The organism is Agaribacterium sp. ZY112, assembly GCF_041346925.1.
Lineage (GTDB): Bacteria > Pseudomonadota > Gammaproteobacteria > Pseudomonadales > Cellvibrionaceae > Agaribacterium.
The window spans coordinates 459,616-1,382,361 of sequence record NZ_CP166840.1 but is presented as its reverse complement, the minus strand read 5'-3'; the positions used below and the strand labels follow the sequence as shown (position 1 = coordinate 1,382,361).

The 922,746-nt window shown below is 44.3% G+C and carries 815 protein-coding genes, 2 tRNA genes, 1 other RNA gene, 1 pseudogene and 1 riboswitch (2 of these 820 cut by a window edge); of the genes and pseudogenes, 395 read left to right on the top strand and 424 right to left on the bottom strand.

Annotation, left to right across the window (positions count from 1 at the left end; genetic code table 11):
- From AB1S55_RS06140 to AB1S55_RS06115, 6 genes are all read right to left on the bottom strand, one after another.
- Nucleotides 1–3,273, bottom strand: the 5' portion of a protein-coding gene (locus AB1S55_RS06140) for an Ig-like domain-containing protein (RefSeq protein WP_370980916.1). Its footprint begins 1,041 nt before the window's first position; the window shows 3,273 of its 4,314 coding nt (coding positions 1–3,273); the start codon lies at nt 3,271–3,273; its stop codon lies beyond the left edge, outside the window.
- Nucleotides 3,274–3,601: 328 nt separating this feature from the next.
- Nucleotides 3,602–4,912, bottom strand: coding sequence for a PAS domain-containing sensor histidine kinase (locus AB1S55_RS06135; protein ID WP_370980915.1), 1,311 nt, complete (start codon nt 4,910–4,912; stop codon nt 3,602–3,604).
- Nucleotides 4,899–6,257 carry a sigma-54-dependent transcriptional regulator gene (locus AB1S55_RS06130; protein ID WP_370980914.1) on the bottom strand — a complete coding sequence of 453 codons (1,359 nt, stop codon included), beginning with the start codon at nt 6,255–6,257 and terminating at the stop codon, nt 4,899–4,901. Before AB1S55_RS06130 ends, AB1S55_RS06135 begins: the two co-directional genes overlap by 14 nt.
- Before the next feature lie 7 nt (nt 6,258–6,264).
- Nucleotides 6,265–7,467, bottom strand: a complete 1,203-nt coding sequence (locus tag AB1S55_RS06125) for an ABC transporter permease (RefSeq protein WP_370980913.1) — start codon at nt 7,465–7,467, stop codon at nt 6,265–6,267.
- The gene (locus AB1S55_RS06120; RefSeq protein WP_370980912.1) at nt 7,460–8,860 is read right to left on the bottom strand and encodes an ABC transporter permease; all 1,401 of its coding nucleotides are present in this window, start codon (nt 8,858–8,860) and stop codon (nt 7,460–7,462) included. Before AB1S55_RS06120 ends, AB1S55_RS06125 begins: the two co-directional genes overlap by 8 nt.
- A 13-nt stretch (nt 8,861–8,873) precedes the next feature.
- The gene (locus AB1S55_RS06115) at nt 8,874–9,602 is read right to left on the bottom strand and encodes an ABC transporter ATP-binding protein (protein WP_370980911.1); all 729 of its coding nucleotides are present in this window, start codon (nt 9,600–9,602) and stop codon (nt 8,874–8,876) included.
- Between the two features lie 260 nt (nt 9,603–9,862).
- Between AB1S55_RS06115 and AB1S55_RS06110 the strand changes: the two genes are divergently transcribed.
- A complete protein-coding gene (locus tag AB1S55_RS06110) occupies nt 9,863–12,088 on the top strand; it encodes a glycoside hydrolase family 3 C-terminal domain-containing protein (RefSeq protein WP_370980910.1) in 2,226 nt (741 codons plus the stop codon).
- A gap of 94 nt (nt 12,089–12,182) precedes the next feature.
- Here AB1S55_RS06110 and AB1S55_RS06105 read toward each other — a convergent pair whose 3' ends face one another.
- Complete coding sequence (locus AB1S55_RS06105; RefSeq protein ID WP_370980909.1) at nt 12,183–13,064, bottom strand: helix-turn-helix domain-containing protein; 882 nt, start codon at nt 13,062–13,064, stop codon at nt 12,183–12,185.
- Nucleotides 13,065–13,330: 266 nt separating this feature from the next.
- On the opposite strand from AB1S55_RS06105, the gene AB1S55_RS06100 reads away from it, so the two are divergent.
- The 10 genes from AB1S55_RS06100 to AB1S55_RS06055 all read left to right on the top strand — a co-directional run bounded on the left by AB1S55_RS06100 (nt 13,331) and on the right by AB1S55_RS06055 (nt 32,135).
- Nucleotides 13,331–14,449 (top strand): Zn-dependent alcohol dehydrogenase, encoded by a 1,119-nt coding sequence (locus tag AB1S55_RS06100; RefSeq protein WP_370980908.1) that lies wholly within the window; start codon nt 13,331–13,333, stop codon nt 14,447–14,449.
- A gap of 20 nt (nt 14,450–14,469) precedes the next feature.
- Entirely contained in the window at nt 14,470–15,276 is an 807-nt protein-coding gene (locus AB1S55_RS06095) for an alpha/beta hydrolase (protein ID WP_370980907.1), read from the top strand.
- A gap of 321 nt (nt 15,277–15,597) precedes the next feature.
- Complete coding sequence (locus AB1S55_RS06090; RefSeq protein ID WP_370980906.1) at nt 15,598–17,760, top strand: FdhF/YdeP family oxidoreductase; 2,163 nt, start codon at nt 15,598–15,600, stop codon at nt 17,758–17,760.
- A gap of 113 nt (nt 17,761–17,873) precedes the next feature.
- Complete coding sequence (locus AB1S55_RS06085; protein ID WP_370980905.1) at nt 17,874–19,664, top strand: efflux RND transporter periplasmic adaptor subunit; 1,791 nt, start codon at nt 17,874–17,876, stop codon at nt 19,662–19,664.
- Nucleotide 19,665: 1 nt separating this feature from the next.
- Nucleotides 19,666–21,840 (top strand): hypothetical protein, encoded by a 2,175-nt coding sequence (locus tag AB1S55_RS06080; RefSeq protein WP_370980904.1) that lies wholly within the window; start codon nt 19,666–19,668, stop codon nt 21,838–21,840.
- 138 nt (nt 21,841–21,978) lie between these two features.
- On the top strand, nt 21,979–22,827 hold the full coding sequence (locus AB1S55_RS06075) for an efflux RND transporter periplasmic adaptor subunit (RefSeq protein WP_370980903.1): 849 nt from the start codon (nt 21,979–21,981) through the stop codon (nt 22,825–22,827).
- A 98-nt stretch (nt 22,828–22,925) separates the two neighbouring features.
- A complete protein-coding gene (locus tag AB1S55_RS06070; protein ID WP_370980902.1) occupies nt 22,926–28,670 on the top strand; it encodes a putative Ig domain-containing protein in 5,745 nt (1,914 codons plus the stop codon).
- Nucleotides 28,671–28,675: 5 nt separating this feature from the next.
- Nucleotides 28,676–30,187 (top strand): diguanylate cyclase, encoded by a 1,512-nt coding sequence (locus AB1S55_RS06065; RefSeq protein WP_370980901.1) that lies wholly within the window; start codon nt 28,676–28,678, stop codon nt 30,185–30,187.
- Between the two features lie 106 nt (nt 30,188–30,293).
- Nucleotides 30,294–31,586: an ABC transporter substrate-binding protein gene (locus AB1S55_RS06060; RefSeq protein ID WP_370980900.1), complete on the top strand. Its 1,293-nt coding sequence runs from the start codon at nt 30,294–30,296 to the stop codon at nt 31,584–31,586.
- 102 nt (nt 31,587–31,688) lie between these two features.
- Entirely contained in the window at nt 31,689–32,135 is a 447-nt protein-coding gene (locus AB1S55_RS06055; protein ID WP_370980899.1) for a hypothetical protein, read from the top strand.
- Nucleotides 32,136–32,137: 2 nt separating this feature from the next.
- Here the strand turns inward: AB1S55_RS06055 and AB1S55_RS06050 are convergent, their stop codons facing one another.
- Entirely contained in the window at nt 32,138–33,034 is an 897-nt protein-coding gene (locus AB1S55_RS06050) for a diguanylate cyclase (RefSeq protein ID WP_370980898.1), read from the bottom strand.
- A 149-nt stretch (nt 33,035–33,183) separates the two neighbouring features.
- Complete coding sequence (locus tag AB1S55_RS06045) at nt 33,184–33,879, bottom strand: hypothetical protein (RefSeq protein WP_370980897.1); 696 nt, start codon at nt 33,877–33,879, stop codon at nt 33,184–33,186.
- A gap of 378 nt (nt 33,880–34,257) precedes the next feature.
- On the opposite strand from AB1S55_RS06045, the gene AB1S55_RS06040 reads away from it, so the two are divergent.
- The 3 genes from AB1S55_RS06040 (at nt 34,258) to AB1S55_RS06030 (ending at nt 36,276) form a co-directional block, all read left to right on the top strand.
- Complete coding sequence (locus AB1S55_RS06040) at nt 34,258–34,758, top strand: Fur family transcriptional regulator (RefSeq protein ID WP_370980896.1); 501 nt, start codon at nt 34,258–34,260, stop codon at nt 34,756–34,758.
- Complete coding sequence (locus tag AB1S55_RS06035) at nt 34,755–35,177, top strand: MerC domain-containing protein (RefSeq protein ID WP_370980895.1); 423 nt, start codon at nt 34,755–34,757, stop codon at nt 35,175–35,177. Before AB1S55_RS06040 ends, AB1S55_RS06035 begins: the two co-directional genes overlap by 4 nt.
- A 94-nt stretch (nt 35,178–35,271) precedes the next feature.
- On the top strand, nt 35,272–36,276 hold the full coding sequence (locus AB1S55_RS06030) for a GTP-binding protein (RefSeq protein WP_370980894.1): 1,005 nt from the start codon (nt 35,272–35,274) through the stop codon (nt 36,274–36,276).
- A 14-nt stretch (nt 36,277–36,290) separates the two neighbouring features.
- Here the strand turns inward: AB1S55_RS06030 and AB1S55_RS06025 are convergent, their stop codons facing one another.
- Entirely contained in the window at nt 36,291–36,935 is a 645-nt protein-coding gene (locus AB1S55_RS06025; protein WP_370980893.1) for a DUF3299 domain-containing protein, read from the bottom strand.
- Between the two features lie 91 nt (nt 36,936–37,026).
- On the opposite strand from AB1S55_RS06025, the gene AB1S55_RS06020 reads away from it, so the two are divergent.
- The 7 genes from AB1S55_RS06020 to AB1S55_RS05990 all read left to right on the top strand — a co-directional run bounded on the left by AB1S55_RS06020 (nt 37,027) and on the right by AB1S55_RS05990 (nt 41,579).
- Nucleotides 37,027–37,701 carry an ABC transporter ATP-binding protein gene (locus AB1S55_RS06020; RefSeq protein ID WP_370980892.1) on the top strand — a complete coding sequence of 225 codons (675 nt, stop codon included), beginning with the start codon at nt 37,027–37,029 and terminating at the stop codon, nt 37,699–37,701.
- Complete coding sequence (locus tag AB1S55_RS06015; RefSeq protein ID WP_370980891.1) at nt 37,701–38,918, top strand: ABC transporter permease; 1,218 nt, start codon at nt 37,701–37,703, stop codon at nt 38,916–38,918. Before AB1S55_RS06020 ends, AB1S55_RS06015 begins: the two co-directional genes overlap by 1 nt.
- A gap of 51 nt (nt 38,919–38,969) precedes the next feature.
- Nucleotides 38,970–39,338: an SgcJ/EcaC family oxidoreductase gene (locus AB1S55_RS06010; protein ID WP_370980890.1), complete on the top strand. Its 369-nt coding sequence runs from the start codon at nt 38,970–38,972 to the stop codon at nt 39,336–39,338.
- 3 nt (nt 39,339–39,341) lie between these two features.
- Complete coding sequence (locus AB1S55_RS06005; protein WP_370980889.1) at nt 39,342–39,527, top strand: SEC-C metal-binding domain-containing protein; 186 nt, start codon at nt 39,342–39,344, stop codon at nt 39,525–39,527.
- The gene (locus AB1S55_RS06000; protein ID WP_370980888.1) at nt 39,469–40,155 is read left to right on the top strand and encodes a DUF2796 domain-containing protein; all 687 of its coding nucleotides are present in this window, start codon (nt 39,469–39,471) and stop codon (nt 40,153–40,155) included. The genes AB1S55_RS06005 and AB1S55_RS06000 overlap by 59 nt, the downstream gene beginning before the upstream one ends.
- 50 nt (nt 40,156–40,205) lie before the next feature.
- Nucleotides 40,206–40,625 (top strand): phosphoribosyl-AMP cyclohydrolase, encoded by a 420-nt coding sequence (gene hisI, locus AB1S55_RS05995; protein WP_370980887.1) that lies wholly within the window; start codon nt 40,206–40,208, stop codon nt 40,623–40,625.
- A gap of 375 nt (nt 40,626–41,000) precedes the next feature.
- Nucleotides 41,001–41,579, top strand: a complete 579-nt coding sequence (locus tag AB1S55_RS05990; RefSeq protein WP_370980886.1) for a nucleoside triphosphate pyrophosphatase — start codon at nt 41,001–41,003, stop codon at nt 41,577–41,579.
- A gap of 36 nt (nt 41,580–41,615) precedes the next feature.
- Here AB1S55_RS05990 and parE read toward each other — a convergent pair whose 3' ends face one another.
- Nucleotides 41,616–43,502 carry a DNA topoisomerase IV subunit B gene (gene parE, locus AB1S55_RS05985; protein ID WP_370980885.1) on the bottom strand — a complete coding sequence of 629 codons (1,887 nt, stop codon included), beginning with the start codon at nt 43,500–43,502 and terminating at the stop codon, nt 41,616–41,618.
- Nucleotides 43,503–43,873: 371 nt separating this feature from the next.
- On the opposite strand from parE, the gene AB1S55_RS05980 reads away from it, so the two are divergent.
- Complete coding sequence (locus tag AB1S55_RS05980) at nt 43,874–45,115, top strand: NAD(P)/FAD-dependent oxidoreductase (RefSeq protein ID WP_370980884.1); 1,242 nt, start codon at nt 43,874–43,876, stop codon at nt 45,113–45,115.
- A gap of 21 nt (nt 45,116–45,136) precedes the next feature.
- Nucleotides 45,137–47,833 carry a molybdopterin-dependent oxidoreductase gene (locus tag AB1S55_RS05975; protein ID WP_370980883.1) on the top strand — a complete coding sequence of 899 codons (2,697 nt, stop codon included), beginning with the start codon at nt 45,137–45,139 and terminating at the stop codon, nt 47,831–47,833.
- 48 nt (nt 47,834–47,881) lie between these two features.
- On the opposite strand, the gene AB1S55_RS05970 is transcribed toward AB1S55_RS05975, so the two are convergent.
- On the bottom strand, nt 47,882–48,460 hold the full coding sequence (locus AB1S55_RS05970) for a YqiA/YcfP family alpha/beta fold hydrolase (RefSeq protein WP_370980882.1): 579 nt from the start codon (nt 48,458–48,460) through the stop codon (nt 47,882–47,884).
- Between the two features lie 79 nt (nt 48,461–48,539).
- Between AB1S55_RS05970 and AB1S55_RS05965 the strand changes: the two genes are divergently transcribed.
- Both AB1S55_RS05965 and AB1S55_RS05960 read left to right on the top strand, forming a co-directional pair.
- Nucleotides 48,540–49,499, top strand: coding sequence for a shikimate kinase (locus AB1S55_RS05965; RefSeq protein WP_370980881.1), 960 nt, complete (start codon nt 48,540–48,542; stop codon nt 49,497–49,499).
- A gap of 31 nt (nt 49,500–49,530) precedes the next feature.
- Nucleotides 49,531–50,157 (top strand): outer membrane beta-barrel protein, encoded by a 627-nt coding sequence (locus tag AB1S55_RS05960; RefSeq protein ID WP_370980880.1) that lies wholly within the window; start codon nt 49,531–49,533, stop codon nt 50,155–50,157.
- 76 nt (nt 50,158–50,233) lie between these two features.
- Here AB1S55_RS05960 and cpdA read toward each other — a convergent pair whose 3' ends face one another.
- From cpdA to AB1S55_RS05945, 3 genes are all read right to left on the bottom strand, one after another.
- Entirely contained in the window at nt 50,234–51,046 is an 813-nt protein-coding gene (cpdA, locus tag AB1S55_RS05955) for a 3',5'-cyclic-AMP phosphodiesterase (RefSeq protein WP_370981577.1), read from the bottom strand.
- Between the two features lie 138 nt (nt 51,047–51,184).
- Complete coding sequence (locus tag AB1S55_RS05950; protein ID WP_370980879.1) at nt 51,185–51,664, bottom strand: DUF1249 domain-containing protein; 480 nt, start codon at nt 51,662–51,664, stop codon at nt 51,185–51,187.
- Nucleotides 51,661–52,290, bottom strand: coding sequence for an NUDIX domain-containing protein (locus AB1S55_RS05945; RefSeq protein WP_370980878.1), 630 nt, complete (start codon nt 52,288–52,290; stop codon nt 51,661–51,663). Before AB1S55_RS05945 ends, AB1S55_RS05950 begins: the two co-directional genes overlap by 4 nt.
- A 167-nt stretch (nt 52,291–52,457) precedes the next feature.
- Here AB1S55_RS05945 and AB1S55_RS05940 point away from each other — a divergent pair, with 167 nt between their 5' ends.
- Nucleotides 52,458–53,870 carry a TolC family outer membrane protein gene (locus AB1S55_RS05940; RefSeq protein WP_370980877.1) on the top strand — a complete coding sequence of 471 codons (1,413 nt, stop codon included), beginning with the start codon at nt 52,458–52,460 and terminating at the stop codon, nt 53,868–53,870.
- Nucleotides 53,871–53,884: 14 nt separating this feature from the next.
- Entirely contained in the window at nt 53,885–54,319 is a 435-nt protein-coding gene (locus AB1S55_RS05935) for a DUF6491 family protein (RefSeq protein WP_370980876.1), read from the top strand.
- Between the two features lie 77 nt (nt 54,320–54,396).
- On the opposite strand, the gene cynS is transcribed toward AB1S55_RS05935, so the two are convergent.
- Nucleotides 54,397–54,837 carry a cyanase gene (gene cynS, locus AB1S55_RS05930; protein ID WP_370980875.1) on the bottom strand — a complete coding sequence of 147 codons (441 nt, stop codon included), beginning with the start codon at nt 54,835–54,837 and terminating at the stop codon, nt 54,397–54,399.
- 307 nt (nt 54,838–55,144) lie between these two features.
- Nucleotides 55,145–57,307, bottom strand: a complete 2,163-nt coding sequence (locus AB1S55_RS05925) for a di-heme-cytochrome C peroxidase (RefSeq protein WP_370980874.1) — start codon at nt 57,305–57,307, stop codon at nt 55,145–55,147.
- A 247-nt stretch (nt 57,308–57,554) separates the two neighbouring features.
- Here AB1S55_RS05925 and AB1S55_RS05920 point away from each other — a divergent pair, with 247 nt between their 5' ends.
- Complete coding sequence (locus AB1S55_RS05920; protein WP_370980873.1) at nt 57,555–60,566, top strand: glycoside hydrolase family 15 protein; 3,012 nt, start codon at nt 57,555–57,557, stop codon at nt 60,564–60,566.
- A gap of 56 nt (nt 60,567–60,622) precedes the next feature.
- Here the strand turns inward: AB1S55_RS05920 and AB1S55_RS05915 are convergent, their stop codons facing one another.
- Nucleotides 60,623–61,126: a hypothetical protein gene (locus tag AB1S55_RS05915; protein ID WP_370980872.1), complete on the bottom strand. Its 504-nt coding sequence runs from the start codon at nt 61,124–61,126 to the stop codon at nt 60,623–60,625.
- Between the two features lie 266 nt (nt 61,127–61,392).
- Between AB1S55_RS05915 and AB1S55_RS05910 the strand changes: the two genes are divergently transcribed.
- The 3 genes from AB1S55_RS05910 to AB1S55_RS05900 are packed head-to-tail and all read left to right on the top strand — an operon-like array spanning nt 61,393 to nt 64,466.
- The gene (locus AB1S55_RS05910; RefSeq protein ID WP_370980871.1) at nt 61,393–62,421 is read left to right on the top strand and encodes a S1C family serine protease; all 1,029 of its coding nucleotides are present in this window, start codon (nt 61,393–61,395) and stop codon (nt 62,419–62,421) included.
- 60 nt (nt 62,422–62,481) lie between these two features.
- Nucleotides 62,482–62,850: a potassium channel family protein gene (locus AB1S55_RS05905; protein WP_370980870.1), complete on the top strand. Its 369-nt coding sequence runs from the start codon at nt 62,482–62,484 to the stop codon at nt 62,848–62,850.
- Nucleotides 62,847–64,466: an alkaline phosphatase family protein gene (locus tag AB1S55_RS05900; protein WP_370980869.1), complete on the top strand. Its 1,620-nt coding sequence runs from the start codon at nt 62,847–62,849 to the stop codon at nt 64,464–64,466. Before AB1S55_RS05905 ends, AB1S55_RS05900 begins: the two co-directional genes overlap by 4 nt.
- Before the next feature lie 60 nt (nt 64,467–64,526).
- On the opposite strand, the gene fbp is transcribed toward AB1S55_RS05900, so the two are convergent.
- Both fbp and recQ read right to left on the bottom strand, forming a co-directional pair.
- On the bottom strand, nt 64,527–65,567 hold the full coding sequence (gene fbp, locus AB1S55_RS05895) for a class 1 fructose-bisphosphatase (protein ID WP_370980868.1): 1,041 nt from the start codon (nt 65,565–65,567) through the stop codon (nt 64,527–64,529).
- A gap of 310 nt (nt 65,568–65,877) precedes the next feature.
- Nucleotides 65,878–67,689 (bottom strand): DNA helicase RecQ, encoded by a 1,812-nt coding sequence (recQ, locus tag AB1S55_RS05890; RefSeq protein ID WP_370980867.1) that lies wholly within the window; start codon nt 67,687–67,689, stop codon nt 65,878–65,880.
- Nucleotides 67,690–67,823: 134 nt separating this feature from the next.
- On the opposite strand from recQ, the gene AB1S55_RS05885 reads away from it, so the two are divergent.
- Complete coding sequence (locus AB1S55_RS05885) at nt 67,824–68,270, top strand: hypothetical protein (RefSeq protein ID WP_370980866.1); 447 nt, start codon at nt 67,824–67,826, stop codon at nt 68,268–68,270.
- Nucleotides 68,271–68,278: 8 nt separating this feature from the next.
- Here the strand turns inward: AB1S55_RS05885 and AB1S55_RS05880 are convergent, their stop codons facing one another.
- From AB1S55_RS05880 to AB1S55_RS05865, 4 genes are read right to left on the bottom strand one after another with little or no spacing between them, the layout of a single operon-like run.
- Nucleotides 68,279–68,572, bottom strand: coding sequence for a YciI family protein (locus AB1S55_RS05880; protein WP_370980865.1), 294 nt, complete (start codon nt 68,570–68,572; stop codon nt 68,279–68,281).
- 37 nt (nt 68,573–68,609) lie between these two features.
- A complete protein-coding gene (locus AB1S55_RS05875) occupies nt 68,610–69,347 on the bottom strand; it encodes a dienelactone hydrolase family protein (RefSeq protein ID WP_370980864.1) in 738 nt (245 codons plus the stop codon).
- Nucleotides 69,348–69,388: 41 nt separating this feature from the next.
- Nucleotides 69,389–69,619 carry a DUF3820 family protein gene (locus tag AB1S55_RS05870; RefSeq protein WP_370980863.1) on the bottom strand — a complete coding sequence of 77 codons (231 nt, stop codon included), beginning with the start codon at nt 69,617–69,619 and terminating at the stop codon, nt 69,389–69,391.
- Complete coding sequence (locus AB1S55_RS05865; protein ID WP_370980862.1) at nt 69,612–70,952, bottom strand: MATE family efflux transporter; 1,341 nt, start codon at nt 70,950–70,952, stop codon at nt 69,612–69,614. Before AB1S55_RS05865 ends, AB1S55_RS05870 begins: the two co-directional genes overlap by 8 nt.
- A 237-nt stretch (nt 70,953–71,189) precedes the next feature.
- On the opposite strand from AB1S55_RS05865, the gene AB1S55_RS05860 reads away from it, so the two are divergent.
- The gene (locus AB1S55_RS05860) at nt 71,190–71,660 is read left to right on the top strand and encodes an FAD-binding oxidoreductase (RefSeq protein WP_370980861.1); all 471 of its coding nucleotides are present in this window, start codon (nt 71,190–71,192) and stop codon (nt 71,658–71,660) included.
- Here AB1S55_RS05860 and AB1S55_RS05855 read toward each other — a convergent pair.
- From AB1S55_RS05855 to AB1S55_RS05840, 4 genes are read right to left on the bottom strand one after another with little or no spacing between them, the layout of a single operon-like run.
- Nucleotides 71,614–72,147 (bottom strand): macro domain-containing protein, encoded by a 534-nt coding sequence (locus AB1S55_RS05855; RefSeq protein WP_370980860.1) that lies wholly within the window; start codon nt 72,145–72,147, stop codon nt 71,614–71,616. The two genes, AB1S55_RS05860 and AB1S55_RS05855, sit on opposite strands and share 47 nt — an antisense overlap.
- A 25-nt stretch (nt 72,148–72,172) precedes the next feature.
- Nucleotides 72,173–72,682, bottom strand: coding sequence for a type II secretion system protein (locus tag AB1S55_RS05850; protein WP_370980859.1), 510 nt, complete (start codon nt 72,680–72,682; stop codon nt 72,173–72,175).
- 55 nt (nt 72,683–72,737) lie between these two features.
- Nucleotides 72,738–73,256 carry a type II secretion system protein gene (locus AB1S55_RS05845; RefSeq protein WP_370980858.1) on the bottom strand — a complete coding sequence of 173 codons (519 nt, stop codon included), beginning with the start codon at nt 73,254–73,256 and terminating at the stop codon, nt 72,738–72,740.
- Between the two features lie 35 nt (nt 73,257–73,291).
- Entirely contained in the window at nt 73,292–73,813 is a 522-nt protein-coding gene (locus AB1S55_RS05840; RefSeq protein ID WP_370980857.1) for a Tfp pilus assembly protein FimT/FimU, read from the bottom strand.
- Nucleotides 73,814–73,920: 107 nt separating this feature from the next.
- Nucleotides 73,921–74,119, top strand: a riboswitch (cobalamin riboswitch).
- 137 nt (nt 74,120–74,256) lie between these two features.
- On the opposite strand from AB1S55_RS05840, the gene AB1S55_RS05835 reads away from it, so the two are divergent.
- From AB1S55_RS05835 to AB1S55_RS05810, 6 genes are read left to right on the top strand one after another with little or no spacing between them, the layout of a single operon-like run.
- Nucleotides 74,257–76,104 (top strand): TonB-dependent receptor domain-containing protein, encoded by a 1,848-nt coding sequence (locus AB1S55_RS05835; protein WP_370980856.1) that lies wholly within the window; start codon nt 74,257–74,259, stop codon nt 76,102–76,104.
- Between the two features lie 20 nt (nt 76,105–76,124).
- Entirely contained in the window at nt 76,125–76,733 is a 609-nt protein-coding gene (gene cobO, locus AB1S55_RS05830; RefSeq protein ID WP_370980855.1) for a cob(I)yrinic acid a,c-diamide adenosyltransferase, read from the top strand.
- On the top strand, nt 76,733–77,728 hold the full coding sequence (locus AB1S55_RS05825; RefSeq protein ID WP_370980854.1) for a FecCD family ABC transporter permease: 996 nt from the start codon (nt 76,733–76,735) through the stop codon (nt 77,726–77,728). Before cobO ends, AB1S55_RS05825 begins: the two co-directional genes overlap by 1 nt.
- Before the next feature lie 2 nt (nt 77,729–77,730).
- Nucleotides 77,731–78,561: a heme ABC transporter ATP-binding protein gene (locus tag AB1S55_RS05820; protein WP_370980853.1), complete on the top strand. Its 831-nt coding sequence runs from the start codon at nt 77,731–77,733 to the stop codon at nt 78,559–78,561.
- Nucleotides 78,554–79,432: a cobalamin-binding protein gene (locus AB1S55_RS05815; protein ID WP_370980852.1), complete on the top strand. Its 879-nt coding sequence runs from the start codon at nt 78,554–78,556 to the stop codon at nt 79,430–79,432. Before AB1S55_RS05820 ends, AB1S55_RS05815 begins: the two co-directional genes overlap by 8 nt.
- A 41-nt stretch (nt 79,433–79,473) precedes the next feature.
- Nucleotides 79,474–80,076 carry a glutathione S-transferase family protein gene (locus AB1S55_RS05810; RefSeq protein WP_370980851.1) on the top strand — a complete coding sequence of 201 codons (603 nt, stop codon included), beginning with the start codon at nt 79,474–79,476 and terminating at the stop codon, nt 80,074–80,076.
- A gap of 19 nt (nt 80,077–80,095) precedes the next feature.
- Here AB1S55_RS05810 and ribA read toward each other — a convergent pair whose 3' ends face one another.
- The 10 genes from ribA to nrdR all read right to left on the bottom strand — a co-directional run bounded on the left by ribA (nt 80,096) and on the right by nrdR (nt 87,389).
- Nucleotides 80,096–80,713 (bottom strand): GTP cyclohydrolase II, encoded by a 618-nt coding sequence (ribA, locus tag AB1S55_RS05805; RefSeq protein ID WP_370980850.1) that lies wholly within the window; start codon nt 80,711–80,713, stop codon nt 80,096–80,098.
- A gap of 125 nt (nt 80,714–80,838) precedes the next feature.
- Nucleotides 80,839–81,462, bottom strand: coding sequence for a TIGR02281 family clan AA aspartic protease (locus tag AB1S55_RS05800; protein WP_370980849.1), 624 nt, complete (start codon nt 81,460–81,462; stop codon nt 80,839–80,841).
- Between the two features lie 55 nt (nt 81,463–81,517).
- Nucleotides 81,518–82,027 (bottom strand): phosphatidylglycerophosphatase A, encoded by a 510-nt coding sequence (locus tag AB1S55_RS05795; RefSeq protein WP_370980848.1) that lies wholly within the window; start codon nt 82,025–82,027, stop codon nt 81,518–81,520.
- Nucleotides 82,027–82,980 (bottom strand): thiamine-phosphate kinase, encoded by a 954-nt coding sequence (gene thiL, locus AB1S55_RS05790; protein WP_370980847.1) that lies wholly within the window; start codon nt 82,978–82,980, stop codon nt 82,027–82,029. The genes AB1S55_RS05795 and thiL overlap by 1 nt, the downstream gene beginning before the upstream one ends.
- A gap of 2 nt (nt 82,981–82,982) precedes the next feature.
- Nucleotides 82,983–83,423, bottom strand: coding sequence for a transcription antitermination factor NusB (gene nusB / locus AB1S55_RS05785; protein WP_370980846.1), 441 nt, complete (start codon nt 83,421–83,423; stop codon nt 82,983–82,985).
- A 10-nt stretch (nt 83,424–83,433) separates the two neighbouring features.
- The gene (ribE, locus tag AB1S55_RS05780) at nt 83,434–83,901 is read right to left on the bottom strand and encodes a 6,7-dimethyl-8-ribityllumazine synthase (protein ID WP_370980845.1); all 468 of its coding nucleotides are present in this window, start codon (nt 83,899–83,901) and stop codon (nt 83,434–83,436) included.
- 56 nt (nt 83,902–83,957) lie between these two features.
- Nucleotides 83,958–85,070: a bifunctional 3,4-dihydroxy-2-butanone-4-phosphate synthase/GTP cyclohydrolase II gene (gene ribBA, locus AB1S55_RS05775; protein ID WP_370981576.1), complete on the bottom strand. Its 1,113-nt coding sequence runs from the start codon at nt 85,068–85,070 to the stop codon at nt 83,958–83,960.
- Nucleotides 85,071–85,095: 25 nt separating this feature from the next.
- Nucleotides 85,096–85,758, bottom strand: coding sequence for a riboflavin synthase (locus tag AB1S55_RS05770; protein WP_370980844.1), 663 nt, complete (start codon nt 85,756–85,758; stop codon nt 85,096–85,098).
- An 88-nt stretch (nt 85,759–85,846) separates the two neighbouring features.
- Nucleotides 85,847–86,926 carry a bifunctional diaminohydroxyphosphoribosylaminopyrimidine deaminase/5-amino-6-(5-phosphoribosylamino)uracil reductase RibD gene (gene ribD, locus AB1S55_RS05765; RefSeq protein WP_370981575.1) on the bottom strand — a complete coding sequence of 360 codons (1,080 nt, stop codon included), beginning with the start codon at nt 86,924–86,926 and terminating at the stop codon, nt 85,847–85,849.
- A complete protein-coding gene (gene nrdR / locus AB1S55_RS05760; protein WP_370980843.1) occupies nt 86,922–87,389 on the bottom strand; it encodes a transcriptional regulator NrdR in 468 nt (155 codons plus the stop codon). Before nrdR ends, ribD begins: the two co-directional genes overlap by 5 nt.
- 127 nt (nt 87,390–87,516) lie before the next feature.
- Here nrdR and AB1S55_RS05755 point away from each other — a divergent pair, with 127 nt between their 5' ends.
- On the top strand, nt 87,517–89,448 hold the full coding sequence (locus AB1S55_RS05755) for a YfiR/HmsC family protein (protein WP_370980842.1): 1,932 nt from the start codon (nt 87,517–87,519) through the stop codon (nt 89,446–89,448).
- On the opposite strand, the gene AB1S55_RS05750 is transcribed toward AB1S55_RS05755, so the two are convergent.
- Nucleotides 89,445–89,732 carry a hypothetical protein gene (locus AB1S55_RS05750; protein WP_370980841.1) on the bottom strand — a complete coding sequence of 96 codons (288 nt, stop codon included), beginning with the start codon at nt 89,730–89,732 and terminating at the stop codon, nt 89,445–89,447. The genes AB1S55_RS05755 and AB1S55_RS05750 overlap by 4 nt on opposite strands.
- 3 nt (nt 89,733–89,735) lie before the next feature.
- Nucleotides 89,736–91,505, bottom strand: a complete 1,770-nt coding sequence (locus AB1S55_RS05745; RefSeq protein WP_370980839.1) for a GspE/PulE family protein — start codon at nt 91,503–91,505, stop codon at nt 89,736–89,738.
- A 231-nt stretch (nt 91,506–91,736) separates the two neighbouring features.
- On the opposite strand from AB1S55_RS05745, the gene argE reads away from it, so the two are divergent.
- From argE to ilvD, 4 genes are all read left to right on the top strand, one after another.
- Entirely contained in the window at nt 91,737–92,879 is a 1,143-nt protein-coding gene (gene argE, locus AB1S55_RS05740; protein ID WP_370980838.1) for an acetylornithine deacetylase, read from the top strand.
- Nucleotides 92,880–92,948: 69 nt separating this feature from the next.
- Nucleotides 92,949–94,301, top strand: coding sequence for an amino-acid N-acetyltransferase (gene argA, locus AB1S55_RS05735; RefSeq protein ID WP_370980837.1), 1,353 nt, complete (start codon nt 92,949–92,951; stop codon nt 94,299–94,301).
- 79 nt (nt 94,302–94,380) lie between these two features.
- Complete coding sequence (locus AB1S55_RS05730) at nt 94,381–96,045, top strand: tetratricopeptide repeat protein (RefSeq protein WP_370980836.1); 1,665 nt, start codon at nt 94,381–94,383, stop codon at nt 96,043–96,045.
- A gap of 92 nt (nt 96,046–96,137) precedes the next feature.
- Entirely contained in the window at nt 96,138–97,979 is a 1,842-nt protein-coding gene (gene ilvD, locus AB1S55_RS05725) for a dihydroxy-acid dehydratase (RefSeq protein ID WP_370980835.1), read from the top strand.
- 61 nt (nt 97,980–98,040) lie between these two features.
- On the opposite strand, the gene AB1S55_RS05720 is transcribed toward ilvD, so the two are convergent.
- The 12 genes from AB1S55_RS05720 to AB1S55_RS05665 form a co-directional block, all read right to left on the bottom strand.
- A complete protein-coding gene (locus AB1S55_RS05720; protein ID WP_370980834.1) occupies nt 98,041–98,895 on the bottom strand; it encodes an HDOD domain-containing protein in 855 nt (284 codons plus the stop codon).
- A gap of 90 nt (nt 98,896–98,985) precedes the next feature.
- Nucleotides 98,986–100,413, bottom strand: coding sequence for a PAS sensor protein (locus tag AB1S55_RS05715; RefSeq protein WP_370980833.1), 1,428 nt, complete (start codon nt 100,411–100,413; stop codon nt 98,986–98,988).
- A gap of 9 nt (nt 100,414–100,422) precedes the next feature.
- The gene (locus AB1S55_RS05710) at nt 100,423–101,016 is read right to left on the bottom strand and encodes an energy transducer TonB (protein ID WP_370980832.1); all 594 of its coding nucleotides are present in this window, start codon (nt 101,014–101,016) and stop codon (nt 100,423–100,425) included.
- A gap of 11 nt (nt 101,017–101,027) precedes the next feature.
- Nucleotides 101,028–101,429: an ExbD/TolR family protein gene (locus AB1S55_RS05705; protein WP_370980831.1), complete on the bottom strand. Its 402-nt coding sequence runs from the start codon at nt 101,427–101,429 to the stop codon at nt 101,028–101,030.
- A 34-nt stretch (nt 101,430–101,463) separates the two neighbouring features.
- Nucleotides 101,464–101,991: a MotA/TolQ/ExbB proton channel family protein gene (locus tag AB1S55_RS05700; protein ID WP_370980830.1), complete on the bottom strand. Its 528-nt coding sequence runs from the start codon at nt 101,989–101,991 to the stop codon at nt 101,464–101,466.
- Nucleotides 101,992–102,003: 12 nt separating this feature from the next.
- Nucleotides 102,004–103,374: a MotA/TolQ/ExbB proton channel family protein gene (locus AB1S55_RS05695; RefSeq protein WP_370980829.1), complete on the bottom strand. Its 1,371-nt coding sequence runs from the start codon at nt 103,372–103,374 to the stop codon at nt 102,004–102,006.
- Complete coding sequence (locus AB1S55_RS05690; protein WP_370980828.1) at nt 103,371–104,159, bottom strand: DUF3450 domain-containing protein; 789 nt, start codon at nt 104,157–104,159, stop codon at nt 103,371–103,373. The genes AB1S55_RS05695 and AB1S55_RS05690 overlap by 4 nt, the downstream gene beginning before the upstream one ends.
- Before the next feature lie 265 nt (nt 104,160–104,424).
- Nucleotides 104,425–104,934 (bottom strand): dihydrofolate reductase, encoded by a 510-nt coding sequence (locus tag AB1S55_RS05685; protein ID WP_370980827.1) that lies wholly within the window; start codon nt 104,932–104,934, stop codon nt 104,425–104,427.
- A gap of 46 nt (nt 104,935–104,980) precedes the next feature.
- On the bottom strand, nt 104,981–105,832 hold the full coding sequence (locus AB1S55_RS05680) for a thymidylate synthase (RefSeq protein WP_370980826.1): 852 nt from the start codon (nt 105,830–105,832) through the stop codon (nt 104,981–104,983).
- Nucleotides 105,829–106,659 (bottom strand): prolipoprotein diacylglyceryl transferase, encoded by an 831-nt coding sequence (gene lgt, locus AB1S55_RS05675; RefSeq protein ID WP_370980825.1) that lies wholly within the window; start codon nt 106,657–106,659, stop codon nt 105,829–105,831. Before lgt (AB1S55_RS05675) ends, AB1S55_RS05680 begins: the two co-directional genes overlap by 4 nt.
- 50 nt (nt 106,660–106,709) lie before the next feature.
- Complete coding sequence (gene ptsP, locus AB1S55_RS05670) at nt 106,710–108,980, bottom strand: phosphoenolpyruvate--protein phosphotransferase (protein ID WP_370980824.1); 2,271 nt, start codon at nt 108,978–108,980, stop codon at nt 106,710–106,712.
- Nucleotides 108,980–109,495 (bottom strand): RNA pyrophosphohydrolase, encoded by a 516-nt coding sequence (locus AB1S55_RS05665; protein WP_370980823.1) that lies wholly within the window; start codon nt 109,493–109,495, stop codon nt 108,980–108,982. The genes ptsP and AB1S55_RS05665 overlap by 1 nt, the downstream gene beginning before the upstream one ends.
- A 129-nt stretch (nt 109,496–109,624) precedes the next feature.
- On the opposite strand from AB1S55_RS05665, the gene AB1S55_RS05660 reads away from it, so the two are divergent.
- From AB1S55_RS05660 to AB1S55_RS05635, 6 genes are all read left to right on the top strand, one after another.
- Complete coding sequence (locus AB1S55_RS05660; protein WP_370980822.1) at nt 109,625–110,284, top strand: HAD family hydrolase; 660 nt, start codon at nt 109,625–109,627, stop codon at nt 110,282–110,284.
- 23 nt (nt 110,285–110,307) lie between these two features.
- A complete protein-coding gene (locus AB1S55_RS05655; RefSeq protein ID WP_370980821.1) occupies nt 110,308–111,384 on the top strand; it encodes an imelysin family protein in 1,077 nt (358 codons plus the stop codon).
- A 58-nt stretch (nt 111,385–111,442) separates the two neighbouring features.
- Nucleotides 111,443–112,318, top strand: coding sequence for an HDOD domain-containing protein (locus AB1S55_RS05650; RefSeq protein ID WP_370980820.1), 876 nt, complete (start codon nt 111,443–111,445; stop codon nt 112,316–112,318).
- Nucleotides 112,319–112,406: 88 nt separating this feature from the next.
- The gene (locus tag AB1S55_RS05645) at nt 112,407–114,008 is read left to right on the top strand and encodes a methyl-accepting chemotaxis protein (RefSeq protein WP_370980819.1); all 1,602 of its coding nucleotides are present in this window, start codon (nt 112,407–112,409) and stop codon (nt 114,006–114,008) included.
- Nucleotides 114,009–114,033: 25 nt separating this feature from the next.
- On the top strand, nt 114,034–115,263 hold the full coding sequence (locus AB1S55_RS05640; RefSeq protein WP_370980818.1) for a hypothetical protein: 1,230 nt from the start codon (nt 114,034–114,036) through the stop codon (nt 115,261–115,263).
- A gap of 12 nt (nt 115,264–115,275) precedes the next feature.
- On the top strand, nt 115,276–115,686 hold the full coding sequence (locus tag AB1S55_RS05635; protein ID WP_370980817.1) for a phosphate ABC transporter substrate-binding protein: 411 nt from the start codon (nt 115,276–115,278) through the stop codon (nt 115,684–115,686).
- An 83-nt stretch (nt 115,687–115,769) separates the two neighbouring features.
- Here the strand turns inward: AB1S55_RS05635 and gcvH are convergent, their stop codons facing one another.
- A complete protein-coding gene (gcvH, locus tag AB1S55_RS05630) occupies nt 115,770–116,156 on the bottom strand; it encodes a glycine cleavage system protein GcvH (protein ID WP_370980816.1) in 387 nt (128 codons plus the stop codon).
- 28 nt (nt 116,157–116,184) lie between these two features.
- Nucleotides 116,185–117,264: a glycine cleavage system aminomethyltransferase GcvT gene (gcvT, locus tag AB1S55_RS05625; protein ID WP_370980815.1), complete on the bottom strand. Its 1,080-nt coding sequence runs from the start codon at nt 117,262–117,264 to the stop codon at nt 116,185–116,187.
- A gap of 193 nt (nt 117,265–117,457) precedes the next feature.
- Between gcvT and AB1S55_RS05620 the strand changes: the two genes are divergently transcribed.
- The 8 genes from AB1S55_RS05620 (at nt 117,458) to AB1S55_RS05585 (ending at nt 123,455) form a co-directional block, all read left to right on the top strand.
- Nucleotides 117,458–118,345: an alpha/beta hydrolase gene (locus AB1S55_RS05620; protein WP_370980814.1), complete on the top strand. Its 888-nt coding sequence runs from the start codon at nt 117,458–117,460 to the stop codon at nt 118,343–118,345.
- Nucleotides 118,346–118,412: 67 nt separating this feature from the next.
- Nucleotides 118,413–119,450 carry an A/G-specific adenine glycosylase gene (mutY, locus tag AB1S55_RS05615; protein ID WP_370980813.1) on the top strand — a complete coding sequence of 346 codons (1,038 nt, stop codon included), beginning with the start codon at nt 118,413–118,415 and terminating at the stop codon, nt 119,448–119,450.
- A gap of 17 nt (nt 119,451–119,467) precedes the next feature.
- Complete coding sequence (locus AB1S55_RS05610) at nt 119,468–119,938, top strand: OsmC family protein (protein ID WP_370980812.1); 471 nt, start codon at nt 119,468–119,470, stop codon at nt 119,936–119,938.
- Between the two features lie 24 nt (nt 119,939–119,962).
- Nucleotides 119,963–120,241, top strand: a complete 279-nt coding sequence (locus AB1S55_RS05605) for an oxidative damage protection protein (RefSeq protein WP_370980811.1) — start codon at nt 119,963–119,965, stop codon at nt 120,239–120,241.
- An 80-nt stretch (nt 120,242–120,321) separates the two neighbouring features.
- Nucleotides 120,322–120,397 (top strand) — tRNA-Phe (locus tag AB1S55_RS05600).
- Nucleotides 120,398–120,547: 150 nt separating this feature from the next.
- Nucleotides 120,548–121,801 carry an ABC transporter substrate-binding protein gene (locus AB1S55_RS05595; RefSeq protein WP_370980810.1) on the top strand — a complete coding sequence of 418 codons (1,254 nt, stop codon included), beginning with the start codon at nt 120,548–120,550 and terminating at the stop codon, nt 121,799–121,801.
- A 104-nt stretch (nt 121,802–121,905) separates the two neighbouring features.
- Nucleotides 121,906–122,259, top strand: a complete 354-nt coding sequence (locus AB1S55_RS05590; RefSeq protein WP_370980809.1) for a hypothetical protein — start codon at nt 121,906–121,908, stop codon at nt 122,257–122,259.
- A gap of 8 nt (nt 122,260–122,267) precedes the next feature.
- Complete coding sequence (locus AB1S55_RS05585; RefSeq protein ID WP_370980808.1) at nt 122,268–123,455, top strand: murein transglycosylase A; 1,188 nt, start codon at nt 122,268–122,270, stop codon at nt 123,453–123,455.
- A 78-nt stretch (nt 123,456–123,533) separates the two neighbouring features.
- Here the strand turns inward: AB1S55_RS05585 and AB1S55_RS05580 are convergent, their stop codons facing one another.
- On the bottom strand, nt 123,534–125,243 hold the full coding sequence (locus AB1S55_RS05580) for a sodium/solute symporter (protein ID WP_370980807.1): 1,710 nt from the start codon (nt 125,241–125,243) through the stop codon (nt 123,534–123,536).
- A gap of 170 nt (nt 125,244–125,413) precedes the next feature.
- Entirely contained in the window at nt 125,414–126,547 is a 1,134-nt protein-coding gene (locus tag AB1S55_RS05575) for an aldose epimerase family protein (RefSeq protein WP_370980806.1), read from the bottom strand.
- 179 nt (nt 126,548–126,726) lie between these two features.
- Here AB1S55_RS05575 and AB1S55_RS05570 point away from each other — a divergent pair, with 179 nt between their 5' ends.
- The gene (locus tag AB1S55_RS05570; protein WP_370980805.1) at nt 126,727–127,215 is read left to right on the top strand and encodes a hypothetical protein; all 489 of its coding nucleotides are present in this window, start codon (nt 126,727–126,729) and stop codon (nt 127,213–127,215) included.
- Nucleotides 127,216–127,229: 14 nt separating this feature from the next.
- On the opposite strand, the gene AB1S55_RS05565 is transcribed toward AB1S55_RS05570, so the two are convergent.
- Together AB1S55_RS05565 and AB1S55_RS05560 are read right to left on the bottom strand one after the other, a co-directional pair.
- A complete protein-coding gene (locus AB1S55_RS05565; RefSeq protein ID WP_370980804.1) occupies nt 127,230–127,553 on the bottom strand; it encodes a J domain-containing protein in 324 nt (107 codons plus the stop codon).
- 140 nt (nt 127,554–127,693) lie between these two features.
- Entirely contained in the window at nt 127,694–129,946 is a 2,253-nt protein-coding gene (locus AB1S55_RS05560) for a multiheme c-type cytochrome (protein ID WP_370980803.1), read from the bottom strand.
- A gap of 91 nt (nt 129,947–130,037) precedes the next feature.
- On the opposite strand from AB1S55_RS05560, the gene AB1S55_RS05555 reads away from it, so the two are divergent.
- On the top strand, nt 130,038–130,745 hold the full coding sequence (locus tag AB1S55_RS05555) for an SDR family NAD(P)-dependent oxidoreductase (protein ID WP_370980802.1): 708 nt from the start codon (nt 130,038–130,040) through the stop codon (nt 130,743–130,745).
- Here the strand turns inward: AB1S55_RS05555 and AB1S55_RS05550 are convergent.
- Complete coding sequence (locus AB1S55_RS05550) at nt 130,626–131,201, bottom strand: 2-amino-4-hydroxy-6-hydroxymethyldihydropteridine diphosphokinase (RefSeq protein ID WP_370980801.1); 576 nt, start codon at nt 131,199–131,201, stop codon at nt 130,626–130,628. The two genes, AB1S55_RS05555 and AB1S55_RS05550, sit on opposite strands and share 120 nt — an antisense overlap.
- A gap of 94 nt (nt 131,202–131,295) precedes the next feature.
- Between AB1S55_RS05550 and AB1S55_RS05545 the strand changes: the two genes are divergently transcribed.
- From AB1S55_RS05545 to AB1S55_RS05525, 5 genes are all read left to right on the top strand, one after another.
- Complete coding sequence (locus tag AB1S55_RS05545; protein ID WP_370980800.1) at nt 131,296–131,670, top strand: hypothetical protein; 375 nt, start codon at nt 131,296–131,298, stop codon at nt 131,668–131,670.
- Nucleotides 131,671–131,804: 134 nt separating this feature from the next.
- A complete protein-coding gene (locus AB1S55_RS05540) occupies nt 131,805–132,854 on the top strand; it encodes an aldose epimerase family protein (protein ID WP_370980799.1) in 1,050 nt (349 codons plus the stop codon).
- 176 nt (nt 132,855–133,030) lie between these two features.
- Nucleotides 133,031–134,446, top strand: coding sequence for a TolC family protein (locus AB1S55_RS05535; RefSeq protein ID WP_370980798.1), 1,416 nt, complete (start codon nt 133,031–133,033; stop codon nt 134,444–134,446).
- Entirely contained in the window at nt 134,436–135,677 is a 1,242-nt protein-coding gene (locus tag AB1S55_RS05530) for an efflux RND transporter periplasmic adaptor subunit (protein ID WP_370980797.1), read from the top strand. Before AB1S55_RS05535 ends, AB1S55_RS05530 begins: the two co-directional genes overlap by 11 nt.
- A 1-nt stretch (nt 135,678) precedes the next feature.
- A complete protein-coding gene (locus tag AB1S55_RS05525; RefSeq protein WP_370980795.1) occupies nt 135,679–138,795 on the top strand; it encodes an efflux RND transporter permease subunit in 3,117 nt (1,038 codons plus the stop codon).
- Nucleotides 138,796–138,810: 15 nt separating this feature from the next.
- Here the strand turns inward: AB1S55_RS05525 and AB1S55_RS05520 are convergent, their stop codons facing one another.
- Nucleotides 138,811–140,145, bottom strand: coding sequence for a helix-turn-helix transcriptional regulator (locus AB1S55_RS05520; RefSeq protein WP_370980794.1), 1,335 nt, complete (start codon nt 140,143–140,145; stop codon nt 138,811–138,813).
- Between the two features lie 497 nt (nt 140,146–140,642).
- Entirely contained in the window at nt 140,643–142,520 is a 1,878-nt protein-coding gene (locus tag AB1S55_RS05515) for an ATP-binding cassette domain-containing protein (protein WP_370981574.1), read from the bottom strand.
- A 99-nt stretch (nt 142,521–142,619) separates the two neighbouring features.
- On the opposite strand from AB1S55_RS05515, the gene AB1S55_RS05510 reads away from it, so the two are divergent.
- The gene (locus tag AB1S55_RS05510) at nt 142,620–143,975 is read left to right on the top strand and encodes an HD-GYP domain-containing protein (protein ID WP_370980793.1); all 1,356 of its coding nucleotides are present in this window, start codon (nt 142,620–142,622) and stop codon (nt 143,973–143,975) included.
- 102 nt (nt 143,976–144,077) lie between these two features.
- Here the strand turns inward: AB1S55_RS05510 and AB1S55_RS05505 are convergent, their stop codons facing one another.
- Both AB1S55_RS05505 and AB1S55_RS05500 read right to left on the bottom strand, forming a co-directional pair.
- Nucleotides 144,078–146,240, bottom strand: coding sequence for a TonB-dependent receptor plug domain-containing protein (locus AB1S55_RS05505; protein ID WP_370980792.1), 2,163 nt, complete (start codon nt 146,238–146,240; stop codon nt 144,078–144,080).
- Between the two features lie 78 nt (nt 146,241–146,318).
- Nucleotides 146,319–146,663, bottom strand: a complete 345-nt coding sequence (locus tag AB1S55_RS05500; protein ID WP_370980791.1) for a hypothetical protein — start codon at nt 146,661–146,663, stop codon at nt 146,319–146,321.
- Nucleotides 146,664–146,724: 61 nt separating this feature from the next.
- On the opposite strand from AB1S55_RS05500, the gene AB1S55_RS05495 reads away from it, so the two are divergent.
- Complete coding sequence (locus AB1S55_RS05495) at nt 146,725–148,113, top strand: hypothetical protein (RefSeq protein WP_370980790.1); 1,389 nt, start codon at nt 146,725–146,727, stop codon at nt 148,111–148,113.
- Between the two features lie 72 nt (nt 148,114–148,185).
- The gene (locus AB1S55_RS05490; protein WP_370980789.1) at nt 148,186–149,589 is read left to right on the top strand and encodes an isoprenylcysteine carboxylmethyltransferase family protein; all 1,404 of its coding nucleotides are present in this window, start codon (nt 148,186–148,188) and stop codon (nt 149,587–149,589) included.
- Nucleotides 149,590–149,736: 147 nt separating this feature from the next.
- On the opposite strand, the gene AB1S55_RS05485 is transcribed toward AB1S55_RS05490, so the two are convergent.
- Nucleotides 149,737–150,990, bottom strand: a complete 1,254-nt coding sequence (locus AB1S55_RS05485) for a hypothetical protein (RefSeq protein WP_370980788.1) — start codon at nt 150,988–150,990, stop codon at nt 149,737–149,739.
- A gap of 623 nt (nt 150,991–151,613) precedes the next feature.
- Between AB1S55_RS05485 and AB1S55_RS05480 the strand changes: the two genes are divergently transcribed.
- Nucleotides 151,614–152,882 (top strand): hypothetical protein, encoded by a 1,269-nt coding sequence (locus AB1S55_RS05480; RefSeq protein WP_370980787.1) that lies wholly within the window; start codon nt 151,614–151,616, stop codon nt 152,880–152,882.
- Nucleotides 152,883–153,665: 783 nt separating this feature from the next.
- Here AB1S55_RS05480 and AB1S55_RS05475 read toward each other — a convergent pair.
- Nucleotides 153,666–155,951 (bottom strand): carbohydrate-binding protein, encoded by a 2,286-nt coding sequence (locus tag AB1S55_RS05475; RefSeq protein WP_370980786.1) that lies wholly within the window; start codon nt 155,949–155,951, stop codon nt 153,666–153,668.
- A 755-nt stretch (nt 155,952–156,706) separates the two neighbouring features.
- On the opposite strand from AB1S55_RS05475, the gene AB1S55_RS05470 reads away from it, so the two are divergent.
- The 3 genes from AB1S55_RS05470 (at nt 156,707) to AB1S55_RS05460 (ending at nt 161,844) form a co-directional block, all read left to right on the top strand.
- The gene (locus AB1S55_RS05470; RefSeq protein ID WP_370980785.1) at nt 156,707–157,264 is read left to right on the top strand and encodes a hypothetical protein; all 558 of its coding nucleotides are present in this window, start codon (nt 156,707–156,709) and stop codon (nt 157,262–157,264) included.
- Entirely contained in the window at nt 157,264–160,908 is a 3,645-nt protein-coding gene (locus tag AB1S55_RS05465; RefSeq protein ID WP_370980784.1) for an Ig-like domain-containing protein, read from the top strand. The genes AB1S55_RS05470 and AB1S55_RS05465 overlap by 1 nt, the downstream gene beginning before the upstream one ends.
- Before the next feature lie 309 nt (nt 160,909–161,217).
- Entirely contained in the window at nt 161,218–161,844 is a 627-nt protein-coding gene (locus AB1S55_RS05460) for a hypothetical protein (protein ID WP_370980783.1), read from the top strand.
- 83 nt (nt 161,845–161,927) lie between these two features.
- Here the strand turns inward: AB1S55_RS05460 and AB1S55_RS05455 are convergent, their stop codons facing one another.
- The 11 genes from AB1S55_RS05455 to AB1S55_RS05405 all read right to left on the bottom strand — a co-directional run bounded on the left by AB1S55_RS05455 (nt 161,928) and on the right by AB1S55_RS05405 (nt 175,418).
- Nucleotides 161,928–162,740 (bottom strand): hypothetical protein, encoded by an 813-nt coding sequence (locus AB1S55_RS05455; protein WP_370980782.1) that lies wholly within the window; start codon nt 162,738–162,740, stop codon nt 161,928–161,930.
- Between the two features lie 81 nt (nt 162,741–162,821).
- Nucleotides 162,822–163,493, bottom strand: a complete 672-nt coding sequence (locus AB1S55_RS05450) for a hypothetical protein (RefSeq protein ID WP_370980781.1) — start codon at nt 163,491–163,493, stop codon at nt 162,822–162,824.
- 742 nt (nt 163,494–164,235) lie between these two features.
- On the bottom strand, nt 164,236–164,526 hold the full coding sequence (locus tag AB1S55_RS05445; protein WP_370980780.1) for a hypothetical protein: 291 nt from the start codon (nt 164,524–164,526) through the stop codon (nt 164,236–164,238).
- Nucleotides 164,526–165,011, bottom strand: coding sequence for a hypothetical protein (locus AB1S55_RS05440; protein ID WP_370980779.1), 486 nt, complete (start codon nt 165,009–165,011; stop codon nt 164,526–164,528). Before AB1S55_RS05440 ends, AB1S55_RS05445 begins: the two co-directional genes overlap by 1 nt.
- A 35-nt stretch (nt 165,012–165,046) precedes the next feature.
- Nucleotides 165,047–165,952 carry a hypothetical protein gene (locus AB1S55_RS05435; RefSeq protein WP_370980778.1) on the bottom strand — a complete coding sequence of 302 codons (906 nt, stop codon included), beginning with the start codon at nt 165,950–165,952 and terminating at the stop codon, nt 165,047–165,049.
- Nucleotides 165,953–166,245: 293 nt separating this feature from the next.
- Nucleotides 166,246–166,818 carry a DJ-1 family glyoxalase III gene (locus tag AB1S55_RS05430; RefSeq protein ID WP_370980777.1) on the bottom strand — a complete coding sequence of 191 codons (573 nt, stop codon included), beginning with the start codon at nt 166,816–166,818 and terminating at the stop codon, nt 166,246–166,248.
- A gap of 28 nt (nt 166,819–166,846) precedes the next feature.
- Nucleotides 166,847–169,294, bottom strand: a complete 2,448-nt coding sequence (locus tag AB1S55_RS05425; protein WP_370980776.1) for a DUF748 domain-containing protein — start codon at nt 169,292–169,294, stop codon at nt 166,847–166,849.
- 138 nt (nt 169,295–169,432) lie between these two features.
- A complete protein-coding gene (locus AB1S55_RS05420; RefSeq protein ID WP_370980775.1) occupies nt 169,433–171,769 on the bottom strand; it encodes a DUF748 domain-containing protein in 2,337 nt (778 codons plus the stop codon).
- Between the two features lie 105 nt (nt 171,770–171,874).
- Entirely contained in the window at nt 171,875–173,047 is a 1,173-nt protein-coding gene (locus AB1S55_RS05415; RefSeq protein WP_370980774.1) for an ABC transporter permease, read from the bottom strand.
- A complete protein-coding gene (locus tag AB1S55_RS05410) occupies nt 173,044–173,811 on the bottom strand; it encodes an ATP-binding cassette domain-containing protein (protein WP_370980773.1) in 768 nt (255 codons plus the stop codon). Before AB1S55_RS05410 ends, AB1S55_RS05415 begins: the two co-directional genes overlap by 4 nt.
- Before the next feature lie 2 nt (nt 173,812–173,813).
- A complete protein-coding gene (locus AB1S55_RS05405) occupies nt 173,814–175,418 on the bottom strand; it encodes an alpha/beta hydrolase (protein ID WP_370980772.1) in 1,605 nt (534 codons plus the stop codon).
- 296 nt (nt 175,419–175,714) lie between these two features.
- Here AB1S55_RS05405 and fbaA point away from each other — a divergent pair, with 296 nt between their 5' ends.
- From fbaA to AB1S55_RS05350, 11 genes are all read left to right on the top strand, one after another.
- On the top strand, nt 175,715–176,794 hold the full coding sequence (gene fbaA, locus AB1S55_RS05400) for a class II fructose-bisphosphate aldolase (RefSeq protein WP_370980771.1): 1,080 nt from the start codon (nt 175,715–175,717) through the stop codon (nt 176,792–176,794).
- A 232-nt stretch (nt 176,795–177,026) separates the two neighbouring features.
- Nucleotides 177,027–180,458, top strand: a complete 3,432-nt coding sequence (locus tag AB1S55_RS05395; RefSeq protein ID WP_370980770.1) for a DUF3857 domain-containing protein — start codon at nt 177,027–177,029, stop codon at nt 180,456–180,458.
- Nucleotides 180,459–180,513: 55 nt separating this feature from the next.
- Nucleotides 180,514–181,266: a metallophosphoesterase gene (locus tag AB1S55_RS05390; protein ID WP_370980769.1), complete on the top strand. Its 753-nt coding sequence runs from the start codon at nt 180,514–180,516 to the stop codon at nt 181,264–181,266.
- 129 nt (nt 181,267–181,395) lie between these two features.
- A complete protein-coding gene (locus AB1S55_RS05385; protein ID WP_370980768.1) occupies nt 181,396–186,399 on the top strand; it encodes an MG2 domain-containing protein in 5,004 nt (1,667 codons plus the stop codon).
- Between the two features lie 32 nt (nt 186,400–186,431).
- The gene (pbpC, locus tag AB1S55_RS05380; protein WP_370980767.1) at nt 186,432–188,807 is read left to right on the top strand and encodes a penicillin-binding protein 1C; all 2,376 of its coding nucleotides are present in this window, start codon (nt 186,432–186,434) and stop codon (nt 188,805–188,807) included.
- A 165-nt stretch (nt 188,808–188,972) separates the two neighbouring features.
- Nucleotides 188,973–189,473, top strand: a complete 501-nt coding sequence (locus AB1S55_RS05375) for a CreA family protein (protein WP_370980766.1) — start codon at nt 188,973–188,975, stop codon at nt 189,471–189,473.
- Nucleotides 189,474–189,487: 14 nt separating this feature from the next.
- Nucleotides 189,488–190,240: a hypothetical protein gene (locus AB1S55_RS05370; RefSeq protein ID WP_370980765.1), complete on the top strand. Its 753-nt coding sequence runs from the start codon at nt 189,488–189,490 to the stop codon at nt 190,238–190,240.
- Nucleotides 190,241–190,697: 457 nt separating this feature from the next.
- Nucleotides 190,698–191,516: a hypothetical protein gene (locus AB1S55_RS05365; protein ID WP_370980764.1), complete on the top strand. Its 819-nt coding sequence runs from the start codon at nt 190,698–190,700 to the stop codon at nt 191,514–191,516.
- Between the two features lie 2 nt (nt 191,517–191,518).
- Nucleotides 191,519–192,403 (top strand): hypothetical protein, encoded by an 885-nt coding sequence (locus tag AB1S55_RS05360; RefSeq protein ID WP_370980763.1) that lies wholly within the window; start codon nt 191,519–191,521, stop codon nt 192,401–192,403.
- An 84-nt stretch (nt 192,404–192,487) separates the two neighbouring features.
- Entirely contained in the window at nt 192,488–194,080 is a 1,593-nt protein-coding gene (locus AB1S55_RS05355; protein ID WP_370980762.1) for an asparaginase domain-containing protein, read from the top strand.
- Between the two features lie 56 nt (nt 194,081–194,136).
- Nucleotides 194,137–194,943, top strand: a complete 807-nt coding sequence (locus AB1S55_RS05350; protein WP_370980761.1) for a hypothetical protein — start codon at nt 194,137–194,139, stop codon at nt 194,941–194,943.
- A 111-nt stretch (nt 194,944–195,054) separates the two neighbouring features.
- Here the strand turns inward: AB1S55_RS05350 and AB1S55_RS05345 are convergent, their stop codons facing one another.
- Nucleotides 195,055–196,032, bottom strand: coding sequence for a HEAT repeat domain-containing protein (locus AB1S55_RS05345; RefSeq protein WP_370980760.1), 978 nt, complete (start codon nt 196,030–196,032; stop codon nt 195,055–195,057).
- 303 nt (nt 196,033–196,335) lie between these two features.
- On the opposite strand from AB1S55_RS05345, the gene AB1S55_RS05340 reads away from it, so the two are divergent.
- From AB1S55_RS05340 to AB1S55_RS05305, 8 genes are all read left to right on the top strand, one after another.
- Nucleotides 196,336–196,755, top strand: a complete 420-nt coding sequence (locus AB1S55_RS05340; protein ID WP_370980759.1) for a response regulator — start codon at nt 196,336–196,338, stop codon at nt 196,753–196,755.
- Between the two features lie 272 nt (nt 196,756–197,027).
- Nucleotides 197,028–198,209, top strand: coding sequence for a DEAD/DEAH box helicase (locus AB1S55_RS05335; RefSeq protein ID WP_370980758.1), 1,182 nt, complete (start codon nt 197,028–197,030; stop codon nt 198,207–198,209).
- A 203-nt stretch (nt 198,210–198,412) separates the two neighbouring features.
- Complete coding sequence (gene yeiP, locus AB1S55_RS05330) at nt 198,413–198,985, top strand: elongation factor P-like protein YeiP (RefSeq protein ID WP_370980757.1); 573 nt, start codon at nt 198,413–198,415, stop codon at nt 198,983–198,985.
- 43 nt (nt 198,986–199,028) lie between these two features.
- Complete coding sequence (locus AB1S55_RS05325; RefSeq protein WP_370980756.1) at nt 199,029–199,487, top strand: hypothetical protein; 459 nt, start codon at nt 199,029–199,031, stop codon at nt 199,485–199,487.
- Nucleotides 199,488–199,501: 14 nt separating this feature from the next.
- Nucleotides 199,502–199,813, top strand: coding sequence for a hypothetical protein (locus tag AB1S55_RS05320; RefSeq protein ID WP_370980755.1), 312 nt, complete (start codon nt 199,502–199,504; stop codon nt 199,811–199,813).
- A 58-nt stretch (nt 199,814–199,871) separates the two neighbouring features.
- Entirely contained in the window at nt 199,872–200,660 is a 789-nt protein-coding gene (gene lgt, locus AB1S55_RS05315) for a prolipoprotein diacylglyceryl transferase (RefSeq protein WP_370980754.1), read from the top strand.
- 36 nt (nt 200,661–200,696) lie between these two features.
- On the top strand, nt 200,697–200,864 hold the full coding sequence (locus tag AB1S55_RS05310) for a hypothetical protein (protein ID WP_370980752.1): 168 nt from the start codon (nt 200,697–200,699) through the stop codon (nt 200,862–200,864).
- Between the two features lie 33 nt (nt 200,865–200,897).
- Entirely contained in the window at nt 200,898–201,194 is a 297-nt protein-coding gene (locus AB1S55_RS05305) for a hypothetical protein (RefSeq protein ID WP_370980751.1), read from the top strand.
- Here AB1S55_RS05305 and AB1S55_RS05300 read toward each other — a convergent pair.
- The 4 genes from AB1S55_RS05300 to nudE all read right to left on the bottom strand — a co-directional run bounded on the left by AB1S55_RS05300 (nt 201,191) and on the right by nudE (nt 202,952).
- Entirely contained in the window at nt 201,191–201,652 is a 462-nt protein-coding gene (locus AB1S55_RS05300; protein WP_370980750.1) for a hypothetical protein, read from the bottom strand. The two genes, AB1S55_RS05305 and AB1S55_RS05300, sit on opposite strands and share 4 nt — an antisense overlap.
- The gene (locus tag AB1S55_RS05295; protein WP_370980749.1) at nt 201,652–201,888 is read right to left on the bottom strand and encodes a hypothetical protein; all 237 of its coding nucleotides are present in this window, start codon (nt 201,886–201,888) and stop codon (nt 201,652–201,654) included. Before AB1S55_RS05295 ends, AB1S55_RS05300 begins: the two co-directional genes overlap by 1 nt.
- Nucleotides 201,889–202,022: 134 nt before the next feature.
- Entirely contained in the window at nt 202,023–202,256 is a 234-nt protein-coding gene (locus tag AB1S55_RS05290) for a hypothetical protein (protein ID WP_370980748.1), read from the bottom strand.
- A 147-nt stretch (nt 202,257–202,403) separates the two neighbouring features.
- Entirely contained in the window at nt 202,404–202,952 is a 549-nt protein-coding gene (nudE, locus tag AB1S55_RS05285; protein WP_370980747.1) for an ADP compounds hydrolase NudE, read from the bottom strand.
- 59 nt (nt 202,953–203,011) lie between these two features.
- Here nudE and yrfG point away from each other — a divergent pair, with 59 nt between their 5' ends.
- From yrfG to hslO, 3 genes are all read left to right on the top strand, one after another.
- Nucleotides 203,012–203,698, top strand: coding sequence for a GMP/IMP nucleotidase (gene yrfG, locus AB1S55_RS05280; RefSeq protein ID WP_370980746.1), 687 nt, complete (start codon nt 203,012–203,014; stop codon nt 203,696–203,698).
- On the top strand, nt 203,680–204,087 hold the full coding sequence (locus AB1S55_RS05275) for an RNA-binding S4 domain-containing protein (RefSeq protein ID WP_370980745.1): 408 nt from the start codon (nt 203,680–203,682) through the stop codon (nt 204,085–204,087). Before yrfG ends, AB1S55_RS05275 begins: the two co-directional genes overlap by 19 nt.
- Before the next feature lie 62 nt (nt 204,088–204,149).
- Entirely contained in the window at nt 204,150–205,049 is a 900-nt protein-coding gene (gene hslO, locus AB1S55_RS05270; protein WP_370980744.1) for an Hsp33 family molecular chaperone HslO, read from the top strand.
- A gap of 54 nt (nt 205,050–205,103) precedes the next feature.
- On the opposite strand, the gene AB1S55_RS05265 is transcribed toward hslO, so the two are convergent.
- The 8 genes from AB1S55_RS05265 to pilG form a co-directional block, all read right to left on the bottom strand.
- On the bottom strand, nt 205,104–205,577 hold the full coding sequence (locus tag AB1S55_RS05265) for a chemotaxis protein CheW (RefSeq protein ID WP_370980743.1): 474 nt from the start codon (nt 205,575–205,577) through the stop codon (nt 205,104–205,106).
- Nucleotides 205,578–205,594: 17 nt separating this feature from the next.
- The gene (locus AB1S55_RS05260; protein ID WP_370980742.1) at nt 205,595–206,527 is read right to left on the bottom strand and encodes a chemotaxis protein CheB; all 933 of its coding nucleotides are present in this window, start codon (nt 206,525–206,527) and stop codon (nt 205,595–205,597) included.
- Nucleotides 206,508–213,416 carry an Hpt domain-containing protein gene (locus AB1S55_RS05255; RefSeq protein ID WP_370980741.1) on the bottom strand — a complete coding sequence of 2,303 codons (6,909 nt, stop codon included), beginning with the start codon at nt 213,414–213,416 and terminating at the stop codon, nt 206,508–206,510. The genes AB1S55_RS05260 and AB1S55_RS05255 overlap by 20 nt, the downstream gene beginning before the upstream one ends.
- Nucleotides 213,417–213,433: 17 nt before the next feature.
- The gene (locus tag AB1S55_RS05250; RefSeq protein ID WP_370980740.1) at nt 213,434–214,294 is read right to left on the bottom strand and encodes a protein-glutamate O-methyltransferase CheR; all 861 of its coding nucleotides are present in this window, start codon (nt 214,292–214,294) and stop codon (nt 213,434–213,436) included.
- 27 nt (nt 214,295–214,321) lie between these two features.
- Nucleotides 214,322–216,682 carry a methyl-accepting chemotaxis protein gene (locus AB1S55_RS05245; RefSeq protein ID WP_370980739.1) on the bottom strand — a complete coding sequence of 787 codons (2,361 nt, stop codon included), beginning with the start codon at nt 216,680–216,682 and terminating at the stop codon, nt 214,322–214,324.
- Between the two features lie 105 nt (nt 216,683–216,787).
- The gene (locus AB1S55_RS05240; RefSeq protein WP_370980738.1) at nt 216,788–217,330 is read right to left on the bottom strand and encodes a chemotaxis protein CheW; all 543 of its coding nucleotides are present in this window, start codon (nt 217,328–217,330) and stop codon (nt 216,788–216,790) included.
- 5 nt (nt 217,331–217,335) lie between these two features.
- Nucleotides 217,336–217,698, bottom strand: a complete 363-nt coding sequence (gene pilH, locus AB1S55_RS05235; RefSeq protein ID WP_370980737.1) for a twitching motility response regulator PilH — start codon at nt 217,696–217,698, stop codon at nt 217,336–217,338.
- Nucleotides 217,699–217,746: 48 nt separating this feature from the next.
- A complete protein-coding gene (gene pilG / locus AB1S55_RS05230) occupies nt 217,747–218,127 on the bottom strand; it encodes a twitching motility response regulator PilG (protein WP_370980736.1) in 381 nt (126 codons plus the stop codon).
- Between the two features lie 314 nt (nt 218,128–218,441).
- On the opposite strand from pilG, the gene gshB reads away from it, so the two are divergent.
- From gshB to ruvX, 4 genes are all read left to right on the top strand, one after another.
- Nucleotides 218,442–219,362, top strand: coding sequence for a glutathione synthase (gshB, locus tag AB1S55_RS05225; protein WP_370981573.1), 921 nt, complete (start codon nt 218,442–218,444; stop codon nt 219,360–219,362).
- Nucleotides 219,363–219,366: 4 nt separating this feature from the next.
- A complete protein-coding gene (locus AB1S55_RS05220) occupies nt 219,367–220,236 on the top strand; it encodes an energy transducer TonB (protein ID WP_370980735.1) in 870 nt (289 codons plus the stop codon).
- 80 nt (nt 220,237–220,316) lie between these two features.
- On the top strand, nt 220,317–220,901 hold the full coding sequence (locus AB1S55_RS05215; RefSeq protein WP_370980734.1) for a YqgE/AlgH family protein: 585 nt from the start codon (nt 220,317–220,319) through the stop codon (nt 220,899–220,901).
- A 4-nt stretch (nt 220,902–220,905) separates the two neighbouring features.
- Nucleotides 220,906–221,349 (top strand): Holliday junction resolvase RuvX, encoded by a 444-nt coding sequence (gene ruvX / locus AB1S55_RS05210; protein WP_370980733.1) that lies wholly within the window; start codon nt 220,906–220,908, stop codon nt 221,347–221,349.
- 8 nt (nt 221,350–221,357) lie between these two features.
- Here ruvX and AB1S55_RS05205 read toward each other — a convergent pair whose 3' ends face one another.
- Together AB1S55_RS05205 and AB1S55_RS05200 are read right to left on the bottom strand one after the other, a co-directional pair.
- Nucleotides 221,358–222,506: a PilT/PilU family type 4a pilus ATPase gene (locus AB1S55_RS05205; RefSeq protein ID WP_370980732.1), complete on the bottom strand. Its 1,149-nt coding sequence runs from the start codon at nt 222,504–222,506 to the stop codon at nt 221,358–221,360.
- 29 nt (nt 222,507–222,535) lie between these two features.
- Nucleotides 222,536–223,570, bottom strand: a complete 1,035-nt coding sequence (locus AB1S55_RS05200; RefSeq protein WP_370980730.1) for a type IV pilus twitching motility protein PilT — start codon at nt 223,568–223,570, stop codon at nt 222,536–222,538.
- 167 nt (nt 223,571–223,737) lie between these two features.
- On the opposite strand from AB1S55_RS05200, the gene AB1S55_RS05195 reads away from it, so the two are divergent.
- From AB1S55_RS05195 to rdgB, 7 genes are read left to right on the top strand one after another with little or no spacing between them, the layout of a single operon-like run.
- Complete coding sequence (locus AB1S55_RS05195; RefSeq protein ID WP_370980729.1) at nt 223,738–224,436, top strand: YggS family pyridoxal phosphate-dependent enzyme; 699 nt, start codon at nt 223,738–223,740, stop codon at nt 224,434–224,436.
- Nucleotides 224,437–224,472: 36 nt separating this feature from the next.
- Nucleotides 224,473–225,306, top strand: a complete 834-nt coding sequence (proC, locus tag AB1S55_RS05190) for a pyrroline-5-carboxylate reductase (protein WP_370980728.1) — start codon at nt 224,473–224,475, stop codon at nt 225,304–225,306.
- Nucleotides 225,303–225,890 (top strand): YggT family protein, encoded by a 588-nt coding sequence (locus AB1S55_RS05185; protein WP_370980727.1) that lies wholly within the window; start codon nt 225,303–225,305, stop codon nt 225,888–225,890. Before proC ends, AB1S55_RS05185 begins: the two co-directional genes overlap by 4 nt.
- Nucleotides 225,891–225,893: 3 nt before the next feature.
- Nucleotides 225,894–227,036, top strand: coding sequence for a homoserine O-acetyltransferase (locus tag AB1S55_RS05180; protein WP_370980726.1), 1,143 nt, complete (start codon nt 225,894–225,896; stop codon nt 227,034–227,036).
- Complete coding sequence (metW, locus tag AB1S55_RS05175) at nt 227,036–227,629, top strand: methionine biosynthesis protein MetW (protein ID WP_370980725.1); 594 nt, start codon at nt 227,036–227,038, stop codon at nt 227,627–227,629. Before AB1S55_RS05180 ends, metW begins: the two co-directional genes overlap by 1 nt.
- A 1-nt stretch (nt 227,630) precedes the next feature.
- Nucleotides 227,631–228,071, top strand: coding sequence for a DUF4426 domain-containing protein (locus AB1S55_RS05170; protein ID WP_370980724.1), 441 nt, complete (start codon nt 227,631–227,633; stop codon nt 228,069–228,071).
- Between the two features lies 1 nt (nt 228,072).
- Entirely contained in the window at nt 228,073–228,672 is a 600-nt protein-coding gene (gene rdgB / locus AB1S55_RS05165) for an RdgB/HAM1 family non-canonical purine NTP pyrophosphatase (protein ID WP_370980723.1), read from the top strand.
- 27 nt (nt 228,673–228,699) lie between these two features.
- Here rdgB and AB1S55_RS05160 read toward each other — a convergent pair whose 3' ends face one another.
- The 5 genes from AB1S55_RS05160 to pomA form a co-directional block, all read right to left on the bottom strand.
- Complete coding sequence (locus AB1S55_RS05160) at nt 228,700–229,569, bottom strand: SMP-30/gluconolactonase/LRE family protein (protein ID WP_370980722.1); 870 nt, start codon at nt 229,567–229,569, stop codon at nt 228,700–228,702.
- A 92-nt stretch (nt 229,570–229,661) separates the two neighbouring features.
- Nucleotides 229,662–230,273 carry an HNH endonuclease gene (locus tag AB1S55_RS05155; RefSeq protein ID WP_370980721.1) on the bottom strand — a complete coding sequence of 204 codons (612 nt, stop codon included), beginning with the start codon at nt 230,271–230,273 and terminating at the stop codon, nt 229,662–229,664.
- A 542-nt stretch (nt 230,274–230,815) separates the two neighbouring features.
- Entirely contained in the window at nt 230,816–231,388 is a 573-nt protein-coding gene (locus AB1S55_RS05150; protein WP_370980720.1) for a PilZ domain-containing protein, read from the bottom strand.
- Between the two features lie 11 nt (nt 231,389–231,399).
- Nucleotides 231,400–232,392 carry a flagellar motor protein MotB gene (locus tag AB1S55_RS05145; protein ID WP_370980719.1) on the bottom strand — a complete coding sequence of 331 codons (993 nt, stop codon included), beginning with the start codon at nt 232,390–232,392 and terminating at the stop codon, nt 231,400–231,402.
- Nucleotides 232,393–232,394: 2 nt separating this feature from the next.
- The gene (pomA, locus tag AB1S55_RS05140) at nt 232,395–233,156 is read right to left on the bottom strand and encodes a flagellar motor protein PomA (protein ID WP_370980718.1); all 762 of its coding nucleotides are present in this window, start codon (nt 233,154–233,156) and stop codon (nt 232,395–232,397) included.
- A 194-nt stretch (nt 233,157–233,350) separates the two neighbouring features.
- On the opposite strand from pomA, the gene AB1S55_RS05135 reads away from it, so the two are divergent.
- The 11 genes from AB1S55_RS05135 to AB1S55_RS05085 all read left to right on the top strand — a co-directional run bounded on the left by AB1S55_RS05135 (nt 233,351) and on the right by AB1S55_RS05085 (nt 239,884).
- Entirely contained in the window at nt 233,351–233,584 is a 234-nt protein-coding gene (locus tag AB1S55_RS05135) for an exodeoxyribonuclease VII small subunit (protein ID WP_370980717.1), read from the top strand.
- Nucleotides 233,585–233,660: 76 nt separating this feature from the next.
- Entirely contained in the window at nt 233,661–234,044 is a 384-nt protein-coding gene (gene hisI, locus AB1S55_RS05130) for a phosphoribosyl-AMP cyclohydrolase (protein WP_370980716.1), read from the top strand.
- On the top strand, nt 234,041–234,379 hold the full coding sequence (locus AB1S55_RS05125; protein WP_370980715.1) for a phosphoribosyl-ATP diphosphatase: 339 nt from the start codon (nt 234,041–234,043) through the stop codon (nt 234,377–234,379). Before hisI (AB1S55_RS05130) ends, AB1S55_RS05125 begins: the two co-directional genes overlap by 4 nt.
- 29 nt (nt 234,380–234,408) lie before the next feature.
- Nucleotides 234,409–234,651, top strand: coding sequence for a twin-arginine translocase TatA/TatE family subunit (gene tatA, locus AB1S55_RS05120; RefSeq protein WP_370980714.1), 243 nt, complete (start codon nt 234,409–234,411; stop codon nt 234,649–234,651).
- On the top strand, nt 234,651–235,106 hold the full coding sequence (gene tatB, locus AB1S55_RS05115; protein ID WP_370980713.1) for a Sec-independent protein translocase protein TatB: 456 nt from the start codon (nt 234,651–234,653) through the stop codon (nt 235,104–235,106). Before tatA ends, tatB begins: the two co-directional genes overlap by 1 nt.
- Nucleotides 235,103–235,867 (top strand): twin-arginine translocase subunit TatC, encoded by a 765-nt coding sequence (tatC, locus tag AB1S55_RS05110; RefSeq protein WP_370980712.1) that lies wholly within the window; start codon nt 235,103–235,105, stop codon nt 235,865–235,867. The genes tatB and tatC overlap by 4 nt, the downstream gene beginning before the upstream one ends.
- 104 nt (nt 235,868–235,971) lie before the next feature.
- Nucleotides 235,972–236,943, top strand: coding sequence for a prolyl aminopeptidase (gene pip / locus AB1S55_RS05105; protein ID WP_370980711.1), 972 nt, complete (start codon nt 235,972–235,974; stop codon nt 236,941–236,943).
- A 70-nt stretch (nt 236,944–237,013) separates the two neighbouring features.
- Complete coding sequence (gene dtd / locus AB1S55_RS05100) at nt 237,014–237,454, top strand: D-aminoacyl-tRNA deacylase (RefSeq protein ID WP_370980710.1); 441 nt, start codon at nt 237,014–237,016, stop codon at nt 237,452–237,454.
- A gap of 3 nt (nt 237,455–237,457) precedes the next feature.
- A complete protein-coding gene (pxpA, locus tag AB1S55_RS05095; RefSeq protein ID WP_370980709.1) occupies nt 237,458–238,168 on the top strand; it encodes a 5-oxoprolinase subunit PxpA in 711 nt (236 codons plus the stop codon).
- Nucleotides 238,155–238,910, top strand: a complete 756-nt coding sequence (locus AB1S55_RS05090) for an allophanate hydrolase subunit 1 (RefSeq protein ID WP_370980708.1) — start codon at nt 238,155–238,157, stop codon at nt 238,908–238,910. Before pxpA ends, AB1S55_RS05090 begins: the two co-directional genes overlap by 14 nt.
- Nucleotides 238,910–239,884, top strand: a complete 975-nt coding sequence (locus AB1S55_RS05085) for a biotin-dependent carboxyltransferase family protein (protein ID WP_370980707.1) — start codon at nt 238,910–238,912, stop codon at nt 239,882–239,884. The genes AB1S55_RS05090 and AB1S55_RS05085 overlap by 1 nt, the downstream gene beginning before the upstream one ends.
- Nucleotides 239,885–239,957: 73 nt before the next feature.
- Here AB1S55_RS05085 and AB1S55_RS05080 read toward each other — a convergent pair whose 3' ends face one another.
- Both AB1S55_RS05080 and AB1S55_RS05075 read right to left on the bottom strand, forming a co-directional pair.
- Nucleotides 239,958–241,352: a DUF3369 domain-containing protein gene (locus AB1S55_RS05080; protein WP_370980706.1), complete on the bottom strand. Its 1,395-nt coding sequence runs from the start codon at nt 241,350–241,352 to the stop codon at nt 239,958–239,960.
- A gap of 43 nt (nt 241,353–241,395) precedes the next feature.
- Nucleotides 241,396–242,991, bottom strand: coding sequence for a sensor histidine kinase (locus AB1S55_RS05075; protein ID WP_370980705.1), 1,596 nt, complete (start codon nt 242,989–242,991; stop codon nt 241,396–241,398).
- Nucleotides 242,992–243,225: 234 nt separating this feature from the next.
- Between AB1S55_RS05075 and AB1S55_RS05070 the strand changes: the two genes are divergently transcribed.
- From AB1S55_RS05070 to AB1S55_RS05060, 3 genes are all read left to right on the top strand, one after another.
- Nucleotides 243,226–243,843, top strand: a complete 618-nt coding sequence (locus AB1S55_RS05070) for a beta-phosphoglucomutase family hydrolase (protein ID WP_370980704.1) — start codon at nt 243,226–243,228, stop codon at nt 243,841–243,843.
- An 11-nt stretch (nt 243,844–243,854) separates the two neighbouring features.
- Nucleotides 243,855–244,340: a peptidylprolyl isomerase gene (locus AB1S55_RS05065; RefSeq protein WP_370980703.1), complete on the top strand. Its 486-nt coding sequence runs from the start codon at nt 243,855–243,857 to the stop codon at nt 244,338–244,340.
- A 91-nt stretch (nt 244,341–244,431) separates the two neighbouring features.
- Entirely contained in the window at nt 244,432–244,860 is a 429-nt protein-coding gene (locus tag AB1S55_RS05060) for a hypothetical protein (protein ID WP_370980702.1), read from the top strand.
- Here the strand turns inward: AB1S55_RS05060 and AB1S55_RS05055 are convergent.
- Nucleotides 244,857–245,264 carry a secondary thiamine-phosphate synthase enzyme YjbQ gene (locus AB1S55_RS05055; RefSeq protein ID WP_370980701.1) on the bottom strand — a complete coding sequence of 136 codons (408 nt, stop codon included), beginning with the start codon at nt 245,262–245,264 and terminating at the stop codon, nt 244,857–244,859. The genes AB1S55_RS05060 and AB1S55_RS05055 overlap by 4 nt on opposite strands.
- A 91-nt stretch (nt 245,265–245,355) precedes the next feature.
- Here AB1S55_RS05055 and AB1S55_RS05050 point away from each other — a divergent pair, with 91 nt between their 5' ends.
- The gene (locus AB1S55_RS05050; RefSeq protein WP_370980700.1) at nt 245,356–247,188 is read left to right on the top strand and encodes an ABC transporter ATP-binding protein; all 1,833 of its coding nucleotides are present in this window, start codon (nt 245,356–245,358) and stop codon (nt 247,186–247,188) included.
- Between the two features lie 34 nt (nt 247,189–247,222).
- Here the strand turns inward: AB1S55_RS05050 and AB1S55_RS05045 are convergent, their stop codons facing one another.
- On the bottom strand, nt 247,223–247,948 hold the full coding sequence (locus AB1S55_RS05045) for a SapC family protein (protein ID WP_370980699.1): 726 nt from the start codon (nt 247,946–247,948) through the stop codon (nt 247,223–247,225).
- Nucleotides 247,949–247,962: 14 nt separating this feature from the next.
- Nucleotides 247,963–249,519, bottom strand: coding sequence for a tryptophan halogenase family protein (locus AB1S55_RS05040; RefSeq protein WP_370980698.1), 1,557 nt, complete (start codon nt 249,517–249,519; stop codon nt 247,963–247,965).
- 246 nt (nt 249,520–249,765) lie between these two features.
- Here AB1S55_RS05040 and AB1S55_RS05035 point away from each other — a divergent pair, with 246 nt between their 5' ends.
- Nucleotides 249,766–250,005: a DUF6868 family protein gene (locus tag AB1S55_RS05035; protein WP_370980697.1), complete on the top strand. Its 240-nt coding sequence runs from the start codon at nt 249,766–249,768 to the stop codon at nt 250,003–250,005.
- 19 nt (nt 250,006–250,024) lie between these two features.
- On the opposite strand, the gene AB1S55_RS05030 is transcribed toward AB1S55_RS05035, so the two are convergent.
- Both AB1S55_RS05030 and AB1S55_RS05025 read right to left on the bottom strand, forming a co-directional pair.
- A complete protein-coding gene (locus tag AB1S55_RS05030; RefSeq protein WP_370980695.1) occupies nt 250,025–251,587 on the bottom strand; it encodes a DUF3369 domain-containing protein in 1,563 nt (520 codons plus the stop codon).
- A 47-nt stretch (nt 251,588–251,634) separates the two neighbouring features.
- Entirely contained in the window at nt 251,635–253,335 is a 1,701-nt protein-coding gene (locus AB1S55_RS05025) for an ATP-binding protein (RefSeq protein WP_370980694.1), read from the bottom strand.
- 215 nt (nt 253,336–253,550) lie between these two features.
- Here AB1S55_RS05025 and AB1S55_RS05020 point away from each other — a divergent pair, with 215 nt between their 5' ends.
- Nucleotides 253,551–254,273, top strand: a complete 723-nt coding sequence (locus tag AB1S55_RS05020; protein WP_370980693.1) for a DapH/DapD/GlmU-related protein — start codon at nt 253,551–253,553, stop codon at nt 254,271–254,273.
- Here the strand turns inward: AB1S55_RS05020 and AB1S55_RS05015 are convergent.
- Entirely contained in the window at nt 254,270–254,611 is a 342-nt protein-coding gene (locus tag AB1S55_RS05015; protein ID WP_370980692.1) for a DUF6122 family protein, read from the bottom strand. The two genes, AB1S55_RS05020 and AB1S55_RS05015, sit on opposite strands and share 4 nt — an antisense overlap.
- Between AB1S55_RS05015 and AB1S55_RS05010 the strand changes: the two genes are divergently transcribed.
- Entirely contained in the window at nt 254,603–254,911 is a 309-nt protein-coding gene (locus tag AB1S55_RS05010; protein WP_370980691.1) for a GIY-YIG nuclease family protein, read from the top strand. The two genes, AB1S55_RS05015 and AB1S55_RS05010, sit on opposite strands and share 9 nt — an antisense overlap.
- Nucleotides 254,912–254,927: 16 nt before the next feature.
- Here the strand turns inward: AB1S55_RS05010 and AB1S55_RS05005 are convergent, their stop codons facing one another.
- The 22 genes from AB1S55_RS05005 to gspC all read right to left on the bottom strand — a co-directional run bounded on the left by AB1S55_RS05005 (nt 254,928) and on the right by gspC (nt 276,644).
- Nucleotides 254,928–255,884: an AgmX/PglI C-terminal domain-containing protein gene (locus AB1S55_RS05005; protein ID WP_370980690.1), complete on the bottom strand. Its 957-nt coding sequence runs from the start codon at nt 255,882–255,884 to the stop codon at nt 254,928–254,930.
- A gap of 1 nt (nt 255,885) precedes the next feature.
- A complete protein-coding gene (locus tag AB1S55_RS05000) occupies nt 255,886–256,425 on the bottom strand; it encodes an ExbD/TolR family protein (protein ID WP_370980689.1) in 540 nt (179 codons plus the stop codon).
- Nucleotides 256,425–256,970, bottom strand: coding sequence for an ExbD/TolR family protein (locus AB1S55_RS04995; RefSeq protein WP_370980688.1), 546 nt, complete (start codon nt 256,968–256,970; stop codon nt 256,425–256,427). The genes AB1S55_RS05000 and AB1S55_RS04995 overlap by 1 nt, the downstream gene beginning before the upstream one ends.
- A 14-nt stretch (nt 256,971–256,984) precedes the next feature.
- On the bottom strand, nt 256,985–257,638 hold the full coding sequence (locus AB1S55_RS04990) for a MotA/TolQ/ExbB proton channel family protein (protein WP_370980687.1): 654 nt from the start codon (nt 257,636–257,638) through the stop codon (nt 256,985–256,987).
- A 47-nt stretch (nt 257,639–257,685) separates the two neighbouring features.
- Entirely contained in the window at nt 257,686–257,973 is a 288-nt protein-coding gene (locus AB1S55_RS04985; RefSeq protein WP_370980686.1) for a hypothetical protein, read from the bottom strand.
- Nucleotides 257,970–258,617 (bottom strand): tetratricopeptide repeat protein, encoded by a 648-nt coding sequence (locus tag AB1S55_RS04980; protein ID WP_370980685.1) that lies wholly within the window; start codon nt 258,615–258,617, stop codon nt 257,970–257,972. Before AB1S55_RS04980 ends, AB1S55_RS04985 begins: the two co-directional genes overlap by 4 nt.
- Entirely contained in the window at nt 258,607–261,561 is a 2,955-nt protein-coding gene (locus AB1S55_RS04975) for a tetratricopeptide repeat protein (protein ID WP_370980684.1), read from the bottom strand. Before AB1S55_RS04975 ends, AB1S55_RS04980 begins: the two co-directional genes overlap by 11 nt.
- Complete coding sequence (locus AB1S55_RS04970) at nt 261,558–263,579, bottom strand: hypothetical protein (protein ID WP_370980683.1); 2,022 nt, start codon at nt 263,577–263,579, stop codon at nt 261,558–261,560. The genes AB1S55_RS04975 and AB1S55_RS04970 overlap by 4 nt, the downstream gene beginning before the upstream one ends.
- On the bottom strand, nt 263,567–264,025 hold the full coding sequence (locus AB1S55_RS04965; protein WP_370981572.1) for an AraC family transcriptional regulator: 459 nt from the start codon (nt 264,023–264,025) through the stop codon (nt 263,567–263,569). Before AB1S55_RS04965 ends, AB1S55_RS04970 begins: the two co-directional genes overlap by 13 nt.
- Nucleotides 264,026–264,218: 193 nt before the next feature.
- On the bottom strand, nt 264,219–265,244 hold the full coding sequence (locus tag AB1S55_RS04960; protein WP_370980682.1) for an FAD:protein FMN transferase: 1,026 nt from the start codon (nt 265,242–265,244) through the stop codon (nt 264,219–264,221).
- Nucleotides 265,213–265,977: a type II secretion system protein N gene (locus tag AB1S55_RS04955; protein WP_370980681.1), complete on the bottom strand. Its 765-nt coding sequence runs from the start codon at nt 265,975–265,977 to the stop codon at nt 265,213–265,215. Before AB1S55_RS04955 ends, AB1S55_RS04960 begins: the two co-directional genes overlap by 32 nt.
- Nucleotides 265,978–265,993: 16 nt before the next feature.
- The gene (gspM, locus tag AB1S55_RS04950) at nt 265,994–266,473 is read right to left on the bottom strand and encodes a type II secretion system protein GspM (RefSeq protein WP_370980680.1); all 480 of its coding nucleotides are present in this window, start codon (nt 266,471–266,473) and stop codon (nt 265,994–265,996) included.
- Between the two features lie 2 nt (nt 266,474–266,475).
- Entirely contained in the window at nt 266,476–267,708 is a 1,233-nt protein-coding gene (gene gspL / locus AB1S55_RS04945; protein ID WP_370980679.1) for a type II secretion system protein GspL, read from the bottom strand.
- 64 nt (nt 267,709–267,772) lie between these two features.
- Nucleotides 267,773–268,837 (bottom strand): type II secretion system minor pseudopilin GspK, encoded by a 1,065-nt coding sequence (gene gspK / locus AB1S55_RS04940; protein ID WP_370980678.1) that lies wholly within the window; start codon nt 268,835–268,837, stop codon nt 267,773–267,775.
- Between the two features lie 9 nt (nt 268,838–268,846).
- Nucleotides 268,847–269,473: a type II secretion system minor pseudopilin GspJ gene (gspJ, locus tag AB1S55_RS04935; protein ID WP_370980677.1), complete on the bottom strand. Its 627-nt coding sequence runs from the start codon at nt 269,471–269,473 to the stop codon at nt 268,847–268,849.
- Entirely contained in the window at nt 269,463–269,882 is a 420-nt protein-coding gene (gene gspI, locus AB1S55_RS04930) for a type II secretion system minor pseudopilin GspI (RefSeq protein ID WP_370980676.1), read from the bottom strand. The genes gspJ and gspI overlap by 11 nt, the downstream gene beginning before the upstream one ends.
- Nucleotides 269,879–270,487: a prepilin-type N-terminal cleavage/methylation domain-containing protein gene (locus tag AB1S55_RS04925; protein WP_370980675.1), complete on the bottom strand. Its 609-nt coding sequence runs from the start codon at nt 270,485–270,487 to the stop codon at nt 269,879–269,881. Before AB1S55_RS04925 ends, gspI begins: the two co-directional genes overlap by 4 nt.
- A gap of 14 nt (nt 270,488–270,501) precedes the next feature.
- The gene (gene gspG / locus AB1S55_RS04920) at nt 270,502–270,927 is read right to left on the bottom strand and encodes a type II secretion system major pseudopilin GspG (RefSeq protein WP_370980674.1); all 426 of its coding nucleotides are present in this window, start codon (nt 270,925–270,927) and stop codon (nt 270,502–270,504) included.
- Nucleotides 270,928–270,950: 23 nt separating this feature from the next.
- Entirely contained in the window at nt 270,951–272,180 is a 1,230-nt protein-coding gene (gene gspF, locus AB1S55_RS04915) for a type II secretion system inner membrane protein GspF (protein WP_370980673.1), read from the bottom strand.
- Nucleotides 272,181–272,190: 10 nt separating this feature from the next.
- Nucleotides 272,191–273,591 (bottom strand): type II secretion system ATPase GspE, encoded by a 1,401-nt coding sequence (gene gspE / locus AB1S55_RS04910; protein WP_370981571.1) that lies wholly within the window; start codon nt 273,589–273,591, stop codon nt 272,191–272,193.
- Nucleotides 273,592–273,653: 62 nt separating this feature from the next.
- The gene (gene gspD, locus AB1S55_RS04905) at nt 273,654–275,663 is read right to left on the bottom strand and encodes a type II secretion system secretin GspD (RefSeq protein ID WP_370980672.1); all 2,010 of its coding nucleotides are present in this window, start codon (nt 275,661–275,663) and stop codon (nt 273,654–273,656) included.
- 3 nt (nt 275,664–275,666) lie between these two features.
- Entirely contained in the window at nt 275,667–276,644 is a 978-nt protein-coding gene (gene gspC, locus AB1S55_RS04900) for a type II secretion system protein GspC (RefSeq protein WP_370980671.1), read from the bottom strand.
- A 282-nt stretch (nt 276,645–276,926) separates the two neighbouring features.
- Here gspC and AB1S55_RS04895 point away from each other — a divergent pair, with 282 nt between their 5' ends.
- Together AB1S55_RS04895 and gshA are read left to right on the top strand one after the other, a co-directional pair.
- Nucleotides 276,927–277,289 (top strand): hypothetical protein, encoded by a 363-nt coding sequence (locus AB1S55_RS04895; RefSeq protein ID WP_370980670.1) that lies wholly within the window; start codon nt 276,927–276,929, stop codon nt 277,287–277,289.
- Nucleotides 277,290–278,876: a glutamate--cysteine ligase gene (gene gshA / locus AB1S55_RS04890; protein WP_370980669.1), complete on the top strand. Its 1,587-nt coding sequence runs from the start codon at nt 277,290–277,292 to the stop codon at nt 278,874–278,876.
- A gap of 13 nt (nt 278,877–278,889) precedes the next feature.
- On the opposite strand, the gene AB1S55_RS04885 is transcribed toward gshA, so the two are convergent.
- Nucleotides 278,890–279,354, bottom strand: coding sequence for a flagellar basal body-associated FliL family protein (locus tag AB1S55_RS04885; RefSeq protein WP_370980668.1), 465 nt, complete (start codon nt 279,352–279,354; stop codon nt 278,890–278,892).
- Between the two features lie 148 nt (nt 279,355–279,502).
- Here AB1S55_RS04885 and AB1S55_RS04880 point away from each other — a divergent pair, with 148 nt between their 5' ends.
- From AB1S55_RS04880 to AB1S55_RS04865, 4 genes are all read left to right on the top strand, one after another.
- The gene (locus AB1S55_RS04880) at nt 279,503–280,027 is read left to right on the top strand and encodes a disulfide bond formation protein B (RefSeq protein WP_370980667.1); all 525 of its coding nucleotides are present in this window, start codon (nt 279,503–279,505) and stop codon (nt 280,025–280,027) included.
- A 60-nt stretch (nt 280,028–280,087) separates the two neighbouring features.
- A complete protein-coding gene (rsd, locus tag AB1S55_RS04875; protein ID WP_370980666.1) occupies nt 280,088–280,561 on the top strand; it encodes a sigma D regulator in 474 nt (157 codons plus the stop codon).
- Between the two features lie 94 nt (nt 280,562–280,655).
- Nucleotides 280,656–281,669, top strand: coding sequence for a WD40 repeat domain-containing protein (locus tag AB1S55_RS04870; RefSeq protein ID WP_370980665.1), 1,014 nt, complete (start codon nt 280,656–280,658; stop codon nt 281,667–281,669).
- A gap of 138 nt (nt 281,670–281,807) precedes the next feature.
- Entirely contained in the window at nt 281,808–282,701 is an 894-nt protein-coding gene (locus tag AB1S55_RS04865; protein WP_370980664.1) for a hypothetical protein, read from the top strand.
- A gap of 84 nt (nt 282,702–282,785) precedes the next feature.
- Here AB1S55_RS04865 and AB1S55_RS04860 read toward each other — a convergent pair whose 3' ends face one another.
- The 7 genes from AB1S55_RS04860 to ftsY all read right to left on the bottom strand — a co-directional run bounded on the left by AB1S55_RS04860 (nt 282,786) and on the right by ftsY (nt 288,133).
- Nucleotides 282,786–283,262 carry a TIGR02444 family protein gene (locus AB1S55_RS04860; RefSeq protein WP_370980663.1) on the bottom strand — a complete coding sequence of 159 codons (477 nt, stop codon included), beginning with the start codon at nt 283,260–283,262 and terminating at the stop codon, nt 282,786–282,788.
- A complete protein-coding gene (gene trmB, locus AB1S55_RS04855; protein WP_370980662.1) occupies nt 283,262–283,951 on the bottom strand; it encodes a tRNA (guanosine(46)-N7)-methyltransferase TrmB in 690 nt (229 codons plus the stop codon). The genes AB1S55_RS04860 and trmB overlap by 1 nt, the downstream gene beginning before the upstream one ends.
- Nucleotides 283,948–284,334, bottom strand: coding sequence for a DUF423 domain-containing protein (locus AB1S55_RS04850; protein ID WP_370980661.1), 387 nt, complete (start codon nt 284,332–284,334; stop codon nt 283,948–283,950). Before AB1S55_RS04850 ends, trmB begins: the two co-directional genes overlap by 4 nt.
- 89 nt (nt 284,335–284,423) lie before the next feature.
- Complete coding sequence (gene rpoH / locus AB1S55_RS04845; RefSeq protein ID WP_370980660.1) at nt 284,424–285,281, bottom strand: RNA polymerase sigma factor RpoH; 858 nt, start codon at nt 285,279–285,281, stop codon at nt 284,424–284,426.
- A 153-nt stretch (nt 285,282–285,434) separates the two neighbouring features.
- Nucleotides 285,435–286,406, bottom strand: coding sequence for a permease-like cell division protein FtsX (gene ftsX, locus AB1S55_RS04840; RefSeq protein WP_370980659.1), 972 nt, complete (start codon nt 286,404–286,406; stop codon nt 285,435–285,437).
- Nucleotides 286,406–287,095, bottom strand: a complete 690-nt coding sequence (ftsE, locus tag AB1S55_RS04835) for a cell division ATP-binding protein FtsE (RefSeq protein WP_370980658.1) — start codon at nt 287,093–287,095, stop codon at nt 286,406–286,408. The genes ftsX and ftsE overlap by 1 nt, the downstream gene beginning before the upstream one ends.
- 12 nt (nt 287,096–287,107) lie before the next feature.
- Nucleotides 287,108–288,133 carry a signal recognition particle-docking protein FtsY gene (gene ftsY / locus AB1S55_RS04830; protein ID WP_370981570.1) on the bottom strand — a complete coding sequence of 342 codons (1,026 nt, stop codon included), beginning with the start codon at nt 288,131–288,133 and terminating at the stop codon, nt 287,108–287,110.
- A gap of 180 nt (nt 288,134–288,313) precedes the next feature.
- Here ftsY and rsmD point away from each other — a divergent pair, with 180 nt between their 5' ends.
- The 7 genes from rsmD to AB1S55_RS04795 all read left to right on the top strand — a co-directional run bounded on the left by rsmD (nt 288,314) and on the right by AB1S55_RS04795 (nt 295,456).
- The gene (gene rsmD, locus AB1S55_RS04825) at nt 288,314–288,934 is read left to right on the top strand and encodes a 16S rRNA (guanine(966)-N(2))-methyltransferase RsmD (RefSeq protein WP_370980657.1); all 621 of its coding nucleotides are present in this window, start codon (nt 288,314–288,316) and stop codon (nt 288,932–288,934) included.
- Between the two features lie 191 nt (nt 288,935–289,125).
- Nucleotides 289,126–289,605, top strand: a complete 480-nt coding sequence (coaD, locus tag AB1S55_RS04820) for a pantetheine-phosphate adenylyltransferase (RefSeq protein WP_370980656.1) — start codon at nt 289,126–289,128, stop codon at nt 289,603–289,605.
- A gap of 76 nt (nt 289,606–289,681) precedes the next feature.
- A complete protein-coding gene (locus AB1S55_RS04815; protein ID WP_370980655.1) occupies nt 289,682–292,444 on the top strand; it encodes a class I adenylate cyclase in 2,763 nt (920 codons plus the stop codon).
- A 92-nt stretch (nt 292,445–292,536) separates the two neighbouring features.
- Nucleotides 292,537–292,692: a hypothetical protein gene (locus AB1S55_RS04810; protein ID WP_370980654.1), complete on the top strand. Its 156-nt coding sequence runs from the start codon at nt 292,537–292,539 to the stop codon at nt 292,690–292,692.
- Between the two features lie 7 nt (nt 292,693–292,699).
- On the top strand, nt 292,700–293,956 hold the full coding sequence (gene lysA, locus AB1S55_RS04805) for a diaminopimelate decarboxylase (RefSeq protein WP_370980653.1): 1,257 nt from the start codon (nt 292,700–292,702) through the stop codon (nt 293,954–293,956).
- A gap of 1 nt (nt 293,957) precedes the next feature.
- Entirely contained in the window at nt 293,958–294,788 is an 831-nt protein-coding gene (gene dapF, locus AB1S55_RS04800) for a diaminopimelate epimerase (protein WP_370980652.1), read from the top strand.
- On the top strand, nt 294,785–295,456 hold the full coding sequence (locus tag AB1S55_RS04795; protein ID WP_370980651.1) for a DUF484 family protein: 672 nt from the start codon (nt 294,785–294,787) through the stop codon (nt 295,454–295,456). Before dapF ends, AB1S55_RS04795 begins: the two co-directional genes overlap by 4 nt.
- Nucleotides 295,457–295,607: 151 nt before the next feature.
- Here the strand turns inward: AB1S55_RS04795 and AB1S55_RS04790 are convergent, their stop codons facing one another.
- The 21 genes from AB1S55_RS04790 to urtA (AB1S55_RS04690) form a co-directional block, all read right to left on the bottom strand.
- A complete protein-coding gene (locus tag AB1S55_RS04790; protein ID WP_370980650.1) occupies nt 295,608–295,814 on the bottom strand; it encodes a hypothetical protein in 207 nt (68 codons plus the stop codon).
- 153 nt (nt 295,815–295,967) lie between these two features.
- Complete coding sequence (locus AB1S55_RS04785) at nt 295,968–296,306, bottom strand: P-II family nitrogen regulator (RefSeq protein WP_370980649.1); 339 nt, start codon at nt 296,304–296,306, stop codon at nt 295,968–295,970.
- Between the two features lie 153 nt (nt 296,307–296,459).
- Nucleotides 296,460–297,716 carry an ammonium transporter gene (locus AB1S55_RS04780; protein ID WP_370980648.1) on the bottom strand — a complete coding sequence of 419 codons (1,257 nt, stop codon included), beginning with the start codon at nt 297,714–297,716 and terminating at the stop codon, nt 296,460–296,462.
- A 34-nt stretch (nt 297,717–297,750) separates the two neighbouring features.
- Nucleotides 297,751–298,089 (bottom strand): P-II family nitrogen regulator, encoded by a 339-nt coding sequence (glnK, locus tag AB1S55_RS04775; protein WP_370980647.1) that lies wholly within the window; start codon nt 298,087–298,089, stop codon nt 297,751–297,753.
- Between the two features lie 93 nt (nt 298,090–298,182).
- Nucleotides 298,183–298,848, bottom strand: a complete 666-nt coding sequence (locus AB1S55_RS04770; protein WP_370980646.1) for a TorF family putative porin — start codon at nt 298,846–298,848, stop codon at nt 298,183–298,185.
- Nucleotides 298,849–299,194: 346 nt separating this feature from the next.
- A complete protein-coding gene (locus AB1S55_RS04765) occupies nt 299,195–300,466 on the bottom strand; it encodes a hypothetical protein (RefSeq protein ID WP_370980645.1) in 1,272 nt (423 codons plus the stop codon).
- Nucleotides 300,467–300,547: 81 nt separating this feature from the next.
- Entirely contained in the window at nt 300,548–301,243 is a 696-nt protein-coding gene (urtE, locus tag AB1S55_RS04760; protein WP_370980644.1) for an urea ABC transporter ATP-binding subunit UrtE, read from the bottom strand.
- Nucleotides 301,244–301,245: 2 nt separating this feature from the next.
- Nucleotides 301,246–302,010, bottom strand: coding sequence for an urea ABC transporter ATP-binding protein UrtD (urtD, locus tag AB1S55_RS04755; protein WP_370980643.1), 765 nt, complete (start codon nt 302,008–302,010; stop codon nt 301,246–301,248).
- Nucleotides 302,007–303,173, bottom strand: a complete 1,167-nt coding sequence (urtC, locus tag AB1S55_RS04750; protein ID WP_370980642.1) for an urea ABC transporter permease subunit UrtC — start codon at nt 303,171–303,173, stop codon at nt 302,007–302,009. The genes urtD (AB1S55_RS04755) and urtC (AB1S55_RS04750) overlap by 4 nt, the downstream gene beginning before the upstream one ends.
- Nucleotides 303,174–303,175: 2 nt before the next feature.
- Nucleotides 303,176–304,789 carry an urea ABC transporter permease subunit UrtB gene (urtB, locus tag AB1S55_RS04745; RefSeq protein WP_370980641.1) on the bottom strand — a complete coding sequence of 538 codons (1,614 nt, stop codon included), beginning with the start codon at nt 304,787–304,789 and terminating at the stop codon, nt 303,176–303,178.
- Nucleotides 304,790–304,922: 133 nt separating this feature from the next.
- A complete protein-coding gene (gene urtA, locus AB1S55_RS04740; protein WP_370980640.1) occupies nt 304,923–306,212 on the bottom strand; it encodes an urea ABC transporter substrate-binding protein in 1,290 nt (429 codons plus the stop codon).
- Nucleotides 306,213–306,513: 301 nt separating this feature from the next.
- On the bottom strand, nt 306,514–307,128 hold the full coding sequence (locus AB1S55_RS04735) for an urease accessory protein UreH (RefSeq protein WP_370980639.1): 615 nt from the start codon (nt 307,126–307,128) through the stop codon (nt 306,514–306,516).
- A 9-nt stretch (nt 307,129–307,137) separates the two neighbouring features.
- On the bottom strand, nt 307,138–307,746 hold the full coding sequence (gene ureG, locus AB1S55_RS04730) for an urease accessory protein UreG (protein WP_370980638.1): 609 nt from the start codon (nt 307,744–307,746) through the stop codon (nt 307,138–307,140).
- A gap of 39 nt (nt 307,747–307,785) precedes the next feature.
- Entirely contained in the window at nt 307,786–308,457 is a 672-nt protein-coding gene (locus AB1S55_RS04725) for an urease accessory protein UreF (RefSeq protein WP_370980637.1), read from the bottom strand.
- A 142-nt stretch (nt 308,458–308,599) separates the two neighbouring features.
- A complete protein-coding gene (locus AB1S55_RS04720; RefSeq protein WP_370980636.1) occupies nt 308,600–308,950 on the bottom strand; it encodes an FmdB family zinc ribbon protein in 351 nt (116 codons plus the stop codon).
- Nucleotides 308,951–309,015: 65 nt separating this feature from the next.
- Nucleotides 309,016–310,248 (bottom strand): formamidase, encoded by a 1,233-nt coding sequence (gene fmdA / locus AB1S55_RS04715; protein ID WP_370980635.1) that lies wholly within the window; start codon nt 310,246–310,248, stop codon nt 309,016–309,018.
- Nucleotides 310,249–310,386: 138 nt separating this feature from the next.
- Nucleotides 310,387–311,076 carry an urea ABC transporter ATP-binding subunit UrtE gene (gene urtE / locus AB1S55_RS04710; RefSeq protein WP_370980634.1) on the bottom strand — a complete coding sequence of 230 codons (690 nt, stop codon included), beginning with the start codon at nt 311,074–311,076 and terminating at the stop codon, nt 310,387–310,389.
- Nucleotides 311,077–311,098: 22 nt separating this feature from the next.
- A complete protein-coding gene (gene urtD, locus AB1S55_RS04705) occupies nt 311,099–311,845 on the bottom strand; it encodes an urea ABC transporter ATP-binding protein UrtD (protein WP_370980633.1) in 747 nt (248 codons plus the stop codon).
- A 36-nt stretch (nt 311,846–311,881) separates the two neighbouring features.
- Nucleotides 311,882–313,036 carry an urea ABC transporter permease subunit UrtC gene (urtC, locus tag AB1S55_RS04700; RefSeq protein ID WP_370981569.1) on the bottom strand — a complete coding sequence of 385 codons (1,155 nt, stop codon included), beginning with the start codon at nt 313,034–313,036 and terminating at the stop codon, nt 311,882–311,884.
- A gap of 26 nt (nt 313,037–313,062) precedes the next feature.
- Complete coding sequence (gene urtB / locus AB1S55_RS04695; protein WP_370981568.1) at nt 313,063–313,989, bottom strand: urea ABC transporter permease subunit UrtB; 927 nt, start codon at nt 313,987–313,989, stop codon at nt 313,063–313,065.
- Nucleotides 313,990–314,045: 56 nt separating this feature from the next.
- Complete coding sequence (gene urtA / locus AB1S55_RS04690) at nt 314,046–315,311, bottom strand: urea ABC transporter substrate-binding protein (RefSeq protein WP_370980632.1); 1,266 nt, start codon at nt 315,309–315,311, stop codon at nt 314,046–314,048.
- 333 nt (nt 315,312–315,644) lie between these two features.
- On the opposite strand from urtA (AB1S55_RS04690), the gene AB1S55_RS04685 reads away from it, so the two are divergent.
- Nucleotides 315,645–319,022: an ATP-binding protein gene (locus AB1S55_RS04685; RefSeq protein WP_370980631.1), complete on the top strand. Its 3,378-nt coding sequence runs from the start codon at nt 315,645–315,647 to the stop codon at nt 319,020–319,022.
- Nucleotides 319,015–319,929, top strand: a complete 915-nt coding sequence (locus AB1S55_RS04680) for a response regulator (RefSeq protein WP_370980630.1) — start codon at nt 319,015–319,017, stop codon at nt 319,927–319,929. Before AB1S55_RS04685 ends, AB1S55_RS04680 begins: the two co-directional genes overlap by 8 nt.
- Before the next feature lie 27 nt (nt 319,930–319,956).
- Here AB1S55_RS04680 and ureE read toward each other — a convergent pair whose 3' ends face one another.
- From ureE to AB1S55_RS04655, 5 genes are all read right to left on the bottom strand, one after another.
- On the bottom strand, nt 319,957–320,403 hold the full coding sequence (gene ureE, locus AB1S55_RS04675) for an urease accessory protein UreE (RefSeq protein ID WP_370980629.1): 447 nt from the start codon (nt 320,401–320,403) through the stop codon (nt 319,957–319,959).
- Nucleotides 320,404–320,473: 70 nt separating this feature from the next.
- Nucleotides 320,474–322,177, bottom strand: coding sequence for an urease subunit alpha (gene ureC / locus AB1S55_RS04670; protein WP_370980628.1), 1,704 nt, complete (start codon nt 322,175–322,177; stop codon nt 320,474–320,476).
- Between the two features lie 66 nt (nt 322,178–322,243).
- Entirely contained in the window at nt 322,244–322,549 is a 306-nt protein-coding gene (locus tag AB1S55_RS04665) for an urease subunit beta (RefSeq protein ID WP_370980627.1), read from the bottom strand.
- Between the two features lie 9 nt (nt 322,550–322,558).
- On the bottom strand, nt 322,559–322,861 hold the full coding sequence (gene ureA / locus AB1S55_RS04660) for an urease subunit gamma (protein ID WP_370980626.1): 303 nt from the start codon (nt 322,859–322,861) through the stop codon (nt 322,559–322,561).
- 27 nt (nt 322,862–322,888) lie between these two features.
- The gene (locus AB1S55_RS04655; RefSeq protein ID WP_370980625.1) at nt 322,889–323,809 is read right to left on the bottom strand and encodes an urease accessory protein UreD; all 921 of its coding nucleotides are present in this window, start codon (nt 323,807–323,809) and stop codon (nt 322,889–322,891) included.
- A 147-nt stretch (nt 323,810–323,956) separates the two neighbouring features.
- Here AB1S55_RS04655 and AB1S55_RS04650 point away from each other — a divergent pair, with 147 nt between their 5' ends.
- From AB1S55_RS04650 to AB1S55_RS04630, 5 genes are all read left to right on the top strand, one after another.
- The gene (locus AB1S55_RS04650; RefSeq protein WP_370980624.1) at nt 323,957–324,193 is read left to right on the top strand and encodes an accessory factor UbiK family protein; all 237 of its coding nucleotides are present in this window, start codon (nt 323,957–323,959) and stop codon (nt 324,191–324,193) included.
- Between the two features lie 62 nt (nt 324,194–324,255).
- Complete coding sequence (locus AB1S55_RS04645) at nt 324,256–325,776, top strand: YifB family Mg chelatase-like AAA ATPase (protein ID WP_370980623.1); 1,521 nt, start codon at nt 324,256–324,258, stop codon at nt 325,774–325,776.
- Between the two features lie 70 nt (nt 325,777–325,846).
- The gene (rep, locus tag AB1S55_RS04640) at nt 325,847–327,868 is read left to right on the top strand and encodes a DNA helicase Rep (RefSeq protein ID WP_370980622.1); all 2,022 of its coding nucleotides are present in this window, start codon (nt 325,847–325,849) and stop codon (nt 327,866–327,868) included.
- A gap of 102 nt (nt 327,869–327,970) precedes the next feature.
- Complete coding sequence (locus tag AB1S55_RS04635) at nt 327,971–330,334, top strand: agarase (protein ID WP_370980621.1); 2,364 nt, start codon at nt 327,971–327,973, stop codon at nt 330,332–330,334.
- Nucleotides 330,335–330,520: 186 nt separating this feature from the next.
- Nucleotides 330,521–331,021: an aminoacyl-tRNA deacylase gene (locus tag AB1S55_RS04630; protein ID WP_370980620.1), complete on the top strand. Its 501-nt coding sequence runs from the start codon at nt 330,521–330,523 to the stop codon at nt 331,019–331,021.
- 61 nt (nt 331,022–331,082) lie between these two features.
- Here the strand turns inward: AB1S55_RS04630 and AB1S55_RS04625 are convergent, their stop codons facing one another.
- Together AB1S55_RS04625 and AB1S55_RS04620 are read right to left on the bottom strand one after the other, a co-directional pair.
- Nucleotides 331,083–331,472 carry a DUF2750 domain-containing protein gene (locus tag AB1S55_RS04625; protein WP_370980619.1) on the bottom strand — a complete coding sequence of 130 codons (390 nt, stop codon included), beginning with the start codon at nt 331,470–331,472 and terminating at the stop codon, nt 331,083–331,085.
- 154 nt (nt 331,473–331,626) lie between these two features.
- Nucleotides 331,627–332,025: a cytochrome c5 family protein gene (locus AB1S55_RS04620; protein ID WP_370980618.1), complete on the bottom strand. Its 399-nt coding sequence runs from the start codon at nt 332,023–332,025 to the stop codon at nt 331,627–331,629.
- A gap of 187 nt (nt 332,026–332,212) precedes the next feature.
- Here AB1S55_RS04620 and AB1S55_RS04615 point away from each other — a divergent pair.
- Nucleotides 332,213–332,289: transfer RNA gene (locus AB1S55_RS04615), tRNA-Arg, on the top strand.
- Nucleotides 332,290–332,388: 99 nt separating this feature from the next.
- A complete protein-coding gene (locus AB1S55_RS04610; RefSeq protein ID WP_370980617.1) occupies nt 332,389–333,186 on the top strand; it encodes a D-hexose-6-phosphate mutarotase in 798 nt (265 codons plus the stop codon).
- Nucleotides 333,187–333,332: 146 nt separating this feature from the next.
- Here AB1S55_RS04610 and AB1S55_RS04605 read toward each other — a convergent pair whose 3' ends face one another.
- The 3 genes from AB1S55_RS04605 to AB1S55_RS04595 are packed head-to-tail and all read right to left on the bottom strand — an operon-like array spanning nt 333,333 to nt 336,936.
- A complete protein-coding gene (locus tag AB1S55_RS04605) occupies nt 333,333–333,704 on the bottom strand; it encodes a hypothetical protein (RefSeq protein ID WP_370980616.1) in 372 nt (123 codons plus the stop codon).
- Nucleotides 333,704–335,281: a S41 family peptidase gene (locus tag AB1S55_RS04600; protein WP_370980615.1), complete on the bottom strand. Its 1,578-nt coding sequence runs from the start codon at nt 335,279–335,281 to the stop codon at nt 333,704–333,706. The genes AB1S55_RS04605 and AB1S55_RS04600 overlap by 1 nt, the downstream gene beginning before the upstream one ends.
- 20 nt (nt 335,282–335,301) lie before the next feature.
- Complete coding sequence (locus AB1S55_RS04595; RefSeq protein ID WP_370980614.1) at nt 335,302–336,936, bottom strand: S41 family peptidase; 1,635 nt, start codon at nt 336,934–336,936, stop codon at nt 335,302–335,304.
- A 213-nt stretch (nt 336,937–337,149) separates the two neighbouring features.
- Between AB1S55_RS04595 and AB1S55_RS04590 the strand changes: the two genes are divergently transcribed.
- From AB1S55_RS04590 to AB1S55_RS04575, 4 genes are all read left to right on the top strand, one after another.
- Nucleotides 337,150–337,359, top strand: coding sequence for a hypothetical protein (locus AB1S55_RS04590; RefSeq protein ID WP_370980613.1), 210 nt, complete (start codon nt 337,150–337,152; stop codon nt 337,357–337,359).
- 191 nt (nt 337,360–337,550) lie between these two features.
- Nucleotides 337,551–338,489, top strand: coding sequence for an FHA domain-containing protein (locus AB1S55_RS04585; protein ID WP_370980612.1), 939 nt, complete (start codon nt 337,551–337,553; stop codon nt 338,487–338,489).
- A 102-nt stretch (nt 338,490–338,591) separates the two neighbouring features.
- Nucleotides 338,592–339,680, top strand: coding sequence for a ferrochelatase (gene hemH, locus AB1S55_RS04580; protein WP_370980611.1), 1,089 nt, complete (start codon nt 338,592–338,594; stop codon nt 339,678–339,680).
- An 8-nt stretch (nt 339,681–339,688) separates the two neighbouring features.
- Nucleotides 339,689–340,252, top strand: coding sequence for a hypothetical protein (locus AB1S55_RS04575; protein WP_370980610.1), 564 nt, complete (start codon nt 339,689–339,691; stop codon nt 340,250–340,252).
- A gap of 16 nt (nt 340,253–340,268) precedes the next feature.
- Here AB1S55_RS04575 and AB1S55_RS04570 read toward each other — a convergent pair whose 3' ends face one another.
- Nucleotides 340,269–341,141, bottom strand: coding sequence for a hypothetical protein (locus AB1S55_RS04570; protein WP_370980609.1), 873 nt, complete (start codon nt 341,139–341,141; stop codon nt 340,269–340,271).
- A gap of 72 nt (nt 341,142–341,213) precedes the next feature.
- Between AB1S55_RS04570 and AB1S55_RS04565 the strand changes: the two genes are divergently transcribed.
- The 4 genes from AB1S55_RS04565 to AB1S55_RS04550 all read left to right on the top strand — a co-directional run bounded on the left by AB1S55_RS04565 (nt 341,214) and on the right by AB1S55_RS04550 (nt 347,256).
- Nucleotides 341,214–342,134 carry a hydrogen peroxide-inducible genes activator gene (locus tag AB1S55_RS04565; RefSeq protein ID WP_370980608.1) on the top strand — a complete coding sequence of 307 codons (921 nt, stop codon included), beginning with the start codon at nt 341,214–341,216 and terminating at the stop codon, nt 342,132–342,134.
- Nucleotides 342,131–344,224 (top strand): ATP-dependent DNA helicase RecG, encoded by a 2,094-nt coding sequence (recG, locus tag AB1S55_RS04560; protein ID WP_370980607.1) that lies wholly within the window; start codon nt 342,131–342,133, stop codon nt 344,222–344,224. Before AB1S55_RS04565 ends, recG begins: the two co-directional genes overlap by 4 nt.
- A gap of 183 nt (nt 344,225–344,407) precedes the next feature.
- The gene (locus tag AB1S55_RS04555; protein ID WP_370980606.1) at nt 344,408–345,697 is read left to right on the top strand and encodes an HDOD domain-containing protein; all 1,290 of its coding nucleotides are present in this window, start codon (nt 344,408–344,410) and stop codon (nt 345,695–345,697) included.
- A gap of 167 nt (nt 345,698–345,864) precedes the next feature.
- On the top strand, nt 345,865–347,256 hold the full coding sequence (locus tag AB1S55_RS04550; RefSeq protein ID WP_370980605.1) for an HDOD domain-containing protein: 1,392 nt from the start codon (nt 345,865–345,867) through the stop codon (nt 347,254–347,256).
- Nucleotides 347,257–347,334: 78 nt separating this feature from the next.
- On the opposite strand, the gene AB1S55_RS04545 is transcribed toward AB1S55_RS04550, so the two are convergent.
- Together AB1S55_RS04545 and AB1S55_RS04540 are read right to left on the bottom strand one after the other, a co-directional pair.
- Nucleotides 347,335–348,633 carry a dicarboxylate/amino acid:cation symporter gene (locus tag AB1S55_RS04545; protein ID WP_370980604.1) on the bottom strand — a complete coding sequence of 433 codons (1,299 nt, stop codon included), beginning with the start codon at nt 348,631–348,633 and terminating at the stop codon, nt 347,335–347,337.
- 18 nt (nt 348,634–348,651) lie between these two features.
- Nucleotides 348,652–348,951, bottom strand: coding sequence for an HU family DNA-binding protein (locus AB1S55_RS04540; RefSeq protein WP_370980603.1), 300 nt, complete (start codon nt 348,949–348,951; stop codon nt 348,652–348,654).
- Between the two features lie 127 nt (nt 348,952–349,078).
- Here AB1S55_RS04540 and ubiA point away from each other — a divergent pair, with 127 nt between their 5' ends.
- From ubiA to phoR, 3 genes are all read left to right on the top strand, one after another.
- Nucleotides 349,079–349,942, top strand: a complete 864-nt coding sequence (gene ubiA, locus AB1S55_RS04535; RefSeq protein ID WP_370980602.1) for a 4-hydroxybenzoate octaprenyltransferase — start codon at nt 349,079–349,081, stop codon at nt 349,940–349,942.
- A 132-nt stretch (nt 349,943–350,074) separates the two neighbouring features.
- Complete coding sequence (gene phoB / locus AB1S55_RS04530) at nt 350,075–350,782, top strand: phosphate regulon transcriptional regulator PhoB (protein ID WP_370981567.1); 708 nt, start codon at nt 350,075–350,077, stop codon at nt 350,780–350,782.
- A gap of 30 nt (nt 350,783–350,812) precedes the next feature.
- Nucleotides 350,813–352,126 carry a phosphate regulon sensor histidine kinase PhoR gene (gene phoR, locus AB1S55_RS04525; RefSeq protein ID WP_370980601.1) on the top strand — a complete coding sequence of 438 codons (1,314 nt, stop codon included), beginning with the start codon at nt 350,813–350,815 and terminating at the stop codon, nt 352,124–352,126.
- Between the two features lie 10 nt (nt 352,127–352,136).
- Here phoR and AB1S55_RS04520 read toward each other — a convergent pair whose 3' ends face one another.
- Nucleotides 352,137–352,493 carry a VOC family protein gene (locus AB1S55_RS04520; protein ID WP_370980600.1) on the bottom strand — a complete coding sequence of 119 codons (357 nt, stop codon included), beginning with the start codon at nt 352,491–352,493 and terminating at the stop codon, nt 352,137–352,139.
- 168 nt (nt 352,494–352,661) lie between these two features.
- Here AB1S55_RS04520 and AB1S55_RS04515 point away from each other — a divergent pair, with 168 nt between their 5' ends.
- Genes AB1S55_RS04515 through AB1S55_RS04505 form a run of 3 tightly spaced genes read left to right on the top strand, consistent with a single transcriptional unit; the run spans nt 352,662 to nt 354,899 of the window.
- Nucleotides 352,662–353,249 carry a hypothetical protein gene (locus AB1S55_RS04515; RefSeq protein ID WP_370980599.1) on the top strand — a complete coding sequence of 196 codons (588 nt, stop codon included), beginning with the start codon at nt 352,662–352,664 and terminating at the stop codon, nt 353,247–353,249.
- Between the two features lie 53 nt (nt 353,250–353,302).
- The gene (locus AB1S55_RS04510; RefSeq protein ID WP_370980598.1) at nt 353,303–353,968 is read left to right on the top strand and encodes a pseudouridine synthase; all 666 of its coding nucleotides are present in this window, start codon (nt 353,303–353,305) and stop codon (nt 353,966–353,968) included.
- A gap of 4 nt (nt 353,969–353,972) precedes the next feature.
- Nucleotides 353,973–354,899, top strand: coding sequence for an alpha/beta hydrolase (locus AB1S55_RS04505; RefSeq protein WP_370980597.1), 927 nt, complete (start codon nt 353,973–353,975; stop codon nt 354,897–354,899).
- Here AB1S55_RS04505 and AB1S55_RS04500 read toward each other — a convergent pair whose 3' ends face one another.
- Complete coding sequence (locus AB1S55_RS04500) at nt 354,900–355,784, bottom strand: LysR family transcriptional regulator (RefSeq protein ID WP_370980596.1); 885 nt, start codon at nt 355,782–355,784, stop codon at nt 354,900–354,902. It lies immediately after the preceding gene.
- Between the two features lie 172 nt (nt 355,785–355,956).
- Here AB1S55_RS04500 and AB1S55_RS04495 point away from each other — a divergent pair, with 172 nt between their 5' ends.
- Nucleotides 355,957–356,808, top strand: a complete 852-nt coding sequence (locus tag AB1S55_RS04495; protein WP_370980595.1) for a pirin family protein — start codon at nt 355,957–355,959, stop codon at nt 356,806–356,808.
- Between the two features lie 50 nt (nt 356,809–356,858).
- On the opposite strand, the gene AB1S55_RS04490 is transcribed toward AB1S55_RS04495, so the two are convergent.
- The 3 genes from AB1S55_RS04490 to AB1S55_RS04480 form a co-directional block, all read right to left on the bottom strand.
- A complete protein-coding gene (locus AB1S55_RS04490) occupies nt 356,859–357,581 on the bottom strand; it encodes a SapC family protein (protein ID WP_370980594.1) in 723 nt (240 codons plus the stop codon).
- Between the two features lie 15 nt (nt 357,582–357,596).
- Complete coding sequence (locus tag AB1S55_RS04485) at nt 357,597–359,150, bottom strand: tryptophan halogenase family protein (protein WP_370980593.1); 1,554 nt, start codon at nt 359,148–359,150, stop codon at nt 357,597–357,599.
- 253 nt (nt 359,151–359,403) lie between these two features.
- Nucleotides 359,404–362,196 (bottom strand): TonB-dependent receptor, encoded by a 2,793-nt coding sequence (locus AB1S55_RS04480; RefSeq protein ID WP_370980592.1) that lies wholly within the window; start codon nt 362,194–362,196, stop codon nt 359,404–359,406.
- A gap of 350 nt (nt 362,197–362,546) precedes the next feature.
- Between AB1S55_RS04480 and AB1S55_RS04475 the strand changes: the two genes are divergently transcribed.
- Together AB1S55_RS04475 and AB1S55_RS04470 are read left to right on the top strand one after the other, a co-directional pair.
- A complete protein-coding gene (locus AB1S55_RS04475; RefSeq protein WP_370980591.1) occupies nt 362,547–362,843 on the top strand; it encodes a cytochrome c in 297 nt (98 codons plus the stop codon).
- A 70-nt stretch (nt 362,844–362,913) separates the two neighbouring features.
- Nucleotides 362,914–363,921 carry an alpha/beta hydrolase family protein gene (locus AB1S55_RS04470; protein WP_370980590.1) on the top strand — a complete coding sequence of 336 codons (1,008 nt, stop codon included), beginning with the start codon at nt 362,914–362,916 and terminating at the stop codon, nt 363,919–363,921.
- 48 nt (nt 363,922–363,969) lie between these two features.
- Here AB1S55_RS04470 and AB1S55_RS04465 read toward each other — a convergent pair whose 3' ends face one another.
- From AB1S55_RS04465 to AB1S55_RS04440, 6 genes are all read right to left on the bottom strand, one after another.
- On the bottom strand, nt 363,970–364,659 hold the full coding sequence (locus tag AB1S55_RS04465; RefSeq protein WP_370980589.1) for a response regulator transcription factor: 690 nt from the start codon (nt 364,657–364,659) through the stop codon (nt 363,970–363,972).
- Nucleotides 364,660–364,687: 28 nt separating this feature from the next.
- On the bottom strand, nt 364,688–366,580 hold the full coding sequence (locus AB1S55_RS04460; protein ID WP_370980588.1) for an ATP-binding protein: 1,893 nt from the start codon (nt 366,578–366,580) through the stop codon (nt 364,688–364,690).
- Between the two features lie 46 nt (nt 366,581–366,626).
- A complete protein-coding gene (locus tag AB1S55_RS04455) occupies nt 366,627–368,093 on the bottom strand; it encodes a tol-pal system YbgF family protein (RefSeq protein WP_370980587.1) in 1,467 nt (488 codons plus the stop codon).
- Between the two features lie 133 nt (nt 368,094–368,226).
- Complete coding sequence (locus tag AB1S55_RS04450) at nt 368,227–369,321, bottom strand: 6-bladed beta-propeller (protein WP_370980586.1); 1,095 nt, start codon at nt 369,319–369,321, stop codon at nt 368,227–368,229.
- Between the two features lie 279 nt (nt 369,322–369,600).
- Nucleotides 369,601–370,383 carry a phytanoyl-CoA dioxygenase family protein gene (locus AB1S55_RS04445; protein WP_370980585.1) on the bottom strand — a complete coding sequence of 261 codons (783 nt, stop codon included), beginning with the start codon at nt 370,381–370,383 and terminating at the stop codon, nt 369,601–369,603.
- Nucleotides 370,384–370,936: 553 nt separating this feature from the next.
- Complete coding sequence (locus AB1S55_RS04440) at nt 370,937–372,454, bottom strand: DUF3360 family protein (protein WP_370980584.1); 1,518 nt, start codon at nt 372,452–372,454, stop codon at nt 370,937–370,939.
- 154 nt (nt 372,455–372,608) lie between these two features.
- On the opposite strand from AB1S55_RS04440, the gene AB1S55_RS04435 reads away from it, so the two are divergent.
- Nucleotides 372,609–373,496, top strand: a complete 888-nt coding sequence (locus tag AB1S55_RS04435; protein WP_370980583.1) for a LysR substrate-binding domain-containing protein — start codon at nt 372,609–372,611, stop codon at nt 373,494–373,496.
- A 163-nt stretch (nt 373,497–373,659) separates the two neighbouring features.
- Here AB1S55_RS04435 and AB1S55_RS04430 read toward each other — a convergent pair whose 3' ends face one another.
- The 4 genes from AB1S55_RS04430 to AB1S55_RS04415 are packed head-to-tail and all read right to left on the bottom strand — an operon-like array spanning nt 373,660 to nt 377,033.
- The gene (locus AB1S55_RS04430; RefSeq protein WP_370980582.1) at nt 373,660–374,862 is read right to left on the bottom strand and encodes a sensor histidine kinase; all 1,203 of its coding nucleotides are present in this window, start codon (nt 374,860–374,862) and stop codon (nt 373,660–373,662) included.
- A gap of 35 nt (nt 374,863–374,897) precedes the next feature.
- Nucleotides 374,898–375,584: a response regulator transcription factor gene (locus tag AB1S55_RS04425; RefSeq protein ID WP_370980581.1), complete on the bottom strand. Its 687-nt coding sequence runs from the start codon at nt 375,582–375,584 to the stop codon at nt 374,898–374,900.
- A 21-nt stretch (nt 375,585–375,605) separates the two neighbouring features.
- Nucleotides 375,606–376,016 (bottom strand): DUF3019 domain-containing protein, encoded by a 411-nt coding sequence (locus AB1S55_RS04420; protein ID WP_370980580.1) that lies wholly within the window; start codon nt 376,014–376,016, stop codon nt 375,606–375,608.
- A complete protein-coding gene (locus tag AB1S55_RS04415) occupies nt 376,017–377,033 on the bottom strand; it encodes a MipA/OmpV family protein (protein WP_370980579.1) in 1,017 nt (338 codons plus the stop codon).
- Nucleotides 377,034–377,216: 183 nt separating this feature from the next.
- Between AB1S55_RS04415 and AB1S55_RS04410 the strand changes: the two genes are divergently transcribed.
- Nucleotides 377,217–379,238, top strand: coding sequence for a beta-propeller domain-containing protein (locus AB1S55_RS04410; RefSeq protein ID WP_370980578.1), 2,022 nt, complete (start codon nt 377,217–377,219; stop codon nt 379,236–379,238).
- A gap of 42 nt (nt 379,239–379,280) precedes the next feature.
- Here AB1S55_RS04410 and AB1S55_RS04405 read toward each other — a convergent pair whose 3' ends face one another.
- The 5 genes from AB1S55_RS04405 to AB1S55_RS04385 form a co-directional block, all read right to left on the bottom strand.
- Nucleotides 379,281–379,715: an FKBP-type peptidyl-prolyl cis-trans isomerase gene (locus AB1S55_RS04405; RefSeq protein WP_370980577.1), complete on the bottom strand. Its 435-nt coding sequence runs from the start codon at nt 379,713–379,715 to the stop codon at nt 379,281–379,283.
- 8 nt (nt 379,716–379,723) lie between these two features.
- The gene (locus AB1S55_RS04400) at nt 379,724–380,578 is read right to left on the bottom strand and encodes a DMT family transporter (RefSeq protein ID WP_370980576.1); all 855 of its coding nucleotides are present in this window, start codon (nt 380,576–380,578) and stop codon (nt 379,724–379,726) included.
- A gap of 21 nt (nt 380,579–380,599) precedes the next feature.
- Nucleotides 380,600–381,241, bottom strand: a complete 642-nt coding sequence (locus tag AB1S55_RS04395) for a DUF938 domain-containing protein (RefSeq protein ID WP_370980575.1) — start codon at nt 381,239–381,241, stop codon at nt 380,600–380,602.
- A gap of 72 nt (nt 381,242–381,313) precedes the next feature.
- On the bottom strand, nt 381,314–382,495 hold the full coding sequence (locus tag AB1S55_RS04390; protein WP_370980574.1) for a carbohydrate porin: 1,182 nt from the start codon (nt 382,493–382,495) through the stop codon (nt 381,314–381,316).
- A 161-nt stretch (nt 382,496–382,656) separates the two neighbouring features.
- Entirely contained in the window at nt 382,657–384,063 is a 1,407-nt protein-coding gene (locus AB1S55_RS04385) for an amidohydrolase family protein (protein ID WP_370980573.1), read from the bottom strand.
- A gap of 186 nt (nt 384,064–384,249) precedes the next feature.
- On the opposite strand from AB1S55_RS04385, the gene AB1S55_RS04380 reads away from it, so the two are divergent.
- Complete coding sequence (locus AB1S55_RS04380) at nt 384,250–385,284, top strand: helix-turn-helix domain-containing protein (RefSeq protein WP_370980572.1); 1,035 nt, start codon at nt 384,250–384,252, stop codon at nt 385,282–385,284.
- 37 nt (nt 385,285–385,321) lie between these two features.
- Here the strand turns inward: AB1S55_RS04380 and AB1S55_RS04375 are convergent, their stop codons facing one another.
- The 8 genes from AB1S55_RS04375 to AB1S55_RS04340 form a co-directional block, all read right to left on the bottom strand.
- Complete coding sequence (locus AB1S55_RS04375) at nt 385,322–386,491, bottom strand: dipeptidase (protein WP_370980571.1); 1,170 nt, start codon at nt 386,489–386,491, stop codon at nt 385,322–385,324.
- A 20-nt stretch (nt 386,492–386,511) separates the two neighbouring features.
- Nucleotides 386,512–387,525, bottom strand: coding sequence for a helix-turn-helix domain-containing protein (locus AB1S55_RS04370; RefSeq protein WP_370980570.1), 1,014 nt, complete (start codon nt 387,523–387,525; stop codon nt 386,512–386,514).
- Nucleotides 387,526–387,761: 236 nt separating this feature from the next.
- The gene (locus AB1S55_RS04365) at nt 387,762–388,607 is read right to left on the bottom strand and encodes a response regulator (protein WP_370980569.1); all 846 of its coding nucleotides are present in this window, start codon (nt 388,605–388,607) and stop codon (nt 387,762–387,764) included.
- A gap of 36 nt (nt 388,608–388,643) precedes the next feature.
- Nucleotides 388,644–389,420 carry a peroxide stress protein YaaA gene (gene yaaA / locus AB1S55_RS04360; protein ID WP_370980568.1) on the bottom strand — a complete coding sequence of 259 codons (777 nt, stop codon included), beginning with the start codon at nt 389,418–389,420 and terminating at the stop codon, nt 388,644–388,646.
- A 317-nt stretch (nt 389,421–389,737) separates the two neighbouring features.
- Nucleotides 389,738–390,172, bottom strand: coding sequence for a globin (locus tag AB1S55_RS04355; protein WP_370980567.1), 435 nt, complete (start codon nt 390,170–390,172; stop codon nt 389,738–389,740).
- 65 nt (nt 390,173–390,237) lie between these two features.
- Nucleotides 390,238–390,933, bottom strand: a complete 696-nt coding sequence (locus AB1S55_RS04350; protein ID WP_370980566.1) for an LrgB family protein — start codon at nt 390,931–390,933, stop codon at nt 390,238–390,240.
- Complete coding sequence (locus AB1S55_RS04345) at nt 390,926–391,318, bottom strand: CidA/LrgA family protein (protein WP_370980565.1); 393 nt, start codon at nt 391,316–391,318, stop codon at nt 390,926–390,928. Before AB1S55_RS04345 ends, AB1S55_RS04350 begins: the two co-directional genes overlap by 8 nt.
- Nucleotides 391,315–391,797: a DUF4265 domain-containing protein gene (locus AB1S55_RS04340; RefSeq protein WP_370980564.1), complete on the bottom strand. Its 483-nt coding sequence runs from the start codon at nt 391,795–391,797 to the stop codon at nt 391,315–391,317. Before AB1S55_RS04340 ends, AB1S55_RS04345 begins: the two co-directional genes overlap by 4 nt.
- A 90-nt stretch (nt 391,798–391,887) precedes the next feature.
- Between AB1S55_RS04340 and AB1S55_RS04335 the strand changes: the two genes are divergently transcribed.
- Complete coding sequence (locus AB1S55_RS04335) at nt 391,888–393,153, top strand: M48 family metalloprotease (protein WP_370980563.1); 1,266 nt, start codon at nt 391,888–391,890, stop codon at nt 393,151–393,153.
- Between the two features lie 36 nt (nt 393,154–393,189).
- On the opposite strand, the gene AB1S55_RS04330 is transcribed toward AB1S55_RS04335, so the two are convergent.
- From AB1S55_RS04330 to AB1S55_RS04295, 8 genes are all read right to left on the bottom strand, one after another.
- Complete coding sequence (locus tag AB1S55_RS04330) at nt 393,190–393,405, bottom strand: hypothetical protein (RefSeq protein ID WP_370980562.1); 216 nt, start codon at nt 393,403–393,405, stop codon at nt 393,190–393,192.
- 361 nt (nt 393,406–393,766) lie between these two features.
- Nucleotides 393,767–394,699: a porin gene (locus tag AB1S55_RS04325; RefSeq protein WP_370980561.1), complete on the bottom strand. Its 933-nt coding sequence runs from the start codon at nt 394,697–394,699 to the stop codon at nt 393,767–393,769.
- Between the two features lie 288 nt (nt 394,700–394,987).
- Nucleotides 394,988–395,713, bottom strand: coding sequence for a phosphate signaling complex protein PhoU (gene phoU, locus AB1S55_RS04320; RefSeq protein WP_370980560.1), 726 nt, complete (start codon nt 395,711–395,713; stop codon nt 394,988–394,990).
- Nucleotides 395,714–395,808: 95 nt separating this feature from the next.
- Nucleotides 395,809–396,630 carry a phosphate ABC transporter ATP-binding protein PstB gene (pstB, locus tag AB1S55_RS04315; protein ID WP_370980559.1) on the bottom strand — a complete coding sequence of 274 codons (822 nt, stop codon included), beginning with the start codon at nt 396,628–396,630 and terminating at the stop codon, nt 395,809–395,811.
- 19 nt (nt 396,631–396,649) lie between these two features.
- On the bottom strand, nt 396,650–397,936 hold the full coding sequence (gene pstA, locus AB1S55_RS04310; RefSeq protein WP_370980558.1) for a phosphate ABC transporter permease PstA: 1,287 nt from the start codon (nt 397,934–397,936) through the stop codon (nt 396,650–396,652).
- Entirely contained in the window at nt 397,929–399,314 is a 1,386-nt protein-coding gene (gene pstC / locus AB1S55_RS04305; RefSeq protein ID WP_370980557.1) for a phosphate ABC transporter permease subunit PstC, read from the bottom strand. Before pstC ends, pstA begins: the two co-directional genes overlap by 8 nt.
- A 167-nt stretch (nt 399,315–399,481) precedes the next feature.
- Nucleotides 399,482–400,489: a PstS family phosphate ABC transporter substrate-binding protein gene (locus AB1S55_RS04300; protein WP_370981566.1), complete on the bottom strand. Its 1,008-nt coding sequence runs from the start codon at nt 400,487–400,489 to the stop codon at nt 399,482–399,484.
- A 409-nt stretch (nt 400,490–400,898) separates the two neighbouring features.
- The gene (locus AB1S55_RS04295) at nt 400,899–402,062 is read right to left on the bottom strand and encodes a hypothetical protein (protein ID WP_370980556.1); all 1,164 of its coding nucleotides are present in this window, start codon (nt 402,060–402,062) and stop codon (nt 400,899–400,901) included.
- A 212-nt stretch (nt 402,063–402,274) separates the two neighbouring features.
- Here AB1S55_RS04295 and AB1S55_RS04290 point away from each other — a divergent pair, with 212 nt between their 5' ends.
- Together AB1S55_RS04290 and AB1S55_RS04285 are read left to right on the top strand one after the other, a co-directional pair.
- Entirely contained in the window at nt 402,275–402,808 is a 534-nt protein-coding gene (locus AB1S55_RS04290) for a TRAP transporter small permease subunit (protein ID WP_370980555.1), read from the top strand.
- 47 nt (nt 402,809–402,855) lie between these two features.
- Complete coding sequence (locus AB1S55_RS04285; RefSeq protein WP_370981565.1) at nt 402,856–404,172, top strand: TRAP transporter large permease subunit; 1,317 nt, start codon at nt 402,856–402,858, stop codon at nt 404,170–404,172.
- A gap of 65 nt (nt 404,173–404,237) precedes the next feature.
- Here AB1S55_RS04285 and AB1S55_RS04280 read toward each other — a convergent pair whose 3' ends face one another.
- From AB1S55_RS04280 to AB1S55_RS04250, 7 genes are all read right to left on the bottom strand, one after another.
- Nucleotides 404,238–405,194: a hypothetical protein gene (locus AB1S55_RS04280; protein ID WP_370980554.1), complete on the bottom strand. Its 957-nt coding sequence runs from the start codon at nt 405,192–405,194 to the stop codon at nt 404,238–404,240.
- Nucleotides 405,195–405,242: 48 nt separating this feature from the next.
- Nucleotides 405,243–406,385, bottom strand: a complete 1,143-nt coding sequence (locus AB1S55_RS04275; RefSeq protein ID WP_370980553.1) for a TRAP transporter substrate-binding protein — start codon at nt 406,383–406,385, stop codon at nt 405,243–405,245.
- Between the two features lie 89 nt (nt 406,386–406,474).
- Nucleotides 406,475–407,767: an NAD(P)/FAD-dependent oxidoreductase gene (locus tag AB1S55_RS04270; protein ID WP_370980552.1), complete on the bottom strand. Its 1,293-nt coding sequence runs from the start codon at nt 407,765–407,767 to the stop codon at nt 406,475–406,477.
- Between the two features lie 80 nt (nt 407,768–407,847).
- Nucleotides 407,848–410,004 carry a DNA helicase II gene (gene uvrD / locus AB1S55_RS04265; protein WP_370980551.1) on the bottom strand — a complete coding sequence of 719 codons (2,157 nt, stop codon included), beginning with the start codon at nt 410,002–410,004 and terminating at the stop codon, nt 407,848–407,850.
- Between the two features lie 40 nt (nt 410,005–410,044).
- A complete protein-coding gene (locus tag AB1S55_RS04260) occupies nt 410,045–410,620 on the bottom strand; it encodes a hypothetical protein (protein WP_370980550.1) in 576 nt (191 codons plus the stop codon).
- Between the two features lie 2 nt (nt 410,621–410,622).
- A complete protein-coding gene (locus tag AB1S55_RS04255) occupies nt 410,623–412,320 on the bottom strand; it encodes a carboxypeptidase-like regulatory domain-containing protein (protein WP_370980549.1) in 1,698 nt (565 codons plus the stop codon).
- Nucleotides 412,321–412,348: 28 nt separating this feature from the next.
- Nucleotides 412,349–413,110, bottom strand: a complete 762-nt coding sequence (locus AB1S55_RS04250; RefSeq protein ID WP_370980548.1) for a TlyA family RNA methyltransferase — start codon at nt 413,108–413,110, stop codon at nt 412,349–412,351.
- A 391-nt stretch (nt 413,111–413,501) separates the two neighbouring features.
- Between AB1S55_RS04250 and AB1S55_RS04245 the strand changes: the two genes are divergently transcribed.
- Entirely contained in the window at nt 413,502–414,215 is a 714-nt protein-coding gene (locus AB1S55_RS04245; protein ID WP_370980547.1) for a DUF4124 domain-containing protein, read from the top strand.
- On the opposite strand, the gene AB1S55_RS04240 is transcribed toward AB1S55_RS04245, so the two are convergent.
- Together AB1S55_RS04240 and AB1S55_RS04235 are read right to left on the bottom strand one after the other, a co-directional pair.
- Entirely contained in the window at nt 414,212–414,703 is a 492-nt protein-coding gene (locus AB1S55_RS04240; protein WP_370980546.1) for a prepilin-type N-terminal cleavage/methylation domain-containing protein, read from the bottom strand. The two genes, AB1S55_RS04245 and AB1S55_RS04240, sit on opposite strands and share 4 nt — an antisense overlap.
- A 15-nt stretch (nt 414,704–414,718) precedes the next feature.
- On the bottom strand, nt 414,719–415,435 hold the full coding sequence (locus AB1S55_RS04235) for a leucine-rich repeat domain-containing protein (RefSeq protein ID WP_370980545.1): 717 nt from the start codon (nt 415,433–415,435) through the stop codon (nt 414,719–414,721).
- A 145-nt stretch (nt 415,436–415,580) separates the two neighbouring features.
- Between AB1S55_RS04235 and AB1S55_RS04230 the strand changes: the two genes are divergently transcribed.
- Nucleotides 415,581–417,323: an autotransporter assembly complex family protein gene (locus tag AB1S55_RS04230; RefSeq protein ID WP_370980544.1), complete on the top strand. Its 1,743-nt coding sequence runs from the start codon at nt 415,581–415,583 to the stop codon at nt 417,321–417,323.
- Nucleotides 417,320–420,778, top strand: a complete 3,459-nt coding sequence (locus AB1S55_RS04225) for a translocation/assembly module TamB domain-containing protein (protein ID WP_370980543.1) — start codon at nt 417,320–417,322, stop codon at nt 420,776–420,778. Before AB1S55_RS04230 ends, AB1S55_RS04225 begins: the two co-directional genes overlap by 4 nt.
- 9 nt (nt 420,779–420,787) lie before the next feature.
- On the opposite strand, the gene AB1S55_RS04220 is transcribed toward AB1S55_RS04225, so the two are convergent.
- The 13 genes from AB1S55_RS04220 to AB1S55_RS04160 all read right to left on the bottom strand — a co-directional run bounded on the left by AB1S55_RS04220 (nt 420,788) and on the right by AB1S55_RS04160 (nt 433,515).
- On the bottom strand, nt 420,788–422,776 hold the full coding sequence (locus tag AB1S55_RS04220) for a TonB-dependent receptor plug domain-containing protein (protein WP_370980542.1): 1,989 nt from the start codon (nt 422,774–422,776) through the stop codon (nt 420,788–420,790).
- Nucleotides 422,777–422,885: 109 nt separating this feature from the next.
- On the bottom strand, nt 422,886–423,416 hold the full coding sequence (locus AB1S55_RS04215; RefSeq protein ID WP_370980541.1) for a YaeQ family protein: 531 nt from the start codon (nt 423,414–423,416) through the stop codon (nt 422,886–422,888).
- Between the two features lie 78 nt (nt 423,417–423,494).
- Nucleotides 423,495–424,853, bottom strand: a complete 1,359-nt coding sequence (gene glmU, locus AB1S55_RS04210) for a bifunctional UDP-N-acetylglucosamine diphosphorylase/glucosamine-1-phosphate N-acetyltransferase GlmU (protein ID WP_370980540.1) — start codon at nt 424,851–424,853, stop codon at nt 423,495–423,497.
- Between the two features lie 111 nt (nt 424,854–424,964).
- Nucleotides 424,965–425,384, bottom strand: coding sequence for a F0F1 ATP synthase subunit epsilon (locus AB1S55_RS04205; RefSeq protein ID WP_370980539.1), 420 nt, complete (start codon nt 425,382–425,384; stop codon nt 424,965–424,967).
- Nucleotides 425,385–425,395: 11 nt separating this feature from the next.
- Nucleotides 425,396–426,808 (bottom strand): F0F1 ATP synthase subunit beta, encoded by a 1,413-nt coding sequence (gene atpD, locus AB1S55_RS04200; protein ID WP_370980538.1) that lies wholly within the window; start codon nt 426,806–426,808, stop codon nt 425,396–425,398.
- Between the two features lie 50 nt (nt 426,809–426,858).
- Nucleotides 426,859–427,719, bottom strand: coding sequence for a F0F1 ATP synthase subunit gamma (gene atpG, locus AB1S55_RS04195; protein WP_370980537.1), 861 nt, complete (start codon nt 427,717–427,719; stop codon nt 426,859–426,861).
- Between the two features lie 6 nt (nt 427,720–427,725).
- Nucleotides 427,726–429,267 carry a F0F1 ATP synthase subunit alpha gene (gene atpA, locus AB1S55_RS04190; protein WP_370980536.1) on the bottom strand — a complete coding sequence of 514 codons (1,542 nt, stop codon included), beginning with the start codon at nt 429,265–429,267 and terminating at the stop codon, nt 427,726–427,728.
- 64 nt (nt 429,268–429,331) lie between these two features.
- Complete coding sequence (locus AB1S55_RS04185) at nt 429,332–429,868, bottom strand: F0F1 ATP synthase subunit delta (protein WP_370980535.1); 537 nt, start codon at nt 429,866–429,868, stop codon at nt 429,332–429,334.
- 17 nt (nt 429,869–429,885) lie between these two features.
- Complete coding sequence (locus AB1S55_RS04180; protein ID WP_370980534.1) at nt 429,886–430,356, bottom strand: F0F1 ATP synthase subunit B; 471 nt, start codon at nt 430,354–430,356, stop codon at nt 429,886–429,888.
- A gap of 39 nt (nt 430,357–430,395) precedes the next feature.
- Nucleotides 430,396–430,635 carry a F0F1 ATP synthase subunit C gene (gene atpE / locus AB1S55_RS04175; protein ID WP_096086639.1) on the bottom strand — a complete coding sequence of 80 codons (240 nt, stop codon included), beginning with the start codon at nt 430,633–430,635 and terminating at the stop codon, nt 430,396–430,398.
- Between the two features lie 55 nt (nt 430,636–430,690).
- Nucleotides 430,691–431,632 carry a F0F1 ATP synthase subunit A gene (gene atpB / locus AB1S55_RS04170; RefSeq protein WP_370980533.1) on the bottom strand — a complete coding sequence of 314 codons (942 nt, stop codon included), beginning with the start codon at nt 431,630–431,632 and terminating at the stop codon, nt 430,691–430,693.
- Between the two features lie 110 nt (nt 431,633–431,742).
- A complete protein-coding gene (locus tag AB1S55_RS04165) occupies nt 431,743–432,129 on the bottom strand; it encodes an ATP synthase subunit I (RefSeq protein WP_370980532.1) in 387 nt (128 codons plus the stop codon).
- A gap of 273 nt (nt 432,130–432,402) precedes the next feature.
- Entirely contained in the window at nt 432,403–433,515 is a 1,113-nt protein-coding gene (locus AB1S55_RS04160; RefSeq protein ID WP_370980531.1) for a hypothetical protein, read from the bottom strand.
- Between the two features lie 77 nt (nt 433,516–433,592).
- Between AB1S55_RS04160 and AB1S55_RS04155 the strand changes: the two genes are divergently transcribed.
- Complete coding sequence (locus AB1S55_RS04155) at nt 433,593–435,035, top strand: response regulator (RefSeq protein ID WP_370980530.1); 1,443 nt, start codon at nt 433,593–433,595, stop codon at nt 435,033–435,035.
- Between the two features lies 1 nt (nt 435,036).
- Here the strand turns inward: AB1S55_RS04155 and AB1S55_RS04150 are convergent, their stop codons facing one another.
- Both AB1S55_RS04150 and AB1S55_RS04145 read right to left on the bottom strand, forming a co-directional pair.
- Entirely contained in the window at nt 435,037–435,474 is a 438-nt protein-coding gene (locus tag AB1S55_RS04150) for a low molecular weight phosphatase family protein (protein ID WP_370980529.1), read from the bottom strand.
- Between the two features lie 5 nt (nt 435,475–435,479).
- The gene (locus tag AB1S55_RS04145) at nt 435,480–435,962 is read right to left on the bottom strand and encodes a YajQ family cyclic di-GMP-binding protein (protein ID WP_370980528.1); all 483 of its coding nucleotides are present in this window, start codon (nt 435,960–435,962) and stop codon (nt 435,480–435,482) included.
- A 45-nt stretch (nt 435,963–436,007) separates the two neighbouring features.
- Between AB1S55_RS04145 and AB1S55_RS04140 the strand changes: the two genes are divergently transcribed.
- Nucleotides 436,008–437,783 (top strand): ABC transporter ATP-binding protein/permease, encoded by a 1,776-nt coding sequence (locus AB1S55_RS04140; protein WP_370980527.1) that lies wholly within the window; start codon nt 436,008–436,010, stop codon nt 437,781–437,783.
- Here the strand turns inward: AB1S55_RS04140 and AB1S55_RS04135 are convergent.
- From AB1S55_RS04135 to rpmH, 10 genes are all read right to left on the bottom strand, one after another.
- Nucleotides 437,780–439,042 (bottom strand): HDOD domain-containing protein, encoded by a 1,263-nt coding sequence (locus tag AB1S55_RS04135; protein ID WP_370980526.1) that lies wholly within the window; start codon nt 439,040–439,042, stop codon nt 437,780–437,782. The two genes, AB1S55_RS04140 and AB1S55_RS04135, sit on opposite strands and share 4 nt — an antisense overlap.
- Nucleotides 439,043–439,168: 126 nt before the next feature.
- Entirely contained in the window at nt 439,169–440,068 is a 900-nt protein-coding gene (locus tag AB1S55_RS04130) for a ParB/RepB/Spo0J family partition protein (RefSeq protein ID WP_370980525.1), read from the bottom strand.
- A gap of 10 nt (nt 440,069–440,078) precedes the next feature.
- On the bottom strand, nt 440,079–440,873 hold the full coding sequence (locus AB1S55_RS04125; protein WP_370980524.1) for a ParA family protein: 795 nt from the start codon (nt 440,871–440,873) through the stop codon (nt 440,079–440,081).
- A gap of 51 nt (nt 440,874–440,924) precedes the next feature.
- Entirely contained in the window at nt 440,925–441,584 is a 660-nt protein-coding gene (gene rsmG / locus AB1S55_RS04120) for a 16S rRNA (guanine(527)-N(7))-methyltransferase RsmG (RefSeq protein ID WP_370980523.1), read from the bottom strand.
- Nucleotides 441,577–443,469: a tRNA uridine-5-carboxymethylaminomethyl(34) synthesis enzyme MnmG gene (mnmG, locus tag AB1S55_RS04115; protein ID WP_370980522.1), complete on the bottom strand. Its 1,893-nt coding sequence runs from the start codon at nt 443,467–443,469 to the stop codon at nt 441,577–441,579. The genes rsmG and mnmG overlap by 8 nt, the downstream gene beginning before the upstream one ends.
- An 812-nt stretch (nt 443,470–444,281) precedes the next feature.
- Entirely contained in the window at nt 444,282–445,634 is a 1,353-nt protein-coding gene (gene mnmE, locus AB1S55_RS04110) for a tRNA uridine-5-carboxymethylaminomethyl(34) synthesis GTPase MnmE (protein ID WP_370980521.1), read from the bottom strand.
- On the bottom strand, nt 445,635–447,311 hold the full coding sequence (yidC, locus tag AB1S55_RS04105) for a membrane protein insertase YidC (RefSeq protein WP_370980520.1): 1,677 nt from the start codon (nt 447,309–447,311) through the stop codon (nt 445,635–445,637).
- A 2-nt stretch (nt 447,312–447,313) separates the two neighbouring features.
- The gene (yidD, locus tag AB1S55_RS04100; protein ID WP_370980519.1) at nt 447,314–447,631 is read right to left on the bottom strand and encodes a membrane protein insertion efficiency factor YidD; all 318 of its coding nucleotides are present in this window, start codon (nt 447,629–447,631) and stop codon (nt 447,314–447,316) included.
- Nucleotides 447,574–447,975 (bottom strand): ribonuclease P protein component, encoded by a 402-nt coding sequence (gene rnpA / locus AB1S55_RS04095; RefSeq protein WP_370980518.1) that lies wholly within the window; start codon nt 447,973–447,975, stop codon nt 447,574–447,576. The genes yidD and rnpA overlap by 58 nt, the downstream gene beginning before the upstream one ends.
- A gap of 40 nt (nt 447,976–448,015) precedes the next feature.
- Complete coding sequence (rpmH, locus tag AB1S55_RS04090) at nt 448,016–448,150, bottom strand: 50S ribosomal protein L34 (protein ID WP_067157157.1); 135 nt, start codon at nt 448,148–448,150, stop codon at nt 448,016–448,018.
- Between the two features lie 509 nt (nt 448,151–448,659).
- Here rpmH and dnaA point away from each other — a divergent pair.
- From dnaA to AB1S55_RS04065, 5 genes are read left to right on the top strand one after another with little or no spacing between them, the layout of a single operon-like run.
- A complete protein-coding gene (gene dnaA, locus AB1S55_RS04085) occupies nt 448,660–450,294 on the top strand; it encodes a chromosomal replication initiator protein DnaA (protein WP_370980517.1) in 1,635 nt (544 codons plus the stop codon).
- 10 nt (nt 450,295–450,304) lie between these two features.
- Nucleotides 450,305–451,411, top strand: coding sequence for a DNA polymerase III subunit beta (dnaN, locus tag AB1S55_RS04080; RefSeq protein ID WP_370980516.1), 1,107 nt, complete (start codon nt 450,305–450,307; stop codon nt 451,409–451,411).
- A 47-nt stretch (nt 451,412–451,458) separates the two neighbouring features.
- Nucleotides 451,459–452,610 carry a DNA replication/repair protein RecF gene (recF, locus tag AB1S55_RS04075; RefSeq protein WP_370980515.1) on the top strand — a complete coding sequence of 384 codons (1,152 nt, stop codon included), beginning with the start codon at nt 451,459–451,461 and terminating at the stop codon, nt 452,608–452,610.
- 3 nt (nt 452,611–452,613) lie between these two features.
- Nucleotides 452,614–455,046, top strand: a complete 2,433-nt coding sequence (gene gyrB, locus AB1S55_RS04070; RefSeq protein ID WP_370980514.1) for a DNA topoisomerase (ATP-hydrolyzing) subunit B — start codon at nt 452,614–452,616, stop codon at nt 455,044–455,046.
- 36 nt (nt 455,047–455,082) lie between these two features.
- Complete coding sequence (locus AB1S55_RS04065) at nt 455,083–455,625, top strand: porin family protein (protein WP_370980513.1); 543 nt, start codon at nt 455,083–455,085, stop codon at nt 455,623–455,625.
- Nucleotides 455,626–455,702: 77 nt separating this feature from the next.
- Here AB1S55_RS04065 and AB1S55_RS04060 read toward each other — a convergent pair whose 3' ends face one another.
- From AB1S55_RS04060 to glyQ, 3 genes are read right to left on the bottom strand one after another with little or no spacing between them, the layout of a single operon-like run.
- The gene (locus tag AB1S55_RS04060) at nt 455,703–456,440 is read right to left on the bottom strand and encodes a lysophospholipid acyltransferase family protein (RefSeq protein ID WP_370980512.1); all 738 of its coding nucleotides are present in this window, start codon (nt 456,438–456,440) and stop codon (nt 455,703–455,705) included.
- A gap of 44 nt (nt 456,441–456,484) precedes the next feature.
- A complete protein-coding gene (gene glyS, locus AB1S55_RS04055) occupies nt 456,485–458,560 on the bottom strand; it encodes a glycine--tRNA ligase subunit beta (RefSeq protein ID WP_370980511.1) in 2,076 nt (691 codons plus the stop codon).
- A 1-nt stretch (nt 458,561) separates the two neighbouring features.
- Nucleotides 458,562–459,515, bottom strand: coding sequence for a glycine--tRNA ligase subunit alpha (glyQ, locus tag AB1S55_RS04050; protein WP_370980510.1), 954 nt, complete (start codon nt 459,513–459,515; stop codon nt 458,562–458,564).
- Between the two features lie 229 nt (nt 459,516–459,744).
- Between glyQ and AB1S55_RS04045 the strand changes: the two genes are divergently transcribed.
- Complete coding sequence (locus tag AB1S55_RS04045) at nt 459,745–460,644, top strand: lysophospholipid acyltransferase family protein (protein ID WP_370980509.1); 900 nt, start codon at nt 459,745–459,747, stop codon at nt 460,642–460,644.
- Between the two features lie 17 nt (nt 460,645–460,661).
- Here the strand turns inward: AB1S55_RS04045 and AB1S55_RS04040 are convergent, their stop codons facing one another.
- The 5 genes from AB1S55_RS04040 to def are packed head-to-tail and all read right to left on the bottom strand — an operon-like array spanning nt 460,662 to nt 466,296.
- Complete coding sequence (locus AB1S55_RS04040; RefSeq protein ID WP_370980508.1) at nt 460,662–462,110, bottom strand: TrkH family potassium uptake protein; 1,449 nt, start codon at nt 462,108–462,110, stop codon at nt 460,662–460,664.
- Between the two features lie 19 nt (nt 462,111–462,129).
- Nucleotides 462,130–463,527, bottom strand: a complete 1,398-nt coding sequence (gene trkA, locus AB1S55_RS04035) for a Trk system potassium transporter TrkA (RefSeq protein ID WP_370980507.1) — start codon at nt 463,525–463,527, stop codon at nt 462,130–462,132.
- 6 nt (nt 463,528–463,533) lie between these two features.
- Nucleotides 463,534–464,841 (bottom strand): 16S rRNA (cytosine(967)-C(5))-methyltransferase RsmB, encoded by a 1,308-nt coding sequence (gene rsmB / locus AB1S55_RS04030; protein WP_370980506.1) that lies wholly within the window; start codon nt 464,839–464,841, stop codon nt 463,534–463,536.
- A gap of 1 nt (nt 464,842) precedes the next feature.
- Nucleotides 464,843–465,781: a methionyl-tRNA formyltransferase gene (gene fmt / locus AB1S55_RS04025; RefSeq protein ID WP_370980505.1), complete on the bottom strand. Its 939-nt coding sequence runs from the start codon at nt 465,779–465,781 to the stop codon at nt 464,843–464,845.
- A gap of 8 nt (nt 465,782–465,789) precedes the next feature.
- Nucleotides 465,790–466,296, bottom strand: coding sequence for a peptide deformylase (gene def, locus AB1S55_RS04020; RefSeq protein WP_370980504.1), 507 nt, complete (start codon nt 466,294–466,296; stop codon nt 465,790–465,792).
- A 222-nt stretch (nt 466,297–466,518) separates the two neighbouring features.
- Between def and AB1S55_RS04015 the strand changes: the two genes are divergently transcribed.
- The 5 genes from AB1S55_RS04015 to aroE all read left to right on the top strand — a co-directional run bounded on the left by AB1S55_RS04015 (nt 466,519) and on the right by aroE (nt 471,203).
- Nucleotides 466,519–467,541, top strand: a complete 1,023-nt coding sequence (locus tag AB1S55_RS04015; RefSeq protein WP_370980503.1) for a LysM peptidoglycan-binding domain-containing protein — start codon at nt 466,519–466,521, stop codon at nt 467,539–467,541.
- A 60-nt stretch (nt 467,542–467,601) separates the two neighbouring features.
- Entirely contained in the window at nt 467,602–468,756 is a 1,155-nt protein-coding gene (dprA, locus tag AB1S55_RS04010) for a DNA-processing protein DprA (protein ID WP_370980502.1), read from the top strand.
- 126 nt (nt 468,757–468,882) lie between these two features.
- Nucleotides 468,883–469,443 carry an L-threonylcarbamoyladenylate synthase gene (locus tag AB1S55_RS04005; protein ID WP_370980501.1) on the top strand — a complete coding sequence of 187 codons (561 nt, stop codon included), beginning with the start codon at nt 468,883–468,885 and terminating at the stop codon, nt 469,441–469,443.
- A 30-nt stretch (nt 469,444–469,473) separates the two neighbouring features.
- The gene (gene hemF / locus AB1S55_RS04000) at nt 469,474–470,382 is read left to right on the top strand and encodes an oxygen-dependent coproporphyrinogen oxidase (protein WP_370980500.1); all 909 of its coding nucleotides are present in this window, start codon (nt 469,474–469,476) and stop codon (nt 470,380–470,382) included.
- Nucleotides 470,382–471,203: a shikimate dehydrogenase gene (gene aroE, locus AB1S55_RS03995; protein WP_370980499.1), complete on the top strand. Its 822-nt coding sequence runs from the start codon at nt 470,382–470,384 to the stop codon at nt 471,201–471,203. Before hemF ends, aroE begins: the two co-directional genes overlap by 1 nt.
- 61 nt (nt 471,204–471,264) lie before the next feature.
- Here aroE and AB1S55_RS03990 read toward each other — a convergent pair whose 3' ends face one another.
- Nucleotides 471,265–472,005, bottom strand: a complete 741-nt coding sequence (locus tag AB1S55_RS03990) for an SURF1 family protein (RefSeq protein WP_370980498.1) — start codon at nt 472,003–472,005, stop codon at nt 471,265–471,267.
- Between the two features lie 513 nt (nt 472,006–472,518).
- On the opposite strand from AB1S55_RS03990, the gene AB1S55_RS03985 reads away from it, so the two are divergent.
- Nucleotides 472,519–473,196, top strand: a complete 678-nt coding sequence (locus AB1S55_RS03985) for a hypothetical protein (protein WP_370980497.1) — start codon at nt 472,519–472,521, stop codon at nt 473,194–473,196.
- Between the two features lie 21 nt (nt 473,197–473,217).
- On the opposite strand, the gene AB1S55_RS03980 is transcribed toward AB1S55_RS03985, so the two are convergent.
- Nucleotides 473,218–473,436 (bottom strand): YheV family putative zinc ribbon protein, encoded by a 219-nt coding sequence (locus tag AB1S55_RS03980; RefSeq protein WP_370980496.1) that lies wholly within the window; start codon nt 473,434–473,436, stop codon nt 473,218–473,220.
- A gap of 73 nt (nt 473,437–473,509) precedes the next feature.
- Here AB1S55_RS03980 and AB1S55_RS03975 point away from each other — a divergent pair, with 73 nt between their 5' ends.
- Nucleotides 473,510–474,061 carry a gamma carbonic anhydrase family protein gene (locus AB1S55_RS03975; RefSeq protein ID WP_370980495.1) on the top strand — a complete coding sequence of 184 codons (552 nt, stop codon included), beginning with the start codon at nt 473,510–473,512 and terminating at the stop codon, nt 474,059–474,061.
- A gap of 6 nt (nt 474,062–474,067) precedes the next feature.
- Here the strand turns inward: AB1S55_RS03975 and AB1S55_RS03970 are convergent, their stop codons facing one another.
- From AB1S55_RS03970 to AB1S55_RS03960, 3 genes are read right to left on the bottom strand one after another with little or no spacing between them, the layout of a single operon-like run.
- Nucleotides 474,068–474,865 carry an iron chelate uptake ABC transporter family permease subunit gene (locus AB1S55_RS03970; protein WP_370980494.1) on the bottom strand — a complete coding sequence of 266 codons (798 nt, stop codon included), beginning with the start codon at nt 474,863–474,865 and terminating at the stop codon, nt 474,068–474,070.
- Nucleotides 474,858–475,622, bottom strand: a complete 765-nt coding sequence (znuC, locus tag AB1S55_RS03965) for a zinc ABC transporter ATP-binding protein ZnuC (protein WP_370980493.1) — start codon at nt 475,620–475,622, stop codon at nt 474,858–474,860. The genes AB1S55_RS03970 and znuC overlap by 8 nt, the downstream gene beginning before the upstream one ends.
- Entirely contained in the window at nt 475,619–476,116 is a 498-nt protein-coding gene (locus tag AB1S55_RS03960) for a Fur family transcriptional regulator (RefSeq protein WP_370980492.1), read from the bottom strand. Before AB1S55_RS03960 ends, znuC begins: the two co-directional genes overlap by 4 nt.
- Before the next feature lie 121 nt (nt 476,117–476,237).
- Here AB1S55_RS03960 and AB1S55_RS03955 point away from each other — a divergent pair, with 121 nt between their 5' ends.
- On the top strand, nt 476,238–477,080 hold the full coding sequence (locus tag AB1S55_RS03955; protein WP_370980491.1) for a metal ABC transporter solute-binding protein, Zn/Mn family: 843 nt from the start codon (nt 476,238–476,240) through the stop codon (nt 477,078–477,080).
- A 238-nt stretch (nt 477,081–477,318) separates the two neighbouring features.
- On the opposite strand, the gene AB1S55_RS03950 is transcribed toward AB1S55_RS03955, so the two are convergent.
- Entirely contained in the window at nt 477,319–477,600 is a 282-nt protein-coding gene (locus AB1S55_RS03950; RefSeq protein WP_370980490.1) for a hypothetical protein, read from the bottom strand.
- A 410-nt stretch (nt 477,601–478,010) separates the two neighbouring features.
- On the opposite strand from AB1S55_RS03950, the gene polA reads away from it, so the two are divergent.
- Nucleotides 478,011–480,728, top strand: coding sequence for a DNA polymerase I (gene polA, locus AB1S55_RS03945; RefSeq protein ID WP_370980489.1), 2,718 nt, complete (start codon nt 478,011–478,013; stop codon nt 480,726–480,728).
- 383 nt (nt 480,729–481,111) lie between these two features.
- Nucleotides 481,112–481,258 carry a hypothetical protein gene (locus tag AB1S55_RS03940; RefSeq protein ID WP_370980488.1) on the top strand — a complete coding sequence of 49 codons (147 nt, stop codon included), beginning with the start codon at nt 481,112–481,114 and terminating at the stop codon, nt 481,256–481,258.
- Nucleotides 481,259–481,262: 4 nt separating this feature from the next.
- On the opposite strand, the gene yihA is transcribed toward AB1S55_RS03940, so the two are convergent.
- Nucleotides 481,263–481,895 (bottom strand): ribosome biogenesis GTP-binding protein YihA/YsxC, encoded by a 633-nt coding sequence (gene yihA / locus AB1S55_RS03935; RefSeq protein ID WP_370980487.1) that lies wholly within the window; start codon nt 481,893–481,895, stop codon nt 481,263–481,265.
- A gap of 129 nt (nt 481,896–482,024) precedes the next feature.
- Here yihA and AB1S55_RS03930 point away from each other — a divergent pair, with 129 nt between their 5' ends.
- The 3 genes from AB1S55_RS03930 (at nt 482,025) to AB1S55_RS03920 (ending at nt 485,385) form a co-directional block, all read left to right on the top strand.
- Nucleotides 482,025–482,672 (top strand): cytochrome c, encoded by a 648-nt coding sequence (locus AB1S55_RS03930; RefSeq protein ID WP_370980486.1) that lies wholly within the window; start codon nt 482,025–482,027, stop codon nt 482,670–482,672.
- A 133-nt stretch (nt 482,673–482,805) separates the two neighbouring features.
- Nucleotides 482,806–483,483: a thiol:disulfide interchange protein DsbA/DsbL gene (locus AB1S55_RS03925; protein WP_370980485.1), complete on the top strand. Its 678-nt coding sequence runs from the start codon at nt 482,806–482,808 to the stop codon at nt 483,481–483,483.
- A gap of 129 nt (nt 483,484–483,612) precedes the next feature.
- Nucleotides 483,613–485,385, top strand: coding sequence for a GGDEF domain-containing protein (locus AB1S55_RS03920; protein WP_370980484.1), 1,773 nt, complete (start codon nt 483,613–483,615; stop codon nt 485,383–485,385).
- Between the two features lie 79 nt (nt 485,386–485,464).
- Here AB1S55_RS03920 and AB1S55_RS03915 read toward each other — a convergent pair whose 3' ends face one another.
- From AB1S55_RS03915 to AB1S55_RS03905, 3 genes are all read right to left on the bottom strand, one after another.
- Nucleotides 485,465–486,232, bottom strand: a complete 768-nt coding sequence (locus tag AB1S55_RS03915; RefSeq protein WP_370980483.1) for a putative porin — start codon at nt 486,230–486,232, stop codon at nt 485,465–485,467.
- Between the two features lie 265 nt (nt 486,233–486,497).
- A complete protein-coding gene (locus tag AB1S55_RS03910) occupies nt 486,498–486,695 on the bottom strand; it encodes a hypothetical protein (RefSeq protein WP_370980482.1) in 198 nt (65 codons plus the stop codon).
- Between the two features lies 1 nt (nt 486,696).
- Entirely contained in the window at nt 486,697–487,617 is a 921-nt protein-coding gene (locus AB1S55_RS03905; RefSeq protein WP_370980481.1) for a VOC family protein, read from the bottom strand.
- A gap of 109 nt (nt 487,618–487,726) precedes the next feature.
- Here AB1S55_RS03905 and AB1S55_RS03900 point away from each other — a divergent pair, with 109 nt between their 5' ends.
- Nucleotides 487,727–488,446 carry a 4'-phosphopantetheinyl transferase superfamily protein gene (locus tag AB1S55_RS03900; protein WP_370980480.1) on the top strand — a complete coding sequence of 240 codons (720 nt, stop codon included), beginning with the start codon at nt 487,727–487,729 and terminating at the stop codon, nt 488,444–488,446.
- 16 nt (nt 488,447–488,462) lie between these two features.
- Here AB1S55_RS03900 and AB1S55_RS03895 read toward each other — a convergent pair whose 3' ends face one another.
- Nucleotides 488,463–489,128 (bottom strand): DUF4919 domain-containing protein, encoded by a 666-nt coding sequence (locus AB1S55_RS03895; protein ID WP_370980479.1) that lies wholly within the window; start codon nt 489,126–489,128, stop codon nt 488,463–488,465.
- A gap of 59 nt (nt 489,129–489,187) precedes the next feature.
- Here AB1S55_RS03895 and AB1S55_RS03890 point away from each other — a divergent pair, with 59 nt between their 5' ends.
- The 5 genes from AB1S55_RS03890 to AB1S55_RS03870 all read left to right on the top strand — a co-directional run bounded on the left by AB1S55_RS03890 (nt 489,188) and on the right by AB1S55_RS03870 (nt 492,530).
- Nucleotides 489,188–490,375: an MFS transporter gene (locus AB1S55_RS03890; RefSeq protein WP_370980478.1), complete on the top strand. Its 1,188-nt coding sequence runs from the start codon at nt 489,188–489,190 to the stop codon at nt 490,373–490,375.
- Between the two features lie 75 nt (nt 490,376–490,450).
- Nucleotides 490,451–491,089: a rhombosortase gene (rrtA, locus tag AB1S55_RS03885; protein ID WP_370980477.1), complete on the top strand. Its 639-nt coding sequence runs from the start codon at nt 490,451–490,453 to the stop codon at nt 491,087–491,089.
- Complete coding sequence (locus AB1S55_RS03880; protein WP_370980476.1) at nt 491,090–491,521, top strand: MAPEG family protein; 432 nt, start codon at nt 491,090–491,092, stop codon at nt 491,519–491,521. It abuts the gene before it with no gap.
- Between the two features lie 29 nt (nt 491,522–491,550).
- Nucleotides 491,551–492,213: an SDR family oxidoreductase gene (locus AB1S55_RS03875; protein WP_370980475.1), complete on the top strand. Its 663-nt coding sequence runs from the start codon at nt 491,551–491,553 to the stop codon at nt 492,211–492,213.
- 5 nt (nt 492,214–492,218) lie between these two features.
- A complete protein-coding gene (locus AB1S55_RS03870; RefSeq protein ID WP_370980474.1) occupies nt 492,219–492,530 on the top strand; it encodes a DUF1244 domain-containing protein in 312 nt (103 codons plus the stop codon).
- A gap of 15 nt (nt 492,531–492,545) precedes the next feature.
- Here the strand turns inward: AB1S55_RS03870 and AB1S55_RS03865 are convergent, their stop codons facing one another.
- The 5 genes from AB1S55_RS03865 to gmk all read right to left on the bottom strand — a co-directional run bounded on the left by AB1S55_RS03865 (nt 492,546) and on the right by gmk (nt 497,935).
- Complete coding sequence (locus AB1S55_RS03865) at nt 492,546–494,303, bottom strand: SLC13 family permease (RefSeq protein WP_370980473.1); 1,758 nt, start codon at nt 494,301–494,303, stop codon at nt 492,546–492,548.
- A 9-nt stretch (nt 494,304–494,312) separates the two neighbouring features.
- Nucleotides 494,313–494,696 (bottom strand): RidA family protein, encoded by a 384-nt coding sequence (locus AB1S55_RS03860; RefSeq protein ID WP_370980472.1) that lies wholly within the window; start codon nt 494,694–494,696, stop codon nt 494,313–494,315.
- Between the two features lie 26 nt (nt 494,697–494,722).
- Nucleotides 494,723–496,858, bottom strand: coding sequence for a bifunctional (p)ppGpp synthetase/guanosine-3',5'-bis(diphosphate) 3'-pyrophosphohydrolase (locus tag AB1S55_RS03855; RefSeq protein ID WP_370981564.1), 2,136 nt, complete (start codon nt 496,856–496,858; stop codon nt 494,723–494,725).
- A gap of 15 nt (nt 496,859–496,873) precedes the next feature.
- On the bottom strand, nt 496,874–497,155 hold the full coding sequence (rpoZ, locus tag AB1S55_RS03850) for a DNA-directed RNA polymerase subunit omega (protein ID WP_370980471.1): 282 nt from the start codon (nt 497,153–497,155) through the stop codon (nt 496,874–496,876).
- A 150-nt stretch (nt 497,156–497,305) separates the two neighbouring features.
- Nucleotides 497,306–497,935, bottom strand: coding sequence for a guanylate kinase (gene gmk, locus AB1S55_RS03845; protein WP_370981563.1), 630 nt, complete (start codon nt 497,933–497,935; stop codon nt 497,306–497,308).
- Between the two features lie 197 nt (nt 497,936–498,132).
- Between gmk and AB1S55_RS03840 the strand changes: the two genes are divergently transcribed.
- The 3 genes from AB1S55_RS03840 to AB1S55_RS03830 all read left to right on the top strand — a co-directional run bounded on the left by AB1S55_RS03840 (nt 498,133) and on the right by AB1S55_RS03830 (nt 501,416).
- Nucleotides 498,133–498,807, top strand: a complete 675-nt coding sequence (locus tag AB1S55_RS03840; protein ID WP_370980470.1) for a hypothetical protein — start codon at nt 498,133–498,135, stop codon at nt 498,805–498,807.
- A 415-nt stretch (nt 498,808–499,222) separates the two neighbouring features.
- Nucleotides 499,223–499,456, top strand: coding sequence for a helix-turn-helix domain-containing protein (locus tag AB1S55_RS03835; protein ID WP_370980469.1), 234 nt, complete (start codon nt 499,223–499,225; stop codon nt 499,454–499,456).
- Nucleotides 499,449–501,416 carry a DUF2075 domain-containing protein gene (locus AB1S55_RS03830; protein WP_370980468.1) on the top strand — a complete coding sequence of 656 codons (1,968 nt, stop codon included), beginning with the start codon at nt 499,449–499,451 and terminating at the stop codon, nt 501,414–501,416. The genes AB1S55_RS03835 and AB1S55_RS03830 overlap by 8 nt, the downstream gene beginning before the upstream one ends.
- 203 nt (nt 501,417–501,619) lie before the next feature.
- On the opposite strand, the gene AB1S55_RS03825 is transcribed toward AB1S55_RS03830, so the two are convergent.
- Genes AB1S55_RS03825 through AB1S55_RS03815 form a run of 3 tightly spaced genes read right to left on the bottom strand, consistent with a single transcriptional unit; the run spans nt 501,620 to nt 504,266 of the window.
- A complete protein-coding gene (locus AB1S55_RS03825; protein WP_370980467.1) occupies nt 501,620–502,828 on the bottom strand; it encodes a lipase family protein in 1,209 nt (402 codons plus the stop codon).
- Between the two features lie 23 nt (nt 502,829–502,851).
- Nucleotides 502,852–503,364, bottom strand: a complete 513-nt coding sequence (locus tag AB1S55_RS03820; RefSeq protein WP_370980466.1) for a DUF6795 domain-containing protein — start codon at nt 503,362–503,364, stop codon at nt 502,852–502,854.
- Nucleotides 503,365–503,399: 35 nt separating this feature from the next.
- Entirely contained in the window at nt 503,400–504,266 is an 867-nt protein-coding gene (locus tag AB1S55_RS03815; RefSeq protein ID WP_370980465.1) for a YicC/YloC family endoribonuclease, read from the bottom strand.
- A gap of 117 nt (nt 504,267–504,383) precedes the next feature.
- On the opposite strand from AB1S55_RS03815, the gene rph reads away from it, so the two are divergent.
- Entirely contained in the window at nt 504,384–505,103 is a 720-nt protein-coding gene (gene rph, locus AB1S55_RS03810) for a ribonuclease PH (RefSeq protein ID WP_370980464.1), read from the top strand.
- Nucleotides 505,104–505,475: 372 nt separating this feature from the next.
- On the opposite strand, the gene mutM is transcribed toward rph, so the two are convergent.
- The 4 genes from mutM to radC all read right to left on the bottom strand — a co-directional run bounded on the left by mutM (nt 505,476) and on the right by radC (nt 507,835).
- Nucleotides 505,476–506,288: a bifunctional DNA-formamidopyrimidine glycosylase/DNA-(apurinic or apyrimidinic site) lyase gene (mutM, locus tag AB1S55_RS03805; RefSeq protein ID WP_370980463.1), complete on the bottom strand. Its 813-nt coding sequence runs from the start codon at nt 506,286–506,288 to the stop codon at nt 505,476–505,478.
- A 278-nt stretch (nt 506,289–506,566) separates the two neighbouring features.
- Nucleotides 506,567–506,722, bottom strand: a complete 156-nt coding sequence (gene rpmG / locus AB1S55_RS03800) for a 50S ribosomal protein L33 (RefSeq protein WP_096086719.1) — start codon at nt 506,720–506,722, stop codon at nt 506,567–506,569.
- A 12-nt stretch (nt 506,723–506,734) separates the two neighbouring features.
- Nucleotides 506,735–506,971: a 50S ribosomal protein L28 gene (gene rpmB / locus AB1S55_RS03795; RefSeq protein ID WP_370980462.1), complete on the bottom strand. Its 237-nt coding sequence runs from the start codon at nt 506,969–506,971 to the stop codon at nt 506,735–506,737.
- A gap of 189 nt (nt 506,972–507,160) precedes the next feature.
- Nucleotides 507,161–507,835 (bottom strand): DNA repair protein RadC, encoded by a 675-nt coding sequence (gene radC, locus AB1S55_RS03790; RefSeq protein WP_370980461.1) that lies wholly within the window; start codon nt 507,833–507,835, stop codon nt 507,161–507,163.
- Between the two features lie 130 nt (nt 507,836–507,965).
- On the opposite strand from radC, the gene coaBC reads away from it, so the two are divergent.
- From coaBC to slmA, 4 genes are read left to right on the top strand one after another with little or no spacing between them, the layout of a single operon-like run.
- Nucleotides 507,966–509,159, top strand: coding sequence for a bifunctional phosphopantothenoylcysteine decarboxylase/phosphopantothenate--cysteine ligase CoaBC (coaBC, locus tag AB1S55_RS03785; RefSeq protein WP_370980460.1), 1,194 nt, complete (start codon nt 507,966–507,968; stop codon nt 509,157–509,159).
- Between the two features lie 9 nt (nt 509,160–509,168).
- Nucleotides 509,169–511,739, top strand: a complete 2,571-nt coding sequence (locus AB1S55_RS03780; protein ID WP_370980459.1) for a phosphomannomutase/phosphoglucomutase — start codon at nt 509,169–509,171, stop codon at nt 511,737–511,739.
- Nucleotides 511,739–512,632, top strand: a complete 894-nt coding sequence (gene argB, locus AB1S55_RS03775) for an acetylglutamate kinase (RefSeq protein WP_370980458.1) — start codon at nt 511,739–511,741, stop codon at nt 512,630–512,632. Before AB1S55_RS03780 ends, argB begins: the two co-directional genes overlap by 1 nt.
- A gap of 22 nt (nt 512,633–512,654) precedes the next feature.
- Nucleotides 512,655–513,248, top strand: a complete 594-nt coding sequence (slmA, locus tag AB1S55_RS03770) for a nucleoid occlusion factor SlmA (protein ID WP_370980457.1) — start codon at nt 512,655–512,657, stop codon at nt 513,246–513,248.
- Between the two features lie 45 nt (nt 513,249–513,293).
- Here the strand turns inward: slmA and AB1S55_RS03765 are convergent, their stop codons facing one another.
- Both AB1S55_RS03765 and pyrE read right to left on the bottom strand, forming a co-directional pair.
- Entirely contained in the window at nt 513,294–513,824 is a 531-nt protein-coding gene (locus tag AB1S55_RS03765) for a hypothetical protein (RefSeq protein WP_370980456.1), read from the bottom strand.
- Between the two features lie 121 nt (nt 513,825–513,945).
- A complete protein-coding gene (gene pyrE, locus AB1S55_RS03760; protein WP_370980455.1) occupies nt 513,946–514,590 on the bottom strand; it encodes an orotate phosphoribosyltransferase in 645 nt (214 codons plus the stop codon).
- A 247-nt stretch (nt 514,591–514,837) separates the two neighbouring features.
- Between pyrE and AB1S55_RS03755 the strand changes: the two genes are divergently transcribed.
- Nucleotides 514,838–515,602, top strand: a complete 765-nt coding sequence (locus AB1S55_RS03755) for an exodeoxyribonuclease III (RefSeq protein ID WP_370980454.1) — start codon at nt 514,838–514,840, stop codon at nt 515,600–515,602.
- Between the two features lie 34 nt (nt 515,603–515,636).
- Here the strand turns inward: AB1S55_RS03755 and argH are convergent, their stop codons facing one another.
- Complete coding sequence (gene argH / locus AB1S55_RS03750) at nt 515,637–517,034, bottom strand: argininosuccinate lyase (RefSeq protein ID WP_370980453.1); 1,398 nt, start codon at nt 517,032–517,034, stop codon at nt 515,637–515,639.
- Nucleotides 517,035–517,116: 82 nt separating this feature from the next.
- Between argH and AB1S55_RS03745 the strand changes: the two genes are divergently transcribed.
- From AB1S55_RS03745 to AB1S55_RS03720, 6 genes are all read left to right on the top strand, one after another.
- The gene (locus AB1S55_RS03745) at nt 517,117–518,190 is read left to right on the top strand and encodes a sensor histidine kinase (RefSeq protein ID WP_370980452.1); all 1,074 of its coding nucleotides are present in this window, start codon (nt 517,117–517,119) and stop codon (nt 518,188–518,190) included.
- Nucleotides 518,191–518,194: 4 nt separating this feature from the next.
- Nucleotides 518,195–518,923 carry a LytR/AlgR family response regulator transcription factor gene (locus AB1S55_RS03740; RefSeq protein ID WP_370980451.1) on the top strand — a complete coding sequence of 243 codons (729 nt, stop codon included), beginning with the start codon at nt 518,195–518,197 and terminating at the stop codon, nt 518,921–518,923.
- A gap of 95 nt (nt 518,924–519,018) precedes the next feature.
- Entirely contained in the window at nt 519,019–519,966 is a 948-nt protein-coding gene (gene hemC / locus AB1S55_RS03735; RefSeq protein ID WP_370980450.1) for a hydroxymethylbilane synthase, read from the top strand.
- Between the two features lie 4 nt (nt 519,967–519,970).
- Nucleotides 519,971–520,735: a uroporphyrinogen-III synthase gene (locus AB1S55_RS03730; protein ID WP_370980449.1), complete on the top strand. Its 765-nt coding sequence runs from the start codon at nt 519,971–519,973 to the stop codon at nt 520,733–520,735.
- 14 nt (nt 520,736–520,749) lie between these two features.
- Nucleotides 520,750–522,084, top strand: coding sequence for a uroporphyrinogen-III C-methyltransferase (locus AB1S55_RS03725; RefSeq protein WP_370980448.1), 1,335 nt, complete (start codon nt 520,750–520,752; stop codon nt 522,082–522,084).
- Nucleotides 522,081–523,259 carry a heme biosynthesis HemY N-terminal domain-containing protein gene (locus AB1S55_RS03720; protein ID WP_370980447.1) on the top strand — a complete coding sequence of 393 codons (1,179 nt, stop codon included), beginning with the start codon at nt 522,081–522,083 and terminating at the stop codon, nt 523,257–523,259. Before AB1S55_RS03725 ends, AB1S55_RS03720 begins: the two co-directional genes overlap by 4 nt.
- Nucleotides 523,260–523,353: 94 nt before the next feature.
- On the opposite strand, the gene AB1S55_RS03715 is transcribed toward AB1S55_RS03720, so the two are convergent.
- The 4 genes from AB1S55_RS03715 to AB1S55_RS03700 form a co-directional block, all read right to left on the bottom strand.
- Nucleotides 523,354–523,572 (bottom strand): hypothetical protein, encoded by a 219-nt coding sequence (locus tag AB1S55_RS03715; protein WP_370980446.1) that lies wholly within the window; start codon nt 523,570–523,572, stop codon nt 523,354–523,356.
- Between the two features lie 265 nt (nt 523,573–523,837).
- Entirely contained in the window at nt 523,838–526,201 is a 2,364-nt protein-coding gene (locus AB1S55_RS03710; protein ID WP_370980445.1) for a DUF4955 domain-containing protein, read from the bottom strand.
- A 244-nt stretch (nt 526,202–526,445) separates the two neighbouring features.
- Nucleotides 526,446–527,375, bottom strand: coding sequence for an inositol monophosphatase (locus tag AB1S55_RS03705; protein WP_370980444.1), 930 nt, complete (start codon nt 527,373–527,375; stop codon nt 526,446–526,448).
- A 30-nt stretch (nt 527,376–527,405) separates the two neighbouring features.
- The gene (locus tag AB1S55_RS03700; RefSeq protein WP_370980443.1) at nt 527,406–528,395 is read right to left on the bottom strand and encodes an oxidoreductase family protein; all 990 of its coding nucleotides are present in this window, start codon (nt 528,393–528,395) and stop codon (nt 527,406–527,408) included.
- A 143-nt stretch (nt 528,396–528,538) separates the two neighbouring features.
- On the opposite strand from AB1S55_RS03700, the gene AB1S55_RS03695 reads away from it, so the two are divergent.
- On the top strand, nt 528,539–529,171 hold the full coding sequence (locus tag AB1S55_RS03695; protein WP_370980442.1) for a helix-turn-helix domain-containing protein: 633 nt from the start codon (nt 528,539–528,541) through the stop codon (nt 529,169–529,171).
- Between the two features lie 43 nt (nt 529,172–529,214).
- On the opposite strand, the gene AB1S55_RS03690 is transcribed toward AB1S55_RS03695, so the two are convergent.
- The 4 genes from AB1S55_RS03690 to AB1S55_RS03675 form a co-directional block, all read right to left on the bottom strand.
- Nucleotides 529,215–529,652, bottom strand: a complete 438-nt coding sequence (locus tag AB1S55_RS03690) for a RidA family protein (protein WP_370980441.1) — start codon at nt 529,650–529,652, stop codon at nt 529,215–529,217.
- Between the two features lie 47 nt (nt 529,653–529,699).
- The gene (sigJ, locus tag AB1S55_RS03685; RefSeq protein WP_370980440.1) at nt 529,700–530,593 is read right to left on the bottom strand and encodes an RNA polymerase sigma factor SigJ; all 894 of its coding nucleotides are present in this window, start codon (nt 530,591–530,593) and stop codon (nt 529,700–529,702) included.
- A gap of 1 nt (nt 530,594) precedes the next feature.
- A complete protein-coding gene (locus AB1S55_RS03680; protein ID WP_370980439.1) occupies nt 530,595–531,026 on the bottom strand; it encodes a carboxymuconolactone decarboxylase family protein in 432 nt (143 codons plus the stop codon).
- 205 nt (nt 531,027–531,231) lie between these two features.
- On the bottom strand, nt 531,232–531,621 hold the full coding sequence (locus AB1S55_RS03675; protein WP_370980438.1) for a VOC family protein: 390 nt from the start codon (nt 531,619–531,621) through the stop codon (nt 531,232–531,234).
- 325 nt (nt 531,622–531,946) lie between these two features.
- Between AB1S55_RS03675 and AB1S55_RS03670 the strand changes: the two genes are divergently transcribed.
- Together AB1S55_RS03670 and AB1S55_RS03665 are read left to right on the top strand one after the other, a co-directional pair.
- The gene (locus tag AB1S55_RS03670) at nt 531,947–532,339 is read left to right on the top strand and encodes a hypothetical protein (protein ID WP_370980437.1); all 393 of its coding nucleotides are present in this window, start codon (nt 531,947–531,949) and stop codon (nt 532,337–532,339) included.
- Between the two features lie 38 nt (nt 532,340–532,377).
- Nucleotides 532,378–532,722, top strand: coding sequence for a VOC family protein (locus AB1S55_RS03665; RefSeq protein WP_370980436.1), 345 nt, complete (start codon nt 532,378–532,380; stop codon nt 532,720–532,722).
- Nucleotides 532,723–532,889: 167 nt separating this feature from the next.
- Here AB1S55_RS03665 and AB1S55_RS03660 read toward each other — a convergent pair whose 3' ends face one another.
- The 5 genes from AB1S55_RS03660 to AB1S55_RS03640 form a co-directional block, all read right to left on the bottom strand.
- A complete protein-coding gene (locus AB1S55_RS03660) occupies nt 532,890–533,507 on the bottom strand; it encodes a hypothetical protein (RefSeq protein WP_370980435.1) in 618 nt (205 codons plus the stop codon).
- A 405-nt stretch (nt 533,508–533,912) separates the two neighbouring features.
- Nucleotides 533,913–534,113 (bottom strand): hypothetical protein, encoded by a 201-nt coding sequence (locus AB1S55_RS03655; protein WP_370980434.1) that lies wholly within the window; start codon nt 534,111–534,113, stop codon nt 533,913–533,915.
- A gap of 73 nt (nt 534,114–534,186) precedes the next feature.
- Entirely contained in the window at nt 534,187–534,849 is a 663-nt protein-coding gene (locus AB1S55_RS03650) for a hypothetical protein (RefSeq protein WP_370980433.1), read from the bottom strand.
- A gap of 57 nt (nt 534,850–534,906) precedes the next feature.
- On the bottom strand, nt 534,907–535,212 hold the full coding sequence (locus AB1S55_RS03645; protein ID WP_370980432.1) for a hypothetical protein: 306 nt from the start codon (nt 535,210–535,212) through the stop codon (nt 534,907–534,909).
- A gap of 449 nt (nt 535,213–535,661) precedes the next feature.
- The gene (locus AB1S55_RS03640) at nt 535,662–536,117 is read right to left on the bottom strand and encodes a hypothetical protein (protein ID WP_370980431.1); all 456 of its coding nucleotides are present in this window, start codon (nt 536,115–536,117) and stop codon (nt 535,662–535,664) included.
- A gap of 78 nt (nt 536,118–536,195) precedes the next feature.
- Here AB1S55_RS03640 and AB1S55_RS03635 point away from each other — a divergent pair, with 78 nt between their 5' ends.
- Nucleotides 536,196–536,249 carry a hypothetical protein gene (locus AB1S55_RS03635; protein ID WP_370981562.1) on the top strand — a complete coding sequence of 18 codons (54 nt, stop codon included), beginning with the start codon at nt 536,196–536,198 and terminating at the stop codon, nt 536,247–536,249.
- 526 nt (nt 536,250–536,775) lie between these two features.
- Here the strand turns inward: AB1S55_RS03635 and AB1S55_RS03630 are convergent.
- The 9 genes from AB1S55_RS03630 to ppk1 form a co-directional block, all read right to left on the bottom strand.
- A complete protein-coding gene (locus AB1S55_RS03630) occupies nt 536,776–538,401 on the bottom strand; it encodes an RNA-directed DNA polymerase (RefSeq protein WP_370980430.1) in 1,626 nt (541 codons plus the stop codon).
- Complete coding sequence (locus AB1S55_RS03625) at nt 538,379–538,915, bottom strand: hypothetical protein (RefSeq protein WP_370980429.1); 537 nt, start codon at nt 538,913–538,915, stop codon at nt 538,379–538,381. The genes AB1S55_RS03630 and AB1S55_RS03625 overlap by 23 nt, the downstream gene beginning before the upstream one ends.
- Nucleotides 538,916–539,002: 87 nt before the next feature.
- Nucleotides 539,003–539,704: a hypothetical protein gene (locus tag AB1S55_RS03620; protein ID WP_370980428.1), complete on the bottom strand. Its 702-nt coding sequence runs from the start codon at nt 539,702–539,704 to the stop codon at nt 539,003–539,005.
- Nucleotides 539,701–541,326 carry an RNA-directed DNA polymerase gene (locus AB1S55_RS03615; RefSeq protein ID WP_370980427.1) on the bottom strand — a complete coding sequence of 542 codons (1,626 nt, stop codon included), beginning with the start codon at nt 541,324–541,326 and terminating at the stop codon, nt 539,701–539,703. The genes AB1S55_RS03620 and AB1S55_RS03615 overlap by 4 nt, the downstream gene beginning before the upstream one ends.
- Before the next feature lie 485 nt (nt 541,327–541,811).
- Complete coding sequence (locus tag AB1S55_RS03610) at nt 541,812–542,291, bottom strand: 2TM domain-containing protein (protein ID WP_370980426.1); 480 nt, start codon at nt 542,289–542,291, stop codon at nt 541,812–541,814.
- Nucleotides 542,292–542,469: 178 nt separating this feature from the next.
- Entirely contained in the window at nt 542,470–543,951 is a 1,482-nt protein-coding gene (gene ubiD / locus AB1S55_RS03605; protein ID WP_370980425.1) for a 4-hydroxy-3-polyprenylbenzoate decarboxylase, read from the bottom strand.
- A gap of 241 nt (nt 543,952–544,192) precedes the next feature.
- A complete protein-coding gene (gene rho / locus AB1S55_RS03600; RefSeq protein ID WP_370981561.1) occupies nt 544,193–545,458 on the bottom strand; it encodes a transcription termination factor Rho in 1,266 nt (421 codons plus the stop codon).
- A 439-nt stretch (nt 545,459–545,897) separates the two neighbouring features.
- Nucleotides 545,898–546,224: a thioredoxin TrxA gene (gene trxA / locus AB1S55_RS03595; RefSeq protein ID WP_370980424.1), complete on the bottom strand. Its 327-nt coding sequence runs from the start codon at nt 546,222–546,224 to the stop codon at nt 545,898–545,900.
- Nucleotides 546,225–546,316: 92 nt separating this feature from the next.
- The gene (ppk1, locus tag AB1S55_RS03590; RefSeq protein ID WP_370980423.1) at nt 546,317–548,404 is read right to left on the bottom strand and encodes a polyphosphate kinase 1; all 2,088 of its coding nucleotides are present in this window, start codon (nt 548,402–548,404) and stop codon (nt 546,317–546,319) included.
- 143 nt (nt 548,405–548,547) lie between these two features.
- Here ppk1 and AB1S55_RS03585 point away from each other — a divergent pair, with 143 nt between their 5' ends.
- Nucleotides 548,548–549,234, top strand: a complete 687-nt coding sequence (locus AB1S55_RS03585; RefSeq protein WP_370980422.1) for a TVP38/TMEM64 family protein — start codon at nt 548,548–548,550, stop codon at nt 549,232–549,234.
- A gap of 11 nt (nt 549,235–549,245) precedes the next feature.
- Here the strand turns inward: AB1S55_RS03585 and AB1S55_RS03580 are convergent, their stop codons facing one another.
- Nucleotides 549,246–551,576: a response regulator gene (locus AB1S55_RS03580; protein WP_370980421.1), complete on the bottom strand. Its 2,331-nt coding sequence runs from the start codon at nt 551,574–551,576 to the stop codon at nt 549,246–549,248.
- A gap of 126 nt (nt 551,577–551,702) precedes the next feature.
- Complete coding sequence (hemW, locus tag AB1S55_RS03575) at nt 551,703–552,842, bottom strand: radical SAM family heme chaperone HemW (RefSeq protein WP_370980420.1); 1,140 nt, start codon at nt 552,840–552,842, stop codon at nt 551,703–551,705.
- A gap of 355 nt (nt 552,843–553,197) precedes the next feature.
- Here hemW and AB1S55_RS03570 point away from each other — a divergent pair, with 355 nt between their 5' ends.
- Entirely contained in the window at nt 553,198–553,347 is a 150-nt protein-coding gene (locus AB1S55_RS03570; protein WP_370980419.1) for a hypothetical protein, read from the top strand.
- Here AB1S55_RS03570 and AB1S55_RS03565 read toward each other — a convergent pair whose 3' ends face one another.
- From AB1S55_RS03565 to AB1S55_RS03550, 4 genes are all read right to left on the bottom strand, one after another.
- Complete coding sequence (locus AB1S55_RS03565; RefSeq protein ID WP_370980418.1) at nt 553,348–553,938, bottom strand: 5-formyltetrahydrofolate cyclo-ligase; 591 nt, start codon at nt 553,936–553,938, stop codon at nt 553,348–553,350.
- A gap of 14 nt (nt 553,939–553,952) precedes the next feature.
- Nucleotides 553,953–554,129: non-coding RNA, 6S RNA (ssrS, locus tag AB1S55_RS03560), on the bottom strand.
- Between the two features lie 59 nt (nt 554,130–554,188).
- A complete protein-coding gene (locus tag AB1S55_RS03555; RefSeq protein ID WP_370980417.1) occupies nt 554,189–554,479 on the bottom strand; it encodes a cell division protein ZapA in 291 nt (96 codons plus the stop codon).
- Nucleotides 554,476–554,697 (bottom strand): TIGR02449 family protein, encoded by a 222-nt coding sequence (locus AB1S55_RS03550; RefSeq protein WP_370980416.1) that lies wholly within the window; start codon nt 554,695–554,697, stop codon nt 554,476–554,478. Before AB1S55_RS03550 ends, AB1S55_RS03555 begins: the two co-directional genes overlap by 4 nt.
- 157 nt (nt 554,698–554,854) lie before the next feature.
- Between AB1S55_RS03550 and AB1S55_RS03545 the strand changes: the two genes are divergently transcribed.
- From AB1S55_RS03545 to AB1S55_RS03505, 9 genes are all read left to right on the top strand, one after another.
- Nucleotides 554,855–555,442, top strand: a complete 588-nt coding sequence (locus tag AB1S55_RS03545) for a UPF0149 family protein (RefSeq protein ID WP_370980415.1) — start codon at nt 554,855–554,857, stop codon at nt 555,440–555,442.
- Nucleotides 555,442–556,788, top strand: coding sequence for a Xaa-Pro aminopeptidase (pepP, locus tag AB1S55_RS03540; protein WP_370980414.1), 1,347 nt, complete (start codon nt 555,442–555,444; stop codon nt 556,786–556,788). Before AB1S55_RS03545 ends, pepP begins: the two co-directional genes overlap by 1 nt.
- A gap of 28 nt (nt 556,789–556,816) precedes the next feature.
- Nucleotides 556,817–558,043 carry a 2-octaprenyl-6-methoxyphenyl hydroxylase gene (gene ubiH, locus AB1S55_RS03535; RefSeq protein ID WP_370980413.1) on the top strand — a complete coding sequence of 409 codons (1,227 nt, stop codon included), beginning with the start codon at nt 556,817–556,819 and terminating at the stop codon, nt 558,041–558,043.
- Nucleotides 558,040–559,233, top strand: coding sequence for a UbiH/UbiF/VisC/COQ6 family ubiquinone biosynthesis hydroxylase (locus tag AB1S55_RS03530; protein WP_370980412.1), 1,194 nt, complete (start codon nt 558,040–558,042; stop codon nt 559,231–559,233). Before ubiH ends, AB1S55_RS03530 begins: the two co-directional genes overlap by 4 nt.
- 11 nt (nt 559,234–559,244) lie before the next feature.
- Nucleotides 559,245–560,576 carry a paraquat-inducible protein A gene (locus AB1S55_RS03525; protein ID WP_370980411.1) on the top strand — a complete coding sequence of 444 codons (1,332 nt, stop codon included), beginning with the start codon at nt 559,245–559,247 and terminating at the stop codon, nt 560,574–560,576.
- Entirely contained in the window at nt 560,557–562,152 is a 1,596-nt protein-coding gene (locus AB1S55_RS03520; protein ID WP_370980410.1) for an intermembrane transport protein PqiB, read from the top strand. The genes AB1S55_RS03525 and AB1S55_RS03520 overlap by 20 nt, the downstream gene beginning before the upstream one ends.
- Nucleotides 562,145–562,756, top strand: a complete 612-nt coding sequence (locus AB1S55_RS03515; RefSeq protein WP_370980409.1) for a membrane integrity-associated transporter subunit PqiC — start codon at nt 562,145–562,147, stop codon at nt 562,754–562,756. The genes AB1S55_RS03520 and AB1S55_RS03515 overlap by 8 nt, the downstream gene beginning before the upstream one ends.
- A gap of 50 nt (nt 562,757–562,806) precedes the next feature.
- Nucleotides 562,807–563,739 (top strand): 23S rRNA (adenine(1618)-N(6))-methyltransferase RlmF, encoded by a 933-nt coding sequence (rlmF, locus tag AB1S55_RS03510; protein ID WP_370980408.1) that lies wholly within the window; start codon nt 562,807–562,809, stop codon nt 563,737–563,739.
- A gap of 86 nt (nt 563,740–563,825) precedes the next feature.
- Nucleotides 563,826–564,755, top strand: a complete 930-nt coding sequence (locus AB1S55_RS03505; RefSeq protein WP_370980407.1) for an AEC family transporter — start codon at nt 563,826–563,828, stop codon at nt 564,753–564,755.
- Between the two features lie 113 nt (nt 564,756–564,868).
- Here the strand turns inward: AB1S55_RS03505 and AB1S55_RS03500 are convergent, their stop codons facing one another.
- From AB1S55_RS03500 to AB1S55_RS03465, 8 genes are all read right to left on the bottom strand, one after another.
- The gene (locus AB1S55_RS03500) at nt 564,869–565,153 is read right to left on the bottom strand and encodes a YebG family protein (RefSeq protein WP_370980406.1); all 285 of its coding nucleotides are present in this window, start codon (nt 565,151–565,153) and stop codon (nt 564,869–564,871) included.
- A 79-nt stretch (nt 565,154–565,232) separates the two neighbouring features.
- Nucleotides 565,233–566,318, bottom strand: a complete 1,086-nt coding sequence (locus AB1S55_RS03495) for a hypothetical protein (RefSeq protein ID WP_370980405.1) — start codon at nt 566,316–566,318, stop codon at nt 565,233–565,235.
- An 88-nt stretch (nt 566,319–566,406) separates the two neighbouring features.
- The gene (locus tag AB1S55_RS03490; protein ID WP_370980404.1) at nt 566,407–567,567 is read right to left on the bottom strand and encodes a DUF3570 domain-containing protein; all 1,161 of its coding nucleotides are present in this window, start codon (nt 567,565–567,567) and stop codon (nt 566,407–566,409) included.
- Nucleotides 567,554–567,778, bottom strand: a complete 225-nt coding sequence (locus tag AB1S55_RS03485) for a DUF4266 domain-containing protein (protein ID WP_370980403.1) — start codon at nt 567,776–567,778, stop codon at nt 567,554–567,556. The genes AB1S55_RS03490 and AB1S55_RS03485 overlap by 14 nt, the downstream gene beginning before the upstream one ends.
- Complete coding sequence (locus AB1S55_RS03480; RefSeq protein WP_370980402.1) at nt 567,766–568,260, bottom strand: TlpA family protein disulfide reductase; 495 nt, start codon at nt 568,258–568,260, stop codon at nt 567,766–567,768. Before AB1S55_RS03480 ends, AB1S55_RS03485 begins: the two co-directional genes overlap by 13 nt.
- Nucleotides 568,261–568,271: 11 nt before the next feature.
- On the bottom strand, nt 568,272–568,925 hold the full coding sequence (locus tag AB1S55_RS03475; protein WP_370980401.1) for an outer membrane beta-barrel domain-containing protein: 654 nt from the start codon (nt 568,923–568,925) through the stop codon (nt 568,272–568,274).
- Nucleotides 568,895–569,659, bottom strand: coding sequence for an SH3 domain-containing protein (locus AB1S55_RS03470; RefSeq protein ID WP_370980400.1), 765 nt, complete (start codon nt 569,657–569,659; stop codon nt 568,895–568,897). Before AB1S55_RS03470 ends, AB1S55_RS03475 begins: the two co-directional genes overlap by 31 nt.
- 41 nt (nt 569,660–569,700) lie before the next feature.
- Nucleotides 569,701–572,559 (bottom strand): hypothetical protein, encoded by a 2,859-nt coding sequence (locus tag AB1S55_RS03465; protein WP_370980399.1) that lies wholly within the window; start codon nt 572,557–572,559, stop codon nt 569,701–569,703.
- A 578-nt stretch (nt 572,560–573,137) separates the two neighbouring features.
- On the opposite strand from AB1S55_RS03465, the gene AB1S55_RS03460 reads away from it, so the two are divergent.
- From AB1S55_RS03460 to AB1S55_RS03445, 4 genes are all read left to right on the top strand, one after another.
- Nucleotides 573,138–574,331, top strand: coding sequence for a hypothetical protein (locus tag AB1S55_RS03460; protein ID WP_370980398.1), 1,194 nt, complete (start codon nt 573,138–573,140; stop codon nt 574,329–574,331).
- A 9-nt stretch (nt 574,332–574,340) separates the two neighbouring features.
- Nucleotides 574,341–576,800: a LamG domain-containing protein gene (locus tag AB1S55_RS03455; protein WP_370980397.1), complete on the top strand. Its 2,460-nt coding sequence runs from the start codon at nt 574,341–574,343 to the stop codon at nt 576,798–576,800.
- Between the two features lie 27 nt (nt 576,801–576,827).
- A complete protein-coding gene (locus AB1S55_RS03450; RefSeq protein ID WP_370980396.1) occupies nt 576,828–578,483 on the top strand; it encodes a hypothetical protein in 1,656 nt (551 codons plus the stop codon).
- A gap of 107 nt (nt 578,484–578,590) precedes the next feature.
- Entirely contained in the window at nt 578,591–579,922 is a 1,332-nt protein-coding gene (locus AB1S55_RS03445) for a hypothetical protein (protein WP_370980395.1), read from the top strand.
- A gap of 40 nt (nt 579,923–579,962) precedes the next feature.
- Here the strand turns inward: AB1S55_RS03445 and AB1S55_RS03440 are convergent, their stop codons facing one another.
- From AB1S55_RS03440 to AB1S55_RS03430, 3 genes are all read right to left on the bottom strand, one after another.
- Nucleotides 579,963–580,664, bottom strand: coding sequence for an SIMPL domain-containing protein (locus tag AB1S55_RS03440; RefSeq protein ID WP_370980394.1), 702 nt, complete (start codon nt 580,662–580,664; stop codon nt 579,963–579,965).
- A gap of 55 nt (nt 580,665–580,719) precedes the next feature.
- The gene (locus tag AB1S55_RS03435; RefSeq protein ID WP_370981622.1) at nt 580,720–581,907 is read right to left on the bottom strand and encodes a class I SAM-dependent rRNA methyltransferase; all 1,188 of its coding nucleotides are present in this window, start codon (nt 581,905–581,907) and stop codon (nt 580,720–580,722) included.
- A gap of 74 nt (nt 581,908–581,981) precedes the next feature.
- The gene (locus AB1S55_RS03430) at nt 581,982–582,407 is read right to left on the bottom strand and encodes a group II truncated hemoglobin (protein WP_370980393.1); all 426 of its coding nucleotides are present in this window, start codon (nt 582,405–582,407) and stop codon (nt 581,982–581,984) included.
- A 330-nt stretch (nt 582,408–582,737) separates the two neighbouring features.
- Between AB1S55_RS03430 and AB1S55_RS03425 the strand changes: the two genes are divergently transcribed.
- The 3 genes and pseudogenes from AB1S55_RS03425 to AB1S55_RS03415 all read left to right on the top strand — a co-directional run bounded on the left by AB1S55_RS03425 (nt 582,738) and on the right by AB1S55_RS03415 (nt 586,805).
- Nucleotides 582,738–585,068, top strand: coding sequence for a Tex family protein (locus AB1S55_RS03425; protein WP_370980392.1), 2,331 nt, complete (start codon nt 582,738–582,740; stop codon nt 585,066–585,068).
- Complete coding sequence (locus tag AB1S55_RS03420) at nt 585,068–585,652, top strand: transglutaminase family protein (RefSeq protein WP_370980391.1); 585 nt, start codon at nt 585,068–585,070, stop codon at nt 585,650–585,652. The genes AB1S55_RS03425 and AB1S55_RS03420 overlap by 1 nt, the downstream gene beginning before the upstream one ends.
- 281 nt (nt 585,653–585,933) lie before the next feature.
- A pseudogene (locus tag AB1S55_RS03415) lies at nt 585,934–586,805 on the top strand (TraB/GumN family protein).
- An 85-nt stretch (nt 586,806–586,890) separates the two neighbouring features.
- Here the strand turns inward: AB1S55_RS03415 and AB1S55_RS03410 are convergent.
- From AB1S55_RS03410 to AB1S55_RS03375, 8 genes are all read right to left on the bottom strand, one after another.
- Nucleotides 586,891–587,589, bottom strand: coding sequence for a YbhB/YbcL family Raf kinase inhibitor-like protein (locus AB1S55_RS03410; RefSeq protein WP_370980390.1), 699 nt, complete (start codon nt 587,587–587,589; stop codon nt 586,891–586,893).
- 166 nt (nt 587,590–587,755) lie between these two features.
- Entirely contained in the window at nt 587,756–589,294 is a 1,539-nt protein-coding gene (locus AB1S55_RS03405) for a winged helix-turn-helix domain-containing protein (protein ID WP_370980389.1), read from the bottom strand.
- Between the two features lie 114 nt (nt 589,295–589,408).
- Complete coding sequence (locus AB1S55_RS03400) at nt 589,409–589,675, bottom strand: YkgJ family cysteine cluster protein (protein WP_370980388.1); 267 nt, start codon at nt 589,673–589,675, stop codon at nt 589,409–589,411.
- 3 nt (nt 589,676–589,678) lie between these two features.
- The gene (locus tag AB1S55_RS03395; RefSeq protein WP_370980387.1) at nt 589,679–590,410 is read right to left on the bottom strand and encodes a 16S rRNA (uracil(1498)-N(3))-methyltransferase; all 732 of its coding nucleotides are present in this window, start codon (nt 590,408–590,410) and stop codon (nt 589,679–589,681) included.
- Complete coding sequence (metF, locus tag AB1S55_RS03390) at nt 590,410–591,252, bottom strand: methylenetetrahydrofolate reductase [NAD(P)H] (protein WP_370980386.1); 843 nt, start codon at nt 591,250–591,252, stop codon at nt 590,410–590,412. Before metF ends, AB1S55_RS03395 begins: the two co-directional genes overlap by 1 nt.
- A gap of 241 nt (nt 591,253–591,493) precedes the next feature.
- The gene (gene ahcY, locus AB1S55_RS03385) at nt 591,494–592,903 is read right to left on the bottom strand and encodes an adenosylhomocysteinase (RefSeq protein ID WP_370980385.1); all 1,410 of its coding nucleotides are present in this window, start codon (nt 592,901–592,903) and stop codon (nt 591,494–591,496) included.
- A 329-nt stretch (nt 592,904–593,232) separates the two neighbouring features.
- Nucleotides 593,233–594,387 (bottom strand): methionine adenosyltransferase, encoded by a 1,155-nt coding sequence (metK, locus tag AB1S55_RS03380; protein WP_370980384.1) that lies wholly within the window; start codon nt 594,385–594,387, stop codon nt 593,233–593,235.
- A gap of 18 nt (nt 594,388–594,405) precedes the next feature.
- Nucleotides 594,406–595,368, bottom strand: coding sequence for an ArsR/SmtB family transcription factor (locus AB1S55_RS03375; RefSeq protein ID WP_370980383.1), 963 nt, complete (start codon nt 595,366–595,368; stop codon nt 594,406–594,408).
- A 233-nt stretch (nt 595,369–595,601) separates the two neighbouring features.
- On the opposite strand from AB1S55_RS03375, the gene tkt reads away from it, so the two are divergent.
- The 7 genes from tkt (at nt 595,602) to AB1S55_RS03340 (ending at nt 609,072) form a co-directional block, all read left to right on the top strand.
- Nucleotides 595,602–597,599, top strand: coding sequence for a transketolase (tkt, locus tag AB1S55_RS03370; RefSeq protein ID WP_370980382.1), 1,998 nt, complete (start codon nt 595,602–595,604; stop codon nt 597,597–597,599).
- 114 nt (nt 597,600–597,713) lie between these two features.
- The gene (locus tag AB1S55_RS03365) at nt 597,714–598,070 is read left to right on the top strand and encodes a YibL family ribosome-associated protein (protein WP_370980381.1); all 357 of its coding nucleotides are present in this window, start codon (nt 597,714–597,716) and stop codon (nt 598,068–598,070) included.
- A 446-nt stretch (nt 598,071–598,516) separates the two neighbouring features.
- The gene (locus AB1S55_RS03360) at nt 598,517–607,765 is read left to right on the top strand and encodes an RHS repeat-associated core domain-containing protein (protein ID WP_370981621.1); all 9,249 of its coding nucleotides are present in this window, start codon (nt 598,517–598,519) and stop codon (nt 607,763–607,765) included.
- Nucleotides 607,766–607,767: 2 nt separating this feature from the next.
- Nucleotides 607,768–607,986 (top strand): hypothetical protein, encoded by a 219-nt coding sequence (locus AB1S55_RS03355; RefSeq protein WP_370980380.1) that lies wholly within the window; start codon nt 607,768–607,770, stop codon nt 607,984–607,986.
- 192 nt (nt 607,987–608,178) lie between these two features.
- Nucleotides 608,179–608,340, top strand: coding sequence for a hypothetical protein (locus AB1S55_RS03350; RefSeq protein WP_370980379.1), 162 nt, complete (start codon nt 608,179–608,181; stop codon nt 608,338–608,340).
- Nucleotides 608,327–608,827, top strand: coding sequence for a hypothetical protein (locus AB1S55_RS03345; RefSeq protein WP_370980378.1), 501 nt, complete (start codon nt 608,327–608,329; stop codon nt 608,825–608,827). The genes AB1S55_RS03350 and AB1S55_RS03345 overlap by 14 nt, the downstream gene beginning before the upstream one ends.
- Nucleotides 608,828–608,940: 113 nt before the next feature.
- The gene (locus AB1S55_RS03340) at nt 608,941–609,072 is read left to right on the top strand and encodes a hypothetical protein (protein WP_370980377.1); all 132 of its coding nucleotides are present in this window, start codon (nt 608,941–608,943) and stop codon (nt 609,070–609,072) included.
- Between the two features lie 156 nt (nt 609,073–609,228).
- Here AB1S55_RS03340 and AB1S55_RS03335 read toward each other — a convergent pair whose 3' ends face one another.
- Nucleotides 609,229–609,573, bottom strand: a complete 345-nt coding sequence (locus AB1S55_RS03335) for a hypothetical protein (RefSeq protein ID WP_370980376.1) — start codon at nt 609,571–609,573, stop codon at nt 609,229–609,231.
- Between the two features lie 267 nt (nt 609,574–609,840).
- Between AB1S55_RS03335 and AB1S55_RS03330 the strand changes: the two genes are divergently transcribed.
- Complete coding sequence (locus AB1S55_RS03330; protein ID WP_370980375.1) at nt 609,841–611,301, top strand: hypothetical protein; 1,461 nt, start codon at nt 609,841–609,843, stop codon at nt 611,299–611,301.
- Nucleotides 611,302–611,406: 105 nt separating this feature from the next.
- Here the strand turns inward: AB1S55_RS03330 and AB1S55_RS03325 are convergent, their stop codons facing one another.
- Nucleotides 611,407–612,291: a diguanylate cyclase gene (locus tag AB1S55_RS03325; RefSeq protein ID WP_370980374.1), complete on the bottom strand. Its 885-nt coding sequence runs from the start codon at nt 612,289–612,291 to the stop codon at nt 611,407–611,409.
- A 90-nt stretch (nt 612,292–612,381) separates the two neighbouring features.
- A complete protein-coding gene (locus AB1S55_RS03320) occupies nt 612,382–613,077 on the bottom strand; it encodes an SDR family oxidoreductase (RefSeq protein WP_370980373.1) in 696 nt (231 codons plus the stop codon).
- A gap of 314 nt (nt 613,078–613,391) precedes the next feature.
- On the opposite strand from AB1S55_RS03320, the gene AB1S55_RS03315 reads away from it, so the two are divergent.
- The 5 genes from AB1S55_RS03315 to AB1S55_RS03295 all read left to right on the top strand — a co-directional run bounded on the left by AB1S55_RS03315 (nt 613,392) and on the right by AB1S55_RS03295 (nt 618,741).
- Nucleotides 613,392–614,585 carry a phosphoglycerate kinase gene (locus AB1S55_RS03315; RefSeq protein ID WP_370980372.1) on the top strand — a complete coding sequence of 398 codons (1,194 nt, stop codon included), beginning with the start codon at nt 613,392–613,394 and terminating at the stop codon, nt 614,583–614,585.
- 301 nt (nt 614,586–614,886) lie between these two features.
- Nucleotides 614,887–616,062 (top strand): phosphoglycerate kinase, encoded by a 1,176-nt coding sequence (locus AB1S55_RS03310; RefSeq protein ID WP_370980371.1) that lies wholly within the window; start codon nt 614,887–614,889, stop codon nt 616,060–616,062.
- A gap of 434 nt (nt 616,063–616,496) precedes the next feature.
- Entirely contained in the window at nt 616,497–616,853 is a 357-nt protein-coding gene (locus AB1S55_RS03305) for a GFA family protein (protein ID WP_370980370.1), read from the top strand.
- A gap of 88 nt (nt 616,854–616,941) precedes the next feature.
- Nucleotides 616,942–617,160, top strand: a complete 219-nt coding sequence (locus AB1S55_RS03300) for a VF530 family DNA-binding protein (protein ID WP_370980369.1) — start codon at nt 616,942–616,944, stop codon at nt 617,158–617,160.
- Between the two features lie 285 nt (nt 617,161–617,445).
- Nucleotides 617,446–618,741, top strand: coding sequence for an ammonium transporter (locus AB1S55_RS03295; protein ID WP_370980368.1), 1,296 nt, complete (start codon nt 617,446–617,448; stop codon nt 618,739–618,741).
- Between the two features lie 65 nt (nt 618,742–618,806).
- Here the strand turns inward: AB1S55_RS03295 and AB1S55_RS03290 are convergent, their stop codons facing one another.
- Nucleotides 618,807–619,202 (bottom strand): hypothetical protein, encoded by a 396-nt coding sequence (locus AB1S55_RS03290; RefSeq protein ID WP_370980367.1) that lies wholly within the window; start codon nt 619,200–619,202, stop codon nt 618,807–618,809.
- 129 nt (nt 619,203–619,331) lie between these two features.
- On the opposite strand from AB1S55_RS03290, the gene AB1S55_RS03285 reads away from it, so the two are divergent.
- Nucleotides 619,332–619,658 carry a YciI family protein gene (locus AB1S55_RS03285; protein WP_370980366.1) on the top strand — a complete coding sequence of 109 codons (327 nt, stop codon included), beginning with the start codon at nt 619,332–619,334 and terminating at the stop codon, nt 619,656–619,658.
- Between the two features lie 94 nt (nt 619,659–619,752).
- Here AB1S55_RS03285 and AB1S55_RS03280 read toward each other — a convergent pair whose 3' ends face one another.
- Together AB1S55_RS03280 and dinB are read right to left on the bottom strand one after the other, a co-directional pair.
- Nucleotides 619,753–620,424 carry a putative glycoside hydrolase gene (locus AB1S55_RS03280; protein ID WP_370980365.1) on the bottom strand — a complete coding sequence of 224 codons (672 nt, stop codon included), beginning with the start codon at nt 620,422–620,424 and terminating at the stop codon, nt 619,753–619,755.
- A gap of 240 nt (nt 620,425–620,664) precedes the next feature.
- Nucleotides 620,665–621,726, bottom strand: a complete 1,062-nt coding sequence (gene dinB, locus AB1S55_RS03275) for a DNA polymerase IV (RefSeq protein WP_370980364.1) — start codon at nt 621,724–621,726, stop codon at nt 620,665–620,667.
- A gap of 197 nt (nt 621,727–621,923) precedes the next feature.
- On the opposite strand from dinB, the gene AB1S55_RS03270 reads away from it, so the two are divergent.
- On the top strand, nt 621,924–622,697 hold the full coding sequence (locus AB1S55_RS03270; protein WP_370980363.1) for a hydratase: 774 nt from the start codon (nt 621,924–621,926) through the stop codon (nt 622,695–622,697).
- A gap of 187 nt (nt 622,698–622,884) precedes the next feature.
- Nucleotides 622,885–625,569, top strand: coding sequence for a glycoside hydrolase family 3 C-terminal domain-containing protein (locus AB1S55_RS03265; RefSeq protein ID WP_370980362.1), 2,685 nt, complete (start codon nt 622,885–622,887; stop codon nt 625,567–625,569).
- A 156-nt stretch (nt 625,570–625,725) separates the two neighbouring features.
- On the opposite strand, the gene AB1S55_RS03260 is transcribed toward AB1S55_RS03265, so the two are convergent.
- Together AB1S55_RS03260 and AB1S55_RS03255 are read right to left on the bottom strand one after the other, a co-directional pair.
- Nucleotides 625,726–626,862, bottom strand: coding sequence for a glycoside hydrolase family protein (locus tag AB1S55_RS03260; RefSeq protein ID WP_370980361.1), 1,137 nt, complete (start codon nt 626,860–626,862; stop codon nt 625,726–625,728).
- 147 nt (nt 626,863–627,009) lie between these two features.
- A complete protein-coding gene (locus tag AB1S55_RS03255; RefSeq protein WP_370980360.1) occupies nt 627,010–628,107 on the bottom strand; it encodes an MBL fold metallo-hydrolase in 1,098 nt (365 codons plus the stop codon).
- A 113-nt stretch (nt 628,108–628,220) separates the two neighbouring features.
- On the opposite strand from AB1S55_RS03255, the gene AB1S55_RS03250 reads away from it, so the two are divergent.
- Nucleotides 628,221–629,174, top strand: a complete 954-nt coding sequence (locus AB1S55_RS03250; RefSeq protein ID WP_370980358.1) for a TRM11 family methyltransferase — start codon at nt 628,221–628,223, stop codon at nt 629,172–629,174.
- Nucleotides 629,175–629,176: 2 nt separating this feature from the next.
- The gene (locus AB1S55_RS03245) at nt 629,177–629,770 is read left to right on the top strand and encodes a TetR/AcrR family transcriptional regulator (RefSeq protein ID WP_370980357.1); all 594 of its coding nucleotides are present in this window, start codon (nt 629,177–629,179) and stop codon (nt 629,768–629,770) included.
- A gap of 45 nt (nt 629,771–629,815) precedes the next feature.
- Here AB1S55_RS03245 and AB1S55_RS03240 read toward each other — a convergent pair whose 3' ends face one another.
- From AB1S55_RS03240 to AB1S55_RS03225, 4 genes are all read right to left on the bottom strand, one after another.
- Nucleotides 629,816–631,402, bottom strand: a complete 1,587-nt coding sequence (locus tag AB1S55_RS03240) for a phospholipase D family protein (RefSeq protein WP_370980356.1) — start codon at nt 631,400–631,402, stop codon at nt 629,816–629,818.
- A 145-nt stretch (nt 631,403–631,547) separates the two neighbouring features.
- The gene (gene ntrC, locus AB1S55_RS03235; RefSeq protein ID WP_370980355.1) at nt 631,548–632,963 is read right to left on the bottom strand and encodes a nitrogen regulation protein NR(I); all 1,416 of its coding nucleotides are present in this window, start codon (nt 632,961–632,963) and stop codon (nt 631,548–631,550) included.
- Complete coding sequence (gene glnL / locus AB1S55_RS03230; RefSeq protein WP_370980354.1) at nt 632,956–634,020, bottom strand: nitrogen regulation protein NR(II); 1,065 nt, start codon at nt 634,018–634,020, stop codon at nt 632,956–632,958. The genes ntrC and glnL overlap by 8 nt, the downstream gene beginning before the upstream one ends.
- A gap of 309 nt (nt 634,021–634,329) precedes the next feature.
- Nucleotides 634,330–634,866, bottom strand: coding sequence for a DUF4124 domain-containing protein (locus AB1S55_RS03225; RefSeq protein WP_370980353.1), 537 nt, complete (start codon nt 634,864–634,866; stop codon nt 634,330–634,332).
- 108 nt (nt 634,867–634,974) lie between these two features.
- Between AB1S55_RS03225 and AB1S55_RS03220 the strand changes: the two genes are divergently transcribed.
- Entirely contained in the window at nt 634,975–635,253 is a 279-nt protein-coding gene (locus AB1S55_RS03220) for a SelT/SelW/SelH family protein (protein ID WP_370980352.1), read from the top strand.
- Nucleotides 635,254–635,475: 222 nt separating this feature from the next.
- Here AB1S55_RS03220 and glnA read toward each other — a convergent pair whose 3' ends face one another.
- On the bottom strand, nt 635,476–636,882 hold the full coding sequence (gene glnA, locus AB1S55_RS03215; RefSeq protein WP_370980351.1) for a glutamate--ammonia ligase: 1,407 nt from the start codon (nt 636,880–636,882) through the stop codon (nt 635,476–635,478).
- Between the two features lie 342 nt (nt 636,883–637,224).
- Here glnA and thiI point away from each other — a divergent pair, with 342 nt between their 5' ends.
- Nucleotides 637,225–638,679 (top strand): tRNA uracil 4-sulfurtransferase ThiI, encoded by a 1,455-nt coding sequence (gene thiI, locus AB1S55_RS03210; protein WP_370980350.1) that lies wholly within the window; start codon nt 637,225–637,227, stop codon nt 638,677–638,679.
- 214 nt (nt 638,680–638,893) lie between these two features.
- Here thiI and AB1S55_RS03205 read toward each other — a convergent pair whose 3' ends face one another.
- The 3 genes from AB1S55_RS03205 to AB1S55_RS03195 form a co-directional block, all read right to left on the bottom strand.
- Nucleotides 638,894–639,919 carry a glutamine synthetase beta-grasp domain-containing protein gene (locus AB1S55_RS03205; protein ID WP_370980349.1) on the bottom strand — a complete coding sequence of 342 codons (1,026 nt, stop codon included), beginning with the start codon at nt 639,917–639,919 and terminating at the stop codon, nt 638,894–638,896.
- Nucleotides 639,920–640,191: 272 nt separating this feature from the next.
- Nucleotides 640,192–640,965, bottom strand: coding sequence for a PP2C family serine/threonine-protein phosphatase (locus tag AB1S55_RS03200; protein ID WP_370980348.1), 774 nt, complete (start codon nt 640,963–640,965; stop codon nt 640,192–640,194).
- Between the two features lie 47 nt (nt 640,966–641,012).
- Entirely contained in the window at nt 641,013–641,951 is a 939-nt protein-coding gene (locus AB1S55_RS03195; protein ID WP_370980347.1) for a serine/threonine protein kinase, read from the bottom strand.
- 186 nt (nt 641,952–642,137) lie between these two features.
- On the opposite strand from AB1S55_RS03195, the gene AB1S55_RS03190 reads away from it, so the two are divergent.
- Nucleotides 642,138–642,584 (top strand): hypothetical protein, encoded by a 447-nt coding sequence (locus AB1S55_RS03190; protein ID WP_370980346.1) that lies wholly within the window; start codon nt 642,138–642,140, stop codon nt 642,582–642,584.
- A 1-nt stretch (nt 642,585) separates the two neighbouring features.
- Here the strand turns inward: AB1S55_RS03190 and AB1S55_RS03185 are convergent, their stop codons facing one another.
- Nucleotides 642,586–643,158, bottom strand: coding sequence for a hypothetical protein (locus AB1S55_RS03185; protein ID WP_370980345.1), 573 nt, complete (start codon nt 643,156–643,158; stop codon nt 642,586–642,588).
- Between the two features lie 151 nt (nt 643,159–643,309).
- On the opposite strand from AB1S55_RS03185, the gene AB1S55_RS03180 reads away from it, so the two are divergent.
- Nucleotides 643,310–644,236 (top strand): TIGR01212 family radical SAM protein, encoded by a 927-nt coding sequence (locus AB1S55_RS03180; RefSeq protein WP_370980344.1) that lies wholly within the window; start codon nt 643,310–643,312, stop codon nt 644,234–644,236.
- Here the strand turns inward: AB1S55_RS03180 and AB1S55_RS03175 are convergent.
- Nucleotides 644,233–644,388 carry a hypothetical protein gene (locus tag AB1S55_RS03175; RefSeq protein ID WP_370980343.1) on the bottom strand — a complete coding sequence of 52 codons (156 nt, stop codon included), beginning with the start codon at nt 644,386–644,388 and terminating at the stop codon, nt 644,233–644,235. The genes AB1S55_RS03180 and AB1S55_RS03175 overlap by 4 nt on opposite strands.
- Before the next feature lie 67 nt (nt 644,389–644,455).
- Here AB1S55_RS03175 and AB1S55_RS03170 point away from each other — a divergent pair, with 67 nt between their 5' ends.
- The 4 genes from AB1S55_RS03170 (at nt 644,456) to AB1S55_RS03155 (ending at nt 648,483) form a co-directional block, all read left to right on the top strand.
- Nucleotides 644,456–644,731, top strand: coding sequence for an acylphosphatase (locus AB1S55_RS03170; protein WP_370980342.1), 276 nt, complete (start codon nt 644,456–644,458; stop codon nt 644,729–644,731).
- A gap of 226 nt (nt 644,732–644,957) precedes the next feature.
- Nucleotides 644,958–646,763, top strand: a complete 1,806-nt coding sequence (typA, locus tag AB1S55_RS03165) for a translational GTPase TypA (RefSeq protein WP_370980341.1) — start codon at nt 644,958–644,960, stop codon at nt 646,761–646,763.
- Nucleotides 646,764–646,874: 111 nt separating this feature from the next.
- Nucleotides 646,875–647,420 (top strand): hypothetical protein, encoded by a 546-nt coding sequence (locus AB1S55_RS03160; RefSeq protein ID WP_370980340.1) that lies wholly within the window; start codon nt 646,875–646,877, stop codon nt 647,418–647,420.
- Between the two features lie 223 nt (nt 647,421–647,643).
- Nucleotides 647,644–648,483: a DNA ligase gene (locus tag AB1S55_RS03155; RefSeq protein ID WP_370980339.1), complete on the top strand. Its 840-nt coding sequence runs from the start codon at nt 647,644–647,646 to the stop codon at nt 648,481–648,483.
- A gap of 35 nt (nt 648,484–648,518) precedes the next feature.
- Here AB1S55_RS03155 and AB1S55_RS03150 read toward each other — a convergent pair whose 3' ends face one another.
- Nucleotides 648,519–649,169 carry a glutathione S-transferase family protein gene (locus AB1S55_RS03150; protein WP_370980338.1) on the bottom strand — a complete coding sequence of 217 codons (651 nt, stop codon included), beginning with the start codon at nt 649,167–649,169 and terminating at the stop codon, nt 648,519–648,521.
- Between the two features lie 116 nt (nt 649,170–649,285).
- On the opposite strand from AB1S55_RS03150, the gene AB1S55_RS03145 reads away from it, so the two are divergent.
- Both AB1S55_RS03145 and AB1S55_RS03140 read left to right on the top strand, forming a co-directional pair.
- Nucleotides 649,286–649,843, top strand: a complete 558-nt coding sequence (locus AB1S55_RS03145) for a TetR/AcrR family transcriptional regulator (RefSeq protein WP_370980337.1) — start codon at nt 649,286–649,288, stop codon at nt 649,841–649,843.
- Nucleotides 649,844–649,870: 27 nt separating this feature from the next.
- A complete protein-coding gene (locus AB1S55_RS03140; RefSeq protein ID WP_370980336.1) occupies nt 649,871–650,410 on the top strand; it encodes a DUF924 family protein in 540 nt (179 codons plus the stop codon).
- Between the two features lie 142 nt (nt 650,411–650,552).
- Here AB1S55_RS03140 and AB1S55_RS03135 read toward each other — a convergent pair whose 3' ends face one another.
- The 5 genes from AB1S55_RS03135 to AB1S55_RS03115 form a co-directional block, all read right to left on the bottom strand.
- The gene (locus tag AB1S55_RS03135) at nt 650,553–651,785 is read right to left on the bottom strand and encodes an EAL domain-containing protein (protein WP_370980335.1); all 1,233 of its coding nucleotides are present in this window, start codon (nt 651,783–651,785) and stop codon (nt 650,553–650,555) included.
- Between the two features lie 107 nt (nt 651,786–651,892).
- On the bottom strand, nt 651,893–653,632 hold the full coding sequence (locus AB1S55_RS03130) for an alpha-amylase family glycosyl hydrolase (protein ID WP_370980334.1): 1,740 nt from the start codon (nt 653,630–653,632) through the stop codon (nt 651,893–651,895).
- A gap of 93 nt (nt 653,633–653,725) precedes the next feature.
- Nucleotides 653,726–654,946 (bottom strand): glycosyl transferase, encoded by a 1,221-nt coding sequence (locus AB1S55_RS03125; protein ID WP_370980333.1) that lies wholly within the window; start codon nt 654,944–654,946, stop codon nt 653,726–653,728.
- 1 nt (nt 654,947) lies between these two features.
- Entirely contained in the window at nt 654,948–655,727 is a 780-nt protein-coding gene (locus tag AB1S55_RS03120) for an HAD-IIB family hydrolase (protein WP_370980332.1), read from the bottom strand.
- Nucleotides 655,724–656,623: a phosphoribulokinase gene (locus AB1S55_RS03115; protein WP_370980331.1), complete on the bottom strand. Its 900-nt coding sequence runs from the start codon at nt 656,621–656,623 to the stop codon at nt 655,724–655,726. Before AB1S55_RS03115 ends, AB1S55_RS03120 begins: the two co-directional genes overlap by 4 nt.
- Nucleotides 656,624–657,055: 432 nt before the next feature.
- On the opposite strand from AB1S55_RS03115, the gene AB1S55_RS03110 reads away from it, so the two are divergent.
- Entirely contained in the window at nt 657,056–658,882 is a 1,827-nt protein-coding gene (locus tag AB1S55_RS03110; protein ID WP_370980330.1) for an alpha/beta hydrolase family protein, read from the top strand.
- Nucleotides 658,883–658,941: 59 nt separating this feature from the next.
- Here AB1S55_RS03110 and AB1S55_RS03105 read toward each other — a convergent pair whose 3' ends face one another.
- From AB1S55_RS03105 to gnd, 3 genes are all read right to left on the bottom strand, one after another.
- A complete protein-coding gene (locus AB1S55_RS03105) occupies nt 658,942–659,541 on the bottom strand; it encodes a glutathione S-transferase N-terminal domain-containing protein (RefSeq protein ID WP_370980329.1) in 600 nt (199 codons plus the stop codon).
- Between the two features lie 176 nt (nt 659,542–659,717).
- Nucleotides 659,718–660,188, bottom strand: a complete 471-nt coding sequence (locus AB1S55_RS03100; protein WP_370980328.1) for a Dps family protein — start codon at nt 660,186–660,188, stop codon at nt 659,718–659,720.
- Between the two features lie 702 nt (nt 660,189–660,890).
- Entirely contained in the window at nt 660,891–662,345 is a 1,455-nt protein-coding gene (gnd, locus tag AB1S55_RS03095; protein WP_370980327.1) for a decarboxylating NADP(+)-dependent phosphogluconate dehydrogenase, read from the bottom strand.
- A gap of 325 nt (nt 662,346–662,670) precedes the next feature.
- Here gnd and AB1S55_RS03090 point away from each other — a divergent pair, with 325 nt between their 5' ends.
- A complete protein-coding gene (locus tag AB1S55_RS03090; RefSeq protein WP_370980326.1) occupies nt 662,671–663,726 on the top strand; it encodes a polysaccharide deacetylase family protein in 1,056 nt (351 codons plus the stop codon).
- On the opposite strand, the gene AB1S55_RS03085 is transcribed toward AB1S55_RS03090, so the two are convergent.
- Nucleotides 663,727–665,091: a TrkH family potassium uptake protein gene (locus AB1S55_RS03085; RefSeq protein WP_370980325.1), complete on the bottom strand. Its 1,365-nt coding sequence runs from the start codon at nt 665,089–665,091 to the stop codon at nt 663,727–663,729.
- The gene (locus AB1S55_RS03080; RefSeq protein ID WP_370980324.1) at nt 665,091–665,741 is read right to left on the bottom strand and encodes a TrkA family potassium uptake protein; all 651 of its coding nucleotides are present in this window, start codon (nt 665,739–665,741) and stop codon (nt 665,091–665,093) included. Before AB1S55_RS03080 ends, AB1S55_RS03085 begins: the two co-directional genes overlap by 1 nt.
- 331 nt (nt 665,742–666,072) lie before the next feature.
- Between AB1S55_RS03080 and AB1S55_RS03075 the strand changes: the two genes are divergently transcribed.
- On the top strand, nt 666,073–666,627 hold the full coding sequence (locus AB1S55_RS03075) for a DUF4136 domain-containing protein (protein WP_370980323.1): 555 nt from the start codon (nt 666,073–666,075) through the stop codon (nt 666,625–666,627).
- 59 nt (nt 666,628–666,686) lie between these two features.
- On the opposite strand, the gene hemB is transcribed toward AB1S55_RS03075, so the two are convergent.
- Nucleotides 666,687–667,682, bottom strand: coding sequence for a porphobilinogen synthase (gene hemB / locus AB1S55_RS03070; RefSeq protein WP_370980322.1), 996 nt, complete (start codon nt 667,680–667,682; stop codon nt 666,687–666,689).
- Between the two features lie 324 nt (nt 667,683–668,006).
- Here hemB and AB1S55_RS03065 point away from each other — a divergent pair, with 324 nt between their 5' ends.
- The 3 genes from AB1S55_RS03065 to AB1S55_RS03055 all read left to right on the top strand — a co-directional run bounded on the left by AB1S55_RS03065 (nt 668,007) and on the right by AB1S55_RS03055 (nt 672,142).
- Nucleotides 668,007–669,602, top strand: coding sequence for an alkaline phosphatase (locus AB1S55_RS03065; RefSeq protein ID WP_370980321.1), 1,596 nt, complete (start codon nt 668,007–668,009; stop codon nt 669,600–669,602).
- Nucleotides 669,603–669,612: 10 nt separating this feature from the next.
- Entirely contained in the window at nt 669,613–671,283 is a 1,671-nt protein-coding gene (locus AB1S55_RS03060; RefSeq protein ID WP_370980320.1) for an alkaline phosphatase, read from the top strand.
- A gap of 79 nt (nt 671,284–671,362) precedes the next feature.
- Complete coding sequence (locus AB1S55_RS03055; RefSeq protein WP_370980319.1) at nt 671,363–672,142, top strand: hypothetical protein; 780 nt, start codon at nt 671,363–671,365, stop codon at nt 672,140–672,142.
- 9 nt (nt 672,143–672,151) lie between these two features.
- Here AB1S55_RS03055 and AB1S55_RS03050 read toward each other — a convergent pair whose 3' ends face one another.
- Complete coding sequence (locus AB1S55_RS03050; RefSeq protein WP_370980318.1) at nt 672,152–673,030, bottom strand: LysR substrate-binding domain-containing protein; 879 nt, start codon at nt 673,028–673,030, stop codon at nt 672,152–672,154.
- A gap of 308 nt (nt 673,031–673,338) precedes the next feature.
- Here AB1S55_RS03050 and AB1S55_RS03045 point away from each other — a divergent pair, with 308 nt between their 5' ends.
- Complete coding sequence (locus tag AB1S55_RS03045) at nt 673,339–674,064, top strand: SapC family protein (protein WP_370980317.1); 726 nt, start codon at nt 673,339–673,341, stop codon at nt 674,062–674,064.
- A 206-nt stretch (nt 674,065–674,270) separates the two neighbouring features.
- On the top strand, nt 674,271–675,845 hold the full coding sequence (locus tag AB1S55_RS03040) for a diguanylate cyclase domain-containing protein (RefSeq protein WP_370980316.1): 1,575 nt from the start codon (nt 674,271–674,273) through the stop codon (nt 675,843–675,845).
- Here AB1S55_RS03040 and AB1S55_RS03035 read toward each other — a convergent pair.
- From AB1S55_RS03035 to AB1S55_RS03025, 3 genes are all read right to left on the bottom strand, one after another.
- A complete protein-coding gene (locus AB1S55_RS03035) occupies nt 675,842–676,279 on the bottom strand; it encodes a hypothetical protein (protein ID WP_370980315.1) in 438 nt (145 codons plus the stop codon). The two genes, AB1S55_RS03040 and AB1S55_RS03035, sit on opposite strands and share 4 nt — an antisense overlap.
- Nucleotides 676,279–677,526: a hypothetical protein gene (locus AB1S55_RS03030; RefSeq protein WP_370980314.1), complete on the bottom strand. Its 1,248-nt coding sequence runs from the start codon at nt 677,524–677,526 to the stop codon at nt 676,279–676,281. The genes AB1S55_RS03035 and AB1S55_RS03030 overlap by 1 nt, the downstream gene beginning before the upstream one ends.
- A gap of 91 nt (nt 677,527–677,617) precedes the next feature.
- Complete coding sequence (locus tag AB1S55_RS03025; RefSeq protein ID WP_370980313.1) at nt 677,618–678,565, bottom strand: DUF6635 family protein; 948 nt, start codon at nt 678,563–678,565, stop codon at nt 677,618–677,620.
- A gap of 128 nt (nt 678,566–678,693) precedes the next feature.
- Between AB1S55_RS03025 and pgm the strand changes: the two genes are divergently transcribed.
- Complete coding sequence (gene pgm / locus AB1S55_RS03020) at nt 678,694–680,331, top strand: phosphoglucomutase (alpha-D-glucose-1,6-bisphosphate-dependent) (RefSeq protein ID WP_370980312.1); 1,638 nt, start codon at nt 678,694–678,696, stop codon at nt 680,329–680,331.
- A gap of 140 nt (nt 680,332–680,471) precedes the next feature.
- On the opposite strand, the gene AB1S55_RS03015 is transcribed toward pgm, so the two are convergent.
- Both AB1S55_RS03015 and AB1S55_RS03010 read right to left on the bottom strand, forming a co-directional pair.
- The gene (locus AB1S55_RS03015; RefSeq protein WP_370980311.1) at nt 680,472–681,485 is read right to left on the bottom strand and encodes a hypothetical protein; all 1,014 of its coding nucleotides are present in this window, start codon (nt 681,483–681,485) and stop codon (nt 680,472–680,474) included.
- A gap of 66 nt (nt 681,486–681,551) precedes the next feature.
- Nucleotides 681,552–682,790 carry a hypothetical protein gene (locus tag AB1S55_RS03010; protein ID WP_370980310.1) on the bottom strand — a complete coding sequence of 413 codons (1,239 nt, stop codon included), beginning with the start codon at nt 682,788–682,790 and terminating at the stop codon, nt 681,552–681,554.
- A 421-nt stretch (nt 682,791–683,211) separates the two neighbouring features.
- On the opposite strand from AB1S55_RS03010, the gene AB1S55_RS03005 reads away from it, so the two are divergent.
- From AB1S55_RS03005 to AB1S55_RS02945, 13 genes are all read left to right on the top strand, one after another.
- Nucleotides 683,212–684,177: an acetylating acetaldehyde dehydrogenase gene (locus AB1S55_RS03005; protein WP_370980309.1), complete on the top strand. Its 966-nt coding sequence runs from the start codon at nt 683,212–683,214 to the stop codon at nt 684,175–684,177.
- 73 nt (nt 684,178–684,250) lie between these two features.
- A complete protein-coding gene (locus AB1S55_RS03000) occupies nt 684,251–684,724 on the top strand; it encodes a transcriptional repressor (protein ID WP_370980308.1) in 474 nt (157 codons plus the stop codon).
- A 143-nt stretch (nt 684,725–684,867) separates the two neighbouring features.
- On the top strand, nt 684,868–687,339 hold the full coding sequence (locus AB1S55_RS02995) for a TonB-dependent receptor (protein WP_370980307.1): 2,472 nt from the start codon (nt 684,868–684,870) through the stop codon (nt 687,337–687,339).
- A 280-nt stretch (nt 687,340–687,619) separates the two neighbouring features.
- Nucleotides 687,620–699,946 carry an Ig-like domain-containing protein gene (locus AB1S55_RS02990; RefSeq protein ID WP_370980306.1) on the top strand — a complete coding sequence of 4,109 codons (12,327 nt, stop codon included), beginning with the start codon at nt 687,620–687,622 and terminating at the stop codon, nt 699,944–699,946.
- A 9-nt stretch (nt 699,947–699,955) separates the two neighbouring features.
- Nucleotides 699,956–702,214 (top strand): type I secretion system permease/ATPase, encoded by a 2,259-nt coding sequence (locus tag AB1S55_RS02985; RefSeq protein ID WP_370980305.1) that lies wholly within the window; start codon nt 699,956–699,958, stop codon nt 702,212–702,214.
- Complete coding sequence (locus AB1S55_RS02980) at nt 702,211–703,530, top strand: HlyD family type I secretion periplasmic adaptor subunit (protein ID WP_370980304.1); 1,320 nt, start codon at nt 702,211–702,213, stop codon at nt 703,528–703,530. Before AB1S55_RS02985 ends, AB1S55_RS02980 begins: the two co-directional genes overlap by 4 nt.
- A 23-nt stretch (nt 703,531–703,553) precedes the next feature.
- Nucleotides 703,554–704,852, top strand: coding sequence for a TolC family outer membrane protein (locus tag AB1S55_RS02975; RefSeq protein ID WP_370980303.1), 1,299 nt, complete (start codon nt 703,554–703,556; stop codon nt 704,850–704,852).
- Between the two features lie 9 nt (nt 704,853–704,861).
- A complete protein-coding gene (locus AB1S55_RS02970; protein ID WP_370980302.1) occupies nt 704,862–705,479 on the top strand; it encodes an OmpA family protein in 618 nt (205 codons plus the stop codon).
- Nucleotides 705,480–705,488: 9 nt separating this feature from the next.
- Nucleotides 705,489–706,124, top strand: a complete 636-nt coding sequence (locus AB1S55_RS02965; RefSeq protein WP_370980301.1) for a hypothetical protein — start codon at nt 705,489–705,491, stop codon at nt 706,122–706,124.
- A gap of 61 nt (nt 706,125–706,185) precedes the next feature.
- Nucleotides 706,186–706,590, top strand: a complete 405-nt coding sequence (locus AB1S55_RS02960; RefSeq protein ID WP_370980300.1) for a hypothetical protein — start codon at nt 706,186–706,188, stop codon at nt 706,588–706,590.
- 266 nt (nt 706,591–706,856) lie between these two features.
- Nucleotides 706,857–708,098, top strand: a complete 1,242-nt coding sequence (locus AB1S55_RS02955; RefSeq protein WP_370980299.1) for a hypothetical protein — start codon at nt 706,857–706,859, stop codon at nt 708,096–708,098.
- A gap of 368 nt (nt 708,099–708,466) precedes the next feature.
- Nucleotides 708,467–709,105: a DUF2306 domain-containing protein gene (locus tag AB1S55_RS02950; RefSeq protein ID WP_370980298.1), complete on the top strand. Its 639-nt coding sequence runs from the start codon at nt 708,467–708,469 to the stop codon at nt 709,103–709,105.
- A 421-nt stretch (nt 709,106–709,526) separates the two neighbouring features.
- Nucleotides 709,527–711,521: an EF-hand domain-containing protein gene (locus AB1S55_RS02945; protein ID WP_370980297.1), complete on the top strand. Its 1,995-nt coding sequence runs from the start codon at nt 709,527–709,529 to the stop codon at nt 711,519–711,521.
- Nucleotides 711,522–711,903: 382 nt separating this feature from the next.
- Here the strand turns inward: AB1S55_RS02945 and AB1S55_RS02940 are convergent, their stop codons facing one another.
- Both AB1S55_RS02940 and AB1S55_RS02935 read right to left on the bottom strand, forming a co-directional pair.
- On the bottom strand, nt 711,904–712,929 hold the full coding sequence (locus AB1S55_RS02940; protein ID WP_370980296.1) for an L-dopachrome tautomerase-related protein: 1,026 nt from the start codon (nt 712,927–712,929) through the stop codon (nt 711,904–711,906).
- Between the two features lie 165 nt (nt 712,930–713,094).
- Nucleotides 713,095–713,586 carry a hypothetical protein gene (locus AB1S55_RS02935; protein ID WP_370980295.1) on the bottom strand — a complete coding sequence of 164 codons (492 nt, stop codon included), beginning with the start codon at nt 713,584–713,586 and terminating at the stop codon, nt 713,095–713,097.
- A gap of 517 nt (nt 713,587–714,103) precedes the next feature.
- On the opposite strand from AB1S55_RS02935, the gene AB1S55_RS02930 reads away from it, so the two are divergent.
- The 5 genes from AB1S55_RS02930 to AB1S55_RS02910 all read left to right on the top strand — a co-directional run bounded on the left by AB1S55_RS02930 (nt 714,104) and on the right by AB1S55_RS02910 (nt 718,515).
- Nucleotides 714,104–714,265 (top strand): hypothetical protein, encoded by a 162-nt coding sequence (locus tag AB1S55_RS02930; RefSeq protein WP_370980294.1) that lies wholly within the window; start codon nt 714,104–714,106, stop codon nt 714,263–714,265.
- A gap of 252 nt (nt 714,266–714,517) precedes the next feature.
- The gene (locus tag AB1S55_RS02925) at nt 714,518–715,294 is read left to right on the top strand and encodes a family 16 glycosylhydrolase (protein ID WP_370980293.1); all 777 of its coding nucleotides are present in this window, start codon (nt 714,518–714,520) and stop codon (nt 715,292–715,294) included.
- Between the two features lie 82 nt (nt 715,295–715,376).
- Nucleotides 715,377–715,943 carry a hypothetical protein gene (locus AB1S55_RS02920; RefSeq protein ID WP_370980292.1) on the top strand — a complete coding sequence of 189 codons (567 nt, stop codon included), beginning with the start codon at nt 715,377–715,379 and terminating at the stop codon, nt 715,941–715,943.
- A 54-nt stretch (nt 715,944–715,997) separates the two neighbouring features.
- A complete protein-coding gene (locus AB1S55_RS02915) occupies nt 715,998–717,452 on the top strand; it encodes a hypothetical protein (RefSeq protein ID WP_370980291.1) in 1,455 nt (484 codons plus the stop codon).
- A gap of 274 nt (nt 717,453–717,726) precedes the next feature.
- A complete protein-coding gene (locus tag AB1S55_RS02910) occupies nt 717,727–718,515 on the top strand; it encodes a 2OG-Fe(II) oxygenase (protein WP_370980290.1) in 789 nt (262 codons plus the stop codon).
- Nucleotides 718,516–718,688: 173 nt separating this feature from the next.
- On the opposite strand, the gene AB1S55_RS02905 is transcribed toward AB1S55_RS02910, so the two are convergent.
- The 4 genes from AB1S55_RS02905 to AB1S55_RS02890 form a co-directional block, all read right to left on the bottom strand.
- Nucleotides 718,689–721,418, bottom strand: a complete 2,730-nt coding sequence (locus AB1S55_RS02905; RefSeq protein WP_370980289.1) for a hypothetical protein — start codon at nt 721,416–721,418, stop codon at nt 718,689–718,691.
- A 446-nt stretch (nt 721,419–721,864) separates the two neighbouring features.
- The gene (locus AB1S55_RS02900; protein ID WP_370980288.1) at nt 721,865–723,079 is read right to left on the bottom strand and encodes a GNAT family N-acetyltransferase; all 1,215 of its coding nucleotides are present in this window, start codon (nt 723,077–723,079) and stop codon (nt 721,865–721,867) included.
- A 111-nt stretch (nt 723,080–723,190) separates the two neighbouring features.
- Entirely contained in the window at nt 723,191–723,958 is a 768-nt protein-coding gene (locus AB1S55_RS02895) for a hypothetical protein (protein WP_370980287.1), read from the bottom strand.
- Nucleotides 723,959–724,273: 315 nt separating this feature from the next.
- Nucleotides 724,274–724,705: a hypothetical protein gene (locus AB1S55_RS02890; RefSeq protein ID WP_370980286.1), complete on the bottom strand. Its 432-nt coding sequence runs from the start codon at nt 724,703–724,705 to the stop codon at nt 724,274–724,276.
- Nucleotides 724,706–725,028: 323 nt separating this feature from the next.
- Between AB1S55_RS02890 and AB1S55_RS02885 the strand changes: the two genes are divergently transcribed.
- From AB1S55_RS02885 to AB1S55_RS02840, 10 genes are all read left to right on the top strand, one after another.
- Entirely contained in the window at nt 725,029–726,480 is a 1,452-nt protein-coding gene (locus AB1S55_RS02885) for a DUF3360 family protein (protein ID WP_370980285.1), read from the top strand.
- 206 nt (nt 726,481–726,686) lie between these two features.
- Nucleotides 726,687–727,085, top strand: coding sequence for a hypothetical protein (locus AB1S55_RS02880; protein ID WP_370980284.1), 399 nt, complete (start codon nt 726,687–726,689; stop codon nt 727,083–727,085).
- Nucleotides 727,078–727,365, top strand: coding sequence for a hypothetical protein (locus AB1S55_RS02875; protein WP_370980283.1), 288 nt, complete (start codon nt 727,078–727,080; stop codon nt 727,363–727,365). The genes AB1S55_RS02880 and AB1S55_RS02875 overlap by 8 nt, the downstream gene beginning before the upstream one ends.
- Nucleotides 727,358–727,717 (top strand): hypothetical protein, encoded by a 360-nt coding sequence (locus AB1S55_RS02870; RefSeq protein ID WP_370980282.1) that lies wholly within the window; start codon nt 727,358–727,360, stop codon nt 727,715–727,717. Before AB1S55_RS02875 ends, AB1S55_RS02870 begins: the two co-directional genes overlap by 8 nt.
- A 55-nt stretch (nt 727,718–727,772) precedes the next feature.
- Nucleotides 727,773–728,432 carry a DsbA family protein gene (locus tag AB1S55_RS02865; RefSeq protein WP_370980281.1) on the top strand — a complete coding sequence of 220 codons (660 nt, stop codon included), beginning with the start codon at nt 727,773–727,775 and terminating at the stop codon, nt 728,430–728,432.
- 209 nt (nt 728,433–728,641) lie between these two features.
- Nucleotides 728,642–728,962 carry a hypothetical protein gene (locus AB1S55_RS02860; RefSeq protein WP_370980280.1) on the top strand — a complete coding sequence of 107 codons (321 nt, stop codon included), beginning with the start codon at nt 728,642–728,644 and terminating at the stop codon, nt 728,960–728,962.
- A 175-nt stretch (nt 728,963–729,137) separates the two neighbouring features.
- Complete coding sequence (locus tag AB1S55_RS02855; RefSeq protein WP_370980279.1) at nt 729,138–729,716, top strand: DUF6151 family protein; 579 nt, start codon at nt 729,138–729,140, stop codon at nt 729,714–729,716.
- Between the two features lie 74 nt (nt 729,717–729,790).
- Nucleotides 729,791–731,458, top strand: coding sequence for an alpha/beta hydrolase (locus AB1S55_RS02850; protein WP_370980278.1), 1,668 nt, complete (start codon nt 729,791–729,793; stop codon nt 731,456–731,458).
- Nucleotides 731,459–731,507: 49 nt separating this feature from the next.
- Nucleotides 731,508–731,837: a zinc ribbon domain-containing protein YjdM gene (locus AB1S55_RS02845; RefSeq protein WP_370980277.1), complete on the top strand. Its 330-nt coding sequence runs from the start codon at nt 731,508–731,510 to the stop codon at nt 731,835–731,837.
- 339 nt (nt 731,838–732,176) lie between these two features.
- Nucleotides 732,177–733,145, top strand: a complete 969-nt coding sequence (locus tag AB1S55_RS02840; RefSeq protein WP_370980276.1) for a fasciclin domain-containing protein — start codon at nt 732,177–732,179, stop codon at nt 733,143–733,145.
- 107 nt (nt 733,146–733,252) lie between these two features.
- Here AB1S55_RS02840 and AB1S55_RS02835 read toward each other — a convergent pair whose 3' ends face one another.
- Entirely contained in the window at nt 733,253–734,209 is a 957-nt protein-coding gene (locus AB1S55_RS02835) for a hypothetical protein (RefSeq protein WP_370980275.1), read from the bottom strand.
- Between the two features lie 200 nt (nt 734,210–734,409).
- Here AB1S55_RS02835 and AB1S55_RS02830 point away from each other — a divergent pair, with 200 nt between their 5' ends.
- The gene (locus AB1S55_RS02830) at nt 734,410–735,942 is read left to right on the top strand and encodes an arylsulfatase (protein ID WP_370980274.1); all 1,533 of its coding nucleotides are present in this window, start codon (nt 734,410–734,412) and stop codon (nt 735,940–735,942) included.
- Between the two features lie 2 nt (nt 735,943–735,944).
- Here the strand turns inward: AB1S55_RS02830 and AB1S55_RS02825 are convergent, their stop codons facing one another.
- Nucleotides 735,945–736,799 carry an NAD(P)H-binding protein gene (locus AB1S55_RS02825; protein WP_370980273.1) on the bottom strand — a complete coding sequence of 285 codons (855 nt, stop codon included), beginning with the start codon at nt 736,797–736,799 and terminating at the stop codon, nt 735,945–735,947.
- Nucleotides 736,800–737,034: 235 nt separating this feature from the next.
- Between AB1S55_RS02825 and AB1S55_RS02820 the strand changes: the two genes are divergently transcribed.
- The 3 genes from AB1S55_RS02820 to AB1S55_RS02810 all read left to right on the top strand — a co-directional run bounded on the left by AB1S55_RS02820 (nt 737,035) and on the right by AB1S55_RS02810 (nt 738,437).
- A complete protein-coding gene (locus AB1S55_RS02820; protein WP_370980272.1) occupies nt 737,035–737,364 on the top strand; it encodes a CPCC family cysteine-rich protein in 330 nt (109 codons plus the stop codon).
- 159 nt (nt 737,365–737,523) lie between these two features.
- A complete protein-coding gene (locus tag AB1S55_RS02815) occupies nt 737,524–738,090 on the top strand; it encodes a dihydrofolate reductase family protein (RefSeq protein ID WP_370980271.1) in 567 nt (188 codons plus the stop codon).
- A gap of 68 nt (nt 738,091–738,158) precedes the next feature.
- Nucleotides 738,159–738,437, top strand: a complete 279-nt coding sequence (locus AB1S55_RS02810; protein ID WP_370980270.1) for a hypothetical protein — start codon at nt 738,159–738,161, stop codon at nt 738,435–738,437.
- Between the two features lie 89 nt (nt 738,438–738,526).
- Here AB1S55_RS02810 and AB1S55_RS02805 read toward each other — a convergent pair whose 3' ends face one another.
- Nucleotides 738,527–739,228: a siderophore-interacting protein gene (locus AB1S55_RS02805; RefSeq protein ID WP_370980269.1), complete on the bottom strand. Its 702-nt coding sequence runs from the start codon at nt 739,226–739,228 to the stop codon at nt 738,527–738,529.
- A gap of 28 nt (nt 739,229–739,256) precedes the next feature.
- Nucleotides 739,257–739,742, bottom strand: a complete 486-nt coding sequence (locus AB1S55_RS02800) for a DUF2798 domain-containing protein (protein WP_370980268.1) — start codon at nt 739,740–739,742, stop codon at nt 739,257–739,259.
- Between the two features lie 97 nt (nt 739,743–739,839).
- Between AB1S55_RS02800 and AB1S55_RS02795 the strand changes: the two genes are divergently transcribed.
- Nucleotides 739,840–740,268, top strand: coding sequence for a MarR family winged helix-turn-helix transcriptional regulator (locus tag AB1S55_RS02795; RefSeq protein ID WP_370980267.1), 429 nt, complete (start codon nt 739,840–739,842; stop codon nt 740,266–740,268).
- 52 nt (nt 740,269–740,320) lie between these two features.
- Here AB1S55_RS02795 and AB1S55_RS02790 read toward each other — a convergent pair whose 3' ends face one another.
- The gene (locus AB1S55_RS02790) at nt 740,321–740,671 is read right to left on the bottom strand and encodes a hypothetical protein (protein ID WP_370980266.1); all 351 of its coding nucleotides are present in this window, start codon (nt 740,669–740,671) and stop codon (nt 740,321–740,323) included.
- Nucleotides 740,672–740,707: 36 nt separating this feature from the next.
- Nucleotides 740,708–741,445, bottom strand: coding sequence for an outer membrane protein (locus tag AB1S55_RS02785; protein WP_370980265.1), 738 nt, complete (start codon nt 741,443–741,445; stop codon nt 740,708–740,710).
- Between the two features lie 196 nt (nt 741,446–741,641).
- Between AB1S55_RS02785 and AB1S55_RS02780 the strand changes: the two genes are divergently transcribed.
- The 3 genes from AB1S55_RS02780 to AB1S55_RS02770 all read left to right on the top strand — a co-directional run bounded on the left by AB1S55_RS02780 (nt 741,642) and on the right by AB1S55_RS02770 (nt 744,171).
- Entirely contained in the window at nt 741,642–742,529 is an 888-nt protein-coding gene (locus AB1S55_RS02780) for a LysR family transcriptional regulator (protein WP_370980264.1), read from the top strand.
- A gap of 27 nt (nt 742,530–742,556) precedes the next feature.
- Complete coding sequence (locus AB1S55_RS02775; protein WP_370980263.1) at nt 742,557–743,336, top strand: PhzF family phenazine biosynthesis protein; 780 nt, start codon at nt 742,557–742,559, stop codon at nt 743,334–743,336.
- Between the two features lie 109 nt (nt 743,337–743,445).
- Entirely contained in the window at nt 743,446–744,171 is a 726-nt protein-coding gene (locus tag AB1S55_RS02770; protein WP_370980262.1) for a DUF1295 domain-containing protein, read from the top strand.
- Nucleotides 744,172–744,210: 39 nt separating this feature from the next.
- Here AB1S55_RS02770 and AB1S55_RS02765 read toward each other — a convergent pair whose 3' ends face one another.
- The 11 genes from AB1S55_RS02765 to AB1S55_RS02715 form a co-directional block, all read right to left on the bottom strand.
- Complete coding sequence (locus tag AB1S55_RS02765; RefSeq protein WP_370980261.1) at nt 744,211–744,402, bottom strand: DUF1289 domain-containing protein; 192 nt, start codon at nt 744,400–744,402, stop codon at nt 744,211–744,213.
- 29 nt (nt 744,403–744,431) lie between these two features.
- Nucleotides 744,432–744,788 (bottom strand): hypothetical protein, encoded by a 357-nt coding sequence (locus AB1S55_RS02760; protein WP_370980260.1) that lies wholly within the window; start codon nt 744,786–744,788, stop codon nt 744,432–744,434.
- Nucleotides 744,775–747,099 carry a beta-galactosidase gene (locus AB1S55_RS02755; protein WP_370980259.1) on the bottom strand — a complete coding sequence of 775 codons (2,325 nt, stop codon included), beginning with the start codon at nt 747,097–747,099 and terminating at the stop codon, nt 744,775–744,777. Before AB1S55_RS02755 ends, AB1S55_RS02760 begins: the two co-directional genes overlap by 14 nt.
- 232 nt (nt 747,100–747,331) lie before the next feature.
- Nucleotides 747,332–748,489 (bottom strand): Wadjet anti-phage system protein JetD domain-containing protein, encoded by a 1,158-nt coding sequence (locus AB1S55_RS02750; RefSeq protein WP_370980258.1) that lies wholly within the window; start codon nt 748,487–748,489, stop codon nt 747,332–747,334.
- A gap of 96 nt (nt 748,490–748,585) precedes the next feature.
- Entirely contained in the window at nt 748,586–752,209 is a 3,624-nt protein-coding gene (locus AB1S55_RS02745; protein ID WP_370980257.1) for an ATP-binding protein, read from the bottom strand.
- Nucleotides 752,199–752,876, bottom strand: coding sequence for a DUF4194 domain-containing protein (locus tag AB1S55_RS02740; protein WP_370980256.1), 678 nt, complete (start codon nt 752,874–752,876; stop codon nt 752,199–752,201). Before AB1S55_RS02740 ends, AB1S55_RS02745 begins: the two co-directional genes overlap by 11 nt.
- A complete protein-coding gene (locus AB1S55_RS02735; RefSeq protein WP_370980255.1) occupies nt 752,869–754,314 on the bottom strand; it encodes a Wadjet anti-phage system protein JetA family protein in 1,446 nt (481 codons plus the stop codon). The genes AB1S55_RS02740 and AB1S55_RS02735 overlap by 8 nt, the downstream gene beginning before the upstream one ends.
- A gap of 154 nt (nt 754,315–754,468) precedes the next feature.
- The gene (locus tag AB1S55_RS02730) at nt 754,469–755,365 is read right to left on the bottom strand and encodes a hypothetical protein (protein WP_370980254.1); all 897 of its coding nucleotides are present in this window, start codon (nt 755,363–755,365) and stop codon (nt 754,469–754,471) included.
- Nucleotides 755,366–755,500: 135 nt separating this feature from the next.
- Nucleotides 755,501–757,912, bottom strand: coding sequence for an EAL domain-containing protein (locus AB1S55_RS02725; protein ID WP_370980253.1), 2,412 nt, complete (start codon nt 757,910–757,912; stop codon nt 755,501–755,503).
- Nucleotides 757,909–758,442, bottom strand: coding sequence for a YfiR family protein (locus tag AB1S55_RS02720; protein WP_370980252.1), 534 nt, complete (start codon nt 758,440–758,442; stop codon nt 757,909–757,911). The genes AB1S55_RS02725 and AB1S55_RS02720 overlap by 4 nt, the downstream gene beginning before the upstream one ends.
- A 102-nt stretch (nt 758,443–758,544) precedes the next feature.
- Nucleotides 758,545–759,057, bottom strand: coding sequence for a hypothetical protein (locus AB1S55_RS02715; protein ID WP_370980251.1), 513 nt, complete (start codon nt 759,055–759,057; stop codon nt 758,545–758,547).
- A 159-nt stretch (nt 759,058–759,216) separates the two neighbouring features.
- Here AB1S55_RS02715 and AB1S55_RS02710 point away from each other — a divergent pair, with 159 nt between their 5' ends.
- Complete coding sequence (locus AB1S55_RS02710) at nt 759,217–759,813, top strand: Hpt domain-containing protein (protein ID WP_370980250.1); 597 nt, start codon at nt 759,217–759,219, stop codon at nt 759,811–759,813.
- A 23-nt stretch (nt 759,814–759,836) separates the two neighbouring features.
- Here AB1S55_RS02710 and AB1S55_RS02705 read toward each other — a convergent pair whose 3' ends face one another.
- A complete protein-coding gene (locus AB1S55_RS02705) occupies nt 759,837–760,763 on the bottom strand; it encodes a diguanylate cyclase domain-containing protein (protein ID WP_370980249.1) in 927 nt (308 codons plus the stop codon).
- A gap of 108 nt (nt 760,764–760,871) precedes the next feature.
- On the opposite strand from AB1S55_RS02705, the gene AB1S55_RS02700 reads away from it, so the two are divergent.
- Nucleotides 760,872–761,660 carry a TatD family hydrolase gene (locus tag AB1S55_RS02700; RefSeq protein WP_370980248.1) on the top strand — a complete coding sequence of 263 codons (789 nt, stop codon included), beginning with the start codon at nt 760,872–760,874 and terminating at the stop codon, nt 761,658–761,660.
- Here AB1S55_RS02700 and tcdA read toward each other — a convergent pair.
- A complete protein-coding gene (gene tcdA / locus AB1S55_RS02695) occupies nt 761,646–762,443 on the bottom strand; it encodes a tRNA cyclic N6-threonylcarbamoyladenosine(37) synthase TcdA (protein ID WP_370980247.1) in 798 nt (265 codons plus the stop codon). The two genes, AB1S55_RS02700 and tcdA, sit on opposite strands and share 15 nt — an antisense overlap.
- A gap of 170 nt (nt 762,444–762,613) precedes the next feature.
- Here tcdA and AB1S55_RS02690 point away from each other — a divergent pair, with 170 nt between their 5' ends.
- The 3 genes from AB1S55_RS02690 to bglX all read left to right on the top strand — a co-directional run bounded on the left by AB1S55_RS02690 (nt 762,614) and on the right by bglX (nt 770,119).
- Nucleotides 762,614–764,770 carry a YgiQ family radical SAM protein gene (locus tag AB1S55_RS02690; protein WP_370980246.1) on the top strand — a complete coding sequence of 719 codons (2,157 nt, stop codon included), beginning with the start codon at nt 762,614–762,616 and terminating at the stop codon, nt 764,768–764,770.
- Nucleotides 764,771–765,081: 311 nt separating this feature from the next.
- On the top strand, nt 765,082–767,715 hold the full coding sequence (locus tag AB1S55_RS02685; protein ID WP_370980245.1) for a helicase-related protein: 2,634 nt from the start codon (nt 765,082–765,084) through the stop codon (nt 767,713–767,715).
- A gap of 193 nt (nt 767,716–767,908) precedes the next feature.
- Nucleotides 767,909–770,119, top strand: coding sequence for a beta-glucosidase BglX (bglX, locus tag AB1S55_RS02680; RefSeq protein ID WP_370980244.1), 2,211 nt, complete (start codon nt 767,909–767,911; stop codon nt 770,117–770,119).
- 30 nt (nt 770,120–770,149) lie between these two features.
- On the opposite strand, the gene AB1S55_RS02675 is transcribed toward bglX, so the two are convergent.
- The gene (locus tag AB1S55_RS02675) at nt 770,150–771,097 is read right to left on the bottom strand and encodes a LysR family transcriptional regulator (RefSeq protein ID WP_370980243.1); all 948 of its coding nucleotides are present in this window, start codon (nt 771,095–771,097) and stop codon (nt 770,150–770,152) included.
- Between the two features lie 129 nt (nt 771,098–771,226).
- On the opposite strand from AB1S55_RS02675, the gene AB1S55_RS02670 reads away from it, so the two are divergent.
- The 8 genes from AB1S55_RS02670 (at nt 771,227) to AB1S55_RS02635 (ending at nt 789,762) form a co-directional block, all read left to right on the top strand.
- Nucleotides 771,227–772,180: a redoxin domain-containing protein gene (locus AB1S55_RS02670; protein ID WP_370980242.1), complete on the top strand. Its 954-nt coding sequence runs from the start codon at nt 771,227–771,229 to the stop codon at nt 772,178–772,180.
- A 640-nt stretch (nt 772,181–772,820) separates the two neighbouring features.
- Nucleotides 772,821–777,389 (top strand): Ig-like domain-containing protein, encoded by a 4,569-nt coding sequence (locus tag AB1S55_RS02665; RefSeq protein ID WP_370980241.1) that lies wholly within the window; start codon nt 772,821–772,823, stop codon nt 777,387–777,389.
- Between the two features lie 350 nt (nt 777,390–777,739).
- Nucleotides 777,740–779,080, top strand: a complete 1,341-nt coding sequence (locus tag AB1S55_RS02660; RefSeq protein WP_370980240.1) for a helix-turn-helix transcriptional regulator — start codon at nt 777,740–777,742, stop codon at nt 779,078–779,080.
- A gap of 117 nt (nt 779,081–779,197) precedes the next feature.
- Nucleotides 779,198–780,706, top strand: a complete 1,509-nt coding sequence (locus tag AB1S55_RS02655) for a sulfatase-like hydrolase/transferase (RefSeq protein WP_370980239.1) — start codon at nt 779,198–779,200, stop codon at nt 780,704–780,706.
- Between the two features lie 11 nt (nt 780,707–780,717).
- Nucleotides 780,718–782,175: a sulfatase gene (locus tag AB1S55_RS02650; protein ID WP_370980238.1), complete on the top strand. Its 1,458-nt coding sequence runs from the start codon at nt 780,718–780,720 to the stop codon at nt 782,173–782,175.
- A 162-nt stretch (nt 782,176–782,337) separates the two neighbouring features.
- On the top strand, nt 782,338–783,555 hold the full coding sequence (locus tag AB1S55_RS02645; protein WP_370980237.1) for a lactonase family protein: 1,218 nt from the start codon (nt 782,338–782,340) through the stop codon (nt 783,553–783,555).
- Nucleotides 783,556–783,801: 246 nt separating this feature from the next.
- Nucleotides 783,802–787,542, top strand: a complete 3,741-nt coding sequence (locus tag AB1S55_RS02640) for a TonB-dependent receptor domain-containing protein (protein WP_370980236.1) — start codon at nt 783,802–783,804, stop codon at nt 787,540–787,542.
- A 66-nt stretch (nt 787,543–787,608) separates the two neighbouring features.
- A complete protein-coding gene (locus tag AB1S55_RS02635; RefSeq protein ID WP_370980235.1) occupies nt 787,609–789,762 on the top strand; it encodes a hypothetical protein in 2,154 nt (717 codons plus the stop codon).
- Nucleotides 789,763–789,960: 198 nt separating this feature from the next.
- Here AB1S55_RS02635 and AB1S55_RS02630 read toward each other — a convergent pair whose 3' ends face one another.
- Together AB1S55_RS02630 and AB1S55_RS02625 are read right to left on the bottom strand one after the other, a co-directional pair.
- A complete protein-coding gene (locus AB1S55_RS02630) occupies nt 789,961–790,704 on the bottom strand; it encodes a helix-turn-helix domain-containing protein (RefSeq protein ID WP_370980234.1) in 744 nt (247 codons plus the stop codon).
- A gap of 438 nt (nt 790,705–791,142) precedes the next feature.
- Nucleotides 791,143–793,452 carry an Ig-like domain-containing protein gene (locus AB1S55_RS02625; protein WP_370980233.1) on the bottom strand — a complete coding sequence of 770 codons (2,310 nt, stop codon included), beginning with the start codon at nt 793,450–793,452 and terminating at the stop codon, nt 791,143–791,145.
- A gap of 509 nt (nt 793,453–793,961) precedes the next feature.
- Between AB1S55_RS02625 and AB1S55_RS02620 the strand changes: the two genes are divergently transcribed.
- From AB1S55_RS02620 to AB1S55_RS02490, 27 genes are all read left to right on the top strand, one after another.
- The gene (locus AB1S55_RS02620; protein WP_370980232.1) at nt 793,962–794,537 is read left to right on the top strand and encodes an RNA polymerase sigma factor; all 576 of its coding nucleotides are present in this window, start codon (nt 793,962–793,964) and stop codon (nt 794,535–794,537) included.
- Complete coding sequence (locus AB1S55_RS02615; protein ID WP_370980231.1) at nt 794,530–796,086, top strand: LamG-like jellyroll fold domain-containing protein; 1,557 nt, start codon at nt 794,530–794,532, stop codon at nt 796,084–796,086. The genes AB1S55_RS02620 and AB1S55_RS02615 overlap by 8 nt, the downstream gene beginning before the upstream one ends.
- Nucleotides 796,087–796,150: 64 nt before the next feature.
- The gene (locus AB1S55_RS02610) at nt 796,151–798,478 is read left to right on the top strand and encodes an agarase (protein WP_370980230.1); all 2,328 of its coding nucleotides are present in this window, start codon (nt 796,151–796,153) and stop codon (nt 798,476–798,478) included.
- Nucleotides 798,479–799,254: 776 nt separating this feature from the next.
- A complete protein-coding gene (locus AB1S55_RS02605; RefSeq protein WP_370980229.1) occupies nt 799,255–800,526 on the top strand; it encodes a family 16 glycosylhydrolase in 1,272 nt (423 codons plus the stop codon).
- 62 nt (nt 800,527–800,588) lie between these two features.
- Nucleotides 800,589–802,325, top strand: a complete 1,737-nt coding sequence (locus AB1S55_RS02600) for a sodium:solute symporter family protein (protein ID WP_370980228.1) — start codon at nt 800,589–800,591, stop codon at nt 802,323–802,325.
- Entirely contained in the window at nt 802,315–803,526 is a 1,212-nt protein-coding gene (locus tag AB1S55_RS02595) for a glycoside hydrolase family 117 protein (protein ID WP_370980227.1), read from the top strand. The genes AB1S55_RS02600 and AB1S55_RS02595 overlap by 11 nt, the downstream gene beginning before the upstream one ends.
- Nucleotides 803,519–804,691: a glycoside hydrolase family 117 protein gene (locus AB1S55_RS02590; protein WP_370980226.1), complete on the top strand. Its 1,173-nt coding sequence runs from the start codon at nt 803,519–803,521 to the stop codon at nt 804,689–804,691. Before AB1S55_RS02595 ends, AB1S55_RS02590 begins: the two co-directional genes overlap by 8 nt.
- A 4-nt stretch (nt 804,692–804,695) precedes the next feature.
- Entirely contained in the window at nt 804,696–806,984 is a 2,289-nt protein-coding gene (locus AB1S55_RS02585) for an FAD-dependent oxidoreductase (protein ID WP_370980225.1), read from the top strand.
- A 632-nt stretch (nt 806,985–807,616) separates the two neighbouring features.
- Entirely contained in the window at nt 807,617–812,203 is a 4,587-nt protein-coding gene (locus AB1S55_RS02580; RefSeq protein ID WP_370980224.1) for an Ig-like domain-containing protein, read from the top strand.
- A 303-nt stretch (nt 812,204–812,506) separates the two neighbouring features.
- A complete protein-coding gene (locus AB1S55_RS02575; protein ID WP_370980223.1) occupies nt 812,507–812,893 on the top strand; it encodes a hypothetical protein in 387 nt (128 codons plus the stop codon).
- Between the two features lie 110 nt (nt 812,894–813,003).
- Entirely contained in the window at nt 813,004–813,360 is a 357-nt protein-coding gene (locus AB1S55_RS02570) for a hypothetical protein (RefSeq protein WP_370980222.1), read from the top strand.
- Between the two features lie 130 nt (nt 813,361–813,490).
- A complete protein-coding gene (locus AB1S55_RS02565; RefSeq protein ID WP_370980221.1) occupies nt 813,491–813,898 on the top strand; it encodes a DUF6678 family protein in 408 nt (135 codons plus the stop codon).
- Nucleotides 813,899–814,021: 123 nt separating this feature from the next.
- A complete protein-coding gene (locus AB1S55_RS02560) occupies nt 814,022–814,381 on the top strand; it encodes a hypothetical protein (protein ID WP_370980220.1) in 360 nt (119 codons plus the stop codon).
- Between the two features lie 138 nt (nt 814,382–814,519).
- Complete coding sequence (locus AB1S55_RS02555) at nt 814,520–815,164, top strand: hypothetical protein (protein ID WP_370980219.1); 645 nt, start codon at nt 814,520–814,522, stop codon at nt 815,162–815,164.
- Nucleotides 815,165–815,765: 601 nt separating this feature from the next.
- Complete coding sequence (locus AB1S55_RS02550; protein ID WP_370980218.1) at nt 815,766–816,110, top strand: hypothetical protein; 345 nt, start codon at nt 815,766–815,768, stop codon at nt 816,108–816,110.
- Nucleotides 816,111–816,671: 561 nt separating this feature from the next.
- Nucleotides 816,672–816,971 (top strand): hypothetical protein, encoded by a 300-nt coding sequence (locus AB1S55_RS02545; protein ID WP_370979722.1) that lies wholly within the window; start codon nt 816,672–816,674, stop codon nt 816,969–816,971.
- 664 nt (nt 816,972–817,635) lie between these two features.
- Nucleotides 817,636–818,088 carry a hypothetical protein gene (locus AB1S55_RS02540; protein WP_370980217.1) on the top strand — a complete coding sequence of 151 codons (453 nt, stop codon included), beginning with the start codon at nt 817,636–817,638 and terminating at the stop codon, nt 818,086–818,088.
- Nucleotides 818,089–818,766: 678 nt separating this feature from the next.
- Nucleotides 818,767–819,351 carry a YbjQ family protein gene (locus AB1S55_RS02535; protein ID WP_370980216.1) on the top strand — a complete coding sequence of 195 codons (585 nt, stop codon included), beginning with the start codon at nt 818,767–818,769 and terminating at the stop codon, nt 819,349–819,351.
- Nucleotides 819,352–819,530: 179 nt separating this feature from the next.
- Nucleotides 819,531–819,848, top strand: a complete 318-nt coding sequence (locus AB1S55_RS02530; RefSeq protein WP_370980215.1) for a transposase — start codon at nt 819,531–819,533, stop codon at nt 819,846–819,848.
- The gene (locus AB1S55_RS02525; RefSeq protein ID WP_370980214.1) at nt 819,845–820,714 is read left to right on the top strand and encodes an IS3 family transposase; all 870 of its coding nucleotides are present in this window, start codon (nt 819,845–819,847) and stop codon (nt 820,712–820,714) included. Before AB1S55_RS02530 ends, AB1S55_RS02525 begins: the two co-directional genes overlap by 4 nt.
- Before the next feature lie 37 nt (nt 820,715–820,751).
- Complete coding sequence (locus tag AB1S55_RS02520) at nt 820,752–821,138, top strand: hypothetical protein (RefSeq protein WP_370980213.1); 387 nt, start codon at nt 820,752–820,754, stop codon at nt 821,136–821,138.
- Between the two features lie 137 nt (nt 821,139–821,275).
- Nucleotides 821,276–821,620 carry a hypothetical protein gene (locus tag AB1S55_RS02515; RefSeq protein WP_370980212.1) on the top strand — a complete coding sequence of 115 codons (345 nt, stop codon included), beginning with the start codon at nt 821,276–821,278 and terminating at the stop codon, nt 821,618–821,620.
- A gap of 117 nt (nt 821,621–821,737) precedes the next feature.
- The gene (locus AB1S55_RS02510; RefSeq protein WP_370980211.1) at nt 821,738–822,190 is read left to right on the top strand and encodes a hypothetical protein; all 453 of its coding nucleotides are present in this window, start codon (nt 821,738–821,740) and stop codon (nt 822,188–822,190) included.
- Between the two features lie 1,357 nt (nt 822,191–823,547).
- Nucleotides 823,548–823,913, top strand: coding sequence for a hypothetical protein (locus AB1S55_RS02505; protein ID WP_370980210.1), 366 nt, complete (start codon nt 823,548–823,550; stop codon nt 823,911–823,913).
- A 124-nt stretch (nt 823,914–824,037) separates the two neighbouring features.
- A complete protein-coding gene (locus AB1S55_RS02500) occupies nt 824,038–824,499 on the top strand; it encodes a hypothetical protein (RefSeq protein ID WP_370980209.1) in 462 nt (153 codons plus the stop codon).
- Nucleotides 824,500–824,552: 53 nt separating this feature from the next.
- On the top strand, nt 824,553–824,984 hold the full coding sequence (locus AB1S55_RS02495; RefSeq protein WP_370980208.1) for a hypothetical protein: 432 nt from the start codon (nt 824,553–824,555) through the stop codon (nt 824,982–824,984).
- 27 nt (nt 824,985–825,011) lie between these two features.
- Nucleotides 825,012–825,524 carry a hypothetical protein gene (locus AB1S55_RS02490; protein WP_370980207.1) on the top strand — a complete coding sequence of 171 codons (513 nt, stop codon included), beginning with the start codon at nt 825,012–825,014 and terminating at the stop codon, nt 825,522–825,524.
- A 216-nt stretch (nt 825,525–825,740) separates the two neighbouring features.
- Here AB1S55_RS02490 and AB1S55_RS02485 read toward each other — a convergent pair whose 3' ends face one another.
- A complete protein-coding gene (locus tag AB1S55_RS02485; protein WP_370979723.1) occupies nt 825,741–825,875 on the bottom strand; it encodes a hypothetical protein in 135 nt (44 codons plus the stop codon).
- Nucleotides 825,876–826,093: 218 nt separating this feature from the next.
- Here AB1S55_RS02485 and AB1S55_RS02480 point away from each other — a divergent pair, with 218 nt between their 5' ends.
- From AB1S55_RS02480 to AB1S55_RS02425, 12 genes are all read left to right on the top strand, one after another.
- Nucleotides 826,094–826,471: a hypothetical protein gene (locus tag AB1S55_RS02480; protein WP_370980206.1), complete on the top strand. Its 378-nt coding sequence runs from the start codon at nt 826,094–826,096 to the stop codon at nt 826,469–826,471.
- Between the two features lie 128 nt (nt 826,472–826,599).
- On the top strand, nt 826,600–827,109 hold the full coding sequence (locus tag AB1S55_RS02475) for a hypothetical protein (RefSeq protein ID WP_370980205.1): 510 nt from the start codon (nt 826,600–826,602) through the stop codon (nt 827,107–827,109).
- A 505-nt stretch (nt 827,110–827,614) separates the two neighbouring features.
- Nucleotides 827,615–827,917: a hypothetical protein gene (locus tag AB1S55_RS02470; protein ID WP_370980204.1), complete on the top strand. Its 303-nt coding sequence runs from the start codon at nt 827,615–827,617 to the stop codon at nt 827,915–827,917.
- A gap of 587 nt (nt 827,918–828,504) precedes the next feature.
- The gene (locus tag AB1S55_RS02465; RefSeq protein WP_370980203.1) at nt 828,505–829,233 is read left to right on the top strand and encodes a TIR domain-containing protein; all 729 of its coding nucleotides are present in this window, start codon (nt 828,505–828,507) and stop codon (nt 829,231–829,233) included.
- A gap of 133 nt (nt 829,234–829,366) precedes the next feature.
- A complete protein-coding gene (locus tag AB1S55_RS02460) occupies nt 829,367–830,092 on the top strand; it encodes a hypothetical protein (protein WP_370980202.1) in 726 nt (241 codons plus the stop codon).
- A gap of 180 nt (nt 830,093–830,272) precedes the next feature.
- Entirely contained in the window at nt 830,273–833,539 is a 3,267-nt protein-coding gene (locus tag AB1S55_RS02455) for a hypothetical protein (RefSeq protein ID WP_370980201.1), read from the top strand.
- Nucleotides 833,540–833,701: 162 nt separating this feature from the next.
- A complete protein-coding gene (locus AB1S55_RS02450; protein WP_370980200.1) occupies nt 833,702–834,019 on the top strand; it encodes a transposase in 318 nt (105 codons plus the stop codon).
- 93 nt (nt 834,020–834,112) lie between these two features.
- Nucleotides 834,113–834,886: an IS3 family transposase gene (locus AB1S55_RS02445; RefSeq protein ID WP_370980199.1), complete on the top strand. Its 774-nt coding sequence runs from the start codon at nt 834,113–834,115 to the stop codon at nt 834,884–834,886.
- 55 nt (nt 834,887–834,941) lie between these two features.
- Nucleotides 834,942–835,253: a hypothetical protein gene (locus AB1S55_RS02440; protein WP_370980198.1), complete on the top strand. Its 312-nt coding sequence runs from the start codon at nt 834,942–834,944 to the stop codon at nt 835,251–835,253.
- A 193-nt stretch (nt 835,254–835,446) separates the two neighbouring features.
- Nucleotides 835,447–835,599 (top strand): hypothetical protein, encoded by a 153-nt coding sequence (locus tag AB1S55_RS02435; protein ID WP_370980197.1) that lies wholly within the window; start codon nt 835,447–835,449, stop codon nt 835,597–835,599.
- 84 nt (nt 835,600–835,683) lie between these two features.
- A complete protein-coding gene (locus AB1S55_RS02430; protein ID WP_370980196.1) occupies nt 835,684–835,953 on the top strand; it encodes an IS3 family transposase in 270 nt (89 codons plus the stop codon).
- A gap of 451 nt (nt 835,954–836,404) precedes the next feature.
- The gene (locus AB1S55_RS02425) at nt 836,405–838,534 is read left to right on the top strand and encodes a hypothetical protein (protein ID WP_370980195.1); all 2,130 of its coding nucleotides are present in this window, start codon (nt 836,405–836,407) and stop codon (nt 838,532–838,534) included.
- A gap of 59 nt (nt 838,535–838,593) precedes the next feature.
- Here AB1S55_RS02425 and proB read toward each other — a convergent pair whose 3' ends face one another.
- Complete coding sequence (gene proB, locus AB1S55_RS02420; RefSeq protein WP_370980194.1) at nt 838,594–839,727, bottom strand: glutamate 5-kinase; 1,134 nt, start codon at nt 839,725–839,727, stop codon at nt 838,594–838,596.
- Between the two features lie 17 nt (nt 839,728–839,744).
- Nucleotides 839,745–841,220 (bottom strand): sodium/proline symporter PutP, encoded by a 1,476-nt coding sequence (gene putP / locus AB1S55_RS02415; protein ID WP_370980193.1) that lies wholly within the window; start codon nt 841,218–841,220, stop codon nt 839,745–839,747.
- A 358-nt stretch (nt 841,221–841,578) separates the two neighbouring features.
- Here putP and AB1S55_RS02410 point away from each other — a divergent pair, with 358 nt between their 5' ends.
- Complete coding sequence (locus AB1S55_RS02410; RefSeq protein WP_370980192.1) at nt 841,579–842,361, top strand: DUF2986 domain-containing protein; 783 nt, start codon at nt 841,579–841,581, stop codon at nt 842,359–842,361.
- A gap of 52 nt (nt 842,362–842,413) precedes the next feature.
- On the opposite strand, the gene AB1S55_RS02405 is transcribed toward AB1S55_RS02410, so the two are convergent.
- Nucleotides 842,414–843,391: an MDR family oxidoreductase gene (locus tag AB1S55_RS02405; RefSeq protein ID WP_370980191.1), complete on the bottom strand. Its 978-nt coding sequence runs from the start codon at nt 843,389–843,391 to the stop codon at nt 842,414–842,416.
- Nucleotides 843,392–843,681: 290 nt separating this feature from the next.
- On the opposite strand from AB1S55_RS02405, the gene AB1S55_RS02400 reads away from it, so the two are divergent.
- The gene (locus AB1S55_RS02400) at nt 843,682–844,218 is read left to right on the top strand and encodes a GNAT family N-acetyltransferase (protein WP_370980190.1); all 537 of its coding nucleotides are present in this window, start codon (nt 843,682–843,684) and stop codon (nt 844,216–844,218) included.
- An 85-nt stretch (nt 844,219–844,303) separates the two neighbouring features.
- Here AB1S55_RS02400 and AB1S55_RS02395 read toward each other — a convergent pair whose 3' ends face one another.
- From AB1S55_RS02395 to AB1S55_RS02375, 5 genes are all read right to left on the bottom strand, one after another.
- Nucleotides 844,304–845,674: a DUF1302 family protein gene (locus AB1S55_RS02395; RefSeq protein ID WP_370980189.1), complete on the bottom strand. Its 1,371-nt coding sequence runs from the start codon at nt 845,672–845,674 to the stop codon at nt 844,304–844,306.
- The gene (locus AB1S55_RS02390) at nt 845,674–846,468 is read right to left on the bottom strand and encodes an outer membrane lipoprotein-sorting protein (protein ID WP_370980188.1); all 795 of its coding nucleotides are present in this window, start codon (nt 846,466–846,468) and stop codon (nt 845,674–845,676) included. The genes AB1S55_RS02395 and AB1S55_RS02390 overlap by 1 nt, the downstream gene beginning before the upstream one ends.
- Complete coding sequence (locus AB1S55_RS02385; protein ID WP_370980187.1) at nt 846,468–848,870, bottom strand: RND family transporter; 2,403 nt, start codon at nt 848,868–848,870, stop codon at nt 846,468–846,470. Before AB1S55_RS02385 ends, AB1S55_RS02390 begins: the two co-directional genes overlap by 1 nt.
- A gap of 46 nt (nt 848,871–848,916) precedes the next feature.
- On the bottom strand, nt 848,917–849,345 hold the full coding sequence (locus AB1S55_RS02380; RefSeq protein ID WP_370980186.1) for a MarR family winged helix-turn-helix transcriptional regulator: 429 nt from the start codon (nt 849,343–849,345) through the stop codon (nt 848,917–848,919).
- Nucleotides 849,346–849,525: 180 nt separating this feature from the next.
- Entirely contained in the window at nt 849,526–851,265 is a 1,740-nt protein-coding gene (locus AB1S55_RS02375) for a DEAD/DEAH box helicase (protein ID WP_370980185.1), read from the bottom strand.
- A 215-nt stretch (nt 851,266–851,480) separates the two neighbouring features.
- Here AB1S55_RS02375 and AB1S55_RS02370 point away from each other — a divergent pair, with 215 nt between their 5' ends.
- Nucleotides 851,481–851,930, top strand: coding sequence for a YaiI/YqxD family protein (locus tag AB1S55_RS02370; protein WP_370980184.1), 450 nt, complete (start codon nt 851,481–851,483; stop codon nt 851,928–851,930).
- Between the two features lie 92 nt (nt 851,931–852,022).
- A complete protein-coding gene (locus AB1S55_RS02365; protein ID WP_370980183.1) occupies nt 852,023–853,402 on the top strand; it encodes a hypothetical protein in 1,380 nt (459 codons plus the stop codon).
- Nucleotides 853,403–853,414: 12 nt separating this feature from the next.
- Here the strand turns inward: AB1S55_RS02365 and AB1S55_RS02360 are convergent, their stop codons facing one another.
- The 3 genes from AB1S55_RS02360 to AB1S55_RS02350 all read right to left on the bottom strand — a co-directional run bounded on the left by AB1S55_RS02360 (nt 853,415) and on the right by AB1S55_RS02350 (nt 855,084).
- The gene (locus tag AB1S55_RS02360; RefSeq protein WP_370980182.1) at nt 853,415–853,576 is read right to left on the bottom strand and encodes a hypothetical protein; all 162 of its coding nucleotides are present in this window, start codon (nt 853,574–853,576) and stop codon (nt 853,415–853,417) included.
- Nucleotides 853,577–853,726: 150 nt separating this feature from the next.
- Nucleotides 853,727–854,680, bottom strand: a complete 954-nt coding sequence (gene cysK / locus AB1S55_RS02355) for a cysteine synthase A (protein ID WP_370980181.1) — start codon at nt 854,678–854,680, stop codon at nt 853,727–853,729.
- 194 nt (nt 854,681–854,874) lie between these two features.
- Entirely contained in the window at nt 854,875–855,084 is a 210-nt protein-coding gene (locus AB1S55_RS02350; RefSeq protein WP_370980180.1) for a cold-shock protein, read from the bottom strand.
- Between the two features lie 393 nt (nt 855,085–855,477).
- Here AB1S55_RS02350 and AB1S55_RS02345 point away from each other — a divergent pair, with 393 nt between their 5' ends.
- Together AB1S55_RS02345 and AB1S55_RS02340 are read left to right on the top strand one after the other, a co-directional pair.
- On the top strand, nt 855,478–855,813 hold the full coding sequence (locus AB1S55_RS02345; RefSeq protein ID WP_370980179.1) for a zinc ribbon domain-containing protein YjdM: 336 nt from the start codon (nt 855,478–855,480) through the stop codon (nt 855,811–855,813).
- A 60-nt stretch (nt 855,814–855,873) separates the two neighbouring features.
- Complete coding sequence (locus AB1S55_RS02340) at nt 855,874–856,482, top strand: class I SAM-dependent methyltransferase (protein WP_370980178.1); 609 nt, start codon at nt 855,874–855,876, stop codon at nt 856,480–856,482.
- Nucleotides 856,483–856,499: 17 nt separating this feature from the next.
- Here the strand turns inward: AB1S55_RS02340 and AB1S55_RS02335 are convergent, their stop codons facing one another.
- The 4 genes from AB1S55_RS02335 to AB1S55_RS02320 form a co-directional block, all read right to left on the bottom strand.
- Nucleotides 856,500–857,618: a prenyltransferase gene (locus AB1S55_RS02335; RefSeq protein WP_370980177.1), complete on the bottom strand. Its 1,119-nt coding sequence runs from the start codon at nt 857,616–857,618 to the stop codon at nt 856,500–856,502.
- Nucleotides 857,618–858,316 (bottom strand): methyltransferase domain-containing protein, encoded by a 699-nt coding sequence (locus AB1S55_RS02330; protein WP_370980176.1) that lies wholly within the window; start codon nt 858,314–858,316, stop codon nt 857,618–857,620. The genes AB1S55_RS02335 and AB1S55_RS02330 overlap by 1 nt, the downstream gene beginning before the upstream one ends.
- Before the next feature lies 1 nt (nt 858,317).
- Nucleotides 858,318–859,607, bottom strand: coding sequence for a glycosyltransferase family 4 protein (locus AB1S55_RS02325; RefSeq protein WP_370980175.1), 1,290 nt, complete (start codon nt 859,605–859,607; stop codon nt 858,318–858,320).
- Nucleotides 859,608–860,064: 457 nt separating this feature from the next.
- Complete coding sequence (locus AB1S55_RS02320) at nt 860,065–860,199, bottom strand: hypothetical protein (RefSeq protein WP_370980174.1); 135 nt, start codon at nt 860,197–860,199, stop codon at nt 860,065–860,067.
- A gap of 245 nt (nt 860,200–860,444) precedes the next feature.
- Between AB1S55_RS02320 and hisB the strand changes: the two genes are divergently transcribed.
- The 4 genes from hisB to hisF all read left to right on the top strand — a co-directional run bounded on the left by hisB (nt 860,445) and on the right by hisF (nt 863,313).
- Nucleotides 860,445–861,038: an imidazoleglycerol-phosphate dehydratase HisB gene (hisB, locus tag AB1S55_RS02315; protein ID WP_370980173.1), complete on the top strand. Its 594-nt coding sequence runs from the start codon at nt 860,445–860,447 to the stop codon at nt 861,036–861,038.
- Nucleotides 861,035–861,691 (top strand): imidazole glycerol phosphate synthase subunit HisH, encoded by a 657-nt coding sequence (gene hisH / locus AB1S55_RS02310; protein ID WP_370980172.1) that lies wholly within the window; start codon nt 861,035–861,037, stop codon nt 861,689–861,691. Before hisB ends, hisH begins: the two co-directional genes overlap by 4 nt.
- Before the next feature lie 108 nt (nt 861,692–861,799).
- Entirely contained in the window at nt 861,800–862,537 is a 738-nt protein-coding gene (hisA, locus tag AB1S55_RS02305) for a 1-(5-phosphoribosyl)-5-[(5-phosphoribosylamino)methylideneamino]imidazole-4-carboxamide isomerase (RefSeq protein ID WP_370980171.1), read from the top strand.
- Between the two features lie 2 nt (nt 862,538–862,539).
- A complete protein-coding gene (gene hisF, locus AB1S55_RS02300; RefSeq protein ID WP_370980170.1) occupies nt 862,540–863,313 on the top strand; it encodes an imidazole glycerol phosphate synthase subunit HisF in 774 nt (257 codons plus the stop codon).
- Nucleotides 863,314–863,407: 94 nt separating this feature from the next.
- Here hisF and AB1S55_RS02295 read toward each other — a convergent pair whose 3' ends face one another.
- The 5 genes from AB1S55_RS02295 to gpmI form a co-directional block, all read right to left on the bottom strand.
- Complete coding sequence (locus tag AB1S55_RS02295) at nt 863,408–863,623, bottom strand: DUF6316 family protein (protein ID WP_370980169.1); 216 nt, start codon at nt 863,621–863,623, stop codon at nt 863,408–863,410.
- Between the two features lie 296 nt (nt 863,624–863,919).
- The gene (locus AB1S55_RS02290) at nt 863,920–864,873 is read right to left on the bottom strand and encodes a divergent polysaccharide deacetylase family protein (protein WP_370980168.1); all 954 of its coding nucleotides are present in this window, start codon (nt 864,871–864,873) and stop codon (nt 863,920–863,922) included.
- Between the two features lie 92 nt (nt 864,874–864,965).
- On the bottom strand, nt 864,966–866,372 hold the full coding sequence (locus tag AB1S55_RS02285) for a S41 family peptidase (RefSeq protein ID WP_370980167.1): 1,407 nt from the start codon (nt 866,370–866,372) through the stop codon (nt 864,966–864,968).
- A gap of 34 nt (nt 866,373–866,406) precedes the next feature.
- Nucleotides 866,407–867,630 (bottom strand): murein hydrolase activator EnvC, encoded by a 1,224-nt coding sequence (locus tag AB1S55_RS02280; protein ID WP_370980166.1) that lies wholly within the window; start codon nt 867,628–867,630, stop codon nt 866,407–866,409.
- On the bottom strand, nt 867,631–869,178 hold the full coding sequence (gene gpmI, locus AB1S55_RS02275; RefSeq protein ID WP_370980165.1) for a 2,3-bisphosphoglycerate-independent phosphoglycerate mutase: 1,548 nt from the start codon (nt 869,176–869,178) through the stop codon (nt 867,631–867,633).
- Nucleotides 869,179–869,443: 265 nt separating this feature from the next.
- On the opposite strand from gpmI, the gene AB1S55_RS02270 reads away from it, so the two are divergent.
- The 3 genes from AB1S55_RS02270 to secB all read left to right on the top strand — a co-directional run bounded on the left by AB1S55_RS02270 (nt 869,444) and on the right by secB (nt 870,723).
- The gene (locus AB1S55_RS02270; RefSeq protein ID WP_370980164.1) at nt 869,444–869,854 is read left to right on the top strand and encodes a rhodanese-like domain-containing protein; all 411 of its coding nucleotides are present in this window, start codon (nt 869,444–869,446) and stop codon (nt 869,852–869,854) included.
- Between the two features lie 8 nt (nt 869,855–869,862).
- Nucleotides 869,863–870,123 carry a glutaredoxin 3 gene (gene grxC, locus AB1S55_RS02265; RefSeq protein ID WP_370980163.1) on the top strand — a complete coding sequence of 87 codons (261 nt, stop codon included), beginning with the start codon at nt 869,863–869,865 and terminating at the stop codon, nt 870,121–870,123.
- 117 nt (nt 870,124–870,240) lie between these two features.
- Entirely contained in the window at nt 870,241–870,723 is a 483-nt protein-coding gene (secB, locus tag AB1S55_RS02260; protein ID WP_370980162.1) for a protein-export chaperone SecB, read from the top strand.
- 264 nt (nt 870,724–870,987) lie between these two features.
- Here the strand turns inward: secB and AB1S55_RS02255 are convergent, their stop codons facing one another.
- The 3 genes from AB1S55_RS02255 to AB1S55_RS02245 form a co-directional block, all read right to left on the bottom strand.
- Nucleotides 870,988–873,375: an agarase gene (locus AB1S55_RS02255; RefSeq protein ID WP_370980161.1), complete on the bottom strand. Its 2,388-nt coding sequence runs from the start codon at nt 873,373–873,375 to the stop codon at nt 870,988–870,990.
- A gap of 592 nt (nt 873,376–873,967) precedes the next feature.
- Nucleotides 873,968–877,306, bottom strand: coding sequence for a S8 family serine peptidase (locus tag AB1S55_RS02250; RefSeq protein WP_370980160.1), 3,339 nt, complete (start codon nt 877,304–877,306; stop codon nt 873,968–873,970).
- A 290-nt stretch (nt 877,307–877,596) separates the two neighbouring features.
- Entirely contained in the window at nt 877,597–877,947 is a 351-nt protein-coding gene (locus AB1S55_RS02245) for a YajD family HNH nuclease (protein ID WP_370980159.1), read from the bottom strand.
- Between the two features lie 242 nt (nt 877,948–878,189).
- On the opposite strand from AB1S55_RS02245, the gene AB1S55_RS02240 reads away from it, so the two are divergent.
- A complete protein-coding gene (locus AB1S55_RS02240; protein ID WP_370980158.1) occupies nt 878,190–879,233 on the top strand; it encodes a hypothetical protein in 1,044 nt (347 codons plus the stop codon).
- On the opposite strand, the gene AB1S55_RS02235 is transcribed toward AB1S55_RS02240, so the two are convergent.
- The 6 genes from AB1S55_RS02235 to AB1S55_RS02210 form a co-directional block, all read right to left on the bottom strand.
- The gene (locus tag AB1S55_RS02235; RefSeq protein ID WP_370981620.1) at nt 879,230–879,589 is read right to left on the bottom strand and encodes a VanZ family protein; all 360 of its coding nucleotides are present in this window, start codon (nt 879,587–879,589) and stop codon (nt 879,230–879,232) included. The two genes, AB1S55_RS02240 and AB1S55_RS02235, sit on opposite strands and share 4 nt — an antisense overlap.
- 104 nt (nt 879,590–879,693) lie before the next feature.
- Entirely contained in the window at nt 879,694–881,070 is a 1,377-nt protein-coding gene (creD, locus tag AB1S55_RS02230) for a cell envelope integrity protein CreD (protein ID WP_370980157.1), read from the bottom strand.
- Nucleotides 881,071–881,178: 108 nt separating this feature from the next.
- Nucleotides 881,179–882,603: a two-component system sensor histidine kinase CreC gene (creC, locus tag AB1S55_RS02225; RefSeq protein WP_370980156.1), complete on the bottom strand. Its 1,425-nt coding sequence runs from the start codon at nt 882,601–882,603 to the stop codon at nt 881,179–881,181.
- Nucleotides 882,594–883,283 carry a two-component system response regulator CreB gene (creB, locus tag AB1S55_RS02220; protein WP_370980155.1) on the bottom strand — a complete coding sequence of 230 codons (690 nt, stop codon included), beginning with the start codon at nt 883,281–883,283 and terminating at the stop codon, nt 882,594–882,596. Before creB ends, creC begins: the two co-directional genes overlap by 10 nt.
- Before the next feature lie 31 nt (nt 883,284–883,314).
- Nucleotides 883,315–883,872 (bottom strand): hypothetical protein, encoded by a 558-nt coding sequence (locus AB1S55_RS02215; protein ID WP_370980154.1) that lies wholly within the window; start codon nt 883,870–883,872, stop codon nt 883,315–883,317.
- Nucleotides 883,873–884,036: 164 nt separating this feature from the next.
- Nucleotides 884,037–884,774 carry an SDR family oxidoreductase gene (locus tag AB1S55_RS02210; RefSeq protein ID WP_370980153.1) on the bottom strand — a complete coding sequence of 246 codons (738 nt, stop codon included), beginning with the start codon at nt 884,772–884,774 and terminating at the stop codon, nt 884,037–884,039.
- A gap of 241 nt (nt 884,775–885,015) precedes the next feature.
- Between AB1S55_RS02210 and AB1S55_RS02205 the strand changes: the two genes are divergently transcribed.
- Nucleotides 885,016–885,615: a TetR/AcrR family transcriptional regulator gene (locus tag AB1S55_RS02205; protein ID WP_370980152.1), complete on the top strand. Its 600-nt coding sequence runs from the start codon at nt 885,016–885,018 to the stop codon at nt 885,613–885,615.
- A gap of 3 nt (nt 885,616–885,618) precedes the next feature.
- On the opposite strand, the gene AB1S55_RS02200 is transcribed toward AB1S55_RS02205, so the two are convergent.
- On the bottom strand, nt 885,619–886,140 hold the full coding sequence (locus AB1S55_RS02200) for an ATP-dependent zinc protease (protein WP_370980151.1): 522 nt from the start codon (nt 886,138–886,140) through the stop codon (nt 885,619–885,621).
- 63 nt (nt 886,141–886,203) lie between these two features.
- Here AB1S55_RS02200 and AB1S55_RS02195 point away from each other — a divergent pair, with 63 nt between their 5' ends.
- The gene (locus AB1S55_RS02195; protein WP_370980150.1) at nt 886,204–887,244 is read left to right on the top strand and encodes an alpha/beta fold hydrolase; all 1,041 of its coding nucleotides are present in this window, start codon (nt 886,204–886,206) and stop codon (nt 887,242–887,244) included.
- On the opposite strand, the gene serA is transcribed toward AB1S55_RS02195, so the two are convergent.
- The 3 genes from serA to AB1S55_RS02180 all read right to left on the bottom strand — a co-directional run bounded on the left by serA (nt 887,241) and on the right by AB1S55_RS02180 (nt 893,433).
- The gene (serA, locus tag AB1S55_RS02190; RefSeq protein ID WP_370980149.1) at nt 887,241–888,470 is read right to left on the bottom strand and encodes a phosphoglycerate dehydrogenase; all 1,230 of its coding nucleotides are present in this window, start codon (nt 888,468–888,470) and stop codon (nt 887,241–887,243) included. The genes AB1S55_RS02195 and serA overlap by 4 nt on opposite strands.
- Nucleotides 888,471–888,982: 512 nt before the next feature.
- A complete protein-coding gene (gene rpiA / locus AB1S55_RS02185) occupies nt 888,983–889,669 on the bottom strand; it encodes a ribose-5-phosphate isomerase RpiA (RefSeq protein WP_370980148.1) in 687 nt (228 codons plus the stop codon).
- A gap of 239 nt (nt 889,670–889,908) precedes the next feature.
- On the bottom strand, nt 889,909–893,433 hold the full coding sequence (locus AB1S55_RS02180) for a carbohydrate-binding protein (protein ID WP_370980147.1): 3,525 nt from the start codon (nt 893,431–893,433) through the stop codon (nt 889,909–889,911).
- A gap of 444 nt (nt 893,434–893,877) precedes the next feature.
- Between AB1S55_RS02180 and ilvA the strand changes: the two genes are divergently transcribed.
- From ilvA to AB1S55_RS02165, 3 genes are all read left to right on the top strand, one after another.
- The gene (ilvA, locus tag AB1S55_RS02175) at nt 893,878–895,389 is read left to right on the top strand and encodes a threonine ammonia-lyase, biosynthetic (protein ID WP_370980146.1); all 1,512 of its coding nucleotides are present in this window, start codon (nt 893,878–893,880) and stop codon (nt 895,387–895,389) included.
- A gap of 214 nt (nt 895,390–895,603) precedes the next feature.
- Nucleotides 895,604–896,377, top strand: a complete 774-nt coding sequence (locus AB1S55_RS02170) for a hypothetical protein (RefSeq protein WP_370980145.1) — start codon at nt 895,604–895,606, stop codon at nt 896,375–896,377.
- The gene (locus AB1S55_RS02165) at nt 896,371–897,315 is read left to right on the top strand and encodes an MvdC/MvdD family ATP grasp protein (RefSeq protein WP_370980144.1); all 945 of its coding nucleotides are present in this window, start codon (nt 896,371–896,373) and stop codon (nt 897,313–897,315) included. The genes AB1S55_RS02170 and AB1S55_RS02165 overlap by 7 nt, the downstream gene beginning before the upstream one ends.
- Nucleotides 897,316–897,368: 53 nt before the next feature.
- Here AB1S55_RS02165 and AB1S55_RS02160 read toward each other — a convergent pair whose 3' ends face one another.
- On the bottom strand, nt 897,369–898,451 hold the full coding sequence (locus tag AB1S55_RS02160) for an SMP-30/gluconolactonase/LRE family protein (protein ID WP_370980143.1): 1,083 nt from the start codon (nt 898,449–898,451) through the stop codon (nt 897,369–897,371).
- A gap of 201 nt (nt 898,452–898,652) precedes the next feature.
- Here AB1S55_RS02160 and nagA point away from each other — a divergent pair, with 201 nt between their 5' ends.
- The 3 genes from nagA to AB1S55_RS02145 all read left to right on the top strand — a co-directional run bounded on the left by nagA (nt 898,653) and on the right by AB1S55_RS02145 (nt 901,611).
- On the top strand, nt 898,653–899,816 hold the full coding sequence (gene nagA / locus AB1S55_RS02155; RefSeq protein WP_370980142.1) for an N-acetylglucosamine-6-phosphate deacetylase: 1,164 nt from the start codon (nt 898,653–898,655) through the stop codon (nt 899,814–899,816).
- Entirely contained in the window at nt 899,809–900,693 is an 885-nt protein-coding gene (locus tag AB1S55_RS02150; RefSeq protein WP_370980141.1) for a BadF/BadG/BcrA/BcrD ATPase family protein, read from the top strand. Before nagA ends, AB1S55_RS02150 begins: the two co-directional genes overlap by 8 nt.
- 66 nt (nt 900,694–900,759) lie before the next feature.
- On the top strand, nt 900,760–901,611 hold the full coding sequence (locus AB1S55_RS02145) for a phospholipase A (RefSeq protein WP_370980140.1): 852 nt from the start codon (nt 900,760–900,762) through the stop codon (nt 901,609–901,611).
- Nucleotides 901,612–901,626: 15 nt separating this feature from the next.
- Here AB1S55_RS02145 and AB1S55_RS02140 read toward each other — a convergent pair whose 3' ends face one another.
- Nucleotides 901,627–902,904, bottom strand: a complete 1,278-nt coding sequence (locus AB1S55_RS02140) for a BamA/TamA family outer membrane protein (protein WP_370980139.1) — start codon at nt 902,902–902,904, stop codon at nt 901,627–901,629.
- Nucleotides 902,904–903,920 (bottom strand): AraC family transcriptional regulator ligand-binding domain-containing protein, encoded by a 1,017-nt coding sequence (locus AB1S55_RS02135; protein WP_370980138.1) that lies wholly within the window; start codon nt 903,918–903,920, stop codon nt 902,904–902,906. The genes AB1S55_RS02140 and AB1S55_RS02135 overlap by 1 nt, the downstream gene beginning before the upstream one ends.
- 132 nt (nt 903,921–904,052) lie before the next feature.
- Here AB1S55_RS02135 and lpxC point away from each other — a divergent pair, with 132 nt between their 5' ends.
- Nucleotides 904,053–904,994 (top strand): UDP-3-O-acyl-N-acetylglucosamine deacetylase, encoded by a 942-nt coding sequence (gene lpxC / locus AB1S55_RS02130; protein ID WP_370980136.1) that lies wholly within the window; start codon nt 904,053–904,055, stop codon nt 904,992–904,994.
- Nucleotides 904,995–905,034: 40 nt separating this feature from the next.
- Here the strand turns inward: lpxC and AB1S55_RS02125 are convergent, their stop codons facing one another.
- Nucleotides 905,035–905,688 carry an outer membrane beta-barrel protein gene (locus AB1S55_RS02125; protein WP_370980135.1) on the bottom strand — a complete coding sequence of 218 codons (654 nt, stop codon included), beginning with the start codon at nt 905,686–905,688 and terminating at the stop codon, nt 905,035–905,037.
- A gap of 150 nt (nt 905,689–905,838) precedes the next feature.
- Between AB1S55_RS02125 and nhaD the strand changes: the two genes are divergently transcribed.
- The gene (gene nhaD, locus AB1S55_RS02120) at nt 905,839–907,254 is read left to right on the top strand and encodes a sodium:proton antiporter NhaD (protein WP_370980134.1); all 1,416 of its coding nucleotides are present in this window, start codon (nt 905,839–905,841) and stop codon (nt 907,252–907,254) included.
- Nucleotides 907,255–907,277: 23 nt separating this feature from the next.
- Here nhaD and AB1S55_RS02115 read toward each other — a convergent pair whose 3' ends face one another.
- From AB1S55_RS02115 to AB1S55_RS02105, 3 genes are all read right to left on the bottom strand, one after another.
- On the bottom strand, nt 907,278–908,513 hold the full coding sequence (locus AB1S55_RS02115; RefSeq protein ID WP_370980133.1) for a GAF domain-containing protein: 1,236 nt from the start codon (nt 908,511–908,513) through the stop codon (nt 907,278–907,280).
- 124 nt (nt 908,514–908,637) lie between these two features.
- Nucleotides 908,638–909,408, bottom strand: coding sequence for a hypothetical protein (locus AB1S55_RS02110; protein WP_370980132.1), 771 nt, complete (start codon nt 909,406–909,408; stop codon nt 908,638–908,640).
- Nucleotides 909,409–909,489: 81 nt separating this feature from the next.
- On the bottom strand, nt 909,490–911,184 hold the full coding sequence (locus tag AB1S55_RS02105; RefSeq protein WP_370980131.1) for a GGDEF domain-containing protein: 1,695 nt from the start codon (nt 911,182–911,184) through the stop codon (nt 909,490–909,492).
- 177 nt (nt 911,185–911,361) lie between these two features.
- Here AB1S55_RS02105 and mvaD point away from each other — a divergent pair, with 177 nt between their 5' ends.
- From mvaD to AB1S55_RS02050, 11 genes are all read left to right on the top strand, one after another.
- Entirely contained in the window at nt 911,362–912,375 is a 1,014-nt protein-coding gene (gene mvaD, locus AB1S55_RS02100; protein ID WP_370980130.1) for a diphosphomevalonate decarboxylase, read from the top strand.
- Nucleotides 912,376–912,379: 4 nt separating this feature from the next.
- The gene (locus AB1S55_RS02095) at nt 912,380–913,450 is read left to right on the top strand and encodes a mevalonate kinase (protein WP_370980129.1); all 1,071 of its coding nucleotides are present in this window, start codon (nt 912,380–912,382) and stop codon (nt 913,448–913,450) included.
- Nucleotides 913,443–914,753: a hydroxymethylglutaryl-CoA reductase, degradative gene (locus AB1S55_RS02090; protein ID WP_370980128.1), complete on the top strand. Its 1,311-nt coding sequence runs from the start codon at nt 913,443–913,445 to the stop codon at nt 914,751–914,753. The genes AB1S55_RS02095 and AB1S55_RS02090 overlap by 8 nt, the downstream gene beginning before the upstream one ends.
- On the top strand, nt 914,746–915,756 hold the full coding sequence (gene mvk / locus AB1S55_RS02085; RefSeq protein WP_370980127.1) for a mevalonate kinase: 1,011 nt from the start codon (nt 914,746–914,748) through the stop codon (nt 915,754–915,756). Before AB1S55_RS02090 ends, mvk begins: the two co-directional genes overlap by 8 nt.
- A gap of 124 nt (nt 915,757–915,880) precedes the next feature.
- On the top strand, nt 915,881–916,474 hold the full coding sequence (idi, locus tag AB1S55_RS02080; RefSeq protein WP_370980126.1) for an isopentenyl-diphosphate Delta-isomerase: 594 nt from the start codon (nt 915,881–915,883) through the stop codon (nt 916,472–916,474).
- A gap of 39 nt (nt 916,475–916,513) precedes the next feature.
- Nucleotides 916,514–918,052, top strand: a complete 1,539-nt coding sequence (locus AB1S55_RS02075; RefSeq protein ID WP_370980125.1) for a hypothetical protein — start codon at nt 916,514–916,516, stop codon at nt 918,050–918,052.
- 91 nt (nt 918,053–918,143) lie between these two features.
- Entirely contained in the window at nt 918,144–919,031 is an 888-nt protein-coding gene (locus AB1S55_RS02070) for a polyprenyl synthetase family protein (protein WP_370980124.1), read from the top strand.
- A 113-nt stretch (nt 919,032–919,144) separates the two neighbouring features.
- Complete coding sequence (locus AB1S55_RS02065; RefSeq protein ID WP_370980123.1) at nt 919,145–920,251, top strand: BamA/TamA family outer membrane protein; 1,107 nt, start codon at nt 919,145–919,147, stop codon at nt 920,249–920,251.
- 11 nt (nt 920,252–920,262) lie between these two features.
- A complete protein-coding gene (locus AB1S55_RS02060) occupies nt 920,263–920,676 on the top strand; it encodes an META domain-containing protein (RefSeq protein WP_370980122.1) in 414 nt (137 codons plus the stop codon).
- Nucleotides 920,677–920,879: 203 nt separating this feature from the next.
- Entirely contained in the window at nt 920,880–921,479 is a 600-nt protein-coding gene (locus AB1S55_RS02055) for a hypothetical protein (protein WP_370980121.1), read from the top strand.
- 172 nt (nt 921,480–921,651) lie between these two features.
- On the top strand, nt 921,652–922,746 hold the 5' portion of the coding sequence (locus tag AB1S55_RS02050) for a cobyric acid synthase (protein WP_370980120.1). 375 nt of this gene lie beyond the right edge of the window; the window shows 1,095 of its 1,470 coding nt (coding positions 1–1,095); the start codon lies at nt 921,652–921,654; the stop codon falls past the right edge of the window.

Below are 922,746 nucleotides of genomic sequence, written 5' to 3'. Positions count from 1 at the left end.
ACCGTTAATAAAGGCCTCTATACCGCCACCAGCAGGTGAGCCTAATGAAACCTGTACTTGGTAGGTCCCAGCTTCACTAAAGTTGATGTTGTAATCAGCCCAGTCTCCGGTTTGATTAGTATTGATATTCGTTTCGGAAACAACAAAACCATCAAATGCACCACCTGTTGCATCCAAGGTTTCCGCTTCAATCACAACAGCTTCTGATGAAGCATCCACAACTTCAACAGCAGTTTCATCAGTATGCTCACCATCATTGCTGCGCGCTGTAATAGTTGCAGTACCGACAGCTACAGCCGTCACCTCACCACTAGCACTTACTGTGGCAACATTCGTATTACTAGAACTCCAAACCACAGAGGTATCACTTGCATTAGCAGGAGTAAAAGCAACTGAAAGAGGAAACACATCTGCAATAGGTAGTACCGTAAATTCAGGCGTAATCGTAATTGCATCTAAAGCTAGAGAAGTAACTTCAATGCTTGCCCTTGCACTTAACTCACCCTCAACTGTTGTTGCAGTAATGGTGACATTACCTGCACCTACAGCTTCCACCAAACCACTCGCACTAACTGTCGCAATGCTCTCGTCTGAAGAGCTCCAGGTAACAGCTCGGTTCTGAGCGTGGATAGGTCGTACTGCTGCAGTTAGCTGCTTTGAAGCACCGATATTAAGCTCGGCAGGCACGCCACTCATACCAACACTCGTTGGCACAAGCGCACTAACATCAAAGTCAACGTCGGCAACAAAACTGCCATCAACAGACTCTGCCGTTACTATTGCAGTACCAAGCCCCGTTGCTGTTACAAGACCATTCGGGTCAACACTAACAACAGAAGAGTCTGAAGAAGACCAAGTAATACTTTTATCAGCAGCTGTTTCTGGAGCAATTTGCGCCGTTAATGCGACAGACTCCGTCACTTTCATATTCATCGTACCGGTTTCAGCCAAGCTCAAACCTGTTACCGCATCGCCGGAAGGCGCAGTGACAACACTTCGATTTAAATCCGTGCTCTGATCCCAAACCTGCAACATCGCAGCACTATAGTCACCAGAGGCGAGTGTAAATAACTCAAACGTGTTATTGCCATCGTCAGCCAAATATTCAGCAGGGAAAGGCAGCTCCATGGTCAGCATCAGACGATTCGTGTAAAAATTCTCACCACGCCAATCCGCATTCACATCCACTTCATTACCGTTTACGGTTAATTTAACTCGACGATCTTGCTCTGTACCTTTAAACGCATTCGCTAAGAAAAAGCCACCGGTAACTCGTAATTGCGCTTCACCTGTAACCGGCTTATCCACACCATTAATCTGAATCGATAACGGTGTTGCGCTTCTTGTTACACGGTAGGGTTCTGCAGCCGCCAAAGGCTCTGCTGCGTATTTAGTTTCATTACTGCTCTGACTTAAGTCGATTGGATTGGCATATTCAATATCGAGAATAAAGGTCGCATCCGCACCCACAGTTAATTCAGTCGGCAGACTAGCAAGCTCAGCTTCAGCTAAAATAGGCTTACCAATACCATTACTCACATCACCATCTGCATCAAGCGTTTCATCTAAATAAAGGTGACGCAAGGTAATGCTGTTGATGTCATTGCCGTCAATACCAGCCCAACTTAAATCAACACTCGTTTCCTCTCCATGCAAACTATTCACAATGACATACATATGATTTTCTGCGTTCATGTCATTATTATTTACATAAGCATCAACCTGGATATCTCGGTCGCTGGAATAAGTATCAACCCGTTCACCTTCAACATCACGCCATAACTCATACCAGTGAATTGAAGCATTAAAGTTCCAAGTACAATTCTCGTAAGCCTCAGCCGTTTCTTCACAGCTATCATAATCACGATCTAATAGGCTCTGAGAATACGGTGCAGTTTTGCCTGCATCACCCCAAGTACCTTTAACCACAATAAAAGGTAAGGATGCAGTTACGTAATCAGGGCGCTCCATAAATTGCATCATTTGCTGAGAGAAAGGCTTTAAAGCCTCCCAGCGCATACGGTGGCGATCAAGTGTTGTACCTTGAGTTTGGAAACGACCAGAAACGGTTCCATACTCAGAAACAATAACGGGCTTACGCTGACCCAACATTTTCATGTCGTACCATTCAAGCTGGTCTAATACGCCCTCGGTGTGCACACCTGTTCGCCTAACACCGCCATTTTCTTGGGGCCAGCGAGGCCAGTCATAGGTGTGAATAGAATAGAAATCCATATTCTGGCCGGCCGTATCCATAAAGCCTTTCCAGATAACATCCCACTGATACCACTGACGATTTGTATTGGAGTCCGCCATGCTTTCAGACTCAGCAAAAATACCATTGGTAATAGCATCTTTAATTAATGTAGAGCCTTCATCATTACCATAAAACGCACTTAATAATGCGTCCCCTTGACGGCGAGGTGCACCCGTTGCTGTTTTGTCACCGTTTTGAAGGTCGTGCAACCCCCAAGTCATACCACCAATTAAAGGCGCGTCATCACCTAAGCGCTCACGAACAACGTCAGCAACAACATTGTGATAACGGAATAATTCTTCCCAAGTAGAAACATGCCCTTCATGTCCTGGCACATTCATTAACATATCGGGCTCGTTAACCACTTCCCAATATTTGGGCATAGCCAAACGGTTCGGATTACCTTCTTCACGAAGGTACATCTGCTCTAGAAAATCAGCATACCATTCAGCCGCTTGCTCCATAGTACGCGGACGCCATGGACTTTCAGTATCTAAGCCGCCACCAAACCAAGAATAAGCTGACCAGTTAGGAAAAGAAGGCTTAGGCTGAGAACCCATAATCATCGCCGGCGCACGATCAAAGTATTCTTGATGATCAGCGAACTTATTATCTAGAGCCCAATGGTAAGCGCCCGCTGCCTGCTGGAATTGCTCAGGGTCATGATTGCCCGCATGCCCCCAAGGAAAAATCTCAGGGCCGTTATCTTCACGAGTGTAATCTCCCTGAGTCTGCTTGAAGTACCAAGTGGGTGTGCCTGTATCACGGCCAAAACTCACCCCTAGCTCCATTAAATAATCGAGCTTTTCTTTTTCACCTAAAAATTCATTCTCGATTGGAGTAGCGTGAATCATAATGCGACGTTCACGACCAAAATTTGAAATACCATTAACCGAATGCAGAACATTGGCATTGATGTCTACTTTGACATTCGCCAATGTCGTTGTAGATAGGCCACCAGCAAACACAGCGGAAGCAAGTCCGACAGCATGCGAGAGGCGAGTTAGCTTATACATGGGCTGACCTCAGATTTATTATTTATTATTTTGCTGAGCAGGCCTTCGTTGTCGACGTAAGCTTAAACCTTAACTAGGCTTAACAACGGTATAAGTCCATTTATACATATCTAAAGTCAGAACCTGCTCGAGTGCATTAGAGGCTTTTGCAATAAGCGATCCAAAAACAGAAGAAAGTGTTATAAGCCGCATTAACAAAGCTTTTCGCGAAGATAAAAAACAAAAGACAAATAAAAAGACGGGAATCGGACGGCCACCGTACGACCATCGGACACAAAAAGACAGGCCAACAATAACAATTAAATACTATAGTAAATGACTACTTTATTTATAAATCCAAGGGCAGTTTAATTTGAACACTCAAACCACCTGAACTTCGGTTTTTTAAACTCAACCAACCTCTATGGGCCTGCACAATCTCTTGGCATAAAGCTAGGCCAATACCGGTGCCATCGGATTTTGTAGAGTAAAAGGGTAATAACGAGTTCTCTAGCACACGATCTGACATACCCGTGCCCCTATCCTGCACACGGAACACAAGCGCATCAGAATAAATGTAACTACACAAAATAATCTCACCCTCCTGCGACCCTGACTCCTTAGCATTTTTAATTAGATTCAGTAGTACTTGTTCCATTTGAATAGGGTCAAATCGTACATTTTGGCTTTTATTGTGATGGTTTACTTTAATACCTGCCTGCACAGCAATTGAATTCAAAAAATCAGCAACATCAACAGCAGCTAGAAGAGGGAGAGGAAGCTTGGCAAAATCACTATAGCCTTGAAGAAAGCTATTCAAGCGTGCCGTTCGTGAAGAGATTGTTTCAAATATTAAGGGTAAGCTGGAGTAATCGCCCATTGATAAAGACTTCTCTCCCGAGTGAGCTAAAGAGCTGATTGGCGCTAACGAATTATTAAGTTCATGAGTCATAACACGGATCATCTTCTTCCACGTCTTCACCTCTTCACGACCAATTTCTTCAGTTAAATCCTTAAACAGATAAAGCGTATGCTCTCTCTGATTTATATTAAAAACACTACGAGAAATATGATAAGTGCAGCGCGTATCATTTTTGTCCCACTCAACAATTGCATTACTAGCATTTAATACTGTCTGAGCAATAGGATCGGCGTTTTGCTTTAAGATAGAAACAAAGTCAACATTTTTCATTGATCGCCCTTGATACAACAGCTTTCTCGCCTCAATATTCTCATGAACAACCCGCCCCCTCTCATCACTTAAAACAATAATAAGACTGGCCCTTTGAATGATCGCATCCAAAAGTAACTCTCTTTGATTTAAACTAATCCTTTCATCATGCAAGGCATCGGCTGTTTCATTGTAGGCTCTAATCAAGCTAGACAAACCATCATTAAAAGGATCTTTTATCCTCTCTGAAAAATCCCCATCTTTAAAGTTATTTAATCCCCTCTTTAAAATATAGGTGCGAGAATAAACAAAACGATACAGCTGAAAACCAGCTAGAAGAATAAAAACCAAAGAAACAAGCAGTACACTTATTATCTTCTCAGAAAGCGACTCAGCACGCATAGACACCAACAAAAAAGTCAACACCGTTGCGTGAAGTGACATCAAAACCACAAGCGCAATAATTGGGCGAATGTTATTTTTTAACATCAGAAGAAATCTCTATTTGAAACTTCTCAATCCTGCGATATAAGGCCTGCCTACTTAACCCAAGAGCTCTAGCTGCATGGGTAATTACTCCACGATACTCTTTGATTGCCTGCTCGACATCTTGCTTATTCGGCTCGACATTACCACTAGCAGTGACAACTTGCCCCTGCATATTCAAACCAAAATCCGCTAAAGAAATGGTTCTACTATCACTCAACAGAATCGCTCTTTGCACGCTATTTTCTAACTCACGAACATTTCCTGGCCAAGCATAACGCTGCAGTTTCTGCGAAGCCTCAGGCTCCAGATCTCGCTCACTACCTAAAAAGTGATTCAATAAAGGTACAATATCTTCTGGTCTATCTCTTAATGCTGGCAGCTGCAACTCCAATACATTGAGCCGATAATATAAATCCTCTCGAAATCGTCCCTCTCTAATCGCTTGCTGCAAATCAGTGTTGGTTGCACTAATAACTCGAACTCTCACTGTTTGAGTCACATTGGAGCCCAAGCGCTCAAATTGCCCTGTCTGCAAAACACGCAATAATTTCATCTGCCCTTGAGGCGAAAGGTTACCAAGCTCATCAAGGAACAAGGTGCCGCCATCTGCAGCTTCAAAACGCCCAATACGACGCTTCGTCGCCCCAGAATACGCGCCAGCTTCAGCGCCAAATAATTCAGCTTCAATCAACTCTGCAGGTAAAGCACCAAGATTAACAGCGATAAAGGGCCCATCTTTTACTCTTGAATTTGCCTGTATCACCTCAGCAATTTTTTCTTTACCAGCCCCATTGGGCCCTGTAATTAAAACAGGAATATCCGAAGGCGCCACACGCACCGCAACATCAAGTAACTTCTGCATTTTAGGTGCTTCATAAATCACTCCGCAGAGATTAGCACGCTCAGCAAGCTCTAATTTTTCATCTTTAATTCTTTTAGCGCTTAGCAGTTGCTGAGCCTGTAACTCGTGAAGCTCCAATAGATTTTCAACTGTTGCCATCAGTTTTTCATCATCCCAAGGTTTAGCAACATAATCTACCGCACCAAGCCTAACTAAGCGCACTGCAGCTTCAAGCTGAGTCCATGCAGTGATAATAATAACGGGTAAATCCGGCTTTAATTCACGAATAGCAATAAATAAGCGCTCTCCCTCTTCACCCGAGGTTGTATCATGAGTGAAATTCATATCCTGTATCACCAAGCCTATATCATCGTGACCATGAATAAGCTCCAAGCCCTCCTCTGGTGAACAAGCGTATTCAGACTCAATGCGATGCAAAGAAAGCAACACTTTAAGAGCACTTCCGATATCGGGATTGTCGTCAATAATTAGGACTTTATACATGGAACCCTTACTCCTGAATAACATAGCTTGCTGGCGCATTACGTATTGCCCAACGCACAGTAATAAATACAGCTAAGAGACTCACACACAGTAGAGTCAAAAAACTAATAAAAAAGAACTCTGGTTTTAAAGCGGGGATTTCAACAGCCAGAGTAAAAAAATACTTATATGCAATCAAACCTGCAGCAGATACAAATAAAGACGCGACAAAGTAATAACAAGCTTCAACCATAAAAAAGCAAGCCAACGATGCTTTAGTACCCCCCAATGCAAAACGTAAAGAGATTTGATTACGTCTCTTATTTAACAAAAACGAAACCAAGGAAACAATTGATATTAAGCTAACCAAAACCAGTGTCACCGACACACTGAGAAGCAACTTTAAAAACAAACGGTCATCGTTATAAATTTGCTTCTCCAACTCAGACATACTAATGTTTCTAACAATAATTCGATCAGGATTTATTTTTAGCAACATGGACACAGCTTTCTCTTTGACATAAGCCAAAGCATCCTCACTGCATCGAACAATATAAAATGTCCCTTTTTGGTAGCGAGCATCAGGAAAGAAAACGGCCGAAGCGGAGTAATCCCATGTATCCACACCGGGCACCCGATCTACAACACCAACAACCTTAAGCTCCACGTTGCCACTGCCATAAAACAACTTAGCTAAGGCGCTTTCTCCCGGAAATAAGATTGCAGCTAAACTTTCACTAACAATGACATTTTTACTATTATTTCTTATTGGGTTATCCACTCTATCTATGTCACTACTTACAAAATCTCGCCCCTCAAGAATCCGATAACCCAAAGCCCTCATAGAGAACTCATCACTACTGTAATAATTAGCTCTGACCGCATCATTCTGCTTGCCATCAGCCGGCCAATACCACGCCAACAGCCCAGACTCATACATAGGAATAGAGTAACTTGCAGAGGCATATTCAACTTCGGCTAGCGAACGAATAGCACTAAGGTCTTGATTGACAAGCAAGCTGCGCTCAGCCTCATCGCCATCAACAAGTACCTGTATAAAAAACACGGACTTCTTATCATCATCCAAACCCAATATCACCTGACCTCGGGCGGAAATAACCATCAGAATATAGGCAAGTAGAATTAAGCTAAAAGCCAACTGAAAGACAATCAATAAAGGGCCTATGGGGTGGCGAAGCATAATTTTAAAGGCAGGACCCAATTCAAGCATAGCGCCCCTCTTTTTTTAATAACGAGGAGGCCGTTGCAGACATGATTTTAATAGAGGGGAGAAGAGATGCGCAAAAAACGATAAAGATAAGTACAACAAAGAAATAAAATAAGGCTTCTTTTATAGGTAAACGATGTGAAAGCGTGCTGGCATGCAGGCCCTCAAAGACAAACAGTAATACGTGAGTAGAAAAAGCTGAAAAACACAACGCCAAGGTGCTTAGCAGAAATACCTCCGCACATTGCTGAATAAATAAATTAGAACGGCTAGCCCCCAAACTAAGCTGGACCCCCAAAGAGCTGGATGCCCGAGAAAAACGAGAATAAACAATAAGAGAGAAATTCAATATACAAATTATAAGAAAAATAAGTGCAACAACCAGCATCATCTTTAGGTCACTGCCCACCACACTATGCAAAACTAGCAACTCTGAAGGCTTATCCAAATAAAAATTAGCTTGATAAGTAAAACGCCCAGCTTTACGCTCACTATCGATATAGCCTTGTAACCACTGCTCAAAGACTTCTTTCTCTTGCTTACCATCTAGCTCAAGCCAAAACTGAATCCACGCCAAATCACTAACAAGCCCCTGATCAAAACTTGAAAAGACCGGGAATGAAGGTCGACTCTCAACTCCACCCCAACGATCCAACTCTAGGGCAACAGCCAAATAAAAAGGAATGAAGCTCTGATCAGCAGGACCAAACACCCCCGCCTCTAAATCATGGACCTTGGGAGCTGGTGCCCACTCATCTATCACACCAACTACTTCAAAGCGGCGCCCAGAAAAATTAAGCTGCTTACCAACGCTATTGCTAAGCTTAAATAATTGCTGACTTAATCTATTCGAAAGAATGATGGGGTAAATCGTATCTCGATCTTGCAGCATAGAACCCGCTATCGGTCGGTCAAAACGCTCCTCCCAACTAGCCCCATATAGAAGTGGAACCTCAAACATAGAAAAAAAACGCCCAGTAACAGCACGAGATGTCACTAAAAATGGAGGGGTAGTTTGACCTTCACGACTAATTTTAGCTCCCGTCAGGTAGCTAATAGACATTGGCCAAACCGAATTATTATTAAAAATCGCCAATGCATCTCGCCATATTAGCTGCTTCGGCACCGGCGCATGCTCATAGAGCATCGACTTCTGCTGAGAAGAAGCTCGCCCCAAACCACCAAAAGAATCAGGTTGCCAAGCACTAAGCCGAAGCGAATACAGTCGCTCATCCTTATCAGAAAAAGGGTTTTTAGAGGCTGCATCTAACACGGTAAGCACAACAAAAAACACCGAGACACCGGCACACAACACTAAAACAGCAAGCACCGATGAAAGCAGGCTTTGCTGAAGCTTCAAAAAAGCGACTCGCGTAATAAAAAACAGATGCCCCATGATTAAGTCATAACTAAAGTGTTAAATCTGCAGAGACTAAAGCCTCATTAAGCATTACCCCCTGAACAGGGTCATCCAATAAACGACCGTCAACAATATGGATTTGCCTGTGAGCACGGCGAGCCAACTCATGGTCATGAGTCACAAGCACCACAGCAATACCACTTGCGTTTAAAGACTCCAGCATATCCATGACTTGCCTCGCCATTAATGAATCCAAACTACCGGTCGGCTCATCAGCGAGAATAAGTTTAGGCTCAGTGACAACCGCTCGGGCGATCGCAACACGCTGACGCTGACCACCCGATAATTGACTAGGAAAATGATGTTTTCTAGAGCTAAGCCCCAATTGACTTAATACGTCATTAATACGAGTTCGTCTTTGACGAGCTGGCATCGCTCTATAGCGCAAGGGCAGGTCGAGATTATCAAAGACATTGAGCTCAGGTATTAAATTCGCGTTTTGAAAGACATAACCAAGACATTGATTGCGTAAACGTGCCAGTTCACGTTCTTTTAAACGACTGACATCCTTACCATCTAGCAGGTAAGTACCGCTATCAGCCACATCTAATAGACCGGCAATATTGAGCAAGGTACTTTTGCCTGCACCAGAAGGCCCTGTAACCGCCACAAACTCACCAGCACTCACACTAAAATTAATGCCCCGTAGAGCAAGCGTTTCTGACATGCCTTGAACAAAGGACTTGTTGAGCTCGCTCATGCTCAAAATAGGACTCATAGTAGTAACCTAGTGTAAGGACCAAGCAAAGCTGTTATTTTTCAGGTACAAATGCAAAAGTAATACCATCAAATACAACAAGTTTCTCGACAAATGTAATCGTTTTCATGTTACGGTAATGACAAGCATTTTATTCATATAAACCGTTACTCAAGAGCAAACCCAGTTCTTAGCCTCAGCTAAAACGTAACGAAAACGATTAAATATGAAATGCCCTACTAACCTAACTATATACACAATAATAGAGGTGCTTGCCCTCCATGTCTTTACGAGCTCACTTTCAAGCCTTTTTCAAACATCGAATACGCCCCACCACCTTAGCTTTAGTAAGCCTGAGCACCCTAGGTACTGCGGTACAAGCAAATAGCTCTGAGCCCAAATTCGCTTGGTACAACTCAAACTTGAGCTTTGAGTCCCGAGCAGAGCAACTTATAAATGCAATGACAACTGAAGAGAAGATCGCTCAACTCAGCGAAAAGACTCCGGCTATAGATAGGCTTGGCCTACCTGAATACAACTGGTGGAACGAGGCTCTACATGGCGTTGCTCGCAACGGCCGAGCCACTATTTTCCCTCAAGTTATTGGGCTTGCCGCAAGTTTTGACCCACAACTAGCACACCGCATGGCCGATGCAATTTCAACCGAAGCACGAGCCAAGCACCTGCTAGCCGCGTCCGCGGGCAATCGCGGACAGTACACCGGACTCACCTTTTGGAGCCCGAATATCAATATTTTCCGTGATCCACGCTGGGGACGCGGACAAGAAACCTATGGTGAATCCCCTCTACTTAATGCCACCATGGGCAGTGAATTTGTCCGCGGACTACAGGGCGAGCACCCCAAGTATTTAAAGTCTGCGGCCGCTGCAAAACACTTTGCGGTGCATTCAGGGCCAGAAGCAGAACGCCATACTTTTGATGCTAGAGCTTCAGCCAAAGACCTCTATGAGACCTACCTACCGGCTTTTGAAGCACTCATTAGTGAAGCAAAGGTCGCAGGTTTAATGTGTGCTTATAACGCCGTCGATGGGATACCCGCATGCGCCTCAGATTTCCTACTCAAAGATCTGCTCAAAGACCAGTGGGGCTTTAATGGCTATATAGTCTCAGATTGCGGAGCCCTGTACGATATCCATCACGGCCACAAATACGTTGAAACGCCACCGCAGGCAGCAGCCACAGCCCTTGAAGCTGGGGTAAATCTAAACTGTGGCTTTACCTACCCAGAATTAAGTGCAGCCTTAGATCAAAAGCTAATTAACGAAGAGCTGATCGATTCACGTTTAAAAGAGCTTATGCTGATCCGCTTTCGCCTTGGTTTCTTTGATCCTATCGAAGCAAACCCTTTTAACGACGTACACATAGAACAAGTAAACAGCCCTGAACATATCGCCCTTGCGCGTGAAGTAGCAACTAAATCAATCGTCCTACTTAAAAACGATAACAACACCCTACCGCTAAGCAAAGATATTAAAGTGCCTTATGTTACTGGGCCTTTTGCTTCATCTAGCGATGTACTCATGGCAAATTATTACGGTATCTCCGGCAATATGGTGACTATATTAGAAGGAATCGCTAACAAGCTTTCTATGTCTTCATCATTAAATTACCGCATGGGCGCCCTGCCTTTCCATGAAAACCTAAACCCATTAAATTGGGCCCCAATGGTCGCCAAAACGGCCGATGCAACAATCGCAGTAGTAGGGATTTCCGCGGATATGGAGGGCGAAGAAGTCGATGCTATTGCCTCGGCCGACAAAGGCGACCGCGTTAGCTTGAGCCTACCAGCCAACCAAGTTGATTACATTAAAACCATCGCCAAAAACAAAAAAGGCCCGCTTATCTTAGTAGTAGCTAGCGGCAGCCCTGTAGCACTAGGCGAGCTACATGACCTAGCCGATGCTGTTTTACAAGTTTGGTATCCCGGCGAGCAAGGTGGCAATGCCGTAGCCGATATCATTTTTGGTGACGCCAACCCGTCGGGCCACCTGCCTCTAACCTTCCCAAAATCGGTAGATCAATTACCAGACTATGGGGACTACAGCATGCAAGGGCGCACCTATAAATACATGACCGAAGAACCACTTTACCCCTTTGGCTTTGGTTTAAGCTATACCAACTTCAGTTACAGCAAGCTTAAAACCGAAAAAACCAAAGATGGCGGCTTAAATGTCAGTGCAACCATAAAAAACACCGGCCAACGAGACGGCAGCGACATCGCTCAGCTCTACCTAGAACCGGTTAAGGCTAGCAACGGAGAGGCCCTTTATGTGCTTAAAAAGTTTCAACGTCTTGAACTAAAAGCAGGTGAGAAAAAACAAATTAACTTCAGCTTAAGCGCAGATGAGCTTAGCCAAATCAACAACGAAGGTAAAAAACAGGCGCTTTCTGGAAAATACTACGTACACATTGCCAATGCGTTACCGAGCAAGCGCAGTAAAAAACTTGGTGCCAGTAAACCTGCCTCGAAGAAAATAACATTCTGACAAACAGAGAAAGAAGACAAACAAAAAACCCAGTGCTTACACTGGGTTTTTTATATCCTGCACAACGTCACTTCAGTATTAAACACTGAATTTATCAGCTAACCTCTACTTCCCCCTCTTTAGCTCGATCTAAAAAACTTTGCTTGTATTTTTTAGGCGTCACCCCAAATTGCTTTTTAAATAAAGCAATAAAATGTGAAGGGCTAGAAAAATTCAACTCATAACTTACATCAGTCACACTATAGCCACTTTGGCAAAGTAAACGAGCTGCACTATATAGGCGATGGCGGATGCTATATTCGCTGTAGTTGTAACGAAAAACACTTTTAAATAAGCGTGAAAAATAAGAGGGGCTTAAATGACACAAATCAGCGGCCTCATTTAAACTAAGATCAACGCTTTTATTGCGGCGAAATAAATTTAGAATAGGTTCTAAGCGAGCATCGTTCATCGGCCGTGACTGATTATGAGTATGCGGCTCTTTAACAGGCTTAGCAACTTCAGCAATCCAGCTTAATAATAATTTCAACAAACTTTGGCTTTTATCGCTAAATGGATCAGCCTCATAACTCTCATGCAACCACGCTACTACCTGCCTAATTTTTTCTTTAGAGCCATCATCGAGCCTTAAGTGCATTCCATACTTAAAAAAAGCTTCCGCTTGAGCTAGGCCATTTTCCTCTAGAAACGAAGGCAGGAACTGAACAATAAACCACGATTTTTGTCGATCTGTACACTCAAAATCATGTGTTTCTAGGGCCGGTGTAAACACCAGGTCCTGATCTTGTAAGTCACTCTCACCTTGATGGTAAAAAAAGCGCCCTTCAATTTCTTCAAAAACGATCAGCTCGTGAACTTCATGGAAATGCATAAAACAGGAATAAGGGTCCTGCTCCTCATAGCTAACGTAGTGAACTTCGAAGTTGTAACCTTCTCGTATGCAAAAAGGTTCGCAATATGTATTATTTTTTTTCATTCGAGGATCTACCCGTCTCTTTAATCGTACAAAGACTTAAATTATTCGCTGCTTATGCTCCATAACTACTTCAGCGTAAGCCACTTTCTTCCCGAGGGCTCTATATTTTCGCTATTTATGTCATAGGGATAGGAATTTTTCACTATATAACTCCCCTTTTTTAGAAAACTAGACAATATTATGCTACTTTTTATGAGCTTTGTTACAGAAAGCCCACTTACACGATGGTGTAATCCCTGCCACATTCAGTTCGGTAAATATTTGTCATGCGTCAATCTAAAGCTCTAATTACAGACGGCCAAGGCCACTTCGAAGTTCGTACAATTGAGGTCGGAGATCCTGGCCCTGGAGAGGTTCGCGTTAAGCTAATGGCCTCCGGTATCTGTCACACGGATTGGGACAGTATTACTAACTGGAACAAGACTTTTGTTGTCGGCCACGAAGGCGCAGGCATCGTTGATGCTGTAGGTGAAGGCGTTACTCGTGTTGCCGTTGGCGACAAGGTAATTCTTAACTGGGCCATCCCTTGTGGTGAGTGCTTCCAGTGCCTTGAAGGCAATCCTCACATCTGTGAAGTTAACAGCCCAGTTTGTGGCAACGACCTTTGCGGTCACGCTCACGGCGCGGCGAGCAAACTCGAAGGCGAAGACGTCGAGCGCTCTTTCCACCTCGGCACCATGGCTCAGTACACCGTTGTTCAGCAGGGTGCTGTTGTTGCTATGGGCGAAACCGACTTACCGATGACCTCAGCCTCTATTGTTGGCTGTGGTGTGATCACCGGCTGGGGTTCAGTTGTAAATGCCGCTGAAGTTAAAGCAGGCTCAACCGTTGCCGTAATCGGCTGCGGTGGTGTTGGCCTCAACGTAATTCAGGGCGCTCTGCATAGCGGTGCGGCTCGTATTATCGCAATCGATCTAAGCGAAGAGCGCTTGGAGCAAGCCCAGAAATTCGGTGCCACCCACGGCATCCTCGCCACTAAAGGCGACAACGACTTCAATAAGATCGGCGAAAAAGTTGCCGAGATCAACGGCGGCCGCCGCGCCGACTACGCCTTTGAGTGTACTGCGGTTCCAGCCCTAGGCTCTGCCCCTCTGGCCCTGATCCGCTCTGCAGGTACTGCAGTGCAGGTGAGTGGTATTGAAGAGAAAATCGACTTTGACTGTGAGCTGTTTGAGTGGGACAAAATCTACATCAACCCACTCTACGGCAAGTGCAACCCAGACCGTGACTTCCCGCGCATTGTTGAACTCTACAACAGCGGCAAGTACATGCTCGACGAGATGGTCACCAAGACCTACACCCTCGAGACAGCAGCGGAAGGTTTTGACGACATGCTCAAAGGCCGCATAGCCAAGGGTGTGATTGTTATTGAGCACGACGACTAAGCGCTGTTGGAGAGTAAGAGATGGCAATTCAACAGATAGAAAAGTCCAACCCCAAGTATATGAACGACGAGCAGCTAATGCTGCTCACCGTGCACAGCTCAGCGCTTAAAGGCCGTGGCAACATCAGTGTCTACAACGCCTATAGCGGCAGTAAAGACTTACCAATCGTAATCCTGATGCACGGCGTCTGGGGCAACCACTGGGTGTGGATGCACCTGGGTGGTGTACACGAGGCTTACAACAAGCTTCGTGAGCAGGGCCTCGGCGAGTTTGTATTGGTTATGCCCGAAGACGGCTCCTACTACGCAGGTTCTGGTTACTTGCCGCTTAAGAACTTCGACTTCGACAAGTGGATAGTTGAAGACATGCTCGAAGGTGTGATCCAGAGCGTCGACGGCGTCAGCGACAACAGTAAGTTGTTTATCACTGGCCTGAGCATGGGTGGTTACGGTGCGCTTCGCTTAGGTGCGAAGTACGCCGACAAATTTGCCGGTATCAGTGGTCACAGCTCTATTACCGACAAAGCTGAGATTCAGGATTTCAATAAAGAAGGTCCCGAGTACTACGAGCTTGCGGCTGACGCTGCCGAAGGTGAAGCCGATATCGTTTATTGGATGCAGAAGAACAAAGACTCTATGCCCCCAATGCGCTTCGACTGCGGTACTGAAGATCAGCTCTACCAAGGTAACTTGAAATTCAAAGCCCGCCTTGAAGAAGCCGGTTTAGATTTTACTTACGAAGAGTTCCCCGGCGGCCACGAATGGCCCTACTGGAACAAACACATCGAAGATACCTTCCGTTTCTTTGATGAAATCAATAAAGGCTAAAGCTCAGCTTCAGAACATTCTGAACCTGGCACATTAGTCAAAGCTAGGGGTCAAAGTGACCTGATGAGACCGTCGACAGCAAGGAAGCTGTCGTCGAGCCCCCAAGGATGGGTTCACGGCGTGTCTCAGCAGAGCACTTTGGCCCCTAGCCATATATAAATTACTTAATTTTGCACCCTAGTTGGTGCCACGCAGCAAGCGGGAATTGCTTGTGGGGCTTCTCCTCGGCATCCATGCCTCAGAGACTCCCCACAAGCAATTCCCGCCCGCTGCCTTAACCCATGTGCAGTATCTTGGGTTTTCTAAGAGATGAGGTGGACTATGGCTACTGCTGGTGGCTTTAAAGCAATTCGAAGTGTTTGGCGCTATGCGCTGAAGATAGGGCCTATCAATCTATTTAAGACAGTGACTTCCAAAAACGCCTGTAAAGCCTGTGCCTTTGGTACTGGTGGTCAGAGTGGTGGTATCTGGAATGAACGTCACCACGGCATTGAGATTTGCAATAAAAATATTCAGGCCCACCTCAGCGATATTCGCGAAGGCATTGCCAACCCCGTTTTTATGCAGCGTTCGATTGACGAGCTCAGTAAACTAAGTGGCAAAGAGCTTGAAGATTTAGGCCGCCTAGTCACGCCACTTTATAAAAAAGCAGGTGACAGCCACTACAGCCCAATCTCTTATGAACAAGCACTCGAAAAAATCACAGAAAAGCTAAAACAAACAGAGCCTAAACGCAGTTTCTTTTATGCCTCTGGCCGCTCCTCAAATGAAGCCGCTTTTAGCCTGCAGCTCATGGCACGCCTTTGGGGCACCAACAACATCAACAATTGCTCTTATTATTGCCACCAAGCAAGTGGTGAAGGTCTTACCGCGACCGTCGGCACAAGCACCGCCACCATCGAGTACGATGACTTATACGAAGCTGATACGATTTTTGTATTTGGAGCCAACCCCGCCTCCAATCACCCTCGCTTTGTGAAAACGCTGATTGAATGTCGCCGTCGCGGTGGCCAAGTGGTGGTGATCAACCCAGCCAAAGAACTCGGCATGCAGCGCTTTGCCTCCCCCAGCGATGTTAAATCGATGCTTATTGGCGGTGAAAAGGTCGCTTCTCATTATTACCAACCTCATCTAGGTGGTGATCTAGCCTTAATGCTCGGTATCGCCAAAGCCCTCATCGAGAAAGGCCAGATCGATCACGACTTTATCCAAAAACACTGTGATGACTTTAGTGCCTTTGACACCCATGTACGCAGTTTAAAGTGGCCTGAATTAGTTAATAGCAGCGGCGTCAGCGAAAAAGAAATACGCCAGATCGCAGCCATTTATGCAAAAGCTAAAAAAGCCGTATTCACATGGTCAATGGGTCTAACACACCACCTTCAAGGTGTTGCCAACATTGAAACCATTGCCGCACTGGCCCTCATGCGCGGCATGATAGGCAAACCTGGTGCAGGCTTAATGCCTTTGCGAGGCCACAGCAACATTCAAGGCACTGGCACAATGGGCTTTACCCCATCACTAAAAGCTCCTGTTAAAAAGGCCTTAGAAGCCGAGCTTAGCCATCATTTCCCTAGCGACGCAGGTCTAGACACCATGGCCTGTATGGATGCCGCTGCAAACGGCGATATGGATCTGGCATTCAACCTAGGCGGTAATTTACTCGCCTCTAATCCAGATACGACCTACGCCACCGACGCCCTCAATAAGATTCCATTTAAGGTGTATATCAACAGCACCTTAAATATGAGCCATGTTCACGCTGTCGACCAAGAAGTGATCGTACTACCTATTCGCGTGCGAGATGAAGAGCAGCAAGCAACCACACAAGAGAGCATGTTTAACTATGTGCGCATGAGTAATGGCGGTATAAATCGCTTCCCTCAACTGCGCTCTGAAGTCGATCTCATCACCGAGCTGGGCAGCAAGATCATAGATAAAAACATATTCGACTTTAGCCAGCTTCGAAGCCATCAAAGCATCCGTGAGCTAACCTCAAAAGTTGTTAGTGGCATGGAAAAAATGGCCAGCATTGACGCCAGCAAACAAGAATTCCATATCGATGGCCGCATATTGCATAGCCCCAACTTCAATACCGCGAACAATAAAGCCGCTTTTCGGGTTCATAGCCCTGTAGCTCGTAAGGCAGGCCAGTTTATGCTTTCAAGCGTTCGCAGCGAGTCCCAGTTTAATAGCATCGTTTTTGATGAACGCGACAGCTATCGTGACCAAGAGCATCGCTGGGTGGTGATGATGAACATAGAAGACATTCACGAGCAAGGCCTTAAGGTTGGCGCCAAAGTCGACATCAGCACAGACACCGGCACCATGAAAGCAGTTGAAGTCAGTGCCTTTGATGTACGCCGAGGCAACGTACTGTGCTATTACCCAGAAGCAAATATTTTGATTCCACGCGCAACGGGTGAACGCAGCCATACTCCTGCGTTTAAATCCGTAGCCATCAGTATCAAGCCATCAAGCTAAGAGCTAGACTCAAACTAGCAACAAGCCTCAAACTTATGTTTGAGGCAAACTAGATTTCTGCGCTATAGCGCCAATACTTAAAGCATCGCTTCTAGATAAGAATAAGCATGCTAATGGACTGCGCAACCCGCACCATCTATGAGTTCTGGCTAAAAACGCTAACAAGCTCTCACTCCAATCTTGTTAGTGCCGCTCTGTACCTTGCCGCCGAGCAAGATGAGCCGGAAGAAAACGTAAAGCTCAAACTTATCGCCCAAAGCAATAGCTTTGCCAGTGATCAAGACGCAGATAAAGCCCTACTCCTCTCACAAAATGCATATTCAAAACAACGCCTACAAATAGCTAAAAAAGACAAAGAAGGCGGCTTACTCGCCAAGCCCTTTAATCTGCAAGAACACCACTACATCTTATTACTTGAACTCTGCACTTTTAAACGAGAGCATACGACTGAGCTCCTTAAGCAAAGCCAGCATGATCTTGCTTGGCTCGCTTTTGCAAAACAACTAAAGCCCGCACCAACAAGTAATAACACTGTAAATACCCTACCTACAAAGCATATTCAACTCAGCAGTGAGTGGGAGTTATTAGCCAATTTAATAAGAGAAGACCGTGAAGCAGAATTACACCTAAGCCTGTGCAACTACCTTTGCTACTTTGAAAAAGCCAAACGCGTATCTCTCGCACTTGTCACAGGCCCCAAATTGCAACTAAAGGCTATCTCTAATAGCGCCAGCTTTGACAAAACAACCACTCAACTCCAGCTGTTACAGGCCACCATGTATGAGTGTTTGGATAAAGGATCAAACATACGAAAAACTGTAGGCACAGGGCCAGCTAATGAAAGTGAGCTTATCAATCAAAGTCACAAGCAACTAATACGTGAGAATAATCTCGAGCAAGTCTCAAGCTACCTACTTAAAAGTGGTAATAAAACCCTTGCCGTACTTTGTTTTGAATTTAGTCATGAGCAACAAGAAAACCCCAATATAGATAGCTATCTTGCCATATGTGCTCGCCTATTAAGGCTCTACCAAAAGTCAGAATATAGTATTTGGTCAAGACTATTAGAAGCAAGCCAATACAAACTTAAGCAAGTGCTTGGCCCTAAAAACTACCAACTAAAGATCAGTGCTATTGCCCTCATTTTATTTAGCATAGTTTTATTTATACCGGGCCAGCATCAAGTCAAAGCTAAAACCTATATACAAAGTCAAAACAAATACCTACTTTCATCTCCTCAAAAGGGCTTTTTAGATCGTGTTTATGTTGAATCTGGATCTATCGTAAAAAAAGGTGACATTCTAGGCCAGCTGTCTGATGAAGATCTTAAACTCCAAAGAAAGCAAACACTCTTTGAAATAGAAAAGTTAAAACGTGAATACAGCCTGGCATTAGCCGATTCGTTACGAGCAGAATCCGCCATTGTCGCAAGCCAAGTAAAACAAAGTGAAATAAAATTACGCCTTATTAACCAAAAAATACGGCGCTTAAATATCGTAGCACCTGCATCAGGAACCATCATTTCACCGGACATCAACCAACGATTAGGCAGCCCTGTTGATAAAGGAGAGATATTGTTTGAACTAGCCTCAGGAGATACCTATAAAGCCCAGATATTGGTCAACGAGAGAGACATTGCTTTTATTAAGTTAGGCCAGAGACTTAATATGAAGCTTGAAAGCCTGCCACAACAAACATTCCCCGCCACCATTAAACGCATCAGCCCGATGAGTGAGATTCACGAAGGTAAAAATGTCTTTTCCGTTTATGCCGAATTAAATAAAGAAAGTAAAAAATTGCAGCCAGGTATGTCTGGCAAAAGCAGGGTAGATATTGGTGAAAAGACCAACGCCTGGCTTTGGTTTAGAGATATCTGGCATTGGTTCTTAATAAGGTTCTGGTAGCATGATGAACATTGATAACTACTGGGAACAAATAAAAAAACTACGCCCTTCATTAGCGAGCCATACCAACATACAAAGGCGAGATTACGCAGGCGAATTATGGTTCATTATCGAAGATAAAAACAAAAACCGGTTTCATCGTATGACACCCGAAGCGATGAGTCTGATCTCATCGATGAATGGCCTTAGGAACTTAGATCAAGTTTTAATTGACAGTAAGAAAAACACATTTACAAACATTAAAGACTCAAGCTCAGAAAACGACTCGAATCAAGAATACGACAACGACGATAAAGAAAACCTTATTCACCTCATTCAGTATCTACATGTCGCTGACTTAATTGTCTGCGACCAACTTGCTAACGCCAAGTACCTTATTCAACGAAAAGAAAAGAACAACAAGCTAAAATGGAAAAGACTAATACTTAACCCTGTTACATGGAATATAAAACTCTTTAACCCCGAACCACTACTCAACAAACTGACTCGTCCAGCTCAATTAATTTTCTCCAAGTTTGGCTTCATTATTTGGCTGATCACCATCTCTAGCGGGATCTTCTTTTCGGTAATCCACTGGCAAGAACTTAGTAACCAAAAACTAGAACGCCTATTATCGCCACAAAACTTATTACTATTATGGCTTATCTACCCTACCCTTAAGTTACTACACGAACTAGGCCATGCTTTGGCTTGCAAAGCATGGGGTGGACAAACACCTACTTTTGGCATTGTATTTATACTAGGAACTCCTCTGCCCTACATTGATGCTTCATCAGCCACTGGATTCGATAAAAAATCACAACGCCTTATTGTCTCAATGGCAGGTATCGCTGTTGAACTTTTTATTGCCAGCCTAGCTATTCTACTCTGGCCCCAAGTAAACCAAGGCATCGTAAAAGACATTTTATTTAACATAATACTAATTGGAGCTGTTGCGACCTTAATTTTCAATCTAAACCCGCTCATTCGCTTTGATGGCTATCACTTTTTGTGTGACCTTTTAGACGAACCAAATCTAGCGAGCAGAGCAAAACGTAAACTTCAATCACTATGCAGGTCTGTATTTTATTTAAAAGGCCTAAAAGAAATAAAAGAATATGCACACTGGATAAGCCTATACCCTATTTTAGCTTTTATATATCGTATAACGATACTTATAAGCTTGGTTTACATTGCAGCTAATCACTTCCCTAAACTTGCCCTGATACTGGGTCTATGGTTTATCACCTTCCAGTTGTTATGGCCAATCCTCAAAACTATATACGCCACTATTGAGACCATCAAAGAACAGCCTTATTTATTAAAGCGGAGCTTACCCTGCCTAGCCATCTTAAGTATGTTAATAGCATGTTTTTTCTTCCTCCCTTTAAAACAAAGTACTCGTACAGAGGGTATCGTCTGGCTTGACGACAAAAATATGGTAAAAATAGAAGCAGATGGCCAGTTCTTTAGCGAGAAAATAAAGAACGGACAGAGTGTTCAAAAAGGTCAACTATTAGTACAACTGCAGAACGAAACTATAGAGACAGAAATAGAGACACTCAAAGAAGAGATAGTCGAGTTCACTATAAAGTTAAATACAGCCTGGAGTGAGAACAGAGCTATTGCCAGCACCATAAGCAGCGAGTTAAAGCGCCTACAAACCGAACTTAAAGAACTAAAAAACAAACACGAGAAATTACAGGTTATAAGTTCAGAGCAAGGTATCTATCGACGTATAGATGAACAACCTTTAGTCGGTCGTCATTTTAACGCTGGAGAGACCATCGCCACCATCACTAACAAAGAAACCAAGGCCAAAATCAAAGCTGTATTAAACCAAGATCAAGTCGGTTTAATACGTAACTCACTAGAATCAATAGAGCTGCGCTTTTCCTATCAACCCAATACGCTCATTAGCGCCTCGATCGAAGAAGGCCTATCAAGCCCGACCAAAGAGTTACCCAGTGCGGCTTTAAGCACAGCAGGAGGTGGTGCCTTTGAGATTGACAGCAGTGACCAAAACGCCAAGCAGTTAGTACATACAGCTTTTATAGTTGATCTAAACACTGACGCGGCTATTCCACAGGCCTATTATGGCGCCAGAGCTTACATAACGTTTAACCATAAGGCAGCAAGTGCTTACCAACAGTTAAGTCGTCTCGTTCGATCACAACTTCTCGAAACTTTCGAATAAAAACCCAAGAGTAAAAGCCTCAGTATCTAAGGCCTTTGCTATATTTACATATGCCCAGAGGGATTTATAAGTGGCGGCTTCATTCCACTAAAGCATTGGAATTAAAAGCCACAAAAACCAACTATTGAGTTATAAGATTTGACTACTCGCTTATCGTTTACGGCAGCACTGATCTTATTTAGCATACTCTGTCATGCCCAATCCCCTATTTTTGACGAAGATGCAGACTTATTAAATTGCCGCATTGAAGCGTCAATGGTAATTGAGATGAGCAGCGAAGTAGAAGGCGTTATTAACAAGGTTCATGTTGATGTCAATGACCGCATTAGCGCTGGAGACACACTCGCTACACTGCACGCCCACCTTGAACAAGCCACAGTACGCCTGCGTAAACTTCAGTCAGAATTGGTTAGTGAAATCGATGCAGCTGAGCTTGCTTATGCCTTTAGCCAAAGGAACTTGAAACGCATACAAAACCTTTACGATAAAAAAGTAGCTTCATTTTCAGAATTAGACAAAGCAAAAACTGAAAATGCCATTGCCGAGCAAGAAAAACAGCAAGCACACGACAGAAAAAAGCAGGCTGAATTGCAATACGAACGAGCCTTAGCCGATCTAAACCGAAGAACACTCACCAGCCCTATTGATGGCATCGTCGTCGATCGCTATAAACAACCCGGTGAACATATAGATTTTGACCCCTTACTTAAAATCGCTCAATTAGACCCGCTTGTCGTCAAAATCTTTGCACCCTCTAGCCTCTATGGCAAAATCAAAGAAGGAATGCGCGCCACAATTAAAACCAGCGTTTCCAATATACAAAAAACATATAACGCTGAGGTTTCATCGGTGGATAAGGTTATAGATGCGCCGAGCAACACCTTTGCAATTAAGATAAACCTAGCAAACCCCGACAGCAAACTCCCTAGCGGTTTAAAGTGCACGGTTGAATTTGAAGGGATTGAGCTAAACCTATTAAGTAATTAGAAACCATAGCGATAAGGCATATGGTTATAAAAGAAGAAAATTGAATATTATTAGAAACAGGCAGTTTCTATTACTAAGGCCTAGGTACGCAGTATTGGATGCTTACCCAAAAGAAAGCTAAAAGCCTTAAGAAACGAATAGCTGTAACTAATATTATGCCCGTAAAAAACAAGCGAAAAAGAGTATTAATAGAGCCTTTAGAGGCCAAACTATTATTTTCCGCAACGGATGATATCGCGCTATTTGATGACCGCCTTTCCGAGCATAACAATCTAGTATCCGAATCCCAAGAAATAGATCTAAGTAGCATTTATGATCTAAACGATAACACCGATCATCTTTTGGCAGGCTCCAATTCCAATGAAGAGGAATCAAGAGTAGACACCCTCATCATTATCGACTCTTCTATTGAAAATTTTCAAAGCCTTATTGATCAGCTGGGTGGCTCAAACAATCAAGCTGAAATTATTGTTATTGAGCAAGACCAAGATGGCGTACTGCAACTAAGTAAACAGCTGCAAGGATTTTACGGCATCGATGAAGTTCATATTTTCAGCCATGGCCAAGATGGCGAGCTCATCTTAGGCAATAGCAAGCTCAACAACGAAAGCTTAAGCAACTACCGTAATGAGATAAATCAATGGAGTGATCAACTCAGCAGTGATGCAGATATTTTGATTTATGGCTGTAATGTTGCTCAAAGTGAACAGGGCATTCATTTTATCGAGCAACTTAGCGCACTTAGTGGCGCAGACATCGCCGCCAGTAATGACCTAAGCGGTAATATTGCTTCGGCCAATTGGGTCTTAGAAGTTCAACATGGCGATATTGAAAGTAAAAACCTAATCACTGATAACACACTCAGATGGCAAGGCGCCCTAGGCACTAATGATCCAGAAGGCCAAGATAAAAGCTTTGAAGTCGATGAGGCTGTTGCTCACACCATATATGCTATCGACTTTGGTTTTAGCGACCCACTTGATAGCCCTTGGGATATACATACTGATGTTCGCATCACGACGCTTCCTGCAACAGGCACCTTAACGCTTGATGGTCTAGCTGTAACAGCGGGAGACGTTATTAGCAAAATGGATGTTGATTTAGGCAAGCTTCGTTTTACTGCAGGCTCAGTAGATGCAAGCTTTACCTTTCAAGTTATTGATGATGGCAGCGCAAATACAGAAGACAGCACACCCAATACCATGTCCTTTGTGGTCGATAGCTTTGGCAATGAAGCCCCCATTAATCTGGTACCAGAAGATCAATATACTGACGTCGATACAGATCTTGTCTTTAGCTCTGGTAATGCAAATCAAATTCAAATATCAGATATCGATGCAAACTCCGGCTCACTTACTGTAACTCTTAGCGCAAGCAATGGCACTATTAGCATAGGAACCCCCGGTCTTGTTAGCTTCAGTGTTGGTGACGGTACAAGCGATACAACAATGACCTTTTCGCAAACACTTGCGAACATAAACAGCGCTATTGCCACACTCACCTTTAGCCCTACAACAAATTTTCAAGGCAGTGCAAGTATCAGCATCCACACCGACGATGAAGGCAATACTGGCGGTGCTGCGCTAACAGATACTGATGTTATTAATATTGAAGTGGCGCCACCTAATACTGCACCTGTAGGTACAAGCTACACTCTCTCAACCCCCGAAGATACAGACTTAGTATTTACGCCAGCTAATTTTGGCTTTAGCGATGCTGATGGTCATAACTTCGCGGGTATTGTCATAAACAGCCTGCCTCTGGTTGGCGACTTCACTTTAAACGGAGTTGATGTCAGCTTAAATGATTTTATTAGTTACGCCGATATTGATGCAGGGAATTTAAAATTTAGCCCCGTAGAACATGAAAATGCTACCGGCTACGCCAGCTTTAATTTTTCTGTAAGAGATGACGGTGGTACGGAAACAGGCGGCAGCGATACAGACCAAACACCCAACACCCTAACTATTGATGTTAGCTATGTTAATGATGCCCCCGAAAATACCGTACCTGCAGCACAAAACACGGATGAAGAAAGCCCATTAATAATTTCCGGGTTAAGCGTTTCCGATGTTGACGCTTATACCTTTGACATTCAAGTAACACTCTCTGTCGACCATGGCATCATTAATATAGCAACAGAGACTGCAACCGTCACAGGTAACAATACTGCAACGGTCACCCTTACCGGTACCGTTGCGGAAATCAATGCTTCTTTAGCTAGCCCAACCACCTATACCCCCACTGATGATTATTTTGGTGCAGACACTCTAACCATGACAACATCAGACTTGGGCAATACGGGGGATACAGGCCCAGAAATAGACATCGATACTGTTACGATCACTATCGATAATATTAATGATGATCCAACGCTAGAAAATACAATTGGCAATCAGGCAGCTACTCAAGGTAGCTTGTTTTCATTTCAATTTAATACAAATGTTTTTGATGACGCAGACCCGATAGACAGCCTTAGTTATAGCGCTCTTCTACAAGGTGGCGGCGCCTTGCCCTCATGGTTAGATTTCACACCTGCTAGCCGCACGTTTAGCGGCACACCCAGTGATAGCGACGTAGGTGTTCTAACTATTGAGTTAACAGCCGATGACGGAAATGGTGGCTCTGTTACTGACACATTCACGATTACTGTTGCCAATGTTGATCCAACCGTTGCCAATGCCATCGTTGATCAAAATGCGACTCAAGGCTCTGCTTTTAACTTCGTGCTTCCGGCCAACACGTTTGATGACGTCGATGACGATGCTAATTTAATTCTTAGTGCACAATTAAATGGTGGTGGTTCTTTACCTTCGTGGCTGACCTTTACTCCGGGTACGGGTACTTTTAGTGGCACACCCGATGATGCCGATGTTGGCACGCTCACAATTGATGTCACTGCTACCGATTCAAACGGTGCAGCCGTTACTGACACATTCACAATTACTGTTGCCAATGTTGATCCAACTGTCGCCAATGCCATCGTGGATCAAAACGCGACTCAAGGCTCTGCTTTTAACTTTGTGCTTCCGGCCAACACGTTTGATGACGTCGATGACGATGCTAATTTAATTCTTAGCGCACAATCAAATGGCGGCGGCTCCCTACCTTCATGGCTGACTTTTACTCCGGGTACGGGTACTTTTAGTGGCACACCCGATGATGCCGATGTTGGCACGCTCACAATTGATGTCACCGCCACCGATTCAAACGGTGCAGCCGTTACCGACACTTTTACAATTACCGTTGCCAATGTTGATCCAACTGTCGCCAATGCCATCGTGGATCAAAATGCAACTCAAGGCTCTGCTTTTAACTTTGCGCTTCCTGCCAACACGTTTGATGATGTCGATGACGATGCAAACCTTGTATTAAGTGCGCAATTAAATGGCGGCGGCTCCCTACCTTCATGGCTGACTTTTACTCCGGGTACGGGTACTTTTAGTGGCACACCCGATGATGCCGATGTTGGCACACTCACAATTGATGTCACCGCCACCGATTCAAACGGTGCAGCCGTTACCGACACTTTTACAATTACCGTTGCCAATGTTGATCCAACTGTCGCCAATGCCATCGTTGATCAAAACGCGACTCAAGGCTCTGCTTTTAACTTTGTGCTTCCGGCCAACACGTTTGATGACGTCGATGACGATGCAAGCCTTGTATTAAGTGCACAATTAAATGGCGGTGGATCTTTACCTTCATGGCTGACCTTTACTCCGGGAACCGGCACCTTTAGTGGCACACCCGATGATGCCGATGTTGGCACGCTCACAATTGATGTCACTGCTACCGATTCAAACGGTGCAGCCGTTACCGACACTTTTACAATTACCGTTGCCAATGTTGATCCAACTGTCGCCAATGCCATCGTTGATCAAAACGCGACTCAAGGCTCTGCGTTTAACTTTGTGCTTCCGGCCAACACGTTTGATGACGTCGATGACGATGCAAGCCTTGTATTAAGTGCACAATTAAATGGCGGCGGATCTTTACCTTCATGGCTGACCTTTACTCCGGGTACGGGTACTTTTAGTGGCACACCCGATGATGCCGATGTTGGCACGCTCACAATTGATGTCACCGCCACCGACTCAAACGGTGCAGCCGTTACTGATACCTTTACGATTACTGTTGCCAATGTTAATGATGAGCCAACACTAATAAATCCAATTGCAGACCAGAGTGTTAATGAAGACCATGTTTTTAGCTTTCAGGTTCCAGAAAACACCTTTATTGATATAGATAGTGATGACAGTCTGAGTTATTCAGCTCGCCTTTTTAGCGGTGAAGAATTACCAAGCTGGCTAGTATTTGATGAGACCACAAGAACATTTAACGGAACACCGTCAAACAGTGATATTGGAACACTCATTATTGAATTAATAGCAAGTGACGGTCATGATGGATCAACAGCGTCAGATGTATTTGAATTAGATATTTTAGCGATAAATGACACCCCCAGCGCTATAGGTTTCCCCCCTCTTCACAATGTAGAAGATGCGAATAACGATATCATCAACCTATATGATTTTTTTACAGATGAAGAGAATGGATCCGAACTCGTATTTAGCGTACAAGATAACTCCGCACCTGAATTAATATCTAATTTAAGCATCTCTGACGAGGGCATGCTAGAAGTTAGCTATAACATCAATCAGTTTGGCGAAGCTAATATTGTTATTCGAGCCAGCGACCCTGAAGGCTTATGGATAGAGAGTAGTTTAACTATCGTTATAAGTTCAGTTAACGACACACCAATAAGCCAAGCTATCCCTTCAACTGATCTGGCTAATACACAAACAGAACAACAAATTAATTTGAACAATTATTTTTCAGATGTCGATGATGAAAATTTAAGTTACAGCGTAACCGGTAACAGTGACCCAGACTTTATCACTGAGACCCAAGTTTCCGATTCAGGTTTACTTACTTTAACAGCGGCCCCCTTTGAACAAGGCGAAGCAACTCTCACTATTCGCGCACAAGATGCCAGTGGCGCTTTTGTTGATACAACATACACTGTTTCAAAAACCTTAAATCAGAATATTATTCCTGAGCCACCAATACCACCAGCGCCATCAACACCCGACGAAGACGATACAAATCAGCCTAAGTTTGAAAATGATGATACAGGCGATCTTATTAGACCTGATGAGGGTGCACCAGACTCTACCCCACAGGGTGATAAAGATACTTCAGGCTCCGACAATCGCGATTCCGTAAATGAAGGTGATGTGTCACAAGGTAGCGAGAACGCAATTAATAACCCTCTCTCTCAGCTCGGTGGATCTACTGACACGAACTACTCCAATACAGATTCAGCCACTCAAGGCTTCTCTTTAGATACCCAAGTACAGGCAAGCATTCAAGTCACCAGCATGAACACGGCCCAAGATTACGATCGCTGGTTAAGTGAACGCTCACCTGAAGCAGACAAAACACTCAACACCGGATTAAGCTCGTTTTCAAAGCTAATTACTCCAGATTCGGGCTTTAATTCATGGCAACTTGATGATTTTGATAGAGACCTGCGTAGAGCCGCAGAGCAAATGCAAGAAAATCTAGAAGAGGAACAACAGCAAAAAGCCGTATTGGCAGGCCTAAGCCTGTCACTAACAACAGGCCTTATCGCTTGGTCCCTAAGAGCCAGTAGTTTACTGCTTACTTTGATGTCAATGCTGCCTTTGTGGCGCGGTGTCGATCCATTGCCCATACTTGATGAAGTGAATAAAAAGAAAAAACGAAAACAAGACTTAGACAACCTCGATGAGGATAGGAGCGCCAAAGAAGTGGGTTATCTGTTTGATCAGCATATAAGAAAAGAAGAAGGAAAGTAGTGCCCATGCTTCGATTAAGCCCTGCCGCTCGGCTGAGTACGGGCTTAGTGGTACTCACTATCTCTCTACTTATTGTTGCTGATGGTTTTGGCTTAACCTCCAATAACCAGCAGCAACAATTACTAATGCGCCAACAACTAACGGAGCTAGTCGCTTCTCATGTTAACTATGCTTTAAAACGAGGAGACGAAGTCTTACTCAATGCAAGCATGCAGAGCGCAGTCAAGCAGCACCCCGAACTTAAATCCCTAGGTCTGCGTCGCAGCAATGGCTTGCTGGCTTACTCCACGGCTAAACATAATACTTATTGGACCAGGAAAGATGGACGTGCAACAGCCGAGGCCATTAGTATTCCAATTGTACTCAAAGGCCGAAAAACTGCGGAGCTAGAAGCTGCGTTCTCAGAAATACCCTTACAAAAACATCATATCTTAGGTATACCTTCATTTATTCTTCTTATCATATTCATCAGTGTGAGTGGTTTTATAGGTTTTTGGTTTTATATTAAACGAGCACTTAAACATTTAGATCCAAGCGCAGTTGTTCCAGAAAGAGTTCGCAACGCCTTAAATATACTTACTGAGGGCGTATTAATACTGGATAAACGTGAACAAGTAGTGCTTGCCAATAGTTCTTTGATAGAGCACCTCAACACTTCAGAAAAGTCACTAATAGGCCGTAAGGCTAGCCAGCTTGGCTGGAAAGTAGCCCCCCACCAAGATGCAACACACTTCCCATGGATAGCGGCACTAGAAAGCGGCAACAAACAGGTAGGAATAAAGCTTACCCATGATACAGACACTGGAGAGCACACGAGTTACCGCGTTAATGCCGCCCCTATTTTAGATGGCAGCGGTAACTGCCAAGGAAGCATTGCCGTTTTTGATGACATTAGTGAGTTAGAAGAAAAGCAGAAAGCACTCGAAACCGTTATTCAAAAACTGTCAGAGACACAAGTTGCAATCGAAATTAAAAATAAAAAATTGTCCTTTCTTGCAACAAGAGATCCACTTACCAACTGCTTTAACAGGCGAGCACTGTATGACCGCCTAGAAGGCGAGTTTGATTTTCCACCAGAAACACCTAACAAAATCAGCTGCATTATGGCCGACATCGACTTTTTCAAAAAGGTAAATGACACCTATGGCCACGGAGTCGGTGATGAAGTTATTAAGATGACCGCCGACTGTTTAACAAGTGTTGTTCGTGACAATGATATGGTTTCACGCTTTGGCGGAGAAGAGTTTTGTATTATTTTATTTGGTTCTTCACTTTCTAATGCACAAACCATTGCTGAACGCTGTAGAATAAAAATTGCAGCTCAGGTCACCAGTGGTGTTAGTGTCACAGCCAGCCTTGGCATATCATCCATTCACCAAGGGGCAAAATCAGCTGATGAACTGGTACAAATGGCCGATGAAGCTCTTTATGCCTCAAAAAAGAATGGCAGAGACCAAGTCAGCACTTGGAACCCATCATTTAGCACCATCATTAGTGATAGCCAACAGAAGAAGTGAAATAATAAGCAAGAATAGAACCGTAATATACGCCTATACTAACTATAGACTCACGGCCTTCAAGAAAATTAACCTCATAACACTACTCAGGTTTAAGCATCCCCCTATGCACTTCCCCCCTATTTTTGCCTATAGAGCGTTCTTAGTTTTTATCATCACGGCTCTCTATAGCGTGTTTAGCTCAGCCCAAGCACCAGACGCAGCAGCCCCTAAGCGCCTTCATGTTGCGGTCTACATTGATGGTGGTAAACACCGCCATATGATTGAATCTCTATATGCTGAATTTAATGAGCAGAACCCAGATATTAAACTGAGCCTAGCCATACACCGAGGTATTCAGCCCTATGAGGATAAAGTAGAAAGCTGGCTACGAACCGGCCACGGGCCCGATGTTGTGTACTGGTATGGCGGCAAACGCATTGCTCAGTTTGCCGAACAGGGAAAGATTCTTGATTTACAGGAGTTTTGGGATAGGAACCAACTTAGCAAGGTTATCAATAAAGCCAGCGAACAAGCCGTTAGCTTCAATGGCCACGTTCATGCTATTCCTGCTACCACCTTGCTTTGGTCTTTATATTATAACCAAGGCCAACTCAAAGAGTGGGGCCTGCAACCCCCTAAAAACTGGCAGGATATGCTGAGCATGTGTAAAACGCTCAGAGCAAAAAACATAACTCCGATAGGCTTTGGTAGTAAAACTCAATGGGCGACCCATGTTTGGTTTGATTATCTCAACATGCGTATCAACGGCCTCGAGTTTTATAAACAATTATTAGAGGGGCAAATTAGCTATCAAGATCCACGTGTTCACTTAGCACTTGAACACTGGAAACAACTTATTGACGCAGATTGTTTCAATAGCAACCACCCCCACCTCAATATATGGGAAGCCTTCCCCAAGATTGTTCTGGGAAAAACCGGTTTTTCTCTTACAGAAGGACAACCCCAGTTTGTCCGCTTACCAGAAAACGTCGTCATTGATGTCGCCCCATTCCCAGAGATAACACCAGGCATCCCCCAATATACCGTACACCCCACTAATGTGTTTATGATTCCAACTTATGTAGAGTGGAGTCCTGAGCTAGAAAAACTATTGTTATTTATGACCTCCGTACGCTTTCAGCAAGGCTTTAGCAATTCTCTTGTTCGTGTACCTGCCCATAAAAATGCTGCGGGAAAACTATCTCCATTAAATAAAAAGGTCTCTAAGGTCGTTTACAACTCGCCGGGCGGGGTTCAATTCTTAGACCGCGATAGTGATATTCGCTTTGCCAGCAAAACGCCTAAGATCTTTGTCGATTTTATGCAGCACTTAGATATTGATAAAACCACCCAAGAGCTTGAACAACTCCGATTAAGCGTCTTTGGGCCCATTAGCTCAAAGACAGAAGTAGAATAATACGGTCAAGCTCAACGCCCCCACCTAAGCTTGAGTCATATCAAACTTAGGTGGCTAGACTTAGCTCAGGATGCAGGCAAAAAACAAAGTATCACTGCCACCATGAAAAACTTAAGCCATCTAATCTTCCCTTCACAGCCAAGAAACTTCTTTGGTAAACGCTGGCTACAAATCAGCTTAAGAACCGCCCACCTTATCGGTATTACCGGCTTTTCCGGTGGTGTACTTTTAGGGGTTGAGCCTAAATTATGGCTAGGTTTTCTCCACCTTACTCTATTAAGCGGTTTGAGCTACTTCTTATTAGATATCTATTGCAATGCTATGACATTAATACAAGTCCGTGGTGTGACCATTTTTATCAAAATGGTCTTACTTACCACCCTCTACTACAACCCAGAGCAAGCATCGATTGTTTTATGGATAATTATTATTTCAAGCATCATTTCACATGCACCAGGTAATCTGCGCTATTTCTCTTTATTACACTGGAAAAGAGTCGATGTACGCGGTGGGGCTCAAATTTGTGGCAGCGTAACCAAAAGCACTTAGGGCTAACTAGGAGGGGCTATAACAGCATTAGCCTCAGTAACAGCGGATTCAAATGAAGCTGGGTCAAGCCAAAACTCGCTGCGCCCAAGAGGAGTATCGACAGGTAAATAAGGGTTGTGCAAACGAATCAGGCGCCGCTTACCCACCCTGGCTTTAGCTGCCGCCTCTCGCATAATCGCAGACCGGTAAAGCAGCTGATCGTAAGAACCATCCTTAATTGCCAACTCCATACCTTGATTTAGCAAGGCGTGGAGTTCTTCATTATCTTTACTTACATAAAAGTACAAAGCCATGGGGTAAACCAATATCAAGCTTGGTTCAACCTCTAGTTGCTTACCAAAGCGAGGAATATCTTGCCAAGGCTCATGCAAACCCAAAGGCAGGTAGTCAAAACGCCCCCGAATCAACATATTCCATAAATAGCGCCCACGCGTACTCAAAATAAGCGGTAACTCAGAAGCTTCCAATACAGGTCTATCCCCCCAGCGCTCTCCGACTCCAGCTCTAAACTGGCGTAAACCTTCAACATTATTGACCGTTGCAAAGCGTATGCTGTCTCCCGCCCTAACAACCAGCAGACGATAACCCAATAAACCTTTAAATATAGGGATTCGTATAGCCTGTAGCTGCTCTTCAACCACCGGCCCAGCGCTCGCCCATTTCAAACTAAGCAAACCAGAGGAAACATCTTGTGTTTTACGGCTATCGGTAAGCGGCTCTACCAACTCGTGATAGCACACCTGCTTAACGACTTTAGAAAGCGAAAGGCGCAGCAAAGAAAAGATTAAGAAATCCTTTTGAGACTCTAGTTTCTGATGAGAAACGTTGATGTCACAGTCTTGAGCGTAAGATGATGAAACCGCAAAAAAACTGAGAAATAGCAGGGTTTTCAAATTCATAAAAGCGAGCACTGATTGCTTCTATTAAGCATAGGCACGCTAGTTAAAATCGGCCAGTCTATACCTTCCAAGAGGCCGCAACGCCCTCCAAAATGTAGACATAAAAAAACCCGCAGCTGCGGGTTTTTAAGGTTCAAATTACACGAAGTTTACGTGCCAGACTCTGTTTCTGTAGGTAATAACGGCATCGGCCAAGTACTAAAGAGCACAATGCCATCTGGGGTATCACATACAATACTAGTGAAATTACAAGGGCCATCCCACTCACCGTTAGCAGTGTCCCAAGTACCGTTCTTGTTAGTATCATGGAAGAATTCGCCTAATTCCCAAGTCCCGCTACCGTTATCATCACGGAAAGGCTCCGGATAATCAGCTAATAGTGGCTCGCCTGCGTCGTAAAGCTCATTAGCATTTAAATCCATAAATGGCTCAGCAGCGCCCGGAACCATAACCAACAAACCAATTGTTTCTTGACTCGAGCCATTAGGGTAAGAGTTCACCACACTTGTCCACTTCACTGTACATCCTGAAGCCTCATCAATTAAACAACTCTCTTCAAGTGCACCACCTTGAGCAGTGAAATTGGCCAAATACCCTGGTTTAGCGCGCTGCCCAACCAAGTTAGTAACATATACGTTGATATCAACTTCAGTACCATCAAAGTCTTGTGTACCTTCAACGTCAGGCTGTATCGAAAGAGAAATATAAGTGGGTACATCATTAATAGTGATTAGCACATCACTATTGACGTCACCACTGTCATAATCAGGTGCACCACCACAAGCGCTCAACACAGCAACAGCCATTAGCGACGGAATAGCAGAAAAAATACGGGTCAATTTCATGAGTTTTCTCTCAATGGCGGCCAAACTTAAGATCGCCGCGTTCTTAATTGTGCTCGATAATAGCTTAGATACTCCGTCCAAGCCAATAATTCTAAAGCACTTTTACCTAAACTTAGCTCAGAAAATTAAAGCATAAAGGCATACCCTTAAAGGATAGACCGCTGTTCTAAAAAAGTGAGGGATATAAGTCACGCTTTAAAAGAAAGAATAAACAAGCAAGGCAACATTAACGCGAGCGAGGCATTTAAAGCAGGACTAAATCTAAATTTACGCTTTCCCATAAAAATGATATGTTGTAACATATCTAAACCATAGAGCAAACGAAGCTATACGAACCTGAAATACATACCAACGGCTCAGCAAGGATAGCGGAGACATATGGATAAGCAGCAAACAGACGGTGATATCAAGGACGCAATTAGGCATGCCGAAGCTCAATGCTTAAAGCAAAACGTACGCCTGACGGAAAAACGACAAAACGTTCTGGCTGTTTTACTTCGAGCAGGTAAGGCGCTCTCAGCTTACGATATTACTGCTTTGTACAAACAACAGTTTAAAGAAAGCATTCCTACTATGTCGATTTATAGGATATTAGACTTTTTAGATAGTAGAAAACTTGCTCACCGCTTGCAGCTAGCCAACAAATACGTGATCTGCGAACACATCGGCTGTGACCACGAACACAAGCAGGCTCAGTTCTTAATATGTGAACAGTGCCAGAAAGTAAAAGAACTCAACTCCAGCAGCAGAATAAGCATGGAGCTTAAACACAGTGTTGAAAGTTCGGGTTTTGAGTTAAGTAATGAACAACTAGAAATTAACTGCATCTGCCAAGACTGCTTAACAGATGCCAAATTAGCAGAAGAATCCAGCTTATGAAAAATACCCAACTAATCGGCGACAGACTCGCCATTAGCCTAAGCCTTGTATGCACACTTCACTGCTTAGCGATGCCGCTAATATTAGTATTGCTACCCAGCCTAGCAGCCTTGCAACTTAACAACGAAGCCTTCCATGTCTGGATGGTGGCTGCTGTTATACCAACTAGCCTCTACGCCCTAAGCCTGGGCTGCAAAAAACACAAACGCTATCGCTTACTTGCCATAGGCGTAGTCGGCTTGAGCTTATTAGTGCTTGCATTAACGCTCGGTGAGCGCCTCTTTGGAGAAAGCGGTGAGAAAATTTTCACAGCACTGGGCTCTGCACTCATAGCTATCGGCCACTTTTATAACTACCGCCTATGTCACCAGCATAAAAATTGCGACGAGCACAGTAACTGTGGCGAACAGAAGAGCTAAATAACAAAGCGCTTTCAAGCCATTATGATTTCGCAGCTCGCTAAGCAACAAGTACAATCCTGCACAATCAAACAAGCCGTGATAAGCACTTTATATGACAAATTCGGAACAGCTAAAGATCTCAGGCGTAGCCACAAACATCATTACCGGCTTTCTCGGCGTCGGCAAAAGTTCTGCCATCTTGCATCTGCTTAAACACAAGGCCAATAACGAGCGCTGGGCTGTACTCGTCAACGAGTTTGGGGAAATTGGCATTGATGGCAGTTTACTTGAAGGCCAGCACTCAAGAAACGAGGGGGTTTATATACGTGAAGTGCCCGGTGGTTGTATGTGCTGTGCAGCGGGCCTTCCGATGCAAATTGCCCTCAACCAACTTTTGAGTAAAGCCAGACCCGATCGCTTACTAATAGAACCAACAGGGCTCGGCCACCCCAAAGAAGTATTAGAAGTGCTATCGGGAACCTACTACAACGACGCACTATCACTGCAAAAAATCATCTGCTTAGTTGATGCACGCAAGCTAAGCGATAAGCGCTATACCGAGCACGATACGTTTCGCCAGCAAATTGCCATTGCCGACACACTTGTTGCAAATAAACAAGACCTATACAAAGCCGATGAGCTAGAGCAGCTACGCAACTACGCTAAGCAGTACGGGCGCAGCCAAGCTCAAGTAACGAGCAGCAAGTACGGCGCCTTAGACCCAAGTTTATTGGAAGGCCCAACCGCAGCTAAAGCCCAAAACCATCACCACCATCACGATAGTAACAAAATACTGGCAGCCGACTTAGCTATGCCCGAAAGTGGCTTCTTAAAAGCCTGTAACCAAGGCGAAGGTTTTGTCAGTACAGGCTGGCGTATCTCACCGGAACACGTTTTTAACTACAACGCACTTTTTACTTTTTTGAGCGGCTTAAAAGTCGAACGCATGAAGGCTGTATTTATCACAGAACAAGGAGTCTTTGCCTACAACCTCAGTAGCGATGCATTAACTGAACTAGAGCTAGATGACTGCCTTGAGAGCCGTATCGAGATTATTGCAGAACAAGAAAACGAACAGTGGCAGAAACAATTACAAGACTGCCTCAGCCAAGCTTAATACAAGGCCTGAAGCTAATCACGGTAGCTATCGATATAATCCAATCGCATCGAATAAGCCGCTGCACCCAAATCACTTTCTTTTAACGAGGTTTTTACAACACCAGATATCCAAAAGGGGTCGTAAAGCTCGTCCAAAGCCAAGCCCTCACTGTGCTCAACATAAAGCATTTGATTGGGTGGCGGTGGCGGCGAATGAATGCAAGCACCAAAATATGGTACCAAGAAAAACTGGGTAATCGCCTGCTCATCGTTAAACTCAAGCGGCACAATATATCCCGGTATTCGAATAGCTCGGCCATCCATCTCTGCAATAACTCGTGTCGAGGCCAAGGCTTGCTGATACCTATCTTCAGCAGTATCAATTAAGCTTCCCTGAGGTTCATCAATAAGCTGATCATCTCCCGAACCCTCCTCAATGTAATTAATATAATCAGGCGGGTTTAATAGTGCCTCCAAGTCATCCTCAGGCATTAAATCCACCCAGGCGACCTGTTGATAATCAGACTTGTCGAGTTTCGCCGCTACAGCAAGCTGTTTAGTAGACTCTACCTCATGCCCTTCAGAACCTTTAGCAGGGCCAGCCCTATCACAGGCGCTAAAAAGCAAACAAAAAGACAAACTTATATAGAGATATTTTTGCAATATTTTCAGCAACATAAAGGACCACAACAACGAGGCGATTGAGCGTCAGAACAGCAAATGATACCCTGTATCACCAACTGAGTTCAACGCACCTGCACACAGGCCCATGAGTATAGAAGTAAAAGCGCTACGTTTTGCTTACGCCGACAGCCCCAACAAAGCCATTCTTAATATCAATCACTGGCAGGTTACCGCTCAAGAGCAAGTTTTTATTCACGGGCCTTCTGGCAGTGGAAAGTCGACCTTATTAAATATTTTAGGTGGAATTTTAAAAACATCTGAAGGCCACGTAAGCGTACTCAATCAGCAGCTTAATCAACTAAATAGCCGACAGCGCGACCGGTTTCGCGCACAAAACATGGGCTATATATTCCAGCAATTTAACTTAGTCCCCTATTTAAATGCAGTGGAAAACATTCAGCTAGGCACCTTTTTCTCAAAAGAAAAAAACGCCGATAGAAGTGCAATTACCACACTACTAAACGAGCTCAATATAAAAAATAACGACCACTACAAACCATGCAGCCAACTAAGCATAGGTCAGCAACAGCGTGTAGCGATTGCCAGAGCCCTAATCAACAAACCCAAACTACTTATCGCCGATGAAGCCAGCAGCGCTATCGACCACGCAAATCGCGATAAATTTATGCAGCTATTAATGGCGTTAAGCAAGGAGCAGCAAGCGAGCTTATTGTTTGTCAGCCACGATATAAGCCTCTCTCATCACTTTCAGCGCATAGACGCCATGAGCCAAATAAATAGCATTGAGGCCGAAGCCTGATGTTTTTCAAACTTGCAGTCAAAAGCTTACTCAACAGAAAAGCCTCGGTTTTACTTACTATATCAGCCATGAGCGTCAGTATCTTTGTGTTATTAGCTGTTGAGCATATACGCCAGCAAAGCAAAGAGAGTTTCTCTAACACCGTTTCTGGCGTTGACCTTATCGTCGGAGCCAGAACCGGCCAGCTAAATCTACTTCTGTATTCCGTTTTTCATATTGGCGCACCTACAAACAATATAAGCTGGGCAACATACAAAGAAATAAGCGAATTCAAGCAAGTTGCTTGGTCCATCCCTATCGCCTTAGGGGATTCACACAAAGGTTATCGAGTCATTGGCACGAGCTCAGACTTTTTCAAACACTTTAGCTATGGCAACAAGCACACTTTAGATTTTGAACAAGGCCAAGCCTTTAGTGAACTTTACGATGTGGTGATTGGCTCGCAACTAGCGCAGCAACTCAATTACAAAATTGGCTCCAAACTCGTTTTGGCACACGGCATGGCAAAGACCAGTTTTAGCCTTCATGAAAACAGCCCCTTTACCGTTGTTGGTATTCTAAAGGCAACCGGCACCCCTGTAGATCAAAGCCTCTATACAAGCCTTGAAGGAATTGAAACAATTCACGCAAACTGGCAACAAGCACCAACAACACAACAAAATACAAAAACAGAACTGCAAGCGCAAAGCATCACGGCATTTATGTTAGGGCTCAAATCCCGCTTAGCCGTTTTTAAGACTCAGCGAGCTATTAACGAATACAACAAAGAAGCCTTAAGCGCAATATTACCTGGTGCCACTCTTATGCAATTATGGCAAGTAATGAGCCTACTTGAAGGCAGCTTGCGCTTGATCTCTGCCCTCGTTTTTATTGCCGCCGCACTTGGTTTAAGCGCCATGCTAATGGCATCAATCCGAGATAGAAAACAAGAGATTTATTTATTGAGAATCATGGGTGCAGCGCCAAGCTTTATTTTTCTATTAATAGAACTAGAAGCATTATTGATATGCGCCGTTAGCATCATCATCGGTGCCGGCTTGTTAAGCCTTGGCCTAAGCATTGGCCAAGGTAGTATCACCGCGCAACTAGGCCTGAGCATCAGCAATAATATTATTTCTATCAACAACCTGTATTTATTATTAGCCATCAGTTCCGTTGCTCTTATTAGTGCAGCATTACCGTCACTAAATGCCTATCGTGTTGCAAGTAAATACTGATTCAGTCAGCGACCAAAACCCTCAATACCACTAACTAACAAGGAGCAGCCTATGGCAAGCAAAGAAGATATTATTGCGCTTTTTGATGCGTGGAACAGCGCCCTACAAACACAAAAACCCAAAAAAGTGGTCGAGCTCTATGAACGTGACGCAGTCCTATTACCCACTATCTCAAATCAGGTAAGGCATAATCACGAAGAAATAGAAGACTACTTTGTTACATTTTTAGAGCGAGAGCCCTTTGGAAAAATACTAGAAGCCAATGTAAGAATATTTTCTGATATTGCTATCAATTCTGGTGTTTACAACTTCAACTTTAAAGACGGAAGCAGCGTACAAGCACGTTATAGCTTTGTGTACCGATGGAATGGGCGCGAATACAAAATTATCGAACACCACTCATCACAAATGCCGGAGTAAATTATGAACGAAGACCAACACACATTGCAGCAAGATGGCAATACAAACGATGACAGCTGCTGCAGTAATACAAGCTGCTGCCCCCCTTCAGCTCCTCCTTTCACTCGCACCAACCCCAAAATTGGACGTAATGCCCCCTGCCCCTGTGGTAGCACTCAGAAATTCAAAAAATGCTGCGGTAGAGTATAGGCAAGCCCCTAATGGGGCTAGTACCAACATACCATCAATTGAAAAAACAAAAATCGACATTCAGTATCACGGTGGAATAGATATGCTTAAAAACAAACATGCCCGCTGCACATTGGTATTGCTGCTAATGGCTCCCTTTATGACAGCCCAAGCTCAGCACAGCCATACTCATGGCCTAGCCGTACTAACTATTGCACTTGAAAACGAGCACCTAGAAATCGAATTTGAAAGCCCATCAGCTAATCTAGTTGGCTTCGAACATAAAGCCCATACCCAGAAAGAAAAAGAAAGCGTCAAAAAAACCAAACAGATTTTAGAACAAGGCGATTCATTATTTTCATTTGGTAGCGCACTTTGCATACAACAACATTCATCTATTGATACTTCAAGCCTGATTAGTGAGGAATACGAAGAACACGAACATCATAATGCGGCCAATAAAAATCACAGCGAAATTGTGGCGCACTATCAGCTCAACTGTAAAAAGCCCCAGCATTTAAAACAACTTGCTGTAGAGCTGTTTAAAAAATTCCCCGGCATTGAAAAAATAAATGTCATGTGGATTACCGAGAGCAACCAAGGCTCCACCACACTGACACCATCAAGCCCTATTATTCCACTTAAATAATAATCGACGCATCATTAAAAGCGATTTAAACACGATAAGCAGCCCCTCTAATGAAACGCGACTTTTTTATAAAAATTGAAAATAAAGAGCACGACACAAGCTTTGATTTAGACAAAATAGTTGAACAACTAGCTTTTAATGAACAAGGTTTAATCCCAGTAATCACCCAAGATGCCATCACAAAAGAGGTATTAATGTTTGCTTGGATGACTAAAGAATCCTTAGAGAAAACGCTATCCTCACGCTATCTATGCTATTGGTCTCGCAGCCGACAAGAATTATGGACTAAAGGCGAAACTAGCGGCCATACACAATACCTAGTCAGCATGGCTTTTGACTGTGATGGTGATGCCATACTCTGCCAAGTTGATCAAAACGGTTCCGCTTGCCATACCGGCCGTCGAAACTGCTTTTATCTCGAGCTAGATCACGATAAGCGCAGGGTTATTATTCAAGGAGACTCAGCATAATGTCGAATACATGCCTGATAAAAAACGCCCGTTTTACCTCATTGCATACTCTTTAGCTCACTTAGCGCTTTACCGGCACCTTAATTGTGCACTACGCGGGTAAACCCTCTTTATGGCTGAGCCAAGTACAAGTAGCTATTCTTAGGAATTCAGAAAAGGCTAACGAACATGCAGGTAAATGACATAAAGTCTTTCAAGGCCCTGCTTTAAGAGCTAAATTCGCCAACAAGGCCTGTAAAAAAAACCTTATATGATTATCATTGACGCTAAAGAACTGACCAGTTCACACAGCAACAAAAGCCTTGTTTGCAAGCCACAAAGCTAGCCATTAATAACTTAGCCCATCTTTAATCGCCCTCGGAAGCCCACTTGCTTATGAAAAAGATCATCCTTGCTAGCAGCTCTGTTTATCGCAAGCAGCAACTGCAAAGGCTCAATATCGCCTTCACAAGCATGGCTCCCGAAGTAGATGAAGACAGCTTTAAAACGCAAGGGCTTGAACACATACAAGTGGCCGAAAAACTAGCTCTTGCTAAAGCCCAGGCCATTGCCAAAGAACATCAACAAGCCATTGTCATTGGTGGCGATCAGGTCGCCAGCTTCAAAGACCAAGTACTCAATAAACCACTAACAAAAGACAAAGCCTTTACACAGTTAAGAGCATTAGCAGGTAATGAACACCAGCTCATCACCTCACTAGCCATCGTACTAGGCGAGCAGATGCACACGCACACCTGCATTGCCCGCATGACAATGCGACCATTAAGCGATGAGCAAATTCAAAGATATATAGAGATAGATGAACCACTTTATTGCTGTGGCTCCTACCGACTCGAAGCCGCCGGTATTAGCTTGTTTGAATCGATTAACTGTGAGGATTACACATCCATTATTGGCATACCACTTATGTGGACAGCAAAAACCTTAAGCCAGCTTGGTATCGCAGTTCCCTAAGCTAGCTTTGTAGGTGTTATTAAAATAACGGTAGATCTAGCCCACTTCAGCTAGATCGCCCTTATCTTCCAACCAAGCCTTACGATCCGCACTGCGTTTTTTAGCCAGCAGCATATCCATCACCTGATGCGTATCATCACCGGGTTCCATCACCAACTGCACCAAACGACGAGTATCAGGAGCCATGGTTGTTTCACGTAACTGCAATGGGTTCATCTCACCCAGACCTTTAAAGCGCTGCACATTAACCTTACCCTTTTTCTTTTCAGCCTGAATACGATCTAAGACGCCATTCTTTTCAGCTTCATCTAAGGCGTAATAAACATCATTACCTATGTCGATGCGGAACAAAGGAGGCATGGCGACAAACACATGGCCTGCCTTAACCAAAGAAGGGAAATGACGAACAAATAAAGCACAAATCAAAGTGGCAATGTGCAAACCATCAGAATCCGCATCGGCAAGAATACAGACCTTGTGATAACGCAGCTTTTCTAGGTTATCGACACCAGGGTCTATGCCCAAAGCAACACTAATGTCGTGCACTTCTTTAGAGGCCAACACCTCAGCGCTATCGACTTCCCAGGTATTTAGAATTTTACCGCGCAAAGGCATGATGGCCTGAAATTCTCTATCGCGAGCTTGTTTAGCAGAACCACCAGCAGAATCACCTTCCACTAAAAAGATTTCACCACGCTCAGGCTCAGCCGAAGAACAGTCTGCCAACTTACCAGGCAAAGCAGGGCCCTGAGTTACTTTTTTACGAGCTACTTTTTTACTTGAGCGCACACGCTTTTGGGCGTTGCTAATACAGAATTCTGCGAGCTGGTCCCCTTCATCCGTATGCTGATTGAGCCATAAGCTAAAAGCATCTTTAGCGACACCACTTACAAACGCAGCCGCTTCACGAGAACTGAGCCGCTCTTTGGTCTGGCCACTAAATTGGGGATCCGCCATTTTAGAGCTCAAGACATAGCAGCAGTTATTCCAAATATCATCAGGAGCCAACTTAATGCCACGAGGAATTAAATTACGAATTTCGCAGTATTCACGCATGGCATCCATCAAACCACTGCGCAAACCATTCACATGGGTACCACCTTGTGCCGTAGGAATCAGGTTTACATAACTCTCCTGAGTCACTTCACCACCTTCAGGCAACCACTGCACAGCCCAGTCTGCGGCCTCAGTATTACCACTAAAGCTGCCAATAAAAGGCTCGCTAGGTAGGTTTTCCCAACCCTGAGTGGCAGCCACTAGATAATCTTTTAGACCATCTTCGTAATACCAACTGTCTTTATCACCACTGGCTTCATCATGCAGGTTCACGGTTAAACCTGGGCACAATACCGCCTTGGCACGCAATAAATGCTTAAGCCGAGAAAGCGAAAACTTAGCGCTATCAAAGTAACTCGCATCTGGTAAAAAGCGCACCGTCGTACCGGTGTTGCGCTTACCACAAGTATCAATCACTTCTAGGTCACTGGCCTTATTGCCATCTTGGAAGCCAATGCGGTGCACCTGCGCATCACGGCGAATCGTTACCTCAAGCACCTTCGACAAAGCATTAACAACCGAGATACCCACACCATGTAGGCCGCCACTGAACTGATAATTCTTGTTACTAAACTTACCACCGGCATGCAAAGTAGAAAGAATGACTTCAACACCGGGGATTCCCTTTTCAGGGTGAATGTCCACCGGCATACCACGGCCATTATCCGCCACACTGATAGAGCCATCTTTATACACCACCACATCGATTTTATTGGCGTGGCCAGCGAGAGCCTCGTCCACACTGTTGTCGATAACTTCTTGGGCAAGGTGGTTGGGGCGGCTGGTGTCGGTATACATACCGGGGCGCTTGCGCACAGGGTCCAAGCCAGATAGAACTTCAATATCTTCCGCTGAGTAATTCGCCATGGTGCTGAATGATCTACTTGTAGTTATTAATTACGAAGCGCATAGCATAACGGCGGCTAGCCGTAAGTAAAGCAAGCAAAACGCATCAATGCAGAGCCTTAGACGCACCAATATGGGTCACCCGACTAATATAAGGATCCCAACAGGCGAACAAGATCAATAAAGAGCCTTGCCAATACTAAAAAAACATCGACATAACGCCCCAGAACAACGCAAAATACAGTATCAAGCTCACGCAAGCGAACACTTTTTAAACAGAACTTAAAAGTTGGTATAATTCCTGCCAGTCTTGTGCAAGCACTTGCCCCAGTGAAAGGGTAAGACCTTCTACCGCTAACGATAGATTTCAGCAGCATAAGCCTGCCAGTGATATGACAACAAGCTCTACTACTCTTCCTTCTCTTGTAATCGTCGGTAACGGCATGGTTGCCGGTCGCTTCCTTGATGAATTACTTAAGCGTGACGGCCAGCAATACCGTGTGACCGTTATCGGTGCCGAACCTCACGGCAGTTATAACCGTATTATGTTGAGCTCCGTTCTCGCCAACGACACGACAGTTAAAGCCATTGTGCAAAAAGACCACGATTGGTATGAGCAACAAGGTATTCACTTTATCTCTGGCAGCCCCGTCGTCAGTATTGACCGAGATAAAAAAACCGTCAGCACGGCTTGCGATCAACAAATCAGCTACGACGAACTTGTCTTGGCTACCGGCTCCCGGGCTGCACGCATTCCTGCAAAAAACCTCGACTTAGCCCATGTATTCCTATTTCGAACCATTGCCGACACTCAGGCAATGATGCAGATTGCAGAAGCTGAGCACGCCAAAAACGCTATTGTTGTTGGTGGCGGTTTACTTGGTCTAGAAGCGGCTTATGGCCTTGCTAAATTTGGCATTAAAGTCACCCTAGTCCATCGCAGTGGCTGGCTTCTAAATCGCCAACTAGACGAACGTTCGGCAAACATGCTCAAAGACGTGATGCAAAGCATGGGCATTAGCTTTCGCCTTAACGACGAGATTGTCAGCTTTAACGGAGACTCTGCCGTTAAAAGCGCCACCCTAAAGAGTGGTGACACGCTGGATGCTGAACTGGCGGTAATCGCAACCGGCATTACACCCAATGCTGAACTAGGCCTAGAGCACGGCCTAGACGGAAAGCGAGCCATAGAAGTAGATGACTTTATGCAAACCAGCGCCGCGCACATTAGTGCCATTGGTGAGTGTATTGAACACAAGGGCCAATGTTTTGGTCTTGTTGATCCTCTCTGGCGCCAAGCGGAAACCTTAGCCGCACGCTTAGTAAATAGTGAAAACCTACCTTTTGAGAACCAAGCGACTGCCACCAAATTAAAAGTGAGTGGCGTGCAAGTATTCTCAGCAGGCCAAGTACTTGAAACAGAGCAGCAACGCAGCATTATCGTCGAAGACAAACAAAGCCGCATTTACCGAAAGTTGATCATCGAGCAAGACCGCATCGTAGGCATCGTTCTTTTTGGTGATGTACGCTCCGGCGCCTACTATTTCGATTTAATGCAGGACGGCACCGATGTCAGTGCCATGCTGCCAAACCTTATTTTTGGCCAAGAGTTCTGCGAAAGCAGTGCCGCCTAAATGTTGGAAACAAACAGTAGTATGAGTTCAGTCATTGCAAGCAGCAAAAACCATCTTACAACCTGCCCCTACTGCGGTGTAGGCTGCGGAGTAGAAGCCACAGTTGAGGCCGGCCAAGTAACAGGCGTAAAAGGGATTAAACAACACCCTGCGAACCAAGGGCGTCTCTGTGTAAAGGGCTCGTCGTTGCACGAAACCCTAGACAGCACAAACCGCTTATTACGACCTCAAATCAACGGTCAAGAAACCGACTGGGACAGCGCTCTCGATTATGTTGCCGGGCGATGGCAAGACATCGTCAAAGAACACGGTCCCGATTCCGTCGCGTTTTACCTGAGTGGGCAGCTACTGACTGAAGATTATTACGTTGCCAATAAGCTCATGAAAGGCTTTGTTGGCACCTCGAATATTGATACCAATAGCCGCCTCTGTATGGCCAGTGCTGTTGTCGCCCATAAACGTGCCTTTGGCAGCGATGCCGTACCGGCGAGCTATGAAGATCTTGAGCAAAGCGATCTACTTATCTTAGTTGGCTCAAATGCGGCTTATGCCCACCCAATTATTTATCAGCGCATCGTCAAAGCCAAAAAAGAGCGCAATTTTAAAGTGGTTGTTCTTGATCCTAGACGTACAGCCAGTTGCGATATTGCCGACATTCATCTGCCATTAAGCCCGGGCAGTGATGCCTTTTTCTTTAATGGCCTTTTAAGCTACCTCGCCGACAACAATAAAATTGATCACGACTACATTCAGCAGCACTGCGATGGTTTTGATGAGACCCTAAAGACGGCTCAAGAGCAAGTACCCACTATCACTGCAGCGGCAGAGGCATGTGACCTAAGCATTGAAGCCGTTGAGCAAGTGTACGAACTGTTTGCCAACAATGACAAAGCCATCACCCTATTTTCTCAGGGCGTTAATCAAAGCTCTTCTGGGGTTGATAAAGGCAATGCCATCATCAACTGCCACTTGGCGACGGGTAAAATAGGCAAAGTCGGGGCAGCGCCATTTTCTATCACCGGCCAGCCCAATGCCATGGGCGGGCGCGAAGTTGGCGGCCTAGCTAACCAATTTGCAGCGCATATGGGCTTCACCGACGACGCCATTGAGCGTGTAGAAAAGTTTTGGCAGGCTCCCAATATAGCCAAACAAGAAGGCCTTAAGGCCGTTGATATGTTTCGTGCAGTAGAAGAGGGAAAGATCAAAGCGATCTGGATTATGGCCACCAACCCTGTGGTTTCGATGCCAGAAGCAAATAGAGTGAAAGCCGCTTTAGAAAAGTGCGACTTGGTTATCGTCAGTGAATGCATGGCCAACTCCGATACCGCAGCCACCGCCAACGTCTTATTACCCGCAACTAGCTGGAGCGAAAAGCACGGCACCGTTACCAATAGTGAGCGCTGCATCAGTCTGCAAAAAGGCTTTATGCCAGCACCAGGCAGTGCCCGTAACGACTGGCAGATCATGTGCGACTTTGCCAAGCGTCTTGGTTATAAAGAAGCCTTTAACTACCAGCACCCCGTTGAAATTTTCCGCGAGCACGCCGCCTTAAGTGGGCTTGAGAACAACAAGAGTCGCGCCTTTGATATTAGCGGCTTAAAAGATATCAGCCTTGAGGACTATGAAAACTTTAGCCCTCGCCGCTGGCCCATAAGCTCCGACAAACCTGAAGGCAGCCAGCGTCTGTTTGAAGACGGTCAGTTTTTTACCCCCAATAAGCGCGCCAAGCTTATCCCCATTAAAGCCAGCTACCCTAAAAAGCCTGCTGTAAAAGGCGAACTCATCATGAATACCGGTCGTATTCGCGACCAGTGGCATACAATGACTCGCACAGGTAAAGCGGCACGCCTACTTGCCCATGTAGAAGAGCCTTATGTGCAAGTACACCCTAAAGACGCCGAAACCTTTGGTATTCAAAGTGAGCAACTGGTTGAGCTGAGAAATCAAAATAGTCGCTATTTAGGTCGTGCTAAAATCAGCCTTGATCAGCGTCTAGGGGAAGCATTTGTTCCTATGCACTGGAATAAAGTTTATGCCTCCAGCGCTCGTGCAGACGCCTTAGTCAATGCTATTACTGACCCCTTTTGTGGCCAACCAGAATTTAAACACAGCCCCGTTAAAACCCGCGCCTACAATGCCTTGTGGCAAGGTTACTTACTGTCCACGCTGGAAGTGGAGCCCCACTGTGATTACTGGGCCAAAATGACACTAAATTCGGGCTTCAACTACGCCTTGGCCGATGAAAAAGAAGTCGATGATTGGCAAGCGTGGCTAAACCAGCTTTACCCTCAAATTGATGACTGGGTAACACTGGAAGACAAGCAGGCTAATTACTCACGCTTTTTGGGTTTTAGAGGCGGTATATTAAGTATTGCTCTATTTATCGATCAAGAACCAAGCAAACTCCCTAATATGCACTGGCTCACCACGCGCCTTGGTAAAGAGATCACACCAGAAGAACGCTTTACCTTGTTAGCCGGTAATGCAGGTGATGATAGTCAAAGTCCGGGCGCTATTGTCTGTTCTTGCTTCCAGATTGGTGAAAACCAGATTAAAGACGCAATCAGTGAAGGCGCGACATCAGCAGAAGCGCTTGGTGCTAAACTCAAATGTGGTACCAACTGTGGCTCCTGTATACCCGAGCTCAGCGCCATGGTTGACGATGCAGCGGCTCTAGCCACAGACGCCACAGCCCTAGCAACAGAGTTGGCCAGCTAAGGCAACTGAGGGCCGAATACGCCCTCAGCTTTTGTCTTTGAGCTTGCACTAATCGACTAAAAAACGAATAACTTCTGGAATCCAACGCTCGTAAGCTTCAAAACTGTGGTTACCTCCGTCTTCGATCGTTGAACGACAAGCGCGATAACGCTGCGCGGCCATAGTCCAATCCAGCACCTCATCTCCCTTTTGTTGTAACAACCAATAGCGCGACACATCCTTTAGAGCCCCACTTTCACATTCGGCCAAGGTCGCTAGATCTTTTGCCTGAAGGCAATAGCTATCATCACTGTAATAACTCTTAAGCTCTTGCCCAACATAGCTTTGAAAGCGTGTGTGAGGAGAAACAGCCGGATTCACCAATACGGCCTTGCTGAGTAAACCAAGCTCAACAAAGTGGGATGCCCAATAGCCACCCAAGGAGCTACCTATCGCCACCGCATTGGGTAAAGAGTTTAATAAGGTGCTTAGTTGCTGCTTAGCCTTCTCGGGATAAGAACTCAGCTGGGGGCAATGAAAAACAAGATCTGAACGATGAGCTCTTAACCACTCTTCTGTTGCCTGAGCCTTAAAAGAGCGCGGCGAACTCAAAAAACCATGAATGTAGATTACGTGTTTATCAGCCATACTAGTGTCTACTAAAAACTGCGCTTAATAATGCTAAGGCGCTGAGCTACTTAATGAAAAGCACCTAAGGCTTTATATTGTGCGACGTTTTCTAAAATTATTAAAAGGTGATGAAGCCGAACTTAGCTGGGCCTTACTTCGCGCTTCAGCTAGTTTCTATTGCTTTGCCGCTATTTTACTCACCATTGTCTTCAGCTACCAAAGAGACTTCCAGCAAGCTCAACTTGCCGACATTCTTAGCTATTACCTGCCCTGCCTAATCATCTATTTAATGAGCAGTTTAGTCAGCAGCTCGGTTAAACTGCGACTCAGCCTGTGGTTAATAAGCGCCGTTCTATTTAGCCTATTAAGCCTCTTCTCCTTACTCACCCACCAAGGGGAAGCCCCCATGCAAAGCCAAGCTGGGCTAGTTATTTTTTTGATTTTCCACCTGCTCTTATTAAGTAGGGCCTTGTATGCGCTACAAATACACAGCGATAACAACAGACTCACTATGACAAACACTTCGCAGACCAACATTATTTTAATCGGTATGCCCGGCTCGGGAAAATCAACCCTAGGCTTAGCACTGGCCCATGCACTTAAACGCCCTTTTATCGATAGCGATCAAGTAATAGAAAAAGAAGAGCAATGCTCTTTGCAGCAAATACTCGATAAAAGCGGCTATCAAGTACTGCGCAATATTGAAGAGCAATACTTACTGAAACTAGAGGCATCTCATAATGTCATCGCAACGGGTGGCAGTGCCATCTACAGTGAAGAAGCGATGCAGCATTTAAAAGAGCTAGGGAGCATTATTTATCTAGAGCTGCCTTTAGCAATACTAAAAAAACGCATTACAAATTTTAGCCAACGTGGCTTAGCAAGAGCCCCGCACCAAGGCCTCAATGAGTTATTTATTGAAAGACAAGGCCTGTATGAACGCTGGGCAGACTATAAGCTCGACTGTAAAAACTTAGATCAAGAGCACGCATTAGAACAACTAAAGCTACTGGTAGAAAAAATCAGCACACAAGAGTACAAACAGAGGCTACAATAGCTGCAATTTTGTACGGGACGGAATAAAAACAATGAAGAAATTGCTGACTTTAGCTGTATTGAGCGCGCTAGCCTCGACCACAGCCACAGCGCAAGACGAGTGGCGCGTTAATCTATCTACCGGTAACAGCTTTGCGAGCGACCCCAGCAGCGGCGGTGACGGTACCGATATGGATTTAGAGCCAGGCTCACTACTACAACTATCCCTGCACAAATACCAAAAAGGCAGCCGTGACGGCGCCCGTCTTTTTTACGAGTTCTTTTATTCACAAAATAATATTGATGTTTCTGTCACTACCGATTCAGGTACTGGCGATTACGATACAAGCCTTAAAGCTCAACATCTTCAAATCGGCGGCACCTACGAATGGGCCGAAAACCCAAAAGTATTTGACCCTTATTTTGCAATGACTATCGGCGCTAGCCAGTACAGCCCAGACACCTCCAAAAGCGAAACCTACCTATCTGGTACTGCTGCCCTAGGTGCTCGCTTCTGGGTTATGAAGAACATCGCCCTAAATATAGAAGCCCGTGCCATTGGCACTGTATTTGACAGCTCTTCAACTATTTTCTGCCAAAACAACAGCTGTCTTATCACTTTAGATGGCGACCTCTGGTGGCAACAACAACTGACCTTTGGTGCCAGTTACTCGTTCTAAAGGCAAAAAAAATGCGCTGAGTAAACTCAGCGCATTCAAGCCCAACATATCTACCAAGTTAACCTCTTAGATTTTATTAATAGCCGGTTGCGGCCATATCAATAAAATAATTTTTCTCTTCGCTTCTACGTACCTGCGTCTTAAAATTGCCGTCATCAAACAATTCGTAAGTTCGATAGCCAGGCATTTGCGTATCCAACTGAAACTCATCACTGTTTGGCAAAAACTGTATACATGTAGAAGGTGTCGCCATTAAAGCCACCCCCTTTCTCTCACAATAAAAGTTTTGATGCACATGCCCCCAGCTCACCAACTTCACTTGAGAGTGTCGATCTAGCACCTCAAAAAAGCGCTCGGCATCTTCGACTACATACTGATCTAACCACTCACAACCCACAGCGACAGGCTGATGATGAAGGAATACCGCCGTCGGACGCGTAGGGTGGGCACTTAACTCACGCTCTAAGCGAGCCAGCTCATTTGGGCCTAAACGCCCCCCCTCTTGCCTAGGGATGCGCGAATCCAAAAAAATAAAATGCCAACCCTCAACGCAGTGGCTTAGTTCAATAGGATGCTGACCAACACTGAGCATATGCTCGGGGTTATCATGATTGCCTGGCAACCAAGCCAAAGGCACTGAAGGGAAGTACTCATCAATAATCGTTAAAAAACGAGCATAAGATAAAGCACCAGCATCACCACTTACATCACCAGAGACAACGATCATATCTGGCTCTTCATTCGCTTTTGCTGCAAGCAGCACGTCATGCAAACTCTGATCAGTATCCATACCAAGCAAAGTTTGTCGTGGTGAACTACCAAGATGGCAGTCAGTAATCTGTAGCAGTTTGAATCGATTCATCGACGAAACACGCGCTCTAAATTTAATAGATACAAGTAAAGCCGCACAACACCATCCTAGTGCTCAAAAGCGGCTTCAAAAGCTGGCAGTTAACGCAGCGGCTTATATCAAAGTATCGTTATGTTCTATAAGAACAGTGTGTGGCCTAACTCAAAGAATGTGAAGCTAAGTCCTTCGTGTAATATGAACTGATTCACAAAGCTTAGCTTTCATTAAACCGTGATTGTGACAAAAGACCAACCAATCACGCAAAAAGCGATTTAATTCGAACTTCTCATCAGGAGCGTACATCTTAGGATTGGGGTAATCATACTGGGGCTGCCAATACCTATGCCCTTCAAACACAATCACTTCAGCGACATCCGCATCGTGATATAAACGCAATTGCATAGTCGGCAGAGACATATCTTTACAAGCTTGGGAAATCGTAACAAGCGAGGTATAAGGCGTTTTTTCTGTACAGCGAATATCGACACTAATTGGATTCTGCCCGCCAGCTAGATAGTGCCATTCCGTCTCTTCATCACGTAAACCGGGCAATAAACGCAGACAGCGATGATAGTTCAGCTCACATATCTCCATATGGCCACGCAAATCGACTGATGCCGCCTCGCGACGCTTTTTAATGGCTAAGTACTGGCTCACTTTTGCAGCCTTGCACGCAAGCTAGCTCGATGAGCTTGCAGCCATTGCAAGCCAATCAAAGTCGCAGAATTATTTGTGCGTGCACAGTACATTTGTTCAAAGACCTCATCAGGGGCATAAGTTTGAAAGCGAATATCCTCACCTTCATAGTCTAAACCATAGACTCCACCGGCTTCGCTAAGATCACATAAAGCGCAGTATAAGTGCACTTTTTCACTACAGCCGCCTGGGGTACTGTAATAGGTGGTGACAAACTCCAACTCGACCTTAGTAATACCGGCTTCTTCTTCAATCTCACGGCAAATAACTTGCTCAGCCGTCTCCCCCGGCTCAAGCATGCCAGCAACCACCTCTAAACACCAAGGGCCATGCTCAGAATCTAAGGCGCCAATACGAAATTGCTCAACAAGGCCAAGTCGATCGTTAATTGGGTCATAGAGAACTGCCGCAGCTGCTTCGCCTCGATGAAAGAGCTCACGCTTAATGTCTTCGCTCCAGCCACCTTTAAATAAACGGTGACGTAAACGAAAACTCAATATCTGGAAAAAACCCTGAAAAGCCGTCTTTTGCTCAAGGATCTCGACATCAGCACGACCTAAGTCAGCACGACCTAAAGACTTCATCATTTACCTATGACTGCACATATTTGAAAACGCCAGTTTAGGCAGGGCTTAAGGGCCTGTCTATGCGGATAAAGCCCTAGATGACAAAAGGCTAACCTTCAAGCAAGTCTCGATGTATGATAAGCAGCACTTAGGACTTCAGTTAACGTTCATATTGACCAGGACGCTCAATGACGCTCAAACAACTTTTTTCTGCTCGCGGTATCAACCGCAATATTCTACGCAACGCTAGCATCGCAGCTTGCTTAGGCCTCAGCGCTCAATTCAGCACAGCCGAAGATCTGTACTATATCTATCAGCAAGCAGTTGAGAATGACCACGAATTCAAAGCTTCCCAAGCCGCTTATCAAGCGGGCTTAGAAGACAGCAAACTAGGACGCTCAGCCCTACTGCCCAAGATCAATGCCAGCGCTAATTACACCGGCAGCAACAGAAGCGTTGACGGCAGTGAAAGCAGTACCACACAAGTGCTGCCCAGTGAAACCGACAATACCAATAGCGGTTATGGTATTAGCTTGGTTCAACCACTTTTTGATATGGCCGCATGGCAGACATACAAAGCGGGTAAGTCGACAGCGGATGTTGCTGAAGCGAACTACCTCTCAGCTCAGCAAGAATTGATCTTGCGCACCGCACAAGCCTATTTTGATATTTTGTTAGCTGGTGATAATTACTCTACGGCAATAGCAGAAGAGGACGCCCTTAAACATCAGCTTGAACAAACTCGCCAACGCTTTGAAGTTGGCTTAAGCGCAATCACAGAAGTACATGAAGCCAAAGCCGCTTACGATAACTCTGTCGCTGAAAAGCTGATTGCAGAAGGCCAGCTAGGTATTAGCTTTGAAGCCTTAGAAGTACTAACCGGTCAGAGCTATCAGCAGATTGCCCCTCTCAAAGATAACTTTGCCGTTAGCAACCCTCAACCCGCTGCTCGCCAAGCTTGGGTGGACCGAGCTATTGAAGGCAACCCTCAGTTAGCCGCAGCCGAGGCACTAGCCGAAGCCAGCCGTCGTCAGGCTAAGCAAGCCAAAGCAGGCCACTACCCTGTATTGAGCTTAAACGGCAACTATGCAAGCTATAACGACGATAGAGAAACCGACTTTGGTTATAACAGCGATCTAGACTCTGATGACAGTAGCATTGGCCTAACTTTAACTGTGCCTATCTATAATGGTGGCGCTGTCAGCGCCTCTCGAAGACAAGCCGAGCAACAGTCCATCCAAGCACGTGAGCAGTGGCTAAAAGCCAAACGAGACGTTGTTCAAGCTGCGCGCTCTCAACACTTAAGTGTGACAACCACCGTTGCAACCGTACATGCTCGTGAGCAAGGTATTATCTCTACCAGTAGCGCCTTAGAAGCGACCCAAGCGGGTTATAGCGTCGGTACCCGTGATCTTGTTGATGTCTTAAATGCCCAACAAAACTTGTATCAAGCCAAGCGAAATTATTACGCCGCGCTTTACACCTACATTATGAGTAGCTTGCGCCTTAAAGGTGTCGCCGGCATGTTAACAGAGCAAGATCTTGTGCAATTAAATGAATGGCTAAACGAAGCCAAGCCAGTATTAAAAACCAATAGCTAATGGAGGAAACTCTAGTGCAAAAAGTATTTCAACTTAGTTTATTTGTTTTACTAGCTGCAAGCTTAAGCGCGTGTACTACAAGCGGTGATAGCAGCGCTAATAGCCCGAACTTTGGCCAGCTTATGTCAGAAACGACCGGGCAAAATGGCCGCGCTTGTATTCGCACTAGAGATATTCGCGGTTATGGGGCTGAGAACGACAAACAGATCAATATCAATACGATGTCGAAATACTATATCGCCACGACGTTATATAGCTGTCACAATTTGACTATGGCGCCACGTGCTTTGTTTGAAAGCCGCTTTACCGAAGCTTGTGGTGGAACCAGCTACATCACTACACGTGAAGGACGCTGCCCCATCGATAAGATCTTTGAATTTGATAATCGAGAACAAGCCTTTGCTGCAGCCAAGTTAGTTAATGACAAGCTTGCACAGAGTAAAGAATAAAATACGCATCAGCTTAGACCATGTAAAAAGGCCGCATTTATTGCGGCCTTTTTATTTAAAAACGACTTATTTAACAACTACCAACTTTTATAAGGCAAGAACTTACCATTTAAGGTAAGTAACACCCGGTCTCCTTTAGGGTCTTCAATTTTATCCACCTCCATTGAGAAATCGATGGCGCTCATAATACCGTCACCAAATTTTTCCTGAATCACTTCTTTTAAGGTTTCGCCATAAACACCCACGACCTCGTATAAACGATAAATTAAAGGGTCGGTAGGTACTGCTTGCTGCCATTCTTTAATTGGATAAGCCTCAAGAGCTGTTTTAACATCTTCACCTAAGCCTAAATACTCGGTAATTAAGGCTGCTTTTTCTGGCGGAGCGCTATTCATGCCCAAGCAAGCCGACGCCAACCAAACTGGGCTTAGGCCTGTTTTTGCGCCCATCTCTTCCCAAGTCAAACCAAGCTCGGTTTTCTTAGTCACAATCACATCCGTCATTGTTTGCTTATCCATAAATGAGTCCTCAAGTTATTATCAAATATAAAATCAAATACGCCCCAATAAATAGCTGCACTCACTAAGTAAGCAGAATTAAAAGCAACGCAATGTTAAAGTGCGTAAAAAACTAACTCGCCCAGTTTCAGTGCATAAACTTTATAAAGAGAGCTTATAAACTGTCGTCTATAAGAACATTTGCAAACTCGATGCCATGGAGTAGCAAACTTTATTGCGAAGTAAAGACAAGGGGAAATAAGGGCGAGGAAAGCAAAACAAGCCGACCCCAAGAGTAATAACTTGGCGCCGACCTCAGCGAGATAAATTAGAGCGTTTTCATATACTCAACAAGGGCCCAGCGCTGCTGGTCATTCAAAGCTGGCAAGACCTCACCATTAAGCTGGGGGCTGCGCCCAGCGGCATATTCATGACCACTGTTAAAGTTGCCGGGCAAACTCGTATCAAATACAGAGCCATCATAACCTTGCGATTTAAAACCTACTTTTTTAGCATCAAACTCACGGCTGCCTACAACAAAATGATTAGGGCGGTACAAGCCTTCATCTGGATCGCCTTCACGCTTAACTGGCAGTAATAAGTCATAAAGCGTAGGAACGGAACCGTTGTGTAAATAAGGCGCGGTAGCCCAAATGCCATTTAAGGGCCGAGCTTTATAAGCCAAGAGGTTTTGAAAGGGTTGAGCTGTAGTGCTCGGCTGATAATCGCCGCTTTGTACGCTCGCTTCTATATCATTTTGAAAGAAAGAAGCCGCAAGTAAATACAATCTATCTAGCTGCCTACGTATCCACCACTTATCCGCATCAGGTGTCACTACCACGCCGGCCGCTGCCGCCGATAGGATCATAGCAACCGGCGCTTGCTCGGGCATGATAACGGTGCCGACCGATGTTTTTTGATAGGTTTGCTTAAAGTTACCTGAACTGCCACTGTATAAGACTGAGTTTTTAGCCATCGCAGGATCAGTACCAATTCGATCCAGAGCCGACATGGAAGCCACAACTTTTCGATCCCAATTATTACGATCAATAGGCTGATGACAACTCTGACAATACTCAACAAATAAACGCTGACCTTTATCCGCTAGAGCTTTATCGATCTTAGGTAAAGGTCCATGCTCACCATTAGGCAGATAGCTATCGTCTCCGGGCCACAGAGGTGATTTTAAATTCTTTAAAGCCAACTCCAAACGCTGCAGGTTAATAGGGTCAACCGATGACGTGAAATCAATCACTTCTCGTTTACTGTCCTGCCCAGAAGCTCGAGCGGGTAAATTAAGTGGGGCATACCAAGGCTTGCTTGCCGTCCAATCCAGGGTGGCAAAAACCCCCATCACCTCCCCCACATTACGCCCCAAAGGGCCCGCGCCAGCATTTTTAGCTATACCATTCCATTGCACATAATCGGAATGAGCGGTATCCCATAAAAAGGGATAACTAACCGGCGCATTAGGCTCGTTAAATACTTGGTCTCGTAAACGCAGAATTTGCTTCATGCTTAAAGACACTTGATTCGGACCTTTGGCCGTCAAGCGGTCGATCACCAGCATAAATTCATCTCGGCTCACTACCGAATCATCAATCCCCTGCATCACTTGATCAACTTGCTGCAAGGTAAGCATACGCGAACCATCGCTATTTCTTGCCGAAAGCAAATGACGCTTTAACTGATCGCTATCGATAATGTATTGCAGCACTCGATTATAAATACGACCAAAAGCATCAAGCCGCGCATAGCCATAATCTAAGGAACTGTGATTAACAATATTGTACTGACGACGAATCTTATGCCATAACTCAAGATCTTTTTGAGCTTGCTCTGCATTTTTATAGGCGCCCTTTTTAAGCACTTTCGTTAGATAGCGCTCTAATTTGTCCGGTTTATTTAAAGTCGCATCTAGAGCTTGTTCTAACTCGGCCATAAAAGCAGACATATTTGACATAGCAGGGCCGCCATCAATACGAATGGCTTTATCTTGATAATTAACTTGGCCCGTGTGACAAGCTGCACAGGTCAGCCCTAAATAGGCCTGCCCCTTATATGTGTCCTTAACAAAGCCTACAGGTAGCGCATCTGGGTTAAAAATGGTGGCCACCTGAGGCAAGTAGCGCCAACGATCCACATTATCATCAGCGAGAAAGCTCTGCGTATTATCACCATGCTCAAGCGCCAGCATCATCTCATAAGGCAGTAAGTTAGAACCTTGAGTCGTATTGTAAAACCACAAGCTGTCTGAGCGCTTCCAACCCTGATCTAAATACACGGGGGTCGTGTAGGACTCAGTAAAAGCACCCTGACTAATTGCTTTAGCACCTCTATCAGGATGTCTATCGATATGCTGATAGAGCTTTCCGCCAGCGAGAGTCAGAGCCATAAGTAAAGCAACAAAGCTCACAGCCAAAACAAGCTTGCGTAAATGTTGAGCAATAAAGACAGAAATCATAGAAGTGAGTATGGAAATACGGCTCATGGGCCTGGTCCTTGCAGTAATCTTTCGGGTTTAGAGCAATAGCTAGTACAGTAAGCTCAATATTCTTTTCAGAGACAAACGCTTGTAGCAAAGTCTGAGCTAAACTGAATTAGACTTTATTTAGCGGCTTGTTATCCACCAAGCCGAACCACATGATACGGCGAGACAGGCAGAGCGCCAAATTCCAGATTGACGAATAGCTAAGCCTGCCACATCATCGCCGCCACGTTATTAATAGAAGATGAAAATGAACGCTCAGGAACGCCTTAACCAACTCTATTCAGAGATTAAGAAAGTTATTTTAAGCCGTCAGCACCCTGTAACAGGCCTATTGCCTGCCAGTACAGCAGTCAATGCCCACGGTAACTATACCGACGCTTGGGTACGAGATAATGTTTATTCTATTCTTGCCCCTTGGGCCCTCAGTGTTGCTTTTCGGCGCAAAGGCGATAAAGAGCGCCAGGATGAGCTAGAACAAGCCACCATAAAATTAATGCGCGGCTTATTACAATCAATGATGAGGCAAGCTGATAAGGTTGAGACATTTAAGCACAGCCTTAACCCACTTGATGCTTTACACGCCAAATACGACACCAGTAGCGGTTTATGTGTTGTTGCTGATGATGCGTGGGGGCATTTACAAATCGATGCAACCTCCATCTTTTTATTAATCATGGCGCAAATGACAGCATCGGGCTTGCGCATCGTACGCACTCACGATGAAGTCGATTTTGTTCAAAATCTTATTTATTACATTTCCAGCGCTTATCGCAGCCCAGATTACGGTATTTGGGAGCGCGGCAATAAAATTAATAACGGTAAAACCGAAATTAACGCAAGCTCCTTAGGCATGGCCAAAGCTGCTTTACAGGCACTGGACGGCCTCAATCTTTTTGGCAAAGGCGCCTCTGCTCGTGCCGTTGTTCATACGGTTGCCGATTCCATCTCCCTAGCACGCAACAGTTTGGCTCAACTACTGCCACGTGAGTCGCTTTCAAAAGAGGTCGATAGCGCGCTTTTAAGTGTTATTGGCTTCCCAGCGTTTGCAGTTGGTGACCCTGAACTGGTCACTAAAACCCGGGATGAAATTCTTAAAAAGCTAGGCGGCCGCTATGGCTGTAAACGCTTTTTATGGGATGGTCACCAAACGGCCATTGAAGACCCCAACCGCCTCTATTATGAGCACTCGGAATTAGCTGATTTTGAACACGTAGAAAGCGAATGGCCGCTCTTTTTCTGCTACCTCTATATCAATGCACTGTTTGCAGGTAACAAAGCGACAGCTAAATTTTATCGCCATAAAATTGAATCGGTGATGATAGAAAAGGAAGGCACAAAGCTAATCCCAGAACTGTATTACCTGCTTGAGGAAAATATAGAGGCGGAGAAATTAGATCCTGGCTCACAGGAACGCGTAGCCAATGAAAACCTACCTTTAGTCTGGGCCCAAAGTATCTATTATACCGGCCTGCTACTCGACGAAGAGCTGATTGAATACGACGATTTAGACGCTATTCGTTTACGCGGCAGTACAACCCGCTTTAATCACTCTCAAGTGGCTCTGGTTGTACTTGCAGAAAATGATGAAGTAAAACAAGCCCTAGCTGAGCACGGTGTCATTGCAGAAAGCATTGATGATATCTCTCCGATTAGAGTTATTAGCGCTCCGCATCTTGTAGATGCTTATTCACAAGTGGGCGCCAATGAAGCCTTAGGCTTAACAGGGCGACCTCTACGCCGCTTACAGAGTTTGGCAACCTCACAAACCTACTCCATCAACAATCAAAAATGTTTATGCCTTAGCTGGTTGCAAAGTGAGAACGGTGATTACCGTATGCGTGATGCTCAGCTGGTATGTGACAAGCTCGAAAAAGAAATAGCCCATATCCGTAAACACTGGGTAAATTCTGAAGCTGCTGTATTCACTCTAATGATGACCGAAGAGCTCTGCCAAAGCAGTAATGTAAGTGCTCTTTATAAAACCCTGAAAAATCTGCAACTGCGCACCCAGCATACCAATGTAGGTTATGCCTCTGCGAGTTTGGCTTATCGGGCTTCACGTGAAAACCAGCTTTATGCCCCTAACATATGTATTAATCCTATTCGTACCCGCACTGAGTCCATACCAAATATAAGTACCGGGCCAAAAGCAGTTTATGAAATACTTAGCACAGAAGATAAACAACAGGCTTACGCAGCTTTACTCGACTTTGCTGAAAGCAAGGATTTAAACGAAGACGATAAGCAACAATGGCTTAACTATATTTATGCCCAAAGCCAATACAAAAATAACTGGCTGCTAGCACGCCTCTCTTTCACTCTATTGAACAAGCAACACTCGGATTTGTCGGACTACCTAACGGTACTGGCTGCACGCCATTTTTCCGTAATTATAGGTTCAACAAGCCAAGGAGAATTTGGTCTTAACCCAACAATGAGCGCAGATGAAATCGTCGGCTGCCTTAGCGACGTTAGTAACAGTGCTATTGAGCTGTGCCTATTACAAGAGGCCTTTGCAGCCATTGGCACCTTGCAGCGTACAAAGCCTCGCCTCTTTACCGGTTTACGATCTATTCACCTGCAGCATCTATTGAAATTCTGCAGCGCCAAATCGTCAGACGAGTGGACTCTAAGCTCAGCCGTGGAGCTCGGTGCACAGGCTCCGAGCCAACTCTTTAACCGAATCGAACAAATCCTCGAAAGCCAGCGCAGTGTCTATAAAGCCGGGCTGAAAAGTGATATTCCAAACACAAGTTCAAACTCAGAGAACGCCGCTGTCGATACAGACTGGTTTGAGTGGCGCGTAGAGCGCGGCCTCATTGTTAATTTAGATAGGGCCTTTCTGGAAGCGATTTGGCAAAGCATGGGGCATACACGCAGCATGAGTTTTGCTGAGGCAAACAACAAGGAGCATATTATAGATTGCGACTTGGTACGCAGTTCGATGACTAGCGGTGAAGAAATTTTCGCCAAGCTTATTGATGACAATATTCAACAGCTTCACCCTCACTACTATAAAAGTGCAATGATAGAAGCCTTGTTGGCTTTTACGCGCTTTTGTGAAAAGCACCCTGAAGCTCAGTTTGAACTCGGCATTAACCTAGGCGAAGAACTTGAAAAAGCTGCTCATGCCTTCTGCTCTATAGAGAGACAGCGCTCCCCTGTTTCTCGCGACGTAGATATTCTTCTGCAAGAAACACCTGAAGTGCTTCAATACTATCTTGAGAAAACATATAAAAAGACCCTAGGGCTTGAATAAGTCACATCCTAGAATCAACAAGAGGCCTTTATATAATCGAAGGCCTCTTGTTAAACCTAAGCTGCCCCCAAAGCCCTTCCTTTAACTAACCAAGCTAAGCCGAAGCTCCAAAAAGCAATGAGTTCTAAAAAGAAGATAAAAGGTGTTGCGGCAAAATACTCATGTACAGCACTAATCTCGCCATAAGTAATAACCGCAATAATAACCATCACAATATTAATGCCACAAATACGATATATTAAATTATGGCGCTTTTTCTTCTGGCTTAATTCAAGCCCTTCTCCCGAACGAACAAAGAGCACCAAGCAGAAATAAGCCAGACAAAGTAAAAAGAGCAAGGCGGCGGCAACATGAATTTTCGAAGCTAAAAGCATGGCCTCACTAAACTCACCCTCTAAAGCGATAGGAAAAAACGCCACCAATATGGCCGATAAACCGGCTAGGGAGGCGACAATCCTATCCTGTAATCCATAGCCACGATAACAAAGTAAAAACACACCCGTCGCGACATCAGCCCCAACAAACACATTTCTCATACCCGTATGGTAATAATGACTCATAGATTCTTGTAGAGGCAATGAGAAGAGCACTAGCCCGCCAACGTACAAAACCACAGGGTGCAGCAAGGCAATAACACCAATTAAACGACGTAAATTAAGATAGGAAATGACAAGGTCCTACTTATCCATAATAGCTCCTGTAGCAGTTACAAACACCACAAGCCTCTGACTTGCTTTATAATCGCCAGAATCATAACAAATCCCTTGCTGATGCTAAGCCTAAATACCGCTAAAGGCAGTCCAGCATGCCCAGAAAAGGACAATTCATGTACCAACGCCTCACCCTAGTATTACTTAGCCTGCTCTTATTTATTGCCAGTAATAGCCATGCTCGTGATTTCAGTAAAGTCTATGCCAAAGTGAAAGACAGCGTAGTCACCATCCATACCACTCGCATAGGGCAAAGCCAAAGCGTAAAAGGCAAGGTTGATACTAGCTCTTCAGGCTTGGGATCGGGAGTATTGGTGCGTAATGGTTACATACTCACCGCCGCTCACGTAGTGCAAAGCGAAGATGAGATTGAAGTCCAGTTGGCCGACAAACGTCGCTTCAAAGCTCGCACCGTTAGCTCTGTCTCTTTTGCTGATCTTGCCGTTATTAAACTTGAAGACGCCCCCAAGGATCTTCCCCAAGCTAAAATTGGCAACTCCGATAATAGCCATATTGGCGAAGAAGTTTTTGTCATTGGTTCGCCTTATGGGGTTAGCCAAACACTGACCATTGGCCACTTAAGTGGCCGCCGCAATAAACAAAGTCCAGTAGATGATTTTGACCTTGAGTTCCTACAAACCGATGCACCGATTAATCAGGGTAATAGTGGCGGCCCTTTGTTCAACGTAAAAGGCGAAGTCATCGGTATTGTTAGTCATATTTTAAGCCAAAGTGGCGGCAATGAAGGCCTTGGTTTTGCCGCTAGCATCAATATGGCTAAGGGTTTATTTTTAGACCATCCGCCCGTGTGGACCGGTATGACCATGCTGCCTTTGAGTGAAATAATGATGAATGCGCTCAATGTGCCTTATAAATATGGAATTTTAGTCGAGCACGTAGCCCAGCATAGCTTAGGCCACAAGCTTGGTGTGCAAGGCGGAACTATTCCAGCCAATATTGGTGGCATTAAAACCACCCTAGGTGGTGATGTGATTGTTGCTATAAGCCAAAACCATGTGAATTTGGATGACGATGGCATTAAAGACATGTGGAACTATCTTCGCAGTTTAAAACCGGGCGATAAAATTGAACTTAATGTTATTCGCCAAGGCCAGTTACTAAAGCTACACACCTTTATCGATTAAGTTTAAGCACACACAACAAAGTAAAAATACAAGAAACTATAAAAAAGCAGGTATAAGAATATGGACTTTACAATTAGCTTCCTAAAGATGCTTTACATCTTTTTATCCTTACTTTCACCCATCCTTATTTTTCTCTCGGTGCTTATTCTTATTCTGGCGTTTATAGCAGGAAGAAGAGAAGGCTGGAATTTTCTCAACACCATCTATTGGGCCGCCATTACCGCAACAACCGTAGGTTATGGTGATATGCGCCCGTTAAAAAAGCTATCTCGCATGATTGCGATTGCAATTGCAATCCTTGGTTTGATGTTTACAGGAGTACTAGTGGCAGCAACCGTAAGTGCCGCCACTCAATCTTTGGATATGCATATGAGCGAACAGACGATTAAACAAATCAAAGACAAGATCAACGAAAAAGCACTTAAATGAAGACTGTCTTTATAGCGCTCATATGTCTACCTTTAAGCCTATCTATTTTTGCATCTGATATAGATAGGCCAAAGCTAGTACTACAGTTAACGGTCGACCAGCTTAGGCCCGATTTAATTGAGCGCTATAAAGATCGCTTTGTGGACAATGGTTTTAATTATTTACTAAATAACGGTGTATCGTTTAGCAATGCCCAGCACCCTCATGCCGTAACAGAAACCATTGTCGGCCATACCAGCCTAGCAACAGGTGCCACGCCTAGCATTCACGGCATGATAAGTAATCGCTGGTACGATCAAGAAAATGAGCAAATGGTCTACTCATGCTCAGATCCAACAGTAAAACTTATCGGCGCTACAGGAGAGGGACAAAGCCCAGCCAATATCCGGGTGGATAGCTTTTCCGACCATCTAATTCAATCCCTTCCTGGGGCGCGCGCTTTTGCCGTGTCCGTTAAAGACAGAGGCGCTATTCCTTTGGCAGGAAAAAAAGGCAAAGCTTGGTGGTACTCCAAAAGCAATGGTCGCTTTATCAGCAGCAGTTATTATTATCAAAATACGCCAAAGTGGGTCAAGGCTTGGAATAAATCAAACCCCACTAAAGCTTATGATCAACGCTACTGGAAGTTATTAAACGATAAAAAAAGTTATGTAAATGCTAAGCATGACGACCGCCACTGGGAAAACAACCCTTATGCTTTAGGGCGAACCTTCCCGCACTATTATGGTAAACAGTCGGCCCTAGGTTTTTATCCACGCTTAAGTTATAGCCCCGCAGGCGACGAGCTCACAAGCAAATTCAGCCAAGCCCTTATTGACAATGAACAACTTGGCCAACAAAAACAAACCGATTATTTAGCCATTAGCTTTTCATCAGCTGATTATATAGGCCACCAATTTGGCCCAAACAGCCTCGAAGCAGAAGACAACATATTAAGACTAGACCGCGTACTTGCAGAACTCTTAAATCATATAGACAAAAGCATTGGCTTAGAAAACACCCTTATTGTACTTAGCTCCGACCATGGTGTTGCTGACAACCCTAATGACCCTGAAGCCAAGAAAAAACAAGCTCGTTTTTTAAATATTGACCAAAAAACATTAGAGGCGCACCTAAACCCAATTAAACAACAGCACAAGATATCAGGCCCACTAATTAAGATATTCAACTCATCCCAAGTTTATTTAAGACCTGATATATATCAGAGTAATATTTATAAGCGCTTAGCCTTTGAAAAAGAGCTGGCTCTATCTCTTGCAGAAATAGACGGCATTGACAGCGCCTACAGCTATAAAGCTATTAATATGAAACAAGCGACAGGTATTGAAAGAGCCATTGGCCTTAACGACGCAAGCGGAAGATCAGGTGACATTCACCTTGTATTTGAAAAACACGCTTTCAATCAAAGCCCAGGGTATGTCGTTTCAGCTAACCATGGCTCTGTTTGGGATTACGATACACACATACCACTCATCTTTGTATCGCCGCTCTTAAAACCCAAGACAAACACAACGCGGGTGGAAAGTATTGATGTCGCACCGACTCTTGCAAAACTTTTAAAACTGCCAAAATTAAACAAAGCCAGCGGCCAAGCTTTATTTGAACTTAGCCACTAAACCTTATTGATGCACACGCTTATTGTCAACAGCCACTAAGGAAAGCTCATTACTTTGAGCTTAAGCAAGCTCAGCCATTCGTTCCAAGCGCGCCCGCTCTTGAACCATAAAGCGTTCAACATCATCCATCATCGACACAGAGCCAACAAAAAATGGCGTGCGCTGATGCAGTTCTGTTGGTTTAATATCTAATATACGAGTGCCATTGCCATCAGTAGCTCGCCCACCTGCTTGCTCTGCCAACCAAGCTATCGGATTGCATTCATATAAAAGGCGCAATTTCCCATTCGGATTATTTGCATAACTCGGATAAAAATAGATGCCGCCTTTTAAGAGATTACGATGAAAATCAGCCACTAAGGAGCCAATATAACGGGATGTATAAGGCCTATTAGTTGCAGGATCATATTCTTGGCAGTACTTAATATAGCGCTTAACCCCATCGTGAAAGTGAATATAATTACCTTCATTAACAGAATATATATTGCCGCTTTCAGGCGCCTGCATATCGGGGTGGCTTAAATAAAAGACACCGATGCTTGGGTCAAAGGTAAATCCATTCACACCATCACCGGTGGTATAAACCAGCATGGTACTGGTGCCAAAAATCACATATCCCGCAGCGACCTGCTCAGTGCCTGGCTGTAAAAAGTCATCCAATTCAACTGGGCCATCTGCAGCAGACTTACGCTTATAAATAGAAAAAATGGTTCCTACTGCAACATTAACATCAATATTAGAAGAACCATCAACAGGATCAATTAACACAACATACTTACTGCCCTTATTGAGCTCATGATCGAACTCAACAAAGTGCTCTTCCTCTTCTGAGGCAATACCACAAACCAAGCCTCGTGCAGCCAAAGCGGCTTTAAATTTCTCGTTGGCGTACACATCGAGTTTTTGCTGCTGTTCACCCTGAATATTTTCAAGACCCGCAGCCCCAGTTATATCCGCAATACCCGCTTTATTAATCTCACGATGTACCAGTTTCGATGCCAAGCGAATAGCCCCAAAAATCTGACTTAAATCGCCCGTCGCCGCCGCGTGCTTGTGCTGTTGCTGGATAACAAACTCGCCAAGTGTAATAAGTTCTTTCATGCCCATCTCTCTATTAAAGTAAATAGCCTAAAGCAGCCTCGATACAACTGGGTGCTCAGGCTTAGCTGCATATTACGTTCCATGTTGAGTCAACCGACCACAAGAGAGCAGCCTAATGCCCTCATATTGAGCAAACATAAAAGCGAAAAAAAATACGGATTTGACCTAAATCAAACCCTAAAAAGGCTAACAACAACAGGAGTAAAAACAAACAAGAAAGAGCAAATATCTAACATTTACAAAGACAAAAAGGAACAATACGATTCAAAAGAGTCATCAAACTAACACTAAAAACCAATAAGACAAACAGCTACATATTAAAGTTATCTTCAATAATCACGTCCAAAAACGCCTGCCCAAAGCTCTGCAGCTTTTTATCACCCACACCATTGACCTGCCTTAAAGCATGCTCGTCTTCAGGCCTGTGCACCAACATGTCTCTTAAAGTGGCGTCATTAAAGATAATGTAGGGCGGCACGCCGTGCTCTTGAGCCAAACGCTTGCGGCAAGCTCGAAGAGCCTGCCACAAAGGCATATCCGCTTCTTCAATATCGTCGACAATACGCTTATGCACTTTGCGCCTAGACTCAGCCTTAGCTTGTACGTCAGCGCGTAATTCCAAGACCTCGTCACCGCGTAGCACTGGCCTTGCCAGCTCAGTCAAATGTAAAACACCCCAACCCTCACCGTCGATAGCCAATAACTCTCGCGCAATAAGCTGGCGAAAAATGAGCCGCCACTCATCGGCACTGTATTCCTTACCTATGCCCCAAGTGCTTAAGTTTTGGTGAGAGAATTTAAAAACACGCTCATTATTCGCTCCGCGCAGCACATCAATAATATGATTAACACCAAAACGCTGCCCTGTTCTATAAACACAACTTAAAGCTTTTTGCGCGGCTTCAGTTGCATCCCAACTTCGAGGGGGCTCTATGCAGTTGTCACAATTACCACAGGGGTTTTCTAGCTCATCAGAGAAATAACGTAATAAAAGCTGCCTGCGGCAGGTGTGCAACTCACACAAAGCAAGTAGGGCGTTTAAACGCTGCTGCTCAAGCCGCTTAAAGGCCTCATCGGCCTCTGATGTCGATGCCATTTGCTTAAGCTTTACGACATCTTCAATACCGTAAAACATAAGTGCAACAGCCTCATCACCATCTCGGCCAGCGCGGCCTGTCTCTTGGTAATAAGCCTCAATGCTTTTGGGCATATCCATATGCACCACAAAACGCACATCGGGTTTATCTATGCCCATACCAAAAGCCACCGTCGCCACAATAATGACCTGATCCTCTCGTAAAAATGTATTTTGATTTTCACGCTTTATGTCACTAGAAAGGCCAGCATGAAAAGGCAAAGCATGGAAACCCTGCTCACTTAACCACTTCGCTGTTTCTTCAACTTTTTTACGAGAAAGGCAATAGACAACACCGCTATTACCCTGCTGCTCGGTTTGCAAAAAATTTAATAGCTGCTTACGAGCTTGTGCTTTTTGACGAATACGATATTGAATATTAGGTCGATCAAAACCGCAGATAAAATGTTTGCCATTGTGTAACTGCAAACGATCTATAATTTCTTGTCGTGTACGCTCATCAGCTGTTGCGGTTAAGGCAATAAAAGGCTGCTGAGGAAAGCGTTGACGTAAACCGCTAAGGGCCAAATAATCTCGACGAAAATCATGCCCCCACTGGCTCACACAATGAGCCTCATCAATTGCAAACATGGATAACTGGCAACGCTCTAAGAGTTCTAAAGTACGCTCTTGCAGCAATCTCTCAGGCGCAATATAAAGTAAATCCAAGTCATTTGAGAGTAAACGACGCTCAACCGTTCGAATCTCATCATAACTTAAACTGCTATTTACAAAACTGGCGCTAACACCCAGCTCATCGAGCGCATCAACTTGGTCTTGCATCAAAGCAATCAGCGGCGAAACAACAATAGCGACACCTGGGCGTAAAATAGCTGGTACTTGATAGCACAGGCTTTTACCACCGCCTGTTGGCATCAATACCAATGCATCATGACCTTCCAATAAGCTAGTAACAATGGCTTCTTGCTCGCCGCGAAACTCGCTATAACCAAAAGTGTGTTGAAGAATATCTAAAGCGGAAGGCATATATAAAAGAAAGGCCCCAAGTTGTTAAAACACTTAGAGTGTTAAGAGAAGCTAAGTATATAGTATATGCTTAACTAAGGTAGAGAACTTATACTTAGCTACATTAGTGTGAAAGTTATACCACAGAGCTTCAGATGAGCATCTTATTAAGTTTCTTGGCTGATTTATATATTCCAACTCTTGCCCTGCTCTACCTTGCAAAAGTTAGAATAGAGCGCGCCGAGAGAACCAATCAGCCAAGCCGAGTAAATTATAAAAAACTTAGCCTGTATTTTTTCTTTGGGCTTATCTGGATTTATGGCCTTGGTCAGGTTGATGCCTATTTTTCATACTGGCACCACTGGGGAATGGATTACAGTCGTCACAGCGCCATGGCCTTATTGTTACTCGTAGCGCTTTACTGCCAAGTTGAAAAGCCAAAGACAGTACTTATAAATGGCATATATGCTTTATCGCTTGTAATTTACGCTCTACTTATGAAGCATCTAGGCTACCATAGTCTAGCCGATGTCATTAGCACAAGCGCTGCTTGCCTGCCCATATTAGTAGTATTACGTTTGCGCTTTATAAAAAACCGATAAGATCAGATTCAAGGGGCATCAAGTAAAGAGTTAAAAGCATCACCAGCTTTGCTAGGAATAAATTCGGTAATACGTATATCGCTTAAACCTTGCTCAAAAAAGGGATCTTGTTTAGCAATATCTTGCAAGCTTTCAAGGCTATCACTAAGCGCTAATATAATACCGCCTGTTCTCGGTTCTTTTCGCCCCGAAGCCACAAATAAACCGCTAGCATAGTGCCTTTCCAACCAACTTATATGCGCCTGTAAATGAGGTTCAACCAAGTCCAAACTGACTTTATAAGTGATATCAATAATAAACATTTTAAACTTACTCTATACAATAAATACTTCAAACCAATCAAACCAAGGTTCTCTGAAAAAAAGCTTGCGCCTTTATATACATCTCTAAAGCCAAGGCAGAGTCATAACGATCACCTTCATCACGCATAAAAGCGTGCACAGCATTGACCTCTAGCCAGTTATAATTAACTGCTTCTTTTTGTAAATATTTATAAATCGACAAGCGACCTTCCTCCGGAACATGGGGGTCTTGCTTACCAAAAACCATAAATAATTCCCCCTTAATGTCCTTTGCCCGACTCAAACTATCGTTAGCTGGCTCACAGGGCAGGCTATTACTATGAATGTCGGTTGCATACAAACAAAAGGCCGATTTAACTTCTGGGTTAAGTGCTGCACGAAATGCTAAATGCCCTCCTATACACACCCCCATAGCCCCTATAGGCCCACGGCTAAATGCCTGCTGTTTATTCCACCGCACTAAAGCCTGTGTATCCGAATCATGCGCTTCTAAATTTTTTGTCGCTTTATCACTATTACCTTTATCCTTGCCTGCATCATCATAGGCTAAGATCGCTCCCACTGGGTTCAATTCGTGAAAAACTTCGGGCACCACAACCACAAAACCCAAACCGGCTAGGATTCTTGCACTGCGGCTAATAGGCTCTGTGATCTGGAAAATTTCCGAATAAAAAATAATAGTAGGGAAAGCCTCACCCGATTGAGGCCGCCACACTTGTACCTGCATATCACCGGTTTCAGTTTTAATTGTCTCGCTATGTGATTGCGTTAACATATCTAATCCTATAGAAATAGCTTAAAAAACAAGCATCATATTCATTTTTTTATAAGAGGCTCAATGACGCCTTCCAAACCTTCGATCTTCAACTCTAGGCAAACCGCCAAGAGCCGACCTAACTCACCTGCAGGCCATCCTTTATCACGAAACCAAAGTAAATATTCTTCAGGCAGGTAAATCAAACGTGTACCCGCATACTTACCAAAAGGCATAGTAAAGTTAGCAAGTTTAATTAATAACTCTGGTTCAAGCTCAGAGGATTCAAACATGCCGAGGTTTCTCCTGCAATTGCACATAGCGTTTTAATGCGGGTAAATAGAAGGCCAAGCTAGCCCCTCTTATAACAACAAATACGATAAAAGCTAACCACAAGCCTGTATTACCCCACTCTATAAAAAAGAAATACCAACTGAAAAGAAAGATAAGCGTCGAAACCATAGAGCAATTACGCATAGCTGCACCATAGGAGACACCAATATACAAGCCATCGAGTTGAAAAGCCGCCACAGCTAAAAAGGTATATAGGGCACAATAAGGCAAAAAGTAAACGACCAGATCAACGACATCCTGCTTATTGGTAAGAAGCTGTGCAACATAAGCCCCAAGATAATAAAAACTTAGGGCCAAGAGTAAAGCACAGCCCCCCGCTAAAACCGAGCTTCTCAAACTTACCAATCTTAAACGGTGTTGATCTTTAGCGCCCAAGAATCGACCAACCTGAGCTTCAAGTACATGGGCAAAACCGTCCAGAAAAAACGCACTAAAAGCGATAAACTGCAAAAGAATATGGTTAGCGGCTAAGTTAAGCTCACCAAAGCTGCCAGCAATACGAGTAAAAAATGTAAAGCCCATCAATAAAAACAAGGTCCTGATAAATAACTCTCTATTTTGAACCAACAAGGCCATGCAACCATGCATAATCTTAGCGAGTGGATTTTGAATTAAATAGCTCAACAAAGGCAGTTGCTTGCTAATCAGAACAAGGGATATTAAAGCACAAAGAAGCTGAGCTAATAGTGTACCAAAGGCGATACCCTCTAGCCCCCAATCTAAAATCCCTGCAAAAATATAATCAAACAATGCATTGCTTATATTCAAAAATAGCTGCAAGACAAGAATAGTTTTACTTTGAGCTCGACCAATAAAATAGCCCAAAGCAACAAAGTTAATTAAAGCCACGGGAGCCCCCCAGATTCTAATATAAAAATAAGCATCTAGGTGAGGTGCAACCGAGCTAGGAGGCTGTAAAAGCCAATGACTTAAAGCCAATAGAGGGGACTGAAAACACAGTAACAATACCGACAACAACAAAGCAAATAGCAAACTCTGTAATAAAATTTGCATCATTCGATTTTGGTTTTGAGCGCCATCGGCCTGAGCAATAAAGCCTGTTGTACCCATGCGTAAAAAACCAAGCAACCAAAAAATCAAATTAAAGACAACACTGGCCACAGCCAAACCAGCTAACTCAGCTGTCGATCCGTAATGGCCAATCACGGCCGTGTCCACTAAACCCAATAAGGGGATAGCCGCATTAGCCAAAATAATTGGCCACGCTTTGTTTAGCAAAGCCCCATAAGTGAGACTAGAGTCAGACCCCATATTCCTTAACTTACCTATAGAGGCTCTCACCTCATTTAATTTATCTCACGACCTGTAAACTAAGCTACAACGGTTTTTATTACAGCCCTACGCCGCCTTTATAGATCTTAAAAGAAGTCACTGCCATAGCTTAAAGAGCTTATGCTGACCCTAACTTAGCATAAGCCCTACGATCAATAACTTGCCTTTAAAATACGAACTACTTAAGCTCAGGGTTTTCAGCGATACCGTTCTGTTATGCCCCGCTTAAGCCTAGCTATTTTAACACTGCTATTTATTAACAAATTTTGTTATGGCTCAGAGCTAGTAGATGGGCTGGAGCCCTCATCAAGCTCTCTACTTCAGCCTTTTAGCAGTGATGGCTGCAGTGCTTTCCCCGATGGTACTTTTGCTCAAAAACAACTTTGGTTACGCTGCTGCACTGAACATGACTTAGCCTACTGGCAAGGGGGCAGTTATGCACAACGAGCGCAAGCTGATGCAGAATTACGCCTCTGTGTAGCGGAGGTGGGGGAGCCTGAAATAGCGATGCTTATGCTCGCAGGTGTAAGAGTAGGAGGCTCACCTTATTTTCCAACCCAGTTCCGCTGGGCTTATGGTTGGCCCTACGGTCGCTTTTATCAAGCGCTCACAGACGCAGAAAAAGAACAAGTAAACAGGCTTAAACCAACACTGCCTTTAGCTCTGCCAGAGCCCGAGACCAAATAAGCATCATCGTCTCATCAAAAAGATAAAACTCAAGCTTTAAATCACGAAACTCAGGCCTTGAGCATGTTGCCAATGTCAGAGCTGCAGCCTTAGCGGCAGGATATGCATAAACACCACAACTAACGGCCGGCAGCGCTACGCTACGGCAGTTATTCGCCAAGGCTAATAACAAACTGTTTTGATAGGCTGCTTGTAACAAACCAGCACTCTCACTGTCGCTACTATAAATAGGGCCAACGGTATGAATAATATAGCGGCATTTTAAATTTCCAGAGCCTGTGATGCGGGCTTGCCCGACTGGGCAGCGTATACCATCGAGCAAGGGAATGCCCTCACACATAGCCAATAACGCAGGCCCTGCTGCGGCATGAATAGCACCATCAACTCCACCGCCCCCAAGTAAGGACGAATTAGCCGCATTAACTATGGCGTCAGTTTCAGAGAGGCAAATATCCCCTTGCTGCAAGCTAATATTAAAAGCGCTCATAGATTCCATAACGCATCAAAGCGACCTAGCAATCGCGACTAGTAAGACCTATTTCTGGGGGCTCACCATTTTCACGATTTATAAAATAAACCCCACACTGCTGCCCCCAAGTATAACCTTTAGGCCAAATCTTAGCCCCTGCACCGCTAACGGCACCAATACCCGGAATCGATGGTCGATTACCAACCCCGCACCACATTTTTTCGCAAGCAGGTGCATTAAGGCGAGTATAAAACTCCGAATCCAAACTAATTAAGTATCGCACTGAATTCAGCCAATCTGCTGTAGGGTAACCCGCATAAAGCTCAATGCTCGTACCATCATCCAAGGTGATTTCAGTGTCTTTGCCCTCAAGCAAAGCTTTTGAGGAGACAAGTACACTGGCACTGCGCAGGGTCGCTTCCATGTTTTGCAAACTACTGAGTTGGGCGGGGCGTTTTAAATTAACAAAATTAGGTAAAGCCACAAAAGCGAGAGCGCCAACAAGCAAGATCAACGCAAGCACTTCTATTAAGGTAAAGCCGCGTTTATACATAAGGAGCGAACAGAGCATATTAAAATGAAATCATAAATGCTTATTAAACAGTACATTAGCAATCACGAAAGCTGACACCGATGTCGGGAGGGCTGCCGTTTTCATGATTAATAAAGTACACACCACACTGCTCATTCCAGCGATAACCTTTGGGCCAAACCTTAGCACCTCTGCCACTAAAGCTACCAACCCCTGGGATAAAGCGTTGATTTCCCAAACCACACCACTGCCTTTCACATGGCTGATTACGATTCCTAGAATAAGGTACATCATCTAAATTAATTAAATATTTTACAGCTAAATTCCAATGACCACGCGGATAACCTCCATATAAATGAATGACATTTCCGTCATCAAGCGTCACTTGATCAAAACCAAGAACACGGCCTTCCAGTGTCGCTTTTGAGGATACAAGCATGGTGCCGGTATTCATAGCAGCCTCCATATTCTGCAAGCTGCTGATTTGCGCGACACTACTTAGATCGGCAAAACGCGGCAGAGCTATAGCCGCCAACGTAGCAACGATCAACATCAGCGCCAACAACTCGACCAAAGTGAAACCACGCTTATCCATGTGCTGAGGATAATCCATATAGGATATAAAGAGGCCTAACAACCATCTGTAAGTAGCCCCGTTAGCGGTGCAGAGCCATCTCTAGGGTTAATATAATAAACACCGCACTGATCTCTAAACGTATAACCTCTAGAATAGATCAGAGCGGCATGCCCACTACTGCCAATTAAAGCGGGATCCAAGCCGGGAATAGAATTGCGATTACCGCGTCCGCACCAGTCTCTTTCGCACTCAGCTCTAGCCCCACTCTGAGGCACATTATCCAAACTCACTAAACGGCGAACCGAAGCCCCCCAACGAGCATTTGGATAACCATTATTTAATCTGATTCTTGTTCCATCTGGCAGAATAGCGTTTTGGTTTGTCAAACCCTCTAAAGCAGCAAAAGATGAAACCATGGTAGTGGCACTATTTAAAGCCGCATGCATGCCCTGCAAACTAGCAACCTGAGCACTTTGGCCTACATTCACCATGCGCGGCAATGCCACTGCAGTCAGTACAGCAACAACAAGCATCACGGCTAACAGTTCGATTAAAGTAAAACCACGCACATTCATGATCTAAGCAATAACAAGTGCAAATAATAATTCAGTCTACATCCCTTTAGGTGCTTATGTAAGCAAGGGCCGACAACCGTGATTGCATTCACGATAGGCTTCTCTATAATCGCGCCGTGTTTCAAGGTGCTGCCAGCTAAGCTGTGTAGTTAAACGGGAAGTAGGTGAGATTCCTACGCTGCCCCCGCAACGGTAAGAGCCTTACATTTTTATCATTAGCCACTGTGCAAATCACGGGAAGGCGATAAAAAGAAGCATTGCTTCAAAGCTCAAGCCCGGATACCGGCCTTAAATACAGCATGATTACCTGTGTAATCTGACTTATTCTCGATGTTGCGGTGGGCGACATCCGTAGACTGCAGCCTCCCTTGTATTGGGCAGATACTGCCGCCTTCGTATCCCTACCTTACATCATATTTTGAATCCCTCATTGGATACCTAATATGAGCTTTCCTTCTCGCACTTTACTTGGCCTCGCAATCAGCGCCGCGGCTTTAAACACTTTCGCTCAGGACGAGCCAGCCACTATTACGGAAGAAACGGTAGTCACCGCGAACTTAACCAAACAATCTAGCTTTGAGACACTAGCTTCAGTGGATGTCATCAACACGCAAGAGCTACAAAAACTGCAAATAAGCAATTTTGCCGATGCTCTAAACTTATTAAGTGGCATTGATGTTACTCAGAGCGGCGGACCAGGCACACCAGTATCCGTATTCTCTCGTGGTACTAGCAGCCAACAAACCCTTATGCTGATTAACGGCCAACGTTTTTCATCAGCAACAAACGGTTTTAGCTCTATCCAACTACTTGACCCTGCTCTTATGGCTCGAACTGAATACGTGCGCGGCTCACGCTCTGCACTTTACGGTAGCGAAGCAATCGGTGGCGTTTTACAGTTTTTTACCTTTGAAGAAGGCAAGCAGCCTGAAAACTGGGGCCTAGCCGAAGCAGGTTCTTATAATACCTTGCGCGCTGCCGCAGGTAGTCGCGGCACCATAGATGCAACCACCTATTCTATTGGTGTTGCCGCCGTTGACAGTGATGGTTTTGACAGCCAAGAAAATAACGACAACGGTAATGACGATAACGATGGTTTTACCAATAAGTCACTTAATCTGAGCATTAAACAAGAGCTCGAAGGTGGTTTTGATATTGGCTTAACCCACCTACAAAGCAAAGCTGAAAATGACTACGATAGTCTTTACGTAGTTAACCCCTCTCGCAAACAAGATCTGAGAGTAACTCAAGTGAGTGGTGGTTATACCAGCGACTCTCTTTATAGCACTCGTTTAAACTTGGCAGAATCTAAAGATCACAGCAAAGAACGTAACACCGATGAGAATGTCGCAACCTCCTACTTTGAGACTGTGCGTCAATCTGCTTATTGGCTCAACAATTTTCAGTTTAATGAAAGCACTTTATTAAACATCGGTCTGGACTACCACCAAGAAAAAGTAGATGCCGACTTTGGTTACAATGATTTCTTTACAGGCGAGCCTGCTACCTACACCAAGACGGAGCGCGACAACACAGCGCTGTTTGCACAATTGCAATTAAACCTGAATAAAGTAGATATCGACCTTGGCGTGCGCCAAGATGACAATAGCAGCTACGGTACTCAAACCAGTGGTTCTGCCGCAGCGGGTTATAGTTTTTCTGATACCTATCGCGCTTATATAAGTGTTGCCGAAGGCTTTCAAGCTCCTAGCTTTAATGCACTCTACTACCCAGGCTCAGGTGACTCTGAGATATTACCTCAAGAGTCACTTAATCAAGAGATTGGCCTAAAAGCACGTTATCAAAACTGGAACTGGCAAGTAGCGGCCTATAAAAATGAAATCACCAACTTAATTGAATGGATTCCAGATGAGAGCGGTAACTGGAAACCCTATAACGTCACAGTAGACATTCAAGGTATAGACCTAAGCGCACAAGCTAAGTTAGGAGCCTTTACCCTTGCAGGTAATGCAACTTATGTCGATCCAGAGTACAAAGAGTTAGGCATGATTGTACAAAAGCGCAGCAAGGAAAAACTGAATCTGATTTTTGGCCATGACATTGGCAATATTGATTACGGTTTAATTGCAAGCTACTACGGTAAACGCGAAGCCCTTGGAGACTTCCTGCCAGACTACAGCCTGTTTGACATCTATGGTAATTATGCGCTCAATTCAAATGTAACACTTAGTGCAAAAGTACAGAATTTAGCGGATGAAGACTATGTTATCACCCCAGGTTACAACACCTCGGGGCGCACCGTTAAAGCAAGTGTTAATGTAAGCTTCTAACAAACTTTAAGTAGATAGCAATGGAAGATAAAAAGCGCAATGACAAGCATCGCTCAGCGATGCAAAAACAAAAAGCTAAAGTCGATAGCCATATTGCTGAAGCCTCGACAGAGCGTGGTGTTGCCATACTCTTAACGGGAAATGGCAAAGGCAAAAGTTCCTCCGCTTTTGGCATGGTCATGCGCGCTTTGGGTTACGGTCACAAGGTGGCCGTTATCCAGTTTATCAAAGGCCAGCAACTCAGTGGTGAAGAGCTCTATCTTCGCGCTATGTGCCCAGACGTATATTTCTATCAAATGGGCACAGGTTTTACATGGAATACCCAAGATCGAAGTGCTGATATTGAAGCGGCTGAACGAACTTGGCAGCAAGCTCAGACAGCTTTATCTGACCCCCGTTATAATTTGGTTGTTTTAGACGAGCTGACTTATATGCTCGCCTATAAATATTTAGAGCAAACAAAGATCTTAGATGCGATTAAAAATAGGCCTATCGAGCAAAGCGTGGTTGTAACTGGGCGAGGCGGTGGCAAAGACTTAAAAGACATTATGGATACTGTGTCAGAGGTTAAAGAAATCAAACACGCCTTTAAAGACGGCATTAAAGCACGTAAAGGGGTCGATTTTTAATGCCCCGCCCTTCGCCAACTCGATTAATCTCCATCCTTATTGTATTAATTTTACTGGCGTTTTTTGCTTCTCTAAGTCTTGGCGCAAGCCAACTCTCTTGGCCTGCTCTTTTACGCGGCGATGCACTTGCAGAAACCATTTTCTGGCAGCTTCGCCTACCCAGATCCTTATTAGCGATTGCCGTAGGCTGCATGCTGGCTATGAGCGGCTGCGCAATGCAGGGCTTATTTCGTAACGCCTTAGCCGACCCATCTTTAATTGGTGTGAATGCCGGTGCATCTTTAGGTGCCAGCCTCAGTATTTTTTTCTCGGCAAGCTTAAGTACGTTAGGCCTCATAGGTAGTACTGCAATAGGCGCCTGCCTTGGGGCAAGCATTGCTATCTTTGCCATTTACAGAATTGCAAAACACGATAATTACATCAACGTGACGACCATGCTGCTAGCAGGAATGGCACTCTCGGCTTTAGCTGCAGGCCTCAACCAACTACTGCAATTTTTTTCCAGCGATCAAGTATTAAGACAAATGAGCCTATGGCATATGGGCAAACTCAGTGGTGCAAATTGGCTAAGTGCAAATATAGCCATAGCAGTTGCGATATTTAGTAGCGTGATCATTTTCACTCAAGCGAATGTACTTAACGCTTTTTTACTTGGCGAAAGTGAAGCCCGCCACTTAGGGTTTAATGTAGAACGCAAAAAGAACCTACTTATCATCATCGTAGCCATTGCCTGCGGCACCAGCCTAGCTCTGTGCGGAAGCATTATTTTTATTGGTTTAATTGTGCCTCACTTATGCCGCCTACTAGTTGGCCCGGGACACAGGTTATTGCTGCCCGTCAGCGCAATTATAGGCGCACTACTTATGCTAACAGCTGACACTTTAGCCAGATTGGCAATGCAGCCAAGCGAACTACCAGTAGGTTTATTAATTGCTTTTATTGGTGCGCCGTTCTTTTTATTGCTGCTGCGACGCCAGCCAAGTTATGGCTATTAACTATGACAAATATCACCCAGAAAGACCATATACTCAGATGCCTTAATGTATCTGCCCGACAAGGCCAACAAGCCGTACTGAAGAATATCAGTATCGATTTCACAGCGGGCATTCACTCTATTCTCGGTCCTAACGGAGCTGGGAAAAGCAGCTTAATAAAAGCACTGGCAGGTGATATCCCTCTAGACACAGGCAGTATTCAATTTTTAAATAAAGATATAAAAGCTTGGAAACAAGCAGATCTTGCGCAAAACTTTGCCGTTCTGCCACAAAAATCAAACCTAAACTTTGCCTTTAGTGTCCGTGAAGTGGTTGAGCTTGGGCGTATCCCTCATAGCAGCGGCTATCAATGCGACCAAGAAATAATAAAGACATGCATACAAGCACTAGACTTAAATAAGCTTAGCCACAAAGCCTACACCCAGCTCAGTGGCGGTGAACAACAGCGCTGCCAACTCGCACGAACTCTGTGCCAAATATGGCCTCAACCAACAAACATAACAACAGCATCGCCTAAACCCACAAGCCAAGCTAAAGTGCTGCTATTAGATGAACCCAGTAGCGCGCTCGATATCAAACACCAATATGCCTTAATGAGATTGTTGCAAGATCTCGCTAAACACGGTGTTTGTATTATTTGTGTTATGCATGATTTTAACTTAGCCAGCCAATTTTCCGACAACATTAGCCTACTCAAAAATGGTGAGCTTGTATTAAGTGGACACACCGAAACCTGTTTAATCGCCGATGTGTTTAGTGATGTATTTGACTGTAAAGTTATTGAGAGCAAACACCCTGGCACAAATAAAAAAGGGCTTTCTTTTTATGCTTAAATACCTAGTCCTTTTTTTAGTATTCGCAGCACAAGCACAGGCCGAAATTAGCGCTTACGATGACCTAGACAATAAAATTGTACTTAAACAACCCGCTCAGCGAGTGATTGCATTAGCTCCTCACCTAGTCGAGCTCGCTTGGACAGCAGGCCTAGGCGAAAAACTTGTTGCCGCAGTCGATTATTCAGACTATCCAGAGCCGGCAAAAGCCCTTCCTCGCATTGGAAACAGTAGCGTAATCAACATTGAAAGTATTATCGCACTCAAACCCGATTTAGTTCTGGCCTGGGCCGGGGCCAATAAAAACGCCGAAATCGAGCAATTAAAAAAGCTAGGTATTCCCGTTTATAGTGATGATGCTCATAACTTTAATGACATAGCTCACACTATCACTCAACTCGCAAAGTTTGCTAACAAGCCTGACGCAGGAAAAACAAAAGCCGAGGCCTTTTTACAGAAAATAACTCAACTCAGACAAGAGAATAGCGATAAAGAAGCAGTAACTAGCTTTTATCAAGTTTGGAACAAACCTATTCAAAGCTTGAATAAAAGCACGCTTATCCACCAAGTTATCAAGCTGTGTGGAGGCATTAATATATTTGCCAATGAAAAAGCTGTAGCACCAGTGGTAAGCATTGAGTCGGTTATTAGTGCAAACCCCCAGGTCATGTTTAGTGGAAGTAAAAACAATAGCTTAGAGCCTCTTTCTATATGGATGGCTTACGACAACATTAACGCGGTTAAGAACAAACAACTTTACACAATAAATCCAGATTTACTGCATAGACACAGCATGCGCATTGCTGAAGGTGCGGAGCTAATGTGCCAAGCTATAAATAAAGCGAGGGCGATAAACAAGCACCAGCTTTAACACACAAGAGTAATTACTGATAAGCCTAAAGGAGAGCTGTCATGCTTAAAGTGTACGGAGATATGCTTAGTGGTAACTGTTATAAAGTTAAGCTACTACTTGAATTCCTACAAATAGAACATCAATGGCTGCATCTAGACATATTAAAAGGGGAGACACGCAGTACCGTTTTTTTAAAGAAAAACAGCAATGGTAAGATCCCTTTATTAGAAATAAGCGAAGGCCAATACCTTAGCGAATCCAATGCTATTTTATCGTATCTAGCTGAAGATACTGATTTTATACCTGAAGACAAACTTCAACGAGCCCGCGTATTACAGTGGCTTTTCTTTGAGCAATATAGCCACGAGCCTTTTATTGCCGTCGCACGTTATATAAGCCTATATCTTGGCTTACCAGAAAATCGTTTAGAAGAATATAAAAGCAAGCACGATGGTGGCCATAAAGCCCTAGCTCAAATGGAAGCACAACTAAAAACAAACAACTTTTTAGTAGGCAATAGCATCACTATTGCCGATATCGCTTTATATGCTTATAGCCATGTTGCTGATGAAGGCGGTTTTGATCTAGAGAAATACCCCGCCATACAAGCCTGGTTCAAACGTATTGAGAACCAAGCAGGCTATATAAAAATGGCAAGATAAGCCTTTAGCTCAAAAACAACTACTCGTTAACCTCATCTTTATCATCACCCATAAGTAGGTGCCCAAGCTTGCCTTTTTTGGTTTCAAGATACTGGGCATTATGTGGGTTTCTCCCCGTTTCATGGCGACGGCGCTCAACTATTTCCACCCCAATATCTTCGAGGGCTTTTATTTTTCGGGGGTTGTTGGTCATTAGCTTGACCTTGCTGATACCAAGGTGTTCAAACATAGGTTTGAGCATGGTGTAGTCACGCATATCCGCGCCAAAACCTAATTTTTCATTCGCTTCTACTGTATCTAAACCACAGTCTTGTAACTTATAAGCGCGAATTTTATTAATAAGACCTATACCTCGGCCTTCTTGCCGAAGGTAAAAAATAGCACCACGACCTTCCACGGCTATTTTGTGCATTGCTGCTTGTAGCTGGGCGCCACAATCACAGCGTAAACTAAATAGAGCGTCACCAGTTAAGCATTCGCTATGAATACGAATTAAGGCGGGCTGCTCTGGCTCACTTAAGTCGCCATAACTAAGTACCACATGTTCTTTATCGTTATCTTCATCGATAAAGCCATGCATTGTAAAAATACCCCAAGGGGTGGGTAACTTAGATGATTCGACGTATTTAACCGACACACTAACTCCAAAAGTGAGGCCTCAAAGAGGCTACTATTGCGCAGCACCTTACTCTTTTAGCAATCCGAGTCAAGTTCATAGACTGCAAATAAAAAGGCACTAACACCAACAAAACTCAACCGTCATTAACGGCTCTGCAGAATCAACACGCCCTGCTCAACCTTCATATCTACCTGCGACAAAAAGCTATTACCTAATAATACATGCCGAGGAAAATCGCCCTCAAATACTGCGGCTCTTACCTGCTTCACAACAATACCTCCCACACTGACAGAGGCTAAATTCAGCTCATATGCGTTGGTATTACCTTGAGCAGTAGAAATTCGTATTTGTGGGGCATCTTTATAGCGCAAACCAAGGCTTTCAGCGATATGAGAGTTCATCGCCACAATACTTGCTCCGGTATCCACCATAAAGGGCACATTACGCCCCTTAATAAAGGCCGAACCAAAATAATGGCCATTGTCTTTACTGCTTAAACGTACAACGGTCGCCGCTACCTGACTATAGCTGCCTCCGATCTGCTGGCTCAATAATAACTCGCGCTCTTGACCATCAAGCAGAATCAGTGCGCGCTCTGTATCAGCACTAATGAGAGTAACGCCCTCATCAGAACTCTGACCAACTTTTAATACTTGTTGACGACCATTGATAGTGAGAACAGCGCGGCCATCCATTAAGCCTTTCGCGATCACTTCAATGTCAGCAAAGCTTGGTACTGCGATTAGCAACAAAGAGAGAAAAGTCACTATGACAGCTCGAAGATAAGCAAATATCATTGTGATCCTCTCACAATACAGCCAGTTAAAAGAAGCCTGAAGAGACATGTGCGTAATGAAGGCCTTGCAAGCATAAAAAGGCCATTAAACCCGCAGCAATATCATCGATCATAATACCCGAACCGCCTTTAACGTGGCGGTCTAACCAAGAAATGGGCCAGGGTTTAAGCATGTCAAAAAAGCGAAACAGTACAAAGCCAATAAGCAGCCACAACCAGCCTGTTGGTGCAGCAAACATCGTTAACCAAAAACCGACAAACTCATCCCAAACAATACCGCCGTGATCATGCACACCAAGCTTATCCGCAGCATAAGAACACAAATAATTACCTACAAGCCAAGTGACAACAATAACCGCTGCATACGCCCATAGAGGCAAACTTTGCATCAACAAATAAAATGGCACTGCGGCCAAAGTACCAAAAGTGCCGGGCATAACTCGAGCCAAACCCGAACCAAAACCAAAGGCCAGCAACATACGCCAGTCGCTAAATACTTGTTTGGCAGGTGGCATTTTAGGGCGTTGATAAGCCATTAGAAGTGATTAAATCCAGCTTTTTTAAATTGAAACGGTGAGCGTGAAGAAGCTTCAATAATACCTTCACCGGCAATAATTTCACCGATACAACTCACATCAATTAAACGATTGCGTGCAGCTTGCTTAAGTTTTTCAGCTTCATCACCAGAAACCGTAAAACACAATTGATAGTCGTCGCCACCGGTTAAAGCCCACTCCAAAGCCTGACGAGTTGGCACCGAGGCAAGTAATGCCGCCGATAAAGGAATACGCGCACTATCAACCACAGCACACACACCACTGGCTTTACAGATATGTTCAAGATCAGCTAATAAACCATCACTAACATCAATACAGGCGCTAGCTTTATCGCGTAATTGCTGGCCGAGACTCAAGCGAGGTTCGGGTTTCCAATAGGCTTTTTTAAGCTGGTGGGCGCTTTGCTCATCGGTTTTTAACTTCCCTAATAAGCACTGTAAACCGCCTACAGAGTCACCGAGACTGCCAGTAACAAACAGTTGATCACCAACATTGGCACCACTGCGTAACAAGGCTTTGCCGGTAGGGGTAGCCCCCATTACCTGCACACTGATACATAAAGGCCCCTTGGTGGTATCTCCCCCAACCAATTTCACACCATAGCTTTCAGCAACCGCATACAGGCCCTTGCTAAACAATTCTAACCAAGGCACATCAACATGGGGCATAGTCAACGCCAGAGTAAACCACAGCGGCTCAGCTCCCATTGCTGCTAAATCACTTAAAGCCGTACGCAATGCTCGAGAAGCAACAAGCTCGGGGCGCGCTTCAGCGGGAAAGTGCCGACCAGCTACCACAGTATCAACACTGCAAAGCAGCCCCTGGCCTAGAGGAGGAAGAAGCACAGCGCAGTCATCACCAACACCCGTTGCCACAGAATCTGCGGCCTCATGTTGGCTAAAAAACTCTCGAATTAACGCAAACTCATCCACGCTTATTTTGCTGCGCCGATTTCGGCAGCTCTCAGTCGAGGTGCCACTTTATCAAGCACACCATTAATAAATTTATGGCTATCGGCCGCACCGTATTTTTTGGTCAAGTTAATCGCTTCGTTGATAACCACTCGGTAGGGCACATCAATACGTTCTTTGAGCTCCCAAGTTGCCATACGCAAAATAGCCAAGGTAATTGGGTCAACCTGATCAAGCCTTAAGCCCACTAAAAACGGCTTAAAGAGCTCATCTATTTCACTTTTACTTTTAGCAACGCCATGGAAAATAGCCGAATAATAATCGGTATCGACTTTATCCATATCATTTTCAACATGGCACTCAGCCTCGATCACATGCAAAGCGTTATCAGTCATTTGCCACTGATAAAGAGATTGCATGGCTATACGTCGTGCGCGCCCGCGCGCAGCAGCACTTACTTTCATTATGTTACTCTTAAATGTTTTTAAGCAGGGAAACCATTTCCAAAGCTGTTGTAGCAGCTTCAGCGCCCTTGTTACCGGCTTTTGTTCCGCTGCGCTCGATAGCTTGCTCGATGCTATCTACAGTCAAAACGCCAAAAGTAATGGTAATACCTGCATTTAAACCAACCTGAGCCAAGCCTTTAGTACATTCGCCCGCAACATAATCAAAGTGAGGCGTACCACCACGAATAACTGCGCCCAAAGCAATAATGGCATCGTACTTTTTGGTTTCTGCCAGCTTTTGCGCCGCTAGAGGAAATTCAAACGCACCCGGGGCGTAAACAATTTCAATATCACTGTCGGCAATGCCATGACGGCGCAAGGTATCAATGGCACCTTCTTTTAAATGCTCTACAACAAAGCTGTTCCAACGGCTTACTAGCAATGCGTATTTGCCACTGCAATTTTGAAAATTTCCTTCGATGGTGGTGATAGCCATAGTCATCTCTTGTTAAGTTAATTCTTGTTTCACTTGCCGTAAGTGCAAGTTTAGCCCTATTGATCGTTGCGAATATATTCAACAACTTCTAAGTCAAAACCACTTAGCGCTTTAAACTTAAACGGTGCGCTCAATAAACGCATCTTGCGGACATTTAGATCCTGTAAGATCTGAGACCCCGTACCCACTTGTTTGTAGGCTTCGTCTTGCTTGGGACGCACCTGCTTGCCACTTAGCAACCAGTCTATACCCTCTTCAATTTCTTCTGTCGTTTCGGAATGACAAATGTAGACAGCAACCCCACTGCCTTCTTCTGCAATACGCTTAAGTGCAGCGTGAAAATCCCAACTCTGATAGTTTTCACCAGCAGGACGAATAGTCAGCACATCTCGAATCGTGTTACCAACATGTACTCGTACCAAGGCCGCTTCATCTCCCCCTACGTCCCCCTTGATTAAGGCAAAATGACGCTCGTTCAAAGCCTTGTTTAAATAGGTCTTTAGGGTGAACTCACCGTAGGCCGTTTGCACTTGACGCTCATTAATACACTCTATTGTGCGTTCATTCACGGCACGATAAGCAATTAAGTCGGCGATAGTGCCAATTTTTATACCGTGCTGTTTAGCAAAAGCTTCCAGCTCTGGACGGCGCGCCATAGTACCGTCTTCATTCATAATTTCCACAATTACTGACGCTGGCTCATAACCCGCTAAACGGGCAAGATCACAACCGGCCTCCGTATGGCCAGCTCGACTCATCACGCCGCCTGGCTGACACATCAGCGGAAAGATGTGGCCCGGTTGCACAATATCTTGGGGCTTAGCATCTTTAACAACCGCAGCACGAACGGTTCGAGCGCGATCCGCTGCACTGATGCCCGTAGTGACGCCTTCAGCAGCTTCGATAGAGAGGGTAAAGTTCGTTGCATGCACACTGTGGTTTTCTCTGACCATCAGCGGTAAATCAAGCTGAGTACAGCGCTCGGGCGTCAGTGTTAAACAGATCAGGCCACGCGCATGGGTTGCCATAAAGTTAATATCTTCGGGCCGACACTGCTCAGCGGCCATCACTAGATCACCTTCGTTTTCGCGATCTTCATCATCCATCAGGATAACCATCTTACCCTGACGAATATCGTCGATAATATCTTCTATTCTATCTAGTTCCATTTCCAATGGGGCCTCTTAGCTGCGACTAACGCAAATAACCGTTTTCGGCGAGAAAACTTTCTGTGAGTTTAGCCTCGCTACTAGCGTCTGCTGCTTTATCTCCCAATAGCAAGCGCTCTAAATAGCGAGAAATAACGTCTACCTCCAAATTCACCGTGCTACCTGAGTGGTAGCCACCAATAATGGTGTGTTGGATAGTATGGGGCACGATATTCAACTCAAATTCGGCACCATTAACCTTGTTTACCGTCAAGCTTGTGCCATCAACTGTAATTGAGCCTTTGTGAGCGATATACCGAGCAAGCTCAGCTGGAGCACGCAAAACAAAACGCTCGGAGCGGGCGTCACTGTGGCGGCTAACAACCTCACCAAGACCGTCAACATGGCCACTAACGATGTGCCCTCCCAAGCGGCTTTGGGGCATCAAGGCCTTCTCTAGATTAACGCTATCGCCAAGCTTTAGGCCGCCAATAGTGGTTAAATCTAAGGTTTCGATACTGACATCCGCGACAAAGGATTGCCCAGGCAAAGCCACGGCAGTTAGGCAGACACCATTGGTGGCAATACTGTCACCCAGTTGCACATCGGCCCAATCGAGCTCTGGCGCTTCAATATGCAAACGCAAATCGCCACCTTGACGCTCTGCACTTTTAACCTTTCCTACAGCTTCAATAATTCCGGTAAACATTGTTAAACTCAATATTGGCTTAGGCTTGGGGCCTAATTGTTTATCACATATAGAACCTGTCTTAGGCTCACAAACAATGATAACTACACTAGCTATCGGGATCAGGCATTGCAGTAACCCGCCAGTCATAACCGACTGCACGAATGTCTTTTATCACCAAGGGCAAGTTACCACTCATGGTTGAAACGGGGAGTTCAAACAAGGGGCGAGCACTCGAACCCAATAACTTGGGTGCGATATAGATAACAAACTCATCTACCAGAGCCTCCCCCACAAAGGAGCCAGCCAGCTCGGCCCCGGTTTCGACCAGCAACTCGTTACACTGTTCTTGCGCCAAACGTTCAACTAGTGCTCGTAAATCTACTCGGCCATTACGCTCAGGTAAACGCCAAAACTCACGTTTATCATTCTCTGCAATGTCTGCACTTTCTAGGCAGGCAATGATTGTGCGACCTTGCTTCTCAAAGATTTGTGCTCGACGCGGGCAACGAGCGTGAGAATCAACAATGACACGCAGCGGCTGCCGATCATCATCACTCAAACGCACAGTCAAAGAGGGGTCATCATGCTCCACCGAGCCAACACCAGTAATTAATGCGCAGCTGCGTGCTCTGAGTTTTTGGACGTCGTCACGTGCAGCCGGCGCAGTAATCCACTTGCTTTCTCCACTGGCCATTGCCGTACGTGCATCCAAGCTCATCGCGCTTTTAATTCGAATATAAGGCAAACCGGATTCCATGCGCTTTATAAAGCCAGGATTTAAAGCTCGCGCCTCATCCTCAAGCACAGGGCCATCAACGTCGATACCCGCCGCTTTAAGCCGAGCAATACCTTCACCTCCAACCTCTGGATTTGGGTCTTGCATCGCATAGACAACACGGCTAACACCAGCGTCAATAAGAGCGTCAGCGCACGGGCCAGTTCGGCCATGATGACTGCAAGGCTCCAAGGTCACATAGGCACAAGAACCACGTGCTTGCTCACCGACTTGTTGCAAAGCTGCCGCTTCAGCATGGGCTTCACCCGCCTTCACGTGCCAGGCTTCAGCAATGACTAAGCCATCCTTTAACAGGAGGCAGCCAACCCTTGGATTTGGTGCCGTGCTATTCAAGCCATGCTGAGCAAGCTCAATGGCTCGCTGCATATAACGTCTATCGTCAGTGCTAATCACTCCCTTTACCCCCACCTTGTAAACGGTCGATCTCTTGCTGAAACTCGCTCAGATCTTGGAAGCTTCGATAAACAGAAGCAAAACGAACATAGGCCACTTGGTCGAGCTTGCGCAGCTGTTCCATCACCATTTCACCGACCTGTCTAGAGTCAAGTTCGCGCTCCCCCATTGCCTGTAAGGCGTGTTTGATATGGGCAATGGCCGTTTCTATTTGCTCTACACTCACTGGACGTTTTTCCAGCGCGCGCTGCATGCCCGCTCGCAATTTGTTTTCATCAAAAGGCTGACGTGAACCGTCATGTTTGATCAGCCGAGGCATTAATAACTCGGCGGCTTCAAAGGTAGTGAAACGCTCGTGACAATCAACACATTCACGGCGGCGACGCACTTGCGCACCATCACTGACTAGGCGGGAATCAATCACCTTGGTGTCATTGGCGCTGCAGAAAGGACAATGCATGTCTAACTCGAATAACTACAGGTTGTTTGGCGCGCGATTCTAGCACACGGAGGCCCTAGAGGCTCACTTCTGTATTCAGGTCTACACTTTAACTAGCCATAAATCTATTGCAGGACGCAGTGCAAAGATGCCCCGCCAATTGACATACCCCTTCTTCGCATCCAGTACACGCAGCCTATGGCTAGCTGGATGCATACTGCTGTGCCTGCTAATCAGTACCAGTGTTTACGCCTCCAGTAGCAGTGCTGAGCTGCAAACGCTAAAAACCGCACTTGTTTATAAAATACTCGAACAAATAGATTGGCCCGATAACAGCAAAAAACTTAAGTTGGCGCATATTGCTTTAAGTGAGGATGAAATACGTATCTTAGAGCGCTTAGAAGGCAAAAAAGTCAATGGCCGCAGCATTGAACTCAAAGAGCTGAAAGATCTAAATCAAAGCCAAGGTCAACACGCCTTAATACTTGGCTCTGAATACAATAACAAACTTGCTGGAATCAGTGTCGATATGCAAAAACAGGGGGTTTTACTTATCACTGATGCCGCTCAGCAAAGCAACCTCATTATGATCAACTTTTATTATCCAGAAGACGGCCGTGTGAATTTTGAGCTCAACCGCTATCAAATCATCAGTGCCGGCCTAGGGCTCAGCAACGATGTGTTACTACTAGGCGGCTCAGAAGTGGACATAGCTCAAGCACTAACCGAGCTTAACCATACCCTAAGGCGCCAACTCAAAGACATTGAAACCGATAGGAAACAACTAACAACACTGAAGCAAGAGATGAAATCTAGCCTCAGTTTACTAAAAAGCCAACAACAAAAAGTCAAAGACACCGAGCTCCGCTTCAACACTCTTAAAAGCGAACATCAAGCGCTACTTAGCAGTTTAGAAGATAGCCGCTCTCAACTTCAAAACAACAACAACATTCTAAATAATCAACGCAGCGAACTGGCCGACAAAGAGAGCTCTATTGCGACACTAAATAAGCTAATCGCAGAAAACAAAGCCATGCTCACAGAACAAACAGAAAGGCTAGAGCAACAACGGCAGAGCTTAAGCATGCAAGAAGAAGAACTAGACTCCCAACTAACCGAATTAAAAACCCAGGGTTCCACAATACGCCGGCAATATATTTTATTAATTAGCGCAGGCTTTGCGTTAATGCTGATTGCCATTAGTTTTTTTGCCCTTTACCGAAGTAATATCGCACGGCGATTGGCTTATGCAAAGCTGGAGCAAAATAAAATAGAAATCGAGCACACTCTTGAACAACTTAAACAAGCTCAAACGCAACTTGTACAATCTGAAAAGATGGCTGCACTAGGCTCACTGGTTGCAGGTGTTGCGCATGAGATTAACACCCCACTGGGAGTGGGCGTTACTGCCGCTAGCCACCTTGCCGACAGTGTAGATAGCTTTAAAAAACTCTACAGCGAAGGAGCTCTCAAGCGCTCTGATTTTGACAATTTTATTGAACAAAATAGTGATGCCTGTGAACTACTGCAAAAGAACTTAAATCGTGCCTCTACTCTAATTAAAAACTTCAAACAAGTTGCCGCCGACCAAAGTAGCGAAGAGCGCAGAATTTTCAACCTACACGATTATTGTAAAGAGACTTGGGATACGCTCTATCACCACACAAAACAAAAACACATAAAACTGCTGCTAAATATCAAATTCGACCTAGAGCTTGATTCTTACCCAGGTTTATTTAGCCAAATTTTCACCAACTTATTTATGAACAGCGCCATTCACGCTTTTGCCGATAAAACTGATGCTGAGATCTCGATTACAGCCACACTGTCAAACAACGCTATTGAAATACATTATAGGGACAACGGCTCTGGCATTAGCGAACAAGCCCGCGAAAAAATATTTGATCCTTTTTTCACAACTAAACGAGCGCAGGGTGGTACAGGCTTAGGAGCTCACATCTGTTTTAACTTAGTGCAAAAGCTAGGAGGCGAGATCAAGTGCTTAGCCGCCCAACAGGGGGCTCACTTTGAAATACACTTGCCACTTAAAGCGCCAGATCTATCGAGTAAAATAAGCTAATCAAGCTCACGGCTTTTATTCCAAACCTTTAACACAACTAACAAAGTGACAAACGCAGCCATTCCCACAACGCGAAGCACCTTCTCGTTTAACCCCATTAGCTCATTAAAAAAACCAATATTAGCTAGAGAAAAAGCAGCTCCTAAAGCGATCAGAAACAAAAACTGGCTCAGCCCTGCCAACAGTAAACGGCGGGGCATAGGCATCGCCGCTTTTTCATAAAAGCGGGAGATATACATGGCACTAACTAAAACAAGTAGCCCATAAACTAAGTTCAAACTCATAAACTAGGCCTTCTCTACCGGCGGCGCAACCCTTAAGACTTCAGACACCGTGGTTAAACCCGAAGCCACTTTCTGAGCACCACTTAAACGCAAGGTGCGCATGCCTTCACGCATTGCGAGCTGCCTTACTTTTTGCATGTCACAATGATCATCAATCAAACTTTGTATCGATTCACTCATACCTAATATTTCGTAGATCCCCTGACGCCCCATGTAGCCCGTATTTCGACAATCTAAGCAGCCGTCTGCCTCATAGGTTACTTTAGGTTTACCCACCTTCCACGGGCTTACCAACTCTTGCCAGTCGTGATCACTGATCTGTACTTCTTTTTTGCAATTAGGGCATAAAGTTCGAACCAAACGCTGCGCCATAACACCAAGCACTGTTGCTTTTAGTAAGTAACTTGGCACCCCCAAATCAAGTAAACGGGTAACCGCAGAGGTCGCATCATTGGTATGCAAGGTGGAAATAACAAGGTGGCCAGTCAGTGCCGCTTGCACAGCCATTCTAGCGGTTTCGACATCTCGAATCTCACCAACCATAATAATATCTGGGTCTTGTCGCATTAAGGTGCGAATGCCAGCAGCAAAATCTAAATCAATATTGTGCTGTACTTGGGTCTGATTAAAGCTCTCCTCGAGCATTTCAATCGGATCTTCAATCGTTGACACATTGACTTCATCTGTCGCAACAGAGCGCAAGGTCGAATAAAGGGTTGTGGTTTTACCTGAACCCGTTGGCCCGGTAACAAGTACGATACCGTGAGGCCTATCAACCATGCCCTTCCAGCGCGCCAAATCATCACCCACCAAACCCAGCTCTTCAAATGAGCGCAAGAGTATCTCAGGGTCAAAAATACGCATGACCATTTTTTCGCCAAAGGCTGTCGGCATGGTCGATAAACGCAATTCAGCCTCAGTGCCATCTGAGCGCACTGTTTTTATTCGGCCGTCTTGAGGTTTGCGTTTTTCAGCCACATTCATACGGCCAAGAATTTTTAAGCGACTGACAATCGCTGTGGCAACAACAGAGGGGAATTCATAAATATTGTGCAATACGCCATCAATACGAAAACGCATGCGACTAATTTCCCGACGCGGTTCAATATGAATATCACTTGCTCGTTGGGCAAAAGCATATTTCAGCAGCCAATCAACAATATTAACAATGTGCTGGTCGTTGGCCTCAGGGTCTTTAAGTGAACCAAGCTCAAGCAGCTGCTCAAAATTACCTGTACCACTGCGACTACCACCATTGTCTTCCGCTCCTGTTACCGAGTGCGCAAGAGAATAAAATTCCACTCGATAGCGCTCAATGTCGGAGGGTAGAGCTACTACTCGCTTTATCGTTTGCCTAACTGTTTGCGCAAGCTGCAACTCCCACTCTTGAGCAAAAGGCTGGGAAACCGCAATCGTGACTGTCTCAGGTGTCGCATCCACAACCAACAAGCCATGAACCTTGGCAAATTTAAAGCTCATAAGGCCAGAGACTTTTGCCACGGGGACCTTCATTGGATCAATATGAAAAAGCGGTAACCTTGCTTTATCGGCAAACCACTGCGCCAGTACCAATTCATCAAGCTTCTTACCTGTATCCCTGGAACTTTCTAAGCTCTGACTGGCGATATAAGTCAATGGGTGCATCGCACTCTGCTCACGGGTACGTGTAGCACCGAGGAGTAAATTGGCATCTTTTTGATGAACTAAGCCATCCTCTACTAGCTCGCGTAAAGTACTGCGTAAGTCCATCAAGCGATCCGGTGCTGCTATCATGCGTTTACCTATTGGCCCAATCAAAATCTAAATTTAAACTCGCAAATTTAGCAAGCTTAAACACGTTCATGTAAGTTTAGCCACTTACGATAACGGAAAAAGTGTTCGCTCTGAAAGAGCAAATATAAAAATGGCGTACTGCGTCGGCGATCTCAAGTAAAGAACTAGTAGCGGTTAACATCGTTTAACTAAATACTAAGCACACGGTTAATTTGGCAAGGACAGTAAAGAATGGAAAAGCTTTTTAAGCAACGACTACATGCTCTCATTGCAGAAGCCTCAGTAAGCTGCACATTGCCCAGCCACGATATGAGCAATCGGCCCATTATTGATATGCTAGCTGGCTGGCTTGAACAAAAAAACTTTACTTGCCGCACTCAAGACATAGACGCAAATAAAGCCAATTTAATTGCCTGCCTAGGCTCGGGCGAAGGTGGCCTTGTTCTAAGCGGCCACAGTGATACCGTGCCCTTTGATGAAAGCAGATGGAACAGTAACCCACTGGCTATTACCGAAAAAGATAATCGCTTTTACGGCTTAGGCACCTGTGATATGAAAGGTTTTTTTGCCGTCATTCTTGCGGCTATTGATGAGCTAAAGCTTGATAGCTCGATGCTAAAAAAGCCCTTGATTGTCCTGGCAACCGCCGATGAAGAGAGCTCGATGAGCGGTGCTCGCGCCTTATGTGCTGCAGATCTACACCATAGCCGCTACGCCATTATCGGTGAACCAACCGGGCTTGTGCCTATTTATATGCATAAGGGTATCGGCATGCAGCGCTTAAACATTAAAGGCCAAGCAGGCCACAGCAGCAACCCCAGCCTAGGTAATAATGCTATTGAAGCCATGCACGCAGCTATTGCTGACTTGCTAGCATTTCGCCGCCAGCTACAAGAGCAACACCAGAACCGAGCCTTTGATATAGCCACACCAACAATGAACCTAGGCTGTATTCACGGAGGAGATAATCCCAACCGTATCTGTGGTAGCTGCCACTTAGACTTCGACCTAAGACCACTACCGGGCATGGAGCTAGATCGTATTCATGGCGAGCTTAATCAGCGCTTACAAGGCATCGCTGACAAACACGGTGTTGAACTCAGCCTAGAAAAACTCTTTGGTGGAGTGGAAGCCTTTGCCCAAGACAAAAACAGTGAGTTAGTCGCATGGGCGCAGGAGCTTAGTGGCCACAATCCACAAACCGTTGCTTTTGCAACCGAGGCCCCTTTTCTGAAAAAACTCGGCATGCAGACGGTGGTACTTGGGCCAGGCAGCATAGACCAAGCTCATCAACCCGATGAGTTTTTAGATTTTGATCAAATCAAACCTGCCGTCGCTATCGTCAAAAGTGCGATCCAACGCTATTGCTTATAAGGGTCGATAGTGCGAAATTAGCACTAACAAACGATAAACTGCGACTACAGCTCAGAGGACGAACTCCGCGTGCAAGAAACAAGTGATATTAATTGGTTAAGGCAAGCCTCCCCCTATATTCACAAACACCGAGGCAAAATTGCCGTGGTTATGCTACCAGGTGAGTTTATTGATGATGGCTGCATAACCCACATCATTGATGACCTTGCCTTACTAACAAGCTTGGGCATGAAGCTTGTCGTTGTTCACGGTGCACGCCCTCAGATTGAAGATACCTTGCAACAGGCCGGTCTAGAAAACGACTATCACAAAGGTTCACGCATTACCTCTCAAGGGCAAATGCTCGAAGTGATTAAAGCTGTTGGCCAAGCGCGCTTAGGACTTGAAGCACAATTCAGCTGTGGCCTTCCCAACTCGGCCATGCACGGGTCACGCTTAAAAGTTCGCAGTGGTAACTTCGTTAGCGCCAAACCCCGCGGCGTTATTGATGGTGTCGATTATCAATTTACAGGTGAAGTGCGCTCGGTGGATGCCGAAGGTATTATCGATGAGATCTGCGATGGAAATATTGTGCTTATTAGCCCTATTGGCTACTCACTAACAGGAGAGCTATTTAATGTCAGCTTCTCGGATGTTGCCGTAGCAGTCTCCAAAGCTATAAGCGCTGACAAATTGATAGCTTATAACGATGACGGCCAAATCCGCGATGCAAATCAAAACTGCTTCCACGAATTAACCCTACTGCAATGTAAAAAGTTCCTAGTTGAAACTCAAAGACACAGTAAAAGCCACAGCTATTTTTCACTTGAAGCCTGCCACCGCGCATGTGATGGCGGTGTACCACGAGCGCACATCATTAGCGCCAAAGAAGATGGCGCGGTCTTAAAAGAGCTTTTCACACGCGACGGCTCTGGCACCATGATCTATCGAGACAGCTACGAGACCATTCGTCGTGCACGCATAGAAGATGTCGCCGGCATACTCAGCCTGATCGAGCCTCTTGAGGCAGAGGGCATCTTAGTGAAACGCTCCAGAGAGCTGCTTGAAACAGAGATCAACTGCTTTACAGTCATGGAAAAAGACAACCTAATTATAGGCTGCGCTGCACTTTACCCTATTACGGGTACAAAGTTCGCCGAGGTGGCTTGTGTTGCCATGCACACTGAATATCGAGGCGGTGGCCGAGCCAGCAAGCTCTTAACTCATGTCGAACGCCAAAGCGCCAGGCTTGGCGCCTCCACACTATTTGTACTCACCACCCAAACAGCTCACTGGTTCCTAGAACAGGGTTTTGTTGAAAGCAGCATAGAATTGCTGCCCTCGGTTCGCCAGCAGCTCTACAATCTGCAACGTAAGAGCAAGATTTTCAGTAAATACATCAACATTAAAGCCACAACTATTGAGCTAAATAGCAGCGACTAAGCAGAGTTGCTCTTTATTGCCTAAACTTTCAGCTGTAGCGGTGTATTTATACCATTAGTGAAGGTACAGGCGAGGTAGCATGCTCCAGCAAGCCAATGGCTTAAAACAGATTGATATTGTGAAGATGTTCAGTGACAAGCGCTGCCTTGTTATTGATGACTTCCCCGAAATACGTGGCTCGCTTACTCGTACACTTAAAAACTTTGGCGCCAAAACCGTAGATACAGCCGCAGAAGGGCAGGAAGCCATCAAGCTGTGCCAAAACAAAAAATTCGATATCGTTATCTGTGACTACAACCTTGGCGCAGGCAAGGATGGACAACAGGTATTGGAAGAGGTTCGCTTCCTTCGCGTTCTGATGATGACAAGCTTGTTTGTTATGATCACCGGTGAGCAAAGCCGCGAAATGGTCTTGGGCGCTTTAGAATGCCAACCCGACGACTACATCACCAAACCCTATACTCAAGCCTCATTAAAAGTTCGCTTAAACAAAGCGGTCGTTCGCCATCAGGCCCTGTTGCATATCAAAAAGTGCATCAGCGACGGCAATTACAAACAAGCTCTGCAATACTGCAACGATGCTATTAAAGAGGGTACCCGTTACGCCACCGCTATTTTAAAAATTAAAGGCCAACTGCATTTTCTACTAAAACAACTTAAAGAAGCCCAACAGTTGTATGAAAGCGTACTTGGTAAAAAGCCCGTTGTCTGGGCCAAACTCGGCATGGGTAAAACGCTACTAGAACAAGGCAAGCTCGAAGGTGCCGAAGAAATGTTTAATTCCATACTGGAGGAAGATGAACGCTATGTAGAAGCGCACGACATGCTCGCCGAACTGAGTGAGCGTAAAAAAGACCGCTTAGCGGCCCAGCGACACACCGAAAAAGCCACCGAAGTTAGCCCTAAAAGCGTGCTTAGACACCGCAAGCTAGCCAAACTGGCCGAGTTTAATAATGATGATGAGCAAGCCTTAAAAAGCTACCAGCAAACCATAAAATGGGGCTTAAATTCTGTTCACGAAAGCAATCAAGATTATTTTAACTACGCCCGCAAGGCTGCCCAAGTAAGCAGTGGCAACAACAGCACGGAAAGCAAAACACTGATTAAACAAGCCAATAATGTGCTTGAACGGGCACGTAAACGCTATAGCAATGATGACGCTGTGGCCGTTCAAGCGCAAATGGTAGAAAGCCAGTTACACCGTGCCTCTGGCGATGAAAAACGCGCTCAAAACTCCCTCTCCAAAGCTCGTGACATGTACAGTAAACTCGACACACCCAATGTTGATGCAAGCTTAGAGTTTGCTCGCACCCTGCACAGCTTTGACGAAGAAGATGAAGCCCGCTCAGTACTTAAAGACCTCGCCATGCGTCACAGCGCCGACAGTGAACTCATGCAAATTATCGATAGCATCACGAGCGAACCTATCAGCGAAGAAGGCCGCGGTATCGCCACAAAACTTACCAAAGATGGTATTGGCGCTTACGACAGCAAAGACTTTAATAAAGCCGTCGGCGTATTTAATGAAGCGCTCGCAGCCTACCCCAACCACATAGGCCTTAACCTGAATCTTATCCAAGCAGTACTAGCGCAAGTAGATCAGGATGGCCGCTCTGAAAATAATGTCTCTTTAGTGAAACGTAGCCTAAAAGCCGTTGGCACACTCGACAGTGGCCATCAGGCGTTTAAACGTTATAGCTTTCTTATGAAACAAGTACAAAAATTAATGCCAGACCTGCTCTAGCGCTAGATAAACAGTGCAGCTTAAGCCTGCCACCCCAGCTTCAAATTTGCTAAACTGCCTGCCTTTTCTGCAAAGCTTACCTAGGTACTACTATGCCCCGCTATCGCTCCCGTACAACCACTGAAGGCCGTAATATGGCTGGTGCTCGCGCCCTTTGGCGTGCAACAGGCATGAAAGATGACGATTTCCAAAAGCCTATTATTGCTGTCGTTAATTCCTTCACCCAGTTTGTACCTGGGCACGTACACCTAAAAGACATGGGTCAACTCGTTGCTCGAGAAATCGAAAAGGCCGGCGGTGTCGCCAAAGAATTTAATACCATTGCCGTGGATGACGGTATCGCCATGGGGCATGACGGCATGCTCTATAGTTTGCCCAGCCGCGACCTTATCGCCGACAGTGTTGAATATATGGTGAATGCTCACTGTGCCGACGCCATGGTTTGTATTAGCAACTGCGACAAAATCACACCGGGAATGCTAATGGCGGCAATGCGCCTTAATATCCCTGCGGTTTTTGTTAGTGGTGGCCCGATGGAAGCAGGTAAAACCAAACTTGCCGAACACGGTTTAGACCTTGTAGATGCAATGGTCATTGCTGCCGACGATAGCGCTTCTGACGAAGAAGTTGCTGAATACGAGCGCAGTGCTTGCCCAACTTGCGGCTCTTGTTCCGGCATGTTTACCGCCAACTCGATGAACTGCTTAACTGAAGCACTTGGTTTAAGCCTGCCCGGTAACGGTACGACTCTGGCGACCCACTCAGACCGCCGTCAACTATTTGAGCGCGCGGGTTCATTAGTTGTTGAGCTTTGCAAACGCCACTACGAGCAAGACGACTACAGCGTATTACCACGTAATATTTCAAGTAAAGCTGCCTTTAATAATGCCATGGCACTTGATATTGCCATGGGCGGATCAACTAATACCATTCTTCATTTATTAGGCATTGCTCGCGAAGCGGAAATCGATTTTGACCTCGAAGATATCGATGCGCTAAGCCGAAAGGTTCCCCAGCTTTGTAAAGTTGCACCGAATACTCAGAAATACCACATTGAAGATGTGCATCGTGCTGGCGGTATCATGGCCATTCTTGGTGAGCTTGATCGCGCCGGCTTGCTCGATACTAGTTGCCCTACCATCCACAGTAGCAGCCTTGCTGAAGCACTGAAGCAGTGGGACATTGTTAAAAACCAAGACGAAGAAATCACACACTTCTATAAAGCTGGACCAGCAGGTATCCCGACTCAAACCGCATTTAGCCAAAGCACGCGCTGGGATAGCCTAGATATAGATCGCAAGGAAGGCTGTATACGCTCACTTGAAAATGCCTTCAGCCTCGAGGGCGGTTTAGCCGTTCTTAAGGGCAACATCGCAGAAGATGGTTGCGTAGTCAAAAGTGCAGGTGTTGATGAGAACATCCTTGTATTCGAAGGCCCAGCCTATATCTGTGAGAGCCAAGACCAAGCGGTTAAAGATATCCTGGCAGATAAAGTGAAAGCAGGCTCCGTTGTCATTATTCGTTACGAAGGCCCTAAGGGTGGCCCTGGCATGCAAGAAATGCTGTACCCAACCTCCTACCTTAAGTCCAAAGGCCTTGGTAAAAGTTGTGCGCTATTAACTGATGGTCGCTTTTCTGGCGGCACCTCTGGTTTGAGTATTGGCCACGCTTCACCTGAAGCTGCCGCGGGCGGTGCAATTGGCCTGGTTAAGAATGGTGACCTTATTAAAATCGATATTCCTGATCGTAGTATCAACGTTCTTGTTAGCGATGAAGAGCTCACCTCTCGCAGAACAGAGCAAGATAAAGCCGGCTGGAAGCCTGCTGAAGACCGCCCTCGCGCTGTAACAGCCGCCCTTAAAGCTTACGCAATGCTCGCTACCAGCGCCGATAAAGGTGCTGTAAGAGACTTGAGCAAGCTAGAAAACATCTAAGGCTTTTACTCTTAGCTTAAATTTACCTAAATCTAAGTACAACTGATGAGCTAGCTCAAAACTAGCTCATCAGCTTTTGTAACTGCTCTATCTCAGCAGTATTGGCACTCACCAATAACAAACGCCCATGCTCATCCAGTACACGAAACTGCGGCTCTAATTTCAAATAACTCGGTAAACTGGTAATTTTAGGCAGATTATTTTTGCTATTTAAACGGGTTACTGAACTATGTAAGGCAAGATTAATTAGATCTATAAGCTGTAAGTCTTCCCCAACACTTAAGCTCCAACGGCCACAAGACTTTAGATAGAGCTCATAATCGTCAGCAATATTCCAGCGCCTTAATAACAATGCTCCAAGGCTCTTTGCATATTCTCTGCAGAGACGAAAAAACACTTTGTTATCCAAGTTCCCATCTATTTCGGCAAAAGCACTTAAGGTTGCCAAGGTTCCCACCTCTGTTAACAAGGCGGTAAGTAAGGCTTGCTCCGCATCACAAAGCTGAGTGCGCTTAGCTAAATAAGAACTGATGGCAGCCTTCATCATCATTCGCTGCCATATCTGCTCATAGAGTTTTTTAAGCTCAACTCTACGAATAAGGAACAAGCTTTTAAGTGAATAGGCCATAGCTAAATTTTGCACACGCGATCGGCCCAAAACAGCAACAGCAGAACTTAAAGTAGAAGCCTTATTTTGCTGGGCGTATAAAGGGCTTGCTACGGCGGCCATTAACAATGCAGAAAAACCAGGATCCTTTGCACAGCAAGCGCTAATCATTGCACTATCGCTATTTTGATCTGCCAGAAGTGAACGAATTTGCAAGGTAACTGCAGGTAGTGCTGGTAACTGCTGAGGATCTAACAAGACCGTCTGTATACCCAGCTTATAGACCTGATAATTAGCCTGATTAAGCATGACTCACCTCCTTCGCTAAGTATAGAAGGCAAAAAAAACGCGGCTAATAAGCCGCGTTTTTAATTACTCAGTATTGATCATATACAAATATTATTTCAGTACCTGCTCAATATCTAAGCCGGAAGCTGCTAAAGAGTCTTTTAAGACATCGTAACGGCGCTTCTCATTTTTGGCATAACGCAACCAACCAGCAGCAAATTGTCTATGCTTTTTAATCTTTGAGGCTTTCTCAAAGCTCTTAATAGCATTGCTGTATTGGCGCATATCAAAATAAGCAATACCCATATTAATATGAACTTCACCGTCCATATCACGAGTAAACTTACCTTTATTAAGTGCTTGCTTACCAGCTTGAACCGCTTCTTTAGGGCGATTCAAATCTAAATAAACACCTGTTAATTGACCATAGAAATTGCCGGACTTACTGATCTTGCCAACTTCTTTGAGCACTGGAACAGCTTTCTTAGACTCTTTTGCACGCTGCCAAGCCATCGCTAACAACTCGAGATTTTTCTCGTTGCGAGCAATATTGCCGTCTTTCATGCCTTTTTCAAGAATCTTCGCCGTTTTAAAAGGAACATCTTCAGCCAAGTAGATTTTCGATAAAGTAACTAAGTCACGTTCTTTGGTATAACCGCCCATCAAATAGGTGGTTTCCATAGCGTTAACCTGATCTTTTTCGCGCTCAAGCATACCGTACATAGAACCCAATTGAGCCCAGTACGACTTCTTAGGATAGTTAACAATCAACTTCTCAAGAACCTTGGTTGAAGACTTATAATCTTCTTCATCCAAGTACATTGCACGCTGCAAGTTATACCAGCTTTCCTCTGCTACTTTGCCTTTATCTTCGACCATAGAGACGGCTTTATTAATTGAGTCTAAAGCACATTTTTTCTGGTCATTTTGATAACAAATTACAGACTTAAGCTGCCAAATATCAGGCCCGACTGTCGTACCAGTCTCATTGGCTAGATCCATCCAACGATCAAGATAGGTAATACTCTGAGAGAACTTTTCAAGCTGGAAACTAAGCTGAGCGATATACATCATGCTTTGCAATTCTACGCCCACAGGAATTTCTGGACTTTGAGCTACAACGTTTTTGTATGCCTCAACAGCACCGTTGTAGTCTTCCATAGAGTAAGCAACAAATGCATGCATATTATAAATCTGCGATTTCTCGTAGTTATTACACTCAGCACATATTTTTTCTAACTTCTTAAGCTCTTTCAGGGCTGCCTTAAAATCCGGTTTTTTACCCGGATTTTTTTCCTGGTTAGGACTCGCATATTCAGTAACCTTACCTAGGCCCTTGAATACTTTTTCGCTAATCCCAGGTAGAGCACGACGCTTTTTCTTATCGTCTGCTGCCGCTGCATCAACAGTGGCACCAAAACTAAGGTCGGCTTCAACCTGCTCGGCTACTCGATCTAGAGCAGCCGGAGCAACAAGTAAAGCGGCAGCAAGTACGGTCACAGAAGCAAGTGACTTTGCCTGCATAGTCAAAGATTTCATGCTTTCTCCTTACTCGCCCATCTTGTAGGTGAAACGGTTACGAACGCCAGGAACTTCAATGGGTTCACCATCAATGACCTTCGGCTTGTATTTAAACTTCTTAGCAGCCTTGATTGAAGGGCCAAGGAAAATACGCTGCGGACAGTCGGCTTCTTTAATATCTTTAGTTTCACCCGTAGTGGTTACTGTATAGCTAACCGTACAGTAGCCTTCTAAACCTCGGTTCGCAGCGCGAGCCGGATATTTAGGAGCTACCTTCACGATAGGCAAGTAATCACCATCGGAAGAAAAACCACCAATATTGTCGATATTTACTTTTACGCCAACAGTGGGTGCAACCGCGATACTGTTATCGATATCAGGAGCCTCAAACTCTGGCTCTGGAATTTCCGGTGGTGGCTCTTCAACCTCTTCAGGTTTCTGAACCTTCTGAGTATCAAACTCTTCATTCACCTCACGGTTATCCATAGTGATTTCTGGAATTTTAAACTCTTCTGACTCTTCTGGTTCGGACATATTACTCGCAATCAATAAATGCATTGTCAGTAACAAGCCCATAGTCACCACAAGAGCAAGAACAGCGGAGGACAAGATTCTAAACATTATTTACCCTCCTAGTTCGAGTTCGCAGAAACAGTGATTTCGGCAACACCGGCTTCGCGAGCTGCTTGAGCCACCTCAGCCATGGTTTTAATATTGGCAGACTTATCCGCCTGTATAACCACTTTGCCTTTTGGTGTGTCAGCGAGCAACACTTCTATCTGGCGCTTAACGCCACGGCTGTCGACTTCATTTTTATTAACCCAGATAACATTCTCGTCACTAATAGCGATAAGAATCGGGGTCTTAACTGCAGAGACTGTTGTCGCGTCCGGGCGGTCTACTTCAATGCCCGGCTCTTTAACAAAAGATGCAGTTACGATGAAGAAGATCAACATGATGAACACCACGTCGAGCATCGGGGTCAGGTCAATGGCCCCTGCTTCCTCATCTGCTGCTGATTGACTTCTAGCCATAAGATTTCTCTTTAATTTGCCTCGATTCCAGCGCTTAGTGATCCATCGTTAGATGATCTTCAAGCAACTGACTTTCACGAGTCGCAATCTGATTTACAAGAGTTTGGCCAAATACACCTGACAATGCTGCAACCATGCCCGCCATGGTTGGGATAGTCGCACGCGACACCCCAGAAGCCATAGACTTAGCATCACCACCACCGGTGGCTGCAAGCACGCCAAACACGTCGATCATACCTGTGACCGTACCGAGAAGACCAAGAAGTGGACATAAAGCCACCATAGTCGCGATCAACTCTAGATTCGTGTTAATTTTCTCATTGACCTCTGAGATCATTGAGCGGCGAATTTGATGCGCGTTCCAGCTTTTACGCTCAGGACGCGCTTCCCAGCTATTGAGCGCACTGCTAACAGTGCGGTTCAATGCTCCCTTGTAGAACCAAAAGCGCTCGAATAATAGGGTCCACATGATGAAGGCCATGCCTGCAATCACGTAAAGAACCCAACCACCCCTGCTTACGAAATCTGCAACATCCGCAAACAGGTCCATTATTACGAGCATGTGACTCTCCTCTTAGCCTTCGGCTTTGTTGGCGATGATGCCTGCGCTCTGCTCTTCAAGAACATGAGTAATACGCTTGGCTTTGCCACTTAAGAAGGTATGTAAAAGTACGGTAGGAATCGCAACAATCAGACCCATAACCGTGGTTACAAGTGCACTTGAAATACCGCCAGCCATAGCTTTAGGATCACCAGCACCATAGATAGTAATCGCCTGGAACACAACGATCATACCGGTCACAGTACCTAGTAGACCAAGGAGCGGAGCCACCATAGAGATAATTTTTAGCGTAGGCAGCATGCTTTCAATAGCAGGCTTCTCTTTCAGAATTGCTTCTTCAAGCTTAAGTTCAAGAGACTCACTATCAATACCTGGGTTATCTTCAGCAACTTTCAATACACGACCAAGAGGGTTGTTTGGATTCGCTTTTTTAGCTTTAAGCTGCTTGCTTACTTTGCCACCAATACCAGCTAATGCGATAAAGCGGATAAGTGCAATCAATAAGCCAATGAAGAAGATCGGAGTAATGAAGTAAGTACCAACAAAACCACCTTGCTTCCAACGCTCCATCAAGTTAGGAGTATCGATAAGTGCTTTTAGCAACTGACCGCCAGCAGGGCCAGTAGGGTCAATACCAACTTTAGTAAAGCCACTTGTTGCACTTTGTAGTGCTGCAGAGTTGTTAATAGAAGGCTGACGCGCAAGCTCACTTAAAGAACCCGTTTTAGGGTTGAAATCTAAGTATTTACCATCAGACAACAAGTTGTAGTTACCAACACGAACAACGGTACGCTCACTCTGATTACCAGAAGGATCAGCAACCGTCGCAGCAAAAGTAGTTACTTTGCCAGACTCAACAATTTCTTGCAGAAGCAAAGACCAAAGCTTTTCCAACTCTTCAGTTGTTGGCAGCTTAGTTTCACTGTTCATCTTGTCGATAAGCTCATTAAGAAACGCTTCACGACCAGGAAACTGAGCGCTAACAAGTGAGGTCTCAATGTTTGAGCGCAAATCACCAGCTGTTGAGGTCATATGACCAAACAATTCGTTTAGAGCACCTAGACGGTCTTCACGTAAAGTACGTAGCTCTTTAATTTTAGCTTCATAAACCTTGGCTTCGTCTTCTAGTTTCTGAGAAAGCTGTTCTTGCTTAACTTTTTCAGCTTTTGCCTGAGCCAGAAGATTGGACTGCTGTGAGCGCTGCTTTTTAAACTGAGCTTCACGAGCACGAGCCTCTTTGCTTTCACCAATTTTGCTTTGCTTAACCATGTTAAGCAGCTCGTCAAGAGAGCCAGCTTTGTCGTCTTGCGCAAATGCGCCAAAAGACATAGTCATCATGCCTGCGGTAAACAGACCTAGGATTGCGGATTTAACATTTCTCATTGCGCAGCCTCCGGAGCGATAACAGGCAGTTGCAGCACGTCAATGGAAGCTCGTTTGTTGGCGATTTTAATAGCCTGACGAATTGAATTGCGGTAAGTACCGGCATCCAACTCTACCCATGCGCGCGTTTCTTTATCCCAAGCACCAGAGAGCTTGGTATCTTTTGTTTGGTAAACCAAAGCGATTCGGCCGATGGCTAATACATCAACTTCGCGATCCTGACCACCGATAGGCAGAGTATCAGTATACGTTTCAAGCTTGCGACCACTCTCACCTTCAATTGCGTAAAGCTCTAGCACTTGGCGGAATTTTTCGGCGATAGTGAAATCGGCACGGCTCATGTTGTCACGAACTTTGGCGATTTCTTCTTGGCGGGTTTCAAGCTGAGTTGGCATATCTAACTCAACAAACTGATCCAAGGCATCAAGCATACGAACAGCTAAAGGTGGAATCTGACGTTGTAAGACGGTGATATTGCCAATAGAGTCATTCAACTCTTGAATTTTTTCTTGCTGTTTTTCAATTTGCTTTTGAAGCTGGGCGTTGTAGACCTTTAAGCCTTCAATGTCCTTGTTAACCAACTTGTATTTTTGTAACAAATCGGCCGACTCTTCAGCTAGCTTGTTAATTCGCTGCTGAGATGCGTGGGCTGCTGCAGTCTTAGACTGGCTTGCAGCCAAGACCTGGTCAATCTTCTGATCTGCAAGAGCACCGTTACTCAACATTGCGCCCGCTGATACGGCAGTGCCTAGCAGCACAGCCTTTACTCGCTGATGCTTGTTCATATTCCCCCCAACCTGGGTACTAAGACAAAAAAATATTCCAAAAATTTGGAACGACAAACTACTGACTGAAAGCCTAGCAATAACACAGTATAGCTGGCCTCAAGTTAAAATTTCAGACCAATGATTCTAATAACAGCCCTTTGTAACATTCAAACGATTATATAAACGCCCTATAAGCGAACACCAACTATATAACCAAAGGTAACAAAATACTTTCCGCGCGGACTACAAGGTAACAGCACGGTAACACCCGTTCAGTTTGTATTCAGAGCGTCTTTTTTTCGTAAGAAATAAAGGCGTAAGCTGGCTGATTCTCTGAACCTGCGGGCTTTTGCTGTCGATCAAGTTCCCTCCATTTTTCCTTGTCGATATTGGGAAAATAGGCATCTCCATCAATATCAAGATCCACTTCGGTAACATGTAACACATCAGCCTGATCAATGAGCTGGCGATATATATTTGCACCGCCTGCAATCATGATTTTATTTAACCCTAAATCACGAGCGCGCGCTTGCGCCAGCTCAATAGCTTCATCAAGAGAGTAGCAAACAAGTACACCTTCGGCACTCCAGTCTCGATCACGGGTTATTACAATTGTTGTTCTTTTAGGCAAAGCCCGACCAATACTGTCAAAGGTCAAGCGCCCCATCAGCATAACCTGACCAATAGTCAGCTCTTTAAAATGCTTTAAATCAGCCGGTAAATGCCAAGGTAGAGTGTTGTTAACACCAATGACATTATTTTTGGCCATTGCAACCACAATGTGCTTTTCCATTTATTCCGCCAAGTCCTATATCGTCAAATTGCTTTCAGTAACAAGGTTAAACAGAAAAAGGATATTGAATGGCATCGTGACATTCATAACCTTCAACCTTGAAATCATCCATCGTTACCCATGTTTCAAGGTCCTTTAACGACTTAATGTCCGGATTAATAATTAACTGCGGCGGCGCCTTAGGCTCACGCTTCAACTGCACATCCCGCATCAATTCAAGCTGATCCTCATAAATATGTGCATTAACGATCTTGTGATAAGCCTCTCCAGCCTTATGACCTGTAATCTGTGCCATAATCGCGAGCAGGAAATAAACCTGCACCATATTGAAATTTAACCCCAAAGGCACATCACAAGAGCGCTGGGTAGAATTCAAATAAAGCGTATCACCCAGCAAAGAAAAATGATGACTGTGCATACAAGGGCGCAGGCAGCCCATATGAAACGCACCGGGGTGATAAAACGTAATGATTTCCCCTCTATCATCCTTGCCGGCCTTAAGGCTTTCATAGACCTTACGCACCAAATCAATACTGCCGCCGTCAGGCTTGGGAAAATCTCTTGCAACCGCGCCGTAGATAAAACCGCAATCATCTTCGCCTTTACGCAGCGGGTTATTAAGCCAAGCTTCATTGAGGTTTGCATTTGCATCCCAAGTTTTAGTACCCAGCTTTCTGAAATCCGCCGCACTGTCATAACCACGCAAATAGCCAATCATTTCTGCAATAGCGGCCTTGTAATAACTCTTACGAGTTGTCACCAAGGGGAAGCGCTTGTTTGCCACGTCATAACTTAGATCGGCATTTATTACGGTCAAACAGCGTTTGCCTGTACGCTCATTTTCAACCCACTGCCCGCTATCAACAATGCGCTGACAGAGATCTAAATACTGTTTCATTTTTTTGCACCATCATATTCTGTTACAGCCTCTTCTTTACTTGAGCTGGCATGAATATAAGCCCCTATAAAAAAGATCAAACCAATTACTACCATCGGCACACACAAGATTTGACCACGAGTCATCCAACCAAATAGATCAAACTGAATATGCGCATCTGGCTCTCGGAAAAATTCCACAACAAAGCGGAAGACACCGTATAAAATCAAAAACAGAGAGCTTAACGCTGCTGTCGGTCTTGGTTTTCGGGCATAAAACCATAGCACTATTGCTATCAATAAGCCCTCAAGAAAAGCTTCATACAACTGCGAGGCATGCCTATTTAGCTGCTCAGGATCTTTGGGGAAAACCATACCCCAAGCACTATCTGTCGGGCGCCCCCACAACTCTTGCCCGATAAAATTACCAAGGCGACCAAAGAACAAACCTGTAGGCACAAGCAGAGCTGCAAAATCCATAACCCTTAAAAAAGGCTTACCGATTTTTCGAGCGTAAAGTAGTATTGCAATAACAGTACCAAGCAGCCCCCCGTGAAAGCTCATCCCCCCCTCCCATAACCGGAAAAGCCAAAGAGGATCAGCTAAAAAAGCAGGAAAGTTGTAGAACAATACATAACCCAAGCGGCCGCCGATAATGACACCAACAGCAGAGTAAAAAACCAAATCCTCAACCTGCTTAGGCTGCAAAACCGTCCAGCTTAAACGAGCCCTCCACAAGCCCAATAACAAAGCAACAGCAAAAGCCAAAAGGTACATCAAGCCATACCAGTGGACCTCTAAAGGCCCTATAGCAATGGCTACAGGGTCTATTTCTGGATAGCTAAACATTTGCAACTCCATGCCTTAAATGAAATCAGCCTACAGAGAGAATAAAACGCTTAATTAATAAAACCCGTATCTCCACCAAAGCGCATAACACGACTTAAGCCCGCTCGCTTAAATGCCTCTTCCAAACGACGATTGATGCTTTGCGCATCAGTAAGGCTCATCACCTCTTTTAGCAAATACTGGATCTGCTCACTGCTAACCGCACGGATAACCGACTTCACCTTAAGCAAGTTAGTTGCATTCATAGACAAGGTATCATACCCCATGCCAATCAAAAGCAAGGCCGCTGCGGGGTCCCCAGCCAGCTCACCACATATAGATACGGGCGTCCCTTTCGCCTTAGCATCTTCAGCGATACGCAATAAAGCTTGCAATACAGCGGGGTGCAAGCTGTGGTAAAGGTCTGCAACACGCGGGTTGTTTCTATCAACTGCAAGTAGATATTGGGTGAGGTCATTACTACCCACTGAAAGAAAATCCACCCTATCAGCTATGGCTTCAATTTGATAAACCGCCGCAGGCACTTCAATCATGACCCCAACTGGTGGCATCACAACCTCATAACCTTCATCTTTTATCTCATCATAAGCTCGATAAATAAGCATCAACGCAACTTCAAGTTCCGGCACGTTACTGATCATCGGCAGCATAATACGAAGGTTATCCAAGCCCTCACTAGCCTTTAACATGGCGCGAACTTGACCGAGAAAGATCTCCGGATGGTCCAAGGTAACGCGAATACCTCGCCAACCCAGAAATGGATTGTCTTCAGTAATAGGGAAATAAGGTAAGGCCTTATCGCCACCCACATCCAAGGTACGCATGGTCACTGGACGAGGAGCAAAAGTGCTCAGTTGTTCACGATAAACAACTCGCTGCTCCTCCTCACTAGGGAAGCGATCCCTAAGCATAAAAGGAATTTCGGTTCGATAAAGGCCTACACCTTCAGCACCACGCTCAAGAGATAGCATGGCATCGGCAACAAGACCGGTATTCACCCACAGCCTTGTGCGCTTTTTATCAATCGTTTCACAAGGCAGGCCCTTAATAGGCTCTAAGCTTGCGACCAGCTGCTTATCTTCGGTGAGAATCTCTTCATAGTGGGCACGAACTTGCTCACTTGGATCGGCAAAAACCGCACCGCGATAACCATCTACAACCAGTTCATGCCCATCAAGACGAGTAAAAGGTAAGTCAACAGCCCCCATAACCGTAGGGATGCCTAAAGAGCGAGCAAGAATAGCAACGTGCGAGTTAGAAGAACCTCGGAGAGAAATAATACCAGTCAACTTTTCAACTGGAACCTCTCCCAAATTAGAGGCGGTTAGCTCTTCCCCCACCAAAATAGTGTCATCGGGGTAAGTCTTTTCATCTCCTGCGCTTTGCTGAAGGTAAGCCAAAACACGCGAGCCCAAATCGCGAACATCCGTCGCCCTCTCTCGCAAATAGGCATCCTCCATACGTGAAAAGACCGCAACATGCTCCAACACAACAGCAGACCAAGCATATTGAGCACTAAAACCGCTGCGAATACGTTCCGCGACCTCTCCACCTACGGATGCATCATCCAATAAGCCCGCATAGGCATCAAACAATAAGCGCTCTTCTTTATTTAACCGGCTCTCCAATTGAGAACTTAAGTTTTTAATATCCTGCTTTACAGCCTCAAGGCTTTCATAAAAGTAGGCAAGCTCTTCATCAATATTTGAGCACTGGGACACAGGAACCGCGTCCAGATCAGCGAGGGGGCTAACCACCACACCATGACCAATAGCAACACCGGGAGCACCAGCAACCCCAAGGAAACGAGCTTCTGTTTTCTGACCTATAGCCGCCAAGCCTCCGGTAGCCTCAGCATGGGCAATCACACCAGCCAACTGGGCAGACATGGTAACCAAAAAGGCTTCTTCGCCTTCATCAAACTTGCGGTTATCACGCTGCTGCACAACCAAAACACCCAAGACCTGACGGTGATGGATGATCGGCACACCAAGAAAGGAGGAGAAAATTTCTTCGCCGGTTTCAGGGAAGTAACGATATGCCTTGTGAGAATCCGCATTATTTAAATTAAGCGGCTCTTCTCGAGCAGCAACAAGGCCGACCAAGCCCTCACCCTTCTCTAGCTTGACCTTACCAATAGCATCAGGATTAAGCCCCTCGGTAGCCATTAAAGCGTAGTGCTCACCACCTTCACGTAAATAAACAGAGCAGACCTCTGTCTCCATTGTTGTACGCACTCGCGCAACAATGATATTGAGCACTTCACGAAGGTTCGGAGCGGTATTAACCTCTTGAACAATACGGCGCAGGGATTCAAGCATTAATGAGCCCCGCTGCGTGCAGCTGCGCTAACCTGACCAAAACGGCGGTGATAAATAGGACTTAATTCCTTAAGCGCCTTGCGATACACCTCACGCTTAAACGACACCACCTTAGTTAATGGGTACCAATAGGTCACCCAGTCCCAAGTATCGAATTCAGGTTTAGAGCTTACATTCAGGTCTATATTCTTCTCACCAGTCACCAGCTCTAGTAAAAACCACTTTTGCTTCTGGCCAATACACTGAGGCTCTCGCGGGCGAACAAGCTTTTTAGGCAGACGGTAGCGCAACCAGCCACGTGTCACTCCCAAGAGCTTAACGTCGCCAGCATTGAGCCCAACCTCTTCCATCAACTCACGGTAAAGAGCGCTCTCGGGCTGCTCATTGTTATCAATGCCGCCCTGAGGAAACTGCCACGCATCTTGACCACCAATGCGTCGCGTCCAAAGTAAACGCCCCTGCTGATCCACGAGGATAATGCCTACGTTTGGGCGAAAACCATCCGCATCGAGCACCCTTGCTCTCCCTATAACTGTTACAATCGACGACTATTGTTTCATAAAAAGCGTGGAGCATCAGCAACTTTGCTTAGCCTTCCACTGCGCCCTATCAAAACAGCCACCCAAAATAACCTTGGAGCCAATGTGACACTTGCCATCTTTGATCTAGACAACACCCTTATTGCCGGCGATAGCGATCACAGCTGGGGCGAATTTCTAGTAGAAAAAAAGCTCGTGGATGGCGAGCAGTTTCAGCGCGACAATGACCGCTTTTATGAAGACTACTGCAAGGGCCAGCTCGATATACACGCCTACCTTCGCTTTGCGCTAAAACCTTTAAGCCGCTATTCAGAAGATGAGCTCAAACAACTTCACAACGAGTTCACGCAAGAAAAAATACTTCCTCTTTGGCTACCTAAAGCCGAAGCCCTGGTAGAAAAACACCGCCAACAGGGCGATCAATTATTAGTCATTACGGCCACCAACGATTTTATCACCCGCCCCATTGTTGAGCGCTTTGGTATTGAGCAGCTACTTGCCAGCGAAGGAGAGATAATTAACGGCCGCTACACTGGCGAAGCCAAAGGCATACCCAGTTATGCTGAAGGTAAAGTCGAACGCCTAAAACAATGGTTAAGCACACAAGAACAGCAACACGATCTAGATGAGGCTTATTTTTACAGTGACTCTCGCAACGACCTGCCTTTATTAGAAAAAGTTGGCAACCCTATAGCAGTAGATCCCGACGCATTTTTAGCTGACACAGCAGAAGCTAAAGGCTGGCCTATAATCAGCCTGCGCTAAGCCTAAGCAGATAGAGAGATACTATGAGAATTCAACTGGTAGGTTATGCGCTAGCTCTCTTTGCCTCCACCTTGCTACTCGCCTGTGAAGCAGACAAGCAAATAAGCGAGAAGGCGAGCGACCCCCAGCCTCAGAGTGACATAAATATTGAGCAAGCAAGCCAATCCCTATGGGCTAGCTTTCGAGAAAACACTGAAGATGCCAGCCTACACTGCGGCTTCCTTCAGCACGCGATCAATCAATTACTTACCAAAAGCCAGCTAGAAACCCTGTATGCAGCTCAAAAAGCTTGGCACAACTGCGCCAATAAAATTGAAGATTTGAACCTCCTCACTCAACTAAACCTGCTCGAACCCAGCCTCTTCCAAAGCATCGACAACAGCCTTGTTTACATAAATAGTAAGCCTATCCAAGGAGGCTATTTAGACCGCTTTGGCCCCTACCTCTATTCCGGCTTAGTACATGACATTGGCATAAACCTAAATAGCGAAAGCTTAAGGCACCAACACGGCCTTACAGATAAAGAAGAAGTCGTACTCGGCATCTATGCGATTGAATTTATGCTCTTTGGAGAGCAAGGCTCACGCCCCCCTAATGACTACCTTGAGCAAAAGACCCTCAGCGAAACACAGCAACATCAGCAATTCCGATCTATTGATGAAGTACCCAACAATAGACGGCGCCAACTGCTATTACTACAAAGTCAACTGCTAAACCAGGAGCTTTTATTACTACAAGAAAAACTACAGGCCGATAAGAGCCCAGCGAATGTTTGGCCAAAACTACCCGCACGACAACAAATTAACAGCGTACATAATGCCGTTACAACCAGCTTAAGCCAAAGCCTAATACAATTAAGCCAAAACTACAGCACTAATAACGAGACTATAGACTCATACTTTTTTGAGAATTTACACGCACAGTTATACAGCCTGAATCCTGCACTGAACTATTACTCCACTCATGAGCGACAAGCCTTAAAACAGGCATTAGAGCAAGCTCAAAGCTTGGCACACAAAGCGTCCATCAGCCCCCAGACCAAAACGCAAAAACAACAACTGCTAGAAAAAATTTACACGCTTATGCAAGTGTTTATTTAACTTGCCGCTTCCCTGCTCTGAACTAGACTCAAAAGTGTCTGCCAACTAAGCCAGAGCCATGTCATCCGAACTCAGCCAAGAACAAATTCAAAACGCCCTGCAGGGAATTAGCATTCCCCCACAACCTCAGATCTTGGTTGACTTGCAAATGGAGCAGCTCGATCCCAACTGCAACATCAATAATATTGCCAAGCTGATCTCCCAAGATGTCGGCTTAAGTGGCGCCATTTTAAAAATTGTTAACAGCCCCTTTTACAATCTCAGCAATACCATTACCTCAATTCTTCAAGCCGTCAATCTACTCGGCGTAAACAGCGTTATCAACTTAGTTAATGCCCATTCTATAAAAGGTGCACTCAGTGACGACGACATTATTTCCCTTGGCCGCTTTTGGGATAACGCCATGGAAATTGCACAGACCTCAACCGTCATCGCCAAACAAATTGGCTTTTCTCATATCGACGAGGCCTATACCTTAGGCTTGTTTCATAATGCAGGTGTCCCTCTGCTTATGAGTCGTGTTGATAACTACAGTGAAGTGATTCAACAAAGCTATGCCTGCGGCTACCGACGCATTACCGAGACAGAAAATGAACTTATTAAAACCAATCACGCTGTTGTAGGTTATTACATCGGCAAAAGCTGGAATTTACCACGCTATCTATGTGAAGCCATCCATGAGCACCACAATGTCCTCAAAATTTTACAAGATGATGAGGCAGATAATATTAAAAAGACCCTCATTTCTATTTTAAAAATTGCCGAACACTGCTGTGGAAGTGCGCGAGTACTAGGCCAACAAAACCTGGATCACGAATGGAATCGTATTGAGGAAGCCGTCCTACTTTATTGTGGTTTAAGTGAATATGAATTCGGAAGCCTTCAACAACAGATCCAAGAACTAGGGTTAGGCAACACCGAATACTACAGTTAAATACAATTGCAAATAAAATTAGCAAGCAAGCCGACGCTTTACTATACCTAATAAGTATAACGTCACGGATAGATCCGGGAGTCTCGGTTTGAGAATCAGCATTTTCAACAAAATCATATTGATCATCGCAACAGCTGCGGTGGGCTTTGTGGTCTATATTGGAGCCAATATTAATTCCGCAGATGCCAATAAAGTAAAGCTCAAGCAACTGAGCGAAATACAATTCCCATTACTGCTAAAAACACAAGCCGCATCAAACCTGCTTTTACGTGTCGACGATCAACTTCAGCTTGCCGTAACCACTGGCGACTCTGAACAAATAGATCTCGCCGTCGCAACCAAAGACGAGCTCGATACAACCATTGACCATATTGGCGAGCTATCCAGCCAAACCCAATTAGATACCCTGCATAACTCACTCGACAACTACTTCCTTCAGGCACATAGCCTTAGTAAAAGCATGGTTGAGGGCACAGCCGACTACGGAAACATTGCCAATCTAGCGGCCAATAAAACCCAAGCCTATAAAGCTGTTACAACTGCTCTTACCGAGCTTGAGCAACAACAACGCAGCAATATGAAAGAACTTGTTGACGATGCCAATAACACCAATCGTCGCGCCGTGACCATTGGTGTTGCTATAGGTATTGCCACGATCTTTGTGGTTGCCATTGTTGGTTTCCCCGTTGCCCTTAACGTTACCCAAAAAGTGAACTCCGTTCGCCACTCGCTTAAAGAAATGGCTCAGGGCTCTGGCGACCTAAGCAAACGCATCCCCCAAACCAGCTCTGATGAGATTGGCCAGCTAGTTCGTCAATTTAATAATTTTATGGGCAAGCTGCAGCTGACGTTTAAAGATGTCATTGATAGCGCGTCCCCCTTAGGTGATGTCGCCAATGAACTCAATGACATTATTGAACACACCACGGAACATATTTCCGAACAGCGTCGCGCAAGCCATGAAGCTGCTCAAGCAGCCTCGGAAGTCAATGACAATATTGGTATTGTCGCCGCCAATACCGAATCAGCTGCTCACGAAGCAACCCTAGCTAACGAGCGAGTTAATGAAGGCCAACAAGTGGTCAATGGTACAGCTGAAAATATTGAACGACTTGCTGCCACTATGGCAGAGGCCTCCACCGTCGTCTCCCAACTTGAAGAAGATACCAGCTCCGTGGGCATGATTTTGGAAGTGATACGAGGCATTGCCGAACAAACCAACTTGCTCGCCCTTAACGCCGCAATTGAAGCAGCACGTGCTGGTGAACAAGGCCGAGGCTTTGCTGTCGTTGCCGATGAGGTGCGTTCACTCGCATCCAAAACCCAGCAAAGCACCGAAGAAATCGACAGTTTAATTAACCAACTGCAACAAAATGCAGCGCGGGCCGTAAGCTCAATGAACAGCAGCACAGAGCAGGCGCACTCTACGGTCAATGAAGCCCGCAAGGCTAGTGATCAGCTTCAATCTATTGCCCACTCAATGGACAATATTCAAAATGTTAGCGCCGAAGTATCGCAAGCCGTCGAAGGGCAAAAAGAACTCGCGCAAAAAATTCTACATCACGTCGAACTCGTCGATGAGATTGCAGTAAAAGCCGATACCCAAACGGCTGCTCTCGGACACAGCAGCGACTCCCTAGCAACTCAAGCAAATCAACTACGGCAGATCACCAGCCAATTTAATGTCTGATTTTACGTCCTCAAGGAGAAACACCATGGGCAAACTCAACGGAGCATACGCTCTGGCAAGCAGCGTATGCTTAGGGCTTTGTGCACCACTTGCGCTCGCTTCAGATTTACAATGGAACGGTTTTATGAGCGCAGGCGGCGGTATGGCCAGTGAAGATGGTCTCGCCGGTTATGATGAAGACCTGAGTTTCAATAACGAAACCATTTTGGGCCTTCAACTTAAGGGCTCTATTAGTGACAAGCTCTCAGCAACAGGCCAATTAGTTGCGCGTGGCACAGAAGATATGAAGGCCGAAATGGCTTGGGCCTACCTTTCTTATGCCGCAACAGACAACACAACATTAAGACTCGGACGCTTTCGAACCCCCTTCTATTTATACTCAGATTTTCTCGAAGTCGGTTATGCCTACCACTGGATTAGCCCACCAAGCGATGTTTATTCTCTGCCTGCAGATAGTATTGACGGTATTGATATCGTTAATAACAGCTCCTTTGCAGGCATTGATTTAACCACCCAGTTTTACGTAGGTTCGATTAACAGCGGATTTACGCAAGGAGGAGAAGAAATAGACACCCGCATCCGTGATCAAGCCGGTCTGGCATTAACCTTTAACTGGGAATGGCTCACTTTGCGCCTCAGCCATCATGAAGCCCAAAAAGTGAGCTTTAACGGTTTAGAAAATGTCTATGTTGACCCAGCCATAGGTACTATTGGTGATTTACAAGACGCACTTAACGCTATGAGCGCAGGTTTAAATGACCCAGGTTATACCCAAGCCGCCAATAATCTCAGTGTGCAAGATGAGCGCTTCACATTTGATGAAATGGGTGTAAAAGTTGAATGGAATAACTTGCTTGTTGTAGCAGAAATGACTCAGCTTAAAGCGGATTCAGGCCCTCTAGGTCAACAGAACAGAGCTTATGTAAGTGTGGGTTATACATTTGGACCTGTCATGCTGCACGTTACTCAGTCCCAAGCCAACGATGATGCAGCAGATATTGCCGATACAATTACGGTCTTAGACCCTGCCATTTATGGCCCCACACTAGCCGCGCAAACAGCAGGCATGGCCATGGCTGTTGATGGCCTTGCCCAAAACTTTGTGGCCACGGATAGAACCACCAATACCGTTGGTATGCGCTGGGATTTCACACCGGGAGCTGCGTTTAAACTGGAAGTATCAGATATTGATGACGCCACTGACGCCGACGCCAGCGGTCAAATATATCGCTTTGTTGTCGACACCGTATTTTAAGGAGGCCTAATAATGAAAAAGTTAATTCTAATTTTAGGCCTTGTTGGCTTTTGTGCTAGCAGCAGTGCCGAAGTAGCCGTCATTGTTTCTAACAGTTCCAGCATCAGTGCGGCCGATGTAAAAGAACTTGAACGTCTTTATCTAGGTAAAACGAAAAAGATAGGCGGCGTAAACGCCACCCCCGTCAACCAAAAAGATGGCAGCGGTGCGGCTAGCGGTTTTAATCGTGCAGTGCTAAATAAAAGCAACAGCCAAATCAAAGCGTATTGGTCAAAACTGGTTTTTACAGGGAAGGGAACGCCACCTAAAGAGCTTGATGGCGATGCCGCAGTAATCGCAGAAGTCGCAGGCAATCCTAATTTAATAGGCTATGTTGATGCGGCATCAGTAACTGCAGATGTAAAAGTACTAGGCAAATTTTAGTACAAGCCTCTAGTAAGCTAATTAAACAGCAAAAACAAAAAAGGGCTCTAATTAAGAGCCCTTTTTTTGTACAGCATAGAAATTTAGTCTTCGGCGCCAGCCTTATAAGCCTCAGCATCTAAAGCATTATCAAGTTCACCCAACTCCGTTGGCTGAACTTTAAAAAACCAACCGTCATCATAAGGGCTAGCATTAACGGTTTCAGGAGCCTCTTCAAGCACTTCATTAATGGCAATGACCTCTCCACTAACAGGGGAGAATATATCTGATGCCGCTTTAACACTTTCAACAACGCCGGCTTCAGCATTCGCCACGACTTCCGATCCAACCTCTGGTAATTCAACAAAAACCACATCACCTAATGCTTCTTGCGCCAAGTCGGTAATACCAACAGTTACAGTACCATCGGCTTCAACACGGGCCCACTCGTGGCTCGCTAGGTATTTCAGCTCGTCTCGTAATTCACTCATAGTAAGGCCTCAATAATAGTTCTAATTCTTAAAATACTTTGGCGCCATTGCGCACAAAACACGGTTTAACTAACTCAACTGCAATCACTTTATTGCGAATCATTACTTCACACTCACCCTCAAACTCAACAGGCACACGGGCCAATGCTATCGATGTTGCAAGTGTAGGAGAAAAACTACCACTGGTAATCACTCCCTTTAAATCAGATCCGTTCATAAGCACTTCTTGTTCCGCGCGAAGCACACCTTTACCCTTTATCACTAAACCAACCAATTTATTAATTGGCCCAGCTAAACGCTGCTCATCCAAAGCTTGACGCCCAACAAAAGTCCGAGCTTCAGGCTGCATAGCTAAAGTCCAAACCATATTAGCCTCAAGAGGACTAACGCTGTCATCCATTTCATGGCCGTACAAATTCATACCAGCCTCTAAACGCAAGGTATCTCTGGCACCTAAACCACAAGGGATAATACCGGCTTCTGTCAATTGCCTCGCAAATGCCTCACTCTTATTTGCGGGTAACATAATTTCATAGCCATCTTCACCGGTATAGCCAGTACGGGCCACAAAAAACACTTCATCGTCAACCTGCACAAGAGCACCGACAAAAACAGCAAGCTCAGGAACAGCGATCAATGAATCCACTATGCTTCTGGCTTTTGGCCCCTGAACAGCAATCATCGCACAGTCATCACGCTCAACAAGTTCCACGTTATAGGCTTCGGCTTGCTTATTCATCCAAGCCAAATCTTTCTCACGCGTTGCACAGTTAACAACTACTCGATAACCAAAATCCATAAGGTAGACAATTAAGTCATCTATGACGCCGCCCTTCTCATTGAGCATGCCGCTATATAAAGCCTTACCAACTTGCTTGAGCTTAGCTACGTCATTAGCCAACAGATACTGTAAATAGGCTTGCGCATCGTCACCCTGAACATCGATCACCGTCATATGGCTCACATCAAACCAGCCCGCATGTTTGCGCACTTGATGATGCTCTTCCATTTGCGAGCCGTAATGCAAAGGCATATTCCAGCCACCAAAATCAACCAGCTTGCCACCAAGTTCACGGTGTAAATTAACCAAAGCAGTTTCTTTTAGCATGATGACTCTCGATCGGATCTTAAAGGCGCGCATTGTAGCTGATCAAGCCTATTCATAACATAGGCATTTCCCCCCCCTCGGCATACCAAAAAAAATAGGGATGCTAGCTAGGCCAGCACGAACTAATGACGCCTAGTGTTTAATAGTCCACAATGCAAAAATATAAATAATACAAACGCAAGGATTGCGGGTAATGAGCATACTCAAACATTTATTAGTGCTAGCCATAGGGTCGATGCTACTTGCCTGCGGAGGTGCTGGAAAAACTGAACTGCCGGAACTTTTTAGGCCCTCACCTATAGCTTCACCTTCACCTATAGCGTCGCCATCTCCAGCGGCATCGCCATCACCTACAGCCTCTCCAAGCCCTATAGTCTGGGATGACGGTTCACAACTCATTCTAAATCAGCGTATTTATTCTGCCGAAACCAATTACAAGTATCGTTATCACGTCTATCTACCATCGACGTATTCAAGCAGTAATCGCAACTACCCCCTGCTTATCAAGACTGACGGCCAATGGGGCTGGCAGGGGTGGACCGAAGCTATAGCCAACGCAGGTCGTCAGCTTATTTTAGTAGCCATAGAAGACGGCGGCCGTCGCGCTTTCGACTACACTCTTCCAAATGCTGAAGACTATATTAAATTCTTACGTGAAGATTTAGTTATTGAGCTGGAAGGGAACTACCGTATTGATAGTAATAACCGAACCTTACAAGGCTATAGCTATGGAGGGCTCATGTCAGGTTTAGCCCTACTTTTGGACGACCCTTTGAAACCCACTTTTCACAATATATTGTCCTACGATGGCGCTTTTTGGGATAAACAAGCTGAGATCTGGACAATGATTGATGATCGACGCGCCATAAATCGCAACATGCCAACTAAGCTTGTTCTCACCGGCGCCACACAACAAGGAAATAGCGATATTGTTGCTGCCTTTGCCAACAAATTAAAACAAAAAAACTTCAAAGACTTAAGGATCAGCGAGTTCTATTTTGATGTAAACCACAGCGTTGCGTCCGGCACCTCTCTTGAGCCATCTCTCGATGCTATCTATGGAGAAAACGGCCCAGAGTGAGGAAAAAAATAATCTCAACTAGAGCCTTAAAGGCAAACATGCATAATGTGCAGGCAAAGGAGAACTTATGCCCGCACATTTTTCATTTAGCCACGCCCTACTACTCTGGTTTGATCAGCACGGTCGCCATAACCTACCATGGCAACAAAATAGCAGCCCCTATACAACCTGGCTAAGCGAAGTCATGCTGCAACAAACACAAGTAGCAACTGTTATCCCTTATTTTGAACGCTTTTGTGAGCACTTCCCAACGGTTCAAGACCTTGCCAGTGCAGATCCCGACGAAGTCATGCACTTATGGACAGGCCTTGGTTATTACAGCCGTGCTCGCAACCTTCATCGCTGTGCACAGGAAGTTGTTGAACGCTTCGATGGGTATTTTCCAAACTCTACGGATGAGCTTGTTAAGCTACCGGGCATAGGCCCATCAACTGCGGCTGCCATTGCCAGCATCGCTTTTGGACAAAGCACTGCCATTATGGACGGCAATGTAAAAAGAGTACTGACCCGCTTTCACGCTATTGAAGGCTGGCCTGGAAAAAAAGAAATAGAAAAGAAGCTCTGGCATCTGGCACAAGAACACATGCCCAAAGAGCGCTGCGCGGATTACACCCAAGCGATTATGGACTTAGGCGCCACACTCTGCACCCGCAGTAAACCTAAGTGTGCAGAGTGCCCAATGAGCCAACAATGCCAAGCAAAAGCACTAGAACGAGTCAATGAGTTCCCTTACTCAAAACCTAAAAAGGCCAAACCCAGCAAAGAAATACAAATGTTACTTATATACAACTTGAGTGGAGAGGTTGCCCTTGAACTTCGCCCAAGCAGTGGAATTTGGGGAGGCTTATGGAGCCTACCTGAGCTAGACACAAATGAAAGCGTGGAAGACTATGTTGAGCAAGCATTCGGATCCATCCGTCACATTGAAAAACGAAAAAGCTTCAAACACGTCTTTTCTCACTACAACCTGATCATTAACCCTGTCGACGTACATCTCGGCAAACTCAACGAACAGGTTCGAGAAAACAACCTACTCTGGTACAACCCCCACTTCCCACAACGAGTTGGTTTGGCGGCTCCGGTGAAAACACTACTTAACACTTAATTCAGTAAGGAGGCCTTATGTCGACCTATCAGGCACAAGTAAAATGGCAACGCGCCAAAGATGAAGGCTATATCGACAACAAGTACAGCCGAGCACACCTCTGGCAATTCGACGGAGGCTTAAGTGTCGCCGCGTCATCCTCCCCCCATATCGTGCCAGAACCTTATTCTGTAGCGGCTAATGTTGACCCAGAAGAAGCCTTTATAGCCTCAATCTCTAGCTGCCACATGCTGTTCTTTCTTTCGATTGCGGCCAAAAGAGGATTCATCGTTGATAGCTATCTCGATAAAACAGAAGGTTACATGGGTAAAGACCAAAGTGGTTGTATTTCAATCACCCAAGTTAGACTGAACCCCCACATTATATTTTCTGCTGATACATGCCCTTCCAGTAAAGATATTGATAACATTCACCATCAAGCACACCAACAGTGTTTTATTGCCAACTCCGTTAAAGCGGAAATAATCATCAATAGCACAACAAGCTAAGCATCGAGTACAACTAGGATACCTATGAGCCGCACTGTTTTTTGCCGAAAATACAAACAAGACCTGCCCGGTCTCGCCGTGCCTCCCTTACCTGGGGCGAAAGGCCAAGAGCTATTTGAGCATATCAGTGCTCAAGCTTGGCAAGAATGGCTAGCCAAACAAACCATGCTTATTAATGAAAAACAGCTCAACCTAATGGACATGACTGCACGTGCTTATTTGGCCGAACAAATGCAAAAATTCTTCGCAAATGAAGATACCGACACAATCGAAGGTTATGTTCCACCAAAGAACAACGATTAGGGCTTGACTCCTTCTTCTCTTGCAGGTTTAATACGCGCCTCGTTTCGCCAAGCCCTAAACGAAAGGGTTAAGCAAACATTGCCCGGATAGCTCAGTCGGTAGAGCAGGGGATTGAAAATCCCCGTGTCGGTGGTTCGATTCCGCCTCCGGGCACCATAAAAATAAAAAAAGCTCGACAGAAATGTCGGGCTTTTTTTATGCCTGGAATGTATGCATAGCGTACAATTAACAACTCGCAGCTAGAACAACGGATGTCGTTAAGCTTTACCGCCTAAATTATCGAGCAGCTTACAAAGGAAGTTTACAGTGCCCCGGGTCACCAACAGCATCGTAAGACTAGCAATCAGCGCTCTAGCTTTGTTGCTATCAACATCCATATCCGCAAAACAGCACATTCAAATTGCCACTCTTATTAATAATGGCAAACACCGAACAGTACTGCATCAATTAGAGCGTTTATTCGAGCAGCGCCACCCTGATGTTGAACTCGATTTTGTAATGTACAGCACCCACGAATATGAAGCAGCTGTACCACTTTGGTTAGAGCAAGGAGACGGGCCAGACCTTATGTTCTGGTACGGAGGCCAGCGCGTTGACCATTTTGCCAAGCAAGGGCAACTCAAAGATATAAGCGATTTTTGGAAAGAGCACAAACTCATTGAGCAGTACCCCCAAGCCTTAATTGACTCAGTCAGTTATGAGCAAGGTATTTATGCCATTCCAGTGAGTAGCCTATATAGCGGCCTTTATTACAACACAAAGGTTTTTGAAAAATACCAAATAAAGCCTCCCACAACATGGCAAGAAACCTTAGATAGCTGCAAAATCTTACGCAAAAATAATGTTGATCTTTTTAACCTTGGCAGTAAGACAGCCTGGCTAACCCACGGATGGTTTGACTATATCAACCTAAGGGTAAACGGCTTAACATTTCACCGTGAACTCTTAAGCGGAAAAATTAGCTTCACCGACCCGCGCGTAAAAGACAGCCTCTCTCACTGGAAAGAGCTTCTTGTTAACCAGTGTTTTAATGCCAACCATCAAGCTTATGACAAGCTACAAGCTTTTCCGCGTATGGTTCATGGCTTCTCAGCTATGACCATGGCTGACTCAACCTCCCACAACCTGCCACAAGCAAAGTTGCGAGATATTGACGTAGTCGAATTCCCTCAAATTAAAGAGGGTATTCCTAACTACACGCTCGCCCCGATAGATGTTTTTATCGTTCCTGCCTATATCAATATGACAGCCGAAATGGAAGACCTATTGCTTTACATCGCCAATGACGAATTCCAACAAGCACTGAACCCAACCATCCAGCGCCTATCTGCACGCATTGATAACATGCAGTACGACTCTCTACTACAAAGAAAGTCGGCTGAAATTATGGCAAGTTCGCCAGGTGGTATACAGTTCTTTGATAGAGACACAGACATTGAGTTTGCTCAACACACACCCGCTATTTTTGTTGAGTTCCTAATTCATCAAGACATAGAGAAAACAAGTAAAGAGCTAGAAACCCTCAGACTTGAAGTTTTTGGACCTATTACAGATCAATAAACCCCATCCCACCTTATAGGCCGTTATTGGGCTTAAATCTTAGCTGCACATTACGAATAGCAACTAGGTATACTAAGCCTATTTATACATTCAGGCTTTAATACATGTCTCCTGCAAAACAAGCCGCACTTTATTCGGCACTAATTTATCCTGGAGCCGGGCTTTGGCATCTTCGCCGCCATACATTTGCCTTAGTCTTTATAGTACCGGCAACACTCGCTTTAATTATCGTCTTAATAGGCGTCTGGCAAATTGCCAATGTAGTTGCGGACCAAGCTGTACAAGAAATACTACAAAGCGGTAAATTCAACATCAATATAGCAGACATAATGCAAAGCATACGTGAAGGCATCTCAACAAAACCAGAACTTGTAAAAGCTAAGTGGGTTCTTCTTATAATCTGGCTTATTAGTATTATCACAAGCTATATGTACGGCTTGAAATCTGATCGAAAGTGAGAAATTCATTGAACGCTACACGTACTATTAAGCTAGGTTTAAGTGTTTGTCTAACATTTATAATTACTGCCTGCCACCAAAGCAGTGAGCAAGTAGACGAGAGAGAAAATCAAGCACAAATTGAGCTAAAAGAAACAAGCTTTGAAAACCTACCAAACTGGCAGCATGATGATCTTAGTGCTGCCCTATTAAGCTTTAAGCAAAGCTGTATAAAAATATCGACAACAAACCAAGAGCTGCCTTTACTGTCTCAAATAACTATAAACACAGAAATAAACACCCATCTAGCCTTACAAAAGGCATGTCAAAAAGCCAAACAAGTTCAAATAAAACCAGACTTAGCACGACAGTTTTTTGAACATAACTTTCAGCCCTGGCTCATAAGATCTGACAATAAAGAACAAGGACTTTTTACCGGCTACTACGAAGCCAGTGTTAATGCCTCGTATAATCAAAGTGCTAAGTACTCCAGTCCTATTCGTAAAAAACCCAAAGATTTAGTTACTGTTGACTTGGGTTTATTTAAACCCGAACTGGCTGGCCAGAACCTTGTTGGCCAAGTAGTTAACTCACGCCTGCAACCCTATCAAGAACGCAAAGATATTGAAGCTTCACATACAGACGATGACGAAGTATTACTTTGGCTAGATAGTGCAGTTGATAAATTCTTTTTACAAATCCAAGGCTCAGGCTTAGCTGAATTAGACAACGGCAACTTAGTCCGCATCGCTTATGCTGGTAACAACGGTCATAACTACAGCGCTATTGGTAAACCCCTTCTACAGCGAGGAGAGCTAAGCAAAGAAAGCATAAGCATGCAAAGCATCAAAGCCTGGCTCAATCATCACCCCGAGCAAGCAAAGCAGCTTATGAATACAAATAAACGCTATATCTTTTTTCGAGAGCACGCGGGCATGGGGCCTATAGGCGCACAGGACGTCGAACTAAGTGCAGAGCGATCACTAGCAATCGACCCAAGTTATTACGCTTATGGCCTGCCTTTTTTTGTTGACCTAGAACATCCACAAAAAGGCTCAAACAACATACAAAAGCTTGTTATTGCGCAAGACACTGGCTCAGCTATTAAAGGGCCGCTACGTGGTGATTTCTTTTGGGGCCACGGTCTTGCTGCAGAAGAAAATGCAGGCAAGATGAAAAGCCTAGGTAAGGCCTGGGTACTTCTACCTAAAAATTAAGCCAAAATAAAATAATTGAAAAACACAAAAAAGCCCGCAACTCAGGCGGGCTTCATTAGAGCTAAACAAGCTTAGACTCTACCAGAAAACCACATATAAAATACCGGTAAGAATTACCACAGCTCCACCCATCCACTTCGCCATAGGCGATGGCGTTAGATCGATATCTTTATTCTCTGGAAGCTGTACAGGCTCTGGCAGCGGTTTAAGCAAAGTGGCAATGGCGCAATAAATACAAACCAAGAAGAAACAAATCGCCATTCTATCCAAGAAACTTATTTCATCAGAGAACCACAAGCCAGCCTCAACGATAACTGGGCCCAACCACCATTTAATCAAACCATATAAAGAAGCATTAAGTACGATACCGCTCCAACCTAAGAAGCGAGGAGCGCGCGGCACCAACATACCAAATAAGAAAATAGCGATAATGCCGGAGCTAATAAAGCCCTGAAACTCCTGAATATAAGTAAAGATACCACCAAAGTCATCCAAAGATGGGGCGATAATCGCAGCGATTATGACAAATAAAACAACAAAGAAACGGCCAACAGAAGGCAAGTGCTCGTCTTTAGCCCCAGCAGGGAAGACCTTGCTATAAATATCCATCGTCATAATCGTCGAAGCTGAATTCAGCATTGACGCTAAAGAACTCACAATTGCACCAAAGATCGCAGCCAATACAAACCAGCTAATCCATGGATAAGGCTTAATTAGATTACGCAGCAAAGTAGGAAAGGCAGAGTCATAGTCATAACCGTTACCCGAAGCGGCGAGCAACTGATCAGAGTACAAATTAAAAGCAAGAATACCAGGAATCACTACCACAAAAGGTACTACCAACTTCAGCATTGCGGCAAAGATAATACCTTTTTGACCTTCCGCTAAAGACTTAGAACCCAAGGTACGCTGAATGATGTATTGGTTGAAGCCCCAATAAAACATGTTTGGAATCCACAGACCAACAATTAAAGCTGACCACGGAATCTCAGGATCATTAAGCGGGCGCACCATGTGTAATTTACCACCTTCAGCTGCGGAACCAGCATTGAGCATAGTAAAACGATCCCATGCGCCTGCGCTTTGCAACTCAGCAACATTAATATCTTTTAGCGTGGCTGTTTTGGCCAGCATTGCCGCATCAGCCGAGCCCAAAGCCTGGAAAGCAAGTACCGCAACTAGCGCACCACCAATAATTAAGGCTGCGCCCCAAACTAAATCCGTCCACGCACATGCTTTTAAACCACCGACAAAAACATAAGCTGCCGCTAGAGTCGCAATTAACCAACAAGAAGCAGTCAAATTACCAATCAACCACACATCGGTGTAATAACCTGAAATCACTTTAGCGCCAGAATAAATAACAGAAGCCGTTGGCACACCAACCAAAATCAACAAGGTGGTTGCAGCCATCACAAAGCGTGAGAACGAGCCATAGCGATACTCTAAAAATTCCGGAGCGGTATAAATACCCGTTTTAAGAAATTTAGGCAGGAACACAAAAGCCACAACCACCAAGGTTACTGCGGCCATCCACTCGTATGAAGCGATCGCCATGCCTAGCCAATCGGCAGCTTTACCGCTCATGCCAACAAACTGCTCAGTACTGATGTTTGCAGCAATCAAAGAGAAACCAACCAAGTACCAGCTTAGGCCGCGCCCCGCTAAAAAGTACTGACTCGCCTTACTACCGCCAACTTCCTCTTCACCTTGATTACTTTTCCATATACCCAGTGAGATCACCCCCACTACAGCAATGACAAACAAGCTGATTTCAATAATGTTCATGGATCCTGCCTTTTATTATTAAATTCCTGATCGTAAGTACGCTTTTAACATCACACTAACGGCCTTTAATCAATCAAATCTAGAACTGCTAAAAATAAAAAATGGCAGAAAACGAATCTCCTACCATCACTCAATATAAAACGATCTATATTAAGCCCCTGCTTAGCAATCTAGGGCTTAACACCAAAGCGGTAAATTACACGCTCATCATAACGACGATCAGGGCCAAAAATGGTACTTGGCAAATGAGGATAATTTACAGAATCCGGAATAAAGCCTGTCTCCATACAAAACCCCTTAAAAGGCGCGTACTCAATGCCGTACTTACCAGGCACCGAGTTATTCAAACCCATAGAGACATAAAAGGTCATGGTCGGAGATGTCGTACTCACATCCATAGTGCGGCCACTTTCAGGATCCCAAATACTGGCAATGGTTTTAAGCTCGCCATCTTTCTTATTCAAAATATAAGTCTGGTGATAACCACCTAAGGCGATCTCATCTAAATGCGCACCAATCTCAGTAGGCTCAATCAAATCAAAAGCCTCACCTCGTAAAGACTCAATGCGCCCCGTTTGCAAGGCACTGCTGTCATAAGCTGCATGGGTATCAGCATCAATACTTACAACATGCTTAAGCACGGTATCGCTGACCCCATTTAAATTAAAATAAGCGTGCTGAATATAATTTAAGGGAGTAGGCCTATCGGCACCGGCCTCAAAACGTAAATCAATGGCATTGTCTTCAGTCAATACATAAGTCAGAGTGGTACGAACCTCACCGGGAAAACCATGACTGCCATCAGGGGAAACATAGGTCAGTTGCAAACCTGGGCCATTGTCAGTGGTAATGGCCAAAGCAGTCCACAGGGCTCGCTGATACTCAAAACCGGCGTGGATACTATTCTCACCTTCATTTAAGGTAACTTGATATTGCTCACCTTCAAGCTCAAACTGACCGTTACGAATTCGATTATGATAACGCCCAATAACCGCGCCCATTCCGGCACGTTCACGCTGATAATCTTCTAAGGTAGGGTAACCCAAAGCGACATCGGCAAATTCACCGTTGCGATCAGGCACTAGGGCTTTAACGATCAGGGCGCCATAATTGCTTAATTGCAATTGCATGCCATTTTTATTTTGTAAGGTATAGAGGTTTACATCTTGGCCATCGATCTCCCCCCATTTTTCAGTGGCGATCAAGGCCGACTTATAAGCCGCGTTCATATTTGAAGAATCCGTTGACTGACAAGCGCTTAAACCGAAGAAAAAGCAGAGCCCCAGTAAGTGAGAAAGTTTCACATTAATCCCTGTTTGGTGCAATTTGCGGTTTTTATTAATATTTTCAATGGAGTATGCCACGTTAAAGAGGGATACTAAACCACCAAGCATGTAAAAACTGAGCTGTGTCAGTTACATGAAGCGCCACAATAACGATGTCGGTGCTAGGCTAATAAAAGGTAGGCTTAGAAGGCAGTAGCATGAGCCAGTTTGATTTTTTTGATGATTCCCCAACTAGTCCATCAGACTCGAAGATAGAGGGTCCGATTAAGGTACTGGTTATAGACGATGATGAGAGTGTTCACGATGTCACTCGCTTGGTATTGCGCCGTAAAACAGTCAACGGCCGCAAGATCGAATTACACAGCTGTCTCAGTGCGCGTGAAGCAAAAGAATTACTCTCTACAAAACACGATTTCTGCCTTGCGATTATCGACGTTATTATGGAAACCGAAGATGCTGGCCTTCGTTTAATCGACTGGATTCGAGAGCAGCCAACACTGAATACCATGACCTTGGTTGTTCGAACTGGGCAGCCAGGCGTAAACGTAGAAGAACCCAAAGTCGATCACTTGGACTTGCTCGAGTATTGCTACAAAACCTCCGTTAACGCATCAACACTAAAAGGCTGGGTCGATGAAGCAGCCAAGCGCTTTGAGCAAGTGCATAACACCCCCTCAAGCACCTAGCTCAAACAATAAGGTCAGGCCTCACACTTTAAGTTCGTGCCGATATAGTGCTCTGGCAGCTGCCAATGAAAACGGCGCTGACTACGTGAACCTTGGCGCTTGCGCCGACATGAGCGAGCACCATTATTAGAAGACTCTTCTGCCTGCTCCACTGTATCGCGGCTTGCCAGCACTTCAGCATAAGCCTGCTGCACAATCTTAAACATCTCCGTAGCCACTACAGATTGCTTATTTCGATCCGGATGATAAAACGCACTTAAACGGCGCCACGCCTGCTTTATTTCGGCATCAGTGGCAGCTTCATCAAGGCCAAGTATTTGATAACTAGCGCGCAACATAGGATTAAAAACAGACGTAACTACACGCCTTATAGCGAAACTCTAAGTAAATGAGCGGCTATATTACCAAACACACTTGAAATTTGGCGCCCTTTTCAACAAAAATAAGGAGAACTGGGTGCCAAATTTAAGCTCTGGCTCTAAGATCCATAGCGTTTACGCCATAAGCGTACTTGCGGGCTGAGCGGCGCTATCTGCTCCAAGGCGGGCAGATAGCGCGGAATGACTTCCGTTTTACGTGTTTTTTCTAAATAAAATACTAAGGTACTGAGCGTATCAAACTGCCCAGGCCAGCGCTTATCACTGCGCTGTAAGACTCGAACCGCTTCCAGAGTTCGGCCTTGGCTATCTAAAGCCACAGCGTAGACATAGAAGAAGCGCGGACTCACATCAACACTGTCATTACAGGCGGCTTTTAAATGCGTTAAAGCCAAATCGTAACGCTGCTGACGCACATAAAATAAACCCAAAGCATGCTGAGTAGCCGCACTCTCAGGCACAACAGACTCCGCTTTTTTCAAGAGTTTAAGCTCTTCTGCTTGCGCCGTGGCGCCACCTTGGCGACGGCTAAACTCAGCAAAGCCAAGTAGGGCTGGCACATAGGCGGGCTCCAACTCTAGCGCCTTTAAATATGCCTGACGAGCAGACTTAGCATCACCATCGAGCATGGCCAGTGCGGCTAGAACTTGTTGTGTCGAAGGGAAATCCAAACTGTAATCTAAGGAGCGACGATATTCTTCCAAAAGCGGCTGTACTTGCTTCTGAGCGTCGGGCTCTAACTCCGCATAGCTATCAACCAACTGAGAAGCCAACTCAAAGCGCACAGAACGGCTAGGGTCTTGCAGTAAGGTTTGTATCAATGGCCAGCGCATAGACATAGGGGCAATCGTAGAGCTGCTTAAAGCAGCTCTACGAACCATAGGCTCAGGGCTAGCAAGCTGCTCTTCAATGACAACTAATGCCTCTGGCAGAGGGTAATTTACTAAAGCACGCAATAACGCCGATTGAATTTGAGCGGGAAGCCCACGCTGACTGGCCTCAAGTGCCAAAGACTGAAAGCCCGAAGGGTCAAGGCGCAAAGCCTCATTCCAAGCCTGAACCCAAGCAGGCTCTTTTTGTGACCACTTCTGCTGGTTAAACACCTTACTCGCCCAAGCAAGGTCTTTGTCTTCATGACAGGTTAAACAAGCCAAAGGCGTTTGGTAACGCTCACTGACAGCAGGGCTGGGGATGTGAAAACGGTGATCTCGGCGAGGGTCAACAACCATGTAATCTCGCTCAAGCATATGGCAATCGACACATTGCACACCCTGTTTATGAGCGCTGTGTTCAACCGTTGCATAAGCATCAGGTAGATGGCAACTAGCGCATACCGCATCAGGCTCTGCTTTCAACTTACCCGTGTGGGCATTATGACAATCTGTACATTGCACGCCCTGATGCTGCATTTTGCTCTGCATAAAAGAGCCCAGTACATACACTTCATCCAAAATTTGGCCATCGCGAAAATATAAATTCGGATCGACAGGCTGTAGCAAGTATTTATCGTGATAGTCACCTTGCATATTGGCATCACCAATTTGCATACGGCGGCTGTGGCAGCCACCACACATATCAATCAGTTCAGAGTCCTGCGTAGAAGCAGAAGCCTGCTTGATAGGCTTAGCCACCTTGCTCTTGCCATCAAAAGCCCAAGCTATTTTCTCTGTTTGACTATAAGACAAAGCCTTATCAAGGCTAGCAGCCAGTTTATTTTGCTGAGCAAGCTCTACGTGCTCACTCGCAGGGCCATGACAAGCCTCACAACTAACATTAATTTCAGACCAAGTGGTGTTGTAGCTATTGTCGCTAGACTGATAATTTTTTTGCAAATTAGTTGAGTGGCAATCGGCACAGCGCCCATTCCAATTTTGAAAGCTACCAGCCCAGAAAAAGGGGTGCTCAACACTTATATTTTCGGTAGGTTGAAGGTGGAACCAACGCTGCCCGCCTTGAGACTCAGGGCGACTATCCCAAGCAATGTTTAAGGCCTGTAAATGGCCCTTACCTATATCCACCAAATACTGCTGCAAGGGAAAATAACCAAAGGTATAGAGCACCTCGTAGCGCTGCTGCTTCCCTTCAGGACCTATGCCCTCAAAAAAGAAACGATCATTTTCACGGCTAAACAACCACTGCATGCCATGAAACTCAAGCTGCTTGCCATCAAAAGCACCTAATACCGTCTCTTCAGTTGCATGAGCCATAGCCTTATAGTGATCACTCAACTGCCACTGCTGATGTTCTTGCTTATGACAGTCGATACAAGCTTCAGCGCCAACGTAGTCTCGCCCAGCCCAAGCCCAAGAAGCCACAACAAGAAAACAGGTGAATAAAACAACGTGCTTGAGCATATACATCGCAACCTTGCGAAAACTGATAGAAGTCGCACATCTTAGCGCAAAGCTGTTTTACACTAACAGCCGTAAATCAATGGAAAAGCTTATGAAGACCGCGATCATTACTGGAGCTAGCCGCCGTTTAGGGCTCTTTCTCTGCCAGCAACTACTTGATGCCGGTTGGCAGGTAGAAGCGATGACACGCAGCGCCTCAGAAGAACTACAGCAATTGGCTTGCAGCCAACTGCACATTCATGAACACTTTAGCTACGACAACGAGCAAATAGAACGAGTTAGCAATGCACTCAAAAAACGCTGCAAAAGCCTCGATCTTCTGATCAACAATGCCTCTATTTATGAAGCCGATGAGCAACACGAAGAAGAGTATTTAAGCTTCTACCAACGTTTATTTGCGATTCATATGCAACTGCCGGCACTACTAGCTAAAGATCTTGAAACCGCACTTAAAAAAGCCAAAGGCAATATTATTTCTATCACCGATATTTATGCTGATAATCCAAGTGCACCATCGAGCCTTTACTGCTCAACAAAAGCGGGCCTGCAAAACTTAAGCCTCGGACTAGCAAAAAAGCTAGCCCCCGAGGTTAGAGTCAACTGTATACAACCAGGCCCCATTAAGTTTTTAGATGAACACTCGGAAGCCCATAAAGAACAAGTACTCAGCGAAACGCTACTAGCTAGTGAGGGCGGATTCGGCCCAATCTATGAAACCGTGAGCTTCATCCTCAACAACCACTATTTGAGCGGCAGCTGCATCAAGGTGGACGGTGGCAGGTCGCTGATGCGCGGCTAAACCCCAAGGGCTTAAATCCACAAAAGGCCCTTCCAAGGCCAAGCAGGTTTGCACATAGGCTTCATTTGCCTGCTCAAAAAAAGACAAGGCAAAAGTCGAACTGGCAGCAATAATATCTATGTCCGCAGCGCGACTTTTGTTACTGCGCTGGGGGTCATCCCTGTCACGCCCCATACGGGTTTCTATTTCAACCAGCTGAGTCTTCACCTGTAGTAAATCTAAAGGGCTTTTTAATACCACTAAAGCATTCGCAAACATCCGTTCACTGACAATCTTTTCAGGCTCAGTAAAACAAAAGGGAAAGAGAGCCAAACAGCCAAATCGCCCCACTAACTCTTGCAGCATCTGCACTGCGCTGCGCTCAGGCTCTATATTGCTGCCCAGGCTTAAATAAAAATACATAGTTTTGATAACCGAATCGTCTGACTTTACCGCCAACCATAATGAACCGTTCATACCTTTCATTCCAGTTTGACTAAGCTTGCTTTACAAGTGCCCTTTTTGAGCAGTACTACCACGTATTACGTATTTACAGAGGTTGAGGAAGATAATGGCAGATAAGTCTTGGATGCTAAACCCTAAAGCCATCCGCCACGCCAAGGAATGTATTCACATCATTAAAGAGAATGAAGGCCTGCGCCTAAAATTAAGCCAGCCCGACTTCCTTCAAGTGCTACATGAATATGTAGATAAGCTGAATATACGCGAGCTAAATCAAGCTTACAGTGAGCTTATCGCAATGGCAGGTGTTGGTAACTTAATACACAACATGCCCGCTAAAGCCGTGGTTGCCCAAGCTATTGGCGATAATAGCAGCCCACGCCATCATGAGATGATAGAAGCAGCTAACGGCCAAAGTTATCCCAAATACCGCAACGGACTTCGCTTTAAAGGAGTTGATCGAGGTCTACCAAGTTACGGTTAAAACCTTATATGCGGCCAGTATCGCATCAATGCCTTGAATGCTGTGTCGCCGCGCCTTTTTAACTCGGTTATTATGTTGTTTTGAGCGGTGCCTAAGCACCGCTTATTCATATTCATTAGCAATACCGAGAACGCATGAACCCTGTCAGCTCACGCCCCTTTGGCACCCTGCCCGACGGCAGCAGTGCAAACCTCTACACCCTGTTCAACAAAAATGGCGTTAGCGCCACCGTTACCGATTACGGCGCAACCTTAGTTGGCTTAATGGCTCCAGGTCGCGGCGGAGAAAGCTGCGACATTATTGTTGGTTATTTTAATGTTGAGAGTTACGCCAAAAGCAATTTCTACATGGGAGCCACCATCGGTCGTTTTGGTAACCGTATTGCCAATGGCAAGTTTGAACTCAACGGTAAAAGCTACAACTTAGATTGTAATAATGGCCCCAACCATCTACATGGTGGTTTAGAAGGCTTTGATCAGCGCTTATGGAAAGCCAAAATGGCCGACGATGAACGCGCGGCTGTGACCATGACCCTAGTCAGTGAAGACGGTGATCAAGGTTATCCCGGCCGCGTAGAGGTTGAGCTTCGCTACGAACTTGATGACAACAACTGCCTGCACTGTGATATCAAAGCCACCAGTGATCAAGCGACGCCCATTAGCATGACCAATCACGCTTATTTTAATTTAGCTGGCGATGGCCCGATTGATGATCACTTACTGCAAATGAGTTGTGATCAGTACACCCCTTATGATGAAAACTGTATTCCTACTGGTGAAATAGCGAGTGTTGAGAATACCCCCTTTGATTTCAGAAAAGCTAAAACTCTTGGGCAAGACATTGATAGTGAGCACCCACAAATACAGATCGGTGCAGGCTTCGATCACAACTTTGTGAGTAAAAGTGATGGCAAAGAAATCGTCGATATTGCGGTGCTAAGCCTACCATCTAGCGGGCGCCAACTACGTATCGCTAGCAATGCCCCTGGCGCCCAGCTTTATACTGCCAACTACTTAGACGGCAGTCTGACAGGTAAAGGCCAAAGCCACCTGCGTCGCACTGCGGTTTGTGTAGAACCACAACATTTCCCAGACTCACCTAACAAGCCAGATTTCCCAAACTGTATTTTACAGCCCGGCGAAAGCTACGAGCACAGCATGCGTTTTTATGTAGAGCGCTGCTAAGCCAACTAGGGGCACAGAGCTGCCCCTAACTTTCCTACCTTCTAGAACCATGCCCCAAACAGCCCCTTAAATTGAGACAAAAATAAGGAACCTTTTTCCAGTAATTGCAATCATAAAGCATCTACCTTAGCGTAAGCACCACCCTGATTATTACAAGCGGAAGGCCCACGCAATTAATGTTGTTTATTACTGCTCGAAACCTGCGCCTTTATATTGTGCTCTGCAGCATCAGCTTATTACATGCCTGCGCCAGCAATTACGAACAGCAAGCGCCCGATCTTGTTGAGCTACCCAAAACATGGCAACAAGCCGGTCACAACTACAGCTCCGAGCTAAGCTGGCAGAGCTTAATGCAAGCCCCAAGCTTAGACGCCCTTATTGTCTACGCTACACAACATAACCATCAACTAGAGCAGCAGCGCCTCGAACTAGAAATAGCAAAAACACAGCTATATCAAGCCAACATGCGTTATGTGCCCGAATTAGATGCCCGTGTCAGTGCCACACGGGGCCAACCCATTGAAAACGGCCCAACCACCAACAGCTTTAGTGCCGGCTTAGATATGAGCTATGAGCTTAATATCTGGGGCCAAGTCACCGATAACAAACGCGCCGCAGCTATGCGCGTGGCCGCAGCTCAAGCAAGCTACGACGAAGCCAAACGTCAACTCACTACGGATATCGCTATTGCCTGGGCCAATGTGATTGAAAGCCAAAAGCTTGTGCGCTTCGGAGACAAGCGCCTTGCCATGCTCGGTAACAACTTAAGCATTATCGAAAGTGGCTATCGCAGTGGCTTAAACAGTGCGCTTGAAGTCTACCTTGCCCGCAACGATGTTGAAGGCGAAAGAAGTGGGTTAGAAAAAGCCAAACAAACACTCAGTGATGCCAGACGAGAACTCAATATTCAACTCGGTGACTACCCTAGTGATCAATATCAAGCACCAAAAGACTTTCCTGACACCTCAGTACTACTGCCACCGGAACTCCCTTCCGAACTGTTAATGCGCCGCCCCGATCTCAATGCAGTATGGCTTAACTTACTTGCAAGTAATAGTGATCTTGCTGTAGCCCACAAAGCCCGTTTCCCAAGCCTACGCTTAACCGCCAGCGGGGGCAGTACCTCGGCCGAATTGGGTGAAGTATTAAGTAGCGGAAATTTGAGCTGGTCTATTGGCGCCTCACTGCTACAACCGCTGCTCGACTCAGGCCGTTTAAAATCTAACGAAGATGCCGCTCGTTTACGCCTTGAGCAAAATGAAAGCCGCTACACCGAAACGGTTTATCGAGCCTTCCAAGAAATAGAAAGCCTATTACAAAACCAAGATAGCCTAGCCAAACAAACAAACCATGTACAACAAAGCCGTGACAATGCCGTCATTGCAGAAAAGCTCGGCTTTGATCAATACCTTAAAGGCATCGTTAGCTACACCACCGTGCTTGATGCTCAGCGTCGAGCACTGGACGCCGAAGTTCGATTAATCTCCTTACAGAAACAAATATTCGAAAATAAAGTTCGCCTGCATAAAGCCCTGGCTGGCGAGCTTAATTTTGCTGACAACAGCGCACCAAAGGACAAGTATGAACAATAACGCCTTGAGTCATAGTGGATTTTTTAAACGCTACCCACTACTGCTGGTAATCCCTGTAGCGGCACTTATTATCGCCTTATTGTTAATTTTCAAACCCAGCCCCGAGAGAAACTTTAACGCAAAACTTACTCAGGTTGCTATCGACGCTGAGCGTATTAAACAGGAAACACTAAAACCTGAAGTGCTCAGCTACGGCCTCGTAGAACCTCGCGTTAAAAGCAAAGTCGTTGCGCAAGTCAGCGGGCGTATTACTCATATTTCCGAGCGCTTTCGCGACGGCGGTTTCTTTCAAAAAGGAGAAGTGCTATTAAATATTGAAGATGTCGATTATCAGATCGATGTTGATATCGCAGAAGCAAACCTAGCCGACGCGCAACGTAATTTAGAAGAAGAACAAGCTCGGGTAAATCAAGCTGAAGAAGATTGGCAACGCTTAGGCCAAGGCGGGGAGCCTAGCGCCTTAGTATTACGTTCACCACAATTAAAAGCGGCCGAAGCTAAATTAAAGTCGGCCAAAGCTCAACTCCGAAAGGCGCGTGTTAATTTAGCTCGTACCTTTATTAAAGCCCCCTTTGATGGGCGAGTGCTAAGCACTCAGGTCGATTTAGGTCAAGTTGTCAGTGCTAACGTCACACTTGGCGAAGTTTACGCCACCGACGCGGTTGAAATACGCTTACCAGTTAAAAACAGTGATTTAGCCTTACTAACCCTACCTGAAAGCTACTTACACAGCAGTGATTCAGCAGCCTTAACCGAAGTACAAATACGCTCCGACTTAGCCGGCGAAGAATTATGGAAAGGCCAAATTGTACGCACCGCCTCGAGCATTGATGAAAGCAGCCGCCAGCTTTATGTGGTAGCAAGAATCGATGATCCTTGGGGGCAAAAATCACAAGGTCGCTTCCCTTTAAAAATTGGCCAATATGTCAGCGCAAAAATCACTGCAAATGAGATAGAGGAAGCCATTACCGTGTCGAATAGAGCTATCTATCAGGGCTCTTATGTTTATACCTATAAAGACGGTGCCGTATATCGACGCCCTATTTCTATCCGCTGGCAAGATGAGAACTATGCCGTTCTCAACAGTGGCCTAGAAGCTGGTGAACTCGTTGCAGTTTCCCCGCTCGGACAAATTGCTTCAGGCACTAAAGTAAATTTAGTAAGTATCGATGGTGAAGTTCAGCAAGCCACGGATAAAGAAAAATCAAACCCCAGCAAGCAGGAGCACTAATATGATTGCTTGGTTTGCGCGCAACCATGTTGCTGCGAATTTATTAATGATCAGCATTGCACTTAGCGGTGTTTATGCGCTATTTAATAAAATCCCCTTAGAGTTTTTCCCAAAAACAGAAAGCGATACGGTACAAGTTAGTATTAATCTACGTGGCGCAAACCCTGAAGATGCCGAGCTAGGTTTAGCCACACGAGTAGAAGAAGCCGTTAAAGACCTGGAGGGCATTAAAGAATACCGAAGTGAAAGCACAGAGGGCGGCAGCAGCGTTTTTATTGAAGCACAGTCAGGTTACGATGCTCGCGACTTATTAGATGATATAAAAAATCGTGTTGATGCCATTAACACTCTACCTGCAGATGCAGAACGCCCCATTATTAAGTTGAGCCAATACTTAAGAGCCACCATTACGGTCACCTTAAGTGGTGATGTGAGTGAGCGAGAATTACGCGAGCTCAGTGAAAGCATGCGAGAAGAAATCGTACAGCTACCCGGTGTCACTCAAGCTTGGCTCTACGGAATTAGAAATTATGAAATAGCGATTGAGTTAGACCAGCATAAACTACGCGAATTTGGCTTAAGCTTACAACAAGTTGCCGACGCCATTAGCCGTAGCTCCCTCGACTTAAGCGCCGGCAATATAAGTGCTTCGGGCGGAGATATTCTAATTCGAGCTAAGGGCCAAGCCTATAACCAAGCCGACTTTGAAAACATTATTCTGCTAACCAACAAAGATGGCAGCATACTAAGATTAAATGATGTTGCCAGCGTCAACGATGGCTTTGAAGAAAAAACCGTACGCGCTCGCTTTAATGGTCGCAGAGCCGCAAGCATAGACATATCCGCAACTGGCAATCAGAGTATTATCGAGGTAGCAGATACTGTTAAAGCCTTTGTAGAACAACGCCGTCAAAGCCTAAGCCCCGATCTTCATCTAGATTACTGGAATGACCGTAGTGAAATTGTAAAAAAGCGTATTAACACACTCACCAAAAACGCCATACAAGGCGGATTGCTTGTCATACTTCTATTATCTTTATTTTTACGGCCCGCAGTCGCATTTTGGGTATTTCTTGGCATTCCTATTAGTTTTTGTGGTGCATGGCTGGTCATGAGTTTAACCGGCACCAGCCTTAACATGATTAGTTTATTCGCATTTATTATCGTACTTGGTATTGTTGTCGATGATGCTATTGTTACTGGCGAAAACGTCTACACCCACCTGCAACACTCAGAAGATGGCTTAAGTGCCGCCATCAATGGTACAAAAGAAGTCGCCGTACCTGTGACTTTTGGCATTCTAACAACTGTCGCAGCCTTTGGCCCTCTAGCATTTATAGAAGGCAATAGAGGGCCTATCTTTGCCCAAATCCCCTTAGTAGTAATTCCCGTACTCATTTTTTCACTCATCGAAAGTAAGTTTGTACTACCTGCTCACCTTAAGCACATTAAAGTGAATAATGACCAAGAGGGAAATAAACTACAGCAATGGCAAAGAAATTTCGCCAAGGGTTTTGAACGCTCCATCCTTACTTATTATCAGCCCCTACTGAGAAAGTGCATAGAAAACAAATGGACAACACTTGTCTTTTTTGTGGCTATATTCTCTATTATTATTAGCGCCATCATGGCAGGGCACTCTCGCTTTACTTTTTTCCCTCGCGTACCTAGCGAAACCATTCGTTTTAATCTTTCAATGCCCGTCGGTACACCTTTTGAGGTAACTGACAGACATATGCAACACATATTAAAATCAGCCCAAGAATTAGAAGAGCGCTATCGAGATAAAAAAACAGGTGAAAGCATTGTTGAGCGTATGCTAGTTATCAGTGGTGACTGGGGTGGTGCTAGTCATATTGGCCGAGCTTATGTGCAATTGACCTCACCAGAAAGCCGAGCTATAAAAATTACCAGCCCAGAGCTCGCTAAAGAATGGCGTCAGCTCATTGGTAATATACCGGGAGCAGAAGAAATCAACTTTCGAGCTGAAATAGGCCGAACCTCTTCGCCTATCGATATACAAATACGAGCCGAAGACTTAAGCACACTTGAAACAGTATCAGAACAAATTAAAGTACAGCTTGCCACTTATAGCGGTGTATTTGATATTAATGACAGTATTAACCAAGGTAAAGAAGAGCTACGCGTAGAGCTAAAGCCTCAAGCACATGTACTAGGCATAAGCCGCAGCGATATTATTCGCCAAGTTAGGCAGGCTTTTTTTGGTATTGAAGTTCAGCGAGTTCAACGCGGTCGTAATGATGTACGAGTTATGGTGCGCATGCCCATTTCGGAAAGAAATTCACTCAGTAATTTAAACAGCCTATTAATTACTAGTCCAAGTGGAGTGAACGTACCTTTAGAGCAAGTTGCAACACTAAGTCCAGGCATTAGCCCTACTCGAATCTTGCGTATAGATGGCCAACGCGCTGTCAACGTCACCGCAGATATAGAAAAAGATAAAGTAAATATGACAGTAGTAGGCGCCGACCTAAAGACGTTCATGCAATCTATCGCTAAGCAATACCCAGGCATCAGCTACAAGTTTGGTGGCGAGCAAGAAGAACAAAAGCAGAGCAATAACAGTATGCTTTACGGATTTATTGCCGTACTGTTTATTATCTACTGCCTGCTGGCAATTCCATTTAAATCCTATCTTCAACCTTTTATTGTTATGTCGATTATCCCTTTTGGCCTTATTGGCGTTATGTTAGGGCATTGGATTATGGGTATGAACCTAACCATTATGAGCATGATGGGTTTATTAGCCTTAACTGGGGTGCTCGTAAACGATTCTTTAGTATTGGTTGATTACATCAATAAGAGCCGAGCTAAAGGGCAAGCAGTTAAAGAAGCCGTACTACATGCAGGTTCCGCTCGCTTTAGACCTGTTATGCTTACCTCAATAACTACGTTTTTTGGCCTGATGCCATTACTATTCGAAAAAGAGACTCAAGCTCAGTTCTTAATACCAATGGCTATTTCTTTAGGTTTTGGAATCATTTTCGCAACCTTAATCACGCTGCTTTTGGTACCCGTTAACTACCTATTGATGGAAGGTTTATTAAGGCGACTAGGAATTAAGAGCGCATCCGATACGCCACAACAAATGGGCTAAGGCTAATCACTAGCCTTAGCCGTATTGCTCTTTTTTATAACGCTGAGGCCCAATACCAACATGCTTTTTAAATACATTACCAAAGTAATTTGAATCATTGTAACCAACGGAAAAAGCAACCTCAGAAACACTCTTCTCCTTTAAAAATAACTTGGCTTGTTCAATTCGATACTGAGTGAGGTACTGCTTAATGGTTTTACCTGTCTCTTTCTTGAAGCAGCGCATCAGATACGACTGACTGACATTAACTTCAGCAGCAAGATCAGCGGCTTCAATTGCCTTATGAAAGTTACGTTCAATATACTCCTGTGTTTGAGCAATAATTTTCACGCTGCGCTTTGCAGGCAACTGAGAAATCATATTGCTTAACTCAGCAGTTTCTTGCGTAGCAAAGCTACGAACACTGCTAAGATCGGGACTCTTGAGAAGAGTATCAATATTGCCCAAATTACGTTCTAACAGGCTTTCGGCATCACCACCGGCTTCAATCGTCGAATCGGTTAATTCATCTAATAGCTCTCTTACCTTAAGTTTGTAGCGATTCAAATTCCCCTGACTATCACTCTCAATTGATATTAATAACTTTTTAAGATCGAGCTCAAAGTCACTATTCTCATTATTGATAAATAACTGCAATTCTTCTTTTAACTTCTGAGCCTGACTTTTAGTCGATTTCACATCAACATAAACAGCCCAAACCCAAAAGGCAGACGTTAACACCGCTCCAATATAATAAAACCAATATGTTCGCTGATATAAACCCACAAGATAAAGCAGTGTTAATACAAATGTTCCAATAAGAAAAGCCAAACAGGTATTTCTACGCTCTTCTGTTAACTCAATATACAAAAGATAAGAGGTAGGCAATAAAGATATCAGCACCAAAGCCAACATTTCAGCATCAATATGGATTGCCCCCCACAGTGTCACAGGTAGCAACTGAGCATACTCTTCTGAAAAGATTATTTGGTAGTTATATGCATCTGAACCTATGCAATAAATAACCGACAAGAACAAACCTAGAGCATAAAATGAATAGAGCCAGATCTTACGTAAGCTAATGCCACACTGATAAAACAAAAACAGAGTTAACGACGGAAGGCCAATACCTAAAAGCATAGACATACGAAGGTAGAGAATCGAATAGGCCAAAATCGCTGTTGAAATTATTTGTAAGCTATGACCTATTAAATAGAACATATAGGTAGCTACAAAAACATTAAACAGATCTACCCGTTTCAGCACATGCCTAGCAACAAAGGTAAAATACAGGGAAACCATTAAAAAGAGTTGAGCCCCCATAATAGACACAATCACGTAGTGCTGGGGTATCCCCTTTAGGTAAAGCATATTTATATACCTACTATAACAAACAGCCAAATTGATCGTAAAAAAGCCAACATCTAAGCAGCTTAAAAATACAGGCAGGAACATATACATCAATCTGTATAAGGATACTACGCCTTAAGAACAATTGTTCTTTAAAACAAGCTCAAGCAAGGCATGAGCAGTCTATAATGACGATGAGTTCACCAATATAGGGCCAAGAGTGGACAAGACTAAGTGGTATTGTTCAAATGACTGACTTATATTTCTCTGAAAAAAACTTCGTCATAGCACAGCTTGAAGAAGCTCTAGAGGAACGTCAGGGCAAAGACAGACGAGTAATAGACCTAGGGCCTCCCACTGTTAATGGAGACCCCAGCCAATCTATAGAAAGGCGCCTAGGTGAAAGACGAAAAATAATAGGAGGAAAACGCATCCATTAATGCTAAACGTCTTTATACCCCTCATACAGTAAAAACAAATCACACACTTAAAGATTACGCTTTACTGATTCTTAAACATCACAGCTCAGCTTGAGCCTCCTCTAGCTCCTCACTCAGCTCAAACCACTCGGCCTCTAAGTCGTCTACAGATGATTTTAATTCTGCTTGTTTCTGCAACAGCGTTTTTAGCTCGTCTTTATTCGCATCATCATATACAGCGCTATCAGCTAACCGCTCTTCAACTTGTTGAAGCTTTTCTGACTTCTCAGCGATCTGCTTTTCTAGCTTCTTAATTTTATTATTAAGTGGCTGTAGTTTTTTACGTAAAGCCGCAGCGTTTTGGCGCTTTTCTTTTTTTGCATTTTTACTTTCAAAACTGGGCTCAGAAGAATCCGACTCGGTCTTGTCTTGCTGCAACCAGCGGGCGTAATCATCAAGGTCACCGTCAAACAAATTCGCTTTACCTGAATCAACCAGCATAAACTGATCAACCGTATTTTTCAGCAGATGCCTGTCGTGGCTCACTAAGACAATTGCGCCCTCATAGGCTTGTAAAGCAATCGTTAAAGCATGGCGAACTTCAAGATCCAAGTGGTTAGTTGGTTCGTCTAATAAGAGTAAATTTGGTTTTTGCCAAGCCAAAAGTGCAAGTGCCAAGCGTGCTTTTTCACCACCAGAGAAATGTTCAATGCATTCAAAAGCTCTATCACCATGAAAACCAAAGCTACCTAAAAAGGTACGAATCTCTTGTTCACGCGCTTCGGGGCTGATTCGAGAAATATGTAAAGCAGCACTAGCGCTAAAATCGAGCGTATCTAGCTGATGCTGACTGTAATAACCAATACTCAAAAATTGCGCGTCACTTCTCTGCCCAGCAAGGGCTTGATTGGTGCCGGCCAAATACTTTAATAAAGTCGACTTACCTGCACCATTATGGCCAAGCAAACCAATACGCGACGCACCAAGCACACTAAAATCAACATTTTCCAATATTGGCTGCTCATAACCTAAACTCACCTTGCTTAAGGTGATTAAGGTCTGAGGCATTTTTTCAGGCTCAGAAAAACGAAAGCTAAAAGGTGAATCAGCGTGCGCTGCATCAATTCGCTGCATGCGCTCAAGCTCTTTAACTCGACTCTGGGCTTGTTTGGCTTTACTGGCTTTGGCCTTAAAGCGGCGCACAAAGTTCTCAATATCCTTAATGCGGGCTTGTTGTTTTTCATAAGCCTGGGCTTGCTGAGCAAGCCTATCGGCGCGCTGAATCTCAAACTGGCTGTAGTTACCACTATAAGCGACAAGTTTTTGCTGCTCTAAGTGCACAATGCCATCAACCACATTATCGAGAAAATCACGGTCATGGCTAATAATAAGCAGCGTACCATCATAGCTTTGCAGCCACTGCTCTAACCAAACACAAGCATCTAAATCTAAGTGGTTAGTAGGCTCATCCAGCAGTAACAAGTCACTGCGACACATAAGCGCTTTGGCCAAATTCAAACGAATGCGCCAACCACCACTAAAGCTTTGTACCGTGTTGTGAATAAGATCAGCCGCAAAACCCAATCCACGCAGCAACTTTTGGGCCCTAGCTTCCGCATCGTAAGCACCGATGGTTTCCATCTTTGCATAGAGCTCGCCTAAGGCATCACCACTGGCCTGCTCAAGTTGAGCCTGTAAGTGGCGCAACTCTTCGTCGCCATCGAGAACATAGTCCAAGGCGCTGCGATCAGTTTCACCAAGCTCCTGTGCCATATGCGCCAAACGCCACTGAGCCGGCACACTAAAGTGGCCGCCATCTTCATGTAATTCGCCAAGTAAGAGCTTAAACAGACTCGACTTACCGCTGCCATTGGCACCAATCAAACCGAGCTTATGCCCTGGGTGAACTCGAAGGTCGGCACCATCCAATAGGATTTTGGCGCCACGCTGTAATTGTACTGTTTGTAATTGAATCATGCGCGCATTGTACGTGCCCGCATAAACAGCGCAACGCTTGCATGCAGATTTGCTCAAGTTTCTTATACTAAATAGGCAACCACTTATAGGCATAGAGCCATGGAACCCAGCACTCAAATCGACAGCGAGCATTACAGCTCCCACCTCTCTTCTGTTAACAATGTGCAAGATGTCTTTGCCACTGAAGACATTCAGAATGAGCAAGGGCAATTAATCGTGCCCGCAGGCAATAGCCTAGATAGCAAGGCTGCTGCGCAAGTAGTGAAGTTCAAACTCTTAAAGCCCATAGAAACCAGTGTCGCAATAGATGGGCAGCTAGATGCAGAAGCCCTATATCAGGCTATTAGGGTCATCTTCTTGAATGACAAAGAGTTGCGCGAACTGTGGTTTATGCACAATGACGATGACGAACTACAAAAGCTCTGCGCGGGCCTTAGCCGCTACCCCTTGCTGCTGCAAAAGCTCACCGTGCTCAAACTGCAACTGCCTCAAGTCTTTAATCAAGCAGCCTTTTGCGCTTGGTTATCTCAGCGCCTATTTATTGAAGAGCCCGAAATCGCACGCTTTGAACTCTTTGTAGCCACCCTATTTCACGATATAGGCCTACTGCACCTCGACCCAGCCTTACTTGATAAAGAGCACCGTCAAAATGCAGCTCAATGGCGCCAATGGCAAAGCCACCCGCTTATTGCTCAACAAATAATCTTGTCTTGTAAAGACTTGAGCGTTAACTGCGCCAATGCTGTTGCGCAGCATCACGAATCACCCGACGCAACTGGTTTTCCTCGAGGCCTAATCAGCAAGCAAATATGCAGAGAAGCACAAATCATAGAGGTATTGGATGAAGTATGGCATTACTACATCGATATATTCCAACCTAAAGAGCGCTCCTTAAATGACCTAATCCCTCTATTACAAATGAATCAAAACTATCGAAATAATGATGATGCTGAAGCGCTTATTCTAATTTTTAAAAGCATGCCTGCGAATGAGCTTTGCTTTACCCCTCCTGCTTTTATTGAACCTTTAATTGATTTTTTGCAATCCAAGTTCCACTACATCGAACAGTTTCTCATCATCACTAGCGAGCTTAATAAAATAGTAGGCTTTAAACATGGCGAGAAAAGCTTATTAGGCATGCAGAATATGCTGATTCACATTCATGTCACCCTTGTTCGCTCCGGCGTCATGAATGCAGGTTATATCCGATGGATAGAACAAGTAAAACAAGAAAAACTGGCTCATGCTTATAAAGAAGTAGAAGACGTAAGTTTAATGCTAAGTGTTATCTGCAATTACTGTGAGCAATTTATGCATGCACTTGGCCGTTTTGTAGAGGAAGAATATGAGCACAAACAACAAGAAGCTATGCAAGATATTCACCAAAAGCTAGAAAAGCTTGAGCGACCAGAAGCCAATGAAATATTAACAGATCAAATTATTGAAGTGAGTTAAAGCCTATTGCAGCTTCCCCCTACAACTCCCAGATGTAAAACAACAAGTTACGAGGCAAGCTCTAGAGCAATAAATAGTCAAACCAAGATTTGTTTAATTTTGTTAATAAGAAAAGCTAAACCCTAATAAATACTGCCTGCCGTGATTAGGAAGATCATCAATAATTGCCGAGCTAACTAAACTTGGCTCTCTTGCATCGGTATCACTTATATTTTCAGCTGATAGCCTTAGTTCAACAGCTGGCGCCAGCTGCCAAGTGATTGCTGCAGTCACCCAGTTATAAGCTTTTAGCGAAGAACGTGAATCTGACGCCTCCCTCGCTCTTTGCCCTACGTGCTTAAAACCCACATCGGTATTAAGTGCAGTATTAAACTGCCAATTAATACCGGCAAAATACATATTCTTAGGTATAAACGGTTTCGGATCGCCGTTATCAAGCTCTACCGTGTTGTAACTTGCATTGAGCTTTAGCGTTAATGTATTAATCGCCTTCCAGCTTAAGCCAAGCTCTGCACCGCGGCCATGATTTGTACCACTATTTTCATACTGTCGAATCGATGGTGTTTCCTCAAGAGGAACTTCAACTATTAAATCAGATGCTTCAAAGGCATAGACATTTGCCTCTACTAACAAGTTACTAGTCGCCTGATAAGCCAGCGCGAATTCAAGTGTATCGATGGTTTCTGGCTGTAAATCTGTATTACCAATAAGCGAAGGGTTATTGCGTATCTCTCGCTCACCTTGCTTAGGCGCACGAAATGCGGAGCCATAAGTCATATTCATTTTAAGTTTTGAATACGGTGTTAGTTGCAAGCCAAGACGAGGATTAGTGCTACCTCCAAAATCAGAATATTCATCGTAACGCAGCCCTAACGAGGCCGAGGCGTAATCATTAATACGCCAATCATCTTGTAGTGAAAACCAATAATAATGGCGACTTATTTTCTCTGGCACAAATAAATACTCTGTCCCCGAAACATCAATCATCTGCTCGGCCACATAAGGGCTACCATCTTCCGGATACTGAATAGAATCCAAAACCCCGGGGCCAAAATTTTTCTCTTCTTTAGCGGTTTGCGTTTCATCATCATAACCTAGCTGAGTACGCAAGGTGTGCTCAGCTAGGTTAATTAAATGTGTTAATTTAACAGTGTACTCATCCGTACTGGTAGAAGGTGTACCCCGTACCGCATCAGGGAAATACACTAAGCCCCCACCAGCAGTAAATAAATTACCGTCCTCTCCCACAGGTAAAAGAGCTTCTTGAGGAAAGACATCCCAGCGGTTTTTTAAATCACGATGCGAATGAATAAAAGACAGCTCGGTAGAACCAGGAAGATCTATAAAGGTATCGACATTTAAACGAATACGACTATATTGATTCGTGTTTTCCAGCCAGCCTCGTTTATCTAATGCATTTGCAGCCCCTGAACCGGCCGTGCCTTCTGCATGAATATAAAAGAAATCGAGTTTAACCGGATCGAACTCATAACGTGCCAACACATCATATTTTTTATGCTCCTCACTTAAAAGCGCTGGCGTACTGGATGCATCTGTAGAAAAAATACGATCAAAGCTCGTTTGTAAATCGGCGTCGACCTGCCTTCCGGAATCAGGCCCAGCTTCTGAGTATTCCATAGCAACAAACCACTTATGCTGGTCGAGCTGCCCACCGTAAGCCGTAATAAGATCACGATGATCTTCATCACCGACGCGAGCGATCACTTGGTTATTCTCTGTATCACCCGCCTCTGGTAAGGCCACATTGATCACCCCTGCGTAAGCATCGGCCCCATAAACAACCGAACCCGGCCCTTTAACCACCTCAATACGGCTAGCGTTGCCAATACCGGGAGACAAATGCCCAGAACGACCTCCGAGCTGAGCGTCATCAACAGCCAAACCATCAAGCAGTACCTTTACATTACGCCCCAAAAAACCAGAAACACCACGAATTGAGATTAAAGTGTTGCCCTGCGTAATGTTGTTCTTAGATACATGCACCCCAGCGATAGGGCGAATAGCATCTTCCAAGGTATTTAAACCCGATTGCTGCCACTGTCTTCGCTCCACCAAGGTGACCGTTGCAGGAGCCTCGTCGACCTTCTGTTCATAGCCAGAAGCAGCAGTAACAACCTGCAGCCCTAATAACTGCTGTAAGCTCATCTCCAAGAGCTCATCCTGCTTATAGATAGCAGCCACAGAGCTTGTTGTCACACAACAAGCAAGAAGCAAGCAGCCAAGGCGACTTAGAAGAGAAGGCATATAGGTAAAGGCACTCATATCACTTAAATAAGGTGTTCACAACCATGCTTAGCAGCCTCAGCCCCTTTGGGTCAGCGCTTAAAACAAGGAATAACTTAAGTATAGGCAGAGGCTTAATAAAGGCAGATAATTTGAAATAAAACATGGATGCAAGCCACTGTGACTCACCGTTTTGGCGGCTAAGCTTTTAATGGGCTCGAGGGTACTTAAGCCCAAACCTAAAGACTTGAATACAAACCTGTTATTCAAGTCCCTCTTCACTCCATCACTTGTAAAGATCTCACGGAAAAAGTGGCCCGTTTCTTTACTGATATTACGCACGCTATGACCAATAGCACTCGCTGAGGTATAGGTCTCAGTTTGCAGGCCAAGCGCCTTGTAAGCTTGTAGGTTTACGTAATACGATATCAAAAAATAATACACGCGGCCTCTCACTTAAAACGCTCACCGTGCAATGCACTTCTAAGCATTTAAAGGCTAAGGGATGACTATGATAAAAAACAGAAAAATTCAGCTTACCTTAATGTGTATCATCTCCTTATTAGCAGGCTTTAGCTTAAACGCCGCCTTCTTTGCACCAAGCCTGAAAGAGCAAGTGCGCAGTAAAATTCAAGGCCCAGCAACAAAGACAAACAACATAGTCCAGCGCAGCGCCACACAACAGCCAAAGACCAGTAACAAGGTAAAGCTCAGCAAAGTAAGTAGTAACAAGGCCGACACTCAGGTCAGCTCTCATCAGCCAAGTGACTTCAAAAATGAAGCCCGCCACTTAGTGAGTAAAGAAGAGAACTTACTCAATGATGCGCGCTTGCGAGTTGCCATCATTCAATGGGCCAGCCAAGACCCTGTCTCAGCGATGGCTTTCACCATCGAACATCAAAAATACAGAGCCTCTGAACTTGTCTTAACAGTGGCCGCGCAACAACAAAACCAAGTCTTGTTAAGCTGGCTAAGCAACAAGTCCCAGCACCAACATTATGAGACGTGGCTAAGCAGCTACTTTAAGCACTTTGCCGCTATCAATACCGCCACTGCACTACAGCTCGCACAAAACAAACTACAAGGCAGACATAAAGACATTGCCACTCAAGCGGTTATTCAAGTGTGGGTAAAAACAGACATTAATGCCGCTTTAAATTGGCTTCACGAACACGATTACAGCTCAAGTCAGCCTTCACTGTACAAGCTCGCCTTAGAGAGCCATATCAAGCAAGCCCCATGGGAAGCCTCGATAGAGCTTATGCTTATGGACGAAGGCGAAGATAAAAACCAGCTCATTAACCTGCTGGCAAAGACACTCTCTGAACACGATGCCTATGACGCTATTGAATGGTCAGAAACTCTAGCTCAACATCATCAGCAAGAAGCCATGAGCAATATTTTAACAACCTGGGCCAGTAGTAACTCCGCACAAAACGCACTGGACTTTATCATCAGCAGAAAAGACCTTCAAAACTCGCCAGAGACCTTTGAAGCAACAATTGCAGCACTTGCCGATAAAGACAGAAACCTATTAATTGAACGCCTTGATGAATTTCCTGAAGCCAAGCAAGACGAAGTAATTCAACAAGTTTCGCGTGCAATCAGTACCTACGGCGACGAAAGAGAATACAACACTTGGTTTAACAGTTTGCCTATGGGCAGCCAGCGAGCAGCAGCCAGCCTAACCGCTGTAGAAGCCACCTTTAGCAAAAACCCTGAAGCGGCATTCACCTTGGCAGAAAATATTATTAACCCTCAAGAAAGAGCCAAGTACATAAGCAAAGTAGCAAGAGTTTGGGCTGCCACCGATGAAGCACAAGCAAAATACGCGGTAATGATGAGTCAAACTCTGACAGAAGCACAAAAACAGCAGATTATTGAAAGCATATAAAAAGTCTCGATAGGGCAGTCTATATCAACGCCCATTACTAGCCATCTAGCAAGAGACAAAACGGAGAATACTATGAACGACTGCTTTCAAGTGAGCACTGCAAAAGTCTCTGAGCAGCGCTGGATTACCGATGGTGCCTGGATAACAGGTCTAGTCGGCTGCGTATCCATTTTTGTTATAGCCATAATGGCCTACCAGCAGCAATGGCTAGATTTAGGCATAAACGTATTTGGGCTATTTCATGTACAAGGCCACATAAACGTTCAACTCTTTAGCTTAATTCTTGCATCCTTATTTATGTGCCTAAGTGAGTTAATACGGCTCCTCCTAATCAATCCAACAAACTTCTTTAATTTGGCGCCTGAGCTGCGTGAAAAAAAATATCTAAAACTGCTAGCAAAATGCACTTGGCGCTACCTGTGTTATTTGGCTATCGTTGCTGGTGTTACCTATTTCTATCAGTCGGCCAGCGAATACGGCTTTGATAGAAACGCAAGCTACTATCAAGCCTGGTTTGCGATGAATCACTACCTATATAACGCTTTTTTATGGGCTGGTCTGCCTTATGTAATCATCACTTATAGTTTTAAATACGACCGCAACAAAGAGCTCAATAGCTACCACCGATTAATCGAATTTGTTCTTTCTAAAATATTAAACAAACTAAAAATAAGCCATATTTTTTACCCTATCGATAACGAGAGACTAAAAAAAATCAGCCTCGGATTAATTGTTAGGATATTTTTTATTCCCTTAATGACGGTGTTTTTTACCCATCATTTCCCACACCTAGTATCTAATTTTGGTTATCTAATCGATCATCTTCCCACCCAACTTTCCCTGGGTAATTACAATCACGCCCATTTTAATAAAGACCTCATTAATATCGCCAAGCCTGTTATATTCACCATCGATGTCACTCTTGCTTGGTGCGGCTATGTACTCACCAGTCGCTGGTTAGACAACGAAACCCAATCAACAGAACCAACTCTTTTTGGCTGGCTTGTCTGCCTAATCAGCTATCCGCCATTTCAATTGGTTGGCCTGTTTATCTATATCCCCGGCGATGGGACTATTAGTCAAATTAGCAATCAGTATCTTGTTAGCTTTTTCTCTATTCTGATTATTGCAAGCTTCCTTATCTATACCGCTTCGACCGTCGTATTTGGTGTGCGCTTCTCAAACCTTACGCATCGCGGCATCATCCGTACCGGACCTTTTTCCCTTGTTCGCCACCCGGCCTATAGCTCCAAAAATATTGGCTGGTGGCTTGGCGTATTTCCAGCAGCCATCTACCTCTACTTTAGCGGCAGCATATCGCTAAGCTTTTTAATGGCTGGCACCTTGGGCCTAGTCGTAAAAACAACATGGTATTACTTTCGAGCCATCACTGAAGAACAACACCTAAGCTGTGACCCGAGCTATCAAGAATACTGCCAACAGGTGAAACATCGTTTTATCCCTAAGCTGATTTAAGAAAAAGCGAGAAGGAAGAAGGAAGAAGGAAGAAGGAAGAAGGAAGAAGGAAGAAGGAAGTAATGATCTCGCCTAAAACAACAAAACCATATCCCACTAGAGGATATGGTTTCATCAATGCAAGCTAACGATTAGTTAGTGCGAAGCTTATAGATAGGCATTAAAGAAGCCGTTAATACCACCGCTTTGGTTTTCAAAACCAAAGATCCACATAACTTCTACAGTATCAGAGAAGTCCATACCGCCGTCTTTAATACTTTCGTTATCCCAGTTAACACCCATCCAACGTAGCGCTGCTGCACGAGCCTCAACCCATACAGGCCCAACCTGAGCATCAGCCGTAGCACGCCCCCACTGACTGGAGTTTTTGCTGTTTAAGCCAGGAGTACCATTTCCTTGCGAATTTCCATCAGCAATTTTGTTGTAATTGGTATTGTTTTTAACGTAAGTCAAATCTGCAGCCGTTGTTTTATCTTCGTTCCAGTTACTATGCTGAACAACATGAATACGATTTTTGGTATTGATACCCGGCATCTGAGATTTAACACGACGAACCACATCCGCAGTGAAATCGGACTGACCCGCTTCAGCAACCCAAATATCACCACCCGCATTTAAGGTATCACGCACCTTATTAAAGGCTTGAGTTTCTGCGTTACTATAATTGTCGTGAGCACTTGCCCAGTTATTGCCAAAAGCAAGATTAAATAAGTGGTTCTCTTTTAGGAAACTACCACCCTGAGTACCGTAGGCACCAGCGGTACAATGAAATTTCACGCCAGAAAAGCGTGAATCGCTTAGCATTGTTGCCAAACCAGCTACCGCATGTAAATCATCTTCGTCAGGCTTACCATCATAATTACAAAGCAATAAATCTTTACCGATATCAAAACGACCTAGGGTGCCTGATCCACCACTTGAAGAGCTTGAACTACTCGAAGAACTGCTTGATGTTGTTGAGCTACTGGAACTACTTGAAGAGCTCGAACCTGCATCACAAGCTTGACTGCCACACATACAAATACTGGTATTACTTTGGCTATTTTTACAATCCGTCGCTTGATTACCATAAGTGGTTTTACATTGAGAAGTAGTATTACATTGGTCAATAATAGAGCCGCCCGATGAGCTAGAAGACGAGCTACTTGTTGAAGAACTGCTGCTAGAGGAGCTGCTTGTTGAAGAACTGCTAGAACTAGAAGAACTACCTAGCGCATCACAACGTGAACCACCACACATACAAATACTTGAGTTGCTACGGCTATCTTTGCAGTCCGTCGCTTGGTTTCCGTAGGTCGTTTTACATTGAGAAGTGAAATTACATTGATCTTGTGACAATGCCTGCAATGAGAATATCATCGAGACGATTAATACACTTAAAGATACAAATCTTTTCATCATATTTTGCCTATATTTATTAAACATCCATTTTACGCGCCATTATTATTATATCGGCACGCTTGAACTTGTAAGGTGAGACCTCTACCCAAACAAGCAAAGTAAAGGTTAACTGCTGGACTTTCTATGTGCTGTCAAAGAGTAAAGCTAAAATCCCACTTTCTTTGGCTACGCAAACTAGAGCACAGAAACTCTAAGAGAATAAACGCACCAAGACAAATAGCACCCTCCGATCATATACCTAAGCTTCAACTTTCTAAACAATAAAAAGATATGACGACCAATATTTGTGAACAAAATCAGAATATAGCAATTCTTAATAAGAACAAAATTTCATATTCGCCATACCAATAAACAACCCTAGTAATAAGAACCAAAAACAAGTCATTACATCACAAAAATAAAAAATAGAGCATGGCTAGGTCACTAAATTACTTTTACACTTACATCACTCGACTTTTCAGCCTTAAAATATTGAACAAGAAATACAAGCTGAATAATTTCACTTTTATTCATCTTCCTAACTGTATTTCCTTGCAAGAAAAAACGACAAAATCTTTACACAAAAAAACCAAATATCGTCAGAACCACATAGGTTAAAGTAAAAAATAATTAGGGATAAAACGATGAACTTCAAAAAAAGCATATTGCTGTGTCTAGGCCTACTTGCCACCAGTGAGTTAATTATGGCCAAGCCCGCCGCCCCAAGCGGAAAAGCCTGGCAACTTATTCCAGAGTTAAGTGATGAATTCAACAGCGGTTTTGACAGTACTAAATGGGCAAAAAACTCACCTACATGGTCAGGCAGAAAGCCCGGTTTATTTAAAAAAAGTGCAGTAACAGTAGCCGGTGGTAACTTACGAATTACCGCTGATGTACTACCCGCCAATGAGCAAGTTAACGGCTGGTCTCACCAAGGTGGATTGGTTCGCTCTTTGAAAACCGCAAGTGCATCCGACAGCGCTTATTTTGAAGCCCGAATGAAGGCCAATAAAACCTTTATGTCGTCCACTTTCTGGTTGATCAATAACCGCGGCGCTGGTAGCGGTTGTGATAAGCGAGTAACCGAACTCGATATTACCGAAACCGTTGGCGCAAACTCTGGCGGTAAAAGCTGGATCAACAACACTATGCGAAAAATGAACTCAAACACGCATAGCCGTAATGTCTCCTGTGGAGAAACCGTGGCCGCCAAAGGCGGTGGTGCCGATCTAGGTGAATTAGCGTCCGCCAACTACCACACCTACGGCGCTTGGTGGAAAAGCCCAACTGAAGTGATCTTTTATCTTGATGGGGTAGAGCAATTTACCGTTAAGCCTCCGGCAGATTTCTCCATCGACATGTACCTAAGAATGGTCGTTGAAACCTATGACTGGAACCCACCACCATCAGGTGGCGGTATGGGCGCATCATTTAATGACCGTACCACCTATTATGACTGGGTACGCTCATACCGCTTAGTCGATGACAATAGCAACAGCTCTTCTAGCTCTTCATCATCCAGCTCTTCGAGTAGCTCATCAAGCGGCGCCCTTATCGATCAATGTAATACCACATCGCAATGTAAAACGACTTACGGTAATCAAGCGACTGATTGTAAAAATAGCCAAAGTAATACCAGCATCTGTATGTGTGGCAGCCAAGCCTGTGATACAGGATCAAGCTCTTCTAGCAGCTCCAGTAGTTCAACTACGTCAAGCAGCTCTTCGAGTAGTAGTTCATCAACCAGCAGCTCTAGTTCTTCTAGCAGCTCATCAAGTGGCGCGATTATTGACCAATGCAACACCACCTCACAGTGCAAAACAACATACGGCAATCAAGCCAATGACTGCAAAAATAGCCGCAGTAATAGCAGTGTGTGTATGTGTGGAAGCACTCGTTGTGACTCACTCTAAAACGCGAACCCTATAGTCGACTTAAAAGGCCCCTGAGTAATACTGCAGGGACCTTTTATCTGATAGGCTGGCATACGCATATTTTCAACGTAGCTTACGTTAAAGTATTTCAGCCGAAAGGAAGGCCAAGCATGTAAACGCAATTGGACGCGTCCAATACACAGGCCAACACTGTAACACCTCCACCTTAAAAGAAATCACTGTACACCTCCAAAACAAGAAGCGAACCTTTAGCTGAATGGAATAAGGGTGAGAACACCTTGGATTATGACTTTGACGCTATAAAGAAACAGCTTAGCCACTACCGTAAAAGAGTTAAAATAAGCGTCAAGAGTGGAATCTAGCTCATCAAAATTGAGTACGCCATAGTCCCAAACATGAAGGGCGATTAATGACATATTATAGAATTGAAGCTAATTAATAGATATTTTAAGCCTCAAACAGCACTCCTTTTCCCGTGCTAGTCACACGGCCTTGATGGCCTATATTATAGATTCAAACAAGCCTGTGAAGAACTCGATCTAAAGAGATGAACGTTTACCGGGTTGAAATTAACGAACTTCACTCACATCCTTTTGTTGAATAGTTATCTAGCTGCGCTCGCCATAGCGCACGAGAGCGCTGGACAGCAGTTGGATTAAAACACTTCAAGTGAATTTGTTTGAACGAAAGAGTACGCATAAAAAGACTCGATACGAACCCTCGCCCAAACCCAAAGACCAGCCTCAAATGAGACTGATCTTTGGCTGGTACAGCAGTACTGCTAAGCAAGCTCTGTCGGAATTAATCTGCAATGAAATAAAATTTATCGGCATTCCATTCCCAGGTAGAACTTGAGTTGCCCGAGCTTTGAATACGAATCGTATTTTGCCCTGCGTCGAGAGGGATAAGATTATTAGGGCTAAGTTTTACAAAATTATCCCAGTCGCCATTATTGCTGACACTTTCTTTAAGATATGAAGTGCCATTTACCAATACTTCGATGGCGCCACCACTTTGAGTTGTACCCAACCACGCCTCCATACGATAGCTAGCACTCGCTGGAACTTGTACTTGGTACTCAACCCAGTCACCACGCTGGTTAAAATTAATAGCATCCACACCGTTTGCCGTACGGTAGACATCAAAACCGCCATAAGCGCCGCCCGTACTGCTGAAGTCTTCGGCTTCTATCGTAAATGAAGCCGATTCACCTGCATTAGTGCTCGCCTTAAAATCAATCCAGTTAAGATTGAAGTTGCCACCTAGCATCTCTAAGCGCAGCACTTGATTCACGCCAGCCTTAATACTCACATTTTCAAGCTTAAGTGTTTGCCAGTTTTGCCAGCCACCCGTGCTAGCAAGGGTAAATTGCCCTAGCAGCTCATTATCCAGCCTCACCATTACAGCCTTGCTGGCTGATGCACCTGAAACAGCGACACGAAGTTGAATATCGTAGTTACCACTGTTACTTGCGGCAATACTGTATTCGAGCCATTCACCGTCAGCGATCCAACCAACATTGTAGTCACCGTCAGAATCACTTGTTGCTTGAATATCAACGTGTTCACTCTCTCGATAACTATTGCCATTATTGCCGTTACCAGAATCCTTATAAGCAACATCACCGCCGCCTAAGTCAAAGTCTTCCACTTCTATACGCCCTGGAATCGAGTGCTGTTTGTAGGCGTGCTGTCCACTAGGCTTATTAACCACCACATCAAAATCGAGGGCGGATTCAGTACCACAGTCGTTGGTATAAGTAGCAGTAGCACGACAAGAGTTGCTCGCTTGAATGCTTACATGGCGCTCTGTTGCAGCGCTAGCACTAATTCCGCAACCGCTCCACTGCCAAGAGCCACCTGTAGTTGGATGAGGACCAAATTGAATAGTTTGACCCTGCTCCACACTTAGCTGGCTATGTTGTTGCCAGCTTTCATTATCTACTTTGACATAAGGCTTCAATTCTGTGCTTTCACAAGTGCCATTATCACCAAGCTGTATTGGGTAAAAACTGCCGCCTGTAGGCGTATTGTGACTTTCTGTAAATACTTGGTAATGATCCTCGGGCACATACACAATATTGGGGTCGCTAAATGAGCGGATACCGCCGTTATTATTTTCTACACACTGATTTTTATATACGGCATTTTTAGGGCCAGGGCCTGCGTGCTTGTATGACCAAGGCGTCATGATGGCATGCCAGCCGTCATCAAGACCTGAAGGTAGGGTAATACGGTTATTTTCTACCAAGTTGTAGCCCGCATCACCAACATGGAAACTCACTTCTTGATCAAAGTCGTTATCGTAAATAACGTTGTATTTTGCGTATTGTTTTTGAATGCTGATGTGGCGCATTTTTTTTACCTGGCAACCCGTCATCAGCATATAGCTACCTTGCAGAGCAACATAACCGTGACCGCCACCGCCTTTATTCCAAGACCTTTCCACATAACAATCTCTGATCGTAATGTGCTTGGCATTCCAGGATGAAATAGCACTATTGCCACTATTGATAATACTGACTTTATCCAGCCAGGAGTTCTTTGATGAGCTTCCAAAATTAATAGAAGTGATTAAAAAGTCACTTTTAGCATCTATCATCTCAAAATCGTTAGGAGTGCCATAAGCACCTTGCACGGTAAGGTTTTCTAAACCGGCATTGTGCACATTGAAGCTAATGGCAATACCGCTGCTACCTTGCATGGTGATATTGAGCTTCACCCCCGAGCGACTTTCACCAACAACACGCACCCCTTTTTTCATATTGACGGCTTTATTAATGGTATAGATGCCATTACGCAATCTTAATTGGCCACCCCCTGCATTGGCCACCTCGCTAATGGCCGCATTAAGACCGTCACTATCAGTAGGATTGATCGTTTTTTTGATAACACTTTGTGACAACCAGGGGATGCCACCTTGAACCCCGGCTTTTTGCCACTCGAGCATTTCGGGATAATCGCTGTCGTATTTACTGGTATCGAAACTCACACCAGGATCGCCAACACGCAGAGCCATAGCATGAGCAGCACTCACAGTAAGTATCAACAGCATAAGTTTTGTAGAGATTGAAAGCATCTTTTTCATCGACGTTTTCCGTTATTTTATTAGAAGATAAGTAGGGTTTTAATGTAGAAAAAGGGCACAACAATCAATACTTTCCGCCAGCCTTAAACAGCGTGAAGCGAGTAGTTTCACACCTTCCTCCATGCATTAATTCTTTAAAGCAACAAAAAGAATGATTAACTCAGAGCCAATATGGAAAAACCAAAACTACGAATAAGAATTTTGCCAAACGGAAGGTTCGCTTGTGTTGTCTTCGAAGAAGAACTACCAACAGTTAATGTTATTTTTATGTGTTGCTATTTCTTACAATAATTTTTGTATACGCCTGAATAGATAGGCGCTCAGGAACTGTAACAACATAATTTACAAAAAAACATTAACCAGAAGGCAGAAACACCTTCCTTATAGGAAAAAGCATTAAAATGTGACACAAGCTTTACTTCATCGTCAGCATAAATACAGGACACCAACTTAGCTAACTAGACAAAAGACCACGCCATAAAATAGAGTTCATACATCGTATAAACCCTAATTAAACAGCACTAAGGCATATGAAGATGCGCCCCAAACTAGAGGCGCGAAAGAAGGCATTGAAACAACAAACACCAAACTAAAATAGCAATAAAAAGTGTGACCTAGTTCAAATTACGTAATAATCTAAGCCCTCTTATCCAATAATAAGCACCGTTGGTAAAGCGCTAGTTGTTAGCAAGAAAGGCCATCACTACAGTTCGACGCGTAATGATTCACAGCGTTCGCTGATATTAAGGATGAACATGGCCTCTCTCGTAAATACTCCCCCCTGCTTTAACAGGCAGCCACAGAAAAATCGACATAAAAAAAATTTAAGCACTCTTAGTTTGTGCATTATTTTAAGTGCTTGTGGTGGCGGCGGGAGTGAAGCCGATGCTTCAAATGGAGCTAATAATGGCAATACACAAGCTACGCCACAGCCCACGCAAAGCGTAGAAGCCAGCCCAGATACAAGCCCTAATAGCACTCCGAATCCAAATCCCAGTACGACCCCAGACTCAAGTCCCAGCACCACGCCAGAGCCCAGCCCAAGCAGCGAAGCAAGCGCCCTTATTCGCCCCGAACTGAGAGCCGAACAAAGTGATGGCGATTTAGTACTTCACTGGACAGAAAGTAATGCCACTCGTTACCGCGTGCTTATTTGGAATAGTGATGGCGAACTCAGCACCAGCACGACAAGCAGCCTGAGCCTGACACTGAGCCCAGAACAACGAGCCGATGGCAGCGTCGCGATAGTCGAAGCTTATAACAGCGCAGGCGACAGTCTATTCAGCGAAACCGTTAACGTGGGGGCTCTCTAATGATCACACTATTCAAAGGCCTAGGACTTTCTACCGCATTCCTTTTCAGCGGTATCAGCGGTATCGCTTATAGCGCAGATTACCCAGCTAATATCGACTATGGCGACAAGGGCCGATTTATTGCAAAACGAGGCACCGAATACGGGCGCACAGCGATATTAATGCCGGTTGGCCCCCTGCTTATTAACCTGCCCGAAGGGCCTGGCTCAACAAATGTTGGCCTAGATGACGGAGTCTTAAACCGCACTCGCGATTCCGCTTGGGATCTCTCTGACTTAGAAAACCCAACACTCTTTAGACAGCTAAGTTGCGACCGTTTTGAAGAAAGCGATCCCCAGTGTTATCCCGGCATGCCCATACTGGCTCACGCCACCGTAGTACGCTACGACTCAGAACGCGGCCCCGTACTCTACGCTCGCAACTCAGGCCACTTAAGCTACCACGCAGACCAGCGCGGCACCGATGCCGAACTGAGCGATGCTTATATGTCGTCGGAATGGAACTACGACCCCATTGGCTACCTACACATGACCGCGCCTTATTACACCCGCAGCTATTGGGATTACGGTGCCAACAATGAAGGCCAATTTATTATCCGCGACACCTCACAGCTTATTGAAGGCGGCCCAGTTAGCCCCTATACCGTTGAAGGCATTCCCGAACTCGAAGAACTATTTGGCCCAACCCAGCTCGGCATATGGTTCGGTGAACCTCTGGTATGGTGGGACCACCTAAACCTGACGAATGTCACCGGCTTTAGCTCTTGGCACGGTAACTTCTTAGTGGTCGCATCCGACCAACGCTCAACAGGTTTAGCTATTTACGATGTTTCTGGTTTTAAAGAAGGCCGTCAACCGCGCCTTATTAGCACCTATAACGAAATGCGAACAGAGCCCAACGGCAACACTGTTGGCGTGGGTGGCTATTGGTCAGAACCCTACGGTGCGAGCAAAATCGTGTTTGCCGCTCGCCAAATTAGCAGCCCCATGCGCAACTACCCCGCTTTTTATATTGTCGACTTTGAAGACCCAGCCAATCCTTACGTCAGCTGTGAACTCTACTTCGACCAAGATAGCGAAGACGACAGCGACGGCGACGGCAGCAGCGACCCGATGTATGTTAACTTCCAAGATCACTACGCCTACGTTGATCACTTTCAAGTAGATATGAATGCTTGTGAACAAGCCTTCGATGATGAACAGATCAGCGATGCCGAATTCGACCGCATCGTATACAAATTTGACGACATCGCTAACCACTGTGACTCCAGCCAATATTTTCGCCCCATAGGCCAAGTAGGTATCTTTGGCGGTTACGACTGGTGGGTAACGCCGCCAGAAACAGGGATTAACGAGCAGGGCATGTGCTTTTTTGTCACCGATGACGAAGCCGATACAACCCGCCCCTACATCGCCGGCCACCGACCTCTCGACGGGCAAAGCAACGTGCCTATCGATACGCTTATCCACATCCACATTCCTGAAACCTTGCGCACGGAAAGTTTAATCAACGCAATTACAGTGACCAACACAGATACCAACGAAACCGTAGCGTTTCGCCAGCAACTCGCGCATACCGGCACCATTGGTGTTTGGCCAAATGAATACCTTGAAGCTAACGCCAACTACCGTGTCGACATAAGCGGCATACAAGATTTCATGGGTAATAGCATGCTTGCTGACAGCTTTAGTTTCAGCACAAATGACGGCGATTTAATCGGTGGTGACACACCCGAGCTCCCCGAAGAAGAAGCCATACCAAGCTACGAGGGGCCAAGCTACTTTCCGAATAAATCGAGCCAACTGGCTTGCCAGCCCGAAGTAGAAAACGCTGACCTTTGGGTAGTAAACCCAGATAACGACAGTGTCAGTATTTTTTCAAAAGAGCTCGACGCTGAAAGCTTGATCACCAGTCATCAGTTTGAAAAAGAAATTAAACTCGATTACGAAGCACCAACCTCGGTAAGTAAAATAGATAACTTATTTGCCGTAACTTATAGAGACGACGATAAAGTCGTATTTTTTAATGCCCAGGGTTTTCCTGAATTCTCTATCGATACAGGTCATGGCAGCCAACCAATTAGCTCTGTAGCCGATGGCAATAAACTTTACGTCAGCCTTTATGGTTCCGGTGAACTTGTGCGAATTAATGCCGACGAAAAACGCATAGAGACCCGCCTTGAAATTGGCCCCCACCCTAAAGCAATGGCCCTTGCTGGGCAGCGTTTATTAATCACTCGTTTTATTTCTGCGAAAACACACGCCGAAGTTTACGACGTAGATATAAGCCAAGAAACATTAAGTAGCAGTATTATCACGATTAATAAAGTTTTGATTGCCGATGACATTGTTAATGGCTCCGGTGTGCCCAACTATTTAGCCAGCATCGTTATAAATGACGATGCCACACGAGCTTATGTCACCGCCAAAAAAGACAATACCAACAGAGGTACGCGCCCGTCTGCAGGAGAAAACGCGGAACCCCTAGACGATGACAATACCGTCAGACCAATGATCGCCACCATCGACCTAGTTAATTCACGCGATTTAAATACAAACCCTGAAACTGCCGAAGGCAGCCAAGATTTAGACAACGGCGCAGACCCTCACGGAATCAGCTTCTTACCCAAGGCCGACGTTCGCATACATACCATGCAAGGTAACAATATATTGGTATTAGAAGACAGCGACTTAAATAGAAGAACCTTAATTAGTACCGGTGCAGCGCCGCAAGAAATTTGCAGCACCCTCAGAACAACCTACGTTAAAAACTTTGCAGAGCGCAGCATCAGCGCGATTGATACCGCAGCTTATTTACACGACGCACGCATACAGCTCAGAACAGAAACCCTTATAAGTGTAGAAAATGAAACACTAAGCCCGAGCGAACTTCGCGGCCTTCAGCACTTTTACGAATCCAGTATTCCTGAAATGGGGCCAGAAGGTTATATGAGCTGTGCGAGCTGCCACTTTGGTGGCGGGCACGACGGACGCACCTGGGATTTAACATCGATGGGTGAAGGCTTGCGCAATACAATCTCATTAAATGGCGCGAGTGGAACCCGTTTCGGCAACCTTCATTGGTCAGCTAATTTTGATGAAGTGCAAGATTTCGAAATTCAGATGGAACAACTTAATGGCGGTGAAGGCTTAGTAGTAGGCGCGGCAACCTTTAATGGCGAAAGCCCATTAGAGTTACACACCACCGGCCTTTCCGATGAACTAGATGCACTGTCTGATTACGTTAGCGGCTTAGGAAAAGACAGCGTTAAACGCTCGCCTTATCGCGACTATAACGGAGAACTAAGTGCCGCTGCCCAGCGCGGTAAAATAGTATTTGATAACGACAACTGCGCAAGCTGCCACCAAGGGCTTTCATACCGCGACGGCCTTCGCCACGATGTCGGCACCATAACAAGCGAATCGGGCCAACGCCTAGCAAGCGGCGCAATAGACGCAATACGCACACCGACATTAATTGAACTTTGGGACAGCGCGCCTTATTTCCACGATGGCAGCGCGACAATGCTTATTGATGTATTTAGCCGAGGCGATCACAGCAGGGATTTAAGTGAGAGCGAGCTAGATGATCTAGTGGCTTACCTCTACAGCATTGATAGAGAACTTTATATAGAGGATGAATAAATCGTAGAGAGCGATTTTGGGGTAGAGTATGTATCTACCCCAAAACTTTGACTCTGGAGGTCAAGCTCTCTGTCTCTTTGATTTACTGATTTACTAAAACATAAGCGCACTTATATACTGTGATGAGCTCATGTAATATTTTACAAATCAAAAATCGCTATAACTACACAAGAGGTACAAACTAACCCTGTGTAATCGGCCACGTCAAATACTATGCATTTGATACGACAGACATTAAAGTCATTTTGTCGCCCTCCCTATCGATAACGGTTTTAGAAAAAACTCAAGGACAAATAGAAAGGAAACTATATGTGTAATCAACCCGGCCCAGGAATATCAGTAGGCGCAATGCTAGAAAGAGCCATACGGCGTAGAGAAAACGATTTAAAACGAGACCACTCAGCCAACCCATGGAAAGCCTATCGTGAAAATTCCATGCTGACATACGCACTCGATGCCGCACGAAACAAATGCTACGTAGGTTACAGTGGTATTGGTGGCGGAGTTATTCTAGGCACGGATAGAACAAAACCGACAGGTGTATGGCCAAAAGCTTATTGGCGCATGAACCAACCACACGAGACTGGCGATGCCATAGACCAAGAACTTATTGAAGGTACGTCTTATTTACCTAGGGGGCCTAAAAAGCAGCGCGCCTTAGCACTAAGACAAGTCCTCCAACACATTGATGATACAACGGTCGAGATTGGCAATGCCCAAGGTATCATTAGGCCTGGCTGTAATTGCGGTGAGGTAAGTGCAGTAGGGCTCGCTCTGCGATGTGGGTCAAATATCAAAGACCTATGGGTAATTAGCATTAAGTCGAGAAAAGGCCGGCATCAAATTGAGCCACCTTGTGGTAACTGTATGAAATGGATAAAAGCAACCGCCGGTTACGGCATCGATTCAGGCTGGCAAGTTTGTTCTGGCGTTTAAATACCGAAAGGGGAGTTAAAAATGCCTCCCCTCTCGCAAGCCAGTCTATCAGACTTAATAAATAGAGGTCTTTGCTCTTTGATTCACACTGTTTTTTGCAATACTCGGCCATGAATTCTATTTTCCCACTCTATATAGCTACCATATAAAATAGGCTTTGGGTTCTTTTTCGTCCAGGCTACTCTCTTCTCTCTGCTAAATACCTGAGTGCTCGCTAGAACAGGCTTGAACTGATCACATTTTGCTTTAATGTCTAATAAAGCCAACGTGTATGCATTGGTTGCTTGAGAGTAGTTGTCTGAGCTTTCCCTTGCGTTAGCATATAGGTCTGCGTGCCTTCTAAAGTGGCCTTTTTCAGCCCTACTTTTGGTATCAAGGTGACTTACTATATTCATTCCTATCCGACTTACCTCAAAAGCCAATTCAGACTCATCAATAAACTCAGTTTTTTTACTGGCGTAACAAATGTAGCGCCCGTGTCGCTCAGACTCATTTTTCAAAAACACGACCGATAACCTTTGCTCAGTGTTGTAATTTTCAAACGTCACACTGTTAACACCAAAACCATCTAAAATCGACATAATATACGCTGTAAGTTCGTTGTACCCCCCGATACTACGCCGCTGTATGACAGTTACGTTCATCGCTCCCTTTGAGGGGGACCCAAGAATTTCGTAAATGCTATTTATGTATGTAACGACCCCATCTCTACCAAGCATTACTAACTTATCTGAGTCATAGGGAACATGCGCTAAAGCGTATTTAGTGTTGTCGTTTTCAGCGTATTGGAAAAGTAGAACAACGCATGTTCCAACACCACCGGTTTTAAGAACATCCGTATCTGGCCCCATAATACCAACCGTATTCATCGGAACGTATTGAAATCTAAGAGGCATAGCTAAAACTCCTTATTAATTTAAATCGTAACTAATCCGTCACCTGAACAAATATTTTTTTAAATTGCTTATAGAAAAAATTCAAAATACATTAATATCGCCATTAGTATTCATCGCACAAACTTTTGCTATTCTCCGCCTTTTAGGGTCTCGTGCTAGAGCACCAAGAACAACAGTGTACGCCGATCCGTTAGGTTCATACAAACCATAGAACTCCGCAGCATCTTCTTTTAAGTTCAACCTATTGATCTGGGGGAGATTAGGGCCCACTGGGTTGAAGGCGGATACTGGCGTTATTCTTCCTTCATCTACAGCATCTCGCCATGCGCTTTTTGCTTTCTCGGTAATGTCTGCCTTATCCACGTCGGTACCTACATGACCAACATAACGTGTATTATTATGCATGAAAATAGCTAGCCAGCATCCAGACATTTTTCCAGTAAATACGGGTTTATCTATTAATGGGGCACATGTTACAAACCCTGGGACGTAAGGTAGCCAAGTAAAATTTCGGTGTGTTTTATCTTTCGTAGCATGTACGGCGTCACCTGTTTCAATACTACTGGCACGCTCCTTTTTTTTGAAATATTTACCATTAATTTTAATTTTTTCCGTTTGAGACTGTTCAATATGAAAGCTTTGATTAACGACCCGAACAAAATTGGCAGGAAAGTTTTCTGTCGTAATATTATTTGCGTGTTGACCTAGATTAGGTATATCTAGATAACGATTTTCAATCAACTTGGTTAACATATTCGGTGCTCCTCCTTGGTTTATATGGCCTCATGGCCGCGTCATCCCAACGCTGCTTACTGACACCAAAATCAACAACAAGTAATCATTTTAGAGCGTTAAGACGCTTAGTGACTTAAGCGGGCTTAATGTAGCACAGTTTCATATCTGTTTTTACTGAGGCTTAAGTTCTTTCTGCTCCTCCAATACAACAATAATTAACGTTAAGTAAGGGGAAAAAACTAAGAACCCAATAAAGCTTTGCAACTACGTACACCAGCATCCTGCTTAAGGCCAAACTGCTCTACAGAATACCTAACCGTATTACTTCGACCGACCAAGCCTTTAAAACTCACTTCAAACTGGGTGCTAACATTAAGCCATCAACGCTGATCAATTTTGAGCCTATCAATGATATTAGGAAGCTGTGAATGAATAACTCCGCGCTTATTCGATCGAATCAGCCTGCCCATCCAATCGACCAGCTCTAGATAATTTTGTAGGCGAAATGGAAACCCTTTTGGTATCGATTTATGCGGGTTACCAGTAAAAGCCAGCATAGCAACTGGCTGCCTGCCGAACCTTATTAGAAGCTTTGATCATTGAGCCAACCTTTATTAAACGAGTTAACTAAATGCTAGAACGAAATAAGAAACTGAAAATAAAGTGGGTGCCCCTTTTATTTTCCAAAGGGCCTAACTGAAGACTAGGTAAGGTTATTTATAAGGCAAACTTAGTGGGTGTCCTTTATTTTGTTAGATTTTTACCGTTTGTCAGTAACTTCTTCCCATTCAGACTCGTAGCCAGAAGAACGAAAGTAAGCCATAAAAGTGATGATTATCTTTTCTAAAATATACTCAGAGCTTTCACCAGTTTTTGCATCTTCTTCGTTCGACTTCTCTACCATATCCCAGTAGAAATTTGCCAAATGAAGGGCTTCCTGACTACTTGACAATTGATCCCGATCGATAATGTCCTTTGCGACTTTATCAGAAAGCAGGTTTGCATAATGTATTAGTGTTTCTTTTTCTTGGTTGTGTGTATATGGAATCATCACAATGCCCTTGATGCGTCACGAATAATTGTCATTTTATCTGCAACCCATTCTAATTTCCTTACAAGCTCACTAACCGTCATTTTCTTTCTTACTGTTAAGAAATAGTGCCGGTCATCTTTTGCATCGGGCTCAAATTTTAACTCACTAGGCAAGTCAGCTTTTTCGAGCACCCAGAAAACGTCCACAGATTTACCAGGATTTTTGGATACTTTTAGCTTGTAGATACCCTTTAAGTGCTGCCAATGTGCAGAGAAGCTAAGCCCCATTTGAGAATGCGGCAGCACCCATTTTCGGCAGTTTGAAAAGAAAAAGTCACCTACTTGGATACCATGAATCAACTCTGTACCTTTAGCAACATCACAAGAACGGTAAAAAACTGGACTTCCGCCCTCTGGAATTGGCCGAGCAAGGACTTTGCCCTCAGCAGCCTCTAACCTCTTAATATAGTCCCTCAAATCTGTGAGGATTTTAAACTGCTCCATAGTTCTATGATCCATGATTCAAATGTAGCGCCCAGCTAAGCCGCCGGAACGGAGTTGATTGTTTTGTGCGAGCGTAGCGGAAAAGCACAAAACGAGCAACGCAGTGGAGGTCGGTTTGAGCTGTTTGTTAAAGGTCTACTACGCATCAGGGTCAAAGGTATGCTCAGGGTAATATTAAGTACCTTATACATTTTCGGAATGCCACGGACCGTTTGTACTTCTACATCGACTACATATGCAAGCTCTTGCCAAGGCTTTCCAAATTTGGGATCAACGTGAAGCATCTCTTCTTTTACAGCATTATTCTCGAAAATAACCTTCAAGCCAGTTTTTGACAGATCGTCAATAATTGCCTTATTACCGGTATCAGAATTCGGATCAAATTTTGTTTGATACCAATACATAACCTTACGCCTGTGTATATTGTCTTCTGGTGTGTCTAGATCTTCGATCATATGACCAATACGGTTTTGCATTGCATTGGCTTCAGCGGAGTTAATAATAAATTGATTTATTACTTTTCCACTATCTGAGACATTTATATTCATCTGTGAGCCATTATCTTTTGCCACCGGCTCAACAAACTTATTCCATTCTTGAAGGTCTTGTTTCGATACGTTTTTCGGTTTCGTGTTTGTTTTTCCAAGAAGCCACTTACAGGTATCTTCAACAACCTTAGACCATTGAGCCAGGGTGCCCCCCTCCCAAAGCAAGGGGACTATAGGGGCCGCTTGAGAGACAAGCTCTACCACGATCGAGCCACTACGCACCTCTTTAATCAATAGCTCTGAGCCAACATCGGTTTCTTTGTTTGTCTCGGACTCAACAAACTTATGAAATTGATGATTGAAAGCTAGCAAAGATAATGAGAGGGCTTCTAGGCCTACGGGCCTTTCGTTGTTTATCTTTATTTCCAACCTTTTACTAAGGTCAATTTCCATTATTTTGTCCATAGTTCGATTTGACCTTTAACAGTTAATTAAATAGGACAATGTCCTTTTACACCCTTCCACAACCTACCCCCATAAAGCAATAAGATCGACACGAATCAACAACTTAACACTCCCTTATTTGGTCCGATGCATCAGCTGTAGTTGACAGCTTCCTAGCATCTCTGAGCTCTTTAAATAAAGCTAAAAAACAGCTTATGAAACCACATAGGAATCACTAAGAAAGTGCCCTTCTTTGCCTTTTATAAAAGCAAAGAAGGGCTAAACTTCTACACTATTAAAAATCACACCGGGCTTACAACCAACAACGCCTCTGCCAACTCTTTAACTTTTTCTTTCCCACATAAAAGCGCAACTAAGGTGAGCGACCATGCCATTGCTGTACCTGGGCCACGGCTGGTAATTAAGTTATCGTCGACCACTACATCTTGATCACTGCGGCTTAAGACACATTGGTCTAGCTCAGGCATAAAACTGGGGTAACCCGTTGCCACACGGTTTTCTAATAAATTATTTCGACCAAGTACTACCGCTGGCGCAGCACAAATCGCAGCAACTAGGCGATCGCTATTTAATTGGGTTTTAAGTAGGGTAATTAATTCATCACATTGACTTAAATGCTCGGCACCGGGCATGCCACCGGGTAAGACGATTAAGTCCCACTCTTTATCTAAGCACGGTGCGAGTAGACTGTCGGCAACAAAGACCATTGAGCGCGACGCGTTCACTTCTAAACGATCACCAATAGAAGCCGTACATACGTTTAAGTCTGCACGCCTAAGCACATCAATAACTGTTGCGCTTTCAATTTCTTCGCAACCATCGGCAAGTAATACCAATACATTAGCCATGTTCATTCTCATCCTTGTTCATGTTTTGACGTAATTAATCTTGAATCTCTATTCGAGCTAGGCCGTCTTTGCTGCCGTCGTAACGGGCTGCACACAACAACAAACGCTCACTGCCTATACCACGTAAAACTAAATTGGCTTTTAAGGTAGTCGCTCTTTGTTGCGCCATTTGTAAGGCTTGGTGGTGCTGTTCATCCAGCAGCTTTGTTTCTGCCGCCAAACCAAGGTCAGCACTGATGGCAACAGGGCAAAGGCGAAGATCCAAATTAGGTTTATCTAGCAATAGCTGGTGCAGTGCTTCGGCCATGCTTGCACTTTTTTCATCGAGCTCCTGTGTAGCAGGGATATAGCTTAGATCAGAGAATCTTACTTTTAAGGCTTCTGTGCCCACCATCATGGCCACACCGAGCAATTGCCCATAGGGAATAAACTGCCTAGCGATTTCATTACGTGCTTGGCTCAAAATTGCTTTTTTAAGCACAAGACTCACCACACTGCCAAAACCGAATTCTGGGTCTGTCATGTCGCCATCAACACTTAATTTAAGCTTGATATTGCCTTTATGATCTTTAAGCATGTTTAAGGCTAGGTTGATAGGAATAGACGCCTGCCCAACAGCGCTGGTTTCTTTTACGTGATCATCATCGCCGGATGAAAATACAGGGCCGCGCAATAGCACAACGGCTTTGCTATCTAAGATGCCCAGCTCTGCCGCGCCTTTGTAATCTAAATCCATTTCACCGGCCATAATGTCAAAACCGGCTTCATGTTTAAGAAATGGCGATACCTTATATAAAGGAAACTGTTTAGCGACCATATCGAACTTGCCGCTAGGTTTGTCATGGAACAGTTGCCAGTCGGCGCTCAGATTTTGCTTAAAATATTCACCGTCACTTAGCTGCATGCTTACATGCGTCATTTGTTCTGGTTTTGTATTGTCGATCTGGCTAAGTTCCATTTCTTCCAAGTTCAAGGCCAGGTCAAAAATAGGTAAGGTGCTTTCATCATGAAAGTGAATTAATGAGTTTTCTAATAAAACGATACGCTTAATAGAAAAGGCAAAATCCGCTTCTTGGCTTGCTGTCTCTTCGCTCTCAGCTTGAGAGTCTTTTTGCTTAGTATTTTGTGTATCGTCGGCTTGTTCACTTTCGTCAGCCTCTTCTTCGATATCAACAAGAAGGTTATCCCACTGTCCGCTTTTGGCTTTAAAAGCCTTAAGCTTAAATTCTTTAATGACGATCGTATCTAAATTCGCCTGACTGCTGTTTGCCGCAATGTCTTTTAGCTGTAAGGCCGAGAGGGTAAAAAAGGCCTCTTTGTCTTCCGGTTTGGAGAAAACAAAGCTATCGAGCTCTATGTTTGGCGCGCTGAAGTTGGGGTCTGAGGCATTACCGCTTATCAAAGCATCACTGAACTGTATGCTCTGTAACTGAGCAAGCTGCTCATACCTGCCTTCATCTTCCAAGAGCTGGCTAGCAGACACGTTTTTCATTTGCATAGCCAAAGGCATTTTAATAATGATGTCTTCTGGTTTGATTTCAAACTCTGCATTTTCTGAGCTAAAAACCAATTCATCAAAGCCAGCTTTCCAAGGTGCTTGTGTGGCACTGACGTTTTTCAGTGCCAGTGATAAGGAATTAAACTTGAGGGCCTGCTCCAACAACTGCGGTTTATCTGATGGCGGCATGGCAAGATCAAAAGTAAATGCCAAGTCGGAACTCAGTTTAATATTTTGTTCTTGCTCATCAAGTAAATACAAATAAGGATCTAAGACAAAGTTTTGCAGCTCGAGCTTGCCGCTTAAGCTACCGCCACTTGGCTGCCAATCAAGCGCGGAATCAAATTCGATATTTGCGCCATTGAGGTCGATGGAAAAATCGAGCGCCGATTTAGCTTCGTTTTCGTTAGCGTAACCTTGCTGCAAACGAAAGCTTTTTATATGTAGATTATGTAAACGCCCTGCATCATCAATAAATACACGCAGATCATTTAACTCAATAATAGGAATGTTGACCGCCAAAGGCAGGGATCTAAGCCCCGTCACTTGCGGCTCCTCAATATAGACCTCTTCTTGCTCTACGCCTGGCTGCTCATCAACAAGGCTAAAACCGGCAATCGATAAAGCCTCATCGTCGCGATGTAGATAGAGTTCCATGCCATTAATATGCAGGCTGGTAATTTCCAGCTCTTTAACAAACAAAGTTAAAAAGCGGAAATCAAAACGCAAGCTCTCTAGGTAGAACTGGCGACCTTTATTACCCTGCCAGTGCAGATCTTTGATTGTGATATGAGAAAGAAAGAGGTTGATGCGAACACTGCTTTCTTGGCTTAGCTCTAAACGGCTTTCACCAAGTAAATCACCTAGAAAGTGGCGACTGAGCATGGGTGAAAACACCCAAACTAAGGAATTGATTAAAAGAACACTGCCTACCAGATAAGCAATTATGCGAATCCAAATTCGCGACCAAAGCTGCCTTAACATGCTTTCTTACGCCTCACTGCTGCGCCAGTGCCTACTTTGCGTAGCACACCCGCGTTACTGAAAAATCCAGCAGTCATACTAAGAGACAGAGCTAAGAATTCCTAGCCTCTGCCCCTTAAATACAATTGGGCTTGTCAATTAATCCTGCAGCTCAACCCTTGGTAGAGCGTCTTTATCGGCATCGTAACGTGCAGTACATAAAAGCAGGCGCTCAGAAGCAATGCCACGTTCAACCAGCAAGGTCTTCATGTAGTTGGCGCGATTCTGGCCAAGCTTTAATACTTTGTGGTGCATGTCATCGGTGATCTTCACACCCGCCGTAACACCGGCATCGGCACTGGTGACAAAAGGACACAAACGCAAATCGACCTTGGGTTTATCCATTAAGAGCTTGTGTAACTGATCAAGCATAGGCGCACTAGCTTCATCAAAATTCATCGTGCCAGGCACATAGCTAAAATCAGCAAAGCGCACTTTTAAGGCATAAGAACCCGCAGCCATGGCTACGCCTAATAAATGCCCATAAGGCACAAAGGTTTTAATAAGCTGGCTCTTGGCTTGATCCATAACGATTTTCTTAGCGACCGTACCAAAAATAGTCACCAAACCAAAGCTTGGGTCATTCATATCGCCATCAATAGGGATCTTTAATTTGATATTACCCTTGCCATCTTTAAGCATGTTAAGCGCAATATTCAGCGGTACAGCTGCTTGGCCTATCACTTCTCCATCACCATGATCATCATCACCCGATGAGAATGTTGGGCCACGTAATAATACTTTAGCGACACTATCTAACTGAGCTTTCTCAACCGTTCCGCTGTAATCCATATCCATCTCACCAGCCAAGATATCAAAGCCCAACTGGTGCTCTAACATAGGAGAGACTTTATAAAGCGGGAACTGCTCCATCTTGGTGGCGATGGTGCCGCTTGGTAAATCATTAAAGAGCTGCCAAGTAACATCGAGTTTTTGTTTGTAGTACTGGCTATCACTCAAGACCAGCGCAATATCAGTAAGTAAGTCTGGCTCAGCGCTGTCTACAGCACCCACGGTGAGGCTTTCTAGAATTAAGCCCAAATCGAAAATAGGTTTAGTGCTCTCATCGTGCATATGAATGCTTGATGGGCTTAGCAACTCAATACTACCAACGGCAATGGTAAAGGCCGATTGCTCTGCAGGGCTTGGCTGCTCTAGATCAACAACCTCGGGCGCAGCTTCACTATCGGCTGGCTCTTGCACAACTTCGGCTTCTTCATCCATAGCCAGTAATAAGTTGAGCCACTCACCCTGCTCGTCTTTTAAGGCTTCAAGCGTAAATTCTTCAATAGCAATATGAGCAATCTCTAAGCGATTGGGGTTTGCATTAATTTGCTGCAAACTTAAACCGTTCAATTTAAAGAAAGCATCGTGGTTTTCTGGCTTAGAAAAATTAAGCTCTCCCAACCTTAAGTTCGGCGTGCTAAAAATAGCTTCAGCAGGTAAACCTTGCACTAGGGCATCTTTAAACTTGATACTTTCAAGTAAGGCTAATTCTTGGTAGTCACTACCTTGCAACTGAGCAGCAGCTATTTTATTTATCGTAAAGGCTAAAGGCAGGTTCAGCGCGTAGTCTTCACCTTGTTTAACTAAACGCCCCTGCTCAATAGATAGCAATAGGTCATTAAAGGCCAACTGCCAAGGCTCGTAACTGGTCTTAAAGTTAAGTAGGGCTAGGTGCATCTGCTTAATATTGATTTGACTATCAAGCAGCTTAGGCTTGTCGGATGGCGGCAAAACAAATTCGGCATCAAAAGCCAAGTCACTTTGCAAAGCAAAACCTTCTATATCAGGGGTAAGATAAAGATAGGGTTCAAGCGATAAACCCGTGATATTCATGTCTGTTTTCAGTACACCACCTCTTGGCAGCCAATCTAGCACGGTATTAAACAAGAGCTTGGCGCCGTTAATATCAACATCAATACTTAAAGACGAAAGCAACTGCTGCTTATTGGCAAAACCACGCTCTAGACTCAGTTTATGGAGGTGCACATGGTGTTCTTGCCCCGAATCATCAATAAACAGCTGAATGTCTGTCAGCTCAATAAAGGGGATATCAAAGGCAAGCGGTAAGGACTTTAAGCCAGTGACTTCAGGCTCGGCCTCTTCGGGCGTTTCTTCAACGATCTCAACACCGTCTTGATTTGCCTCCAAACGAAAACCCGCCACTGAGAAAGCTTCATCTTCTCGCTTTAGGTGTAATTCAATACCGTTAGCACTGAGATGAGTCACTTCGACTTCTTTTAAGGCTAGGGTGTGCAGGCTGAAATTGAAATCAAGGCTATCGAGCTTAAAACGACGCCCTTCATTACCTTTCCAGCTGAGATCGTAAATGGTGAGGCGCGAGCGGAATAAGTTAAGGCGCATGCTCGACTCATCACTCAGCTCAAGCCGGCTTTTATCTAAAAGTTCACCTAAGAAGTGGCGAGTAAGCATGGGAGAGAACACCCATACCAAAGAATTTATAATACATATGCATCCCACAACGTAGGAAAGGCCGCGAAACCATCTTCGCGACCAGAGCTGATTGAACATCCGTTTTTACGCCTCACTGCTAAAAATGCGCTCACTATGAAACAGCACATTTGTTACTACAAAAAGTCCAGCTGCCAATAGTAAGCTACCCGTGGCACTTAATAAAACTTCTTGTAGCTGCAGAGGCTCACCAACCACAACTTTTTCGATTAATAAGAACTGGCTCATCACTGGCGTGGCCAGCAACCAGAGGCTTTCTTTGATATTTAAGAACTGAATAATAAAAAACGGCGTCATAGGCACCATCATCGCAATACCGAGATGGGTCTGCGCTTCTTTACTGGTGCGCGCGAAGCTTGCGATCAACAGCATGCCCGAGGAGAAAAAACAGATTAAAGGCAGCATTAGCAAATAAGCAAAAAAGAAATCGAGTGCCGACACACTGATGATGCGCTGTAATTCTGGAATAGGTGCAAATTTAAGCAGGCTAAAACAAGAGATCACCACAACCACACCCGCCAAGGCAACAAAGGTGCTCAACGCAGCCCACTTCGCTAGAACCAAGGTGCTGCGCCGCATGTTCAAGCTTAAAAGCGGCTCTAGCGAATGGCGCTCGCGTTCACCGGCGGCGGTATCCACGGCCAAATAAAAACCACCCAGAGTTAGCGCCAAGACCATAATAAAGGGCAGCATGCGGGCGATCATTTTTTCAGGGCCGCCGTGATCGGCCACATCGGCATCGATCATTTGCAAAGGGCGTATTAGCTGGCCATCCATACCTCGCGCCTGTAGGCGTTTAGAAGCCATGCTTCTATCGTAGTTCTGCAGCACACCCAACAAACGCTGGCGAGCCTTATTGCTCGTATCATCTTCACTATTAAAATAGAGCGTCACAAACGCTGTGCGGCCAGATGCCATATTCTTTTGGTAGTTGTCATCAACGCTTACAACTAAGTTCATATCGCCCGACTTAAGCTGTTCACGCCAACCGGCTTCGGCCTGTTTTAACTTAATGTTACGCTCGGCTAAATAGCCCTCTAAGGGCCCTAAGTCTTGCGCGCTATAAACATAGAGATCCTGATCAAAATTTATGCTGTGTTTGCTAATACCTCCAGCAATAGAACCCACAAGCATTAAAGGCATCAATAAAGGGCCGTAAAGCAAGGCAAAAAAGATAGAACGCTTATCGCGAATATTGTCTTTTAACTCTTTTAAATAAACCGCTAAAAACGCCTTCACAGGGTTACCTCCAGTTTTTCACCGATAGCAACAACAAAAGCATCTTCAAGCTGAGCCTGCCCGGTTTGCTCTTTAATACTGGCCACACTGCCCGAAACGGTAATCTTGCCTTCATTAATAATGGCCACGTGATCACACAAGGCCTCAACTTCTTGCATAACGTGTGAGCTTATCAGTACGCAATGGCCTTCATCGCGCAGACGCCTAAGAATGGCGCGCAAGCTACGCGTCGCCATCACGTCCAAGCCATTGGTTGGCTCATCTAAAATTAAGGTTTTAGGTTTATGAATAATCGCCCGCGCCAGCGCGACCTTCATTTGCTGGCCCTGAGAGAATCCGGCACAGCGCCTATCGGCAATGTCATCCATATCCAGCAATTTAATAATTTGCTCAAGATGCTTATCGACAACATCGCGAGGCACAGCTGCTATATCGGCGTAATAACGAATATTTTCTACCGCCGTTAAGCGCGGATACACACCGCTGTTATGCGGCATAAAACCGATGCTCTTGCGCACAGCTTGAGCATGCTCATCAACCTTAAAACCATCCACCACCACCTGACCGCTATCGGCCTTTAACAAGGTGGCAATAATACGCAGCGCCGTCGATTTACCCGCACCGTTCGCACCTAATAAACCGGTGATCTCGCCATCAAGAGCTTGAAAGCCAATGTCATCAAGGGCAGTGATCTTTGTTTTCTTTTTAGACCAAGGCGCACCCGCTTTGCGGTAGGCCTTACATACTGCTTCTACCTTAATCATGCTTAGTGCTCCTGTGCAGATGCAGGCATAGCCACCGGCCCGTTGTAGTTAAGGAAAAACGGCGACGACTTGAGATCATCAACACAGCTCACTGGCAAACCCGCCACACTGGCCTTTTCAACAAATTTAGCGACTAAGTCCGGGCCACAACCTTCGGTTGATACCGAATGCCCCTGCCCTGGGAAGACAACATGGCGAGCATTGGCCAACTGCGCCATCGCCATATCGGCATAGCTCGGCGGTGTAATTGGATCAATTTCGCCACTTAATAAAAGCACTGGTTTATCACTGCGAACCGGTTCTTTAAAATGTTTATCAATCGGGCCGGTAGGCCAAAGCTTGCAGATATCGATCATGACCTTGTATTGGTTTTCACCCATGTAACTTGTGGTGAGTTCAATGGTATCGGCATCTTTTTCGTTAAAGAAAGGCACATCTTCCGTACACATCACCGTGTTGTGCATGCCCATAGCAATGCTCTTACTCATGGCATCGACCAACTCAAAGGCATTGCGCGCCATAGGGCTGTAATGGCCTTTTTCCGCATCGGTGATCCACAAAGGTAATAGGGCTATGTTGCCGTCGCGATACAAACTTAAGCGCAACAAACCCAATAAGTGATCCAAGGTAAAATCGCGCTCGACCATCTTTCCAGTATTTGCATCTTCAAAGCTTAGGGAAATAGGCGCTGCTTTTAAGCGCTGAATTAAATTATCTGTCTTTGCACTTAGATTAGGAAAAGCCTGATTGCACTCTGGCGTATTTTTACAACGCTCAAACACTTGCTCTAATGCGCGTTGGCTTTCTAACGCAATCGCCGGCCCTAAATTCAGCGTCGCTGGCACCACCGAATCTAGCACCACCGAACGTATCGCCTCGGGGTGCTCACGCAAATAGTGCTGAGCGACTCGCGTACCATAAGAGGTACCCAGTAGGTTCCACTGCGCAATGCCCAAGCGCTTGCGTGCAAATTCAAAATCTCGAATAGCAACCGACGTTGTGTAGAAGCGAACATCGCCACCGAGCGTTGCTAAACACTCACCAGTAAATTGTTTTACCTGTTCAAAATCATGGGCCGAGGGCAGGTCATACTCATCACTTGGGCAGCGCAGCGCGTTACTTCTGCCTGTACCGCGCTGATCGATCAGATACAGGTCTCGGCTAGCCGCCAATTTGTTGTAGCGGTGGTCGGCAAATAAATAACCTTCAGATGCAGCCTGACCCGGGCCACCTGCCAACATCAGCATAGGGTCTAGCTCCGCTCGACTTTGACGAGCGGGAATACGCACGATAGATAAACGGATGCTTTTACCTTCGGGCTTGCTGTAATCCAGAGGCACTTCTAATTCAGCGCACTCCGCGCGGCGACTCCAGCCAACATCTAAGGCCAACTGGCATTCTTGAAAATAGACTTCCGTTAAAGCACTCGCAACGGGGGCAAACATGTCGCTTTCAACAACCTTAGTTGCGGCCTTCGCTTGTGAGGAATAAAAACAAAGTAACTGCACAAACAAAACAAGAGCGACGACACGCCAAGTTCTCGCTCGTTTTTTTTGTATATATAAGTAGGAATAAAAGCGTTTCTTTAAGCTTGTTGATAGAGGCATATCCGTAAGCCATTCTCAATTTAAGATTTCGAGTGCATCATGCCAAGGGCTGAACTAAGCTACAAGCGACTTGCCATTGAGCGGGCAAAGTCTCCAGTTTTGGTAACAAATTGGTAAAAAAGCTGAAAAAAACCACGACAAATAGTCGAGCCAGCGCAAGAAACAGCAATTTTTTGTGCTCAAACCCGATGATATTGAGCTAGACCAAGCTCTTGCATGGAAAAAAGGTAGCATTTTCGGTTAAAATTCCGCCCGCCAAATGGCCCTCATTCCAAATTGCTTTCAGGAAATTGCATATGTCTGACAAAATTTCGTCCGTAGTTAAACCTGGTGTCGCTACTGGTGACGACGTTCAGAAAATCTTCGCTCTAGCCAAAGCCGGCAAATTCGCCCTGCCAGCTGTTAACTGTGTTGGTTCTGACTCTATCAACGCTACCTTAGAAGCCGCCGCAAAAGTAAATTCGCCGGTTGTTGTTCAGTTCTCAAACGGCGGTGCTGCGTTTGTTGCTGGTAAAGGTCTGAAGCTAGAAGGTCAAGGCAATGCAATCTTGGGCGGCATCGCTGGTGCCAAGCATGTACACGCAGTTGCAGAAAGCTACGGTGTTCCCGTTATTCTTCACACTGACCACGCAGCGAAAAAATTACTGCCTTGGATCGACGGCTTGTTAGACGCTGGTGAAAAGCACTTTGCCGAAACCGGTAGCCCGCTTTTCTCTTCACACATGATCGACTTAAGTGAAGAAAGCCTCGAAGAAAACATCGAGACCTGTAAAAAATACTTAGAGCGCATGTCTAAAATGGGCATGACTCTTGAAATCGAACTAGGCTGCACCGGCGGTGAAGAAGACGGCGTAGACAACAGCGACATGGACGCTAGCCTACTTTACACCCAGCCTTCAGAAGTAGCTTACGCTTACGAAGAGTTGAGCAAAGTTAGCGACCGCTTCACCATCGCTGCCTCATTCGGTAACGTACACGGCGTATATAAGCCAGGTAACGTTAAGTTAACACCTACCATCTTGCGTGATTCACAAGCCTACGTAAGCGAAAAGTACAGTGTTGATGCCAACACCTTGAACTTCGTATTCCACGGCGGTTCTGGTTCTTCTGCTGCAGAAATCGAAGAGAGCATCGGTTACGGTGTTATCAAAATGAACATCGACACCGACACCCAGTGGGCTGCTTGGGACGGTATTCGCCAGTACTACAAAGGTAACGAAGACTACCTTCAAGGCCAAATCGGCAACCCAGACGGCGAAGACGCTCCAAACAAAAAATACTACGACCCACGTGTTTGGTTGCGCAAAATGGAAGAAAGCATGGCCACTCGTCTAGAGCAGGCATTTGCTGACCTAAACTGTGTAGACCGCTACTAAGTTTAGAGCTAGATATTAAGCCGCTTTAGTGGCTTTTAAGAAAGGCCAGTTTCGCAAGGAGCTGGCCTTTTTTTTGTGGGGAAAACAACATAACGCTTAAAGTATAAACAAGCCTGATCCAAAACATCGATTTCTGCATTGCAAGATCATATCTATGTGTTTTGTGATTTAATACTCGCTTAAACATCACATTAAAAGCTAGTGATTATCATATCCAAAACGGAGAAATTCAATGGGGTTTAAGACCTTCGCAATTACCTCAGGCCTTATTGTTATTACTTTACTTTTTAGTGGTGAAGTAGCATTTGCAAACCAATCAAATATCGATACAGCAGAAGCAAACGTCAAGAAAACCAAAGCGGCACCTTGGGTTATTGATAATACAATCCCTAGCACTCCTGAATCACGCTTAACGGCAGTATCAAATGGCATACTCTATAAGCTTAGTGATAGGCAAATAAAGTGGTTGCCTGACGGATTTGAGTTTTATTCACGCTATGTTTATCAAGTTACCGATCGTTCAGGGCTTGAATTTGCGTCTAAATTATCACAAGGGTTTGATCCAGAAGATACAGAGCTCGCTTTTAATTTCATTCGTATAACACGAGATGGAAAAACAGCTGATCGATTACCTAACGCTGATATTACGATTCTTAGACAGGAAGAAGAGCTAGACACAGATATCATTGATGGCAACCTTACCGCACTGATAGTACTAGATGATGTGCGTAAAGGGGACATTATCGATTACGCCGTATCTGGACGAGTGAAATACAAGTTATGGCCAGGAGAGTTTTTTGACACAATAACTCTGGGCTGGTCTGTACCAGTTGGCGAGTCTCGATATAAATTGATATGGCCAAAAGATAGGCACCTTAATACCAAGAATTTTTTAACCGATATAGAGCCAGAAATCACCGAAGAAGAAAACAACAGAACTTATTCCTGGACGGTCTCAGACCCTAATCCCATACCCGCTGAAGAAGGGACGCCAGCATGGGTTTACAGTTGGCCCACAGTATCTCTATCCACTATGAATAAATGGGAGGATATTCAATCATGGGCCGAGCCTTATTATAAAATAAGTAGTGAACTTCCAGATAATTTCAAGCAACAACTTAAAACCATTAGAAAAAAGTGGCCTGCTCCGAAAGACCAGATGACAGAGGCACTACGACTAGTACAAAAAGAAATTCGTTATGTAGGTATCGAAATTGGACTAGGGTCACACGTCCCTCGCCCACCAGAAGAAGTACTTAGACGCGGCTATGGTGACTGCAAAGATAAGAGCATGCTTTTAGTTGCCGCACTTAAAAACCTAAACATCAAAGCATGGCCTGCTTTAGTCAATTACAATATGGGCCCAGGCTTGCCCCAAGAACTTCCTTCGCCATTTGCATTCAATCATGCCATCGTAAAGGTAAAGATAAAAAATGAAGTCTTCTGGCTAGACCCTACACTTAGCTATCAAGGCGGTAGAGGAAGCAATATAGAACAACCTGCATATGATTACGGCCTACCTATTGGCGGTAAGAAGAACGGTTTAGAAAAAATCGAAACAATAGCACCTACTTCACCAACACTGTATGCTCAGGAAAACTTTCTTATACCAGAGGAAGGGAATTCGGGGCTAGACCTCGAGATCATAACCACCTATAGGGGCTACGAAGCAGATTCTGAAAGAAGGCTAATTGCATCACAGTCGCTTGAAGAATATCAAAGAAGTTACTTAAATTATTATAACGGTACATTTAATGGCATTGATATTAAGTCCCCCATCAGTATTGATGATGATATTGACAAGAACGTTATTATCATCAAAGGGGCATTCTTCTTAAGTCAAGAACAAGCTGAAAAACTCGAAATAAAGAAAGAAATATCTCTTAATGCATGGGCTGTAAACGGTTTATTCTACCAACCAAGCCAAACTAGCCGTCGCACTGAACTACTCATGCCTTACTTAACCAACCGCGCCCATCAAATTACAATTACACTTCCTGGCCACAGGCCTTTAGGCATAGCTCCAACCATTGAAAAGATCGACAGTGGTTTCTTTAAGCGCACCTTTATGGCAAACAAAGAAACACTAAAAATCGATTTCCAAGTAGTTAACAACTCTTCCTCCATTAGTGCTAATGAATCAATTAAAGCGATCAAATTATCTGAAAAAATAAATGAAAATGCCAATCTTAATTTCCATGTTGATCAAGTCCAACAAAGTCTATCTGGTATATTTAAAATTAAACAAGACACCATCACCCCTTATGAAGATCAAATCACAGAATCGTTCCTATTGTTTAACGATAAAAAACTGTATGAGTCGCTAAAAATCCTTAACGGCCTTGAAAAGGAAGTAACTGAGAAGAATAGGCTTCGCGGCCTAATACAAACTATGCGCGGCGAAGTGCTTATATCACTTAATCGTAAAACCTCTGGAATAATAGCCCTAGAAGAAGCATTACCACTATATAGAGATCTCCCCACCACCTACTTCTTAATGGCTGGAATATATCGTCAAAAAAATGAACCAGAAAAAGAATCTTCAGTTCTAACTCTTTTAGCACAAGAACACCCTAATAGTGCTAGCGGAATCAGAAGTAAATCTTTATATGAATTAAATATAAAGCTATCCGAAAATGACAAAGATGGCTTATTTGATGAACTTGCACTTAAACTTGCAAAAGCCAACTATAAAAGTAGTGAAGACGACGAATGGATTTACGAAAGAGCCATTAAATCACTAGATTTTGAAAACCCACAAGACAGCATAGATGAAGCAAAGCCATATATTGAAAAGATCATAAGCCCTTACAGCTTACTTAAATTAATGACCAACAAAAAATACAAAAAACTATGGCCTCTAATTGAAGATTATGCAGGCAAAGATCTAAGCGTTGCAATCAACAGAAACATAGAAATTACTAAAACTGAATTTCATAATGACAGAAAAAATTATATAAAAATTGCAGCCTATGTCGACGCGCTACACACATCAGGAAGAATGGTCGACGCCATCAAAACAGCAAAGCCTTACATTGAAGACTGGGATAGTATTGAAGCAGAAGGAAAGGATGCCTTTTGGCTTGTAAACTCATACGCATATCTCCTTAATGATATTGGCAAGCACGATGAGGCCATCAATATTCTTAATCGAATCACATCGCTCCCTATCAGTGACTTTCCAGACTCTATAAATATGAGAATAAACCAGTCCATAATTTTAATAGGGCAAGGAAAATATAAAGAAGCATTAGAATTCACCAAAACCATAAACCGAGAATATGCTAGCGAATATGGACAAATGTTTATAGATCTATCTCGATCCTGTGCACTTTATAAATTAAACAAAAAAGAAGAATCCAAAGCCATTATCAACAACATGAGCAAGATTAAAAATAAAAACATAGCAGCTTATAGCAGGGCTCTTGCCTGCACCCAGAATGACGATCTATTTGAATCAACAATCATTGACCGATTAAACAATCCAACCCAGAGATCTTCTGCGATACCATTATTTATAAGCAAAAAAAGACTTAAAAAATCAGGCGACCTCAACCTCGAAGAAGAGGACTATTATAATAAAATGCTATCAAAAACATCCATAAAGGAAGCCTTTGACAAATATGGAAGAATAATAAAAGTAGACAAAAACTATGTTAAATAAAAACAAAGAGTTACTAGCCTTGACATAAAATCAACCAACGAACCAAGAGACTACCGTGAAAATTTCCGCTATATCAGATATACACAGCAATGTTTATGCACTTGATGCGGTATTATCTGACATTAACAAACAAGGCGTAGATCTATGCGTCAACCTTGGCGACATTCTTTACGGTCCTATTGCTCCACAAGCCACCTATGAACTGCTTATGCAGCATGAGTTAATTACGATAAAAGGCAATCAAGATAGGCAAATTTACCAAGCCCTTCAAACTGACATAGATTCGAACTCAACCTTAGCGTTTATTCTTCAAGATCTAGGAGCAGAAGCATTGCAGTGGATGCAAAGCTTACCGGCAAGTTTGCAATTGAACGAGCAAGTATTTTTATGTCACGGCACGCCAACAAATGACTTAATCTACCTACTTGAGAATATTGAAAGTGGTCACGCTCTTTTACGGAGTGACACCGATATAATCAAGCTACTTGATGGTGAAACCTCCCAAGTTATTCTATGTGGTCACTCTCATCAACCGAGAACAGTACTTACCAGCAGCCAGCAATTAATTATTAACCCGGGTAGTGTTGGTTTGCCTGCCTATAACGATGATGAGCCCAGACCTCATTCAATAGAAAATTTTAGCCCCCATGCTAGCTACTGTATTCTTGAAAAGAGCAAAGGTGCTTGGCATGTTCAAAACCGTAAAATAGCCTATCAACACCACAAAGCGGCCAGTGATGCGCTGCGTAGAAATAGAAATGATTGGGCCCATTATTTAACAACAGGTAGAAGCTTAAGCGGCCTATAATATCAGCGATAAACCAAGCTCCTAGCTTATATCGAAGCCTAACTCTTACTGTATAATGCAAGGCTATTGATATTAAGAATGGATGAGCCCAACTACATCCGTCGGCCTACTATCTCCAGGAGGGAGACCATGCCTATCCGCACAATCAAATCCTGCTTACTGATTCTTTTTATGTGCATAAGTGCATGTGACAGCAGTGACAACAAAACAACTGAGACAAACAAGATTCATTCCCCTGCACCTGAACTGTATAACACCGACAATCAAAAACCGGCAGAGGCAGAGGCAGAGGCAGAGGCAGAGGCAGAGGCAGAGGCAGAGGCAGAGGCAGAGGCAGAGGCAGAGGCAGACCAGCCTAAATTAAGCCCAGAAGAAAATGCCGCCAAGGAGAAAAAACGATATGCCGGTATGGATTTTTTCATCTCAGATATTTCTGAACGAACTTATGATGACGGCAGCGCCCTTGCTGTTACTTTTTCTGTTCCTATCGATAAAAGTAAAAACTTTACTTCACACCTATCAGTTGAAAGTAATGCTGACAAGGTCGATGGTAGCTGGGTATTAAGTGACTCAGGCAAGGTAGCTTATTTTGAAAACGTTCAGCCTAAGACACACTACACCGTCAATGTTCACTGGAAGATCAAAGCCGTAACCGGACTATCACTGCACTCAAGTGATAGCCGAACCATACTCACACGAGATGCTATACCCTCCGTTAGCTTTGCTTCTACCGATCGTTTTTTACCTCTAAATTTACACTCTGGTCTACCCGTCACCACATTGAATATTGCTGAAGTCAACATCGACTTTCATCGCATTAAAGATAAAGACATTCCCAAACTCGTGAGCAGCGTAGGCAATAGTAGCCAACTTTATCGCTACAGTTTAAACAACGCCGTAAAACCTGCAGACTATGTTTATTCTGGACGCTTTGAACTAACCAAAGAAAAAAACAAACGCCGTACTGTAAACATCCCCTTGCATGAGATTAAAGCCATTTCAGAGCCAGGTATCTATCTGGCCGTTATGTCAGTTCCAGGCAGCTATCTAGATAACTTTAAAGTGACTTACTTTATGGTGACGGACATTGGCTTACACGTTAGAAAATATAGAAACAGCCTGCAAGTATCGACCAACAGCCTTAGCACAAGCCAAGCGCTAAATGGCGTACAGCTATCGGTCTTAGACCAAAAAGGCGTAAGGCTGGCTCAAGCAAGAAGCAACAAAGAAGGTGAAACGGAAATACGTGGCCTGAAAAAATCAGCACGCTATCTTGTTGCATCGTATAAAGATTCCTATTCGTTAGTGAACCTTCGTGGCGCGGCTTTAGATTTATCCGACTTTCAAACAGCAAAGCGTATTTTTAAAAGCCATGAAATATTTATTTACAGTGAAAGAGACCTATACCGACCGGGCGACACCATTAACTTTAACGCATTACTGAGAAATTATGATGGTGAGCTAGGGCAATTATTTCCATTAAAAGCCAAGCTCATCGGCGGTGATGGAAAAGTAGTTAAAAACTTCACATGGCATGGTGATGAAAAAGGCTACTTCCACAAGACTTACTCTATCGGCCTAAACGCAAAAACGGGTAATTGGTCGCTAGAGATTAAAGGCTTAAGTAATAAAGTAGAAAAATACTCATTTAAGGTTGAAGAATTCATCCCAGAACGCTTAAAACTAAGCTTCAACCCAGAAAACAAGAAATCTATTTTCAGTACCCAGGAAGATATCTTAGTTGATGTTCAAGGTGACTACCTCTACGGAGCGCCCGCTGCGGATAATAAATTCGATGCCAGCATCAGAATTAGTGTTGATCGCCATCCTTTTGAACTATTTGATAAGTACTATTTTGGCAATGAAAATGAAGAGCAGTGGAATAAAGATTTTGATATTGAAGGCTTGATTCTAGATCAATCGGGAAAAACCCAACTTTCAATCCCCTCAACATGGCAGCCAGCAAAAACACCTTTGAACTTTAAAATACTGGGCAGCCTCTATGAATCTGGCGGTAGACCAACCAGCCGCTATTATAGTGTTAGCGCATTACCCGCTCAAGAATTAGTAGGCATACGCCCTTCATTTAAAGATCGAGCGACTGCCAATAGTAATGCAGAATTTTCAATTATAAAAACCAATGGTAAGCAACGCCTTACAGACAACAGCGAATTACATGCCGTACTGATTAGAAAAGACCGACAGTACTACTGGCAATACAATAATAGCCGTGGATGGCACTACCAATACAATGAAAGCGAATATGCCGTTTACAGTAGCCAGGAGGTATTAACTGGTGACGAGCTTACCTTAAGTATCCCCGTAGATCACGGTCATTATCGCTTAGAAATAACCGACAGCAGCAGCGGGCTAATTAGCAGTTATAGTTTTCAGGCTGGTAAAGATTGGTATTCTTGGTGGCGAAAAGCTAATGAAGGTACAGAACTTGTTAGGCCGGACAAAGTTAGCCTTGCACTAGACAAAGAAAGTTACTCTGTAGGTGACAACTTAACACTTAGCGTGCTGCCACCTTCGGATGGCGAGGCCATTATTAGAGTCGAGTCTGACCGCCTATTATGGAGCCAGCGTTTAAAGGTCACTAAGAATGGATCTGAAGTTACTATTCCAATTCAAAAAAATTGGGACAGACATGATATTTATATTTCTGTTATGCAGATTCAAGCAGCACAAAACAAAGAAAAAATAACACCCGACCGAGCAATGGGCTTAATCCACCTTCCTCTCAACAGAGAGGATAGAAAAATCAACATGGCTATAAAAAGCCCAGAAAAATGGCTACCCAACCAGAAGGTCAGCTTTGATATTGATGTAGAAAACCATAAACCAAACGAGAAACTTTGGCTAACCATTGCTGCCGTTGATATGGGTATTCTTAATATTACCGATTATGAAACCCCACAACCGGCTAAGTTTTTCTTCGGCCCACGACGCTATCAAGTCGATTCAGTCGATATGTATAACCAGATCATCAAGCTCAATAACAACAAGCTCGCCACGCTACGTTTTGGTGGTGACGCAGGGGAGCTTAGCCGAGGAGGAAAAAAAGGTCAGTCTGAGGTTCAGATTGTTTCACTATTCAAAACACCCGTTGAGGTAATTAATGGTAAAGCCACGATCGAACTCGATATTCCTGACTTCAATGGCCGCCTTAAAATCATGGCAGTGGCATTTAATGAGCATCATTTTGGCCATGCTGACTCGGAGGTCACTATTGCTGCGCCTCTGGTGACACAACTTTCTATGCCAAGATTTGTTGCTTGGGGAGACAAATCAACATTAGCGCTAGATTTAAATAACCTGAGCGGTCAAACACAAACACTGAATGTCACTCTCAGTGCAAGTGAGCCCATCGCTATGCCTATAAAAAGCCATAAATTTGAGCTTGAAGACCAAAAGAAAAAAACCTTGAGCTTTCCTTTTAGTGTTAATGCGAGTGACAGTCAATCAACAATTAGCTTGAGCGTCACTGGTATAGACGACTACCCCATAGAAAGAGAATGGAAACTCAATACGAGGGCAGCTTACCCTGCTATTACTCACAGCAAAAATAAACGCCTTAACAAAGGGCAAAGCATTGCTGTAAGCAAGGAGGAACTTGAGCCTTATATCCCTGAAAGTATTGAACTTGCAATAAGCGCATCCAGTAAGATCGACCTTCAAGAACGCAAGCAACTGCGTGGTTTGCTTCGCTATCCTTACGGCTGCTTAGAGCAATCTACAAGTAGCACATACCCTTGGATATATGCTGACGAAGACTATCTAAGAAAACTCAGTATTGATAACAATACAAAAAAGACACAACTTCAAAACTTTGCAGACGGCTTAGAGCGAATAGAGAAAAAGCAAAAAGCCAACGGTGGTTTTGGGCTATGGTCGAGTGACAGCGCTCATGAAGAACACTGGCTAACCAGTTATGTCGCGGAATTTCTAAGCGATGCTAAAGAACAAGGGTTTAAGGTTGAAAACAGCTTCCACAGAAAAGTGACTAAGCGCTTGCAAGAGTATTTAAAATCTAACTACGCTTATTCCAGTCGATGGAGTGAAAATCCCAATCACTATAAATTTGCCTATCGTGCCTATGCAGGTTATGTCTTATCACAAAGCCAGCAAGCAAATTTAGGCCATTTACGCTCTCTTGCACAACAAAAGAGCAACTCTGCTAGCCGCTTGCCTCTTGTGCAACTATCCATTGCTTTAAAGAATCAAGGTGACAAAAAACTCGCCAGCGAAGTATTTGATTACGCGATGAGCAAACCCTTACGTGACTCTAGCTATCTAGGTGACTACGGTAGCATTATTCGAGATCAAGCCCTTATTATTCGTGCGCTTCTAAAAAATGACTATAAAACTGACTTTGTTTTTTCAGCCAGTATAGATTTAGCAAATGACTTGAAAAGCCGTAAATATTTAAGCACACAAGAGCGTAACGCTGTCTTTATGGCTTCGGTAGAACTTAACAAAAACACACATAGGAAATGGCAAGCAAGTATTAACTACGCTAACGCCAAAAAAGAAATTGACCAAGTAGAAAACTACAACCGATTGTTAGGCGCTGATGAACTGCTAAATGGCGTCAGCCTAGAGAATGAAGGTGATGACGAAATTTACGTTAGCATCGACTATATCGGCCACCAAGATACGGCGCCTGAGCCTGTTGAGCATTTGGGCCTTAAAATTAGCAGGTCTTACTACGACAAAAAAGGGAAGGCGATTAGCCCAGATCAGCTCAAGACCGGTGAGCTTGTACTCGTACGCTTGAGTGTTCAATCTGAACGAAGGCGCCCAGACTTAATGTTAATTGATTTGATTCCTGCTGGACTTGAATTAGAGAACCAGAATTTAAGTGGCTCGGCCAAGCTCGATGACTGGCTTGTTGAAGATAAAACTTTGTCACATTGGAGCAGTAAAACAACGGTTATGCACCAAGAGTATAGAGATGACCGCTTTGTTTCAGCGATTGATCTCGGATGGAATAGCCAAGCCGAGATATTTTATCTGGCTAGGGCTGTCACACCTGGAAGCTATAAAGTGCCACCACCGTTTGTTGAAGATATGTATGACCCAGAGGTTTACGCTATTGGTCAAACAATTGATCTTATAAGCATTAAATAATATACGATGCCCTCAAACGATAAGCGCCCAACATGCAGTTATTGAATAAGCAGCTAAAGATTTGCCTATGGATAGCTGCATGTAGCTTATTTCTTATTATCTCTGCCTTTATAGCCAATCATCAATTTCCATTTTTTGATGACCCTTTAGATAGAAGCTACTCAAAAATTGTGCAAGCGAGTGATGGTCGAGTATTGCGCGCTTTTGCAGATCACAATGGCGTATGGAGAGAAGAAACATCTCTAAAAAGTGTTTCGGAAAACTATATCCAAGTACTACTTGCCTATGAAGACCAATGGTTTTATAAGCACCCAGGCGTTAACCCCATAGCTTTTTTACGTGCAAGCTGGCAGAACCTACTCTGCTCTTGCATTCGCTCAGGCGGGTCAACTCTGTCTATGCAGGTGGCACGTATATTCCACCCTCATTCACGCAATGTATCTGGCAAACTCTATCAAATAGTTAGAGCCATACAGCTCGAGCTCACCCACTCGAAAAATGACATTCTAGAGCTTTATATAAACCACGCCCCATTTGGTGGCCCTGTTGAAGGCGTGCAAGCAGCAAGCGCTCAGTATTTAGGTAAAAACGCCAACGAACTCACTGATGCCGAAGCAGCACTATTAGTGGTTTTACCGCAAGCTCCTTCTCGCCTACGACCAGACCGACATGCACAAGCAGCAGCTATCGCTAGAAACAAAGTCATACAGCGCATGGTTGACTTAAACGTTTGGCAAGCCGAGCGAGCCGAGATTGCCAAACTAGAAGATGTACACTCTCAACTTTATACAAAACCTCGCTATGCTCCCTTACTTGCAAGGCGCTTAGTGGAAGAGCACGCGCATAAAAACATTATTCGAAGCACCATCGATTTTGACCTACAACTCTCTCTTGAGAGCTACTTAGCAGGACACGTGCAATCCCTACCCAAGCAAACCTCTATTTCCGCCCTGGTGGTAGAAAATAAAACAGGGCGGGTACGAGCCTATGTTGGCTCTGCAGATTTCACCGATCCAACACGCTTTAGCCACGTTGATATGGTCACGGGAATACGATCACCAGGATCAACCCTAAAACCTTTTATCTACGGCTTAGCTATTGATCAAGGCATCATTCACTCAAATAGCTTACTGCTAAATACACCTAGGATTTATGGAGACTACAAACCGCTTAATTTTAGCCAGCGTTTCACCGGGGCAGTAAGTGCAACAAAGGCATTGCAAACATCGTTAAACCTACCTGCCGTGCAATTATTAGAAGCACTTACACCGGCAACATTTTACTACAGCTTAAAGAACCTAGGCGTAGACTTACAATTTTCTGGCGAACCAAGTTTAGCCATTGCATTGGGCGGCGTAGGGACAAGTCTTTGGCAACTAGTTACCCTTTATCATGGCCTTGCAAATGGCGGCCAAGTAATTGAGCTTTCTTTGTATCAAAAGTCGCAAGAGCCTGCTTTAAACAACGACGCTCCTTATAAAAAAGGGAGTTATATGATGTCTAAGGGCAGTGCATGGGTTATTTATTCGATGCTCTCTTCTGCTAGACGTGCAGATCGCCTTAACGCAAGTATGATCTACGAACATGAGAACAATTTAGCTTGGAAAACAGGCACCAGCTACGGTTCACGAGATGCATGGGCAATAGGCTTTAACAAGGACTTTAGCTATGGTGTTTGGGTAGGCCGCCCAGATGGTACAGCCAGCCCTGGGCATTTAGGAGCCACAACTGCACTACCTATTTTATTTAATATTGCTAACGCACATAGTGGTATATCACATAAAATACAAAAACCAGATAGTGTGAAAAGCACCATCATATGCTGGCCTTTAGGTCTTGAAAAAACAACAACTGAAAAAAGACACTGCCACCGTACACTTCCTGCCTTTGTTATTAACAACCTAATTCCTCCAACACTTCGCAGTCCAGCCAAAGAAGACATAGACCCAAACCCTTTAAAGTATTGGGTCAATACAAAAACGGGTAACCGCGTCGATAAGAGCTGTAATACCCCAAGTGAAAATATGGCTCAGACAAGTATCGCTTGGTGGCCAAGAGAAAGTGAACCTTGGCTTAATAAAAAATGGAGCCTAGATGAGCAGTTACCACAGCTAGATCCCTCATGTGGAAGAAATGTCTCGACCACAAGCCAAACCATAAATATTGCCACCCCTGAAGCGGACAGCATTTTTCAAGCTCTAGACCGGCGTAGTCTGTTTATTAAATTACAAGCTATAGGCGGAGAGGGAGAAATCCACTGGTTTTATGACAATCGCTTTATAGGAGAATCAGAAAGCGGGGCCTATCTGGAATTGGAAGTAAATGAGACAGGAAAGCACGAACTCATTGCTATTGATAATCAAGGAAATACTGACCGAATAAACATATTCATTAGACCACCAAGATAAAGCATTCCTAACAAAACAATCTAGCCAAGAAAAACTTGACATAACAAGCCTAAAGTTGCCACCTCAGCCATAAACAATTTAGTTATACTGGGTTTTACAAAACAATAGTAATAATGCCCTAGACTGTTTTTAGAAACTCAACCATTAAGAGGCTAATCAACCATCATGATTGAACACCAAGTTATCGCCAAACTTATGAGAAGATTGGCCGCCGGAGCTATTTTACTAGGCGGTCTTAGTGCATGTGACAAGAGTGAAGTTGGCGATGTCTCACTAGGAATATTCACCACTAAAGACATCAAAATTGATATGTTGGTAGACCCTGTAATTACGGGCGTCACCTGTCACTTAGCATCCATCGAAGCCAACCTAGATTTCTCTGACCCTTCGGATACAAGTATCAGCTGTCGACAAACAGGAGAAATCACCCCTGCGATGCTTGAAGAAATTGACCTATCTAAAGATGGCGAGGTCGTGTTTAAAAAGTCTAAGAGTATATTTTTGAAATACGCAAAAATCCGACGTATTTACGACGCTAAAAACCAAACCCTCATGTACCTTTCATACAGCACAAAAGAAACCAGTGGCAGTTTCAAACACAGTTTGTCCACCGTCCCCCTATGGGGAAGCGCTGCTTATCAGAATAAAAACACCAACCAAGATTAAGCACAAATACAGGCATGAATAAGATAAAGCTTTTCTTAATTACGTTTCTCTTTATCACTCTTTCGAGTTTTATATTTTTATACACCACTAAAGATGGCTGCCAGAATTGCAGCCAATTAAAAACTGGCAGTTTCAACTACATCGCCTACAACAAGCTACCAGAATCATTATTTAGTGACATTCAATCCAAACTTGAAGCCAATCAAGAACGCTTACTTATCGATTTTCATTTAGACAGCATGCCTCGCATAACTATTAAAATATGGAGCAATGTTGATGAATATTTAGCAGAGCAAGAAAAAGCATTCGGCATAAGATACCCGGGGTCAAGAGGCTATATTGTTAGTGACCCCAAAGAGATTAGATTACTCTACACGCATGGTGATACCAAAAATATCGCGCTACACGAGCTAGTACATTTACTCACACTCGAAGTAAATCCCAAGTTTGGTAACAACCCTCGCTGGCTATGGGAAGCTATAGCCATTTATAAAAGTGAGCGTTCATGGAAATACGCCAACAAGCCCGAACAGATTGAAGATCGGTTTGAGATGATGAGTAATGAATTAAACTCCGACTTTAATCAAAGTGGCGCTATTTATGAGTTGGGCTACACCATTGGCGAATATATTGAATACAAATGGGGAAATGAAGCATTTATTGTACTGATACATTCACACGGTGATTTCAGCGAACTTACAAGCAGCCCTTTTAATGAAATAATTTCAGATTGGCAAAGCTTTGTTAAAGCACGTTATTTTGAATAGGTTCCGTATATAGCCAGACACTACTAACAACTCCCGCTTCCTCACCTCTTATTAGCTATATTCAACCGAAGACAATCAATGCATACACTGCCCGCCCCCATTAAACCATATTAAATATGTGGCTTTATTTTTTTAATAACGTCGTCAAAATCCACCTACATTGTTAAAAAATAATAATATGAAAATGCTTGTTGTACGAAGCGAATAAGCGGCCTAGTATAAAACGACGTTTGCGGACATAAGCTAAGGCACATGGCGTGATTAGAATAAAAACAAATAATCGCGCCATAGCAGTGGTAGCTGGATGCTATCACTGTCACATCAATCCGCATTGAAATATTAAGCTTTAGGCATTAGCTCATGCAGGTAAACCTCTGCATCGCTACCTAATAACAGTATTTTTTCATTGCCGTTGATTACCGCTAGGTTAAAACGGTCATAACCACAAGGAGGAACCATGTGCACAATTGGCGTTGTATTCAATGGCAACCAAATAAACACATTTAAACAGTGCGATCTCATTCCAGTAACAACATTTAACGAACCAGAGGTTCGCAGTGGCTACAATGGTGTCACCAGCTATATAGCTATGACACGGCAAGGTAGTGACGGCATTTGGGCAGGTTCTAATAGCTCTGGAGTCGCTTTTGTAGCGGCAGATTCTTACACAACTACAGCCGCTAATTATTCAACAACAAGTGCTCAAGTAGAGGCATTATTTGCAGCATATGAAAAAAGTATTAGCAGCTATAGCTCGGCAACAGAAGCTGCTGCTAGCTTAATTGAATTTTATAAAACTATGGGCACTGGCACCCCATTCCCCGCACCAGATATTTCTTTAATTAGCGGCTGGAAAGATGCAAAAAAAACCCAACCTATTTCTATCTTCATAGAGTATATGCCCAACCCTTACAACCAAGAGTCAGTGAGAGTTATTCAGCGTACTGATGGTTTTTTTGCATCTACTAACAATTTCCGTTTACAACCCGACTCTGTGAATTATCCCGCTAACCACAGCACCTACTTACGCCTTCGTCGCGCAGAAACTATATTGGAAAGCAATCCCACTATTAACGGCATCAAAACGCTATTAAGTGATCAATACTATGGTCCGACTGAACTTAGTATTTGCCGGGAGACTGATTACATAGGTGCTGAATTTCATACTCAAGCAACATCTATTTTTAGTGCTAGTGCCGATGGATCTGCGACTTGTGAGTATCAAATCAATGGCAACCCGCGAACCAACCCACTTACATCCTTTAATGGAAGCTAATCATGAGTTCAATAAATATTACTGTCGACCTCAATGACAATAATCTAATACTGCCACCTGATAACTTCTATTATGTGGATCAGGGAAATTACCAAACTTTAGATCTAGATTCAGGCAAGCCACTTACTATTTATTCCGACAGTGCTACCTCTTGCATCATTACCATTGTGGTAATTAATACTGCTTCGGGCACTAGTGTCACACTCGCTCACTTAGACAGCCCTGCTTGCATTAGTGCTTTTTTTGAAATCATTGAAGAGCGCGCTGCGGATAGCCTGCAGATATTTGCACAAGGTGCAAACCCTGCTGACAATGCCACATCAAAAGAAAATGCAGCTCAACTACAAGCTTGTGTTGATGCCTTAGGCTCCAAAGTTACCGCTTGTGAACTCTCTTTGTTAAAGGGCAACCCTCAAGAACAAAATCGCGGCGATTTTGGCTTTAGCTTTGATGGCAATGGTAACGCTGTAGCCAGTAACCAGCCTTACACCTTAGAACTATTTCAACGTGACCCAAGCTGTGGTGGTCAAACTGTATATTGCATTATGCGAAGACAAGAGACACCCCCTGTTCAAATTAGAGATGCAGGTAAACCTTTCACACATGCTGAGTTAGTCGAACTATCCTCTATCGCTATTAATTTTAGAAAGACCGCAAATGACCCATCTACGGCTTTTACTAACATTGTTAATCTACAAAGCGATGAAATACGACAAAACTGGTCAACTACTCCCGCATATGAAGCCCCTTGGTTCTCCGACCAACTAAAGCTAGGCGCTGCATTTGCTATAGCCATGGCGCCTGTTGTTAGCTTGAGCGAACAACACCTGATTAAATCTAATACGCCAAGTTTTACTCGCTTGCGAAACGCTATTAATCCTAAGTAGATTTAATAGCGTCCTCAGATATGAGATGAAAGTACTTTGTCGTTGCAATGAGCAACAATCTTAAATTCAATGGAACCGAATTTTATGAAAGTAGCAGTAATAAACAGCGGCGGCACTATTAGTTGCATTGGATCCCCTCTAGCCCCAATGTCCTCACAAGATTTTGCTAATGCTAGCGAAAAGATTTTAAATCCGATACTTCAACAGCAATTCCCGGATATAGATATCGACTACCTTTGTGATATTGAATTCCCTGAATCAAATAGCAAAACACTAGACAGTACAAACTTACAACCTGCAGACTGGTGCATCATGGCCAATGGCGTTTTAAATAACTACGCCAATTATGATGCATTCCTGATACTTCATGGCACCGACAGCATGGACTTTACCGGCGGTGCCTTACCTTTCTTACTGAATACATTTGATACAAATGGGAATGGTACGGCGGTACTAAGTAAACCTGTCATTATTACCGGTTCACAAGTTCCCCTATACTATCAAGAAAATGGCAGTCCGGACCTAAGCCTAAACTTTAACACTGATGCATACCAGAATATGTGTGGTGCAATTGCTTGCGCACGCACGGGTATACCAGAAGTTTGCGTTTATTTTCAAAACCAACTCTACCGAGGAAATAGAGTATTAAAAACGAACGCTAGTGAATTTAATGCGTTTTCCTCTCCTAACTACCCCGCTCTTGCTGAATGTGGCGTTGAATTAAGTCTCTTTAATAAACGCTGGCTTCCCGGCCCTGTAGACGATGATGTCAGCCTAGATAATGCCGATATTTTAAAAAATCAAACCTCTTTGTTAAATGAAATCCAAAACTTAATAAACAACTACCCTATTGCTCAGCTTAATGCCTTCCCCGCTCAGTACAATCAAAGTTCTGCCAGTGCTTTTATGGCGGATATGGTTTCTGCCATTTGTAACACCGGGATTAAAGGCTTAATCCTCGAGTCGTATGGGGAAGGTAACTTCCCATCAGGAAATCCAGACACACCTTCTGATGGCGCGATTTATACTGCACTAAAAGAAGCTAACAATAACGGTGTTAATATTGTCGATTGCACCCAAGTAATTAGTGGTACGGTTAATAATACCGCTTATGCATCTGGCGCATGGTTGCCTCACGTTGGCGCATTGACACCTGCGGACATGTCTCCTATGTGCGCACTTGGTAAGCTGACAATTTTATCAACAATAGCAGGCATAAAGGCTTGGACTCGTGAACAACTACAAATCCTATTTCAGAGTAACTTAACGGGTGAGATGAGTAGTATTAACAACATCGATAGCCGAAGTAACTCAGTATTAATGGCAGGCCAGATAATTAGTACTTTAGATGGCAGCGCACAGTTTATTAATGACCAAAAACAAGGCCCAATACTTGTTAGCAGCAGTGACCAAAACGTACTTTGGAAACTGCCAGTACAGCTAAACGAAGAAGATTTACCCGGCCGATTAGTTATGCAAGACGATGGTAATTTAGTTTTTTACAACCGATTCAATAAAGCACTTTGGGCAAGTAATACTGGAAACCCTAGTGGAGCCTCATCGAAACTCATACTTAGCGGGCACTATAATAACGACACGCCAAGCGATAGCGATGTACTGCTACAGGTCTTTGATTATTCGTCCAACACGGTAACGTCTATTATTTATCAGTCTTAGATCTTCTAATTTCAAATAACGTTAATAATTGAAACCAACCAAAGAGAGCAAAGGATATGTCAGAACAAAAGAAACAATTCAAACTCAGCGGCATGATTAACGAGCAAGATCAATTTCACCAAACGACACAGATAACATCAGGAATTACACCTGATGAACATTACATCGCACCTCAAATAGTAAGTGTCAATATTACCGTACCCGAAGCAAAAACGATCGGCGTACCTAAATACGCTGACACTGTTTTTGGTGAAGCTGCAGGAAATTATGATCCTGCGGGCGATTGCAAAGGCAATTTCATGTCCAGTAAATTTCAGCCTAACAATAATTGTTATGCTTACGGCTGTAATATTACACCTAACACATTTCCTCAACCCGGCAGGCAGAGTGGCTATTTACTAACTGCAGATAATTTCAAAAAAAGCTTTGATGAACTTGGCAAGCTTGTTAGCAGCTACGCTGTTCACGATGGCTTGGAGTATGTAGGCCAATCCATGGAGGAACTACTTGCTTTTAAATCATCTAAGCAAGGTACAAACCCTTCTGGTGTGGCTGCAGGTTATCTAGCAGGTCACTTTGTTGCACTGATGATTTCTACTGCGGGTGATGCCAATTGGCCTGGAGATTATCATTGGGCTCGCTGCGACAATTCAGCGGGGGGCTGCGACTCTTGGTCACAAAAAGATGGCTCTGATCAAGTTACTAATTTTGACTTTGCTGGAAACGCCATCTCTAACCCAGCAACGGCTAACTGGAGTGTCAACCAAGGCCCTGTTTCCAACACAGACAAGCGAGAGATGCTTGTAGAATACGATTTCTATTGTTTTATGTTTGTGCCTGAGTCTAACGTCAACATTATTTAACAAACTAAAGATGAGTGCCCTCAATTTGGCACTCATCTATTTATCCCTCTTAATTTAGCTTTTATTGTTTATTTAGCTCAACACTGAATAAGTAGACCATACTAAATCAGACTAATCATCTAAAAACAAACCAAGTACTACAACAGTCCACTTCGATTCTTTATTATCTTCAGCTTTCCATTTAGGCCTCTCAGTTTTTAAATAATTAATAGCGGCTTCTGTGCCTATATCTCCAATAGCTTTAAGTGCTACAACTCGATCTTGCCAAAGACCATCTGACGCATGAATACTTTTAAGGTATTCAAAAGAGCGTTCACCACCAATCATCCCCAAACCAGAAATTGCAGACAAACGAATATATTCTTGATCTGCCTTACTAAACTCCATAAGAGCATCAAGGGCCTTACTGTTATTACTAAAACCTAGCTCATAAACATCTAGGTATGTTTCGCGATCATCAATATTCGCCTTGATTTTACCGACCAATTCAGCCACATACTGATCAGAAGTTTTGTTATTAAAAGTCACCATATTAATTTTAGCCACAATTTCCTTTACCAGGATTTCATGAGGTTCATTAAAGGTAGGCTCATTGATCTCCCCCATAGACATAACAGGTACTTTTCCGCGTTTAACCGCTACGGCAATACGGCTAGTTCTATCTGGCAACACCAAATCCAATCTGGCAGTTGTTACAGTAACCAATGGAGAAAAACCGCTTACTCTATGGTGAAAGACTTGATAAGCATCTAGCTCCAGCTTATTTTCTGAGCTAGATTCAAAATTCAGAGGTAAATTACGAGCCTTGGCCTCTTTCTGTAAAGCTTCCAACAAATAAGCATGCTCTTCTAAAGGAGCTCCATTCGACTCTACTACGATGGGTACTGGCTTACCAACAAGGTTTTCTAAATCCTGAGGCTGGGAATCTTTAAACTGTAGAGTAATTGTTTGATCTGTATCGACCGAGATATATGCTTCATCAGAGGGGGTTGGCGAATCAAGGGGAACCGTAACTGTACATGCCTGCAATACAATGAGCGCTGGTGCTAATAACACAGCATTCTTAAGGTTCTTTCTAGAAAAAAACATAAAATAATCCATATAATTGTTAAAATTAAATCGAGTAAGATATTTAGTAGGCTCGGAGTTTGTATAATAACTCAAAAGCATATCGCCATACTACGACGCCCCCATCTTCTCCCCCCATCTAAGCCCCCTTAATACGTTTATGTTTATAACAAAACCACCTAACTTTAGAGAGTTATTATGTTATTGAATAAGGCTTAGGAGGAAGTCTTCACCGAATACACTGTAGGGATATCACTCAAGCCGTTATCCATCCACTATACTAAAACTGTGATAGCAATATAAAACATACTAAGTATTGAACTTATGGATAAGATCGAAAGAATATTAAAAAAACTAAATGTATTGGTTGTGGATGATATGGAAGCCATGCGTTGCATGGTCACTGGCTGTTTAAATGACCTAGGAATACGAAAATATCGTGTTGCACCAAACGGCAATGTTGCCTGGGGCCAACTACAGAACTCAACCGCCGATATTATTATCTGCGACTGGGACATGCCCCAAGTCTCAGGCATTGAGTTTCTTAAAATGGTGAGGTCTTCGGAACGGCATAAGCACATTCCTTTTCTTATGCTTACTGCTACGACAGATAAAAAAAGCGTCGTCGAAGCGGTAAGCTGTGGGGTGACAGACTATTTATCAAAACCCTTCCAACCCCAAGAGTTAGAGTATCGAATTATAAAGTTACTGAGAAAACTGAAAAGCGCCAGCACTAACACCTGAAAACAGTTCATCATTCTGACACTTTGAACAGCCGCGCTATTAAAGCAGCTGAATGAAATACCAATCATATAAACGCTATAAGATGGCAGCGTCATAGACGCCTAAGCATATAACAAACCCGCCTTATCCCGATTATATAACCAAAAACTGCTAAGTACGTGAGATCTAAGCTTATGGTTTGACATTAGCGCCTGAAAACTATCGAATAGCTTCTATCCGTGCTGAGCCGCATTCCTGACCTAAATCAGCCTTACCCAAGAAGTACAGATCCTATGCGCTTTGATAAGCTCGCTTTAAGCCCCCCTCTTCTAAACGCTCTCGAAGAACTTGCCTACAAGCAGGCAACAGAGATTCAAGCCAAGGCCATTCCGCATGTTCTGGCTGGTAAAGACCTTATAGCAAGCGCAGCCACTGGCACCGGTAAAACAGCAGCTTTTGTGCTGCCGCTATTAGAAAAGCTTAATACCGGCCAGAAACGTCGTGCCAAGCGCATGCGTGCGTTAATTGTTGTGCCTACGCGTGAACTGGCCATTCAAGTAAACGAAAGCATTGAGCAGTACGCTAAGCACTGCGAGCTTAAAAGCGTGGTACTCGTCGGTGGTATTGACTACGCCCCCCAGAAGCAGGCCTTAATAGATGGCATTGATATTGTGGTTGCAACCCCAGGGCGCCTACTTGACCTTGCTCACCAGCGCGCCTTGTATTTCGATGAGTTAAACGCTGTTGTACTTGATGAGGCCGACCGCATATTGACGATGGGCTTTGGCGATGAAATCAACAAAATTATTGATCGCTTACCTAGCGATCGCCAAAGCCTGCTATTTTCGGCAACACTATCCGGCCATGTACGGGACTTAGCACAAGATCTATGCATAGACCCCATAGAGCTCTTAATTGGCCCACGTAAACAAGCGCCAAAGTCCATCACTCAGTGGTTAGTTGCCATTGATAAACACAATAAGTCGAGCTTATTGAGCCATTTGATAAGCGAGTTAAACTGGCAGCAAGCCATCATTTTTATCCGTACTCAACACGGCGCCGCCAAGCTTGTCACTCAGCTGGAGAAACGCGGTATACATGCCGAAGCCATACACGGTGGGCGCAGCCAAAATTCGCGCAAACAAGTTATAAGCGATTTTAAATCGGGGAAACTACGCTTTTTAGTTGCCACAGGAGTCGCGGCGCGTGGGCTCGACATCGATGAACTTGAGCGTGTTGTGAACTACGATATGCCCGATGATGCCGACGAATACATTCACCGCATAGGCCGAACAGGCCGCGCGGGCGCCCATGGTGAAGCCGTGTCACTGGTATCGAAAGATGACTTTAAGCGTATGTGCGCGATTGAGCGGCGCCAAGACGCCATCATTGAGCGACGCATTATTGAAGGCTTTAGTGTTACAAAGGATCTTCCTGCTTCAAACTTGAACTTCGTCTTAAAGCGAAATCAATAACCCTTGATGATACTCATGTTTAAAGGAATTAGACTTGAAATTGCACTTATCGGCCTTAGTATCTGCCTAGCTGTAGCTTCTATATACTATAACATTTGGCCTATAAGCCTTGTTTTTGCTTTCACGATTTACGACTCATTCAAGCGAATCAGAATCTTGCAACAAAAACGTACCAGCACTAACCAATAACCGGAGACCCCATCATGCCTAAGGCAAGCGAAATTAAGAAAAATGCCGCTATCGAATTCAACAATGAAACCTACATTGTGAAAGATATAGAACGCTCTGTACCTCAGGGTCGCGCCGGTGGCAGCCTCTACCGCATGCGTATGTATGATGTTGTCTCTGGCCGTAAAATTGATGAGACTTTTAAAGACTCAGAAATGCTGACCTTAGCAGACCTCATTAGACGCCCTGCCATGTTCTCTTACATCGATGGTGATGAGTACGTTTTCATGAATACCGAAGACTACACACCTTACAATTTGCACAAAGACAGCATTGCCGAAGAAATACAGTTTATTAACGAAAGCATTGAAGGCATTCAGGTCGTCATTGTTAACGATAACCCTGTTGCTCTAGATATGCCAACCACCGTTGAACTGGAAGTAACTGAAACGGACCCCTCTATTAAAGGTGCATCCGCCACTTCTCGTACCAAACCCGCCATTCTTTCTACTGGCGTGACCGTACAAGTACCTGAGCATATTTCCACTGGTGATAAGATCAAAATTAATGTCGAAGAACGCCGTTTTGTTGGCCGCGCCGATAAATAGCAAACCAGCCTGGGTTACTGCTTTAATTCAATAGAGAGCGCACATGAAGCTTTATATCTACGCCGACCACAGCCAATTCGAAGCTAATGAGCTGGTAAAAATTGTCAAAACATCCGCAGCCGAGTTAAAGGCATGGATTGATAGCAGCCCTTTATTTCTAGAATACGTTGGCCCCGAGCCAAATGAATTAGACGCTGACGGCTTAGACACATCAGAGCCACTACCTGCTGAGGCAACAACGGTTGAAGAATTAGCCGCCCTGACAGACGTAGATTATTTAATGCCTGAAACTTTTGACTTCGGCTTAACACTTTCGATTAAAAACAAAAAACACCTACAAGAGCCTCTTAACTTTCTAAACAAGATCGCTCAAAAAAATAAGTGTGAATTTGTTGTAGGTTATTTTGACGAAACAACAAACAAAAAAGAGGACGTTTGCTTTTTTGGTTTTGAAGAAGGTAAACCTGACTTATTTGAAATTGCCAACTATCTTGGCCTCTAGGATTGGAATACAACGTGTCTACAGCATCCATTAGTAAAACTCAATTGATCAACACCCTAAAAGCTTGGGGCAACAAAGAAATAAGCACCGCTGAACTACAAGATTGGATGCTTGATAATTACGACCCCGATGAAATTAAAGTTGGCCCAGGCGAACCCGAGTTAGTACGTGAAGCAATGAATGTCGTTATGAATGAATACGAACTTGCCAAGCCTGCTTGCATTTTGACAGAGAAGTATCAGCTTGCTATCGATTTTATTCTCTGTAACGAAGCTGACTTTCTTAATGCCCGAACTCAATTTTTGCGCAAAGCATTTACAGACTAGCCAGCTTGGCTTTAGCCCCTAAACTCTAGCATCAACCTATAAAGCGACAACTATCATTATGCAGTGGAATTTTGACCCGGTACTGTTTTCAATTGGAAGCCTTTCTATTCATTGGTACGGCGCTTTGTTTGCAGCGGCGGTACTGAGTGGCGCCCACTTAATGAAACGTGTTTTTATTAAAGAAAAACAAGACACAAGCCAGCTAGACAATTTATTAACCTATGTTGTTGCTGGTGTCGTTATTGGCGCACGCTTAGTTCACTGTTTATTTTACGAACCCGACTATTATTTAAGCAACCCACTTGAAATCCTTGCCCTGTGGAAGGGTGGCCTAGCTAGCCACGGTGGTGGTCTTGGTGCCATTCTTGGTGTGTTTTTCTTTGCCAAGAAGAATAAAATGTCATTTATGTCGCTATTAGACAGGATCACTCTTCCAACAGCGCTATTTGGCGTCTTTGTTCGTAGCGCCAATTTTTTGAACTCGGAAATTGTCGGTGCTGAATCCGAGCTACCTTGGGCTATTGTCTTCGAACGCGTAGACAATCTAGCAAGGCATCCTGCTCAACTTTATGAAGCCTTAGCCTACCTCTGCATTTTTATTCTTTTATTAAGCCTCTACCACAAAAGTAAAATTAAAGAATACAGCGGTGCCATGCTTGGCTTGTTTTTAAGTCTATGTTTTAGTGCACGTTTTTTAATTGAATTTATTAAAGAGCCTCAAGCAAGCTACTCTCTTGGCATTGGCCTCAATACAGGGCAGCTACTTAGCTTGCCATTCTTAATATTTGGCATTTTCTTGTTCGTTAAAGCTATCAAGAAGGAGCCAAACAACAAACCCGTAAAATAGAAACACAAGTCACACGATAAGAATATAAGGAGCACCATGAGTACTGCCATTGCTATTGCCACCGTAATGCTCATTTGCACTGAGATTTGTTACTTTGTTGCAAAAAAGAAAGGTTTAAATCGTCCACTATGGGTAATACTTGGTGCCTTGCTAGGCCCTATTTCGGTCATCGCTGTGTTTTTGGTTAAGAGCAACAAAAGCTAATGACTTAGTGACGAATCGAAAAAAAATAACAATATGGATGAACAAGATTTAAAGATAATCTTAAAAGCAGACAAAGAGAAACTAGCCAGCAGGTTACTCGCCATCATTTCAGCATTAGCACTGCTAGTGCTTATTGTATTGGAGCTAAGTAAGGCTGAGCATAACTATACCATTGCTCTAAGTTGTTTTAGCTTTGTGGCCCTCTCAGCCTCCTATGGCAGTCGCTGGGTGACCATTAGAAAAGAAGAATTACTGGCATTACTACACAAACAAATAAATCAAGACGCGAAAACACTAGAGCGTTGGGTAAAGCTAAAGAATAAAACTTAAATTTTACTCTTTATAATTTTCTCAGCTTTGGTTTCTAGCTTTTCTTTACTTCGAATGTGCGCGAAAGGGTCAGGCTCACTATGTGACGTGCCAGCATCTTCAACCTCACTTTCAAAGCTGTTATCAGCGCCTTTTTTCGCTTTAAAACTCGATTTCCCCTTCCTGTTTTTTTCTTTCTTAGTATTTTCCGCCTCGTGAGACTCATCACTTTCTTGTAAAAGAGAAGAAACATAACGCCAATACACATAAGCTACAATCGCAATACATAACCACTTAAGTAAATATGAGTGAACAACGTAGTTAGTATCTTTACTTACCTGAACATAGGCTAAGAAGTCGGAGTGTAAGGTCCAAATAACAACAAGCAGAATCAGAACAAGCGGTATACTTTTGATCAGCACTCCATAACGGCGCCAAATACCAATGAGTACCGCCCACTTGATGGCTTTATTTAACATCAGAGCCACCACCCCAAACCTAGGGCTGCAGCTAAAGCCATCAGGCCTTTTTCTTTTACCTGGCCGTAAATTTTTTCTTCTTCTTCGGCAACAATAGCTTCAAGCTCGTCGGGCTCAAATTCTTCTGCTTTTCTACCAGCAATTAAGATGCGATTTTTTGCACGTGAGATGGCTTTGTCGCGTATACGCTGACGCAACTTGGCTTTTAACTCTTTAGGCTTTTTAATTAATTTCATCTTGGCACGACTTGGCACTGCACGTGCCTTACAAGGTTTTTTCAAACATTGTATAGCAGCCTCTAATCACTGCCAATGACGCGCCTTATTTGTAGTCACAACGACCATAAGCATAGCTACATACATGCACTAAGCTAAATTGCACCAAGCATTTCTTTTCTAGATGAGATCATCTCTTGGTAGGTCTGTAGAGTGACTAAATCAAGGAATTCATCACGACGCTGCAAGCGCGATAACTGCATTTCTAAGCAGTTAATTTCACGCTGTAATTGCGTGCGTAGCATCCTTGTATCTTCCATATTAGCGGGAAGTGCGCTGTGATTTGATTGGCGGTACATCAAGTGCTTTACCTCTCCGTCAATTGCCATCTACCAAGCAAAGTAAGGCATGCTTACAAACTTAGCTAGACTCTTTTAAGTCTAGCTAAGTTTGTTACTTCGACACGCTCTTAGGAAAGGTCTATTAGCTCATTTCAGAATAAAATAAGCCCTAGAACCTAGTGGGTAAGTACTTGATTACTTCTGGGAACGTACATAATCTCGGGCTAGGTAAAGCGCCGCTATCGTCCTTGCCTCGGTGATATCGGCACGAGCGACAAGCTCTCCAATATCATCAAGCTTGAATGTTTGAACGGCTAGCGGCTCGGGCTCATCCCCCTCTAACGATTCGGCATATAAACCTTGCGCCAATACGATCTGCGTTTTGTGCTGCATGTAGTTAGGGCTCTGAGTCATACACTTCAATAAAGTAAGCTCACGCGCCCCAAACCCAGCTTCCTCTTTTAATTCTCGGTTAGCGGCCTCTATATGACTTTCACCTTGATCAACACGGCCTTTAGGTAGGCCCCATTCATAACCATGAATGCCAATACCGTATTCTTGGATTAGAATAACCTCATCATCGTCTGTAATGGCAGCAACAATAACAGCCGCGGGGCCATTTGATCGTAAATATTCATATTCACGCTCTTCACCATTGCTGAATCGTATATCAGCGGCCTCGACCTTGAATAGGCGTCCGTTGCATACTGGGCGGCGAGTGAGTATCTGCGGCAGCTCGGGCATAATGGTATTCCTTTATGATCTGAACGGCTGATTATAGCGCCCATAAGTGACCGATAACTATGATTGACTGGCAAAACATCGATACCGTGCTTCTAGATATGGATGGCACCCTGCTTGACCTGCATTTTGACAATTATTTTTGGCTACACCATTTACCGCAACGCTATAGTGACGCACATAACGTGCCGCTTGAAGAGGCTCAAGAACATATACACCAAAAGATTGCTGCGCTTGAAGGCACCTTGCAGTGGTATTGTTTAGATCACTGGTCTGAGCTGATGCGTATGGATATCCCTGCTCTTAAACACGAGATCAAACACAAAATTCAGATTCGCCCCCATGCCGAGCGCTTTTTACAAGCTCTTAAGAAACAAGGTAAGAAACTGGTGTTAATCACCAACAGCCATCCGGCAGGTCTTGAGTTAAAGATGCAGGTGACCGAAATAGACCGCTGGCTAGATATTATTATTAGCTCTCATCAGTTTCAAAGCCCTAAAGAAGATTTACGCTTTTGGCAGCAGTTGCAATTGGAAGAGCCCTTTGACCCTAAACGCAGCGTATTTATTGATGACAGTCCACGCATATTAAAAAGCGGGCAAAGTTACGGCATCAAACATCTCGTTTGTATTACTCGCCCAGACAGCCAAAAACCAGCACACGACAGCGGCCCCTTTATTGGTGTCTCTGATTTTGATGAGCTGCTTCCTGAACTAGAAAATGAGTCAGTATGTCCAACACGCCATTAAACAAAGTTCGTATCGATAAATGGCTCTGGGCCGCCCGCTTTTATAAAACCCGCTCTATTGCCAAACAAGCGATAGATGGCGGAAAAGTTCATATTGAGGGCAGCCGAGTCAAAGCCAGCAAAGAAATAGAAGTTGGTTGCAGCATTGTTTTACGCCAAGGCTTTGATGAAAAAGAAGTCACTGTACTTGCCCTAAGCGATAAACGTGGGCCGGCAAGTATCGCCACTACGCTCTATGAAGAAACCGAAGAGAGCATTAAAAAACGTGAGGCCATTGCCGAACAGCGCCGTGCCAGCCAGCAATTTACTGAGCGCCCTGCAGGAAAGCCCAATACACGCCAGCGCCGCCACATTCATCGCTTTAAGCGTGTGATTCTCGATTCCGAATAGCACTCGACAGCGCAGCTGCGATTCTGCAGAATTGCGCCCAATTGACCAGCAGACCAGTTTTTATGAGCTCAGACCAACAAATAGACCTTATACACCGCTTCTTATTTGACGATAGCGACCTTCGTGGCGAGCTTGTCACTTTAGAGCAAAGCTTCCAGCAAGCTGCAAGCCCACAGAACCTACCTAAAGTTTTTCTGCCTCTTTATGGCGAATTTATGGCTGCCGCTGCATTAGTTGCAGACATGTTGAAATTTGAAGGCACGATTACGTTACAAGCCCGCAGCAATGGCCCTTTGCCACTGATTATGGCCGAAGCAAATTCCAAAGGACATGTTCGCGGCTTCGCCCAAGTCGATGAACAACAAAGCCTTGTGCAATCCGATAGCAATGAACTCTTACCTCTTGCCGCTCTATTGGGTGGCGGTGTATTGAGTATTACCATCGATCCAGACAAGGGGAAGCGCTACCAAGGTATTGTGCCTTTAGATGGGGCTGATTTAGCCGAGTGTTTACAGCATTACTTCAGCCAAAGTGAGCAATTACCTACTTACTTCAAGCTCTTTGCAAACGAGAATAAAGCCGGTGGTATTTTTTTACAGTGCCTACCAGCTCAATTAGTCAAAGACGAAGAACAACGAGAAGAAAACTGGCAAACCGCACGACACTTGGCTTCCACAACAAAGGCGGAAGAGGCCTTAGACCTAGATCACCCAACCTTACTCTACCGCCTATATCACGAACTACAGTGCCGGGTTTTTCCACCTAAACAACTAAGCTTTCGCTGCCACTGCTCAAAAGAGCGCAGTGCCAATGCAATTAAGACACTGGGTGAGGTCGAGCTACAGGCCTTGATTGATGAGCAGGGTAAAGTCGATATGAGCTGCCAATTTTGTGGCAGTAACTACCATTTTGATAAAACCCAACTAGAGGGTTTTAAAAAGGAATTAGGCAAGCGCCACTAACTTGCCCTTGCTGGTAAACCAGTGAGCTTGGCGCTATTGCCAAGCTCTGGCCTATTAAATACGGATATTTAAACCAAGAATCGCCTGCTCAATTTTTTCTATATCAGGCACCAATAAGCTTTTCCCAGCTACGTTTACAGCCATGAGTTCATACTCACGTGCAAACTCTTCACTCTCTTCAATAGCCGCTTCACGTACGCTCAGGTCTTCCGGCACACCTTGGCACAAGATACTAATAAAAGGCAGGTCTTCACTGACACCTGTTGCATTCAGAATAACCACGCGACCGTCCGCACTTAACTTAGGAGAACACTGATTATTCAATGTTTCATAACTTAAAACGGGCACTCGCAAGTTACGCCACGGGTAATAACCTAAAAACCAATCAGGAGTATTAGGTTTAATATCAAAAGGCTGAATAGCGGCCAACTCTGCCACTGAAATACTTGGCAGTAACACCTCAGATTCAACCATAGGCAACACCATACATTTTATATCAGTGCCCACTTCTAGCTCTTCATTACTCATAGTGTCTCCACTTTAAACTAACGAGCAGCTTTTGCTCGCTTAGAAATATATTTGGCCAAGGCCTGGCTATCACCACTGTAATTTACCAAGCCCGTGCTTTGCACAGAGCGCGGCATACTATCAATAGTACAACTTGCTAGATCTTGGATAAGCACCTGGCCACCATAAGCCCCCATCATAGATACCGCATCCGCGCCATCATCACCCATACCACTAAAGATAATAACGCCGGCTTGCTGGCGATAGGCTTTAGCGACCTTGGCAATTACTTGGTTAATCGAAGGGCGATAAAGCCCTTTCCAAGCCTCACCGGTGAGCACCACTCGCCTATTGTGGCTCAAGCTAAATTCGTTGTCTGGAGAGACGACATAGACATGGCCGGCCTCCAAACTCTCACCAGAGCGACAAAGTGTAACCGGAAAATGAGTATTGCGACGCAGAGCTGTAAATAGAGAAGGCAAAGCTCGCTCATCGATATGCTGCGCAACAATAAAGGTAAAAGCCTCGGCCCCAACTAGACCATTAAAAAATTCTGCCAGAGCTTCGGGTCCACCCGTTGACGCCGCCAATACCCAAACCTGTTCCGGTTTACTGTTAGCTGAATGCGGCCTTCGATAAGCCGATACACAATCGCGAATTTTGCTATCTAACCATTGTGCACTGATGGAGTTAGCCGTATTCACGTCTTCTACAACCATAGGAACATCATGTTCCGTCAACCATTCTATAATGGCGTCTGTTTTGTCGCAGTGATCTGCAATACGTAGCACCCAAGCATCGACATCATTACGTAAAGGCAGGGAATAAGTGCGTGTAGAGGCGGAGCAAACGATCTTATGATCAGTTTCTCGAACAAGTGATACCAGTGTGCCCAGCTCCCTAGAGGAGTCGGCAAGCAGACCGAGCTTTAGCTCAGACTGCTCACTGTAATCAGGACTTGCCCTCAGCATTCAGCAGCTCCTGCATGGTCGATATCAGAGCATCCTCCTGATACGGCTTACCCATGTAGCGGTTCACACCAAGACTCATCGCATGCTCGCGGTGCTTATCACCGGTACGCGATGTAATCATAATAATTGGTAGGTCTTTAGTGCCTTGAGAGCCACGAACATTTTTTGCCACCTCAAAACCATCCATGCGTGGCATTTCGATATCAAGCAGCATTAAGTCTGGCTTTTCATTAGCCAAGACCTGCAATGCATCAAGACCATCTTTAGCGGTAATCACGTTATAACCTTCACGCTCCAAGAAGCGCGTGGTTACCTTGCGTACTGTTACCGAGTCATCGACCACCATAATCGTTGGCACATGCTCTTGCTCTTCAACTTCATCGCTATGCAATTCAATTTGAGCACGTTTGCTCGCATCAAGTAGCAAGTCAGAACGAGCAATTTCTTGACGCACTAGCGCGTGAGGATCAAGGATTACAACAACGCTACCGTCACCCATTACAGTCGCACCAGCCAAACCCTGTACTGCACTAAACTGTGCACCGAGGCTTTTCACTACAACTTCACGGCTGCCCATAAGGTTATCAACCTGTAAAGCCATTGTATGCTGGGCTGTACGTACCAAAATAATAGGCATCTGCAAAGTATCACTATCGATCTTAGCCTTCATACCAGGATGCAGCATAGAGCCTAAGTAACGTACTTTAAACTTGTCGCCAGCATATTCAAATTCTGAGTCTGGGTGAGCGTAATAATGCTCAAGCTCAAATGGGCTAATACGCACAATACCTTCAATGGAATTAAGCGGAATAGCGTAGCTGTCTTGGCCAATACCAACCATCAAGGCGCGGTTTACAGAAAGCGTAAACGGTAAGTGAATTAGGAACTCGGAGCCTTCACCCCACTTGGAGCTAATACTAACATCACCACCAAGCTGTTTAATCTCGGCGTTAACGACATCCATGCCCACACCACGACCCGAGATTTGCGTTACATTCTCGGCCGTAGAGAAACCAGCATGGAAGATAAACTGCATAATGTCGTGATCGCTCAAGTCAGCATCAGCGTTCATTAGCCCCTGATCAACTGCTTTTTTACGTACACGCCCTAAATCTACACCACGACCGTCATCCATTAAGCGAATAACAACGTTGCCACCTTCACGACCCAAGGTGAGAACTATTCGGCCCGTTTCACTCTTACCTGAGGCAATACGATCTTCAGGTGTTTCAATACCGTGGTCAACTGCGTTACGAAGCATATGCTCAAACGGAGGCACCATGCGCTCAAGAACGTTGCGATCCAATTCACCTTCAACATTGTCTAACTCGAAGCTGACCTTCTTGCCAAGTTCGGCTGCAACCTGCCTTACAATTCGGCGTAAACGAGGTACTAGACGCGAGAATGGCACCATGCGCGAGCGCATAAGGCCTTCTTGTAGCGTCGTATTAATGCGACTCTGCTGTAGCAAGGTTGTTTCAGCGTCTCGAACCCGATCACTAAGGTCATCTCGCAAGTCTCGTAAATCCGACGCAGATTCAATAAGCGAGCGCGATAATTGCTGTAAGGCTGAATAACGGTCCATTTCTAAAGGATCGAAGTTCTCAGCATGCTCTGCCATACGCTCCTGACGGAACAAGACCTGCGCTTCTGTCTCAATATCTAAACGACGTAACTGCTCTTGTAGCCTGTCAATCGTAGAATCAACTTCATCTAAAGAGAACTTAAAGTCATTGACCTGCTCTTCAAGACGCGCGCGACTAATAGAGGTCTCACCCGCTAAGTTAACCAGCTCTTCAAGGAGTTCGGAATTAACCCGAATTACTTCTTGAGGTCCTTGTTTCTTCTGAGGCACAGCAAGTGCTGCAGCACCACCAACAGAAGCACTTGTAAGTTCAAGGTCACTCGACTCATCAGGCTTAGCAACAAAGGGCACAACATTGGTGTCAGTGCTGCTGTCAGTATTCGAGCTCTCAGTGAGTCCACTAGAGCTGTTGTCTATACCCGTATTAAAGGACTCTTCTGCAGCTTCTATGGAACTAGAGTCTTGCTCACTTGGAAGCACTGGAGCAGCAGGTAAAGCAACGCCACCCAAGCCAAGGAAGTTCTTAACTGCATTCACTGCTCTAAAGATCTGATCTTGATAGGCGTGAATTTTCGCCATCGCTTCTTTATCGTTACCCGATGGGTTTTTATCGATCAAGAACGTTTCATAGTTATGAATCAGCTCACCCAGATTATCTAGGTTAGCTAAGCGCGCACCGCCTTTATAGGTATGCAAGGCACGCTTCATTTCATCCAGTGCTGTAGAGGCGTCATCGCCACCTTCAAGGCTATGCACTGCATGCTCAAGCTCTTCACTGAGCTCATCGGCTTCTTCTAAGAAAACTTCTAAGATGTCTTCGTCATAATCTTCAGAAGAGGTATCCACCTGGTCAAGTAAGCCACCATCCGCACTTGGCTCAGACGACTCAGAATCAAGCGAAGACTCGTCAGCAAAAGAGGAGTCCTGCTGCTCAACAAGCTCATCACTTGGTGCAAACTCCGTTAAATCTTCAACTTCTAGCTCAGGGCTAGATGAATCCACTTCAGACAGGGCTTGTTCTAGATCTTCAGATTCTGAACTGTCAGTGCTTACACTTTCTAAATCGGCAAGTTCTAAGTCAGGCTCTTCCTGTTCAGCGTCTCCCAACTCAGGCAGCTCTAACTCAAACTCTTCATGCTCAGCTTCACCTAAGCCTGCTGCGTCTTCATCTAGAACAATGTTTTCTAAGATTGGAGCGTCTATATCTACGTCTGGCGCTTGTAAACTTGGCTCTTCTAGCTCTGCAGCAAATGGCTCATCTACTTGCTCAAGCTCAGGAAGTTCAGCCTCTTCTGCGCTTAGATCCGATACAAGTTCAGATACATCAACCGAATCTTCTTCTAAGGCAGGCTCAGGCTCAGGCTCAGGCTCAGGCTCAGGCTCAGGCTCAGGGATAGCGTACTCACCTAGAATATCTTCAACACTAAGCTCTTCGCTTTCTTCTTCAAACAGGATACCGTCATTATCTGCATCGGCTTCAGAAGCAGTCGGCTCGTGCTGCTCAGTATCGCTTTCTAGCTCTAGCTCACCATCGACATACTCATCAACGAAAGCCTCGCCAGTTAGTTCTGGTTCTGGTTCTGGTTCTGGTTCTGGTTCTGGTTCTGGTTCTGGTTCTGGTTCTGGTTCTGAGCTTTCTTCAATAGCAGGCTCAGACTCAAGCGCTATATCTTCAACTACCAGCTCATCCTGCGGCTCATCTGATAGCGGCTCACTGACAAGGTCTTCAATAATCAGATCTTCTGTAGGCTCCTCAATAGAAACCTCGACCACACGTAAGCTTTCAATATATTGATTCAGCTGATCCAGCAACGCCGCTGGAGGGTCTTGCACATTTTGAGCTGCGGCTGCAGCATCAACCATGTCGAGCAGCGCTTCATGGGCGGCCAATAAATGCGTACGAGATTCCTCGCCAACACTGGCAGGTTTATCCTGTAGTGCCGCGTAAATATCTTCTAACTGTAAGGCAAGAGCCGCCATTGCCGGCAATTTAGCCTGCTCAGCGCCATTAGCAAGAGTTTTAAGCTCAGTTTTAAGCTCATTAATAGGTTGCTGACTGTCTGGAGTATCACTCCACGCATTAACCACATCATCGGCATCCAAGAGAAGATTCATCTCTTCTGCCATAAAGATAGAAAGTAAACGCGGGTCAACTTGATTACCGCTTTGCTTATCTTGCTCTTTCATGCGTACGAGGTGACCCACAGCCAACTCACGCAGCTCGGCACAACGAGCCAAGAACTGATCTAACTTAATGATTTCAACAGGTTTACGCTGTTTAATTTGCTCAATAGCACCAAGAGCATATTCTTCAGAGTCACGCATCAACTGCAAGATGTCTTCACTTATAACAACTTGGAAGCTGACCATCTCTTTAGCGAAATGCTCAAGCACCTCAAACATGCGAGCAATAGGCTCAACCTGAGCCATTTTTGCACTGCCTTTAAGTGTATGTAGTGCACGCTGTAACTCGTCCGTTGGTGGACTATAGATCGGAGCGGCTTCATCCATTTCACCGATGAAGTCACGCATAGTACTAAGGTGAGTTTCAACTTCAGAACAGAAGATTTCCAATAAGACAAAGTCATCGTCATCAGCCTGGTCTGCCTCAGAGTGCTCTTCTTCCTCGACAAGAGCATCCTCACTAGCAACCTCAGCATCGAGGCTTTCGGCTACAGGAGTTGCTTCGACACTGTCATCGGATTCAGCTATCTGAGTTTCTAGCGGCTCCTCGGTAATGGCAGGCTGAGTAAGCACAGAAGCATCAAAATCAGCAGGCGCGTCACCTGCTGCAAACGCCGTAGCCCAAGCAGCAATGGTTTCACACTGATCGTGAATCGGGTTGGGCTGGCGCTCTTCGAAAGCTTTAACCAAGGTTGGCATTAAAATAGCCACACCTTTAACGATTAGCCCATGCTCTTCACGGTATTCAACGGTTTTATCAATAATACGGTTGAGCATGTTTTCAACCGACCATGCTAGCTCACCGACATCTTTAGCCTCGACCATTCGGCCACTGCCTTTAAGCGTATGATAGGCTCGACGTACAACGGTTCGATTTTCATCATCGTTTACATCACTCAGCCAAAGAGGAATGTATTCCTCTAAAGTCTCGAGTACTTCTTCAGCTTCCTCAATGAAGATTTCAATAATCTCATCATCGATTAGGCTCTCTTCTTCCTCTGGCTCTGCACTTGCAGGCTCTGTAATCGGGGGCAGCTCTGCGGCTATCGATTCAGGCTCAGCTGTAATTTCAGGTTCAAGCTGATCAGTGCTAATTTGACCATCCGTTAAAGCGGAAGCCTCATCGCTTTCATCAAGCAGCTCTGGTTCTACTGAAGCCTCAGGAAGCTCATCTTCTTGCTCTGACTCTGCAATACTGATTGCTTCACTATGCTCAAAACCATGTTCAGAGTCTTGAGGCTCACTGAAAGAGGTTTCAGGTCTTTCTTCAAATTCTGGTTCTGCTAACGCCGGCTCATCTACGGCAAGCTCTTCTACGATCGCTTCTTCAGGAGCGGCTTCATCAACAACATCGGCCACCTCAGATCCAGTGCTCTGCTCTTCAGCTTGAACACTTTTTTCCACTTCAACAACTGGCTGCTCTGCCAACTGCTGCTTGCTTAAGGCTGCCTCCCCAAGAGAGTCAAGGCTAGTCTCAGCGATCTCAAGTAAGGCGTCACCGTCTTCGCTCATATCAGTAGCGAGACGCTCTAGGTAATATTCAACACCAGCAAGAGCATCTGCCAATGATTCAAGCTTGGTCCATGATGGCTCACCGCCAACCGCAATAAGCTCATTAACAATAAAGTTTGAACAGCGCTCGATAATATTTGCCGCTCGCCCCAACGGAATAATATCTAGGCCGCCGCGGATATTGTGCAACAGCTGATCAATATCGGTTAAACGGCTGACGTCCCACTGAGAACTGATGTAATCAATAATTGAGTCTTTGGCTCGGTCTAGACCATTCTGACACTCACGCAATACCGCAAGCTTAGCCTCATCGATCTCAATAGCTCGCTCATTGATATTACTAATATCACGGTGTTTATCAACGGCCTTATCAATTGCTTCGAGCTTAGTATCAACATCAATGATATGACTTGCACAAGTAATCAGAGTAGCTTCATCAATACTGCTGGTCTTGCTAATTGCTTCAAGCTCATCTGCTTGATCAAGCATTTTACGACGAAGCTCACCAATACCCAGAACGGCTAAAGTATCAGCAACACGCTTAACAACAGGCAGTATATCTACCAGCTCTGAAGGCGATGCTTGAGTCGTTAAAGCATTGTCTAAATTAGATTTAATGCTTTTCAGCTCTTCCCGCAAAGCGACAACAACAGAGCGAACGGTTTCAGGATCTAATGAACTAGCGCTATAACCGTCTTGACCTGCTTCACGACCACCAATTTCATCATCGCTGCTAATAAAGAGCTCTTGTACCTTTTTAATTAAAGGCGTGTTTAGCTCTGAAGCGGCAACATAATAAAGCAGGTTTTTTAGCAAACCTTCTGGTGGCTTTTTATCAAATGAGGCTGGTGCTTGCTCATTAAGCAAGCGCATTTCACGTGCAAGCTGACGCAACAGGTTTTGAACGGCAATACTTAGTTCAATACCTTCATTTTTCAGCCCTTCTATTAAGGCTGCACTGATCAACCAAAGAGGCGCGCTATTAGTGCCGGAAGTAAGGGTGATTAAGCGGTTAAATACTTTCTCAAGGTAGCTTAAATTTTCTTGTAATTTAATGCCACGTAAAACTGCTGCCGCTGCAAACTGATACATTTCACGCAATTTGGCAGTCAATTTTTGTAACTTTTCGCCTTCGTTCAGCACACTGTGACGAGTACCTAGGTGCCCATCCATTGCATCTAGCATCGGTGTAAATAAGTTACTTTCTGTTAAAAATGGCTCACGACAGACTGCACGAATATCATTTAACAAAGGCATAATCGAACGAACACTGTCGTCGCGATATACTTTCACATGATCAAGATAGATAGGTAGCTGCAACAAACTACGCATTAGCACTTCTTGTGCATCAGCGGCATTGCTAACTTTTTGGCGAATAAGCGCCTGTGCAAGACCTTCCATCTCTTCAGCAAGTAGGCAGGCGCCATTAAACTCGGCTATCTGTAAACTACCGCGTACTTGATGAATATGAGTAATACAAAAACGAAGCTGTGTAGAATCCTTAGGATTCTCAACATAGGCCTCAAGAGACTGCCTAGCATCGTTGAGGGTTTCCTCAATTTCTCCTAGCACCCACTCCAATGCCGCGTAATTGCGTTGATCACCCATCGGCTAGCCCTTCTGCCTTAATTATTGTCTGCAGACTTAATGTAAGCCTGCACATCGGCGCGTTGAACTCGCTCAACTGCGTCATTAACCCAGGTAGTCACTTCACCTAAGCCAATGACCAGGATCGCGCCTGGTTTTAATTTCTCTACTAATGAATCCAGCAGTTTCTTTCTTAATTCTTGCTGAAAGTACACCAATAGGTTTTGACAAAAAATCACATCAAACTCGAACATTGGCATGTCATCGAGGTTGAGAATATTGCCGCATGAAAAACACATTCTCTCTGTCACAGGATGCTGAAACTGAAACTGTCCAGCGCTGTTTTCCACAAAGTATTTCTTCCGGTACGACTGTGGTACAAATTCAAGCTTTCTCTCCGGATAACACGCTGATTTTGCTAGCGCAAGTGCAACACGACTCACATCCGTCGCAGTAATACTGAAATTAGGTCCCTGTGAAGCCTGCCTATAACATTCGTTAGCAACCATTGCTAACGAATATGGCTCTTCGCCGCTTGCACAAGCCAAACTCCAAATATCATAAGAGCTTTTAGCTGCGCCCCTAGCTAAACGCTCTTGTAGGTGCTGACCTACAAAATTGAGTGAGGGTTTGTGGCGAAAGAAAGTTGTTTCTTTCACCACTAAGCGATCAATTAAAATAGCCCACTCGAGCTGCGCATTGGGTGCGTCAGTAACTTTGTGAAAATAGTCCGAGAAACTCTCCTCCCCAAGCTCACGCATACGCATGCTTACTTGGCTTTGGAGAAATTGACGCTGATGCTGACCAAGACTAATGCCCACACGTAGTTCAAGCAGCTGGCTCCACATGGCAAACTGACTATCACTTAATACTGGCGCACGTTCATAAGTCCAAGACATCGGTTACAACTTCAGCTATACGTCAATTTAGCTTTTCTTCTCTGGGTCAGTTTCTTCTGCGTAAGCTTCTTCAAATTCACTGAAAATTTCTTCATCAGACAATTCCAAGCTTTCGTCATCTATGCCATCAGCTTCAGTTAAATCAAAGGATTCAACCTCTTCGTCCAACACTTCAACTTCATCAAGCGTTTCTATCTCAGCATCAAAGCTTTCGACCTCAGTCAGTGTTTCAACTTCATCCAAAGCAACCTCTTCAGACAAGTCAGGCCCATGATCTACGCTTTCTTCAAAATCATCTGCTTCATCAAGAGTCGCAAGTTCAGGCTCAGCTTCGTAATCCGCTTCATCACTCAACTCAGTATCAGCGTCCATTTCATGAGGAAGCTTAAAGCCCGATACCGATTCACTTAGCTCGGTCGCTAACTCTGAAAGGTTACCAATCGACTTCGCGGTAGCGTTAGTACCAGCAGAAGTCTGTGAAGTAATTTCCTGAATTACATTCATCGTATTAGAAATATGACCGGCCGATGAAGCCTGCTGGCGTGCAGCGTTCGAAATATTCTGAATCAATTCCGCAAGGTTGGCAGATACCGTCTCAATCTCTTCGAGTGCAACACCCGCATCCTGTGCTAAGCGTGCTCCACGTACCACCTCTGAAGTGGTTTGTTCCATCGAGATAACTGCTTCGTTAGTATCGTTCTGAATTGTTTTAACCAGTGATTCGATCTGTTTGGTTGCTGTAGCAGAACGTTCCGCAAGTCGCTGTACCTCATCCGCAACCACCGCAAAGCCTCGACCTGCATCACCCGCCATCGACGCCTGAATAGCCGCGTTAAGTGCAAGAATGTTGGTTTGGTCAGCAATATCGTTAATCAAGCCAACGATGTCACCAATTTCCTGTGATGATTCACCCAGTCGCTTAATACGTTTCGAGGTGTCTTGAATCTGCTCACGAATCGTATCCATACCATGAATTGTATTTTGTACAACTTTAGCGCCGTTTTTCGCGATCGATACTGATCGCTCCGCAACACCCGCTGATTCGGCGGCGTTCGCAGATACTTGGTCAATGGTTACCGCCATTTCGTTAATCGCAGCAGAGGCTCCAGCAATTTCTTGCGCCTGATGCTCAGCAGCTTCGGCAAGGTGAAGTGCCGTTTGCTGGGTATCTGAAGATGATCCTACAACTCGCTCAGAGGTTTCGTTAATTCGTGAAACTAGAATACGAAGTTGGTCAATGGTGTAGTTAATTGAGTCAGCAATCGCACCTGTGAAATCCTCAGTTACGGTTGCTGTAGTGGTTAAGTCACCATCTGCCAGATCGGCTAGCTCATCAAGTAGACGTAAAATCGCGTTTTGGTTTCGATCATTCGTATCTGCAGTTTCTTTCAAGCGGCGCTTAGTTGAACCATTTAGAATCAGACCAATACTTAACAAACATAACAAAGCCACTGCCGCTATTGCTGCTAATACCGTGGTATTTAATTTCCGCTCTACTGGCAGTTCCGTAATACGATCACTTAAGACGGATAGTGCTTGTAGTAAGTTAGCACTTTCATCAAGAATGCCGTTAGCTGCTTGGCGCGCTTGGAATAATGCCGGAGACGCTTCAAAAATGTCTCGTACCTGACCGCTTACAAAGCCAAACAGCTCAGCAACTTCGGTCAAACTTTCTTTAGCTTCTTCATCTGTAATAGGAGTGATATCCATTGCGATATCCCCCTTTTCCATGCCCGCCAATACCTTACCAAACAAACTTGCATCAAGGTTAAATTGGTCAGCCGCAAGGTTTGCATCACCGCCACCGCGTAGCATTTTATCGACGTTACGAGCAATACGCTCTGCTCGCCAACTCTGCATTTGTGCCACCGCCACTTGGTCTGCCGGTGCTTCATTTTCAAGCAGGATCTCTACGATCAAATCATGCTCACTCTGCAACTGAGGAATCGCTTCGTTCAGCGTAGTTGCAACATTGTGCAAAAACAGAATGGTATCTTTGTTGTCGGTGATAACCTTGGCGTTTTTACTCGTTGAATTCCAAGCGGCATCAAAACTTGCTAATTCATTATTCAAAAGCAGGCGAGTTTGATTGTCGCTACTTTTAAGCGTGCGCCAAGTTTGACTCATCTCTTCAACAACGTTTGATAAAGAGGCAAATGCCTGTTCATCACCCGCAGTTGCATCTCGAGACAAAGAGGTCAGCTGGAAGGACGATGCCCTCAAATCAGCAACGAGCTGTTGATAGCTCTGATCTCGTTTCGAATCCTGAAACAGAACAAAGGCGATAAATGCCATGACCCCAACGGAAGTAACAAGCACAACGATCAATGCCAGCATTACCGGGTTGTCCTTCATCCTGGTAAGTAGTCCAGCTGTGTCAGCTTTCATAAGCGCTCCCAAGCGTTTTTAGTTGCCATTTTTGGCTTTATACTCAGCGGGTGCAGAGCACCCCCAATTTATTGACCTCAATGAGGCCTGCCGTAAACGGCAAAACTAAAGCAGCGAAGCATTCGCAAAACGCGAATCCGCTGCCAATCGATTAAAATCTATTACGTTCCAAGCCTGATCATCTTCATCGGTATAAGTACCGTCCAAGTAGCCTTGAACACTACTCGGCAGTGAAGAACTGCTACCCGGCTTGTGTTGGTTTAGGTCGAAATGCTGCATACCTAGTGACCGATCAATAACAAGACCACTGAATAGCTCGCCATTATCATATACAAGCACACGATGATTACGCTTTTGCTGGCTTAACTGTCCACCGAGGTACATAGGCATATCCAGCAGGGGCAATAAACGACCACGGACATTAGATAAACCAAGTACCCAAGGCTGAACGCCGGGTAAACGCGTGTGCACTGGAAGCTCTAAAATTTCCGCGACTTGCCCCATAGGGGCAATAAAACGCTCCCCCATAAGCAAAAAACCGATGCCACTCCAACGGGGGGCCGATTCGATTTTGGCAGGAAGCTCACTTGCAGACTCACGACACTTTTGAGCTAGCCCAGCAAGAGCTAAAAAAGGCGCTTGCGCCATGTGGCTTAGCCCCCTAAGTTGGCGATGGTACTCATCAATTCTTTTTCATCAATAGGCTTAGTGAGATAAGCCTTTGCCCCCTGGCGCATGCCCCACACACGATCAGTTTCTTGATCTTTAGTGGTCACAATGATAACCGGGATATTTGCAGTTTCAGCGGCCTTGCTAAGCTGGCGAGTTGCCTGAAAGCCATTCAAGCCAGGCATCACAATATCCATTAAGACTAAGTCCGGCAGCTCTTGCTTTGCCGTCGCCACGCCTTCTTCACCATTTACAGCAGTGATGACACTGTGACCATTGCGCTCAAGCACTCCACTTAACTTGTAGGTTTCTGTGGGTGAGTCATCAACTATGAGGATTTTAGCCATGCTAATCTCGCTTAATTATTCTAGTAACAAATAACTGAGTGTAACTATCTATTGAATATGAGTCTCAATCGCACCGATCAATTCACCTTTACTAAAGGGTTTGGTGAGATACTGATCCGACCCAACAATGCGCCCCTTGGCCTTGTCAAATAAACCATCTTTACTCGATAGCATAATGACAGGAGTGGACTTAAATTCACTGTTGTTTTTGATGAGCGCACAGGTTTGATAACCATCTAAACGCGGCATCATGATGTCAACGAAAATGATATTCGGACGAGTATCAGCGATTTTCGCTAGAGCATCGAAACCATCTGTAGCTGTAACAACCGTACAACCGACTTTTTTTAACAGCGTTTCAGCTGTTCTGCGAATGGTTTTACTATCATCAATCACCATCACTTTGAGGTGCTCGAGATTCGCTTCCATAATGCTGACCTTACTATATGAACTTCATGGGGCTTGAACACTTACTGATCAAGACAATTTCCCACACTAATGGATGAGAAGACTTTTAACATATGTCTGCAGTTTAATCTATAAACGCTTGAAAAAAATAGAAAAAGCTATTTATTGCAAGCATAGATAAAAATGTAACTCAGACTTCCGAATCAAACTAGATAAAACTTATAATCAGCGCCATCTTGGCAGATAAGTCAGCCTAAAGTGACCCGAGTCACACTTTTACGCCATATACGGCAGGAGCTCCGCACGTGAATACACATTTGAAAATTGGCATTGTTATGGATCCCATTGCCAACATCACTTTCAAAAAAGACACCTCTTTAGCTTTACTTCTGGCGGCCAAAGAGCGCGGTCACTCCCTTTACTATATGGAGATGAATGACTTGAGTATTAGCCAAGGTCGCGCTTTTGCCAACCTTAGTGAGCTAGAAGTTTTTAATGATAGCGCCAATTGGTTCAAACTAGGTGACAAACAACAACTAGCTCTGAGTGAATTAGACTGCGTGTTAATGCGCAAAGACCCCCCTTTCGACAGTGAATATATCTATGCTACCTATGTATTGGAGCGCGCAGAGCAAGAAGGCTGTCTAATTGTTAACAAGCCACAAAGTTTACGCGACTGCAACGAAAAGATTTTTGCGACCCAATTCCCACAGTGCTGTCCACCCCACCTAGTCAGCCGCGATGCCCAGCAGCTAAAGGCCTTCCATAAAGAACATGGCGACGTTATCTTCAAACCGCTCGACGGCATGGGCGGTACGGGTATCTTCCGCTGCAAAACAGATGACAGCAACGTTAGCGTTATCTTGGAAACTCTAACAAACAATGAATCAAGTTACATCATGGCTCAGCGCTATCTACCAGAAATTAAACAAGGGGATAAGCGTGTACTTGTTGTTAACGGAAAAGCCGTGCCCTATGCCCTTGCCCGTATACCTGCTAACGGAGAGACTCGAGGCAATATTGCGGCGGGAGGCTCTGGCCGACCACAAGCCTTAAGCGAAAGAGACCAGTGGATTGTCGATCAAGTAGCTCCCACCCTCATTGAAAAAGGGTTAATTTTTGTTGGCCTTGATATTATCGGCGACTACTTAACCGAAATTAACGTCACCAGCCCCACCTGTGTTCGAGAGATAGATAAAGCCTACGACACAAATATCGGTGAACGCTTAATATTAACCATTGAGCAGTTGCGTTAGATCTATGAGCCAAGCAGCGTCAAGCGCCGACAAACTGACCTTTACCATTTTTTTAGCCGTGGCCATTCACGTCATTGTCATTTTAGGCGTGACCTTTTCAATTAATAAGAGCGATAAACTTGCTCCGACCCTAAACATCACTCTAGCTACCCACGCCGACCAAAAGGCGCCAGAGAAAGCCGACTTTCTCGCACAAAGCAATCAGCAAGCTAGCGGCACAGAAGACGACGTGAAAGAGCTGACAACGACAGAGGAAGCCGAGCTTGCCGACTTACGCCTTAACAAAGTAAACCCTCTGCAGCAATCGATAGCTAGGAACAAGCCCAAACACGAGACAGAACTACTCGACACCAGCAACCAAACAGCGCGCAAAGTTAGGCGAAGCGAAAGCAGTACCGATAACAACCACGAACTTGAGGGCGACCACCAACAAACCCAGCTTGAAAAGCTCGAACGAGACCTTGCCAGCCTACAAGCTAAACGCGATCAACAGCTGCAGAGTCAAGCTCGTAAACCCCGCATCACTCGACATACATCTGTCTCAACCAAGAGCTCAGCGGAAGCCGCTTATTACAACCGCTGGAGCCAAAAAATCGAAACCTACGGTAAAAAGAATTTTCCAGCTGAAGCCAAGCGTAAAAACATCTATGGCTCTCTGCGCCTATCGGTCATGCTGCGAGCCGACGGAAGTGTCGCCAAAGTCGAAATATCAGAAAGCTCAGGCTATAAGATACTAGACGACGCAGCTCTCAAAGTTGTTCGTCTAGCCTCGCCGTTCGATCCTTTTCCTGCCGAAATTAAGAAAAATACCGACTTATTTGAGATTATTCGCACCTGGAATTGGGAGATAGATGGCTTAAGCACTCGAGACTAAAAAGCCGGGCCAAGCCACGACTAATGGTATTGCTTTCTAAGCTCCAGCCCCCAATAATGAATCATTAGCAGGAGTAAAACATGCCGCCAAGCAAAGAGCTCAACCTCGAACAAAGCAATGATCTGAGCAATCAGTTTTTAATTGCCATGCCTGGCTTAGAAGACTCCCTGTTTAACCACACCGTGACTTATATTTGTGACCACAACGAGCACGGTGCCATGGGCCTAATAATCAATCAGCCACTGGGCATCAGCCTGACAGATGTGTTTGAACAACTACAGCTACCCTGCAGCCCAGCCATAGGCAATAAGCAAGTATTGGCGGGCGGTCCAGTAAACGGGCAACAAGGGCTTGTGCTTCACCGCAAGCAAGGTAAGTGGGAAAGCAGCCTAGAAATAACCCCCGAAATTTGCCTAACCGCATCCAAAGATATTGTTGAGGCCATGGCTAAAGATCAGGCTCCTCCAGGTGCACAACTGGCATTAGGTTACGCTGGCTGGAGCCCTGGCCAACTCGAAGAAGAGCTTAACAGCAACATGTGGTTAACCATGCCCGCCGATAGCCGTATTCTTTTTGATACGGAAACCGATCAGCGCTGGAATGCTGCGGCTAAAGCCCTCGGTATTAATCTCGACCTAATTTCAACACAAACTGGCCACGCCTGAGCTTATGCGTAAATCCCTCGACAAAGCCAACAGTGGTTATGTATTAGCCTTTGACTACGGTTTAAAGAATATTGGGGTAGCCATTGGTCAAGCCCTTAGCTGCAGCGCCTCAGAGCTTGAGCAAATTCAAGCTCGAGATGGCACACCTAACTGGGATACCCTAGCCAAGCTACTAGAGGAGTGGAAGCCCGACCGAGCCATTGTAGGCCTACCTTTAAATATGGATGGCAGTGACAGCGAAATGAGCAAGCGCGCTCGCAAGTTTGGCAACCGCTTGCACGGCCGCTTTGGGATAGAGGTGAATATGGTCGATGAGCGCCTCAGCACCCGCGAAGCAAAAGAAAGGGCCCAGCAACAAGGCCACAAAGGTAATTACGGCCAGAAACCTATCGATTCACTAGCCGCATGCATATTACTCGAAGATTGGTGGTCTCAAAGCCAAGCTTAGCCAGATCATCAAAAACGGCGGCGTATTCCGGCATTACGCTCATCCTCTTCGACCTCAAACTCATCCGCAGCACCAGACAAATACTCAGAATCGGTTTCTGAACCCAGCTTAATACGCAAGCGAAGGTCATTAGGAGAGTCGGCGTAGCTTAATGCGTCTTCATAGGTAATTTCACCAGAGTCATAAAGCTCGTAAAGCGCCTGATCAAAGGTTTGCATACCCAAATCGGTTGAGCGCGTCATTAAGTCTTTTAGCTCGTGCACGGCACCCTTGCGAATAAGGTCAGCTGCTAAAGGCGTATTCAAAAACACCTCCAAACACGCACGACGGCCACTACCATCGGGTGTTGGAACCAATTGCTGGGCCACAATGCCTTTAAGATTCAAGCTTAAATCCATCCATAATTGATCGTGCCTATCAGCAGGGAAAAAATGAATAATTCTATCCAAAGCTTGGTTTGCATTATTGGCATGCAAAGTACAAAGACATAAGTGCCCCGTCTCAGCAAAGGCAATGGCATGATCCATCGTTTCACGTGAGCGAACCTCACCGATCAAAATCACATCGGGAGCTTGGCGCAAGGTGTTTTTAAGTGCAACTTCAAAGCTCTCCGTATCAATACCGACCTCTCGCTGAGTAATAACACAGCCATTGTGCTGATGCATAAACTCGATCGGGTCCTCAATAGAGATAATATGCCCCTTGGAATTACGGTTGCGATGGCCAATCATCGCCGCCAAAGAAGTCGACTTACCAGTGCCTGTTGCTCCAACAAACATAACCAAGCCACGCTTAGTCATCGCCAACTCTTTAATGACCTCAGGTAAACCCAAGCCATCAACAGTAGGAATTTCAGTTTCAATACGACGTAGGACCATGCCAGCCAAATTACGCTGGAAAAACGCACTGGTTCGAAAACGACCAATACCACGTGCAGACACTGCAAAGTTGAGCTCTTTTTTCTCAACAAACTCTTTGCGCTGACGCTCGTTCATAACGCTCAAGACGGTTTCACGCGCCTTTTCTGGCGACACCGGAGTCGAACTCACAGGAACAATCCGGCCGTGAACCTTAATTGAAGGCGGTACGCCTGCGGTAATAAATAAGTCCGAGGCCTTCTTTTCAACCATGAGCGACAAGAGCTTGTCGAGTTCCATAATGCTTATTCCTGTACTGTGCGCGTGGCTTAAAAGTTCTCTGGCATTTTCGCTTTTTCTCGTGCCACATCACGGGTAATGATGCGGCGCTCGACAAGATCGGACAAACATTGATCCATGGTTTGCATGCCAAGTGAGCCGCCAGTTTGGATCGCAGAATACATCTGCGCGACCTTATCTTCACGTATCAAATTACGAATTGCTGGTGTACCACGCATAATCTCATGCGCAGCTACACGGCCGCCACCTTGGCGCTTCATTAATGTCTGCGAGATCACAGCCTGTAATGACTCAGACAGCATAGAACGCACCATTGCTTTTTCTGCAGCAGGAAATACATCAACAACACGGTCGATGGTTTTAGCTGCAGACGTAGTATGCAAGGTGCCAAATACTAAGTGTCCTGTTTCTGCAGCGGTTAAGGCCAAACGAATCGTTTCAAGGTCTCGCATCTCACCTACAAGAATAATGTCGGGATCTTCACGTAAGGCAGAACGTAAAGCCTCTGCGAAGCCGTGGGTATCTTTGTGAACCTCACGCTGGTTGACCAAGCACTTCTTACTCTCGTGCACAAATTCAATTGGATCCTCAATGGTTAGTATGTGCTCATACTTACTTTCATTGATGTAATCCATCATTGCCGCAAGCGTGGTCGATTTACCCGACCCCGTCGGCCCTGTTACTAAGACCAACCCCCGTGGAACCGCCGAAATATCGCGAAAAACTTGACCCATACCAAGCTCTTCCATAGTTAAAACCTTGGAGGGAATAGTACGAAAAACCGCCCCTGCACCGCGGTTTTGGTTAAATGCATTGACTCGGAAACGAGCCACTCCAGGCACTTCAAATGAAAAGTCCGTTTCAAGAAACTCTTCATAATCTTTGCGCTGCTTATCGTTCATGATTTCATAAATTAGGCCGTGTACCTGCTTGTGTTTCATAGCGGGAACATTGATACGGCGCACGTCGCCATCCACACGGATCATCGGCGGCAAACCCGCACTTAGGTGTAAATCTGATGCCCCCTGCTTGGCGGAAAAAGCCAGCAACTCCGTAATATCCATAACCTGCCTCTATGTTTGCTCGAAAAAACGAGCCGCTTAGGGCGCAGTTCGCGCTAAACTACACCCCTTTAAAAACTTATGATTGACCGCGATGTGCTCAACTGGCAGCAAACAACGCTTTTTCTACACGCAATTCAACACTTAAGCACACACAACCTTATCAGTATATGCACAGAATAAACGACTCACTATCGCAACTCAAAAAACAGATTCAAGCAAGCGCGGCAAGGGCTGGAAGAAACGCCAAAGACATCACCTTACTTGGCGTTAGTAAAAAACAAAGTGACGATAAAATTATTGCGGCCATTGAAGCGGGCTTAGAAGACTTTGGCGAGAATTACTTACAAGAAAGCCTCTCCCATATCGAGCTCGCTCAGAGTTCAACGGTAGTGAATAAGCCCAAGTGGCATTTTATCGGCCCTATACAGTCGAATAAAACACGTGCGATTGCGGAGAACTTTGCCTGGGTGCATAGCGTCGATCGCTTAAAAATCGCCCAACGCCTAAGCGAGCAACGCAGCGAGGCACTGGGCAAGCTACAAGTCTGCCTGCAAGTAAATATTGATGGCGAAGCAAGTAAGGCCGGAGCCAGTAAAAACGAAGTGGCCGAGCTCTGCCTCAGCATCAATCAACTGCCTCATCTCCAGTTGCGAGGCCTAATGATCATTCCTAGGGCTCGAAACAACTACGATGAGCAGCGACAGGTTTTTGCTCAAGCTCGCGAGCTTATGCAGAAAATTAACCGTGACCACAAGCTAACTATGGACACTCTATCTATGGGTATGAGTGCCGATATGGACGCAGCGATTGCCGAAGGCGCCACAATTGTTAGAATTGGCAGCGCTCTATTTGGAGCACGTAGCTAGTAGCTACTTCACCCCCTATTTAAAGCGGATTGCACAGTGACTTTACACCCCGAACTCAAGCTCAGTTTTATCGGAGCAGGCAATATGGCCCAGGCCATTATCAAAGGCTTGCTTAAACAAGGCCTGAGCCCAGAACAAATCAGTGCCACCACCTCTCGCGAAGAAAGCGCACAAGCGGCCAGCACCGAGCTTGGCATTCACTGTCATTGCGACAATCACGCAGCGGTGGCCGATGCTGACATTATTGTTCTAGCTGTAAAACCGCAGAAACTCGAAGATGTTTGCCAAAGCTTAAAAGCCAGCATTAAGCCAGGCGCCTTGGTATTGAGCGTTGCCGCAGGAATTCGCTGCAGCAGCATGGAGCATTGGCTCGGATCTATTGCTATTGCTCGCAGCATGCCTAATACCCCATCCGCCATTGGCTTGGGGGCAAGCGGCCTTTACAGCAACAGCCAGTGCTCAACAGAGCAAAAACAACAAGCACGCGCCATACTTGAAGCGGTTGGAATTTGTGCTGAGGTTGAGCAAGAACAACAGATCGATGCCGTCACTGCCGTGAGTGGAAGCGCTCCAGCTTATTTTTTCTTGTTTGCTGAGGCCATGATAGATGCAGGTGAAAAACTTGGTCTGAATCGCGATGTAGCCACTCAACTCGCCTTACAAACTGCTCACGGTGCAGCGGCACTTGCGCAAAGCAACGAGCTTGATGTTGCAGAGTTACGCAGGCGCGTCACCTCCCCCAAAGGCACTACCGAACAGGCCATCTTATCTTTTGAAAAAGGCGGCCTACGTGATCTTGTTGAAAACGCCATGCGAGCATGCACACGCAGAGCCGCAGAACTTTCTGATGAACTAGGAAATAACTCATGAATACCGTTCAAGATATCTTAGTTTTTATTGTCGACAGTATCGGCAGTTTATTTTTATTATTTGTCATACTGCGCTTCTTTTTACAGCTTGCTCGAGCTGACTTTTACAACCCCTTCTCGCAGGCGATAGTAAAAATCACCAACCCCTTACTAACTCCACTTCGGCGCGCAATACCCGGTGTCTTTGGTATCGACCTTGCCTCCGTTGTTCTCGCCCTAGCGACCCAGGTTTTGATCAGTGAGATTATTTGCCTCATTCTGTTTCAAACTTGGTACAACCCGCTGCAACTACTGATTTGGGGCGCATTAGGAATCTTAAATATCACCTGCTATATCGCTTTTGCCTGCATTATCGTTATGGTGATTTCTAGCTTTGTTGCACCACATAGCCACCACCCACTTTTACTACTTGTGCATCAACTGATGGCTCCGGTTATTGACCCTGTACGTAAAATCATTCCAGCTGTAGGCGGTCTTGATTTTTCAGTCATGTTTATAGGTATGGGCATGGTTATTTTGCAAAAAGTTATCTATGCCGCAGCCGTCGCTTCGCGCTTACTACCTGATTTAGTAATAGGTTTTTAAGATATGCCCAACCCGCTTCCCCAAAACAGCGTTGGTATCGTCAGCTCCAAGAGCATGCTGTTTGATACCCCCTTGGAACTTGCCTGTGGTCGTACGCTTGAGTCGTACGAGCTAGTCTATGAGAGCTATGGCAAGCTCAATGAAGATAAAAGCAACGCTATATTGGTTTGCCACGCTTTAAGTGGTGACCACCATCTAGCTGGTTATTACAGCGAAGAAGATAAAAAACCTGGCTGGTGGGAAGCCTATGTCGGCCCCGGTAAACCGCTTGATACTGATCGCTTTTTTATTATTTGCCCAAACAATATTGGTGGTTGCCACGGCTCTACAGGGCCCGCATCAACCAATCCTGACACAGGTAAAGTTTGGGGCGCAGACTTCCCAGCCTTACGAGTACGTGACTGGGTGCACAGCCAAGCACGCTTAGCCGACCGCTTAGGCATTGAGCAATGGGCTGCTGTGGTTGGTGGTAGTTTAGGTGGCATGCAAGCCATGCGCTGGGCCTTAGAGTACCCAGAACGCCTGCGACACTGTGTTGTTATTGCCTCGGCAATGAAGCTAAGTGCTCAGAATATTGCCTTTAATGAAACGGCTCGTAGCGCCATTCAAAGTGATCCAAATTTTAAGCAAGGCCATTACCTAGAGCATAATACCTTGCCTGCACGTGGCCTCAGCGTGGCCCGCATGATTGGTCACATCACCTATTTATCCGATGATGGTATGGGTAAAAAGTTTGGCCGGGATCTGCGCTCAGGCACCTTTCAACAAGGCACAGAAGAGCCCGTAGAATTCCAAATAGAAAGCTATCTGCGCTACCAAGGGAGCAAATTCTCTACCGCCTTTGATGCTAACACCTACATTCTTATGACCAAGGCCTTAGATTATTTTGATCTTGCCCGTGAATATGAGCACGATGCAGCACAAGCATTTCGCCATGCTCAATGTAAGTTTTTAGTTGTTTCATTTACCTCTGACTGGCGCTTTGCCCCTGAGCGCTCACAAGAAATTGTAGACGCCTTAATGCAAGCCGACCGCGATGTTTGTTATGCCGAAATCGATAGCCCCTACGGCCACGATGCCTTTTTAGTCGGCAATCAAAGCCGTTATTGGGATGTCTTCCACAGCTATATGAGTAAGGTGAACTAATGCGTCTGGACTACAGCATTGTTGCAAACTGGGTTGAGCCCAATAGCCAAGTACTTGATTTAGGCTGCGGTGATGGCTCACTACTTAAGCAGTTACGCGATGAAAAAAACGTACATGGTTACGGCTTAGAAATTAATTCCGAAAATATTCTTCGCAGCATACAAAATGACATCAATGTCATTGAGCGCGATATAGAAGGCGGACTGACAAACTTCGCAGATAAGCGTTTTGATACTGTTATTATGAGCCAAGCTATACAAACATTAAAACGCCCCGACCAAGCTCTAGCAGAGATGCTGCGAGTAGGCCGTGAATGCATTATTACCTTCCCCAATTTTGGTCATTGGAAGGCGAGGCTAATGCTAGCCACTAAAGGCCGCATGCCTGTTAGTGATCTACTACCTTATGAATGGTACAACACGCCAAACATTCACTTTTGTACATTCAAAGACTTTGATTTTATGTGCCGTACTTTAGGTGCACGCATTATCAATCGTGAAGTCATTGCCAACGGCTCGGCCGGTAAAGCCTTGCAGGGTTTACACCCTAACCTATTTGGTGAAACCGCCCTATATCGCGTCAGCAAGGATTAATATGTTGCGTATTCTCTTTACTCTATTAACGCTCTGCGTCTTAGCGCTCACCAGCCAAGCGGAAGCGCCCAACAACCAAAGCGATTTCCTTAACTATACCGTGCAACACACCGTATTTAACAGCACCTTTGTACCTGCTGAAATTGCCAAAATCTATAAACTCAAGCGCAGTGCTTACGAAAGCCTTATCAATGTAAGTGTTTACTCAAATGAGAAACCCATGCAAACCATTGCCGCCGATATTAGCGGTAGTGTTCGCAATCTCATGCAACAAAAAACCAAACTTAAATTTATTGAAATAAAAGAACAAAACGCTGTTTATTACTTAGCACCTGTTCGCATTAATGGCGAAGAAACACTGCACTTTGAACTCGAGGTCAAACCAAGTTCAACAGACACCGAATTAAAAATCAACTTCGATCAAAAAGTATATAGCGATTAATATGAGTAAAATTGTGCTCGCTAGTGGTAACGCCGGAAAACTAAGAGAATTCAGCAAGCTATTTTCAAAATTCAATTGCGAACTTATTCCCCAAAAAGAGCTGCAAATAAGTGATGTAGATGAAACCGGTTTAAGTTTTGTCGAGAACGCCATTATCAAGGCAAGGCATGCAGCCCAAGTCAGTGGTCTGCCAGCACTAGCAGACGATAGCGGTATTGAGGTTGACGCACTTAACGGCGCGCCAGGTATTTATTCCGCACGTTTTTCAGGCCTACAGGCAAGTGATGCAGACAACAACCATAAGTTGCTGGAAGAACTGCAAGGCTTAAAAGAAAAACAACGCACAGCGCGTTATCAATGCGTTTTGGTTTTTATGCGTCACGCCAAAGACCCCGTCCCTATTATTGCCCAAGGCAGCTGGGAAGGAATCATTTTAGAAGAAACACGTGGTGAAGGTGGCTTTGGCTACGACCCCCTTTTCTGGGTTCCAAGCCACAACTGTGCGTCAGCAGAGCTTGATAAAGAGGTAAAAAATAAGATTAGTCATCGAGCCATCGCAAGCTTGGCTTTAGAAGCAGAATTAAAAAAGGCCGGTTATTAAGCCGGCCTTTTCATTTCAGTGTTTGAGCTAACCTTTAAACTTATTTTCTGGCAACCCAGCCACATCAACATCAATTGCAAATACGCCCCCAGGATGAGGAAACTCTTCAAGCTCATCCTCAGGACGACCACCAGCACTCGTAATATAAAGTGTCTTCATATCCTTACCGCCAAAAGACACCATCGTTGGACAGCGTGCGGGCACGGCAATTTCCTGAACGATTTCACCCTCAGGACTAATGCGCACTACGCGGCCCCCTTCATATAAAGCTGACCAGTAGTAACCCTCCACATCAACAGAAGCTCCGTCTGGACGACCGTTGCCTTTAGGAAATTCACAAAAGACGGAACGATTACTCGCAAGTCCTGTTTCAAGGTCATAGTCACAGCGATAAATCAGATGCTTAGGTGTATCGCTATAATAAAACACCTTATTATCAGGGCTCCACGCGATACCGTTCGTTGTTAATAAATCATCAGCGACCAAAGCTACTTTATGATCACCATCCAAACTCCATAAATTTGCGCCGTCGTAATCTTTGGGTGGATAATACGAACCGGCAAACAAACGGCCACGAGCATCACAGCGCCCATCATTAAAGCGTGTTTTATCTAGATCAGCCTCTGGATCACTAATAAAACGAAGCTCAGTATTCCAAGCATCCAATAAGTAATAACCTGTACGCATAGCCAAAAGAAAACCGCCCCCCTCTCTGAATGCATAACAGCCTATTTCTTCTTCAAACTGTAAAAACTCATTTTCACCAGTCTGAGGATCAAAGCGATTTAGTTGGAACTTGTTAATATCAATCCAGTAGAGCTTTTGCTCTTGTTCATTCCAGCGTGGGCACTCACCAAGATTGGCCTGAGCATCCAAAGCAAGTTTCGCTTGCAACATAAAGGTATCCAGTTAACGGCTTAATAAAGCGCGCTAGTTTAAGCGCCTAGCGAACTGAAATAAAGCCACAAGCTAAGACCGACCTCAAACCTTTACACTGCAAGACTAAAACTCGCGCCACGGCTATCAATTAAACGGCCACAGTAATGCTTGAACCGAGGCCTCAGATAGGCCATTTGATCACCGCGCATACGATCACTGTTAATTAAAGCAAGGTATTCGTAAGGATTAGGTAAATAGGGTAATGCAAGTAGCTGCATGTCTATCTCTTCTAGCAGGTAATTACCCTTTCTCTGATTACAGCGCTTGCAAGCAGCAACCACGTTCTCCCAACGGTCTGGACCACCTCTACTTGTAGGCACAACATGATCGCGACTTAATTCGGAAGAAGAAAAATAATGCCCACAATAAAGGCATCGAGACTCATCTCGAAAAAATAGAGCCTGATTAGACAGGGGAGGCGGCTTAGAGAAATGTGTCGTTTTAGCCTGACTACTGCAACGACCACCACAGGCTAAAATAGCAGGTAGATCGATATAGCTTTGCCTGCCACTAAAACGAGAGCGACCACCACGAACGCGCTTTACTACACCTCCCATGGACCAAAGTACCAACTCCCTTGCGTAGAGAGTGGTCGCCTGCTTCCAATTTAACCACTCGACTGCTTGGCCACTCATGTTTACACGTAGTATTTTTGCTTCCATAAATACTCCTATTGCGACCAGCGTTTTTTAAGCACAGTAATACTAGGCTCAAAGCGCCCTCTAGGGCGACGGCTACAAGCACATAAGTAATTAGTTGAAGAGGGCCGGTGAGGCGGAAAAGAATTTTTGATTTTCTTTAGGGGGAGAGAGTTCTGTTGAGCCCTGCAGGTGAACTGCGGCGTATTCGATATTGGGCGACTGCTAAAGCTTGGTAATTCCGGGTCGTGACCACTCAAACTTTTAAGCAGAGTCACAGCGACCGAAACCCGCCCTTGTACATGGCTTAGGTAGTTGAAGGTAGCACCCTCCATTCCATCGTCGTTAAATTAAATATGACAACAAACTATTTTTTAGTCAAGCAATATTGCACTGCCTTATATTTCATTAATATGACCTAAAGAGGCAAGTAATAAATAATTATAAAAACAGAGAAAAGATGGGAGTTTGAGACTATTTAGCGATAAGCAAAATAAATTTATTGCGGCCTCCATGTAAAGTATGAGTACAATATCTAGCTCGATACAAAAACAGCAAGATAAGCACTAATTTTTTTCGTTCTTATGAGATGCTCTATCTTTAAGCATCGAACTTTGATTTTGCACTATATGCCGAATCAAGCGCTCTTGATCCTCTTCGCTCATACCAATAAAATCAACTCGACAACGCCAGAGTTCATGCTCGTTTTTTTCACAGCGAACAACTTTGGCCCTACTGCGTATTTTTAGCTCATCGGGATAAAGTGTTAACTGGAGATCAAGCATAGTATTGTTTAGCAGTAACTCATGATGAGTAAAAGCCAAACCACATGCGCTAATATTAACTTCTTGTATACGCTCTGAGAAATGCTCAAGAAGATTACTCTCTAAAGCCAGTAAATTAGCAACACGCTCGAGTTTTTGATTCATTAATGAAAGCGCACGACTAACCTCGGGTTGCTTATCTTTGAGTAATGAAACCAGCTCCTCTAACTCATTATCCCCTTCATTAATTAACTGAAGAGGGTTCATTGAAAACACCGATTCTGCGCCCAGAAGCTCTTTGCCATTCAAGCTTAATATTGTAAGCCCTACAGTATCATTAATCCGGAAATAACGACGCCGTTCACTTTCTTTCATAGTGCTTCTCCTTAGAAGATTTCATCAGGCTCAAGGTCAAACAAATATTCAGGGTCTAAATTTAACTCTCTGAGGATATCTTGCCCCTCTTTATCTTCTTTCAGCAGCTTAATGTCTTCTTCCTCGAGCTCATCCTCTAAACCTTGTTTAATCAATATTTCAACACGACGGTTACGAGCACGATTTTCTGCGCTGTCATTTTTGACCAGAGGTAAAGTATCGGCGTAGCCGCTTATTTGAAAACGACGGCTGTCCACCTCACCACCTAACATTAACTCATGCGCAACCGAAACTGCTCGCGAAGAACTTAGCTCCCAGTTGGATCGAAAACGCGATGTGCGTATGGGTATATCATCGGAGTGCCCCTGAACCTCTATCTTTCCTTTTTTAAGTGCCAAGACTGCTTTCACTTCACGCATAACATCTTTATACGCTGGAGCCATTTCGGCAGAGCCTGAAATAAAGCTGCCTTTCTCTCGAATACGAATAATAATTAAGCGGCCACGCGTTTCTAATTCAACTTGACCCGCAACAATCTGCTCTTCCAGTGCGTCAGCCAACTCGTAGGCATCTTTGCGAGTACTCTCTAGTAAATCTTCAAGCTTCTGCTTAACTTCAACCTTAACACCACCTTCAAGCGCCTCATCACCTTGCTCAATCGAGTATTCCTCCGAGCACTCTACCTCTAAAGACATTTCGGTCAGATCGTCCGTTTTTTGCCATATTTCATTTATAGGTGTCGGCTCGGGCCGGCCAGGACTAAATTCTTGCGCAATAATGCTCGTGCCCTTAGGAATATCAGTGACGTTTAATTTATTCTGCACCCCAAAGGCTTGAGCCATCGAGCCTGCTAGGCGCTTAAATTTCATTGCATCCATTTCAGAAAATGAAAGCAACAAAACAAAAAAACACATCAGCAGCGACATTAAATCTGCAAAGGTGCCCATCCAGGCGGGCAGCCCGGGTTCGCATTCGCAGCCTTGTTCGTCGTCTTCGTCGCTCACTGCTATTCGCCGCCTTCAGCCACTCGCTTACCCTCTGGCAAGTAGGTTCTTAAGATACCGTCAATCACACGCGGGTTTTGTCCAGCCTGAATAGCCAATAAAGCATCTATAACCAAGCTTTTGGTCATGGCCTCTTCAGCTGCTCGCAGCTTAAGTTTTTCACCAATAGGCGCACAAATAGCATTCGCAACCACAGCACCATAAAGAGTGGTTAATAGTGCCACCGCCATCGCTGGGCCAATTGACTTAGGATCATCCATATTAGCCAGCATCGCGACCAGACCAATCAAGGTGCCAATCATGCCCATAGCAGGAGCCATATCCGCCAAGGACATAAAAATCTGTGAACCTACGTTATGGCGTTCTACGGCTTGAATTTTATCTTTGCCCAACGTTGCCTTAACCACATCTGGGTCGTGCCCATCCACTAGCAGCTGAATGCCTCGCTGCAGAAAGTCACTGCTGACCTCCTTGCCCTCAAGTGATAACAGCCCACCCTTGCGAGCCTCATCAGCCAAGGCCACGATTTCATCAATCAGTTCAAACACATCAGGCATTTTATTTGAGAAGCTTTTACCTGCTACTTTGGCTGCACCCAAAAACTGGCCCAAACCAAACTTCGCCATAACAGCAAAGATCGAGCCCCCGAATACAATCACCAGAGATGGTGCATTCACAAACATGCCCAGATCCCCAGCAAGCAGCATCGACACGACAATCAGCGCCAAGGCGCCGATAATCCCCACAATCGTTGCTAAATCCACTTTTTACTCCTATGTCAGGATTTGAAAGTCCTGTTTGTAGTCTAGTCAAGAAATAGCACTTGGTTATAAAGCTGCCCCGCTTCATACACCTATTTACAAGCCCCTTTTAGCTATCGACCTGCAAGCTATCTACTTGAGGCCATTGACCCCTCCTAAGAGCTTCGATATTGTTCGAGCCCATTCAGGAGGCGCACGTGAGTAAAAAAGCATCGATCAAAAATTTCGAACAGAACTTAAGCGAACTCGAAGCGCTTATTGATTCTCTAGAGAGTGGTGAACTTAGCCTTGAGCAAGCACTTAGTCAGTTCGAAAAAGGCATTAAGATGAGCCGAGACTGTCAGCAAGCACTCACTGACGCAGAGCAAAAAGTACAAGTCTTACTCGAACAAAATGGCCAGCTTGTACTAAACGACTTCGATCCCGAATAAATCAAATATGAGCCACAGTCAGCTAAGTTAATGTTGTTTTTCCGCTAAACTGTGGCACTTTAGCTCGGAGCTTTTTGTGAGTAATTTTCTCGACCAAATTAAATGGACCAATGAAGGTCTTTGCCCTGCCATCGCTCAAGATGCCCAAACCGGAAAAATCTTGATGATGGCATGGATGAACCGTGAATCTCTGCAGCTTACCGCTGACAACATGGTTGCCACCTATTGGTCACGTTCACGCCAAGCACTCTGGCGTAAAGGTGAAAGCTCTGGCCATAGTCAGCTAGTAAAGAGCATACAGCTTGATTGTGATGCGGATGTCATCGTCTTAAAAGTCGAACAACAAGGTGGTATTGCTTGCCATACTGGCCGTGAAAGCTGCTTTTATCGCACTTTAGTCGACGGACAGTGGCAGATCTGTGAAGATGTCATTAAGGACCCGAAGGATATTTATTCATGAGTGACGTGTTAAACGCACTAGACGCCGTACTAGCCGAGCGTAAAGACAACGCTGATGCCGACACATCTTATGTCGCGCAGTTACACAGCAAAGGACTTAACAAAATACTCGAAAAAGTAGGTGAAGAAGCGACAGAAGCAATCATCGCTGCTAAAGACGCCGAAAATACCGACAACAAAGAACTAGTAATAAGTGAATGTGCCGACTTATGGTTTCATTCAATGGTCATGTTGTCGCATTTAGACTGCAACACCCAAGACGTGCTTGATGAACTAAGCCGTCGCTTTGATTTAAGTGGCCTGGTTGAAAAGGCCTCACGCAATACACAGAAATAACAACGACCACAAATTAAGAAGGTACTACCATGGGTTTAGGCGGCATTAGCATCCCTTCACTACTTATTATTCTCGTAATCGTATTACTGCTATTTGGAACAAAGAAGCTACGCAACCTAGGTGGCGACTTAGGTGGCGCCATTAAGGGCTTTAAAAAAGCAGTTGTCGACGATGAAGCCGAAACCAAAAAGGTTGAGGAGCAAAAGACCTGCAGTGCTGACACCAGCGAAAGCACAGCTAAAAAGGAAGAAAGCAAAGAAGAAAGTAAGTAATGAGCTTTTGGGAGCTGCTGGTCGTTATCGTTGTCGGCCTGCTAATTATTGGGCCTGAACGCCTGCCAGAGACCTTGCGCACAGGTGCCTTATGGATTGGGCGGATCAAGCGTGCGCTCAACAATACCCGTGCCGACTTTGAGCAGCAGCTGGGCATGGATGAGATCCGCCGCGAATTGCACAACGAACAAGTTATGGCCTCTCTGAAATCATTGGATCTCGGTACTGACGATTTCAATCAGCAAATCAAAGAGGTTGATGCAAGCCTACAAGCGGAAATCAAACGCATAGAAGACAGTATTGATGAGCAAGTCGCTCACGATCAAGACCCCAATGCTGACGCTGAACTTGGGCTTGAACCTGAAAACGCTGAACACGATGAGGCTGAAGAGGACGATTACAACGATCCTTTAAGCGAAGCCAACGCCAATCCCGACCATTTTAGACGCCCATGACCAACAACCAAAGCATGCCAGATGACGACAAGGGCCAACCCCTCGTTGAACACCTGCTTGAACTGCGATCTTGTCTACTAAGAGCTCTAGTCGCCGTCCTATTAATTTTTCTAGGCTTGTTTAGCTTTGCCAATGAGATATACGAGTTTGTTGCCGAACCGCTACAGCGCTTCTTACCCGAAAACACATCGATGATTGCCACCGATGTCGCCTCGCCTTTTTTAACTCCGTTTAAGCTCACCCTCTTTGCAGCGATTTATATCGCCATGCCCTATATTCTTTACCAAATATGGCGTTTTGTAGGGCCTGCCCTTTATACAAAAGAAAAGCGCATCGTCATCCCCATGATGGTTAGTAGCATAGCCCTGTTCTATGCAGGTACTGCATTTGCTTATTTTGTCGTCTTCCCTCTGGTATTCCAATTCTTTACCTCTATTGGGCCAGAAAGCGTATCCATGATGACGGATATAAGTAGCTACTTAAGCTTTGTGATTAAGCTATTTTTTGCTTTTGGCATTGCCTTTGAAATCCCTATTGCCACTATTCTGTTAATTTATGCTGAAGTCATCAGCGCCGAAAACCTAGGCAAGAAACGCCCTTACGTAATTGTTTTTTGCTTTATTCTCGGCATGTTTATGACCCCTCCCGATGTCATCAGCCAGCTTTTATTAGCCATCCCCATGTGGCTACTATTTGAGGCAGGTTTGTTCTTTGGCAAACTAATGATAACTAAGAAAAAAGCCGAAGCAGAAAACGCATAAACAAGCGCAACTAAGGCTTCCATCGCTGCGACCAGAGTACTACTATAATTTAGCGGGGCTTGTTCATTAGCGGCCCCACCTAATTCATAGGCTCAGGACCCGCCATGACACCACTGTATCCGGAAATAAAACCTTATGCCCGCCACGAACTTGCCGTGGACGACACCCATACCTTGTATGTCGAGCAAAGTGGCAACCCTGAAGGCTTACCCATTGTCTTTTTACACGGTGGCCCAGGTGCCGGCTGCGGTAAATACGACCGCCGTTTTTTTGATCCCGAGCTCTACCAAATCATCTTATTTGACCAACGTGGTAGTGGTCGATCTAAGCCTCATGCCGAACTGGAAGGTAATCACACAGATGCCCTAGTTGAGGACTGTGAAAAAATACGTACATTCTTGAACATTGAAAAATGGGCCTTATTTGGTGGATCTTGGGGCTCCACCCTTGCACTGCTATACGCCCAGCGCTACCCAGAGCACGTTAACGCAATGATCTTGCGCGGAATATTCTTATGTCGCGAGCGCGACTTAACATGGTTTTACCAAGACGGCGCAGACCGTATCTTCCCTGACTATTGGCAAGACTACCTCTCTCCGATCCCTGCTAATGAGCGCTCAGACATGATCGCAGCTTATTACCAAAAGCTAACAGGCAACAACGAGCTCGCCAAAATGGCAGCAGCGAAAGCTTGGTCATTATGGGAAGGCCGCTGTGCCACACTTCGCCCCCACCCCGATGTCGTTTCTGCATTTAGTGACCCACATATGGCTTTAAGCCTCGCTCGTATTGAGGCGCATTTTTTTATTAATAAGGCTTTTATCGATGCTGAACAAATACTAGAAAACACCAGCAAAATCGCCGACATCCCCGGCATTATTATCCATGGCCGCTACGACTGTGTATGCCCTCTGGATAACGCCTTCGAACTTCATCAGCGCTGGTCAAACTCTGAACTGCACATTATTCGTGATGCTGGGCACAGCGCCCTTGAACCAAGTATTACCGATGCACTGGTCAAAGCTACAAAAGATATTGCCAGCCGCTTAGGCTCGGGTGGCGACCAACTTAGTTAAACCAGCATCAAACAGGCTTGCCGCAAGCTGGTGTACACTAAGCAACGTTTAAACTTAAGTAAGTTTTAAGATGAAAGTTCTTCTACAGCGTAGCGGCCCTGCCTCGGTCACGGTTGAGGGGCAAGTGATTGGAGCTATTGATCACGGCCTTGTTTTACTCATTGGTATAGAAAAACACGACGGGCAAGAAAGCCTCGAAAAAATGGCTCGAAAAGTTCTTAACTACCGAGTTTTTGGTGACAATGACGGTAAAATGAACCTCAATGTGCAGCAGGTAGAGGGAGGATTACTGTGCATTAGCCAATTTACACTCGCAGCAGACACTAAAAAAGGCTTAAGACCTGGCTTTAGCTGCGCTGCGGTCCCAGAGCAAGCCGAAACCTTATTTGAGCAATTTGTTAATCTATTAAAAACCACAAGCTCCTGCCCTATCGAAACCGGTAAATTTGCTGCTGATATGAAAGTAAGCCTAGTCAACGATGGCCCCGTCACCTTTATGCTTGAGTGCTAAACCATGTTATTAAACTGCGATCTAGGTGAAGGCCTCAGTGATGTTGATAGGCGCATTATGCCTTTTATAGATCAAGCCAATATTGCTTGTGGCGGTAATGCTGGGGACAGCAAAAGCATGCAAGAGACCCTTGAACTTGCGCTGCAGCACGATGTTGCCATCGGTGCTCACCCTTCATACCCAGATAAAGCAAACTTCGGTCGCAAGAGCCTATGTATCAGCCTGCCTGAACTTGAAACAAGCTTGCGAACTCAACTAGATGGGCTATATGAATTATTACAAAAACGCGACCTGAGTATTGAGCACATCAAAGCACACGGCGCCCTCTATAACGACAGCAACAAAAACGAAGAACTACTCACCTTACTTATTGAACTCGCCAAAGACTATAACTGTTCGCTAATGCTGCAAAGCCTGCCCATTAACGACAAAGCCGAGATTATTGCCAATAAGTTTTCTGTACCGCTTATTTTCGAGGCGTTTGCAGACAGGGCCTACGATAAAAGCGGCCTACTTGTAGCACGCAATATTGAAGGTGCTGTACATCAGGATATCGACCATATCGTGCAACAGGCGCTCTGCTTTGCTCACCATAAAGCCGTACCCGTTGTCAACGGCCAAGCCTTAAAGCTTCACGCCGACAGCCTCTGTATTCACGGGGATAGCCCTTTAGCATTACAAGCAATCAGCGCCATTTACGATGCCCTGCGTTAACGTTTTTAATGAGAACAGTTTACTGCTGGATTTCTCTGACCTTAATCCAATCTCGCCTCTGAACTCTACCCAAGACTTAGGCCAACACCTCGATCAAGACATCAAACCTGTTTCAGATATCTGCAGCGATACTTTATTTTCTTGTGTCGAATTTATAAAAGCTCAGGATTGGCCAATTCTAGAACTCATACCTGCTTATGAAAGCCTGTTAGTGAGCTTTCAATTTCCACACTTTCCCCCACAAGAAGCTATCAACGCACTCCAACAGTGGTTTCAAAAGCCTTTAAACCAACAGAGGCAAAAATCAGCTCCCGCCATAGAGCTACCTTGTTATTACGGTAAAGAAGTCGCCCCTGACTTAGAGCGATTAGCAAGCGAGCGTCAGCTAAGTACAAACCAATTTATTACCCTACACAGCCAGAATCGCTACCGAGTTTACTGTTTAGGCTTTAGCCCAGGTTTCCCTTATTTAGGCTGGGTTCCTAGTTTATTGAGCGCGGCACGTTTAAAGCAACCACGGCTTAAGGTTGCAGCAGGAAGTGTCGGTATCGCCGACCGGCAAACCGGAATTTATACCCAAGAAGGCCCAGGAGGCTGGAATATCATTGGCCGCTGTCCAGAAACCTTACTCAACTGGCAAGCCCCAAATAGAGATGAGATCAGCTCTTTTACTGCAGGGCAGGAAGTACGTTTTCGCCCCATTGAGAAGAAAGAGTTCCTCGCCTTAGGAGGGCAGTTTTAGTGAAAAGCTATGGGCAAATAACACTCGTTAAAAGTGGCCTGCATTGCAGCATACAAGATATGGGGCGCCCCGGCTTACAGCACCTAGGCATCAGCCCAAGCGGCGCTGCAGACGAACACGCCTTACGCTGGGCTAACGCCTTACTTAACAACAATAACAGCGCGCCAGCCCTCCAATGCTGTATGGCCAATGTCGAGCTGCATTTCACAGCAGCCACCTATATCGCTATTTGTGGCGCCGATTGTGACATCACCGTTAATAATAGAGCTCGCCCAAACTGGAGCGCCATTAGAATCGCAGCCGGTGACACGCTCAAACTCTCACAGGCCAGAAGTGGCTTATATAGCTATATCGCCATCAGTGGTGGCTTACAAGTTGTAAAACAACTTGGCAGTGCGGCAGTAAACGAAAGGGAAGGGCTCGGTGCGAACTCCGGTAAAGCCTTAAGCAACGGCATCTGCCTATCATATAAAGCCCCCCAAACACTGCAGCTTATGCGTACCGTACACTGGTCATATCTGCAGAAATACTCAAGCATAAACCTAAACTCAAACACCACAGCGAAGAAAGACCAAGAAATACGTTTTATCCCAGCACAGCAGTGGTGGAAGCTGCCACCTTCGCAACAACAGCTGTTCTTAGGAAGTACATGGCATATCGGCAGCAACAGCAACCAAATGGGTTTGCGTCTACAAGGGCCTTGTATAAAGACCAAAAGTGAAGCGCGTTTATCGTCCCCTTTAGCTGCTGGAGCAATTCAACTTCCAGCAGATGGACAGCCCATCGCCATGATGAAACAACATCAAAGCATTGGCGGCTACCCACTACTAGGTAGCGTCTATAAAAGCGACCTGTGCCGTCTAGCGCAACTGGCCCCAGGTCAAAGCTTTAGTTTTGAGCTAGGCAGCATCGAACAAGCGCAAAAAGCATATGCTCTTTGGCTTGCACAGTGGGATTTAGAAACATCAGAATAAAATATCTAACAGAGCAGCAAGCAGGCTTCCACAGCTATAAAAGTGAGAAAGCCCAAAACAAAGAAAGGCAACCCTATTTAGATGAAGGACTTAACTTATGGCTAGCAGCTCGCAGCCAGTCTTTATCACCAGCCTCTAGCTCCTCTAAAGCGACTACACCACTGTGCTCGTCAACGTGAAGCTGAGCATTGTTTACATCAAAATCCTGCTCAAAAAGCTCATCAACAGGCTTACTTGAACTCAAACTGCTCTTATTCGCTAAAAGAGCAAAAGAATTAGTCGACACTCGGCAAAGCTCGACTTGCTCAGGAAAACTTTTACGCAAGCGCTGAGCCACACTTTGTAAAAGATGCTCGCCAACCTCTGCACCATGAGCTTGGCTGATATCGCTCAAATTATCTATTTCAGTTAAAACAAGCGCGTAATTTGCAAGCTCGTCTTGCTCTTCAAGCTCGGCAATACGTTCATTTAGGGCATGGCTATTAGGCAGGTCTACCAAACTATCTTTATAAGCATAGCTACGCAATTTATCGATCAGTTCAAGGTTGTCGGCGCAAATAGAGATATTACTGCAAAATAGCTCTAGCAGCGATCGATCCACCGCACCAATCGGATCAGAACTACCTACATAAACACACATATCGCCACGCTCACTGCTGCCCAAATACAAAGCAACACCATGACTGTTAACAACATTACTGCGCTCATCTAAGCATTGCTGCAACATGCTGCGCTCAGCGTCATCCTGTAAATCAGTTAGTGGATGATCAATCAAACTACAGTAATGCCCTGCAGCTGCAATGATTTGAGGCGCTTCGGAAGTACCACCACGGCGTACACAGATTAAGCCTTCTGGCTCTATCGTCAACAGAGCCGCAAGCTGCACAATCACCCCCTGAGCGAACTCATGCAGGCCTTTTTTACTCATCAAATCAGCGCTAGCTCGAACAATTAAGTCCAAGCCTTCTTTGCTAGACTGAATTGTCTGCAACTGCTGATAAGAGCGAATGGCGGCGGTTAAAGAGGCGTAGAGTTTATTTTGCGTCAGTTCAGATTTAAGCTTGTAATCATTGATATCGTAATCACGAATCACTTCAATTTCAGGCGCCTGATTAGGCTGACCGGTACGTAAAATGATACGGCTGTGATGATTTTTTAGCTCATTGCGGATAACAGCGACAAGATCTAGACCTGCATTCGGTGTTTCCATCACCACATCTAGCAAGATAACCGCAATATCATCGTTATTTTTCAGTACTTCTAATGCTTCCTCGGCAGAACTTGCATGTAAAAATTGCAAGCGACGCCCCATGACCTTGGTATTACGTAGTGCAAATGTTGTTGCCGAATGTACATCTTGCTCATCATCGGTAATCAATACCTTCCATACTAACGGCGCACTTTGCCCTTCTTCACTGACGCTCGGCTTAGTCTCGCCGACGAAGGTCATTAGATCATCATCACTCATGTTTCTGCCACAATCCTATGTCATTACCACGGGAACTATATAATTAAGAACTCGCAATTGTAGTGCCCAAACCGCTTTCACCTTGCTCTGGCGCCTGTAAAGGAAGCACCATAATAAAGGTCGTCCCCTCACCCGGTACCGAGCTTAATTCAATAGTGCCACCCAATACACCGGTAACTAAGTTATGAACAATATGCATACCCAAACCGTTACCGCCCTCACCTAGCTTGGTGGTGAAAAAAGGGTCAAAAATACGTTTAACATTCGCCACTGGAATACCCACACCGTTGTCACTCACCTCAATACGGCATTCATCATCACCTTCACGCCCCGCCTTAATTTGAACCCTACCTTGTTCACGGCCATCAAAGGCATGAATCAAGGTGTTGTTCAGCAAATTAGTCACAATTTGACCAAGAGGCCCTGGGTAACTATCAAGCATAATGGCTTCATTGCAATCAATATCAACCACGAACGGAGTGTGCTTAAACGCTGGCGAAACCGTTAATTTAGTTTCTTTAAGTACAGCAAGTAAATCAAACTTACGTCGCTGTACAGAAGTTCGATCCATTGCCACCTGTTTAAAGCTACTCACCAGTTCTGAGGCGCGATCGAGACTGCTGACCACCAGTGATGTGCCTTCGATCATATCACTGGTATAAGTTTCAAGAGCTGAGCGAGTAAGGCCATCGCTCATTTGTTTTTCTAAACTGCGACTTTCATCCAGTAACGATGAAGCTACTGTCAAACCGTTACCAATAGGCGTATTCAATTCATGAGCAACCCCTGCAACCAATGACCCCAAGGCCGCCAACTTCTCACTTTGCACGAGGTTACCCTGAGCTTGCTTTAACTGATCCAGTGTTTGCTGCAGCTCTTGATTAACCTCAACTAAATCGACAGTACGCTCGCGCACACGCTCTTCTAGTAAGGTAAAAGAGCTTTCTAGAGAGCCACGCATACGTTCCAACTGAAGGCTCAAAGCTCCAAATTCATCATCGCTGAGCGGCGGAATCGCTGTCTTTAAATCACCTTCAGCAATACCCACCGCAGCTTGTTCAAGCAGTTTCACTGGCGTTACAACTCGCCGTCTAAGAAAATAACTTACAAGTACAACGGTGAACACCAGCTGAATAATAATAATGGTTAATAACAGTCGACTCTCTGCAACCGCCCTCGACTTAGCACTGGCCAAGCTATAAACCAAGGTAACCTGCCCTAGCTTTTCACCTTCGTAGATAATGTCTCGGGTAACCTCAATACGGTTGTCACCAACTACAGCCTCTTTAGGCTCGTAACTTAAGAAACTTTCGCCATGCACAGCTCGCACATCGATAGAGACAACAGCAGGGTCAATACTGACAGAATCAATTAAAGGCTGGCCTAAATCTGCCGCAATGTTCCACAGCGGCATTGTCATACCAGCCTCAAGCAGCTCAATATAGTTGTTGGCCATTTCACGGCTGTCGTGATCCACCGTACGGTAAAAATTTTCCCGAATGAGAAGGAAACCAGTCAGAGTCGCAGGCATTGCAACCGACATAACCACAATAAACAGCAAAAAGCGCTGCAAACTGCCATAACGCTGGCGGCGAGCAGCCGGCTTAGTTTCATTATCTAACGCGACGGTATCGGTCACAGGCAGATGCACATTTCAGAGATTATTCTTAGCCAAGCGCAAATTACCTGCGAATGACGCCCTATTCTCAAACTATAGCCTATTACAGCCCGAACGCTGAGGTTGACGCAATGACTTAACACGCCACAAATCAATTTTAGGCGCTAGTTTCTGTTACATCAGAAACTTAGAAGTATTTTTATTAATTTAGCTCTTACAGGTATAGTCCTCGTCTTCGACCTAGGTAGACCTCTTATGACTTCAGCCATGCAAGCTTATGATCAGTACGATGCACTCATTTTTGACATGGACGGCACACTTGTAGATAGCGGCCAAGTCCATGAACAGGCTTGGAAACAAGCGCTCAATAAACACCATATCCCTATCGACGCGGAACTGATGCGATCTTTAGCGGGTGTACCTACAGTACAAACCGTTGAGAGGCTCATTCAATATTTTCAGCTACAGAGTGATATTCAGCCGGTTTTAGTGGCTCATGATAAAGCTCAGTTCGCAGCCGAACTGGCACCTAAGTACCTGCAAGCCACCAAGCTCAAAGAAGTTGTTCTGCATTATGCTGGCCGCAAGCCGATGGCCTTAGGTACAGGCGCCTTAAGCGGAGAAGCCCAAAACATACTCAAGCTTTTAAAGCTCGATCAATATTTTCCCGTCATTGTTGGCGGTGACAACGTCAGCAAACACAAGCCCGCCCCTGATACGTTTTTACTCTGCGCCGAGAAGCTCCAGGTTGAAGCCAGCAAGTGTGTCGTGTTTGAAGATAGTGTCTTAGGGCTTGAAGCCGGCCGAGCTGCTGGCATGAGTGTGATTGATGTGGCCCTCGATCTCGATATTCACAATGACTATTTTTTATAAGGCACAACAACATGAAAATCGCTAAAAACAGCGTCGTTACATTCTTTTATAGCTTACATGACGATAGCGGTAAGGAGCTGGAAAATAACTTTGAAGGCACACCAATGGCCTACCTTCACGGCCATAACAACATTTTCACTAAGCTTGAAAGCGAATTAGAAGGTTTAAGTGTTGGCGATGAAAAAGAAGTTCAACTTACGCCGAAAGAAGCCTACGGTGAGCGCCGTGCTGATGCGACTCAAAAAGTACCTATGAAGCACATACTCGGCAAACACAAAAAACTAAAGCCAGGGCAATTTGTAAAAGTTAACGGTGAAAAAGGTCCTATTGATGCAAGTGTCATAAAAGCTGGCAAGTTTATGGTTGAGCTCGACTTCAACCACCCACTAGCAGGCTTAAACCTAAGCTTTAAAGTAAAAATTGATGAGGTTCGAGCAGCCTCTGAGGAAGAGCTTGCCCACGGACATGCTCACGGCCTAGGCGGACACCACCACTGATCCGTAAAACGATAAATTTCAGCAACGCTACTTGCGTTCAGATGGCTATTTTCTAGACTAAAATTACCGCCCCCACAAAAAGATAGATGCTGTGATTATCGAAAACTGGAGCCTACGCGGCGTACTTTATACCCAGTATCAAGGCGTCGTCACCGGCGAGCAACTAATAAATTATGCCCTTGGCGCCAGTGGTGACGAACGCTTTGAGAACCTGCACTTTGTTATTGGTGACTGGACAGGAATAGAACAAACTAAGATAAGCGCTGAAGACGTACGTGAACTCATGGCTTGCCTTAAAGTCATGGCAAGGCTTTGTCCTTATGCACAAAACGCAAGTATTGTTAACCGCACAGAAAGCGGCTTAGCTCTTGCCGCTTGGTATCAACACCTTGCTGAAGGTTTAAGCTGGGAGGTTTCCATCTTCCATAATCTACGAAGCTGTTTTGAACAATACCAATTAGACTTTACTCAGGTCGACCCGCATCAAGATCTTGCTTATAAAAATGCTCGCGCCAGCTAAGCTCCTATATGCACAATAACTCTGCGCTGCTGGGCCCCATTGCGATGCTCCCACAGATATATGCCCTGCCAGGTGCCCAAAGCTAATTGACCATCTAAGATTGGAATACTGATGCTAGTGGCCGTTAACGCCGCTTTGATATGAGCCGGCATATCGTCATCGCCCTCTAGAGTGTGGGTATAAAGTCGGTCACGCTCAGGCACTAAGCGGTTAAACCAAGCCTCTAAATCTCGCTGAGCTGAAGGGTCGTAGTTTTCTTGAATCAATAAACTTGCCGATGTGTGCTGGATGAACAAGGTACACAAGCCCTCATCATAGCCAGCCTGAGCAACAGCGGCAGAAACTTTATCTGTAAAAGCCCACAAGCCCTGCCCTGAGACCGACACATTAAGAGTAATCACCATAAATACTGGCTCCTGTTTTGACCCCTTACTATAACAAACAAGATCTCAAGCCTGTGGCATAATGCCAAGCTTTGCTAACTCGGCCTTAGTCATGTACGCATTCTTTGAGCGCCTACTCAAGCCCTTCCCAAAACCAGACAATCAGCTTCCACCCAATGATGTCTTAGGCTTTTGCCTGCATTACGCTAAGGGTACTAAGAAATATCTATTCTTAATGGGCTGCTTCACTGCACTAGTAGCAGCGTTAGAGGTCTCTCTTTATGGCTTTGTTGGCCAACTTGTCGACTGGCTCAATAGCCAAGAAAATAGAGACATATTCAACGGCGATAACAAACAACTATGGTTAGCAGCAGGCATATTATTACTACTGCCTTTTGGCATTTTTATGCAAAACATGGTTATGCACCAAACCTTGCTTGGTAACTTTCCAATGCGCATACGCTGGCTCGCCCATCACTATTTGTTGGGCCATAGCATGGATTATTACCAGAATGAATTTGCCGGAAGGCTCGCCACCAAAGTGATGCAAACCTCACTGGCGGTACGTGAAACAATCATGAAGTTTGTTGATGTTCTACTGTATGTGAGCATCTATTTTATTAGCGGCCTCATCCTTATCATTAGCTTGGACTGGCGCCTAGCTATCCCCTTTGTTTTATGGCTATTCTGCTACGCTAGCTTGCTGCGCTACTTTTTACCGAAACTAGGCAAAATCAGTGAACATCAAGCCGATGCTCGCTCGGAAATGACGGGGCGTATTGTCGATACCTATACCAATATTTCCACCGTTAAGCTTTTTAGCCATAGTGGGCGCGAACTCAACTACGCTAAAGACGCCATGTCTGGCTTCCTCAATACTGTCTACCCACAAATGCGTTTAGCAACCAGCTTAACCTCTTTGGTGTGGGCTGCGTCGGCAACGCTAATATTTAGCGTTGCCGCAATTGGCCTATGGCTTTGGTCAGAAGAGGCCATTAGTACAGGAGCCATTGCCGCAGCTTGTGCCTTGGTATTACGTCTTAACGGTATGAGCCATTGGATCATGTGGGAGGTCTCCACTCTGTTTGAAAACATTGGTACGGTTCGTGATGGTATGAACACGCTAACGGCCCACCGCAAAGTTCAGGACAAAGCCGACGCCCGCAAGATTCAATTTAAGCAAGGCCATATAGAATTTAACGATATTCACTTTGACTACGGGGCCAAGCGTAAGGTCGTGGAAGGCTTTAGCTTAGACATCAAACCCGGTGAAAAAATTGGATTGATTGGCCGCTCCGGTGCAGGTAAAAGCACCATCGTAAACCTCTTATTACGCTTCTACGATGTCAATAGTGGTCGTATTTGCATCGACGGCCAGAATATCAGTGAACTCACCCAAGAGAGTTTGCGCAGCCAAATTGGCATGGTTACCCAAGATACCTCTCTGCTGCATCGCAGTATTCGAGACAATCTCTGTTATGGGCGGCCAGAAGCAACGGATTCGGAGATAGCTCTGGCTTGCCAACAAGCCTCTGCTTCAGATTTCATTCTCGACCTAGAGGATGCCCATGGCCGACGGGGACTCGATGCACATGTCGGTGAGCGAGGTATCAAACTAAGCGGCGGCCAGCGTCAGCGTATAGCCATTGCTAGAGTGCTACTCAAAAATGCCCCCATTCTTATTTTAGATGAGGCCACTTCCGCGCTTGATTCAGAAGTAGAGAGTGCTATCCAGCAAAACCTTAAAACACTGATGCAAGAAAAAACGGTCATTGCTATTGCGCATAGATTATCGACCATCGCTGAGCTAGACCGCCTCATTGTGATTGATGAAGGCAAGATCGTTGAACAAGGCAGCCACAGTGAATTACTGGCTCTCAATGGGATTTACGCCCATTTGTGGCAGCGTCAAAGCGGCGGCTTCTTGGCTGAAACAACCGACTAAAAACAGCAGCTAGCAACCACTAGCTGCTCGATGACTAACTAGCGACCTGCTGGTTTTTCCAAGAAATAAGTTTCTCTAAGTGGGCAGAAGAGCTCAGCATCAGGTGGCAAATTTGCAGTATGCCTTTTTGATGACACTCTTCTAACGCTTCGCCGCTTAAGGCTTTTAGCGCAGTTTCGTTAACAGAATAGACACCTTTAACACTGACAGACTCACCACTGGCCAGCTCAGTCGCCAACGATACCGATTCAATCAAGTTCAACTCGGCCATACGCGCCAGTACATGTGCGCCAGCTTTAGACCCATTCATCAGCTGAGAAAAAACTTGTTGAATACGCTGTAAATAAGGGCTTGGCTGACCATCCTTCTCAAATAAACTCTCACCATAGGTGCCTTGAAATTTATTCGCTGAGCGATCAAGCGCAATACGCCCTTCACTTGATTGCTCACCCTCAGGCATATAGATCTGAAAGGGACGACGAAGTATATCCAGAGGCTGAAAGCGGGCCTGCCACTTATCATCTTGTAGATACAAATTCTCGCCAGCCTCAAAGCCAAAGAGCGCGTTTAATTGATACTGTTGGCTTTGCTGGTTTTTAACAATAAAAATAGGGTATTCATGCACCAAGTTAGGTAACTCGCCAACCATCACATAACAGGCATTCACCTTGTAACAACTATCACTAAAATCACTCAAGTTAACCTTTAAGTCTTGGTGGATTTCAGCATCCAACATCTCTAGCGTTGGTTTATCTGACATAACAATTCTCAGTCTTAAATTTTAGATAACCCATATTTATGGATTTTCTCTATTAGCTCTCGGTTAGATGGCAGGGTAGACAATAACTGCTTCAACCTTTGCGTATTCCTTGCAATTAAAGTCTCAGCATAATCTCCCATAACCTTGTCTTCGCCAAACAAAGGGCTAGCTTTATGGTCCATACCGTAGAGTACATATTGAAAGCTTGCCGCGCCAAACAGCTCTTTAACATGACCAAAGTCCGTATGAGCGGGGGTACTATGCTGCCAAAGCAGTAAAAGCTCTTGCAGGCTTTCAGGAATAGAGGCCGCATCTTTATTATCTAGCCAAAACGGACTACTTCGGCGGCTCAATACGTAGTGAAGTTTAAGGAATTCAACTATTCTTTGCCAGCGATAGCTGAAGCTTTCATTAAAGCGCCGCGCTGAAATAGGCAAAGCCTCTTGAGTCTTGGGTAACTGCTCAGAAACACTCTGAGCTGAAAGCTCAATCATCATCAATGCTGCAGCTTCTAAAGGCTCAATAAAACCCGCTGACAGCCCCACAGCAACACAGTTTTTGTGCCAAAACTTCTCACGATAGCCGGCATTAAAACGAATCTCTTTTATATCAAGACCTTCTGGCTTACCACCACTGGCACCGATATAACTATGCAACTTCTGAGTAGCTTCATCAACAGACATATAAGCACTAGAAAATACATGGCCTACTCCGCGGCGTGAAGGCAAGCCAATATCCCAAATCCAACCCGCGTCTTGAGCGATACTCATCGTTGCTGATTGAATCGGCACCTCAGGTGATGAATACGGTACTTGCATAGCCAAAGCAGTGTCGGCAAATAACACATCAGCAATACTTTTATATTTTACCCCTAGCGCCTCACCTAAGAGCAGAGATTTAAAACCAGAACAGTCTATATATAAGTCAGCACTTAACTCTCCGGCCTGTTCGGTTTGAACAGAAGCAATTGCACCACGCTTATCTAAAGCCACTGCCGTAATATCCGCAACAATATGCTTAACACCCAGCTTTTTGGTGCAGTGCTTGTTAAGAAACTTGGAAAAAACAGCTGCGTTTAAGTGATAGCCGTAATTCAGTACCGGATCATATTCGGCATTAGTAATCGTCTTAGGTGCTTTTTGTTGTTCACACACCGCCTCTTGCTCACAAAAGCTACGTGAGAATGATTTTGACTGACGAGCAGCACTGTGAAGCCAATGTTCAGAGACATTTACTTCTGGGAAGCCCTGGGGTGGCTGAAACGGATGGTAATAATGATTTGGCCCTTGATCATGAGACCAATTGACGAACTTAGATCCCTGTTTAAAACTTGCTTCACATTCACGAAATAATTCGCTCTCAGAAACACCCATTTTCTTTAGGGTTATTCTCATCGTAGGCCAAGTACCCTCACCTACCCCAACTGTGGCAATGTTGGCAGACTCGCACAAAGTGACTGTTAACTCTCCATTTGCAATGCGTGTTTTTTGCGAGCTAGCAATAATGCCAGCACTTAACCAACCTGCCGTACCGCCACCTACTATCAGTATCGATGTGATTGGGGTCTGCATAAAGTATCCCTCTTACTTTTGTGCTGATCTTTGTCCCAGTGTGGGCCAGCTAACAAGAATAAACCTTGACCCACAACAAGAACATGAGGTTCGTTTACAGATAGCTATAATTTAAATTATGAAGGAAAATCTAGCCAGAAAGAGAATAAGAAAAGATAGTTAGAATAACGACAACATCGGGATAGAAAACCGTGTTTAATTGTCAATATTAATAAGTAAAGTTTTTCATATATAAAGGAAATAGAAATGAGCTTAATTATGTTTGAACAAGTATTACAGTGGTGTCTTATCATCAATATAAGCTTATTAGCTCTTTCTAGTTCAGCTTTATTTTTTGCCAGGAATCCTATTCTACGCATTCACTCTAAATTGATAGGTTTAAACCCTGAGCAACTCAAGCCTGAGTACCTAAGGTTTATTGCCAACTATAAATTACTCATCCTTGTTTTCAACTTTGCACCTTGGCTTTCATTACAATTGATATAGGCACTTTAAATATCATAGGCTATACCTCATCCCCGCTAAATTTATCCATATAACGACTGCGTATAGCCGTGACTTCATCGATTTTACTAAAGAGTGCATCTACAACACGAGGGTCAAAATGAATGCCAGCTTGTTCACGAATGTGTTTATTGACATCCTCTAAGGGCCAAGCTGGTTTATAGACTCGATCGCTAGCAAGAGCATCATAAACATCCGCAACAGCCGTGATACGAGCTTCTAAAGAAATTTCTTCGCCCTTTAAACCTTCTGGATAACCAGAGCCATCCCATTTTTCATGGTGCTGCAAACTGATCATAGCCCCGGCTCTTAAAATTTCTCTTTTACTATCACCTAGTAACTGATGCCCTATTCGAGCGTGTTTTTTCATTAAATCCCACTCGTCTTCAGTTAACTTCCCAGGCTTATTTAAAACCGAGTCGGGTATACCAATTTTACCTAAATCGTGCAGAGGTGACGCATAGTGCAATATTTCTGCTCTAGCCTCCGTCATACCCATAGCCAAACCTAATAGACGACTAATTGCAGCTACTCGTTTAACATGGTTGCCAGTTTCTCTTGAACGGGACTCAACAGCTTCTCCCAGCCTATAAACCAGTTCCTTTTGAGTTTCCACAAGCTGATCTTTCAGATACAAATTATCAAATGCAACCAAAACATTATCACAAAACAGTTCAATCAAATGCTCATCCATTTGATTTTGCTCTTTAATACCACTCAAATAAAGAATGTTTTTTTGCCCATCTTGGCCTTTAGAAACCGCTAAATATTTTTCATCTTTATGTAAACCTTGACTTTCATTTGCATTCTTAATTAACTCAATAAAATCACTATCTAAATGAGTAGAAACTGTTTCACCTACTTTCGGGCTAAACATACCCGTACCAGCAACGATACGGCACTCACCATCATGATCCTGGGCGGTTAAGCCCTCAAGCTTTCCAAAAAATGCACTTTCATCAATATGCAAAATGGATGTTATTTGCTGTAATACACCGGCCGTAAATTCGTCTAAAAACCGTTTCTCATAAATATTCTTTGAAGCTTTAATAACACGTTCTAAGCCCTTCCTGCTTTCATCCAGAGCCAATATATCTCTATAAGACCGCAAACAACTGTACATTAAGGTATAAAGCTTTCTAGAAGTCAGCTCTGTTTTCTCTTTATAGTCATTAATATCATATTCACTAATGACTTCTCGCTCAGGAGCCTGCCCCGGCTGACCTGTTCTTAATACAATTCTTGTGCTTGTATTTTTTAGTTCCTCTCTAATAAATTTTGCTGTATCAAGACCAGCGTGCTCACTTTCCATCACCACATCAAGAAGCACAACGGCTATATCATCATAATCTTTAAATATTCTCCTAGCCTCTTCTCCAGAAAAAGCGTCGACAAATTCTAAACGCCGCCCCTCAAAGGTGAAATCAGATAATGCAAACTTCGTCACTTTATGAATATTCTCTTCATCATCAACAACCGCTATACGCCAAGGCTTCTTACCCGATGCTTTAGGGTCTTCATCTTTGGAATAATCATTTTCTGGGGCAAATATAAAATCTTCCATATCTAACTCACTGCATTATCTTAAGCTGTTAACACAATCACTATTAGTCAATCACATGGCAGGCTTATATAAAAACAAGCCCCTTTACCCAAGTCACTTTCACAGACCACACGCCCTTTTAACTTATTGCATACTATATTATGTACAATATTCAAACCTAAGCCACTGCCACCGGATTCTCTCTTTGTGGTAAAAAATGGAGCAAATATTTGTCCCTTAATTTCATCACTAATGCCAACACCATTATCCCAATAAGTAAGAACCAGATCGTCCTTCTCTCTTTTACAGTTGATATGAATTTCCGGTTTATCTATGTCAACAAAAGCATGATGAATGGAATTCATAATAAGGTTGGTAAAAACCTGAGCGATACTACCTGGATAAGTCGTTAGTGTTACCTCACCATCAACACTTACCACAGGATTAACCTTCGCTTTACGCAAGCGAGGACTTAGAGATAATACAATTTCTTTAATATAATCACCCAAACCTATAGACCTTAATTCTTCAGAACTTTTATCAACTGCAATTTTCTTAAAGCTGCCAATCAGATCTGAAGCGCGCTTTAAATTGTTTTGAACAAGATCAGAGCACTCTTTAGTATTTGCAAAGAAATTAAGAAAGTCGCTCTTTTTTAAAGAACCAGATTCGAATTTATGCTCAATGTCAGATAGCAGTTCCACAAGATGAGAAGAGGCTGTCAAACTTATGCCCAAGGGGGTATTTGCTTCATGAGCGACACTACTCACAAGCGCCCCTAATGAGGCTAGGTTTTCATTTTGTATAAGTTCGTCTTGAGCCGCACGAAGTACCGCTAAAGCATCTAATAGCTTTTCATTGGTACTTTCTAATTCACTCGTTCGCTGGCTTACTTTTAACTCAAGGGAGCTATTCAGCCTGTGTATTTCTTCTTGTGCTTCTCTGCGCGAGCTAATATCGCTTACAGAGCCACACATGCGCTGACATCGCCCTTGCTTATCAGGCTTAGCCAAACCACGCACAAGAATCCAACGGCGCCCAGATGTGAACGTCATCGGCAGCTCAACTTCAAAAATAGGGCTTTCACCCTTCAAGTGAGCCACAAGTTGTCTATAAAATGATGTTTGATGCGTAGCTTGAATACAGGACACTATAGGCTCAAACGAGCGCCCCTCATAATCTGGAGCAAGCTCTAAAACACGCTTTGCAGTATCCGATAAGAACAACCTTTGTTGATCAATATTCCAATCAAAGATGCCATCACTCACACCTGCCAGCGCAAGCTTATAGCGCTCTTCACTTTCAGCTAAAGCCAATTGCTGCGCTTTAAATTCACTAATATCTTCATAGGTGCCCAATACACCAATCACCTCATTGTGATCGTTACGCAGTGGCACCTTTGTGGTTCGCAACCAGTTAACCGTCTTACCGTCACGCTCTTGCGGCTCCTCATAGTTAACACGCTCCAACTCCGTACTCATAACGTACTTATCGTCTTTGCGATAAAGCTCTGCGGTACTGTTATCCCAAGGAAGATCGTAATCACTACAGCCCACTAGCTGTTCAAGAGAGGATAAGCCCGCATCTTCAACAAAAAGCCTATTTGCGCCAAGATACAAACTTTGAGTATCTTTCCAAAAGACACGCACTGGTAGGTGATCTAAAGCTGTACGAAAGAAGTTCCGGTTCCGCGCCAACTCACACTCAAGTAGCTCTATACGCCGCTCAAGCTCTGCCTTAGTACTTTTGCTAGTACTATCACCACTCATTGCAATGTTATACCCAATCCGTACACATTAACCTCACACCACTAATAACTGTCTTCGCCATATGAAGTAGCATACCTACGCACTGTAGTGGCTTACTACACAGCTTTATGAACCCACGGCCAGCAAGCCGATTTAGCCTGAACAACAAGACGGACTTAGTAGTAAAAGCATAGCAGCAATGTACAATTTGGCTCGCCGCCCCCACAAGGAAAGACATGAGAAAAAACCATCAACCCTATTGGCTCTACCTTTCTCATCGCTGGCTGACAGGTCTCTATTGTCGACGTATTATCGAACCGCAGTTCGATAGCGTGGGCGAAGGTTTAGCAGTACTTAAGCCCCGTAGCTTAAGGCTTTTTGGCTCAGGCATTCATGCAGGTAGGCACGTACACCTTATCAGCGATGACCATAACCCTATTCGTATAAGTACTTGGAGCAGTAAGAGCCAACAGGGGCGCATTGAATTAGGCGATTACAGCTTAATATCGCCAGGAGCCAACATTGCATCAGCCGAACTGATTCGCATAGGCAAGAGCTGCATGATTGCTGCCGATACCTACATTAGTGACAGTGACTGGCACGGTAGCTATAACCGAACTCGCCCATTTCGCTGTAGCGCAGCAGTCAATATTGCCGATAACGTATGGATAGGCACTCGCGCCATTATCAACAAGGGCGTAAGCATAGGCGAAAACAGCATCGTCGCTGCCGGTGCTGTGGTGACAAATGATGTAGAAGAAAACACGGTGGTTGGAGGAAATCCAGCTAAGGTAATCAAGCTACTTAAGCCCAATAAACGGCGTATTACTCGGGCTTTTTTATTTGAGCAAGCCTCCGACTACTGCGATCAACAACATGAGTTACAGCGCTACCTACTCAAGCAAAACTCTAGCTGGAAATGGCTGCGTAGTATCTTTGCGCCAAGCCCAAGAGATTAGGGCTTGGCCTCATGCTGATAAAACCAAACACCTTGATTCTGCATACAGTCCAAACTATCAAGCCCCATATGAATAACCAAGCCCCAAGCAAACCATTGCAAGGGCTTATAGCGCCACTGCAAGGATAGAAGGATATACAAAGGAAGTAAGTACAAACTATGAAGCGGGTGAAAATCGACACTACAGCGTGTAGGGTCGTAAATAGGCTGAGCCAACAAGTGGTCTATATCAATCGCAAAAGCCAACAACATAAACAAAAAAGCTTTTAGTGCACGCTTTTGATATAAAGCTACAGCAATACATAGAGGAACGAGAACGTGAAGGGCGATATGCCACATAAACAAAAGCCCCAAACTAGCTTTAAGAATGACAATGAGCAAACAAATACTTGGCAGGTGTATATTGTAAGCTGTTCGGATAACAGCCTCTATTGTGGCATTACCACCGACCTTGAACGGCGCCTAAAAGAACATAACGGCTTCAGTAAAGGAGCTCGTTACACCCGAGCTCGCCAACCCGTCAACTTAGTCTATAGCGAAACCTTAGAAAATCGAAGCCAAGCAAGTATTCGCGAAGCTCAAATAAAGAAACTGTCACGGGCAGCCAAGCTTGCTCTGATTAAACAAGCTCAAACTTGACCACCATTAGCCGTAATTAATAAGGCAAAAAGTCTATGCTGTAATTAATCTTGGTTTGCAGAACATCTTTAGCACCAAAACTAATCAGCTTGATTCGAGTAAGTAGCTTTCTCTCCAATGCAGGATCATCCAGCTCACTACTGACAATGGAAGCAGAGCTCACCCGACCATTAGGATCAATCACTAAATTAAAGACAACCTTACCTTCAAGAGCGGGATTACGACGCAAGGCACGATTATAGATTGCATCAATCTTGCCTTTGTTTTTATCCATAGTTTTACGAATTTCTTCTTCGCTACGCTTGCTTTTATCCCTAGAGCTTTGCTTTTTCGCTTTGCTAGCAACACCGGTTGCACTCGCCAGCTTACTATCAACCTTGGTATCTTTTTTACCGCTTAAGGCAACACCACCGGTATTACGGCTTAATTTAGCAGAGTTAATTCCTGTGCTACTTGTAGATACTTTATTTGACGTAATAGCTGCTCGTTCAAGCTCGGCTGCTTTACCCAAGCTCTGGCTTAATTGATCAGCATCACTCATATCTTCAAGGTCAAAAGCGTCTCGCATATCCGATAGAGCGTCCGCAAATTGATTGATCTCAGCCTGAGCAACCTCTTTAGCTTCTTCAATTAACTGCGCCGGAGGCTCAGATTTAGGCTCGGGAGTCGCCTTCTTTTCTTCTTTAGGTTCTTCCTTTTTCTCCTCCTTTGGCTTTTCTTTTTCTTCCGGCGTCGGTGTCGGCGTTGGGGGGGGAGGTAGAACCTTTTCCTCAAGCTGCACACGTGCCAGCTGCTCAGGAATTTTCTCTAACTGGCTGCGTTCAGGCTCGGGCACATCGATAAAAGGAATAACAATACTAAGCACCAAAAATGGAACAAGTAGAATCAGTAAAAACTTCTGGTAGCGCTTATTATCTTCTTTAGAAGAAGACCAAGGCAGCTGTAAATTGGGGGCGGCAATAGCTATAGACATATTACCCCCCTGAACCTAGTTGCACTGCAGCATCTAAATCTGACTCATCCGCTACAACCTGACTAACAGCCAAGGAGATATTTCTATAATCCGCTTTAGCGCAGGTTTTCATTACCTTTTTTAGTAACTTATAAGGTGTATCCTTGTCTGCCATGATATTGACATCACGACCTAAGCTTGCCTGCTCTGCGTCTTTATAAGGACTGCGTTCCGCTAGATAATCAAGCTCCTTTTTTAGGCCAACAATACCTTCTTCCGTTTCTTTTATTGTATTAAGGTTTGCGACTTCACGACCGCCAACAAGAATATTTTCTTTATTTACCACAACAACTAAGGTTTGCTCTGGCTTTTTCTCAGCAACTGATTCCGGTAACTTAATACTCTTATCATTCTGTAGAACTTCAACATCTGAAGAGTTCACCAACAAAAAGAATACCAAGATGGTAAAAATATCCATCAAAGAAACCAGATTCAATTTTGAGGTTTTACGAGCTCGACGATGATGCCGCTCCATACGTTTTACACGTTTAGACTGCTTCATTATTTTCCGCCCTCCTTAGTAGTAGAGCTCTCTATAGGTGCATCACCCAAAGAGATTGCCGGAAAAAGTTCAGCATCAACTAATGAAGCAGCAACAACGGCTTTAAAACTTCTCACCGTATCCATCGCTTTTACAATCGTCTGATAGTCTGTATCAGGATGGGACAAAATCAAGATATCTCGTTTATCAATTCCTTGATCTTTCAACTGTCGCTTCACTTCCTGAAGTACTGTAGAAAGTAGCTCAAAGTCATATATCTGCTCAGAGCCTTCACCAGCATCCACCTTAGGTAAAGTTTTTAACGGAGACCCTGCGGGGTAATTCACCACTAAGGTATCCTGATTAATAACCAATTCAAGGCCTTGATTTTTATTGTTGGGATTTGCTTCGGAACTGGAGGCGATATCCGGAAGCTTTAATTCCAACACCGAAATATGGCTAAACACCATACTCATAAGAAGCACTGGCACGAGGATAATCATCAAATTCATAAATGATGTAATATCCAGCTCCGCTTCTTTATTGCGAAATCTACTTCTGCGCATTGCTAAAGCCCTAGTTATTCACCGCTGCGAGTTCGTGAATTAGAGCCTGTTGCATTACTTATAATGTTAAGACATTTAGTCCCGGCCATTTCTAAGCTATCGACGATTTCAGTGGTTTTTTCTACCAACATCGCATGAACAAGCAAAAGGGGAATAGCCGCAATCAAACCAAAAGCAGTTGTATTCATTGCCACAGAAATACTCTGAGAAAGCAGAGTAGCTTTTTCAGCTGGTGCCGCATTAGCAACTGCAGTAAATGCGGCAATAAGCCCCATAATGGTACCTAACAACCCTAGTAGGGTTGCAATGTTTGCCAGTGTAGCCAAATAAGAAGTCCGTTTTTCTAAGCGTGGTACGGCCTCCATAACACCTTCTTCCATCGCGTATTCAATCTCTTCACGACGAGGAGTTTGCTGCATACGAGCCAAGCCAGCAGCAACGATGCGACCAATCGGTGCACCACTTGAACGAGCAAGCTCTACGACCGTGCTGTAATCTTTTTTACGTAACATAGGCAGCATACGATCGAACGTTTTTCGGTTAGAACGCTTAGCAGATGAAAGAAAGACCCAGCGCTCAATAGCAAGCGCTAAACCAATAACCAAAACAATGGCAATTGGGTACATAAATGGTCCACCGGTTTGGAAAAAAGTAACTATCGCGTTCATTGTTTAATTGCCTCCACAACAATTTTTATTAAATAATATAAGTAGAACTATTTTTGCTCTTGTGGGCTTTCCACAAGCGCTTCTAAATAATCTATTTCTCGGGTGTGCTCACTTGGCTCAACATGAGTAAAGACATCACCTAAGCGGCTTTCTAGGCCACGCTGTAAAATACTCGTGTCTTGAGCCTGTTTCCAAGGAACAATATAAAGCACTTTGGGTTGTTCTTTATTACCTGTAACAGTGGCACTTAAAGTCACCACCTCATCATCTTGGGCAACAAGGGTGTTACAAAAACACAGTGCTAGCAAGATAAAAATTCGTCTCATTTGTTTCATTGCTGTACCTCTGCTCGACGACTTACATCTGCAATCCATGTTCTCAGTTGCCGATCAGGCTCATCGCCATTTAGTTTTTGCGCAAGTTCAAAATAAGGTAAGGCCAACTTTGGCTTGCCCATATACAGATCATATAAAACACCAAGATTTATCAGAGATGCTTGATGATGAGGCCACAAAGCCAGTGCTTCAAGGTATGTACTTTCAGCTTCATCAAAACGACCCTGCTGGCGCAACAATAAACCTAAATTACTATACGCATCGAACTGATATGGATTCACTAGCAACGCTTGTTTATATGCTTTTTCAGCTTCTCCTAACTCACCTTGCTCACTATAAGTAATAGCCAAGTTAGTATATAAACCCGCTAGCTGCGGATGGTCTACAAGCATAGCCTGTAAGCTTGCTTGCGCCTCAGCCCACTTGCCTTCAACCATTGCTTCTTTCACCACCTTAAAATCGCGCTTTACAGACGAAGGAGCAGACACAGCCTCTGGATTTTCAGGCTTGGCAATAGCGGTAAACGTATCAATTAAAACATCAGAATCCGGCTCGACATCAAGCTCTTTGCTGGCATCCTGAGTAGCACACGAAGCCATTAATGCGACGGCTAAACATATAGTGATTAGCTTATTAAAGTTCATCACTTACCCCTATATAGCGTTCTTTTTTACCGTAACGCGCCGGTAATATAGTTGCTAACGAATCAAAGGATGCCTGAATCCATTCATCATAAACACCATTGTGAGAAAGGGTGGTATTGGCGCTGTAAATATCAATCGCTTTTTCTTCAAGCGGATATACTTGTTCCTCTAATAATATTTCATATTGCTCGCTGGCTAGCTCGTCTAAACCTGAAGGGCGCTCACTATCAATCAAGTCTTCAGCTAGAATCGCATAGAGTTCTGCAATACGGTGATTTGCCTGACTAGTAAATGCAGCCAAACCGTAAGCACGCACAGCTTTATACTTCTTCAAACAGCTATCCATTGCTTTTTTCTTTGATTTCATGCTTTTCTTAATAGGCAAAGTAAGCTTCACCAATTCAAACTGCTTAAAAGCATCGTCAGCAAATTCAGCACTCGCCATAGCAGCTAAATACTGAGAGCGATCTGTTCGCTTTGAGCCAGCTTTTTTATCTTCTGATATTAATTTCTTCAACCAGTAATCACGCTTATCTTGCTCATCCAATTTAGCGTAGAGCTCTGTTAATTTAAAACGAGCTTCTGTAGCAAGATCAAAAGGATCAGCGTAATCATGAGCGTAACGACGATAATACTCGATGGCTTTACGATCATTACCTGACTTTTCATACATCTCGGCAGCCAAATAAACCGAAGTACGTTTTTGTTCGGGATCAGAACTGAGCGCCATAATTGCAAGCACACCAGCCGCCTTAGCCCACTGCTGTGTTTGCTCATAAATGTGGAGCTGTTTAGGCTCTAAGTTTTTCGCTAACTTATGATCAGGGTAATTGCTCTTAAAGCGATCCAACTCTTGCTCAGCTCTAGCCCAATCTTGAATTTCAATCAATTTATTCGCAGCATCGTACTGAGCAATACGAGCTATTTCACTGTGAGGAGCAACACTAGGAATTAACAATAAGCGATCAATTGCAGGATTAAACTCTCCGGCAGCCAACTGCTCCTCACTCTGCTTATACATAGAAGCCGCAATGCGTTCTTGCACATTGGCTCTTTGCTCATCGTTTTCCGATAAACGAGCCAATAGAGCCCTGTAAGCCAACTCTGCTTCAGCATATTGCCCTAGCTCAAACTGACTATTAGCTAGAACCAACCAAGCCGTTTTTTGCAGCTCTAACTTCTGCTGCGGCTGCCATTGAGTTAAACGGCTTGCGATTTCAATCGCTCTTTGCCTCTGTTGCTGCTCATAAAGTACTTGCGCAGCTTTTGTTAATACCGCAACCGAACGCTCATCGGCAGGGTAATAATCGGCAAAGCTTATAGCGTTGCTGATATAGTTTTCTTGCCACTGCGCGTATTGAGCGCTTAGCGCCTCTGTATCAGCCTGTTTATCTTTAATGGCTAATTGACTTTGCTGAACAAGTTCATCAGAAATTAATACGGCATTATAAGCAGCATCCGGCCCGTACTTTTCATCAACATAATCATAAGCAACACGCTTATAACTAGTAACTGCAAACGCCAACTCATCAGCGGAGTAATAAGCTTCACCTTGTAAATAGCTCATTTCTGCACGAGCAGGGTCTTCAGGGAAAGTCTGGGTAAACTGCGCATATAGATCGGCAGCTTTAATATAATTGGGTTTACTGCTTTCTGGTTCTTTGCCTTGTTTTTTACCCGCCGCTTTATTTTTATTGTAATCAACTAACACCTGATCCAAAGTCTGAGCTTTAGAGTGGTAATAACTAGAAAGCTCGGTTAAATACAATTTCAAATAAGGCTTAAGTTGATCCTGCTGCTCGCTTTCAGGCCAATACCTGCCACGTACACCATAAGCTTCAACAAAGGACTCTTTTGCAGGCAAAACTAAACTTGGAAAACCACCTAGTTCATAAACAGAAATTGCTTTTACAGCATAGGCGGGGCTGTGTGAGCTGGCAGGAAAACGCTTAGCGTAGGCTAAAAAACAGTCCGCACTGTCTCTATAACGCTCTTTTTCATAATACAACTCACCCAAATTAGCATAGATAAGGTACTCATAACTGCGCGAACCTAAAGCTTGCTCACCATATACTTCGGCAATAGTTTCCGTGCCATCTAAATATGAAAAGGAAATACTTAATATCCGTAAAGTATCTTGAGCCAAATTTTTCTGGCTATTACTCAAAGCTTGCCAGTCATCACTCTGACCGAGCAAATGATCAAGCACTTCTGTAAATGGTGCGATTGCGGCTCGGTAACGGTTGCGCTTAAAGCGACTCCAACCTTGCATATACACGGAATTAGTATAAAAAGGAGTGTCTTTTCCTGCATTAGCTACACGCCCATATAAAACCTCAGCTGTTTCATAATCCGAATCCGAAAAGGCTTTTTCAGCTTGACGAAACTCCGCTTCTGCAGCAAGCGGAGAAGCCGGATAACCAGACACCAAACGATCCAGTGTCTGGTTACTTTCTTCTAAACGTCCATCTAAAGCATAAGCTTTAGAAAGCTGATAAAGAATACGCTCGTTCAAAGCTGTATTTTCAGGCTGATCAACACCGGTTTGTCCGGCCCGCTGCTGATTTAATACCAGCAGCTCTTCGTACATAAGTACGGCATCGTCAAAGAATGTTTTCTCTTCGACAGCATTAATATGCTCATCCTCACTTTTAGCCATTTCAATATCAGCCAAACGGCTAATAATTTGATGGCGAAGCTCATCGTCATTAGCAACTTCTAAAGCCGCACGGTAGCTTTGTTCGATCTCATCTAAGCTTGCCGGTTCCAAAGGCTGTAACGCCTCGGTTTCATTCGCTATCTCTTGCTCATCCAAAGCAGGTAAATCTGCAATTGTATTTTTGTAACTCTTAGGCTCAGATGAATCAAGAACAGAGCACGAGCTAAGAACCAGTAATAAACTGCAGCCAATTAACCAACAAATTTTTCTCAGAAAGAAAATCATTGTGCAGCCTCTTTAAGCGGCACTGCAGCTGGCTGGCCTGTATCTTGATCGGCTTTATTCGGGAAAGAGAGGCTAGGCACTTTTAGCAATTCAGGATTAGTCCTGCTAGCTTTTTTATTAGTGCTGTTTTGTTCACTCTGCAGCTTGCTCTGCTCAATTTCATTCAGTAGAGACTGCTCACGAGCAGTATCTTGTAGCCGAGCAATACTTAAACGGCTTAAGGCTAAATAATTTGTGAGGCCTTCCCTTTTATCAGCAAGCTCATTTTTCAAACGGGAAATCAACTCTGACTCTGAGCTCTGAATAAGAGACTGAAGCCGAACCTGCAGACTCAGAATTTCATTACGACTGAGTTCTAGCTGTGTATACCATGGCTGAATATCAACAGTATCATTCTGTAAAGCATCCAGCCTCGACTCCACCTCGTTAATATTACTTACCGTGGATTCAGTTTTGAGCAAGGACTTTTTAATTGACCAGTATCTATCACTGTAGTGCTCACTCGCTTGCCACAATAATAAGCCCCTATATCGGCGCAAGGACTCTTTATACTCATCAACAAAGGGATCTGTTTCTTCTAAGCGATGAATACGTTGCTCAGATTTTTCTATACGCTGCAATAGCGCTCTCTCTTCATCATTAGTCAGCGCCAAGTAATCTTGCTTACTATCCAAATCATCCAGCTGGCTATTTAGATTCAGGTATACTTCACTTAGGTTTTGATTTTTAATCTCTTGCTTTTGCACACTCGCCTGATCGGCATTCTGCAAGCGTCTATTTTCTCTATAGGCAAGCATACCTTCATAAAAGGCAATTTTTTCAAGCCAAGTATCCATTACAGAATTGAGATACAGAAGGTCCTGAAGCTGTTCAACAGCCAATTGAAAGTTATTTTGAGAAAAAAGCGATACCAAATAACTTAGCTTTGGAGATAGGCTTTTTTGATTTGCAAGATCCAGCCAGTCAAGTTCTTCGCTGACAGGAACATCTAATACACTCAATAACTCACTGTTATCTAGCTGGCTATAAATGCTATCTATGTCATTAATTTCTTTTTTATATTCTTCTGCCGCCCCTTGGTAAGCTTTTAACGCTGGCGCTAAGTCACCCATTTGCTCATAGGCATAAGGCAAAGCAAGTAAGGCCTCTTGCTTATTTTCATCATTTAAGGGGCTATTACCAAGATGCCTTAGAACACGCTTGGCATCATCAAAGTCACCCAACTCAATTGCCGCCCAGCTATAACCTAACATGGCTCGATTGGCTAATACGCTATTCGATCTAACACGAGAAAACTTTGCTTTAGAAATCTCATAATCTTCTAAGAATAAGTAGCTAAAACCGGCAGCAGCCATCGCCTTATCATGCAACACTTTATACTCTTCATCATCAAAGAGATCTTGAGCGAGGTAATCAAAGTAACGAACAGCTTCTTTATATTGCTTTTTCCTTGCATATGCAGAACCAATATTAAAAGTAAGATAAGCTCGCCAATGTGGACTCAAATCTTCCTGATCATATAAAATCAGCGCACTAGTTAACTTATTCTGCTTAATATAAAGGTTAATTTTTAATGGAATGATTTCTGAAAGCAAAGCAGCATCGGGCTTTTCACTAATATGGCTCAACGCTTCAGACGCTCTAAGCCACTCACCGTGACCATAGCGAATTTTAGCCAAATAAAACCATGCGGCATCACGAACACTGGAAGAGCGATTATCTTCTAATATTTGCTTAAATATTTCGCTAGCTCGGCGTTCCATTTTATAGCCTAAAGCTAAACCCGCTTCCATTAACGCGGGATTATCTCCATGCCCAGCAATACCACCCTGCTTTTGAGCTACAAGCAGTTCAGACAGAGCCTCCATGTATTCATCAAGATGGTAGTGATATAAAGCCGAGCCGTAACGCAGATCAGCAACTGCAGTAAGCTCTTTATCAGCAGAAAAGGACGGAGCCGCGCAAACCAGAACACTTAAACCAAGCGCCGCAGCAGAGCGAGAAATTAAAGTTCCCATTCTTTAAAATCAAACTTCGGCTGCATATTACTTGTTGCATCTAGCACACGGATTTCAATCATCTTAGCGTCTTCACCTTTAGTTAAGGTCATGGTGGCGCCACGCTTATATTCTCGATTGTCAGGTCCTATACCTGTAAAGATGGCGGTGAGTTCATGCTCACCTTGTTTGATATTGCCAATATACAGACGCTGAATACCACCACGCGCCAAAGCAGAATTCTGACGATCAGTGTAAAGGTGGCTGGCCACAAGCTTGTCATCAATTTTTAATTTAATCGCGTCAAAACGAAAAAACTTTCCGACATCCAAAGAGACAAACACAGCAACTTGAGTACTATCAGGGAAGAGCAGCTCTTCTTCTAAAATAAGCAGATCACGATTTAAACGTAATGCCGCTTTCTTTAAGCTTTCAACCTCTTCTGCCAAAACAGGCTTTTGCTCTATAGGCTCTTGAGCAAAGACAAGACCAGACAAAAGAAAACTGACAATAAAGGCCAAAATAGACAAATTTTGACAAGGTTTATGACTCAAACTCACTCTCCGTAATATAAATATGCTAGCACTGCTCGCAGAGCAAGTCCTTATTAGTTTATACCCTAGTAGCCTAATAGCGTGTGAGCCATGCCACAGTATTCATTTATTCGGCGGCCAAATCCTCGCTGTAATGAACTACACCGTCGGCATCGATGATGACTGCATCAAAACCTGGCAAACGATTAACAAGCTGTAAGGCTTGTTCAACACCCAGAATAAATAAGGTTGTAGATAAAGGGTCAGCATCCACGCCCTGTGGCCCAAGTACAGTCACAGAGATGACATCACTGGCACTACGCCCTGTTTTAGGATCAATAATATGATGAATACGTTCGCCACTTTGCTCGTCTATAAAGTAGCGCTCATAATCACCCGAGGTAGATATTGCCGTATCCTCTAGGGGGAGACGTATTACGGCCTTATTCTTACCTTCGGCTTGCCTAGGATGCTTAATACCAACAATCCAAGGCCTTCCACGCCGATCACCTAAAAGATAGCTATCACCGCCGGCACTTATAGAGGCATGCTTTATGCCAACCTCTTTCAAAACCTGAATTCCTCGGTCAACGGCATAACCTTTAGCAATGCCACCGAGGTCGATCTTAAGCTTAGGGCTTTTGTAGAACAGGGTTTGCGCCTGTTTATTAAAATCTAACAGACTGTAATTAATAAGCTTTTTAAATTCTTGAATCTGCTTTTTATTCGGCTTGATACCGGCGCGATAATCGTAGAACTGCGCCAAGGAAGCGAAGCTAATATCAAAAGCTCCGTTACTGATTCGACTAAAATACAAGCTTTTATCCAACAGCAAGGCCAGCTCAGGACTGAGCTTTTGCGCTGATTTAGAGGCATGTTGATTTATTTTAGAAAGCTCGCTGCTGCTTTTATAAGGTGAGAGCGCCTCATCTATACGACGCATCTCAACCATAACAGCGGCTATTGCGGATTCAGCCTTAGCTTGATCGGTGTGCCACAGTGTCACCGAGACCTCAGTACCCATAATGCCCTGAGTCTCGCTATACCAATCAGCCTGAACCAACAAAGGACATAGAGCCAAGACAGCTATGAATAAAGCCTGCCCATAAAGCCGAGGCATTTTAAGGCCACTGAACCCTGTAGCTTCCGTCACCTAGATCCTCACCAAGTAACTGCAGCCCCTGAACAACCAGTTCATCGGCACCCTCTTGCGGAGTAATCGTGCCATCAACAACCCAGGCCTGCCCTGCTGACCAACGAGCAACAAGTGCGCTTTTATAGGGTCCATCCAAATCAAATACGTCGGCCTGCACACCACCTTGCTCATCGGCCTTAGCCTTGGCCGCAAAACTACCAAGACTCATCCACTTATCGCCGTTATGCACTCTAGCCTGCTGCCAACTTAAACGCGCATCTAAGGATTCAATTCGTGCGTCACCATCAAAACTTGCCTCGAGCACCTGCAAAGATATTGGGCCCAGTGCCTGTACCGGCAAGATGGAACTTAAATTTTCTACAGGGAGATCAGCATTAAAATCAGAAAGAGTGCTTTGACCAAAAACACTCTGGCAAAAAGAGCCGCTAATTTGCTGATTTGGCAAGAGCGTTTCAAACTTCATACATGGCTTTGCTATGAGTAAAGTCCAAGGGCTTAGCTCCCAACGCAACTCTCCCAAGGCCAAACTCTCTGCTCCCATATCAATTTGAGCCAATTTTGCCCGACCACTCCACAGGGTACCTTCAACATTATTCAGCCACAGTGATGGCACTGCTTTATGCGCAGCCCAAGCAGCCCAAGCAGCCGGCGCACTGGAGACCAGTAAATACAAAAAGTAGAGAAACAAAAATAACGCTATAGGCAGCTTAAATATTTTTTTAGTTTTCATTGAATAATAATCTGCACTAATTTTTCTGAATCAAAACACTGGCGGAAACACGACCAACATCACTGCTAGAAGCGATATTAATATCTTTCATTTTTAAGCCCTGATCAATTTCGAGCTCATACAACCAAGCCAGCATTTTATTGTATTCAACACTGTCAAAACGCACACGAATACCACTACGACCACTTGCATCAAAACCCGAGGGGCGCACACCGTGCTTTGCAAAACTCGCTTGCACACTGCGCTCAACATTAGCACTGACATTTGCAAAGTCACTGCTTGTCTTACGGCTTTTCCACTGTGCAGCAAGTGCACTAACACGACCTAAAGCTGCTTGCTGAGCTTCAACTCGTAACTCTTGGTGATCAGCCATATCCTGCACTGGCGCAAGTACATAGTTAAATAAAGCGTAAAGCAGCGCACAAAAAGCCAGTGCTAATACAGCCAGTTGATCACGAGTAGAAGCCTCTTGCCACCACTGTTTCAATCCATCCATTTTTATAGCTCCCGCAACTTCATACGAGCCTGATAACGGCTGCCAATAGATGTTGTGCGTGGTGAATCACTATGTACACCACGCTCCGTTAACTTTGTTCTAAATTCACTTAACTTATCTAAAGAGGCAAAATCGATGGTCAACTGCAACACACGCTGATCACCGTTGTAACTTAAGCTTGAAATTTCGGCATCTTTATCTGTGGAAACCACTGAACTTACTTTATCAATTAAAAAGACAAAATTACTGGGATCAGTTGATACTTTTTTAACATTTGAAAGTTTGCTTTCAAGCATACGCTCAACGTCACCAAGACGACCATTGGGAACAGCGTCTAAATACACCGCATTAATCTTCTCACGCAGTGCATCCGCCTCACTCGAAGCCGAAAAATAAGCAACAAAATTGACTAATAAGGTAAAAGCAAAGACAGCCGCAAAAACAATACTTGGCTTTTTCCAGATACTCCACCAACGCTGATACGGCAAGCTTCGCGCAAGGGCACCACGACGTAAATTCAATGCTGAATTTGTGCCCGAGAGATCTAAGCAAGACCAATAATCACCGATGACAGCGTCTTGCTCAATGTCACCCCAAGTGTCGGGTAAATGCGAGCGCAACTGCTCAAGTGACTCTTCATCTTTAGCAATCAAACGTATTTGTTCGGGCGCTTGCTCAGAATACGCACTGTGTTCTGCTAAACGAGATAAAACTAAAGGGGCTAGCTCTTGTTCAATGGTAAAACCCCAGTGCTCACTTAGACGAGCACAGAGGCCGTTTTCATCCAGCAATAAGGTAATGCCGCTCTCAGGGCGCTCGAGTAATAAATAATCTGGTAAAGCACTGCGAACATCACAGCCCTGCTCACCGAGCTCCTTAAAACTACGCTGGCAATTCTCAATATCAGCATATAAGACGGCAACGTTGTCATCTTTGTCGGGCAAAAAAGAAAAATGCAGATCGTCAACCGAAGAGCTTAGCTCCTCTTCAAGCTCATAGGGAATAAGCTTAGCGGCATGGCGACGCTGCTTGGCATCTAACTGCACCCGAGTTGCCACAACACGCTGACCGCGCATGATGAGATTTACTTGAGTCGTCGATGAGGGCAGGCTAAGGGCTAAGGCTTCACTATCGCCGCTTAGCAACTCTGGCTCGATATCGGTTGAGTCAACCTTGGGCTGTAGCCATTGCCACAAACCCTCTCCAAGTTCTCGTGCTATTAATTGATTCTGCATGACAATATCTATTGTTCTTGTTTTGCTGGTTCTATTCTGAGCTGCTTAGTTTACGCTGTTCTGACTAAAAAGGGCTGTCAGATCTACGCACAACTTGGACTTTGTTTCCATTTCTATCAATTAGTGCTCGCCCTGAGCGTACATGATCACCAACACTCACGGTTATATCTGCCTCAAACCACGTACTTGAGACAGTTAGGCCACTTAAATCCATTCCAGTTTGGCTGTTTTGACTTGGAGGATAATTGGCTTCAATCCATGGAATCGTTTGAATATCTGCGCTTTTTTCTATGGCAGAAGATGCTATATCGGAGTAAAAATCACCTGCAAGGGTTTCATCTAAAGGCTGTAAATCATTAGGCCCACCAAAACCACGCGTTAACACCTGATCCATCGTATTGATATTCAACTCGGCTGTCGCCGGTAATACATTGACATAAGGCCTCAAGCCCATAAATAAGCGCGGCGTCATGCCTTTAATGTGTAATAACTCACTGGTTGAGGTCATAGGGCCGTTGGAAATACTAATAGGCACCTCTAAACCTGAGTAATAATCGGCCTCTGCACCAGCAAAACCACTTACATTGCTATCCGCATCGACCCAATCTCTAACTGCGTCCAATATACCTTCAGCAGTGCTGACATCCATAACAGTGCCATCGTCATCGAGAGGAATAGTTTGCAAGAAACGTATAAAACGCCGCTGCTGCTCGGAGTATTTCAAAGCGCTCCCCAAATGCTTGCCATCAGGGTCTTTTTGATCGGGTGTGCCAAGCGCATTTAGATTTATACGACCCTGTAAATCTGTCACTGCGATTCTTAATGCGCCGACATCAGTTGGGGATTCAATTGGTGTATTCCAGAACTCTTTTTCTTGATCGTGAATGCTATCGAATTTATTGGTCTGCTTGTCTTTTTCAAGCACCAATACCGCTAACTGTTCAGCACCACGAATATAAGCATCAGCTTGCATACCCGCCCAACGATGGCCACTGCGCAGCATGTCTAACTCATTTTGCCAGCTTTGCTTAACGGCAATCACCGTCACTACTGAAACCACCATCAGTGCCGCAAGAATGCCCATGCCGGCCATACCTTGCATATTCTTTAAGCTTCTACTTGTATTCATAGTCGCTACTTAGGTCTCAGATACAAGGGAAATTAAGCGCTTGAGCTCTCGCTCCCCCTCTAAACGCAAAGTGATTTCAAGAGCCAGAGGTAAACTAGCTGCGGCTGAATCACCTTCAGGCCAGCTGTCCAACCAAGGCCCTCCCGCTACCGAACGCCCTTGCGGAGCCCTTGGTAAAGCTAAAACTTCAAACTCTTCAACGCCTTCCAAAAGTTGTTGAGGCCGAGCCTGCTCTTCGTCTTCGCTATAAGGGTTCACCCAAGAGTCACGCCACAATGTGCCATCCTCTACACGATAAGCAACTCGCAATAACTCAGTACGGGGCAAAAACAATGGATTACGCTGGCCACCACGTAAAAACATCAACAAACGTTCTTCACTAGGGTCTATACGCATTGCAGGCATAAGCCCACTAAACGAGCCCTGATGCGCCTTGCCAATCGCATTACGCAAATCCGTTTCCAGTAATAACCAAGCCCTATCCATATCGCGCATATTTTGTACACGCTTAGCGCTAATTTCCGCGGTTCTATTGGCAGCCGTGATGGAGCGCTCGACCACCACCAAAATAGAAGCGAGCATGGTTGCCGCAATCAACAACTCAATAAGAGTCATTCCGCGCTGTTTAATTGGCATCAGTAAGAAACCCCGTTAAGGTCGCCATAGGTTTATCTTGTTCAAGCCCCACCGTCACTTCAGCGCTATACATTTTGGCATTGGGCGGAATAAGTCTTTTATCAACATCACGCTCTGTAAGCTCATAGGCCCAGAACCACTTGCGACTGTCATAGTCGAGCGTGCCCTGATCTTTTCTTAATGAGCTGACACCACCACTTAACTGCTGATCAATAATGAGCTCCTGCATTTTATTTTCAGCAACCCAATAAGCCATTGTGCGCTCTTCCATAAAAATCACATTTTCACCAATGCCAGCTACGCGCACCAAAAGAGCGGGCAAAGCCAAACCAACAATGGTGATCGCGACCATGATTTCTATTAGAGCAAAGCCCCTCTTACCTGAAGCAATGACAGAGCGAAGCATCATTCAAACTGCTCCTTTAAAGCTTGCTTATCTTCCCAAGCCTCACGCCATTGCAGGCGACCACTTTTATGAAATTCTATGTGCTGAGCTTCAAATAAATCTTGGCGATGGGCAAACTCTATTTCGAACTCAAAAGGCTCGGCTTCGCCACTCGGAGAGATAATAAAAATAGGGAGATCACTTGGCGGGGTATCTTGCCACTCCCATAGGTCCGCATCGAGATAGACTTGCAGCTCTATGTCTTTGTGCATAACCACAGGCTCAAAGCCTTCTAGGTCTTCCCAGTTTGGCTGGCTAGCACCACCACTTACGGGCGCCTCAACAAAACGCTTCCAGGTGTAAGACCACTTTGGATCTTCCATGCTCTGAGATGACCACAATGGGGGCGTAAGCACCAAGCCCATGGGCTCACCCGTAACAATGGCAAAGTCGCTCACTTGATGAGAGATGGCGGTGAATTTCTCTATTTCACCATAGAAATCTTTTTTTGGGCCCCCACTCGAAAAAATGACCACAGCCCCAGTGGCCATCAGGCCTAGTATGAGCACCACGGCCATGATTTCTAACAGGGTAAAACCTGAACTGCTTTGGCAACGTGGTTCACGCATAAGAGTAGGGAGGCTTAAAGCGCCTCGTCCCAAATACTGATATCAGCATTTTCATCTTCACCGCCACGCACACCATCTGCACCTAGGGTATAGATATCAAAAGGAACACCGTCACCTGGGCTCACATACTGATAAGGTGTTTTCCACGGATCAACAGGCAGCTTGTCTAAATAGCCCGACCAGCTTTTAGGGCGAGGCTCAATTTGAGGCTCACTGACCAATGCTTCCAAACCTTGTTCAGTACTTGGAAAAACAAAGTTTTCAATTTTATAAGCGGTTAGTGCGGTCTTCATCGTCGCAAAATCACTGGTAATTCGCGCTTCATAACCTTTACTGAGAACACCAAATACTTTGGGGCCTACCATAGTTGCGAGCATTCCAATAATAACCAACACCACCATGATTTCGATAAGGCTGAAGCCCTTGTGCTTAGATTGCATACATGTTTCCTTTATTATTTAGGCTAAATACCAGCCAAATCGTTCATTTCGAAAATTGGAAGCAAGATGGCCATAACAATAAAACCAACCATTCCCGCCATAAATAAGATCATTGCCGGCTCCATCAAACTCATCGCCGCATTTACTGAGAACTCAAGTTCACGCTCTTGGTTCCGTGCCGCATACAGTAATTGCTCTGATAATTTACCGTTAGCCTCACCAGAAGCGGCCATTTGCACTAATAATGGAGGGAAAACGTCAACTTGATCCAAAGCCTTACTTAAACTTGCACCCTCTTGCACCATCACCGCTACCTGCACACTGGCTTCTTTAAGTGTCAGGTTATTAAGAACTTGTGATGCAATTTTTAAGGCCTCCAATAAGGGCACACCACTTTGTGCCAACAAACCTAGAGTACTTGAATAACGTGCCGTTTCAGACTGAAGAATGAAACCACCAAATAGAGGAAGTTTGAGTTGCATCTTGTGCCATACACGCTTGCGCTTAGGGTCCTTAAGCAACCACTGCAATACCGCAATTAACGCGGTAAAGGCCATCAATACAAAAACACCATAAGCAACCAAAAAGTCACTTAAACCAATTAAAAACGCAGTAATACCAGGTAATTCACGGCTGTTACTCTCAAACATACCAACTAATTGAGGCACCACTTTTACCATCAAAATTGACACGATAATCACAGACACACACACCATAACTATCGGGTAAATCATGGCTGATTTAATTTTGTGTGAGGTCTCCTGACTGCGCTCGGTATATTCTGCCAACTGCTCAAGTACAGGGCCTAAATAACCAGAGCTCTCACCTGCCTTAATCATCGCTCGGTATAAGTTGTCAAACACCTTAGGTAGCTCGGCCATCGCTTGAGCCAAACTCAAGCCTTCAACGACTCGAGAGCGAACCTGCAAGATGATACTTTTAACTACCGGCTTACGAGTTTGCTTGGCTGCAGCCGCAAGCACCTCATCTAAAGGCAAGCCACTTAAGACCAGTGAAGCCAACTGACGTGTAAATAGGGATAGCTCACGGGTATTCATACGCGGGCCGCCCAAAGTAAAAGGCCCCTGGGAAGAGCCTTGGGCAGCCGCTTTTGCTTTAACTGTTTTAACGTCGAGCGGTTTTAAATCTCGACCACGCAACAAACCGCGAACCTGTCGCTCGCTGTCGCCTTCGATAACACCTTTAACTTTTTTACCCTTGGCATCAAGGGCTTGATAACTATAGGCAGGCACGGTTTATCCCCTAAGACATCGCAGTTACGCGCAATACTTCTTCAACGCTGGTAATGCCTTGCAAAACCTTATCTCGACCGTCATCAAAAATACTGCGGCTATGTTTGCGTGAGTACGCCACCATTTCTTGCTCGCCCGCACCTTCATGAATAAGCAAGCGCAAGGAGTCATCGACTGGAATCAATTCATAAATACCCGTACGCCCACGATAACCACTGTGATGACATTTATCGCAGCCCTCGGCATGGAAAACCTTAGATCCAGGTGGAATATTTAGACGTACTTGCTCGCTCTCAGTAGAATCATGCTCTTTTTTGCAGTTATTACACAACAAGCGCACCAAGCGCTGCGCCATCAGTGCTTCAAGACTGGAGCTAAGAAGGAAAGGTTCCACCCCCATGTCCTGCAAGCGCGTTACAGCGCCAATAGCAGTATTGGTATGCAAGGTGGACAATACCAAGTGGCCCGTTAATGAAGCCTGTACGGCAATAGAAGCCGTCTCTGTATCACGGATCTCACCGATCATCACAACATCGGGATCCTGACGTAAAATTGCACGTAAGCCGCGTGCAAAGGTCATATCCACCTTGGTATTTACCTGAGTCTGACCAATACCCGGCAATAGGTACTCAATCGGGTCTTCGACGGTAAGAATATTTCGCTCAGGCGTATTTAGATGGCTCAAACCAGCATAAAGTGAGGTGGTTTTACCTGAACCTGTTGGGCCTGTTACCAAGATAATGCCGTGCGGCTTAATGAGAGCAGATTCGAAATTCTTCTGAACCTCTGACGGCATACTCAACTGAGCCAAACCTAGCTGGCCAGAAGCTTGATCGAGAACTCGCAATACCACTCGTTCGCCATGAGCAGACGGAATTGTAGAAACACGAATATCAACCGCATGACCGGCAATCTTTACTGAAATACGTCCATCTTGCGGCACGCGTTTTTCAGCAATATCCAAACGAGCCATTACCTTCAAACGACTCACCAATAAAGGCGCAAGTTGCGGTTTTGGGCTCAAGACTTCAGCCAATACACCATCGGTACGAAAACGCACCGAGACACGATCTTCAAAAGATTCAACGTGAATATCTGAGGCTTTTTCTTGAATAGCCTGACTGATAATGGCATTGATAAGACGAATAACAGGTGCGTCATCGTCGCCACTTAACAACTCTCCATCATCAAGATCGTCAGCCAACTGAGTGAGATCCAGCTCATCACCCATGTCATCAACGGCTTGTTGAGCTTCACCATCGCTGCTTTGATAGAGTTTGGTCAGGCGGCTTTGAAACACATCATCTTGTAGAACTTCCATTTCAAAACTGCGGCCAATAGAGCGCCTTAACTCAATTAAGGTTTGAGCACTCACATCGGCTTTGTGTAATACCCGCCCCTCTTCAACCATCACGCCATGAGTTGAAGCAAATGAAAACGGTAGCCTAGTATGGCTTAGCGCTTCTTCCTCACTCACTTCTGCTCACCCTGCTCTTTATTTTGCTCTTCTGCTTTTTTTAGCTCTTCAAGCGCTTGAGCATCACTTTCTGGGTTCAGCTCTTTAGAGGTAGCAGGAGGCAATACCGGAATATGCTCATCCGACATAAGAGCCAGGCCTTGCTGACGCTGCTCTAACTGTAACTCTCGAATCTTTTCATACTTTTCAGCGGTATAAAGATCCAACACTTCATCTTCACGCACAATCTCGGCACGAATAAAAACCATCAAGTTTTTCTTGGCAATTTTGGTTTCTTGATACTTAAATAAGTTACCCAAGATCGGAATTGAGCCCAAAATAGGCACCTGAGTCTGATTCTCATCCGCTTCTTCTTGCATCAAACCACCTAAGACAATGATTTCACCGTCTTGAGCCATGATCTGAGTATTAATTTTACTTTGCTTAGTGATAATACCGCCGTTTGCAGCAGGGGCATCATCAACATCCGACACTTCTTGTTCGATATCTAAAAGAACCTTGTCACCCTCATTAATTTGTGGGGTGATTTTAAGCATGATACCTACGTTTTCACGCTGAAAGGTTGTAAACGGGTTACCCACATTACCGGTACTGCTGGTATAAGAACCCGTAGCAAAAGGCACCTCTTCACCAATACTGATTTCAGCTTCACTGTTATCCATCGTTAACAGGGTTGGCGTAGAGAGGATGTTGGCATTAGACGAGCTGTCTAATGCTTTGAGTAAAGCTAAGAAATTACCGCTGCCAGTCGTACCTGCCAAACCCAATGCAGAGCCAGCCCCCACAGATGCGATGCCCTGACCAATAGATTCAGTTGTGCCTGTAATAATCCCTTGAGCTAATCCACTACCAACGCCACCACCTTGAGGCCCGGCTCCAACGATACCACTTGAAGGGTCACTAAATAGCCATTCCATTCCAAGCTCACGGTCATCGGTGATGTTCAACTGTACAATAATCGCTTCAACCAAGACTTGAGCACGGCGAATATCCAAACGCTCTACAACAGCCAATAAGCTATTAAGGGTATCGCCTTCTGCTGTAATCAAAAGTGCGTTGGTATCTTCATCCGCCTCTACCGTTGCAACGGCAGAACCCGACTTACCTTCACCGCCACCAGGAGTTAGCTTGGCAATGTTCTGAGCGACCTTAGTTAAGGTTTCTGCAACCGTTTTAGCTTCTGCATACTCCAGATAAATAACCCGGACATTACCGGTTTGTGCAGCGGGTCTATCTAAACGACGAATCAATTCTTTAATACGTGCACGCTGAACATCTTCACCAGCAACAATAATGGCGTTATTGCGTTTATCAGCCACCATCGTCATTTTATTGCTCAAGCCAGATGCTTGCTTATCGGTGCCCTCAAGCTTGGTCAGCGTCTGCACCATGGCATCAGCCTCACTGTACTTCAGGCGAATGACTTCTGTTGTAGGCAAAGCTGCCGTATCAATCTTATCGATGACACGGCGAACACGATCGATGTTTGCTTTGGTGTCGGTAATAATAATGCTGTTTGACCCATCATGATGGGTCAAATTACCGTTTGTACTCACCATAGGTCGCAAGGCCGCAAGTAACTTGGCGGCACTGATATTTTTTGCAGGAATCACATCGGTAACAATTTCATGCAAGCCACTGCTTGGCTCTGCATCCCCAACAGGAGAAGTACGAGCTTCTTTAATGGGGATAACCTTAGTGACATCACCCACTTCAACAATCGCAAAGTTTGACAATTCCAACGCCGAGCGGAAAAGCTCATAGAGCTCATCCTTGGTCATTGGATTATCGTTGGTCATGATGCGAACCTTACCTTTAACGGCAGGATCAAGAACAATGGTCTTCCCTGTTGCCGCAGCAACCGTCTGGATAAATTTAACAACATCCAGTTCATTTGAACCAATAGTGTAAGTCGGCTCGTGCTGCTGCTCATTTGCTATTGGTGCGGCAGCGAGAGGCAGCAGTGCCAGCGTAAGAACGAAAGGTTTTATTTTTGTTAAGAACACTACTTACTCGCTTGTTGTATCTAGGCTGACGTTAACGTACAGAATCTCTTCACCGCGCTTAATTTCCAAATCGGCGCTTGTTGCGCTTTTTAGCTGCTGGTAATTATCGCGAATCGCCTGAGCATTATCGATGGGGATACCATTTACTGATGTCACCACGTCATTGGCTTGTAAGCCAAGCTGCTCAAAAAGTTGTCTATCTTTACCCGGGCGGATCCGAAAACCAGCCATCTTTCCTTCTTCACGATGCACACTAAAGCGCACCACATCACTAATCTTTTCTGGTACCTGAGACGGCTTAATTTTACTTGAGTAATCTGGCGGAGGCGCCGAGCGCATTGATGTATTGGGGTCGATAGCTGGTGCTTTATTCTCTTGTGACGGGGTGTAATGAGCCTTCAAGGCTAAATCTTCGTCGGAGTAAAGCCACAACGCTTCATAGTTGCCATTGTTATCTAAGATAACACGATCATGCTGCACTTTTGCCAAACTAACATTGTTACCAACGGGGATCTTCTCGCCGGGCTGATAAATGTCCTGCTTCGAACCATTAGCAATAATAGCCGAGGATAGCTTAGGGTCAGAACTAGCAATAACACCAACCAGCTTCAAATTAAGCTTCGTTTTGCCAACATTATCGCCAATAACTGGTTCAATGACAGTATTACTCTGCGCCCCTGCAGTACTTGCAAGCTCTTCAGCCTCACCAAAGAGCTCTTGCTCCTGCAGAGCACTAAGATCAACACGCTGACCTGTTGGTGCTGCACCATCCGAAGTGGGAGCCACTGCTATTGAGGGGGGCGCCATCAAATCAGGCGCGGGAAAGATCAACCAAAATAACCGAGCTGCGCTGTGACAAAGCCATAAAAGAGTCAAGACAATCACCAACACGCGCCAATATGCGACCGGCAAGGCCTTTAAGCGTATTAGCAGCTGTTGAACCTGTTGCTCAACGCTTGTTAAAACTGCCTGTGCAGTCATCTACCAATTCCTATCATGAATCTTGCTCGCCAGACCTACTAGTCTAATTCGGACAAGCGACCCTTATTATTGAGCCGACTAGTGTAACCTCTGTACTAAGGCCTGCCTATGCCTGATAACGTGCTTAAGTGCAGATTAATCGACATTTCAGACTTGAAATTAGGCTTACTAACAACAATAGAAGCGAACAAGTCTTGCCATCCCTATCGGGGAGGGTAAGCTTGCCGCTCAAGACACAACAGCACAATCACCTCATTTTAGCCCTCAGAGGACAGCGCCTAGATGGATAATGCCGTTTACATCCTTCGCAATCAGCATCAGCAATACCTTAATAAAAGCCATGAATGGATTGCCGGCGGTGATTCAAAAACACTCTATCGCAGCAGCCATAAAGACGAAGCTATCAACGAAAAAGTTGAGCTAACCGTTAAGAACCCCGATTTACGCATCCGTGTAGTTGCAGCAAGCCAAGGCAGTAATGGTCGCCTAGAGATAGATGGCGAAAGCTTTTTGCCCAAAGCTTCTGAGATTGAGAGTGAACCAGAAAGTTCATACCAAAACGAAAATAAATCCGAGCCCCAGCCTGAAGCTAAACCGGAACAAACAAGCATTCCTGATTTTCAGCTAGAAAAACAGGAGCTATAAATGTTTGATATTCAAAACTTCCCCACTGAACTTGCTGAACGCAGTAATCACGCCTTACTTAATGGTATTTTACGGGGCGTTGAACGCGAAGCGCTGCGTGTAAAACCTGACGGGAGCTTAAGCCTAAGCCCCCACCCCAAGGAGCTAGGCTCAGCCTTATGCCACCCACTAATCACGACCGACTTCAGCGAGTCATTACTCGAATTTATTACTCCCCCAAGCCATAGACGCGATGAGCTATTCGAGAAATTAGGTCACATCCAATGCTTTACTCTGCAGCAGTTTAGTAACGAACTACTTTGGGCTATGAGCATGCCCTGCGCGCTCCCCAATGAAAGTGATATTCCCGTAGCCCACTACGGTGACAGCCACAACGGCATGATGAAAACCATCTACCGCCTTGGTCTTGGCCAGCGCTACGGTCGAAGCATGCAAACAGTGGCGGGACTGCATTACAATTTTTCATTGCCGCCTGCCTTTTGGGCCCACTTTCACAACAAAGAAAACAGTTCTCTGCGCTTAGATCGCTACCGCGACCAGCGCTACTTCTCTTTGATACGCAACTTTCGTCGCCACTACTGGTTATTAGTGCTTTTATTTGGCGCCTCACCAGCTATGGACAACAGCTTTGCTGCCGGCCGGCAGCACACACTTGATGCTCTGAACGACGGCCAAAGTCTCTATCGCCCTTGGGCAACCTCTCTGCGCATGGGTGATCTTGGCTATCAAAGTAGCGCTCAAGACGAATTATTCGTTTGCTACAACAAAAAGAACACCTATATCGAGACTCTCACTCAGGCAATTCTTAAACCGCATTCGGCTTATAAAGATCTACCGATACAAGAAAGCAGCGGCGAATACCAACAACTGAGCCAAGGCTTGCTGCAAATCGAAAACGAGTTTTACAGCTCTATTCGCCCCAAGCGAAGCGCCAAACCAGGGGAGACCGCCCTGACTGCTCTACACCGTCGCGGGGTTGAATATATAGAAGTTCGCTGCCTAGACGTAGACCCTTTTGAGCCCTTAGGCATCACCCCTGAACAAAGTGCTTTTATCGATACCTTTTTGCTTTGGTGTGCACTTGCTGACAGCCCCGAGTCAAGCCTAGAAGAAACACGCCTAATCTCAGAAAATCACAGCAAGATCGTGAATGAAGGTCGCAAACCAGGACTCAAACTTAAGCACCCAGAAGCAGGTAATATAGACGCTAAAGAGTGGGCCCTAGCCTTAATTCAAGCTATGCAGCCTGCAGCAGAGCTACTTGACCAAGCAAATGAGAGCCACGATTTTGCAAGCGCTTTAAAATCTCAACGAGCGGTTATTGAAGACCTCTCTTTAAGCCCTTCTGCCAAACTTCTCTCCAAGCTACAAGGCGGTTTAAGCTTTATCGAATTGGGCTTAGAGCAAAGCCGACACAATTTAGCTGAGCTCGAATCTCGAGCCTTATGCGAAGGCCAAGCGGCACGCTTTAACACCATGGCAAATGACAGCCATGCAGCACAGGCCAAACTGGAACGAAAAAGCAAAGGGGAGTTCAGTGCCTTTCTTGCTGATTACTACAAACAGTACGAGAAGCTTTTGTCCTAATCAAACAAAGCACCTAGTGCCAAGTAAGACGATTAAATAAAACATCAACCACTTGCTCAGGGTCGAGCCCATCCTCGGCCTCAAGCAAGCTGCGAATATTAGCCAAAGCAGTATCACGCATCGCTTCACGCCCATCTTGGCTTTCTAATGTCTCGTCCGTTTGAGCCGCAAAAATCATCACAAGGTTATTGCGAATAAAAGGTAGATGATGCCGCACGGAATTAGCCGCATCTGAATTTGCTAAACGAATAGTTACCCCAGTTTTTAAATATTTAAGCCGACCTTTACCGCCATAGTTAACAACAAACTCAGGTTTTAAGGGGATATAAATTGCTGGTGAGGCTGCCTGCTCTTCGCCCTCAACAGTTTCATCTCCCTGCTCTTGCGCCTCTTCATCTTCAGCTACTACAAAAGCAGATACAAACATTGCCAACAACAGAGCAAAGATTGCCGTGTTTTTGCTGTTTATCAAAGTCATTTCATCTCCCCCTTATATCGTCAAAGCATAGACTAGACCAAGCCATACGTCACAATGGGTACTGCGCCATAGACCTAAAAAGATAGGCTTGAGTTCGCTATAGCTTTGCCCTATCGTGGGGCGCTTACGCAGCTTTTAGGATGACAATATGTTGAACTCACTTCCGCTTCCATCGAACAAAGTCGGCTACCTACTTATTATCGCCTTTAGTATTTGTTCAATCATTATTGCCCTATTTGCTCAATACGGCTTAGGCATGGAACCCTGCCCACTCTGCATTAGCCAACGCATATTTATTATTGCCGTTGGTATTACCGCCGTACTGGCTCTAATTAGCCAACGCTGGCGCAAAATTGAAATTGGCTTTCAAGGCCTCGGGACACTTATTGCATTTATTGGCGGCTGCGTTTCAGCTCGCCATGTTTGGATCCAAAACCTGCCAGCCGACCAAGTGCCCGACTGTGGTCCTGGCTTAGGTTATATGTTTGAAACACGACCTATATTTGACGCTCTGAGCCTACTCTTCACAGGCGACGGTAATTGTGCAGACATCAATTTCAGCTTTTTAGGTTTAAGTATTCCAGGATGGACCTTAGTTGCCTTTGTCGGTTTGGTGATTTTTCTACTATTTTTATTAATAAGGACAGTGCGAACACCCGCCGATGTAAAATAAGCTTTAACGCACGGCGATTGCAGCGCTAAAATACAATAACAATTAGATAGTGGGTATTACATGTTAGAGAATTGCAAAAATGCGCAAGAGCGCTGGGGCGGCGTAAGCGACATCATTGACCGCTGGCTAGAAGAGAGACAGCAGCTATTAATCGATTACTGCAACTTAAGTGAAGAAGTTGAGAAAATCGACAACACCATATGCGGCACCAAGCTTGTAGCCCTATGCCAGATCCTCGTTGACTACGTTAGTGCAGGCCACTTCGAAATTTACGACCAACTTGTCAAAGAAGGACAAGAGCTAAACGATACAGAAGGCCTAAAAGAAGCTGGGGGCTTATATAAAAAGGTCGATAAAACCACCGAGTTCATTCTCGACTTTAACGATAAATATCAAGAGACCGATGACCTTGATGCCATTGAAAATGACCTTAGCCAACTTGGCGAAGTACTAGCCACTCGATTTGAAAGTGAAGACCGAATGATCGAAGTCTTACACTACGCTCACCAAGATCAAATCGAGCAAGGCGCCTAAGCCCTTTCCCTTTCGGCGCGTGTCACTACGCGCGCCAATACTCCCTCTGCATTTTTCGCTGCTATGCTTATAGCACTACTTGGCGAATAGACATATGAATAAAGGGACCTTACTTTTCTGCTTGTTTTTATTTTCAGCCTGTCAAAAGGCGGCAAGCCCTCAACAACAATTAGAAGTCGCTACTAAAGGCCTACACAGCGCCGCCATCAGTGAGCGTGGCGACAGCTTAGCAATCGGCTCTATTTGGCACGGCGGTTCATACTGGCGCCTAAGTGATAATGAGCGCCTCTTTAATTGGAATCATAAGGCGGGGGAAAGCAGCACCTTTGTCGCTATCGACTTTTCAGATGATGGGCGCTGGGTATTAAGCGCCGAAGCCCACTCTATGGTTCTCTGGGACGCAAGCAGTGGTCGTGCTGAACGCTACTGGACTGCCCCTGCCGAAATCCTAGATATAGAACTAAACCAGAGCGCCAATCTTGCCTTACTAGCTCTTAACGACCACAGTGCCGTTATATTCGACGTAAGAAATGGAGGGATTCGCCGCAGCTTCAACCACGGAAACCGCGTTCGCAGTGTCGATTTTAACCAGCAAGGCAACCTAGCCTTAAGTGGCTCTGAAGACCACGGTGCACGTTTGTGGAATGTACAAAATGGTGAGCTAGTTAAGCACATTAAACATGAAGACCAAGTACAACTTGTACGCCTTTCAGATGACGGTAAGTTAGCCTTAAGCGTTAGTAAATACGATAAGGCACTTCTGTGGTCAACAGACAATGATGACTACCAAGTGGAGCTACCATTAAAAACCGAACATATACGTAGAGGCCTGCACTTTAGCGCCGCTCGCTTCAATCATAACAACAACTTGTTATTAACCGGCCGCCCCGACCAAGTTGTTCAACTTTGGCAGCTTGAGCCACTAATGGAATTAAAACGATGGAAACTGCCTAAGCGTAAAGCTTGGAAGCCAACAAGCGCAGCTGTGATCGATCTTGCCTTTCAAGATGAGCACAATTTCATTGCAGCAGCCTCAAACGGAATCATCTACCAGCTTAATATTAACGACCCATCAGCTTCATTGATGCCAAATCTAAATGCCCTGTAAGGCATAGGTTACTCAGAATCAATCCTTAAAAACTGTATTAAAATCCAACAAAATACCAAGTATATCTATACCCATTTTATTTTAAGCCGAGTATCATTCACTCAATTTCAACTCCCAGCTTTTATTAGGTAACACACCATGCCTGCAAAGAAAAAAGTAGCCGATCCTATCCTCGCTATCGAAAAAGACATTGCCAAATGCACAAGCCAATTAGATAAACTACGCAAGCAGCGTGTTACAAGTGCCGAAAAAGCTTTAAATAGCGCCAGCAAAAAGCTGACCAGCGCCAAAGCTAAGCTAAGTAGCTTGCGAGATAAAGCCAAAGCAGCAAGCACAACTGTGCGAGCACAAAAAGCTAAAGAAGCACTTAATAAACAGCGCACTTTAATTGCAGAGCTAAGCGAAGCCGCAGCATTAGCAAAACAAGAGCTAAAAACACATAAAGCCAGCCTGAAACTTGCGGAAGATATGCGTAAAGCTGGTGAGAAGCTTGTTAAAGAACAAGCCAAAAAAGCCAAAACAAAAAAGACAGCTAAAAAAACCACTACGGCAAAAAAGGCGACCACAAGCAACTCAAAAGCCAACAGCACGGACGTAAAAGCAAGCACTAAAACCACGGTAGCTAAACCCAAAGCAGCAGTAGAAAAAGCAGCTACACCAAAGAAAGCATCAAGCAAAGCAAAGCCAAAAGCTAAAGCGAAGGTCACTGCAAAGAAAATCAGCACAAAGAAAGCGGTAACCAAAGCGGCTACAAAGACCAAACAGAAGACAGAAGAAAAGCCTGCCGCAGTAGAAAAAAACTTAGAAACAAAGACAGAAACAGTAAGCACGCCAGCTGAAGCAGCTACTGCCGTTGAACCAGTCCAAAGCAAAACGGAAGAGAGCAAAATAGTCGTAAATCAGACCGAGGCAGCCCAAGCAGCCCCGATTAAAGAAGCACATACTGAAAAAGCGGCTGAAGAAGATAAAAAAGAGACTTCTGACAACAAGCCTGACTCAGGCCCTGAAACCCAAGATATGTTTAGCTGGTAATACATCAACCCAAACTGCATAAAACTAAAAAGGCCGCTTAACTAAGCGGCCTTTTTAGTTTTTAAAGCTCTTAAAACACGCCACCTAGCTCTTAGTTTCAAACTGACGCTCTACCAACTGGGCCAAAAATTTAGCAAGCTCAACACCCTCGTTAGGCACATGCTGCTCCAAATACGGAGCGACCACAATTGGCCGCTGCAATACTTTTTTAGCATGCCTATCTGTATGTGCCTGCATAGCAGCGAGTTGTTTCTTCTCAACAATCAATTCGATCTTAAGAACCTGCTGCTTTAGCGGAGCTAAGTGCTCTTCAGTAAGGGAACACTCTTTTAACTGACGACGTAGAGCACGAAACAAGTCCAGTAAATCAGCATCTGCCTTGCGCAACAAATTTGCACTTTGATTTAAGGCCGGTTCACTGAGCTCGAGCCGCTCATGCTCAAGCCACAGACGATAAAGCAGGGCCAAGACATTTAGGCTCTTCTGATTTTGTAAAGCCAAGCAGATTTTTTCAAACTCTGAATTATCCCAAAGCTCAAAAGCAAAGTTCTTAAAAGGCATTAATCTTTACGCTCGAACAATAGATCCCAAACACCGTGACCAAGGCGCTCACCGCGCTTCTCAAACTTAGTAATTGGCCGATACTCAGGCCGGGGGCTAAAATGATACTGCTCTGCTTGATTTTCAAAGCCCGGAGCAACACACATCGCTTCCATCATATGATCGGCATAGTGCTCCCAATCAGTTGCCAAATGAAACACCCCACCTACTTTTAAAAGCTGCCTGACTTGCTCAACAAACTCAGGCTGAACAATACGACGCTTATTGTGCTTTTTCTTGTGCCAAGGATCTGGAAAATACAATTGGAAGCGATCTGCTTTAGCCAAAGGCAAACAATCCTCAAGTACATCAATGGCATCAGCCAAGTAAACCTTTAAGTTTGTTAAACCAAGCTTACCGGCTTCGTTAATTAAGCGGCCTGCACCAGGAGGGTGTACTTCAATGCCGATAAAATCTTTTTCTGGCTCTGCTTGAGCCATCGCTAATAGCGAATCACCCATGCCAAAACCCACCTCTACAACTAGAGGCGCTTCTCGACCAAACACCTCAACAAGATCAATGGCACCATCATGCAGACTTAAGCCATAAACAGGCCACCACTGCTCAAAGGCTTTTTCCTGAGCCTCTGTCATGCGCCCACCGCGAATTACATAACTACGTATCGCTTTTTTCTTAAACTCTGTTTTCATAAATCTCTAGCTTTATAAGCCATTAAAAATAGTACTAACCACGCGCCAATAAAGAACAAACCACCTAACGGAGTCAACAAGCCCAACCAACTAGGCATTCCCAGCGCTAGCATATATAAACTTAAGGAAAAGAAACCTATACCTGTCGCGACCAAACGGGCGGGCCAATGCCAAGCCAAACCCGGCCACTGCCGCATAGCAACGGCTATAAATAATAAAACAAGCGTATGCCACTGCTGATAGAGCAGGCCTGTTTTTAATACCGACATAGAGCGCTCATCTAAGTGATGCTGTAAAGCATGGGCCGCAAAAGCACCTATCACAACACATGTGCCGCCATTTAAGCCGGCACACATCAAAACACTGCGAGCTTGTTTTAACACCTAAACCCCCACCAACAAAAACGACGGGCAATAAAAAAGCCGCTTAATGCGGCTTTTTCGAAGCTGCGTGACATAAAACGATGCGCCGTTTAGGCTTCCATCATCGCGCGAACTTTCTTCATAGCATTCTTTTCAAGCTGGCGAATACGCTCGGCAGAAACACCGTACTTATCTGCAAGCTCGTGCAAAGTGGCTTTGCTGTCATCATCAAGCCAACGCTGCTGAAGAATGTCACGACTGCGCTCATCTAGCCCTTCAAGAGCAACCAACAAACCATTTACGCTGTCCTGCTGCCAATCGGCATCTTCAACAATGGTCGATGGATCATAGCGCTTATCTTCAAGGTACGCTGCTGGTGCCTGAAAAGCAGTTTCGTCGTCATCATCTGCACCAGCATCAAAACCTGCATCATAAGCGGAGAGGCGCCCCTCCATCTCATGCACATGTTTAACTTCTACATTTAAATCTTCTGCTACAGCTTTTGCTTCATCAGCAGTTAGCCATGCCAATTTTTTCTTTTGGCCACGAAGATTAAAAAAGAGTTTGCGCTGAGCCTTAGTCGTTGCAACCTTAACAATACGCCAGTTGCGCAAGATAAATTCATGCATCTCGGCTTTAATCCAGTGCACTGCAAAGGATACTAAGCGCACACCTTTTTCAGGATTAAAACGCTTAACCGCCTTCATCAAGCCAACATTGCCTTCTTGAATCAGATCCCCCTGATTCAAGCCGTAACCGGCATATGATTTAGCAATATGCACAACAAAGCGCAGGTGACTCATAACAAGCTGGCGAGCCGCCTCTAGATTTTCATTGTAATAGAGATCCTCGGCCAGCTCCTTTTCTTGTTCGGCGCTGAGCACGGCGATCGAGTTGACAGTCTGCATGTAAGCCGCCAGGTTCTGACCTGGTGCAAGCGCTTCAACTGTCTGTAAACTGGTTCCCATATAAACCTCCGAATGAGATTGCCGCAATAGTAGCATCCAAGTTGCGGCTGTTCCATATCCTATGCAGGATAGCCTAGCATCCGTCACTGAAGACGGGCTAAGTATCCGCTTTTACTTTGACTGCATAAACAATAAAAGAGTTCCAAGCCTAGCTTAACTTGGCTCTATATCGCTTAAATGACGGCTCACCGCTAAAGCTGAACCCAGCCAACCTAAAGATGTAGCCACCACTAATAACTGTAAGGCTTGCACTGCAGATAAGCCCTGTAAATCAAAACTGGCACTGTAAGCTTGAGCGATTGCCTCAACCTTTACTGATACCGACATCACAACAATAGAAACTAAAAGCAATGCGATGAAGCCACCAAAGAAGCCATAAAGGCCACCTGTATAGAGCAAAGGCCTACGTACAAAGCCATTAGTACCGCCAACAAGCTTAATTATTACAATCTCATCTTTACGATTTTCAATAATCAGGCGCACGGTATTACCTATTGCAAGCAGAGCTCCCAACGCCAGCAATAAAGCTAGGAACAACACTAACTGCTGCAATAAAGCGGTAATGGCTAAAAAGCGCTGGACCCAAGCGAGATCAACATTGGCCTCGGCAACCAGTACACTTTGAGCCAACTCATCGGCTAAGGCTTGCTGAGCAGTAACACTTTGAAAGGCCGCACTAGGGCTAAGCTCTATCGCAGCTGGCAACGGGTTTTGCGCTAACCCCTCCAATACTGAGCCAAAGCCACTTAGGGCTTCAAATTCACGTAGAGCCTCATCAGCATCGATATAACGCAGCTGCGCAATACGGATATCACTGCTCAGCTGTTCAATAAATTGATCTGCCGCCCTTTGGCTGACCTTCTCATTAAGATAAAGCGTTAATTTAGGCTCCGTATCCCAGCCTTGACCTAATTGCTGAAGATTCGATAGCGACAGCATCAATAAAACAGGTAAAGCCAAAGCCACTGCCACGACTAAAGACGTTAATAAAGTTTGCGCCTTATCATCTAACAAACGGTTTAAAGTTGAGGAAAAGCTAGAGCGGTGATGAGCCAACCAAGCCCTCATTGCACCGGCAAGGCTGCGCTTAGCGACTGAGGCGCCATCAGCACGAGGGTCAGCCATTAGTTAGACCCCGCAGATGCTCTAGGTAGCATGCCATCAAAAATCAAAGAGCCTTCTTTTAAGGCCAAGATGCGCTTATCCATTCGCTTAATTAGGCCGTGATCGTGACTAGCAATTAACATGGTGACGCCAACTTCCGTGAACTGCTCGAATAAATGCATGATCTCACTTGAAAGGGCAGGGTCTAAATTACCCGTAGGTTCATCTGCCAAAATAATCTTGGGCTTATTTACAATGGCTCGAGCGATACCAACCCTTTGCTGCTCACCACCACTTAAGGTGATTGGCTTATGCTTTTCTCGCCCAAGCAAACCGACCTTATCTAAAGCGGCACGAACACGGCGACCACATTCAGAAGGTGAATAACCGGCAATTTGCAGAGGCAAAGCAACATTTTCGAAGACGTTTCGATCAAATAGTAAAGAGTGGTTTTGAAATACCACACCAATTTGGCGGCGGTGGTAGGGCACTCGACTAGCTCGCATACGGCCTAAATTACGGCCACCAATAAGCACCTGGCCAGTGGTAGCTTTTTCAATCTGCATAATCAGCTTCAGTAAGGTACTTTTACCAGCACCACTGTGGCCTGTAAGAAAAACCATCTCACCTTCACCGATATCAAAACTGACATCGTTAAGCGCGTCTTTACCGCCAGAATAACGCTTACACACATGACTGAAGCTAATCATTGCATGAGGCTCTTAAGAAAAAAGTGCGTCAACAAAAGTGCCAGCATCAAAGACCTGTAAATCATCAATGCCTTCGCCCACACCAATAAAACGTAAGGGCACTCCGTGTTTTTGGCTTAAAGCAAAAATCACTCCGCCACGTGCAGTACCGTCAAGCTTGGTTAATGCCAAACCGGTAACACCAGCGCTTTCATGGAAATGATCAAGCTGGCTAACCGCATTTTGACCTGTACCAGCATCCAAAACCAAAAGTACCTCATGAGGTGCACTGTCGTCGATCTTGGCCATAACTCGCTTAACTTTAGCGAGCTCTTCCATTAAATTGCTCTTATTGTGCAAGCGACCTGCTGTGTCGGCAATGAGCACATCAACTCCCTTGGACTTAGCACTTTGCAAGGCATCAAATACAACCGAAGCGCTATCAGCTCCAGTATGCTGAGCAACGACCTGAACATTATTGCGCTCACCCCAAGTCTGTAACTGCTCTACGGCAGCGGCACGGAAAGTATCACCAGCAGCCAGCATCACTGACTTTCCTTCATTTTGTAAACGCTTCGCCAGCTTGCCAATGGTGGTCGTTTTACCAACACCATTCACCCCCACCACTAAGATCACATAAGGATTTTGTGTCGTATCAACAAGTAAAGGTTGCTCAACCTGAGACAGCATATCTCGCAGCTGCACCTTCAGCTCTGCAAGTAGGGCATCACTGTCACCCAACTCCTTGCGCCTAACTTTTGCCGTAAGCTGGTCAATGATTTGCTCGGTAGCATCAACCCCGATATCAGCCGTTAACAGGATTGTTTCTAGCTCTTCGAGCAACTCATCATCAATCTTTTTCTTACCCAAAAGCAGGGCACTTAGACCCGTGCTTAAAGGCTTACTGGTTCGAGCCAAGCCTTTTTTGATACGCTCAAAGAGGCTAGGGCGCTTAGGCTTCACCTCTTCTTGTACCGCTGGTGTAGCTACATGCTCGTCCTGCTCAACGGAAGGCTCGACCGAGATCTCAACTTCTGATTCAGCAACAGACTCCGCCATAGGTTCAACCTGAGCTTGCCCCGCGGCCTTCGCTTGCTCGACTAAGGCCTGAGCCTCTGCAGCAGCTTGCTCTTCTTTTAGCCTTAATTCTTCAGCTTCTTTCGCTAAAGCGGCTTCTTTTCTTTTTTTACGTCCAAAAAACATTAAACTTCGCTCAAAATCACTATTGGTACTGTTCGCTTGAAACGCCCAGCAAAAAATCATAAAGCCCGCAAAGCCAACTCAGGGCCAAATCGAGGCTTATCAAAAGTACGCATTATCGGCGGCCAATGGCGTCGACGCATGTTGCCTGTACACGATGCTGAAGGCCTGAGACCTACGGGCGACCGTATCCGCGAAACCTTATTTAATTGGCTCACAGCCGAAATCCACGGCCGTCGCTGCTTAGACCTCTTTGCAGGAACCGGAGCCTTGGGCTTGGAAGCCTTAAGCCGAGGCGCAGAATTCGTACAGTTTATCGAAAAACACCAACAAGCTGCACATCAACTCAAAGACAATTTATTAAACCTAAAAGCGCCAAATGCAAGCTGGCAATTACATCATGGCGACACGTTACAGTGGCTAGAGCAAACCAAGGAAAAGGGCTTTGACCTTGTGTTTCTAGACCCACCTTTCGCAGCTGATCTCTGGCAGCAAACGCTGGATGCCCTTATCAATAAGCAGCTACTTGCCAATGAGGCGCTAATATACGTGGAAAGCCCTAACGAGACAAAGATTCAAGCCCCTTCGGGCTTTAGCATTCACAAACAATTAAAAGCCGGTAGCGTTGATGTGCAACTCTATCGCTTTAACAACACATAAAATCTAGGCTTTAGCCAAGTCTTATAAGCCATTAAGCGTAAAAACGCCCTCCAATGGAGCACAACAAAGCCCTTCGTTAGAATAAAGCAGTAGCAAGCCATGCCTAAAATCAATAAAGCGCTTAAATACTGCCACGTCTAACTTAAAAAGGCGCTAAAATCCGCGCAAATTTAGATTACTCAGGACAAACCATGAAGTGCGTTGTCTACCCAGGCACCTTTGATCCGATTACCAACGGCCATATTGACCTTGTTCAGCGAGCCTCCAAGCTTAGCGACTACGTTGTGGTTGCGATTGCTGCCAGCACTAAAAAGAACCCTCTATTCAGCATGGAAGAGCGTGTTGAGCTATGCAAAGACGTACTAAAACACATTCCCAATATTGAAGTCTGTGGCTTTAACTGCTTGCTTAAAGATCTTGTCGAAGAGAAGGGCGCCTACGGTGTTGTTCGCGGCCTGCGCGCTGTCAGTGACTTTGAGTACGAGTTTCAACTAGCCAATATGAACCGCGCGCTTGCTCCATCCATGGAAAGCCTATTCCTCACCCCCGCCGAACACCTAAGCTATATCAGCTCGTCACTGGTAAAAGAAATCGGCTCACTCGGCGGTGATGTCAGCAAGTTTGTTCCGCGCCAAGTAGAAGCAGCCCTCAAAGAGAAATTCTCTAACTAAAGCGCGCTGAGCTCAACTACGCTTAACTAAGCAGCCAACACTCGTAGGCTGCTTAGTTCTCAGATAGCGAGCCACAGTGAAGCAGCACCCAATACAGCCCGAGCCAATTCAAGACGGCTTTGACAGACAAAACCTTAATACACTGCGCAAACGCTTCTTGGCAGTCAATCTTGCGCGCCTAGAACGTCTTAACTCGGCCTTAAATGAGCATCAGCAATCCATCGTTCGTGTATTGCCTTTATTGTTCCACTGTAATCACCCCATGCTACCCGGTTTTTGCGGCCATAAATGCCCCAGCAAAGTAAGCGATTACACACCTAAGAGCAGCGATCTTAGAGCAGCCAAAAGCATAGCCCGCAGCTTCACCCTGCAAAACAGCCCTTATCAAAATGCAGATATAAACGCGATCTTCCTAATGGGCAGCGTTGGCACTATTGCCCAAACCAGCAGCAGTGACATAGATGTATGGCTCTGCTTTCAAGACAAGCTAAGTAACAAGCAACAAAAACAACTTAGCGAAAAGTGCGAACGAATTAGCAGCTGGGCCAAACAGCAGGGCTTGGATCTGCATATCTTTCCCATGAATGCCCATGCATTTAAGCAAGGCCAACTTTCGTCTATGGACCTTGAAAGCAGTGGCTCCACGCAGCGCTTGCTTTTACTTGATGAATTCTACCGCTCAAGTATTTACCTCTGCGGCCATATTCCACTTTGGTGGTATGTCCCTAACGCCAGTGAAAACAACTACGAAGAGCACTGTCAGCGCTTACAGCAAAGACGCTTTTTACCTCCTCAAGCCGTTATTGATTTTGGCAGCGCTGCCCACATCCCTAATAACGAGTTTGTCGGTGCTGCCATTTGGCAGCTTTATAAAGCAATTGAATCTCCCTATAAAAGTGTTTTGAAACTCATTTTACTAGAGGTGTATGTGCATGACTGGCCAAAAATGCACTCCCTTGCCGCTGACTTCAAAGCGCTGATTTATAAGGGTGAACTCGATATCGACAAGCTCGATAACTACCTATTAATGTACCAACGCATTGAACACTACCTGCTCACCCAAAAACAAAACGATCGCTTAGAGCTCACTCGGCGCTGCTTCTATTTCAAAGCCGGGCGTGCGCTTTCTAAAATCAATCAGCGCAGTAAAACCCGCCCGTGGCAACACAAACAACTGCAGCATTTGATTGAACAGTGGGGCTGGGATAAGGCAACTATAAGTAAGCTTGATCAACGACGGCAGTGGAAGAGCTTAGAAGTCTGTGCCGAACGCAAGCAGTTGGTCGACCAACTTAATGTCGCCTATCAGAACCTACTGAACTTCGCCCAATATTCTCAAAGCGACATACAAATAGACGCTCACGACCTCAGAGTCTTAGGCAATAAATTACAAGCTGCTTTTGAACAACGCGCCGGCAAGATCGACTGGATCAACCCGAATATCAGCAACGATATCAGTGAAAACCAGCTGTATATTGCACGAGAGGCAGCACAAACATGGAGCCTTAGAAATGAGCGCGGACAAGAGGAGCTACACCAAGCCCTCTCTCTTAACGAAATTTTACTCTGGGCCTGCTATAACGGCATTTATACCGAAAGCACTCAAGTCAGTGCTACCGTAAAGCTAGGCATAAGCCAGCAGCGATTGAGTCATAGCTGCCGCACTATTCTGCGCTGGTTACCCAAACAACAGCTCGCTGAGCACAAGCAATTTGAACAAAACCAACACTGCCGCCGCCTGCTGTTGCTTATAAACAGCGAAAGCCCAGAGCAAAAGAGTTATAGCCAAAACCATACGACAGAGTCCGCTGACAGGCTGATACAGAACCTCAGCGTCATTTCTCTTAATTCATGGTCTGAGCTACAAATTCGCCATTTTGAAGGCAAACACTCACTGCTCGATGCGCTTCTCTATTGCTTGCATCACAGTGAACTAGGAACAAAAGGCGGCTATATACCTTCATTGGAATTGCACTGCATGCATGGGCAATTAAAGTCCGTCATTGAACAGCACAGCCGACAATGCCTACAAGATCTATTTAGCTACTTAAAAAACAAAGCATACAAGCCGGTGCGTTACGTGCTCGCTCTAGGCGGGCAATGGCAGCTAATTCACATCGATAAGGGTAAAATCGAATGCCTGCGCTTTAGCAACAAAGACAAACTCATTCTGGCTCTCAGCGCTCAACAGCAGCAATGGAGCGCTCTTCATTTTGATCGCAACAGCTTTGATCACAGCCCTTTGCCCTTAATTGCCAGCAAACTCAGGCGCAACTGCATACAAGTGTTCTACCGTCACTTTGATATAGGCAGCCAATGCTATATCGCTGATGAAAAAGGCAGCATCGTGCACATCAGTCTTAACCAAGGCCCCAAACAAAAGCGTTTGAGAGCATTGCAGCACTTTCTACGTGCCTGCATTTATCGTCAAAGCCAGCGCAACCCAGAACTATTATCAGATTTTGGTGTGTGCCCAGTGTACCTTTTTCGCATTCAAGAAGATGACCAAGGTCGTTTTAGCTTGCGTAAGCGGCAGCTCGAACAAAGCAATAATGACGCTCAATACGAACTAAAAGCAGTAGCCCGCTTACAGAACAACAGCATTCACTATGACTTCTATCTTAACGAGCAACTTATTAGAGCTAATCGTAAAAATAACAGCATCACCCATATCAAACAAAGCATATGCAAGTTGAGCAAGTACAGCCCAACACACGACTTACAACTAAGCGATCTCGACCTAGGCCTAGTTTGTGAGCACCTAGCTTTAGATGGCGAGCTCCAACTTAGCCACTACTTAAAGCAAAAACAGATTATCGAAAGCAAACTCAATCAATAGGCGCACTCAGAGCCCGCTTCATCAGCCCTCGCCATAGCCAGCCAGCACCAGCCAAGCTATACTCGGAGGTTTGGAATTCCCTAGGAAAATAGATGCTTTATCACGCTCCTGCACTGCGTAAATTATTGGCATTAGGCCTGCTGTGCTTTGGCTTTTGCGCCTGCGGTCAAACCGGTGATTTAGTCGATCCGGCAGACAAGCCAAGCAGTGAAGAAGATCAAGCACCCCCATTTTCCGCAAACGATTGAGTATTACATGCCTGTTTTTGAACGCCGCCAGCAGAGCTTATTCTGCGAAGATCTGGCCCTAAGTCAGCTTGCCGACCACTATCAAACGCCGCTATATGTTTATAGCCGCAAAGCCTTTAGTGAATCTTACCTTGCCTACGCTAATGCACTCGGTGATCATCCCGGACAAATTTGCTATGCCGTAAAAGCAAATTCAAACATTGCCGTACTACAGGTACTAGCTGAACTAGGCGCAGGTTTTGATATCGTTTCAAAAGGCGAACTTCAGCGTGTCATTAAAGCCGGTGGCGATGTTAAAAAAGTGATTTTCTCCGGTGTAGGAAAAACCGCTGACGAACTTCTGTTTGCTCTAGAGCAGGGCATTGGCTGCTTTAACGTTGAGTCTGAAGCTGAACTACAACTTTTAAGTGAAGTTGCCAGCAGTAATGACTTTACTGCCAATATTAGCTTGCGCGTCAATCCAGACGTAGATGCTCAGACGCATCCCTATATCAGCACGGGTTTAAAAGAAAACAAGTTTGGTATCGACATCCAAAGTGCGCCTGAAGTTTATGCGCGCGCGGACAAGCTACCAGGGCTAAACATCATTGGCGTTGACTGCCATATTGGCTCCCAGCTTGTTGAAACCCAACCGTTTTTTGATGCTCTTGATCGCCTGCTTTTATTGCTAGACAAGCTAGCCGAGTTCAATATCAATATTGAACACCTCGACTTAGGTGGAGGTATTGGTGTGTGCTACAAAGACGAAGTACCGCCTAATATTCAAGACTATATTGGTGCCATTAAGACGCGTCTAGGCGAGCGTAAACTCGCCCTTTATTTTGAGCCTGGCCGCTCGATTGCCGCAAACTCAGGCGTGCTTTTGACCGAAGTGTTGTTCTTAAAGCCTACCGAGCATAAGAACTTTGCCATTGTCGATGCCGCAATGAATGACAACATTCGCCCCTCCCTGTATCAGGCCTGGCAAGATGTGCAGCCGCTAGAACAAAGTAAAGCCACTAGCACCCAGTGGGACTTAGTTGGCCCAATTTGCGAAACCGGCGACTTTCTTGCCAAAGATCGCACACTTGCTTTAGAAGCAGGTGAGCGCTTAGCCTTAATGTCGAGCGGCGCTTATGGTTTTGTGATGAGCTCAAATTACAACAGCCGTGGCCGAGCAGCTGAAGTGATGGTCGATGGTGACCAACACTATTTAGTCAGAGAGCGCGAAAATTTTGACGACTTAGTACGCGGTGAAGCACTCATCCCCAGCGGAGCAAAGTAAGATGCGATTGCGCTTTACTAAAATGCAGGGTTTGGGCAATGACTTTGTCATGCTTGATGGTGTCAGCCAAAAGCTCAACTTAAGCAACACAAAAATCCGCAAGCTTGCCGATCGCAATTTTGGTGTGGGCTGCGACCAATTATTATTGGTTGAGCCTCCACAGACACCTCAGGCCGACTTCCGTTACCGCATCTACAACGCCTCTGGAGAAGAGGTCGAGAACTGTGGCAATGGCGCTCGCTGCTTTGCTATTTTTGTACAACAGCGCGGCCTGTGTAGCAAGAACACCATTAGGGTAGAAACAGCCAATGGTTTGCTGGTATTGAATGTCAAAAAAGACAAGCAAGTTTGTGTCGACATGGGCGAGCCTATTCTCGCCCCAGCTGAGATTCCATTTCAAGCAAGTGAACAAGCTGCTGTATACAAACTAGCCTTAAGCCAAACCGAGCTAGAAATTGGTGCCGTAAGCATGGGCAACCCACACGCGGTCTGCCTAGTTGACGATGTAGACAGCTACCCCGTACTCGAACACGGCCCCGAAGTTGAAAGCCACAAACGTTTCCCAAATAAGGTCAATGCCGGCTTTATGCAGATTGTAAGCCGCACTGAAGCAAAACTACGCGTCTATGAACGCAGTGTCGGCGAAACACTTGCTTGTGGCACAGGTGCGTGCGCAGCGGCTGTCAGTGCGATCATACGTGGCAAAATGGACAATAAAATAAGCATAGAGCTTCCCGGTGGTACGCTACAGCTTGAATGGCAGGGTGTAGGTCACCCCGTTTTGATGACAGGGCCAGCAACCACGGTTTTTACAGGACAGATTAAGATATGAGCACAACCGAGCGTTTAGATGCTGAAAGCGTCGCTGCTTATTTGAAGGATCACCCCAATTTCTTTGAAAATCACGAGCAACTGCTCGGAGACATGAGCGTGCCGCACAAACCTGGGCAAGCCGTCTCTTTGGTGGAAAAGCAACTCAGCATACTTCGCGAGCGCAACACTGAACTGCGCAATCGGCTCAGCAGCTTGGTTGATAACGCCCGTCAAAATGACCGCCTATTTGCCCACACTCGCCAACTCGTGCTTGCCTTACTCGATAGCAAAAACTTCGCTCAAGCCATCGATATTGTTTATTCAAGCTTTCAAACTGATTTTGACATTGAACACACCGAAATCATTCTATTTGATAGCCCCGGTATTAGCCGTGCGCGCAGTGACAAGCTTGAACTTGGCCAAGAAAAAATTGGCCGCTACCTAAAAGCCCGCCAAACCGTTGGTGGAGGCCTAGGAGAGAGCGAGCGCAACTATATTTTTGCTGATAAAGCAGATCAAGTTGGCTCCGCCGCCATGGCGGTACTTGCCTATGGCGAGCTATATGGCGTTATTGCGGTTGGCAATAAAGACCCTAACTACTATCAAAGCGGTATGGGTACTATGTTCTTAAGCTATATTGCCGAAGTATTAAGCCGCATTACTCGAGACTTTAGAGCCCAGTCTTAACAAACTACACGGAAGCCTACACAAGGCCTTAGAAGCCGGAAGTGATAACAAGGGCTAGATTTCGTATACATTACGACAGCTTTACTAGCCACTTATTACGAGCAAACCCAGCCCACGCCAAGCGCAAAAACCAGGCTAAAAACCCTGCCAACTAAATAGGCTGACTGCCATAGCTAGACTGTGGTTTCTTAGGTGGATCGGCTAATACATCCACATCAATAGAATTGATTTTGCCACCAGATGCTAAAAAAGCCTCTACCTCAGCCTGAATACGCTGACGCTCCTCTTCTTTATTCTGCATCATTAGCTGACATTCACCACCCATTTCCAACTCTTCTGACTCTTGTTCAGTACTCATAAGTGCTACCCCCTCATTCCGTTAAGCACGAATAAGTTATATAGGACAGAATTGAGAGAGTTACTAAATATATAGAGCCGTTTTATTAGACAGTTTTTCTATAAAAAACTAGAGTAGATATGCCCCACTCTTGAAGAGCAGGGCTGCCGTAGCCTAGATAGCTTCCGGGCCGGTCTCGCCAGTACGAATACGCACGACTTCTTCTACTGCTTGAACAAAGATTTTGCCATCGCCAATTTTACCGGTTTGAGCATTTTGCGAAATAACATCAATCGCCTGCTCAAGCACGCTGTCATCAACAACTAGCTCCAACTTTACTTTAGGAAGGAAGTCGACGACATATTCTGCGCCACGATAAAGCTCTGTGTGGCCCTTTTGTCGTCCAAAACCTTTAACTTCTGTAACAGTTAAGCCCTGCACGCCAATTTCAGATAGCGCTGAACGCACATCATCGAGCTTAAATGGTTTAATTACCGCTGTGATCAGTTTCATATTGCACCCATATTCTTTTTATAAGTTCCCGTTTTCTAGCTTACTTTGTAAATACTAGCCTCGGTACAGCCAAGAAGTGTAAAGCGCTTTTATGACGAACACAAAAAAACCGAGGCAAGCCTCGGTTTTTTGAAGATTAGACTGATCTAAATCTTATTTGTTGGTGAACTCTGGGTACGCTTCCATACCACATTCAGAGATATCAACACCTTCGTACTCTTCTTCTTCGCTAACGCGAATACCCATGATTGCTTTCAGAGCCAACCAAACGATAAGAGAAGTTACAAATACCCATACAAAGATGGTTAATAGGCCAACCAACTGACCACCTACACTCGCACCACCAGTAACACATACAGCTAGCACACCGAAGATACCAACAACACCGTGTACAGAGATTGCACCAACAGGGTCATCAATTTTCAGCTTATCAAGAGTAAGAATACTGAACACAACCAAAGTACCACCGATAGCACCCACAATGGTTGCACCAAGCGCACTTGGTGAAGCTGGGTCGGCAGTAATAGCTACTAGACCTGCCAATGCGCCGTTAAGGCTCATGGTTAAGTCAGCTTTGCCAAACAATACACGAGCAACAAGCAATGCAGCGATCAAACCACCTGCAGCAGCAGCGTTAGTATTCATAAATACATTGGCAACTTCGTTAGCTACTTCGATGCCACCAAGCTTAAGAGTAGAACCGCCGTTAAAGCCGAACCAACCCATCCACAAGATGAACGTACCTAAAGTAGCCAAAGGAAGGTTAGCACCAGGAATAGCGTTAACTTCGCCGTTAGGGCCAAACTTACCCTTACGTGGGCCAAGAACCAATACACCAGCTAAAGCAGCAGCAGCACCGGCCATGTGTACGATACCTGAACCAGCATAGTCACTGTAATCAAGTTCAAACATGCCAAATACAGAGTTACCGCCCCAAGTCCAACCACCTTCAAGAGGGTAGATCACACCGGTCATAACAACAGCAAAAGCAAGGAAAGCCCAAAGCTTCATGCGCTCAGCAACCGCACCAGAAACAATAGACATACAGGTAGCAACAAACACAACCTGGAAGAAGAAGTCAGAAGCGCCAGAATATACAGAGTCGCCGTCAAAGCCGTTTTCTGCAGAAGCAGCTAGTGCAGCAGCAACATCAACACCGCCAGTAGTTTCAATGCCACTTAGGAAGTAGCCACCGCCGTACATAAACTCATAACCACACACCAAGTACATGGTGCAGGCAATAGCAAACAGGGCAACGTTTTTAGTTAAGATTTCGGTCGTATTTTTGGCACGTACCAGACCCGCCTCGAGCATTGCAAAGCCCGCGGCCATCCACATTACTAGTGCACCACAGATAAGGAAATAAAAGGTATCTATGGCGTACTGCAATTCGAAAATTTGATTTTCCATAGCAGTTCTCCGGGTAGGGAATTGTTATATAGTTTTACAGAGCTTCGTCGCCGCTTTCGCCAGTGCGAATACGGATAACTTGCTCAAGAGCGCTAACAAAGATTTTGCCGTCGCCAATTTTGCCGCTGTGGGCCGCTTTACTAATAGCTTCAACAACAGAGTCGATTTGATCATCTGCAACCGCTACTTCAAGCTTGGTTTTAGGCAAAAAATCCACAACGTACTCAGCGCCACGATACAATTCCGTGTGACCCTTCTGACGACCAAAGCCTTTAACTTCAGTCACAGTAATTCCTTGTACACCGATTTCAGACAACGCTTCACGAACAGCGTCGAGCTTGAACGGTTTAATTACAGCCGTGATCAGTTTCATTGAACTGCTCCTAAGATTTTACAAACGCAGCATTAACTGCAAAAAAATAAAAAGGCCACTGAAATTAACAAACCAGCGGCCTTATAGGTTTTCTTATTCGATAGGTAGTGAGTAAGAAACTACGAAAGTAGGGTCGGTCGTTTCAGCAGGCTCATCAACTTCAATCTGAGTGCTAATGATAAAGCTCAAGTTATCGTTGTAAGCGTAAGACAGATCCAAGTGGCTCAAATCATTGTTACCTTCGAAGTGTTGACCGTAAGTAATACCAAAAGCGCCAAGCTCAGCAGCAAGTGTCACATAAGAGTACTCACCGTCGTCATCACCTGGAGCAACAACATTCTGATAATAAGTCGCACTTACAGGGCCATAACCCAAAGTAGCTACAGCTTCAGCCAAGTTACCTGGAGTACCTGTTTCTTCTTTACCACCACCAGTAGGATAAGAATAAGTCCACGCACTTACGTCGTAAAAGAACTTACCTACTTCACCACCGTAACCAAGGTAGAGGTCATACTCGGTACCAGCATCAGTATCACCAGAAGACCCCCAAATACCAGTGTAAAAACCACCGTTACTGTAGCTTAAGTCACCACTTACAGCAGGAGTACCGGAACCCAGATCCTTACCACGCCACAAGTAAGTGCTCGCTACACCAACACTGGCACTTACTTCGCCTTCTGCCTGAGCTGCTGGAGCTACAGCGGCAGCCATAGTTGCAGCGGCTACAACACCTGCGATCGCTTTTTTAGTAAATTTCATAATGCTTCCTCCAAAATTTTAATTTTTTTGTATTTGCTAATAATTAAGTTTTTAGCTGCTCTACTATTAGCAGCATCTAGGCCAAAACTATTTAATCTATATATATCAACAACTTAAACCAACAAAGCCCTGCAAAAAAGACATTAGAGCCAAGTTGACGCACAATAATAGTGCGAGATACGCACCCCGCCAGTGCTCTAGCACTATTTAGAGGCATTATTTTGATATAACTCCTATTTATAACAAATAGGCCTATGCGAATACGTTGAGTTAAGTGCCATACAAAAAAAAGCAGGCCCTTGGCCTGCTTTTAAATCTTATTAACGCACTGAAGTAGCGCTGGAAGCTAACGCTTGAAATAAGGCTTTCCCCAGTACCCTCCAGCAGCAATAAATGTTTTATGCCCAAGAGCATTCTCACAAGAAAACAACCCGACTTTTATGTTCTTATCCGTTGAAACATCGTTATTTAGACCACATTTACCAACGCTACACACCGGCCCCGAAAACTTGTATTCACTTTTGGACAAAACTCGTTTTGAAAAGCGCATGCCATAAGTCGAGAAAGTGGCTCGACCAAGCCGCTTACTGCCAGTTTTAACAAGTGAACTTGTATAAACCGTCAAATTCTCGTTCCATGATGGACAAGATGCTTTAGACTCAAATGAGTAACCTCTTGCTCGATAACCGCCACTTATGGATTTTGTACTAACAGACAAGCCACTTTGATAAGCCTTAAACCTAAGCAAATGCTTTCCAGGACCGTAATAGTCCGCACCAACGTGCATCTCGAGAGTCGTTCCATCAACATAAGAGTCAAATGCATCCCATACCACTCGATCCAATCTAACCCCCAGAACGCCGCCAGCTTCTACAACCTCATTACTTAAAATATTACTAAATGGCCCTACATAAATAATATTAGACAGCTGGCTTACGAAAGAATCTTCCATCTCTGGAATAACACGATCCAAAGCTATATTTAAAGCCGGTTTAACTGCCGCAACAACGAGCCTCCCAATAACATTGTTACAGTCATAATCATATGACTCATTTAATTTGATGGACCTAACACTAAAGTAACCAGTTTCTAGATTATAAACTCCAGTTATTTTAGGTCGAACACCTAGATCGAGCTTAAATTTACTTCCACAGACCGCATCTTCAATACCTTCCGTATGAAAATCAGCCGAGCCGTATAGCTTTAAACCTGATATTTCTGCCTCAATTGTTCTCCCCTTGACACGAAGCTTGGAAACCAGAGGACCATAATCAACACCAAAATTATAAGCACGCTGAACTTTCTTATCGCTTGCAACTTTAGCCTTAGCCTTAGACCACTCCTTACTAATCGTATCGATAAACTGACGCTTAAATTCCCGATCTATGTAAGAATTATCGCGAAACTTTTTTGACCAAATTCTCTCAGGAGCCTCAAAAGCATATTCAGCAGGCGAGCCACGAGATGCATTTTTAACTTTCTTCATAAAATCTGATGATTTATAGATTTTACTTGTACTAATATCAGTTTCAGGAACAACAAACTGTAATGTCGTCTCTGATAAAGATAAATTAGATAGCGAAATTAACATTAAAGTAAAAAACGTACGTAGAACCATAGAAAACTCCATAATTTCTTAATTAAATCCAAACGTACGTATACATTATATAATGTCTAAATGGTATTGGGCGCCAAAGTTTTATACAGTCAAAAAAGCCCTCACTTCTTTTTCATCCATATTTTTAATACGCCCGCTAAGCATCACCTGCCCCCTATCCATAACGGCATAGGCATCACCAAGATCACGAGCAAACTCGAAGTACTGCTCAACAAGTAAGATCGCCATATCGCCTTGGCCTTTTAAATAGGTGATCACCTTGTGTATATCTTTGATGATAGAGGGCTGGATACCTTCGGTAGGCTCATCAAGAATTAACAAACGAGGTTTCATAATCAAGGCGCGCGCAATACTCAGCTGCTGTTGCTGACCACCACTTAAATCACCACCACGTCTGTGCAACATTTTTTGCAGCACAGGAAACAAAGAAAAGATTTCCGCCGGAATTTTACGTTCTGCACGTGGCAGTACCGCAAAGCCGGTTTGCAAATTTTCTTTCACCGTTAGCTGGGAAAAAATCTGGCGGCCCTGAGGCACATAGGCGATGCCCATGCGCGCTCTATCCGCCGCCGCAAGTTTGCTAATATCCTTACCTTCCCAGGTTACGGTACCAGCGCTAGCAAGGTGGCGCCCAGTGATGCTTTGCATCAAAGAGCTTTTACCAACACCGTTACGCCCCAGAACACAGGTAATTTCACCGACTTTCGCGTCGAGGGAAACATTCTGCAAAGCCTGACTGGCGCCATAATATAAATCGATATTTTTTGCTTCTAACATCGTTATCGCCCCAAGTAGACTTCAATAACACGCTCTTCAGCGCTAACTTTATCCAGAGAACCTTCGGCAAGCACGCTGCCTTCGTGCAATACAGTGACCTTACTTTCCAGAGCCCGTACAAAATCCATATCGTGCTCAACCACAATCACGCTGTGGTTTTGACTAATGTCTTTTAATAGCTTGGCGGTTTCCATGGTTTCTACATCCGTCATACCACCGGCAGGTTCATCTACCAACAGTACTTCTGGCTCTTGAATCAATAACATACCGATTTCTAACCACTGCTTTTGACCGTGGCTTAAGTTCACAGCTAAATCATGCTTGCGCTCAAATAAACCAATTTGAACAAGCACCGCTTCAATGCGCTCTTTTTGTTCGCCTCGCAATTTGGCAAACATGCTCTGCCAAATACCGCGACCACCGGCTTGCGCAAGGTCGAGGTTATTCCAAATACTTAGGCTTTCAATCACCGTTGGTTTTTGAAACTTACGGCCTATACCTAAATTAGCTATGTCGGCTTCGTCATGTTTAGTTAAATCAATGACGTCTTTGAATTTAACTTCACCTTCGTCGGGCTTAGTTTTACCGGTGATGATATCCATCATGGTGCTTTTACCAGCGCCATTAGGGCCAATAATTGCACGCAACTCACCGGGTGCAATATCCAAGCTCAAATTATTAATGGCTTTAAAACCATCAAAGCTTTTAGTTACACCGTTTAAGTACAAGAGACTTTGCACGGTTTCGAGATGTTTAACTTCAATCATGCTTCGGCCTCCTTATTAACTTTTTCTTCAGGCTTGGCTTCTGTGTCGTGAATAGGTAAGGGTTTAACCTTTTTCATTAATTTTTCTGCTAAACCAACCAAACCTTGCGGCAGAGAAGTTGTAGACAGAACAAACAGCGCACCTAAGAAGAACAACCAAATTTCAGGGAAGGCTCCGGTGAAATAGGTTTTAGCGTAGTTAACAACAATAGCGCCAATGATGGCTCCATATAATGTGCCTCGGCCACCAAGGGCCACCCAAATAACAATTTCAATTGAATTAATTGGGCTAAACTCGCCTGGATTGATAATACCAACCTGGGGCACAAACAACGCACCGGCAATACCCGCTAAAGCCGCAGAGAAAACAAATACTAATAGTTTGTAATGCTCAACACGATAACCCAAGAAGCGGGCTCGGCTTTCTGAATCACGGATAGCAACAAGTACTCGGCCAAACTTACTTTCAGTGATAAAGCGACACACCAAATAAGAAACAACCAGTATCATTGCCGTAATAAAGAACAAGGCCACACGAGTGCCATCGGCTTGGATATTAAAGCCAAGTATGTCTTTAAAATCCGTTAAACCGTTGTTACCACCAAAACCAAAGTCATTAAGGAAAAATGCTTGCATTAAAGCGTAGGTTAAAGCTTGAGTAATAATGGAAAGGTAAACACCGGTTACACGTGAACGAAAAGCTAACCAACCAAAAAGGAAAGCCAAAATTCCTGGCACTAGCACCACCATCAACATGGCAAAACCAAACATGTCAAAACCTTGCCAATACCAAGGTAATTCCGTCCAGTTTAAGAACACCATAAAATCAGGCAGGTCTGCATTGCCGTACATACTTCTGTCGCCGATCTGACGCATTAAGTACATACCCATGGCATAACCCCCGAGCGCAAAAAACGCACCGTGACCAAGACTCAAAATACCGCAATAACCCCAAACTAAATCTAAGGCTAAAGCAAGCAGGGCATAACAAAGATATTTACCGAGCAGGGTGACCACATACGTAGGCACGTGGAAAAAACTGCCTTCAGGCATGACCAAGTTAAGAAAAGGAATAACAAAAGCCATAGCAGTGATGCATAGGATTACCCAGCGACCGACTTTGTCGTTTTGTATCAGTGTATAAAGGAGGCTGTGTTTTAACATGATTAATCCTCCACAAACCGACCTTTAAGCGCAAACAAGCCGCGAGGTCGCCATTGGATAAATAAGATAATAAATACAAGTACAATAATTTTACCAACTACGGCACCGGCATAGGGTTCTAATAACTTGTTAGCAAGGCCCAAACTCATGGCACCAAAGAAGGTACCCAGTAAGTTACCCACACCACCAAAAACCACCACCATAAAGCTATCGATAATATAACCTTGACCGAGGTTGGGGCCGACATTGGTAATTTGGCTAAGCGCAACACCGGCAATACCGGCAATCCCCGACCCCAAACCAAAGGTCATGGCATCAACCCAACCTGAACGGATCCCCATAGACGTCGCCATCGCTCGGTTCTGAGTCACTGCACGCATTTGCAAACCCATCATGGTTCGCTTAAGTACGACGGCCAGCATGGCCAGTACAATCAAGGCAAAAACCAAAATATAAATACGGTTGTAGGTTAGAGACATCGCACCATTCACGGCCCAATAACCGGCCAACCAGTCAGGGGTAACTACCGCAACATTATTAGAGCTGTACATGCGCACGGCTTGCTGCAATATCAAACTAATACCAAAGGTTGCCAATAGAGTATCGAGAGGGCGGCCATAAAGATGGCGGATAACAAGGCGCTCAATTAACACGCCAACAAAACCACTGACTAAAAATGCCGCAGGTATGGCCATTAATAAAGACCAATTCATCATTGATGGAAATAATTGCTGAATAGCGAACGTTGTATATGCACCTAGCATAATCATTTCGCCATGGGCCATGTTAATAACCCCCATAACACCAAAGGTAATTGCTAAACCAATAGCAGCAAGCAACAAGATCGAGCCCAAACTCAAACCAAAAATAATATTCTCAGAAAACTTAAATAACTTTACCCTGTCCTCTACCACGGCCAATTTCTGTGCAGCTAACTCAGCAACAGCGGCGTGTTGGTCCTTCCATGTGCCATCCTCGTTTTTTTCCGCCAACGTTTTAAGCACTGCTACTACTTCTGGTTCAACAGATGAGCCCAAAATACCAACAGCAAGTAAGCGCTCGGCTTCAACATCAGATTTAATATCAATCAAAGCCAAAGTCAGCTCTAAAGCATTCTTCACCTTGTTAACTTCTTCAGTTTTATACGCCTGATCAATTATCGACCGTAAGCTGGGGTCAGGTTTTTTTGCAAGATCTTGCGCTGAAGACAAACGAGTTTTTACATCATCACTCGATAATTGCAATACAGCCAAAAGCGGGCGCAAGGTACGACGTAATTTATTGTTGATGCGTACTTTTTTAATTGCACGCTTACTATCAACAGCGACAACCTCGCCCGTTATGGCATTTTTCGCACTGCTAAGGTCTTTAACATCTTTCAATATGACAAATGTGGAACTATCTTTTTTAAAAAATAACCGAGCATCCAATAAGGCTAAAAAAGTTGGCAATACACGCTCGTCATCGATTGTTGCCATTAACTCAATGGCTTCGGCTTTATCACCGTAGGAACCTTGATTAAGGCTAGGCAAAACATCTTCAAATGTCTTCGCCTGAATTGAATTTGCACCAAGTAATACGCCAAGAATCAGCGTTAGGTTAGCAAGTAAATTCATATCACTTACCTTTATAATTTTTTTAGGAATAAAAAAGGCCTCATATGGAGGCCATTTTATAGCTGCATGAATGCAGACATGTTTTGATGGGAGCCACAGGGTAGGTGGCTCAACATCAAACTAAGCTTTTAACTTAGAAGTTTTGGCCAGAACACTTTTTAGTTTCAGTGTTGTAGTTACCACAGTTGATTTTCTTGTCCTGCCAATCAGAGATGATTTTCGCGCTCTCAGGAAGGAAATCAGTCCAAGCATCACCGGCAACTTCTTCAGTTTGGCTTACGATATCAAACTGACCATCAGCTTGAATTTCGCCAATTAGAACAGGCTTAGTGAAGTGGTGGTTAGGAAGTACTTTAGCTACACCACCAGTTAAGTTAGGCACTTCGATGCCGTACATAGCCATGCGAACTTTATCAGTATCAGTAGACTTAGCTTTCTCAACCGCTTTTACCCAAGCCTGGAAACCGATATAAGTTGCTTCCATTGGGTCATTGGTAACGCGCTTTTCATCACCAATGAATTTACGCCATTTGGCAATAAAGGCATCGTTAGCGTCAGATTCAGCGCTCTGGAAGTAGTTCCAAGCAGCTAGGTGACCTACAAGAGGCGCAGTATCAAAACCGCTAAGCTCTTCTTCACCAACAGAGAAGGCAACAACAGGGATGTCTTCAGCGCTGATACCTTGGTTAGCAAGTTCTTTGTAGAAAGGAACGTTAGCATCACCGTTTACAGTTGATACAACAGCCGTTTTCTTACCCGCTGAACCGAATGCTTTAATTTGGCTTACGCGAGTAGACCAATCAGCATGACCAAAAGGCGTGTAGTTAACGCTGATGTCAGCTTCAGCAACGCCCTTACTCATCAAGTAAGACTTAAGAATCTTGTTAGTTGTTTGAGGGTAAACATAGTCAGTACCTTCAAGAACCCAACGCTTAACACCTTCTTCTTCCATTAAATAATCAACAGCAGGAATCGCTTGCTGATTAGGCGCTGCACCAGTGTAGAAAACATTCTTTGAACTTTCTTCACCTTCGTATTGAACAGGGTAGAACAACAAACCGTTCAACTCTTCAATAACAGGCAATACTGATTTACGAGAAACTGAAGTCCAGCAGCCGAAGATCACGTCTACGTTTTTCTGCTCGATTAGCTCTTTTGTTTTTTCAGCAAACAAAGGCCAGTTTGAAGCAGGGTCAACCACAACGGCTTCCAATTTCTTACCTAATAAACCACCCGCTTTGTTTTGCTCTTCAACCATCATCAAAACCGTATCTTTTAATGTGGTTTCTGAAATCGCCATGGTGCCAGACAGTGAGTGAAGCACACCCACTTTAATTGTGTCTGCAGCCATTGCAACGTGAGCACTAAGCGTTAATGCGGCTGCACCAAGTACCGCACCGGTTTTTTTGAAAACTTGCTTCATGTTATTCCTCCAAAGGATCAGAATCTTCTATATGTAGGGATGTTTCTAATTGCGTCACCCCTTTTACTTTTTAGCGAGTGAGTAAGAGCACGGATGGTGCCAACAGCGAAAAACACGCGCCGAATAGTTTTAAGCCGCTGTTTTAATTAGATTTTTTTGAATGAAGCAGAAGAAAACAAGGCATGCATTAAGCAAGAAGAGTGATGCGAGCACCAAGTCGGACCCACAAGAAAAGCAAAGGCACCAAATTGGTGCCCTGAAAGAAGTCAAATCGCTTTGATATCGATCAATTACAGTGCAATCAAAACAAAAGAAAGATTCCAACGCCAATTGAGAACAGAGCAAAGCCAATTTGAGCGACGTTTTGATAACGCTGAGTCACGCGTGACGCGAAGTTCAGGCTAAAACTGAGCACTTGCCCCAAACTTGTCATGGCCAACAAGACGCCCGCACTAAAAAGAAGCACATAAAGAAGAGCGATTAAAGGGTGGCCAACTTGTGACAGAGGAATTAATGCCAACAGCGGTGCAGAGCCCGCTATACCATGCACGATACCGACAACAACAGCACCACGCTGGGATACATGAGCACTCTTCTCGCCGAGGCGGTCGAACTTTAAACGCCAGAGAGCAAAACAACCAAGTGCTATCAGCATAAAACTAACTGAGCTCTCAGCATAAAAGCTAAAACGCTCAGGAATAGCCATACCAAAAGCAAACACCGCCATTGCAATAGCGGCAATAGCCAAGCCATGCCCTGCCGACCAGCGTAAAGCAAAACGCCACAGCCCCGTATCCGCCTTGTCGCTACCAGCACTTACACCGGCAACTGCAGCCATATGATCCGGGTCAAAAGCGTGAATCATGCCCCAGGCCAAACCAGAACCAAGAAATAAACTAAGACTCAATGTGTCCACAGCAACTACCTAACCGAGCATTCCGGCTTTTTCGATAAAACGAATAATATCCTGTAAGCCAGTTTCATCCTTAAGATTAGAGAAGATAAAAGGCTTATCCCCACGCATCTTCTTTGCATCTCTATCCATAACATCAAGATCAGCCCCTACCAATGGAGCCAAATCGATTTTATTAATAATCAATAAATCACTTTTAGTAATGCCCGGCCCACCTTTACGGGGGATTTTATCGCCAGCACTTACATCAATAACATAAAGTGTTAAATCACTGAGTTCTGGGCTAAACGTAGCCGCTAAGTTATCGCCACCACTTTCGATTAAGATCAGATCCAAATTTTCATGACGCTGCTGTAACTCAGCAACAGCGCTTAAATTCATCGACGCATCTTCACGAATAGCCGTATGAGGGCAACCGCCAGTTTCAACCCCCATGATACGATCTGCATCTAAGGATTCATGACGCAATAAAAAGTCTGCATCTTCACGGGTATAGATATCGTTGGTAATTACAGCGATGTTGTATTTGTCTTTAATCGCATTACACAGCTCTTTTACCAAGGCCGTTTTACCCGACCCTACAGGGCCACCAATACCAAGTCTTAAGGGAGGTTTTTTCATGTCATTTACAAATTAGTTGTTTTAGGTTTCTTTTATAGATCAGCTTCTAAAAAGCCGGGAGTATTGTCGCTCGTGCAAGCAAGATGCCAGTGCCAAGCCTGGTAGGCCTGCACCAATATCTTCATCCTCACACAGTGAGGCCTGCTGGATAACCAAGGGAATATCATCAATCAAACGCATCAACATTCGCTGTGCTTGAGTCTGACCTAAAGGTACAGCTTTACATGCAGCAGCCACTTGATTTTCCAACCAAGACCACAACCAACCTTGCAGCAATTCGGACTTATCAATTTGCCACTCTACACCAGCTAATGCAAACAAAGTTACAAAACTTGGCCTCTCACCAACCAACTCGCAGCGTGTGAACTGATGCGTCTCAAGTACGCGTTTTAGCGCGATACCCAGCTGAGTGTCTTCGAGTAATAACTCCGAGGTCTCTCGGCTGGCTATCAAAAACTGATCCCAATAACGGACCTGCTCATAATTTTCTTGATGCCACGCGTCGTATAACCGCATAAGAATGGGTAAATCGCATACAGCCAAGCTGTTATACATCAACCCTTGCCACCAGTCACAGAGTTCATCTTCACTCTGAATCCAGTTAGCATCAACCGCCCACTCTTGCCCCTGACTATAAGCGTAAGCGCCAATAGGAAGGGCAGGGCTTACCAAATACATTAACTTTAATAGGGCACTAGGGGCTTGCATCATTAACTTAACTTATAAATCATTAAGCCTACTAAAAATCGATGTACTTGCAAAGCACGGCATAGTGAGCAAAAGTTACTCTAAAAATACAGGGCCTCTAGTAAACATGGCTTACTAGAGGCCTAATTAAGATTACGACTAGAGATCAGTGACTGATCATCCAGGGTCTCATTGAAGGGAATATTTTCTCACCGCGTGCGGTATACATCATTTTAGCTTTTCCTAGCTTTTTCTCGCAGCCGCATCCAGCTTTATGCTCCTCATCTTCGGCTCGTCTAGCTTTACTTGATAAAGTCGGCTCATGTTGATTTTTTTCGTTTAATTCATGGGCCTGTTTTTTATCTTTATCCATAGCAAGAATATCGGGTGAAATAACAATAATCCTCGCACTCACCTTGCCACACTCGGGGCAGTGCGCGGGTTTATCGCTATCATCCATTGTTGCTAAGCCGTAGAAACGGCCATGCTGCTCGCACTTATAATCATAGACAGGCATCGTCTTCCCCTGATTCTTATTAAAAAAAGGCGGGCATCATTATGACCACCCGCAAACTTAGTGCCTCAATCAAGATCCGGAGCTAAAGGCACGTCTACGCTGCCGTCTAACTCTTTCTTCGGCCCATCAGCACCGGGCTGTACGTTAAACTCAAAAATATCAGTCGGTAACCATAACGTTGCGCATGCATTTGGAATATCAACAACACCACTAATATGGCCTTGCACCGGCGCTGTACCAAGAATGGCGTAGGCCTGGGCTCGCGAGTAACCAAATTTTTCTAAGTAATTAATTGCATTTAAGCACGCCTGCCTGTAGGCGATATGAACATCTAAATAATGCTGCTCGCCACTTTCATCAACCGATATACCCTCAAAAATCAAATAGTCATCATACTTCGGCGTAATTGGGCTAGGTTTAAAAATAGGGTTTTTAATGGCGTATTTACTCATACCATCTTTAATTAAATTCACTCTCATGTGTATCCAGCCAGCCATTTCAATGGCCCCACAGAAAGTAATTTCGCCATCACCCTGACTAAAATGTAAGTCACCTACAGATAGGCCACCACCATCAACATAGACTGGAAAGTAGATTTTAGAACCACGAGATAAATCTTTGATATCACAGTTACCACCATGCTCACGCGGGGGCACTGTTCTTGCACCTTCTGCAGCTGCTTTCTCTCGCTCTTCGCCAGTTAGTTTTCCCATATGCGCTGTTTCAGCATAAGGTAAGGTCGCCAAGGGTGGTGTACGCTCAGGATCTGTATCAAATAGAGCCTGCTCTCGAGTATTCCACTCTTCTAACAACTCTTTAGAGGGTAGGCAGCCTATTAATCCTGGGTGAATTAATCCTGCAAACTCTACCCCAGGAACATGCCGCGACTTTGTGAACATGCCATTTATGTCCCAGATAGACTTCTGCGCTTCTGGAAAATGTTCTGTTAAAAAGCCACCACCGTTTTTCTTTGAAAAGAAACCATTAAAGCCCCATAAAGACTCTTCAAAAGTACCGATATCTAATATATCAACCTCTAGTAAGTCTCCAGGTTCTGCGCCTTCGACACCTACTGGCCCAGATAAAAAATGCACCTTGGATAAATCAACATCACGAACGTCAGAGGCGTCGTCATTATTCTTAATTTGACCACCGGTCCAGTCGTAGCACTCAATGATAAAGTCATCACCCGGTTTTACCGTTTCCACCATTGGAATATCCGGATGCCAGCGATTATGAATTTTTTCATTGTCATAAGGAGACTCATTCAAATTAACTTCTATGATTCTAGTTGCCATTATTCTCTCCGATTTAGCAGATAATCTTGACCAGTCAACATTTGCTTAGGGCCAAAGCACGGATTCATTATCAAGCCCTAGTGAAAAACATTGAATTCGACAATTAACCTAAGCAACTACGTAAAATGACGTATTGGTTTATACAGACAAGTAAGACTTAACTTTTTCTGTATCTAAGTTCTCACGCTTGCCTTCATGAATAAACTCACCTTTATCAATAACAATAATCCGATCAGCAACCGCCATGGTGAAGCTTAGAACTTGCTCTGATACCACAATAGTGATGTCTCTTAGCTTCTTAATCTCATTTAAATCATTTGCTATATCTTTAATGATGGATGGCTGAATACCTTCCGTAGGTTCATCTAGCAACAGTACCTTAGGGTTAGTTACTAAAGCTCTAGCAATAGCCAGCTGTTGCTGCTGCCCCCCCGATAGGTTGCCGCCCTTACGATTTCTCATATCTCTAAGTACTGGAAATAGTGCGTATATATCGTCAGGAACTTGTTTAAGCTTTGACACTTGCATTCCAGATTCAATATTCTCTTTAACGGTCATATTTGGAAATATCATTCGCCCCTGAGGAACATAAGCAATACCATTTTCAACCCGTTTATAGCTATCCATAGCGGCAACGTTAATTCCATCGATATCAATGACACCCTCACTTGATTTAAGCACTCCAATAAGTGATTTAAACAAAGTGGTTTTACCCATTCCATTTCGCCCCATAATTGCCAGTGTCTCATTTTTGCTAACACTAAAATTTAGGCCATGTATAACTTCACTTTCACCGTATGAAACTTTTAGATCAACTACATTTAGCATGGTTTTTTCGACCTCAAACTGATTAATGGCCTAAATAAACTTCGACAACATTAGGATCTTTCTGAACTTTATCCATATCACCCGAAGCCAATATCTTTCCTTGGTGAAGCACTGTCACCTTGTCAGCAATTTTTTCTACAAACTCCATATCGTGCTCAATAACAAGAACTGAACGACCTTTGGATATTTTATTTAATAGATTTGCTGTCAACTCCCGCTCCTTTACACTCATACCAGCTACAGGCTCATCAAGCATCAATAGCTCTGGATCTTGTATCAACAACATCCCAATTTCTAACCATTGCTTTTGACCATGACTCAACAAACCAGCCTGAGCATTAAGTGACTCTTCCAAAGATATTTCTTTAGCAATCTGTCTTATTTTTTGCACCACATCGACACCGCGAGTAAAAAACAGACTACCCATGACAGTTCGCCCCTGGGGATAAGAGACCTCTAGGTTTTCAAATACACTTAGATTTTCATAGATGGAAGGTGTTTGGAATTTTCTTCCTACACCTGACCTAACAATCTCATGCTCACTTTTCTTAGTTAACTCTTTGTTTAAAAACTTAATACTCCCTGAGCTTGCTTTTGTCTTACCGCATATCAAATCCAGAACCGTCGTTTTTCCAGCCCCATTAGGGCCAATAACAACATGCAGTTCATTTTTATCGATATACAAGGTCAAATCATCAACGGCTTTAAAGCCGTCAAACGATACCGTCAAGTTTTCAATAGCCAGGGTAAAATCTGTTTCCGAACTCATATTTATTCACCTTTAGCATGGATTAATGCATTTACACTACGACTCAATCTTGCTCTCTCGCCTTTGAATGTTTCCCTCTATGCTCCCTTTAAAGCGAGAAACGAGTGCTTGCAAAGGCTTCGTCAATTTTTCGCTATGATTTTCCCAAATTCCTGCCAGTCCATTTGGAAAAAACATCACAACAGCGATAAACAAGCCGCCCATAAGAAACAGCCAAAGCTCAGGAAATGATTCAGAAAATGCTGTTTTACCAAAATTAATCAACAAGGTTCCGTATACTGCTCCTATTATCGACATACGCCCACCCACAGCACAGAATATAACCATCTCAATTGAAGGAACGATGCCCACAAAAGACGGTGACATAAAACCCACTTGCAACGTAAACATGGCACCGCCAATAGCTGAGATTACTGCTGCGACACAAAATATGAATATTTTGAAGTTCGCTACGTCGTAGCCAGAAAACCGAACACGGTCTTCCTTATCTCGCATTGCTAGAAGCAAACGACCAAATTTACTGGTCAATATAAATCTTGAGATAATGATTACTGCAAGAAGTAAAAAAGCATTAATAAAATAAAATATATATTTCGCACTATCAGATGTTATATCCCAGCCATTTAGTGTACGAAGATCAGTGATGCCATTAATTCCACCAATATAACCTTGCTGGCCAACAATGAGTACGGTGAGTATGACGGCAATCACTTGAGTAATAATTGCGAAATATACGCCGCCCACTCTACGTTTAAACATGGCAGCCCCGATAATAAAAGCGAATAAAGCCGGTACAATCAAAATAGCTAGAATGGTGAAAGTAAAGCTATGGAAGGGCTCCCAAAACCACGGTAGTTCTGTTAGCTGATTCCAATCCATAAAATCAGGTATACCTGGAGTTGATTGAATCGACGTATTTTCAGGCGAAGAGGCCTCTAACTTTAAGAACATTGCCATGGCATAGCCACCAAGCCCAAAGAAGATACCCTGACCTAGACTTAAGGTACCTCCATAACCCCAAAGCAGCACTAAGCTAACTGCGGCAAAAGCATAAGTGAGGTATTTACCAACTAGATTCAGCCTAAAGATATCTAGGGCCATAGGTAAAACACATAAGATAAGTATCGCCAAGATAATAAATCCACTTAATCCCGACTTACCACCCATAAAATTTTTGTAAAAATAGTTCATCATCATTCCCCTAGGATTACGCGGTATTAGCGTCTTACCTTGCTTGCAAACAGGCCTTCCGGCTTGAACATTAAGATCAGCACCAGTACTAACAAGGTGTAAACCTTGGCCATCGAACCACTTATAAAGAATTCAAGAATCGATTGAGCTTGAGCAATAGAAAATGCGGACGCAATAGTTCCAAATAAACTTGCAGCACCACCAAAGACAACAACCATAAATGTATCAACAATATATAGAGAACCCGTGGTTGGTCCTGTGGAGGCGATAGTGGTAAAGGCAGCTCCAGCAATACCGGCGATGCCACAGCCAAGTGCAAAGGTTAATCTGTCGACTAATTTGGTATTAATACCAACAGCACCACTCATTACTCGGTTCTGTGTTGTCGCACGTACTTGTAAGCCCCAACTGGATTTAAGCAATAAATAAAAAACGCCTCCGGTAACAACAATAGTAAGCGCTAAAACAAACATGCCATTGAGAGGAATATCAATCATGTCTGTTGGCTGATATGAACCAAGCAGCCATTCAGGAAGTGTGGGGCTTACTTCGCGGGCACCAAATATTGTACGAAAAGCTTGCTGCATAATGAGGCTCAAGCCCCAAGTCGCTAGTAGAGTATCTAGAGGTCTTTTATAAAGGTGGCGAATCAAGCCCCACTCAGCAAGGTAACCCAAAGCACCTGCAGTGAAAAAAGCAATAACAATCGCAATAATAAAATAATATGGCATTAACTGAGGAAGATACTGCTCAGTCATGCTTGATATAAAATAAGTAACATAAGCGCCTACGGCCATAAACTCACCGTGAGCCATATTGATCACGCCCATTTGGCCAAAAATAATCGCAAGGCCAAGCGCCATTAAAAGTAAAACACTAAATAAACTAATGCCTGCGAAACCTTGCATCGCAAATATGGCACCGAGTTCTGCGTAGCTATAATCGCCCATAATGAATCTCCGCTAGACCAAAATAAGTCGGCAGCAAACGCCACCGACTATGAGTTAAATTATTGATAACCCGCTGGGAATGGGTCTGGCTCAATTAGATCAGACTCATATACCACCGTTGCCTGGCCATCTTTACCCCACATGCCTACTCGTGCTTTACTCCATAAATGATGATTGGGGTGTAATTTCACATAACCTTCTGGTGCACTGGTCAATTCAATATCTCCTTTCTCGGATACCTCTACCACCTTGTCGACATCAAATGTTCCTGCCTTCTCAACAGCCGCTTTCCATAACCATGGGCCAAGATATGCAGCCTGAGTCACATCACCTATAACACTGTCTTCGCCCCACATTTCTTTAAAAGCTTTTACAAACTTTTTGTTATTTTCATTATCAAGACTCTGGAAGTACTTCATGATTGAATAGAAACCTTCAAGGTTTTCACCGCCAATGCCTAGCACCTCGTCCTCTGTTACGGAGATAGTAAGTAAAGTTTGCTTCTTAGAAGTAATACCAGCGGCTTTAAGTTGCTTAAACCAAGCTACGTTTGAACCGCCTACAACAGCGGCGTAAATTACGTCGGGTTTCTTAAGACGAATTTTGTTAATAACTGAGCCAAATTGAGTATTACCAAGAGGTTTGTATTCTTCACCAACGACCTTACCGCCAAGTACATTTTCAATGTGCTTACGCGCGATCTTCATTGATGTACGTGGCCAAATATAGTCCGACCCAATTAGGTAGAATGTTTTTGCATCTTTTTCTTTTGCCACCCAGTTCAAGCCATCAATGATCTGCTGAGTAGCTTCTTGACCGGTATAAATTACGTTTTTAGATTGCTCTAAACCTTCATAAAAAGTCGGGTAATAAAGTAGGCCATTTTCCTTTTCAAAGACCGGCAGCGCTGCTTTACGTGATGCCGATGTCCAACATCCAAACACAGCTGCGACCTTATCCTTAACTAGTAGCTTTCGTGATTTCTCTGCAAATGTTGGCCAATCACTCGCACCGTCTTCTTGGATAATTTCAATCTTGCGCCCCAGAACACCGCCCATCTCATTGATTTGCTTGATAGCAAGCTTCTCGGCTTCTTGCGCCCCCGTTTCACTAATAGCCATGGTTCCGGTTAGGGAGTGCAAGATACCAACCTTAACCGTATCGTCTGTAACAGCTAGCCCTGTCGTATTCACAGAATCAGCGGCTTTACTGGCTGCTGAAAACAAGCTAGAGGCAACTAATATCATGCCGAGCAGCGATCGCCTCGAAAGCGATCTCTTCGCAACCGTGCGATGACTTGTTAATAATGCAGTATTTTTTTTCATGGCAAAAAATCCTCGAGTACTGGGAACAGTTGAATAGAGCTAATCTCGATGACTATTCTGCTTAGCATGACGCAACAACAACATGCGGAGATTGATCACTACCACTACGTTATTTGACGCATTGATCTGCCTAAATGACCTATTTAGTATCGCGTGCAGGCTTGTTTATAGAAAAAATAGATATTGGAATATTTTGTGCTGATACAAAACAGACTAGCTCTAAAAACAAAAGGAAATATTGGCCGTTAGCCCACAGTAGTAGAGGGCCTTCGTACCCAAGCCTGGATAGGCGTTTTAACAACTACCAGGTATAGGCACGTATAGAGAAGCCAAATGACAACTACCAAACAAGAAATCTTTCGTGTTCGAAGACGCTACAATCAGTGGGTTAGCAATCAATCTCTTGAAGATTACGCACTTCGCTTTACGGCCAAACAATCTCGCCGCTGGTCACTAGCTAGAGTCGCTAATACCGCTTTAGGAGCCATATCATTTCTAGTCTTAGAGGCTATCGGCGCTGCAATTACTATTAACTATGGTTTTGAAAATACGCTTTTAGCCGTTGCAATTGTTAGTTTGATAATATTTTTTGCTGGCTTGCCGATTTGTTTTTATGCTGCAAAATATGGCGTTGATATAGACTTGCTCACTCGTGGTGCAGGATTCGGTTATATTGGCTCAACTGCCACGTCATTAATTTATTCGTCCTTTACGTTTATATTTTTTGCGCTTGAGGCCGCAATCATGGCTAAGGCGATTGAACTATTGACCGGGTTGCCACTCGCAATGGGTTATGTTGTAAGCTCCCTTATAGTTATTCCTCTCGTCTTCTATGGCATTACCTTTATCAGCCGATTTCAATTATGGAGTCAACCCATTTGGGTGGTACTTCAGCTCATACCCTTTGTTTTTATTTTGCAGCACGACACAGGCTTACTAAACGATTGGCAAAACTACGTCGGAAGCAAGCAAGAAGAAGCTGGAGTAAACATACTACTAGTAGGTGCTGCCGCTTCTGTCATGTTTTCACTTGTAGCGCAAATTGGTGAGCAAGTAGACTTTTTACGTTTTTTCCCAGAAAAAAATGCAAAAAATAAATTACGCTGGTGGACGGCTCTAATCCTTTCGGGGCCTGGATGGGTAATTATTGGAGCCATAAAGATTTTAGCTGGTTCTTTCTTAGCTGTCGTGGCAATACAGCAAGGTTATAGCCTTGTCGATGCCGGCGACCCTACCACTATGTACTCAGTTGCCTTTAGTTTTGTGACCCAGAATCAACACTTAGCATTACTTCTTGCTGGTATTTTTGTGATTCTCTCACAGCTGAAAATCAATGTTACCAATGCTTATGCTGGGTCTATCGCATGGTCTAATTTCTTCTCTAGGCTCACTCACAGCCACCCTGGAAGGGTGGTATGGCTTATCTTTAATGTTGCCATTGCACTTTTACTAATGGAGCTAGGCATCTATCAAGCATTTGAGAATACCCTAAGTGTATATGCCATTGTTGCTGTGGCATGGGTAGGAGCCATTGTTGCTGATCTTATTATAAATAAGCCTTTAGGTTTGTCTCCCAGCTATATCGAGTTCAAACGAGCTCATTTATTTGACATCAACCCCGTAGGCATCGGTGCAATGCTAATTGCTTCGGCCCTTGGCATAACCTGTTTTTTAGGAATAGCAGGTGAGCTATTAAAGGCGCTTGCCCACCTAGTAGCCTTAGCCAGCACATTAATCTGTGTTCCAATTATCGCCATATTAACCAAGAGCAAGTTTTATATTGCCCGTAAGCCACATGTATTTGCCAGCTCTATATCTCATGTCGAATGCACCATCTGTAAAAATAAATTCGAAAAAGAAGATTCTAGTTTTTGCCCTGCTTATGAGGGAAATATTTGCTCTTTATGCTGCTCTATCGATTCTCGCTGCCAAGATATATGTAAACCAACCTTAAACATCGGTCAAAGAATAACAAACTTTGTTCATAACTTTACGCCAAGCACTCTTGAGAAATATATAAACGTTCGACTCTTTAGTTTTATAAGCTTACTTCTTTTGGTTGTAAGCATATCTGGCATCTTACTAATACTTATATATCTCAACAGTCTCACTGGAAATCTTGCATTTGACCTATTACTAGAGAATACGATTTGGAACGTTTTTTTCATCCTCACTATTGTTGCTGGTGTTATTTGCTGGCTTTTTATATTAGCCCACGAAAGCCGACTTGTAGCGCAAGAAGAATCAAACATTCAAACCCGACGACTAAGAGAAGAAATACTCGCACATAAAGATACCGATAAACAATTACAGATAGCCAAAGAACTAGCTGAGGCCGCAAATAATGCTAAAAGCCGATACCTGACGGGCATCAGCCATGAGCTTAGAACACCATTAAATACAGTATTAGGCTACGCCCAACTTCTTGAGATGGATAGCTCTCTGCCACAGCACGCCACAGAACAACTTACCATTATCCGCCGAAGCAGTGTTCACTTAGCTGACTTGATTGAAGGCTTGTTGGATATATCAAAAATTGAAGCCGGTCAAATTGAGGTTCATCGAGATACGATAGAGCTCCAGCAGTTAATGTCACAAATTGTTAATATGTTTAAGCTTCAGGCAGAGAATAAAGGCTTAACGTTTACCTATGAAACACTAAGTGTGCTGCCTACCTTAGTGATCGGTGACGAAAAAAGGTTAAGGCAAATATTAATTAATTTGTTGTCTAATGCCTTAAAGTTTACTGAAGCAGGGCAGGTCAGCCTTTCTGTCCACTACCGAAATCAAGTGGTGGATTTCACTATTAAAGATACCGGTGTTGGTATTCCAGAAACAGAAATGGAAAGAATATTCCGTCCATTTGAACGAGTAAGAAGACCTGAATCACCTTCTGTGAGTGGTACAGGTTTAGGACTGACTATCACTCGGCTTCTGACAGATATTATGGGCGGAGACATAAGTGTCACTAACAATCAAAGTGGTGGTTGCACATTTACAGTGAAACTTGCTTTGCCACAAACTAGACAAAACCTTATTCATAAAGGCATTGCCAAAGAAATAATTGGTTATAGCGGTGAAAGAAAAACTGTACTTGTCGTTGATGACGAACCCGCCCACCGAGGTTTGATCAATGACTTTTTAACCCCTCTTGGGTTTTCAGTCGTTGAAGCTCAAAATTCTGCTAACTGCTTAAATCTTCTTAATAATTTTTCACCTAGCATCATATTACTTGACCGCTTAATGCCAGATATGGATGGACCAAGTCTCGCCGGAAAATTACGAGAGCGAGGTGAACAATGTCCTATCCTTATTATTTCTGCTAATGCAATAGAAGATGGTCTCGATGACGACAAAGAACCAGCTTATGACGACTACTTAATTAAGCCGATAAAGCTAAGCGGCTTGATTCAAAGTATTGCCAAGCACTTAAATATTGATTGGCAATATAAAGATCAATTACTCGATACTCATTCTTCTTCCACTTCTGAACTTGAGCATAAAAAAATAGACCTTCCACCCAAACAACTTTGTGATCAAATTAGTCAACTAGCAAAAATCGGTCATATTGCTGGATTAAAAGTAATTTTAGAAGAATTAGAACGCGCACAGACCGTTGATACAAGCTTTATTAGATTATTTAAAAAGCATATTCAAAACGTCGAACTAGAAAAACTGATTAACATTGTACAGAGCAACTCTGATGAATAGAACCAGTACCAATACCAATGTTGTGCTAGCTGTTGATGACTCTCCTGAAGCTCTTGGCCTTATCAGTAGAATCTTGGAGCCTGCTGAAATGACAACACTTGTTGCGCTTGATGGCAATCAAGCGCTTAGTATCGCAGAAAAGATGCAGCCAGATATCATCTTGTTGGATGCATTAATGCCAACTATCGATGGCTTTCAAACCTGCCTTAATATTAAAGCGATACCTGCATTACAAAATACCCCTATTATTTTTATGACAGGCTTAAGTGATACAGACAGTATTGTTAGAGGTTTTGATGTTGGCGGAACTGATTTTTTGACCAAGCCAATCAAACCCCAAGAGCTAATTGCACGAATAAAGACCCATCTGACCTTAGCAAGAGCGGCAAAAGACGCCCAAAGTGCGCTTGATCATGCAGGCCAAAATGTACTGGCACTGGATGCGCAGCGAGGCGTCTCTTGGTCTACCCCTGAAGCAGGAAAAATTATTAACCAGCTCGATCAAGCTGCACTTCTATCTAAGCTACTAGATTCTTTACAAACCTGGCTAAAACGAAGCCCTGACAAAGGTAATAAAAACCACTTTAAATCTTCTGAGCATAGCTATGTGGCTGTCTATATTGGCCTTTCGCGAAGTGGTGACCACCTTATCCGCTTGGTCGACGAAAACGATTTAGACGAACGCACCGTGCTACTTAAAAACTTCCCTATTACTCCCAGAGAAGCCGATGTTTTTATGTGGCTTGCTAGAGGCAAGGCGAATAGGGATATCGCCTTAATACTCGATATGAGCCCGCGCACAGTTAACAAACACTTGGAGCAATTATTTCGCAAGCTAAATGTAGAGAACCGAACCGCCGCCGCAGGCCTTGCAATGAACTGCTTACAGAAAATTCAGTTACTTTGATAAAAATCCATATGCACGGACTATAAATTAATGATCATGGTGATGATGGCCACCACCATAAGCACCATTTTCAGGCTCAAAAGGCGCCTCAATGTGCTCTACCGTTAAACCTAAACCTTTAACCATATCGTCAAGTACGTAATCTTCTTGATAACGAAGAAAGTTTAATCTCACTTGTAAAGGTACATGGCGATTACCAAGATGATAGGCTGCCCTTAATAAGCTAAGTTCATCTTTTGCAGTAACATTACTCACTTTCTCATCCGCGCAACGAACGACAACTAGGGTGCCATCATTACAGACTAATACATCACCTTCTTGCAACACATAACCACGCTCGATAAACCAACCAAGCTCTTGACCACAACTGGTTGATGTACGATAACGACTCTTTTTACGTTCTTCAAAACTAGCGATCACTTCTAAATATTTATCACCTTCATGAAGGTGAGTAATTTTGTGTGCTTCTAACATATAAAATTCTTAAATCTTTTCTCTAAAAACAGCGTCACTACTTTATCAAACATTGAGTCCGCTCTATTACTTAGAACAGAGAATAACGCTGAGCTAAGGGCAATACATCTGCAGGTTCACAGGTTAATAGTTCACCATCTGCGCGCACCTCATAGGTTTCAGGGTCAACATCAACGGTTGGCTGCCAATGATTGTGGATCATTGATTGTTTTTTAACACTTCGACAATTCTTAACCGCGACTAAACGGCGCTCTAACTCCAGGCTCCCCGCTAAGCCTGCATCCAACGCTGCTTGCGAAACAAAACTTAAAGAGGTTTCGTGCAGGGCTTTACCAAAGGCCGCAAACATTGGCCGATAATGAACCGGTTGCGGAGTCGGAATAGAGGCATTTGGATCACCCATCGGAGCCGCAGCAATTGCGCCACCCTTCATAATAATCGATGGTTTGATGCCAAAGAATGCTGGCTTCCATAATACTAAATCGGCAAACTTTCCTACTTCAACCGAACCCACCTCATGCGCTACACCATGAGCTAAAGCTGGGTTGATTGTGTACTTTGCAATATAACGTTTAGCGCGAAAATTATCATGACGTTCACAATCTTCTGCCAAAGGGCCACGCTGAATTTTCATTTTATGGGCAGTTTGCCAAGTTCGACAAACGACTTCACCAACACGCCCCATTGCCTGCGAGTCAGATGAAATCATCGAAAAAGCCCCTAAATCATGCAGAATATCTTCTGCAGCAATCGTTTCTTTACGAATGCGTGAATCAGCAAACGCAACATCTTCAGGAATATTAGGATCTAAGTGATGACATACCATCAACATATCTAAATGTTCATCGACAGTATTTATCGTATAAGGCCGAGTAGGATTAGTTGACGAGGGCAGGACATTGTCACTGCCACAAGCTTTAATAATATCCGGAGCGTGACCACCACCTGCACCTTCAGTGTGGTAGGTGTGAATAGTACGTCCCTTAAATGCAGCAATAGTATCTTCCACAAAGCCACTTTCATTTAAAGTGTCTGTATGAATCGCAACTTGTACATCGTAGTTTTCCGCAACACTCAAACAATTATCAATAGAAGCGGGGGTTGTACCCCAATCTTCGTGCAGTTTTAAACCAAGAGCACCGGCTTCAAGCTGCTCGTTCAGTGGCAGCGGTAAGCTGGCATTACCCTTACCTAAAAAACCAATGTTCATTGGGAAGGCTTCAGCGGCCTGTAACATTTTACCGATATGCCACGGCCCGGGCGTACATGTAGTTGCATTGGTTCCGGTTGCCGGCCCTGTTCCCCCTCCGATCATGGTGGTAATACCACTCATTAAGGCTTCTTCAATTTGCTGCGGACAAATAAAATGAATGTGGGCATCAATACCACCGGCTGTAAGTATTTGACCTTCGCCAGCAATCACTTCGGTACCAGGGCCTACTTCAATTGTCACCCCCGGTTGAATGTCGGGATTACCTGCTTTACCTATGCCAACAATACGCCCGGCTTTAATAGCGACATCCGCTTTTTCAATTCCCCAGTGGTCCAAAATTAAAGCATTGGTAATCACGGTATCGGGCGTATCGGCACAGCTAGCTTGGCTCTGTCCCATTCCATCCCGAATAACTTTACCGCCACCAAATTTTACTTCTTCGCCATAGATGGTGTGATCTTTTTCCACTTCGATGAATAATTCGGTATCGCCCAAGCGAACACGGTCACCAACAGTTGGACCAAACATATCGGCATAAGCACGACGATCTATTTTTGCCATGGTGTTTCTAATCCTTTCTCTACTTATAGCTTCAGTTGAGTTCGTCCAAGCATGTTACAAATATCATTAGAGTGGCCCCATGACATCACCGCGAAAGCCATATACCTCGCGCTTGCCAGCTAGCTCCACTAATTCTATTTCTCGCTCTTGGCCCGGTTCAAAGCGCACAGCTGTTCCAGCGGCAATATTTAAACGCATACCTCGAGCAGCTTCCCGATCAAAACGTAAAGCTAAATTAGTTTCATAAAAGTGATAATGTGAACCCACTTGAATCGGCCTATCTCCAACATTAGCAATAGACATGCTTAAGGTTCTGCGACCAGCATTTAATTCGAGCTGACCTTCTTCGACAAGAATCTCACCTAATTTCATATCAAGTCCTTAAACGATGGGTTGATGCACGGTAACCAGCTTGGTTCCGTCGGGGAAAGTAGCTTCAACCTGCACATCATGGATAAGATCGGCAATACCATCCATCACATCTTCCGCACTTAAAATGGTACGGCCATAACTCATCAACTCTGCAACGGTTTTTCCCTCTCGAGCGCCTTCCATAATTTCCGCACTAATTAATGCAACGGCTTCTGGATAATTTAACTTTAAGCCTTTAGCTTTGCGGCGCTCGGCTAGTAATGCCGCTGTAAAAATCAACAATTTGTCTTTATCTCTTGGGCTTAAGTCCATGAGTTTTCCTCGTTACAAACTTTATTCTTAAGTATTCCAAATACGTGGGGTAACTGCGCACTTATCAACCATTAAGGGTCGAAGCTTGGCCCACAAACACTCTAAGCCATTTCGGCAATTAAGAATGTTGTTACCTAAATAACGAACAATTAATAAATCATCTTTTTGAGTCAGCCCCCAAAGACACGACTCATCACTGTAGTTTTCTAATAACTCAACCAGTTGGTCTTGCTGATCACGGTTTAACTTAACCGTAGCAATCATAGTAGCCAGTGTATTCTTGGCTTGCAGCCCCCAGCGCGCTTGCATTTTATTACTGTTCGCATACATTGGGTTGAGCTCGTGATAGTGTAAGCGCCCATCAATAAATAAACTTAATTTCTGCCTGCAACTGCCAGTTTTAAACTGCTCACCACTTGCAGCTCGCCCCAAACGTACAATATCCCACGCAATTAGTTTGCCACTAGCTTGCAGATGAAACTCTGCATCCAAACGAGCTTGAGCACCATCAAATACAATCGTTTCTTGAGGCAGCCACTCTGCAATAGCATTGTTTTTAACATGCAGAGAAACACACTGACGCTGAGGCATAAGTGCATCCCTGTCGACACTTAAAGTACCGTACATTTTTCCAGCTGATGGTGTAGTAAAAAGTACCGACGTGCCCTCGTTAAGCTCGGCTGTGATGTGCAATGTATCGCCAACAGCCATTCCACCCGGAGGGTGCAAAATATAGGTATGACAACAACCATCTTCCTCTGGATAAAACGGTCGCTGTACACGCAAAGGGCCTTGATGCTCACTGCGTACCAATGTGCTGCGCTGTTTACGAAGCTCATAATTAAGCGTTAAACGAGCAAGCCAGCTTCGTTTTAATGCACTGCTTTTACACTTTTCTTGGAATGTATTGCCCTTAATAGGTGCGGCAAGCTCGATGATAAGAGCCATAAACTAAATACTATATGGAAAGTCAGCACAGACCTTAGCGCAAGCGATGACAACGCTCAAGTACAGCTAAGTAATTGACTCTCAAGAGCGTATTTTTATTCTGTTTTTAAGCTAAAATAGCTTTTTAGTTATCTCCTGAGATTGCCCATGATTGATCAACTAGCCAAAGAATTGCTTTCAAAATTACCTCAAGGCCCTGAAGCCTTTAGTGAATTAAAAAACGACGGCGAAGCAAAGATGAAGGTCTTGCTTGAATCCTCCCTGCGCAAACTCAACTTGGTAAGCCGTGAAGAATTTGATGCTCAGCAAGCGGTGCTTGAACGTAGCCGAGCTAAAATCGAACAATTAGAACAACAAATCAGCGAGTTAGAGAAGAAACTCTAAGCTCAGCGAGCTACACTCTATAAGCGAACACGGATGCTTCGCTTACGTAGACAAGGATGCCTATGACTCTCGCCACTGTGCACAGCCGCGCCCAACTCGGCGTGGACGCCCCCAACGTCACTGTTGAATGCCACCTTAGCAATGGCTTACCCGGTTTTACGATTGTTGGCATGCCCGAAGCCAGCGTACGTGAAAGCAAAGATCGGGTTCGCAGCGCCTTAATTAATAGCCATTTTGAATTCCCACAAAAACGCATCACCATTAATTTAGCGCCCGCAGATTTACCCAAAGAAGGCGCTCGTTTTGACCTAGCTATCGCGGTTAGTATTTTGGCAGCCTCTGAGCAAGTACCGAATGAACGCCTACAAGACTACGAGTTTCTAGGTGAGCTTGCGCTTAATGGAGACCTGCGTGGAGTGAGTGGCAGTATCCCGGCAACCGTTGCCGCCAATAAAGCTGACCGCCACTTGATTATCGCTAAAACCAATGAAAACGAGGTGAGCCTTTGTGCAGAAGGCGCGGCCAAATGTGCAGCAAACTTACTTCAGGTTTGTGCAGATTTACACGGCCGAGAAAGCTTGCCGAGAGCACAGGGGCAAAGCTTCTGTGACGCAGACTACACAATGGATATGGCTGATGTCGTTGGTCAAGAAAGCGCCAAACGGGCTTTAGAGATTGCCGCCAGTGGCGCTCACAACGTACTGCTTTTTGGCTCCCCAGGTACAGGTAAAAGTATGCTTGCAGGGCGCCTAGCGAGTGTCTTACCGCCACTCGAGCACCAACAGGCTTTAGAGGTAGCAAGCATTAACTCACTTAAGCCAAGTGAGCAGCGTCAAGCACCCAGCTTGCAAAGACCATTTCGCAGCCCTCACCACAGCGCATCGGCTCCGGCCCTTGTTGGTGGAGGCAGCCAACCGCGCCCTGGGGAGATAAGCTTAGCCCATCGAGGTGTCTTATTTCTTGATGAATTACCCGAGTTTAAGCGCAGTGTCTTAGAAGTTTTGCGTGAACCGATGGAAAGCGGCCAAATCTGTATTAGCCGCGCCAAAGCCCAAGTAAATTTTCCAGCTCGCTTCCAACTTATCGCGGCAATGAACCCTTGCCCCTGTGGCCACTTTGGCGATGGTAGCCAACGCTGTACGTGCTCACCTGGCCGTATTCTCGCCTACAAAGACAAAATATCGGGCCCCTTGCTCGATCGCATCGACCTGCAGGTGCAGGTAGATAGACTGGCTATTGAACAGTTTCATCAAGAACCGAGACAAAAAGCCGAACGCTCACACCACATTCGCCTGCGTGTTGAACGAAGTCGCCAACGCCAGTTAGCGCGCCAAGATTGCAGCAATGCTGAACTTCAGGGTGAGGCCCTAAGAACACACTGCAAGCTCGGCCAAAACGAGCAAAGCTTACTCGCCAAAGCGATGGAAAAACTGCAACTCAGTCCCCGTGCCTACGACCGCATCTTGCGAGTAGCACGCAGTATTGCCGATCTAGATAAGCGCTCAGAGATTAATTCAACCGATCTTAGTGAAGCCCTTGGTTATCGAAACTTCGATCGTTTTTACAGCCGCTTAAACGGATAAAAGCACTCGGGCTTCGCTAAGCTATCTGCTAGAATGCGCGACCAACAATAGCCGCTTAGAAGTACTGCCCGTGGCCAACCGTCTTAATCCCCGCCAACAACAAGCCGTTGATTATATCGACGGGCCCTGCCTCGTCTTAGCTGGTGCGGGCAGTGGTAAAACCAGTGTTATCACTCGTAAAATCGCTTACCTTATTCAAGAGTGCGGTCTCAGTGCTCGCCATGTCGCGGCCGTTACCTTTACCAATAAAGCAGCTCGCGAGATGAAAGAGCGTGTTGGTAAGCTGGTGCAAGGCAAAGCCGCACGCGGCCTAACTGTCTCGACCTTTCACAACCTCGGCCTCAATATCATTCGCAAAGAGTGCAGGGCATTAGGCTATAAAAGCAGCTTCAGCATCTTTGATAGTGAAGATGCTCGCGGCTTGCTTAAAGAAATTATGCTGCGCGACGGTGATTTAGATACCGACTTGCTCGACATGGTGCAGATGCAAATCAGCAACTGGAAAAGCGGCCTAATAGAACCTGATCAGGCCGCTGAAATCGCTCAGAGCAATAGCGAAAAGACCGTTGCCTTTATTTATGAGCGCTACAACAATGCCTTGCGCGCATATAATGCTGTTGATTTCGATGACCTCATTCGCCTACCTACTCAGCTGTTTTTAAACAACGAAGAGGTACTCGGACGTTGGCGCCAGCGTATTCGCTACTTACTGGTCGATGAGTACCAAGATACCAACTCCAGCCAATACGAACTTGTTAAGCAACTTATTGGCCACCGTGGTGCGCTAACCGTGGTCGGCGATGACGACCAAAGTATTTATGCTTGGCGCGGCGCAAGACCTGAAAACTTAGTGCTACTTAAAAAAGACTTCCCTAGCCTTGAAGTCATTAAGCTGGAGCAGAACTACCGTTCAACAGCTCGAATTTTACGGGTAGCCAATGAAGTTATCAGTAATAACCCCCATGATTTCGATAAGACCCTATGGTCTGACTTAGGTTTGGGCGAGCCTATTCGCGCCATCCGCTGCCCCAGTGAAGACTCCGAAGCCGAGCGCGTAGCCACTGAAATCCTGACTCAGAAAATGCGTCGCGGTTTAGGTTTTAAAGACTTTGCTATTTTGTACCGAGGCAATCACCAGAGCCGTTTACTCGAACTAAAACTGCAACACCACCAAGTGCCTTACAACATCAGTGGTGGCACCAGCTTTTTTGCGCGAGCTGAGGTGAAAGACGTGATGGCCTACTTGCGCTTACTGGTCAACCCTGATGACGATAACGCCTTTTTACGAGTCATTAATACGCCTAGACGGCAAATAGGCACCTCGACTCTCGAAGCCCTTGGCCGTTACAGCACCGAGCGTGATATCGGTCTGCTCAGCGCCTGTACAGAGCTCGGTGCAGCCTCAGTTTTACCAGAAAAGAGCCACCAGCGAGTACGCGACTTTGCCCTATGGCTCGAGCACGTTAAAAACAACTGCCACAACAATGAGCCTATTGGTGCCATTCAGGAGATGCTCGAAGACATCGACTACGAAGGCTGGTTGCACCAAAACGCCAGCTCTCCCAAAGTAGCTGAAAAGCGCTGGGAGAACGTATACACCTTAATTGACTCTATTAAATTCACCTTAGAGCGCAATGAAGACGAGCACGCCGATAATGAGGCCAAGCTGAATGACGCTATTTCCAAGCTATTATTGCGCGACATGCTCGACCGGCAAGAAGAGGAAGACGATAGCGATCGCGTGCAGTTAATGACCTTGCATGCCAGTAAAGGCCTTGAATTCCCCCATGTCTTCTTAGTTGGCTTTGAAGAGGAATTACTTCCTCACCGCTCCAGCATCGAAGAAGATAATATCGAAGAAGAGCGCCGCCTCACTTACGTGGGCATTACCCGTGCGAAAAAAACCCTCACACTAACCATGGCCGGCACCCGTAAACAATTTGGCGAAAAACAAAGCACCACGCCCAGTCGCTTTCTTGAAGAGATCCCTGAAGAAGATATAGAGCTAGAAGGTTTTGCCCAAGCCAGCCAAGAGCAGATCGACAAAAAAGGCGCCGAGACGCTAAGCTCGTTAATGAATATGTTTGACTAGCAGCACCTTGTACCGACAGCGTAACTACAAGCGCTGTCGACAAGCCTTAAGCTAATCTATAGAGTCAACACCTCATTACCGCTCGGCGACATGGAGATAGCGATGCCGTATAACACTTATAATAAACTCGCCTTACTTGCCCTCGTTGCAAGCCTCGGTTTAAGCGCATGCTCATCAGATAAGAGCACCGAACCTGGCACCCCCATCGATACAACAAGCAACGATAGCTACCCTGTCGTTGAACATATTCTCGACTTTGACAAGATCGACCCACGTTTTAGCTACAGTGGCGAGGATGCCAAAAGCGCACTCATTGATAGCCCAAGTGGCCAAGGTAAAGCTCTAAAAATAGATTTTGGGGCTACGGAGTATCGCCCGACAGCGACCATCACCACAACTGAACCTTGGAACTGGGAACAATACGATGAAGTGCATATTGCCTTTGATGTACACAATACTGGTAAGAACAGTATTCAGCTTTATCTTGAGCTAACCAATGCAGGTGATCCAGAGCCTATTCACGGCCGCCGCAGTGCAAGCATTGGGGTTGGTGAATCAGGCACCTATTACGGCGTGATCAAAGGCCGCTTTAAAGATCTTGAAACCGGCCTGCGCGAACAACCCGCACCTTGGAAGAGTGACGAAACGCTTTTGGTATGGCGCTACGGCGATAAAAACATGCCGCTGGATCAAGTCACCAACATTAGCTTTTTTGTCCGTGGCAACGTGCTCGAAAAGCAAGTCGTTATCGACAATATCCGCCTGCGTAAAAACCCAACGTATAACAACAGCACGTATTTAGAAAAGCTGGTCGATCGCTATGGCCAAAACGCTCAGCAAGACTACCCCATAAAAATTAGCAGCGATGAAGAGCTAAAAGCCGCTGCCGACAAAGAGCTGGCCGAGCTCAATCAAGGGTTAATGAAAGACCGCAGCCGTTTTGGCGGCTGGAAAGACGGCCCTAAATACGAGGCTACTGGTTACTTCCGCACCCAAAAGATTGATGGCCAATGGTGGATGATAGACCCAGAAGGCTATTTATTCTTCTCTCACGGTTTAGCCAATGTTCGTATGGCCAACCTTAGTACCCTGACCGGAGCCGATTTCTCCGATGATAAAGTTCGCTATATAGACCCCAATGAAACCACGCCTGAAGACAGCTTAAACATCGTGCCTGTCGCTGAACAATATCGCCAATCGCGCTATGTTTCATCTGATCTGCGCCACAATATGTTCGAGTGGCTACCAAGCTATGACGACGATCTAGGCGAGCATTTTGGCTATCGCCGCTCAGTACTAATCGGCCCTGTAAGCAGTGGTGAAACCTATAGTTTCTATCGTGCCAACTTAGAGCGCCGCTACGGCCAAACAGAGCCTGAGTCCTATATTCGCCAGTGGGAAGAAACAACCTTAGACCGCATGCAAAACTGGGGCTTCACCTCTATGGGTAACTGGGTTGACCCGGCGTTTTACCCCAATGAAAAAGTACCTTATTTTGCCAATGGCTGGATTATTGGCGATTACAAAACGCTCACCTCGGGTGATGAAGTATGGTCTCCGCTGCCAGATGCCTTTGACCCTGAATTTGTGCATCGAGCGAAGGTAACCATCGATATTATCGCTAAAGAAATTCAAGCCTCACCGTGGTGTGTAGGTATTTTTGTAGATAATGAAAAGAGCTGGGGTCGACCTAAGGGTACTATTCAGCAGCGCTATGGTGTGATCGTTAATGCACTATCTAGAGCGGCGGCTGAGAGCCCTGCCAAACGCCACTTTGCCTCGTGGTTGCGAGAGAAATACGCTAACGATATTGGCAAGCTAAATGACGCTTGGCAAACAGAGATTGCTTCATGGCAAGTACTCGCTGATGGAGTAGAGTTTGAGAGCTATAACGACGCATTAATTGCCGATATGTCGAGCATGCTCAATATGATCAGCAATGAATACTTCCGTGTTGTACACGATGCCATTGCCGAAGCTCTACCAAATCACCTTTACATGGGTGCGCGTATGGCCAGCTGGGGCATGCCACAAGAAACCATCAGCGCTGCTGTGAAATACAGCGATGTATTAAGTTTTAATATCTATGAAGAAGGCTTGCAGAAAAAACGCTGGAGTTTCTTAGAAGAGCTAGACCTGCCCACCTTAATTGGTGAGTTCCATATTGGCTCGCGCTCCGATACTGGAGTCTTCCACCCAGGCCTCACACAAGCTTCAAGCCAAGCAGACAGAGCTAAAATGTACCTCGACTACATGAAAACCGTTGTTGAGCACCCCAACATGGTCGGCGCTCACTGGTTCCAATATGTTGATTCCCCCATTACAGGCCGCGCCTATGACGGAGAGAATTACAATGTTGGTTTTGTCTCAGTAACGGATATTCCTTATCCCGAAATGGTGCAAGCTGCAAAACTGCTTAATTCCGGTTTATACCCAAAACGTTACCAACAGGGTGATAAGAAATAACAACTCAGTCTGGGCCCTTTTCTTTCTTAATGAAGCAAAGTAGGGCCCAACTTCCTTCCCCCTTTACGCTATTCAAGCGTAACAAGAATGGCACATAGACCGTCTTGCTCTTAAAGCCCATTTCTTATTGACCCTACACATGTTTAGCGCGAGAGTTCTACTGTTTTTCTATTGGAGGACAGACTGATGGCCCTTTCACCCGCTGTTGAGCGCTATTTAATGCGCAGTAACATTCCCTTTGAGGTGCTCAACCACCCCTTTAGCTACAACTCTTTACAGAGCGCACGCAACGCTCGTATCTCACCTAGCCAATTAGCCAAAGCCGTAATCCTCAAAGACAGGTCCCACTACTTAATGTGCGTTGTACCAAGTAGTAACTCACTAATACTGAACTGGCTAAATCGTGAGCTCGAAGCTCATTATGAACTTGCAAGTGAAAGAGAATTACACAAACTGTTTCCGGACTGTGAAACCGGAGCTATTCCAGCACTCGGCACGCCTTATGGTATTGATGTGATTTGGGATAGAGCCTTAAGACACACACAAGATGTCTATCTCGAAGGTGGCGATCATCGCCATTTAGTTCATGTGACTAAAGATGATTTTCAAACCTTGATGGATGATGCCGACTTAAGCACCGTCAGTTGCGCTAGTGAGGCGCTCGAGATATATCGTCATATTCATTAATAAAGCATGCCAAGTAGCGTATTAAAGACCTTACTTGGCAAAATAAGAACGGGCATAACAACTAAAACGAGCTAGATAACTCGTCTTGCAAATCCGCTTTTAATTCCTCTGCCTCCATCATCCAAATATCTGAACCGGGGCCTGGAAAAACACCAACACTCACATCATCGCCCTTTAAGCCGGGCACCCAGCGGCTGAAGAATTCTGGTAAGGCAATACTTTTAGCAACAAGAGCGCCTTCTGAATTTGCAGCATAGTCTTCTGCAAACTCGCTGTGAGGCCACACAGGTAAAAACTCAACGCCAAGCTCGTCTGAGTAAATACGCAGTACATCACCATCACTGTTAACTAAAATCCATATGTCTCGGTCTTCAAGCACCAAAGCTAAAAAAGCCTCGTAGCGCTCTTCATGTTTAAGTTTATTTACTTCATCAAAGCCTTCACTAGACATATTTCTCTCACCTGTTCATTCAATTAACGCCGATCACTTAAGTGTATTGAGCGTGTGCCCCCACAAACAAAAAAGCCAGCCCTTTGTGAGGCTGGCTTTTTCAACGCCTCTCACCTTAAAGCAAGATAGCGCTCAAGTAACAGCGTGGTTCGCTTTACTTCGAGTTCTCGACCATGTGGTCTACGGCAGCTTTGACTTCATCATCAGAACAGTCAAAACATAAACCTTTAGCTGGCATACCATTAAAGCCACTGATGGCATGTGTATAAAGCACGTCCATACCTTGTCCAATACGTGGGGCCCATGCACCAGCGTCACCAAGCTTAGGAGCACCAGCGGCGCCTGTAGCGTGACATGTTGCGCACTTGCTGCCATAAACATCAGAGCCTGAACGCGGGCCTGCAGCAGCTACTTCAACCACGGCAGCAGCACAGTCATCGCCAGCCATACATAAATCACCGGCAGGTTTTAAACGATCTTCAATTGTTTCTGCGACCGCGTAAGCGGAAACCAGAGTGGCAATCATCGCCAGCGAGGCAAGAATAGTTTTCATAATAGCGTCCTTGAAACAAGGGGGTTGGTAGTTCGTTGCCGCGATTATACCGATAGACCACTGTTTTTACAGGGCTATTTATCGCAATAACTATCTCGGACTGTAAGCTTGCCTAAACTAGGGCGCTGCCGCTATTATGCGCCGCATAGGCCTATCACTAAGACACGCTCAGTGAGGCCCGACATGTGCATCCGTAGCTCAGCTGGATAGAGTAGGTGGCTTCGAACCACTTGGTCGGGGGTTCGAATCCCTCCGGATGCGCCATATTTTGTGTTTATCTAAGATGAACACTGTTGCACCCCCTCCCGCCACTTTCCCTCGCCAGAGCACGATGCTAAACGAGGCTAATTGGATATATCAGAGATGACATATATAGACCTGCAGCACGGCAGCGATAGCTTGCGCATATACGAACAAGGCGCACATATCAGTAGCTGGCGCTGTGACAAACAAGAACAACTCTTCCTAAGTAAGCACAGCGCTTTTAGTAAAGGCAAAGCCATTCGCGGTGGTGTGCCTGTTATTTTCCCTCAGTTTGCAGCCTTAGGGCAGGGCCCTCGCCACGGTATTTTACGCACCGCTCAGTGGCAACTAGAACAACAAAACAGTGATTCACTTAAGTTTGTTTGCCGCAGTACAAAACAGACTCAAGAACAATGGCCCGGCGACTTTGAAGCTCATTTTTGCGCTCAGCTCGGCGAGCGTAACTTAAGCATGCAACTCGACATTATCAATACTGGCCAGCAAAGCTTTGAATTTGCAGCCGCTTTACACACTTACCTTCAGCTTGAAGACGTACGCAAGGTGCAGCTAAACGGCCTTAAAGGTTCAAGCTATTGGGATAACGGCCAAGACTTTTCTATTCGCCAGCAAGAACAGCAAGAGACCTTGCGGGTTAACAACGCCATCGATCGAATGTACTTTGATGTACAAACACCTTTGCGACTGAGCGAGGCCAATCAGCATAGAGAAATCACTATGTCTGGTTTTTCTGAAGTCGTGGTTTGGAACCCTTGGGCTGAAGATACAGCTAAACTTGCAGATATGGCCGACGATGAATACTTAAACATGCTTTGCGTTGAAGCAGCTGTGGTTGATAAACCTGTCTGCTTACAAGCAGGAGAACAATGGCAGGGCCAACAAAAGATCAGCCTGCTATAACAGCACCTAAGGCTAAGAGGCATAGCTCTGCTTTAACTCGGTATTAGGGGGGCTTAGATATTAGGGGCTTTAGGTATTAGCGCTTAGTAGGCGCTAATACCGAGTTAAAGCGTAAACACGACAAGAAACATACACACCTTAAGTACCTAAGGTACAGCAACACATTGCACATGACGCAAAGGCCAACGCTGAGCAGTATCTTTAAACTCAAGCAAACAAGCATCACCTTGTTTAAGTAGCTGAAAACGAGGCCCGACTTGCAGCACATTACCGCTTAAATCGGGCTTATCGAGCACCAACAAACTGCTTTTCTCAAACATTTTTGCAGACAAGCGCACACTAGGCTGCTTCACCGCTTTAGCGATTAAACTCGAAAGCTCTTTGTGCGCCGCAGCATCGGCATCAACAATTAACGCTGCATGAGCCGCAAGTGGCTTTGCTGCCATGCCGCTACAGGCACTTAACAAGCTTAAACCCACACCAATCAGAGCCGCTTTTGTCTTTACTAAAAAGCTCATTAATGAGTCCAAATCGCACTAGAGCGCTCAGGTTTTCGATATAGCGCTCTGATGATAGGCTCATTACTTACAGATGTTTTATTAGAAGTCATATTAAGTGCTTTGTTATCGCAACTACCACTGTCTAATAAACGTAATGCTGCCGCAAAACGAGCTTCTTCTGAGTCACCTAAGGCGTGATCCAAGTCATCAGCAACATCACATGACTTTGAATGTTCCGCCTCAAAGCCTTGTGCATAGTCGCCAAAACCTAAAGCATTAACGCCAGTAAACTGAATAGTAAAATAGGTGGTTCCGCAATTATCTTGAGGGTAAAAACCATAAGGTTTACCACATGTCTTATCCCCAACAAGACCCACGTCGACCCCCACACCGCGTAAGCCATTGATAATAGCCTCACTAGCCGAGCATGTATCCGGGCCAATAATAACGACAACACGATTAAGATTTAAACTAGGCAAAAACTCACCTGCATCTCGTGACAAGCCAATGCTTTCACTTATAAAAGGTAAAGCAAGAATAGGCTCTTTGGTAACAGGATCAATAGCTGGGTGTTTATCATTAAACTGTGGTTCATAAAATACCACAGGCTCTTCTAAGCCCCTGCCACTAATCATATAGGCAAGCTGAGAAGCAATAGCTAAATAGCCGCCTCCGTTGTAACGTAAATCCAGTACTAACTCATCAACTTGATCAGAAGCTAACTGTTCTACAGCGTTAATTAAAGCATCTTCAGAAGTAGCAATATGATCATTAAACAATAGATAACCGACTTTTTGATCGCCACTTTGCACACTCTTTGAAAGTAATACCGGAGCACTTTCTACCTCTCGCGCAGTCATGGTAATTTCTCTCTCAAGCTCCGAGCCTAAATCTACCACCGTGAAATCGTGTGTAGCTAAGCCCCCAGCTAAAGGAAAAAGACCATTATTAAGGCGAGTAATAGAATCCTCTGAATCGATATCATACACACTCACATCATCAACACGTCTAATTGATGCTCCCCTTTTTAATCCCACCTCATCTGCAGGAGAACCGGGTTCGACAAAAGCCACCCTTATATCATCGGTTAAAAATCCACCAGACACAAAAGCAAGTACTTCCATACCGTAACCAAAACTAATACCACTTTGGCTTAGTTGTTCCCACTCATCTGTATCTACGGCAAAATGAAAACGATCTTTATTAAGTCGCTGAGATCTAAGTTTGTAAAAATACTCAAGTAGCCCAAAGCGGCCAGGGTTCCAATCACCTATTTCATCGTACCAAAGGTAGGTCTCATTACTCCAAGAACGCAACCAAAACTTCTCAAAGCGCTCACTGCCTTGTTGATCCCCATAAGCCTCTCCATCACTATTTGTGCCACTGCGAGGCAGTGCGCACATACCTTTGTATTCACTCGACGGCTTATACTCCAATTGCACCCATTCTGGTAGAACCCCTTCAGCATCAACACTAGGTATTGGGGAAGGGCGGATGAGGTTCGCTCTACCTTCCTTATGCGAAGAGCCTCCACCGCAAGCGCCCAACAGTATTCCACAGACAAAAACACAAAAGCACAGTATTTCTTTTGCCACCACATACAACTCCATAAAGGTTAATACGTCCAAATAGCATTGGTTCTAAATGGATTTTGTTTTAACAATTCAAAATTAGCTGCTGGTGCTGAGCTTTTGCTCTGTGAAGTACTCACATTAAGCGGGGTACAGGTACCTGTATCTATATAAGACAGGGCATTAGATAGTAGCCTTTCGTTGCTATCACCCAACGGGTGCTCAAGATCATCAGCAGCACGGCAACCAGCCATTTCAATTGTACCTGCGCCTGTGCCTGCTGGTGCAAACCCGTCGCTATAGTCACCAAAACCTAAAGCATTCACGCCTTTAAACTGGATGGAGAAATAGCTTGTGCCACAGTTGTCTTGAGGATAAAAACCATAAGGTTTACCACAGGTAGTGCCACCAACGAGTACCACATCAACTCCTGCACCGCTCAGGCCGTTAATTAAAGCTTCACTTGCCGAACAGGTGCCGCCGTCAGTAATAATGACCACACGATCGAGCGCTAAGGTCGGTAGTTGGCGCCCTGCCGGCTCAGACAAACCAACCGTTTCCGGAACAAAAGGCATAGCGGCAATTCGCCTTCCGGTCACTGGGTTTATTGTCGGGTGCTTATCATTAAAAATAGGTAGGTCAAAAACTATCGGGTCATCACTACCACGGCCACTCACCATGTAAGCAAGCTGCGCAGCGAGCACCAAGTAACCACCACCGTTGTAACGCAAGTCGAGTACTAGCTCATCGACACCTTCCGTTCTTAACTCTGAAATAGCATCAATAAGCGCGGTTTCTGCTGGCGCAACATGATCATTAAATACTAAATAACCAACCGACTTATCACCAAGGTCTAAAGTACTCACTTCAAGTACCGGAGAGCTTTCAATGTTCTCTGAAATAAGTGTTACGAAACGCCCAAGAGATGATCCTAAATCACGCACTGCAAAAAAATGAGTTTCACCTGTCTCCGATGGCGATAATCCAGCATTTAAAGTAGCAAGCCCTTGAGTTGTATTATCAGTGACGTTGACTCCATCAACCTCGACGATATAAGCACCACGACCTATACCTGCTATAGCGGCAGGAGAGCCCGGCTCTACATAAGCCACCCTAATCTCTCGACTAGGACGATCATTATCAACCGCCAACTGCATGCCATAACCAGAACTGACCCCACTTTCACTCAACTGCTGCCAAGCATCTGTTGGATAGGTGAAATGGAACTTATCTTTGGACTCACCACTGGCTGTCACTTCTTTGCTGCGAAGCTCGGCAAAATACTCTTCAACAGTAAAAGAAGCGGGGTTTAAATCACTTACCTCGTTGTACCAAAGGTAGGTATTATTGGTCCAAGAACGCAACCAAAGCTTTTCATGAAGCTCTGAACCTTGCTGATCAGTATAAGCTTGCCCCGATAAATCCGTCCCACTGCGAGGCAGCTCACAATAACTTTTAAAATTACTTGCTGGCTCAAAAACGCCTTGTTGCCAACTAGGATTACCCGAACCAGACGTAGTCGGGGGGCTTGAGGATTGAGGCCTCGGTGTAACAGATACGCCAGGGCTTGGTAGGCTGGTACTCGGCGGAAGAAGAGTTTCTTTGCCACCACCCCCTCCGCCACAAGCGCTCAGTATCAAAACAGATAACAGTGATACACAACCTAAACGTAAATACATGGCGCCCTTGATCCCTTTGTGCAAAAAAATGATTGGCGCAAGAATAACAGCGCATACAGTGATACCGCAAAAAACAGCTAAAAAGCCAACTCATGTAGCTACATTATGACTACCTGCTAAAACTACTAACAAAACACTAGTAAAGCTTGCTCCAGCACTATAAAATCCGCGCCGCGCCGAGCGGCGCTTCACATCAAATTAAGGAAAGGCCCTATGAAACTAGTTAAAAAATCCGCCGAGTACAGCGTATTCCAACGTCGTGATGGCCGTTATGCCGTCCGTGGTACTAACAGCAATTGGATCAACGGCGAAGACAAAGTTGAGATTCTTTATAAAGAAGAACTTCTTAAAAAGCCTGAGCCAAAGGCTGAGCCTGAAGAAGCTCCAGCCGAGGAAGGCGCTGTAGACGAAGCAGCTGAATAAGCCCTCCGCTTTAAAGCCGGCAATCGCCGGCTTTTTTGTGCCTGTCTTACTGGCCCGCCCAATCTCTTCTTAATGTTTGTTTTAGATTAATAGTTCTAATGCACTCTCGCGGTATATCTACAACTTAAGCTAGCGAGCCTATGCTCCGTGGTTTACTCTTTTACTTATATTACTACGGCCAACACCTCTTCATGCTGCAACTAACACGTCTAAATATAGGAAGTCATTCAAGTGACCATGCCGTAAATCACGCCGAATGGCTTGTAGAAGAAAATTATAGCTTTGGCACAGGCAGCCAAAACACCTATATAGTAAGTGGTGATGCAGTTTCTGAGCGGCAAGCAAGATTAAGCGTCAAACCTGAGCAGGTGGTATTGCATAATGTAGCTGGTGGCCAAAGTGTTTACCTAAACGGTAAGCCGTTAAAGCAAAGAGCCACTCTTAAAAGTGGTGACCACTTCAGTGTAGGTGAGGCGCGCTTCAAAATTGAAGACCCCAAACTGACACGCACTCCAGCCAAAACCAAATCCAAGGCAAAAACCCTTAAGCGCAACTGGCAGCTGAAAGGTTGCAATACAGCTATTGCCAACAAAATCATCCCTTTAAAAGGCCGCCTTAGCATTGGCCGCTCTCAAGAGTGCGACATCTGCTTAAACGTTATGCACTTAAGTCGCCAGCATGCGCGAATTACGGTAACAGCAGACCGCGTTCTACTCGAGGACCTTAACTCAGCCAATGGCACTTTTGTAAATGGCCAGAGAATAAAGCAACAACAACTTCAACACGGCGACGAGGTTGCTTTTGATACCCTGCGTTTCTTTGTTGAGGGACCAGAACAAGCAGCCGAAGTGCGCCCTCAAGCCGTCGACAATAAAACTCAGCTGCGCCCCAGTATCACACAAGAAGAAATAGATGCGCTTAAAGCCAACAAGCGCAAGAAACAAGTAAAGAAAAATAACCCAGATTTAGAACCTAAAAACCCGCCTATTGATCCGGAACTCAAGCAACAAATTGAACAACTGCAATACGAGCAAGATCAAATACAAAAACAGAACAACTCACAACGCATACTTATTGGCCTTCTCCTAGCTTGTATCGCTATCGGAATTTGGTTGTTTTTTGGCTTTTAATCATCAAAAGCGGCCATTCAGCACAAATACTTAAACTCTAAACTAGCTTTTGCAGAGCTTAGCTTGGCAAAATAGCTGCTAAATCATGACTGCAGCTACACAATGAAGTTTCGCAAGCAACAATTTGAACACGGCCAAAAAACACGCATTGGCATCCTAATAACTAACTTAGGAACGCCAAGTGCCCCAACAGCCAAAGCACTTAGACCCTACCTAAAGCAATTTTTAAGTGACCCGCGCGTTGTTGAAGTACCTAGATTACTTTGGTGGCTGGTTTTAAACGGCATCATTCTGCGCTTTAGACCCAAGCGCTCAGCCAAAGCTTATGCCAGTGTATGGACCAAAGAGGGCAGCCCTTTAAGTCACTATACAGCCGAACAAGCGCGATTATTACGTGAAGAGCTACAGGCCGAGTACGGCGACAATGTTGTCCTAGAGTGGGGCATGCGTTATGGCCAACCAAGTATTGCTAAGGCGAGCCAAAGCTTATTGGATCAAGGCGCCGACCGCCTTCTAGTACTGCCCCTATATCCTCAGTACAGTGCAAGTACCACAGCCTCGACGTTTGATGCTCTAAGCGAAGACTTCCGACAACGACGCTGGCTACCTCAATTGCGTTTTATCAGTGGTTACCAGCAAGATGGTGGCTATATCAACGCACTGGTTGAATCCATCAAAGAGCATTGGCAAGAACACGGCCGCCAAGAGCACCTACTGTTTTCTTATCACGGTCTGCCTATGCGCTATTTACATGCTGGCGACCCCTACCACTGTTTTTGTTTGCAAACCACACGGGCTGTCGCAGAGAAACTTGGCTTAAACAAAGAGGAATACAGCACAACCTTTCAAAGTCGTTTTGGGCGTGAACCTTGGCTGCAACCCTATACCGACTTCGAGCTTAAAAGAAGGGCGAGTGAAGGGCTTAAATCCATTGCCGTTATCTGCCCGGGTTTTTCGGCAGACTGCTTAGAGACACTAGAAGAGATCAAAATAGAGAATAAGGAGTATTTTCTAGGGGCTGGCGGTAAAGCATTTTTCTACATTCCAGCACTCAATACTCGCCCTGAACATATACAAGCTTTAGCGCAATTGTGTAAAAACAACCTTGGCGGCTGGCTAGAAAGCAATGAGCAGATAAACTCAGTAAAGGAATCCTATAAAACACACCCTCATAATCAGGTAGCAAAATAAGCTAAGCCATGCCTCTTCGCCACAATATGACAAAACAAGAAGCACTTTGCTTCCACGCTTTAAGGCGCTGGCAGCGTGTTCATATTTGGCAAGACTTTAAAGCATCTCTTCACCCTAAGGCCCTTTTTGCCGAACGCTTAAGCAAACAGACTGGCTGTATCAGACTAATGACCTTAGCGTTGATGCTACTTTCAGCCCCACTGTGGCTAGCTTGGGGCTTGTTCCATATCACCTTGAGTTCTTTAGCTCTCGGGCCAGAATTGCTAGCAACCTATATCAACCCACCCGGTTTACGAGCGCCAGGGGAGCGCAATATCAAAGGCCTGCACTATCAATTCGCCCGCTACATCCATCTGCCGCCGGATCTCTATATACGCTGTGTCGATGACTGGGTTGCGATTTTATACGGGCCCGACAAATGGCCTCGCTACAGCCTTAAACACTACCTCAATACCGACTATCTTTACCATCGTCGCGTGGGCTTACCAGATAACGACGACTTACAAGCCTTAGTTCAATCACAAATCAGCAATGCTCGCGAAGAGCTGAGCAATGATTTAGGCCATTATTAACGCTGTGCTACTAGGTTTAAGGCGCCTTAGACCGAAGCTGATCTTTATACTGCTGCAAAATAACAGCGTAGGCATCACGATAGCTTTTATAACGAAACTCGTAAGCCAAAGAACACAATAAGCTGTTATCAATACGGCGCTCTTTGGGCTTATCCAGCTCAGCACCTGCTTTAGCACAGCCCTCGCCATATCCATCAAGCCCCAGTGACTCTGCAATATAGGCTTGAATCTCTGAACTCAAACAAGGCCGCATGTCACTTGCAACAAGCAGTGAAGGTAGGTAAGACGCACTCAACTTGCGCTTCACTAGAAACACCAAGACCGCAGCGGCATCTTGCTCATGAATACGATTGGTCCAGCGCAGCAGCCCAGGCTTTGCAGCCTCCACCTGGCGAATTAGGTGAAAGCGATAATCACCATAAATACCAGAAAAGCGAACAATACAGTGGGCTAAATCGCTTTGACGCAACTGCTGTTCCATTTCTAAGAGTACTTTAGCGGTTGGCTTGTCAGGTTTAGCTTCTAGTAATTCACTTAGTACCGGACCTTGCCCACTGCCCCACACACTGGAACTTGAAACGCACAGTACAAAAGGGCTCAGACCTTGTATTTCTAAGGCTTGCAGTACTTTTTGCAGCGGGTATAAATAAGACTGACGATAAGCCTCTTCACCACGAAGATCAGGGCTCATGGTAAAAATAATGACATCAGGCTTACAAGATAAAACCTCTTCTACTCCCGACTCTTGGCTTAAATCTGCGCAGATATGCCGCTCTCTTTCAGCGGGGCTTCGAGCAACAGAGTAGAGCTCAATAACTGAGTCCAACTCTGCTTCAGCCAAACGGGCTAGACGCCCCCAACCAAGCCAAAGTACTTTTTTTCGCTGCATATTTTGGTCTCCACGCTCTCTGCGGTAAACTTTTCTTATTAAACTCTTAAAACTAATAGTTTCTACGACATTATGACGCTAACCGAACTGAAATACATTGTCACCTTGGCTCAAGAACAACACTTTGGCCGAGCAGCAGAGCGCTGCTTTGTCAGCCAACCGACTCTTAGCATCGCCGTTAAGAAACTCGAGGAAGAGTTAGGCGTTAGTTTATTTGAACGCAGTAAAAGTCGTGTCTACCCAACCCCACTTGGTGAGAAAATCATAAAGCAAAGCCAAGTTGTGCTTGAGCAAGCAGGGGCCATTAAAGACATCGTTGATGCCGGCAAAGATCAGCTCACAAGCCCTATGCATATTGGAGCTATTTTCACTATTGGCCCCTATTTATTGCCCCAGATTATCCCCGAGTTGAATCAATTAGCTTCTGACATGCCGCTTTATGTTGAAGAAAGCTACACCGCGACCTTACGCCGCAGAATTCGCCAAGGTGAACTGGATGCAATTGTTGTTGCTCTTCCTTTTACGGAAGCCGATGTGGTTACTCAACCTTTGTACGAAGAAGATTTTGTTGTACTCATGGATAGTAAACATCCACTGGCTGAACAGGAAAGCATCAAAGCCGACCAACTCGTCGAACACCAAGTCTTATTACTCGGCGAAGGCCACTGTTTCCGCGATCAGGTCATAGAGGCGTGTCCAAAACTGCAACCTTCACTGGCTGATAACCAAGGTAAAATACGCAGTGCGGCAGAGGGTAGTTCACTCGAGACCTTAAAATATATGGTTGCTTCAGGCCTCGGCATTACCGTTCTGCCTCGCTCAGCAGCAACACCGAGCTTGCTAACCAACGATTTACTCTGCATTCGTCCTTTTGCCGGTGAAGCGCCTAAGCGCACAGTCGCACTTGCGTGGCGAGCCAGCTTTCCACGCTTACAGGCGATTGACGCCCTGCGTGAAGCCATTAGTAACAGTGGTGTTGGTCACAACCTGTGAACTCCAGTGCCGCGCCATCACTAGCTCAGCTACCACTCACAGCGCTACACGGTGTGGGGGCAAAGTTTGCCGAAACACTCAGTAAGCTCGATCTCTACAACGTCCAAGATTTACTGTTTCATTTGCCTTTTCGCTATGTCGATCGCAGTCGAGTTCGCAGTATTGGCAGCTTGCGTATGGGAGACATGGCACTGATTGAAGCGCGAGTGCTGACAACTCAAGTACAATTTGGCCGCAGGCGCAGCTTAAGCGTAAAAGTTGAAGACGACAGCGGCCTTATCAATTTACGTTTTTTCCACTTTAACGCAGCGCAAAAAAACAGCTTTGACCAGGGCCGTTTAGTTCGCCTTTTTGGTGAGTTAAGACCCGGATCATCAGGCTTAGAAATCTATCACCCAGAATTTGAGTTTATTGATGCACCTTCATCACCCCATGACGAGGAAGCCAAACTCACCCCAATCTACAACCTGTGCGACGGTGTCAGCCAACCACGAATACGTAAGCTCTGCGAACAAGCCATCGAACTCTTACACTTACAAGCTCCTGATGAGCTACTTGGCGAGCAGGTAAATCAACACTTTGCGGTCAATAGCCTCGCACAAGCGCTGGCTTTTATACATTCACCTCCAGCCGACACAAACCAACAGCAACTCTTTGATGGTGAACATCCGGCGCAACAACGCTTAGCTTTTGAGGAGCTGCTCGCTCACTATCTAGTGCATCAACGCCAGCGCGCCGCAGCACGCGAAGAACATTCACCCAGTATCAGTGTGAACGCAACGTTGCTACAACCGCTCTTGGACCAGCTGCCGTTTGAGCCTACGGCTGCTCAAAAACGCGTTATCAATGAAATTGCGAAAGACCTTAAACAAAGCCACCCGATGCTACGCATGGTTCAAGGTGATGTGGGTTCAGGAAAAACCTTAGTGGCGGCAATGGCGGCCTTAGCAGCCGTGCGCAGTGGCCAACAGGTCGCTCTGGTAGCGCCAACTGAAATCTTAGCCGAGCAGCACCTACGCAGCTTTAAACAATGGCTTGAGCCACTTGGTATACAGTTAGACTTATTAGTTGGCAAACTCACCGCCAAACAGAAAACCAGCGCCAATGCTAAGTTACTGGGCCATGAAACGGACATTGTCATTGGTACCCACGCGCTCTTCCAAGACAACGTGCGTTTTCGCAGCCTCGGTTTGGTCATTATTGATGAGCAACACCGCTTTGGTGTCGCCCAACGCTTAAGCTTGCGCGATAAAAATGACAGCCTCCTCGTCCCCCATCAGTTGGTCATGACCGCCACGCCCATTCCACGCACACTAGCCATGACCAGCTACGCCGAACTTGATTTCAGTATTATTGATGAACTGCCTCCGGGACGAACCCCCATTCAAACCGTCGCCATTAGCCAAAAACGAAAAAACGACATCATAGAACGCGTTGATGCTGCCGTTACTGAGGGGCGACAAGTTTACTGGGTATGTCCTCTCATCGAAGAGAGCGAAACCTTAAGTGCAGCCAATGCAGAAACAACCTATGCAGAACTTAAAGAAGCACTGCCACACGCCAAGTGCGAGCTGATTCATGGACGCCTAAAACCCGCCGAAAAAGAACAGCGTATGGCCAGCTTCAAACAAGGCCATAGCAGGATATTGGTCGCGACAACCGTTATTGAAGTTGGCGTCGATGTACCTCAAGCCAGTGTTATGATTATTGAAAACCCCGAGCGGCTCGGCCTTGCCCAGCTACATCAGCTACGTGGCCGAGTAGGGCGTGGCAGTACTGCCAGCCACTGCGTTTTATTACATGGGGACAAACTCAGCCAACACGGAAAGCAGCGCCTCGCGGTGTTACGAGAGAGCAGTGACGGTTTTTATATCGCCGAGAAAGATTTAGAAATGCGTGGCCCAGGAGAATTCCTAGGCAAGCGTCAAGCCGGAGATATGCTCTACCGTGTAGCTCACCACGAACGCGATGCCCACATGCTCGACTTAGTACATGAATACGGCCAAAGCCTTATTCAGCAACAACCAGAAACGGTTGAGAAGCTCATTCAAAGGTGGTTTGGACAACGCCAAGACTACGCATTGGCTTAAACTACACTTGTAAACTGTGCTCAAGAGCACAGCAAACTAACGCTCATCTTTTTGTATGTGCAATTTGTCGTGTAAGGCCTTTGTCGTCCGTGACGACTAAGGTAAGGTGAGCGCCACTGTAAAGTTGAGTCAACAACTAAGCAGTAAGGACTACTGTGCAATCGCGCCAAAGGAGAGCGCAACATGGATTCTGCAAGCCAGCTACAGCATTGGTTGGAGCATAGGGACCTCAACCATCGCTTAAACCCCATCCCCCTGATACAGACCAAAGTATCTAAAGGTGAATGTGTGGTTCGCGCCGTGTTATTTCTGCACAAAGAAGAATCTGGTGAGCAGCACTATGTGCAAATTCTAGTTGCCAGCGAACGCTTTATTCAGCCGGCTTTGCTCAATCAATATTTTGGTGGCAGTTTCGAAGCATTAACAGGCTCTCAAGTACCCAAAGCATTTACACACTTACCTGCCCTGCCTCGCTGGCAAGGTTTGAATTGTTATGTGGATGCGGCTTTATTTGAGTTTGACCGCCTCTATTTAGACTGCTTGCATAAACAAGCCAGCGTAAAGCTTCAACAAAACGACTTTCAGCAGATCATAAAACAATCTCGCTCAGCCCCTTTTAGCCACTGTGCCGAAAAGCAAAAAGAATCGCTGGCAAGCAGTACTGATTTTGCCCTACAGCGCCTTAAACAACGCCTTAGCAAGCCCATCGAGCTTGAAATCTTCCCCCCTTCAGTAGAAGCACTTAAGCAGCTCGAATTTAGCTATCAACAACGAGCTCATATCGAACATATCTTTCAAGCAGATGCGAGCTTAGCTGCCCAGCTGTTACGCCACTGCAATGCCGTAGAATACCGACATGATCGATGCTTACGCAGCGCTTTAGAGATGTTCGACACTCAAGAATTATGTGAATTTGGCCTATCACTCAAAGCCAGCGCTTTGCCGACCAAACACGACCGTATTGTCGGCCGTCGCTATCAAAAACAGAGCCTTGTTGTCAGCCAAGCCATTACTACGCTAGCCTGCTTAAGCGAAAAAGACGAAGGAATCAGCTTAGGTTTAGCCAAACTAACTGGCTTATTGCATAACTTTGGTCAGCTGCTTATTTATCAGCTATGCCCTAACTATCAAGAGCACATTCACTCGCTCTTAAAGGCAAACCCACATCAAAGTTATTTAGCAATACAAAGCGAATTGATGGGCGTGAGCCACAGCAACATCACAGCCTACCTACTTGAACAATGGGGGCTGGCCGACGCCGTAGTCACAGCCGTGCGCGAGCAGAATAATAGTAACTACCAGGGCCCTTATAGGGACTACGTATTATTGTTACGTTGCGCCGTTCACTTGCTCAGTAAAAGTGGCTCCATTCATGGCTCACTCAACTGTAACTACAAAGAAGACTTGGCAGAACTCAAAATCAAAGAGTTTGATGCCGAAGCTATCCCCCTTATCTACGTCGATATCGACTAGGCCGCAACAAGCTCGCAGCTTTTGAACACAGCCAAGGCTTAATCCACATCACTCTTTTTGAGTATAAATCCTTCACGCCAAAAATTTCTTAACTATGCTAATCAGGAGCCTGTCGTTTTATTAAAAAACGGAATTCACTGTAGACCGGCCCTTGAAGGAGGTGCAGCATGTCAGTATCGCAAAAGATTATCGATCTTCTGCAGGATAAACCGAACGTAGCCTACACCATCACGCCCAAACCCGTAGCCAACAAACCAATAAGCATAGTGCCGAAGAATGATATGAGCTGTCTGGTAAAAGGATTAATATTCAAAGACAACCAAAACCAACAAGTACAAGTTTTGGTTCCTCAAGGTAATATCGTCGATCTTGATGCGATGTTTCGCCATTTTGGCCGCCAGTTCGAGGGAGTTAAATTACAAGAAGTCTGGTCGCTAATTAATGCCAAGGAACTACACACGGTTCCGGCCATCCCTCAATGGCAAAACATGCCCACCTTTATTGATGAGAGCCTGCTTAAAAAAGAAGAGCTCCTTCTTGATTCAGGTGACAGCGAGCAACTGGTAAAGCTCAACCACGACAGCTTCAGCTCCATGGCTGAACCTTGTGAAATAGGCAGCTTTAGCAGCCCTGCACCCGTGATGGATGAGAGCAATGCCAATGACGAAGCCCACATTCTCGAATCTGTTAAGCGCTTCACTGAGAGACGTATAAAACAGCGCTTGGATGAAACTCTAGAACTACCACCACTGCCAGAAACAGCTCAACGTATTATCAAATTGCGAGCAGATCCTAACGCTGACATCAATGACCTTACCAATATCGTCGAAATAGACCCAAGCTTGGCTGCCCAAGTCGTAAGCTGGGCTGCATCCCCTTATTATTCGGCTCCCGGAAAAATAAAAAGCGTTCACGATGCCATTGTGCGCGTGCTTGGCTTTGACATGGTATTAAACTTGGCCCTAGGTCTAGCTTTAGGCAAAACCTTAACAATGAAGGCGCTCAGTAAAAGTGATGTAGATGAGTATTGGCAAAACGCCGTTTACACAGCTGCAACGGTTGAAGGTCTTGTAACCAGCATTAGCCGTGAACACAGGCCCAGTTTTGGTATGGCCTATTTAAGTGGTTTATTAAACAATTTTGGCAGCTTAATTGTGGCCGAAATATTCCCGCCTTATTACCAGTTACTCACAAGGGCAAAATCTGCGAATCCACATATTCACCCACCCGCGGTAGAACAACACACTCTAGGAGTGAGCAGCAATCAGATTTCAAGCTGGCTACTTAATAATTGGAATATGCCCGAAGAGGTCGTCACCGCTTTACGCCAACAAAGTAATCCTATGTTTAATGGCGAACATGCCGCCTACGCAAAATTAAACTACCTAGCCAAGCAACTGCTCGCCAACCAAGGTTATGGCAGCATACTGCCGGCTCCTATTGATAAAAGCATATTTGACGCATTGCACTTAAATGAAGAAACGGCCAAAGAAACCGTGGCTAATATTTTAGAATCAGGCAACGACCTTGATGCCATTGCCGAGAAAATGCGAGGCTAAAAAACTAAGACTAATAACATTGAAACCACTAAAAAGGGCGATCAAAGATCGCCCTTTTTAGTGCAGCTAGAGCCTGGCTTACTTCTGCGCCAAGACTTGTGTCTCACCTTCGGATTTCGCCACAACCACTGCACAACACGAATCACTCCAAACATTCACAGCGGTTCGCATCATATCTAGGATGCGATCGGTCAGCAGCAACAAGCCTATACCTTCAGCAGGTAAGCCAATCGCCGCTAAGATAATAGTGATCGCAACCAAGCTGGCGGCTGGGATACCGGCAACGCCAATGGAAGTTAACAAGGCCACAAAGACGATGGTGAACTGGGTCACAAAACTTAATTCCAGACCATAGGCCTGAGCAATAAACATGGCAGCGACACATTCATATAAAGCGGTGCCATCCATATTGATGGTCGCCCCGAGTGGCAAGACAAAACCTGCAGTCTTATTACTGACTTTGGCATTTTGCTCTACGCACTTCATGGTTAGAGGCAAAGTGCCAGACGACGAGGCGGTAGAAAAAGCCGTTAGTAGGGCAGGGGCCATCGCTTGATAGTGGCGCCAAGGGTTAACTTTCGCTACATACTTTAAAACCAGTGGCATAGTTATAAAAGTATGGGCAAGCAATGCTGCAAAAACCGTCAACATAAACAACAGCATCGGCTTAATACCAGCAAAACCGGTGGCCATCACCACTTTACCTATAAGCCCCAAGACCCCTAAAGGCGCGAACTTCATAATAAACATAGTGATCAGCATCATGGTTTCGAAGACGCCTTGCCAAAAATTCTCGAGCACACTGCGCTTTTCTTTGGCAACTTGCATCATAAAATAGCCAAAGAGCACACCAAAGGTAATCAACCCCAACATCTGACCTGCCGCTGCAGCGCCAATAATATTCGGCGGCAACATACGCAAGAAAATAGCAGCTAAGTCTGAACTGCCCCTGCCTTCAACCATGGCCAATTTCGCCTGCACAGCACTGTCATCACTAAGCGCCAGTAAGTCACGGGCAGGCTCGCCATCAATAATGCCTGGAGCCAATAGGTTTACAAAAAACAGGCCCACCATAATAGCCGCAAAGCTCGATAGCAGATAAAACGCTAAGGTCTTGCCGCCAATTCGCCCCAAATCTCGCCGCCCAGCGATGCCGCTTACCGCACAGATCATGGAAGCAAGCACTAAGGGTACAACCACCATTTTTAAGCCATTTAGAAACATATCACCTAAAAAGGCAAAGCTTTCGTAGATGTTTAAGCCTAAAAAAACCGTCGTTTTATCAAAACTAAAACCCAGTAGACCCGACAGTAATTTCAAGACGATAGGCAACGCCATCGCCACCAGAATTTGTTGATAAAGAGGAAGTCTCAACACCTGTTTTCCTTATTAAATCTACTTATTATGTGGGGGATTAAGTGCATCTTTTAAGGCTTGGGCCGGACGAAAGCGCACCTGCTTAGAAGCAGCAATAGTCAGAGCCTCTCCCGTTTGAGGATGACGCCCCTGTCGCTCAGCACGCAAATAAGCCTCAAAAGTACCCAGCCTGGGTAAACTAATACGTTGCCCTTTGGCTAGCGCTAAGCTCAGCTGTTCAACTAAACAATCAAGTACCAGCTCCGCCTCAGCAGGTTTCAAAGACGCACTTGCCACAATTGAATGAAGCAAGGCTTTCTGCGACGTCTTCTGCAACATAGATGCTTCCTTGAAATGCCGTAATAGAGCCAACATTAGAGCACAGCCTCGCATGAGCGTAAAATCGGCCTTTCTTCACTATAGACTCCTGCGCTATGCTCGCCGTAAGCAAGCACTGATTTGAACTATGACTCTCAATAAGAAAAAAATACGCGCCTATATTGCCCTCACCCGTCTCGACAAACCCATTGGTATTTACTTAGTTCTATGGCCGACGTTATGGGCACTTTGGCTCGCTGCCGACGGCCTACCTAGCTGGCCTAACTTGTTTATATTTATTGCCGGTGTGCTGCTAATGCGTTCAGCAGGTTGCGCAATTAACGACTTTGCAGACCGCAAAGTGGATGGACACGTCAAACGCACCCAACAACGCCCGCTAGTTAAAGGTACGCTAAGCAGTAAAGAGGCGCTGAGTCTTTTTGCAATACTATGCAGCCTAGCTTTTATACTTGTGTTATTTACGAATCAACTGACTATTCTATTAAGTTTCGGGGCTGTCGCTCTGGCTTCGCTCTACCCCTTTATGAAGCGCCACACGCATATGCCACAAGTCGTGCTTGGAGCCGCTTTTGCTTGGGCCGTGCCCATGGCCTTTAGTGCTGAAACTGGCTCGCTCAACCTGCCCAGTTGGCTACTTTTTACAGCCGTGATTCTGTGGACCGTTGCTTATGACACATTTTATGCCATGGTTGATCGTAAAGATGACTTAAGGATAGGGGTTAAAAGTACCGCCATCTTGTTTGGTGAGGCTGATAAAGTCATAACCATGACCCTGCAAGCCTTAATGATTTTTGCACTTATTTTAGTTGGCCAACGTTTTGAGTTGGGTATTTATTACAAGCTCAGTTTAGTTGTTGCAACAGGGCTTTTTATCTACCAGCAGTGGTTAATACGAGATAGAGAAGCTAAAGCCTGCTTTAAAGCCTTCTTAAACAATCACTATGTTGGTATGGCGATATTTTTTGGTATTGCCTTAGATTTGGCACTTTAAATGGCTTAATTGCGGATTTATTACACTTAAATTGCAAACAACCCTAAACTTGTCATAAAAGCGTAACCAAATCTTTATTAAATCTGTCACACGGAAATAGAGCCAAAGACAAGTAGAGTTGTAGCGCAAATGATGAACCAAAAAACCATTTTGATCGTTGATGACGAAGCCCCTATTCGGGACATGCTACGCGTAGCCCTCGAAATGGCCGAATACCATGTTATTGAGGCAGAAGACGCCAAACAAGCACATGCCATCATTGTTGATGCTCAACCCGACCTTGTTCTACTTGATTGGATGATGCCCGGCACCAGTGGTATCGAACTTGCCCGTCGCCTCAAACGAGATGACCTCACCCAGCAAGTTCCTATCATCATGCTTACGGCAAAAGGTGAAGAAGATAACAAAATCCAAGGCCTTGAGGTGGGTGCCGACGACTACATCACCAAGCCTTTTTCACCACGTGAATTGGTAGCACGCTTAAAAGCCGTATTGCGCCGCACTCAGGCCGTAAAACCTAGCGAGCCGATTCATGTTGATGGCTTATGCTTAGACCCAATCAGCCACCGAGTCACCATTAACAATAAAGCAGTACAAATTGGGCCTACCGAGTATCGTTTATTAGAGTTCTTCCTTACCCATCAAGAGCGTGTTTACAGCCGTAGCCAACTACTCGATCACGTCTGGGGTTCCAATGTTTATGTTGAAGAGCGTACCGTCGATGTTCATATTCGACGCCTGCGTAAAGCCTTAACGCTTGAAGATCACGACCGTTACATTCAAACTGTGCGCGGCGCGGGTTACCGCTTCTCTAACAACGTCAGTGTGGCTACAGAATAAAGCCAGCACGACACTCATAAGATATTCTTTATGCGCAAGGGTTTAGCCACCGAGATCCGGTGGTTTGCTGTCTATTTCTGCTCGATTGTTTTTGTTGGCTTATCGTTTGATATTGGCCGCGAAGCCGCAATTTTTGCACTCGCTACTTACCTTATCTGGATTTTACGGAATCTAGGCCAACTGGAAGATTGGATCGCTTTAGCCCGTATTGGCAAAGTGAAAAAGAACAACTTCTTTGGTATTTGGGGTGAAATGGCTGACGACATCAAATTGATGGCCCAGCGACACGACAAAGAAAAGAGCCGCCTGCAAACCGTCGTTAGCCGTGTTCAGCAAATGACCTCGGCTTTAAGCGATGCCGTAATACTCGTTGATCAACGCGCCAATATTGAATGGTGGAACGATGCTGCCGGCCCCATGCTCGGTCTGCAGAAGATAGACTTGGGTCAGCGTGTTACCAATATTATGCGCGAGCCTCTGTTCCAGAACTATTTTGATACCGAAGACTTTAGCGAACCTCTTGAAATAGAAAACTACAAAAACGAAGAACAACAACTGCTCTTCCAAGTTCACCCCTTTGGTGCTGGTGAATGCCTTATTGTCGTTCGCGATGTCACACGTGTTGCCAAACTTGAGCAAATGCGCCGCGACTTTGTCGCCAATGTAAGCCATGAATTACGCACACCACTAACGGTCATTCGCGGTTATGTAGAAACCTTGATAGACATGCCCAATATTCAGCCAACACTGCAAAAGGCATTGCAGCAGATGCACGAGCAAGGCATGCGTATGACCTCTTTGGTGAATGATCTAATCACACTCACCAAGCTCGAAACGGATGACCGCACAGGCCAGAACAGCAGTGTTAACCTGCACAAGCTATGCGGACTTATCATCAACGACGCTCGAGCCATCGACCAGTGTGGTCACACTCTTGTCAACGAAGTCGCCGAATCTATCTATATTCGCGGTAGTGAAAAAGAACTGCGCAGCGCGATTAGTAACCTTGTGTTTAACGCCGTCAAATACGCTGCCGGAGATACAGAACAGGGTCGTAACATCCGCATTTGGACTCAAACACATGGCCCTATGTTTGACTTACATATTAGTGATGACGGTGTTGGCATAGACCCCAAACATATACCGCGCCTAACCGAACGTTTTTACCGTATCGATGGTGGCCGCGCGAGCTCTGCCGGTGGCACAGGCCTTGGGCTAGCCATTGTTAAGCATGTATTAATTCGTCACGATGCCATATTACGTGTGACCAGCCGACCGGGCAGCGGCTCCACCTTCACTTGCGCCTTCCCAGCAGAGCGCATTCAAAAAGACATTAAAGGCTAAGTTGTAGAACTTAGCCTTCGCGCTGCCACATAGCTAACTCATTACCACTGGGCTCGATAAAGTGAAAACGACGCCCGCCTGGAAAAGAAAAGATCTCTTGGCTTATCTGCCCCCCGCACTCAAGCACCTGCTTATAGCTCTGCTCAAGATCCTCAGAATAGAGCACTAACAACGTAGCTCCTTGCTCCGCTCTAGACCTAAGTTCAGAGCGGTAGAAGCCACCACTTAAGACGCCATCATTAAAGTCTATATAGTCAGGGCCGTACGACTGAAACTGCCAAGCCAATAAACGCTCAAAAAATATTTGTGTCGCCTCTAAATCACAGGCAGGAAACTCCAAATAGTCGATTTTGTGGTGCTTACTCATAATCACTGTCCTATTGATTCACTTTTTATGTCGCTCAACTATATGCTTGGTTGCGCTAAAAAACAGCTACACACGCCATCCAGTATTAGGCCTATAAACTCTGCAACTAGCAAAGCTATGCAAGCTTTCAGCTCTTGGCTAAAGTTAAAGCAAGCAGATGGAATGCCTATGACCATGTTAAACCTGCACGTTATAAGTAACGAGCAGAGCACCAGTGACAGCAAACTCAATAAGCATCAAAGCTATCGCTGCCTAATAGAAGGGCAGGAGCGCTTCCTGCTTGAACACTATCGCCGCCTTAATGTGATGCAAGAGAGTGAAATTATTGACTTGGAAGACTCTCATAACAGTTTGCACATAGTCCAGCATCACAAAGCTGGGCGAGAGCTGGTTGAAATAAATTCACTCAGTGAGCATACTAGCTGGCAACTCAGAGACACTCAGCTAATTGATACAGAAGGTCACTGTATCGCCGTATATCGACACACTGGGAAGCAATTTAGCAACTTACTTTTTAATATTAGCCAACTTGAAGCACTCGATACCATTGTTACCGATGCACACCTTCAACGAGTATTGCTTGCTATGTTCAAAGCTCCCCCACAGCCACAAGATCCTCTCAATAAAGTAGTTAGTCTTTTTAAGCACAAAGAACAACTCAACGAGTGTTTGCGGATTAAGTTACTTGGCTGGAATCAGAGCTATAGCTTAGCGCTAGCCCTAGTGCTCATTCACCTAAGTAGAGGCGATAGCTAGAGCCACTGTATAAGAGTCCTGTACACTACAGATCCACACTGTAGCGAAACACCATGGCCTTAATCGTATTACTCAATAAACCCTATGACGTACTTAGCCAATTTACCGATGGCCAAGACCGATCTACGTTGGCTGATTATATTAACGATGACAAATTACGTAAGGTCTACCCTGCAGGCCGCTTAGATCGAGACAGTGAAGGCTTAGTTGTGTTGACCGACAACGGCCAACTTCAACATGAAATTGCCAACCCTAAAAAGAAACAAGAAAAAGAATATTGGGTACAGGTAGAAGGCGAAATTGATCAACAAGCACTTAGCCGCTTGTGCCAAGGCGTTGAGCTAAAAGACGGAATCAGCCTACCTGCGCAAGCAGAAACACTGGCTAGCTCAGAGCTCGAAGCACTCATATGGCCAAGGGTTCCCCCCATTCGCGAACGCAAAACCATTGCAACGTCTTGGCTTAAATTAACCATCCGTGAAGGGCGCAACCGCCAAGTGCGCCGTATGTGCGCAGCTGTTGGCTACCCTTGTTTGCGCTTAATACGCGTACGTGTCGGGCAGTGGCGCTTAGCCAATAAGCTATTGCAACCTGGCCACTATGAAGTTATCGAAGTGGCAGACCCAGCACCAAGAACAAAATATAAAAGAAGCCCGAATAAACACACACATAAGCATCGCGGTGCTCAGCGACAAAATAAACGCTCGGCCCCCAAATAAAATCATGAATAAACGCGTTAATAAGATCATCACCTATATAACAGTAAGCCTATGCGCCACAGCAACTGCTTTTTATTTTTCTATATGCTGGTACTTTAGCGGTTTAGTACTCTTTCCCTATTACGATGCACAAGCCGTTAAAAGCATACAGCTGCGTGAATTGGCAGATAATGTAGAGCGCATACAAATGCCCAGCCCTGTCTCGGGCATCATCGATTTTTGGTACATCAAACACGAAGAACAAGCACCTTGTGTTGTGATTTATAACCACGGTTGGGGCGAACAACGCTTGCAAAGCGATAAATTTAGCCCCGCGTTTAACGACTTTAAATGTGCCGAACTGCGCTATGACATGCGTGGTCATGGCCGTCGTGTTGGCGAAAGTGTTGGCGGTGGACACCTAGAAAAACAAGAATTACAGGCCTTGCATCAATGGCTTATAAAGGCAAAAGGTTACCGAGAAAATCAAATTGCTTGGTTTGGCTTAAGCTGGGGAGCGGCAACAGTATTACAAGCCGCTTCCCTAGATAGCCGACCCGCATTTGTTGTCTCCGACTCGGCGTTTCAAGATTGGGAAAGTGCCATTTTCGAACGCGGCGTCAGGCAATACGGAGCATGGGTGCTCGCATTTAAAAGCGGGGTTAACTTGATGCTCAAACTTCGAGCTGGAGTCAGCTTCTATGATGCTAGCCCTCTTAAATCGGCCCCAGCTATCAAGGTGCCCGTCTTACTTATCCACTCGCAGAGTGATACCGCAACAGCCAGCCAGCAAAGTTTAAACATCAGCCGGCAACTGCGTAGCCCTCATCATTTTCAGCACAGCGACTGGGGCTCGGATCACGGTGACGATATCCTGACTCGCCCCAAAGAGTATCAACAGCTAATCAAAAACTTTGCCGCTAAGTACGCTCCTTCTTTTGGGCAAAAATAGCTAACTTACCGCTTTTAACTCTGCCGCAAGCTGTCTTACCGCAGGCGAAGCATAACTTTGATTTGCAGTCACAAGATAAAGCTGAATATAGCGCACACTGCTAAAGGCCAAGTTTAACTGAACGAGTTCACCCCGCTTCAGCTCTTGCTCTATTAAGGGCTGAGGTAAAAACGCAAAGCCCAAACCCGCCTTGACCGCAGCCAAACAACTCGAAAAGTGACTCAAGGTCCAGCGCTGTTCCGAGCCAAGCCAGCCCACATTCTGCTCTCTGCGCCGACCGGAATCGCGAATAAGTAAATGCCGCTGAGCTGCCAGTTCATGCTCGCTGATGTCATTTTGCGCCGCCAAGCTATGTTGCTTATACACAACCGGCAGCATAGCAACAGCACACAGAGGCTCACTTAAGAAACCCGGTGGTACGTGAGGAGTAATAGCGAGATCGGCTCGGCCTTCAAGTAAGGCCTCATCGGTACCACTTAAGGTTGTCTCCAGAACACGAATATGTACATAAGGTTGTTGCTTAGAAAAGTGTGCCAAGGCGTCAAACAAGCGATGTATCGGAGCTAGAGTTTCTACAGCAATGCTGATTTCACTTTGCCCAGCTTCAGCCAAACAGACGGCAGCTTTATCAAGGGCTGCAGCTTGATCTAACAAACTGCAAGCTCTGCGATACAAAAGCCGCCCCAGCTCGGTCAATTCAGCTTTTCTGCCCCGAATGGCTAAGACTGGTGCTGGTAAATGCTCTTGTAGCTGCTTAATAGCGTAACTCACACTGCTCTGACTTTTATTGAGCGACTCAGCAGCAGGCTCATAGCCACCTTGCTCGACCACAGCTCTAAAGGCTGCCCATTGCTCCAAACTAATCTTACTTAATTTAAATGACATACATTTATTATCTCGATGAATAGCATTCAATATTCACACCCATCTATCTATTTTTCAAATATATGATGTAATCAAATACAGCAGAGTAATAACGCAGATAAGAGACCCCACTTAAGCACTGAGCTATCACCAGCAGTTCAGGCGCTTAAACACATCAAGAGGAGCAGGGGATATGAGAGAAACAAAGCTAATGCATATTTTTACAGCAAACACAGCCACCGATGGAGATGGTGTGCATTTGTTACGCGTCTTTGGCGGGCACAGGCTAGAGCTATTTGACCCTTTTCTCATGCTCGACGAATTTGGCTCCAAACAAGCAGATGATTATATTGGTGGCTTTCCTTCCCACCCTCATCGCGGCTTTGAAACCATTACCTATATGCTAAAGGGCAAAATGGAACACCGTGACCACATGGGTAACGTCGGTTTATTAGAAGATGGTGGCGTGCAATGGATGACAGCAGGCAGTGGTGTTATCCACTCAGAGCTGCCCAAACAAACCAAAGGTGAAATGAGAGGTTTTCAGCTTTGGTTGAATCTTGCCAGTAAAGACAAACTACAAAACCCAAGCTACGAAGATGTACCTGCTAACAAAATACCTATCTATGAGTTAGGCAAAGCTAAAGTTAAGGCCATTGCCGGCTCGTTGCTGATCGAGGACACCCTAGTTGAGGGATATTTCAATAAAGACACGACTAAACCACTCTACCTGCATATAGAGCTAGAAGCAGGACAAAACTTAACACTGGCCGTTGCTAGTGAACTGCAAAGTTTCATTTATAATTTTGATGGTGAATTAGAGCTAAATGGAGAAACACTCAACAAACAAGAGCTAGCTAGATTCAAACAAGCAGGACCTATTCATGTTAAAAACAATAATCAATTTAGCAGTGAATTTTTACTCATTGCAGGAAAACCACTGCAAGAACCCATCGTTCAGCACGGGCCTTTTGTGATGAATAGCCAGAGCGAGATAAAGCAAGCTATTCGCGATTATCAAGAAGGAAAGCTGGTACAAAAATAAGTTGATATTCAAGCTAGGGCTTATGCACTAAACCCTAGCTTGAAGTTAGACTATGATTTACTAAGACGCTTATTCTTAAGCGCAATTAACTTTCTAATCTGGCCCATAGATGCAGCAATAAGTGCTGCTGCCTGTAAATAGCCTAACTTGTGCAAAGCAAGTGTTTGTTCATCATCTAATTCGGCTATATTTTTTTCATTAATGGTATAAATACCATCATAACTTTTTTGCTCGCCATCAATAAAGCTAACCTCTATACGCGCACTTTCTATCAGCTCCAGCTCTACCATTTTCTCAACAAACTTATTATTTGACTCAACGCCGGTCATCAGCGAGCCAAGCACTTTATTCATATTTTCTAAGTAAGGGCTTGCAGAGCCATCATCATTAAATAGCGGTTCTCCTTTATCTTCCTGAAGGCGCTTACTGTCAGCATCAATACTTAACACAGCTTTCTTCTCTTCAGTATCCCCTCCCTGATATGCAACCATAAATGGTTGTCGACGAACATGCAGAGGAACATAAGTCGCATTCCAATCATTACCCTCAAGAAATAGATTTTCACCTGGTTCAAAAGCAAACAAAGCAAATAAACCAAAACGGCCTGTTTCAGCATCTTTCATAAAGACAACGGGGTAATCAAGCACCAAGCTCCTTAGCTCATCGGCAACAACAGGAACAAAATGGACACTTTCACCAAATTGCTCACCACGCTCAGTGATGACTTTTAAATTCTTATGCTTATTACTATCTAATAATTCAGGCTTCGCCACTAGATTTACTCCTTGTTAAACTTTCTGCAAACCGAACTCATGAATTTTATTAATTAATTCACGGTTTTTCGGCAAATTCTGCACCCAATTATTGGATACTTTTTTATTCATTAAAAAACTAGACTCTGCTTGCTTAAGTGCACTGTCACTCATACCAAGGTGACTCGCTTGCGTCTGAAAGCCCATACCATAAAGTACATATTGATAGCTGGCCGCAGGAAACACTTCTGCCGCTCTATCAAAGTCATCATGCCATGGATATTGATAAGTCCACAATGTCATCAACTCCTGAAGACTATCAGGAATAGTTTCTTTTTTTCTATTATCTATCCAGAAATCACTATCTTCACGCTGACTCAAAATATAGTGCAATTTAAGAAAATCAATAATACGCTGCCAGCGATACAGGAAGGTTGAATTAAAGCGCTTAGAAACCACATCCATCGCTTCGCGTGTTGTCGGTAATTGCTCTGCAATCATTGTCGCTGACATTTCGACCAAGACCAAAGCCGAGGCTTCTAGTGGTTCTAAAAAACCGGCCGATAAACCCACTGCGACACAGTTCTTATGCCAGAACCTTTCTCTATGACCCGGTTCAATAGGTATTTTTCTAAATGCTAAGTCATCGACACTGTCAATGGAATCTTTCAAATATTCTTTTAGGGCATTCTCAGCTTTTTCTTGTGTGGTATAAGCACTGGAATAAACATGCCCCACACCACGGCGAGTAGAAAGACCGATATCCCAAATCCAACCCGCTTCTTGTGCAGTAGAAATAGTATGCGATGCAATCGGATCCTCCTTACTTTGATAAGGAACCTGAACAGCCAAGGCCGTATCTAGAAATAAAACATCTTTACAAGATTTAAATGGAACTTGGTAAAAATCACCTAAGAGTAATGACTTAAAGCCCGTACAGTCGATAAATAAATCACCACTTAATTCACTATTTTCTTGAGTAGTCAGTGAGCGAATATCGCCATTTTCAGCGGCATTGACAGATAACACATCATCAAGCATATGCTTAACGCCTAGCTTATCAACACAATGTTTCTGCAAAAATTTAGAGAAAGTGCCTGCATTAAGGTGATACGCGTAATTCGCAATCGCTCCATATTCAGGCGTGGTAATGGATTTAGGCGCTAAACCACGCTCGCAAAGAGCCTCTTGAGGGCAAACAGCCTCGGAAAAGCTAAGGCCTTGATTATCTTTCAGCCAGTGAGGGGCTAAGTTCGCATTAGAAAAGTCTTGGGGAAGAATAAGAGGGTGGTAATAAAAATCATCATCTGCGCCTGTTACCCATTTAGCAAATTTAGCCCCTTGCTTAAAAGAAACATCACATTCGCGAATAAAGTCAGTTTCACGCACACCCATTTTTTTTAAGGTATTACGCATAGTTGGCCAAGTTCCTTCACCAACACCAACAATAGGAATATTAGGACTTTCAATTAATGTCACTTGAACTGTAGCGGCACTGTCTTTTTTTAACTTTGCCGCAATAGTACCAGCTGTTAACCAACCTGCAGTGCCACCACCAACAATAACGATATTTCTTATAGCTTGAGCCATTGCTCTTCCATACTTATTTTTATAACCCAGTCATTGTATATCAAAAGGTACTTGATTCTAAACAGGGCTAAGCAGTAAGGCATTCAGCTTATATATCCCTGTATTCAGGCAGTACCGTTTATCCTGAAACCACGATTAATATGGAAGTAGTGAATATTGAAATACGTAGAAACTACTGCCAATAAAAAAGGCCGTCACTTAACAGTGACGGCCTTAAAACTACCCACAGGTAGTAAGGTGGAGAGACTTACTACTAGAACTTCATACGTACACCAAAGTTATAACGGGCGCCGCCAACTTCGTAATCAACGATTTGATTTTCCCATCGTCCATGACGCTCAGTGGCATTGTTGGTGATGTTTAAGCCATCAACAAACACATTGATATTATCATTAATATCATAACTCACACTCAAATCTAGCTGATCATAAGCTGCTGTGATCGTTGGCTCATCATTGGTTTGGCGCAGTAAAAACTTATCACGCCAGTTATAAGCAAGGCGGGTTTGGAAGCCATTCTTCTCGTAGAAAGCGACAATATTTGCAGAGTCACTTAAGCCCTCTAGAGCCAGTTCATTTGTCAAACTATCAACATCATAGAAATCATCGCTATCTACAATCGTATAGTTGAAAATACCACCAAAGCCACTCTCACCAAATAGATGCTGGACGTTAAACTCCCAACCGGTCACTTCAGATTCATCCAAGTTTTGAGGTGTAGTCACCTGCCACGTAATTACCGGATCAGTAGGTTGAGATAAACACGCATCAACAGGATCAAGAACTGATCCAGCAGGACAACCTGGACGCGCGGCAGCAGCTGGGCTAGTTAAAGGTCCATTAGGGCCAGAGATTACACGATCCTCTGTACCAGATGCGATAAAGTTATCAACCTTCTTAATAAAGTAACCAGCAGAAGCATAGCTGCCATCTGCATAATAGTACTCTAGAGAAAAGTCAAAGTTATCTGATTCAAACGGTTTGAGGTTTGGGTTACCCTGATTAGCAAGGAAAGGACCAGTAGATAGATGATTAGTTAAATCCGTACCTGGGTACATCGCATCGATATTGGAGCGAGCAATGGTCTTGCTATAAGAAAAGCGAGTCACTACTGACTCATCTAAGAAAGCCAAACTTAAATCCATATTGGGGAGCAGGTTAGTGTAATCACCAGCTAGCTCATCACGCTGCTCCATCTCGATCTGATACTTGGACATTTCTAAGTCCGTTACCCAATTAAAACCAACTACAGGGCTATCAGTAAGTGTATAAGACTCCACGTCCGTCTGCTCATAACGAGCACCAATATTCGCACGACCAACAACAGAACCAAAATCATGCTCAAGATCAACACTAACATACGCAGCAGTAGTGTCTTCTTCAATTCCGTTTACGGTTAATCCGGTTGGCGCTTTTAAATCCTGCGCCTCAACCATATTAATAAACTGATCAGCACTGAAGACCGGTAAGTATTCAAAACCTATACCACCAGGGGACATATAGATATCTAAACCAGAGATATCCATAGCACCACCGCTTAGACCAAAGTTAGCACTATAAAGATCAGTAACATCCACTTCATATTTAGTAGACGACAAACCAAAGTTAACAGCTTTTAGAACCCCCATATCAGCGGCCCAAGTACCGTCAAACTGGACTTGAGAAATGGTATTTTCCATTTCATAACCACGCTCTTGGTAAAGGTCACCTTCAATATTTTTTTTACTATAAGCTCCACCAGGCAGGGTAGAGTCATCATAATAAGCCCAAGGGCGTTTACCACTAAAGTCTGCAGCAATGCTTGTATAACCAATTACATTATCAGAATCATCTCTAAGCTTGGTACTTCTTAGGTTGGCTATACGCTCTGTTGGTCGAGCACCCGGGTTAGAATGAGATGTAGACTGGTGAGCATCTAACGTAAAGCTTAAGCTTTCGGTCGCATCCCACTCAATATTTAAACCAACAGAGTCACTCTCTCTTTCAAAGGCGTATTCCCAAGCCCAATAATTAAGCTCATCTTGTTCACGAGCGGGGTTAATGATAGTACCATTTCTATCAGCAGCACCTGATTCAACATTATCAAACCAGAAGCTGGCGCGATTCATTTTTCCTTCATTCTCATAACGAGACATGGTGTAATCAGCAGTCACCGTCAAGTTATCTGTGGGTGCATATTGTAATACCAACTGAGCGTTATCGCGGGTACGCTCATAGTCAGCACTGTCTAAATCAACAGTCGGAACTTGCCATGTATTCAATGTAGGGTTTTTACCAGTATCAATAGCACTAGTATCAGGACTAGAACCTTCAGCAAAACCTGGGTAACCACCCCAACCATTCTGAGTACCAATACGGTCAATGTGGTATTTACGTTCTGAGCGAGAAGCGCTTAACATCACACCAAACATATCATCAGCGAAAGTCTGGCTGATCATACCTGATATATCAGGTGTTAAGTTTTCAACCTTTGCATCCACACTACGGTCTTGGGTCGCAGAAACTTTTACTGCGGCTTTAAAACCATCGTAATCAAACGGACGAGCCGTTTGCATATCAATGGTTGCACCTAAACCACCACCACCCGTATCAGCACGGCCGGTTTTATGTACACTTACCCCTTTAACACTTTCTGCTGCAAGTTCATTAAAATTAAAGCTGCGTGCGACTGGATCACTGGCTAAAGAAGAAGAGTTAGGCATTTGACGACCATTTAAGGTCACCATATTAAATTGTGGGCCAAAACCACGAACCGTTACTTGGGCACCCTCACCATTAGCACGAGAAATCGATACACCTGTAATACGCTGCAAAGATTCTGCAAGGTTAGTATCTGGAAACTTACCGATATCTTCAGATGAGATTGCATCAACAACACCACCTGACTCACGCTTGATATCCATAGACTGGATAAGTGAACCACGAATACCAGTAACAAGTACTTCTTCATCCGCTGTTTCTTGTGCCATAGAGGCTTGGCTTGCCATTACAGCAACAATCGCCATGGGCAAAGCTTTACGACTAAATATTTTATTTTTATTGTTCATATGTAACATCCCTTCAGAGTAATGAGCTCATATCTCCATAACCGCTCACATCAGGTGCAGTACTACACCAAGATGATGTAAGGGCCTGAATTGATAGAAGCTTGAGCGCTTTTTTATTGTGATGCAGCTCAAACTTATCACTTACCGTAAAAGAGCTCGCAAGGCTTGTCAATTAAGTATTGACACAAATCAAGATGAGGAAATAGACGTCACAGTTTTACCCAATTTAAATGCTTTAAATGCCAAAACGGCTAAATTACAGTAACGCATGTTGATTATTTGAGCTTTGCCAAAAACACAGGTGAGTTAATTCATTACAGTCTTACTAATAAACGGAGGAAGAAGTAACAATGAAAAAGATCTTGTCCATTACAGCTTTAGTTTTTATAAGTTTAAACACTTATGCGGAAAAACCTGCCAAAGAAGCCTCATGCGCAGCTTGCCACGGCGCACTTGGAGCCAAACCTATTACACCTCTATACCCTAAATTAAATGGCCAAAATCAAGCCTATCTTGAGGCCGCATTAAAAGCCTATAAAGCCGGTGACAGAAAAGGGGGAATGGCGGGAGTGATGGCAGCTCAATCTACTGGCTTAAGTGATGCTGACATCAAAGCGCTTGCAGCTTATTACGCCAAGCAAAAATAAATTTAATAACCAATACCAGCAATAAGGTATACATAAAGATCTAAAAGTATAAATATGACGTATCTTTACTATGAAGTTTAGATACCCATTTTTTACTCTACTCGTCTTCTTATCGGCTTGCCGCAATAAGGACCCCAATACGTCCGAAAACCCAACTTTATTTGGCCCCAGCCCAAATACTATTGCGGCAAGCCCAAGCCCAAGCCCAAGCCCACCAAGCCCAAGCCCAAGCCCAAGCCCAAGCCCAAGCCCAAGCCCAAGCCCAAGCCCAATAGGGCATGATGAGCTCAGCCCAGATACACAAACACTACAACGTATTTATTGGGGCAATGAAGCACAGCAGTATGCAGACTTATATCTACCGCAAGGCGAAGGCCCTTTCCCAACTATTGTGATGATTCATGGCGGCTGCTGGAGTGCTAGCTGGTCTCTAAGCTTGCAATCTAGGCTTTCTGAAGCATTCAGACAAAAAGGTTATACGGTATGGAACATAGAATATCGACGAATGGGGAACGGGGGGCAATGGCCGCAAATGTTTATCGATGTCCACTTAGCCACTGAATACTTACTTGAATTGAATGAGCCAAAGGTCGACTTAAGCAACGTTGTTTCAATCGGCCATAGTGCCGGTGGACATTTAGCTCTATGGTTAGCGAGCCGCTCCTCTATTGAGCCAGGCTCAGTACTATCAAGCACCGTCAACCTACCAATTAAAGCCGCCATATCACTCGCAGGAATACCTGACCTTACGCAAGCAGCATGTGGTAACGAGCTACAAATTATTGATGGCATAAATTTAAGTGACAATGAGCTACAACAAAGACTAAATCAAAGCTCACCAATAGACATGCTGCCTATTCAAGCTCCAAGCTTATTAATAAGTGGCAGTGAAGACAGCCTATCCACAGAAGAGCTCAACCAAGCATACGCTGCCAAAGCTACAAGCTTAGGTAGCAGTAGTGAATATATCTTAATTGATAGGGCCGACCATTTCTTTGTGATTGACCCTGCCATCATTAACACAACAAATTTGGATGAAAAAATCAGGCAATTATTACTTGAAACCAAGCAGCAGTAAAAAGTAAATTAAATAAAAATAACGGGAAACTATAAGCGTCTATTAGCACTACAACAAGTTGAAGCGATAGCCAACATCACGAATAGACACAATATATCGGGGCTTCTTACTGTCTTGTTCGATTTTTTTACGCAGCGTATTCACACAGCGATCAACACTTCGCTCTGTCGTTAAAATACTGCTATGCCAAACAGCATTAAGTAAATTATTTCTAGTAAGAGCTTGCCCTTGTTTTCGTAGAAAGTACAATAGCATTTTATATTCTTTTGGTGTCAGTTTAATAAGACCTCGCTCTTTGTGCGTGAGCGTCTTAGCTTTGGTATCTAATATATAGTCCGAGAACTCAAATAGTTGAGGTTGCTTAGCCTTATAGCGACGAATAAAGGCCTCACAGCGAGCATGCAATTGATTAATACTAAATGGTTTAACAACATAATCATCCGCCCCCAGATTTAAACCTCGTACTATATTCTCTTCCTCACCTTTTGCTGTAAGCATAATAATAGGTGTATCAATATCGGCCTCACGTATTTTTTCACAGATTTCAAAGCCATTCATTAATGGCAACATAAGATCGAGAAGAATAATATCAAATTCATTATTTAAAGCTGTATTTAAAGCTTTCTCGCCATCCATTTCAAAACTTACGTCATAACCTTTTTGGTCATAACTATCACGCAACCCCCGCATAATGGCGTAATCATCTTCAATAATTAAAATTCGATTTCTATTACTCATTACTTACACCCTACGCTTCCATACACCACTAAAACAGTGGCAGCTTTAATGTGAATTCGGATCCACAACCGAGCTCACTCTTAACGGATAAAGTACCGCCATGCTGCTTAGCAATATACATAGAAATATATAGACCTAATCCGCAACCTTCAGTTCGACGATTTAAGTTTTGATCAACACGATAAAATTGCTCAAACACTTTAGTTTGATGCTCTTTGTTCAAACCTACACCATTATCCTGAACATCGACATAAAACCACTTATCGTCCTTAAAGAAGGATAAACATATTTCTTTATTGTCTCCGGTGTATTTATAAGCATTTTCAAGCAAGTTTCTTATCACCACTTCAACTTTATCGTTATCAGCATATAGCTCAGTATCGCCACACAAACACCGGTGATCAAACTTGACTTGCTTATCTAGCAGCCTATCTTCAAACGAGGAAACAACGCAATTATATAGATCTGAACATAGAAAGTATTTCTCATCAAAACCATAACGTCCCCGATCTATTCGAGAGAAGGCTAGGAAGTTATTGACCAAACTGGTAAGCCTAGTATTCTCTGAGGAAATTATTCTGATATATTCAAGTAATCGAGTATCTTTGATATCACCATCGGCAATAAGATTGTCAGTCAAAATCTTCACCGAACTAAGAGGAGTTCTTAATTCATGACTCACTGTTGCCATCATGTCATTTTTCAATTCACTTAATTTATCCTGTCTGCGCATACGCCAGAAAATATAACAAGCAGATACTGTTAGAATAAAAACTAAACTTACTGATAAGACGAAATACAGTGACACCAACTTGCCTGAGGCGGCTAACCAGCGGCCATCACTACTTGGTTCTACAGCCAGAACGAGTGAAGAGAACGGCTTCGGCATAATCACCCGATATAAGAAGTCGTCACCTGATACAACCCCATTATTTACAATACGTAAGTGACCGGTAAAACTGGGTTGAAGTGATAAGAACTCTTTTTCTATCTGAGACTCAATTAGTTTTTTATCAACTACAAAATCCAATCGCTCCACTTCATCGCGCAAACGCAAATAGTGAATCGCTTTGCCCTCGTAATCATACTGAATTACTCGAGACTGATCACTCCATGACACATCAAAATCTTTACGTGTACGATACAAGCCAAAATCTAGATAGAACAACTCTAAAGACGAAAATGGCCAGTCACCAAGCTCTACCAGTGAATACTCGGCTAAGGCTCTAATCAAGTTTACGCGAGACGAAGCCTGATTCAATGTAGTCATGTCGTTTAAAATCGACACTGCAGATGACTTTATATTTTCCGTTGGCAACTTGTGTTTTTCGGATAAGAACAATGCTCGTCGAATCGCATCAAAACGATGATCTCGATGACCTCTTTGTTCATAGCATCGCTCATTACGATAAACAGACAAATAACTGTCGACAGATGCCCGCCACTTCTCTTGTTTCTCTTCTAAACGAGCCAGAGCTAATTTAGCTCGACATAATAACGTTGGGTCTTGCTCATAAGAGCTTTTATATAGATCACGTGCTAAATCGTAGTTTTTATTTTTAAATTCTTCTCTCTGAGCGCTCTTCCACAATTCACTATTTATGCGTGCATGCACTAGTCTTTTTGAAGGCTTGGGGATTAGAGCATTATCGTTGTTGTCCCACAGATAAAATCCAGAGACATGAATACCATTGACATATTTATAAAGATCTACATCACTATTATTCTTATACACACCTTTTGCCTGACTTAATTCATTAAGCCAATATTTAGAAACCACACTTACACTGTGCTCAACATCTCGTTTATAAATTGATTCTAGCTTTTTCTGAGTAGCCAAACGCTCATTATCTAAGCTGTAATAAATGAAGCCCAATACCGAAGATACTGGGAGAAACAAACCAACAATGAAAAAAGCCACTGTAGGATTAGCTACAGCGGCAAGTAATAGAGAACGATTAATACGTTTATTCCTTTGTCATTTCGCTTAGAATTTGGTCAAACTCTGACTTTTCAATCTTGTAAAGGTCTTTAGATGTATAAAAAACCAAGCTATAAATCTTAGGTTTTTCAGCTTGTATCCAAACTCTATCTTCTACGGTTTCCCATTTGTTGTGAGTCCAACTACCCAGATGACGAGCACTTGGCATTCCCGCATAATGAGTTAACTGCCGGCTCGACTCATCAACCTTATACGTTTTATAAAAGCTTTTTGCCCACTTAATTGAATCTTCAGTCTTATCGCTTAGATCCGCTTTATCCCAATCAAATTCGTATTCTTTTTTCCAACCTAAGGTCATTGAGCTATTAAAATCAAAAGGGAAAAAGGCGACTTTTTGGCTCTCATCATTTCTACCGGTTACATCATAAGCTTTCCAACCTACTGGTAGCTTAATATTCAGCTTATTATCAGAACTTAGATACTTGGTCTCCTCCAGTGCTGACTGTGAACTTGCCCCAACCAAAACAACATCATTCACTTTCGAGGTAAACCTTAATGGAAGACGTTTTTCCGATTGGTCGATCCAACCGGTTTGCTCATAAACCAGCTCCCCCGTTTCTACTTTTAGTTTAATATTGATTTTCCATGCAGGAATATCCTCACCTAGATAGTTGTATTTAGCGCTGTCATCGAGCACCTTTACATCAATAATAAAATAACCCAGATTGCCAGCATAATAGGCTTTAATCTTAGTTTCGTAGTTTTGTTTATATGGGAGGCGGCGAACAAGGTCGTCTAATTGAATGCCAGAAAAAGCATGTGCAACTGGTTCAAAGTCATATTTCTGCCCCATATAAAGGTGCTCAAAACTAACCTTTTCGCCTTCATTAATTAGATTAAATTCTGTAATGCCTTGAATACTTTTGGTGAGGCTAATAAAACCAGCGTCATCAACGCGGCTGCGCACTTCTTGGTGACTTAGCTGATTTGCCATGCTCGAGACAAAGTTAACATGCGTTAGCCAATGATCACCAAGTGCTTGCGCATTCTGCATTAATTTGACCATGGTGGTGTAGCCCGTAAGGCGGCCATCGGGCTGCAACATTTCAAAATCCAGTACTTCGCCGTGACTCCATGGCTCGGCCAACAATTCATCCGCTGTTAAGAACTCACTTTGCTGTTCTTGATTAAAATACGCTGCAACGTCATCCACATCTAAATAAGACTGTTTAAGCTCCTGATATAAAGTATTTGTGCGGTCCACTTCGCCCAGCTGCTCAAGACATTGAGCAAGTCTTATCATTGACAATGCTTTTAGTTGTCGATCAGCCGTTGCTTCAATGATGTTTGTATATAACTTCGCAGCCTGCTCTAAATCGCCTACGGTTTCTTGTTGATAAACCGCCTCATCCCAAGCTCGATCTTGCTCCGTGGCCATGACCGCAACTGAAAAACAACCCGATAACAATACAGCTGCTATTATTTTTTTCATCAACATAGTTTGCTCCTGCTTAGATTCCTATTCTCTATGCCGTACAGTCTAACGAGCTATTATCCTGTTTTTGTCACCAAAGGGAAAAAGCAGCCACAAAAAAGGCCCCGAAGGGCCTTTAATCATCGTTATATTAAACTCGCGTGAGCTTAAATGGATAGGTCTGCTTGGCCCGCCACTGCCCCACATAAAGACTTCCCTCATCATCCACAGCCATGCCGTGTACATGATTAAAGATATCCCAGCTTGTGCTCATTGTTTGCAAAACACCGTCTTTATAGACAGGTGCTTCACCACCGAGGTTGGCAACAATTTTGTTGTCGCGATCAAACACGGAAATAAAACCGCTGTCTTCCGCATTGGCATCATTAATGTGTGACCAACATACAGGCGCAAAAAAGTGCTCGCCCTCAAATACAGGGCCGTGAATATAGGCTCCTGGGGTTGCAATCGTTTCTCGAAAACTACCATCAAGATTAAATAACTTGAGGCACTGCTGCCAGCGTGAGCTCACGATAAGGTGGGGGTCTGCGGGGTTACGTAAATCGACACCAATACCGTGGGTATTAACTAAATTGTAATTCTCATCGCTGTTATCGGCACCACCCCAGTGGCGCACATAGCGACCGTGGCAATCATACTGAATAACAAAATCTGAGCCGTAGCCATCGGTGACGTAGATATCGCCATTCGGAGCTACAGTGATATCGGAAGGGCGGAAAGGCATATCAGGCTCATAAATACCAATCGTCACAGGGTGGCCAATGGTATAAACAAGGCGACCATCCAAAGTAAGCTTGGCGACAAAACCTTGCTGAGCAACCACTTTGTTGGTTGGTGAGTCCCATGCATCAGTATTGATGCCATCCCAGTGGCGGTTAAGCACCCAGCCGTGATCAACGACATAGAGAAATTCTTCGCCGTTTTCATTCACAATTTCAATCGAGTGGGCGCCAGGGTATTCACTGCCCCAAGCATCGAGTAATTTGCCGCTCTTATCGTAAACAACAAAGTTGTTTTTAGTATTGTCGGTCAACATGATGATGCGATTCTGACTATCGATCACCATGTCGTGGCAGTTTTCTACGGGATAGGCGCCACTGTCCAATTTACCCCACTGAGTATCAACGTGATATTTAAAATCACCCTGACCCACGATCATGCCGTGAGGGTCCTTGCCCGACTTAGGCAAAGGAATGTTTTCTTGTTTATATTTAGCTTCGCTCATAACTGACTCTGTTTGAGAGAATAGGTCGGCACCTTGTTATGCCGACATTTAGTGCAAAGGGTCCACTTAAGAGCTTCGTAGGCCGGCCTTCCCAGTAGAGTGTTTTCACAAGACGCAGCAAACCCAATCCATGGGGGCTGCGCAGCGACTTCTCGACAATAGCTCCTGCGTTGCTCTAACTCCTACTTCCATGGAGTCGCATATCGCTGAGCCTTGCTCAAAGCACTCTACAGGCAAAGCCTAAGTATTAAGAGAACAGCATCGCAGTGTAAATAGACCTTAAGCTTCAGTAGCCTCGGCTTCTTCACTCCAATTCAAGATCGCATCATCATCTACACGATCAAGAGGGTAATAAACCGCTTCGTTTTCACGGAAAGCTTGATTGCTAATGGCGTTATAAGCGCAAATAATGGACCAACGCGGGTGCTCACTGCGATTCTGGTTACTCTTGTGTAACAAGTTACAGTGGAAAAACAAAGTATCACCGGGCTCTAGCTCAACATTAATCAGCTCGTGATATTTCATCGCTTCATCCACAAACTGCATCTCTGCGCCTTTTTGGTCACCGGTGCGGCTGTGGTCCAAACGGCCCAATTTATGAGAGCCTTTTAATACCTGTAAACAACCGTTTTCAGTCGTCGCTTTATTAATAGCGATCATGCAGCTGATGGCCTTTGGGTAAAGCATCAAATTATCGTGATGCCAGTAACCAAAGTCTTGATGCCATTCCCACGCACCACCAACAAATGGCTCTTTCATCATGATCTTAGTACTGGTGTGATACGTTGGCTCACCAATAATCTTTTCACAGCTGTCTACCAAACGGCGGCTGCGGCTGAACATAGAGTACAGATCACTGCCTGTTTCTTGCCAGATACATACCTTGCTGACCGTACCTTCAGCATCTTTCTTGTGCCATGCATCATTGTGCAAACGCGGATCGGCAAAAGCCGCTTCTTGTAGCTTAGCGACCTCTTCATTATTGAAATAACCACGAGCAATGACGTAACCGTCGCGCTCGAAATCGGCCATTTGTTCTGCTGTTAATTCAATCTGGCTCATGGGCTCAACCTCTTTGTTATAGGCAGTAATTCTGTGTAGCTCTGCAATGCAGTAAGGCTATAGCCGTATTGGATAATACGATTAGGCGCGCATTTTCCTTGTTGCCGATCAAAAATCAAGCAATTTATTTTGTATTTAAAGTTTTTTTTCACATATAAATAAAAAACGGCCTCACACTTAAACAAGAAAACACGTTTAAGTGCGAAGTAGTCAGAGAAAACTGTTGTAGAAGAAGGGGCCTAGAACGGTTTAATGGCTAAGAGCGAGAATTAGCCACCCAAAGAGATCTCATGCTTGCAGTCGTCACAAATGCAAGCTGTGCTTAACATCGGTGATGAGCAGCGCGGGCAAGGCTTGTACCTAAGCTGGCTATCATTATGACAGTATAAGTACAGCCGCTCTTGAGCGACGGAGGGCAAGAAAAAAAAGGCCGTCAGCAGACGGCCAAACCGACTTACGCCGGACTCACTGCTGACTGCAACAGACAGTAAGATTAGAAAAGTGGTTAGTTCCCATGGCATTTTGAACTCCTAGTTCAACGCTGGTTGAACTGTTAATTAAGTCCCAAGCTCTGCATTAGGCTGGGTAAACCAGGCAACATACCGACCCATGCCATGGCAAAAAGGCTGACTGCAAAGGTGATTCCAGGAATAACAATACGATCAGAAAAGGTTAGCGACTTAGCGCGCTTTTTATCCCCGGTCAGACCATTGTTATCAAGCAACATTGTCACTGACCAACCAAATACCGGGTTCACAACAGCTGAGGCCAAAATACAGATACCCGCTGTTTCCGCGCCTTTGGCGTCATCGATCATCTGAATACCAGCCTCAAGTAAAGGCATAAACACCCCCACTAACAGCGCAATACACATAACCGGCTTCCATACGGTGATATCCATCGGATAGCCGGAAACAGCCAACACCACACATAAGAGCCCAGTTAAGATCGCGCCAGCTGGAATAGGGCGTTTGGCAATCGCACTAGGAATCATAAAAGTACCCCAGCTTGAGGCGACATTACCGCCACCAATGACAGCTGCAGTAGCCTGACGAATCGAGCATGAAGTCATGGTGTCATCCACGTCCATCAGTACATTTTTAGCTTCTTTGGGGTAATTTAGCTCTTGAAAGACACGGTGACCCAAAAAGTCAGGGGACCACATGGCAACCGCAAGAATCGCAAAGGGAGCTACCGCAATAAAATGATCCAGCGTAGGTAGGCCCAACTTCCAGCCCGTATCTTGGCCCCACCAATAACTAGGGCTTAGGTTTGGTAAACCCGGCGCCGTCGAAAACTCAAAGGGCGCGCCCAGCACAAGTGCAATCACAATGGCTAACGCTGAGCACAGAGGGATGGCCAGCCAGCGTTTACCTATTTTTGCCAACCACGCGTAGGAAATAATGGTTGAAACTAAGACCCCCATAAATACAGGGCCTACATCATTAGCAAGCGCCCACTCACGAAAAGAACTTAACTGAGAGATAACTCCCATAGCACCTAAATAAATCAACAGCCCGCCCGACACAGAGCGAGAGCTCAAGTTCACCAATTTAGAGCCACCCTTGCTAATGCTTAAGGTCAACCCCAGCACGGCGATCATGATGCCAAGTGCCAAGGGGTGGCCACCAAAAGCGGCAATGGTGCCAATAAGGGGAATCATTGGCCCATGGTTACCCGCTAAGTTTGCACGCGGATTTAAAAAGCCAGATACCAGAACAACAAACAAAGTAGCCGATACCAGCAACTCCACTCGTACATTTTCAATAACAAAATCAATACCCAGACCATAGGCCTTGGCGTAAGCAGACATCACTGCCGAGAACATCACCGTAATACCAATAGTGCCAGCAATCGCAGGCACCAAGTCTTCCCATTCAAAGCGGTAATCGCGCCCAGGTAAGTTCATGGCCCATCGGCGCGGCTTCATAATTCGTAATTCGTGATCCAAATAAGCCGAACGAGATTCAAATTCACTGGCCGGAATATGCCTAGAGGCATAAGAACCTTGCTCAGTGTGCTCAGAGGCAGTTGCAGTATCTGCAGTCTGAACGTCCAACACCTTGCTCATTTTTTCCTACTCCAAAGTACAGCTTTAAGCTTCAGCAGCGGATTTAAGGGCTGTCGCTAAAAATGAATTTTTGTCTTTTCTTGGGTACAAATTTACTGTTATAAATGAATAATACAAACCAATCGTTGTGATTCGACACATCAGGAAAATTGATATGAAATTCAGCTTGAAGCAAGTACAGGTCTTCCAGTTAGTAGCTGAACTAGAAAGTGTTTCTGAAGCAGCTAAACAACTGCATATGAGCCAAAGTGCAGCGAGCATGGCGCTAGCCCAATTAGAGAGCCAGCTCGGTAAAGAGTTGTTTATCCGCCAAGGGCGACGAATGGCACTGAGTAACTGGGGTGCATGGCTTAGACCACACGCCTACAGCCTACTAGAAAGCTGCAATACCATTGAGCAAGGTATGCAGGATATGGACTTAATCAGTGGGGTATTACGTATAGGTGCAAGCCAAACACCAGCCGAATATATGGTGCCTCAGGTAATCAGTGCCCTAGACCGTGATTTCCCTCACCTTCAGCTTAAATTAGGGGTAGAAAATACTGAGCATGTAATCGAGGCTTTGCTCGACTATCGCTATGACCTTGGCATCATTGAAGGCCACTGTGACAGCAGCGAGATTCAACGCCAAAAATGGTGTGAAGACGAGCTAGTTGTCATAGCTGGAGTCGAGCACCCCTACACTAAAATGTCTGAGTGCAGTATTACTCAACTAGGCATGGCCCAATGGATATTAAGAGAGCACGGAGCCGGCACCCGAGAGATTTTTGATATCGCCGTACACGAGCACTTAGAGCAAATTCAAGTACATAGAGAGTATGAACAAAGTGCAGTGATTCTAGAACTGGTTAGTCACGGTCGTTATTTAAGCTGCTTGAGCCGCCGCCTTGTTCAGCCTTGGCTTGAAAGAGGGTTAATCAGTATTCTCAATACGCCTGCGCTATCGATGAAGCGTGACATTTCGTTTATCTGGAGACGCCAAGACGACGACAGTCCCAATCGCGATGCGCTAACCCGAGCGGCACGCAAACTTATTGATTAGTGCTATCAAGGTTTTTGATACTTTAGTTGTACAAAACATCATCTATATGCGCTATAAATCGACTAGGAGCAGGGAAGACATGAAGAAATACGCCGCTGTTTCCCGCCCTATTAGAGCTTTAGCGGGGTTTGCTTCGAAGCCATCAAAATAAATGATGGGAGATCTAGATCTCTTTAGGCAAGCACAACTGCACATTCAACCCACCTATAGAGGAGTCGTACAAGGTCATAGTGCCGCCATGTAACTGTACAATACGTAATACCGTAGGTAGGCCCAAACCAAAGCCCATATCTTGCTGTCCAGCTTTACGAGCAAACGGTAAAACCAACTGCTGCTTCTCGATATCACTAAGACCAGGGCCGTCATCACAGACTGATATACATAACTGACCAGCCTTTAGCTCAGCCTCAATTACAATACTTGCTTGAGCAAAACGAGCGGCATTAAATACTAGGTTTGAGAGTGCTAGCTTTATCAATAAAGCATCCATGCTTGCGAATAATTCCGGATCACACTGAACACTGATCTTTGCTGATGCTCGCCAACTGCACTGATCGCGAACTTGTTCCAGTAGATCAATAAGCCGCAACTCGTTCCTATCCAACTTTGTTGCCGCACCTATACGACTATAATCAAGCATCGCAGAGGTTAATAACTCAATTTCCTGCAAGTCCTCCGCGAGAGAGTCATACAAAGGTTTGGCCTGGGCATTGGCTTGATTAAGTTCAGCTAAGACAAATTTTGCACGAGCAAGCGGAGTGCGTAACTCATGACTCAAACCTCGAGTCAGCTCTTGCTGTGAACGAATCAGCCAAGAAATTTGCTCCGCCATCTGTTCAAAACTGTGTTGCATACTGGCAATTGGTTCTCTTGATGCCGGTAATTCAAGTTTTTGATCACAATCACGAGCAAAACTCATCATTGCTAGGCGTAAACGCTCTAAACCAGTAAGAATAGGTTGCAGCCACCACCATAGGATGAGCGCCAGCAACACATAAAACAATATGCTAAAGACGGCTTGCCACGAACTCTGCTTAGGTAAAGGACCCACAAGCACTTGTTTGTTTAAATCTAAGTAGTTCTTTATATAAAAATTTTGACCATTTAATTCAATTAGCTGAATTGAATGGCTACTTAACTGCTGGGGCTCTTCAAAATGCACCTCAGCTAATGAATTTATCTGAATATCATAGGGCAGGGATAAGGCTTCAAAATCAGAAGCTTGATTAGACTTTAGCTCTTGCTCAATAAGCTCGAAACTTAAGCTAATCCATGCATCTTGCTCTTTATCTTTGGGGTAAAGGCTTAACCAAAGTAAGTCACTCAAAAACACGGTGAACAGCAAAACACATAACAAAAGCGCCACACTGCGCCAGCTTTTAAAATGCTTAGCTATTGAGATCACCAAGCGTCAGGGACCAATAAATACCCCTGCCCCCTCACGCTACGTATGCGCTCGCTTTGAGCTTTTTGATCACCGAGTTTTTTCCTCATTCGAGAGATACGTATATCAACGGTTCGATCCAAACCGTCATATTCAACACCTCGAGCATGACGGCAGAGAGCTTCCCGACTGACTACATGACCGGCCTGTTTTACCAATAACTCCAACAATAAAAATTCCATTGAGCTAAGCCTAACCTCTTCACCGTTCAGCCAAACTTGCTGGGAGCTAGAAGACAGCTTTAAGGACTTAAACTCAATAAAGGTCTGCGCCTCTGCGCGTAAACGCTGCCGTAAAAAAGCGCGAATACGAGCGAGCAGTACCATTGGCTCAATCGGTTTTGAAAGGAAATCATCAGCTCCAGCATCCAAACCAACAACCTGATCAAGAGTACTATCGCGAGCTGTCAGCATGAGTATGGGGCCATGATGGTACTCACGAAGTTGAGCACACAGTGTGATGCCATCCCCATCAGGTAGCCCCAAATCAAGAAGAATAAGATCCGGTTTCTCTTTAACAAGCTCTAAAGCTTCTTCGCAGCTCGCCGCGCAATCTAACAAATAACCATTTTGGCAGAGGAAATTAGCCGTTAAGGCCGCTAATTTTTCATCATCTTCAACTAATAAAATGCGCGCGGCATTCACCGTAATTCCTTATTACCTAAACTAAATTAAATTCCAAATATGTCGGCGATTTCTAGCCTTATTACCACCACCTAAGAGTGTTGCAAGCTCTAGCTCTGCTGTTGCTAGTTTGATCTCAGAACCCCTCATACTTAACCAAAACTCAACATCTGAATCTATTGTAAATTCCGTTTCATATTCACCTGCCGAGCTTAAATGCCAGCACTGAAGTGGCTCCATCTCTGTCTGTGCAGAATAGACGCAGTAATTACCTTCGCTAGGCGCGGTCCAGCGCAAGCGCAACTCTAAAGAACAGGGCTTGCTTTCTTTATAGCGCAGACATAGCTTGGGTTTTACCCAAAGCTCTAATTTTGCCTCTTGCTTATCATCAGCCCCAAATACGGTAAAAGACAGAGAGAACAACAGGACCAATAACAGGCCTGACATTTTCATTTAGTAAAACTTGTATTTAATACCAGTAAAAAACGTGCTGATAGCATCGTCTTCTACTATCGGGCTGTCAACAATACTTGTATCCAACAATTTATAACGATAACTAAGCCCCCAAAACAAACGAGGGCTAATGGCGTAATTCAACAATAGAGAATATTCAGTGTTAATCGACGCACCGGGCTCATAAATAGCTTGAGCATTAGGGCTATCATTTTCGCTCACACCAAAATAGTAATTTGCTAGTTTATCGTCGAGCCAATTCCACTCAATTGCTGGCTGTAAATGCCAGCGCTGCCAAAGCACACTGTAACTGTAAGCAAGCTTCATTTTATGGCCATTGTGACGCCCACTAACATCCGTTAACGCAGCAAGATACATATCACCCAGATAAGCGCTATCACTACCAAGCTCGAATAAAAACTCACCGCCAGCTAATATCGATTGCTCTCGATCAGGTAAAGAATAACTGGACGTAGGCGAGGGGCTAAAAATAGGGCTAGGGGCCGGAGATGGCGTAGGGCTAGCAACAGGAGTCTCAACAAAGTCGGGCTGATCTTCGGCATCAGAAGGCGCAAGCGGCTCATCCAACCCAGCTCCGCCATCACTATCGTTATTATCACCACCAATAGGAGGGGGCTCAGGCCCCTGACCGGCCATTTCTTGTGTCCCACCAAGACCACCAACACTGATGCCAACATCAGCTAAGTTATTTAATACGCCTCGCTCATCGTTGAGTTCGGCTAGAGCATTCACAGACCACTGTTGGCCACTAAATAAGAATGCACCAAGATCGGTATTATCAAAAAAGAAGCGTTTGCCATACCAAGCAATATCGATATTTAAATATAAGGGCTGATTCTCTTGACCAAGCAAGGCTTGGCTACGCTCACCAATACCGGGCGCAAGCGCAATATACCACTGCGACTCTGATTCTTCGGCAAAGGTCGTCACGGCCATACCTAGCATCAAACTAAGTAGACACAGGACAATGGTTAAAAAGGCTAATTTACTTCTCATGCCACAAGCATAAAAAAGCCGGCCGCAAGTAACCAGCCTATTTTTGTAGCTAGTTTGTAACCATTTAATGGTGCATGGCAACGTTGTAGCTACAAAACAGCAACAAAACACTCAAAAAGATAACAGACCCCGTAAATATCGCTTAATACACTGTTGGCCAAAATCACCATAAGGACGATGGATATGCGACCAACATCATCAATTAAGTACCACACATTAATCACAGCGATCTCGGCATTAAGCCTAATAGGCTGCGGCGGCAATAGTGGAGATAGCCACTCAGGCAACAAACCTAATCAGCAGCGCAACAGCGAGAATAGTTATCTACAACAAGTAACAAGTGACGCAGAGCTAGAACACTCACTTAAAGCGCATTATCGCAGCAATGAATATCAACTAAGTGCAGGTGCAGACATACTTGAAGCCAGCATAGGTAGCATGCCGGAAAACATCGCACCAGAAGCCGACCAAACATTTAGCCGTACTTACGGCCTTGAAGATGCTGTGGCTGAGGCCGATATACTTAAATACGATGGTGAACATTTATATATCTTGAAAGCCGATAGAACTTGGCATAATTCTCAAACAAGTTGTGATAGTGAGTCTTGTGTAACATCACAAAATGAAACAGAAGCGGTTCGAGTTCTAGAAGTTGACCATCAAAATGCCTTGGCCAGGGCCTTAGAGCCAATAGAACTACCAAGTAGCGAGTTTGTTGAGGGGCTCTATTTAACTGAACAGCAGCTTGTATCAATCTCTAGCCAATACAGTTTTCACAGCTATGGTGATACTTGGATTGAACCCGCATTTTGGAGTCAAGAAAGCAGCTTTATCATTAGGGGGTTTAATAAAAACGAACAACGTGCAAACTGGCAACTAGAAATAGACGGCGCTTTAGTTCAAAGCCGCCGAATTGGTAATACTCTATATATTGTTAGCCGTTATAGCCCACACCTGGATGGACTCCCTCTATACCCAAGCACAGATGAGCAAGTATCAAAAAACAGCGACGCTTTAGATTTACTAGGACTTGAACAGCTTTTACCCAATATCGAAATAGCAGGCCAGCGCCAAACCTTGTTTACAGCTGAAGATTGTATGGTCTTAAACGCCGTCAATAATCAAGCATCTGGCTATCCTGTCATCACCAGCTTAAGTGCCATCGCGCTGGATACACCTGAACAAATAAATAGCCGCTGTATTGTCGCTCCAGCTAACGGTGTTTATGTCAGTGAAAAATCACTTTATTTAAGTGCTAATGAATATAGCGAGCAAGAACAACAAACCTTAATTCATAAATTTTCACTGCAAACTAGCGAGTTTGATTATCGCGGCTCTGCAACCGTCAATGGCAGCCTTTGGCTACATGGCAACAACGAGTTCCGCATTAGTGAATACAACGATGAACTACGATTATTAACCAGCCAATGGCAAGAGAATAGCAGTGACCGAATCGATCACTACCTGCATATCTTGCGTGAAGATGAACTTGAGCAAGAGTTAAATATTATTAGCACCTTGCCAAATGAAGAGCAGCCGGAAGAAATTGGCAAAGCAAATGAAGATCTCTACGGTGTTCGTTTCTTTAACGACCGAGCCTTTTTGGTCACCTTTGAACGCACCGACCCACTTTACATACTTGATCTTAGTGACGCTCAACAGCCCCTAATTGCAGGCTCACTGGAGATACCCGGTTTTAATGAATTACTGCACCCTGTTAATGATCAGCTATTGCTTGGTTTTGGCCAGGAGCAAGACAAACTCAAACTTGAGCTCTTTAATATTAGCGATATCAGCCAGCCCCGCAGCCTAGCAAAACAATATTTAGGTAACGAAAGTGGAGCTTGGTCGGAAGCGCTCCACAATCGACACGCCTTTACCTATTTAGCTGGTGAACACATCGATCGCATAAGTATTCCCACCGTCACTAATAGCACACAGCTTATCGATGCCGACTCTCCAAATCAGTTTCGCAGGCAGCTAGGAAAACTTTATCAATTTGAGCTAAGAAATAAGCACGCTTCTGCAGATGCAGCCGAATTAGCAATGATCGGCAGTATCCTTGCCGACACCGATGCCGACAACCAAGACTGGTATCCATCAAAACAGCGCAGCGTCATCCACCAAGACAGTGTGTTTTTCTTGAGTGGGGGGTTAATTTGGGCATCAAAATGGGAAGAGGAACAGGTAAACGGGCCTTTTTAATCTAAAGCCTTAAGTACGCAGCCGCCTTTATCGGCGGCTTTTTTAAGAGATATTCAACAGCCGTAAATCAAAAAACAAAACCGCATTAGGCCCAATCTTACTGCGATTTCCGCGCTTTCCCCAAGCCAGCTCAGGTGGCACAACCACTTCCATGCGCGAGCCCAAAGGCATCAGTTGCAGAGCTTCGCGCAACCCATCAATCGCTTGCTCTACTTTAAATACCTCAGATTGACCTTCTCGATAGGTATCGGAGATAACCGTGCCATCTGCAAGTAATAAACGCTGCTCAATGGTTACCGTATCCCAATCTGTTGCTCGTTGATCCGAGTCTGTCAGCTCAACAAAACGATAAGCCAAACCTGAATCCGTCGTTTCTACGCCGGGTTTTTGCAGGTATTTATCAATAAAGCTCGCGCTATTTTTACGATTTTGACCTGCACTGCCTTTGCCTGCTTTTTTTATTTGTTTTCTAGCCATAGCTAATCTTAATTTTTATCTACTTTTTTGCTCAATGCCACGGCAGCAATACCGCCTAATATGAGTACAGCCGAAATAATAAAACGCCAACCCAATGGTTCGGCCAACAGTATAAATGCAACCACGGCTGTAATAAGGGGCACAGATAATTGTGCTACCGCAGCTGTTTGTGCTTTTAACTTGGGCAAAACGCTATACCACAGAGCGTAAGCTAAAGCCGAACACACCGCGCCCGAAGCTAAGGCTAGAATAATGCCCCACTGTGAGCTGTGTAGTACGTGCCCAGGAACAAGCAGCAATAAAAAACTTAAAGGCCCCGCCAACATAAACGCGAGAGCGCTGTCACTGATCGCATCCTTACTGCCTTGCCCAAGTAAACTATACGCAGCCCATGCCACACCACTGCCTATCATCAACAGCGTTGAAACTAGAGGGAATTGCAAAGAAAACGGGTTACTCAAAATCACTAAACCCGACAAGGCCAAAGCAAAACCAAGGTATTCATACAAACCAAAGCGCTGCCCTTTAAACCAGACAAACGCAGACATAGCTAGCTGTACAGAAGCAAATAACAATAACGCGCCTAAGCCTGCATCCAAGTTGATATAAGCAAAAGAAAAACAGGTCGCATACGCTAGAAGCGTTAAGGCCGAGGCCAAATTGGCTGCTGAGCAAGATAGTTGTTTTACCGAACCCCGCCAAAGCACCAACAAAAATAAAACCACGGCCCCCGAACACAAGCGCCAAATAGTAAAACTGGCAGGGTCGATTAACTCACTTTTCAGTGCTGCTCGTACTAATAGGCTATTTGCGGCAAACCCCATTAAGGTTAAGCAAAGCAAAAACACTAATGAAGCCTTCATAAAACGGAAACTGCTATAACGTTAATCAACAAGCGTTTTACCTTCCGGTTGAGCCAACTTTTTGAACACCAACATACGATTATTAGCTGGCATAGGGTGGTCACAGACAAGACTTAAAGCCACTTGCTGCGCGCACGTAACAGCAGCTTCTTGATCTCGAATACCTTGGTGCGGAGCTTGATCTTTTAACCACATATCAAAACGAGCATTGCTCTCACTGCTATAACAGCCTTCATAGTTAAAAGGGCCATAAAGAGCAAATATACCGTCTTCGGGTAAAAGCTCACCCACTTTGCGAATCATGTGCTGAGCTTGTGGCCAACTCATAATATGAGCCGTATTTGCACTAAATACGGCATCAAAACCCGTCGGCCAACACGAGTCCTCAACATCAAACACTAACGGCGGCAAAATATTGGGGCTGGCATGGCTCGTTAACCAGAGCTTTAAGCCATCTTGATACGCGGCTCTATCGGCAGGCTGCCATGTAAGCTGAGGTAATTGTGGCGCAAAAAAAACGGCGTGCTGACCCGTGCCGCTGCCGATTTCCAATACCTTAGTACTCGGCGCAAAGGCACTGCGCAAAATACGCAGGATAGGGCTTTTGTTGTTTTCACAGGCCTGACTAAAAGGCAGGCCATCATGTGGCTGATCTTGCTTCATGGATGTTTAAGCTGACGGACAAAAGCCTAGCATGCCATAGAAAAGCCCTGACCCCTAGAGAGTAGTAGTCGACTACCAGATTAGGCGGGTTCGCACACCAGCAATAATGGCACTGTCCTCGGTGCTATTAACTGGATTTTGTACGTATTGGATATCTGGAGTTAACTCCCACCCAGGAAGCAGCTTCATAAAATAAAACAGCTCCGTCGTAACTTGCTTACTATCTGCTTTAGCATCTGCCCAGTTAATGGCCAAACCTAAATTATTGCCTTCTTTACCTAAACCGTAATACGAAAAGCCCGTACTCACACTTTTATCAAAACCAAGAAGCGCGCCTTTATCAGCCCAAGAAGCCCGTACAAACGGCAGCCATTGGCCAAGCATTTTTGATGCGCTTAAATTGACACCGCTGTCTGCAGCTTGACCAAGCGTTTCGCTTTTATCCGCGTCCCAAAGCGTCACGTGTACGTTATCAACAAAAATATTATCTTGAGAACTGGTCCAGCCTAAATCAACACTTTTGAAATAGTGTCCATCATTAAAGAACGAGTCAAAACCATCTAAGGGCTTTGTGGGATCACTCTCCATATCGGTCACCCCACCAATAATGAAAAAGTTGTCACCCAACATGGTCGCACCCGCAACACCTAAAGCAGCATCATTAGGCAGGGCCATTGTGATATTACCCGTACTGAAGGCAAAGTTTACAAATCCTGTCCACGGACTCGCCACTGCATAGACATCGGTATAATCAGTCACATCCAACATACCAGCAATAACGGTCGAGCGTCCGTCGTTAAACCTTTGCTTCCAATACAGGTTAGTTAGTCGTGTTCCTTGATCAGAAAATACGGGCGCTTCTAAACCAAGAACACCTGCATTAAATGGTAAAAAGCGAGGTTCGGTATCGGTATAGCTGTGTCTATGCTCTGCCTTCCACACTAAAGCCCCATTATCTATCGCCGCCCATGAGCCGTAAAATCGAAACATACCACCACTGGCACTGTCGTCAGCATCACCCAAGGCCTCATCCAAGCCCATCGCAAGCGCCGAATAATCCGCAGCTAACAATAAACCCTTGTCCGCCATGCGATCTTTAAAGGGTCTTTTGGTGTTTTTATTATCTTCATTAATTCGGTTATTGACCTGCTCGGCACTACCAAACTGTGCATCTTGCTCTGCAAAAGCAAAAGAGGAGATCGTGCCTACAACGGCAGCACTTAAAAAAGAACGATAAAAAACTGATGATTTCATAATGAATCCTTTAAAAATCAAACCTTAGATACCTAATAACGATATGTATAAAAATGCTCTTGCTAGAGGCTTTCGTAGTATAAGAATCTCTGAATCATAAAAAAGCCCACCATATTTAGGCGGGCCTGAAAGAGTAAAGTGCATTGAGCTTATTGCTAAAACTAAAGCTCGTTTTTATATACCTTTCCGTCTTTCATAATCAAATCGAGTTTATCTTCATCCAAAATAAGCTCGATATTTTCTAGAGGATTACCATCCCACAGTAGAATATCGGCATAAGCATCCTTTTTAATCGTTCCTAAAGCATAAGTGGGATAAGGATCCTTAGGGCCTGACCACTTCAGAACAATACCCGCATTACCCGTCCAATGTTTAAGTGCTTGTGCTGGAGAGAAACCCGCTTTTACATTACAAGTAAGGTCTTCTTTGATTCGACCAACAAGTCCAGGTGTAAACATATCTGAGCCGCCAACAACAAACATATCGTGTTTGTTCATCCACTTACTCACATTACGTGCACCCTTACCAACGGCAACACCTTTTACTTTTTGTTCATGAGTGAAAAACGCAGGCATGCTGTCGTAGTCACCAAAACTATTAATGCTCATAAAACACTGGAAAGACCAAACAATATCTTTATCTTTACGATATTTTTTTGCCATACGTTTTACTGTAGGTTCATCAATCAAAAAACCATGCTCAAATGAACGAACACCAGCATCAAGTAAACGATTATAAGAAGCAGTATGGTAAGCATGCGTGGCAACATAGGTGCCATTATCAGCAGATATCTCTACCGCACGATCAACTTCATCTTGAGCAAGCCCCATAATTTCTAACGGATCAAACTCACTGGCAACACCACCGCCGCCCATAATCTTTGTGAACGCGGCACCGCGTCGCATATTCATACGCACTGCGCGAGTGACTGCATCTGGGCCGTCAACAACCCAGGTATTTTGTGATGCTTGCGCAATATCTCGGTGATTATGCAAATCTTGTGAAGCGATATTCCTACCAGCCCAATCTCCATGGCCACCTGTTTGAGAAATAGCCCCGCCTGAAGAGTAGACTCGCGGCCCAGGTAAATAACCCATATCTATGGCTTTGGCTAAATCCAGAGGGTCACCCGCAATATCGCGAACAGTAGTAATACCTTTCATCAACATGTTTTCTTCCATGTGATGAATAGCAAATGCGCCACCAGCAGCTTCATCCCAGCGTGTTTGATACGCGGCCGTACCCTCTGGTGGATTCAACATAACATGCTGGTGCATATCAATCAGACCGGGCGTTAAAGTTCTCCCTTCACCATCAATAACCTCTGCATTAGAAGCTTCTAGCGCAGGCCCCACCTCAACAATATGGTTACCCTCAATTAATACACTTTGATTAGCTATAAGCTCTGGACTAAAACCATCAAAAATATTGACGTTAGTAATAAGCACACGTTTAGGGGATTCAACCGCTGCCGCTGCCGCCTGAGCAGGCGCTGGAGCCGCAGAAGATATAGTTGCACTGATGCTCAGTGCGATCGCAGATATAATAGTTAACTTGCGAAAAGGCATAGCATACTCCTTGATGCTTTTAGGATCGGGCATATAAATAGGTGTTAATTTTTGTGAAATGGCTTGTACGAAGCGAATTTATAAACGTATCACATTATGTTTTAATACTTTTTTTGCAGTGACCATTTTGCGCCAACAAAGCGTTCCAACCGACCATTTTACGCCAACATTCGGATTGCGCTGGATATGATACGTTTTGCACAAACTACCGCCGAGCAAGTCTGGCCATTTCTAGACTTCACCCACTCTCTTGGCCGCCACATAAATAACCTTATAAATAATATGGGCTTACCTCAGCGTTTATTAACTGATGGAAGCATTAAGTTAAGCACACATTTAGTCTATGAGTTTATTGCTGCACTCAGCCACAATGAACAGTTGCCAATGCTTGGCTGGCAAAGTGGCTTCCACCAAGGTCCTATAGCATTTGGCTCTTTATCTAAAACCGCATTAAAAAAACCGACTTTGGGCACTGCTCTAAATTATTTAGTGAAGCAAGTTGAGCAAGGAGCTTCACACGCTAACTTCTTTTTTAAAGAAGAAAACGACCATGTCTTTTTCTGCCACGTAGGCGGTGTACCTGTTAAATCTAAAGGTTACGTGCATGTTGAATCTTATGTATTGGCCGTCATCTGGTCCTTTGTTCAGCTCACGCAAATACAGCTAGAAACACCTGTGAAAATTCGAATGAGAAGTACGGAAGAGCTGATCATACCGCCATGCTTTGAACTTGACCGGCAGGGCAGTTCGTACTCAGCCATTTCTATTCCTAAAGCATTATTAGAAAAGAAGATTTATCAAGAAGCCATCCCAACTCAACCCCCAACAAACAGAAGCATTGAAAACCTACCTAAGCTAGAAGCATGTAAAAATCGGTACCCAAGTCTAGAGTTAATGATTGAGATTTTACAAGCTTATATTGGTGATCCAAACGGACTACCTTCTATTGAACACATGACTCGAATTTGTAACTGTTCCAAACGAAGCCTACAAAGAGAGCTTGCCAATATACCTATAACTTATACCGGTTTAATCACTGATATAAAATGTGAAACTGCAAAATTCTACCTAAGCGAAGGAAAAGACATTCATTTAGTATCCAGAATCTTGTCCTATAAAAATCCTACACATTTCAGCAGGGCTTTTAAAAAGAATCAACAGATTAGTCCGAAAGAATGGGTCAATAAAAAAACCAAGATAAATACAAAAGAATATGCCTAAAATACCTTAGTATCTTAGGCATATAATTATAGAACTGCTATTTCCAAACACTTCCCCATACACGCATCATGTTTCCAGCGTAAATCTTTTGTAGATCTTCGTTGCTATAACCGCGCTTCCATAGCTCATCAGTGACCGCTGCAATATATTTAGATAACTCTCCAGCACCAGTTGCGCCTTTATCCATTGCTTTAACCATATAACCATCATCGTCATAAGAATTAGCATTAGCACTAGCAAATCCCACAATAAACTGCTCGGTAAACATATCATCGGTAGCAATACCCACATGATCTACGCCTACTAACTTAACGTAATAATCAATCATATCTGCACCTTGAGCAGGAGTGATATCTTCTGGCCAAATGCCATCCATCATCCACTCCGTGAAGGTTGGGCTTATTACACCGCCAGTTTTGGCAGCAAGAAGAGCTTGTTCATCGCTAATATTTCTATAGCAACCAGTTTTACTCGCTTTCTTTTCATTTTTATATAATCCCGACGGCAAAGAGTGCGAGTAAATCACAGGTACACCTGGGTGATTCTTTAATACATAGTTTGTCGCATCCAGCGCCGTTTTTTGACCAACATGGCTTAGGTCAACGACAACCCCCTGTTTAACCATCTCATCAATCAACTCCTGACCCTTGTTGGTTAAACCACGGTCGCGATCGCGATACGCCTCTATCACGCCATCGCCATAACGGTAAGTACCATTGTAGGTAATTTGCATGCTGCCTAAGCCCATTTCACGAAGAAGCGCTAACTTACTTAAATCACCATCCAAAATAGTTGGCGTTTGGCTATTCCAAACCACTGCGTACTGGCCTTCTTTATGAGCTCTTTCTATGTCTTCAACATTTTTTACAAAACTGTATCTATTAGGCGTTTGCAACATCGTACTACGCCAAGTTGCATGCTCTTTTCTAAACTGCTCAAAAGTAAAATAGGTTGGTGCTAGAGTCGCTGAGGCTCCTGTAATGCCCGCATCGTGCGCACGATTTAAATAGTCGTGTAAGTGCTCCGGCTTATTCCAGCCAACACCATACGGAGAAGCAAAGAAATCCATAACAATGGTATCTTTAATAAACTGCTTCGCTTTAGCTGAGGCCTTCCACGTTTTGGAGTTGTCACTAGCAAACGTCTGCCCAACCAAACAACCGGTAATTGCAGTTGCTAATGCTACTTTCTTAAAAATGCCTTTCATCTCCTGCTCCTTAAATGCACTTAATTTTTTGTAGGGATTGTAAAATTATCTCGAAATTGTTTAGGGCTAACGGACGTCGCTCTTTGAAATGCTCTAGAGAAATTAGATTGATGCAAATACCCCAAGTTATCGGAAATTTCTTGCATGCCCATAGAGCTGCCAAGCAACATCTCTTTCGCCATCCGAACCCGAATATTTTCTACCGATTCTGCATAGCTTAAACCCAACTTTGCCAACTTGCGCTTGAACGTTGCTAAGCTCATACCAAACTCGCTAGCTGCTAATTCTTGGCTAATACGGCCTGAGCGTACGTGCGACTCAAGATAGTTTTCAATATTTAAACTACCAAGTTTTAAATCTCTATCTTCGTCAGCCGTCGTCGCTTGCCGCTCATTTTTTGGGCTCATTGCCAGCACATCATTGGAAATTTCAACGGCGGTATACGAAGCCCCCCAAGTTATATCAATGGTGGCCCAAGCATTAGGCAAACTAACTGGTTCTTTATGGCTATAAATACTGATACGTTTTGGCAACCAATGTTCACCAGCAGCTAAACGTATGATTTGTATAAACACCAGCAGCATATACTGCTCGGTTTGCCAGTTGGGATGAGACAAACCAAATGCGGGCTCACGTATTAAATAATGACTAGGTTCTTCTTTATTCCTATCTAGGCGATAAAAACAAGTGCTGGACTCCGACTGTACACCTTCAAAAAAATACTCTAATAACAAGTACAAGCTCGGTGCCAATGTCATCCTATAACCACCTAAACCTTCCACTGACTCCACAGGGAACTGTTCCGCACATTCAAAGCCAAAATGAGGATTTTTTAGAAATTTAGCGACTTCCTCTATAAATGCCCACGCCGAGTATTCACCTACTAGGGCATCGTCATTATCAATAGCATGCAGGGGTAAACCAACGGCAGTCGCAATTTTTTCAATCGGCGCAGAGTATCGCTTCGCCATAGATAGAAAAGGCTTTAGCTGATTGGCTTTGAGGAGGTGCAGGTCTTTTGATGCTTGCTTCATTAAACGGGTACTTTCCCTAGCACAATATTCCCCAAGCATTCATTGCTTAGCGAGTGCAAGTAGTCACAAATCAGATGAGCTGATCAGCACCTAAGGTATTTTTCGAATAATTTTGCCTAATGTACTTACAAGGGTCTAGCAACAAATCAATTTGAGCCAAAATGATAAACAATCACCCTTATTTTTGTATGGGTACTAAGCGCTTTTTCTCCGTATCTGATGATGTATTTTTATAATTAACTAATCGCCTTACTTAATGCTTCAAACTTTGCGGCATCATCATCAACAAAACGCACAGTGAGTTTTAACTTACTTGTATCAGGGCGATTTTCTGCGGCAATAATGGCGTGCACATACGCGTTTACTCGCGCCAGAGCGTTACCTTCAGCATCACTGATATCAACACTGACTTGATCAAAAAGAGAAGGGATATGCTCTGCTCTATCAACAAGGCCATTGATGGCTTGCAAGCTGAGCTCACGTACATCGCAATTTAATGAATATTTAGCAAAGCGCAAAACTGCTGAGCCGTTGAAGCTGTTTTTGCTGACTGCCGCTTTTTTTGCCACCGGCTTTTTGCCAAAACCTGCCGCCTCTTGAATCACTGTCGGTTTTATCTCGCCCTTTTTTTTCACTGGCGCTGCCGTAAGAATATCGGCCGAACTTTGCATAGATGCGGCCCCCGCTTTTTTAGGCGGCCTATAACCGACGCGCTTGAGCTGCTTAATCACTTTTTTGTGCAGTTCATCTGGGGTAAACGGTTTACTTAGGTAGTCACTGACACCAGCTTTAATGGCTTCAATGACAAATTCCCTATCACCGCGACTGCTCACCATAATGAAGGGAATCTGTTTAAAGTCATCTTGTTCACGCAGCCACTTTAGGAATTCTGCGCCGCTCATTTCGGGCATTTCCCAATCGCTGAGAATAAGCTGTGGCTGTTTGCTCTTTACTAGAGAACAAGCGCGACGACCGTCAGCTGCCTCGTGTATTTCCAAGTCAGGAATCAGAGGCCTTAGGTTACGTTTGATGGTGTCTCGTACAAAACTGGCATCATCGACAACCAGTACTTTAAAGGGCATGCGCTACTCCTTGCGAAGCAGCACACTCGCCGCTTCTTATTCAGCCTGATCTCGAGTAAATACAGGCTCCTGAGGCTTGCTTAGCGCTTCGTTGTAGCGATAACCCGCCACATCAAAGGACATAAGCTCTTCCGCCTTCGTCAATCTATTCTTAATAATATAGGCGCTCATCAAGCCTCTTGCCTTCTTTGCGTAGAAGCTAATGATCTTGTATTGGCCGTTTTTGAAGTCTTTAAACTGCGGGGTAATCAGCGGCACACTTAGGTTTTTCTTTTTAACCGCTTTGAAATATTCATTGGAGGCTAGATTCACCAAACACTCACTGCCATTAGACTTGAGCTGCTTGTTCAAAGCCTCCGTGAGCTGGTCTCCCCAAAAAGCATAGAGATCTTTACCTTCGGCATTGGCAAACTTGGTACCCATCTCCAGCCTATAGGCCAGCATTAAATCAAGCGGGCGCAGCAAACCATAAAGACCGCTGAGGATGCGCAGATGATCCTGAGCAAACGCTAAGTCCTCATCACTTAAGTTATACGCGTCGAGGCCGGCGTAAACATCACCGTTAAAGGCAAAAACAGCCTGGCGAGCATCTTTGCCTTTAATTGGCTGAGCCCAAGCCTGAAAGCGGTCGTAATTTAATACACCGAGCTTGTCGCTGATACCCATTAAGGTGCTGACATCATGCGGAGCAAGCTGCTGTAGATCGTCAATTAAGCGCTGACTTTGATCTAAGAACTGAGCCTTGGTGGATTTCTTAGTGGGAAGAGCACTGTCGTAATCGAGGTTTTTAGCGGGGCTAATGACACAAAGCATAAACAAGATCTACTGGTAAAAAGGCCCATTATAAAGCAATGGGACTCACTTAGAATCAGAGGCCTTGGTGGTAGGGTGGTTTGATCAAGGCTCAGCGACATGCGACTCCATGGAAGTAGGAGTTAGAGCAACGCAGGAGCTGTTGCCGAGAGGTCGCTGCGCAGCCCCATGACAAAATGCCTGGAGCATTTTGTACCGCCCCTAGGCGCCCGAAGGGGGAAGTACATGAAGGTACTTGCGTATATGGGTTTACGGCGTCTTGAGAAAGCCACCCTACCACCAAGGCAGACCTACGAAGCTCATACCAATAAGCCCAGCTACTTATACTTCATATAGGTCAAGCCCGGCGCCATCACTAAACGCCAAGCCAATGCGGTCTCGTCTGTAAATTCATCGTCGTATTTTGCAACCGTGTCGATCAAGGCGTCCATCCACATATCGTAAAGATGATTGGAGATATCCACTTCTCTGCCACGATGACGCTCCACCATGCGCTGCATATAATCATCGGCATCACCCGTCGCGTAGAAAACCAGTAGATGGTAGAAGCTCTTTTCGAGCATGCTGCGCTGCTTTTTCATATCCGTTTTTCTGAATTTATTACGGATCTCCGGCGAACGACCTAAAAAATCCATGTAAAAAGCATCAAAAAAGTCGATATTACCCTGTTTTGCTGTGCGCACTCTCTCATAGCTTTGATCAAACAAAGTTTCAAAGGTCGGTGCTGTTTCCATACTCTGAAGTGGGTTCATCGCAGTCCTCGCGAGGTTAACCCATTAGTTATAGTTGAACGTAACTATTTACCAAATGAGCTAAGTCAAAGGGAGAGCAAAAAAGGGATATAGTGAGGAGCAAAGAGTGCTGTTAACAGGGCACATAAGATCAAAGATGCAGAAGCCCACGCTGCACTTTGAGCACTACGTGTTGCCAAGGTCGCTGCGCCAAGGGCGTGGCTTTGAGCCCCAATAGCAAACCCCAAAACACGTTCATCATTGAGCTCCCAGAATGATAACCACCACTGTCCTAAACCTGCACCAGTAAAACCTGCAATCATCACACATAAAGCAGCTAGTGAAGCTTGCCCGCCCATTGCTGCACTTGTTTCCATCGCAACTGCAGTGGTGACATTCAAGGTGCTTAAGCTGAGGATGGTCTCTGTAGGAATCGCCAATAAGCGAGCAAGCAAAGTAATAAGGCTTAAAGAAATAATCACAGAGAAAAATGAGCAGGCAACTAAGACCTTCCAGTGCCGTGCAAATAGGCGCAATTGTTTGTACAGGGGGTAACCCAAAGCCACCACAACCGGTTCAACTAAGGAACCAAAGACCTGTGCTCCTTGCCAATATCGAGCGTAATCGATACCCAAAAATAGTAAAATGGCGACGATCGTTGCAATACTCAACAAAAGCGCATTCATCCACGCTTGCCCACTGCGCTCTTGCAAAGTGCGCCAAGCTAAAAACACCACAACTGTCAGCAGTAGCATAAGTGCAGGATCGAGCCATTCACTCATCACGTTGGCTATCCCGATCAAGCGGCAACAAAGCCTTTGCCAGTCTTGCTACCAACAACAAGCTCAATAAGGTGCTCACACAACCGGCAAATACTAGCTTCCAACCCACTTCTGCCAATAAAGCACCGTATTCAATAACGCCTACGCAAATGGGTAGGAAAACGAGCGGCATATAACGCATCAGCCAAGCAATAGGCTGCTCACTCTCTTTCACATTCAATAAAGGCGTGGCCAATAAGGCAGCAAAAACCAGCATACCCCATAAGGAAGAGGGCAATAAGGCAAAGTGAGCATTGATATAGCGACCAATAAACAAGCTAAGCGCTATCGCTAGAGCAGTTAAAACAAAGGCCTGCAACTGCTTTGTGAAAGGCTTAGTGATCACTCTTCTTTATCGAGCTCTAACCACCAATTTAAAGGTGTTGTGCCATCGGCAGGGTCGTACACATTGCCATAAAACCAAGCACTTTGTGTTTTCTCACCAATGTGGCGATTTAAGGTAGCCTCAATTTCTTTAAAACCGCAACTTACGTGAATACTAAAGACCATCATTCTGTCGTTACTGTAGTCGAGCTGACCACCCAATTTCTCTAAAGCACCTAAGAGATTGTCTTTCATTTCATCGATTTTGACCCGAGCAAACACCCGTATAGCGATGTTGCCGCTGTGCCTTAACAACTCAAAGCTATTGTCTTTTTCGTCATAGGCTATTTCATCACCCGATGCCAAGCCTTGAACGAAAGCAGGGCTCTGTACAACAATAAAACTCTTATCTTCTGTTGGTTTAACACGTATATCTTCAACAACATTTTCACCATCGGGTCGCTTTCCGGCAAAAAGGCCAATAACTTTTAGTTCACTCATTTTCTCTGTTCACTTGTTACAATTACGGCAATTTTACGTTAAAGCCGCCATGCATGATATGGCGATCAACCACTGCCGAGGGAACCCGCTGTGTTTCGCGTTTTTTTTATTGTATGCATTATTGTTTTGTTTCAAGCCTGTGCCGTTAACCCTGTGACTGGGGAGCGAGAAGTCTCTTTAGTTAGTCATCAAGAAGAAATCTCTATTGGTGAGCAGCACTACCTAAGCTCACAACAGCAACAAGGTGGAGTCTACTTGGTCGATCCTGAACTCAATCGTTATGTGCAAGAAGTCGGCGCCAAGCTCGCCGCAGTGAGCGATCGTAAAGACCTACCTTATGAGTTTGTTGTATTAGATAACGACGTGCCTAATGCCTGGGCATTACCTGGTGGCAAGATTGCGATCAACCGAGGCCTGCTTGTACATTTAGATGATGAGGCTCAACTAGCCGCCGTTATGGGCCATGAAATTGTGCATGCTGCAGCACGCCACGGTGCACAGAAGATGACTCAACAAAAAATGATTGGGGCCGGTGCCGCAGCGGCAACCTTTGCCGCCGGTGACAGCGAATACGCGCCCTTAATTGGCGGTGGTATTATGGGTGGCGCAGCGCTCTACCAAGCACATTACGGCCGCAGCCAAGAGCTAGAAAGTGACAAATACGGTATGAAATATATGGTAGCCGCAGGTTACGAGCCTCAAGCCGCTGTTGAGCTGCAAGAAACTTTTGTAAAACTATCGGGCGGCGCTAAAAGTGATATGTTCAGCGCCTTACTAGCCAGCCACCCGCCTTCGCAAGAGCGTGTAGAAAAAAATCAACAAATGGCGAATAAACTACCCGCTGGTAAGCGCTACCGAGACAGATATCAGAAAGCGACCAAACAAATTCGTATCGATGCGCCAGCCTACAGTAAACACATTGCCGCCTCACAAGCCGCCAGTAAAAAAGATTGGGGCCAAGCTCAAAAGTTGGTAGCAGAGGCAATTAAGTTACAACCCAAAGAGAGTTTGTTTCATATTACTCAGGGTCAATTTTATATGGCCCAGCAACAGCCTCAAAAAGCGGAAGCAAGCTTTCGTAAAGCCAGCCAGCTTAATCCTCAGTATTTTGCCAGTGAGCTTGGGTTGGGTGCCGCACTTGCAACACAAAAGAAAGACAAAGAAGCCAAAAGCGCTTTGTTAAAAAGTGTAAAGCTATTACCGACCCAAACCGCCTACTGGCAACTTGGTGGAGTTGAAGAGAGAGCTGGAAATAAAAGCAAAGCTATAGAGTACTATCAAGCTGTTGCTCAAGCGGGGGGGGAGCTGGGTAAAGCTGCTACCGCTAAACTAGGGAAACTTAATCCGGCTCAGTAGTTTCATGGCTAGGGCCCTCAGGCAGGGCTCTAGCTATTAGCAAGCATAGTTACCATCATCTCGACGCGCTTCACATTCCTTGCGGATATTCTCACAGGCAGTAACACGACCGGGGGAAGTAGGACTTTTACGTACACATTCCGCATTCTTTTCTGAAAGCTCAGCATTGCTCATTTTTTGCATTTTTCCTTCACACGCACTTAAGCTAATGGCGCATAAAATTGCAATTACCGCTGCAGCCGTTTTTTTCATTCTTCTTCCCCTTTTAAAGCTATAGCTGTCTTTTACTATATTCGTACATAGAGAGTGCCCTAATAACCTTGGCTTATATCAGTTTAGTCGAGCATAACGTAGCTTCCAGCTATTCTTGCTCTAATTATCAGCCAAAAAAAAGCCCACAATAATCATTGTGGGCTAATAAGCTTACTTTGGGGGAAGAACAAAACAATAAGTAGGGAGAACTAACTGTCTTGCTTTATATGACTAAGCCTTGTCGCTTTAGTTCAAAATTATTTTTACTCTTCTAAAAATAAATTCAGGCTTTGTCTAGAAGCAAAAAAAAACGCCCCTAAATTAGGGGCGCCAAAGGAAGAAACATTACAAGGGGTTTGTCTTAGAACTTAAGTTCTGTACCCAAACCAAGGTATGAAGATTCAACATCAGCAGCGCCGTCTACGTACTGATTATCAGTGTAGTAAACAAAGGTTTTGAATTTCTTGTTGAATTTGTAGTCGACACCAAGGCTATACGTTTGGCCGTCTTCTTCTTTAATGTCTGAGTTACCTGCTTGTACTTTGAAAGCCCACTTGTTTGGAGCGTACTGAGCAGACAACACATAACCGTCTACTGAATCAGCGTCACCTTCTTCCATTGTTTCGTATAAAACACCAAACTGGAAACCAGCAACTTTATATTGAGCAACTAAACGCGCAACATCAGCTTCTTCAGATTCAACACCTGTGTCGTAAGCAGCCGCTAGGTAAAGACCGAAATCCATATCAGCAGTGATTGAACCAGAGAAACCGTTATCTACGTCTTCATCTTCAGATGCAATAACAGCACCGTTTAAAGAAACTACGTCAGCAAATTTAGGCGTGCTGTACTGAACGATATTATCAGGACGATTGTCGTTTACAGTGATGATGTGCTTGATATCACCTTCTAGATCGTTGAATAGATCAACTTTCTTTTGAGCAACTTTCAAAGGCGTATCAAAGATACCCGCTTTAGCAGTACCAAAACCACCTTGTAAACCAACAAAGGTATTACGCTGAGTGATGGTGTTGCCATCTTTACCAGCAGTGCCGTCATCAGCAGCTACTTCAAATTCGATTTGGTAGATACCTTTAAGACCAGTGTCTTCGATATCTAGCTTACCTTTAACACCCAAGCGTGAAGCATTGCTAACAAGCTCTAACTTGCTGCTATCAGCTTCGTCTGCGTTTTGAAGCGCAACATTAACTTTACCGTAAACGGTAGGTGATTCAGCATATGCGCCAACGGTAGCTAGTGCAGCAACTGCAGGGATTAAACTAATTTTCTTCATTATCACACTCCTAGTGCCCAAAGTAAGAACGTCATCTGTAAGTGAAAAGTGACGCTTTAATATCAATTTCGGGGGCAAATATATGAATACAATATGACAAAAGTGTTACAGAGCTAAATTTAGTTAAAACTAATTCTGCTTCTGCAGTTTTTGCCTTTGTCTTCGCCCAGAATCGCGGGCGCAGTAAACGCCTATTGCTTATTTTTTGCTTTATTTTGGGTCAAAAAATAGCACAGAAATAAAAAAGGGCGCTGTTAAGCGCCCTTTAAAGTACAAATAAACACCAGTTTATGTGTTTTTGACATCTAAAGCCTTTTCGATCTCACCAAGTGGAGTATGGCGTATGTCGGTTCCGTGCACCAAATAGATCACCTGCTCAGCAACATTTCGAGCGTGGTCACCAATGCGCTCTAATGCTCTTAATGCCCACATAATGTTCATAACTCGTGAGATAACTCGCGGGTCTTCCATCATGTAGGTGATCATTTCACGTACAGCGCTTTTGTAATCGGCATCGACATTACTGTCTTCGCGAACAACATCCATGGCGGCATCAACATCGTAGCGAGCAAAAGCATCAAGTACGCGACTTACAAGACGAATAACACTGGCCGCAAGGTGGCGCAACTCGACATAACCACGACCACCCTCAGCGCCTTCTGAGTTCAATGCTATGGCCATTTTGGCAATCTTATTGGCTTCATCACCAATGCGTTCAAGATCACGTGTGGCTTTAGTCACCATCATGACCAAGCGTAAATCCGATGCTGCAGGTTGGCGTCGAGCAAGTAGGGTGATGCTCTCTTGGTCGAGCGCAATTTCACGCTGATCGACTTCTTTTTCTGTTTCGATTACCTTCTCAGCCAAGGCGCCGTCGGCAGTTTCGATGGCTTTTACTGCATCTTTAAGCTGATCTTCAACTAAGCCGCCCATTTCAAGTAACTTGGTGCGCAAGTGCTCTAAGTCTTCATTAAACTGAGCTGAGATATGCTGATTTAAATTTAAGCTATCCATTGTCCTCTCCTGATATCGAAGGTTGCTGCTATCCATTGCAGCTTTTGTAATTTATCTTAAGTCTACACCGCTTAGTCACAAGTTCGGCGCATAAATTAACCAAAACGACCAGTAATATACGCTTCTGTGAGCTGGTGGTCTGGATTGGTGAAGACTTTTTCAGTGTCGTTTACTTCAATGAGTTTCCCCATGTGAAAGTAAGCTGTGCGATTAGAGACGCGCGCGGCCTGCTGCATACTGTGAGTTACGATGGCGATAGTAAAATTTTCGCTAAGTTCGGCGATCAACTCTTCGATCTTTGCCGTCGCAATCGGGTCAAGTGCAGAGCAAGGCTCATCCATCAAAATCACTTCAGGGCTCACTGCAATCGTTCGCGCAATACACAAACGCTGCTGCTGACCACCAGACAAACCCGTACCTGGTGAATGTAATCGATCTTTTACTTCATTCCACAAACCCGCTTTAGCCAGAGAGGTTTCAACGATTTCATCAAGCTCACTGCGACGTGATGCTAAACCATGAATACGCGGGCCATAAGCAACGTTGTCATAAATGCTTTTAGGGAAGGGGTTAGGCTTCTGAAACACCATTCCAACTTGAGCACGCAACGGCACTACATCGATTTTCTTGTCATTAATTTCAAGATCATCAAGCTTAATAGAACCATCTACTCGGCAAATATCGATGGTGTCGTTCATGCGATTTAAACAGCGCAAGAACGTCGACTTACCGCAACCTGAAGGACCAATCATGGCGATCACCTCATTGTTGCCAATGTCTAAATTGACATCGAACACCGCTTGTTTCTCTGCGTAAAACACACTTACATCGCGCACAGTTAGTTTGGCGTGATCACTAAAGGGGATGCCAACGGTTTCTTGGCTTTCTTGTTTGTCGTTAAGCAATGTATCAGTCATGCTTCTCTAGTACCTGTGTTTACCAACGACGCTCTAATCGCTTACGCAACCAGATCGCTAGGGTGTTCATTGAAATCAAAAACGCGAGCAAGACCATAATGGCGGCAGAAGTGCGCTCCGTGAAAGCTCGCTCAGGGCTGTCTGCCCATAAGAAAATTTGTACGGGTAATACGGTTGATGGGTCTGTAATACCACCGGGAATATCAACAATAAAGGCCACCATACCAATCATAAGTAAAGGTGCTGTTTCACCTAAAGCCTGCGCCATACCAATAATCGCACCGGTCAACATACCAGGCATTGCCAGAGGTAGTACATGATGCAAGATCATCTGCATCTTAGATGCACCCATGCCCAATGCAGCTTGTCTGATTGAGGGCGGCACGGCTTTAATAGCGGCACGGCTAGAAATAATGATGGTAGGCAAAGTCATTAAGGTCAGTACCAAACCTCCAACAAGAGGAATAGAACGAGGCATATTGAAGAAGTTCAAGAAGATCGCGAGGCCAAGTAAACCAAAGATAACAGAAGGCACTGCAGCCAAGTTATTAATATTCACTTCAATAAAATCGGTTAAACGGCTCTTCTTGGCATACTCTTCAAGATAAATAGCAGCAGCTACCCCAATTGGGAAGCTCAAGATAATCGTCACCGCTAACGTCAAAAGTGAACCAATAAGCGCCCCTAATATACCCGCCATCTCTGGTTCAGCACTGTCACCATTAGTAAATAGGCGAGTATTAAACTGAGTTTGAATCTGGCCTTCTTTAATTAGCGAGTCGACCCACTGAAGCTGCTTTTCATTCATGCGACCAATATAAGGTTCGGCATCATTTAAGCTTTTATAATAGGTATCGTAATCATCATCAGCCAGTAACCAGTAAGTCTTGCTTTGACCAAGTAAACTAGGGTCAGCTTTTAGCTTATCGCGTAAATCATAACCCGCACCGACACTAATCATGCCGTAGAGTACTCGCTTGTCTTTGCGGCCTTTAACCTCAGGAAAGCGCTTCTTCAGGGCCTTTTTAATTACGCCATCGAAGTTTGCAAAGACCAGTTGGTCTGGGTCACTCGCATCAGTAATTTCCAGTGTATCTGGGTCATAAGTCACTTCAATTTGAATATGTGTCTGGCGAAAAGCCCCAACACCATTGCTAATGATCTCAGTAAACAAGACCACCAAGCACAATAAGCCAAAGCAAATAGAAGCTAAGCCAAAAGCCTTAAAGCGTTTTTCAGCACGGTAGCGTTTTTTAAGGCTGAGCTGTACGCGCTCAACCGTCGTCAGTTCGGTTTTATTAGTCATATTGCTCACGATATTTCTTCACAACGTGCAGAGCGAGATAGTTCAACGCCAGCGTGGTAATAAACAGCATTAAACCAAGCGCAAACGCGGCTAAGGTTTTCGGGCTATCAAATTCTTGGTCACCCACTAACAAGGTAACAATTTGTACAGTTACAGTTGTCACCGAGTCGAGAGGGTTAGCGGTTAAATTAGCAGCCATACCAGCAGCCATCACCACGATCATGGTCTCACCAATCGCACGCGATACCGCTAACAAAATACCACCCACAATTCCCGGTAGGGCCGCAGGGATAACAACCTGCTTAATAGTCTCAGATTGAGTTGCGCCAAGACCCAAAGAGCCATCACGTAAACTTTGAGGAACCGCATTGATGACATCATCAGAAAGAGAGCTAACGAATGGGATAATCATCACTCCCATAACCAAACCTGCCGCTAAGGCACTTTCTGAAGTGACGTTCATCCACTGATTTAGACCCAAAGCCACCGCTGCATCACGTACAAAAGGCGCAACCGTTAACGCAGCAAAAAAGCCGTAAACAACCGTTGGCACACCAGCCAACACTTCCAATAAAGGCTTAACTGTTGAACGAAAGCGCGGTGGTGCATATTCACTTAAGTAGATAGCGGCCATCAAACCAGCAGGTACTGCAATCAACATTGCAATCGCAGCAATTAACATCGTACCGGCAAACAGTGGCACAGCACCAAAGCTGCTTTCAGAAGCAGCCTGATCCGCACGAAGTGCGCCCTGAGGACTCCACTCAGTGCCAAACAAAAAGTCCGTGACTGGCACTTCATTAAAAAAGCGCAGACTTTCAAATAGAACAGAAAAGACAATACCTAAAGTGGTTAGAATGGCTATACAGGCACAAGCCAATAAACCAAAGCGGAATAACGCTTCCACTCGCGCACGGGCTTTCATTTGTGGATTAATCATAAACCACACAATAGCAGCGCCAATAAACATGCCGGACATCACCACCACACCCTTCAGCCAAGAGCTTTTCACTTCTAGTGAAACAATGGCATCCGCTGCAGCCACCATGTAGGCTGGCACATCACCAGCCGCTTTGCCGTAGGCTACGTTATAAACCTGATTCATAACCAGACCAAGCTCAGAAGAGGGGCCATAACGCAGTGCTTCAGGTAAATGCTGCATGGCAACATAGTTGATGATAGTCGTTTCAAATATTCCCCACAGGCCCAATACAGCCACACCGGGCAACAAAGCCCATAGTGCGGTCAATAGACCATAAAAAGAAGGAAGAGAGTTGAGACGTTGGTCGCCGGCCATAAGCACGGATCGCCCGCGCCCAAGTGCGTACGCCGCCATTACCAACAGGCCCATGCCAACAATTAGTACCGATGCGCTCATAGAATTTTGTTCAGTAGAAATGGCAAAGCTCCGATGGTCACCAGCAGGATTCCATTCAGAGCTTCAGAAAAGCCAAGACTCCGTCTTGGCTGAAAATTGCTGCGTATTCTAAAGGAGTCAATCGAGGCAAGCCACATTTAGCTACACTCGATTGATCACCTTAATACTTATAGAGCTTTAAGAGGCTCTAAATTGCTTACACGCTTCTTGATTTCAGCACGCTTCTCATCAGATAGAGGAATCATGCCTTTGTCAGTCAAATAACCTTCTTCACCCCAAGCCTTCTCGCTGGTGAATTCAGCCAAGTACTCAGCAATGCCAGGGATTACGCCAACGTGAGCTTTTTTCACGTAGAAGTAAAGAGGGCGGCTTACAGGGTAAGAGCCATCAGCAATTGTTTCAAAAGTCGGTGCTTCGCTATCGATCAAAGAAGCCTGAACCTTGTCAGCATTCTGATCTAGGAAAGAGAAACCAAAGATACCTAGCGCATTAGGGTTAGCATTAAGCTTTTGAACGATAAGGTTGTCGTTCTCACCCGCTTCTACGTAAGCACCGTCTTCACGAACAATGTGACATACAGCCTTGTATTTAGCTTTGTTCTTTTTCTTCATGGCCTTGATCCAAGGGAAAGTCTTACAACCACCTTCCATTGCTAGCTCAGCAAATGCATCGCGAGTACCAGAAGTAGGAGGAGGACCTAGAACTTCGATTTTAGTAGCAGGAAGAGTAGGGTTTACGTCTTTCCAAGTCTTATAAGGGTTAGCAACAAGCTTCTCGCTACCATCGGCAGCAGGAACTTCTTTAGCTAGAGCCAAGAAGATGTCACGACGAGTTAATTTAAAAGGAGTCGCTTTAACAGAGTTTGCCAATACGATGCCGTCATAACCAATCAAAACTTCAACGATGTCTTTAACACCGTTTGCTTTACACATATCGAATTCGCTCTGCTTGATACGACGTGAAGCGTTGCTGATATCAACAGTGCTTACACCAGTGCCTTTACAGAATTCTTTAAAACCACCACCAGTACCCGTGCTTTCAATGGTAGGCGTCTTAAAAGAAGTGCTGCGACCGAAACGCTCGGCAACCACTTTAGAGAAAGGGAATACAGTAGAAGAACCCACAACACTGATAGAGTCACGAGTAGCTGCAACAGCTGAAGTAGCTGCAAGCATAGAAGCTGCAATGGCAGCACCAGCAAATAATTTTTTCACGAGAAATTCCTCAAGAAAGTAGTCAATTAACAAGAAATGTTGCCTGAACGCCGCTTTAAGCTGCAGCGGATCTCAGCCAACACTTCCTAGTGCTGGGCATAATATGGTTCCTATGTGACAGTTTTGTTACTTTTTACATAGCTTTGTAAAATTTTAGGTGCCAAGCAGAAGATGAAAGCAACGACACAGCTAAACATAAAACCAACAGACACTAAGGTAATCAACTGCAGAAGAGGGCTTGAGTAACCACTGCTTAATAAGAAAGGTGAGCAAAAAATTAAATAATATGAAGCCGCTAGGAAAGCTAAGTAAGAAAAGGTGGGTAACTACTCACACACCGCCATGCCGATATGTGAGTGGCTAGAGATACTTATAAGTTTATATCTAGCTCAAAATCCACCAACTCCTCTGCAAACTCCATATCACCTCTTAAGTGAATACCATCGTCATTCCACTGGGATTGAGAAACTCGAAAACTATCAGCCGAACTGCCGTCCACATCACCTAGGGTAAAGCCATAAAGGGAAATATCCATGGCAGAATTAAAAAAATCACTGTAGACGTCTATGCCATGAGCTAATTCATCCACAGTCATCACCAATTCGATCGTATCGTCTTTATAAGGTGCTCTGACGTACAAACTCTGCGTACCTTGCTCTGAACTAAGGTTGAGATTTTTAAGAACACTAATGCATTCAACAGGAGCTTCAACTATGTCATCTAATGAGTTGAAGCTCATATCAAGCGAGCCTAATGCATCCACTTTCTTTACAAAGCTTTTTGCTTCGACAAGTAAACCATCACAGCTGTATTCCACCACTAGGGTATCCGCCTCTTGAAAAAAGCTGACTTCTTCTTCGGCAAAACACTCCACAGATCTGCGATCAAGAAAATCCGCCAGCGCTACCGTTTCCCCCTGAGTACATAATTCAACACCATCACCAGCATCTATACTGAAAATCTCTTTTGTACTATGAAAATATACCTCCGCCTCAGTGTTACTGACATAAAATTGGGTGAATTCCCACTCAGACTCAGAGCTAAATACACTTCCATCAAGACTTGATACCTGTTCAGGTTTATCGATAGTAAAGGCCGTTGGCGCAACCAAAGTAGTGGGATTAGGGTTGGTATCTTCAACTATCACTGAAGTACGCTGTCTGTTATCCCCAAGCAAAGTCCCATTTTCAAGAGAGATCTCTACCGACACACTGACAGAACCAGGCATGTCTACTTCGGGGGCAACAAAACTGATGGTATCAGTGTTCTGTCCAGTAAACGCGACATCATCGCCTTTAAAACTGATCTGCCAATCGTAAGCTACATCGGCAGAACCTTCGACTTGGGTATTTAAAGAAAGAGTGACGGTTTGCCCTTCATTCACTGTTAAGGAGTATCTAGAAAGGTCGTCGACTGTGATATTAGTAAGCGTCTTAGGAGCCTCTGAGTTCGAACTATCACCGCCTCCACCACCACAAGCAAATAAAGTAAGTGTGGTAAGTGCTAATAACAGTTTTAATGAAAATTTAGGCATATATCCCTCTTAGGTCGTTTATTCCATCGGCGATTAATTTGCCGGCATAATACTCATTTTTATTTTCCTCATCTAGACAAATAAAAATAAAAAACTCAATAAAATCAAATAGTAAGTACGAAATCAGCCAGTGACTCTGGCAAAGGAAAGGGGTTCTTAAAGGCTTTACTATATAATGCCAGCGCCCAAGATGACCTTAGACAAGGAATGTTATGCCCAACGCCCTAGTGCGCCTATTACAGCAGCTCAATAACAACATAAACTGCCTGCAAAGCAATATAGCTGCACTTTTACGCTGGCTGCTGCTCTTTATGACCCTGTGTGTCAGTGGCATTGTGCTCGCTCGGGTCTTCAACTTTGGCTCTACTGCTGTTCAGGAAAGCATCGCTTACGCCCATGCTTTTTTGTTTATGCTTACTTTGGCCTATACCCTGCAACAGGATAAGCATGTCCGGGTGGATATTTTCTACCGCCGCTTTAAGCCTGAAGGCCAAGCCTGGGTAAATTTAATCGGCAGTATTTTATTTTTATTGCCTTTTGCGATCTTTATTACTGCGATTAGTTGGCACAGCATGTTGCAGAGCTGGCGCATTCAGGAATCGTCTCTCAACCCCGGAGGGTTGCCGTTAATCTTCCTTCTTAAAAGCTTAGCTCCAGCAGCCGGTTTCTTACTTGCCTTACAGGCGCTTAGTGAAGTAGCTAAACAGCTGCTTATCATCAGCCTCAAACATGAGCAGGCTAATTAATGGAATACATCAGCCTTGTTCTTTTTATCTGTATTTGTGCAGCTCTAATGCTGGGTTATAGCGTTGCTTTCACTTTGGCCGGTGTATCGCTCTTATTTGCAGGCTTTGGCATTGTCGCGGGCATTTTTGATGCGAGCTTACTGCTTGCCTACCCTGACCGAGTATTTGGCACCATTAACAACGGCACATTAATCGCTGTCCCACTCTTTATTTTGATGGGTGTTCTGCTTGAACGCAGCAAGGTGGCAGAAGAGCTTCTCGAGAATATGGGCAGCTTATGCAGTCGCTTGCCTGCAGGCTTGGGTTTAAGTGTTGTTGTCGTTGGAGCCATGCTCGCTGCCAGCACAGGTATTGTTGGCGCCACTGTTGTCACAATGGGGTTAATATCCTTACCAACCATGCTTAAGCGCGGTTATAGCCCAGAGCTTGCCTGCGGTACTATTTGTGCAACAGGCACCTTGGGCCAAATTATCCCACCGAGCATAGCCTTAGTATTGTTGGGTGATATTATTTCTAGCGCTCACCAACAAGCTCAACTCGAGCTTGGCAATATCAGCATTAGCCCTATCAGCGTAGGCGACCTGTTTATGGGAGCCATAGGGCCTGGCCTTATTTTAGTCGCGCTCTACCTTATCTATTTACTGTTCATTGGAAAATTTAAAGCTGAACATGCCCCCGCTGTTAATGATGAACATAAAGTTAGTGCAAAAAAATTACTGACAAGTATTGCCCCACCACTGCTGTTAATCGTATTGGTATTAGGCTCCATTATAAGTGGCAGCGCCACACCAACTGAAGCAGCAGGCGTCGGTGCTCTTGCCGCTTTTATACTTGCTTGGCAACGTGGGCGGCTTAATCGTTCGGTATTAACTGATGTCCTAGACAGTACCACAACGGTTACAGCAATGGTCTTTGCTATTTTGCTTGGTGCTTCACTATTTTCTTTGGTCTTCCACGGTTTTGGCGGCCAACATATGATGCAGGATATTTTCAGCAACCTACCTGGTGGGCATTACGGTGCATTGCTACTGGTTATGCTACTGATTTTTTTGCTCGGGTTTATATTAGACTTTATTGAAATCACCTTTGTAGTGGTGCCATTAATAGCGCCGCCATTATTGATGCTTGGTTTCGACCCGCTGTGGCTTGGCATTATGATTGCCATTAATTTACAAACCAGTTTTTTAACCCCGCCTTTTGGTTTTGCTTTATTTTATCTTAGAGGTGTTGCGCCTAAGTCTATTAAAACAAGCGCCATATACCGAGGGGTTATTCCTTTTATTGGCATTCAATTATTGATGCTAATACTGCTTACCTTTGTGCCAGAGATTGCTACTTGGCTACCCTATAGCTTAAAAGCTTAATTAGCAGCCATAAAAAAGCCCAGGCTCCTAGCAAACCTGGGCTTTTTTCTAACAACATGGCATCACTAGATAGCAAGTACTTTAAGATTAAGTAAATCTAAGATCGTTTGATAATCACCACTCATATAGGCCTGCATCAATAGTGGGCTTAAGCTTTCGATACTACCATCGTGCTGAGGCTCAAAACTAATACTTAAGCTTTTACCACCATCTAAAAATACAGCAACTTGTGAAATAGCATCTGAAGCTGCTGGCTGTACAGCTGGCGGCAACATCATTTGTGACTGCATATTGGCCATAGCTAACCAGTTGGAATTAAGCTCTTGAACACTTTGTTCGCGCTCATCAGCCACTTCTTGTAAAAAAACCGGTAAACCTCCCTGATCACTGATACTCATGGCAAGCTTTGGAAAACTGCCTTTCATCATGGCTGCTAATGCCGTCGCTTGCTCAACCTCATTACTTGGATCTGAATATAGAGCCTCTAAGGGGATATCTTTACTCACCCAATCGAGTTTATAACTCATCACTTTATCCAAACCAATTTCTAAATTTGTCGTTTGGGTTTGGCTATTTTCTTCATCAAAAACATAAGAAAATTTTGCATCTAAAGGCAGGGTATCTTCAACACCAATGGACTTTAAATAATCGGAAAAAGCACCTTGATCTTGTTGAAGCTCAGCAATAAAATCATCTGGCAACTTTAAGCCCTGCAAGGCAACATTTACATAATGAGGTATCTCATGCTGAATATCGTAATCTTCGACTCTTAAGGAACGAAAAACAACAGGGTCATCACTTTCTGAAGTAAGAAGTGAAATATTAAGAAGCTCTATATCCCCAGTAAAAGAAACATTTAAATCTTCATAAGCAACATCCACAATCTCTGGATTTTGCTCAATTTTAAGCATAAGTGCATCAATCTTTGACTCTACTTGTTGATGCATCCACGATTGGTAACCAACAGCAGCTCCTGCAAGAGCAAGCGCTGTAACGCCACCGATAATTAATCCTTTTGCCATTATTATTCCTCAGGGATAAAAAAATATTAAAACGTCTATGACCGTTCACTAGCGTAATTCAAGATAGGCTTTTTCACCTATTTCACTATAGTTTCTTGCCGACTCTAAATATTGCCAATAATTCTGATATACCTTGGCAAACTGCTCATCGCCTTTAGATAGTTCTTCATAAAGCGCAAGCGCATTCTTTCTATAAACAGCAAGTACACTCTCAGGGAAACGTCGTATATCGACGCCATAGACCTGCTTTAGTTCAATCAAGGCCGTCTGTGATCGACCTTGGTACTCATCAAGCATTTGTTGATTAACCGCCTTAGCTGCCACATCAATAATTTCTTGTAAGTCTTTAGGCAGACTGTCATAAGCTGTTTTGTTTACAGTAAATTCCATAGCCGGGCCCGGCTCATGCCAACCTGGGTAATAATAGTGTTTAGCGATTTGGTGAAAACCCATAGCTAAATCGTTATAGGGGCCAACCCACTCCGTTGCATCAATCACCCCTGTTTGTAAGGCATTGAAAAGTTCAGCGCCTGGGATATTCACCGCTGTTCCACCACTGCGACTAAACACCTCTCCGCCGAGACCTGGGATGCGCATTTTAAGCCCTTGAATATCACTAACATCGTTAATTTCGACATTAAACCAACCCCCCATTTGCACCCCAGTATTACCACCGGGAAAAGGGATAAGGTTGTAGGGCTTATAAAGTTCACGCCATAACTCTAAACCGCCACCATAACTGATCCACGCATTGTATTCTTGTGCTGTCATGCCAAAAGGTACTGAGGTAAAAAACACAGCCGCTGGAATTTTACCTTTCCAGTAATATGCTGAGCTGTGCCCCATTTCAACAGAACCCGAGCTCACTGCATCAAACACTCCCAATGCAGGCACTATACTATTACCACCATGCACAGTGATAACTAAGCGGCCATCACTCATCGCCAACACTTTTTCCGCAAACATTTCAGGACCCATGCCAAGCCCAGGAAAACGTTTAGGCCAGCTGGTTACTAAGTCCCACTCAAAAATTTCACGGTTTTTCTCGCCTTCAGTGAGCATTAGTGCAGGTTTTGCTTTGGCTGAACCAATAACAAGTGCGGCGAAAAGAGCCACAGATAGCAATAATAGAGCTGCAAGCGCGGTGGGCATCCACCAAGGTTGATATCGTGCCGACACAAAAGATTCCATTTACGTGAGAAAGGCGGGCATTATAAGCTAAGAGAGCTAAAGTCTCTTAGCTTATCTAAGTCGCCACTGGCCGACTCATCAGAAGCTGATTAATGAAGCTTAAGTACAGGCCGCAGCTTCTTACTAAGCTTGCTCACTAACATTAACAAGCCCGTTCGAAAATATCCGTGCAAAGCGACTTGATGTAAGCGATATAGTGAAACGTAAAGACGCTTAGCAATTGAGCCTTCAACAAACACGCGCTCTCGTACAAGCCCACGTAAAACCCCCACGGACGAATAGTTTGCAAAGGAAACAAGCGAGCCGTGATCTTTATATTCGAACTTCTGCTCTGGGCGATCACTTAAGCGAAGTTTGATGTTTTTATACACTTGAGATGCCATTTGATGTGCCGACTGAGCACGAGGAGGCACTTGGCTACCATCCGCTTGTGTTAATGCCGCACAATCACCTAAAGCAAAGATATCGCTGTCGATGCTACTTTGTAGAAAGTCATTAACAACCACTTGATTGGCTCGATTGGTTTCAAGACCACCTATGTCTTTTAAAAAGTCTCGACATTTAACACCTGCGCACCAAACCAATAGATCCGCCTCGAGAAACTCGCCATCATTAATTTTAAGGCCGTTTTCGCAGATTTCATTTACTCGAGTACTTAAGTGTAATTCTGTACCTAGTTTTTTAAGAATCTCACTGGCTCTATCACTAATGCGCTCAGGTAGGGCAGCAAGCACACGAGGGCCAGCCTCAATCAATTGCACTTGCAAGCTGCTTCGATCAACGTTTTTAAAGCCATACATCTTGAGTGATTCTGCTAGTTGATAAAGCTCTGCTGTTAGCTCAACGCCTGTGGCACCTGCGCCCACCACGGCAATACGTAAGGGTTTGTCAGCGCCAAGCGCTTTAAGACGGATAAACTGGTTAAAGACCCGTTTATGAAAACGAGCTGCTTGCTGAGTGTCATCAAGACTATAGCTATGCTGTTTGACTCCCGGAACACCAAAATCGTTGGTCACTGAGCCAAGCGCAAGTACACAAATGTTGTAGCTGATAGTGCGCTCGGGAACGAGTACTTCGCCACTGACATCATTAATCGCATCGAGTTTTAACTGCTTATTGTCGCGATCAATGTCATTTAAACAGCCCATTTGAAATTCGAAGCCATTATTTGCAGCATGCTGACGATAATCGAGACCTTCGGTCTCGGCATTCATGCTACCAGAAGCCACCTCATGCAATAGAGGCTTCCATATATGGAAAGCATGTTTATCTAGCAATAACACTGAAGCGTCATCTTTGTTGCGATAATAACGCCCCAGTTTTGTAGCTAACTCTAAACCACCTGCACCGCCACCAACAATTACGATCTTACACGCGCTCATTCAGTACACCTTGAAGTTAAAAAGCTTAGGTTAACACCAGCAAGAGCCTTACTTCGAGTGATATAAGGTGTTTTTACAAATTAAAGAACGTCTAGTTTTGCGTACTGCAGCATCAACCACTTTGTACCTTCACTAGCAAAATTAATTTGCAGGCGTGCACCAGCACCTTGGCCTTCAATTGCTAAAATCGTACCTTCACCAAAGACGGGGTGGCTCACTTGTTGCCCCAAGTTCATACCGGGCACGGTGTCACTTAAGCTTTGCTGCTGAAAACTAGTGGGGCGGCTTATCGCTTTTTTCATACGCACTTCTTTTATATATTGCGCAGGGATCTCACGAGTGAAGCGAGAAGGTGAATTAACGGTTTCTTTACCATACATTCTTCGGCTTTCGGCATAAGTAAGCACCAACTTTTGCATAGCGCGAGTTAGGCCAACATAAGCAAGGCGGCGCTCTTCTTCTAAGCGACCCGGCTCTTCGGCACTCATGCGATGGGGAAACAATCCCTCTTCCATACCTGCAAGCACGACCATTGGGAACTCTAGGCCTTTAGCACTGTGCAAGGTCATCATTTGCACAGCTTCTTCATAATCATCAGCTTGGGCATCACCCGCATCTAATGCCGCTCGATCAAGAAACGCATCAAGTACGGCTACATCGTCATCATCGGCTTCAAAAACACGACAGGCGCTAACCAATTCCTGTAAGTTTTCTACACGGGCCTGACCACGTTCACCTTTTTCTTGCTGGTGAAAATCAATCAGACCCGAACCTTCAACAATGACCGAAGCTATATCACCGAGATTTTGTTCAAAGCACTGCTCTTCTAGCGTATCAAGTAAGCTTAAAAACAGCTTAAGCGCATTCGCTGCTCGAGCGCTAAATACATTATTGGCAATCGCTGCTTGGGCAGCATCAAACATCGAACTGCCTTGGTCACGGGCAAATAAGCGCAAGGTTTCCAGTGTCTTATTACCAATACCACGAGTAGGGGTGTTAACAACACGTTCAAAGGCGTTGTCATCATTGCGGTTACTCATTAAGCGCATATAAGCTAGGGCGTTTTTGATTTCTAGCCGCTCATAGAAACGCTGGCCGCCATAGATTCGATAGGGTACATCAGCGCGAATAAAGGCTTCTTCGAGCACTCGAGACTGGGCATTACTGCGGTAGAGCAGGGCGATCTCAGACGCTGTTGCGCCATCTTCTATCCACTTATGAACCTGATCAACAATATAGCGTGCTTCATCTTGTTCATTAAAAGCGGCATAAAGATCAATGGCTTCACCTTCACTGCCCTCTGTCCAGAGGGTTTTGCCAAGTCTATCGCCGTTGTTCTCAATTACAGCATTGGCTGCATTCAAGATGGTCGAGGTTGATCGGTAATTCTGCTCTAGCCTTGTTACCTGCACTGGTGCAAAATCTTGCTGCACCTTGTGAATATTCTCTATTTTGGCGCCACGCCAGCCGTAAATACTTTGGTCGTCATCACCGACAACAGTGAGCGCGGATTCTTGGCCAGCTAATACACGCAACCAAGCATATTGAATACTGTTGGTATCTTGAAACTCATCCACCAAAATCGCTTTAAAACGACACTGATAGTGCGCAAGTAAATCAGCATTATTTAACCAGAGCTCGTGGCTACGCAGTAACAGTTCGGCAAAATCAACCGAGCCGGAACGCTCACAAGCCTCTTCATAAGCATGGTAGATCTGCTTCATCACTTGGGTGTACGGATCAAAACTGTCTTGAATATAAGCAGCGCGTAGACCGTCATCTTTTTTACCGTTGATAAAGCCTTGCGCCTGACGGTGGGGCCAGCGGCTATCATCAATCTTCAGCTCTTGATAAATGCGTTTAATCAAACGCAATTGGTCATCACTATCTAAGATTTGGAAATTCTGCGGCAACTTAGCTTGCTGCCAATGTTGGCGCAAAAGCCTATGCGCTAAACCGTGGAAGGTGCCCACCCACATAGAGCGCAAAGAGTGTTCATCACCAATTTGCTGACTTAAACGCTCACGCATTTCAGCTGCAGCTTTATTGGTAAAGGTCACCGCAAGTATTTGCTGGGAACTTAGATGCTCGACTTTCATCAGCCAAGCAATACGCTGAACTAAGACCCGCGTCTTGCCTGAGCCGGCACCCGCAAGCACAAGCTGATTAGCCAAAGGAGCACAAACCGCTTCACGCTGTTTGTCATTTAAAGAGTTGAGTAAGTCAGATACGTCCATAACAGGTATTGTAACAATACCTGTATGAACTTACAGTTACTTATTGCGTTTTATCGGCAGAAGAAGGGGATACGGTTTCTTGAGCAGGCATATCGTGGTAGCGAAGCTTGCCCGTTTCAGACTTAGTGGTAAGACTCTTAAGTTGACGAGTTTGAAGTGCCATCTCATCAACCACCTCCACAGCTCTAACAAAGGCACGTGCTGAACCTTGGTATTCGATATAAAAATTAAGGTAGCTTGTTCCAAGTGCTTGAGCATCATAATCAAAAATAAGCTTGGCAGGCCCCTGACTAAGGTCAAACTCATAGCTTGCAGCGGCAATATCAATAACAGCACTCGAGCCCTTAACACTGACAGTAACACGTACAACACCTGTGGCAGCCTTTGTTTGTATTTGATATTGAAGCTGCCCCTGCTCACCCACATACGCTTCGCGGATTTGCTCACCAAGCAACCATACTGCGGCACCAGGCTTTCTATACTGCCCAGTCTCTTGAACATGCTTAGTATGCAAATGCGGCTCTTGGACTAGAGTCGAATCTTGAGCCCAAACCTGAGCAAGGAGTGATAAAAATGAGCAAACCAAGAGAACTGTCACTTGCTTATAATTCATCATGACTAGACCTCCGTGATTGCTATATCGAAGCAAGCCGAACCATGCGGGCCGTTGCTCTGTGTATTATCATAATCGTATACCTCAATCACATGCTCACCTTGCGTTAACAAAGCTTGGCCCTCTTCGCGATTGGCATCGTCCGAAGCTAAATACAAAACACGTTGGCCACGAGTAAAAACGACAACATCTGGGTCTTTATCACCCGTAGTTTGCGCTGCTGTTGTAACACGTACGTTCACCACTGTTAAAGCATCAAGAGATAAACGGATAAAACGACGAGTTTCAAACTTATTATGATAAGCAGAGGAGCTTGCCCTTGTGCAAAGAGTTAAGGTGTCGCCAAGAGAGGCGCTATGATAAATAGGCAATACAAGGCTTGAACCAGCATTGTGGCTTTCACCTTCAGCCCAAATACCTAAACCATCGATATTGTAGCTTTGAGCTAACTGCGTTATTTCACTGCTTTCAGAACTACTCACACTGGCTTTAAGAACATCGAGTAAAAGATAGATATTAGAAAGCGCTGGTGAATTTATAAACTCATCACTGGTGATAGATGCAAGAACAGGGCTAAGACCTAGAGCAAGCTCATCTCCTGTTTCACTATTATTGTCGAGTAAATCGTAAACCAAATTACCTATAGAAGCTTCGCTATACCAGCCCACATTACCAAAGTATTTACTCTCTAAAGAAAAAAAGAAGCCTCCAGCTTGCGATAAACCACCGCTATCTCTAAACACACCATCTCCAGCAATAAACGCTGCAAATGCATTAGCAGTGCCCTCACTATAAGCGGTACGCATATCGAGCTGATCATCACGGGTATGACTTCCACCTATACTCTCAGAGCGTGAAAGTGTTGCCTCTAAAAAATGAAATAACTCGTGCTGAACAACAGAAGCATCGTATTCATCACTGTCGTTATCTGCATCACCGAGCAAATAGATGGCATTATCGAATGTATCAAAGTGACTGGTACCAATATCGCCATTACTGTTATTACCGTCTAATGCTCTGTTTTGAGGACTCCAGCGCAGCTCGGCAGGTGGCATTGCTTGATCTAGCCCTGCATCAATTAAGACATCCAACATGCTATATACAGAGTCGAGTATGGCAAAAGGCGCCGCAACACGAGTCAAGGTGTAAGCGCTACCAGACCAACCAGAGGCGGCATGAAGGTCGCGTGTATTACCCTCAGAGCCACTACTTATTAAGCTACCACTCAAGCTATATGCACTATTTTGATCGGTATTATCCGTAACTTTAAATTGCCAGCTAGGCTGCTGGTCTCGCCTCAACTCGGCTAGCACTCTTACTTTATATAAAGTGTTACGCAAAGCCCCTAACTCATAGAGGCCTTGATCGTTACTGATGGTTTCACTCACAACCGTATCGTTTTGATCAAGTAATTGCACAAGCACGCCACGAATAGGCTCTGCGCTTGTAGCACCGTAATCTAGGCCCACAACTAAGCCGTGAGGTACAAAATCATAAGTAAGGCTACCTGAAATAAAAACCTCGGCGCTAGCCGATGTAATAAGAGGGCTGGGGCTTGAAGTTGGGGTGCTAGAAGGCTCTATTGATGGCTCACTACCAGGCAGTACACTGGTCCTACCTCCGCCCCCACCACACGAGACAAGTAGCAGTAAAGCAGCACTCAAAAAAAGCCATAAAGCACTGCGATCTATTGTTTGATTCATTCGATATCCACCAAGCTTGTATGGCGCCCTAAGATAAATGTTGGGCAATGACAACAAACTCCCTATTGCCATCCCCACCTTTTATTGCGCTCTCTTTCCAGCTTAGTACCTTGAAGCCCAGTTCTTGCAAAAGAGTGCGTATTTTTTCTTCAACTACTTGGTATAAGGCCCTATCTTTTACCAAACCACCTTTGGCAATACCTTCAGGGCCAACCTCGAATTGAGGTTTAACAAGTGAGATTAACAAACTTGGACCTGTTAATAGCTGAGCAAGTTCCGGCAATATCAAAGTCTGACTAATAAAGCTGACATCCATCACACTTAAATCAAAACGTTCATGCACAAATGTCTGGCTTAAGGTTCTAGCATTCACTCTCTCAAGGCATCGTACTCGTGTGTCTTCTAAGAGTGACTTATGCAACTGACCATGACCAACATCCACTCCACAGACCGAACGGCAGCCATGTTTTAAGAGGCAATCTGTAAAGCCGCCGGTACTCTGGCCAACATCTAGGACCGAGCACTGGCTTAAATCTAACTCTAAGCCAAGCTTATCAAGAGTTTTTAAGGCCCCCTCTAACTTAAGCCCAGCTCTAGAGACATAACGCAACTCATCAGCATCCTGTACTCTAAAGTTAGAACTGCTATCAAGCTTGGTATTAGATTTTTCAAGTGACTGCCACTGGCCAGAACGCTCAACCTCAACTTTACCGGCTTCGATTAATCGCTGAGCCAAAGTTCTACTTGCCGCCAAACCCGACTGAACCAGTAACTTATCTGCTCTTTCCACCTCTTAGTACCTCGCATGGGTTTAGCTGCGAAAGAGAGGCTGCGGCAAAACCAGTTCTATTGAATGAAAGATAAACACGTCAATTAAAGAGGCGAATTATACATGCCTAGTCAAGCAGCAAGCATGAGCCTATATACACAAGCTTGAACTGAGAACAGGGCCTAGCTCTCTAGCTCAAATAAGGAATCACCTAAATGAATTAACCAAACAACAACATCGATACGAAGGCTTTTATCATCTTAAAAACAACAAGAGTCTCAGTGTCATTAGAGGAAAAAGATCTTAAGCAAACCTATACTAGCTTGTTGTAACTAGGTTTAAAGCAAGTAAAATCTCACGCCACTACCCTGTTAAAGTCACACAAAACTAGCTACCGCCGGAAAAATCAAATATGAGTAAAACGCTACTTATTTTCTTAAGCCTTATGGCCATATCGCTAAGCAGTTATGCTGCCAAGGTTTATAAGATTGTTGATGAAGATGGCAAAGTTACCTTTTCCCATGTACCGCCTCAGGAAGACAACCCGGATTCAGAGCTTAAAGTGGAAGAACTTGCTGTAAGTGGAGGGGGTAAAACCAGCATAACCACGGAGTTTGGCCAAGACTACTGTGGTGAAATAAGGCTCCCCCAGAAGTCAAACTCAACAAGATCGAGCTCAAGCAAATACTTTATGCAGAATATCAGCCGTAGCCTTGAGAATTGGGAAAGAGACCTAGACAAGCTAACTAAGAACCTAGAGAGCCAATCACGCCGCAATAATAGCCAACGACACGACAGCTATTACAACTCTCAAAACAAAAGCGCTTACCAAGAGCGACGCAGCCAAAGTGAAAGCCGTATTCGAGATCTACGCTGTGCCATTGCTTGGTCTGAATCCAAACAGAAACAAATAGCTACATTTGAAGCAGAGGATACCGTAGAACGAGCGCGCTTATTAGAGATTAGTGATAACTTAAAGCTGCACATTAAGACTCAATGCGGAGACCTACCTAAATACGACCCAATGGATCAAACCAATGAGCGCCGTCGCAAAGACTGGTATAACTGCAGTAAACCAACAATGGATGAAATCAATCGGGTGAAACGCCGCCTTAACGCTCTTTAGCGGCATACAATAGGTAAAGCACTTACAGGAATGTTAGTTTTATTTTCACCCGCTGCAACCATATTTTCTGGCACAGTATCATCACCGCATATCCATGATACCGGCGCATTCTCTACCCCGGGTACAAATACAGGCCTCACCGAAATCATTAGCCCTTGCAGGTCAGGGCTAATCTTATTACCAAGTTCAAGATGAAAAGCGCCTTGCTCCAACTCCGTGGAGCTTAGGAAATTCCCCACAATTTGCTGGGGTTCTGGCAGGCCTGCAGCTGCATTATCTTCCGGAAACTCGCCTGTTAATGCATAGATAGCTTCTATTTGAGCCTTATAAGTATCAATCAATACAAGGCTTTCTTTTACTTTTACTTTGTCATAACGGCCTTTATTACTCGGCACAGCTAAAGTAATCAAAATGGCCATAATTGCTAAAACCACCAATATTTCTATTAAAGAAAAACCTTTGCTTTTATGGCAGATAGTTTTCTTCATGCTAATCCTTATAACTTAATCTAGTTCCCGTTCAATATCATATTCATAGCGCAGTAGGTCTTGTTCTTCTTTAGTACTTATCGAAGCAGGGCTTGGCCATGTAAAGTCATCATCTTGCTCGCTATTGTCATTGGCGGCTCCTGTTGTTTCTTTTTGACATGCACTTTGTTTGATATTTGACCTAAGTGAGCCCAACATAGCTTTGAGATCAGCGCATGATTCATTTGGATATTTGGGCAACACGACCTTTTTCAGCGAGCTCATTTTGCTTAAGCCGCGTAAATCTTCCACGGGATTGGCCGAAAAATTAAAGGTTTTTAGTTTATTAAGTGAGGTCGCAGGTCCTATGTCAGAAATATGGTTTTTGCTGACATCTAAAACCTTCAAATCCCTCAAGCCACTAATGCCCTCTAGGGAAAGAATACCCATATTGGGGCAATAAAGTAGTGATAACTCTGCAATGCTATCAATGCCACCTGAACTATTAGGGTGAATACGTGCTCTATCTTCTGATGAGCGCGTAATACACTTTAATAAGTTAGCATCTTGAATACTCAACTGCTGTATGGAGTTAGCTACGCGCTGCTGACGCTGTTGGATTTGCTCTTCATACTGGCCATAAGCTTTATTGGCTTGTCGCTCAGGGCTGTTAAAAAAAATAGGGGCCCATACCCACACAATTAACAAAGCAAAACCGATAATAAGATACTTCTTAGGGAGCTTGGCTAACATATAGTACTCACTGTTGAATATTCAGACTAAGTCTAACAAACTTCAGTAACGCTTAAGCGAAGGATAAACGGCTTTTTCCTGATAAAATACGTCTTTACAGCTCCTATGAGCTTAGGACACACAAGCAATACTGTCAGGAATGACCTTGCCTAGCCAACTACCAAGTAAGTGCTTTTTATTACTTAGCCTGCTGCTTCTTAGCCTACTCGCTATTGGTAAATCTAGCCATGCGCTGGAGATAGAGCTTCTTGGTGTTAATACAGAACTTGAAAACAACCTACGAGCTCATTTAAGTAAGCTCACCAAACAAAAGTGCGATAAGCAGCAAACTCGGACCGATTTCAACAAGATACTGTGGCACGAAGATATACATAGAGCTGCGCAAGCATTGGGCTATTACCAGCTTGAATTCCAAGCTAACTGGTATAAACAAACATGCTGGAAACTTAAGCTTGATATCAAGCCCGGCCCTAGAACACAAATCAAAGACATTAATATAAGCTTACTGGGCCCAGGTGAAAGTGACCTTAACTTAAAAAAGATACGGCATGAACTCGTTATTCAAGAAGGCCAAGCCCTTAATCATCAAAGTTATGAGCGCAGCAAAAAGCAAATTTTTCGATATTTACAAAATAAAGGTTATTGGCATAGCCGCTGGCTGAAAAGCCAGCTCAAGATTGATAAAGAACAAAACCTAGCTTTTATTGAACTTGAGCTTTATACCGGTGATGTCAGCACCTTTGGCGATGCTATTTTCCCTAATGTAGGTCTAGACTCCGTTTTATTAGAACGATTAATAGATTTACCTTACGGTAGTCGTTACAGCAAAAGTGAATTAGATAAGGCCTATGAGCGGCTTCAATCAACGCCTTATTTCTCTTCCGTTTGGCTTCAACCATTATTCAATAGTGATACAAAAACAGATACAGAGGTTGAACTTTCCCTAGCAAGTAAGTATCAATTGAGTGCTGGTATAGGTTTTTCTAGTGATCAGGGCCCCCGTGTAAGTGGTCGACTAGAAGACAACTACTTTAACTCTCACGGCCATAGCTGGAAGCTTGATGCGACTTGGTCTGAGGATGTCAGTGAAGTTAACTTAAATTATCGTGTACCCTTAAAAAAACCAGCCAGCCAATGGCTTGATAACCAATTTGGTTTTTATAGAGAACAAACAGATAGTTACAACAGTAAAACCTATAGCATCGGTCTTCGCTATGTAGAAGAGCTTAATGAATTATGGAACTGGTTCGCTGCAAGCAACTTTCAGCATGATATTTATCAACTAGAAGGCGATTTAGAGCGATCTTTTTCTGATCTCTTTATCCCATCTATTGGCGCCAACTTACTTATACTCGATTCTCCATCTTGGACTCGGCAGGGCATTCGTATAGAAACAGAATTGCTAGGCAGCACAGACAAACTTCTATCAGATACAGAGTTTATACAACTTAAGCTAAATGGAAAGGCAATCCTACCAATAGGAACAAGAAACCGTTTGATTAGTCGCGGCCAGCTTGGTGTCACCGGAAAAGAAGAATTTAATGAGCTACCTCCGTCCATTCGTTTTTATACTGGTGGTGATAATAGTGTTCGTGGTTATGCTTATAACAGTATTGGTGAAGTCGATGAAAACGGTAATGTACAGGGTGGTAGCCATTTAGTAGTGGGAAGTCTGGAATTTGATACTCGCTTTATTGGTTCTTGGTCTGCAGCTACTTTTTTTGACGTTGGATCAGCCTTTGATCATTCAGCAGATTTCAAAAGGGGCTTAGGTGTAGGATTGCGCTGGCACTCTCCAGTTGGGCCGGTTCGTTTTGATTTAGCCCGACCTTTAGACGATAACAATAATGAATACGCCTTCCACTTTTCCATAGGTGCTGACCTATGAAAAAAGTTGTTGTCATTTTATTACTGTCTATGTTTATTCTTATATCTCCTGTGGCTTACTTATTAAGCACAACACAAGGGGCTGTCTGGGTGATTAATAAGCTATCATCGAGTTTTGATAGCAAACTTAATTACAAACACATAGAAGGCAATCTACTTCAAGGATTAAGCCTGCAAAGCTTAGATATTAATAACAACAGACAAGATACATGGTCAAAAATTCAATGTGATTTATGTGCTTTTACATGGAGACCTAAGTCTCTACTTAGGGGCAAGCTGAAAATAAGCGCCCTTACATTAAAAAACCTTAGCGTAGAGCTAAATATAAAAAATGACAAAACTAATAAGGAAGCTATTAACATTCCTGATTTTTCACTTCCAATAGCGATAGACATCGACTCACTATCAGTAGAAAATCTTAATGTAAAGATAGGTGAAAAAAATTATTTTAAAATAGAAAACATACATTCAAAGGTGCAAGCCAGATCGAGCACTGTTGACATCGATCTTTATAATCTTGATTTTATTGGAGAAAAAATAAGCGCCAGTATAAAAGCTAAATCATTAAACGGATTTAATATTGATCTAAGTTTAGATCTGATTAGCCAAATAAATTCTTCAAGCACTAAGCCTGTAAAAATAAGTGCGCAATGTGATCAGTATATAAACTGCCAAGGTAGCTTAAACCTAGATAAGGTCTCTTTACACAGTTTAGAAGACTATGGCTATTTTAATGGGTCTGTTAAGTGGTCCTATAAAGACATGCAACTTAGAAAAGACATAATTCTATACAATGAAAGTAATATATTTGATAAAACAAAGCTCGATACGACTATTCATACCGATTTAGAAATGGGTAGCAGTGTATTTAAGAAGTGGAACTTAGAGTCTCGCTACCTCAAAGCTAATGGAGACTCTGTTATCTCATGGAAACAAGATATCGATCTGTTAGTAAATTTATATGAATCAAGCATAGAGTCACAATTAATCGCCCCTAGTATCCATGATGATATTGGCGATATCACTTTAAAATCAAAAGGTGATATTATCTTTAAAAAATCAAAACTTGTTGTTAATTTAGATAAGATTGATGTTATCAGTTCAATTGCTCATCTTAAAGGTAAGTCCACTCTCAATTTAGATACAAATAACAAGCAATGGAAGGTCATAAATACCGAGTTAAAAAACACTACTGATCACTTATATATAGATATCGATGCTATTGGCTCAGAACTTATTTCCTTAAGTGCATCTTTAAATATAAAAGACCTACAATCTTGGTCAACAAGGGCTAATGGTGATATCAAATCTAAAGTGGATATCACAGACGAAATCATAAAACTAAATTCATCTAGTTCTGTCTTAACTTGGGATAAGACATCTATACAAGGGGCTAACTTAGAACTTACAGCTCAACTTAGCCCCGAGCTTATTGATAGCCGTGTTGATCACCTGATTTTCAATACATCCTCGATAATCCATGATAATAAAACATTATCAAGACTAAATTTAAAAGCAAAAGGCAAGATTGATAAACACTCAATAGAATTACAAGCTAATGGATCGGATCCTGATTCTGTTTTGCACGACTATATCAATAGCCTATCCATAAATAGCTCTGCAAGCTTTAACATTAAATCAAAGCTATGGACACTCGATATATATGATAGTCACTTTGGATTAAACAAACACAATCTATGGAAACAAAGCGCTGAGACTGAAATAAAACTAAGTATGGGTACTCAATCTTGGGAAAAGTTATGTTTCAATCACAATATAAGCCATTCTCAAATATGTGTTAATGAAAGTGAAATTAGCAATGCCAAAGGTTCTATCAATCTAAACATTCAATCTTGGCCTCTAAACGAGCCACAAAGCCCGCTGCCTCACCTCTATCAACACCTTGATAAAGACCTTGTATTGTCAGGATCAATTAATAGTCATATCAACATCAATCTGGACGCGGGATTATCATTTATTGAAGCAGAATTTCGGGGAGAAGAAGTAGGACTAAAATATCAAGTTGATGAAGATAAACGGGCTAATTTTAAATTTATCAAATCAGATATAAAAACTACATGGTCAAACAATAAGTTTAATTGGAGCGTCAATTTAGAAACTGAAGACAAAGACTATCTGGCAAGCAAGGCAAAGCTTATTGATAGTAAAATAGAGTCTTTTAGTCTTGATAGTAAAATTAGAAATATAAGTCGTTTTGAGTACTTTATTCCTAATATTGAAAACTTAAAGGGAAGCTTAAAATCTAACATTAAGATGGCTGGAGAGATTGATAATCCACATGTAACAGGTTCAATCGAGTTAATTGATTCTTATTTTACTATAAGCAATACAGGCACTAACGTTAATAAACTAAACACTAAAGTTACAAGTATTAATGGCTCTGATATATATATTGATGGCCATGCATTGATAGGTGAGGGTGAATTATCTATAAATGGATCCTTGATGAAGGGCGTACTGCCTATTAGAAATTTAGCTGCCCCCAACATAAATGTCACCCTAAAGGGTAATAACCTAGCACTGATAAGGCAAACAAACTTAACACTCAATTCAGATATCAACGTTAAGCTTTCTGGAAGCATCAATAAGCTGTTATTAAACGGTGATATTGGTATTAGGAATTCCCAGCTAGAGATTGATCAATTGCCCCAAAATGCTATTCGTGTAAGCCAGGATCAATACCTTGTAGGAGAAAGTAATTTAAAATCTGATAGCACAGATCTAGAAGTTAGACTTAGAATAAGTCTATTAGACGACGTTAAGTTTATAGGTTTTGGACTCAATAGCTCCATTCGAGGTGAATTACAGCTTTCTCAAAAGCAACAGTCCAAAGCGAGTGGCGTTTTGGAACTTTATGATGGCTACTACCAACGCTACACACAGAGGCTTGATATAGAAGAAGGGCAACTCATTTTCACTGGTGACTTAGACAACCCAATAGTCAGAATTAAAGCTGAACATATATTTCCAGAAGCAACAGTAGGCATAAAACTTACTGGTAATATTAGTGAGCCCGAAACACAACTTTATTCTAGCCCTGCTATGAGTGAATCCGCTCGTTTAGCTTATTTAATTAATGGTACACCTACGCTCGGTGGTGGTGATCTTGCAGCAGCAGAACTTCATAATGCCGCACTTAACATGGGAATGAGCTTAGGCATGCCAGCAATGAAAACAATAGGGGATTCGGTTGGTATTACAGATATAGGTTTAGAGAATGGCAGTGATAACCGAACCAATCTTTCCCTAGGTAAACAACTAAGTGAACAACTTTATGTAAAGTACCTATATGGAATTATTAACAATTCATCTAGGTTGGTAATGGAATACCGATTCAATAAACGGTTTTCTGTTGAAGCATCGTCAGGAGAGCAACAAGCGCTTGATTTAAGGTACCGCTGGCTATCTACGCCCCCGAAAATAGATTTAGAATAGATTAAGCCTCTAGTAAGAGTAGCTTAATCCTACGGAAATCTCTCTACCCTTGTTGGGAATACCCGCTTCAGGGAATTCGCCCGCTTGAGGGGTCTGATAGCTTGTGTCACTCAAGTTCTTTACTTGAATATAAGCGTCTAGGTTCTTGCTAAAAGCATAATTTATTTTTGACGATAATAAATAATAGGGCTCTATTACTTCTCCAGATACCATCTGCCTTGCCCCTCTATAGTTAGCAGTAATAGAAAAGTCTGTAGACTCATTCACTTCATTTAGCCATGTTAATGAAGCTAGTTCATCGGCCTCTCTAAAGCTTTGCTCAGGCTTGGCATGTATATAAGTTGCGGCAGCGGCAACTTGATTCTTTTCGTTTATATATAGTTTTGCTTCAAACTCAAGCCCTTGTACAGGGTCTTGATCTTTATTTACGTACTTTCTTGCTCCGCCTACTTGTGCAAGCTGTAAAATGGAATCATCAAAATATGAAGTAAAAGCTCCAATCTGGTAAGTGCTTTTGTTATGACTTATAAGCCATATTAGATCAACAGTTTTAACTCTTTCAGATACAAGATCCGAATTTGCTTCTAGACCAGGAATATTCTTTAGCTTTGTTTCATTTGCAGTAGGAGCCCTAAAAGCTTCACTGTAAAGTAGTTTTAGGCTATGGCTTTCTCCAAACAATTTTACTAAAGCCAAACGAGGACTCAGTTGATCACCGGAACTTTCAAAATAGTCATATCTAAATCCAGCTAATAAGCTTAAATCATAACGCAATTGATACTGGTATTGCATAAACAAACCATATATATCTTGTTTACTACTTTCCTGAATAAGCGTATTTTTTATGATGCTGTCATAAGCAGTTGGAGGAATGATTCCATCGTTAACATCACTTAACTGATAATTTGAACTAGCCCAGCCCTCTTCAACATCAATATGACGATACTCAATACCGGACTGTAAGCTACTTTTTTCATTTAAGTCGATGGTTGTCGTCCAATTAAGTGAGTAACTTATGGAGCTGAAGTCTGCACGAACAATAAAATCATCACTGCCAGAGCCAAAGCTGTTCTCTGGCAAGAGTATTGATGTACTTTTTCCTTCAGCGTGGTTGTAAGATAGGTTTACAATATTTTCCCATCGTCCTGAAGACCAAACTTTCTGATAATTGAGCCGGTATAAATCTTTATCAAACTGGTTTACATCGTTGGCAACTCTTTCAAAGTAGTAAAAGTCATCATAGTGATCCTTACTCACAAGTACATCGAACTTATTGCTTTGATCTACTACTTTAATTTGGGCTAATAAACTGTCTCTTGGGTCTTTTGTATTTATCGATGCCTCAGAAAAAGAATCTTTAACACGATATGATTGGCCTTGATCTTTATCGTAGTGAATATAGAAGTCGGCTTTAAATTTATCGATCTCAAAGCGTTCTTGCCAAGTTAGTTTAATTTTATGATTTGAACCTAAAGTTGTACTGACTGTTTGCACATCACTACGTGTAGTTATATTGATGACTCCCATCATCGCATTTGAGCCATAAATTGCAGCTCCTGGGCCTCGAATAAACTCAATTTTTTCAATGAAATCGACAGGCAGTTTATTTAAGTACTGTAAACCAGATGATGTTCTTGGGTTTTCAATGCGCTGCCCATCAATAAGAACAAGAATTTCTGCGCTTAAGTCAGCGATTCGTCGCCCACGTGATGAAATAGCATAATCATGCTGTGAATCCCCCATGCGAACCGTTTGAAAGCCAGGCACTAGTTCAGCAAGCTCGTATAAATAGTCGACCGATAGACGTTTAATTTGAGTATCGGTGAAAACCGTGACGGAGGAGGGTACGCTTCGAAGATCGTGTTCAGTAAGGGTGGAAGCCGTTATAGGAACGTTTAATAGCTCATCAAGCTCTAGAGATAATAAACTGCCTAGCTCCGATGCGCTTGCAAGCTTCGTTGCTGCAAGCATTGCGATTAACGTTAAGCTTTGTTTCACCTAGTTCAACCCGTTTAATACCCCAGCTTTGATTATAGGAAAGTATTTGGGCTTGATGACTTATAAATCTAAGTCTGAAACTAAGCGCTTATATGGCTCAAAGCCGGTATTACAAGCTCTCTACAACAAGGTTGTAAACGCTGTCGTTGTTATCAAGCAACATCAGCTCATTCTCAGTAACACTGAGGCTCCACGTTAGCGTTCTTTCTATCGTGCTTGCTAAGGTTTGTAACTCGCTCCAAGTAAAACGATAGAATTTCGCATCAAAAGTCTGCATCAGAGCTTTATTTTCCGCCCACCACGCTTCACTTTTACTGTTAAAGCTATACACCGACACCGCTTGGCTCTGGCGGCAGGCTTTTTTAATTCGCTCAGGCTTGGGCTCACCAACATCAAGCCAAAGTAAACGCTGACCGCTAAGATCAAGTAGCTCAATATCTGGATCATCAGGCGCGCATAAACCTTTGCTAAAACTCAGCCCCTGCGAATAGTTCATACAATAAGCTAGCACCCTAACGAGCATACGCTCACAGGTTTCAGATGGGTGCAAAGCCACCCTCAGCTCTAGCGTTTCATACACATGACGGTTCATATCACTGAGCTGAATATTGAATTTGTAGATGGTAGAGGATAAGGCCATAAATGATGCTTTTTACATAGAAGAATAGGGGCTTGTATCAGCAGGGTACACACAGCACCCCGCTCTAAATCTACAAGCCTATTTTTTGCTAGGCCTAGCCCAACCATCAATATTTCGCTGTTTTGCACGACTCAGTACTAATTGACCTTCTTCTGACCCTTTAGTGACTGTAGAACCTGCAGCAACTGTCGAGTTAAGCCCAATCTTAACGGGGGCTACTAGCGCGGTGTTTGAACCGATAAAGGCACCATCTTCAATCTCAGTCAGGCTTTTGTTTACACCGTCGTAATTACAAGTGATGGTGCCAGCGCCGATATTCACACCGTCACCTACCTTAGCATCACCCACATAGCTTAAGTGGTTTACCTTGGAACCTAAGCCGATAGTGGCTTTTTTAGTTTCGACAAAATTACCGATTTTTGCGCCATTGGCCAAGACTGTTGCAGGGCGTAAACGCGCATAAGGGCCAATTTGGCAACGTTCACCCACCGTACTGTCTTCTAAGACACTATTGGCGTCAATATTCGTTTTATCGCCGATTTTCACGTTTTTTAGAACACAGTTAGGGCCGACTGTTACATTATTACCTAACTCTACTTGACCAATTATTACGCAGTTTACGTCGATTTCGCAGTCCATTCCGACCGTCAAACTACCACGAAGGTCAAAGCGGGCAGGGTCGAGCAAACACAAACCTTGCTGCATCAGCTTTTCAGCTTCTAGCTTTTGAAACGCTCTCTCTAGCTCGGCTTGTTGTAAGCGATTATTGATACCGGCTACCTCAACTTCATTTGCCGCTTTAACAGCCACAACATCCATCGCTTCTGAGCGAGCCATTTCAATAATATCCGTCAGGTAATATTCACCTTGGGCATTATTATTAGAGAGCTTTGGCAGCCAAGCTTGTAGCTTATTTGAATTAACAGCCATTACGCCGGTATTTCCTTCACAAATAGCTAGCTGCTCATCACTTGCATCTTTTTGCTCAACAATGGCTTCTACATCGCCATTTTTATTGCGAATGATTCGTCCATAACCTGTTGGATTAGCTAACTCAACAGTGAGTAAAGCCATGCTATTGTCACTGACACCAGAGAGTAGGGTCTTAAGTGTTTCAGGCTGTATAAGTGGAACATCACCGTAGAGAATGAGCACAGGTTTATTTTCATTAAGTTCAGGCAGTGCTTGTGCAACAGCATGCCCTGTACCTAACTGCTCTGTCTGCTCAACAAAAACCAGAGCTTCGCCACTGACTTCAGCTTTAACTTCTTCGCCGCCATGGCCTACAACCACAATCGCTTTTTCTGCGTTTAATTCTTTAGCACAGTCAATAACGTGCTGAACCAAAGGCTTAGCACCTATGGTGTGTAAAACTTTGGGTTTACTCGATCGCATACGAGTACCTTTACCCGCTGCGAGAATGATTACATCGGTCATAAGCGTCCCTTAATTAAGCAGTTGTGAGCTTGCTGTATTAATAGCAAATCATAACAATTAGGCAAAAAAAAAGGCGGCCTAGGCCACCTTTTTAGCGTTAAGCAAAACGACTTACTTCTGCTTGCGTATTGCACGAATCGTGCGCAACTGAGCTTCCGCTTCGGCTAAGCGTGAAGACGCTGCCTTGTAGTCGATGCCTTCGCTATTTTCTTTAATGGCTTGTTCGGCGAGTTCTTTCGCTTTCTGAGCAGCAGCCTCATCCATATCGCCTTCGCGCAGGGCGGTATCTGCAAGTACAGTCACAACGTGAGGCTGTACTTCCAAGAATCCACCACTGACGTAGAAGATTTGCTCATCACCCTTTTGGGTCTTGAGACGGATAGGGCCGGGCTTCAGACGAGTCAAAAGAGGGCTGTGACCATAAGTTAGTCCCAACTCACCTTCCGAACCATTTGCGACTAGAAGCTCAACCAAACCTGAGAAAATCTCACGCTCGGCACTCACAACGTCACAGTGGAAAGTCATAGCCATGTGCTATACCCCTAGGCTGCTTTAGCAGCAATCTTCTTCGCGTTTTCTACCGCTTCTTCCATGGTACCAACCATGTAGAAAGCCTGTTCTGGTAGATCGTCGTAGTCACCAGCTAGCAGGCCTTTAAAGCCGGCAATGGTGTCTTTCAAGCTAACGTACTTACCAGGTGAACCGGTGAATACTTCAGCAACGTGGAAAGGCTGAGACAAGAAACGTTCAATCTTACGCGCACGGTTTACAAGCTGCTTATCTTCTTCGCTTAGCTCGTCCATACCCAAGATGGCGATGATGTCTTTCAGCTCTTTATAGCGCTGAAGAACAGTCTGCACACCACGAGCAACTTCATAGTGCTCTTGACCAATGATTAATGGGTCAAGCTGACGTGAAGTTGAGTCGAGAGGATCGATCGCAGGGTAAATACCTTTTGATGCGATATCACGGCTAAGTACAACCGTTGCATCCAAGTGAGCAAAGGTGGTTGCAGGAGATGGATCGGTCAAATCATCCGCAGGTACGTAAACGGCCTGGATTGAAGTAATTGAACCGGTCTTAGTCGAAGTAATACGCTCCTGAAGTACACCCATTTCCTCTGCAAGAGTAGGCTGATAACCTACCGCTGAAGGCATACGACCTAGAAGTGCTGATACTTCTGTACCTGCCAAGGTGTAACGATAGATGTTATCAACAAATAACAGTACGTCTTTACCTTCGTCACGGAATTTTTCAGCCATAGTCAAACCAGTCAAAGCAACACGCAAACGGTTACCAGGTGGCTCATTCATTTGGCCGTAAACCATTGCTACTTTAGATTTGCTGAATTCTTCAACGTTTACAACGCCAGATTCCTGCATTTCGTGGTAGAAATCGTTACCTTCACGAGTACGCTCACCAACACCGGCGAATACAGACAAACCGCTGTGCTCTAGGGCGATGTTGTTAATAAGTTCCATCATGTTTACGGTTTTACCAACACCTGCACCACCAAACAGACCAACTTTACCACCCTTAGCGAATGGACATACAAGGTCAACAACCTTGATACCAGTCTCAAGTAGTTCAGTTGAAGAACTCAACTCGTCATAAGCGGGTGCTTCACGGTGAATAGAGGCGCGCTCTTTTTCACCAATAGGACCACACTCATCAATTGGGTTACCAAGAACATCCATGATACGACCCAAAGTTTCGGTACCAACAGGTACGGAAACTGGTGCACCAGTGTTCTCAACTTCTAAGCCTCGGCTCACACCTTCTGAAGAACCCATAGCAATGGCACGAACAACGCCGTCACCCAACTGTTGCTGAACTTCAAGGGTGAGGTCTTTGCCAACTACTTTTAGTGCGTCATAGACTTGTGGCACTGCATCGCGTGGAAATTCCACGTCAATTACTGCGCCGATAATCTGTACTATACGTCCGCTACTCATGTTCGCTTCCTCGTATATTCAATATTTAATTCTGTCATTTCTGCAGTGGTTTAAACCGCTGCAGCACCACTCACAATCTCAGAAATTTCCTGAGTAATTGCGGCTTGTCGAGCTTTGTTGTACACAGTCTGTAGATCATCGATCATGCTGCCTGCATTATCAGTTGCAGACTTCATCGCAATCATTCGCGCTGCTTGCTCACAAGCAACGTTTTCAACTACAGCTTGGTATACCTGAGATTCAATGTAGCGAGTCAATAAGCCTTCAAGTAAATCTTGGGCATCGGGCTCGTACAAGTAATCCCACTGATGACGTAAGCCTTCGTCTTCGTCAGCTTGCAAAGGCAAGAGCTGATTAACGTAAGGGGCTTGCGTCATGGTATTAACAAAGTCATTACCAACAAGGTATAGGTGATCAATTTTGCCTTCCGCAAACGCGTCCAACATCACTTTCACACTACCGATCAGGTGTGATACTTCAGGCTGTTCGCCAGTATCACGAGTGCTAGCAACAATGTTGCCACCAACGCTCTTAAAGAACGCAGCTGCTTTTGCACCGATCAGACAGAAGTCGATTTCTACTTCTTGATCAGCCCACTCTTTACTGTGGCGAATAGCAGTTTTAAACAAGTTAATGTTCAAACCACCACATAAACCACGGTCGGTAGATACAAGAATGTATCCAACACGTTTAACTTCGCGCTCGCTCAAGTACATATGTTTGTACTCGGGATTACCCGCTGCGATGTGACGAACTACGGAGCGAATGCGCTGAGCGTAAGGTTTGCCCGCACTCATGCGGTCTTGCGCTCGACGCATTTTACTCGCGGCGACCATTTCCATCGCCTTGGTAATCTTTTGCGTATTTTTGATACTACCTATTTTGGTGCGTATCTCTTTTCCGCTAGCCATGGGCAATTACCAAGTTTGAGTGGCTTTGAAGTTATCTAGCGCAGCTTTGATGCCTGAAGCGATCTCGTCGTTATAAGCACCAGTATTCATTTGCGCCATTAGCTCAGCTTGCTCAGCATTCATGTAGCTCAACAAAGAGGCTTCGAAGTCGCCCAATTTGTTAACTTCTACATCTTGCAAGTAGCCTTCGTTTGCGGCGTAAACCACAACAGCCATCTCGCCAACGCTTTGCGGAGAATATTGCTTCTGCTTCATAAGCTCGGTTACGCGCTCACCATGATCCAACTGCGCTTTAGTAGCGTCATCGAGGTCGGAAGCGAACTGAGCAAAGGCAGCCAATTCACGGTACTGAGCAAGTGCGGTACGAATACCACCCGAAAGCTTCTTAACGATCTTAGTCTGTGCAGAACCACCTACACGAGAAACCGATACACCTGCGTTCATCGCAGGACGAATGCCGGCGTTAAACAAGTCAGTTTCTAAGAAGATCTGACCATCAGTAATTGAAATTACGTTGGTCGGTACGAATGCAGATACGTCACCAGCTTGAGTTTCAATGATAGGTAGAGCGGTCAATGAACCGGTTTTACCTTTCACTTCACCATTGGTGAATTTTTCTACGTATTCAGCATTTACACGAGCAGCACGCTCAAGAAGACGTGAATGCAAGTAGAAAACGTCACCAGGGTAGGCTTCACGGCCCGGTGGGCGACGTAGTAACAATGAAATCTGACGATAAGCCCAAGCTTGTTTAGTCAAATCATCGTAAATGATTAGAGCGTCTTCACCGCGATCACGGAAGTATTCACCCATGGTACAACCACCAAACGGAGCCAAGAACTGCATAGCAGCTGGATCAGATGCGGTAGCAGCAACAACGATGGTGTGATCCATTGCGCCGTGCTCTTCGAGCTTGCGAACAACAGAGGCAATTGAAGAAGCTTTCTGACCAACAGCAACGTAAACACACTTAATACCAGTGCCTTTTTGGTTGATGATGGCATCAACAGCGACAGCGGTTTTACCAGTCTGACGGTCACCAATGATCAACTCACGCTGACCACGACCGATTGGAACCATGGTATCAACTGCTTTCAAGCCGATTTGTACTGGCTGATCAACTGATTGACGAGCAATTACACCCGGTGCAATTTTTTCGATTGCGTCGGTTTGTTTTGCTTCGATAGGACCTTTACCGTCGATAGGGTTACCTAGTGCGTCTACAACGCGACCAAGCAGCTCTTCGCCGACAGGTACTTCTAGAATACGGCCTGTGCACTTACAGGTTTGGCCTTCCGCGATGCTTTTATAGTCACCAAGGATTACCGCACCAACAGAATCGCGCTCAAGGTTAAGCGCCATACCGAAGACACCGCCTTCAAACTCGATCATCTCACCGTACATTACGTCGGCAAGACCGTGGATACGAATAATACCGTCTGTTACTGAAACAACGGTACCTTCATTTTGCGCTTCGCTTGTTACTTCTAGCGAGTCGATGCGCGATTTAATAATTTCGCTAATTTCTGAAGGATTCAGCTGTTGCATACTGGATTTCCTACGTTCAATTCGATTATAAATTTGGCTGCTTCAGAGCAGCAGCCAAATCCAATTAGGCGCTTATCGCTCCGGCCAATTTATTAAGGCGACCACGGATCGAAGCATCGATCACGGTATCACCGGCACGGATAAACACACCACCAAGCAAGTCGCTGTTAACAGAAGTGCTGAGTTCAACTTCGCGAGCAAGCGTCTTTTTCAAACTCACTTGCAAAGCGCTCAACTGGGCTTCGTCTAAGTCAAATGCTGTCTCAATATTCACATCAACACTTTGCTCTTGATTGGCTTTGTACAACTCGTACAAAGTAGCAATCTCAGGCAAAAGCGCTAAACGATCATTCTCAGCAAGGATACTGACGAAGTTCTGTTGCTTTTTATTAAGCTTGTCAGCACAGATATCTTTTAGACTCTGGGCTTTTTGCTCTGCAGTGATCTGCGGAGCAGAGATCAAAGCAGCAGCGGGTGCTTGAGCTGACACTGCGGCTAGCAATGTCAACGCTTCAGCCCAACTGGCTAGATCACTGTCTTGCAAAGCACTTTCAAAAGCAGCTTTAGCGTAAGGGCGCGCAAGGGTTGTTAACTCTGCCATAGCTCGTTAATCCCCGTTTATAGCTCAGCGGCCAGTTTGTCCAGCATTGCAGCGTGAGCTTTCGCATCAACGCTTGCACCAAGTACTTTTTCAGCACCGGCTAATGCAAGAGTAGCCACTTGACCACGCAATTCTTCACGAGCCTGACTGATTTCGCGTTCAACTTCTGCACCAGCAGCAGCTTTAATGCGGTCGCCTTCAGCAACGGCTTGCTCTTTTGCTTCATCAACAATTTGAGCAGCACGCTTGTTAGCTTGATCAACAATTTGTGCAGCTTGTTCTTTAGCTTCACGCAGTTGTTCAGTGGCTTTTTTCTGGGCCAGTTCAAGATCTTTATCAGCTCGATCAGCCGCTTCTAAACCTTCTGCAATGCGCTTTTCGCGGTCTTGCATAACACCGATCAATGCGGGCCATACAAATTTCCAGCAAAAAGCTACGAAGATGAAAAACGTAACTGATTGACCGATAAGGGTAAGGTTAATATTCACACCTGCACCTCGTTAGTTAAGTATTGGAGGTAGATGTGATTAAAGACCTGGCGCTACAGCGAAGATCAAGTACATGCCGATACCAACACCGATCATTGGAACCGCATCAAGTAGACCAGCCATAAGGAACATTTTGCCTTGTAGAGCAGGACCTTGCTCAGGCTGACGTGCAGAACCTTCAAGCAATTTGCCACCTAGAGTACCAAAACCGATAGCAGTACCTAGAGCACCAAGACCAATAAGAAGAGCAGCAGCGATGTAAACAAGAGCTTGTGCCATTTGTATTTCTCCTAAGAAACGAAAATATAAAGTGAAAGTTAAAAGTGAAAGTTAATTAGTGTTCTTCATCATGGTTATCGTGAGCCATGGCCATATAAACCGTGGTCAGAACCATAAAGATAAAGGCCTGTAGGGTAATCACAAGTATGTGGAATACCGCCCAACCCCACTGCAAGAAGCCACCGACAACGCCAAAGAAGACGCCAACGCTAAACAACAATGCAATCAGGATGAAAATCATTTCGCCGGCATACATATTTCCGAACAATCGCAAGCCAAGCGAGATAGGCTTAGCAATCAAAGCAACGGTCTCAAGAATGGTATTCACCGGAATAAGAATAATATTTAGGTACCACAACTTCTTCGGTGCGAAGAATGGGTGGCAGGTAAGCTCTTTGATAAACCCCCAAAGACCTTTTTCTTTAATTGAGAAGATAATCATCAACAAGAAGACTGAAATAGCCATACCCAAAGTAGCATTTGGATCTGTTGTTGGTACCACTTTAAAGAAGAAGTGAGAGTCACCTGTAACAGCCATTGCCGCTGATGGCAGCCAATCTACCGGGATCAAATCCATCAGGTTCATTAAGAACACCCAACAGAAAATCGTTAAGCCCATTGGCGCGATCATGGTGTTTTTGTGATGGAAGATATCACTAACAGTGTTGTTAACAAAATCAACGATCAACTCTACAAAGCTTTGTACACCAGTAGGAACACCAGCTTGAGCTTTCTTAGAAACACGCCAAAACATAAAACAAAAAAGACTCGCCAACAAGATAGACCAACCCATGGTATCGACATGTACGGCATTAAAGCCCATGTCTTTGGCTTCTTGGCTTGTATGGGCCAAAGTCCAGGTTGATTGCTCAAGTACAGTTTCTGTACCGTCGCTGTTGTGACGAACATAACCAGAAGGCAATTTGCCGTAGGTCATATTTTGCAGGTGATGCTGGATATATCCAGTGGCTGTTAAGCCTTCAGATGAACTTGCCATAGCTAATTAGCTACCCATTTAACTATAAAAGAAACTGTTTATGCCTCTTGTAAAAGAGACGTTCTGAGGCTCATCCTTGTCAAAAACCGTTGCAGCGGCCTTTGACAACCTCATTCGCTGGTGGTTTCAGCGAAAGTGTTGGCAACCTTACGGGCAAGCCAACACTGTAAAATCAACATCAGGCAAAAGCCTGTAAAAAGAGCCATCACATTTAGCGGTTGCACAAAGCGAAAGATCAACGCAAAGCACACTGCAGTGAGTGATAACTTGCCCATCTGCCCCCACATAAAACTCTGCTTAATCCAAGCAGCGTGGCGGGCGCCTCGAAAACGAAAAGCATAGTAGGTGAAATAGAGATTGGGTAGAACGAACACAATCATACCTAGCCCAAGGGAGTAACACTCAACCTTGCCCCAAAGGGCGGCTATAGGTACAACTATGACAAAAGCAATCAGCTGGAACTTTAGGCTGAAAAGCAGCGGGCTAAAGTTTTTCATGCAGGCTGATCTACGTTATTTGCTACCAGTCGTTTAATGGGCGATGAAACCTGTCAGATTTGTTGTGATAGCTGCTATTAAACACGCTAAATAGGCTGTTTAAGCAATAGCACTCTGATCTACATTAAACGAGAATCATTTCTCTAATTATCACCCCATGCAGGCTGGGGCTGGCAGATTATAGGGATGATGAACTAGCTGTTCAACAACTGCTTTATCTTTTACTGCTGTGTTTTGCCTTATTGCAATAACAAAGCATGCAAAATGGAGGTATTACGTACTCAAATCAAATATTGCTTGTGCTTTAACATCTCCGTTCACCAATAAACTTACTTGATGTAAGCCGGAGTAATACTGGCGAGTACTAAGTACTTTAAAACTTTGCTTCTTGCTTAGTTCAAGCTTCTCCCCCGGATCGAGCTCTACATTCTTCCACTTGAATACCTTGCTGCTTACAGAACCATTTTTCTTCACAAAAGCGATACTGTAATCAATAACAAAGCGTCCAGCTTCAGCCCCGCACAGCAAATGGGCGACCAATTCTAAGCTGGCGCCTATAGAAACTCTATCACCAGAAAGACTTAGCTCTGCTTTTTCTAGCTCACCGTGATATCCAAGCAGACGCAAAGCCTTACTATTACCCAGCTTAACCAAGCTACGCAGGCCGTGCTTTATCACCCAAAGGCAGCGTTTAGCTAGCTCCGGCTCTAGATCTCGCGCCAACCATGACTCACAAGTATCGATAAGCCACTCAGGATTGTCCTTACCAATATCATTTAGGTTATTAGCCACAGACCTGCGCACATAGAGGCTGTCGTCAGTGCTCAATGCTCTTAAGAAAGCTTCCAGTGGTACAGGGTCTGAACGATATTTTGTTAACTGAGCCCCCCAAGGCAATCGGGGCCGAGTCCCTTCGCTGATCAAGCGCCTAATATGCTCATCTTTGCTACCTAACCACGCTTCAAAAAACGTAAAGCAAAGAGCCTCATGCTTCTCAAGGTAGGGGCGTATAGCAAACTCGGCACTAAATAAGTGAGTCAGCTTGGCTAAGCAGGGCAGGGCAAGTTCAGGCTGCTCAATCCCCTCTAGACCAATAAACTCAATCAAGGGCCATGCCTCAAAGGCAGTCAAAGTCTTATTGCGCTCTTGATTTTCAGATAGCTTATCGAATAACTGCGTTATCTTCAGGTATTCAACTGACAAAACCTGCTTAAGAGCGTGAACGATATGAAAGACCCTTTGCTTCAAAGACAGTTGATCGAGCCCCGTTAAAGCAAGCTCACTAAAGCTCATGGCATCAAATTCACAAGCTAAGTCAGTGAATAAAGCTGCTAGTTTTTTGACTGAAGTGGCGTTAATTTCATCCTTTAACAACTTGTTATCCATAACGGATTTTTTCCTATGTCTGGTTCAAGCTTGGTCTATGCTTAGAAGGCTTCGATCCGATAGATAAAAGTTAAAACATGTCTGACCGCGTCCTCATTATTGAAGACACAAAGTCCTTTGCTTTGTTGCTGCAAAAGTTGCTCTCAGAAAACGGCGGTTTTCAGAGCGATGTCGCCTATAGCATGGCAGAAGCCGAGGCCTTACTTCAAGAGAAGGCTGCAAGCTATTTCGCAGCTATTGTCGATCTAAATTTGCCCGATGCCCCCTCTGGGGAGGCTACGGATATTGTTGTCGCAAGGAATATTCCCGCCGTTGTTTTTACAAGCACCAATGATCAAAGCCTAAAACAAGATCTTTGGGATAAAGGCATTGCAGATTATGCCAGCAAAAACGGCAGCCATAGCCTTGAGTACATCTGTTGGATTATGGCTCGACTGCATAAAAATAAAGATGTTGAAGTTCTTGTTGTTGATGACAGCCTAGTCGCACGAAAAACGATAAAGAAATTACTTAAAACTCAGCGCCTGACAGTACATGAAGCTGAAGATGCCAAACAAGCCTTACAGGTCTTAGAAAAAAACTCAGATATTAAGGTAGCCATCCTTGACTGCTACATGGGTGAAACAAGCGGATTAGAATTAGCAGCCAAGATCCGAGAGAGCCGTCACCGTGATGTATTTGAAATCATTGGTGTCAGCGGGGAAGATGGGCGAGCGCTTTCAGCTCAATTTATAAAAAGTGGAGCCGATGACTTCCTTCTAAAACCCTTTGTGCCAGAAGAACTGTTATGCAGAGTTAATCATGCAATTGATAGAATAGAAAACTACAGTAAACTTCAAGAACTCAATCACACAAAAAACAAACTTCTCGGGACGGTCGCGCACGATATTAGAGGGCCGGTAGGTGCGATTAAAACAGCAGCTAATTATATTATTAAGCGCCAGCCTAAAATAGAAAGACAATCGCAACTGCTTAATATGATTGAAAATAGCAGTGAAGCATTACTAGATTTGCTTAGTGATTTATTAGACGTAAGCGCGATTGAAAGCGGTGAGTTAAAACTTAATATTGAAAACGAAGATATCAGCCGTTTAATTGATGACCGAATTCAACTTTACTCCTCAGATGCTGAGAGTAAGAATATGAGCCTCAATAAAATTCAGTTTGATAAAATTCAAGCCAATATTGATTCGGTAAAAATACGACAAGTCATTGATAACCTAATAACCAACGCCATTAAGTACAGCCCAACAGGAAGTCCAATAGAAATATCCTTAGTAGATAATAATGATTGTTTTGAGTTTTGTGTCAGTGATTCAGGCCCAGGTATTAAAGAAGAAGAACAAGCCGATTTATTTAAAGCATTTAAAGTACTAAGTAGCCAAGCTACAGGTGGTGAAAAAAGTACAGGCTTAGGCTTAGCTATAGCCAATACGGTTGTACAGGCACATAAAGGAAAAATTTCCTATAAAAAAAGCCGGCTCGGTGGAGCCAGCTTTCAGGTGAATATCCCTAAATAGACTAATGTAAATCACTAATAAGCTTGTCTAATGATTTAATTAAAATCGGGAAGGCAACTTCATGCCCGTAGATATGTAAATCTTCTACTTCAAAAAATTCTATTTTCTCTAGCTCTGAATCAGACCATATCAATTTCATCATAGGTTCATGCTCATCAATACTGACAGCAATCACTCTATCATATTCATTAAAGTGCTCTGTTTGAACATGCTTGGGCATACGTGTATGTGCCTGAGGATTAATACCTAACTCATCTAATTTTGCTAACGTTTGAGCGGCAATTGGTCCGACATTACCATTGCCTGTAAAATCTCGTTGTATGCCCATTGAATCGGCAGACCAATTCAGTTTTCTTTCTTTACAATGATAATTAAAGTACTCTTCAGAAAAACGACTTCGGTAGTAATTACCCGTACAAAGAAAAAGTATTTTTTTCATTAATATTAATCTCTAAAGTTTTTAAACTGAAAGGGTTGTCCCAAATCAGCACTACGAACACATTGCATGGCACTTTGTAAATCATCACGCTTTTTACCTGTTACACGTAATTCTTCGCCTTGGATCTGTGTTTGTACTTTTAACTTGCTATCTTTAAGTAACTTTACAATTTTTTTAGCAATCTCTTTTTCAATACCTTCTTTAAAATTTACCTTAAGTTTTACGCCTTTACTTGCCCCCTCTATGCTTCCGCTATCCATCATACCAGGGTCAATCTTTCGCTTAACTAGCTTAGAGATCAGGATGTCTTTCATTTGGTTAATTTGAAATTCAGCATCGGCTTTTAAGATGGCATCAGGGTCAGCCCATTCAAAGCTAGCATTCACTCCTCGGAAATCAAAACGTGTTTCAAGTTCACGTTGAGCATTCTCAATCGCATTTTGTAATTCGTGTTTGTCTATTTCAGATACAATGTCAAAAGATGGCACGGCCATATCTCCATTAAAACTTAATCAATATTTAAGGAGCACACTTTGCGCGGTCAAGGTACTCACGTTCATTACTCCGAAGTCAGCTGGTCTAGCCTAAAGAAGCTTCTGCCTTATCTTTGGCGCTATAAGCAGCGGCTCGTTCTGTCGATAAGCTTACTCATTGCAGCCAAGGTAGCAAGTATAACTCTGCCCTTTGTACTAAAACACATTGTTGACGGGCTAGATACACCACTGAATCAAGCTATTGCAGTACCACTTGCCTTACTAATAGCATACGGGGCAGTACGCCTAGCAAATGTTTTATTTTCAGAACTAAGAGATACCGTCTTTGGGCGCGTCACAGAACATGCAATGCATGACATTGCATTAAAAGTATTTAAACACCTACATAACTTAGATCTCGCTTTTCATTTAGATAGAAAAACAGGAGGGCTTGGCCGCGATATTGATAGAGGTACCAATGGTATCAGTTTCTTATTGCGGTTTATGGTATTTAACATCATTCCCACATTACTAGAAATCATTCTGGTTATGGTTATTTTGTCTGGTAAGTACAGCTGGATTTTCGGGTTAATTGTTTTCTTAGCAATCTCTAGCTATATCGCATGGTCTGTTTGGGCAACAGAAAGAAGAACTAAATTTGTTCGAGAGATGAACAAAGCTGATTCCGATACGAATACTCGCGCCGTAGATTCTTTACTCAATTTCGAAACGGTTAAGTACTTTGGTAATGAGGACTATGAAGCAAGCTGTTATGACAAAAACTTAAGCCAATGGGAAAATGCACGTAGAAATAACCGTTTAAGTATCTTTGCTCTTAATGGTGGGCAGGCCACCATTATCAGTATCTTTATGACCTTGGCCATGATCTTTGCAGCCTATCAAGTCTCCCAAGGCCACATGACCTTGGGAGACTTCGTGTTAATAAATGCTTTTATGATGCAAATTTTTATGCCTTTAAATTTTCTTGGCTTTGTTTATAGAGAAATGAAAGGTGCTATGGCTAATATTGAAAAATTATTTGATTTACTATCAGTAAAAACAAAGATCATAGAAAAAGATAAGGCACAGGACCTGATTGTTAAAAAGGGCAGTATTGATATCGATGATATCAGCTTTTCTTATAATGCCAAACGCAAGGTTATCGATAATCTGACTGTATCAATTAAAGAAAATAGTAAGGTTGCGATAGTTGGTAGCAGTGGAAGTGGAAAATCTACGATCAGTAAACTTCTTTTTAGGTTTTATGATTGCGATGCAGGACATATAAAAATCGATGGACAAGATATTAGTGACGTATCATTACACTCTTTAAGACAAGCCATTGCTTTTGTTCCGCAAGATACCGTACTTTTTAATAGCAGTATTTATGAGAACATTCGTTATGGTTGTGTTGAAGCTAGTGAATCCGATATCAATAAAGCTATTAAGCTTGCACACTTAGAAAAGTTTATTTCATCACTTCCTGATGGTTTAGATACTTTGGTTGGTGAGCGAGGCCTTAAACTCAGTGGCGGAGAAAAACAACGTGTAGCTATAGCACGTTGTATATTAAAGAACCCCAAAATACTGATCTTTGATGAAGCAACTTCTTCTTTAGACAGCGAAAGTGAAAAAGAAATACTTAAAGCTGTCGAGGAAATATCAGAAAATAAAACATGCATTATGATTGCGCATAGATTATCAACCATAGCTAATGCGGATCATATTATTGTTATTGAAGATGGCAAAGTACTGGAACAAGGTAATCACACAGAGCTTATTGCCAAGCAATCTCGTTATAGTGAACTCTGGTCCTTACAGGAGAACGATGATTAACTTTCAAATGCACCAGTGAATAACTTTAAGTACTGGTGCGCTTCTTCTCTTATTTTTTCAATAAAATCAGGAGATTCTTCTTTAAAACCTAAACGCTTATATGCAGGAAGTGTATCTAACTCAGAAACAGGTACACTTCTATATGCAGCCATTCTGACTAAAACCAAAGCAAGACTAATAACATCAGCTAGGTTAGCTTTATTACTTTCTCTTTTTAAATCATCCGAAGTCTCTACTACTTCTATAATGACTTCAGGAAACTCCCAGTGTTTAAGTAAATCACTGCCCATCTTCTTTTTAATGTTATTGGCAGATAATACCTGATTACTTACTCGGTTTAGCATACTCGGGTATTGATCAAGATAAGCAATACTGACTAGCGTCCCCATCTCATACATCAAGCCTGCCAATAAACACTGGCCCTGATTGAATGAAGGTTTTGCTCTTTTTCCAATAACCGCTGCAAATGTGGCAAGCTTCATGGAACTCTGCCATAACCTAGCCATTGCCGTACATAGATCTTCTTTATCGGAATGAAAAACTTCTTTCACAACCATCACGGTGATAAGTTGCACACTTAAATCTAAGCCCAAACGAACTACTGCGGTACGAACAGTATCGACTTTAGGTAGGCCTGCAAAAAAAGCGGAGTTTGCATCTCGAATGAGTTTAGCTGCGATAGCTGCATCAAGTTGCACCGCACTTACTATTTCATCCAGTGATACTTCGGGGTTTTGGATAACATCAAATATCATCGAGCTGACATTATCAAAATTGGAGATATTAATTCTATTTTCGACAATGGCTTTGCTGGCACTGATTAAAAACTGCTTAACCGCATCCATGTCATTTGTTGGTGCGTAATCATCTTCATCAAAATGAGCAAAGCTTGCAAAAGCATCTCCGCTGACGGGTACTGTTTTTCTTAATTGATGCAGAAGGTCGATATCAATGTTGATAAACATGGCTGATTTAGACGCAACCACCGCACTGAACTTTCTTGGACGCAGTAGGGCGATAGGGAAGTGCGCAGCCGTTTCACCAGCGATCACATTCTTTTTTCGGCCATCTTCAGCAACTAACTCAATCTCACCTTCACATAAGAAGTGCTCGACCTTGTCATTATCACCGACTTCAAATAGCTGACTGCCTTTTTTTTCTGTTTCGATGGAGATCTGGCTGGCAGCTATTAACTTGCCTTGCTCATCTAAATCGCAGAATGGTTCAAAACAATCGAGCTGTTTTAGACTAACGCTCATGGGGCCTCCCTATACCAATGCAGTCGCGCACTATCAGTATAGGAAGCTTTGAAACTAATGCTTAAAAAGCATGAACGACTTCTTGGTACGCCATAGCGTTATGACGCAAAAGCTTGGCTTTGCAAATCAGGCCTGATAATTGAGGTGGGCCAAGATGCCATCAAGCTCATCTAGATTATTGTATTTCAGCACCAACTTACCGCTGCCTTTTTTACTGTGCTGAACCTCAACAGGTACACCCACTTGCTCACCAAGCTTCTCTTGAAGACTGAGGATGTCGCGATTCTCTTCTTCAACAATGACCTTTTCTAGATCATCACTTTCTTGGGCTTTTTTAGATAGAGCTTCCGCTTGGCGAACACTTAAACCTTTAGCCACAATGGCTCTTGCAACTTGGCGTTGTTTTTCAGGCTCAAGGCTAAGCAAGCAGCGCGCATGGCCCATTTCCAGATCGCCATGCTCAAGCATGGTTTTTACTTCATCACTTAAGTTCAATAAGCGTAAAGTATTGGTAACTGCGGTTCGGCTTTTGCCTACTGCCTCAGCCACTTCTTTTTGGGTCAGTTCAAACTCATCTTGAAGGCGTTTAAGCGCAAAAGCCTCTTCCATAGGATTAAGATCTTCACGCTGAATGTTCTCAATCAGCGCCATCGCAATCGCTGTTTCATCCGCAACTTCGCGGATGAGCACAGGAATGGTATCTAGGCCGGCCAACTGTGAAGCGCGCCAGCGTCGTTCACCGGCAATAATCTCATACTTGTCGTCACCAATGGGGCGCACAACAATCGGCTGCATAACCCCTTGGGTCTTAATCGATTCGGCAAGCTCTTCTAGCGCGACAGGGTCCATATCACGGCGTGGCTGATATTTACCACGCTGTAGGAATTCAACCGGCAGTTTCTTTAAGGTGCCATCAGCACTGGCTGTTGCTTGTGCTTCGTCAGGAGCTGGCTCAGTGGAAGCAGGTTCCGCTGTGGCAGCTAATAAGGCATCTAAGCCGCGTCCTAAACCCCTTTTCTTCACCATAAAATCCTCTTTAGCTGGCAACTTCGGCTGTATTTGTATGTTCTTTTTCGCGTCGATTAATCTCACCCGCTAAAGCTAGGTAAGAAATAGCGCCCTTACTTTGCTTGTCATAAGCAATAACCGGCACGCCATAACTAGGCGCTTCGGCCAAGCGAACATTACGAGGGATGCACGTTCGATAGACTGCATCACCAAAATGCTCTTTAAGCTGTGCGCTCACATCCTTAGTAAGACTATTGCGCGGGTCGTACATAGTCCGCAGGATACCCTCAAGTTTTAAGTTGGGGTTCAGCACACTTTGAATCGAATTGATTGTGCCCATCAAGGCAGATAAACCTTCAAGAGCATAGTACTCACACTGCATTGGAATAATAACGCCATCACAGGCACTTAATGCATTTACCGTTAGCATATTAAGCGACGGAGGGCAGTCTATCAGCATGTAATCGTAACGATCAGCGACTTTTGCCAACGCTAGCGCAAGGCGTTTTTCTTTGTTGCCCTTTTGCAATAGAACGACTTCGGCTGCGGTTAAATCACCGTTTGCCGGCAGAACATCAAATAAGCCCTCTTCACTGCGTTGAACAACCGTTTCAATGGGGGCATCTTCTGCGAGTACATCGTAGACACTAAGCTCGACTTCATTCTTGTCGACGCCACTGCCCATAGTTGCATTGCCTTGAGGGTCAAGATCGATCAATAACACATTGCGCTTGGTCGCTGCGAGCGAGGCAGCAAGGTTAACGCAGGTGGTGGTTTTACCGACCCCGCCTTTCTGATTTGCTATGGCAATAATTTTAGACACGCTTTGTTCCCCTGACCCTGAAACGGCCATCAGTAATTCACTGAGCTTGGCTCAGTTTGGCTCCGTCTTTTTGTTTTGGAGGATGAGTAAACAGCGTTCGCCTTCTACACCCGGTGCGAGGAGCTCATAGTGCTCGCTGACGATATAGTGTTTTTGCATCTCACTCAACTCTGCATCGGGAAACAATCCCTTCATTGCCCAGAAAGTACCCGAGCTGTGCAGTAGGTGTTCACACCATGCAGTAAAATTGGCTACCGAACTAAAAGCGCGACTGATGACGTTATCGTAAAGCTGATCTGGCTTGTGATCTTCAACCCTGCAATTAAACAGCTCAACATTGGCCAAGTTGAGGGTTTGCTTCACCTGAAAAAGAAAGCGCATTTTTTTACCGGCAGAATCCAATAGGCTGAAGTGGCGCTCAGGAAAGCAGATAGCAAGCACAATGCCGGGTAAGCCGCCGCCGGTGCCAACATCGATACAGCGTTGCCCACCTTTTTTTTCATACAGTGGCACGACACTTAAGCTATCAACAATATGCTTAAGGAATATACCCTCAGCGTCTCGAATGGCGCTTAAGTTGTAAGTGGCATTCCACTTAAGAAACAAAGCCCAATAATCATGTAATTTTTGCTGCTGCTCTACACTTAAAGCTATCTCAAGCTGACTGCAGACAGAACTAAGCTGAACAAAAAACGCATCTTTATCAAACATCTAACTGACTCGCAGCTTTTCGGCTGTGCTTTTTCAAGTAAATCAATAACAGAGATACTGCAGCAGGGGTTACACCAGGGACACGACTAGCACGAGCAATGGTTTCAGGTTTTGCATTGCCAAGCTTTTCTTGCAGTTCATTACTCAAACCTTCCACCGTGCTGTAATCAAAATCGGCAGGGATAGGCGTATTCTGCTGAGCTTTTAATTTATTGATCTCACTTTGCTGGCGTTCGATATAACCACTGTATTTCGCACTGATTTCAACTTGCTCTGCAACGCTAGCTTGCTCAACACCGGTGCCCAGCAGATCTTTGATATCAGCATAAGTAAGCTCGGGACGCTTTAACAAATCCATCAAGCTATATTCACGCGTTAAGGTCGAGGTTAATTTAGGCTCTAACTCTGCAGCTTGCTCTGATTTAGCCTGCACCCATGTTTCTTTTAAGCGCTGTGTTTCTTGCTCAATAGCCTCTCGTTTGTCACAAAATGCTTGCCAGCGCTCATCGTCAACAAGCCCGAGCTCTCGCCCCTTTTCTGTCAAACGTAAATCCGCATTATCTTGGCGCAATAACAAACGATACTCAGCTCGACTGGTGAACATACGATATGGCTCGTTGGTTCCCATGCTAATGAGATCGTCTACCAACACCCCAACATAGGCTTCATCCCGCTCTGGGCACCAAGCTTCTTTTTCTTTTGCACGTTGACCTGCGTTAAGTCCAGCCAACAAACCTTGGGCGGCCGCCTCTTCATAACCGGTTGTACCGTTGATTTGCCCCGCAAAAAATAAACCATTAAGGCTACGTGTTTCTAGACTGGGCTTTAAGCCTCGCGGATCAAAGAAATCATATTCAATAGCGTAACCTGGGCGGCTGATGTGTGCCTTTTCAAAACCTTTTATCGAACGAACAAACTTAAGTTGTACATCAAAGGGCAGGCTAGTGCTGATGCCATTAGGGTACAGCTCATTAGTTGATAAACCTTCAGGTTCAATAAATATCTGGTGACTATCTTTATCAGAAAATCGATTGATTTTATCTTCAATAGAGGGGCAATAACGCGGCCCAACACCTTCGATCTTGCCGGTGAACATTGGCGATCGATCAAAACCCTCACGTATATACTCGTGAGTTTCTAAATTTGTGTGAGTAATCCAGCAACATGTTTGTTCTGGGTGATCATTAACGGAGCCCATATAACTCATAACAGGGGTTGGTTTATCCCCCCATTGCTCTTCAAGACCACTAAAATCAACGGAACGTGCATCAATTCTAGGTGGAGTACCAGTTTTCAAACGGCGAACATCAAGAGGTTGTTCACGCAATCTGTCTGCTAGGGCAATTGACGGTGGGTCACCTGCTCGACCACCGCTGTAATTGTCCATACCAATATGAATACGGCCACCCAAGAAGGTGCCTGCAGTTAACACAACGGACTTGGCGCTAAATTTAAGCCCCATTTGTGTAACAACACCGGTAACTACATCACCTTCTACAATTAGATCATCTGCCGCCTGTTGGAAGATATCTAGATTAGGCTGTTTTTCTAGAATTTCTCGTATCGCTGCTTTGTACAAAGCACGGTCTGCCTGAGCACGTGTTGCTCGAACAGCAGGACCTTTACGGCTGTTTAATACTCTCCATTGAATACCGGCCTTATCTGTAGCTAGGGCCATTGCCCCGCCTAGGGCATCCACTTCCATAACAAGATGGCTTTTTCCTATGCCTCCAATGGCTGGATTGCAGCTCATTTGGCCTAGGGTCTCAATATTATGCGTTAACAATAGGGTGCGACATCCCATTCTTGCGGAAGCTAAACACGCTTCTGTTCCTGCGTGTCCTCCACCAATAACGATAACGTCATAAGACTCAGGGTAATTCATAGCATCAAAGAGGGTATAGAAATAGGGGCGTGCATTATAGAGAAGTTGTTTAAAAAAAGAACTGTTACTTATTAAGTATTAAATAGATATATATGTATATATAGATATATATGTTTTTTATAGTAGTTATAGTTATATAGTAAGCCATTATCTGTGTATAAGCCTATATTTCATATATAAATCAATGGCTTGCATAGATTGTAAACCGTGTATGACACTTGTAAATCAGTGAAAACAGCTGTTTATTAGCTCTGTATAAAAAGCGACTTTATCCACCGAACTTAAGTTAGCTTAGTTACCCCCATTTTTATCAACAGCAACATACAGAGCTTATCTCCTTGGTTTTATTAGTTTTTTTTGTTTTTGTGTTGGCATAAAAAACAACATTGTTAACATCGTGTAATAAGAATGTGAACAATATGTGGGTGTTTATTAAGCTGTATACAGTAACTCAACTAATTTGAGGATATCTTGAGCTTAATTTGTTAATAAGTCTGTTGGTAAGCATAGGCAGGCTCTTACTCTAGGGCCTGTGTTCGGTTTTAAGCCATCTTGAGTGCATATATGGCAAGACTTAATAAGGAGGAAATAAGAGTGGAATAACAGAGGTGAGAGCGCTAAGAACGCTATTATTGGCATCAGCTTGTATGTATTTTGTATAAGGTGTTCTTATTACAGTAGCAAAGCTCTTAGGTTTCTAAAGCTGCTTAGAGTTTATCTAGCATTGAGCTAAGTGGCTGTTTCTGGTGTTAAAACTTGCTGAGAGAGGAATACTGGGAGGTGGGCTTTAAGTATATAAAGCCTGAACGGGCTTATTTACCGATACAGAAGCTAGAGAATATCTTTCCTAATAGGGCGTCTGGGCTTAGTCGGCCTGTGATCTCTCCTAGAGCTTCTTGAGCTTGTCGAAGGTCTTCAGCCAGCAGTTCACCTGCACAAAGTGTTTTCAGTTGTAACATACCTGCTTCGCAGAGCTCATAAGCTCGCTGCAATGCATCGAGATGGCGGCGGCGAGCACTAAAACCGCCTTCAGTGGTGCTGCTAAGCCCCATCGTATCAAGTAGGTGCTGACGGAGCTCTTCTAAACCTGAGCCCTGTTTGGCACTTAATTGAAAGCTCGGTACTTGATCGCTGCTCTTTGGAGCTTGCGTGCATAAATCTACCTTGTTAAATACCAAGCTTAATTTATTTTTTAATTCACTGTTTGCAAAAAAGTCGGGCCATTGCTCATGGATTTCTTGCTCTGACCAAGTGTTTGAATCGATCAGTAAAAGAATACGATCGGCTTCTTCAATTGCTTTCCAAGCGCGTTGTATTCCTATTTGCTCTACTTCGTTGTCGGTTTCACGAATGCCTGCTGTATCAGTCAGGTGTAGTGGCATACCATTAATATGAATGTGCTCTGTCAGTGTGTCGCGTGTCGTACCGGCTATATCTGTAACAATCGCGACCTCTTTTTCTGCCAAAGCATTTAATAAGGTGCTTTTACCCGCATTGGGTTTTCCCGCAAGTACAACCTTCATACCTTCTCGAAGGGTAGAGCCTTGTTTAGCTTTTTCTTGTACGACAGCAAAGTGTTTAAGCAAGTCATTCATTTTGCTTTCGACAATACCATCGCTAAGAAAATCAATTTCTTCTTCTGGAAAATCAATCGCCGATTCGACATAGATCCTTAAGTGGGTCAGTTGTTCGACCAAGTAATCTATCTCTTTCGCAAAAGCGCCTTTAAGGCTATTCATTGCTTGCTGAGCTGCTTGACGAGAAGAGGCGTCAATTAGGTCTGCGATGGCTTCAGCTTGAGTTAAATCGAGTTTGTCATTTAAAAATGCGCGTTCTGAAAACTCACCGGGTCTTGCCAAACGTGCACCGAGTTGCAGGCAGCGTTCAACCACCATGTCGAGTAAGACAGGTCCGCCGTGACCTTGAAATTCAAAGACATCCTCACCGGTAAACGAATGAGGATTTTGGAAGAAAATAGCGATACCTTGGTCGATAACGCTGTTATTTGAATAGAAATCGCAGTGTGTTGCGTAGCGCGTTTTTAATTCGCGCTTTGTGCATAGTTTTGCTATGCGTGAAGCATCTGGGCCAGACACCCGAACAATGCCAACACCACCGCGACCAGGAGCGGTGGCTATGGCACAAATGGTGTCTTGATCACTCATTTAATCTTTGCTTTCGTCTGCACGTTCGATTTGACGAGTAATAATATACTGCTGAGTAATACTTAAGGTGTTGTTAACAACCCAGTAAAGAACCAAACCAGCAGGGAACATTAAGAACAACACGGTAAAGAATACAGGCAGCCACTGCATTACTTTAGCTTGCATTGGGTCTGGAGGAGTCGGGTTTAATTTTTGCTGGATGAACATAGTAAAGCCCATGATCAAAGGCAAAATGAAATAAGGGTCTTTAACACTTAAATCGGTAATCCATAGAGCAAAAGGAGCATGGCGAAGCTCAACACTTTCCATCAGCATCCAATATAAAGAAATAAATACGGGCATTTGCAACAATATAGGTAAGCAACCGCCAAGAGGATTTACTTTCTCTTTCTTATAAATCTTCATTAACTCGGTCGACATTTTTTGCCTGTCGTCACCGTAGCGCTCTTTAAGCTCAGCCATCATGGGCTGTAATTTACGCATCTTAGCCATTGAGCGATAACTTACAGCTGATGGGTAAAAGAACATTATTTTTATACCAAGGGTTAATAAGATAATCGCTACGCCCCAATTACCTGCAAAACCGTGAATCCAATCCAGTGCAAAAAATAACGGTTTAGCAATAAACCATAAGAAACCGTAGTCGATGGTAAGATCTAAGTGAGGACTAATGGCTTCTAAAGTACGTAAGTTTTTAGGGCCTGCATAAAACTCACTAGAAATAGTCGCTTGCTGTTTAGGTTCTACACTTGAAACAGGGCCAACGTACTCAAAGATATATAAGTTGCTATTCGCTTGCTTACGTAAATTATAGGTATTGCTAACTTCTTGGTTTGGAATCCAGGCACTAATAAAATAGTGCTGTACCATAGAAACCCAGCCTCCTAATTTTGTTTCTTTTACCTTTTCTTCTTCAATATCGCTAAAGCTAAATTTGGCATAGTTCTTTTCATTGGTTGTAATTGCGGGGCCTAAAAATGGGCTAACACCAATACCAACATCTGTTGCTACGTCATAATCTGTTCGACGTATTTGCCCATAAGGTGCGGCCTGCCAAATAGCATCACTCTGATTATTGACGAGGTAGTCAATAGCAATTAAGTAAGAGTCACGAGTAAAGGTAAAGCGTTTGGTTAAAGCTACATCACCTTTATTAAATTCTAAATCGACAATCAGTTTATCTTGGCCGTCTACTAATTTATAAGTGTGTGAGGCGCTTTTATAAATGGGCCTATCTATAGCGCTTTTGTCGGTACCATTTGGTCCCACTAAACCGCTTTGCGCAACGTAACTGTCGTTAGCGCCTCTGTTTAATAAAACAAAAGCTTCTTGTGAGTCTTCTGTAACGGTGTGTTTGGGGAGAGCAACAAAAACAATATCGCCGCCAAGAGGGTCAATCTTTACCTCTAGGTCATCGGTTGTTACATAAATTAATTCAGATGAGGTTTGTACTGCTTCAGCAGCAGGCACGCTCACTGCTGGGCTTTGTACACTTGGCAGGTCTGATGTTTGCGTTGTAACAGGTGCTTCTGCTGGAGCACTTGGAAGTGCTTGGCTGGAAACGGTTTCGGTTGTTTGCTGTGGCTTTTGTGCTTCAGTGAAATCATTCCACTGTAAGAACAATAAGTAGGAAACTACACCAATGGCTGCCATTAAGACATAACGAAGGCGGTTCATTATCAATTTGACCTTGTATTCTCTGTTTGCGTACCTGGAACGGGGTCGTCTCCGCCCTCGTGCCAGGGGTGGCATTTACGAATTCGGTTTAGGCTCAAAAAACTTCCACGAAATAAGCCGTGTGTCTTCAGGGCTTGTAGCGCATAGCTTGAGCAACTGGGGTTAAAGCGGCAGTGTGGGCCGAGCAGGGGACTGATAAATAGCTGGTAAATACGGATCAGCAAGCAAGGTAGGAGAACTAATGCCAAACGACAGTAGCGAATCAAAGATTGCTCTGGTTTTGCAGAAGCTTTTGCTGTTTTTTGCTGACGCGCTTCCATAGACCATTAAGGATTTTGGTTACTTCGCTGTTATCAAGAGTATCGGCGCTGCTGCGCGCAAGCACTATAACATCTATCGGCGGAAGTTTCTTAAGTCTCAAGCGAAAGCTTTCGCGGATCAAGCGTTTGATGCGATTACGACGGACTGCGAGTTTGATTTGTTTTTTTGCGATAACCAGCCCTAGGCGGGCATGCTTATTATTATTGGGTTTAGCAAGAATAAGCAGAGAGGGATGGGATACGCGAATCGGGGCCTGATCAAACACATACTGAAATTGAGCTTGGTTCAATAGGCGCTGAGGCTTGCTGAACACATTAGGCTCAATTTCTGGAGAGATACTCACCCCGGGTTCACTAATCTACATAGTGAGGCTGAGCCTTCACTTATGCAGAAAGAACCTTACGACCTTTAGCGCGACGACGAGCCAATACTTTACGGCCGTTCTTGGTTGCCATGCGAGCACGGAAACCGTGAGTGCGCTTACGTTTTAAGTTACTAGGTTGGAATGTACGTTTCATATCAATCTTCTTTAAGTGAAGTTAGACCTGGGGCTTAGCCCGGCATTAGCCTGGCCTTGTAAAAGGACGCGCGATTCTATGCGATCACTGTTCGAATTGCAATCAATTGTTGTTCTTCTTGTTTTAAGATTAAAGTAACGGTTGATTACTTTGTGGGCAAAATAACTAATGTGCGTATTTGAACAGTTTTTATACTGCTTGTTAACTTGTTATTAACTGGGTTATCCACAATTTGGTTTATTTTTTCATTGTGATTATAACCTTCTTTTTTTTATAAACGGCTTGTTTTTTAACACTTTACTCGATTTATCCGATTTTCACTTGAGTCTATTTTGTTAATTTTGTGGATAAAAAAACAGCATTAAGGTAAGATTTGTTTTTTATGATCGTTAGCTTGTGTTGCTACATTTAGTTATCCACACAGCTCGCTTCATCGGTCTTCCCCCGTACTTTTTTGTCCTCTAATTCATTATAAATAAGAGCCTAAGTACTATTTGGAGAGTTTTTCTGTGAGTCATCTTTGGCAGTCTTGCGTAGATCAACTGCGCCTGGAGTTGCCTGAACAGCAATTTAATACATGGATACGTCCTCTACGTGTTGAAGAAACGGGAGCAGGGGCTCTGTTGTTGCTTGCTCCAAATCGTTTTGTTTTGGATTGGGTGAATGATAAGTATCGGGCTCGTATTGAAGACCTTTGCCGCCAGTTAAGCCCCGATCAACCTACCAAGCTTGAGTTTCAAAGCGCTAATACAGCAAGGCCTGCTTTTAAGCCTAATTCTGCGCCCGCGACTTACCCTCAGGCAGCTCAACCACAGCTAGCCCAACACGGCTCAACTCAGTTCAGTTCAGCTCAGCATCGAGCTGAATTGCATAACGAAACATTGCCGGAGTCTGCACAGCATCAAGCGGGGCTTGAGCCTGCTGCAAACCCAGAGCCTTTTGCGAATAATTTCACGCAAGCGAAGGATACGGCCTCGTTTTCTAGTGCTCATGTAGAGCCTCAGCAAATAGAGCCTGAGCCTTCACATCAACCTTCAATAGAGAGGGAGCTGCACGGCGGCCTCGAGCTTGCCACTCCTAATCCTCGCGTTAGCCGAGAAGATTTAGAAGGCGGCATGGCACACAAGAGTAATCTTAATAAGGATTTTATCTTTGAGAGTTTTGTTGCGGGTAAGTCGAACCAGCTTGCCGTAGCGGCAGCGACTCAGGTTGCGGAAAATCCAGGTGGTGCCTATAACCCCCTCTTTATTTATGGCGGGGTTGGTTTAGGTAAGACCCACTTAATGCATTCAGTTGGAAACGCATTAAAGGCGAGAAATAAAGACGCCCATGTTGTTTATCTGCATTCTGAGCGTTTTGTTGCTGACATGGTCAAGGCTTTACAGTTAAACGCTATTAATGACTTTAAGCGTTTTTATCGTTCTGTCGATGCCTTACTGATTGATGATATCCAGTTCTTTGGCGGAAAAGAAAGAAGCCAAGAAGAATTCTTTCATACCTTTAATGCTTTGCTTGAGGGCGGTCAGCAAATTATTGTTACTTGCGACAAATACCCTAAAGAAATCAAAGGCTTAGAAGAGCGCTTAAAAAGCCGCTTTGGCTGGGGCCTGACAGTGGCAATTGAGCCTCCTGAGTTAGAAACTCGAGTAGCGATTCTTATGCGCAAAGCAGAGCAGGCGAAGATGGACTTGCCCCATGACGCAGCTTTCTTTATTGCTCAGCGTATTCGTTCTAATGTTCGTGAATTAGAAGGTGCTTTAAAGCGTGTTATTGCCAACGCTCAGTTTACCCAGCGCGCTATTAGTGTAGAGCTTGTGCGCGAGGCCTTAAAAGACCTTCTTGCGCTACAAGATCGCTTAGTCAGTATTGATAATATTCAAAGAATCGTTGCTGAATACTATAAAATCAAAGTTTCTGATTTACACAGTAAGCGCCGAAGCCGTTCAGTAGCAAGGCCACGCCAAGTTGCCATGTATCTTGCTAAAGAGCTTACAAACCACAGCCTGCCAGAGATTGGAGAAACCTTTGGTGGGCGAGATCATACGACTGTATTACACGCATGCCGCAAGATTAAAGAATTAATCGACAGTGATGCTGATATACATGAAGATGTTAAAAATTTACTGCGAACCTTAACGACCTAAGGGAAAAACAATGAAGTTTTCGGTACAAAGAGAAGCAATTTTAAAACCCCTATTAATGGTCGGCGGAGTGGTTGAGCGACGCCACACATTACCGGTTTTGGCTAACATTCTTATTAATGTCCAAGATAATCAACTTAGCCTTACCGGTACTGATCTCGAAGTTGAGATTGTGGCTCGTCTTTCACTGGATGCCGAAAGTGAAAGTGGTGACATCACCGTTCCCGCTAAAAAGTTTATCGATATCTGCCGTGCCTTACCTGAAGGCTCAAGAATTGATTTTGTTCTTGATGATCAGAAAGTCATATTAAAAAGCGGTAAAAGTCGTTTTACTTTAAGTACTTTGTCAGCCACTGAGTTCCCTGCAGTAGAAGAGGGGGCTATGGATCACCGTTTCCAATGCACGCAAGACGTTATAAAAGGGCTGATCGATAAGACTGGTTTTGCCATGGCTCAGCAAGACGTGCGTTATTATCTTAATGGCATGCTCTGGGAGCTAGAGGGTGATAGCTTGCGCGTTGTTGCTACAGATGGTCATCGCCTTGCTTTGGCCACTAAGCATGTTGAAGGTATGGATATTCCTGCTTTGGTTCAATCTATTTTGCCTCGTAAAGGAGTTATTGAACTAAGTCGTTTGGTTGGCGATGGTGAGGAGTCTGTTGAAATTGCGCTGGGTAAAAACCATATCCGTGCTAAGACTTCTAGCTTCACTTTCACATCTAAGCTCGTCGAAGGTAAGTTCCCTAACTATGGTCAGGTCATTCCCAAAGGTGGTGATAAGATCGTGATCGGCGATAGGCTTGAATTCAAGCAGGCCTTTAGTCGTACAGCTATTCTCTCTAATGAGAAGTATCGTGGTGTTCGCCTGTTGGTTGAAAACAACCAAATCACCTTGGTTGCGAATAACCCTGAGCAAGAAGAGGCTGAAGATCACGTAGCTGTTGATTATGTGGGAGATACCTTAGAGGTTGGTTTTAATATTAGTTACCTACTTGATGTGGCTAATGTGCTCAATTCTGAAAAGGTAAAAATCACCCTAAGTGATGCTAATAGCTCTGCACTTATTCAAGATGCTGAAGACGATACGGCTTCTTATGTTGTTATGCCGATGCGCCTTTAAGTTATAACTTCGCTTTTAAAGCCCGCTTCTGCGGGCTTTTTAGTATTTTGAGTAAGTTAAACTCTGTCCATATCTCTTCCTTACGCAACCTCACTGAGGTTGGCCTTCACTTGCACCCCTCGTTTAATTTCTTTTATGGAGACAATGGCGCAGGTAAGACCTCCTTATTGGAGGCCTTGTATCTACTTTGTAACAATCGCTCCTTTCGCAGTAGTAAATTAAGTTACACCATTCAGAATGGCGCAGCGCAAAGTGTTTTGTTCGCCTCCTTTACTTATGGTGAGCAAGGTGGTGATGGTGATGAGCAGCATAAGCTAGGAATACAAAGAAGAAGAGGTGCCGCATTAGAGCTAAAGCTTGATGGTGAACCTCTGGCTAGTACAGCTCAACTGGCTAAATTGCTTCCTTGTTTGGCTTTAGACCCAAGTAGTTTTGATTTGTTGGATGCCAGCCCTTCTGGTCGCAGGGCCTTACTTGATTGGTTGGTGTTTCACGTGAAACATGAGTTTTATCCTGCGTGGAAGGCTTATCAACGCTGTCTAAAACAAAGGAATATGCTGCTTCGACGTGATAAACTAGAGGATTCGGAGTTGGATTATTGGGATGCTCTGCTAGTCGAGCAGGCCTTGATTCTAGAGCGTTGCCGTTATGAAGTTAGGCATGACATAGCCGAAGCTTTAAAGCAGCTACTAAGCGCTTCTGAAGCCCCTCTATCCGAATTAAGTCTTGAGTATAAAAGTGGATGGCCCAGTTTAGATAATGCCATGTTTAAAGAGCCTTCTAAACTGCACACAGTCTTACTCGATGCTTTACGTTCACATAGAACAAGAGATTTAAAACAGGGTTTTACCGGTATCGGCAGCCATAAGTTTGATCTTTTATTTCGTGTGGCTAAACAACCTGCCGCTGAGCTACTAAGCCGAGGGCAAAAGAAGACATGTATAGTTTGTCTATTCTTAGCGCTTGGTACTTGTTACAGAAGGGCAGAGCATACCCAGTCATCACCAATTTACTTATTGGATGACTTGGCTTCTGAGTTAGATCAGGAGCATTTGTCCTATTTGTTAGGGCGATTAAACGAACAACGAGCACAGTGTTTTATTAGTACTGTGCAGAAACAGAGCTACGATGCTCTGAGCGTGATACCTGAGAGTTCATGGTTTCACGTGAAACATGGAACGATAACCGCGGAAGAATAACGAATGACTGAAGAAAACAGCCCTAACGACTACGATAGCTCGAGTATTAAGGTTCTTAAAGGCCTAGATGCTGTTCGTAAACGTCCTGGCATGTATATCGGTGACACTGATGATGGCACTGGCTTACACCATATGGTGTTTGAAATTGTTGATAACAGTATTGATGAAGCCTTAGCTGGCCATTGTTCTGAAATTCGTGTGGTTATTCACCCAGATGAAAGTGTCAGTGTGAGCGATAACGGTCGCGGTATTCCCACTGAAATGCATGATGAAGGTGTCAGTGCCGCAGAAGTTATTATGACTGTGCTTCACGCTGGCGGTAAGTTTGATGACAACACTTACAAGGTCAGTGGTGGTTTGCATGGCGTAGGTGTGAGTGTTGTAAACGCTTTGTCACGTAAACTTAAGCTAACTATTCGCCGTGGCGGTAAAGTATGGCAGCAGATCTATCATCATGGTGTGCCACAAGAGCCTCTTAAAGTGATCGGTGAGACTGAGAGCAGTGGCACAGAGCTTCATTTTGAGCCCTCAGAAGATACATTTACCAATATTAAATTCCACTATGATCAACTAGCTAAGCGCTTACGTGAATTGAGTTTTTTGAACTCTGGAGTCCGTATTGTTCTTGCTGATGAGCGCAGTGGTAAAGAGGAAGCCTTTGAGTATGAAGGTGGTTTACGTGCTTTTGTTGAGCATTTGAATACTAATAAAACGCCTCTTAACCAAGTTTTCCACTTTACGACTCAGCGTGAAGAAGACGGAGTAGGGGTTGAGGTAGCCTTACAGTGGAATGATTCTTATCAAGAGAATATCTTTTGTTATACCAATAACATTCCTCAGCGAGATGGTGGTACTCACCTAGCTGGTTTTCGAGCTGCACTTACGCGTTGTTTAAATACCTATATTGATAAAGAAGGTATTTCTAAAAAGGAAAAGGTTTCTACAACCGGTGATGATGCGCGTGAAGGTTTGACCGCTATTGTTTCGGTTAAAGTTCCTGATCCTAAGTTCTCTTCTCAGACTAAAGATAAGCTCGTTAGCTCGGAAGTAAAGTCTGCTGTAGAGCAAGAAATGGGAGCGTCCTTAGCTGACCACCTTATGGAAAACCCTCAAGAAGCTAAAGCCATTGTGGGTAAGATGCTAGAGGCCGCTAAGGCGCGTGAGGCTGCGCGTAAAGCTCGCGAAATGACACGCCGTAAAGGAGCCCTAGATATTGCAGGACTTCCAGGAAAGCTCGCAGATTGCCAAGAGAAAGATCCAGCGCTTTCAGAGATTTACCTAGTGGAGGGTGACTCCGCTGGTGGTTCAGCTAAGCAAGGTCGAGCGCGTAAGACACAAGCTATTCTCCCTTTGAAAGGAAAGATTCTAAACGTAGAAAAAGCGCGTTTTGATAAGATGTTAAGCTCTGCCGAAGTGGGTACGCTTATTACCGCTTTAGGGTGTGGTATTGGGGCTGAGGAATTTAACCCAGACAAATTGCGTTATCACAGCATTATTATCATGACGGATGCTGATGTCGACGGTAGTCATATTCGTACTCTATTGTTGACCTTCTTCTTCCGCCAAATGCGCGAGTTAGTAGAGCGAGGTCATATCTTCATTGCTCAACCGCCTTTGTACAAAATATCTAAAGGCAAGCAGGAGCAGTATCTAAAAGATGATGATGCGCTATTAGAGTTCTTAACTAATGCAGCGATTGAGACATCCAGCTTGCATACCAGTGTTGATGCACCAGCATTACCTGGTGCTCAGTTTGAAGCACTTGTTATTGAGTACCGAAGTATTGAAGCAATTATTTCTAAGCTCAGTGTGCTTTACCCTGAGCTTGCCTTAGGCCAGCTATTAGGCTTGCCAGTGCTTGAAGCTGATAAGCTAGTAGATATTACAGCCGTCTCTGCATGGGCTGAACAGTTACAACAGGCTATGGATGCGAATAATACGCGCCCAAGTAGCCATCGATATAGCGTTTCTGCCGAAGAAAACAAGGAAACGCACCAGTTCGAAGTTATTATTAACGAGCTTGCTCACGGCATTGAGAACAGTTACAAACTGAGCAGTGATTTCTTTGAAAGTAGCGACTACAGTAAAGTTGCTGAGCTAAATAACAAGCTGCAAGGCTTGATAGAAGAGGGCGCTCACGTAGCTAAAGGTGAGCGCACTCAAGAAGTCAGCAGCTTTGCTGAAGCCCTAGAGTGGATTATGAGAGAAAGCCGCAAAGGCTACATGATTCAGCGCTATAAAGGGCTAGGGGAGATGAACCCAGAGCAGTTGTGGGATACCACAATGAACCCTGAAACACGCCGTATGCTACGTGTTGATATTGAAGATGCAATTGCTGCCGACCAGATTTTCTCAACCCTGATGGGGGATCAAGTAGAACCACGTCGCGATTTCATTGAAACAAATGCCCTGAATGTTGCTAATCTGGACGTATAGAGTATAAAAACAGGATCCGATCAAAGGAGTACATATATGAAGAAGTCTTTATTGGGCTTAGCTTTACTTGCTACAGCTACTACTTTTGCAATTCAGGCTCAGGCCGATACACGTTCAGGCTTCTATGCTGGCGGTGCTTTTTCTATGGCTGATACAGGCCTAGATGATGCTAACGGTTCTGACCTAGATTTCACCATGCTTGAGATTAGTGGTGGTTATAAATACAACTCTTGGTTAGGTGTCGAAGCTCGTATAGGCACTGGTGTGAATGGAAATGAAGATTCAAACTATGACTACAGTATTGGCCACTATGAATCGATTTATTGGCGCCCTGAAACCCAAAATGAAATAGCTAAACTATATGGCTTACTTGGCTATACCAATCTATCTTTAGACGCTGAGAATCGCCTTACAGGCGAGTCAGTAGACTCTCAAAGTTATAGCGGTTTAAGTTTGGGGGCAGGTGTTGGTTTTGCAGTTGGTGAGCGAAGCAACGTTAATCTAGAGTATAAGAATATTGTTAAAGATGATGATATCGATTTCAGAGGTTTTTCTATCGGTTACGACTACCGCTTTTAATTCTCTGTAGATTGAATGAATATAAAAAGCCGGCAATAGCCGGCTTTTATTTATGTTGCGTTGAAAGTGAGCACTAACTATAGTTTGCCCTCAACAATATCGGTAAGTGTTGCCTCTATCCATTGCTCAACGTTTTGAGTAATTGTTTTACTGTCATTCTTTGAACAGTCAATAAGATCACCAATAACAACCGTTATGCATCCTGGTTTCTTAATAAAGCTGCTTCCATCTCCCCAGTAGCGCCCAGCATCATGGCAAACAGGTATTATTTGTTTGTTGGCCGCCTTAGCAATATCAGCACCGCTACGCGCGTATTTAACTCGCTTACCAAAAGGGACACGCGTACCCTCCGGAAATAATATCAAGTTAGTATCGTCTTTGAGCCGAGCTAAACCTTGAGCTTTTACCTGTTTAAGAGCTTCACGCGGATTACTGCGATCAATGGCGATAGGGCGTAGAGCTGCAAGCCCCCAACCAAAAAAGGGAAGCTTTAGTAATTCTTGTTTGAGTACAGTTGAGGCTGGCCAAAATAAACCTTGAAGAAAAAAAGTCTCCCAAGCACATTGATGCTTTGAAAGAACAAGCACAGACTCATTAATGTCTTTTAACTTTTCTTTGCCAATAATACGCCATGAAATACCACAGGTGATACGAGCCCACCAAATGATGACATAGGTCCAGCTAATAATAATGGCGTGACATTGACGAGGCGGCAGTAAACGTAAGGGTAAACTCAAAGCTCCATAAAGAGTGGTAAAAATAAAGTAGCCAAGAGTAAAAAGAAGGGAGCGTAAAAATAAAATGGCATGTTTCACAATAAGCGTCCAAAAAATAAGGGCGCCATTGGCGCCCAGCAGAACTAGCGTTTAACAGCTAATAAACTAATATCTGCAACTTCTAAAAAGCGCTGACGTAAAATGTTGAGCAAGCTTAAGCGGTTGAGCTTCAGCTTTTCGTCATCACACATCACCATCACTTGATCAAAAAAAGCATCAACACTGTTGCGCAAGCTACTTAATGTTGCCAAGGCATCTTGGTAAGCACTGTCTGCAAGCTCAGACTCTACTTTAGATTTTAAGTCCGTAAGAGCAGCATGTAGGTCTATTTCGGCTTGCTCTTGTAATAGCTCGCTATCAACAGTTGTTGGTGCGTCACTATCAAGTTTCGCAAGAATATTGGCAACACGCTTATTGGCGGCAGCTAAGGCTTCTGCGTCATCACCCTTACTAAACTCGCTAACAGCTAATACGCGACGATGAATATCCAAAGGAACGCTTAGGTCTTTTACACTGACTGCTTGGAATACTTCTGCCGCAATACCTGCTTCTTCATACCAAGCTTTAAAGCGTTCGATAATATAATTCTGAACCTCAGTTACAACGGCTTGTTGGTCTGTAATATTGTTGAACTGTTTTGCTGCTTGTTCTAATAAGGCCTTTAAATCTAAGCTGAATTCCAGCTCAACCAATAAGCGCAAAACTGCAACAGAGGCACGACGAAGTGCAAATGGATCTTTTGAGCCCGTTGGGATTTGGCCAATACCAAAAATACCTACAATGGTATCAATGCGATCTGCGAGCGCAACGATTGCAGCTGTGTTAGTACTTGGTAGTTTATCACCCGCAAATTTGGGCAAATAATGTTCGTTAATAGCTGTAGCGACTTCTTGGTTTTCAGCATCGTTTAATGCGTAGTGATAACCAGCGATACCTTGTAGCTCTGGAAACTCATAAACCATGGCGCTGACTAAATCGCTCTTACAAAGCTCTGCTGCGCGAACCGCATCGTTAGATTCAAGTTTTAATTGCTTGGCTATAAAAATACTTAAATGCTTAATGCGCTCAGTTTTATCAAAAATGCTGCCAAGCTTGGCTTGGAAAACAACAGTCTTTAATTTTTCTCTGCGTGACTCTAAGCTGCTTTTCTTATCTGTTTCAAAAAAGAAAGCTGCATCAGCTAAGCGAGGGCGAATAACTTTTTCGTTGCCTTGTTTTATTGCTGAATAGTCGTCACTTTCAATGTTAGATATCGTAATAAAATAAGGCAGTAGTTCATTATTATCATTTACGACATGAAAATACTTTTGATGCTCTTTCATTGAACTAATAAGCGCTTCTGCTGGAACTTGCAAAAACTCTTTATCAAAAGAGCCGCTTAAAGCAACTGGCCATTCAACTAAACCTGTGACTTCATCTAGTAGATCGCTATCAATAACAGCTGTTCCGTTGATCTCTACAGCAACCTCTTGAACTTGCTGCTGAATCATAGAGCGTCGAGCATTGAAATCGGCAACAACTTTACCCTGTTCTAATAGGGCGTTTTGATAGCTATTAACATCAGCTAGTTCAATTTTAGCCTGACCAAGGAAGCGATGACCGCGTGTAATACGACCCGCCTGTGCACCTAATAAATTGCAATCGACAATGTCACTGTCTTTTAAGAAAACAAGCCATTGAACAGGGCGTACAAACTCTGTGCGGCTTGCCCCCCAGCGCATACGCTTGGCAATAGGCAACTCGGCTAAAGCTTTTTCAATAATCGTTGGCAATAGGGCATCGGTAAGCTCACCCCCTTTTTTTACTTTGCATAGAAGTTTGTCAACTTTACCATCAGAGGCAACTGTAATATCTTCAATAGCAACACCGTTGCGCTGGCAGAAAGCCAGAGCCGCTTTGGTAGGTTTGCCTTCAGCATCAAAGCCAACTTTAGCTGGAGGGCCAAACTGTTCTAACTCTGTAATAGGCGTTTGTTCATCTAAGCCTTTAATAATAAAAGCAAGCCGACGCGGGCTTGCAAAAGGTTCAAAGCTTTCAAAATGTAAACCTAAAACCTTTAAACCTTGTTCTACACCCTTGCATAGAGCTTGGCTCAAAGTGCTTAGTGATTTGGGTGGCAGCTCTTCAGTGCCTAATTCAAATAGATAATTACTGCTCATCTTAGGCGTCCTTTGTTTCTGCTTGGTGGCGAGTGATGACTTCGTCGCGAAGGGCTTCGTCAGCTAGGGGGAAGCCGAGTTTTAAACGAGCATCAAAATAGGCTTGAGCGACACTGCGCGCCAATGTGCGTACGCGTAAAATAAATCGTTGACGTTCAGTGACGGAAATTGCGCTACGTGCATCCAATAGGTTGAAGCTGTGGCTAGCTTTAATAACTAGCTCATAAGCTGGTAAAGGTAAGCCCAATTCAATGAGACGTTGTGCTTCGCTTTCATATTTGTCAAAACTCGTAAACAAAAACTCTGTGTCAGCGTGCTCAAAGTTATAGGCAGACATTTCAACTTCGTTTTGATGGAAGACATCACCATAGCTTACCGCTTTACCATCAGGGCCAATGGTCCAAACCAAGTCGTAAATGGAGTCAACGTTTTGCAAATACATTGCAATACGTTCAAGTCCGTAGGTGATTTCACCTGTTACCGGGTAGCATTCAATACCACCTACTTGTTGGAAATAGGTAAACTGAGTGACTTCCATGCCGTCTAACCACACTTCCCAGCCTAGACCCCAAGCACCAAGAGTAGGGCTTTCCCAGTTATCCTCTACAAAGCGAATATCGTGTTTGAGCGGGTCGAGACCAAGGTGTTTCAAGCTGTTTAGATATAGCTCTTGGATATTGCTAGGCGAAGGTTTGAGTACAACCTGGAATTGGTAATAGTGTTGTAGACGGTTAGGGTTTTCACCGTAGCGGCCATCGGTAGGGCGTCGGCATGGCTGAACGTAAGCGCTGCTCCAGTTTTCAGGGCCAATAGCTCTCAAGAACGTTGCTGAGTGAAAAGTACCGGCACCGACTTCAAGGTCTACGGGTTGCAGTACAACACAGCCTTGTTCGGCCCAATATTTTTGCAGGGCAAGAATTAAACCCTGAAAGGTGCTTACGTCTACGTCAGACACTGTATTACCTATCTAAAATGTTTGTAGTGGTAGCGCACTAGAAGTGAGTACTAACTATTATCCAGTGAAGGATGCTGCGCCGACAAAGGGCGCAATTATAGCCCTTTCAAACAAGAACCGTCACGGTCGAAGCTAGGCTTTAAGAGCGAAGATTAAAAATAAGTGTTTGAATCGAGAACTTGGCGCTTTTCTGGCAAACTAAGCGTCTGAATTTTTCTAGGGAAGACTTGTGGCTTCATCACCGTTTATTCGTAAATGTAGTTTTGCTGGCTTGCAGCTTTTAGGATCTTTGCCTTTGTTTGTTGCAAGGGGCTTGGGTTCATTTTTTGGTGCTACGGCTTGGCTTATAAATGGCCGAGAGCGCTGGGTTACCGAAAAAAATATAGAGCGATGTTTACCCAACTTAAGTAAAGAAGAACAGCGAAAACTAGCTAAGCAAAGCCTTAAAGAAACAGGCAAGGTTGCTCTAGAGATGCTGCTTGTATGGCATAGAAATCAAGCTTGGCTCAATAAGCGGGTATTAAAAATTGATGGCGAAGAGTTATTAAAAAATGCTGTAGAAGCTGCTAAAGGTGTCATTGTTGTTGGCCCTCATCTTGGGAACTGGGAAGTACTTGGTAAGTGTCTACCGGCTTATGGTGATGTGAGTAGTTTGTATCAGCCCCCTAAACAACAATGGTTGGAAGACTTTGTTAAGCACAGTCGGGAAGCAAGCGGTGCGCAGCTGGTACCTACCACTGCTCGTGGTGTGGCAGCTTTGTTAGGACGTTTAAAAAAAGGTCAGATAAGCGGTATTTTACCTGATCAAGTACCTGATGAAGGCAGTGGTGAATACGCCCCCTTTTTTACACTGCCTGCTTATACGATGAGCTTGATCCATGGCTTAATTAAACGCACTGGCTGTGAAATCATTATGGCCTATGCCTGCCGAGTAGATGGCGGTTTTGAAATTCGTTTACGCAAACCCGATGAGCTTATTTACAGTGAAGATCAGCAAGAGAGCTTAGTTGGCTTAAATAAAAGTGTCGAAGCTTTAGTACTTGAGTGTCCAGAGCAATACCAGTGGGAGTATAAGCGTTTTAAAAAGCAGCCTGTTGGAGGTGAAGGTAAAGCATTTTACAGGCGCTAGCTTATAGCTCTCTTTAGCTAGCGTCGCCAAAACATTGGTGAAAATAACACCAAAAGCGTAAACACTTCTAAACGACCTAATAACATAGCAAAACATAACAGCCATTTTGCTGAATCACTAATAGAGCCGTAATGTGCACTTACATCCGCAAGGCCTGGGCCTAAGTTGTTAATGCTCGCACCAACTGCGCTAAAGGCTGTGAGAAAGTCCATGCCGGTGGCAAGTAATAACAAGCACAAGATTATGTATGCCAGTACATACATGGAGAAAAAGCCCCAAACAGCATCTATTACTCGATCTGATACAATTTTTTTACCAATCTTTACAGGCACAATAGCGTTGGTATGAATCAGCCTGTGAATCTCTCGCGCGCCTTGTTTGATAATCAATAAGATTCGGATCATCTTAATGCCGCCACCTGTGGAACCGGCACAGCCACCCATAAAGGCAAATAAGAAAATAAACATCGGCAAAAAAGTTGGCCAAGCACTGAAGTCAGCCACACCAAATCCGGTAGTGGTTAATATTGATATGAGCTCAAAGCTGCCATAAAGAGCCGCTGTTTCGAGTTCATAAGTACCACTGTGCCAAAGGTAGGTCACGGTTACGATGAGACCAAAAGTAATCATTCCCATGTAGAATCGTGATTCGGGGTCGAAAAAATAATGACTGATACTTTTGGCTCGCCAAGCAAAAAAGTGCAGCGCAAAGTTAATACCGGCAAGCACCATAAAGACCATTGAAACAATTAAAATAGCGGGGCTATCAAAAAAAGCCATGCTCTGGTCGTGAGTAGAAAACCCCCCAATAGCAACGGTTGAAAAAGCGTGACCAATGGCATCAAACATGGTCATACCCGCAAGCCAGTATGCTGTTGCACAAGCGATCGTTAAGCTTAAATAAATTAAAAATAAGGCCTTAGCTGTTTCAGTTATTCTAGGGGTTAACTTACTATCTTTCACTGGACCTGGAGTTTCAGCCCTGTATAGCTGCATGCCACCGATGCCAAGCATGGGTAAAATAGCTACCGCAATAACAATAATACCAATGCCACCAAGCCACTGTAATTGCTGCCGATAATATAAAATTGCCTTAGGTAAAGAATCGATATTAGTAAGAATAGTTGCGCCAGTTGTGGTTAAACCACTGATACTTTCAAACATGGCATCAACGATACTTAAGGATGGGGAGTCAGCAAGAATAAAGGGCAAAGCCCCAAAACTACCCAGTACCAGCCAAAATAATGCTGTAACTAAAAAACCATCACGAGTGCGCAGATCTTTTCGTTCTCTATAAACAGGCATCCACGCAGCAAGGCCGGTTGCAAAACTAATGGCAAAACTAATAAAAAAGCTAACGTGGGTGCCATCTGCGTAATAAAGTGAAACAAAAGCGGGTGGCAGTAGAGTTAGGCTAAACAGCATTAATAATATGCCGAGAATTTTTGAAATAACTGCGTAGTACATTTCTGCCAGCCTAAATGAATCAGAAAAAAGTAAAACCGACTTGGAAAAGTCGTTCTATGTCTCGGGTATAGCGTTTGTCGACCACAAAGACGATAACGTGATCACCGCTGAGAATAATGAGATCGTCATGAGCAATAAGTACTTCTTGAAGGGTCTCGTCTTTATCTTGGTATTCTCGAACAATCGCACCGATCATTGCTCCTTCAGGAAGATCGATATCCTCAATGGCTTTACCAACTACTTTGGAATTCTTCTCATCCCCGTGGGCGACAACTTCAATGGCTTCTGCAGCACCTCGGCGGAGGCTGTGAACATTAACAATATCACCACGTCTGACGTGTGTGAGTAATGTACCAATGGTGACCTGCTGAGGTGAGACGGTAATGTCAATGTCGCTAAATTGAACCAAGTCGACATAGGCATGTTTATTGATCAGAGTTATTACCTTATGAGCACCAAGCTTTTTAGCTAGCATCGAGCTCATAATATTGGCTTCATCACTATTAGTTACACAAAGGAAAACATCGGTATCTTCAATGTTTTCTGCTGTGAGTAATTCCTGATCGGAAGCATTACCTTTTAGAACAACGGTATTGTTAAGGTTTTCAGCGAGGTAGTCGCAGCGTGCGGCATTATTATCAATAATCTTAACGGAATATTGCGTTTCGAGTTGCCTAGCTAGACGCATACCAATATTACCGCCACCTGCAATAATAATACGTTTATAAGGGCGGTCTGCACGTCTAAATTCGCTTACTACGGTGCGAATATCTTCTTTTGCTGCAATAAAAAAGACTTCATCATCAGCTTCAATAACTGTATTACCGCTGGCGAGCAGGGCGCGATTTTTTCTATAAATGGCCGCTACTCGAGTATCAATATTAGGAATATGCTGGCGTATGTAGCGTAATTCTTGGCCAACTAAAGGGCCGCCAAAATAAGCGCGTACGGCAACCAGCTGGACAACGCCTTTTGCAAAATCCATCACTTGTAAGGCGCCAGGCTGCTTTACTAAGCGACTTATATGATCACTAACAAGTTGCTCTGGGCTAATAATGACATCAACTGGCATTGCGTTGTCACCATAGAGGCCTTCATAGCTTGCGTATTCGGGGGCCCGTATTCGAGCAATTTTCGTCGGGGTTCTAAAAAGGCTGTGGGCGATTTGGCAAGCGAGCATATTAATTTCATCAATACCCGTTACTGCAATCAGCATGTCAGCATCTTCAATACCGGCCTGCATTAATACTTCAGGGTGAGAGGCGTGACCGTTTACAACACCAATATCAATGCGATCGAGTAAAGAGCGCAAACGACCGTCTTCGCTATCGATAACGGTAATGTCATTGGCTTCACTACTCAGGTGTGTGGCTAGGGTACCGCCAACGCGTCCTGCCCCGAGAATAATGATTTTCATCCTGCTCTAGATCTCCTGATCTTTTATTAAACAAGCATAATAAAAGCCGTCATGGGCTCCCTTAGTGGGAAAGAGTTGTCGACCAAAGCTGCGTTTTTCACCCCAAGTAGCATTTATCTCGAGATGCTTTGCGTCTTTTTGTGTTTGCAAAAATTGAGCTATTTGCTGTTCGTTTTCACGCTTAAAAATAGAACAGGTCGCATAAAGCAAAATACCACCTGGTTTTAAACATTGCCAAAGTTGCTTTAATAATTGTTCTTGCAGAGAGCTAAGTTGCGCAGGGTCATCGCTGCGGCGCAGTCGTTTAATATCTGGGTGACGACGAATAATGCCGCTGGCGCTACAAGGCGCATCCAATAAAATTCGATCAAAGGGTTGTTTATCCCACCACTGATTTAAATTGGCGGCATCGGCTACTTGAATTGTTGCTCTTTGCTGTAGTTTTAGGCGCTCGAAGTTTTGCTGCATACGCTCAGCGCGCTTAGCATCTATTTCCAGACTCACTAGCTGTTTGAGTTCGGGTTGCTGCTCAAGAATATGTGTGCTTTTACCGCCGGGGGCGGCACAGGCGTCAAGTACTCGTTGACCGGCTTCAAGCTGTAATAATGAAGCACTCAGTTGAGCGGCTTCATCTTGCACGCTAAAGCAGCCGTCTTTAAAGCAATCTAGCTCGAATACCTTTGGTGATGAGCTGATGATACCGACATTACTATAGGACGTAGGCTGACAGTCAATATCGCTTTTGCTTAACAGCTCTTGAAGCTGCTCTCGGTTTTGGCGTAGTGTATTCGTGCGCAAAGTCAGAGGGGCTTGTTCTGCCATGGCTGCGACAATAGTTGGCCATGTTTTAGGCCAGTCTTGCTTGAGAGTTTCAAGCAACCACTGTGGGCAGTTGTGCTGGGCTTCGTCGGAATTGGCAGTTTTGTTAAGTATGTTGTCGCGTTCTCTAACAAAGTTGCGCAGTACCGCATTAACTAAATTTTTTGCCCAAGGTTTTTTTAGCTTTACCGCTGCTTGTACGGTTTCGCTAATAGCTGCGTGATCCGGTGTTCGCATCAATTCAAGCTGATAAATACCAAGCAAAATAAGAGCTTTAACATCGCTGTCTTTATTTTTTAGCTTTTTGCTTAGCAGTTGCTGGCTAATAAAATCCAGCCACTCATAGTGTCGTAAACAGCCATAAACAAGAGTGTGGAACAGGGCTCTATCTTGAGCGGGGATTTTTTCAGCTGCGTCATCAAAATGGCTTTGTAAGGACGCTTCTTCTTTGAGTATTGGGCTTAATGTTTTAGCCGCTGCTGCGCGAACATTCATATTAAGAGTCAAACTCGTTGGCGGGTAATTTGAAACCCAGGCCATTTAGCCAGTCTTGGCTTGGCATTGCTTTTTTCCCCGGTGCTTGCACGGTGATCAGCTCTAAGCTGCCTTTACCGCATTGCACAAATAAGCTTTGGCCTTGTAACTTAAGCTCACCGGGGCGTTTAGCAACTGTTTCAGCGCTTGGTTTGGCTTTGTGAATCTTAAAGCGCTGCCCTGCTAATTCACTGTAACAAACAGGGAAGGGGACAAAAGCGCGTATACGTCTATCGATAAGCTGGGCATCTTCTTGCCAGCTAATCTGCGCTTCAGATTTTTCAATCTTGGCGGCGTAATTACTCAAGCTATCATCTTGTGCTTCGCTATTGAGTGTCTTAGTTTCGATAGCATTTATTGTCTCAAGTAAGGCTTGAGGGCCGATGTCGGCGAGTTTGTCATGCAAAGAGGCGCTGGTCTCTGTTGCTGATATTGAGCAAGTCTTTTTAAGCAGCATGGCGCCGGTATCTAAACCTTCGTCCATTTGCATAATTGTGACACCGCTCTCATGGTCTCCGGCTTCGATTGCTCTTTGTATAGGCGCTGCACCTCGCCATCTAGGCAGGATAGAACCGTGCACATTAAGGCAGCCGAAGCGTGGGCTATCAAGTACTGCTTGTGGCAAGATCAAGCCGTAAGCAACGACAACCATCAGGTCTGCATCAAAGTTGTTTAGTTCTTGTTGAGCATCTTCTGTTTTAAGGCTTAGAGGTTGTAATACAGGTATCTCATGTTGCAAAGCTAGCTGCTTCACTGGGCTGGCTGTTAGTTTTTTACCACGACCTGCAGGTCGGTCGGGTTGGCTGTAAACGGCAACAATGTTGTGCTCGCTTTTTATAAGAGCGTCTAAGTGACGCTCTGCAAAAACGGGTGTGCCAGCAAAAATGATATTGAGAGCCATGCTCTACCTTAACCGCGAGCGCGGTGCTGTTTTTCTAGTTTTTTGCGAATACGTTGGCGCTTAATGTTGGAGATGTAATCAACAAACAACTTACCATTAAGATGATCTATTTCGTGCTGAATACATACCGCTAATAGACCCTCTGGTTCGATGCTGAACTCTTTGCCATCTCGGTCTAAGGCGCTAACACGTACACGCTCTGGGCGAGTGACTTCTTCGTAGAAGCCAGGCACAGAAAGGCAGCCTTCTTCATAGCTGTACTCGGTTTTATCGAGTACTTCTACACTGGGGTTAATAAAAACCAGCGGCTCGTTCTTTTCTTCACTAACATCAATAACAATGACGCGCTTGTGAACGTTAATTTGGGTAGCAGCTAGGCCGACACCGGGAGCTTCGTACATGGTTTCAAACATATCGTCGATTAGCTTACGAATGCTGTCATCTACGGTCTTGACCTCGGTCGCGACGGTACGAAGTTGGGGATTTGGAAATTCTAATATCTCTAATAGTGCCATTACGTGACAAACTTCTAGTTCTTACCTAAGTTTCCCAGCTAACATTATGATGGAGAAGGGTTTATACTGAATTTTCGTAAGCGATTCAGTGCCTAGCTCCGTTAATACTCCGCGATGCGGTATTAGCTGAGGGCTTTAGTCATTGGGCTCAGGGAAAATTGGGTTCAGAACACAGTATACCGATTTCTGACTACGCCGCCGAATACTATGGGACATTAAGTAATGAGAAAGTATCTAACAGGAATGATAGCTGCACTGGCCTTGAGTGGGGCTTTGAGTGCGGAAGAGCCTCAGTGGCAGAACGATATGCCAACAACGCATGTTGTTGTAAAGGGCGATACCTTGTGGGATATCTCGGAAAGCTTCTTAAAAAATCCGTGGCTTTGGCCTGAGATTTGGCATGTGAATGCCCAGATTAAAAATCCTCACCTCATTTATCCTGGTGATGCTATTCGCCTTATTTATGTTGATGGCAAAAAGCGTTTAACACTGGATACCTCTGGTCGTATATATAAGCTTGAGCCTAAAGCTCATGTCATCAGCGCTGGTGAAGCGATTGAGACCATCCCTCTAGATGAAATTAATAGTTTCTTATCTCGCAGCCGAGTAGTAGGCAAAGAAGAGTTAGAAATGTCGCCTTATGTTATCAGTGGGGCACAAGAACACTTGGTTGTAGGCGCTGGTGACCGTGCTTATGTTCGCGGTGAGGTTGAAGGTGAGCGCTCAGGTTATGGTGTTTATCGCCAAGGTGAAGTTTACATGGACCCTGTCACCGATGAATTCTTAGGGGTTCAAGCAATAGATATTGGTTCTGGTGTTATCGAGAATGTTGAAGGTGAGATTTCAACGATGCTGGTGACCCGCACCACAGAAGAAATGCGTATTGGTGATCGACTTCTGCGTGAAGAAGAGCGCTCCATTGAATCCACATTTTTCCCTTCGTCTCCCGATGTTGATATTGAAGGTGAAATTCTTGCTGTTGAAGGTGGTGTTAGTACCGTTGGTAAGTTAGACATTGTTGTCATTAACCGAGGCCAGCGTGAAGAAATGAAAACCGGTGATGTATTAGCCATCTACAAGCGTGGCTCTTATATCAAAGATCGAGTCACTGGCGGCAAGGTAAAACTACCTGATGAACGTGCTGGTTTGATCATGGTATTCCGTACTTTTGAGAAGGTCAGTATGGCTTTAGTACTTGATGCTGACCAAGGTATACGAGTTGAGGACATTGTTCGCAACCCGTAGCTATAAATAGCTAAACAAGCCACAAGGATGTGGCTTTGATCTCTAAATCAAGGATGGTTTATGAGCGATCTACTACGCCAAGCACTGGCTTTACACCTTCTCCCCTCTATTGGCCCTGGCACATTCTCTAAGTTGTGGCAGCATTGGCCAAGCTACGTTTCCATTTTTTCTGCCTCTGAAAAGGACTTAGCTAAGATCTTAAGCCAAGAGGCCTTAAGCTTATTTAATCAGTTTAAACTTGCTAAGGGGGACTTAGCCTCGCAGGTTGAAAAGGAGCTGGCCCTATGCGAACAACATGATATTGAAGTCGTTCATATGGAGCATAAACATTATCCTGCGCTCTTAAAACAAAGCCCTTGTCCACCTTCTTTACTCTATATTCGCGGAAATGTAGAGGCTCTGAGTTTGCCTCAAATTGCCATTGTCGGCGCACGAAAGGCGAGTCCAACGGCGTGTGAATTAGCAGCTGAATTTGCAGCTCAGTTGGCGAGTTCGGGATTTGTGGTGACCAGTGGCCTTGCTCTGGGTATTGATGGTCAAGCCCATCAAGGCGCTTTATATGCGGCCTCAAAACCGAGCGGCTTAGCGCAAGGAGCGGCAACGATTGCTGTACTGGGATCTGGTTTGTTGAGTATCTATCCTCAGCGCCATAGACTACTTGCTGAAAATATTGTTCAGCAGGGCGGTGCTCTTGTGAGTGAGTTGGCGCTTACTAAAAAAGCTATGAGTTACCACTTTCCTCAGCGTAATCGCATTATCGTTGGCCTTAGTGTAGCAACCTTGGTGATTGAGGCCGCGTTAAAAAGTGGCTCATTGATCAGTGCTCGTTTGGCTTTAGAGCAAGATAGAGAGGTCTTTGCTGTACCCGGTTCCGTTAGAAATGAAAATAGTCGGGGCTGCCATGCTTTGATAAAACAAGGAGCGGCATTGGTTGAGTCTGCCCAAGATGTGATTGATGCTTTAGCTCATTGGCAGGCTTGGTTTCAGCAGCAGCTTTTTAATACAGACAAGGGAGGCAAGGAGAGCGAGAATGGCCTAGATCAATTAAAAGGGCTTGAGCTTAGAGTGTTAGAAAGCATAGGTTGGGAGTCAACCAGCTTTGATTTGATTAGGCATCGAGGCGATTTAAGTATCAGTGAGCTGAGCCGGATACTCTTAGAGCTTGAACTAGCTGGTCATATTGAAAATCTTGGGCTTGGTTATGTTCGCCTTTAGGGCTTGAGTTTTTTTAGCTTATTGCGTAATTTCTCGCCCTAAACTCACCAAGCATAGTTAGTTATGACTAAAGTCGTTCTCAATAAGAGTTAGGGCTTTGCTTGCTAGAATTGGAGCCATTGTCTTTTGAACTACCTAGCTAACCCCAGAATTCGACATTGCGCTCGAGTTATTCGTGCCGGTGGTGTTGTGTCATACCCAACTGAAGGGGTCTGGGGTTTAGGTTGTGATCCTGAGAACCAGCACGCTGTAGAAACTATTTTGAAACTCAAAAGTAGGCCTGTACACAAAGGTCTGATTTTGATTTCAGGTAGAGCAGAGGATTTCTCTTTTTTGCTCAAGGATGCTGATGTCTCTATACAAAAACGAGTTATTAGCCCAACTGATGTGGCAACAACTTGGCTCGTGGAACACAAGGGGCGAGTCCCCAATTTTATAAGCGGAGATAGTAATCTAGTCGCTATCCGTATTAGTTCTCATCCTGTTGTGTCCGCATTAAGTGCTCTTGCCGGGGGAGCCATTGTGTCGACTTCAGCTAATCCTGCGGGCTTACCTTCGGCTTTAAACAGTACCAAGGTAAGGCATTATTTTCGCAATCAAGCCATATGTATTAGCCCTGGAGCTATCGCAGCAAATCGAGGGGCTTCGCGTATAATCAATGCCGCTAGTGGCGAGCGTCTTCGCTAATACAACTATTTTCCTCTATGAAGGTCCCTTATGAGCCAACCCGATAAACACGCGGTACTGCGTTATCTACGCCGTTTACAAGATGATATTTGTAAAGCCTTAGAAACGGTTGATGGTCAGGCTCGTTTTATAAAAGACAGCTGGCAGAGAGAAGAAGGCGGTGGCGGTGAATCGCGAGTTATCAGTGACGGTGCTGTATTTGAAAAAGGTGGGGTTAACTTTAGTCATGTAATGGGCGCTTCCATGCCACGCTCTGCAACCGCTCATAGACCCGAGCTCGAAGGTTGTCGTTTTGAGGCCATGGGGGTTTCTTTAGTTCTTCACCCGCACAATCCTAAAGTGCCAACGAGTCATGCTAACGTAAGGTTTTTTATTGCTGAAAAAGACGGAGCTGAACCTGTTTGGTGGTTTGGTGGAGGTTATGACCTTACTCCGTATTACGGTAACGATGAAGATTGTATTCACTGGCATAAGACTGCAAAAACAGCACTTAATGACTTTGGCGAAGGCCTTTATCAAAAGTATAAGCGTTGGTGCGATGATTATTTTTACCTAAAACACAGGCAAGAACCTAGAGGCGTCGGAGGTTTGTTTTTTGACGATTTAAACGAGCTTGGTTTTGATGATTCGTTTCGCTTAATGCAGGCTGTTGGTGACAGTTTTTGTGAGGCCTATGTGCCTATTGTTGAGCGCCGCAGACATGATGAGTACAGTCAAAAGCAAAGAGAGTTTCAGCTTTATCGCCGTGGCCGTTACGTAGAATTTAATCTTGTTTATGATAGAGGCACCTTATTTGGTTTGCAGTCTGGCGGCCGCACAGAAAGCATCTTAATGAGTATGCCCCCTCTAGTTCGCTGGGATTATAACTGGCATCCGGAAGAGGGCAGCGAAGAACACAAATTATATAGTGACTATTTAATACATAAAGAGTGGGTTTAATGGATAAATATTTAGTTGTTGGTAATCCTATTGCGCATAGTAAAAGCCCTGAAATTCACCAGCAGTTTGCCGATCAAACTGGGCAAAAGCTTAATTACGATAAATTACTATTAGAAGAAAGTGATTTTGACCAAGCAGTAAAAAGTTTTGCCAGCGTAGGTGGTAAAGGTATGAATGTAACCGTACCTTTTAAAGAGAAAGCCTTTGCTTTGGCCGATAACTTGAGTGAGCGGGCTCAGTTGGCAGAAGCTGTAAATACCTTGATTATGAATGATGACGGTACTATTACCGGTGATAATACTGATGGTGCCGGCTTGGTATTTGATATCAGCACGCGCTTAGAGTGGGTAATTAAAAATAAACGCATTTTGGTCTTGGGAGCTGGTGGTGCTGTTAAAGGTGTTTTATTACCTTTACTGAAAGAAGGTCCTCAAAGTATCACGATTGCCAACAGAACTGTAAGCAAGGCAGAAGCACTTGCAGAGCGTTTTTCAGCCTATGGAAATATCGAAGCTAGCTCATTTATGGCTTTAGAAAAACAAGCTGCATTTGATCTGATTATTAATGCGACCTCAGCGGGTTTAAGTGGTGAGATGCCAATATTGCCTGATAATATTATTGGCACTGGAACAGCGGTTTATGACATGGTGTATGCCAAAGAAGATACAGCGTGCATGCGCTGGGCTCGTCAGCTAGGCTGTCAGCATATTGCCGATGGTTTAGGTATGTTAGTTGGGCAAGCAGCAGAAAGTTTTCGTTTATGGCGGGGCCAGATGCCTGATGTTGCACCTGTATTTGAAGCGATGAAGGCAGAATCTTAGTCACTTTTATAAAAGCCCCCTTTTAATAAGATTTAACAAGGGGCTTTTTTATAATTAAAAATCAGGCTCGTTTGTCGTCTGCGACTTGCCGACCTAGGTTGGTATAAAACCAGCCCACAATTAACAACATGGCTAAAGCAAACCATTGCGCCGCATAAACTCTGTGTCGAGCGGGGTTTAAAGTCAGTTCATTAGGTGCAGGTATAAAGGCGCTGTTTTGGTCGCTATTGAGTACCAACATGGTTGGTACGATGGTTTTTCCGAGTTGCGCACTCATTTTTTTCATATCAATATCGTTGATATATTTAGGCCATGTACTTTGATTTTTTTCTTGGCTTTGAAAGTTTGTTGTTTCAACAGGAATATCTATGTATCCCATTAGCTTTAAAGACATTGTTGGTGTTTGAAAAGGGATGGCCTGACCTTTATTTTCAGCAATCCAGCCTCTATCAACGAGTACAACGGGGCCGTTACCAAGCTGCATAGGCATCAATACATGGAAGCCTTTAGCCCCTTTAATTGTACGACCTTCTTTGAGCCAGTAATAATTGCTCATATAAGAACCAGAAGCTGTAACAGGCTGAAACTGAAGCTGATCTTTGGTTTTTGTATAGAGCTCTGCGAGTACAGAGCTAATGGGCATCGCCTCTTGCCCTTGTTGAATTTGCAACTGAGTCGATAAATACGATTCGACTTTAGCGCGCTCTAGTTGCCAAAATCCTAAACTGATTAATATAGGCAAGAAAAACCCAGCAAAGGCGGTTAATTTCCATTTTATGTTAAAGCCAATTGTTGCTGTCATATATCACCTTTAAGCCTATAAACTGCGTCTTGTGTTTGGGGTTCTTTGAGTGCTTTACAGGCTTATGATGTTGAAAATATGCCTGTCTAAGACACTGTCAAAATAGTTGGAACCTATGCAGTGCCTGTATTTCTAAGCTTAGTCAGAATCTCTTAGCTTTCTATTATTTTGAAGTGAATATTTCTGTTTGTAGAAGCATGTTTATGTCTGTGAAACTTATGACTTGTCTCAAATGGTGATAGGTCGTGCTTGTTAGGCTTGCTTTGAATAGGCAGTCGATAGTAAGACTCAATAAAGTCTTACTTGTAAGCGTTTTAGTTATGGTTTTTAGGTACTTGAGTGTTTTAAGCTATATGGCGCGCTAGTTATTGTTTTAATTAAAATTTGTCATAAGCTTAATTGAAATACCTTACATCAGGAGGAGCTTTTGGCTTATCTTGTTGTCTTACTTTACTCAGGGAAGGCTGAATCACAAGGGAATGCCAGTAACCGTAACTATTTCGGCGTGACATTATGAGTCAAGACTCGATACAAGAGATAAGGCGCATTATCAATGAAGCCCATGCGCGTGATGAAAAGCAGCTTAGCTTAAAGGCTTTTGTGAGTGAGCGCCTGTCTCGTCTTCACCGATCGATCAACCTTCCTGGTGAGCAGAGAGAAGAGTCTTTACAGCAGTTTCTGCAGCAATATGTAGAGCACGTGCCCGCTTTCTTAGATGCTTTGTTGCATGTCGCAGAGCAAGCAAAGCTAGAGGAGTTTGTTGGGGCTCTAATACGTAGTGCACAACAATTCTTTAGTCGTCCACCTGAACTACTCGATGAGCACAGAGGTATTGAGGCTCTAATCGATGAAGCCTATTACGCCCACCGTTTAATGGAAGAGGTTAATGATCGGATACTTCTACAGCACGGCATTCCTTTGACGCCGATGGATATGACTCTTAGCAATATTATTGTGCATAGCTTATTAGGAGATGAATTCTCAAATGAGCTTGATCTAGCTGTGCACTACCACATCGATGTCTTATTTGAAGATACAAAGGTGTTTGAGAGTGATGCTTTTTTGAATTACATCAGCCTTCATAAAACCGATGGTTTTAGAAATATTCTTGAAGATTGGCCTTGCCTAGCGGGTGACTCCGCTATTGAGCTAAAGGTTAGTTACAGCCCTTCCCACTATGCCTTGCATTAGATCGTTCTCTATAAGTAGTGCTTACTTATCGCCAGCATTTACAAAGCGTAGAGGCTGGCTCTCATCTTGTTTGGCTTGCGTAGAACTGCCATCGACAGCCTGTTCTTCGCGGTGCCCACAACTGACGCATTGAAAGACATTAAGGCCGTTTTCTAGCCAGAGCTGAATCTTATCCTCTTGTTTACAGGCCGGGCATACAGCTCCGGCAATAAAACGTTTCTTGTGACTTGCTTTTAGCACTTTTGACCTCGATTCTTGCCTACATGCCTGAGTGGCGGCATAGTACATTTTTAATTAACAAATGTCCCAATCTATGAGTCAAGAAGCCTTAAGCCCCGCAGTGCGTAATTTTGCTGGTAGCAGTCCCCAAATTGAAGCGTCCGTTTTTGTTGATAAAAGCGCCGTTATTATCGGTGATGTTGAAATTGGAGCTGATAGCTCTGTTTGGCCTTGTGCTGTTGTGCGCGGTGATATGCATTATGTTCGTATAGGTGAGCGCGTTAGTGTGCAAGATAACGCTGTGCTTCATATTACTCACGCCAGTGACTATAACCCTGAGGGCCATCCCTTAATCATTGGTGATGACGTAACCATCGGTCACGGTGCTTGTTTACATGGCTGCACAGTCGGTAGTCGAGTGCTTATCGGCATTAATTCGACGGTATTAGATGGTGCTCTTGTGCCTGATGAGGTGGTTGTTGCTGCTGGCGCCTTAGTGCCACCTGGTAAGCAGCTCGAAAGCGGCTATCTATATGTGGGTAGCCCTTGTAAGAAAGCCCGCGCTTTAAGCGAAAAAGAGCTTAGCTTTTTCCGCTATTCGGCGAGTAATTATGTTGAAATAAAAAATAAGTACATGCAAGAGTAATAAGCTTTAGCTTCGTTTTGTAAACGCTAGTTGAGCACATGCTGTGAGTGCGAGTAAAAGTGCAGCTACGCTAACAATCGTGGGGCCGGTGGCGCTGTTATAGAAAAATGACAGCGCTAAACCAAGAAATAAAGAAAGGCAGCCATAAATAACGCTAAGCAAGGCCATTGCTTCAGGTGAGCGGCTAATTAAGCGAGCTGATGCTGCAGGGATCACCATAAGAGCAGTGATTAATAACACTCCGACTATACGTACAGCAATGGCTATCACGATAGCGGTGATAAGCATTAACAAGGTATTAAGAAAGGCACTATTGTCACCTTCAACTTGGCTTAAGTCTCGGTTGATCACAAGCCCAAGCAGGGCCCTCCAGAAGTAGATTAACAGAGCTAAAGCCGCTAGAGATACAACGGCGGCAATACCCACCTCTTGCCAACTAACACTAAGAATATCGCCCACTAAGAAGTTCATAAGGTTGAGCCTTTGATCTGAAAATAGGCTCATTACCAGCAGGCCCACAGCCAAGCTTGCATGAGAAACAATGCTGAGTAGAGCATCACGTGGTAATAAACCACCTCGGCTGAAATAGACCATCACAACTGCAATGATGCTGGCAAATACGAGTATGGCTAAATTGAGGTTGATATCTAAAGCCAAACCTAGAGCAATGCCAATCAGCATGCTGTGAGCAATGGTGTCGCCAAAAAAGGCCATACGTCGCCATAGTACAAAACAGCCAAGCGGGGATAAGCTGGCTATCAGAACAAGGCCAGCTAGAAGAGGGGGCAGTATTAACTCAATCATGGTGGCAAGACTTATTGCAGCTTTCGACATCACCGTGAAGATTGTGGTGATGGTCATGGTGGTGGGTGTAAATCGCAATGCTCTGTGAGGCTTGGCGACCAAAAAGGTTTAGGTATTCTGGGTGTTGGCTTACGCTTTCGGGTTGGCCTTCACAGCAGATATGGCCGTTAAGACAAAGAACCCTATCTGTTTGAGCCATGACTAGGTGCAGGTCGTGGCTGACCATGGCAATGCCACAGTTGAACTCTTTGCGAATCGAACCTATTAACTCATAAAGCTCTATCTGACCTGTTAAATCAACCCCTTGAAGTGGCTCGTCGAGTAACAAAATATCGGGGCGGCGTGATAGCGCTCTTGCTAATAAAACCCGCTGGAACTCACCTCCGCTTAAATCGTGCATTTGCTTGGACCAAAGATGCTCGGCTTTTACAGTCGCTAAGGCCGTGCGGTAATTAGCCTTGCTTGCTCTGGCCAAGCTTAAGAAACGGCTTACTTTAATGGGCATAGAGCGATCCATATAAAGCTTCTGTGGCACGTAACCCAATACGGCTTTGTTTTGGATGTGCCGCTCACCACTACTGGCTTTATTGAGTCCGGCAATGAGTTTAATTAACGAGCTCTTTCCCGCGCCATTAGGGCCAATAATGCTGATAATTTCTCCGCGGTGTAGCTCAAGATTAATGCTGTGAAGAATCGTGCTACTACCGTAACGTAAACTTACGTTGCTCAAGCGAATCAGAGGGGCTTGTTTGTTCATTTAGAGCCTTTATTACGGCAGTTTTGGCATTGCCCAAGCACTTCTACCGCTTGGCCTTGTATGTGAAACTTCATTTCATTGGCACTGAGATTAATAGCTTGCTGAAAGACTTGGTTGGTCACTTCTCTGGCTTCACCACAGTTTTGGCAAATAAACAGCGCCTCAACTTGGTTTTTTAATAAATGGCGTTTGGCCATAAATGCATTCAAGCTATGTATGCGATGAATGAGCCCTTGTTGTAAAAGAAACTCTACACTGCGATAAACTGTAGGTGGTGCAACTTGTTCTCGGTCGCTTATTTTCTCAAGTTCAGCCATTATGTCGTAAGCCCCGATAGGCTTGCCATACAGCCAAATAATACTCAGTACTTGGCGGCGTAGCTCGGTTAGCTTAAACCCCGCTTTATTGCAGATGGTTTCGGCAGTATTTAACAAGCGTTCAAGTTGGGCTCGCTCTGGTGCTTTGGGGTTTGAGGGCAGTGTAGGAGAGGGCATGAAGGCCTCGACTCTATTAAACGTATGATATTATATAACGTATTTGCGGGCCCACTGCTCGAATCTTTTTGGATCGTCTACCTTAATGCGCTGTTTTGTTAAATCTTTGTTGCTTTGCACCATGTCTTTTTGTGCATCGGCTGACGTTGTCAATTCTATCCATCCCTTGGAGTTAATAACAAACGACCTCTTGCCTGAGGGGCTTGTAAGCACTTCCTTACTTGGGCCAACAGATTCTCCCCATTATTATGCTTTAAAGCCTCAGGACTTAGTCACTCTTAAACAAGCAAAGTTATTTATATGGATAGGGCCAGGGCTAGAAGCCTTATTGAGCAAGGCGGTTACTCAGCAAGTTGATAGATCTAATTTGCTTACTCTATCTGATGCCTTGGGAGCTGAACTTGAGCAGTCTACGCACGGTGATCATCATAAGCATGATCACGGGCCGGCAGGCCACCTTTGGTTGAGTTTTAGTTACGGGGCGGATATTGCTCGCTTAATCGCATTGCGCTTACAAGCGATTTACCCAGAGTACAGCAGGCAAATAGAAAAGCGTTTAGAGCAGCTTTTACTTAATTTAAATACAGAACGACAAGTTGCAATTCATGCTTACCAGCAAAGCCCATTAGAGTTTGTTGCCTTTCATGATGCTTGGGCTTATTACCTCGAAGAAACGGGGTTAAAACAACGTCTTGCAATTGCCGCTTTACCGGATCAGCAGCTCAGCTTACGTCGTTTGTATGAGTTAAAAAGCCAAATGGATGGGGTTAGTTGCATGGTTGCAGACATTAATGAGCAGAAAGCAGCGTTTAAGCTGGCCGAGCGCTTAGAGTTAGCTTTGGTTGAGCTTGATCTGATGGGGCAAAAGATGACAGAGGCCGCTAAGCTTGAAGAGTTTTTGTATGTTCGTTATTTTCAAGCCCTACGAGCGGGGTTCACGGATTGCTTAAACAGTAACACATAAAAAAACACCCCGACATTGCTGCCGAGGCGTAGAAGAAAATGGGTAAGCATCACTACCAGCTCTACTACCCAAGAGGGGTGTGGTTTAGCAGTACTACCCAGCCCTACTAAACCACAAAACGTGGAGACGTTTTCAAACTTGACCTCGGCCGAAGCCTGCTGCTTGTGCAGCGGAAAAATAGGCGGTCATATCTATTTTTCCTGATGTTTATAAAAGCGCTTTAAGGCGCTTATTTTTCTTACTGAGCTAAAGCAGACTCTACTTTTTCAGCAATAAGACTTTCTAGATCGACGGAGATTTTGTTGTTCATCTCGGCAACGCGATCGTTTAAATCAGCGGTTTGATGAGCGGTAGCCTGGAATTCCAGGGGCTCTACTGACCAGCTATTGCTGGCACCTTGGTCCGCCAATGCGAGATCAACTGAAGAAGTTGTTTCTACGCTTTTTGGATTTTGGGTACCAACCTCAGCCAGTGCACCTTGTGCGACAAATAAGACGCTTAGTACGGCTAAAAGTTTCATATCAATATCTCTTTGTGAGAGTGGTGGTTGGTTACCGATGACCTCGGATATGAGATCTCTCGTACAAGTTGTTACCTTGTGTTACCCATGGTAACGATGTTGTTGTGATTATGCAAGCCCAATTTCTTTATAATTTATAGTGTTTGTATTTTGATCGAGCTAAAAGCTACTGTTAATAGGCTTCTCAGAGGTGGTGTTGGTTTTTTGATCGGTTTTTTGTGATCGCCTTCTCATTTTGTTACCGTTTGTTACCCTTCTTGCTTTGGCGATTTTTTATACTGATGTGAGGTACTTGGCAATAAATATTGGGCCTTGTTGCCATAAAAGAATGGGCAATGGCTTTGTCAGACTCGGACTGAAGCACACTTTTGTATATGCTTGCGCCTCCTATCCATAACGCCTGGCTTTTTATGTCTACTGCTCCACTGATCCTTGTTGATGGCTCCTCTTATTTGTACCGCGCCTTTCACGCTATGTATAAAGCAGACCTACGTAATACCGAAGGTTTCCCTACGGGAGCTATTCGTGGTGTGGTGGCGATGCTTAAGCGATTAGAAAAGGACTACCCTAGTAGCCCTGTCGCTGTCATTTTTGATGCCAAGGGCAAGACTTTCCGTGATGAGATGTACAGCGAATATAAAGCTAATCGTCCACCCATGCCGGATGACCTGCGCCTTCAAGTTGAGCCTTTGCATAAGATTATTAAAGCGATGGGCCTGCCACTTATTATTGTTGATGGTGTAGAGGCCGATGATGTTATCGGCACTTATACTCGTGAAGCGACTGAGAAGGGTATCGATGTTGTTGTATCTACGGGCGATAAAGATATGGCGCAGCTGGTTAACGATAAAATCACGCTTGTAAACACGATGACAGAAACGGTAATGGATATTGCCGGGGTAGAAGAGAAGTTTGGTATAGGCCCCGAACTTATTATCGATTACTTGGCGCTGATGGGAGATAAAGTCGACAACATTCCCGGTGTTCCTGGGGTGGGTGAGAAAACCGCTTTAGCTTTATTACAGGGCTTAGGTGGTTTAGACAGTATATACAGCCGCATGGACGAGATTGCTGCTTTGGGCTTTCGCGGTAGTAAAACAATGGCTAAGAAGCTCGAAGACAATAAAGACAATGCTTATTTGTCTTATGAGCTCGCAACCATCAAGTGTGATCTGCAGTTGCAGCAATCGATAGAGGCCCTACAACCGCAAGGTGTCGATAAAGAAAGCTTGTTAACTCTCTTTACTGAATTTGAATTTAAAACTTGGGTTGAGGAGCTTGAAAGTGGAACTGAAGCTTCGGCCACCCCAGCGCAAGCAATAGACACCAACTATGAGTGTATTTTGGACTTAGAAAGCCTTGATAAGTGGTTGGTTAAATTAAAGAGTTCCGAGATTTTTGCGTTTGATACTGAAACCACCTCTCTTAATTATATGGAGGCAAGAGTAGTGGGCTTAAGTTTCGCTGTAGAAGAAGGCGAGGCCGCTTACGTGCCTTTTGCTCACTCGTATATGGGAGCTCCAGAACAGCTTAGTGAAGAGCAAGTACTGGGTGCTTTAAAACCATTGCTCGAAGATGAGTCTGTAGCGAAAGTAGGCCAAAACCTTAAATACGATCGCAATGTGCTGCTCAACCATGGGATTGAATTGCGTGGTATTAAGCATGACACCATGCTGCTAAGTTACGTTATCAATAGCACAGTTGGGCGTCACGACATGGACAGTTTGGCTGAGCGCCACCTTGGCTTAAGTACCATTCATTTTGAAGACGTTGCAGGTAAGGGCAGTAAACAGCTGACCTTTGATCAGATCCCTCTTGAGCAAGCTGCACCTTATGCGGCAGAAGACGCTGATATTACTTTGCGCCTATTCAATAAACTTATAGCCGATCTTGAAAGTGAGCCTTCACTCCATAAGCTATATAGCGACGTCGAATTACCTTTACTCAATGTTTTAAGTCGCACAGAGCGCAATGGGGCCTTGTTGGACAGTGGCCAACTTCGCTTGCAAAGCCAGCAGCATGCCGTACGTATGCAAGAGATCGAAGAAAAGGTCTATGAGCTCGCAGGGGAAGAGTTCAATCTAAGCTCACCCAAGCAGTTGGGGGCGATATTATTTGAAAAGCTAGGCCTGCCCGTTCTGAAGAAAACCAAAAAGGGAGCGCCTTCGACCGCAGAAGAAGTCTTACAAGAGTTGGCTCTGGACTACGAACTACCTGCTCAAATTATGGAGTACCGTGGTTTATCAAAATTAAAGAGCACCTATACCGATAAACTGCCTTTGTTGGTGGATGGTAACAGTCGCTTGCATACCTCGTATCATCAGGCTGTGACGACAACCGGCCGTCTTAGCTCGAGTGATCCTAATCTGCAAAACATTCCTATTCGAACTGAAGAGGGGCGCCGTATTCGCCAAGCTTTTGTAGCGCCAGAAGGTAGGAGCATCGTTGCTGCGGATTATAGCCAGATTGAACTGCGTATTATGGCTCACTTAAGTGGTGATCAAGGTTTGCGCTCTGCTTTTGCGCAGGGCTTGGATATACACCGTGCTACTGCGGCAGAGGTTTTTGATACAGCACTAGAAGATGTTAGTTCTGATCAGCGACGTAGCGCTAAGGCGATTAACTTTGGTTTGATTTACGGTATGAGCGCCTTTGGTTTGGCTAAGCAGTTACATATAGGTCGTATGGATGCCCAGCTTTACATCGACACCTATTTTGCTCGCTACCCAGGTGTTGCCCAATATATGGATGATATTAAGCGTATAGCTTCTGAAAAAGGTTATGTTGAAACCTTATTAGGTCGTCGTTTATATTTGCCTGAGATTAATGCAAGTAATGGTATGCGCCGCCAGGCTGCCGAGCGGTTGGCGATTAACGCACCGATGCAAGGCAGTGCTGCAGATATTATTAAAGTAGCGATGCTCAAGGTTGATCAATGGCTACAGCGTCGTGAGGTTGATGCAAGCCTTATCATGCAGGTTCATGATGAGCTTGTGCTTGAAGTTGCTAATAGTGATTTAGAGCTGGTACAAGCGGAACTTTGTAGCTTAATGAGTGATGCTGCAGAGCTTGCTGTACCTCTGCTCGTTGAAGCGGGTGTAGGTAAAAATTGGGATGAGGCTCATTAACCCTCCTTTAGGTAGGTGAAAACAAAACAGAAAGGTAGCTGGCTTTGTGGCTTTGATTAGCACTTAGTTGAACTTTTCTAAGTCTATTGCGTCTTAATTAACAAGACACAAGTTTCTCCAGCTTATTGTTTTGTTTCCCCCCAAAGTAAGCGTATTAGCCTGTGGCCAAAGCCACGGGCTTTTTTTATGTTTTGAGTTTATCTTGGTGTGAGGATAAAACTATGCCAGTTTTAGTCTTATTCCTGCCACTTACAATAGCTTTTGGATATACATCAAGTCGCGTTCTTGAGTGGCTTCGCTGGCGCCGAAAAAAAGACTTAAATCAAAAGCCACACCGCTCTTAGGGCTAGCATCATTCTTACAAAATATAAGATTGGAGAGAAATGATGCACGTACCTTATTACGGTGAAACAGCAGAAGTACCCGCTGCAGTAGTTGTGGCTGCCGTCGAGCAGATTAAAGAAGAGGCACAGCAGGAAAGCGAAGATAAACCTATTTCAGTATCTGAAGAAATACTCTATGCCGTGTAAGCGCTTATTCTTGCTCGAATAAGCCTTCTACCATCATCCAGCTGGAAATGCGTTGCTCCAGAACATCGCTGCCATCTCCCTTGAGTGATGAGAATACTTGAGCGCTAACGAGGTCATCGACATTGGCCTCCTTAAGCTTTTCCTTTACCTGAAGTAAGACGGCCTTTGCCGCACCTCGCTTCATCTTGTCGCACTTCGTTAAGAGTATGTGGCATGGTAATTCAGCATCAACAGCCCAGTTGAGCATCATTACGTCGGCGTCTTTAAGTGGTTGGCGAATATCCATCACCAAAACAACACCCTGCAAGCTTTGACGTTTTTGCAGGTACTCACTCATATTCTTTTCCCAGGCTTTTTTCATGGCCAAAGGAACCTTGGCAAAACCATAACCTGGGAGGTCGACGAGGCGAATATCTTCACGACCCATTAATCCAAAATGGTTGATTAACTGAGTTCGCCCAGGTGTTTTACTTGTTCGTGCAAGCTTGCCGTTACGCGTTAGGCGGTTTAAGGCGCTGCTTTTTCCGGCGTTGGAGCGCCCAGCAAAGGCAACTTCGACGCCTTTTTCTTCGGGACACTCGCGAATTGATGGTGCACTGGTTAAATATTGAGCAGTTTGGAAGTTAATCTTGGGCATGTGCAGTATGGGCTTAGCAGTAGCGTAATTGGCGGTATATAATGCGGGCCAAGCTATAAAAATGAAAGTCAGCTGAGCAAATACGGCTGAACTAAGAACAAACACATATATAAAGAGCGTCTACTGTCGATGAAAAACAAATTACTTGCTTCTATCGTAAGCGCCGGTCTGATGATGTCTGCAGCCTCGACTATGGCTGCTGGTGACGCGGCCAACGGTGAAAAACTGGCAGCAGCTTGCGCTGCTTGTCACGGTGCAGATGGTAATAGTCCATCTCCAATATTTCCTAAGATCGCAGGTTTGGGTGAGAAGTACTTAACCGATCAGTTAAAACAAATTCGTGATGGCAGCCGTGCTATTCCTGAAATGGCCGGCCAGTTAGATGGCAAGAGTGATCAAGACTTAGCAGACATGGCTGCATTCTTTAGCTCTAAGACCACTCAGTTGGCGGGTGCTAAAGAGGGTGAGTTGAAATTAAACTCAGGTGAAGTGGTATCTACTCTCAGCTATGGCGAAAAAGTATATCGCTCTGGCAACCTTGAGACTAAAGTGCCTGCATGTACAGGCTGCCACAGCCCTACAGGTCAGGGTAATGCGCCAGCTGGCTTCCCTCGTTTGAGTGGTCAATACGCTGAGTACATTGAGAAACAGCTCTTTGCTTTCCGTACTGGTGAGCGAGCTACAGATGGTGAAGCGAGAATTATGCGTTCGGTTGCGGAACATATGAGCGATGCTGAGATCAAAGCTGTCGCGGCTTATATTGCAGGCCTTAACTAAGCCTCAAAAACTGCTTCTGATGCCCGCTTAATGCGGGCATTGTTTTATTGATAGTCGCTAGTATTACTACTTACGAGTGTTAAATTGTTATCAAGTATTTGCTCAACAAAGGGCAAAACGTCTAGGAGAGATCATGCGTTATTGGATTTTTTTGTTTGGGATATTCTTCTCTTTGGTTGCTTGCGCTGAAGAGAGTACACCAAGCGCCGCCGCTGAAAAATTTGTCGAGAACAAGCACTATGCTCGTTTGTTGGCACCAGTGCCTACGATTGTTGCGGAGGATAAGGTTGAAATTACCGAAGTATTCCGTTTTGGTTGCCCTGCTTGCTCACGTTTCCATGTTGCCGCTAAAGAATGGAAGAAGACAAAGCCTGAGTTGATTGAATTTGTTATGAATCCCGTTGTTTGGAACAAAGACACTCAGGTGCGTGCGCAAGTCTATTTTACTGGTGTTAAGTTGGGCCTAGGTGAGGAAACGGCCGACGCTATTTTTAATGCAATGCATAATATGGCAACAAGCCCACAAGCCGCAAAATACGCTCTTCTTAAAGAAGATGACATCTTCACAATGTTTGAAGGTCTTGGTGTTGAGCGAGAAAAAGCTGAAAAAATGTACAACAACTGGACAGTTAAAAGCTTAGTCAACCAAGCCGATGGTCGAGCACGCGCTTTTGCTATTCAGGGAACACCTGAAATCTTTGTTGATGGTCGCTTCCGTGTCACAACGAAGATGGCCGGTAGCTACGCACAAATGCTTGAAGTTGCTACTTGGTTGGCAGAGAAGATAGCAGCTGAGCGCACAGAAAAGTAGGGATTTAGCCTGTATTATTGAAAGCCGCGCTTTGTCGCGGTTTTTTTATGCCTGTTATTTGACTACTACGGCAGAAACTTGATTTTGAGCTAGAACTAGAGAAGGGGCTCAATTTATTCAAGGTAGCTTATGGCCAGCGCTAATAACGTTAAAGACAGGTATAAAGAAAAGTACCTACATGCTCTTGGTGAGCAGGAGCGCTTAGAAAAACAGCTGAGTTTTCAAACTGAGCTATTAAAAAAGACACTATTAAAACTCGCCTCTGCGGCATCCGGCATGGACGCTCAGCTCGATAGCTCAGTATTGCGTTTACGTGAATTAATGCGCGGTGGGACCGGTTCACAAGCAGCTGAGCAGTTGGAAGTGGTGCAGCAGAGTGTCCATGCCTTTGAGCTGGCTCGTGCTCAAGAAACAACAAAAGCTGCTTCTGCCATGCAGCTACTACTAGCCCAATTTCAAAATCTTCAAGTACCCACTGACCTTAAAGCAAGTTTGAGTAGCTTTAGCAAGGCTCTAGAACAACGCCTCAGTAACTACCGTCAATATGCACCAGCTTTAGAAGAGCTTGCGAAATTACAGGCACTTGCCTTAGAAGCTGCAAGCAATGAGGAGCTTGGCCTGTGGCAGCGTATTAAAGGCGGTCGTAGTATTAATCTGCAGCCCTCTCAAGATAGTTCTAGTGATCAAGGCTCTAGCTCAAATAAAAGCCAAGATCATTCAGCTTTAGGACAGGAAGTCGAAGCCGGTTTGCAGCCAAAGCCTGATGGCAGCACTGCTGTTGAAAAAAATAGTGAGCCAGAACACTTAAACCGCACATTGGCTGCAGATGAAGACAGCTATGAAGAGGTCGCCACTAGAATTAATCATACCCTAGCGAATCTTGTTGATAATATTGAGCCCAATGCCAATATTCGCCATCGCATTGATATTGTACGCCACCGTATTAAAAGGGGGATGGATTGGTTTGTTTTGGCCGCGACACTAGAGGATATACGCGATATTTTGATGTTGCGTTATTTACAGGCCGATGATGAGTTTGGGCTTTATCTCAATCAGATTAAACAAGAACTAGGCGGCATAGGTGAGGTACTAGCCAGCGCCCTAGAAAGTGAGAAGTTGCGTCACGGCGAGCAAGCCGAATTTGCCGAACAAGTACAGTTAGGCGTTGATCGCATGAGAAACAGTGTTGCTTCTGATCAGGGCCTTGATCGCTTAAAGCATGAGGTGACAGAGCAGCTCGGGCTTATTCACACCGCTCTTAATCGCTGGCAAGCCCAGCCTCACAATCAGTTAGAGCAACAGCTACAGCAGCTTGCAGAGCAAGTGGAGCACTTTAAAAAGGAGAGTGAAGCGAGTAAAAAAGCTCTAGAGCAGCAGCGCCATAAAGCAACCCATGATACGTTGACCGGCCTTGCCAACCGTGAGGCTTATGCAGAACGGGCTTTTCAAGAGTGGCAGCGTTTTGGTCGTGATGGCCTACCACTAACAGTTGCGGTATGTGATATCGACCACTTCAAAAAAGTTAATGATAACTATGGCCACCAAGCCGGTGATAAGGTTCTTAAGCTCATCGCTTCTCTGATTAGCAAGCGCTTGAGGGCGACAGACTTTATTGCTCGTTATGGTGGTGAAGAGTTTGTTCTTCTTCTAACGAATACCGCATCTGAGCCAGCTTTTACTCTCTTGGACAAAATAAGAAAGCTTGTTGCGAGTACGGCATTAAAATTTAAAGGTGAGCCTATGCAAATTAGCATTAGTATAGGTATTGCGGAACTGTCTCGGGATGAGGCTATCGACAAGGCTTTTGAAAGGGCTGATGCAGCTCTCTATAAAGCCAAAAATGATGGTAGAAATCGCTGCGAAGTCGCCGAGCCTGATGCCAGCAAATCTGGAGGAGAATAATTGCATGTATATTCTGTTCAGAACATTAGAAATAAAAAAGGCGCTCTTAGGAGCGCCTTTTTTCTAAGCAGGTATTCGCTTAGAAACGCATCGCTGCACCAAGAACTAAATTGTACTCAGTAAGCTCCATTTCGTGATCAACACGATCAGCGCTTAGCTTAAGTTCAATATTTTCTTTAACAAACCAATCGGCAAATAGACCGTAACCAGTATGGTTCATCTCTTCTAAAGACTCGGTATTAGCTTGAAAACCAAAACCAAGGTTGTCATTTAGATAGTAAGTAATGTCACCTGCAGCTTTGTTACCGCTATATTGTTCCTGTTCTAAGAAGGCAAAATAGGCGTTATAACCAAACTTTCCGCTTAGGCCATGAACTTTAGCAGCAAAGGTTTGTTCATCATCATCTTTATTGCCCGTATAGCTAAAGACAATATCTAATGTATCAGTAATGTATTTACCAATGCCAATACCTACATTTGCAGAATCGTCGTAGTCGTAAGCAAGCTCAAGAATCCAATCATCATCATTCACAATACGACCAGACATACCATAGCTATCATCAAGATTAACATCGTCAGAATCAGCATCATTACGAGTGTAATAAGCAGTAAAATCAGTTGCTTTATCTAGGAATGCTGCTTCAGCTAGAGGTCCTTTAGAGGTGTCAACTTTACGAGTGTAGAACGTACCAACTAAAGTCGCGTGTTTAGACCTTAGTGTATCTGTAGCGCTAGTGTCACGTTCGTTTTGGCCGAGGTCTAAGCCTACTTGGCTTTGGTATTCGCCTGCAAAAACTGAGGTAGAAGCAGTTGCTGCAAGGATAGTTGCCCATGCTAGTTTCTTCATAAGAATGTCCTTCCAATTTAATATTTATTTTTGTTGCGCGATTCGAATTAGAACTCACTGTCCGTTGGCACAACCACAGCGGGGGGGTACAGCAACGAATTGGGCCAAATCTAACATCGTTTGAGACTAAATGAAACGCAGAGTTGTCAACAAATGAGCAAAGAAATCGCCTATTTGTGTGAAAATTATAGGAGAGGTAATAAACTGCCTGTTTTTTGAACAAGATGTAAGCAGTTCTCACTTTTGCTGTACATACGTTAGACGATTAGCGGATGCGTCCACCAATTGTGACACTGCCATAACCACCTGAACCACCATAATAAGGGCTGTTGTAGCCGTTATAGCTATTGAAGCCTTTAGACATGGTAATGCTGCCGTAAACCTGCGGTTGCGAGCAGCTCATTAACAATAAGCTGCTGGAAATAAGTAGGCCGAACTTGAGCTGCTTCTTTATCTTACGCATATTATTCTCCCTTCTCGGCTAAGTTAGCTTTAGGCCAGGTTTGCAGAGCAATGCCTGCACCTGATGGATCACGAATAAGAGCCACATGGCCTCCAATAGAGCGAGGCTGGGCATTAACAAGGATCTCACCACCAAGAGCTTCAACTTGCTTTAACAAGCCATGTAAGCTGTTTTCATCTTTGACTCTGATATAACTAACCCAAACAGGGTCTAAGCTGGGTAAGGGCACTTCCATTAAACCAAAGCGAGCATGGTCTTGGCTGCTAAAGCTAAAGTAGCTCTTCTCTTGTTCTATCGCTTCAACAGAGAAATCTGTAAGGTTTTGATAAAAGCTTTGCGCTGCAGTTAAGTCTTTAGTCCAAAGCTCATTCCATAAAAAGTCGCCAACGGCAGGGAAGGCGGTATCTCTTGGGTCGCCGTAGCGAGTTTGCAGTAGAGCACTAATCGCACCTTGTGAATCTTGGATGACAGCAAGATGCCCTCGCTCACCCAGATCGGCGACTTTTCCAAATAACTGACCACCGTTTTTTTGTACTGCTGCTACAGAGGCTTCAATGTCATCAACGGACATCAACGTGACCCATTGGCTTATATCAACCTTGGCCCTTAATGTTCGTTGGTCAATCATACCGCCGATTAAGCGGTCTTTATTGTAAATAAGCTTGTAGGGCATCTTGTGTGAGCCAATAGATATATCCACAGCTTCAAAGCGCCAACCTAGCAGGGTGCTATAGAAAGCTTGAGTTTCCTCGGGTTTATCGGTTAGCAAGTCGTGCCAAACGATTTTGCCCGGTGAGCGAGGTGTTTCAGTGGCATTGCTAATAGAGGGCATTTGGCCTTGATAGCTTTGACAAGCGGTAAGGACCAAGGCTAAAGCAAAGCTGCTAAGCAAGATAAACAAGCGCTGAAAAAAATATGACATGAGCATTCCTTTATAGACAGTCCCCATTAAATAGCAAATAGCTCAGTTGTGACAAGTAAGAATGGCGCTTTAATGATTAAGGCTGATTAGCTCGTGGTAGCATATAGTTATGTTGAACTGTTCAATTTATATTTATTATTTAGGTGTTACGGAAAGTGAGCCAGGTCTCGCCTTACTTGACTCTAAGCTTAAGCGTCGACAAGCAGAGGCTTGTCTTGATCATGCGGAGCGCAATCGGTATCAGCGCTTTCGCTCTAAAAAAAGTGCGGACACCTTTTTATTAGCCCGGTATTTATTAAAGACGGCTCTAGCTAAAAAATTAAGGTGTCAGGCCTGTGATGTTGATTTTTATATAGAAGATGGTGGCAAACCTCTGCTTAAAAATTCGGATGCTCTGCACTTCAGCTTAAGCCACTGTAATAAGGCGATTGTTTTTGCAATATCAGATAACAATATTGGTTTAGATGTTGAAGACAGGGATAGAAAAGGCAGCCCTTGGCGTAAGCCGCAGACTTTTTTTAGCGAGCAGGTCGCTAAAGACATAGTGAACAGCGACCCTGATGTGCAACAACAGCGGTTTTTTAGATATTGGACTGCCATGGAAGCATTGGTGAAATGGCAAGGTAGCGGCATATTTCAGCTGCGGCAGCAGTTCACTACGGCAGAGCCTCTGAGCCATGATGGAGTGTTTCAGTTCGAAGAGAAATCTCTTATCACTCAGTCTTTAAAAGATGCATTGCAGTTGTGTGTTGTTGGCCCGAGCCCTTTGCTACCCACTTTTTATGAATGGCGACAGCAGGGCTTTATCAAAGTCGATTCGCTTACTTAAGCTTGTAGTGTCCCAACTAAATTAAGGTTGGTTTAGGTAATTTGCTGAATAGGGCTCTACTTATATCAAAATACATCTCGATAACTGCACTGGCTTTTTGTGGGTCGGTAGCCCAAGCGTGGCGTAAATGCTTGCCCCCTTTGACTAGACTATCCTGCCTAAACATTAACAGGCCTCGGATTTGAATATAGTCACGCATTTCTGTCTCGCTGTTTACTATAAACGCTGTTTCAGCACTTAAACCATCACCACTAGCGCTAATACTTTCAATCAGGCCCTGCAATACTTTACGATGTTTGTTAGCCAATTCGTAGTTACCGAGCTCTTTATTACAAGACCACGCACCTAGGTGCGCCATTAAGCTGGTGTAGTTTTGGCCGAGAATGGCAGAAGAAAGCTCGAGGCATAGGGGGTAATTTGATTCCGCTTGGGCATCTAATAGAGCCAGCCCTGCTTCGTGCTCAGTGCTATCCCAAGGTTTATACAAAGCGGTTTCACTATAAGAAAGGCGCATTAAGCTGTAATCAACTTTATTAGAAGCCTCTTTACTTAGCTCGACCTGCTGCTCATAAGGGTTAAGGCTACTAGCTACTTGCGGGCTTTCCTGGTGCGGAGTTTGTGAACAGGCAGACAGCAAAAAGAGAGGCAGGGCAAAAAGGCAAGATTGAAAGAGCTTATTCATGAGAGAGGGTTGGCCTGTGTTAGCATACGGGCCCAAGTTAAGCCCAGAGTTAGTCTGCTATGTTAAATGCTGTTCGGCTGCAAAAAAAGCCTCAACACCTATTATTGGCTATGGTCTTTTTAATGGCTTTTGGTTTTTCAAGCTGGCAGGTGCTACTGAATAACTTTGTTATTGAGCGTGCCAATTTCAGTGGTGTCGAAATTGGCATTTTGCAAAGCCTTAGAGAAATCCCAGGCTTCTTAGCTTTCACCGCTATTTTTTTATTGTTGATCATTAAAGAGCAACGCTTTGCACTCTTAAGCCTTGTTGTCATGATGCTTGGTATCTTGTTGACGGGATTTTTTCCTAATGCCCTAGGTTTATACCTCACCACTGTCTTAATGAGCCTTGGCTTTCATTATTATGAGACCATCAACAAAAGTTTAACCTTACAGTGGCTGGATAAAAAAGATACAGCTGAATTTATGGGGCGGGCCCTCAGCATAAAAGCCTTGGGGGCTTTAGGTGCTTATGCACTTATTTGGCTTTTGATGGGGCAGTTAAGCATTGATTACGTCTGGGTTTATGCGGCTGTTGGTAGTGTGGGTTTGATTGCTAGCTTATGGCTTTGGGCTAGCTTTCCAATGTTTAAAGAAAAAACAACTCAGCATAAAAAAATTGTTCTTAAGAAACGCTACGGCCTGTATTACTTATTGGTTTTTCTAAGTGGTGCACGACGTCAGATATTTGTAGTCTTTGCTGGCTTTTTGATGGTAGAAAAGTTTGGCTATAGCGTGGCTGATATTAGTGCGCTGTTTATTGTTAACTACTTGTTTAACTTGTTTTTCGCTAGGCGCATAGGCCGTTTTATTGGTCGTCTAGGTGAGCGGCCTGTTTTACTAATTGAATACAGCGGTTTGATTGTGGTGTTCACTTGCTATGCCTTTGTGGAAAACTCCACGATAGCTGCAGTGCTTTATATTGTTGATCATATGTTCTTTGCCTTGGCCATCGCCTTGAGCACTTATTTTCAAAAGATTGCGGATCAAGAAGATATCGCTGCAACCTCGAGTGTTAGTTTTACCATAAACCATATTGCAGCCGTATTTATCCCGGCATTACTGGGGCTTCTATGGGTATATGATCATAGCCTCGTTTTTTTAGCAGGTGCGGTGATAGCTGTTTTGTCCTTAGTGGCTTCGTGCTTTATTCCTAAGAAGCCAGAACCCGGTAATGAATATATTTGCTTGGGTTCAGTAGAAAGATAATTGCTAGATTAGATAGGTTAAGCTAAGTGGCTAATAAATTAACGTTGAATATTGAAAAGAGCAGCGTCTAATACTATGAGTAATAAGCAAGGTTTAAGTGCGCAACGCCTTAGAGAGTTAAGTGATCTCTTTATCGTTGTCCTAGTCGTTTTTGTTGCGGGGGTCTTTCACCAAGAGCTTAACCCTTGGTTTAGCTGGGACAGACAAGCCATCGATGCCGGACAGTGGTGGCGTTTATTAAGCGCTAATTTAATGCACTTAAATGTTAATCACATGCTAATGAATTTAAGTGTGTATGTTCTTGCGGCCATCTTATTTCAAGCTTCAGCTGGCTGGAAACAATGGTATGCAAGCATAGTATTGATCGGCCTTGGTGTTGGCCTTGGTTTGTACTGGTTTGACCCTAATTTAGTTAACTATGTTGGTCTCAGCGGCTTGCTTTATGGTCTAATTGCTCAGCAATTACTGCTGCAATGCCGCCAACAGCCACTTATCTACTTATTAATTTATGCGGTATTAGTTTACAAAGTTGTATCTCAACAGGGAGATGATTTTGAGCCTAGTGAAATGAAAGAGTTTATAGGTGGTAATGTTGTTGCGTCGTCTCACCTAATTGGTTTGATATGCGGGAACTTTATTGCTGCTAGCATTTATTTATATCGTGCTCTTTTTACGATGTCTAAGATAAATAAGGAAGAAGAAAACAAGGAGTAAATGATGAAATTTTCAGGTTTATTAGAAAACTACCATGCAAGCTTGGCCGCGCTTTGGCTGATTCTACTTACTATGTTCATCCAAAGCTTGGTAGCCATGGTTGCTCATAGAAGGCAGGCGAGTTATATACCGGGTATTGTTGATCCTAATTTGAGCCACTCGAGTTTTGTTTTTCGATCCGATCGCTGTTTTCGCAATAGCTTAGAGAATAGCCTGATCATGATTGCCTGTATTGTCCTAGCTATGAACCTAGGTATGGCGGCTATCACATTAGCTTGGCTGGCTTGGATTTATGCTTTGGCTCGCATTGTTCACATGGTGCTGTATTACGCGATAGCAACAGAAAAGAACCCGAGCCCAAGATCCTACTTTTTTGGTATTGGCTTTATTTGTAACCTAGTGCTCTTAATATGGCTGGCGTTATTGCTATAACTTTCTGAATGTAAATCTTAGGGGGATATATGAGTACTTTGGTGATTACTGGCGCTAATCGCGGTATTGGCTTGGCGTTGGCGCAAACGTATAAGGCGCAAGATTGGCGTGTCATTGCTTTGGTAAGACGCACAAGCAGTGAACTAAGTCTATGTGCCGATCGAGTTATTGAAGATGTTGACCTTTCTGATTCCTACTCTATTAAACAGGTAGCGGATACCTTATCTGCGACAAAGATAGATTTATTAATAAATAATGCGGGTATTCTTTTTAGTGAGAACTTGGATCAGGTTTCAGAGTCAAGCATGGAACAGCAATTTCTAGTTAATGCTTTGGCTCCAATACGCTTGAGTTCTGCTCTTAGTCCCTGTTTGCAGGCGGGGTCTAAAATAGCAATGATCACCAGTCGTATGGGTTCGATTGAAGATAATGGCAGTGGTGCCTATTACGGTTATCGAATGAGCAAGGCCGCGCTCAATGCTGGAGCTAAATCTTTAGCGTTAGACTTGCGTCAGAAAGGTATTTCGGTTGCATTATTACATCCTGGTTTTGTGCAAACAGACATGGTGAATTTTGCTGGCGATATCGATACGCAAACCGCAGCACAACGCCTAAGTCAGCGTATAGACGAATTAAACATAGAAAACACAGGCGGCTTTTGGCACAGCAACGGCGAGCCTTTACCTTGGTAATCAATATGAATGTAGATGAACTAAATAAAGAACAACAAGAGAAAATTGAAGCAGCAGTATTTAGACGCTTGTTAAAACATTTAGATGAGCGTAAAGATGCTCAGAATATAGATCTGATGAATCTTGCCGGATTCTGCAGAAACTGCCTGAGTAAATGGTACGCAGCTGAAGCCAAAGAATTGGGCAGCGAGATAGAAAAAGAAAGCGCGCGTGAGCGTGTTTACGGCATGCCTTATAACGAGTGGAAGACCCTTTATCAAAAAGAAGCAAGTGCCGAACAGCTAGCGTCTTTTGAGCAGAATAAACCTAAAGATTAAGTTGTCGTTAGGTTTTTAAAAAGACCAAATTAAAGGCACTAAAGTAAGTGTAATTAGTGCTATTAGAATACTCAGTGGCGTACCAATTTTTACGTAATCGCTGTAGCGGTATTGGCCAGGGCCATAAACCATCAGGTTGGTTTGATAACCTAATGGGGTGATAAAGCTGGCCGATGCTGCGGTCATTAAGACAATGGCAAAGGGTAGGATGCTGACATCAAATTGCTGTGAAAAACTCTGGGCAATTGGAAACATAAGCACTGCAGCGGCATTGTTTGTCATTAACTCGGTGAACAGTACCGTCAAAAAATATAACATCACTAAGGCAAGCATGGGTGATGCTATTGCCTCATGCATAAGCGTTGCGGCAATCATGTCAGCGGCGCCGCTTTTATTCATTGCGGCACCGAGTGCAAAGCTAGCGGCAATCACCACTATCACTTGTAAATCAATTTGTCTTCGAGCTTTTGCTGCACCTACGCAGCGAAATAAGAGCATAGCTCCAGCTGCCAACAGCACGCTTTCCAATATGCTGGTAAAACCAAGGGTGGTAGATAAAATCATGCAGCTCAAAATGGCAAGAGCTCTAGGAACCTTAGTGAAGGTTGGCAAGCCGCTGTCGCTTAAGGGGCTAACTAATAGAAAATCCTTACGAAAGCGGTACTGATCAACAAATTCTGTACCGCATTCAAGTAATAAGGTATCACCAACTTTAAATTGCTGTTCGCCAAGGCTACCCGGTAATTGCTCACCATTGCGACTAATAGACAAAATAGCGGCGTTAAAGCGGCTTCGGAAACGACTTTCGCGAACACTTTTTCCAAGACCAGGGAATTCGGGGCCTAATACAACTTCAACTAAACAGCGCTGATCACTTTTAATATCGAGTTCACTAAAGTCATCGTGCGCAGGTCTAAGCCCGATAACTTTGCCGAGCTCCTGTGCGAGTTCAGGCCCGCCTAGAAAATGTAAAATATCGTTTTCTTCTAGGGTCCAACTTGGGTCGATAGCGGTGTGTAATTTCTTTGAGCGTTGTAGCTCAATTAAAAAGCCTGAGCGTAAATGTCTTAAACCCGCATCGCGTATACGCGCGCCAATTAAAGGGCCTTTTTCAACACGAAAAGCGACACAGTATTGGCGCACTTCTGAAATTTGCTCTGATGTGTTGTTGCGGTTGGGTAATAATTTCTGGCCAAAAAGATACATAAACACAATAAAACCAAGGCACAAGGGGATGCCCAACAAGGCAATATCAAAAAGCCCGAGTTCAATGTTGTTATGTTCCTGTAATAGGCCGTAAACAATAAGATTGGTACTGGTGCCGATAATGGTACAGGTACCGCCAATGATCGCCGCGTAACTCAGTGGAATTAAAAGTTTTGAGGGGGGGATTTTTAATTGTTCGGCCCAATTTTGAATGGCCGGCGTAAACATAGCGACTACAGCGGTGTTATTGGTGAACGCACTGAGTAAGGCGGTTGGCAGTATTAAACGTTGCTGGGCACTTCTTGAGCTTTTAGGCCGGCCGAGAACATAGTGGGCAAGCCACTGTACGGCTCCTGTTTCGATTAAGCCTGCGGCGACCACGTACAAAGTGGCAATGGTAATCACCCCAGGGTTGGCGAAACCAGTTAGGGCTTCTGCGGGGCTTAATACACCACTTAAAATTAAAATAGTAACCGCTGCCATGAGTACAAGGTCGGCGGCTACTTTATTACTGATTAAGGCCAGTAAAACAAATGTGAGTACGGCCAGCGTCAGTAAGGCATCCATTATCGAGTCTTAAACAACCATAATGCCGTCAGCTTCGATTAAAGAATCTTTTGGAAGCTGGTTGATGCCGATAGCTGCACGTGCAGGGTAAGGTTGCTCAAAATACTGCCCCATAACTTCGTTAACGATAGGGAAGTTACTAAGGTCAGTTAAATAAATATTTAATTTAACAATGTCTTGTAAAGAGCCGTTAGCAGCTTCGCAAACAGAAGCTAAGTTTTTAAATACTTGATGAGCTTGCGCGGCAAAGTCGCCTTCAACCAAGGTCATTGTTTCTGCAATAAGAGGAATCTGGCCGCTTAAATAAACGGTATCGCCCACTTTTACCGCTTGGCTGTAAGTGCCGATGGCTTCTGGGGCATTATCACTGTGAATGATGGCTTTATTGGGCATGGTCTTTCCTTATTAAAAGACAAAAACTAACGAGAACGTTTGTGATTTCTGACTCGGTATATTTTTTCGACCGAGCTCATGGTTCGAACTTTACGCATGATATTGGCAAGGTGCAGACGATTCTCAACGCTGATGGTTAAATTAATAACGCTGTGCTCAGCATCGCGTTCATCAACTTGAATACGCTCAATACTGGTTCCTGTACTGGCAAGGCGGGTCGCAAGTGTGGCGATAATTCCACGTTCACTTAGAACTTCTACGCGAATCTCTGCCATAAACTCACCATCAATCGTGTGAGCCCAGTGCGTATCACTGATATTTTCTTTTTTACTGCGTAAGTCTCTAACATTGTTGCAATTGGTGCGATGCACAACAATGCCTTTATCGGCACTTAAGTGGCCAATAATAGGGTCGCCTGGGATAGGGCAGCAGCAGCGAGCGAAACTAATAAGCACGCCGTCGGCTCGATCAATAGTAATTGGCGCACCACCTTCCACTTGAGCTTCAGGAGCTAGAGCTTGAATGGCTGTGGCAGCATTAACTTTACCTAAACCTATTGCTTCAAAAAGGTCATCAACGGTTTCAACATTCGTATGTTGCAAGAGTAGCTGCAGTTGCTCTTCTTTAAGTTCTGCAAAATCATAGTCGGCATGGCTTAAGGCGCGTTCAATCATACGCTTACCAAGCTCAAGGCTTTCCGTGTGGCGCTGATTTTTTAAGTAGTGACGTATAGCGGAGCGAGCTTTTGCAGTAACAACAAAATTTAACCAACTTGGATTAGGCTGGCTGCGTTCACTGGTGATGATTTTAATTTTTTGTCCGCTTTCTAAACGCTGACTAAGTGGCGCAGGTCTGTCATTAATTCGACAAGCGACACAGCTATTACCGACATCGGTATGTACGGCATAGGCAAAGTCGACAGCGGTAGAACCGGTTGGCAACTCAATAATTGCGCCCTTAGGTGTGAAAATATAAACCTCATCTTTAAAGAGATCGATTTTTACATTTTCAACAAATTCTAAAGAGGTATTGGTGTGCTGCTTAATTTCCATTAAGCGTTTGATCCAGCGGTTGGCTCGATCAAAGTTAGCAACGGCAGAGCTGTCTATCTCATTTGCTTTGTAGAGCCAGTGAGCGGCAACCCCGGAGCTTGCGAGCTCATCCATTTCTTTGGTGCGAATTTGCACCTCAATGGGCACACCGTGTTTACCGATAACCACGGTGTGCAAACTTTGATAGCCGTTAACCTTGGGGATGGCAATATAGTCTTTAAATTCCCCAGGAATAGGTTTATATAAATTGTGGATCACACCCAAGGTGCGATAACAGGTATCGATTTCATCAACGATAATGCGAAAAGCAAAGACATCCATGATCTCTTTAAAGCTTTTATGCTTGCTGCGCATCTTTGAATAGATGCTGTACAAGTGCTTTTCGCGGCCTATTACTAAACCTTCTATTTGTTGGCGCTGCAGGCGCTCTTCGAGAGCAAGTTGAATCTTTTCGACAATAGAACGGCGGTTGCCGCGAACTTGATTCAATGAGGCTTGCAGGCGTGCACTGCGCAAAGGGTGCATGGCTTTGAAACACTGATCTTCAAACTCTACTCGCCAGTCATTCATGCCCAGGCGTTGAGCAATCGGGGAATAGATTTCTAAGGTTTCTTTAGCAATGCGGCGCTTTTTTTCTGGGGGCATTACGCCCAGAGTGCGCATATTGTGCAGGCGGTCACCCAACTTAATAACAACAACGCGTAAATCTTTCGCCATGGCTAAGGCCATTTTTTGAAAGTTTTCGGCTTGTTTTTCAGCCTGGGTTTCGTATTCGATTTTGGCGAGTTTACTGACGCCGTCAACCAGATCAGCAACGGTACGACCAAATTGCTGTTGAATGGCATCTTTGCCTATACCGCAGTCTTCAATGACATCGTGCAACATTGCGGCCATCAAGGTTTGATGGTCCATATGAATGCTAGCGAGGATATTGGCGACTTCTAAGGGGTGGGTGATGTAGGCTTCACCGCTGCGCCTAAACTGCCCTAGATGAGCTTGTTCGGCGTAATAATAAGCCCGCTTGACCTTAAGGATCTGAGCGGGCTCAAGATATGAGCTAAGCCCGTGCGCAAAATTATCAATGCTAATCGTGCGATTCGGGGCTTCCATCATATAGATAGCTACTTAGAGTTCTGGAGCAGCAGGCTGCTCGCCTTCAGCGGCGTCCAAATTAAGTAGTTCATCAAAACCTTCATCTTCTGCTTCCGCTTCTGCGAGCACAGCATTGTCGATAAGGCCTTCTTCAATTTCGCGTAGAGCGATAACGGTCGGCTTGTCGTTGTCGACAGGGACCATAGGTTCTTTGCCCATAACCGCGATTTGGCGAGCGCGGCGGCTGCCTAAAAGTACGAGTTCAAAGCGGTTGTCTACGTATTGCAGGCAATCTTCTACAGTAATTCGAGCCATGGTTCTTCCAGATACTTTGCTTAACTTACGAGCCCCGCACAGAGCGTACGAAGCAAAAGGGGATAAATTGTACGAAAACTAACACTCTAGAACAATAGATCTCTAGGCATTCTGGCCTAATGTGGCGCTTTTTTTTAACGAAAAAGCGACTTATATGTCAGCACAGAGTGATTTTAGTAAATCTTGATGGCGGTTTTGCTGTTTTTCTAGCTTCAAGCGCTGGCTGTGAATAATGCAGGCCAGCTCGTTTAGAGCCACATCGAAGTCATCGTTAATGACCAAATAATGAGCCTCGCCGTAATGAGAGCTTTCGCTGACTGCTTCGGCCATGCGTTTGTTAATGGTCTCATCATCATCTTGGCCGCGACCTGTTAAGCGCTCGCGCAAGGCGTCAGTCGAGGGTGGTAAAACAAAAATACTGACGGTAGATGGGTAGGCTTCGCGAACTTGTGCGGCACCTTGCCAGTCGATTTCCAAGATCACATCGTCACCGCCAGCAAGCAAGCGTTCAACAGCTTCTTTGCTTGTGCCGTAATAATTGGAAAACACCTTGGCGTGTTCGAGGAAAGCGTTAGCGGCAATCATCTGCTCAAACTCTTGATGCTCAACAAAATGGTAATTCACAGCATCTTCTTCGCCGGGGCGCATCTTGCGGGTTGTGTGAGAAACACTGACAACCAGCCCCGCTTCTTTGTCGATAAGAGCTTTAAGTAGGGAAGTTTTACCTGCGCCGGAAGGCGCGCTGACGGTATACAAAGTGCCGAGCGTGGAATTAGACATCATTTATAGCTAGAGCGTATGGTTGGCGATACAAGGTGCGTATTGAGCATATGCCCAATGGCGTTGGCCGAAGTTTAAAGCTTTGTGCTTACCTCTGTAAACGCCACCGGTCTAAGTCAAAGAAGGCGAGGCACTTGTTCTAGCTCTAAATCTTAAACAATTTAGGCCCGCATAATGTGCTTTTTGCTTTGAATACTATGAAACGCGAATACAGTATTAGCCCCGAGTTAGCGCAAGCCTGTGGGCTTAAATTAGCACCCATGCCTTCAAGTCGAGGGGGGCTTTCTGGGGCCGAAAAGATCCATACTCACAGCAGCTTACTCAGTTGGCAATTTGATCTAAGCCAGCGCAAAGTGGGTCTGTTTCGCGAGCACATCGTCATCGCAGTTGAAGCGTATAGTCATTTCGCGTTAATACTGCCTTATCAACAAACACTACCAAGCTGGCAGCAGCTGCAAAGTGATTTCCACCAGCTCTGGTGGGATCAGCTCGTACTGCACTTGGGGCGTACCCAATTTGTTAATGAGCAGAGCGATATAGAATTGATTCAACAGCGCTTTGTCGAACAGAAACAGGCCAATTGTTGGTTAAACCACGACGAGCAATTAAGTGAGCAGATAGAGCTGATTAAGCGCTGGATAAACAGTTTCTGTGACAAATTCCGAGTAGATCGCCTAAGTGCCAATCACGTTTGGAATCTACTTGGGCATATTAATATTGAATCTCGCTCAGCGAACAGCGATGAGCAAACACCTATACCCCTCGCCCGATTTTTAGACGATAGCCTCTATCGTTTTGCTCAGGGTTTGGGGGAGGGAGATAAGGCTTTTGCCAATCCGCATAGAAAAGAAGTTGCTTTGACTGTGGTGTGAATTGAATGAAATTCGCCCCTATTTGGACACAATAATGTCCAAATAGGGGCGAATCTACCACTAATGGACATCATAGTGTCCATAGAGCTGAATAATGAAATGTGTCATCAGTTGAACCAGGAGTGGAACAGAGCTCCTAACATCAGTAGGTATAAATAGCTTGGAAAACTATATGTAAGGTTCTGGACATGCATAGTTTTCGGTGAAATTTTTACATATCCAGGCCTATTGCACCGTTCTCGTTGTGCAAAGCTCGAGCAATTAGGGCTAGTGCGGCGTTCAAAAAACTGCCAAAGCGATCGGCAAAATATTTATAACCGTTATGAAAACCTAGTCTAAACATGTGACTTATAGTCCGTAGACTCAAAGGCATCAAAGTCCGGAGTATAAAGCCTAAGAAAATTAAGGGCTTTGTATGGAAGAGCAAATTCTAGAAGACTTTGGGGCTCATTTGAGGTCACTGCGTTTGGCGGCAGGTTTGAGTCAAGAGCAGTTGGCGCTAAAAGCTGGGCTCGATCGTACCTATGTCAGTGGTGTTGAGAGAGGTTTAAGAAACCTCAGCTTATTAAACCTTGTGAAGATAGCTCAAGCTCTTGAGTTAACTCTTCCTGAGCTTGTCGACTTCTCGGAAAATTCGCGTCATGGCTAGGCGCAGTTACTTTTATAGTAGTTTTGAAGAGTTTTTAGCTCTTACTGATGAGCACGTTATCGGGGAAATCACCTCCGTACATCATCAAGAGATTGTGTTTCAGCAGCGAAATGCATGGTTAGAGCAGTGCAGGTTATTGCGTGAGATACTGCCTTTACTTCCTTCTGGCCACCTACACTTTGAATTTTTGATTCCTAGAATGGGGAGGCGTGTTGATGTTGTTCTGTTTATTGAAGCTCATGTTTTTTGTTTGGAGTTTAAAGTTGGCTCGAACGGCTTCAGTGCTGCTGACAGGTATCAAGCCGAGAGTTATGCCCTAGATCTCAAGAGTTTTCATCGCGGTTCTCATGAGCTTCCTATTTTTCCTGTACTGATCTCAACATCTGTAAATAATTCTGGTCGGTCGACTTCATCAATTTTGAAGGATGGAGTCGCAAACTTGCTATGTACGAATGGTGAGGATCTAGCGGAATTTATTCTCAATAGTCTAAAAACTGTAGACGCGCTATCTATTCACCATGATAAATGGCTGAAATCAGCTTACGAACCTACTCCAACTATTATCGAGGCTGCGCAGGCCTTATACGCCGATCACAGCGTTGATGAGATTTCCCGTTCGGAAGCGGGAGCTAGCAATTTGGCTGTTACCTCCGCTGAAATTCGAAAGATCGTTCACCGATGCCGAATAAAAAACAAAAAAGCTATTTGTTTTGTGACTGGGGTTCCCGGTGCCGGTAAAACGCTTGTAGGTTTAGATATAGCGACGCACTCCAAGGATAAGAATGAACTAGGCGTCTATCTTTCAGGAAATGGACCTTTAGTTAAGATTCTTCAAGAAGCGCTGGCGCGAGATAAGAAGTCACGAATTCTAAAGCTGAGAAAAGATGATGCGCTGCGCGAAGCAAAAACTCACGTACAAAACGTGCATCACTTTAGAGATGAATATTTAGGAGAAGATATCGCACCTGCTGATAAGGTGGTTATTTTCGACGAAGCTCAGCGTGCTTGGGATAGGAAAAACACCTCTCAATTTATGCGAACTAAAAAGAATGTAGAGGGTTTTGATCAGTCAGAACCAGAATTCTTAGTTAGCGTAATGGATAGGCATGATAGCTGGTGTGTGATCGTTGCTTTAATTGGCGGCGGTCAGGAGATTAATAAAGGTGAAGCTGGATTATTAGGCTGGGTTGAAGCTTTAAAGCAGTTTGAAGAATGGGAAGTTCATTTCCCTGAGCAGCTGCGCAAAAGTGAATTTTGTGGAACGGTTGTAGAGTTTCCGGAAGAAGAGGGTCGCTGGCTTGCCAAGCCTGAACTGCACCTGAGTACATCAATACGTTCATTTCGATCGAATATTGTTTCTAGCTTTATCCATGAGTTGGTGCATAACAACGCAGTACGAGCAAAAGAGCTCTACGGTTTGTTACAGGATAAATATCCAATTTATGTAACACGAGATCTATCAGCTGCAAAAGCTTGGTTGAATTTCAAAGCTAAGTTAAATGAGAGTAAAGGCATGCTTGCTTGCTCAAGTGCTAAGCGTCTTCGGGCTGAAAACTTTTATTGCCCAGATGGTCTCGACCCAGTGAATTGGTTTTTATGCCCAAGGGGCGATGTGAGGAGTAGCCATGCCTTGGAGGAGGCTGCGAGCGAATTTGATGTGCAAGGTTTGGAGCTAGATTGGACCATCGTTGGTTGGGATGGGGACTATCGCTATAAAAATAACCGCTTTGAGCATTGGGAGTTCAAAGGTTCGAAATGGAATCAGCGACGTAGCGAAGAGAAAAAGATGTACCTGGAGAACGCCTACCGAGTTTTACTTACAAGGGCGCGGCAGGGTTTTGTAATTTTTGTACCGAAGGGTGATGAAAGTGATCTTACTCGGCAGCCAGAATTTTATGATGAAACATACGCTTATCTTCGTTCATGCGGTATTGCTGAGCTAGAGGTAAGTAAGCCCTGAGTATATAGAGCGCTATTTTCTACGTTTGGATTCAAGTACGAAAACTATCTGGTCGTATCAACATCACTAGTCAATGGCGGCCTATGATTTACTTTATGTAAGTCGAGGGCCTAAAAGAGGATCTTCTAACCTACATAGTAAGGCGGCAGTCTTTTAACATTCAGTTTAATTAGACTGCGCCTTTGTTGTTTGGAGAAAGCCATTTATGTCGCAAGGCCTCGAACGGCTTTACTGGCTTCTAAAGTTGATAAATCTATTAGCTCTTTTAATGCTCGTTTCATGAAGCTTTGGCTTAGGCTGTTTGCACTTGCCTGTATCCCCCAGCCTAGCATGTCGGTAATTTTTACCATCAATCTGCGAATCCAAAAACTAATAGGGTGGCTGCTGACGGTGGCGCCGGCAGTTGGCCCTCCGGTATTGTTTCCATCATCCATATCTAGGCCCTTTTTTAAAATGGCGGCGATATTATCCGCTAGGGTGACGGCTCCAATAAATAGACCCTGCAGTTTAGCGAGTGAAAAGCCCACGATCTTTCTAAGTACATAGAATAATGCGGAGCTAATCCACTGCCATGCCTTGGTTGAGCTAGGTTGAACCTGAATGTTAGATTCTAGCCACTGTTGCATTTGTTTTTCCGTTGGCTCATGTACTCCGTTTGGGGCTAGTTTTAGCCATGATTTTCCTTTTGCATTTACGGATTTGATATAGGCCCCCATTTTGTGATCCCAAGGCCAAACCATAGGCTTGGTGTGAATAAAATGGCCTATGGCAAGGAAAGGCGAGTGGCAAAAAGGAAATACCGGTATCATCGGTACCGGATCGCTTTCGTGATAGACACGATATATATTGTTTTTAGATAAGGTGTTTGTGTGTTTTCTAGCGAATAAGTGGGTGGCGGGTCTAGGGGCGCCAAAGGTATAAACTTTGGTCTCTATGCTCTTGTGGAAATGGGCAACCCAATCGGCAGCTAAAGTTGCTATGGCACCGCCAAGGCTGTGTCCTATGCAGTGAACAGTGCGAGGTTTAGAATTACTATTTGATTGAAAGAATTCTTTAATCTGAGGCAACATACTTTTAAAAATATGATTGAAGCCGATATGTACGGGGTTGCCGGTTTCACCAATTTCTAAACCTATGCGGGCATTGCTAACCCAGTCAGCACAATAGTTTGCAGTAGTTGAGCCTCGAAAAATTAAAAATACATCGTCTTTATACTGGCCTGCTCCATGAACACAAGCACCAAAACTATCTCTTGTATTGATAAGCCTTGAGCCGACTTCTGCTTTTAGTTTATTTCCAGTTTTGGTTAAAAAAATATCTTTTTTAAAAAATCGTTCAGCAGTTCGTTCCGATTGAATGGCATATATATCTGTTGCTAATTCGGAAGCTTTAGTTGGTGATAATTCTGTCATTTTTACATCCTTGTAAATTATGTTTAAAAATTTATTAGCTCAGACCATTTACACTTTGTTTCAATAAAGCCAGCACCCTGTCTAGATTCTATGGAATTATCAGTAATGTCACAGGTTATATTAATAGCTTTCTTAGGTGGGTCTCTTTCCTCATAAAGTCCAGGCTCTCGTTTGGCTGCAGACCAAATAGTATGTTTTTCTCCATTGTAAAAAACATCTATAAATTGGCTGACGACAAACTCAGTCATAGGCCCTAGAGTCATCTGATCTTTAATAACTGGCAGGCTGAAGTAGCCTTTGTCATCGGTGTTGTGTTTGAACGTTTTTTCAGCGCCGCCTGGCATAACAATAACAACTTCAATATCTACATTCGCTAAGATTTGACCGTTATTGAATAATGTCCCCTCTAACGGAGACATCAAAACCACTTCTTTTTTTAATGGATTAAACGAGCTCATTGCTATGCATATCCCTGCAAAACCTAAGGCTAAAATAATAAATAAAACAAACTGAAACATGGGTTTTATATAGCTCATGTCGAGGTACTTTCTAAGTGCCGTTGTTTGTATTGTTATTCAATATTCTGAACCTGTTCCCGCATCTGCTCAATCAATACCTTCAAATCCACCGCGCTTTGGGTGATATCACTGGCCATGCTTTTTGAGCTTAAGGTATTGGCTTCGCGGTTGAGTTCTTGCATTAAGAAATCTAAGCGGCGGCCAATGGGTTTGTTGCTTTCAATGGTGCGCTTAACTTCGATGATGTGTGCTTTTAGGCGGTCTAGCTCTTCGGCGACATCGGCTTTTTGGGCAATAAAAACCAGTTCTTGAGTGAGGCGGTCTTGGTCTATATCGACTTTTAAGGCGGCTAGTTTTTCTTCAAGTTTATTTTTGTTGGCTTCTAAAATTTCTGGCATACGCTGTTCAACAATAACAACGTGTTCAGCAATGCCATCGAGTCTTTGCTCTATCAATTTGCCCAGTTCGGCACCTTCACGCTCGCGGTTCTCTACAAGTTTTTGCAGGGTTTGAGAGAAGAGTTCGGCGCTGAGTTTGCTGAGTTCGTCTTTATCAACTTCTTGCGCTTTGATAACTCCAGGCCAGCGAAGGATGTCCATAGGGTTGATATGGCTGCCTTCACCTAGGCGTGAAGCAATTTTCTCTGCTAGGTGTTGAATGTTGTTGGCCAAGCTTTGATTTAAGTCGAGAGCGCTTTGTTCGCTGTTCTCGTACTTAACGTGCATCATCGCTTCGACTTTGCCGCGTGCTAGTTCTTTTTTAAGGGTAGTGCGCAAGTCGCCTTCGATGTTTCTTAGGCTTTCAGGCAGGCGCATAATTGGTTCGAGGTAGCGGTGATTCACGCTTCGAATTTCGCAGGCGATTGTGCCCCAAGGGTAGCTTTGTTCAAGGCGGGCAAAGCCGGTCATACTGCGTGGCATGGCATTTTCTTCTTGTTGTGTGCGTGGGGCTTAGCTTAGCATTTTTTATTCTTGGATTCAGGCGCTGTTCAAGCATCTTGTGCCATAATGCCCGCACTTTTTTAGGAGTTCTTGTTCATGATTCGACCTAGTGGCCGCAGCGCCGATCAGCTTCGCGATATTCGTATTACCCGCAACTTTACTTGCCATGCCGAAGGTTCGGTATTGGTTGAGTTTGGTCAGACTAAAGTAATTTGTACCGCCAGTGTTGAGCAGGGTGTGCCGCGCTTTTTGAAGGGTAAAGGCCAAGGGTGGGTGACCGCCGAATACGGCATGTTGCCTCGTTCAACTGGGTCGCGCATGGGGCGTGAAGCCGCTCGCGGTAAGCAGGGTGGTCGCACCGTTGAGATTCAGCGCCTTATTGGTCGCTCTTTGCGTGCAGCGATAGATCTTGAAGCGCTTGGTGAGAACCAAATTGTGATCGACTGTGACGTGATTCAGGCCGATGGCGGCACACGTACGGCGTCTATTACTGGTGCTAGTGTGGCTTTGGTTGATGCCATTCGTTATATGCAGCGCGAGAAGATGATTTCTGGCGATCCTTTAAAGCGCATGATTGCTTCTGTTTCTGTTGGTATTTACAAAGGTGAGCCGGTGTTAGATCTGGATTACCCAGAGGATAGTGACGCAGATACAGATATGAATATTGTTATGGCGGATGACGGCGGCATTATTGAGATTCAGGGTACGGCTGAGCAAGAGCCTTTTTCAGCTGATGATTTTGCCGGAATGTTTGCCCTCGCCAAGAAAGGTATTCAGGAGCTGAATGAGCTGCAGAAAGCGGCGTTGGCTGAATAATTCTAGTGGAGTTGCTCGGTGCTTTGGCTTGCCGTTATCGGAGCGAGATAAGGCATCAGGGCACGCTCTAGATATCCCTATGCGCTAAGCGGTCGTTCCATACGCCCGATTGCCCTTCAACCTTATCGTGCTCCGATAACTACCCGTGTGCTCTGGACGGAGCTCGTTCTGCTAAGAGGGGGGGGGGAGATGGGGTTTCGATTGGCACTGACTTTGTTGCTGAGCTGGATTTGAGCTTTCAGGGCCATTGGTAGCAGGGATGCTATCGATGAGTCAGCAGGGATGGGTTTACGACGTGCCTTGAAAGCTTAAGCCCGGCTTGGCTCGAAGCATCCATCCCTAGTCGCTTTCATCACTACTCTGCATCTCTTACTACTTTTGACAGTGGGTGCAGTAGACGGTTGCTCTCGCCGAGATCTGCTTCTCCGTTAAAGGTTTGCTGCAAACGACACAGGGCTCGCCCCCTCGTCCATACACTTTGAGCTTCTGTGCAAAGTATCCCGGTTTACCATCCCCGCCAACAAAGTCTTTTAATGTTGTTCCGCCTTGCTTAATGGCCTCAGCCAAGGTCAGTTTTATTTGTTCTACGAGTAGCTCAGCTTTGGCTTTGCTGAGTTTTCCTGCTGGCTTAAGCGGGTGTAGGCCGGCTTTAAAAAGGGCTTCGTTGGCGTAAATATTACCCACACCAACAACGGTTTTGCTGTCCATTAAAAAGCTTTTAAGGGCTTGGCTGCGCTTGCGGCTCTTGTGGTATAGGTAGGCGGCGTCAAACGCGTCTGTGAGCGGCTCAGGGCCGAGGTGTTGGATTAAGGGGTGTTGTGTAACGTCTTCTTCGGTCCAAAGCAGGCAGCCAAAGCGGCGCGGGTCGTTGAGGCGCAGGCACTGTTTGCCAAAGCAGAGGTCGACGTGGTCGTGTTTACCTGATTCGGCCCCGGTTGGCATAACTCTTAAGTTGCCGCTCATGCCAAGGTGAAGCAGGGCAGTGCCGTTATTGAATCGGAACAGCAGGTATTTGCCTCGGCGGCTTAGGTCGAGCAGTTTCTTTCCTTCGATCTTCAAGGTGAGATCGTCAGGCACGGGCCAGCGTAAGTTTGGGTTTCTTACGATCAGCTTGCTGAGTTTCTTGCCCTCACAATACGGGGCGACTCCAGCTTTGGTGGTTTCTACTTCGGGTAATTCAGGCATTGTGATGAAACTTGTAGGGTGGTGATTTCAGTCCGGGTTATTGTCGCAGAATTTGGACGAGCGCCTGTGACAAAACATTTGGAATGTTTTGAACCGCAGTCGCGCCCGCAGGGCCAAGTCCATGGAGGGGCTTGGGTTTACCGGACAGGGAGTCTTGAGTGTGCCTGAAGAGGGTCTTCTCCGCCAATAGCGGATCGAACACAATAAGCCAAAGGGGCATAAATCACAGGCATAAAAAAACCCGGACTAAGCCGGGTTCTTTCGAAAGCTTAAATCAATTACTTGATTTTGCCTTCCTTATAAACAACGTGCTTGCGAACTACAGGATCAAATTTTTTGATCTCGAATTTGCCAGGCATGTTGCGCTTGTTCTTGTCAGTTGTGTAGAAGTGACCAGTACCAGCTGTTGAATTCAAACGGATCTTATCGCGCATGATCTATGCTCCTTAAACTTTTTCGCCGCGAGAGCGCATTTCAGCCAAAACAATATCGATACCTTTCTTATCGATAATGCGAAGACCTTTAGAAGAAACGCGTAGTTTAACAAAACGCTTCTCAGACTCCACCCAAAAACGGTGAGAGTGTAGGTTAGGCAGGAAGCGACGCTTAGTGTGGTTCTTAGCGTGACTTACGTTGTTACCCGTTACCGGACGTTTACCGGTAACTTGACATACTCTAGACATATCAGCCTCTATTTCTAAGGCCTCCCGGAAGGGGCGGCTCAATCAAGTTCATTTGGGTGACCAAATACCGTCAATACGCGCTTAACAGGCCTATCTGGACACCAGTCCGAGGGGTTGGTCAAAAAAGAGGCGCGATTTATACCAGAAAGCTGAGGCCGTGGCAATTTTTTTCGTGTTTATTGGCCATATTTATAATAATCCGCGCTCGGCAAAGCTAAGGCAACTGCCTTCGCCCACAATGATGTGATCGAGGGTGTTGATATCAACTAAGGCGAGAGCCTGTCTTAAACGCTCAGTAATCCGTTGATCGCTTTGGCTTGGTTCGGCGATGCCACTGGGGTGGTTGTGGGCAAAAATAACGGCAGCGCAGTTATGAGCAAGGGCAGCCTTGACGACTTCGCGGGGGTAAACACCTGCGCCATCAATCGTGCCGTTAAATAGCTCTTCGTATTCGATCAGTCGATGCTGGCTGTCTAAGAAAAGCACGGCAAAAACTTCGGAGCACTGATGGCGTAGTTTTGCACTAAGAAAGCGTTTTACGGCCTCGCTTGAATTGAGGCAGTCATCGCGCTGTAAGTGCTCGGCTAAGTGGCGTCGGCTCATTTCAAGCACTGCTTGAAGTTGGCTGTATTTTGCAAGCCCAAGTCCTTTGGCTGAGCAGAAGTCGTTGCGTGAGCTTTCTAATAAGGCGCGCAGGCTGCCAAAACGTAAAAGCAAACTGCGAGCGAGCTCTACGGCGCTTAAGCCTGCGCAGCCGGTGCGTAAAAAGATGGCGAGTAATTCGGCGTCGCTCAGAGCTGTCGCGCCCTGGCTGATGAGTTTTTCGCGCGGCCGCTCGCTGGCGGGCCAGTCTGATATAGCCATATACGATCCTTGTAGTTGGCTTTGATCTGAGTCCTTGCATCGCCCTTGTGATAAGTAAGTGCTAACAACCGAGTGTTAAAAATGATATCTTAAGAGCTGTTTTTTAACCCTAGCACAGTCTTATTTTCTTATGTCTTCGTTGACCAATAAACGCATATTGCTTGGTGTCTGTGGCGGTATTGCGGCGTACAAGAGCGCAGAGTTAATTCGTAAACTGCAAATACGCGGTGCAGATGTCCGTGTTGTCATGACTCCGGCAGCCAAAGCTTTTATTACACCTTTGACCTTACAAGCTCTAAGCGGGCACAGTGTGCGAGACAGCTTATTGGATCCAGATGCCGAAGGTGGTATGGGGCATATTGAACTGGCCCGCTGGGCAGATCTCATCTTAGTTGCACCCGCGACAGCTGACTTTATAAGCAAGTTGGCTATAGGTGAAGGCAGTGACCTGTTAAGTACCCTTTGTTTAGCATCTCCTGCTTTACTCGCTTTAGCTCCTGCGATGAATCAGCAGATGTGGGCAGCGCAAATAACCCAAGAGAATGTGTCCTTGCTAGAGCAGCGTGGGGCCGCGCTATGTGGGCCTGCGGCTGGTGAACAAGCCTGTGGTGATGTGGGGCCTGGTCGAATGCTAGAGCCCGAAGAGCTAGCCGTAAAAGCTGAGGCCTTATTTGAATGCGCCGAGCTGAGTGGTAAAACTGTAGTGATTACCGCAGGGCCGACTCGTGAGCCTATTGATCCTGTGCGTTATATCAGTAATCACAGTTCTGGAAAAATGGGCTATGCCTTAGCTGAAGCGGCAGTAGAAGCAGGTGCCAAAGTGTACTTGATTACCGGCCCTTGCCAGCTTGCAGGGCCTGAGCGTGTGTCTGTGGAGCAAGTGGAAACAGCAGCGCAGATGCATAAGAGTGCCTTAGCTCTGGCAGCCAAGGCCGATGTTTTTATTGGCGCAGCTGCAGTTGCAGATTATCGAATTGCGACACCTGCGAAGGAAAAAATCAAAAAAACCGACAATACTTTAACTTTAGAGCTAACTAAGAACCCTGACATCATCAGCGATGTAGCAAGCTTAGAGCAGAGCCCCTTTGTGGTTGGTTTTGCTGCAGAGACTAACCATGTTGTTGAGCATGCTCGCGAAAAGCGTCTGCGCAAGAATCTGGATTTGATCATCGCCAATGATGTATCGGATCAGAGCATCGGCTTTAATAGCGATGACAATGCGGTGACGCTGATAGCTGAGTCCGGTGAGCAGGTGTTAGGGCGAAGAAACAAGCGCTTGTTAGCTCGTGACATTATCCAGCATATTGCGGCAGTACTAAGTTAAGGGATTATCGTGAAGTTATCGAAAGCAGCTCCCGCGTCCGATAAAGATCAAAAGCCTAAGAAATCAAGCGAGCCCGAGCGCCCAAGCCGAAGGGGGATTCGTATTCGTATACTTGGCCTTATTATAGGTTTGCTTACAGGTCTAGTTGTGGCGGTATTGGTGGCGTGGTTTATCTACCAGTCTCAAGTTGTGCAAGAGCAGCAGCGCCAAATGCAAGAGCTAGCGAAAGTTCAGGCTGAGCTTGCGGTAAGTAGCTTGGAAGACTATTTCAGTTCGCTACAGAAAAAAGTCGAATTTGTTGCCTCCCAATCACTGGTGCGTAGAGCACTACAAGAACAAGATGAGCACGGCTTAAACTCCGCGAAGAGCTTGTTGCAAAAACAGATACCGGATTTACGTTATTCCAACTTTTTACAAGTTGGTGAAGCGGCTATTAATGATGAGCATCAACCACCGATTCGCTACTCAGAATTGGCTATGATTCGTCAGGCGGAGTCGGGAGTGACTCCCGCACCAGAAGCTGTGCGTGTAAATAATGAATGGCTGCTGCACTTTATTGTGCCGGTTATCACCGAGGTCAAGCAGCTTGTTGCTGGAGAGCAGCATTATGAGCAATACGTCGATGGCATTGTTTGGGCTAGTGTCAAAATTGAAACTTTGCCGGCTTTGCTGCAGGGTGAGTTAGGGCAGCAGGGTAAGTTCACACTTGTACAAAATTTTGGTCCTGGCTCGCGTGTAGAGGTAAATAGCTACGGTATAAGTGATATTGATCTCACGCATAAGGCCGTTATTGATGGCACTCATTGGGAGCTTGAGTTTGCTAGCCATTCTAGCCATATTCAAAATACGCATGTTTCCTATAGCTTTATCTTACTGGCCGTTATTGGCGCCTCTTTGCTATCCATTATCTTCTTCTCGCTTATTGGTTTTGTGCTTGGCCGGCAAGTCGAACTAAGCATAAATAGAAAAAGAATGTCTCAGCGAATGCATGGGGCCAGCGCTAGTACTAGTTCAAATTACATTGACCCAATGTATCAAACGGCAAATATATTGGATGTACAGGTAACAGAAGCCGATGAAGCGCTATTGGATATGGGGGATGAAGAAGAACCCGTTGCGACGGCTAAGCATACTCAAACAGAAGAGGTAGAGCTGAGCTTAGATGACGATGTTTTTGAGCTTGATGATGAGCAACAGGCTAAGTTCCCAGCTGAAGTCTTTCGTGCTTATGATATTCGCGGTGTCGCAGAGACTCAGCTAACAAAAGAATTTGTTACCGCCTTGGGCCAAGCTCTAGGTAGTGAGGTACTCGATCTACGCGAAAATACAATTTTAGTGGCTCGCGATGCGCGTTTAACTAGCCCGCAAATAACAGAGTGGTTAGTGCGCGGTATATTAAGTACAGGCTGTCATGTGCTTAATATAGGTACAGTTCCAACCCCTTTACTTTATTTTGCTTTAGCCACAATGGATGAATTTAATTGTGGAGTGATGGTAACGGCTAGCCATAACTCAGCAGCCTATAACGGCTTTAAAGTGGTTCTTAATGGGGTGCCTCGATCTGGAGACGACATTCAGGCCTTGCGTCACCGTATGCTCGACGCGTCGTTTCTACAGGGGCAGGGCCAAGAAAATCATCACGACATCGTTTCGACGTATATCGATACCATTTTCTCCGATGTTGCTTTAGCAGGTGAAATGACCGTTGTGATCGATGCTGGTAATGGTGTTGCGGGTAAAGTCGCACCGCAGTTATTTGAAGAGCTCGGTTGCCGAGTCATACCGCTTTATTGTGATTTAGATGGTAACTTCCCCAACCATGATCCAGATCCTTCGGTAGAAAAAAACCTGCAAGACCTAGTTAAAGAAGTTAAAGACAGCAAGGCCGATATTGGTGTGGCTCTTGATGGTGATGGTGATCGCCTGACGATCGTCAGTCCTCAGGGAGAAATTATATGGGCCGATCGCTTATTGATTTTATTTGCGCGTGATATTTTATCTCGAAGCCCAGGTGAAGATGTTGTATTTGATGTGAAAAGTAGTCGCCACCTTAATGCTGAAATAGCACAAGCTGGTGGCCGACCAATCATGTGGAAAACTGGGCACAGCTTTATGAAGCAAAAAATGCTCGAAACAAGCGCTGTTGTAGGTGCTGAATACAGCGGCCATATTTTTATTAAAGATAGATGGTTTGGTTTTGATGACGGTATGTATGCCGCAGCGCGGCTGTTAGAGTTACTGAGCTTGCAAGGCGAAGATGTTGATGAGGCCTTTGCTAGTGTGCCTAAATCACTCTCAACCCCAGAGCTTCGAATTCCTATGGAAGAGGAGCGCAAGTTTAAATTTATAGAACAGCTACAAAAAGAAGGTGATTTTGCTGATGGCAGGGTCACAACAATCGATGGTTTAAGAGTTGAGTTTGAGCATGGTTGGGCTTTAGTGCGAGCCTCTAATACTGGCCCTGAGTTAACCATGAGATTTGAAGCAGATAATGAAAAACAGCTACACCAACTTAAGGCCTTGCTTGTTGGTGAGTTGAGAAAAATTGATAAAAACATAGAAGTAGATTGGAACCAATAATGCAAATAGCAGAAGATGCCACTCAGGTAGCTGAAGTACTGACCGAAGCCCTGCCTTATATTCAAAAATTCATTGGTAAAACCGTTGTCGTGAAGTTTGGTGGCAATGCGATGACAGATGAAGAGCTGCAAAATAGCTTTGCGCGCGATATTGTTTTAATGAAAACCGTCGGCATGAACCCTATTGTTGTTCATGGTGGTGGCCCCCAGATTGGTAGCTTGTTAAAAAAACTAGATATCAAATCCGAATTTATTGACGGCATGCGTGTAACCGACAGCGAAACCATGGATGTGGTAGAGATGGTATTAGGCGCATCGGTTAATAAGCAAATAGTCAGCTTGATTAACAGTAATGGTGGTCAGGCAATTGGTTTAACGGGTAAAGATGGCAATTTAATTCAAGCTAAAAAATTGCAGTTCCGCCCTAGCTCCCCAGAAATGAAAGCGACAGAAATTGTCGATATTGGTCATGTTGGTGAGGTGCGAACCATTAATCGCTCGGTTATTGACCTACTTGTACAGAGTAACTTTATTCCAGTTATTGCTCCGATTGGGGTTGGTGAAGATGGCGCATCGTATAATATTAATGCAGACTTAGTTGCTGGAAAGGTTGCTGAAGTACTGCAAGCTGAAAAGTTAATGTTGTTAACCAATGTTGCTGGCTTGCAAGATAAAGAAGGTAATGTATTAACGGGCTTAAGCACCCAGCGCGTTGATGAATTAATTGAAGATGGCACGATATACGGTGGTATGTTGCCTAAAATTAGCTGTGCTTTAGATGCTGTTAAGTCCGGTGTTGCAAGCGCACATATAGTTGATGGCCGAGTTCCTCATGCGGTCTTACTAGAAATATTTACAGATACTGGTGTCGGCACCTTAATTAAGCGCCGTTAATAGGCGAGCTTAAGGATTTAAAATGAGTACAGAACAAAAGAAAAATAGGCGGCAGCAAATATTGGAGTCCCTGGCGATTATGCTTGAGGAGAGCCCAGGGGCCCGTATTACTACGGCGGCTTTAGCTAAGCAGGTGGGGGTGTCTGAAGCTGCTCTTTATCGCCACTTTCCTAGCAAGTCTAAAATGTATGAAGGCTTAATTGAGTTTATTGAGCAAACGCTGTTCTCTCAGATTAACTTAATTATTAGCAATGAAGCGAAAGCCCTAGATCGCTGCGAAAAGATCTTATACTTACTATTGGCTTTCTGCGAAAGAAACCCAGGTATTACTCGCTTGTTAACGGGTGATGCCTTAACGGGTGAAACAGAGCGTTTACGCAAGCGTATTAGCCAGTTATTCGATAGGCTTGAAACAGAGCTTAGGCAAGTATTACGAGACGCCGAGCTGCGTGATGGTTTGAAGTTTGGTATGAGCGTGAATGCAACCGTAGCCTTATTACTAAGTGCTGCAGAAGGTCGTATTGCTCAGTTTGTGCGAAGTGAATTTAAGCGTTCGCCAACGGAGCAGTGGCCACATGCATGGCCCTATTTAACGGCGGGCTTGATTGAGGCTTAGATCATAGAGCGTAAGGCTGTACACCGCGGCCTTGCCTTTGACTGACTAGCGTTGTTTTGCAAGCCGCTCTAGCTCGGCTTGCTCTTGTTCTAGTTTTTTCTCAAGCTTAGATCCTTCAATATAAGCTTGTATATCACTATCAAACTTCTTTTCTGTTTCTTTGTATTCTAAATAACGATATTCAAGAATGTCTTTACTGACGGAAAGTTCCTTTTTGCCGTCTTCAATTTGTCTAAGAATTGTATGAGGAACTGAGCGACCTTTGCGTTCAAATTCGGCGGCATTGCGAACAAGGTCATCGTTGTTTGACTCTAAATTACTAATAGTACCGCTTAGGATTTTAATGTTGGTATCGATATTATCGAGACGCCTTTGCTTGGCTCTTTCTATATCACTAACATCACTATAACGGCGCTGTAATTGTTTAAAGGTCTCTAGGGTCTTGCGCTGAGCATCTGCGGCAGCGATCTCGCTTTTGCTCGGTGCGCGTGGAATAACTTCCAATACTTCACCGGCCTTACTAATGACTTCATAGCCTTGCTGAGCGTATTCCGCAGGAATACTGCTATTGATCACAGTTACGCCATTTGCATTTGTATAGCGATAGAGCACAAAGGTATTTTTTTCAGCTGCAAAGCTGCTCAGTGCTGTTGTAGATAGCACTGTCAATGATAGTAAAAAAGCTAATGTTCTATATTTAGCCGGAAATCCCATACTGTTCTCGGTATAGCTTGATTGCTTCGAGTAATTCCTTGTCACCCTTTGCTTCTAAATAGCTAATAATGTCGTTAAGTTTAATAATGCTGACGACAGGTACACCTGTATCCTCTTGGAGTTCCTGAATGGCACTTAGTTCACCTTGCCCTTTTTCTTGCCGGTCTAAGCCTACAACAATCGCTGCCGGTTGTGCGCCGCAGTTTTTAAGGATGTCGAGCACTTCACGAATAGCAGTGCCTGCAGTAATAACATCGTCAATGATTGCTACTTTGCCCTGAACTGGGGCACCAACTAAAGTACCGCCTTCTCCATGTGCTTTAGCCTCTTTACGATTATAGGCAAAGGGTAGGTTGCGTCCATGTTGGTCGGCGAATGCAACAGCCGTGGTACTGACGAGTGGGATGCCTTTGTAAGCCGGGCCAAAAATCAAGTCGAATTCTGCAGCGGAATCGACAAGTGCCTGAGCATAAAAGCGACCAAGCTTGGCAAGTGCTGCGCCTGTTTGAAATTGGCCTGCATTAAAGAAGTAGGGGCTAGTACGTCCTGACTTTAAGGTGAATTGCCCAAATTTTAATACTTCTGCTTCTAGTGCGAGTTCAATAAACTCTTTTTGATAAGCTTTCATGCTGTAAACAAATTCCGATATATGCTGTCTATGTGCGTGGGCGGCGATTATAAGCTTTACTAAAGGGAAGGGCGATGGCTCATTGCCCCTTTAAAGCTTAGCTTTTGCAGCTTAGTTTTCACTAAATAAGGCCTAAGTGAAGAGAAATTAATTTTGCTGGTACAAAAGTGGCAAAATTAATGCATAACAAAGTGCGAAAATAATCAATAAACGATATGATGTCGCGCTTGTAAAACAAGGGGTACTTATGCGAATCATCAGTCTGAGTGTGGACGGCATTCATCAGGCTGCCCAGCGGGGTCTTTATGACTGGCTGGCTACTCAAGATGCGGATGTGATCTGTCTTCAGGACTTAAGGGCTCTGGAGCCCGAGCTCGACCACGATATCTTCCATCCGGATGGCTATTTTGCATATTTTTTCGACTCCGGTGTAAAGCATTACAACGGTGTGGCGATTTATACTCGTCATCAACCTAAAGCCCTTATCTATGGGCTGGGGTTTTCTAGTGGCGTCGATATGGAAGGCCGCTATTTGCAAATCGATTACGAGAACTACTCCATTGGCTCCTTACTCGCTCCAGCAGCGTTTAATGAAATGGAGTCTATGGATGTTAAAGTTCAATTCTTTGACGACTACCAAGTGCTTCTGCATAAAGTGACACGCAAGCGTAGGCATTTTATCCTTTGTGGTAACTGGGCTATGGCTCAAACCAAGAAAGATGTTGAAAATTGGCAGGATAATGTCGGTCGCCCTGGTTTCTTAGGTCACGAGCAACAGTGGATGAATCAGCTATTTAAGCAATTAGGCTATAGCGATGCTTTTCGTCAGGTTGTCCCTGACTCAGGCGAGTACAGTTGGATACCTGAACCGGGCAAGGGCATGCGGATTGATTATCAGGTAGTGAGCCAAAAGTTGGCGCGATCCGTTGAGAATGCGGCTTTTTATAAGACAAAGCGTTTTTCATCTCATTTACCACTTATCGTTGATTACGATATTGAAGACTTAGTCTAAGCAGGAAGATTACTTCCTGCTTAGCGGGTTCTACTTAGCGTGTTTTTAGGCGCTCTAGTGCATCTGCAGCCGCAAGTTGAACCTGTTTAGGCGCTGTGCCGCCTACATGGTCACGAGCTGCGACAGAACCTTCAAGAGTAAGAACATCAAAGACGTCTTCACTGATGACATCACTGAACTGCTGCAGCTCTTCTAAGCTCATCTCGCTTAAGTCTTTATCTTGTTCAATGCCATAAGCAACGCTCTTACCAACTACTTCATGTGAGTCGCGGAAAGGAATGCCTTTGACAACGAGGTAGTCAGCCAAATCTGTCGCGGTGCTAAAACCACGCTTAGCCGCCTCAAACATAACTTCTTTCTTAGGCTCAATAGCTGGGATCATGTCAGCAAAAGCACGCAAACAGTCTTTAACGGTATCGATACAGTCAAATAAAGGCTCTTTGTCTTCTTGGTTGTCTTTGTTGTAAGCCAAAGGCTGGCTTTTCATCAGCGTTAATAGACTGATCAAGTGGCCATTAACACGGCCGGTCTTGCCGCGAACCAATTCAGGTACATCTGGGTTCTTTTTCTGCGGCATGATCGATGAACCGGTACAAAAGCGGTCAGGTAAATCGATAAAGTTAAACTGGGCGGAAGTCCATAGGATTAGCTCTTCTGAAGCGCGGCTTAAGTGAGTCAGTAACACAGAGGCAAAGGCGCAGAACTCAATGGCAAAGTCTCTGTCGCTGACGCTATCTAGAGAGTTGCGAGTTGGATGGTCGAAACCTAACAAGGTCGCTGTGGTTTCACGCTCAATAGGGTAGGTTGTGCCGGCTAGGGCCGCGGCGCCTAAAGGGCTTTGGTTCATGCGTTTGCGACAGTCCATCAAGCGGCTGTAATCGCGCTCAAGCATTTCATTCCATGCCAATAAGTGATGACCAAAAGTTACCGGCTGGGCTGTTTGTAGGTGGGTAAAACCTGGCATGATGACATCGTTGTGGACCATGGCTTGGTTAACCAGACCTAACTGCAAGCGGGTGAGCTCAACAGCAATACGATCAATTTCGTCGCGCAAATAGAGGCGAATGTCGGTGGCTACTTGGTCATTGCGCGAGCGACCGGTATGTAGTTTTTTACCTGTAATGCCAATGCGTTTAGTGAGCTCAGCTTCGATATTCATATGCACGTCTTCGAGAGTAATGCTCCACTCGAATTTACCCGCTTCGATATCGTCGCGAATGGCGTTTAAGCCTTCAATAATCTGCTGCTTTTCATCATCACTCAGTACGCCAACCTCGGCAAGCATGGTGGCGTGGGCAATGGAACCTTGGATATCCTGGAAGTACATGCGCTGATCGAATTGTACCGATGCTGTAAAGCGCTCGACAAAAGAATCAGTGGCTTCGGTAAAGCGGCCACCCCAAGGTTTTACAGAGTTAGTTTCTTCGCTCATAGTTAGGTCTACACAAATTGACGGACGCGGGTAGTCTAGGCCACCCGACAAAGTTGGCAGCATTATACAAGAAGGAAGCGGTGTGGCAGAACAAAGCGCAACGAAGCACACAGAAAAATACGAGTTTCAGCACCTACCTGACGAGTTTTTGCCAAACCTGTGTCAGCCTGGTTCGGTATTAAGCCTGATACTTGTTGGCGAGTTGCTAGCCTTAGCGCTGGCCTTGGACGATTCTGGCTTGCGCGGCTTCAGTTGGATGAACTTTGCGTTGCAGAGCTTTTTGATTCAGTGGATCTTGCTAACAACGGCAGCAACCCTGTGTATGTTACGCAACAGATTAAATGCCTTGGGTGCCGCAAAGGCGCTGGGGATCAGCTTTGTTTTAGTACTTGTCTATACCTGTTTATTTACCATGGCAGGCCTTGCTGTTTTGTTACAAGACCCAATCGATCTTTATGCTGTGCTTGGCAATATGGGTATCGCTGCTATCTTTGCTGGTGTGTTGTTACGCTATCTCTATTTGCAGCAACGGCTTAAACAGCAGCAGCAAGCTGAACAAGAGGCGCGTATTCAAGCTCTGCAGTCTCGTATTCGGCCGCACTTCCTTTTTAATAGTTTAAACAGTATTGCTAGCTTAATTGCCATACGCCCCGAAGAGGCCGAAAAGCTCGTGGTCGATTTAGCGCAGTTGTTTAGAGCTAGCTTAAAGTTGCCTAAGTTAACGGATATGCAGGATGAATTGGTGCTGAGTCGCAGCTTTTGTAACATTGAAAAAGTGCGCTTGGGGCGTCGCTTGCAGCTAAACTGGCACATAGGAGATCTACCAAAGGGTGCCCAAATACTGAACCTTCTTATTCAGCCTTTAATAGAAAATGCGATCTATCACGGTATTCAGCCCTTGCCTAGCGGGGGGGAAGTCGACATCGATATTAACGAAAAAGATGGTTATATTATTTTAAAAATCACTAACCCAGTCTTGCCTGAATACCAGCGCAGTAAGTTAGATCAAGATCGTGGTAATGGCATAGCCTTGGCAAATATTCGCAGCCGTTTGGCCGCTTTTTATGGTGACAAAGCCTACTTAAGAGTTGTGAAAGGGCAGACGGATTTTACTGTTTTAGTTCGTTATCCTGCAGATAAACAAGGTGTTGAGTAAACATATGCGTATAGTCATAGTGGATGATGAAGAACTAGCTAGATTACGCTTACAGCGTTTAGTTAGTGAAATTGAGGGCTGTGAACTGGTCGGTGAAGCTGAAAATGGTGAACAAGCACTGGCATCTATTGATGAACTAGAGCCCGATTTGATCTTTCTCGATGTGCGTATGCCGGGTATGGATGGCATGGAAGTGGCCGCCAAATTGGCAGAATACCAAGAGCCGCCAGCCGTGGTCTTTTGCACGGCCTATGATGAATACGCACTAGAAGCTTTTAATACCCTAGCTCAAGGGTATATCGTTAAACCCGTACAAAAAAATCAGCTTGAGCAGGTAATTGCAAAAAGCCGTCGTCTTACTCGTCCTCAAACGGCCAGCTCCGGCAATGCTGAACAAGCTGGACGGCGTCACATATCTGCTAAAACACGCAAAGGGGTCGAGCTCATTCCAATTGAGTCTGTACGCTGTTTTGTGGCCGACCAAAAATACGTCACGGTTATTCACGGCGGTGGCGAAACGCTCATCGATGAAACCTTAAAAGAATTGGAGCAAGAATTTAGCCCAGACTTTATTCGGGTGCATCGCAATGCACTGGTCGCTATCAATAAGATTGAAGGCCTACAGAGAGAAAATAGTGGCCAACAAGTATTGCGTCTACAAGAGAGTGATTACAAGCCGCAAGTGAGCCGACGCCATTTATCTACTGTGCGTACCTTGCTTGAGCGTTTATAAGCCTTACTCCCGCCTAGCCTGCTTTGTTATGATTGCTTTTTAAAAGCGGCTGCAACCGCTGTTGAGCATTACCTAATCGAATTGGCAGACTTCCTATGGCAATAGCCCCTATAAAAGAATTACGTATCGCTACACGCAAAAGCGCCTTAGCCCTATGGCAGGCCGAATTTGTAAAAGCTGAATTAGAGCGATTTCATCCAAGCCTTAAGGTTGTATTGGTGCCAATGACATCCAAGGGCGACAAAATTCTTGATGTGCCCTTGGCCAAGGTGGGTGGAAAAGGCCTATTTGTAAAAGAGCTCGAAAGCGCCATGCTAGCTGGCGAAGCTGATATTGCTGTGCACTCTATGAAAGATGTACCAATGGAGTTTCCAGAGGGGCTTTGTTTAGGGCCTATATGTGAGCGTGAAGATCCGCGTGATGCCTTTGTCAGTAATCGTTACCAAGAATTGGCCGACTTGCCAGCAGGCGCAGTAGTGGGGACTTCAAGTCTGCGTCGCCAGGCGCAATTACTTGCTTTACGACCAGATCTAGAAATTACGTTTTTGCGCGGAAACGTAAATACCCGTTTAGCAAAACTCGATGCCGGTGAATACGAGGCTATTATTCTTGCCGCAGCAGGTTTAAAGCGTTTGCAGTTTGCAGATCGAATTGCCAGTTATTTAAGTGCTGAAATGTGCCTGCCTGCTGGTGGTCAAGGTGCGGTTGGAATTGAATTACGTAGTGGCGATAGCGCAACGGCAGAGCTGCTTGCGCCTTTGCATCACGCCGATACGGCAGATCGAGTGATAGCCGAGCGCGCATTAAACCGCCGTTTAGAAGGGGGTTGTCAGGTGCCCATCGGTTGTTATGCCGAATTAGCTGATGGCCAGCTCAGTATGCGAGCATTAGTAGCAGAGCCAAATGGCGCAGAAATTATTCGTGCAGAAGCTACGGCTCCTCGTGCTGAGGCCGAAGCCTTAGGCATTAAGTTGGCCGAGTCACTATTGGAACAAGGCGCGGGGCGCATTCTTAGCGCCGTGTATTCACAAGCCGGTGAGTAACTCTGTGAAGGGCGCGGTCACACGCATATTGGCGACACGCCCTGCAGCGCATAATAAAAGCTGGGCACAAGGCTTAAGTGATTTAGGTTACAAGGTGTGCCGTGTTCCTTTATTAAGTATCGAGCCCTTAAGCTTGCAGCAAGAACCAAGCATTCGTGCGGCGATGGCCGACTTAGATCATTACGAGTATCTGATCTTTGTTAGCATGAACGCGGTTAAAGCGATGTTTGATGTTGTTGATTTATGGTGGCCAGAGCTGCCAGTGCGACAGCGTTATTTGGCCGTTGGTGCTGCGACTGAACGCAGTTTAAAACAACAGCTAATGAACTATGGTGTGGCCGCTGAAGTCTTATGTCATTCAGAAATGAACTCCGAAGGCCTATTGGCTTTAGCCGAGCTACAAGCGGTTGAGCATAAAAAAATACTGATATGCCGTGGTCGCGGTGGCCGACCTCTGTTGGCGCAAGTACTTGAAGAGCGCGGAGCACAAGTAGATTATTGTGAACTATATGAGCGAGCGGTGCCGCAAGAACTCAAGCAACAACTGAGTGAGTACCAGCCGACAAAAGACGATATATTGCCAGTATTTAGTGGCGAAGCTCTAAACAACTTCAGCGAGTTAGAAACATGTCGTGATATACATGTGCTCGTGCCCAGTGAGAGAGTCAAGCAGCAGGCTCTCACTTTAGGTTTTACACAAATAAGTGTTGCAGAAAATGCGAGTGAAGCGTCGATGTTAGACGCTATTCAAAAAGCGACCAGTAATTAAATGAGTTAAAACGCATGACAAGTGAAAAAGAGCCGCTTGGTGAACTGATTGATGCCGATGAGGCAGCAGCAGATAAAGATACAAAGCCGAAAAAAGAAGCCGAGCCAGAAAAAACAGTGCTAGAAGATAAGCGTTCATCGGCGTCGGCTAAAAACGGCTCCGGCTCTTTCTTAAAGCGCAGCATGGTGTTGCTGCTCGTAGTCGCTTTATTGCTGCCATCTATATTGGCCGGTTATGGTTTTTATTGGCTTTGGCAAAAAACGGAAGCCGAAAAGCTAACACACTTGGATCAGAATAGTTCAGTCTCGAGTGCCTTGTCATCAACGCAGCAACAGTTTAATGAACTCAATAAGCGCTTAGCCCAGCTCGATAAAAAATACCAAACAAGCCAAGCAGCCAATCAACAAGTAACAGGCGAGCTGCTTGATCTTAAGGAGCGTATAGCTCACCAGAAAAAACGCTTATTAGCCATGTCGACCACATCACGTGAAGATTGGTTGCTAGCGGAGGCTGCCTATTTATTGCGCCTTGCCAACCAGCGAGTGTTAATAGAGCGGCGTTCAGATAATGCCATTGCTCTTTTACAAGAAGCTGATGCCATATTACGAGAATTCAATGACCCAGACCTATTTGAATTAAGAGCAGCAATTGGTGAAGATTTAGTCGCGCTAAAGTTGGCCAAGAAAGTCGATGTCGAAGGTGTTTATATCGAGCTTAGGGCTTTGGCTCACAATATAATCAATTTACCTTTAGTGCCAGAAAGCTATGAGTTTGAAGCATCGCCAAACGCTGAAAATACACTGAGTACAGAAGACAGCGGTATAGAGCAAAAGCTTGAAAGCAGCTTTTCTAATTTTCTTGGCAGCTTAAAAAACTACGTACGAATCATTGATCATGAAGATCAGCCTAAAGCTTTATTGCCTGCCGATTCGACAGCGTATTTACAGCTTAACTTAAGGTTGTTGATTGAACAGGCGCAATTGGCCTTATTACGCGAGCAAACCGATGTTTATAAAAGCAGTTTGTCAGAAGCAAGAAACTGGGTAGAGCAGTATTTTCCTTATAGCCCCGAGCGCGACCAATATCGCGAAGCGCTAACGCGTTTACTTAAGTTAAATGTAAAACAAGAGCTGCCGAATATCAGCCGCTCTTTAAAGATGCTTAATAGTTACATAGCAGAATTACATGGTTTAGCTGAGTTAAAAATAAATGGCCAAAATCAGGCTCAAAGCCCCCAAGCTGAAGCCGAATTAATACAGCCTCCCACCGAGGCTGCTGTGCCTTTTCAGCCAAAGACGGGGCCCAATAGTGCTTTAACAAGCAAGCCTGAAGCGGAGAAAGCGCTGTGAAACGGTTAAGCTTTATTATCGCTCTGATTTTTGTCTTTGCTGGTGGTGTGCTACTACTGGAGCTTATTCAGCGCGATTCGGGTTATGTGTTAATTAGCCTCTTTGGTATAAGCCTAGAAATGAGCTTTTGGTTTGCGTTGTTTGCTGTGCTTTGTATTCTCCTTGGCGCTTATGTATTAATACGTTCTATCAAATTATTGTTGGCCACCGTTTTAGGCAGTACACGTTGGTATAGCGGTTTGCGTAGTAACAAAATAGAACAACACTATCGTCAGGGCTTGTTAAACTTTGTTGTGGGCAACTTTGGTGAAGCTCAGCGCTGTTTAAATAGGGTTAGCCAAAAAAATAACCTGCCAGTGGTACGCACTTTGGTTCAGGCTAAAAGCCTTAATGAGTGTGGCAAAATCGACGAAGCACTGGCTTTGTTAATTGATGCCGAGCTTAAGTACCCAGATGATCAGCGCTGGTTATTGGCGGTGCGTTTAAACCTACTTATTTCTCTTAAACGCTATGATGAAGCGGAAGCACTGTCTGAGCGTTTAAAGCTGCTAGCGCCTCACGATGCTACGGTACTGCGCCAGCGTATTTTGCTCTTGCGTGAATTAAACCGCGTGGAAGAATCTACCGAGCTATTGCCTCGCTTAAGTAAAACCAAGTTACTAACAGAGCAAGAATTGCTGCAAGAATATTGTTTAAATGCGCAAGCGCTTTTGCAGCAAGAACTTGATGCACAGAAGCTTCAAGCGTTTTGGAATACAGTGCCTAAAGCTTTAAAACGTCATTACGCCTTACAACTAAGCTATGCCAAATTACTGTTAAAGATTGAAGATACTAAAAACCTTAAAGCATTGATCGAGCGAGAATTAAACCAGAACTATCACGAAGAGATGATAGAGATCTATGCCAAACTTCCTATTGATGATGCCAGTAGCCAGCTGAAACAAGCCGAGCGTTGGTTAAAGCGTTATAACGAGCAGCCAATGCTGTTATTTGTATTAGCTGTATTGGCAATGAAAAATCAATTATGGGGTAATGCTCGTACTTATTTAGAAAAAACGCTGGCCTTAAAACCAAGCGCCGAAGCGATGAGTTTGTTAGCACTGGTATCTGAAAAATGTGGTGACAAAGAAGAGAGCTACGAACTGTATAAAAAAGCCGCCAATTTGCTCGTGTAGTGACTACTAGCTAGGCACTGCCCAGTACGTTTGGCTGGCTGTAAAGCATGGCCAATATATTGGTTTGATAAATGCGCTGGTTTAACAAGCACACTTATTTATGCCAATAACCAGCCCATTCTCGCAGATCATCTGTATTGTCGAATGAGGCTGTTACGGGTACATAAGCAATACGGTTTTTAGGGTCGACTTCAAAGCTTTGAATATCGGTGATCTGCCCGCCAATAAGCTTCGCTTCACATCCCCAGTCATGTTGCTTACACCACTTAAGAAAACACTGCTGTGTATTTTCATTCATCCTAGAGATTTTCATCGCTGACTCTCTTTGTTAGCCTGTGAGCAATAACATAAACATGTAAACCACTATGTTTTAGTTAGACCATAGCGATAAAAACAAGTTGCTAATTGCTCTACAAAGACAGAGAGTTAACTTAAGACGCCAAGCCACATAGTTAACGTAAGGCTTTAAGGGGGTAATTGTTAGGAGGGAAGTAACTAAGCCTGTTATAAACCTTAGTTAAAAGTGGTGCGTGGCAAGCTATGCCTTACCACGCATCGTTAAAATAATAGCTTAACTATTATTTAATCCAGCTTGGTACAAAACCAAAACGTTCTTTAAGTTGTGCTTCGTAAAGTGACTCTGGGCTTACTTTCTGCCCGTGTGACTCTTTAAGTTCTAGCTCACTATTATTGAATTGAGCCTGTGCGCCGTGCCAGCCGATAACACTTGGCAACAACCAACGACCGTATTTAGAATCGCCGTTACGCCACCAATCCCAGTACACACCGTCATGCTGGCCTTTATCAAAGAAATTCCAAAATATAAGATCTTCCATATGATTAGGCTGTGAAGACTGGCTACCACCAAAACCACTTACGCCACTAAAGCCACCTTCGGCGCGATCAAACAAAGTTGCGCGAGGGAAGCTGGCATGAGTATCAAACGAAGTGCCTTGTGGCCAACTAACGCGGTGGAAAACATTTCCACTGGCATAATTACTTACACCAAAACCATGATGCTGACCACGTGCGCCAATGCTTTTAGAGTTGCTTACTAAAATGCTTGAGGCATTTTGTAAATTAAGTGACGAATGGCCACGATTACCTGAATCAACATAGCCATCCACCGTGATAGAGTGAGATGAAACAATCGTTACTGTCGCATTCCAGTCTTTAAAGTGCACATTGCTAAGCCAAGAGTTGTGATAGTTACCAATACGCATGGCTGTCCAGCCACCGTCGTGAATAATGTTTTTATGGTGAACAAAATTGTCTTTCCAATTGCCCTCAAAGCGTAGGTCTTCAAAACCTAAACTGTGTGCCAAGCTGGTTTTTCTTACTTCCCAATTGTACTGGCTATTAATATCTGTATAGAGAGGGGTTTTTAAATAGATCTTGTTGCCAGAAACACGTTCGATTTTATGCAGCTCACGTGAGAATTGCCCCTGCTTAAATTTACTCCACTCATTTTCAATCTGAAAAGGGCTTAAGGCTGAATTAGCAGCACGGCTATCATTTAAGTTCAGATAGATATGATCGCCAGCATTTAACTTGCTACTATCACTCACCTGAATAATAAGATCGCCCAACTTAGCATTTTTGCTTATTTTAGCAACGCTGTTGCCGGTGCTGCCTGAGTTAGTACCCTTGGCAACGATCATGGCAGGGGTCGTCCATTTTTTAGATGGAGTTGTCGAGTTTAAATGCTCACGGAAAAATAATACTGAGCCGTTAGCACCAGAGCCTTCGCCACGTAAAATAAGTTTAGAGCCCGTGATACTAAGCAGGCTTGAAGTAATGCCCTTACGCTCGCTAACTAGGTATCGCCCGCGTGGGAAAAAGACAATGGCGCCATCTTTTTTACTTGCAGCATTAATCGTTTGCTGAATCGCATGTAGATCATCGCCGTTGTCGTTAGCGACGGCACCATAGTCTTTAACATTAAATACTTGCCACGATGGTTTAGGGATGGCCGTATTAGCATTGTCATAACCGGCGTAAGCAAAGTTTGGTAAAGGCAGGTTCTTACCTTCTTTTTTCGCAGACAGGTAAGCCTTCCATACTGGGGTATCATTATTTGTTGGTGGTGTTGGCTGCACGCTAGGTTGCGCATCACAGCGTTCAGAGCCACACATACACACACTTTGATTCGAAGCACTATTTTTACAATCGTTCGCTAAAGGCCAAGTGACTCGACATTGGTTTGTGCTATTGCACTGATCAATAACCGCAGGTGGCGTTAAAGGCCCTGTTCGCTTTAGCTCAAGCCAATTTAAATTAAAACCGGCCGTTTCTACTTTAATACGCAGCTTATAGTTATTCGCATTTAGCTCACCCACACTAGCGCGGATGTCTTGCCAATTTTGCCAGCCTCCGGTGTTGGCTGTACTTACTAACGCTCTTTGCTTGCCATTAATAAGAACACTAATAGAGCCAGAGCCACTTGGTGAAGCGGTGCGTAAGTGGATGTCGTAAGTACCGCCATCAACAACTTGAAGATCATATTCAAGCCATTCACCTGCCGCTGTCCAACCGATGTTATAACCACCGCCACTGTCGCTTGTTGTTTGAATATCAACGGCGCTATCGCGGTACTGGCCGCCAGAGTTATGGCTGGTGGTATCACTAAAACGAGCAAAGTCTTCTGCCTGAATTAAACCGGGAGCCTGATGCTTACCCGATGGCAGTGCCGGTGTTGGGCTGGGGCTTGGCTTAGTAGGAATAAGCTCATTACAGGCGCTAGTGCCACACATACATACGCTCTGTGAGGAACTGCTGTTTTTACAGTCACTCGCAAGCGAGCCAAAGTGAGCTCGACACTGAGAAGTATAATTACACTGATCGCCACTTAAAGGCAGGGTGCCTGAATCTATTTGTGCCAACAGTATTGAACTAAACGTTAGCAATAAAAGGGCGCTAAAGCCCCGCAGAGTAAGACTCATAGTAAGCTCCGTAAGAGGTTGAACTTAGGGTTATTTGCATCGCTATGAAGCGTGTTGAATAAATTCCTAAAACAAGGGCAACAACTTTGCATCATACGAGTGAGCGATGGGCGCATTATCCGTATCTTCTGCAAGGTTAAGCCGAACCATGTCTCAGAGTGTGTGGCTGTTATGGCAAGGAGGAGAACTAAGTCTCATGAGAATAGCCAAAGTGGGGGCTTGGAGTACCTTTGGCTGTGGGCGTTTAGGCTGTGTGTAACTCAAGCTTCGCTAACATAGCCCTAGCAAGCGGCTCACTCGAGGCATATAAAACCCCTTTATGCCCCATGTAGGTTGAATCACTGCGGTTGAGTTCAAGCGGCTGACCGTTGATATCACTCACCCAGCCACCGGCTTCTTTAATAATGCAGCTGCTTGCGGCAAAGTCCCAAAGGCTGCCTCCACCTTCGCTTGTTTTTATTTGTTTTATATAACAAGCAGGTCGGCTGCTTAAAAGAGCGCAGGCATTTTTTACTGCGCCATTGCCATAGATCTCATTGATTCCCTCTAGATTCAGCTCGATAGCAAGCTGATTTAATGCCGAGCGTGTTTTGTGGTAACTCGCTTCGCTTTTAAAACTCAGATCGGCAAACACAGACAGCGTTTTTAAGCTTTTTTCTATAACGGAGCCAATGCTAAAGGCCTGTTTATTAATATAAGTGCCCAAGCCTTTAATGGCATGTATCAACTCTTGCTTACTTGGATCGTAAACCACGCCGATTAAAGCCTCACCAGCCCTAGAGACAAGCGCAATAGATACCGCATAACCCGGCTTATTTTGAATAAAAGGCAGGCTTCCATCTAGCGGGTCTATGCACCAGAAATAATCTTGAGTGAAACGATTGGTTTCTTGCTGTAGGTGGGTATCACTACTTTCTTCAGATAATAGAGCAAGGCCATAGTGCTTGCAGCTCGCCTCTAATATCGAGCGAATAAGTTGGTCACAGCAACGGTCGACTTCCGTTACCACCTGCGAGGCAAGGCTGCTGCCTGAATCTTTGTGTTCGATCTTAAGCTGTGATCTATCAAAGTGAGAAATATAATCACCAGCGGCCTTAGCTGCCGTAATGGCGGTGTCACACAGCTTTAAGAGTTGTATTTGAGTTAATGGGGTATTTAAAGGCTGCTGATTCATGCACTACATACTTAAGAGTTTATTAACGGTTTAAAGAAGCCGCTTGATCACTTGTTGGCATAAACGCTCACTATAGCCATTTAGCTTCCAGTGACCAGGGCTCCAACCAGCTAAAAAGCGATAAAAGTCGGCACAAGCAACATCGTAAAGCGCACGCCATTCTTGTTCTAAGTGCTCGCTATTTATATCCGCGTTACTCTGTTTAACCGCGTTGCTTAATATAAGGAAATAATAATCGAGCAGTTCTTTTTCTTGGCGCTCGCATTCTTCTTCACTTAAACAGCTACCTAAAAAATAAGCGAGATCTTGCACACCACACCCACCGCCAACGTATTGGAAATCGACGGCGGCGACGGTACTACTTGTATTGTCACTGTCTTTGGGCATAAAGCAGAAGTTAGCGATTTTAGCATCACCGTGAATAAGGGTTTGGTAGGGGCAGTCTCGTAGGGCTTTATCAATTAAAGGTGCGGCTTTTACCAGTTGTTTATCTTCTGTTGCCTTGAGCTCATCGGGGCGAGTTGCAAGGTGCCAGTAGCTGCCAGTAAGCCACAAGCCCTTAGGCACTTCTTGTAAGAAGCGCGCATGAAAATGAGCAAGCCAGCTTAGGCAAGCGTAGAGTTCTTGTGTTGTAGCGGTTTGCCTTAGTTCACTAAAACCGGCCTCGGCTAAATCACTTAATAGCAAGTAAGTTTCGTTTTCATCTTGCTCAAGAGCAAGACAGCTGGGAGTAGGGCAGAATACATCGCAGCGCTGAGCATAGTGCTGATACCAATAGCTCTCCACTTGATACGACTTTAACTTACGCTGATGAGAAAGCTGCGTATTCCAACCGCGTGGATGCTCGGCGCTATCGGGCAATTTTATGTGCTTAACAATCACTGACTTATGGCTGCCGCCTTGCAAACCTACACGTAATATCTGCCCATAACCACTCCACAGTGATTGCAGCTTTTCTATTGCGCATATATCGCGAGCTTTTGTTGCTCTGAGAATAAAATCGGTATTAATACTAAGCATGCTGAGGCCTGTTAATTAGCTCTCGTAGATGATTTAGAGCCTTGTTTAGATTATATGCTGAAGTGGATAAGTACTCATTCAGTTTCTCTATAAAAATGAAAGCGTTATGCTAGTGGAATATAAGAACCTAGCCCTGCTAAACGATGAATAATATTTTGCTCGAAGCGTGGAGTTATAAAGCCTCACAAGATTCACTCAGTACGATAGTCGCTGACGGCTGCCGAGATCTTATTGTTAAGAAAAACCGAGATGGCAGCAGCCATTTTTTTGTTTCCCCCTTAGTTTTAGCTACATATGAAATAAGCATAAAAGAGGGAACGAGCTTTCAAGGGCTTAGATTAGCACCTGGAGTGTCTATTAATGAGCAGGCGCTTGAGAAACTGCTTTATAACCCTGCTGATAAGCTAAGTAGCGGTTTAGTTGAAGACTTTTGCGTATTAAAACCATCGGTTTCTGAGGCACTGGCTGGCCTTCGCTCAGATTTAAACAGCATTGAGTTGGTTTCAAAAAATTTAGGTGTCTCGCTTAGAACCTTACAGCGCCATATCAAACTAGAAACGGGAGTCGCTCCTAGTGTTTGGCGCTCGTTGGCGAGGGCTAGGCGTTGCGCTCGTCTACTTTTAAAAGAGCCTTGCCTAACAAGTGCGGCATTATCATCGGGCTATGCGGATCAATCACATATGAGCAGAGAGATGCAGCGTTGGTTTAGCTGCACACCCTCGGCCCTTAAAAGTGGTTGTTTAAAGGAAGAAATCTTGTCTTCGGGCTTTGATTAAACACCAAAGCAGATATGCCTTAAATATGGACTGAGCAGCTCACTTAGTCTTTTTCCATAATAGCGATAGCATCAACCTCAAATAACATTCCGTCGATAGCTAAGCGCGGAACGGGCACCAGTGTTTGTGCTGGTAAATGCTCACCAAAAGCAGATACGAGTTCCTTGGTCATTGTTTCAAGCATCGATTGATCGTAGTTCACAACATAGGTTGTGAGTTTGCTAACGTTATTGGGTGATGTGTTTATAGCTTCTAATGCAGTAAAGAGATTCTTGTATGCTTGTCTTACTTGTTTGGCAAAGTCATTTTCGAGCTTGCCTTCTGAATCTTCCCCTCCTTGGCCTGCAATATAGGCAACTTTATTTGCTATTACTACGTGGCTATAACCATAGGGGGCGGGGTCATATAGTTTAGTGGGGTTAACGATTTGTGTCAGTGGTTTAGGTACTTCTTCTGTTAAGCAGTTTTCTGAAATAGTCATGAGCAGTAATATACTTATCAATATGGGAGTGTTTATCATCATAGGGCTTAATTTATAGGCATCGTTTTAAGTGCTGCCATTTTGTCTGGGTTCCTCATTATAAAAATTTCAGAAGCCTGATCTTGTTCATTAAATTCAAAGGAAACAATCGCATGAATGTGATCTGAAGATTTAATGATAAAACCGTCGTTGCCATTAATTTTACTTTTAAGCCATGTGAACGTATGCCAAAACTGTTTAAGGTCGTTAACTAAGAAGTTAAGCACCTCTAATGATCCTTCAATTGGCTTTAATATGGCAGCTACTTTACCTCCGCCATCCGCTCTTAGAACAATGTCGTTTGCAAGTAGGTCTTGCAGGTTAGATGAGTCACCACTGGTAATTGCAAATTCAAATGCATTAACAAAAGCCGCTTGTTTTTCCGGCGAAACGAGCGCGCGTTTTTTGTTTTTTTCTATATGGCTTTTAGCTCGTGAAACAAGCTTTCTACAAGTTTGCTCTTCCAGATTTAGGGCTTCGGCCACTGTGCGATAAGGCGTATCAAAAATCTCATACAAAAGATAGGCCGCCCTTTCTTTGGGTGTCAGCCTTTCTAACATGACAATAAAGGCGGTACTTAACGAGTCTGCAAGATGCGCCTGATTCAAATAATCATCTTCAGCACTGGTTTCAGTTTGAATAGGCTCTGGTAGCCAAGTGCCGACATAGTCTATGCGCTTACGTTCAACAGACTTAACGATATCTAAACAGTTTCGTGTACAGACTGTTTTTAACCAAGCCTCTGGGTTTTGAATGGTATCAATATCTTCGTTAGACCATTTAAGGTAAACATCTTGCACCACATCTTCAGCATCTGACACAGTGCTAAGAAAGCGGTAGGCAATGCCCATTAATACAGGGCGATAGGTTTCGAATAAAAGAATCGAGTCGTTGTTTTGCATGTTAATGCTCCGATATTCGTATACGATTCCATACATTAATCAGGCCTATCAAGCTAGTTAATGCCGAGATTTGCTGTGCACTATAGTACTCTAGTAACTGGCTATGTAGCTCTTTGTGAGCGATCTTAGAATCAAGTGTTGTTAGTGCCTCTGTCCACTCAAGTGCCAGTTTTTCTTTATCATCAAAACAGTCCATATCCCTAAATACAATAAGGCTGTCGAGGCGTTGATTGCTTTCCCCTTCTTTACGAGCATCTTGTGTATGCATCGCCACACAAAAAGAACAGCCGTTAATCTGTGAAGCGCGTAACATAACGAGATGGCTAAGATTCTTCTCTATGCCATATTCGGCAATGAGCGTATGTATATTTATAAGTGACAAGAAAATGTCTGGCACGGTACTTTGAAATTGGCTTTGTTGTGTTGTATTCATATCTCATCCTAATGATTGGTTGATACCATTAAGACGAATGAATAGAGCAGTTTGTGACATCTAAAACATAAATATTTACCGTGCCAGTGCTCTTTATGGCCCTGCTATCTATATGGGCATAAAAAGCTTGGCAACAGAGCGGGGTACTAAGGAGCTCTTCATTGGAGTAGGGCAACCAGGCATTCCCTATTACCTAGGGTATTGTTTACAGTGGCCTTACCGGTGAGCAAATTTCAATAAGAAAACCGTTCAGATCGCTAACATAAGAGGTAGTTTGCCCCCAAGGTTCATCGCGTATATCTTGTACCAGTACAGCGCCGTTATCTATGGCTTGCTGTAATGACTTACTGACATCTTCCGTTTCAAACGCAATCTCAAACACAGGCCTTTTGGCATCAGGCTTTGCTGGGTCTTTACCTAATTGCTGCATTAATGCTGAAGATGAAAAAGCCAGCGTGGTTGCACCGGTATCTAATTCAGCATAGTCGCCGCTTTCATGCAGCATGGCGCATTTAAGACCAAACGCCTTTTCATAGAAATCAATACTTCTTGCAACATGTTCGACATATAAAATGGTGTATTTCAGTTTCATCATGCTTACCTAGCTCTATTAACGTGAGCAAAAGTTTATTCCTAGCGAATACTGCCGTCTTGAACAAATGCGACAATCTCAATAGTGTGAATAAAATAGGTTGTGCCCTTATATAGACGGCATATTAATTAGAAAATAGCTTATATAAAAAGATGCTTGATAGCTTATCTAAACCTTAGCATAGGCGCATACGCATGCTAAAGTAGCGCGAGAACCGCTAATAAGGAAGTAAGGTGAAGCTGGCTCATGCATAAGTTGTAACTAAGTTCTCATGACGTTCCGACTTTATTGTTAGCAAGCTATTAAAACAATAATACTAAGGATTTCTATGAATATTCTATTCATTATATTTGCTATTTTCTTCGCAACCTTATGCGGCGTAATGGCGAAACGAAAAAACAGAAATATTGCCCTTTGGGTTGTTCTTGGCGCGATAGGCGGCTTGGTTTCATTTATTGTCTTGGCATTAATTCCGTATATATGTCCTCACTGTTCTAAGAACTTTTCTAAAGATTCAGACGGAACACGATGTGGAAGCTGTGGCAAGAGAGATGCTCTCGATAGTAATGAATTAATAAAACTAGAGAGCTTCAAAGAAACGTTGATGGAGAAAGGCATTAGCGTAAAACATGATGGTGTCAAAATAACGATAACTCAAAAAAGCGGTGCAAAACTAAAATTTGTTGGCATCGATAGCTTAGAAAAATACGTACTAAGTTAATACCTTTTCTTGAATAAAATACATTAAATAGGGCGCTTATGAAAACGTATTATTTAGAAATAGTAACAAGCGATGTTGATGCGATTTGTAAGAGCTATGCGCATATTCATCAACTTGAATTTGGCGAATGTGAACCTATGTTAGGTGGCGCAAGAATCGCAAAGCTGGAAGACGGTGCCATGGTTGGTGTTCGCGAACCGATGCGCGACACCGAAAGCGCCATTGTTAGACATTACGTTCTGGTTAATGACATTCAAGCAAGTGTGCATGCAGCAGAAAAGCTAGGTGCCGAAGTAGCCGTACCACCCATGTCGCTTGGCACCTATGGAAGCTGCGCAATTGTGATTCAAGGTGGTATTGAATCTGGCTTTTGGCAGCGTTAATTCATCTAGGCTTGTGCCGCACATAACGCAGAAAATTATCAAATCGAGTTATATAGGTCTCGAGTCTGCTTACGTAATAAAACGTGCAAGCAAGGTGAATCAAGGGCAGGGTATTTTAAGCGAAATATCATTCTTAAAATAATCTAACCCTTGTTTGTATAAGGTTATTATTCGCTAAAGCTAGTTAAGAACTTACTTACACCAGGAGTGAAAGTTCGTTTGATCGGCATATTGATCCCTGGCCCTAAGATAATTCCTGAGTAAGTTACCTTCCACTTGTTGTTGTGACGAATACAGATAAGCTGATACAAATAAGCAAGGCCAGCTCGAGGGTTTTCTTCAACAATGGTTTGCCCATAAGGTATTTTCATATATAAGCTGGGCTCAACTCGGCAGAGCTGTTGGCCCTGTGGCTGCTTAAGGTTTCCTAGGTATCTATTATCAGCATCATGATAAAAAATAATATTGTCGCCGTCTCTATTGACCTGCAAGGCGCAGCCGTTCATCCCGCCAGTTGTCACAATTGTACCGTTGGGCTGGTTGATGGGCACAGACACCTCGCCGACACCGCGATTTACCCAAGGGAAGAAGTAGTCACTACCATCGTTCTTGATAGTTAAGCGATTAACGTTATTTTCAATTGATTCTTTGAGAGTAACAGGGCCGCCAACTTCACATCGATTATTGCCTTCAGGTGTCGTTCTAAACCCTCTAACGTCCACAAAGAAATCATTGTGCTTGCTTACTCCCTCGGGGTCGTTCCGTAAATCTTGTAAAATCGTCATTTGTTATCCTACCTATAACTGATGTGTAACGAAGAGGTATAAAAACCTCATTTCATATATTTGGTGTGCTTAAGCTGAAACTAATGAAGAGCTATATCTATAAGCTAGTACAGCTAGCTACTAGCCAGAGAGTCAAGCCAAGTTTGAAGTATAGAAGCTTTGTTATCATTCTCATGGCTTTTTACAGAGGGTCAGCCGTGGCGCAAGAAAAATAGGCAACGAAGGCGGCTAGAATAGAAATAAAGCGCTACCGCAATACGGCAGAGTACAGGCAGTGAGCCAGTCAGAATAAGTTTTAGATGTGGTTTTGCTGATATAGACATAGGGGCAAAGCCAAGCCCCCGTTCTTAGTGCTGGCTGTCGATTAAAACCTAGCTACAAGTAAGCTAGATAGCCTAATAGGCATTATTCAATGCAAGACAGCGCAAGTGCTCGGGCTTTGTTAGCGTACGCAAGGCCCTTAGAGAATCTAGACCGCACAACGTCAATTTGGCTTGCGTCTTCGCCAGCTTCAATAAGGCCACTAAAAAGGGCTTGATGCATATTTTCAATCTGTGATTCAAAAGAAGCGTCAATAGCCGCCTTAATGAGTTCAGTATTTTCCATAGTGATTCCTTATAGTTGCTGAAATAATTGATATAAGCCGTTCTGTCAGAATGACTTAGAGCCTGTTAACTTGTTATGGCAGTTTTGTAGGCACAATATCAGGCCTATTTTCATTAATAAACGTCACCAATTCTGATACTTCAATAAGTAGATCCTCAGGCGATTCCTCTGAGAATTCATTAACATTAAATATTTCCAAACTCCCATCTGGTGCCTTCATTGATTGAGATAAATGACTGACGGCGTTTGCACTAGAATGAATTAAAAAAGGGATTATAAAGGTATTATAGCCATCTAGATGAGTATCATATTTAGAAAATATATCGGTAGGCCAATTATTATGACTATTGAAATTGTCACTAATAAATTTTGTGGGAACATGAACCCTAGATTTTCCCTCTGCAATTATAGTGAGTGCAGAAGCTTGCTTGGCACTCACTAATGCAAACATCGCAAGCCAAGGTGTAGTGCCTTTTGAGTTAATGAGGTATTTAGGTTGGATAGCTGCACCATTAGAAATTGCTGGGCCAACGTTTACCATTGAAAGTAAATCTTGAATCTGGCCCTCCGACAAGTCTATATCATTAGGATCTTCTTTAGATATTCCAATGAAATACATGTGGCGCCATTCAGTGGCAGAGCTTCCTACTGCAGTTTTATCCGTCATTTCTTCTCCTTGTGTGGCCGTAGAAATAAAAATACTACTTACTAAAATGACAATAATTCGATTTAACATGATTTTTCTGTCGTGGTCTCATCGTCGATAGTAAAGGAGAAAAACATTGTAGTGATATTACTGTTTCTTACACACAATGACTGTTGAGACTTCCGTGTGGTATTGGTAACCACCATTCACATAGTCTGGATTTTTGTGCGACTCAGCGGTAGGTTTTTTCTCGTAGTCAAACCCATTTCCTGAGCATTGTTTTTCAGCTTTCTTGATAACCTTTTCCTTCATTTTATCTATTGATGCAAAGGTATTTCCTGCTGCAGTAATTAAATATTTTCCATCGCCAAGATCCTTAGACTTGGCGGGTATCCACGTTGCGCATCCACCAATAAAAGCGGCAGCAAACACAATATAAAGATTTTTTTTCACAGACAGCCTCTTGCTCTAATTTTGTTAAAGTGGCCATTATAGCGCCTCATACCTTTCGTGGCAGCCTTATTATAATAATCCCGTAGTTCAATGATCTAGGTAGGTCATCTACGTGGATTATATGCATCAGTATTTAATTAAAAGGACTTTAGTATAGGCTGGTGCTAGTGGGGGGAAGAGTGGTTTGTACTTGAGAATACATAACGAAAGAGCAAAGAAGAAACAACGTTGTAGATTTATAAATATTTAGCCCCCCAACAAAGCTGTTAATTAAGTTATCAACAGCCATCCATTGACATAACGTTTAAGTTGACCAGAATGATGATTTGTACCAGTCTTATCTTCAATAATGATCGGATACTCATTATTAATTACACATAAAACATCTATATGTTTATCTTGTTTTGTGAGTCCTTGTCGCCATAGGCGGCAATTGGTAGATCCGCTTGTTATGGCTTCACGTGTCCTTGACCGCTCCAATGTACTTTTTCTACAAGCTCCATACCGGATACCGCATCTTTTTTCTTAGTTACAATGCGAACAACGAACTTAGCCCCAGGCTGAAACCCTTTAAAGTCTCCACGAGTTGCCGTCAAATTCTCCTTTGTTAAAGTGTGAGTGAGCGCATCATCCTTAATTTGATAGAAAAATTGCTGGTGATAATTAAAAAATAAATGTATTTGATTTGGAGCAGGCTCTGCGTAACCAGGTATTCCGAGCAAATTGTGGTCACTCATATCTACAGTAATAGCATCTGATGAATCAATGTAATAGTACTTATCGTATTCACCATCATCCCTCCAGCCTGCGTACCGTTTTTCGTCGACTTTGATAGTTTGTATCACTTCAGCCTGTGCTGTTATACAGAATATTCCAAGGCAAATAACGATTAAATATTTGGACATTGCTCATTCTCCTTAATTAGCCATAATGCCGCAATCCACCCCAGCTGTTTGTGAAACCAGCAGCTGGGGTGGATTGCCTTGTTAGTTATTTTCACGTTTCACATTATCAAAATCTACATTGTAACTAGATAATTCCGAACCGAAATACAACTCGATTTCTCTAGCACCCGCACCTAAACACATCTCTCTGTACACTCGCTCCTCTATAGCAGTGACTCCTCCTTCTAATTTTTCCATGGGATGGAAGATAACTCTGGGAGACGGCGCAAAGAACCTGTTCTTGTGTAACTCTCTAAACCCATGTTGAAGTACTTTTTCAGCAACCATGAAATCATGGATAAGAAGTCTCGGATGATCAAATGGATTTACGACATGATCGTACTCTGCTGGCGATAAAGCCGTTACCGATGCGCCGATAGCAATGACTATAGGCTGACCTTTCTTATTATTTTTTAGTGCCATCAATGGCTCTTCGTCGTACTTCTCCTTGGTATGTATATTCAATATTTTCAGCCTGTTTGACCAAAGCTGAATATAAAGATCATTTGATACTAGTCCCTTAATAAGATGAAACATTCCGAATCCAATTGATAGCTAACTCCTTGCTCACCGGAAAATCGGGAGCGCAGCGAGTAATTTTTCCGGGTACAGAAACTTGTTATACCCGTTCGTGACGTTTGAATACATCAAGTCTATAAGCAAGACTAACACCCTTACATTCTGATGGTTTTCTATATAATTTAACTCCGGAATCATTATACAGTTTGTCTTGACTAGTAATAATGCACTGAACAAAAGCGTTGCTAGCTACTTTTTCATTGGTGACTAAGTCTTTAAAGTTGGTGATCCCCAATCCAATATAGCGAGAGAAGAATATATACCACACAATATCAAAAGCTGAGTTTTTGTTAGATGCCGCTACTAATTCTTTTTCAACTATCTGCTTGATAAACGGTTTTATTTTTTCTTTATACATACGGTTTGTTAAGTAGACAATTTCAATAAGGCTGAGTACGTGACTCAATGTTTTTTCTGATTCACGTTTTATTAAAAATAATAATGATATGAACTTAGTTAGTTGAACCAGGCATTGACGTTCGTGTTTTGAAAACTGTACTTTTAGCCTTTTATCTTTTGTAAGCAGCTCTGAAAAGAATTTCTCCAGGATACTAGTCCCTGGATACTTTCTATGTATGTCTAAAGCTATCAAGATCGTATGCTCGAATGTTTTAAATGATACTTTTGACTTTTCTCTCAATGAATGAGGAAAGTACTCACGATCATGAGGTCGATATAATCCGTCAGGAAGAGTAAATATTTGTGTCTTAGTTTCGTTCAAACTAAGGTTTATTTTTTTGAGCTCTTCGGAAATAGTACTCAAGATCTTTTTTGCATCTTCTTCCGTATTGCACAGTATTCTATAGTCATCTTTAAAACGGACGGCCAGAAAGTCCAGATCGTCCAACTCTAGTGACACCTTCTCATCAATCCAAGATAGGAGAATTTCGGCGACAAGATCGCTTAGAGCAGATCCTACAGGTATTCCATTTGTTCTAGCGTCGTTTGAATACTGCAAAAGCTTGTCGATTTTGTTTCCGAACAGTTTAAATTGTTTGTCCTCAAAAGCGGTTTCACGGCTTCCCGCAATAGCCCAAGCAACGCTATGCGTATACACAGAGGAGTAAAAGTTAGTAATATCCGTTTTAGCTAAATATTTGTAGGAAGTAGCATCAATAACTAGGTCACTTTCAGCCATCCGTATCCATTCATAAATCATTCTACCTGAGCGTAAACTACCAACAGATCCTTGATTCTTTTTTTCTACTGGAATAGGCATACTGTACGAGAATATCTTGGTGTTTTTTGGATACAGCCTGTTAAGAATATTATCCCACTCACTGTGAAGATAAAAAACAATATCATGATAATTTCGTGGATCTTGAATCGAAAAAACTCTATCAGTCAGCAAAGATTTAGGATATGAAATCGATGTTAGTTGTCGTCTTGCTAGATCTGTAACTTTGAGATTATATGGCCTATCTTTCAATTTATAATCATGAATTTCAAACGATGGAGGCAGTATATTTGATTCAGGAAAGTAGCCCGTATTGAGTAACCAACCTGCAACGTCATCCCTAGATAATTTCCTGATAAGCTTTTCTGTTTCACGAAAATGTTGCTCAACTAAAGAACTATTAATGAACATTTGCTCTCCAATGTAGGGCGTATCGCCCGCTTCGGCGTCAGGCTGGAAGCGTATGCTAGGCGTTTTTACAAATTTCATTTCGCCATTCCGTTAATACGGGAATGAGTGGCAATAGCCGAATATTCCCTTTTTCTGTCAAGCCAGCGACCACATTTGAACACGTATAATCAGCCCACGGTGTGACTTTTTCAATTGTAAGCACGGTGTTCTTGGGCATATCTTTTAATTGAGATTTATCCCTTGTTACTATATTTCTAAGCCCCCACTCATCTTCATGCTTCCAATAATTAGCTGTAGCATTAATTATTGAGACTAATGTAGTCCCCTCGCATAATCTTCTCCCTTGATTCAAAGCATTTTTTTTAGACAAACCTGATTGGGTGTATATAGACGTCATATACTTCTGAATTGCAGAAAATCCTAAGCCTACATAGTATTCTGCTTTATCAAATACACCCTCACTATCTGGGCAAGATGCTACAGAAATCTCATGCTCAATGCTCGCTAGCTTTGAATCCAATAGTTCAAGAAAGTCTCGTAAGTTTACAAGCTCATAATCTGCAAAGCTATTTTCGATTTTTATAAAAACCATACTCATTCTCTGAACTGATTGGTTTGCCTAACGCCTCAAACACCGGTGTAGCTTTGCTGCATCCGAGTGCTTTTACTTGTTAGCTCTTTACCTGAAGTCATCGGGGTTATCGAAAAAGTTAATAAGTTCATAAAAAGCATCAGCCGCTGCCTTACCAGAAGCGATTTCTACTGACTCTTTTATTCCAAGCTTTACAAAATCTCCCCGCCGTGGATTCATGAGCGCAATATATTTTATTGTTTCATCATGCTCAGAAAAATTTAGTGTCGCATACATAAGCAATTGTTTTAAGTCCGAAACCCTAAACTCTCTCTCACCAGCTTTAATTTCGTAAAGAGTATCACCAGATAAAACGTCACCAAAACAAGGGGTCACCATACCGCATCCATTGAATTCTGGTGATATTATTAACTCTGAGCGCGGCTCATTTTCCGAGAAATACTGCCTTGTTCTTCTTGCTATTAATATGGACTCATTCAGCTCTTCTTTGTTAGGCATCGCAACATGTTCAACTCTCTCTAGGCCAGCAAGGTATTTGCATGCCTGCACAGAAATAATTTCGATATCTTCGTCCTCTAAGTTTTCGACATCAAGTTTATGGGACTTCTCAAATATTCGAAAACCTATCTCATTTACTATAGCTCGCCTGGACGAATCGACCTTGGACGTCAAATGATCTTCAAATGTCTCTTTTTGGAGATTAGATTTTCTAACAAGCTTGCTTATAAACGGGAAAGTTCGCTTCCAAACTGATGCATAGCCTCGTGATAGTTCAGTTACCGTAATCAAAGAACAACACCCCACTCACCATTGTTTATGCGATCTGAAAACCACTCCAGTAATAAAGTATCTACTTCAGGTATCTCATTCTTGACCTTGTCTCTCCAGTGCTCTCCTTCATCCTTAAGTATGTAAGATGAAATTAAGAGAGATCTTTTTTCCCAGCGACTTAATGAGCCATAGGATTTAAGCTTGTCGGATATCCAGAAATCACTGTCGCGCTGAGCCATAGCTAGAATTATATCGCCACGAATAATTGGGTTGTCTTCTCCTTTGAATGATTTTGAAAGGGCAAAGTCAGTTTCTTCAGATTTGTCATGAGCAAGTATTCTAATTGCATATGAAAGATTTACAGGAACCTGAGTTATGTATGACTCATTCGTTATCAGGTTTCGCAGCTCAGTAAAAACAATCTCTTTTGTTTCATCATCAAGTTCAGAGATAATTGCTCGTGTAAGTATCATTACAGAGGGAAAGACGGGGTACAAAATATCTAAATTTGATTTCTTATCTTCAGCGCTGGAGAAAAGTGAATATATAGCTGCTTTCTTTTGAGTTTCACTAAGGTACTTAACGGCGTTTATAAGTCGCCTAGTTAAAGCCTGATTTATCCTGCTTTTGCTTATTTCTTTACCAAGCATTCCGATGATATCGAATTTGTTAAGCTCACCTGTAAGCTCATCATAATCCTCATCTGCTGTAGGTGAGTACGGATCATAAAATAATCTCAGTTTTAAGAAGTTTATTTCTTGTTGATCTTCTTCTGTATTATCAGAGTTATCCCCAAACTCAGACAAAGACAGAAATTCAGTTGAACTCATTATTTGGGTCTTGGATTTTTGTATGGCAAGCCCTTCGTTTTCATGTAGCTTTTCGGATATAAAAATAAGCTGTGCATACGCTTCTTCGACAGTATTTGAAAAAATAATATAGTCGTCAGCATACCTACAGAAATCTATCCCTTCTGAGAGCATCAATCTATCTGTTCTATTTAATAGTAGCTCACTCAACAATCGTGCTGCAGGCCCTCCAACAGGGAGGCCGTAAGAAACTCCTTTAGATATTTTGGTTAGTACCTTTAATATCCTTCTAATAGACTCAGTATTTGTGCTGGCTTTTTTAAGGGCATTCTCCAAGCGATGATGGTAAATGCTTGGGTAAAAGTTCGAGATATCACACTTCAATATTACTTTGTGTTTTTGAGCAAACTCTGTTGCTTTCTCGTTAAATGCTGACCAATTTGAATCCCTATCAAATAGGCTGCTTTTTTTCTTATCAAAGCTATATCGATAAGAAAATACCTTTTTTCGACTTGATGGAACTCTAGCAGATTCAATGTCATCGGCAATTGATAGTACAAGCGCTAATAAATATGTATTCCAGAGAGGGTCTAACTGAGTACCATAGCGGAAGCCATAATAGCCTACTGCCTGTAGTGATCGTTCATGTAGAAGTGGATAGTTTGCAATATATCCATCAAAATCTTTATGTAGCTTTTCTAAAAGATCAACTACGGCAGTTTTTTTATCATTAAAAAGAATATTTTCAACTGGAAAAGGGAAGATATCTGTATCACCGTGGCTTATGACATTTTCCACTGCCTTTTTAAGGTATTGTCTGAATTGACTCATTATTTTCCTTTATGCCTTGAGTAGAGCTAACAGTTAATTTAAAGGGTATTGTCACGTAACTAGAACACCCATTTTCCAGTTTTCACTCCTAAATCCCTAAACTATCAAAGTGTTAGATCGTATATTTAAGGTAAGCATGCAGGGAGTTACTAAGAAACTGTCACATCTCCCTTGTTATTAGGCTTTTGTCACACTGGTAATATTTGAATTTACTCTTATGCCATTGGTATTTCTATAGTATTCAATGACTTGAATTAACTTTACCGTATTTGTTTGCGTGAGATTACTAAGAAATATTCAAGAAGAAGATATACGCGCCAGAAGTTTTGCTTGGGGTGCTTGCGGTACTTTATTTGTAATTACAATTTTGGGTGTGATTCTTGGGTGTGGTTTATTGAGAGGGCTTAACAAAGGAGGGCGGGCCAACAGAGTTTGTGCGTGGTGTTTATGTTGTTGGCCCATTGGGCTAATGAGGTCTATGGATGTTATAGCTTTCGGCCTAGTTTTTTCTCTACCTGTTTCTTTTCCCATTCGGCGCCAAATGGGTTGAACAGTTCAAAGGCATTTATGCCGTGGCTGGCGACACCGATGCCCCATCCAAAGGCGGGCCAGATCACCCATAAGTTATTGGGGCTTTGCAGGTAATTGAGTATGGCCAAAAAGCTGATGACGGCAATGTAGGTGAAGAGGTGAGAGTAAAAACCTTTAATGGCTCTTACTTGGTCGATAGCGATTTTTTCATCTTCGGTGATGTGGATGTGTTCGTGTGTTTCTTTATGCATGGTTGGCTCCTGCTGAAGTTCAGCGACGCTGGTTTCGAAAGCAGCGGCCAGTGACTGTAATGATTCTAGGCTGGGTTTTTGGCCACGCTCTATACGTTGTATGGTGCGTGTGCTTAAACCGCTTATTTGCGATAACTGATCTTGTGACCAGCCGCGCTGTAGCCTTAGTTTTCTAATAATCATCAACCTGTCCTTTTGCTGCGTTGCGAGTCCAACGTTAAGCCGTGTCCTTTATAAGTGTGACGTCACCAAGGCGACACGCTTATGACAACCAATAAAATCAATCACTTAGCTGAGCGATGGCGGCTTGCTGTCGCCATCGATTTTCACGGTTTTGGTTTCTATGCCTAGTTTTTACCGCTTAGCTTTTATCGTCTAGCTCTATCCCCAGTTCGGGCCAAAGCTCATCGACTTTGGTTTTGACTGCTTCATCCATCACGATCGGTTCGCCCCATTCTCTATCGGTTTCACCGGGCCATTTGTTGGTGGCGTCTATGCCCATTTTTGAGCCTAGGCCGCTCACGGGGGATGCAAAGTCCAAATAGTCGATAGGGGTGTTGTCTATCATGGTGGTGTCGCGTGTTGGGTCTACGCGGGTTGTCAGTGCCCAGATAACGTCGTTCCAGTCGCGCGCGTTTACGTCGTCGTCGGTGACGATCACAAATTTGGTGTACATAAATTGGCGCAGGTAAGACCACACACCAAGCATCACGCGTTTGGCGTGGCCGGGATACTGTTTTTTGATGGTGACGACGGCCATGCGGTAAGAGCAACCTTCTGGCGGTAGGTAAAAATCCACAATCTCCGGGAACTGCTTTTTAATCAGTGGCACAAACACTTCGTTTAATGCCAAACCGAGTACGGCGGGTTCATCAGGTGGTCGGCCGGTGTAGGTGCTGTGATAGATGGCGTCTTTACGCATGGTGATGGTATCGACGGTAAACACAGGGAAGCGTTCTACTTCGTTGTAATAACCGGTGTGGTCACCAAAGGGCCCTTCGTCGGCCATTTCGCCTGGTTCTAACCAACCTTCAAGAATAATCTCTGCGGTGGCAGGTACTTGTAGTTCGTTTGTTAGGCTTTTACAGACTTCGGTTTTAGAGCCGCGCAATAAACCAGCAAAGGCGTATTCGCTTAGGGTGTCTGGCACTGGGGTGACGGCGCCAAGGGTGGTGGCGGGGTCGGCACCTAAGGCAATGCTTACGGGGTAGCGTTCGCCCGGGTTTTGTTTTTGGAATTCTTGAAAATCTAAGGCGCCGCCACGGTGGCTGAGCCAGCGCATAATGAGTTTGTTGCGTGCAATTTTTTGCATGCGATAAATGCCGAGGTTCTGGCGTTTTTTATTGGGCCCTTTGGTAATGACTAAAGGCCAAGTTACCAGTGGTGCGGCGTCGCCGGGCCAGCAGGTTTGAATAGGAATGTTGTTGAGGTTGACCTCGTCACCCTGCAAAACAATTTGTTGGCAGGGGCCTTTTTTTACTTCCTTGGGTGCCATGTTGAGCACTTGTTTAAAAATAGGAAGCTTAGACCACGCGTCTTTTACGCCGGCTGGTGGTTCGGGCTCTTTTAAGAAGGCCAGTAGTTCACCAACTTCACGCAGGGCTTCAACGCTTTCTTGGCCCATGGCCATGGCCACACGTTCTGTGGTGCCAAATAAATTACCGAGCACGGGCATGTCGTGACCGCTGACGTTTTCAAACAGTAGCGCTGGGCCACCTGCGCGCAGAGTGCGGTCGCAGATTTCTGTCATTTCCAGTTCGGCACTGATTTCTTGTTTGATGCGAACGAGTTGACCCTTGTCTTCGAGCTGGGCTAAAAATTCGCGTAGGTCTTTAAAGGCCACGGTAATCCTTACTGTTGGTTAGGCGAAGTCGGATGTGAGGGCAGAGTAGTTAAAGTGCTGATGGACAATGAAGAGCCATGGATGGCGATACTTAGCGTATACGGATGTATTCACAGCGTGTCCAGCAGGGCTTTAACGGCTCGGCCTGTGCTCAGCCAGTGTATTATTCTTTTGTCTATAAACAAATAAGCCCCTGTCGAGACAGAGGCTTATACGGTGTCATAAAGCAAAAACGCGTTGCTTATTTTGACTTCATTGAAAGGAAGAATTCTTCATTGGTTTTGAAGTTCTTCAAACGTTCAATTAAGAACTCTGTTGCGGCAAGGTCTTCCATATCGTGTAGAAGTTTGCGCAAAATCCACGCGCGCTGCAGTTCGTCTTCTTTCATTAACAAGTCTTCACGACGAGTACCTGAACGGCGAATGTTGATTGCAGGGTATACGCGTTTCTCAGCGATCTTACGGTCTAGGTGCAATTCTAGATTACCAGTACCTTTAAATTCTTCGTAGATGACTTCATCCATCTTCGAGCCGGTATCGATAAGCGAGGTTGCAATAATAGATAAGCTGCCGCCTTCTTCGATGTTACGCGCAGCACCAAAGAAACGCTTAGGGCGCTCTAGGGCGTGGGCATCAACACCACCGGTTAGTACTTTACCTGATGAAGGAATCACGGTGTTGTAAGCACGGGCAAGACGAGTGATTGAATCAAGTAGAATCACCACGTCTTTTTTGTGCTCAACCAAACGCTTGGCGCGCTCGATAACCATTTCGGCCACTTGTACGTGACGCGAAGGTGGTTCATCAAAGGTAGAGGCAACTACTTCGCCGCGCACGCTGCGCTGCATTTCAGTTACTTCTTCCGGGCGCTCGTCAATAAGCAGAACAATTAGGTGGCACTCTGGGTTGTTGCGAGTAATGGCCTGCGCAACGTTTTGCATCATGATGGTTTTACCAGCCTTAGGTGGTGCTACGATCAAGGCGCGCTGGCCTTTACCGATGGGGCTGATTAAATCGATGATACGGCCGGTTAAATCTTCTGAAGAGCCGTTACCTGATTCAAGAGGTAGACGGTCATCTGGGAACAGCGGCGTTAAGTTTTCAAAAAGAATCTTATTGCGTGAGTTCTCAGGCTTATCAAAGTTGATCTGATCAACTTTAAGTAGGGCGAAATAACGCTCACCTTCTTTAGGCGGGCGAATTTTGCCTTGAATGTAATCACCGGTACGCAGGTTAAAGCGTCGGATTTGGCTAGGGCTGACGTAAATGTCGTCTGGGCCGGCAAGGTAGCTTGAGTCTGCGGAGCGCAAGAATCCAAAGCCGTCTTGTAGTATCTCTAATACACCGTCGCCGTAAATGTCTTCACCGCTGCGAGCGTGTTTCTTGAGAATGTTAAAAATAACATCCTGCTTACGCGAGCGTGCGAGATTATCCATGCCTAGTTTTTTGGCAAGATCGATTAGATCTTCAATCGGCTTGGTTTTAAGGTCGGTGAGGTTTAGGTTCATTAGTTCAGCACTGACTTCCCCTCGTGGTTGCTGGGGTTTCGCTTTAGGGCGAGGACGATGCTGAGGCTTCTTTTTTTGAAAGCCTTTGTCGAGGCTGAGCTGTTCAGGTTTGTTAGTGTCTGTACTCAAGGTAGGTATCTATCAGTTTGTCTTAGTGAAAGATCATCCGCGCAGCGGAATCTATGGAGGTTAGTATGCAAGGAGCTGTTTTAGTTCACATTGCGACACCAGCCAAAAAGCATAAATAGGCTGCTGAAACGTTTCCCTTGTGTGAAACCAATGGTACTTGCTTGCCCGAAACTGCCAAGGGCTTTGGATCTTTATACTGAAATAGGGGAAATGTGTTTAAAGCTGTGCGAACGACAGTCTTTAGGAGTATAACGAACTTTGCAGAGCTTGCAAGCTCTGGTGCGTGACTTAGCACGCACCAAGGCCAAGTTTATAGCGCGCTGTCGATAAACTCTTTAAGTTGGGCTTTAGATAAAGCGCCTACTTTTGTGCCTTCAGCGTTACCGCCTTTGAAGATCATCAGGGTAGGAATACCACGGATGTTGAACTTCGCTGGGGTTTCTTTGTTGGCATCAACGTCCATTTTACAGATCTTGATTTTGTCGCCGTATTCGCCAGCAAGCTCGTCAAGAACGGGTGCAATCATTTTACATGGTCCGCACCAAGCCGCCCAAAAGTCGATCAAAACCGGGGTCTCTGCCTTCAGTACGTCGTCTTCGAAGCTAGCGTCGCTAGTGTGCACGATGGCATCGCTCATAAGTTTTCTCCGGGTTGTTTGGGATCAAGAAAGGCGCTAATGATAAGGTGAGCTATGACCTCTGACAACACTTCTCTACATTTCATGTGATATTAGCTGTTCTGAACCCCTGCTAATTCGGCCAATAAATGCTGTTGTGCGCTTAAGCCTTCTTCTTCGGAAGCCTGTTGATATAGGCCATCTGCGCCGAGTTCCCAGCGTTGATGTCCGTCTTCACAGTAGTATTGCAGCTCTTTGAGTATACGTTCGGCAAGAGCGGGCTGCTGGATAGGAAAGCAGGTTTCTACGCGGTGATTAAGGTTGCGCTCCATTAAATCGGCGCTGGCGCAATAGACATGGGGTTTATGGTTGGCAAAATAATAGGCGCGGGTGTGTTCAAGAAAACGACCGAGAATGCTGTGCACACGAATGTTTTCAGATACACCGGGTATGCCTGGGCGCAAACAGCACATGCCGCGAATAACTAGGTCTATTTGCACTCCGGCTTGTGAGGCGCGCATTAAGGCTTGAATGATTTTGCCTTCAGTGAGGCCGTTACATTTAAGGATGATGCGGCCTTGCTTACCTTCTTGCTGGGCTTTTATTTCGCCATCGATCATTTTTAGTAGCTGGCGACGCAGGGTGAATGGTGCGTGCAGTACTTTGTTGAGTTTTTCGTTTTTGCCCATAGAGGTAAGTAGCTGGAACATGCGGTGAACGTCATCACCCATCTCATTGTCGGCGCTTAATAAACTGTAATCGGTATAAAGTCGCGCATTGCCGCTGTGGTAATTACCTGTGCCTAAGTGAACATAACGCTGAATATTGTTCCCTTCCCGGCGCACGATAAGCATCATCTTGGCGTGGGTTTTATAACCCACAACGCCATACACAACTACGGCACCGGCTTCTTGCAGGCGTGAGGCTAGTTCTAAATTCTCTTCTTCATCAAAGCGTGCGCGTAACTCTACTACTGCTGTGACTTCTTTACCTGCCCGGGCTGCATCAACCAAGGCTCCCACAATCGCGCTTTTGTCACCACTGCGATAAAGCGTTTGTTTAATGGCGATTACGTTGGGGTCTTTGGCGGCTTGGCGCAAGAACTCAACCACTGGGGTAAAGCTCTCATAGGGGTGTAAGAGCAAATAATCTTTTTTGATAAGGGCATCAAAGATGTTGTCTTTACGGCTCAGGCCTTTGGGCATTTTGGGGGTAAATGGAGGGTAGAGCAGGTCGGGTCTATTGACTAAGCCCGGCACGGCAAACAAGCGTTTTAAATTGACAGGGCCGTGTACTTTGTAGAGTTCGTCTTCACTTAAGCCGGTTTCTTTTAGTAGGTAGTCAACAAGTTCTTCTGGGCAATTATCCGCGACTTCTAAACGCACGGCGCGACCAAAGCGGCGTGAGTGCAATTCACCGCGTAAGGCGCGAGCGAGGTCGGCTATGCCTTCCATATCTACATCGAGGTCGGCGTTGCGGGTGACGCGGAACTGATAACAGCCTAAGACATCCATACCACTAAATAGCTTATCAGCGTGTTCGTGGATCATCGAAGATAAGAAAATAAACTTATATTGGCCGTCACTAAGTTCGGGGGGCAATTGAATAATACGCGGTAAGGAGCGAGGCGCAGGAATAATCGCGTAATTAAGATCACGACCAAAAGCGTCATTGCCGTCGAGTTCGACAATAAAGTTCATGCTTTTATTCACTAAGCGCGGAAACGGGTGCGCAGGGTCTAAGCCGATAGGGCTGATAATCGGCAATACTTCGCGTGCGACAAAATCGCTCACCCATTCTGACTGTTCTTTGTTCCACTGATCTCGACGTAAAAAACAAATGCCTTCGGCTTCAAGCTCTGGGGTGAGCACGTCGTTTAAAATTCGATATTGTTCTTCAACAGTGTCATGGCATATTCGGCTTATTTCGCGCAGGGTTTCTTTGGGGTGGGCCCCGTCTAAACCTTTGGCTTCGCGTTCAAAGGTAATGCTTTGTAATAAACCGGCAACACGAATTTCAAAAAATTCATCGAGGTTAGAGCTAAAGATAAGTAAAAACTTAAGTCGTTCTAGTAGCGGGTGAGATGGGTCTACAGCTTGAGCTAGTACTCGTTGGTTGAAGCCCAGATGGCTGAGTTCACGGTTTAAGTAGTAGTCGGCATTATCGAGGCCGGGGCCTTCGCTTGGATCAATGGGGCTCATTATTACCTCAATTACAGCAGGGTATCTTTTTAGTTTATGACGTTTTTGTGACTACTGTATGACAGCCTAGCGCTTTAACACTTTTATTTGCTTTTTCGTCTGTGTTGTTTGAAAGCTGCGCTAAAGCTGGGCATGCTGCACAAATGAAATACTTAAATTTACAAACACTGGCTTCTGTTTTACTACTTATCTTGGCCGCAGTCTTGGTTTTTTTCTTGTTTAGCCAGTTTGGTGCCAACTTTTCCTTGCCAGCTTTACAGTCTTTGGTGGAGCAAAACTTTTACGCAGCACTGGTTTTGTTTGTTGTGCTGTTTATTGTGGTGGCTACTTTTAATATGCCTGGCATGGGAGCCTTAACCATTAGTGGTGGGGTTTTGTTTGGTTTAAATATAGGTACTTTGGTGGTTAGTTTTGCGGCCAGTATTGGTGCCCTTTGCAGCATGTTACTCGCTCGATTTTTATTGCAGGCGTGGGTAGAAAAACGCTTTCATCGCTTTATGAAAAACATGGATGAGCGTATTGAAAAAGATGGCGCCTATTATTTATTTACCTTGCGCTTAATTCCTCTGGTGCCTTTTTTTGTGATTAACCCTGTTTTTGGTTTAAGCCGCATGCCTGCGTGGCAGTTTTATGTTGTTAGCCAAATTGGCATGTTGCCGGTCATTGCTGTGTATGTGAATCTGGGGGCAACGGTGGGCAGTATAAAAGAGGCCAGTTTGGCGTCGGTATTCACTCCGTCTTTGATTTTCGCTTTTGCGGCTTTGTTAGTATTACCGTTACTACTTAAAAAGCTGCTTGAGCTTTTTCGATCTCGCGTTAGCGCACCTTAATTAACAGGGGCTTAAGAGAGTCCTACGGTGTTTAAGGCTTCTGAGATCTTGTCTAGTGTGACTGGTTTGGCGACGTAGTAGTTCATACCCACATCGTGTACGCGTTGGCGGTGCTCTGCTTCTACATGGGCGGTTAATGCAATGATAGGAATGTGGGGGCTGCCTCTGTCGCTTTCCCATTGGCGAATTTTTAAGGTCGCTTCAAAACCATCCATCTGCGGCATTTCACAGTCCATAAAGATAAGATCGTATTTTTTCTCTAGGCTGCAATAACGCTCTACAACTTTAACGCCGTCTTCGCTGAAATCAGGTTTGATATCGAGCTTTTCCAATAAACCCTCAATGACCATGCGATTAACAATGTTGTCTTCGGCCACGAGTACATTGAGCTCGACTTTCTTTGGCTCATTTTGCATCGAGGTCGGCATTAACTGATTCAAGCTAATGCCACTGGACTCTGCCAAGCACACTTCAATAATGCGTGAAACCAGTAGTGGTCTGCGCAATAGAGAGGATATTGGCATTAACTCATCAAGTGAAAACGATGAGGTTTGCTCGTTAGTGAGCATAATGATGGGGGTTTCAAAATAAGCGTCGAGTTCACGTATTTTTTGTGCGATCTGCAGGCCGTTACAGTCTTCCAGATTTTGTGACATCAAGATAAAGTCGATCTGGCTATTTGGATTGCGCAGTTCGCTTAAGGCTGTATCCACATCGCGATAAATAAGTACACGTAAGTTGTGTTGGGCAGCATGTTGGCGCAGCGCTTCGTCCATAAAGTCGGTTGGGTGGACGTATAAAAGGCGTTTGTTAGACAGAGCCAAGCTGCAGCTTGGCGCTTCATCACTCTCTACTTCAACAGGCTCACAGTGGGTGGTAAACCAAAAGGTAGAGCCTTGGTCGGGCTCACTGTGCAGGCCAATATGGCCACCCATTAGCTCGACCAACTGCTGGCAAATGGCAAGGCCTAAGCCGGTGCCACCAAAGCGGCGGGTTGTGCTGCTATCAGCTTGGTTGAAAGCATCAAAAATACTTTCTTGTACGGCTAGGTCTATACCTATGCCGCTGTCATTAACCGAAAAGTGCAGCAGTTGCTTGCCGTTTTCAGAGCCCGTAAGAGGCGATACTTCTATAAAAACACTGCCACTTTCGGTGAACTTGAAGGCATTCCCTATCAAATTAACCAGTACTTGGCGAAGTCGAGTTGGGTCCCCAATGGCGCGACGAGGCGTGTCGGGAGCAATGTTTGCCATTAAGGCCAGGTTGCGACCTTGAGCTGTGCCAGAGAAGAGCTGGATACAGTCGTTGATCAGTTCAAATAAGTCGAATTCGATATGCTCAAGGCTTAGCTTGCCTGCTTCGATTTTGGAATAATCAAGAATGTCGTTGATGATGGTCATGAGCGCTTCGCCGCTGCGGCTGACCACTTCAACATAATGTTGTTGTTCTTCGTCTAGCTTGGTGCCCCTTAACATCTCCACCATGCCCATGACACCGTTCATGGGGGTACGAATTTCGTGGCTCATGGTGGCGATAAATTGAGATTTAGCACGGTCACTTGCGGTGGCGCTTTCGATCAGTTTGCGGGTTTCTAGCTTTTCTTCTTTTTCGGCGATAAGGGCCAGTTCCATTGCGCGGCGCTGGTCTAAATCTTGAGCCAGTTGATGGCGCATTTGCTCAAAGGCATCAACAACATGGTCGAGTTCATCTTCTCGTTTTTCTTTATTGGGGCGGTCGAGTTTGAGCTCTTCGCTGAGGTTGTCGACGTTTAAGTGGCGGGCGTAGTCGGCAATTTTATTAAGATGAACAAACAGCAGTTTGCGCACACTTAACAGCATGCCTAGAGCGATAAGCGAAATAATTAAGATATTGATGCCGACACTGAGCATGATGATATAGCTGGCATGCGACCAAAATGGGTCGAGGTGGGCGCGCATAACCAGTTCAGCAGCATTGTCGCCACTGACAATACGAAAACGGTGCTCTTTACCTTTATCTACAAAGTCGGAGTATTGTTCGTTGTGAGCTGTGTAACTAGCTTCGCCCCAGCCTTCAAAGGTGTGCAGGCTGACTTTGCTAAGGGTACTTAATTGAGCGAGTTCGTTAATGCTCGATTGCACGCTTTTAATGTCGCCCTTATCAAGATGGTGAACAAGGGGAGAGCTGCTAAGATGTACGGCCTGCTCAAGTTGGGATTGCAGTTCGTAGTTGAGTTCATAGCGATAGAGTGCGGTTTGTAAGGATATACCTGCAATGGCTACGATTGAGCCAAGCACGAGCGCAAGAACCAGAAGCTTCTGAGCTAAAGTCTGATTTTTGAATTTCCCTAACAGTTGGCTCATATAGCGCCGTAATCTCTACTCTATTTATGCGACGGGCTGTCTAGCCATATTAAGCTGTCTGTTTAGATACTGACAGAGTTTTAGATGCCGCGGATCCTTGGGGTGTATCGCTTTCAGTGTAGCAGCTCAGGCTACCATGAAGTGGCTCAGAATGTCGTTAAGCCATCGTTGTCCTGTGTCACTACATTGCAGTTGATTGACTTTGTTTTCTAATAGGCCGATTTTTTTTAAGTGTTGCACCTGTTTTTCTATCTCTGTCCATGGCAAACCGGTGCGTTCGGTAAAAAGCTGAGCTTCTACGCCTTGCTTTAAACGCAGGGCGTTCATCATAAACTCAAGTGCTAGCTCAGTCTGAGTAATAGGTGCTACTTTTGAGCTTCGGCTACCTTGGCTGTCTAAGTAGGCTTGAGGTTGGCGGGTTTTCTGAAAGCGCAGTATCTGGCCATCTTTTTGACTTATTTTGCCGTGAGCTCCAGCGCCAATTGCTAGGTAATCACCAAAGCGCCAGTAGTTGAGGTTGTGCTTGGACTCTTTACTTGGCTGAGTGTAGGCACTTACTTCGTATTGCTTGTAGGCCTTGTTTTCTAATAGTTCTATGCCTGCCTCATAGATAGCGGCACTTTGCTCATCGTTAGGTAGAACAGGGGGCTGGCTGTAAAAAGCGGTATTGGGCTCAATGGTGAGTTGATACCAGCTTAGGTGTTGAGGCTTGAGGGCGATGGCCGCTTCTATATCGGCTAGGGCTTCATTAACAGTTTGCCCAGGTAGGCTATGCATTAAGTCGATGTTTATATTGTTAAAACCGGCCGCCTGAGCTTTGTTTACAGCAAAGGTGATTTCATCTGAATTGTGGATACGGCCGAGTTTCTGTAGTTGCAGGTCATTAAAACTTTGGGCACCAAAGCTTAAGCGGTTGATGCCTGCTTGTAACAACAAGTCAAAATTGCTGTATTCGGCGGTGCCAGGGTTGGCTTCAAGTGTTATTTCACAGTCGTCTTCAAAAATAAGTTGTTCTTGGATTTTACTTAAGAGTCGTTTGAGTTCTTCAGCGGGCATTAAGCTAGGTGTGCCACCGCCAAAAAAGACGCTTTTGATGCTGCGGCCTTGTACATAGCTAAGATCGTGTTGCAGATCTTCGAGTAGGGCATCGACATAGGCCGTTGCGGGTAGCTCTCCACGTTGTTGATGAGAGTTGAAATCACAATAAGGGCATTTTTGTATACACCAAGGTATGTGGATGTATAAAGAAAGCGGGGGCAGCTTCATGTTTGGTGATGTTTTAGAGAAAAGGTCGTAGCTATTGTAGGGGCTTTTGCCTTAAAGGCTATGTATGCATTTGTTGAAACTAGCTATTTACATAGCTGTTTATACAAAAGAATGGCACTTTATTGCCTTTCTAAGCTAAAAGTGTGAGAAATGTCATATCAATTTAACGGAATTGAGGCTTAAATAGTACCTTCACTTATATGCTCACGCCAAAATGAATTTGGCATTTAACAAGAAAAAGAGCACAATCGGTGGTTAAAATTCAGCAAGTTCAATAGTGGAGACGTAAACAGTAAGGAAAACTGTAGTGCTGGTTCATATGTTACAAAGATATTAAAAGTTATAAGGCGAACAAATGAAATCGGATGCGTTAACAGCGGCAGCAGTTGTGTTTGTTATTGGGCTGCTTATTAGTGGTTTTAGTGTGGCAGAGCTTTTCTCTGCAGATGCTGATGATGCGCCTACCGAATTACAGCGTGGTTTTCAGGTTAGCTTAAAGCGCTAGTTAAAACTTAAGGCAGTGTTTATCGCTGACGATGTAGTCGAGTGTTTGATCCCAAGGCTCTGTTGTTAGAGTTTCGACCTGTTGACAGCCATGAGCTAGCCCCACAAGTAATGGGCGTTTTAGGTGGCGACGAGTGCGAAAGCTAAAGGCTCTATCATAATATCCCCCTCCCATACCCAAGCGATTGCCAGTTAAGTCGTAGGCAACTAAAGGCATACACACCAAATCCAGTTGTTTGACCAAACGTTCTGGGCTGCTGTGAAGCGGTTCTTCAATTCCAAACTTATTTTTACTTAGCTTGTCCTTGCTTTGGTAGCGGTGAAAGCGCATGCGCTCGCCACAAATACGTGGAAGGTAGCAGTTTTTACCGTGGCGTAAGGCCAGTTGTATGAGTGCGTGGGGGCTGAGCTCTCCATCATTGGCTAAGTAGAAAGCAATATGCTGAGCTTTTTTAAAGGCCTTTAGTCCGGCCAGACGCTTAGCCACCTTGAGTGCTGCTTGTTGCTGTTGAGCACGGCTGAGGGCGCGTCGGCGTTGACGCATTTGTTTGCGGCACTGACTTTTTTGTAAGCGAGGATCGGCTGCTGACATAGCAAACTCTTTAATAAAGGCCCGGATGTGCCGCTGTCGACTTTACCTTGAACTGTAACGTTCAAGGGGGAGGTAGCTTTTGCGTATCGGGCTTTCCGCAAAGCGGACATGCACTCCCACGCAACGTATACCTCCGGGGTATAGATTATCAGCTCAGGGATTCGGCCAACTGGCGAACACTCCAGGTTGTATTCATTATAACACTGGCCATGGGTCTGCATCAGTCTTGACAGGTAAAAAAGAAGGGGGCTTAGTCGTTAATGTCTTCGGCTAAAGCTTCAATCAGCTTATTGTTTAAGCGGTTAAGATCGCTATTTGAACTGCTGTTACTACCGCTTTGGGCCAGTTCGTGGCAAAGGTTTAGGGCAACCATGACAGCAATACGCTCAACACCAATAATGGTGCCGCTTTGTTTGACTGAACGCATGCGCTTATCCAGCTCATTTGCAGCACGCATTAGATCGTGTCGTTCATCAGGTTTACAGGCTACTTGGTAGTCTTTATCGAGTATGTTGACCGTTGCGCGGTTTTCTTCGCTCATAAAGCCACCTGTTCTGTATTGCTCAAGCCTTTAAGATGGGTGATCATAGCCTCAACGCGGATACGAGCTTGTTGGTTTTTCTCGATTAACTGCTCACGTTCTTGCTGCCACGCACTTTCTTTCTCTCGAAAGGCCTTTGCTTCAGCTTCAAGTTGGGCGCAGCGCTTGATCAATGCATCGATATTCTGTTCAAGCTCAGCGAGTACTGGAGGGGTCATAACTTTGGTCTGCAGTTTAATAGCCGTGTAATGGGTAATCTGGTTGCTGTTTTATCACACTCAGCCCAAAACTACGATTATCTTAATGTGAATTCTAGAAAAGTATAGCCTTAGTATTGAACAACAAGGCTTTATCATTTTGTTTTGGTAAATAAGTATGAGTTTTGAGTTTCAGTTCCATAGCCTCAACGATCAATTGCTAAGTTTGGGCGCTATATGCTCTGCGGCAGAGTTGCATGGCATGCTGTGTGGGCTAGTTGCTGGCGGTAAAAGTAATAGTGATACCAATTGGATAGAGCTGGCCCGTGAATTTAGCGATTTAAGTCATTTTGATATCAGTGAAGAGCAAGTCACTTTAATAGAGTTTCTTAAAGAGCGCTGTGAAGTAGCTCTTGCTAGCGATGATTTTATTTTTACCCCTTTGCTTCCTGATGATCGTTGCCCTCAGGCTGATCGAGCCAGAGAATTAGGTGCCTGGTGCCGTGGCTTTCTTCACGGTTTTGGTAGCAGTGGTTTGGACAAAGATTCGGCCCTGCCTGAGACCGTGGTTGAGGTGATTCGTGATCTTGCCCAAATTAGCCAAGCGGTTAAAGCTGTGGAAGAGGAAGATGAAGATAGCGAAGCGGATCTTGTAGAATTAAGTGAGTATCTGCGAGCGGGGGTGATGACGGTTTATGCTGAAATGCGTTATCCATCAGCTAGCAGTGATTCAGACAACTCCTCAGACGATAAGACCTTGCACTAATGAGTATAAATAAACAGGAATTTATCCGTCGACGTGAGCGTTTGATGGAACATATGGAAGCAAATAGTATTGCAATTGTGCCTTCTGCTCATGAAAAACAGCGCAGTGCAGACACGCAGTTCCCCTTCCGCCAAGACAGTAACTTTCACTACCTTTGTGGCTTTCCCGAGCCCGACGCTGTATTGGTATTGATACCAGGGCGTGAGCACGGAGAGTTTGTTTTGTTTTGCCGCGATAAAGATCGAACCCGTGAAATCTGGGATGGCTATCGTGCAGGTCCAGCGGGTGCAGTAGAATATTATGCGGCCGACGATGCGTTCCCCATCGATGATATTGATGAGATTTTACCTGGCCTTATTGAAGGGCGTGAGCGTGTTTATTATGCGATGGGTAAAGAAGCTGCCTTTGATCAGCGAATGATGTCGTGGATTAATACCATTCGAGACAAGGTTCGCTCCGGTGCGACGCCGCCGGGTGAGTTCCTCGATTTAGATCATTTCCTTCACGATATGCGCCTTTTTAAAAGCGCGGCTGAAATTCGCTTGATGGAAAAGGCGGCTCAAATCAGTGCTGAAGCTCATGTCGAGGCAATGAAGATCTGTAAACCGGGCATGTATGAATACCAACTGGATGCCACTATTCAATATCACAGTGCCATGAAGGGTGGGCTTGAACCGGCTTACACCAGCATTGTTGGTGGTGGTGCTAACGCTTGTGTATTGCACTATATAGAGAACAAGCAAAAGCTAAACAATGGTGACTTGGTACTTATCGATGCCGGTTGCGAGTACCAAGCTTATGCTGCCGATATTACCCGAACCTTTCCTGTAAATGGCTGTTTTAACCCCGAACAGCGTGCTATTTATAGCTTGGTGCTAAAAGCGCAAGAAGCGGCTTTTGCCTGTATTGCACCGGGCAGGCACTGGAATGAACCGCACGAAGCTTCGGTCAAGGTTATCACCGAGGGCTTGATTGAGCTTGGTTTGCTTAAAGGTGAGCTAGAGCAAAATATCGAAGAGGCAAGCTACAAAGAATTTTATATGCATCGCATTGGTCATTGGCTTGGCTTGGATGTTCACGATGTTGGTGATTACAAGGTTCACGGCCAGTGGCGTGTGCTGGAGCCAGGCATGGTAATGACGGTAGAGCCTGGCATTTATATCTCTCCTGATAATGAAGCAGTTGAAGCTCGCTGGCGAGGTATAGGTGTTCGCATTGAAGACGACGTAGTGATTTGTAAAGACGGTTATCGCGTTTTAACGTCAGCCGTACCTAAGCAGGTTGAAGAAATTGAAGCCTTGATGGCCACTAATAAAGACGAGGGTGCTCAGGCATCTTTGTTGTAACGCTATAGCCGAACTTAGCCTGATTAGCATGAATTCTAAACAACAGTATGACATAGCCATTATTGGCGCCGGTATGGTGGGGTTGAGCCAAGCCCTGTTATTGAATAGGGCGCTGCCTGATAAACGTATTGTTGTGCTTGAAGCTCGATCAATTAGGCAGGGAGACCCCTCACCTAGCTTTGATGATAGAGTCACGGCCTTGGCTGCAGGCAGCATAAAGCTATTGAATGAACTGGGTCTTTGGGCGGAGCTACAGTCTGCTACTCAGGACATTAGCCACGTTAAAGTCAGTGATCGAGGTCATTTTGGCGCTATTAATATCGCCCAAGAGCAAAATGCCGGTTCGGCCTTAGGTTGTACGCTTAGCAATAGGGTTTTGGGTAAGGTTTTGATGCAAGCGGTAGAGAGCTGTGAGCACATAGATCTACATGCCCCCGCAGCGGTGAAGTCTGTGAGCTTTGCTACAGACAAGGTTAGCGTGACTTATGGCAGTGAACAAACAGAGGCCACACTAACGGCAGCGTTATTACTGATTGCTGATGGCGCAGAGTCGGCCATTGCTAAGCGCCTAGGCATTAGCTTTGAATCTCACGACTATCAACAGCGCGCCTTAATTGCCAATGTTGAGCATCAACGTGCACACCAAGGCCATGCTTTTGAACGCTTTGCAGAAGAGGGTCCCTTAGCCTTATTGCCCTTAGCTCCTATTCATGGGCGCCAGCGCTCAGCATTGGTTTGGACTAGAAAGCCAAATCAAGCTGACTTATTAGAGCAGTGCAGTGAAGCCGAGTTTCTTGCTGCTTTGCAAAAACAGTTTGGTTGGAGCTTGGGGCGCTTTTGCGCTGTAGGCGAACGACAAAGTTATAAATTACAGTTAATTAATGCCAATGAGCAGTGGCGTAGCCGCTTGGTTTTGTTAGGTAACGCCGCCCATTTTCTTCACCCAGTTGCAGGCCAAGGCTTTAACTTAGCCCTGCGTGATTGTGAGCGCTTAGCCCTTGTTTTAGCTGAGCAAGGTGGGGATCTAGGCGCCTTAAGTGGCTTAAACACTTATGGTCAGCAACGCAGCAATGACCAGTGGTTAACAACAGCGCTTAGCCATCAAGCAATAAGTTGCTTTGCCTCGAGCTTTGTACCCATGCAATTGGCGCGTAATTTGGCTCTAAGTAGTTTGAATCATGTCACTGCTCTTAAGTCTCTCTTTAGTTCACAAATGATGGGGCAGGCCACTAACCACAAGGGCTTACGCATTTGAATAGCAAAGTAGATATCGCCATTGTTGGTGGCGGCTTAGTTGGCAGCGCGCTGGCTTTGGCGCTTGCGAACGATGAGCAATGCCAACATTGGTCTATTGCTTTAATCGACAGCTCAGAGGCAAATTATGAAGCTGATTTAAGCAGCTATGATGCTCGTGTTGTGGCCTTGTCTCTGCGTAGTGTAAAGCTATTAGAGCAGCTAGGTATTTGGTCTGAGCTTGCTCGTCACTGTGCCTATCAAAAGATGCATATTTGGGATGAGCACGGCACTGGCTGTTTAAATTTTGACTGCGCCGATATTGCTCAGCCCCAGTTGGGTTATATCGTTGAAAACAAAGTACTGCTGGCGGCACTGACTAAAAAACTCGCACAGTATGGGCAAATTAAACAGTGGCGTGAGGCGAAGTTAGAGGGTCTTGATACGAGTGATCAAGTAAGCCGTTTAACACTGTCTGATGCTACTGAGCTTGAGGCTGAATTAGTTGTGGGTGCTGACGGTGCTCGTTCGTGGCTTAGGCAAACGCTTAATTTTGAAACTCGTGAGTGGGATTATCAGCATGCGGCCGTTGTCACTACGGTTGAAACTGAATTGCCTCATCAACATTGTGCGTGGCAACGCTTTTCAGCTAATGGGCCTTTAGCGTTTTTACCTCTCAGTTCGGATGATGGTCGTCATCGCAGCTCCATCGTTTGGTCTCTTGTGACTCATGAAGCAAATAGAGTGATGGCTTTGGATGAGGCGCAATTTAACGCTCAGCTCGAGCAGGTCTTTGAGCGACGTTTGGGTTCTGTATTACACAGTGATACACGTTATTCTATTGCTTTGAGACAGCGCTCGGCCAAGCGCTATTGGCAGCCCGGAGCTGTGCTTGTTGGTGATGCAGCGCATACGATACACCCCTTAGCTGGGCAGGGTGTGAACCTCGGTTTTTACGATGTCGAAGTGCTTGCATCTGAATTAAGCCGTGCCGCAGAGCGAGGTTTAGGTGCTGGTGAAGATGCAACTCTGCGTCGCTTTGACAGGCAGAGACAGCCACAGAATCTTGCCTCGATGGCCGCCATGGAGTTGTTTAAGCGGAGCTTTGCAAGTGACAATTTAGGCTTAAGATATGTTCGCAACCAGGCACTAAACTTGGTAGATCGTTCGTATTTACTTCGGCAATGGTTTAGCTCTGCGGCAGCGGGGTAATAAGGCAAGGCATGAGTGAGCATAAAGAACATTTACAGGCTCTGCTTGAAGATATGGGACGCTCTGGCCCTGAATCTCTGCACAGCGAACATAAAGATTGGTTGGTCTGTAATAGCTGTGGCCAAGTTCAGTATGTTGTAGCGCTTGAGCCCGAGCATGAAATGCTCTGCTTTAATTGCGGGGCTCAATTGAGTGAGTCTAAGAGTCGTTGGTTTGAAGCCGTTATTGCACTGACATTTGCCGCCTTGGCTCTGTTTTTAATCAGTGTGTTTTTCCCGATACTTACCTTAGAGATTGGGGCACAAAGCCAGAGTATCACCATTTTTGATGGTTTTTGGGCTTTGCTTGAGCGCAATAATTTTATTCTTGCCGCCTTAATTTTTGTGACTCTACTGCTCTTTCCCTTGTGTGAAATTGCGGCTTTGCTCTATCTCTTGTTGCCTTATTATTTTAATCGGCGTTTGTGGGGGCAGGCCACGGTATTGCGCTGGTTTAATCAAATTCAAAGTTGGTCGATGCTTGAAGTTTTCTTACTGAGCATGGTGGTGGCCTCCATTAAGATGGCCGATATGGCGCATTTAGAACTGGAATTTGGTGCTTACGCGCTGTTTTTGTTGGTTGCGATGCTTATCCTGGCCAATATTAAGCTCAATAGGATGATGTTTTGGGCTTGGATAAATAGTAATAACTATTTTACCGCTAAGGTAGGCGAGCCTGTACTGGATTGCACATCGTGTAATGCCATGGTGGGTAAAAGTATTGTTGAAGAGCAAAATGTATGTCCGCGCTGTGGTTCAGAGGTTCATGAACGTCTACCTCGCAGTTTAGAAAAAACAGCAGCGCTGACTTTGGCGGCGGCCATCTTATATATTCCAGCGAACATGCTGCCAATTATGACTTATAGCACCTTGGGAGATGTCAGCACCGATACCATCTTTTCTGGTGTGGTAGCACTGATTGCCAATGGCCTTTATGGTATTGCCGCTGTTATTTTTATTGCCAGTATTGCCGTGCCTATCTTAAAACTAGTGATTCTTTGTTATTTGTTAGCCGCAGTGAAGTGGAAGGTCAGAATAGGTGTTCGACATCGAGCTTGGTTGTACAAGCTCACAGAAATTATTGGCCGTTGGTCTATGGTGGATGTTTTTGTCGTCACGATCTTTGTGGCTCTAGTACAATTTGGCTTTGTTTATACCGTGGAAGCTGAAGGCGCTATTATTGCGTTTGGCGCAGTTGTGGTAATTACAATGATTGCTGCGGAGAGTTTCGATCCACGTTTGTTGTGGGATGCAAGAAATCAACACTTAAGAAAAAAGGATAGTGGTGAAACAACCAATCGTTAAACGAATAGCGCGTATAAGTCCTGTTTGGATCGTACCTATAGTCGCCTTTGTGATTGCAGTGTGGCTTGCTGTAGAGGCGCAAATGGAAAAAGGCACCTTAATAGAAATTAGTTTTGCCAGTGCATCAGATATTCAGCCTGGGCAAACTCAAATTCGCTTAAAGGATGTCAAAGTCGGCCAAGTTAAAACCGTGCGTTTAAGTGAGGATCTGCAGCGTGTAATTGTGAGCGCTGAAATTGACAGGGCCGTATCTAAGCACTTAAGTAAAAACACTCGTTTTTGGGTGGTGACTCCACGCATCTCTGCAAAAGGTGTAAGCAATCTAGGTACCCTTATTTCGGGGGTTTATATTGTTATGGACCCCGGTGATGAAGGTGATAGTGAAAGTTCCTTCCGTGGTTTAGATGAAACTCCGATTCTGCAAAGCAGTGCTAAAGGTCGTCATTATGTATTGCAATCTGAAACACTGGGGTCGTTAGATATTGGTTCGCCTATTTATTACCGCCAGATCCAAGTGGGTGAAGTCACAGGCTATCGCTTGGCTGAAGATCAGCAAAGTGTGGATGTGAACTTTTTTATTCGCTCGCCACACGATGCGATGGTGCAAAACCGTTCGCGCTTTTGGGATGTAAGTGGCTTTGGTGTGAGCCTTGGCGCTGATGGAATGAAAGCAAAAATGGCTTCTCTTACCTCTTTAATTGCCGGTGGTATTGAGTTTGATAATAGCGCCAGCTTGGGAGATTCAAGCCTGGCTGATCGAGGCCACCGCTTTTATTTATACCCCGACAGAGAAAGCGTGCTAGAAGAGCGCTATACCATTAAATATTTTTATTTACTGCGCTTCTCTGGTTCTATTCGTGGCCTATCTGTTGGCGCACCAGTGGAGTTTAGGGGTATTAAAATTGGCGAGGTTGTCGATGTGAAATTAGACAATGCCGATAACACCGAGCACAGCCTGCATGTTTATATCTCGATGGAGCCACAGCGTTTTGATGTAGATGATCACCCTAGCCGAGAAGAAGTAGATGAACGTCTTGCGGCTATGGTTAATGATGGTTTGCGAGCTAAGATGGCGGTTTCTAGTTTAATTACTGGGGCTAAGTACATCGACCTAGGTTTTACCGATGAAGGGCCAAGGGCCATTGTTAGCAATAAAGATTTTACTGAGCTGCCAACGTCCGCTGAAGACAGTGCCGAGATGGCCGCAAAAGTAGACACTATCTTAGGCAAGATTAATGACATTCCTTTTGATCAAATCGGTCAGGATCTAGCTTCAAGCATGTATAGCCTTAAACAAATTCTAGGCACACTTGAACAGCAAAAAACGGCACAGAAAATTGATGGCGCTGTTGATGGCTTGGATCAGAGCTTAGATAGCGCTCAACAAGCCCTAGCGGAATCTGAAAAGTTGATGGAAAACCTCAACTCGATGTTGGCTCCTGATGCACAGATGCGCCACGAGCTAAATGGCATGCTTGAGAGTCTCTCAGGTGCAGGTCGTTCATTACAACTCTTTTTGGATGAGCTTAACCGCCACCCTAACTCACTTATTTCTGGAGCCGATAAAGATGAATAAGATCAAGCCTTATTTATTGCTAGCGCTTGTTTTATTCGTGGCTGCCTGTTCAAGCAGTGGCCCTGCAACAAGTTATTACACTTTATTTTCAAAGCCATTGGCTTCTCATGCTCAAGTTGAGGCTGTTAATGATAAACCCAGTAGCTTAGTTACTTTGGGGGTTGGCCCTGTTGTACTAACGGGTTATTTAAAGAACCCGTCTATTGTAAGTCGAACCGATAGCCAGCAGCTTAAAGTTAGTGGTTCTCATGCTTGGGCAGAAAGCTTAGATGAGGCGATGGCTCGGGTATTAGCAATTGAGTTAGATGAGCGCTTAGGTCAATTAAGTGTACAGTCTTTCCCTTGGGATAGCCGTGCAAGGCCTCAGTTACAATTGCGTATAGACGTTCAGCAGTTTGATGGTATTCGTGGTGGTGATGTTGCTCTGCATTTGCAGTGGTCTTTATTTGATATAAAAGCGAATAAGGAAGTTGCCCGAGGCAGTTATCACCAGCAAGAACAAAGCGCTGAAAGTTACGCTGCCTATGTAAAAACCTTAAACGAACTGTTATTACAGTTCTCGCAAGATTTAGCCGCCAAGCTTTTAGTATTAGAAGCTAAATAAGATCTTCGCTTTTAAAGGCGCTAGAGCGAATAATTAGTTAAGGGTTCTACGTGCCTAAGCCTATTGTTAAAAGTTTACATAAACATAACCTTCATAAGCATGGTTATGATTTCCCGCTATTAACAAAGGCCTGGCCTGCTTTAAAAGCGTTTGTTAAACCTAATGCTAACAAACAGCTTAGTATCGACTTTGCCGATGCAAAAGCTGTTGTCGCTTTAAACGCAGCCTTACTTAAACATTATTACCATATTACTTATTGGGATATTCCCAAGGGGTATTTGTGCCCGCCTATTCCTGGGCGAGTGGATTATATTCACCACGCCGCCGAACTGGTTTGTGCAACTGTTTCTGATAAACAAGCTGGCAAGATTAAGATGCTGGATATAGGCACTGGGGCCAATGGCATTTATGCCTTATTGGCAAGCCAAGTTTATAGTTGGCATTGTGTGGGCTCCGATGTTGATCCTTTGGCTTTGGACAACCTAGATAAGATTATAAAGAGCAACAAGCTTCATGGCGGCATTGAAACACGCTTACAGGCTAATCAGGGGCAGATGTTTAAAGGCGTGATTCAACCTGGAGAATACTACCAACTTAGTGTGTGTAATCCGCCATTTCATTCCTCGCTAGAAGAGGCTCTAAAGGGCAACAAACGCAAACAAGCTCGGCTCGAAAAAAGTCGCAAGCAGCGTGCCGGTGAAGATGCTTTGTTATCTAGAAAAGATCAGGCTAAGTTGAACTTTGGCGGACAAAAAGCTGAGCTTTGGTGCAAGGGCGGTGAGCAAAAATTTCTACGCCTGATGATTAAGGAAAGTAAAGACTTTGCCGGTCAGTGCCGCTGGTTTACAAGCCTTGTTTCAAAAAGTGAAAACCTTAAAGCTGCCCATAAGCTCTTAAAGAAGTTGGCAGCTAGTGATATAAGAGAGATAGAGATGAGGCAAGGCAATAAAATCACTCGTATTTTAGCTTGGTCGTTTTCTTAGTTTGTTGGGCTGTTTCCAGCTGAGCTAGCTCAAAGCTTTCTATGGCTGGCTTGCTATACTGCGCTTTTTAGCCGGAAGTCACCCTTGTGCAGTTAGTCTCCGCCATTGCCCCCGTATTACTTATCGCCGCGTTAGGTTATGTGCTTAGCCGCTTTCGTTTCTTAAATAAAGAAGGCGAAGCCAATCTTAATAGTTTGGTATTTAGTATTTTAATACCTGCGCTTTTATTTAATGGCATTTTAAAGGCGGAGTTAGTGGGCTTTAATTACGCTGCCTATCTGGCTGCTTATTTCTTTCCACTAATCTTATTGTTTTGTCTGGCCTTAGTCGTTTTACGTTGTCTTAAGGTCAAGGGGAAAGCCCGCAGTATCTTGGCGATGTCGAGTGTCTACGGCAATGTGACGGTAATTGGTATTCCTGTTTGTTTGCACTTTTTGGGTGATGAGGCATTACTGCCTATGTCAATCATTATCAGTGTGCATAACTTTATTTTGTTTAGCTTAGCGACAGTAGCTGCAGAATCCGATGGCATGAAGCCGGGTAGGGTTTTTATACAAATTAAAAACATTGCTCTGAGCTTGTTTAAAAACCCGATCACAATGAGTTTGTTGTGTGGTTTAGCTCTGAATGCGATGGGCTTTCACCTACCCTTAATTGTTGATAACGCCTTGGCTTTATTAAGCGAGGCGGCTGTTCCTTTGTCTTTCTTGGTGCTTGGTGCAACCTTAAGTCACTTCAGCTTACGAGGAGCGCTTCTTCAAGCTTCTATTTTGTCCTTAGCTAAGCTGTTGCTATTGCCAACGGCCATTTACCTGAGTGCGAGCCAGCTTTGGGGTATCGAGGGCTTGTGGTTGCAGACAGCGGTGATGATTGCAGCGATGCCGGTTGGTGTGAGTACTCAGGTTATTGCTAGGCGTTATCAAAATTCTGAAGCCTTGGTGGCTTCAACCATTATATGGTCTACTTTGTTAAGTTTGTTAACGCTGTCGCTAGCGATGCATTTCTTGCAAGCCTAGGTAATGATGGTGGCTGCCTTAAAGTTGCTAGAAGCGTTAATGCTTAAGAGGGTATGCCGACCCGGGTTAACGAAAAAAGGGGGGAAACGTAGGCCCGGATTGGCATAAAAGCGTTAAGCTGCGCTAATGGGTGTGACGTTTTGGTCATCGCTTTCTTCGTTTTCTTGAAGAAGAAGCTCAGGTTTACCTTTACAGGCTTTAGCTAGGTCTTCTCGTCGGCGTGCCAAGAGAAGGCCAATGGCTTCACTTTGGTTTTCGTCTAAACCATCAATATTTTTCTCAAGCAGGGCGCTGATGTTCTCAGCCAGCTCAAGCATTTTGTCATGCTCTTCAGCATCTTTTTTATTTGCGAACATAGCGCCGTCCCGATCACATTTCCAAACTGCAATTACCGCCATGGGGGTCTCCAAGTGATACTGTTTTTATATACAGTATCACTTGGGGCGCTAGTGTCAATAGTTAGTTGGCTTTGTTTGTCTATTGCTCAATAAAGATCATATTGAGCAAGCTGCTGTTGGTCGTTGGACTCTGAGCATTACAATGCAGAAGCTGTTTACTGCTATTACCATTGCTAAGCGCCGAATTAACGCTGCACAAGACATTTCCAGCTTGGCCAATAGGCGTGGTTTGGTTATCAGTTAACGTACCTGTGATTAAGCCTGGCACATCATCATGGTTAAGCTCTTGGTTGAATCTTAAGGTGTAACTTGAGTTGCCTTTGCTGCCTTCAATACCATTGATCTTATAGATCTCACACGCGCCGTTAGTACACTCGGCTAATGCGTATGTTTCATCGGAAGGTGAGCCAAAGTCTTTAAGCAAACCGGCATAGTTACCATCTGCCGAATTGATGGCATTGAGAATTCGAGAGGGTAGGCTAAACAAGCGACGATAGTTGTTGCCGTTTTTACCGACCTCAACAATGGCAGAGTCGCTGGCGAAGAAGTGATCACCCCCCGTATTTAATGAAATGCCATCGCTACAAGTAGCGCTGTTTATGTTTTCAGCATCGCTTTTTGTAAAGGCGTCATCAAGAGCAAAACCTTTGGTTAGGTTGGCAGTTTTACCCGATATTGAATATAGGAAGGGCCCTACCCAGCGAACGCTTGTGCTGCTGGCATCAGCCGTGTTCTCCATAAATAAACCAGTGCCATTGATATCACTGCTTGGGCAATCTGCTTTTTCTACAAGCGGGATAAGTTCATCTGCGCCGCTTTCAAAGGGGTATAGTACAAAGGCATTCTCTCCTAACTCTATACCTCCTATAAATTCTCCGATACCGGCGTTATCTGTACTTGTGCTGACATTAAAGCGCACAAAGCCGTTATCAAGTCGTTCAAATTGACCGCTAACGGTATAGACAACAATAGAGCTTGATGCTGAGCTGTATTTTTTTAGATCGTAGCCGTTGGTATCACCGCTAAAACTTAGTAGCCACCATGCGCCTTCAGATGGGCCACTGTATTCGCTTTTATCTTTAGGATTTTCATTTTCTTCAAACCCCAGTTTACAGGCACTAAAACTGAACAAAATAGCAATGCTAAGAAAGATACGGCTGAACATGATTAGGCGTCTTTTTGATGGCTAGGGCAAGCATTCTAACTGCTTGCCCTAGTTGGGGTCGATAGGCTAATAAGTGCTAAGTTGGGACTTAGTACTTAATCGAGATAAAAGCTCGAATGACATTGGCTCCAAAGCCGTAAAGTGGCTCATTACCAGCACCGTATTCATTGGTGTTGTCTGGTGTGTTTTCACGAAAGTTCTGATAATCGAACTGAATGAAATCCCAGTACAGGTTAAGGGTGGTGTTGTCTGCCCAGCTTAGATAGGTTTGCTGCCAATCGTAGCTTGCACCTAGACCAAAGGCTTGGTTACTAAAAGCACTCATTTCTTTATCGCGGGCTCGGTAGTTTTGCGCATCAGCATAGGGGAAAAGATCGGAATAAAAATCAGCCTGGCTCTGTTCGTAGCCGCGCACTTTTGCCTCTAAAGTCCACTGTTGAATCGGGTGTATATAGCGCAGTTCCCAGTTATTAGCATCTATACCCCAGCTGTCCCTGTAGATTCTGTATTCAGCTCGTAAAGCCGCACGATACGGCAGGTAGTACATGCCTCGTAGGGCAAAGGCATCACTGTTTCTAGTTTCTGGGTATTTCTCAGGCTCTCTACCTAGGGTGCCATCGCTTTCTTCGTAACGTACACTGCGATAGGGGTTGTTAAGAAAACCATCATCGATAACGGCTTCGGCATTGGCTGAAATGATTAAGGTTTTAGTCAGCACTTGGCTTAAACCTAAACCAAAGCGTTGGTGCCTTGCCTTTCCTCTATCTATGGTTTCAACAATACTGCCGTCTTCATAAATATTCTGGCGAACTTCGTCGTTACCTTGGCTGTAGTTCATACTAAAGGTGCTCATATCACCAAAAAAGTCTTGACTTAGTGATAAGGCAAAGCTGTTTGCTTCATAATCGCGTTCGGAGCTGTTGGTAGCACTGATGCTCATAATGGTTTTGTCGTGCAAATAATCTAGGCCGACACTGGTTTCAGTGCGCTCTTCTTCGTAATAGGTCGAGCCTTGGGCTAATAGGTCGATAGAGGCTCCACTAATGCTGTCGGTGTAATAATTACCCCAAGCACTGATTTTATCTTTATAACCTTTGCGCACTAATACGGAGGGGCCATCAACGGTTATGCCACCACCTTCATAGCGGTGATATAAAACGTCTGCTTGGTCATCAGGTAGTACGGCTGCAAATAGTTGGCTTGAAATCAGCCCAAGACATAGACTTAAGAAAAATTTAATTACAGCCACAGCCGCCTCCCGCACTTCCTTCTGCACCACGTGCCGCTTCACGAGCTTCATAAACATGGTTGATATAGCGAGTGGCAACTGGGTGAGCCTCAAAGGCCATAATTGGGTCAGCCAGCTGAGCGCGCTCGTGACTTTGTACCCAAGGTTGTATTGAGCAGGCGCTTAGGCCTATTGACAAGCTAAGCAATACCAAGCGAATTATGCAGCGCATGAGCGAATTAACTTCTTAATGGTTTTTATATAAGACTTTTCATCACCGGGTTTATAGCCTCGATGAACGCTATCTATGTTGCCATCACAATCGATGAAGATAGATAAGGGCATGCCTTGATGCTTTTTAAATATGTCTCGGACTTCGCTGTTTGAATCGTAAAGGATGGGGAAGTCGACACCGTTCTTTTTTAGATAATCATTGGCAGTTTTAGGATCTTCATCAATGTTAAGGCCCCAAAGATTAAAACCAACAGGGCTATAGCGGGCGTGAATTTTATCGAGTAGAGGCATTTCTTGGCGACAAGGGCCGCACCATGTTGCCCAGAAATTGAGCATAACTACTTCGCCACGCATATCGGATATACGCAAGTTTTTTCCTTGATTACTTTTGAGGGTAAAGTCAGGAACGGTTTCAGCTAAAACAGAGCTTGAAGATGCACTTGCTAATACCAAGGTAAATAAAAATAGAAACTGTTTCATAAGCGCTCTCACTAAAAGAAAATGGATAAGCCGAGATTGGCTTCTAAATTTTGTATAGTTTTATCCACACCAAAAATACTGTGGCTAAAAATTCTATTGTTAAACCCCAGTCGTAAAGCGGCCCAATCGGTAGCAAAGAATCGGGCGCCGGCACCATAACTAAAGGTGAGGTGATCATCTCCACCAAACTGGGTGGAGCCTGCTCCTGCTAATACATACATCGAGGCGTTAAAGGCATGATTCTTACCTATAAAAATTTCGCCTGGAAATAAATTTAGACCAAGGGCGAGCTCGCCGTAGCTTAGTTCTCGCTCTTTTTCGGTTAACAAATTTTGGTCTGCTAGTACTTCGTAACTGGTTTTACTGGTTGTGGTGGCCCCATAGGTTGCTTCAACAAACCAGTCTTCACTTACATGATAGGCTGCGTGGACAGCCATACTGTTATTACTGCCAAAATCTTCAACACTCATCACTCCGCCACTAATGCCGAATTCGAAGTTTTCACTGTCGATTAAATCTTCATTAACATCTCGGCGCTTAATATCAGGTTTAACCACATCATCTAATATGTCAGCGTGCTCGTCTTTGCTTGCTTGCTCGGCTACACAGGGCAGGGCAAGGGCGAGTGTTGTACTTAGAAAAAGACGCTGAATCCAGCTTTCCATTCGTGAACCTCTTCGTTGTCTGCGCGGCTAGTGAGCACAGTGTGGCTGTTATATTCGGTGCGAAGCATAAAATTACGCGAGGCGTAGATAAACAAACCTCCCCCAACCATTAGGGTGTTATCTTCACGGTCTATGGCTTCGGCTAATTCAGAGTGCGGTTGGGTTTGCATGAATCCTGCACCCAAAGTTACAAAAGGGCTAAAGCGCCATTTTGGAAAGGGTTGATGAATAGCGTTTAAGCCATAGAGCTTGATATTAGAGCTATCACCAAATGCGTGGGTGTAGCGCAGTTCGCTACTGATATTTTCTGTCAGGTGATACTGCAGTGAGGTGCTAAGAGAGCGGGCACCACTAAAATCACCCGCAGCCATACCGAGCTCCCAGCGCCGCTCTTCGTGCAAGCGTTCTTTGCTGCGACTAAATTGCGCTTCGCTGCCATCTTCTAACAGGCTGCCGTCTAGCTCCTCTGCGTGAACCCAGCCAGTTAATTCTTGAGTTGTGGAAACTAAGTACCAATCGGTTTTGCTTTTTTTAACCTGCAGGTTATCACCACGCTCGATAACGTGTGTAACTGGAAAGCCTCTGCCGGGGCCGGTACGCAGCTCGAGAAAAGGCGCATTAACAGTTATTGCTATGCCTTCCTTCTTTGCAAGTGGATTCCAAGCATGGGCTTGCAACACTAAGCCAAAATAAAGGGCGATGAGTGTTGCAAGTTTATTTCTATAAGAACTCAATGGATCATCCTGATGTACAACTTAAAGCTTAGTATTGTTGGTTATTCTGGGGCTTCGAAGGGATTGTTGTAGTACTGCGCCCCAATGTCTAGCCATTCAGCAATTAATTTCAACTCAGCGGGGTTTAAGCGGCCTGTATGTGAGCCCCCCATAAATAGGTCGAAGAATGTATCACTATCACGAGCCATACCGCGAATGGGGGCCGGTTCTGCGGCCACATCTACTAGCATGGTTGCCTGTACGGTCTGTCCTAGTTCGTTGACTATAAAGACGGGGTCACCATTCTCATCAACAGCCGGAACTTCTATTTGTTCATTGACCAGTACGCCATTTTCGTCGAGCACTTGTGGTACATCGGCGCGCAATAACTCGACATAGGAAGTGACATAGTCGTCGCGGTCTTGGCTCTGCTGGTTGCTTAGTTCGAGCTGTGCATCGGGCACACGATCAGCACCGTTTTCATCTGTGCGGCTGTGGCAGCTAATGCAAGTATTATCAGCTATAACCAGCTCGGGGTCGCTTTCATCAAAGACGCGCCTATCGACTTCCCACAAGGGGGCAATATGAGTCGGGTAGTTAATCACCACTCGGCATTCGGCATACCACTGCTCTTGGCACTCCTCATTTGTTGGCGCCACCTCAATAGGTAGGTCGGCATATAGCAAGCTAATGTCGGGGCTCGCATCTGTAATGCTGGTATCTGTCCAGTCATCGCTGAAGATGAGGTCTACAGTGGGTCGCCTTGGGCCTTGCATACGCGCGGCGTATTCGGCCATGGTGTCGCCTACTTCTGGATCTGGGTGGCCTGTACCAAAGGCATCACGCAGTTGGGTATTGGCAAACGCTTGGCCACCCAGTGCGCCGGCATAACTAAAGTCTGCTTCGGCTTCAAGTCGGCCATGGGGGCTTGGGTCGTCGGCAAGATGGCAGCCGCCGCATTCTCGGCTTTCTCCAGGGGCAAGGCTTAACCAGTTGCGATGTTCTTGGCCGAGGTTGCCATCAAGAGTATGGCCATTGGCGTCGACAATGCTAAAGCTAAAGGCGACATTAGCGGGAGCTAGAAATTTGACTGAGCCATCTGGCTCAATCGGTACATAGCCTAAGATATCTTTCATTTGGCCGCCGCTGCGAAAACCAAAGGCGCTGCCGTCAAAGTCATATACATCGCGATTGGGCATGCTAACAGCTTTAACGAGACGCAAAAATCGTGCTTCTCTGTCTTCAATAGGTGTTTGTTCTGGATCGGCCATAACACTAGCACCTGCAGGGCTGGTATCAAATCCATCAAACTCATAGATGCTGTGAATATGCACAACCCCAAGGTTTTCTTCTATTAGTGTTTTTTGAAAGCCCAGCGGCGTGCTTGTATCGGGGAAGTCGGGAAGTGGGCGAGGCTGCATAATGACAACGTCGCTATACATATAGTTGTCCTTAGCTAAGGTAACGGGTCGAGCGGTTTGTGCTTGCGTATCGAGAGTCCAAATACCGTAGCGAGGCTCGGCGATACTTAGTTCCTCTAAGGCGCTGACGCCAGGGCCACATGGATAGGCATCAACGTCACTTGCTAAAGGGGTGATAGGGTTTGCATCTTCACTAAGTAGCTCGCCGTCTTCATCGACAAATCGAGCGAGTCCATCAACTAAAAAGCCGTCGTTATTGAGATAAGTGCCGATACCAGTGCCTTCGACAAGGCAGCCAGACCAGCTAGCCATGATGCGTCCACTACCATCAAATAGTGGATAGGCGCTGTTGTAAAATCCGCGTGGAGAGGCACCGTCATTGGTATAGCTAATACCATCGGTAGCACTCTCTTGCCCCGGTTTGGTCAGGCTTGAACCAGAAAAACCTTGAGCGAAGTCGACGTAGCTCTCCTGGTCGATATAACTTAAATCTCCGCCTTGGCTGAGTACTTCACGAGCGTGATGTCGAACTAATAAGCGTCCATCTTGTAGCTGTATGGGCTTGGTGCGAATAGCTTCTGTGCCTTCGGTTCCAGTGGTGATGCTGTGGTAACCAAAAAGTAGGCTTGTATCGCTGCCATCAGCTTCCATGCTGTAGAGGCTCACTCTGTCTTCGCCGCGTCGGTAGTTATCCCAGCGCACAAAGGCGATACGGCCATTGCTTAGCTGTACCGGATCTAAATCATGGCTTTGGTTGTAGCTAATTTGTTGGATGTTTTCGCCGTTCTCATCCATAACATGCAGTACAAATGTTGGTTCTTCACGATCTGCTTCAGTGCCTGGGTCAAATTGTGGCTTGTTTTCATCCAGTAAGATGGCTTTAGCGCGTGGTTGGCGGGTGCTAGAGAAAACGATACGGCCATCGCTTAAGTAGCTAGGCGCTACGTCTTGGCCCTGTTCGGCTTGTATGTCGCTACTTATTACGCGGCTAAGTTGCTTGCTCTCGTGGTCATATTGCCAAATATTCCAAGTAGCTTGTTCGTCCTCATCCAGGTCTTCGTCTTCAGGGGCGCGCATGGCAAACAGTAACTTGCTGCCGTCATGGCTAACGCTGATATCTTTAACATCATAGAGTGCGATAGTGCTTTCTTCTGTTGATTCTTCGGCCTCTTCGCTCTCACAGCTTATATCGCTACAGTTTGTAAATACCGAGGAGGTTAAATCCCTGCTTGGCGCACTTACTTGCGCCCTATCTTTTAATATCAACCGAGCACCGGGCTTAAAAGCAGCAGGGGCAAGGGCTTCATAAGCAAGTACTTGCCCATCTTCATCTCTGGGTACAGGGCGCTCTATATAAGCGATAGGGTAGTCAACCACGACTGGGTCGGATTGTTCGGAATGGTCGATGCTTTCATCAAAACCACTGCTGGCATCACAGCCTGTTAACGCCAGCACTGCACTTGCAAGCATGCCTAAAAAGGTGAACTTTGTATAAGTCATAGAATAATAGTTATTGCGCTAAAGACGCTATTTCTGCACGTACTTACTAAAAAGATCCCTTGTTTTAGTTAGGCTGTGTCAGATTGGTATTGTGTTTTAATCTTAGCTTTCATAGCCAAGTCGATTTTCGAATAGTCTAGTTTGGCATATCAACAATTATGCCAGCATCACTTATCTTGCCGTTTAGCCTAATTAATGAACCTAAGGTCTGAAAACTTAGCTTGTTGGCGTAATACGAGCTCTGGTTCTCATGTAATGTAGCTCTTTTAGCTCATACTTTGTTCGCAGTTTGTTTGTGGAATTTAGTACTGAGTCTCATTTCTGTCATAAAGCAGGATTGGCAAAGCCGTTTTATCTGTTTTAGGAATGAAAGCTGCGTATTAAGTTTGCCTCTCTAGATAAGGAAAGCGTGAGAGTGCAGTTTCATCGTGTTGCAGCCCTAATAAAAAGAATGACGTGACAAAAAGTGACGTATTAGGGCAAGAAAAAGCAATGAATTTATAAAAGCTGAGCTTCACTACAAGATTTTTATTACAGGCTGTTAATAGATTCTTTAGCGCTGGCGATTGGGTAATGATATGAATTTAATAAATAGACTTGTTTTGTTCTGTGCAAGTTTGGCTGTGTGTCAGCTTAGCTTGGCGGGCTCACTGGAGCAGGCAAAGCGCATACATGACAGGTTGGCAGGTACCGCTCCTAGTGAGCCGGTGTTGTTACAAATGGCGACCTTAATTGATGATGGTGATGCCGATGCAGCAGCAGCACTGGCGATGGAAAACGAAGGTTTTTATAGCGCTACGTTAAAGAATTGGGCCAGTCCTTGGACAAATCGTGATTTTGATGTGTTTACGCCGCTCAACGATTACAGTGCTACCGTCATTGGGCTTGTTCGTGATGAGATCGATTACCGTGAGGTTTTATATGGTAATCATATCTATGTCAGCAATGCTTCGGGTTTAAGCGCTTATAACAACAGCAACAACAATCATTACGCTGAGCTTGAAGCGGCCGATATTAGCTTAAAGGACACTCTAGTCCATCGTGATCAACACAGTGTGACGGGCCTGCCTGAGAGTGCAACCTCAGGTGTTATTACCAGCCGAGCAGCAGCCAAAGCCTTTTTTATTGCCGGTACTAATAGGGCGCAATTTCGCTATACCTTGGTTAACCATCTGTGTATGGATTTAGAGCAGGTGCACGATGTAACACGTGTTCCAGACCGAATTCGTCAAGATGTGAGCCGCAGCCCTGGTGGAGATAGTCGCGTGTTTTTAAATACCTGTATGGGCTGTCATGCAGGCATGGACCCGCTTACTCAAAGCATGGCTTATTACGATTTTGTTTTTGATGTTGATGCTGACCCCGAAGCAGAGCTTGGTCAGATTGAATACAACACTGATATAGACCCAGAAACTAACTCACGTGTTCAGCCTAAATATTTTAATAATGATGCCACCTTTCCTTATGGTTATGTCACGCCCGATGATACTTGGGTTAATTACTGGCGTGTTGGCCAAAACGCTGTCCTTGGCTGGGACCAAAGCTTGAATGGTGAGGGCGAAGGTTTACGCTCGATGATGCAAGAGCTAGCTCATAGTGAAGCCTTTGCTTCGTGTGCGGTTCGCAAAGTGTTCAAGCAGGTTTGCTTGCGTGATGCTCACGATGATGATGACCTAAACCAACTGCAGCAAATGCAAACAAGTTTTGTTGGCAATGGCCACAATCTTAAATCTGTGTTTGCTCAATCTGCACTTTATTGTGCTGGCAACTAGGAGCTAGTGATGAAAGTAATAAAAATCGTAGCTTCGCTGTCTTTATTGGCTACCGTCGCTGCTTGTAGTAGTGGCAGTGGTGAAGGGGTTCAGGCTAATGCGCAAGGCGCAGATGATGGGCGCAACTCGGGTTTGGTTTATAAAGGGCCTGCTCCGAGCACGGATGATGTGCAGAATTTTAAAATCAATGTATGGGATAACTTAGCTACCAGTGATCGATGTGGCGCATGCCATATTGAAGGTGAGCAAAGCCCCATGTTTGTTCGCACTGATGATATTAACCTCGCTTACGCGGAAGCCAACAAGTTAGTTGACTTGGGTGCGCCGCCGTTATCACGCTTGGTGACCAAGGTTCAGAGTGGCCACAATTGCTGGAGTGGCGAGCCAAATGTTTGTGCAGACATTATTACTAATTACATTGAAAATTGGGCTTCAGCTTCCGGGGCGGAACCCAATGCGGTTGTGTTGGTAGCACCCCCTGAAATTGAAATAGGTCAGTCTAAGAACTTTCCTCTCGATTCAGCGTTGTTTTCGACCACTGTTTATCCGGTATTGACAAGTTATTGTGTTGACTGTCATAGCGAAGACAGTGCGACTAAGCAGCAGCCGTATTTAGCCAGTGCCGATATTGATGTTGCTTATCAAGCGGCTAAAAGCCGTATGAAACTCGATAACCCAGCGTCTAGCCGTTTAGTTAACCGTTTAGGTTTTGATTCACATAATTGCTGGAGTAACTGTGCGGCTAATGCGAGCACGATGGAAGAGGCTATTCAGGCTCTTGCTGACGGGATTCCAACCACAGAGGTTGACCCTGCTCTTGTTGTGAGTCGCGCTTTAAGTTTACCCGATGGCATAGTAGCAAGTTCTGGTGGTCGTGTTGAAAGTGCAGCGATTGCGCTTTATGAATTTAAAACTGGTGAAGGTGCTATTGCTTTTGATACTTCAGGGGTGGAGCCTGCTTTAGATCTCAACTTAAGTGGTGACTATGAGTGGGTTGGTTCCTGGGGGGTGCGTATTAATGATGGCAAGGCCCAAGGTGCAACAAGTACCTCCTCTAAATTGTATGACCTTATAAGTAGTACAGGCGAATTTTCAGTCGAAGCTTGGCTTATTCCTGACAATGTAGCTCAAGATGGCCCTGCTCGAATTGTGACTTATAGCGGCGGACCTGATGATCGTAACTTTACCCTTGGCCAAACGACTTATGATTATGATTTTCTTGTGCGTCACAGTGAGGCCGAAGGCGCTGGTGGTGACCAGTTAAGCACTCCTTCTGAAGACGAAGTTTTGCAGGCAACTTTGCAGCACGTAGTGGTCAATTTCGACCCAATTAATGGGCAGAGTATTTTTGTGAATGGTGAACTCGTTGCTGAAGACACAGAGCAAGTTGGCAACTTAGCCGATTGGGACCCAACTTATGCGCTGGCTGTTGGTAATGAGGTCGACAATGCCGAGTTGTGGATGGGGACGATGCGTTTGCTCGCCATCCATAATCGCAAATTAAGTGTTGAAGACATTACTGAAAACTTTGAAGCAGGTGTAGGTGAAAAGTTCTTTTTACTCTTTGGCTTAAGTCACCTCATTGATGTGCCTGAAGCCTACATCGTTTTCGAAGTGCAGCAATATGATAATTACGGCTACCTGTTTACTGAGCCATTCTTTATCAGCTTGGATAACAGCACTGTGCCTGACGATTTACGTATTCAAGGCTTACGCCTTGGTTTGAATGGGCGTGAAGTCGCTACAGGTCAGGCCTATGCAAATTTAGATATCACTATTAATTCAGAGAACTACAGTTCTGCAGCAGGCACCTCTTTAGGCCGTCTAGGGGCTTTGATCCCTCTAGAGCAGGGGGCAGATATAGATCAGTTTTTCTTAAGTTTTGACAGCATTGCCGGCCGTTCTTATGCGCGCCCCGCTGAACCTGTACCTGAGCGAGTTCCTCTTGCGGCTGTTGAAGAGCAAAGTGAAATTGGTGTACGTACTTTTGATGAAGTTAATCTGAACTTAAGCCAGATGACAGGAGTGGCAACGGATGAAGTCAGTGTTAAGAGTGTGTTTGATGCTGTGCGTCAACAAATGCCTGTTGATGCTAACCCACAAGCGTTTTTAGCCTCTCATCAAAGTGGTGTGATGCAGCTTTCGGTGGCCTATTGTACGGCGCTGGTACAAGACAATAGTTTGCGCTCTCAGTTTTGGCCTGGTTTTGATTTTGGTGCAAGCTATGCTGCGGCCTTTAATGCTGCTGGTCGAGAAATTATTGTTGGTTCCTTAATGAAGGCCTTGATAAGCGATGAGCTTGATTACGATGGTTTAACGGTAAGTCTGGCTACTCAGCCAGATCCAGCTGATGTAGAAATGGAGCTTAACAATCTAATCGATAACATGGCTGGCAACGGCAATACCCAAACCACGGTGATCGCAAGCTGCTCGGCAGCTCTGGGGTCAGCGTTGATGTTGGTGCAATAAGCAGGCGCAATTAAAAGGTAATATGTAATGACTAAGAAAAATCTCTATGTTGCGCCCGACCAGCCGCTCTACCAGAGCGGCCATGCAAGGCCTAAAACACGTCGTGAGTTTTTAGCTCAAGGTTTTACTGCAGGAGTGGGAACGGTAGCGACGACGGGTGTGCTCGGTTCTATACTGGCCTCACCACAAGCTATGGCAGCTTTAAGCCCAGATATGCTGACTCGTTTAACTGAATGTGAATTGGATGGCGGCTCTTCGCGCAAGATTCCTTTTATTCATATTGATTTGGCCGGTGGCGCCAATATGGCGGGTTCCAATGTGCTTGTTGGCGGTGCGGGTGGTCAAATGGACTTCCTAAGCAGTGGAGGCTATAGCAAGCAAGGCCTGCCCGGCGACATGGTTCCCGGTGCGGCGGAAGCCAATGGGGCTGGCAGCAGTGAAACAGGTACTTCAAATGGCGATCACACAGATACCTCTTTAGGCTTGGCTTTTCACTCTGACTCAGCCTTTTTACGTGGCATATTAGAGCGCACATCCTTAACGACACGGGCTAATATTAATGGCGCCGTGATACCTGCCCGTTCAGAAAACGATACGGGCAATAACCCCCACAACCCACTTTATGGTATTGCCCGTGTGGGCGGTGCCAAAGGCAGCCTGCTATCAACTATTGGTTCACGTAACAGTGAGAGCGGCGGTAACTCAATGGCACCGGCCCAGTACATTCAGGCGGATCTGAGGCCTAGTAAAATTGATAGGCCTAGTGATGTAACTGGTTTGGTGAGCGTGGGTGATTTTGGTTCATTAAGCCCACAAGAAGTGGTTAATGTCATGGAAAGTGTGGCGCGCTTATCGAAAGCAAAAACCGACAGTGTATCAACCGGCCTGAGCAACGATAACGAAGTGCGTGAAAAGCTCGCTTGTACCTATGTTGAAAACGCAAGCCTTGCCGATCAATTTCCAAATATCAGTGTATTAGATGTTTTCCAAGACACCGATATTGTTGGTCCCGGCGGTATTTTTACTAGTGCCGAAATGGATGATAGAGAGTTCTCTAAAACTGCTTCAGTTATGAAATTGGTCTTAGACAGCCCTGCTAATGGTTATCCGTATGCGGGGGCGGGCACTATTGCTATGGGCGGTTATGACTATCATGGCGGCGGTCGTTCAACCGGTGAGGTTCGTGATTTACGTGCTGGCCGCTGTATGGGCGCGTGTTTGGAATATGCAGCGCGTAAAGGCCGGCCCTTGATGCTCTATGTTAGCTCCGATGGCTCCTTATCTTCTAATGGTGCAACTGAAGATACCGAGCTTGGTCGCGGCAAAGGGATGTGGACATCAGATAATCAGCAAACGGCGGCATCATTTTTCTTGGTGTATAACCCTGGCGGTCGTGCTCAGTTATTGGGTGCCTCTATGGACGAGCAGGCGCGCCATCAGCAGATTGGGTATATGCGGGCCAGTGGGGATGTTGAAACGGCTAGTAGCCCTGCAGCAAATAATGTCGATCAGCTTGTGCAAACTGTGATTCTGAATTACATGGCTCTGCATGGGGAGACGGGGGATTTTGCCACTAACTTTGATACGGAGGGTTTGACTCAAGGTTTGGGCTCTTCGCAAGCAATTCTCGATAATTACGTGGCGTTTGAACCAATCGTCGACGGTGGTTTAACGAACAGTTAACAAAACGAGGGGGTGAGCTGGTTTTGGCCGCCTCCTTCTTGCCTGAGTACTCTCTTAACACTCAGAATCCAGCTAAACTAAGAACATAAATTCTTAAGGATAAGCTTATGACTCTGAGTCCAGCTTTGGCCGCTATATTGGCCTGCCCACAAACAGGCCACGCTCTAAAGCAAGTTGAGGATCAGCTTGTTAGTGAAGATGGCCAGCACAGCTACCCGCTGATCGATGGCATTCCTTGGCTTATTGCCCATCCACGTAATTCACTTTTGGATTGGGGGGCTAAGCTCAACCACTTTCAACAAACTTTATTGCAAGAAATTGCTTTGCTTGAACGAGATAGTGAAGATGCCAGCGCTGTTTTTTACTCTCGTGTCGAAAGCTTGTTACAAGCTAAAAAAGATTTTTTACTTGAAGTCACAACGTTATTAGAACCCTTAACGCGGGCGAAAGTCGCTTCGTCAGAAACCTACAGCGCTCTACGAGACATAGCGCCAACGACGCAGAACCTACTTAGCTATGAAGCCAATATTTATAGAGACTGGCAGTGGGGCGAAGAAGAAAATCAACAGAGTTTAGAGTTAATAAAAAAAGTAGCGCCAGCTAAACTCGGTAAATTATGTGTTTTAGGATCCGGTGCAGGGCGTTTAGCTTTAGATGTACATAAGCACTTGGATGCTGACCTTACCGTGGCTTGTGATATTAATCCGATGTTTTTACTTGCTTTAAATAAAATGTTACGTGGTGAATCGTTCTTCTTTACCGAATTCCCACTGCATCCAAAAATTACGGATTACTACGCTATCAAACACCAGATGCAAGCCTTAACGAATGTTCCTGAAGGTTTTCATCTTTGCTTTTCTGATGCGGCAAAACCCAGCTTTAAAAAACACAGTTTTGATACTGTGCTAACGCCGTGGATTATTGATATCCAGCCTTATGAGTTCTCTAAGTTTTTATCTCAGTTAAATCAATATTTACCCATAGGGGGGGCTTGGTTAAATATGGGCTCATTAGTATTTAACCAGAATAGAGATAGCCTATGTTATTCAAGTGATGAGTTAGTAGAGCTTGCAGCAAAAGCGGGTTTTGAGCTAGAAGAGCTGAAAAAAACAGAGATGCCTTATCTTAAGTCGCCTTATAGTGCGGGCTATCGAATGGAAACAGTATGGTCTTGGCAAGCGGTTAAACGTCAGCACGTAGATGCAGAGCCAGAGTTAAGTACCATGCCAACTTGGCTAATCGATACTACTGTGCCGGTTCCTGTCAGTGATGTGATATTACGTGAATCTGCTACCAGTGAGTTTTTGGCAAATTTGTATAAACAAGTTGATGGCAAACGAAGTATTCAAGATATAGCGCGTTATGCGGCTAAAAAAGATTCGGTAGATGCGCAAGAAATGAAGCAGATGTTGGTTCAGTTTTTTAAAATGAGACAGTAGCCTATAAACTAGGGGCAAAGCTTGCCTTGCCCCATCGGATTTACTTCAACTCAAAACTTACCGCAACGTGTCCGCGTATTTTGATTTCACCAAGCTCTATACTCTTCTGTCCAGAAACTAACTCCTCACTTTCAACAGCGGCTGACATCGCGCGGGTCTTCATAAGAGGCATAGGACCTGCTTGACCGGCTTCGCTGATCGAGAGAGGTTTACCAATTTTCTGACCTAAGGCTGCAGCCATGCGTTCTGCTTTTGCTTTGGCGTTGGTGAGCGCAGTTAGTTGAACTTCTTGCTCTAAGGCTTCCCGATTACTTACGTCATAACTAACGTTATTAATTTGCACGCCTTTGATACCAGCAAGGCTTGACCAAAGTTGTTGGTAAAGTTCAACATCATTTAATGTGAATGAAATACGGCTGCTAGCAATAAAGCCTGTGTTGATGTTCTTGCCGTTTTTCCACTGAGTACGCTGGCGAAGATTCATATTTTGGCTTTGTAGTTTACTGTCGTTAGCCAGAATATCTTTTAAGCTGCTTAAGGTCTGTTTGCTAATTTGACTGTGTTGTTTGGCAACACTTTGTAAGTCGACACCTTCGTTGCTAATGGAAATATTCCAATGCATTTGGTCGGGGCTAACTGACTTACTTGCTTCGCCACTAACTTGAATAAAGCGGTCGTCCGAATCAAAAGCGAATACTTGGCTACTACACAATAAAACTAAAAAAAGTCCGGCTAATCTCATTTTGTCTCTCCTTGTTGGGCTTAGTTTTTTACTCTAAGTCCATTTTGTGACATTTTTACCTGCGGCTTAAACGATAAAATAAAGCCTTGAGGTATTGGGTTTCAACAATGCTCGGGTGTACGGGGTGATCCGGTGCTTGGCTGCCTTTAAATATTTGTTGTACGTCGCGGTCCAAGTGTGCAGCAGCACTGCGAACTATGTCGCCGAGGCTATCATCTGCTAAGTGCATGGAGCACGAAGCACTTACTAAAATTCCGCCAGCTTCAACCAAACGCATAGCCAGTTCATTAATGTGCCTATACGCAGCGGCACCGTTCTTTTGATCCTTTTTGCGCTTAATAAACGCAGGTGGATCCAGCACTACGACATCAAATTTTCGTCCTTGTTCAATTAAGGCTTTTAATTGCTCAACCGCTTTGCCGTGTAAACACTCGGGTTTTTGTTTTAATTGGTTTAGCTCATAGGCACGCTCTACCCAAGACAGGGCTTGCTCGGAAGCATCAATAAAGCTGACTTCTTTAGCGCCAGCGGCGGCCGCTTGTACGCCCCAACCACCGACATAAGAGAAAACATCGAGTACCGTTTTGTCTTTTGACATTTTTTGCAACTGAGCTCTATTCAAGCGGTGATCATAGAACCAGCCGGTTTTTTGCCCACCTTCGCTGGGAATAGCAAACTTAACGCCGTTTTCTTCGAGAATAAATTCATCTCCTACGTCGCCAAAACGTTCGCTATAGCTAGGTAGTTCTTCAAGCACTCGAGCGCTGTGATCGTTTGCTAAGATCATGCCTGTTGGTTCAATAGCATCATCAAAGGCTTCGAGGATTTCTTGTTTGAAGTTTTCCATGCCTGCGGTTGTTAGTTGTACAACTAGGTCTGAGCCAAAACGGTCACAAACAATGCCAGGCATAAAGTCTGAATCGCCGTATACAAGGCGATAGTAGGGTTTTTCAAAGTACATCTCTCGCAATTCAAGCGCTTGTTTAATGCGTTTCATAAAGAATTTACGATTGATATTGGCTTTGGTGTTGCGAGTAATTAAACGGCCACACATCAAGACTTTAGGGTTGAGTGTCGCAATACCGAGTGCGCGGCCCTTATCGTTCTCGACGATCACTAAGCTGCCTGTTTCAAAACCCGTTAGCGGGCTGCGTTTGGTATCTACTTCGTTGGAGTAAATCCACAGGTGGCCTTGGCGCAGGCGTTTGTCGGCATTTTTCTTAAGGTAGAGCGTAGGCAGCATGGTTGTACTCGCTATAAAGGTTGGAGCTGGCAAAGTGGGCGCATTATAGCGCAAGGCCATAGGCAGCAGAGCAATTACTCTGAGTCTTGGGCGTGTGAACAGACCTGTCTAATACGCTCTGCTGGCACACTGAGTTGCTCAAACATGTATTTTTTAAAATCGTCACTGTAATCTTGGTCTTTAAGTGCGTGTTTCATGCACAGCATCCAAGCGTTGCGCTGTTCTGCGCCAACCTTTAAATGGCTGTGAACTTGCGGGATGCTGATGCCGCCAAAGTGCTCTTTATATAGTTTGGGGCCTCCGAGCCAACCACTGAGAAAGTAACTCAGTTTTTTGCGTGAATCGCTGAGGTCTTCGCGGTGCATGGCCCTAATCTCAGCGGCCTCTGGCAAGCGTTCCATATAGTCATAAAAGGCATCGACTAGCTTAATAATACCTTCAAGCTGGCCGGCGGCTTGGTAGGAGGCGTCTAAAGTGCCGAACTTAAGTGTGTTTGTCATAAGTGAGTTGCGGTGCAGTGAGTATGTGGGTGTGGGGGCAGAGTCTAGACTCTCAGCCCACAGTTAGGGAAGCCATATCCAGCCTTTGACGTGGCACTTAGTCTCAGTTCTGGGAGAAGGTAAGAAGGGCAATCGGCCGTCGGGAGCGGCCGTTTAGCGAACAGGGAGTCATGAGCGTGCCCTGAGTGCCTTTCCCTGTGCTGGGACGGACTCTAAAACTAATAAGATAGCTCCAAGCCAAACCCAAAAAGCAACAAAGTTCAAGGGTGTAAGACAGCGCGACTTAGCGCATAATCCGCGCCTAAGTTTGCACATGTACATAGGTCAAGAATGTCTCAAATCACTTCTATTATCGCCAAGGAACTTGGTGTTCAAGAAACTCAGGTCGCAGCAGCAGTAGGCCTACTTGATGAAGGTGCCACCGTACCTTTTATATCTCGTTATCGTAAGGAAGTGACAGGCGGTCTAGATGACAGTCAATTGCGGAACCTCGACGAGCGTTTAAGCTATTTACGTGAACTAAATGAGCGACGTGAAGCCGTATTAAAAAGCATTACAGAGCAGGAAAAGTTGACCCCTGAGCTTGAGGCACAAATTAAGGCGGCAAGTACTAAGACCTCACTTGAAGATCTTTATTTGCCTTATAAGCCAAAACGCCGCACCAAAGCACAAATAGCGCGCGAAGCAGGTTTGGAGCCTTTGGCCGATGCCTTATTTGCCGATCCAAGCCTAGAGCCTGAAGTACAAGCTGAAAGTTATTTTAATGCTGATGCCGGTATTGCCACAGTAAAAGATGCACTTGATGGCGCTAAACAAATTTTGATGGAACGCTTTAGTGAAGATGCAGAGCTCTTAGAGCGTTTGCGTAATTTCTTGCGTCAGGAAGCTTGGCTGCATGCAACGATGGTTGAAGGTAAAGAACAAGAAGGTGCAAAATTCCGCGACTATTTTGATCATCGAGAGCAACTAGCTAAAGTACCGAGCCATCGAGCTTTGGCAATGTTCCGCGGCCGCAATGAGGGTGTGCTTAATGTGTTATTTACCCTTGAAGAAGATTTAGAGCCGGGCCAAAGTCACCCTGCAGAATCTTTAGTGGCTGAGCGTTGGAATATTCAAGATCTAGGCCGCGCCGCAGACAAGTGGTTAAGCGAAGTTGTACGTTGGACTTGGCGAGTAAAATTGGCGACCCACCTAGAAACCGATTTATTAGGAGATTTACGCGATAAAGCAGAAGCTGATGCCATTGACGTTTTTGCGGCAAACTTAAAAGATTTATTGTTGGCGGCGCCAGCAGGTCAAAAAGCCACTATCGGTTTGGATCCCGGTTTGCGCACCGGTGTGAAAGTAGCTGTGGTTGACAGTACCGGCCAAGTCCTTGATCACTGCGCTATTTTCCCCACACCACCACAAAATAAAATTCGTGAATCAGAAGCGGTATTGCTTGGTTTAATTCAAAAGCATAACGTGACTCTTATTGCGATTGGTAACGGTACAGCTAGCCGAGAAACTGAAAAGTTTGTTGGTGACATGATTAAAAGCTATAAGTTGTCACAGGTGCAAAAAGTCATCGTTAATGAAGCGGGTGCTTCTATTTATTCTGCTTCTGAATTTGCGGCAAAAGAATTTCCCGATTTAGATGTGACTATCCGTGGTGCTATTTCTATTGCTCGCCGCTTGCAAGATCCGTTGGCGGAACTTGTAAAAATTGAACCTAAGAGCATTGGTGTAGGTCAGTACCAACACGATGTAAGCCAAACTCGCTTAGCGCGATCTCTCGACGCGGTTGTTGAAGATTGTGTGAACGGTGTTGGTGTTGAAGTGAATACGGCATCGGCGCCATTATTGGCTCGAGTATCAGGGTTAAACCAAACCATTGCTAATAATATTGTTAGTCATCGCAATGAAAATGGTGCGTTTGAAAGCCGTAAGCAATTATTAAAAGTTAGTCGCCTTGGCCCCAAAGCATTTGAACAAGCAGCAGGTTTTTTACGTATTGCAAATGCTGAAAATTCATTAGACGCCTCAGCGGTTCATCCTGAATCTTATACCGTAGTTGAAAAGATAGCTCAGACTAACAGCAAAGCCGTTAATGATTTAATTGGCGATAGCTCCTTTTTACGTCGACTTAAAGCGGCAGATTATGCGGATGAAACGTTTGGTATTCCAACGGTAACCGATATTATTTCTGAGCTAGATAAACCAGGTCGCGACCCTCGCCCCGAGTTTAAAACTGCAAAGTTTCAAGAGGGTGTAGAGAAAATATCAGACCTTGTAGAAGGCATGGTATTGGAAGGCACGGTGACCAATGTAACTAACTTTGGTGCCTTTGTGGATGTAGGTGTTCACCAAGATGGTTTGGTACATATCAGCGCACTTTCCAATACCTTTGTTAAAGATCCAAGAGAAGTTGTTAAAGCCGGTGACATTGTTAAAGTAAAAGTCATGGAAGTTGACGCGCCGCGTAAGCGTATTGGTTTAAGCATGCGTATGGATGATAAGCCGGGCGAAGCGCGCAGTGGGCAAGCTAAAGGCGGAGAGCGTCGCGGTGCTCAAGGCGCTCAGCGTAAACATCAAAGTGGTCAAGGTCGTGGGCAGGCTGCTACTCAAGGTGAGGGCACTATGGCTGCTTTATTTGCCCAAGCAATGAAAAATAAAAAATAATGGCGAATCTGCAGCGCTATTTAAGTGCAAGCAAGTACATCGATTGGCAGCATCCAGCTGTCTTAAAATGTGCGCTAGAACTTAAACAAGGCGATAGTGATAAATATGCTATCGCCGAGCGCTGTTTTCTTTATGTTCGCGACCATATTAAGCACAGCTGGGATTTTCAGCTCAACCCAGTAACATGCAAAGCCTCAGATGTACTTTTACATACGACGGGTTTTTGTTATGCCAAAAGTCATTTGTTAGCAGCATTGTTGCGGGCAAATGGTATTCCTGCTGGCCTTTGTTATCAGCGCTTAACGATTGATGGTGAAACGCCTCCTTTTTGTTTGCATGGCCTAAATGCGATTTATCTCGATAATTTCGGCTGGTTTCGTGTCGACGCACGTGGCAACAAAGAAGGGGTAAATGCTCAGTTTAATCCTAGTCGGGAAGTTCTAGCGTTCCCTATCAAATATGAAGGTGAAGCAGATTTACAAGGAGTGTGGCCTGAACCGATTAATGAGGTTATCAACACGCTGGAATCACATAGTGATATTAAAGCTGTGATGCAGAATTTGCCTGATATTACAGTGTTCTAGATTGATATTTCCTTTCAATAAAGTACTGTATCTTAAATTCTGGCTATATAGTTTTCATATTTACTATGCCACTTAAGCTCTTGTCATTGCTCTTATTTAACAAGTTTAAGCCGTTTAGATAGTTTTAATTCGATGTATGAGTATTACCAATTGGTAGCATTACGGTGACAAACAATATTTATTATTCCCCCATAACAGCTCGTCAAGCTGACGGATAGATCGGATCATACTATCTACGGTTTCACATAATAATTAGACACATTCTACAAAAGGATTTAAACATGTATCGCCAACTTAGCTACTATGTGGCTTGTTTTCTGGTTTCAGGGTTTTGCTCTTTTGCATCGGCAGAAAGTGCCGTTTGGAAGGTCACTAAAGATGATTCCGTCATGTATTTTGGTGGCACGATTCATTTGTTAAGTGTTGCTGATCATCCTCTGCCTGAGGCCTATGACAAAGCCTATAAAGAGTCACAAGTATTGGCTTTTGAAACAGATTCGGATGAAATGAATTCACCCGAGTTTCAACAAAAAGCTATGGTGGCAATGATGTTACCGCCGGGGAAAAGCATTAAAGATGTGTTGGATGAAACTACCTATAGCCCCTTGACCACTATTTAACAAATCGCGGTATGTCTGTTGGGCAATTTGCCAGCTTCAAACCTTCTCTTGTTAGCCACGTTTTACTGGAAATGGAATATAGCAAGCATGGCAGATCACGCGAATATGGCGTTGATGATTATTTTTATCAGAAAGCAAAAGCTGATGGTAAGGTGCGTCTTCCTTTGGATACACCGGACGAGCAAGTTATAGCTTTTGAAAAACTTTCCAATACTCCAAATAGTACGATTAATTATGCGATTGACATGCTGGAAGAAGGAATAGAGGGCATTAAAGAAACTGAGGCTGTATGGCGCAGTGGCGATTTAGACAAACCTGAAGAAGCCTCAGAGAAAGAGCGTCGCGAACAACGTCCCGAAGAGTATCAAATCTTGATGGTTGAAAGAAACTCTAAATGGCTTGTGAAAATTGAAGAATATGCACAAACAGAGCAAGTGGAATTTGTTCTGGTTGGCCTTGCACATATGGGTGGGCCTCATGGCCTTATTAAGTCTCTGGAAGACAAAGGTTATAAAATAGAAAAGCTTATTTAAAAGTATGTTTATTTACTTGAAGTAGAAGAGAAGTAGTTAAGCGTGGATAGGAGGGCAAAAGCCCCCCTATTTATCGTGTTTAATATTAAGGCGTAAAGTTGCCACTAATGGTCGCCGAATCCAATATATATTCAGCATAAATACGTTCAAATCGTGCGCGAGTTAAATTAGGGCTGCTGGTAAAGGCGGGCATGTTCTCATTTAAGGCGTAGATACTAGTTTTATAGCTGTGGGTGCTAGGTGGGCATGGGCCTGCATAAGTACTGGAGCCAGTATAGGCTACTCCTTCAATCGCCCCGCTAATACTCGAAATATTTAGATCCTCATCCAGCATGGTTATCTCGGCAGGAATATTTACCACTGTCCAATGCTTGCAAGCGCTCTCGCCAGTGCCGCAGGGTGAGTTCTCATCATCCATAATTAACGCAAATGATGCCGCGTTCTGTGGTGCATCAGCCCAGGAGTATTGAGGTGAGATGTTGTTGCCGCTTTTGGCTGTGCAAGCGTGTAATAGAGGGATGTTGTCTCCGTTGTTATAAGCGCTGGAGCTAATGCTCATATCTATCTGCGGTGAAGGGCTCGGGCTCGCTTCTGGACTTGGAGACGGGCTAGGTGAAGGGCTTGGCGAAGCTAATGGCGAGGGGCTGGCTTCAGTGCTAGGTAAGGGGCTAGCGTTTATTTGATTCTGTGCTGCTTTGTTATTTGAATCACCGCCACAGGCGCTTAATAATGCTGTGAGGGTAAGTAAGCCTAACAGCTGTTGAGTGCGAGGTAATGTAATCATGGTAGTTCTCCCTAATGTTGAGGTTTGAACTATCGTCGGTGCGACCACAGAGGCCTAATGAAGCTAGCTATAGTTATCTAAAATTATCTTAGCATTATGATTTTATTGGGTTTTCTCATATATTAATCGTTTGTACCTCTGCGTCGAACAGAAGCAAAATGACAAGCTAATTAGCAAGTAAGTTTTGCATATTGTCGGAATAAGCTTGCAGCCTATCAAGTTGGTAGTTCTGCATAAGAGCTTGGGCTTGCTCAAACTGCTCTTCGGCTTGTTGCTTTTGGCCGAGGTTAAAGTAGGCGTGGGCAAGGTGGAGATAGGTGCGGCCGCGACCGTTGGGGCAGAACATATTGCCATAATTACTGAGGGCGTTTTTATAGCTGCTTATGCCTTGCTCGACCTTACCTGTCTGACTAAAAAGAATACCGCGCAGTTCCGCGATATAAGCCGCGTAGAGCCAATCTTCAGCTACTACAGCATCGGCTTGTTGGAGGTAGCTTAATGCTGCGTCGTGATTCTGCAGGCTGTTTTCTATTACCGCTTGCCAATAATATATGCGGCTTAGATTGAAATCTTGTTTTGCTAAAGCGATGCTTGCGGCCTCATCCAGCACGTTAAGAGCTTGTTCAGCCTGACCGAGATGGAATAAAGACTCGGCCAATTTTCGACGCGCAATAAGATTGTCTTTTTCAGTTTCAAGTAAGGTTTTAAGTAGCGCTTGCGCGTCTTTATAATTCTCTTGCTCCATAAGTTCGAGTGCACTGACCAGCAGGGCGTTGCGATAATCTGAACTGTAATCAAACTTATTCTTGGCGGCTTGGGTGTTGAGCTTGCCGCTAAGCTCCTCGGCAAGAAGGATTAACGCTTGGTCTATGCTTTGTGCCTCAATAAGGCCTTGGCTTACATGAGCACTTTGATGAATTTTATAAAGCAGTCGGTATTCGTTGATATTGCCCGTGAGTAGACTTTCAACAATGGCCGAGGCTTGCGTGTGTTGAAAGAGTTTGTGAACCTCATCGCTTTGATAGTCGCGTTTGAGCTGGGCTTCTTGCATAAGCCAAAGTACGACTTCGGTATCTCTGACCACGGCGAGTTCACTCGGTCTTAATAGCGAAATAAGTTGGTCCATGCCGCCGAGATTGACCCATTGATGTTCGATACTGTTGATGCTGGTTTTGATGGGCAAAATTAGTACAGAGCCGGAAAGGTCGTGCTTCTGCAATGCGAGTTCTTGAGCAGAGGGCACTTTGTTTTGAAGCTGAGGGGCACTTGTTGAGTCGGTGTGATTTTTCTGCTGGTGATGCCAAACAAAGCCCGCGCCCAGAGCGGCGCTCATGAGTAAAGCACAGATGAGAATTAAGGCTTTTTTATGGCGAGAGAAAAAGCCGTCTTTGACTTCTTCCACATCACAGGTCCAGATATAACCCTTGCGAGGATAAGTTTTGATGACGGTTGGGTTTTTAAAGAGTTGGCGTATTTCACTGATAGACTGAAATAGCACCTGCTCATCCACCACGACATCGTCCCAAATGGATTCAAGCAGCACCTCTTTGCTCACTACCTGTTTGCTTTGCATAAGCAGTAGCTTCAGTAGTGTGAAGGTACGTGGACGCACATTAACCACAGAGCCATTGGCTTCAACGGTGTGTTGGTCAATATCGATAATAAAGCCCGCGCTGGCGTAGCGTTTATTTTCTTGGATGTTCATTTGCGTCCTGTTGCTTTGCTTGTGTGACTACAAGCTACATTGTTTCAGAAATTACATCTATAGCGAAACAAATTCACATGGGCTTTTGATCTGAGCTTGTTGCTTGGCTGAGCTCTAAGTGGTTTTTTCTAAAAACCGAATAATCTCTAATGCTTCTTCGCGTGAATTTCCGCAAATACTGGCTTCAGGTTTAAAGGCCTTGCACCAACTGGGGTAATTGCTTTGTCCCCAGATTCGACACCTAAGAGTTTGCATATCGAGGTTGGGGCAAGGCTCATCAGCAGCTTTACCTTGTGGCGCATTAGCAAAACTTTGAGTGATGGATGGGGCGATGCAGCAAGCTGCGCAGTCGTCGCGACACGACATAGTGTCTTCGGTCACGTATTAAAAATCGCCCCAGCACTGTTGCATAATAGCAAGCGCTGCAAGAGGGGCTGTTTCTGTGCGTAAAACACGAGGGCCTAGGCTTAAGTTCTTAAAGTCATGTTTGTGTGCCAAGTCAATTTCATCTTGGCTTAAACCGCCTTCGGGGCCAATGAGCAGGCAAATATCGTCGGTTTTTTCTAATTCACTAAATCGTGAACTGTTGCGATGGTGAAGAACTAGTTTTAATTGTTGTTGATCGCGCTCTTGAGTGAAATAGTCTTGGATGTGTATTGGGCTTTTGAGCGTGGGAAGAATATTTCGACCACTTTGTTCGCAGGCAGCGATAATTATTTTCTGCCAGCTTAAAAACTTTTTATTTAAACGATCGCCACTGAGTTTCACTTCTGTGCGCTCAGTAAACATGGGTTGTATGGAAGTAACACCTAGCTCGGTCGCTTTTTGTAAAACTAAATCAAAGCGTTCTCCACGGCTTAAGCCAATAGCTAATGTGGTGTTTAATGGACTTTCGTTGTCCTGCTGATGCCATTGAGTGATTTTAACCGTGGCATATTTTTTTGTGCTAGCAATAATCTCGGCATCGTAATGACCTCCTTGCCCATTAAATAAAATGAGGCTGCGCCCCACAGCCATACGCAACACTTTAATTAAGTGATGAGAGGGCGCTTCTTCCAGCTCTAGTTCGGTGTTAGAAGCAAGCGCTTGTTCTGTATAGATGCGGGGGATACGCATTAGTCTGCTAAACCAAGATTTTTTACAATGGTAGAGGTAGGATCAACCTGATTCATTGTGTAGAAATGAAAACCCGGTGCACCATTGTCTAATAGTGTTTCACAAAGTTCAGATACTAGGTCTGTGCCAAACGCGGCAATACTTGCCGTATCGTCGCCATAACTTTCTAAGCGCTTGCGAATCCAACGGGGAATTTCCGCACCACAGGCGTCGCTAAAGCGTGCCAGATTTTTATAGTTGGTAATTGGCATAATCCCAGGGTAAATGGGTTTATTAATGCCTACCTTGTTGCACTGTTCCATAAAATAGAAAAAGGCATCAGGATTATAAAAATACTGGGTAATAGCGCTGTCAGCACCCGCGTCAAATTTACCTTTAAGGTAATTAACATCGCTTTCGTAGCTTTTGGCTTCAGGGTGAATTTCAGGGTAAGCGGCAACCGCCAACTTGAAGTGGTCGCCAAAATGTTTGCGAATAAAAGCAACCAGCTCGTTGGCATAAACTAACTGTAAAGAACCACCCACACCTGAAGGCATATCACCGCGCAACGCAACGATACGATTGATACCGGCATCTTTATAGTCAGTTAACAGTTTGATCATGCTTTCTTCGTCATCGCCACCAAAGCTTAAATGAGGCGCAACGTCAAAGCCGGCGCTTTTCATTTCAGTAACAATGCCTTTGGTATTGTCACGGGTAGAACCGCCAGCACCGTAGGTAACACTAAAGTACTTTGGGTTTAATTTGTTTAACTCGTTACGTGTGGTGACGAGTTTTTCACGTCCTGCTTCGGTCTTCGCTGGGAAGAATTCGAAGCTAAATTGTATTTTTTCTTCGCTCATTGTTTTCCACTCATGTGGTTTAGTGCCAACTCATTTAACACCGTGCCATCTTTAATCTTTAAAAGGGCACAATGTTAGCTCGGGGTTCCGGAGGGGGTTGAAGGAAGCTCACCGACAAGGATGTCGGTGCGCAGCCCCCATGGATGGGTTCACGGCGTTTCCTGAACCCCCTCCGGCACTCCGAGCGTTAATGTGGCAGATGACTTGCAGAATAGGGGTTTCTACAAGCCATTTTTATAATTTAGTACTTATAAGTCTCTGGCTTAAATGGACCGTCGACTTCTACATTAATATACTTAGCTTGGTCGTCACGTAGTTTAGTGATGACACCACCAAAACCTTCAACCATGGCTGCAGCTACTTCTTCATCCAGCTTCTTAGGTAAAAGCTTAACGTAAACGTTGGCTGCTTTTTCTGATTTATCTAGGTCGGCAAACTTTTTATCAAACAAATACATTTGCGCAAGAACCTGGTTCGCAAAAGAACCATCCATAATACGGCTTGGGTGACCAGTTGCATTACCTAGATTAACTAAGCGACCTTCTGATAAAAGAATCAGATGATTATTCTCTGCTTTGTTGCGGTAAATTTTGTGGACTTGAGGTTTCACCTCATCCCACTCCCAGTTGTCACGCATAAACTGCGTATCAATTTCATTGTCGAAGTGACCAATGTTTGAAACAACAGCGCCGTTCTTTAAGCTCTGTAACATAGCGGCATCACATACGTTAACGTTGCCGGTGGTTGTTACAACAAGATCGGTTGTGCCTAATACGATATGGTTGATATCTTCAACTTTGCCAGTGTTTACGCCGTTGTTATAAGGCGATACCACTTCAAAGCCGTCCATACATGCTTGCATTGCACAGATAGGATCGATTTCAGTTACTTTAACAATCATACCTTCTTGGCGAAGAGAGGCTGCAGAACCTTTACCCACATCACCGTAACCGATAACAAGTGCTTTTTTACCGCTAAGCAAGTGGTCGGTACCGCGTTTGATGGCATCATTTAAGCTGTGACGACAACCGTATTTGTTATCGTTTTTACTTTTGGTGACGGCGTCGTTTACGTTGATAGCAGGAACAAGCAGCTCACCTTTTTCCTGCATTTCAACTAAGCGATGTACACCTGTTGTGGTCTCTTCACTAATGCCGTGAATATCATTTAATAGTTCAGGGAATTTGTCGTGACATAGTTGAGTGAGGTCGCCACCATCGTCAAGAATCATATTGGCATCCCAAACTTCACCATCTTTAACAACGGTTTGTTCGATGCACCACCAGAACTCTTCTTCTGTTTCACCTTTCCAAGCAAATACAGGGATGCCCGCTGCGGCAATAGCAGCTGCGGCGTGATCTTGAGTTGAGAAAATATTACATGAAGACCAACGCACTTCTGCACCGAGTTCTACAAGCGTTTCAATCAATACGGCTGTCTGAATCGTCATGTGAATACAACCCATGATCTTGGCGCCAGCTAAAGGTTGTTCACCTTTATAGCGGGTGCGCAAAGCCATAAGTGCAGGCATTTCACCTTCGGCGATCTCAATTTCTTTACGGCCCCAAAGTGCGTCTTGATCAAATTCTTCTTGGGTTTTTGCGGCGACTTTAAAGTCACTAAAATTATTTGCTGCGATTACAACTGTCATTTCGGGTAAGCTCCCTTAGAGTATTTGTGGGGCAGTGTTTATTTGCCTAATCAGACACGCCGTAGATATATCCCTATAGGCTTCACTTCGGCATCCATGCCTCAGAGAGTCTTCTTAGGCAAATAAACACTGCCCTTTTAACTTGTGGTGCCACATCGGTTTGTAGTGGGTGGGCACATTGTTAGGTATGTATTGCTGTAGTTGCGATGTCAGACCTTCTGAGGCATGGATGCCAAAGAGAGCCCCAAGGAAGGGTTTACGCGTGTCTGACATCGCAACTACAGCAGTTCATACCGAGTTCCGAAGCGCTTTAAGTAAGCGCTTAAAATTTAAAGTGCTGCTTTCAACAAATCAGCTTTATCAGTATTTTCCCAAGTAAAGTTTGGCTCTTCTCGGCCGAAGTGACCGTAAGCTGCCGTTGCTTGATAAATAGGACGTTTAAGATCCAACATATCAATCAAGCCTTGAGGGCGTAGATCAAAGTGCTGGCGAACAAGATCAACAATCGCTGCATCACTTAATTTTCCTGTGCCAAACGTATTTACAGAAATGGAGGTTGGCTCAGCAACACCAATTGCGTAACTTACTTGAATCTCACAGCGATCAGCCAAACCGGCAGCAACAATATTCTTGGCAACATAACGGCCAGCATAAGCTGCAGAGCGGTCAACTTTAGATGGGTCTTTACCAGAGAAAGCGCCACCACCATGACGCGCCATGCCGCCGTAAGTATCAACAATAATTTTACGGCCTGTTAAACCACAGTCACCGACAGGGCCACCAATAATAAATTGGCCAGTTGGATTAATATGGAACAAGGTATCTTTATGTAACCAGTCAGCAGGAAGCACAGGTTTAATAATTTCTTCCATGACCGCTTCTTTTAATTGCGCTTGGCTAATATCTGGGCTGTGCTGAGTTGAAAGCACAACCGCATCTACGGCAACCGGTTGGCCATTTTCATAACGCAAAGTAACCTGGCTTTTTGCATCGGGGCGCGACCAGGCGTGCGTGCCGTTTTTACGCAACTCGGCTTGTTTTTCAACAAGGCGGTGTGAGTAATAAATCGGCGCTGGCATTAGTACATCGGTTTCATTAGTGGCATAACCAAACATTAAACCTTGGTCACCTGCGCCTAAATCTTTAGCCGTCGCTTCATCCACACCCATAGCGATGTCAGAACTTTGTTTGCCGATTGCGTTTAATACTGCACAACTTGCGCCGTCAAAACCAACGTCGGAAGAGTTATAACCAATGCCAACAACAACATCGCGTATTAAATCTTCTAAATCGACATAAGTATTCGTGCGCACTTCACCAGCAACCACGACCATGCCGGTTTTTACCATGGTCTCAACCGCAACACGGCTGTGCACATCGTCTTTTAAGATCGCATCAAGAATGGCATCTGAAATTTGGTCAGCCATTTTATCTGGGTGGCCTTCCGATACACTTTCAGAAGTAAAAATTGAATAATCAGCCATATATCGTCTCTACCGTTGCTATTGCTGTTTAATAAACTGGTGAATTTGAATTTGGAAGCCATTGCGCAAAGCAAAATAGCGGCTCGTGCCTTCTTCCAAATTTTGGGCTAAAGCCCACTGTTTTAAATCATTACTGGCAAAACCAAACCAATGGTCACCACAAGCTTCGCGCACCCACTCTTGATTGTGGGCACCGAGTTCACACACTAATAATGTGGCCCCTTTTTTTAATGCAGGGCTTATGTCGGCAAAAATACTAGCCGGCGACGGTGTGTGGTGAAGCACCATATTAATGACAACACAATCTAGGTTCGCACCCAGGGTGCGGCAAAAGCCTGTGTCACCATTAATAAAATCAATATTCTTTAACTCTTGTTCTTGGCACAAAGTTTCACTTTGCGCGAGCATCTGCGCCGAGCTATCTAGCGCAAACACTTTGCCAAAGCGCTTAGCGAGCTCTGGCAGAAAATCACCTGTGCCAGGGCCCACCTCTAATGCTGCCCCATCAATATTACTGTTTAACAGCTTAGCCACTTCTGGGCCGTATACCTCATAAGCGGCGATGAGCTCTTGTTGCTCACGAAATGCGTCAGCGTTGTCTTTAAAAAACGCAAGTGACGCCGCTGCTCGTTGTTGATGCAGGCTACCCAAGTGGGCTTGAATGGCATCACTCAGCTCTAACGTGCCGGCTACTTGGTAGATGGCATCTCTCAGCTCATCTAAGGCACTGGCGCAGGCTTCATCACTGCGCTGATAAAAAATGGTATTACCTTCTCGGCGAGTGCTTACCAAACAGGCCTTTAAGAGCACCTTTAAATGGTGGCTCATACCACTTTGCTTGATCTCAAAAATCTGACAAAGCTCTTGCACGGCAAAGCTGTCACGCTGCAATAAGGCCAAAATCTGCAGGCGCAAGTTGTCACCAGAGGCTTTTAAGGCCTGACTTAAGACATCAACGGATACAGAGCTAGCAGCATTCATGGCAAGAATACTAGCAGCGAATGAAAGCTATATCAAAATATTTTGATATAGCCTCAAAATCGCCCCAAAGCTGTGCGTTATTGCATCTTTTAACTATGCTTGGCTAGTTTATGTTCCTTTTAAGCATGCTTATGGTTTACGCCTCGGCACGCATAGTGGAAAATAGCGCCCCAATTTTTACGGTAAGTTCGCTTGCCTAGATCATTCACTCGTTAGATAGGAGCTAAGCAGTTATGCCAACGCGCAGACAACTCGCCAACGCCATTCGTGTCCTCAGCATGGACGCAGTTCAAAAAGCCAAAAGTGGCCACCCTGGCGCCCCAATGGGCATGGCAGATATTGCTGAAGTTCTTTGGAATGACTTCCTCAAGCACAACCCAAGCAACCCAGATTGGGCCGACCGCGACCGTTTTATCCTAAGTAACGGCCACGGCTCTATGCTTATCTATTCGTTGTTGCACCTGAGCGGCTACGACCTTCCTATTGAAGAGCTAGCGAACTTCCGTCAGTTGCACTCAAAAACGCCTGGTCACCCAGAATACGGTTACACCCCAGGTGTTGAAACGACTACGGGCCCTCTAGGTGCTGGTATCTCTAACGGTGTGGGTATGGCCATCGCAGAGAAAACCTTAGCGGCTCAGTTCAACCGCGAAGGTCACGACATTGTTGATCACCACACCTATGTATTTATGGGTGACGGTTGTTTGATGGAAGGCATCAGCCACGAAGCCTGCTCACTAGCGGGTACTTTGAAGCTAGGTAAATTGGTTGCGTTCTGGGATGACAACGGCATCTCAATTGACGGTGAAGTAGAAGGTTGGTTCACCGATGACACGCCTAAGCGTTTTGAATCGTACGGCTGGCACGTAATCCCAGCGGTTGACGGTCACGACCCTGAAGCGATTAAAGCAGCTGTTGAAGCCGCTAAAGCTGAAACTGACAAACCGACCCTTATCTGTACTAAAACGACTATCGGTTTTGGTTCACCTAATAAGCAAGGTACCCACGACTGTCACGGCGCACCACTAGGTGACGACGAAATCGCAGCAGCTCGCGAATTCCTAGACTGGAAAGAAGGCCCTTTTGAGATTCCTACTGACGTTTACGGCGGTTGGGACGGTAAAGAAAAAGGTGCGGCTGCTGAAAGCGCATGGGATCAAAAATTTGCTGCTTATAAAACAGCTCACCCAGAACTTGCCGCTGAATACGAGCGCCGCGTAATTAAAGATGAATTGCCAGCTGACTTTGAAGCTAAAGCGCAAGCGTTCATTAAAGAGTGCCAAGAGAAAGGCGAAAACATCGCTTCTCGTAAAGCCTCTCAGAACAGCATTGAAGCTTATGCCGCATTGTTACCTGAAATTGTTGGTGGTTCTGCTGACTTGGCCGGTTCTAACTTGACGCTTTGGTCAAATTCTAAAGGTCTACAAGACGACGCTGCCGGTAACTACATCTTCTACGGTGTGCGTGAATTTGGTATGAGCGGCATCATGAACGGTATCGCTTTGCACAAAGGTTTCATCAACTACGGTGCAACTTTCTTAATGTTCCAACAGTACGCAGCTAATGCGGTACGTATGTCGGCATTAATGGGCATTCAAAGCATCTTTGTTTATACCCACGATTCAATTGGTCAGGGTGAAGACGGCCCTACTCACCAGCCTATCGAAAACTTAGCTCACCTGCGTATGACGCCAAACATGAGTGTATGGCGCCCAGCGGATGCAACTGAAACAGCGGTTGCATGGAAAAAAGCGGTAGAGCGTAAAGATGGCCCTAGTTCATTAGTATTCTCGCGTCAGGGTCTACCTGCACAAGCACGTACTGATGAGCAAGTAGCGCTAATCGAAAAAGGTGCTTACGCACTGGTTGATTGTGAAGGCACTCCAGACGTTATTCTTATTGCGACCGGTTCTGAAGTTGGTTTGGCCGTACAAGCTGCTGAAGTTCTAACAACGGCTGGCAAAAAAGTACGTGTTGTTTCAATGCCAAGTACAACCACTTTTGATGCTCAGGACGAAGCATACAAGCAAAGTGTACTTCCTTCTGACGTTAGTGCTCGTGTTGCTATTGAAACGTCACACGTTGATTTCTGGGCGAAATACGTTGGTTTTGACGGCCGCGTAATCGGCATGAGTACTTTCGGTGAAAGTGCACCTGGCGGCGTATTGTTAGAGCACTTCGGTTTTACTGTTGATAACGTTGTTAACACAGTTAATGATTTGATCGACTAAGTACTGATACTACTGAAAGAATGAAAAGCCGGGCTTTATGCCCGGCTTTTTTGTTTATACAAAATAAAATACTACGCAATGCTGAGAGTAATCTTTAACTAAGTGAGAATGAATATGTCGTTAAAAGAAGATCTTCAAACCTTAAATAACAAAATAGATAAAGTGACTCGTAAGTTTAATAAAGCAAAAGATAGAGCAGATTACGAAGCGGCAGCTGCGGCGCAAGAAGAGTTAGATAAATTAAAAGAGCAGCAAGAAAAATTAAAGGCGCAAAAGGCTAGGCAGAGCAGCGCCAAAGCAGAACAAATAAAAGAGATGGCCTTTCACCGTGTACTTACAAAAAAAGAACAAGCTGATATGGGTAAGTTGAAAAAGGCGGTTAAAGGCTTGGTTACGGTTCATCCTTTAACAGCCCTGGGTAAAGAGTTAGGGGTAAGTGAAATGACGGGTTATGCAGATAAGGCGTTTTAGGCGAATAGTTTACATTAGAAGGTGTTGTCTATATCTATGTTTTGTCTTTAAGTCCGCCAGTGTACTTATAAATTTGGTGGTGGACTTGTTGGTCTCTACTGTTTGTATTAGGACGCAATCTTGATTTATGTATCTGCAATATAATAAATTTTTTCTATTTTGTATGTGCAAGGAAGATTAATCTTTATAAAAAACTAGAATCGCTTTTAATTTTTATTGTTTGCTTTAATATTGCGAACAAAATATGACCACTTAATTTGGTTCGATTTGTTTAGTTGTAGCTACGGTACCGATATTGCTGTAATGAACAAAGCCATATCTTTAATATAATATAAATATAAATATTACGTAGGAAACAAGTCAATTTATCTTGATTTCCTCATTATCTATAAAAAAACCTTTATCAATTAAGGTTAATAAACTCACTTTGGAAGGATGTCTGTGTGATGCACAAGTCTTATTTGGCGCTATTTTTACTTAGAGTAAATAGCTTATCTAGGGGTACTTTTCGGTTGGCTAAGAGCTTAACTTTACTGCTATTAGCTATGAGTTCACTGCTAATAGCCAATAGCAGTTATGCCGCAAGCCCGGTTGTAAGCGCTATACCGGACCAAATATATGCAATGAATACGGCCAGTTCTCCACAAGGCCATAATGTTTATTATAGTGTTACAGATGCAGATACTTCTTTATTTGGCTTATCTGTAACACAAGCATCAAGTAATACGGCCCTTGTCCGCCCAGCTGCGGGGCCGCCAGTGCATATTGCTAGGGTGGCATATTTTCAAATAATGCCTAATGTTACTGGCACAGCTATATTCACTGTTAAGGTTAGTGATGGGAGTAGTTCTGATAGCCAAAGTTTTAAGATAACGGTAGGCAATACAAGGACAACACTAGAGCCTATTCCTAATACAAACCTTAGTGAAAGGGCGCCGGGAGCATTGGGGCCTCCATACCAAGTCGCACTGTCGGTAGAGGATCTTGATAATAGTTATGACTCGCTTCAGAAAACCGCAACACACGACAATCCTAATCTAATATCATCATTATCTTTTCCGCCTGAAAACGTATTTGGGCAAGCATTAGTTGTTAACTTTAAGGACGTTACACAGGTCACAAGTGCAAATGTTACTGTAAGAATGTCTGACGGTGTAAATAACTCAAGCCGAACATTTAAGCTGACATATGCGCCATACGTACCTGTGCTAAGTAATCTCAATAATACCAGTACAAATGAAGATACTGCTGTAAATATTCCTTTTAATATCACTTATGGTGATTTATCTAGGCTAACGTTTACCGCCACGTCAAGCAATCAGGCAGTCGTATCAAATAGCAATATAAGTTTTAGCGGTTCAGGAAATGCTAGAACCCTAAGGGTTGTTCCTAATAAAGATAAAAGTGGGAACGTCAATATTACGGTGAAGGCAGAAGATGATGACAGGGTAAGCAGTAAAACAATAGCATTAAGTGTGGTGGCTGTGAATGACGCCCCCACTATTAACGGCTTAGACATGGATGCTGGGACAGTCACTATAGATTTTGACGAAGGGGCTGAGTTTGAATTTTCGGTTGAAGATATTGATTCAAATACTGAACCAAGCATTACGATTAAAACGTATATTAATTCAGATGTATTGAGTCCATCTGATATTGAAGTTAACAAAAAGTCCGGTACTGATAATACCTACATCATGACACTGAGTCCTAAAGCATGGGGGACGGTCGCGGTAGAGGTTGTTGTCTCTGATGGCGCGCATTCATCTGCTAAATCTTTTCTTGCGCATGTGCAAGCCGCTCCTCAGATAAGTGATATCTCAAATAAAACGATCGATGAAGATACGTCAATTACTGTAGGTTTCGAGGTTCAAGATCGCGATTCATCTGATTTAAATTCGTTGGATATTAAAGTGACGTCAAGTAACTCTACACTTTTTTCCGGCGGGATGAGCATCACGGGTACAGGACGTAATCGTTCGCTAGAATTGAAACCCTCTGCTAATAAAAATGGTGTGTCGAATATAACTATTTTGGTAAAGGATACAAATGGGGGAACAGCCTCAACTAGTTTTGATGTAGTGGTTAATTCAATCAATGATAAACCAGAGATTAAATTTGATAGCGGTAGTACCACTGTGAGGTACGACATCAGTGGTGATGACCCGATCATATTTAGTGTCAATGATGTTGAAACTCCTCCTTCCGAACTGCGTGTTACGGCAAGTCCAGCTTTGGAAATAGCAGATGATATTGTTGACATGTCTGGGGTTAATCTCGATAGGGTTGCTGGTACTCAAAATAAATATATGCTCAGTTTCTCTCCTCTTAAGGAAGGCACTGTTCCTATTAATATTTTAATTTCCGATGAGCATGAAACGGTAAATCGAGGGGTTCTGGTTCATTTTTCAGAAATTAATGACCCGCCTCAATTAAATCCAATACTTGATCAGGTAATAAACGATAATGGGAGTGAGTTTTACTACGTTGATTTTTTTGCAGAAGATGAGGAATCTTCCGTTTTGAATATGAGCGTTAGCCATACAGGTCCCCCTTTGGATGGCCTGAGGGTTCTGCCTAATAAAAATCAGTTAGAAATTAAATTTTCAAATCAAACTAATTCAGATCCTTATCGCATTACTTTACGTATTACAGACGGTGAATATGAAGCCGAAGAAAGTTTTAATTTAACATTTAATAATGTTAATTACCCTCCAGAAATATATGGTGACCCACTTGTTATAAGTGGGTCTGAAGGAGAGGAGATCAACTTTTCCGTACGGGTGAGAGATGTGGACTCTCCTGTTGAGTTGCTAACGGCCGTTATGTCAGGCGCGATAATCCCTACAACTCAAGGTGTTGTCGATGACGAATATACTGATGTTCGTAATTTCTCATTTACACCTAATCAGAATGAATATGGTAACGATATTGCCACCATAACAGTAACAGATGACACGGGAGTAAGCTCGAGTAAAAATATTAGTTTAAGTTTGCTATCAAGAAGTAGCAGCTCTTCGGATGTTTTACCGTTTAGTAGCATGTATGAGTTTGATTACAGTCTGGATGAGGGTGCAGACATATTTTCTAGTCTTGATGATAATGGAGGAATTCATTTGACAAGCGGGCAGCCTGATGTTTCCGCTACGGGTGCTGCAACTTATCGCATTCCATTTGATTTACCTCCTGTAAGAAACAGCTTTAAGCCTAGTTTGTCACTTGTCTACAATAGTAGCAGTAAGAGAAATTTAGCTGGTAAAGGGTGGTTTGTTTCCGGTTTTTCGCGCATTAGTCGATGTGACAAAGTCTATGTAACGGAAGGAGTCTCCGCGATGAATGTCAACCCCCGTTATAGTGACGCAGACCGTTTATGTTTAGATGGTAGAAAACTGATACATAGAGATTACGGTCCTACAGCTGATAATGATGAATATTGGGAGGTAGGTAGTACTTACCGCACTGAATCTGATTCTTTAATTCGAGTAACTCTAGTGGGGGCAGGAAATAGCGCATACTTTCAGGTTGAGAAAGGTGATGGAGAAAAGAGTTATTACGGTCGTGAGATGAGGGGGCAAAAATCAAAGCAGTACAAAACAGCCGATAGCACGATTATAAAATCTTGGGCGATTGATGAAGTGGCAATGCCTGAAGGATCGAGATATGAAGTACATTACAAACGAGAAACTGACAATGGCGTACATCTTCCCCTGTTTATAGGTATGGAGCCGGATGTCGGGGTGGTTTTTACTTATGAAGATAAAAATAATTATAAAAATAACTCTTCGATGAATGACGCTGTTAATCGTAGGTACGATGATGGTAAAGCTTTAGAAGATCCATATATTCTAGGCTCTATTACATCGTATATTGAATTTGATTCAGCTGATTCGCCAGGCATACCTGTACAGCGTTTAAATTTGGATCATGAACGTTCAGTTCAGACTTCGGATTATTTACTAAATTCAGTTACCAAAGCGGGCTATCAAAATGGTACTTGGACGAACGCTGAACCGTTAACAATGGGGTACTCTGAAGAGCATATTACCTTTGATGAAACGAGTAGTAGTTATAGAACGAAACTGAGAGAGCTTGTAAATACCAGCGATGGTAACGGTCAGATTGATCAGATTGTTGACTTAAATCAGGACGGTTATAGCGATATAATCTATTTCCATAATCGTGGCAATATAATGCAGCGTGATAATCCCGCTTGGAAAGAATGGCATATTGCTTGGGGTAAGGCGGATGATGAATTTGACAATGATAAGGAGGTCCTCTCAAGTTTAAATTCGGAAGATTTATCTATAACTAGTATTCAGCCATTTATGACTGCAGAGGGTTATGCATTATGGATAACCAGACGAAAGAATGGTTTTCTATCTCCTAATAATGGTAATCAGATCGTTGGTTTGTGGACTTTTAATTACCCTGGTTTAGGGGGCATATTAAATGAAGACCACGTATTGAACTTAAATAAAGACGCTACATCTGTTATTTACGATATAGATAATGATGGTTTAAGTGATTATTTAACTAGTGGCGGAAGAAATTGGAGGCTCGGCGCAAATCTAGATGTGAACGAGTGGGCTTATACAAAGGGTTTTTTAGTTAAACCTGCAAGCCACTATTTCTTTTCAACAGGAGATAGTTTAAAGCAACCATTTTTCTTGGATGTTAATAATGATGGTGTTGATGATGTTTTTCATGTTTTAGGGGTAGGGAGCGCAAACGATATCGATGGCTGGCATCGTGAAAAGGATGGTTCGCGTCCAGGGGTTCGATCCTACCTTCAAGGTAGGGCCTATAATACTGGTGAAATTGCTTATGGTTTGCCGCGTAGTAATGCTCGTTATTATATTCCTGACTTAATAGTTGGTGGAGAGCTAGATCCTGGCATTAGCATGTCTCCGTCATATAAAACGGTAGATGGTCGTGAAGAACATATGCTTATGGCTAGTTCTTTACCAAGCGGCAATCCTTACCCAGGTAACGCAGGGGCTCGCCTTCATGCATATTTAAGCAGGCACTCCTTAAACGGCACTATAGCTCCAGCAGATGGTTATTATGTTTTAGGCGATTTTAATGGTGACGGTTTAAAAGATTATGCATTCCATAGAATGTGGGATGAGCATGATGATTACTGGAAAGTTGGGGGGAGTGACGATTGCCCTGTTTTTGTTGAAGAGTGTGGAGTTGAGGGCCGATGGTATATTAAATTTAATACAGGACAAGGATTTACACCATCAATAGATGCAGGTCTTAGTTCAGGCTACAGAGTTAATCAGCCGGCGATGGCATATGATTATAATGGCGATGGTTTAGATGATTTAATCTATACGAAATCAAGTGGCAGTACTGGACTTTGGCGTGTTGCGCTAACAAAATTTAGTGCTGATCAAGTTTCTTTTGTTAAAACAGGTGTTAATCCATTTGGCTCAAATTCTGGATCTAGTGCTGCAGATATACAATATGATCAGCGATCAATAACTCCAAATCGTAAACGCTTTTTCCAAGGAGATGTTAATAATGATGGCGTTGGGGATGTAATTGTTTACGGTTCACAAGCTCGCAGTATTGCGGAGGTTCGCTTAGGGAAGCGATCTCGTGCGGACCGTCTTATATCGGTTACCAATGGTTTTGGTGTTTCTAGCTCGTTTAAGTATTCAACTCTTTCGGATAAAACACCTGATGGGAGTCGGAACTTATATTCAGCGCCCTCTACAAAGCCAAGTTTTCCAAATGTGCTTGCTCCTCGTAGCTTAGAAGTGGTTTATGAGCTAGAGCATGAAAGTGGTAATACCAGCTTATATCAATATCAGGGTGGGTTAACAAATATTCAAGGAAGAGGTTTTCTTGGCTTTGAGCGTAGAACCGTTATAGCTAATAAGTTAAAAACAACCTCAGAGTTCTATCAGGAATTTCCACTTACGGGACTTATTAAAAAGACAGAGACAGAAGCTGAAGAAAGCGGACATTTAGTTACTCGATCAGCTAATTTATATACCACTGAAGTGTCTGGGAGGCCTAATGCTGCCATAATTAAAACGAAGGTGATTATGGATTATGGTTTAACGACAAAATCCAAAGACGTCCCAGTAAGTGTTACTCGAATTGACTATAAATATAATCATGAACAAGGCTACTTAACCGAGCGTACCACAAATATCGGCGGATCTTATTCTTCAAGTGACATGACAAGCATTTCTGCCAGTGTTGGAAGCGTTGAATTGAGTAAAGTAGAAAAATTCAGCGATTTTACATGGGATCTGAGTGACTGGAACCTTTACGGAGGGAGGACCGTTGAAACTGTTGTCGATACTACGGATGGGGAAGAGAGCACGAAAATCACACAGGTAACACTCGATGGTTTTAGGGTAGAAACTGAGACTCAAAATCCTGGTGAAATAAATGAACTAAAGACAAGCTATATATATAGTATTTTACCTAAAGGAACTGTCCGCCGCGTGACGCATGAAGCGGCCGATATTGACACACCTTTAAGTTCATCAACAATTCGAGAAAGCTATAGGGTGATGGAGTTTGACTCGAAACATTTCTTGCCAAAAGTTATGCAAAATGCTGCGGGTCACCGTAGTACTAAACAGTACGATTATCGAACAGGTAAGCCGATACAGATTACAGATTCAGATAATCAGTTGTTGCAACAGTATAACTACGATGCTTTTGGTAACTTAAAATCTACCACCTCTTCTGATGGCACAATTATTGATCATTATACTTTTAGCTGTGACAACTCTAATGCGATATTTAATTGTCCTAATAATGCAGAGTTTTTTGGGGTTAGGCGTGTAAGTCACGGTTCTTCAGCGCTGCTTGGTGCGCCATTAAGTACGGAATATTACGATAATAAAAAACGCTTAGTTCGCTCTGAGGCATTAAATATAGATGGTAGTTTTACAAAAGTTGATCGCCAGTATTATGCTGATGGTAGGCTAAAGCGCTTATCTAATCCGTATAGTGGCGATAGCCCGAATTCATGGACGGAGTATATTGACTATGATGCTATTGGGCGAGTCTCTCTTATAGAGAATCCTGATGGGGGAGCGGTCTCTTATAGCTATAGTCAGCAAGGAGGTTTAAGTCGCAAACAGATAGGTACAACGGTAATAACTCCGGAAGGAAGTTCTGTACAGATTAAAACGGAGTACTACAACGCCTTGGGTCAGCTGGACTCAGTGGTTGATGCTAAGAATATTCACATTGATTATAAGTATGATTCTTGGGGTAACTTACAACAAACTCAAGTTGATAATAATGTAAGTACGACACTGAATATTACTTATGATAATTCAGGTAATAAATTGTCAATGCAAGACCCTGATGCCGGCGAAATTAATTTTGAGTACAACGGTTTTGGTGAGTTGCGTAGACAAATATGGGCTAAAAATACAGCCTTTGAAAAGTCTATGGAATACAGTTATGACGCTCTAGGGCGTAAAACACACAGAGTTGAAATACCAACACAGGGAAGTTCCATTACGCATAGTTGGTATTGGGATGTAGAGCGGAAAGGTACGCTTAGTAGTAAACAAACCGGTAGCGATTTTCTTGAATCTTATACCTACGATGCGAACCTGCGTTTAGAAACAAAAACCACCACGATTAATGGTGCTGAGGCTCCTTACATACACTCTTATACTTACGATGTTTTTAGTCGCCTTGAAACACAAACGTATCCGAATCAACCTGCATTTACTCCTCTTCAGCTTCACTATCAGTACCATGCTACTGGTCATCACGTACGTATTCAGGGCGAAGAGACGGATACGGTTTATTGGGCGGCAGGGCAAGATCTAAATGAAATGGGGCAACCCCTTCAAGAGTATTTTGGCAATGGCGTGGTTAGTACGCGTACCTACAATGCTCAAAATGGCTCGTTACAGAATGTTTGTTCTGCTCGAGTAAGTGTATTAAACCCTTATGATGATATGCTCTGTGATATTCAGAATTTGAGTTATCAGTTTGATAGTTTAGGTAATCTACATTCACGGTCCTCATCTTTAAGTGATGAGCTAGGCACATGGCAAGAAAATATTCATGAGAGTTTCACATATGATTCACTTAACCGCTTAGAGGGCAGTTATACAGTGGGTGATGCGCTTACTGGGCGAACACGAAATTTTGATTATGATGATTTGGGAAATGTGCTTGGACGTAGTGACTCGAGTTTGGAAAACCCAAGTATGACTTTACAGTATGAAGAAACAGGTCATGCTGGTATACATGCGGTAACGAGAGCTGGTGAAAACCGCTATGAATATGATGCTTATGGCAATGTCAGTGCAAAATATACCAATGATAATTTGGTGCAAAGTGTTGATTATGATGTGTTTAATAAACCCACTCGTATAGGTTCGACGCATTTTAGCTATGGCCCAGATCATGAGCGTTATCGCAAGATAAATTCAGCAGGTGAAGTAACACATTATCTTGGCAAAGAGCTTGAAACGACCTTAAAAGATGGGTTTTGGGAAAGCGCTAGTTATCTAGGTGCGTTTGCGGTGCAAACAGTGCGAAGAGAGTTTGTTGATGCTCCGGAAGGTCAGCAATTTGTTCCTGTTAAACGCGTGCAATATCTGCACCTTGATCACCTTGGTTCGACAGAGACGATTACTGATGAATATGGCAATGTGCAACAGCGTTTAAGTTATGACCCTTGGGGGCAACGCCAGCTTGCGACTTGGGTAACGGGTGCACCCAGCTTAGATGGATTGCCGACTGATCGCGGTTATACCGGCCACGAGATGCTTGATGACATTGGTTTAATTCATATGAACGGGCGGGTGTATGACCCGGAGATTGGGCGGTTTTTGAGTCCGGATTTATTGATTCAAGCACCGACGAATACGCAGAGCTTTAATCGGTATTCGTATGTATTTAATAATCCCTTGAGTTTGGTGGACCCGAGTGGCTATGAGGCTGAGGATGGTGGTGGCGGCTGCACATGGCGCTTCGGGCAGTGTGCTGGTAGTGCGCCTACTTTCCATAATGGTATGCAGGTTATTGGAGACACTAGCCATCTTTATAGCTTTGATAATGTAGAGATAGCTAGTTATTACTTTGGCTTAGGTTGGATGGGGGATACTGCAGTTTCTGCTTGGGGTTTTGAGCAGGGCGGTCAAAGTTCGATCGATCGTTACCTCAGAGATGAAAAGGGTGATATTAAGCATGATGAAAATGGAAACCCTATAACGGAGATCGTTACTACTGCTACTAAGGGAAAGGTTTATGCACAAAAGGGAGGTGGAAGTATGGGGCCTGAGGTTGGAGCTGTTGGGACAGTGGCGCTATTAAAATCAGGTGCTAAGTTTCTTGCCGCTAGAGCCGCTGGCGGTATTTCGGCAGGGGTAAATGCTATTGCTGAAGATCTAGGAGCTAAAAATAAAGGGTATGAAACTATCCAGAATGGTATGAATGCACTGGGTTTAAGTGTATCTACTGACTTAGCCAAGGACATAGATAATATGTATAAGGTTGGTGCAGGTGGTGTTGGAGCAACTGCGGGTGGAGTATTAGCGGGGGCTGCAGGTGCTTCATCAACAGCATTCGTAGCTGGTTCTGCAACAGTATTCTTATCATCATATGCATTAACGAGAGGGCTTGATAATTATACTGGAAATGTTGTGACGGGGTTGTTGGCCGATGGTATGTGTAGCGTTAGTGGGAAATGTTAATCATGAGTATATATAGTAAAAAGCTCTCCCAAAAGGCGGTTTGGACCTCTCTTTTAACTGTGTTTGTTATGGTTGCTTCACTATTTCTAGTTGTTGTTTTTCCAGAAAATAAAGTCGTTCATTTGATTCTGGGGTCTGGTCGTATTTTTATATTTTGGTTGGTGATTTATAGCCTTGTTTATTCTAGTGAATTATTGCTGCAAAGAAGAAGGAAGAGATAAACCAAGATAAATAAAAGAACAAATAATAAGGACACCCACTTATTCTCCTTTATTTCATAATCTGGTCTAGTCTTCAGTTATTCTCAACTAGCTGATGACTAGGTTGTATGACCAAAGCCCGTGAGCAACAGATATGTTTAGATTTCACGCCTTACTATCACTGCGTTAGCCGCTGTGTACGTAGGGCGTTTTTTGTGTGGGCAAGATCATCTTAGCGGTAAAGACTATGAGCACCGTTGTTTGTGGGTGGAAGATCGTATTCTTAATCTTGCCAAAGTCTTTGCTATTGATGTGTGTGCTTATGCAGTGATGTCTAATCACTACCATGTGGTGCTTCGGGTTGAGGACAGATAAAGAAATTGTTGAGCGTTGGCACTGTATTTATAAGGGTAATTTACTTAGCCAACGTTTTATTCGAGATGAGTTGCTCGATAAAGCTGAAACGAGGGTTCTGAAAGAAATTATCGAAAACTGGCGTGAGCGTTTGTTTAGCATAAGCCAGTTTATGCAATTGATTAATGAAGGGATTGCTCGAGAGGCCAATGCTGAAGATCAATGCACGGGGCGTTTCTGGGAGGGCCGTTATAAAAGCCAGGCCTTGTTAGATGAGGCCGCATTGGCGGCATGTATGGCTTATGTTGATTTAAATCCTATTCGTGCAAAGATGGCGAACACCCCAGAGAACTCGAGTCATACCAGCATTAAACGCCGCATAAAAAAACTAAATCGTCTAGTTCTCCTAATCAGGCTCGGCAGCAGCCAGTTGATTTACTGGCTTTTGTTGGTAACCCACGTAAAGCGATACCAAAAGGGCTGCCATTTCGCTTACAAGATTATCTAGAGCTGGTCGATTGGACGGGCAGGCTGATTCGATCGAATAAACGCGGAGCTATTCATTCACAGCTCCCTAATATCCTTGATAGGCTTAAGATTGATCAGCGCCGGTGGCTTAATGTGAGCACCCAGTTTGAAGCAAGTTTTAAAGGTTTGGTCGGCCGAAGGAATACGGTTAAGCATTCTGTAGAGCAGTTTGGCCTTAAGCAGGCTGCTGGTGTTCGTTGCTGCAAAGCTTTATTGGGCGCTTAGTCGTTTTCAAAGAAGAAATAAAAACTCTTAGAGATATAGGTGAGTACCTTTTTACTGACCGAGCTTTAGACGTGAGGTCTTGGTCTAGCCTGTGTTTTAATGGAATTGAGTCAATATGGAGCGTTTTATTCTGTTAAGCGTTATTCTGGTGCGTATTTAAGCGTACACAACTCTTCCACGATAAACTTGTTTTGTTTTCTTTGGGCTTTCTTGGTTTTGTGGTTTCACTTCTGTGACACTGGTTTGGCCGCGATAGACATTTGTCTTAAGGCGTTTTTCTTCCTGCTTGGGTTTGCTAAGTGCGTCGCTCCAGCCTTCACCTGAAAGATGGCAAAGCTCTTTTATAAGTGCTTTAGACACAGCATCGTTTGACTCTTGATACATTTTGACCAGTTCTGGCATAAGGTCTGGATTTGCCAATTTAATAGAAGGCTTAATATCACTAGATGAGCGTCTGCGTATTTCTTTGACTAAGTCGATCATCTGTTTGCTGAAATTCATTATGTTTCCTAGAGAATGGAAAGTAGGCTATCAATGTAACGCACGTTTTATACCATTAAATCATGTTCACTTATAGTAACGACATATCATTAATGTAGGTCATTCTTTTATTAATACAGCAATGGCCCACTATCGTAATTACAAAGTGCTTTCTACTTGGTGTTTTTCTATTTTCTTGCGTTTATATCGCCTAGAAGATTCTATGCTTCTTCGATAATATGCGCGGCCAAATCAATATAATAAAAAATTGCAAGGAGCAGTCTGTGTATGTTTAGTGTACAAAAACTAAAGTTCTTATTAATTTCTATTGTGTGCTTTGGGGCTTCGGCTTCTATTGTGCAAGCTGACATGATCAAGGCAAATGAAGCTATTGCCGATGGTGATTTTAAAGATGCTAAAGAGTATCTCTTAGATTCAGCCGTTTTAGGCAGTGCAGAGGCTCAATTTAAACTAGGTTTGTTGTTTGCTCAGGGGCAAAGTGGCGTCGTTGATATGACTCAAGCCGCTTCATGGTTGGCTCTTGCCGCGGAACAGAATTATTCAGGAGCATCTGCTTTAGTACAAGAAATCTTAGCTGGATCTTCGCATGAAGAGTCAGTGGCGATTTTAAATAGTTTTACAGAGCTGGAAAGTAAGTACAGTGCTAAAGCTTTAACTCAGAGTCTTTATCCTGAAAAATCATCTAGCGGATCTGTAATAGGTCAGAACGCTAAACGTCTCTCTGATGGCAATCTTTCCTATGATGCAATCGGTCATAACATTAATCGATCAATGGGCATTGAGCAGGCGAACAGGAGAACAGGTGGCTTATTCTCTGAGAATGCTCGCGCGGCGGCCATTAATACCCAGGAGGCTCCTTCAGGTAAAGTGATTGTTGTTTATGATATTACTGAAAATGGTTTTACCAGTGATCCCGATATCGTTTTTTCCTACCCGGGCACCACTTTTGATCGCGCTGTACTTGATTCAGCGGTGTTAAGTAAATACCTACCTGCACAAGATATTGAAGGCAAGCCAATCCGTCAAAATGGTTTTACACGATCCATTATTTTTGGTTTACAGTATTCTATGCAATTGGATAAACAATATCCTCAAACTTACGACAAATTTCGTTTGGTTCGTCTGCGAGCTAAGAAGGGTGATCCCGCAAACGAGTATGCCTACTCGGCTATGTTAAGGGCTTATGGCAATATTCTTGCCCCTAAGGATGAAGATGATTTTATGCCGTATTTACAGAGCGCGGCTAAAGCGGGTGTCTATAACGCTCAGTATGATTTGGCTATGTATGAGCTTTATATCGAGAGAAATGTACAAGAAGGGCTTAAATGGCTAAAACTGGCAGCGTCGTCTGGCCTGACTAAGGCTGAATATCGTATGGGCAAGTTATTGCTCAATCCTCCTAATGGCGTTTTAGAAACGTCGACAGATAAAGCCAAGTTCTGGTTTGAGCGCGCGGCTAAAAAGCATCATGTTGCTGCTGTAGAGAAATATGCATCTTTAGTTATTGATTCAGAAGATAAAAAGAAGTTAAAAGATCTTAGGTCTATGTTTAAAGAAATTAAAGGTGAAGAAAGCCGTTCGGCCGAATCTTATTATTTAAATGCTCAAGTTGAGCAAAAGGTTGGCAGTAAGAGAAAAGCAAAAAGCTTACTTAAAAAAGCGATTTCTGAAGCGGAAAAGTCGGGTCGTAGTGTTAAGCAGTGGGATGATCAGCTGGCTACATTGTAGTTTAATCTTTAAATGAAGGCTCATAGTGTAAGGTTGAATGTTGCTGGGCTTACACTATGAGTGATTTGATTGGTTTTCTGGAATTTAATAATTACGCGTTAAAAATTAAAGTGCTCTTAGTTCTTCAATCGTGAGCTTTTCAGGGTCTAACCAATATTTCTCTATATTTACCGGTGTTGCAGGGTGAATAAAGGGGTTGGGTATACGTATAACTTTGCGTTTACTCACGTCAGCGGCAATCAGTGCATCTTTAAATAGTGGTGAGCTAAATAAAAATTTGTCATAACTGCCATCATCAATGGCTGCGTTCATGCCTTTATAAAGAAGGTCATGTAGCTGTTGATTGTCTTTGTTGACATAAATATACATGCCAAAGGGGTAGACCAGCATAATAGTCTTTTCGACACCTAGGTTGAGTTCTGGTCGTGCTGCGATTTCGCTCCAAGGTTCGTGTATGGCTAGCGGAAAATAATCAAAGCGTTCTCCATCAAGCATAAGCCACAAACTAGCCCCCTTGGCTGTTGTCACGGTTGGTATTCCTGCCGCTTCAATGATGTAGGTATCACCCCAGCCAAGCCCTGAGCCGGCCTCTAGGCGTTTTAAATCGTCAAGGTTTTGTACTGCGCTAAAATAACTTTGTTTATCGGGGCGTATACAAAAAATACGGTGACCTTGAATACCTTTAAATAGAGGAACACGTACGGGGAGTAGCTCCTCTTCTCTGTCTTGGCTCATGCCAGCCCAAAGCAGGCTCAGGCGGCCAGAGCGCAGTTCTTCTGCTTGGCGGGAATCACTCACTTGCTCGGCTGATTCAATAAAATTAGCTTTAACGTTCTGTGTCTGGAGGACAAGTTCGATAAGCTCTATGACGAGTTTATCTCGGTCATTTGCAAGCTTAGGTATGTTGATATCTACGGTTTGCGCAGCTTGGCTATGCAAGCTGCAAAACATAAAACAGAGGCTGATTAGGGCACTAAAGATAGCTTTCATAGGGCGAAAATTTATAAGTCTCGACCTATGAAACCTAGTTCAGCGAGAGCTCTTTCGCAAGCTGAAGGGCATGTACGGGCTTAAAATGAATTAACTAAAATTCTCTTCACAGCTAGGACGGATAGTCAGTTCGTGGATGTGAGCATTCACATTGCAATTGAGCATAGGCACGATTGCTTGTGCGACGTCTATAGCTTGTAGATACTGCGGCCTGTCTGCTTCTCTAAAGTCGCTATCGACACCACCAGGATAGACGCTGAGCATCTTAATGCCGTCTTTACGTAGTTCTTTGCGCATCACTTTGGTGTAACTATCGAGTGCAGCTTTGGAGGCGCTGTAACCTGCGATACCGCTGTTAGCAAATTGGGCTGTGGTGGAAAGCACATTGATAACGGTGCCACTTTGGCGAGTTTGCATATCTGGGATCAGTGCGCGCATAAATTCAATTGGGGCGTAGCAGTTTATGCGCATCATCCAATCAAAAGTTTCATGCTCTAGTTGGTGTCCAGCTGCACGGCCGTTGTTTAAGCCTGCGCAGTTAATGAGTACGTCAACGGGGCCATGTTGCTCTTTTGCATCAAGACAAAATTGGCTTATGGCCTCAAAGTCGCTAAGGCAAAAGGCGCGAGAGAACAGAGCTTGAGACAGCGGTTTTAGTAATGTGAGGCTGTGTTCAAGCTTGCTTGGGTTGCGCCCGCATACGCTTAGACTATGCCCTTGTTTGGCAAGTAGCACAGCAAGTTCTCGACCAATCCCTGATGATGCTCCGCTAAGTAATATGTGCATGGCTCTAACCTGTAATTTCGATGATGTTGATAATGGCGTTATTAAAGAGGAGTACAGAGTCGAGGTCTAGCCTTTCATTTATTAGGCTATGGTTTGATTTTATGTACAACGTTTTGCTCGCGAATATCAGGGATTTCAACACATAACAAGTTTGAAGAAAGTGCCAATATTGCTCCAGCGCAAAGTGCTTGAGGATTTATTGGTCCGCGTAACTCTACTTGTTCTGCAGCAAGTAAAAATTCTGCTGTTTCTGATAATTTAGCTGCAATTTTTAACCTTTTGTCCCCTTTTTTAGATTCCTAATGGAGTTATCTATGGCAGTTCAGCAAATGAAGGATTTTGACCTCAAAGGCAAAAACGTTCTGATTCGTCAGGACCTTAATGTGCCAATCCAGGATGGTCAAATTACTTCCGATGTTCGCATTCAAGCCTCTCTTCCTACTGTTAAAGCCGCTAGCGACGCTGGTGCAAGAGTGATGCTAATGTCTCACCTTGGTCGCCCTACTGAAGGTCAATATGAAGAGAAGTTTTCTCTAGCGCCTGTTGCCGTTCGCTTAAGTGAGCTACTTGGTAAAGAAGTTAAGTTGGTTAAAGACTGGCAAGCCGGTATTGAGCTCAATGACGGCGACATTGTATTGCTTGAAAATGTGCGCTTTAACGAAGGTGAAAAGAAAAATGTCGACGAGCTTGCCAAGGCCTATGCCGCTTTGTGTGATGTGTTTGTTATGGATGCCTTCGGTACGGCTCACCGCGCTCAAGCATCGACTCACGGAGTTGCTAAATATGCTGCGGCTGCCTGTTCAGGGCCTCTGTTAAGTGCTGAGCTTGATGCTTTGGGTAAGGCCTTAGACAATCCTGCTCGCCCACTGGTGGCTATGGTTGGTGGTGCCAAAGTCAGTACTAAGCTAACAGTCTTGGATTCGCTCTCTAAAATTGCTGATGTGTTAGTCGTTGGTGGGGGTATCTCCAATACCTTTGTTGCTGCCGATGGTAATGAAGTTGGTGATAGCCTCTATGAGCCAGATTTAATTCCTGAAGCGCAGCGCCTGTGTAAAGAAACTCAGGTGGTCTATGCAACCGATGTTACAACGACTACGGATGCCTTTGATGACTGGGCTGACAATAGCCCGGCTGAAGTAAAAGGGGTTGATGAAGTAAACCCTGGCGAGCAAATCATTGACTATGGTCCAGAAAGTGCCGCTAAAGTGGCAGCGATTATTAAAGATGCAAAAACAGTCTTGTGGAATGGTCCTTGTGGTGTATTTGAGTTTGATGCGTTTGCTAAAGGCTCTGAAATTGTCGCTCGTGCCATTGCTGAAAGTGAGGCTTTCTCCGTAGCCGGTGGCGGCGACACACTTGCAGCCATTGATAAATACGGCTTGAAAGAAGATATTAGCTATATCTCTACCGGTGGTGGTGCGTTCCTTGAGTTTGTTGAAGGGAAAAAACTGCCTGCGGTGGCAATTCTTGAAGAGCGTGCTGCCGAGCTGACAGCTAAAACGGCCTAGGTCCCATTAAGGCTGGGGCGCTTGCTCTGGCCTTTATCTATTCCAGCCCCTCTATTCTCGGGGGGCTCTACTCAATTTTTGTCTTAAGCGCGCCCTTTTCATTAAGGCTTCATTCTTGAGGCTTGTACTCCTGTGTCACTTCACTCCACATCACAGCCTGCAACCTCAGCGTTAAGCAGCTATCGAGCTAGCTTAAGGCTAGAGTTTATATCTTGATGCGAGTCAAGCGACTGCAAAATCTGTACAATAACCGGCGTTTTAACCCTCCCCCTTATCTTTAGCTTCCCATATGGAGACACCTATGGCTGTAAAACAAATGAAGGATCTTGAACTTAGCGGCAAAAAAGTTTTGATTCGCCAGGATCTTAATGTGCCTATTCAAGATAGTCAGATCACTTCCGATGTTCGTATTCAAGCCTCTCTTCCTACCATCAAAGCCGCGAGTGAAGCTGGTGCTAAAGTTATGTTGATGTCTCATCTTGGGCGCCCTACCGAAGGCCAGTATGAAGATGAGTTCTCTTTGGCTCCCGTAGCGGCTCGTATTGGTGAACTACTGGGTAAAGAAGTAAAGCTAGTTAAAGACTGGCAAGCCGGTGTTGAGCTGAGCGATGGTGACGTTGTCTTGCTTGAAAACGTGCGCTTTAACGAAGGCGAAAAGCTTAATGCTGACGACTTAGCTAAAGCTTACGCGGCTTTGTGTGATGTCTTTGTTATGGACGCTTTTGGTACGGCTCACCGTGCTCAGGCTTCTACCCATGGTGTATCTAAGTTTGCTCCTGTTGCTTGTGCAGGCCCTTTATTGAGTGCTGAACTTGACGCCTTAGGTAAAGCTCTGGATAACCCTGCTCGCCCACTAGTGGCTATGGTTGGTGGTGCAAAAGTAAGTACTAAGCTAACGGTTCTAGATTCACTGTCAAAGATTGCTGATACTTTGGTTGTTGGCGGAGGTATCTCTAACACTTTTGTTGCAGCAGCAGGCAATGAGGTGGGTAACAGTCTTTATGAAAAAGATTTAATTCCTGAAGCCCAGCGCTTGTGTAAAGAAACTCAGGTTGTGTTTGCTACTGACGTGACCACCACCAAAGATGGTTTCAGCGATTGGAAGCACGACTCGGTTGTTGAAGTTAAAGCTGCTAACGAAGTTGAGCCAGGTGAAGAAATCATCGACTACGGCCCAGAAACAGTTGCGACTGTTGCTGACATATTAAAAGACGCTAAAACTATTCTTTGGAATGGCCCTTGTGGCGTATTTGAGTTTGACGCTTTTGCCAAAGGTACAGAAGCGATTTCACGTGCTATTGCCGATAGTGAAGCCTTCTCTGTTGCTGGAGGTGGGGATACTTTGGCTGCTATTGATAAGTTCGGTTTAGCTGATGGTGTGAGTTACATCTCAACCGGTGGTGGTGCTTTCCTGGAGTTTGTTGAAGGTAAAAAGCTTCCAGCTGTTGCAATCTTAGAGGAGCGCGCTGCTGAGTAAATCTTGCAGCTGTAGCAAATAGGGATGTTAAAGGGGCTAATGGCCCCTTTGTTTTTTTATGGCTTGGGTCGTTCCTCATTTTCTTTTTGATGGGGGGATAAGCTTTGTAAAAATGATGTGCTTATGTGCCATAACCTTCAACGAGCTTAAGTGATGCTTTATGGGGCTGGTGTCTTAATTATTGTGTATACATTGTTAGGGTGACAGTTTCTTTCCTTTGAAAGTATCGTTGATGAGCTTCATGAGAATATTTCAACACTTTTTAAGTCATTGTTTTTAAAAATATAATTATTCATTCTTGATAGATTGTGACCTTGGGGCTCAGATTATAGAAACGTGATAAGACAGATACTCAGTATTTTATTGTAATGACTTGCTTTATTGCTCTGCTCTACAGAGTGTATGGCGAGCCTAGGCATAGGGATACGATACTGATGAGTACAAAGGTAAGCGGTGGTTGCTTATGTGGTGCGGTTGTTTTTGAGTTGGAAAAAAGCTTCAAGCGCTTTTTTGAGTGCGGCTGTGAGCAGTGCGCTAGTTTGATGAGTGCTGGGGCTGCCTACGGTTTTGCCGCTGAGGCATCTCGGATTACATGGCACCGTGGCTTAGAATATATTGCTAATTACAAACATAAAGACAAATCATTGGCGAGCACATTTTGTAAGCAGTGTGGATCTTCTTTACCTAGCCTCAACGAGAAAAAGAATATTTTGCTTATCCCTTATTCAGCAATGAAGGATGAAGTGTCTATCGGGCATGAGTCTAGTATGTTTGCTTCGGATCTCGTTTAATTTAGAAACTTCTGTATTAACGCGTTAAGACTTGAGAGGCGATATACTGTAGCCATCGATTTTATATACCTTAGGTATTAACGCTCTTATGAAGCAAGAACAACCGAACAACCCCTTGCATGGGCTTACACTGGAAAAAATCTTAAGTCGTTTGGTTGAGCACTATGGCTGGGATGGTTTGGCTTATCGTATCCGAGTGAATTGTTTTAAGAATGACCCGTCCATAAAGTCCTCCCTTAAATTTCTTCGTAAGACTCCTTGGGCCAGAGAGAAAGTAGAATCCTTGTATCTTTCTAGTTTCGACTAAACTACATCAAGAAGTTGAGCTGAGAGCATTATTTTTAAGTATAGGGCTTAAATTACTCTTTGAACCTTAGTGGTGCGGGACTTGTTTTTTATAGTTTTTTTCGCACCAATGTGGCGCGAGCTTGGCTCGAGTGCTAGGGTAGCCCCTCTGAGACGCTGCGAGCTTGATTTATCTCAGGTTGCTTGTCTCAATAAAAATAATACTGGTGCAAATCGCGGCTGGCAGGCTCTTTCTGCGGCCGTATTCTTCTTAATTCTTTCTATAACGATAGCAATAGGGGTGACTATGAATCTCTCTGTGCGCGGCTTAATACTACTGGGAATGTTGGTTCCAGGCGTGGTAATGGCCGACGATTTTAATACGGGTAATACAGCTTGGATACTGACGGCTACGGCCTTGGTTTTGTTTATGACCTTACCGGGTCTGAGTCTGTTCTATGGCGGTTTAGTTCGCTCTAAAAATATTCTTTCAGTATTGATGCAATGTTTTGCCATTGCCTGTATGGCGAGTGTGGTTTGGTTGCTCTTTGGTTATAGCTTGGCTTTTGGTGAGGGTAATGCTTTTATTGGGGACTTCAGCTTGGCCTTTTTTAAGGCAATGACGACAGACTCTCTTGTTGGTGATATTCCCCAGTCGTTACACGCTATGTTTCAGATGACCTTTGCCATCATTACTCCGGCGTTAATCGTGGGTGCTTTTGCAGAGCGCATGAAATTCAGCTCGGTGATGATTTTCTCATTGTTCTGGCTGGTGCTGGTTTATATCCCCGTTTGTCACTGGGTTTGGAGTGATACAGGCTGGCTCTTTAACATGGGCTTATATGATTTTGCTGGTGGTACAGTTGTGCATATCACCGCGGGTGTTGCAGCCTTAGTGGCCGCACTGATGATCGGAAATCGTCACGGTTTTCCAACTACGGCGATGCCTCCCCATAATATGACCATGACAGTGACGGGTGCGGGTATGCTCTGGGTTGGCTGGTTTGGTTTTAATGCCGGCTCTGCTTTAGGAGCGAATGGTGATGCAGCAATGGCCATGTTGGTTACTCATATCAGTGCTGCTGCAGGTTCATTAGCGTGGATGGCCATCGAGTGGAAGAAATTTGGTAAGCCAAGCGTTTTGGGTATCGTTACTGGTATGGTAGCTGGTCTTGGAACCATTACCCCTGCTTCAGGTTTTGTGGGCCCTATGGGGGCTCTTGTTATAGGTACTACCGCAGGTATTGTTTGTTTTTACGCGACCCAGCTGATTAAGCGTAAGTTAAAAATTGATGACAGCTTAGATGTCTTTCCGGTGCATGGCGTTGGCGGCATTCTAGGTACTTTGTTGGTTGGTATTTTCTCCTCTACAAGCCTAGGTGTCTTTTCTGGGCAGGGTTTTGCTGATGATATCGAAACAATGGGTGCTCAATTTACCGTTCAGGTGATTGGTGTTGTTGTCACGATTGTTTATACCGCAGTGTTAACCTTTGCAATTATTAAAGTGACTGGTTTGCTAACTGGTGGTATTCGTGTGAGTAAAGAAGAAGAGATTCAAGGCTTAGATGTTGTCTTACACGAAGAGAGTGGTTACAACATGTAGCTTTGGTTTGAGCTAGAAAGCGGGCCTAGCAGTGTTGCTGCGGCCCGCTTTTTTATATCTGCTTGTTAGTCGAGATCTTTTTTACTCTGCTTACGCAGTTCTTTTTTCATTGTTTTAACTTGCTCCTTGAGGTCTGGGTGCTCGTTTAGATAGTCCTTCATGCGTTCGCGCTCAGCTTTATGTTGCTCTTTAAGTTGCTTCTTACGTGTTTTAAAGGCTTCAGTGTCACCACTTTCTTTAAGCTCACGCATTTCTTGACGAATGAGCTCATGTTCTTGTTTGCGCTGATCTATCTCAGTTTGGGTAATATCGCCCTGTTCAAGCATGTAAGAGCTAACAAGCTCTTGAACTTCCTTATAGCCCTTACCGTGTTTCTTGTACGATGATTTATCCATATCACAAGCGTAGCTGTTAAAGCTTAAAGCGGTTAGCAAGGTTAAAATAGCTGTTTTGATTTTCATGGCGGCTCCTGTTGAGCTTGTTGTATTGATGTTTTTAGCTTAAAAGCACAATGTGCAAAAAGAATGTATGAGCTGCGTTAGAGAGCTTGATATGCTTGCTGTTTCGTTTAATAAGTGGAGTCCGGCTCTATGCCAAATTACATTATTAGTTATCTTGGGGGCGAAGCGCCAAAAAATGAGGAAGAAGGGAAGGCCCACTTCGCGAAATATATGGCGTGGTTAAACAACTTGGGGGATGCTGCTATTAGTCCGGCCAACCCGTTTAAGAATACTCATGCTGTGGACAGTGATGGCAGTGTTAAAGAAGGCAGTATGACGCGTATGAATGGTTTTAGTGTTATTGCCGCCGATACAATGGATGAGGCCTTAGCGATAGCTAAAGCGTGCCCATTTCTTGAGGTGAATGGTCGGCTAGAGGTAAGTGAGCTGGTGCAGATGGGTAAAGAGGCTGAGTAGAACGATGACTTCCGTGCCACCGTTTTGCGTGCAAATAGTTTGCTTGTCTTTGTAGCCTTAAGGTCTGCCTTAGGGCTACAAAGATGGATTAAGGCTAGCGTCTAGGGCAGGAAACCTTGTCTTGAGGAAAAGCTGCTAGACGAATGTCATCAATTTCGATGTCCATTTTGTCGCTTGTATACATTTGAAAGACGGTGTGCACTTTAGAAAAGTTAAATTTGCCGTCATCAAAACACTGCAAAGGTACTGGGAAACTTACCCACTTCTTCTTAGGTAGTTTCTTTAGAGCAGTTTTAATTGGAATAGTGCTTCTACACTCCCAGTTCCAGTCACAGCCCATGCTGAGCTCAACCATTTTACGTGGCGCTTTATTTACCTTTACATCAAACACAAGTGCGGCAACCATTTTAACCGGTTCAAGGTCGATTGTTTTTGTGGAGTTGCTAACCGTCAGAGTATGAACGTTTTGGTCTGGGTAGCCCCACTCATTCTTTACACCTTTAGGGCTCCACACTAAGCGTACAGCATGGCCACCACTGGCTTTTTCTGAGGGGGTAGCCACAATGCTGCCTTTGGTGGACTCACCTTCTCCGAAGCGGATAGGGCTTTTGCCATAGTTAATGCTCATCTGCCAAGGGGCAACGTCTTTACCTTCCATGAAGTAGAAAAGATCCGGATTGTAGGCTTCCTTAGAGTTTGCCGTAGCCGAAAAAAGAGTGGCCAGAATCAAGCTTAGTCCAGACCAAAGCCGAAAGGTGTTCATCATAAAGTCTCCAACAAAAGGGCAAGTTATATTTATTTAGCCTCGTTTAGTAAGCTCAAGCTTAGCATAAGGCCTTTATTGTTTTGTGTCTCTGAGCTAGTGATACATGCACTAGCACAGTAATTTGATCAATAGGTGAGCTATTGTGCCATTTTTTTTCCAAGAAGAAAGTACCAATTTTAAATTTATCACTAAATCAGGGCATAAAAATCAAAGAAATACAGAATCTTAAATTTTGAACGCTTAGTCAAATAAAGAAAGTTGTGATTGACCTTGTTGGCTATTTAGGTCTATCAGGCGTACACCTAGGCCAAGCAGGCGTATAGGGAGGGGGCTGCGCTCTAGGGCTTTAGACATTAGCTCTTGATAGTTTACTGGGCTAATATCGCTACCTTTTTGTTCAAGAGTGGTTGTGCTGAAGTCACTGAATTTCAGCTTCACAAAGGTGTTTTTGATTTGATAGCGCTTATCGAGCCTAGCTAGACGCAATAGAAATTCTTGGTGTACGTCTGCTAGCTTGTATCGCTTGGCGTGCTCGCCTCTGAGGTCTTCATTAAAGGTCCTTTCTACACTGAGTGATTTGCGAATACGCTCAGTACTGACTTCACGGCCGTCTTCACCGTTTGCGAGTTCAAATAAGCGTTTACCAAAACGCCCAAAGCGTTGGCAGAGAAAAACAAGGCCAGCTTCTTTAATATCGGCACCAGTATATATACCTAGCTGATGGAGTTTGTTGGCGCTCACTTTTCCGACGCCATGAATTTTGGCAACGGGCAGCTCATGAACAAAACGTTCGACTTGCTCTGGGGGTACAACAAACAGGCCGTTAGGCTTTTGCCAGTCGCTGGCGATTTTTGCAAGAAACTTAGTATTTGCTACGCCAGCAGAAACAGTAATGCCTACTTTAGCTTTGATTTTATCTTTGATGCTTTGAGCAATATAAGTGGCACTGCCTTGATACGCTTTACATTCACTAACATCGAGATAGGCCTCATCCAATGAAAGGGGTTCTATAAGTTTGGTGTAGCCTGCAAAGACCTCATGCATTTGTTGGCTCGCATCTTTGTAAGCTTGCATGCGTACTGGGAGGATGAGTAAGTCGGGGCAGAGTTTTAAAGCTTGAGCTGAACTCATCGCAGAGCGCACTCCAAACTGACGCGCTTCGTAATTTGCTGTGGTTAATACGCCGCGCCTATCGGCATTGCCTCCGACAGCAATAGGGCGACCCTTTAGGCTCGGGTTATCACGCATCTCAACAGCGGCGTAGAAGCAGTCGGCATCGATATGAATGATTTTTCTAAGCATAAGTAAACTGTATATCGATACAGTTCTTTGGGCAAGTGATATAGCCTTGTTCGCCTTTGTAAGGGCGTTTTTTGAAAAGTGCTTAAAACTGCTTTGCAGGGTGGCATTAATAGGGTTTGTATCAATGTAGTACTATGCCGAGATCATTATGCTTATCAATTTTGCTCCTTATGAGCTTTATTTAGGAATGTTTATATATGAATGCAGAATCTGCTTCAAAGATCGCTACTAGCTTATTAAACGGGCGTGTTGTTGCTACTAAGCAAGCGCGCTTTGAAGAGGCGCTTCGCGTGCAAAATGTGGATGAAGCTTTGGCCGTTCAAACGGCGATGGCTTCATTGCGCGATGATGATATTGCGGCGTGGAAGTGCTTACTGCCGCCAGCGGATGATGCCGTTGTGGTCGCCCCTATTTTTGCTAATACCAAACAAAGTGGCGATGTTTGTAAGTTGATACCAGATGATAATAAGGTACGAATTGAGCCAGAAATTGCCTTTGTACTAAGTGAAGATCTACCTGCTCAAGAACAGCCTCGCTCGGAAGAAGAAATCAGCGCAGCCTTTGGCAAAGCACATATGGCTTTAGAGTTGATGCAAGATCGCTGGTCTGATGCTGCTGAACTGGCATTTTGTGAAAAACTCGCCGATGGCCTGTTTAATCAAGGCATATATCTTGGGCCGGAGATCGATCTTGAGCAAGGAAAGGTGGCATCGTCATTTAAGCTGAGCCTGCAGCAAGCCGATACCTTACAAGCGTTTGATGGTAAGCACCCGAACCCACAGGCCTTTGCACCTATTTTATGGCTGATTAATTACATGTGTGCTCGTGGTACGAGCTTCAAAAAAGGCCAAGCGTTTATCACAGGCTCATTTTGCGGCATTGTTGAACTTGCTTTTGATGTCCCTGCGCGTATTTGTTACGAGGGCTTAGGTGAGTACGAAGTGAGCTTTAGTGCGGTCGAGTCTGTTTAGTTGCGGGGCTAGCTGATACGGCTAGCCTGTTTATTTCTTCGGTCTTGATTATTCGGTACTAGCTCTTAGATGGTACAATAAGTGTAATCGTTTACATGTATTGGGTCGTCCTCTAGAATCAAGCATAACTAGCAGGGCTTGGTGACCACTGCATTGAATAATAAGAACGAACAATAAAGAGGCAAATATGGGCTTAGTGGTGGGTAGTAAATATCTTTGGCGCTATGCGGTGTTATTAGTGGTACTTGTAGCTACGGCAAGCTTTGCAGAAAGTGAGCCAGAGCTTAAGAAACTAAAGCATTTTGATACAAGCTTAAGTTTTGAAGAGCGCACTTTAGCGCTTATCGAGCAAATGAGCGCTGCCGAAAAGGTAAGTCAGCTGACCCATGATGCGGTTGGTATTCCGCGCTTAGGTATTCCTCGCTATAACTGGTGGAATGAGAGCCTACATGGTCTGGCTTTTTCAGGCAAAGCGACGGTCTTCCCTCAGCCCGTTGGTTTGGCAGCTTCGTTTAATGAACAATTATTATTTGATATTGGTGTGGCCATCAGTGATGAGGCTCGTGCCAAGCACCATGCTTATATAAAACAAGATAAACGTGAAATCTTTCAGGGGCTGAATTTCTTTGCGCCCAATATCAATATTTTCCGTGACCCACGCTGGGGGCGGGGCAGTGAAACCTATGGTGAAGACCCTTGGTTAACCTCGCGTTTGGGGGTGGCTTATATTAAAGGCATGCAGGGGGATGACCCTAAATATATAAAGGTTGGCGCCACTGCTAAGCACTACGCCGTACATAGTGGGCCAGAAGCAACCCGCCATAGTTTTAACAGCATTGTGGGTGATAAAGATCTGTATGAAACCTATTTACCGCAATTTAAAGCTGCGGTTGAAGAGGCTAACGTCTATTCCGTTATGGGTGCATATAATCGCGTTAATGGCGCTTCAGCCAGTGGTGACCCGCGCTTGCTTACAGAGATCTTACGCGATGAATGGGGCTTTGACGGTTTTGTTGTGTCAGATTGTTGGGCGGTGCTGGATATATATGAGCATCATAAAATTGCATGGTCACCAGAAAGTGCAACAGAGATAGCACTAAAAAGTGGTGATGAACTTAATTGTGGGAATTACTATAAAGACCACTTGCTGAATGCATATAAACAAGGCTTGGTCGACGATAAGGATTTAGATCTTGCTGTTTACCGCACGATGCTTTTACGCTTTAAACTGGGTATGTTTGATGACGAAGCCATGGTGCCTTGGGCGGCTTTATCTGAATCTGTTATTAACTCTGAAAAGAATCAGCAGCTTGCCTTACAGGCAGCCAAAGAGAGTATCGTTCTGCTAAAGAACGATACTAAGCTTTTACCACTCGATGAAAATAAACTCAATAAAGTCGCTGTGGTTGGCCCTAATGCAAATCAGATAGAAGCCTTATTAGGTAATTACCACGGTTTACCATTTCAGTACTCTACGCCCTTAAAAGGTGTTGAAGATTATCTAGCTGGAAAAGCCGAAGTGCTTTATGCCCATGGCTCAAACTGGAATGATGCGGTAACGATTCTTGAAGAACTACCGGCCAGTTGGTTAAGCACTCTATATCAAGGTAAAAAACAACAAGGCTTATTAGGTCATTATTACGCTAATAATCGACTGGAAGGAAACCCCGATGGTCGTCTTGATCAAGAGAGTTCGGGGGCTGAGATCATTTATGAAAATAAACCGGTGCTAACTCGTGTTGATGATGTCGTTAGCTTCGATTGGGATGATGGCGCGCCAGCAGAGAATCTTCCAGATGATTTTTTTAGTGTGCTTTGGCAGGGGCAGATTGAAGTTCCAGAGTCAGGATCTTATTTATTAGGCGCTGAGGGTCATAATAAGTTTAAAATTTATATCAATGACAAGCTACATGCTGAGCACTATGAGGGTTATCACGAGAACATAAAAGTGGCAAAGCCTTATGAATTTAAAGCTGGAAAAACCTATAAGATAAAAGTTGAATTTGAAGCGCATACAGGCGCCGCTAACTTTCGCTTAATGTGGGCTAAAACAGATAAGAATTTAATAGAAGAGGCGCTAACTGTTGCTAAACAAAGTGATGTTGTTCTTGTTTTTGCTGGTTTAACTCCGAGGCTAGAAGCGGAGGGCTATGATAGAACTTCAATAGAGCTTCCCAGCCAACAGCAAGACTTGATTAAAGCCTTAGTAAAAACTGGTAAACCCGTGGTGTTAGTTATGCTTAATGGCGGCCACCTTGCTTTGAATTGGGAAAAAGAAAACGTCGCAGCTATTGTCGAGGCTTGGTATCCGGGGCAGGCTGCTGGGCAAGCAATTGCTGAAGTACTATTTGGCCGTTATAACCCAAGCGGGCGTTTACCTCTTACTTTTGTAAAGAGTTTAGATGAGCTTCCCCACTTTGGTAATTACAGCATGAAGGGGCGAACCTATCGCTATGCTGAGCATGAAGCCTTGTGGCCTTTCGCTTGGGGCTTAAGCTATAGTCAGTTCAATTATTCAAATTTACAAATCCCTAAAAAGATAAAAAGAAATAAAGATTTAGTTGTTGAAGTTGATATAAGCAACAGTAGTGATAGAGATGGAACTGAAGTCGTTCAATTGTATCTTAAAAACTTAACGGTCAGTGATGGGCAGCCCCTGCATAGCTTAAAAGCTGTTAAGCGTGTTCATATTAAAGCAGGGGAGAGCAAGCGCGTACACATTGAGCTAGATGCCAATAGCTTTATTTTCTTTAACGATGATGGTGAAGAAGTGTTAGAGAAAGGCCGCTGGAAAATAACTGTTGGTGGTAGCCAGCCTGGTCTGACGCCAGCAAGTACAGGCTCTATAAGTAAAGAGATAAAGCTAAAGTGATAAATATCTTTATTTAAATAATCAAGCTTAATAATTACACTAGAGCGCTAGAGTTTATCTCTCTTAGATTAGAGCTATAAAACTCTAGTGCTACTTTGTGCAAGTTATAAACAGGGGGTAGCTAGGCTTACTTTTAGTATCAATGGGGGCTAATGCTTATAATTCCGCTTGGCTTTTGAGTGGAATAAACATGGAATAACTCTCACCATCTTTTAAAGCAATTGACACGGTAAGGACTCTAGGTTCACCGTTTTCAATAAAGACAAAAGGCCTCTCCATGCGGGCGACTTCTACGGTTTCACCCTTATCGTTTTTATAGGACAAAGGCATCACTTTATGGTGTTTGGCTTTTTCCCAGTGTAAGCCGTCAACCGATGTCATCATGCCCATATAACCAAAGGCGTGGTACAGTCCATAATAGCGCTGGCGTTTATGGTCATACCATACGGCGGGGTCTTCGGCATTCATATCTCCAACGGCGGCTTTTTCTTGTACTGTCCAAGGGCCTGTCGGAGTTGGGGCTAACGCAATGGCTTGATGGCGTACAAGTTTGTGTACGCTTTCTTTGACGGCGTCTTCGTTATTTGGCATGTCTCCTCGCACCAGCATCAAATAGCCTCCGTCTGGGCGCTCGGTTACTGCTGGGTTGCAGGTGATGTTTACGATAGGGCCTGCAGGTTCTACTTGTGGTTGATCAAAGCGCTGCCAAGGTCCCAGTGGACTATCAGCTACGGCGACGCCAATACGCTGATTGCGGCGTAACTCGCCTTTATATGGATTATCGAAAGAACGGCCTCGAGCTTGCTGCATTTGCTCTTTGTTTAAGCCGCGGCCCTTCATATTTACGCTAATGTGGTAAAGGTAGTATTTATCTCCGTATTTTTGTATCCAAGGGTTGTGAGCCGTGTAGCTATCCCAGTGTTCTGGCCCTCGGCCTTGCAATACAATTTCTTTGGCAGTGTAGGGGCCTTCGGGCTTATCGGCTTCGGCGCGGCGAATGACACCATCACTGATCCATGTTGGAAAGCCGAGTTCACGTGACATCTGAGCATAAAATAAGTGGTATTTACCATCATCGCCTTTAACAATGGAAGAACCCCAGTTATACCAATCTTTTTTATCGTAGAGGATGTTGTCTTCACTAACGGGCTGAATCAGTGCTGAAAAATTAAGGTCGTCAGTGCTCTTTTTTTTCTCATCGGCGAGGGAAAAGCTGCAAAAAAATAAACAGCTAGCTAGCAAAATACTCTTGATCTTTAGCTCATTGATCTTTAGCTCATTGATCTTCAGCACAGGATATTCCTTATATAAGTGACTAAGACGAAAATGTAGCGGGCATCTAATTTAAAGTAGCTCAGCAGCTTCGACAAGCCGCTAAGCATCAGAGTTTTGAGTTAGTTCTATGTTGTTTTGTATATTTATTGGTTGTTGGTCGATGATTTACCTATCTTGAGGTTTGTTTTTTAATGCTTGCCACCATCGATCTTGCATTTTGGGTTGCTGTACTGAAACGTGTTGGCCTATTCGTGGTGTCAGTAAGTTCACATTGTATTGCTCGCTCAGTGAGAGCGCCTGATCAAAAGGATCATACCAAGGGTGAAAACTTAACTTGAATGTGCCGTTATGTATGGGTAAAAAATAGCTTGCCCTGACATCCAAGTGAGCTTGGATACTTTGCTCGGGCATCATATGCACACCTTGCCAAAGTTCATTGTAAGCCCCTGTTTCCATAAGGCTTATATCAAAAGGCCCCAGGCGTTCCCCTATTTCTTTAAAGCCTTCAAAATAGCCACTGTCGCCGCTGAAGAAAATCTTATTACTACCTTCAATAGACCAAGAAGCCCAAAGGGTCTTGTCTCTATCGGTGATGCTTCGGCCTGAGAAGTGTTGAGCTGGAGTTGCCGTTAGTTTAATCGTCTTGCTATAGGCGCTTTGCCACCAGTCCAGCTCGGTGATTTTATTGGTTTCAACTCCCCACTTCTTTAATGTTTGACCAAGGCCTAGTGGTACAAAGAACTGACCAACTTTGTGTCGCAGGGCTTTGATACTGGCTTTATCGAGGTGGTCGTAATGATTGTGGGAAATAATTAAGGCGTCGATATATGGCAGTGCTTCCATTTCAATTGGCGGTTGGTGAAAGCGTTTAGGACCAAGGAAAGATAGGGGGGAGGCGCGCTCGCTAAATACGGGGTCGATTAAGATAAATTGCTCGTTCATATGTAGCAAAATACTGCTGTGCCCCAGCCTAAATAGGCTGCTCTCGTCAGGGTCTAAATTAGCAAGTTGCACAGGGCTGATGCTTTCGACAGGTATGGCCGCATCGGGGTTGGTATCAATATTAGGCTGGCGAAAGTGACCTTTGGTCATTTCCCATAAGCTGCTCATTTCAGCGGTCTTAGTGTTGTGAAAACGGCCGTTAAGCCACTGCTTCGACTGCTGTTTGTTCCACACTCTTTGTTCTTCTGTGAAAGTGAGCTGGGGGCTTGTCATAAGTACAACTCCAATTGTGATGGCAGCGATAACTAGTAAGGCCTTCATAAGCATGCTTCTTAATAAGTACACTGGTGAGTTTACTTGCTGCCCTGTAAAAGTAAACCCTTGAGTGTATTTTTTTTGTATAATGTAAATTTACTAATATCGTTGCATTGAGTATGAATAGACTTGCGTTACAGATATCTCCAGAGGCTAAGCAAGCGTACTTCGCCAACTATCTACAAGTTGCAGAGAGGGAGTTGAAGCAATTACTAGGTGAGGGTTTGAGCTACAAGTTGTGGCAGTGTGCTTCACTCGAATTCTTTATTATTTCAGCCGAAGAGGGCTTGGACTTACAGCGTCTTAAGCGTCTTAGCTTTGTACAGGGGCTTTATGAATTAGTGGGGGAAGCCTTAATTCCTCTGGCCCAAGACGATGGTTTTTTGCTGCATGATGACTTTGTATTTGGAAGTAAGTACAAAGGTAAAACCAATGAGCGTTTAACGCAGTTACTCATTAATGTTGCCTTAGCTGAGTTAGATTACCAGTCAGGACAGAAGCTCAAGTTGCTAGACCCGATGTGTGGTCGAGGCACGACATTGTTATGGGCTATGCGCTACGGTTTAAATGCCAAGGGTATAGAGCAAGATGTTAAGGCCTTAGAGGATGTGCGCCGTAACGTGAAAAAATGGTCGAAGTTACATCGCCAAAAGCATAAGTTGAGTGAAGGTTTTGTTAATCAAAAAAATAAGAAAAATACCGGAAAGTTCTTAGAGTTTTCTGCTCATGATTCTAGCGCACGCCTTATTATTGGTGATTCAGCTGATGCCTTGCAGTTGTTAAGCCAAGAAAAGTTTGACTTGCTTGTGAGTGATATTCCCTACGGTGTTCAACATCTCAGTTCGGATGGCAGCCGCAACCCTATTGATGTACTTGAAAAGTGCGCAGATGTTTGGCGTCAGTGCATGAAAAAGAACGCTGTCTTGGTGCTGTCTTTTAATGCTTTAAATCCTAAACGATCGTTATTAAAAACAGTATTTGAACATGCCGGTTTTGAGCTTAAGGAGTTTGATGTTGCTCATCGCATGAGCGAGTCTATTTTAAGGGATGTATGTATGTTTAGGTTGAAATAAGTATGAAGCGAACAGAACTTAAACATCAGGCTATTGTTGATGCGGCTATCGCTCTTTTTTTAGAGCAAGGTTATGGCAAAACCCGTGTAGATGACATTGCGGCTAAAGCTGAAGTAAGTAAGCGCACCGTGTATAAGCATTTTGAAAATAAAGAGGCTCTATTCTTCCATATCTTAGAATCTATGATGCTTTTATTTGATGAACATGGTGTCGTAGTTGATGAAGATAGTGATTTTTCTGAACAGCTGGTGCAGCTGTTGCTGGGGAAAATTAATATGCTTTGTAATCCTGATTTAATCAATATAAGTAAGATTGTATTAGCGGCCACTTTAAATAATGATGTTGACTTGTCTGAGGTTCAAAATAAGCTAAATAAACCTGAAGGTGCTTTGCTTGTTTTTTTGCAGAAGGCCTTGAAAGAGGGGCTATTAAAAGCTGAAAGCGCTGAGGAACTTGAATCTTGGCTGGTTGCAACGATTAAAGGACGACTATTTTGGCCTCAGTTATTACAATATCGATCAGCTCCTTCGGATGCAGAAAAGTACGATTTAGCTAAACAATTAAGTCGCTTATTCTTATATGAGTTTGCTGGGTAAAGGCTTGGCTGTGTATTTCATTAACACAGCCAGCCTTTATTGGGTTTAAAGTTGTGATTCGCCAGGTAGTAGCCGCATAAAACCAATGCTAAACCTATCCCACCATGTGCTGTAGGGCTCTTTGTCGAACTCTAAAGTGGAACCGTTTTCTGTTTTTCTTTCCCAGTGAATTTTATTGTCTTCTAAGCTGAGTTTAAAAGCGACGCTGTCGATACGCTCATCAAAGCTGTTGGCAAGATAGTTTGCTAGTTGTTCGGATATAATGACTGCGCCAATTTCTGTGTTTTCAACTACGGATCGAGGGTCTAAGTTTAGCGAGCCTATAAAGGCGTGGCTCTTATCCATAACAAAATATTTTGCATGTAGGCTGGCTTGTGAACCTTTTACCCCTTCACGGGTAGTGCTACTCTTTTCTCTTTGATAATTTCGTTCTAATAAGGTTTTATCTAGTTCGTAGAGCTCTATACCTGCTTTAAGTAGCTTTTTTCGGTAGCGGGAATAGCCAGCGTGAACGGCTGGTACGTCGTTGGAGGTTAAAGAGTTGGTAAGAATCTTTACATCCACGCCTCGTTGTTCTAAATCACTAAAAAATTCAACACCTTCTTTACCTGGAACAAAATAGGGCGAGATGACCAGTAGTTGATGTTGAACAGATTCGATATGAGGTAATAATTTCGGGGCAAGATGGTATTCGGTTTTATCTCGATCTGATGAGATTTTATCTGGGTTGTCATAAAGGATATCAACTTCTCCCCAGTGGTAATTGTTTTCCCCTGCTTTGGTTCGTTTGAGGATTCCGCTGTTAGCTAGGCTTTTAAAATAAACATTGTCTTTATTTTTAACAGCAAATGCTTCTACCTTTTTTTGCGCCTCAAGTAAGTCATCTTCGCTCGCTTGGTACTTACTTAATGTGCTAATTGGATAGGCAAGTTGGTTATTCCAGTAAAGGTCAAACTCTTCACTGACTTGCTGTGCGCCGGGGTTGGTTAGAGTGACATCTAAATCTCCAAAAGCCATATTGGCATTGGCATCAAAGTATTCATCGCCAATATTGCGTCCACCAATAATAGCTACTTGATTGTCTGCGATAAGGGCTTTGTTATGAGCGCGGCGGGTGACAGAGCCAAACCGAGTAATAAATTGAGTGGTGCGGTTTTTACCGCGAATGAATGGATTAAATAAGCGTATTTCTATATTGGGGTGCTTGTTGAGCACGGCAAGGTTTTTGTCCTTACCTGCCATGTCCATGTCGTCTAATAATAAACGAACACGAACTCCTCGTTCAGCTGCATGCCATAGTTCATAGGTTAATAAACTGCCACTTAAGTCGCTGTGATAAAGATAATATTGAACGTCTAAGCTACGTTCAGCGAGCCGAACTAAAGCTATGCGTGCGACCATGGCATCTAAACCATTATCGAGTAATAGCATGCCTGTAAGTTCGTCACTGGCTTGTTGCTGTTTACGTCTTTCGTTTACGCTTTTAGCAAGTGTTGTTTCAGAGCTTTCATCATAGCTTATTGCTGTGCTGGGAACTTGTTGGTTGTTTTCAGGCAAGTTAGCGCAAGAAGTTAGTAGCAGGCTTAACAATAAAGAGCTAAGTCGGAAGATCAGGTACTGACTAGTGCGCATGATGTATAAGTCCTTTTGCGGATCGCTCAATTTACCGTGGCTACTCATCATAGCATGGAGGTTATTCTCTATAAGGCGGAAACGAATTGAACTTATAAATAAAAATGGCAGCCTAAGCTGCCGTTAACAATGGGGTCAATAAGCCTTATTCCTCGTTGGCTGTGCTCATGCCTAATTCTTTTAGCTTTCTCGTTAGCGTATTTCGGCCCCAGCCTAGTAGATTGGCGGCATCGCGTTTACGGCCTGCCGTATGTTTAAGTGCAGTTTCAATTAATGCTTTCTCAAAGGTGGGTACTGCTCCGCTTAGAATGTCGCTTTCACCACGCCCCAATGCTTGGTCGGCCCAGTGTCTAAGAGCTTTATCCCAATCACCTGTGGGGGCTTCGTCACTTTTACTGGTTTTTAATTCTGGTGGTAAATCTTGGATATGGACTTCGCGACCAGAAGCCATAACAGTAATCCAGCGGCAGGTGTTTTCGAGCTGCCTGACGTTGCCCGGCCAGCCAAGGCCTGCAAGATAGTCTTCGCTCTCGGCAGTAAGGATTTTGGGTTCAACGCCTAGTTCTGCTGCTGCTCTATGTAAAAAGTGTTGGGCTAAGCGAGGAATGTCTTCACGTCGATTTGCCAGCTTAGGTAAGTGAATACGAATGACATTTAAGCGGTGGAAAAGATCTTCTCGGAACTGATTTTTCTCGACTAAGCCCTCTAGGTCTTGATGAGTCGCTGCAATAATTCGTACATCTACTTTTACAGGGGTGTGGCCACCAACGCGGTAAAATTCACCGTCGGCCAACACTCGTAACAATCGGGTTTGAGTTTCGGCAGGCATATCACCAATTTCGTCTAAAAATAAGGTGCCTCCGTCACTTTGTTGAAAACGGCCTACACGCTGTGCGCCAGCACCGGTAAAAGCTCCTTTTTCGTGACCAAATAATTCACTCTCAATAAGTTCTTGTGGAATAGCCGCCATATTTAGAGCAATGAAGGGGCCGTCTTTACGAGGACTGTGATTATGTAAGGCGCGAGCAACGAGCTCTTTACCTGTACCACTTTCACCATTAATTAATACAGTGATATTACTTTGGCTTAAGCGGCCAATTGCGCGAAACACTTCCTGCATGGCAGGCGCTTCACCAATAATTTCCGTTGCTTCAGCAACGGGGGCTTCAATGCTTTCGCCTGCTTGCTCATCAGCATGGGCTAGGGCGCGTTGAGTAACGGCAACGGCTTCGTCAACATCAAAAGGTTTAGGTAAATATTCAAATGCCCCGCCTTGGTAGGCCGATACGGCACTGTCTAAATCACTATGCGCAGTCATGATGATAATAGGCAGGTTAGGATGGCTTTCGTGAATCTTGCTTAGCATGCTGAGGCCATCGATGCCGGGCATACGCACGTCACTAATAATCGCATCTGGCTGTGCAATAGCTAGGCGGCGTAAGGCGGCGTCACCTGAGTCAAAGCTTTCAATTTCAATGCGACTTTGCTGAAGGGCTTTTTCAAGCACCCAGCGTATCGATCTGTCGTCGTCTATGATCCAAACTTTATTTGCCTTACGCATTTGTATTTCCCAAAGGTAGGTACATCTTAAATTCTGTTTTGCCGGGAACACTTGAGCATTCGATCAAGCCTTCATGACGGGTAATTAGGTTCTGTGAAATGGCTAAGCCGAGTCCTGTGCCTTCTGCTCGGCCGGTAATCATCGGAAAGAAGATATCTTCGATAAGTTCAGGTGGAATACCTGGACCATTATCAATAACACTGAGCTCGGCTATTAGCTGATGGTTTTTACGGCCGATGGTAAAGCGGCGGCGTATTCGTGTTTTTAAGTTTACGCAGCCATGTTCAATATTATTCTCGCTGAGTGCTTGAACAGCATTATTGACGATATTCAAAATAGCTTGGATTAATTGTTCCTTGTCACCGAGAAGATCGGGAATACTAGGGTCATAATCTTTAATAATCTGAATGTGTTCAGGTGCGTCTAAGCGGGCAACTGAAACAATGTGCTCAAGGATTTCATGGATATTAATGGGCTTATGGGCAACAGGCTTGTTTGGTCCAAGCATGCGGTCGGTTAAGCGTCGTAGTCTATCGGTTTCATCAATAATAATTTTGGTGAACTCGTCTAGATCGTGACCGCTTAATTCGCGAGATAAGAGCTGTGCTGCTCCACGAATGCCTCCTAGTGGGTTTTTAATTTCGTGGGCCATCGAACGCACCATATTATTGGTGGTTTCTTGAGATGCAATCCACGCTTCGTCGCGACTGATACGTAATAAACGATCTAAGGGGTGAGCTTCGAGTACCACAAAGCCATCATCGGCATCGGGAGTAACAGTGTAGTCAACGGTCATTTCACGGGCATTACTTAGTTGCCAGCGGGCGCGGCGCTTAGTGAAATTTACCCCACGTTTAAGAGCGTCTTGAATGCTATAAGGTGTGTCGTCGTTTTCGCAAAAGTAATCATTAAAGTTTTTACCATGCGTGTGCATGCCGCTGACACTAAGCAGATTTTCGGCCGCAGCATTGATGTACTGGATGTTCAGGTTGGCATCCATGACCACAATGGCAGTCAGTAGGTTGTCTAATACTTTATCGAAATGGACGTTTTGCATAAATATTGCACCAATAAGTACAGGCTGTTTTGCAAGAACCAAACCAATTATTCGTGTCAGTTCTAAACGTGATCACTATCTGCGCGCAATTTCAGTGCGGGAAATGCTTTTATTATATTAATTCTATATTAATCAAGTGCTTATCGATTTTTTGTCGAGTTGATTTATATTCTTGTAAAGCACCTTTTTAAGATAAAAGATAAAAAGGCGCAGTGAATTACGCCTCATGATAGATGAAGAAGTGAGCCCTGCCTAGGTGATTTGCACCAATTTTGTGCTTAATGTTTGGTGTTGTTGATCTTTGCCCTATTAGCGTGCTTTACCTTGTCCTGCGCGAAGTATATGCAAGCTAATATTCTTACTTTGGGTAATGGTATTACCCTGCTCATCGAGCACATGTATATGAAAATGGCGCTGTCCACGCTGGGGTAGTGCTAAAGGCAGACTGATGCTTTTTGTGGATGTGGTCTCGGCAACAACTCGATGATCCATCCATAGTTGTATGCGCGCTATCTCTTCTTTGGCAACATTGCTTTGCCAAGTGAATGTAAGCTCTTGTACAGAGGGTGGAATTTGGCTGCCATCAGTGGGTTCACTGATATTTATATAAGGCGCTTCTAGAGCTTTATCGTTTGGTTTACTGTCTGCCCTGTTATTGATCGTAGGTGCATCAGCCATATTGCTAGGTTGAATTTGTCGTTCTTGTGCGCCTTTGCTCGCCTGATCACTAAAGCTCGTTACTCCTTGTTTGTCAGTGCTTTCATATACTTGGGCATGCACTTGGGTGGAGGCTTGAGCGCAGCTCAGTGCACTAAAAAAAGCAAAAGGCATAAGCAGGTTTTTCATCGTTCATCCATTAACGTGGCTTGAGCTTATTGTCCTTGTAGAAAAAGCATTTGTCGAGCTTGGGTAATATAAAGCACTATCTGTGCAGTTATTAATAAGGGGGAGTTTATGGCAAATAGGGTGGAGATACATTATTGCCGTTTGTGTCAGTGGTTGTTACGCAGTTCTTGGATGGCTCAGGAGCTCTTAACGACGTTTACGGAAGAGATCGATGAGATGGTGCTAAAGCCCGGTACAGGTGGAGTGTTTCAGATTAGAGTAAATGAGCAACTAGTATGGGACAGGAAAGTAGATGGCGGTTTTCCAGATGTTAAACAGTTAAAACAATGTATTCGTGATGTCATTGCTCCTGAGCGTGGACTTGGGCATTTAGATAAAAAAGGATAGGGTTAACTGGGCAGGACTATATCTATATAGCTTAGGTTTTTTAAAAACAGTTTAATTGCGAGGCAATTAAACTGAGTAGGCAGGCAATTGCTCCTGCATTACCTGCACTTCCGCCATTAGCATGCCCACTGGGTGCCGTGGCAGTCGTACATTTGATGTGCTCTTAAATCAAAAAAGCCGGCACAAGGCCGGCTTTTTTTCACAACTGTTTAATCTTGCAGATTAAACGCTGTAGTACATGTCGAACTCAACTGGGTGAGTTGTCATGTTAAGTTTCTCAACTTCTTCTTCTTTCAACGCGATGTAAGCGTCGATAGCGTCGTCGGTGAATACACCACCAGCAGTCAAGAACTCACGGTCCGCGTCAAGAGCAGCCAATGCTTCTTCAAGTGAAGCAGCAACAGTTGGGTACTCAGCAAGCTCTTCAGCAGGAAGGTCGTAAAGATCTTTGTCTGCTGCGTCGCCAGGGTGGATTTTGTTCTTAACACCGTCAAGACCAGCCATCAACAAAGCAGCGAAACACAAGTATGGGTTAGCTGTTGGATCAGGGAAGCGAGTCTCGATACGCTTACCTTTAGCAGATACAACGTAAGGAATACGGATAGAAGCAGAACGGTTACGAGCAGAGTAAGCAAGAATTACTGGAGCTTCGAAGCCTGGAACCAAGCGCTTGTATGAGTTGGTAGAAGCGTTACAGAAAGCGTTAAGCGCTTTAGCGTGCTTGATGATACCACCAACGTAGAACAAAGCAGTTTCACTTAGGCCGGCGTAAACGTCACCAGCGAACTGGTTAACACCGTCTTTAACGAAAGACTGGTGAACGTGCATACCAGAACCGTTGTCGCCAACGATAGGCTTAGGCATGAAAGTCGCTGTTTTGCCGTAAGCGTGAGCAACGTTGTGTACACAGTACTTAAGAACCTGAACTTCATCAGCTTTCTTAACTAGAGTGTTAGCGCCAACACCGATTTCACACTGACCAGCAGTACCAACTTCGTGGTGGTGAACTTCAATCTCAAGACCCATTTCTTCCATAGCGTTACACATAGAGCCACGGATGTCTTGAAGGCTGTCGACTGGAGGTACTGGGAAGTAACCGCCTTTAACACCTGGGCGGTGACCCATGTTGCCGTCGTCGAAAGCACGCTCTGAAGACCAAGCAGCTTCTTCAGAAGAGATTTTGTAGAAGCAGCCGCTCATGTCTGAGCCCCACTTGATGTCGTCAAATACGAAGAACTCAGGTTCAGGACCGAAGTAAGCTGCGTCGCCAAGACCAGTTGACTTCAAGTACTCTTCAGCGCGAGCTGCGATTGAACGTGGGTCACGCTCGTAACCTTGGCCAGTGGTTGGCTCAACGATGTTACAACGAACGATAACAGTAGGCTCATCACTGAAAGGGTCAAGCAATGACGCTTCGTCGTCTGGCATAAGAATCATGTCTGATTCGTTAATGCCTTTCCAGCCGGCAATTGAAGAGCCGTCGAACATTTTGCCTTCTTCGAAGAAGCTCTCGCCTACTTCAGAAACAGGGATGGTTACGTGTTGCTCTTTACCTTTAGTATCGGTGAAGCGCAGGTCAACCCAGCGGGCTTCGCTCTCTTTGATCAAATTCAGAGTTTTCTCTGACATATTAGATTCCTACAGACTATGGCCTAGTCAAGATTAATTAAATGGAACGTGGCCGTCGCCACCTCCTAAGGAGCGTGCATCTTAAAACAAAGATAGGGCGCTGTTAACCGTTTCCGTCGCCACTTATTTGTTGTTGTGACAGGGGCTTCTTGAGGGGCTCCTAGTTGTCTCTTTTGTGAAATTTGTAGCTAGCTGTATTATCGCTGCGTCATATATTGCATGAACTTGCACTAGTAGGCTGTTATTCACGCTACGCATCGTTCTTCAAGTTCGGTACTATAGCGCTCCTCGACTTGGCTCCTTGTCGGCCCCTTTTTCTATTTATCTATAGCCCTAATTATCATGCAATATATCGTTCGCCTTTTTCCTGAGATTATGATTAAGAGTAAGCCTGTGCGTAAGCGCTGGTGTAAAAAGCTCACTGACAATCTACGTATATTGGCTCGCCGTATCGATGAAAATACTGCGGTGATTTTAGATTGGGACAGGATAGTCGTTCGGGCCAAGGGGCAGGGGCCTCATCTCGATGCCGAGCTCAGTGCGATGCTTGCATCTACTCCGGGTATTGCTCACTTTACGCGGGTTAGTGCTCACAAATTTGAAACCCTTGATGATATCTATCAGGTTGCGCTTGAATTCTGGAAAGACAGGCTCAAGGGTAAGACCTTTTGTGTGCGTGTAAAACGCAGTGGCCAGCATGAATGGAACTCTATAGAGATAGAGCGCTATGTGGGTGGTGGTCTTAATCAAAATACCGAAGCAGTTGGGGTGAAGCTAAAAAATCCCGATGTGAGCGTGGCTCTAGAAATTAAAGACGATGTGCTTTATGTGGTTGAAGAGCGAACACAAGGCCTCGGCGGTTTTCCGCTTGGTACTCAGGATGAAGATGTATTATCGCTAGTCAGTGGTGGCTTTGATTCGACGGTGGCCTCTTATATGTTGATGCGCCGAGGTATGAAAACCCATTTTTGCTTTTTTAACTTAGGCGGGCGCGAGCACGAGTTAGCCGTTAAAGAAGTTGCTTTCTATCTGTGGAATAAGTTTGGTTCCTCTCACCGAGTGAAGTTTATTAGCGTGCCTTTTGAAGGTGTGGTTGAGCAAATTCTTCAGCATGTTGGCCCTTCCAATATGGGTGTGGTGCTCAAGCGAATGATGTATAGGGCCGCTAGTCAAGTGGCTGATAGAGCCAAAATTAACGCTATTGTCACTGGTGAGGCTATCTCTCAGGTCAGCTCACAAACCCTGCACAATCTGGCGGCAATTGAAAAAGTCAGCGAGAAATTGATTTTGCGCCCGTTGATTTGTATGGATAAGCCCGAGATTATCAACCTGAGTCGTAAAATTGGTACCGAAGAATTCAGCGCGGCGATTCCCGAGTACTGTGGTGTGATTTCAGTTAAGCCTTCATCAAGTGTGAACATGGGCAAATTACTTGCCGAGGAAGCTTTATTGGACCCCTCAGTGCTTGAGCAAGCGATTGCCGATAGTAAAGCTCAGAGTATCGACGAGGTGATGAGTGATGTTGCAGTAGGTGTTGAGCCGGTTGCGGTGTCCAGTGATGTCGATAGTGGTCTAACTATTATTGATATTCGCCACCCTGACGAGGTGGATAGAAAACCGCTTAGGCTCGAAAGGCAGTTACATATTCCTTTTTACAGCTTAAATAGCCGTATGCATGAGCTGGATAAAGGTCAAGCCTACGCACTTTATTGTGACAAAGGGGTGATGAGCCAGTTGCATGCAGTGCACATGCAAGAAGAGGGCTTTACCCAAGTGAGTGTTTATAAACCTGAGTGAGGTTTTACTCTGATCCTTGTGATTATATGGTTAAAGCAAAAGGGCCTGTCTGGCCTTTTTTTATGCTCTTGATGAGGGGCTAAGTCATTGTTGGTCGTCAGGATGCTAGTGCTAGGTTCTTCGCTGAACGGTGATCAATGGTATAAATATAGGAATTACAGACATAAAAAAACCGAGCTTAGGCTCGGCTTTTTATAAAACTACTAAAGGTCGCTTAGCTGTATTTAGCCATAGCTTCGTTAGTTGTTTTAACGATTGCAGCAGCAACCTTGTATGGATCTGCGTTAGAAGCAGGGCGACGGTCTTCAAGACGACCTTTCCAGCCATCTTCAACAGTGCCAACAGGGATGCGGATAGATGCGCCGCGGTCCGATACGCCGTAGCTGAATTCGTCGATAGCTTGAGTTTCGTGCTTACCAGTCAAGCGTTGGTGGTTGTCTGCACCATAAACGCTGATGTGACGTTCGATGTTTTTACCGAACTCTTCACAGATCGCGGTGAATACAGCCTCGTCACCGTTGTCACGCATTGCGCCGTTAGAGAAGTTAGCGTGCATACCAGAACCGTTCCAGTCAGTATCACCAAGAGGCTTCGGATGCCACTCGATTGCGTAACCGTATTTCTCAGCAGTGCGCTCTAGCAAGTAGCGGCCCAACCAGATTTCGTCACCAGCGCGCTTGGCGCCTTTAGCGAAGATTTGGAATTCCCACTGGCCAGCAGCAACTTCAGCGTTGATACCTTCAAGGTTAAGGCCCGCTTCAAGACAAAGGTCCATGTGCTCTTCGATGATTTCACGACCGAAAGCGTTTTTAGCACCGACTGAGCAGTAGTAAGGGCCTTGTGGGTCAGGGAAACCACCGGCAGGGAAACCAGGTGGGCGGTCAGTAGTGGTATCCCACAAGAAGTATTCAGCTTCAAAACCGAACCAGAAATCGTCATCGTCTTCTGCTTCGTCGATGGTTGCACGACCGTTACTTACGTGAGGAGTGCCGTCAGCGTTAAGAACTTCAGTCATTACTAAGTAAGCGTTAGAACGGTCTGGATCAGGGATAATCGCTACAGGCTTAAGCAGGCAGTCAGAGTCGTTACCGTCAGCTTGCTCGGTAGAAGAACCGTCGAAAGACCACATAGGACATTCTTCTAAAGTGCCACCGAAGTTGTTGCGTACCATAGTTTTACTACGCATGCTTTGGGTTGGCTGGTAGCCGTCAAGCCAGATGTATTCCAACTTACTTTTCATATTGAGTTTCACTCCAATAAGGGGTTTTGAATGATTGACTAGGCTCTGGCCCGGTCGTTAATGGGATTCTTAATCGCAAGTTCTGTTCCAACTTTCCTTAAACAGTTTTCAATCTATCTAAAACGCCCTGTTAAGGCGCACAAATACTGACTTGACCTTATTACTTATAGGCTTGTATTTCCGAGCTCTGCGCGTAGTAAAGAGGATTTTTATATTAGGTAAGCACCATATTGGTGCCTCTCTGTTTATGGTGCACCAGTTTTGACCTGTGCTTAGTTTGTCGGTTCAGATGCTTCTACAACAATGGCGGTAATGTTATCTCGCCCTCCGCAGTCTAGAGCCCGATCTATCATTGCTCCTAGCGTAGCCGCGGGCGTATTCTGCCCTAAATAGCTTTGAATTTCTTCATCCGAGACATGGTTATATAAACCATCGCTGCAAACTAAGAAGCGATCCCCTGCTTGCGTTGGACTAAAGCCCAAGTCGAGCTTCAATTCTCGGTTGGCTCCTATGGCGCGAGTCAGCTTGTGAGCCGAGGGGTGATTGACAGCTTCTTCTGGGCTGAGTAAACCTTGGTCGACTTTCTGCTGGGCTAGACTGTGGTCTCTTGTAAGTTGTTCAAGCAGACCATCTCTCAGGCGGTAGATACGACTATCACCAGCCCACAGAAAGAAACAGTAGTGATCTTTGGTCATTAAGGCGGCGACCGTGCTACCGGGTTTTTTGTTTCTAAAAGCCGTTTGGCAGGTGTAGTGGGCGTCGATAAGTTTTTCTTCGAGGTTTGCCAGGCTGGCGCAAATACCGCCTTGCCAAGCAAAGTGCATTAGGGCTTTGATGACGGCCTTGCTGGCATAGTCACCTCGGCCCATACCGCCCATACCATCCGCTACTGCCCAGATATTCAGCTCGCTGGCATCAAAATAAGCATCTTCATTTATGTGGCGCACACGGCCAACATGGGTGTCACTGGCGCTTTCCCAATGCAGTTCGCCCGAGGGTTGCTCGTGGTCGAGATGAGCAAGGGTTTGAAAGTCGATATGGGCCATAGGCTGTTGATATTAGTTACTGTTGGTAAGGTGCTAGTTTGGTGTTATTACCAGCCACTTTGTAGTCGTTGAATTAGTTCATTGGCATTAGGGCGGGTTGCGGCGTCTTTTTGTAGGCACTGCATGCACAATTCGGCTAAGGCATCGGGCACTCGAGTTTTATTCGCTGTCCTTGGGTCTGTTGGTAAGTCATCGCGAATCTGTTGTAACAAGCTTTGCACAATATCGCCTTGAAAAGGTGTAACACCGGTCAAAGATTCGTAAATAATTGCGCCCAGACTGTAGATATCTGAGTTGAAGCTGATCTTTGGGTCTCTATCTATTTGTTCGGGTGACATATACATCACTGTACCCTGTAATTTACCTTCGCCCGTCATGCCCGGTTCGGCTTCAACCTCGTCTACCTCGGTGTCGTCTTCGAGCTGTTCTTTGTCTTTGGACCAGACTTTGGCTAGGCCCCAGTCGAGTACCAGTACTTCGCCGTAGGGGCCAACTAGGATATTTTCGGGTTTGATATCGCGGTGAAGTACGCCGCGCGAATGCGCATAGGCCAGCGCGCGGCCGACTTGCATAATGACGTCCATTAACTGGCTTAGATCATAGCGATCGCGGTAATTGAGAATCTCACGCAAGGTGTAACCGTGCACAAGCTTCATGGTGAAATAAAGGTTGCCGCGACTGTCGCGCCCGAGCTCGTAGGTTGGAATGGTATTGGGGTGCTGAAGCAGGGCCGATATACGCGCTTCACGCAGCAGGCGCTTGTTCTCGATCTCGTTGTCGATAAATTCCGGCCTTAGGGTTTTGTAGCAAACCGTGCGGCGCAGGTGTAGATCGCGACAGCTTTTAATCAGCGACTTGCCGCCTTTGGCGATGGTGCTAAAAAAGGCATAACGAGTATTTGGGTTGAGCTTACCTGGCAGAGTTGCATCGGTCTCTTCTATATAGAGCTGAGCCTCACACGCATCCTGTTGCTGAAATTCGAGCATACTTGCCACCTTTAAACATCGTTAGTTATCAGGGGATTCTATACACAATTGGGCTTGGCGTAATAGTCTTAGTATTTACGCTTTGTTTTATGTGCTTGATAAGGGCTGTAATTAACTTCTACAGTTAATAGGGATAGGTAAAGCTTGTGCCGTCGTGGCCAAGCAGCCTAAAAGGCTGGAAAATAAATGAATTTAAGCCGTAGGCAGCAGAGTATTTTTGTAATTGCAGGTGCCGTATTGGTTGTATTGGCCAGTACGGTTACGGTGATGGTAAATATTGAGCTTGAAAAACGTCAGGCACTAGAGAAAGTAGCCTATCAAAACCACACCTTTACTGACGCAAGTCTTCTTTGTGAAGATGAATTGCGCTCCGAATTTGCGAGTGATTTAACTCAGCACTACGTTGATATGCACAGCTCGCGTTACGACGAACTCGAAAACGCCTTTAAAGTGTTTATGGTGGCTAGCCTCGGTTCTGGTAAAAACGCTGCGGACGTATATGTGACCTGTGAGGTATCGGCCCGTACTGGCAATATCAAAGTGTTTGAATTTATCGATACAGGTGACTCTTCCGCCAATAAAAGCAAAGCGATTCGCAAAGGCGGTGAGAAGTTTATTGAGTGGCCGCAGTAGCTTACTTGGTGAAGGCGCCGAGGCTTATGATCAGGGCCACTTGGCCTTTTATATAGCCGTCACTGACAAAGGCATTAGCCTGCAAACCAAGGCCGCCGTATTTACCAAATGCGGCTGTTGCAGACAGGGGTATGCCGACTTTGTTGCCTTCTTGTTTGTCGCAAAGTTTTTCTGTTGTACGGCTGAAAAAGCCTGAATATTCTTTTTCTCGGTTTTTATCGCAGTTCTCGGAGTGCACACCGTTGGCAAAAGCTAAGCCGGTGCTAAGATCAATATAGCCGAAACGGCCAGCTTTACCCCATGTGCGTGAGATATCCACAACATGCATTTTGGGCTCAAAGCTTTCTAAAGTGTCGCTGTCATAATACTCCGTGCTGTGCAGGTAACCACCAATTTCATCTTTATATTTAGTCAAGCCTATGCTCCAGCCCCAGTTATTATTGGCGATCTTGATTTTTCCGCTTGGCCCTAAAGTCCCCATGCCCAGCTCTAGCCAGGCTCTATCAATTTCTGCGTACGTCGGCAGGCTAAGGCCGCTCAGTAGTAAGCAGGTTGCTAGCTTGTTTATTGTCATTACAGTCCCTTGTTTTAATTTCTTGCGGTTATATACCTTTGCCTAGCATAGGTGAATTGAGCTTTTGAGGCGATAAGTTTTACCTGTGCTTGTGCTTAGGCATTTGATACTGCACAAGGTTAATGCTGGCAGCCTGCTTGATAATGCCTGAATGCAATCAGACCTGTATTACCACACCTTTAGCCACTACCTTAAAAACCGCTTTGGTCACAAAGTGCGTAAGCTCGCCTTACATGGCAGTTTTAACTGCCCAAACCGTGATGGAACCCTTGGGCGCGGTGGTTGTACTTTTTGTAATGTCTCATCGTTTGCCGACGAGCAGGCGCAGGAGCGCACTATTTCTGAGCAGCTCAATGAGCGTGAACAAGAGTTGAATCAGAAGGCTCCAGCCTACCTGGCGTATTTTCAGTCTTACACCAATACTTATGCCGAAGTAGAGCAGCTGCGAGCGTTGTATAACGAAGCGCTAGCAGATAAGCAGGTTGTGGGTTTGTGTGTGGGTACAAGACCAGATTGCGTGCCCGATGAAGTGTTGGCGCTATTGCAAGAATACCAAGATCAAGGGCAAGAAGTTTGGTTGGAATTAGGCTTGCAAACGGCTCATAACGACACCTTAAAGCGCATTAACCGCGGCCATGAATTTAGTGCTTATGAAGATGCGTTGCGCCGGGCTCAGTTGCACGGCATTAAGGTTTGTACTCATTTGATTTTGGGCTTGCCACGCGAAACCCATGCGCACGCATTAGAAACATTAGATAGAGTCGTTTCACTTGGTACACAGGGGATTAAACTGCATCCTTTATTGATTGTTGAAGGTAGTGCTATGGCACGCAGTTGGCGCAATCATCGCCTAGGTACCATGCATGTTGAAGGTTATGTCGCCTCTGCGGCAGAGTTGATTCGGCTTACCCCTGCCGATGTTGTCTTTCACAGGATTTCAGCTTATGCCCGCAGGCCAAACCTGTTAGCGCCAGATTGGGCGACTGATCGCTGGAAGGCGCCACGAATGATTGTGGAAAATTTAAAAGAAAAAGGTGGACAGGGATCAATGACAAGCCACGTTTATAAAAGTGCTTAATCGATCTTTAGGTCTTTTAGCTGTTTTTCCATCTTTTTGAGTCTTTTCGCGTCATATTTACGCTTTTTCTTCATTAGTGTCATATAAGCCCAAAGCAGGGCGGCCATACCTAAGCAGGCCAACATGTAGTTTCCATAGTCGCCGCTATTCATTTTTTCTCCTTTTTAAAGTTTCTGTCTAAGCTTAATCCACAGACGCAGTTTGAGCTAAGGAGTAACTATGCCTCGATGTCGATATCAAGTCAGTGGCCGGGTGCAGGGGGTGTGTTATCGCACCGGTACCCAAGAACATGCAAAAGAACTGGGCCTTAAAGGCTGGGTTCGAAATCTTAACAATGGCGATGTTGAGTTGGAGGTGAGTGGTCCGGTGGATCGCCTCGAAACCTTAGAGCATTGGTTGTGGCAAGGACCTTCAGAGGCTGAGGTCATGCAAATTGATGTTGAGGTGATAGAGGAAGAGCCTTCTAACGAGGCCGATTTTAAAATTAGGCATTAAATTTATGAGCTAAGGCTAGGCGCTGACTTCTTAATAAGTGGGCGTTTAGTTTCTTTTAGAGGGCATAAAATCGTGCCTTTGTTTAGATTTTGCCTGCAATTAGCACAATAAAAGCCACCCTTTGTCGTTTTTCATAGCTACAGCTCAAATAAAGCATAACTTTTAATCAACGCTCAGCTATAATGCGCGCCCTTATTTAGCCATCGCCTTACGTTGAGTCCATCCTGTGATTGAAAATCTACGCAACATCGCCATTATTGCCCACGTTGACCACGGTAAAACTACCCTCGTTGACAAACTTCTTAGCCAAAGCGGTACCCTTGATCGCAAAGATGAAGGCGCTGAGCGCATCATGGATAGCAACGATCAAGAAAAAGAGCGTGGCATTACCATTCTTGCTAAGAACACAGCAATTCAGTGGAACGACTACCGCATTAACATCGTAGATACTCCGGGACACGCCGACTTCGGTGGTGAGGTAGAGCGTGTTCTGTCTATGGTTGATTCAGTTTGTTTGTTGGTTGATGCCGTTGATGGCCCGATGCCTCAGACTCGCTTTGTAACCTCTAAAGCCTTTGAACAGGGTTTGAAGCCAATTGTTGTTATCAACAAAATTGACCGTCCTGGCGCTCGTCCTGACTGGGTGATGGATCAAGTATTTGACCTTTTTGATAGCCTTGGTGCGACGGATGAGCAGTTAGACTTCCCAGTTATTTACGCTTCTGCCATCAATGGTATTGCTGGTAATGATCCAGAGGCCATGGCTGACGACATGACTCCGCTTTATCAGATGATTGTTGATAAGTGCCCAGCGCCAGATGTTGACCCAGAAGGCAGCTTCCAGATGCAAGTATCTGCTTTGGATTATGACAGCTACGTAGGTGTTATCGGTGTTGGCCGTATTACTCGTGGTACGTTAAAACCAAATCAGCAAGTGATCGTGAAAAGTGCTGATGGCAATGAGCGTAAAGGCAAAGTTCTAAACGTTAAAGGTTATTTGGGCCTTGAGCGTATCGATACTGATCTGGCCCAAGCCGGTGACATCGTTTGTATTAATGGTATCGACAAACTTAGTATTTCAGACACGCTTTGTGATCCAGACAATGTTGAAGCATTGCCTGCTTTAAGTGTTGATGAGCCAACCGTAAGCATGACCTTCTCTGTTAATGACAGCCCCTTTGCTGGTAAAGAAGGTAAGTTTGTTACTTCGCGCAATATTAAAGAGCGTTTAGATCAAGAGCTTATTCACAATGTGGCTCTACGCGTAGAGGAAGGCGATACCGCCGATAAGTTTAAAGTAAGTGGTCGCGGTGAATTGCACTTGAGTGTATTGATCGAAACCATGCGCCGTGAAGGCTTCGAGATGGGTGTTAGCCGTCCTGAGGTGGTGCAAAAAGAAATTGATGGTGAGATCCAAGAGCCGTTCGAAGCCGTTGTTATCGACGTTGAAGATCAGCACCAAGGTTCCATTATGGAAGAGCTTGGCCTGCGCAAGGGTGAGCTAACGAACATGGAGCCAGACGGTAAAGGCCGCGTGCGTTTGCAGTTTATCGTGCCTTCGCGTGGTTTGATTGGTTTCCGTGGTTTGTTCCTAACCTTAACTTCGGGCTCAGGCATCATGACCAGCGTATTTGATCACTATGGCCCTGTTAAGGTTGGCGATGTTGCTAAGCGTAATAACGGTGTATTGGTGAGCATGGTTAAAGGCAAAACCTTGGCTTACGCATTATTCTCATTACAAGACCGTGGCCGTTTGTTCCTAGGTCATGCTGTTGAAGTTTATGAAGGTCAAGTTGTTGGTATTCACAGCCGCAGCAACGACATGGTGGTTAACCCTACTAAAGGTAAGCAGCTAAATAACATCCGTGCCTCGGGTACTGATGAAGCCCTTACTTTGGTTCCGCCTATCAAGCACACGCTTGAGCAAGCTTTGGAATTCATTGAAGATGATGAGCTTGTGGAAGTAACACCTGAAAGTATTCGTATTCGTAAGAAATTATTGACAGAGAACCTACGTAAGCGCGCAAAATAAGCTAATGTGAGTTTTTAGTTTTAAAGGGGCTAAGAGCCCCTTTTTTATGTTTACAAATTGAGCGAAGAGACTTAATCAAGATAGATGGAATTAATTAGAGGGATTCAAGCTATGAAAAAAATGATTCAGCAAGGACTTAGCATTGCGGCGTTGAGCGTATGTGCTTCAAATGCATTTGCTCACGGTGATACAGGTTCTGTGGGTGCAGGGGTTGGCGCTTCTTACGGTGTGATTGGCGGTAGTTTTGACTTAAAACTGGTTGATAAACTCTATGCCTCTGCAGGTATAGGTGCGGCAGGTGATGAGCTGGGATACAATTTTGGTTTACGTTATTACTTAGCAGATTCGGATAGAGTTTGGCGTCCACGCTTGGTTGCTAACTACGGTACGAACGGCTTGATCAATCGAAAAGTCTGTATTTGGGATGATATATGTAGTGACGGTGAATATGAGACCTTCGAGGGAGCTTCTTTTGGTTTGGGGCAGTCTGTTGGTTGGGGAAGCCGCTTCCGTCATGGCTTTGAAGCAGACATACTATATATCGTCACGGATGGTGGTAAAGAAGATAGGCTTGATGAGCTGAAGGCCGAAGGTTTTGATGTCGATGGCGGCTCTTCAAAAGTGTATTTTTCGATAGGTTATCGATTCAGCTTTTAATCTCTTTTCTATTAAAAGCTCTGTTAGTCAAAGCCTCACTTTTCTAGTGACTAGTTATAAATTGGTATGCTAGAAAAGTGGGTGCGTTCAAATTACTCCCCAAGCGATATTTAGCCGCGCATATCTAGTTTTTCTGCATAAGTAACTATTTCTATCTACACTGCTGTAAAGCCACAAGGATGCTGGCTATCTTAATATGCTAAAGGATTAGCGGATGACATCGATGAGTATTCACTTATCTTTTCTGTTTTGTATTTTCAGTTTTATTACTTTTTCGAATTCACTCAGAGCCTCAGAAGTTCAGCTTGCACACGTTTATAAGCAACAAGATATAAGTGACTATTTAGTTTCTGAGAAATACGATGGCATACGTGCAGTGTGGCGTGATGGTCAGTTGAGAAGCCGCTCTGGAAAGCGTATTAACGCGCCAGCTTGGTTTACTGAAGGTTTTCCTGATATTTGGTTGGATGGCGAGCTTTGGTTGGGGCGCAACAAATTTGAAAGCCTTAGTTCGGTAGTGTCAAAGCACGAGCCTGTTGACGGTGAGTGGCGAAAAGTGCACTACATGGTTTTTGATGCTCCAGGTATCGCAGGCCCTTTTCAACAGCGGGTTTTGCATTATACGACGTTAATTAAAAATTTGGGTATCGAGCATTTAAACGCAGTGGAGCAGCGGCGCTTTATTAATGAGTCTGAATTTAATCATTGGTATCAGGCTTTACTGGATCAGGGTGCTGAAGGGCTTATGCTTCATAGAGCGGACGCTCACTTTATAGCAGGCCGTACTCATCATTTATTAAAATTAAAACCCTATAGGGATGCCGAAGCTGTCGTTCTTAAGCATTATCCTGGCAAAGGAAAATATCAAAATATGATGGGCTCTGTGCTTGTAAGCTGGCTTAGTGAATCTGGTGAAACTCGAAATTTTAAGCTGGGCAGTGGGTTTACGGATGAGGATCGAGTCAAACCACCTGCTATTGGTTCAACGGTCAGTTTTAAATACTATGGTTTAACCAATACAGGTTTGCCACGTTTTGCTACTTATTGGCGTAAACGTAAGTAAGCCTAGCGACTTTCACTAGGCTTCTGTGTGGTGCTCTATCTATTGATTTGAGGTTTTTCTAATACGCCTTTGCTATAACTTTGTTCCTTATGAAATGTAAGGTAGTGCTGTAAGTTTTCCAAATCTTTTATCAGGTTTATTTGGCTAGGAAGGTAAGTAAAATAATCAAGCATTGGGATTAAATAACAGTCACTGAGGCTCAGTTTATTTCCGAATAAATGCTTGTTTGGCCCTAGACGTTCGTTTAGCCATGCTAAGTCTTTAAGGGCCTGAGCCTTATTGTCTTCAATAAGTGACCAGCGTATTTCGTTGTTGTCTCCTTTGGGGAAGGCAATCTCCAAAACAATATTGCGCATTACACTACTGTGTATATAGCTTTGTATCATGTTCGCTAAGGCTAGGTCTTGCGCTTTTGCCACAGCCTTATTGGCTAACAAACTCGGCTTGGCAATATCTTCTAGATAGCTTGCAATGGCTAGGCTTTCTGTAATTTCATATTTGTCGTCAAATAGTGTTGGTATTTTCCTAAACGGGTGAATGCGTTCATGCTCCGCACTAAAGGGCTGAATAAACTCTCCTTTAGGACTCATACTGAGTTCGTAGTTAAGGTTCTTGTATTGGCACATTAGGCGGCATACACGTACAAAGTAGCTGAAATCTGGACCGTAGAGTTTGAGGTTATGCATTGCTTTACTCCTATTTTGGCAAGCACAACTAGGCTAAACGTCAGCCAAAATATGTTAAAGAACATATTTTGGCTGCCTGTATTATGTATTTAAACAGCAATCGGGGAGTTGAAGGTATGGCCTGGAAACCTGAGAAAAAACTAGAATCACGCAAGCTTATTCTGCAGGCGGCAGCTTATTTGTTTACTCATAAGGGCTTTGATGATGTCACAATTGATGAGGTTATGACACGAGCTAAGCTTACTCGAGGCGCTTTTTATTCCCATTTCTCTTCGAAATCGGAGCTTTATCGCGAGGCTTTATTAAGCGCAGCAGCGGAAGCTCGAGATATCATACTTGCGGTGCCAGATCTCACACCTACGATGATGGCGAATCACTACCTTAATATTGGTCGTGGTGAGGGCGCTCAAGAGTTTTGCGTATTGGCGTTTTTAGTGTCTGATATTAATCAGCGTGATAAAGATATCAGGCAAACTTATACACGTATACTTAACGGTTATATTGGCCTAATAGAAAATACAGGGCTTGAGAATGCGGCTGCTATTCAGGCTACAGTATTGCTGGTCGGTGGTTTGGCTTTGTCTCGTGCCGTTACTGACGATTCCTTACAAGCTAAAATATTGGATAATTGTCAGAAAGCGGTAGAAAACCTTCAACTTGAAGCACTAGCCTAGCTTCCGTTATGACATTAAGGATTTAGCATGAGCTATAAAGATGTAATTAACTTTTGGTTTTCGGAATTAGAGCTAAAGCAGTGGTGGCAAAAAGATGCTGAGTTAGATTTACTCATTGCTAATAGGTTTATGGCTGTGCATAAGCAGGCTAGGTCCTGTGAATTGTATCTATGGCGACGAAGTCCGGAAGGCAGATTGGCAGAAATTATTGTGCTAGACCAGTTCTCACGAAATATCTTTCGCGATCAAGCCGAAGCCTTCTCTTGTGATGCCCTAGCTTTAGTCTTGGCTCAGGAAGCGGTTACTTTGGGGGTGGATAAAGAGTTGCCACCAATACAGCGTAGTTTTTTGTACATGCCTTATATGCATAGTGAAAGCGTTGTCATACATGAACAAGCAATGTCTCTATTTTCGAGTAAAGGTATGGAAAATAACTTAGATTTTGAAGTAAGGCATAAAGAGATTATTGATCGTTTTGGTCGCTACCCCCATAGGAACCCGGTATTGGGGCGGCAGTCGAGTCCCGAAGAGTTACTTTTTTTAGAACAGCCTGGGTCATCTTTTTAGCGGGGCTCTGCTTTAATCGCTTAGTTTTCAATAAGGTTTAGTTTTGTCAGGGGGAACACGGCGCTGCCATTAAAAAGATAGATACTGTAATCTTATCGGCTTCATTATGGCGGTGAGTCCAAGGGAGCTGGCATACGCTATGTTATCTTTTATCGAAGAAGCGTTTATCTCTATCGCAGCTGGCTTCTATTGTTTTTTGCCAGCTTTGATACCAGCGAATTAACTCATCAATTGGTTTGGGGCGTGAAAAGAAATAACCTTGAAATAAGCGCACACCAATGTCATCTAATAGGATAAGGTCTTGAGCATTGGCAACACCTTCGGCTACGAGGTCTAGCTTTAATTCTGCACAGAGATTTTGAATGCTCTCTACGATTATTCGTAGTACTCTATCTTTATGCATACCGTTAATTAATTCAGTATCGAGTTTGATTTCTGTAAATGGCATCTTAATAATTTGTCTTAGGTTGGTATAACCCGCGCCATAGTCATCTAAACTTAAATCAAAACCTTGAATACGTAATCGGCTTAAATTCTTCTTTTGCACGTCGGCATTTAAATTGTCATTCTCTGTAATCTCAAATTTTACTCGGCTTTTATCAATATGCTTGCTTTTTAGCAGTTCATTCAACGTTTCTGGTAGGCACTCATCTAGTAACTGCCTGGGGCTGAGGTTAATCGATATAATAGGGGCTAAGCCGGTTTTTTTTTCAAACCGAGTTAAACCTTGTGCGGCGGCTTCGATTAGTTTCTCCATAAATACAGGGAATAGGTCGAACTTCTCGATCACTGGTAAGAAATCGCTGGGTGTTAAGCAGCCTCGGCCATCCATATTCAAGCGACATAAACATTCAAGACTGTAGATAGTGTTATTGTCGGCATTGATAATGGGCTGAAAATAAACTTCAAGCTGATTATTCAGCATGGCGACGTTAATGTCTCTGCGCTTGGGGAGGTTTTCAGGGTTGATCTTGGTGTTATTAAAGCTGCGAATACGGCGTACCATAAAGGCAACTAAGGAGCGTTCTATAGGTTTCTCAATAGAGCCAAGTAAGCGCAGGTTGTAATCAGAGACGACCTCCATTGTGTAATCAATAATACGGCTATCGAGGGAGGACACAATGACCACGCCACCACGATAAAAACGCTTGTTGAGTTGTTGCATTAACTCTAGCCCGTCCATCCCCTCCATATGTAAATCTATAAAGATGGCGTCATAAGGTCGTGCTCTGTCTTTATCAACTTTATCTAAAGCGGCCTGACCATCATGGCAGTATTCAACTGAGCTTACACCGTAGTGGCTAAGGTAGTTGCACAGTAGCTGACACTGGCTGAGGCTATCATCAACGACAAGTACTTTGAGCGTGCTATCCATAACGTGCCCTAGGAGCTTATGTCTTGGCTGGGTGCCGAGCAGTTCTACTGCACAGCGTACACCTAAGTAACTAGCACAAATTTCTAATTTTGCCAGTTTTAGCCAGCTTAAAGCTTATTACTCAACCAAACAAAACCGTAGGGTGCTAGTACAAGGTCTTGTTGAAGATCATTAAAGGGCTTGCCGCTGACCAAGTCGTACCATTGATCCAGTTGAATCAGGTTGATCGATGAAAGCGGAATACTTAGTTTTTCATCACTAATATTGTGTATACAAAAAATGCTTTGATCGCGTTTTAAGCTTTGGCGCCAGAATGCAAAAATTTGGTCACCGAGGTGCAGGGTAAACTGTGTCGCATTAGGATGAAAGGCGGGCTGTTGGCAGCGTATGCCAAGCAGCTTCTTCAGATTGGAGAAGACTTTATTGTGGTGTGTATGTTCATCATTGAGCTTGCCGCAAAGTTCATCAAAGTTCCACTTGTAGCGATTAATAGCTCGGTTCTGGCCACTGAGTTCGACACCTTGCTCCCAGTTTTGTCCACCCACAAGGCTTTGAATATAGACGGCTGGTACGCCTTCTAGGCTGAGCATTATCGCATGTGCGCACAAAAAGCGTTGTAATTGCCATTGGTCTGGGCCTTTATGTGTGCCTTGCATCGCATCAAAATAGGTGATGTTGATTTCGTAAGGTTTGCTAACCCCATTGGCGGCACTACGCCAATTAATTCGGGCGCCGAATTGCTGCATACAATTAACGACAGTGCCTATTTCGTCTTCATCTAATAAGCCTTCAGCTGGGCGCAGGCCAATGCCATCGTGAGAGGCGAGAAAATTAAAATAGAAAGTGCCAAGTTGAGCGGGGGGCATGCTCATCTGCCAGTGCTTCAAATGTTGGCTGTTACCTGTAACCATTGCATGGAGCACAAGTGGTGGTAGGCTAAAATTGTAAACAGCGTGAGCCTCGTTGGCGTTACCAAAATAGCTTAGGTTCTCGTGGTTGGGAACATTGGTTTCAGTAATGATGATTGCTTCTGGGCTGTGGTACTCAATTAAATTACGTAGCAGGCGAATGATTTCATGAGTCTTTTCATGGTGGATGCTTGCATGGCCAATTTCTTTCCAGATAAAGGCTACCGCATCCAGACGAAAAGTTCGTATTCCTTTGTCGAGATAAAGTTTTATGATTTTTACAAACTCTTTAAGGACTTCAGGGTTTGAAAAATCTAGATCGACTTGATCGTGACTAAAGGTGCACCAGACGTATTTTTTCCCCTCTAAGGTTTCTACTTCTCTGAGCAGCGGTGAGGTTCTTGGCCTAACCACCATGCTCAGATCATCTTCCGTCGAGGCCTCAAAAAAGTAATTGGCACCAGGGTGCTTATTTTGTTTGAAATTATCGAACCAACGGCTCCGACTTGAGCAATGGTTAATAACAAGGTCAGACATTAAACGGCACTGCTTGGCAATTTGTTCGATATCATCCCAATCGCCTAGGCTGTCATTGACTTGGGCGTAGTCGATGACAGAAAAACCATCATCAGAGCTGTAAGGAAAGAAGGGCAAGATATGCATGCCACTTATCACGCCCTTAAGTTCTTTCTCATAAAAGCGTGACAAGGTTTTTAAAGGCTGTTCGTGTTCACAGCGAATGGAGTCTCCATAGCAAATAAGATAAGCGTGTTGCTCATCCCATGTGCTTTGGTGGCTACTGGGCTTCTGACAGTTGGCATTTAAGTCCATTATGTTTATCAGTTCATCACTCAATGCCGCCGCATCGTGGCTTTCGTAGATAAAACTTAAGTGACTTGTCAGAACAAACTGTAATTCGTTTTTCGCCTCAGTATTCATTCGTTTACTCGTTGCTTCTGTAAAAGAGTTTCTGTTCGATATAAGTAGTATTAATACTGCTATTAACTTTGCACTAACTTCCTTGTTTTACCCTTAGGAATACTCTTCCATGTCTTGATCTACGGCAGTATGAATTTGTTCAAGTACATCAGGTATGGCACTTGTTACTCGGTTCCAGCTAGGCACAAAAGGTTTTTCCATAGGGTTGTCTAAAAAGCTTTGGCCTGCTGCCAAAATGTTTTTAGCGAATAGTTCCACCGCTTTTTCTTCGCTGTGTACATCGAGCTTTAAGCCATTCATGCGTGCATCATTGTAGTAAGTTTCGACAAAGTCGAGAGCGATACGGAAATAGGTCGCTTTAATTGATCTGAAAGTCTCGCTATTAAATACAATACCGTTTGTGGCGAGTTTTCTGAATAAAGCTTTACTAATGTCGATGGACATTTTACTTAAGCCTTTAGCTGCATCTTCAGGGCTTAGCTCTTGATGTTTATGATCGTAGACATCGGCAATATCGGCCTGACACAAGCGGTTATTAGCATAGTTTCTATTCATTTCTGAAAGTACGCCAACCTCTAGGCCCCAGTCACTTGGGATACGAATATCGGTCATGACATCGGCTCGGAAAGAAAACTCACCAGCGAGGGGGTAGCGAAAGCTATCAATAAAATCTAAATAGTCGTTATGGCCGATAGTGCGTTTTAACGCTCTAATTAATGGTGTCACTAACAGTCTGCTGACGCGACCGTGAATCTTGCCGCTGGCTACTCGGGCGTAATAGCCCTTACAAAACTCGTAGTTAAAATTAGGGTTGGCAACAGGGTAGAGTAAGCGTGCAAGCAGTGAGCGATCATAAGTGACAATGTCACAATCGTGAAGGGCGATACTTTCAGCTTTACCTGAAGCCAAGGTATACCCCATACAATACCAAACGTTGCGGCCTTTGCCGGGTTCTGTTGGTGCTAATCCCTCATTTCGTAATTTTTCATCAATAGCACGCAGGCGGGGGCCATCATTCCACAGTACTTTGAAATTTTGTTTTAGAGGCTCGAAGAATTTGAGCGCATAGCGATATTCTTCTTCTGTTGCTCTGTCTAAACCAATAACAATTTCATTGAGGTAGTCAACTTTACTTAGTTCGTTAACGATGTTGGCAAGTGCGTCGCCTTCTAGTTCACTGAAAAGTGACGGTAGAATAAGACCCATCGGTCTAGTTTGGGAGAACTGGCGCAGCTCATCTTCCATGTGCTCTAAGGGACGCTGCTTTAAATCATGCAGAGTCGTAATAATTCCATTTTGATAAAAATCACCCATATTAACCTCTATTTATTATTGAATTCATTGCTTCGTGCCAGCCTTCAGGCCCCATGGCAGTCGTTCGTATTAATTCTTTGTCTGTACTAAATTCAGGGAAGCCGTAAGCTGGCGATCGAACGAGTACGGCGATGTCGGCAGCTGCCAACATATCTAAGTCGTTATAGCTATCTCCTAAGCATACAAGTGTTGTGTTGTTTGAGTAATTTTCGTCAAGTGATTTAATGGCTTGGCCTTTGTCACTTTGACCTAGTATATGAAAAAAACGCCCACCCTTGAGTAGGCGAAAACCAGCGGATTCTATGCACTGTTTAAATTCGTTTAAAGCCCTGTCAGTGTCATGCCATATAAAGGGTTCTGAAAATCGGCGTAACATTGATTTTTTTGCAGCGTCTAGGTCCAATCCTGTATGGCTTATCAATGTTTCTATGTCCCAGTCGCTGTAGGATTCAAACTGCCAGTTTTTTCCTTGTCTTATATCGTTAATAAAGTTAACGATATCTTGGCGTAGGGAGCCTAGTACAATCTCTCTGTAATCACCATTTTCTGGATAATAAATGGCCGATCCATTTTCTACGATAAAAGGGCTAACTAGGCCGATTTTATTTTGTAGGCTAATCACTTCATCCCGAGTTTTACTTGTGTTGATTATCACGGGGTAATTGAGTGACTTTAGTCTGTTAATACTTTCTTCTGCGGCCTTCCAGCTATAGGTGTGATGATCTAATAAAGTACCATCTAGGTCTGTTGAAATAAGTAAGGGCTTGATACTTTTGTTCATAGAGACCTTGAAATTTGGAGTGATTCAACTTGATGATCACTGCGTAGTTTTAATAAAAAATGGCTTTTAGGGCCAAGTGTTTTAAGGCAGTGTCGTGTTAGTCGCTCATAGTGGCTAATAAATCTAAGCAGTTCTTGCTCGTCCATAATTTGGGTCGCTAAGCTATGTTCTTGCTGGCTTTTATCTCTTAACTTTTTTTCTTGTAGTGATCGCCATTCAAATACGCAGTCGAAGCTTGGTGCTTCGACTACAATAAGAGCATCAATCAGAGAGAATAATTGTTGATATTCATGCTCCAATTTATTGTTGATATAACGGCGCCAAGAGCCATTACTGTCTTCATCTTGCTCGAGTTTGTTAATTGGCTCTGCTAGCTCTTCTAAGCTTTGAGCCTCAGCACCTACGCACCAGCCCTCAAAGATGACAATATCAACAGGTGGGTTTTGTTTATCCCAAAAACTTTCGTCGTAACGATCATCCATGGCTTTATTAAAGCGAGGTAATTTGACACTTTGCTTACGCTCAGAATTTAGAAGGTTTTGAATTGTGCGAATGGCAAAATCAACATCATGAGTGCCAGGCACGCCGCGGGTGGCTAATAAAGGGTGCACTTTTTGACTGAGGCTCTGCCGTTCTAACTTGCTTAAGTAAAAGTCATCTAGAGATAGTACTGCGCATTTAAGTTGGTGCTCTTGTTCTAGAATGGCTTTTAAAAAAAGTGCTGTTGTGCTTTTGCCCGACCCTTGAGAGCCTTGTAGGCCTAAGACCATACTTTTAATCTTTGCGGATCGGCCAATCTGTCCTGCTATCGGTAGATAGTATTGTTCCACCTGTTTGGCAAAGCTTGCGGGCAGCTTCTCTTCTTTTATCAGGTTTTCTATATAGCTATGAGCCATCTTGGTTCACCACTTTCTAGCCTTGGTGCGCACGGTTGCACCCTTGTGGTGCATTTTGTGGTCGCCAAAGCCTAACGTATATATAAGGCTTTAATGATTAAGAGACTCTGCAAGTATTGATCCAAGTTGCTTCTAGAGGCTTGTCACCGTTGAAGGTGTAAGTGATTAAAAATTCAGAGCAAACTAAAAAAACGGAGCAAAGATTACAGGCGGGTGTTTTGCGCTGTTAAAATATCTGCTAATAATAGCTAGAGAATAAATAAGACAATGATAAGTAAATTATTCATGGAAGGCCCGTTCATATTGTATAAGCACTTAGTTTGTCTTATAGCAAAAAAATGTATTTACGTATTGTTGTTCGTTGCTACAGTCTCCTACGTTGATGCTAAGCCAAGTCGAGAAGACTATGCTGCTCCACCTAGTGTATCGCTCATGGCGGTATCTCAGACTGGGGGGGTAGTCGCATTTCGCAAGCGTGATCGAGACATAGATCGTTTACATGTCGTTTCTACTGAAAAAAATACACTTATTGGTGCATATGACTTGTCTGATATTCATCCTTTGGAATTTTGGTTTTTGGATGAAAATAGGCTCATTATTTTGGCTCGTGATCTACGGTCGAGGCTCGATCATAGTACCGCTTTTGTGCTGGACATAAAAAAGTCAACTATTAAGCAGTTACTAACTCGTGGTGACAATATATATAGTTGGCAGGATGGTATGGGCCATGTTGTTGGTGTGTCTAAAGATGCTAAGTACGTATTTATGCCTGCCTTTACACAGACCGATAGTATTCGTGGTAATCAAAAAACTCGCTACTCATTGATGAAGGTGGATTTGGGTGATCCAGATCATCCTATTGTTTTTGATTCTGGCCACAAGAATGCTGTCGATTTTTTTATGAACGACCAAGGTGAATTGGTCGCCCGAGAGCTTTACGATTCGGTTAATGATCTGCATGAGCTTCAGGTTAAGCGCGGGAAAAAATGGGAAAGTATTTTTAAGCAACGAGCGGCAATGATCGAGCTTGGTTTTATAGGTTTAAGCAACGATGAGGATTCGATAGTAGTTGTGTTACAGCCTGAAAATAGTGAGGCAGAAGAATATCGCTTGATGTCTTTAATCGATGGTAGTTTATCTGGTCCGCTTTATAAGAGGGATAAAAGCCTTATCGAAGATTATTACCAGACAGTCAACCGAAAAGTCATAGGCCTGTCTTATAGTGGCTTTTTACCAACGTATGAATTTTTTGATTCGGAGTTGCAGGGACGCATTGAGCAAATTTTAGCATCATTCAAGGGGCAGAATGTTCGTATTATGCCGAGTGTTGACAATACAGATCATATCATTGCTTATGTGTCGGGCGTGCAGAGTCCTGGCGACTATTATTTATTTTCAAAGGATAAGAAACCTCGTTTTCTTACGACGTCACGGCCTGCTGTTGATGTAAAGGATATTCACCCTATTGTCGCAAGTAATATCAAAGCTAGAGATGGCTTAGTGATACCGGTGTTATTAACTGTTCCTCGTTATAAAGTGGATTCTTTAAAGAATCTGCCGGCTATCGTAATGCCACATGGAGGGCCAGAGTCTTATGATCAAATTGGTTTTGATTGGTGGGCGCAAGCATTTGCTAATGAGGGTTACGCTGTACTACAGCCACAATTTCGAGGTTCCTCAGGCTTTGGCCATTCATTTAAAATAGCGGGGCGAGGTGAGTGGGGTGGTAAAATGCAGGAAGATATCAGTGACGCTCTACTCGCGATGATTGAACAGGGTATTATCGATAAAAATAGAGTTTGCATTGTTGGTGCTAGTTATGGTGGGTATGCTGCACTTGCAGGCGGTGCTTTTACTCCTGAGTTATATAAGTGCGTTGTTTCATTTGCGGGTGTCAGTGAGCTAAATAAAATGCTAAAGACGGAAAGGCGTGACCATGGCCGTTATAGTTCTATTCTGAATTATTGGGATCGTGTTATTAAAGACGGTGGTCTAGATAAAACTGATTTAGATAAAAAGTCACCTGCTAATTATGCAGAAAATTTCACGTCACCTATTTTATTAATACACGGTAAGGATGATGATGTTGTCAATATCGATCAATCTAAGTTAATGTACAAAAAATTGAAAAAAAGTAAGAAGAACGTCGAATTTATTAAGTTAAAGGGTGAGGGGCATTATCTTAATAAGGCTGATTCGAGAGAACGCTTTATTATAGAAGCTCTAGACTTTGTTAATGCCGCCATTGGTGAACCTTAATGCTGATTTTATCAATGGCGGGTTAACGAGTGGTCCTATAAGGGCTGTGATACTTTGTGTTAACAAGGTGGCTTGGTTTGTATAAACCAAGCCTGTTGGCTTATCTCATCAAACCAGTTTGCTAGCTCGCTGTTCCATTCTCGCCAATTTAGTTGAGGGTGGCGAAAATCTAAATAGCCTAAGGTCGCAGCTACAGTAAAGCTGGTCATATTTATTTTTTTTATTTTACCGCAGTACTTAACATCAAGTTCAGTTAAGCCTTTTTGCATGGCTTCTTTCCAGCGAGCTAGCCAGTGTCCACTTTGCTCTGTCTCTCGTTTACTTTCAAACATAGATTGCACGGCGGCTTCTAAAACGCCATTTGCTTGAGCTGCCGCTTTACGCTCTAGGTAATAAAAACGTGAGCCACGATTGAGTAAGCTTAAATTACCTTCTAGTGCCCAAAAGTCATCGAGGTACTCATTAATTAGATCACTTTCAGTCAGTACTAAATCGTCTTTAACAAGCGCGGGGATTTTACCTAGTGGGTTCTTCTGGCGTAGCTCTTCACTGGTGAAGGTGGTTAATACTAATTCGCATTGGTCGATCAAGCCTGTGTAATGCAGCAGCATGGTGACCTTGCGTGCAAAAGGAGAGGTTTGGCTGTAATACAGCTGCATAAGATGTCCTTGGTGTAAATAACTAGTGTGGATAGTGCAGGGCATTAGTGTAACGCTAGATATTAACTGAGCAAGTCTCACGTATAAGGTACGTAGGTAAGGGGTTGGAATCACAGCGGGGTAGGTTCTAAGAAGCTAATGCGCCTAGAGTGCTTAACCCTAGGCGTTTGTCTTGCTTAGTTTAGGCTAGAGCGTAGCATCCACGCTGTTTTTTCATGCACACGCATTCTGTCGCCTATAAGTGCTGCGCTGCTTTCGTCGTCTGCATCTTGAGCAACATGAAGTGCGTGGCGAGCTGTGCGAACAACGGCTTCGTGGCTGTCGCAAAGTATCTGCACCATGGTGTCGGCACTGGGCACTTGTTCTACCTCTGCGATGGAGCTGAGCTCGGCAAATTGTTTATAAGTGCCGGGAGCTTCAACACCGAGGCTGCGAATGCGTTCAGCAATTTCGTCTACCGCTGTGGCAAGTTCAGTGTACTGCTCTTCAAACATTAAATGCAGTTCTCGAAAGCGAGGGCCGCTGACGTTCCAGTGGAAGTTGTGGCTTTGTAAATAAAGAGTATAAGAGTCGGCTAACAATTTTTTTAGCTCGTTAGCTACTTCGATTCTTTTTTCGCTATTGATACCAATATTAATAGTATTCATAAGGCTTTCCTCCTATTGGTCCCTAGTAATGATTTGGACCACAATTTTTGATAACGGTTTCAGTGTAAGAGGCTTAAAGGCAAAGAGATATTTGCTTTGTTTTATGTGTTTCATAGTTATTTTTTTCGGAACCCCGCATTACTTTGATCTGATTAATAGGGAGGGGCTGCTTGCAAATACACAGATTTGGTTCAGTGCCTTATTGAGCAGGCGGAATATTCGATTAATTGGCTAAGTCGAAAGCAATTAATACGGGCTATGGGAGTAGAAGTTCAGTGGGGAGCAGTTTATTTTCCAAAGCTTCGATTCATGGAAGAATCGAGGCAGCTATAGGGACGTATTTATGTGGTTTGGAAAGTAAACTGCTCCGCGCTGGACGTATCGAAGCTGAAGCTTTGCGGGCTAATCAAGGTTAGTAGGAGATTTAACCAAGTCGCTCTATCGCATCTATGTAACGATGCGACCGCGATATACGACCACCACGGATGGTGGAAGTGCTGGTAATGCAGGAGCAATTACCAGTGCGGTTCATCCTAAACAAATGCGCTCCTGTTTATTCGAAGCATTATTCAAGATTGCCGTGAGATTTAAACAAGTCGCTCTATCGCATCCATGCGACCGCGACATACTTATATCCTATAAGCAAAAAAGCCCGCCGATGTTTCCAAGGGCGGGCTTTTAGAAGAGCTAACTACTTACGATTTAAACGTCGTAAGTAGTAGAAGCTGTATCACCACCACGACCAGTCCAGTTGGTGTGGAAGAACTCGCCGCGAGGCTTGTCGGTGCGCTCGTAGGTGTGAGCACCGAAGTAGTCGCGCTGGGCTTGCAGCAAGTTGGCTGGCAAGCGAGCAGTGCGGTAGCCGTCGAAGTAGTTCAAGGCTGCGGTCAAGCAAGGCACGGGTACACCGTTGGTGATGGCCGTGGCTGCAACGTTACGCCAACCTTGCTGAGCGTTAACAACGGTGTTCTTGAAGTAGTCATCAAGTAACAAGTTGTTAAGTTCAGGGTTCTTATCGAAAGCTTTTTTGATGTCGCCTAAGAAAGCAGAGCGGATGATACAACCACCGCGCCACATCAAAGCGATGCCGCCGTAGTTCAGGTTCCAGTTTTGCTCTTTAGCGGCTTCACGCATCAAGGTATAACCCTGGGCGTAAGATACGATCTTAGAAGCCAATACTGCTTGGCGTAGATCTTCAATAAAGGCGGCTTTGTCGCCAGTGAAAGACTTTGCAGGACCGGTCAACACTTTAGAAGCTTCAACACGCTCTTCTTTAAGTGCAGAGATGCAGCGAGCAAATACAGATTCAGCGATAAGGGTAAGAGGTACACCTAAGTCCAGGGCAACAACACCTGTCCATTTACCAGTGCCTTTTTGGCCGGCTGTGTCTAGGATCTTCTCAACAAGAGGCTCACCGTCTTCGTCTTTATAAGCCATGATGTCACGGCTAATTTCAACGAGGTAAGAATCTAGCTCGGTGGTGTTCCACTCTTTAAATACTTCGTGGATCTCATCGGCGCTCATGCCAAGTACTTCTGTCATTACTTGGTAAGCTTCACATAGAAGCTGCATGTCACCGTATTCGATGCCGTTGTGAACCATCTTAACGAAGTGGCCGGCGCCGTTTTCGCCAACGTAATCACAGCAAGGCTCGCCGCCTTCAACTTTGGCTGAGATACCTTGGAAGATAGGCTTAACGTGCTGCCATGCTTCTTGGCTGCCGCCAGGCATGATTGATGGGCCAGTTAACGCGCCCTCTTCACCGCCAGATACGCCGGCACCAACAAAGTGAATGCCTTTTTCGCGTAAATAAGCTTCGCGGCGAATGGTGTCTGGGTAGTGGGTATTACCACCGTCGATGATGATGTCGCCTTCATCGAGGTGAGGCAATAATGATTCGATGGTTGCATCAACAGGTGCGCCTGCTTTCACCATGATCATAATTTTACGTGGGCTGGATAGAGAATTTACCAGCTCTTCAACGGAGTAAGCACCACGAATGCTCTTGCCTTCGGCACGACCGTTGATGAATTTTTCTACTTTCTCAGTAGAGCGGTTAAAGGCTGTTACGGTGAAGCCTTTGCTAGCCATATTCAGAATGAGGTTTTCGCCCATTACGGCGAGGCCGATTAGGCCGATATCTGACTTATCTTTCATAGCGAGAACTTGCTGTCCTATGTTATGCGACGCTTTGGAACCCATACTCTGTAAGACGTCGGCGTTTCTAGCGGCTCCTACGTGCCTGCTCAGTTTCCTATCCGAGCAGGCTGGCCACCTGAGAGGGGCCGCAACCATAGCAGAATTGGGCTCTCGATTCCATCTTACTGCCGTTAAAATGGGCAAGTACAGCCTCATAAGGCGTGATATGTCGTTAAGTTCGAATAAAGCTATTTATAAGAGGCTGGTAAGAACTACTTTGCACGCTTATGCTGCTTGTTAAAAATTCGTAATCGTTAAAACTAGGCCTGCAGAGGAAGAAACAGTGAAAAGCATAATAATCAGTCTATTTCTCTTGTTGAGCTTGCAGAGTCAGGCTTTGGTGGTCTTGCAGTATCATCATGTGAGCGACACTGGCCCAGTGAGTACTAGGGTCAGCCCTGAGCGTTTTCGCATGCATATGCAGCAAATCGAAAAATTGGGTTATCGGGTCGTCAGTATTGATGTACTGGCTGATGCTTTACGCAAGAATGTAGGTTTGCCCGATAAAGCGGTGGTGATCACTTTTGATGATGGCTATCACTCCATTTATGAGCAGGCTTATCCCGAATTAAAAAAGCGAAAGTGGCCTTTTACCGTGTTCATTAATCCAGAGCCTCATGATGTGGGTCGCAAAACCCATATGAGTTGGGCTCAGTTAAAGGAAATGTCGGCTAACGGAGCGAGCATTGCAAATCACAGTTGGAGCCATGCCCATGTGTTACGCAGAGATACTAAAGATATTGATGCAAGCTTGTATTTTAAAGAAGAGATTGAGCGAACTGAAAAACGCATCGAGCAGCAACTTGGCTATAGCCTTAAGTTATTTGCCTATCCCTATGGTGAATATGATAGTGCGATACAGAAGCAATTAATAAAACATGGTTACCTCGGTTTTGCTCAGCAAAGTGGGGCCGTGCCTAATGATGTCTCAAAAGAGATGATTCCTCGTTTTCCTTTTGGTGGTGTTTACGGTGAAAAGAGCGACTTTTTGTTGAAGTTAAAAACCTTGCCTTTTAGTGGGCTTAAAGAAAAAGTTTATTCTGAGCATGGGCAGTTGTTGTCGGAGTCGTTACTGCCTTCATCCGTGGAACGCCCCGTTGTTGTGCTCGAACTAGGGGAGCAGTTGCAAGCTTCGGCATTAAATTGCTTTGCTTCCGGACAGGGAGGGGCTCAGCTTGATCTGATAAACAAAAATACGGCCAAAGTTCAGGCCAAAAAAAAGCTTGCTGTGGGTCGTAGCCGTTACAACTGTACTTTGCGCTCAAACAGTGGCCGCTATCACTGGTGGTCAACAACCTTTATACAAAAGGGTAAAGATGGTCAGTGGCACCATTTATAGTTAACCTATTTGGAAGTTAGATTTAGGGTAGCGAAGGTGGCCTTTTTTAGGAGTAGCTAACAACCATATCAAAGTGAGTGGCCCTACTCTTCCGGCAAACATTACCATCATAATAGTGCATTGGCCGATGGGGCTTAAGTTCTGAGTTAATCCTCGAGATAGGCCGACAGTACCTGCGGCACTGACCACTTCAAAAGCCAGATCTAAGAAATTGGCATCTTCGCTAATGCTAAGAGCAAAGATGCCTACAAAAATAACCGCCATGCTCATTACTGCGACAGCAAGTGCTTTCATAACTTGTTGATTACTTAAGCGGCGTTTGTTGATATTAACTTCATCGCGTTGACGTAAAAAACTATAGGTTGCGAAAATCAGTACAACAAAAGTACCTATTTTAATGCCACTGGCAGTACTCATTGATCCACCACCTATAAACATCAGTAGCATCATAAAAACAGAAGTGGCGTCTTTCATAGCTCCAATGTCGACAGTATTAAAACCTGCTGTGCGTGGGCTAAGTGCATGAAACCAAGCAGCAATTATTTTTGTTCCTGGTTCGAGCTGGCCTAAGGTGGCTGGGTTATTTGCTTCAAGAGCCAGTACTGCAATAAAGGCTAAAAGATTAATAACGGCTGTCGCTATTAAAATGGTCTTAGTATAAGGGCGCAAATCTTTCCAATTTCGTCTTGCCCAAAGGTCGGCAAGAATAGCAAAGCCGAGGCCCCCAATAATAAACAATAAGCATATGGTTAAATTGATAGGGACATTACTGACATAGTTGCTTAAGTTACTGGGTTCCAGACCAAAGCCGGCATTATTAAATGCGGAGATAGTATAAAACAGCGCTTCAAAGCTTGCTGTTTCCCAACCTTTTTGCTGCTGCCACGCCAAAGTTAAAATGAGAAAACCAATGGTTTCAATCACAAGCGAAAACAGAACAACAATTTTAGCTGCTTTATGCACATCGGCAATGGATGTTTGGTTAAGCGCTTCTTGAGCGATAATTTTATGGCGTAAGCCTAAACGTGTACCTAGAGCAAGGGCGGTGACAACACTAAAAGTCATAAAGCCCAGACCTCCAAGCTGCACAAGCACCATAATAATGATGTCGCCCAGGCGGGTAAATTCACTGCCGGTATCAACCACGCTTAGGCCGGTAACGGTCACCGCCGAGGTGGCGGTAAATAAGCTTTGTAGCCAGCTGAGTGGCTCGTTTGTGGCTCCGGGTAATTTGAGTAGTAGGGTGCCAATGATAATAAGTAGAAAAAAACCGCCAGCGAGTATTGCTGGTGGGCTGGCCGCCAGAGGCTTGTGATGTCGGTTTTTATGCCTGTGGTGGTAAGTTTTTCTTGCCCAAATACGCATTAATTTTCTTTGTAAGCGGCCAGACGCTTAAGTTGATCACGTGGGCCAGCAAGTAAAATTAAGTCGCCACTTTCTAGAGGGTAGTCATTAATAGGCTTGGCAATCATTTCTGCACCGCGCTTAATGAATAAGAGGTGTACATCATTAGTATTTCTAAGAAAGCTTTGGTAATTTTTACCTCGTTCTTTGGGTACAATTAATTCAACCGTAAACCAGTGCTTACCTAAAGCTAAATAATCTTGCACAAGTGGATAACTAATAAATTCTGCTGCACGCTGACCCATTTCTTCTTCTGGATGGATGATTCGTGTTACCCCTTGGCTTGCTAGCAGAAGGTGGTGATCACGTGAAATGGCTTTGGCCCAGATATTTTTAATGTTTCGGCTTTTTAGGTGAAGGACGGTTAGTAGGCTGGCTTGAATGTCCTCACCAATAGCTACTAATACGGCATCAAAGTTATTCAAATCAAGTTCTTTAATGACGCCCTCCTTGCTAGTGTCGGCAATTAAGCCGTGAGCAAGCTCGGGGGCCAGCAGGTCAACTATATCTGGCTCTTTATCTATTCCTAGCACAGAGTGTCCAAGCTGACTTAAAGCGCGGGCTGCCTGAGCGCCAAAAAGGCCAAGACCTATCACTGCGTATTGAGCCATAAAACTTCCTTTCTTATTACCGTCGAGTGTATATTGAATCAGTAGAGCTTGGGTCTAAGGGAGCATATTAAAAGATGATTAACATATTAACAGGGCCTAAGGTAAATGCTAACTGCAGTACCGTATTATTAATCCGCATTATCTTAAATGCTCAATGGTACAAATAATACGTATAAAATTCATCCCTAAGGTAAATTTCAGTTAAGAGCAATGAGCAGCTTAGCGTGTTCTTTTAATAATTGATCAATGTCTTTTCATCGTCATTTGTGGATGATTAAATAACAGATATTACCATTGATTATCTACCATATCTCAGAGAGGACGAAATATTATGTTGAGTCGCATTGTTTATCGTTTTTGGCTGCAATCCGTCATTATATTGTTTTTGTCTGCGTGTGCTTCAGGTCCAGTTGTTGAGACGCAGAGCTCAAATGATTTAGACATGTCTAGTTATCCTAGTTTTGCATTCTTCTCTCCTTTAAGTACAGATCAGAATGGCTACTCATCGATATTGACTCAAACATTAAAATCTACAATGCGCAGCGCACTGGAGGCTAAGGGGTATGTTTATCAGGAGAAAAACCCATCGATGTTCGTTAACTTCACAACTACCTCTAAACAAAAGACCAGTGTCGATACTGAGCCTGCGATGATGCCAGTCTTTCCTTTGCGCGCAGGCCTTTATGGGGCTTGGGGCGGTTATGGTGATGTCGACGTTGAGCAGTATGAGGATGGCACGTTGCTTGTTGATTTGATCGATGCCAAGAAAAATCAAATGATCTGGCAAGGTAGTGCGCACGCAATTGTGAAAGAGGATCCAGATGCTAATACCAAGAACCTGGAGCGTGCAATCACACGTATGGTTGAAAAATTACCAGCGTCTTAAAGGATTCTAGGTGCTAAGGCTGAAGGCTGATTTAGGTTCAGCCTTCCTTCATTGTGACTTTAAGCTTTTAAAAGCTTAGCGGCATCTTTGGAGAAGTAGCTCAAAATGGCATCTGCACCAGCACGCTTAAAACATAATAAGCTTTCAAGAATAACCGCATCACTGAGATAGCCTGCATTTATGGCAAGTTTGTGCATGCTATATTCACCGCTGACTTGATAGGCAAAGGTGGGCATTTTAAATTCGTCTTTTACACGACGCACAATATCTAAATAAGGCATGCCGGGTTTAACCATAACTATGTCCGCGCCTTCATCAATGTCTAAAGCAACTTCGTGCAAAGCTTCATCACTGTTGGCTGGATCCATTTGGTAGGTCGACTTATTGGCTTTGCCAAGATTGCTAGCTGAGCCTACTGCATCGCGGAAAGGGCCATAATAGGCCGATGCGTATTTGGCGCTGTAGGCAAGAATACTGGTGTTAATGTAGTTATGACTATCTAAGGCTTCGCGTACCGCTGCAATACGGCCATCCATCATATCTGAAGGAGCGATGACATCGGCTCCAGCTTCGGCATTAGTGCAAGCTTGTAGGCGTAAAGCGCTAACTGTTTTATCGTTTAATACATAACCCTTGTCATCAATGATTCCATCTTGCCCGTGTACGGTATAGGGGTCTAAAGCTCCGTCACAAATAATGCCCATTTCAGGAAAGCGCTGTTTAACAGCGCGCACAGTTCGTGGTATTAAACCCTCACTATTATGTGCTTCCTCACCATGAAGGCTTTTTAGGTTGTTCTCAACATTCGGAAATAAGGCAATAGCCGGAATGCCTAGCTCAAGCAGTTCTTCCACTTCCTGTAATAGGGAGTCTATACGCATGCGGTTTTGCCCGGGCATGGATTCAATGGCTTGTTTTTCTTTGCCCGGGCCGTCCAATACAAACATCGGATAAATAAAATCTGCGGCACTTAAGCTGTTTTCTTGAACAAGGCGACGGCTGAAGTTGGCAAAGCGATTGCGGCGTAAGCGAGTGGTTGGAAAAGCGCGGCTCATAAGATAATCCTAAAAACGAATGCCGCTATGGTAGGGCTTGGGGCCGTGAAATTAAAGCCTATAGCGGGCATCTTACTTATTAGAGTTGTATTGATTGTTGTCGTATTTTGTAGTTAAGGCCATTCGTCAGTTAATGATACCCTGTAACATCTTAATCAAATCGTCATGATTCTGTAGTGTTGTCTTCATAAAAGCTGCATGAGACTGACACAGTCTGGCGCTATTTTCTTCATTCCTAAAGTTTACCGCCTTTAAGTATTGGTGGTGAGCTTCCTCGTATCATTTTTAGATGTGAGGAGTTAATCAATATTATGGAGTGGAAGAATGAAAGGCATAGCCACCTTAAGTGCGCTAGCGTTGGCCGTAAGTGCCAGTGTTCAGGCTCAAGTCTTGCCGGCCTCACAAAGCAATTCGCCTTGGTATAGCGATGCGCAAATGAATGTTGAAAAAAAATTGCAGCGTTCACAGGCGACAAAAGCGAAAAACGTTATTTTATTTGTCGGTGATGGCATGGGCGTTTCTACCCTGACCGCAGCGCGTATCCTTGAAGGCCAGATGAATGGTCAAAGTGGTGAAGAAGGCTATTTAAGTTTCGAAACTTTCCCCTACAGCGCTTTGGTAAAAACCTATAACGTTGATGCTCAAACCCCTGACTCTGCAGGCACGATGACCGCAATGATGAGCGGTATTAAAACGGATGTGGGTGTTATTGGCGTCGATGAAGATATTGTTCGTGGTGATTGTGCAACTGTGGCAGGTAACGAAGTCGTCACTGCATTAGAGCTGGCTGAATTGAAAGGATTGAGCACTGGGGTGGTGAGTACGGCGCGTATTACTCATGCAACTCCTGCGGCAGCCTATGCAAAATCGGCAGATCGTAACTGGGAAGATATCTCAGACATGGGTATTGATGAGAACCCTGAGCGCGTAAACTGCGAAGACATTGCTAGTCAATTAATTCACTTTGAAGCCAATCTTGAAGCGCGTTTTGAAGGTAGTGATGTTGATGGAATTGAAGTCGCTTTTGGTGGTGGTCGTCGCCATTTCTTGCCTAAAGACGAAGCCTTTAATGTTGAAAAAGATGCAGCAGCAGGTGCAGAAGGCGATCGCAGTGATGAGCGAAACCTGATTGAAGAGTGGAAAACACTTTACCCTCAAGGCAGCTACGTTAATACACAAGCCGAATTCGATGCAATTAATGCAGCAGAGACCCAGCGTGCTTTTGCGCTATTTAATGAAAGCCATATGCGCTATGAAGCCGATCGTCTAAATGATGTTGGTGGTGAGCCAAGCCTAGCTGAGATGACGAGCAAGGCCATTGATATTCTCGATAATAATGATAAAGGCTTTTTCTTAACGGTAGAGAGTGGTCGTATTGATCACGGCCACCATGCTGGCAGTGCTTATAACGCTTTAACAGACACTATTGCTTTTGCTGATGCTGTACAAGCGGCCGTTGATGCAACTAGTGCAGAAGACACACTAATCTTAGTTACCGCAGACCACAGCCATGTGTTTACGATTGCAGGTTATCCAAAGCGTGGCAACCCTATTCTTGGAAAGGTAGTTGCTGTGGGGCAAGACGATGTAGCTCTTGCTGAAGATGGTATGCCTTATACCACACTTGGTTATACCAACGGTCGTGGTTTTGCTGAGCTTAGTGGCGAGACAGACGCGGACATTCGCTACGGTATAGATAGCGATAATGGCCGTAAAGATTTAAGTACAGTTGATACTGAAGACAGTGGATTTCACCAAGAAGCACTTATCCCCACCAGTTCTGAAACTCATGCAGGTGAAGATATTAGTTTACATGCAATGGGGCCAGGTGCTTTTAAGGCGCAGGGTGTAATTGAGCAAAATATTATTTATCACTTAATTAATGAAGCGCTTGAGCTTCACAGCGAAGACGACAAATAAGGGGGTAGTCATGAAAAAGTTTAGCTTGAGTTTGTTGTCTGTTGCCGTGCTAGGTTTAAGTGCATGTGGTGGTGATAACGATAATGATAACGGTAAAGACAAGAATCCAAATCAAGGCAATGTTATTGAAGGCGCTGTTTTAGATAATACAATTAATAACGCTTGGTATGAAGCTGCTTCCGTTAATGCCGCAAGTCCTGTTACTTATGATTCGGCAGAAATACGTGGTAAAGCAAAAAATATCATTCTATTTGTTGGTGATGGAATGGGGGTGAGTACGGTAACAGCTGCTCGTATTCTAGATGGTCAAAATAAAGGCATGATGGGCGAAGAGAATATACTTAGCTTTGGTAAATTCCCTTTTTCTGGTTTAGCTAAAACTTATAATGTTGATGCTCAAACACCAGACTCCGCAGGCACAATGACAGCCATGATGAGCGGTGTAAAAACTGATGTGGGTGTTATTGGCGTTGATGAAGATATTATTCGCGGTGATTGCGCAAGTGTAGCAGGCAATGAATTGGTAAGTGCCTTAGAGCTTGCTGAAATTGCAGGCCTAAGCACTGGTGTTGTAAGTACAGCACGTATTACTCATGCAACTCCTGCAGCAGCTTATGCAAAATCTGCAGATCGCAACTGGGAAGATATCTCTGATATGAAAATTGACGAGAATCCAGAGCGTGAGAACTGTGAAGATATTGCCAGTCAGTTAGTCAACTTTGAAAACAATCTTGAAGCACGTTATAGCGGCTTAGATGTAGATGGTTTGGAAGTTGCAATGGGTGGTGGTCGTCGTCATTTTTTACCTAAAGATGAAGCCTTTAATGTTGAAAAAGATGCAGCAGCAGGTGCTGAGGGCGATCGTACAGATGGCCGTGATTTAATTAGTGAATGGCAGGCAGCGTATAGTGACGGTGCTTATGTCAATAGCCATGATGAATTAAATGCACTTAACCTTGAAAGTACCAATCACTTATTTGCATTGTTTAATGAAAGTCACATGGCTTATGAAGCTGACCGAGAAAATGATGTGCTTGGTGAGCCTTCCTTAAGTGAAATGACGGAAGCTGCTATTGGTGTCTTAGATAATAACGATAAAGGTTTTTTTCTAACAGTTGAGGCTGGGCGTATTGATCACGGTCATCACGCTGGAAGCGCGTATAACGCTTTAACGGATACTATTGCTTTTGCTGATGCTGTGCAAAAAGCAGTGGATATGACTAATCCAGAGGAAACTCTCATTATTGTGACTGCAGATCATAGCCATGTGTTTACTATTGCAGGTTATCCAAAACGTGGTAACCCTATCTTGGGTAAAGTAGTTCCTGTTGGTAGTGATGATCCTAGTTTGGCAGGTGATGATATGCCTTATACCACTCTGGGATATACTAATGGTCGAGGTTTTCGTGATTTAGGTGAAGAAACTGATGCAGACGTAGGTTACGGTTTAGATATTGATGCGGGACGTAAGGATTTAAGTTTGATTGATACTAAAACGTCTGGTTTTCACCAAGAAGCTCTAGTGCCAACTAGCTCAGAGACTCACGCTGGTGAAGATGTGGGGATTTATGCTTCCGGTCCTGGTGCATCACTGGTTACAGGTACTAATGAGCAGAGCATTATTTTCCACGTGATGGATTTTGCAGGTGACTTAGTGGCAAAAGCAGATGCTGCGCTTTAATTAAACTGTCATTTAAAAGTCACAAAATAAATAGCCCTTCACGCTTTTGTGTAGGGCTGTTTTTTTAAGGATGTAGAGCGTGTTATACCCATTGTTATATCGAGTAATAGCCATTTTTTTTGGTCTTGTTTTTTTTGTTTCGTGTAGTGATAAGAAAGAAGTAGATGATTTCAAAAAAGTTAAAGCCAATTTTAGTTGTGATGCATTAAATAAAGATCAAATTATAGCTCGCTATATACAATCGGAAGGCGGTAAAGATAATCGCCAATTAAACTTGTGGCGATTTGGATCTAAAGTCATGCAAGAGTACCTTCCTCCAGCGATTAGTATCTATTGGGCGATTGATGAAAAAGCAGGTATTTGGCGAACTCAGTATTTTGATAAGCATCAGCGTGCAATAGAATACGATGCAGAGCGTTTAGATCAAAAACAGAGTTTAAAGCGTTGGCAACGCTATTCGCAGTTATTAAGTGATGACGATGTGGCTGCAATGGATAAAGAGGGTTCTTACGGTCAAGCTTGTAAGCATGTAGATTATTATACCGAGGTGGAAGGCGATAAAAAGTATAAGTTGTGGTGGTTAAGTGAACTTAAGTTACCTTTACGTTATGAGGTTAAAGCGGAAGGTAATGTAGATTCGACTATTTGGTCACTTGTTCAATTAGATAAAGACTTTAATAAAATTCAACAGGGTTTAGATAAACGTGAAAACTACCATGCTACAGATTTTGCTGATATTGGGGATAATGAAAGCGATCCCTTTTTATTAAATATGATGAACCTAGGTTTTATCGAGCACGGTGCTAGTGGTTTTTATAATGCGGAAGGCCACTCCATGGGTGATGGCCATCACCACTAACCTCCCGCTTTAACCTTCTTGGCAAAGTTTTAACCATTGTTCAAGACTGGCATTGCGATATTTATGTTTATGAACAGCAAGATAGAGAGTGCGGCTGAGATCGAGTTCGTTGCAGGCTAGGGGAACAAGGTTTCCATGTTTAAAATCTTCTTCTAAGCAGATTTCACTTAAGCAACTGATACCAAGGCCTTTACTGACAGCTCGTTTGATCGCCTCGGTTTGTTCTAGTTCAAGTCGAACCTGGGGTTTGCCAGCACTCTTATCCATTGCTCTATCAAAGGTTTGGCGGGTGCCGGAGCCAATCTCTCGTAAAATCCAGCTCTGTTGCTTGAGTTCTGAGGCACTGACTTGCTGTTTTTTTGCGAGTTTATGCTCGGGGGAGCAAAAGCAAACCATCTTATCTTCACGCCAAGCTTGAATGTCTAAATCAGGATGTTGGATCTCACCTTCGAGCATGCCGATATCGATATCAAAGTTGAGTAGCTCATGCTTAATACGTTCAGTATTGGCGATATTCAGATTGATATGAGCCTCTGGTGCTGCTTGCAGATATGCTTCCATGAGATCAACACATAAATAGTTACCAATGGTTAAGGTGGCACCTACTTGTAAGTTCCCTAGAGCTTTGTCGGTGCTAAGTTCTTCCTGAACTTCGGTTGCTAGAGCAAGAAGGGACTCGGCCTTTGTTCTCAGTAAGCGGCCTTGCTCATTAAGTTTTAAGCGCTTACCGATCCGGTCGAACAATTGTACATCAAATTGATTCTCTAGCTCTTTTAGTGCACCACTTGCCGCGCTTTGGCTTAAGGCAAGTTGCTCTGCAGCCCGGCTAACATTTTCATGGTGGGCGATGGCTAGGAATACTTCAATTTGACGCAAGCTATAACGCATGGCTATCTATCTGTTTTTCGGGTTAATGTTGGGGAAGTTATCGATCTTGCTTCTATAGTAGTGCTTCGATGATTTTGAGGCAACATAGATCCATTTAGCTTGTGAGTGCCAGCTAACTTCGGATAACTTGTTTTGTAGGGGCAGTGGCGCTGAAAGTAGTTTTTTTGATAAACCACTATTCCTTTGCCTTTAAATGGGAACCAGCAGTACTTGCCGCAGTCAAAACTTGCCTGATAAGATCAGCTATTTGGCGTGGTAAGCCTATGGGTTACCAGCATTTCACTCACAATAAGTAGAAGACCCTAATTATGTCCACTATGATGTACTACTCGAATCCCACCCCTTTGGACAAAAAGAAGCATAAAGACCTTAAGCTTAAGCGCCAAGATAACTATGCATTCACCGCCGAAAGCAATAGCTTGCCGTTGGCAGGTTTTGAGTTTTTCCAAGCAAGTCGTAGTTTCCCGATCTTTTTTGTGAAGAATGCTGACGGCAAGAGCGTTCCTATTGCTATCTTATCATTTAAGAATAAAAGTCATGACATGGGTGACAAATGGCAGGATGCTTATGTGCCTGCTTATGTGCGTCGTTATCCTTTTGTGTTGAGTTCAGACGGTATTGTTTTGTTTGATGCAGACGCTCCACACCTGCAAGAAGAAGAGGGTGAGGCCCTATTTGAAGGTGAAGAGGCAGAGGCAACAGACACTCTGAAGGCGATTGTTGATTTCTTAAAAACCGTTGATCACGGTTACCAAATGACAGAAGCTTTTTGTGCAGCCTTAAATGAGAAAGATATTCTTCGCCCATTTAAAGGCGGTATTAAAGTTGGTGAGAGCAAGATCAACTTGGATGACCTATATGTGATCGATGAACAGCTTTTACATAGTAAGCTTGATGAAAAAGACGTCAACGAGTGGTTTAAGAAAGGTTGGTTGGCTTGGTCTCACGCTCACTTACATTCACTAGGTAGCGTAAACGAAGTCTTTAAGCGTGCTCAAACAGCAGCTCAAGCTGATGAGGCGGCTGAAGCTTAAGCTTGTTTATTGCCTGTTGATAGATATAAAGCCGCTTATGCGGCTTTTTTTTCGTTTGTAGTTTTTCATTTGGGTGAGGGGCCTAAGCGGTGGTGGGTTTTGGCTTGAGTTGAGCTAAAAATAGTTGTCAGCAAGGCTGCTAGAGCCAGCTATAGTTAAGTCATGCGCACTTTCCTCCATCTAATACCGTTGCCTGAGCACAGTAAATGAAGTTAGGACCTAAGCTGGCACTTTATATTGCCGCTATCGCAATTCTGTTTGCGCTAGTGATGAGTGCCGTTTCATATGTCTCGTTGCAGAAGAGGGTTGCTCTGAGCAGTGAAAGCAGCATCGATAGTCTGATCGCTACGGTTTATAGCATGGCTTCAACTGCGGCTTATATCGAAGATTCTGAGCTGGCTCGAGAGGTGATCGAGGGCCTCGCTTTAAATGATCTTATCTCATGTGCTCGTTTAAGTACGGAAAGCATGACAGTAAGCTCTTCTCCCCTATGCCCTGCCGAAAAAACGTTTCGCCGGCTTATTATTAGCTCTCCCTGGGATAAGAGTGAAGAAGTGGGCAGTCTTGATGTTTTTCTAAATCATAAACACGTTGCACAGCAAGCTCGAGATCAGGTCTATTATGCAGCGCTAGTTCTTCTTTCTGTGATTCTGTTGATTAGCGCGTCAATATCTTTAATTACTTACCTGCTTGTAACAAAACCCATTTCTCGTATGTCATCACAATTACGGATGGTCGATTTTGAGCACAATGTTCATTTGCTAAAAGAGGGGGGGCGCAAAGATGAGCTGGGGGTTATTGGCAAGGTAATCAACTTAATGCTCGTCAATGCAAAAAAACAAATAATAACGGAACAAATACTGGCAAGAAAAACGGAAGAGATAAGTAAGCATGTAAAACTTGTATTTGATCTTTCAGATAATTATTTAGCTGTCTGTGATGAGCGTTTAATGTTACGTTCATCTAATCCAAAATTTGAATCTTTGGTAAAAGCCGCTTTAGGTGAGAACGTATTCGAGCTTAATAAAGATGGTTGGCTTTCTGCGTTTACTGATCAAGAAGAAGAGCTTAAGAAAAGTGTTAAAGCGCATGATGACTATGAACATCCCCATTCTATTGAAGTGAGTGTGGATTTAAAAAATGAAAAAGATGGAACCCGATACTATAAGTTCACCTTTGTGAAGATATTTGTTGAGGGGAATTTTGACAGTGTCTTAGTGTATATTGTTGATCTTACAGAAGATAAAAAGAGGCTGGTTAAAACTGAATACGAAGCTAGTCACGATGATTTGACTCAACTTTATAATCGTTTAGCGGCGGTAAGAAAAGCAAGGCATATGCTAAGTGCCCATGAAGATGGGCAAGAAGTCGCAATCGTATTTATTGATTTGGATGGGTTTAAAGCGATTAACGATAGCCTTGGTCATGATGCCGGAGATCAGTTACTGAAAGTGGTTGCGCAACGTATAGCTGATTCAGTTAGAAAAACTGATATTGCGGCAAGGTGGGGTGGAGATGAGTTTCTTCTCGCTTTATCTTGTGTTAATGAAAATCAAGCAATTATGGTTGGCGAAAAAGTATTAAAGTCGATAGTGCAGCCAATTTTGTTGAAGGATGAGTCTGGTAAAGAAAGTGAACAATATGTTGGTGCTAGTATCGGTATTGCTATCAGTCATGAGCACTTAAGTGATTTTTCTACTTTATCTGATCAAGCTGATAAGGCCATGTATCAAGTTAAAAAATCAGGTAAGAATGCTGTGCTTATGTATCGAGGCGATTAATTTTTAATTGTATAAACTACTTTGACCTTAGATGATAGGTCTTCTTTGCTGATATAAGCAATGGCACTTGGGTTTTCAGTTACTTCTTTAATAATCTCTTGGCTGTTTTTGAAATTATCTGCTGGCGGCTGTACTCGACCAGTATAAAAAAGACGTGCCCAATAAGCGTTAATATAAGAAACCGACTTTCCTGTTAATTTAGTATAAAAGTTGTTTCGGATATCGCTTCCTTTAGCTTGATCTATCGCTTCAAATTTATCGCCATTAGGTAGGCGTCTTGCCCGCCCCATAAAGATATCGATACACTCTTTTTTACTTAATTCATTAAGCTCAGATTGTGGATGGGTAATCACAAAAATATCAGCAAGAGCGATGTCGCTCAATAAGAGAAGAGCAAAGCCGAGAGATTTAAGGTGGCGTTTATGTGCATTCATCAGAAAGTAAAATCCCAGCGAATGCTAATAACTTGCACGTTTGTATTTTGCTGTGGGTATAAGCCATCTTTTCCGCGAAACCAAAGCCCCATTCCTTGTTTTTCTACTTGTTTATAATCCCACTGGGCTTTTAATGCCATATTGAAATGGAAGTCCCATCTTGTACCTACGCTAAAGGTATCCTGATCCCAGCCTTGCCCAAAGACATCTACAAAGCCTGCTATCATCGGGCCTGTTTCAGGAGGGATATTTGTTAATTGATCAGGGGTTTCAGTTTGTGAGCTTGCAAAAATAATATAAGGAGTAAATAGGTCTATATGACGACCGAGGCTAATATAAGCATTATTGGTTGTAGGTAACAATAAGGACTCTGATTTTATATGACCAATTTCACTAATAACACTCCATTTACCATTGTCATAATAAACACCTGCATTGGTGTATCTTACGGTCTTATTCTCAATAGACAGGTCTCTTGAAAGGCTGATGGCACCAGGCCAAATTTGGCTAAGATATAATAAAGCCTGCTGAGCTTGCTCAACTTGTGGCCAGTCTTTTCCGTTGGAGCTTTCTGTCCATGATATCCGAGTGAGCCAATCGCCTTTTTCATATTCGAGGCTAACCCCAAAGGAGTTGTTAAAGCTGAGCTTGCTGGCGCCACTAATTTCATCCTCGATAACAACAACGGTTTCACCATAAGCAAAATTGCTAGTAAGCAGCCCACCCGCTAAGTCTAAGCGATAATGTGCCGTCAGCCCATCTAGATAATTATTACCTGTAGGTGCATAAAACTCTTGTACGGGCATTGTCCATAAGTTGGCAAAACCAATATGGCGGCTGTCACTGAGCATATAAAAACGTTGAGCACTGCGGCCGAGACGAAACTCCAGCTTGTCGTTCGCTTGCCAATTTAGGCTGGCAATTTTTAAAATGGTATCAGCATTTTGAACGGGCTGTTCCCGTAACACTATTTGGCCAACAAATTCGACGTTCTCACTGAACTCAAGATTAGCCTGTAAGCCAAGTAGGCTTAATGAGCTTATATTGATTTCACCTTGATAGCTCGCCTTAGGGTCTGAAAGGTCTCGCCGAAAGCCTAGTTTGTCGCTGTTGGTTGTCAGTGCGCCTATGCTGCCAAAACCGGACAGGCGCAAATCGATCTCTGCTTTGGCCTCTAGGGTTAGCAGTGGTGTAATGGTTAACATGCTCAATGGAATGAGCCGTATGACATGCCGCAGAGTACTCATGGCAAAACCTAAACTGTATATAAATTTACAATAGGAGTTGCAGCTCTACTTTGCCAGTTATTGAGCTTTGGCTGTCTATGAATCAGGCATCTTAAATGGGCAGTTGTGCCTTGATACTGTCAAAGAGTTCGAGAATGCGAGCTATATAAGGGTCTAGGCTGCGATAGCGACTATTGCAGCGCTGTAGTAGGTCTCGTTTTACTTGCTTTTGTATGCGTAATAAGCGGCGTTTATGTGAGCCTGTTAGCGCCAGTATGGGGTCACTTATCAAACCAGAGAAGCTGGCAAAGACTGCAAGCAGTAGTAGAACTATAGCTGTGGCAGATAGCTGTATGCTTAGTTCTGCTTGAGGCGGGAAGAGCCAGTAGTAAAGTTTGCCTGCCGTCTGACCGAGCCAAAATTCACTCTCGGCTTGCCTGCGAGCCCAATAAGCGGCGAGTAACAGTCCAAGACCTATGCCACCTGGGCTGAACTTCTTAAATGCCAGCGCTCCTATCGCCGTACTTATAAGGCTATTGCCAATGTCTGCATGGGCGGTGCGACTTAGTATGAGTTGCTCGAGTGTGTCGTTGATGATTCGCTCTAGTTGTTGTTCCAGCTCTGCTTGTGCTGCAGGTTCTAGCATTTTGGCCGTGCCGCTGATGGCCTCTAGACGCGCTACTATAGAGCGTTGTAGTTCGGCTTTGTTATAAAGTGTATGTTTGAACTTACGGTTAAGCTGTTTTTGAACTTGGGTATAAAAGCCGCTAGGAAGAGCTTTTGCCAATCTGCCCGCTGAGCTCAAACCACAGTATTTTGCTAGACCAAGCAGACATAGTATTAGTAGGTAGAATGGTGCCCAAAAGAGGTTGAGAGGGGCTTTGATTAAATCCCAGCCAAAAGCCACTTTGTTATTTCTCCAGCAGCCGGGATAGAGGAACTCGCGTTTAACAAATATATCTAGCTGTTTCTCAAGGCTTTCAAAATAATCTGAAATACCCCCAGTAATGGCATGATTGATAGCAAGATTTTGCTGTTCTTGAGGATTTATTTGATGCATCTGATTTCGCGAGACTTAAGCACTCGCATATAATAACCTTGCTTTTCATCTGTCCCCAGCGCTTTAAGCCAGCGATTGTGCTTGGCATTCAAGCGGGCAGAGCCATTCATTGTTATGGAACCTATACCATGAGTTTACACAAACGAGCCGGTCAGCGCGCGCAGAGCCAAGACCTGTGTAATATCCCCCGCCTAGTAAGTAACTACTATGTACAGGACCCTAGCGAAGATAGCTTGGTGAGTTTTGGTACCTCTGGCCATCGCGGTAGCTCTAATAATGGCTCTTTTACTGAGGCGCATATTGCGGCCATTTGCCAAGCGCTAGTCGAATATCGTCAAAAAAATGAAATAGATGGCCCATGTTATATCGGTATAGATACGCACGCCCTAAGTGAATGTGCGTTTATGACAAGCATTGAGGTCTTGGTTGCCAATGGTGTAAAGGTCGTGGTGCAAGAAGGACGTGGTTATACGCCAACACCGGTTATCTCACATGCTATCTTGGCTTATAACAAAGGGCGAACTGAAAGTTTGGCCGATGGTATCGTTATTACTCCTTCGCATAATCCTCCTGAAGACGGTGGTTTTAAATACAACCCACCTAATGGCGGGCCAGCCGATACTGATATCACTTCGCTGATTCAAGAGCGTGCCAATGAGATCATCCTTACAGATCCTGAGGCTGTTGAGTTAATGTCATTTACAGAAGCGTGGGCTGAAGTTGAAGAATATGATTTTATTCAGCCTTATGTTGATGACCTAGACCAAGTTCTTGATATGAAGGCGATAGCCGAAGCTGGTGTGAAAATTGGTGTCGACCCGCTTGGGGGCTCAGGTATCGCCTACTGGCCGGTGATTGCTAAGACTTGGGGTTTGAATATTGAACTGGTTAATAATGAAGTAGACCCGACCTTTTCGTTTATGTGTCTAGATAAAGACGGCAAGATTCGTATGGACTGTTCTAGCCCTTCAGCTATGGCCGGCTTAATCGACATGAAAGACGACTTTGATGTCGCTCTGGGAAATGACCCTGATTACGATCGCCATGGCATTGTCACACCCAGTGTGGGCTTGATGAACCCAAACCATTACCTCGCGGTAGCCATTAATTATCTATTTACTCATCGTCCTCAGTGGTCTGACCAACTCATGGTTGGTAAAACCTTGGTGAGCTCCTCTATGATTGACCGAGTGGTTGAAGATCTAGGGCGAAAATTAGCAGAGGTGCCGGTTGGCTTTAAATGGTTTGTTGATGGCCTCTATGGCGGCACATATGGTTTTGGCGGTGAAGAAAGTGCTGGGGCGAGTTTTTTACGTAAAGATGGCAGTGTTTGGAGTACCGATAAAGACGGTTTTATCCTTGCGCTACTGTCAGCTGAAATTAAAGCAGTCACAGGTAAAGATCCCGGTGAGCTCTACCAAGAGCTAACAGAGAAGTATTCGGCCCCAGTTTATACTCGTATTGATGCAGCCGCGACGGGGCCACAAAAAGACGTCCTTAAATCATTAAGTGCGGATGCTGTTCAAGCTGAAACCTTAGCTGGAGACACTATTACCGCTAAGCTTACACATGCACCTGGTAATAATGCGGCTGTAGGTGGTTTAAAAGTGGTGACTGCCAAAGGTTGGTTTGCTGCGCGACCTTCTGGTACCGAAGAGATCTATAAAATTTATGCCGAAAGCTTTGTTGGTGATGAGCATTTGCAACGTATTTTAAGTGAGGCGCAAGACATAGTAAGTGCCACTTTCGCCCAGGCTGGAGTTTAATTTTGTAGCGAAGGTTTAATTAAAATATTGTTTCTTGAGTATTAAAAAGGCCGCATCACAAGTGATGCGGCCTTTTTGTTTGCACTAGATCTGTTTAAAGGTTCAGTTAAGAGCTTTTTGTGTCTAGTTATCTTATGGCTTTAACTGCTTTCTATAGAGAGATAAACCATAGTCTGGTTGACTAGTTGATAAGCAACCTCGCCAAAGGTCATAGGGCCTGTGAACTGCCCAGTTTTTTGCCCTTCCAATTCAGAATAAAGGAAGTTCAAGATACAGTTACAAGAAAATGTAGTTGCATGATTGTTGTGCTGAGAAAGCTCTTTATTAAATGCTTCAACGTAGTTATCTACCGGCGTCGCGAAGTGATATTCAATATCGGGGAAGACGGGCGCGTAAAGTTTTACCTCGTCACTCAGGACTTCTTGTATGCTGACGTTGACCATCATGCCACAGTAATCGGCTACTAAAGGTAAGCGTGTATCAATATTGTTTTCTTTAATGTAGTCAGCTAGTTTGGCTGTTTGGCCACCGATGTTACAGTCGTTTGTACTAAAACCTTTTTCACTAAAAGAAATGGCAGGGCCACTACCTTGAGTGAATAGATTTAAGGTCTTAACTTGTGCAACTTGGTTTTCGTGCAGAGGTACATGCATCGCTACAGCTTGGCTGCCTGTTAGCATGCCTGAAGCGGGACCAAAACCAACTTTAGGGCTTTGGCTGCCGAGTTGATCTAAGTGTACACCGCTAATCCAACCGATAATGGGCGAGAAATACATATTCGGAAAATCTGGCGCTTCTTGAGCGTAGCTTAGATGTACTTCAGAAGATGCTGGAAGAATGACAATCGTAAAGCCATGCTCTGGGCTTTCTTTGGCGATACGTGAAATCGACTTCACATCGTACATGGTGACACGAGGTAGCTTACTGTTAATGCCCTCGAGGGTGTTAACGTAAAGCTTATTTTGATCTGTTAAACCACCTTCACTAGACATAAAATAGGGGATGCTACCTGCAATCCAGTTTCCTGATGGTAGCCCTTCAAGCTGGCTTTCGTCTCCAGCAATGATTAAGTAATCGCCCTGTTCAATTTTTTGAATGACCGTTTCACGATCAAGCAGTTCATTATTAAAAGCGATATTTCCGTCTCCGGCCATGATTCTCTCCTAGGATAACAATACAGCAGCTACTTCAATATGTAGCCAGTGTTAATACGAATGTGCTTAGCTGGCGTTTGTTTGAGTAACTACAGCATTCAATTCTCGTTTTAGAGCTTTTTGGTTTTGCTGCATAAAGTTGCGGATGCTTCGTGCGGCCTCTAGTTTAATAACCGGATCTTGGGTGCTTTTGACCTGTGCGCGTAATTTAGCAATTAATAGTTTGTAGGCGATATTATCGCTAGGTACGGTTTCATCATTAGTTAAAATTTGCTGCCAGATGGTGTGATCTGGGTTGGGCAAACGCACTTTGGTTTTTTCATTGATTGCCATGGCACGGTTAATCAGTACCAGTTCAGGCTTAAGTGTACGGTGGTGGCGTTTTACATATTCTCTTAAGGTCTCAATAGCACCAACGCGTGTGGCACTATCTTGGCCGCGTAAAAAGACGATACGCTGACGAGAGATAAGCAGGTTAAGTGGTACACTTTGCGAATTTAGGCTGAGCTTGCCGGTAAGTAGGTCTATCCACACAGGGTTCTTTAAAGCGGGTAGTACTAAGCGCTGCTTTTGTTTCTTTGCTGCGGCTTGGCGGCGAGCTTTTTCATTGTTAATTCCGCATAGCTGTTCGATCTCGTCATCCAGCTGACTAATATTTGCAATACAGAACTGTCGTAGCTTGCTGGCGAGAGCAACCAGTTCTTCTTCGTCATTAGATTTTGCTGCTGCAAGTTTTAGTTTTGAGAGTAATAACTTTAATGGCAGCAAGTTTGTACGTACATGAATTTGGTCTTTAAGAACTCTTGCCCAGATTGGGTCACTTTCTGTAGGTAGATAAACCAGTGACTGTGTTTGAGCTGGTGCTTTATTGATGTCGTCTTTAATTTGCGAATAAAGCTCGGAGCTGATTTGAAACTGAGAACAAGTTAATGACTCGGGAACACCACTGATACTCGCTAAAGCTACTTGCTGTAATAAATAGTTGGAGTAGTTACGGCTTGGGTTACCCAAATAAGAGGGGGTGTTTAAGCTAGTAAGGGTAATATTGTCACTGCCCGGTGCAGGCGTTTCTGCATGAATCACACACTTATAGTTTCCTAGTGGCATATAAATCCACTGGCCTGCATGTTTTTCAAAATCGTTGTTTTTATTATTCTCTATAAAACCAAATAGTTTTTTCTTATCTTTGCTTTCAATATAGATGTTTGCAATGTGGCGATGAGCATCAAATTCTACAGAGCTGATATGCCAAGGGGGTTGAATTCCCAATATCTCTTCAATGTTTTTGAGATCGATTCTTTCCATTGAGTGCCGCCTTGTAAGAAAGATTGTATAAATGTGTCATTTTAAGATGCGGCATGATACACAAAAAATCAATCTGATCTTGCATGTTTGTTAAATGATTTTCTACTTGTTACAGCGGGGCTATAACCTTTTTATATATACGTACCATTATGTCGATAAGGGCGCCATTTAGGTCTGGTTTTGATTGAGGTCACTTCTTATTGCTCGCTTTTAGCTGTGTCTTTAAAGCGGCGTAATTACTTTATCTATTTTGTCTGTTTCAGTTTTATTAGTGAGGTTGTTTAAGGTGCCAATAAAAAGATAGTCGCGTATTTATTTTATTTTTGAGTCCTAATTCCGCTTTTCTCCTCTGTTATTTTCTTGAGGTTTTGTTTAGATAAGGGGGACGAATTTTTATGCGGTCTAGATGGAGGATGTACGCATGGTAGAAAGTAGCTACGAGAAAGGAAGGCAAAAATTACGTGTGGGCATAATTGGTACAGGGAAGATTGGTACTGATTTGTTAATGAAGGTATTGCGCTCGGAACAAATGGATTGTGAATTGTTCGTTGGGCGTAATTTGCAGTCGCCAGGTATGCAAAAAGCTCAACAATTAGGCGTTCGTGTTAGTGACTTAGGAATTAAAGCTTTTGAGGATGATAGTCATCAATGTGAGCTGGTTTTTGATGCGACAGGGGCTGAGCACCACCGTGAGCATGCCAAGGTTTTTGCTAAGAAAGGCATCAAGGCCATTGATCTAACGCCAGCAAAAATGGGCCCTCTTTGTATTCCTGCTTTAAATGAGCAGGTCATATTAAAAGAGTCAAATGTCAATATGGTGACATGTGGTGGCCAAGCATCAGTACCCGTTTGTGAAGCTGTCAAAAAAGCAGTACCTTCCTTAAAGTCAGTCAGTGTTCATACTCTAGTGAGTGATGACAGCATTGGCCAAGCTACTTTAGATAATATTGACGATTATTATGCAACGACAAGCAAGGCGATTAACCAGTTTGCCGGTGTTGATAATGTGTGCATCGATTTGGAGGTCGATGAGCCGGGTCGTCAGCCAACCATGTGTACTACCTTAAATTTCTCTATCGACGAGTCTGAGCATATGACAGCGCTGGAAGCTCTTGAAGTGAGAGAGAAAGAATTAAAGCGTTATGTACCTGGCTTAAGCATCGAAACAAAACTGGGTGGCCAGCACTTATTAGTTAAAGTAACGGTTAGTGGCATGGGGGATTGGATTCCTGCTCATGCGGGTAACTTAGATATCATAAATTGTGCTGCAATTGCTGTTGCTGAGCGTTATGCCCTCTCGCTTAGTGAACAGAAAACCAGCTTGTTTAATAAGTTGTTTGACCCATTTACACGTATCGTGGGTGGCCGCCAGTTGGCAAATGCCTAATTAAGGCGGTTTTGTTAATGCAAGTGGGCGTGCATAATGCGCCTACTTGTTTTAATGAATCTTGGTAGATGTGGTGCCTCTTACTTTTCCAGTCCATGTAGAAAAAGCACTTTTAAGAGCAGAGCACGACTGTGTTTCTGCCGGTGTACGTTTGACCCCTAAGCGTAAGCACCTATTGGCTTTGTTGCTGATTGAGCATCAGGCCCTAACTGCCTATGAGTTGGTTGATGCCTATACCGAAGCTTATGGCGATAAGCTTCCAGCTATGTCTGTTTATCGTATTTTACAGTTTTTAGTTGAGCACAAGCTTGTACACAAGCTTGAAACCACCAACCAGTTCTTGGCTTGTTCACATATCACCTGTGAGCATGAACATAACATTCCACAATTTCTTATCTGCGATAAATGCCATAAGGTTGAGGAAATCGCTCTGCGTGCTGAGCTTGTTAAGGAACTAAGGGGGAGTGTTGAGCGTACTGGCTTTGTGCTTTCCAATCAGCAGCTTGAGTTACGTGGTTTGTGTCAAGAGTGCTCTCTAGCGGGTTAAGCCTTAATTCGTATTGTCTTAAATAGTCTGTCATAGAGCCGCTTTACCCTAGCGGCTCTTATCTATTTGTGCAGTTACCTATATTCTTACTACCGCACTCAAAAAGATATGTTGTATCATATCTGGGTCTTTTGGGGGATCTTATGAAGTTAATATTGTTTTTATCTGGTTTTTTACTGCTGGCGAGCACGAGCTATGCGGCGGAGTTTCACGGGCAGTTAATTGATGAACAAGGCAAACCGATAGAAGGCGCTAGCCTTAGTATCGTTGGCCAAAAACAACGAGTATACAGTGATAAGCAAGGGCTCTTTCGCTTTGAATCCGATGCCGATGAGCTTGAAGTGCATGTTAATGCTCAAAGCTACAACCACAAAAATGTGTGGTTAAAGCCCGGTGTTGAAGCTCAGCAGGTGCAACTGCAGCGTGCACTGATCGAGCAGTTAGATGTGATTGGCCTGCCTGTGCATGCCAGTACATTGGAGTCGGCTCAGGCTATCTCTGTATTAAGTGGTGATAAGTTAAAAGATCGCTCTCAAGAAGGTCTGGGGGAGGCCTTAAAAGTTGAAGTTGGTGTTCAATCTAATTATTACGGCCCAGTCAGCTCTAGCCCAGTTATTCGTGGCTTAGATGGCCCTCGAGTATTGATTACCGTTAATGGTTTGGATGCGGCTGACATCAGTCGAACCGGAGCGGATCACGCGGTATCTGCAGATTCAGCATCTGCTCAACAGATCGAAGTATTACGCGGGCCTGCCACCTTATTTTATGGCAGTGGTGCGATCGGCGGTGTAGTGAATGTCGTTGATAAGCGTGTGCCTCAGTCTTCGGAAACGGAAGGTCAAATTAATCTTAAATACAGCTCTGTCTCAGAGCAAAAAGAAGCTCAGGCGGCCGTCGCTTCTGGCACTGACAATTGGGCTTGGCGTGCTCAAGGCATGTACAGCGATGGTGAAGACTACCGCTTGCCAAGTTCGCTGGATGAAAGCCACTTAGACGACAGTGCATCACAAAGCTCCAACTTTACTTTGGGCTTAAGTCGCTTATTTGAAAATGGTTACAGTGGTTTGGCTTATGAGCAAGTTGATAAACGCTACGGTGTACCTGGTCATGCCCATGGTGGTGAAGATCATGATGAGCATGAAGAGGAGCACGAAGATGAGCACGAGCACGAAGATGAGCACGAAGACCGTGTTGAGGCGCAGTTAAAGCAGTCACGCTGGCAGTGGCTCACTGAGCTTGAGTTCGACTACGGTGTGTTTAATTCTCTTCAGAGTAAATTGAGCTTTAGCGAGTATGAGCACAAGGAATATCACATTGTTGATGGTGTTGAGGAGCTTGGAACCGAGATTAACAACGATGCTTGGCAGTATCGAGCCGACTTGGGTCATAAGTTAATTGGTGGCTGGCGTGGTGCTGTGAGCTTAGACCTAAAGCAGCAAGAATATAAAAGCCGTGGTGAAGAAAGTTTTAGCCCAGATTCAACGACTCAATCAATGGCTGTGGCAGTACTTGAAGAGTACCACTGGAACGACTGGTTGTGGCAGTTAGGCGCTCGCGCTGAGCATATGGATTTTGATGTCGACGGTGATTTGCCTTCGCAAAGCTTCACGCCTTTAAGCTTTTCAGCTGGTGGTGTATGGGAATTTACCGATGGTTATAACGCCGGTATAGCAATTAGTCATGCTGAGCGTGGCCCTTCTTCAACGGAGCTCTATGCTAACGGGCCTCATATTGGCACCAATAGCTACGAGGTAGGTGCTGCGTATGAGTTGGTTCCTGAAGGTGATCATTGGCATGTTGAATACGTGGGCGATGTGAAAAAAGAGAGCTCAAACAATCTTGAGTTGAGTTTGAAGAAGTTTGAAGGTTCAACGGCTTTTGTATTAAACGCGTATGTTAATCGTATTGATGATTTTTATTATCAGGCGAATACCGGTATCCACTCTAGTGATCTTGAGCACGAAGAGCACGAAGAGCACGAAGAGCACGAAGAGCACGAAGAGCACGAAGAGCACGAAGAGCACGAAGAGCACGAAGAGCACGAAGAGCACGAAGAGCACGAAGAGCACGAAGAGCACGAAGAGCACGAAGAACACGAAGAACACGAAGAACACGAAGAACACGAAGAACACGAAGAACACGGCCATCATGATGATCATGGTGAGCTGCCCGTTTATATTACCCAGCAGGGTGATGTATTGCTGTGGGGCTTTGAGGCTCAAGTCATGCAAGCGTTAACTCGTACCTTAAAGGCTGAGTTATGGGCAGATGCTGTTCGTGGCGAGTTAGTAGATGGTGACTGGTTGCCAAGAATGCCAGCGGATCGTTTGGGTTTGCGTTTCCACTACGATGACAGCGCATGGTCGGGTCAAATTGGTTTTACTCAGCATTTAGAGCAGGATCGTTTGGCTGAATTCGAAACCAGCACCGATGCCTATATGATGATGAATGCAAGCATTGCTTATCGCTGGTACGGTCCTTCAAGTGAGTGGCGAGTATCCTTGGTTGGTGACAACTTAAACGACGTCGAAGGTCGAGTGCACAGTTCTTATATTAAGGATCAAGCGCCACTTCCTGGTCGTGACGTACGTTTATTGTTGGAATATCAGTTCTAATTTTTGTGTGTACTGTGGTGGCCTTTGCGCCACCGCAGTTGCTGTGTAATCACGATCTGATTTTTATTGGGTTTTGATTTAGGCTCTGCCCTTTTTAGCCCCCTGGTTTGGGGGCTTTTTTATGTCCTTTGCCCTGTAAAAGATTAATCCTTCCTCGATTTAGCCCGTCGGCTATAGCATAAATAGCAAGAATTTCCTTACAATGTATGCATCTAATCGGCATAAGCTTGAAGCGGCTTATCGCAATGGCTCTGAAGTATTGGCATAAGGGAAGAGTGGGATGGACTCAACGATATATCTGGTTATAGGTGAAGAGGTTTGGGTTCTAACTGACGATGGTTCTATGAGCCTATTGCCAGCAGGGCAATCAATTCCAGATGGCGCCGTGGTTCTTGGTGAGGCTGATTTAAACCCAGAACAAATTAAAGATATTGAGGCCCGTAAAGCTCAGCAAATAGAGGGGCGTGATAGCCAAGGGCAAGATAGCCTCGCACCTTCCCCCACCAATGTAAGTAGCTTAAAACTCAATAAATCCAGCGCCAATACCCTGCCCAATTCTGGCAGTTTAGCCCAGCAATTTAGTGATATTGATCGTGATAACAGCGAAACCTTGGCTGAAGCAGGCTTCCAAACTCATGGTTTTGATACTGAAAAGTTGGCTCCAGAGCCAGATCAACATGAGCTCATTGGCAAGATAGATCCTAATGCGAGCATCACTGTACAGATCCAAGATGGTGGTGATGAGTGGATTAACCGCTTTGAGATTACTCATGTTGATATCAGCGGTACAACGGTCAAGGCGGGCTTTGACAGAACCGTAGATTTGCTTGTTACCGATAGCCAAGGTCGCAGCCTCGCTTTTACGACCCCTCTATTAGACGACGGCAGCTATTTACTTGAGCAAGCCGATATTAGTCAGCTTGCTGAGGGTCCTATCACGGTCATTGCATCCATTACGGATCCTTATGACAATCGTATCGACTCAGAAGATACAAGTGTGATTGATACTTTGGCCGAAGGTGACAGTGTCGAGGTCGACAATGGTGGTGATCCTTGGGTTGATCTAGTCGAAAGTCGCGCTGCGCCTTTTAGTGGTCATTTCTCAGATGTACAAGCAGGTGCACTTGTTGAACTTGTTGTTACCGATGTCAATGGCGGGCAGCTTAGCTTCGAGACCTTGCTCAATGCTGATGGTACTTGGGCGCTTGCTGCTGATATTTCAACAATGGCTGATGGCGAGATTCAGTTTACGGCATCCACGATTGATCAGGCTGGTAATCCCGCTGAGGTGAGTGGAGAGGCCTTATTGCAAATCTCGCCGCTTATTTTGGTTCAGAGCACCGACAACGACCACATTTACAATGAATATGAAGCGCCTTCACCTTTGTTTAGAGGCTTAAGCCTCAACATTGAAGATGGCCAGAGCGTCACACTGACCGTCACCGATGCCAACGGCACACAAGTTGAGGCAATCGGTATTGTTGAAAGTGGGCGTTGGCAGGTCGATGGCCCCGATATAAGTGGTCTTGTTGACGGCCCTATCACTGTGACGGCTCGAAGCACAAATTTAGAGGGCTTAGAGGCCTCTAACAGTATCGAAGAGGCGATTGATCAGACGGCTGAAATCACGGCTCAGGTGGATGACAACGACGCCATTCTGAACGCCAATGAAGCAACGGCCATGCAGGTAAGTGGTAGTACGGTGGATATTAACGATGGTAATAGCGTTAATATCACCGTGACCGATAGCTTAGGTGTTAGCCTTAATTTCTTCCGTACAGCCGAAGTTGAGAGTGATGCATGGTTGGCCTCGGGCTTAGATGTTTCAAGCTTGGCTGCCGGTGAGCTTACGCTTAGGGTGAGTTCTCGTGATAACCCGGGCAATGATGCCGATGTTGTCACCACGGTTATGTACGATCCGATTGCTGAGATCGACAGTATCGTTGCAAGCGAAGGGCCAGTGTATAACGCCGCGGAAGTAGCAGGCTTTACACTTACCGGTACCACGGTTGATATCGATGCCGGCCAGATTTTGGATATTGTTGTCACTGACGAAAATGGCGACTCGGTTAGTGGTACTGCAACTGTGCAAAATGATGGCACTTGGGCTTTTAGTAGCAGCATAGACAGGCTTGCCGATGGTGAGCTAGAGGTCGATGTCAGTGGTTATGATGCACCCGGTAACTTTGCCGAAAATAGTATCTCACTAACAAAAGATACCCGTGCTGTGATTACGCTTGAGTTTGATGGTGACCAAGATTACAGCGTGTTCGAATACGACGCAGTTAGCCTAAGTGGTTTAGTTTTTGGCGTTGAAGATGGGCAAAGCATCGATCTTATCGTAAGAGATAGTGCAAATCCGGCCAATGAAATCTCAGTGATGGTGTTAGTTGATGGTGGCCGTTGGCAGAGCGAGGCTTTAGATTTACAGGCCGCCGGTTTTATTGATGGCCAGCTCAGTGCTGAAGTGTCTACCGTCGATTTAGCTGGTAATCCAGCTGGTGCCTCCACCACGGCCCAGCTAGATACGCAAGTAACCATAGATATAGCTCCCGATGCCATCAATATCGACGATATTCGATCATTATCGGCTCTTACTATTGGCGGTAGCAGTACCAATAGTGAAGCGGGCACACGTGTCACGTTGAGTTTTAGTGATGGCAGTAATACAGAGCAATTTAGTGGTTTGGTGCAATCCGATGGCTCTTGGTCGGTGGATGTCCAATTAAGTGGTTCTTTGTCGGATGCTGTGGCGTGGCAGCTCGATGCTCAGATTCAAGATGAGGCTGGCAATATTGCCAATGATGCAACACCGAGCTTAGTGCTACCCAGTGCCGTGACGCTATCAGAGCAAATTGTCTTTGATACGAGTGGTACAGATAGCGCGAGTGCCAGTATCAACATTAGCGATGCAGATGAATTTAATTTAAGTGCCAATCAAAGTGCACTCAGTACCTTAACATCCATGGGCTTTGCTCTCACCGTTACGGTTGCCGGCGATGCCCAGAGTCTACAAGTCACACGCAACGATGGCAGTGACACGTTGGTCTTGGATGCGGCTATTAATGGCGGCAATGTCGATCTGCGTTTGTACCAAGGTTTAGATCAAGCTGTGGGTGAAGACAGCCTAGTTGCTCAGCTTTGGTTGGATGCAACTCAAGATGATGCCGATGGCACAAGTGAAACGGTAACAGCCCCAGTTAACATCACGATCACCGACGTTGCCCCCAACTTAGTTGACGATAGTGATGAGATCACCGAAGGTTATAGTGTTAGTGGTAATGTCTTAACAAACGATACAAGCCTAGAAGGCCCGCTGACCCTGGTGAGTATCGAGGCAGAGGGTAATGTGATTACTATCTCGGCAGGTACGCCCGCTGTTTATGACTACGCCGAGGGTCGTTTAACAGTCAATCAAGATGGTAGCTGGCAATTTGATGCCAACCCCGATCTTGATCACAGTGGCGCTTTGCCGCAAGTCGTTGCTTTGTACAATGCGCAAGATCACGACGGCGATGTACGCAGCGCTGATTTGACTATTGATATTCTCGACGCACCGACCATCACCATCGTTAGTGCCGACAATGATCATATCTACAACGAATACGAAGCGCCTTCGGCCAGTTTTAGCGGTGTGACCACCAATATAGAAAACGGTCGTGATGTCGATCTGGTTTGGCGGGATGTCAATGGCGATGAAGTCACGATCACAACAACAGTCTCTAATAATGCTTGGAGTGTAAGCAATATAAATCTCAGTGGCCTAGCTGATGGTCCACTGACTATAGAGGCAACAAGCAGCAATACGCGTGGCATTGTTGCCAATGCTTCTTTAGTTGAAGCTATTGATCAGACCGCTGAAATCACCGCTGTATTTGATGATGCAGACAATATCTTAAATGCGACTGAAGCCTTGGCGGCACTTGCCGAGGGGACAACCGTTGACGTCGATGATAACAGCGCTGTTAGCTTAGTGATTGAAGATAGCCTCGGGGCAACGGTTGAGGTACCTAGTGCGGCTTTGGTCGCGGCTGATCTTTGGTCTGCCTCTGGCTTAAACCTAGCGGGGCTTGAACCAGGCACGCTGACATTAACGGCGACAGTCAGCGATAGCCCAGGTAACGATGCGTCTGTTAGCACCACCATCGAATACGACCCTATTGCCGAAATCGATATCACTGACCCAGCAGCCGGGCCCGTTTATAACGCCGCAGAAGTGGCAGGCTTTACTCTCGACGGTACAACGATCGATATTGATCAGAACCAAGTGCTTGATGTGGTGATCACCGATATTAATGGCGATACCGTAGAGGGTACCGCTACTGTACAAGCGGATGGCACTTGGAATTTCGCCAATAGCATTGCTGGCCTTGCTGACGGTGAGCTCAGTGTGGATGTCAGTGGTTACGATGCTCCGGGTAACTTTGCTGAAGACGACATCAGCCTAACAAAAGATACTCTTGCTGAGATTACGGTTGTTTTTGATGGTGACAAAGATTACAGCGCTAGTGAAGCAACAGCGGTTACTCTTAGTGGTACCGTCACGGGGGTTGAGGTAGGGCAAGAAGTTACGGTGCTTATCAGTGACAGCGATTCACCGGCTAACGAGCTCAGTGTGACAGCGACGGTACAGGCTGGAGGCATTTGGCAGACCGATGCTCAGGATCTTGTGGCGGCCGGATTTATTGATGGTGCCTTAAGCGCCGTGGCCAGTGTCAGCGATCAGGCTGGCAACCCGGCCAGTGCTTCGGATACCGCCGCCCTTGATACCGAGCTTATGATTGATATCGATCCAGACGCGATTGATATTACAGACTTTATTTTACTGCGCCCAACGGTTATCACTGGTACAACAAGTGCTGAAGACGACCAAGAACTGAGTCTTACTATCAGCGATGGTGCAAACTCACATACTTTCACAGCAGATGTAGCTGGCGGTGCTTGGAGTGTCAATGTTGGTGTTTTGAGCGGTTTGAATAGAAGTGTGCCTTGGACCTTAACTGCCTCGGTTAATGATGTGGCTGGCAACGAAGCGACGGATAGTACGCCGACCATAGCCATGCCCGACAGCATACGTCTATTTGAGTTGGGTATTATTCTGCCTGATGTACTAGCGACCGCCACCAGTGATCTTAATATTACTGAAGCCGATGAATACGCTATTAGTAGCGTTCAAGCTGACTTAGAGCTTCTGACTTCTAATGGTCATGCTATTACGGTTATGGTGGCTGCTGATGGTCAAAGCCTAACGGCAACGCGAAGTGGTGATAGCGCGGTTGTTTTTACTGCTGAACTTAATGCTGATGCAAGCCTGACAGTGACTTTGCATGAGGGGGTAGATCAAGCTGCTGGTGAAGATTCTTTAGAGACTAGTATTTGGATCGATGCCACACAAAACGATGCCGATGCCACCAGTGAAACCCTAACCGCACCGGTGAATATCACCATCAGTGATGTACATCCTTTCCTATTCAATGACCGAGCTGAAGTCGACGAAGCCTTAACCGTGACAGGTAATGTGTTTGACAACGATAGCTCGCTTGAAGGTCCGTTGACCCTAACGTCTATTACGGTAAATGGTACGGATATCGCCGTTACTCCCACGACACCTGCTATTCATAGCTTTCCAGAGGGCGAACTTACCGTTAACTACGACGGTACTTGGAGCTTCGTTGCCAATGAGGATCTAGACAACTCCGTTGCTGATCCTGAGGTGCTGATTAGTTATACCGCAGTAGACCCCGATGGTGATATGGATACCGCTGACCTACGGATCACTATCCATGATGGCGCAGGCGGTACACTTGATGACAGTGAGCGTACTTATACTGAACTCGATTTAAGTGAGCTTGATTCCGATATTACTCGTGTGCTTAACGTCACTGCTGGTACAGATGCTTTAGACCCAGGCAGTGTTGAGTTTGATAACACAGACAACGCTTTAATCGATCGTTTGAATGCGATGGGAATAACCAGCGATGGTGAAGCAGTTACTTTTGCTATGGGCACCAGTGATGCCCAAATTATCGCAAGTACTGTTTCGCACACAATCTTCACTGCGACTTTAAGCGCCGTATCTAATGGCCGTGATCTTGATATGAGTGTGCGTGTTCAGGTTGAGCGCCCTCTAGACCACCTAAGTGGTGATGAGATTGTCTTTGATGCTGATGTGCTTGCCCACGATATTGATACAGGTACGCCCACCAATAACGCTGTGTTAGAGCTGCGTTTTGACGATGGCCAAGATCCGAGTATGGACCTAGTGCCGGCGGTAGCTCTAGAAGAAACCGCTTTGGCAGCGAGCCCATCCACTATGTCTAGCGGTACTGTTAACTTAGAGGTTGGCAGTGACCCTATAGCTAGTCTGGCTTTTGTTGAAACGGTTTATCCTTCGTTAAGCAGTGGTGGTGTCGAGCTTGCAACTTATGTCAGTACAGCTGCCGATAGCCAAACCCTGCTGTATTACTTTGTTAATCAAAGTGATCCTAATGATCGTAGTAACAAGGTGCTTGAAGTCACTCTGGACACCAATATCAACGCCGAGCTCGACACAGCAGCTAACTACACCGTTGAGCTATTTCAGGCGGTTGATCAATTAGAAAACGGTGTAAATGATGGCGACATAGAGCTGTTATTACCTGTTGTCGCAACAGATGTGGATGGTGATACAAGCAATATCGACTTAGAAGTCACCATTAATGACGGTGATGCGCCCAATTTAGATGGCGCAAGTCTCGAAGTCACCGAGTTACCTGCTAAAGATGGCAACAGCTTAAGCAATGAGGCAAGAACCGATTTAACTATATCGGCTGCCGAAGATCGCATCGTTGCCATTGGTTACGATCTTGCTACTGGCACAACTGTGCAAGATGCCAATGGTGATGACATCACTAAGAATGGCGGCCAGCTGATATGGCGAGACAACTTTGATGGAACTCTTGATGCCGTTGATAGCAATAATGTCAGTATCTTTACTCTACACCTACCCGACTCATTAGACATTGACCCGGGCACAGGTGGCACGGCCGAACTGCGTTTTGTATTACACAGCGCTATTGATCATAGAAGCAGTGATGCTCTTGTGCTCAACGTACCAGTGCAAGTTACCGACTCCGATGGTACAACAGGTTCGGCAAACGTAGATATCACCATTGATGATGGTCGTGACCCACAAATTGATGTGCTAGATGATGTTGCAGTGGATGAGTTGGTGCTGCAGAGCAATGATCATGACAGCGATAAGGGGTCTGCTTACGGCGATGGCCACAGTGATGACATTCTTGCGGTTGTGCCTACGATGAATACCGCCGTGAGCAGCGGTGGCGAGGCAGTTACTTTAGCGAATTCACCCAATAGCAATGGTTGGTGGATAGCCAGAACTAGCGGTGGTGATGAAGTTTTCCGCCTATTTTTTAATACGACCGATAATGAATATACGGTGCGTTTTAGTCGAGCCATTGATCACGATGATGCTAATGGCCGCAACGATAAAGAGATTGATTTTTCTATTGATATCACCGATGCCGATGGTGATAGCTCCAATTCAGATTTCACACTCACGGTGACCGATGATGTGCCTGTGGCTCAGGCCATTATCCGAGATGTAGATGAAGGTAAAACCGTTAGTGGCAGTTTACTGCCTGGTACTGCCGGTGGTAGTGATGGTGCTGAAATTACCCAAATGAGCTATGAGGGTACGGACTTTAGCCCCAATGGCAGTGGCCAGTTTGTGATTGCTCTCTTTGATGATATGTCTCAGGCATATGGCACCTTAACTGTTGAGCAAGATGGCTCATATGTCTTACAGGCTGGTTCGGCCTTTGAATTAAGTGATGTGCATACTGATGTGATTACTTATGTGACGCGGGATTTTGATGGTGATGTTGAGAGTAGTAATACTTTTACCATCAATGTGCATGATGCCGACGGTAATATTATTCTGCCGGATTTAGACACACAGGAAGATACCCACTTAGATATCAGTGACTTGGTTGTAAATCCAGGAGATTTGGATCAAAACGAAACCGTTACTTCGATTACCTTTGATTTGGCTGCACTGGCTGGAGGCACCTTAACCCTCAATGGTATTGCTTTGGCGGTTGATGGTGATGGCAATCCTTTCTTGAGCCAAGCTCAGTTACGGGTATTACCTGCTGGGGCCAACCCAGGTTCAGTCGAGCCCGATGGTACTTTGTTATACATCCCTGCTTTAAATCAGAGTCAGGCCACGACCAGCCCAGCCCTGGATGTGACTGCGACGATCAGCACCGATATTGGTGATGTCAGTATCAATGAGCTTGGCGCGATTACGGTCGTTTCAGTCGCTGATACCCCTGTGTGGGATGATGGCGCTTCAGTTTACTCTTATGAATTTAAAGAAGACGATGGTGGTGTTGATTTAGATCTTGAAGCGGCACTCTACGATGTTGATGGCTCAGAAAATTTAAGTTTTCGTATTAGTAATATCAGCACAGGACTTGTGCTTACGCACAGTGGCCAAGCAGTCTCAGAGGGTGCAGTACTTAGCGCGGCGCAAGTGGCTCAGTTGCATGCGAGCACTGTCGCCAACTTTGCAGGTACGGCCAGCTTTGACATCAGTGCCATTGCCACAGAAGGGGATAACCACGATACGGCCGAAGACAGTCGTACAGTTAATTTTGATGTTAGCCCAGTGGCTGATGACCCTAGCTTAATTGTGACGCCTAACTATCGCAGTCTGGAAGACGTTGATATTGACCTCAGCCGTTTGGTCAGTGGTTCTCTCTCTGATAACGACGGTTCCGAAACACTTAGCTTTGAATTTATCGTGCCCACAGGGTGGAGTGTTGTTGGTCTTAATGGTGCGATTGTTACAGGTTCAGGTACAAGCTACGAAGCTCAAGCGGCGGATCTTGATGCGGGTAATGTCGTACTGCGGCCCCTCGAAGATATTAGCTCTTATACCAATGGTGGCCCTTTTACCATTACGGTGACCGCCATCTCTCACGAAAGCACTCAAGATGGCGTGGCTCCAGATGCTGGAGATGAAAGCCAGCGCAGTGCCAGTAAAGATATCAAAATTGATGTTAAAGGCGTGATTGATGAGCCGGATATAGGCCCAGGCCCAGACGGCTATTGGTCCTATGACGATGGCAGTATGATCATTAGTAGTGTGGCGGCTTTTGATGAAGATGAGTTGATTAAGCTTAACTTCAGTGTTGCTACACAAGATGATGATGCTTCCGAGCAAATCAACATGCTGCTAACGGGCGTGCCCGAGGGCGCTGAAATTGTAGGAGCCTCTGGTGAGAGCCTCGACCTAGCCATCTTTGGTTTTAATGGTGATGAGCCTATTTACCAAATTAAAGCTTCTGACTTGGCGACCTATCAACTTAGGCCACCAGCCGATTTTAGTGGTCAGATAACGCTTAATTTGAGCCAAGTAAATACTGAGCCAGATGGGGCTTCAGGCACCTTCCCAATGACTTTAGTCATTGATGTTGCGCCTATTGTTGATAGTAATGATGGCCTTAATACCAGCAGTAGCGGAGCAGAAGATATTGCTGTTGTGCTGAATTTAACACCCAGCCTAAGTGATGTGGATGGCAGTGAGGAAGTCACTGAGCTTGTTTTAAATGTTAGCCAGGGCAGCCTGTTATTAGACGGCGTAGATATAGGTAGTGGCTCTATCACGCTCAGTACCCTTGTTGATGGCACAAGCCCAACGGTTGCAGATCTTATTAGCAGTAATCGCTTAACTTGGCAGCCACCTTTAGATGCATCAGGTGATTTTGCTTTACCAGTTACCTGGACCATTACCGATACCAGTGAAACCAATGTCAGTGTTAGTAAAGATGTAACGGGTAATGTAAACGTTAATGTGGATGCTCAGGTCGATCCCGACAATGCACTTGATAATAATACGCGCATTGAAACGACGGGGCCTTTAGTCAGTACCGATGGCAGTGCTATTTCTCTCGATGGCGCTGCTCAGTTTGTTGATGATGATATTGATGGCTCTGAATACGTTTATTCCTTGCAAATAAATATGCCAGAGGCCACGGGTTGGTTCCTTAGTCACCCCAATGGCGCAGTGCATGACGGCCGTGGTAACTGGTTGATTCCGGCCACGGGGCTCACTAGTGACTCGGTGCAAGAGGCAGCAGCCGAATTATTGCAAGGCGCGGAGATTATTAGTGATCATGTTGTTGCCAATGCTGAGGTCTTGGTAAGTATCCGAGTTCTGGATGATAACGATGCCGAAATGCGTACGGCAACGTTAGATATTAGCTTTGATGTGGCTACTGGTGGTACGGCATCAGACCCAGATGACTTACAAGTGAATACGATACCGGGGCAAGAAGGCACTGCCATTAGTCTTGGGGCTTATCTAGATAATGATATTGCCGGTGACGGCAATGATGTGATCAGCTTTCGTATTGATGCTGCCGATATGCCCGAAGGCGGCAGTGTAAGTGGTCCCGATGTTATAGCGCATTATGCCGCCAATGGTACTTCGGTTATTTCTTATGTTTTTACTCAAGCCTCGGTAGATAGCTTGGTCATCAGCAATATCAATGAAGACTTTGCTGGCATTATGGATATACCCATTACCGTGGTAGCTACTGATCCCAGTGGTGCCACCTTTACCGAAGTGCAAAACCTGCACTTTGAAATTGCCCCTGTTGTGGATGACATGAGCAGCCCTGCTGGTTTCAGCAGTAAAGAAGATGAAGTTACACGTTTTGATTTCGATATCAACAGCCTGCTTGGTGACCCAGATGTAGATAGCAGCAGAGGCGTTGAAGAGGTTATTGAGCTGCGTTTTACTATCCCTGCACAGGGCACGATTAATGACCCTGAAGGAGTCTTAACAATTGATGGTGGTGAGTATGTCTTGGGCGATCTTACTAAACTCAATACTTTAAGTTACACCCCGCCGCTTAATCTAAGTGGTGATTTAAGTCTCGCATTTCGGGCCCATATTCGCGACACAACGGTAACGCTACCTGATACTGGGCAGAGTAATGTGGATGAGCAATGGCGTAGCGGCAATATCAACTTTGAGTTAGAACCTGTTACAGATCATGCGATATTAAGCGCCGTAGATATTACCGGTAATGAAGATAGCCAAATTGCGCTAACCGGCTTAGATGCCGAGCTCTATGATACCGATGGCTCGGAATATATGAGCCTACAGATCACCGGCGTGCCACAGGGGGCGGTCATATATTACAACGGCAGCACACAGCTGCCGAATAATGGTGAAGATGGCGGTACGTTTATGGGCCAGCCTACCTACGCCTTTGCTGTGCAAGCCGACCAGCTCGATAATTTAGTGATTGTACCGCCTTTGGATTTCAGTGGTGACTTCGAATTAAGCCTAAGTGCGGTGACGGTTGAGCGTGAAACAAATGAACACCTACTGACAACACAGGGCTTTACCGTACATGTCCTGCCTGTAGCTGATACGCCACAAATGGCGAATGACCTTGATGAGTTAGACGCCAGTGAAGGGGATGTAGTTAATATCGCGATCAATGCAAGTACTACTGAAACAGTGAATGCAAACGAAGTACTGATTTTAACTGTTGAGGTTGTCAGTGCTAGTTCAGACGCAAGTGCCTTGGATGGTCTTAAGGGGATTAAAGTAGGTGATCATAGCGTCGACTTTGTTGTTGATGTAGGCACAGGTAACTTAGTTGCCGTATTTGAAAGTGATAGCGATAGCTTAGCGAGTTTTGACTTGCTCACTGGGCCTACGGCCTTTGGTGACTTGCAAATGAATGTTGCTGTGCAAGCCAAAGATGAAGCTGTTGTTGATGGCAGTTTAGCCACAGATACCAGCGACATTGCGGATGCTCAAGAGGCCATTACGCTTCATTTAAGCCCGCTACCTGATGCTCCTCTATTATCGCAAAGCTACGATCAGCTTGTTATTGATGGTGATTCATCGGCTGGTGAGCACAGCTTGGATTTAAGTGTGCAATTGCAAAATCCTGCACCGGGTGAAGAGGCTTTTGTCAAAATTGAAGGTCTGCCAGATCACGCAAGTTTTGTTGGTCAAAGTCCACAGGGCTCGATCTGGACCATAGCCGCTGCCGACGTGGCTAGCCTTGAGGTAACGGGGCTGCAAGCCAATGATAATTTTGTACTTAGCTTAACCCCTTACTCTGAACTCGATGGTCAGACAGACACTGGTACAGTCGCTAGCTTACAGGTTGTCGTTGGCGCAGCAGGTGATAGCACCATAATGGGCAGTGGTGGAGAAGACCGTTTTGTTTTTGATCTTGTTGGTGCTGGCCCTGCGGGCACGCCGGCAAGTGATCATATTGCCGCGTTTGATGCGTCACGTGATGGCTCAGATATCAGTACCGATAGCATAGATCTCAGTGATTTATTGCAGGGGGTGGCGTCCTCAACCGGAGCGGAACTCGATGTGGTTATGGACTTCAGTGATGACGGTACGGACACCACCTTAGTGATCGATCTAGGTGGTGGTGATGTACAAAATATCGTAATTGAAGGGCAAACGGTAGATGAGCTTTATGGCGGTTCAACCTCTGGCATTGATGACGACGACATCTTACAAAAACTCATCACTGATCAGTTATTGATTACAGTCTAAGGAATTTACGTGCAGCAAACGCCCACAGAGGATAAGTGGCTCGCCAGTTTATACTGGTTCACTCAGCACTTTGCGATGCAACGCCATCCTGCCCAATTAAAAACGGCGGTGGCGCTTGATGGTGGCTTACTGACTCAGGCTGAGTTTGTACGAGCAGCCGAACTCTGTGGTTTGCACTGTGAACAGGCTAGCTTGGCCGAAATTGATAAGCTGCCATTGCCCTTATTGGCTGTTGCGAAAAGTAAACACAAAAACACCGTTTCAGAAACAGATATTAGTGAAAATGTTAGTGCTTCAGAGCCTCTAATTATTGAAGCTAAACACGGTGATAAGTTAGTTGTGCGTTATGCAGCCCTAAATGCAGAAGGGCAAGAGCGTATTGCTGAACTTAATATAAGTGACTTACAAAATACGTTGTATTTATTAGCCCCAGAAAAAATAGTTGATGCTCGCAGCCGTGATTTAGTAAAAAACACTAAACGCCATTGGTTGTGGCATGCCATACAGCAAGTAAAACCGTGGTACAGGGATTTATTGCTTGCATCTTTGTGCGTCAACTTACTCGCTCTAATTATTCCTCTGTTTACGATGAATGTGTACGACCGTGTTGTACCAAACCAAGCGGTGCACACACTGTGGGTGCTTGCCAGTGGGGCAGCAATTGCACTGGTTTTTGATTGGCTATTAAAACAAGCACGCACTAAAGTCACCGACATGGCTGGGCGGCGCATAGATGTAAATGTTTCTAGTGAATTGTTTTCCAAAGCCTTAGGGATGCGCTTAGAGCAAAGGCCTAAATCAGCTGCAGCTTTTTCTAAACAGATTCAAGAGTTCGACAGTGTTAGAGACTTTTTAACTTCGGCCACGCTCGCCACCTTAGTTGATTTACCCTTTACCTTATTGTTTTTAATCGTCATTGCCTGGCTTGGTGGCCCGATGGTGCTTGTGCCGCTTGTGATTATGACGGGTATTATTATCGCGAGTTTATTGTTGCGCGGAAAATTACAGAAAAGTATTGAGGAAGCCTCTCGGCTTTCGGTTCAGAGGCAGAGTCAATTACTTGAACAGTTACAGTTATTGCCAGAAACCAAGCAGCTTAATGTTGAGGGCCTAGCTCTTAAGCGTTGGCAGCAATGTGTGGCAGCACTGTCGGATTGGAATATCAGTGCGCGCCAGCAATCACAAACATTAAGCCACAGTATTTTAAGCAGCCAACAGTTTGTCACCATAGGTTTAATTATTGTTGGTGTTTATCGTATTGGTGAGGGCTTGTTGAGTATGGGTGGCTTAATTGCCATTGTTATGCTTAGCGGCCGGGCTGCGAGTTCGGTCAATCAATTAGCCATGCTCTTATTAAAATACCAACAAACTCGTACGGCCTTAGACTCAGTTAATCAGGTGATGGATCTAGAGCAAGAAGCTCAGCCAACACAGGCGATGGAAGTGCGCCAATTTGAAGGCTCTATACAATTAGAGCAGGTAGATTTTGTTTACCCAGATTGTGAGCGCACAGCCTTAGAGCGAATAAGTTTTCATTTGGCTCGCGGTGAGCGAGTCGCTTTAATGGGGGCTGCTGGTGCGGGTAAGTCTACCTTATTGTCTTTATTGGCTTATCAATATCGACCTAGCCGTGGCCAGTTACTTTTTGACGGGGTTGATTGTCGTCAGTGGCCCGTAGCAGAGCTGCGTGAGCATACGGCTTGGGTCGCTCAGCAGCCTGCGCTGATTTATGGCTCGCTAATAGAAAATATCTGTTTGGGCCAAAATAGCGTTAATCAAGATGAGTTGCGCAAAGCCATTGTTGAAAGTGGTGTGAGTCTTTTTCTCGATCAGTTGGAAAAAGGCTTAGATACCAATGTTGGTGAATTTGGTCGTGCCCTATCGGGAGGCCAGCGTCAGGCTGTGGTACTGGCGCGCGCGCTGTTGCGCCAATCGTCGCTGATGTTATTAGATGAACCCACCAGCGCTATGGATCAGCGTGCTGAGGCCTTAGTTATTCAAAATTTAAAAAAGTTGCCACGCTCAACAGGCATGGTGATAGCGAGCCATAAACCGCAATTACTTTCTATGTGTGACCGCGCCATTATTTTAGATCAGGGCCGTATTATTGCCGATGGCCCTGTAGATAAATTATTAAGACAACGAAATCGAGTACGTTCGGTCAGTGTACGCCCAGCGTCTACCAGCCCAGTAAGTACTTCAACAAAGATGCAAGCAGATGGCCCGATTAAACAGGCTGAAGGCAAACAGGTGGAACCCAAGCAATGAGTACACACCTGCATTGGCAGCAGATAAAAACAGCCTATCGCGCTCGTCAAATAACGTGGCTGCTTGCTGCGATGATGTTATGTATTTTGCTCTGGGCAAGTTGGGCCGAGCTAGATGAAGTGGTGGTGGGGGAAGGCAAGGTAGTGCCCTTTAGTGCCGTACAAAAGATACAAAGCTTAGAGGGCGGCATACTTAAGCGTTTATTAGTGCAAGAGGGGCAGGTGGTCGAGGCCGAGCAAGTATTACTCGAATTAGACGACACACGTTTCCGAGCGAACTATCAAGAAAGTGAACAACAGCGCAGTGCACTATTGGCTAAACGCGGTCGTTTACAGGCCGAAGTGAATAGCGTAGAAATAAACAGCCAAGGAGTTTGGAAAAACGCTATTACTATTAACGAGCAGCAACTTCCCGATACCGATGCTTCCGCTAATGCAGAGGCGAACTCACTGGCAAGTTATCGAGAGCATTTGCAACAATTGCGAGCACAACTGTTTGAAGCTGCTCAGCAAATTCAGCAACAGCAGGGTAGTTTAAACGAAGCCCTGCGCGATATAGAAACCATAGAGAAGAACTTAAAACTTACAGAGCAAGAGGTTCAGTTAACTAAAGATGCGGTAGATACTGGTGCGGTTGCTGAAATTGAATTGTTAAAGTTGGAGCGTGACCTCACTAGCCTGCGCGGAGACTTGGAAACTTCGGCTTTAGAGGCAGAAAAGTTGGCAGCCGCTCGCGATCAAGCCATCAGTGAGCGCCTAAGTGCCGCACTTGAATTTCGTACCCGAGCGCAAGTAGAACTTGCTGAAGTCGACAGCGAGCTAGCGCGCTTGAGTGAAAGTCGCAGAGCACTGGCTGATCAATTAAGTCGTACGCGCATAAGCTCACCGGTAAAAGGTAAAGTTAAAGCCATAGCCTTTAAATCGCGTGGTGGTGTGATTAGACCAGGTGAGCCGATTATGGAAATCGTCCCTTTGGATGATAAATTAATTATTGAAACAAAAATTGCCCCGCAAGATATCGCTTTTGTGAAACCCGGGCTCAAAGCCGTGGTAAAATTCAGCGCCTACGACTTTGTGATTTATGGCGGTTTAACAGGTGAAGTGACTTATGTCAGTGCCGATGCCTTAACTGATCCACAAGAAGATATTACGTATTATCGGGCTCATATACAGACCGACGCGAGCCACCTACATCAGCAGCCAATTATTCCTGGCATGCAAGCAGCCGTAGATATTATGTCTGGGCGTAAAACCGTATTAAGTTATTGGATGAAACCTTTGCTTCGCGCCCGTGCTAGCGCGATGCGAGAACCCTAAGTTTAACGGCACAAGGACCTACCATGCGATTGTTATTAAGTTGTGTCTTGGCGGCAAGCTTAAGCCCAACAGTGAGTGCAATGACGCTCGAGCAGGCTGTTGCGTCAGCCATCGACTCAAATCCAGATATTCGTCAGCAATATGCCAATTATCGTTCAATGACCAGTGAACGGCGTGCAGCAAAAGGCGGGTATTTACCTAAGGTTGCCGTTTTTGGAGGCGTAGGCCAAGAAGAAACTCGCTATAACAGCGGCCAACGTTTAGATGCCGATTTGCAACGCACCGAGCTCGGCCTAACCATCTCGCAAGATCTATTTACCGGTTTTCGTACCAGCTCAGAAGTAAAACGTTTGAGTTTAGAAGCCGAGTCTGAACGCTATGACTTATTGCTAACAGCAGAAAACCTATCGCTGAAAGTCTGTGAACTATATATGGAGGTGATTAAGGCACAGGAAGTGGTAGAGCTATCACGCCGCAACGTTGCCGATCACCAAGAGACCTTAAACGACGTGCACTCACGAATGAGCAAGGGTTTAAGTAGCTCTTCAGACTACGCTCAAATCAGTGCGCGTTTAGCTACGGCGCGAGCCTCTTTAGCTGCAGCGCAAAATAATTTAATGGATTTTCAGGCCAAGTTTTATAGCGAAGTAGGGGCTATGCCTACAGACTTAAATACGCCGCGTGCGGACATGGCTGTCGTGCCAGGCTCAGTGATAGAGCTTATAGATAAAGCTCTAGAGCAGCACCCAGCTATATTAGAGGCTGAGGCCGATATTAAAGCGGCTAAACAAGAATTTCGTGGCTCGAAGAGCAATTACTTCCCAGAAGTAAGTTTGGATTTTACTGCCAATAAAAACGACAACGTCGGTGGTTTTGAAGGCCCCGATGAAGATGCTCGTTTAATGCTGAACTTCCGTTACGAACTTTATAACGGCGGCAGTGATAGGGCCAGAGCTAAAGCCTCGGGTTGGCGATATCAAGAAGCGCTCTCTATACAAAAACGCACAATCAAACAAATAGAAGAAGGTGCCAAGCTCAGCTGGAATGCACATTATTTCTTAAATCAACAAGAAGAGTTGTATAGAGAAAATGTCGATGCCGCTACCGCAGCAACAATGGGTTATAAACAGCAATTTAAATTAGGGCGCCGTTCTTTGTTAGATGTACTCGATTCTAAAATTGAACTTTTTTTAGCGCGCCGTAATTACATCACCGCTAAATACGATGCCAAGCTTGCACACTATCGCTTAAATAATGCCATGGGCACGCTCTTATATTCACTGCGTGTTGATTACCCAGAACAATGGAAAGGCGAGGAGTAAGGACACAGCATGAAAACAACTATTATTTTTAAAACAATGGTCGCGTTACCTATACTTGCCTTTGGTTTAAGTGCTTGTACTTCTATCCCCGATGCGGAGGTAGATAGATATCAGTGGGATGACATCAACGATAGCGATAAAGATGGCGTAGTCAATGCGCGTGACATTTGTGCTAAAACACCCGATCACTCAGTTATAGACACAAATGGATGCGCTGAATGGCAACCTGCACTGGCGCATAAAGAATTTCATATCGACTTTGATTTTGACAGTTCGGCCATTCGTGATGATCAGCAATGGAAAATTGTGCGCCTAGCAGCCGCAATGGAACGTTTACCAAGCTCTAATTTAAAACTTATTGGTGATACCAGTAGTGAAGGAAGCTTGGCTTACAATAAAAAACTCGCTAAGCGCCGTGCCGACAGTATTATTCAAGCGCTATCAGCGGAAGGCATTGACCCATCGCGTGTACAAGAGCATGTCTTTACTGATAGTCGAAACTCTTTATTTCGTCCGCTTGAACACCGGCGTCGTCGTACTGTGGGTTTAATTACCTATCCTGGTAGCGAAAAAATTGAAGAAGCTTGGACAATCTACAGCGCTGAAGAAACCACTTTAAGGAAGTAAGAGGTAGTTATGAAAAAGATATTTTTATTATGTATCTCAAGCGTATTCAGCTTTGCCCTTGTTGCACAAGAGAGCGACACAAACACAGATGCTGCTACAGAGAGCGAACGTGAACAGCTTTTATTAGTTGCACCTACGGAAGTGCTTGCTGTTGCTCAAGCTTTAGCAAAACAAGCAGATATAGAGATTCTTCAGGCTGGTCTAAGTGATTTTATGCGTTTAGATGAAGCTAGTTTCTTTTTAAGCGATACCCAAATACTTGATCAAGATATTGCTCAATACACAGCACTTAATGGCTTTGCACCAACCATGCTCTTAGTTGCCGCACAAGCGCCAACAGATCAAAGTAGCGAACAGACCCAGGAAGAAAATCAAGATGGGAATAAAAAAAATAAAGAACAAACAGCAATACGTCTTTATAGCGAACGCCCAGAAGGTACACGATTCTTTTGGCTCTATGCAGCCATCGCTGATAAACAAAACAATGAAGATAATGTATTAACCAGTGCGCAAACACTCATAAGTGAAGACGCAGCCGCTGCAATTGAAAATGCAGGGTTTTATTTTCCTCCCAAACCCGCCAATCTTCGCAATGAAGTGCGTTTGGGTTTGAAAGAGCCAGAGCATGAAGGTGGGTATAGGTAATTTTTGTAAACCCGAAACTGCGTTTGTAAAAATAGAGACATACAATTGAAAGGATTCAAAAATGCCTCAACTTGAAGACTTACTTGGAACTTCTTGCCATGGTCAGAATTCAATTTTAGAGCAGGCGGTTGAAGATTATCAGAGCGCCAAAGATAATCTAAATAGCCAAGAAGAACAGGGTATGATTAATTACATCTCTTGTCTCGCAAAAATTGATGAGAGAATCATCGCTTATCGAAATAAAGGAGCGGATTGGAAAACTAAAACTTTCAATAAAGAAGCTGGTGATTCCTCTACGCTTGGCCGAAACATGACCATAGCGGGCAATCCCAGCCCCTGCCCTAGTAAAGCCGGGCAAGCTGCTGTAGCCCCCAATAAGATTGAAACTTACCACATTATCCCATTCGGCGATGGCCGCTTTGAAAAGCTGTTGGCCAATTCGCAACGAAAACCTTTAAATAGTTAGTTGAAGATAAACAACTCAGCGGTATTATTTTTAGCGAATACTTGGTCAAATAACACACAGTTGAAGCGGTTGGTCAAAGTTTTTGAGTGATGATTTTCAGCATCCAGATTCCTAAGAACTATTTGATCTCATGGTTTCTGCCCCTTATTTTTTTATAAAGCAATGATTTAACATTTTCTCTTGGTTTTTCTGTTTTCTTTGTAAGGGTTTACTAGGTCACTGCGACCAATCCATTCGTTTTTATCTGAGAAAGCAATGGAGTGTTAATGTTTCGTTTATTATCTTTATTTCGTCTTGTTTTTGTTTCTGCAGCGGTTTTACTTTTTTCTAATATCAGTTTTTCTCAAGAGGCTTCCTTAACGTTTTACAGTAGCGAAGGCTTTAGTGGGGCGCAGCTTGAGTTCCACGGTGAGCAGAGAGTGCTGGAGGCCCGAAGAGCGGCATCAGCTCCCACAATTGTTGAATTTCAAGATTTCTTTTTTCCCGTTGGTCTTAATAATATATCTAGCCTAGAAGTAGCAGAGGGCTATTGTGCCATTCTTGCCTCGGATGAATTCTTTAGAGGGCGCTGGGGGGTTTATGCCCCGGGGGCGTATTCGTCATTGGGCAATATGAACAATACGGTTGAGTCTGCTCTGGCTTATAAAAAGCGCAACAACACATGTGATCCATTAGTGGATCTGGCTATTCTTTACGAGAATGCAAATTTTACGGGTGATAAATTTCCTATTGCAGTGGAGTCTGATAACAGACTAGCTTCATTAAATGAGCGTTATTATCATGAATGGACAAATGGGCCGTTTAGGCACCGGTCCAGACTTTATACCTCTGTTGGTGGTTTCTCTTTTATAGGGTCATCTTTAACTGTGCCTAGTTGTTATGAGGTTGAATTGTTTGGTAGTAAAGCTAATTCACCTTTTAATAATAATCTAAGAAGTGAGTCACACGATTTTGAGCCGGGCTCTTATAGTAGCTTGAGCCCTTATGGTCTAGAAAACTGGTCGGCCTTTGCAACTGCAAAGCTGGCTGCTTCTTGTGCCCCCATAGTGGCTTCAGGTCTTGATACCGATAGCCATAATCCTTCCTTGGCAGATGGCTTAGTACGTATTGAGAGCTTTTGGAAAAACGATAAAGGGCTCAACATAACGGATGGTGATATAGCTGCTAATGCAACTACAAGCAATCAACTAAGTGCCGTATGGCAATTGGAGCCTGTAGAGGGCGATTTTTTCCGTATACGCAGCCTTTGGCGGCCCTCACATTATTTACATATAGATAGCGGTGTTGTTGAGTCTGGGGTTATTCAGGGACATTGGCAAAGTGCTCAGTGGCAATTAATTCGTGATGGCCACTGGGAAGGTTTAAAGAATGCTAATGGTGGGCACGTGTACCGTATTCAAAGCCGCTCACAACCTGGGCTCTTTTTGCACATTGAAAATGGTGACCTAGAGGCGGGTGAGGTTGGTAGTGCATGGTGGAGTTCGCGCTGGAATGTACATGCTCTATAGCTGATTATAGTAATGCTTAATATGTAGTAGCTCAGACTTGACCTGGCAGTTACCGATCTATTTCGGTACCTGCCAGTTTAGATTTGAGCTCACTTTTCTCGGCCGAAATCGATCTCCCATCAAATAAAGTTTGCTTTGCATACATGCTCTACGACTTTTATTGATTAGCTTGTCTATGCCGCCATCTTCGATTAGTTCACAAGTAGTGACAAATAGTGTCAGTATTTTTGCAAAGAAACTGTCCGCGCCCTCACGTACAGACGATAATCACTACCTATTTGCATAATATGCCCTCTCGCTGAGGTTAATACACAACGGGTTGACGTGTTGCCTAGTGCACTTTATGTCTTTGTGAGAAGGAAAAATCTATGTCATTTCGTCAATTAAAAGAATGGAAATCTTGTGGTTTGTTGTTGCTTCTTGGATTAGCATCCGTTGCCGCAGGTTTTGTACAAGTCACAACCGTCAACTCTGCTTCATTTTCAAGTGATAATTTGTCGCATACACTGCCCATTGTTATCCATGTAATAGCAGGAATAACATTTAACTTGGTTTCTCCCTTTCAGTTTGCAGCACCATTGCGTAGAAAGTATCCCAAGATACACCGTGCCACTGGCAGAATACTTATTGTATCTGGCATGTTAGCGGCTCTTACAGCGCTGTGGATGAATCAGTTTTTTGCCGACTATGGTGGCAACTTAAAGTATTCAGGTATTTGGGCATACTGCATCATTATGTTCGTAGCGTTTTACCTTGCTATAAAAAACATCCTCGTGCGTAACGTTAAGAATCACCGAAAATGGATGATGTTCGCGATGGCATCAGCGCTTGGCCCAGCAACACAACGTGTTGTGTTTATCCCCGTGTTTGTCATTTTTGGCGAGGAAGTCATGACAGACCTAGTAATAGGATCGGTGATTTGGTTTGGGTTATTAGCAAACTTAGCATTTGTACAGTGGATACTGTTTCGCGAAAATGCACGAGCTAAGGCGTTAAACAAAACTTAGGCGGATCATACAAATCCCAGATCGCTTGTATGATCAAGGCCTTGCAGTGTTGTATGACACTAAGATGTTCTGAATAGGGGGCATAAAAGGGACACCTACCTTAGTCACTTTCACATTGAAACTGGCGTAATCTGTTGTCTGTATAACAAAGCAGGTGTCCATTGTATTGATTGTATTGTCCGATTCCTTGTTCAGGTGTCCATTGGTGCTGTCCGATGCCTCTTCTTTGTCCAGTGTTCCTTTTTTGTCCGGTTTATGTCTGTTTTGGCCCTTTAGTTTCATTGAGGCGCTTTTTGTGAGCTAGGTTGCCCTTTGCCTGCCTACGCTGTCTCATTCTAAGTAGAACTCGAAAAAAAATGCATTTATTTACACCGTTGAGTGTCACTATTCACATTTCCATCCAAAGGTGGGTTTTCCCTATTTGGAAAGCGGTGAATATGAATTACGTGTGGGAATTATGCTTGGGTTTTTACTAACGACACGCCAGCAGCCCTTCGATAGAATTGCTGGGAGAGAAGAGTTAATTGATCAAGAAAAGCTCAAATCGGCGTTAAATATAAAAGACAAATACTTAGCGGGAAGGATATTTGATTTAATTGACAAAGATAATTCAGGTTATATCGACAGAGATGAGTTTGATCGATTTATTCATATACTATCTAGTAGGGATATTCGTAGTCGATTAGATTTTATTATGTCGCTCTGCGATGAAGATAATGACGGCTATGTCAGTAAGCAAGAGTTGGGTAAGTTGATATCAGCATGCATATCTGATCAGAGCCTAATTGTTTCAGATCGGCAGCTGGATGCTCTACAAACATGTATTTTCAAAATGGCGGACCTTCCAAGCGGTGACCGCCTGAGTGGCGATGATTTCGTAAAGCTATTAGCGCTAGTTCCTGACATTGATTACCAGTTCGATGATTTTATCAACGGCCTACTGGGCACGGATTCGAATAACTCTAGTCAGCGTACAATAAAAAACCGCATTGCTCACAGCTTTTGGTCTTTTAAGAATAAGATGGCGAGTAGTGTTTGGTTTATCTTCTACTTAATGGCTAATATTTTCCTCTTTGTATTTTCTATGTATAGCTATGCAGAGCAAGGCGCAAGCTTATCTGTGCAAATAGCTCGTGGTGGGGGGGCGTGTTTAAATTTTAATTGTGCATTGGTTCTACTGCCAATGAGTAAAACCTTGCTCGGCAAGCTGAGACACACACGTTTATCTAAGATATTGCCGCTCGATAATCTTGTTGGTATTCATAAAGGCATCGTTGGCGCAATAGTGCTATTTTCTATAGTGCATATTACAGCGCATTTTAATAATTATATTTTAACGGCACAAAATATTCCGTGGATATTATTTTGCACTTTGGTGGGGGTAACTGGTTTACTTGCAGTAATTATACTGGTCGCTATGGGGTATTTTAGCCAGCGTCGAAATTACAATTACGAGCGTTTTTTAAGTATTCATCAACTATATATCCCTTTTCTTATCGCTATGCTGATTCATGGCCCATCTTTTTGGCAGTGGTTAGCGCCATTTGCCTTAGTATTTGGTTCAGATTTGTGTATGCGATTGTGGCGAAGGAGAAAAGAGCTAAATATAAGTGAGCTTAAATCAATGTCGGACCAGGTGACTCTGGTGCGCTTTAAAGAGCACCATCTACCGCAGTTTTACCCTGGGGACTATGTCAAGCTAAAAATTCCCGCGTTATCAAAAACACAGTGGCACCCCTTTACTATTAGTGCTGCCCCGCAATCTGGTTCGTTGGACTTGCATGTGCGTGTAAATGGTAATTGGACTTGCGCGTTAAACAACCTATCCAATAAGTCGGCTTCTACGTCTGCGAATCATTGTGCTTACATTGATGGGCCCTATAGTGCGCCTACAAGCAGTGTATATCGTTCTCGCGTCGCAATTTTAGTCGCTGGTGGGATTGGTATAACACCCTTTGCATCCACATTACAGAGCATCCTGTTAAAGCAAAGGCAGGAGCAGGAGGATAATATAAATGCACAACAGCAGGTTATTCATTTTCATTGGTTAAATCGATCGCAGAAGTCGTATAGCTGGTTTATTGATTTATTGCAGCAAGCTGATAAGCAGTTAGGTGATCGAAATTTTAAACTTCATATACATCTGACAAGTTTGACACGATCTCTATCGAACATTGTTATGCAAATAGCCTTTGATGTATTTTGGTATACGATGCGTTTTGACCCCCTAACGGGTTTATGTGCTCGCACATCCGCAGGTCGGCCAAATTGGGATAGTGTATTTAGTGAGGCTGCAAGAGAACACCCTAATGCTAAGGTGGATGTGTATTTTTGTGGCCCCAAAGCTCTAGGGAAATCGGTGAGACTTTCTGCGCTTAAGCAAGGTTTTTATTACAAGGAAGAGAAATTTGAGTAGGGTTTAATGTGGTTGCTTAATTAGGAGGGAGACGGGGGGAGTTCATCTATTTCCTTGTGTTTCTTCTGGATTGCTGAAGCTCTTAAATCCACATAGTCGTTTCTGGCTACTTGAGGTTTCCCCTTATTGATTTCAAATGTCTATTTTTATTCAAGCTGTGGTTAAAATCGTGGCCATTTTAATGAATTTCTTTATTTTTAGTAAATAATGGAGTTTTACTAGAAAGCCCTAGGTTAAGAGCTCAAACCCTGTCTCACCATGGAGTCTACATAGGATTACAGTGGGCGGTATGTAGGCTCAATAGTTATGCCGCTATACTTATTGAGCCTTTTGGTAGTGTTTGAATGCGTTATTGGCGCCGTATGATTTATTCCCTAATTAGTTATCGACCTAAGCTTGCCTTGCCGAGCGAGTCGAATTTAAGGATGTAAAACTGTCGGGCTGTCGTTTCTTTATTTAAAAAAGCAGGTGATAGGTGCAACTTGTTACTGGTTGCGTAGATGCCTTGTTGGCCGGCTGTTGCAAAGCCTTCGGTCCAGCTAAGTAATGTGTCATCCTGATAGAGTGTTTCATAGCTCTTATCCGCTTTGATCACGCCAATTGCACTGTTTTCAAGATCTGAAACATAAATGTTGTTTTCGGCATCAATGGTGATGCCGTCACCCATAGGTTTTTCTGCGTAGCGTTCGACACGAGCTGTTAAAGCTTTGTCGCTAAGCTCTGTATTGTTCAGGTCTTTGGTTTTTATTCGATAAAGTGTGTGGCCACTCATGGGGGCAAAATAGACCCATTCATTGTTTACATCGATGGTGATAGGGTTAACACCTACACGCGCCTCTTTACCTTGCATTTTCACTACTTGGCCTTGAACGACTAAAGGCTTGTCTTCGGCTACGGTGGCAAAGGAGCCACTGAGCACACGTCGTACAAGTCCCGTGTCGATATCAACCACGAGTAGAGCGGATGTGTCACTTGCAGCGGTTTCTGATATATATATAGCGTTGTTGTCACGATCTACCGCCATATCATTTAAAATATAGGCATCGTTGACGATTGGGCGAGCAATGTAGAAGATTTTATAGAGCTCATCTTTTTCGATGTCCCAGCCGATAACACGGCCCATAGCATCTTTACCCCAAATGGTATCCAAAAACCAAAAGATATTTTTGCGGTCAACAATGGCGCCTAATACGCCGTTGAGTGGTGGAAAAAACTCGGCTTTTGGGTAAGGCGTGTAGCTGCCATCTTTGAGTACTTCGACTATTTTATGGGGTGAGCCCCAAGCTAAGTGAGTACTCATAAAAATGCGCCCGTCTTCACTTACGGCGATGTTTGCAGGAGGTATGTCACTTGGTAGCTCTCTGAAGACCTCCAGACCTTTATTAGCTTGGGCATGTAATGTAGACATGAATACGATCTGTAAGACACAGATGAGTGCAATGCTAGCTTGGCTGCTTGAGCGAGTGAGAAAGCGAATCATATTAAGCCTTTGTGTGAGTGACTAATGGCGGGCTTAGGATTATAACAAGCTTTTTGTGTTGCTCATGTTAGGGGATGCTAACCAAGGGTTAAGCTACACACGAATATCTATTTGCCCACCTAGGTTTTCAACCGGTTGAATAGATGGGCTATGCCGCTCTTCTAAGCTCTCACGCATGTGTTCAGCTAGGTTGCGCTCCTGAGTTTCTCGATTGATAAGGCTGTTCGCCAGTTGGCTCTGATGTCTGTTTTGGTAAAAATCAGCAGCAGTCTCTAGGTCGACACCGTCACTGCTATCAATGCTTTGGCCACTATAAACCTGAGCGTAGATCTCTGTCATTGTCTGTTGATGCTGTTGCTCGTATATAGCCATGGCGGCATTGTTACGCTTACTCAGCGCTTCAGTTTGAGCTTCTTTGGCTGTGTTTATCTTGTCGCTGATTAAGTCAGCTTGTGTGTTGACGTCTTCAGGGGTAACCAAGCTTGGTGCTTCTTGTGCTGGCACGACATTCTTTTGGGCAAGTTCACCGATATGTTGAACCAGTTCAGTTGGGTAGTATTGGCTATTGGCTGAGTGGATTTGCATCTTGCACCTCGTTGAGCATCTTGAGTGGCCAGTCAGTTGGCCTATGGGTTTATATTACCTACACAGAACAAGCAACAGTTGACCGCTGAAGCCAAGTGCTTAACCGGAGCTACACAATCAAGGAGGCGCTATATATCTTTTAACACTGATGCTGATTGCGACTTATACCTTTCTCTAACGTAAGCCTTTATCAAAAAAGTAATAAGTAAAGGGGCAGGTCAAGAGCGTCGACGTAGCTTGTTGGTGTAACTTACGTCGATATAAGCCTGCGAAAGAATGGCGACTACATGATGAAAATATAATACACAGGTGTTTCATGCCATAGTTTAAAAGCCAATGAATATAAATGACGTAATCAATCTGAGGTGCACCTAAGGCGTTATTGATTTAATGGTGGTTTGGTTTTTGTGTGATTTTATCGGTAGTTAATTTAAATCAATATGATGTTTGTATTTGTTTAGATCACTGTTTTTATGGTGGTCGTCCATAAATGTCCGTATTTATGGGGCGGACATTTATGGCTTTTAATATCTTATTAAGTGGCGATTTTTTTTGTTGCTGTGATGGTTTCTCTATAATTTTTGGTAATAAAATTGTTGTTTCTTATTGTTTTTGGAAGGCTTTTTTTGTGGTTTTAATTGATGGTATGGCGATGTTTTTTAGCGGTTTGATTTTTTGAAACCTAATGACGGCGTGTGTTCTGTTAAATTTCTCTATCTGGGTTGATAGAAATTTATTATCTTGTTTTATAGGATTTTCTCATTTTTATGTGTTTATTCTTGGGGCGATTGTGAGACATGGTTCTTTGACGTTGTTTTCATCCTAGTGCAGTGTTTTTTGTGTTGGTGAGGAAGTGTAACTTTGAATGCAATAAAGGCGTCCGGTCGGACACCTTGGCAGGCCAATAATAACTTATATTTAGGTGATAATAATGAATCTTCGTAATATGTTCGCAGTGACCGCAGGGTCAATCCTGCTCGCAAGTGCTGCTTTTGCAGCGCCTCCTGGGAGTGGGTGGAAAGAAATCCCAGGAATGAGTGATGAATTTAATGATAATAGAATTGCTACAGGTAAATGGCATAAAAATGGATTTACATCTAATAATTATGCATGGCCTGGAGCGAAGCTATGGAATTTCACTCCAAGAGCTAAAAATATTGATGAAGTAGAAGGTAAGTATTTAAAAATATCTTCTTACTTAGAAGAAAATAATGGTAAGCCATATACCTCTGGTATTATCACTTCAAGAACAAAAGTTCGTTATGGCTACTTTGAAGCACGCATGAAATCTGCTCCTGGCAGTTTAAACTCTGCTTTTTGGTTATGGGACATCGGGGTAGGTAATACTTATTCTCATGAGCTAGATATTCAGGAGAGTCGAGGAACTGGCGCGATGTGGGGTAATCACTTCCGCGTACATTTACACCGTCATCAATCCAAAGAAATTGATGAGCGTCAATCTTGGGGTACAGATACTGGTATACCACTCGGTGTTAAAATCGACGAAGGCTTTCATATTTATGGTTCTGAGTGGGATAAAGACAAAGTTAGATTCTATTTTAATAATTATCCTCGTTGGACAATTAATCATAACTGGATGAGAAAGCAGCAGCGCCTTCGGTTGTCTCTTGGGGTGTTTGGGCAAATGCTACCGGATGAGTCTGGAGAATCTATGTATGTTGACTGGGTAAGAAGCTGGCGTAAGTAATTGCTACTTAATACTTAGTCGTAGTGCAAATCAGTGTGTGGTTTGCACTTTATCTCATGTCTTTTTTAGGTGGATAATGTCTATGAAAAATAGTTGTAAGTCAGTTTCCTGTCTTTTATTTCTATATGTGTTTTTTTCTTTTTTTACAAATGCGAGTCCATCTGATTTGGGTGTTGAGGTGTCTCTGTTAGAAAAAAACATAATCGATTCTCCTCCAACTATTAATGTTAAAGATATTGAGACGCTTCTTAGTATTAAAAATACAAGTATGATTGATTTTGAGTTTAGCTATCTTCGTGCGGTATATATCGGGGATGATGAGCCTTTATCCACATCTGTGTATTTTAACGCTCATTACCAGCAAGATGAGAATGGTGCTGACTCGGAAAGTGCATATGATGAAGAAGGTAATGCACATTTTACTGTTGCAGGTGCATTATTTTTTGGCGATTTCTATAATAAAGAAACCATAGCTGAGTTTAATCCATCTCATCAGTTTCAGGTTGAGTTTGGTGAGTCGTATGTAGTGAGTACGGAATCAGGTGGAACGCATATTGGCGATGATGAAAAATACTCAGATAAAAAGTTGTTATTAGAGTTTCTTGATGAAAATGCCGTACCAATTTATAGCACTGTAATAGCGCTATAATTTTTTAGCATGATTGATAGATTCGCTTTACGACAGTTTTTATGGGTTTTTTAGATGCTTAAAATAACAGCGATTTTGTTATTTTCTTATTTATTTGGCGTCTTGAGCTGTTATGGGGTTGTACGTCATCTAAGTTCCTATCCAGAGGGGGTTACGCCTTTAGTTACAAGCAAAAGCGCGGGTGCAAAGTATCAAGGCGAGGCTCGTAACGCTAGAAAAAGTAAGCAAAATCTAGCTTTAACTAATGCTCTACTGCAAAGTGGTAGCGCTCAAGAAGTATCGAATTTTGATGGCTGGGAACTTAGTTATACGTCTGCTTTTGATCATATAAAAATCGTTCATCCAGAGCTATATGAGCGTGTCATCCGTTCGATGGGGGAGCTTCTACTTTCCGAATTATTTACTGAGCTAGCAACAGTAGACCCTAGTGAGGCTTCCTTAGTCTTAGTGCAAATCCCTTCTGGTGAATTACGTAATACCATGTTTGATCGCTTGCTTATTGCTTGGCGCTACAGTGATGTTGATTCGCTATTTACATGGTTGCATGATCTAGACGGCTTAGTCCCTGATTATGTCTTTAATGATTCTGTATACGATACCTTGCTTTATCTTGCCGATAAAAATCCACAGACGGCTGAAGAAAATTTGGATCTTATTACCAACCATGGTAGTCAAGAAGAGGTTTTATTGGCTTTAGCCAATGGTTGGGCTAAACAAAATATTGATGATGCACTTAATTGGTTGGAGTCTCTGGATTCCAGTATATTAACAGAGCAGTTCCGCCTGTCTCTAATCACAAGCATTATCTCAACTTATGCAGGTGATTCTCCTCGAGCAGCGGCCAAACTATTGGCCGATCAAAATAATGATGAGATGAAGCAGCAATTAACGCCGATGCTTATCGAAAGCATTAGCCGAGAATCAATGGATGATGCTTTTCTTATGCTTCAAGAGACGGATGATGCAAAAACGAGGGCGATGAGTTTATTTAGGCTATCTGAAGCTGGGCTTTCTTCACCAGAGCTTTTATTAAATACTCTTATTTCAGACCCTGAGGTTTTACTTCTAGGGGATCAGGGCGGAGTATTACTGACGACGATTGTGGATTCTATTGCAGCTCAAAATCCTGAATTAATCAGTCGACAAATCACCAACTTCCCGCTTCAATTGCAGGCTGAAGTGGCAGCGTATACCGCCACACAGTGGTATGAGCAAGATAGTGACGCAGCGCTTGAATGGCTTGGTTCTGGTTTACAGGGCGATACTTATGATCGGGCAGCATCAGAAATAATTTTTTTACTTAGCAGTAAGGATGCTTACCAAGCCTTTGAGCTTGCTACAAGTGTCTCCTCTGCTGTACCTAGAGCACAAGCCTTAAATGGTATCATTGCCTCGGCTTCAGAGCACCAACTTCAATTTTTTATAAATAAAATTGAAACGGGCGATTTTACTGCTGATGAGCGTATAGGTTTATTGAAAAAGATAGAGCAAAAACAAGCTAAGCTTTAAGCCCTCTTAACAGAGTTGCATAACATAAGTGATACACAGGTCATTTGTTGGTCATAATACAAGCGCTGTATTTCGGATGATTTTATGCTGGCTGTTAAGAAGGGAATCCCATCTATATGCAGTTAAGCTATTGTTAAATGCTAGTATCGAGGCCCTGTAGATTCTTCTCATACCGGTGTTGTTTGAGGTCTATATCATTGTGCTTAAACTTGCTTTCTCCTCTCCCTGCTAAGTACAATCAGCGTAATTTGTAGCAACGCCTAGAGCTTTCCCTATGCCATTAGAATTAGACTATAAAAAGCTGTATCAAACTGCTAGTGCCAGTAAGTCGGCCTATGCATCGGCTAAACCCTTTCCTCATATCGTGCTCGATGGTCTATTTGATAAGGCTATGTTGAAAGAGGTTGCCAGTGAGGCCGCTGCAACAAATAAAGATATTGAAAAGAAGTTTTATGGATCGGTTAATAAGCATGCGGCCTCTAAGCGTTTGGCTTGGGGGGAGCATACCTGGTCCTTGATCTCTGAGTTGAATTCGCTTGAGTTTATCAGTTTCCTTGAAGAGCTAACTGGTATTGAAGGCATTATTCCCGACCCTTATTTTGAAGGTGGCGGCATACATGAAATCAAAAAAGGTGGTTTTTTGAAAGTTCATACCGATTTCAACTACCACCGAAAGATGAAGCTGGATCGCCGTATTAATGTCTTGCTTTACCTGAATGATGATTGGCAAGAATCTTATGGTGGTCATTTAGAGCTTTGGAATGAGGATATGAGCGAAAGGGTGCAAAAGGTCTTACCTATTATTAATAGGCTGGTTGTATTTTCGACAACCGACTTTTCTTATCATGGTCATCCTGAGCCACTTACTTGCCCCGAAGACCGTTCACGTCGATCGATTGCGCTTTACTATTACACCAATGGTAGACCAGAGTTGGAAGTTCAGTTTAAAGAAAGTGTTAGCACTAATTATCAGGCTCGACCAGACGAACAATTTGATCGCTCTATCAAGTTTAGCTTTAGTGAGAAAATGAAAAGGAAGTGGAAGAAGCTTAAGCAAAGTTAAAAATAACTACTCACTTCAGTGGATGAGATATATAAATAATAAATAGCTCATCCCTCAAAAAAAGCACTTAATGTAAGAGGCGCCACAACAAGTGTGGTTTTATAAAATGGCCAGCTTGAATAGTATCGTGGCACCCCTTATTTCACTTCTTATCTCTTTAGTTGTTAATGGTTTTAGTCACCACTATCAACCTGTTCGCACTGCTTAAGTTGTGAAATAAAAGCCTCTTTTGTTTCTTGTTGGGCTTCAAAAGCATCACTGTACAATGTAGGTAGTGGGTCAGCTTGTACAAGTTGTAGGTAGCGATCTATTAGGTGTTTAGCATTATTGCTGTTATTTACAATTTGCTCTGCGTCACAGTCGAGCCATAGGCCGTCTTCAATAGCCCTGGTGTAATCAGGGCGTAGTGATTGTATGAGTGAACCTTTGAGTTCATCAATCTGAGCGATGCTAGAGTCGATATTTACCAATACTTCAGCTTGTTCAATATAGGGCTTACTCTCACCGTATTTAGCTAGATAGCCCTCGGTATTTGAATAAAGCTTAAATAGTTTTGGATCAAAACGATCGGTGCAGTAAATGTTTTCAACGACTGAGCTAGATGTACACTGCGGCTCATATTGAAAGTTACGTGTATAAGCAAAACTCATCACTTTAACTAAATCGTGATAGGTTTGTGCAGACCAGCGCTCTTTGTAAGCTCGGCCAGCAAGGTCGTTGGCACCAGCTTTAAATTTAAAATCATCTTGCATATTTACTGCATCGAGCTCGACAAATTGATTGAGCTCACTGAGTGCCGTATGGCGTTGCTGTAAGGCTTGTGTTAAAACGCTTAAATCTTTGTTGCTGTCTATATATAAAGTGAAAACCTGAGTATTGAGCTTGTTAATGCTGGAGTAATCAAACGCTTTATTGTCGTGGTCTTTGATTAGCGCCACATTTGTATCATTAAGTATGCTTGAAATGGCAGTAATAATACCGAGTGCATCTTGGTCGATATTCCATTGGCGTGGTGCGTTGTAGCTAACATTGGTTAGATTCAATAGTTGGCCTTGCATGGCCGACTGAAAATCAATGCCCGCAGTATTGATGGCGTTAAGCATTTGCTCGGGTGTTGGCATTTGACTACTGCTGAGCTGGCCAAGGTAGGCCATACGCACATAAAAATCTAACAAATACTCGGTGTTCGCACTAAGTAGCTCGTCATCGAGTGGCTCGAGCACGGCCCCTAGGTGTTGGTTAAGCTCTGCAAACGCTGGAATGTTTTGCTCTGAGCTTAACCATGTAGGTAGCTTCTCTAGTGCTTGTTCAGCGTCTTCTTCAAATGCTTGGTTTAAGATCCTGCTTAAATCATCGGCCCAGAAACGGCTATCGTTCCATTCTTCTTGAGTAGGCATTGCGGTGCCAGCAGCATACTTTGGAGCGGCAAGAGTCATCACTTTTTGGCGTAAGCTCTCGTCCATCAGCAAGGTCATTGCTAGCTGGTGCTCACTTTCAACTAGTGTGGCAAAGCTTGAAACCCATTGACGATAACTGGGGAAGTAAGGCCACTGATCGCTTGAATAAAGCGAACGATCAGCGCTGTTTTGCATTGCCTCAAGGCGCTGTGTAAAGCCTGTATTTAAATCGAATGCAGGTGGGGTCTCATCAAAAGCGTAAAGCTTGGCATCGGTATTTTGCACAAATTTAGGTTTTTTGTAGCTGTAGGTGCGCTGGGTGATTTCATCGTTCAGTGCTTCGGCCTCTTCCAGTTGCAGCTCAAGCGCAACGGTAATAACACTACCTTTGCTGCCGGAAAAACGAGCAGGGCTCAAATAGATTTGTAGTGGTAAATTCACCACATCTTTATGTAAATGCGTACCGAGGCTGAACTTTGGAAAATATAAGTTTTCAGCTGTGGCGCTTAAGCCGGTAATATTGCTATCGAATTCACTGTTACTAAATAGTGCTGAGCTTTCGTCTGCTAGCTGCAATTGCATGGCGAGTTTTGGCTGTTTCGCATCGAGTGTTATGTGATTGTCAGCGTAGTCTTGGCTCAGTGTTAAGTGCTGTTGCACCGCACTTACGCTATCGTCTTCGGCGGCAAAGTGTAAGCTGAGTAGTTCAAGCAGCGGTGCTGTTGGCATGCTGGCATGGCTCTGCTCGTCTTGCCTTTTGCTTTTAAGCTTGAGCGTTGGTTTTGAGCTTAAGTCTCTGGTTCTGTTATTGCTTATGTGGCTTTGCAGGAATAGCTCGTCAACCATATTAAAGCGATACACTTCGGCACCAAATAAGGACAGAATCATACGTCCGCCGCCAAGGTTTAAACCGACACGCTTGTCTTCTATGACACTTTCATCCACCGATGCATTAACGCTTATCTCCTGCGTATAGCTCTCGTCACTTAAGCCGAGCTTAGAAATACTCACCATACCGCTGTTGGTTTTTAGCACACTAGAGTTGTTGAGGCGCTGGAGTAATAAATGATGATCGAGTGCAAGTACATCATCGGCATTAGGAATCGAGCCGAGACTACTGTCATCACTGAAATTGGGAAAGATCTTATTAAAGCCGACTTTTTTCTCTAGCTTTGTTAACCAGTCAAGTAAGTCTTGTCTGTCTTGAGCGGGCAGTAATTCGATATATTGCAGATTTTCTACATTGGGGTTGCCGATGACATAGCAGCGCTCTTCAAGCCATTCGTATTCGTTAATCGCGGCACAGCGTGATTCATTAAGCGCAGCAATTGAAGGGGCTGGGGAGCCATTAGGCTGAGGGCTGGCAGAAGAGTCTGGATGTGGTGTTCCGGGTGTGCCCGTAGGGCTTGGGTCGGAAGAGCCGCCCCCGCCTCCACAGGCGCTAAGTGTAATAATAGTGGATGCAGCTAGAGTGCGGAACACCGCTAAAGATTGAGAGATGGGCATTAACAAGTACTCCTTTCACTTGCGTAATCTAAGAAGGTCATCCAATAGAGCGTACCGGAGGATATCCAAGCACGGCGGCATGTAGATGTGACATAGTTGAGAGCATGCATGTATTAATGCATACGTTATTTGCGGAGGTTAGCATGATAAAAGCTAGGATCGCTATCTTAGAAAAGTACTTTTTTGTAACACTTTGGTTTTGGGGATGTTGAATCGCTAATGATGAAGTAAATTGCGACCGTGCGTCTCTTGTGCTTGTTTATTTAATAGACATGCGGCATGAGTATGATGGTGTACATGGCTTACGTGGATTTAAATCGTAGCGATGCAACGTTGTAAATACTAAGCACATTTATTTATGCAGGTATGAAGCGACGTATTCAGACGCTTAAAGAGTTTAACTCTGCGTTTCTTCGAGTAGCTTAATTAAATAATTTATATTGCTTTTATGGTTTACGATCGGGCAGTTGGGTTTTTAAAAATTGTTCTTCAGCTACCAAATCGAAGCCTTCTTTGTAGGGAAGGTAAGTTCTTGCATCACGTAAATAGCTCAGGTTGTCTTGGCGTTCACGTTGACAGAATTCATCAATGGCAGAATAAAAGCCAGGCTCTACTAAAAAGTGATAAGAGCGGGTGAGCACGGGCTCAAAACCTCGTTGTATTTTATGTTCACCCTGAGTGCCTGGGCAAAAGCGTTGCAGGCTTTCTGCTATTGCGTAGTTGATGCCTTGGTAGTAACAGCATTCAAAGTGTAGGCCGTCGTACTCTTTGAGCGCGCCCCAGTAGCGTCCATATAGATTTTTTTGATCACGGAAATATACAGCGGCGGCAACCAGATCTTCTCCATCTTTGGCTTGGCAAAGCACGATATTCTCAGGTAGGTTTTTAGCGAGCTGTAGAAAGAAGTCGAGTTTTAAATAACCGCCGTGGCCGCTGCGTTTTAAATAAGTGAGCTGGTAGAGTTGGTAGAAATTTATCCAATCTTGTTCACTTAAGTCAGTGGCGCTAAGCATGCTTATCTTTAGATCTTGGCACTTTGCTCTCTCTTTGCGAATATTCTTGCGCTTTCGTGAGCTCAGTTGATCAAGAAATTCATCAAAGCACTGGTAGTTTCGGTTAAACCACTGAAATTGCGTGCCTTGGCGTTGAACCCAATTTTCGGTCTCTAGAGTTTGCTGGCCAGTAGTAAATAAGCTATGCACGCCGCTGTAGTTATGTTCTTTGCAGATATGGCTAAGGGTTTGGGCGAGTTCTTTATTATCCAGCTCTCCCGCCCAGCGAGGCCCGCAACTTGGGGTAAAGGGAATGGCGTTAACAAGCTTGGGATAATAACTAAGCCCGCAGCGCATATAGGCTTCGGCCCAAGCCCAGTCAAATACGTACTCGCCATAACTGTGCTCTTTTAAATACAGAGGCATAACAAAAACAAGTTTCTTATCTTTGTTAAAGCCAAGTAAGTGTTGAGCTTGCCAGCCGCTATGGTTTTGTTTATTGCTGTGCTCAGCTATGGGGCCATTGTTCGCTGTGCCCTTGTTGACACTGCCGCTTTGCTCAAAGGCTAATAAGAACGCGTGGCGACTAAAGATATAGTCTTCAGGCCAGAGTGCGTCCCAGTCTTCGGCTTTTACCTTGCTCAGATCATTGCAAAGTTCAAAGTGCATATTAGGCCTTGCTAAGAAAAGTGGGGCTACAGTTTATTGGCTGTTTGTACTTTTTGCATGCAGTTACTCAGGCCTATGTTGAGCAACTGCACGACTTATGGGGGGGCTATTTTAGAGCGAGCGTAATTTTTTCTTTAATACTAAATGGCCGTCACTCATGCCTGCGATTAGCCCGTATACCTTATCACCAAGCAGCTCTTTACAGGCAGCAATGGCGCAAGGGTCACCTAGAAGGGTGTTGTGCCAAAGTTCAGATGCACGCTGGCGACGTTCAAGGCCGCGAGTGCCGTTGACGCGTTTTTGAATAGAGCGACCCGTGGTGTAAATACTGTTGCACAAGCTGCCGAGTACAGGAATACAACCAAAGCCTTTACGCTTTAGCTTTTTATTCTTTTTCTTGATGCAAAAACCGATGGCTTCAAGTGTGCCGTCTTTAGCTTTTGGCCCTAAATCTTTCATGATGCGTTCTAGCTGGCGTATGTGCTGCTGGGTTTTATAAGCAGAGTAACCAGAAAAGGCTGAATCGATAATGGCCATGGCTATGCCAATTGGGCCTGTAATCATCACCACAGGGGCAAGTGCTGCAGAGGTTCCGGTAGAAGCCGCTGTTAGCAGGTTGCCGGTTTGTGCGAAGTTGGCGACGGTTGCCGTCTTACCTGTCACTGATATAGCTTGGCCTGCGAGGAAATTACTCCAGTTAGCTACGTCTTGCGCTGTTTGTCCTGTGGTCTGAGCTTTTTTAGGGGCGCCTTTAGGCAGTACTGAATCTTCTTCTAAATCATCACCTAGATCATCTTCTGAAGGGTCAATGTCCTGCATCATGTACTGATGAATTCGTAGCTTATTTTTACGTAAGTTTTCAGCTTCATGTGAGTCCATACTGTTCTCTCATATTTTGATTCGGTTGATAATAAAAAAGCGCACAACAACTACAGCAAGCAAGGCGCTGGCTGGTCGTTTTGAGCATATTTAGATGGTTTTATGTGGCCGGATCTCTTCTAGAGTCGGGCCGTAGAGGCCATTCTCTACAGTATTGATTAAGGGCTAGGCTTCTTGCCTTGGCGCACTAAACAACATTGTAGCACTCTCTTTAGGGCGTTTGGCCATTCTTTGTTCGTAAGAAGTGATCTATCTAAGTATTGGTATCGCTATGATCTTAATTTTGATGCGCAGGCTAACTCTAGCGGCGTTAGTTTAATGATTTCCAGGTTCTTCAAGGGTTTCATCCATCTGTGGATAGGCTGAAAACTCTATGCTCAAACCGAGCTCGTTGCACAGGCTTATAAGCTTGCTACTGAGTACGATATTACTGTTAGCGCTAGTGCCGTTGTTTTCTATTAAAGCTAGACCTAAACCAATATCTAAGACGCATTGCGCTTGCTCCGCTTTTAAGGCGAGAAGGCTATTTTTGTGTTTCTCTAAGAAGGCGTAAAGCTCGAGTTGATGGCTCTGTGCATCAGCGGTTTCAGAGATCAGTGCATCAAAGCCGCTGTGTTCACAAGCGCCGCCGAGTATATCGGTATCGCCAATGTTATAGGCTTCTAAGTGGGCGTCGATGGGGTGCTGGGCAAGAAAAGCCTCTACGTCAAAGCTTTCGCCATAAACGCGCAATACGCTATCTAGCATGCTTGTGTTCTCTATGGTGTTTTTAGCAAAGGGCTATTGTACACGGGCTTGTATTTTCTGCTTGTGCTAAGTGGCGCCAAAGCAGCAATGACCAAGATCAAAGGGAGTGAATAATCTCTAAAGCCAAAGGGAACTAATGGCTGCAATACGACCCAGCTCAAGTCACGCTTGTGCCAAAGTCTTAATCTAGGCTCTGCTCAGAGCTGCCTCAGCAGCCTAAGCCAATACAACAACCAATTAAAACTGCACAGAGCTTTGTAATGGTGGCTACGGAACAAGCGCCTTTACTGCAGGTTCTGCCTTCGCACGAAAGAGGCCGATCGATGTCAGATCAAGAAGCGACGACTTACCGTCAGCGCCACAAACCCGCCAGTGAGTTTGCTACTCGTAATGAGTACCTAGAGAACGAACTAAAAATCATGTCGTTTAAGCGCTGGGGCATTAATCTGCCTGGTCGCGACTTTGGTGTAGAAATAGAAGATTGGGTGCCTGCGCTTGCGGCCACCATTGGTAAGATTGTGATGGTGACGGCCATGGTCGCCGCTTTTGCTGCTCAATTTGGCTTAAGCCCTGAGTTTATTGCTGAGAATGTGCGCTTTGAATTGCTGATTGCCGGCGTGCTCTTTGTTGTTCTTTTTTCAGCCATTCTTAACCCCAATTCAAACTTGGCCGGTACCCACGGGCCTATGATCCCCTTGATTCCACTTATTGCTGCAGCCGGTGGGCATCCTCTGGCACTGGGGATTATGGTGGGTGTATTTGGTATCTTGCTTAGTATTACCAAGGGCGGGTCTAAACTGGTTGCGCTAACGGGCGAGGGTGTCCGTGGTGGCCTGCTGATTTATCTTGGTGCTGTGGGGCTGATTAGCCAAATTGGTAAATTAAAGGGCTGGTCTTTAGGTTTAGAAGAAGGCCCTGTTGGTTTTATGGTGATTGTCACCACTATTATTGTTTACGCGTATTTGGCGCGTGTGCAAAAACGTTGGTTGGCTATTCCGCTGTGCTCGGCCATTGCCGGTATTGTTGCTTTGATTATGGGCGCTCCATTTGAGTTTTCTACCGAGCCGGGCCTGCCTCATATGAGTCCGTTTTATTGGTGGGGGGAAAACACGGGGTGGCAGCTGGGCTGGCCAGATGTAAATAGCTTTATTGCTGTTATTCCTTTCTCTATCTTGGCTGTTGCCATGTGGTCGCCAGATTTCTTGGGGCACCGAGTTTTCCAAGAGCTGAACTATCCTCCACAAGCTAAAGGTGTGTTGATGAATGTTGACGACACTATGGCGGTAAGCTCAGTGCGTCAGATTATCGGTGCAGGCTTGGGTGGCGGTAACCTCGCTTCTTCTTGGGGTACGTATATGATTCCCGCTGCAATTGCTAAGCGTCCAATTCCGGGTGGAGCATTGCTAACTGGTTTGTTGTGTGTTGTTGCTGCGGTCTTGGGTTATCCGATGGATCTAGCCATGTGGGAGCCCGTATTGCGTGTTGCTCTGATTGTTGGCGTTTTCCTTCCTCTTATGGAAGCGGGTATGCAAATGGTTAAAGATACCAAGAGCTCGCAAAGCGCCGGTATTTGCATCTTCTCTTGTGCGCTTGTTAACCCTGTATTTGGCTGGGCGCTAACTATGTTGCTTGATAACTTTGGATTAATTGGTGATAAAGATCGCGCCAAAGAGTTAAGCCGTAATGACAAACTGATTCCAGTGATTGCCGTTATTGTATGTATTGGTTCACTAGCCTGCGTGGGCCAATTACCGGGCATTAAAGCGCTTATTTAGTGCTGATGCTTTTTAGATTAAGTGTGAAGTGAAAGTAAAGCTGAAGATAACAGCTAAATAAGTGAAAGTTGAAAGGCCAAAGGTGAGAATCTTTGGCCTTTTTTTGTGACGCCTCTAGTAACAGGCTCTGTGTTACGGTTTATTTGAAAGCATGTTAAGGTTTTGCTTATGAAAATGACCTTGATAATAGTGGCTGCTGCTAGGTAATGAATAAAACAATCACTCTGTTTTGTAGCTTTAGCTGTATAGCGTATTACAGCCTGTGGCCGTTTTTGGCATCGTTGCTCTTAGTGTTTATTTCCGATGCAAGTCTGTTGTCGCTTATCCATGTGGGCCTTTGGTCCTTAGCATTGACCGTGCACTGTTTTGCACTTGCTCTTATTGTAAAGAGAAACAAGCTAGGCCTACATCTTCTTTTTTCTGTGGTGTTGGTTAATGTGTTGCTAAGTATCTCTGATGAGGTGTTTGTGTTTCTAGATAGTGAACGTGGCGCTTTTCCTGTGGGGGCCATGCTTGAAAATATACTTATACCATTGTTTATGGCTTGGCTGTTGTATAAAAGTGATATAAAAGATTATTTTATTAAGGAGAAAAGCGATGTCTAAGTGTCATCATTGTGGTGCGGATGTGTCTTTTATGGCTCTGTTAAGAACGCCAAACCCATTAAAGTTCAAATGTGATTCGTGTAAAGAGGATGTGCATGTCGATAAAAGGTCTGGGCTTATTGCTGTTGTCGCGATTTTGGCGGTTATTATTCCACCATTAATTATGCTCTACGGCACTGAACATTACCTCTTATCTGTTGTGGCTCCTATAGCCATAGCCGCAGAGGTCTTTTATTTTTTATTAATTAAATATGGCCTTGTTAAATTAAAGAATGAGTAAATTATTACTGTTGGTTTTTTGCTTTAGTTTGGTGTCTTGTGTCAAGGTTGATTATCAGGCTTTTAAAGTCATGAGCGGCGGTTATAAAGACGAAGCTATTGGCGAAAATAGTTATTCGCTGTCTTATGAAATGTATGGGAAAGTTGATCCTAGTTTAGTTCTTGAGCGTTGGCATATTCGTGCCTCGGAGCTGTGTCCTTTAGGTTATGAGGTTTTAGAGTTGACTCGTAATGACTTGAAAGGTGAGTCTTCGGCAATGGTTGGTTCTGTGCTCGTGCCCATAGCTTTTAGTGATCCAAAGTATATTGGCTCCATAAAGTGCAAGGAAGAAACTTCTACAGAAAGTAGCTAATAGTTTATTGGTGTTTTTATTGTGTGTTTTCCAAGATGCCATTAAAGGAATAAATATGAATAAACCACTGGTTATCGATTATTACTCTGATGTGCTTTGTGTCTGGGCTTGGATTGCCCAGCGTCGCATCGATCAGTTAAATAAAGACCTTAATAATCAGATTGAGTTACGTTATCACTATGTGGATGTTTTTGGTGATGTACAGACAAAGATGTCAACACAGTGGCAAGCTAAAGGCGCTTATGAAGGCTTTGCTGAGCATGTTATGCACGCAGCTGAACAATACGATGACGCTCCTGTACATAAAAACATTTGGAAAGAAAGCCGCCCGGCAAGTTCTGCAAGTTCTCATCTTGTTCTAAAAGCAGCTGAGTTAGCCTATGGTGCGGATAAAAGCGCTGAGCTAGCTTTGGTTTTTCGCAAAGCCTTTTTTGTTGAGCTTTATGATATCGGCGATGTAGAGGGCTTATATGGCTTAATTGAACATCGGGGGTTAGATACGCCACCCATTAAAGCCTGTATGAATAACGGCTCTGCTTTGGCTGCGTTAATGAATGACTATCAGAGCGCAAGGCAACTTGGTATTAAAGGTAGTCCATCTTATGTGTTGGATGGTGGTCGGCAGATACTTTATGGCAACGTCGGTTATCGAGTGCTCCTAGCGAATGTGGAGGAGTTGCTAAAGCAGCCAGAAAATGAAGCCAGTTGGTGCTAGTCGGGATTGTAATAAATAATATAGTAAAATCGAATCGTGTTGTCGCTTTATTCATTAATTATTTATTCGAATTTTATAGTGTCAAGAGTGATTAAGTGCCAACTATTATTTTTTGGTTTCGATCAAAAATCACAAGCTCTGTGTTGATCAAAATAAATACAGCTGTTATGCTTTTTTTTCACTTTAACAGTTATTTCAAAGGATGAAGAATGTTTAATAAAATTGTAATAGCAACAGGCCTTTTGGCTGTCTCATCATTAGCTCTTGCTGGGCAAACAACTTATAACAATCCAAAGGTTGCTACTGTAGATGGCTCCTATCTTAGCTTTACTGTAGAGCCGGGAACCACTGAAGCTTGGTGTCGTAGTAAAGGACATGCTTATGGTTGGGTAGCTGGTGGGAAAATGCTACAGCAAGGTTTTTACGCTACCTATGACAATTGGGGCTATGGTTGGTGGTGGACTGAAAATAAAGACGCTGGAGTGGGCCCTAACGTTTACGTTGTTACAACAGCTGTTTGTGTCGATTAGTATATTCTTGAGGGCTGTATATCTTACAGCCCTTTTTTGGCTTTATGATATTTGTATATCCCTTCCTCCTGCTTTTTTCTTGGATCAGTTTTCTTCGATCTTAACCGCATCTATCCTCTGACTTAGTGTTGTTACTTAGGTATTATGGAGTTAATAAAATGTTGTGAGAGACATTATGTCAAATACAGTTAAACTCGAATGTAGCTGTAGCAAGGTAAAAGGCGAGCTTAAAGTCGTACAAAGTTCTTCATTTCATGTTCATTGCTTATGCTGTGATTGTCAAAGCTATGCGGCTTATCTTGGTAATCAAGACAAAATTCTGGATGACAGTGGCGGTTCTGAACTATTGCAAACCTACCCTGCCTATATGGCGATAACAGAGGGGCAGGAGTATCTAGCTTGTACTCAGTTTAGAGAAAAGGGTATTTACCGCTGGCATACTAGCTGTTGCAATATGCCTGTCGCTAATACGATGAGGTCAGCATCGGTGCCTTTTATTGGTGTCTCAGTTAAGTTGATGCAATTTTCCAGTGAAAAAGAAAAGCTAGAGACATTAGGCCCTGTATTGATGAAGGCTTTTGCTAAGTATGCCATTGGTATTGTGCCTGAAGACGCTCATTTGCGATTTCCGCTTTCATTTATGCCGAGAATTATATGGTTTATGCTTAAAGGCTTGCTTGGAAAAAAGCACACACCGTCGCCGTTTTTTAAAGGAAAACGAGCTTCGGTTGAAGTGGTAAAAGCATTTGACTAAATGTAAATTCAGCGTATGTATATTTTCTTTGTTTTTAAGGAAGTTTTAATTTTTTGGGGTCTATGTTCATCAATATGAAAGATGCTTGTTATCGTTTGATGAGTATGACTATACACTACTTAAGTAGCTTCTCTTTTGTTGGTCTGATTGTTGCATTTGTTTTTTGCTCGATATCTCTGTCTCCGTCGTTATTGCCTAGACCTATCTATTTACAGGCCCTACTTTCTTCTTTTTGCTTGCTTGCCGGTTATGGTTTGGGCGTGCTACTGCATTCTCTATGGTGTTATTTGCAGCTTCCAGAGTTGAAGGGGCGAGGGCGTCTCTATCTGCAAGTCGTTGTTGTTATTGTCTGTGTGCTTTCTTATTTAATTAATATTTTCTATTTCGAGCAATGGCAAAACTCAGTTAGAAGTTTAATGAATATGTCTGAGGTTGAAGATGCATCTTTAGTTTATATGAGCTGTATGTCACTTATTCTTTCTGCCTTATTGCTGTCTTTGGTGAGGTTGATCAAAAGGGCTTTTTTTATTATTCGATCTCGGCTTGTTCGAGTTTTACCTACACGCCTAGCCAATGTTATAGGTGTGCTACTTCTTTCATTTTTTGTATTCAGTATCACTAATGACTACTTTATAAAAAAAGGGGTAGAGGCTCTAGATGAGATCTATGCTTTGGCGGATGCTACTTCTGATCAAGGCAAAGGTCTTCCCCTTAGGCACGGTGCAAGTGGTAGCTCAGAGTCTGTAATCAAGTGGCATGAGATTGGTCGACAAGGTCAAAACTTTGCCAGCTCTGGCCCGACTCTTATTGATCTTGTTAATCTGTATGGAAAAGAAGCCAAGCAGCCACTACGTATTTATGTTGGTTTACGCTCTGCTGAAACTTATGATCAGCGTGCTGATCTTGCTTTGCAGGAGATGATACGGATAAATGCCTTCTCTCGTTCGAAATTGATTATTGCAACACCTACCGGAACGGGGTGGCTGGATGAGTCTGCTGTTGATAGTTTGGAATATTTACATGCCGGTGATACGGCAATAGTTGCAATGCAGTACTCTTATTTACCAAGTTGGTTAACTCTTTTAGTTGACCCTAGTGCGGCTAGAGAATCTTCTGCAGCACTTTATAGAAAGGTACACGAATATTGGTCGGCTCTGCCTGAGCAAGAACGTCCTGAATTATATCTCTTTGGCTTGAGCCTAGGTGCATTAGCTGCTGAAACGTCTGTTAACTTAGCTACGATTATTAATAACCCAATTCAGGGGGCTTTATTTGCTGGAGCACCTTTTCCAAGCAGTGTTTCTCCGCGACTTATACGAAATCGTCAGGTTGATTCACCTGCGTGGCTTCCGGTAATTCAAGAAGCCTCTATGGTGCGTTTTACTGCGCAAGAAAATCAGTTGCGTAATAATACGACATGGCACTGGGGAGAGATACGTATCGTCTATATTCAATACGCTAGTGACCCTATGGTTTTTTTCTCTCTCGATTTATTAAATCGTGAGCCTGACTGGTTAAAGGGGGAGCGAGGCCCAGATGTATCGCCAGATTTAACTTGGTACCCTCTGATTACGTTTATGCAGTTGTTATTTGATCTTCCTATGGCAGATAAAGTGCCACGAGGCAGTTCACACAATTATTCAGCTAGTTCGTATATTGATGCTTGGATCGAGGTGACGCAGCCATTGTTGCTGAATTCTGAGGTGGAAGAGAGGGTGCGAAAACTGTTCTATGAGCGTTAATTTTTAATTTTATGTAAGTTAGTTTTAGTCAATTTTTAAAGTATAAATTATGTCTTTACCTGATTGTCCTGAGTGTGGTTCTGTCTATGTCTATCAAGACCAAGATCGACTTGTATGCCCTGAGTGTGCTCATGAATGGAATCCGCTAATAGAAGAAGATCGCCTAAGTGTCAAAGATGTTAATGGCGCCTATTTAGATGCGGGCGATAAAGTTGTTTTCATTAAAGACCTTAAAGTGAAAGGCAGTTCTCAGGTGCTAAAGGTCGGCACTAAAGCAACGATTAAACGAATTATTGACGGCAAGGATCATCAGCTTGATTGCAAAATTTTTGGTGGTGGTGAAATGTTAATAACGGCTAAATATGTAAAAAAGGCTTAATAAGTCTATAGGCTATGTTGCAAAAATTTTTCTTATTTTTTTTAAAATCCTGAAATATAGTTAAGTTCATGCTTATTATTTCTTGAGGTTATTAGGGGGTAAGTTGCTTCTCTATAACACCTATCTTGTTAAACTTTTTTATAGATTCTCTATGCATAGAGAGGTAAGTATCGCAGAGGATGATGTCTGAAAATAAGCGCGCTTATACGCCTTTGTTTGGCTAGTGGATCATCAATAAAAAAATAATTATTTTATGATCTAGGGCGTTTTTTCGAGCGTATCCCTTAGCACTAATCCAATGCACTAATGTGTGTGCTAAGGCATCTCAAGGAGCCGCCCATGAAACTATTACATTCACCTATTAAACTAGTATCAACTCTTATGCTCGGTGCAGCGCTTGTTGCCTGCGGCGGGGATGATGACGACAACAGTAATGATCAGAGCATGATGGATGCTGACCCTATGACGGTTGTTGATGTTGCGGTTGAAAATGGTAACTTCACAACGCTAGTCGCGACCTTGCAAGCCACGGGGCTCGATGCTGTATTAGATGATCCCGACACTAATTTTACCGTGTTTGCACCAACCGATGCTGCCTTTGCTGCACTTGGTGATGACACAATAAATGCTTTGCTCGCGGATACAGACACCCTTAGTGACATATTGCTATACCATGTGATATCCGGCGCAGAAGTTGACTCTACTGCTGCAGTCGCTGCTGCTGGTACTAAGGTTGAAATGGCCAACGAAGATAGCATTGCTCTTTCCTATGTCGATTCCGTTCTGTACGTAAATACTGCGATGGTGACACTGGTTGATGTAGAGGCCGATAACGGTGTTATTCATGTGCTTGATGCTGTGATTACGCCGCCAGCTGAACGTACAGATACTACCAGCAATATTGTTGGCACGGCTGTAGCTGCCGGTAATTTCACAACCTTAGTTGCCGCTTTACAGGCCGCAGGTTTGGATACGGTATTGGCCGATCCTGATCGCGATTTCACAGTTTTTGCACCTACCGATGCAGCTTTTGCGGCACTTCCTGATGGCACTGTTGATGCCTTATTGGCTGACCCAGGTGGTGATTTAACTACTATTTTACTGAACCACGTATTGGCTGATGCCGAAGTCGATAGCATCACCGCCATGACACTTAATGGCTCAAGCGCAACCAGTGCTGCAGATCAGGCTTTAGATATTCATATTGAAGATGGCAATCTTTATATTGCCGGTGCGATGGTGACCACAGCGGATATTTACACCTCGAATGGAATTATTCATGTGATCGACATGGTTATTACTGATTAAGCTCTGTCTCCCCGTGAGCTCACAAGTCTCCTAGCACGCCAGTGTTAAGGAGACCTCTGTTTCAGCCGCTGCTTGCAGCGGTTTTTTTATTTTTGGTAAGTAAACTACTAGCTTTCTTCTCGTTTTGTGTTGACTAAGCGGTAGGCGGTACCTATACCCAATAGTAAAAAAAGTATATCAGCCCAAGCAAAACTTTGGCTTAACAGCTCTAGGTTTGAAACCTCTTCAAAGATACCGTTTAAGTCTTGTTGCCATTGTTCAAAGCTAAGCTTGTTGTTAGCTAGAGCTTTTAGGCGTGGTGCTGAGTAGTTAATAAAATCCTCTTTTTCTATTTGGCTAATGCCGTTTATATCGGATGCTTCAGTGTAGCCATAGTCGACCATAAATTGATATTGGCTTTCTTCGTTAGTGCTTTGTTCTGCAAAGAATAGAGAGAGTTCTTTTTCTTCTTCATAGGCGTAGCGCATTTGTTCTGTTAAAGCAGGGTCTGTTAGCGCAAGCTCCATTTCTTTTTTGACGTTATCTATAATTAGATATTTACCAAGTACAATAGAAAAAAGTGCAAAAGCCGCACAGGCAATGGCTGCTTTTTGTCCTCGAGTACCGGTAAGCGATACGGCAAAACCTATCGCACCACCTATAGCCCAAGCAACAATTCCCAGTTCTAAGTTAAAAGTGATGGCAATAAACATCCATAGCAGCGCGCCAATAAGCGCTGTAGCAGCAGCAACGACTAAGGCTTTCAAGTTGAGGCTTGTATGAAGGGGGTTGTCCCGATTACTTTGCCCATTAGCCTCTTGCTCAGTTTCAGTATGGCTGATGCTGCCTGTTACACCCTCCGGAATTAGGTCAATCACAAGGCCAATGCTTTCAAGCTTGTGTTTATATTTAGTGGCCTTAGTTTCGTTGACCCCTTTATTTAAAATACGTTTGCTATTGATGAACTGAGCCGCTTTGTCTTCATCTATCTTTAAAAACTGGGCAAGGGCCTTACTTACCTGTTCATGGCTGTAATTTTCTTGGATAGCGCCAGAGATTTTGACGATATAGCGTTGATCTGCCATGGCAGCTTGTTTCCTTCTTTGTATCTAGATATTGATCTTGAATAGATCGAATGTGGGCGTCTAAGTTTAAGCTTTGCAAACTTGAATTCAAAATATTGGAGCGGTATTGTAAATTAAGCAACTGCAAAGCGGAACTTCAGCTCCGCCATCATTTGATTTTTATTATTGCAACCCTTTTTATTCCTATTGAGCTTGTTCTTATGGCGGTTTATCGTTTTTGTCTTATTTTTGTTATAGCTGTTTTTGTCGCTGCTTGTGCAGACCACAAAAGTGTCAATACAAGTCATCAGAGCTCTAAGCCAAATATCATCGTTTTTTATGTGGATGACCTTGGTTATGGTGATCTAAGCAGTTATGGGGCAAAGGGGGTCGAAACGCCTAATATTGATCAGCTCGCTGCTAATGGTATCCGTTTTACAGATGCCCATACTTCGGCAGCGACCTGCACGCCTTCACGCTACTCGTTATTAACCGGTGAATATGCTTTTCGTAATCAGGCTCAGGTTTTACAGGGGGATGCGCCTCTGCTCATTCCTGAAGATAAAGCTACCTTAGCAAGCTTACTTAAGAAGGCAGATTATAAAACGGCAGTGGTTGGTAAATGGCATCTAGGGTTGGGGAATGGAAACGTCGATTGGAATAAAAAAATTGCTCCAGGGCCCTTAGAGCTAGGTTTTGACTATAGCTTTTTATTACCTGCTACTGGCGATAGGGTGCCGACGGTGTACGTAGAAAATCATCATGTAATGAATTTAGATAACGATGATCCTTTGTTTGTCGATTATCAAAAGCGCATTGGTGAGCGTGCCGATGGCTTGGAGCAGCCGGAATTATTGCGTCAGGCTGCAGATACTCAGCATAGTAATACGATTGTTAATGGTATTAGCCGTATTGGTTGGATGGCTGGGGCTAAGTCGGCAGAATGGGTAGATGAAGAGTTCCATGAGGTATTTACTGAAAAAGCTAAGCGCTTTATCTCAGACAATCAGCAAGATCCTTTTTTCTTGTTTTTCTCTTTTCATGATATCCATGTTCCTCGTTTGCCCAACCCAATGTTCAAAGGGAAAAGTAGCATGGGCCCAAGAGGGGATGCCATTGTGCAAATGGACTGGATTACAGGCCAAGTTATTTCTCATCTAGAAAACTTGGATTTACTTGAAAATAGCTTCATCGTTTTTACCAGTGACAATGGTGCTGTTTTAAATGATGGTTATGAGGATCAAGCGCTTGAATTACTTGGCCAGCATAAACCCAATGGCCCCTTTAATGGCGGTAAATACAGCGCCTATGAGGGCGGAACACGAGTGCCCATGATTGTTTCTTACCCGACTAAAGTAAGCCCAGGTGTGAGTGATAGTTTAATGACGCAAGTTGATTTATATGCGTCTGTTGCTGCGTTGCTTAACCTGCCTTTAGCAAGTGATGAAGCTATTGACAGTGAAAACACGCTAGCAGCGTGGCTCGATGCAAATAAAGCAGGTCGTGAAACAGTATTGGAGCAGTCGATCACATTTTCTTTGCGTCAAGGCCCTTGGAAATACATTCAGGCTAGTGAAGTGAAACCTAATTGGATCGCTGATAAAGGCATTGAAAGTGGGGTTCAGGCTAAGGCCCAGTTGTATAATTTAAGTAAGGACATTGCAGAGACAGAGAATCTGGCTGAGCAATATCCTGACAAAGTAAAAGCTATGCAGGCTGAGATAGACGCTATTGTTGCTAAGCAATCACGTTAATATCAGTTGATTTTCTGCTCAGAGAAGAAGCTATCCCAACTTTGATGTTGACGGCCAGCGGCTTGTAGGTAGTCGCTAGGTCGGTCATTTTCGCCTTTGCGTATACCTTCGTAAATGCCAGCAATGACAGTACCTAAAAACTCACCGAGTTCGTCAATACGATCTTGCCTATATGCTTCTACCGACACTGCTTGGTAGCTGAGCTTAAGATCAAAAGCCTGGTTTAAGTAGTCTGCAAGTTGGTATTGGCTAATGGCGTCACCTTGTAAGTTATAAGTGCGGCTGTTGTGCTTGTCCTCACAAAGTAACTTTGCATAAGCGAAGGCAAGTTCATCACGAGTCGTATAAGCGCATTTACCATCGCCCGCACAGTTAGTAATCATGCCCAACTTTTTGTAGTTATCGATATACTCAAGATCCGGTTCTATATAAATACCGTTGCGGCCAATAACCCAATTTAAGCCACTGTTTTTTACATCATCCTCTGTTTGGCGGTTGCTTTGTACAACCGCTGAAAACGCAGTGCCTTCTTCAGCACCTTGAATGCTGGTATAGACGATCTTACTAACGCCCGCTTTCTTAGCGGCTTCGATAACGTTGCGGTGCTGGTCTATACGTTTATCGGGTGCATCCATGCCTGAAATTAACAACACAGCATCGACTTTGGCGCTTATCAGTGAGTTTTCTAAGGCTTTAGCGTTGTTGTAGTCTCCGGCGAATACGTCAATGCCTAGGTGCTTAGCTTTAGCGGGGGTTCTAGCGAGCCCAACAACATTGTCTTTGCCTAGTAAGCCAATAGCGGCCTTAACGATAGCTGAGCCTAACTGCCCGTTGGCGCTTGTGATTGCTACTTTCATATCGACCTCTGTTTGTGCTCACTCTACTGTGACTCCAGTATATTCCTCGTAGGCACTTATAAATATTCATTTTAATCAGATTTGATCCGTCTGGAATTCGGAATAATAGTGGCTAGCTTGCACACTGACTGCCTTAACGGGTATAAATAGCCGTACATGCGCAGGAAAGGAAGCCTTTTTCAGGTTTAGCTTAGGCACTTAAGCAAATCTTATAACTGCTATGCAGGTGATGACGATGTCTGACAAGGTTGTGAGTATTTTTAAGTACAAAAAGAACAGCTGGTATGAACCAGAAGATTCAGAGCCTCAGGAGCTGTGCCCCTGCTGTGATTTCATTAGTTTATCGACACGTGGTGCTTATGAAATTTGCCCTGTTTGCTATTGGGAAGATGATGGTCAGGATATTGATGAGCTGGATCATATATCTGCCAACAACCATGGTATAAGTTTAAGGCAGGCGCGTTGTAATTTTCGCAGCTTTGGTTCTAGTGCGGCACCATTAAAAAAATACGTCTTGTCTAAGGCGGAAAGGCAAAATTTTACACAGCGTCGACGAGATATATAGCAATAAAATCGTTCCCTCAAAAAACAAATGTTCAACGGCTTTTAAGTCGTTTGTAAATGCCAATAAGCGACCAAGTTCTATTTTTAAGATATAAGTGCAGTAAAGATGGCTTACATTTGGGAAGAAGTTGGAGATAAGTTGCATCAAGGATCATAAATAATGAAGTGTTCAGTTTTTATTGCAATAAGTGCCGACGGTTTTATTGCGACAAATGACGGTAATGTTGATTGGTTACAAGCTGTAGGTAGGCATGATGTTGATTTAGGAGAGAAAGCGGATATGGGCTTTTTGACTTATATCGCTTCTGTTGACTGTATGATTATGGGCCGAGGCTGTATGGAGAAGCTAGCGGAATTTAAGCTTACGGATGAACAATGGCCCTACGGAACAATTCGAGTTATTGCGCTCAGCAAAAGTGTGAGTGTTGTTCCTAATAGTTTAGCTGGGCGGGTGGAGATCTATTCAGGTGAGATTTCCAACCTTATTGCTGAATTAGAAGCCGAAGGCTTTCGGCATGCTTATATCGATGGTGGTGCTACCATCACATCGTTTATCAATGAAAAACGTATTAATGAAATAACTCTTACCCAGGCTCCAGTATTATTGGGGAGTGGCAAACCCCTCTTTGGTCATATCAAACATCAAGTGAATTTAGTGCAGGCGCAGGCTCAAGCCTTTGCTAATGATTTTATCCAAACGAAATATATGCTTAGTTATGATAATTAACTAGGTTATGCTGGTCTTATTATCGTATTGCACTTAGGCAATGAGCCTTTATTAAATTAGGAACGATCATGAACTTAGATAAATCTAAAAAGCGTATCGCCAAGAAGATCAAAATGGGGTTTCAGGGCTATCCGGAACTTTCAATTAATTATGTTCTTGATGAGCAGGCTGTGGCTAAAAAAGTGCTCGTGACATTGATTTTAGAAGAGGGGGTAGAACCTTTAGAGGAGAGTTTAAACAGTGATGACGATGCTAGGGAGAATGAAGTTATTCAGTCTGCCATTGTTAAAATGATTGAGCGCTCTGATGCTAAAACTGTTAAACAGTCGGAGTGCCCAAACAGGTAGTAGAGTGGCTATTAGTAGCGGCCTTCAGTTTAGATACATGCTCAGAACATACATTCTATACATATAAATTTTTGGAAGGCTTATTGTTTTTAAGCCTTCCAATAGCCCGAGGCGTAGGTTAACTTTTTTTGATAGCCGGGTTTGGTTTTTATATAAAGCTTTATTTCTTGCATCTGAGCCGATTCTGCTGCAATAAATATCGCAGGTTCTTCATTTAACCATTCAACTTGTTGTACTTTTTCTAGTAGTAAATTCTTATGCTGATAAGGACCAATCACCCAGTTTAACTCTATGCCTTTTGGCTTTTTCAGGGGCTGAATATCCGCTGTCGTGGGTACTTGGATCAAAGCATAACCTTTGGCATTTGTGGGCAGTTTCTCTAATGCTGCAGCTGCAGCAGGTAATGCAGTTAAATCCGCCACGATTAAATGCCAGTGAGCCTGATAATTGGTGTATTTAGTTGGCCCAGGTCCTGCTATGCCCAGTAAATCGCCTATCTGCGCTTGGCTTGCCCAGTCTGTTGCTAAACCTCGATGATCATTCACAGCAAAGTCTAAGCTTAGCTCTTGTTTATGTTCATCAAAGGTACGAATGGTGTAAGAGCGCATCCATTTTTTTGCACCTAGCATGAGGCCTAGTTTAGGCTCTTTTTCGCCTGGTTTTGGGAAAACTGCTTTAACGTGTGCTCCTTCTTGGCCTAGAGGAAAATCTTCTAGCGCTTCTCCACCGACAACGATACGGCGCATATGAGGGCTTAGGTCTTCAATTCGTACAACGTGGGTCATTCTCATTTTGGGTCCCGTGATTAGCTCCTTGATTTTAGCTGGCCATAAATGCTTCAAGTTTGGGTTTTAAAGTTAGCGACATGATGACTGCCATGCCTAAACCAAAAGGCAGGGCAACAATAAATGCCTTGCTCCATGCTTCTAAAAAGGCGCTGCTACTAGTTAGGCCAATATTGTTGGCTGTTGTGACAGCAGCTAATACAGACTCCATAAAAAAGGCCATGCCGATACCCACTGCAATGTTGCGCTGGGTCTTATTGGCGTTACTTAAAAGGAGGTCGGCGAGTTTGCTCATAAGGGTCATCAAAATAAAGCCCGCGGGCATCATAACTAGCACCGCAAAGGTAAATGATGGCAACCAATGTTGTAAGAAGTTTTGGCTTAAGCCGACATTAACGGCTGTCATGATCGCTGTAAGGGTTCCGCCAATAAGGCTCATCATGCCCATGACGACCAGAATTTTTTGTGCAAGTGGCCGCTTTTTGTTTGCCTCTGTTGAGTTAAGGCTTGTTGTGCTCATGTATCTTTCCATCTCTAACTTGCTCGCAGTCTCAATATGGTTGATAATGTCCACTATATTTAAGGTTGTTGATATTGTCAACTATATTGAGGTCTAAGTGACAGATTCAAGTACTATTAATGCCATTTTTCGTTTAATGCGCTCTTTAAAATGCCATTTGGATCGGGACTTAGATGCTCTTGGTTTGGGGCTTGTGCCTATGCAGGTACGCGTTTTGATGACGATTCATGGGCAGGCTCAGTGCACCGCTAACGATATCGTGAATGTCATTCAGCGCGATAAAGCGCAAATAACACGTTTGATCAATGGTTTAATAGAGCAAGGTTTGATTCTAAAAGAGCCAAACCCTTGTGATAAACGCAGTCAATTATTGGTGTTTACAGAGCGCGGTCAGTATGTTCAAAATCTCTTGTTAGAGCACTTAGAGGCTAGCCAAAAAAAGATGGCAGCGGGCCTGAGTCAACAAGAGCTTGAGCAATTCGAGTCTCTTGCCGCCAAATTGGCTTCTAATCTAGAAGCCAAATAAACAATATGGTTTACGCAGGCCCTCTGTCTTGCAATTGGGCTAAGCCCAATTGCTATTTTGAATAACGCTTCATGCTCATGCTTGAGCTGTCTATATGCGACATAAACTCTGCTGCTGCTTTAGCGTTCATAAAACTATTCATAGATGCATCAGCATCTTTTAGCGAGCGCCAGTGCACAACTACCAGCCACTCTCCATCGCTACCTTTGGCTGATTCCCTAGAGATAAAACCTGCTTGCTTGGATACGTGTTCAAGTTCCAGCGCTTTATCAATAGGCTCGAATTGCTGGTAACTTACTCCTTCTTTAAGTGTAAATGTTGCTATTTCAATGACGTCGGCAAGAGCTAAACTCGGTGTTAACAGTACGCAAATACTGAAAATGTAGTTTTTAATGGCTTTCATGATGCGCTTCTTTTATTGCTGTTGTTTAAATAGTGTTTAGAACTCGAAACGAAGGCCTAAACTTAGTTCGTTAGCACTTGCGTTATCGATTTTGAAACCATCAGTAAAGGAGTCCTGACCGGTGCTGACATCACCAAAGCTTGCGTATTGGTATTCACCGTAGATTGAAACTCGCTCACTTACGGCAATATTGGCACCAGCGCCAAGGTTCCAAGAGAGCTCTGTTGAATCATCATCGGCATAGGCGTCGTAATAACCGTCTGTTTTACCGTCAAAGGGGTCGAAACCTGCGACACCGGCACCACCGAGTCGTGCGGTATAAGTATTGTCGGCAATACCTAAACCTGCTTTGACATAAGGAGTAAAGGCTGTTGAGTTGGCAAAGTCATAAAAGCCTTCCACCGTAAAAGTAGTACTCTTAAACTCGCCATTAAGAATGTACTCTTCACCGGCGCGCTCACCAGTGCCGACTTGGCGGTCATTAAAACTGGTATCACGATAGGCAATACGCCCTTCTATGCGTAAGTTTTTGTTAAAGCTATAACCTAGGCTGATGGCGCCTACGTTGCCATCACCGGTATCGAATTCGCTGGGAAAGTCAGGGTCTATGGCAATATTGTTGCCATAGGCTTCAGACTCATTTATTTGTTGACTAATACCTACTTGAGCAGAGACATAAAGGCCTTCTGCTTGTGTCAGTGACGATAAGCTAAGAGCTGGAAGGGCTAGAGCGCTTGCGATTGCTATAGCAAGACTTTGACGCTGGTGTTTCATAGAGACTCCTGTTAAGTAAGCTGAAGCCCTCATTAGTACTTAGTAGGCTGGCTTCAGTTTGGATTAAGTGTTGTCCGTGCTTTGTCTGCTTTTTGTACTTGGTGTATGTTCTGCACGTTGTGCTTACAATATATTCCTCTTTGTTTGTTCCAAAAACATGCAATAATTTGATTTTATAGTTCTGGATAGCGGAATAATGATTAATCACCTACGTCATATGGCTGTGTTTGCGAGGGTAGTTGATGAAGGTTCTTTTCGTTTGGCAGCCAAAGAGCTTGGGCTTGCCCCCTCGCGAGTTAGCCAAACGGTTTCGGACCTTGAGAGGTATTTAGGTGTGACCCTGCTGCATCGCAGTACACGCAAGCTGGTGTTAACCAGTGAGGGGCGAAGGTTTTATGGCCATGTGGTTAATGCCATACGTAGTGCTGAAGCGGGCCTTAATGAGCTTAACGCTCAGTCGCAAGCACCGGTGGGTGAGCTGAAAATATCCTTACCTGCATTTTTAGCCAGTTCAACTATTTCCACGGCTATTTCAGAGTTTGCTCAACTACATCCAAAAGTTTCTTTCTCTTTAAATTATACCGATCAAGTTATGGATATTCTGAGTGAGGGTTTGGATTTAAGTATTCGTGTTGGTTGGCTGGAAGATAGCTCGCTGATGGCGAGGAAATTAGGTGAGAGCAAACGCTTATTGGTTGCTAGTAAGCGTTATGTTGAAACAAAGCCGCTAGCTACACACCCTTTAGATTTACAAGATTGGGATTGGGTGCGTTTTCATATGCGTCCAAGCACGGTGGAATTTACTTCATCTACAAGTGGTGAGACGGTGACTATCACAGAGAGTGCACGCATTGGCGTTAATAGTGCAGAGGCGATGAGACATTTTTCTAGTCAAGATATGGGGTTAAGTATTTTGCCGGAGCACTTAGTTCAAAGTCGAATTAATAGTGGTGAGTTTGTGCATGTATTACCTGAATGGAGCTTAAAATCTTTGGGGTATTATGCTGTATGGCCTGATAAGTCTCGTCGAGAGAATTTAACTCTGATGTTTGTACGGTTTCTTGCCGACTACGGCGTGTCATAAATATATTTTGATAGGGGGTTAGGGTGTATGGAGATAGATATTTATCAAGTTGATGCATTTTCAGATCAAGTATTTTCGGGGAATCCTGCTGCAATATGCCCTTTAAAAGCTTGGCTTCCAGACGAGCAGATGCAACAAATAGCGGAAGCGAATAATTTATCGGAAACGGCTTTTTTTGTGACTCAAGAAGATGGTTACGCTTTGCGCTGGTTCACTCCAGAAAGCGAGGTCGATCTTTGTGGTCATGCCACTCTTGCTTCTGCTCATGTTTTATATAAACACCTTGCTTATACTGGCAAGCATATTCGTTTTTATACTAAAAGCGGCGTACTGGTCGTGGAACAGTGCGGACAGGCTTATAGTATGAACTTCCCTTCTGTGTTGCTTGAAAAAATAGAAACAAGTGAAACCCTTTTTGATGCATTATCGATAAAACCTAAAGCTGTTTTTCGTGCTTATGATTATATTGTCGTCTTGCAAAAAGAAGAGCAGGTTCGATCATTAAAGCCAGATTTTTCAAAATTATGCGAATTAGATTTACGTGGTGTAGTGGTGACGGCCCCAGGTAGTGATGTCGACTTTGTTTGTCGTTGTTTTTATCCGAAATTAAGTATTAGTGAAGACCCAGTTACCGGTTCTGCTTTTTGTGAGCTGGCGCCTTATTGGGCTAGGGTTTTAGATAAAAATACATTGACGGCGGCTCAGTTATCCAAGCGAGGTGGTTACTTGGAGTGCGAAGTGCTTGACGGATGTGTTGTATTAAAGGGGAAGGCGGCTGATTATATGCAGGGTAAAATAAGAATTTAATAAGTGTGAATAAATGGGTGATCAGATACAAATGGGTTTGATAAGCGTAATAAGTTTGTGCTTGTATTGAGTTATTTGTGTCGTTTATCAGTAAGGAATAGAGGTGCTTATGGATTACAAGGATCAAACTAAAGGCGGTGTTAACCGAAGCCATAATAAATCTATAGTTGAAAAGTCAGTCTTTATGACTGGCCATTTTTTGATTGTTATGTTTTGTTGTTGGCTGATTACTTTTGAGGGTTTCGATAAAATTACGGGGGCCTTTGGGCTGGATTGGACTCTGGTTGATACTCAGCGAGCATATATATTACTTGCTTGTGCGGCCCTTTACTGGTTGCGGCATGCCATTACCTTGTTTTATTTATTGCAAAGAAAAGTTGAGTGGTCTGAAGTCTTTGGCTTGCTCTCGTTTATTGCGTTATTTGAAGTAACGTTAACTCTTATAGGTGCGGGCGTATTTAGGAGTATAGTGATTCCTTTGTCTTCTCTAGACGTCTTGGCGATGGCCCTACTGCTTATCGGTTCATATTTAAATAGTGCATCTGAAATTCAACGTAAGTGGTGGAAGCAAGACCCTGCTAACAAAGGCCACTGTTATACAGATGGTTTATTCAAATACTCTATGCATATGAATTACTTTGGTGATACGGTGCTATTTACGGGGTGGTGCTTATTAACCTATAACTATTGGACTTTGGCTTTACCTATTTTTATGGCGGCTTCTTTTGTTGGTTTTCATATTCCAAATCTAGATAGCTATCTTGTAGAGCGTTATGGCAATGAGTTTAGGGCTTATGCAAAGAAAACTAAGAAGTTTATTCCGTTTGTGTATTAGTAAGAATGGCTAGATCTTAGCTTAAGTGTATGTTCATACTTACTGTCGTGTATATGCTTTTTTTCTATGGTAGCACTTAAGTAATGTTTCTTCTTTGTACTCAAAATTAGCCTTAGACCAAAGGCTGATTTCTTCTAGAGTGCGGTAGCAACCTTGGCAGATATCTTCGTTATTTAAAGCGCAATTACGCACACAGGGGGAGGCAGGATCTTTACTGGCTTGTTTTTCCATAAGCGTTAATTTGATTTGTAGGCTGCGTATTAGGCAGAATCGCTACAGTTGCAAGATGAAGCAGGAATATAGTTGAGTTTTTTATCAGAAAAAAGAATAAGAGATGCGTTAATAAAATTAACGATATGAGCCTCGCAGGTTTTTTTCTTGGCTTGTTTTTTGTCTTTAATTAACTCATTCAGCCAGCCGCCACAGCCAAAACCAACTAGGGGCAAGTCTTTATGGCTGAGCTCGGGGTCTTCGGCAATTTCAATACGCCAATTGCTTTCTGTGGCTTCCATATACCAAGTATAACCTAGCACCACGCCATGGGCGCGTGCTAGGTTGTTGTCTAGGTCGAGGCATTCAATAACGCCCTGCCAGTTACTTCCTTTAATGTTGATCATCGCTCTTATTACCAAAACGTCGGGGGTAAAGTGCTTGGTTTATTTCTTTAGCCGCTTCAACCATGTTGACATAGGGGGTATCGGTTACGGTAACAAAACCTGTGTTGTAATTTTCACCGTCAAAGGCTCGGCCTGTGAGCGGAGAATCTAAATACTGGAACCAGTGTGCGCCAACAAAGTAGGGGTTGTCTATAACATCGTACATATATTCTTTGTACATCCGTGCTCTATCGGCTTGATCTGCAGCGTGGATAAGGCCTGGATGGTAAAGCCCTGTATCGCTGGTTGCACCTATGTGGAACTCACCAATGATACTAGGTTTGTCGATCTCTTCTAGGAAGTCCCAGGTACGTGGATGCAGGCCCTCTTCATAAACGTTGTAACTCATCACGTCGACATAGTTGGCCGCACTGGCCAATACGTCTTTAGTGACGCCCCACATGGCAAGGCGTACCCCCATATACATATGGTTGGGCAGCACATCGGCTAAGGCGTCGTGTACGATGCGGAAGTACTGGTCAGCATAGGCACGCATAAGCATGCTTAGGTCGGTATTTATTGTGCTGTTATCGTAGTTGTTGATCTCTACTCCGTGTTCGCTGAGTTCTTGCCAAGAGCTCAAATCAGTAGCCCATGCGGCGTTTAGCTTGTCGATTGTGCCGTATTTTTCTTTTAAAAGGCGGGTAAATTCTGCTTTTGTCGGGCTGTCGCTATCGCTGCGGGTGAGTGTGTTCGTCGCCACGCCAAAGCGGCCTTTGGCATCATTCATATTGCCCCAGCTCTTTTCATTATCGATAAAGACACCCACACACCAAGGGTTGTTTTTTACTTCTTCGGCTATTACTTCAGTGGTGAGCTTGGCGCGGCGTTCAAATTCGGGGTCAAAGGGGTCGGGTAGGGCGTGCCACACGTCGTGGCCTGTGGTGACGGTTTTAAAATCACCGATAATCCAACCATTGGCAAAATAAGGAATACGGTCCATCTGGTAGAAAGAGGCGTCGGTCCAATTACCTGTTGAAGTAAAGCCCCAGTTTAAAAAGCGCTTAATGGTGACGTCACGCCAGGTGTCAATATAGGAGTCGGGGTAATTTTCACCATAACGACGCTCTAGGTTGGCCTGATAGAAGCTAAATGTTTCTCCGTGCTTCATTGGCCCCATGTGGCTGCTGCGGCGATAGCTGTAATGGTTGGCCAGTTCATCATCGTAGTCAGGCAGCCAAGTGAACATATTGTGGCGCAAGGCCGAGCTTATATAGCGTGTTTTTTGTGCTTCTTTGGATACGGGACGGATGCCAAGCGAATCTTCTGGGGTGACGTCTTCGGGGTCTATATAACGAACGCTATCGTCTTTAAAATCGACACCTGTAAGTGTGGTGGTATTGGCAATGCGAATGTTGGCTAAAGCTGAAGAGAAGAAGAGATAACCTTCGGGGTCGACCATGGCCCATTTACCATCAACTTTTGCGGTGCGATAGAAACCGCTTGCTTCGAGCTTGGGGCCATCGACCCAGCCTCCAAAGCGGCTTCGGCCAGCCATCGGGCCTTCTTTTGCAAGTGTTGCTAGTTCTTCTTTGGCGAGCTGCTTAAGTTGTTTGTCGGAGTGTATTTTTAAAGGAAAATCGAGTTTGTTGCTTTGTCCAAACTTGTCTGCAATGTCACTTAGATAATAGGCATTACCTTCTGGTAGCCCTGTAAGCCGAATATTATCGATAATCAGGCTTTTATCTTCATTGTTGCTGCGTAGAGAGTATGTGATTTTAGTAATAGCATCGAGTTGCATAGCTTTGCGGCCGTATAGCCAAAACATTTTTTTATCATCGCTATACCACGCTGGTGGGTTTTCACGTAGACCGCTATCAAACTCTAATTGTGGGCCTTTTAATTCTAGATAATAGGTGTCGCTTGAGCGGGCAGGAATACTGACGGTGCGTGCGTGAGGCCAGCCGGTGATGTCTTCAACAACGACATAAAGGTGGGCGCTAACGTCACCGGGGTTACTAATGTCGGCACTTAAATTAAAGTCACCGATATTACTCCAGTTCCAAGGGCTTGTTGGCACAATGCTCGCGTTTGAATGGCTTTCTTGGCTATTAAAACTAAGTTCAATAGCATGGCCACTATCATTTTTAATACGCTTTGCGGTGCTGCTTTCAAGTTCAAATAATGATGCACTGGCTTCGTCCTCAAAGTCGGCAATCATTAGTTTGGTGGGTGCTGGCGGCTGCTTTATTTTACTGTCGTCTTTTACTTCTGAGCACGCGAACAGAGCTAGCGGCAGGCTTGTTAGCAATAGTGCTTTTTTTATGGCCATCAATGAAGTCCCCGGCCCAAATAGCTAAATAAAGGGCCTGTTCTGGTTTTTATTGATTGGCAGTATATCGATAGCTTTGCCCTTGGTGCAAAGTAGAGCTGCTTTAAAAATAGCGGCTTAATATAGAAACAGTAGCAAATTTGTTATAAATCACTTGGCGCTACTTGTAGTATTAGAGCGGCTTTGTTTAGTTTGTGCTGTGTGAGGAGCACTAAAAATGATCGCAAAGCTATTAATTAAGGCTTTGCTCAAATTCCATCAGTGCAATAATTTCTTGGTCGAGAAAGCGCTGGGCGTTGCGTATGGCTGGCAATAAGACATCATCAGCGTAACGACATCCGCAAGTGCCGGGGTCGAGTTGTTTCATTTTTTTACTGTCACGAATTTGATGGCCGTGGCCTTTATCGTGAAAGTTCATCATTGGCTCGTAACCTACTTGCCAAGCTTGCATACCTAAGAAACTACGGCGTAAGGCTTTTAATATGCCTAGGCCTGCATAGTCCATATCCCCCCAAAAATAACAGGGTTGTTCTCCTTCGTTAAACCACCAGTCTTGAAATGCTTCAAGCATGCTTTGCTGGGGCAGATTTAAAGCACTAAATACGGCTTGGCCACGCTTGCGAACCTTGGTAGAGCTACCTTTAAAGCCAGAGCTGTAGACAAATGCACTGCGCATAAAGCGTGGGTGGGTATCAGCTAGTTGTTTTAACATCAAAAAGCTATCTTGGTTTTCAACAAAAATAACTTCTTCGATTTTCTCGGGAAGAATGACATTCATCATAATCGGACGGGGCTGCACAGCCATACTGGCATTAGGGAACAGCTCAGCCAATAGATCCGATTTATTATCGAGGAACTTGCTGTCTCCCCAAAAGCATTTGGCGCTTAAGTTACGCAAGGTCTGAGGGTGGGTGATTTCGTCAGCTAGGCTGGCAAAGGCTTGCAGTACTTCTCCGGCACTGCGGCCTTCTACACGCAAAGGTTTGATTAACGCTTGGCCTTTGTCTTCAAATAAATGGCGAACTTTTTCAAAGCGTTCATTCCAAGTTAGGGTGTAGGGGTCAAAAGCGGGGCGATTAAGCCAAGATCTAACTTGCGCTTCTTTATCAGGATTAAAGCTTAAGAGCGCGTTTTCATAGGCATCTCGGCCGCTTTTGTTGCGCTGTTTATGTACGGTAAGAATATGGTATTCGTTGTCGAGGCTTTTAAGTAAATGCCAGAGGTATTGTGGGTCATCATCGACATAGTCAAATAGCTGGGGGGTGCTTTTAGCATTGACTTTGAACTGCAACTTCACATTTCGATCAAGTTGATCGAGAAAACGGTTTAACACGTCTTGAATGAGCGGTTCTTCATCAACCCAGCTTGGGCGTTGTCGATTAGCGTTCATGGCTTAGGCCTTGTGTCAAAAAGCTGGGGTCAGAATGCAGATCCTGACCCTTAGTCAAATTCTTTCCTTACCCCTAATATATAACGCTCTTTGGGCTTAAGCAAAGTCTTGCATAAAGTCTAAGCTGGCCTGTTGGCGAATTGTGTGGCGATGGCGCTCCCAAAGATCTTTGATTTTCTCGGGATTACAGACCTTTCTGTCCACCAATACACGGGTATTTAATTCACCAACGGGCTCATTACTAGGGCATTTACTAAAGACAACTTGATGGCTGATTAAATCCATAAATGGCCCGCTTTTGCTCGAGGGCATAATAAAAATAAGCTGTAAACCTAAGCTTTCGGTAAGGTAGTTAATGACTTCACGCGATCGACTTTCATCCATTTTAGAGAAGGCTTCATCAACCAGTACTAAGCGACAGTGGCTTTGACCTTCATTAAATCGAAATGCGGAGGTGATGGCCGCAGAGCGAATAATATACGCGGGTGTCTCAAGCTGACCACCAGAACCTGTACCGTAGGTCGAAAGTGGTATCGGTTGTTTATCTAAAGGTTCTTTATAAATTTCGTAACGGCGGTAGTTACGATAATCACTAATACGACGTAATTCATTTAAGGCACTTTGCTCATCCTTATCAAGCAACATACTTAGTAGCTTGTCTCGAATAGCCATCGAATTAGGTTTTAGTTCAACTTCAAATAGGGTATTACCATCGCCTAAACTTGGGTTGTTGATAATGTCTTTAAAGAAATCCCAGTACTCTTTAAATTCAGGTAGCCAGTCGTAAGCGAAATAAAAGCGTTCTCTATCAGCACCAAAACGATGGTGCTCAAGTTCTTTGTTGAGCTCATCGAGACAGCGTTTACCATCGTTAATACTCTGATAAATTGAATGGCAAAGGCTGGTGACAAAGGTGGTATTAAAACTTTCACGTAAAACAAGCAGTTTTTCGTGCTTACCAACTAATACATTGTTTTTAAGACTGTTATAAATACGAGCGAGTTCATCGTGTATTTTTAGCATGCCAGAGAAAGCGTGAATGCTCTCGTGGTTGTCGTTTGGACTTTGATATTGAATACTGTTGTAGCGCTGGGCACTGCGGTTGTGCTCCATAATCGTATCGCTAATACGACGCTCTGTACGTTCTAGTTCTCGTTGTGCTTCATGGCAGGTATCTTCAAAGCTAAATGAGCTCTGTTTGGCTTCTTCATCAGCATGGGCTAACGCTTCTTCTGCGTTGAAATCGCTATTATAACTTGCAAGCTTGAGGACTTCTTGTTCCTGGCGATCTTGCTCAGAGCTAATTTGTTCTTGCTCTGAACTTAATTTATTTGCACGTTGCTGGCTGATTTTTAGCTCTGTTTCTAAGCCGCCTAAAGTAATGCTTAGTTTATCGTTGAGCTGGTCTTGTTCAACGACCTTGTGCTGTAGATTATTTAGCTTTTCTTCTAGATCAGAAAAATCATCAAGATCTAAATTCTTTAAATTTGTTTCAGCTCTCTCTAATGCATGATGCTGTTGTAGCATATCTTGAATTAATTGGCTGCATTGAATATGTTTAAACGCGCTTAATTCGCTGTGTAAGCTTGTTAGGTTTTGCACTTGATTTTCAAGTGTGTTGGCTTGTTGTTGTAATTGTAGTAGCTGTTGCTGCTTGGCATTAAGGGCGCGTTCACGCGCGCCTTGGCCAAATACCAGTTCAGCTTCATCAATGTCACAACGGAACATGGAATAAGAGCCGGAACCTAAACCATTTTTAGTGAGCCCGCGTGAGGTCGATTTTAATTGTTCGCGGTTGTCTACGCGGCGAACATTGCCATAGCTTGCTCGAATATAGTGCTCTACAATTTTGTGTTCAAAACGCATGACATCAACAATGCTGTTGTTGTCGGCTTGTAAACGTGAAGCATCACGTTGAGCCTTGGAGCCTTGAACTACGCGAGCGTTATTTCGTCGCCCCGGTAATTCTCGTACGATTTGAATGGCCTCGGCTTCATATTCAGGCTCAACCACAATGCCAAAACGGGCGCCACCTAAGTAGCCTTCAATGGCCATTTGCCAGTCTGGATCTTTTACTTCAATGAAGTCACAAAGCACTGCCGGTTTGGCTTCTGGGCATTGTTCAATAATGGCGCGCAAAGCAAGTTCAACATGAGCTGGATAGCTAACACGTTGCTGTTGTAGACGTTGCACTTCTATCTGTTTGGCCTGCATCTGAGTTTTAGCTTTTGCGCTTTGCTCACGTTTTTTATGCAAGTTGCCATAGATAAGTTCGGCAATACTGTTTTTATCTTGGTTAAAAATAAGCTCCGCACATTGGTTGTGCAAGCCTTCAAGTTGCCCCAAGCTGTTTAAGCGCTGCTCAAGAGCATCACTGTTAATCCAGTCTTTGGTTTGCAGGGTTTGAGCGCTTATATCCGTGTCACTACCGGCATCAATTAGTGCTTTAAGTTTTTTCTGTAAATTACTGCGCTCTGAATCATTTAGATTGAGTAGCGATTCAGGATCTTTAAGTTCGGCCTGTAAGCATTTGGCACTATTTACGTTGCGCGATATTTTTTGGTCTTCGTGTAATAAAGGTAAGGCTAAGGCGCTTAACTGATCTTGTATGCGTTCAATATCGCTTTCTAGTTGATCTTTATCTTTAAGTGCACCGATACCTTGGCGTTGTGCTGTCAGTTCAACTAATTCTTGCTGCAGGCTTACACGTTTATCTTTATTGATCTCGGACTGCTGCTTACATTCGCTAATGGCTTTATTTAAGTCACTCTGACGCTGTTTTTCTTTCAGGTAGTCGCTTTGCTTTAAATTCGCTTGGCGACTTTGCTCAGCATAACGATAAAGAGCACGCTGCTGAAAATTACTGATATAGACTTGTGTGCTATTTTGCGCCTGCTCTAAGTTGTTGATGGCATCGTTGATTTGTCGAGTGTCTTGCTCCATGGAGCTAATGGTTTTCATTAGCTCACTGACTTCTTTAATGTCTTCACTTAAGTCTTTGGGTTCAAGTACTTCTTTGGCAACAAAGTCGGTAATGCTTTTTACCGGTTTATAGGCCATAAAATTAGAGAAGGTTCGTGCCGCATGTTTGGCTTCTCTATCGCTAACGGCTCCACGTTCGCCACGGAATATGCCGTAGAGTCGACGCAAGTAGGGTCCTTTTTTATCGTAGATTTCAACTTGGTCGCGTCCGAATTTTTTCATCAGCTGCGTACGTAAGTCGGCTAAAGGCACTACGTATTTTCCACCTTTATCCTTTTTTACAAGATCAGATAAAAAAACTTCTTCATGGGGGATAATTAAAAACTGCAGTTCATCTAGGCGAGCCTGCCTGTTGGTGCCTGCTGTATCTAAACTGGCGCGCATGCACATTAAGGCAACAAACTTATCGCCATCTTCACCTTGAGTGGGATGAAAGTTAGCAGCGATATAAGCATCACAAATACGAGGGCGAGCGTAACTGCCATCATCACAACCGAGCACATAACTTTGTAGAGTGCGAACCTGTTTTCCGCCACGGCCGCGTTGCGTTGTTTCATCTTGGCCTGGGTTGAAATTAAATAAGTTTTCGTGGGCTGCCGTCATTAAAGATTGTAAGGCGTCGGCAGCGGTTGTTTTACCCGAACCATTGCCGCCAGAGAATAAATTTATTGGACCAAAATCAAATTCTTGCGCGGGGATATTACCCCAGTTAACAAGTACAGCGCGCTTACAATACATGCCCATCCTCCGACGCTTGGTTTAAGCTATTTTGTTCTTCACTCGGATATAAATTAGTCAGAGCATCGCTGCTAACAAAATTAACAATTGATGGCTGAATGCTTAACCAATATTCCTCATCGCCTTCGAGCATGTCGTCACTAGAAAAATGGATAAGGCGCAATTGACGTAAACGAGTAAACAGATTTTTTCGTTCACTGATGTTTTCGGGCAAGCTGCGTTTAAGTAAGTTGGTCATTGACATACTTAATGCTTCAAAAGCGAGTAGCACACAGCCTTTGTCATCGACTTTACCTTCACGTACTGCTTTTTCATATTCAACCCGCAAGACTAAGATACACGCGACTTCTTGTTGGTTGGGACGATAGCGCATGCCGCCGTTAAAAGGGCGGTGAATGTCGTCGATTAAACCGGGTACTTCGGCGCTTGGTGGAAAAGCTCTTAAACTTAAAAATTGGGCATCGTGCATTAAGCGAATGCCTATCACATTTAAATAGTCTTCAACAAGTTCGCTACAACTTAGGTAGCGGTCGTAAAGCTGGGCTTCAACGGCACTTTCGTCGCGGTTGATGACACCGTAATCAAGTAAACGGTTTATAAGTTCACTAAAGTCGGCCAGGCTGAGATTAAGCTTGGCCAGTACATTGTTTAATAGTTCTTCAAGCATGGCTGGTATCGATTAAGGCGATGGTGAATTCGTCTGAGCGTTGGTAATACGGCGAAAAATTATCGCACTGGCCCTGATAGTGAATTTCGAATTTCAAATCTGAATCTAGGTTGTTGACGCTGCCCAGCTCAATAACGTGGGCAAGTGCAAGTAAATCGTGAGCGTTGTCGACGGGTAGGTCGCGGGTGTGAATTGTTTTACCTTCACTGAGGGCCGCACACATATAGTTTTGTAAGTTTTCTCGGTTAAACACAAAGGCCTGATCGAGCAGTTGTTGCACCATCAAGTTTTGGCGTGCGCCAAGATCGACATCTCGGTGTTCATCCATGCGTGTATCCACTGGGCCTTTTTTCTTGCGCTCTGTTAGGCGTACGTGGCGAGGGTCAAGTAGGCGTAGGCGCATGGTCGACATGGATTTAGCTGCTTGATTTAGGCGCTGTTGGTATTGTGCCTCATCTAAATCGGACAGTTCGCGGCAGACCTCAACCAAGCTGTCACTTTCTTGAGCACTGAGAAAACTCAGTTGGCGGATGACAATGTCGGCGCGCTTGGTGAAGCCGTGTAAGGCGCGACGCAAAGCGGGCAGCATAATGTCGGCGGCATTGCGCATACGCATTTCTATTGTGTCGAGTACAAACCACAAATAACTTTGTTGCTCATTGCACAGCTGGGGCGCACTTTGTCGTAAGGCGGCCTCGGCTTCTTGTTTGAATTCTTTGCTCTTGCGGCGAATACTGGTAATTACGCGGCCAATATCGTCGCGGTGCTTTTCAACACTGTCGGCAGAGAGGCGTACAGCAATGTCGGGTTGAAAGCGCTGTTCCATATAGGCAAAAAACTGGTCGCTGGCTTCATGTACGAGTTGCTGAGCTTCAACTTCACGCACTAAAGTACGTTTTAAGTCTTCAAGTTCGGCGATTATGTCGCTAAAGTCTGTAATAATGCGTTCACTATAATCAAAGGCATCTAGTAAATCGTAGATTTCTCCACGGCTTAAAAAAGCCTCAAGCGCATTCAGTGTATTACGTGTATTGCGGTGGCGAGTACGAACCTGGCTGCTATCGGCATCACACAAGCTCTGAGTGAATAAACGCCCCATGCGCGAAAAAGGGTAGCTAGATTTGAACGTGGCATTATCAACTTGTTTTTCTATCCAGCCGGCTTCTAATAAGCCTTTAAGTATCCAACTGGCTTGTTCGCGGTGATTGCGAAAGCGTTGATCGCTGTCATCACTGTTCTCATCAAAAACAGGGGCTTGTGAGCGGGCGAGTGCTTCTTCGAAGAGCTCGATAACTTGTGCGCGCTTTAAGCTCTGCCCGTAATCGGCATTAGCACTATAGAGGCGTTGATAGAGCAGCGTTAAGCATTGCACGATTTGCTCGCGGTACTTGCTGGTCAGAGGTTTAAAGAAGTTGTGGCGCTCGTCGCTAAAAAACATGCTAATTGTGGCTGTGAAACGATGCGCGATAGTAGCAAAGACCGTCTAGTTGAGGGCTACTTTTTCAGTATTTGTTTTACAGCTTTGTGACAGCCTTAGGTCGTGTTCTGTCGTTTCTATACGTGCTCTTGCTTTGCTCGTTAGTTTGTACCCACTACGGTTTTTCTTGCAGCAACCATTCAAGGCTTAGGATGCTTATATCTTCAAGGTTTTGAGGCTCTGCTTCGAGTTTCAGTGGGGCTAGGCGATGCTGAATGCCGAGTTGTTCTAAGAAGCTGCTGTAGGCTTCATTGGCAGGCCAGGTGCTGTGTTGAGGGTGGCCTATTTGCAAGAGCTCTACCCTTAATGGACTTTGTTGTTTGGCGTAGAGGAAGGCCAGTTGCCAGCTGTTGTTCTTGTTTAAGGGGTTGGTGACGGGCAGTTTGCTGTGTTGGTGTTCTTGAGCAAAACTGGCATTAGCGCTGATAGCGCGGGCAAAGAGTTCAGGGTGAGTAAAGAGCAAGCGGCTGGCTGCTTGGCCGCCTTCATTGAGGCCAATTAGACTACGCCCAGAGCGCTGCCGAATGGTCTTAAATTGGCTGTCGATATGTTGAACGAGAGAGAGTAGGCCTTTTTCACCAGAGCCGATATCTTTAGTGTAAAAATTACTAGGGCCGCCATTAACGCTAACGATGTGCATGGCTGGTAATTTGTAGTGCTTTATTTGCTCAAGAAACTTCTGAGCTAAGGCAAGCCCAGAGGCTTCAGAGCCTTGAGTACCGGGGCCAAGAATATAAAGCACAGGTCGTGTTCTGTTGTTGATTTGGCTAGGCGCCTGTCCGCTTGAGCTTTGCCTCGTTGTACTTAGTTCTGTGTTGGCATTGTGAAAATAAAAACCGATTCGGCGTTTGTTTTCAGGGCAATAAAAATTGTAGTGATTAAAGCCTTCGATTACTTGTCCGCTATGAGTCCAGCTAAATTTATTATTTGTTGGAGTGGGGCTGCTTAGCTGAAATTGATAATCTGGTATTTGTGCAGTTGTTTTAGCTGCGGCTATTAAGCAAAAGCTCAAAATAAAGACTCGTAGGCAGGCAAAGTAGGGCCTGAGCGTAAGTCGTTTAGTTGTGCTGCACATGGTAGACCTTAGTTGGCAAACATAATCGAAAGTGATAATAGTTGGCCTAGTATACCGCGCTCTTGAGATCTGTTAACTTTTAGCTGGTTTTGCGTATTGGGATATGTTTTTACTAGCGATAATATCGTGCACACTTTGAGGCTTGGCTAAATAATAACCTTGCAGGTATTCACACTTGTTTTCGCCTAAGAAATCGGCTTGCTCTCGTGTTTCAACGCCTTCGGCCACCACCGTCATACCAAGGTTGTGGGCAAGGTTGATAATTGCGCAGGTGATTTCTCTATCATTATTATTTTCGGGTAGATCCATAACAAAGGATCTATCGATTTTAAGGCTGGTGATTGGGAATTTCTTTAAGTAGCTTAATGAACTATAACCTGTACCAAAGTCATCAATACTGAGTTGGCAGCCAACGTCACGTAATGCGGCCATAATTTCAATGGCTCTATCCATGTCGTCGGTGACAGTAGATTCCGTTAATTCGAATTCAACCAGTGCGGGTGAAATACCATATTTCTTAAGTGTTTCGCCTATGTCTGCTTCTAAAGTGCTAGAGAAAAATTGTTGGCCACTTAAATTAACACTAATACCTGCTATGCCCCGATCTCTAAGTGCTTCGCCGTGATCTCTTAAAATCTCACAGACACGGTCGAGTACAAAAGCACCTAAGTCATGAATGAGGCCGGTATCTTCTGCAATAGGAATAAACTTGGCTGGTGAGATAAAACCTTCGTCTTTATCAAACCAGCGTACTAAAGCTTCGGCCCAGCAGGCTTCTAGGGTGTCTGCTTTGTATTGTGGTTGAAGGTGAACATCAATTTCGCGATGCTCAATCGCATGACGAAGTTTTTGTTCTATGCGTATTTGTTCACGAATTTCCTCGTCAAGTTTAGAGGAGTAACACGCAAAGCTATTACCACCACCTTCTTTACTGTTGTACAGCGCCATATCGGCAAAGCGTAAGAGTTCTTCGGGGGTCGATGCATCATCGGGGTAAAGCGCAACACCAATGGAGCCACTTACGGGGATAACTGTCAGCTCGTCTTTGGTTTCGGTTTTTAATGCTTTTAATAAGCGCTTGCAGATAAACTCAACACTATTTAGGTTCTCTATACCTTCAACTAGGACTAAAAACTCATCGCCGCCCATGCGTACTACGACGTCTTCTCTAAATACGGCTTCGCGCACACGTGCAGCACTGCGCTCTAATAATCGATCGCCTGCATCGTGACCGAGAGAATCGTTAACACGTTTAAAGTTATCAAGATCCATAATAAACGCGGCGATTTTATTGTTCTTTTTCTCTGCACTAGCAAAGGCATATTTTAAGTGGTCATTGAGGAAGCGGCGATTAGGCAGGTTTGTTAGGGGGTCGTAATAGGCTAGGGTTTCGAGTTCATTTTGCGCGCTCTTTAATGCCGTAACATCAACCAGAGTGCCAATGTAAAAAATGCGGTTACCTTCACGAACGATACTGACGTGCTCTTGTAAATAACGGTAATCACCGGTGTAGTGAAGAAATTCAAACTCTGTTTGTACAAAGAGTTGGCCGTGTTGCAGTTTACTAATTCTCTCTATGTATTGGCGTTTATATTCACTCTCAATAAAGTCACTAAAGCTATCGGCATGCTCTTCATTAAGGCCGGTAATCTTTGTCCACGCTTTATTGATGTAATCAAAATTTTTGGGCGAGCTTCTTAAAAATACGCCAACTGGGGAGTTTTCTGTTAAGGCCCTAAATGTGGCTTCTGAACTTTTTAGCTTTTGGTTTTCTAATGAAAATACATCTAGCATGTGGTTTATGGCGTCGACCAAGTCACCAACTTCATCATTGCTTCGTTTTTGAGCACGCTCACTGCTTAGTGGGTTGTCAGCTATACGTTCTCCAACGCGGGAAAGCTCGTACAGGGGTTGTAGCGAGCGACTTAGTTGGCGACTGCCAAAAATATAAGCTAATAAAACAGAAACAAATAAAGCCCCAAAGATTGAAAATCCCATAAAAAGAACACTGCGATCTAAACTTTTTCCAGAGCTTTCTATTATTAATTGGCCGAGATGTTCACCTTGTAAAATGACATCGATTTGTATGATGTGGGCATTACGATGACCTTTATTTTGATGTCTTTGACGCTGTTTATTAAGTTCAAAACTGCTCATGCAGTTTCCTAGAGCGGCGTTTGATACAAAGCTTGAATGGAGGGCGCCATCTTTTTGATACAAACAGACACGAGTGATATCTTGATGGTGGCGCGCACTGGATAAAGCTTCACTAACTTCTTCACTGTATTGGCTGCCAAGGCTTAAACCAAAGCTCACTTTTTCAGCGAGAATATTGGCAATAACGTATAGGTCGTTACGGGTGTTTTTTTGCGCATCTTCACGGCCAAAAGCCAATAGTATTAAGCCACTTACAATGATTGCGCTAATTAAGGTGAGGCCTACAATGCGCAGTAACTTAAAGCGTAAAGACTGGCGTCTACTCATGAGCCCGCCTCCACTTTACTAGCGGCTTTTAAGACGCTTGATTTAAAGTGAATGCCACGGGTATCGGCTATTTTTCGGTTGATATTGAACTGTATTTTATTGCCAAAACGATAGAGGTGAATAGCTGCTAATTCTTCAGACTTGCAACTGGAGCAGATTAAAAATTTACGCTGTATATCGGCCAGTTTTAGTTTCTGGGCTTTGGGGCCAGCAACGATAATGTCACAAGATGAAGGTGGTGGTACGTTGACTTGCTTAACGTCAAAGCCTTTTTTGACATGCTGGCTAATACTGAGCAGCTCTCGGTGAAGGCTTTTGCTGCCAATAACACAGATTCGGGTTTGGCCGGGTACTTGGCCTTTCCAGCTACTAAATTGTAAGAGCCTATAGACAATGGTAGCCCGCAGTTCACTATCGTTTACCCCAGCCCAAGTTACACCGCTGTTAGAAAACAGAGCGCAAAGTAATAGGGCACTGACTAAAAAGTGCCACTGCTTTGGGTGTATCAATGTCTGTTGCGGGTGAGGCATGAGGTCTCAAATTAAGTCTTCGTTCTGCGATGTCGCAGGCTATGCCTCTTGAGTATAGTTAAGCTCTCGCAGCTTGTATGAGCGATATTTAGCTGGGGGGGCTCAGGCTGCATCTTTGCTAGCAGCCCGATGGCTGAGCACATATGCTTGTTGGATGAGTAAGGCGTCAGAGCTAGCGCGGTGGCGCTCTGTATTTAGACTGATTTCTAATTCGGCTTTGGCCCTGTCCCAGTATTTAAATTGCTGCTCAAGCATAATGTGTTCAATAGCTCTGAGTTGAAAGCTTGGGCTAAAACTTACACTCTCAAATAAGCGTTGTAACCAGCGCTGATCATGGCTCAGCGCATCAGAGAAAACAGCATCTTTATTTAAGAACTTATTTAGTTCCAGGCAAACTTCACAAGCTGGTTTGCCGCGTTCTAGTAATGCTTTGCGGCTAATGCCATGCAGTTGTTCTGCCGTGTCACTCCAGTGTAGCCAGTCGCTCTGGGGGCAAATTAAAGCGCAGTAGCGCTCCCCGTTATGCTTGGCAATGCCAACTTCTATTGGGTAGCTCGAGCTGCCAAAACCAGAGGCTTCAATATCTAATGTATTGGGTGGATAATTATGTTCCATTGTCGCTCCAAGCATCTTGCTTTTTTTCCTTGCGATCCATTGAGCTTAGCAGCCTTGTATTAATACGGTGCTTTTATTCCTTTACCGTGTAGCTTTATGGGGCTAGTTGGCCCTGTTTTGCTATGCTAATGAGTGTTATCGGTCTAAAGAGCTAGTCCCGTGCCAAAAAGTGATAAGAATGCTGAATTAGTTTTACCTTCGGAACTGAAGACCATCGATTTTACTGTGAAAAAGCCAGATATTGCTCGTCGCTCTAGTTCCTTTATTCGGGTTTTGGGTTCTTATATTGAGCATAATAAAGACACGGGTGTTCAACTTAGCGTGGCATTTGCTAATGGCGACAATGAGCAGTTACGTGAATTAATTCATAGTGTTAAAGGCGCAAGTGGTAATTTGGCCATGCAGCCTTTATATGAATTGGCAGCAGAGCAAGAAACATGGTTGCGTCAAGGTGCTAGTATTCACAAGGATGTCTTTGTTGAGTTAATTGGTCTGTTTGAAGACTCCATAGACGATGCTCAGCGTATCATTGATGCGAATACGGTCAAAAATGATTCACTTGCTAATAACAGCGACAAAAGTAGTTTATATGCAGAATTGCGCGTTTTTCTTCAGCGCAGTGAAGTGCCTGAAGTTAGCTTATTGAATAGAGTTCGAGACAGTCGAGCAGATTCATCACAAATGGAGGCTCTGTGTCGGGCATTAGAATCATATGATTACGATGATGCCTTAGAGATATTGAGTGAGGATGAATAAGAGTTAGCTTGGGTTCAATTATTTTATTCGAGCTCATTAGAGATTACTCTTGCTCGACCTCGTGCTTTAGCTTCATAAAGGGCTGTATCGGCGCAGCGAATTAAATCATCGGTATCGACTAATTCATCTGGAATTGTTGAGCATATCCCGGCACTAAAACTTAGATAATCACTGACAGTAGAACTTTTGTGTTCTATGCACATGGCTTGTACGGCGTCTAAGGCATTATTGACCAAGCGCTCGGCTATTTCGGTGTCACTGTTGTAAATAATGACTGCAAACTCTTCTCCCCCATAACGAGCAATAAAGTCAGAACTGCGTTTAAAAGTAGCACTAAGGCTTTGCGCAACGGCTTTTAAACATTCGTCACCGGCGGGGTGGCCATATCTATCGTTGTATTGTTTAAAAAAATCGATATCAAGCAAGCAGAGGCTGACACTTTGCTCTTCGCGCATACAGCGGTTCCACTCTATGCGCAGTTGATCATCAAAGGCGCGACGATTATTGACTTCGGTGAGGCCATCAATGCGAGCAAGGTTGGAGAGTAGTTCAGTTTGGCGCAGCATTTGAGCTTGTAATTTAATTCGAGCTCTAAGCACAACATTATTAATCGGCTTGGTGATGTAATCGCGAGCCCCAAGTTCTATACCTCGAGCTTCGTCAGCAGGATTATCCATGCCCGTCATAAAAATAATGGCTGGCAAGCCGTAATTTTGCTCGTTCTCAATCACGGTATGGCAAATTTCAAAACCGTTGCCATCGGGTAGGCCTACATCTAAGAGTACAAAGTGCATTTCTTTATGGCTGAGTATTTCCAGCGCTTTTGCCCGGCTTTTGGCAACAAACAGGCGATAACGACCTGTTAAGGCATCAACGATAATGTCGATATTGACGGGGTCGTCTTCGACAATAAGTATGTTATACAGTTGTTCGTTAATGAGTGCGCTCATAAGCTCGCTATCAATGTATGTGCTTAAGTCCGTCTAAAGCACGGAGGCGAAGCAAATAAAGTCGACTTCGCATAAACTCAGTCTAGAACAATGTACGGAGAACGTTAGGTGGGCACTTACGCGCCAACTTTGATTGATAGCCACTGCCATTTTGATTTTGACGCATTTGAGCAAGATCGAGATGCACTTTGGGTTCGTTGTCAGCAACAAGGTATGGCGCATCTACTTTTGCCGGGGGTGGAAGCGAGGCAGTGGCCCAAACTTGATAACTTATGCGAGCAATATAAAGAGTGGTCTTATGCCGTGGGTTGGCATCCTTGGTATTTGGATTCTGCACCAAGCGAGATGGCGTTTTTGTATGAGCAGTTAGAACAAGCGGCAAGGGCTCAACGCTGTGTTGCCATTGGCGAGTGTGGTTTGGATGCCTTAAAGGGCCCAGACATGCAGCGCCAGAGACAAGTACTGCAAGTGCATATTGATCTTGCTCGCGCTTTGCAGCTGCCATTAATTTTGCATTGTGTGAAAGCGCATGGGCCATTAATGCAGCTTATTAAAGAAGCAAAGTTAAGCGCGGGTGTTGTGATACATGGTTTTTATGGCAGCAAGGATTTGGCTTTGCAGTGGCTTAAGCTTGGCGTTCATTTAGGCATCGGTGCTGCCGTGACTCACAAGCGCGCTCACAAATTACGTGAAGCTGTGCGCGCTTTGCCTTTAGAGGCTGTGCTGCTTGAAACGGATGCGCCAGCTATGAGTCCAAGTTGGCTGGCTAATAATGAGCGTAATTCGCCCGAGCAGCTGCCCGCAATTGCTGCTTATATCGCCGAATTGCGCGGCGAAGAGAGTGAGCACCTACTTCGATCTAATATGGCTAACTGTAAGCAGTTATTTGGTTTTTGAACACTGTTCAAGGTAGCGCCAAACAGCGCGAGCTGCGGCAGAAAAACCAAAGCTGCCGGTCACCATTACCGAAGAGCCTAAGCCCCCAGCGCAGTCTAGTTTGACGCCATCGATCATGGCTTTTTTATCTGTGCATACAGAGCCGTCGGGCTTGGCGTAAACAATGGCTTCGCGGCTATAGATTGCATCTACGCGAAATTTTCTGCGGCTTGTTCGTGTAAATTTATGATGGCGATAAAGTTGATTGCGTAGCTTGGCTAATAGCGGGTCGTATTCTGTATGGCCAAGATCACAAACATCAATTTGGTTTGGATCGCTCTTACCGCCCGAGCTGCCCACACAAATCAGTCGTTGTTTACTGCGAATACAATAAGCCACTAAGCTCGCTTTTACGTTGACTGAGTCAATGGCATCGATAATGACATCGACATCACCGTCGATAAGCTCAGCCGCATTGCGTTGTGTTAAGAAATCGTGCACGCAGTTGAGTTCAATCGCAGGGTTGATCAGCTTTAGGCGTTGAGCCATAACATCAAGCTTATTTTGTCCAACCGTGTCGCTTAGCGCATGTAGTTGTCGATTACTGTTGGTCACACAGATGTCATCAAGTTCAATCAAGGTAAGTTTACCGATGCCCGAACGTGCTAGCGCTTCGGCAGCCCAAGAGCCAACCCCACCAAGGCCAATAACCGCCATATGGGCTTTAGCGAGCTGTTGTTGTGCTTGTGTGCCGTAAAGGCGGCCTATACCGCCAAAGCGCATTTGGTAATCTTCGTCGATCATGCTGAACCTGCTATTTTCTTGCGCGCTTTGTATCCTAAAAAAGAGCTAGCGACAAGAGCTCTATAGTTTGTAATGACAGTTAAATTAATCGCATTTAGAGCCTTAGTGTATTAGGTTCGGCGGCTCGGCTCAGGTAGAATGGCGACCGTTTTCCAGCTAATAGAAACTCCATGGCCGACATTCATAAAGCTCCGCACTTATTGTCTTATCCAAAATACTGGGCTTCGTGCTTTGAACCCGCGCCTTTCTTACCTATGAGCAGGGCGGAAATGGATGAACTTGGCTGGGATAGCTGCGATGTCATCATCATTAATGGCGATGCCTATGTCGATCACCCAAGTTTTGGTGGTGCACTGATTGGCCGTTTACTCGAAGCGCAAGGCTTTAGGGTCGGCATGATCGCCCAGCCCGACTGGAAAGACGTCGAAAGCTTCAAGGTACTTGGTGAGCCCAATCTGTTTTTTGGCATTAGCGCCGGTAATATGGATTCGATGATTAACCGGTATACGGCTGACTTACGTGTTCGTCACGATGATGCTTACACCCCAAACAATGAAGGTGGCTTGCGCCCTGATCGCGCCGTCACTGTCTACGCGCAAAAATGTCGCGAAGCCTATAAAGATGTACCTCAGGTTATTGGTGGCATTGAGGCGAGTTTACGGCGCATTGCACAGTACGATTATTGGAGCGATGAAGTTCGTCGTTCAGTGTTAATCGATTCTGGTGCTGATATTCTTTTATACGGCAATGCCGAGCGTGCCATTATTGAACTAGCTGCGCGTGTAGCTGCGGGTGAAAATGTACGTGAACTGGAAGATATTCGCGGTACAGCGGTGATAAAAAAAGAAGTACCCAACGAATGGACGGTGGTCGATTCCAGTCGTATTGATTGGGCTAAAAATATTGATGCTATTCCCAACCCTTATGCAATGGATGGCATGGGCGATAGCGATTGTAAGAGCTCGGCAAATGCTGGTGAAGTTGCGGATGAGGTGCCAGAAGAGGCCATTCGTATTATTCCTATGCCTTTGCAACGCAAGCATGATTTGGATGAGAGCCATACGGTTATTCGTATTCCGTCATTCGAGAAAGTGCGTAATGATAAGGCTCTGTATAGCCATGCTTCACGAGTATTGCACTTAGAGAGCAACCCCCAGAACGCTCGAACTATTGTGCAAAAACACGGTACTCGTGAAGTTTGGGTCAACCCCCCACCGATTCCTCTTGAAACGGATGAGATGGATGCGGTCTTTGCTTTACCGTATCAGCGTGTACCGCATCCCGCCTATGGCGACGCGACGATTCCTGCCTATGACATGATTAAAACCTCGGTCAATATCATGCGCGGTTGTTTTGGTGGTTGTTCGTTTTGTTCGATTACCGAGCATGAAGGCCGGGTGATTCAAAGCCGCTCTGAAGAGAGTATTTTGACCGAGCTAGAAGCCATCCGTGATAAGACTCCAGGCTTTACCGGACAGATCAGTGACTTAGGTGGCCCGACAGCCAACATGTATATGTTGAATTGTAAGGATCCACAAATTCACGCAAATTGTCGTCGTTTGAGTTGTGTATTCCCAACTATTTGCAAAAACCTGGTGACTGATCACAGTCCAACCACCAAGCTCTACCGTAAGGCGCGTGCGATCCCAGGTATTAAAAAAGTCGCGATTGCTTCAGGTTTGCGTTATGACTTAGCCGTAAAAGATCCAGAATATGTTAAAGAGCTGGTGACCCACCATGTGGGGGGGTATTTGAAAATTGCTCCTGAGCACACTGAAGAGCGCCCGCTTAATAAAATGATGAAGCCGGGTATCGATACCTTTCATGAGTTTAAGCGCCTGTTTGATAAATACAGTAAGCAGGCAGGTAAAAAACAGTATTTGATTCCTTATTTCATTGCCGCACATCCTGGTTGTGAAGACGAGGATATGATTAATTTAGCCTTTTGGTTAAAGAAAAATAAATATCGTTTAGATCAGGTTCAAACTTTTTATCCTTCGCCTATGTCTTTGGCAACAGCGATGTACTACTCCGAAAAAAATCCTTTACAGAAGGTGGGTTATAAAAAAGGCAGTGTGCATACGCCCCGTAATTTAAAACAACGCCGTTTCCAAAAAGCATTATTGCGTTTTCACGATGAGAAAAACTGGGATCTCTTGCGTGAAGAATTTAAAGCGATGGGTCGCCATGATTTAATTGGTGATGGTGAAAAGTCATTGGTGCCAGCGGATAAAAGTAAAAACTCTCGACGTGGTAGCGCGAGGCGCCCACTTGCAGCGAAGCGCCCTGCAGGTCGACGCTCTACTTCTAAGCGCTCACGTAAATAAGGTGTGCTAGGGGTTTGCTGCTTCGTAGTTCGATCGCTTAGTTTTTTGCTTTTTGGGGACGCCGTAAATATATCTATATAGGCTCGTCAGCCGCCTCCATGCGGCTGACGTCCCGCAATAGCAAATAGCTCAGTGATCTCATAAAGTGTAATGCCAAAATTTTGCACAATATTGAATAGCTATACGCTACAAAGCACTAAACTGGCTTTGGAAAATGATTAAGGGCACAGCATTGAGCGCGGTGTCTATGCTAAAGATGCGAAATCGCTCCTTGGATGGAGCGCGAGTATTAATAAATTAATTGGAACTGTATGTCTGAATTTGTACAAGGCCAACGTTGGGTGGTCGATTCTGAACCCGAACTTGGTCTGGGATTGGTTGTAGCGATCGAAGGTCGTAGCGTAAACCTGTTTTTCCCTGTTGGCGATTGTGAACGCCACTATGCCATCGAGCAAGCGCCACTTACTCGGATTCACTTTCACGAAGACGAACAAATAAGTGATATGGCGGGTAATACCCATATCGTTAAAGCCGTACACGAACAAAACGGTTTGTTGATTTATGAGACCAGTGAGAATGAACTTGTTGTAGAAACTCAGCTAAGCCCCGAAGTAAAACTTAACCAACCGTTTATGCGGTTGTTAATGGGACAAATAGATAGGCGTCGCTGGTTCAACTTCCGCCGCAGTTTTGACTTAGCCATGGCGCGCTTAAATGCCTCGCGTTTAAATGGTTTATTGGGCGCTCGCGCTGATCTTATTCCTCACCAGCTTTATGTTGCAAAAACGGCCTGTGAATTTGAAAAAGTAAGAGTATTACTTGCTGATGAAGTGGGTTTGGGTAAAACCATTGAAGCGGGTTTGATTCTTTCTCGTTTGCTTAAACAAGAGCGTGTTGCCCGAGTTTTAATCGCCGTTCCTCCTGCGCTACAGGTGCAGTGGCTAGTTGAATTGATTCGTCGCTTTGGAATTAGCCCAGTGCTTTATAACGAAGAAGATCACGACTTTAACGGTGCGCAAATTCATCTGCTACCGCACTGGGCGCTTTCTTTAGAGCGCGAAGAAATATTGGAAGCTGGTTTTGATTTGTTGATTATTGATGAAGCCCATCATATTCAGCAAGACGACAAAGAATTTATCGCCTTAGAACAAATGGCAGAAGTTTTTCAAAATCTGGTGTTAATGACTGCTACTCCAGAACAGTTGGGTTTTGATAGCCACTTTGCGCGCTTAAAACTATTAGATCCAGATAAGTACAGTTCAGCTGAAGCGCTTAAAGAAGAAGAGCAAGGTTACGAAAAACTAAATACTTTGCTGCGTGCTATGCCAGATAGTCGTGCTGAGCTTTGTCAGTTATATTCACTAGACAGTAAACTCGATGATCAGGCTCTTATTTCCGAGCTGCTCGATTGTCACGGAGTAGGGCGTACCTTATTCCGCAATGCTCGAACGGCTGTGGCCGGTTTCCCTGAACGTATTGCTCATGCTCATGAGGTTGACGGCCCGGAGTGGCAAGACCGCTTTAATTGGTTGGCAACGTTCTTAAAAGAAAAAGCCAAAGATAAAGTATTGGTGATTATGAATGACAGGGAGCAAGTTGCTGAATGTGAAAGCTTCTTGTGGCAAAAACACGGCATCGATTCGGCCGTGTTCCATGAAAAAATGTCTTTAGTTGAGCGCGATAGAGCGGCAGCTTATTTTGCCGATATGGAAGATGGCACACGAGTATTATTGTGTTCAGAGATAGGCAGCGAAGGTCGTAATTTCCAATTTAGCCATGACCTTGTGTGTTTAGATTTACCAGATCACCCGGACTTATTAGAGCAGCGCATTGGTCGTCTCGATCGTATTGGGCAAAAGAGTGACGTCAATATTCACGTGCCTATTGCAGAAAACTCGGAGTATTGTGACAACCGCAAACTCTGGCAGTGGTATCACGATGTGCTCGATTGTGTTGAGCAACAAAATGCAGCTGCAGGTGCTGTTCACGATGAATTTTGGCCGGGTGAAGACGAAGCACTGACAGATGAGCTAATAGAAAAAGCCCAAGAAAAAGTTGACGCGCTATTGTCAGACATTCACTCTGGTCGCGATGCTCTGTTAGAGCTTAACAGTTGTCGTCAGCCGCAAGCCGATACCCTGGCGCAGAGCATCAGTGCCTTTGAGCAGGAAACTCCGCTGGCGATTATCGAAGAGGCATCTGATTTACTGCATTTCCATTTTGAAGATCTCGGTGCTGGGCGCTATTCATTAATTCCTGCCGATAATATGATGATTCCTGTATTGCCAGGTATTCCACCAGAAGGTGTCGAGCTTTGCTTTGATCGCGCCTTGGCAAATGCGCGTGAAGACATCGTCTTTATGAGTTGGGATCACGCTTTTGTATTAGGCCTGTGGGAATTGTTAAAACAGGGTGATTTAGGTTCTGCCTGTGTCGCTATGTTGCCAAGTCGTCAATTGCCTCCAGGTAAAGTACTTATGGAGTGTAGCTTTGATGTGGTTATTCAAAGTGAATTTGCTCGTGAACTATTACCTTTTTTCACCCGCTACAGTGTGCGTAGTGTCAGCAGTGAATTGGCCGAGAAAGATTTAGCGCCAATGTTAAGCGAAGAGCAGCTGCAGACTACTTTGCATAAAGTGGATAAAAAGCTGGCTCGAAAAATCATCAAAAGCCAAAAAGAGCGGCTCACTGGTTTTTATCAGCAAGCTGAAAAATACGCTGAAGTGCCCAAGCAGGTATTAGTGGATGATGCTTTAAAGAATTTACGTGAGCACTTCGATACTGAGCTTCAGCGTGTCCGCTCACTGTCCGAAAAAAATGAAACGGTCAATGATGCCGATATTATTAAGTTGGAGTTAAAAAGCGAAGCCATGCAACACGCTTTACAAGAAAAAAGTCACCTTCAATTAAGCGCTATTAGAATGATCGTTACTAATAAGCCTTAATGTTTGGCGTTTTATATGGGGCGGGCCAGCTTTGCTGAGTCCGCCTTTTTTATGCCTGTTAGTTTTCCAATTGATTTTTTATTGAGTGTCAAAAGCTGTTATAAATTATGAGTGATCTTGTAGTCATTCTAAATGTCTTTGTGTAGTGTTCTATCTTTATCGTTTCAATAAAATAATAACTACGGAGTCTGTTGTGTGTAAGTGTTTACGTTTGGCTTGCTGTTTGTTACTGGGGGTTTCGGCATCCGCTTTTTCTGAAACTCCACAAGAGCAAATTGAAAATATACTGATGTCCTTAAGCTTGGAGGAAAAAGCAGGCCAGTTAAGTCTAATCCCTATAGAAGGTGAGCCCACAGAAGAGCAGCTGCAGCTTATTCGTGAGGGTAAAGTTGGCTCTGTCATTAAAGCTAATGGCGTGGCGAATAATCTTGCCCTACAAAAAGTCGCGGTAGAAGAAAGCCACAGTGGCTTACCCATTCTATTTCAAGAAGATGTGATTCACGGTTATCGCACGATTGCACCGGTGCCCTTAGCTGAAGCCGCCAGTTGGGATTTACAAGCTATACGCAATAGCGCAGCTGTTGCCGCCAGAGAGGCGCGTGCGGCAGGCATTCAACTGACGTACGCACCTATGGTTGATGTCAGCCGTGATCCTCGTTGGGGGCGTATTCTTGAAGGCGCTGGTGAAGATCCTTATCTTGCTTCTTTGATTGCCGAAGCGCGTGTACGAGGTCTTCAAGAAAGTGGTGAGCAGCATGAAAATATTCTAGCTACGGTAAAGCACTTTGCAGGTTATGGCGCCTCACTGGCTGGTCGTGACTACAACATTCGTGATTTAAGTGAGCGCGAGCTGCGTGAGATTCACCTTCCTCCTTTTAAGGCGGCTATTGATGCTGGTGTTAGCAGTGTTATGGGGGCCTATACCGCTTACGATGGTGTGCCAGCAACAGCCAATACGTGGTTAATGCAGAATGTACTTCGAGGTGAATTAGCTTTTGATGGTTTATTAATGACAGACTGGGAAACGATTCCCAACCTAATAAAAATTGGTGTTGCAGCTGATAAAGACGATGCCGTACAGCAGGCCATGGCCGCAAGTTTTGATATGGACATGACTTCTCAGCACTATGTGCAGCGCTTGCCTGAATTGGTAAAGGCAGGTTTGGTCAGCGAGAAATCCTTAGACGATGCTGTGCGCCGTGTTCTGCGCTTAAAACAGCAAGCCGGCTTACTTGATAAACCTTATGCGGCTTTTAATGCTGAGCGTGAGCAAAGTGAGTTGTTGTCGGAGCGTAACTGGCAAGAGACTAAAGACATAACTTTAAAATCGATGGTTCTGTTACAAAACGACAACAAGGTTTTACCAATAGATAGCTCAGTTAAAAAAATTGCCGTCATCGGTCCTATGGCAAAAGCACAAAAAGATTTATTGGGTTGGTGGGCTGCTAAAGGTCAGCCGGATGAAGTGGTTAGTATTTATCAAGGTTTAGCCAAGCGCTTTAAAGGTCAGGCTGAGCTAAGTTATGCTGAGGGTGTGCGTTTTGATGGTTTTAACGATGCCGGAGTAGAACTCATTGAGCCTGCGTTGGCTGTTGCAGAAGCGGCCGATATGATTGTTGCCGTTGTTGGCGAGCAGGAATGGATGAGCGGTGAGGGCGGCGGTACGGCTTCATTGACTTTGCCAGGCTTACAAGAAGAATTATTGGCAGCCCTGAAAGAACTAGGTAAACCGATGGTCACCGTTGTGGTGACTGGGCGCCCTTATGTATTAACGCACGTTGCAAAAAATACAGACGCGCTATTACAGGCTTGGATGCCAGGCTCAACAGGCGGGGAAGCCGTGGCCGAAATACTTGCGGGCGACTTTAACCCTGTTGGCCGTTTGCCGATTACCTTTCCTTATCATCAGGGCCAAGTGCCGATTTTTTATAACTACAAAGCAACCAGCCACAGCTTTAATGCCGGCGCCGATGACAATCGTTATTCCACTACTTATAGAGATGTGCCAACGACACCACTTTACGCCTTTGGTTTTGGTCTAAGTTATAGTGAATTTACTTATGGCAAGCCGAGTTTGAGTGCTAGCACTATGAAACGTGATTCTAGTTTAACGTTGAAAGTAAAAGTAAAGAATACAGGTGGAGCAGAAGCGAGAGAAACCGTACAGCTGTATTTACGTGATAAAGTAGCTGAAGTAACTCGACCTTTTAAAGAGCTGATTGATTTTTCTCTGTTAACTCTTAAGTCTGGAGAAAGCCAGTGGGTAGAGTTTGAGGTAAGCGAAGCTAAGCTAGCTTATATAGGTCGCGATTTAAAGCCGCGTATTGATGCCGGTAAATTTACCCTACTGGTAGGGCCTAATTCTCAAGACTTGCAAGAGCTTGACTTTGCTCTCGAAGATTAATTTTTAGGCCTTCATTGTTTAGGTCGATATTTAAGTAGATATGGGTTTTAATTTTAAGGCCCATGTCCCTTCTGTTGTTTCTCCAAGTGATTCAATTTTTTCTTTCAAAAAATCCACAAATACACGTACTCGTTCAGGTAGGTGTTCTCGTTTGGCATACATTACATGTACGCCCATCGTAGGGTGCTTAAAAGACTTATAGACTGGAACGATTTTCTTTTCTTCAATATAAGATCGGGCGATAAAGTGAGGGAATTGACTTAAACCCAGTCCTGCAGCACACAGCTCAGCCATTGCTTCGCCGTCATCAACTAAATAATCTTGATTAACATCGTGTTGGATCAGTTGGCCATTTTCTAGGGAGAGAATAGGCATTAATTTTCCGCTTTGTTTAAAGCGAAAACGAATCCAAGAATAGTTGGCTAACATGGAGCTTTTTAAGCGTTTCACTCCTTGTGATTTAAGGTAGTCAGGTGCTGCGCAGGTTACAAAATCCATGGAGCTTAAAGGGCGAGCCACGATGCGTTTTTCCTGAAGCGTTCCTGTACGAATAAGCACATCGTAGCCGTGTTCTATTATGTCGACATACGCATCATCGAAATGAATGTCGAGTTTGATATCAGGGTAGCGTTTACAAAATTCAGGCACTAGGGGCAGTAAGTAAGAGCGTCCATAAGATACGGGGGCGTTGATCTTTAGGCTGCCACTAGGTGAGCTGGTGTGATGCTTTAACCTTTGTTCACACGCATTTAAATCGTCAAGCATGCTTTTGACGTGCAGTAAGTACTCTCGTCCTTCTGCAGTGATGTTGATCTTTCGGGTCGTGCGCTGAAAAAGCTGTAGGCCTAAGCGTTGCTCCAGATTCAGAATAGCTTTACTGATGGTTGATGGGTCTGCACCAAGCTTCTTAGCTACTGCAGCAAAGCTGCCTTGTTCGGCGACCAAAACAAACATCTGTAAATGGTTGAAGGTATCCATTTTAGTCTCTCTGGCTTAAGTATTAATGAATAATATTCACTTTTGATATTCCATTAAAGCTATTTTTCGCATTGCTGATCGTGTTGATAATAAGCCCTGACATTAAAACTCTATTATTGGGAGATACTCATGGTCTTAAGCTTCTTTCGGCGTACATCACTTACCGGTTGCTTGTTATTTGCAATGTTGCCGGCAATGTTTCTTTTCGCTGCTTCATATGCGCAGGCTAAATCAGCTTTAGATATTTCACTCTATACCTTAGAAAACAAAAGGCTTAGCTTAAAAGACGTTGCCAAGGGTAAGCCTATTTACCTGAAATTATGGGCGACTTGGTGTAAGGACTGTATTGCTCAAATGCCTCACTTTGAACAGACCTATCGTAACGTAGGGCAAGATATAGAAGTGATAGCCGTTAATGTGGGCTTGAATGACTCTAATAGTGATATTAAAGATCTTATGCGTAGGCAATCTCTAACGATGCCTGTACTTGTAGATAAACATGGTGAGCTTGCTCAAGAGCTGGATCTCTTAGGCACTCCCCTACATATACTGATCGATGCACAAGGGCGTATCGTTCATAAGGGGTATGCCGCTGATGCGGATATTGATCAAAAGATTTCTATTTTAAGCTCGGGCAGCCTTGCAGCAATTCCATCCCCAGATAAAGAAACTACGATACCGCCGCTGTTTAGCGAGAGTGCTCATGACGTGAGTGTGGTTCTTTTTACTGCAACATGGTGTGACTGGTACCTTGAAGATACACGGCCAAAGATGGCGAATAACTGCCGTTCCTCTGCGGAGTTTCTTGAACAAGCATATAAATCTAAAGAGTTAACTAAGGTAAATTGGTTGCTTCTTGCAAGTCGGCTTTGGACTGGTCAGTCGGATCTAGATGAATTTGTTGCTAAGTATCATCTTAAAATACCCGCTCAGATAGACCAGAGTAATTTAAGATTCTTTGATCATCAAATAAGAGACTTTCCTGTATTGATCGTCTTTCGCTCAGGTGAGGAGTTAGGCCGTATTCATGATTTTGCAGATAAAAACGTAGCCTTAAGAAAATTAAAGGGCTTAGTTAACTAATAACAAGCTTATTAGGTGATGAATGAGTCGTAGTCTGTGATGTTTTATTTTGTCGCTCTATTCATTTTTTTAAACCGTTTTATCACGTTTAAAACGGTTTAAATATTTGGTTTTATATGCGTTTAGTTTATTTTTTTATTAATTTATATACCTGCCTATCCCTCTTATTATTTCGTGTTGATCTTTGCTTTTGCGATCTTGTTCTCGTTTTTTTCTGTGTGATGATTTTTCTAGTTTTAACTTTAATTATTTAGTTGCATTTTTGTTAAGACTTAAGTGTGGTTTTTCGGTTTTATTAATAAATTTCGTGTCATTGATGTGATCTTGAGACATTCATTTTTGAGGAGTGATGCCTGCTTTAAGCACTTAGGCTTTGATATTTACCTGTATTTTCTTCGCTTGATAAGAGTTGTTTCTGTTTTACGCATATATGTTTACTTGTTTTTAGTTTGGGCTGAGTAAGTGATGTGTTTTTTTAACTCCTTGTTAAGTGTTTTATTGTTAGTTTTCAGTTACCGCTTATGTGCTATATAAACGGTCTTTCCTCCTCAATATAAGCGCATTAGCTGTTTATGGCGCTTGAGTTAGTTATGACTCAATCAGTACACACGGAATAATAATTAATAATTCTGAGGAATCTATGTTTAAAAAAAATCCTAAAGCACTGTTAAGTGGCTTTATCGGTGCTGTTGTTGCGGGTGGTGTCTCTACCTCCGCCGTTGCTGCCGTACAGGTCGATATCAATGCTGACGTTAAACACAGCGTAAACGGGGCCAACCAGTTTGGCCGTGAACGCCGTATTACTATTCACGCATCACCGATTGAAAATGAATGGATTGGTGAAAAAGAAAAGCTCGATTATGTCATGGAGTTGGGTGTTCATTTTGGTCGTGATGCGGGTACCCCTATGTGGTATTTCAGTCAAACTGAAGGTGATCCTGAACAGCCGCCTGAAGCAGATGATTATTTTCCATGGGGCCATCTAGATGAATTTAGTCGTGAGAGCTTAAACAGCAATGTCGATGGCTATCACTGGGCTTTGCAAAACAAATACGAAGATGCACAAGAATATTTTGATCGTACTGAGTACATGGTCATGGCGTCTCAACCGCGCCCGGCGATGCCTAACTGGTCGGCGTATAGCTGGTTTGGTGCGGCTTTGGATTCAGAGCACCCTTGGCGACCGCGTACTATGGAGCAGGCCGCAAAGTGGTACGCAGCTTGGTTAGAAGAGGCTTACCTACGCGACACAGGTGATGATCCTAAGTTGCCAATGCCAGCTTATTGGGAAGTAGTTAACGAGCCCGACATGCTAATGAACACGACCGGTCATGAAGGTCATGTGAGTACATGGGAAGAGCTATTCCGTTATCACAATGTGGTTGCCGATGTTATTCGTGAAACGCTTGGCGACAAAGCGCCTAAAGTGGGCGGTATGACCTGGGGTTTACACGATTTTCATAAAGGTGATACAACCGCAACGGGGTCGCCGCGTTTACAAAACGACGCCTTGTTAACGGCTTTTTATGGTGCGGATACAGCGGATAATCAGGCTTTAAAAGATCGTATTCGCAATGAAATTTTTGCCCCTTCAGAAACCATGAACGACAGTGATACAAGACGAGCTTGGTATCAGTGGGATGTGGTTTGGAAGGGTTTCCTCGATAGCGCTGGTGAGAATATGGATTTCTATTCTATTCACACCTATGACTGGGTTGGTTGGCCGGAGAGAACACCGACTACTCGCAGTGGTACTCATACTGAAGCCGTGATGGACTTGCTTGAGTGGTACGACGACAAAATGGTACCAGGTCCGAAGAAAGAAGTGATTGTTTCTGAATTTGGTGGCATTAACAGCGAGCATATGGACACTGGCGAAAACGTTGATTTATTCCGCGCTAAGTGGGAAAAAATTAAAGCCTTTCAGTCTATGCAAATGCAATTCTTAGAGCGCCCAGATTACATCACCATGTCACTGCCATTTATCGTAGTGAAGGGCAGTTGGGGTGATCGTGGTAAAACAGAACCTTATGCGCAATCTTTATTGCAGCGCGACTACAGTACCTGTGAAGAAACTGACGCCGCGTTTATTAATTGTAAGTGGGACTTTAATGCCGCGATTCATTGGTTTGAACAATGGCGTGATATTGAAGGTACTCGTATTGATACTTACTCAAGCGATATCGATATCCAAGTTGACGCTTATGTAAATAATAATGACCAAAATGGTGAGCACCATCTATACGTTATTGTTAATAGCATGCACGCAGAAGATACTGACATTGATTTAAGTTGGGCCGGTATTAGTGGCAATAGCATTAAGAGTATTGAAACTCGTCACCTTTATTTAGATGCAAATGTCGACGGTGATGGCAATGCTGCTAATGGTAAAGGCAAACCAATTCTTGCCGAAGCTGAACTAGCTTCTTTACCTGAGTCTTTGGTGGTGGCAGAAAACTCAACCATTGTTATCGATATTGAATATACAAGCGCTATTAATCCTGCGTTTAACAATAACGAGACCAAGTACGCTGGTGAACCTTTAAGTAATACCTCACCTTATCGTGTGGATATGGGTGGTAGTGTCGTTAATACAGAAGTTAACGGTGTTGCTAAGCCTACTAATGGTGAAGCTCAGTTGCGAATTACCGGTAATATGTTTATTGGTCACTGGACTGAGGCGAATCTGCATCGCTCTTATTTAAAAGTGAATGGTCACGATGTTGAAATTGATATCGATGTTCGCGGTGAAGGTCAAACAGGTAATGTGCTTGCGACGTTTGAGTTCCCATTCCCTGCGGAATATCTTGCGGATAATGGCAATAACAATATTGAGTTCAGCTTAATACCTCCTGGTGAGCTAGCTTCTGTATCTATACAGGTTTGGGATTTTGATAAAAACATCACTCGCTCAACCCCTGCTACAGATAGTGTTGCTGTAACTGACTTTAATGTTGCTGAAAATAGCATTGATTTAAAAGTTACTAAATCACAAGCGTTGACAGCAAACTTCTCACCTGCAAATGCATCTAACAAATTAGTTACGTGGACTTCAACTAACCCTAATGTTGCCTCTGTTGATCCTAACGGTGTTGTTACAGGCACGAATGTTGGTTCTACTACTATTACTGCTGTAAGCAAAGACGGTTCAATTAGTGACGAAATCACAGTTTCTGTTAGCCAGCTTGTTGCAAGCAGTGTTGCGATTGTTGGTGTGCCTAGCACATTGTATGTCGGCTCTGAAAAACAATTAAGTGCTGCTGTTCGTCCTATTCATGCACCTGATCGAACGGTCACTTGGACGGCAACACCTGAGTCTATTGCAACTGTTGATAGCAATGGTGTTGTTACTGCTCACGCTGAAGGTTCTGTCACCATTGCAGCAAAAACCAGTAATGGAATTAGCGCAAGTGTACGTATTAATACTGAGTTGTTAATGCCTGAAGCACTAAGCTTATTACCTGAAACTACCTTGATGCCCAATGGCGATTCGCTACCTGTTCAAGTAAGCATCTCACCATCTAACGCGTCTTTAACAGAGATTGAATGGACCAGTTCTAACGAAAATGTAGCCTCGGTTGTTGGTGACGATATTGTTGCTACAGCACAAGGTACAACGACGATTACCGGCACGATTAAAGGTACTCAGATTAGTGACACTGTTGCTGTTGAAGTAGTTGACCCTCAGGGTGAGATGCAGTGGCGTGAAGCTGAAACCTTTGATGAAACAGGTGGCGCCGCAGGTGGTTTTGAGCTTACCGAGGAAGGCGATCAAATTAACTATAACCAGACCGGAGATTGGGCTGAATATGTGTGGAATTTCGAGCACGCTGGTATTTATCAGTTTGCGATGATTTATGGCACTAACCAAGACAATGCAGGTATTGAAGTACTTGTTGATGGTGTAAGTAATGGTGCTGCAGCTCTAGCAAATACCAGCGACTGGGATTCACGCACCGAAGTTGTTGTTAGTAATGCGATTAACATCTCTAGTACGGGTGCTCATACTATTCGTATTAAATCGGTAGGTTTGGCAGATGCGTGGCAGTGGAATGCTGATAAAGTTGGCCTAAGACTATTAAAAGCATCTGCGTGTGCACCTAACTGTCCAAGCCCGAGCCCGTCACCTTCGCTTCCTGCTAGCCCAAGTCCATCACCGAGCCCTAGTGCTTCACCGAGTCCGTCACCTAGTCCAAGTATGATGGTCTCACCTTCGCCGAGTCCGAGCCCGGCAGTGAGTCCAAGTCCATCACCTAGCCCTAGTGTGAGTCCGTCCTCTGAGCCTTCACCCAGCCCATCTGTAGGCTTGCCTGGTAATGACGTTGTGGTAGAGCTAGAAAGCTTTAGCGATACAGGTAAAGACGGCGCAGCCATTAATTACGACAGTGTTGTTGGTTTTGGCCAAACCGCATCCGGTATTAACTACAATACCACCGGAGACTGGGCTGAATACAGCGTGAGCTTTGCTGAAGCAGGCACTTACAACATTATTGTGAATGCCGGTTCTCCAATGACAGGCCAGCTAGGTGTTGCGCTTAGCCTTAACGGTGCTGAAATTGCTTCGTCTACCCTAGCAGCTACAAGTGCCTGGGATAACTACCAACAAAATGTAGTCGCGCGTGATGTTAGCATTGCCGCTGGAACCTACACCTTGCGTGTACAAAGTTGGGGAAGTTCATCGTGGCAGTGGAATGCCGACAATGTTGTATTTGAATCGGTGACCGTAACTCAACCTAGCCCATCACCTTCACCAAGTGCGAGCCCAAGTCCTGAACCTAGCCCTTCAATGTCACCAGGAACAGGTGGCGGCGAAAGCGTTATGGTTGAGGGTGAAAGCTTTGTTGCAACAGGTGGTACTCAAGGCGGTTTCACAACTCGAACTTTCTGGGGCACCACTACCTTTGCTGATCACGTGCTAACGGGTGCTTGGGCAGATTACACGGTGAACTTTGCTGAAAGCGGTACCTATGACCTAAGTTTTGTTGCCTCTACTAAAGAGCAAAGCGACTCCAATGCCAAAATATATATCGATGGTGTTGAAGTGGCCGAAACGCCTGTTCACGGTAATAACCTGAACATATTCTCTGAGAAATCCATTGCTTCAGGCTTAAACATCAGCGCGGGTGAACACACCATTCGTATTGAAGCCACGGCCTCAAGATTGAAGTGGCATTTCTTCTTAGATAGTTTCAGTTTTACTGCGCAATAAAAACACAGCCCGCGTAAAACCGGGCTGTACGAATGCTTGATAGGGTGTTGTAAGATACCCACTTCTTATACCCGCCACTCGCAAGAGTCGCGGGTTTTTTACATGGAAATTGCTCCTGCATTTCCAGTACTTCCGCCATCCATGGCGGTCGTGCACAGGGAGGTAGGTATATCGCGATCGCATGAATGTGAAAGAGCGATACGGTTAAAACTAGACGCGGAATTAAATGCGTGCACCAATAAACAGGAATACATGTCCAACAGAGGGAAATTTACCACTCGGATTTATGCGCCTAAAAATTATGCTAGCTACATTTATATTACAATGTAATTTTTGTACTTCCGCCATCCATGATTGAATTACCCGACAACGTCTTACATTACACCTTCTTCCCTTTGTTATCAGCGCAACTGTTGATCGTGGTGCTTATCTACTTTGTCTTTGAGGGTAAGCGCCTATTGCGGGGTTTTAGCTTTCATATTGTGTTTCTCGCGGCGTATACGCTTTATTTGGCTGGGCGCTTTTTACAAGGGTATAGCCACGACGCGGTTTTTTCGTATTTGCTGTATTCTCGTGTTGCAGTGCTTCTGTGTTTGGCTATTCCCTGTATGGTGATTGCGACTGCATTGCAAGCTGGGCATAGGCTTAAGCGTTTTCAGTATGTGACGCCGTTTGTGTTGGCTTTGCTAATAACGGCGTTTTACGTGTTTAACGTTGATGTTAGTCATTTTAACTTGCTGTTCTCGCCTTCGTGGTCAGCATGGCTCTCTTTTGATGTCAGTGCACTTTTAGCGGAGCGCGCCGTATTTTTATATATTGCTGTTGTCGTGTTTTTACCTTGTTGTTACCTGCTTTATAGTCAGATTAGCAACGAACGAGATACGGTAGCGCTGTTATTTATTGCCGGCAGTTTGTTATTTGCCTTGTTTCAGGTGGGCAGTGCTTTTATCAACAATGGCTATTGGTTGTATTACATCGGCTCGGTACTGACCGCTGCATGTTGGGCCTGTGCTGTTTATATCGATATTCGTCAAAGTAAGGGGCAGGCTGAGCTTCTAAAAGAAGAGCTGCAGTTGGCTATTACACGGCGTAATGACATTGATATGGCTGATGTTGACGAGCTATTGGTTCAGTTACAGCTGAGTTCACAAGGTAATCTTGATCTCTATAAGCTCAAGGTAAGGGAGCTGCTTAACCGTCTAACGGACTCCACTATTCATGCCGGTGCTGATGCTAACAGCATGCTGCAAAGGAATGCTTCCAGCATGCAGGCGGTTAATACAAGTCTCAATGCCGAGCAGCTTAAGCAGTTTGCACGAGACGAGGCCTTAGAGCTTGGTGCGGTGCTCGCACAACTACCTAAAAGCAAAAGCCAGCTCTTGGTTGATAAAGCGCGAAGCTATATACAGAATGCTTATTGTGAGCACATCAATATTGGGCAAATGGCCGAGAGCTTAGCTGTGAGCAGCTCCTACCTTATGCGCAGTTTTAAGAAGGAGCAGGGGCTAACCATTAACCAATATGTAACAGCCCTGCGCATAGAAAAAGCCAAAGCTATGCTGCTTCAGCACAGCGTGACCGATACTGCGTTTGCGGTAGGTTTTAACAACTCGAATTATTTCAGTTCTGTCTTTAAGAAATATACCGGCTTAAGCCCCGGCGATTACCAGCTTGCTAAAAGGCCAGATTAACGAAAACCCACGTCTTAGTTCTATGCGCTTGTATTTTTATAAGTTTGCGCTCACTTACGCTTGCAGGCTCGTAAAAGTGCCTTAGCTTCATAATTTTATCGCTTTAAGATCAGGATAATGGAGGCCGAAGCTGAGGTTTTGGCTCTACAGTTGTTGCTGTTATTAAGCGATAAGGTTTGTTCGGCAATGCAGATTCATCGACCTGCCCAGGCACTGTTTGTTTTACTTCTTTTTAGTTTTAGCAGTCTTTCTAGTTTGGCTTTGGGAGGGCTTGAGCCTGAGCAGGGCAGCAAGAAGCTGCATAAAACCCCCAATATTTTATTTATTCTTAGCGATGACGCCGGTTACGCCGATTTTGGTTTTCACGGTAGCACAGAGATTCGCACTCCTCATTTAGATGCGCTGGCCAAAGAAGGTACTGTCTTCAAGCAGGCTTACGTGAGTGCAGCGGTGTGTGGGCCTTCGCGTGCGGGTTTATTGACTGGACGTTATCAGCAGCGTTTTGGATATGAAGAGAACAATGTGCCTGGCTATATGAGCGTTTCAGGTACAACTGGTGATGATATGGGGCTTCCTCTTGATCAAAAAACGATTGCTAATTACCTTCAGGAACAAGGTTATCGCACCGCACTTTTTGGCAAGTGGCATCAAGGTAATGCCGATCGTTTTCACCCTATGAATCGTGGCTTTGATGAGTTCTATGGTATGCGTGGTGGCGCACGCAGTTACTTTCCATTTAGTGACAGCAATCTCAATCATCGGCCGGAAGATTTTTTAGAACGAGGCATAGGTACTTATGCTGAAAGCCCGCAGTATTTCACCGATGCACTTGCTGATGCCAGTATTGCTTTTATCAGGCGTAATAAAAAACAACCTTGGTTTGCATTTGTATCGTTAACAGCCCCTCATGCTCCGATGCAGGCTATGCCGGAAGATCTGGCGAAGTTTCCTAAGCTTGAAGGTATACGAAAAATTTATGCAGCTATGATGCTTAATATGGATAGAAACATTGGCCGTATTTTACAAACCTTAGAAGATGAAGATCTTGATAAAAATACCTTGGTTGTATTTACCAATGACAATGGTGGCCCCAGTGATCAGAACGCTTCAAACAACCAGCCTTTAAGTGGCACTAAGGCGAATCACCTTGAAGGTGGTATTCGTGTGCCTTTTTTGATGAGGTGGCCTGGAGTCACCAAGGCTAGCACGCAGTTTGATGCGTCTATTTCCCTCCTTGATTTGTTGCCAACCTTTACGGCAGCTGCAGGTGTAAAACAAAACAAACTGGCTAATACTGATGGGGTTGATCTCAAACCTTATATCACTAAAAAAGATAAAGGTGATCCTCATGACTACTTATACTGGAAAAAGGAAGTTCGGGCAGCTGTGCGTCACGGTGATTGGAAATTGCTGCGCTTTCCAGATAGGCAAGCTGAGCTTTACAACATCGCAGAGGACCCTGCTGAGTTAAATGATTTAGCAGCAGCTAAGCCAGATATGACCGCCATGCTTTATCAAAAGTTATTTGAATGGGAGCTGGAACTGGAGCGTCCTGCATGGCAGCTAAAGCGTCAATACGAAGGGGCTGCGATTAAAAGAATGGATAATTACTGGGATAAAAAATAGGCATTAATAATATGAAGCGTCTAACTAAATTAAGGCTATTTACGGCCAGCGTGCTTTTGTGTATTTCTGGGTTTGTTCTAGCTAAAGATGAGCGCCCCAATATTGTTGTCATTTTGGCGGATGATTTGGGTTACAACGATGTAGGTTTTACTGGTAAAACGGAGATACAAACACCGAGCATTGATCAGCTTGCTGAAGATGGTGTGATTTTTGAAAACGGTTTTGTTACCCATCCATACTGTGGACCTTCTAGAGCTGGGTTATTAACGGGCCGTTATCAGCAGCGTTTTGGTATGGAGAATAATATTTCTTATACACCTTACGATCCACATATGGGCTTGCCTTTAACAGAAATGACCTTTGCTAAACGCTTGCAAGAAACGGGTTATCACACATCGGTTTTTGGTAAGTGGCACCTTGGAGGTGCTCCGCATTTTCAGCCCAACCAGAGAGGTTTTGATTATTTTTATGGTTTTCTCGATGGTGGCCACCAATATTTCCCTCACGAGACAACAGTAGGTGGTACTGGTTATTTATTGCCTATTATGCGCAACAGCCAAGTCGCTGAGTTTGATGAATATCTGACTACCGCATTGAGTCGTGATGCGGCTAAATATATCGATAGGCAAAGTAAAAAAGACCACCCCTTTTTTATGTATGTGAGTTACAACGCACCGCATGCACCATTGCAAGCTCCTCAGAATTACATAGATCAATACAAGCATATTAAGGATGAAAAGCGTCGAGTATACGCGGCCATGGTTGATGCGATGGATGACGGCATTCAAATGTTGATTGACTCCTTAAAGAAAAATGGAGAGTTTGATAATACGCTTATCTTTTTCTTAAGTGATAACGGCGGGCTTTATCCTTATTCGTGGTGGCCAGATTATACCTGGGCTGACAACAGTCCTTATCGTTATGGCAAAGTAGCGTTGACCGAGGGTGGTGTACATGTTCCTTTTATTGCGCACTGGCCAAATAAGATTAAAAAAGGGCAGCGTTTTGATGGCTTGGTATCTGCTTTAGATATTGCTGCAACATCCTTGGCTTTGGCAGGTGCCGATGTTAAGGACGCGAAATTAGATGGTGTGGATTTAACGCCTTATGTTAGCGAAGGTAAAAAAGGATCCCCGCATGAAGCGTTGTTTTGGCGTCTAGAAGAAGCTGAAAACTTGTGGGCTGTACGCACAATAGATGCTAAGTATATAAGACAGCCTCTTCCTGATGTAGGCCACGCTTATTATGACTTAGAAAAAGACCCTTATGAAAGCACGAACTTGATTGGTCAGTACCCTAAAAAGCAAGCTAAGTTGGCTGCATTATGGAATGAGTGGAATAAAGATAATATTAGAAATATCCAGCTTCAGAATATGGCCTATCTAGAGCGTCGAAAAGCATTCTTTGATGAACTATATAAAGAAAGTGTTGAAGCTTCTGAAGCTAAACCACCTATGATTATCAAATAAGTAGCTAAGAACATCGCTTTCAAAAAGCCAGCCCTCTTATTAAAGGGGCTGGCTTTTTAATGTGTCAAAATCAGTGTTTAAGACATTAAGTGAGTTGTTTATTCGTTAGATGATCGAGTGTTGGGCATTATTAGTAATTCATTGAGTAGAGGGTATGTTTGTATGTTGAAACTGTTAAAAGAGTTCGTTGAGGTAAAGCAGTCTCTATTTAGGGGTGTTTTAATAGGTGTTTTATTTCCTCTTCTGGTTTCTTCCTGTGCAACGTCTGATTCGGTGAGTGAAAGCTTGGATAGTGGAAACAAGACATATGCTTTCCTTTTGGGGAATTTTGATGACAAGGGGGTTAGGCGCTTAACTCTTGATTTGGAAAGCAATGAGTTGCGCGATGATGGGCTTGTTGCGAATGTAAGATCGCCCGGTTATATGTCTTTAAGTGCGAATCAAAATCATCTTTATCTTGTTAGTGTTGATGAGCATAAAAGAAGTAGCTTGGCCCACTTTAGTTGGTCTAATAATAAGGCTGGCTTCGATCTTGTTGATAAAAAAGACATTAAGGGCATCAGTGCCTGTCATATAGCGCTAAGCTCTGATCAAAAACAATTAGCTGTTAGTAATTACCGTTCAGGTGATCTTGAGTTGTTTTCGATGTCGTCTTCAGGTTCGGAAATAAATGAATCGGCGTACTTTAATAATTCGAAAAACTTAGGTGGGGTTTCAAGGCCCTCACATATTCATTATGCAAACTGGAGTCAAGATTCTTCTAGCCTACTGGTAGCAGATTTAGCGACAGATGAGCTGTTGGTTTTTGATGCTGCTAAGTTGAGTGACAAGGCGTTAACAAGAAAAACGGATAAATTAAAACCTCGTCAACGACTTAGCTTGCCTAAGGGATCGGGGCCAAGGCATTTAGCTTTTCATCCGGTATTAGATTACGTCTATGTATTAAATGAGTTGAGCAATAGTATTACTCTTGTTGTCCCTGATGAAAATGCGGTTTATTCATTGGCAGATAGCTACCGTTTATTAGTTGATCAGGTTTCTAGTTCTGCTGATAAAAAAAGGGATTTATCGTCAGCCATACGAATCTCTAGTGACGGACGCTTTCTTTATGCTGCAGTTCGAGGTGAGGATAGCCTTAAGGTTTTTAATATCGCCAATGATGGGCGATTAAAATTTGTTCAGTCGATTTCTACTTTTGGTGAGCATCCTCGAGATTTTAACTTCTCTAGCGATCAAAACTATTTGTTGGTTGCCAATACCTTCTCTGACTCAATATCTGTTTTTTATCGAGATCAAGGTACTGGTAAGTTGAATTACTTGTTTAGCCAGTCGGGTTTAATTAAACCTTCAAATATCCTTGCATTTGATAAGTATAAGTAGCTTGTTAAGTTTGTGTTGAAAGGTGTGTCAATTATCGGTGCTTTTGACACGCCCCCATTAACATATATATGTATGTCTTGACAATTTTAAATACTGCTATTGATTCTCAAAACGCTGAAATTCTACAAGTCGTCTAAGTCCTCCTGTTTTACTCTGCTGTAGTCCAGCAAGCCCTATCCGTGATATTCATAAAAATACGAGAAGGGCTGTTAATAAAACAATAAAATCCAGATGGAGAGCTCAACGATGTCTAACATCTCTCGTCGCTTTAAAGTGTCTGCTATATCAGCGGCAGTTTTAGCGGTCAATAGTGGTTCCGTTCTAGCCCAAGATGATACTACAGGACTGGAAGAAGAACTGATCGTAACCGGTATTAAAGGCGCTATGATGCGCTCTATCGATGATAAGCGTGAAGCTAAGAATATTGTCGATACAATTAATGCCGAAGATATGGGTAAGACCACGGACCAAAACATTGCCGACTCTCTTGGTCGTGTAACCGGTGTAACGGTTGTTAGTCGCGATGGTGAAGGCTCACAAATTACGGTTCGTGGTGCTACTTCCACCCAGAACCAGATCTCTCTTAATGGTGTTGCACTGACCTCAACCGACTTTAACCAGGGCGTAGATTTAAGCTCTTTCTCTTCTGATATCTTATCGAAGTTGGAGGTTGTTAAAACCCCAAGTGCGGACCACGATGAAGGCTCGCTTGGTGCAAGTGTCAACCTTGTAACTACACGTCCTCTTGATCAGGCTAACGACGTTATGACCGGTACTATTCAAGGCCGATATAACGACTTTGCTGAAGAGCTTGATCATAAATTACAAGTTTCTCTTTCAAAGAAATTCCTTAATGACAGTCTAGGTGTTACTGCTACGGTTTACGATGAAACCAATACCTATCGTAAAGATCAGTTACGCATCGAAGATTGGGTCGAATCACGTGAGTCCATACAGGTTGCAACGGATCAACATGGTAACCAGATCAGTGATTTTCGCGCTATTGAGCCCTCAAGTGTCGCTTATGAATTGCACCAAAACACAAGTGATCGAACAGGCGTCAATGCAGGTGTTCAGTGGGCTCCAAGCGATAAAACAGAATTAATGTTTAATGTGACTTATAGCGAGCAGACCCAAGAGCGAAGCTCTGACTCTATGCTAAGTCGTAATCCCGGGCCTGATGCAAACTTTGTAGAGGGCGTACAGTTTTCTCAGTTTGATTATGATGGGCGTGCCCAGCCAGCTCCTTATTCAGACCCTCAAGCCGATTGGTATAGAGTCGATACGGATTCAATGACTATGACGCAAAAAATTTCGCGTGGTGGTATTGGTGATCTTCGTCGCTCGGAGGGCGGTACTAAAAATAAAAACTTTGCTTTGTCACTCGAATTAGATCAAGAGCTTATGGATAACTTGAGGATGTCTGCCCGGGCGGGTTATTCATCAAGTAAATCCGAGAGCCTACCAAATGCTTGGACTAATATGCAGAACTTCACTCAGGTCACTGATGTGCTGTTGGCTGAAGCGGGCACCAATATCCAGCCAACCGGTTATACCAGCAATGGTGATAAATATACGGTGATTGCGGGCACAAGCTTGATTGATTATGGCGAGCAAGACTCTGGTGATTATGAAGAGGATGGCGACATACTTCGTGATTGGTGGGATAACACAGTACATACGGGCTTTAATCCTGCTGATAGCGCCGCTTTTCATTTGGGCTCGATATCTGAAACCGATAGAACCGTTGAGGATGAGTGGATTCAGGCTCAGGTCGATTTTGACCTTGATTTAGATATGGGCTTTTTAACTACGACTGAATTTGGTTTAAAAGCAACAAGTCGAGAAAAAAGTGTTGATGACCAAAGTTATAGCTTTGGCTCGTCCAGTGTAAAAGACCCTATTCGTGATGAAGAGGGCAATATCATTGCTCAACCTGGTGGTTCGCTTGATGGTATTCGCGGAAACATTATCGCGGGCCCTGGTCTTGCTTACGATAACTTTATGGAAACCCTGGGTTATGGTCGTTCTAACACAACCTACGGCTGGACACCTATTGATGTTGAAGAAGCTTTTAACATGGTGGTGGGTACTCCAGATGTATTTCGTGTTTCTAATGATTTAAATACCCGTAGCCAGCAGCTTGATACTGGGGCTTTATATTTAAAGCAAAATTTTGCATTTATGGATGATCGCCTCACAGGTGATATTGGTGTGCGTTATGTGAGGTCTGAGATTGAGGCCGAAGGTTATGCTGGCGCCACCTTCCATGATTATGATGGCAACGCTAACGAAAGTGAATTTGATCTTGTCTACATGCGCCAGCTTCGCTTTGGCGATGAGATGGGCTTAGATGCTTGTCGTGCTCCACAAGCCGTGGCAACAACTGAAGAGGGCGCGCCTGTCTTCCAAGATTTCGAGCGTAAATGGCAGCGTGTAGATGGTATTGGTTGGGATACTAGCCAAGGTACGACTTTTGATCCTGCAACTGAAACGTGGGACATCAACCCAGATCAGTGGACCCGCATTCAGGGCGACGGTAATTGTTACGATGCTGAATACGCGCAATATGCTGATTTGTTAATGGATGATAACCCAGATAACGATACGCAGGCGCCACCTATTAATTGGTTAAGTATGTGGCGTTATGCTTACGTTGATACTAGCCGCAATAATGGCTGGGATTATACAGATGCCAATAGCCCTACTAATATCACCTGGAACGGTGAAGGCACAGTAGTGAGTGACTTTACCGTTGCTAATCAGCTAGATCGTACTTCGCTTTCTGAGGCTGTAGAAGATAGCCATAGCTACACAAATATTCTGCCGAGTTTAAATGTGAACTTTGCCCTTAATGACGACATGGTTATTCGTGCAGCGATTTCAAAAACCATGACACGTCCAGAGTTTGAGGATACGCGTGCGGGCTTTACAGTACGTAACGGTGCTTATTGGGGGGGCAGCAGTCCTCAGGTAGGTTCTGTAGATATGTATAACACCAAGCTTGAGCCGCTTACCTCTAATAACCTCGATTTAAGTTATGAGTGGTATTTCAATGATAGCAGTATGGTGAGCGCGGCTGTTTTCCACAAGGACATGAGTAATTTTACCGATGCTCAAACCAGTCTCAGTTATATCACCGACGTTCGTTTTGACGCCGTAGAAGAGAATGGCCTAGATCCAAATACATTGTTAATTAATGTTGATGAAAATGATAGTGCATCAGGTAACTATGGCTTGGAAGGTTGTATGCCATTAACGGCAACCACAGACTTTTTCAATCAAGTCGGTGATTCAACTCGCTTTAGTAACGACTTAAGAGATCTGTGCGCTAAGCCAACCGTTATTCAAGTTCAAAATGCTCAGGACGCGAGTATTAGCGGTTTAGAGCTTGGTTATAGTCAGGCTTACGATTTCCTCCCTGGTTATTTCTTAAGTGGTTTAGGTATGAGTGCTAACTACACCTATCAACAAAGTAAATATGAAGCTAATGAAGGTGAAGAACTCGTTGATGCTTGGGGCAATGAATACAGCGTCCCGGTACCTGATACCCCGGAGCACACCTACAACCTAACGGGTTTTTGGGAGCAGGATGGGCATCAAGTACGCTTGAGCTATCGTGGTTCAACCGATTCTTTGGTTGATAGAGACTGGAATAAAGGGGCTCATGTTCGCGGTCGTAGTTGGGAGCAAGGCATGCTCTGGAATGAAGGGCGCGATACCTTAGATTTAAGTGCGACCTATAACGTTAATGATTATATCGATGTGACTTTCCAGGCAATTAACTTAACAGATGCTGCTTATCGTCAATATTTCACCAGCTCAACACTGCCAATTGTTAAAGGCCTTGGTGAAAATGATCAGGTTGTCTATAGCGGCTATGACGAAGGTAATCCGCTTGAGAATGATAACGTGACCAAAGATCGTACCGTTTACAACTATAAGGTCGGTACTACTTATCGTCTTGGCGTTCGTGTGAACTTCTAATTTCTAATAATAATTGTGCCCGATGTGATGAGTTGCCTCGGGCTTTAAAAGAATATGGTGTTTAAAATGAAAACATTTAAAAAATCATCCGGATATTTATTAGGGGTTGTTATTGCCTCTAGCTTAAGTGCATGCGGTGGCAGTGATGATAAAAAAGGTCCAGAAGATATTCCAAATACGGCTCCGTTTATGGGGCAAGAGCAGTTAGATCCGCCTAATGGTGCTTATACTCAAGTACCTGCAGATGCGATCCTTAATCTTCATGAAAAAGCAGGCTACACGCTTTTTTATCTGCAAAATGGTGTTGTTGATGCTGAGGGAGATATTCTTTATACGCAAAATCTAGAGCGTACTCGGGGGGATGATAGTAAAGGTTTCGACGTAAGTGATGTACGAATTGGTGTAAGGCCTCTTGATTACTCTCAAGACCTACATTCAGGCGAAACCCATACGGTTGCTTATAGCTATACAGTGAGTGATGGCAAGGATTCGATTGCTCGTAGTTTAACAGTGAATATTATTGGTGAAGACTTCATTCCTGATTTTGAAGGGGATCTAAGTGCAGGTTATACCAAGGGGGACGCCCAAGCGGTTATTCCTTTATTGGATGATGTGACTGATGGCGATGCACACGATGTACTAAGTGCTGTTAATTTGGTTGTGGATGAAAGTAACTTAATTGATATGCCTGCAAGCATTACTAGTGACTATAGTTTTGTTGCCGATATTTCTGCTATTAAAAATGATTTACCACTTGGTGTTATTACCACTTTTAATTACAGCTATGATATTTATGATGGTCATAATACGGTTACTCGACAGTTAAAGGTTGATGTTTTTGGTGTGGAAGATATTCCAGAGACTCCAGTTATTGAGGATTATTTCCCAGAAGTATCGGTGTCAGAAACGGCAGCCATTACTGCTTTTGATTTAGCCGATGGTATTTACGACCGAGAAGGTGATGCTATTGTTATTTTTGATGCTCAGCTTAAAGGTAGTGATGCGCTTCCTTACAATATGAGTGCCGAAGAAAATAATTTAAATGTAAACCCCCATGCTTATTTTCAAAATGTAGAGCCTGAAGGCACTTATTCGGTTGAGGTAACTTATAAGGTTAAGGATGATAAAGACAATGTGTCCGATGGCTTTGTAACACTCACTATTAATGTGACGGGTGAAAAAACCAATGAGCTAGATAAATATGTTGTAACTGAGGCGGTAGAGGAGGATGAAATTCCTACTGTTTATGCCGAACCTGGTTTTGAAAACCCTGCTGATCTAGGTGGCGCACCCGCTGTGAGTGGTTTTATTGGTGCTGTGCATAACTGGAATTGTGCTGTTGCTGAAGTAACTACCGATGCGGCGCGTACCGGTAATGCAGGTTTACGTATGGTAGGTGATCAATGTCGCCAACAGATAACTAATGGTCTTGCTATCGTTCAAGCAGATAAAAAATATGTGCTTTCTCATTGGTATAACATGCAAGTATTGCATGATGGTGCTTCTCACCCAGGAACTTATTTCCCTTTAATCACTAATGTGAATGATGGTTTGTGGACTACAGGCATACGTAACCCTGATCAAGAGCTTGGCAAATGGGTGGCCGATACACGCATAGTGAATACTTTTTCATGGGGGAACTTCCCTGATGAGGTTGGTAAATCGATGAGCCCTGGTATTGGTCAGTATCTTTCAGGCGCTAGTTCAGAAACCTATTACGATGATCTTGCTCTTGTTGAATATAGCTTTATTGATCAGGTTGCAAGCGATGTGCTTGTCGATGATGTGGGTACCTTTGATGGTGATATTGCCGATATTGTAGTAACTAATGGCACGATTGATATTGTCGATGTTGCTGGTGATAACAAGTTGCAGGTAACCACGGCTTCTTCCGGTGTGACTAGCGTGTCTTTACCTATTAGCGCGGGTGCTGTGAAGCAAGGTAGTCGTTATATTGTGGTTGTTGGCTCATCAGATGTCACCGGTTCAGGCTCTTCTGTATTCACTGTAAACTTAAGTAACGGCGCAGATGTCGTAGAAGCTCATAGTGATATTACAGCGGGTGTCTCAGAAGTAAATACAGATGTATTAATTACAGAAGAATATGGGCGTACCGCCGATGTTGATTGGTCTGCTGAAACTATGGTGTTGAATCTTAACTTCGCGGAATTGGATAGACAATACAATATCGATAATGTGCGTTTAATTGAAATTCCTTAGTGTCAATAGTCCACCATTCCTATTGAACTAAAGAATAAGTTAGCGCGTAGTAGCGTTAACTCTCCACGCTTGACCCCGGCAGTTTACTGCCGGGGTTTTTTTATGGTGTTTGTTATTTAGATAGAAGCAGGGTTATATTGCCTGTCTATAGTAGGGATAGATTGTTAAATCTTTTTTGTTTAATTGTGGATGAGTTTATTAAAAGCTATTTTCTGATCTGTATTCTATGGGAGTCATGCCAAAATATTCAGCAAAACGTTTGGTGAAATTGCTGTGGTCATAAAATCCAGTTTCTTCAGCAATATTGGTGATGGGGGATTTAGTTTGCTTTAAAAGAAGACGCGCTTTTTCCAAGCGTATTTCAATAATAAGTTGGCTTGGTGTTTTCTGTAAGTATTTTTTGAAGCGTCGTTCAAGCGCACTTACCGAAATACAAGCGATACTAGCTAAGCTTTCTATCGAGATCTTTTGGTTGTAGTTCTCTATAATATATTGCAGAGGAGCTAGCAGCGACTCCATGCGGTGGGTTGTATAAGGAAATTGTTCCATGGGTATGGATATTCCCATAATAGCGACAGTTTTATCGTGCTTATTTTTAAGGGGGATTTTATTAGTGATAAACCAAGAAAATTCACCTTGCTTATTTTTGTTGAGTACCAGACGATTTTTAACAGGTTCACCATGGCATACCTTCTGGTCATCTTCCATAACTGAGCGTGCTAGTTTAATGCCCGTGATATGAGTGTCATCTTTACCGATTATTTCTTCAGCAGATTTGACCTTAAGATTGTTTAACAGAGCCCGGTTAGCATGAACAAAGCGGCCTTGGGTGTCCTTTATCCAGAAGAGTGTTTCTTCAAATAACTCATAAAAACTTAAGAAATTACCAATGTTGATTGGTTCTAAAATTTTATGTGGATCAAAATCGGCTTTGGGAATCATCTCAAACTCTATAACTAGTTGTTCTTATTTATTATTGCAATACATTAGCTTATGCTTATTAAACGCATCAGCATGTGTTCCTTCATCTATGCCTTATTTATTGGTGTTGCTTGTCTAAGGAAATGACACAAAGTCAATACATATAAGAAGACTTGTGTTGCTTTTCCTGGATTGATAGATAAAAAAGTTATAAATAGGAGGGAAACGTACTGCAAAACGTGCCATGAAGGTCTATAGCTGTTTCGCTACAACGCCCTTAAGTAGGCGGTTTAAACACACGACTATGCTTAGAATGACGTTATTTCAGCAGCCAGTAGGGTGGGGTAACAGTAGACGGGGTAAATCGTTATTGGCCTGTTTTGCGCGTCACTTAGTAGCAATAAAAAAGCCCTTAGTTTGCACTAAGGGCCAAGGCTCACAGTTGAGGGACTGCTTGTCTTAAAAGGTTTTTCTTCTGCGCCAAAATGCAATAGCGCATAAAGCTGCTAAGTAGCCAAGTTCACCGAATGCAAAAGAACCACCACCACTCTCAGACTTTTCTTGCGGTGCTTCAGAGGGGGCGGGGCTGGCTTCTGGAGAAGCTTCTGGGCTGGCCATAGGAGATGGCGCCGAGCTGACTTCTGGAGACGGCTCAGGACTCGCTTCTGGCGAGGCTTCCGGGCTTGCGTCAGGTGATGGCTCGGCACTGGCTTCTGGAGATGCTTCAGGTGAAGCTTCGACCTCGGCGCTAACCGTGAGAGTGGCATCGTCAGTAAATAGGCCGTCATTGGTCACCACGGAGATGGTAGCTGTACCTGCGCTAATGGCTAAGACTTCACCACTGGCGTTAACCGTAGCAACAGTATCGTCACTGCTTTCAAACCATACAGCTTGATCAGTTGCGTCGGCAGGGATCACAGAACCTGTGACTTGTAGCATTTCGCCAACAGTAAGTTCTAGCGTGCTTGGGTCAATGCTTGCGCCAGTTACCGCGATATCTCCAGAGTCATCTATCGCAGGGCCTTTAATTGAAACGTCTTTAAAAGCCATCTTACCTTCGATATTTTCAGCCTTGATAATCACTTTTAAGCTATCGCCAGCAACATCTTCGAAACGAATCTCGTCACCTGAAAATGGGGCCGCAAGCTCACGGAAGCCAATACGCTCGGTGACGCCGTTATTGGTCACATCAAAGTAGATGTTCATAAAGGTGCCGTCTGGTAGCGTGGGGTCTACATCTGGAGTGAAGCTGATATCGACGGTCGATGCACATGTGAGATCGTATACAAGGTCGTAGCGCTCTTGAGTCAGTTCCAATAGCTCAGTTTCGTAGATAACACACTCGTCTGTAATGGGAGGTTCTACACCAGCGTCTTTGGCTTCGTAATAGCGTACGTAATCCACTTTCATACTGGTGCCGTCAATCGCATCGGTTACAGCGCCTGCGATATTCCATTTTAGAATGGCCAGACTTAATAAAATATTGGTTTCAGCGTGGTTAAGGCTGTGCTCTTCAACACGCATTAACTGACCATCAAGATAAAACTCGTGTTTATCTTCGGTCCATAACAGGCCGTAGGTGTGCCACTCCTCTGCAAAATCATACTCTGGATAGCTGCGCGGTTGAGGGCTTTGAGGGTGACTGCCATCGCCAGCTACATCAGTCCAGTTATGGATGTTCGTATTGATTTCATTCGGATAGTGGCCTTCGTTAATATCGAGCTCAAAGGCTTTTTGTCCACCGCTTACGCCATTTTTTGGCCATAACCAGAAGGAGTTGTTGGTACCAGTCGCACCGGCATATTTATAGCGCGCTTCAAAATAACCGTACTTAAAGGTGTCTTTGGTCCAGATGTTTCCGCAGGTCCAATCTTGGCCATCGCGAGTTTCTTTGATTGCCTTTAATTCAAGTATGCCATCAGCGACAACGGCGTTATCGCGGTAGCGGCTACATAAAACATATTCATTTTCTGTTGCGCCGTTTTGAGATATCCACTTCTGTTCAAGCTGATCGTCGTCGTAGTCAAATTCATCATTCCAAACGAGATCAAATTCATTTAAGTCGATGACTTTGTCGTAAACTGGGAAATCAGCTTCAGACACGACAATAGATGCATCTGCGCGGAAATAGCCTTCAGAGGAGACTGCGGTAATCGTTGCGCTACCTGCGCCTACGGCAGCTATTTCGCCTGAAGAGGTGACTGTAACGACACTCTCGTCACTGCTTTCAAACCACAGGCCTCTGTTTGTTGCTGTGGCTGGGACCACGGCACCTGTAACGTATTTAGTCTCACCAACATTAGCGGTAAGACTGGTAGGGGTAATGGTTATATCGGTTACGGCTGTCGGATCATCGCCGCCACTGCCATCACTTTCGGTGATAGAAATATCTACCGCCATTTGGCCAACGGTGTTTTCAGCTTTGATAATAACTTTTAAGCTATCACCATCGACATCGGAAAAGCTAATTGCCTCTGCTGCGATAGGGGTCATTAGTTCCCGATAGCCAATACGTTCGCTGACACCAGATGTAGTGACATCAAAGTAGAGGTTTAGAAAGGTACCATCTGGCAAGCTAGCGTCAATTTGAGGGGTATAGCTGATATTTACAGTATCGGCACAGCTAAGATCGTAGATATGTTCTACGCGACTATTTTCTAAAGGTAATTCAGTTTCTAGAGTGGGTACGTCGCAGGCAAGTGCGTCAACACTAAATGGTAAGAGTACTGTCGTGGCGACGGCCAGATATTTTAATCTAGGTAGTTTCATAGGTGTGTCCTAGTGTTTTTATTATGTTTTTAGTTACTCCAAAAATCCATTTTCATGAAGTAATGTTTTTAAAATTTCTATCTAAAATAAATTTTGTGCTTACTCGTATCGGATTTTTATTTATTTATTTTGAGATAATTCATCTTCACTTTTATGTTTTGCTACGGCTTGTATTTTTTGGGCGACTTTGAATATTTATGAGTTTTCGCCTTTCAATTGTTTGGGCTGGTAAATGGATTTTGGTTTTCATTTTTGGGGTTTTGGGCTTGTGCTAATCGCCGTTAACGCCTACTTGAGTTTCAATGTGTCAGAGCCGCTCACTGAAAGAGTGCGACTAAAAGAGGGGCTCTTAACAAGGGCTTCTAAACCTGGGGCTGTAACGAGAGTGTCAAAACGAGTGCCTGTAAACACTAGTTGGGAAGGTGTAAATCAAGTGCTGGGCCTGAAGGCCTTCTTTAGCGAAAGTGCTAAGGTAAAGACGTGGCTGATTGATTGAATATGGCAGGTACATGACTAAACAACTAAAACCCGATTACGGCAGTCTGATTACTGCTGCTCGCCGTGGGGATAGTTCCGCCTTTACCGAGCTTGTGAGTCTGCAGCAAAATAAGCTGCGCGCTTTTATTGCTGCGCGTACCTACCTTGCTCACGATGTGGATGATATTGCTCAAGAGAGCTTTGTATTGGCTTTTAATAAGCTTGATGAACTGGAAGACAGCGCTTCGTTTTCTGCGTGGCTTTGTGGAATAGCCCACAACTTGCTGCGCAATCATCACCGCAAGCAGAGGCGTATGGAGCCTAGTTGTCCGAGCCGTTTAGAGGCGCTGATCGATGAGCAAGAGCAAGAGCTGGACGAGCGTGAATTGGAGTCATATCACGGTACGGCCTTAAGAGCCTGCTTACTGAAGTTAAGTCATGAGGCTCAGGAACTAATACGAATGCACTATTTGCAAGGGTGGGCTGTCAAAGAGCTCACGGAAAAACTGGGTGTTAAACATTCAACGGTGACGATGCGCTTACATAGGGCGCGTCAGTGGCTAAAGGATTGTATAAAAAGTGCAGCAGAAGGAGAGGGCGGTGAATAAGCGTGAAGAACAGTTGGTCGCCGACTACTTGGCAGGCTTAGATGTTGACGATGCCTTGCTTGAAGCCTGTGATAAAAACCCTGAGCTGCTGAGGTATTTGGTCGAGCAGAGGGCTTGGCAGCGACAACTAAAACACGCTTTGCTTACTCAGGGCGATAAGGCATTTATGCGTGGCATACAGGCGCGAATTGAGGAGCGAGCGCTAAGTGCCGATACCGTAAGTGGTGAGCAAGGTAGTATTCGGCCTAAGTCTTATGCTCGTGGTTTTGTGCCGTGGCTAGCCGCATGTGCGGTTTTGATTATGGGTTTGTTCATCTTTGATGCGAGCTACTTGCAGCGTGAATTGGGCAGTATTAGTAAATTAACGGCGGTGAGTACTGGCAGCAAATCCTTACAAAAAGGTCAGAGTATTTATCGTGGCCCTTTTCATTTGGATCAAGGTTACGCCGAAGTCAGTCTTAAAAATGGAGTCACTTTAGTATTAGAGGCTCCGGTTGAACTCGATCTTAAATCCTATGCTCATATTATTTTAAATAGAGGTAGCTTGGTTGCCCGTGTGCCCGAGCAGGCTGTAGGTTTTAAGGTTGATACTCCGAGCTCTTATATTGTTGATTTGGGTACAGAATTTGGCGTGTCTGTTGATTCGCAGGGGGAGTCGCAAGTCCACGTGCTTGACGGCGAGGTTAAAGTCCGTGCATCTGATAAGCAGGAGTTTGAATATTTAGTCAAAGATCAGGCTCGTGCTTTTGACCTTGAGCAGCAGGTGGCTCAGATAGAGAGTCAGCCACAGCGTTTTATGCGCACACTACCAGGGACAAGCAGCGACGCTCCTGCTTATATGCATTGGCAACTAGATCAAGCTGAGGGTGGTCGTTACCGCTGTCGGGGGCCAGGAATTGCCGATCAGTGTTTTAGTGCCGAAGTGAAAACACTGAATCATGCCGCACCTGCGCCAAAACCTGTCACCGGCGTATTTCAACAAGCGATTTATTTCAATGGTCGCGATAATTGGTTGGCGACAGAGTTTCCCGGCATTGGTGGCAATAAGCCACGTACGGTGGCTTTTTGGGTCAAAGTGCCCAAAGATTTTTCTGTCTCCGAAGGCTTTGGTATTTTAAGTTGGGGTTTGCATGATCAACAAAATGCATGGCAGATTTCTATAAATCCTTTGGATGTTAGCGGACCGCTTGGGCGGATACGCATTGGTACTGCTGAGGGCGTTGTTGTTGGCGATAGCGACTTGCGTGATGAACAATGGCACCACGTAGCCATTGTGCTTTTTGGTGGCGAGGCTGTGGATCTTTCAACCCATGTACTAATCTACATTGATGGTGAGCTCGAAGCGACACCCCATAAAAGTATTACGCGAGTGAATACAGATATTAACCACCCTCGCAGCAAGCCTTTAGTTATGGGGCGTAATATCGCCTTTGATAATCCTTATAAAGAAAACAAGTTCTTTCGCGGCTCTTTGGATGAGGTTTATATTTTTGATTCAGCCCTAGATCAAGAGGCGATTAAATCCCTTGTTGAAAACAATCGGCTTTAGCTGATGTGTCATGCTTAAGCTTGAAGACACTAATGCAGTGTTAATAAAGTATTTGAGAATAACAATGACAGCAATAACTAAAAGGGTATTAACGGCCCTAGCGATCGTATCCATTCCCGCTACAGCACTTATCTTTTCTGCATGTTCTGGGAAAGAAACGGCCAAGACCGTGCAGGTGGCCAGTCATAAGAAGCAGGCAACGCTGTTAGATTTTGAAAGCGGTGAAGATAGCAAGAGTGTATCTTTAAGTCATGCGACGGCGAAAATAATTAAAAACGCCAGTGGCCACGCTTATGATATTCATTTGGCGAGTTCCGAGGTGGATACGGCCTCTTTCTCTTTGAAGCCTGTTAAGCCTTGGGATTTTTCTCAAGTAGAGCACCCTAGTCTTGCCGTTGATCTTTATAATCCTCAGAGCACGTCAACGCACATATATATCTACGTCTATGACAGTGCGGGCAATTTCCATTTGCGTAATGTTGTGGTGCCGGCTGAGTCCGATCTGAGTTATTTAATTGAATTAGATGTTCCTGCGCTACAAGTAAATACAGGTATGCGAAACAACCCTGCTAGCTGGCAGGGGGATTATGTGCAGACTATTTGGCGTGGTGGCAATAAAGAAGGCTTAGACACTTCGGCAATCACTGAAGTGGCCATTAAGGTTATGGCTGTACCGGATGATAAGCGTTTAATTCTTGATAATGTACGTGTGCTCAGCCAGCAGTTCGTGGAAGAGCATTATTTGCACGGTCTGGTGGATCAATTTGGGCAAAATGCCAAGATTGACTTCCCTGATAAAGTACACAGTCTTGATGAACTGCTTGAGATCTCTAAGAAAGAGCAAGCGGCCCTACGTGATAAGCCACTTGAGGGGCGCTCCAAATATAATGGCTGGTTAGCGGGTCCTAAACTTGAAGCGACGGGCTATTACCGAACTGAAAAAATTGATGGTAAATGGTCTCTGGTTGATCCCGAGGGCTATTTATTTTGGTCTAACGGCATTGCCAATATTCGTATGGCGAATACCTCAACCATCACCGGTTACGACTTTGATCACAGTCTAATTCCTGAACGCAAAGCTGATGACGATACCCCAGAAGATTCTGTTGGTTTGAATCGTGTGCCTAAACAGGCGTGGCCAACACGTAAAGTAAGTTCAGAGCTTAGGGCTAATATGTTTACTTGGTTGCCTGATTACAATAGCGAAGAGGCAGCTAGTTTTGGTTATCGCCGTGAGGTTCACATCGGCGCTATAGAGCGTGGTGAAACTTTCAGTTTTTACCGCGCCAACCTTGCACGAAAATTTGGCACGCAGGATGAGCAGGCGCTGATGAGTCAGTGGCGTGATACGACGATTAAGCGTATGCACACTTGGGGCTTTACTTCTTTTGGCAACTGGGTCGATCCAAGTTATTACCAAATGGATAGGCTTCCGTATTTTGCTAATGGTTGGATTATTGGTGACTTTAAAACAGTGAGCAGTGCTAATGATTATTGGGGGCCGATGCCGGATCCTTTTGACCCAGTATTTGGCGAGCGAGTTAAAGCGACGGTTAAGCAGATTGCCGACGAGGTTCAAGACAACCCTTGGTGTGTGGGGGTGTTTATCGACAACGAAAAAAGTTGGGGCACTGAGGGCAGTCCGGCTCTTCGTTACGGTATTGCGATCAACGGTTTAAAGCTTGATGCTGCACAGAGCCCATTAAAAGCGGTGTTTGTCGATAAAATGAAGGCGAAATATAAAAACATTGCCAGCTTAAATAAGGCGTGGGCTGTTGACGAGGCATCGTGGGCTGATTTTGCTAAAGGTCTTGAGCTAGAGAGTCTCGATAATAAGGCCTTACTTGCCGATCTATCTGACTTGTTATTTATTTATGCCGACTCTTACTTTAAGCAGGTTGATGCCGAGCTAAGTAAAGCTATGCCTAATCATATGTATATGGGGCCTCGTTTTGCTCACTGGGCAATGACACCAGAAGTTAGAGCCGCTGCCGCTCAGTATGTGGATGTGATGAGTTACAACTACTATCGCGAGTCTATCAATGATGGTTATTGGGCCTTCCTAGAGGATTTGGATATGCCGAGCATTATTGGTGAGTTCCACAATGGTTCTATGGATTCTGGTTTGCTAAATCCGGGTTTGTTGCACGCTGAAGATCAAGCGGATCGCGGCCGTAAATATCAAGACTATGTATACAGTGCACTCGATAATCCTTATTACGTAGGTACACATTGGTTTCAATATATCGATTCACCGTTAACGGGTCGTGCTTATGATGGTGAGAATTACAACGTAGGTTTTGTAGCGGCAACCGATATCCCCTATCAACCTTTGGTTGATGCCGTTACCGAGCTCAATGAAACGCTTTATGAACGCAGGTTCGGTGAATAAATTGGCAGGATACGCTGCTCATTGTGGTGCCATGGTTTGGTGCTCGAGGGCAGTGTTTTATTTGTAGTGTGGTCGTGGGTGTTTAAGTCGATCTATTCAGGGACGCCGTAAATATATCCCTATAGGCTTCGCTTCGGTATCCCCACCTCAGAAACCCTTTATAGATCGACTTAAGCGCCCACTTTGCTGTCTAGCTCTGACTCTATTATGGAGGACCTTGTGTGGTGCGTTGCAGCCTGCTGTAGGGCGTTGCTTAGTTTTGATTGTTGGGACTTCGCTTTATTCTCAGTGTAGTCGAGGGTGTTTAAGTCGATCTATTCAGGGACGCCGTAAATATATCCCTATAGGCTTTGCTTCGGTATCCCTACCTCAGAAACCCTTTATAGACCGACTTAAGCGCCCACTTTGCTTTTCTAGCTCTGGCTCTATTATGGAAGACCTTGTGTGGTGCGTTGCAGCCTGCTGTAGGACATTGCTTAGTTTTTATTGTTGGGATTTCGCTTTATTTTCAGTGTGGTCGTGGGTGTTTAAGTCGATCTATTCAGAGGCGCCGTAAATATATCCCTATAGGCTTGCTTCGGTATTCCTACCTCAGAAACCCTTTAAGCGCCCATTTTGCTTTTCTAGCTATGGCTTCACTATGGGGTACGTCTGCTGTGATTAGTACTAGCCATTTCGTGCCTTAAATCACTTTAGCTCAATAGCTCCCTTATTCTTTGTGTCAATTAGAGAAGTCGAAACACTAATAAAAAAGTAAATAAGCGGAGCGCCATTTAATGAGCACTAAAACCTTAACAGCACTGGCTTTAGTTGGCTTGAGTTTAAGTGTTAATTTTGCCCAAGCAGACAAGCAAAGCATCGACTTAAGTAACTGGGATCTAGAGTGGTCTGATGAGTTTAACTATGCCGATAAGCAGCTTGATAAGAACTGGGTTAGTCAAAATGGCGCTACCGAAAACCCATGGGTCTTAAGCAGCCGTTGGCGAGATAATGCCAAGGTCGAGGATGGTGTTTTACATTTGTTGGCCAAAAAAGAAACTCGCATTGACGACAGCCAGCCTTGGACGACGGGTAATATTTGGTCTAAACGTGCCTTCCATTACGGCTATTACGAAGCGCGTATGAAATATGCCGAGGCTTACGGCACCAATAACAGCTTCTGGTTTTGGCCCAAACAAGGTGTCAAAGAGGGGCAAAAAGCTTGTGAAATTGATGTGAACGAGGGGCACTACCCAAATATCATCAATAGCAATATCCATAACTGGACAGATACGTGGACTTTGCCAAATGGCAAAAAAATGCATCACGATAACCAGTTACATCACACCTTAGATGGTGATCCGGGTCATCACCTTACCCTTGAAAAACCTATTAAGACGAAAAAGCTGCGTTTAATCTCAAGTAACCCATCTTCTTTGCATATTAGTGAGTTTAGAGTCTTTGCCCCGTCGGATAGCTATCCCAAAGCCTTAGACGCAGAGTACGACAGTACATTAGTGAATCACGCACTTGCGAAAGATACCTCACTAAAAACAAATGGTATTTATAACAAGCTTCCGTCAGAAGAGGCGTTCGCCATTGATGGCCGCATGGAAACACGGTGGGTGTCTAAGAAAGACGGTCCCAAACTGTTGGAATTAAACTGGGATGAAGCCAAGGAAATTGGCGCTGTACAGTTTGCTAATGGTTGGTTACAAGAGTTTGGCGCTGAAAAAGGCAAGTATCGAAACCTAATTGCCGACTACAAAATTCAATATCACGATGGTAAAGATTGGATCGAGCTAACAGAGTTTGATGCCGCGAAAGAGGTATCAGATTACGCAACTCAGTGGCATGTCTTTGGCCTGCAGTGGGATGAAGATTATTTTCGTTTTTATAAAGACGGTGAGCTTTTTCACGAAATGCGTAACGATGTTTGTTTTAGTGAGACCACCATGCTTTTCAGTTTAGCGATTTTAAAAGTGGATATAGCAGGGCCAGTTACCGATGCCATTGATGGCACGAGTATGAAAGTTGACTGGGTGCGTTATTACACCCCTAAAGATTAAACCTTGGATGTTGCGCCCGAACCGTTAGGGGAGGGCGATTTTTTTAATAAAGAAGAATAATTATGGGTAGTATCGATCTTGGCGTCATCGCCATTTTTACCATCTTGGTTGTTGTTTGCGGCACTAGCTTTTCATCCTCCGGTAAGAATATGAGTGGGTTTTTTGCCGCCGGAGGGGCATTGCCCTGGTGGATGAGTGGCCTGTCTCTATTTATGAGCTTTTTCTCGGCGGGTACTTTTGTTGTTTGGGGCTCTATTGCGTACACCTCGGGTTGGGTCGCAATAACGATACAGTGGACCATGTGTATTGCCGGTTTATTAATCGGATTTTTTATTGCGCCTCGTTGGCAAAAAACAAAAACCTTAACCGCTGCACAATATATTAAAGAACGAGTAGGTGGATCCGTTCAAAAAACCTACACCGTTATTTTCTTAAGCATTGCCACTTTCTCTACAGGCGCTTTTTTATACCCTGTTGCGAAAATAGTTGAGGTCAGTACGGGCCTTCCTATAACGCTAACCGTTGTGGCGCTAGGTATTATTATTCTGCTCTATACCGCTGTGGGCGGTTTATGGGCGGTTATTGTTACCGACATACTTCAGTTTGTTGTTTTAACAGCCGCAGTATTAATTGTTGTGCCTCTAGCACTTGATCATGTAGGTGGCTTTTCTACTTTTGTTGAAAAGGCTCCAGAAGGTTTCTTTAACTTAACAAACGGTGAATATACCTGGACCTTTATTTTTGCCTTTGGCCTCTACAATCTTTTCTTTATTGCTGGTAACTGGGCCTATATTCAGCGCTACACCAGCGTGGCTTCACCGCAAGATGCCAAGAAAGTAGGTTGGTTATTCTCAGCTTTGTATTGTATTAGCCCTTTGGTTTGGATGTTAGCTCCGATGCTTTATCGTACGGTTAACCCCGATCTAAGTGGTAATGCTGATGAAGGCGCTTATTTGTTGATGTGTAAAGAGGTGCTGCCTGTCGGTATGTTGGGTTTGATGCTAGGCGGTATGATTTTCGCAACCTCAAGCTCTATTAACACTGCCTTAAATATCACAGCGGGCGTCTTAACTAACGATGTATATCGCTTGTTTAAACCTCAGGCATCAGAAAAGTCGATGGTGTTTTTTGGTCGAATGGCGACGATATGTCTGGGTATGGTAACGATAGGGGTTGCTCTATTGGTGCCATTAATGGGCGGCGTTGTTGAGGTGGTGATGACGATGGCGGCGCTGACTGGCGGTGCGTTATTTTTACCGCCAATTTGGCTTCTTTTTTCTAAATATCAGACCGGTCGAAATATCTTAACCACCAGTATTGTGACCCTTAGCATCAATGCTTATTTCAAGTTTTTATCGCCTGTACTGTTTGACTTTAAGCTTGATCGAGCCGAAGAAATGTTACTTGGTGTATTAACGCCCGTTGTTATCCTTACTGTGTTTGAAGTTATTGCGCGTAAGCGTGGTGTGCCTCAGTGTTATAAAAACTATGAAACCATTGTTGCTGAAAAGTTAGAAGTAGAGAAAGTTTCTGAGCTTAGCGCGGATCACGAGGGTGATAATTATCACGGCGTAAAAGTGATTGCTATGGGCATAGGCGCAACAGGCGTGATTATGCTATCCCTATCGGCGGTTGCTGAAAAAGGCGCGTTGGTTGTGGCGTCTATGGGCGCTTTAATATTACTTGTAGGTATAGCCTTGCTTCTAAAGAACAGGTCCAATCAAAAGAGCAGCGCCAATCAAAAAAACAGTGCTAATCAAAAAAACAACTTGGTAGGTGAAATAACAAATGCCAACTAAGACAGAGTTTAAGTCATTTCCTTGGGATATTCCCCAGAGTAAACCGGACAGGCCTTTGAGTGAGGCGATGGAGCGTATGTACGACAACTACTTAAGTCCGCGCCCTGAAGACAATGATCTATTTACTAGTTTTAAGTACACAAAACTCGAAGGCTTAGATTATGGAGGGCATGACGGTTGTATTAGCCGTCGTGACCCTTCGAAAATAATTAAAGCCAATGGCCGTTATTATGTTTGGTATACCAAAAGGCATACTGAGCTTCCTCCGCGTGGTGCGCAACATTGCAGTGACACTGTTCCGTCTACGGATTGGGACCTTGCCGATATTTTTTACGCCACCAGCGAAGATGGTTTTACTTGGCAGGAGCAGGGTGTTGCTATTAATCGGCCAGATAAACCTACGCTTGGCTGGCGCTCAGTAGCAACGCCAGACATTCTTTGTTGGCAAGGGCGTTATTACCTCTATTATCAGACTTTTAATGAACCAAGCATGTTAAAGGGGGATAACTGCCCTGTCGCTATGGCCAGTGCGGATAGCCCAGACGGACCTTGGACTCGAATTGATAAAGAAATTATCGAAAACGGAGAGCCAGGATCTTGGGATCAATATTCCATTCATGGCCCGTCGTTATTAGTCCGTGATGGAAAGATTTTTCTTTATTATAAAGCCGCTTTTGGCGACCGACCTGAATACCTTTGTGTTAATGGTTTGGCTATTGCCGATAACCCTCTAGGGCCTTTTGAAAAACACCCCTTAAATCCCATATTAAACTCGGGGCACGAGACAACGTATTTTCCGTTTAAAGAAGGCATTGCTGCTTTTGCCATTCGCAATGGTAATGAAACTAATACGATCCAATGGTCAGCCGATGGTGTGAATTTTAAGATTGCCTCTGTCACACAAATGATGCCCGTTGGTGCCAAAGCTTATAATCCAGAGGCCTTTATTGATACTAAAAATGGTAAAGGCATACGCTGGGGCCTATGTCACTTTGCCGATAAAAAAGATCCAACAACTAAGCATAGTTATTTAGGGCGTTTTGATTGCAACCTTGTACAGGGAGGCAGCAACACAGATATGAAAGAAACCGATGTGATTCACGCGCCGGAAGTATTTTTTGCACAGAGTTTGAGTGAAGAGCAACAGTCTCAGTGCCGTCAGCGTGCTATCGATGAGCTAAGTGAGGTTAGCAGTGAGTAAGCTAGAGCAGGGCGCTTTTCCCTGGGATATTCCACAAACGAAACCCGACAGGCCTTTAAGTGCGGCGATGCAGCGTTTATATGAAAATTATCAAACGCCTAGGCCCGAAGATAATGATTTATTTTCAAGCTTTAAATATACCCGCGTTGAAGGCTTAGATTATAGCAACAGCGACGGCACTGTAAGCCGCCGAGATCCTTCCAAGATCATTAAAATTGATGGTTTGTATTACGTTTGGTACACCAAGCGCCACACGCCGTTACCGCCACGTGGTGCGGAACAATGTACAGATGACATTCCATCTATGGATTGGGATTTAGCGGATATTTTCTACGCTACAAGTAAAGATGGCCTACATTGGCAAGAGCAGGGTGTCGCAGTAAAACGGCCAAGCAAACCTGAGCTCGGTTGGCGTTCGATTTCTACGCCCGATATTCTTGTTTGGCAAGGCCGTTATTATTTGTATTACCAAGCCTTTATGGAAGCCAGCGGTACTAAAGGCGATCATTGTCCAGTGACAATGGCTTGGTCTGATAGCCCACGAGGCCCTTGGACAGCGACAGGGGAAATCGTTGTAGAAAATGGAGAGCCGGGTAGCTGGGATCAATTCTCCATTCATGATCCATACCTATTGGTTTATAAAGGTAAGATCCATCTGTATTACAAGTCAGCTTATGGTGACAGACCCGATTATCTTGTTGGTAATGGTTTGGCGATAGCAGATAACCCACATGGCCCTTTTGAAAAACATAGTTTAAATCCGATTTTAAACTCGGGCCATGAAACGTGTTATTTCCCTTTTAAAGAAGGTATCGCAGCCTTAGCCATTCGCAACGGTAATGAAAGTAATACGATTCAATATAGTAAGGACGGAGTGAATTTTAATCTCGCGTCCGTTACACAGCTTATGCCTATCGCGGCAGGCCCTTATATTGCTGATGCGTTTGACGATACTGGCGACGGTATTGGTATTAGTTGGGGGCTAAGTCATATGGCTGATAAAAAAGACCCAACAACGAAATACAGTTTTCTAGCTCGTTTTGATTGTAACTTACTGCAAAACAGTGAGAAGAATGATTGTCATGAAACCGATGTGGTTCACGACCCAGAAGTCTATTTTGCTCAAGCTTTAACTGCCGAGCAGCGTAAGAAACGTGGAATTTAATTAAATGATTATTGAAAAATTTAGCGGTCTTGCCCGCTCAAACAAAGAGCAAGAATTAAATTGTGATTTTGTCGTTGTTGGTGGTGGTCTTGCCGGTGTATGTGCAGCCATTAGTGCAGCGCGAGCAGGCTCTAAGGTTGTATTGGTTCAGGATCGACCTGTACTTGGTGGTAATGCATCAAGTGAGGTTAGATTGTGGGCGCTAGGCGCCACTTCTCATATGGGTAATAACAATCGTTGGTCACGCGAGGGCGGTGTGATTGATGAGATCATGTTAGAAAATCTTAAACGTAACAAAGATGGTAATGCTCTTATTTTCGATACCGTCTTGTTAGATAAAATTTATGCGGAAGAGAACATTACCCTGTTGTTAAACACCAGCGTTTATCAGGTTAATAAAAAAGATGAAAACAACATAAGTAGTGTTGAAGCCTTCTGTAGCCAGAACTCCATACACTATAAATTGTCTGCCCCTATATTTTGTGATGCCAGTGGTGATGGTGTCATGGCCTTTGGTGCTGGTGCGGCCTTTCGCATTGGTGCAGAAGCCCGCGAAGAGTTTGGTGAATTACTGGCTAACGAAGAACCGAGTCAAGATTTACTCGGTCACTCCTTGTTTTTCTACAGCAAGCGTATGGATAAGCCTGTGAGCTATACCGCGCCGGAATTTGCATATAAACACGAAGACATAGCGGCAATTCCCCGCTGTAAAAATATTCACGGTGATGACAGCGGTTGTAAATTCTGGTGGCTAGAATACGGAGGCATACTCGATACCATTCACCAAAGTGAAGATATTAAATTTGAGCTGTGGAAAATCGTTTACGGTATTTGGGATTACATTAAAAACAGCGGTAAATTTGAAGATGTAGAAAACCTAACTCTAGAGTGGGTGGGCACCGTTCCTGGTAAGCGAGAGAGTCGTCGCTTTGAGGGCCAGTACATGCTCAAGCAGCAAGATATTGTTGAGCAAACGCAGTTTGATGATGCTGTGAGCTATGGCGGTTGGGCTATCGATATCCATCCTTCCGAAGGTATTTACAGCGACAAACCTGCTTGTTCACAATTCCATTCTAAAGGTGTGTATCAAATACCTTATCGTTGTTTTGTAAGCCGTGATATCGAGAATTTGTATTTAGCTGGCCGCATTATCAGTGCAAGCCATATGGCTTTTGGTTCAACTCGAGTGATGATTACTTGTGCTCACGGTGGTCAAGCCGTGGGTGAAGCTGCAGCGCTGTGCGTTGAAAAAGAGCTTAAACCTGTGGATTTATTAGCCACAGATAATATGGCTGAATTACAGCAGCGTTTAATGATAAATGGCCAAGGTTTGGCGGGTGTTGCACTGGATACTAGTAACAACTTGGTTGCGCAAGCAAGCTTAAGCGCTAGCAGCACCTTAGCCTTGGCCGGCTATACTGCATCTTCAGAATTTTTATCGCTTGAGCAGAGTATTGCTCAACTTGTACCGCTGAGTGAAGGTCAGGCCCCTTCGCTGTCTTTAAGTGCCCGAGCTGATGAGGGCACCAGCGTGCGCTGTGAATTACGCATCAGCTCCAAAGCCGAAAACTATACACCAGATGTCACACTTGCGGTGATTGAGCTAGAACTTGAGGCCGGTGAGCAAAACTTACATGCTGATTTTAGCGGCGTAGAGTTAGCGCAAGATGCTTACGCTTTTATTTGTTTTATGGCCAATGACAAGGTTCAGTTAGCCACTTCGGAGCAGTTAATTACAGGCACGATGAGTGTACTTAATAAGGTTCATAAAGCGGTTAGTAATGATGGTAAACAGCGTGTACCAGAAAACTCTGGTCTTGAAGAGTTTGAATTCTGGACGCCCGAGCGCCGCCCTAAGGGCCAGAACTTAGCGCTGCAATTTACACCCGCGCTCAATGCCTTTGAGCTTGATTCTCTTAAAAACGGCCACTTACGACCTTGGCTAAAAAGTAATGCATGGGTTGCCGATTTTAGCGATAAACAGCCTAAATTAGAGTTGCGTTGGCCGCAGCCTGTTGAGCTTAAAGGCTTGAAACTGTTTTTTGATACAGACAGTGATCATGCACTTGAAACCGTATTAATGCAGCATCCTGAAACACAAATCCCATATTGCGTGCAGAACTATCGAGTGCTATTGGCCGATGGCAGTGTCGTTTGTGAAAAGCGGAGCAACTATCAATCTATTAACACTCAGCTATTTGATAAGCCTATTAATACAGACTATCTAGCGATCGAACTGGAACACCCCTCTGCGACGGTTCCGGCTGCTTTATTTGAATTACATATTTTATAGTTTGCTCAATATTGAGCCAGAGAGGGGGGAATCATCATTCGTCCTCTCTGTTTGTGCACTTTATATTTACTCCCTTCTATGCGTTTTTCTTGTTTTTTTTAAGCAAGTCTTCACAGTTCGCATTTTGCAAAAGACGACGCTAATTGCGTATTTACGTCAATTATTTGTAATTCTTTAGTATGGTTTTTACTTGCCTTTAGTCTTAATTGGTCACATGGCATGCTATGCCTTTTTTGCTTATTCCAAAATGATATATGCACTCTATTTATAACTACATTTGTGAATTTTAAATAATAAGGCTTATGGAATTGAGAACTGGGTTCTAAAAATTGGCGCTTTAGTTGGGGCTTTTTGTGTAAACGATTACATTTATGGGCGAGTGTCTTATACCTAAATAAAAACTCATACTCGACGCCATTGTTAAGAGGTCTAGTATAAGGCCTGATCAAATTTCTTTTATCGTTGAGGTGCGGTGTTGCTTCGGTGGGATTAGAAATGTTCACGCGGTAATACACCATGCTTTGCATGTACCGCATTAGCCAGCTAGCAGCATAAAAATAAAGGAAGGCGAGCTGGTAAGGAGTCGGACACCGAGCTCTCGGTGAGTGGAGAAGAGGTCAAAGACCCGCTCTATGCCTCAGGCAAGTAATTGCTCTGAAAATAAAAATAATGTTGAGGGACATATGTATATCAAGCATCCAAAGGCGCTTTTAGCTGCTGTCATTGGTTCTGTTGTTGCAAGTGGTATGGCCACTTCTGCTGCGGCCAAGGTTCAGGTAGATATCAATGCCAACGTGAAACACTCTGTAAATGGCGCAAACCAGTTTGAACGTGAACGCCGTATTACCATGCACGCTAGCCCTATCGAAAACGAATTTATCGGCGAAAAAGAGAAGTTAGACTACTTAATGGAACTCGGCGTGAGCTTCGGCCGCGATGCGGGTACCTCTATGTACTACTTCAAACAAACCGAAGGTGATACAACTCGCCCACCTGCAGCTGACGATGTGTTCCCTTGGGGGCACCTTGATGAGTTCAGCCGCGAAAGCCTAAATACACAGGTTGACGGCTACCACGCTAATCTTCAAAGCAAGTATGAAGATGCACAAGAATACTTTGATCGCACAGACTACATGATCGGTGCGACTCAGCCTCACCCCGCTTTTCCTAACTGGTCTACCTACAGTTGGTTTACCGCTGCGGAAGAGTCTGAAAACCCTTGGCGTCCGCGCACGATGGAGCAGACCTCTGACTGGGTTGCTGCATTCCTAGAAGAAGCTTATCTGCGTGATGTTGGCGATGATGCCAAACTTCCTATGCCTCACTACTGGGAAGTTGTGAACGAGCCAGACATGCAAATGAACACCACGGGCCCTGAAGGTCACGTGAATACTTGGGAAGAGTTATTCCGCTACCACAACGTGATGGCCGATACCATTCGTGAAAAGCTAGGTGATAAAGCACCTAAAGTTGGTGGTATGACTTGGGGCCTACACGATTTCCATAAAGGTGATGCGACCGCCTTTGGTGCGCCACGTTTACAGGGTGAAGCCTTGTTGACTGCGTTCTACGGTGCCGATAGCGACGACAATCAAGTATTAAAAGATCGTATCCGCAACGAAGTGTTTGGTCCTTCAGAAACCATGAACGACAGCGCAACAAGTCGTGACTGGTACCAGTGGGATGTGGTTTGGAAGCAATTCCTAGACACCGCTGGCGAAAACATGGATTTTTACTCAATTCACTTGTATGACTGGCCTCTATGGAACACTCAAGGCGGCAGCGTACGTACTGGTACTCACAGTGAAGCTGTAATGGATTTACTTGAGTGGTACGACGACAAGATGGTGCCTGGTCCTAAGAAAGAAGTCATCGTTTCAGAATTTGGTTCTGTAACGGGCTCTTATCAGACTCAAGGTACGACTATTGACCGCGCTCGTATGCGCTGGGAAAAGTTAAAGCCTTTCTCACAAATGCAGATGCAGTTCTTGGAGCGTCCTGACTACATCACTATGTCTTTACCTTTTGTTGTTGTAAAAGGTGCATGGGGTGATTTGGGCAAAGAACAGCCTTATAGCCAGTCTATCCTAGATCGTGATTACAGCACTTGTGAATCAACGGCAGATGCTTACACGAACTGTACTTGGAACTTTAACCCTACGATCCACTGGTATGAATTGTGGCGTGATGTTGAAGGTACTCGTATTGATACCTACTCAAGCGACCGTGATATTCAGGTTGATGCTTACGTTAACAACAACGATCAAAATGGTGAAAACCACTTGTACGTTATCGTTAACAGCATGGAAACCGTTGATACAGAAGTTGATTTGAGCTGGGCCGGTATTGATGGCAATGCAATTCAGAGTATTGAAATGCGTCACCTTTACCTAGACGAAGCAATCGATACTGATAACAATGTAAGCAATGGTACAGGTAAGCCAATTATGGCTGATGCCAGCCTAGCTTCTTTGCCAGAGTCTTTAGTAGTGGGCGCGGATGCAACCATTATTCTTGATATCGAATACGCTAGCGCAATCAATCCTTCGTTTAACAACAACGAAACTAAGTACAGCGCTGAGCCTCTAGCTGCAGCAGCACCTCATCGTGTTGACGCCAACGGTTCAAACATTACTGCTTACGTAAATGGTGTGACTAAGCCTGCTAAAGGTGAAGCTCAATTGCGTATTACAGGTGCTTACTTCCTTAGCCACTTCAGCCAAAGCGGTGTTGAGCGTTCAAGCTTAACCATCAATGGTAACGAAGTTGCACTTGATAACGACTTGCGTGGTGAAGGCCAAGACGGTCTTATCCTTTCTACTTTGGAATTCCCTTTCCCTGTTGAATACCTAGCTGCAGACGGCAACAACGTTGTTGAATTCAGCTTCTTGCCTGCTGGCCAATTGGCTTCAATGGCGATTCAGGTTTGGGATTTTGATACCGATATCGAGCGTTCAACAGCTGCTGAAGAAGTTGCTGTAACAGGTCTTAGTGTTGCTGAAAGTAGCCTTAACTTGAAAGTGTCTAAGTCACAAGCGATCACGGCTTCTTATGCTCCTGCTAACGCAAGCAGCAAAGTTGCTACTTGGACCTCTAACAACCCAAGCGTTGCATCTGTTGATGCTAACGGTGTTGTAACAGGTACCGGTGTTGGTAGCACTACTATTACTGCTTCTGCAGGTGGCGTAACTACAAATACCACTGTTACTGTGAGTGCTTTAACACCAGATAGCGTGGCGATTGTTGGTGTACCTAGTACGCTTTATGTTGGTTCTGAGAAGCAGCTTAGTGTTGCTGTTCGCCCAATTCATGCTCCTGATCGTTCAGTTACTTGGTCTGTAAGCCCTGCTTCTTTGGCTGAAATTGACCAAAGCGGTAACTTGATTGCTAAAGGCGAAGGTTCGGTTATGGTTGCAGCTGAGACCAGTAACGGCATTCGTACCAGTGTTAACGTAAACCTAGAAGTATTGATGCCAGATAGCATTGAGCTACTACCTGAAAGTACTTTGATGCCTAACGGTGATTCTTTACCTATTCAGGTAAATATTCAGCCTTCTAACGCTTCTTTACAGGACGTGAAATACGTTTCAAGCAACCCTGCTGTTGCTGAAGTGGTTGGTAATGACATCGTAGCCCTAAGCGAAGGTACTACAACCATCACTGGTACCATCGACGGCACACTGCTAAACGATACGGTTTCTGTTGAGGTAGTTAACCCTCAAGGAACTATGGTATGGCGTGAAGCCGAGAGCTTTGACGAAACCGGTGGTTCTACTGGTGGTTTTGAAGTGAATACGGCTGCTGGCAATATTAACTACAACCAAACTGGTGACTGGGCTGACTTTACTTGGAACTTCGAACATGCAGGTATTTACCAGTTTGCTCTAAGTTACGGTACTGCGATGGAGAGCTCTGGTATTGAAGTTCTTATCGATGGCGTTAGTAATGCATCTGCTCCACTAGCTATCACAGCTGGCTGGGATGCACATGTAGAGACGGTAATAAGTAACGCAATTAATATCCCTAGTGCGGGTACTCACACTGTACGCATCTTATCTGTTGGTGCACCTGGCGCCTTCCAGTGGAATGCCGATAAGATTGGTCTTCAGTTATTGAAAGCTTCAGCTTGTGCTCCTAACTGCCCAACTCCTAGCCCTATTCCTTCGGTAGAGCCTAGCGTTGAGCCTTCAGTAGAGCCAAGTGTTGAGCCTTCGGTAGAACCAAGTGTTGAGCCTTCGGTAGAGCCTAGCGTTGAGCCTTCAGTAGAGCCAAGTGTTGAGCCTTCAACTTCACCTAGCACGCCTCCTGTTGGTGGCAGTGTTGTGGTTGAGCTAGAAGCTTATACAAACACAGGCCGTGATGGCGCTGCAGTAGGTGGTGATACCATTAATGGCTTTAACGTTAATGGCGGCACTATTAACTACAACACCTCAGGCGACTATGCCGAATACACTGTAACAGTTGCACAAGCTGGTACTTACAACGTTGTTCTTGATGTTGCTTCGCCAATGACTGGTGAGCTAGGTGTTGCAGTAAGCCTTAACGGTGTGGAGATCGCTTCTTCTGGCCTAAGCCAAACTGGCGGCTGGGAAGCTTATGAAGCACAAACCGTTGCCTCTAACGTAGCGATTGCTGCTGGTACTTACACTCTACGTGTACAGAGCCAGGGTGCTTCAGCATGGCAGTGGAATGCTGACAAGCTAAGTCTAAACCTTGTATCTATCTCTGAGCCTAGCCCAGAGCCAAGTGTTGAGCCTTCGGTAGAGCCCAGCGTTGAGCCTTCAGTAGAGCCAAGTGTTGCACCTTCAAGCAACCCTGGTCAGCCAATTGTTGTTGAGGGCGAAAGCTTCGCTCAAACAGGTGGTACTCAAGATGGTTTCACTACTCGTACTTTCTGGGGGACAACCACCTTTGCTGATCATATCCTAACTGGTGGTTGGGCTGACTATAGCGTTACCTTCCCAGCTGATGGTGTATACGACCTAAGCTTTATCGCTTCTACAATGGAAGCTGGTGATAGTGCTGCGAAAATCTACATCGACGGTGTTGCTGTAGCAGAAACTGAGATCACTGGTAATAACCTCAACGTATTTGTTGAACATGATGTTGCTAGTGGCTTAGCTATTAGCGCTGGTGAGCACACCATCCGTGTTGAAGCAACAGGTTCTACTCTTAAGTGGCACTGGTTCTTCGATAAGATGACCTTCACCGCACAATAAATACCTTGCCCGACTTAGGTCGGGCTTTATAAGTCTTATTCCACTTTAATGGCCCGCAGCGTTTAGCTAGCGGGCCTTTTTTGTTTTTGGGCAAAGAAATAGATACCTAAAAAGCTGTGGATAGTGATATGCAGGAGCGATCCGCCTTTCACGCAGTGATGAAAAAATAAAATATGGTAAAGTGAGGGGTAACTGCCTACGTAGGCAAAGTGAGCGCTAGCTAAAGAGCGTGAAATATGGATTTATCTGTGTTTAAACATGGATTTATCGACTTAATAATATTGTTAACCACCAAGCAAAGTTATGGAACTAGAACAAGTAAGCTACAAGAACATAGAGTGTTTGTTTCGTCATCCAAACAGTCCCTCGCATTGGATTACACAAATAGACGACTTTGAGTTCATGGTGCCTGTAGAGATCTGGGGTCTTGGAGAATCTTCTAAAGATAAGGTCTGTGAAGTCTATTCTGGATTGCAGTCCTACATAAAACTTGCCCAATCATACTTAACAGAAAGTGGGCAGCATCGCGATCTCGGAATAGATAGCCCAGATTGGTATCCATTGTGGCTTGAAATAGAAAATATAGAAAGCAACGAAATTACAATTGCATTCCAACTCACTGGCGATGATTACGGTGAATGGAAGGTGAAATTTAAACATGGTGAGCCCACAGGTATGTGTCGTGAGTAGCCAAGTGGTTAACAAGTCAAAGCACGCGGACTTGGTAAAGCTGTCACCTTTTTTGTACCAAAAAAGCCGCCAACTTCACCAAGCCGGTGTTTGAGGCGTTATGCATCAAAATGAAAATTGAAACACTTATCGATAAAATAATAGCGGATAAAGAAGAAAATGGAGATTATCATTCTTGCGCAAGTGAGATGAATATTGAACTTCCCGAGCTGTTTAATTTGGTTTCAATTTATCTTGCTAAAGGCTTTATGAGTGGTCAAATATCTTTTAGCGATGCGGATTTTGCGATTAACGGTGTTTGGCCTGTAATGCTGGATTATATAATGGAAAACAAAGCTCCTTTGGTAGAGCCTTGCTACGCAATATATGAGGCATTTGACCAGGGCGAATATGATCATCAAGATGGCTGTGATCCCGTAGAGAAGCACACTAAACCTTTATTGGTTGAGGCATTAAAAAATGCATAACAAAGCGATCAAAAATCGCCAGCATGCTGGCTGGACCTCCGCTGCAACGCTCGTTTTGTGCTTGATAGCACAAAACAATCGTCACAGCTCCGGCCTTTTATAGCGGCGTTAAGTGCCTAAAGAGTCGAGTATGGAGCTAGATACTAAATCGAAATTGAAGCGATATATTGAGCGTGAAAATATTTCTAGTGTTCTAAACAACACTAAATGGGATCGCCTTTTTAAAGAGTTTCAGAAAATCGAGTTTACTCTAGATTTTCAACGTAAAGACTTAGATGAAACTGAGCCAAGCCCGGATTACTGGGATTCTGACCTATATCATGTCATGGGTGCTTGCGAGCAAATTGAGTGGCTTAACATTAGAGCTTTAATCTGTCGCCCTAAAGGGGCTTTGGTTAAACCGGAAATAGAAGATAACACTCAATTATTAATAACGGCATTGCGGCAATCTGGTGTACCTTATTGCATGCACAATGATGGCGTAAGAATTTATGGCTATTTGCGTTCAGGAGTTAGCCCTGAGTGGGTCAGCACTTAACAAGCGGCTCCACGCAGACGCCCAAACCTGCGCTCTTTTTGTGGGTTGCGCTGCGCTTACTTTACCACAAAAAGCTCTCCGGTTTGGGCGCTGGTGAGCCGGGCGTTATGAGCCGTCATAGATATGAAGCTAGTCGTCGACTTTATGACACCGAATAGAGCAAATAAGTTTGCTCGCTTATTGAGAAGGGAAGGAATACCTTCTTTTGTCGGGATATCCAGAGTTGGTCATCACCCAAACAGGTTTATCTGGGGGCAGCGTACATATGGCGTATGGGTGTTAGTCGAATCACAACACAGAGAAGCGCTAAGTTTGGCGGAAGGAAATGAGGTTAAAGTTTCCAACCCTTTGTCAGAAGAAGAAATGATTCTCGTCGAAAAACAGGCCATACGAAAAGACCGAATAACAATCATAAGGGACATTTCAGTTTTTTTTGTAGCTGTAATGGCTTTTGTAATATTTGTCGTCGTTGCTTCAAAGTAATGTGCCAGAGCTCATAACAAGCGGCTGCAGTCTGACCTCCACTGCGTCGTTTAATATGTGCTTTAATAGCACATATTAATCAACTCCGTTCCGGCAGCTGAGCCGGGCGTTATACAAAGAATCATCTTAGGGAAATCGATGTCAGCTTTAGAGAAACTTGCAGAAAAAGTGCCTGAAGAAGTGTATTTACAAGCAACGGATGTTAGTTTGAAGACTTTCCAGAAGTTGATTGCGCCAGTGACAGAAACTACGGATGGCTTGGGGAGATATATTAGGCAGCGGTTTGATAATATGGTGGCTATTGAGAAAGCATTAGCTGTGCATGCTCTAGAAAGGGCATGTAGTAAAGTTGATAAAATTGAACCGCTTGACCACCCTAAAAGTTTTATTGTTGCGTTAGATGAAGCATCAAAAGAAACTGATGAAGTCTTAAGTGAAATGTGGATCAACCTTTTATCATGCCAACTATCAAATAAGCCAATTAATCCAAGCTTTTCAAATACATTATCAAATCTAGGTAGAGACGATGCTATTTTGCTTGATTCAATTACTTCACGAACAGAATACTCAAAATATCATCAGCATGGAGCGCAAGATCTAGTTGATGAGTGGGTTATTTATCCCGATTCCTCGCCTCAACCTTGGAGTAATTCTTGTACATTATTATGTCAATTAAAATTAGCTGATGTAATAAATACACCAGAACATAAAAATTTACGGATTCTGGTGAGAACTAAAGCGGGAGATATGTTCCTTGAAGCTGTATCTGGAAGACTTGTATAACAAAGCCGTGCACCGGAACAGCAGTCCTTCGTTGCAATTTATGCACTTCGCTGCCGCTTCGTTAACATAAATTACAACTACAGACCGCTGTCCAGTGACGGCGGCGTTATGTGAAAATCGAGAACGAAAAATGAAATCCAAGATATTGGTGTTACTTATTCTCTTAATTTCATCTTTCAGTCATGCTGGAAGCCCTATATATATGGGCGCCGAAAGAAATGGGTTCGCAATATCAGTTGAGAGTGCTATAGATATAGCGCGACCATATTTTTATCAATCATTTAAGTTGCGAAATCCATCGAGTGAAGTTACGAAACAAGAATACATTGATAGTAAGTACTATCAAATATTCGTGTACTTGGACGAAGGAAAGTACCTAATATTTAGAGATTTTCCTAAAAAAATTCCGTCTCAACATTATGCTAGCCCAGTTGTCGTGGATATTTTCAGTGGAGCACTAAGTGAACCAAAGCAATCACATAACAAGTAAAGCCAGCATCGCCCCTTCGGGGCTGGACCTCCGTTTCGGCGCTTCGCGCCTACACTACGGCCGCTGCTTTAGGCGTTATATTTATTTGGATAATTCGAGGTATAAATCAAGATGATAAAGGTTGTATTTGTATTAGCAGTTTCTGTCTTCAGCGGGCTGGCGTTCGGAGAAAGATTTGATGGCATAATTAAAAAGGTAACAGAAGTCGGTGGCTATTCACAAACCTCTGATTTTGCTCAAAATCATTGTGTCATCTATTTTGATTCCGTGTTGCCTAGTGCGTGCACTAACAAAACACGAGGCATAGTATATTTAGATAAATCTGTAGGTAATGTTATGTGCTCTGTGGCTTTAAGCGCATTGGCTACAGATAAAAGTGTGAAAGTTTCGAGTTTCGACGACTGCGACCCTATTCATAACTCACCAATTTTGCGTTGGTTTAGCGTGCTGAAATAAATATAACAAAGCATTCTATCTGACACTGTAAGTTCCGCCTAATTTTGGCATTTCGCTTCGCTCAATTGTATGCCAAAATCAGGCTCCACTTACGGTGCAGCTAAATGCGGCGTTATACGTTACGGTGCATTTTTGATCGTGGGCTTAAGCTAAGGCTCATCGCCTCTAAGCTAAAAAAATACCCATCACGACATCTACGGCCTAAATACCAAATTCTAAGTTAATACTTTTCTTTCAGTTCCGTAGGCGCTCTGTTTTAACATCAGCAAAGCCCACTTGTGTCAGTGCCATTTGATCTACTTTAAATTACTATTCTAGAAATACCGTTAATCTGGTTCAGTGTATCGCGCTGAGGCGCTCGGGCAGGTCATTGGGGCATGTTTTATTAACCAGCCTGCCAACTTAAGGCTAGGCAAGTGCTCGTATAACAAAGCGTTCAACGCTCGCCGGCAAGCTGGCTGGACCTTCACTGCGTCGCTTAATATGTGCTTAAATAGCACATATTAATCAACTACGTTACGGCCCGTTAACGCGGCGTTATAAGTCAATGGAGATTCAAAAATGTCTAAATATGCAGTTCTATTTTTAGTTTTTTTTGCTTCCTTTTCGGTAGCTGAGACAATTAGCAAAGCGGGGAAAGTAAACAAGATTAGATCGGTATCGTCTAGTCATCCAAGTGTTGATCAATACGTTTCTGTATTTACTTTAATTCCAACACAGACTTCCTGCAAGTGGATTAAATTGGCTCCAAATAGCGATGCATATTTATCAACTCTCCTGTTTGCTAAAGCACAAAATTTGGATGTTTTGGTTTGGTACGATGATGAGTCTTGTCAAACTATCACGATTGAAGTTAAGTAACTTATAACAAAAAGTTCAACCTGACCTCCGCTGCGTCGCTTGTTTTTACGGTTTCACGCTACGCTACCGTAAAAACAACCAACTCCGCTCCAGCAGGTTAACTTGGCGTTATGCATCTATGAGATTTCTCGCCTTTTTAATAATGACTTTCGGTTTATGGCAAGCTAGCCATGCATGTTCTGTTGTCTTACAGAAACACCAGAAAAGCATTAAGTCAAATATAAAGTGGCAGTTTCAAAACGCGGATTACATCGGTTTCGTCACGGTTCTTGATGTCGAAAAGAAAGATGATGAATCACGAGCAACTTTAAAGCCGATTCGAACTTTCAAGGGCTCCGCTAGTACACTTACGACCGATTGGTATTCTGAAGCATATGGCTGCTCGTACATATTTGAAAAGGGAAACTCTTATATCGTATATGCAGCTAAACACGAGAGTAATTGGTCTGTATCAGCCTTTGGGCCATCTACTAATCTTTCCAACATCTCTCTCGATCACCTTCGCTTCGTTAGCAAGTATGGAGAGTAATGCATAACAAACGCATCAAAGTTCGCGGCATTCGCCGCTGGACCTCCACTGCGTCGTTTAAAGTGTGCTTTAATAGCACACTTTAAACAACTCCGTTCCGGCCCCTTATGCGGGCGTTAGGCTCGACTCAAAGATATGTGCTCCATTAAAGAAAAAACCGTATCAGAAATTATGTTGAATTTCGCGAGCGCCTTGGATTCAATATGGCCGCACACTTCAAGTGTTGAGCTAATTTGCTATGATCCATGGGAAGAGTTTAACGATTCTTTGTTTCACCATCTTGTTGTTGAGAGTCTAGCTTACAAATATGAGCTGCCCGTTGAGAAAGTGGGCTTGGTGTCCCTGGCGTATCCCTGGAAAAATAAATCAGAAATACGAGCCCTACATAAAAATGAGTCTTATAAATTTAGGCAGTTCGGATATCCTGGGGTCGACCTGTCAGGGGACGAAAATCAGTATTTTGGTAAAGGCGCAGCTCTAAATAAAGTCTCTGATATGAGATTTTCACATGCCTTATGCGAAGGAAGTCGAGGCATGGAGTGGTTCGAACGAGATGCACTTGACTATGAATATGTGCAAAAAGCCTAACAAGTTGCTCAAACATCGTTCCGGCCACAAGTGGCCTCCACTGGACGCCCATTGCTACGCTTCTTTTGTGCATTTGCTTCGCAAATTATTGCACAAAACCAGCTACGCAATGTGCGCCGTTTAGCAAGGCGTTACCTACCACTCCATGAATTGCCCAAACTGCCACAACAAAGCCAAACGATCTATACGCCTTTCTGCAAGCAAGATTGATGTAGCAGGTATCGTGGTTGTTGTATTGTTCATATCACTACCAGTTTACTTTGTAAGCTACATGCTCAACGAGGCGTTCTTTCATTTCGCCTCTCAAGCTCAAGCAAAAATCGATTCAACGATCATGTCTAAACTTGTGGCTATGGAGGTAGTTGGACACCTCGTATTCTTTATGTTTATTTACTACAAGTTTCTACTCAAGTTTGGCCTTAAACTAGCGCAATTCATCAGCTATTTCGTCAACTACAATTTCTCCGTTACATACAACTGTCAGCCCTGTAACTATCAAAAGCTAAGCATTAACCTTCCACACGAGCCAAGTAGGTAACAAGCCGCTCAAGGCTCAGCAGCTAAAGCTGCTTGGGACCTCCACTGCGTTGGTCGTTTTTGTGCTTTAATAGCACAAAACCAACCACCACAGCTCCGGCCCCTTAGCGGGGCGTTATATTTTCGATAGAGTGAGTGCCAATGGCAAAATGTAAAGAATGCAAAGGAAGCTTTGGGTTGCTAGAGCTTAAAAATGGCACATGCAAGTCTTGCATCAATAAGAAGACCCCTCCGTGCGCAAAATGCGGTAAGAACTTCGACGAGAAGGAATTATCTGATGGCTATTGTGCACCGTGCCTAAAAAAGGTGCTTGATCGAAAAGCGCAGGAAGCAGAAGATCGAAAAAGGCATGAAAAATCACGGGAGCTTGAAGCACTCTCAGAAAATGAGCTTCAAGATATCGTTTTGACAACTGAAACATCCCCAGATCTCGAGATAGAAGAGCGGATCGAAATTATTACGGCCGAATGTGCATTTGGCATGAATATTTTCAAAGACCTATTTGCAGGTGTACGCGATATCGTAGGAGGTCGAAGTAAAGCAACTCAAGGTGTGCTTCGCGATGCTCGAAAGACGGTATTAAGCGAGCTACGAAAAGAGGCTTATTCGATTGGCGCTAACGCAGTGATAGCAGTAGACCTAGATTACAATGAGTTTTCTGGTGGCGGTAAATCTATGCTGTTCGTTGTCGCATCAGGAACCGCAGTGAAGGTAAAAAAAATATAACAAAGCCTTCAACCCTCGCCAGCAAGCTGGCTGGACGTCCACTGCGTTGTTTCTTTTGTGCTATTCAGCTACGCTGGCACAAAATCAACAACTACGTTCCCGCCGGTTAAGGCAGGCGTTAGCACCCCGAGTTACCCACGAAAAGTAGACACCTCATTCCCACCTGATGAGGTTTAACTATGACCAAGAAAACGAAGAACAAATACAACCATTACACCGAAGATTTTCGTCGAGAGGCTGTGCGCCGATCCGAGGGCCCCGACACTTCTGCTGCCGAGGTCGCTAGAGAATTGGGTATTCACCCTGGGCAGATCTACAATTGGCGACGTCAATATAAGCGACTATCTGATAAACAGTTCAATACGGTGGGTGGTGTGGATTACTCAAAACAAGAAAGTGAAGAGGTGCGTGCGTTAAAACGCCAGATCTCCGACCTAAAAGAAGAGAATGAATTCCTAAAAAAGGCGACGGCATACTTCAGCAAGCCAAACTGGTGAGGTATGCCTATATTGAATCGCTTAGGGATGAGTTTTCAGTCAAGAAAATGGTCAAGTGGTTGAAGGTCAGTCGATCTGGCTACTATAAATGGCGTGTCCGCCAGCCTAGTTTCCAGCAGGAATATCGAGAGCTGGTCCGCGATGCAATATGCGACACATTTTCAAGACTTAAGGCCCGCTATGGCGCTCCTCGTTTGACGCTTGAGCTAAACGAAGCCGGTATTGCGTGCTCGGTTAATCATGTCGCTAAATTGATGTCTGAAGCGGGTTTAAAGGCAAGAAACGGTAAAAACTTCCGATATAGCCCTGACGGATCAACCATCAACAACGTGTCGGCCAACATACTAAATCGCGACTTCACCGCATTAAGGCCTAATGAGAAGTGGGTTTCCGATATTACCTATATTCCGATTCAAGGGGGCCATGTTTACTTGGCGGTGATCATGGACTTGTTCTCAAGAAAAATTATAGGCTGGTCACTCGACAAAACAATGACGACACAATTGATTATGGACGCTCTGAATATGGCTACTGCGAGTCGTCAGTGTGAGCCAGATTTACTGCTTCACTCAGATCAAGGAGTGCAATACCGCTCAAGCGAATACGTACTTGCTATGCATGACGCGAATATCACACCAAGTATGAGCCGCCGAGGCAGCTGTTGGGATAATGCAGCCATGGAGTCATTCTTTTCTCGGCTGAAGGTCGAAGAAGTATTCGGTCAATCGTATCGAAATTTTAAAGAGGTATATTCGAGCGTATTCGAATATATAGAAATGTTTTACAATCGAGTACGAAAACATTCATCGATTGACTACGCTAGTCCCGCTGAATATGAACAATATTATTACGAAGAGTGCGCTTAATACGGTGTCTACTTTTTGTGTGTAAGACCAGTTCCCTATGCATATAGAACACATAAATATAAGTGCACCTAAACGTATTATTGAAAAAGAAAAAACGTTCTTTTGTACAGTATTTAACTTAGAAGTGGGCTTTAGACCGGATTTTTCTAGATGCGGTTACTGGTTGTACGCACACGATAAAGCAGTGATTCATTTAACTGAAAGCGAAGAACATTATTCAACCAGTAAACCTAGCTACATTGATCATATTGCATTTCAACTGACTGGATTGAAGCAAATGCTTCAAAAACTAACCGAGCTTGATATAAGCTTCACGACAGATTCGTTACCTCAAATAGGTATGACTCAGGTATTTTTTAAGTCACCTGCTGGTGTTGGCTTGGAAGCTAACTTCGTGAATGAAGCTTTGACCTCGGTAACCTAACAAAGCGTTCAACGCTCGCCAGCAAGCTGGCTGGACCTTCACTGCGTCGCTTAATATGTGCTTAAATAGCACATATTTATCAACTACGTTACGGCCCGTTAACGCGGCGTTATATTTAAATGGAGATGTACCTATACATGAAATTTAAGATTTACTATTTACTTATTTTGTTATTCCCGGTGAGCGTAAACGCTGCTACATATGTGTCTGGCGTTTCGACTACAATTACACGTATTGACACACATCATTATGGTAAAGCAGATGGGGATGTGAGAATTAGCGTGTCGGATTCGGTGCCGGGTTGCGAATCTGGTTACTTTATCACTGCAGATAGTCAAAGCATAGAAAAGGCATTGAGTATCGCTTTATCAGCTTATCATAGCGGAAGTAAAGTCGTTATTGGCGGGCAATCGGGTATTCAATGGGATGGTACTTCACGTACTGATTACTGTCATGTCCATTCAATTAGTTTGTCTAAGTAAATATAACAATACGTGCCAGTCGGACAGTTTGTTCCGTGGCTCTTTTTGTGCTGGTCGCTATGCTAGCACAAAAAGCCACTCTACAAACTGCCGCTGCACTCTGCGTTAGATGCCCCCATGATCGAAAGAAATCAGCGAGACCAATACGCGCAATTATTAAGAGATTTCCTACAAGGAAAGATTAATAACTTTGACTACGATGATGCGTACAATGAAATAGACTTCGAATCAGACGAGGCTATCAATCAGATATATTGTGACGTTTGGCACTATTACTGTGACCTTCGTAAGCATAAGCTCACTGATCCAGGTTGGGGCTTTGATTCGAAAGAGAGCAGAAGGGTAATCATCCGATTTATCCTGTTTCTTCACAGTAATCTTGAATATGAGTGGCCTATTGCTTCTCTTAAAAATACATTGCTCAAGATCTTAACCCTAGGCGCTTACCCTCGCCAGCCAGCAGGTCATGATAAGCCAACAGGGGATCAGTCCGTTTGGCCATTCTATAGGAGCAGTGATTATGAGCAGGCACTATCCAACCCTAGGTTCCTAAACGGGCACTGCATCTAACAATGCCTTCAACCCTCGCCAGCAAGCTGGCTGGACGTCCACTGCGTTGTTTCTTTTGTGCTATTCAGCTACGCTGGCACAAAATTAACAACTACGTTCCCGCCGGTTAAGGCAGGCGTTGTGGGGCGGTCGATAATTCTTTTTTTGGTCAGTAATGTGCGTTCTTTTAATGCCTTCTACTTTCGTAGTTACACGGTATTTAACTAAGCATTAAATTGCTATCTCGGCAGTGTTATTCTGGTGCCATCTTCACTATCGCGTGATGCCCACATTTGCGTTATGGCGGTGGTATGCCACTAAGTGAGTGCATTTATTCTTAGGCTTCGGTAATCTTTCACTATTAAACTAACCGTGGGCTGCGCTTTCGCTTCGCCAAGGTGCTAGTAGCTGGTTTTTCCTGCCGCTAGCCCCCAACAAGGTAATCAGCTGGACTCCGCATTGCGTGGTTCGCTTTCAGCTCACTTTACCACGCAAAGCTCCACCAGCTATTGCGGTGTTATTTGGCTACAACTAGGAAAGAAGAAAGATAATGCTATTTTGGGCTGCAATTTTCGCATTCGGAATACCACTATTAATATTTATCGTTCAGACACTCAAATCGAAGAGTAAAGACGACGATCGCTTAAAGGCTATACGTAACCGCCTTAACGAAATAGAACAAAATAAGCTTACAACTAGCATCAGCTCTAAAAGAGCAAAGATCGAAGCTAAGCAAACCCAAAATAAAACGAGGTAGGCATTGTGGCCCGCCAAATAACAAAGCCTTCAACCCTCGCCAGCAAGCTGGCTGGACGTCCACTGCGTTGTTTCTTTTGTGCTATTCAGCTACGCTGGCACAAAATCAATAACTACGTTCCCGCCGGTTAAGGCAGGCGTTAAATTTGCATATATATCGGAGTATTAAGTGAGAATAATTTTATTTACACTCTTATTGACAGTTTGCTCAATAGCTTCAGCAATACCGGTTAAAGGGACTGTTAGTCGTATCTACCCATCTAGCACAAGTGAGAAAATCAATTTCAAGTTGGTAACCTCAGATTGTAGTGGGTCTCCCTATTATTCATTCCCAATAAACACAGAAATTGGTAAGGCTAACTATTCGTTGTTGTTGGCTGCCGCGACAACGGGAGCTGAGATTGTTGTGGCTATTAGTGCTTGTCCTCCTGCAGGGGAGAACGTGAAGGTTCAGTACATTTATCAAGACTTCTCGTCTAACTAAAAATTTAACAAGGCAATCCAGCAATAGCCACTTCGTGGCTAGGACAGCCTAGCCGTCGCTCGTTTTGTGCATGGCTTCGCCATTGTCGCACAAAACAATCAACAACTAGTCTGCCGCTGATTGCGGCGTTAAGCTCTCATGTATTTAGATATCTACCTAACGATCGCAGCAGTACTAGTAGAGTTTGGGCTGCCCTTAGCTCTAATTTACATTTCCATAAAAATCCCAACGAAACGTTATCTAACACTCCCTGTGCTAGGTTCTGTTCTGCCCTTTGTTTTGTTTATGCTTATTAGCGTTATAGGGGATTTTCTTATCCCGTCCAACGAGCCAAGCATGGTTTCAGCTGGCTTTGTAATGGGGTTTTTCTTTTATGCAGTGTTAGTTATTCTTGGGGCTCTAATTGGTTTGTTTGTGCCTCGTAATCTAGGCGCGTTATGGCGCTTCTTGTTGGCATTATTAATAGCTCCAGTAATTGGTCTAGTAGTGGTAGCTACCATCTAAGCTTAACAAGCCGCTCAAGGTTAAGCAGCTAAAGCTGCTTGGGACCTCCACTGCGCTGGTCGTTTTTGTGCTTTAATAGCACAAAATCAACCATCACAGTTCCGGCCCCTTAGCGGGGCGTTAAATGACTATGCGCGAATTTCTCATTCTATCAGTCAGCATACTATTTTCGGGCCTTGGGTTTCTTCTCCCTGAAGATCAGTTGCTCATGATGGCGGGTGAAAGTGGAGAGTTGTTTAAGCCGGTATCATCCGGCTCAGAAGATCCGTTTTTAATAAAGGTGGCGCTGGGCTCATATGTTCTAACGGGTGTTTTTTCCGCAGTAAGTTTATTTGTCGGTAAGGGCCGCAGGTACATTTTTCGTATTTACTTGGGGAATGGCGCGTTCTATATTTTGGTAATGGCACTTGCTTCAATAGACTCAAGTGTGTTTGCTGCGGCACAATCTGGCAATTGGTTGCCACTTGGGCAGCTAGCTCTCTGGTTGGTGGCATTGCTGGTAGTAATTGGTACGTCATTTAACAAGGCCATGTACAGCGAGCTACTTTTCCGTCGTTTGAATTTATGGCGAAAAAGACTGCCATAAATCAAACACTACAAAGCAGCCGCGTAATGGCGGCGTTATAAGCCAATACGAACATGCATCTTGCCAATTTCAAAGTAGAAGATACCGCAAGCTCAATTGAGGTTGAGGGGAGTCATCGTGACCTTCACAACAACTTCCTGTTCTATGCGTTGGATTACGATATAGCCAATCGTGAAATTCGATTGAGATGGCGTCTACGAGACGCGGACTGGGTTGCAGGCGATGACCCAGAATACTTAGATCTCATTTTTCAGTCTGTTTCCCTTTTTAAATCTAAAGAAAGAGACTTGGATAGTCCATACAGTGAAGATGACTGTTTAAGTACAATTGGTTTTATTGGCAACGATATGATCGAGGATGTCGAATCATATTCATATACCTCACCAAGCAACGAGGCCAGCCATTTAAATATTTCATTTATGTCTGGTTTCGCAATAAAAGTAGCATCAGGTAGCGCCAAGTGTATTCAGGGCAGCAGCTTATAACAAAGCCATCAACCGGAGCTCCACTGCGTGGCTCAATTTTGTGCTTTAATAGCACAAAATCAACCCACTCTGTTCCGCCCGGTTATGGCGGCGTTATACGCGCACCTGAATATGACTTTTTATTTCTATTTACCTTACATTTTAATTTTTATAGCTATCGTTGGGATTTCTTCTTATCTTCTTTCAAAGAAAGAAAAGGATTCTCTGGCAATAACAATTACGTTCTTGGCTGTTACAATCCCATTGGCGGCTCTTTTCGTAAAATATGATTGGGACATGAAAGTAGAATTTATAGAAAAATCTAATAACGAAGCTTATGAGCTAATAGGTAATGTTGAGGAGCTAAATAAGTTTAATGGTAAGCTCATTTTTTATATCGATAAAGAGCAATTTGATATTAGCTATTCGCCTTACTTATGTTTAGGTAAGAAGGGCTTTGTTGAAAAAGGGCAGAGAGTAAAGATTAAGTATATTAAAATGTCTTACCCTAAATCTACAAAATCGTGGAATTGTGTTATATCAATAGATTACATATCGTAATGTTTGTATCATTGTTTTTTTAAAATGCGTATAACAAGGCGCTCAAACAGCAACGCTCCTGCGGCGCGTTGCTTCGGACTCACATTAGTGTGGTTCGGCTTTCGCCTCACTTTACCACACTAATGTTCGCCGTTTAGCTTGGCGTTGTACGTCACGCGATATTTTTCGACGCGCCCGCAAAGATTAAATCACTGCCTCTAAGCAACACCAATCGTACTACTTTCCCGTAAAGTCTTGGCTTTCAAAGTCCGCATTATCTTCAAATTCACTTAAGGTAGCTTCAGCTTTATCCCTTTGTTCAACTAGCTCGCAGCGTGCGCTGGCAAGTGCAATACTGGCGGTTAAGTCCACATGGCTTCGTGCCAATCAAAGCTTGGCAGGGTGCGCTGAGGCGCATGTAGGTACAAAGGGGCACGCAGTTGGCTACATTGTGCAGGCGGGTAGGGTGTTTTCGGTTTAAACGTACAACAAAGCAATCAAGCGGACTTCCACTGCGTAGGCCAATTTGTGCTTTAATAGCACAAATTAACCAACTCCGTTCCGTCCGCTTATTGCGGCGTTATAAGCCTATGAAAAAGATCTTAACAACCTTCTGCTTGATGGCTTTTTCAGGTATTACGCATTCAGAAATACTGAAGGGATTATTCCTTACAAACGACCAAGGTGCTCTGTACGAAAACACCCTAATTACCTGCCTAGATAATGAAGTTGTATATCTTTATGGTAAGGGCGCTAATTATGACGATCTAGTCTCCTACTACTTCTCGGCGAACGACAAGCTCAATAAGTACGGGGAACTCTACGTAGAGCTTGATGTTGTCGAGTACGAACAGATCGATAAAGTTAAATACCCAAAAGACCACCACGATTCTACAGCCGTAGTAATAGCAGTTCTTAAAAAAGACCCTTCGCATGCGGTAGTTGCCACTTGTAAGGGCGGCGTATAACAAAGGCATCAAGGCTCGCCAGCAAGCTGGCTGGACCTACACTGCGTCGCTTAAAGTGTGCTTAAATAGCACACTTTAACCAACTCCGTTCCGGCCCCTTATGTCGGCGTTAGAACTCAAGGGAAGATATGACACAGATAACTTATTTGGCAGTTTTCATTAGACTGTTTTCGGTATTTCTTTTTCTTTATAGCCTCAGGCAATTGGGAACCGTAATTGAGTTTGTTCTATTTGGAACATATGGAGGTCTTGGCGCAACGATATTGGTTCCGATATTATCAAGTGTACCGTGGCTTGTTACCTCAATTGTTCTTTGGTTTTTCCCTACTGTTATTTCAAAGAAAATAATCGGGTCTTCTGATGATCAAGTAGAGGGTTCTTTGTCCGCCAAATCACTTTTATCGGTGCTCTTATCTGGGCTCAGTGTATATTTTCTTTATTATGCGTTGGTAGATTCGATCTATTGGTTCTCTTATTGGCGGCTTCTGCCGCAACAAGCTGAGATGGGATACCCTACAACAATGAGCGCCGATAGTATTGCAAATGTATATGCAACCATCTTCGAAGTAGTGGCTTCTTTGTGTATTTTATTAAATTCCAAAAAGCTAGCTGGCAGCATTCGAAATTTCGGTGGGTAAAGTTCTAACAAGGCAGTCAAATTGACAGCTATTCCGTCGCCTGTTTTGGTGGCGGTCGCTACGCTGCCACCAAAACAACCAACTACATAGCTGCAATTTACTGCGGCGTTGTGGGGCGGTCGATAATTCTTTTTTTAGTCAGTAATGTGCGTTCTTTTAATGCCTTCTACTTTCGTAGTTACACGGCATTTAACTAAGTATTAAATTTCTATCTCGGTAGTGTATTTCTGGTGCCGCTTTAACTATCGCGTTATGCCCGCATTGGCTCAGTAGCGGTGGTATGCCACTAAGGTAGTGCATTTATTCTTCGGCTTCGGTAATCTTTCACTATTAAATTAACCGTGGGCTGCGCTTTCGCTTCGCCAAGGTGCTAGTAGCTGGTCTTTCCTGCCGCTAGCCCCCAACAAGGCAATCAGCTGGACTCCGCTTTGCGTGGTTCGCTTGCAGCTCACTTTACCACGCAAAGCTCCACCAGCTATTGCGGTGCTATAGGTCTTAAGGGGAAATGGGGCTTCGTTTATCCAAGCTATACATATTGTTGGTGGTATTTAGCGTTCCGTTTAATTACTTGTTGGGCTATATTTATCCATCGCTGAATATGTTCGAGTTCACCATTATTGAGGCAATATTGTGTTCCGCAATAGTTGTGTTGCTGGTGTTCGCTATATCGGGTCTCTTGGCTGGATTGCTTGGGCTAATGCAGCGTAAGAGCTTCCCCTATATTCAGGTATTTATTGGTTCTCTGTGGTTGTTGGCTCATTTGATTCCTTTTGTAGGTATGTATGTACTTGAGCCATCAGTCCTATAACAAACCGGTGCAGAGCGAGCGCCTTACTCTACGTTTTTTGCGTGTCCTCGCTGCGCTCGATATTAACACGCAAAAAAGCTCCGCTGCAGGCGCCGCCTGACCGGGGCGTTAGGTGTATATGAACGTCACCTTTATGAGGATCACAGAGTTTTCTTTTCCGCTTGTCATTATGATTAGTGGAATTTTGGTATGGGAGCCTATTTTGTTTGGTTTGGAATACCCTTGGAATATGGTGGTTACTTTTATCTCGGGTTATATTCCTACTTTGGCTTTTAACGCCTACATTCCAGCAAAGTGCCCAAATACACTTTGTCAAAAAAACACACTATACAAAGAGCAGCTTTTCCCGAGTATTACATCAAATTGTTACAGGTGTAAAAACTGTAAAAAGAAATTTTCCTATAAATGGGGTGGGCTACGTGAATCTAGCTAAAAAACACCTAACAAGCCGCTCAAGGTAAAGCAGCTAAAGCTGCTTGGGACCTCCACTGCGCCGGTCGCTTTTGTGCTTTAATAGCACAAAACCAACCATCACAGTTCCGGCCCCTTAGCGGGGCGTTATAAATCACCTACATTAGGAGTAATCGTTGAAACCAAAAGTGTTTGTAGCTTCTTCTGTTGAAGGGCTTGATATTGCTTATCCATTGCAGGTAAATCTTCAGCATGACGCTGATATTACGATATGGAGTCAGGGTGTGTTCTCGCTATCTATTACACCCTTAGATTCAATTACGGAGGCACTGGCTTCATCGGACTTCGGTATTTTTGTGTTTTCTCCTGATGATGAGACAAAGATGAGAGGAAGTGTTTCTGATACTGTAAGGGATAACGTTTTATTCGAGTTGGGACTTTTTATAGGTAAGCTCGGGAAGAGACGTTGCTTTATTGTGATGCCCGATAATATTGATATTCATGTACCTTCCGATTTGGTTGGTGTTTCCCCTGCAAAGTATTCCGGGGAGCGGGAAAAATCTGAGATAGCAGCTGCACTCGGGCCTGCTTGCCACGAGATTAGGCAAGCAATGAAATTGCAAGGTTTATATAAAGAGCCAATAACGGAATCAAAGAAAATACCCGCAAATGATCACGACAACTTCGACGACAACGACAAGCTGGTTCTACTTGAATCGTGGTTGCATAATGAAGCACCCGAAGGTGAAGCGATAAAATATACGGATATTGATAATCAACTTAAGTTAGAGCTTGGTTCAGCTAAGAAGCTATTACCGGAAGTTTTTAGTAGAAACTCGATTTATAGTATCGATTTGTCTGGTAGTAATGTTTTCAAATTTTCAGTGGATCGCAGTTACTACTAGAGAAATTTATAACAAAGTTGTCAAATTGACAGTTTTTCCGTCGCTCCTTTTTGTGCTTAATAGCACAAACGGGCTCCTCCAAAACTGCAATTTACAACGGCGTTAGCCATACGAAGAGAATCGAGAAATAAACATGTTTGATGGACCAATAGGGTTAGCCACTGAGATAGTGGAAAGCTGGATGAAAGGAGGGAAAGCTCTCCGATATACGATTGCGGGAGCAATTTTTCTCGTTGGTGCAGCAATGGTTTTTGTTGTTCTAGGTGAGGCGCAATTAACTGACAAAAAATTTGCAGAGATTGTTTCAGCAAGCTTAGGAGTAGTTGCAGCAATACTTGCGTTTGGTGTCATCTCTTATCAGCGTGCACTAGAAGCTTCGCAGCAGCATAAAAAAATCGAAGAAGTAGAAAGGCGGTACGAAGAAAATCCGAAAGAAACCCAAGCTGCTTGGGATTTGGCTAGGGTAAAACTAGAAAGCTACCTTAATAGGAATATCAACCAAGTTAGAGCTATTTTCTGGCTAACGGTGTTAGTTATGACGTTTGGCTTTATTTTGATTGGTTACGGCGTTTTTCACGTTTACGAGTCACCGGAAAACTTTAAGCCTTCTATAGTTGTAGCGGTAAGTGGAATTTTGGTGAACTTTATTGGCGCTACGTTTTTAGTGATCTACAAATCCACCATGCAACAGGCCAAAGAGTACATGGGTATAATCGAGCGTATTAATGCAGTAGGTATGTCAGTTCAAATCTTAGAAAACCTTGGGGAATCTAACTTAGAGCTAAAAGAAAAAACTACCGCGGAGTTGTCAAAGCAGCTCCTGCAACTATACACAAAACCCATGAGTAAAAATGGCTAACAAGCCGCTTCAGTCTGACGGCTGGTACTACGCGCCTTTTGTGTTACTCGCTGGCGCTCAAACATTAACACAAAATACGCTCCATACCAGCCGCAGCTGAGCGGGGCGTTATAGGGCCATAGCAAGTCCGAGAAAACTAGATAATCTCAAGTTCGAGAAGCAATCAGAAATGGATCTTAGATGACAACCGACATAGAAAGCCGCCCGAAATTCTCACCAGGAGACTTTTTAAAAGCTAGACGGCCCGAGCGCTTTTCTGATTCGGTTAGAAAAGAGATCGGCAAGCTAGACCGCTCTGTATTGGAATACCAGCTGGCAACATTGAACAGAAGGAATTTGGAGCTTGCATTTGAAGACTTCGCTAAAAAGCTATGTGAGAAAGTAATATGTCCTAACCTGCTAGAACAAACAGGACCGGTTGCTGGTGGAGATGGAAAAGTAGATACACAAACCTTTCCTGTATCAGAGCAAACAAAAACACTTTGGTTTGTCGGCGTCAATGAAAACTCACACGAAGATAGATGGGCATTTGCGGTAAGTACTCAAGAAGACTGGAAGGCAAAATGTCGTAAAGATGTAAGAAATATTAGTGCGACTAATCGCGATTATAAGAAGGCCTTTTGTGTTACGAATATGTACACAAAAGCAAATCAGCGTAGTGATATAGAAGATTCATTAAAAGAAGAAACTGGAATTGATGTTAGAATCTTAGATATTTCTTGGATCATGGATCAAATATTCAGTAATGGCTACGAACAATTAGCTATTGACGCCCTATCTATTGATATTGATTGGCGTAGAGAAATTGAAGTTGGTTCTAATGACTACACAAAAACACTTAGGCTCCAAAAGCTCGAAAATGATATCAAGGATGAGGTCAATGCTAGTGAGATACTTTTACATCAATTGGACTGGTTACTAGAGGTAGCAATCCTATCGAAAGAGCTCGAAAAGCCAGTTGTTGAAACTAAAGGATTATTCGATAGAGCTATTGTCGCTTCTGAAAAATATGGCGGTTCATATCAGCAGTTTCATGCTCATTATCAATACGCTTGGGCGGTCTATTGGTGGTTTGAAGAGATCGAATTATTCCGGGAACAACTTCGATTTTGTGTCGACTTGGCAAAAAAAATTGGACAATCTGGGCAATGGGGCAGTGTAGTATCTTTGCTTGGTCTCTACTCAAGCCATAGTCGAAATTCAAAAAACGAAAACCTTACCGATTATGATTCACTGGTATCTGAAACAAAAAATATACTTGTTGCTCTGGCAGAAAAAGATGAAAGGCCTAGCAATGCGTTAATGTCTAAAGTATATATTGAATTGCTTAACCTACAATCTATCGAGTCTGTTGATCAAGCAACTGAGATATTTTCTTCATTGCTATCAATAGTAAAAGATGGTGAACTACTAGTCGGATTCTCTTTCAATGAGCTATACGATTTAATTACAGAGCTAGATAGCATATTTGGAGAGGTAGACAGCTATGAGCTTCTGCTTGATTTCTTTACTGAACAAACCTCCCGTCGAGACGGAGATACTAAAGGGGCTCTACTTTCATTAAGGCGAGGGGCAAGGCGTTTAGAGTCTGACGAGCCATATCAAGCAATAAAGCTTATTGGCAAATCACTTCTGGGGCTTTACAAAAAAGAAGCTAAGAAAGATCTATATGTAGCACTTAACCTTTTGTCAGAATGTTACCAGAAGGTTGATCTTCTTTGGGCTTCAAGAGCTAATCTATTGTTAGCAGCCTCTATTATTACAGATGAGTTTTGGAAGAGCGGAGATCTTCTTTCGGCTCAAGTCTACATATATATTCGCCTCTCAATAATTGAACTTAAGTTAGGCAGGATTAACTACGCTTTATCATGGTGGGAATTTGCATGCATCGTTGATACTAATCTTGAGGGCGCAATACTTACTGAAAAAGAGAACCAAAGAATTGATGCATATCTATCCCAGTGCATCCTCAATGCAGATATTGAAACCCTAAAATGTTTTTCAAAACTTCCTGACTTACTAGATAAATATCAACTATTTTCTAGCAGAGCAATTTTGTTGTATGCATTAGGCCATGAAGATATTGTTAAAGAAGAGTATGAGTTAAAGATTGATCAAGAATATATCGATTATTTAAAAATCGTTAGAGATACAGATTTAGGTGCATCAGTACCGATACTTATTAACTGTGATGTACGATATAGCACTATAGAAACGAGTGTCATGGGGGCATCAATTTCTGTTTCATTTCCGCTCCGAAGCCCGTTGGTTGAACTTGCTGAAACGCTACTCTCTGTCATAGAGGAGTTTTTCTCAACATGTATGGTTGATCAAGTATTTGTATATGAATCTCGCCTTGGTATTGAAATTACAGCCGATGACGATGATGAAATTGAGATATCACATGAAGTTGATGATGCAGGTGGAACTCTGAAAATGAGCGTTTTGTGTTCATCATTCACTCCTGATATGTTGAACGTATCTGGGCAGAAAATTATTCAAGACTGGCTACATGATTTCGCAATTGACGTATTTTCACGCATGGTTAGACCAAAAAATCCGGAGAGGACTCTGGATTCTATGCTTGGCGAAGACAGAGCTCTAGAACGTTCAGTATCATTTGGTGCATGCTTTGTGGGATTGCAAAACATAATGGGTAATGATGCTGTTAGTCGAATTAAGTCTCTTCTAAATGATGCAGAGTACAAAAGATACGAAATGCTCCGTACTCTGCCATGGGATTCTAGCTTTCCAAAGCCTATACCTACGTCCAAGCCATTGACCGATTTAAAGCCTGGTAAGGGAGAACCTCCAGAAGGGTTGATTGATAATGAAAGCTTGACCCATAAAGATATGAAGGTACAAGATCTTATTAAAATAAGGCTATGGGATAGAACAGTATGGTGCGGAACCGGATTTGCACTTTATCCTAATGGGGACATTGAATTAACTGTACTTTTTGAAGACGAACAAGCTGCAGCAGCTATCTTCGAAGACTTAGAAAAAGAAATTGGTAATGAAGACAGCGAAGATCGCTTAAGAATATCAATTATTAAAAATATAGACAAAAAAAATCCTGCGCATTACAGGGTTTGTATTAGTGAAAATTTCACCTTTGATTCGAACAAAACTTTTCAAATGATCGCCAGAAAAAATACAATGACTCCTTCGACATCCGTAAATCTTGATAGGTTTATATCTGCATTTAATGAACGAAAAAGCTACTTTTTGAGCTATGCAGTAGTTAAGAATGAAAGAATTGTAGAAAATTATTCAGCTAAGAAAAAATCAATCCGGAAGTATAGTATTAATGTTATAGAGGCATGGAAAATAGGGCCAAATGATATAGAGGTAATGGCCATTCATTCAGATGATGACCCACTAATTCCAGAAGGAGTAAGTAACCCTCCTATAATTGAGTCTCTAAAGCGTAAGTTTCGTCAATGAGGCCCTATAACAAGAAGCTGCAATCTGACTCCGCAACCTGTCGCTTGTTTTGCAAAAAGAACGCAAAACTAGCGCCAGATTACTACGCAGTTGAGCTTGGCGTTAGGTTCCCGAGTTACCCACGAAAAGTAGACACCTCATTCCCACCTAATGAGGTTAAAAATGACTAAGAAAACGAAGAACAAATACAACCATTACACCGAAAATTTTCGTCGCGAAGCTGTACGTAGATCGGAAGGCCCGGATACTTCCGCAGCTGAAGTAGCAAGAGAGTTGGGTATTCACCCTGGTCAAATTTATAAGTGGCGTCGACAATATAAGCGTTTATCCGATAAACAATTTAACAGTGTGAATGGTGTGGATTACTCGAAAACGGAAAGTGAAGAGGTTCGCGAGCTTAAACGTAAGCTAAAAGACCTTGAAGAAGAGAATGAATTCCTAAAAAAAGCGACGGCATACTTCAGCAAGCCAAATTGGTGAGGTATGTCTATATTGAATCACTTAGGGGGGAGTTTTCAGTCAAGAAAATGGTCAGGTGCTTGAAGGTCAGTCGATCTGGCTACTATAAATGGCGTGTCCGCCAACCTAGTTTCCAGCAGGAATATCGAGAGCTGGTTCGAAGCGCAATATGCGACACATTTTCAAGACTTAAGGCGCCGCTATGGCGCTCCTCGTTTGACGCTTGAGCTAAACGAAGCCGGTATTGCGTGCTCGGTTAATCATGTCGCTAAATTGATGCCTGAAGCGGGTTTAAAGGCAAGAAACGGTAAAAACTTCCGATATAGCCCTGATGGATCAAGCATCAACAACGTGTCGGCCAACATACTAAATCGCGACTTCACCGTATTAAGGCCTAATGAGAAGTGGGTTTCCGATATTACCTATATTCCGATTCAAGGGGGCCATGTTTACTTGGCGGTGATCATGGACTTGTTCTCAAGAAAAATTATAGGCTGGTCACTCGACAAAACAATGACGACACAATTGATTATGGACGCTCTGAATATGGCTACTGCGAGTCGTCAGTGTGAGCCTGATTTACTACTTCACTCCGATCAAGGAGTGCAATACCGCTCAAGCGAATACGTACTTGCTATGCATGACGCGAATATCACACCAAGTATGAGCCGCCGGGGAAGCTGTTGGGATAATGCAGCCATGGAGTCTTTCTTTTCTCGGTTGAAGGTCGAAGAAGTATTCGGTCGATCGTATCGAAATCTTAAACAGGTATATTCGAGGGTATTCGAATATATAGAAATGTTTTACAATCGAGTACGAAAACATTCAGCGATTGACTACGCTAGTCCCGCTGAATATGAACAATATTATTACGAAGAGTGCGCTTAATACGGTGTCTACTTCTTGTGTGTAAGACCAAATTTCAAATATTAGGACATGTGTTATGAAGGTAATATTTTTCGTATTTTTAATGGTTGCATCACTTGGAGTTAATTCTGCAGAAACTTATCTCGCTGGAGATGTAACGAGTATCACAAGTATCCCTCAGGGACTATTGTTAAGGATTAATGGTAATGAAAAGCCCAGTGGATGTACTCAATCTTCAGCTTGGATGCTAATTCCAGAAGAACGTAAAACGATGATATCTGTGGCGTTGGCTATGTATATGTCTGGAAATAGAAAAGCTGTTGTGTATATAAGTACTTCAGCGTCCGGTAGCTATTGCGTAATAAACCAATATGACCCTCAGCACTAATTCTAACAAAAAGTTAAACCTGACCTCGGAACCTAACCCGATAATGCACACACCTTCACTTAACTATGTGGAGGTGCCAAATGGCCAGGCGCCAACATTACAATTTCTACGATGATGATTTTAAGGCAGCCGCAGTTGCTTTAACCGAGATTCCCAGAGTGCTAGTGCTGAAGCGCTCGATATTCATGAGGTTATGCTTTACCGTTGGCGTATGGAAATGCGCCGAGGCCAACTCATGCCTAAGAAAAAAGATATTCAGATCGACCCAGAGCTTAAAGCGGAGCTAAAGCGCTTACGTAAGCTAGAGCGTGAACACAATACCTTCAGGAGGAGCGCACTCTTTTAAAAAAAGCCATCCAGCACTCTTTGCAACAAAAAAGAAATCTTCGAGTTCATCGAACTGAATCGTGATAAGCACTCTATATCACTGATGTGCCGCCTTTATGATGTCAGTCGAGATGGATTCAATTCTTGGCGACGGCGCGGTCCGAGCCTTCGTGAACAAGAAGATGCTGAACACCTCCGCCATGAAGGTTGTTACGGAAGCCCCCAAATAACACGCGAGATGCGTAAACTTGATGTACGCATTGGGCAAAAGCGTGTAGCGAGAATCATGCGAGACAACGGATTAAAGGCGCTCAAAGCTCGCATGTGCAGAACGGAACCTAACCCAATAATGCACACACCTTCACTTAACTAAGGCCCGTCATTTGGGGGCTGTGGGGCGATTCGATAACTTAGTTTTTGCTACGTACAGGCCATTCAGTTTTATTCCTATCGCCATACCTCCGCATTAAGCAGTCTGCCAATTACTATCTCGGTGTGTTTTCTAGTGCGGTCTTCATTATTGTGTGATGTTCGCACCCTAGCGGCGCTAAGCAATCAACGCCATATTTCATACACGTCATTTTGCTAGTTTTAGGCATGTAAGCTGGTCTCTCGTTAAGGATTAGCCTGATTTAGGGAGATTGTTCTTTTATAAAATGATTTGTAAGTGTATGAATAATAATAGGAAATAATAATTTTAGATTTAATTTATAAAGAATACAGTTTGTATTTTCCTCTTGCTATTTAAGCTCCGGCCCACTCAATTGTTTTTGTTTAAAGCGGCAAAAGCAAAGCTATACCAACTCACTATTAGGGCCGAGAATATGAACAAACATCATAAACCTCTTGTTTCACTCGCTGTATACCTGTCGTTCAGCAGTGCTGTTTCGTACGCGGATACGGACGTGGATGTGTATTTGAATACCGAGCATCGTGTCGGCGGTGTATCGGAATTTGATCGAAGCAAATTTGTTACTGTGCACTCATCTTTATTGGAGGGCGACTGGGATGGTGAAGATGATAAGCTTGATTATTTATTGAGCGATCTTGATGCGTATTTCGGAAGGGATAATGGTCACCTTCGGTATAATTTAGACCAGGCTGACGAAGATATGAATCGCGCAGGCTTTGTCGATCCTAACTGGATTGTTACGGAAGGGCAGCGCCAACGTACAGAAGTTTATGGTGAGCGTTTAGAGCGTTGGCATAAATACGATAATCGCCAAGACGTGATGATTGGAGGGCAGTGGTTTAATTATTGGTATGACACGTCTACATCCCCTGCTGAGGAAAGTGGAAAAAGCCCGTGGGCTATTTCTGGATCTAAAGCTTTGGGTGAATTTACAGCTAGCTATTTTAATGAGTTTTATCGTGATGATGATCAGCTTCCCAGTGAGGGATCTCCTAGGCCCAAGCTCTTTGAGGTGATTAATGAACCTATTCTTGAACTAACGATACGAGCGCCATTTAGAGGGGCTGAATCTGAGCCTCCTGAACGAATTTTTGAATTCCATAATGAGATTGCTGACGAAATTCGTTCACATGAAAGCGATATATTAGTTGGTGGTTATACTGCAGCTTTTCCGGTCTTTGATTTTAATGATTTCCAGGGATGGGAGTTTATGATGAAACCATTTGTTGATATTAGCGCAGAGAAAATGGATTTTTTCTCAATACATTTTTATGACTTTCATAATCGCTACGATATTAATTCCCAACCTCTTGAAGGAGAAGAAAATTTTAAAGGCAGTCGCTTAGAGGCTACTTTCGATATGGTTGAGCAATACAGTATGTTAGCGATAGGTGAAACTAAGCCCTATGTGATATCTGAATACGGTGGGCGCGATTCTATTGGAGAGTCCTCTGGAAGCTGGACACCTGAGCGAGACTGGCATTTGATGAAAGGGTTTAGCCCAATGATGCTGCAATTTATGGCTCGCCCTAATGATATATTAAAAGCTATCCCTTTTAGTTTAATGAAAGCAACTTGGTATCAAGACCCTGTTTCCCCCGGTACCCCTTATGACTGGCGTTTAATGCGACAAGCACATGAAATGCCGGGTGAAGAGGGGGACGATTGGGTTTTTACTGAGCTGATTAAATTTTATGAGCTTTGGTCTGATGTTAATGGTATTCGTGTCGAGACACAGGCAAGCGACCCTGATGTACTTGTGGACTCCTATGTTGATGACGATAAAAGTTACGTGATTTTGAATAACCTTAATTATGATCAAGAAGTAGTTAATCTAAGTGTAAAAGGTATAACACAAGATAATTTGAAAAGTATAAAAATCAAGAATTTATACTTGGATACTAATATAAATAAACCCGTCCTTAAAGAAAGCCAGTTGTCAGTATTACCAGAGCAGTTTGTATTAGAGCCTGAAGCAACGCTTATTGTTGAATACGAGACACATACTGCTATTGAGTTGTCAGATCGGATTGATGAAAAACAGTATTATGCAGACAAATATCTTCAGCCTATCGTGGCTGAAGGGGCGCTTGAGTTTAATATTGATGGTTTGCAGGTGGATATGTGGCGTGATGCAATATTAAGGTTAAGTTTTAGTCGTTCACATTCTTTATCTAAACAGCCATTAGTATCGATTAATGGAACTATGGTTGATGCCCCCCTTGAAATTGCTGGTGATGATCAAGTTAATCGCGCTGAATTTTTTGGCATGCTAGAGATACCTCTTGATGTAAGTTTACTGGCAGAGAGTAACCGCATTGCCATACAGTTTCCTGATGAGGGTGGCTATGTGACGAGTGTGACTTTACAAGGTTTCGAGTTAACAGATATCGCTAATAAGGAAGAGCCAGAAGACCTTGAAAGCCCTTCAGTGGAAATTGAAGAGGGTGCAGGGTCATTAGCTAAGGATGTTATCTTCGTTATGTTGCTCTTGTTTTCTTTAAGAGTATTAAAGCGCCGAATACTTAGTTTGCGTAAATAACTAATACTAGCCGGGCGCAATCTATGTGTGTTCGGCTAGTTTTAAATGTGTTGATAATATTACTTATTCTTGGTGTTTTTATTTTCTGTATTTTTATCCATAACTGAAATGTATTTTTCAGAAATAAGAGGTTCTTCTGTATCGTCTAATTGCTGAGATATGTGTTCATTATCTTGTGTAGCAACAAAGTTTAGTAGACAGCTGCTATAGTTGGTTTTTACTTTGGCAAGCTCTTCACCATTCTCTTTCTTCAGTAATACTACGTCGCCTACAGAGAATTCTCCTGTTACGTCAACAAGATCTTGAGGCACCAAAAGTTCTTCTTCTGATTCTGAATCGATAGCAAAGCTATCTTCAACAATGAGTTCACCCTGTTCTTTAGTGGTGTGTTTCATCCAGTGAGCACGATCCTGCATAGGTGAGCTATGAGGATGAAACCGAGTGCCAGGGTTTTCGCCTGCTAATAATTGGTTAAAGCTGTTTTCATTAAAACCATCAACAATATAGGTGTCGATACCGTGGCTGACGGCTTTTTCAGCAGCTTCGATTTTAGTTTTCATGCCACCAGTGCCAACACTGCTGGTTGCACCGCCAGCCATATTGTAAATACTTTGGTCGATTTCATAGACGTTTGGAATTAATTTGGCATCTTTTTCTTTGTGTGGATTGGCAGTGTAGAGGCCATTAATATCCGAGCAGATAATTAAGGCGTCCGCATTAGCTGCTGTTGCGACCATAGCTGCTAAATTATCGTTATCACCTACCTTTAATTTATCCGTTGTTACGGTATCGTTTTCATTAACGATGGGTAAGATACCGCCTTCAAGCAAGGCTTCAAGTGTGTCTCTTACACTGCAGTATCGGTATCTATTTCTTAAGTCTGCGTGAGTTAATAAAACTTGTGCAGTGCTAAAATCAAATAGCTTATCCCAGGTTGCCATCATTTCAGTTTGGCCCGCTGCAGCCATCGCTTTTTTGACAGTCATCGATGAGGTGTCGGCGTCTTTAAATAAGTGGGAGCCAGCAGCTACAGAGCCAGAGGAGACCAATACAGTTTGTATGCCTGATATACGGCAGCGCACGATGAAGTTCGCAATGCTTAATAAATACTGACGACTGCAGCCGTCACGGTTGGGAGCGATTAATGCGCTGCCAACTTTAATAACAATGCGTTTCCACTTACTAGTGGCCATGTGATTCTCCTGCCTGGCTAAGAGCTTGTTAGTTTTTTAATGCTTGCTTCAAACCAGGTAATGGCTTGTGTATCGGGCTGCTTGGTTTTTAAACTGACAACAATAATGGCTAAGGTGCTCGCTATGAAGCCAGGTAGCAACTCATAGAAGTAGCTATTAAGTGTTTTACCTTCAGCTAAGGGCACATAAGCCCAAATAATAACGGTCAGTGCACCAACTAATACTCCAGCTACAGCGCCACTGTGGCTGAGTTTTTTCCACCACAAACTAAGCAGTATTAATGGGCCAAAAGCCGCACCAAAACCCGCCCAAGCATTCGCTACTAGGCTAAGCACACTGCTGGTGCTGTCTAGTGCAATTAGTGATGCGACTACGGCGACGGCAATCACGCAGGTGCGGCTTGCGATTAATAGCTCTTTATCACTGGGTTGTTTATTGGTGTAACTTTTATAAATATCTTCGACCAGTGAACTAGATGAAACAAGCAGTTGTGAAGATATTGTGCTCATAATCGCCGCGAGTATTGCAGCTAAAAACCAACCGGCAATAAAAGGGTGGAATAAATGTTGAGATAAAAAGATAAAGATCGTTTCTGGATCTTTAATGTTTATTTGTGTCTGGGTGATATAGCTGGCCCCGACTAAGCCCGTTGCTAAAGCACCGGCTATGGAAATAATCATCCACGATAGACCAATTCTTCGCGCTTGTGGCAGCTCGGTATGAGATTTAATTGCCATAAAGCGCACAATAATATGCGGCTGGCCAAAGTAGCCTAAGCCCCATGTCATTAGGCTTAATGCGGTAATTAACTCTATATTACCCAAGCTTAAGTTTAGGGCGCCTGTAAAAGCCACTGCTTGTTGGCTGTCTAGCTGGGTAAAGCAAACAATAGGCACAGCGATCAAAGCTATCAGCATGATTAAGCCTTGAATAAAGTCTGTAAGGCTCACTGCTAAAAAACCACCTAAAACGGTGTATACAACTACCACAGCAACAGTTGCAGCAATGCCCCAGGCATAGTGAATGCCAAAGGCAGACTCAAATAGTTTTCCACCTGCAACAAGGCCTGATGCGGTATAGACGGTGAAAAATAAAATAATAATGATGGCCGAAATTAGGCGGATACTACCTTTGTCCAAGGCAAAGCGCTTAGAGAAAAATTCGGGGATGGTGAGTGCGTTATCTGCAAGCTCGGTGAATACTCTCAGGCGGGGTGCAACAAATTGATAATTGAGATAAGCGCCAAGAACTAAACCTGCGGCAAGCCAGATATTTTCGAGGCCGCTAACAAAAGCTGCGCCGGGCAGCCCCATTAACATCCAGCCACTCATATCGGAAGCACCAGCAGATAAAGCCGTGACCTTGGCACTTACTTTTCGGCCGCCTAGTAAGTATTCGCTGTTATCGGCGGTCGACTTTTTCATGGCGTAAACGCCAATGAAAATTAAGAGAGCAAAATATAGAAGGATGGAAATTGAGGTTAAATCGGGCATAGCTAGAGCACTGCATTTCACTTAATGTTGCTAAGCTTGAGCGTGCTGCTCTTGTTTGTTGGGCGTTCATAAGATCCGTAGGGATCAAGCGCGGGCCGTTGTTGTATGTGCTTACACATGGCTACGCATCGAACTAATCCCTAAAGTATATCACAATTACTGTCAACCTGATACGAAGCATTATTTTTGCCCTTTATTTGTGCGCTTGTTGTCATTTTTTGTGGCATGGCTTGTTGCTTGTCATTTATTTTAGAAGTGGGCTTCGGGGCTAGATGGCCACCATAAAGAACTTTAAACTGGCTCTAGCTATATTGGCTTAGCGCATATGAGTGGCCGTCTTATTTTTTTGGTAAAAACTATGAATCGTCGTAAAAAGGGAAATCAGATTTTGAAGGCTCGAGCAAAAAAGGCAAATGCCAAGTTGGCGCCTAAAAACAAGCCGCGTTATATCAGTAAAGCAGAGAGGGCTAAGTTGGCAGAGGAGGCCGCTAAGGACCCTAAACTTCAGTTTTCTATCAACGAAGACAAGCCGGCGGATTGGTTTGAGCCACTGTATGCAAAGGCCAATATTGATGGTGAAGGTGTTCCGTGGGCTAATATGAGCACCCAGCCTTTATTTAAGCACTGGTTAGAGGCTAATGAGCTGCAAGGCAAGGATAAAAGTGCCTTGGTCGTTGGTTGTGGTTTAGGGGATGATGCAATTGAGCTCGAGCAACGAGGTTTTAGCGTTACTGCTTTTGATGTGTCTGAAACAGCAATCAATCTATGTAAGAAGCGCTTTCCAGAGTCAAAAGTGGAGTTTATTCAGGCTGATTTACTTGCGGAATTAAGCCAGTGGCACAAAGCTTTTGACTTTGTCTTAGAGATTTACACTGTGCAGGCGCTGCCTCCTAAATATGAAGCGCAGCTCATTGATAATATTGCCGCTTTTGTAGCGGAAGGGGGGCATTTGTTGGTTATTGCTGAGGTCAGTAATGAGGAGCGTCAGTTTGAAAATGGCCCCCCTTGGTTGCTAACACCAGAGCATGTTGATGCGTTTTGTCATCGGGGCTTAAGTGTAGAGCAGCGACTGGACAATGATGGTGCTTTGGAGGCAAAGGCTGGCTCTTATATCACCTTGTTTAAAGCTCAAGCGCTGTAATCTACAGCGCTTGAGCTTTTATCTGTTCAAGTGAGTTTTAATACACCTACTATTAAGAGCTTAATTTGACTACAACACGGCCTTTGATTTTCCCCCCTAAGAGTTGTTCTGATTGCTCTATGCAGTCGTTAAGGCTGACTTCAGTCGTGATTTTCTCTAATAGCTCAGGCTCTATTTCTTGAGCCAAGGCCTGCCAAGCTTTAATGCGTTTGTCTTTCTTTTGGTAAACACTGTCGATACCTAAGAGGCTAATACCCCGTAAGATAAACGGTGCTACCGTGGCTGGGAAGTCCATGCCTTGTGCTAAACCACAAGCAGCTACTGCTCCGCCATAGTGTAAGGAGGCGCAAATATTTACCAGAGTATGGCTGCCTGCCACATCAATAGCGGCATGCCAGCGCTCTTTTTGCAGTGGCTTGGCTGCTTGGCTCAGCTCATTTCTGTCTATGATTTCGGCGGCGCCTAAGTCGAATAAAAATTGGCTATCGGCTATTTTTCCTGTTGAGGCAACAACATGGTAGCCGCGTTTGGCCAATATATAGGTCGCGATACTACCTACGCCACCACTGGCGCCGCTGACTAGGATTTTTTGCCCAACTTCAATGCCGTGCTCTTCTAATGCTTGAATGCAAAGCATGGCAGTATAACCTGCGGTGCCTAGGCTCATACTGTCTTTAGCCGAGATTCCTTGAGGAAGAGGGATTAAGGAATCCGCTTGAATACATGCCTGCTCAGCAAGTCCGCCGTCGCAGCGTTCACCTACGCCCCAGCCGTTTAATAGTACTGCGTCGTCTACTTGGTAGAGTTCACTTCTAGTTTCGGTGACTGTGCCGACAAGATCAATACCTGGCACCATCGGGTAGTTTTTAAGAATCGGGGCAGTGCCAGTAATGGCCAGAGCATCTTTGTAGTTAAGGGTCGAGTAGCTGATAGCAACACGCACTTCGTTTTCTTCAAGTTCACGCTCCTTTAAATTGACTAAGGCGCAAGACTTAGGCCCTTTTTGCTTAACTTGAATGGCTTTATACATGGTGAAGGTTCTCAGGCGAGGTGTATGAAAAGTTTACTTTAAAGCTAAGTTACGGCAGTTATTTGATTATGGGCAAGCTTGTTGTACCGCATGGCTGAATTTTTAATGAGCTTGCCAGTCATACTATTGATGGCGGTATATTAATTTAGCTTTAAAGTATTTGTATTGGTAGTGTCATTTCTGAAAAAGCTATTTTCTTATATGCTTGCTCGGTTTTAATTTTAATGTTGGCCAGTTTGCCATAAGCTGTGAGTTTATGGCCTGTTGCTTAGATTGGTGAAGGGGAGGATATGGAATTTAAGTCACATACTCACTTTAGTGTTGAAGAAATATCCAAAATATTTAGACGTAGTTTTTCAGACGCTGAGGGCGAGCAAGAGGGTGAGCAGGTAGCAAGCCTAGTCGGTGAGCTGATCGATACAAGCCCAGAGCAAGATATACGTGGTTTTGTAGCAGAGTATCAGACTAAACTGTTGGGCTCGATTTTTTTTACGCGCGTCGATTTCAACACAGACATAGAGGCGTTTATTTTATCACCTGTGGCGATATTAACAGAGGCTCAGGGGCAGGGTTTGGGCCAGGCTCTTATTAATCACGGTATTGCTCAATTAAGTAAAGAGGGGCTTGAGTTACTGCTGACTTATGGTGACCCAAGCTTTTATTCTAAAGTGGGTTTTCAACAGGTTTCTAGTCAGTTGATCAAAGCCCCGTTTCCTTTATCACAGCCAGAGGGCTGGTTGGCTCAAAATCTAAAAGGCCGAGCTTTAAAAGCTTTAGAGAATAAAGGCCAGTGTGTGAGTGCTTTAAGCAAGGCACACTATTGGTAATGTGCTTCTACTGCACAGGCCTATTATTAGTACGGCTTCCCTTTTGTGAGCGGATTGGCGCGTTGAGAGCTTAAGCGGAAAAAGTTTAAAAACTTAGCTCGGCTCCTGTAAGAATTCGATCGTTTTGGTCGTACTGGCCGTAAACACCTTCTGCAGGGCCGTAAAAGTAATCAGCAGCTAACCATAGCTTTAATTGGTCATTTACGCTGTAATCCATGCGTGGTCGAATTAAGCGATCTTGATCAGTATCATTATGCAAAAATAGTATTTCGGCACTTAAGACCTCATTAAGCCAACTTCGTCTCAGTAAAAGGCTGTAGTTCTTGTCTGTTTGCGCTTGGGCAATGCTACTATCAAAGTTATGAATATGCTTTTGAAATAACTGGGCACTGATTAAGCTGTCTTTAAAACCAAACCAGTCTAGTCCAATTACGTAGGCGGTTTCATCATTGTGGCTGACCCCTGTATTCGATTCAGTTACCCGAGCTTGGTAATGTTGATTTTTAGTGTAAGCGATTTCTGTCCGTATACTTAGGTCTTTAATAGCAGTGCTTGCGCTGGCGCCTATTACTTCGCTACGACTATACTTCGCTTGCACATCTATGTGGTATATATTTTCCTTTTTTATTATATGACTATAAAAAGCTGGTAGATCGTTGATCTGATTTATATAGTTAAGGCTTAGGTCCCAGCTTGCTATAAAGCTCGACCACTTCAGGGCAAAATCACTATCGCTAGTAGCACTATCGGGATACTGTGTTTTTTTCAGTATTAGCTCGCTATTTGGATGGGCTTGAAGAAATGCCTCGAGCTGAGGGTAGTAGCGAGGTGCGGTGATTTCATAACGCGCCTTATTTTCAGCACCTATCTTGGGTAAGCTATGTACGCTTGTATCGGGAATCCAAAGTAACTGAAGCTGATTGTTATTGAATTGGTATTCGTAATTTAATGTCCATGTTGGTATTCGGGATTCATCAAAGTCTTCTAAGATAAATTCGCTAAAACGTTGAGGGTTAATAATATCTAGCAGTTTTAATCCGTCGCTTTTTCCCCAGACTACCTGCTGTTTTCCTATCGTGACATAGTGCTTGCCTAAACCGTATTCTATATATAGCTCTCTAAGTTCTGCTTCGTAATTGTTTTTCCCCCATGGTCTGCTTATATCACTATAAGCATTTTTATCTGCGTAGTTCAGCCCAATGCCTTCAATGCCGTTATGCCTTAAGCGTAAACTAGTGAAGAATTTCATGTTTTTTAGTGGTTGGCTACCTAGCTCTTGTGTTAGTTGTAGTTGGCTTAGTTGTGGGCCAGACTGACCATGGGCGGTATTAATTGCTGCCCTATAGCTTAAGTGTGTTGCAGTTTCTAACTCTTTACTTGCTACCTGTTTTGATGGGAAAAGCGCAAAAGCAATTAAAATATATAAGTAGTCTTTTAAATTTCTTGCTTGAGGCATTAAATCCCCCTTCTCAAGCTGGTTTGAGTAAATAGATTCTTGTCGAGTGGGGCGCTGTAATTGACATCACTAAAAGTAAATACGGTTTGGTGCTTGGTTTTATGATTCTCTACTTCGATTTTGTGGGCGGTCCATATGTCGTCGACTTTGTAAATCTCTTTGAAATAAATGGTCTTAAGAAGATGTCCATTTATCCCCCACTGCGTCGATTTGATGACCATCCATATCTTATGGTCGACACAGTCTTCTCTTCGGCTTATTCCTAGTTCTTTTGCTATCTTCTTATTCTTTACCGTCGACTCAACAACAACACACTCTGTTCCGTTTATTGTATCTATACGCAGAGATTGTCTGTCGTAATCTAGCATAGACACGCGTGTTTCTAATTTTATTTCTTCGTAGGTAAAGTCGGTACCAAGAAAGTAGTCGCCTCTATCGGAGGCGGAGATACGCCGTACTCGCCTTGCTGCAGGAAGGTATAGCCATTGATCATCATCTTTATTAAGGTCGTTATAGTCGTAGGTTAAAAATGCTGTTCCTTTAATGTTGCTTGGGCTTAGGTAGAATATTGCCGTGTGTTTGTCTTCCCCTGAATATTGTCGAAAAGCGCGTGTCTCACGAGTTCGAGTTTTTCCGCGTTTGTCTGTCATGCTCATAGTTAATAAGCGTGAAACCGACTCCCCCTCATTGCGCGCATTAATGTTTTTAGCTATTTGGTCTCCACTGGGAAGTTCGCCAGATATTGCCGAGTGTGAGCATAAAAGAAATAAACTAGTTAGTAGGTACGCTTTCATTATTTAGCTCCCGTAGTAAGTGGTTTTTCGTTTTCTGATGCCGTATGTTTCTTATTAGCTATTTGGATAAAGCCGAGATGGGATGGTTTTAATAGTTTTACGAGTGCCGGTAGTACTGTCATGCTGCTGATAAAACTCACTAATACGGCAAATGCGATTAGAATGCCTAGTTTTGATAGGGGGGGCACATGGCTTAAACCAAGTACGCCAAAACCTACAAAAACGGCAAAGAAGTTAAATAATAACGCTCGCCCTGTACTGGGGTAGATCATAGCGAGCGCTTTATCGGGTTGAATGCCCTGCTCTTTAATTAGTAGCTTAATTCGGTCAAGCGTATGGATGGAGAAGTCGATGCCGATACCAAGGCCAATGGCAGCTGTCATTGTTGTGCCTACTGCTAAAGTGATTCCTGTAAAACCCATAAAGGCATAGATGGCGAGCGTAGATAGTAGAACTGGAACCAGTGCAAGGCTGCCCATTTGTATGGATCTAAAACTAAGGCATGCAAGCAACCATACTAAAGCCAGCGCAAATAAAACGCCCTTATAATGGCTGCCCAGTAAATTATTAAGCCATTCATAATCTACATAGATTCGACCCGATAAAGATGCTTTGATGTGCTCGTTGTTAAACTGTGTGTCTATATAGTGCTGTACATTTTCAACAACAGGTTTGAAATCTTGGTAGCGTCCAGAATTCAGTTGAGCTCTAATGAGTGCAAGTCGGTAGTCATAATCTATTTCTTCTTCAAATTCAGCTGGATCACCGTTGGCAGAGTAGAGTAAGAAGTACTGAGATATTAGTGTTTCATCGTTGGGAAGTGTATAAAAATCGTTTTTGTTCTCATTAAGAGAGCGGTGCATTTGTTTTAAATAATCCACAATCGATGTTGTGCCACCAACACCAGACTGCGTTTCTAAAAAAGCTTGTAGTGCCTCTATACGTTTTAGGTTTTCGGGTTTAAATAAGTCTTCGTTGTTGCTTGTTTCAATAACAATGTCTAGGTTGTTGCTTCCGTCCATGGCTTGATTTATGGCACTATCAGCTAGCGATATTTTTTCTGTGCTACGGAAGTTGTCAATCCATGATTCATTGACATCTAGCTGTAAGGCTCCCCAAATGCCAAAGGTAATAATTAAGGCCGCTAAACTAAGTACTACTTTTGTATGCTTAAGTACGCGGTTTCCTAGTGAGGCCATCAGTGTGGAAAAGTAATCGTGCTTTTCTTCGTTGTTTGATGGCGAAAACATGGGTGAGTTTTTTTTAATAAAAAGCATTTGCGTAGCAGGTACAACAATAAGAGAGAATATTCCGGCAACAGCTAAACCCAGCATGGAATACAAACCAAAGCTTTGCATGGGAGGCATATACGATGAGGCGTAAACCCCAAGAAAGCCAATCATGGAGGTTAAGGTTGTTAGTAGTACTGGGCGCCACATGCGGCTTAAGGCACGAACAACTAATTGCTGCTGGCTCCAGTTTGGGTGTTGTTTTTGTTGTTCATAATATTCACTGAGTATGTGGATAGAGTCTGCAACAGCAATACCCACTAACAAAATTGGCATGCTGGTGGTGATAACATAGATCGGGTCGCCCATGGCGGCCATCACGCCAATGGCGGATGTGGTGGAGGCGACAATAACAAGTGTGGGTAATACCACGCCTTGTAGGGTTCTAAATGCGGCTATGCAAAGTAAGGTGATAATGATCACGGATATGGGCACAAGGCGCGCTGCATCTGCATTTATATAACTCACTAGATAGCCAGAAACTGCGCCATCACCTGCCACATAGACTTGCTCAAAATCCTTAAGTGAGCTGTTTTCACTTAGTTCCAGTAGTTGCTCGTAAACAGCGGGTGCATCGTCTTCATTGAGCAACTCCGTTACGATCAGGGTCATGCTTTCATCGCGAGAAACAAGGCTGCCTACATAAAGAGGAAAGTCCATCACGCGCTTGCGTACGGCTTGAATACTTTCTTTGTCTGTTGGGGCATGTTCAAAAAAAGGGCTCACAACCATGCCTTCACTGTTGCCGTAAACGGCATCTTGGGTAGCAAGGCTGACCAAGCGCTCTGAGTCGAGTTCGGGCATTGCCTCCAGCTGATCTGTCAGCTGTTCGACAAGGGCGAGTGTGGAGGCGTTGAAAACACCATTTGGATGGTTGCTTTTTATGGCAATGACCATGGGGTCGTTTAAGCCAAAGGTTTTTTCTACTTTGTTTCGATAAAGCAGTGCCGGGCTGTCATCGGGTAAAAAAGATTCTGCACGAGGATCAATCCTTAATTGCAGGAAAAAACTAGCGCATAAAAGAATAAAAGCTAGGCCAGTAATAAGGTAGGTTTTGGGGCGTAGACTGATGCGATAGAAAAAACGCTCAGCTTGAGAAGAGGGTATATCCATAGTTCACCTATTTGTAGTGTATATACACTATGTGGGTGGTTAAAAATCAGCGCAAGGCTGTTTGCAGTTTTTCAGTTGAAAGATTTAAATTGTTTGTGGTGTCTTCACCTAAGTGCTCTGTGACCTTGTCTTGAGCTATTTTCCACAGAGGTTTAGCTTCATCTAATGTTTGTTTACCCGATGGGCTCAGGCTAGCAATACGGGCTCTGCCTTTTCCGCTTGTCATGTTGATCAGGCCGTCATTAAGCATGGGTTTTAAGTTTCTTGTCAGAGTAGTGCGCTCCATGTCTAAGGCTTTTGCGACTTCGGTAATAGAGCAGGCGCTCATGAGTTCTAGCGCAACGAGTAAAGTGAATTGCCCTGAGTTTATGCCGCAGGGTTTCAGAGCCTCATCGTAATGGCGGGTAATGAGCCTTGTGACACGGCGCAGTTGAGCGCATTTGCAGTTTTCTGCGATGTAATTGTTGTCAATCATGGTTTGTCCCACTCTGTTGTGTATATACACTATTTTGTTGGTATTACTTTGTCAAGCGAGCTGTTTGCTTTGAATGCGTTGTTTTAAGCATCGGGTTTAGAGTGGGGAGGAGGGGGTGTGAAAAAGAGTTAAAAAAGGCCTGAATATGCATTCAGGCCTTTGATAGTCTGCGCGTGTTAATTAATCACGTGCTTTAAACTTTTTACTCTTGCCACCTTTGCGAGGGCCGTCACCATCTTTCCAGCGCTTTTTAGGGCGTCCGTTACCGCCGCCACTGGGGCCATCATCTATGCTTAGGCGCATGGCGCGATTACACACTCGAGCATTTTGCAGTACTTTGAAGGTCTCATCGGGCATGCCTTTAGGTAGGTCTACCAAAGAGAAGTTATCAAACAACTTGATGTGGCCGATATGGTTAGAATCCATGTTGGCTTCATTGGCAATGGCACCAACAATATTGCCTGGGGTGATGCCATCCCGGCGACCAACAGCAATACGGTAGGTTTGCATATTGGAGTCACGCTCACGACGATCGCGGCCACGACCTTCTCGCTCGCCACGTTCACCGCGCTCACTGCGCTCACGACGTTTAGGCTCAGGGCGGTCTTCAAGTAAGAAAGGCTCACCGCCTTGACTTAAGCTGGCCATTGCTGCAGCGATATCTAAGGCGCTGAACTCGGTTTCACTTTGGAAGTCCGCGATCATTTGCTTGTAGAACTCAGTGTCTTGATTGCTAATGGTATCGCCGATTTTTTGCTTAAAGCGTGCAACACGCTGCTCATTGATCGCTTCGGTGCTAGGCAGTTGCATTTCTTCGATGCGCTTATTGGTAGCGCGTTCGATCTGGCGCAACATGCGAGTTTCACGACGCATAACAAACAAGATGGCATCACCACTTCGGCCGGCGCGACCAGTACGGCCAATACGATGCACATAGGCTTCAGTGTCGTAAGGAATGTCATAGTTGATGACGTGGCTGATGCGCGTGACATCCAAGCCTCGTGCAGCTACATCGGTGGCGATAAGAATGTCAATTTTACCGTTTTTAAGCTTATCAACTGTGCGCTCACGCAGGGCTTGGCTAATGTCGCCATTGAGTGCCGCGCTGGAATGACCACGCGCTTCTAGTTTTTCGGCTAGCTCTACCGTGGCTGTTTTAGTACGCACAAAGATGATCACTGCATCAAACTCTTCGGCTTCGAGTATGCGCGTTAAAGCGTCCATCTTGTTAATGCCGCCAACCTGCCAATAGCGCTGACGGATGGTGTCGGCAGTGGTGGTCTTTACTTCAATTTTGACGTGCACGGGATCTTGTAAGTAAGTGTTTGCTACCTTCTCGATTTCACGTGGCATAGTTGCGGAGAACAGGGCGATTTGTCTGTTCTCCGGTGTGTGGCTCATTACCCACTCAACGTCGTCGATAAAACCCATGCGCAACATTTCATCGGCTTCATCCAAAACTAGATGCTTCAGACCGTCTAGTTTGAGTGTGCCTTTGCGCATGTGATCCATTACTCGGCCTGGAGTGCCGACAACCACGTGAACACCACGCTTGAGGGCACGGATCTGGCCTTCGTAGCTTTGGCCGCCGTATACAGGAAGAATATGAAAGCCTTTAATGTAACGGGCATAACTTTGGAATGCTTCGGCTACTTGAATTGCAAGCTCACGAGTTGGGGCAAGCACTAGGACTTGAGGGCTTTTCTGCTTAAGGTCGACTTGTTGTAGGATTGGTAAGGCAAAGGCGGCGGTTTTACCAGTACCAGTTTGCGCTTGACCTAGAATGTCGCGCCCTTCAAGCAGCGGCGGTAAGCTTTGGGCTTGAATCGGGCTGGGTGTTTCATAGCCTACGTCGCTCAATGCTTTAAGGATGTGTTCGTTTAAACCCAGCTCTGTGAAGGTGGGGGTGGAATCGCTCATAGTTATTACCAGTAGGTGGGCCTTGGTCTGGCGGCGATCACATCACAAAGAACTGCATCGGGGGCCGCTAGGAGAAGCCGTACAAAGAAAAGGGTGCGAGATTATACAGATAGTGTAGGCTCTTGTCCGATTTTTGTTCAGTGGGCTTGGCATTGTTCGAATACTAGGGCTAAGCCTCGAAATGATTTCTTTGGTTACGATAAAGAGGAGCCGCTATGCGTATTTGGGTGGACGCGGATGCTTGTCCGCGCCCAGTAAAAGACATTCTATTTCGTGTTAGTGAGCGCACGGGTTTAGCCGTCATTCTGGTGGCTAATCACGCTTTACCGACTCCTGCATTGGCGACGGTCAGCTCTGTTCAGGTTGCCTCTGGTTTTGATGCGGCCGATAACTACATTGTTCAACATATTGAGGCGAACGACTTATTAATTAGTTCGGATATTCCACTGGCTGCTGAGGTCTTAGAAAAGGCGGCTTTTGTTCTGACGCCGCGAGGCGAGGCATATACGCTCGATAACATTAAAGCGCGCTTAACCATGCGTAATTTTATGGAAGAGATGCGTGCCAGTGGCGAGCACAGTGGCGGCCCTGCGCCGTTTTCGAATGCGGATAAAGCGCAGTTTGCGAATACGCTTGATCGCTTAATTGCCAAACGCCGACTTTAAGTGTCGCCAAATACGTTGCTTGCTGGCTTAGCCCCCCTTAAAGGAGTTAAAGTAGGCGGCTTGTTATTATTCTGTTTGTTTTGAGGTAGATCTTGTCTGACCAGCGTTCTCACGACTTGATGCACAAGTCGTATCAGGTGTTATTTCTGATTTATGCTCCTATTACCATGATATCCATTGCCTTAAAGGCTATGGGAGGCGCTAGTGTTTCCTTTTTATATAGCGTGGCTTTTTTTGCTGCGGTGATGTCTTTGTTGGTGATGTTGTTAATTGCCTTGATGATCTTGAGGCATAAAAAAAGGCTAAATTCAGAGCTTGAATCGAATCTCCCTTTTGTTATCCGCCATCAATTTATGGCGCTGTTTTTACCTATTGCCTTTGTTTCTATTCTTGTTTCTTCTTATCGACTTTATGACCAAAGAGCGCAAGCTGTTGAGCCTCTTGAGAACATTGTGGTGATGGTTCCGCTGACTGATGCGTTGGATAACCCAAGCCAAGAGCTTAGGCAGATAAAACAGTTTTTAGGCTCGTTTTTAGTTGATTACCCTGAAATAAGTAAAAATTATCGTATCGAGTTGTTAAATCATAAGCATCAATTTGACGATGCCTTGTTTGCGCAAGTACTTGAGAAAAGTAAGGCGGGTTCAAAATACATCGTCTGCACTTTTAGCGATGTGTGTAGTAAGTTGCTGGCGGCCCTACAGGCTTTACCTGAGGATGTGCCTAAGCCTATTGTTATTAATACCCTTGCTTCGAGTACGGCCCTGCCGATGCAGCCGAACTTCTCTTATCGCTTTTATCCGCGTTCCTTGGAATCGGTTCGGGCTTTAGCGGGTTATGGTACCCGATCGGGGGCAATGACGGCCTCGTTTGTCGCGGCCGATGATAATTTTGGGCGCAATGCGGTTGAAGAGTTTGGTCGCGCTTGGCGTTCTTTAGGTGGGACTCTTGATGAGGGGGTATATCTTAACCCTATTGGTGATGAAACCGTATTGAGCACCCGGGTGTTTGAGCGTTTCTCTGAGGCTGAAAAGATTCCCGATGTGATTTTTGTTTCTTTGCAGCAGCCTTTAAATAATATTCTTTCTGAGCTCTCTAAACGTACGAGCTTGCTTTTAGGTATGAGTTATCACAATGAAGCGGCTTTGGTTTTAGCAAATGGTGCGGGCGAGCATGCGAGTAATATTGTTATGTCTTATCCGGATTATCAGATTGCTCAACGAGAGCTACACAATACGACCGCTTTATTTCTGTATTTAACTTTAAATAAGCTGATTGAAACGGACATGCGTTTAAAGGCCTCGCCTGAGAGTGATTTTGATGCTCTGTGGTGGGAAGGTATTAAGCTGCCCTATCTCAATATTGAGCGCATAGAAAATGATGCGGCGATCGATGTGATTGCTCGGCCTTTGAATGAATCTATTTTTGCGATAGAACCCGAAAACAGAGCCAGTGTCTCTATCGCGCCATAGTTTGTCTACTGATTAGCTTTCTTGCTCTAGGGCATAGGCGAGAGATAGGCCTAGAGCTGTTCCCAAGGCTAGGCCTATGGTTATTTGGGTGAATAGGCTACCAATTAAGGCGCCGCCAATAATACAGATGAAAGGGCTGGCTTTGTGTACGAGAGAGCTGTGTTTCTTAAGCATTCCGTGCTTCCTTTATTATTTGTCTGTTGTTTTAGTTTTTGTTGCGTTTTTTTATAGCTGCTTTCTTATAAGATAGAAAAGAACAGAGTAATCGGCAAACGACTTCCTATAGTTTGCCGAGCTTTTTTTACATTTTATGTATTCTAAGTACTATTGCTGAGCTAACCACTCGTCGTCAGAGTCTTCGCTGATGTCTGCAAATAGTGGGGTGCTTAAGTAACGCTCACCGGTGTCTGGAAGCATAACCAGTAGGCTGCTATTGGCGGGGGCCTTCTCGGCTACTTTTAAAGCAGCGGCTAAGGTTGCACCGGAACTGATACCACAAAAAATGCCTTCTTTAGTGGCGAGTTCTTTGGCTGTGGCGATGGCATCGTCATCACTAACGGTGACAATTTGATCGGCTATTTCTTTGTTGAGTACCTTGGGCACAAAGTTGGGTGTCCAGCCTTGAACCTTGTGTGGTGACCATTCTTTACCGTTGAGCATCGCTGCATTTTCTGGTTCTGCGGCAATCACTTTTAATTCTGGGCGGGCGACTTTTAGTACTTCACCTGTACCGGTAATGGTGCCACCTGTTCCCCAGCCACTGACAAAATAATCAAGTTTGTGGCCGGCAAAGGCGCGCAGTATTTCTGGAGCCGTAGTATTGCGGTGGTATTCTGGATTGGCGTCGTTTTCAAATTGACGAGCTAAAAACCAACCGTGTTTTTGGGCCAGCTCTTCGGCGTATTCCACCATGTAATTGGCTTTTTTGGCAGCGGGAGTCAGGATCACTTTTGCTCCAAGCGCTTTCATCAGCTTGCGACGTTCAACCGAAAAGGTCTCAACCATGGTGGCAACAAAGGGGTAGCCTTTTGCGGCACAAACCATTGCCAGTGCAATGCCAGTGTTACCTGAAGTTGCTTCGACAACGGTTTGGCCGGGCTTGAGTTCGCCGCGGCGTTCGGCATCTTCAATAATGGCAATGGCTAGGCGGTCTTTTACTGATGCCATGGGGTTGAATGACTCAACTTTTACAAAGATGTTTTGATTGGCTGGGCCAATATGGTTGAGCTTGACCACGGGGGTGTTGCCAATGGTTTCGAGAATAGTGTTGTAAATCATGCTGCTGTCCTAAGCTGGGTGTTGGCTCGGTTAATGTCGAGTTATACAAAGTGCCTAAGTGTACACAGCTTGTTATTAAAACAAAGGTTTGCGGCGTCGAAGTCAACGGATTGGTGGAAAGGCTTGAATTTAGGGTATAAAAAAAGGGTCTTACCGAAGTAAGCCCCTTTTTACAGTGCTATAAGCTGTTGGGCTTATAGAGCTGTGATGTTCTCAGCTTGAGGACCTTTCTGGCCTTGAGTTACGGTGAACTCAACAGCTTGGCCTTCAGCAAGGGTTTTGAAGCCGTCACCAACGATAGCGCTGAAGTGAGCGAAAACGTCTGGACCAGACTCCTGCTCGATGAAACCAAAACCTTTAGATTCGTTGAACCACTTAACGGTGCCTTTAACGGTGTTAGACATAATAATATCTCGATTTTAAAAAATTAGTTTTGCCTCTAATGAGACGGGTTGGCTTGAAAAAATGTAGACTCAAACAGATCGTGCAGGACGAGGTATTACAAAGAAAACAGCGCAATGTAGGATGTAAATGGTAACGTTCTTTCTAGCTGGCTTGATACTAGCCGTGGCCCAGTGAAATGTCCAGCGCTATTGTGTATTTATTATTAGGTATTTCTCCCTTTCGAGTGCTGCTGGCAGCTCTATATCAAGTATTGTCATCTTAGGGCTCAATTTTCTTGTTTAAGCATCATTCGAACAGCCTTGCTTGTAGATATTAAGGTCGAATTACTCAACAATGGCGGCCTTTATAGTAGCTGAATAAGCAGCGCCTACTTTGATAGTTGAGATTGTTCCATGAGTGATACCTTCCCCCCTTGTCCGCAGTGTTCATCTGAATATAGCTACCATGATGGCACATTATTGGTTTGCCCTGAGTGCGGACATGAATGGCATGCTGGAGAAGAGGTTGAGCCCGAGCTGTCTTTAAAGGATGCGGTGGGCAATACCATTGTTGAGGGCGACAGGGTGACCTTAGTTAAAGACTTAAAGGTCAAAGGCTCTTCGACCGTTCTTAAGGTGGGTACTAAGGCTGTCATTAAACGCATTGTTGATGGCGATCATGATATTGACTGTAAGGTCGATGGTGCAGGCCCAATGATGCTGAAATCCAGTGTTGTTAAAAAGGCTTAATACCCACTACTTTAGGGGCGTTGAGCTTGGATTGAAACGAGTTGCTTGAGAGAAATTTTGATGAGTTTGTCTGATTATAGGCCAGAAAAAGGTTTTTTAGCTGAGCTAGAAGGACAGGCTTTATATAGCGCTGGGCTAGAGGTCGGGCACTTAGGGCCTCTGTTGGAGCTGGGTTCTTATTGTGGCTTATCAACCGTGTTTTTAGGTTCAGCTTCTAAGGCCACAGGTAATACACTTTACGCTTTGGATCATCATCGAGGCTCTGAAGAGCATCAGGTGGGTGAGCTCTATCACGATGCGGATCTTTACGATCCAGTATTAAAGCATATGAATAGTTTCCCTGAGTTTTGCCGAACTTTAGCTAAGGCGGAGTTAGAAAATACCGTGATCCCTGTTATAGCTAGCTCAGAACAAGCTTTGCGCCACTGGGCTACCCCTTTGGCTCTGGTGTTTATTGATGGTGGCCACAGTGAACAGATGGCTATGGATGATTGTATGGGCTGGAGCCAGCATGTACTTGTAGGGGGCATACTGGCGATTCATGATATTTACCCAAGCCCAGAAGAAGGCGGGCAAGGCCCTCGCTTAGCAATGGAAGCGGTATTAGCTGGTGCAGACTTTGAGCTGATTGAGCAAGTTGGCTCCTTAGCTTTTTTACGTCGGCTTTAGTTTCTTAAGCTGAGTTTTTAGCTTTCTTTTACAGGGCTGGTTTTGGCTTCGGTTTGAGTAAAGAGTGTGTGTGCAGGGCTGAGCTGCCATAGTGCATCAGCGGCTAGAATGATAGCTGCGGCTGTCCAGCTCGGCTTTTCTAAAGGCCAGATGTTTTGGTTGGCATATTGGTAACCCGTCCAAAAGCCCCCGTCTGTATCTTGCCACTTTAATAAATCGCCAAACATCGCCTCTGCTTCTTGTGTCCTGCCAGCGGCCACTAGTGCTATCACCAGTTCACAGCTTTCCGCAACGGTCATCCAAGGTTCATCACTTACACAGCGACAACCAAGCCCAGGTTCAACAAACTTCTTCCAATCTTTCTTTAATCTAAGTTGTGCTTCTTCCTGGTTTAGGGCTCCTGATAACACGGGGTAAAACCAGTCCATGCTAAAACGGTCTTTGCTGGGCCAGCTGCGATCAAAGCGCCAGGGCTTGTTACGTAAGCATGTTTTTAGTTTTTGGTAGGCTTGTTGCCAGTGTTTGTTTTGTTGGTCCACTAAGTGGCTGAGTTTAATGGCGCATTCAAGGCTGCGAAGAATGGAGCTGCAAGCAGTGATCAATGCATCATTTGGCAAGGCTTCGAGCTCTGAGCAGGCCCACTGAATGTCGCCTTCTTGATTTTGTTGCAAGCAGACATAATTAATCGCCCTCTCTATTGTGGGCCAGTATTTCTCAACGTGATTTTTATCGTTACTGCATAGCCAGTAATGCCAAAGTGCGGTAGCTGGGTAGGCAACAAAGTTTGTTTCTATTTTGTTTAAATCTTTTTCTGTTGGCTTATTGGTTTGTGCTGGGGGCTTAGTGGAAGCCTGAACAGGAGCATTTGTTCCTAGTTTATTTGTTTGCTCTGTTTCAAAAACATAGGCTGCATACCAAGTTCCATTGCTGTTTTGATTATCTTGCAGCCAGTCAAAGGCGCGCAGACTGGCCTCGAAATCTTTAGCAATGCTTAGCGCCATTAACGCTTCGCAGTGATCCCAAGGGTCTAGCTTGCCATTTTTAAACCATAAGATCGCACCGTTACTGAGTTGGCAGCTTCTTATATAGCTGTAGCTTTGCTCTAATTGCTTGGATATATTAGCAGTGATGCTCATTATTTTTTCTCAAACTGCCAGACGATACTTTTCCCCATAACTGGATTTAATAGCCTTTCAAGTTGGCGGGTCAGAGCGGGTTTTTTTAATAGGTCCCAAATCAATAGCTTATGATATTGCCGGCACAACCACTGTTGCTCGCCTTGCCTCCAAAAAAGACAGCGTAACCACCAATACGGGCTGTGTAAAGCGTGAGCCCAATAGTGCTGCTGTTGTTTAAAGCCTAGCTGGCGTATATTTTTATTTAAGTCGCTGCCTTTAAAAATTCGAACATGACCACCGGGTACTTGGTGGTAGCTCTTGCTTAACAGCCAGCATAGTCGCTCGGGCCACCAGCGTGGTACGCTGATGCTTAAACTGCCACCTGGCTTTAGGCAGCGCTGTATTTCTTTAAGTGCTTGCTGGTAGTCATCGAGATGCTCAAGGACTTCTGAGCAAATAATATGATCCAGGCTTTCACTGGCAAAAGGCAATTGATAGGCACTGGCGTTTAGATAAATAGTTGAATTGAGCGGCTGGAACTCGTTCTGTTTTTTTTCTGCTGTTTTTAAATCTTCTATGTTGAGATCTAAAGCAATGATCTTGGCTTTTGGGAAGTGCCACTGGCTTGCAATGCTATGTCGGCCTTCGCCACAACCTAAATCTAAAACAAAGTCCCCTACTTTTATTGGCAGTTGATTAATATTGATTGTTTCCATTTTAATCTAGCGCCATCACCTGGTGTTGGTAGTAATGGTTAAGTTCATGCGCCACTTGTTGCCAACTAAATGTGCTTACGGCTCTTAAGCGAGCCTTTTTTTCTAGTTGTGTGCGTAATTCTTGATCTTGCAGTAGGCGTTTAATTGACTTTGCCAAAGCAGGGCTATCCCCGGCTTTATAAATCAAGCCCGCTTGACCGATGACTTCTGGTAGTGCGCCGCCATCGCTGCTAACAATGGCTCGGCCACAGGCCATTGCTTCGGCTGCAGGTAAGCCAAAACCTTCATAAATAGAAGGGCAGACAACGACGGTGCTTTGATTGTAGAGCTGCACTAATTCTTCGGTACTTAGACGCTGGTGAAAAATAATATGATTTTGAAGTTGAAGTGTATTGAGTAGTTTTTCATTTGCGCCTCCTTTTTTTAATTCACCCACCATGTGTAGTGTCAGAGAAGGGAAGTTTTTAACAAGTAGAGCGAGTGCCTCAAATAAACTTTTGATGCCCTTAAGTGCTTGGTCGCTAGAGCTAGTGACCAATAAGGATGGCGCTGTTTGAAGTTGAACACTATTTTGTTCTGCTCCGGGTTTAAACAGCTCGGTATCTACCCCATTAAAAATAACTTTGGTTTGTTTGTGGGGGCGTTGAAAAAAAGTGTTTATATCTTCCTGACTTTGCTGGCTAACAGTGATGATGTGCTTAAGTTTTAGAGCGACTTTTTCTTGCATGCTCAAGAAGCTATACCAGCGCTTAATTAAAGTTCGCCAGCCTTTATCATCAGTTTCTGCTAGCGCAATATCGCGGTCTCTATGTATGGGGTGGTGAATAGTGCTGACAACTTTAAGACCTTTTTTTTCTAAATTCAGCAAGGCGCTGGCAAGGCTTTGGTTGTCGTGAACAATATCAAAGTCGCCTGCGTGTATAAGTTTATTGATGCGTCGGCCAAAGCAGTAAGGCTCGGCGAAGCTGCCACTGAGTTTGCTCCACCATTCGTACAGGTCGGTAAATGACAATAAGTGTTTAAGACGCAGCGAACGCAGTGGCTTTTCTTTGGCGTATAAATCGAGGCTTGGCACTTTTATTAGCCGGATTCCTTTATCTAATACAGGATAAGGTGGACCACTAAAAACGGTTAAATGGTGGCCCTGTTCGGTTAAGGCGCGGCTAAGGTAATGTAAATAAATACCTTGGCCGCCAACAAAGGGGTCACTGCGGTAGCCCAATAAGGCAATACGTAAGGCTTTGGATTTGGGCGCGATGCTTTTTGTATTTATGTGGGTTGTGCTATTCATGTTGCGTGTACAAATAGATAGGACAACAGGGTCGCATAGCCTAAGCCTAAGAACAAGTTGGCTTAAGCGCTATAAAGATACTGGTGTGAGTATTGGCTGATGTTGGTCAGTGAGATGAGGGGTTACAAAAGTAGCGGTGAACCGAGCTTTACCCGTGAGAGCTTCAATCAGAACAAGTTGCTCGAGTTCACCGTTAAAGAGCCTGATCGGTCGGCTAAGATCCCGTCAGGCAGATGACGACAGCGGCGTGAAGCGCCGTGGCCAAATATATAGGCTCCACATAACCGCTTCGCCTCTAGTTTGAGGTCTTCGAAGCGGGCAGAGCCCGGGGACTATTGCCAATCTGACGCAGTTAAACTCTGCGTGGTGCAATAGACCGCAAAAGGTGGGCGCATCCTGCGCCCATGGCATCCTTCGATGCCGAGGGTAGGTGAGAGATGGAGCACCTACCGAGGGGTCAGTGAGCCGGGCGCTTTTTCGCTGCGACTTTCTCGCAGTAATACAATAATGCGCCACCAATAAGACCAATGGTGGCAATGCCAACCATGCTTATCGTCATGCCTAATGTAGACACAAATACGACTTCATTCATTTTGTGCGTCTCAAGTTCTTTGATTGCTTGAGTGCTACTTTACTCCCACATGGGCTTGCCATTTTGATGCGTATCAATTTCACGCACGGGTTTAAGTGGACATTGTCTATAAGCCTAATCAGAAGGTGCTTAAGCTAGTGCCCAAAGACAAGAGCATTTTTGCCTAACAAGCTAAATAAAACAGTGTGAAGGACTTGGCGCAACAGGCTATAATTCGCGCCTTTCCCACTGTTTGAGTAAGTTCCATGAGCGCACGTACCGCGACTGTTAGTCGTGACACTCTTGAGACCCAGATTAAAGTTGAGTTAAATCTCGACGGTACTGGTAATGCAAAATTTGATACGGGTGTGCCTTTTTTAGAGCACATGATGGATCAAATTGCGCGTCACGGCCTGATTGATATGGACGTGTTCTGCAAGGGAGATACCTATATTGATGATCACCATACCGTTGAAGATATCGGCATTACCTTTGGTAAGGCTATCAACGAAGCGTTGGGCAACAAAAAAGGCATCGTGCGTTATGGCCATTCATATGTGCCTTTAGATGGCTCTCTCTCGCGAGTTGTGATCGACTTTAGTGGTCGCCCTGGGCTTGAGATGGATATTCCATTTACTCAAAAGCGTATTGGCAATTTTGATACTGAGTTGTTTTTGGAGTTTTTCCGTGGTTTTGTTAATCACGCTCAGGTGACTTTGCACATCGATAACTTGCGTGGTGATAACGCTCATCATCAAGCGGAAACGGTCTTTAAGGCTTTTGGTCGTGCCTTGCGTATGGCAATGGCTCGCGATGAGCGTTTAGGCGATGTAATGCCTTCTACTAAAGGTACGCTATGAGTAGTGTAGCTATCATCGATTACGGCATGGGTAACCTACATTCAGTTGCCTCTGCTTTACACAGAGTTGCGCCAGATGTTGATGTGCAGGTAACGGCGGATCACGAGGTTGTTAAACGCGCCGATCGAGTTATCTTTCCTGGTGTGGGTGCTATTCGTGATTGTATGGCTGAAATTCGTCGGCTTGGTTTTGACAAGCTTGTAGCTGATGAGATTGCTAGCGGTAAACCTTTACTTGCGATTTGTGTTGGCATGCAAGCTTTAATGCAACGCAGCGAAGAAAATGGTGGTATTGACTGCTTGGGCCACTTCGATGGAAGTGTTGAATTTTTCAGTAATAACGATGTATTCCAAGCAAGTTCAGCACAAAGCAAATTAAAAGTACCTCATATGGGCTGGAACCAAGTTGAGCAAGTACTTGATCACCCTATGTGGCAAGGCATAGAGAATAACTGCCGTTTTTATTTTGTTCATAGCTATTTTGTCCACTTGCAACAGCAAGGCATAGAAAGTGGTCGCAGCCACTACGGTTTGGGTTTCACCACCGCAGTTGCTAAAGGCAATGTATTTGCAACTCAGTTTCACCCTGAGAAAAGCCACGATGCAGGCTTGCAGCTATTAAAGAATTTTGTTGCTTGGGACGGTAAGTTCTAAGCTCGTTAACAAACTAAGGGTGTGTTGTTCTTCGCCCTGTGGCTCGACGAATCTCGGTTTAACTGCAGTTTCTTACTTGAGCCAGCTCTTACATTTATAGGTAGTAATATGCTAATTATCCCCGCAATCGATCTTAAAGACGGCGCTTGTGTACGCTTGCGCCAGGGTTTGATGGACGACAGCACCGTTTTTTCTGATGATCCTGTTTCTATGGCGGCACGCTGGGTTGATGCTGGATGTCGACGACTTCATTTGGTCGATCTTAACGGCGCCTTTGATGGTAAGCCTGTTAATGGTGACATTGTTACCTCTATTTCTAAGGCTTATCCCGATTTACCTATTCAAATAGGCGGTGGTATTCGCAGTGCTGAAACCATCGAGTACTACCTAAATGCAGGTGTTAACTACCTTATTATTGGCACTAAGGCTGTTAAAGAGCCTGAGTTTGTGACGCAAATGTGTAAGCAGTTTGCCGGCCATATTATTGTTGGGCTGGATGCAAAAGATGGTCTTGTTGCAACGGACGGTTGGGCCGAAGTGAGCAATGTTAAGGCGACGGAGCTGGCTAAGCGATTTGAGCAAGATGGTGTGAATGAAATTGTTTATACCGATATTGCCCGAGATGGCATGATGCAAGGGGTTAATGTTGAAGCGACTTTAGCTATGGCCGAGGCTTCAAGCATTCCTGTGATTGCTTCAGGTGGTATTACCAATATGGATGACATCAAAGCCCTAAGCGCTGTTAGCGCTCGCGGTATTAGCGGCGCGATTACCGGTCGTGCTATCTACGAAGGCACGCTTGATGTTGCCGAAGCACAGACTTACTGCGACAACGCAGAGGGCTAATTATGAGCTTGGCAAAACGCATCATCCCCTGTCTTGATGTCGACAACGGCCGTGTTGTTAAAGGTGTACAGTTTGTCGATATTCGCGATGCGGGTGACCCAGTTGAGGTCGCTAAACGCTATAACGACGCTGGTGCAGATGAAATTACTTTTCTCGACATCACTGCCACGCATGAGGGGCGTGATACTACGGTGCACACTGTAGAGCGTATTGCGGCGGAAGTGTTTATCCCCCTTACCGTTGGCGGAGGTATTCGTGAGCTTAGTGATATACGAACCATGCTTAATGCTGGGGCAGACAAAGTAGGGATTAACTCTGCTGCGGTGAAGCGCCCGGAGTTTGTGCGTGAAGCGTCTGAGCGCTTTGGTGCTCAATGTATTGTTGTGGCTATTGATGCGCGACGAGTCAGTAAAGAGGGTGAGCCTGGTCGCTGGGAGATCTTTACTCACGGTGGTCGTAAGCCTACTGGCATTGATGCCGTTGAGTGGGCTGAGCGTATGGCCGCTTACGGCGCCGGTGAAATCCTACTTACAAGCATGGATGGCGATGGCACTAAAAATGGCTATGACATCGAGCTAACTAAGGCCGTGGTTGATGCTGTCGATGTGCCTGTGATTGCCTCTGGCGGAGTTGGTAATCTTGATCACTTGGCTGATGGTGTCGATCTTGCGGGTGCTGATGCGGTATTAGCGGCAAGCATCTTTCACTTTGGTGAATATACTGTGGCTGAGGCAAAGGCTCGTATGGTTGAGCGCGGTATTGAAGTGCGTTTATAGCAAAGCGTTTTGAATGCTATAAAAAAAGGCCCCCTCGGGGCCTTTTTTGTGCCTCTAAGCTAGAAGAGCTTAGAGGCTAATTATTCTTTTTTGTTTATGCTGCGTAGCTACTTAGCGTTTCGCTGACTTTAGGCTCTGCGTGCATAATGAAGTCGATAAAGTCACTCGCGCCTGTTTCGGCTTCACTTAATGAGTCAAAAGGACCAATTGCAACACCTTCTCTGGTGTTGTAATACCAGTACGCGCCTTCTTGGAAAAAACGGCTAGAACGATTGTCGGTAGTTGTATTGCTTTCACCTGTACGGTTCATATGACACCTCAGTAGCAGGGCTATCCCTAATGCTTGTTGTGGTTTCGAAGCGGTTTATATCGCTTCATTCTATTGGCCATCTCATCCTAGATGGTCCCAATGAGCCATAGTTTGAATTAAGTCTCATTGTGTTGCGCAATAAATGCTCAATCCTGTTTGCAACTGCGGCTACTATAGTGTTTGCGTTAGCCAGAAACAAGAGTGTTTAAGCTTGGCATAAAACTTAGCTTTTGCACAGTTTAAAGTATTCTAAAAACTGCTTGAGCTTATTCCAATATGTATGCAGAGAGAGCTTTTTAAGGGCTTAATGTATTTTTTGCTTGTTGGGGGTCGGTGTTTTTTGTCGTATAGCGGGTTAATAGCTCAGAGCAAAATACGAGCTCAAAGCCTTCCGCTTCAAGTGCGGGTAATTCTTGTTGTAATACAGCAAGTGTGGCGTCGTGGGGGTGACCTATTGCAACAGCTTGGCCGTGGCGCTTAGCAATACTCCTTAACAGTTGAAATTGTTCGCTAATGGCTTGCTCTTCTTGTTGGTTGTCGAGGAAGACATCGCGCTGGTTATGGGCAATGTAGTGTGCTTGAGCGGCGTAAATACCTTGGCTTTGCGCGTTGGTACGGCTATCTAAAAAATATAAATCTCGAGTGGCTAGCTCTTCCATAAGCCATTCCATTCTTGTGCGGTCGGCAGTGAGTTTGCTGCCTCCGTGGTTATTCACGCCAACAATACGCGGTTCGCTATCGAGTAGATTTTTAAGCTCGCTATCGAATTCTGCTCGTTGCATATGAGTGCTGAGGCCATCCTCCCACTTGGGGCGGTTTAGTGGCTCCATTGGGATATGTAAGATCAGCTCTTGTTGTTGTTTCTCGGCAAGGGCTGCTACTTGTTTGGCATAAGGCGTTTCAGGTATTACGGCCAAGGTTAGTGCGTAGGGCAGTTCGGCAATCGTTTCTGCGTTACGATAATTGTAACCAAGGTCATCAATAACAATGGCAATCCTTGGTTTTCCTGAGTCGCTTTCCTGCTTGAAGGGTGTGGGTGTTATATCGACATTGAGTTCTTCTGAATGGGAGGGTGCTTGACTGTCACTCGGTATCAGTGGGAGTGACACGGCTGTTGTCGGAGGTGCATATTGCTCCTGTTTTAACTCTGTTTGAGGTTTGTATTCAGCTTGGTGGGAGTGCTCATAGTCAAACTCGTATGGGCTTGTGCTCTGACTCGGCTTGGGTTCTTTGGGGCTACAGCTGCTCAAACCGCAGCCTAAAAGAACAGCGATGACAAGGGCGCTAACAGCCGAGCTTAAGCAGCTACTCCTTAGCTGCTTAAGCGTGCTCATAGGGTCAATCACGAGTCGAGATTGGCATGAGTGCTAGCTTCGGGCTCTGGTTTTTTATCCGCTTCTTTTTGAGCTTGTTTTTGCTGGAATAAGCTTAAGCCTTTAAGTAGGTTTAACGCTTCATATAGCTGGCTATCTTTATTTTGCAGATCGGTATCGGCTTCGGGCCTATCTTCGGCTTTGCTTTCTTCTTCGCCATTGTCGTTTTCTAAATGACCACTTAGGTCTGCTTCGGTGTAGCGTGCACGTGGCTGAACAGCGGTTACGCGTACGCGTTCGACAATAATGTCTGGCTCAATGCCTTGGGCTTGAATTGAGCGGCCATTGGGGGTGAAGTAACGGGATGTAGTGAGCTTGACGGCTCGGTCATCAGAGATCGGGATAACACTTTGTACCGAGCCCTTGCCAAAGCTGCGGGTACCCAATACCAGAGCTCGGCCGTGATCTTGTAATGCGCCGGCGACAATTTCTGAGGCCGAAGCTGAACCATCATTAATCAAGACAACAATAGGTAGACCATTGCTTAAGTCGCCGCTGTCAGCAAAGTATTTTTTGTTGCTGCCTTCAACGCGGCCCTCGGTATAGACCACTAAGCCGCCGTCGAGGAAGACATCAACCATATCTACTGCGGCGCTGAGAACACCACCGGGGTTGTTGCGTAAATCGAGAATGATGCCTCGCAAGTCAGGGCTGGCTTCACGTAGCTCTGCTAAAGCATCAACAACATCTTGGCCTGTGTGTAGTTGGAATTGGGCGACACGAATATAGCCGTAGTATTCATCACGCACGCCGCTACGCACGCTGCGTACTTTGATGACATCGCGGGTAATGGTGAGGTCAAAAGGTTGGTTTTCACTTTCGCGTACTATGGTAATGATGATGTCTGTGCCTTTTTCTCCACGCATGCGTTCGATGGCTTCATCAAGGCTGAGGCCTTTTACGCTTTCACCATCGAGTTTGATAATTAAGTCACCGCTTTCAACGCCCGCTCGCTCAGCTGGTGTGTCATCGATGGGGGAGATAACTTTAACGTAGCCGTCTTCCATACCTACTTCGATGCCAAGCCCGCCAAATTCACCGGTGGTTTGCATTTGTAGGTCGTCAAAACTTGAGGCGTCTAGATAGGCTGAGTGAGGGTCTAATTCACTTAAAATACCTTTAATAGCGTATTCAAGTAGAGTCTTATCATCGATCTCGTCGATATAAGAAGCGCGTACACCACTGTAGACCTGGGTGAAAATACGCAGCTCTTCAAGGGGCAGGGCCTCTAGCTTTTTAACTTGTTCTTTTTCTTTATCTGTTTCTTCATTCGCTTGTTCGGTGGCGTTGGATCCAGATATTTGCTCTTCTGCCCAGCTAGGCAGGCACAGGCTAAGAACACTTAGTAAAACAAAAGAGCTGACGTGCTTGAGCAAGAGATCGTTCCTCAATAGCTATTATTGTGTAGCGTTAGGCTCGTTTTAGCCAAGCGCTGGGGTTTGTTGGTTTGCCATTGTGGCGCAGCTCGAAGTATAGAGCTGAGTTGGAACGACCACCGGTATTGCCGACGCGGGCGATGGTCTCTCCTGACTCCACCCACTCGCCAATTTCTTTAAAAAGGGTATCGGCATGAGCATAGAGTGACATGTAGCCATCCCCATGATCAATGATTAACAGTAGGCCGTGACCACGCAAGTAATCGGAAAATACCACTTGACCGTGGTGCACTGCAATAACATCGCTGCCGTGGGCTGCGGCAAACTCTATACCTTGCCACTTAAGCTGGCTGCCGGAGCGGTTTTTACCAAAGCGATTGAGCGCTTTACCTTTGGCGGGTTTGGGTAGTTTTCCACGTAGTTGGGCAAAGTTACTGATGCTCGCATTGAGCTCTTGCGCGTTAATTTCTTCGTAGACATGGCTTAATAAGGTTTCGAGCCGTCGCTGATCTTCTTTAAGGCCATCTAAGCGCTGTTGCTGATTTTGGTATTGCTTGGCCAGTTTACTTAAGGTCTGCTGGCGTTGTTTTTGATTGGCGCGTAGATTTTTGCGCTCTTGTTGTAGGGCTTGATAGGTTGTTTGCAGTTGTTCGGTTTCAGCAGCAATAGCCGGTTCTAATTCTTGCAGGCGACTTAAGGTACTGGCAAAACGGCTGATCAGCTCATTACGGCTGGCGCTGAAGCTTTGATAGTACTTCAGCATGCGCTGAACTTGTGATGGATCTTGCTGGTTTAGAAGCAGTTGTAGTTCGCTTTTTTGGTCTAAGCGATACGCGGCGTTGACATAGTCTTTAACTAATAGGCTCTGTTCGCTTTTTTTTTTATTTAAGCTTGCCTGTTCTGTCTTGAGCTCATTAAGCGTGCTTTGTTTTTCGTCTAGCTCTTGCTTTAGATCATTGGTCTTATTGTTGAGCTTCTGAATTGTCTTTTCGTTTTTCTCAAGTTCGCTTTCTAGCTCGCTGCGAGAACTTTTTGTTTGCTCTAAGCTGCGTTTGAGCTCTTCAATACTGCGCTTTACTTCTTCGAACTTGGCTTGTTGCTCGGCACTGTTAGTTGTAGAACTATTTGCGTGGCTGTGACTAGCCAATGTTATTGAGCAAATAGACAAGAGCAAACCGGCTACAGGAAGCAGGTTTGCCTTAAAGCCACGCGGGAGGCGTGGCTTTAAATCGAACAGTCCTTTGCTCTGATTTAGCACTTAGGCTTCCTCAACCAAGCTTTGGCCGTTCATATCGCTAGGCTGTTGCATGCCAAGTAATTGCAGCATAGAAGGGGCGATGTCGGCTAGGCTACCACCGTCTTTTAGGCTTACATTGCGCTGGCCAACATAGATTAGCGGCACAGGAAGTGTTGTGTGCTGGGTGTGTGCTTGGCCACTAGCAACATCGAACATTTCTTCTACGTTACCGTGATCAGCTGTTACCAACGCTTCACCACCTACTTTTTCAAGTGCAGCGAAAACATCAACTAAGCAGGCATCAACGGCTTCAACGGCTTTAACGGCGGCTTCGTAAATACCGGTGTGGCCTACTTGGTCACAGTTTGCATAGTTACAAACGATGGCGTCGTACTTGCCGCTCTCAATCGCTGCTACTAGCTTTTCGGTGAGCTCAGGAGCACTCATTTCTGGCTGCTGGTCGTAGGTCTCGACGTTAGGAGACGGGATTAAAATGCGCTCTTCGCCTTCAAACAGGTCTTCCTGACCGCCACTGAAAAAGAAGGTAACGTGGGCATACTTTTCGGTCTCAGCAATACGCAATTGGGTTTTGCCTGCCTTAGCGAGCACTTCACCAAAGGTGTTCACTAGGTTTTCAGGTGGGAAAGCACAACTTGCCTTGATGTCGGCAGCGTATTCGGTGGTCATCACAAAGTCGGCAAGCTTGACGACACGATTGCGCTCAAAGCCGTCGAAGTCAGCGTTAACAAAAGCGCGAGTCATTTGACGAGCACGGTCTGGACGGAAGTTCATAAAGATAACACTATCGCCATCTTCAACTTTCGCTACATTACCCTCAGCATCGGTGATAGCGGTTGCAGCAACAAACTCGTCGTTTTCGTCGCGCTCGTAAGCTGCTTTAAGACCCTCAAGGCCGGAAGCTGCTGTGTATTCGCCGCTTCCGTCAACAATAAGGTTGTAGCTCTTTTCTACACGGTCCCAGCGGTTGTCGCGATCTAGGGCGTAAAAACGGCCGATGATACTGGCGACACGGCCTACGCCGACTTCTGCAAACTTATCTGCAGCTAGCTTCAACGGGCCTTCTGCACTGCGAGGTGGCACATCGCGGCCATCAAGCATCGCGTGCAAATAGATTTTCTTAGCTCCGCGTTTTGCGGCAAGTTCAATCATCGCCAGCATGTGCTCTTCGTGGCTGTGAACACCACCAGAGCTTAAGCAGCCCAAGATATGGACGGCTTTGTCTGCGGCTACAGCTGTATCAACTGCTTTGATATAGGCGTCATTGGTGAAGAAGTCACCATCTTCAATGGCTTTATTAATACGGGTGAAATTCTGGTACACAACTCGGCCGGCACCCAGAGTCATGTGGCCTACTTCTGAGTTGCCCATTTGGCCGTCTGGCAAGCCAACGCTCAAGCCGCTGGTGCCAATCAAAGTGCGAGGGCCCTTGGCCATGAGCTCTTTCATTACTGGGGCGTTGGCATTTTTAATGGCGTTGTACTCGTCACTATCGCTATAGCCATAACCATCAAGAATGATTAGGGCAACGGGTTTTTTTGCTTCAGTCATGTATGTACCGTCTTAATTCTTAGAAAACAGGGCCTCAACACGAGGTGCGGGCGATGAAGGGCCTTGTCTAGAGCCGCATAGTGCGGTCTGAGTGCGAGGACCTTGGACGCAATTATAAGCAAAGGTCAACAGCAGCCTCTTGTGTGGGCGCATATTTTACGGGGTTTAGTGGCATGTCGCTAGCCACTGCTTTGTTTTGCTGCATGAAAATGCAGCGATGCATCGTGTATACTCGCGGCCTTTTCGAAAACAAACGGGTTGTATTGTGGATATCTGGGTATTTATAGAGCAGCAATGGCTTCTAGTCGGCATTCTTACTTTGCTGGTTGCGGCGTTTTTCACCCTTGAGCGCCGTCGCGCTGGAGCAAGTATTAGTCATCTGGAATTGGCGCGAGTGGTCAATGCCAATGAGGCGGTTATGTTTGATTTACGTGATAGCAGTGAATTTAAAGCCGGTCATATAGTGGATGCGATTAATATCCCTTTTGCCAAATTAAAAGACAGTGATCTTGAGCTGAAAAAGCATAAAGATAAAACCCTTATTCTTATCGATAAAATGGGCCAGCATGCGCCAGGTGCTGCTAAGCAGTTGAAAGAGCAGGGTTATATCGTTGTGCGTTTACAAGGTGGCATGTCTGAGTGGCAGGGCCAAAATATGCCGGTTGTTAAAGGCTAGATTGAACGATGTCTGAGATTCGTATTTACACGACGCGTTTTTGCCCGTTCTGTATTCGTGCAAAACATTTGCTCAAGTCAAAGAGCGTCGCCTTTCGTGAGTTTAAGGTAGATGGTGATAGGGCGGCTAGGCAGAAGCTACTGGCTGAGACCGGCTCTCACACAGTGCCGCAGATATGGATTGGTAAGCACTATGTGGGTGGTTGTGATGAGCTGTATATGCTGGAACGCTCAGGTAAGTTAGATAGCTTGCTCGCAGAATTTAAATAAATTGGCCTGTATAAAATATTAAGCCTTGAAAACATCGGTGCTGCCCCCAGTTCTGGTGCAGGCGCATGGCCTTAAGAACAACAATGCCGCAAAGACGGCCCATAGGTGGAAGACATAATGACTGACGAGAACACTCAACAAGCGGCTGAAGGCCAGCAAGTACAATTTGGTATTCAGCGCATTTATATGAAAGATTGCTCGTTTGAAGCGCCTAATGGTCTTCAAGTTGGCGCGCAGTGGAAGCCTAAAGTTAATCAAGATTTAAACACTGAAATTAGCCGAGTTGCTGATGATGTATATGAAGTTGTACTTAATCTAACTATTAAGGTTGATGCAGAAGAAGGTAAAGCTGCATTTTTGGTTGAGGTACATCAGGCTGGTTTATTTGCCGTGAAAGGTTTGGAGGAGCAGCCGCTTAAAGCTTTACTTAGCTCGCAGTGCCCACAGATTCTTTTCCCTTATGCTCGTGAAGCAATTGATAGCCTTGTTACTCGTGGTGGTTTTCCTCCACTGATGTTGCCGCCTATCAATTTTGACGCTCTGTATGTCCAAGCGATGCAGCAAGCCGAAGCTCAAAAAGAGGCTGAGACCGAGCACTAATAGCGCTCTATTTCAGCTTATAAAAAGCGCGCTAGACATGAGTCTAGTGCGCTTTTTTTTGCATGTTATTTCACTCGCATAAGCACTTTTATTTATCTGAAAGGGCGCTTGCAGTTTCTCTACAGCTTTAACTGAAGGTCGATTAAGTGGCAGTGCTGCACCGCATACAGGCATAAAAAAAGCCCAGCAGCCATTATCACTTAAAGTGCATGGGCTCTGGGCCTTTGTTTTCGCTACTTGTAATTAGCGGCTATTGTTGCTTATTTACTCGAGGCTGCTTCGTGGTAATTCCTTACTTGTGTTAAACACTTGCAGTGCCGCAGTACTGACGTAACCACCGTCGTCATCGAACTCAATTGTAACGGTGTTATCCTCAGTCAGTGCTGATAGTGGCACTGGGATTTCGATCACGCCAAAGAAGTTATCTCGCCCAGGATTTACATCTCCGGTTATTTGATCATAACCTCTAAAGTCTGTTGGCACGGTAACTTCCGTTGTATTGACCATAACGGTTGGTGTTAAGGATTTACCGTGATCTCGGCCAATGCCTAAGCGTAAAACGGCTTCGCCGTTAGCGCCAACGGCGACATCATCAATTGCAAAACTAATGGGTGAGTTCATTGTGATTGCTTGCTGGAAGTCGGAAGAGTAGTACTTCACTTCATCGCTGGTGTGATTGATGGTGATATCGCTGTTGTAAGTGAGCTTGATGATAATTGTACCTTCACCATCAATGGTCAGTGTCTCTGGCAAAGTGGCAGGGTTGCTTTCGGTTAGAGACGATTCCCAGCCATTGGTTTCTAGGTGCTTAATATTGACTGCGCTGATGTTGGCGGTATCGATACCAAGGGTATCTAGATTAATGCCGGTTGCGTCAAACTCTAGGTTATTCAGAATAATGTAAGCATCATCACCATCGACATAAGCATCTACTTGAATGTCTAAATCGGATGACCAAGTATCGACGCGGGTTCCTTTTACTTCAGCCCACAAATTGTAGAACAGCTCGATATCTGAATAGACCCACTGGGTTTCAGACTCAACACCGCTACGCTCAAATTCTTGCACCATTAAACGAGGTCCGTAAGGAATTGAAACGCCATCTTGTATGGTTCTTCCCCATTCAGCTTTAACGACGATAAAGGGAATCGTTTTGGCGATAACGTCAGGGCGCTCTAAAAAGCTCATCAGCATCTTATTGGTTGCGCGCATGACGAGTGTGTCTTTTTTAGGTGTCCAGCCTACGCTGCGCTCACAATGACTTGCGGCACCGTACTCTGATATGACATAAGGCTTCATTTCTCCCACGGCAATGTGGCTGTAGTTTTCCATCATATCCATCGTTGCTTCTACATTGCTACCCGAGCGGTACTTTTCAGTATTGCTAAGGCAGGGGAAGTCATACAAGTGGATGGAGTAGAAATCCATGTCGGCACCGGAGGTATCGATAAACAACTTATCTCTATCTTCCCAGCGCTGGAAGTTGTCTTTATCAAAGTCGGGGAAGGCGACGGTATAGCCACCGACTAATACGTCGTCGTTTTCTGCAATTTTTCGAATTTCAGCTTTGGTGGTGTTATGAAATTCAAACACCTCTAGTGGGGTGACGTAATTAGCATCGCTGGGGTTACGAACCGTTGTTAAGTCATAGAGTGGCTCGTTCATGATTTCAAAATACTTGGGCTTTGCCTCCCATTCGTCACTTTCATTGTTCTTGAAGAACTTGGATAGGTATTGGCCGTAATAGTGGCCAGTGGCGCTACCAAGTGGTTCATCGACGGTGTCCGTTTCAGAGAATGACCATGTACTACCACTTAAGGCATTAATTGTTGTGCCCTCTGGCCAATATGGGTGTTGCTGGGCGCCTTGAATCATATCTTGTGCACGAGCCTGGATTTGTGGAAGGCGTGCATCAGTATGTTTTTTGGCGGTGCTATTTGCATAGGTCCAACGGAAATTTCCGCCTGTGGTGGTCGCTGTGGCTTCATCAACAAAACCTGCTTTACTTGGATCTTCGTCGGTATTTCTTAGTGCCCAGCTAATTGATCCAGTGACACGGCCAAAATAAACATCATTATCGGTTACAAAATTCACCATGAGATCTGGGTCTTCATTGGGTGCGTTTTGAGTATGGCCATCATTTTCACCCCAATCATTTTCTGAGGGGGAAGAGTGAATGGTGATGAATTTTTGACGGTCAAAGGCATCAATGCCGCCGACACTGTGTTTGGTGTCAAGATTAATATCAACTTGGACAGTAACTTCAACCGATGGAGTGCTTGAAGGCTCAACCGATGGAGTACTTGAAGGCTCAACTGACGGAGTACTTGAAGGCTCAACTGACGGAGTACTTGAAGGCTCAACTGACGGAGTACTTGAAGGCTCAACTGACGGAGTACTTGAAGGCTCAACTGACGGAGTACTTGAAGGCTCAACTGACGGAGTACTTGAAGGCTCAACTGACGGAGTACTTGAAGGCTCAACTGACGGAGTACTTGAAGGCTCAACTGACGGAGTACTTGAAGGCTCAACCGATGGAGTGCTTGAGGGCGTGGGGTTTTCTGAACCGCCACCACCGCCACAGGCACTTAATGTTGCACCTAAACAGGCTGATAGCATTAAGTATGTTGTCGTTTTTTTTATTAATATCATATGTGTACCTTTTAAAATTGGCGCACAGCTTGCTCTATATTCCTTATATTCCCTGCAGGGGTGTACGACCTGTCTTTATGTATACGTTTACAGCCGGAGCGAACCTTAGCACATACTTTAGACTGATTGGAATTCGTTTTTTTCATTCTAAATCATAAAAGAAATGAAAAAACATCCGGACATTCTTCGTGAGGACCGGACACTTGATGGGCTTTAAGTTGTAGCTGATTAGGCACTTTTTTTGGTGTCGGGCAGTGGGTTGGCTGTATCGGCTGTCTGTGTTTTTCAGTGTATTTCTTACTTTCTTTTAGAGCTTATTTGTATAAAACCTGAAGTACTTATGCCTACTTTCTTTGCTTTATAGTTGTATGTATATGTGGGGGGATACATTAATCTGCTTTCTATTGAAAAGTGAGTCGCTTTAAATTTTTAGTTTGTAGCCACTAAGCCGTTTGCCTCTTGTTTCGATAAAGATAAAGCTGTAACTACTTTGAGTTATGTGCTCGGTGAAATAATAGACAAAGAAAAAGCGCGTTAGGGTTTGCCTTAACGCGCTTTTTTTAGGTTTTGCTACACAAAATCTATGCAAATGTTAGCGAGAAGGTTTCTTCTGCGCTGGGTAGCTTATTGCTTTGTAATGATTGGAGATTGGGGTTTTATTTGGGTTAAGTGCGCTACTTTCCTCTCTTTCAGGTGTTGACCACTCGATAATTTCTAGGTTATCAATAAGCCAACCCCTAAAGCCATTGTATAAGCTATCTTTGGTTTCGAAGCTAAACCTAAGCTGAATATGCTGACCTGCATAATCGGATAGATCAAAAATTTCAAAAGCCCAAACTGGTTTTCGGTTATAGCCGCCGGAGGAGAAAGGTTTGGCGTTTCGATTAGTGTCTTTAGGATCTACAAAAGGATTAAGTTTTTTGATGGTATCCCAAGTTACCCCTGCATCAGTACTAACTTGAAGCTCCATAATATCAAAGCCAGAAGCATTTGGATTTACTGACTCAATTTCCCACCAGGTTCTAAAGCGCAACATGGTATTTATATTTGTATTAATGCTTAGGCCTGAGTGAGTCAATAGACCAGAGTTTGATTCGGTGGATGTACCACCGCTAAGCGGGCCGTCAGATTCTGTTTGTTCGCCTACAAAGGTTCCTGTGTTTGAAGCGCCATACCACCAAGCAAAATTTCCACTATAAGCTGAGGGAAGTAAGGCTTCAGGCCCTTCTTCGTCAGGTGCTAATGACGTGTGGCCATTATCAACAAGTCTATTGGCAATAGTACTGTTGTTTAAGTTGATCTGATTCCAAAGGCCTGTTGCAGACCAGTCTCCTCGGCCTTCTTCAAAGTCATCCTCAAATACGATAGTTTCGATAAGATTGTTATCGGTAAGGTGGAAGTCTTCAATGCGTTCTTTGCCTGAGAGAACGATAATGTCCTCTTTACTTTGAAGGCCAAAAGGAAATGCCAGTGCTTGTAAGGAAAAAGACTCAATTTCTGCCCCGCTTGAATCGGTTTTTGAAATATTACTGATTTGATAGTGGCCATAAGTATTTGTGACAGCTGAGGCAAAGAAGCCATTGGTTTGCTCTCCCCCTGAGATACGAACTGACGCGCCTTCAATTGCATTGCCATCTATATCAAAAACATGACCGCTAATAGAGCCTACTCCACCGGCATTCTGAGGGCTAAGGTTCAGCGTTGTGGAGAGATTTTGCTGCTCACCGATATTGAGAAGCATGGCCCCGCTTTGATAGCCACTTAGCGAACCATATAAGTTGTAGGTACCAGCAGCTAGGTAAAGTGTTACGTGGCCGTTGCTGTTTGTAAAACCTGTGGTAGTAAGCGGCTTGGTATTGATTTTCTCTAGGCTGAGCTCGGCATCATTAAGTGCTGCTAATGAAATGGTATTGGCAGCAGTAATAGTAATGCTGGAGTGACTAAATTCATGCTCAAAGTCAGTAGTAATACCACTATCATTACTACTTCTTAAGTTGACAGAGCCGGTAAGGCGATGAAGATTTGCGCCCGTTTCTATAGGGATGCTAATTGTTGGGCCAATACTGGTGCCGCTATTCGCTAGAGTCCAATTTTCACCATTGTCGGTTGAGGAATAGAGCTCCCATTGGACTGTTAGAGCACTAAACTCTGGGATAAGAGAGGTAAAAGATACTTGAGCCTGTGCTTTGAATGGTTTGTTGAATGACTCGCGAACTATGACTTGGCCATCGACTATAGCTTGAGCCCTTTCAAGTGCTTTTTTAGCATTCAGAACCGGAATACTGTGTTCTAGCGTCTCGATATCATTGTTATCAGCTGACATATGACGGCTTGTTACGTAGGTATCTGCAGTTTCAAGTAAGATTGTTTTTACGTCATCACCGCTAAAGCTTGGGTGTATTGAGTAAATTAGGGAAGCCACGCCACTCACGACCGCCGTCGCAGCAGAAGTACCACCAAAAGCGCCTGAGTCAGCGCTTCCATAAGAGCCCGCTTCAAAATAACTGGCGACACCGCTGTCGTTAACGCTTTTAGCGCTCATAAATTCAGTTGGGGCCGCAATGTCAACGGTTTCACCAAAGTCGCTGTAGTGCACAAGGTTACCGTCACTGCCAAGTGCGGCAACAACCATAATGTTAGCGGCCTTATCTAGGTAGCCTAGGTGGTTTAAGTGCAAGGCACCGTTTTGGGTATTGGCATCAGCACCGTCATTACCAGCGGCCCACACATGTAATACATCTGGTGTCTGTGCTGCGGTCTTACGATGTTTCCGAGTATGGGCCATTGCTTTATCTGGTGAGCCTGAATCGTTACCCATGCTGCCCCAAGAGCTATTCAGGACTTTTAATTTACTGCTGCTGAGCAGTGATAGTTGGCCCTGTTTGTTGTTGGGTGCAACATGCATCTGGGAGACGGCGTTGATGCCAGATATACCTAATTGATTATCGGTAATTGCACCAATGGCACTTGCTACAGCGGTGCCATGTTCTCCAGTACTACTGGTAAGTACTTGAGCAAAGCGACCGTTTAAATCTTCATGGCTGGTATAAAAGCCACTGTCGCTGATGCCTATAACAAGCTCATCACTTCCTTGGTTAATATCCCATGCCTCAACTAGGTTTGCGCTTTCTAGGTGCCAGTTATTACCACCATCAGTAAAGCTGCTTCCGTCGTCAGGTGTAAAAAAAGCAATGTTGGCGTCTTTGCCTTCATAGGTACGCTGATTTAAGGAGCTGACTCCTTTATCGAGTTTTAAGCTCTCTAATGCCTCTAGGGTGTTTTTGCTGGTTTCATCGTATTCAATGAGTAAGCCTTCACTAGGGTCATAGCCAATAACGCTAAAAGCGGCGTAATTATTCACAATATCAGTCAAATCGCTTTCGTCTAGGCTAGATGAGTAGACCCAACTTTGATTGCTGATTATGCCTATAAGCTCATCTAAGGGGGTATCGCCGTTGTTCCCTTCGATTTTTGTTTCATCAAAGGCAAGAATGGGGCTTATATAGAATGAAACAACTCTTTCTGAGTCGTTTATTGGAGAGCTCAGTGTGATTTCATAGCTGCCAGGCTCAGTAGCTGTTAGGGATATGGCACTGTTGTCATCTGATGGACTTAAAACTAAGGCCGAGGCGCTTGGCTGGTTATTTATTTGCCACTCGAGGTTACCAAGGTCTTCATCGTTAATCAGCTCAATGGTCAGTGGCTCACCTTGAGTTGGGGCATCACTGAAAACGATGGGCAATTTCTCTAATACGTTTTCAAGTTCAGTTTGTGTGCTGTCGTCTTGTTGGCTGGACGGTGCTTGCTTATCATCAACTAAAGAGCCTGAAGACCCCGAGTCACAAGCCGAGAAAAGAGTCGATAGCGCGAGAGCGAGTACTAGCTTTTTGGAGTGAGTGGGGATGAAACTCATCAGTGAGTGGGCGGGCATGGGGGCCTCCATTCAAGTGTTATGACATTTATGTATCAATTCAGTCAGTTCTATACGGCTAAGTAACATCCAAAATGGGGCTTAGCGGCAAGCCTGCTCATGGCCTACTGAATAAGGTTAGTACTAAAGTATATCGGACTTATAGCTTACTTGCAGAAAATAAGCTGATGCAGGGGCCTCACATAGCTAAGAATTATATGAGTTAGAAGGTATTGAGCCTTTAATAAGGGAACAGGGCGTTATTATGAGTATGTGAAATTGCAAATCGCGTCACATTTTCTCTTTGGGGGCTACTTGCTGTTCATCTTCGCTTTTAGGTCTGCAAAGGGGTTAAAGGTTGCGGGTTTGACTTCAGTTTCGCTTGTACTTCCATAGCGCACAAGGTTTTCGAACTTGGTGTGTTCTTCATCATGGCAATAGACGCATAGCAGTTCCCAGTTGCTACCGTCACTTGGGTTGTGATCGTGGTCATGATTAACATGGTGCACCGTTAATTCAGATAGGTTTTTATGAGTAAATTCGCGCGCGCAGCGCCCACAAACCCATGGGTACATCTTTAGAGCTTTTTCTCTATAACCCTTTTCTCTTTTAGCATTGTATTCAAGTTGTTCGGCGCGGACTTTGTCAAACTTGCTGGTCATTATGGTTTGGCTCTTATTTTTAGCTAGTGAGGATAGCCACGATTGTAATCGACATTAGAGGTGCTCGCATTAGCTCATATACTCATATTTCTCGATACGTTGGGGAGGCCATTGAGTGCTAGGTATTAGGCACAAGCTATCGACTGCTTGATTCGCATCACACTTGATAGGGGGCTTAATGCTATAAGCATAGGCTTTGTTTTTGATCGTGATGTGGTTTGATAGCACTAGGATGTGAATATATGGCTCGCTCAACTCCGCTTTTTGCTCTTGTTTTTCTTTTATGGCACGGCTTGCTTATGGCTAAAGAGCCACAAGAAATTGCGTATAAGCCTTTAAACCCTAGTTATATTGAGCTTACCAAATTACTTAATACTGATTTGGTAAATGATGATGAGCAGTCGATAAAAGTGAGTTTGCAGGCTCTGAATACACAGAAAAGTAGTTTTGCGCGTTACAACTTAATATATTGGGAGTTGGCTTTTCATTACGCTAATTTAAAGCAATATAATCAAGTTATGTCTGTTCTTCAGTTAGGGCAAGATGAAGGTTTGTTTTTCTTCTTTCAAGATGGTGAGCAGCCTTTCCCTGCTTTTTTATCTGAGTTGAAATCTCAACAAGGTTTTGAGAAATTCTATAAGCAAAATCAAGCACTAATCGCGAAAGCGAATGATACGAGTCAGATGCAGTACATGCTGCAAATTCCAAATACTTACAATAAGGACAAGAATTATCCTCTACTTATCATTATGCATGGCGGCATAGGCAGCATAAACGATTTACAATATCATTTTGATTCCGAGAGGCTGCAGTCTGAGTTTATTGTTGCTTATGTGCAAGGTGCTGCCTTAGCGGGTTTTTTTGGTCGGCGATTTAAAGAGGGGAGCTGGCAAGTTGACATTAATAAAATATATCAACTTATTACCAGTCAATATTCTATCGATTTAGAAAAGGTTGTGCTTGCAGGTCCGTCAATGGGCGCTATGCGATCTATTCAACTTGCAATTAGTAAGAGCTTTCCTGTTAAGGGCTTGTTGTTACCTTTCCCTGTTATCCCTTCTGGTTTGACAAGAGAGACATATGATACCTGGGCTAAAAGCGATCTAAGGATGGCAATTATGTCTGGTGAACATGATTGGGCTTTTGATGCTCAGAAGCAGTTTTTTATTCAGCTAGAAGCTCACAGTGTAAATAATCGATTCTTAATATTTCCAGAACTTGGGCATGAGTACCCCGATGACTTTCAACGACACATTAATTCATCATTAAGCTATTTGTTGTATTAAGCGTGCCGTTTAACTTGTCGGTATTTTATGGCAATGAGTGTTGCTATTGAAATGCCTAGCAAGTCAGCTATTAAGTCAGAAATGTCGAATGTTCGACTTTGAATGAAAAGCTGACTTATTTCTTCAGTGATCGAGAATAAGGATGCGAACAGTACTCCATAGTAGAGTCTTATCCTTCCTGTTTTTATGACTCTAAACCTGCTGGCGATAATAATGCTATAGGTTAGAGAGCCATAAAGAATGCTGTGTCCAAATTTGTCTCCGTATGGGATTGTAGCGATGATGTCAAAGAGTGTGTTTTTATCTCCAGTGTTGGCTAAGTAAATGGCGTAAGAAATACATGTGAAAATTAACATGCTTATGATTTTAAGTGATATTTGTTTCATGTGATTTTTATTGTGTTGGTGTTTGATCATAGAGTAGCGAGGCAGCCGCTATTATTAGCGACCGCTTTCGAGGTTTACTTGGGGGCGATACTGGGTTTGTTTGAATTAGGGGCTTCATTGAAGTTCATTTGACTGGAGGTTTTATACCAGTCTACTTCTCTTGTGAGTGTCATTACTGCTGAAAGTACGATGAAGCATAAAATGCTACCAATCAATAAGGCATAATCTTCTGAGCTTATTAAGCCATATAGTAAGATGTACAAGAGTGTTAGGTAAAAAGAGAACGCTAGGCCTCTACGTTTGCTCTTTAGTGCAGATGAAATATACGAGCCAATTAGAGCCGCACAAGAAAGTGAAGATATTGCATAAGCGATTGAAAAATCTATGTGCTCAGATAACGAGAGTAAAAGCAGATAAAAAATAGCTATGGCCAAGCCAACAAGTGCATACTGTACAGGATGTATTCTAAGGTCTTTTAGTAATTCGAAAAGAAAGAATGCAACAAAGGTAAGTATAATAAATAAGATCGCATATTTGACTGACCGATCGATTTTTACGTATACGTCAACTGGATCGATAAAACTTACACCAAACTTAGTAGCTTTAAAGTCTGTGCATAGCTTATTGTTTAGGCATTTATTTGCAAGTGACTGTATGTTTGTAGAAAAACGGCTCATTTCCCAAGTCGAAAAAAAGCCTTGTGTTGTTATTTTCCTTTCTGTTGGCAGGTAGCGACCGCCGAAGCTTGGGTGTGGCCAATCTGACTGCAACTGAAACATATTTTCTTTTCCTATTGGAATGAACTCTAATCGACTAGATCCTTGGAAATTCATAGAGATTGTAAAGTCAAGGTCTGCTCCTTGGTTTGTGATGGTAGGAATAAAGGAGTGAATCCCTTGAGAGAAAAAGGTGTGATTAGAGCCGGGTTTTACTTCAAGTTTGTTGCCGTTTAGATCAATGTGAACAGAGCTTTTAATACCTCTCATATCAGAAACTGAGATAAGTAAATATGGCTGTCCTAGCTCAATTTTAGCCATGTCCGATAGACCAAAGTTCTTAGGTATAGAGAAGTGGCCGGTTAGCTTGGTTTTTGCATGATAAATCTTGCTGTCATAGATACCGCGGCTGCGTAGTTCATTCTTGAGCTCTATATGAGCATTGAGGCTGTCTGGTAAAAACTGTAGCTTCCCTTCTGTTTTGGTTGTAATGAGCGTTTTCTCGTTACCGTCTGGAGTGGTTTGCCATGATGTGCTTGTTTCTACAAAGGGCTGAATTAAGATAGGGCCTATTAGTAGTTGCTCGGTGCTTGAACTAGAAGCAATTTCTTTTATTACATTTTTCTGTAGAGATTTTCGTTCATCCACAATGCCATCTATTTGTGAAATAGGGATTAACAAAAAAATAATGATGCCGATCATCATGGTTAATTTAACGGCGAGAGGCTTTTTCATCTGCACAGAGTCCTAGGTTATCTATCAATGCTTAAAGCTTACGCAGTTAATATGGAGATTCTGTGGAGGATATGTGCTTTTTGTGTGCTTGAGATGCTCCTTTGTTCCTTATCTCTTACAGATGAGTGTGGCTAAAACACCGTTTTGATGATTTTTGATGTTAAAGGAGCCGTGATGTAATGCTGCTATTTCAGATACCAGAGTTAGGCCCAAGCCTGAACTTCTTCGATTTGAGTCTTTATTGGGTAGAGAGTAGAAGCGGTCGGTGAGTTTGCCTAGTGCATAAGATGGAATGAGATCCCCCTGATTGAATACACATATACCTCCACTTGGATCTGAAATGTAAATATGGATAAGCCCTCCATAAGCACAATGCCTTATAGCATTTTCAAAAAGATTACTTAATGCTAATTCAATTAGAAATGGGTCTCCATTTAAAGTCCATTCTTTAGGGACTTCATTCTTAATTCGGATTTTCTGTATGTCTGTGCGAGTTTTTAAATTTGAAAAGAGCTGCTCTATACATCCTCTAATGTCGATTGTGCCAGTGTTGATAAGGGCTTCTTGGGCTTCCAACTGCGCTAGCTTTAGTACCCGATCTACTAAGTGGTTTAGCCTCTTGCTCTCATTGTTGATAGTGCTTAAGAATTTTTCTTGCTGGCTCGCTGATGTTTTTTCTTGTAAGAGTATTTCTAATGATGCCGTAATCCCAGCTAAAGGACTTTTTAATTCATGAGTTAAAGATTGCACATAATTTTCGACATAAGTCTTTCCATCTAACTCTTGGCGCATGGTGCTCATTGCTTTGGCGAGTAAGCGCATCTCTCCTCTTGGAAACGACTTAGGGTTTATGTTTTCTCTGTTCCCTCTACTGGCCTCGTGGGCAAATTCTTGCAAGCGTTTCATATCTCGGCCAAACCACCACGCTAAAAGTGCTCCCAAACTAATTGCTACACCAATAAAGACAGACATCATATACATTAAACGGTGCTGTGCTTTAGCAATATATGGAGCCAAGGTTTCATTGGGTTTGGCAACAGTGACTACCCCAATGATTTCTCCCTTGTCTTTAATCGGAGCTGCAACATACATTACCGTCGAGTTTGGGTCCTTGGGGTTCTCAATGGTGGATCTTGCTCCGTATTGCCCGCGTAAAGTCAGATTAACATCTCTCCATTTCGAAAAGTCTTTGCCAACAGCTTTAGCTTGTGAATCTAACAGAACTAAGCCGTTATGATCTGTAACATAAATACGTTGGTGGGCGGAAGATTTTAGGTTCCCCCATATTGTTGCGTTTAACTCTCTTGAGTTGTATCGATCAAAAATATTTGTCCAGTACTTAGTGTTGGTTTGTTGGTTTTTTACAGGGGCCTTTAATACTTCTGCGAGTAAGTTGGCTGTATCAACTAAGGATTCTTCGGTTGACTGGCGTATGCTTGGTTTTATCTCGGCCATCATTGCCGATGTGATGATATATCCACAAATTAGGACAAATATTGTATAGGCTATAAAAACTTTGATGCTTAATGGCATGAGTCGCCTTCAAATCGATAGCCAAAGCCGCGTACAGTGCTAATTAATTTTTCAGGAGCTTTAATGTCACGAAGTTTTGATCTGATCGCTTTGATATGGCTATCTACAGTTCGTTCGTATACGTCATGATGTGAGTTCGAAACCGCATTTAGAAGTTGGCCTCGAGATAATACTTGGCCTGAATTCTCTAAAAGGTGGGCTAATAGTAAATATTCAGCTTTTGTTAAATCTAATAGCTGGTCGTTGTAGCTTATGGTTTTTCCATTTTTATGGATTTTAAAGAGTTTTGGGTTGGTCAAATTTTGTGATGCGTCTATAGGTTGTATTCGCTTTAAAATGGCTTTGACTCGAGCTGCAACTTCTCTTGGGCTAAAGGGTTTGACCACATAGTCATCAGCTCCAATTTCTAAGCCAACGACTCTGTCTAGTTCATCGCCTCTGGCACTTAAAAATATGATGGGTACTTGTGATGATTGCCGTATTCTTTTACATACCTCAAAACCTGTGATGTCGGGTAAGCCAATATCGAGTATGACAAGGTCTATAGTGGATCTTTCGACAAGTTCAGCCCCTTCTATACCAAGAGTTTTCCATTGAGTAATAAACCCTTCATTTTGTAATACAAACTCTAGGCTTTCTGCAATGGCTCGTTCATCTTCAATAATAAGTATATTTGGCATTGTTTACGTACTGTGTGTTCTTTAGTCTGCTCTAGCTGAGAAGAGCGATGGCAATAAAACTGAGCAGGCCCGTTGTGAGGCTTATAGCTGTCAGCTTTTTAAAACGAGGAACTTGCCAAGCCATAATCAAACCCGTTGCCATAATAATGCTTAAACTTAATGCAAAGAGTGTGGTGTAGATTTTAAAAAACACGGCTCCTTTAGCTTTGTGTAGTTGTACAAAAAAGCGTAAGGGGGAGGCCTGTTTAATAATAAGTTCTGCTTGGGCGTCTTTTATATTGGGTTTGAGTATGACGTCGTGAGATGAGCCTTGCCATTCAAATTGTATTTGCTCTCCTTCGCGTTTTAATTTTGACTTACCTGTTGGTAGTTCGATATCTAATTTTGTTAGCTCGTTACTAACGAGCAGTGTAAAGATATCTAGGTCGGGCTTTGGCGCTTGTGTCAAAGTGAGTGTGTACTGGCTGTCTTGATAGCTCCCTTTGACTCCCCATGTATAAAGGGCTCCTGTTATGGTAAACATAAGCACAGCAGGGAAGAATACTGCCGCGAGGATCAAGTGTGTTTTGATCAGTGCTAGCCTGTTCACTTTGTCTATCCTTGCTTGTTACTTATTAAAGGTGAGGCGATTGTAGCAACAGTGCTCAGAGAGATCGAGATAGCTTCATTGCAGGGCAAGCTAATTTATAGAAGCTAAGTTTTAGTTGCGCTCGTCCATAAGCGCAAGGTTATCCTTGGTGTGCCTTTGCAGTGTTAGCCGCTTAAATCTGCGTTAATGATGTTGTCGGCAAAATGTTGGTATTCGCTTTCAAACACTTTGGCCATACTATCTGGGAAGAGGTGAAATTCTCCTTTGGCTAGTGCCTCGACAATCGCTTCTGCCACCACTTCACTGCTATCACCTTCTTCAAAGCCTGCTTTGGTAGCCATGTCAGTCATGATGGGGCCCGGGTGTACACTTAATACTTGAATGCCTTTCTCTTTGAGGCTGTCTTTTAGGCCTTGAGTAACTGAGTAGGAGGCGGCCTTTGATGCAGAATAAGTAGTAAAAGGTGTGAAGTTTTTAATAGAGGCTACTGAATTGAGTTGAACTAGGGCTGATTCAGGGTGTTTTTCTAGAATAGGACTAAAGGCTTGAGCCATGCGAATTAAGCCGTAAACGTTAATGTTCATTTCATATTGAAGCGCTTCGACCGCATTTTTTGCAAGAGGCTCGGCAACTTCAAGTACACCCGCATTGTTTATAAGTAGGTCGACATCAGGGGCGCTGTCGGCAAGGGCTTGAATAGAGGCGGGTTCTTCAGCGTCAAAATACACCGTGCTGACTTTATCTGCATAACGCTGGCTGAGCTCTTGAGTGCTTTGGGGCTTACGTACAGCAAGGTAGACCTTAGACGCGCCGTGCTTAATCAGTGATTCAACAATGGCCTTACCTATGCCACGGTTTGCACCTGTTACCAATGCTACTTTACCTTTAACTGAAAAACTCATTGTCGTTGTTCCTTGTGGTGTGCCCTAATGGCATTGCGAAATCGAAGGTTGGGCCTTAGCGATGGCTTGAGATACGGGTAAAATTCAATTTTGTACCAATCGGTAAGGTTGAGTTATTCTGTACCGATCGGTATTGTTGTGTCAACAGACTTTTACAAAATATTGAAGTTAATAAGAGCTACATGCTTTCAGGCTTGTTTTTGGCGTGGGCTTGAGTGCGCTAAATGCATATGAGGTAAATATGGCTGGTGGTAGAAAATTAGAATTTGATAAGCAGCAGGCTTTAGAGGCGGCCATGAATGTGTTCTGGCAGAAAGGCTATGGTGCCGCTTCTCTCAGTGATTTAACCAGCAGCATGGGAATTAATAAGCCAAGTCTCTATTCAGCCTTTGGTAATAAAGAAGCCCTTTTCCTTCAGGCTACGGATTTTTATGTTGAGCGTATTGCCGATAAACATGCTGCTTGTTTGAAGCTCGCTAATACCGATTTACGTACAAGGTTGAGCCTATTCCTGCGCTCAATTATGAAAAGCCAGTTTGATGCAAGTACCCCCGCTGGCTGTTATGTGGCCTTATGCGCTGCTGAAACGGAAGCTGAAGATTTACCTGAAGCGGCAAAAAATAAAGTTCTTGAAGTGGCCGAGTTAAGCCAGCGAGTATTGTGTGAACTTTTTCTTACGGATAGTGAGGCTCAGACTCATGGCTTAGATAAAAGTGCAGAGGCTTCGAGTCACTTTCTTATGGCCTTAATGCACGGTACGGCGTCACTGGCACGAACGGGTAAAAAAGAACAGGAGTTGGAGCAGTCTATTGAGTTTGCATTAAGAGGCATTGGCCTCTAAAGCTTATTTGCCGCAGCTGCTGCTAGTCAGAAATGTTGAGCTTGCATCTACCAAGACATATTGGCTTAAAAAGCGGCGCCCTAATAACACGGGGTAGATATATTCACTGCGATCGACGAGCGAGAATTCCACCTCTTCAGTCTGGCCATTAAAGCTCATTGGAATATTAACGGTAACCCTGCTGTCATGGTTGCCATCGTGATTCTTAATTTTCACTCGTCGAGACAGGGGCTTCTCTAGCTTGAGCTTATGCACTTTCTGGTTTTTATCTTTCAGAGCTAGGTTAAAGCGAACCCAGCGCTCATTGTTTTTTTCAAAACGTTGAATATTTTCAGCGTAAATTGAGGATGTCTTTGCACCTGTATCAAGCTTGGCTTTTATGGCTTGTTCAATACCTGGGAAGCAAACTTCTTCGACCCAGCCGGCGATGACTTTATCGTCTGAGTTGGTTTTAGCTGCTTCTGAGCGAGTTGAGCAGCTTGCTAGAACTAAAAAAAGTGTGAAAAAGAGTAAACTAGGGCGCATAGTTAAAACAGGTACTTGCCATTTATTCGGTGAGGAATTTGATTCTAGGAGCAGTCTTTAGACGTGACAAGCAGCACAGCACCAAAACCCCTCGCTTTTGTGAACTCGCTTAAACAAGCGCTTCCTAAGTTCTCACCTTTGTCCGTATTTGCTGAGCTTCCTTCAGGTTTATCTGCAGACTTACCCTCAGGGCTGTCCTCTGCTTTATTGGAGTATTTCAGCTTTTATGAGTTTGATGGCTTATTTGCTGGTCAGGGTTTGGTTGATCGTTATGACTTTGGTTCGATTCAGGCTGGGGCTTATCAGTTGGCTTGTCATTACTGGGCTGTAGACCAAGCTCGTGCAGAAGTGGTGATATGCCACGGCTTGTTTGATCATGTTGCGCTTTATCAGCCGCTCATTCGGTATTTATTGTCCCAGCGTATCAATGTCTTGGCGTTTGATTTACCTGAGCATGGTTTAAGCTCTGGTGGTTTTGGTCAGCTTGATGATTTCTCTTTATACCATCAAACACTTGAGGCCTTATTAGAGCATTTTCCCAAAGGCGAGTTAGCGCGTATCGCGCTAGGTCAGAGTACTGGAGCGGCCGTGTGGTCGGGCCCGTTATTGCAAAAAACGCCACTTGCTGTTGATGCGGCTATTTTTCTTGCGCCTTTATTAAAGGTTCGAGCTTGGAAGAAGATTCAATGCGCAAACTATGTGCTGCGGCCCTGGCTGAAAAAGATCAGGCGCAGTTTTACTAGTAACAGCCATGATCCTGATTTTGTTGATTTCCTATGCCATAAAGACCCTTTGCAGGTTCGCTATATTTCCACGAGTTGGATTGCTGCCATGTTGCGTTGGCCTGCAGTGTTTATGGCTTTGCCGGCTTCGTCTATACCCTTGTTTCTTGTGCAGGGTACAGGTGATAAAACTGTGGATTTTGATTACAACTTACCGTGTTTTAAACAGAAGTTTTTGAATGCTCAGGTGATGATCTTGGAGGGGGCGCGCCACCACCTCACTCGAGAGGCGGCGCCTTGGCAAGAGCCGATGTTTACTGCAATTGGCTCTTACCTAGATGACTTTTTAGGGGCTCAACAGCCCGCTAAAAGTGAGAGCTAGAATAAAACGCGACAGCGTACAGTGCCTTCGATGGCTTTAAGCTGCTTTAATGCAATATCACTGTATTCAGCGTTTACATCGATAACCACATAACCCACGTTTTCATTGGTTTGCAGATACTGGCCGCTGATATTGATGCCGTGATCAGCAAAGACTTGGTTGATCGCGTTCAGAATACCTGGGCGGTTTTGGTGAACATGCAGCAAACGGTGTGCATTATCTTGTGCCGGAAGTGCAACTTCAGGGAAGTTAACCGAGCTGGTGGTGGTGCCGTTATCGCTGTATTTAATGAGCTTTTCTGCGACTTCATAGCCAATGTTTTCTTGCGCTTCCATGGTTGAGCCACCGATATGCGGGGTCAAAATGGCATTGTCGAAGACGCGAAGAGGGCTAATAAATTCTTCGCCATTGGCTTTAGGCTCTACTGGGAAAACATCAATCGCTGCACCGGCTATGTGTTTGCTTTCCATTGCCGCTGCAAGTGCATCGATATCAACAACGGTACCGCGTGAAGCGTTAATCAGTATGGCGCCTTCTTTCATGGCTGCGATTTCTGAAGCGCCAATCATATTTTTCGTGGCGGCAAGCTCGGGTACGTGCAACGTCACGATGTCGCTTTTTGCGAGTAGGCCTTGAAGGCTCTTACATTGCTCGGCATTACCAAGCGGTAACTTGGTGACGGCATCGTAAAACATAACTTGCATGCCAAGGCTTTCCGCCAAAACACTCACCTGAGCACCGATACTACCGTAGCCAATCACACCTAAGGTTTTGCCGCGAATCTCGAACGAACCTGCCGCGCTTTTCAACCATTCTCCACGGTGACAGCCTGCGTTTTTGGCCGGAACACCACGTAGCAATAAGATGGCTTCAGCAATAACCAGTTCGGCGACAGAGCGAGTATTAGAATACGGTGCGTTAAACACAACAACGCCGTTTTCTTGTGCTGCCTTTAAATCAACTTGGTTGGTGCCAATACAAAAACAACCAACAGCGATAAGCTTAGGTGCCTGTTCAAGTACTTCGCGAGTCAACTGGGTGCGTGAGCGCAAACCAACAAAGTGAGCGTCTTTGATTTGTTCGATCAGATCGTCACCGGTCAGTGCGGTCTTTACGTATTCAATATTGGTGTAACCAGCGTGGTTGAGGGTCTCAACCGCACTTTCGTGTACGCCTTCTAACAAAAGAAATTTGATTTTGTCTTTTTGCAGTGAGGTTTTGCTCATGATTCTCTCTGTCGGACAAGCCGGAAATGTTGGATTCTAAGCTAAGCGGTCCGTGCTAAAGCCTGAGGAAAATTTGGGGCGCGATTGTAGCACAGGGCCTTGCTCAAATCGTAGCCTGTTTAATAGGACGGATGTAAAAGAATGCACATCTGTTGTGAGTCTTGATCTCGTCCGATCTGTTGTTTAGTTCTTGCAGGGACGCCGTGGACATATCCCTATAGGCTTAGCTGCCGCGTCCTGCGGCAGATACCCTTTAAGAGCTAAGCAACAGCTCGGACTGGCTGAGTGCCAAGTTTAATGCTGTGTGTTTATCGGAATAAATGTGCTGGGACTGAACAGCTAGGTGAGGGCTTGGCATGGTGGCTTTGTTGATGGGCTGTCTAGCGCATGGAAGCGCTAGTCAAGCCTATAGGGACATATATACGGCGTGCCCAGAAACAAAGTGGCCATGCCGAGCACGGCTAGAATCTGCGATCTATTGAGCTGGCTAGGGCTGTAGGGCTGTTAAGCGTTTAGCCACCCAAGCCTGGATAGATAATTTGCACTCCGTCTTCACGACCTAGCAACATGACATCGGCTTTGCGTCTGGCAAAAAGTCCGTTGCTAACGACACCAACAATTTGGTTGATCTCACTTTCTAGTTTAATCGCATTGCTGATTTTTAAACCGTGAACATCGAGGATGTCGCAGCCATTATCTGTGATGACACCTTCACGCCAGCGAGGATCACCACCGAGTTCTTCCAACTGACGGGCAACGGCTTCGCGAGCCATTGGAATCACTTCTACGGGGAGAGGAAAGGCGCCTAAACAATCAACCCACTTACTCTCATCGGCAATACATACAAACTGTTTGGCGATGGAGGCGACAATTTTTTCGCGAGTTAATGCGGCACCACCACCTTTAATAAGGTGAAGTTCTTTATTGCTTTCGTCTGCACCGTCGACATAAAAAGCGAGACTCTGAACGTCGTTCATATCTAGGACTTCAACACCGATGGCTTTTAGGCGTTCGGCCGAGGCTTCAGAGCTGGCGATAGCCGCTTTAAATTTACTTTGGTGGCCGTCGAGCATATCGATAAAAAAGTTAGCCGTTGAGCCTGTACCTATACCAAGTACGTCGCTTGGTTTGAGCTTGGGAACAACGTAATCGATGGCCGCTTTGGCGACTTGATGCTTGAGTTGGTCTTGTTTATTCATCTGTAGTGGGCGCTGCAGTGTTAAAGATATGTTGTATTAGGCCTAAGCCGATTGATATTTCGAAGTGTAACGCCTTTTGTTTATTTTTACTGCTGTGCAGCGGGCGATAATTACGGGAGCAGTCGATATCGTTGGCAATATAGATCTGTGCCAATAAAAAAGCCGAGCGCAGTAAACTGGCTCGGCTTAAAACTAAAGCCCCCGACAATGTCATTTGTCAGAGGCTTAGCATTAATAACTTAACGCTGAACTTCAAAGCGGTTGATATACATCCAGCCACCGGGGATATTCCAAACCATCACGTGGCCTAGACCCCAACTCACACCTGCATGTGGATCGGTATCGCTTACCGGTGAGCGGAATAAACCTTGCGCATGAGGCAGGTTATTAGCCGTACTTTGGATTTCAAAATTAATACCGTCTTCAGCATATTGAATGGTGTTGCGCTCAGGCCCATCCAAGGTGTTGATCAAAGCGATACCGTTTTTGTATTTCCAAATAACAAGTTCGTGGCCGGTATTGGTAATCGGGTTGCTAACCGACTTTTCATAAGGGCCAAAAGGATGTTCTGAGGTGGCGACACCCCATTTGATTTCACGCTGTCCGAAGTAACGCTCTTCACCCATACGCTCACCTTTATAATAAAGATGGAATTTACCGTTGAAGTGTAAGAGTGTTGGATCGTGTACTTTATGGCTGTCGAAATCGCCTTTTTTAATCGCGGCAAAATGATCGTCAGCCGTGCCCTGCCAAATACCATTATTGGTCGCTTTTAAAATCGGTTTGTCGAGTTTAGTCCATGGCCCTGTTGGCGAATCGGACCAGCTCATAGCGACGGTGTTTTTAACTCTTTGGGTATAAGGCGCTTTAACTGCTTGGTAAACCAAGTAGTAGCGATCCTCATGCTTGAGGACCTCAGGAGTAAATACGGATCTATCATCAAAAGCGCCTTCAGGGCCGCGTACGACTGCAGGGCCCTGCTCATTCCAAGTCCAGCCGTCGCTTGAGGTGGCGTAATAAATATCACACTTATCCCAAGGGAATACTTTGCCTTCTGGGTCGCTGCTACCAAAACCGACGTAATAACCGACGCAGTAGCTATACCAGTTGTAATACAAACCATCGATTTCAAGCACGGCACTTGGGTCGCGGCGAATGATGTTTTGATTAGGCGTGAAGTCACCACTTAAATTACTTTGGCTGAAGTTCACGGCCCACTCAGGTTTGTTGACGTAATTTAGGCTGGTGTTATTAGCGGCAAGGTAGCCTTCCCAGCGTACGGTAGCGGCACTTTTTACTCGTTTGCGAAGTTCGATATTTAAGCCTTGCTGCGGGCTTTGTTCATTAAACTCTTCAAACATATAGTCAGCGTGTTCAAAAGTTAATGTTTGTGGCGGGCTATCGAAACTGGTTATTTCAAAATAACCGGTCATATCAGTGCTAGCTACAAGAGCCTGTTCAACATTGTCGGTAAACACTTTTACTTCAACACCAAACAGTGCGGTATTTGTGCCTTGTTCAAACACGTAACCACTAAATTGCTGGCCTTGATCTTCAGAGCTTAATGCTTCTAGTTGGCAGTCAGCTAAAAGCGCTGAGGTGTTAAAAATATTACCCTGGAGTTGACCATCACAACCGATGATGTCTTCAAGTAACCAGCCCTGCTCTACGTCGATAGTGAAACTTAAGCTTTCGCCAAAACTTGCACCGGCAGAGCCGGGGTTAATGCTTATACCTGTGCCGGCAACACTGGTAACAATAAGGTCATCAGCAATAAGGTTAAGGGAAAGGCTCTTTAGATAATCTAAGTCTGAGCGACTTAAGCGGTTATTTAAGATGTTTAATTCTTGTAGGGCAGCTAGCGAATCAACATTGATGTTGGTGATTTGGTTATCACTAAGATCAAGCTGTTCCAGTGCGCTGAAATACTGGAGATCACTCACGTTGCTGATGTTTGATGCGGAGCAATCAAGTTCCGTGATTTGTTCAAAGCCAGTATAAGCATGCTGTTGAATATGCTCGTTTGCGCAAATAGCAAAGAAGTCATCACTAAATTGAATACCAAAGACGGTGGTATCCAAGGCTTGCTCTAGTGAGAAACTAAAGGAGTCTAAGTTCCACTGCCAGTCTGAGTTTTGTGTTGCTTGAATGCGAATGTGTTGTTCGCCTTTGTTTAAATCAATGCTGTAGTTAGCCTGATAATCTTGGAAGTCGTTCCAATCGGTTTTAGCGACATCGGTTATGCCGATGGATAGCCACTGGCCATTTTGTAGTTGTAGTAGCTCGATTTGGGCGCCATCAACTGCAGTACCGGCTCGGTAGCTAATACCGTAGCGACCGGCAATGGAGACATCGACCAGGTAATCCATGTAATCGCCGCGATTGACATAATTAACACCAATCACATCGCCCGCACTAAAGGTGCTGACCGCTTCAACTTGACCATCGCTGAAGCTTCCGCCGACTTCGGTAAAATCTTCCGCTTCTATAAGCAGCTCGGTCACAGGGCTAACACTAGGTGAAGGACTAGGTAGTGGGCTCGGTGACGGGCTTATCAAAGGGCTTGGGCTTGGAGATGGACTTGGAGATGGACTTGGTGAAGGACTAACACTTGGCGAAGGAGTCACTGCGGGGCTAGGTGAGGCGCTTGGGCTTACTGAAGGGCTTGGGCTCACGGAAGGGCTTGGTGAGGCAATGGGGCTTGAGCCAGCCAGTGTTAGCTTGAACAAATCTAAATTCCACTGCCAGTCGTGGCTGCCTGACGCCTGTAAGCGCACGCTGTGTTGGCCAGCGTTAAGCTGTACTTCGCTATCCGCTTTATAGATTTGAAAGTTATCCCAGCCGGTGTTGTCGACAGGCGTTAAACCGTAAGACTGCCAGCTTGCATTTTCTAACAAGAAAAACTCAATAGCGGCACCATCGACGGCGGTGCCGGCGTTAAAGCTGATTTCATAGCTACCGGCGTGAGCAATATCGATTTGGTAATCGACATAGTCGTCGCGATTGACGTAATTAATGCCACTGATGTCACCGACGCTATAACGACTAACCGCTTCTGCTTGATTGTCGACATAGCTACCGCCGGTGTTATTAAAGTCTTCCGCTTCAATAACAAGCTCAATCATACTTGGGCTTGGGCTTGGGCTTGGGCTTGGGCTTGGCGAAGCGCTGGGTGAGACTAAAGGACTTGGGCTCACACTCGGTGAGGGCGAAGGACTTGGCGATGGGCTCAAGCTAGGGCTTGGTGATGGGCTAGGGGTTGCCGATGCCAAGTTTAATTCGAAGGCATCTAAGTTCCACTGCCAGTCATTGCTGCCGCTGGCGTAAACACGAATAGTGTGGCTTCCGTAAGGTAGAGCAATCGTTTGTTCGTGCTCAAGTGCCTGGAAGTTATCCCAGCCCCACATGGGGACTTCGGTTGCGGCAAGTCTATTCCAGTTTCCGCCCTCGTTAATCTCTAGGCTGATTTCAACGTTGCTGCTTACAGCGGTACCAATGAAATACGATAAGTCGTAATTACCCGCTGTATTAACATCAATAGAGTATTCGGCATAATCGCCTCGGTTTACGTAATTAAGGGCTGTGCTACCGTTAACACTGTAAACACTAATTGGCTGAGCTTGTTGGTCGTTATAATCGCCGCCTAAACTTAAAAAATCTTCCGCTTCAGTGCGAATGGTTTCGGCATTGGCAAATAAACATGGTGAGCATAAAACTGCGGCGAGGACATGTCGCCACCTTGCAAACCCTAGATAGGTTTTCATCTATTTTTCCTTTAGATCGTTAGCTTAGTAACAAGTATTTGCTACTCATTTTTGACTCTGTCAGCTCAGCTTATTTTTATGTTTATCAGCACAACAGAACTTCCTGTGTAGTGCGGTCGCGATCATATATAACAAAATTAGGCTTTTCACCGTGTTTTGTTCAAAGTTTTGACCTATTAGAAAGGAATATACTTAAGGTCTTGTTTTAACGTTTTAGGCGCCATGCTTTGGCATGATGTTATTGTTTTTGAGCTAGTGCTAAGGGCTGTATTTACCTTGAGGCTAAATACGCTGTCCTTAAATTCAGGGGAGGTTTGTTTTGGTCTGTCTCAAGTATCTCTATAAGTGTGCTTGTTCTGGCTAGCCGTGCATGACTCGCGCCGAGCTATGCTTTAGTATTCGTGGCTTTTAACGTAAACACCAAACGGAATACAAAAGAGCGCCATGCCAGCAACTTATATCAAACGCATCCTCGATGCGCGTATCTACGACCTCGCCATAGAAACACCTTTGGATGAAGTCCCACTGATTAGCGCGCGCTGCGATAACAAGGTATTGCTCAAGCGCGAAGATTTACAGCCTGTATTCAGTTTTAAAATTCGCGGTGCCTATAACAAATTACGCTTGCTTAGTGATGACAAAAAAGCCAAGGGTGTTGTCGCTGCTTCGGCAGGGAATCACGCTCAAGGTTTGGCGCTTGCTTCGCAGCACTTGGGGGTGGCGGCAACCATCGTTATGCCACGTACGACACCACAAATTAAAGTGGATGCGGTACGTCGCCGTGGTGCCAAGGCGGTATTAGTTGGTGACACCTATGATGAAGCGGCTGCTCACGCCAATAAGTTGGTGGAAGAAAAAGGCCTAACCTATGTGCATCCATTTGATGACGGTGATGTGATTGCTGGGCAAGGTACTGTTGGCATGGAGATATTGCGCCAATACAGCGGTGATATCGATGCGGTTTTTGTTCCTGTTGGCGGCGGTGGTTTGGCTGCCGGTGTTGCCGCTTATATTAAACACGTTCGCCCAGAGACCAAGGTGATTGCGGTTGAGGCCGAAGACAGCGCTTGTTTAAAGCTGGCTTGGGATAAAAAGCGCCGAGCCACCTTGAGCCATGTTGGCCTATTTGCCGAAGGTGTGGCTGTCGCCCAGATCGGTAAAGAAACGTATCGAGTACTCAAAGAAAGCGTCGATGAGGTGATTACTGCAAGTACCGATGAAATGTGTGCGGCAATCAAAGATATTTTTGAAGATACTCGCTCTATTGCGGAGCCTGCAGGTGCATTGTCTCTTGCTGGTTTGAAAAAATATGTGGCTGCTAATAACTGGCAGGGTAAAACGGTGGTTGCCATCGACAGTGGTGCCAATACCAATTTCGATAGACTTCGCTATATCAGTGAGCGCACAGAAATTGGGGAAAAGCGCGAAGCGATTTTTGCCGTGACCATTCCTGAAAAACCGGGTGCTTATAAAAAATTCTGCCAGTTGCTGGGGCGCCGTGCGATTACCGAGTTCAATTATCGTTATAGAGATAATGAGCAAGCACATATTTTTGTCGGTTTAGCGGTTAGCCCGGATAAGAACGATAGAGAAGAGATACTGGCTAAGCTGCAAGGTGCAGGTTATGAGGTTGTCGATATGACCGACAACGAAATGGCCAAGTTGCACACGCGTTATATGGTTGGAGGTAAAGCGCCTGAGGCCAATGATGAATGTGTGTACCGTTTTGAATTTCCTGAACGCCCAGGTGCTCTACTTAACTTTTTAACTAAGCTAGCAGGCCGCTGGAATATAAGTATGTTCCACTATCGCAACCACGGCTCTGCGTTTGGGCGGGTATTGGTTGGCATGCAAGTGCCTAAAGCCGAGCGCAAAGATTTAGAGCAGTTATTAGATGATCTTAATTACAGCTACTGGGATGAAAGTAAGAACCCCGCTTACACTTTCTTCCTATAACTCGCTTCAGGGTTTCTAGTTCCCTGCTTGCTATTAATGCTCTATTTTGAGGCGGTTTTGTTACTAACGAAGCCGCTTTAGCCCTCATATATAATCTAAATATGTGACTCAGTTTCCTTGTTACAAGTCCTGAGGTAAGTAATATAAATAAACGGTAAAAAACGGGAGTTATATTGTTTATTGACGTTCTTACACTATATAAGGATATGTAGAGATGGAAGCATGTAAACCTAGTAGTAAAACTGAAGAAAAACTGAATACATTGGCATCGTTATTTGATGACGATTTAACAAAGACTGAAACTGAGCGTGTGTATCCAAATAATACTCGCGCCTCTATGCAGGATAAGCGAGTATTACAAGTACTGGCCGAAGTGTTTGAGTCAGGTATGGAAGTTTCAAATGTGTTTGAACTTCTTTACAACCCTCATACCAAGTTACATCACACGGTTTTTGCGACCTATAAAGAAGGTCAGGAGCCGATGACAAGTGGCGTTTTAGTTATTACTGATTTTAACCAGCAAGTTGTTGGTGTGGTTGACCCGTTTGAAATTCCGAAGCCCGGTAGCGATATCACCATCCCCCTTGAAAAATTAGCCAACAATAATCCTTTTGTTTTATTGCAGCCCTCAGCTGCGGAACAGGTTTTAAGCATTGGCCGTACAGGTGTTGGTGGTGATTTACCAGGGCCTAAAGAGTTACCTCCAATTGAATGGGAGTATCCTGGGCGTATTCCTGGTGTCGACTTACCCGATTTGGATTTTGGTGGTTTTTCACCTGGTGGCCTTAATAAGGATAATAGTACTAGCTGTTCTTATAGCACTGCTTATCAAACAGCGGTTCAGGGAACCTGTACTAAAATGACCGGTTTATTATTGCCTACCTGTGATTCATATGGGGTTTATTATGTGGCTGATGCAAGAGCTGATGAAGAGCAAGATGATAGTGGTCACGGTTCTTTCCGTGGAGGTTTGAACTTTCCATGGTGACTAAGAACAAGGTTTTAATTCTGGCGCCGCAAGACGATGCTCACGCTCAGGATATCGCAGCGTATATTGAGTCAAAAGAATTAGCCGAGGTGCAAATTTGGGATAGTTCGGGTTTTCCTGCTAAGCAGCAACTTTCATTTTATAGCGACAGTCGAGGTGTTGTTCTTGATGGCGTCGGTGAGCGTAGTATAGAGCTGTCTCAATATGCATCATGCTGGTGGCGTAGGCCTATGGCAGCGGAGATACCCGATGACATTGATGACCCGCGAGTGCGCAACTACTGCTTAATTGAAAGTGATCGTTTAATTCGTGGAGCTTTATTGGCCTCGGGTTGCCGTTTAATTAACGATCCTTTGCAGCAGTCTATGGCGGACCATAAGCCCTATCAACTTAAGCATGCAAAAGCCTTAGGTCTTAACATTCCTGATACTCTAATGTGCAATGATCCGAATGCTGTTCGAGATTTTGTTGCTAAGTATAAGGGGCGTGTTGTCTTTAAGGCTTTTCACTCTCCATCTTGGCGCATTGTAGAAACTCGAGAGTGGAGTGAGGAACTCAATGAGGACTTGCAAACGCTGAAGTACGCTCCTGTGATCTTTCAAGAGTTAATTGATTTGGGGCGTGATGTAAGGGTTACTGTTATTGGTGATCAAGTCTTTGCTGCGGAAGTATCTAGTCGCTCAGAAGTGGCGTATCTCGATTGGCGTCTCGATACGTCTGTTCAGTGGCTAAGCATCTCTTTGCCTATAGAGTTACAAACTATGATTTTCAGTTTGATGAAGGTCTTGGGCTTGGATTATGGCGCTTTGGATTTTAGGCAAAATTCAAAAGGAGAGTGGGTCTTTCTTGAAATTAACCCATCGGGTCAGTTTTTGTTTATGGAAGATCGTGATACTTATAACTTGAGGCATGCTTTTACTCAGTTATTACTGAGTTAGGGTTGGCTGTGCTGCTAAAGCCACCTTTTGTATAGGTGGCTTATCATGTCTATTTAAAGATGAGCGCCTTTTTTGATATTAAAGCTCATAAGATAGTCGTCGGCACTTAGGTAAACAACGCTTTCATCAGCATTAAGCTCGGCGTTGGATACCAACGAGTCAATAAATACTCGCGCTAATACTGTGCCGTCTGGGGCAAATAACCATAAACCATGGGGGCCTGTAGCAAAGATGGCGCCGCTGCTGTGCACACTCATGCCATCTGGCAAACCTGGGTGCTCTTTATCGCTTGTGTCTACTTCTTCTTTGGCGTCATAAAAAATCTTGGCTTTACCTAAACTGCCATCGCTCTTTACATCAAAGTGGTACCAAGCGGCATGGGTTTTATCTGAGACCGCAACATACAGCGTTTTTTCATCAGTTGATAAGCCAATGCCATTTGGAAAGCTCAGTTCATCGCTGACAAGGCTTAACTCTTTATCGGCATTGATACGATAGACACCACTAAAGTCGAGCTCTGAATAACGCTTGTCTTTATCGTTTAAACCGTGAGTTGGGTCGGTAAAATACAGATTGAAGTTGTTATCAAATACCGCATCATTGGGGCTGTTTAAGCGTTTACCTTGATAGTGAGAGGCGAGGCTAAGGAACTCACTTTTGGGTTGCTCCAAGCTCGCTTGCATAAGTGCGACTTGGCGTTGCCCTGTTTGCATTAATATTAATTCATCGTTCTGATTTAATAACAAACCATTGGAGCCGTAACCTTCAAGATGGGTTGAACTGCTCCAACCGGAGTTATCTAGATAGGTACTGAGTGTTTTTGACTCAGGCTCATATTTCATAATTTTATTGCGTGGAATGTCTGAGAACAAAAGGTATTGACCGCTCTCTACCCACAGAGGGCCTTCAGTCCACTCGAAACCTTCTGCAAGTACATGGGCTTGTTGGTCTTGCTCAAAGAAGTTCAGAGCCCTGTCATCGTAGATTTCAAGACGACCCGTTTGATAATTGCTAATGCGAGGCATCTCCTTGCTATCAGCGCTTGTGCTGTCAGTTGGAGTCTGGGTTTGAGTTTGGCAGGCTGTTAAAGCAGCAGAAGCCATAAAACAAATAAGTAGAGAGCGAAAGCGTCGCATTAAACAACCTTGTTAGCACGGATTAAGGCTGACCATGCTAGGTGCCTCGTATGAAATTATCAATGCACTTTTTGTTTAATTAGGGATTATCACGTGTATTGTGAGCAATTCGTGACAACTTGCTAAGAAAAATAGGTGGATGTGCGATGGAGTCGCTACAATTGGCCCTTTGTTGTTAGAGCTTCATTTTAGGAGAATGGCGTGCGCCAAGCTTTGATCAATGCCCGCGTGCATCATCAACATGCATGGTTGACTGATGTGGTTGTGCTACTTAACGGAGAGAAAATCGAGTCCATTGTTTCTGTTAATGAGTTCTCGGCCGAGATGTCATCTATCGATTTAAATGGTGGTTATTTAGTCCCCGGCTTTTTTGATACCCAAGTAAATGGCGGTGCTGGTGTCTTGCTTAATGACCAGCCCAGCGTGGCGGGGATGGCTGCCATCGCACGAGCGCATTTGACCTTTGGTACAACAGCCATGCTGCCGACCCTAATAAGCGATGAGCTGGCTGTCGTAGAACAATGTTTGAACTGCCTAAATGAGGCGCTGGATTCTGTTCCAAGTGTGCAAGGTTTGCATCTTGAGGGGCCATTTTTAAATGCCCAGCGCAAAGGTGTGCATAATGACGATGTGTTTTGCTCTCTTAATGAAGAAAATATAAAGCTGTTTCAAGAAAAACGGCGAGGGCGTCTTTTATTAACCTTAGCGCCTGAGCAAAATAGCAGCTCCTATATTAAACAGTTGGTGGATCAGGGCTTGGTGATTGCAGCAGGCCATACCGCCGCCAACTTTGAACAAACACAAGCGGCCTTAAAAGCGGGTTTAAGTAGTTTTACCCATTTATATAATGCAATGACACCTCTAAATAGTCGTGAGCCGGGTGTGGTGGGTGCTGCCTTAAATGATAAAGAAAGCTGGGTATCTATTATTGTGGATGGTTATCATGTTCATGATGCTTCACTTAAGCTTGCGCTAGCTGCTAAACCTCGCGGCAAGGTTGTTTTGGTTACTGATGCTATGCCGAGTGTGGGAGCCAAAGAAAAATCTTTTTATTTAAACGGCGAGTTGATACAAGCCAGAGAAGGCCGCTGTGCCACGGCAGACAATGTGCTTGCAGGTTCAGACTTGGATATGCTCAGTGCACTAAGGAACTGTGTAGAACGCTTAGATATCGAACTGTTTGAAGCTGTGAACATGGCCAGCTTATACCCTGCTCAAATGATGTCTCTAGATCATAAGCTTGGCTCTATTGCCAAGGGGCGTGATGCCTCTTTATTGCATTTAGATAAAGACTTGAACCTACAAGAGTTGTGGCAAAAAGGTAGGTATTACGCATTGGATAAAGATGGCTTGCTCAATGACTAATCAACAAGGAATTTATTTTGTTGGTGTTGATGCTGGAGGCACGGGTTGCCGGGCACTTATTCAAAATCAACAAGCAGAAATAATCGCCAGTGGCCAAGGTGGGCCTGCCAATGCTTGGCAGGATTTCGACTTGGCGCTTGAATCTATACAGGCGGCTATTCTACAAGCTTGTGAGCAAGCTACTATCAGGAATATGAGCAGCTTAGTTGTTGGTATGGGCGTAGCTGGAGCGAATATCAGCTCGGTGAAACACGCCTTAAAGGCTTGGGCTCACCCCTGGTTACAAGTGCATGTTAGCAGTGATTTAGATATTGCTTGTCTTGCTGAGCACGGTGAGCAAGATGGCGGCATTATTGTATTAGGTACGGGTTCTTGTGCTTATGCTCGTGTGTCTAGCCAAGTTTATAGTTGGGGCGGGCATGGTTTTCCTATTGGTGATAAAGCAAGTGGAGCATGGTTAGGCTTAAAAGCGCTGGAAATGAGTTTATTAAGTGTGGATGGGCTCGCCCAAGAGACTTTATTGTTGGCGTTTTTATTCGACTTTTTTAATTGCAGTGATGAGTTGGGCCTAATTCAAGCTTTACAGGGGGCGACTCAACGAGATTTTGCAGCTTTAGCACCACTTGTTTTTAAGGCTGCAAAACAAGACGATCAAGTTGCTTTAAGTCTGATTGCAGAAGCCGTCACTTATATAGAAAATATGGTAACTAGCATGAGCTGTGTTGATGTAGGTCGTATTGTTATCAGTGGTGGTTTAGCGGATGCTTATCGGCCTTATTTCAGTCAAGGTTTATCTGCTGTGTTATTGCCAGCAGAACAGGCTGCTGAATATGGAGCGCTACTGCTTGCTCAACAAGGCTTTGAGTCGATTTCATAGATTTCTGAGTAATGCGATTAAAGCAAAATTGTATTAACAATAATTGATGATTAAATAGGGTGTTTTGTGGCGTTATATAGCTGTAGCTTGCAGGTGATAAATAGCTTACGTGTACTATTAGTGCTGGGTGTGTTTTCTTCATTAGGTGCTACTGCACTTGATGCCCCTGCCTGGGATGCATCTAAGTCTATAAGTGCTCAAGAGCAGCGCTCAGCTAAAGTGAAAGATGCGGTTGTAGGTAGCAATAAAGATCAAGATTTCTCTTTATATAAGCTGAATTACGCCATCTTAAATGACGAAGATTTACTGCTGCAATACAGCTTTAAATATCGAATACTTGCCGAGTGGTATTTGGCTTATACCAATTTGGTCTTGTGGGATATTTATCATGAGCATTTACCGGCGGAAGATAATAATTTTATGCCGGAATCCTTTTACCGCTTTATGTTGGATGAGGGGCCTTTGGTTTCAGTTGATGCAGGTTGGTTTCACCGCTCTAATGGTGAGCAAGGCGAGGTGAGCCGATCCTGGGATAGGTGGCAGCTACGCTTGAATTCTATGTTTGAACCTGCGGGTAAGCAGTTGGTTTGGACAACCACTTTGTTTAGCGATATACAAAAAAGTAAGAACAATAAAGATATCAATGAATATCTTGGCCCCTGGGAAATGAACTTTGCTTATCGTGATGTGATTGATTGGAAAAACAATGAGCTTGACCTGTCTTTTAAGTTGGTGCCAGGAGATGGATGGCTTAATTTTGAACATGGTCAGCGAGTCATCGGTTTACACTATCGACAACCTTTTAAAGCCTTTAAACCAACCATATTCGTTCAGTATTTTTGGGGTTATGGTGAGGTGATTCGCTATTACAATCAGAAAAAAGAGAGTGTACGTATTGGTTTAAGTTTTCATTATTAGTGAGGCTTAATTAAGTTACCAAGGGTAGGCTGCGCTTAAGTACCATGCCCAGCTGTGGTCGCTGGTTGCAATATCCATACGTCCTATGGAACCAAGTAAGTTGGCCCTAAGGCCGACACCAGCAGACCACTGCATATCTTTGTTTAATTCTTTAAAGTCGTAAGCGTCATTCACGCGACCAAGCTCGGCAAACGTTGCTACCTGTAAATCAAAGTCAGGAATAAAATCGGGCAGGGGGATTAAGTTAATAGGGTTCGTCATTAAGGTGTAGCGATGCTCTAAGCCGTAATAAATGGCTGAACGGCTGATATAGCGGCGAAAGGGGTAGGCTCTTAAGCGGTCGACGCCACCTAAGCTTGGTAGCTCAAATTCTGGTGGGCGCTCATCATTTCCCCATGTAGGTACATCGGCAGTATAAAAATTAAAAGCAAGAACGCGGTTTTTCGCCCAGTTGCTAGATCCTAAGCTCCAATATTTTGTCATGTCGAGCTCTACTTTTGACCACGTGCTGGTGCTATCTAAGATACCTGCGTCACGGCTAAAAGTAAGAATATGATTAGAGCCTTTACTGGGTTCATCGCGCCAATCTCTATTGTCGTATTGCGCAAATATTCTTGCGCCGGTGGTATGGCCATCGTAACCAATGTCGTATTTATCGCTAAATAATTGTCGTTGGGCAAAGAGTTCGCTACCAATAAAAAAGCGCCCTGAGAGTTGAGGGTTAAACAGACGGCCGCCACTGGCGGTTGCCTCGACTAGGCGGCCTTTAGAGACTTTATAGTCGTGGATGCCTCCTTCTTCCCCGTCCCCCCAAGGAAGCACATAATAAAATTTAAAATTTAAATAAGTATCTTCACCGGTTGATTCAATAAAATTATCATCACTGCTGTCGTTACTGCCTGCAACTTCATCACTAAAGTTAGGGTTGCCTTGACGGAATGTTTTAACATCGTGGCGCCAGCCCCAGTGATAGCTACTGTCGACAAATAAGCGATCTAATAGCTGGGTTTGGTAGCTGTATAGCCATAGGCCACGTGACCCACTTTGGCTGGTGTAGGCGGAAACAAAAAAGCTTTCTTGTTCTTGTCGAAAACCTTTGAAATAAGCCCCTGCGCCTATAGCAACATCGAGATATTCTGAATAATAAATACCGGGCGCTGCTAACCAGCTCTTATGATTTTGCTCTTCTTCTATGTCTTCATCTAAATTGGTGACTAAGGTATCGGCGAAACTAAGGGGGTTAAACAAAGCTATGCTGCCGAATAGGCAAATACTTACAACAAGGTTCTTCATTAGGCGCTTTGTTTGCACTCTTTTTGATATTTGCTTGGGGCCTGCCCATACCAGCGTTTAAAGGCCCGGGTAAAGCTAGCTTGTTCTGAAAAGCCGAGCAGGTATGTTATTTCGGTCAAGCTCAAGTGACTGTTCTCGATGTAGTGTCGGCTCATACTCTTGCGTAACTCATTTAATACCGATGAGAAGGTTAGCTGTTCGGCCTCAAGCTTACGTTGTAAGGTGCGAGAGCTCATATGTAGTTTCTCTGCAATATGGTGCTCACTGACTTCCCCTGAAGGCAGGGCTTCAAGCAAGGCATGTTGCAGGGCCGGTAGCACCTGCGTTTTGTCTAAAGTACTGAGGTATTTTAAGGCCACGTTTTCATTCATCATGGCCAGCTCTTCATTACCAGAAGCGAGGCTTTTATGCATGTCGAAGTGGCTGATCAACCAATTACTCTGTTCGGCATTGCAATGCACAGTGGTGGCAAAACGGTTTTCTAGTTCGCTTGTTGCCTCGGAGCGTTTTAAGCGGGTATTGACCTCGATTGGAGTAAACTCATCACCTAATAACATCCTGCACATCTTTAAGCAGGCCATCATGGATGCCTCTCCTGCTAAATAATGTACATCGCAGCGTTGACTCGCATCTATCCAGCCAAAGCTAAAACGATAATCACCACTGTCTTTATAAACTTGAATCTCTAAGGCGTCGTTTAATAAACGGCTATAACGGCTAAAGCGTTGAAATGCGTCGTAGAGATGGCTCGAGGCTAGCCATGCAAAACCTAGGGCGTGAAACGTGGTTGGGCTCCAGCGCTCTCCAACTTTGATGCCAAACAGTGGATCCTCTGTTAACTCTAGTGAGCGCTGCCAGAGTTTGGTCATCTTCTCCATTTTATAGCGCGCCATATTTTCACTAAGCCGAGATGGGTCTAACTCTAACTCTTCAAAAATAGGTTTAGGGTTGATTCCACGTTCCTTCAGTTCCTGCCACACAAGCAGGGCCCACGATGAGATTGTGCTGGGCTGCATAGTCCTTGCTCCACCTTGATCAAGAAGGCCATTGTCGCTAATCAGGCGTATGGGTCAAGCTGCTGTCGTATTTGAACAAGTAAAAACTGTCTACAAAGGTAGTCTGAGTGTAATAAAAAAGTGGAGAGACACATGCACCAGAGCTATTTCGATACCGGATTAAGTTTTTATCAACACACCCTAGCAGACTCCTTTCATTGTCTAGGGCGCGGGCTACACACTGGCTTAAAGGTGGCGATGACAGTGCAGCCTGGAGATGAAAACAGTGGTTATATTTTCCGGCGTCGAGATGTTCTACATGGTAACCCTGAAATTGCTGCACGTTGGTACAATGTTGGTGAGACAAATTTGTCGACCACCATTATGAATAAAATGGGTGTTAGGGTAAGTACGATTGAGCATCTACTGGCAGCTTTGCGTGGCTGTGGGATCGACAATGCTTATATCACTCTAGATGGCCCTGAAGTACCGATACTGGATGGCAGTGCTTTGCCTTTTGTTCGCCAGATACGTCAGGTTGGTCTTGTTAAACAGAGCGCTCAGCGCCGAGCTCTGCTTGTGCAAAAACCTGTTTTTGTCGCAGATGGAAAGTCTAGTGTGAGTTTAATCCCTTCAGCTTTACCGCGAGTGAGGGTGGATATTGATTTTGAGCATGCTGCGATAGGCTGTCAAAGTAAACAAGTGACTGTTGCGGGGCGTTTATTTGAACACAAGCTGGCAGGAGCAAGGGCCTTTGGTTTTGAGGAGGATGTAGCGGCTTTACGTAAGCTTGGTTTTGCGCGCGGTGGCTCTCTAAGCAATGCGGTGGTAGTCGGTAAGGACAAAGTGCTCAATGAAGAGGGTTTGCGTTATAAAGATGAATTTGTACGCCACAAGTGTCTAGATGCCGTTGGCGATATGGCCTTAGCTGGGCCTCATATTATTGCCAGTTACCATGGTCGTCGATCTGGGCATCGTTTAAACAATTTGGTTTTGCGCTCTCTGATGGGCGAGGCAGGGGCTGCCGAGAATTTAAGTATGAAAGAGGCGATGCAGTGGTGGCAGGCGCAAAAAGGGGAGAGTATAAGGGTTTAAGCGAACTTAAACCCTTAAGCCGTAGCTCTTTAATTGGGCTTTAGTAACTCCAACCAAATTCAACACGGCTATAACGGAAGTTGGTGGTGCCATTAATGTTGTCCATGTTGATAAAACGCTCGCCATATAGAATACGAGTGAAATAACGATCCCCAATATCAAAGCGCAAACCGCCAGCTAAGCCTGTGCTCCAAGTATCTTCGGTATAGGTCGACTGCACACACACGGGGCCAAGAATCGGGTCCCACCAACAATCACCTGGGCCTGCTGGAATGTTTGAGTCATAAAAATTCCAGCCTACACTCGCACTTAAAAACGGTGTCCAAGGGCGGTTTTTAATAAGATACCAATCGACGCCAAGGTCCATGTGGATACTGTCTAAGCGACTTCGATAAGGCTGTTCTATTTTAAGTGGGCCATCAGAGACCTGAATACCACTGTAATCTCGGTGGTTCCATTGCAGGTCAAAGCGTGTGCTGATGCTATCGCTCCAGCTATAACCCATGCCTAAACCAAAGCCATGATTGCCTTCAATTTCAGCGCTACTGCCATTCTTAGTATTAAGGTCTTTGCTGTAGTCCCAAGGTATATAAAGACTAAAGTCCATAATGTTCATTTGGCGATTGTTGGCTTGAGCGCCAAAGCTCAACACCAGTGCGCTAAGTACTATTAAAAAACGGGTGTTTAAAGGCATGAGTGTTTTTCCTAAACAAGGGATGAGGCGATAAACGCGGCAAAGTATAAGGCATGATGTGGGCCCTACTCTAGTGCTATGTCTACACTTAGTAGAGATCGTTTGTCTTGCAAACGACTTTTGCTTGAATCACGCAAGGACGTGGTGCTTATGATCGTTTTTCGTTTCTTTCTCTTTTGCATAGGGCTTGTATTTTGTTTTAGCTCTAGCCTTGCATTGGCAGAAAGTTCTGAGTTGCAAAGTCATTCACTCAGCTCTTCGTGGGTGGGTTATAGCGCTTTGCTCATTTTTGCCGTGGCTTATATCTGTGTCGTGTTTGAGGAGCAACTGCACTTAAGGAAGTCGAAACCCGTCTTACTGGCGGCAGGCCTAATCTGGCTATTAATTGCCGTGGCGAGTCGTGGTACAGGAAGCGAGGCACAAGTGCATGCTGCGCTTAGACATAACTTTCTTGAATACGCAGAGCTGTTCTTTTTTCTCTTGGTAGCTATGACTTACATTAATGCCATGCTCGAACGACGAGTATTCGACTGGTTGCGTGATTATTTAATTCAGCTTGGTATGAGTTATAGAGCCCTGTTTTGGGTGACGGGCTTTATGGCGTTTTTGATTTCGCCACTGGCTGATAATTTAACCACCGCTTTAATTATGTGTGCGGTAGTGATGGCGGTAGGTCGCGAGCAGCCAGACTTTATCGGTTTGGCCTGTATTAATATCGTTGTTGCTGCCAATGCAGGAGGGGCCTTTAGCCCTTTCGGGGACATTACCACTCTTATGGTTTGGCAAGAGGGCATTATCGACTTTTTCACCTTTTTAAAACTGGTCTTGCCATCGATGATTAATTTTATTGTGCCGGCTGTGTTAATGCATCGTGTAATACCCACAGGTTACCCCGCAAAACAGCAAGAGCACTTAAGCCAAATTAAAAATGGTGGTGTTGTGATTGTGTGTTTGTTTCTTGCAACGATTGTAACAGCGGTAAGTTTTCACTCTGTGCTTCATCTTCCCCCCGTCTTTGGCATGATGACGGGTTTGGCTTATTTGAAGTTCTATGGGTTTTATTTACGTGAGAGTAGTGGCGGTAGACATAGTATTGATCATAGTGACGAACCTGCGGAATATCGTGTTAAAGACGATTTTGACGTGTTTGATAAAATTGCCAAAGCCGAGTGGGATACATTGTTTTTCTTTTATGGTGTGATTGTCGCTGTAGGTGGTCTGGGCTTTATTGGTTATTTAAGTCTAGGTTCGGAGTTGATGTACGGTGAGCTTGGCCCTACAGCGGCGAATATTCTGGTTGGGGTATTGTCGGCTATTGTGGACAATATTCCGGTTATGTACGCAGTGTTAAGCATGGAGCCTGATATGAACGAATTTCAATGGCTTTTAGTGACTTTAACAGCCGGTGTTGGCGGTTCTTTACTTAGCATTGGCTCGGCTGCCGGAGTTGCACTTATGGGGCAGGCGAGAGGGGCTTATAGCTTCTTTAGCCATCTGCGCTGGACACCGGCAATAGCGCTTGGTTATGCCGCGAGCATCATCAGTCATTTTCTTATAAATGACTGATGATGCTGTTGTGATGAAACTTGTCAGTTGTTATTAAGAAAAAAGCTGCAGTGATAATGATCGTCTTCCTGTTTGACTAAGAGTTCACTGCGGTGTGCTTTTAGTATGTCTTGAACTATATCTAAACCAAAACCAACTGAGTATAAATGATCTATTTCTGTTGTAGCTTTGCTTGGATCAATGCTGTTTGTTACTTTAATTTCGCATCCGCAATCGAGACTTTTTACTTTTAATATTATTGGGGCTGTTCCGTATTTTAGTGCGTTGATTAGTAAATTCTCGAGCACTTGTTGCAGGCGTTTCTTGTCTGCATACATACTAGCGGCAGCATCACAGTGAAGTACCACTTCTTTTTTACAATCTTCTTGAATCTGTTCGAGTGAGGCTATGCTTTGCTGGCATAACTCTTTTGCGTTAAATGTCTGTATGTTTAATGAGAGCTTACCGGTACTGATGGCTGCGTTCTCGAGAATACTGTGTGTTAACTCTATTGCGTGCTCTGACGCAGTACTTATTTTGTGGATGATTTTTTGTAATTTAGATAGGTTCGGTTCGTTTTTTTCGCTTTCTTTTTTTGCGATGGCGCTAAAGCTGGTAATCGCACTCAGTGGTGTTCGCAGATCGTGGCTAACATAGCCTACAAAGGTTTTAATGCGCTGATTGAGGGTCAGTAGCCTATCTTCTTTATCTCTTAGTAGTAAGTAATTACCAATAGAGTTGGCAAGTAGCTGAATCATCGAGCATTCATATTCACTAAAAGCATATGCACGAGAGTGAGTTGAGGTGAAATTTAAGGTTCCAAACAGTGTGTCGCGTACATAAATGGGCGCGCTTAAATAGGCTTCTAGTTTTAAGTTCTTATATACCGGGTGCTGAGCCATAAAGGATAATTTCCCGACCTGAGGTATACCAAGTACCTTCTGTTGTTGGTAGACATATTTGCAGTAGGTGTCTTCTAAGGGAAATATCTGCCCCGCTTCTAGCACTTCAAGGGGGCTGATGACATCTAAGACATGGTAGCTGCCGTCACTTTTGATCTGGCTGACAATGCCTGTCTCTAAGGAAAAAATCTCTGTACCAGAAAGTAGATATTGATGAATTAGCTCATCAAAGCTGTCATAGCTACTGGCAGTTAGAAGGTGAATGCGAGTTAGATTGCTAAGCATCGCGCGCAATTGATCCGCCTCACTTAGTTCTTGGTCGAGGCTTAAGTATCTTTCGCTATCTATAAAATCTGGAAAATCTAGATCGTGCTCCATAACTAAGGCAGTTGTCCTAAAAGTGAGAACTGCTTTTAGTATAGGGAAGGTGTAAGAGCTTGCTCGTTAAGAGTGGATAAATGGTATGGCGGAGCCAGATCGGCGGCTCCGCTGGGTATCTTGCTTAGATGTTTTGAATGGCATTTGTTGTTTCTATGCCAAACATTTGTTTATACATAAGGCCAGTTAACATTACGGCTAAAGGTAAGGTCCAGATAAGGCCGATCAGTACAGGCAGGGATGAGATAAATATAACAATGAGAAGCAGTAATACAGTGAAAAACACAGTGAACCATTTGTGAGTCACGGTTTTTCTTGATGTTTCCAGCGCCTCCCAGATTCCCATGTTTTTTTCTACCATTAATGCTGGCGCATAAATATAAGCGATGCCTAGATAGAGGCCAGGAATGACTAGTAAAAGGAAGCCAATAAAGACCAAAATATACATCGTCACCATTAATAAAAAGAGCTTTATTGTGTGCGGGAAGTACTCAAAGATGGACGTAGGTTGAGCTTCTTGCCCAGAAACAAGTTTAATACCAAGGAGGGTGAGGCCCACATTAATGGGCGTGCTTACCATCAAGACAATAAGCTGGATGACAAAAGCTATGCCGGTACTTGGCTCAAGCTGCAATGAGGCATCGGGCGACCCACTTTGGCTTGCTGGTGAGATTAATTCGAGTACAAACTCGGCTACAAAGTTGATTGCCCCGATTGAAACTATGAGCAAGATGACGGCAATAACACAAGTGAGTTTGCGCCCTTGAATAAGGGCCCAGCTATCTTGAAATAAGCTGCCGATACTTAGTTCATAATCACCCGAAAGACCTTTCTCAACGCTGCCATTTGGGCTTGTACTTTCTATGTTTGTTGTTCCGGTATTTTCTTCACTCATGCGTAATCCTTTTTATGTTTATCTGCAAGGACTACGATAGTACTGGACTTGAGCTGGTGATCAAAGCTTATGTATGAACAATTAGCTGTTACTGCGCTTTGCTTGTTTTTTTTCTTCATCCACTTCAACAAGGCAGTAGGAGTGCTCTCCTTCTTCATTGTTTATGGCCACTTCAAAGCGATTGCGACCTTTTGTCTTGGCCTCGTATAAGGCGAGATCGGCACTTTTGTTTAAACCTTCAGCGCTGAGTGCGTGAACCGGATAAACACTAATACCTATGCTAATGGTGACCGTACCAAGCGCGGTGCTGTGCAGTTGAAAATGGTTGCGCGAAACCATACGGCAGAGTTTGTCTGCACAGGCAATGGCATCGTTAATATTGGCTTTAGGCAACAATACTGCTAGCTCTTCGCCGCCTAAGCGGCAGAGAGTGTCTTCACTGCGAACGGCTTCCTTCAATAACAAGGAGATTGCTTTTAATACGTAATCGCCAGCGTCGTGACCAAAGGTGTCGTTAAAGCTCTTAAAGTTGTCTATATCTATCATTAGCAAGGCGCAGGGTTCATGGTAGCGCTGACTGCGGCTGAGTTCTTTGTCGATAGCTTCTTCAAAGTGGCGTCGGTTGTGCAGCCCTGTAAGAGGGTCTCGAGTTGCTTGTTGGCGTAATTTTTCTTGCATATTTAGGTTGGCAAGAGCGAGGCCCAGGTGCTCGGCAATTGTAAAAATCATGTCATTACTTAGGGATTCGGCTCGTCCTGTCAGTATTAAGTGCATTAAACCAATGGCATTGCCGTGTGCAACTAGAGGGATGCAAAGTGTGTTCTCTTCACTTTCTCCCATGTGCTCACAAATTTGAGAGCTTAGCTCATCGTGACTAAAGTGGGGTTTGCCTTTGCGTAAGGCCCAGCACTCTTGTGGGTTAAATACTTTTTCACCAGGCCAGTTACCACTCCAATCGATTTTCTTTTCAACTAAATTACGTGATGAGTTAACAAGAGAAATTGAGCAATTTAATGAGCCTATAATACGCGGCACAATATCTTCTACTACGGTTTGAACTTCTTTTAGGTTTTGGCAAGCGGCCAACATATTGGTAAGGCGATGCAGTAGTAGGATGTCACGCGTTCTTTCTTCCACTCGGCTTTCTAGGGTGCTTTGCTCTTTGCTCATAAGCGCGTTGATATAACGGCTAAACATGCTTACAAGTATGCCCATAAGTAGCATACCAACCAGTGCCAACATGACGAGTAACCAGCGTAACTCGTATACTGCTTTGTTGTATTCATCTATGGCCAAACCTATACGAATAACTCCGTTAAACTGTCCGATAGTAAAGCGTTTGGCTAGATAGAAAATCTCTTTGGCGCTGACAGGGTTAAAGCGAATTAGACGAGCCTCTCCACGCTGTAGCGCTTGCTGAAATTCAGGTGCTTGTTTTAGGTTGTCCGCAAGGCCGAGGCCGTTTTCATCTAAATAAGAGTCGCCAATCAGTTGGGCGTCTAAGTTGGCAATGCTGATATGGTACTTGGGGGTGGCAAGACCGATGCTATCAACCGCAACCCCTATTTCGTAATTGTCGCTACCTATACGTTTGATTGTATTCAGGGTAATGGCTAAGACTTGTTGCATGTCTTGCTCTGTGCGCTCTAGGTACCATGAACGCAGTACTTGCTCCAAACTGACCGCGGCGGTGAGGGTGGCAACTAAGACGCAAATAAATGGAAAGAGGAAGACGCTACGGCGGCGGTTAGCTAGTTTCCTTTTTGATACATCCATAAACAGCGTCCTACTTGCTTCCTTGCTTTAATACTGGCTTTGGGGATTTACCGAACCGCAGTGGTTTAAGGTCTGACTTTAAGCTTCGTCATCAGAGTGTAGGTCTATATCTTTAGCTTTGCGCTTTGGCACGACTTCTTTGGTAGAATTGTGTGCTTCAGTTAGCGAGGAATTAATTTGAGCCAGCCACAACCTAAGGTCGCCCGTGCCGTTGCCCACCCTAATATCGCCTTAATAAAATATTGGGGTAAGGCTTCCGATGCACACTTAAATGAACCTGCCGTTTCCTCCTTGTCCTTGACGCTGAGTGAGCTTCAATCCGAAACAACAACGCATTTTGATCCTGCTTTACAGGAAGATGAACTCTACCTTAACGGCCAACTTGATACTGGCAAGCTGGCTCGTATCAGTGCCAACCTTGATAAGTTGCGCGCTATTGCGGGGGTAGAAACACGCTGTCGTATTGAGAGCACAAATAACTTCCCCACAGCTGCAGGCCTAGCGTCGTCCGCTTCTGGTTTTGCGGCCTTAGTTGCCGCAGGTAATGCCGCTTTAGAGCTTAATTTAAATGAGCAGCAGCAGAGCATGTTAGCGCGAGCGATGAGCGGCTCTGCGGCGCGCTCAATTTATGGTGGCTTTGCCAAGATTTATTTACCGGATGCTCAAGAGACGTATGCGCATTATGGTGCTGCGTTTGCGGCTCCGGTTGCGGATGAACACCACTGGCCGCTCGAAGTGTGTGTGGCGATCGTCAGCGAACAAGAAAAGAAAATTGGTTCAACTGAAGGCATGGAGCGCTCTCGTCTAACTAGCCCCTATTATCAGAGCTGGTTAGATGGTAATGATGCTGATGTGGCTTTGGCTGAACAGTTAGTATTAGCAAAAGACTTTGAGCAATTGGCAGAATTAAGTGAGTTTAGTTGTTTGAAAATGCACGCTATGGCCATGGCCTCTCGCCCTGGTTTACTTTATTGGAATGGCGCTACCGTTGATGCTATCCACTGTGTACGTGAGTTGAGGGCAGCTGGCACGGCGGTGTTTTTTACTAATGATGCAGGGCCACAATTAAAGGCTATTTGTGCGCCGGGTGAAGGTGCCAAAGTAGCTGCGGCATTGGCCGAGGTTTCGGGGGTTAAGCGGGTGCTTCGCTGTGGTTTGGGGCGTGGTGTGCAGGTAGAGAAGCTTGCCTAGGCCCATGACGCAGGAAGAGCGAGCTTCTAGGTATCAGGTTAGTGCGCCCGGCAAGTTAATTATCTGCGGTGAATACGCAGTATTAGACGGTGCGCCTTCTTTAGTCTTGGCTTTGGACCGGCGTTTACAGTTAAAACTTGAACCCCAAACACAGTCAGACTCTTCTGCGGATGCGCCGCTAGGCCTTAAGCTGCGTTGCCCGGGCTTTAGCCATAAAAGCTACTTTATTACCGATGAAGGGAGCCTGGGTCCCGAGCTTGCTCTATTTAGCTCGATGTTTTGGTTTCTACTGAAGCAGCACTTTGCTGAGCCGCTTATTTTTATTCGGCAGGCTTGGTCTTTGGTTAGTGATTCTTCTGCTTTTTTTGATGCTGAAGCCAAACTGGGTTTGGGTTCGAGTGCTGCTTTGTGTGTGGCGCTTGATGAGTTGTTTAAAGCCTTGCCTGAATCGCGATTAGGCTCTGAAAGCCTAACTCAACGCTGGACTCGTTTACAAAAGGTGCATAGCTTGGCCCAAGGTAAAGTGGGCAGCGGTGTAGATCTAGCTGCCAGTCTTCATGGTGCCGCGCTTGTTTTTAATAATGGCCAATCTGTTCAGCGCGATCTAAGTTTTACCGCTTGTTCTTTACCAGAGGGGCTTTATTTAGATTTTATCTGGACGGGGCAAAGCGCGAGTACACCTGCGATGCTGGGTTCCTTATCAAAGTGGCGGGCCAAGCATACACAGTTGTGCGCGAGTTTTATTGATAGGCTAAGTGATGCCAGTGCATCTGTTTGTAAGCAAACGGATTCTAGGGCTTTTCTTGATCGCTTACGCGCTTTTTGCGCCATCTTGAATGACTTTGATCGTGCAGCCGATTTAGGCATTTTTGCCGCAGGGCATGCGGCCTTGTACCAGCATTCTTTACAGTTTGATGCGGCTTTGTACAAACCCTGTGGTGCTGGCGGAGGTGACTTGGGTTTGTTGTTAAGTCACAGCGGTAGCCAGCGTCAAGATATGCTGCAATTTATAAAAGAATCTGGGCTTCGCTGCCTTGATTTACATATTGATAGTCGGTCTTCAGGCCGTGAGTGATAATAGCATGCTACAAAAAGCAGTTAACCGAAAATTTCGTAAGCTAGCTCCCGCACTACGTATCGAGGCTTTAAAAGATGCCGGTTATTTGAGTGCGCAGCAAGCTCAGGCCTGGCACGAGCAGGAATATGCTTTGGGGCTGGAATCTGCCGACCGAATGATTGAGAACGTCATGGCGACCTTTGCTTTTCCTCAAGGCGTTGCGCTTAACTTCCCACTTAATAAGCGCTTATATCAAGTACCTATGGTGGTTGAAGAGCCCTCCGTTGTTGCTGCATTAAGTTATGTTGCCTTGCTTGCAGAAAAACACGGTGGTTTTAGTGCTTCTGCCGATGCAGGGGTGATTAAAGGCCAAATACAGTTTGTGGCTCTAGAGGATGTCGCCGCAGCAGAAGCGGCTGTACTTAAAGAAGCTGAGGCCCTAGTTGAAGAGGCCAATAGCTTAATGCCGGCTATGCTTGAGCGCGGTGGTGGTGTTCGCAAGCTGACAACAGCACGTTTTATAGGGCCGAATAGTGGTGAACCTATGCTTGTGGTTTATCTCAGTGTGGATACCTGTGATGCCATGGGGGCAAATCAAGTGAACTCACTGTGTGAGGCCCTAGCTCCTCGTTTGCAGGCTTTAATAGGTGGTGAACCATTATTAAAAATCTTAAGTAATTTAGCGGATGAAGCCTTAGCAAGGGCAGAAGTAAGCTTCCCTGTGTCTGCTTTGGCGATTAAAGACATGGGTGGTGAGCAGTTGCGCGACCGCATAGTGATGGCGAATGACTTGGCGTTGATGGACCCTTATCGAGCTTGCACGCATAACAAGGGCATTATGAATGGCATTGATGCCTTGGCTCTGGCGACAGGCAATGATTGGCGCAGTGTTGAAGCCGCTGCACATGCCTATGCCGCCCGTGATGGTCACTATCGTGCCCTGACTCAGTGGCGCAAAGATGAGAATGGCAATTTAAAAGGCAGCATCGAATTACCGATCAAGATAGGTACGGTAGGGGCGTCACTGCTTAGTAATGCTCAGGTAAAACCAAATCAGCAGCTGTTAGGTATTGAAAGTGCTCCTGAACTAGCGTCGCTTATGGCGGCTGTTGGTCTTGCTCAAAACTTTGCTGCACTTAGAGCGTTAGCCAGCTCGGGTATTCAGCATGGGCATATGCGTTTACATGCACGCAGCGTTGCACTTAGTGCGGGTTGTCCCGATGCCTTATTTGAAGCCTTAGTCCAGCGTTTGGTCAAAGAGCCAGAAATTAAAGTGTGGCGAGCCAAAGAAATCATTGCCGAGCTACAAGCCAATGTCTGAGGCTGTACTCGAATTTTCAGCTTTAAAGAAACGTAAGGCTTCTACTTATCAAGATGCCGGCGGCTGGGTCAGCGCTTGTGCCAAGGTGATCCTCTTTGGTGAGCACAGTGTTGTTTATGGCCAGCCAGCTATTGCAGGGGGCCTGGAGCAAGCTATTCGTGTGCGTATTGAGAGCACGGCTGATGTGTCTCGTATTGTGATACCTGCTTGGCGGTTAGATTGTGAATTAGCTGAACAGAGCACTCAGTCGGGCGGCGTAAACCTATTACAGCAGAGCATGACCTTATTGTTTAATGAATTTGCACTTACCGAACCTGTGTTGATTCGAGTGGAAGCCGAAGTGCCTCACGCTTCTGGCCTTGGGGCTTCTGCTGCCTTAGCGGTCGCTTGCGCCCGTGCCGTGGCGCTTTTTGTGGGGCAAGATCCTAGCAATGAACGTATTAACGACTTGGCTTATCAATGTGAAACCTTGGCGCACGGTCGTCCCTCAGGCTTGGATAATACTATCGCTTGTTATGGTGGTTTATTCCGTTTTCAAAAAAAATCAGAAGAGCTTGTACTAGAGCCTCTTAGTATTCCGCGCCCCTTACGGTTTTTGGTGGCGCTTAGCGGCGTTAAAGGCTTTACCGCCAAGACAGTTGAGCGGGTTAGGCAGGCATGGCTGGCCAAGCCGGATATGTACAACCCTTTATTTGCTTCGATGGGCGCTTTGGTGGCCAAGGCTGAAGTCGCTTTAAAAGCGGGTGACTTACAGACATTGGCTGTGTTGATGACAGAAAACCAAGCTTGTCTTAGGCAGCTGGGGGTGAGCTGCGCTGAAATTGATGAAATCTTACATTTGGCTACTCAGGCAGGCGCACTCGCGGGTAAGTTAACGGGCAGTGGCGATGGTGGTGCGGTTTTACTTTGTTGCGGCTCGGATAAGGCCGAGTTAGAGGCCCAAGTTCAGGCGACACTCGAGGCAAATGCTTATCTTAGTTTTCCGGTTGTATTAGCAAATTGAGCACCTTTCATGTGCTAGTTTGGCGGGCTTAGTTGTTTCAAACGCGACTGAGCTTTAAACTGTGCGTTTGATTTTTGCCTGCTGATTACTAGCGGTGCGTACTTATTGTCTTTCGGAGGTAGTTTTGACAGCACATGCACATGACAACTTCGCTGTGGTGTCGTCGGATTCCGATCAGCTTATTCTTGTAAACGAACACGATGAAGAACTTGGCCTAGCTGATAAGCTGAGCTGCCACGACGGTCAGGGCATTTTGCATAGAGCGTTTTCCGTGCTCTTGTTTAATGAGCGTGGTGAGATGCTGATACAAAAACGCGCCGAAGTTAAACGCCTGTGGGGAGGCTTTTGGTCTAACTCTTGCTGTAGCCATCCTCGTGAAGGTGAGAGTATGACTTATGCCGCTCAGCGTCGTATGAGCGAAGAGCTTGGGCTTGAGGCAAAACATTTAACCTATTTATATAAATTCCAATATCACGCTCAGTTTGGTGATATTGGTGCAGAGCATGAGCTGTGCTCGGTGTTTATTGGCCGCTGTGATGAGCAAGCTAAGCCTAACCCGCATGAGATTAGTGAGGTGCGTTGGTTAAGCCCAGAAGCTTTAGAGCATGAACTCGAAACCAACCCTGATGCATTTACACCTTGGTTTAAGCTTGAGTGGTCTGAGATACAAAATAAATTTAAGGCGCAGCTTGAGGCTGAAATAGCAGGCCTCGTTTAGTGCTTTCGGCTAGGAAGCCGAAATTTCGTGGAGAATAGTATGAGCTCTGTTGGTATTAGCGGTCTTGCAGCGTATTTGCCGCGTTATCGCACCCAGTTAAAAGACTGGTGTGAATGGACGGATGGTAGCTGGGAAAAGCTAAAAGATGTTGTTGGACATAGCTTTCGTATGCGCGGGCACCATCAAAATGTGTACACGATGGCAGCCAATGCCGCCTTAAAATTGATTCAACAATATAATATAGATCCGCGCTCGGTCGGCTATTTTGCTTTTGGTACGGAATCGAGCACGGATAACAGTGCCGGTGCAGTGATTGTTAAAGGCCTCGTCGATCAAGGTTTAGAGAAGATCGGTCTACCAAGCTTAAGCCGCTATTGTGAAGTACCCGAATATAAACACGCCTGTTTAGGTGGTGTTTATGCGCTTAAAGGTGCTGCGCGCTTTTTGGCTTGTGATGGGGCCAATAGTACGGCCATTGTTGTGGCGGCAGATATTGCGGAATATGAACAAGGTTCAACAGGCGAGCCTACCCAAGGTGCGGGCGCGGTAGCTATGCTGCTTGAGCCTGAGGCTAAAATGCTGGCTATTGATCTTAGTAAAAGTGGTTCTTCTGCCGATTATCGCGGCCCCGATTTTCGTAAGCCTTTTGTTCGTTATGCCCAGCAGCACGCTGCTAATAATGGCCAGTTACGCGACTACCCAGTCTTCAACGGTTATTACAGCACCAATTGCTATATTGATGCCGTGTTGGTCGCTTTGTCGAATATGTTTAATAAGCGCGGCTTAGATCGCAGTGACTACCTTAAGAACCTAAAAGCTATTTTTATGCATAGGCCTTATACGCGTATGCCTGAAACTGGTTTGGCGATGAGCTACCTCTACTCATTGGCTATGGGAAAGCAAGAAGATCACAGTGAGCTAAAAGAATATTGCGAGGCTGCGCGAGTTAAATTTCACGATGTCATTGAAGAGCTCAGTGCTAAGCGTGATGTTTACGCCTGTGTTGAGCAAGGAAAAATTAATACGCCTCTGTTTTCACGCAGTTTACGTGTTACCCGTGTTTTAAAGCGTTTTGAAAGCTTCCGTCGTATTGAGGCTAAGATGAGCCTCGGTTGGGATATCATGAAAAACGTCGGTAACCTTTATTCAGCATCCTTACCTGCATGGATTGCTGCGGGTCTTGAAGATGCGTTTAAGCGTGGCGTTGAATTACAAGGTTACGATATTCTGACTTTAGGTTACGGCAGTGGTGATGCAGCCGAAGCCATTCCTATGCGTGCGGTTAAAGGTTGGCAAAAACAAGCTTCTCTGATCAAGTTTGAAGAATGCTTTGACGGCGCCATTGATGTAAACCAGGCGCAGTACAGTAGCTTGCACGGTGGTCGCCAACCTGTTGGACTGCCTATTCAGACAGAAGGCGAGTTTTTTATTCGCCGTGTTGGCAGTGCTGATAATAAAGACTTCGATGATGAAGGTCTTGAGTATTACGGCTTTGACGCGGGTGTCAGTGAAGAACAGCCTCGGCCCATCGATGCCGAAGACCCTCTCGGTACTCAAGATAGCAGTGAAGCTCAATAGAAATAGCTCTCTATAGAGTTATTTCGCTATAAATATCGAGCAGGGCGCTTAAGGTTAATACCGATACGAGCTTATAAAAGCAAAGACTATTATGGATTTTCAAGAACAGGCTAAGCACTACAAGTTGCGTGTCGAAGCGCAGTTAGCTACTTGGTTTGATGCCCAAGCTGTTTCTTCAAGCCTTCATCAGGCTATGCTCTACAGCCTTAACGCCGGAGGCAAACGGGTTCGTCCTATTCTTGTATACGCTTGTGCTGATATTTGTCAGGTCGATACCAGCAGCAAGAGCGATCAAGACTGTGCCGCAGCGGCGATAGAAAGCCTGCACACCTATTCCCTTATTCACGATGACTTACCGGCCATGGACGACGACGATTTACGTCGTGGTTTAGCAACCTGCCATGTAAAGTTTGATGAAGCCACGGCCATTTTAGCCGGTGATGCCTTGCAGGGTTTGGCTTATGAGAAACTTAGCCTGCTCGATGATGAGGTATTGGCTTGTCGTCTTATTCGAGCCTTAAGTTCTGCTGCCGGTGCTGAAGGAATGGTTGCTGGGCAGATGCTGGATTTAGAGGCCGAAGGCCAGGAACTCGATCTAAGTCTTAGTGAACTTGAATGCATCCATCGTAATAAGACGGGAGCATTAATTATTGCAGCCGCGCAGATGGGAGCTTTATTAGGTGGAGCTAGCCCTGAGCAAAGCAGGGCCTTGGCAACGTATGCCAGTGCTCTAGGTTTGGCATTCCAAGTACAAGACGACATTCTTGATGTGGTTTCTGATTCTGAAACCTTGGGTAAAACTCAGGGGTCGGATATAAGCAACAACAAAAGTACGTATGTTAGTTTATTGGGCTTGCAAGAGGCTCAGGCCCTAGCCAAGCAGCTTGTTGAACAGGCTAAGCAGTCTTTAACGGTGTTTGCTGAAAGAGGCCAGTTTTTGTCTGAGCTTGCTGACTACATTACTCATCGGAAGAATTAATGAGTTCAGCGAACGGCTGCTATAAAGTCTCGCTTGAAATATAACTTAGCCTTTTGCCCTTTATCATTTAGGCTGCAAAACAGGCCTTAATAACCTGGAAGGTTGATACGTCTATGCGTAAGCACACTGAAGTTGCTTTTCTTATGCTCTTTTCTCTCTATTGTTCTGTCTTAAGCGCAGAGAGTGGTGACTTAGAAAAAACAAAGCATGTTGATCAAGAGCCGAGCAAGGTAAATGCTAGCAAGAAAAAAGAATCACCTTGGCTGGCTACGCCAACCTTAAGTGCCGACCCTAAAATGGGCACAAGTATTGGTGCAATGGGCGCTTATTTATTTAAAGCGGATAAAAAAAGCCCTACTTCTATGTTGGGTATTATGGGTAGTTACAGTAATACTGACTCCACTATTTATGGCATGTTTTCTAAAAATTATTTTGCAGCTGATAGGCATCGTTTATTAGCTGGAGCCTTTGGTGGTCGTATAGAAAATGATTATGAGGATTTCCTAGGAACAGGCTTTAATGCACTGACTACTGATAGGCTAAAAGGTTTGTTTCTTCGTTATACCACACAAGTAAAAGGCGACTGGTATCTTGGAGCTCAGGCTGTTGATATGGATTATGAGATCGACGGACGTGATGAACAAACCAAGGCCTTTCTCAAAGCCATAGGTCTAGATGGCTTTAGCAGTAATGGTATTGGCGCTGTGGTGGAATACGATGCGCGAGACAATCAGCACTCACCGAGTTCGGGTTCTTATCTGAATCTGAATAATACGGCGTATAGAGAAGCCTTAGGTGGTGACGAAAGTTTTGACACTTATGAACTCGATTTTAGTCACTTTTATACGCATGGTTCAAAAGGTGTGCTCGCTAGTCATGTCTATGGTCGTTGGACTAATGATGCGCCTAAAGGCGCATATAGCTCTATTAAGTTACGTGGTTATACTCGTGGGGAATACTTAGCTCCCAATACTTGGACCGTGGAGCTAGAGGAACGTTATCCCTTAAAAGGAAAATGGGGGTTAAGTGGCTTTATGGGGCTTGCCTGTCTTTACGGCGATGAACAGAGCTGTTCGGATGATGAGAGCCTCTACCCCGCTATTGGTGGTGGTGTCACTTACACACTTAAAGAGCAGGAAAAAATGATTGTTCGAGCAGAAATTGCTGCAGGAAAGTATAAGAACAAAGGGTTTTATATTCAATTTGGTCAGGCATTTTAAAGGAGAATACAATGCTGAAATACTGTTTAGGCTTCACCATGCTTGCGCTTGCGAGTTGTTCGCAGCCTCATAAGTCAGAAACGATGACACTTTTACCTGATGGTCATTGGCAGTTGCTTAGCGTGCAGGGCCAGGAGCCTCCTATTGGTGTGAATGCTGATTTGTTAGTGGATGGGGCGAGTGTGACAGGTCGCAGCGGCTGTAATCGCTTTAATGGCCAGCAAAGAATCAATGATAAAGGCAGCTTGCAGCTTGGGCCTTTTGCGGCAACTCGTATGCTTTGTGCAGAAGACCAAAATAAATTAGAACAGTTGATTTTTAGTACTTTTTCCGAAGTTAAGGCTTACAAACAAGCTGGGAAGCAACTGATTCTATTAGACACTGAAGGTGTTTCTGTTTCTATTTATGAGCAAGTTGAATCTTAGAGTTGTCGAATAAATTTACATGCCACTTTGGCGCCAGAATCCTTTATCTTCTCTGTCTATAACTGGCGCCTTTTTAATCTTTTAAAGTTATCTAAACAAAGGTTAATACCTATAAATAGTAAAAATTTCGCTTATTAACTGTATTGGCACTTATGTTGAATAAGTGCTTAGGTCTTATAAAATATGGTTAAGGTGGTACACACGTGAATATGCCTGAGCACTATTTGAAATATGGTTTTGTGGTTTATCTAGATGATGATAAGGCGGTATATGATGATAAAGTTTTAGCCCGCTTACCTTATGCCGATGCACTTTTTAACAGGTTGTCGGGCTCAGAGCATCCATGTGTTGCACGTGAAGCTGTACATGTGAATGGTATTAAAGTCAGTTCACCCGTTTTTAAATATGAAAATAAAAGGGGGAGCATAGAAAGCTACCAAAGCGCTTATTATTTAACGGACGCACTTATGCGAAAAGGCATGCTGCCTGTCTTCTTACCTGAAACCGGGGAGGTAAAAGATTTATTGCCTTTGTTGACTAAAGAGCAGCGTGATGATGCCATACTAGTTATACAGATCTTGCAGGCTCGTTATATCAAAACCGAAAAACGCCACCCTAGTAGAAACTTTATGCCCGCTCAAGACGTATCTTTAGACTCCAGTATGCTGGATTTAAGTGATGCAGAAATTATGGCCATTTTTGGTCGCCTTCCCGATGAGCATGAAGACGTTGTGCTGTCTTCTGCTAAGCCTCAGCCTAAAGAAGAGTGTTTTATTCGCGATGACTTTATTCGTAGAGCCTAGCGAGTTCTTTTAAATTAAATGATTATTTTCTTGGAAATAAACCCCAATCTTACTTACGTAAGAATATAAATGTTAGCGATACTCTTCTAATCCGTTAAGTCGTTTAACTGTGGTTAACGTATCTAAACAATTTACATTACACTGTGCACCTTATTTAATTTGAGGTGCTTTTATGCTGAGTGTAAAGCAGTGTTTAATGGTTCAGGGCACAACCTCCGATGCAGGGAAAACTGTATTGGTAGCGGGTCTATGCAGTGTGCTTGCACGAAGAGGACGGAGTGTTGCCCCTTTTAAGCCTCAAAACATGGCTTTAAATAGCGCGGTGACTGTTGACGGCGGAGAAATTGGCCGAGCTCAGGCCTTACAAGCGTATGCCTGTGGTATCGAAGCGCATACCGATATGAATCCTATTCTATTAAAACCAAGTAGTGATACGGGGGCTCAGGTGATCGTACAGGGGCGAGCTTTAAGCTCAATGGAAGCTGAGTCTTATCACGATTATAAAAAAGTGGCGATGTCAGCAGTGCTGGACTCTTTTGCCTCTTTACAGAAACGTTATTCGAGCATCATCGTTGAAGGTGCTGGAAGCCCTGCAGAGATTAATTTACGTGAAGGCGATATTGCCAATATGGGCTTTGCTGAAGAGGTGGATTGCCCTGTTATTTTAATTGCAGATATAGATAAAGGTGGTGTTTTTGCTCACCTGGTAGGTACCCTTGCCTTATTAAGCCAATCTGAGCAAGACAGAGTGATGGGCTTTGTGATTAATCGTTTTCGTGGTGAGCGTGCTTTACTTGAAAGCGGTTTAGATTGGTTAGAAGAAAGAACAGGAAAGCCAGTACTAGGTGTATTGCCTTATTTAAAAGATTTTTATCTTGATGCTGAAGATGCAATCGATATTAATCAGGTGAATACGGGGACCGAGCAAATACATATAGTGGTTCTTGTTTATTCTCGAATTAGCAACCACACAGACTTCGATGCCTTACGACTTCATCCGCAAGTAAAGTTTACCTGGCTCGGGCCAGAGCAGCCTATGCCCTCTTGTGATTTAATTATTTTACCGGGTAGTAAAAACGTTCGTGCCGATCTACAGCATTTAAAAGATTGGTCATGGGATCAAGCCATTGTTAGGCACCTTCGTTATGGTGGTAAAGTGCTTGGTATCTGCGGTGGTTACCAAATGCTTGGACAGAGCATTAATGACCCCTTAGGTGTCGAGCAGGAAGCGGGTTTAAGTCAAGGCTTAGGTTTAATTCCAATGCAA

Bases quoted from the DNA above. Each gene is read 5' to 3' on its own strand.
- AB1S55_RS06135 (WP_370980915.1), bottom strand. From the start codon at position 4,912: ATGTTAAAAAATAACATTCGCCCAATTATTGCGCTTGTGGTTTTGATG.
- AB1S55_RS06130 (WP_370980914.1), bottom strand. From the start codon at position 6,257: ATGTATAAAGTCCTAATTATTGACGACAATCCCGATATCGGAAGTGCT.
- AB1S55_RS06125 (WP_370980913.1), bottom strand. From the start codon at position 7,467: ATGCTTGAATTGGGTCCTGCCTTTAAAATTATGCTTCGCCACCCCATA.
- AB1S55_RS06120 (WP_370980912.1), bottom strand. From the start codon at position 8,860: ATGGGGCATCTGTTTTTTATTACGCGAGTCGCTTTTTTGAAGCTTCAG.
- AB1S55_RS06115 (WP_370980911.1), bottom strand. From the start codon at position 9,602: ATGAGTCCTATTTTGAGCATGAGCGAGCTCAACAAGTCCTTTGTTCAA.
- AB1S55_RS06110 (WP_370980910.1), top strand. From the start codon at position 9,863: ATGTCTTTACGAGCTCACTTTCAAGCCTTTTTCAAACATCGAATACGC.
- AB1S55_RS06105 (WP_370980909.1), bottom strand. From the start codon at position 13,064: ATGAAAAAAAATAATACATATTGCGAACCTTTTTGCATACGAGAAGGT.
- AB1S55_RS06100 (WP_370980908.1), top strand. From the start codon at position 13,331: ATGCGTCAATCTAAAGCTCTAATTACAGACGGCCAAGGCCACTTCGAA.
- AB1S55_RS06095 (WP_370980907.1), top strand. From the start codon at position 14,470: ATGGCAATTCAACAGATAGAAAAGTCCAACCCCAAGTATATGAACGAC.
- AB1S55_RS06090 (WP_370980906.1), top strand. From the start codon at position 15,598: ATGGCTACTGCTGGTGGCTTTAAAGCAATTCGAAGTGTTTGGCGCTAT.
- AB1S55_RS06085 (WP_370980905.1), top strand. From the start codon at position 17,874: ATGGACTGCGCAACCCGCACCATCTATGAGTTCTGGCTAAAAACGCTA.
- AB1S55_RS06080 (WP_370980904.1), top strand. From the start codon at position 19,666: ATGATGAACATTGATAACTACTGGGAACAAATAAAAAAACTACGCCCT.
- AB1S55_RS06070 (WP_370980902.1), top strand. From the start codon at position 22,926: ATGCTTACCCAAAAGAAAGCTAAAAGCCTTAAGAAACGAATAGCTGTA.
- AB1S55_RS06065 (WP_370980901.1), top strand. From the start codon at position 28,676: ATGCTTCGATTAAGCCCTGCCGCTCGGCTGAGTACGGGCTTAGTGGTA.
- AB1S55_RS06060 (WP_370980900.1), top strand. From the start codon at position 30,294: ATGCACTTCCCCCCTATTTTTGCCTATAGAGCGTTCTTAGTTTTTATC.
- AB1S55_RS06055 (WP_370980899.1), top strand. From the start codon at position 31,689: ATGAAAAACTTAAGCCATCTAATCTTCCCTTCACAGCCAAGAAACTTC.
- AB1S55_RS06050 (WP_370980898.1), bottom strand. From the start codon at position 33,034: ATGAATTTGAAAACCCTGCTATTTCTCAGTTTTTTTGCGGTTTCATCA.
- AB1S55_RS06045 (WP_370980897.1), bottom strand. From the start codon at position 33,879: ATGAAATTGACCCGTATTTTTTCTGCTATTCCGTCGCTAATGGCTGTT.
- AB1S55_RS06040 (WP_370980896.1), top strand. From the start codon at position 34,258: ATGGATAAGCAGCAAACAGACGGTGATATCAAGGACGCAATTAGGCAT.
- AB1S55_RS06035 (WP_370980895.1), top strand. From the start codon at position 34,755: ATGAAAAATACCCAACTAATCGGCGACAGACTCGCCATTAGCCTAAGC.
- AB1S55_RS06030 (WP_370980894.1), top strand. From the start codon at position 35,272: ATGACAAATTCGGAACAGCTAAAGATCTCAGGCGTAGCCACAAACATC.
- AB1S55_RS06025 (WP_370980893.1), bottom strand. From the start codon at position 36,935: ATGTTGCTGAAAATATTGCAAAAATATCTCTATATAAGTTTGTCTTTT.
- AB1S55_RS06020 (WP_370980892.1), top strand. From the start codon at position 37,027: ATGAGTATAGAAGTAAAAGCGCTACGTTTTGCTTACGCCGACAGCCCC.
- AB1S55_RS06015 (WP_370980891.1), top strand. From the start codon at position 37,701: ATGTTTTTCAAACTTGCAGTCAAAAGCTTACTCAACAGAAAAGCCTCG.
- AB1S55_RS06010 (WP_370980890.1), top strand. From the start codon at position 38,970: ATGGCAAGCAAAGAAGATATTATTGCGCTTTTTGATGCGTGGAACAGC.
- AB1S55_RS06005 (WP_370980889.1), top strand. From the start codon at position 39,342: ATGAACGAAGACCAACACACATTGCAGCAAGATGGCAATACAAACGAT.
- AB1S55_RS06000 (WP_370980888.1), top strand. From the start codon at position 39,469: ATGCCCCCTGCCCCTGTGGTAGCACTCAGAAATTCAAAAAATGCTGCG.
- hisI (WP_370980887.1), top strand. From the start codon at position 40,206: ATGAAACGCGACTTTTTTATAAAAATTGAAAATAAAGAGCACGACACA.
- AB1S55_RS05990 (WP_370980886.1), top strand. From the start codon at position 41,001: ATGAAAAAGATCATCCTTGCTAGCAGCTCTGTTTATCGCAAGCAGCAA.
- parE (WP_370980885.1), bottom strand. From the start codon at position 43,502: ATGGCGAATTACTCAGCGGAAGATATTGAAGTTCTATCTGGCTTGGAC.
- AB1S55_RS05980 (WP_370980884.1), top strand. From the start codon at position 43,874: ATGACAACAAGCTCTACTACTCTTCCTTCTCTTGTAATCGTCGGTAAC.
- AB1S55_RS05975 (WP_370980883.1), top strand. From the start codon at position 45,137: ATGAGTTCAGTCATTGCAAGCAGCAAAAACCATCTTACAACCTGCCCC.
- AB1S55_RS05970 (WP_370980882.1), bottom strand. From the start codon at position 48,460: ATGGCTGATAAACACGTAATCTACATTCATGGTTTTTTGAGTTCGCCG.
- AB1S55_RS05960 (WP_370980880.1), top strand. From the start codon at position 49,531: ATGAAGAAATTGCTGACTTTAGCTGTATTGAGCGCGCTAGCCTCGACC.
- AB1S55_RS05945 (WP_370980878.1), bottom strand. From the start codon at position 52,290: ATGATGAAGTCTTTAGGTCGTGCTGACTTAGGTCGTGCTGATGTCGAG.
- AB1S55_RS05940 (WP_370980877.1), top strand. From the start codon at position 52,458: ATGACGCTCAAACAACTTTTTTCTGCTCGCGGTATCAACCGCAATATT.
- cynS (WP_370980875.1), bottom strand. From the start codon at position 54,837: ATGGATAAGCAAACAATGACGGATGTGATTGTGACTAAGAAAACCGAG.
- AB1S55_RS05925 (WP_370980874.1), bottom strand. From the start codon at position 57,307: ATGAGCCGTATTTCCATACTCACTTCTATGATTTCTGTCTTTATTGCT.
- AB1S55_RS05920 (WP_370980873.1), top strand. From the start codon at position 57,555: ATGAACGCTCAGGAACGCCTTAACCAACTCTATTCAGAGATTAAGAAA.
- AB1S55_RS05915 (WP_370980872.1), bottom strand. From the start codon at position 61,126: ATGAGTCATTATTACCATACGGGTATGAGAAATGTGTTTGTTGGGGCT.
- AB1S55_RS05910 (WP_370980871.1), top strand. From the start codon at position 61,393: ATGTACCAACGCCTCACCCTAGTATTACTTAGCCTGCTCTTATTTATT.
- AB1S55_RS05905 (WP_370980870.1), top strand. From the start codon at position 62,482: ATGGACTTTACAATTAGCTTCCTAAAGATGCTTTACATCTTTTTATCC.
- AB1S55_RS05900 (WP_370980869.1), top strand. From the start codon at position 62,847: ATGAAGACTGTCTTTATAGCGCTCATATGTCTACCTTTAAGCCTATCT.
- fbp (WP_370980868.1), bottom strand. From the start codon at position 65,567: ATGAAAGAACTTATTACACTTGGCGAGTTTGTTATCCAGCAACAGCAC.
- recQ (WP_370980867.1), bottom strand. From the start codon at position 67,689: ATGCCTTCCGCTTTAGATATTCTTCAACACACTTTTGGTTATAGCGAG.
- AB1S55_RS05885 (WP_370980866.1), top strand. From the start codon at position 67,824: ATGAGCATCTTATTAAGTTTCTTGGCTGATTTATATATTCCAACTCTT.
- AB1S55_RS05880 (WP_370980865.1), bottom strand. From the start codon at position 68,572: ATGTTTATTATTGATATCACTTATAAAGTCAGTTTGGACTTGGTTGAA.
- AB1S55_RS05875 (WP_370980864.1), bottom strand. From the start codon at position 69,347: ATGTTAACGCAATCACATAGCGAGACAATTAAAACTGAAACCGGTGAT.
- AB1S55_RS05870 (WP_370980863.1), bottom strand. From the start codon at position 69,619: ATGTTTGAATCCTCTGAGCTTGAACCAGAGTTATTAATTAAACTTGCT.
- AB1S55_RS05865 (WP_370980862.1), bottom strand. From the start codon at position 70,952: ATGGGGTCTGACTCTAGTCTCACTTATGGGGCTTTGCTAAACAAAGCG.
- AB1S55_RS05860 (WP_370980861.1), top strand. From the start codon at position 71,190: ATGCCCCGCTTAAGCCTAGCTATTTTAACACTGCTATTTATTAACAAA.
- AB1S55_RS05855 (WP_370980860.1), bottom strand. From the start codon at position 72,147: ATGAGCGCTTTTAATATTAGCTTGCAGCAAGGGGATATTTGCCTCTCT.
- AB1S55_RS05850 (WP_370980859.1), bottom strand. From the start codon at position 72,682: ATGTATAAACGCGGCTTTACCTTAATAGAAGTGCTTGCGTTGATCTTG.
- AB1S55_RS05845 (WP_370980858.1), bottom strand. From the start codon at position 73,256: ATGGATAAGCGTGGTTTCACTTTGGTCGAGTTGTTGGCGCTGATGTTG.
- AB1S55_RS05840 (WP_370980857.1), bottom strand. From the start codon at position 73,813: ATGAATGTGCGTGGTTTTACTTTAATCGAACTGTTAGCCGTGATGCTT.
- AB1S55_RS05835 (WP_370980856.1), top strand. From the start codon at position 74,257: ATGAGCTTTCCTTCTCGCACTTTACTTGGCCTCGCAATCAGCGCCGCG.
- cobO (WP_370980855.1), top strand. From the start codon at position 76,125: ATGGAAGATAAAAAGCGCAATGACAAGCATCGCTCAGCGATGCAAAAA.
- AB1S55_RS05825 (WP_370980854.1), top strand. From the start codon at position 76,733: ATGCCCCGCCCTTCGCCAACTCGATTAATCTCCATCCTTATTGTATTA.
- AB1S55_RS05820 (WP_370980853.1), top strand. From the start codon at position 77,731: ATGACAAATATCACCCAGAAAGACCATATACTCAGATGCCTTAATGTA.
- AB1S55_RS05815 (WP_370980852.1), top strand. From the start codon at position 78,554: ATGCTTAAATACCTAGTCCTTTTTTTAGTATTCGCAGCACAAGCACAG.
- AB1S55_RS05810 (WP_370980851.1), top strand. From the start codon at position 79,474: ATGCTTAAAGTGTACGGAGATATGCTTAGTGGTAACTGTTATAAAGTT.
- AB1S55_RS05795 (WP_370980848.1), bottom strand. From the start codon at position 82,027: ATGGCTTATCAACGCCCTAAAATGCCACCTGCCAAACAAGTATTTAGC.
- nusB (WP_370980846.1), bottom strand. From the start codon at position 83,423: ATGAAAGTAAGTGCTGCTGCGCGCGGGCGCGCACGACGTATAGCCATG.
- ribE (WP_370980845.1), bottom strand. From the start codon at position 83,901: ATGGCTATCACCACCATCGAAGGAAATTTTCAAAATTGCAGTGGCAAA.
- ribBA (WP_370981576.1), bottom strand. From the start codon at position 85,070: ATGGAACTAGATAGAATAGAAGATATTATCGACGATATTCGTCAGGGT.
- AB1S55_RS05770 (WP_370980844.1), bottom strand. From the start codon at position 85,758: ATGTTTACCGGAATTATTGAAGCTGTAGGAAAGGTTAAAAGTGCAGAG.
- nrdR (WP_370980843.1), bottom strand. From the start codon at position 87,389: ATGCATTGTCCTTTCTGCAGCGCCAATGACACCAAGGTGATTGATTCC.
- AB1S55_RS05755 (WP_370980842.1), top strand. From the start codon at position 87,517: ATGCCCCGCCAATTGACATACCCCTTCTTCGCATCCAGTACACGCAGC.
- AB1S55_RS05750 (WP_370980841.1), bottom strand. From the start codon at position 89,732: ATGAGTTTGAACTTAGTTTATGGGCTACTTGTTTTAGTTAGTGCCATG.
- AB1S55_RS05745 (WP_370980839.1), bottom strand. From the start codon at position 91,505: ATGATAGCAGCACCGGATCGCTTGATGGACTTACGCAGTACTTTACGC.
- argE (WP_370980838.1), top strand. From the start codon at position 91,737: ATGGAAAAGCTTTTTAAGCAACGACTACATGCTCTCATTGCAGAAGCC.
- AB1S55_RS05730 (WP_370980836.1), top strand. From the start codon at position 94,381: ATGCTCCAGCAAGCCAATGGCTTAAAACAGATTGATATTGTGAAGATG.
- ilvD (WP_370980835.1), top strand. From the start codon at position 96,138: ATGCCCCGCTATCGCTCCCGTACAACCACTGAAGGCCGTAATATGGCT.
- AB1S55_RS05720 (WP_370980834.1), bottom strand. From the start codon at position 98,895: ATGCTTAATCAGGCTAATTATCAGGTCTATAAGCTGGGTATACAGACG.
- AB1S55_RS05715 (WP_370980833.1), bottom strand. From the start codon at position 100,413: ATGAAATCTTTGACTATGCAGGCAAAGTCACTTGCTTCTGTGACCGTA.
- AB1S55_RS05710 (WP_370980832.1), bottom strand. From the start codon at position 101,016: ATGTTTAGAATCTTGTCCTCCGCTGTTCTTGCTCTTGTGGTGACTATG.
- AB1S55_RS05705 (WP_370980831.1), bottom strand. From the start codon at position 101,429: ATGGCTAGAAGTCAATCAGCAGCAGATGAGGAAGCAGGGGCCATTGAC.
- AB1S55_RS05700 (WP_370980830.1), bottom strand. From the start codon at position 101,991: ATGCTCGTAATAATGGACCTGTTTGCGGATGTTGCAGATTTCGTAAGC.
- AB1S55_RS05695 (WP_370980829.1), bottom strand. From the start codon at position 103,374: ATGAGAAATGTTAAATCCGCAATCCTAGGTCTGTTTACCGCAGGCATG.
- AB1S55_RS05690 (WP_370980828.1), bottom strand. From the start codon at position 104,159: ATGAACAAGCATCAGCGAGTAAAGGCTGTGCTGCTAGGCACTGCCGTA.
- AB1S55_RS05685 (WP_370980827.1), bottom strand. From the start codon at position 104,934: ATGGAAAAGCACATTGTGGTTGCAATGGCCAAAAATAATGTCATTGGT.
- AB1S55_RS05680 (WP_370980826.1), bottom strand. From the start codon at position 105,832: ATGAAACAGTATTTAGATCTCTGTCAGCGCATTGTTGATAGCGGGCAG.
- lgt (WP_370980825.1), bottom strand. From the start codon at position 106,659: ATGTTTAGCTATCCAGAAATAGACCCTGTAGCCATTGCTATAGGGCCT.
- ptsP (WP_370980824.1), bottom strand. From the start codon at position 108,980: ATGCTTGAATCCCTGCGCCGTATTGTTCAAGAGGTTAATACCGCTCCG.
- AB1S55_RS05655 (WP_370980821.1), top strand. From the start codon at position 110,308: ATGAGAATTCAACTGGTAGGTTATGCGCTAGCTCTCTTTGCCTCCACC.
- AB1S55_RS05650 (WP_370980820.1), top strand. From the start codon at position 111,443: ATGTCATCCGAACTCAGCCAAGAACAAATTCAAAACGCCCTGCAGGGA.
- AB1S55_RS05640 (WP_370980818.1), top strand. From the start codon at position 114,034: ATGGGCAAACTCAACGGAGCATACGCTCTGGCAAGCAGCGTATGCTTA.
- AB1S55_RS05635 (WP_370980817.1), top strand. From the start codon at position 115,276: ATGAAAAAGTTAATTCTAATTTTAGGCCTTGTTGGCTTTTGTGCTAGC.
- gcvH (WP_370980816.1), bottom strand. From the start codon at position 116,156: ATGAGTGAATTACGAGACGAGCTGAAATACCTAGCGAGCCACGAGTGG.
- gcvT (WP_370980815.1), bottom strand. From the start codon at position 117,264: ATGCTAAAAGAAACTGCTTTGGTTAATTTACACCGTGAACTTGGTGGC.
- AB1S55_RS05620 (WP_370980814.1), top strand. From the start codon at position 117,458: ATGAGCATACTCAAACATTTATTAGTGCTAGCCATAGGGTCGATGCTA.
- mutY (WP_370980813.1), top strand. From the start codon at position 118,413: ATGCCCGCACATTTTTCATTTAGCCACGCCCTACTACTCTGGTTTGAT.
- AB1S55_RS05610 (WP_370980812.1), top strand. From the start codon at position 119,468: ATGTCGACCTATCAGGCACAAGTAAAATGGCAACGCGCCAAAGATGAA.
- AB1S55_RS05605 (WP_370980811.1), top strand. From the start codon at position 119,963: ATGAGCCGCACTGTTTTTTGCCGAAAATACAAACAAGACCTGCCCGGT.
- AB1S55_RS05590 (WP_370980809.1), top strand. From the start codon at position 121,906: ATGTCTCCTGCAAAACAAGCCGCACTTTATTCGGCACTAATTTATCCT.
- AB1S55_RS05580 (WP_370980807.1), bottom strand. From the start codon at position 125,243: ATGAACATTATTGAAATCAGCTTGTTTGTCATTGCTGTAGTGGGGGTG.
- AB1S55_RS05570 (WP_370980805.1), top strand. From the start codon at position 126,727: ATGAGCCAGTTTGATTTTTTTGATGATTCCCCAACTAGTCCATCAGAC.
- AB1S55_RS05565 (WP_370980804.1), bottom strand. From the start codon at position 127,553: ATGTTGCGCGCTAGTTATCAAATACTTGGCCTTGATGAAGCTGCCACT.
- AB1S55_RS05560 (WP_370980803.1), bottom strand. From the start codon at position 129,946: ATGCTCAAGCACGTTGTTTTATTCACCTGTTTTCTTGTTGTGGCTTCT.
- AB1S55_RS05555 (WP_370980802.1), top strand. From the start codon at position 130,038: ATGAAGACCGCGATCATTACTGGAGCTAGCCGCCGTTTAGGGCTCTTT.
- AB1S55_RS05550 (WP_370980801.1), bottom strand. From the start codon at position 131,201: ATGAACGGTTCATTATGGTTGGCGGTAAAGTCAGACGATTCGGTTATC.
- AB1S55_RS05545 (WP_370980800.1), top strand. From the start codon at position 131,296: ATGGCAGATAAGTCTTGGATGCTAAACCCTAAAGCCATCCGCCACGCC.
- AB1S55_RS05540 (WP_370980799.1), top strand. From the start codon at position 131,805: ATGAACCCTGTCAGCTCACGCCCCTTTGGCACCCTGCCCGACGGCAGC.
- AB1S55_RS05535 (WP_370980798.1), top strand. From the start codon at position 133,031: ATGTTGTTTATTACTGCTCGAAACCTGCGCCTTTATATTGTGCTCTGC.
- AB1S55_RS05530 (WP_370980797.1), top strand. From the start codon at position 134,436: ATGAACAATAACGCCTTGAGTCATAGTGGATTTTTTAAACGCTACCCA.
- AB1S55_RS05525 (WP_370980795.1), top strand. From the start codon at position 135,679: ATGATTGCTTGGTTTGCGCGCAACCATGTTGCTGCGAATTTATTAATG.
- AB1S55_RS05520 (WP_370980794.1), bottom strand. From the start codon at position 140,145: ATGCTTTACCTAAAGGGGATACCCCAGCACTACGTGATTGTGTCTATT.
- AB1S55_RS05515 (WP_370981574.1), bottom strand. From the start codon at position 142,520: ATGATTCAATTACAAACAGTACAATTACAGCGTGGCGCCAAAATCCTA.
- AB1S55_RS05510 (WP_370980793.1), top strand. From the start codon at position 142,620: ATGGAACCCAGCACTCAAATCGACAGCGAGCATTACAGCTCCCACCTC.
- AB1S55_RS05505 (WP_370980792.1), bottom strand. From the start codon at position 146,240: ATGCCTTCTCTTCTAAGTCGCCTTGGCTGCTTGCTTCTTGCTTGTTGT.
- AB1S55_RS05495 (WP_370980790.1), top strand. From the start codon at position 146,725: ATGACTATGATAAAAAACAGAAAAATTCAGCTTACCTTAATGTGTATC.
- AB1S55_RS05490 (WP_370980789.1), top strand. From the start codon at position 148,186: ATGAACGACTGCTTTCAAGTGAGCACTGCAAAAGTCTCTGAGCAGCGC.
- AB1S55_RS05485 (WP_370980788.1), bottom strand. From the start codon at position 150,990: ATGATGAAAAGATTTGTATCTTTAAGTGTATTAATCGTCTCGATGATA.
- AB1S55_RS05480 (WP_370980787.1), top strand. From the start codon at position 151,614: ATGAACTTCAAAAAAAGCATATTGCTGTGTCTAGGCCTACTTGCCACC.
- AB1S55_RS05475 (WP_370980786.1), bottom strand. From the start codon at position 155,951: ATGAAAAAGATGCTTTCAATCTCTACAAAACTTATGCTGTTGATACTT.
- AB1S55_RS05470 (WP_370980785.1), top strand. From the start codon at position 156,707: ATGGCCTCTCTCGTAAATACTCCCCCCTGCTTTAACAGGCAGCCACAG.
- AB1S55_RS05465 (WP_370980784.1), top strand. From the start codon at position 157,264: ATGATCACACTATTCAAAGGCCTAGGACTTTCTACCGCATTCCTTTTC.
- AB1S55_RS05460 (WP_370980783.1), top strand. From the start codon at position 161,218: ATGTGTAATCAACCCGGCCCAGGAATATCAGTAGGCGCAATGCTAGAA.
- AB1S55_RS05455 (WP_370980782.1), bottom strand. From the start codon at position 162,740: ATGCCTCTTAGATTTCAATACGTTCCGATGAATACGGTTGGTATTATG.
- AB1S55_RS05450 (WP_370980781.1), bottom strand. From the start codon at position 163,493: ATGTTAACCAAGTTGATTGAAAATCGTTATCTAGATATACCTAATCTA.
- AB1S55_RS05445 (WP_370980780.1), bottom strand. From the start codon at position 164,526: ATGATTCCATATACACACAACCAAGAAAAAGAAACACTAATACATTAT.
- AB1S55_RS05440 (WP_370980779.1), bottom strand. From the start codon at position 165,011: ATGGAGCAGTTTAAAATCCTCACAGATTTGAGGGACTATATTAAGAGG.
- AB1S55_RS05435 (WP_370980778.1), bottom strand. From the start codon at position 165,952: ATGGAAATTGACCTTAGTAAAAGGTTGGAAATAAAGATAAACAACGAA.
- AB1S55_RS05430 (WP_370980777.1), bottom strand. From the start codon at position 166,818: ATGAACATGGCTAATGTATTGGTATTACTTGCCGATGGTTGCGAAGAA.
- AB1S55_RS05425 (WP_370980776.1), bottom strand. From the start codon at position 169,294: ATGTTAAGGCAGCTTTGGTCGCGAATTTGGATTCGCATAATTGCTTAT.
- AB1S55_RS05420 (WP_370980775.1), bottom strand. From the start codon at position 171,769: ATGCTTACTCGCCACTTCTTAGGTGAACTTTTAGATAAAAGCCGGCTT.
- AB1S55_RS05410 (WP_370980773.1), bottom strand. From the start codon at position 173,811: ATGATTAAGGTAGAAGCAGTATGTAAGGCCTACCGCAAAGCGGGTGCG.
- AB1S55_RS05405 (WP_370980772.1), bottom strand. From the start codon at position 175,418: ATGCCTCTATCAACAAGCTTAAAGAAACGCTTTTATTCCTACTTATAT.
- fbaA (WP_370980771.1), top strand. From the start codon at position 175,715: ATGTCTGACAAAATTTCGTCCGTAGTTAAACCTGGTGTCGCTACTGGT.
- AB1S55_RS05395 (WP_370980770.1), top strand. From the start codon at position 177,027: ATGGGGTTTAAGACCTTCGCAATTACCTCAGGCCTTATTGTTATTACT.
- AB1S55_RS05385 (WP_370980768.1), top strand. From the start codon at position 181,396: ATGCCTATCCGCACAATCAAATCCTGCTTACTGATTCTTTTTATGTGC.
- pbpC (WP_370980767.1), top strand. From the start codon at position 186,432: ATGCAGTTATTGAATAAGCAGCTAAAGATTTGCCTATGGATAGCTGCA.
- AB1S55_RS05375 (WP_370980766.1), top strand. From the start codon at position 188,973: ATGATTGAACACCAAGTTATCGCCAAACTTATGAGAAGATTGGCCGCC.
- AB1S55_RS05370 (WP_370980765.1), top strand. From the start codon at position 189,488: ATGAATAAGATAAAGCTTTTCTTAATTACGTTTCTCTTTATCACTCTT.
- AB1S55_RS05365 (WP_370980764.1), top strand. From the start codon at position 190,698: ATGTGCACAATTGGCGTTGTATTCAATGGCAACCAAATAAACACATTT.
- AB1S55_RS05360 (WP_370980763.1), top strand. From the start codon at position 191,519: ATGAGTTCAATAAATATTACTGTCGACCTCAATGACAATAATCTAATA.
- AB1S55_RS05355 (WP_370980762.1), top strand. From the start codon at position 192,488: ATGAAAGTAGCAGTAATAAACAGCGGCGGCACTATTAGTTGCATTGGA.
- AB1S55_RS05350 (WP_370980761.1), top strand. From the start codon at position 194,137: ATGTCAGAACAAAAGAAACAATTCAAACTCAGCGGCATGATTAACGAG.
- AB1S55_RS05345 (WP_370980760.1), bottom strand. From the start codon at position 196,032: ATGTTTTTTTCTAGAAAGAACCTTAAGAATGCTGTGTTATTAGCACCA.
- AB1S55_RS05340 (WP_370980759.1), top strand. From the start codon at position 196,336: ATGGATAAGATCGAAAGAATATTAAAAAAACTAAATGTATTGGTTGTG.
- AB1S55_RS05335 (WP_370980758.1), top strand. From the start codon at position 197,028: ATGCGCTTTGATAAGCTCGCTTTAAGCCCCCCTCTTCTAAACGCTCTC.
- yeiP (WP_370980757.1), top strand. From the start codon at position 198,413: ATGCCTAAGGCAAGCGAAATTAAGAAAAATGCCGCTATCGAATTCAAC.
- AB1S55_RS05325 (WP_370980756.1), top strand. From the start codon at position 199,029: ATGAAGCTTTATATCTACGCCGACCACAGCCAATTCGAAGCTAATGAG.
- lgt (WP_370980754.1), top strand. From the start codon at position 199,872: ATGCAGTGGAATTTTGACCCGGTACTGTTTTCAATTGGAAGCCTTTCT.
- AB1S55_RS05310 (WP_370980752.1), top strand. From the start codon at position 200,697: ATGAGTACTGCCATTGCTATTGCCACCGTAATGCTCATTTGCACTGAG.
- AB1S55_RS05305 (WP_370980751.1), top strand. From the start codon at position 200,898: ATGGATGAACAAGATTTAAAGATAATCTTAAAAGCAGACAAAGAGAAA.
- AB1S55_RS05300 (WP_370980750.1), bottom strand. From the start codon at position 201,652: ATGTTAAATAAAGCCATCAAGTGGGCGGTACTCATTGGTATTTGGCGC.
- AB1S55_RS05295 (WP_370980749.1), bottom strand. From the start codon at position 201,888: ATGAAATTAATTAAAAAGCCTAAAGAGTTAAAAGCCAAGTTGCGTCAG.
- AB1S55_RS05290 (WP_370980748.1), bottom strand. From the start codon at position 202,256: ATGGCAATTGACGGAGAGGTAAAGCACTTGATGTACCGCCAATCAAAT.
- nudE (WP_370980747.1), bottom strand. From the start codon at position 202,952: ATGCCCGAGCTGCCGCAGATACTCACTCGCCGCCCAGTATGCAACGGA.
- yrfG (WP_370980746.1), top strand. From the start codon at position 203,012: ATGATTGACTGGCAAAACATCGATACCGTGCTTCTAGATATGGATGGC.
- AB1S55_RS05275 (WP_370980745.1), top strand. From the start codon at position 203,680: ATGTCCAACACGCCATTAAACAAAGTTCGTATCGATAAATGGCTCTGG.
- hslO (WP_370980744.1), top strand. From the start codon at position 204,150: ATGAGCTCAGACCAACAAATAGACCTTATACACCGCTTCTTATTTGAC.
- AB1S55_RS05265 (WP_370980743.1), bottom strand. From the start codon at position 205,577: ATGAGTAATGAAGAGCTAGAAGTGGGCACTGATATAAAATGTATGGTG.
- AB1S55_RS05260 (WP_370980742.1), bottom strand. From the start codon at position 206,527: ATGCTGAGGGCAAGTCCTGATTACAGTGAGCAGTCTGAGCTAAAGCTC.
- AB1S55_RS05255 (WP_370980741.1), bottom strand. From the start codon at position 213,416: ATGGGTGATCAACGCAATTACGCGGCATTGGAGTGGGTGCTAGGAGAA.
- AB1S55_RS05250 (WP_370980740.1), bottom strand. From the start codon at position 214,294: ATGTCTTGGACTTATGAACGTGCGCCAGTATTAAGTGATAGTCAGTTT.
- AB1S55_RS05245 (WP_370980739.1), bottom strand. From the start codon at position 216,682: ATGAAAGCTGACACAGCTGGACTACTTACCAGGATGAAGGACAACCCG.
- AB1S55_RS05240 (WP_370980738.1), bottom strand. From the start codon at position 217,330: ATGGCGCAAGCGCCTTTTTTAGCTCTTGCTGGGCTAGCTCAAAAGTGT.
- pilH (WP_370980737.1), bottom strand. From the start codon at position 217,698: ATGGCTAAAATCCTCATAGTTGATGACTCACCCACAGAAACCTACAAG.
- pilG (WP_370980736.1), bottom strand. From the start codon at position 218,127: ATGGAAGCGAATCTCGAGCACCTCAAAGTGATGGTGATTGATGATAGT.
- gshB (WP_370981573.1), top strand. From the start codon at position 218,442: ATGGATCCCATTGCCAACATCACTTTCAAAAAAGACACCTCTTTAGCT.
- AB1S55_RS05220 (WP_370980735.1), top strand. From the start codon at position 219,367: ATGAGCCAAGCAGCGTCAAGCGCCGACAAACTGACCTTTACCATTTTT.
- AB1S55_RS05215 (WP_370980734.1), top strand. From the start codon at position 220,317: ATGCCGCCAAGCAAAGAGCTCAACCTCGAACAAAGCAATGATCTGAGC.
- ruvX (WP_370980733.1), top strand. From the start codon at position 220,906: ATGCGTAAATCCCTCGACAAAGCCAACAGTGGTTATGTATTAGCCTTT.
- AB1S55_RS05205 (WP_370980732.1), bottom strand. From the start codon at position 222,506: ATGGAACTCGACAAGCTCTTGTCGCTCATGGTTGAAAAGAAGGCCTCG.
- AB1S55_RS05200 (WP_370980730.1), bottom strand. From the start codon at position 223,570: ATGGATATTACGGAGTTGCTGGCTTTTTCCGCCAAGCAGGGGGCATCA.
- AB1S55_RS05195 (WP_370980729.1), top strand. From the start codon at position 223,738: ATGCACAGAATAAACGACTCACTATCGCAACTCAAAAAACAGATTCAA.
- AB1S55_RS05185 (WP_370980727.1), top strand. From the start codon at position 225,303: ATGAATACCGTTCAAGATATCTTAGTTTTTATTGTCGACAGTATCGGC.
- AB1S55_RS05180 (WP_370980726.1), top strand. From the start codon at position 225,894: ATGCCCAACCCGCTTCCCCAAAACAGCGTTGGTATCGTCAGCTCCAAG.
- metW (WP_370980725.1), top strand. From the start codon at position 227,036: ATGCGTCTGGACTACAGCATTGTTGCAAACTGGGTTGAGCCCAATAGC.
- AB1S55_RS05170 (WP_370980724.1), top strand. From the start codon at position 227,631: ATGTTGCGTATTCTCTTTACTCTATTAACGCTCTGCGTCTTAGCGCTC.
- rdgB (WP_370980723.1), top strand. From the start codon at position 228,073: ATGAGTAAAATTGTGCTCGCTAGTGGTAACGCCGGAAAACTAAGAGAA.
- AB1S55_RS05160 (WP_370980722.1), bottom strand. From the start codon at position 229,569: ATGTTGCAAGCGAAACTTGCTTTGGATGCTCAGGCCAATCTTGGTGAG.
- AB1S55_RS05155 (WP_370980721.1), bottom strand. From the start codon at position 230,273: ATGGAAGCAAAAATACTACGTGTAAACATGAGTGGCCAAGCAGTCGAG.
- AB1S55_RS05150 (WP_370980720.1), bottom strand. From the start codon at position 231,388: ATGAAAGAAAGTGAACGGCGTCGTTATTTCCGGATTAATGATACTGTA.
- AB1S55_RS05125 (WP_370980715.1), top strand. From the start codon at position 234,041: ATGAGTGACGTGTTAAACGCACTAGACGCCGTACTAGCCGAGCGTAAA.
- tatA (WP_370980714.1), top strand. From the start codon at position 234,409: ATGGGTTTAGGCGGCATTAGCATCCCTTCACTACTTATTATTCTCGTA.
- tatB (WP_370980713.1), top strand. From the start codon at position 234,651: ATGAGCTTTTGGGAGCTGCTGGTCGTTATCGTTGTCGGCCTGCTAATT.
- tatC (WP_370980712.1), top strand. From the start codon at position 235,103: ATGACCAACAACCAAAGCATGCCAGATGACGACAAGGGCCAACCCCTC.
- pip (WP_370980711.1), top strand. From the start codon at position 235,972: ATGACACCACTGTATCCGGAAATAAAACCTTATGCCCGCCACGAACTT.
- dtd (WP_370980710.1), top strand. From the start codon at position 237,014: ATGAAAGTTCTTCTACAGCGTAGCGGCCCTGCCTCGGTCACGGTTGAG.
- pxpA (WP_370980709.1), top strand. From the start codon at position 237,458: ATGTTATTAAACTGCGATCTAGGTGAAGGCCTCAGTGATGTTGATAGG.
- AB1S55_RS05090 (WP_370980708.1), top strand. From the start codon at position 238,155: ATGCCCTGCGTTAACGTTTTTAATGAGAACAGTTTACTGCTGGATTTC.
- AB1S55_RS05080 (WP_370980706.1), bottom strand. From the start codon at position 241,352: ATGAGTGATGATGATCTAATGACCTTCGTCGGCGAGACTAAGCCGAGC.
- AB1S55_RS05070 (WP_370980704.1), top strand. From the start codon at position 243,226: ATGACTTCAGCCATGCAAGCTTATGATCAGTACGATGCACTCATTTTT.
- AB1S55_RS05065 (WP_370980703.1), top strand. From the start codon at position 243,855: ATGAAAATCGCTAAAAACAGCGTCGTTACATTCTTTTATAGCTTACAT.
- AB1S55_RS05055 (WP_370980701.1), bottom strand. From the start codon at position 245,264: ATGGTGATTACTCTTAATGTGTCGGTCTCAGGGCAGGGCTTGTGGGCT.
- AB1S55_RS05050 (WP_370980700.1), top strand. From the start codon at position 245,356: ATGTACGCATTCTTTGAGCGCCTACTCAAGCCCTTCCCAAAACCAGAC.
- AB1S55_RS05045 (WP_370980699.1), bottom strand. From the start codon at position 247,948: ATGTCAGATAAACCAACGCTAGAGATGTTGGATGCTGAAATCCACCAA.
- AB1S55_RS05040 (WP_370980698.1), bottom strand. From the start codon at position 249,519: ATGCAGACCCCAATCACATCGATACTGATAGTAGGTGGCGGTACGGCA.
- AB1S55_RS05035 (WP_370980697.1), top strand. From the start codon at position 249,766: ATGAGCTTAATTATGTTTGAACAAGTATTACAGTGGTGTCTTATCATC.
- AB1S55_RS05030 (WP_370980695.1), bottom strand. From the start codon at position 251,587: ATGGAAGATTTTATATTTGCCCCAGAAAATGATTATTCCAAAGATGAA.
- AB1S55_RS05025 (WP_370980694.1), bottom strand. From the start codon at position 253,335: ATGAGTGGTGATAGTACTAGCAAAAGTACTAAGGCAGAGCTTGAGCGG.
- AB1S55_RS05020 (WP_370980693.1), top strand. From the start codon at position 253,551: ATGAGAAAAAACCATCAACCCTATTGGCTCTACCTTTCTCATCGCTGG.
- AB1S55_RS05010 (WP_370980691.1), top strand. From the start codon at position 254,603: ATGCCACATAAACAAAAGCCCCAAACTAGCTTTAAGAATGACAATGAG.
- AB1S55_RS05015 (WP_370980692.1), bottom strand. From the start codon at position 254,611: ATGTGGCATATCGCCCTTCACGTTCTCGTTCCTCTATGTATTGCTGTA.
- AB1S55_RS05005 (WP_370980690.1), bottom strand. From the start codon at position 255,884: ATGTCTATAGCTATTGCCGCCCCCAATTTACAGCTGCCTTGGTCTTCT.
- AB1S55_RS05000 (WP_370980689.1), bottom strand. From the start codon at position 256,425: ATGAAGCAGTCTAAACGTGTAAAACGTATGGAGCGGCATCATCGTCGA.
- AB1S55_RS04995 (WP_370980688.1), bottom strand. From the start codon at position 256,970: ATGCGCAGAAGTAGATTTCGCAATAAAGAAGCGGAGCTGGATATTACA.
- AB1S55_RS04990 (WP_370980687.1), bottom strand. From the start codon at position 257,638: ATGAACGCGATAGTTACTTTTTTCCAAACCGGTGGACCATTTATGTAC.
- AB1S55_RS04985 (WP_370980686.1), bottom strand. From the start codon at position 257,973: ATGAAACAAATGAGACGAATTTTTATCTTGCTAGCACTGTGTTTTTGT.
- AB1S55_RS04980 (WP_370980685.1), bottom strand. From the start codon at position 258,617: ATGAACTTTAATAAGCTAATCACTATATGTTTAGCCGTCGCATTAATG.
- AB1S55_RS04975 (WP_370980684.1), bottom strand. From the start codon at position 261,561: ATGATTTTCTTTCTGAGAAAAATTTGTTGGTTAATTGGCTGCAGTTTA.
- AB1S55_RS04970 (WP_370980683.1), bottom strand. From the start codon at position 263,579: ATGGGAACTTTAATTTCTCGCTCTGCTGCGGCGCTTGGTTTAAGTGTT.
- AB1S55_RS04955 (WP_370980681.1), bottom strand. From the start codon at position 265,977: ATGAAAACTAAAAAAATATTTAAGCTGCCTATAGCGTTATTTTTGTTT.
- gspM (WP_370980680.1), bottom strand. From the start codon at position 266,473: ATGGATGGATTGAAACAGTGGTGGCAAGAGGCTTCTACTCGTGATCAA.
- gspL (WP_370980679.1), bottom strand. From the start codon at position 267,708: ATGCAGAATCAATTAATAGCACGAGAACTTGGAGAGGGTTTGTGGCAA.
- gspK (WP_370980678.1), bottom strand. From the start codon at position 268,837: ATGAATACAAGTAGAAGCTTAAAGAATATGCAAGGTATGGCCGGCATG.
- gspJ (WP_370980677.1), bottom strand. From the start codon at position 269,473: ATGCCAATTAAACAGCGCGGAATGACTCTTATTGAGTTGTTGATTGCG.
- gspI (WP_370980676.1), bottom strand. From the start codon at position 269,882: ATGATGCTTCGCTCTGTCATTGCTTCAGGTAAGAGGGGCTTTGCTCTA.
- AB1S55_RS04925 (WP_370980675.1), bottom strand. From the start codon at position 270,487: ATGCGTGAACCACGTTGCCAAAGCAGTTCAGGTTTTACCCTGTTAGAA.
- gspG (WP_370980674.1), bottom strand. From the start codon at position 270,927: ATGCAATCTAAGCACAAGGGCTTCAGCCTTATCGAAATCATGGTGGTG.
- gspE (WP_370981571.1), bottom strand. From the start codon at position 273,591: ATGGTTGAAGAGGGGCGGGTATTACACAAAGCCGATGTGAGTGCTCAA.
- gspC (WP_370980671.1), bottom strand. From the start codon at position 276,644: ATGACTGCACAGGCAGTTTTAACAAGCGTTGAGCAACAGGTTCAACAG.
- AB1S55_RS04895 (WP_370980670.1), top strand. From the start codon at position 276,927: ATGGATAATGCCGTTTACATCCTTCGCAATCAGCATCAGCAATACCTT.
- gshA (WP_370980669.1), top strand. From the start codon at position 277,290: ATGTTTGATATTCAAAACTTCCCCACTGAACTTGCTGAACGCAGTAAT.
- AB1S55_RS04885 (WP_370980668.1), bottom strand. From the start codon at position 279,354: ATGACTTTGATAAACAGCAAAAACACGGCAATCTTTGCTCTGTTGTTG.
- AB1S55_RS04880 (WP_370980667.1), top strand. From the start codon at position 279,503: ATGTTGAACTCACTTCCGCTTCCATCGAACAAAGTCGGCTACCTACTT.
- rsd (WP_370980666.1), top strand. From the start codon at position 280,088: ATGTTAGAGAATTGCAAAAATGCGCAAGAGCGCTGGGGCGGCGTAAGC.
- AB1S55_RS04870 (WP_370980665.1), top strand. From the start codon at position 280,656: ATGAATAAAGGGACCTTACTTTTCTGCTTGTTTTTATTTTCAGCCTGT.
- AB1S55_RS04865 (WP_370980664.1), top strand. From the start codon at position 281,808: ATGCCTGCAAAGAAAAAAGTAGCCGATCCTATCCTCGCTATCGAAAAA.
- AB1S55_RS04860 (WP_370980663.1), bottom strand. From the start codon at position 283,262: ATGCCTTTTAAGAACTTTGCTTTTGAGCTTTGGGATAATTCAGAGTTT.
- trmB (WP_370980662.1), bottom strand. From the start codon at position 283,951: ATGAAAACAGAGTTTAAGAAAAAAGCGATACGTAGTTATGTAATTCGC.
- rpoH (WP_370980660.1), bottom strand. From the start codon at position 285,281: ATGGGAACCAGTTTACAGACAGTTGAAGCGCTTGCACCAGGTCAGAAC.
- ftsX (WP_370980659.1), bottom strand. From the start codon at position 286,406: ATGGCTGACCCTCGTGCTGATGGCGCCTCAGTCGCTAAGCGCAGCCTT.
- ftsE (WP_370980658.1), bottom strand. From the start codon at position 287,095: ATGATTAGCTTCAGTCATGTGTGTAAGCGTTATTCTGGCGGTAAAGAC.
- ftsY (WP_370981570.1), bottom strand. From the start codon at position 288,133: ATGGCGGAGTCTGTTGCTGAATCAGAAGTTGAGATCTCGGTCGAGCCT.
- coaD (WP_370980656.1), top strand. From the start codon at position 289,126: ATGAAGTGCGTTGTCTACCCAGGCACCTTTGATCCGATTACCAACGGC.
- AB1S55_RS04810 (WP_370980654.1), top strand. From the start codon at position 292,537: ATGCTTTATCACGCTCCTGCACTGCGTAAATTATTGGCATTAGGCCTG.
- lysA (WP_370980653.1), top strand. From the start codon at position 292,700: ATGCCTGTTTTTGAACGCCGCCAGCAGAGCTTATTCTGCGAAGATCTG.
- dapF (WP_370980652.1), top strand. From the start codon at position 293,958: ATGCGATTGCGCTTTACTAAAATGCAGGGTTTGGGCAATGACTTTGTC.
- AB1S55_RS04795 (WP_370980651.1), top strand. From the start codon at position 294,785: ATGAGCACAACCGAGCGTTTAGATGCTGAAAGCGTCGCTGCTTATTTG.
- AB1S55_RS04790 (WP_370980650.1), bottom strand. From the start codon at position 295,814: ATGAGTACTGAACAAGAGTCAGAAGAGTTGGAAATGGGTGGTGAATGT.
- AB1S55_RS04785 (WP_370980649.1), bottom strand. From the start codon at position 296,306: ATGAAACTGATCACAGCGGTAATTAAACCATTTAAGCTCGATGATGTG.
- AB1S55_RS04780 (WP_370980648.1), bottom strand. From the start codon at position 297,716: ATGGAAAATCAAATTTTCGAATTGCAGTACGCCATAGATACCTTTTAT.
- glnK (WP_370980647.1), bottom strand. From the start codon at position 298,089: ATGAAACTGATCACGGCTGTAATTAAACCGTTCAAGCTCGACGCTGTT.
- AB1S55_RS04770 (WP_370980646.1), bottom strand. From the start codon at position 298,848: ATGAAATTTACTAAAAAAGCGATCGCAGGTGTTGTAGCCGCTGCAACT.
- AB1S55_RS04765 (WP_370980645.1), bottom strand. From the start codon at position 300,466: ATGGTTCTACGTACGTTTTTTACTTTAATGTTAATTTCGCTATCTAAT.
- urtE (WP_370980644.1), bottom strand. From the start codon at position 301,243: ATGTTAGAAGCAAAAAATATCGATTTATATTATGGCGCCAGTCAGGCT.
- urtD (WP_370980643.1), bottom strand. From the start codon at position 302,010: ATGATTGAAGTTAAACATCTCGAAACCGTGCAAAGTCTCTTGTACTTA.
- urtC (WP_370980642.1), bottom strand. From the start codon at position 303,173: ATGTTAAAACACAGCCTCCTTTATACACTGATACAAAACGACAAAGTC.
- urtB (WP_370980641.1), bottom strand. From the start codon at position 304,789: ATGAATTTACTTGCTAACCTAACGCTGATTCTTGGCGTATTACTTGGT.
- urtA (WP_370980640.1), bottom strand. From the start codon at position 306,212: ATGAAGCAAGTTTTCAAAAAAACCGGTGCGGTACTTGGTGCAGCCGCA.
- ureG (WP_370980638.1), bottom strand. From the start codon at position 307,746: ATGAAAAAACCTCCCTTAAGACTTGGTATTGGTGGCCCTGTAGGGTCG.
- AB1S55_RS04725 (WP_370980637.1), bottom strand. From the start codon at position 308,457: ATGATGCAAGCCCCTAGTGCCCTATTAAAGTTAATGTATTTGGTAAGC.
- AB1S55_RS04720 (WP_370980636.1), bottom strand. From the start codon at position 308,950: ATGCCTGTCTATGATTATAAGTGCGAGCAGCATGGCCGTTTCTACGGC.
- fmdA (WP_370980635.1), bottom strand. From the start codon at position 310,248: ATGGCAACTAGAATCATAGAAGTTAATTTGAATGAGTCTCCTTATGAC.
- urtE (WP_370980634.1), bottom strand. From the start codon at position 311,076: ATGCTAAATGTAGTTGATCTAAAAGTTTCATACGGTGAAAGTGAAGTT.
- urtD (WP_370980633.1), bottom strand. From the start codon at position 311,845: ATGAGTTCGGAAACAGATTTTACCCTGGCTATTGAAAACTTGACGGTA.
- urtC (WP_370981569.1), bottom strand. From the start codon at position 313,036: ATGAACTATTTTTACAAAAATTTTATGGGTGGTAAGTCGGGATTAAGT.
- urtA (WP_370980632.1), bottom strand. From the start codon at position 315,311: ATGAAAAAAAATACTGCATTATTAACAAGTCATCGCACGGTTGCGAAG.
- AB1S55_RS04685 (WP_370980631.1), top strand. From the start codon at position 315,645: ATGACAACTACCAAACAAGAAATCTTTCGTGTTCGAAGACGCTACAAT.
- AB1S55_RS04680 (WP_370980630.1), top strand. From the start codon at position 319,015: ATGAATAGAACCAGTACCAATACCAATGTTGTGCTAGCTGTTGATGAC.
- ureE (WP_370980629.1), bottom strand. From the start codon at position 320,403: ATGTTAGAAGCACACAAAATTACTCACCTTCATGAAGGTGATAAATAT.
- ureC (WP_370980628.1), bottom strand. From the start codon at position 322,177: ATGGCAAAAATAGATCGTCGTGCTTATGCCGATATGTTTGGTCCAACT.
- AB1S55_RS04665 (WP_370980627.1), bottom strand. From the start codon at position 322,549: ATGAAATTAGGTGAGATTCTTGTCGAAGAAGGTCAGCTCGAATTAAAT.
- ureA (WP_370980626.1), bottom strand. From the start codon at position 322,861: ATGGACTTAAGCCCAAGAGATAAAGACAAATTGTTGATTTTTACAGCG.
- AB1S55_RS04655 (WP_370980625.1), bottom strand. From the start codon at position 323,809: ATGGCTCTTATCATCGAGCTTGCCGCACCTATTAAGGGCAATACATTC.
- AB1S55_RS04650 (WP_370980624.1), top strand. From the start codon at position 323,957: ATGATTGATCAACTAGCCAAAGAATTGCTTTCAAAATTACCTCAAGGC.
- AB1S55_RS04645 (WP_370980623.1), top strand. From the start codon at position 324,256: ATGACTCTCGCCACTGTGCACAGCCGCGCCCAACTCGGCGTGGACGCC.
- AB1S55_RS04635 (WP_370980621.1), top strand. From the start codon at position 327,971: ATGCCGTATAACACTTATAATAAACTCGCCTTACTTGCCCTCGTTGCA.
- AB1S55_RS04630 (WP_370980620.1), top strand. From the start codon at position 330,521: ATGGCCCTTTCACCCGCTGTTGAGCGCTATTTAATGCGCAGTAACATT.
- AB1S55_RS04625 (WP_370980619.1), bottom strand. From the start codon at position 331,472: ATGTCTAGTGAAGGCTTTGATGAAGTAAATAAACTTAAACATGAAGAG.
- AB1S55_RS04620 (WP_370980618.1), bottom strand. From the start codon at position 332,025: ATGAAAACTATTCTTGCCTCGCTGGCGATGATTGCCACTCTGGTTTCC.
- AB1S55_RS04610 (WP_370980617.1), top strand. From the start codon at position 332,389: ATGACATATATAGACCTGCAGCACGGCAGCGATAGCTTGCGCATATAC.
- AB1S55_RS04605 (WP_370980616.1), bottom strand. From the start codon at position 333,704: ATGAGCTTTTTAGTAAAGACAAAAGCGGCTCTGATTGGTGTGGGTTTA.
- AB1S55_RS04595 (WP_370980614.1), bottom strand. From the start codon at position 336,936: ATGTATTTACGTTTAGGTTGTGTATCACTGTTATCTGTTTTGATACTG.
- AB1S55_RS04590 (WP_370980613.1), top strand. From the start codon at position 337,150: ATGAAACTAGTTAAAAAATCCGCCGAGTACAGCGTATTCCAACGTCGT.
- AB1S55_RS04585 (WP_370980612.1), top strand. From the start codon at position 337,551: ATGCTGCAACTAACACGTCTAAATATAGGAAGTCATTCAAGTGACCAT.
- hemH (WP_370980611.1), top strand. From the start codon at position 338,592: ATGAAGTTTCGCAAGCAACAATTTGAACACGGCCAAAAAACACGCATT.
- AB1S55_RS04575 (WP_370980610.1), top strand. From the start codon at position 339,689: ATGCCTCTTCGCCACAATATGACAAAACAAGAAGCACTTTGCTTCCAC.
- AB1S55_RS04570 (WP_370980609.1), bottom strand. From the start codon at position 341,141: ATGCAGCGAAAAAAAGTACTTTGGCTTGGTTGGGGGCGTCTAGCCCGT.
- AB1S55_RS04565 (WP_370980608.1), top strand. From the start codon at position 341,214: ATGACGCTAACCGAACTGAAATACATTGTCACCTTGGCTCAAGAACAA.
- AB1S55_RS04555 (WP_370980606.1), top strand. From the start codon at position 344,408: ATGGATTCTGCAAGCCAGCTACAGCATTGGTTGGAGCATAGGGACCTC.
- AB1S55_RS04550 (WP_370980605.1), top strand. From the start codon at position 345,865: ATGTCAGTATCGCAAAAGATTATCGATCTTCTGCAGGATAAACCGAAC.
- AB1S55_RS04540 (WP_370980603.1), bottom strand. From the start codon at position 348,951: ATGTTGCAGAAGACGTCGCAGAAAGCCTTGCTTCATTCAATTGTGGCA.
- ubiA (WP_370980602.1), top strand. From the start codon at position 349,079: ATGACTCTCAATAAGAAAAAAATACGCGCCTATATTGCCCTCACCCGT.
- phoB (WP_370981567.1), top strand. From the start codon at position 350,075: ATGAACCAAAAAACCATTTTGATCGTTGATGACGAAGCCCCTATTCGG.
- phoR (WP_370980601.1), top strand. From the start codon at position 350,813: ATGCGCAAGGGTTTAGCCACCGAGATCCGGTGGTTTGCTGTCTATTTC.
- AB1S55_RS04520 (WP_370980600.1), bottom strand. From the start codon at position 352,493: ATGAGTAAGCACCACAAAATCGACTATTTGGAGTTTCCTGCCTGTGAT.
- AB1S55_RS04515 (WP_370980599.1), top strand. From the start codon at position 352,662: ATGACCATGTTAAACCTGCACGTTATAAGTAACGAGCAGAGCACCAGT.
- AB1S55_RS04510 (WP_370980598.1), top strand. From the start codon at position 353,303: ATGGCCTTAATCGTATTACTCAATAAACCCTATGACGTACTTAGCCAA.
- AB1S55_RS04505 (WP_370980597.1), top strand. From the start codon at position 353,973: ATGAATAAACGCGTTAATAAGATCATCACCTATATAACAGTAAGCCTA.
- AB1S55_RS04500 (WP_370980596.1), bottom strand. From the start codon at position 355,784: ATGTCATTTAAATTAAGTAAGATTAGTTTGGAGCAATGGGCAGCCTTT.
- AB1S55_RS04495 (WP_370980595.1), top strand. From the start codon at position 355,957: ATGAGAGAAACAAAGCTAATGCATATTTTTACAGCAAACACAGCCACC.
- AB1S55_RS04485 (WP_370980593.1), bottom strand. From the start codon at position 359,150: ATGGCTCAAGCTATAAGAAATATCGTTATTGTTGGTGGTGGCACTGCA.
- AB1S55_RS04480 (WP_370980592.1), bottom strand. From the start codon at position 362,196: ATGAACAATAAAAATAAAATATTTAGTCGTAAAGCTTTGCCCATGGCG.
- AB1S55_RS04475 (WP_370980591.1), top strand. From the start codon at position 362,547: ATGAAAAAGATCTTGTCCATTACAGCTTTAGTTTTTATAAGTTTAAAC.
- AB1S55_RS04470 (WP_370980590.1), top strand. From the start codon at position 362,914: ATGAAGTTTAGATACCCATTTTTTACTCTACTCGTCTTCTTATCGGCT.
- AB1S55_RS04465 (WP_370980589.1), bottom strand. From the start codon at position 364,659: ATGAGTAATAGAAATCGAATTTTAATTATTGAAGATGATTACGCCATT.
- AB1S55_RS04455 (WP_370980587.1), bottom strand. From the start codon at position 368,093: ATGAAAAAAATAATAGCAGCTGTATTGTTATCGGGTTGTTTTTCAGTT.
- AB1S55_RS04450 (WP_370980586.1), bottom strand. From the start codon at position 369,321: ATGAGCGAAGCTAAATATAAACAAGAAAACATTCCTTTGCCTAAGTCG.
- AB1S55_RS04445 (WP_370980585.1), bottom strand. From the start codon at position 370,383: ATGAGCCAGATTGAATTAACAGCAGAACAAATGGCCGATTTCGAGCGC.
- AB1S55_RS04440 (WP_370980584.1), bottom strand. From the start codon at position 372,454: ATGAGCAAGGTGTTGGACGTTCAGACTGCAGATACTGCAACTGCCTCT.
- AB1S55_RS04435 (WP_370980583.1), top strand. From the start codon at position 372,609: ATGAAATTCAGCTTGAAGCAAGTACAGGTCTTCCAGTTAGTAGCTGAA.
- AB1S55_RS04420 (WP_370980580.1), bottom strand. From the start codon at position 376,016: ATGAAAATGTCAGGCCTGTTATTGGTCCTGTTGTTCTCTCTGTCTTTT.
- AB1S55_RS04415 (WP_370980579.1), bottom strand. From the start codon at position 377,033: ATGAGAAGTAAATTAGCCTTTTTAACCATTGTCCTGTGTCTACTTAGT.
- AB1S55_RS04410 (WP_370980578.1), top strand. From the start codon at position 377,217: ATGCGACCAACATCATCAATTAAGTACCACACATTAATCACAGCGATC.
- AB1S55_RS04405 (WP_370980577.1), bottom strand. From the start codon at position 379,715: ATGGCTAGAAAACAAATAAAAAAAGCAGGCAAAGGCAGTGCAGGTCAA.
- AB1S55_RS04400 (WP_370980576.1), bottom strand. From the start codon at position 380,578: ATGAAGGCTTCATTAGTGTTTTTGCTTTGCTTAACCTTAATGGGGTTT.
- AB1S55_RS04395 (WP_370980575.1), bottom strand. From the start codon at position 381,241: ATGAAGCAAGATCAGCCACATGATGGCCTGCCTTTTAGTCAGGCCTGT.
- AB1S55_RS04390 (WP_370980574.1), bottom strand. From the start codon at position 382,495: ATGAAATCATCAGTTTTTTATCGTTCTTTTTTAAGTGCTGCCGTTGTA.
- AB1S55_RS04385 (WP_370980573.1), bottom strand. From the start codon at position 384,063: ATGCCTTTTCGCAAGTTAACTATTATATCTGCGATCGCACTGAGCATC.
- AB1S55_RS04380 (WP_370980572.1), top strand. From the start codon at position 384,250: ATGATACGTTTTGCACAAACTACCGCCGAGCAAGTCTGGCCATTTCTA.
- AB1S55_RS04375 (WP_370980571.1), bottom strand. From the start codon at position 386,491: ATGAAAGGCATTTTTAAGAAAGTAGCATTAGCAACTGCAATTACCGGT.
- AB1S55_RS04370 (WP_370980570.1), bottom strand. From the start codon at position 387,525: ATGAAGCAAGCATCAAAAGACCTGCACCTCCTCAAAGCCAATCAGCTA.
- AB1S55_RS04365 (WP_370980569.1), bottom strand. From the start codon at position 388,607: ATGCCCTTTAAAGTACTGGTTGTCGATGATGCCAGTTTTGTACGAGAC.
- yaaA (WP_370980568.1), bottom strand. From the start codon at position 389,420: ATGCTTTGTGTCATTAGCCCCGCTAAAAACCTCGATTACGACAGTGCT.
- AB1S55_RS04355 (WP_370980567.1), bottom strand. From the start codon at position 390,172: ATGAACCCACTTCAGAGTATGGAAACAGCACCGACCTTTGAAACTTTG.
- AB1S55_RS04350 (WP_370980566.1), bottom strand. From the start codon at position 390,933: ATGAGTGAATGGCTCGATCCTGCACTTATGCTACTGCTGACAGTTGTG.
- AB1S55_RS04340 (WP_370980564.1), bottom strand. From the start codon at position 391,797: ATGAGTGAACTAAAAGTTATTGGCCTTTTTGCCGGAAAGCGACCCGAT.
- AB1S55_RS04330 (WP_370980562.1), bottom strand. From the start codon at position 393,405: ATGAAAAAAACGGCTGCAGCGGTAATTGCAATTTTATGCGCCATTAGC.
- AB1S55_RS04325 (WP_370980561.1), bottom strand. From the start codon at position 394,699: ATGAAGAAAATTAGTTTAATCCCTGCAGTTGCTGCACTAGCTACCGTT.
- phoU (WP_370980560.1), bottom strand. From the start codon at position 395,713: ATGGATAGCTTAAATTTAAATCAGCATATCTCAGCTCAGTTTAATGAA.
- pstB (WP_370980559.1), bottom strand. From the start codon at position 396,630: ATGACTGATACATTGCTTAACGACAAACAAGAAAGCCAAGAAACCGTT.
- pstA (WP_370980558.1), bottom strand. From the start codon at position 397,936: ATGACTAATAAAACCGAACTGACGACGGTTGAGCGCGTACAGCTCAGC.
- pstC (WP_370980557.1), bottom strand. From the start codon at position 399,314: ATGAGCGCATCGGTACTAATTGTTGGCATGGGCCTGTTGGTAATGGCG.
- AB1S55_RS04300 (WP_370981566.1), bottom strand. From the start codon at position 400,489: ATGCTTGCAGCTACTTCAGCTGTTGCAGCTACTCGTGACTCTATCAGT.
- AB1S55_RS04295 (WP_370980556.1), bottom strand. From the start codon at position 402,062: ATGCCTAAATTTTCATTAAAACTGTTATTAGCACTTACCACACTTACT.
- AB1S55_RS04290 (WP_370980555.1), top strand. From the start codon at position 402,275: ATGCCCAACGCCCTAGTGCGCCTATTACAGCAGCTCAATAACAACATA.
- AB1S55_RS04285 (WP_370981565.1), top strand. From the start codon at position 402,856: ATGCTGGGTTATAGCGTTGCTTTCACTTTGGCCGGTGTATCGCTCTTA.
- AB1S55_RS04280 (WP_370980554.1), bottom strand. From the start codon at position 405,194: ATGGCAAAAGGATTAATTATCGGTGGCGTTACAGCGCTTGCTCTTGCA.
- AB1S55_RS04275 (WP_370980553.1), bottom strand. From the start codon at position 406,385: ATGGAATCTTTTGTGTCGGCACGATATCAACCTTGGTGGATGCCCACC.
- AB1S55_RS04270 (WP_370980552.1), bottom strand. From the start codon at position 407,767: ATGAGCGCGTGTAAGATCGTAATTGTTGGTGGCGGTGCAGGTGGTTTA.
- uvrD (WP_370980551.1), bottom strand. From the start codon at position 410,004: ATGGACGTATCTGACTTACTCAACTCTTTAAATGACAAACAGCGTGAA.
- AB1S55_RS04260 (WP_370980550.1), bottom strand. From the start codon at position 410,620: ATGATGAATTATAAGCAAGTGACAGTTCTCTTGGTTTGCTCATTTTTA.
- AB1S55_RS04255 (WP_370980549.1), bottom strand. From the start codon at position 412,320: ATGAATCAAACAATAGATCGCAGTGCTTTATGGCTTTTTTTGAGTGCT.
- AB1S55_RS04245 (WP_370980547.1), top strand. From the start codon at position 413,502: ATGAGTAAAACGCTACTTATTTTCTTAAGCCTTATGGCCATATCGCTA.
- AB1S55_RS04240 (WP_370980546.1), bottom strand. From the start codon at position 414,703: ATGAAGAAAACTATCTGCCATAAAAGCAAAGGTTTTTCTTTAATAGAA.
- AB1S55_RS04235 (WP_370980545.1), bottom strand. From the start codon at position 415,435: ATGTTAGCCAAGCTCCCTAAGAAGTATCTTATTATCGGTTTTGCTTTG.
- AB1S55_RS04225 (WP_370980543.1), top strand. From the start codon at position 417,320: ATGAAAAAAGTTGTTGTCATTTTATTACTGTCTATGTTTATTCTTATA.
- AB1S55_RS04215 (WP_370980541.1), bottom strand. From the start codon at position 423,416: ATGGCCTTATCCTCTACCATCTACAAATTCAATATTCAGCTCAGTGAT.
- glmU (WP_370980540.1), bottom strand. From the start codon at position 424,853: ATGACCGATGTAATCATTCTCGCAGCGGGTAAAGGTACTCGTATGCGA.
- AB1S55_RS04205 (WP_370980539.1), bottom strand. From the start codon at position 425,384: ATGGCTATGACTTTCCACTGTGACGTTGTGAGTGCCGAGCGTGAGATT.
- atpD (WP_370980538.1), bottom strand. From the start codon at position 426,808: ATGAGTAGCGGACGTATAGTACAGATTATCGGCGCAGTAATTGACGTG.
- atpG (WP_370980537.1), bottom strand. From the start codon at position 427,719: ATGGCTAGCGGAAAAGAGATACGCACCAAAATAGGTAGTATCAAAAAT.
- atpA (WP_370980536.1), bottom strand. From the start codon at position 429,267: ATGCAACAGCTGAATCCTTCAGAAATTAGCGAAATTATTAAATCGCGC.
- AB1S55_RS04185 (WP_370980535.1), bottom strand. From the start codon at position 429,868: ATGGCAGAGTTAACAACCCTTGCGCGCCCTTACGCTAAAGCTGCTTTT.
- atpE (WP_096086639.1), bottom strand. From the start codon at position 430,635: ATGGCACAAGCTCTTGTTTACATCGCTGCTGCTCTTCTTATTGGTCTT.
- atpB (WP_370980533.1), bottom strand. From the start codon at position 431,632: ATGGCAAGTTCATCTGAAGGCTTAACAGCCACTGGATATATCCAGCAT.
- AB1S55_RS04165 (WP_370980532.1), bottom strand. From the start codon at position 432,129: ATGAAAAACTTTAGCCCGCTGCTTTTCAGCCTAAAGTTCCAGCTGATT.
- AB1S55_RS04160 (WP_370980531.1), bottom strand. From the start codon at position 433,515: ATGGATAACAAGTTGTTAAAGGATGAAATTAACGCCACTTCAGTCAAA.
- AB1S55_RS04155 (WP_370980530.1), top strand. From the start codon at position 433,593: ATGTCTGACCGCGTCCTCATTATTGAAGACACAAAGTCCTTTGCTTTG.
- AB1S55_RS04150 (WP_370980529.1), bottom strand. From the start codon at position 435,474: ATGAAAAAAATACTTTTTCTTTGTACGGGTAATTACTACCGAAGTCGT.
- AB1S55_RS04135 (WP_370980526.1), bottom strand. From the start codon at position 439,042: ATGAGCGTTAGTCTAAAACAGCTCGATTGTTTTGAACCATTCTGCGAT.
- AB1S55_RS04130 (WP_370980525.1), bottom strand. From the start codon at position 440,068: ATGGTGAAGAAAAGGGGTTTAGGACGCGGCTTAGATGCCTTATTAGCT.
- rsmG (WP_370980523.1), bottom strand. From the start codon at position 441,584: ATGTTTGATAAAGATGCGTTTTTTGTTCAGCTTAGTTCTGTCTGCAGT.
- mnmG (WP_370980522.1), bottom strand. From the start codon at position 443,469: ATGAATTACCCTGAGTCTTATGACGTTATCGTTATTGGTGGAGGACAC.
- mnmE (WP_370980521.1), bottom strand. From the start codon at position 445,634: ATGAGTGATCAAGACACCATTTGTGCCATAGCCACCGCTCCTGGTCGC.
- yidC (WP_370980520.1), bottom strand. From the start codon at position 447,311: ATGAACCGCCTTCGTTATGTCTTAATGGCAGCCATTGGTGTAGTTTCC.
- yidD (WP_370980519.1), bottom strand. From the start codon at position 447,631: ATGGAAGCGCGTCAGCAAAAAACAGCAAAAGCTTCTGCAAAACCAGAG.
- rpmH (WP_067157157.1), bottom strand. From the start codon at position 448,150: ATGAAACGTACATTCCAACCTAGTAACTTAAAACGTAAGCGCACTCAC.
- dnaN (WP_370980516.1), top strand. From the start codon at position 450,305: ATGAAGTTTTCGGTACAAAGAGAAGCAATTTTAAAACCCCTATTAATG.
- gyrB (WP_370980514.1), top strand. From the start codon at position 452,614: ATGACTGAAGAAAACAGCCCTAACGACTACGATAGCTCGAGTATTAAG.
- AB1S55_RS04065 (WP_370980513.1), top strand. From the start codon at position 455,083: ATGAAGAAGTCTTTATTGGGCTTAGCTTTACTTGCTACAGCTACTACT.
- glyS (WP_370980511.1), bottom strand. From the start codon at position 458,560: ATGAGCAGTAATTATCTATTTGAATTAGGCACTGAAGAGCTGCCACCC.
- AB1S55_RS04040 (WP_370980508.1), bottom strand. From the start codon at position 462,110: ATGTACTACGCAGTTATTTCAAAAATTCTCGGCATATTATTAATGCTG.
- trkA (WP_370980507.1), bottom strand. From the start codon at position 463,527: ATGAAAATCATTATTCTCGGGGCAGGACGCGTTGGCGGTACCCTAGCC.
- rsmB (WP_370980506.1), bottom strand. From the start codon at position 464,841: ATGAATGTTCGCGCAGCAGCGGCTAAAACATTAAGCCCAATACTCAAA.
- fmt (WP_370980505.1), bottom strand. From the start codon at position 465,781: ATGGCTCTCAATATCATTTTTGCTGGCACACCCGTTTTTGCAGAGCGT.
- def (WP_370980504.1), bottom strand. From the start codon at position 466,296: ATGGCACTATTAGAGATATTAGAATTTCCAAATCCCCAACTTCGTACC.
- AB1S55_RS04015 (WP_370980503.1), top strand. From the start codon at position 466,519: ATGAGAAAGTATCTAACAGGAATGATAGCTGCACTGGCCTTGAGTGGG.
- dprA (WP_370980502.1), top strand. From the start codon at position 467,602: ATGAGCGATCTACTACGCCAAGCACTGGCTTTACACCTTCTCCCCTCT.
- hemF (WP_370980500.1), top strand. From the start codon at position 469,474: ATGAGCCAACCCGATAAACACGCGGTACTGCGTTATCTACGCCGTTTA.
- aroE (WP_370980499.1), top strand. From the start codon at position 470,382: ATGGATAAATATTTAGTTGTTGGTAATCCTATTGCGCATAGTAAAAGC.
- AB1S55_RS03990 (WP_370980498.1), bottom strand. From the start codon at position 472,005: ATGACAGCAACAATTGGCTTTAACATAAAATGGAAATTAACCGCCTTT.
- AB1S55_RS03985 (WP_370980497.1), top strand. From the start codon at position 472,519: ATGAGTCAAGACTCGATACAAGAGATAAGGCGCATTATCAATGAAGCC.
- AB1S55_RS03975 (WP_370980495.1), top strand. From the start codon at position 473,510: ATGAGTCAAGAAGCCTTAAGCCCCGCAGTGCGTAATTTTGCTGGTAGC.
- AB1S55_RS03970 (WP_370980494.1), bottom strand. From the start codon at position 474,865: ATGATTGAGTTAATACTGCCCCCTCTTCTAGCTGGCCTTGTTCTGATA.
- znuC (WP_370980493.1), bottom strand. From the start codon at position 475,622: ATGAACAAACAAGCCCCTCTGATTCGCTTGAGCAACGTAAGTTTACGT.
- AB1S55_RS03960 (WP_370980492.1), bottom strand. From the start codon at position 476,116: ATGCCCTCTCCTACACTGCCCTCAAACCCCAAAGCACCAGAGCGAGCC.
- AB1S55_RS03955 (WP_370980491.1), top strand. From the start codon at position 476,238: ATGTCTTTTTGTGCATCGGCTGACGTTGTCAATTCTATCCATCCCTTG.
- AB1S55_RS03950 (WP_370980490.1), bottom strand. From the start codon at position 477,600: ATGAAACTTTTAGCCGTACTAAGCGTCTTATTTGTCGCACAAGGTGCA.
- polA (WP_370980489.1), top strand. From the start codon at position 478,011: ATGTCTACTGCTCCACTGATCCTTGTTGATGGCTCCTCTTATTTGTAC.
- AB1S55_RS03940 (WP_370980488.1), top strand. From the start codon at position 481,112: ATGATGCACGTACCTTATTACGGTGAAACAGCAGAAGTACCCGCTGCA.
- yihA (WP_370980487.1), bottom strand. From the start codon at position 481,895: ATGCCCAAGATTAACTTCCAAACTGCTCAATATTTAACCAGTGCACCA.
- AB1S55_RS03930 (WP_370980486.1), top strand. From the start codon at position 482,025: ATGAAAAACAAATTACTTGCTTCTATCGTAAGCGCCGGTCTGATGATG.
- AB1S55_RS03925 (WP_370980485.1), top strand. From the start codon at position 482,806: ATGCGTTATTGGATTTTTTTGTTTGGGATATTCTTCTCTTTGGTTGCT.
- AB1S55_RS03920 (WP_370980484.1), top strand. From the start codon at position 483,613: ATGGCCAGCGCTAATAACGTTAAAGACAGGTATAAAGAAAAGTACCTA.
- AB1S55_RS03915 (WP_370980483.1), bottom strand. From the start codon at position 486,232: ATGAAGAAACTAGCATGGGCAACTATCCTTGCAGCAACTGCTTCTACC.
- AB1S55_RS03910 (WP_370980482.1), bottom strand. From the start codon at position 486,695: ATGCGTAAGATAAAGAAGCAGCTCAAGTTCGGCCTACTTATTTCCAGC.
- AB1S55_RS03905 (WP_370980481.1), bottom strand. From the start codon at position 487,617: ATGTCATATTTTTTTCAGCGCTTGTTTATCTTGCTTAGCAGCTTTGCT.
- AB1S55_RS03900 (WP_370980480.1), top strand. From the start codon at position 487,727: ATGTTGAACTGTTCAATTTATATTTATTATTTAGGTGTTACGGAAAGT.
- AB1S55_RS03895 (WP_370980479.1), bottom strand. From the start codon at position 489,128: ATGAATAAGCTCTTTCAATCTTGCCTTTTTGCCCTGCCTCTCTTTTTG.
- AB1S55_RS03890 (WP_370980478.1), top strand. From the start codon at position 489,188: ATGTTAAATGCTGTTCGGCTGCAAAAAAAGCCTCAACACCTATTATTG.
- rrtA (WP_370980477.1), top strand. From the start codon at position 490,451: ATGAGTAATAAGCAAGGTTTAAGTGCGCAACGCCTTAGAGAGTTAAGT.
- AB1S55_RS03880 (WP_370980476.1), top strand. From the start codon at position 491,090: ATGATGAAATTTTCAGGTTTATTAGAAAACTACCATGCAAGCTTGGCC.
- AB1S55_RS03875 (WP_370980475.1), top strand. From the start codon at position 491,551: ATGAGTACTTTGGTGATTACTGGCGCTAATCGCGGTATTGGCTTGGCG.
- AB1S55_RS03870 (WP_370980474.1), top strand. From the start codon at position 492,219: ATGAATGTAGATGAACTAAATAAAGAACAACAAGAGAAAATTGAAGCA.
- AB1S55_RS03865 (WP_370980473.1), bottom strand. From the start codon at position 494,303: ATGGATGCCTTACTGACGCTGGCCGTACTCACATTTGTTTTACTGGCC.
- AB1S55_RS03860 (WP_370980472.1), bottom strand. From the start codon at position 494,696: ATGCCCAATAAAGCCATCATTCACAGTGATAATGCCCCAGAAGCCATC.
- AB1S55_RS03855 (WP_370981564.1), bottom strand. From the start codon at position 496,858: ATGGAAGCCCCGAATCGCACGATTAGCATTGATAATTTTGCGCACGGG.
- rpoZ (WP_370980471.1), bottom strand. From the start codon at position 497,155: ATGGCTCGAATTACTGTAGAAGATTGCCTGCAATACGTAGACAACCGC.
- gmk (WP_370981563.1), bottom strand. From the start codon at position 497,935: ATGTCTAATTCCACGCTCGGCACTTTGTATACCGTCAGCGCGCCTTCC.
- AB1S55_RS03840 (WP_370980470.1), top strand. From the start codon at position 498,133: ATGAAACGCGAATACAGTATTAGCCCCGAGTTAGCGCAAGCCTGTGGG.
- AB1S55_RS03835 (WP_370980469.1), top strand. From the start codon at position 499,223: ATGGAAGAGCAAATTCTAGAAGACTTTGGGGCTCATTTGAGGTCACTG.
- AB1S55_RS03830 (WP_370980468.1), top strand. From the start codon at position 499,449: ATGGCTAGGCGCAGTTACTTTTATAGTAGTTTTGAAGAGTTTTTAGCT.
- AB1S55_RS03825 (WP_370980467.1), bottom strand. From the start codon at position 502,828: ATGACAGAATTATCACCAACTAAAGCTTCCGAATTAGCAACAGATATA.
- AB1S55_RS03820 (WP_370980466.1), bottom strand. From the start codon at position 503,364: ATGAGCTATATAAAACCCATGTTTCAGTTTGTTTTATTTATTATTTTA.
- AB1S55_RS03815 (WP_370980465.1), bottom strand. From the start codon at position 504,266: ATGCCACGCAGTATGACCGGCTTTGCCCGCCTTGAACAAAGCTACCCT.
- rph (WP_370980464.1), top strand. From the start codon at position 504,384: ATGATTCGACCTAGTGGCCGCAGCGCCGATCAGCTTCGCGATATTCGT.
- mutM (WP_370980463.1), bottom strand. From the start codon at position 506,288: ATGCCTGAATTACCCGAAGTAGAAACCACCAAAGCTGGAGTCGCCCCG.
- rpmG (WP_096086719.1), bottom strand. From the start codon at position 506,722: ATGCGCGATAAGATCCGTTTGAATTCAACAGCTGGTACTGGTCACTTC.
- rpmB (WP_370980462.1), bottom strand. From the start codon at position 506,971: ATGTCTAGAGTATGTCAAGTTACCGGTAAACGTCCGGTAACGGGTAAC.
- radC (WP_370980461.1), bottom strand. From the start codon at position 507,835: ATGGCTATATCAGACTGGCCCGCCAGCGAGCGGCCGCGCGAAAAACTC.
- coaBC (WP_370980460.1), top strand. From the start codon at position 507,966: ATGTCTTCGTTGACCAATAAACGCATATTGCTTGGTGTCTGTGGCGGT.
- argB (WP_370980458.1), top strand. From the start codon at position 511,739: ATGCAAATAGCAGAAGATGCCACTCAGGTAGCTGAAGTACTGACCGAA.
- slmA (WP_370980457.1), top strand. From the start codon at position 512,655: ATGAGTACAGAACAAAAGAAAAATAGGCGGCAGCAAATATTGGAGTCC.
- pyrE (WP_370980455.1), bottom strand. From the start codon at position 514,590: ATGAAAGCTTATCAAAAAGAGTTTATTGAACTCGCACTAGAAGCAGAA.
- AB1S55_RS03755 (WP_370980454.1), top strand. From the start codon at position 514,838: ATGCGAATCATCAGTCTGAGTGTGGACGGCATTCATCAGGCTGCCCAG.
- argH (WP_370980453.1), bottom strand. From the start codon at position 517,034: ATGAGCGAAGAAACTAACTCTGTAAAACCTTGGGGTGGCCGCTTTACC.
- AB1S55_RS03740 (WP_370980451.1), top strand. From the start codon at position 518,195: ATGCGTATAGTCATAGTGGATGATGAAGAACTAGCTAGATTACGCTTA.
- hemC (WP_370980450.1), top strand. From the start codon at position 519,019: ATGGCAATAGCCCCTATAAAAGAATTACGTATCGCTACACGCAAAAGC.
- AB1S55_RS03725 (WP_370980448.1), top strand. From the start codon at position 520,750: ATGACAAGTGAAAAAGAGCCGCTTGGTGAACTGATTGATGCCGATGAG.
- AB1S55_RS03715 (WP_370980446.1), bottom strand. From the start codon at position 523,572: ATGAAAATCTCTAGGATGAATGAAAATACACAGCAGTGTTTTCTTAAG.
- AB1S55_RS03710 (WP_370980445.1), bottom strand. From the start codon at position 526,201: ATGAGTCTTACTCTGCGGGGCTTTAGCGCCCTTTTATTGCTAACGTTT.
- AB1S55_RS03705 (WP_370980444.1), bottom strand. From the start codon at position 527,375: ATGAATCAGCAGCCTTTAAATACCCCATTAACTCAAATACAACTCTTA.
- AB1S55_RS03700 (WP_370980443.1), bottom strand. From the start codon at position 528,395: ATGCTTAGTATTAATACCGATTTTATTCTCAGAGCAACAAAAGCTCGC.
- AB1S55_RS03695 (WP_370980442.1), top strand. From the start codon at position 528,539: ATGAATAATATTTTGCTCGAAGCGTGGAGTTATAAAGCCTCACAAGAT.
- AB1S55_RS03690 (WP_370980441.1), bottom strand. From the start codon at position 529,652: ATGACTATTTCAGAAAACTGCTTAACAGAAGAAGTACCTAAACCACTG.
- sigJ (WP_370980440.1), bottom strand. From the start codon at position 530,593: ATGCAAAACAACGACTCGATTCTTTTATTCGAAACCTATCGCCCTGTA.
- AB1S55_RS03680 (WP_370980439.1), bottom strand. From the start codon at position 531,026: ATGAATACAACACAACAAAGCCAATTTCAAAGTACCGTGCCAGACATT.
- AB1S55_RS03675 (WP_370980438.1), bottom strand. From the start codon at position 531,621: ATGATGAAACTGAAATACACCATTTTATATGTCGAACATGTTGCAAGA.
- AB1S55_RS03670 (WP_370980437.1), top strand. From the start codon at position 531,947: ATGAATATTCTATTCATTATATTTGCTATTTTCTTCGCAACCTTATGC.
- AB1S55_RS03665 (WP_370980436.1), top strand. From the start codon at position 532,378: ATGAAAACGTATTATTTAGAAATAGTAACAAGCGATGTTGATGCGATT.
- AB1S55_RS03660 (WP_370980435.1), bottom strand. From the start codon at position 533,507: ATGACGATTTTACAAGATTTACGGAACGACCCCGAGGGAGTAAGCAAG.
- AB1S55_RS03655 (WP_370980434.1), bottom strand. From the start codon at position 534,113: ATGGAAAATACTGAACTCATTAAGGCGGCTATTGACGCTTCTTTTGAA.
- AB1S55_RS03650 (WP_370980433.1), bottom strand. From the start codon at position 534,849: ATGTTAAATCGAATTATTGTCATTTTAGTAAGTAGTATTTTTATTTCT.
- AB1S55_RS03640 (WP_370980431.1), bottom strand. From the start codon at position 536,117: ATGTCCAAATATTTAATCGTTATTTGCCTTGGAATATTCTGTATAACA.
- AB1S55_RS03630 (WP_370980430.1), bottom strand. From the start codon at position 538,401: ATGAAATTTGTAAAAACGCCTAGCATACGCTTCCAGCCTGACGCCGAA.
- AB1S55_RS03625 (WP_370980429.1), bottom strand. From the start codon at position 538,915: ATGGTTTTTATAAAAATCGAAAATAGCTTTGCAGATTATGAGCTTGTA.
- AB1S55_RS03615 (WP_370980427.1), bottom strand. From the start codon at position 541,326: ATGAGTCAATTCAGACAATACCTTAAAAAGGCAGTGGAAAATGTCATA.
- AB1S55_RS03610 (WP_370980426.1), bottom strand. From the start codon at position 542,291: ATGATTATTAGAAAACTAAGGCTACAGCGCGGCTGGTCACAAGATCAG.
- rho (WP_370981561.1), bottom strand. From the start codon at position 545,458: ATGAACCTAAACCTCACCGACCTTAAAACCAAGCCGATTGAAGATCTA.
- trxA (WP_370980424.1), bottom strand. From the start codon at position 546,224: ATGAGCGATGCCATCGTGCACACTAGCGACGCTAGCTTCGAAGACGAC.
- ppk1 (WP_370980423.1), bottom strand. From the start codon at position 548,404: ATGAGCCCCATTGATCCAAGCGAAGGCCCCGGCCTCGATAATGCCGAC.
- AB1S55_RS03585 (WP_370980422.1), top strand. From the start codon at position 548,548: ATGAAATACTTAAATTTACAAACACTGGCTTCTGTTTTACTACTTATC.
- AB1S55_RS03580 (WP_370980421.1), bottom strand. From the start codon at position 551,576: ATGAGCCAACTGTTAGGGAAATTCAAAAATCAGACTTTAGCTCAGAAG.
- hemW (WP_370980420.1), bottom strand. From the start codon at position 552,842: ATGAAGCTGCCCCCGCTTTCTTTATACATCCACATACCTTGGTGTATA.
- AB1S55_RS03570 (WP_370980419.1), top strand. From the start codon at position 553,198: ATGAAATCGGATGCGTTAACAGCGGCAGCAGTTGTGTTTGTTATTGGG.
- AB1S55_RS03565 (WP_370980418.1), bottom strand. From the start codon at position 553,938: ATGTCAGCAGCCGATCCTCGCTTACAAAAAAGTCAGTGCCGCAAACAA.
- AB1S55_RS03555 (WP_370980417.1), bottom strand. From the start codon at position 554,479: ATGAGCGAAGAAAACCGCGCAACGGTCAACATACTCGATAAAGACTAC.
- AB1S55_RS03550 (WP_370980416.1), bottom strand. From the start codon at position 554,697: ATGACCCCTCCAGTACTCGCTGAGCTTGAACAGAATATCGATGCATTG.
- AB1S55_RS03545 (WP_370980415.1), top strand. From the start codon at position 554,855: ATGAGTTTTGAGTTTCAGTTCCATAGCCTCAACGATCAATTGCTAAGT.
- pepP (WP_370980414.1), top strand. From the start codon at position 555,442: ATGAGTATAAATAAACAGGAATTTATCCGTCGACGTGAGCGTTTGATG.
- ubiH (WP_370980413.1), top strand. From the start codon at position 556,817: ATGAATTCTAAACAACAGTATGACATAGCCATTATTGGCGCCGGTATG.
- AB1S55_RS03525 (WP_370980411.1), top strand. From the start codon at position 559,245: ATGAGTGAGCATAAAGAACATTTACAGGCTCTGCTTGAAGATATGGGA.
- AB1S55_RS03515 (WP_370980409.1), top strand. From the start codon at position 562,145: ATGAATAAGATCAAGCCTTATTTATTGCTAGCGCTTGTTTTATTCGTG.
- AB1S55_RS03500 (WP_370980406.1), bottom strand. From the start codon at position 565,153: ATGGCGGTAATTGCAGTTTGGAAATGTGATCGGGACGGCGCTATGTTC.
- AB1S55_RS03495 (WP_370980405.1), bottom strand. From the start codon at position 566,318: ATGTTCAGCCGTATCTTTCTTAGCATTGCTATTTTGTTCAGTTTTAGT.
- AB1S55_RS03485 (WP_370980403.1), bottom strand. From the start codon at position 567,778: ATGCGCTGCATAATTCGCTTGGTATTGCTTAGCTTGTCAATAGGCCTA.
- AB1S55_RS03480 (WP_370980402.1), bottom strand. From the start codon at position 568,260: ATGAAACAGTTTCTATTTTTATTTACCTTGGTATTAGCAAGTGCATCT.
- AB1S55_RS03475 (WP_370980401.1), bottom strand. From the start codon at position 568,925: ATGGAAAGCTGGATTCAGCGTCTTTTTCTAAGTACAACACTCGCCCTT.
- AB1S55_RS03465 (WP_370980399.1), bottom strand. From the start codon at position 572,559: ATGACTTATACAAAGTTCACCTTTTTAGGCATGCTTGCAAGTGCAGTG.
- AB1S55_RS03460 (WP_370980398.1), top strand. From the start codon at position 573,138: ATGAATTTAATAAATAGACTTGTTTTGTTCTGTGCAAGTTTGGCTGTG.
- AB1S55_RS03455 (WP_370980397.1), top strand. From the start codon at position 574,341: ATGAAAGTAATAAAAATCGTAGCTTCGCTGTCTTTATTGGCTACCGTC.
- AB1S55_RS03450 (WP_370980396.1), top strand. From the start codon at position 576,828: ATGACTAAGAAAAATCTCTATGTTGCGCCCGACCAGCCGCTCTACCAG.
- AB1S55_RS03445 (WP_370980395.1), top strand. From the start codon at position 578,591: ATGACTCTGAGTCCAGCTTTGGCCGCTATATTGGCCTGCCCACAAACA.
- AB1S55_RS03440 (WP_370980394.1), bottom strand. From the start codon at position 580,664: ATGAGATTAGCCGGACTTTTTTTAGTTTTATTGTGTAGTAGCCAAGTA.
- AB1S55_RS03435 (WP_370981622.1), bottom strand. From the start codon at position 581,907: ATGCTGCCTACGCTCTACCTTAAGAAAAATGCCGACAAACGCCTGCGC.
- AB1S55_RS03430 (WP_370980393.1), bottom strand. From the start codon at position 582,407: ATGACAAACACACTTAAGTTCGGCACTTTAGACGCCTCCTACCAAGCC.
- AB1S55_RS03425 (WP_370980392.1), top strand. From the start codon at position 582,738: ATGTCTCAAATCACTTCTATTATCGCCAAGGAACTTGGTGTTCAAGAA.
- AB1S55_RS03420 (WP_370980391.1), top strand. From the start codon at position 585,068: ATGGCGAATCTGCAGCGCTATTTAAGTGCAAGCAAGTACATCGATTGG.
- AB1S55_RS03410 (WP_370980390.1), bottom strand. From the start codon at position 587,589: ATGATTACATTACCTCGCACTCAACAGCTGTTAGGCTTACTTACCCTC.
- AB1S55_RS03405 (WP_370980389.1), bottom strand. From the start codon at position 589,294: ATGAACATCCAAGAAAATAAACGCTACGCCAGCGCGGGCTTTATTATC.
- AB1S55_RS03395 (WP_370980387.1), bottom strand. From the start codon at position 590,410: ATGCGTATCCCCCGCATCTATACAGAACAAGCGCTTGCTTCTAACACC.
- metF (WP_370980386.1), bottom strand. From the start codon at position 591,252: ATGAGCGAAGAAAAAATACAATTTAGCTTCGAATTCTTCCCAGCGAAG.
- ahcY (WP_370980385.1), bottom strand. From the start codon at position 592,903: ATGACAGTTGTAATCGCAGCAAATAATTTTAGTGACTTTAAAGTCGCC.
- metK (WP_370980384.1), bottom strand. From the start codon at position 594,387: ATGGCTGATTATTCAATTTTTACTTCTGAAAGTGTATCGGAAGGCCAC.
- AB1S55_RS03375 (WP_370980383.1), bottom strand. From the start codon at position 595,368: ATGAATGCTGCTAGCTCTGTATCCGTTGATGTCTTAAGTCAGGCCTTA.
- tkt (WP_370980382.1), top strand. From the start codon at position 595,602: ATGCCAACGCGCAGACAACTCGCCAACGCCATTCGTGTCCTCAGCATG.
- AB1S55_RS03365 (WP_370980381.1), top strand. From the start codon at position 597,714: ATGTCGTTAAAAGAAGATCTTCAAACCTTAAATAACAAAATAGATAAA.
- AB1S55_RS03360 (WP_370981621.1), top strand. From the start codon at position 598,517: ATGCACAAGTCTTATTTGGCGCTATTTTTACTTAGAGTAAATAGCTTA.
- AB1S55_RS03355 (WP_370980380.1), top strand. From the start codon at position 607,768: ATGAGTATATATAGTAAAAAGCTCTCCCAAAAGGCGGTTTGGACCTCT.
- AB1S55_RS03335 (WP_370980376.1), bottom strand. From the start codon at position 609,573: ATGAATTTCAGCAAACAGATGATCGACTTAGTCAAAGAAATACGCAGA.
- AB1S55_RS03330 (WP_370980375.1), top strand. From the start codon at position 609,841: ATGTTTAGTGTACAAAAACTAAAGTTCTTATTAATTTCTATTGTGTGC.
- AB1S55_RS03325 (WP_370980374.1), bottom strand. From the start codon at position 612,291: ATGAAAGCTATCTTTAGTGCCCTAATCAGCCTCTGTTTTATGTTTTGC.
- AB1S55_RS03320 (WP_370980373.1), bottom strand. From the start codon at position 613,077: ATGCACATATTACTTAGCGGAGCATCATCAGGGATTGGTCGAGAACTT.
- AB1S55_RS03315 (WP_370980372.1), top strand. From the start codon at position 613,392: ATGGCAGTTCAGCAAATGAAGGATTTTGACCTCAAAGGCAAAAACGTT.
- AB1S55_RS03310 (WP_370980371.1), top strand. From the start codon at position 614,887: ATGGCTGTAAAACAAATGAAGGATCTTGAACTTAGCGGCAAAAAAGTT.
- AB1S55_RS03305 (WP_370980370.1), top strand. From the start codon at position 616,497: ATGAGTACAAAGGTAAGCGGTGGTTGCTTATGTGGTGCGGTTGTTTTT.
- AB1S55_RS03300 (WP_370980369.1), top strand. From the start codon at position 616,942: ATGAAGCAAGAACAACCGAACAACCCCTTGCATGGGCTTACACTGGAA.
- AB1S55_RS03295 (WP_370980368.1), top strand. From the start codon at position 617,446: ATGAATCTCTCTGTGCGCGGCTTAATACTACTGGGAATGTTGGTTCCA.
- AB1S55_RS03290 (WP_370980367.1), bottom strand. From the start codon at position 619,202: ATGAAAATCAAAACAGCTATTTTAACCTTGCTAACCGCTTTAAGCTTT.
- AB1S55_RS03285 (WP_370980366.1), top strand. From the start codon at position 619,332: ATGCCAAATTACATTATTAGTTATCTTGGGGGCGAAGCGCCAAAAAAT.
- AB1S55_RS03280 (WP_370980365.1), bottom strand. From the start codon at position 620,424: ATGATGAACACCTTTCGGCTTTGGTCTGGACTAAGCTTGATTCTGGCC.
- dinB (WP_370980364.1), bottom strand. From the start codon at position 621,726: ATGCTTAGAAAAATCATTCATATCGATGCCGACTGCTTCTACGCCGCT.
- AB1S55_RS03270 (WP_370980363.1), top strand. From the start codon at position 621,924: ATGAATGCAGAATCTGCTTCAAAGATCGCTACTAGCTTATTAAACGGG.
- AB1S55_RS03265 (WP_370980362.1), top strand. From the start codon at position 622,885: ATGGGCTTAGTGGTGGGTAGTAAATATCTTTGGCGCTATGCGGTGTTA.
- AB1S55_RS03255 (WP_370980360.1), bottom strand. From the start codon at position 628,107: ATGAAGGCCTTACTAGTTATCGCTGCCATCACAATTGGAGTTGTACTT.
- AB1S55_RS03250 (WP_370980358.1), top strand. From the start codon at position 628,221: ATGAATAGACTTGCGTTACAGATATCTCCAGAGGCTAAGCAAGCGTAC.
- AB1S55_RS03245 (WP_370980357.1), top strand. From the start codon at position 629,177: ATGAAGCGAACAGAACTTAAACATCAGGCTATTGTTGATGCGGCTATC.
- AB1S55_RS03240 (WP_370980356.1), bottom strand. From the start codon at position 631,402: ATGCGCACTAGTCAGTACCTGATCTTCCGACTTAGCTCTTTATTGTTA.
- ntrC (WP_370980355.1), bottom strand. From the start codon at position 632,963: ATGCGTAAGGCAAATAAAGTTTGGATCATAGACGACGACAGATCGATA.
- glnL (WP_370980354.1), bottom strand. From the start codon at position 634,020: ATGCAAAACGTCCATTTCGATAAAGTATTAGACAACCTACTGACTGCC.
- AB1S55_RS03225 (WP_370980353.1), bottom strand. From the start codon at position 634,866: ATGAAAAACCTGCTTATGCCTTTTGCTTTTTTTAGTGCACTGAGCTGC.
- AB1S55_RS03220 (WP_370980352.1), top strand. From the start codon at position 634,975: ATGGCAAATAGGGTGGAGATACATTATTGCCGTTTGTGTCAGTGGTTG.
- glnA (WP_370980351.1), bottom strand. From the start codon at position 636,882: ATGTCAGAGAAAACTCTGAATTTGATCAAAGAGAGCGAAGCCCGCTGG.
- thiI (WP_370980350.1), top strand. From the start codon at position 637,225: ATGCAATATATCGTTCGCCTTTTTCCTGAGATTATGATTAAGAGTAAG.
- AB1S55_RS03205 (WP_370980349.1), bottom strand. From the start codon at position 639,919: ATGAAAAGTAAGTTGGAATACATCTGGCTTGACGGCTACCAGCCAACC.
- AB1S55_RS03200 (WP_370980348.1), bottom strand. From the start codon at position 640,965: ATGGCCCATATCGACTTTCAAACCCTTGCTCATCTCGACCACGAGCAA.
- AB1S55_RS03195 (WP_370980347.1), bottom strand. From the start codon at position 641,951: ATGCTCGAATTTCAGCAACAGGATGCGTGTGAGGCTCAGCTCTATATA.
- AB1S55_RS03190 (WP_370980346.1), top strand. From the start codon at position 642,138: ATGAATTTAAGCCGTAGGCAGCAGAGTATTTTTGTAATTGCAGGTGCC.
- AB1S55_RS03185 (WP_370980345.1), bottom strand. From the start codon at position 643,158: ATGACAATAAACAAGCTAGCAACCTGCTTACTACTGAGCGGCCTTAGC.
- AB1S55_RS03180 (WP_370980344.1), top strand. From the start codon at position 643,310: ATGCAATCAGACCTGTATTACCACACCTTTAGCCACTACCTTAAAAAC.
- AB1S55_RS03175 (WP_370980343.1), bottom strand. From the start codon at position 644,388: ATGAATAGCGGCGACTATGGAAACTACATGTTGGCCTGCTTAGGTATG.
- AB1S55_RS03170 (WP_370980342.1), top strand. From the start codon at position 644,456: ATGCCTCGATGTCGATATCAAGTCAGTGGCCGGGTGCAGGGGGTGTGT.
- AB1S55_RS03160 (WP_370980340.1), top strand. From the start codon at position 646,875: ATGAAAAAAATGATTCAGCAAGGACTTAGCATTGCGGCGTTGAGCGTA.
- AB1S55_RS03155 (WP_370980339.1), top strand. From the start codon at position 647,644: ATGAGTATTCACTTATCTTTTCTGTTTTGTATTTTCAGTTTTATTACT.
- AB1S55_RS03150 (WP_370980338.1), bottom strand. From the start codon at position 649,169: ATGCATAACCTCAAACTCTACGGTCCAGATTTCAGCTACTTTGTACGT.
- AB1S55_RS03145 (WP_370980337.1), top strand. From the start codon at position 649,286: ATGGCCTGGAAACCTGAGAAAAAACTAGAATCACGCAAGCTTATTCTG.
- AB1S55_RS03140 (WP_370980336.1), top strand. From the start codon at position 649,871: ATGAGCTATAAAGATGTAATTAACTTTTGGTTTTCGGAATTAGAGCTA.
- AB1S55_RS03135 (WP_370980335.1), bottom strand. From the start codon at position 651,785: ATGGATAGCACGCTCAAAGTACTTGTCGTTGATGATAGCCTCAGCCAG.
- AB1S55_RS03130 (WP_370980334.1), bottom strand. From the start codon at position 653,632: ATGAATACTGAGGCGAAAAACGAATTACAGTTTGTTCTGACAAGTCAC.
- AB1S55_RS03125 (WP_370980333.1), bottom strand. From the start codon at position 654,946: ATGGGTGATTTTTATCAAAATGGAATTATTACGACTCTGCATGATTTA.
- AB1S55_RS03120 (WP_370980332.1), bottom strand. From the start codon at position 655,727: ATGAACAAAAGTATCAAGCCCTTACTTATTTCAACAGACCTAGATGGT.
- AB1S55_RS03115 (WP_370980331.1), bottom strand. From the start codon at position 656,623: ATGGCTCATAGCTATATAGAAAACCTGATAAAAGAAGAGAAGCTGCCC.
- AB1S55_RS03110 (WP_370980330.1), top strand. From the start codon at position 657,056: ATGGCGGTATCTCAGACTGGGGGGGTAGTCGCATTTCGCAAGCGTGAT.
- AB1S55_RS03105 (WP_370980329.1), bottom strand. From the start codon at position 659,541: ATGCAGCTGTATTACAGCCAAACCTCTCCTTTTGCACGCAAGGTCACC.
- AB1S55_RS03100 (WP_370980328.1), bottom strand. From the start codon at position 660,188: ATGAATACTATTAATATTGGTATCAATAGCGAAAAAAGAATCGAAGTA.
- gnd (WP_370980327.1), bottom strand. From the start codon at position 662,345: ATGAAAGATAAGTCAGATATCGGCCTAATCGGCCTCGCCGTAATGGGC.
- AB1S55_RS03085 (WP_370980325.1), bottom strand. From the start codon at position 665,091: ATGCGTATTTGGGCAAGAAAAACTTACCACCACAGGCATAAAAACCGA.
- AB1S55_RS03080 (WP_370980324.1), bottom strand. From the start codon at position 665,741: ATGGCTCAATACGCAGTGATAGGTCTTGGCCTTTTTGGCGCTCAGGCA.
- AB1S55_RS03075 (WP_370980323.1), top strand. From the start codon at position 666,073: ATGTTGAGTCGCATTGTTTATCGTTTTTGGCTGCAATCCGTCATTATA.
- hemB (WP_370980322.1), bottom strand. From the start codon at position 667,682: ATGAGCCGCGCTTTTCCAACCACTCGCTTACGCCGCAATCGCTTTGCC.
- AB1S55_RS03065 (WP_370980321.1), top strand. From the start codon at position 668,007: ATGAAAGGCATAGCCACCTTAAGTGCGCTAGCGTTGGCCGTAAGTGCC.
- AB1S55_RS03060 (WP_370980320.1), top strand. From the start codon at position 669,613: ATGAAAAAGTTTAGCTTGAGTTTGTTGTCTGTTGCCGTGCTAGGTTTA.
- AB1S55_RS03050 (WP_370980318.1), bottom strand. From the start codon at position 673,030: ATGCGTTATAGCTTGCGTCAAATTGAAGTATTCCTAGCCATCGCCCAC.
- AB1S55_RS03045 (WP_370980317.1), top strand. From the start codon at position 673,339: ATGTCCACTATGATGTACTACTCGAATCCCACCCCTTTGGACAAAAAG.
- AB1S55_RS03040 (WP_370980316.1), top strand. From the start codon at position 674,271: ATGAAGTTAGGACCTAAGCTGGCACTTTATATTGCCGCTATCGCAATT.
- AB1S55_RS03035 (WP_370980315.1), bottom strand. From the start codon at position 676,279: ATGAATGCACATAAACGCCACCTTAAATCTCTCGGCTTTGCTCTTCTC.
- AB1S55_RS03030 (WP_370980314.1), bottom strand. From the start codon at position 677,526: ATGAGTACTCTGCGGCATGTCATACGGCTCATTCCATTGAGCATGTTA.
- AB1S55_RS03025 (WP_370980313.1), bottom strand. From the start codon at position 678,565: ATGCATCAAATAAATCCTCAAGAACAGCAAAATCTTGCTATCAATCAT.
- pgm (WP_370980312.1), top strand. From the start codon at position 678,694: ATGAGTTTACACAAACGAGCCGGTCAGCGCGCGCAGAGCCAAGACCTG.
- AB1S55_RS03015 (WP_370980311.1), bottom strand. From the start codon at position 681,485: ATGGCCGGAGACGGAAATATCGCTTTTAATAATGAACTGCTTGATCGT.
- AB1S55_RS03010 (WP_370980310.1), bottom strand. From the start codon at position 682,790: ATGGAAAGAATCGATCTCAAAAACATTGAAGAGATATTGGGAATTCAA.
- AB1S55_RS03005 (WP_370980309.1), top strand. From the start codon at position 683,212: ATGGTAGAAAGTAGCTACGAGAAAGGAAGGCAAAAATTACGTGTGGGC.
- AB1S55_RS02995 (WP_370980307.1), top strand. From the start codon at position 684,868: ATGAAGTTAATATTGTTTTTATCTGGTTTTTTACTGCTGGCGAGCACG.
- AB1S55_RS02990 (WP_370980306.1), top strand. From the start codon at position 687,620: ATGGACTCAACGATATATCTGGTTATAGGTGAAGAGGTTTGGGTTCTA.
- AB1S55_RS02980 (WP_370980304.1), top strand. From the start codon at position 702,211: ATGAGTACACACCTGCATTGGCAGCAGATAAAAACAGCCTATCGCGCT.
- AB1S55_RS02975 (WP_370980303.1), top strand. From the start codon at position 703,554: ATGCGATTGTTATTAAGTTGTGTCTTGGCGGCAAGCTTAAGCCCAACA.
- AB1S55_RS02970 (WP_370980302.1), top strand. From the start codon at position 704,862: ATGAAAACAACTATTATTTTTAAAACAATGGTCGCGTTACCTATACTT.
- AB1S55_RS02965 (WP_370980301.1), top strand. From the start codon at position 705,489: ATGAAAAAGATATTTTTATTATGTATCTCAAGCGTATTCAGCTTTGCC.
- AB1S55_RS02960 (WP_370980300.1), top strand. From the start codon at position 706,186: ATGCCTCAACTTGAAGACTTACTTGGAACTTCTTGCCATGGTCAGAAT.
- AB1S55_RS02955 (WP_370980299.1), top strand. From the start codon at position 706,857: ATGTTTCGTTTATTATCTTTATTTCGTCTTGTTTTTGTTTCTGCAGCG.
- AB1S55_RS02950 (WP_370980298.1), top strand. From the start codon at position 708,467: ATGTCATTTCGTCAATTAAAAGAATGGAAATCTTGTGGTTTGTTGTTG.
- AB1S55_RS02940 (WP_370980296.1), bottom strand. From the start codon at position 712,929: ATGTCTACATTACATGCCCAAGCTAATAAAGGTCTGGAGGTCTTCAGA.
- AB1S55_RS02935 (WP_370980295.1), bottom strand. From the start codon at position 713,586: ATGCAAATCCACTCAGCCAATAGCCAATACTACCCAACTGAACTGGTT.
- AB1S55_RS02930 (WP_370980294.1), top strand. From the start codon at position 714,104: ATGGCTTTTAATATCTTATTAAGTGGCGATTTTTTTTGTTGCTGTGAT.
- AB1S55_RS02925 (WP_370980293.1), top strand. From the start codon at position 714,518: ATGAATCTTCGTAATATGTTCGCAGTGACCGCAGGGTCAATCCTGCTC.
- AB1S55_RS02920 (WP_370980292.1), top strand. From the start codon at position 715,377: ATGAAAAATAGTTGTAAGTCAGTTTCCTGTCTTTTATTTCTATATGTG.
- AB1S55_RS02915 (WP_370980291.1), top strand. From the start codon at position 715,998: ATGCTTAAAATAACAGCGATTTTGTTATTTTCTTATTTATTTGGCGTC.
- AB1S55_RS02910 (WP_370980290.1), top strand. From the start codon at position 717,727: ATGCCATTAGAATTAGACTATAAAAAGCTGTATCAAACTGCTAGTGCC.
- AB1S55_RS02905 (WP_370980289.1), bottom strand. From the start codon at position 721,418: ATGCCCATCTCTCAATCTTTAGCGGTGTTCCGCACTCTAGCTGCATCC.
- AB1S55_RS02900 (WP_370980288.1), bottom strand. From the start codon at position 723,079: ATGCACTTTGAACTTTGCAATGATCTGAGCAAGGTAAAAGCCGAAGAC.
- AB1S55_RS02895 (WP_370980287.1), bottom strand. From the start codon at position 723,958: ATGGACTCACATGAAGCTGAAAACTTACGTAAAAATAAGCTACGAATT.
- AB1S55_RS02890 (WP_370980286.1), bottom strand. From the start codon at position 724,705: ATGCTAGATAGCGTATTGCGCGTTTATGGCGAAAGCTTTGACGTAGAG.
- AB1S55_RS02885 (WP_370980285.1), top strand. From the start codon at position 725,029: ATGTCAGATCAAGAAGCGACGACTTACCGTCAGCGCCACAAACCCGCC.
- AB1S55_RS02880 (WP_370980284.1), top strand. From the start codon at position 726,687: ATGAATAAAACAATCACTCTGTTTTGTAGCTTTAGCTGTATAGCGTAT.
- AB1S55_RS02875 (WP_370980283.1), top strand. From the start codon at position 727,078: ATGTCTAAGTGTCATCATTGTGGTGCGGATGTGTCTTTTATGGCTCTG.
- AB1S55_RS02870 (WP_370980282.1), top strand. From the start codon at position 727,358: ATGAGTAAATTATTACTGTTGGTTTTTTGCTTTAGTTTGGTGTCTTGT.
- AB1S55_RS02865 (WP_370980281.1), top strand. From the start codon at position 727,773: ATGAATAAACCACTGGTTATCGATTATTACTCTGATGTGCTTTGTGTC.
- AB1S55_RS02860 (WP_370980280.1), top strand. From the start codon at position 728,642: ATGTTTAATAAAATTGTAATAGCAACAGGCCTTTTGGCTGTCTCATCA.
- AB1S55_RS02855 (WP_370980279.1), top strand. From the start codon at position 729,138: ATGTCAAATACAGTTAAACTCGAATGTAGCTGTAGCAAGGTAAAAGGC.
- AB1S55_RS02850 (WP_370980278.1), top strand. From the start codon at position 729,791: ATGAAAGATGCTTGTTATCGTTTGATGAGTATGACTATACACTACTTA.
- AB1S55_RS02845 (WP_370980277.1), top strand. From the start codon at position 731,508: ATGTCTTTACCTGATTGTCCTGAGTGTGGTTCTGTCTATGTCTATCAA.
- AB1S55_RS02840 (WP_370980276.1), top strand. From the start codon at position 732,177: ATGAAACTATTACATTCACCTATTAAACTAGTATCAACTCTTATGCTC.
- AB1S55_RS02835 (WP_370980275.1), bottom strand. From the start codon at position 734,209: ATGGCAGATCAACGCTATATCGTCAAAATCTCTGGCGCTATCCAAGAA.
- AB1S55_RS02830 (WP_370980274.1), top strand. From the start codon at position 734,410: ATGGCGGTTTATCGTTTTTGTCTTATTTTTGTTATAGCTGTTTTTGTC.
- AB1S55_RS02825 (WP_370980273.1), bottom strand. From the start codon at position 736,799: ATGAAAGTAGCAATCACAAGCGCCAACGGGCAGTTAGGCTCAGCTATC.
- AB1S55_RS02820 (WP_370980272.1), top strand. From the start codon at position 737,035: ATGTCTGACAAGGTTGTGAGTATTTTTAAGTACAAAAAGAACAGCTGG.
- AB1S55_RS02815 (WP_370980271.1), top strand. From the start codon at position 737,524: ATGAAGTGTTCAGTTTTTATTGCAATAAGTGCCGACGGTTTTATTGCG.
- AB1S55_RS02810 (WP_370980270.1), top strand. From the start codon at position 738,159: ATGAACTTAGATAAATCTAAAAAGCGTATCGCCAAGAAGATCAAAATG.
- AB1S55_RS02805 (WP_370980269.1), bottom strand. From the start codon at position 739,228: ATGAGAATGACCCACGTTGTACGAATTGAAGACCTAAGCCCTCATATG.
- AB1S55_RS02800 (WP_370980268.1), bottom strand. From the start codon at position 739,742: ATGAGCACAACAAGCCTTAACTCAACAGAGGCAAACAAAAAGCGGCCA.
- AB1S55_RS02790 (WP_370980266.1), bottom strand. From the start codon at position 740,671: ATGAAAGCCATTAAAAACTACATTTTCAGTATTTGCGTACTGTTAACA.
- AB1S55_RS02785 (WP_370980265.1), bottom strand. From the start codon at position 741,445: ATGAAACACCAGCGTCAAAGTCTTGCTATAGCAATCGCAAGCGCTCTA.
- AB1S55_RS02780 (WP_370980264.1), top strand. From the start codon at position 741,642: ATGATTAATCACCTACGTCATATGGCTGTGTTTGCGAGGGTAGTTGAT.
- AB1S55_RS02775 (WP_370980263.1), top strand. From the start codon at position 742,557: ATGGAGATAGATATTTATCAAGTTGATGCATTTTCAGATCAAGTATTT.
- AB1S55_RS02770 (WP_370980262.1), top strand. From the start codon at position 743,446: ATGGATTACAAGGATCAAACTAAAGGCGGTGTTAACCGAAGCCATAAT.
- AB1S55_RS02765 (WP_370980261.1), bottom strand. From the start codon at position 744,402: ATGGAAAAACAAGCCAGTAAAGATCCTGCCTCCCCCTGTGTGCGTAAT.
- AB1S55_RS02760 (WP_370980260.1), bottom strand. From the start codon at position 744,788: ATGATCAACATTAAAGGAAGTAACTGGCAGGGCGTTATTGAATGCCTC.
- AB1S55_RS02755 (WP_370980259.1), bottom strand. From the start codon at position 747,099: ATGGCCATAAAAAAAGCACTATTGCTAACAAGCCTGCCGCTAGCTCTG.
- AB1S55_RS02750 (WP_370980258.1), bottom strand. From the start codon at position 748,489: ATGAACGCTAATCGACAACGCCCAAGCTGGGTTGATGAAGAACCGCTC.
- AB1S55_RS02745 (WP_370980257.1), bottom strand. From the start codon at position 752,209: ATGTATTGTAAGCGCGCTGTACTTGTTAACTGGGGTAATATCCCCGCG.
- AB1S55_RS02740 (WP_370980256.1), bottom strand. From the start codon at position 752,876: ATGCTTGAAGAACTATTAAACAATGTACTGGCCAAGCTTAATCTCAGC.
- AB1S55_RS02735 (WP_370980255.1), bottom strand. From the start codon at position 754,314: ATGTTTTTTAGCGACGAGCGCCACAACTTCTTTAAACCTCTGACCAGC.
- AB1S55_RS02725 (WP_370980253.1), bottom strand. From the start codon at position 757,912: ATGAGTAGACGCCAGTCTTTACGCTTTAAGTTACTGCGCATTGTAGGC.
- AB1S55_RS02720 (WP_370980252.1), bottom strand. From the start codon at position 758,442: ATGCCTCACCCGCAACAGACATTGATACACCCAAAGCAGTGGCACTTT.
- AB1S55_RS02715 (WP_370980251.1), bottom strand. From the start codon at position 759,057: ATGGAACATAATTATCCACCCAATACATTAGATATTGAAGCCTCTGGT.
- AB1S55_RS02705 (WP_370980249.1), bottom strand. From the start codon at position 760,763: ATGAGCGCACTCATTAACGAACAACTGTATAACATACTTATTGTCGAA.
- tcdA (WP_370980247.1), bottom strand. From the start codon at position 762,443: ATGATCGACGAAGATTACCAAATGCGCTTTGGCGGTATAGGCCGCCTT.
- AB1S55_RS02690 (WP_370980246.1), top strand. From the start codon at position 762,614: ATGGCCGACATTCATAAAGCTCCGCACTTATTGTCTTATCCAAAATAC.
- AB1S55_RS02685 (WP_370980245.1), top strand. From the start codon at position 765,082: ATGTCTGAATTTGTACAAGGCCAACGTTGGGTGGTCGATTCTGAACCC.
- AB1S55_RS02675 (WP_370980243.1), bottom strand. From the start codon at position 771,097: ATGGATACCTTCAACCATTTACAGATGTTTGTTTTGGTCGCCGAACAA.
- AB1S55_RS02670 (WP_370980242.1), top strand. From the start codon at position 771,227: ATGGTCTTAAGCTTCTTTCGGCGTACATCACTTACCGGTTGCTTGTTA.
- AB1S55_RS02665 (WP_370980241.1), top strand. From the start codon at position 772,821: ATGTTTAAAAAAAATCCTAAAGCACTGTTAAGTGGCTTTATCGGTGCT.
- AB1S55_RS02660 (WP_370980240.1), top strand. From the start codon at position 777,740: ATGATTGAATTACCCGACAACGTCTTACATTACACCTTCTTCCCTTTG.
- AB1S55_RS02655 (WP_370980239.1), top strand. From the start codon at position 779,198: ATGGAGGCCGAAGCTGAGGTTTTGGCTCTACAGTTGTTGCTGTTATTA.
- AB1S55_RS02650 (WP_370980238.1), top strand. From the start codon at position 780,718: ATGAAGCGTCTAACTAAATTAAGGCTATTTACGGCCAGCGTGCTTTTG.
- AB1S55_RS02645 (WP_370980237.1), top strand. From the start codon at position 782,338: ATGTTGAAACTGTTAAAAGAGTTCGTTGAGGTAAAGCAGTCTCTATTT.
- AB1S55_RS02640 (WP_370980236.1), top strand. From the start codon at position 783,802: ATGTCTAACATCTCTCGTCGCTTTAAAGTGTCTGCTATATCAGCGGCA.
- AB1S55_RS02635 (WP_370980235.1), top strand. From the start codon at position 787,609: ATGAAAACATTTAAAAAATCATCCGGATATTTATTAGGGGTTGTTATT.
- AB1S55_RS02630 (WP_370980234.1), bottom strand. From the start codon at position 790,704: ATGATTCCCAAAGCCGATTTTGATCCACATAAAATTTTAGAACCAATC.
- AB1S55_RS02625 (WP_370980233.1), bottom strand. From the start codon at position 793,452: ATGAAACTACCTAGATTAAAATATCTGGCCGTCGCCACGACAGTACTC.
- AB1S55_RS02620 (WP_370980232.1), top strand. From the start codon at position 793,962: ATGACTAAACAACTAAAACCCGATTACGGCAGTCTGATTACTGCTGCT.
- AB1S55_RS02610 (WP_370980230.1), top strand. From the start codon at position 796,151: ATGACAGCAATAACTAAAAGGGTATTAACGGCCCTAGCGATCGTATCC.
- AB1S55_RS02605 (WP_370980229.1), top strand. From the start codon at position 799,255: ATGAGCACTAAAACCTTAACAGCACTGGCTTTAGTTGGCTTGAGTTTA.
- AB1S55_RS02600 (WP_370980228.1), top strand. From the start codon at position 800,589: ATGGGTAGTATCGATCTTGGCGTCATCGCCATTTTTACCATCTTGGTT.
- AB1S55_RS02595 (WP_370980227.1), top strand. From the start codon at position 802,315: ATGCCAACTAAGACAGAGTTTAAGTCATTTCCTTGGGATATTCCCCAG.
- AB1S55_RS02585 (WP_370980225.1), top strand. From the start codon at position 804,696: ATGATTATTGAAAAATTTAGCGGTCTTGCCCGCTCAAACAAAGAGCAA.
- AB1S55_RS02580 (WP_370980224.1), top strand. From the start codon at position 807,617: ATGCCTCAGGCAAGTAATTGCTCTGAAAATAAAAATAATGTTGAGGGA.
- AB1S55_RS02575 (WP_370980223.1), top strand. From the start codon at position 812,507: ATGGAACTAGAACAAGTAAGCTACAAGAACATAGAGTGTTTGTTTCGT.
- AB1S55_RS02570 (WP_370980222.1), top strand. From the start codon at position 813,004: ATGAAAATTGAAACACTTATCGATAAAATAATAGCGGATAAAGAAGAA.
- AB1S55_RS02565 (WP_370980221.1), top strand. From the start codon at position 813,491: ATGGAGCTAGATACTAAATCGAAATTGAAGCGATATATTGAGCGTGAA.
- AB1S55_RS02560 (WP_370980220.1), top strand. From the start codon at position 814,022: ATGAAGCTAGTCGTCGACTTTATGACACCGAATAGAGCAAATAAGTTT.
- AB1S55_RS02555 (WP_370980219.1), top strand. From the start codon at position 814,520: ATGTCAGCTTTAGAGAAACTTGCAGAAAAAGTGCCTGAAGAAGTGTAT.
- AB1S55_RS02550 (WP_370980218.1), top strand. From the start codon at position 815,766: ATGATAAAGGTTGTATTTGTATTAGCAGTTTCTGTCTTCAGCGGGCTG.
- AB1S55_RS02545 (WP_370979722.1), top strand. From the start codon at position 816,672: ATGTCTAAATATGCAGTTCTATTTTTAGTTTTTTTTGCTTCCTTTTCG.
- AB1S55_RS02540 (WP_370980217.1), top strand. From the start codon at position 817,636: ATGTGCTCCATTAAAGAAAAAACCGTATCAGAAATTATGTTGAATTTC.
- AB1S55_RS02535 (WP_370980216.1), top strand. From the start codon at position 818,767: ATGGCAAAATGTAAAGAATGCAAAGGAAGCTTTGGGTTGCTAGAGCTT.
- AB1S55_RS02530 (WP_370980215.1), top strand. From the start codon at position 819,531: ATGACCAAGAAAACGAAGAACAAATACAACCATTACACCGAAGATTTT.
- AB1S55_RS02520 (WP_370980213.1), top strand. From the start codon at position 820,752: ATGCATATAGAACACATAAATATAAGTGCACCTAAACGTATTATTGAA.
- AB1S55_RS02515 (WP_370980212.1), top strand. From the start codon at position 821,276: ATGAAATTTAAGATTTACTATTTACTTATTTTGTTATTCCCGGTGAGC.
- AB1S55_RS02510 (WP_370980211.1), top strand. From the start codon at position 821,738: ATGATCGAAAGAAATCAGCGAGACCAATACGCGCAATTATTAAGAGAT.
- AB1S55_RS02505 (WP_370980210.1), top strand. From the start codon at position 823,548: ATGTATTTAGATATCTACCTAACGATCGCAGCAGTACTAGTAGAGTTT.
- AB1S55_RS02500 (WP_370980209.1), top strand. From the start codon at position 824,038: ATGACTATGCGCGAATTTCTCATTCTATCAGTCAGCATACTATTTTCG.
- AB1S55_RS02495 (WP_370980208.1), top strand. From the start codon at position 824,553: ATGCATCTTGCCAATTTCAAAGTAGAAGATACCGCAAGCTCAATTGAG.
- AB1S55_RS02480 (WP_370980206.1), top strand. From the start codon at position 826,094: ATGAAAAAGATCTTAACAACCTTCTGCTTGATGGCTTTTTCAGGTATT.
- AB1S55_RS02475 (WP_370980205.1), top strand. From the start codon at position 826,600: ATGACACAGATAACTTATTTGGCAGTTTTCATTAGACTGTTTTCGGTA.
- AB1S55_RS02470 (WP_370980204.1), top strand. From the start codon at position 827,615: ATGGGGCTTCGTTTATCCAAGCTATACATATTGTTGGTGGTATTTAGC.
- AB1S55_RS02460 (WP_370980202.1), top strand. From the start codon at position 829,367: ATGTTTGATGGACCAATAGGGTTAGCCACTGAGATAGTGGAAAGCTGG.
- AB1S55_RS02455 (WP_370980201.1), top strand. From the start codon at position 830,273: ATGACAACCGACATAGAAAGCCGCCCGAAATTCTCACCAGGAGACTTT.
- AB1S55_RS02450 (WP_370980200.1), top strand. From the start codon at position 833,702: ATGACTAAGAAAACGAAGAACAAATACAACCATTACACCGAAAATTTT.
- AB1S55_RS02440 (WP_370980198.1), top strand. From the start codon at position 834,942: ATGAAGGTAATATTTTTCGTATTTTTAATGGTTGCATCACTTGGAGTT.
- AB1S55_RS02435 (WP_370980197.1), top strand. From the start codon at position 835,447: ATGCTTTACCGTTGGCGTATGGAAATGCGCCGAGGCCAACTCATGCCT.
- AB1S55_RS02430 (WP_370980196.1), top strand. From the start codon at position 835,684: ATGTGCCGCCTTTATGATGTCAGTCGAGATGGATTCAATTCTTGGCGA.
- AB1S55_RS02425 (WP_370980195.1), top strand. From the start codon at position 836,405: ATGAACAAACATCATAAACCTCTTGTTTCACTCGCTGTATACCTGTCG.
- proB (WP_370980194.1), bottom strand. From the start codon at position 839,727: ATGGCCACTAGTAAGTGGAAACGCATTGTTATTAAAGTTGGCAGCGCA.
- putP (WP_370980193.1), bottom strand. From the start codon at position 841,220: ATGCCCGATTTAACCTCAATTTCCATCCTTCTATATTTTGCTCTCTTA.
- AB1S55_RS02410 (WP_370980192.1), top strand. From the start codon at position 841,579: ATGAATCGTCGTAAAAAGGGAAATCAGATTTTGAAGGCTCGAGCAAAA.
- AB1S55_RS02405 (WP_370980191.1), bottom strand. From the start codon at position 843,391: ATGTATAAAGCCATTCAAGTTAAGCAAAAAGGGCCTAAGTCTTGCGCC.
- AB1S55_RS02400 (WP_370980190.1), top strand. From the start codon at position 843,682: ATGGAATTTAAGTCACATACTCACTTTAGTGTTGAAGAAATATCCAAA.
- AB1S55_RS02395 (WP_370980189.1), bottom strand. From the start codon at position 845,674: ATGCCTCAAGCAAGAAATTTAAAAGACTACTTATATATTTTAATTGCT.
- AB1S55_RS02390 (WP_370980188.1), bottom strand. From the start codon at position 846,468: ATGAAAGCGTACCTACTAACTAGTTTATTTCTTTTATGCTCACACTCG.
- AB1S55_RS02385 (WP_370980187.1), bottom strand. From the start codon at position 848,870: ATGGATATACCCTCTTCTCAAGCTGAGCGTTTTTTCTATCGCATCAGT.
- AB1S55_RS02380 (WP_370980186.1), bottom strand. From the start codon at position 849,345: ATGATTGACAACAATTACATCGCAGAAAACTGCAAATGCGCTCAACTG.
- AB1S55_RS02375 (WP_370980185.1), bottom strand. From the start codon at position 851,265: ATGAGCGATTCCACCCCCACCTTCACAGAGCTGGGTTTAAACGAACAC.
- AB1S55_RS02370 (WP_370980184.1), top strand. From the start codon at position 851,481: ATGCGTATTTGGGTGGACGCGGATGCTTGTCCGCGCCCAGTAAAAGAC.
- AB1S55_RS02360 (WP_370980182.1), bottom strand. From the start codon at position 853,576: ATGCTTAAGAAACACAGCTCTCTCGTACACAAAGCCAGCCCTTTCATC.
- cysK (WP_370980181.1), bottom strand. From the start codon at position 854,680: ATGATTTACAACACTATTCTCGAAACCATTGGCAACACCCCCGTGGTC.
- AB1S55_RS02350 (WP_370980180.1), bottom strand. From the start codon at position 855,084: ATGTCTAACACCGTTAAAGGCACCGTTAAGTGGTTCAACGAATCTAAA.
- AB1S55_RS02345 (WP_370980179.1), top strand. From the start codon at position 855,478: ATGAGTGATACCTTCCCCCCTTGTCCGCAGTGTTCATCTGAATATAGC.
- AB1S55_RS02340 (WP_370980178.1), top strand. From the start codon at position 855,874: ATGAGTTTGTCTGATTATAGGCCAGAAAAAGGTTTTTTAGCTGAGCTA.
- AB1S55_RS02335 (WP_370980177.1), bottom strand. From the start codon at position 857,618: ATGAGCATCACTGCTAATATATCCAAGCAATTAGAGCAAAGCTACAGC.
- AB1S55_RS02330 (WP_370980176.1), bottom strand. From the start codon at position 858,316: ATGGAAACAATCAATATTAATCAACTGCCAATAAAAGTAGGGGACTTT.
- AB1S55_RS02325 (WP_370980175.1), bottom strand. From the start codon at position 859,607: ATGAATAGCACAACCCACATAAATACAAAAAGCATCGCGCCCAAATCC.
- AB1S55_RS02320 (WP_370980174.1), bottom strand. From the start codon at position 860,199: ATGAATGAAGTCGTATTTGTGTCTACATTAGGCATGACGATAAGCATG.
- hisB (WP_370980173.1), top strand. From the start codon at position 860,445: ATGAGCGCACGTACCGCGACTGTTAGTCGTGACACTCTTGAGACCCAG.
- hisH (WP_370980172.1), top strand. From the start codon at position 861,035: ATGAGTAGTGTAGCTATCATCGATTACGGCATGGGTAACCTACATTCA.
- hisA (WP_370980171.1), top strand. From the start codon at position 861,800: ATGCTAATTATCCCCGCAATCGATCTTAAAGACGGCGCTTGTGTACGC.
- hisF (WP_370980170.1), top strand. From the start codon at position 862,540: ATGAGCTTGGCAAAACGCATCATCCCCTGTCTTGATGTCGACAACGGC.
- AB1S55_RS02295 (WP_370980169.1), bottom strand. From the start codon at position 863,623: ATGAACCGTACAGGTGAAAGCAATACAACTACCGACAATCGTTCTAGC.
- gpmI (WP_370980165.1), bottom strand. From the start codon at position 869,178: ATGACTGAAGCAAAAAAACCCGTTGCCCTAATCATTCTTGATGGTTAT.
- grxC (WP_370980163.1), top strand. From the start codon at position 869,863: ATGTCTGAGATTCGTATTTACACGACGCGTTTTTGCCCGTTCTGTATT.
- secB (WP_370980162.1), top strand. From the start codon at position 870,241: ATGACTGACGAGAACACTCAACAAGCGGCTGAAGGCCAGCAAGTACAA.
- AB1S55_RS02255 (WP_370980161.1), bottom strand. From the start codon at position 873,375: ATGATATTAATAAAAAAAACGACAACATACTTAATGCTATCAGCCTGT.
- AB1S55_RS02250 (WP_370980160.1), bottom strand. From the start codon at position 877,306: ATGCCCGCCCACTCACTGATGAGTTTCATCCCCACTCACTCCAAAAAG.
- AB1S55_RS02245 (WP_370980159.1), bottom strand. From the start codon at position 877,947: ATGACCAGCAAGTTTGACAAAGTCCGCGCCGAACAACTTGAATACAAT.
- AB1S55_RS02240 (WP_370980158.1), top strand. From the start codon at position 878,190: ATGGCTCGCTCAACTCCGCTTTTTGCTCTTGTTTTTCTTTTATGGCAC.
- AB1S55_RS02235 (WP_370981620.1), bottom strand. From the start codon at position 879,589: ATGTTAATTTTCACATGTATTTCTTACGCCATTTACTTAGCCAACACT.
- creD (WP_370980157.1), bottom strand. From the start codon at position 881,070: ATGAAAAAGCCTCTCGCCGTTAAATTAACCATGATGATCGGCATCATT.
- creC (WP_370980156.1), bottom strand. From the start codon at position 882,603: ATGCCATTAAGCATCAAAGTTTTTATAGCCTATACAATATTTGTCCTA.
- creB (WP_370980155.1), bottom strand. From the start codon at position 883,283: ATGCCAAATATACTTATTATTGAAGATGAACGAGCCATTGCAGAAAGC.
- AB1S55_RS02210 (WP_370980153.1), bottom strand. From the start codon at position 884,774: ATGAGTTTTTCAGTTAAAGGTAAAGTAGCATTGGTAACAGGTGCAAAC.
- AB1S55_RS02205 (WP_370980152.1), top strand. From the start codon at position 885,016: ATGGCTGGTGGTAGAAAATTAGAATTTGATAAGCAGCAGGCTTTAGAG.
- AB1S55_RS02200 (WP_370980151.1), bottom strand. From the start codon at position 886,140: ATGCGCCCTAGTTTACTCTTTTTCACACTTTTTTTAGTTCTAGCAAGC.
- serA (WP_370980149.1), bottom strand. From the start codon at position 888,470: ATGAGCAAAACCTCACTGCAAAAAGACAAAATCAAATTTCTTTTGTTA.
- rpiA (WP_370980148.1), bottom strand. From the start codon at position 889,669: ATGAATAAACAAGACCAACTCAAGCATCAAGTCGCCAAAGCGGCCATC.
- AB1S55_RS02180 (WP_370980147.1), bottom strand. From the start codon at position 893,433: ATGAAAACCTATCTAGGGTTTGCAAGGTGGCGACATGTCCTCGCCGCA.
- ilvA (WP_370980146.1), top strand. From the start codon at position 893,878: ATGCCAGCAACTTATATCAAACGCATCCTCGATGCGCGTATCTACGAC.
- AB1S55_RS02170 (WP_370980145.1), top strand. From the start codon at position 895,604: ATGGAAGCATGTAAACCTAGTAGTAAAACTGAAGAAAAACTGAATACA.
- AB1S55_RS02165 (WP_370980144.1), top strand. From the start codon at position 896,371: ATGGTGACTAAGAACAAGGTTTTAATTCTGGCGCCGCAAGACGATGCT.
- AB1S55_RS02160 (WP_370980143.1), bottom strand. From the start codon at position 898,451: ATGCGACGCTTTCGCTCTCTACTTATTTGTTTTATGGCTTCTGCTGCT.
- AB1S55_RS02150 (WP_370980141.1), top strand. From the start codon at position 899,809: ATGACTAATCAACAAGGAATTTATTTTGTTGGTGTTGATGCTGGAGGC.
- AB1S55_RS02140 (WP_370980139.1), bottom strand. From the start codon at position 902,904: ATGAAGAACCTTGTTGTAAGTATTTGCCTATTCGGCAGCATAGCTTTG.
- AB1S55_RS02135 (WP_370980138.1), bottom strand. From the start codon at position 903,920: ATGCAGCCCAGCACAATCTCATCGTGGGCCCTGCTTGTGTGGCAGGAA.
- lpxC (WP_370980136.1), top strand. From the start codon at position 904,053: ATGCACCAGAGCTATTTCGATACCGGATTAAGTTTTTATCAACACACC.
- AB1S55_RS02125 (WP_370980135.1), bottom strand. From the start codon at position 905,688: ATGCCTTTAAACACCCGTTTTTTAATAGTACTTAGCGCACTGGTGTTG.
- nhaD (WP_370980134.1), top strand. From the start codon at position 905,839: ATGATCGTTTTTCGTTTCTTTCTCTTTTGCATAGGGCTTGTATTTTGT.
- AB1S55_RS02115 (WP_370980133.1), bottom strand. From the start codon at position 908,513: ATGGAGCACGATCTAGATTTTCCAGATTTTATAGATAGCGAAAGATAC.
- AB1S55_RS02110 (WP_370980132.1), bottom strand. From the start codon at position 909,408: ATGAGTGAAGAAAATACCGGAACAACAAACATAGAAAGTACAAGCCCA.
- AB1S55_RS02105 (WP_370980131.1), bottom strand. From the start codon at position 911,184: ATGGATGTATCAAAAAGGAAACTAGCTAACCGCCGCCGTAGCGTCTTC.
- AB1S55_RS02095 (WP_370980129.1), top strand. From the start codon at position 912,380: ATGACGCAGGAAGAGCGAGCTTCTAGGTATCAGGTTAGTGCGCCCGGC.
- mvk (WP_370980127.1), top strand. From the start codon at position 914,746: ATGTCTGAGGCTGTACTCGAATTTTCAGCTTTAAAGAAACGTAAGGCT.
- AB1S55_RS02075 (WP_370980125.1), top strand. From the start codon at position 916,514: ATGAGCTCTGTTGGTATTAGCGGTCTTGCAGCGTATTTGCCGCGTTAT.
- AB1S55_RS02070 (WP_370980124.1), top strand. From the start codon at position 918,144: ATGGATTTTCAAGAACAGGCTAAGCACTACAAGTTGCGTGTCGAAGCG.
- AB1S55_RS02065 (WP_370980123.1), top strand. From the start codon at position 919,145: ATGCGTAAGCACACTGAAGTTGCTTTTCTTATGCTCTTTTCTCTCTAT.
- AB1S55_RS02060 (WP_370980122.1), top strand. From the start codon at position 920,263: ATGCTGAAATACTGTTTAGGCTTCACCATGCTTGCGCTTGCGAGTTGT.